Source organism: Serratia liquefaciens ATCC 27592 (genome assembly GCF_000422085.1).
Taxonomy (GTDB): Bacteria; Pseudomonadota; Gammaproteobacteria; order Enterobacterales; family Enterobacteriaceae; genus Serratia; species Serratia liquefaciens.
Map to the genome: position 1 here is coordinate 4233755 of NC_021741.1, position 922746 is coordinate 5156500.

818 protein-coding genes, 9 tRNA genes, 7 rRNA genes, 2 other RNA genes, 12 pseudogenes and 3 riboswitches (1 of these 851 running past the window's edge) are annotated in these 922746 nt (G+C 55.9%); of the genes and pseudogenes, 377 read left to right on the forward strand and 471 right to left on the reverse strand.

Going from position 1 to position 922746, the window contains the following annotated elements:
• Window positions 1-81 precede the first annotated feature (81 nt).
• Window positions 82-777, reverse strand: coding sequence for a DUF1120 domain-containing protein (locus tag M495_RS19815; protein ID WP_020828450.1), 696 nt, complete (start codon window positions 775-777; stop codon window positions 82-84).
• A 205-nt stretch (window positions 778-982) separates the two neighbouring features.
• A complete protein-coding gene (locus M495_RS19820; protein WP_020828451.1) occupies window positions 983-1675 on the reverse strand; it encodes a DUF1120 domain-containing protein in 693 nt (230 codons plus the stop codon).
• 825 nt (window positions 1676-2500) lie between these two features.
• Here M495_RS19820 and M495_RS24705 point away from each other — a divergent pair.
• From M495_RS24705 to M495_RS19835, 3 genes are read left to right on the forward strand one after another with little or no spacing between them, the layout of a single operon-like run.
• Complete coding sequence (locus M495_RS24705) at window positions 2501-3130, forward strand: helix-turn-helix transcriptional regulator (RefSeq protein WP_020828453.1); 630 nt, start codon at window positions 2501-2503, stop codon at window positions 3128-3130.
• 19 nt (window positions 3131-3149) lie between these two features.
• Window positions 3150-3341 carry a hypothetical protein gene (locus M495_RS19830; RefSeq protein WP_020828454.1) on the forward strand — a complete coding sequence of 64 codons (192 nt, stop codon included), beginning with the start codon at window positions 3150-3152 and terminating at the stop codon, window positions 3339-3341.
• The gene (locus M495_RS19835) at window positions 3341-3898 is read left to right on the forward strand and encodes a hypothetical protein (RefSeq protein ID WP_020828455.1); all 558 of its coding nucleotides are present in this window, start codon (window positions 3341-3343) and stop codon (window positions 3896-3898) included. The genes M495_RS19830 and M495_RS19835 overlap by 1 nt, the downstream gene beginning before the upstream one ends.
• A 379-nt stretch (window positions 3899-4277) precedes the next feature.
• Here the strand turns inward: M495_RS19835 and M495_RS19845 are convergent, their stop codons facing one another.
• Window positions 4278-4985 carry a DUF1120 domain-containing protein gene (locus M495_RS19845; protein WP_020828457.1) on the reverse strand — a complete coding sequence of 236 codons (708 nt, stop codon included), beginning with the start codon at window positions 4983-4985 and terminating at the stop codon, window positions 4278-4280.
• Window positions 4986-5808: 823 nt separating this feature from the next.
• Between M495_RS19845 and M495_RS25640 the strand changes: the two genes are divergently transcribed.
• Together M495_RS25640 and M495_RS26215 are read left to right on the forward strand one after the other, a co-directional pair.
• Window positions 5809-6144 (forward strand): hypothetical protein, encoded by a 336-nt coding sequence (locus tag M495_RS25640; protein ID WP_144079321.1) that lies wholly within the window; start codon window positions 5809-5811, stop codon window positions 6142-6144.
• Between the two features lie 30 nt (window positions 6145-6174).
• The gene (locus M495_RS26215; RefSeq protein ID WP_407694264.1) at window positions 6175-6489 is read left to right on the forward strand and encodes a helix-turn-helix domain-containing protein; all 315 of its coding nucleotides are present in this window, start codon (window positions 6175-6177) and stop codon (window positions 6487-6489) included.
• 114 nt (window positions 6490-6603) lie between these two features.
• Here M495_RS26215 and M495_RS19850 read toward each other — a convergent pair whose 3' ends face one another.
• The gene (locus M495_RS19850; protein ID WP_020828460.1) at window positions 6604-7311 is read right to left on the reverse strand and encodes a DUF1120 domain-containing protein; all 708 of its coding nucleotides are present in this window, start codon (window positions 7309-7311) and stop codon (window positions 6604-6606) included.
• 1236 nt (window positions 7312-8547) lie between these two features.
• Here M495_RS19850 and M495_RS19855 point away from each other — a divergent pair.
• Entirely contained in the window at window positions 8548-9081 is a 534-nt protein-coding gene (locus M495_RS19855; protein WP_020828462.1) for a hypothetical protein, read from the forward strand.
• 715 nt (window positions 9082-9796) lie between these two features.
• On the opposite strand, the gene M495_RS25955 is transcribed toward M495_RS19855, so the two are convergent.
• The 7 genes from M495_RS25955 to xerD form a co-directional block, all read right to left on the reverse strand.
• Complete coding sequence (locus M495_RS25955; RefSeq protein WP_201766288.1) at window positions 9797-10567, reverse strand: DUF6708 domain-containing protein; 771 nt, start codon at window positions 10565-10567, stop codon at window positions 9797-9799.
• A 931-nt stretch (window positions 10568-11498) separates the two neighbouring features.
• Window positions 11499-11572 (reverse strand) — tRNA-Gly (locus tag M495_RS19865).
• 169 nt (window positions 11573-11741) lie between these two features.
• On the reverse strand, window positions 11742-13259 hold the full coding sequence (gene lysS, locus M495_RS19870) for a lysine--tRNA ligase (protein ID WP_020828465.1): 1518 nt from the start codon (window positions 13257-13259) through the stop codon (window positions 11742-11744).
• 9 nt (window positions 13260-13268) lie between these two features.
• Window positions 13269-14367, reverse strand: a protein-coding gene (gene prfB / locus M495_RS19875; protein WP_104410945.1) for a peptide chain release factor 2 whose coding sequence is annotated in 2 segments (ribosomal slippage) — window positions 13269-14291 and window positions 14293-14367 — 1098 coding nt in all. Because the reading frame shifts where the segments join, the coding sequence is not laid out codon by codon here.
• 166 nt (window positions 14368-14533) lie between these two features.
• Window positions 14534-16267, reverse strand: a complete 1734-nt coding sequence (gene recJ / locus M495_RS19880; protein WP_020828468.1) for a single-stranded-DNA-specific exonuclease RecJ — start codon at window positions 16265-16267, stop codon at window positions 14534-14536.
• Window positions 16268-16273: 6 nt separating this feature from the next.
• On the reverse strand, window positions 16274-16990 hold the full coding sequence (gene dsbC / locus M495_RS19885; RefSeq protein WP_020828469.1) for a bifunctional protein-disulfide isomerase/oxidoreductase DsbC: 717 nt from the start codon (window positions 16988-16990) through the stop codon (window positions 16274-16276).
• A gap of 27 nt (window positions 16991-17017) precedes the next feature.
• A complete protein-coding gene (xerD, locus tag M495_RS19890; protein WP_020828470.1) occupies window positions 17018-17917 on the reverse strand; it encodes a site-specific tyrosine recombinase XerD in 900 nt (299 codons plus the stop codon).
• Window positions 17918-18024: 107 nt separating this feature from the next.
• On the opposite strand from xerD, the gene fldB reads away from it, so the two are divergent.
• Window positions 18025-18543 carry a flavodoxin FldB gene (fldB, locus tag M495_RS19895; RefSeq protein ID WP_020828471.1) on the forward strand — a complete coding sequence of 173 codons (519 nt, stop codon included), beginning with the start codon at window positions 18025-18027 and terminating at the stop codon, window positions 18541-18543.
• Window positions 18544-18579: 36 nt separating this feature from the next.
• On the opposite strand, the gene creD is transcribed toward fldB, so the two are convergent.
• The 5 genes from creD to sdhE all read right to left on the reverse strand — a co-directional run bounded on the left by creD (window position 18580) and on the right by sdhE (window position 22808).
• Window positions 18580-19944 (reverse strand): cell envelope integrity protein CreD, encoded by a 1365-nt coding sequence (gene creD / locus M495_RS19900; RefSeq protein WP_020828472.1) that lies wholly within the window; start codon window positions 19942-19944, stop codon window positions 18580-18582.
• Between the two features lie 84 nt (window positions 19945-20028).
• On the reverse strand, window positions 20029-21447 hold the full coding sequence (creC, locus tag M495_RS19905; protein ID WP_020828473.1) for a two-component system sensor histidine kinase CreC: 1419 nt from the start codon (window positions 21445-21447) through the stop codon (window positions 20029-20031).
• Window positions 21444-22139, reverse strand: a complete 696-nt coding sequence (gene creB, locus M495_RS19910; RefSeq protein ID WP_020828474.1) for a two-component system response regulator CreB — start codon at window positions 22137-22139, stop codon at window positions 21444-21446. The genes creC and creB overlap by 4 nt, the downstream gene beginning before the upstream one ends.
• Window positions 22139-22561: a protein YgfX gene (locus tag M495_RS19915; RefSeq protein ID WP_020828475.1), complete on the reverse strand. Its 423-nt coding sequence runs from the start codon at window positions 22559-22561 to the stop codon at window positions 22139-22141. The genes creB and M495_RS19915 overlap by 1 nt, the downstream gene beginning before the upstream one ends.
• Window positions 22542-22808: an FAD assembly factor SdhE gene (sdhE, locus tag M495_RS19920; RefSeq protein ID WP_020828476.1), complete on the reverse strand. Its 267-nt coding sequence runs from the start codon at window positions 22806-22808 to the stop codon at window positions 22542-22544. Before sdhE ends, M495_RS19915 begins: the two co-directional genes overlap by 20 nt.
• Before the next feature lie 322 nt (window positions 22809-23130).
• Here sdhE and ygfZ point away from each other — a divergent pair, with 322 nt between their 5' ends.
• The gene (gene ygfZ / locus M495_RS19925; protein ID WP_020828477.1) at window positions 23131-24117 is read left to right on the forward strand and encodes a tRNA-modifying protein YgfZ; all 987 of its coding nucleotides are present in this window, start codon (window positions 23131-23133) and stop codon (window positions 24115-24117) included.
• A 57-nt stretch (window positions 24118-24174) separates the two neighbouring features.
• Here ygfZ and M495_RS19930 read toward each other — a convergent pair whose 3' ends face one another.
• Entirely contained in the window at window positions 24175-24672 is a 498-nt protein-coding gene (locus M495_RS19930; RefSeq protein WP_020828478.1) for a DUF2165 family protein, read from the reverse strand.
• A gap of 163 nt (window positions 24673-24835) precedes the next feature.
• Window positions 24836-25510: a PAQR family membrane homeostasis protein TrhA gene (gene trhA / locus M495_RS19935; RefSeq protein WP_020828479.1), complete on the reverse strand. Its 675-nt coding sequence runs from the start codon at window positions 25508-25510 to the stop codon at window positions 24836-24838.
• 183 nt (window positions 25511-25693) lie between these two features.
• Here trhA and M495_RS19940 point away from each other — a divergent pair, with 183 nt between their 5' ends.
• On the forward strand, window positions 25694-26302 hold the full coding sequence (locus tag M495_RS19940; RefSeq protein WP_020828480.1) for an HD domain-containing protein: 609 nt from the start codon (window positions 25694-25696) through the stop codon (window positions 26300-26302).
• A gap of 40 nt (window positions 26303-26342) precedes the next feature.
• Here the strand turns inward: M495_RS19940 and M495_RS19945 are convergent.
• From M495_RS19945 to M495_RS19960, 4 genes and pseudogenes are all read right to left on the reverse strand, one after another.
• Window positions 26343-27667, reverse strand: a pseudogene (locus tag M495_RS19945) (MFS transporter).
• Window positions 27664-28317, reverse strand: coding sequence for a DUF4286 family protein (locus tag M495_RS19950; RefSeq protein WP_020828481.1), 654 nt, complete (start codon window positions 28315-28317; stop codon window positions 27664-27666). The pseudogene M495_RS19945 and the gene M495_RS19950 overlap by 4 nt, the downstream one beginning before the upstream one ends.
• Window positions 28318-28347: 30 nt before the next feature.
• Window positions 28348-29697, reverse strand: coding sequence for an amidase (locus M495_RS19955; protein ID WP_020828482.1), 1350 nt, complete (start codon window positions 29695-29697; stop codon window positions 28348-28350).
• Window positions 29697-30410 carry a DUF2848 domain-containing protein gene (locus M495_RS19960; protein WP_020828483.1) on the reverse strand — a complete coding sequence of 238 codons (714 nt, stop codon included), beginning with the start codon at window positions 30408-30410 and terminating at the stop codon, window positions 29697-29699. Before M495_RS19960 ends, M495_RS19955 begins: the two co-directional genes overlap by 1 nt.
• A 129-nt stretch (window positions 30411-30539) precedes the next feature.
• Here M495_RS19960 and M495_RS19965 point away from each other — a divergent pair, with 129 nt between their 5' ends.
• Complete coding sequence (locus M495_RS19965; protein ID WP_020828484.1) at window positions 30540-31217, forward strand: GntR family transcriptional regulator; 678 nt, start codon at window positions 30540-30542, stop codon at window positions 31215-31217.
• Between the two features lie 7 nt (window positions 31218-31224).
• Here the strand turns inward: M495_RS19965 and M495_RS19970 are convergent, their stop codons facing one another.
• From M495_RS19970 to M495_RS19980, 3 genes are read right to left on the reverse strand one after another with little or no spacing between them, the layout of a single operon-like run.
• Window positions 31225-31971, reverse strand: coding sequence for an SDR family oxidoreductase (locus M495_RS19970; RefSeq protein ID WP_020828485.1), 747 nt, complete (start codon window positions 31969-31971; stop codon window positions 31225-31227).
• A 25-nt stretch (window positions 31972-31996) separates the two neighbouring features.
• Window positions 31997-32809 carry a MipA/OmpV family protein gene (locus tag M495_RS19975; protein ID WP_020828486.1) on the reverse strand — a complete coding sequence of 271 codons (813 nt, stop codon included), beginning with the start codon at window positions 32807-32809 and terminating at the stop codon, window positions 31997-31999.
• 13 nt (window positions 32810-32822) lie between these two features.
• Window positions 32823-33056: a hypothetical protein gene (locus M495_RS19980; protein ID WP_020828487.1), complete on the reverse strand. Its 234-nt coding sequence runs from the start codon at window positions 33054-33056 to the stop codon at window positions 32823-32825.
• Between the two features lie 186 nt (window positions 33057-33242).
• Between M495_RS19980 and M495_RS19985 the strand changes: the two genes are divergently transcribed.
• Genes M495_RS19985 through M495_RS19995 form a run of 3 tightly spaced genes read left to right on the forward strand, consistent with a single transcriptional unit; the run spans window position 33243 to window position 35851 of the window.
• Window positions 33243-33911, forward strand: coding sequence for a response regulator (locus M495_RS19985; RefSeq protein ID WP_020828488.1), 669 nt, complete (start codon window positions 33243-33245; stop codon window positions 33909-33911).
• Complete coding sequence (locus M495_RS19990; RefSeq protein ID WP_020828489.1) at window positions 33908-35314, forward strand: ATP-binding protein; 1407 nt, start codon at window positions 33908-33910, stop codon at window positions 35312-35314. The genes M495_RS19985 and M495_RS19990 overlap by 4 nt, the downstream gene beginning before the upstream one ends.
• A 6-nt stretch (window positions 35315-35320) precedes the next feature.
• A complete protein-coding gene (locus M495_RS19995) occupies window positions 35321-35851 on the forward strand; it encodes a GNAT family N-acetyltransferase (RefSeq protein WP_020828490.1) in 531 nt (176 codons plus the stop codon).
• Window positions 35852-35855: 4 nt separating this feature from the next.
• Here the strand turns inward: M495_RS19995 and M495_RS20000 are convergent, their stop codons facing one another.
• The 9 genes from M495_RS20000 to M495_RS20040 all read right to left on the reverse strand — a co-directional run bounded on the left by M495_RS20000 (window position 35856) and on the right by M495_RS20040 (window position 49951).
• Window positions 35856-36821 carry a quinone oxidoreductase family protein gene (locus M495_RS20000; protein ID WP_020828491.1) on the reverse strand — a complete coding sequence of 322 codons (966 nt, stop codon included), beginning with the start codon at window positions 36819-36821 and terminating at the stop codon, window positions 35856-35858.
• 135 nt (window positions 36822-36956) lie between these two features.
• On the reverse strand, window positions 36957-40241 hold the full coding sequence (locus M495_RS20005) for an autotransporter outer membrane beta-barrel domain-containing protein (RefSeq protein ID WP_020828492.1): 3285 nt from the start codon (window positions 40239-40241) through the stop codon (window positions 36957-36959).
• A gap of 240 nt (window positions 40242-40481) precedes the next feature.
• Complete coding sequence (gene gcvP, locus M495_RS20010; RefSeq protein ID WP_020828493.1) at window positions 40482-43361, reverse strand: aminomethyl-transferring glycine dehydrogenase; 2880 nt, start codon at window positions 43359-43361, stop codon at window positions 40482-40484.
• Window positions 43362-43447: 86 nt separating this feature from the next.
• Window positions 43448-43834: a glycine cleavage system protein GcvH gene (gene gcvH / locus M495_RS20015; protein ID WP_020828494.1), complete on the reverse strand. Its 387-nt coding sequence runs from the start codon at window positions 43832-43834 to the stop codon at window positions 43448-43450.
• Between the two features lie 44 nt (window positions 43835-43878).
• On the reverse strand, window positions 43879-44976 hold the full coding sequence (gene gcvT, locus M495_RS20020; RefSeq protein WP_020828495.1) for a glycine cleavage system aminomethyltransferase GcvT: 1098 nt from the start codon (window positions 44974-44976) through the stop codon (window positions 43879-43881).
• Window positions 44977-45525: 549 nt separating this feature from the next.
• Window positions 45526-46728 carry an FAD-dependent 2-octaprenylphenol hydroxylase gene (gene ubiI / locus M495_RS20025; RefSeq protein ID WP_020828496.1) on the reverse strand — a complete coding sequence of 401 codons (1203 nt, stop codon included), beginning with the start codon at window positions 46726-46728 and terminating at the stop codon, window positions 45526-45528.
• Between the two features lie 86 nt (window positions 46729-46814).
• Entirely contained in the window at window positions 46815-47993 is a 1179-nt protein-coding gene (gene ubiH, locus M495_RS20030) for a 2-octaprenyl-6-methoxyphenyl hydroxylase (protein ID WP_020828497.1), read from the reverse strand.
• 4 nt (window positions 47994-47997) lie between these two features.
• Entirely contained in the window at window positions 47998-49311 is a 1314-nt protein-coding gene (gene pepP / locus M495_RS20035; protein WP_020828498.1) for a Xaa-Pro aminopeptidase, read from the reverse strand.
• 61 nt (window positions 49312-49372) lie between these two features.
• Window positions 49373-49951, reverse strand: a complete 579-nt coding sequence (locus M495_RS20040; RefSeq protein ID WP_041414927.1) for a YecA/YgfB family protein — start codon at window positions 49949-49951, stop codon at window positions 49373-49375.
• 321 nt (window positions 49952-50272) lie between these two features.
• Here M495_RS20040 and zapA point away from each other — a divergent pair, with 321 nt between their 5' ends.
• The 3 genes from zapA to M495_RS20050 all read left to right on the forward strand — a co-directional run bounded on the left by zapA (window position 50273) and on the right by M495_RS20050 (window position 51463).
• Window positions 50273-50602, forward strand: coding sequence for a cell division protein ZapA (gene zapA, locus M495_RS20045; RefSeq protein ID WP_012146623.1), 330 nt, complete (start codon window positions 50273-50275; stop codon window positions 50600-50602).
• Between the two features lie 41 nt (window positions 50603-50643).
• Window positions 50644-50826, forward strand: a non-coding RNA gene (gene ssrS, locus M495_RS25170) — 6S RNA.
• A gap of 28 nt (window positions 50827-50854) precedes the next feature.
• Window positions 50855-51463 (forward strand): 5-formyltetrahydrofolate cyclo-ligase, encoded by a 609-nt coding sequence (locus tag M495_RS20050; protein WP_020828500.1) that lies wholly within the window; start codon window positions 50855-50857, stop codon window positions 51461-51463.
• Window positions 51464-51509: 46 nt separating this feature from the next.
• Here the strand turns inward: M495_RS20050 and serA are convergent, their stop codons facing one another.
• Both serA and rpiA read right to left on the reverse strand, forming a co-directional pair.
• Window positions 51510-52748 carry a phosphoglycerate dehydrogenase gene (gene serA, locus M495_RS20055; protein WP_020828501.1) on the reverse strand — a complete coding sequence of 413 codons (1239 nt, stop codon included), beginning with the start codon at window positions 52746-52748 and terminating at the stop codon, window positions 51510-51512.
• A gap of 324 nt (window positions 52749-53072) precedes the next feature.
• On the reverse strand, window positions 53073-53729 hold the full coding sequence (gene rpiA / locus M495_RS20060; RefSeq protein WP_020828502.1) for a ribose-5-phosphate isomerase RpiA: 657 nt from the start codon (window positions 53727-53729) through the stop codon (window positions 53073-53075).
• 202 nt (window positions 53730-53931) lie between these two features.
• Between rpiA and M495_RS20065 the strand changes: the two genes are divergently transcribed.
• Window positions 53932-54825, forward strand: a complete 894-nt coding sequence (locus M495_RS20065) for a LysR family transcriptional regulator ArgP (protein ID WP_020828503.1) — start codon at window positions 53932-53934, stop codon at window positions 54823-54825.
• A 439-nt stretch (window positions 54826-55264) separates the two neighbouring features.
• On the opposite strand, the gene M495_RS20070 is transcribed toward M495_RS20065, so the two are convergent.
• The 3 genes from M495_RS20070 to M495_RS20080 all read right to left on the reverse strand — a co-directional run bounded on the left by M495_RS20070 (window position 55265) and on the right by M495_RS20080 (window position 57677).
• Window positions 55265-55996, reverse strand: coding sequence for an oxidative stress defense protein (locus M495_RS20070; RefSeq protein ID WP_071846575.1), 732 nt, complete (start codon window positions 55994-55996; stop codon window positions 55265-55267).
• A 122-nt stretch (window positions 55997-56118) separates the two neighbouring features.
• Window positions 56119-56736, reverse strand: coding sequence for an arginine exporter ArgO (argO, locus tag M495_RS20075; protein ID WP_020828505.1), 618 nt, complete (start codon window positions 56734-56736; stop codon window positions 56119-56121).
• A gap of 122 nt (window positions 56737-56858) precedes the next feature.
• On the reverse strand, window positions 56859-57677 hold the full coding sequence (locus M495_RS20080; RefSeq protein ID WP_020828506.1) for an IclR family transcriptional regulator: 819 nt from the start codon (window positions 57675-57677) through the stop codon (window positions 56859-56861).
• 362 nt (window positions 57678-58039) lie between these two features.
• Here M495_RS20080 and M495_RS20085 point away from each other — a divergent pair, with 362 nt between their 5' ends.
• The 13 genes from M495_RS20085 to M495_RS20145 all read left to right on the forward strand — a co-directional run bounded on the left by M495_RS20085 (window position 58040) and on the right by M495_RS20145 (window position 71938).
• A complete protein-coding gene (locus M495_RS20085; RefSeq protein WP_020828507.1) occupies window positions 58040-59593 on the forward strand; it encodes a sugar ABC transporter ATP-binding protein in 1554 nt (517 codons plus the stop codon).
• Window positions 59586-60668, forward strand: a complete 1083-nt coding sequence (locus M495_RS20090) for an ABC transporter permease (protein WP_020828508.1) — start codon at window positions 59586-59588, stop codon at window positions 60666-60668. The genes M495_RS20085 and M495_RS20090 overlap by 8 nt, the downstream gene beginning before the upstream one ends.
• Before the next feature lie 15 nt (window positions 60669-60683).
• On the forward strand, window positions 60684-61784 hold the full coding sequence (locus tag M495_RS20095) for an ABC transporter substrate-binding protein (protein ID WP_020828509.1): 1101 nt from the start codon (window positions 60684-60686) through the stop codon (window positions 61782-61784).
• A 12-nt stretch (window positions 61785-61796) separates the two neighbouring features.
• Entirely contained in the window at window positions 61797-62657 is an 861-nt protein-coding gene (locus M495_RS20100; RefSeq protein ID WP_020828510.1) for an SMP-30/gluconolactonase/LRE family protein, read from the forward strand.
• 255 nt (window positions 62658-62912) lie between these two features.
• The gene (gene yiaK / locus M495_RS20105; RefSeq protein WP_020828511.1) at window positions 62913-63911 is read left to right on the forward strand and encodes a 3-dehydro-L-gulonate 2-dehydrogenase; all 999 of its coding nucleotides are present in this window, start codon (window positions 62913-62915) and stop codon (window positions 63909-63911) included.
• Between the two features lie 13 nt (window positions 63912-63924).
• The gene (locus M495_RS20110; RefSeq protein WP_020828512.1) at window positions 63925-64395 is read left to right on the forward strand and encodes a YhcH/YjgK/YiaL family protein; all 471 of its coding nucleotides are present in this window, start codon (window positions 63925-63927) and stop codon (window positions 64393-64395) included.
• A 119-nt stretch (window positions 64396-64514) separates the two neighbouring features.
• Window positions 64515-65810, forward strand: a complete 1296-nt coding sequence (locus tag M495_RS20115) for an MFS transporter (protein WP_041414931.1) — start codon at window positions 64515-64517, stop codon at window positions 65808-65810.
• Entirely contained in the window at window positions 65810-67288 is a 1479-nt protein-coding gene (locus M495_RS20120; protein ID WP_020828514.1) for an FGGY-family carbohydrate kinase, read from the forward strand. Before M495_RS20115 ends, M495_RS20120 begins: the two co-directional genes overlap by 1 nt.
• Window positions 67289-67297: 9 nt before the next feature.
• The gene (gene ulaD, locus M495_RS20125) at window positions 67298-67954 is read left to right on the forward strand and encodes a 3-keto-L-gulonate-6-phosphate decarboxylase UlaD (RefSeq protein WP_020828515.1); all 657 of its coding nucleotides are present in this window, start codon (window positions 67298-67300) and stop codon (window positions 67952-67954) included.
• Between the two features lies 1 nt (window position 67955).
• Window positions 67956-68816 carry an L-ribulose-5-phosphate 3-epimerase gene (locus M495_RS20130; protein ID WP_020828516.1) on the forward strand — a complete coding sequence of 287 codons (861 nt, stop codon included), beginning with the start codon at window positions 67956-67958 and terminating at the stop codon, window positions 68814-68816.
• A complete protein-coding gene (araD, locus tag M495_RS20135) occupies window positions 68810-69511 on the forward strand; it encodes an L-ribulose-5-phosphate 4-epimerase (RefSeq protein ID WP_020828517.1) in 702 nt (233 codons plus the stop codon). The genes M495_RS20130 and araD overlap by 7 nt, the downstream gene beginning before the upstream one ends.
• Before the next feature lie 175 nt (window positions 69512-69686).
• A complete protein-coding gene (locus M495_RS20140) occupies window positions 69687-70385 on the forward strand; it encodes an RluA family pseudouridine synthase (RefSeq protein ID WP_020828518.1) in 699 nt (232 codons plus the stop codon).
• A 203-nt stretch (window positions 70386-70588) separates the two neighbouring features.
• Window positions 70589-71938 (forward strand): MFS transporter, encoded by a 1350-nt coding sequence (locus M495_RS20145; RefSeq protein WP_020828519.1) that lies wholly within the window; start codon window positions 70589-70591, stop codon window positions 71936-71938.
• Between the two features lie 90 nt (window positions 71939-72028).
• On the opposite strand, the gene mscS is transcribed toward M495_RS20145, so the two are convergent.
• Window positions 72029-72898, reverse strand: a complete 870-nt coding sequence (gene mscS / locus M495_RS20150; RefSeq protein WP_020828520.1) for a small-conductance mechanosensitive channel MscS — start codon at window positions 72896-72898, stop codon at window positions 72029-72031.
• 205 nt (window positions 72899-73103) lie between these two features.
• Here mscS and M495_RS20155 point away from each other — a divergent pair, with 205 nt between their 5' ends.
• Window positions 73104-73772 (forward strand): DUF1345 domain-containing protein, encoded by a 669-nt coding sequence (locus tag M495_RS20155; protein ID WP_020828521.1) that lies wholly within the window; start codon window positions 73104-73106, stop codon window positions 73770-73772.
• Between the two features lie 56 nt (window positions 73773-73828).
• On the opposite strand, the gene fbaA is transcribed toward M495_RS20155, so the two are convergent.
• From fbaA to M495_RS20175, 4 genes are all read right to left on the reverse strand, one after another.
• Window positions 73829-74908 (reverse strand): class II fructose-bisphosphate aldolase, encoded by a 1080-nt coding sequence (fbaA, locus tag M495_RS20160; RefSeq protein WP_020828522.1) that lies wholly within the window; start codon window positions 74906-74908, stop codon window positions 73829-73831.
• A gap of 117 nt (window positions 74909-75025) precedes the next feature.
• Window positions 75026-76189 (reverse strand): phosphoglycerate kinase, encoded by a 1164-nt coding sequence (gene pgk / locus M495_RS20165; protein ID WP_020828523.1) that lies wholly within the window; start codon window positions 76187-76189, stop codon window positions 75026-75028.
• Window positions 76190-76260: 71 nt separating this feature from the next.
• Window positions 76261-77277 carry an erythrose-4-phosphate dehydrogenase gene (epd, locus tag M495_RS20170; protein WP_020828524.1) on the reverse strand — a complete coding sequence of 339 codons (1017 nt, stop codon included), beginning with the start codon at window positions 77275-77277 and terminating at the stop codon, window positions 76261-76263.
• Window positions 77278-77600: 323 nt separating this feature from the next.
• On the reverse strand, window positions 77601-78560 hold the full coding sequence (locus M495_RS20175; protein ID WP_164171149.1) for a LysR substrate-binding domain-containing protein: 960 nt from the start codon (window positions 78558-78560) through the stop codon (window positions 77601-77603).
• Between the two features lie 79 nt (window positions 78561-78639).
• On the opposite strand from M495_RS20175, the gene M495_RS20180 reads away from it, so the two are divergent.
• The 5 genes from M495_RS20180 to M495_RS20200 all read left to right on the forward strand — a co-directional run bounded on the left by M495_RS20180 (window position 78640) and on the right by M495_RS20200 (window position 85364).
• Complete coding sequence (locus M495_RS20180; protein WP_020828526.1) at window positions 78640-79719, forward strand: tartrate dehydrogenase; 1080 nt, start codon at window positions 78640-78642, stop codon at window positions 79717-79719.
• 379 nt (window positions 79720-80098) lie between these two features.
• A complete protein-coding gene (locus M495_RS20185) occupies window positions 80099-81697 on the forward strand; it encodes a BCCT family transporter (protein ID WP_020828527.1) in 1599 nt (532 codons plus the stop codon).
• Window positions 81698-81738: 41 nt separating this feature from the next.
• A complete protein-coding gene (locus M495_RS20190) occupies window positions 81739-82863 on the forward strand; it encodes an aromatic ring-hydroxylating oxygenase subunit alpha (RefSeq protein WP_020828528.1) in 1125 nt (374 codons plus the stop codon).
• A gap of 44 nt (window positions 82864-82907) precedes the next feature.
• Window positions 82908-84356, forward strand: a complete 1449-nt coding sequence (locus M495_RS20195) for an NAD-dependent succinate-semialdehyde dehydrogenase (protein ID WP_020828529.1) — start codon at window positions 82908-82910, stop codon at window positions 84354-84356.
• Window positions 84357-84398: 42 nt separating this feature from the next.
• Window positions 84399-85364: a PDR/VanB family oxidoreductase gene (locus M495_RS20200; protein ID WP_020828530.1), complete on the forward strand. Its 966-nt coding sequence runs from the start codon at window positions 84399-84401 to the stop codon at window positions 85362-85364.
• A 42-nt stretch (window positions 85365-85406) separates the two neighbouring features.
• On the opposite strand, the gene M495_RS20205 is transcribed toward M495_RS20200, so the two are convergent.
• The 4 genes from M495_RS20205 to tkt form a co-directional block, all read right to left on the reverse strand.
• Entirely contained in the window at window positions 85407-86477 is a 1071-nt protein-coding gene (locus tag M495_RS20205) for an ABC transporter ATP-binding protein (protein ID WP_020828531.1), read from the reverse strand.
• Window positions 86470-88239: an ABC transporter permease gene (locus M495_RS20210; protein WP_020828532.1), complete on the reverse strand. Its 1770-nt coding sequence runs from the start codon at window positions 88237-88239 to the stop codon at window positions 86470-86472. Before M495_RS20210 ends, M495_RS20205 begins: the two co-directional genes overlap by 8 nt.
• Before the next feature lie 82 nt (window positions 88240-88321).
• The gene (locus M495_RS20215) at window positions 88322-89377 is read right to left on the reverse strand and encodes an ABC transporter substrate-binding protein (protein ID WP_369982361.1); all 1056 of its coding nucleotides are present in this window, start codon (window positions 89375-89377) and stop codon (window positions 88322-88324) included.
• A 352-nt stretch (window positions 89378-89729) separates the two neighbouring features.
• A complete protein-coding gene (gene tkt, locus M495_RS20220) occupies window positions 89730-91724 on the reverse strand; it encodes a transketolase (RefSeq protein WP_020828025.1) in 1995 nt (664 codons plus the stop codon).
• 238 nt (window positions 91725-91962) lie between these two features.
• Between tkt and loiP the strand changes: the two genes are divergently transcribed.
• The gene (loiP, locus tag M495_RS20225) at window positions 91963-92715 is read left to right on the forward strand and encodes a metalloprotease LoiP (protein ID WP_020828534.1); all 753 of its coding nucleotides are present in this window, start codon (window positions 91963-91965) and stop codon (window positions 92713-92715) included.
• A 39-nt stretch (window positions 92716-92754) separates the two neighbouring features.
• Here loiP and M495_RS20230 read toward each other — a convergent pair whose 3' ends face one another.
• The 14 genes from M495_RS20230 to M495_RS20295 form a co-directional block, all read right to left on the reverse strand.
• A complete protein-coding gene (locus M495_RS20230) occupies window positions 92755-94395 on the reverse strand; it encodes a thiamine pyrophosphate-binding protein (protein ID WP_020828535.1) in 1641 nt (546 codons plus the stop codon).
• A 52-nt stretch (window positions 94396-94447) separates the two neighbouring features.
• A complete protein-coding gene (locus tag M495_RS20235) occupies window positions 94448-95917 on the reverse strand; it encodes an aldehyde dehydrogenase (RefSeq protein WP_020828536.1) in 1470 nt (489 codons plus the stop codon).
• A 15-nt stretch (window positions 95918-95932) separates the two neighbouring features.
• The gene (locus tag M495_RS20240; RefSeq protein ID WP_020828537.1) at window positions 95933-96727 is read right to left on the reverse strand and encodes an aspartate dehydrogenase; all 795 of its coding nucleotides are present in this window, start codon (window positions 96725-96727) and stop codon (window positions 95933-95935) included.
• A 17-nt stretch (window positions 96728-96744) separates the two neighbouring features.
• The gene (locus M495_RS20245) at window positions 96745-97539 is read right to left on the reverse strand and encodes an SDR family oxidoreductase (protein ID WP_020828538.1); all 795 of its coding nucleotides are present in this window, start codon (window positions 97537-97539) and stop codon (window positions 96745-96747) included.
• Entirely contained in the window at window positions 97536-98354 is an 819-nt protein-coding gene (locus M495_RS20250; RefSeq protein ID WP_020828539.1) for an alpha/beta fold hydrolase, read from the reverse strand. The genes M495_RS20245 and M495_RS20250 overlap by 4 nt, the downstream gene beginning before the upstream one ends.
• Window positions 98354-98878 carry a cupin domain-containing protein gene (locus tag M495_RS20255; protein WP_020828540.1) on the reverse strand — a complete coding sequence of 175 codons (525 nt, stop codon included), beginning with the start codon at window positions 98876-98878 and terminating at the stop codon, window positions 98354-98356. Before M495_RS20255 ends, M495_RS20250 begins: the two co-directional genes overlap by 1 nt.
• 33 nt (window positions 98879-98911) lie before the next feature.
• Window positions 98912-100174 carry an MFS transporter gene (locus M495_RS20260; protein WP_020828541.1) on the reverse strand — a complete coding sequence of 421 codons (1263 nt, stop codon included), beginning with the start codon at window positions 100172-100174 and terminating at the stop codon, window positions 98912-98914.
• A 24-nt stretch (window positions 100175-100198) separates the two neighbouring features.
• Window positions 100199-101410 carry an NAD(P)/FAD-dependent oxidoreductase gene (locus M495_RS20265; protein WP_020828542.1) on the reverse strand — a complete coding sequence of 404 codons (1212 nt, stop codon included), beginning with the start codon at window positions 101408-101410 and terminating at the stop codon, window positions 100199-100201.
• Window positions 101407-102348, reverse strand: coding sequence for a VOC family protein (locus M495_RS20270; RefSeq protein WP_020828543.1), 942 nt, complete (start codon window positions 102346-102348; stop codon window positions 101407-101409). Before M495_RS20270 ends, M495_RS20265 begins: the two co-directional genes overlap by 4 nt.
• Window positions 102349-102516: 168 nt before the next feature.
• Window positions 102517-103311 (reverse strand): IclR family transcriptional regulator, encoded by a 795-nt coding sequence (locus M495_RS20275; protein ID WP_020828544.1) that lies wholly within the window; start codon window positions 103309-103311, stop codon window positions 102517-102519.
• 24 nt (window positions 103312-103335) lie between these two features.
• A complete protein-coding gene (locus M495_RS20280; RefSeq protein ID WP_020828545.1) occupies window positions 103336-104091 on the reverse strand; it encodes an SDR family oxidoreductase in 756 nt (251 codons plus the stop codon).
• Complete coding sequence (locus M495_RS20285) at window positions 104088-105131, reverse strand: aromatic ring-hydroxylating oxygenase subunit alpha (protein WP_041414935.1); 1044 nt, start codon at window positions 105129-105131, stop codon at window positions 104088-104090. The genes M495_RS20280 and M495_RS20285 overlap by 4 nt, the downstream gene beginning before the upstream one ends.
• A 20-nt stretch (window positions 105132-105151) precedes the next feature.
• Window positions 105152-105460, reverse strand: a complete 309-nt coding sequence (locus M495_RS20290) for a recombinase-like helix-turn-helix domain-containing protein (protein WP_020828547.1) — start codon at window positions 105458-105460, stop codon at window positions 105152-105154.
• 2 nt (window positions 105461-105462) lie between these two features.
• A complete protein-coding gene (locus tag M495_RS20295; RefSeq protein ID WP_020828548.1) occupies window positions 105463-105780 on the reverse strand; it encodes a non-heme iron oxygenase ferredoxin subunit in 318 nt (105 codons plus the stop codon).
• 395 nt (window positions 105781-106175) lie between these two features.
• Between M495_RS20295 and M495_RS20300 the strand changes: the two genes are divergently transcribed.
• On the forward strand, window positions 106176-107423 hold the full coding sequence (locus M495_RS20300) for an MFS transporter (protein ID WP_020828549.1): 1248 nt from the start codon (window positions 106176-106178) through the stop codon (window positions 107421-107423).
• Between the two features lie 49 nt (window positions 107424-107472).
• On the opposite strand, the gene rluF is transcribed toward M495_RS20300, so the two are convergent.
• The 4 genes from rluF to M495_RS26220 form a co-directional block, all read right to left on the reverse strand.
• Window positions 107473-108336 (reverse strand): 23S rRNA pseudouridine(2604) synthase RluF, encoded by an 864-nt coding sequence (rluF, locus tag M495_RS20305; RefSeq protein ID WP_020828550.1) that lies wholly within the window; start codon window positions 108334-108336, stop codon window positions 107473-107475.
• Between the two features lie 223 nt (window positions 108337-108559).
• Window positions 108560-109480 (reverse strand): agmatinase, encoded by a 921-nt coding sequence (gene speB, locus M495_RS20310; RefSeq protein ID WP_020828551.1) that lies wholly within the window; start codon window positions 109478-109480, stop codon window positions 108560-108562.
• A 936-nt stretch (window positions 109481-110416) separates the two neighbouring features.
• Entirely contained in the window at window positions 110417-112393 is a 1977-nt protein-coding gene (gene speA, locus M495_RS20320) for a biosynthetic arginine decarboxylase (protein ID WP_041414938.1), read from the reverse strand.
• Window positions 112386-112529, reverse strand: a complete 144-nt coding sequence (locus tag M495_RS26220) for a virulence promoting factor (RefSeq protein ID WP_115058053.1) — start codon at window positions 112527-112529, stop codon at window positions 112386-112388. The genes speA and M495_RS26220 overlap by 8 nt, the downstream gene beginning before the upstream one ends.
• A gap of 759 nt (window positions 112530-113288) precedes the next feature.
• Between M495_RS26220 and metK the strand changes: the two genes are divergently transcribed.
• A complete protein-coding gene (metK, locus tag M495_RS20325; protein ID WP_020828554.1) occupies window positions 113289-114443 on the forward strand; it encodes a methionine adenosyltransferase in 1155 nt (384 codons plus the stop codon).
• A 126-nt stretch (window positions 114444-114569) separates the two neighbouring features.
• Here metK and M495_RS20330 read toward each other — a convergent pair whose 3' ends face one another.
• The 7 genes from M495_RS20330 to hrpB form a co-directional block, all read right to left on the reverse strand.
• Window positions 114570-114722 carry a Hok/Gef family protein gene (locus tag M495_RS20330; protein ID WP_041415673.1) on the reverse strand — a complete coding sequence of 51 codons (153 nt, stop codon included), beginning with the start codon at window positions 114720-114722 and terminating at the stop codon, window positions 114570-114572.
• 313 nt (window positions 114723-115035) lie between these two features.
• A complete protein-coding gene (fhuB, locus tag M495_RS20335; protein ID WP_020828555.1) occupies window positions 115036-117024 on the reverse strand; it encodes a Fe(3+)-hydroxamate ABC transporter permease FhuB in 1989 nt (662 codons plus the stop codon).
• Entirely contained in the window at window positions 117021-117929 is a 909-nt protein-coding gene (gene fhuD, locus M495_RS20340) for a Fe(3+)-hydroxamate ABC transporter substrate-binding protein FhuD (protein WP_020828556.1), read from the reverse strand. The genes fhuB and fhuD overlap by 4 nt, the downstream gene beginning before the upstream one ends.
• Complete coding sequence (gene fhuC, locus M495_RS20345) at window positions 117929-118726, reverse strand: Fe3+-hydroxamate ABC transporter ATP-binding protein FhuC (RefSeq protein WP_020828557.1); 798 nt, start codon at window positions 118724-118726, stop codon at window positions 117929-117931. Before fhuC ends, fhuD begins: the two co-directional genes overlap by 1 nt.
• A gap of 47 nt (window positions 118727-118773) precedes the next feature.
• Window positions 118774-120972: a ferrichrome porin FhuA gene (gene fhuA / locus M495_RS20350; RefSeq protein ID WP_041414941.1), complete on the reverse strand. Its 2199-nt coding sequence runs from the start codon at window positions 120970-120972 to the stop codon at window positions 118774-118776.
• 253 nt (window positions 120973-121225) lie between these two features.
• Window positions 121226-123727: a bifunctional glycosyl transferase/transpeptidase gene (gene mrcB / locus M495_RS20355; RefSeq protein WP_020828559.1), complete on the reverse strand. Its 2502-nt coding sequence runs from the start codon at window positions 123725-123727 to the stop codon at window positions 121226-121228.
• Window positions 123728-124015: 288 nt separating this feature from the next.
• Window positions 124016-126478, reverse strand: a complete 2463-nt coding sequence (gene hrpB / locus M495_RS20360) for an ATP-dependent helicase HrpB (protein ID WP_236615019.1) — start codon at window positions 126476-126478, stop codon at window positions 124016-124018.
• A gap of 56 nt (window positions 126479-126534) precedes the next feature.
• Between hrpB and thpR the strand changes: the two genes are divergently transcribed.
• The 6 genes from thpR (at window position 126535) to folK (ending at window position 131507) form a co-directional block, all read left to right on the forward strand.
• Entirely contained in the window at window positions 126535-127077 is a 543-nt protein-coding gene (gene thpR, locus M495_RS20365; protein WP_020828561.1) for an RNA 2',3'-cyclic phosphodiesterase, read from the forward strand.
• Complete coding sequence (gene sfsA / locus M495_RS20370; RefSeq protein WP_020828562.1) at window positions 127074-127781, forward strand: DNA/RNA nuclease SfsA; 708 nt, start codon at window positions 127074-127076, stop codon at window positions 127779-127781. Before thpR ends, sfsA begins: the two co-directional genes overlap by 4 nt.
• Before the next feature lie 183 nt (window positions 127782-127964).
• Window positions 127965-128420, forward strand: coding sequence for an RNA polymerase-binding protein DksA (dksA, locus tag M495_RS20375; RefSeq protein WP_020828563.1), 456 nt, complete (start codon window positions 127965-127967; stop codon window positions 128418-128420).
• Window positions 128421-128492: 72 nt separating this feature from the next.
• Window positions 128493-129404 (forward strand): tRNA glutamyl-Q(34) synthetase GluQRS, encoded by a 912-nt coding sequence (gene gluQRS / locus M495_RS20380; RefSeq protein WP_020828564.1) that lies wholly within the window; start codon window positions 128493-128495, stop codon window positions 129402-129404.
• 61 nt (window positions 129405-129465) lie between these two features.
• The gene (pcnB, locus tag M495_RS20385) at window positions 129466-131016 is read left to right on the forward strand and encodes a polynucleotide adenylyltransferase PcnB (RefSeq protein WP_071844533.1); all 1551 of its coding nucleotides are present in this window, start codon (window positions 129466-129468) and stop codon (window positions 131014-131016) included.
• The gene (gene folK, locus M495_RS20390; protein ID WP_020828566.1) at window positions 131016-131507 is read left to right on the forward strand and encodes a 2-amino-4-hydroxy-6-hydroxymethyldihydropteridine diphosphokinase; all 492 of its coding nucleotides are present in this window, start codon (window positions 131016-131018) and stop codon (window positions 131505-131507) included. The genes pcnB and folK overlap by 1 nt, the downstream gene beginning before the upstream one ends.
• A 35-nt stretch (window positions 131508-131542) precedes the next feature.
• On the opposite strand, the pseudogene qseC reads toward folK, so the two are convergent.
• A pseudogene (qseC, locus tag M495_RS20395) lies at window positions 131543-132903 on the reverse strand (quorum sensing histidine kinase QseC).
• Window positions 132900-133562, reverse strand: a complete 663-nt coding sequence (qseB, locus tag M495_RS20400) for a quorum sensing response regulator transcription factor QseB (protein WP_020828567.1) — start codon at window positions 133560-133562, stop codon at window positions 132900-132902. The pseudogene qseC and the gene qseB overlap by 4 nt, the downstream one beginning before the upstream one ends.
• A gap of 169 nt (window positions 133563-133731) precedes the next feature.
• On the opposite strand from qseB, the gene panB reads away from it, so the two are divergent.
• The 3 genes from panB (at window position 133732) to panD (ending at window position 135921) form a co-directional block, all read left to right on the forward strand.
• The gene (gene panB / locus M495_RS20405) at window positions 133732-134526 is read left to right on the forward strand and encodes a 3-methyl-2-oxobutanoate hydroxymethyltransferase (RefSeq protein ID WP_020828568.1); all 795 of its coding nucleotides are present in this window, start codon (window positions 133732-133734) and stop codon (window positions 134524-134526) included.
• Between the two features lie 24 nt (window positions 134527-134550).
• Entirely contained in the window at window positions 134551-135405 is an 855-nt protein-coding gene (gene panC, locus M495_RS20410; protein ID WP_020828569.1) for a pantoate--beta-alanine ligase, read from the forward strand.
• Between the two features lie 135 nt (window positions 135406-135540).
• A complete protein-coding gene (panD, locus tag M495_RS20415) occupies window positions 135541-135921 on the forward strand; it encodes an aspartate 1-decarboxylase (protein WP_037416822.1) in 381 nt (126 codons plus the stop codon).
• Between the two features lie 39 nt (window positions 135922-135960).
• Here the strand turns inward: panD and M495_RS20420 are convergent, their stop codons facing one another.
• From M495_RS20420 to M495_RS20430, 3 genes are all read right to left on the reverse strand, one after another.
• Window positions 135961-137241, reverse strand: coding sequence for a polysaccharide deacetylase family protein (locus tag M495_RS20420; protein ID WP_041414946.1), 1281 nt, complete (start codon window positions 137239-137241; stop codon window positions 135961-135963).
• Between the two features lie 289 nt (window positions 137242-137530).
• The gene (locus tag M495_RS20425) at window positions 137531-138301 is read right to left on the reverse strand and encodes an ABC transporter permease (RefSeq protein WP_020828572.1); all 771 of its coding nucleotides are present in this window, start codon (window positions 138299-138301) and stop codon (window positions 137531-137533) included.
• On the reverse strand, window positions 138298-139221 hold the full coding sequence (locus tag M495_RS20430; protein ID WP_020828573.1) for an ABC transporter ATP-binding protein: 924 nt from the start codon (window positions 139219-139221) through the stop codon (window positions 138298-138300). The genes M495_RS20425 and M495_RS20430 overlap by 4 nt, the downstream gene beginning before the upstream one ends.
• Window positions 139222-139458: 237 nt before the next feature.
• Here M495_RS20430 and can point away from each other — a divergent pair, with 237 nt between their 5' ends.
• Window positions 139459-140115: a carbonate dehydratase gene (gene can, locus M495_RS20435; RefSeq protein WP_012146699.1), complete on the forward strand. Its 657-nt coding sequence runs from the start codon at window positions 139459-139461 to the stop codon at window positions 140113-140115.
• A 36-nt stretch (window positions 140116-140151) separates the two neighbouring features.
• On the opposite strand, the gene hpt is transcribed toward can, so the two are convergent.
• On the reverse strand, window positions 140152-140688 hold the full coding sequence (hpt, locus tag M495_RS20440; RefSeq protein WP_071827054.1) for a hypoxanthine phosphoribosyltransferase: 537 nt from the start codon (window positions 140686-140688) through the stop codon (window positions 140152-140154).
• 99 nt (window positions 140689-140787) lie between these two features.
• Complete coding sequence (gene cueO / locus M495_RS20445; protein ID WP_020828575.1) at window positions 140788-142404, reverse strand: multicopper oxidase CueO; 1617 nt, start codon at window positions 142402-142404, stop codon at window positions 140788-140790.
• A gap of 173 nt (window positions 142405-142577) precedes the next feature.
• On the opposite strand from cueO, the gene M495_RS20450 reads away from it, so the two are divergent.
• The 3 genes from M495_RS20450 (at window position 142578) to speD (ending at window position 144721) form a co-directional block, all read left to right on the forward strand.
• Entirely contained in the window at window positions 142578-142925 is a 348-nt protein-coding gene (locus tag M495_RS20450) for a YacC family pilotin-like protein (protein WP_041415681.1), read from the forward strand.
• 110 nt (window positions 142926-143035) lie between these two features.
• Window positions 143036-143899: a polyamine aminopropyltransferase gene (gene speE, locus M495_RS20455; protein ID WP_041415683.1), complete on the forward strand. Its 864-nt coding sequence runs from the start codon at window positions 143036-143038 to the stop codon at window positions 143897-143899.
• 27 nt (window positions 143900-143926) lie between these two features.
• On the forward strand, window positions 143927-144721 hold the full coding sequence (gene speD / locus M495_RS20460; protein WP_020828578.1) for an adenosylmethionine decarboxylase: 795 nt from the start codon (window positions 143927-143929) through the stop codon (window positions 144719-144721).
• Between the two features lie 34 nt (window positions 144722-144755).
• On the opposite strand, the gene yacL is transcribed toward speD, so the two are convergent.
• The 7 genes from yacL to pdhR form a co-directional block, all read right to left on the reverse strand.
• On the reverse strand, window positions 144756-145118 hold the full coding sequence (gene yacL, locus M495_RS20465) for a protein YacL (RefSeq protein ID WP_020828579.1): 363 nt from the start codon (window positions 145116-145118) through the stop codon (window positions 144756-144758).
• Between the two features lie 139 nt (window positions 145119-145257).
• Entirely contained in the window at window positions 145258-147855 is a 2598-nt protein-coding gene (gene acnB / locus M495_RS20470) for a bifunctional aconitate hydratase 2/2-methylisocitrate dehydratase (protein ID WP_020828580.1), read from the reverse strand.
• Between the two features lie 566 nt (window positions 147856-148421).
• Complete coding sequence (locus tag M495_RS25890; RefSeq protein ID WP_153263149.1) at window positions 148422-148565, reverse strand: hypothetical protein; 144 nt, start codon at window positions 148563-148565, stop codon at window positions 148422-148424.
• 205 nt (window positions 148566-148770) lie between these two features.
• Window positions 148771-150195 (reverse strand): dihydrolipoyl dehydrogenase, encoded by a 1425-nt coding sequence (lpdA, locus tag M495_RS20475; RefSeq protein ID WP_020828582.1) that lies wholly within the window; start codon window positions 150193-150195, stop codon window positions 148771-148773.
• Between the two features lie 233 nt (window positions 150196-150428).
• A complete protein-coding gene (aceF, locus tag M495_RS20480; RefSeq protein WP_020828583.1) occupies window positions 150429-152309 on the reverse strand; it encodes a pyruvate dehydrogenase complex dihydrolipoyllysine-residue acetyltransferase in 1881 nt (626 codons plus the stop codon).
• Between the two features lie 14 nt (window positions 152310-152323).
• A complete protein-coding gene (gene aceE, locus M495_RS20485; RefSeq protein ID WP_020828584.1) occupies window positions 152324-154987 on the reverse strand; it encodes a pyruvate dehydrogenase (acetyl-transferring), homodimeric type in 2664 nt (887 codons plus the stop codon).
• Window positions 154988-155152: 165 nt separating this feature from the next.
• Window positions 155153-155917, reverse strand: coding sequence for a pyruvate dehydrogenase complex transcriptional repressor PdhR (gene pdhR, locus M495_RS20490; RefSeq protein ID WP_020828585.1), 765 nt, complete (start codon window positions 155915-155917; stop codon window positions 155153-155155).
• Between the two features lie 633 nt (window positions 155918-156550).
• On the opposite strand from pdhR, the gene M495_RS20495 reads away from it, so the two are divergent.
• Window positions 156551-157930 carry an amino acid permease gene (locus M495_RS20495; RefSeq protein WP_020828586.1) on the forward strand — a complete coding sequence of 460 codons (1380 nt, stop codon included), beginning with the start codon at window positions 156551-156553 and terminating at the stop codon, window positions 157928-157930.
• Window positions 157931-157995: 65 nt separating this feature from the next.
• On the opposite strand, the gene M495_RS20500 is transcribed toward M495_RS20495, so the two are convergent.
• The 3 genes from M495_RS20500 to M495_RS20510 are packed head-to-tail and all read right to left on the reverse strand — an operon-like array spanning window position 157996 to window position 162571.
• Window positions 157996-159234 carry a cytochrome c gene (locus tag M495_RS20500; RefSeq protein WP_020828587.1) on the reverse strand — a complete coding sequence of 413 codons (1239 nt, stop codon included), beginning with the start codon at window positions 159232-159234 and terminating at the stop codon, window positions 157996-157998.
• Window positions 159231-159785, reverse strand: a complete 555-nt coding sequence (locus tag M495_RS20505; RefSeq protein ID WP_020828588.1) for a (2Fe-2S)-binding protein — start codon at window positions 159783-159785, stop codon at window positions 159231-159233. The genes M495_RS20500 and M495_RS20505 overlap by 4 nt, the downstream gene beginning before the upstream one ends.
• On the reverse strand, window positions 159782-162571 hold the full coding sequence (locus tag M495_RS20510; protein WP_020828589.1) for a xanthine dehydrogenase family protein molybdopterin-binding subunit: 2790 nt from the start codon (window positions 162569-162571) through the stop codon (window positions 159782-159784). The genes M495_RS20505 and M495_RS20510 overlap by 4 nt, the downstream gene beginning before the upstream one ends.
• Before the next feature lie 204 nt (window positions 162572-162775).
• Between M495_RS20510 and M495_RS20515 the strand changes: the two genes are divergently transcribed.
• Both M495_RS20515 and M495_RS20520 read left to right on the forward strand, forming a co-directional pair.
• The gene (locus M495_RS20515) at window positions 162776-163360 is read left to right on the forward strand and encodes a nucleotidyltransferase family protein (RefSeq protein ID WP_041414950.1); all 585 of its coding nucleotides are present in this window, start codon (window positions 162776-162778) and stop codon (window positions 163358-163360) included.
• Window positions 163361-163367: 7 nt separating this feature from the next.
• Complete coding sequence (locus tag M495_RS20520; RefSeq protein WP_020828591.1) at window positions 163368-164414, forward strand: XdhC family protein; 1047 nt, start codon at window positions 163368-163370, stop codon at window positions 164412-164414.
• Here the strand turns inward: M495_RS20520 and M495_RS20525 are convergent.
• Together M495_RS20525 and fumA are read right to left on the reverse strand one after the other, a co-directional pair.
• Entirely contained in the window at window positions 164338-165204 is an 867-nt protein-coding gene (locus M495_RS20525; RefSeq protein WP_020828592.1) for a helix-turn-helix domain-containing protein, read from the reverse strand. The genes M495_RS20520 and M495_RS20525 overlap by 77 nt on opposite strands.
• Before the next feature lie 169 nt (window positions 165205-165373).
• On the reverse strand, window positions 165374-167020 hold the full coding sequence (gene fumA / locus M495_RS20530) for a class I fumarate hydratase FumA (RefSeq protein ID WP_020828593.1): 1647 nt from the start codon (window positions 167018-167020) through the stop codon (window positions 165374-165376).
• A gap of 362 nt (window positions 167021-167382) precedes the next feature.
• Here fumA and M495_RS20535 point away from each other — a divergent pair, with 362 nt between their 5' ends.
• The 6 genes from M495_RS20535 to ruvX all read left to right on the forward strand — a co-directional run bounded on the left by M495_RS20535 (window position 167383) and on the right by ruvX (window position 171762).
• Window positions 167383-167895 carry a SprT family zinc-dependent metalloprotease gene (locus M495_RS20535; RefSeq protein ID WP_041414952.1) on the forward strand — a complete coding sequence of 171 codons (513 nt, stop codon included), beginning with the start codon at window positions 167383-167385 and terminating at the stop codon, window positions 167893-167895.
• A gap of 151 nt (window positions 167896-168046) precedes the next feature.
• On the forward strand, window positions 168047-168742 hold the full coding sequence (gene endA, locus M495_RS20540; RefSeq protein WP_020828595.1) for a deoxyribonuclease I: 696 nt from the start codon (window positions 168047-168049) through the stop codon (window positions 168740-168742).
• 186 nt (window positions 168743-168928) lie between these two features.
• Window positions 168929-169660 carry a 16S rRNA (uracil(1498)-N(3))-methyltransferase gene (rsmE, locus tag M495_RS20545; protein ID WP_020828596.1) on the forward strand — a complete coding sequence of 244 codons (732 nt, stop codon included), beginning with the start codon at window positions 168929-168931 and terminating at the stop codon, window positions 169658-169660.
• A gap of 10 nt (window positions 169661-169670) precedes the next feature.
• Window positions 169671-170621 (forward strand): glutathione synthase, encoded by a 951-nt coding sequence (gene gshB / locus M495_RS20550; RefSeq protein ID WP_020828597.1) that lies wholly within the window; start codon window positions 169671-169673, stop codon window positions 170619-170621.
• Window positions 170622-170776: 155 nt separating this feature from the next.
• Window positions 170777-171340, forward strand: coding sequence for a YqgE/AlgH family protein (locus M495_RS20555; RefSeq protein WP_041414955.1), 564 nt, complete (start codon window positions 170777-170779; stop codon window positions 171338-171340).
• Window positions 171340-171762, forward strand: a complete 423-nt coding sequence (gene ruvX, locus M495_RS20560; protein ID WP_020828599.1) for a Holliday junction resolvase RuvX — start codon at window positions 171340-171342, stop codon at window positions 171760-171762. The genes M495_RS20555 and ruvX overlap by 1 nt, the downstream gene beginning before the upstream one ends.
• On the opposite strand, the gene M495_RS20565 is transcribed toward ruvX, so the two are convergent.
• Entirely contained in the window at window positions 171759-172781 is a 1023-nt protein-coding gene (locus M495_RS20565) for a type IV pilus twitching motility protein PilT (protein ID WP_020828600.1), read from the reverse strand. The two genes, ruvX and M495_RS20565, sit on opposite strands and share 4 nt — an antisense overlap.
• A 20-nt stretch (window positions 172782-172801) precedes the next feature.
• On the opposite strand from M495_RS20565, the gene M495_RS20570 reads away from it, so the two are divergent.
• From M495_RS20570 to hemW, 6 genes are read left to right on the forward strand one after another with little or no spacing between them, the layout of a single operon-like run.
• Window positions 172802-173509 carry a YggS family pyridoxal phosphate-dependent enzyme gene (locus tag M495_RS20570; protein ID WP_020828601.1) on the forward strand — a complete coding sequence of 236 codons (708 nt, stop codon included), beginning with the start codon at window positions 172802-172804 and terminating at the stop codon, window positions 173507-173509.
• Window positions 173510-173529: 20 nt separating this feature from the next.
• A complete protein-coding gene (gene proC / locus M495_RS20575; protein ID WP_020828602.1) occupies window positions 173530-174351 on the forward strand; it encodes a pyrroline-5-carboxylate reductase in 822 nt (273 codons plus the stop codon).
• 31 nt (window positions 174352-174382) lie between these two features.
• Complete coding sequence (locus tag M495_RS20580) at window positions 174383-174937, forward strand: YggT family protein (RefSeq protein ID WP_020828603.1); 555 nt, start codon at window positions 174383-174385, stop codon at window positions 174935-174937.
• Complete coding sequence (yggU, locus tag M495_RS20585) at window positions 174934-175224, forward strand: DUF167 family protein YggU (RefSeq protein ID WP_020828604.1); 291 nt, start codon at window positions 174934-174936, stop codon at window positions 175222-175224. Before M495_RS20580 ends, yggU begins: the two co-directional genes overlap by 4 nt.
• Before the next feature lie 17 nt (window positions 175225-175241).
• Entirely contained in the window at window positions 175242-175835 is a 594-nt protein-coding gene (locus M495_RS20590; protein ID WP_020828605.1) for an XTP/dITP diphosphatase, read from the forward strand.
• Entirely contained in the window at window positions 175828-176967 is a 1140-nt protein-coding gene (gene hemW, locus M495_RS20595; RefSeq protein ID WP_020828606.1) for a radical SAM family heme chaperone HemW, read from the forward strand. Before M495_RS20590 ends, hemW begins: the two co-directional genes overlap by 8 nt.
• Window positions 176968-177003: 36 nt before the next feature.
• Here the strand turns inward: hemW and M495_RS20600 are convergent, their stop codons facing one another.
• From M495_RS20600 to trmB, 6 genes are all read right to left on the reverse strand, one after another.
• Window positions 177004-177252, reverse strand: a complete 249-nt coding sequence (locus tag M495_RS20600) for a DUF2442 domain-containing protein (protein ID WP_020828607.1) — start codon at window positions 177250-177252, stop codon at window positions 177004-177006.
• Window positions 177236-177478 carry a DUF4160 domain-containing protein gene (locus M495_RS20605; RefSeq protein WP_020828608.1) on the reverse strand — a complete coding sequence of 81 codons (243 nt, stop codon included), beginning with the start codon at window positions 177476-177478 and terminating at the stop codon, window positions 177236-177238. The genes M495_RS20600 and M495_RS20605 overlap by 17 nt, the downstream gene beginning before the upstream one ends.
• A gap of 86 nt (window positions 177479-177564) precedes the next feature.
• Entirely contained in the window at window positions 177565-178281 is a 717-nt protein-coding gene (locus M495_RS20610; protein WP_020828609.1) for a YggN family protein, read from the reverse strand.
• 30 nt (window positions 178282-178311) lie between these two features.
• The gene (gene glsB / locus M495_RS20615; RefSeq protein ID WP_041415685.1) at window positions 178312-179235 is read right to left on the reverse strand and encodes a glutaminase B; all 924 of its coding nucleotides are present in this window, start codon (window positions 179233-179235) and stop codon (window positions 178312-178314) included.
• Between the two features lie 95 nt (window positions 179236-179330).
• A complete protein-coding gene (locus M495_RS20620; protein WP_020828611.1) occupies window positions 179331-179657 on the reverse strand; it encodes a YggL family protein in 327 nt (108 codons plus the stop codon).
• Window positions 179657-180376 (reverse strand): tRNA (guanosine(46)-N7)-methyltransferase TrmB, encoded by a 720-nt coding sequence (trmB, locus tag M495_RS20625; RefSeq protein WP_020828612.1) that lies wholly within the window; start codon window positions 180374-180376, stop codon window positions 179657-179659. Before trmB ends, M495_RS20620 begins: the two co-directional genes overlap by 1 nt.
• Before the next feature lie 177 nt (window positions 180377-180553).
• Here trmB and mutY point away from each other — a divergent pair, with 177 nt between their 5' ends.
• From mutY to mltC, 3 genes are all read left to right on the forward strand, one after another.
• Window positions 180554-181621, forward strand: a complete 1068-nt coding sequence (gene mutY / locus M495_RS20630) for an A/G-specific adenine glycosylase (RefSeq protein ID WP_236615020.1) — start codon at window positions 180554-180556, stop codon at window positions 181619-181621.
• A gap of 153 nt (window positions 181622-181774) precedes the next feature.
• Window positions 181775-182047, forward strand: a complete 273-nt coding sequence (locus tag M495_RS20635; RefSeq protein ID WP_020828614.1) for an oxidative damage protection protein — start codon at window positions 181775-181777, stop codon at window positions 182045-182047.
• 54 nt (window positions 182048-182101) lie between these two features.
• Complete coding sequence (gene mltC, locus M495_RS20640) at window positions 182102-183178, forward strand: membrane-bound lytic murein transglycosylase MltC (RefSeq protein ID WP_020828615.1); 1077 nt, start codon at window positions 182102-182104, stop codon at window positions 183176-183178.
• A gap of 52 nt (window positions 183179-183230) precedes the next feature.
• Here mltC and speF read toward each other — a convergent pair whose 3' ends face one another.
• The gene (gene speF / locus M495_RS20645; protein WP_020828616.1) at window positions 183231-185393 is read right to left on the reverse strand and encodes an ornithine decarboxylase SpeF; all 2163 of its coding nucleotides are present in this window, start codon (window positions 185391-185393) and stop codon (window positions 183231-183233) included.
• A gap of 704 nt (window positions 185394-186097) precedes the next feature.
• Between speF and M495_RS20650 the strand changes: the two genes are divergently transcribed.
• The 11 genes from M495_RS20650 (at window position 186098) to M495_RS20700 (ending at window position 198850) form a co-directional block, all read left to right on the forward strand.
• Window positions 186098-186173, forward strand: a tRNA-Phe gene (locus M495_RS20650).
• Between the two features lie 245 nt (window positions 186174-186418).
• Window positions 186419-187339 carry an alpha/beta hydrolase gene (locus M495_RS20655; protein WP_020828617.1) on the forward strand — a complete coding sequence of 307 codons (921 nt, stop codon included), beginning with the start codon at window positions 186419-186421 and terminating at the stop codon, window positions 187337-187339.
• Between the two features lie 344 nt (window positions 187340-187683).
• Window positions 187684-188094 carry a GNAT family N-acetyltransferase gene (locus tag M495_RS20660; RefSeq protein ID WP_020828618.1) on the forward strand — a complete coding sequence of 137 codons (411 nt, stop codon included), beginning with the start codon at window positions 187684-187686 and terminating at the stop codon, window positions 188092-188094.
• Window positions 188095-188119: 25 nt separating this feature from the next.
• A complete protein-coding gene (locus M495_RS20665) occupies window positions 188120-188809 on the forward strand; it encodes a helix-turn-helix transcriptional regulator (RefSeq protein WP_020828619.1) in 690 nt (229 codons plus the stop codon).
• Window positions 188810-188829: 20 nt separating this feature from the next.
• Window positions 188830-190125, forward strand: coding sequence for a cytosine permease (locus M495_RS20670; RefSeq protein ID WP_020828620.1), 1296 nt, complete (start codon window positions 188830-188832; stop codon window positions 190123-190125).
• A 608-nt stretch (window positions 190126-190733) separates the two neighbouring features.
• Entirely contained in the window at window positions 190734-191348 is a 615-nt protein-coding gene (locus M495_RS20675) for a helix-turn-helix domain-containing protein (protein WP_020828621.1), read from the forward strand.
• Window positions 191349-192245 (forward strand): queuosine precursor transporter, encoded by an 897-nt coding sequence (locus M495_RS20680; RefSeq protein WP_020828622.1) that lies wholly within the window; start codon window positions 191349-191351, stop codon window positions 192243-192245. It abuts the gene before it with no gap.
• Entirely contained in the window at window positions 192223-193065 is an 843-nt protein-coding gene (gene queF / locus M495_RS20685; protein WP_020828623.1) for an NADPH-dependent 7-cyano-7-deazaguanine reductase QueF, read from the forward strand. Before M495_RS20680 ends, queF begins: the two co-directional genes overlap by 23 nt.
• A 122-nt stretch (window positions 193066-193187) precedes the next feature.
• Window positions 193188-195335, forward strand: a complete 2148-nt coding sequence (locus tag M495_RS20690; RefSeq protein WP_020828624.1) for a phosphocholine-specific phospholipase C — start codon at window positions 193188-193190, stop codon at window positions 195333-195335.
• Window positions 195336-195478: 143 nt separating this feature from the next.
• Complete coding sequence (locus M495_RS20695) at window positions 195479-196558, forward strand: ABC transporter substrate-binding protein (protein WP_369982364.1); 1080 nt, start codon at window positions 195479-195481, stop codon at window positions 196556-196558.
• 162 nt (window positions 196559-196720) lie between these two features.
• Window positions 196721-198850: a TonB-dependent receptor family protein gene (locus M495_RS20700; protein ID WP_020828626.1), complete on the forward strand. Its 2130-nt coding sequence runs from the start codon at window positions 196721-196723 to the stop codon at window positions 198848-198850.
• A 30-nt stretch (window positions 198851-198880) separates the two neighbouring features.
• Here M495_RS20700 and M495_RS20705 read toward each other — a convergent pair whose 3' ends face one another.
• Window positions 198881-199777, reverse strand: coding sequence for a LysR family transcriptional regulator (locus M495_RS20705; RefSeq protein WP_041414962.1), 897 nt, complete (start codon window positions 199775-199777; stop codon window positions 198881-198883).
• Window positions 199778-200049: 272 nt separating this feature from the next.
• On the opposite strand from M495_RS20705, the gene M495_RS20710 reads away from it, so the two are divergent.
• The 3 genes from M495_RS20710 to abgT all read left to right on the forward strand — a co-directional run bounded on the left by M495_RS20710 (window position 200050) and on the right by abgT (window position 204443).
• The gene (locus M495_RS20710) at window positions 200050-201366 is read left to right on the forward strand and encodes a M20 family metallo-hydrolase (RefSeq protein WP_020828628.1); all 1317 of its coding nucleotides are present in this window, start codon (window positions 200050-200052) and stop codon (window positions 201364-201366) included.
• Window positions 201363-202814 carry a M20 family metallopeptidase gene (locus tag M495_RS20715; protein ID WP_020828629.1) on the forward strand — a complete coding sequence of 484 codons (1452 nt, stop codon included), beginning with the start codon at window positions 201363-201365 and terminating at the stop codon, window positions 202812-202814. Before M495_RS20710 ends, M495_RS20715 begins: the two co-directional genes overlap by 4 nt.
• Before the next feature lie 102 nt (window positions 202815-202916).
• A complete protein-coding gene (gene abgT, locus M495_RS20720) occupies window positions 202917-204443 on the forward strand; it encodes a p-aminobenzoyl-glutamate transporter (protein ID WP_020828630.1) in 1527 nt (508 codons plus the stop codon).
• Between the two features lie 604 nt (window positions 204444-205047).
• Here the strand turns inward: abgT and M495_RS20725 are convergent.
• From M495_RS20725 to M495_RS26225, 4 genes and pseudogenes are all read right to left on the reverse strand, one after another.
• On the reverse strand, window positions 205048-205296 hold the full coding sequence (locus M495_RS20725; protein WP_041415687.1) for a hypothetical protein: 249 nt from the start codon (window positions 205294-205296) through the stop codon (window positions 205048-205050).
• A 390-nt stretch (window positions 205297-205686) separates the two neighbouring features.
• Window positions 205687-206001: a hypothetical protein gene (locus M495_RS25655; RefSeq protein WP_116691740.1), complete on the reverse strand. Its 315-nt coding sequence runs from the start codon at window positions 205999-206001 to the stop codon at window positions 205687-205689.
• A gap of 208 nt (window positions 206002-206209) precedes the next feature.
• Window positions 206210-206398: a hypothetical protein gene (locus tag M495_RS25895; RefSeq protein WP_169534197.1), complete on the reverse strand. Its 189-nt coding sequence runs from the start codon at window positions 206396-206398 to the stop codon at window positions 206210-206212.
• 191 nt (window positions 206399-206589) lie between these two features.
• Window positions 206590-206742, reverse strand: a pseudogene (locus M495_RS26225) (VENN motif pre-toxin domain-containing protein); the annotation flags it as partial.
• Here M495_RS26225 and M495_RS25900 point away from each other — a divergent pair.
• Entirely contained in the window at window positions 206699-206899 is a 201-nt protein-coding gene (locus tag M495_RS25900) for a hypothetical protein (protein ID WP_020828631.1), read from the forward strand. The pseudogene M495_RS26225 and the gene M495_RS25900 overlap by 44 nt on opposite strands.
• Window positions 206900-206939: 40 nt before the next feature.
• Here the strand turns inward: M495_RS25900 and M495_RS20735 are convergent, their stop codons facing one another.
• The 5 genes from M495_RS20735 to M495_RS25370 all read right to left on the reverse strand — a co-directional run bounded on the left by M495_RS20735 (window position 206940) and on the right by M495_RS25370 (window position 209033).
• The gene (locus M495_RS20735; RefSeq protein WP_020828632.1) at window positions 206940-207302 is read right to left on the reverse strand and encodes a DUF596 domain-containing protein; all 363 of its coding nucleotides are present in this window, start codon (window positions 207300-207302) and stop codon (window positions 206940-206942) included.
• The gene (locus M495_RS25665) at window positions 207299-207595 is read right to left on the reverse strand and encodes a hypothetical protein (protein WP_128865732.1); all 297 of its coding nucleotides are present in this window, start codon (window positions 207593-207595) and stop codon (window positions 207299-207301) included. Before M495_RS25665 ends, M495_RS20735 begins: the two co-directional genes overlap by 4 nt.
• A 17-nt stretch (window positions 207596-207612) precedes the next feature.
• Window positions 207613-208140, reverse strand: a complete 528-nt coding sequence (locus M495_RS20740) for a hypothetical protein (protein WP_144079322.1) — start codon at window positions 208138-208140, stop codon at window positions 207613-207615.
• A 141-nt stretch (window positions 208141-208281) separates the two neighbouring features.
• On the reverse strand, window positions 208282-208746 hold the full coding sequence (locus tag M495_RS20745; protein WP_020828634.1) for an SMI1/KNR4 family protein: 465 nt from the start codon (window positions 208744-208746) through the stop codon (window positions 208282-208284).
• Window positions 208747-208751: 5 nt separating this feature from the next.
• Window positions 208752-209033 (reverse strand): HNH/ENDO VII family nuclease, encoded by a 282-nt coding sequence (locus M495_RS25370; RefSeq protein ID WP_235437192.1) that lies wholly within the window; start codon window positions 209031-209033, stop codon window positions 208752-208754.
• A 140-nt stretch (window positions 209034-209173) separates the two neighbouring features.
• On the opposite strand from M495_RS25370, the pseudogene M495_RS25670 reads away from it, so the two are divergent.
• A pseudogene (locus M495_RS25670) lies at window positions 209174-209460 on the forward strand (AbgT family transporter); the annotation flags it as partial.
• Window positions 209461-209505: 45 nt separating this feature from the next.
• Here the strand turns inward: M495_RS25670 and M495_RS20755 are convergent.
• From M495_RS20755 to M495_RS20780, 6 genes are all read right to left on the reverse strand, one after another.
• A complete protein-coding gene (locus M495_RS20755; RefSeq protein WP_020828635.1) occupies window positions 209506-210081 on the reverse strand; it encodes an Ail/Lom family outer membrane beta-barrel protein in 576 nt (191 codons plus the stop codon).
• Window positions 210082-210321: 240 nt separating this feature from the next.
• Window positions 210322-210855, reverse strand: coding sequence for a hypothetical protein (locus M495_RS20760; protein WP_020828636.1), 534 nt, complete (start codon window positions 210853-210855; stop codon window positions 210322-210324).
• A 104-nt stretch (window positions 210856-210959) separates the two neighbouring features.
• Window positions 210960-211397 carry a hypothetical protein gene (locus M495_RS20765; RefSeq protein WP_020828637.1) on the reverse strand — a complete coding sequence of 146 codons (438 nt, stop codon included), beginning with the start codon at window positions 211395-211397 and terminating at the stop codon, window positions 210960-210962.
• 8 nt (window positions 211398-211405) lie between these two features.
• Window positions 211406-220909, reverse strand: a complete 9504-nt coding sequence (locus M495_RS20770; RefSeq protein ID WP_020828638.1) for a hemagglutinin repeat-containing protein — start codon at window positions 220907-220909, stop codon at window positions 211406-211408.
• Window positions 220910-220919: 10 nt separating this feature from the next.
• Complete coding sequence (locus M495_RS20775) at window positions 220920-221450, reverse strand: toxin-activating lysine-acyltransferase (RefSeq protein WP_020828639.1); 531 nt, start codon at window positions 221448-221450, stop codon at window positions 220920-220922.
• A gap of 10 nt (window positions 221451-221460) precedes the next feature.
• Window positions 221461-223176: a ShlB/FhaC/HecB family hemolysin secretion/activation protein gene (locus tag M495_RS20780; protein ID WP_020828640.1), complete on the reverse strand. Its 1716-nt coding sequence runs from the start codon at window positions 223174-223176 to the stop codon at window positions 221461-221463.
• A 580-nt stretch (window positions 223177-223756) separates the two neighbouring features.
• On the opposite strand from M495_RS20780, the gene M495_RS20785 reads away from it, so the two are divergent.
• The 6 genes from M495_RS20785 (at window position 223757) to M495_RS20810 (ending at window position 231090) form a co-directional block, all read left to right on the forward strand.
• Window positions 223757-224686 carry an aminoimidazole riboside kinase gene (locus M495_RS20785; protein WP_020828641.1) on the forward strand — a complete coding sequence of 310 codons (930 nt, stop codon included), beginning with the start codon at window positions 223757-223759 and terminating at the stop codon, window positions 224684-224686.
• A gap of 229 nt (window positions 224687-224915) precedes the next feature.
• Entirely contained in the window at window positions 224916-226325 is a 1410-nt protein-coding gene (locus M495_RS20790) for a carbohydrate porin (RefSeq protein WP_020828642.1), read from the forward strand.
• Window positions 226326-226390: 65 nt separating this feature from the next.
• Entirely contained in the window at window positions 226391-227761 is a 1371-nt protein-coding gene (locus M495_RS20795) for a sucrose-specific PTS transporter subunit IIBC (RefSeq protein WP_020828643.1), read from the forward strand.
• Window positions 227761-229170 carry a sucrose-6-phosphate hydrolase gene (locus tag M495_RS20800; RefSeq protein WP_041415693.1) on the forward strand — a complete coding sequence of 470 codons (1410 nt, stop codon included), beginning with the start codon at window positions 227761-227763 and terminating at the stop codon, window positions 229168-229170. Before M495_RS20795 ends, M495_RS20800 begins: the two co-directional genes overlap by 1 nt.
• A gap of 21 nt (window positions 229171-229191) precedes the next feature.
• Window positions 229192-230235, forward strand: a complete 1044-nt coding sequence (locus tag M495_RS20805; protein ID WP_020828645.1) for a substrate-binding domain-containing protein — start codon at window positions 229192-229194, stop codon at window positions 230233-230235.
• Window positions 230236-230271: 36 nt separating this feature from the next.
• The gene (locus M495_RS20810; RefSeq protein WP_020828646.1) at window positions 230272-231090 is read left to right on the forward strand and encodes a shikimate 5-dehydrogenase; all 819 of its coding nucleotides are present in this window, start codon (window positions 230272-230274) and stop codon (window positions 231088-231090) included.
• A 50-nt stretch (window positions 231091-231140) separates the two neighbouring features.
• On the opposite strand, the gene M495_RS20815 is transcribed toward M495_RS20810, so the two are convergent.
• From M495_RS20815 to exbB, 4 genes are all read right to left on the reverse strand, one after another.
• Window positions 231141-231434, reverse strand: coding sequence for a type II toxin-antitoxin system RelE/ParE family toxin (locus M495_RS20815; RefSeq protein WP_020828647.1), 294 nt, complete (start codon window positions 231432-231434; stop codon window positions 231141-231143).
• Window positions 231434-231694 carry a type II toxin-antitoxin system ParD family antitoxin gene (locus M495_RS20820; protein ID WP_020828648.1) on the reverse strand — a complete coding sequence of 87 codons (261 nt, stop codon included), beginning with the start codon at window positions 231692-231694 and terminating at the stop codon, window positions 231434-231436. The genes M495_RS20815 and M495_RS20820 overlap by 1 nt, the downstream gene beginning before the upstream one ends.
• A 138-nt stretch (window positions 231695-231832) precedes the next feature.
• Window positions 231833-232255, reverse strand: coding sequence for a TonB system transport protein ExbD (gene exbD / locus M495_RS20825; protein WP_020828649.1), 423 nt, complete (start codon window positions 232253-232255; stop codon window positions 231833-231835).
• Window positions 232256-232258: 3 nt separating this feature from the next.
• The gene (gene exbB, locus M495_RS20830) at window positions 232259-233233 is read right to left on the reverse strand and encodes a tol-pal system-associated acyl-CoA thioesterase (RefSeq protein WP_020828650.1); all 975 of its coding nucleotides are present in this window, start codon (window positions 233231-233233) and stop codon (window positions 232259-232261) included.
• A 458-nt stretch (window positions 233234-233691) separates the two neighbouring features.
• On the opposite strand from exbB, the gene metC reads away from it, so the two are divergent.
• Window positions 233692-234888, forward strand: coding sequence for a cystathionine beta-lyase (gene metC / locus M495_RS20835; protein ID WP_020828651.1), 1197 nt, complete (start codon window positions 233692-233694; stop codon window positions 234886-234888).
• A gap of 154 nt (window positions 234889-235042) precedes the next feature.
• Window positions 235043-235705 carry a DedA family protein gene (locus tag M495_RS20840; RefSeq protein ID WP_020828652.1) on the forward strand — a complete coding sequence of 221 codons (663 nt, stop codon included), beginning with the start codon at window positions 235043-235045 and terminating at the stop codon, window positions 235703-235705.
• Window positions 235706-235732: 27 nt separating this feature from the next.
• Here the strand turns inward: M495_RS20840 and M495_RS20845 are convergent, their stop codons facing one another.
• Window positions 235733-236653, reverse strand: coding sequence for a LysR family transcriptional regulator (locus M495_RS20845; protein ID WP_020828653.1), 921 nt, complete (start codon window positions 236651-236653; stop codon window positions 235733-235735).
• Window positions 236654-236761: 108 nt separating this feature from the next.
• Here M495_RS20845 and M495_RS20850 point away from each other — a divergent pair, with 108 nt between their 5' ends.
• On the forward strand, window positions 236762-237790 hold the full coding sequence (locus tag M495_RS20850; RefSeq protein ID WP_020828654.1) for a zinc-dependent alcohol dehydrogenase family protein: 1029 nt from the start codon (window positions 236762-236764) through the stop codon (window positions 237788-237790).
• A gap of 20 nt (window positions 237791-237810) precedes the next feature.
• Here M495_RS20850 and M495_RS20855 read toward each other — a convergent pair whose 3' ends face one another.
• Window positions 237811-238698 carry an AraC family transcriptional regulator gene (locus M495_RS20855; RefSeq protein ID WP_236615042.1) on the reverse strand — a complete coding sequence of 296 codons (888 nt, stop codon included), beginning with the start codon at window positions 238696-238698 and terminating at the stop codon, window positions 237811-237813.
• 222 nt (window positions 238699-238920) lie between these two features.
• Here M495_RS20855 and yqhD point away from each other — a divergent pair, with 222 nt between their 5' ends.
• Window positions 238921-240084 carry an alcohol dehydrogenase gene (yqhD, locus tag M495_RS20860; protein WP_020828656.1) on the forward strand — a complete coding sequence of 388 codons (1164 nt, stop codon included), beginning with the start codon at window positions 238921-238923 and terminating at the stop codon, window positions 240082-240084.
• Between the two features lie 268 nt (window positions 240085-240352).
• Window positions 240353-241177 carry a 2,5-didehydrogluconate reductase DkgA gene (gene dkgA / locus M495_RS20865; protein ID WP_020828657.1) on the forward strand — a complete coding sequence of 275 codons (825 nt, stop codon included), beginning with the start codon at window positions 240353-240355 and terminating at the stop codon, window positions 241175-241177.
• Between the two features lie 48 nt (window positions 241178-241225).
• Here dkgA and M495_RS20870 read toward each other — a convergent pair whose 3' ends face one another.
• From M495_RS20870 to M495_RS20930, 13 genes are all read right to left on the reverse strand, one after another.
• Entirely contained in the window at window positions 241226-242674 is a 1449-nt protein-coding gene (locus tag M495_RS20870) for an amidohydrolase family protein (protein ID WP_020828658.1), read from the reverse strand.
• 151 nt (window positions 242675-242825) lie between these two features.
• Complete coding sequence (locus tag M495_RS20875) at window positions 242826-243623, reverse strand: alpha/beta fold hydrolase (RefSeq protein ID WP_020828659.1); 798 nt, start codon at window positions 243621-243623, stop codon at window positions 242826-242828.
• Between the two features lie 384 nt (window positions 243624-244007).
• The gene (locus M495_RS20880) at window positions 244008-245411 is read right to left on the reverse strand and encodes a GH1 family beta-glucosidase (RefSeq protein WP_020828660.1); all 1404 of its coding nucleotides are present in this window, start codon (window positions 245409-245411) and stop codon (window positions 244008-244010) included.
• Window positions 245408-245737 (reverse strand): PTS lactose/cellobiose transporter subunit IIA, encoded by a 330-nt coding sequence (locus M495_RS20885; protein ID WP_020828661.1) that lies wholly within the window; start codon window positions 245735-245737, stop codon window positions 245408-245410. Before M495_RS20885 ends, M495_RS20880 begins: the two co-directional genes overlap by 4 nt.
• A complete protein-coding gene (locus M495_RS20890) occupies window positions 245734-247053 on the reverse strand; it encodes a PTS sugar transporter subunit IIC (protein ID WP_020828662.1) in 1320 nt (439 codons plus the stop codon). Before M495_RS20890 ends, M495_RS20885 begins: the two co-directional genes overlap by 4 nt.
• Before the next feature lie 85 nt (window positions 247054-247138).
• Complete coding sequence (locus M495_RS20895) at window positions 247139-247450, reverse strand: PTS sugar transporter subunit IIB (RefSeq protein WP_020828663.1); 312 nt, start codon at window positions 247448-247450, stop codon at window positions 247139-247141.
• Window positions 247451-247595: 145 nt separating this feature from the next.
• A complete protein-coding gene (locus tag M495_RS20900) occupies window positions 247596-248483 on the reverse strand; it encodes an aldose 1-epimerase (protein WP_020828665.1) in 888 nt (295 codons plus the stop codon).
• Window positions 248484-248497: 14 nt separating this feature from the next.
• Complete coding sequence (locus M495_RS20905; RefSeq protein ID WP_020828666.1) at window positions 248498-249556, reverse strand: zinc-dependent alcohol dehydrogenase family protein; 1059 nt, start codon at window positions 249554-249556, stop codon at window positions 248498-248500.
• Window positions 249557-249604: 48 nt separating this feature from the next.
• Complete coding sequence (locus M495_RS20910) at window positions 249605-250585, reverse strand: ABC transporter permease (RefSeq protein ID WP_020828667.1); 981 nt, start codon at window positions 250583-250585, stop codon at window positions 249605-249607.
• A gap of 35 nt (window positions 250586-250620) precedes the next feature.
• Window positions 250621-252159, reverse strand: coding sequence for a sugar ABC transporter ATP-binding protein (locus M495_RS20915; protein WP_020828668.1), 1539 nt, complete (start codon window positions 252157-252159; stop codon window positions 250621-250623).
• A gap of 146 nt (window positions 252160-252305) precedes the next feature.
• A complete protein-coding gene (locus tag M495_RS20920; protein ID WP_020828669.1) occupies window positions 252306-253289 on the reverse strand; it encodes a substrate-binding domain-containing protein in 984 nt (327 codons plus the stop codon).
• 163 nt (window positions 253290-253452) lie between these two features.
• Window positions 253453-254874 (reverse strand): sugar porter family MFS transporter, encoded by a 1422-nt coding sequence (locus M495_RS20925; protein ID WP_020828670.1) that lies wholly within the window; start codon window positions 254872-254874, stop codon window positions 253453-253455.
• 19 nt (window positions 254875-254893) lie between these two features.
• On the reverse strand, window positions 254894-258184 hold the full coding sequence (locus M495_RS20930; protein WP_020828671.1) for a DUF5107 domain-containing protein: 3291 nt from the start codon (window positions 258182-258184) through the stop codon (window positions 254894-254896).
• Between the two features lie 107 nt (window positions 258185-258291).
• On the opposite strand from M495_RS20930, the gene M495_RS20935 reads away from it, so the two are divergent.
• A complete protein-coding gene (locus M495_RS20935) occupies window positions 258292-259494 on the forward strand; it encodes an ROK family protein (RefSeq protein WP_020828672.1) in 1203 nt (400 codons plus the stop codon).
• Between the two features lie 38 nt (window positions 259495-259532).
• Entirely contained in the window at window positions 259533-260138 is a 606-nt protein-coding gene (locus M495_RS20940) for a transglycosylase SLT domain-containing protein (RefSeq protein ID WP_041414972.1), read from the forward strand.
• Between the two features lie 63 nt (window positions 260139-260201).
• Here the strand turns inward: M495_RS20940 and M495_RS20945 are convergent, their stop codons facing one another.
• Window positions 260202-262367 (reverse strand): YgiQ family radical SAM protein, encoded by a 2166-nt coding sequence (locus M495_RS20945; RefSeq protein ID WP_020828674.1) that lies wholly within the window; start codon window positions 262365-262367, stop codon window positions 260202-260204.
• 182 nt (window positions 262368-262549) lie between these two features.
• Between M495_RS20945 and M495_RS20950 the strand changes: the two genes are divergently transcribed.
• Window positions 262550-263437 (forward strand): PfkB family carbohydrate kinase, encoded by an 888-nt coding sequence (locus M495_RS20950; protein ID WP_020828675.1) that lies wholly within the window; start codon window positions 262550-262552, stop codon window positions 263435-263437.
• A gap of 38 nt (window positions 263438-263475) precedes the next feature.
• Here M495_RS20950 and M495_RS20955 read toward each other — a convergent pair whose 3' ends face one another.
• Both M495_RS20955 and xapA read right to left on the reverse strand, forming a co-directional pair.
• Complete coding sequence (locus tag M495_RS20955) at window positions 263476-264735, reverse strand: nucleoside permease (protein WP_041415706.1); 1260 nt, start codon at window positions 264733-264735, stop codon at window positions 263476-263478.
• An 81-nt stretch (window positions 264736-264816) separates the two neighbouring features.
• Window positions 264817-265638 carry a xanthosine phosphorylase gene (gene xapA / locus M495_RS20960; protein ID WP_020828677.1) on the reverse strand — a complete coding sequence of 274 codons (822 nt, stop codon included), beginning with the start codon at window positions 265636-265638 and terminating at the stop codon, window positions 264817-264819.
• Window positions 265639-265789: 151 nt separating this feature from the next.
• On the opposite strand from xapA, the gene M495_RS20965 reads away from it, so the two are divergent.
• Window positions 265790-266686 (forward strand): LysR family transcriptional regulator, encoded by an 897-nt coding sequence (locus M495_RS20965; protein ID WP_041415708.1) that lies wholly within the window; start codon window positions 265790-265792, stop codon window positions 266684-266686.
• Window positions 266687-266703: 17 nt separating this feature from the next.
• Here M495_RS20965 and ftsP read toward each other — a convergent pair whose 3' ends face one another.
• From ftsP to parC, 3 genes are all read right to left on the reverse strand, one after another.
• Complete coding sequence (ftsP, locus tag M495_RS20970) at window positions 266704-268119, reverse strand: cell division protein FtsP (RefSeq protein WP_020828679.1); 1416 nt, start codon at window positions 268117-268119, stop codon at window positions 266704-266706.
• 132 nt (window positions 268120-268251) lie between these two features.
• Entirely contained in the window at window positions 268252-268986 is a 735-nt protein-coding gene (locus M495_RS20975; RefSeq protein WP_020828680.1) for a 1-acylglycerol-3-phosphate O-acyltransferase, read from the reverse strand.
• A 358-nt stretch (window positions 268987-269344) separates the two neighbouring features.
• Complete coding sequence (parC, locus tag M495_RS20980; RefSeq protein ID WP_020828681.1) at window positions 269345-271618, reverse strand: DNA topoisomerase IV subunit A; 2274 nt, start codon at window positions 271616-271618, stop codon at window positions 269345-269347.
• A gap of 315 nt (window positions 271619-271933) precedes the next feature.
• Between parC and M495_RS20985 the strand changes: the two genes are divergently transcribed.
• Window positions 271934-272515, forward strand: coding sequence for an NAD(P)H-dependent oxidoreductase (locus M495_RS20985; RefSeq protein ID WP_020828682.1), 582 nt, complete (start codon window positions 271934-271936; stop codon window positions 272513-272515).
• A 159-nt stretch (window positions 272516-272674) separates the two neighbouring features.
• Window positions 272675-272983 carry a putative quinol monooxygenase gene (locus M495_RS20990; RefSeq protein WP_020828683.1) on the forward strand — a complete coding sequence of 103 codons (309 nt, stop codon included), beginning with the start codon at window positions 272675-272677 and terminating at the stop codon, window positions 272981-272983.
• Between the two features lie 27 nt (window positions 272984-273010).
• Here M495_RS20990 and M495_RS20995 read toward each other — a convergent pair whose 3' ends face one another.
• From M495_RS20995 to nudF, 6 genes are all read right to left on the reverse strand, one after another.
• The gene (locus tag M495_RS20995; protein ID WP_020828684.1) at window positions 273011-273907 is read right to left on the reverse strand and encodes a LysR substrate-binding domain-containing protein; all 897 of its coding nucleotides are present in this window, start codon (window positions 273905-273907) and stop codon (window positions 273011-273013) included.
• Window positions 273908-273987: 80 nt separating this feature from the next.
• On the reverse strand, window positions 273988-275883 hold the full coding sequence (parE, locus tag M495_RS21000; protein ID WP_020828685.1) for a DNA topoisomerase IV subunit B: 1896 nt from the start codon (window positions 275881-275883) through the stop codon (window positions 273988-273990).
• Between the two features lie 47 nt (window positions 275884-275930).
• Window positions 275931-276515 (reverse strand): esterase YqiA, encoded by a 585-nt coding sequence (yqiA, locus tag M495_RS21005; RefSeq protein WP_020828686.1) that lies wholly within the window; start codon window positions 276513-276515, stop codon window positions 275931-275933.
• Window positions 276515-277342, reverse strand: a complete 828-nt coding sequence (cpdA, locus tag M495_RS21010) for a 3',5'-cyclic-AMP phosphodiesterase (RefSeq protein WP_020828687.1) — start codon at window positions 277340-277342, stop codon at window positions 276515-276517. The genes yqiA and cpdA overlap by 1 nt, the downstream gene beginning before the upstream one ends.
• Before the next feature lie 27 nt (window positions 277343-277369).
• Entirely contained in the window at window positions 277370-277795 is a 426-nt protein-coding gene (locus M495_RS21015) for a DUF1249 family protein (RefSeq protein WP_020828688.1), read from the reverse strand.
• Window positions 277795-278427 carry an ADP-ribose diphosphatase gene (gene nudF / locus M495_RS21020; RefSeq protein WP_020828689.1) on the reverse strand — a complete coding sequence of 211 codons (633 nt, stop codon included), beginning with the start codon at window positions 278425-278427 and terminating at the stop codon, window positions 277795-277797. The genes M495_RS21015 and nudF overlap by 1 nt, the downstream gene beginning before the upstream one ends.
• 286 nt (window positions 278428-278713) lie before the next feature.
• Between nudF and tolC the strand changes: the two genes are divergently transcribed.
• The gene (tolC, locus tag M495_RS21025) at window positions 278714-280237 is read left to right on the forward strand and encodes an outer membrane channel protein TolC (protein ID WP_020828690.1); all 1524 of its coding nucleotides are present in this window, start codon (window positions 278714-278716) and stop codon (window positions 280235-280237) included.
• Between the two features lie 147 nt (window positions 280238-280384).
• Here tolC and M495_RS21030 read toward each other — a convergent pair whose 3' ends face one another.
• Window positions 280385-281446, reverse strand: a complete 1062-nt coding sequence (locus M495_RS21030) for a mannonate dehydratase (protein ID WP_020828691.1) — start codon at window positions 281444-281446, stop codon at window positions 280385-280387.
• Window positions 281447-281680: 234 nt separating this feature from the next.
• On the opposite strand from M495_RS21030, the gene dhaR reads away from it, so the two are divergent.
• Window positions 281681-283627 (forward strand): dihydroxyacetone kinase operon transcriptional regulator DhaR, encoded by a 1947-nt coding sequence (gene dhaR / locus M495_RS21035; protein WP_020828692.1) that lies wholly within the window; start codon window positions 281681-281683, stop codon window positions 283625-283627.
• Window positions 283628-283635: 8 nt separating this feature from the next.
• Here dhaR and dhaM read toward each other — a convergent pair whose 3' ends face one another.
• Genes dhaM through M495_RS21055 form a run of 4 tightly spaced genes read right to left on the reverse strand, consistent with a single transcriptional unit; the run spans window position 283636 to window position 287952 of the window.
• On the reverse strand, window positions 283636-285069 hold the full coding sequence (gene dhaM / locus M495_RS21040; protein ID WP_020828693.1) for a dihydroxyacetone kinase phosphoryl donor subunit DhaM: 1434 nt from the start codon (window positions 285067-285069) through the stop codon (window positions 283636-283638).
• 11 nt (window positions 285070-285080) lie between these two features.
• Window positions 285081-285713 (reverse strand): dihydroxyacetone kinase subunit DhaL, encoded by a 633-nt coding sequence (gene dhaL / locus M495_RS21045; protein ID WP_020828694.1) that lies wholly within the window; start codon window positions 285711-285713, stop codon window positions 285081-285083.
• A gap of 9 nt (window positions 285714-285722) precedes the next feature.
• A complete protein-coding gene (dhaK, locus tag M495_RS21050) occupies window positions 285723-286793 on the reverse strand; it encodes a dihydroxyacetone kinase subunit DhaK (RefSeq protein ID WP_041415710.1) in 1071 nt (356 codons plus the stop codon).
• A 52-nt stretch (window positions 286794-286845) separates the two neighbouring features.
• Window positions 286846-287952: a glycerol dehydrogenase gene (locus tag M495_RS21055; RefSeq protein WP_020828696.1), complete on the reverse strand. Its 1107-nt coding sequence runs from the start codon at window positions 287950-287952 to the stop codon at window positions 286846-286848.
• Between the two features lie 352 nt (window positions 287953-288304).
• Between M495_RS21055 and M495_RS21060 the strand changes: the two genes are divergently transcribed.
• The 4 genes from M495_RS21060 (at window position 288305) to M495_RS21075 (ending at window position 291599) form a co-directional block, all read left to right on the forward strand.
• Window positions 288305-288973, forward strand: a complete 669-nt coding sequence (locus tag M495_RS21060) for a DUF1190 family protein (RefSeq protein WP_020828697.1) — start codon at window positions 288305-288307, stop codon at window positions 288971-288973.
• A 3-nt stretch (window positions 288974-288976) separates the two neighbouring features.
• Window positions 288977-290137 carry a glutathionylspermidine synthase family protein gene (locus tag M495_RS21065; protein WP_020828698.1) on the forward strand — a complete coding sequence of 387 codons (1161 nt, stop codon included), beginning with the start codon at window positions 288977-288979 and terminating at the stop codon, window positions 290135-290137.
• A gap of 123 nt (window positions 290138-290260) precedes the next feature.
• Window positions 290261-290824 (forward strand): glucose-6-phosphate isomerase family protein, encoded by a 564-nt coding sequence (locus tag M495_RS21070; protein WP_020828699.1) that lies wholly within the window; start codon window positions 290261-290263, stop codon window positions 290822-290824.
• Entirely contained in the window at window positions 290817-291599 is a 783-nt protein-coding gene (locus tag M495_RS21075; RefSeq protein ID WP_020828700.1) for a glucose-6-phosphate isomerase family protein, read from the forward strand. Before M495_RS21070 ends, M495_RS21075 begins: the two co-directional genes overlap by 8 nt.
• Before the next feature lie 93 nt (window positions 291600-291692).
• Here the strand turns inward: M495_RS21075 and M495_RS21080 are convergent, their stop codons facing one another.
• From M495_RS21080 to M495_RS21100, 5 genes are read right to left on the reverse strand one after another with little or no spacing between them, the layout of a single operon-like run.
• Entirely contained in the window at window positions 291693-292514 is an 822-nt protein-coding gene (locus M495_RS21080; protein WP_020828701.1) for a PTS system mannose/fructose/sorbose family transporter subunit IID, read from the reverse strand.
• A complete protein-coding gene (locus M495_RS21085) occupies window positions 292514-293314 on the reverse strand; it encodes a PTS mannose/fructose/sorbose/N-acetylgalactosamine transporter subunit IIC (RefSeq protein ID WP_020828702.1) in 801 nt (266 codons plus the stop codon). The genes M495_RS21080 and M495_RS21085 overlap by 1 nt, the downstream gene beginning before the upstream one ends.
• Before the next feature lie 22 nt (window positions 293315-293336).
• Window positions 293337-293831 carry a PTS system mannose/fructose/N-acetylgalactosamine-transporter subunit IIB gene (locus M495_RS21090; protein WP_020828703.1) on the reverse strand — a complete coding sequence of 165 codons (495 nt, stop codon included), beginning with the start codon at window positions 293829-293831 and terminating at the stop codon, window positions 293337-293339.
• A 9-nt stretch (window positions 293832-293840) separates the two neighbouring features.
• Entirely contained in the window at window positions 293841-294269 is a 429-nt protein-coding gene (locus M495_RS21095; RefSeq protein WP_020828704.1) for a PTS sugar transporter subunit IIA, read from the reverse strand.
• Window positions 294270-294274: 5 nt separating this feature from the next.
• Complete coding sequence (locus tag M495_RS21100) at window positions 294275-296044, reverse strand: class I mannose-6-phosphate isomerase (protein WP_020828705.1); 1770 nt, start codon at window positions 296042-296044, stop codon at window positions 294275-294277.
• 215 nt (window positions 296045-296259) lie between these two features.
• Between M495_RS21100 and M495_RS21105 the strand changes: the two genes are divergently transcribed.
• A complete protein-coding gene (locus tag M495_RS21105) occupies window positions 296260-297285 on the forward strand; it encodes a LacI family DNA-binding transcriptional regulator (protein WP_020828706.1) in 1026 nt (341 codons plus the stop codon).
• 16 nt (window positions 297286-297301) lie between these two features.
• Here M495_RS21105 and ygiD read toward each other — a convergent pair whose 3' ends face one another.
• Complete coding sequence (gene ygiD, locus M495_RS21110) at window positions 297302-298084, reverse strand: 4,5-DOPA-extradiol-dioxygenase (protein WP_020828707.1); 783 nt, start codon at window positions 298082-298084, stop codon at window positions 297302-297304.
• Between the two features lie 206 nt (window positions 298085-298290).
• On the opposite strand from ygiD, the gene zupT reads away from it, so the two are divergent.
• Window positions 298291-299058, forward strand: a complete 768-nt coding sequence (gene zupT, locus M495_RS21115; protein WP_020828708.1) for a zinc transporter ZupT — start codon at window positions 298291-298293, stop codon at window positions 299056-299058.
• 66 nt (window positions 299059-299124) lie between these two features.
• Here the strand turns inward: zupT and ribB are convergent, their stop codons facing one another.
• The gene (ribB, locus tag M495_RS21120; protein ID WP_020828709.1) at window positions 299125-299778 is read right to left on the reverse strand and encodes a 3,4-dihydroxy-2-butanone-4-phosphate synthase; all 654 of its coding nucleotides are present in this window, start codon (window positions 299776-299778) and stop codon (window positions 299125-299127) included.
• Between the two features lie 110 nt (window positions 299779-299888).
• Window positions 299889-300050, reverse strand: a riboswitch (FMN riboswitch).
• A 145-nt stretch (window positions 300051-300195) separates the two neighbouring features.
• Here ribB and ubiK point away from each other — a divergent pair.
• Window positions 300196-300474: a ubiquinone biosynthesis accessory factor UbiK gene (gene ubiK / locus M495_RS21125; RefSeq protein ID WP_020828710.1), complete on the forward strand. Its 279-nt coding sequence runs from the start codon at window positions 300196-300198 to the stop codon at window positions 300472-300474.
• Between the two features lie 28 nt (window positions 300475-300502).
• Here the strand turns inward: ubiK and yjeH are convergent, their stop codons facing one another.
• The 4 genes from yjeH to M495_RS21145 form a co-directional block, all read right to left on the reverse strand.
• Window positions 300503-301756, reverse strand: a complete 1254-nt coding sequence (gene yjeH, locus M495_RS21130) for an L-methionine/branched-chain amino acid transporter (RefSeq protein ID WP_041415712.1) — start codon at window positions 301754-301756, stop codon at window positions 300503-300505.
• Window positions 301757-301867: 111 nt separating this feature from the next.
• Window positions 301868-303298, reverse strand: coding sequence for a bifunctional D-glycero-beta-D-manno-heptose-7-phosphate kinase/D-glycero-beta-D-manno-heptose 1-phosphate adenylyltransferase HldE (gene hldE / locus M495_RS21135; RefSeq protein ID WP_020828712.1), 1431 nt, complete (start codon window positions 303296-303298; stop codon window positions 301868-301870).
• A gap of 93 nt (window positions 303299-303391) precedes the next feature.
• Window positions 303392-306229, reverse strand: coding sequence for a bifunctional [glutamate--ammonia ligase]-adenylyl-L-tyrosine phosphorylase/[glutamate--ammonia-ligase] adenylyltransferase (gene glnE / locus M495_RS21140; RefSeq protein ID WP_020828713.1), 2838 nt, complete (start codon window positions 306227-306229; stop codon window positions 303392-303394).
• 45 nt (window positions 306230-306274) lie between these two features.
• A complete protein-coding gene (locus M495_RS21145) occupies window positions 306275-307582 on the reverse strand; it encodes a CYTH and CHAD domain-containing protein (protein ID WP_020828714.1) in 1308 nt (435 codons plus the stop codon).
• 280 nt (window positions 307583-307862) lie between these two features.
• On the opposite strand from M495_RS21145, the gene M495_RS21150 reads away from it, so the two are divergent.
• Window positions 307863-308483 (forward strand): TIGR04211 family SH3 domain-containing protein, encoded by a 621-nt coding sequence (locus tag M495_RS21150; protein WP_020828715.1) that lies wholly within the window; start codon window positions 307863-307865, stop codon window positions 308481-308483.
• Window positions 308484-308606: 123 nt separating this feature from the next.
• Window positions 308607-309851: a multifunctional CCA addition/repair protein gene (locus tag M495_RS21155; protein ID WP_020828716.1), complete on the forward strand. Its 1245-nt coding sequence runs from the start codon at window positions 308607-308609 to the stop codon at window positions 309849-309851.
• Window positions 309852-309890: 39 nt separating this feature from the next.
• Here M495_RS21155 and bacA read toward each other — a convergent pair whose 3' ends face one another.
• Together bacA and folB are read right to left on the reverse strand one after the other, a co-directional pair.
• Window positions 309891-310715, reverse strand: coding sequence for an undecaprenyl-diphosphate phosphatase (gene bacA, locus M495_RS21160; RefSeq protein WP_020828717.1), 825 nt, complete (start codon window positions 310713-310715; stop codon window positions 309891-309893).
• 131 nt (window positions 310716-310846) lie between these two features.
• Window positions 310847-311206, reverse strand: a complete 360-nt coding sequence (gene folB, locus M495_RS21165) for a bifunctional dihydroneopterin aldolase/7,8-dihydroneopterin epimerase (RefSeq protein ID WP_020828718.1) — start codon at window positions 311204-311206, stop codon at window positions 310847-310849.
• Window positions 311207-311313: 107 nt separating this feature from the next.
• On the opposite strand from folB, the gene plsY reads away from it, so the two are divergent.
• The 4 genes from plsY (at window position 311314) to M495_RS21185 (ending at window position 318073) form a co-directional block, all read left to right on the forward strand.
• A complete protein-coding gene (gene plsY / locus M495_RS21170) occupies window positions 311314-311952 on the forward strand; it encodes a glycerol-3-phosphate 1-O-acyltransferase PlsY (protein WP_020828719.1) in 639 nt (212 codons plus the stop codon).
• Between the two features lie 251 nt (window positions 311953-312203).
• A complete protein-coding gene (gene fhuA, locus M495_RS21175; RefSeq protein WP_041415714.1) occupies window positions 312204-314399 on the forward strand; it encodes a ferrichrome porin FhuA in 2196 nt (731 codons plus the stop codon).
• A 141-nt stretch (window positions 314400-314540) separates the two neighbouring features.
• Complete coding sequence (locus tag M495_RS21180; RefSeq protein WP_020828721.1) at window positions 314541-316337, forward strand: ABC transporter ATP-binding protein; 1797 nt, start codon at window positions 314541-314543, stop codon at window positions 316335-316337.
• Window positions 316331-318073 (forward strand): ABC transporter ATP-binding protein, encoded by a 1743-nt coding sequence (locus tag M495_RS21185; protein ID WP_020828722.1) that lies wholly within the window; start codon window positions 316331-316333, stop codon window positions 318071-318073. Before M495_RS21180 ends, M495_RS21185 begins: the two co-directional genes overlap by 7 nt.
• Before the next feature lie 62 nt (window positions 318074-318135).
• Here the strand turns inward: M495_RS21185 and tsaD are convergent, their stop codons facing one another.
• A complete protein-coding gene (gene tsaD, locus M495_RS21190) occupies window positions 318136-319149 on the reverse strand; it encodes a tRNA (adenosine(37)-N6)-threonylcarbamoyltransferase complex transferase subunit TsaD (RefSeq protein WP_020828723.1) in 1014 nt (337 codons plus the stop codon).
• 327 nt (window positions 319150-319476) lie between these two features.
• On the opposite strand from tsaD, the gene rpsU reads away from it, so the two are divergent.
• The 3 genes from rpsU (at window position 319477) to rpoD (ending at window position 323570) form a co-directional block, all read left to right on the forward strand.
• The gene (gene rpsU, locus M495_RS21195; RefSeq protein WP_001144069.1) at window positions 319477-319692 is read left to right on the forward strand and encodes a 30S ribosomal protein S21; all 216 of its coding nucleotides are present in this window, start codon (window positions 319477-319479) and stop codon (window positions 319690-319692) included.
• Between the two features lie 136 nt (window positions 319693-319828).
• Entirely contained in the window at window positions 319829-321577 is a 1749-nt protein-coding gene (gene dnaG, locus M495_RS21200) for a DNA primase (RefSeq protein WP_020831768.1), read from the forward strand.
• A gap of 157 nt (window positions 321578-321734) precedes the next feature.
• Complete coding sequence (rpoD, locus tag M495_RS21205) at window positions 321735-323570, forward strand: RNA polymerase sigma factor RpoD (protein ID WP_020831770.1); 1836 nt, start codon at window positions 321735-321737, stop codon at window positions 323568-323570.
• 48 nt (window positions 323571-323618) lie between these two features.
• Here rpoD and M495_RS21210 read toward each other — a convergent pair whose 3' ends face one another.
• Window positions 323619-324062: a nuclear transport factor 2 family protein gene (locus M495_RS21210; protein WP_041415716.1), complete on the reverse strand. Its 444-nt coding sequence runs from the start codon at window positions 324060-324062 to the stop codon at window positions 323619-323621.
• Between the two features lie 28 nt (window positions 324063-324090).
• On the reverse strand, window positions 324091-324579 hold the full coding sequence (gene mug / locus M495_RS21215; RefSeq protein ID WP_020831772.1) for a G/U mismatch-specific DNA glycosylase: 489 nt from the start codon (window positions 324577-324579) through the stop codon (window positions 324091-324093).
• 148 nt (window positions 324580-324727) lie between these two features.
• Between mug and M495_RS21220 the strand changes: the two genes are divergently transcribed.
• A tRNA-Ile gene (locus tag M495_RS21220) sits at window positions 324728-324804 on the forward strand.
• Between the two features lie 191 nt (window positions 324805-324995).
• Here the strand turns inward: M495_RS21220 and M495_RS21225 are convergent.
• From M495_RS21225 to M495_RS21235, 3 genes are read right to left on the reverse strand one after another with little or no spacing between them, the layout of a single operon-like run.
• On the reverse strand, window positions 324996-325982 hold the full coding sequence (locus M495_RS21225; protein ID WP_041414984.1) for a DUF3999 family protein: 987 nt from the start codon (window positions 325980-325982) through the stop codon (window positions 324996-324998).
• A 32-nt stretch (window positions 325983-326014) separates the two neighbouring features.
• Window positions 326015-326356 carry a DUF3999 family protein gene (locus M495_RS26230; protein WP_041414987.1) on the reverse strand — a complete coding sequence of 114 codons (342 nt, stop codon included), beginning with the start codon at window positions 326354-326356 and terminating at the stop codon, window positions 326015-326017.
• 27 nt (window positions 326357-326383) lie between these two features.
• Entirely contained in the window at window positions 326384-329203 is a 2820-nt protein-coding gene (locus tag M495_RS21235) for a DUF2339 domain-containing protein (RefSeq protein WP_020831773.1), read from the reverse strand.
• A 317-nt stretch (window positions 329204-329520) separates the two neighbouring features.
• Between M495_RS21235 and M495_RS25905 the strand changes: the two genes are divergently transcribed.
• Complete coding sequence (locus M495_RS25905; RefSeq protein WP_020831774.1) at window positions 329521-329694, forward strand: hypothetical protein; 174 nt, start codon at window positions 329521-329523, stop codon at window positions 329692-329694.
• On the opposite strand, the gene M495_RS21240 is transcribed toward M495_RS25905, so the two are convergent.
• Window positions 329670-330386 (reverse strand): HPP family protein, encoded by a 717-nt coding sequence (locus M495_RS21240; protein WP_020831775.1) that lies wholly within the window; start codon window positions 330384-330386, stop codon window positions 329670-329672. The genes M495_RS25905 and M495_RS21240 overlap by 25 nt on opposite strands.
• A gap of 171 nt (window positions 330387-330557) precedes the next feature.
• On the opposite strand from M495_RS21240, the gene yfcF reads away from it, so the two are divergent.
• Window positions 330558-331193: a glutathione transferase gene (gene yfcF, locus M495_RS21245; protein WP_020831776.1), complete on the forward strand. Its 636-nt coding sequence runs from the start codon at window positions 330558-330560 to the stop codon at window positions 331191-331193.
• A 70-nt stretch (window positions 331194-331263) separates the two neighbouring features.
• Here the strand turns inward: yfcF and M495_RS21250 are convergent, their stop codons facing one another.
• Genes M495_RS21250 through M495_RS21260 form a run of 3 tightly spaced genes read right to left on the reverse strand, consistent with a single transcriptional unit; the run spans window position 331264 to window position 335299 of the window.
• Window positions 331264-332508 carry an aromatic amino acid transport family protein gene (locus M495_RS21250; protein ID WP_020831777.1) on the reverse strand — a complete coding sequence of 415 codons (1245 nt, stop codon included), beginning with the start codon at window positions 332506-332508 and terminating at the stop codon, window positions 331264-331266.
• 58 nt (window positions 332509-332566) lie between these two features.
• Window positions 332567-334021, reverse strand: a complete 1455-nt coding sequence (locus M495_RS21255; protein WP_020831778.1) for an NAD-dependent succinate-semialdehyde dehydrogenase — start codon at window positions 334019-334021, stop codon at window positions 332567-332569.
• 12 nt (window positions 334022-334033) lie between these two features.
• Entirely contained in the window at window positions 334034-335299 is a 1266-nt protein-coding gene (locus tag M495_RS21260) for a 4-aminobutyrate--2-oxoglutarate transaminase (protein ID WP_020831779.1), read from the reverse strand.
• A 128-nt stretch (window positions 335300-335427) separates the two neighbouring features.
• Between M495_RS21260 and pdxR the strand changes: the two genes are divergently transcribed.
• A complete protein-coding gene (pdxR, locus tag M495_RS21265; protein WP_020831781.1) occupies window positions 335428-336906 on the forward strand; it encodes a MocR-like pyridoxine biosynthesis transcription factor PdxR in 1479 nt (492 codons plus the stop codon).
• Between the two features lie 20 nt (window positions 336907-336926).
• On the opposite strand, the gene M495_RS21270 is transcribed toward pdxR, so the two are convergent.
• Window positions 336927-338546: an ABC-F family ATP-binding cassette domain-containing protein gene (locus tag M495_RS21270; RefSeq protein ID WP_020831783.1), complete on the reverse strand. Its 1620-nt coding sequence runs from the start codon at window positions 338544-338546 to the stop codon at window positions 336927-336929.
• Between the two features lie 426 nt (window positions 338547-338972).
• On the opposite strand from M495_RS21270, the gene M495_RS21275 reads away from it, so the two are divergent.
• Window positions 338973-340994, forward strand: a complete 2022-nt coding sequence (locus M495_RS21275; protein WP_020831784.1) for an oxidoreductase — start codon at window positions 338973-338975, stop codon at window positions 340992-340994.
• A 44-nt stretch (window positions 340995-341038) separates the two neighbouring features.
• On the opposite strand, the gene rlmG is transcribed toward M495_RS21275, so the two are convergent.
• A complete protein-coding gene (rlmG, locus tag M495_RS21280; RefSeq protein WP_020831785.1) occupies window positions 341039-342178 on the reverse strand; it encodes a 23S rRNA (guanine(1835)-N(2))-methyltransferase RlmG in 1140 nt (379 codons plus the stop codon).
• Window positions 342179-342402: 224 nt separating this feature from the next.
• On the opposite strand from rlmG, the gene M495_RS21285 reads away from it, so the two are divergent.
• From M495_RS21285 to sstT, 7 genes are all read left to right on the forward strand, one after another.
• A complete protein-coding gene (locus tag M495_RS21285; protein ID WP_020831786.1) occupies window positions 342403-342699 on the forward strand; it encodes a type II toxin-antitoxin system RelE/ParE family toxin in 297 nt (98 codons plus the stop codon).
• A 13-nt stretch (window positions 342700-342712) separates the two neighbouring features.
• Window positions 342713-343036 (forward strand): HigA family addiction module antitoxin, encoded by a 324-nt coding sequence (locus tag M495_RS21290; protein ID WP_041414990.1) that lies wholly within the window; start codon window positions 342713-342715, stop codon window positions 343034-343036.
• Complete coding sequence (locus M495_RS21295) at window positions 343029-343541, forward strand: M48 metallopeptidase family protein (RefSeq protein WP_020831788.1); 513 nt, start codon at window positions 343029-343031, stop codon at window positions 343539-343541. Before M495_RS21290 ends, M495_RS21295 begins: the two co-directional genes overlap by 8 nt.
• 100 nt (window positions 343542-343641) lie before the next feature.
• Window positions 343642-344622, forward strand: a complete 981-nt coding sequence (locus M495_RS21300) for a Gfo/Idh/MocA family protein (protein WP_020831789.1) — start codon at window positions 343642-343644, stop codon at window positions 344620-344622.
• Between the two features lies 1 nt (window position 344623).
• Window positions 344624-345355 carry a glutamine amidotransferase gene (locus M495_RS21305; protein WP_020831790.1) on the forward strand — a complete coding sequence of 244 codons (732 nt, stop codon included), beginning with the start codon at window positions 344624-344626 and terminating at the stop codon, window positions 345353-345355.
• Between the two features lie 258 nt (window positions 345356-345613).
• Window positions 345614-346591 (forward strand): TerC family protein, encoded by a 978-nt coding sequence (locus M495_RS21310; RefSeq protein ID WP_020831791.1) that lies wholly within the window; start codon window positions 345614-345616, stop codon window positions 346589-346591.
• Between the two features lie 267 nt (window positions 346592-346858).
• The gene (sstT, locus tag M495_RS21315) at window positions 346859-348094 is read left to right on the forward strand and encodes a serine/threonine transporter SstT (RefSeq protein ID WP_020831792.1); all 1236 of its coding nucleotides are present in this window, start codon (window positions 346859-346861) and stop codon (window positions 348092-348094) included.
• A gap of 57 nt (window positions 348095-348151) precedes the next feature.
• On the opposite strand, the gene M495_RS21320 is transcribed toward sstT, so the two are convergent.
• Together M495_RS21320 and uxaC are read right to left on the reverse strand one after the other, a co-directional pair.
• On the reverse strand, window positions 348152-349642 hold the full coding sequence (locus M495_RS21320) for a UxaA family hydrolase (RefSeq protein ID WP_020831793.1): 1491 nt from the start codon (window positions 349640-349642) through the stop codon (window positions 348152-348154).
• A 20-nt stretch (window positions 349643-349662) separates the two neighbouring features.
• Complete coding sequence (uxaC, locus tag M495_RS21325; RefSeq protein ID WP_020831794.1) at window positions 349663-351075, reverse strand: glucuronate isomerase; 1413 nt, start codon at window positions 351073-351075, stop codon at window positions 349663-349665.
• Between the two features lie 388 nt (window positions 351076-351463).
• On the opposite strand from uxaC, the gene M495_RS21330 reads away from it, so the two are divergent.
• The 11 genes from M495_RS21330 (at window position 351464) to M495_RS21380 (ending at window position 358981) form a co-directional block, all read left to right on the forward strand.
• Window positions 351464-352762, forward strand: a complete 1299-nt coding sequence (locus M495_RS21330) for an MFS transporter (RefSeq protein WP_020831796.1) — start codon at window positions 351464-351466, stop codon at window positions 352760-352762.
• Between the two features lie 116 nt (window positions 352763-352878).
• The gene (gene exuR, locus M495_RS21335; protein WP_020831798.1) at window positions 352879-353655 is read left to right on the forward strand and encodes a transcriptional regulator ExuR; all 777 of its coding nucleotides are present in this window, start codon (window positions 352879-352881) and stop codon (window positions 353653-353655) included.
• Window positions 353656-353840: 185 nt separating this feature from the next.
• Entirely contained in the window at window positions 353841-354287 is a 447-nt protein-coding gene (locus M495_RS21340; protein ID WP_020831799.1) for a hypothetical protein, read from the forward strand.
• Between the two features lie 139 nt (window positions 354288-354426).
• Entirely contained in the window at window positions 354427-355107 is a 681-nt protein-coding gene (locus M495_RS21345; RefSeq protein WP_020831800.1) for a DedA family protein, read from the forward strand.
• On the forward strand, window positions 355107-355478 hold the full coding sequence (gene mzrA, locus M495_RS21350) for an EnvZ/OmpR regulon moderator MzrA (protein ID WP_020831802.1): 372 nt from the start codon (window positions 355107-355109) through the stop codon (window positions 355476-355478). Before M495_RS21345 ends, mzrA begins: the two co-directional genes overlap by 1 nt.
• 221 nt (window positions 355479-355699) lie before the next feature.
• A complete protein-coding gene (locus tag M495_RS21355; RefSeq protein WP_020831804.1) occupies window positions 355700-356071 on the forward strand; it encodes a DUF1090 domain-containing protein in 372 nt (123 codons plus the stop codon).
• A 164-nt stretch (window positions 356072-356235) separates the two neighbouring features.
• Window positions 356236-356541: a DUF883 family protein gene (locus M495_RS21360; protein WP_020831805.1), complete on the forward strand. Its 306-nt coding sequence runs from the start codon at window positions 356236-356238 to the stop codon at window positions 356539-356541.
• A gap of 2 nt (window positions 356542-356543) precedes the next feature.
• Window positions 356544-356948: a phage holin family protein gene (locus M495_RS21365; RefSeq protein ID WP_020831806.1), complete on the forward strand. Its 405-nt coding sequence runs from the start codon at window positions 356544-356546 to the stop codon at window positions 356946-356948.
• Window positions 356945-357232: a YqjK-like family protein gene (locus M495_RS21370; protein WP_020831807.1), complete on the forward strand. Its 288-nt coding sequence runs from the start codon at window positions 356945-356947 to the stop codon at window positions 357230-357232. The genes M495_RS21365 and M495_RS21370 overlap by 4 nt, the downstream gene beginning before the upstream one ends.
• Window positions 357233-357526: 294 nt before the next feature.
• On the forward strand, window positions 357527-357922 hold the full coding sequence (locus M495_RS21375) for a DoxX family protein (protein WP_020831809.1): 396 nt from the start codon (window positions 357527-357529) through the stop codon (window positions 357920-357922).
• A gap of 72 nt (window positions 357923-357994) precedes the next feature.
• Window positions 357995-358981, forward strand: coding sequence for a glutathione S-transferase family protein (locus M495_RS21380; RefSeq protein WP_020831810.1), 987 nt, complete (start codon window positions 357995-357997; stop codon window positions 358979-358981).
• A gap of 37 nt (window positions 358982-359018) precedes the next feature.
• Here the strand turns inward: M495_RS21380 and M495_RS21385 are convergent, their stop codons facing one another.
• Window positions 359019-359924 (reverse strand): LysR family transcriptional regulator, encoded by a 906-nt coding sequence (locus M495_RS21385; protein ID WP_041414994.1) that lies wholly within the window; start codon window positions 359922-359924, stop codon window positions 359019-359021.
• A 107-nt stretch (window positions 359925-360031) separates the two neighbouring features.
• On the opposite strand from M495_RS21385, the gene M495_RS21390 reads away from it, so the two are divergent.
• A complete protein-coding gene (locus M495_RS21390; protein WP_020831814.1) occupies window positions 360032-360733 on the forward strand; it encodes a pirin family protein in 702 nt (233 codons plus the stop codon).
• Between the two features lie 58 nt (window positions 360734-360791).
• On the opposite strand, the gene rnpB is transcribed toward M495_RS21390, so the two are convergent.
• Both rnpB and rsmI read right to left on the reverse strand, forming a co-directional pair.
• An RNA gene (gene rnpB, locus M495_RS24715) (RNase P RNA component class A) lies at window positions 360792-361170 on the reverse strand.
• 41 nt (window positions 361171-361211) lie between these two features.
• The gene (gene rsmI, locus M495_RS21395) at window positions 361212-362075 is read right to left on the reverse strand and encodes a 16S rRNA (cytidine(1402)-2'-O)-methyltransferase (RefSeq protein ID WP_020831815.1); all 864 of its coding nucleotides are present in this window, start codon (window positions 362073-362075) and stop codon (window positions 361212-361214) included.
• Window positions 362076-362137: 62 nt separating this feature from the next.
• Here rsmI and M495_RS21400 point away from each other — a divergent pair, with 62 nt between their 5' ends.
• The 5 genes from M495_RS21400 (at window position 362138) to M495_RS21420 (ending at window position 367427) form a co-directional block, all read left to right on the forward strand.
• On the forward strand, window positions 362138-364171 hold the full coding sequence (locus tag M495_RS21400; protein ID WP_020831817.1) for a penicillin-binding protein activator: 2034 nt from the start codon (window positions 362138-362140) through the stop codon (window positions 364169-364171).
• A complete protein-coding gene (locus M495_RS21405) occupies window positions 364168-364521 on the forward strand; it encodes a YraN family protein (RefSeq protein ID WP_020831818.1) in 354 nt (117 codons plus the stop codon). Before M495_RS21400 ends, M495_RS21405 begins: the two co-directional genes overlap by 4 nt.
• Window positions 364522-364572: 51 nt before the next feature.
• Window positions 364573-365163 carry a DnaA initiator-associating protein DiaA gene (diaA, locus tag M495_RS21410; protein WP_020831820.1) on the forward strand — a complete coding sequence of 197 codons (591 nt, stop codon included), beginning with the start codon at window positions 364573-364575 and terminating at the stop codon, window positions 365161-365163.
• Window positions 365164-365172: 9 nt separating this feature from the next.
• On the forward strand, window positions 365173-365748 hold the full coding sequence (gene dolP / locus M495_RS21415; protein ID WP_020831822.1) for a division/outer membrane stress-associated lipid-binding lipoprotein: 576 nt from the start codon (window positions 365173-365175) through the stop codon (window positions 365746-365748).
• A gap of 116 nt (window positions 365749-365864) precedes the next feature.
• Window positions 365865-367427 (forward strand): S10 family peptidase, encoded by a 1563-nt coding sequence (locus M495_RS21420; protein WP_020831824.1) that lies wholly within the window; start codon window positions 365865-365867, stop codon window positions 367425-367427.
• A 57-nt stretch (window positions 367428-367484) separates the two neighbouring features.
• Here the strand turns inward: M495_RS21420 and mtgA are convergent, their stop codons facing one another.
• The 4 genes from mtgA to M495_RS21440 form a co-directional block, all read right to left on the reverse strand.
• Window positions 367485-368216, reverse strand: a complete 732-nt coding sequence (gene mtgA, locus M495_RS21425) for a monofunctional biosynthetic peptidoglycan transglycosylase (protein ID WP_020831828.1) — start codon at window positions 368214-368216, stop codon at window positions 367485-367487.
• A complete protein-coding gene (gene elbB / locus M495_RS21430; RefSeq protein ID WP_020831829.1) occupies window positions 368213-368866 on the reverse strand; it encodes an isoprenoid biosynthesis glyoxalase ElbB in 654 nt (217 codons plus the stop codon). The genes mtgA and elbB overlap by 4 nt, the downstream gene beginning before the upstream one ends.
• A gap of 237 nt (window positions 368867-369103) precedes the next feature.
• Window positions 369104-371443: an aerobic respiration two-component sensor histidine kinase ArcB gene (gene arcB / locus M495_RS21435; RefSeq protein WP_020831830.1), complete on the reverse strand. Its 2340-nt coding sequence runs from the start codon at window positions 371441-371443 to the stop codon at window positions 369104-369106.
• A gap of 104 nt (window positions 371444-371547) precedes the next feature.
• Window positions 371548-372474 (reverse strand): TIGR01212 family radical SAM protein, encoded by a 927-nt coding sequence (locus tag M495_RS21440; protein ID WP_020831831.1) that lies wholly within the window; start codon window positions 372472-372474, stop codon window positions 371548-371550.
• A 695-nt stretch (window positions 372475-373169) separates the two neighbouring features.
• Between M495_RS21440 and gltB the strand changes: the two genes are divergently transcribed.
• The 3 genes from gltB to M495_RS21455 all read left to right on the forward strand — a co-directional run bounded on the left by gltB (window position 373170) and on the right by M495_RS21455 (window position 379711).
• Complete coding sequence (gene gltB / locus M495_RS21445; RefSeq protein WP_020831832.1) at window positions 373170-377630, forward strand: glutamate synthase large subunit; 4461 nt, start codon at window positions 373170-373172, stop codon at window positions 377628-377630.
• An 11-nt stretch (window positions 377631-377641) separates the two neighbouring features.
• A complete protein-coding gene (locus M495_RS21450) occupies window positions 377642-379060 on the forward strand; it encodes a glutamate synthase small subunit (protein WP_020831833.1) in 1419 nt (472 codons plus the stop codon).
• Window positions 379061-379231: 171 nt separating this feature from the next.
• Window positions 379232-379711: a hypothetical protein gene (locus M495_RS21455; protein ID WP_020831834.1), complete on the forward strand. Its 480-nt coding sequence runs from the start codon at window positions 379232-379234 to the stop codon at window positions 379709-379711.
• A 66-nt stretch (window positions 379712-379777) separates the two neighbouring features.
• Here M495_RS21455 and sspB read toward each other — a convergent pair whose 3' ends face one another.
• From sspB to zapE, 5 genes are all read right to left on the reverse strand, one after another.
• Complete coding sequence (gene sspB / locus M495_RS21460) at window positions 379778-380275, reverse strand: ClpXP protease specificity-enhancing factor (RefSeq protein WP_041415002.1); 498 nt, start codon at window positions 380273-380275, stop codon at window positions 379778-379780.
• Between the two features lie 5 nt (window positions 380276-380280).
• A complete protein-coding gene (gene sspA / locus M495_RS21465; RefSeq protein WP_012147043.1) occupies window positions 380281-380922 on the reverse strand; it encodes a stringent starvation protein SspA in 642 nt (213 codons plus the stop codon).
• A gap of 337 nt (window positions 380923-381259) precedes the next feature.
• A complete protein-coding gene (rpsI, locus tag M495_RS21470) occupies window positions 381260-381652 on the reverse strand; it encodes a 30S ribosomal protein S9 (protein WP_020831838.1) in 393 nt (130 codons plus the stop codon).
• Window positions 381653-381667: 15 nt separating this feature from the next.
• Entirely contained in the window at window positions 381668-382096 is a 429-nt protein-coding gene (rplM, locus tag M495_RS21475; RefSeq protein ID WP_020831840.1) for a 50S ribosomal protein L13, read from the reverse strand.
• A 275-nt stretch (window positions 382097-382371) separates the two neighbouring features.
• The gene (gene zapE, locus M495_RS21480) at window positions 382372-383499 is read right to left on the reverse strand and encodes a cell division protein ZapE (protein ID WP_020831842.1); all 1128 of its coding nucleotides are present in this window, start codon (window positions 383497-383499) and stop codon (window positions 382372-382374) included.
• A 231-nt stretch (window positions 383500-383730) separates the two neighbouring features.
• Between zapE and zapG the strand changes: the two genes are divergently transcribed.
• From zapG to degS, 3 genes are all read left to right on the forward strand, one after another.
• Complete coding sequence (gene zapG, locus M495_RS21485; RefSeq protein WP_020831844.1) at window positions 383731-384132, forward strand: Z-ring associated protein ZapG; 402 nt, start codon at window positions 383731-383733, stop codon at window positions 384130-384132.
• A gap of 195 nt (window positions 384133-384327) precedes the next feature.
• Window positions 384328-385698: a serine endoprotease DegQ gene (gene degQ, locus M495_RS21490; protein ID WP_041415005.1), complete on the forward strand. Its 1371-nt coding sequence runs from the start codon at window positions 384328-384330 to the stop codon at window positions 385696-385698.
• Between the two features lie 96 nt (window positions 385699-385794).
• On the forward strand, window positions 385795-386853 hold the full coding sequence (degS, locus tag M495_RS21495) for an outer membrane-stress sensor serine endopeptidase DegS (RefSeq protein WP_020831847.1): 1059 nt from the start codon (window positions 385795-385797) through the stop codon (window positions 386851-386853).
• A gap of 722 nt (window positions 386854-387575) precedes the next feature.
• On the opposite strand, the gene murA is transcribed toward degS, so the two are convergent.
• The 7 genes from murA to mlaF all read right to left on the reverse strand — a co-directional run bounded on the left by murA (window position 387576) and on the right by mlaF (window position 392390).
• Window positions 387576-388835 (reverse strand): UDP-N-acetylglucosamine 1-carboxyvinyltransferase, encoded by a 1260-nt coding sequence (gene murA, locus M495_RS21500; protein WP_020831849.1) that lies wholly within the window; start codon window positions 388833-388835, stop codon window positions 387576-387578.
• 55 nt (window positions 388836-388890) lie between these two features.
• Window positions 388891-389145 (reverse strand): BolA family iron metabolism protein IbaG, encoded by a 255-nt coding sequence (gene ibaG, locus M495_RS21505; protein WP_020831850.1) that lies wholly within the window; start codon window positions 389143-389145, stop codon window positions 388891-388893.
• Between the two features lie 140 nt (window positions 389146-389285).
• The gene (gene mlaB / locus M495_RS21510) at window positions 389286-389588 is read right to left on the reverse strand and encodes a lipid asymmetry maintenance protein MlaB (RefSeq protein ID WP_020831851.1); all 303 of its coding nucleotides are present in this window, start codon (window positions 389586-389588) and stop codon (window positions 389286-389288) included.
• Window positions 389588-390217 carry a phospholipid-binding protein MlaC gene (gene mlaC, locus M495_RS21515; protein WP_020831853.1) on the reverse strand — a complete coding sequence of 210 codons (630 nt, stop codon included), beginning with the start codon at window positions 390215-390217 and terminating at the stop codon, window positions 389588-389590. The genes mlaB and mlaC overlap by 1 nt, the downstream gene beginning before the upstream one ends.
• Window positions 390218-390231: 14 nt before the next feature.
• Window positions 390232-390783 carry an outer membrane lipid asymmetry maintenance protein MlaD gene (mlaD, locus tag M495_RS21520; protein ID WP_041415008.1) on the reverse strand — a complete coding sequence of 184 codons (552 nt, stop codon included), beginning with the start codon at window positions 390781-390783 and terminating at the stop codon, window positions 390232-390234.
• A gap of 4 nt (window positions 390784-390787) precedes the next feature.
• Entirely contained in the window at window positions 390788-391570 is a 783-nt protein-coding gene (gene mlaE, locus M495_RS21525; RefSeq protein ID WP_020831857.1) for a lipid asymmetry maintenance ABC transporter permease subunit MlaE, read from the reverse strand.
• Between the two features lie 4 nt (window positions 391571-391574).
• Entirely contained in the window at window positions 391575-392390 is an 816-nt protein-coding gene (mlaF, locus tag M495_RS21530; protein ID WP_020831858.1) for a phospholipid ABC transporter ATP-binding protein MlaF, read from the reverse strand.
• Here mlaF and M495_RS25910 point away from each other — a divergent pair.
• The 14 genes from M495_RS25910 to M495_RS21595 all read left to right on the forward strand — a co-directional run bounded on the left by M495_RS25910 (window position 392389) and on the right by M495_RS21595 (window position 401904).
• Entirely contained in the window at window positions 392389-392673 is a 285-nt protein-coding gene (locus M495_RS25910; RefSeq protein WP_153263146.1) for a hypothetical protein, read from the forward strand. The two genes, mlaF and M495_RS25910, sit on opposite strands and share 2 nt — an antisense overlap.
• 20 nt (window positions 392674-392693) lie before the next feature.
• Window positions 392694-393680, forward strand: coding sequence for a calcium/sodium antiporter (locus M495_RS21535; protein WP_020831860.1), 987 nt, complete (start codon window positions 392694-392696; stop codon window positions 393678-393680).
• Window positions 393681-393810: 130 nt separating this feature from the next.
• Window positions 393811-394797 carry an arabinose-5-phosphate isomerase KdsD gene (kdsD, locus tag M495_RS21540; RefSeq protein WP_020831861.1) on the forward strand — a complete coding sequence of 329 codons (987 nt, stop codon included), beginning with the start codon at window positions 393811-393813 and terminating at the stop codon, window positions 394795-394797.
• A 17-nt stretch (window positions 394798-394814) separates the two neighbouring features.
• A complete protein-coding gene (gene kdsC, locus M495_RS21545) occupies window positions 394815-395369 on the forward strand; it encodes a 3-deoxy-manno-octulosonate-8-phosphatase KdsC (RefSeq protein ID WP_020831862.1) in 555 nt (184 codons plus the stop codon).
• Complete coding sequence (gene lptC, locus M495_RS21550; RefSeq protein ID WP_020831863.1) at window positions 395366-395944, forward strand: LPS export ABC transporter periplasmic protein LptC; 579 nt, start codon at window positions 395366-395368, stop codon at window positions 395942-395944. The genes kdsC and lptC overlap by 4 nt, the downstream gene beginning before the upstream one ends.
• On the forward strand, window positions 395913-396452 hold the full coding sequence (gene lptA / locus M495_RS21555) for a lipopolysaccharide ABC transporter substrate-binding protein LptA (protein WP_020831865.1): 540 nt from the start codon (window positions 395913-395915) through the stop codon (window positions 396450-396452). Before lptC ends, lptA begins: the two co-directional genes overlap by 32 nt.
• A 6-nt stretch (window positions 396453-396458) precedes the next feature.
• Window positions 396459-397184 (forward strand): LPS export ABC transporter ATP-binding protein, encoded by a 726-nt coding sequence (gene lptB / locus M495_RS21560; RefSeq protein ID WP_020831867.1) that lies wholly within the window; start codon window positions 396459-396461, stop codon window positions 397182-397184.
• A 50-nt stretch (window positions 397185-397234) separates the two neighbouring features.
• On the forward strand, window positions 397235-398668 hold the full coding sequence (gene rpoN / locus M495_RS21565; RefSeq protein ID WP_020831868.1) for an RNA polymerase factor sigma-54: 1434 nt from the start codon (window positions 397235-397237) through the stop codon (window positions 398666-398668).
• Between the two features lie 23 nt (window positions 398669-398691).
• Window positions 398692-398979, forward strand: coding sequence for a ribosome hibernation promoting factor (gene hpf, locus M495_RS21570; protein ID WP_004948547.1), 288 nt, complete (start codon window positions 398692-398694; stop codon window positions 398977-398979).
• 158 nt (window positions 398980-399137) lie between these two features.
• Window positions 399138-399599 (forward strand): PTS IIA-like nitrogen regulatory protein PtsN, encoded by a 462-nt coding sequence (gene ptsN / locus M495_RS21575; protein WP_099062098.1) that lies wholly within the window; start codon window positions 399138-399140, stop codon window positions 399597-399599.
• A gap of 131 nt (window positions 399600-399730) precedes the next feature.
• Complete coding sequence (rapZ, locus tag M495_RS21580; protein WP_012147065.1) at window positions 399731-400585, forward strand: RNase adapter RapZ; 855 nt, start codon at window positions 399731-399733, stop codon at window positions 400583-400585.
• Complete coding sequence (npr, locus tag M495_RS21585; protein ID WP_020831874.1) at window positions 400582-400854, forward strand: PTS phosphocarrier protein NPr; 273 nt, start codon at window positions 400582-400584, stop codon at window positions 400852-400854. Before rapZ ends, npr begins: the two co-directional genes overlap by 4 nt.
• A gap of 319 nt (window positions 400855-401173) precedes the next feature.
• A complete protein-coding gene (locus M495_RS21590) occupies window positions 401174-401485 on the forward strand; it encodes a type II toxin-antitoxin system HigB family toxin (protein ID WP_041415720.1) in 312 nt (103 codons plus the stop codon).
• A complete protein-coding gene (locus tag M495_RS21595) occupies window positions 401482-401904 on the forward strand; it encodes a helix-turn-helix domain-containing protein (RefSeq protein ID WP_020831880.1) in 423 nt (140 codons plus the stop codon). Before M495_RS21590 ends, M495_RS21595 begins: the two co-directional genes overlap by 4 nt.
• A gap of 16 nt (window positions 401905-401920) precedes the next feature.
• Here the strand turns inward: M495_RS21595 and M495_RS21600 are convergent, their stop codons facing one another.
• The 10 genes from M495_RS21600 to M495_RS21645 all read right to left on the reverse strand — a co-directional run bounded on the left by M495_RS21600 (window position 401921) and on the right by M495_RS21645 (window position 410816).
• Entirely contained in the window at window positions 401921-403837 is a 1917-nt protein-coding gene (locus M495_RS21600) for a BglG family transcription antiterminator (RefSeq protein WP_020831882.1), read from the reverse strand.
• Between the two features lie 51 nt (window positions 403838-403888).
• Complete coding sequence (locus M495_RS21605) at window positions 403889-405106, reverse strand: lactonase family protein (protein ID WP_020831883.1); 1218 nt, start codon at window positions 405104-405106, stop codon at window positions 403889-403891.
• A gap of 151 nt (window positions 405107-405257) precedes the next feature.
• Window positions 405258-405998, reverse strand: a complete 741-nt coding sequence (gene dagF, locus M495_RS21610) for a 2-dehydro-3-deoxy-phosphogluconate aldolase (RefSeq protein WP_020831885.1) — start codon at window positions 405996-405998, stop codon at window positions 405258-405260.
• The gene (locus M495_RS21615) at window positions 405995-407113 is read right to left on the reverse strand and encodes a DgaE family pyridoxal phosphate-dependent ammonia lyase (RefSeq protein ID WP_020831886.1); all 1119 of its coding nucleotides are present in this window, start codon (window positions 407111-407113) and stop codon (window positions 405995-405997) included. The genes dagF and M495_RS21615 overlap by 4 nt, the downstream gene beginning before the upstream one ends.
• Complete coding sequence (locus tag M495_RS21620; protein WP_020831888.1) at window positions 407097-408236, reverse strand: amidohydrolase/deacetylase family metallohydrolase; 1140 nt, start codon at window positions 408234-408236, stop codon at window positions 407097-407099. The genes M495_RS21615 and M495_RS21620 overlap by 17 nt, the downstream gene beginning before the upstream one ends.
• Window positions 408237-408302: 66 nt before the next feature.
• On the reverse strand, window positions 408303-408953 hold the full coding sequence (locus tag M495_RS21625) for a DUF4310 family protein (RefSeq protein WP_017894152.1): 651 nt from the start codon (window positions 408951-408953) through the stop codon (window positions 408303-408305).
• 11 nt (window positions 408954-408964) lie between these two features.
• Window positions 408965-409741, reverse strand: coding sequence for a DUF4311 domain-containing protein (locus M495_RS21630; RefSeq protein ID WP_012147073.1), 777 nt, complete (start codon window positions 409739-409741; stop codon window positions 408965-408967).
• Between the two features lie 30 nt (window positions 409742-409771).
• Window positions 409772-410068, reverse strand: coding sequence for a DUF4312 family protein (locus M495_RS21635; RefSeq protein ID WP_020831890.1), 297 nt, complete (start codon window positions 410066-410068; stop codon window positions 409772-409774).
• Entirely contained in the window at window positions 410068-410433 is a 366-nt protein-coding gene (locus M495_RS21640) for a glycine-rich SFCGS family protein (RefSeq protein WP_012147075.1), read from the reverse strand. The genes M495_RS21635 and M495_RS21640 overlap by 1 nt, the downstream gene beginning before the upstream one ends.
• 35 nt (window positions 410434-410468) lie before the next feature.
• Window positions 410469-410816: a glycine dehydrogenase gene (locus tag M495_RS21645; protein WP_041415017.1), complete on the reverse strand. Its 348-nt coding sequence runs from the start codon at window positions 410814-410816 to the stop codon at window positions 410469-410471.
• 425 nt (window positions 410817-411241) lie between these two features.
• Between M495_RS21645 and rnk the strand changes: the two genes are divergently transcribed.
• A complete protein-coding gene (gene rnk, locus M495_RS21650) occupies window positions 411242-411652 on the forward strand; it encodes a nucleoside diphosphate kinase regulator (RefSeq protein WP_020831894.1) in 411 nt (136 codons plus the stop codon).
• Window positions 411653-411691: 39 nt separating this feature from the next.
• Here the strand turns inward: rnk and M495_RS21655 are convergent, their stop codons facing one another.
• Window positions 411692-412480: a sulfite exporter TauE/SafE family protein gene (locus tag M495_RS21655; RefSeq protein WP_020831895.1), complete on the reverse strand. Its 789-nt coding sequence runs from the start codon at window positions 412478-412480 to the stop codon at window positions 411692-411694.
• A 119-nt stretch (window positions 412481-412599) separates the two neighbouring features.
• On the opposite strand from M495_RS21655, the gene M495_RS21660 reads away from it, so the two are divergent.
• A complete protein-coding gene (locus M495_RS21660; protein WP_041415721.1) occupies window positions 412600-413385 on the forward strand; it encodes an AraC family transcriptional regulator in 786 nt (261 codons plus the stop codon).
• On the opposite strand, the gene cybC is transcribed toward M495_RS21660, so the two are convergent.
• A complete protein-coding gene (cybC, locus tag M495_RS21665) occupies window positions 413382-413768 on the reverse strand; it encodes a cytochrome b562 (RefSeq protein WP_020831899.1) in 387 nt (128 codons plus the stop codon). The genes M495_RS21660 and cybC overlap by 4 nt on opposite strands.
• Before the next feature lie 192 nt (window positions 413769-413960).
• Window positions 413961-415301 (reverse strand): metalloprotease PmbA, encoded by a 1341-nt coding sequence (pmbA, locus tag M495_RS21670; RefSeq protein ID WP_020831900.1) that lies wholly within the window; start codon window positions 415299-415301, stop codon window positions 413961-413963.
• Window positions 415302-415478: 177 nt separating this feature from the next.
• On the opposite strand from pmbA, the gene yjgA reads away from it, so the two are divergent.
• On the forward strand, window positions 415479-416027 hold the full coding sequence (yjgA, locus tag M495_RS21675) for a ribosome biogenesis factor YjgA (protein WP_020831901.1): 549 nt from the start codon (window positions 415479-415481) through the stop codon (window positions 416025-416027).
• Window positions 416028-416057: 30 nt separating this feature from the next.
• Here the strand turns inward: yjgA and M495_RS21680 are convergent, their stop codons facing one another.
• The 5 genes from M495_RS21680 to aaeX all read right to left on the reverse strand — a co-directional run bounded on the left by M495_RS21680 (window position 416058) and on the right by aaeX (window position 420169).
• Window positions 416058-416357, reverse strand: coding sequence for a barstar family protein (locus M495_RS21680; RefSeq protein WP_020831902.1), 300 nt, complete (start codon window positions 416355-416357; stop codon window positions 416058-416060).
• A gap of 5 nt (window positions 416358-416362) precedes the next feature.
• Window positions 416363-416812: a ribonuclease gene (locus M495_RS21685; protein ID WP_020831903.1), complete on the reverse strand. Its 450-nt coding sequence runs from the start codon at window positions 416810-416812 to the stop codon at window positions 416363-416365.
• A gap of 243 nt (window positions 416813-417055) precedes the next feature.
• Window positions 417056-419023, reverse strand: a complete 1968-nt coding sequence (aaeB, locus tag M495_RS21690) for a p-hydroxybenzoic acid efflux pump subunit AaeB (RefSeq protein WP_020831904.1) — start codon at window positions 419021-419023, stop codon at window positions 417056-417058.
• Window positions 419023-419958 (reverse strand): p-hydroxybenzoic acid efflux pump subunit AaeA, encoded by a 936-nt coding sequence (gene aaeA / locus M495_RS21695; RefSeq protein WP_020831905.1) that lies wholly within the window; start codon window positions 419956-419958, stop codon window positions 419023-419025. The genes aaeB and aaeA overlap by 1 nt, the downstream gene beginning before the upstream one ends.
• Before the next feature lie 7 nt (window positions 419959-419965).
• Window positions 419966-420169 (reverse strand): p-hydroxybenzoic acid efflux pump operon protein AaeX, encoded by a 204-nt coding sequence (gene aaeX / locus M495_RS21700; RefSeq protein WP_004936952.1) that lies wholly within the window; start codon window positions 420167-420169, stop codon window positions 419966-419968.
• A 439-nt stretch (window positions 420170-420608) separates the two neighbouring features.
• Here aaeX and aaeR point away from each other — a divergent pair, with 439 nt between their 5' ends.
• Window positions 420609-421520: an HTH-type transcriptional activator AaeR gene (aaeR, locus tag M495_RS21705; RefSeq protein ID WP_041415021.1), complete on the forward strand. Its 912-nt coding sequence runs from the start codon at window positions 420609-420611 to the stop codon at window positions 421518-421520.
• Here the strand turns inward: aaeR and M495_RS21710 are convergent.
• Window positions 421483-421860 (reverse strand): hypothetical protein, encoded by a 378-nt coding sequence (locus tag M495_RS21710; protein WP_020831909.1) that lies wholly within the window; start codon window positions 421858-421860, stop codon window positions 421483-421485. The genes aaeR and M495_RS21710 overlap by 38 nt on opposite strands.
• The gene (locus tag M495_RS21715; RefSeq protein ID WP_020831911.1) at window positions 421857-422144 is read right to left on the reverse strand and encodes a double zinc ribbon domain-containing protein; all 288 of its coding nucleotides are present in this window, start codon (window positions 422142-422144) and stop codon (window positions 421857-421859) included. Before M495_RS21715 ends, M495_RS21710 begins: the two co-directional genes overlap by 4 nt.
• 208 nt (window positions 422145-422352) lie before the next feature.
• Between M495_RS21715 and uriH the strand changes: the two genes are divergently transcribed.
• Window positions 422353-423297 (forward strand): uridine-preferring nucleoside hydrolase UriH, encoded by a 945-nt coding sequence (uriH, locus tag M495_RS21720; protein ID WP_020831913.1) that lies wholly within the window; start codon window positions 422353-422355, stop codon window positions 423295-423297.
• Window positions 423298-423465: 168 nt separating this feature from the next.
• Here the strand turns inward: uriH and M495_RS21725 are convergent, their stop codons facing one another.
• From M495_RS21725 to csrD, 14 genes and pseudogenes are all read right to left on the reverse strand, one after another.
• The gene (locus tag M495_RS21725) at window positions 423466-423939 is read right to left on the reverse strand and encodes a hypothetical protein (RefSeq protein ID WP_020831915.1); all 474 of its coding nucleotides are present in this window, start codon (window positions 423937-423939) and stop codon (window positions 423466-423468) included.
• 304 nt (window positions 423940-424243) lie between these two features.
• Window positions 424244-425416: pseudogene (locus M495_RS26065) on the reverse strand (VENN motif pre-toxin domain-containing protein); the annotation flags it as partial.
• 172 nt (window positions 425417-425588) lie between these two features.
• Window positions 425589-425984, reverse strand: coding sequence for a DUF6911 family protein (locus M495_RS21735; protein ID WP_020831919.1), 396 nt, complete (start codon window positions 425982-425984; stop codon window positions 425589-425591).
• Window positions 425981-435600: pseudogene (locus M495_RS26290) on the reverse strand (two-partner secretion domain-containing protein). Before M495_RS26290 ends, M495_RS21735 begins: the two are co-directional and overlap by 4 nt.
• Window positions 435601-435626: 26 nt before the next feature.
• Window positions 435627-437300 carry a ShlB/FhaC/HecB family hemolysin secretion/activation protein gene (locus M495_RS21745; RefSeq protein ID WP_020832062.1) on the reverse strand — a complete coding sequence of 558 codons (1674 nt, stop codon included), beginning with the start codon at window positions 437298-437300 and terminating at the stop codon, window positions 435627-435629.
• Window positions 437301-437587: 287 nt separating this feature from the next.
• A complete protein-coding gene (gene tldD, locus M495_RS21750; RefSeq protein WP_020832063.1) occupies window positions 437588-439033 on the reverse strand; it encodes a metalloprotease TldD in 1446 nt (481 codons plus the stop codon).
• A 7-nt stretch (window positions 439034-439040) separates the two neighbouring features.
• The gene (nit1, locus tag M495_RS21755) at window positions 439041-439901 is read right to left on the reverse strand and encodes a deaminated glutathione amidase (protein WP_020832065.1); all 861 of its coding nucleotides are present in this window, start codon (window positions 439899-439901) and stop codon (window positions 439041-439043) included.
• A complete protein-coding gene (gene yhdP, locus M495_RS21760; RefSeq protein ID WP_041415025.1) occupies window positions 439898-443713 on the reverse strand; it encodes an AsmA2 domain-containing protein YhdP in 3816 nt (1271 codons plus the stop codon). Before yhdP ends, nit1 begins: the two co-directional genes overlap by 4 nt.
• A 105-nt stretch (window positions 443714-443818) precedes the next feature.
• Window positions 443819-445288, reverse strand: coding sequence for a ribonuclease G (rng, locus tag M495_RS21765; RefSeq protein ID WP_020832068.1), 1470 nt, complete (start codon window positions 445286-445288; stop codon window positions 443819-443821).
• Between the two features lie 38 nt (window positions 445289-445326).
• Window positions 445327-445911: a Maf family protein gene (locus M495_RS21770; protein WP_020832069.1), complete on the reverse strand. Its 585-nt coding sequence runs from the start codon at window positions 445909-445911 to the stop codon at window positions 445327-445329.
• Between the two features lie 10 nt (window positions 445912-445921).
• The gene (mreD, locus tag M495_RS21775) at window positions 445922-446410 is read right to left on the reverse strand and encodes a rod shape-determining protein MreD (protein WP_012147104.1); all 489 of its coding nucleotides are present in this window, start codon (window positions 446408-446410) and stop codon (window positions 445922-445924) included.
• The gene (mreC, locus tag M495_RS21780) at window positions 446407-447408 is read right to left on the reverse strand and encodes a rod shape-determining protein MreC (RefSeq protein ID WP_041415027.1); all 1002 of its coding nucleotides are present in this window, start codon (window positions 447406-447408) and stop codon (window positions 446407-446409) included. Before mreC ends, mreD begins: the two co-directional genes overlap by 4 nt.
• A gap of 94 nt (window positions 447409-447502) precedes the next feature.
• Window positions 447503-448546, reverse strand: a complete 1044-nt coding sequence (gene mreB, locus M495_RS21785; RefSeq protein WP_012147106.1) for a rod shape-determining protein MreB — start codon at window positions 448544-448546, stop codon at window positions 447503-447505.
• A 412-nt stretch (window positions 448547-448958) separates the two neighbouring features.
• Window positions 448959-450890 (reverse strand): RNase E specificity factor CsrD, encoded by a 1932-nt coding sequence (csrD, locus tag M495_RS21790; protein ID WP_020832072.1) that lies wholly within the window; start codon window positions 450888-450890, stop codon window positions 448959-448961.
• A gap of 296 nt (window positions 450891-451186) precedes the next feature.
• Here csrD and acuI point away from each other — a divergent pair, with 296 nt between their 5' ends.
• The 11 genes from acuI (at window position 451187) to fis (ending at window position 461124) form a co-directional block, all read left to right on the forward strand.
• The gene (gene acuI / locus M495_RS21795; protein WP_020832074.1) at window positions 451187-452164 is read left to right on the forward strand and encodes an acrylyl-CoA reductase (NADPH); all 978 of its coding nucleotides are present in this window, start codon (window positions 451187-451189) and stop codon (window positions 452162-452164) included.
• A 251-nt stretch (window positions 452165-452415) separates the two neighbouring features.
• A complete protein-coding gene (gene msrP / locus M495_RS21800; protein WP_041415723.1) occupies window positions 452416-453417 on the forward strand; it encodes a protein-methionine-sulfoxide reductase catalytic subunit MsrP in 1002 nt (333 codons plus the stop codon).
• Window positions 453418-454017, forward strand: coding sequence for a protein-methionine-sulfoxide reductase heme-binding subunit MsrQ (gene msrQ, locus M495_RS21805; protein WP_020832077.1), 600 nt, complete (start codon window positions 453418-453420; stop codon window positions 454015-454017).
• A 241-nt stretch (window positions 454018-454258) separates the two neighbouring features.
• Window positions 454259-454711, forward strand: coding sequence for a type II 3-dehydroquinate dehydratase (gene aroQ, locus M495_RS21810; RefSeq protein ID WP_020832079.1), 453 nt, complete (start codon window positions 454259-454261; stop codon window positions 454709-454711).
• A 31-nt stretch (window positions 454712-454742) separates the two neighbouring features.
• Window positions 454743-455207: an acetyl-CoA carboxylase biotin carboxyl carrier protein gene (accB, locus tag M495_RS21815; RefSeq protein ID WP_020832085.1), complete on the forward strand. Its 465-nt coding sequence runs from the start codon at window positions 454743-454745 to the stop codon at window positions 455205-455207.
• A 10-nt stretch (window positions 455208-455217) separates the two neighbouring features.
• The gene (gene accC, locus M495_RS21820; RefSeq protein ID WP_020832086.1) at window positions 455218-456567 is read left to right on the forward strand and encodes an acetyl-CoA carboxylase biotin carboxylase subunit; all 1350 of its coding nucleotides are present in this window, start codon (window positions 455218-455220) and stop codon (window positions 456565-456567) included.
• 239 nt (window positions 456568-456806) lie between these two features.
• The gene (locus M495_RS21825) at window positions 456807-457049 is read left to right on the forward strand and encodes a YhdT family protein (protein ID WP_020832087.1); all 243 of its coding nucleotides are present in this window, start codon (window positions 456807-456809) and stop codon (window positions 457047-457049) included.
• Window positions 457039-458484, forward strand: coding sequence for a sodium/pantothenate symporter (gene panF, locus M495_RS21830; RefSeq protein ID WP_020832089.1), 1446 nt, complete (start codon window positions 457039-457041; stop codon window positions 458482-458484). Before M495_RS21825 ends, panF begins: the two co-directional genes overlap by 11 nt.
• Before the next feature lie 11 nt (window positions 458485-458495).
• Complete coding sequence (gene prmA / locus M495_RS21835; RefSeq protein ID WP_020832090.1) at window positions 458496-459377, forward strand: 50S ribosomal protein L11 methyltransferase; 882 nt, start codon at window positions 458496-458498, stop codon at window positions 459375-459377.
• 463 nt (window positions 459378-459840) lie between these two features.
• Window positions 459841-460806, forward strand: coding sequence for a tRNA dihydrouridine synthase DusB (dusB, locus tag M495_RS21840; protein ID WP_041415724.1), 966 nt, complete (start codon window positions 459841-459843; stop codon window positions 460804-460806).
• Window positions 460807-460827: 21 nt separating this feature from the next.
• Window positions 460828-461124, forward strand: coding sequence for a DNA-binding transcriptional regulator Fis (gene fis, locus M495_RS21845; RefSeq protein ID WP_000462905.1), 297 nt, complete (start codon window positions 460828-460830; stop codon window positions 461122-461124).
• Window positions 461125-461246: 122 nt separating this feature from the next.
• On the opposite strand, the gene M495_RS21850 is transcribed toward fis, so the two are convergent.
• Window positions 461247-461573 carry a hypothetical protein gene (locus tag M495_RS21850; protein ID WP_020837135.1) on the reverse strand — a complete coding sequence of 109 codons (327 nt, stop codon included), beginning with the start codon at window positions 461571-461573 and terminating at the stop codon, window positions 461247-461249.
• Between the two features lie 253 nt (window positions 461574-461826).
• Between M495_RS21850 and lpxO the strand changes: the two genes are divergently transcribed.
• The 3 genes from lpxO to M495_RS21865 all read left to right on the forward strand — a co-directional run bounded on the left by lpxO (window position 461827) and on the right by M495_RS21865 (window position 464769).
• The gene (gene lpxO, locus M495_RS21855; protein ID WP_041415725.1) at window positions 461827-462732 is read left to right on the forward strand and encodes a lipid A hydroxylase LpxO; all 906 of its coding nucleotides are present in this window, start codon (window positions 461827-461829) and stop codon (window positions 462730-462732) included.
• A 294-nt stretch (window positions 462733-463026) separates the two neighbouring features.
• The gene (lpxP, locus tag M495_RS21860; protein WP_020837138.1) at window positions 463027-463947 is read left to right on the forward strand and encodes a kdo(2)-lipid IV(A) palmitoleoyltransferase; all 921 of its coding nucleotides are present in this window, start codon (window positions 463027-463029) and stop codon (window positions 463945-463947) included.
• 123 nt (window positions 463948-464070) lie between these two features.
• Entirely contained in the window at window positions 464071-464769 is a 699-nt protein-coding gene (locus tag M495_RS21865; RefSeq protein ID WP_020837139.1) for a CTP synthase C-terminal region-related (seleno)protein, read from the forward strand.
• A 71-nt stretch (window positions 464770-464840) separates the two neighbouring features.
• Here M495_RS21865 and M495_RS21870 read toward each other — a convergent pair whose 3' ends face one another.
• Both M495_RS21870 and M495_RS21875 read right to left on the reverse strand, forming a co-directional pair.
• Window positions 464841-465530, reverse strand: coding sequence for an LrgB family protein (locus M495_RS21870; protein WP_020837140.1), 690 nt, complete (start codon window positions 465528-465530; stop codon window positions 464841-464843).
• On the reverse strand, window positions 465523-465945 hold the full coding sequence (locus M495_RS21875; protein WP_020837141.1) for a CidA/LrgA family protein: 423 nt from the start codon (window positions 465943-465945) through the stop codon (window positions 465523-465525). The genes M495_RS21870 and M495_RS21875 overlap by 8 nt, the downstream gene beginning before the upstream one ends.
• Before the next feature lie 138 nt (window positions 465946-466083).
• On the opposite strand from M495_RS21875, the gene M495_RS21880 reads away from it, so the two are divergent.
• A complete protein-coding gene (locus M495_RS21880) occupies window positions 466084-466986 on the forward strand; it encodes a LysR family transcriptional regulator (protein WP_020837142.1) in 903 nt (300 codons plus the stop codon).
• Window positions 466987-467161: 175 nt separating this feature from the next.
• On the opposite strand, the gene M495_RS21885 is transcribed toward M495_RS21880, so the two are convergent.
• The 4 genes from M495_RS21885 to M495_RS21900 form a co-directional block, all read right to left on the reverse strand.
• On the reverse strand, window positions 467162-468811 hold the full coding sequence (locus tag M495_RS21885) for a Na+/H+ antiporter (RefSeq protein ID WP_020837143.1): 1650 nt from the start codon (window positions 468809-468811) through the stop codon (window positions 467162-467164).
• Between the two features lie 185 nt (window positions 468812-468996).
• Entirely contained in the window at window positions 468997-470358 is a 1362-nt protein-coding gene (locus M495_RS21890; RefSeq protein ID WP_020837144.1) for an NCS2 family permease, read from the reverse strand.
• 336 nt (window positions 470359-470694) lie between these two features.
• Window positions 470695-471102: a VOC family protein gene (locus tag M495_RS21895; RefSeq protein WP_020837145.1), complete on the reverse strand. Its 408-nt coding sequence runs from the start codon at window positions 471100-471102 to the stop codon at window positions 470695-470697.
• A gap of 47 nt (window positions 471103-471149) precedes the next feature.
• On the reverse strand, window positions 471150-471818 hold the full coding sequence (locus M495_RS21900) for a glutathione S-transferase family protein (RefSeq protein WP_020837146.1): 669 nt from the start codon (window positions 471816-471818) through the stop codon (window positions 471150-471152).
• Between the two features lie 231 nt (window positions 471819-472049).
• Between M495_RS21900 and bhsA the strand changes: the two genes are divergently transcribed.
• Complete coding sequence (gene bhsA / locus M495_RS21905; protein WP_020837147.1) at window positions 472050-472310, forward strand: multiple stress resistance protein BhsA; 261 nt, start codon at window positions 472050-472052, stop codon at window positions 472308-472310.
• A 56-nt stretch (window positions 472311-472366) separates the two neighbouring features.
• Here bhsA and M495_RS21910 read toward each other — a convergent pair whose 3' ends face one another.
• The gene (locus M495_RS21910) at window positions 472367-473284 is read right to left on the reverse strand and encodes a LysR family transcriptional regulator (RefSeq protein ID WP_020837148.1); all 918 of its coding nucleotides are present in this window, start codon (window positions 473282-473284) and stop codon (window positions 472367-472369) included.
• A gap of 128 nt (window positions 473285-473412) precedes the next feature.
• Between M495_RS21910 and M495_RS21915 the strand changes: the two genes are divergently transcribed.
• A complete protein-coding gene (locus M495_RS21915; protein WP_020837149.1) occupies window positions 473413-474162 on the forward strand; it encodes a 3-oxoacyl-ACP reductase family protein in 750 nt (249 codons plus the stop codon).
• 61 nt (window positions 474163-474223) lie between these two features.
• Here the strand turns inward: M495_RS21915 and ssb1 are convergent, their stop codons facing one another.
• Window positions 474224-474760: a single-stranded DNA-binding protein SSB1 gene (gene ssb1, locus M495_RS21920; protein WP_020837150.1), complete on the reverse strand. Its 537-nt coding sequence runs from the start codon at window positions 474758-474760 to the stop codon at window positions 474224-474226.
• A gap of 277 nt (window positions 474761-475037) precedes the next feature.
• On the opposite strand from ssb1, the gene uvrA reads away from it, so the two are divergent.
• Together uvrA and M495_RS21930 are read left to right on the forward strand one after the other, a co-directional pair.
• Window positions 475038-477869 (forward strand): excinuclease ABC subunit UvrA, encoded by a 2832-nt coding sequence (gene uvrA, locus M495_RS21925; protein WP_020837151.1) that lies wholly within the window; start codon window positions 475038-475040, stop codon window positions 477867-477869.
• 224 nt (window positions 477870-478093) lie between these two features.
• Entirely contained in the window at window positions 478094-479146 is a 1053-nt protein-coding gene (locus M495_RS21930; RefSeq protein ID WP_020837152.1) for an NAD(P)-dependent alcohol dehydrogenase, read from the forward strand.
• 34 nt (window positions 479147-479180) lie between these two features.
• Here M495_RS21930 and maa read toward each other — a convergent pair whose 3' ends face one another.
• From maa to M495_RS21955, 5 genes are all read right to left on the reverse strand, one after another.
• Window positions 479181-479738, reverse strand: a complete 558-nt coding sequence (maa, locus tag M495_RS21935) for a maltose O-acetyltransferase (protein ID WP_020837153.1) — start codon at window positions 479736-479738, stop codon at window positions 479181-479183.
• A gap of 169 nt (window positions 479739-479907) precedes the next feature.
• On the reverse strand, window positions 479908-480261 hold the full coding sequence (locus M495_RS21940; protein ID WP_020837154.1) for an MmcQ/YjbR family DNA-binding protein: 354 nt from the start codon (window positions 480259-480261) through the stop codon (window positions 479908-479910).
• Window positions 480262-480265: 4 nt separating this feature from the next.
• Complete coding sequence (locus M495_RS21945) at window positions 480266-480682, reverse strand: secondary thiamine-phosphate synthase enzyme YjbQ (RefSeq protein WP_017894193.1); 417 nt, start codon at window positions 480680-480682, stop codon at window positions 480266-480268.
• 126 nt (window positions 480683-480808) lie between these two features.
• A complete protein-coding gene (locus M495_RS21950; RefSeq protein WP_020837155.1) occupies window positions 480809-482002 on the reverse strand; it encodes an amino acid aminotransferase in 1194 nt (397 codons plus the stop codon).
• A gap of 80 nt (window positions 482003-482082) precedes the next feature.
• A complete protein-coding gene (locus M495_RS21955; RefSeq protein ID WP_020837156.1) occupies window positions 482083-482550 on the reverse strand; it encodes an Lrp/AsnC family transcriptional regulator in 468 nt (155 codons plus the stop codon).
• Window positions 482551-482764: 214 nt separating this feature from the next.
• Between M495_RS21955 and M495_RS21960 the strand changes: the two genes are divergently transcribed.
• Window positions 482765-483532, forward strand: a complete 768-nt coding sequence (locus M495_RS21960) for a transporter substrate-binding domain-containing protein (protein ID WP_020837157.1) — start codon at window positions 482765-482767, stop codon at window positions 483530-483532.
• Window positions 483533-483574: 42 nt separating this feature from the next.
• On the opposite strand, the gene alr is transcribed toward M495_RS21960, so the two are convergent.
• On the reverse strand, window positions 483575-484654 hold the full coding sequence (gene alr / locus M495_RS21965; protein ID WP_020837158.1) for an alanine racemase: 1080 nt from the start codon (window positions 484652-484654) through the stop codon (window positions 483575-483577).
• Window positions 484655-484671: 17 nt separating this feature from the next.
• Window positions 484672-486096, reverse strand: a complete 1425-nt coding sequence (gene dnaB, locus M495_RS21970) for a replicative DNA helicase (RefSeq protein WP_020837159.1) — start codon at window positions 486094-486096, stop codon at window positions 484672-484674.
• 180 nt (window positions 486097-486276) lie between these two features.
• Here dnaB and M495_RS21975 point away from each other — a divergent pair, with 180 nt between their 5' ends.
• Entirely contained in the window at window positions 486277-487266 is a 990-nt protein-coding gene (locus M495_RS21975; protein ID WP_020837160.1) for a quinone oxidoreductase, read from the forward strand.
• 117 nt (window positions 487267-487383) lie between these two features.
• The gene (locus M495_RS21980; RefSeq protein WP_041415033.1) at window positions 487384-487815 is read left to right on the forward strand and encodes a lysozyme inhibitor LprI family protein; all 432 of its coding nucleotides are present in this window, start codon (window positions 487384-487386) and stop codon (window positions 487813-487815) included.
• Between the two features lie 313 nt (window positions 487816-488128).
• On the opposite strand, the gene pspG is transcribed toward M495_RS21980, so the two are convergent.
• Together pspG and dusA are read right to left on the reverse strand one after the other, a co-directional pair.
• Window positions 488129-488347 (reverse strand): envelope stress response protein PspG, encoded by a 219-nt coding sequence (pspG, locus tag M495_RS21985; protein ID WP_020837162.1) that lies wholly within the window; start codon window positions 488345-488347, stop codon window positions 488129-488131.
• 159 nt (window positions 488348-488506) lie between these two features.
• Window positions 488507-489517, reverse strand: a complete 1011-nt coding sequence (gene dusA / locus M495_RS21990; RefSeq protein ID WP_020837163.1) for a tRNA dihydrouridine(20/20a) synthase DusA — start codon at window positions 489515-489517, stop codon at window positions 488507-488509.
• A gap of 204 nt (window positions 489518-489721) precedes the next feature.
• Here dusA and M495_RS21995 point away from each other — a divergent pair, with 204 nt between their 5' ends.
• From M495_RS21995 to zur, 4 genes are all read left to right on the forward strand, one after another.
• On the forward strand, window positions 489722-490255 hold the full coding sequence (locus M495_RS21995) for a tetratricopeptide repeat protein (protein ID WP_020837164.1): 534 nt from the start codon (window positions 489722-489724) through the stop codon (window positions 490253-490255).
• 42 nt (window positions 490256-490297) lie between these two features.
• A complete protein-coding gene (locus M495_RS22000; RefSeq protein WP_071827058.1) occupies window positions 490298-490786 on the forward strand; it encodes an RNA polymerase sigma factor in 489 nt (162 codons plus the stop codon).
• Window positions 490783-491541: an anti-sigma factor family protein gene (locus tag M495_RS22005; RefSeq protein ID WP_020837166.1), complete on the forward strand. Its 759-nt coding sequence runs from the start codon at window positions 490783-490785 to the stop codon at window positions 491539-491541. Before M495_RS22000 ends, M495_RS22005 begins: the two co-directional genes overlap by 4 nt.
• Before the next feature lie 185 nt (window positions 491542-491726).
• Entirely contained in the window at window positions 491727-492239 is a 513-nt protein-coding gene (gene zur / locus M495_RS22010; RefSeq protein ID WP_041415728.1) for a zinc uptake transcriptional repressor Zur, read from the forward strand.
• A 105-nt stretch (window positions 492240-492344) separates the two neighbouring features.
• Here zur and M495_RS22015 read toward each other — a convergent pair whose 3' ends face one another.
• From M495_RS22015 to M495_RS22030, 4 genes are all read right to left on the reverse strand, one after another.
• The gene (locus tag M495_RS22015; protein WP_017894203.1) at window positions 492345-492554 is read right to left on the reverse strand and encodes a CsbD family protein; all 210 of its coding nucleotides are present in this window, start codon (window positions 492552-492554) and stop codon (window positions 492345-492347) included.
• Window positions 492555-492840: 286 nt separating this feature from the next.
• A complete protein-coding gene (gene dinF, locus M495_RS22020) occupies window positions 492841-494205 on the reverse strand; it encodes an MATE family efflux transporter DinF (RefSeq protein WP_020837168.1) in 1365 nt (454 codons plus the stop codon).
• A 101-nt stretch (window positions 494206-494306) separates the two neighbouring features.
• Window positions 494307-494915: a transcriptional repressor LexA gene (gene lexA / locus M495_RS22025; RefSeq protein WP_037416119.1), complete on the reverse strand. Its 609-nt coding sequence runs from the start codon at window positions 494913-494915 to the stop codon at window positions 494307-494309.
• A gap of 121 nt (window positions 494916-495036) precedes the next feature.
• The gene (locus tag M495_RS22030; RefSeq protein ID WP_020837169.1) at window positions 495037-495405 is read right to left on the reverse strand and encodes a diacylglycerol kinase; all 369 of its coding nucleotides are present in this window, start codon (window positions 495403-495405) and stop codon (window positions 495037-495039) included.
• A gap of 148 nt (window positions 495406-495553) precedes the next feature.
• Between M495_RS22030 and plsB the strand changes: the two genes are divergently transcribed.
• Entirely contained in the window at window positions 495554-498019 is a 2466-nt protein-coding gene (plsB, locus tag M495_RS22035) for a glycerol-3-phosphate 1-O-acyltransferase PlsB (protein WP_041415036.1), read from the forward strand.
• 59 nt (window positions 498020-498078) lie between these two features.
• Here plsB and ubiA read toward each other — a convergent pair whose 3' ends face one another.
• The gene (gene ubiA, locus M495_RS22040) at window positions 498079-498972 is read right to left on the reverse strand and encodes a 4-hydroxybenzoate octaprenyltransferase (RefSeq protein ID WP_041415038.1); all 894 of its coding nucleotides are present in this window, start codon (window positions 498970-498972) and stop codon (window positions 498079-498081) included.
• On the reverse strand, window positions 498969-499493 hold the full coding sequence (gene ubiC, locus M495_RS22045; RefSeq protein WP_020837172.1) for a chorismate lyase: 525 nt from the start codon (window positions 499491-499493) through the stop codon (window positions 498969-498971). Before ubiC ends, ubiA begins: the two co-directional genes overlap by 4 nt.
• 391 nt (window positions 499494-499884) lie before the next feature.
• On the opposite strand from ubiC, the gene M495_RS22050 reads away from it, so the two are divergent.
• The 3 genes from M495_RS22050 to M495_RS22060 are packed head-to-tail and all read left to right on the forward strand — an operon-like array spanning window position 499885 to window position 503297.
• On the forward strand, window positions 499885-501267 hold the full coding sequence (locus M495_RS22050; RefSeq protein ID WP_020837173.1) for an MFS transporter: 1383 nt from the start codon (window positions 499885-499887) through the stop codon (window positions 501265-501267).
• Window positions 501268-501289: 22 nt separating this feature from the next.
• Window positions 501290-502291 carry a LacI family DNA-binding transcriptional regulator gene (locus tag M495_RS22055; RefSeq protein WP_020837174.1) on the forward strand — a complete coding sequence of 334 codons (1002 nt, stop codon included), beginning with the start codon at window positions 501290-501292 and terminating at the stop codon, window positions 502289-502291.
• A gap of 22 nt (window positions 502292-502313) precedes the next feature.
• Complete coding sequence (locus M495_RS22060) at window positions 502314-503297, forward strand: nucleoside hydrolase (RefSeq protein WP_020837175.1); 984 nt, start codon at window positions 502314-502316, stop codon at window positions 503295-503297.
• A 55-nt stretch (window positions 503298-503352) separates the two neighbouring features.
• On the opposite strand, the gene malM is transcribed toward M495_RS22060, so the two are convergent.
• The 4 genes from malM to M495_RS26165 form a co-directional block, all read right to left on the reverse strand.
• Entirely contained in the window at window positions 503353-504249 is an 897-nt protein-coding gene (malM, locus tag M495_RS22065) for a maltose operon protein MalM (RefSeq protein WP_020837176.1), read from the reverse strand.
• A 95-nt stretch (window positions 504250-504344) separates the two neighbouring features.
• Complete coding sequence (locus tag M495_RS22070) at window positions 504345-505637, reverse strand: maltoporin (RefSeq protein ID WP_020837177.1); 1293 nt, start codon at window positions 505635-505637, stop codon at window positions 504345-504347.
• Window positions 505638-505669: 32 nt separating this feature from the next.
• Window positions 505670-506779: a maltose/maltodextrin ABC transporter ATP-binding protein MalK gene (malK, locus tag M495_RS22075; protein ID WP_020837178.1), complete on the reverse strand. Its 1110-nt coding sequence runs from the start codon at window positions 506777-506779 to the stop codon at window positions 505670-505672.
• On the reverse strand, window positions 506772-507743 hold the full coding sequence (locus tag M495_RS26165; RefSeq protein WP_020837179.1) for an alpha-amylase family glycosyl hydrolase: 972 nt from the start codon (window positions 507741-507743) through the stop codon (window positions 506772-506774). The genes malK and M495_RS26165 overlap by 8 nt, the downstream gene beginning before the upstream one ends.
• A gap of 358 nt (window positions 507744-508101) precedes the next feature.
• On the opposite strand from M495_RS26165, the gene malE reads away from it, so the two are divergent.
• From malE to malG, 3 genes are all read left to right on the forward strand, one after another.
• Window positions 508102-509295 carry a maltose/maltodextrin ABC transporter substrate-binding protein MalE gene (gene malE / locus M495_RS22085; RefSeq protein WP_020837180.1) on the forward strand — a complete coding sequence of 398 codons (1194 nt, stop codon included), beginning with the start codon at window positions 508102-508104 and terminating at the stop codon, window positions 509293-509295.
• A 63-nt stretch (window positions 509296-509358) separates the two neighbouring features.
• Complete coding sequence (gene malF / locus M495_RS22090) at window positions 509359-510936, forward strand: maltose ABC transporter permease MalF (protein ID WP_020837181.1); 1578 nt, start codon at window positions 509359-509361, stop codon at window positions 510934-510936.
• An 11-nt stretch (window positions 510937-510947) separates the two neighbouring features.
• Window positions 510948-511838, forward strand: a complete 891-nt coding sequence (gene malG, locus M495_RS22095) for a maltose ABC transporter permease MalG (protein WP_020837182.1) — start codon at window positions 510948-510950, stop codon at window positions 511836-511838.
• A 113-nt stretch (window positions 511839-511951) separates the two neighbouring features.
• On the opposite strand, the gene psiE is transcribed toward malG, so the two are convergent.
• A complete protein-coding gene (gene psiE, locus M495_RS22100; RefSeq protein WP_020837183.1) occupies window positions 511952-512359 on the reverse strand; it encodes a phosphate-starvation-inducible protein PsiE in 408 nt (135 codons plus the stop codon).
• Between the two features lie 221 nt (window positions 512360-512580).
• On the opposite strand from psiE, the gene M495_RS22105 reads away from it, so the two are divergent.
• A complete protein-coding gene (locus M495_RS22105; RefSeq protein ID WP_020837184.1) occupies window positions 512581-514017 on the forward strand; it encodes a capsule assembly Wzi family protein in 1437 nt (478 codons plus the stop codon).
• Between the two features lie 63 nt (window positions 514018-514080).
• On the opposite strand, the gene pgi is transcribed toward M495_RS22105, so the two are convergent.
• Window positions 514081-515727, reverse strand: coding sequence for a glucose-6-phosphate isomerase (pgi, locus tag M495_RS22110; RefSeq protein ID WP_020837185.1), 1647 nt, complete (start codon window positions 515725-515727; stop codon window positions 514081-514083).
• A 273-nt stretch (window positions 515728-516000) separates the two neighbouring features.
• Between pgi and M495_RS22115 the strand changes: the two genes are divergently transcribed.
• The 5 genes from M495_RS22115 (at window position 516001) to M495_RS22135 (ending at window position 527578) form a co-directional block, all read left to right on the forward strand.
• Complete coding sequence (locus M495_RS22115; RefSeq protein WP_020837186.1) at window positions 516001-517809, forward strand: cation:proton antiporter; 1809 nt, start codon at window positions 516001-516003, stop codon at window positions 517807-517809.
• 52 nt (window positions 517810-517861) lie between these two features.
• Window positions 517862-518054, forward strand: a riboswitch (Lysine riboswitch).
• Between the two features lie 108 nt (window positions 518055-518162).
• Window positions 518163-519530: a lysine-sensitive aspartokinase 3 gene (gene lysC / locus M495_RS22120; protein ID WP_020837187.1), complete on the forward strand. Its 1368-nt coding sequence runs from the start codon at window positions 518163-518165 to the stop codon at window positions 519528-519530.
• A 144-nt stretch (window positions 519531-519674) separates the two neighbouring features.
• Window positions 519675-520592 (forward strand): ketopantoate/pantoate/pantothenate transporter PanS, encoded by a 918-nt coding sequence (gene panS / locus M495_RS22125; RefSeq protein WP_020837188.1) that lies wholly within the window; start codon window positions 519675-519677, stop codon window positions 520590-520592.
• A 416-nt stretch (window positions 520593-521008) separates the two neighbouring features.
• Complete coding sequence (locus M495_RS22130; protein WP_020837189.1) at window positions 521009-522685, forward strand: ShlB/FhaC/HecB family hemolysin secretion/activation protein; 1677 nt, start codon at window positions 521009-521011, stop codon at window positions 522683-522685.
• A gap of 45 nt (window positions 522686-522730) precedes the next feature.
• Window positions 522731-527578, forward strand: a complete 4848-nt coding sequence (locus M495_RS22135) for a hemagglutinin repeat-containing protein (protein ID WP_020837190.1) — start codon at window positions 522731-522733, stop codon at window positions 527576-527578.
• 36 nt (window positions 527579-527614) lie between these two features.
• Here the strand turns inward: M495_RS22135 and M495_RS22140 are convergent, their stop codons facing one another.
• From M495_RS22140 to M495_RS22165, 6 genes are all read right to left on the reverse strand, one after another.
• Window positions 527615-529264 (reverse strand): Na/Pi cotransporter family protein, encoded by a 1650-nt coding sequence (locus M495_RS22140; RefSeq protein ID WP_041415041.1) that lies wholly within the window; start codon window positions 529262-529264, stop codon window positions 527615-527617.
• A 161-nt stretch (window positions 529265-529425) separates the two neighbouring features.
• Entirely contained in the window at window positions 529426-530418 is a 993-nt protein-coding gene (locus tag M495_RS22145; protein ID WP_020837192.1) for an ABC transporter ATP-binding protein, read from the reverse strand.
• Between the two features lie 4 nt (window positions 530419-530422).
• Window positions 530423-531208: an ABC transporter permease gene (locus tag M495_RS22150; protein WP_020837193.1), complete on the reverse strand. Its 786-nt coding sequence runs from the start codon at window positions 531206-531208 to the stop codon at window positions 530423-530425.
• 17 nt (window positions 531209-531225) lie between these two features.
• Window positions 531226-532065: an ABC transporter permease gene (locus tag M495_RS22155; RefSeq protein ID WP_020837194.1), complete on the reverse strand. Its 840-nt coding sequence runs from the start codon at window positions 532063-532065 to the stop codon at window positions 531226-531228.
• 9 nt (window positions 532066-532074) lie between these two features.
• On the reverse strand, window positions 532075-532872 hold the full coding sequence (locus tag M495_RS22160; protein ID WP_020837195.1) for an alkaline phosphatase family protein: 798 nt from the start codon (window positions 532870-532872) through the stop codon (window positions 532075-532077).
• 11 nt (window positions 532873-532883) lie between these two features.
• Window positions 532884-533945: an ABC transporter substrate-binding protein gene (locus M495_RS22165; protein ID WP_020837196.1), complete on the reverse strand. Its 1062-nt coding sequence runs from the start codon at window positions 533943-533945 to the stop codon at window positions 532884-532886.
• Window positions 533946-534138: 193 nt separating this feature from the next.
• Here M495_RS22165 and M495_RS22170 point away from each other — a divergent pair, with 193 nt between their 5' ends.
• The gene (locus M495_RS22170) at window positions 534139-534849 is read left to right on the forward strand and encodes a UTRA domain-containing protein (RefSeq protein ID WP_020837197.1); all 711 of its coding nucleotides are present in this window, start codon (window positions 534139-534141) and stop codon (window positions 534847-534849) included.
• A 36-nt stretch (window positions 534850-534885) separates the two neighbouring features.
• Here the strand turns inward: M495_RS22170 and metH are convergent, their stop codons facing one another.
• Complete coding sequence (metH, locus tag M495_RS22175; protein WP_020837198.1) at window positions 534886-538566, reverse strand: methionine synthase; 3681 nt, start codon at window positions 538564-538566, stop codon at window positions 534886-534888.
• A gap of 362 nt (window positions 538567-538928) precedes the next feature.
• Between metH and iclR the strand changes: the two genes are divergently transcribed.
• The 14 genes from iclR to M495_RS22245 all read left to right on the forward strand — a co-directional run bounded on the left by iclR (window position 538929) and on the right by M495_RS22245 (window position 553062).
• Window positions 538929-539759, forward strand: coding sequence for a glyoxylate bypass operon transcriptional repressor IclR (iclR, locus tag M495_RS22180; RefSeq protein ID WP_020837199.1), 831 nt, complete (start codon window positions 538929-538931; stop codon window positions 539757-539759).
• Window positions 539760-539834: 75 nt separating this feature from the next.
• Complete coding sequence (gene yhfZ, locus M495_RS22185) at window positions 539835-540734, forward strand: GntR family transcriptional regulator YhfZ (RefSeq protein WP_020837200.1); 900 nt, start codon at window positions 539835-539837, stop codon at window positions 540732-540734.
• Between the two features lie 160 nt (window positions 540735-540894).
• On the forward strand, window positions 540895-541779 hold the full coding sequence (locus M495_RS22190) for a hypothetical protein (RefSeq protein ID WP_020837201.1): 885 nt from the start codon (window positions 540895-540897) through the stop codon (window positions 541777-541779).
• A 144-nt stretch (window positions 541780-541923) separates the two neighbouring features.
• Complete coding sequence (locus M495_RS22195; RefSeq protein WP_020837202.1) at window positions 541924-542274, forward strand: hypothetical protein; 351 nt, start codon at window positions 541924-541926, stop codon at window positions 542272-542274.
• Window positions 542275-542354: 80 nt separating this feature from the next.
• On the forward strand, window positions 542355-543530 hold the full coding sequence (locus M495_RS22200; RefSeq protein WP_020837203.1) for a YhfX family PLP-dependent enzyme: 1176 nt from the start codon (window positions 542355-542357) through the stop codon (window positions 543528-543530).
• A complete protein-coding gene (locus M495_RS22205; protein WP_020837204.1) occupies window positions 543527-544756 on the forward strand; it encodes a phosphopentomutase in 1230 nt (409 codons plus the stop codon). The genes M495_RS22200 and M495_RS22205 overlap by 4 nt, the downstream gene beginning before the upstream one ends.
• Window positions 544753-545652 carry a phosphotriesterase-related protein gene (locus tag M495_RS22210; RefSeq protein WP_020837205.1) on the forward strand — a complete coding sequence of 300 codons (900 nt, stop codon included), beginning with the start codon at window positions 544753-544755 and terminating at the stop codon, window positions 545650-545652. Before M495_RS22205 ends, M495_RS22210 begins: the two co-directional genes overlap by 4 nt.
• On the forward strand, window positions 545652-546005 hold the full coding sequence (locus M495_RS22215) for a DUF2620 domain-containing protein (protein ID WP_020837206.1): 354 nt from the start codon (window positions 545652-545654) through the stop codon (window positions 546003-546005). Before M495_RS22210 ends, M495_RS22215 begins: the two co-directional genes overlap by 1 nt.
• Window positions 546006-546015: 10 nt before the next feature.
• Complete coding sequence (locus tag M495_RS22220; protein WP_020837207.1) at window positions 546016-547317, forward strand: YhfT family protein; 1302 nt, start codon at window positions 546016-546018, stop codon at window positions 547315-547317.
• Between the two features lie 59 nt (window positions 547318-547376).
• Window positions 547377-548249 carry an acid phosphatase gene (locus tag M495_RS22225; protein WP_020837208.1) on the forward strand — a complete coding sequence of 291 codons (873 nt, stop codon included), beginning with the start codon at window positions 547377-547379 and terminating at the stop codon, window positions 548247-548249.
• A 315-nt stretch (window positions 548250-548564) separates the two neighbouring features.
• Window positions 548565-549104: a gluconokinase gene (gene gntK / locus M495_RS22230; RefSeq protein ID WP_020837209.1), complete on the forward strand. Its 540-nt coding sequence runs from the start codon at window positions 548565-548567 to the stop codon at window positions 549102-549104.
• Complete coding sequence (gntU, locus tag M495_RS22235) at window positions 549101-550438, forward strand: gluconate transporter (protein WP_020837210.1); 1338 nt, start codon at window positions 549101-549103, stop codon at window positions 550436-550438. Before gntK (M495_RS22230) ends, gntU begins: the two co-directional genes overlap by 4 nt.
• Before the next feature lie 111 nt (window positions 550439-550549).
• Complete coding sequence (edd, locus tag M495_RS22240) at window positions 550550-552364, forward strand: phosphogluconate dehydratase (protein WP_020837211.1); 1815 nt, start codon at window positions 550550-550552, stop codon at window positions 552362-552364.
• A 56-nt stretch (window positions 552365-552420) separates the two neighbouring features.
• Window positions 552421-553062, forward strand: a complete 642-nt coding sequence (locus M495_RS22245; protein ID WP_020837212.1) for a bifunctional 4-hydroxy-2-oxoglutarate aldolase/2-dehydro-3-deoxy-phosphogluconate aldolase — start codon at window positions 552421-552423, stop codon at window positions 553060-553062.
• Between the two features lie 27 nt (window positions 553063-553089).
• Here M495_RS22245 and aceK read toward each other — a convergent pair whose 3' ends face one another.
• The 11 genes from aceK to M495_RS22305 all read right to left on the reverse strand — a co-directional run bounded on the left by aceK (window position 553090) and on the right by M495_RS22305 (window position 566160).
• Window positions 553090-554844: a bifunctional isocitrate dehydrogenase kinase/phosphatase gene (gene aceK / locus M495_RS22250; RefSeq protein ID WP_020837213.1), complete on the reverse strand. Its 1755-nt coding sequence runs from the start codon at window positions 554842-554844 to the stop codon at window positions 553090-553092.
• Window positions 554845-554914: 70 nt separating this feature from the next.
• Window positions 554915-556222, reverse strand: a complete 1308-nt coding sequence (aceA, locus tag M495_RS22255) for an isocitrate lyase (RefSeq protein WP_020837214.1) — start codon at window positions 556220-556222, stop codon at window positions 554915-554917.
• A gap of 47 nt (window positions 556223-556269) precedes the next feature.
• Window positions 556270-557868, reverse strand: a complete 1599-nt coding sequence (gene aceB, locus M495_RS22260; RefSeq protein WP_020837215.1) for a malate synthase A — start codon at window positions 557866-557868, stop codon at window positions 556270-556272.
• A gap of 387 nt (window positions 557869-558255) precedes the next feature.
• Entirely contained in the window at window positions 558256-559185 is a 930-nt protein-coding gene (metA, locus tag M495_RS22265; protein WP_041415044.1) for a homoserine O-acetyltransferase MetA, read from the reverse strand.
• Between the two features lie 330 nt (window positions 559186-559515).
• A protein-coding gene (locus tag M495_RS22270) for an IS3 family transposase (RefSeq protein WP_144079308.1) occupies window positions 559516-560636 on the reverse strand; the annotation gives its coding sequence in 2 pieces (ribosomal slippage) (window positions 559516-560378 and window positions 560378-560636; 1122 coding nt in all).
• A 136-nt stretch (window positions 560637-560772) separates the two neighbouring features.
• Window positions 560773-560888, reverse strand: a 5S ribosomal RNA gene (gene rrf / locus M495_RS22280).
• A 51-nt stretch (window positions 560889-560939) separates the two neighbouring features.
• Window positions 560940-561015, reverse strand: a tRNA-Thr gene (locus tag M495_RS22285).
• Window positions 561016-561028: 13 nt separating this feature from the next.
• A 5S ribosomal RNA gene (gene rrf, locus M495_RS22290) occupies window positions 561029-561144 on the reverse strand.
• A gap of 102 nt (window positions 561145-561246) precedes the next feature.
• Window positions 561247-564154, reverse strand: a 23S ribosomal RNA gene (locus M495_RS22295).
• 244 nt (window positions 564155-564398) lie between these two features.
• Window positions 564399-564474, reverse strand: a tRNA-Glu gene (locus M495_RS22300).
• Window positions 564475-564619: 145 nt separating this feature from the next.
• Window positions 564620-566160: ribosomal RNA gene (locus M495_RS22305) — 16S ribosomal RNA — on the reverse strand.
• The 16S, 23S and 5S rRNA genes sit together here with 2 tRNA genes alongside, the layout of an rRNA operon.
• Before the next feature lie 513 nt (window positions 566161-566673).
• On the opposite strand from M495_RS22305, the gene M495_RS22310 reads away from it, so the two are divergent.
• Complete coding sequence (locus M495_RS22310; RefSeq protein WP_020837217.1) at window positions 566674-567216, forward strand: gamma carbonic anhydrase family protein; 543 nt, start codon at window positions 566674-566676, stop codon at window positions 567214-567216.
• 37 nt (window positions 567217-567253) lie between these two features.
• Here M495_RS22310 and aroE read toward each other — a convergent pair whose 3' ends face one another.
• Genes aroE through dprA form a run of 5 tightly spaced genes read right to left on the reverse strand, consistent with a single transcriptional unit; the run spans window position 567254 to window position 570798 of the window.
• Entirely contained in the window at window positions 567254-568072 is an 819-nt protein-coding gene (aroE, locus tag M495_RS22315; protein WP_020837218.1) for a shikimate dehydrogenase, read from the reverse strand.
• Window positions 568073-568083: 11 nt separating this feature from the next.
• The gene (gene tsaC / locus M495_RS22320) at window positions 568084-568653 is read right to left on the reverse strand and encodes an L-threonylcarbamoyladenylate synthase type 1 TsaC (RefSeq protein WP_020837219.1); all 570 of its coding nucleotides are present in this window, start codon (window positions 568651-568653) and stop codon (window positions 568084-568086) included.
• Window positions 568654-568660: 7 nt separating this feature from the next.
• Window positions 568661-569206 carry a DNA topoisomerase family protein gene (locus M495_RS22325; RefSeq protein WP_020837220.1) on the reverse strand — a complete coding sequence of 182 codons (546 nt, stop codon included), beginning with the start codon at window positions 569204-569206 and terminating at the stop codon, window positions 568661-568663.
• A 25-nt stretch (window positions 569207-569231) separates the two neighbouring features.
• The gene (smg, locus tag M495_RS22330; protein ID WP_020837221.1) at window positions 569232-569705 is read right to left on the reverse strand and encodes a DUF494 family protein Smg; all 474 of its coding nucleotides are present in this window, start codon (window positions 569703-569705) and stop codon (window positions 569232-569234) included.
• Window positions 569677-570798, reverse strand: coding sequence for a DNA-protecting protein DprA (gene dprA / locus M495_RS22335; RefSeq protein WP_020837222.1), 1122 nt, complete (start codon window positions 570796-570798; stop codon window positions 569677-569679). The genes smg and dprA overlap by 29 nt, the downstream gene beginning before the upstream one ends.
• 133 nt (window positions 570799-570931) lie before the next feature.
• Here dprA and def point away from each other — a divergent pair, with 133 nt between their 5' ends.
• The 5 genes from def (at window position 570932) to mscL (ending at window position 575782) form a co-directional block, all read left to right on the forward strand.
• Window positions 570932-571441 (forward strand): peptide deformylase, encoded by a 510-nt coding sequence (def, locus tag M495_RS22340; protein WP_020837223.1) that lies wholly within the window; start codon window positions 570932-570934, stop codon window positions 571439-571441.
• Between the two features lie 17 nt (window positions 571442-571458).
• The gene (gene fmt / locus M495_RS22345) at window positions 571459-572403 is read left to right on the forward strand and encodes a methionyl-tRNA formyltransferase (RefSeq protein WP_020837224.1); all 945 of its coding nucleotides are present in this window, start codon (window positions 571459-571461) and stop codon (window positions 572401-572403) included.
• 73 nt (window positions 572404-572476) lie between these two features.
• A complete protein-coding gene (rsmB, locus tag M495_RS22350) occupies window positions 572477-573766 on the forward strand; it encodes a 16S rRNA (cytosine(967)-C(5))-methyltransferase RsmB (RefSeq protein WP_020837225.1) in 1290 nt (429 codons plus the stop codon).
• A gap of 77 nt (window positions 573767-573843) precedes the next feature.
• Entirely contained in the window at window positions 573844-575220 is a 1377-nt protein-coding gene (trkA, locus tag M495_RS22355; protein ID WP_020837226.1) for a Trk system potassium transporter TrkA, read from the forward strand.
• A gap of 145 nt (window positions 575221-575365) precedes the next feature.
• The gene (mscL, locus tag M495_RS22360) at window positions 575366-575782 is read left to right on the forward strand and encodes a large-conductance mechanosensitive channel protein MscL (protein WP_020837227.1); all 417 of its coding nucleotides are present in this window, start codon (window positions 575366-575368) and stop codon (window positions 575780-575782) included.
• A gap of 57 nt (window positions 575783-575839) precedes the next feature.
• On the opposite strand, the gene M495_RS22365 is transcribed toward mscL, so the two are convergent.
• The 42 genes from M495_RS22365 to fkpA form a co-directional block, all read right to left on the reverse strand.
• Window positions 575840-576046: an alternative ribosome-rescue factor A gene (locus M495_RS22365; protein ID WP_020837228.1), complete on the reverse strand. Its 207-nt coding sequence runs from the start codon at window positions 576044-576046 to the stop codon at window positions 575840-575842.
• 84 nt (window positions 576047-576130) lie between these two features.
• A complete protein-coding gene (zntR, locus tag M495_RS22370) occupies window positions 576131-576562 on the reverse strand; it encodes a Zn(2+)-responsive transcriptional regulator (RefSeq protein WP_020837229.1) in 432 nt (143 codons plus the stop codon).
• Window positions 576562-576936, reverse strand: coding sequence for a DnaJ family domain-containing protein (locus tag M495_RS22375; RefSeq protein WP_041415730.1), 375 nt, complete (start codon window positions 576934-576936; stop codon window positions 576562-576564). The genes zntR and M495_RS22375 overlap by 1 nt, the downstream gene beginning before the upstream one ends.
• 146 nt (window positions 576937-577082) lie before the next feature.
• Entirely contained in the window at window positions 577083-577472 is a 390-nt protein-coding gene (rplQ, locus tag M495_RS22380) for a 50S ribosomal protein L17 (protein WP_004929726.1), read from the reverse strand.
• 40 nt (window positions 577473-577512) lie between these two features.
• Entirely contained in the window at window positions 577513-578502 is a 990-nt protein-coding gene (locus M495_RS22385) for a DNA-directed RNA polymerase subunit alpha (RefSeq protein WP_002919219.1), read from the reverse strand.
• Window positions 578503-578527: 25 nt separating this feature from the next.
• Window positions 578528-579148 carry a 30S ribosomal protein S4 gene (gene rpsD, locus M495_RS22390; protein ID WP_004951125.1) on the reverse strand — a complete coding sequence of 207 codons (621 nt, stop codon included), beginning with the start codon at window positions 579146-579148 and terminating at the stop codon, window positions 578528-578530.
• Between the two features lie 30 nt (window positions 579149-579178).
• Complete coding sequence (gene rpsK / locus M495_RS22395) at window positions 579179-579568, reverse strand: 30S ribosomal protein S11 (protein ID WP_004951128.1); 390 nt, start codon at window positions 579566-579568, stop codon at window positions 579179-579181.
• 16 nt (window positions 579569-579584) lie between these two features.
• Complete coding sequence (gene rpsM / locus M495_RS22400; protein WP_020837231.1) at window positions 579585-579941, reverse strand: 30S ribosomal protein S13; 357 nt, start codon at window positions 579939-579941, stop codon at window positions 579585-579587.
• A 146-nt stretch (window positions 579942-580087) separates the two neighbouring features.
• A complete protein-coding gene (gene rpmJ / locus M495_RS22405) occupies window positions 580088-580204 on the reverse strand; it encodes a 50S ribosomal protein L36 (protein WP_002227352.1) in 117 nt (38 codons plus the stop codon).
• Window positions 580205-580237: 33 nt separating this feature from the next.
• The gene (secY, locus tag M495_RS22410; RefSeq protein ID WP_004929740.1) at window positions 580238-581569 is read right to left on the reverse strand and encodes a preprotein translocase subunit SecY; all 1332 of its coding nucleotides are present in this window, start codon (window positions 581567-581569) and stop codon (window positions 580238-580240) included.
• A 7-nt stretch (window positions 581570-581576) separates the two neighbouring features.
• Window positions 581577-582011, reverse strand: coding sequence for a 50S ribosomal protein L15 (gene rplO, locus M495_RS22415; RefSeq protein WP_020837232.1), 435 nt, complete (start codon window positions 582009-582011; stop codon window positions 581577-581579).
• Window positions 582012-582014: 3 nt separating this feature from the next.
• Window positions 582015-582194, reverse strand: coding sequence for a 50S ribosomal protein L30 (rpmD, locus tag M495_RS25385; protein WP_004956161.1), 180 nt, complete (start codon window positions 582192-582194; stop codon window positions 582015-582017).
• Window positions 582195-582200: 6 nt separating this feature from the next.
• On the reverse strand, window positions 582201-582701 hold the full coding sequence (gene rpsE / locus M495_RS22425; protein WP_004956164.1) for a 30S ribosomal protein S5: 501 nt from the start codon (window positions 582699-582701) through the stop codon (window positions 582201-582203).
• Between the two features lie 14 nt (window positions 582702-582715).
• Complete coding sequence (gene rplR / locus M495_RS25390) at window positions 582716-583069, reverse strand: 50S ribosomal protein L18 (RefSeq protein WP_020837234.1); 354 nt, start codon at window positions 583067-583069, stop codon at window positions 582716-582718.
• A gap of 9 nt (window positions 583070-583078) precedes the next feature.
• Entirely contained in the window at window positions 583079-583612 is a 534-nt protein-coding gene (gene rplF / locus M495_RS25395; protein WP_020837235.1) for a 50S ribosomal protein L6, read from the reverse strand.
• 14 nt (window positions 583613-583626) lie between these two features.
• Window positions 583627-584019, reverse strand: a complete 393-nt coding sequence (rpsH, locus tag M495_RS22440; RefSeq protein WP_020837236.1) for a 30S ribosomal protein S8 — start codon at window positions 584017-584019, stop codon at window positions 583627-583629.
• Window positions 584020-584049: 30 nt separating this feature from the next.
• Entirely contained in the window at window positions 584050-584355 is a 306-nt protein-coding gene (gene rpsN, locus M495_RS22445; protein WP_041415050.1) for a 30S ribosomal protein S14, read from the reverse strand.
• Window positions 584356-584368: 13 nt separating this feature from the next.
• Entirely contained in the window at window positions 584369-584908 is a 540-nt protein-coding gene (gene rplE, locus M495_RS22450) for a 50S ribosomal protein L5 (protein WP_020837238.1), read from the reverse strand.
• Between the two features lie 14 nt (window positions 584909-584922).
• Window positions 584923-585237 (reverse strand): 50S ribosomal protein L24, encoded by a 315-nt coding sequence (rplX, locus tag M495_RS22455; RefSeq protein ID WP_020837239.1) that lies wholly within the window; start codon window positions 585235-585237, stop codon window positions 584923-584925.
• 10 nt (window positions 585238-585247) lie between these two features.
• Window positions 585248-585619 carry a 50S ribosomal protein L14 gene (rplN, locus tag M495_RS22460; RefSeq protein ID WP_020837240.1) on the reverse strand — a complete coding sequence of 124 codons (372 nt, stop codon included), beginning with the start codon at window positions 585617-585619 and terminating at the stop codon, window positions 585248-585250.
• A gap of 166 nt (window positions 585620-585785) precedes the next feature.
• Complete coding sequence (gene rpsQ, locus M495_RS25400) at window positions 585786-586040, reverse strand: 30S ribosomal protein S17 (protein ID WP_020837241.1); 255 nt, start codon at window positions 586038-586040, stop codon at window positions 585786-585788.
• Window positions 586041-586232, reverse strand: coding sequence for a 50S ribosomal protein L29 (gene rpmC, locus M495_RS25405; protein WP_004951169.1), 192 nt, complete (start codon window positions 586230-586232; stop codon window positions 586041-586043).
• Window positions 586232-586642 carry a 50S ribosomal protein L16 gene (rplP, locus tag M495_RS25410; protein WP_004951171.1) on the reverse strand — a complete coding sequence of 137 codons (411 nt, stop codon included), beginning with the start codon at window positions 586640-586642 and terminating at the stop codon, window positions 586232-586234. The genes rpmC and rplP overlap by 1 nt, the downstream gene beginning before the upstream one ends.
• A gap of 12 nt (window positions 586643-586654) precedes the next feature.
• Entirely contained in the window at window positions 586655-587353 is a 699-nt protein-coding gene (gene rpsC / locus M495_RS25415; protein ID WP_004951172.1) for a 30S ribosomal protein S3, read from the reverse strand.
• Between the two features lie 17 nt (window positions 587354-587370).
• Window positions 587371-587703, reverse strand: a complete 333-nt coding sequence (gene rplV, locus M495_RS22485) for a 50S ribosomal protein L22 (protein WP_002223844.1) — start codon at window positions 587701-587703, stop codon at window positions 587371-587373.
• Window positions 587704-587717: 14 nt separating this feature from the next.
• Window positions 587718-587996 carry a 30S ribosomal protein S19 gene (gene rpsS, locus M495_RS22490; RefSeq protein ID WP_004929772.1) on the reverse strand — a complete coding sequence of 93 codons (279 nt, stop codon included), beginning with the start codon at window positions 587994-587996 and terminating at the stop codon, window positions 587718-587720.
• A 14-nt stretch (window positions 587997-588010) separates the two neighbouring features.
• Window positions 588011-588835 (reverse strand): 50S ribosomal protein L2, encoded by an 825-nt coding sequence (gene rplB / locus M495_RS22495; RefSeq protein WP_020837243.1) that lies wholly within the window; start codon window positions 588833-588835, stop codon window positions 588011-588013.
• A gap of 18 nt (window positions 588836-588853) precedes the next feature.
• Window positions 588854-589156 carry a 50S ribosomal protein L23 gene (rplW, locus tag M495_RS22500; RefSeq protein ID WP_004951179.1) on the reverse strand — a complete coding sequence of 101 codons (303 nt, stop codon included), beginning with the start codon at window positions 589154-589156 and terminating at the stop codon, window positions 588854-588856.
• On the reverse strand, window positions 589153-589758 hold the full coding sequence (gene rplD / locus M495_RS22505; RefSeq protein WP_004929779.1) for a 50S ribosomal protein L4: 606 nt from the start codon (window positions 589756-589758) through the stop codon (window positions 589153-589155). Before rplD ends, rplW begins: the two co-directional genes overlap by 4 nt.
• 10 nt (window positions 589759-589768) lie before the next feature.
• On the reverse strand, window positions 589769-590398 hold the full coding sequence (rplC, locus tag M495_RS22510; RefSeq protein ID WP_020837245.1) for a 50S ribosomal protein L3: 630 nt from the start codon (window positions 590396-590398) through the stop codon (window positions 589769-589771).
• Window positions 590399-590430: 32 nt separating this feature from the next.
• Window positions 590431-590742 (reverse strand): 30S ribosomal protein S10, encoded by a 312-nt coding sequence (gene rpsJ, locus M495_RS22515; protein WP_001181005.1) that lies wholly within the window; start codon window positions 590740-590742, stop codon window positions 590431-590433.
• A 385-nt stretch (window positions 590743-591127) separates the two neighbouring features.
• Window positions 591128-591592, reverse strand: coding sequence for a bacterioferritin (gene bfr / locus M495_RS22520; protein WP_020837247.1), 465 nt, complete (start codon window positions 591590-591592; stop codon window positions 591128-591130).
• 74 nt (window positions 591593-591666) lie between these two features.
• A complete protein-coding gene (bfd, locus tag M495_RS22525) occupies window positions 591667-591861 on the reverse strand; it encodes a bacterioferritin-associated ferredoxin (protein ID WP_013814795.1) in 195 nt (64 codons plus the stop codon).
• Window positions 591862-591991: 130 nt separating this feature from the next.
• The gene (gene tuf / locus M495_RS22530; protein ID WP_020828747.1) at window positions 591992-593176 is read right to left on the reverse strand and encodes an elongation factor Tu; all 1185 of its coding nucleotides are present in this window, start codon (window positions 593174-593176) and stop codon (window positions 591992-591994) included.
• A 70-nt stretch (window positions 593177-593246) separates the two neighbouring features.
• Window positions 593247-595361, reverse strand: a complete 2115-nt coding sequence (gene fusA, locus M495_RS22535; protein ID WP_020837250.1) for an elongation factor G — start codon at window positions 595359-595361, stop codon at window positions 593247-593249.
• 97 nt (window positions 595362-595458) lie between these two features.
• Complete coding sequence (rpsG, locus tag M495_RS22540; RefSeq protein ID WP_020837252.1) at window positions 595459-595929, reverse strand: 30S ribosomal protein S7; 471 nt, start codon at window positions 595927-595929, stop codon at window positions 595459-595461.
• 96 nt (window positions 595930-596025) lie between these two features.
• Window positions 596026-596400 carry a 30S ribosomal protein S12 gene (gene rpsL, locus M495_RS22545; protein WP_004930426.1) on the reverse strand — a complete coding sequence of 125 codons (375 nt, stop codon included), beginning with the start codon at window positions 596398-596400 and terminating at the stop codon, window positions 596026-596028.
• Window positions 596401-596531: 131 nt separating this feature from the next.
• Window positions 596532-596819 carry a sulfurtransferase complex subunit TusB gene (gene tusB, locus M495_RS22550; RefSeq protein ID WP_020837254.1) on the reverse strand — a complete coding sequence of 96 codons (288 nt, stop codon included), beginning with the start codon at window positions 596817-596819 and terminating at the stop codon, window positions 596532-596534.
• 9 nt (window positions 596820-596828) lie between these two features.
• Window positions 596829-597188, reverse strand: coding sequence for a sulfurtransferase complex subunit TusC (tusC, locus tag M495_RS22555; protein WP_020837255.1), 360 nt, complete (start codon window positions 597186-597188; stop codon window positions 596829-596831).
• A gap of 8 nt (window positions 597189-597196) precedes the next feature.
• Window positions 597197-597586, reverse strand: coding sequence for a sulfurtransferase complex subunit TusD (gene tusD / locus M495_RS22560; protein WP_020837256.1), 390 nt, complete (start codon window positions 597584-597586; stop codon window positions 597197-597199).
• Window positions 597580-598308, reverse strand: coding sequence for a helix-turn-helix transcriptional regulator (locus M495_RS22565; RefSeq protein WP_020837257.1), 729 nt, complete (start codon window positions 598306-598308; stop codon window positions 597580-597582). The genes tusD and M495_RS22565 overlap by 7 nt, the downstream gene beginning before the upstream one ends.
• A gap of 401 nt (window positions 598309-598709) precedes the next feature.
• Entirely contained in the window at window positions 598710-599543 is an 834-nt protein-coding gene (fkpA, locus tag M495_RS22570; protein WP_020837258.1) for an FKBP-type peptidyl-prolyl cis-trans isomerase, read from the reverse strand.
• Between the two features lie 370 nt (window positions 599544-599913).
• Between fkpA and M495_RS22575 the strand changes: the two genes are divergently transcribed.
• On the forward strand, window positions 599914-600141 hold the full coding sequence (locus M495_RS22575; protein ID WP_020837259.1) for a SlyX family protein: 228 nt from the start codon (window positions 599914-599916) through the stop codon (window positions 600139-600141).
• A gap of 60 nt (window positions 600142-600201) precedes the next feature.
• Here the strand turns inward: M495_RS22575 and slyD are convergent, their stop codons facing one another.
• The 4 genes from slyD to kefG form a co-directional block, all read right to left on the reverse strand.
• The gene (gene slyD, locus M495_RS22580; protein ID WP_020837261.1) at window positions 600202-600798 is read right to left on the reverse strand and encodes a peptidylprolyl isomerase; all 597 of its coding nucleotides are present in this window, start codon (window positions 600796-600798) and stop codon (window positions 600202-600204) included.
• Between the two features lie 121 nt (window positions 600799-600919).
• On the reverse strand, window positions 600920-601123 hold the full coding sequence (locus tag M495_RS22585) for a YheV family putative zinc ribbon protein (RefSeq protein WP_004951224.1): 204 nt from the start codon (window positions 601121-601123) through the stop codon (window positions 600920-600922).
• A 14-nt stretch (window positions 601124-601137) separates the two neighbouring features.
• Window positions 601138-602946, reverse strand: coding sequence for a glutathione-regulated potassium-efflux system protein KefB (gene kefB, locus M495_RS22590; RefSeq protein WP_020837263.1), 1809 nt, complete (start codon window positions 602944-602946; stop codon window positions 601138-601140).
• A 2-nt stretch (window positions 602947-602948) separates the two neighbouring features.
• Window positions 602949-603500 (reverse strand): glutathione-regulated potassium-efflux system ancillary protein KefG, encoded by a 552-nt coding sequence (gene kefG / locus M495_RS22595; RefSeq protein WP_041415731.1) that lies wholly within the window; start codon window positions 603498-603500, stop codon window positions 602949-602951.
• Window positions 603501-603633: 133 nt separating this feature from the next.
• Between kefG and M495_RS22600 the strand changes: the two genes are divergently transcribed.
• Window positions 603634-605547, forward strand: a complete 1914-nt coding sequence (locus tag M495_RS22600; RefSeq protein WP_020837266.1) for an ABC transporter ATP-binding protein — start codon at window positions 603634-603636, stop codon at window positions 605545-605547.
• A gap of 31 nt (window positions 605548-605578) precedes the next feature.
• Here the strand turns inward: M495_RS22600 and tauD are convergent, their stop codons facing one another.
• The 6 genes from tauD to M495_RS22630 all read right to left on the reverse strand — a co-directional run bounded on the left by tauD (window position 605579) and on the right by M495_RS22630 (window position 610651).
• The gene (tauD, locus tag M495_RS22605; protein ID WP_020837270.1) at window positions 605579-606427 is read right to left on the reverse strand and encodes a taurine dioxygenase; all 849 of its coding nucleotides are present in this window, start codon (window positions 606425-606427) and stop codon (window positions 605579-605581) included.
• The gene (gene tauC / locus M495_RS22610) at window positions 606424-607260 is read right to left on the reverse strand and encodes a taurine ABC transporter permease TauC (protein ID WP_020837272.1); all 837 of its coding nucleotides are present in this window, start codon (window positions 607258-607260) and stop codon (window positions 606424-606426) included. Before tauC ends, tauD begins: the two co-directional genes overlap by 4 nt.
• Window positions 607257-608024, reverse strand: a complete 768-nt coding sequence (gene tauB, locus M495_RS22615; protein WP_020837273.1) for a taurine ABC transporter ATP-binding subunit — start codon at window positions 608022-608024, stop codon at window positions 607257-607259. The genes tauC and tauB overlap by 4 nt, the downstream gene beginning before the upstream one ends.
• Window positions 608025-608033: 9 nt before the next feature.
• Window positions 608034-609029 (reverse strand): taurine ABC transporter substrate-binding protein, encoded by a 996-nt coding sequence (tauA, locus tag M495_RS22620; RefSeq protein ID WP_020837275.1) that lies wholly within the window; start codon window positions 609027-609029, stop codon window positions 608034-608036.
• A gap of 226 nt (window positions 609030-609255) precedes the next feature.
• On the reverse strand, window positions 609256-610038 hold the full coding sequence (locus tag M495_RS22625; protein WP_020837277.1) for a PhzF family phenazine biosynthesis protein: 783 nt from the start codon (window positions 610036-610038) through the stop codon (window positions 609256-609258).
• A gap of 10 nt (window positions 610039-610048) precedes the next feature.
• Entirely contained in the window at window positions 610049-610651 is a 603-nt protein-coding gene (locus M495_RS22630; protein WP_020837282.1) for a LysE family translocator, read from the reverse strand.
• Window positions 610652-610770: 119 nt separating this feature from the next.
• On the opposite strand from M495_RS22630, the gene M495_RS22635 reads away from it, so the two are divergent.
• The 3 genes from M495_RS22635 to M495_RS22645 all read left to right on the forward strand — a co-directional run bounded on the left by M495_RS22635 (window position 610771) and on the right by M495_RS22645 (window position 613002).
• Window positions 610771-611751, forward strand: coding sequence for a hydrolase (locus tag M495_RS22635; protein ID WP_020837284.1), 981 nt, complete (start codon window positions 610771-610773; stop codon window positions 611749-611751).
• A complete protein-coding gene (locus M495_RS22640; RefSeq protein WP_020837285.1) occupies window positions 611748-611981 on the forward strand; it encodes a YheU family protein in 234 nt (77 codons plus the stop codon). The genes M495_RS22635 and M495_RS22640 overlap by 4 nt, the downstream gene beginning before the upstream one ends.
• Before the next feature lie 151 nt (window positions 611982-612132).
• On the forward strand, window positions 612133-613002 hold the full coding sequence (locus M495_RS22645) for a phosphoribulokinase (RefSeq protein ID WP_020837286.1): 870 nt from the start codon (window positions 612133-612135) through the stop codon (window positions 613000-613002).
• Between the two features lie 36 nt (window positions 613003-613038).
• On the opposite strand, the gene M495_RS22650 is transcribed toward M495_RS22645, so the two are convergent.
• Window positions 613039-613446: an OsmC family protein gene (locus M495_RS22650; protein ID WP_020837287.1), complete on the reverse strand. Its 408-nt coding sequence runs from the start codon at window positions 613444-613446 to the stop codon at window positions 613039-613041.
• A gap of 379 nt (window positions 613447-613825) precedes the next feature.
• Here M495_RS22650 and crp point away from each other — a divergent pair, with 379 nt between their 5' ends.
• Window positions 613826-614458, forward strand: a complete 633-nt coding sequence (crp, locus tag M495_RS22655; protein WP_004718520.1) for a cAMP-activated global transcriptional regulator CRP — start codon at window positions 613826-613828, stop codon at window positions 614456-614458.
• Between the two features lie 54 nt (window positions 614459-614512).
• The gene (locus M495_RS22660; protein WP_041415732.1) at window positions 614513-616588 is read left to right on the forward strand and encodes a YccS/YhfK family putative transporter; all 2076 of its coding nucleotides are present in this window, start codon (window positions 614513-614515) and stop codon (window positions 616586-616588) included.
• Between the two features lie 137 nt (window positions 616589-616725).
• Here M495_RS22660 and argD read toward each other — a convergent pair whose 3' ends face one another.
• The 3 genes from argD to M495_RS22675 form a co-directional block, all read right to left on the reverse strand.
• Window positions 616726-617943: a bifunctional acetylornithine/succinyldiaminopimelate transaminase gene (gene argD / locus M495_RS22665; RefSeq protein WP_020837295.1), complete on the reverse strand. Its 1218-nt coding sequence runs from the start codon at window positions 617941-617943 to the stop codon at window positions 616726-616728.
• A 131-nt stretch (window positions 617944-618074) separates the two neighbouring features.
• Window positions 618075-618650, reverse strand: a complete 576-nt coding sequence (locus M495_RS22670; RefSeq protein ID WP_020837297.1) for an aminodeoxychorismate synthase component II — start codon at window positions 618648-618650, stop codon at window positions 618075-618077.
• Between the two features lie 110 nt (window positions 618651-618760).
• A complete protein-coding gene (locus M495_RS22675) occupies window positions 618761-620287 on the reverse strand; it encodes a helicase HerA-like domain-containing protein (protein WP_020837300.1) in 1527 nt (508 codons plus the stop codon).
• A gap of 225 nt (window positions 620288-620512) precedes the next feature.
• Between M495_RS22675 and M495_RS22680 the strand changes: the two genes are divergently transcribed.
• Together M495_RS22680 and M495_RS22685 are read left to right on the forward strand one after the other, a co-directional pair.
• Window positions 620513-620782 carry a hypothetical protein gene (locus M495_RS22680; protein WP_020837302.1) on the forward strand — a complete coding sequence of 90 codons (270 nt, stop codon included), beginning with the start codon at window positions 620513-620515 and terminating at the stop codon, window positions 620780-620782.
• A gap of 17 nt (window positions 620783-620799) precedes the next feature.
• Window positions 620800-621078 carry a type II toxin-antitoxin system RelE/ParE family toxin gene (locus M495_RS22685; protein ID WP_020837304.1) on the forward strand — a complete coding sequence of 93 codons (279 nt, stop codon included), beginning with the start codon at window positions 620800-620802 and terminating at the stop codon, window positions 621076-621078.
• On the opposite strand, the gene btsR is transcribed toward M495_RS22685, so the two are convergent.
• The 3 genes and pseudogenes from btsR to ppiA form a co-directional block, all read right to left on the reverse strand.
• A complete protein-coding gene (gene btsR / locus M495_RS22690) occupies window positions 621079-621804 on the reverse strand; it encodes a two-component system response regulator BtsR (RefSeq protein ID WP_020837306.1) in 726 nt (241 codons plus the stop codon).
• Window positions 621804-623488: pseudogene (locus M495_RS22695) on the reverse strand (LytS/YhcK type 5TM receptor domain-containing protein). Before M495_RS22695 ends, btsR begins: the two are co-directional and overlap by 1 nt.
• Before the next feature lie 161 nt (window positions 623489-623649).
• The gene (gene ppiA / locus M495_RS22700; protein WP_020837308.1) at window positions 623650-624219 is read right to left on the reverse strand and encodes a peptidylprolyl isomerase A; all 570 of its coding nucleotides are present in this window, start codon (window positions 624217-624219) and stop codon (window positions 623650-623652) included.
• Between the two features lie 357 nt (window positions 624220-624576).
• Here ppiA and M495_RS22705 point away from each other — a divergent pair, with 357 nt between their 5' ends.
• The 4 genes from M495_RS22705 to tsgA all read left to right on the forward strand — a co-directional run bounded on the left by M495_RS22705 (window position 624577) and on the right by tsgA (window position 628794).
• The gene (locus tag M495_RS22705) at window positions 624577-624915 is read left to right on the forward strand and encodes a PTS lactose/cellobiose transporter subunit IIA (protein ID WP_041415733.1); all 339 of its coding nucleotides are present in this window, start codon (window positions 624577-624579) and stop codon (window positions 624913-624915) included.
• Window positions 624912-626219, forward strand: a complete 1308-nt coding sequence (locus M495_RS22710) for a 6-phospho-beta-glucosidase (protein ID WP_020837311.1) — start codon at window positions 624912-624914, stop codon at window positions 626217-626219. The genes M495_RS22705 and M495_RS22710 overlap by 4 nt, the downstream gene beginning before the upstream one ends.
• Before the next feature lie 96 nt (window positions 626220-626315).
• Window positions 626316-627293 (forward strand): LacI family DNA-binding transcriptional regulator, encoded by a 978-nt coding sequence (locus M495_RS22715; RefSeq protein WP_041415734.1) that lies wholly within the window; start codon window positions 626316-626318, stop codon window positions 627291-627293.
• Window positions 627294-627609: 316 nt separating this feature from the next.
• The gene (gene tsgA, locus M495_RS22720; RefSeq protein ID WP_020837315.1) at window positions 627610-628794 is read left to right on the forward strand and encodes an MFS transporter TsgA; all 1185 of its coding nucleotides are present in this window, start codon (window positions 627610-627612) and stop codon (window positions 628792-628794) included.
• 61 nt (window positions 628795-628855) lie between these two features.
• On the opposite strand, the gene M495_RS22725 is transcribed toward tsgA, so the two are convergent.
• On the reverse strand, window positions 628856-630124 hold the full coding sequence (locus M495_RS22725) for a cytosine deaminase (RefSeq protein WP_020837317.1): 1269 nt from the start codon (window positions 630122-630124) through the stop codon (window positions 628856-628858).
• A gap of 303 nt (window positions 630125-630427) precedes the next feature.
• Here M495_RS22725 and nirB point away from each other — a divergent pair, with 303 nt between their 5' ends.
• Genes nirB through cysG form a run of 4 tightly spaced genes read left to right on the forward strand, consistent with a single transcriptional unit; the run spans window position 630428 to window position 635584 of the window.
• Window positions 630428-632977 (forward strand): nitrite reductase large subunit NirB, encoded by a 2550-nt coding sequence (gene nirB, locus M495_RS22730; RefSeq protein WP_020837319.1) that lies wholly within the window; start codon window positions 630428-630430, stop codon window positions 632975-632977.
• Window positions 632974-633300: a nitrite reductase small subunit NirD gene (gene nirD, locus M495_RS22735; RefSeq protein WP_020837321.1), complete on the forward strand. Its 327-nt coding sequence runs from the start codon at window positions 632974-632976 to the stop codon at window positions 633298-633300. Before nirB ends, nirD begins: the two co-directional genes overlap by 4 nt.
• Before the next feature lie 30 nt (window positions 633301-633330).
• Window positions 633331-634131, forward strand: a complete 801-nt coding sequence (gene nirC, locus M495_RS22740) for a nitrite transporter NirC (RefSeq protein ID WP_020837322.1) — start codon at window positions 633331-633333, stop codon at window positions 634129-634131.
• A gap of 49 nt (window positions 634132-634180) precedes the next feature.
• Window positions 634181-635584: a siroheme synthase CysG gene (cysG, locus tag M495_RS22745; protein ID WP_020837323.1), complete on the forward strand. Its 1404-nt coding sequence runs from the start codon at window positions 634181-634183 to the stop codon at window positions 635582-635584.
• A 50-nt stretch (window positions 635585-635634) separates the two neighbouring features.
• Here cysG and trpS read toward each other — a convergent pair whose 3' ends face one another.
• From trpS to pilM, 13 genes are all read right to left on the reverse strand, one after another.
• Window positions 635635-636639 carry a tryptophan--tRNA ligase gene (gene trpS / locus M495_RS22750; RefSeq protein WP_020837324.1) on the reverse strand — a complete coding sequence of 335 codons (1005 nt, stop codon included), beginning with the start codon at window positions 636637-636639 and terminating at the stop codon, window positions 635635-635637.
• A gap of 2 nt (window positions 636640-636641) precedes the next feature.
• Window positions 636642-637340, reverse strand: coding sequence for a phosphoglycolate phosphatase (locus M495_RS22755; protein ID WP_020837325.1), 699 nt, complete (start codon window positions 637338-637340; stop codon window positions 636642-636644).
• Window positions 637333-638010, reverse strand: coding sequence for a ribulose-phosphate 3-epimerase (gene rpe / locus M495_RS22760; protein WP_020837326.1), 678 nt, complete (start codon window positions 638008-638010; stop codon window positions 637333-637335). Before rpe ends, M495_RS22755 begins: the two co-directional genes overlap by 8 nt.
• A gap of 56 nt (window positions 638011-638066) precedes the next feature.
• Window positions 638067-638879, reverse strand: coding sequence for an adenine-specific DNA-methyltransferase (dam, locus tag M495_RS22765; protein WP_020837327.1), 813 nt, complete (start codon window positions 638877-638879; stop codon window positions 638067-638069).
• Window positions 638880-639156: 277 nt separating this feature from the next.
• Window positions 639157-640179 (reverse strand): SPOR domain-containing protein, encoded by a 1023-nt coding sequence (locus tag M495_RS22770; RefSeq protein ID WP_020837328.1) that lies wholly within the window; start codon window positions 640177-640179, stop codon window positions 639157-639159.
• 158 nt (window positions 640180-640337) lie between these two features.
• A complete protein-coding gene (gene aroB, locus M495_RS22775) occupies window positions 640338-641435 on the reverse strand; it encodes a 3-dehydroquinate synthase (protein WP_020837329.1) in 1098 nt (365 codons plus the stop codon).
• 93 nt (window positions 641436-641528) lie between these two features.
• Window positions 641529-642050 (reverse strand): shikimate kinase AroK, encoded by a 522-nt coding sequence (gene aroK / locus M495_RS22780; protein ID WP_004391482.1) that lies wholly within the window; start codon window positions 642048-642050, stop codon window positions 641529-641531.
• A 113-nt stretch (window positions 642051-642163) separates the two neighbouring features.
• Entirely contained in the window at window positions 642164-642394 is a 231-nt protein-coding gene (locus M495_RS22785) for a hypothetical protein (RefSeq protein WP_020837331.1), read from the reverse strand.
• A 6-nt stretch (window positions 642395-642400) separates the two neighbouring features.
• Entirely contained in the window at window positions 642401-643642 is a 1242-nt protein-coding gene (gene hofQ / locus M495_RS22790; RefSeq protein WP_071846579.1) for a DNA uptake porin HofQ, read from the reverse strand.
• A gap of 9 nt (window positions 643643-643651) precedes the next feature.
• Window positions 643652-644002 (reverse strand): HofP DNA utilization family protein, encoded by a 351-nt coding sequence (locus M495_RS22795; RefSeq protein ID WP_020837335.1) that lies wholly within the window; start codon window positions 644000-644002, stop codon window positions 643652-643654.
• Window positions 643995-644513, reverse strand: a complete 519-nt coding sequence (locus tag M495_RS22800) for a hypothetical protein (RefSeq protein ID WP_041415063.1) — start codon at window positions 644511-644513, stop codon at window positions 643995-643997. The genes M495_RS22795 and M495_RS22800 overlap by 8 nt, the downstream gene beginning before the upstream one ends.
• On the reverse strand, window positions 644506-645042 hold the full coding sequence (locus tag M495_RS22805; RefSeq protein ID WP_020837339.1) for a PilN domain-containing protein: 537 nt from the start codon (window positions 645040-645042) through the stop codon (window positions 644506-644508). The genes M495_RS22800 and M495_RS22805 overlap by 8 nt, the downstream gene beginning before the upstream one ends.
• Window positions 645043-645045: 3 nt before the next feature.
• Window positions 645046-645888, reverse strand: a complete 843-nt coding sequence (pilM, locus tag M495_RS22810; RefSeq protein ID WP_020837340.1) for a type IV pilus biogenesis protein PilM — start codon at window positions 645886-645888, stop codon at window positions 645046-645048.
• Between the two features lie 122 nt (window positions 645889-646010).
• On the opposite strand from pilM, the gene mrcA reads away from it, so the two are divergent.
• Window positions 646011-648569 carry a peptidoglycan glycosyltransferase/peptidoglycan DD-transpeptidase MrcA gene (gene mrcA, locus M495_RS22815; protein ID WP_041415065.1) on the forward strand — a complete coding sequence of 853 codons (2559 nt, stop codon included), beginning with the start codon at window positions 646011-646013 and terminating at the stop codon, window positions 648567-648569.
• A 50-nt stretch (window positions 648570-648619) separates the two neighbouring features.
• Here the strand turns inward: mrcA and nudE are convergent, their stop codons facing one another.
• Window positions 648620-649174 (reverse strand): ADP compounds hydrolase NudE, encoded by a 555-nt coding sequence (gene nudE / locus M495_RS22820; protein WP_006319109.1) that lies wholly within the window; start codon window positions 649172-649174, stop codon window positions 648620-648622.
• Window positions 649175-649641: 467 nt separating this feature from the next.
• Between nudE and M495_RS22825 the strand changes: the two genes are divergently transcribed.
• From M495_RS22825 to M495_RS22855, 7 genes are all read left to right on the forward strand, one after another.
• On the forward strand, window positions 649642-651774 hold the full coding sequence (locus tag M495_RS22825) for an intracellular growth attenuator family protein (RefSeq protein ID WP_041415066.1): 2133 nt from the start codon (window positions 649642-649644) through the stop codon (window positions 651772-651774).
• A 96-nt stretch (window positions 651775-651870) separates the two neighbouring features.
• A complete protein-coding gene (gene yrfG, locus M495_RS22830; protein WP_020837347.1) occupies window positions 651871-652551 on the forward strand; it encodes a GMP/IMP nucleotidase in 681 nt (226 codons plus the stop codon).
• Window positions 652548-652955 carry a ribosome-associated heat shock protein Hsp15 gene (gene hslR, locus M495_RS22835; protein ID WP_020837348.1) on the forward strand — a complete coding sequence of 136 codons (408 nt, stop codon included), beginning with the start codon at window positions 652548-652550 and terminating at the stop codon, window positions 652953-652955. Before yrfG ends, hslR begins: the two co-directional genes overlap by 4 nt.
• Window positions 652956-652980: 25 nt before the next feature.
• Window positions 652981-653859 (forward strand): Hsp33 family molecular chaperone HslO, encoded by an 879-nt coding sequence (gene hslO / locus M495_RS22840; protein ID WP_020837350.1) that lies wholly within the window; start codon window positions 652981-652983, stop codon window positions 653857-653859.
• A gap of 196 nt (window positions 653860-654055) precedes the next feature.
• Window positions 654056-655675, forward strand: a complete 1620-nt coding sequence (pckA, locus tag M495_RS22845) for a phosphoenolpyruvate carboxykinase (ATP) (protein WP_020837351.1) — start codon at window positions 654056-654058, stop codon at window positions 655673-655675.
• A gap of 126 nt (window positions 655676-655801) precedes the next feature.
• Complete coding sequence (locus M495_RS22850; protein ID WP_020837353.1) at window positions 655802-656062, forward strand: FitA-like ribbon-helix-helix domain-containing protein; 261 nt, start codon at window positions 655802-655804, stop codon at window positions 656060-656062.
• Window positions 656059-656538, forward strand: coding sequence for a type II toxin-antitoxin system VapC family toxin (locus M495_RS22855; RefSeq protein ID WP_020837355.1), 480 nt, complete (start codon window positions 656059-656061; stop codon window positions 656536-656538). The genes M495_RS22850 and M495_RS22855 overlap by 4 nt, the downstream gene beginning before the upstream one ends.
• 34 nt (window positions 656539-656572) lie before the next feature.
• On the opposite strand, the gene envZ is transcribed toward M495_RS22855, so the two are convergent.
• The gene (envZ, locus tag M495_RS22860; protein ID WP_041415068.1) at window positions 656573-657943 is read right to left on the reverse strand and encodes a two-component system sensor histidine kinase EnvZ; all 1371 of its coding nucleotides are present in this window, start codon (window positions 657941-657943) and stop codon (window positions 656573-656575) included.
• Window positions 657940-658659 (reverse strand): osmolarity response regulator transcription factor OmpR, encoded by a 720-nt coding sequence (gene ompR / locus M495_RS22865; RefSeq protein WP_004709363.1) that lies wholly within the window; start codon window positions 658657-658659, stop codon window positions 657940-657942. The genes envZ and ompR overlap by 4 nt, the downstream gene beginning before the upstream one ends.
• 416 nt (window positions 658660-659075) lie before the next feature.
• On the opposite strand from ompR, the gene greB reads away from it, so the two are divergent.
• The 5 genes from greB (at window position 659076) to M495_RS22890 (ending at window position 665531) form a co-directional block, all read left to right on the forward strand.
• Window positions 659076-659549, forward strand: coding sequence for a transcription elongation factor GreB (gene greB / locus M495_RS22870; protein WP_020837359.1), 474 nt, complete (start codon window positions 659076-659078; stop codon window positions 659547-659549).
• Between the two features lie 157 nt (window positions 659550-659706).
• Window positions 659707-662037 carry a Tex family protein gene (locus M495_RS22875; RefSeq protein WP_020837361.1) on the forward strand — a complete coding sequence of 777 codons (2331 nt, stop codon included), beginning with the start codon at window positions 659707-659709 and terminating at the stop codon, window positions 662035-662037.
• A 646-nt stretch (window positions 662038-662683) separates the two neighbouring features.
• Entirely contained in the window at window positions 662684-662902 is a 219-nt protein-coding gene (gene feoA, locus M495_RS22880) for a ferrous iron transporter A (protein ID WP_020837362.1), read from the forward strand.
• A gap of 71 nt (window positions 662903-662973) precedes the next feature.
• Window positions 662974-665289: a Fe(2+) transporter permease subunit FeoB gene (gene feoB, locus M495_RS22885; protein ID WP_020837363.1), complete on the forward strand. Its 2316-nt coding sequence runs from the start codon at window positions 662974-662976 to the stop codon at window positions 665287-665289.
• Window positions 665289-665531, forward strand: a complete 243-nt coding sequence (locus tag M495_RS22890; RefSeq protein ID WP_020837364.1) for a FeoC-like transcriptional regulator — start codon at window positions 665289-665291, stop codon at window positions 665529-665531. Before feoB ends, M495_RS22890 begins: the two co-directional genes overlap by 1 nt.
• 37 nt (window positions 665532-665568) lie before the next feature.
• On the opposite strand, the gene M495_RS22895 is transcribed toward M495_RS22890, so the two are convergent.
• Window positions 665569-665853 carry a YdgH/BhsA/McbA-like domain containing protein gene (locus M495_RS22895; protein ID WP_020837365.1) on the reverse strand — a complete coding sequence of 95 codons (285 nt, stop codon included), beginning with the start codon at window positions 665851-665853 and terminating at the stop codon, window positions 665569-665571.
• Between the two features lie 260 nt (window positions 665854-666113).
• Complete coding sequence (gene bioH / locus M495_RS22900; RefSeq protein WP_020837366.1) at window positions 666114-666890, reverse strand: pimeloyl-ACP methyl ester esterase BioH; 777 nt, start codon at window positions 666888-666890, stop codon at window positions 666114-666116.
• Window positions 666891-666932: 42 nt separating this feature from the next.
• Here bioH and gntX point away from each other — a divergent pair, with 42 nt between their 5' ends.
• Together gntX and nfuA are read left to right on the forward strand one after the other, a co-directional pair.
• A complete protein-coding gene (gntX, locus tag M495_RS22905) occupies window positions 666933-667616 on the forward strand; it encodes a DNA utilization protein GntX (protein ID WP_041415071.1) in 684 nt (227 codons plus the stop codon).
• 67 nt (window positions 667617-667683) lie between these two features.
• Entirely contained in the window at window positions 667684-668259 is a 576-nt protein-coding gene (gene nfuA / locus M495_RS22910) for a Fe-S biogenesis protein NfuA (RefSeq protein WP_006328556.1), read from the forward strand.
• 185 nt (window positions 668260-668444) lie between these two features.
• Here the strand turns inward: nfuA and malQ are convergent, their stop codons facing one another.
• Both malQ and malP read right to left on the reverse strand, forming a co-directional pair.
• Window positions 668445-670535, reverse strand: coding sequence for a 4-alpha-glucanotransferase (gene malQ, locus M495_RS22915; RefSeq protein WP_020837368.1), 2091 nt, complete (start codon window positions 670533-670535; stop codon window positions 668445-668447).
• Window positions 670536-670544: 9 nt separating this feature from the next.
• The gene (gene malP / locus M495_RS22920) at window positions 670545-672950 is read right to left on the reverse strand and encodes a maltodextrin phosphorylase (protein WP_020837369.1); all 2406 of its coding nucleotides are present in this window, start codon (window positions 672948-672950) and stop codon (window positions 670545-670547) included.
• Between the two features lie 542 nt (window positions 672951-673492).
• On the opposite strand from malP, the gene malT reads away from it, so the two are divergent.
• The 6 genes from malT to glpD all read left to right on the forward strand — a co-directional run bounded on the left by malT (window position 673493) and on the right by glpD (window position 680831).
• The gene (gene malT / locus M495_RS22925; RefSeq protein WP_020837370.1) at window positions 673493-676207 is read left to right on the forward strand and encodes an HTH-type transcriptional regulator MalT; all 2715 of its coding nucleotides are present in this window, start codon (window positions 673493-673495) and stop codon (window positions 676205-676207) included.
• A gap of 25 nt (window positions 676208-676232) precedes the next feature.
• Window positions 676233-676781, forward strand: coding sequence for a GNAT family N-acetyltransferase (locus tag M495_RS22930; RefSeq protein WP_020837372.1), 549 nt, complete (start codon window positions 676233-676235; stop codon window positions 676779-676781).
• A 149-nt stretch (window positions 676782-676930) separates the two neighbouring features.
• Window positions 676931-677257, forward strand: a complete 327-nt coding sequence (glpE, locus tag M495_RS22935; protein WP_020837374.1) for a thiosulfate sulfurtransferase GlpE — start codon at window positions 676931-676933, stop codon at window positions 677255-677257.
• Between the two features lie 168 nt (window positions 677258-677425).
• Complete coding sequence (glpG, locus tag M495_RS22940; RefSeq protein ID WP_020837376.1) at window positions 677426-678262, forward strand: rhomboid family intramembrane serine protease GlpG; 837 nt, start codon at window positions 677426-677428, stop codon at window positions 678260-678262.
• 36 nt (window positions 678263-678298) lie between these two features.
• A complete protein-coding gene (locus tag M495_RS22945) occupies window positions 678299-679057 on the forward strand; it encodes a DeoR/GlpR family transcriptional regulator (RefSeq protein ID WP_020837378.1) in 759 nt (252 codons plus the stop codon).
• Window positions 679058-679322: 265 nt separating this feature from the next.
• Complete coding sequence (glpD, locus tag M495_RS22950) at window positions 679323-680831, forward strand: glycerol-3-phosphate dehydrogenase (RefSeq protein ID WP_020837380.1); 1509 nt, start codon at window positions 679323-679325, stop codon at window positions 680829-680831.
• Between the two features lie 44 nt (window positions 680832-680875).
• On the opposite strand, the gene glgP is transcribed toward glpD, so the two are convergent.
• The 6 genes from glgP to asd form a co-directional block, all read right to left on the reverse strand.
• On the reverse strand, window positions 680876-683323 hold the full coding sequence (glgP, locus tag M495_RS22955) for a glycogen phosphorylase (RefSeq protein WP_020837381.1): 2448 nt from the start codon (window positions 683321-683323) through the stop codon (window positions 680876-680878).
• 272 nt (window positions 683324-683595) lie between these two features.
• Window positions 683596-685029, reverse strand: coding sequence for a glycogen synthase GlgA (gene glgA / locus M495_RS22960; RefSeq protein ID WP_020837382.1), 1434 nt, complete (start codon window positions 685027-685029; stop codon window positions 683596-683598).
• A gap of 127 nt (window positions 685030-685156) precedes the next feature.
• Window positions 685157-686434 (reverse strand): glucose-1-phosphate adenylyltransferase, encoded by a 1278-nt coding sequence (gene glgC, locus M495_RS22965; protein ID WP_020837383.1) that lies wholly within the window; start codon window positions 686432-686434, stop codon window positions 685157-685159.
• A 12-nt stretch (window positions 686435-686446) separates the two neighbouring features.
• A complete protein-coding gene (gene glgX, locus M495_RS22970) occupies window positions 686447-688432 on the reverse strand; it encodes a glycogen debranching protein GlgX (protein ID WP_020837384.1) in 1986 nt (661 codons plus the stop codon).
• Window positions 688429-690615: a 1,4-alpha-glucan branching protein GlgB gene (gene glgB, locus M495_RS22975; protein WP_020837385.1), complete on the reverse strand. Its 2187-nt coding sequence runs from the start codon at window positions 690613-690615 to the stop codon at window positions 688429-688431. Before glgB ends, glgX begins: the two co-directional genes overlap by 4 nt.
• A 496-nt stretch (window positions 690616-691111) precedes the next feature.
• Entirely contained in the window at window positions 691112-692215 is a 1104-nt protein-coding gene (asd, locus tag M495_RS22980) for an aspartate-semialdehyde dehydrogenase (RefSeq protein WP_020837386.1), read from the reverse strand.
• 213 nt (window positions 692216-692428) lie between these two features.
• On the opposite strand from asd, the gene M495_RS22985 reads away from it, so the two are divergent.
• On the forward strand, window positions 692429-693022 hold the full coding sequence (locus tag M495_RS22985) for a YhgN family NAAT transporter (RefSeq protein ID WP_041415736.1): 594 nt from the start codon (window positions 692429-692431) through the stop codon (window positions 693020-693022).
• Window positions 693023-693070: 48 nt separating this feature from the next.
• On the opposite strand, the gene gntK (M495_RS22990) is transcribed toward M495_RS22985, so the two are convergent.
• The 4 genes from gntK (M495_RS22990) to M495_RS23005 form a co-directional block, all read right to left on the reverse strand.
• Complete coding sequence (gene gntK / locus M495_RS22990) at window positions 693071-693598, reverse strand: gluconokinase (protein ID WP_020837388.1); 528 nt, start codon at window positions 693596-693598, stop codon at window positions 693071-693073.
• Between the two features lie 184 nt (window positions 693599-693782).
• Window positions 693783-695099 carry a gluconate transporter gene (gene gntT, locus M495_RS22995; RefSeq protein ID WP_020837389.1) on the reverse strand — a complete coding sequence of 439 codons (1317 nt, stop codon included), beginning with the start codon at window positions 695097-695099 and terminating at the stop codon, window positions 693783-693785.
• Window positions 695100-695464: 365 nt separating this feature from the next.
• Entirely contained in the window at window positions 695465-696460 is a 996-nt protein-coding gene (gene gntR, locus M495_RS23000) for a gluconate operon transcriptional repressor GntR (protein ID WP_020837390.1), read from the reverse strand.
• Between the two features lie 131 nt (window positions 696461-696591).
• Complete coding sequence (locus tag M495_RS23005; protein ID WP_020837391.1) at window positions 696592-697287, reverse strand: pirin family protein; 696 nt, start codon at window positions 697285-697287, stop codon at window positions 696592-696594.
• A 386-nt stretch (window positions 697288-697673) separates the two neighbouring features.
• Between M495_RS23005 and M495_RS23010 the strand changes: the two genes are divergently transcribed.
• A complete protein-coding gene (locus M495_RS23010; RefSeq protein WP_020837392.1) occupies window positions 697674-698192 on the forward strand; it encodes a GNAT family N-acetyltransferase in 519 nt (172 codons plus the stop codon).
• On the forward strand, window positions 698189-699367 hold the full coding sequence (locus M495_RS23015) for a P1 family peptidase (RefSeq protein WP_020837393.1): 1179 nt from the start codon (window positions 698189-698191) through the stop codon (window positions 699365-699367). Before M495_RS23010 ends, M495_RS23015 begins: the two co-directional genes overlap by 4 nt.
• A 60-nt stretch (window positions 699368-699427) precedes the next feature.
• Here the strand turns inward: M495_RS23015 and iolE are convergent, their stop codons facing one another.
• From iolE to iolD, 4 genes are all read right to left on the reverse strand, one after another.
• Entirely contained in the window at window positions 699428-700324 is an 897-nt protein-coding gene (gene iolE / locus M495_RS23020) for a myo-inosose-2 dehydratase (protein ID WP_020837394.1), read from the reverse strand.
• Window positions 700325-700384: 60 nt separating this feature from the next.
• A complete protein-coding gene (locus M495_RS23025) occupies window positions 700385-701269 on the reverse strand; it encodes a sugar phosphate isomerase/epimerase family protein (protein WP_020837395.1) in 885 nt (294 codons plus the stop codon).
• A 39-nt stretch (window positions 701270-701308) separates the two neighbouring features.
• Window positions 701309-702322, reverse strand: coding sequence for a Gfo/Idh/MocA family protein (locus tag M495_RS23030; protein ID WP_020837396.1), 1014 nt, complete (start codon window positions 702320-702322; stop codon window positions 701309-701311).
• Window positions 702323-702386: 64 nt separating this feature from the next.
• Window positions 702387-704327 carry a 3D-(3,5/4)-trihydroxycyclohexane-1,2-dione acylhydrolase (decyclizing) gene (iolD, locus tag M495_RS23035; RefSeq protein WP_020837397.1) on the reverse strand — a complete coding sequence of 647 codons (1941 nt, stop codon included), beginning with the start codon at window positions 704325-704327 and terminating at the stop codon, window positions 702387-702389.
• Window positions 704328-704861: 534 nt separating this feature from the next.
• On the opposite strand from iolD, the gene M495_RS23040 reads away from it, so the two are divergent.
• Together M495_RS23040 and M495_RS23045 are read left to right on the forward strand one after the other, a co-directional pair.
• The gene (locus M495_RS23040; RefSeq protein ID WP_020837399.1) at window positions 704862-706790 is read left to right on the forward strand and encodes a bifunctional 5-dehydro-2-deoxygluconokinase/5-dehydro-2-deoxyphosphogluconate aldolase; all 1929 of its coding nucleotides are present in this window, start codon (window positions 704862-704864) and stop codon (window positions 706788-706790) included.
• Window positions 706791-706986: 196 nt separating this feature from the next.
• Window positions 706987-707823, forward strand: coding sequence for a MurR/RpiR family transcriptional regulator (locus M495_RS23045; RefSeq protein WP_020837400.1), 837 nt, complete (start codon window positions 706987-706989; stop codon window positions 707821-707823).
• A 45-nt stretch (window positions 707824-707868) separates the two neighbouring features.
• Here the strand turns inward: M495_RS23045 and iolB are convergent, their stop codons facing one another.
• Window positions 707869-708690, reverse strand: a complete 822-nt coding sequence (gene iolB / locus M495_RS23050; protein ID WP_020837401.1) for a 5-deoxy-glucuronate isomerase — start codon at window positions 708688-708690, stop codon at window positions 707869-707871.
• 178 nt (window positions 708691-708868) lie between these two features.
• Entirely contained in the window at window positions 708869-710374 is a 1506-nt protein-coding gene (locus M495_RS23055) for a CoA-acylating methylmalonate-semialdehyde dehydrogenase (protein WP_020837402.1), read from the reverse strand.
• Window positions 710375-710927: 553 nt separating this feature from the next.
• On the opposite strand from M495_RS23055, the gene M495_RS23060 reads away from it, so the two are divergent.
• Both M495_RS23060 and M495_RS23065 read left to right on the forward strand, forming a co-directional pair.
• Window positions 710928-712355, forward strand: coding sequence for a sugar porter family MFS transporter (locus M495_RS23060; protein ID WP_020837405.1), 1428 nt, complete (start codon window positions 710928-710930; stop codon window positions 712353-712355).
• A 46-nt stretch (window positions 712356-712401) separates the two neighbouring features.
• Entirely contained in the window at window positions 712402-713238 is an 837-nt protein-coding gene (locus M495_RS23065; protein ID WP_020837406.1) for a TIM barrel protein, read from the forward strand.
• A gap of 68 nt (window positions 713239-713306) precedes the next feature.
• Here M495_RS23065 and fetB read toward each other — a convergent pair whose 3' ends face one another.
• From fetB to M495_RS23090, 5 genes are all read right to left on the reverse strand, one after another.
• The gene (gene fetB, locus M495_RS23070; RefSeq protein ID WP_020837408.1) at window positions 713307-714080 is read right to left on the reverse strand and encodes an iron efflux ABC transporter permease subunit FetB; all 774 of its coding nucleotides are present in this window, start codon (window positions 714078-714080) and stop codon (window positions 713307-713309) included.
• Complete coding sequence (gene fetA / locus M495_RS23075; protein WP_020837409.1) at window positions 714067-714744, reverse strand: iron efflux ABC transporter ATP-binding subunit FetA; 678 nt, start codon at window positions 714742-714744, stop codon at window positions 714067-714069. Before fetA ends, fetB begins: the two co-directional genes overlap by 14 nt.
• 184 nt (window positions 714745-714928) lie before the next feature.
• Window positions 714929-715210, reverse strand: a complete 282-nt coding sequence (locus tag M495_RS23080; RefSeq protein ID WP_041415077.1) for a FaeA/PapI family transcriptional regulator — start codon at window positions 715208-715210, stop codon at window positions 714929-714931.
• 15 nt (window positions 715211-715225) lie between these two features.
• The gene (locus M495_RS23085; RefSeq protein WP_041415079.1) at window positions 715226-716392 is read right to left on the reverse strand and encodes an FKBP-type peptidyl-prolyl cis-trans isomerase N-terminal domain-containing protein; all 1167 of its coding nucleotides are present in this window, start codon (window positions 716390-716392) and stop codon (window positions 715226-715228) included.
• A 2-nt stretch (window positions 716393-716394) separates the two neighbouring features.
• Window positions 716395-716808, reverse strand: coding sequence for a hypothetical protein (locus M495_RS23090; protein ID WP_020837412.1), 414 nt, complete (start codon window positions 716806-716808; stop codon window positions 716395-716397).
• 763 nt (window positions 716809-717571) lie between these two features.
• Between M495_RS23090 and M495_RS23095 the strand changes: the two genes are divergently transcribed.
• The 9 genes from M495_RS23095 to M495_RS23135 all read left to right on the forward strand — a co-directional run bounded on the left by M495_RS23095 (window position 717572) and on the right by M495_RS23135 (window position 726595).
• Window positions 717572-718102 (forward strand): fimbrial protein, encoded by a 531-nt coding sequence (locus tag M495_RS23095; protein ID WP_020837413.1) that lies wholly within the window; start codon window positions 717572-717574, stop codon window positions 718100-718102.
• 88 nt (window positions 718103-718190) lie between these two features.
• Window positions 718191-718742: a fimbrial protein gene (locus M495_RS23100; RefSeq protein ID WP_020837414.1), complete on the forward strand. Its 552-nt coding sequence runs from the start codon at window positions 718191-718193 to the stop codon at window positions 718740-718742.
• A 102-nt stretch (window positions 718743-718844) separates the two neighbouring features.
• Window positions 718845-721346, forward strand: a complete 2502-nt coding sequence (locus tag M495_RS23105) for a fimbria/pilus outer membrane usher protein (protein ID WP_020837415.1) — start codon at window positions 718845-718847, stop codon at window positions 721344-721346.
• Between the two features lie 19 nt (window positions 721347-721365).
• Window positions 721366-722121 carry a fimbrial biogenesis chaperone gene (locus tag M495_RS23110; RefSeq protein ID WP_020837416.1) on the forward strand — a complete coding sequence of 252 codons (756 nt, stop codon included), beginning with the start codon at window positions 721366-721368 and terminating at the stop codon, window positions 722119-722121.
• Window positions 722122-722132: 11 nt separating this feature from the next.
• Window positions 722133-722747 carry a fimbrial protein gene (locus M495_RS23115; protein ID WP_020837417.1) on the forward strand — a complete coding sequence of 205 codons (615 nt, stop codon included), beginning with the start codon at window positions 722133-722135 and terminating at the stop codon, window positions 722745-722747.
• 14 nt (window positions 722748-722761) lie between these two features.
• Window positions 722762-723766: a fimbrial protein gene (locus M495_RS23120; RefSeq protein ID WP_020837418.1), complete on the forward strand. Its 1005-nt coding sequence runs from the start codon at window positions 722762-722764 to the stop codon at window positions 723764-723766.
• An 18-nt stretch (window positions 723767-723784) separates the two neighbouring features.
• Entirely contained in the window at window positions 723785-724324 is a 540-nt protein-coding gene (locus tag M495_RS23125; RefSeq protein ID WP_020837420.1) for a fimbrial protein, read from the forward strand.
• A 22-nt stretch (window positions 724325-724346) separates the two neighbouring features.
• A complete protein-coding gene (locus tag M495_RS23130) occupies window positions 724347-725981 on the forward strand; it encodes a PglL family O-oligosaccharyltransferase (protein WP_020837422.1) in 1635 nt (544 codons plus the stop codon).
• 2 nt (window positions 725982-725983) lie between these two features.
• Entirely contained in the window at window positions 725984-726595 is a 612-nt protein-coding gene (locus M495_RS23135; RefSeq protein ID WP_020837424.1) for a helix-turn-helix transcriptional regulator, read from the forward strand.
• A 13-nt stretch (window positions 726596-726608) separates the two neighbouring features.
• On the opposite strand, the gene ctlX is transcribed toward M495_RS23135, so the two are convergent.
• Entirely contained in the window at window positions 726609-727535 is a 927-nt protein-coding gene (gene ctlX, locus M495_RS23140; protein WP_020837426.1) for a citrulline utilization hydrolase CtlX, read from the reverse strand.
• Between the two features lie 41 nt (window positions 727536-727576).
• Here ctlX and M495_RS23145 point away from each other — a divergent pair, with 41 nt between their 5' ends.
• A complete protein-coding gene (locus M495_RS23145) occupies window positions 727577-728092 on the forward strand; it encodes an Lrp/AsnC family transcriptional regulator (protein ID WP_020837427.1) in 516 nt (171 codons plus the stop codon).
• A gap of 1 nt (window position 728093) precedes the next feature.
• Here M495_RS23145 and M495_RS23150 read toward each other — a convergent pair whose 3' ends face one another.
• Window positions 728094-729005, reverse strand: coding sequence for an arginase family protein (locus tag M495_RS23150; protein ID WP_020837428.1), 912 nt, complete (start codon window positions 729003-729005; stop codon window positions 728094-728096).
• A 240-nt stretch (window positions 729006-729245) separates the two neighbouring features.
• Between M495_RS23150 and M495_RS23155 the strand changes: the two genes are divergently transcribed.
• The 4 genes from M495_RS23155 to M495_RS23170 all read left to right on the forward strand — a co-directional run bounded on the left by M495_RS23155 (window position 729246) and on the right by M495_RS23170 (window position 736118).
• A complete protein-coding gene (locus M495_RS23155; protein WP_020837429.1) occupies window positions 729246-730460 on the forward strand; it encodes an SrfA family protein in 1215 nt (404 codons plus the stop codon).
• Window positions 730460-733405: a virulence factor SrfB gene (locus M495_RS23160; protein ID WP_020837430.1), complete on the forward strand. Its 2946-nt coding sequence runs from the start codon at window positions 730460-730462 to the stop codon at window positions 733403-733405. Before M495_RS23155 ends, M495_RS23160 begins: the two co-directional genes overlap by 1 nt.
• Window positions 733402-735600 (forward strand): virulence factor SrfC family protein, encoded by a 2199-nt coding sequence (locus M495_RS23165; protein ID WP_020837431.1) that lies wholly within the window; start codon window positions 733402-733404, stop codon window positions 735598-735600. Before M495_RS23160 ends, M495_RS23165 begins: the two co-directional genes overlap by 4 nt.
• 107 nt (window positions 735601-735707) lie before the next feature.
• On the forward strand, window positions 735708-736118 hold the full coding sequence (locus M495_RS23170) for a VOC family protein (RefSeq protein ID WP_020837432.1): 411 nt from the start codon (window positions 735708-735710) through the stop codon (window positions 736116-736118).
• Between the two features lie 55 nt (window positions 736119-736173).
• Here the strand turns inward: M495_RS23170 and M495_RS23175 are convergent, their stop codons facing one another.
• Window positions 736174-737013 (reverse strand): putative oxygenase MesX, encoded by an 840-nt coding sequence (locus M495_RS23175; protein WP_020837433.1) that lies wholly within the window; start codon window positions 737011-737013, stop codon window positions 736174-736176.
• Between the two features lie 311 nt (window positions 737014-737324).
• The gene (locus tag M495_RS23180) at window positions 737325-738524 is read right to left on the reverse strand and encodes a BaiN/RdsA family NAD(P)/FAD-dependent oxidoreductase (protein ID WP_041415739.1); all 1200 of its coding nucleotides are present in this window, start codon (window positions 738522-738524) and stop codon (window positions 737325-737327) included.
• A gap of 301 nt (window positions 738525-738825) precedes the next feature.
• Here M495_RS23180 and pitA point away from each other — a divergent pair, with 301 nt between their 5' ends.
• On the forward strand, window positions 738826-740328 hold the full coding sequence (gene pitA, locus M495_RS23185; RefSeq protein WP_020837436.1) for an inorganic phosphate transporter PitA: 1503 nt from the start codon (window positions 738826-738828) through the stop codon (window positions 740326-740328).
• A 75-nt stretch (window positions 740329-740403) separates the two neighbouring features.
• Here pitA and uspB read toward each other — a convergent pair whose 3' ends face one another.
• A complete protein-coding gene (gene uspB, locus M495_RS23190) occupies window positions 740404-740739 on the reverse strand; it encodes a universal stress protein UspB (protein WP_020837437.1) in 336 nt (111 codons plus the stop codon).
• Window positions 740740-741352: 613 nt separating this feature from the next.
• Between uspB and uspA the strand changes: the two genes are divergently transcribed.
• From uspA to M495_RS23230, 8 genes are all read left to right on the forward strand, one after another.
• Window positions 741353-741799: a universal stress protein UspA gene (uspA, locus tag M495_RS23195; RefSeq protein ID WP_012147365.1), complete on the forward strand. Its 447-nt coding sequence runs from the start codon at window positions 741353-741355 to the stop codon at window positions 741797-741799.
• 259 nt (window positions 741800-742058) lie between these two features.
• Window positions 742059-743402, forward strand: coding sequence for an NADP-specific glutamate dehydrogenase (gdhA, locus tag M495_RS23200; RefSeq protein WP_020837438.1), 1344 nt, complete (start codon window positions 742059-742061; stop codon window positions 743400-743402).
• A gap of 338 nt (window positions 743403-743740) precedes the next feature.
• Window positions 743741-744727 (forward strand): autoinducer 2 ABC transporter substrate-binding protein, encoded by a 987-nt coding sequence (locus M495_RS23205; protein ID WP_020837439.1) that lies wholly within the window; start codon window positions 743741-743743, stop codon window positions 744725-744727.
• Window positions 744728-744839: 112 nt separating this feature from the next.
• Window positions 744840-746339, forward strand: a complete 1500-nt coding sequence (locus M495_RS23210) for a sugar ABC transporter ATP-binding protein (RefSeq protein WP_020837440.1) — start codon at window positions 744840-744842, stop codon at window positions 746337-746339.
• On the forward strand, window positions 746332-747321 hold the full coding sequence (locus tag M495_RS23215) for an ABC transporter permease (protein WP_020837441.1): 990 nt from the start codon (window positions 746332-746334) through the stop codon (window positions 747319-747321). Before M495_RS23210 ends, M495_RS23215 begins: the two co-directional genes overlap by 8 nt.
• A 1-nt stretch (window position 747322) precedes the next feature.
• Entirely contained in the window at window positions 747323-748276 is a 954-nt protein-coding gene (locus M495_RS23220) for an ABC transporter permease (protein WP_020837442.1), read from the forward strand.
• A 13-nt stretch (window positions 748277-748289) separates the two neighbouring features.
• Complete coding sequence (locus tag M495_RS23225; RefSeq protein WP_020837444.1) at window positions 748290-749927, forward strand: FGGY-family carbohydrate kinase; 1638 nt, start codon at window positions 748290-748292, stop codon at window positions 749925-749927.
• Complete coding sequence (locus tag M495_RS23230) at window positions 749927-750526, forward strand: KpsF/GutQ family sugar-phosphate isomerase (protein WP_020837445.1); 600 nt, start codon at window positions 749927-749929, stop codon at window positions 750524-750526. Before M495_RS23225 ends, M495_RS23230 begins: the two co-directional genes overlap by 1 nt.
• A 52-nt stretch (window positions 750527-750578) precedes the next feature.
• Here the strand turns inward: M495_RS23230 and M495_RS23235 are convergent, their stop codons facing one another.
• The 5 genes from M495_RS23235 to M495_RS23255 all read right to left on the reverse strand — a co-directional run bounded on the left by M495_RS23235 (window position 750579) and on the right by M495_RS23255 (window position 757712).
• On the reverse strand, window positions 750579-752477 hold the full coding sequence (locus tag M495_RS23235) for a bifunctional metallophosphatase/5'-nucleotidase (protein ID WP_041415082.1): 1899 nt from the start codon (window positions 752475-752477) through the stop codon (window positions 750579-750581).
• 315 nt (window positions 752478-752792) lie between these two features.
• Window positions 752793-753551: a 16S rRNA (guanine(1516)-N(2))-methyltransferase RsmJ gene (rsmJ, locus tag M495_RS23240; protein WP_020837448.1), complete on the reverse strand. Its 759-nt coding sequence runs from the start codon at window positions 753549-753551 to the stop codon at window positions 752793-752795.
• An 8-nt stretch (window positions 753552-753559) separates the two neighbouring features.
• The gene (prlC, locus tag M495_RS23245; protein ID WP_020837449.1) at window positions 753560-755602 is read right to left on the reverse strand and encodes an oligopeptidase A; all 2043 of its coding nucleotides are present in this window, start codon (window positions 755600-755602) and stop codon (window positions 753560-753562) included.
• 120 nt (window positions 755603-755722) lie between these two features.
• The gene (locus M495_RS23250) at window positions 755723-756184 is read right to left on the reverse strand and encodes an HIT family protein (protein ID WP_020837450.1); all 462 of its coding nucleotides are present in this window, start codon (window positions 756182-756184) and stop codon (window positions 755723-755725) included.
• Window positions 756185-756269: 85 nt separating this feature from the next.
• The gene (locus M495_RS23255; RefSeq protein WP_020837451.1) at window positions 756270-757712 is read right to left on the reverse strand and encodes an amidase; all 1443 of its coding nucleotides are present in this window, start codon (window positions 757710-757712) and stop codon (window positions 756270-756272) included.
• A gap of 109 nt (window positions 757713-757821) precedes the next feature.
• Between M495_RS23255 and M495_RS23260 the strand changes: the two genes are divergently transcribed.
• Window positions 757822-758739 (forward strand): LysR family transcriptional regulator, encoded by a 918-nt coding sequence (locus M495_RS23260; RefSeq protein WP_041415740.1) that lies wholly within the window; start codon window positions 757822-757824, stop codon window positions 758737-758739.
• Here M495_RS23260 and M495_RS23265 read toward each other — a convergent pair.
• Complete coding sequence (locus tag M495_RS23265) at window positions 758731-759138, reverse strand: ASCH domain-containing protein (RefSeq protein ID WP_020837453.1); 408 nt, start codon at window positions 759136-759138, stop codon at window positions 758731-758733. The two genes, M495_RS23260 and M495_RS23265, sit on opposite strands and share 9 nt — an antisense overlap.
• 135 nt (window positions 759139-759273) lie before the next feature.
• Between M495_RS23265 and M495_RS23270 the strand changes: the two genes are divergently transcribed.
• The 4 genes from M495_RS23270 to M495_RS23285 all read left to right on the forward strand — a co-directional run bounded on the left by M495_RS23270 (window position 759274) and on the right by M495_RS23285 (window position 764033).
• Window positions 759274-760116, forward strand: coding sequence for a 23S rRNA (adenine(2030)-N(6))-methyltransferase RlmJ (locus tag M495_RS23270; protein ID WP_020837454.1), 843 nt, complete (start codon window positions 759274-759276; stop codon window positions 760114-760116).
• 129 nt (window positions 760117-760245) lie between these two features.
• Window positions 760246-761598: a glutathione-disulfide reductase gene (gene gorA, locus M495_RS23275; RefSeq protein ID WP_020837456.1), complete on the forward strand. Its 1353-nt coding sequence runs from the start codon at window positions 760246-760248 to the stop codon at window positions 761596-761598.
• Between the two features lie 159 nt (window positions 761599-761757).
• The gene (locus M495_RS23280) at window positions 761758-762252 is read left to right on the forward strand and encodes a molybdopterin-dependent oxidoreductase (protein WP_020837458.1); all 495 of its coding nucleotides are present in this window, start codon (window positions 761758-761760) and stop codon (window positions 762250-762252) included.
• Window positions 762249-764033 (forward strand): ATP-binding response regulator, encoded by a 1785-nt coding sequence (locus tag M495_RS23285; protein ID WP_020837459.1) that lies wholly within the window; start codon window positions 762249-762251, stop codon window positions 764031-764033. Before M495_RS23280 ends, M495_RS23285 begins: the two co-directional genes overlap by 4 nt.
• On the opposite strand, the gene M495_RS23290 is transcribed toward M495_RS23285, so the two are convergent.
• The 3 genes from M495_RS23290 to M495_RS23300 all read right to left on the reverse strand — a co-directional run bounded on the left by M495_RS23290 (window position 764023) and on the right by M495_RS23300 (window position 771525).
• On the reverse strand, window positions 764023-764874 hold the full coding sequence (locus M495_RS23290) for a helix-turn-helix domain-containing protein (RefSeq protein ID WP_020837460.1): 852 nt from the start codon (window positions 764872-764874) through the stop codon (window positions 764023-764025). The genes M495_RS23285 and M495_RS23290 overlap by 11 nt on opposite strands.
• A gap of 465 nt (window positions 764875-765339) precedes the next feature.
• Window positions 765340-768441, reverse strand: coding sequence for an autotransporter outer membrane beta-barrel domain-containing protein (locus M495_RS26170; protein WP_020837461.1), 3102 nt, complete (start codon window positions 768439-768441; stop codon window positions 765340-765342).
• A gap of 69 nt (window positions 768442-768510) precedes the next feature.
• The gene (locus tag M495_RS23300) at window positions 768511-771525 is read right to left on the reverse strand and encodes an autotransporter outer membrane beta-barrel domain-containing protein (RefSeq protein ID WP_020837463.1); all 3015 of its coding nucleotides are present in this window, start codon (window positions 771523-771525) and stop codon (window positions 768511-768513) included.
• Window positions 771526-772085: 560 nt separating this feature from the next.
• On the opposite strand from M495_RS23300, the pseudogene M495_RS26175 reads away from it, so the two are divergent.
• Window positions 772086-772392 (forward strand): annotated as a pseudogene (locus M495_RS26175) (hypothetical protein); the annotation flags it as partial.
• A gap of 28 nt (window positions 772393-772420) precedes the next feature.
• Here M495_RS26175 and spy read toward each other — a convergent pair.
• A complete protein-coding gene (spy, locus tag M495_RS23305; RefSeq protein WP_020837467.1) occupies window positions 772421-772918 on the reverse strand; it encodes an ATP-independent periplasmic protein-refolding chaperone Spy in 498 nt (165 codons plus the stop codon).
• Between the two features lie 611 nt (window positions 772919-773529).
• Here spy and pdeR point away from each other — a divergent pair.
• The gene (pdeR, locus tag M495_RS23310) at window positions 773530-775524 is read left to right on the forward strand and encodes a cyclic di-GMP phosphodiesterase (RefSeq protein WP_020837469.1); all 1995 of its coding nucleotides are present in this window, start codon (window positions 773530-773532) and stop codon (window positions 775522-775524) included.
• Between the two features lie 16 nt (window positions 775525-775540).
• On the opposite strand, the gene M495_RS23315 is transcribed toward pdeR, so the two are convergent.
• Window positions 775541-776407: a crotonase/enoyl-CoA hydratase family protein gene (locus M495_RS23315; RefSeq protein WP_020837470.1), complete on the reverse strand. Its 867-nt coding sequence runs from the start codon at window positions 776405-776407 to the stop codon at window positions 775541-775543.
• 340 nt (window positions 776408-776747) lie between these two features.
• On the opposite strand from M495_RS23315, the gene yhjD reads away from it, so the two are divergent.
• The 3 genes and pseudogenes from yhjD to M495_RS23330 all read left to right on the forward strand — a co-directional run.
• Window positions 776748-777767: an inner membrane protein YhjD gene (gene yhjD / locus M495_RS23320; RefSeq protein ID WP_020837471.1), complete on the forward strand. Its 1020-nt coding sequence runs from the start codon at window positions 776748-776750 to the stop codon at window positions 777765-777767.
• Window positions 777768-778095: 328 nt separating this feature from the next.
• Window positions 778096-779418: an MFS transporter gene (locus M495_RS23325; RefSeq protein ID WP_020837472.1), complete on the forward strand. Its 1323-nt coding sequence runs from the start codon at window positions 778096-778098 to the stop codon at window positions 779416-779418.
• A 99-nt stretch (window positions 779419-779517) separates the two neighbouring features.
• A pseudogene (locus M495_RS23330) lies at window positions 779518-780285 on the forward strand (CDP-diacylglycerol diphosphatase); the annotation flags it as partial.
• 29 nt (window positions 780286-780314) lie between these two features.
• On the opposite strand, the gene M495_RS23335 reads toward M495_RS23330, so the two are convergent.
• Together M495_RS23335 and pdeH are read right to left on the reverse strand one after the other, a co-directional pair.
• Window positions 780315-782348, reverse strand: a complete 2034-nt coding sequence (locus M495_RS23335; protein WP_020837475.1) for an AsmA family protein — start codon at window positions 782346-782348, stop codon at window positions 780315-780317.
• A gap of 98 nt (window positions 782349-782446) precedes the next feature.
• Complete coding sequence (gene pdeH, locus M495_RS23340) at window positions 782447-783232, reverse strand: cyclic-guanylate-specific phosphodiesterase (protein WP_020837476.1); 786 nt, start codon at window positions 783230-783232, stop codon at window positions 782447-782449.
• Window positions 783233-783378: 146 nt separating this feature from the next.
• Between pdeH and M495_RS23345 the strand changes: the two genes are divergently transcribed.
• Together M495_RS23345 and kdgK are read left to right on the forward strand one after the other, a co-directional pair.
• A complete protein-coding gene (locus tag M495_RS23345) occupies window positions 783379-783582 on the forward strand; it encodes a 2-hydroxymuconate tautomerase family protein (RefSeq protein ID WP_020837477.1) in 204 nt (67 codons plus the stop codon).
• A 165-nt stretch (window positions 783583-783747) separates the two neighbouring features.
• Window positions 783748-784680 (forward strand): 2-dehydro-3-deoxygluconokinase, encoded by a 933-nt coding sequence (kdgK, locus tag M495_RS23350; protein WP_020837478.1) that lies wholly within the window; start codon window positions 783748-783750, stop codon window positions 784678-784680.
• Between the two features lie 348 nt (window positions 784681-785028).
• Here kdgK and ilvC read toward each other — a convergent pair whose 3' ends face one another.
• Window positions 785029-786504 carry a ketol-acid reductoisomerase gene (gene ilvC, locus M495_RS23355; protein ID WP_020837479.1) on the reverse strand — a complete coding sequence of 492 codons (1476 nt, stop codon included), beginning with the start codon at window positions 786502-786504 and terminating at the stop codon, window positions 785029-785031.
• 168 nt (window positions 786505-786672) lie between these two features.
• Between ilvC and ilvY the strand changes: the two genes are divergently transcribed.
• Window positions 786673-787572, forward strand: a complete 900-nt coding sequence (gene ilvY / locus M495_RS23360; RefSeq protein WP_020837481.1) for an HTH-type transcriptional activator IlvY — start codon at window positions 786673-786675, stop codon at window positions 787570-787572.
• 116 nt (window positions 787573-787688) lie between these two features.
• Here the strand turns inward: ilvY and M495_RS23365 are convergent, their stop codons facing one another.
• The 8 genes from M495_RS23365 to M495_RS23395 all read right to left on the reverse strand — a co-directional run bounded on the left by M495_RS23365 (window position 787689) and on the right by M495_RS23395 (window position 796365).
• On the reverse strand, window positions 787689-788390 hold the full coding sequence (locus M495_RS23365; protein ID WP_020837483.1) for a DUF2461 domain-containing protein: 702 nt from the start codon (window positions 788388-788390) through the stop codon (window positions 787689-787691).
• Between the two features lie 21 nt (window positions 788391-788411).
• On the reverse strand, window positions 788412-789956 hold the full coding sequence (ilvA, locus tag M495_RS23370; RefSeq protein ID WP_041415091.1) for a threonine ammonia-lyase, biosynthetic: 1545 nt from the start codon (window positions 789954-789956) through the stop codon (window positions 788412-788414).
• 5 nt (window positions 789957-789961) lie between these two features.
• Entirely contained in the window at window positions 789962-791812 is a 1851-nt protein-coding gene (gene ilvD, locus M495_RS23375; protein WP_020837486.1) for a dihydroxy-acid dehydratase, read from the reverse strand.
• A 96-nt stretch (window positions 791813-791908) separates the two neighbouring features.
• Entirely contained in the window at window positions 791909-792835 is a 927-nt protein-coding gene (ilvE, locus tag M495_RS23380) for a branched-chain-amino-acid transaminase (protein WP_020837487.1), read from the reverse strand.
• A gap of 22 nt (window positions 792836-792857) precedes the next feature.
• A complete protein-coding gene (gene ilvM, locus M495_RS23385) occupies window positions 792858-793115 on the reverse strand; it encodes an acetolactate synthase 2 small subunit (RefSeq protein WP_020837489.1) in 258 nt (85 codons plus the stop codon).
• Entirely contained in the window at window positions 793112-794758 is a 1647-nt protein-coding gene (gene ilvG / locus M495_RS23390) for an acetolactate synthase 2 catalytic subunit (RefSeq protein ID WP_020837490.1), read from the reverse strand. Before ilvG ends, ilvM begins: the two co-directional genes overlap by 4 nt.
• A 142-nt stretch (window positions 794759-794900) precedes the next feature.
• On the reverse strand, window positions 794901-794999 hold the full coding sequence (ilvL, locus tag M495_RS25230; RefSeq protein ID WP_015962288.1) for an ilv operon leader peptide: 99 nt from the start codon (window positions 794997-794999) through the stop codon (window positions 794901-794903).
• Between the two features lie 133 nt (window positions 795000-795132).
• A complete protein-coding gene (locus M495_RS23395) occupies window positions 795133-796365 on the reverse strand; it encodes an MFS transporter (protein WP_020837491.1) in 1233 nt (410 codons plus the stop codon).
• 341 nt (window positions 796366-796706) lie between these two features.
• Between M495_RS23395 and M495_RS23400 the strand changes: the two genes are divergently transcribed.
• On the forward strand, window positions 796707-798230 hold the full coding sequence (locus M495_RS23400; RefSeq protein ID WP_020837492.1) for a YifB family Mg chelatase-like AAA ATPase: 1524 nt from the start codon (window positions 796707-796709) through the stop codon (window positions 798228-798230).
• A gap of 27 nt (window positions 798231-798257) precedes the next feature.
• Here the strand turns inward: M495_RS23400 and M495_RS23405 are convergent, their stop codons facing one another.
• On the reverse strand, window positions 798258-798596 hold the full coding sequence (locus M495_RS23405; protein ID WP_020837497.1) for a DUF413 domain-containing protein: 339 nt from the start codon (window positions 798594-798596) through the stop codon (window positions 798258-798260).
• Between the two features lie 119 nt (window positions 798597-798715).
• Between M495_RS23405 and hdfR the strand changes: the two genes are divergently transcribed.
• Window positions 798716-799543 carry an HTH-type transcriptional regulator HdfR gene (gene hdfR / locus M495_RS23410; RefSeq protein WP_041415741.1) on the forward strand — a complete coding sequence of 276 codons (828 nt, stop codon included), beginning with the start codon at window positions 798716-798718 and terminating at the stop codon, window positions 799541-799543.
• Between the two features lie 4 nt (window positions 799544-799547).
• On the opposite strand, the gene yjfF is transcribed toward hdfR, so the two are convergent.
• The 13 genes from yjfF to btuB form a co-directional block, all read right to left on the reverse strand.
• On the reverse strand, window positions 799548-800540 hold the full coding sequence (gene yjfF, locus M495_RS23415; RefSeq protein WP_020837500.1) for a galactofuranose ABC transporter, permease protein YjfF: 993 nt from the start codon (window positions 800538-800540) through the stop codon (window positions 799548-799550).
• Window positions 800537-801538, reverse strand: a complete 1002-nt coding sequence (gene ytfT, locus M495_RS23420) for a galactofuranose ABC transporter, ATP-binding protein YtfT (RefSeq protein ID WP_020837503.1) — start codon at window positions 801536-801538, stop codon at window positions 800537-800539. Before ytfT ends, yjfF begins: the two co-directional genes overlap by 4 nt.
• A 17-nt stretch (window positions 801539-801555) precedes the next feature.
• Window positions 801556-803070 (reverse strand): galactofuranose ABC transporter, ATP-binding protein YtfR, encoded by a 1515-nt coding sequence (gene ytfR / locus M495_RS23425; RefSeq protein ID WP_020837504.1) that lies wholly within the window; start codon window positions 803068-803070, stop codon window positions 801556-801558.
• Between the two features lie 23 nt (window positions 803071-803093).
• Entirely contained in the window at window positions 803094-804050 is a 957-nt protein-coding gene (gene ytfQ / locus M495_RS23430; RefSeq protein ID WP_020837505.1) for a galactofuranose ABC transporter, galactofuranose-binding protein YtfQ, read from the reverse strand.
• A gap of 315 nt (window positions 804051-804365) precedes the next feature.
• Window positions 804366-804441: transfer RNA gene (locus M495_RS23435), tRNA-Trp, on the reverse strand.
• Window positions 804442-804493: 52 nt separating this feature from the next.
• Window positions 804494-804570: transfer RNA gene (locus tag M495_RS23440), tRNA-Asp, on the reverse strand.
• 95 nt (window positions 804571-804665) lie between these two features.
• A 5S ribosomal RNA gene (rrf, locus tag M495_RS23445) occupies window positions 804666-804781 on the reverse strand.
• A 102-nt stretch (window positions 804782-804883) separates the two neighbouring features.
• A 23S ribosomal RNA gene (locus tag M495_RS23450) occupies window positions 804884-807791 on the reverse strand.
• A gap of 217 nt (window positions 807792-808008) precedes the next feature.
• Window positions 808009-808084, reverse strand: a tRNA-Ala gene (locus M495_RS23455).
• A gap of 37 nt (window positions 808085-808121) precedes the next feature.
• Window positions 808122-808198, reverse strand: a tRNA-Ile gene (locus tag M495_RS23460).
• 75 nt (window positions 808199-808273) lie between these two features.
• A 16S ribosomal RNA gene (locus M495_RS23465) occupies window positions 808274-809816 on the reverse strand.
• Window positions 809817-810258: 442 nt separating this feature from the next.
• Window positions 810259-811122 carry a glutamate racemase gene (gene murI, locus M495_RS23470; RefSeq protein ID WP_041415094.1) on the reverse strand — a complete coding sequence of 288 codons (864 nt, stop codon included), beginning with the start codon at window positions 811120-811122 and terminating at the stop codon, window positions 810259-810261.
• Window positions 811067-812920 carry a TonB-dependent vitamin B12 receptor BtuB gene (gene btuB, locus M495_RS23475; protein WP_041415096.1) on the reverse strand — a complete coding sequence of 618 codons (1854 nt, stop codon included), beginning with the start codon at window positions 812918-812920 and terminating at the stop codon, window positions 811067-811069. The genes murI and btuB overlap by 56 nt, the downstream gene beginning before the upstream one ends.
• A 68-nt stretch (window positions 812921-812988) precedes the next feature.
• Window positions 812989-813197, reverse strand: a riboswitch (cobalamin riboswitch).
• Window positions 813198-813321: 124 nt separating this feature from the next.
• Between btuB and trmA the strand changes: the two genes are divergently transcribed.
• The gene (gene trmA / locus M495_RS23480) at window positions 813322-814425 is read left to right on the forward strand and encodes a tRNA (uridine(54)-C5)-methyltransferase TrmA (protein WP_020837512.1); all 1104 of its coding nucleotides are present in this window, start codon (window positions 813322-813324) and stop codon (window positions 814423-814425) included.
• A 42-nt stretch (window positions 814426-814467) separates the two neighbouring features.
• Here the strand turns inward: trmA and M495_RS23485 are convergent, their stop codons facing one another.
• A complete protein-coding gene (locus M495_RS23485) occupies window positions 814468-814836 on the reverse strand; it encodes a YijD family membrane protein (protein ID WP_020837513.1) in 369 nt (122 codons plus the stop codon).
• A 14-nt stretch (window positions 814837-814850) separates the two neighbouring features.
• Window positions 814851-815483 carry an HTH-type transcriptional repressor FabR gene (fabR, locus tag M495_RS23490; protein WP_020837514.1) on the reverse strand — a complete coding sequence of 211 codons (633 nt, stop codon included), beginning with the start codon at window positions 815481-815483 and terminating at the stop codon, window positions 814851-814853.
• Between the two features lie 215 nt (window positions 815484-815698).
• On the opposite strand from fabR, the gene sthA reads away from it, so the two are divergent.
• On the forward strand, window positions 815699-817096 hold the full coding sequence (gene sthA, locus M495_RS23495; protein ID WP_020837515.1) for a Si-specific NAD(P)(+) transhydrogenase: 1398 nt from the start codon (window positions 815699-815701) through the stop codon (window positions 817094-817096).
• Here sthA and oxyR read toward each other — a convergent pair.
• The gene (gene oxyR, locus M495_RS23500; RefSeq protein ID WP_020837516.1) at window positions 817079-817996 is read right to left on the reverse strand and encodes a DNA-binding transcriptional regulator OxyR; all 918 of its coding nucleotides are present in this window, start codon (window positions 817994-817996) and stop codon (window positions 817079-817081) included. The two genes, sthA and oxyR, sit on opposite strands and share 18 nt — an antisense overlap.
• Window positions 817997-818147: 151 nt before the next feature.
• Here oxyR and M495_RS23505 point away from each other — a divergent pair, with 151 nt between their 5' ends.
• The 3 genes from M495_RS23505 (at window position 818148) to M495_RS23520 (ending at window position 821144) form a co-directional block, all read left to right on the forward strand.
• The gene (locus tag M495_RS23505; protein ID WP_020837517.1) at window positions 818148-818879 is read left to right on the forward strand and encodes a glutathione peroxidase; all 732 of its coding nucleotides are present in this window, start codon (window positions 818148-818150) and stop codon (window positions 818877-818879) included.
• Window positions 818880-818956: 77 nt separating this feature from the next.
• Window positions 818957-820405, forward strand: coding sequence for a dihydrolipoyl dehydrogenase (locus M495_RS23510; protein WP_020837519.1), 1449 nt, complete (start codon window positions 818957-818959; stop codon window positions 820403-820405).
• A gap of 412 nt (window positions 820406-820817) precedes the next feature.
• Complete coding sequence (locus tag M495_RS23520) at window positions 820818-821144, forward strand: type II toxin-antitoxin system HicB family antitoxin (RefSeq protein WP_020837523.1); 327 nt, start codon at window positions 820818-820820, stop codon at window positions 821142-821144.
• Between the two features lie 33 nt (window positions 821145-821177).
• Here the strand turns inward: M495_RS23520 and argH are convergent, their stop codons facing one another.
• From argH to argC, 4 genes are all read right to left on the reverse strand, one after another.
• Window positions 821178-822551 (reverse strand): argininosuccinate lyase, encoded by a 1374-nt coding sequence (gene argH, locus M495_RS23525; protein ID WP_020837524.1) that lies wholly within the window; start codon window positions 822549-822551, stop codon window positions 821178-821180.
• Between the two features lie 78 nt (window positions 822552-822629).
• On the reverse strand, window positions 822630-823850 hold the full coding sequence (locus M495_RS23530; protein WP_020837526.1) for an argininosuccinate synthase: 1221 nt from the start codon (window positions 823848-823850) through the stop codon (window positions 822630-822632).
• 25 nt (window positions 823851-823875) lie between these two features.
• Window positions 823876-824649 (reverse strand): acetylglutamate kinase, encoded by a 774-nt coding sequence (gene argB, locus M495_RS23535; RefSeq protein WP_020837527.1) that lies wholly within the window; start codon window positions 824647-824649, stop codon window positions 823876-823878.
• Window positions 824650-824678: 29 nt separating this feature from the next.
• Window positions 824679-825683 carry an N-acetyl-gamma-glutamyl-phosphate reductase gene (gene argC / locus M495_RS23540; RefSeq protein WP_020837528.1) on the reverse strand — a complete coding sequence of 335 codons (1005 nt, stop codon included), beginning with the start codon at window positions 825681-825683 and terminating at the stop codon, window positions 824679-824681.
• 216 nt (window positions 825684-825899) lie between these two features.
• Here argC and argE point away from each other — a divergent pair, with 216 nt between their 5' ends.
• Window positions 825900-827045, forward strand: coding sequence for an acetylornithine deacetylase (gene argE, locus M495_RS23545; protein ID WP_020837529.1), 1146 nt, complete (start codon window positions 825900-825902; stop codon window positions 827043-827045).
• A gap of 387 nt (window positions 827046-827432) precedes the next feature.
• Window positions 827433-830069 (forward strand): phosphoenolpyruvate carboxylase, encoded by a 2637-nt coding sequence (gene ppc / locus M495_RS23550; protein ID WP_020837530.1) that lies wholly within the window; start codon window positions 827433-827435, stop codon window positions 830067-830069.
• A gap of 171 nt (window positions 830070-830240) precedes the next feature.
• Here ppc and metF read toward each other — a convergent pair whose 3' ends face one another.
• The 3 genes from metF to metB form a co-directional block, all read right to left on the reverse strand.
• Window positions 830241-831134, reverse strand: a complete 894-nt coding sequence (gene metF, locus M495_RS23555; protein ID WP_020837531.1) for a methylenetetrahydrofolate reductase — start codon at window positions 831132-831134, stop codon at window positions 830241-830243.
• Between the two features lie 226 nt (window positions 831135-831360).
• The gene (locus M495_RS23560; protein ID WP_020837532.1) at window positions 831361-833796 is read right to left on the reverse strand and encodes a bifunctional aspartate kinase/homoserine dehydrogenase II; all 2436 of its coding nucleotides are present in this window, start codon (window positions 833794-833796) and stop codon (window positions 831361-831363) included.
• Between the two features lie 2 nt (window positions 833797-833798).
• A complete protein-coding gene (gene metB, locus M495_RS23565) occupies window positions 833799-834959 on the reverse strand; it encodes a cystathionine gamma-synthase (protein ID WP_020837533.1) in 1161 nt (386 codons plus the stop codon).
• 317 nt (window positions 834960-835276) lie between these two features.
• On the opposite strand from metB, the gene metJ reads away from it, so the two are divergent.
• Window positions 835277-835594: a met regulon transcriptional regulator MetJ gene (metJ, locus tag M495_RS23570; protein ID WP_012147461.1), complete on the forward strand. Its 318-nt coding sequence runs from the start codon at window positions 835277-835279 to the stop codon at window positions 835592-835594.
• A 77-nt stretch (window positions 835595-835671) separates the two neighbouring features.
• Here the strand turns inward: metJ and rpmE are convergent, their stop codons facing one another.
• The gene (gene rpmE, locus M495_RS23575) at window positions 835672-835887 is read right to left on the reverse strand and encodes a 50S ribosomal protein L31 (RefSeq protein ID WP_012147462.1); all 216 of its coding nucleotides are present in this window, start codon (window positions 835885-835887) and stop codon (window positions 835672-835674) included.
• A 199-nt stretch (window positions 835888-836086) separates the two neighbouring features.
• Here rpmE and priA point away from each other — a divergent pair, with 199 nt between their 5' ends.
• The 7 genes from priA to rraA all read left to right on the forward strand — a co-directional run bounded on the left by priA (window position 836087) and on the right by rraA (window position 844161).
• Window positions 836087-838282, forward strand: coding sequence for a primosomal protein N' (gene priA, locus M495_RS23580; RefSeq protein WP_020837534.1), 2196 nt, complete (start codon window positions 836087-836089; stop codon window positions 838280-838282).
• Window positions 838283-838570: 288 nt separating this feature from the next.
• On the forward strand, window positions 838571-839599 hold the full coding sequence (gene cytR, locus M495_RS23585) for a DNA-binding transcriptional regulator CytR (protein WP_020837535.1): 1029 nt from the start codon (window positions 838571-838573) through the stop codon (window positions 839597-839599).
• A 65-nt stretch (window positions 839600-839664) separates the two neighbouring features.
• Window positions 839665-840606: a cell division protein FtsN gene (ftsN, locus tag M495_RS23590; protein ID WP_020837536.1), complete on the forward strand. Its 942-nt coding sequence runs from the start codon at window positions 839665-839667 to the stop codon at window positions 840604-840606.
• Window positions 840607-840708: 102 nt separating this feature from the next.
• Window positions 840709-841239: an ATP-dependent protease subunit HslV gene (gene hslV, locus M495_RS23595; RefSeq protein WP_012147466.1), complete on the forward strand. Its 531-nt coding sequence runs from the start codon at window positions 840709-840711 to the stop codon at window positions 841237-841239.
• 12 nt (window positions 841240-841251) lie between these two features.
• The gene (gene hslU / locus M495_RS23600) at window positions 841252-842586 is read left to right on the forward strand and encodes an HslU--HslV peptidase ATPase subunit (protein WP_020837542.1); all 1335 of its coding nucleotides are present in this window, start codon (window positions 841252-841254) and stop codon (window positions 842584-842586) included.
• 91 nt (window positions 842587-842677) lie between these two features.
• Window positions 842678-843595, forward strand: a complete 918-nt coding sequence (locus tag M495_RS23605; protein ID WP_020837544.1) for a 1,4-dihydroxy-2-naphthoate polyprenyltransferase — start codon at window positions 842678-842680, stop codon at window positions 843593-843595.
• Window positions 843596-843675: 80 nt separating this feature from the next.
• Window positions 843676-844161, forward strand: coding sequence for a ribonuclease E activity regulator RraA (rraA, locus tag M495_RS23610; RefSeq protein WP_020837546.1), 486 nt, complete (start codon window positions 843676-843678; stop codon window positions 844159-844161).
• Between the two features lie 56 nt (window positions 844162-844217).
• Here the strand turns inward: rraA and zapB are convergent, their stop codons facing one another.
• Entirely contained in the window at window positions 844218-844457 is a 240-nt protein-coding gene (gene zapB / locus M495_RS23615; RefSeq protein ID WP_020837547.1) for a septal ring assembly protein ZapB, read from the reverse strand.
• A 539-nt stretch (window positions 844458-844996) separates the two neighbouring features.
• Here zapB and M495_RS23625 point away from each other — a divergent pair.
• From M495_RS23625 to glpX, 3 genes are all read left to right on the forward strand, one after another.
• Window positions 844997-845842 (forward strand): MIP/aquaporin family protein, encoded by an 846-nt coding sequence (locus tag M495_RS23625; RefSeq protein ID WP_020837548.1) that lies wholly within the window; start codon window positions 844997-844999, stop codon window positions 845840-845842.
• Window positions 845843-845887: 45 nt separating this feature from the next.
• Window positions 845888-847396 carry a glycerol kinase GlpK gene (gene glpK / locus M495_RS23630; RefSeq protein ID WP_020837549.1) on the forward strand — a complete coding sequence of 503 codons (1509 nt, stop codon included), beginning with the start codon at window positions 845888-845890 and terminating at the stop codon, window positions 847394-847396.
• 132 nt (window positions 847397-847528) lie between these two features.
• A complete protein-coding gene (glpX, locus tag M495_RS23635) occupies window positions 847529-848539 on the forward strand; it encodes a class II fructose-bisphosphatase (RefSeq protein WP_020837550.1) in 1011 nt (336 codons plus the stop codon).
• Window positions 848540-848777: 238 nt separating this feature from the next.
• Here glpX and emrD read toward each other — a convergent pair whose 3' ends face one another.
• Window positions 848778-849962, reverse strand: a complete 1185-nt coding sequence (emrD, locus tag M495_RS23640) for a multidrug efflux MFS transporter EmrD (RefSeq protein ID WP_020837551.1) — start codon at window positions 849960-849962, stop codon at window positions 848778-848780.
• Between the two features lie 296 nt (window positions 849963-850258).
• Here emrD and M495_RS23645 point away from each other — a divergent pair, with 296 nt between their 5' ends.
• Complete coding sequence (locus tag M495_RS23645) at window positions 850259-850882, forward strand: helix-turn-helix transcriptional regulator (RefSeq protein WP_020837552.1); 624 nt, start codon at window positions 850259-850261, stop codon at window positions 850880-850882.
• 3 nt (window positions 850883-850885) lie between these two features.
• Window positions 850886-851632 carry a ferredoxin--NADP(+) reductase gene (gene fpr / locus M495_RS23650; RefSeq protein WP_020837557.1) on the forward strand — a complete coding sequence of 249 codons (747 nt, stop codon included), beginning with the start codon at window positions 850886-850888 and terminating at the stop codon, window positions 851630-851632.
• Window positions 851633-851648: 16 nt separating this feature from the next.
• Here the strand turns inward: fpr and M495_RS23655 are convergent, their stop codons facing one another.
• Window positions 851649-852074 (reverse strand): DUF805 domain-containing protein, encoded by a 426-nt coding sequence (locus M495_RS23655; protein WP_041415101.1) that lies wholly within the window; start codon window positions 852072-852074, stop codon window positions 851649-851651.
• Between the two features lie 199 nt (window positions 852075-852273).
• Between M495_RS23655 and M495_RS23660 the strand changes: the two genes are divergently transcribed.
• Together M495_RS23660 and tpiA are read left to right on the forward strand one after the other, a co-directional pair.
• On the forward strand, window positions 852274-852864 hold the full coding sequence (locus tag M495_RS23660) for a DUF1454 family protein (RefSeq protein ID WP_020837562.1): 591 nt from the start codon (window positions 852274-852276) through the stop codon (window positions 852862-852864).
• Between the two features lie 127 nt (window positions 852865-852991).
• The gene (gene tpiA / locus M495_RS23665; protein ID WP_041415104.1) at window positions 852992-853759 is read left to right on the forward strand and encodes a triose-phosphate isomerase; all 768 of its coding nucleotides are present in this window, start codon (window positions 852992-852994) and stop codon (window positions 853757-853759) included.
• Window positions 853760-853827: 68 nt separating this feature from the next.
• Here tpiA and M495_RS23670 read toward each other — a convergent pair whose 3' ends face one another.
• From M495_RS23670 to cpxP, 4 genes are all read right to left on the reverse strand, one after another.
• Window positions 853828-854817 carry a sulfate ABC transporter substrate-binding protein gene (locus M495_RS23670; protein ID WP_041415742.1) on the reverse strand — a complete coding sequence of 330 codons (990 nt, stop codon included), beginning with the start codon at window positions 854815-854817 and terminating at the stop codon, window positions 853828-853830.
• A 192-nt stretch (window positions 854818-855009) separates the two neighbouring features.
• On the reverse strand, window positions 855010-855972 hold the full coding sequence (gene pfkA, locus M495_RS23675) for a 6-phosphofructokinase (protein WP_020837567.1): 963 nt from the start codon (window positions 855970-855972) through the stop codon (window positions 855010-855012).
• A gap of 232 nt (window positions 855973-856204) precedes the next feature.
• Entirely contained in the window at window positions 856205-857107 is a 903-nt protein-coding gene (fieF, locus tag M495_RS23680; RefSeq protein ID WP_020837568.1) for a CDF family cation-efflux transporter FieF, read from the reverse strand.
• A 287-nt stretch (window positions 857108-857394) separates the two neighbouring features.
• Entirely contained in the window at window positions 857395-857889 is a 495-nt protein-coding gene (gene cpxP / locus M495_RS23685; RefSeq protein ID WP_041415106.1) for a cell-envelope stress modulator CpxP, read from the reverse strand.
• A gap of 148 nt (window positions 857890-858037) precedes the next feature.
• Between cpxP and cpxR the strand changes: the two genes are divergently transcribed.
• From cpxR to M495_RS23710, 5 genes are all read left to right on the forward strand, one after another.
• Entirely contained in the window at window positions 858038-858736 is a 699-nt protein-coding gene (cpxR, locus tag M495_RS23690; protein ID WP_004953234.1) for an envelope stress response regulator transcription factor CpxR, read from the forward strand.
• Window positions 858733-860106: an envelope stress sensor histidine kinase CpxA gene (cpxA, locus tag M495_RS23695; RefSeq protein ID WP_020837572.1), complete on the forward strand. Its 1374-nt coding sequence runs from the start codon at window positions 858733-858735 to the stop codon at window positions 860104-860106. Before cpxR ends, cpxA begins: the two co-directional genes overlap by 4 nt.
• Window positions 860107-860169: 63 nt before the next feature.
• Window positions 860170-860643 (forward strand): tRNA (uridine(34)/cytosine(34)/5-carboxymethylaminomethyluridine(34)-2'-O)-methyltransferase TrmL, encoded by a 474-nt coding sequence (gene trmL, locus M495_RS23700; RefSeq protein ID WP_020837573.1) that lies wholly within the window; start codon window positions 860170-860172, stop codon window positions 860641-860643.
• Between the two features lie 62 nt (window positions 860644-860705).
• Window positions 860706-861455 (forward strand): CHAD domain-containing protein, encoded by a 750-nt coding sequence (locus M495_RS23705; RefSeq protein ID WP_020837575.1) that lies wholly within the window; start codon window positions 860706-860708, stop codon window positions 861453-861455.
• Between the two features lie 133 nt (window positions 861456-861588).
• On the forward strand, window positions 861589-862260 hold the full coding sequence (locus M495_RS23710; RefSeq protein ID WP_020837576.1) for a DUF3313 domain-containing protein: 672 nt from the start codon (window positions 861589-861591) through the stop codon (window positions 862258-862260).
• A 63-nt stretch (window positions 862261-862323) separates the two neighbouring features.
• On the opposite strand, the pseudogene cysE reads toward M495_RS23710, so the two are convergent.
• From cysE to M495_RS23735, 5 genes and pseudogenes are all read right to left on the reverse strand, one after another.
• Window positions 862324-863144 (reverse strand): annotated as a pseudogene (gene cysE / locus M495_RS23715) (serine O-acetyltransferase).
• A gap of 106 nt (window positions 863145-863250) precedes the next feature.
• Window positions 863251-864270 (reverse strand): NAD(P)H-dependent glycerol-3-phosphate dehydrogenase, encoded by a 1020-nt coding sequence (gpsA, locus tag M495_RS23720; protein WP_020837578.1) that lies wholly within the window; start codon window positions 864268-864270, stop codon window positions 863251-863253.
• A complete protein-coding gene (gene secB / locus M495_RS23725; RefSeq protein WP_020837579.1) occupies window positions 864270-864740 on the reverse strand; it encodes a protein-export chaperone SecB in 471 nt (156 codons plus the stop codon). Before secB ends, gpsA begins: the two co-directional genes overlap by 1 nt.
• A gap of 59 nt (window positions 864741-864799) precedes the next feature.
• Entirely contained in the window at window positions 864800-865048 is a 249-nt protein-coding gene (grxC, locus tag M495_RS23730; protein WP_012147490.1) for a glutaredoxin 3, read from the reverse strand.
• 28 nt (window positions 865049-865076) lie between these two features.
• Entirely contained in the window at window positions 865077-865511 is a 435-nt protein-coding gene (locus M495_RS23735; protein WP_020837580.1) for a rhodanese-like domain-containing protein, read from the reverse strand.
• A gap of 298 nt (window positions 865512-865809) precedes the next feature.
• Here M495_RS23735 and gpmM point away from each other — a divergent pair, with 298 nt between their 5' ends.
• Genes gpmM through M495_RS23750 form a run of 3 tightly spaced genes read left to right on the forward strand, consistent with a single transcriptional unit; the run spans window position 865810 to window position 869666 of the window.
• Window positions 865810-867354: a 2,3-bisphosphoglycerate-independent phosphoglycerate mutase gene (gene gpmM / locus M495_RS23740; RefSeq protein ID WP_020837582.1), complete on the forward strand. Its 1545-nt coding sequence runs from the start codon at window positions 865810-865812 to the stop codon at window positions 867352-867354.
• A gap of 9 nt (window positions 867355-867363) precedes the next feature.
• Complete coding sequence (envC, locus tag M495_RS23745; protein ID WP_041415109.1) at window positions 867364-868698, forward strand: murein hydrolase activator EnvC; 1335 nt, start codon at window positions 867364-867366, stop codon at window positions 868696-868698.
• 2 nt (window positions 868699-868700) lie between these two features.
• Entirely contained in the window at window positions 868701-869666 is a 966-nt protein-coding gene (locus M495_RS23750) for a divergent polysaccharide deacetylase family protein (protein WP_020837585.1), read from the forward strand.
• A gap of 32 nt (window positions 869667-869698) precedes the next feature.
• On the opposite strand, the gene tdh is transcribed toward M495_RS23750, so the two are convergent.
• Both tdh and kbl read right to left on the reverse strand, forming a co-directional pair.
• On the reverse strand, window positions 869699-870724 hold the full coding sequence (gene tdh, locus M495_RS23755; protein ID WP_020837587.1) for an L-threonine 3-dehydrogenase: 1026 nt from the start codon (window positions 870722-870724) through the stop codon (window positions 869699-869701).
• Between the two features lie 9 nt (window positions 870725-870733).
• Window positions 870734-871930, reverse strand: coding sequence for a glycine C-acetyltransferase (kbl, locus tag M495_RS23760; RefSeq protein WP_020837589.1), 1197 nt, complete (start codon window positions 871928-871930; stop codon window positions 870734-870736).
• Between the two features lie 240 nt (window positions 871931-872170).
• On the opposite strand from kbl, the gene rfaD reads away from it, so the two are divergent.
• Genes rfaD through M495_RS23790 form a run of 6 tightly spaced genes read left to right on the forward strand, consistent with a single transcriptional unit; the run spans window position 872171 to window position 878552 of the window.
• On the forward strand, window positions 872171-873100 hold the full coding sequence (gene rfaD / locus M495_RS23765; RefSeq protein WP_020837590.1) for an ADP-glyceromanno-heptose 6-epimerase: 930 nt from the start codon (window positions 872171-872173) through the stop codon (window positions 873098-873100).
• Between the two features lie 22 nt (window positions 873101-873122).
• A complete protein-coding gene (rfaF, locus tag M495_RS23770; protein WP_020837591.1) occupies window positions 873123-874169 on the forward strand; it encodes an ADP-heptose--LPS heptosyltransferase RfaF in 1047 nt (348 codons plus the stop codon).
• Between the two features lie 2 nt (window positions 874170-874171).
• Window positions 874172-875137 (forward strand): lipopolysaccharide heptosyltransferase RfaC, encoded by a 966-nt coding sequence (gene rfaC / locus M495_RS23775; RefSeq protein ID WP_020837592.1) that lies wholly within the window; start codon window positions 874172-874174, stop codon window positions 875135-875137.
• The gene (locus tag M495_RS23780) at window positions 875134-876297 is read left to right on the forward strand and encodes a glycosyltransferase (RefSeq protein ID WP_020837593.1); all 1164 of its coding nucleotides are present in this window, start codon (window positions 875134-875136) and stop codon (window positions 876295-876297) included. The genes rfaC and M495_RS23780 overlap by 4 nt, the downstream gene beginning before the upstream one ends.
• Window positions 876298-876325: 28 nt before the next feature.
• A complete protein-coding gene (locus M495_RS23785; protein WP_020837595.1) occupies window positions 876326-877564 on the forward strand; it encodes an O-antigen ligase family protein in 1239 nt (412 codons plus the stop codon).
• A 4-nt stretch (window positions 877565-877568) separates the two neighbouring features.
• Window positions 877569-878552 carry a glycosyltransferase family 2 protein gene (locus M495_RS23790; RefSeq protein ID WP_020837597.1) on the forward strand — a complete coding sequence of 328 codons (984 nt, stop codon included), beginning with the start codon at window positions 877569-877571 and terminating at the stop codon, window positions 878550-878552.
• Between the two features lies 1 nt (window position 878553).
• On the opposite strand, the gene M495_RS23795 is transcribed toward M495_RS23790, so the two are convergent.
• Together M495_RS23795 and M495_RS23800 are read right to left on the reverse strand one after the other, a co-directional pair.
• Window positions 878554-879651 carry a glycosyltransferase family 9 protein gene (locus M495_RS23795; protein WP_020837599.1) on the reverse strand — a complete coding sequence of 366 codons (1098 nt, stop codon included), beginning with the start codon at window positions 879649-879651 and terminating at the stop codon, window positions 878554-878556.
• A 1-nt stretch (window position 879652) separates the two neighbouring features.
• Complete coding sequence (locus M495_RS23800) at window positions 879653-880609, reverse strand: polysaccharide deacetylase family protein (RefSeq protein WP_020837602.1); 957 nt, start codon at window positions 880607-880609, stop codon at window positions 879653-879655.
• A 211-nt stretch (window positions 880610-880820) separates the two neighbouring features.
• Here M495_RS23800 and rfaQ point away from each other — a divergent pair, with 211 nt between their 5' ends.
• The 3 genes and pseudogenes from rfaQ to M495_RS23815 all read left to right on the forward strand — a co-directional run bounded on the left by rfaQ (window position 880821) and on the right by M495_RS23815 (window position 884126).
• Entirely contained in the window at window positions 880821-881903 is a 1083-nt protein-coding gene (rfaQ, locus tag M495_RS23805; protein ID WP_020837603.1) for a putative lipopolysaccharide heptosyltransferase III, read from the forward strand.
• Entirely contained in the window at window positions 881900-883027 is a 1128-nt protein-coding gene (locus M495_RS23810) for a glycosyltransferase family 4 protein (RefSeq protein WP_020837604.1), read from the forward strand. The genes rfaQ and M495_RS23810 overlap by 4 nt, the downstream gene beginning before the upstream one ends.
• A gap of 2 nt (window positions 883028-883029) precedes the next feature.
• A pseudogene (locus tag M495_RS23815) lies at window positions 883030-884126 on the forward strand (glycosyltransferase).
• Between the two features lie 32 nt (window positions 884127-884158).
• Here M495_RS23815 and M495_RS23820 read toward each other — a convergent pair.
• Window positions 884159-885172 (reverse strand): glycosyltransferase family 9 protein, encoded by a 1014-nt coding sequence (locus tag M495_RS23820; protein ID WP_020837605.1) that lies wholly within the window; start codon window positions 885170-885172, stop codon window positions 884159-884161.
• 125 nt (window positions 885173-885297) lie between these two features.
• Here M495_RS23820 and waaA point away from each other — a divergent pair, with 125 nt between their 5' ends.
• Genes waaA through coaD form a run of 3 tightly spaced genes read left to right on the forward strand, consistent with a single transcriptional unit; the run spans window position 885298 to window position 887838 of the window.
• The gene (waaA, locus tag M495_RS23825; protein WP_020837606.1) at window positions 885298-886575 is read left to right on the forward strand and encodes a lipid IV(A) 3-deoxy-D-manno-octulosonic acid transferase; all 1278 of its coding nucleotides are present in this window, start codon (window positions 885298-885300) and stop codon (window positions 886573-886575) included.
• Entirely contained in the window at window positions 886576-887349 is a 774-nt protein-coding gene (locus M495_RS23830) for a glycosyltransferase family 2 protein (RefSeq protein WP_020837608.1), read from the forward strand.
• Between the two features lie 3 nt (window positions 887350-887352).
• The gene (gene coaD / locus M495_RS23835; RefSeq protein ID WP_020837609.1) at window positions 887353-887838 is read left to right on the forward strand and encodes a pantetheine-phosphate adenylyltransferase; all 486 of its coding nucleotides are present in this window, start codon (window positions 887353-887355) and stop codon (window positions 887836-887838) included.
• On the opposite strand, the gene mutM is transcribed toward coaD, so the two are convergent.
• The 4 genes from mutM to radC form a co-directional block, all read right to left on the reverse strand.
• Complete coding sequence (gene mutM, locus M495_RS23840) at window positions 887839-888648, reverse strand: bifunctional DNA-formamidopyrimidine glycosylase/DNA-(apurinic or apyrimidinic site) lyase (RefSeq protein WP_020837611.1); 810 nt, start codon at window positions 888646-888648, stop codon at window positions 887839-887841.
• Window positions 888649-888727: 79 nt separating this feature from the next.
• On the reverse strand, window positions 888728-888895 hold the full coding sequence (gene rpmG, locus M495_RS23845; RefSeq protein WP_002208990.1) for a 50S ribosomal protein L33: 168 nt from the start codon (window positions 888893-888895) through the stop codon (window positions 888728-888730).
• 11 nt (window positions 888896-888906) lie between these two features.
• Window positions 888907-889143 carry a 50S ribosomal protein L28 gene (gene rpmB / locus M495_RS23850; protein ID WP_004931195.1) on the reverse strand — a complete coding sequence of 79 codons (237 nt, stop codon included), beginning with the start codon at window positions 889141-889143 and terminating at the stop codon, window positions 888907-888909.
• Between the two features lie 263 nt (window positions 889144-889406).
• The gene (gene radC, locus M495_RS23855) at window positions 889407-890090 is read right to left on the reverse strand and encodes a RadC family protein (protein ID WP_020837632.1); all 684 of its coding nucleotides are present in this window, start codon (window positions 890088-890090) and stop codon (window positions 889407-889409) included.
• A 180-nt stretch (window positions 890091-890270) separates the two neighbouring features.
• Between radC and coaBC the strand changes: the two genes are divergently transcribed.
• The 3 genes from coaBC (at window position 890271) to slmA (ending at window position 892779) form a co-directional block, all read left to right on the forward strand.
• Complete coding sequence (coaBC, locus tag M495_RS23860; protein WP_020837634.1) at window positions 890271-891488, forward strand: bifunctional phosphopantothenoylcysteine decarboxylase/phosphopantothenate--cysteine ligase CoaBC; 1218 nt, start codon at window positions 890271-890273, stop codon at window positions 891486-891488.
• Window positions 891466-891924, forward strand: coding sequence for a dUTP diphosphatase (gene dut / locus M495_RS23865; RefSeq protein ID WP_020837636.1), 459 nt, complete (start codon window positions 891466-891468; stop codon window positions 891922-891924). Before coaBC ends, dut begins: the two co-directional genes overlap by 23 nt.
• A gap of 258 nt (window positions 891925-892182) precedes the next feature.
• Window positions 892183-892779 carry a nucleoid occlusion factor SlmA gene (slmA, locus tag M495_RS23870; RefSeq protein ID WP_020837638.1) on the forward strand — a complete coding sequence of 199 codons (597 nt, stop codon included), beginning with the start codon at window positions 892183-892185 and terminating at the stop codon, window positions 892777-892779.
• A 47-nt stretch (window positions 892780-892826) separates the two neighbouring features.
• On the opposite strand, the gene pyrE is transcribed toward slmA, so the two are convergent.
• Together pyrE and rph are read right to left on the reverse strand one after the other, a co-directional pair.
• The gene (pyrE, locus tag M495_RS23875) at window positions 892827-893468 is read right to left on the reverse strand and encodes an orotate phosphoribosyltransferase (RefSeq protein WP_020837639.1); all 642 of its coding nucleotides are present in this window, start codon (window positions 893466-893468) and stop codon (window positions 892827-892829) included.
• A gap of 93 nt (window positions 893469-893561) precedes the next feature.
• Window positions 893562-894278 (reverse strand): ribonuclease PH, encoded by a 717-nt coding sequence (gene rph, locus M495_RS23880; protein ID WP_012147518.1) that lies wholly within the window; start codon window positions 894276-894278, stop codon window positions 893562-893564.
• Between the two features lie 126 nt (window positions 894279-894404).
• Here rph and M495_RS23885 point away from each other — a divergent pair, with 126 nt between their 5' ends.
• Window positions 894405-895268, forward strand: coding sequence for a YicC/YloC family endoribonuclease (locus M495_RS23885; RefSeq protein WP_020837642.1), 864 nt, complete (start codon window positions 894405-894407; stop codon window positions 895266-895268).
• A 90-nt stretch (window positions 895269-895358) separates the two neighbouring features.
• Here the strand turns inward: M495_RS23885 and M495_RS23890 are convergent, their stop codons facing one another.
• Window positions 895359-896099 carry an SDR family oxidoreductase gene (locus M495_RS23890; protein WP_020837643.1) on the reverse strand — a complete coding sequence of 247 codons (741 nt, stop codon included), beginning with the start codon at window positions 896097-896099 and terminating at the stop codon, window positions 895359-895361.
• 336 nt (window positions 896100-896435) lie between these two features.
• On the opposite strand from M495_RS23890, the gene M495_RS23895 reads away from it, so the two are divergent.
• Complete coding sequence (locus M495_RS23895; RefSeq protein ID WP_020837645.1) at window positions 896436-897620, forward strand: NupC/NupG family nucleoside CNT transporter; 1185 nt, start codon at window positions 896436-896438, stop codon at window positions 897618-897620.
• A 31-nt stretch (window positions 897621-897651) separates the two neighbouring features.
• Here the strand turns inward: M495_RS23895 and M495_RS23900 are convergent, their stop codons facing one another.
• Entirely contained in the window at window positions 897652-898086 is a 435-nt protein-coding gene (locus M495_RS23900) for a DUF3574 domain-containing protein (RefSeq protein ID WP_020837646.1), read from the reverse strand.
• A 294-nt stretch (window positions 898087-898380) separates the two neighbouring features.
• Here M495_RS23900 and M495_RS23905 point away from each other — a divergent pair, with 294 nt between their 5' ends.
• Window positions 898381-898998, forward strand: a complete 618-nt coding sequence (locus M495_RS23905; protein ID WP_020837649.1) for a trimeric intracellular cation channel family protein — start codon at window positions 898381-898383, stop codon at window positions 898996-898998.
• 61 nt (window positions 898999-899059) lie between these two features.
• On the opposite strand, the pseudogene ligB reads toward M495_RS23905, so the two are convergent.
• A pseudogene (ligB, locus tag M495_RS23910) lies at window positions 899060-900752 on the reverse strand (NAD-dependent DNA ligase LigB).
• 275 nt (window positions 900753-901027) lie between these two features.
• On the opposite strand from ligB, the gene gmk reads away from it, so the two are divergent.
• From gmk to recG, 5 genes are read left to right on the forward strand one after another with little or no spacing between them, the layout of a single operon-like run.
• Window positions 901028-901651 carry a guanylate kinase gene (gmk, locus tag M495_RS23915; protein ID WP_041415115.1) on the forward strand — a complete coding sequence of 208 codons (624 nt, stop codon included), beginning with the start codon at window positions 901028-901030 and terminating at the stop codon, window positions 901649-901651.
• A 54-nt stretch (window positions 901652-901705) separates the two neighbouring features.
• On the forward strand, window positions 901706-901981 hold the full coding sequence (gene rpoZ / locus M495_RS23920; protein ID WP_004953385.1) for a DNA-directed RNA polymerase subunit omega: 276 nt from the start codon (window positions 901706-901708) through the stop codon (window positions 901979-901981).
• Window positions 901982-902003: 22 nt separating this feature from the next.
• Window positions 902004-904115: a bifunctional GTP diphosphokinase/guanosine-3',5'-bis pyrophosphate 3'-pyrophosphohydrolase gene (gene spoT, locus M495_RS23925; protein WP_020837653.1), complete on the forward strand. Its 2112-nt coding sequence runs from the start codon at window positions 902004-902006 to the stop codon at window positions 904113-904115.
• Window positions 904116-904120: 5 nt separating this feature from the next.
• The gene (gene trmH, locus M495_RS23930) at window positions 904121-904816 is read left to right on the forward strand and encodes a tRNA (guanosine(18)-2'-O)-methyltransferase TrmH (protein WP_020837654.1); all 696 of its coding nucleotides are present in this window, start codon (window positions 904121-904123) and stop codon (window positions 904814-904816) included.
• Entirely contained in the window at window positions 904813-906894 is a 2082-nt protein-coding gene (gene recG / locus M495_RS23935) for an ATP-dependent DNA helicase RecG (RefSeq protein ID WP_041415744.1), read from the forward strand. Before trmH ends, recG begins: the two co-directional genes overlap by 4 nt.
• Window positions 906895-906952: 58 nt before the next feature.
• On the opposite strand, the gene gltS is transcribed toward recG, so the two are convergent.
• On the reverse strand, window positions 906953-908164 hold the full coding sequence (gene gltS / locus M495_RS23940) for a sodium/glutamate symporter (protein ID WP_020837656.1): 1212 nt from the start codon (window positions 908162-908164) through the stop codon (window positions 906953-906955).
• A 242-nt stretch (window positions 908165-908406) separates the two neighbouring features.
• Between gltS and M495_RS23945 the strand changes: the two genes are divergently transcribed.
• Both M495_RS23945 and M495_RS23950 read left to right on the forward strand, forming a co-directional pair.
• Entirely contained in the window at window positions 908407-909807 is a 1401-nt protein-coding gene (locus M495_RS23945) for a nucleobase:cation symporter-2 family protein (RefSeq protein ID WP_020837657.1), read from the forward strand.
• A 132-nt stretch (window positions 909808-909939) separates the two neighbouring features.
• Window positions 909940-911601 (forward strand): AsmA family protein, encoded by a 1662-nt coding sequence (locus M495_RS23950; RefSeq protein ID WP_020837658.1) that lies wholly within the window; start codon window positions 909940-909942, stop codon window positions 911599-911601.
• Between the two features lie 39 nt (window positions 911602-911640).
• Here M495_RS23950 and fabY read toward each other — a convergent pair whose 3' ends face one another.
• The 5 genes from fabY to typA form a co-directional block, all read right to left on the reverse strand.
• Window positions 911641-912588: a fatty acid biosynthesis protein FabY gene (gene fabY / locus M495_RS23955; protein ID WP_020837659.1), complete on the reverse strand. Its 948-nt coding sequence runs from the start codon at window positions 912586-912588 to the stop codon at window positions 911641-911643.
• A 23-nt stretch (window positions 912589-912611) separates the two neighbouring features.
• Window positions 912612-913049 (reverse strand): D-aminoacyl-tRNA deacylase, encoded by a 438-nt coding sequence (gene dtd, locus M495_RS23960; RefSeq protein ID WP_020837661.1) that lies wholly within the window; start codon window positions 913047-913049, stop codon window positions 912612-912614.
• Complete coding sequence (locus M495_RS23965; protein WP_020837662.1) at window positions 913046-913936, reverse strand: virulence factor BrkB family protein; 891 nt, start codon at window positions 913934-913936, stop codon at window positions 913046-913048. The genes dtd and M495_RS23965 overlap by 4 nt, the downstream gene beginning before the upstream one ends.
• A gap of 49 nt (window positions 913937-913985) precedes the next feature.
• Window positions 913986-914576: a glucose-1-phosphatase gene (gene yihX / locus M495_RS23970; protein ID WP_020837663.1), complete on the reverse strand. Its 591-nt coding sequence runs from the start codon at window positions 914574-914576 to the stop codon at window positions 913986-913988.
• Between the two features lie 163 nt (window positions 914577-914739).
• Complete coding sequence (gene typA, locus M495_RS23975) at window positions 914740-916563, reverse strand: ribosome-dependent GTPase TypA (RefSeq protein ID WP_020837665.1); 1824 nt, start codon at window positions 916561-916563, stop codon at window positions 914740-914742.
• A gap of 370 nt (window positions 916564-916933) precedes the next feature.
• Between typA and glnA the strand changes: the two genes are divergently transcribed.
• The 4 genes from glnA (at window position 916934) to M495_RS25680 (ending at window position 921358) form a co-directional block, all read left to right on the forward strand.
• Window positions 916934-918343: a glutamate--ammonia ligase gene (gene glnA, locus M495_RS23980; RefSeq protein ID WP_020837667.1), complete on the forward strand. Its 1410-nt coding sequence runs from the start codon at window positions 916934-916936 to the stop codon at window positions 918341-918343.
• A gap of 309 nt (window positions 918344-918652) precedes the next feature.
• A complete protein-coding gene (glnL, locus tag M495_RS23985; RefSeq protein WP_020837668.1) occupies window positions 918653-919702 on the forward strand; it encodes a nitrogen regulation protein NR(II) in 1050 nt (349 codons plus the stop codon).
• Between the two features lie 8 nt (window positions 919703-919710).
• Window positions 919711-921123, forward strand: a complete 1413-nt coding sequence (gene glnG / locus M495_RS23990; protein WP_041415118.1) for a nitrogen regulation protein NR(I) — start codon at window positions 919711-919713, stop codon at window positions 921121-921123.
• Between the two features lie 112 nt (window positions 921124-921235).
• A complete protein-coding gene (locus M495_RS25680; protein ID WP_139285489.1) occupies window positions 921236-921358 on the forward strand; it encodes a YshB family small membrane protein in 123 nt (40 codons plus the stop codon).
• 35 nt (window positions 921359-921393) lie between these two features.
• Here M495_RS25680 and hemN read toward each other — a convergent pair whose 3' ends face one another.
• Window positions 921394-922746, reverse strand: the 3' portion of a protein-coding gene (gene hemN, locus M495_RS23995) for an oxygen-independent coproporphyrinogen III oxidase (RefSeq protein ID WP_020837673.1). 21 nt of this gene lie beyond the right edge of the window; 1353 of the gene's 1374 nt are visible here — the last part of the coding sequence; the start codon falls outside the window, past its right edge; it ends in the stop codon at window positions 921394-921396.

Genomic DNA, 922746 nt, shown 5'->3' on the forward strand with positions numbered 1-922746 from the left:
CCGATACAGCGGCCAAAGGGGCAAAAAGGCCCCGTCGGAGGGCGGGGCAATGGCCGAGCGCACACGCCCGGCTAAAAGGAGTTAAAGGTAAACAAGCTCGATAGTGGACGACCCGTTTAACTGCACAGGTTTGGTCAGGTCCAAATCGGAAGCTTTATTGATATAGGCTCGTACCGTTACTTTACCGGTGAGTTTTTGGAAGGCGACAGGTTCGGAGGCACCACTGGTAGCCCAAGATACCTGACGAACGGCAGTGTCATTATATAAAACACCCTCGCCGCCTTTTGTCCAAGAGGCTTCGCCAACGTTCTTATAGATACTGTCAACATTCTTGCTATCTGCAATCACGCTGCTATCTTCGATTTTGATGACATATCCCCCGATACGATGGGTACCATCAAGCCCCAACCCCACAATAGGCACATTACTTTTGCCAAAGATATTAACCAGACTGGCGCCACCGGCCCCATCGGTAGTCGCCCCCGCCACGGTATTTGGACGGTTATTAGTGGCTTTCAGAGCCACTTTCGCTGGGGCTGCACAACTGATGGAAAGATCCAACTGCTTCTCATCCAAAGCAGTAAATTCGTCCAGCGACAGCGACCCTGCTTTAATTGTGCCGTAATCAATAGTGCCCCCACCGGAGACCATTGGCGTACAGGCCGCAGGCGTAATAGTCCCTATGACCTTTACATCTATACTTGCGGCGAGAACTGGCAGAGAAGTGGCTGCCAATACGGCCAACACACAGAGATTTACTTTTGTCTTATTCATCATAAAATGATTCCTTTCTTCATATCGAAAATATGTATTGCAGGCCAATAAATTAACAATTGCCACCATCAACCATTATAAAGTCAATATACACAAGAAAATTAACCCAATAAGGAATTAAAATTAAAAACCCATATGGAAGCATCACTAATAATCAGCCCACTGAAATATCCTTTTCAGGAAACCAATATCGAGTTGAAAATATACCTTATAGGTACACTAACTCGATGGTGCTCAAGCCATCCAAAATAACCGGTTTGGTCAGATCCAATTCAGAAGCTTTATTGATATAGGCTTGCACCGTTAAGTTTATGGTTAAGTTTTTGAAGGCCGCAGGCTCTTGGACCATGCCCTGCATCCACGAAAGCTGACGTTTAACACCAACGCTATAGAGGCTACTATCTTCCCCCGTCCACTTCCCTGCACTCCCCCCTCGCGTGATGATTGGAGTAGTGCTACCGTCTGCTTTAAGCCCCGTGGCGCTGATCGCGTATCCCCCGATACGTGCTGAGTTACTGAGCCCAAGACCTACTACTGCCGTTGCTCCACTCACTAAACCACTAACAGGAGAAAGACCCGCACCAGATACCGCATCTTCAGTATCAACGCCAGCCAGCGTATTCGGACGACCATTCTTCGTCTCTAGCGCCAACTTCACCGGTGCATCGCAAGCAATGGTTAAATCCAACTCTTTTTTTTCTAACTTAGTGTAAGCATCCAACGTCAAAGAATCAGATTTGATAATGCCATAATCAACGGTACCATCACTGGTCAACGTAGGAGTACAGCCGGATGGCGTAACGCTACCGGTAACCTTTACTTCTATATCTTTTGCCAACGAAGGCAAAGATGTGATTGTCAACACGGCCAACGCACAGGCGGTTATTTGCATTTTTTTCATTCGGATATTGCTCCTTTTCCCTAAGTCAAATAGCGGATATTTTCGCCAGTCCCATTTGAGGCAGAGTATGACAAGATATTTACAAAGTTAAAAACGAAACCAACACACAAAATCAAATACGATTGAAAACATCAATCTTGTAATACAATCAATTGTTCCTAATGAAAAAAAACATAAAACAGCCATTTTTATGGGATTTAATTCTGATTTTTTATACTTTTCAGTCTATGAGACCAGAATCATCGTGCTTGCGACATAAAATCGCAGAGCCGTCCTGGGCTCACCACAGCTGCGTGAACGTGAAAAGTGTCAGATACTGAAGATTCGCCTTACGCCCATTTGTTATTCATATGACTTATGGCGTTTTTGATCCTGCGAGCAAGGCGTCTTACTCAGAAAATTGACCTGCACCAATTCAGCAGGCAAGGGCTGTCACGAAAGCCTTTCAAGAGATAATCCATATGCTAACTCAGTAAAGAAAGGGAGTGATTCTTCATGCATCAATAATAACCACCGAAACCAAGAGATAAAAAACGACAAATAGCAACAAGAAATTAAATACAAACCAACGAACAAAACTCCAACTTTGTATTACAAGAAAATTCTTTACGAACTTAATGTCCATCACATAATCCTAAAAAGGATAAAACCTCCGTTTTTTTATTGGTATTAAAATACATAGTCACACCAAACATAACTAGCGATATAATCGTTAAGCAAAGCATAATTCAGACTTATCATTGATAGCTATCACCAACCCTGCTGGCCAATGATAACCCTAATGTGTGCTGATATGGGAAATGACACTTACTGCTAGGGAAGCTTATGTTCAGAGAATCTATAACCGTATTTTTATCAGATAAAAATCGCTACTTCACACATGGCATCAAATTGGCGTTAGAGAGCTATTTTCGATCAAAGAATGTGAATGTGCGTTTTACTGAAAATGCCTTCGAATACAGAATGGCAGACGTCATCTTCCTGGCGGCCAACCCAAGCGAAAGCACTCTGCCTCATTATCTGTATTCACAGGCAAAAGCTTGCTGCCCGCTGGTTTTCTTGATCGATGATGAACGAATAGCAGCACCAGCTTCCCACTCAAGTGGCAGGAAGAAATTCACTCATATCTCTCGCAACAAAAGTGTAGCGGCTTTATTAGAGACCTTCGACCGCGTCATATTAGCCAATGTCATTCAAAATAAAAGAAATCGCTGCGATGTTGGTTATGCCTCCCGATTCGCCAGGTTCTCTACCAGAGAGTATGAAGTCATTCATTATCTCTCTTTAGGCCTACCCAACATTTTGATTTCACGGAAACTGAACCTGAGCGAAAAAACCATCAGCCAGCATAAACGTAACGCGATGCGAAAGCTGAAATTTAAACGCAATGCCGAGCTGCATTTTTGGCTGCTTTGTGGCGGTTTAAAGGATGTGGGGCGGCATGTTCTGATGTAACCCAAGCACAGGAAAATTCATGATTATTTTCAAACGTCTTTGCTCAAATAATAGACCAAACATGGAAATAAATGCATTTTTCTCTATGCAGTTAACAACGTCACCTATCGGTTTTTCTGATTGTTCAATTAAAAGTAAACGGATAATAGACAACTCAACAGCAACGCAGCAGAAGGCAGGTCAAAGCAAGTTGAAGGAAAGCAAAAAGTGATGCTAAACCGCGCAACCCTGCTTGGTTCAATCAGCATGTTACTATTATTACTGGCGCTGCTGCCTTCACTTTTGAAAATGATTAACGTGTCTGCTATTCCTGCGGTGTGGAACTCTACTCAAGATGACCGCCCATCGCCTAATACTCCTCCGAGCGAAGACACAGGAGAGCCAAAAGGCGGAAAGCATCAACTGCTGTTAACCGACAACGATACCCTGCCAGAGCAAGCTGAGTTCACAATCAGACGGGGAGAGAATAAGATACTCAGTAAGAGCCTGGCAGATTCACATAAATGCTATTGCGATATATCGGTTGAAAGCGCTTCGGCCAAATTCAATTTTCAAATCATCCAGCAGGAAGTGAAAAAATTTGTCCGGAAAAGAATATTGTCACGTAGAAGGTTGGCGGGTTTGAGTTTTAGAGTCACTAAAAACATTAAAATAAACAGCAGAGATAAGCAGCCCGTATTTTTCGAGTACGGGCATTTATTTGATAAAGTGATATCTGGCAAGTCACCCTATGAACACTTTATGAAAGTCGGCGAATCCCCGAGGTAAAAACTGAGCTTCCTATGACTCTATACGAATACGCCATGTGGCTCCAACGAAATGAGTGCAATGGGTTTCTTATCGAGGAAGAGGTTTATACTGCCGATCAGCACTTCAAGCTAGCGATGGTTGTACGTAATCTGAAGCGCTTTGGCCAGAATATCGGGTATAGGGCAGTATGGAACGTCACGAGTATACGCGACAATATTCGACGGTTATTACTGGTCTTTAGTGCCACTTACCCTGGAGTGGCACAACTGCCAATGGTTTTTCATTCAATGCCAGCGAACCAGCCTTAAACTCTTCAAACCTCGCGTGAAACATCGCTTATAATCAGCCTGATGAAATATCCCCCACCGCAAATCAATACTAAATCGAAAAGTATGACTTACAGATAAATCAATTCAAGGGTGGTCAAACCGTCCAAGATGACCGGTTTAGTCAGATCCAATTCAGAAGCTTTATTGATATAGGCTTGCACCCTTAAATTTATGGTTAAGTTTTTGAAGGCATCAGGCTCAGGGGAAGAGCCCCACGCCTTCATCCACGAAAGCTGACGTTTAACACCGATGCTATAGAAGTTATATTCACCACTATCACCACTACCATTAGTCCATTTCCCAGCCTCCCCCTCACGTGTGATGGATATAGCTCCTACCCCTGACCCAAAGTGGATCGCGTATCCGCCGATACGAGCTGAGTTACTGAGCCCAAGACCCACTACTGCCGGTGCTCCCCTCGACCCATTTAAACCACCTACTGGAGAGAGAGCCGCACCTGATATCGCATCTTCAGTAGCAACACCAGCCAGCGTATTGGGTCGTCCATTTTTTGCCTCCAGCGCCAACTTCACCGGTGCATCGCAAGTAATGGTTAACACCAAATCTTTTCGTTCTAACTTAGTGTAAGCGTCCAACGTCAAAGAATCAGAGTTGATAATGCCATAATCAATAGCACCATCACCAGGCAGCGTTGGGGTACAGCCCGATGGGGTAATAGTACCAGCAACCTTTACCTCTATGTCTTTTGCATAGGAGGGCAACGATGTAATAGTCAACACGGCCAACGCACAGGCAGTTATTTGCATTTTTTTCATTCGGATATTGCTCCTTTTCCTTAAGTGAAGCAGCGAATATTTTCGCCATTCCTATATGAAACAGAGTATGGCAAAACATTTACAAAGTTAAAAATGAAACCAACACACAAAATCAAATACGATTGAAAACATCAATCTTGTAATACAATCAATTGTTCCTAATGAAAAAAAACATAAAACAGTCATTTTCGTGGAATTTAATTCTGATTTTTTTTTACTTTTCAGTCTATGAGACCAGAATCATCGTGCTTGCGACATAAAATCGCAGAGCCATCCTGGGCTCACCACAGCGTCGTGAACGTGAAAAGTGTCAGATACTGAAGATTCGCCTTACGCCCATTTGTTATTCATATGACTTATGGCGGTTTTGATCCTGCAAGCAATGCGTCTTACTCAGAAAATTGACCTGTACCAATTCAGCAGGCAAGGGCTGTCACGAAAGCCTTTCAAAAGATAATCCATATGTTAACTCAGTAAAGAAAGGGAGTGATTCTTCATGCATCAATAATAACCACCGAAACAAAGAGATAAAAAACGGCAAATAGCAACAAGAAATTAAATACAAACCAACGAACAAAAATCAAACTTTGTATTACAAGAAAATTCTTTACGAACTTAATGTCCATCACATAATCCTAAAAAGGATAAAATCTCCGTTTTTTATTGAAATTAAAACACATAGTCACACCCAAAATAACTAACGATATAATCGTCAAACAAAGCATAATTCAGACTTATCATTAATAGCTACCCCCCCCTGCTAGCCAATGATAACCCTAATGTGTGCTGATATGGGAAATAACATTTACTGCTAGGGAAGCTTATGTTCGGAGAATCTATAACCGTATTTTTATCAGATAAAAATCGCTACTTCACACATGTCATCCAATTGGCGTTAGAAAACTATTTTCGCTCAAAAAATGTGAATGTGCATTTTACTGAAAATGCCTTCGAGTACAGAGTGGTCGACATCATCCTCCTGGCAGCCAACCCAAGCGAAAGTACTCTGCCTCATTATCTGTATTCACAGGCAAAAACTTGCTGCCCGCTGGTTTTCTTGATCGATGATGAACCAATAGCAGCACCAGCTTCCCACTCAAGTCGCCGGAAGAAATTCACTCATATCTCTCGCAACAAAAGTGTAGCGGCTTTATTATAAACCTTCGGCCGCGTCATATTATCCAATGTCATTAAAAATAAAAGAAATCGCTGCGATGTTGGTTATGCCTCCCGATTCGCCAGGTTCTCAACCAGAGAGTATGAAGTCATTCATTATCTCTCTTTAGGCCTACCCAACATTTTGATTTCACGGAAACTCAATCTGAGCGAAAAAACCATCAGCCAGCATAAACGTAACGCGATGATAAATCTTAATTTTAAACGCAATGTCGAGCTGCATTTTTGGCTGCTTTGTGGCAGTTCAAAGGATGTGGGGCGGCATGTTCTGATGCAACCCAAACACAGGAAAACTCCTGATTATTTTCAAACGGATTTTCTTATATAATAGACCAAACATGGAAATAAATAAATTATTCTCTATGCAGTTAACAACGGCACTTATAATCAGCCTGATGAAATATCCCCCACCGCAAACCAATACTAAATCGAAAAGTATGACTTACAGATAAATCAATTCAAGGGTGGTCAAACCATCCAAGATGACCGGTTTAGTCAGATCCAATTCAGAAGCTTTATTGATATAGGCTTGCACCTTTAAGTCTATGGTTACGTTTTTGATGGCATCAGGCTCAGGGATCGAGCCCCATGCCTTCATCCACGAAAGCTGACGTTTAACACCGATGCTATAGAAGTTATCTTCACCACTATCACCATTACCGTTAGTCCATTTCCCAGCCTCCCCCTTACGTGTGATGGGTATAGCTCCTACCCTTGTCCCAAAGTGGATCGCGTATCCGCCGATACGAGCTGAGTTACTGAGCCCAAGACCCACTACTGCCGGTGCTCCCCTCGACCCATTTAAACCACCTACTGGAGAGAGAGCCGCACCAGATATCGCATCTTCAGTAGCAACGCCAGCCAGCGTATTGGGTCGTCCATTTTTTGCCTCCAGCGCCAACTTCACCGGTGCATCGCAAGTAATGGTTAACGCCAATTTTTTTTGTTCTAACGTAGTGTAAGCGTCCAACGTCAAAGAGTCAGATTTGATCATGCCATAATCAATAGCACCATCACCAGACAGCGTTGGGGTGCAGCCCGATGGGGTAATAGTACCAGCAACCTTTACCTCTATGTCTTTTGCATAGGAGGGCAAAGATGTAATAGTCAACACGGTCAACGCACAGGCAGTTATTTGCATTTTTTTCATTCGGATATTGCTCCTTTTCCCTAAGTGAAGCAGCGAATATTTTCGCCAGTCCTATATGAAACAGAGTATGGCAAAACATTTACAAAGTTAAAAATGAAACCAATGCACATAGCTAAATACGATTGAAAACATCAAACCTGTAATACAATTAATTGTTCCAGAAGAAAATAAACACTCAACAGTCAAACCCACAGGATTTAATTCTGATTTTTCTTTTTTTTTAGCCTATGAGGCCAAAAACACTATGCTTGCGACATAAACTCGTCGAGTCGTTCTTAGCTTACGCTAGCTGTACACCTATGAAAAAAATGAGATATTGAGAAATAGCCCTCTCCCATTTGTTATCCGCATGTCCTATGGCGAACTTAAGCCTCGACGTTGCGGCTCTTATTCAAATCGGTTACGCATAGATGTTTACCGATGAGCGCAGCATAAAATAGCAGCAACGATACCTTTCAAGATCGCTAACCGGACCTCAGTAAATAAATGCCAAGTATTAATTTCCAGCATTACTAATCACAAACAGAGACATTAATAGATAAAACATTAAAAAACAAAAGAATTTAAACGTTACAAAGTATAAAACCCCAAATTTGTATTACAATAAAATTATTTTTAAGCTGTACGCTCTGTACCTGACATATAAGAAGATAAAAAATTCGTTTTATTATAAACATTAAAACATCATGTAACACTAAGAATGACTCATGATATCATTGACAGAACAAACGCGAAGAAAAGCAACTTGGCAAAATTCAATTTAAAAAGCATTCAGCCGGAAGTAAACCTTGTCCTAACAATGATAATTTCATGAACAATTTTAAGGACTTTAATCTTGCTCTAGCAAGGAATAAAAACACATGTATTGATAATATAGAACATCATGAAACAGCGCAGGAAAATTATTGATATGAACAAGTTAGATAAAGGCCACCCACAGGAAAACCATATCTATATTTCATATAAAAATAAAAACCACATCGATAAACTGGATTTAGGGAAATTACTATAAACTTAGCCATTGCCGATACTTCAATCTAGATACACCTTACAAAACAGTCATGTGCTGTTAAAAAAACTTAGTATCAATAAAGAATTACGTTAGCCTTAAATAATAACAATAGGAGTCATAACCTTGGAGAAAAAAGTAGAAACTTATAAAAAAATGACCATTATTGACATGCAATAATAAAATAAAGTTGTAATTAATCCGACAAGCAACACAAGGAAGTAATAATGAAAAAGATACAAAACCTGATAGAAAACATAGGACTATGCATCCCAGAATGCAATACAGAGTCTCTGAGCTCCAGCTCACCAAAAACCTTTGATCCTGATACTATATTACATTGGTTATATGAGAACCTGAGCAAACAAAACTTGATAATCTATGAGGAGTGGAAAGAGTACAACGGTTATATTCCAGATTTTGAAACACTACAAAACATTACACTACCCGTTGAACCAAATGATTTTATTTTCACTCTGATTGATAATATTGATTGGTCAGAATCTACTATTGATCCGTACGATATACCATATTACATTCCTTGGTTAGAACATATAAACCATTATCTAAAACCGCATGGCGTAAGATTAGTTAACATTTTACCTTTTGAGAATGCATATATTATATGTCTACGTGATGATGATATATTAATACAAAACCTAGACTTAAGTTTGAAAAACTTTGGTATGGGTATCGACAAGCGAGAACCATTAGATCAACAAGAGGTCTCACTAGAAATGAACTCTGCAATATCAGGTTAAAACAGAATAAAACTCACGTGTATTTCAGCAGGTATTTACACCCCTGCGAGGCATATTAACCCACGAAATAAATAGCGATGAATTCACATTTTAACTTTAAATACCACCCTATTTCACACTAGGAAAAATAACAATATTAGATTAAATTCTGGCTCTATTGATTGACCACTTTGGATAAACCCCTTAGCTTTCATGTCATATATCAGCCATGCAAAATGGGCGGTGATACCACCGCCCGTTTTTCTCTCCATTGATAAATATAATTACGAATACATCCAGCGCGTCTATTAAACGTAAGAAGGTGATTGCACCAGCATTAAAAACACTTAATTTAATAAGTCACTTCTTGCCACATCCGATACCTCCCATGTAATTATACAAAGTTCCTTTGACCGCCAACTTATTTATGGGAAAACAACAAGGAGGAGCATTGTCATTATTACACCCCTTAACGAAACACCAATCTTAAAAATTACTAATGCCCAACAAATTGAAAAGAATATAATACGACATCGATCTGTTATTCAATCCAAGTGAATCGAATGGCCTCAACGACAAAGAAAATCGAAAGTAGTCGGCGGAACCGCCATGCTAAGACACCAGTCACCAGTCACCAAAGGCTCCGCACTCAGTCGCACCGGAGTGCATTTGGTTCTTGCGAAAAATAAGCTCGGCGTCACGAATTATTCAACAGCGCCCTGCGTACGCCCAACTCTCACGGTGTGGTTCTCGACTCGTGGTCCATCTCGATAGGCCACTTCACCTTCGGTGCTAGTCGCAGAGCGAGGTTGTACCAGGGCACATCATTGTGGTCGCGGGATAGTTCAGATGGTGGCAACGCACCGGGCCCTTGTTGCATATAGGTGCAGATGTAAGCCCAGGCAAATTCGTCGGCGCCCATAGTGCTCAGAGGGAAGCGGTCGATGACATCATTAGTTCCCGGCTTTACGATGGACAACACCACTCCCCATTTGATGATGATGGCGCCGTGAGCTGTCATACCGCGCTTCTTCCAGCGCTCCGCACGCACCTGTGACCAGTCGTAAGCCACTGGCACCACTTGCCAGCGTTCGAAAGGGTTCCACCAGCGGTACTTGAAATTGTAGGCATAGATGCGCTGCCGAGCCCTGTTAAAACGAATGGGTAAGTCGCGAGGAGGAGATATGTCCAATCTAATTACGGCCAAAGCAATCCAAAAACATATTATGGTGCTCACTAGGCCGGCAAAAAAGATCGACGCTTTTTCTGCATGGAAAAAGGAAACCGGTCCAATGTTGGATACTATTAGCCATGTAAGCAAAAATAGTCCCATGCAGAGCAGTAGCCCTCGTGCGCGGAATGCCACACGAGATAACTCTAAATAATAGGAGTCGAGGTGATTTGTCGCATTTCTCCAAATGGTCGGCGGGACTGTCGGAGCTAAATTGGGGGGCGGAAGATCCTCTTGCCAACCAGTGCAGGGCGGATTCAGTTTAGGATTGGTCAATTTAAGATATCCTTTCTTTCAGTGTCCATATCGTTTTTCTCACAATAAAGCGAAACGGCAAACAATAACTGACTCGTGGTTTTTACTAAACTAATATAAGCTTTCCAGCTATGTAGCATGGATACTATAAGCTAGTTTGTAAGAGAGTGGTGCCACTAATTTTCAATGTGCGTGACTTAGCATCTTTTTAAGGAGGAAATCTACAACTCTTGGTTGTAGTCAAAACTCCGCATAAAAATACACGAAAAAAATCAAAGATGAGCGACACTCGCGCCGCACTATTTTTTACATTTTAACTCATGCTAAAATTACTTTTAAAACAATCTTATAATAATTTAAAATACACTTTTTATAGACATTCACCAACACATATTCATCCTTGAAACTCGACCGAATTCAGGTTTATAAGATATTGGATCCGATACTCTAGTTTATTTTGTGAACATTTCTTAGTCCCCACCAGGAACGGTAAGGTCGGAGTATCGTCTTGGCGCAGGATGAGCAGCTCGGGCGATATACACATCTTCTCTCTGAAAGAGCTAAAGTTATCATTGCGTATGTCGGCATTGGCGAATCAGGCCCACTGAGGAGCCATTTTATTTTGCCTCTGGTGCTAAAAGTAAGCACATTTCACATAACCTACCGGCAGACAATTCTGCGAGCTGTATGTCCTTGAAAAAAAGAGCATCGATGTTAGATGCTGTGATTTATTATGTTTTGGGAGAGTTTAGAACCGATGGCACGATATGTTGTTCTTGTTGGACTATCGCGGTAAGACAATAGAACGACCGTTAAGGGTTTAATATATTCCCTGAACCACACCAAGCCACAAAAGCGATGGACAATTTCTTGGATACCTTGGTTGGTAGCTGAAAATTCGAGCACTTTTTGATTTGATTATTTATAACGAGAAAACGCTAACAGAAAGGCTTGGAGCGGGTGAAGGGAATCGAACCCTCGTATGCAGCTTGGGAAGCTGCCGTTCTACCATTGAACTACACCCGCATCGGTGTGCGGCAGTCATTATAACCGGTTATCCCGGCCGGGCAAGCGGAGATAGCATGTAACTGCTGATGTTTTAAGCAGTTAGCAGCCATAGGCTTCTTATCCTGCCCAACGGACAAAAAAAACCGGCGCAGTTACCTGCACCGGTTGATATTTACTCTGTGAAACGTTATTTCTGCGGGCGCATGGCCGGGAACAGGATCACGTCACGGATGGTGTGGCTGTTAGTGAACAGCATTACCATACGGTCGATACCGATACCCAGGCCTGCAGTTGGCGGTAAACCGTGCTCCAGCGCAGTGACGTAGTCTTCGTCGTAGAACATGGCTTCATCATCGCCGGCGTCTTTCGCATTAGCCTGGTCAGCGAAGCGCTGCGCCTGGTCTTCTGCGTCATTCAGCTCGGAGAAGCCGTTACCGATTTCACGGCCGCCGATAAAGAACTCGAAGCGGTCGGTGATTTCCGGGTTGTTATCATTACGACGTGCCAGCGGGGATACTTCCGCCGGGTATTCAGTAATGAAGGTCGGTTGAATCAGATGGCTTTCCGCCACTTCTTCGAAGATCTCGGTCACTACGCGACCCAGGCCCCAGCTCTTCTCAACCTTGATGCCAATGGATTCGGCGATAGCAACCGCTTTGCCCATGTCAGCCAGATCGGCCAGATCGGTTTCCGGACGGTATTTTTTGATCGCTTCGGTCATGGTCAGCTTTTCAAACGGCTTACCGAAGTCGAACACTTCATCACCGTACTGTACCTGAGTGTTACCCAGCACTTTCTGGGTCAGGGTACGGAACAGGGATTCGGTCAGTTCGATCAGATCTTTGTAATCCGCGTAAGCCATGTAGAGTTCCATCATGGTGAACTCTGGGTTATGACGCGGAGAAACGCCTTCGTTACGGAAGTTACGGTTGATCTCGAACACACGCTCGAAACCGCCGACGACCAGACGCTTCAGGTACAGCTCTGGCGCGATACGCAGGTACATATCGATGTCCAGCGCATTGTGGTGTGTCACAAACGGACGTGCGGAAGCACCGCCAGGGATCACCTGCATCATAGGAGTTTCGACTTCCATGAAGCCGCGCTCCACCATGAAGTTACGCATTGCCGCCATGATCTGAGAGCGCACCTGGAAGGTCTTGCGCGATTCGTCGTTGGCGATCAGATCCAGGTAACGCTGACGGTAACGGGTTTCCTGATCCGCCAGACCATGGAACTTGTCCGGCAGCGGGCGCAGGGCCTTGGTCAGCAGACGCAGTTCGGTGCAGTGGATGGACAGCTCGCCGGTCTTGGTCTTGAACAGCTTGCCGCGCGCGCCAACGATATCGCCCAGGTCCCACTTCTTGAATTGTTCGTTGTAAACGCCTTCCGCCAGATCGTCGCGCGCAACGTACAGCTGGATACGACCGCCAACGTCCTGCAGCGTGACAAATGACGCTTTACCCATAATACGGCGCGTCATCATGCGGCCGGCTACTGTGACTTCTACGCCCAGCGCTTCCAGCTCTTCGTTGTCTTTTTCGCCGTACGCTGCATGCAGCTTGTCTGACGTGTTGTCACGACGAAAATCATTCGGGAACGCAATGCCGTTCTCGCGCAGCGCAGCCAGTTTCTCACGGCGTGACTGCAACTCGTTATTGAGATCCAACGCCTGATCGGCGCCTTGTGGTTGTTGCTCAGACATTTCTGTTCCTTATAACCCGGCTTTCAAACTTGCCTCAATGAATTTATCCAGGTCGCCATCTAATACGGCCTGCGTGTTGCGCGTTTCAACGTTAGTGCGCAAATCCTTGATGCGGGAATCATCCAGCACGTATGAACGGATTTGGCTGCCCCAACCGATGTCCGACTTGTTGTCTTCCATCATCTGTTTATCAGCATTTTTCTTTTGCATCTCAAACTCATACAGCTTGGCACGCAGCTGTTTGAACGCTTGATCCTTGTTCTTATGCTGAGAACGGTCGTTCTGGCACTGCACTACGATGTTGGTCGGCAAGTGGGTAATACGCACCGCCGACTCGGTTTTGTTTACGTGCTGACCACCCGCACCGGAAGCGCGATATACGTCGATACGCAGATCCGCCGGATTGATTTCAATATCAATGTCGTCTTCCACTTCCGGGTAGATAAACACCGAACTGAAGGAGGTATGACGACGGCCACCGGAGTCGAACGGGCTCTTGCGCACCAGGCGATGTACGCCGGTTTCAGTACGCAACCAGCCAAACGCATAGTCGCCGATAATCTTGATGGTGGCGGATTTCAGCCCCGCGACGTCGCCGTCGGACTCTTCAATCACTTCCGTTTTAAAGCCTTTGGCTTCGGCCCAGCGCAGGTACATGCGCAGCAACATGCTGGCCCAGTCTTGCGCTTCGGTACCGCCGGAGCCTGCCTGGATGTCCAGGTAGCAATCAGCACTGTCGTATTCACCAGAGAACATACGACGAAATTCTAGTTGCTCCAGCTTGGCAGACAGTTGATCAAGCTCAATGACGGCTTCGTTAAAGGTTTCTTCATCGTCGGCTTCCACCGCCAATTCCAGCAGGCCGGTGACATCTTCGCCACCTTGCTCCAGTTGGTCGATGGTTTCAACGATGGCTTCGAGCGCCGCGCGCTCTTTACCCAGCGCCTGTGCGCGCTCGGGTTCGTTCCAGACGTCAGGCTGTTCCAGCTCCGCGTTGACTTCTTCTAGGCGTTCTTTCTTGGCATCATAGTCAAAGATACCCCCTAAGAACGGCAGTCCGCTCGGACAGGTCCTGAATACGGTTTTTTACCGGATTAATTTCAAACATGGTTTTTAGCGTTCTTTTTCGTTAGATGTCGTCGATGGCGAAATGCCATTAGAACCGGTAATTCTATCGGATCCAGGCGTCAGTTTATAGCGAGTTGCTCAGTTTTTGTGGGCAAGAAATGTGGCCGGGGCGAGGCAGGCTAACCCCGGCTAAAGGGAAGTGCGAATCAACGCGGCCAGAGATGCTGAATCAACAGCTGCACGTTGCGGTTGCCGCGAAACTCATTGACGTCGAGTTTGTAAGCCAGTTCGACCTCACGCACGCTGCTGTCTGGCCACAGCGTGGTATCCACGTTGAAGGCGATACCGTCAAGCAGCGGTCCGCCACCGAGCGGCTCGACCATCAGCTTCAGGTGTTTTTCACCCACCAACCGCTGTTGCAAAATGCGAAACTTGCCGTCAAAGGTCGGCTCCGGGAAGGCCTGCCCCCAGGGGCCGCCCTCACGCAACAGCTCGGCGGTTTCCAGCGAAAGCTCTTGCAAGGCCAGCTCACCGTCAGACCAGATAACCCCTTCCAGCATCGCCGGATCAAGCCATTCTCCGACCAGATCGCCAAAGCGCTGGCGGAACTCGTCGAATTTGGCCTCTTCCAACGACAGTCCGGCCGCCATGGCGTGGCCACCGAACTTCATCATTAGCCCAGGATTGAGCGTATCCAGCCGCTCCAGCGCATCGCGCATGTGCAGACCGGCTATCGAACGGCCGGAGCCTTTCAAAATGCCCTCGCCCGCCGGCGCGAACGCGATCACCGGGCGATGGAAGCGTTCCTTGATGCGTGAAGCCAAAATCCCCACCACGCCCTGATGCCATTCCGGATGGTACATCGCCAGCCCGTACGGCAAGGCGGTGCTGCTGCGTTCCAGTTGGTCGCACAGCTGCAAGGCTTCAACCTGCATGCCTTGCTCAATCTCGCGCCGCGTCAGGTTAAGCGCATCCAGATCGTTCGCCAGCATACGTGCCTGTGCAATATCGTCGCTCAGCAGCAGCGCCACGCCAACCGACATATCGTCCAGCCGCCCGGCAGCATTGAGGCGCGGCCCCAATGCAAAACCAAGATCGTTGGCCGCCAGCTGACGCGCGTCGCGATTAGCCACTTCCAGCAGCGCACGAATGCCCGGTCTGCACTTGCCGGCGCGAATACGGTTCAGGCCCTGATACACCAAAATGCGGTTGTTGGCGTCGAGCGGTACCACGTCGGCAACCGTACCTAGCGCCACCAGATCCAACAGTTCGGCCAGATTTGGCATCGCCAGCGCCCGTTGTTCAAACCAGCCGCTGTCCCGCAGCCGGGCACGCAGCGCCAGCATCAGGTAGAAAGCCACCCCGACGCCGGCCAGGGATTTGGACGGAAACTCGCAGCCGCGCAGGTTCGGGTTGACGATCGCCTCCGCTGCCGGCAGGGTTTCTCCCGGCAGGTGGTGGTCGGTCACCAGCACCTGAATGCCTTTAGCGTGCGCCACATCGACGCCCGCGTGGGAAGAGATGCCGTTATCCACGGTCAGGATCAGCTCGGCACCGCGCGTCGCCGCTTGCTCCACCACTTCGGGGCTCAGGCCGTAGCCGTCCTCAAAGCGATTGGGCACCAGATAGTCGACGGCACTGCCCCCCATACTGCGCAGCGCCAGCACCGTCAGGGCGGTACTGGTGGCGCCATCAGCGTCGAAATCCCCCACCACCATGATGCGACGATGATCGGCCAATGCCTGTTGCAGGATCCCCACAGCGGTATCAATACCGTCCAGCTGCTGCCAGGGCAGCATGCCTTTGACGCTGCGCTCCAGCTCCTGCTCCGCCTTCACACCGCGCAGCGCGTATAAACGGCGCAGCAGCGGATGCAGGCTGGCAGGCAAATGGCTGCCGTCCGCCGTTTCACGGCGGCGAAGTTGTGTTTTGATGCTCACCGGCGATTAACCACCGGTTTTAGTTGCGGTCTGATGTGCGTCCAGCATGGCGGCCATCTCTTTCGGTCCCTGATAACCTGGGATCATCATGCCGTTTTCCAAAATGATCGCCGGGGTACCCTGAATGCCGAACTGCACGCCGAGCGCGTAGTGTTTGCTGATGTCGGTTTTACAGGTTGCCGGGGATACTGCGTCGCCTTTCATTGCCTGGTCGAAAGCTTTGGCTTTATCAGCGGTACACCAGATGGACTGCATGTCTTTTTCGGCCTGGGAATTCAACCCCTGACGCGGAAACGCCAGATAGCGGACGGTAATGCCCAGATCGTTATACTCTTTCATCTGCTCGTGAAGTTTGTGGCAATAGCCGCAGGTGATATCGGTAAAAACGGTGATCACGTGCTTTTGCTTCGGCGCTTTATAAACGATCATCTGATCTTTCAGCGCTTCCAATTTGCCGGTCAGCAGTTGATTGGTGACGTTGACCGGCTCTTTGCCACTGACGTCGTACAGCGGGCCTTGCAGAATGTGTTTGCCGTCTTCGCTCACGTACAGAACGCCGTTATCGGTCAGCACAGTTTTCAGGCCGTTCACCGGTGAAGGCTGCACGTCCGCCTGCTGAATGCCCAGGCTGCCAAGCGCTTTTTGAATTGCCGCATCGTCGGCATGGGCCGCGCCGGTCACAGAAGCCACCAGCAGAGAGAGCAGCATTAAACCTTTCTTCATTCTTCCAATCCTTTTGAACCCGGCGTGTCAGGCACGCGGGTGGTGCTGTTGATGTAGCTGTTTAAGCCTTTCGGTCGCTACATGCGTATAAATTTGCGTGGTCGAGAGATCGCTATGTCCCAGCAACATCTGTACGACACGAAGATCCGCCCCATGGTTCAGCAAATGGGTGGCAAATGCGTGACGCAACACGTGCGGCGACAGCCTCTCGCTGTCTATACCCGCTAGGATCGCATAGTGTTTGATACGATGCCAGAACGTCTGTCGGGTCATTTGCTGGCAACGATTGCTGGGAAACAACACGTCCAGCGCCTGGCCGTTGACCATCCACGGGCGGCCGTGTTCCAGATAATTTTCGATCCAGTACACCGCCTCTTCACCCAGCGGCACCAGCCGTTCCTTGTTACCTTTACCTATCACCCGCACCACGCCCTGGCGCAGACTGACGTCGCTGATGGTCAACCCGACCAGTTCGGAGACCCGCAACCCGGTGGCGTACAACACTTCCAGCATCGCCTTATCACGCAGTTCCAGGGGCTGATCGACACAGGGGGCCTGCAGCAACGCATCGACCTGCGCTTCGCTGAGATCTTTCGGCAGCCGCTGCGGCAGCTTAGGTGAGGCAAGCAGCGCGGTGGGATCGTCGGTGCGCATATTTTCACGGTACAAATATTGGAACAGGCGGCGCATCGCGCTCAGCAAACGCGCGGAGCTGGTAGCTTTGTAGCCGCCCTCCACCCGTTCGGCGAGAAACGCCTGCAGATCCAGCGCCTGCGCCTTTACCAGCGAAATGTTTTGTTGGTTCAGCCAGGCGACCAGCGCCTGCAGATCCAGCCGGTAAGAGGCCAGCGTATTCTCTGCCAGATTGCGTTCGAGCCACAGCGCATCCAGGAATTGCTCAATCAACGCATGATCTTGCTGTTGCACGCGGTCCTCTCTTTGTTACGTTTATGCCACAGGCATTATGCCTTAAACCGGTACAAATCGGGTATACTCGACGCAATTCTACCTACGGCAATATAAACGGTTTACACATGAAGATTGGTCTGTTTTACGGCTCCAGCACCTGCTACACCGAGATGGCGGCAGAAAAAATCCGTGAGATTCTGGGTGAAGACCTGGTCGACCTGCACAACCTGAAAGACGTCTCTCCCAAGCTGATGGAAGAGTACTCCATCCTGATCCTCGGCATCCCCACCTGGGACTTCGGTGAGCTGCAGGAAGACTGGGAAGCAATTTGGCCACAGTTGACCACGCTGGATTTGAAAGGGAAAATCGTTGCCATGTATGGCATGGGCGATCAACTCGGTTACGGCGAATGGTTCCTCGATGCACTCGGCATGCTGCACGATCATATCGCCCCGCTCGGCGTACAGTTTATTGGCTTCTGGCCCATCGACGGCTTTGAGTTCACCAGCCCTAAACCGCTGAGCGCCGACGGCAAACACTTTGTCGGCCTGGCGCTGGATGATGTGAACCAATACGACATGAGTGAAGACCGCATGCAGCAGTGGTGCGAACAGATCCTATTGGAAATGGAACCCCTGCTGTAATGCCTTTGGGCGCGGTTGCCGCGCCCAATTGCTTACCTATTTCCACAACCGGAAGCGGTTTTCCTCTTCTCCTGCTGGCGTCTCGCCGCTCAAACGTGCCGGGTCGGCCACCTGATACCAGTCCAGCTTGCGCGTCAACAGCATAATCCCCGCCAAAATCGCAAACAGCAGCCCCGCGCCCAGCACCAATGCGTTATCTTCCGACTGCAGCAGCAGGTACAGCACGCCATACAGCATCAGCAGGCTGGCGGCGAACAGCGTACCGCGTAACCGGCCGCGCAGAACCGCACTGAGATAAAAGGCGATCAGTCCACTGCAGGCGATACTGGCCAGCAGATAGGCAGTGGCGAAACCGAAATGTTCAGAGAACGCCAGCAGGATCAGGTAGAACAGCACCAGCGCCGCACCGACCAACAGATATTGAATCGGATGCACCCGCAGCCCGGTCAGGGTTTCGAACAGGAAGAACGCCATAAACGTCAGGCCGATAAACAGCACTGCGTATTTCACCGCGCGTTCGGTCAGTTGATAGTGATCTACCGGCTCGATCAGGCTGGTGCTAAAAGCCGGCAGCTTGTCTTCGTCGAGGATCCCGTCATCGTAGTGAAAAGCACTGTTGATATTGTTAGCGAACCAGGTGCTGCGCCAGCGGGCGCTAAAGCCTTTCTCGGTCACTTTGCGCTCGTCCGGCAAGAAGTTGCCGAGGAAGTTCGGATGCGGCCAGTTGCTCTGCAGCGTCAATTCGCTGCTGCGCCCAAGCGGCACCAATGACAGGCTGCTGGTTCCCGCCAGCGTAAGGATGAAATCGGCATCCAATCCGGTTTTCTGCAGCGAAGTCAATGTTAGCGGAGCATGGATCCCCTGCGGCAACACGTTTACCTGAGTGCCCGGTTCGAAGGTCGTCTGCGACTGCGCGCTGATAAGCGGCGAGATGCTTTTGATACCACGTGAATCACTCAACGAGACCAACAGGAAAGGTTGGCCAATCACGACATTGCTGCGTTGCAGGTCACTCAGATCCGGCTGACCGAACTTCACCTGAAACTTCAGCGGCCCTTGGTACACCTGCGTTTGGTAAATCCCCAGCTTGCGCACTTCCACGTTCGGCTTGCCGTTCACCTGCAGGTTTTCCGGCAGCAGATAGCGATGATGTCTGACCATTTGCACCACTTTCTGCCCCTTATCGTCGGTCTTTTCTTCCCTTTCGGTGTAAGGAATGACAATCAACGGCCCCAAAATACGCTGTGCGCGGCTGGTGCTTTCACTTACCTGCCCCACCACGCTCTGGCGGTAGCCGCTGCGCTCTTCAATCACATTCATTAACTGCGTCACCGGGATAATCATCAAAATCATCAATCCCAGCAGGGTGGCTATTTTCCAAAACAGTACCGATTTCATCATCGCTGCGCGCTCCTTGTAGGTAATGGCGCCACGATAATGGCCTTCGGTGAAAGCAGGATGTGGTTATGTGAAGGGAAGGTGAAGTCAGAGAGATAAGATGAAAATAGCCGCCACGCCGTGCGGTTGGCAATTGTGCAACCGGATAGATCCTCGGTGCAAACGCGCCACTTCCTGTACAAAACTCAGGCCCAGGCCGCTGCTTTTCGGCTTGTCGGCCCGTGCCAGCGAATAGAAACGCTCGAACACTTTGTCCAACGCGTAATCTGGGATACCGCTGCCGTCGTCGCTGACGGTGATCCGGTAATGGCCTTCATCGCGTTCGCCACGCACGCTGATCGTGCCGCCCGCGGGGGTGAAATCCAGCGCATTGTCGAGCAGATTGGTTAACGCCTGGCCGATCAATAGCCCATCGCCGGTCAGGATGATCTCTTCTAGACCGTCTACCTGCAATAAAATACCGCGCCGTACCGCCTGCGCTTCCTTGCCGGCTACCGCCTGACGCACCAACGCCGCCATCGCGATCGGCGCCGGTTCCAGCCCGGGGCGGCTTTCCAGCCGCGCCTGAACCAGCAGCTTGTCCACCAGTTGCTGGATGCGCGTACTCTGTTGTTCGATATTGGTCAGAAAGCGCTGAGCGGTAGCCGGGGGTGGGAACTCCTGCAACAGCTCCGCTGCGCCGCGGATCGCCGCCAAGGGGCTTTTTAACTCGTGGGTCAGAGTGTGCACATACTGCTCGATGTAGGCTTTGCCCTCCAGCTTCACCCGCATGCTTTCGAGCGCCTGCGCCAGTTGCGTCAGCTCATGGCCGCCCATTTTTGGCAGCGGCACGCTTTCACCTTGCGCGACGCCATCGGCGTAACGCACCAATCGACCAATCGACCGGTTAATCCACCAGACAAAACCCAGACCAATCAGCAATGCAATGCCCAGCAGCAGTGCCCCTGCCCACAGAATGCGGCGTTCGCTGCGTTTGATCACCGGCGCCATGGTGCTGTTGGGTTTTCCGACGCTAAGCACGCCGATTATCTTGCCTTGCTCCAGCACCGGCGCGGCGACATACATCACCGAGCTGTTTTCATCCTGTGGGTCACTTCGCGTACTGCGGGCGCCATACTGGCCGCGCAGCGTCAGATACACGTCATTCCAGCGAGAATAATCCTGACCCAGTGCCCCGCCGCTAGAGTCAAAAATGACCTTACCCTGCCGATCGGTAAGATAGACATGATATTCGCTGCGATCTTTTCGAATACCGGCAATATTGGCGCCAATGGGGCGTTGATTGAGTTGGGCGAATGCCTGCGCCAACTGGCCGTGTGCGACGTCAGTACGCTGCATGTCCAGACGCGCGATTTGCGCCAGCAGGTTGGCGGTATCCACCAGCGTGCCTTCGGTTGCGCGCCGCACGCCAGGCTTCACTTCCTGCACGAAAATGCTCAGCACGAAATAGCCCGCGACCGCCACAATCAGGAAATACCCCAGCAGCAGGCGCAGGCCTATTCTCATGGTTGGCGGCTCACGCTATAGCCCAGGCCACGATGCGTATGAATGGGCGGTTCGCCCGGATCGATCTGACGTAGCTTGGCGCGCAAGGTTTTGATATGGGTGTCGACAGTGCGGTCCAGACTCTCTTCCGCCTGGGCCCAAACGCTGTCCATCAGCTGTTGACGGGAAAATACCCTGCCGGGCGCCAGCAGTAAGGTTTTTAACAGCAGGAATTCATAGCGGGTCAGCGGTAACGGCTGCTGATGGTAATAAATGGTCGCCGCCGGTTCATCCAGCCCAAAGGGACCGAAGCTATACAGCGTGGGCTGCTGCAAGCGCTGTTGTTTTTGCAAACGACGTAAAATGGTACGAACGCGGGCGCTGACCTCTCGCGGGGAAAAAGGCTTGGCGACGTAGTCGTCGGCACCGATTTCCAGCCCGATCAGGCGATCGAGCTCGTCGCTGCGAGCCGTAAGAAAAAGAACGGGCAAATCCGCCGCCTGCGACAGCAGACGGCGACACAGTTCAAAACCGTTGATATCCGGCAAGCCGACATCGAGGATAGCCAACGCGGGCGCCCCTTGCGCCAATGCTTGCAAGGCCGGTTCGCCACGTTCGAACCAGCGCACCTGAAAGCCTTCGCTCTCGAGGCTATAAATCAGCGTATCGGCAATGCTGGGTTCATCCTCCACCAGCCACAGCGTCGGCTTCATCAGGGTTCCTCATCATCACTGGCCGGCGGATACAACAGCTGTTGGCGCAAATGTCGCCATTCGGCCTTGGCCATGCTGTCGGAGGCCAACCATAAGCGACGACGCTTTTTCCCCTGCATCGGTTGCAACGTCAGCAGAATACCGAAGCGCAGCATCCAGGGTTGCTTGACCAACTGCCATTCCTGGCCTTGCCAGCCCACACGCTGGTTCTCCAGCAGGCGCAACTCCCCCTGACGTGACGCAATGCGTTTTTGGCTACGAATGCATTCAAACACCACCAGCGTCAGCAACACCAGCCAGATTGGCCCGTAGCCTTCCGGCCAGGGTGAAATCAGGATCAGCAGGATCAGAACGCCATGCGTCAACAGCGAAAGTAACTGGGTGCGCCAGGAAATACGAACATCACATCGCCACTGGGCCACGGTCTTTATTTCGCGTCTGGATCAGTGTCACCATTCTCTGCAGTTCACTGTCCTGCGGAGCGCCATGATTCATCAGCCAGTTGAACAAATCGGGATCGTCACTCTCAAGCAGGCGGATAAACAGCGCTTTGTCTGTGTCATTCAACCGATCGTACTCATATTCGAAGAACGGCATGATCGAGATGTCCAGCTCACGCATGCCACGGCGACAAGCCCAGTGAATACGTGCTTTGTTATTAATATCCATGTTGTTATGACTAACCTCTTTTCAGCGTGGCAACGCCATCGCAGGGTTCAACCGACACACTGTATGGCAACACCGGCGCGATATAATTCCATCAGCCAAAGATCTGTCTGCAAGGGTAACCTTTGGCCGCAAGCCTATAGAGTAACAATTTGACATACTCGCCGGGAAGGACGTTCTCTGCCTAAAACGTAATTAAGCGCTAAATGTCAAAAAAAGCGCTGCTGCAGCGACAAGCGTGAATAACAGTTTGCAAAGCCCGCCGCCTCTTTTACCATGGGGCCAACACACCTTCAGGTAAGCTAACGTTAAGCAGGATCTTACTATGGCGTATAAAATTCCATTTCCACCCCGTCAGCCTTCCGCCTCTTCCCATCTGCCCCTGACCTTAATCTCGCTGGAAGATTGGGCACTGGTGACGCTGAACGGGCCCGACACGGTAAAATACCTTCAGGGCCAGGTGACCGCTGACATCGAAGCGCTGGCGGCGGACCAACACGTGCTGTGCGGTCACTGCGACGCCAAAGGCAAAATGTGGAGCAACCTGCGTCTGTTCCACCGTGGCGAAGGCTTTGCCTATCTGGAACGCCGCAGCGTGCTGGACAGCCAACTGGCTGAAATCAAAAAATATGCGGTGTTTTCCAAACTCACCATCGCCGCCGATAACGAAGCGGTGCTGCTGGGCGTAGCCGGTTTTCAGGCGCGTGCGGCGCTGACGGGCATTTTCAACAGCCTGCCGGACGCGGAACATCCGGTGGTGCAGGACGGTGAAACCACCCTGCTGCACTTCACTTTACCGGCGGAACGTTTTCTGTTGGTTACCACCGCAGCGGTAGCCGAACAACTGGTCGCCAGGCTGCACGAACAGGCGGAACTCAACGACAGCCAGCAGTGGCTGACGCTGGATATCGAAGCCGGTTATCCGGTCATTGACGCCGCCAATAGCGGGCAGTTGATCCCGCAGGCCACCAATCTACAGGCACTGGAAGGCATCAGCTTTAGCAAAGGTTGCTACACCGGTCAGGAAATGGTGGCGCGCGCCAAATTCCGCGGCGCCAACAAGCGGGCGCTGTATTGGCTGGAAGGCAAAGCCGGACGGGTGCCGCAGCCGGCCGAGGATCTGGAACTGCAGCTGGGTGAAAACTGGCGCCGTACCGGCACGGTGTTGAGCGCCGCCAAACTTGCCGATGGCACGCTGTGGGTACAGGTGGTGTTGAATAACGATCTGGAAGCCGACAGCAAGCTGCGCGTGCGCGATGATGCCACCAGTGAATTGGCGATCAAACCGCTGCCGTATTCACTGGAAGCCTAGAGTACCTCCCGGCTTTATCTGGGGGCGCAACCTGTTGCGCCCCTGCTGACATATCCGTTACTCGTCTAACTCCCCATCGCGTTGCACCAGGTAAATCAGCACCAGAATAATGGTGACAAAGAACCGAAAGGCGTCCGGCACTCCGTTCCATTGTTTCGACATCCACATGCCGAACCATTCGCCCCCCACCGACATAAACCCCACCTGCCAGGTCAGAAAACCGAGCGTCAGACCCACCACCGCCAGTTTTTTCTTTCTGTTGAACGCCACGGCGGGCAGTTTCAGACCACACAGCAGGCGCACACCGCCCACCCAGCAGAGCAGTGCCGTTAGGCTTTCCAAGAAAATAATGCCGATGTAACCGGCATGATGCAGCCAGGGAGACTGTATGGAACGGTAGGTGATGGTGGCATCTGGGAAAATGGTGTCCATCATAAAGACATGGCGCACAAAGGCGAAGTTGGAACCGTAATCCGTAATATTGCCGAAAGCGACCAGGGTGGCAAATAGCGCAATCGCGCACACCAGCAGCGCTTTGGATAAGCGAATAATCATATTGATGAGTCCTGAAAGATTAACGTAAACACCGAAGGTGCAAAGTCGGGCTCAGGAATAAACAGAAAAATGGGCTTGCTGGATACCCGAAAGAAACAAGCGCCTCTTTTTTAACTTAAAAGAAACGCTTAATCAACATGATACTAACGCTGTAGGGGTCCCGTCAGACGTAAAGATAAATCGCCATAAAGTGGCACAGGCTGCCGCCGAGCACGAAGCCATGCCAGATGGCGTGTCCAAAGCGGAATCGCTTCGAGGCGTAGAAAATCACCCCCAGGGTGTAAACCACGCCGCCGACCGCCAGCAGCGTCACGCCGCCCAAGGCCAGACGCGTCGCCAACTGATAGATCACGATCAGCGACAGCCAGCCCATGGTCAGATAGGTCACCAGCGACAGTGCTTCAAAACGGTGGGCGAATGCCAGTTTGAACAGCACACCCAGCAGCGCCAGGCCCCAGATAACCGCCATCAACCCTTTGGCCAAGGGTGAGTTCAACCCCACCAACAGAAACGGCGTGTAGGTACCGGCAATCAAAAGGTAAATGGCGCAGTGGTCAAACTTTTTCAGCCAATGCTTGGCCTTTTGATGGGGGATCGCATGGTACAGCGTGGAGGCCAGGAACAGCAGGATCATGCTGCCGCCATAAAGACTGTAGCTGGTAATGGCCGTGACATCGGCACCGCTGTCGACCGCCTGCACCAGTAGCAATACCAGGCCGACAATGCCAAAAACCAACCCGATACCGTGGCTGATGCTGTTGGCTATCTCCTCCGCCCACGGATAGGCCGCAGCGGCGATTTTTTCAGTCCCGGCTTTCACTACGCCCGTTTTTCCCATAAAGCACAACCCCTCAAAACGCTCAACATTGTTCGAAATTACCGCAAAGCAGCTTAACTGAGAATAATTTCAGTGTACACGTGTACGCTAAAATAAAACTGTGTACGCGTGTAACCATCGAAATCCCCCGCTCGCTGGTCTACAATCGATCCGCTTCAACCCATCTACCTTGAGGTTTACACCATGTCATCCGCTGTACCCGCGTTAGATTTCGGCTCCATGACCCAGGTCATCCAGTTCCTGATGGAAATCGACAAGTTGAAAAGCGTGCAACGCCGCACCAAGGTGCTGGGCACCCAACGCCAGGAAAACTCTGCCGAACACAGTTGGCACTTTGCCGTAGGCGCCATGAGTCTGGCTCCTTACGCCGGTGAAGACGTAGATATTCAGCGGGTGATCCAAATGGCGCTGCTGCATGACATCGTTGAGATCGATGCTGGCGACGTGCTGGTATACGATCTGGCGGCACGTGCAGCGATCCACGATCAAGAGGTTGCCGCAGCACGGCGCCTGTTTGGCATGCTGCCGGACGCTCAACGCGAGTATTTCACCGCTTTATGGCAGGAATATGAAGATGGCGAGAGCGCCGATGCGCGCTTTGCGCTGGTGCTGGACCGCACCATGCCGATGCTGATGAACCTGCATAATGAAGGCCAAAGCTGGGTCGAAAACGGCATCAGCCTGGAACAGGTGTTGTCACGCAATACGATGATTGAAGAAGTTTACCCTGAGCTGTGGAAACACCTGCTGCACCACCTGCAGGACGCCCAGCGCAAGGGCTGGTTGAAGTAACTCGATGCAGGCCGGGTGCATCCCTCACCCGGCACCAGCTTCACAGCGGCTTGTGCGCCGTTTCCTTTGCGGCAATCACCGCCCACAACGTGATCAGCAACGCCACCACCACGTAGGCCGAGATCGCCAGCGTGCTGTCGTAGGACTTGAACAGCGAAGCGATAATCAGCGGCGCAAACCCACCGCCGATAATACCCGCCAGCGTATAGGCCAATGACGAACCGGCGTAGCGCACCCTTGTCGGAAACTGTTCGGTGATAAATGCCGCCTGCGGGCCGTACATCGCCGCATGGATCAACAAACCGACCACCACCGCCAGGCAGATCAGCACCGGCTGGCTGCTGTCGAGCAGCACGAAGAACACAAACGCCCATACCATCGCCGCCAGCGCTCCGCCGATATACACCGGCCTGCGGCCAAAACGGTCCGACAGTGCGCCAAACATGGGGACGGTAATCGCGTTGCCGATCGCCCCAGCATGGTGGCAGTCAGCGCCAGCGGGCGCGGCAGGTTCAGCACCGTGGTGACGTAGGTCAGCGTGAAGACCACCACCAGCGCATAGAGCACGTCGGAGCCGATACGTGAACCGCCGGCAATCAACAGCGGACGCCGATGTTGGGTGAAAACCTCACGGATTGGCGCATGCGTAACGTCCTTCGAAGCTTCCAGTTTCAGAAACGCCGGCGTTTCCCCTACCCCACGGCGCAACCACAGGCCAAACACCACCAGCACCAGGCTCAGCAGGAAGGGGATACGCCAGCCCCACTGTTGGAAATCTTCTGCCGACATCGCCACCGTCACCAGCGTGATCAGGCCGGTGCCAATCAGCGTGCCGCAGGAAGGACCGACCTGAGCAAAGGAGGCATTGCGCCCCCGCTGGTGCGGTTTGCCGTGCTCCATCGACAGCAGTACCGCACCGGCCCATTCGCCTCCCAACGCAATCCCCTGAATAAAGCGCAGCGTCACCAACAGCAGCGGGCTCCAGATGCCCCAACTGGCGTAACCGGGCAACAGCCCCATCAGCGCAGTAGTCACGCCCATGATCACCAGCGTCGTCACCAGCACAAAGCGCCGTCCCAGCACGTCGCCGAGATGACCGAACACGATGCCGCCAATCGGCCTGGAAACGTAACCGACCGCATAGGTGGAAAACGCCAGAATGGTACCCACCAGAGGGTCGAAAGACGGGAAAAATACGTGATTGAAAATCAGCGCCGCCATGATGTTGTAAACGGTGAAATCGTACCATTCCAACGCGGTGCCGATAGAGCTGGCTGCCGCCAGCCTGCCGGTTTTCGGTGGGTGAGCGGCAGAGTCGTCAGCGGACAGGTTCAAGGTCGGCGTTTCGGTGGTTGAAGTGCTCATGATGACAGCTCCTGAGTGGTCAGTTGCCAGCCAAGGGCATAATGCAGGGCTTCGGCAGCGGGGATTTTCAGTTGGCGGCAGGCCAGTTCGCTCAGCCGCTGGCCAGCCTCGGCGCTGCTGCTTTCGATCAGCAGCATCGGCAACAGATGGCGATTCTCACGCGACTCTTTCGGCAACGGCGAACTGAGCTCCGCGTCCGGCGACAGCAGGCTACTGCGCACAAAGCCTGGTTGCTCAGCCAGCAGAGCCCCCAAATGGCTGATGCTGGCTTTCAATACCTCCGGCTGCGCCGGTATGAGGTTAACGATAGCCAGGTAACTGCCGCAGCCCTGACCGGTCACCGCCTCCACCGCACACACCCGGCGCATCGGGTCACGCATTTTATCGAGGCTCGCCACCGACCAGGGCGTTTGCTGGGTAAACGCAGCGCGGTAGGCCGCTGAGGTAAAACTGGCCAGTGATTCGGTTTTGTACAGGCCAAGATATTTACGCCCGCCGTGCAGCGCCTGATAACGGGTGCCCGACAAAAAACCAGGCACCCGTACTCGCTCTTCCACGTGCTCGCGGTCGTACCACTGATTGAAATCCGCCTCATCCTGCGTGGCGATATCTGTTGCGACAAACAGCATTCCGTTCGGGGAACCGGTCATGGGGACTCTCCTGTTAGCTCAAAGTAAAAATCACGCGCCGGCGAGGCAACGTTCGATTGCCAGCGCCCACCCCAGCAGCGCTTCGTCATGCAAAGGCAGTGCGGCCACCATCAGGCCAACCGGTGCCGCATCGGCCTGCTGGCACGGCAGTGACAATGCGCAGCCGTCGAGGAAATTGATCACCGAAGGATTACGCAGCACGGCGCCATTGATACGAAAATAGGCTTCTTCATCTGCTTCCAACCCGGCAAGGGTCGGGGCAACGAAGGGCACCGTCGGCATCAGCAACGCATCGAATCCTTGCACTGCGGCACTCACCCGCCGTTGCCAATCGGCGCGCTGCGACCGTAATTGCTGCAGGTTGTTTTCATCCAGCGTTTGGCCGCGACGAATGCGTGACAGCACCCGAGGGTCATAAGCATCGGCATGTTCGGCAATCAAAGCCCGGTGCCAGTGCCAGGACTCCAGCGCGCTAAAACCGCCGTCGGCATTGATCGCCGCCAACTCGGCGAACTCCTGACAGGGAATAAATTCAATTTGCGCCCCAGCCTGCGTCAAACGTTGCAGGCTGAGATGAAACGCGGTGGTGACCTCCCGATCCAGGCCATCCAGCACCAGGGTTTGCGGGACGGCGAAGCGTGCCTGACTCAAATTTTTCTGCTGCGGTTGCAGCGGCCGATCGGCTATTGCCGTATCCAGCGCCAGGCACCCGGCAACGTCATGAGCAATTACGCCTATCGAATCCAGTGAAGGGGAAAGTGGCAGCAGGCCGCCGCTGCTAATGCGGCTAGCGGTGGGCTTATAGCCGGTCAGGCCGCAGAAGGCCGCCGGGATCCGCACCGAACCGCCGGTGTCGCTGCCTATCGAGCCGAAACACATGCCGTCGCTCACCGCCACCGCAGCCCCCGAGGACGAACCACCGGGAATGCGACGAGCGCTGCGATCCCAGGGATTAGCGGGCGTGCCGTAGTGGGGATTGATCCCCAGGCCGGAATAGGCAAATTCGGTCATGTTGGTTTTGCCCATCACCACCGCGCCCGCCTGCAACAAACGCGCCACCACGGCGGCATGGGCATTAGCCGCTGGCGCACTGGCCAGTACGCGCGACCCGGCCGCAGTAGCCTCCCCTGCGACATCAAACAGGTCTTTGACCGACACCGGTACGCCGTCCAACGCCGACAACGGGTTACCCGCGGCACGCCGCCGATCGGCCGCCAGGGCCTGCTCCTGAGCCCATTGAGTATACACATGAGTAAAGGTGCGCCGCCCCTCTCCCTGCTCGTCCGCAATTTTCAACAATGCGTCAGCGGTTAACCGCGCGGCGGTAAATTCGCCGTTGGCCAGGCCTGAAGCAGCCTGGGATAACGTCAGCTTTTTCATCAGGCCACCACCGGCAGCTCAATGCTGCTGTAATGGTGGCTGATGGTCCGCCCCAGCACTTCATCCACCAGTTCCATACGGAATTCGGTCGCCGGCCGGATGCCGCCAATCGCCGCCACCGTACCGCAGGCCATCGCCAGACCGTCTTGCGGCTGCGGTACTGTCAGCCCACTTTCCGGTAACTGTTGGCCGCTCAGGTAGCGATCCAGCAGATCGCCCGGCGTACGCAGGTTAGCCAGACGGCCCTGCTGATAGAGCTGGAATTCGCCGTTTTCCTTGATCCACGAGCGCATGATCAACGAGTCCCAGTGCGCGATCACCTCACGCAACGGCCAGGCGGCACGAGCTACCGGCTTGACGCAGAGCTGTTTGGACAGGGCCACGCTGTGCGCCTCCAACTGACGATCGGTATGATCCGAGGCCAGCGAGACATACAATTCACCGCGATGTGTGAAGATCAGCGGTTCCGCTTCGCCGGAGCTGGCATTGCCGATAACTTCGATACGTTCGCTCTGGCTGAGCTGGTTAACCGCCACCCGGTAAAACAGAGGAATTGCACTGGGTTGGGGCACGCCGAGCTCGGCCAGCTCCCTGATATGGTGCAGGATCGCCTCGCGATCCCGGCCGGTCCAGCCGGCAATCACCAGGTGATCGATCTCGACATCCAACACCCCAGTGCCGCTGGATTCGGGTAAAGTAAAGGTCAGTCTCATGGCGTTTGTGCCTCTTTGGTTAAAATACTGTGAAATTTCACTATATCTTTAGTTACCAAATAAGCGATTTCCGTGCCATGTTTTTGTGTACTATGTCTAAAAACTTTCGTCTTGCAGGAGCAGAACGTGATGACCCTTGACGCAGAGAGCCCGGAACTCCCGACGGCAGAGGAAGCCGGGCTGTCACTGAATGAACTCGCCTACCGACGCTTTAAGCAGGCGCTGGTGACGTTAAGTTATAAACCTGGTGAATATCTCAATACCGCTCAGGTGATGAGCGAGCTGGACATGGGCAGAACGCCGATCAATCAGGCGATCCACCGGCTGGCCAATGAAGGATTGCTGCAGGTGATCCCGCGTAAAGGGGTGATGGTTGCGCCGCTTTCGATGGATGATGCGCTGGAATTGATTGAAGTACGTTTGGCCAATGAAATGCTGTGTATGCGGTTGGCGAGCAAGAGAATTACGGCCCCCCAGATCGCCGAGCTGACGGAGCTCAATCAACAAATAGAAGCTGCCAGTCAGCAACGCGATCGAGTAAAAATGATGACGTTGGATCATCAATTCCACCAGCAGCTGGCGCAAATCGCCGGTAATAATATGCTGGCGGACATTCTGAGCGTACTGCATGCCCGAGCACAGCGCTTTTGGGCCAGCACGCTATCACGCGAAGGCCACATGCGAGAGGTGATAGAGGAGCATCGGGCGATTATCGCCGCACTGGCCGCGCAGGACGATGACGCAGCCGCCAATGCGGCGCAGGCGCACATACTCTCATTCCGCAGTGCGCTACTGCACGAAGGATAAGCCGCCGTCAGCGGCCGCCGGCGGCTTCAATAAAGCTGCCGGTGACGTAAGAAGCGGCATCGGACAGTAACCAGACGATGATTTCCGCCACCTCTTCCGGGGTGCCGCCACGCTGCATCGGCAGGCTGCTTTTTACCCGATCAACGCGCCCCGGCTCGCCGCCGCTGGCATGCATTTCGGTATAAATCAGCCCTGGCCGCACGGCATTTACGCGGATGCCCTGCGCCGCCACCTCCAGCGCCAGCCCGGTGGTAAGCGTGTCTACCGCCCCTTTGGAGGCGGCATAGTCGATGTATTCTCCCGGAGCGCCGAGGCGCGCGGCAGCGGAAGAGACGTTGACGATCGCCCCGCCCTGGCCGCCATGACGCTGCGCCATGCGCTTCACTGTCTCACGGCAACAGAGAAAATAACCGGTAACGTTGGTACTCAATACCTTATTGATGCGCTCGGCGGTCAGTTGCTCAATCCCCGTCTGCTGAAACAAGATACCGGCGTTGTTAACCAGCGCGCTGATCGGGCCAAGGCCGACATCCAGTGCATTGAACATCGCCACCACCTGATTTTCATCGGCGACATCCGCCCGTAGTGCCAGTGCACGACCGCCCATGGCTTCAATTTCCGCCACCACCTGCGCCGCCGCGGCCTCATCTTTCAGATAGTTAACGCCCACCGCATAACCCTGTCGGGCCAATAACAACGCCGTGGCGCGGCCAATGCCGCGGCTGGCGCCGGTAACCAATACAACTTTCGTCATGTCGTTCCTTTCTCTGGTTGGGAAGTCAGAAACTGTAGCTGGCGCTCAGGAAGGCGATGCCGGCCGTTTTTTTCTCGACGATCGGGCTTTTGGCCGCGTCTCCCAACAGAGTATAGAGACTCACACCGCCCTGAAAGGCAATTTCTGGCGTCAATTGGTAGTTCAGCACGCCGGTAAGCGTGGCTTGCTTAAAGCCGCTGCCCGGTCGATACGCGGCGAATGACGTTTGCTGCGCCTGTAGCTGCGTCACGCCAAAATAACCACGCTGGTAACCCTTGTTGGCCCAGGTGGTGCTCAAATCGGTTGAAAACGTCAATGCCTCGCTCAGCGGATAAACTGCCGCGATACCCAGATCGACGTATGCAGTATGCCCCAGGTCCTCATCACCATAACGCCGTGCTTTGGTGGCCTGCATTCCCTTAACGTAAGTGCGAAAAGGGTCAAATTTATAGCTCAGCTCAATACCGGCTTCAAAAGCGCCATCCAAATTGCCCATGCCTTTCAGCCGCTTGTTGTGACCCCGCAGCGTTTTCACCTCTTCATCCCGTCCACCGTCATAACCAGCCAATAGGGCTATACCGAAGGGCCCGGATAACGGCAACTGCCAGCGAGCACCGTTTTGCATCCCGAGGCTAAAGTCACCCCAGGCAGACTTCTCGTAACCGGCCTCAATATCGTACAGTGGCACGGCACTGTAGTCGGAGGCACCCTGATAGTCCGGCGCCACGGCCATGCCGCCGCTGAATTTCAATGACGCCTCTGCGCCATCTTGCGTAAGCCCCTGCAGAGGGAATAACACCAATAACGTCGCCGCGGAATAACCCAGGGTATTTTTCACCGTATCTGCCTTATTATTTAATAAAGGGTTGTAGCGCCACCAGGCGCCGCAATTGTTTTTTAATGCGTGGTTTTAAGCTTTTATAAAAATCCGATGACTCCGTATGCTGAATAAGAGGCAGGGTAGGTAACAATGGGCCGCCATGATCCCCATCTTGCGCATCGACGTGGAAAGACAGCATGGTCAATACCAACAATAAAATTGCGCCTAAGCGGGCAGCCTTCATTGAAAGATTGTCGATACGCATTTTTTCCACCTGAATGATTTATTCAGAGTCGAGCGTACTTGAAAAAGGACGGTGCTCCCTTAACGTCAACTTAATCCCAGATTAAGGTTTGCTTAAGAAGGGGTGAACAAACAGGAGTGCGCCGTTGTCTTCCCCTTGCGGTTGTAGTTATATAGCCGCCAGCCCGTGACATAAACCGGATACCCCGTGAACATATTGCTTGTGGAAGACGATCTGCAATTGGGCAAAGCCCTGTGCCGTGCTTTGGAGCTGGCCGGGTTTGATTTGTGCTGGGTGCGGCTAGTCCATGATGCACAACATAAATTGTCTGAGGGCAACTTTGATTTAATGCTGCTGGATCTCACCCTGCCCGACGGCGATGGCTTGAAAAAACTGATCGAATGGCGCGCCGCCGGCCAAAATATTCCGATCATTATTCTCACCGCCCGTGACCGCATTGAAAGCCTGGTCAACAGCCTGGATTCCGGCGCAGATGATTTTCTGGCAAAGCCTTTTGCCCTGCCTGAGCTGATATCCCGCGTAAAGGCGGTAAACCGGCGCATGGCGGGGTTTGCCTCCCAAACCTGGAGCCTGGGCAACCTGTATCTGGACCCGATGAACCACCAGGTCACGCTGGACGATGAACTGCTGTTGCTGTCGAAAAAAGAGTACCGCCTGTTGCACGAACTGATGCGTTGCGCCGGTACCGTGGTGCGTAAGGCCGCCCTAGAACAGCGTCTGTTCGGCAATGGCGATAATGTAGAAAGTAATTCTCTTGAGGTGCACATGCATAATCTGCGACGAAAAATTGGCAAGGAGAGAATTATTACCGTACGCGGCATAGGGTATTTATTGAAAAAAGAGTCTCAGGGATGATTAGCTTCAAATCCTTTTTCATGCGAACCATTGTTTTCCAGGTAATGGCCATACTGGTGCTCTGGGGAATATTGCTGGGCTGGGTAAAATACCTTTATTATCCAGATGCTGAAAAGTACCTGGATAATCAGCAACGCATTGTCGCACAAGGCATCGCCAATATTCTCGATAAGACTGATATCACCGACAAAAATTACACCGATATCATTAAAGATATCGAAGTCATGTATATCGACTCGATTAAAAACGGTATGCAAGACGAGATAGATTATCGCCCGTTATTCGTTGTTTACGACAGCAATAATCGGATGATCTACGCCTCGCCGCAACAGGACAAAGCATTATTCCTTCCTCCTTCAGTGCTGTCCGGCACAATCAGTTACGCCAACGTGAAGTGGCATATCGCCGGCAGTTGGAGCGATAAACAAAAATATCGGGTGATTGTCGGCGAATCCTTTGACAACCGGACCACCATTTTCGGCAATCCGGCGGAAAGTACCGCGATCCCTTTGCTGGTGATCCTGGCGGCGATCATTGTCACGCTGCTGATCACCGCCTACTTCAGCCTGCGGCCGCTGCGGCAAATTGCCCGTACCATCTCTGACCGTAAACCAGGCAATTTATCGCCGATCAATGTACGGGCGCAATATCAGGAAATTCGGCCTGTGGTGCTGGAAATCAATAAGCTGATGACGCGTATCGATGCCGCCAACCAGCGGGAAAAACGCTTTATGGCGGATGCCGCCCACGAACTGCGCACCCCGATTGCCGCCGTGCTGGCACAGCTGCACCTGTTGACCCAGGTGGCGGATAAAACCGAACGGCAGGAAATTATTGGCGACATGCAACAGGGGCTGGATCGCGCCGCATCGCTGTCGCGCCAGCTGATTGATCTGGCCAAGCTGGAGTCGGAAGACTTCCCACTGAAGATTGAAGCAGTGGATATCTACGCAGAAATCAGCAAATGCATTGCTCAACACGTGCCCTACGCAATGGAGAAGAACGTTGAGCTTTCGCTCGAGGGCAGCGAAAACGTGGTGATCAATACCGATCGCCATTCGCTGATCACCATCTTTACCAACCTGCTGGAAAACGCCATCAAATACGCACCGCCCGGCGGCAGGATCGAAGCCAACATCCGTTCGTTGTCCCCCTTGGGCTGCTATATTACCCTGCGTGACAATGGCCCCGGCGTGAGCCGGGAATACCAAAAACGCCTGTTTGAGCGTTTTTATCGCGTGCCTGGCGTCCAGCAGACAGGCAGCGGCCTGGGGTTGGCCATTGCCAAAAACCTGGCCGATAAAATCGGGGCGCAGCTAAGGATCACCGAAGGGCTTGATGAACGCGGCATCGGGTTTGTCATCGACCTACCGGAAAGTTACCTGATATCGACGGAGAACTAACCCCCCATGACCGATCCCATTTTACTGCAGCAGCACCAGCTTGATGCGCTGTGGCAGATCGACCGCAGTGAAATTATTGATACTCTGTATCGCCTGCAAGACGGGGAGTTACAGCCTTACAGCGACTATTACGATGTACGCGGCTGGGATCCACACGATCGGGAAACCTATACGCCGATCCATGAACAATGCTTTGCCCGCGGCGGGGCATTTTTCGCCCTGTTCGAAAAAGGTCAGATTGCCGCAGCTGCGGCGGTAGATACCTTGCCACGCGGCCCGCAACAGGACTTGCACCAACTGCTGTTTTTCTACGTAGGTGCCGCCCAACGCGGTAAAGGGCTGGGCAAAATCCTGTTCCGCCGTTGTCTGCAGCAGGCCAGAAAAGGCGGGGCTCAGGGGCTGTACGTCTCCTCAATCCCCAATAAAAACACCGTGGATTTCTACCTGTCGCAGGGCTGCCAGCTGATTGATCAGCCGGATGCAGAGCTGTTCGCCCGTGAGCCGGAAGATATCCACCTGGTTTGCTATTGCCGCTAGCCGCCTATTGGGCAATACGGATCACCGAACGCACGTCGCTTTTCTTGTTCAGATCCCAGACTTCAGCGATCTCTGATAAGCCGTGCTCCTGGGTTTCGACCGAAATCTGCCCTGCCGCCGCCAATGCCAGAATTTCGCTGGCATATCTTTTCATTTCAGCCACCGGCGGGAAGTTGCCGGTGCCGCTGCCCATGATTTGTAGTTGATTACTGCGCAACACCGCCGCCGGCAGTCGGATATCCGGCCCGGCCATCGATCCGACGTTGACCAAGCGTATGCCGCGTCCACCTGCGTAGGAAGACAAATCATGGTTGTTAAGCGTCGCAAGCAAGGCTTCGGTCGCTGCCCCCCAGATATAATCGACAATCACCTGATAGCCATGCGGCCCCGCTGCGGCGGCGAAAGCCTGTGTCAGTGCAGCCCCTTCCAGTCCAAGATCGACCGTAGCATCAACGTCCAGCGCATCCAGCACGCTCTGGCGGCGACCGGCTGCGACAATTCGTCCCGCCCCCGCCTGACGTGCAGCCGCCACTGCCAGCTTGCCTGACGTCCCGGTCGCGCCAATAATCAGCACCGTTTCACCGGGCTGTAACTCGGCACGCCAGTGCAGTGGCAGCCAGGCAGCAAACGCCGGGTTAATCAACGCGGCGGCGGTAGCATCATCCACCCCTTTCGGCACCGGTACCGTCCAGGAGGCGAGGCTACGTTCTGCCAGCGCGCCGTGCGGTTGGCGGAAGGAGGCAAAATAGACCCGTTGACCGTCCGGCGCGTAGCCAACGCCATCGGTGCCGGGCACGATCGGCAGGACCTTCGGGCTTGAGTAATGCGTTCCGGCCACTATGGCGCGATCCAGTTGTTTGATGCCGGCCACGCTCACCGCGATCACCGTTTCCCCTTCACGCGCTACCGGTTCGTCGATATTGCCAAACACCGGTGCCAGCCCTAATGCGTTTACGATTGCTGCTCTCATCATGGATCCTCACGCCGTTCAGATGGCCCTGCGGCGATAATTGAAAAGGGACACTGCATCATGCCGTGTCCCTTGATAATACATCTAGCCGAAAAGTGTTATTGAAATTCGCTCAGCGGCAAGCTGGTTTAAACATCAGAAGCGCCAGGTCACGGCAACGTTACCCTCTAATGAATGACTGCCCTGGCGTAACAGTTCGCTGGAAACGCCGGCGCCCAAAGAGACCGCCTGGTTGAGTTGATACTGCACACCGGCCTGTGCGGCCAACGTATCACGCCCGGCCAAGGTGCTTTCGCTATCAAAGGCTGAGGCGTTATACCCCACAAATTGAGCGCGCTGGGTCACTTTGTTGCTTAACAACTCATGCTGCCAACCCAGGCGCAAAGTGGCTGACAATGCCTGCGAGCCCTGCAACGGCTGTTGGTACAGTGCCTCCACGCCGAGCGTACTTTGCAGCGAGTCGGCGTAACGCCCCTTAATCTGCAACGGCGCGGTACCGAACCCGGACTCTTTGATTGTGCGATGAGTGGTCGCGGTATAGTCCAGCGCCGCGATCGGGCCGAGGCTGAAGGTATCGCTTAACGCAAAATGATAGCCGCCGCCCAAGGTCAATGTCCCATTCCAGGCCGTCCAGTGACTTTTGCTGGTACCGCTAATGCCGGCAACATCAAACTGGCGCTTCATCTGATTATCCTCCGCCCCTATGCGGCCCAGACCGTAGGCGAAAGGCCCGGCCATCACGTCCTGCGCATAATTGAACTGCAAGCCAACATCAAATGAGGTGCTGTTCGTACGTGCCCGATCGGCGCTTTTGGCATTGACCGTTTGCCCGCCGACCGCCGCGTGGAACCCGGTGGTCAGGCCCGCTACCAGCCCGTTACGTTTCTCGGCACCGAACAGCACGCCATAACGCGATGCGTTGTAACCGGCGATATTGCCCGTATTATTTTGCCAATTGCCACCGCCGTAAGGCAGAGCAAAGCTGATCCAATCTGGCTCGTCGCCGGTGGGTGCCAACGTCAGATTGCGTTCCGGCGCAGTCAAGGCACGGGTTAACTGGCGTTCGCGGTCAAATGAGGTCTGAATCAGGCTGTTATAAGCCGACGGCTCCAGTTGAGCCAACGCGCTATTCACCTGCCGGCCTTCGGGGCTGGAGAAGTCCAGCGCGGTCAGTAACGGCCGCAGGTCATCCCCCGCCGTCGCCGCAGCATGAGCTAACGCCAGACCCACATTTCGTTCATTCGCAGTCTGCGCGTACTGGCTGTAGGCCGATGCGTCACGGGTTGCGCTGATTTGATATTGCCCGTCCTCCAGTGGCGCCACCCGGAAGCTCAGCGTCGGTGACTGTGCCTGAATGCTCAACTGCTCGAATTCACCGCTGACCTGGCCTAATTGCAGCAGGGAAGCACTGTTCATCTGCCAGTCCGAGGCATACCAACCTTTGACCGGCAGCAGCTCCAGAGCCCCGCCCAGACTGGATTTACCGCTAACCTGGAGCTGATCCCCCTGCCCCAGACCGTCAAACATCAGTTGCAGGCGCCCTTGTGGCCCTTGAAGATAATTGCCGTCGATCGAAAGTTTGCCAAAAGGAGACCCGGTGGTGAGCAAGCCGTTGTTGGTGAACAGCCCGGCATCCGACAGCGCATAGCGACTATTACCCGCCAATTGGGCGCCCGGTTGGATATCCACGCTATAGACCTGGTGGTCGCCGTTCAGCGTGGTTTTCCCGCCTTCGGCCACCAGCGCCAGGTTATCCTTGCCGCGGATATTGCCGTTATAGGTGAAATCAAAACTGTTATCCGCCACCTCAGTGACCTGCCCCTGCGCATCTGGCTGCAGGCCGAAGGTTAAGCGAGTCAGGCGAGCCTGGTTATTTTCGTCCCATTGTGCGTAGTCGGAAATTATGTCGCCCTGAATATCGGCGCCGCGCATCACGTTAATCGCACCGGCCAATGCATTCACCGACTGGTAGATGGCCGCTTTGGCTCCTTTCAACGAGCCGGTAATATCGAAGTTAGACACCAACGGCGCAGCGCGGTATTGAGACAGGTCGACCCCAGCCCACTGCCAGATATACGAGCCACGGTATTCGGTTTCGTTGCCCAGCAGGTTGTTGCCGAAATCCAACCTGGCGGCGATGCCTTCTTTACCGGTGGCTTCCAGGCTGCCGCGTTGAACGATATTGTGGCGATCTCCGTATGCCACCAATAAACCGGTGCCGTAATCGCCGTTGGCTTGCACCCGCACGCCAGGTGCAATACTGAGCGTATTCCCTGCGCCATCAATTCTGATACCCGCTGCGGCAACGCCGTCCGCCAAGATATCGCCGCGCTGCTCGACACGATTATTGCTGCCGTAAATGTGCAACCCAACACCCCGTGCTGCGGTATTGGCCTTACCGTCAAGATACGCCGTGCCTGCCGCATTGCGCGCAAAATAACCCTGTTGGTTTACCACTTCCAGGCCGCTGCCGTAAATCGAGCGGCCAAAGAAGTTACGGCGATCGATGTCGTACCCCATGTCCTGCAGCAGCGCCAGCTCGGCCTCCATCATTATGGTGTAATTACGGTAATTTTGGTGGCTCATCAGGCTGCGCTCCAGCTCAATGTGCGACATGTAATCGTCGTCGAGATCGCCCAGTACATCGAGAATACGCACCGGGACACCTGGCATGGCCCCTGCCAATACCTCATTGACGTGGCTACCGGCGAAATAACCCCGATCTTTGCGTACGTCAAAGGCCGAAGGGTCGTCCGGCCCCTCACACTTAGTACACAAGATAGCCTGCCCCGGCTGCGCCGGATTGCCATTGTCATCAAACAGGTGCGAACTCCAGCTGCCGAACGTCGGGCCAAACTGGGTCACACCATCAGCCACACCGGCATCAGCGCTGATGCCTAATGCATGGGCTATTTCATGAAAAATGATGACTTCCAGATCGGCACGGTGATCGGTGGGGATCAGTGCTGGCGAAGCCTGGCCAGGGGTAAAATCCATTTTCCCGATCTGGACGACGGCATGGGCACCGCTGTTCAATTCGCCGGCATCCTGGCCCTGCAACACTGCCTGAAGCTGGGTCAAGCTAAATGCGGCATCACTGACGTCTGGGCTCATCGCTCCGGCGTTCTCGTCGTCAAAGGTGCCGATGTTGATCACGCCCGGCAATTTGCCCGGCAGGGGTTTGATAATATCGGCCCAGCGTTGCGCGGCGCTGATCACCTGAGATTTTTTGGCATCATCCAACACCCAGGTGGAGTGTTTTGGAACGCCATCATCATTTAAATAACTGCCGTCGGTTGGACCGTAGAAGTTCAGTTTAAACACCGTTTGGCCGCTGTTATTCCGAACGTCATAAGTCTCAATTGCCTGCGCGGAACACAAGGGTAAAGCCGCAACGATTGCGATAGCCAACTTTTTCATAGTGCACTCCCTGTCAGTAAATCTTCCCTGCAAAATAGTTTGCTGATGACAATTTAGCCGCAGGGGTTTAAACGGAAAGTAAACTGGAGAGAGTCTTAAACGATCGGGGTAACAAAATGCAGAAAAATAAAATAACCAGTAATTAATCAAATATATAAGCAAGAAAACTCTCAGGGTTTAGCCATAAAAAAAGCAGCGCATAATGCGCTGCTTCCTGATGGCAAACCTCGCCGAATAAACTTATTCGTAATCGCTCATCGGCACGCAGGAACAGAACAGGTTACGATCGCCGTACACGTCATCCAGACGCTTCACGCTCGGCCAGTATTTGTTCTCACGTACCCCGGCGATAGGGAACACCGCCAGCTCACGGCTGTAGGCGTGCTGCCAATCGCTGACCAGCTCCGCCTGCACGTGTGGGGCATTTACCAGCGGGTTATCTTCCAGCGGCCATTCACCTTTTGCTACCCGGTCAATTTCTGCGCGAATCGCCAGCATCGCATCAATAAAGCGATCCAGTTCGACCTTGCTCTCCGACTCGGTTGGCTCAACCATCAGCGTGCCCGCCACCGGGAACGACATGGTCGGCGCATGGAAGCCGTAGTCGATCAGACGTTTGGCGATATCCATTTCGCTGATGCCGGTTTCTTCCTTCAGCGGACGAATATCGAGAATACATTCATGCGCCACGCGATGATCGCGACCGGTATACAGCACTGGGTAAGCGTCCTTCAAACGGGTCGCAATATAGTTGGCATTAAGGATTGCCACCTGGCTGGCCTGCTTCAACCCTTCCGCGCCCATCATTCGGATATACATCCAGCTGATTGGCAGGATAGAAGCACTGCCGAACGGAGCAGCGGAGACCGCGCCCTGCTGGGTGGTCACGCCGTCGATCTGCACCACACTGTGGCCTGGAACGAACGGGGCCAGGTGGGCTTTCACGCCGATAGGGCCCATGCCTGGACCACCGCCGCCGTGCGGGATACAGAAGGTTTTATGCAGGTTAAGGTGCGAAACGTCCGCCCCGATGTAACCTGGGGTGGTGATGCCCACCTGCGCATTCATATTGGCGCCGTCGAGGTAGACCTGGCCGCCGAACTGGTGAACGATCTGGCACACTTCACGAATAGTTTCTTCGTACACGCCGTGGGTCGACGGGTAGGTCACCATGATGCAAGACAGTTCTTCGCCCGCCTGTTCTGCCTTGACGCGCAGGTCATGCAGATCGATGTTGCCGTTCTTGTCGCAGGCGACCACCACCACGCTCATGCCCGCCATTTGCGCGGAAGCAGGGTTGGTGCCGTGCGCAGAACTTGGGATCAGGCAAATATGACGGCCCGCTTCATTGCGGCTTTCATGGTAACGACGGATCGCCAGCAAACCGGCGTATTCACCCTGTGCGCCGGAGTTCGGCTGCATGCAAACCGCATCATAACCAGTCAGTTGCACCAGCCACTGCGACAGTTGGCCAATCATTTGTTGGTAACCTGCCGCCTGCTCCGGTGGACAGAACGGATGCAGTTCGGAGAATTCAGGCCAGGTGATCGGGATCATTTCCGCCGCGGCATTGAGCTTCATGGTGCAGGAGCCCAGCGGGATCATCGCCTGATTGAGCGCCAGGTCCTTACGTTCCAGACGGTGCATATAGCGCATCATCTCGGTTTCGCTGTGATAACGATTGAACACCGGGTGAGTCAGGATCGGATCCTGACGCAGCATGGCGGCAGGGATCGACTGGCTGTTTTTACTCACCGCGGCGTCCAGCGCGTCGATGTCCAGGCCGTGATCGTCGCCAGCCAGCAAGGCAAACAGCGTCTGCACGTCTTCACGTGAGGTCGCTTCGTCCAGCGTAATGCCTACGGCACCGTGAATGTCGGTACGCAAGTTGATGCCGAAGCTCAATGCACGTTCCAGCACCGCAGCCTTGTCTTTCACTTCTACCGTCAGGGTGTCGAACCAGGTTTTATGGCGCAATGCCAGCCCGGCTTGTTGCAGCCCGGCAGCCAGAATATCGGTCAGACGATGGATGCGCCCGGCGATGCGTTGCAGGCCCTGCGGGCCATGGTACACCGCATACAGGCTGGCTATGTTGGCCAGCAGCACCTGCGAGGTACAGATATTCGAGTTGGCTTTTTCGCGGCGGATATGTTGCTCACGGGTTTGCATCGCCATGCGCAGCGCGGTGTTGCCGGCGGCATCGCGGGAAACACCAATGATACGGCCCGGCATTGAGCGTTTGAACTCGTCGCGACAGGCAAAGAAGGCGGCATGTGGGCCGCCGTAGCCCATCGGCACGCCGAAACGCTGTGCAGAACCGAACACCACGTCGGCTCCCTGTTTGCCCGGTGCGGTCAGCAGCACCAACGCCATAATGTCGGCTGCCACGCTGGTGCCGATTTTACGGTTCTTCAGCTCGGCCAGCAGTGCGCTGTAGTCGTGCAGTTCACCGGTGGTACCGACCTGTTGCAGCAGCACGCCAAACACGCCTTGCAGCTCCAGAACTTTCTCGGCTTTATCCACGATCACTTCGAAACCGAAGGTTTCGGCGCGGGTACGCACCACGTCCAGCGTCTGAGGATGTACGTCATCAGCCACGAAGAAACGGTTGGCGTCTTTCAGCTTGCTGGCGCGTTTGGCCAGCGCCATCGCTTCGGCAGCCGCAGTGGCTTCGTCCAACAGCGAGGCGGACGCCAGATCCAAACCGGTCAAATCCAGGGTCAGGGTTTGGAAGTTCAACAGCGCCTCAAGACGGCCCTGGGATACTTCTGGCTGATACGGGGTATAAGCGGTGTACCAACCTGGGTTTTCCAGCATGTTGCGCAGGATCACCGGCGGCGTCAGCACCGCGCTGTAGCCCATACCGATATAGGATTTGTAGCGCTGATTCTGCGAGGCAATCGCCTTCAGTTCGGCCAACGCCTGATGTTCAGTTGCCGCATCGCCCACCGGCGGCGGCGCAGGCAGTTGAATGTCTGCCGGCACAATCTGTTGGATCAGCGCGCTGAGCGAGCGTGCGCCCACCGCTTCCAGCAACTGCTGCTGTTGTTCTGCAGAAGAGCCGATGTGACGTTCGATGAACGCTTCGCTGTGTTCAAGTTGGCTGAGTGTCTGAGTCATTGCTACAAATTCCTGAATTCTGGCGTGGTACGGGATATAGCCTGAACTAAAACGCCCCGGCAGAAAGACCTGGGGCGTTGCATGGATTACTCGTCGATAGAAGCCTGATAAGCACCGGCGTCCAGCAGGTTCGCCAGCTCGCTCTCGTCTGATGCTTTAATCTGGAACAGGAAACCTTCACCGTAAGGCTCGCTGTTCACCAGCTCCGGAGAACCTTCCAGTTCAGCGTTTACCGCTACGATTTCGCCGCTGATTGGCGCGTAAATGTCCGATGCCGCCTTAACGGATTCCGCCACGGCGCAATCTTCGCCTGCGGCAACGACGCGGCCCACTTCTGGCAAATCAACAAACACCATATCGCCCAGCAGTTCCTGCGCGTGTTCGGTGATACCTACGGTGTAAACGCCGTTACCTTCTGAACGAACCCACTCGTGGGAGGATGCGTATTTCAATTCTGTTGGCACATTGCTCATCGCCAGCTACTCCTTCGAAGAAATAAAGAATCAATAAACAAAAATTAATTAATCAGTGACTTACCGGCACGCACAAAGCCAGGTTTGGTGACCCTGACCGGCATTTCACGGTTGCGGATCTGTACGATAGCCTGTTCGCCGATACCGGCAGGGACGCGGGCCAGGGCGATGCTGAAGCCCAGGGTCGGTGAAAATGAACCGCTGGTGATCACCCCTTCATGCGTCTGGCCTGCCGCATCGGTGAAACGCACCGGCAGCTCATTACGTAATACGCCTTTTTCCGTCATGATCAAGCCGACCAGTTGTTCGGTGCCCTGCTCACGCTGTTTTTCCAGCGCGTCACGACCGATGAACTGACGATCTTCCGGCTGCCAGGCGATGGTCCAGCCCATGTTGGCGGCCAACGGCGAAATACTTTCATCCATCTCCTGGCCATACAGGTTCATGCCAGCTTCCAGACGCAGCGTGTCACGCGCGCCCAGCCCGGCTGGCTTAACGCCTGCCGTCAGCAGTTGCTGCCAGAAATCCGCCGCCTGCTCTTTCGGCAGGGCGATTTCATAACCCGCTTCGCCGGTATAACCGGTGGTGGCGATAAACAGATCCCCTGCCTGCACGCCGAAGAAAGGCTTCATGCCTTCAACCGCGTTTTTTTGTTCCGGGGTGAATAAGGTAGCCGCGCGTTCTTTGGCCTGCGGGCCCTGCACTGCAATCAGCGCCAGATCGTCACGCACCGTCAGCGTTACGCCATACGGCGCTGCGTGCTCTTCGATCCAGGCCAGGTCCTTGTCGCGTGTGGCGGAGTTCACCACCAGGCGGAAATAGTCTTCAGTAAAGAAGTAAACGATCAGGTCGTCGATTACGCCGCCGGACGCGTTCAGCATGCCGGTGTACAGCGCTTTGCCAGGCTGGGTGAGCTTGGCGACATCGTTCGCCAGCAGGTAACGCAGGAATTCACGGGTACGGGCACCGCGCAAATCAACAATGGTCATATGGGAGACGTCGAACATACCGGCATCCTGACGCACGGCGTGGTGCTCATCGATCTGGGAGCCATAATGCAGCGGCATCATCCAGCCATGAAAATCTACCATGCGCGCACCGCACGCCACGTGCTGGTCGTACAGTGGGGTTTGCTTTGCCATCTTTTCCCTCATTCCACTCAGAAGCTGAAGATAGGGTGCTGCTACGCAATACGTCAGATTATGGCTCGTGGCCGGATTGCGTGGCGCACTGACTGCCCAACAGAAACGCTGCGTCGAAATTGACAAAAACTGCGGCAAATCGCCGCGACGCAAACGATACCTTTGCCCTGACGTTATCACCGAACGACCACATTAACCATAAGTTAAAATAGGCTGGACGGCGTTCTGCGCCAGTAAAAAGCTGGGCTAGTGTGCAGAGTTTTAAACTGGAAAACTGCGCTTTAAGGCACAAAACCAACAATTAGAGCACCAAAAATCCGAAGTTATATAACAAACCCACGGCCAGAGACGGAATTTCGACTTTTGATAACCGGTTATGGAATTAGAAAAAGTAATGGTAAAAACAGCCTGAAATTAGATTATTTCAAATGAAGGGTTATATAAGGAAAAGCTATGGGCATAAGGCGCAGATCTGCGCCTTTGGAGAGCGATAACGCTACGGGGAAACAAGACAGAAAGACCGGCAAACCGGTCTCTCTCAGGCGGTGATCAGGCCAGCCAATCCGGCAGATCGTTCAGGCCCATAGCCTGGCGCACCAGCTTCGGCTTCACGCCCGGCAGGCTGTCAGCCAGCCGCAGCCCGACATCGCGCAGCAACTTCTTCGCCGGGTGATTGCCGTCAAACAGTTCGCGGAACCCTTGCATGCTGGCCAGCATGACCGCTGCACCGTGTTTGCGACGACGCTCATAGCGGCGCAGATACAGGTGTTGACCGATGTCCTTGCCCTGACGTTGCAGGCGGCGCAATTCGGCGATCAGCTCGGCGGCGTCCATAAAGCCCAGGTTGACCCCCTGGCCAGCCAACGGATGTACGGTATGGGCAGCATCGCCCACTAATGCCAGACGGTGTGCAGCAAAGCTACGCGCATAGCGCCCGGTCAACGGGAAGGTCTGGCGTTCGCTTTCCAACTGGCAGGCGCCAAGGCGCAGATCGAAGGCCATCGCCAACTCACGGTTAAACTGCTCGGGCTCCAGTTGCCTGAGGCGTTCGGCCTCTTCAGGAGCAACCGACCAGACGATGGAGCTTAAATGCGGATCGCTGAACGGCAGAAATGCCAGAATGCCGTCGCCGTGGAATACCTGACGCGCCGTCGCCAAATGCCGCTCTTCGGTGCGAATGGTGGCCACCAACGCATGATGGCGGTAGTCCCAGAAGGTCAACGGGATATCGGCATGCTGACGCAGCCAGGAGTGAGCGCCGTCGGCGCCGATCACCAGCCGGGCGGTCAGCATGCGGCCGTCCTCAAGGGTGATAAACGCGTCGTTTTCGCCCCAGGCTACCTGTTTGAGCGCCGCCGGGGTAATCAGCGTGACATCGCTCAGGCTTGCCGCCCGTTTCCACAACGCCTGCTGGATCACCGAGTTTTCAATGATGTGGCCGAGGTGGCTGAAGCCGCATTCGTCACCGCGGAAGGCAATCTTGCCGAAGCTGTCGCGATCCCACACTTCCATCGCGTTATAGGCACTGGCGCGCAGATTGAGGATCTCGTCCCAGACGCCAATATGCTGCAGCAGGCGCTCGCTGGCGGCGTTGATGGCGGATACGCGCAGTGCCGGCTGTGGCGACGGCGGTGTCATATCCGGTTGCTGATGCTCCAGCACCGCAACGCGCAGGCTGCTGCCCTGCAATCCGCAAGCCAGTGCCAGCCCCACCATACCGCCACCGGCGATAACCACGTCAAATGATTGCATGCTGCTCAATTTCCTTAAATGACGCGCTGCGCAGTGATTGCCCAGCGCTTTTGGGCGCAACACGCTGCGCCGCTACTGATTATTGCCTAGCGATCTACCCATCCCAAAGTCCGCTTGGCAAAGGCATCACGCACCGCCGGCAATTGGGCCATCGCCATCAGACCGAGATTACGTCCGACCACCAAAGGACCGTAACGGTTGGCGAACAGCCGGATCAAACCGTCGGTGACGCCAATCGTCGCTTGCTGATCCTGCTGGCGGCGTTGTTGATAACGGCTTAACAACGCATAGCCACCGGGATCTTCTCCGTCCTGCTGTGCCTGGGCCAGCGTTTCCGCCAGCGACATCACGTCGCGCAGGCCAAGGTTGAACCCCTGACCGGCGATCGGATGCAACGTCTGGGCGGCATTGCCCACCAGAGCCAGCCGATGGCTGACGTGCTGATTAGCGGTCAATAGGCTGAGCGGATAGCTGTGGCGCTTACCGGCACGCAGGATCCGCCCCAATCGCCAGCCGAACGCCTGCTGCAATTCACTGATAAAGCGTGCATCGTCCCACGCATCAACCTGTTCACGATCTTCGCGTGCATGGCACCACACCAATGAGCTACGCCCCTGGGACATTGGCAACAGCGCCAAAGGCCCGTAGCGGGTGAAACGCTCAAAGGCACGCCCTTGCGGATGCACTGCCGTGGTTACGTTGGCGATGGTGGCAAACTGCGGATAGTCACTTTGCTGCCATTGCAGATTACAGGCCTGTGCCAGCGCCGAGCGCGAGCCGTCCGCTGCCACCAGCAATTTTCCACTGATACGCCGACCATTATCCAGCAATACCTCGGCCTGCTCCGCCGTGCGCACCACATCGACCACTCTGGCCGGACAATGCAGCGTGACGCCGGGTGCCTTGGCCAGCAACGCAAACAACCGTTGCCCGGCGTCGTGCAGTTCAATCACCTGCCCTAGCGCGTCAACCTGATAATCTTGCGCGTACAGATTAACGAACCCGGCGTGACCGCGATCGCTGACGTGTACCTCGGTGATGGCAGTCGCACAATCGCGCAATGCCGGCCAAACGCCGATACGCGTCAACTGTTGGCAGGTGCCCTGCGCCAAGGCAATGGCGCGGGCGTCAAACCCCGGATGGCTACGATCGTCCGGTCGGGTGGCTTCGACCAGATCAACCGCCATTCTTCCCTGAGTGAGTGATGAAATGGCCAGCGCCAAGGTCGCGCCCGCCATGCCGCCGCCAACAATAATTACGCTCATGCCGTTACCTTGCCGCCGCCATCAGTGCTTCGATGGCGTCAGCGTCTTTCACTACGCTGGCGGTCAGGTTTTCATTACCGTTGGCAGTGATCACAATGTCATCTTCAATGCGAATGCCCATGCCGCGGTACTCTTCCGGCACGTCGGCATCCGGCGCGATGTACAGCCCTGGCTCGACGGTAAACACCATGCCCGGCTCCAGCGTGCGGTCGCGGTTTGGCGTGCCGTAATGCCCGACGTCGTGCACATCCAGCCCCAGCCAGTGGCCAAGTCCATGCATGTAGAACTGACGATGGGCCTGTTCGGCAATCAGCTGCTCCACTTCGCCCTTCAGGATCCCCAGCTCCACCAGCCCGGTGATCATGATGCGTACCACCTCATCATTGACCTCACGGATACTGGTACCCGGTTTGAACAGCTCTAGGGCACGCGTCAGCGATGCCAGCACGATGTCATACACCGCGCGCTGCGGCCGGCTGAACTTGCCGTTGACCGGGAAGGTACGAGTGATGTCGCCCGCGTAGCCTTTATACTCACAGCCGGCGTCGACCAGCACCAGATCGCCATCGCGCAATTCACTTTCATTTTCGGTGTAGTGCAAAATGCAGGCGTTGTCACCGCCGCCGACAATGGTGTTGTAAGACGGATAACGAGCGCCAAAGCGGGTAAATTCGTGATGAATTTCCGCTTCAAGCTGGTATTCGAACATGCCGGGACGGCATTTCTGCATCGCGCGGGTATGGGCCAGCGCGCTGATTTCACCGGCGCGGCGCATGATCGCCAGCTCTTCAGACGATTTGAACAGGCGCATTTCATGCACCCACGGACGCCAGTCGGTCACGGTCGCCGGTGCCTGAAGATTCTGGCGGAAACCCTTACGCAGCTTGTCCAGCGCATCGAACAGGATTTTATCGGCGTAGTCGTATTGGCCCTGCCCGTGGTAAACCACGTCCAGGCCATTGAGCAGCAGGGGTAATTGATCGTTGATTTCATCGAACGGCAGCGCGCGGTCCACACCCAGTTTCGCCGGAGCCGCTTCTTGCCCCAGACGACGGCCAAACCAGATTTCCGCCGTCAGGTCGCGCACCCGGTTGAACAGCACGCTGTGGTTGTGCGTCTCGTCGCTCTTGACCAGAATCAACACCGAACCCGGTTCGTTGAAGCCGGTCAGATACCAGAAATCGCTGTTCTGACGGTAGGGATATTCGGTATCTGCACTGCGCGTCACTTCCGGCGCAGAGAAAATAATTGCCGCGCTGGCCGGAGCCATTTTAGCCAACAGCGCCTGACGGCGGCCGTTGAATTCCTGCTGAGTCATCACCTTCTCCTGAAATCAATCTGCCTGTGCTCACGGCCGCTAAGGACGTGAAATCGGGTGTTTAGTGCAAGGTCGGTTTGGCATTTTCCGGCGCCGTCGGCTTATGGCGGGTAAATTCGGTGTGGCACAAAATGGCCGCCACACGCACGTACTCCACCACTTCCTCCAGAGAGTGCTCAAGCTCTTCCTGGTCTTCGTCTTCGTCATAACCGAGCTGAGCGATATTGCGCAGATCGTCGATCGCCTCGCCCACTTCGTCTTTCACCTGCGCCAGCTTGGGTTGCATCATGCCCAGCCCCAGCAGGAAATGATTCACCCAACCGGCCAGCGCATCGGCGCGGTCAAACACGCTGACGGTTTCGCCTTCCGGCATCATCAATTGGAACATGAAGTCGTCATCTTCCAGCGTTTCACGCGTGATTTCATGAAGTTGCTGTAACGGCAGGCTCAGCGCCTGCGGGAAGGCCACGCCTTCATTGGTCAGATCGTAGACCAGCGATTGCCAGCCGGCGTCGCGGCTGCCACCGCACAGCAGGCCGCTGATCAGGCCGTGCATTTCTGCTGCGGTTAACGCCACCGCTTGCTGGTTGAGAGCAACGGTCAAAGATTGGTAACTTGGAAATGTATTCTGTATAGACATGCGCATTCGTCATCGTTGGCAGGATAAGTTCGTGTTATGCTACCACCAAGGTCCGTCGCTGTACCAGATAAGCGCGACACCTCAGTGGCTAGTTATAATCGTGATGTGTCAGAACTCACACGCTGCCGGCAGGGGACGAAATGACGCTAAATACGCATTTTGAAACCCTTTTTTGACTGGTAATGTCTGACGCAGTAGATTACAACCAGGTACTGAAAAAGGGGTTGTATCTTGGTACCGAGGTATATATAGTGGCGCCCGCTTTGGTAGGCCCGGTCAGGGCAAGCTGGGGCTGGCGCGAAATTTAGGCAGGAAGGTGGCATGTCTGCACAACCGGTAGATATTCAAATTTTTGGTCGCTCTTTAAGAGTCAATTGCCCGCCAGAACAACAAGATGCGTTGAACATGGCCGCGGTCGATCTTAACGAACGGTTGCAAGATCTTAAAGTTCGCACTAGAGTCACAAATACTGAGCAGCTCGTTTTCATCGCAGCATTGAACGTTTGTCATGAACTTGCTCAAGAACGGTTGAAAACCCGTGATTATGCGTCCAATATGGAACAACGCATTCGCATGCTGCAACAGACCATTGAACAGGCTTTGCTTGAACAGGGTCGCATCTCTGAACGTCAGGATGCACAATTCGAATAACTTAAGTTGCTGAAACCTCAGGTTTTGGCAATGAGTAAAAAATTTCTCTGAGATGTTCGCCAGCGGGCCAGTCCCCTGAGCCGATATTTAGTACCAACAGAATGTGATGATCCGCGATCGGTGTGCATGCTCGGCCCGCCGAGAAGCCTTAAGATTGCGACAGCACGTTCACCTTGAACCATGGGTTCAAGGGTTACAGCCTGCGACGGCATCTCGGAGATTCCCCCTTCCTCAGCGGTATGTGTGCTGACTATGTCTTTTCAAGCCCAGTATGCCCAGCAGCGGCAAAATATCCGAAATCAAATCCGTCAGCGTAGACGCGCTCTAACGCCTGAACAACAACAACAATCCTCCCTGCAGATAGCTGAACGCATCGCTGCACATCCACGCATCCTGGCAGCGCAGAATATCGCGGTATTTTTGTCGTTCGACGGTGAGCTAAATACCCGCCCGTTGATTGAACGGCTGTGGCAGTTGAGCAAGCAGGTTTATCTGCCCGTGTTGCACCCGTTCAGCAAGGGTAATCTGTTATTCCTGCATTACACCCCTGAAACGCCGCTGGTGCACAACCGCTTCAATATTCTCGAGCCCGAGCTCGACGTGCGCCACGTGCTGCCATTGGGCTCGCTCGACGTGGTACTGACGCCGTTGGTGGCCTTTGACAGCGCGGGCCAGCGCCTGGGGATGGGGGGTGGCTTCTACGATCGTACGCTGCAAAACTGGCAACACCGTGGCCCTTATCCGATAGGCCTGGCCCATGATTGCCAGCAGGTCGAACAGGTGCCAGTGGAACACTGGGATATTCCGCTGCCGGAGATTGTGACCCCCGCGCAGAATTGGGTTTGGCAGATCGTTAAATAGCAAAAGGCCGGATAAATCCGGCCTTTATTCGTTACAGCACGTTCAATCAGAACAGCAAGCGAGCACGGATAGTGCCGTCAATCGCCTTCATACGTTGCAACGCCGCATCGGCACGCTCGGTTTCCGCTTCAATGTCGATAACCACATAGCCGATTTCCGCACCGGTTTGCAGGTACTGCGCGGCGATGTTCACCCCTTCTTCAGCGAAGATTTGGTTAATCTGCGTCAGTACACCCGGACGGTTTTCATGGATGTGCAGCAGGCGGCTGGCGTTAGGCCCATGCGCCGGCAGGGACACTTCCGGGAAGTTTACCGCCGACAGGGTTGAGCCGTTGTCGGAATATTTCGCCAGCTTGCCGGCCACTTCGTCACCGATATTCTCCTGCGCTTCCTGAGTGGAGCCGCCAATGTGCGGGGTCAGGATCACGTTATCGAATTCACAAAGCGGTGAGTTGAACGGCTCGCTGTTGGTCGCAGGCTCTTCCGGGAAGACGTCGATCGCCGCGCCGGCCAAGTGCTTGCTGGCCAATACCTTACACAGTTCCGGAATATCCACCACGGTGCCGCGCGAAGCGTTGATCAGAATCGAGCCCGGCTTCATCAGTGCCAGCTCTTCTGCACCCATCATGTTTTTGGTTGATGGGGTTTCCGGCACGTGCAGCGTCACCACGTCGCTCATATTGAGCAAGTCTGACAGGTGGCGCACCTGCTGAGCATTGCCCAACGGCAGCTTGTTCTCGATATCGTAGAAGAACACTTTCATGCCCAGGCCTTCGGCCAGGATGCCCAGTTGGGTACCGATATGGCCGTAGCCGATAATCCCCAACTTCTTGCCGCGCGCTTCAAACGAGCCCACGGCCAATTTTTGCCATTCGCCGCGGTGCGCTTTGGCGTTGGCGGATGGAATGCCGCGCAGCATCAGCAGCAGTTCGCCCAGCACCATTTCGGCCACGGATCGGGTATTAGAGAAAGGTGCGTTAAACACCGGAACGCCGCGTTTGGTCGCCGCCTTCAGATCAACCTGGTTAGTGCCGATGCAGAAACACCCTACCGCCACCAGCTTTTCTGCAGCGGCGAAGACTTCTTCGGTCAGATGCGTACGCGATCGGATGCCGACGAAGTGAGCATCGCGGATGGATGCCTTAAGCGCTTCGGTGTCTAACGCACCTTTGTGATATTCAATGTTGGTATATCCGGCTGCCAGCAGATTATCTACCGTGCTCTGATGAACCCCTTCCACCAACAGGAATTTAATCCTGTCTTTCTCCAATGATACTTTTGCCATTTACCCGACCCTATGTTCAGACTTCAGAAGCGGCTGTTGTTAACAGCACGCATCCAACATAACAAAAATAACGCGGGCGGCAATACAAACGATTGCCCGCCCGTCAGTACAAGGCTCAGCGATGTTGGCGGTTTGTGGCAGAAAATGCCATAGGGAAAGAAATAGACAGAAGCTTTGTGGAGCTAACGCTGACAATGTGACATATGTCACCAAATTTGGCGCTTTAAAGAAAAGATATTTTAGCCAGTGAATTATGCGGTCCGCTGGGATCCAAGATCGTATTCCAGAGGGGCGCCATGGCGACGCCCCTGCTAACACATGCGGTTATTCGACGACTTTCACACCTTCAGGCGTGCCGACCAGCGCCACATCGGCGCCGCGGTTGGCGAACAAACCGACGGTCACCACGCCGGCGATACCGTTGATTTTGTTTTCCAGCGCGATGGCGTCGACGATGCTCAGGTTGTGCACATCGAGAATCACGTTGCCGTTATCGGTCAGCACATTCTGACGATATTCCGGCAAGCCACCCAGCTTCACCAGTTCACGCGCCACATAGGAACGCGCCATCGGGATCACTTCGACCGGCAGCGGGAACTTGCCCAGCACGTCGACCTGCTTGCTGGCATCGACGATGCAGATAAATTTGCGCGCGATGGCGGCAATGATTTTTTCGCGAGTCAGCGCGGCACCGCCGCCTTTGATCATCTGCATCTGGCGGTTGATTTCATCTGCACCATCAACGTAAATATCCAGAGAATCCACTTCGTTGCTGTCGAACACGTGGATGCCGAGGCTTTTCAGCTTGGCGGTGGAGGCGTCGGAGCTGGACACCGCCCCTTCGATCTGATGCTTGATCGAGCCAAGCGCGTCAATAAAGTGGGCGGCGGTAGAGCCGGTACCTACCCCAACGATGGTGCCAGGGGTTACGTAATCCAGCGCGGCCCAGCCAACCGCTTTTTTCAGTTCATCCTGCGTCATAATATGTCCATTGCCTCTGTACGAAAACGTGTGCGTATTATAGGGTAAATCGCTATTTTTCACTCAGGCAGGATCACACTTCTTCACCCTAAGCCGCATTTTTAGGCGCGTCGCGGTAAAGTCGCGCGGTGATTTTCCACCTGTAAAACACCCCAGATGTGGCATAGTGCCTGTATCTATTACTGTAAGGGATATCTTTCCGATGAAACGCCCAGACTATCGAACGCTGCAAGCGCTGGACGCGGTGATCCGTGAGCGCGGCTTTGAGCGCGCCGCGCAAAAGCTTTGTATCACCCAATCGGCAGTATCCCAGCGCATTAAGCAGTTGGAAAACCTGTTCGGCCAACCGCTGCTGGTCCGCACCGTACCGCCGCGCCCGACCGAGCAGGGCCAAAAATTGCTGGCGCTGCTGCACCAGGTCGAGTTACTGGAAGAAGAGTGGTTGGGCAACGACACCGGTATCGACACGCCGTTGCTGCTGTCGCTGGCGGTCAACGCCGACAGCCTGGCCACCTGGCTGCTGCCGGCGTTAAAACCGGTGCTGACGGACTCCCCCATCCGCCTGAACCTCCAGGTGGAAGACGAAACCCGTACTCAGGAACGTCTGCGGCGCGGTGAAGTGGTCGGCGCGGTGAGTATCCAACCGCAGCCGCTGCCGAGCTGCCTGGTAGACCGGTTGGGTGCGCTGGACTATCTGTTTGTCGCCTCGAAGGGTTTTGCCGAGCGCTACTTCCCGAACGGCGTCACGCGTTCTGCGCTGCTAAAAGCGCCGGCGGTGGCGTTCGACCATCTCGATGACATGCACCAGGCTTTCCTGCAGCAGAACTTTGATCTGTCGCCGGGCAGCGTTCCCTGTCATATCGTGAACTCATCGGAAGCCTTCGTGCAGTTGGCTCGTCAGGGCACCACCTGCTGTATGATCCCGCATCTGCAGATTGAGAAAGAGTTGGAGTCGGGCGAGCTTATCGACCTGACACCGGGCCTGTTCCAGCGCCGCATGCTGTTCTGGCACCGCTTCGCGCCGGAAAGCCGCATGATGCGTAAAGTGACCGATGCCCTGCTGGAGCACGGTCGTCAGGTTCTGCGTCAGGATTAAAAGGTAAAAAGGTTCGCCGCAGCGAACCTCAGATTACTAACAAAGCTGTTTTAAGTCCGAGATTCCCCGGATTTAGCGTACCGAGGGGCTATTACGGGATGCATCCCTGTATTCTCCCCTCCGGGCCGACTGGAAGTCATTCCAATTTGCTCCCGGCAAATTGGTCAACGGCCAAGGTCGTAACGACCACGTCAGCACGCTCTCGCTAATAACAGGTTTTATCAGCAGTTTGAAAAACCTGACTTATACCCTAAATAATCGGAGTTGCATCACAACAAAACCAAGGGTTTTGTTGAACAGCGCTTGCGCTGGCCCCAACGGGGCGAGGCTTTGCCGAGTAACGCGGCCAGGGCGGGAGCCCCCAGGAGCTTACTCAAGTAAGTGACTGGGGTGACCGCCTGCAGCCAACACAGATGCAACTTCAAGTATGACGGGTATGTTACTGCGCCGTGTTGCTCTGCAGCTCGAAGACTACATCGACCTGATCGTCAAAGTGAATGCTCTGCTGTTCGTAGGTTTGCGCCACGTCGCTTTCCGCAGCGGCTCCCGCCGCTTTGTACATGCGCGCTACCGGCATCGGCTGGTAGTTGGCGACGTGATAACGAATGCTGTAAACCGGCCCCAGTTTCGCGTTAAAGCCTTTCGCCAGTGAAGCCGCCTGCTGCGTAGCGTTCTCGATGGCTTTCTGACGCGCCTGTTCGCGGTAAACATCTGGTTTGGCAACGCCCAACTCAACGGCGCGGATCTCGTTCAGGCCAGACTTCAACGCGCCGTCCAGCAGCTCGTTCAACTTATCCAACTGACGCAGAGTTACCTGCACCTGACGAACTGCACGGTAGCCTTTCAGCACCGACTCACCGGTTTTCAGGTAATCGTATTCCGGCTGGGTGCGCAGATTTGCGGCGCTGATGTCTTTCTTCTCGATATTGTTTTTCTGCAGGAAATCAAAATATTGCGCTACGCGCTCATCGACCTGCTTCTTCGCCTGTGCCGCGTCTTTAGAAGAAACGCTGACCTCGATCGCCAGGGTGGCGATATCTGGAGTGGCGTCAACGCTTGAAGTGCCAGAGGTCACCACGTGCGGCCCTTCCGGCACTTCAGCCGCTTGCAACGCCAGCGGTAACGTCCCTAATCCAATCATTGCGGCCATAGCCAATGCTTTAAGCTTCACAGAGTCTCCTTGATGACAGGCTGTAACTGATTACCGGCCTTTCTCGACTGAAAACGGCCGGTTCCTTGGCATCAAACGTAGCATATCGCACGGGCTTTTGAATTCGGATTAGTGACAAATTCTTATAAACTTGCGCCCTGCCAGGCCAATTGCAATGCGATGCCCCACATCACCACGCCGACCAGCGTATTGATGACGCGCTGTGCCATTTGGGTCTTCAACCAGGGTGCCAGCCAGGAAGCCAACAGCGCCAGCGCGAAGAACCAAAGAATCGAGGCGCTTACCGCCCCCAGCGCAAACCAGGAACGAACGTCCGGCGCCAACTGACCGCCCAGGCTGCCCAACACCACAAAAGTATCGAGATAAACGTGCGGATTAAGCCAGGTTACCGCCAGCATAGTCACCACCAGCCGCCAGCGACTCTGCTTCAGTTCCTCGGCCGTTGCCAGCGCCAATTGGCGGCTGAACGCGGTGCGAAACGCCCCCCAGCCGTACCACAACAGAAAGGCAACCCCGCCCCAGGTGACCAACGCCAGCAGCAACGGCGAACGACTCAACAACGCGCTCCCGCCGAAAATCCCCCCGCAAATCAACACAACATCGCTCAATGCGCACAGTGAGGCGACCATCAGATGATACTGACGGCGGATGCCCTGGTTCATGACAAAAACATTTTGCGGGCCCAGCGGCAAGATCATCGCGGCGCTCAGGGCAAAGCCCTGCAGAAAGACAGCTAGCATGGTATTCCTCACAGAAAGAGTGCGCCGGTCAGCGGCGCGTGTCGGTCAACACGCGCATCATAGGAGGAAAAAATTATTAGGTGAAATTGATATTTCTAATCAACTATCAGCAATGCTAATAATCAGGCGGGAATGACAAAACCCAGCTCCTGAGAAATGCGCTGTGCGGTTGCCAGCACTGGCTTAATCAGGGCTTTAACGCCGATTTGCTGCAGTTTGGCGGTCGGCAACGATACCGATACCGCGTAGGGCACCCGCTGTTGAATATCAAACACCGGCGCCGCTACGCAGGACACGCCCAGCTCATTTTCTTCGCGATCCATCGCCATGCCCTGTTTGCGAATGTCGGCCAATTCCTCATACATCTTCGGTAATTCGGTAATGGTATTGCGCGTCAGCGTCTGGATCTCATGCTGATGTGTCTGCCAGTAGTGTTCCGGATAATCACTGTTGCCGTAGGCCATAAATATCTTGCCCATCGCCGAGCAGTACAGCGGCATATGCTGACCGATATAGGCACGAGTGCGCATCATGCCGGTGGTGGGCTCCAGCTTGTAGATCAAAATAACGTGGTCGTCTTCACGGCTGGAGAAGTTTACCGTCTCCCCCACCTCAAGATTGAGCTGCTCCAGATGTGGTGCGGCAACGTGGATAATATTCAGCGAAGAAAGCGCTTTCTGGCCGACCGAAATGAACTTGGTGGTCAGGCGATAGCTGCCGGGCGACGGCGCCTGTGTCACATATCCGCTGGTATGCAACCCTTGCAGCAGGCGATGGACGGTGCTTTTGTTCATGCCGGCCAACTCAGACAGGTGCGCCAGTGGGCAGCCGTTAGGGAAGTTGCTCAGGATCTCAATCAGTTGCAATCCGCGGAACAGGCTTTGACTGCCCAGGGGTTTGTCTTTCTTGTCATCTTTCTCTTCGACAGCTTTCAAGCTCATTGCGCAATTTCTCCAGTGTCGAACCGCCGGCCAACGCCACGGCGTGGCAAACGGCCCCTTTGCCGGGAATGTTACCCCAAGGCCCGCATCAGGTGAAGACGGAACGCCGTTTCATTGTCAGCAGCAGGTTAAAAATGCGCAACATTCTGCTAACCCCTGAAGTGAGTTGTACGTCACAATTCCGCAAAGACATAAATAACCAATTGATTTAAAACAATAATTAAAACACCTCCGGCTTTGCTTTAGATTGGCGTTCGGCATATTATTTTTGAAATTGAATTTCGCATATTGAAATTTAACGGACATATAAACACCAGAAAGCATAAATCCGATTGCGTATTTCACTACCAGGGGCGCATCACATGACACCAGATAATGCGGAACAACCCATTCTAACCCTCAGCCATATCGTTAAGCGCTTTGGCGGCAACGTCGCGGTAAACGACGTCAGTCTGCAGGTGATGCCGGGTGAAGTCCTGGCCCTGCTGGGCGAAAATGGCGCCGGCAAATCGACGCTGATCAAAGTGCTGGCCGGGGTGTATCCACGCGACGGCGGCGACATTCAGTTCCAGGGCACCAGCATAGCCTCCGCCGCGGCGATAAAAAGTGACAGTCGCCAGCCTATTGCCTTTATTCATCAGGATCTCGGGCTGATCGAATGGATGACGGTAGCGGAGAACATGGCGCTGGTGATGGGATTCCCACGCCGCTTCGGCCTGATCGACTGGCGAGCCATTCGCCGCCGCGCCGCTCAGGCGCTGCAGGATGTCGGCATCGCGCTGGATCCCGACGCCAGGGTGTTCGAACTGTCGCGCACCGAGAAATCGCTGCTGGCGATCGCCCGGGCGGTGGCCGTTAACGCCGAACTGCTGGTGTTGGATGAGCCGACCGCCTCGCTGCCCGCCAACGATGTGCGTCATCTGTTTGCCGTCATTAACCGGCTGCGCGACAAAAAGGTCGGCATGATTTACGTCACCCATCGGCTGGACGAAGTGATCGAGATTGCCGACCGGGTATGCGTCATGCGCGACGGCCGCTATGTGGCGGGCGGCAATACCGCCGACTATTCGCTGCGGGATCTGGTGCAGATGATCGTCGGTGAGGCAATGGCAGAAGATCAGCGCGAGCCCCTGCCGGAAAATCAGCCGCCGGTATTGCAGCTCAATCACGTGGTGGTGGGCGATATCGGCCCGGTCAGCTTTAACCTGCAGCCCGGTGAAATGCTGGCGCTGGCCGGCCTGCGCGGCGCTGGCCAAGAAGAGATTGGCCGCCTGCTGTTCGGCCTGCGTCATGCCGATGAAGGTGAAATCCGCTTTCGCGACCAACCCTATAGCGCCAGTAGCCCACAACAGGCCATGGCCTGCGGCGTTTCGCTGGTGGCGGGTGACCGTACCGGCGAAAGCCTGGTGATGTCGATGAGCGTGCGTGAAAACCTGTTTATCAACCCTTGTGCCAGTGGCCACAAGCTGCTTTCCCGCTACAGCCGCCGGGCTGAAATCGGCGCCAGTTGGTGGAAAGTACAGCTGTTCGACGTGCGGCCCAAGGACGTCAATATCGATATCAGCACCCTGTCCGGCGGGAACCAGCAAAAGGTGGTGATGGCGCGCTGGATGCACCTCGGTGCCCCATTGCTGATCCTGGAAGATCCCACCGCCGGTGTAGACGTAGGGGCCCGGGCGGAAATCTACCATCTGTTAAATAAATCCCTGGCTGACGGCATCGCGGTGTTGGTGATCTCCAATGACTTTGAAGAGATCGCCCATATCTGCAACCGCGCACTGGTATTCAACCGGGGAAAAGTGGTCGGCGAGCTGAAAAATCAGCAGGTGTCATTCGCCAATTTATTGGAACTGGCCTCCGCCAGCTCCGGGGAACCCCTCGCGACAACGTTAGAATCTGAGGTAGGCCATGTCTAAAACATCTGTTAAATCAACGGCACTGGAGCAAAGAGTCAGCCTGTCGCAGGACGGTGCCGGCCCCTGGCTGATGCAGGTTCTCACCCGCTACGGCCTGCTGCTGCTGTGCGTTGCGCTGGTGGTGCTATTTTCGCTAATCGCACCGTCTTTCGCGTCCATGCTGACGCTGCAGGCAATCCTCTCCAGCAAAGCCAAGATTGCGCTGCTGGCACTGGCGGCGACCATCCCGATGATCGTCGGCAAAATTGACCTTAACGTCGGTTTCGGCATCGTGCTGTGGCATATCCTGGCCATCACCCTGCAGGTGGAATACGGCTTTTCGTGGCAGATGGCGGTACTGACGGTGCTGGCCCTTTCCGCTCTGTACGGCCTGCTGAACGGCATTCTGGTGGCACTGGCGGACATCGACAGCTTCGTCGCCACGCTCGGATCCGGCACCGTGCTGTATGCCATTGCGCTGTGGCACTCCGGCGGGAGGCAGATCGTCGGCGATCTGCCGGATGCTTTCGTCGCCCTGCACCATACCGAGATCGGCGGGATCCCGATCGTCGCATTCTACGTGCTGATCGTCGCCGTGGTGCTGTGGTTAATCACCGAACATACCCCGCTTGGCCGCTGCATGTACGCCGTGGGCGGCAATCCGGCGGCGGCACGGCTGAACGGCATCTCGATCAATCGCTTCACCATTGGCGCCTTTATCGCCTCCAGCGTGCTGACCGGCTTCAGTGGCGTACTGATCGCCGCCGAACAGGGCGTTGGTCAGGCCAGCGTCGGCATGGACTACCTGCTGCCGGCGCTGGTCGGCGCCTTCCTCGGCAGCACCACCATTCGCCCGGGCCGGGTTAACGTCTGGGGCACCGTGGTTGGCATTGCCATTCTGGCTATCGGCATCGCCGGTATCCAACAGTTCGGCGGTGAATTCTGGGTCGAGCCACTGTTCAACGGTGCGACGCTGTTGCTGTCGATCACCCTGGCGGGCTATGCCCAACGCCGCCGGTTACTCAATCAAAAAGCGGTACAACGCAGCCCAGCCGCTACGGCTGATAAAAATAACCAAAAAGCGATCAATCCTTAACCAGGAGTGCACCGAATGAAACGTCTTTGGATATTACCGACTACCCTGCTGCTGGCCAGCGCTGCTTCATCCGCCTGGGCCGACGCCTATCTGGATCAGGCCACGGCCGCGGTCGCCAAGGCGACTGCCAGCGTGACTCAGTGGGACGGCCCCACCAGCGGGCCACAGCTGCAAGCCAACAAGAAAATCATCTTTATCGCTTCGGACATGAAAAACGGCGGTGTACAAGGGGTGCAGGAAGGGCTGAGCGAAGCGGCGAAAGCCGCGGGCTGGAAGCTGGAAACCCTCGACGGCGGTGGATCGGTGAAAGATCAGCTGGCCTCGCTCAATCAGGCGATTGCCCAAAAGCCGGACGGCATAGTGATCGGCGGCTGGAACCCTAACGTCGCCAAGATCCCGCTGAAAAAGGCCATTCAACAAGGCATAGTGCTGACGGCCTGGCACGCGGTGCCAGAGCCGGGGCCAATCGCCAAGTACAACGTGTTCTATAACGTCACCTCTGACTCTAACGAAGTGGCGCGCATTGCCGCCCAATATGCCGTGGTGCAGTCCGGCGGCAAAGCCAGCGTGCTGATCTTCACCGATTCGCTGTACCAAATCGCGCTGGACAAGGCCAACGTGATGAAAGAGGAGATCGGCAAATGCAGCGGCTGCAAGGTGGTTGAGTTTATCGATACCCCACTGGCGGACACCGTCAACCGCATGCCCGCCATGACCTTCAGCCTGCTGCAGAAATACGGCGATCAATTCCAGTATGCACTGGCGATTAACGATTTGTATTTTGACTTTATGGCACCGGCACTGAAAACCGCCGGTAAGGGCGGTACCCATGCGCCATACAGCATTTCCGCCGGCGACGGCTCGATTTCGGCCTATCAGCGCATTCGTTCCGGCGGCAGCCAGTCGGCGACGGTGCCGGAGCCGCTTAAACTGCACGGCTGGCAACTGCTGGATGAGTTCAACCGCGCCTTCGCCAAACAGCCACCTTCCGGCTACGTGACCCCGGCGCACCTGGTGACCCGCGACAACATCACCGCCGACGGCGGCGCCAGTAACCTGTATGACCCGCAAAATGATTATCAGGGCCATTACAAAGCCATTTGGGGCGTGAAGTAAGCGGAGGTCAGCATGAACGAACTGATGGCGGGCCCGCCGCTCGAACGCCTGTGCTCACCGGCCATTTGGGCCGAGGGGCCGGTGTGGCTGCCCGCGCAAAATGCGGTGGTGTTCAGCGATGTGAAAGGCAATCGCATGTTCCGCTGGTCGCGACAGGGGGAACTGAGCCTGTGGCGCTCCCCGTCGCATTATGCCAACGGCAACGCACGGGATGCCGAAGGCCGCGTGGTCAGCTGCGAGCACGGACGACGCGGCATCAGCCGAACCGAAAACAACGGTGAGGTGCAAATGCTGGTCGATCGCGTTGACGGCAAGCGTTTCAACTCACCCAACGATCTGGCGGTACGTTCCGACGGCACCCTTTGGTTTACCGATCCGCCCTACGGCATTATCGGTGACGAAGAAGGTTACAAGTCGGAAAGCCAGATCGTTGGCTGTTACCTTTACTGCTTCGATCCCCGTGACGGTTCGCTGAACATCGCGGCCAGCGATCTCCAGCGCCCTAACGGCCTGGCGTTCTCGCCGGATGAGTCTCTGTTGTACGTGGCGGATATGTCGATCGTCGATTTCCCAACCCTGGGCCGCAGAGAGCTGCGGGTATATCAGGTTAACGGACGTGAACTGAACGCCGGACGCCGTTTTGCCACCGTGGCCCCCGGCTTCCCGGACGGTTTTTGTGTCGATGCGTTTGGAAACATTTTTTGCAGCTGTGCCGACGGCATACTGATCTTCGACAGTCAGGGAACACAGCTCGGTAAGATCGAAGTGCCGGAGCGGGTTTCCAACTGCACGTTTGGCGGACCAGACGGCAATGAGTTGTACATCACCGCCACCACTTCGCTGTACCGCAAGATACTGAATACGCGAGGGTAATTAGTCATAAAGGCCAAAGCAGAGCGGGCAGTTACCGCTCTGCTTTGCCACGCCTAAAACACCGCAACGACCAAAAACGTGTCTGCGATCACAAAACCACCAAGTTAATTTAACCACTTGTTTTATATAAATAACTTTCTCTTCCCTCGCTTTGACTTCACCTGGCCGCAGGTATAGCATTTATTTGAAATGCAATTTCGCATATTGAAATTCAAAGAACATAAAACAAACAAAATGCCGTAGCGGAGAACCAGCATGAGAGTGAGTTACACCGATCTGAAACAGGAATTCAAACGCGTGCTGCTGTCGCGGGGCGTGGCGGAAGCCACCGCCGATGACTGTGCGGGCATGTTCGCCGACACCTCTGCCAACGGCGTTTACTCCCACGGCGTTAACCGTTTCCCACGCTTTATTCAGCAGTTGGACGCCGGCGATATCGTGCCGGACGCCGAACCCAGCAAGCTGTTGTCACTCGGAGCCATTGAACAATGGGACGCGCATCAGGGTATCGGCAATCTCACGGCGCGCCGGATGATGGATCGCGCCATGCAGTTGGCCGACAGCCACGGCATAGGTCTGGTGGCCCTGCGCAATGCCAACCACTGGATGCGCGGCGGTGGTTTCGGTTGGCAGGCGGCGGAGAAAGGTTATATCGGTATCTGCTGGACCAACTCGATTGCCGTTATGCCACCCTGGGGCGCCAAGGAGTGCCGCATCGGCACCAACCCGCTGATCGTCGCGGTGCCGGGCAACCCCATCACCATGGTGGATATGTCGATGTCGATGTTCTCCTATGGTGCTTTGGAGCTAAATCGGCTGGCGGGCAAAACGCTGCCGGTGGACGGCGGTTTCGACAACGACGGTCAATTGACGCGCGATCCTGCCGCCATTGAAGAGAACCGCCGCATTTTGCCGATGGGCTACTGGAAAGGATCCGCGCTGTCGATCGTGCTCGATATGATTGCCACCCTGCTGTCTGGCGGATCCTCAGTGGCGGAAGTGACCGAAGACAACCGCGAAGAGTATGGCGTGTCGCAGGTCTTCATCGCCATTGAGATCGAACGCTTGATCGACGGCGCCACCCGCGATGCCAAACTGCAGCGCATCATGGACTACATTACCAGCGCAGAACGCGACAACCCGGAGATAGCCATTCGCCTGCCGGGCCATAAATTCCCACGTATTCACGCGGAAAACATGCGTGACGGCATTCCCGTGGATGAGCGCGTCTGGGCGCGCATTCAGGCGCTTTAACAGGAGAGTCACCATGATATTCGGCCATATTGCCCATACTTCGCCGGAGCAGTACCCAGCGCCGGTGGCCAAAGCCATCGCCTATCTGCAAAGCACCGATTTCAGCGCCCTGCCCGCCGGTCGGTATCAGGATCCTGCCACCGGCTACGTGGTACAGGTGCTGGATCTGCAGACCCACCAGCCGAGCGATCTGCGACCGGAGGTACACCGGGAAAACGTCGACGTGCAGTTTCTGGTCAGCGGCACCGAATTGATCGGTGTGGCGGCAGATCGCGGTAATAACCCGATCCACCAGGATTTGCTGGCGCAGCGCGACATTCTTTTTTATCAGGACGTCGCCGATGAATCCTGGTTAACCCTGCGGCCCGGAAATTTTGCGGTATTTTTCCCGCAGGATGTGCATCGCCCGGCCTGTATTAACCAACAACCCGGCGATATTCGCAAAGTGGTGGTGAAAATACCGCTGGCATTATTTAGCGCTTAATTAGCAGCAAACGAAAACCTGCAAAAAACACCGGTCCTCAGGCCGGTGCGGGCGCCCTTGTGCCCAACGCAAACCAAAACAATAAAGCCCGACCCTACAAAATAGCGAAAGGTGTATAGATGAATACAGCCTCTGTTTCCGTTAGCCGCAGCCAGGTCATTCCCAAATTACGCTGGTTGAGAATAGTGCCGCCTATTCTTATTACCTGCATCATCTCCTACATGGACCGGGTGAATATTGCCTTCGCCATGCCCGGCGGCATGGACGATGAACTCGGCATCACCGCTTCCATGGCCGGCCTGGCCGGCGGCATCTTCTTTATCGGCTATCTGTTTTTGCAAGTGCCGGGTGGCAAGCTGGCGGTGTACGGCAACGGCAAGAAATTCATCGGCTGGTCACTGCTGGCCTGGGCGGTGATCTCGGTACTGACCGGGCTGGTCAGCAATCAATATCAGCTGTTATTCCTGCGTTTCGCACTGGGCGTCTCCGAGGGCGGCATGCTGCCGGTGGTGCTGACCATGATCAGCAACTGGTTCCCGGACAAGGAGCGCGGGCGCGCCAACGCCATCGTGATTATGTTCGTGCCCATTGCCGGTATTCTCACCGCGCCGCTGTCCGGCTGGATCATCACCGCCTGGGACTGGCGCATGCTGTTCCTGGTGGAAGGCGCGCTGTCGCTGGTGGTGATGGTGCTGTGGTATTTCACCATCAGCAACCGCCCGCAGGAAGCCAAGTGGATTTCACAGGCTGAAAAAGACTACCTGATCAAAACGTTGCATGACGAACAGCTGCTGATCAAAGGCAAGACGGTGCGTAACGCCTCGCTGCGCCGGGTGCTGCGCGACAAGATCATGTGGCAGTTGATCATGGTGAACTTCTTCTATCAAACCGGGATCTACGGCTACACCCTGTGGCTGCCGACCATCCTCAAGGGGCTGACCAACGGCAACATGGAGCAGGTCGGCATGCTGGCCATCCTGCCCTATATCGGCGCCATCTTCGGCATGCTGATCATCTCCACCCTGTCCGATCGTACCGGTAAACGCAAAGTATTCGTCGCATTGCCGCTGGCCTGCTTCGCCATCTGTATGGCGCTGTCAGTGCTGTTAAAAGATCACATCTGGTGGTCTTACGCAGCGCTGGTCGGCTGCGGCGTCTTTATCCAGGCCGCCGCCGGGGTGTTTTGGACCATTCCTCCCAAACTGTTTAACGCCGAAGTGGCCGGCGGGGCACGCGGGGTGATCAACGCACTGGGCAACCTGGGCGGCTTCTGCGGCCCGTACATGGTCGGCGTCTTGATCAGCCTGTTCAGCAAGGATGTCGGCGTTTACAGCCTGGCTGTATCGCTGGCCATCGCTTCGGTACTGGCACTGATGTTGCCGAATAAATGCGACCAGAAAGCGGGGGCCGAATAATGGAATATTGGTTGGGGTTGGACTGCGGCGGCACCTTTATCAAGGCCGGACTGTATGACCGCCGAGGTAGCGAGCTGGATATTGCCCGCCGCAATCTTGAGATTATCGCGCCACAGCCCGGCTGGGCGGAGCGGGATATGCACGCGCTGTGGAGCACCGCCGCCGAGGTGATCCGGGAAGTCTTGGCCCGCAACGAGATTGCCGCCGGCGATATTCAGGCAATCGGCATCTCGGCACAGGGCAAGGGCGCGTTTTTATTGGATAAACGCGGCCTGCCACTGGGCAACGCCATGCTGTCTTCCGATCAGCGCGCATTGACACTGGTGCAGGAGTGGCAAAAACAGGGCGTGCCGCAGGCGCTCTACCCGCAGACCCGACAAACGCTGTGGACCGGCCATCCGGTGTCATTGCTGCGCTGGGTCAGGCAACACCAGCCGGAACGCTATCGCCAAATTGGCAGCGTTTTGATGGCGCACGATTATCTGCGCCACTGCCTGACCGGCGAGCTGGCCTGCGAAGAGACCAATATCTCCGAATCCAATCTTTATCAGATGGCCGACGGCCGCTATGACCCGGCGCTGGCGCAGTTGCTGGGGATTGGCGACATCATGCCCGCGCTGCCACCGATCGTCGGTTCCGCTGAAATCACCGGTCGCGTCAACGCTACCGCTGCCGCGGCCACCGGGCTGCTGCCGGGAACGCCGGTGGTTGGCGGGCTGTTTGACGTGGTGTCTACCGCCCTGTGCGCCGGGCTGCAGGACGAAACCCGACTCAATGCGGTGATGGGTACCTGGTCGGTCACCAGCGGCATCACCGACCGCATTACCGCAGGGTTCGATCATCCCTTTGTTTATGGTCGTCATGCCGAAGCCGGCAAATACATCGTGCATGAAGCCAGCCCCACCTCCGCCGCCAACCTGGAGTGGTTCTGCCGACAATGGGACCTGCAAGACTACGCCCAACTCAATGACTGGGTAGCGGCGTTGCCCAAGGCCGACAGCAGCCTGCTGTTCGCGCCCTTCCTGTATGGCTCCAACGCCGGGCTGGGCCTGAGCGCCAGCTTCTACGGCCTGCAGGCTTTCCACCAGCGCGAGCACCTGGTACAGGCGATTTACGAGGGCGTGGTGTTCTGCCATATGACCCATCTCAACCGCATGCGGCAACGTTTCCCTGAGGCCACCGCGCTGCGCGTCACCGGTGGCCCAGCCAAGTCAGTGCCCTGGATGCAGATGTTTGCCGACGTCAGCGGCCTGCCGGTCGAACTGCCGCAGGTGGAAGAAACCGGCTGCCTGGGCGCCGCGATGGCGGCGATGGTCGGCAGCGGCGCATTCAGCGACTTCACCGCTGCCCAACGCGAGCTGGCGCCACGTATTGAGCGGGTGTTGCCGGATGCTTCAGCAAGCGCGGCCTACGGCAAAAAACACCAACGTTATCAGGCGCTGATTGCCGCGCTGCAAACGCTGCAATCCGCACAGTAAGGAGGCTTTATGAGCAATAAACCGCGCCTGCAGCTGGCGCTCGATCACACCCGGTTAGATGCCGCTCTGCAGACGGCAGAACGCCTGCGGCCCCACGTCGACATCATCGAGGCCGGCACCATCTTATGCATCAGCGCAGGTATTCAGGCGGTGAGCGCACTGCGCGAGCGCTGCCCGCAACATACGCTGGTGGCCGACCTGAAAGTGGCCGATGCCGGTGGCACGTTGGCGCAACAGGCCTTCGGCCACGGAGCCAACTGGATGACCGTCATTTGCGCCGCCCCGTTGGCCACCATGGCCAGTGCGCTGGAAGTGGCGCAACGACACCAGGGCGAGATTCAGATTGAGCTGTTCGGCCGTTGGACGTTGGAGGATGCCCAACAGTGGCGCGACCTCGGTATCCGCCAGGCGATATACCACCGTGGCCGCGACGCGCAGGCCAGCGGGCAAACCTGGAGCCATCAAGATTTGGATCTGATGAAGGCCTTGTCTGATCTGGGCATTGAATTGTCGGTGACCGGCGGAATCACGCCGACCGATTTGCCGCTGTTTAAAGACATCGCCGTGACCGCTTTTATCGTCGGCAGAGCGCTGGCGGAGGCTGCCGATCCGCTGGCCGCTGCCGGTCAGTTCCGCTCGGCCATTGATGACATCTGGAGAAGTTGATATGCGTCAGCACCCCTTGGGAATTTATGAAAAAGCCTTGCCGAAGCACCTGACCTGGCCCGAGCGGCTGGCGCTCGCCAAGGCCTGCGGTTTTGATTTTGTCGAAATGTCGGTGGATGAAAGCGACGAACGGCTGGCACGCCTGAGCTGGAGCAAGGAGCAGCGGTTGTCGTTGGTCAGCGCCATGCTGGAAACCGGCATCAGCATCCCGTCGATGTGCCTGTCCGGTCATCGCCGCTTTCCCTTCGGCAGCCATGACGATGCGCTGCGTCAGCGTGCCTTCGAGATGATGGAACAGGCGATTCAACTGGCGAAGGACGTCGGTATTCGCACCATTCAGCTCGCCGGGTATGACGTCTATTACGAGCCGCAGGACGAAAGCACTCTTGCCCGCTTCACCGAGGGTATGCAGTGGGCAGTCGAGCGCGCCGCCGCATCGCAGGTGATGCTGGCGGTAGAGATCATGGACACCGCCTTTATGAACTCCATCAGCAAATGGAAAGCCTGGGACGCCTGCCTGGCCTCCCCCTGGTTCACGGTCTATCCGGACGTCGGCAATTTGAGCGCCTGGGGCAATGACGTAGCGCAGGAGTTGGCGCTGGGCATTGACCGCATCGCCGCCATCCATTTGAAGGACACTTACCCGGTTACCGATAGCTCGCCGGGACAGTTCCGCGACGTGCCGTTTGGCGAAGGCTGCGTCGATTTTGTCGCCGTATTCCGCACCCTGAAACAGCTTAACTACCGCGGTGCTTTCCTGATTGAAATGTGGACCGAAAAAGCCGAAGAGCCGGTGGCCGAGATTGTGCAGGCCCGCCGGTGGATCGAACAGAAAATGCAACAAGGGGGTATGACATGCTAACGCTGCCGCAGCTTAAACAACAGGTGCTGGAAGCCAACCTAGACCTGCCGCGCCATAACCTGGTGACCTTCACCTGGGGTAACGTCAGCGCCGTGGATCGCGAACGCGGGCTGGTGGTGATCAAACCTTCCGGCGTGGAGTATGAACACATGACCGCGGAGGACATGGTGGTGGTCGATCTCGCCAACGGGCACACCGTCGAGGGCACCAAAAAGCCCTCCTCTGACACCGCTACCCATCTGGCGCTGTACCGTGAATTCGCCGATATCGGCGGTATCGTTCATACCCATTCGCGCCACGCTACCATCTGGGCGCAGGCAGGATTGGATATCCCCGCCTGGGGCACCACCCACGCCGATTACTTCTACGGTGCCATTCCCTGTACCCGCCTGATGACCGAAGACGAAATTGAGCATGAATACGAGCTGGAAACCGGCAAGGTCATTATCGATACCTTCCGCCGTCGCGGCATCAACCCGAACGCCATTCCGGCAGTATTGGTCAATTCACACGGGCCGTTCGCCTGGGGCAAGGACGCGCACAGCGCGGTGCATAACGCCGTGGTGCTGGAAGAAATTGCCTACATGGGGATTTTCTCACGTCAGCTAACGCCGGGCATTCACAGCATGCAACCGGCACTGCTGGATAAACATTACCTGCGCAAACACGGCAAAAATGCCTACTACGGGCAATAAGCCGGCAACGCCTTTCAGTTATTCTTTTGGAAGCCAGGCGCCGTTCGGCGTCTGGTGAAAACCTCTCTGCCGGGTTAGCCGTTCCCCCTCCTTTGGCAAGGGGGCGGGCGGGGACAACTGACTGGCGGCCAAAAATTCGTTATTATCCGCTCCCACTTTCCCGCCGGGCAGCCTGATGTCTAAGATTATCGATACCTTTATTGCCCCGCCGTGCCATGACCAGATAGAGACGCTGTATCAGGACGAGAGTCTGGTGCTTATCAATAAACCCGCCGGGCTGCTAAGCCTCTCGGGGAAAAACCCGCAAAACCTCGATTCGGTACATCATCGGCTGGTGCAGCTATTTCCTGGCTGTACGCTGGTCCACCGCCTTGATTTCGGCACTTCCGGGCTGATGGTGATAGCGCGTAATAAAGCGATCAATGCCGCCCTTTGCCAACAGTTCAGTCAGCGTACCGTCACCAAGGTGTACAGCGCATTGCTCTGCGGGCACCTGAACGACGACGAAGGGGTGATAGATGCGGCAATTGCCAAAGACCCGGCGCTGTTCCCGCTGATGTCGATTTGCTCACTCCACGGCAAGCCCGCTCGCTCACGCTATCGCGTCGTTGAACGCACTTATCGCGAGTTGACAGACGGGACGTTACTGCCGTTGACGCGGGTACAGTTAATCCCGGAGACCGGGCGCACCCATCAGCTGCGTATCCACTGCCAGCAGTTGGGCCATCCTATTTTGGGCTGTGACCTGTATGGCGGCCGTCTGCTGCCAGGCACCGAAGGGACGCCGCGATTGATGCTGCACGCCAGCGAACTGCATTTCGTTCATCCTGTCAGCGCAGAGAAGATCAAAGCCCACCATGCTTGCCCGTTCTGAGAACAGAGTATTTTGGCCGTTTTGTCTGAAACAGAACGGCTCATCTCAGCGCATCGCTGCAAGCCGCTGGCTCTGGTGTATACTCAGACTTTCTGCACCATGCCAGCCACAGCGGCTTTGGTTCAGGCCCGTTTCAGCAAGAGCCTGACGCCTGCACAGCCCTCCAGCCAGCTCCACACAAGCCTAATTAAAGTGGAACCCCCATGAGCCAAAACACCGCTCGTATCAGCGAGATCATCGACAACGCGAAAATCTCGCCCTATCAAATCCTGATCCTTACCCTGTGTTTCCTGATCGTCCTGCTGGACGGTTTTGACACTGCCATCATCGGCTATATCGCCCCGGCGTTACGCGAAGAGTGGCAACTGCTGCCTGCCCAGCTATCGCCGACGTTTGGCGCGGGATTGTTCGGCCTGCTGCTCGGCAGCCTGATCTTCGGCCCGGTTGCCGATGCCATAGGGCGCAAGCGCGTGCTGCTCGCCTCCATACTGATCTTTGGCGGAGGCACTCTGGCCTCGGCCTATACCAGCTCAATCGAGTCGTTGACCCTGCTGCGTTTAATCACCGGTATCGGTTTGGGCGGGGCGATGCCCACCTGCATCACCCTGAGCTCGGAATACTCGCCGGCACGTCGGCGGATGATCATGGTCACTCTCAGTTGGAGCGGTTTCACCGCCGGTCTGGCGCTGGGCGGCATCCTTGCCGGGCAGGTTATTCCGGCCTTCGGCTGGCGTGGTTTGCTGATGCTCGGCGGCATCGCGCCATTGTTGCTGTTGCCGTTGCTGGCCTGGCAGATGCCCGAGTCAGCGCGCTTTATGAGTGCCAGCCCGAAACATGCCGATAGCCTGCGCCAGGTGGTCGAGCGTATCACCGGCAAAAGTTGGGCCAGCGTGACAATTATCGATGATGAACGCCCCGCGCTGGCCAGATCGCCAATCTCCCACCTGTTCATCGAAGGTCGCGCAGTGCGCACTTTGCTGCTGTGGGTGGCATTCTTCTGCTCGTTGTTTGTATTTTATCTGCTCACCAGTTGGCTGCCGAGCATCCTCAAGGATACCGGGTACGATATCGTCCACGCTTCGCGCATCGGGGCGATGGTGCCGCTGGGCGGAACCCTCGGTGCCATCCTTATGGCGCTGCTGATGGACCGCGTCGGCCCCTACCGGGTATTGGCCCTGTCGTACCTGGGTGCCGCGCTGGTGATTGGCGCTACCGGTTATCTGATGGGGGACGCCTATACGCTGGCGGTCACCGTATTCCTCATCGGTTTCGGCGTGGCCGGTGCGCAGAACGGCCTGAATCTGGTCTCCGCTACCCTTTACCCTACCGCCGCTCGCGTCACCGGAGTCAGCTGGGCGATGGCGAGCGGTCGCTTCGGCTCGATAGTCGGTTCAATGCTTGGCGCCTGGATGATTGTCGCGGCAGGGACGTCGGAGATGTTCTTCATCTGGCTGGCGCTGCCGGTACTGGTGGGCTCTGCCGCTATTTTCCTGCTCTACCGGCTCAGCGTGAACCGCCGCGTCCCTGTGCCAGACTCCGCGTTATCAAACTGATAAAACGAAAAAGCCGAGGCGACATCCGCAGGATGCAGCCTCGGCCGGCAATAAAAAAAGGGGCCGTGGCCCCTTTTCTCTTGTTCTGCTTTATTCCGCTTTAGCGGTAGCCGCTTCTTCAGTGCGGTACAGATGAACATCCATCTGCGGGAACGGAATGCCGATATTGTTGGCATCCAGCGCGCGCTTGAAGTTCTCCATCAGATCGAAGTATACGTTCCAGTATTCCGCATTGGTGGTCCAGGAACGGGTGACAAAGTTCAGTGAAGATGGCGCCATCTCGTTCAAGCGTACGGTTACGCCTTTGGCGTGCATGATGCGCTTGTCGGCAGCGATCACATCACCCAACACTTTTTTCACCACGTCGATATCGGCGTTATAAGCCACGCCAACCACGATGTCTACGCGGCGGTTTGGCTCGCGGGAATAGTTGATGATGTTGCCGGCGATGATTTTGCCGTTCGGCACCACGATGGTTTTGTTGTCTGCGGTACGCAGCGTAGTGGAGAAAATCTGCACCTGGTCGACGGTACCGGCTACGCCGCCCAGATCGACATATTCACCGGCACGCAGTGGACGGAAGGCCACCAGCAGCACGCCTGCAGCGAAGTTGGACAGCGAGCCCTGCAGCGCCAGGCCGACGGCCAAACCTGCGGCACCCAACACGGCGATCACCGAGGTGGTCTGAACGCCAACGCGCCCCAGCACGGCGATAAAGGTGAAGGCCAGAATGCCGTAACGCGCCATGGCAGACAGGAAGTCGGCAACCGTGGCGTCAATACCGCGCAGCTTCATCACCCGGCTTAATGCATTGCTGACTACGCGTGCAATGATCGAACCGATGATGAAAATAACGATCGCCGCGACGATGTTCACCGCGTACTGAATCAATAAGTCCTGGTTCTGCACCAGCCAGTTACCGGCACCATTAATGCCATCTACTACATTCAGATCTTTCATTCGTGTCGTCCTAACTTGTCCCTAAGGGGATAAACTCGCAAAAAAACTGACATCAGCCGTCAGTCGGAAACCACCGCCTTAGGTTAACCAACATTTCCACCGCATGCCAACCGTAAGCGTCAAAAATAGCCGAAACAGCCGCCACGCTTCTTCTATGCTGAACACAGCGCTATCGCCTTTATAACGATAAGGAACTTCATCGGTTATGCACATTCCATCGTCAATCAAACACTACTGGCAGGTTCGGCCAAGGCTGCTGCTGTCCGTCGGTGCGGGCATTTTGTGCTACCTGCTGCTGCCCGCCACGCTTTCTGAGCTGCAGCGACTGATGCTCGGCTGGAACGTTTTGGCCTGGTGCTATCTGCTGTTTCTCTGGCGACTGATGCTGATCAGCACGCCAAAGCACATCCGCCAACTGGCACGGGCACAGGATGAGAGCGCCAGTATGGTGCTGGCACTGGTCAGCATCGGCTGTCTGGTGAGCATTTTATCCATTCTGTTTGAGCTGAGCACCGCCAAACAGGTCAGCGATTCGCTGAAGACGCTGCATCTGGCGCTGACCGGCGCGACGCTGGTGGTGTCCTGGTTACTGCTGCCCACGGCATTTACCATGCACTATGCCCACCAGTTTTATCGTCAGGGTGCACAGCAGGATCCGCTGCCGCTGTTGTTTCCCGGCGACCTTAAGGAGCCTACCTATTGGGACTTTGCCTATTTCTCGTTCACCATCGCGGTGGCTTCGCAAACTGCTGACGTGGCCGTCGGTGCGGCCGAGGTGCGCAAAGTCGCTCTACTGCAATCGGTGATTTCCTTTGTTTTCAATCTGGTGATCCTGGGGCTGTCGATTAACGTCGGCGCCAGTCTGTTGGGCTAGCAACAAAAAAGGCTCCCCGAAGGGAGCCTTTCAATATGGCTAACAGCTGACCGAGATTACAGAACGTCTACTGCGTTCAGATCTTTGAAAGCCTGTTCCAGACGAGTAATCATGGAAGTCTGGGCTGAACGCAGCCATACGCGTGGATCGTAGTATTTCTTGTTCGGCTGGTCGGCGCCTTTCGGGTTGCCCAACTGGCCCTGCAGGTAAGCTTCGTTCGCTTTGTAGTACTGCAGGATACCGTCCCAGGTTGCCCATTGGGTGTCGGTATCGATGTTCATTTTGATCACGCCGTAACCTACGGATTCTTTGATCTCTGCGTCGGTAGAACCGGAACCGCCGTGGAACACGAAGTTCAGGCTGTTGTGCGGCAGATTGAATTTCTTGGACACGTAGTCCTGAGAATCACGCAGGATGGTCGGAGTCAGTTTAACGTTGCCTGGCTTGTATACGCCGTGCACGTTACCGAAGGACGCTGCGATGGTGAAGCGTGGGCTGATGGCGTTCAGTTTTTCGTACGCGTAAGCCACGTCTTCCGGTTGGGTGTACAGAGCGGATGCGTCCATATGGCTGTTGTCCACGCCATCTTCTTCACCGCCGGTGCAGCCCAGTTCGATTTCCAGGGTCATACCGATCTTCGCCATGCGAGTCAGGTATTTGCTGCAAATTTCGATGTTTTCTTCCAGGGACTCTTCAGACAGGTCGATCATGTGAGAAGAGAACAGTGGCTTACCGGTAGCCGCGAAGTGTTTCTCGCCAGCGTCCAGCAGGCCGTCCAGCCATGGCAGCAGTTTCTTCGCACAGTGGTCGGTGTGCAGAATAACCGGCACGCCGTAATGCTCAGCCATCTGGTGAACATGATGTGCACCAGAGATAGCGCCCAGAATTGCTGCACCCTGAGGAACGTCAGTCTTCACGCCTTTACCGGCGATAAACGCGGCACCGCCGTTAGAGAACTGTACGATAACCGGAGCACGCACCTTCGCTGCTGTTTCCAGCACGGCGTTGATGGAGTCGGTACCTACGCAGTTCACTGCTGGCAGAGCAAAGTTGTTCTCTTTAGCTACTGCGAATACTTTCTGAACGTCATCACCAGTGATGACACCCGGTTTTACGAAATCAAAAATTTTAGACATGTTACTTTGTCCTGTTTCGTCGGCCGTAGATGGATGTAAATCGATTTTTTCATGCCGCGCCGCATTATGCCGCGCGGTATAAAACAAACGGGCGGCTTTCGCCTCCCGTTGTCTGAATTACTGCTTAGCGCGCTCTTCCAGCATCACGACCGCCGGTAACGCTTTACCTTCCACGAATTCCAGGAAGGCGCCGCCGCCGGTTGAGATGTAGGAAATCTTGTCAGCAATGCCGAACAGGTCGATTGCTGCCAGGGTGTCGCCGCCGCCTGCGATAGAGAAGGCTTCGCTGTCTGCGATAGCGCGAGCGACAATTTCGGTGCCCTTACGGAAGTTAGGGAACTCGAATACGCCAACCGGGCCATTCCACAGAATGGTTTTGGCGTTCTTCAGGATAACGGCCAGACGCTCGGCTGAGACGTCGCCCATATCCAGAATTTGCTCGTTGTCCTGAATTTCGTTCGCCTGCTTCACTGTCGCAACCGCAGTTTCAGAAAACTCGGTCGCCACGCGCACGTCGGTCGGAACCGGAATGTCGCAGGTTTCCAGCAGTTTCTTGGCGTTGTCGATCAGATCAGGTTCGTACAGAGACTGGCCCACGTTGTTGCCCTGCGCCGCCACGAAGGTGTTGGCGATGCCGCCACCGACGATCAGCTGATCGGCGATTTTGGACAGGGAATCCAGTACGGTCAGTTTGGTGGAAACTTTAGAACCACCCACGATGGCAACCATCGGACGGGCTGGGTTGCCCAGCGCTTTACCCAGCGCTTCCAGCTCTGCAGACAGCAGCGGGCCGGCACAGGCAACAGGCGCGAACTTGCCCACGCCATGGGTGGAAGCCTGTGCACGGTGTGCGGTGCCGAAGGCGTCCATCACATACACGTCACACAGTGCCGCATATTTCTTGGACAGGGTTTCGTCGTCTTTTTTCTCGCCCTTGTTGAAACGGACGTTTTCCAGCACGACCAGCTCGCCTTCTGCAACATCAACGCCATCCAGGTAGTCTTTAGCCAGACGTACCGGGTTTTTCAAGTGTTCTTTCAGATAGTTGACAACAGGCAGCAGGGAGAATTCTTCGTTGTACTCGCCTTCGGTAGGACGACCCAGGTGGGAAGTTACCATCACGCGGGCGCCTTGTTTCAGCGCAGCTTCAATAGTCGGCAGGGAGGCACGGATACGTGCATCGGAAGTCACTTTACCGTCTTTCACTGGAACGTTCAGATCGGAGCGGATCAGAACGCGTTTACCTGCCAGATCCAGATCGGACATGTTAATTACAGACATGGTGAACCCTCTTGGTTGATTCTCTATAAAGTTGCCTGAGCGGCGCACCGGCCAGTGCCGATGCCGCCGTACTAGAAACCGCTTGCGGCCATTGCCCGTGTTGTATCCAACATCCGGTTGGCAAAGCCCCATTCATTATCACACCAGACCAAGGTCTTGATCAGGTGTTGTCCGCTGACCCGAGTCTGCGTACCGTCGACGATAGCGCTGTGCGGGTCATGGTTAAAATCGATCGAGACTAATGGTAGTTCCGTATAGTCAACTATACCACGAAAAGATCCCCGTGCGGCCATTTGCAACAGCTGGTTGACCTCTGCCACTTTCACCGCCGAACTGACGCTGACGCTGAGATCGATGGCCGTCACGTTGATGGTTGGCACACGTACGGAAATCGCTTCAAAACGATCGCAAAACTGCGGAAAAACGCGGGTAATACCGGCGGCCAGCTTGGTGTCGACCGGAATAATCGACTGGCTCGCCGCGCGGGTGCGCCGCAAATCCTGGTGATAGGCGTCTATCACTGGCTGATCGTTCATTGAGGAGTGAATGGTGGTCACCGTGCCCGACTCGATGCTGTAGGCATCGTCCAGCAGTTTGATCACCGGAATAATGCAGTTGGTGGTGCATGACGCATTGGACACGATGCGGTGTTCAGCCAGCAGCGTCTGATGGTTGACGCCAAACACGATGGTGGCGTCCAGATCGTTGCCGCCGGGGTGAGCGAACAACACTTTTTTCGCCCCCGCCGCCAGATGGGCCTCGCCATCCGCCCGACTGCCGTACACGCCGCTGCAGTCCAGCACCACGTCAACGCCCAGCTCGCCCCAGGGAAGCTGTTCCACCGCCGGCTGGTGCAGCAAACGAATGGTATCGTCCCCGACGGTCAACATGTCGCATTCCTGGCGAACATCCCAGGCAAAACGGCCATGGCTGGAGTCGTATTTCAGCAGGTGGGCCATCCCCTCGGCGTTCGCCAATTCGTTGATCGCCACCACGGAAATTTCCGCTCTTCGTCCCGACTCATACAGTGCGCGTAAAACGCTGCGGCCTATGCGGCCAAAGCCGTTTATCGCTATGCGGATTGTCATGCTGCTCCTGAAAAAGGGCCTTCTCACACCGGGCATGCTCACCCTATCTGAGATAGCGCTGATAGGTTATCAAGCTCACTCGCATAGAGTACTTTAGCGCACCGCCTGCTGTGAATCGCCACGTCGCATTATTCCTTCCATCAGCCGCGTGTTCATCACCTTCACTCCGGCGTTTCAGTTGAATCCTGATGCAACTGAAACGCTTCAGCTGAGCATAAACCAAAGTTTTGCTAAAAGGAACAGATGCGACAGCTCGCCTGACAACTGATCGACACTTTGCGGGAATAAAATGATCTGGCGCACACTTTTTCCTCCTCCTTGCCCTAGCGACGCGCCAAGTATTCCGACAACAACGAGGCTTCGCCATAGTGTTGGCGGAAATAATCGCGCAAAAATTCAACCGTCACCCGCACCTTGGCCGAGGTCGCCAGGCGTGAAACGTACACCGCCCAAATATCTGCCGGCTGGTAGTAGTCCGGCAGGATATGCACCAACCAGCCATTTTCAATACTCTCCCGTACGTCCCAGAAAGAACGCAGCGCCACACCCTGTCCGTCCAGGCACCATTGATGCACAATTTCACCGTTGTTGGATGACAGCCCGCCGGTCACCTTTACCGCCTCCTCCCCTTGTGGCCCATGAAGTCGCCACAGGCCAAAAGGATGGTCACGCTCTTTAATCGCCAGACATGCGCGTCCGGAAAGCTCGCTCAAGGTTTTCGGTGTGCCGTAACGCTGCAGGTATTCCGGAGACGCGCACAAAATGCGTTGGTTCTGCGCCAGCTTGCGGGCAATCAGATTGGGGGCAATGTCATCACCGATGCGGATATCCAGGTCAAAACCTTCGCTGACCAAATCCACCAGCCGATCGGAAACGTCCAGCCGCAGTTCAAGCGCCGGGTATTCCAGCGCCAGCGCCGACAGTGCCGGGCCGACAAAACGCCGACCGAAGCCGAAACTGCTGACAATACGCAACGTACCTTGCGGTGCCTGACGGGCGTCGGAAAGCTCATCCATCATTTGATCGACGTCGTTCAGAATGCGTTGTGCCCACTCGTAAATGCGCTCGCCATCTTCGGTGATCGCCACCCGGCGCGTAGTGCGGTGCAGCAACGACACGTCCAGCGCCTTTTCCAACAGCGCAATACGTTTGCTGATGAATGCCGGTGAAACGCCCAGCTCGTCGGCGGCGGCGGCAAAACCGGCGCGGCGCGCCACCAACACAAACACCCGCAGGTCACTCAGGATAGGTAGATTATTCATGATTCGTGTTTTATGTTTCACCGTTTCCAGCATTGATTAACAGTTAGTCAATTATAGGATGGAAGGGATGTCAATCGCCCCTCTTCACAAGTGAGATCCTATGAGCAAAAGCTATAAAATCGCCGCCATACCGGGAGACGGTATTGGCCAGGAAGTGATGCCGGAAGGCATTCGGGTGTTGCAAGCTGCTGCCGCGCGTTGGGATTTGTCCCTGGAGTTTGAAACCTTCGAATGGGCCAGCTGCGATTATTACCTGCAGCACGGCCAGATGATGCCGGACGATTGGTTCGAGCAACTACAAGGCTTCGACGCCGTCTATTTTGGTGCCGTCGGCTGGCCGGACAAGGTGCCGGACCATATCTCGCTGTGGGGCTCATTGCTAAAATTCCGTCGCGATTTCGATCAGTACGTCAACCTGCGTCCGGTGCGCTTGTTCCCCGGCGTGCCCTGCCCGCTGGCAAATAAGAACCCGGGGGATATCGATTTTTACGTGGTGCGTGAAAATACCGAAGGGGAGTACTCGTCGCTCGGCGGCCGAATGTTTGAAGGCACAGAACGCGAAATGGTGATCCAGGAGTCGGTGTTCACCCGCCACGGCGTCGACCGCATTTTGAAATACGCCTTTGAACTGGCGCAACAACGCCCGCGCAAAACGCTCACCGCCGCCACAAAATCCAACGGAATGGCGATCAGCATGCCGTATTGGGATGAACGCGTAGCCGCCATGGCGCAGCAGTATCCGGGCATTCGCTGGGACAAACAGCATATCGATATTCTATGCGCGCGCTTCGTGCTGCAACCCGAACGTTTCGACGTGGTGGTGGCCTCCAACCTGTTCGGTGACATCCTGTCCGATCTTGGCCCGGCCTGCGCCGGCACTATCGGTATCGCGCCTTCGGCCAACCTTAACCCCGAGCGCAATTTCCCTTCACTGTTCGAGCCGGTGCACGGTTCCGCACCGGATATTTTCGGCAAAAACATCGCCAACCCTGTCGCCATGATCTGGGCCGGCGCCATGATGCTGGACTTCCTCGGTAAGGATGAACCACGCTATCGCCAGGCGCACGACGGTATTCTCGCCGCCATCGAACAGGTTATCGCCTGCGGGCCACGCACCCCGGACATGCACGGTGACGCCACCACCCAACAGGTCGGTCAGGCGATCGCCGCCCTGCTTTAACCTAAACATTCACACCATAAATGACTATGCAGAGCGATATATATCGCTCTGCATAGTCACGTGCTAATTTTGTATTCCTCCATAAATTCTCATCGTAATTCGCTGAAAAGCCCCCGAAAAGCCACACTAATTCTCCGGTCAAGATCACAACAAATTATTTACATACCGTGTTTTATCCCTTCACAGATACCTCAATTGTGGCAGTTGGGTAATTTGTGCACACTCTCAAATGTTAATGAAGGGTAAAAACTCATGGCATCTAGCGTGTCGAGATACCTGCCCTACGTGGTCTAACAAACGGCTTAACGCCAATCAATAAGGCCGATAAGCGTGCTGATTGCACGCAACGGCCAACCACAAATAACAGGAGTTCACTCCCATGCAGAGCACGCCTAAAAAGGATGTCATGCTCATCGCGATCAGTCTGTGCAGCATCACGCTGATCGCTATCTGCCTGATGCTATTTCCAGCACAATCCGCACTGGTAGCCACCACCATTTTTAACGCGGTCACCCGCCTGTTCGGTTCGACCATTCAGGTGCTGGTACTGATGGCACTGCTGGTGGTGCTTTATCTGGCCTTAAGCAAATATGGCAATATCCGCCTTGGTGAAGGCAAGCCGCAGTACTCCACTCTAGCCTGGGTGTTTATGTTCATCTGCGCTGGGCTGGGTTCCTCAACCCTGTACTGGGGCGTAATGGAATGGGCCTATTACTATCAAACGCCCGGGCTGAATATCGCACCACGCACGCCAAAAGCATTGGAATACAGCATCAGCTACTCGTTCTTCCACTGGGGGCTGAGCGCTTGGGCAACCTATGCCTTGGCCTCACTGATCATGGCCTATCACTTTCATGTCCGTAAAAATAAAGGCTTGAGCCTGTCCGGCATTATCTCGGCCATCACAGGTGCACGCGCCGACGGCCCTATAGGGCGAGCGGTAGATCTTATTTTCCTGGTTGCTACCGTGGGTGCATTGACTATTTCACTGGTGTTAACCGCCTCCACCTTCACTCGCGGGCTGACGGCATTAACCGGTATTCCAGATACCTTCGCAGTACAGGCCACAGTGATCCTATTGGCCGCAGTAATTTTCTGCCTCAGTTCGTACATTGGTATCGACGGCGGCATGCAACGGCTGAGCAAAATGGTCGGCTGGGGGGCGTTTATCTTCGCCGCACTGGTACTGTTGGTCGGACCGACCGAATTCACCATTAATAACACCGTTAACGCTATCGGTCTGACGGCGCAGAATTTCCTGCAGATGAGTCTGTTTACCGACCCCATGGGAGACGGCAGCTTTAGCCGCAGTTGGACAGTGTTCTACTGGCTGTGGTGGATTTCCTATACGCCTGGCGTGGCCATGTTTGTGACCCGGGTTTCTCGCGGGCGCAAGATCAAAGAGGTGATTTGGGCCCTGCTGCTCGGCAGCACCCTCGGTTGCTGGTTCTTCTTCGGTTCGCTGGAAAGCTTCGCCATGCATCAATTCATCAGCGGGCAGTTGAACGTACCGGAGATCCTCAACGTTCAGGGCGGAGAAACGGCGGTGCAAATGCTGCTGATGTCGCTACCACTCGGCAAACTGTTCCTGGCGGGCTACCTGTTTATCATGATTATTTTTCTGGCGTCGCATATGGATGCCGTCGCCTACACCATGGCGGCCACCAGCACCCGGAATCTGCAAGAGGGGCAGGATCCCAGCCCGATGCTGCGCCTGTTCTGGTGTGTGGTGATCACGCTGATCCCGCTGTCGATTCTGTTTACCGGTGCCTCGCTCGACACCATGAAAACCACCGTTGTCCTAACCGCCTTACCGTTTCTGTTGGTGCTATTGGTCAAAACTTACGGGTTCGCCCGCTGGCTGAAACAGGACTACGCCGCGATACCGGCGCACCTGATCGACGTCAGCCGGCCGACATTGAGCACACCGTCAGAACCTCCGGCCGTTAACCCGTTAAACAACACAACCGTCGTCTGAAACACTCCCGTGGAATAAAAATAAAGAAGAGGAAGGTTATTATGAGCACAGTAATCCCCGCATTGACGTTACCCAAAGACTTCTGCGCCGATGCCCGCGAGGCGTATACCATTCCGGCTCAGTTTTATACTCACCCGGCCGCATTCGATCATGAAAAAGAACGGGTGTTCGCCAACAGCTGGATCTGCGTGGCGCACGGCAGTGAAGTGGCGCAGCCGAATGAATACATCACCCGCGAGATCATCGGCGAAAATATCCTGGTGGTACGCGGTCGCGACAAGGTGTTGCGCGCCTTTTACAACGTTTGCCCACACCGTGGGCATCAATTGTTGTCCGGCGACGGCAAGGCCAAAAACGTCATTACCTGCCCGTACCACGCCTGGGCGTTCAAGCTCGACGGCGAACTGGCCCATGCGCGCAACTGCGAGAACGTGCATAACTTCAATAAAGACATCGCCCATCTGACGCCGGTACGGGTAGAGGAATACGGCGGATTTATTTTTATCAATATGAACCCGCAGGCCGGCAGCGTAGAAGATCAACTGCCCGGCCTGGCAGCCAAGGTGCGCGAGGCCTGCCCGGCGGTAGACGACCTGAAGCTGGCAGCACGTTTCACCACCCTCACCCCGGCCAACTGGAAGAACATCGTCGACAACTATCTCGAGTGCTATCACTGTGCCCCGGCGCACCCCGGTTTCGCCGATTCGGTGCAGGTCGATCGCTACTGGCACACCCTGCACGGTAACTGGACGATGCAGTTTGGCTACGCGCGCCCTTCCGAGCAGTCATTCAAATTCGAGGAAGGCAAAGACGCCAGCTTCCACGGCATCTGGCTATGGCCATGCACCATGTTCAACATCCCGCCGCTGGAAGGCATGATGACGGTGATTTATGAGTTCCCGGTCGATGCGGAAACCACCCTGCAACACTATGACATTTATTTCACCAACGAGGAGCTGACCGCCGAACAACAGAAGTTGATCGAATGGTATCGCGACGTGTTTCGCCCAGAGGATCTGCGGCTGGTGGAAAGTGTGCAGAAAGGGCTGAAGTCACGTGGCTATCGCGGGCAAGGACGCATCATGGTTGACGGTGCGGGCAGTGGCGTTAGCGAACATGGTATCGCGCACTTCCACAACCTGCTGGCGCAGGTCTTCCAACCTTAAATGTACAGGGGCCCCTCGGCCCCGTTAACCCATGAGGTCATCCGGTGAATATTTCCGATCAATCACTGTTCCGCCAGCAGGCGTTTATTAACGGCCAATGGTGCGATGCATCCAATCACGAAACCTTGCCGGTCAGCGATCCGGCGACCGGCCAACTTATAGGCCAGGTGCCGAACATGGCACAACCCGAAGCACAACACGCCATAGCCTGCGCACAGCAAGCGCTGGCAGGCTGGCGTAGTCTGCCAGCCCAACAACGGGCACTGCATCTGCGCCGCTGGTTCGAATTGATGCTGGAGCACCAGCAGGATCTGGCGTCACTAATGACGCAGGAACAAGGTAAACCGCTGGCAGAATCGTTGGGCGAAATCCGCTATGCCGCTTCGTTTGTCGAGTGGTTCGCCGAACAGGCAAAGCGCACCAACGGCGATATCATTCCTTCACCCAGTACTGACAAGCGCCTGATGGTGATCAAACAAGGCATCGGCGTTTGTGCCGCCATTACGCCGTGGAACTTCCCAGCGGCGATGATCACCCGAAAAGCGGCACCGGCACTGGCGGCCGGCTGCACGCTGATCGTTAAGCCCGCCAATGAAACGCCTTATTCGGCGCTGGCAATGGCGGAGCTGGCTAACCGTGCGGGCATTCCCGCTGGGGTTTTCAACGTGATCACCGGCAATTCACAGATCATCGGTGCCGAGCTGACCAGCAATCCGCTGGTCCGTAAGCTGAGCTTTACCGGTTCCACCCCGGTTGGTCGCGTGTTGATGCGCCAAAGCGCCGACACCATCAAAAAGGTCTCTCTGGAACTGGGTGGCAATGCGCCCTTTATCGTGTTCAAGGATGCGGATATCGACGCTGCCGTTGAGGGTGCATTAGTCGCCAAATACCGTAACGCGGGGCAAACCTGTGTTTGCGCTAACCGTTTCTATATCCACCGTGACGTTTACCCGCAGTTCACAGAAAAATTTGTCGCTCGGGTAGCGGCGCTGAAAGTGGGTAACGGCTTCGATCACGATGTGCAAATAGGTCCGTTAATCAACCGTAAAGCACGAGACAAGGTCATGGAACTGCTGAACGATGCACAAAACAAAGGGGCCATCCTACTCACCGGCGGTCATCCGCACCCGCTGGGCGGCAATTTCTTCACGCCGACGGTACTGGGGGACGTTCAAGCCGGCTCACTCTTGCTGGAAGAAGAGATTTTCGGCCCGGTCGCACCGCTGGTGGTCTTTGACGATGAAGCCGAAGTGCTGCAACGCGCAAATGACACGATCTATGGGCTGGCGGCCTATTTCTACACGCGCGATGCTGCGCGCATCTGGCGGGTTTCGGAGCAGTTGGAATACGGCATGGTAGGCATCAACACGGGCCTGATATCCAACGAGGTGGCACCGTTCGGTGGCGTCAAACAGTCCGGTCTGGGGCGTGAAGGCTCCACCTATGGCATCGACGATTATCTGGAACTGAAATATCTGTGCCAGGCGGTATAACCTGTTATGCGCGGGCGCAGCCCGTGCTCTGGAGTGAATAACATGTCCAGTTATCGGATGTTTGATGTCCGCGTGATCGAAATCGAAACCATTACCGCGCAGGTAAAGCGTTTTACTCTGGCGGACCCGATGCAGCGGCCGTTGCCGGCCTTCAGTGGCGGCAGCCATATCATCGTGCAAATGCAACAGGGGGAACAGCGCTACAGTAATGCCTACTCCCTGCTAAGCTCTCCTTTCGACTTGCAGCACTATCAGATCGCCGTACGACGCGAGTCGCCCTCGAAAGGCGGATCCAACTTTATGCATAACAACCTGCAGGTAGGCGATACGCTGACCATAAGTACGCCGAACAATCTGTTTGCATTGGCACCGACGGCGGAACAACACCTGCTGATTGCCGGCGGCATCGGCATTACGCCGTTTATGGCACAACTGCATGAACTGCACCAGCGCGGTCAACGTTACCGGCTGCACTATTGTTTCCATAGTGAAGAACAGAATGCTTTTCAGGCACAGCTGCTGACTTCCCCCTTTGCTGAACATGTCCACTGCCATGTTTCCACCCAGGGTAGCCGTTTAGATTTGGCACGCCTGCTGGCAGACATCGAACCTGCAACCCATATTTACGTGTGTGGCCCACCGGCGTTGAACGATGCGGTATTGCAGGCGGCTTCCGCGCACGGGATTGAGAAGGCACGTCTGCACCGCGAGGCCTTTGCCGTCACTGACAGCCAAGGGAAAGCCTTTACGCTGGTGTTGGCTCGCTCAGGGATTGAGCTGGAAGTGACACCAGAGATGACCATTCTGCAGGTGCTGGAAAACAGCAAGGCAGCGAAAGTGGAATGCCTATGCCGGGAAGGTATTTGCGGCACCTGTGAAACGCGAATTATTGAAGGGGAAGCTGACCACCGCGATCAGTATCTGAGCGAGGAGGAACGAGAAGCGCAGCAGAGCCTATTGATATGCTGCTCAAGGGCCAAGGGGCAACGGCTGGTACTGGATTTGTAGTTCAACCAACCGCGCCCGCCACAGGCGCGGTTATTGTTGAAGCTAGGCCTTGGGGAAAATCCACAGGTGCTCTGCCGGCAAGGACAGCCGGCAAGGCGTCTGGCCGCGCACTTCGGTGCCATAAGCCCGCACCACGAAATCTTCAGCAACGGTGCGGAACAGGTATTCCCAACGATCGCCCAGGTACATGCTGGTCAGCAGTGGCAACTCCAGTTGGTTGCCCTGGGGATCCTCACCCAGGCGCACGCGTTCTACCCGGATCACCGCCGTGGCTTCATCGCTAACCTTTACCCCTGCGCCTGCCATGCCCCACAGCGCCCAATCTTTCCCTTCGATGCGCGCCTTGCCCTCGCTCATCTCGGTGATTTTGCCGAACAGGCGGTTATTGCTGCCCATAAACTCGGCGGTAAACAGGGTCGAGGGGGAGCCGTACATTTCCTGCGGCGTGCCCTGCTGTTCGATCTTGCCGTTGTTGAGCAACAAAATGCGATCGGAAATGGCCATCGCCTCGTTCTGATCGTGGGTCACCATCAGCGCCGACAACCCCAGCTTGATAATCAGTTCACGCAGAAACACCCGCGCCTCTTCGCGCAGCTTGGCATCCAGGTTGGATAGCGGCTCATCCAGCAGGATCACCGGCGGGTTGTACACCAACGCCCGACCAATCGCCACGCGCTGCTGCTGGCCGCCGGACAGCTGATGCGGAAGGCGTTTGCCCAGATGTCCCAGTCCCAGTTGATCCAGCACCCCTTGCACCCGCTGGGTAATTTCCGCCGTGGAAACTTTGCGTAATTTCAGCGGATAGGCGACGTTCTCAAACACGGTTTTATGCGGCCACAGGGCATAGGACTGGAATACCAGCCCGAGGTTGCGCTCCTCCGCCGGGATCTCGCTGCGCGCAGTACCGTCATACACCTTATTGCTGCCAATGATAATGCTGCCCTGGGTTGGCTTTTCCAGCCCGGCGACCGCCCGCAACAGCGTCGTTTTACCGCTGCCCGACGGCCCCAACAGCGAAACCACCTCGCCGCGCTTGAGCTGCATCGAAACGCCTTTCAGCACCGGGTTGTCGCCGTAGGTCAAATGCAGGTTCTCTACCGAAAGTTCAATCATGTAATTTCACTCCAAAGCGCAAGGCGATCCCCAGCCCCAGCACCACCAGCAGGATGTTAATGAAGGAGAGCGCGGCCACGATATCAATGGCACCCGCCGCCCACAGCGAAACCAGCATCGAACCTATGGTTTCGGTGCCTGGAGACAACAGGTAAACCCCGGTGGAATACTCTCGTTCGAAAATCAGGAACATCAGCAACCACGAGCCGATCAGGCCGTAGCGCGACAGCGGAATAGTCACGTGACGAGTGATCTGCCCACGGGAGGCACCGGCACTGCGCGCAGCCTCTTCCAGTTCAGGGCCGACCTGCAACAGCGTCGAGGAGATCAACCTCAGGCCGTAGGCCATCCACACCACGGTATACGCCAGCCAAACGCTGAAGATGGTGCTGCGCAAAGAACGTAGCCAGACAATCAGGTTTTCCCGCAGCCATTCGGCGACCGGCAGGGCCGATAACCAGCCCTCTTTCAACGACTTGTCCAGCCACATCGGCAGGAACAGGAACACCCACAGGAACGCCAGCCCCGCCAGCAAACCCGGCACCGCACGCGGTACCAGCACGCTGTAATCGAGAAAACGGGTAGCACCGTCGGGTTTGCGGTGCATGGCAATGCCGATGAACAGATAACAGACTACCGCCAGAGCACCGCCGATCACCCCTATCGCCATCGAGTTGACGATGGCTCGCAACAGGTTGGGTTGCTGCCAGATGGTGCGGAAGGTATTGAGCGACAGCTCGTCCCAGATCGAAACACCCACGCCCCAGTTGGAAATAAAGGCACGCAGCACCACGCCCACCAGTGGCACACCTATGGTCACCGTCAGCCAAAACACCACCACCGCACCGGCGACCCAGCGCCATTTGCCCAGCGGCAGCGCCCGCGCCTGCGACGCCTTGCCCTTGACGGTGACGAAACGGTTGGCGGTACGCATCAGACGGCGCTGCAACATTACCAGCGGAATGGTGATGCAAATCAGCACCACCGCCACTGCCGCCATCAGGTGGTAAGACGGCGTGCCCAGCTTGTTGGTCAGTTGATACAGGTAGGTCGCCAGCACCAGGTTCCCTTCCGGATCGCCCAGCACCAGCATCAGGCCGAACACCTCCAGCCCGAGAAAGAACAGCAATACGCCAGCATACAGAATCGAAGGGCGTACCATCGGCAAGCTGACGGCCGTCATGACCTGCAAGGGCGAAGCGCCTGCCGTACGAGCGGCCTCCTCCACGTCGGAGCCGACGCTGCGCAAGGCCGAGGAAATATAAAGATAAGCGTGCGGCACGTGGGTTAATCCGGCAATGACCACAATGCTGGCCATCGAGTAGATATTCCAGGGCACAAAGCCCAGCAGCGATTCCGCCCATAGCGAGAAGAAGCCGACCGGCCCGGCGGCCACCACGTAGCCAAAGCCCAGCACCATCGGTGAGACAAAGATCGGCACCAGGATCAGCGGTTCAATAAACCGACGACCGGGCAAATCGGTTCTGACCATCAAAAAGGCCAGAATACCTCCCAGCGGAATGGCGATCACCACTAAGCCAAAGGCCAGGATAAAGCCACTTTTCAGCGCCTTGTAAAAGTCAGGATCGGTGAAAATAAACTCGAACGCCTCAAGGCTAAAAACCTTGGAGGGCGAAAAAAAAGGTGCGGAGAGAAAACTTTGAATCACGATAAATGACAGCGGCACATAGATAACCAGCGCGGTTATCACCACCACCAAGCCACGCGGCAGGCTCTGCCACTTTCTGCGCCATGTATTCATAATCTATCCCAATGGTTGTAAACATCGACCACCAAAGGGCGCGCGCCTCCCTGGCAGACGCGCGTCCGGAGCCTGTCCTAATTTATTTTGCCGCGGCGGTACGCCATTGCTTGATGTAGTCCAACCGTTTGGCCGGCTGCAGGTACTCCAACAGGCTCTCGTCCACCGGAATAGGCTTCAGCGCGTTGCCAAGCATTTTGGTCATGCCGTCGATGTCGTTTTTGCCTTCAATGTCATTACGGATAGAGGGAATATCCGCCTGGTTGGCGAGAATGCTCTGGCCCTTTTCCGACAAGACGTAGTTAAGCCAAAGTTTTGCCGCGTTGCTGTTGGCAGCCTCTTTGCTGATAAAGGACACGCGCGACAGCACCAGGGTGTAATCTTTCGGGTAAGCGATGCCCAGAGAAGGGTCAGTTTTGGCGCGGGCTTCGGCGTAGGAACCCAGAATGTTGAAACCAATCAGGTTTTCACCGGACGATACCCTTTCCATCATGGTACCGGTGGACGACTGCACGGCCAGACCGCCTTTGGCAACGTCAGCCAGCGTAGCAAAATAGTTCGGGTCGGCCTTGAAGTCCTGCACCGACAGCATGAAGCCCAACCCTGATTTTTCAATGTCATAGGTCGTGACTTTCTTTTTAAACTTGTCGGTTTGACTGGCGATCAGCTTTGCCAGCGCAGCGTGCGAGTCCGGCACATCCCCCTGCGGGATCAGCCGTTTGTTATAAATGAAGACCACCGGCTCATAGGTGGTGCCGTAGGCTCTCTCTTTCCAGACCGCCCACTTGGGCAGTTGGCCCTGTTCCGGCGAGGCGTATTCTTGCGCATAGTCGGTTGCCAGCTTCAGCGCGGTATCCATCGACGAACTCCACACCACGTCACCGCTGGTGCCACCCGCCGCCTGTTCGCTGATATAGCGGTTATACAGCTCGGTGCTGTTCATGTCGTTGTATTCGACCTTAACGCCCGGATACAGCGCTTCGAACCCCTGAATCAACGGTCCTGCGGCTTTGGTATCCGTGGTGGAATACACCACTACCTTGCCCTCTTTCTTCGCGCCATCCACAATTTTCTGATAGTCGGCTGGATAGCCTGCAGGGAACTCAGCGTAAGCAGGCACTGCACCCAGTACCGCCATCGCCACCACCGACGCGCCGATTCTTGTTAACATAATCAACTCCTGGTTACATTTAATAAACTAAAAATTAACATATAGTTAATAAGTGTTCTTAAGCAACGCCGTTGATTTTTTATCTTCGTATTTTGTGAGGTTGGGCGATTTTTGGGCAAGAAAAAGCCCGGCAAGATGCCGGGCTCAGATTGATGACAAAGTGCTTCGCAGTTAAAAATTCCGATCTGGGGACGAATAAAAACAAAGGATTATGTCTTCAGATTTACCCCAAACAGCCGAAAACCACGTTTTTCGGCTGTTTGTCATTAGACTAAGCCCGGCAAGATGCCGGGCCTGGGGTAATGCGACGCGAGATGCCTTATTTCAGCAGTGCCTGCGCCTTGGCCACCACGTTATCCACGGTGAAGCCGAACTCTTTGAACAGCTGCTCTGCCGGTGCCGACTCACCAAAGGTGGTCATGCCCACGATAGCGCCGTTCAGGCCCACGTACTTGTACCAGTAGTCCGCGATACCCGCTTCCACCGCCACGCGGGCAGTGACCGCCGCCGGCAGCACGGATTCACGGTAAGCCGCGTCCTGCTTGTCGAAGGCGTCGGTAGACGGCATCGAGACCACGCGCACCTTGGTGCCCGCCGCGCTCAGCTTGTCTGCCGCTTCCACGGTGATGCCCACTTCCGAACCGGTGGCAATCAGGATGACGTCCGGCGTACCGGCACAGTCCTTCAGCACGTAGCCGCCGCGGTAAACGTTGGCCAGCTGCTCCGCGGTACGCGGCTGCTGGGTCAGGTTCTGACGCGAGAAAATCAGCGTGGTCGGGCCGTCATTGCGCTCGATGCCGTACTGCCAGGCAATCGCCGATTCCACCTGGTCACACGGACGCCAGGTGCTCATGTTCGGGGTCACGCGCAGGCTGGCAATCTGCTCAACCGGCTGGTGTGTCGGGCCGTCTTCGCCCAGACCGATGGAGTCGTGGGTATAAACGAACACGTTGCGGATTTTCATCAGCGCCGCCATGCGCACCGCGTTACGGGCGTATTCCACGAACATCAGGAAGGTCGCGGAGTACGGCAGGAAGCCGCCGTGCAGCGCGATGCCGTTGGTGATGGCGGTCATGCCGAACTCGCGCACGCCGTAGTGGATGTAGTTACCCGCCGGGTCAACGTTCAGCGCTTTCGAGCCGGACCACATGGTCAGGTTGCTAGGCGCCAGGTCAGCGGAGCCGCCGAGGAACTCAGGCAGCACCTTGCCGAAGGCTTCCAGCGCGTTCTGCGAGGCCTTGCGGCTGGCGATGTTGGCCGGGTTGGCCTGCAGCTGCTCGACGAAGGCTTTGGCGTCGGCTTTCCAGTTGGCCGGCAGTTCGCCGTTCATGCGGCGTTTGAACTCGGCAGCCAGTTCCGGGAAGGCCTTGGCGTAGGCGGCGAACTTGTCGTTCCAGGCCGCTTCTTTCGCCTTGCCGGCTTCTTTGGCGTCCCACTGGGCATAGATGTCCTGCGGGATTTCGAAGGCGGCATATTTCCAGCCCAGGGCTTCGCGGGTGGCGGCCACTTCGGCGGCGCCCAGCGCAGCACCGTGCACGTCGTGGGTACCGGCCTTGTTCGGGGAGCCGAAACCAATCACGGTTTTGCACATCAGCAGGGACGGCTTGTCGGTGACCTTGCGGGCTTCTTCAATCGCGGCCTTGATGGCATCCGGGTTGTGGCCGTCCACGTGACGCACCACGTGCCAGCCGTAGGCTTCAAAGCGCTCGGCGGTGTTGTCGGTGAACCAGCCTTCCACGTGACCGTCGATGGAGATGCCGTTGTCATCGTAGAACGCGGTCAGTTTGCCGAGCTTGAGGGTACCGGCCAGGGAACAGACTTCGTGAGAGATGCCTTCCATCATGCAGCCGTCGCCCATAAAGGCGTAGGTGTGGTGGTCGACCACGTCATGGCCCGGGCGGTTGAACTGCGCAGCCAGGGTGCGTTCGGCAATGGCGAAGCCGACGGCGTTGGCGATGCCCTGGCCCAGTGGGCCGGTGGTGGTTTCCACGCCTGGGGTGTAGCCGTATTCCGGGTGACCCGGGGTTTTGGAGTGCAGCTGGCGGAAGTTTTCCAGCTCGCTCATCGGCAGGTCGTAGCCGGTGAGGTGCAGCAGGCTGTAAATCAGCATGGAGCCATGGCCGTTGGAGAGGACGAAGCGGTCACGGTCAGCCCAGTGCGGGTTGGTCGGGTTGTGGTTCAGGTAGTCACGCCACAGGACTTCGGCGATGTCCGCCATGCCCATAGGTGCACCCGGGTGGCCGGAATTTGCTTTTTGTACGGCGTCCATGCTGAGTGCGCGGATGGCGTTGGCAAGCTCTTTACGAGAGGACATGTTTTACTCCAGGTCGGATTAAAAAATCAGTCAAGTTTTCTATTTTCTCAGACTCCGCATTAAAACGGCAATCCCTAATACCAAATGAGAGCGAGTTCACAACTTATTAGCACAATTGGTCGGTTTTTCGGAATAACACTATTTTCCCGATTGTCGGCGTACACTAGTCTCAAGCGGCAAGATTTCCCTAAACTAAAATGACACGACCCCCTTGTTACTCTCACAGGAAAATGGCTTTATGAAGATCCGTACCTCTTTGATTGCATTAAGCATTGCCACTTTGGTAAGCGGCTGTCAAAACCTGAACACCGATACCCTGATGCAGTCTGGCGCGCAGGCGTTCCAGGCCGCGACGCTGAGCAATAACGACGTAAAAATCCTGAGTGATAAATCCTGCGCAGAGATGGACAGCAAGGCACAAATCGCGCCGGCCGACAGTACCTATGCCAAACGCCTGAACAAAATCGCGGCGGCGCTGGGAGATAATATCAACGGCACGCCGGCCAACTATAAGGTCTACGTCACAAAAGACGTGAATGCCTGGGCAATGGCCAACGGCTGTATCCGCGTTTACAGCGGGCTGATGGACATGATGACCGACAATGAAGTGGAAGGCGTGCTGGGCCACGAAATGGGCCACGTGGCGCTGGGCCATACCCGCAAAGCAATGCAGGTCGCTTACGGCACCGTGGCATTGCGTACCGCAGCGGCCTCGACCGGCGGCATCATAGGGTCGCTGTCGCAGTCACAGTTGGCGGATATGGGCGAGAAGCTGGTTAACGCTCAGTTCTCCCAAAAACAGGAAAGTGAAGCCGATGACTATTCGTTCGATCTGCTGAAACAACGCGGCATCGACCCGAACGGCCTGGTCACCAGCTTTGAAAAACTGGCTAAAATGGAGGCCGGCCGTCAGAGCAGCATGTTTGACGATCACCCCGCTTCCGAAGCGCGCGCACAGCATATTCGCGAGCGCATCGCAGCAGGCAAGTAAAACACAACGCCCGGCAGATGCCGGGCGTTTTTCATTTCATCAGTACAATGTCTTTTGCGGTGGCCCGGCGAAGGTTAGCGGCCCAATGCTGTTCATATCCACTTCCACCACCGACGGCCCCGGATAATTAATCGCTTCCGCCAGCACGCCGTTGAACTGCGCCGCGCTGTCCACTTTCCACGCCTTCAGCCCCATCGCCTCGGCAACCTGGGTAAATGCGGGAGTGTGCAGTTCGTTATAATACTGACGGCCGGCAAAATACTTGTCCTGAATGCCCCGCATCACGCCGTAACCGCCGTCGTTCATGATCAACAGGGTAATATTGGCCTGCTCCTGCGCCATGGTTGCCAGTTCGCCCAGGCCTAACGCCAGCCCCCCGTCCCCGACCAGCCCCACCACCTTGCGCTGCGGGTTGGCGATCGCCGTGCCAATCGCCATTGGCAGCCCCATGCCAATCGCCCCGGCCAGCGAGTGAATGTTGCAGAGCGGCGAAATGGCGCGGAACAAACGGCTGCCCCACACGCTGCCGGAAACGGTGATATCACGCACCAACAGACCGTCCTGCGGCAACGCAGCGGCGATGGCGTCGTTCAATTTTGCATACTCTCCCGACTGCTGGCGCAGCGCACTTTCCGCCTGCTGTATCGCCGTGGCTATCTCGGCATCCCACTCGGCATTCACTTTTTCACCCGGGCTCAAACGAGCAGCCAGCGCGTTAAGCAAGGCGCCGCAGTCACCGTTGATTTGCTCGTCGGCCAGATAGTTGCGGTTGGCCGCCGCCGGATCGATATCAATTTGAACCAGCGGGCGCGGCAGCGGCAACGTCCAGGTACGCGTCTCATTGCTGCGCAAGCGTGAACCGGCCACCAGCGTCAAATCGCACTGCGTCAGGATCGCCTCAATGCTCGGTGAGTTGTGGAACGCACGCAGGCTGCGCGGATGCCTATCAGGCAGGATACCGCGCCCATGGGTGCTGGAGATCACCACCACGCCGGCATCCGCCAGTTTGCGTACCGCATCAGCGCAGGCCAGCGCACCGCCACCCAACCACAGCAATGGGCGTTTGGCCTGTTTCACCCGCTGATACAGGCGCTCAACCGCCTCGTCACTGGCCGCCGGCAGCGGCGCAGGCGCCACGGGCTGGCTCAGCACCGAACTGGAAACCAGGCTACTTTGAATATCGATCGGGATCTCGACCGCCACCGGGCCACAAGGCACCGTCTGCGCATCGAGGATAGCCCGCTGGATCACGGCCACCGCCTGTTCCGCTGAGTTGACCCGATATGCGCGTTTGGAGCAGGCGCGCAGGAAACCCAACTGATCGCGGGTCTCATGAATGAACCCGGCGTCGGCATCCAGATAGGCCTTCTCCACCTGGCCGGTAATGTGCAGCAACGGCGTGTTGGCATTCAGCGCTTCGATCATGGCACCGACCGCATTGCCGGCCCCCGCGCCCGTGCTGGTCAAGGCTACGCCCAGACCGGAGAAACGGCCGTGGGCATCGGCCATGGTGACCGCGCCCGCTTCGCCACGCGCCGGTACGAAACGGATGTTGCCACGTTGCCCTACCGCATCGGCAATCGGCAGATTATGAATCGAAATGATGCCGTACATCGCCGACACCTCGTACTGTTCCAGAGTCCGGGCTATCGCCTCACCAACCGTTATTTTATCGCTCATCATCTGCCTTCTTATTGTGTTCGTTGTAGGGGTTACGCACCGTCGCTCAAAGCTAATCGCTCCAGCGGTTCGCCTGATGGCTCAGCGCCAGGTAAAGGCTTTTCTGCTGCATATAGGCCTTGATGCCGTGCAGACCCTTTTCGCGGCCCAGACCGCTCTCTTTGAAACCGCCGAAAGGCGTAGAAATAGAGAATGTTTTGTAGGTGTTGATCCACACGGTGCCGGTTTCCAATTGCTCCGCCAGCGCCATCGCCCGCGGGAAATCCCGGCTCCAGATCCCGGCGGCCAGCCCATACACCGAATCGTTGGCTTGCTCGATCAACTGTTGTTCGTTATCGAACGGCAGTGCCACCAGTACCGGGCCAAAAATCTCTTCCTGGCAAGCGCGGGCACGGTTACTCAACCCTTCGATAATCGTTGGCAGGTAATAGCTGCCGCCGGCCAGCAGCGGATCGGCCGGCGCTTCGCCGCCTATCACTACCCGGCCGCCTTCTTGCTGCGCCAGCGCCACATAATCCGCCACGCTTTGGCGATGCTTGTCGTTAATCAGCGGGCCGAGGTGCACGCCCGGCGTCAGCGGATTGCCGACCCGCAGCCCGGCCGCCAGCTCGCTCAGGCGCGCCAGCAGCGGCTGGTATAGCGAGCGATGCACAAACAGCCGCGAGCCGGCAATGCAGGCCTGGCCGGCGGAGCTGAAAATGCCGTAGCAGATCCCGCGAGCCGCCTGTTCCAAATCGGCGTCCTCCAGCACGATGGTCGGCGACTTGCCGCCCAGCTCCAGCGAGGTAGGGATCAGCTTCTCGGCGGCGATATGCGCCAAATGGCGACCAGTATTGGTCCCCCCGGTAAAAGAAATCTTTTTCACTAACGGGTGACGCGCCAGTGCCTCGCCAATCACCGAGCCTTTGCCCGGCAACACGCTAAGCAGTCCGGCGGGCAGGCCTGCTTGCTCAAACAGTTCCGCCAGTTTTAGCGCCATCAGCGGTGTCGCTTCGGCCGGTTTGAGGATCACCGCATTGCCCGCCGCCAGTGCGGGGGCCACCTTTTGCATCTCACTGGCGATCGGCGAGTTCCACGGCGTAATGGCCGCGATCACGCCCAGCGGCTGATACTGGCTCAACGTCATGATCTCCGCGCTGCGCTGGGTCGGCAGTTCGCCCTCCAGCACCTCGCAGGCAGCGGCAAAGTAGCGAGCCGTCGCCGCCGCGCTGGCCACCAGCCCACGGGTTTCCGCCAGGGGTTTGCCGTTGTCGCGGGTCTGCAACTGCGCCAGCTCTTCCAGTTGCGCCATAATCAGGTTGCTGACGCGGTACAGAATGTTGGCTCGCTGATGCGGCACCAGCCCACGCCACTCGGGGGCCCGCCAGGCGCGTTCCGCCGCGGCTACCGCATCATTGACGTCTTCAATACTGGCGGCACGCAGCCGCGCATTCACGCTGCCGTCGGCCGGGAACTGCGAGGCCATTTCATCGCCACGCCCTTCACACCAACGCCCAGCCACAAAAATCTTTAACCTTTCCATACTCGCTCCTGCCGTTCAGGCAATAAAACCACCGTCGATCAGACGGCGGCAGGCTTGTACCGCGCTCAGCGCCGCCAGGGTTGATGTCTTGGGATTGCTTGCCAGCGGGTTGCCGCTCAGCTCAATGTGAAACTCACCGAAATTGCCGCACACCTGCAGCCGGTGGGTATTGCGTCGGGTCGCGGGATCGACCAGCAACCGCACCCGGGTGGCGTCCATTCCCAGGCCGTTGAGCGCAATGGTCGCCGCCACATTGGCGTTCGCCGGGAATAACCGCGCCGCCTCCCGCGCCGAGCCTTCGAAAAACACCTGCGCCTCGCTTACCGCATCGAGATCAATCAATTGCTCTGCCATACTGCCGCGCCAGCTGGCCGGACTTTTACACGCCTGATAAGTGACGCTGTCCAGACCGCCCTCACGTGCCGACGCCAAGCCGTCCATGCCCGCCACCGCACCGGACAGCACGATCACCTGGCCCCGATGCTGCCGACAGGCTTGCTGCAAACGCTGCTGCAACGCGGCATCCGCTAACGCGCCGGTAGAGATCACCGCTAAAGGCCAACCGCGCGTGACCACCGCCTCACCGAACTCCGCCACCGCCTGCTGGCTGGCGCACTCCAGCACCAGATCCGGCTTTTCAGCACAGTGGTCGGGGTGGGTCAACGCCAGCACCTGGCCACCAAAGGCGTTGGCAATCGCCGCATGATGAGCCGCACGCGCGACAATCCAACCAACGCTCACCCCGTCCGGCAGGCGGGACAGCACCTCTGTGGCCATTGCGCCGTAACCAATCATCATGATCTTCTTCATCTTTTCAGCCTCTGCGGTTAAAGATGGCGGTTAAAGCCGCCGGAGACGTCCAGCGCGGCCCCGGTGGTAAAGGACGCCAGAGGCGAAGCCAGGAACAGCAGCGCCCGTGCCGGCTCCTGCGGTTTCCCCAGGCGTTTCATCGGGATGCCGCGTCGTTCGGCAATCGCCGCCGTCCACTGCTCCCAGCTTTGATCTTTATCGCTGCGCTCGTCGAAGCGGCGGCGCCACTGGCCGGACTCCACCATGCCCAACAGGATCGAGTTGACGCGAATGCCCTTGTCCACCAGCTCTTTCGACAGCGTCAGCGTCATGTTGAGCAGTGCCGCACGCGCCGCCGAGGTGGCGATCATGTGTTCTTCCGGCTGCAAGGCCAAAAGCGAATTCACACAGGTGATGGAAGCGATATCCGAACGCTCCAACGCCGGCAAAAATGCCTGCACCGGGTTAATCACGCCGAACAGCTTTAGCTCCGCCTCATGCAGCCAGGCGGTGCGCGGCGTTTGATCAAAATGCGCGACGAACCCCTGGCCGGCGTTGTTGATCAACAAATCTACGCCGCCGAAGCGTGCAGTCACCTGGGCGGCAAACTGCGTTACCTGCGACTCGTCCAGCACGTCGCAGCACAGTGCCAGGATCTCCGCCTGCGGAAACTCATGGCGCAGGCTGGCTTCGGCACCGGCCAGTTTGTCCGGATTGCGGCCGCAAAATGCCACCTTCGCGCCTTCCGCCAGCAGCAGACGCAGGGTTTCGAAACCGATGCCCGACGAACCGCCGGTGACCACCGCGACCCGTTTCTCAAGCTGAAAATTCATGGTTGAATTGCTCCCGTAAAATCCTGCAGATAGCGGTTAAATTGCCCCGGCGCATCGAGATAGCTGGCATGCCCGGCCCCCTCAATCAGGCGCAGTGTCGCGTCCTGCTGTTGCGCCAGCACCGCCGCCGCTTCCGGTGGCGTGATCCGATCGCAGTCACCGCACCACACCTGCAACGGGCCGCGGTACTGCGCCAGATAGCGGCCGATATCGTCGTTGGCCAGCATCCAGGCGGCATTGAGAAAACCCTCGGGATCCAGCTGCTGCATGCCGTTGCGTACCCAGGCAATATCTTGAGGATCCGCACCTTCACGCAGTAACGCCGCCGCCCGCTGCTCGCCGTAGCCCTGCGGCCCAAGCTGCTCAATCAGCTGTTTTCTCTGGCTATAAACCTGTTGGCGTTTCTCCAGCGGTGCGTTGGCGTAGCCCTGCGCCGGATCCGCCAACACCAGCCCACATAATCCGTCGGGATAACCGGCAGCATAGGCGCTACCGATCAAGGCGCCGAGCGAGTGACCGACGATCAGCGGTTGCTCCAACTGCAAGTGCGCCACCAGCGCCGCCAGCGCGGCGGCGTAGGCGGCGGCATCCGGCTCGCTGACCGTCAGCGGCAGGCTGCCGCCGTAGCCTGGGGCGTCCCAGGCCAGCAAGCGATGACCGTCGGCCAGCCCCGAGTCATTGAACTGCTTGATCCACGAGGCCGAACCGGAACTGATGCCGTGCAGCAACACCACCGGGCGACCGTGACCCGCCTCGCGCCAGCTCAGGGTAAACTCCCCGCAGCGCGCCTGCTGACGTTGCGCCAGGCCGTTCATCAGTTGCGTTTCACTTTGGATAACGGGTGATCCGCCGGGTAGGTCGGGGTTTCCGGTTTGGCGGTACCGAGCATCACGCACATCAATGCCTCTTCTTCGCCGTGGTTGAACAACCCACGGTAGACTCCGGCCGGCACCGAGATCAGATCGCGCTCTTTCAGCTTGGTTTCGTAATACTCGCTACCGTCCTGGATCATCAGCGTGATGCTGCCCTTCAGCATAAAGAACACCTCTTCCACGTCATCGTGCAGGTGCAACGGGCCCTCGCACTTCGAAGGCAGCACCATGGTGGAGAAGGTGAAGTTGCCTGCCGGAATGGTATTGGTGTCGCTGGCTACCCCGGTGGCGCCGGTACCGATGTAGCGCATCTGCGCACGGCGGTATTTCGGGTCGTAATCGGCCTGGAACTTCAACGCGTTCCAGTCATATTTACGGCCTTCAAAGCGGGCGATACGCGATTCCACCCAATGCTCAATCGATTGATCCTGCGGCTTGACGCCAGCTTGCTTCTCAACCTGGGACATGTTGTAACTCCTCTGTTGAATCAAACGGTTAAATCAATACTTCTTCAGTAACGGCAGCAGAATGATGCAGCCGATCAGGGCCATCACCACCAGGAACAGCAAGCCGTTATCCATGTTGCCGGTGGCGGCGATCAGCGCCCCCATCAGCACCGGTGCCAGCGCACCGGCAAAATTGCCCAATCCGTTAAAAATACCGCCGGCGGTGGCGCTGACCTTGCTGCTGGTGGCTTTCGCCAGCAGGGCAAAGATGTTTGGCGCACCGGCCCCCCACATAAAGGTGCTGAAAGCCATGGCGGCGATCACGCTGTAAGTGCCCTGCAACTGCAGCACCACGGCCAGCCCCAGCCCGGCGCCGCACAGCGAGACAAAACAGGCCAGTGCGCGACGATCCAGCTTGTCCGACAGCCAGGCGCCGACCACTTCGCCCAGCAGCATGGCGATAAACGGCAGCGATGACAGATAACCGGCGTGCTCCAGATGAATACCTTTGCCCTTGATCAGGTAGCTCGGCAGCCAGCCGTTCATGCCCCACAGGTAGGTCAGGAAGGCGATGTTAAACAGGCAGATCATCCAAAAATGCGGGTTGCGCAGCAGCTCATGGCGATGCAGTTTACGTTCGGCAATAGCCGGTTTGGAAACGCTAGCCGCCGCGGGGCGTGACACGTTGAGATGACGCATGCCGAACAGCACCAGCAGCATCACCGGCAGCGTCAGGAACGCCATAAAGAAGAAGGTGGTCTGCCAGTCAAAGGTGTTAAGGATGTACAGCGTAACCGGGAAGCCGAGCGCGGCGCCCAATGGCGTACCCAGCAGCCACAACATGGTGGCGCGTGCCTGCAGGCGCTGCGGGAAGGCCTGGCGAATGATGGCGTAGGCCATTGGCAGCAGCGGACCTTCGGCAATGCCGAGGAAAATGCGCAGCGTCATCATGCTGTGATAAGAGCGTGTCATGCCCATAAGCACCATCAGTACGCCCCACACCACCATCATGCCAATCAGCACCTTGACCGGGTTCAAGCGGTCGCCAATTCCGCTCAGCAACATCGAAGAGATGCCGTAGGAGAACAAAAACGCGCTCATCAGCAACCCCAGCCGCGCCGGGTCAAAACTGATGCCCAGCGCCTGCTGGAATTCAGTATCGGAAAACAGTGCCGCGATGCTGATCTTGTCGAAAAACGCCAGCAGCACGCAGGCAAACAGCGCGATGGGCACCGACCAGCGCACTCGTTGCTGCGGATTTTCGGCAACAGCATCCCCCACCCGTTCAGCGCGGGCGTCAATCTCTTGCGTAGTCATGAAACGCTCCCGAGGTTACGGGCGTTATTTCAACGCCATCAAAGAAAACTCCGCATCCGCCAACTGCTGCGGTTCCAACACGCGCCCACTGGCCAGCCAGCGTTTGCCCAGCTTGATGGTACGAGCGTCGTTAAACGCCACCATTTGCACCAACTGACGATCGGCATTTAACGTAAAGAACACCTGCGATTGCGGCGTGCGCCGCACCACATGGTGCACGCCACCGGTCGGCACGCCGAGGATCTGGATATTGGCATCGTATTGATCCGACCACAGCCAGGCCACGTCATCGTAAGGGGCGGCAAAGGCGTCCAGCATCGCGCAAGCGGTGCTGATCGCCTGATTCTGCGCATAGGCCCAGGACTGCAGGCACAGGCCCAGCGTCGGGTGACGCGCCACGTCGCCGGCGGCGAAAATCGCCGGGTGGCTGGTGCGCCCCTGGCCGTCAACCACGATCCCCACGTCAATCTTCAGCCCGGCCCTGCGCGCCAGTTCCAGATTCAACTCGACGCCGATCCCCACCACCACCAGATCAAACGGCTGAGGATCGCTGACGCCGCTGCCGATCCAGGCGCTACCGTCACGATCTTCCAACTGAATGTCACCGCAGCCGCAGTGCAGGGTCACGCCCTGCTGTTGATGCAATTCCAGCAGCGCCTGGGAGACATCCGCGCCAACACTGCGCATGCACAGCGCCGGCTGGCGTTCAAAGACCGTCACGTCAGCACCGAGGCGCCGCGCCGAAGCGGCAATCTCCAGCCCAATCCAGCCACCACCGACGATCGCCAGTCGACGGCATCCTTGCAGCGCCTGACGCAGCTTCGCCGCATCATCCCAGGAACGCAGCGTCATCACCCGAGGGTGACTGGCCCAACGGGTGTCCGGCAGGCGCGGTCGGCCACCGGTGGCAATCAGCAGTTGATCAAACTGCAGCTGCCGACCGTCGCTGAGGCTGACGATTTGTTTTTTTGCATCAATGGATTCGGCACGTAACGGCCGGCACCAGTTGAGATTCAACCCGGTGACCACCTGTTCGCTGAACAGTCGGCTGAGCGGCGCTTCGCCGTCCAGCAACGCCGCCTTGGAAAGCGGCGGACGTTCATAAAAGTCATAGGGTTCGTCGCTGATCACCGTCAGCCGGCCCGCATAGCCACGATCGCGCAGCGTTTTCGCCGCCCAACCGCCGGCCTGGCCACCGCCGATAATGACGATCCCCGCCGCTTCTGGCTGGCTCATAGCGCCTCCGGTTTTTTCTGCTGGCGGCGCGTATCGTGGTCGATCCCCCCTTCCACCGCCCACTCGGTGAACGACACCAGCGAGTGTTCCAGCTCGCGCGGCTGCCAGTTTTCAGTCAGATAGTCATCGTTGGTGTAGTACTCAAACGCGCCGCCAGTCGGGCTGTTGACGTACCAGAAATAGGCTGAGGAAATCGGATGGCGACCGGGGCCGATAAAGGTGCTCCACTTCTCTTTGTTCATAGCAATACCGCCGCCGATCACCTCGTGGATGTCGCGCACGGTAAAAGCTACGTGATTCAGGCCACGTGGACGATTCGGCAATTTCAGCAGGAACAGGTTGTGATGCCCGCCGCGCGCCTGAGTGCGCAGGAACACTGCTCGATCGATATAGCGATCCGAGACCTGGAAGCCCAGTACCTCACGGTAGAAACGTTCGGTGGCGGCCAGATCTTCGACAAAGAACACCACGTGGCCAATATTGATCGGCTGTGCCTGCGCATATACCGGGCTGGGCTGATCGATGCGGCGCACATCACCCCATTGGTTGATTGGTGATACCGGTAAATCGACTCCGCGCTGTTGGCTGACGCTAAAGCGCAGCGTCATACCGTTCGGATCGATACACTCCAGCTCTTCCCCCACCTGACGGAAGCCCGGCATCTGCGCCAACAGCGGCTGCAAAGCGGCCAATTCCGCCGGGCTGCCCACGCCCCAGGTCATGCGGCGCAGAGTCGAACCGCCCTCAAACGCCGCCGGCAAGGTCTCGCTCTGCAACGGATGCAGCACCACGCGCGCCCCACTCAGGGTGGTGAATTCACGTTGACGTTCGCCCCAGTGCTGTTGTGCCGCCTGCAGGCCGAAGTCCTGCATGAATTTTTCGCAGGTTGGCAGATCTTCGACGCCAAATTCCAGTTTTTCGATTCCGATTACGCTCATTGTTGTGCCTCACGTTCTCGCTGAATGCGGTTTTCAGGCATGACAAACCCCGGCCCCTGTTTGCCATGAGCCTTATCCCTGCCTGATTCATTGGTAGGGGACGAATACAGTCGCCCCGATTAATGCGAACGCAGCTTGCAGCCCCCTACGAAAACAAGGGGTTGTCAGTTAGCCGACGTTAGCCTGCGGCGGCGCGCCCAGAAAGCCGGAGATTTTCTCTGCGGCGTCACGCACTTCCATACGCAGCCGTTCGCGATCTGCTTTTGGGATCTCATCGAACGGCACCATAATGCTGACCACGGCCTCGACCCGCTGCTCGCGGTTAAAGATTGGATAGACGATCGAAGAGATACCATGGCGGAAAAACGACTCGCCAATCACATAGCCGCGCGCCTTATCCTGCTGCACCATCTGCCACAGCGCTTCACGATCTGCCGGGGTCCCCGGACCGCTGCCCGGCAGTTGTTCCTGCGGATAGAGCTGGTCGAATTCGTCGCGGGTAGCGCTGGTTAGCAGCATGCGGCCCAGTGAGGTTTGGTGCACCGGCAGGCGGGTGCCGACGCTGACCTGATTGATTTGCGAACCGGCGGCGCTGACGCGGGCGATGTAGATCACGTCGCGCTCATCACGGATCGCCAGATGACTGCTGCACTGGCTGCGATCGCGCAGTTGCTCTATCACCGGCTGACCGGCCTGGGCAACGTCCAGAGAAGCGATATATTCAAAGCCGAGGCGCAGCACTTTGATGCCCAGCGCAAAGGTGTTGGTCCGTGGGTTGCGCTCCAGAAAACCCAGATGCTCCAGAGTTTGCACCACGCGATAGGCGGTAGCCTTTGGCATGTCGACCAGGCGATGCAATTGGGCAAAAGTCATTTCCTTATGCTGCTCGCCAAACGCCAGCAACAGTTGTAACCCGCGATCCAGTCCTGGGATCAGATATTTACACGCTTGATCGTCCGCCATGTGCTGCTCCTGGCTAAAGGTTGATTAGTTAAAAACAAAGCCGCCGTTAACCGGCAACAGTTGGCCGGTCACGAAATTCGCCAACGGCGACAGCAGGTAGAGCACCGAGCCATTAACGTCGTCAGGGTGCTGTGCCCCGGCCAATGCACGCCCTTGTTCGTACAGTTGATGACGCTCGGCGGGCACGTATTCGGTGGCCTCTACCCGCGTCAGTCCCGGTGCGATTGCGTTCACGCAAATCCCCTGCGGACCCAGTTCACGCGCCATTGAGCGGGTCATGGAGATGATCGCTCCTTTGCTGGCCACGTAAGCCATCAGGCGCGGTGCGCCCCACAGTGCGGTATCCGAAGCCACGTTAACGATCTTGGCATGTGGGGTTTGCGCCAACAGGGGTACCGCTGCCTGACTCACCAGCCAGGTACCGCGTACGTTGACCTGCATCACCCGATCCCACAGATCGATATCGTATTCCATCATGGTTTTGCCACCGACGCCGGTAGCCAGCGCGGCGTTGTTCACCAACCCGTCGATCGCACCGCCTTCGGCAATGGCGTTGAATGCCGCGCTGATCGACGCCGGTTCGGCCAAATCGATCACCTGCGTTTCAACCTGTGCGCCCTGCTCGCGCAGGTTCGCGGCGCTGTCTGCCAGTTCATCCGCCAGAATATCGCACATCACCACTCTGGCACCGGCCTCGCTGATGGCTGCGGCGAAACTCCGCCCCAGCCCGCGCGCCGCGCCGGTCACCACAATGCGTTTTCCCGTCAGCAAGCCGTTCACTGCGCCGCCTCCAGCTCACTGAGCTTCGCCAGCTGCTTCTGCGCTTCTTTTTGCATCATGCGGCGCAAGCGAGACAACCCCACATCATGCTGATACAGATACTCGCGGCCACGCGCGTTCGGGGCCATATTTTCCAGCACGATACGATCCTGCTCCAGTACGTCCCAGTGCAGCGATTCCAGGCGGTTGCGATACATAAAGCGCCACATGTCACGCTGCCAGTCTTTCACCTTACGGATACGCCAGAAGAACACCCGGCAGTGATCCTTATCTTCCGGCACCACCATGCCGATGATCCAGAAGTGACCACCCGGCCCGAAGCGCTTTTTGTACGGGATCGACAAACGCATCCAGTAGGCGCCGCTGCTGCCAAACTCCACCCAGTCAAAGTTAACGCCGATCTGACCATTCTTCTTAAAGATGAAACCGTTGTCGGTCGGCTCCAGCGCCATGTCCGCCTTGCGATCCCCTTCCGCCATCGAGTGCGAGGACGAATGCAGGTAGGTGCCGTGCATCGGATCCATCACGTTTTCCAGCGCGTACTGGTAATTGCAGTCCCAACTGGCGGTGCACAGGAAGTTGCTGTAGGCCGCTTCGTCAGCCAGTTCCGGCGGGAAGGTCAATTCAGCCGGCTCTTCATCCGCCGTCACGCCGAAATAGAGGAACACCGCACCGTAGGCCTCTTTGGCTGGGTAAGAGCGCAGGCATTTCTGCCCCACCAGCGGACAACGATCGACCGCCGGCACGTCTTTGACCGTACCGTCGCCGCCCACTTCCACGCCGTGATACCAGCAGGCGATGCGATCGCCCAGGTTCCAGCCCATGGAAAGGCGCGCACCGCGATGCGGGCAGCGATCTTCCAGCGCATGGATCGCGCCGTCGCCGTCGCGCCACACCACAATCTGTTGCTCCAGCCGCGTAATGCCCACCGGGTTATTGCCGATTTCCCAACTGGCCAGCACCGGATACCACATGCCGCGCAGCCCCTGGTCGAGATAGTCCTGTAAGGTTTGTGCGGAGGATGTTGTGTTTGCTGTCATTGTCTTCTCCCGGATGCTGCTCAGAAACCGTTAACGTGAAGGAATTCGCGGAACGCCGTCTCATTCCACGGCTGGCCATTGCGATCGAACAGGCGACGCTGATTCAGGGCGCTAACGATCTGCTCCAGCTCTTCTGCACCCTGATCGAAGATCTCTTCCAGTGCCGTGACCAACTCGGTCTCGAAACCGTCGGGTACGCGAGCGCGGGTTTGCCAGATGACGTTCTGAAATTGGCCCGGCTGATGGATTTGGCCATTGCCGCCTTCGCGCGCCGGGATCACCTGTTGGGTGTCCGGCAGCCAGGGATTGAAATCGGTGATGTGCTGCATGATTACTCCTCCGCAATAAAGGTGATTTGGATTTGATTGTCGATCACCCGGGTGGCATAGGTTTGCAGATCGCGGCCGCCTGGCTCACGCAAGCATTGGCCGGTACGTACGTCGAACAATGCTTCGTGCAACGGGCATTCGACCTTGCCGTCATCAACAAACCCCTGGCTGAGCAAGGCATAGGCATGTGGGCAAACGTCTTCCAGCGCGTAATAGTTGCCGTCGATCAGATACACCCCGACCTCTTTCCCTTCCACGTTGGCGGAGAAAGGAAAATCTTCTTTCACCTGAGACACTTCACACACTTTCGTCCAGCTCATTGCTTTTGTCCTCTATCTGATTGTTTCATATATGAAACTCAGTTTCTTATTTAATACACTCACTATAAGTCTGGTGAAACTTTCGTCAAGAGAGCAAAGCGGCAATTGTTAATGGAAAGTTGTTTAAACATGACAAATGCGGGAAGGATCACGAAAAAATGCACCGATATGAAAAACTGATGAAATCTGTGCTTTCTATCACTAATTCATGGATAAAAAGACGTTGATCTGGCTGATGCAATGCGAGTAAAAGTGCTATCTCGCTGTCTGAAACACCCTTTTTGATAACAATAAATTTACATAAAAACGACTCAAACCTGCTTTTCACCACTGTGAAATCAGCGGGTTAGTTTACTGCTGTCTAAATTCGTTATTCGCCCGCCAAAGGAGCGTACATGGAGCGCATTGTGCAACAACGTCAACGCTGGTTCGGGGTAGTGGCCCTGCTGTTTCTGATCGTCATCGCCTATGCCGATCGGGTCAATATTGCCGTGATGCTGGTCAACCCCGACTTCTTGCAACACTTTCAGCTCGACGGTAACCGTGCGCATCAGGGCATGCTGATGACGGTGTTTTTGCTCGGTTACGGGCTTTCCGCCATGCTGCTGACGCCCTTTCTGGAAACCCTGATGGGCTATCGCCGCGCGCTGACGCTCAGCATTGTGCTCTGGGCGCTACTGACTGCCGCCTCACCGCTGGCGGGGTCGTTATTGCTGCTGTTTGCGGTACGCGCACTGCTTGGCGTCAGCGAAGGGCCGCTGTTCTCATTGAAAACCATGTACATCGGCGATCACTTCGCCGCCGATGAGCGCGGTAAACCCAATGCCGTCAGCACATTGGGTGTTTCCCTGGGCCTGGTGATAGGCTTTCCGCTGGTCAGTTTCCTGATGGCGCACTTCGGCTGGGCGGTCTCTTTCTATCTGCTGGCGCTGATCAACCTGCTGCTGGGGCTAGCGCTGGTGCGTCTTTTTATCCATCCGCGCTCGTTACCGCTGAGCGCCGTCGATCCTCAGCCGATTCTGAGCCGTGTCTGGCACACCTTCGCCCTGGCCTGGCATACCCCGATGCTGGGTTGGATCATGCTGATCGAGATCGCGACCCTGAGCTACCTGTGGGGCTCCAGTTCCTGGCTGCCGGCTTACCTGACCGACGAGAAAGGATTCTCCATCAAACAGATGGGCTGGATGGCTTCGCTGCCGTTTATCGTCAGTATCGCCTCCAAATATCTCGGCGGCGTGCTGCTTGACCGCATTCGCCCCTATCAGGCACCGTTGATTTTCGCCTTTGGCGGTGCGGCAACTGCGTTGTGTATCTATGGCGTGATGCACAGTCATCAGCTCGGCTGGATTGCTTTCTTCCTGCTGGCGGCCAATGCCTGCTGGGGGGCTCAGGGGGCGGCGATCCCAACCCTGTTGCAACATTATGCGCAGCCGCAGGCGGTCGGCAGCGCCTACGGACTGATTAACGGCATCGGCAATATGTTCTCGGCGTTTGTGCCGGTGATTATGGGCATGGTCATGGCTAGCCAGGGCAAGGTGTCTTCAGGATTTGCGGTGCTGATGGTGTCGCAGCTAGTGACGCTGTTGGCGGGCTGTGTGCTGTTTGGCCGGATGCGGATGACGCGAGAAGCCAGGCGGGCGTAAAGCAGTCGGGGCGCACATGCACCCCGAACCGTATTTATGTTACCGGGCCTCAGCGCCCTTTCTTTTTACGACCCGGCTGAGCAAAGCGCTTGCGCGCAGGCGCGCTGTTGCTGGGTTTGTCGGCGCTTTTCGCCCCGCCGCCGGCCGGTTTTTTCACTGCCGGTTTGGCTTTCTTCGCCGGTTTGGCCTCCGAAGTGGAACCCTCTATCGACTTAAACAGTTCGACCAGTTCGTCGTCGGTTAAATCACGCCATTCACCCGGTGGCAAACCTGCCATGCTCACATTCATGATGCGAGTGCGTTCCAGCTTGGTGACCTCATAGCCGAAATGCTCGCACATGCGGCGAATTTGACGGTTCAGCCCCTGTACCAGCACGATGCGAAACACAAAGGGCGCTTCTTTCTTCACTTTGCATTTTTTCGTCACCGTACCCAGCATTGGCACGCCGGCACCCAAACCACGGATAAAGTCGTCGGTGACCGGTTTGTTGACCGTCACCCGGTATTCTTTTTCATGATCGTTGCCCGCACGCAGGATCTTGTTCACCAGATCGCCGTGATTGGTGAGGAAGATCAGCCCCTGCGAGTCTTTGTCCAAGCGTCCGATCGGGAAGATACGGGTGCTGTGGTTGACGAAATCGACGATATTGTCTTTCTCGCCCTCTTCGGTGGTACTGACGATCCCGACCGGCTTGTTCAGCGCGATAAAGATCAGGTTGTCTTCGTTACGAGGTTCAATCAGCTGACCGTTGACCTTGACGACGTCCCCTGGGAATACCTGATCGCCAAGCGTAACGCGCTTGCCATTGATAAAAACGTTGCCTTGTTCGATATAACGATCGGCGTCGCGGCGAGAGCAGATGCCGCTCTCGCTAATATATTTGTTAAGACGTGTGGAAGGCTTGGTCAGCATGTTTTCTCCATACCCGTCGTCTTTCAAGTCACAGCGTTGTTACCTGCACTCCCCCACCCCAGTCACTTACAAAAGTAAGCTCCTGGGGATGAGCGAGCTGGGTGCCTAGCTGCGACTTGAAATCCATAGGGTATATAGATACCGGTTGTGTGTATTTCTCTATGGTACCGTTACAAGCGACTCGGCTTACCGCCCATAACCGCCTGTTAATACTATTAGGAACTTATTTGGTTTTTTTAGCCGCTTGCAGATACAGCATCTCCAGACCCAGGGTCGCCGCAGCCAGCGCGGTGATTTCGGACTGGTCATACGCCGGGGCAACTTCTACCACGTCCATACCGACGATGTTCAGCGACTGCATGCCGCGCACCAGTTTCAGTGCACGATCGGACGTCAACCCGCCGATGACCGGCGTACCGGTACCCGGTGCGAATGCCGGATCCAGGCAGTCGATGTCGAAGGTCAGATAAACCGGCATATCACCGACGATCTGTTTGATCTGAGCCAGCAGATCGTCAACGCTACGATCGTTAACCTGCGCAGCATCCAATACGGTGAAGCCGTTGTCATGATCGTATTCGGTACGGATACCGATCTGCACTGAGCGAGTGGGATCGATCAGGCCTTCGTTCGGCGCATGGAAGAACATGGTGCCGTGATCGTATTGGCTGCCGTTGGCATAGGTGTCGGTATGGGCATCAAAGTGCACCAGTGCCAGTTTGCCGAAATGTTTGGCGTGTGCGCGCAACAACGGCAGAGTCACGAAGTGGTCGCCGCCGAAGGAGAGCATGCGCTTGCCGGCTTTCAGCAGTTTTTCCGCGTGCGCCTGCAGCTTGTCGCTCATGTCCTGAGCATCGCCGAAGTTGAACACCACGTCGCCGCAATCGACGACATTCAGACGATCGCGCAGGTCAAAGTTCCACGGCCAGCGGTTGCCTTCCCAGGCCAGGTTGGTGGAAACCTGACGGATTGCCGCCGGACCGTGACGGCCACCGGCGCGGCCGGAGGTTGCCATGTCAAATGGAATGCCGGTGATGACCCACTCTGCATCGCTGTCGTAAGGCATAAAGTTCAGCGGAAAGCGCAGGAAACCAAAAGCATTGGACACTAAGGAATTATCGGGCTGATGGCCTAAGGTACTCATAGTAAACCCTCATATTTCAACGTTTCGCCTGTTGAAAAATCACACAGACGCTGGCAAAAAAAAATCCCTCCCGCGTCGTTAGCCCGACGAGAAAGGGATCCATTCGAAATCTGTTTCAGTACTGCCTATGCAGCAGATTATCGCCGCATTTCGCTCGCGCTTCAAGAGCGCGCATCATCATATCGGCTGCTCGTCGTTAGCCAGTATATACCCTGAATCCTACCGTCGTGTGACCGTTGCCGTCCGCCGAGGTTTGAACTTTGTGATTTTGATCCCTTTAGCTGGCAAGAAAAAAATATAGGTTAATTATGCAACCTACTTTATTAAAAATAGATCAACAGAAATGTTAACAATTAATTTTTACACCTTTAGATAACACGAGATCAGTAAAGCCATGTTTAATATTATGCCTGTGCGCCAACGGCGAATAATTAAAAACAAAAAACTTTATATCACGCTAGAAACTCTCACTTTCTTATCAAGTATTCCGTTGGGTTATCTTTGTTCTAAATTTGACTCACTGAATGAAATATCCATAGAGGTAGTGCTTATCTATGTTCCCGTATCCATGATCGCCGTAGACTATTTTTATCAGCGCCTTGTGGGTGAACAAGCGCTGTGGTAGTAATGAACGCGCTTATCAGCATCTGTAGGGGGCGGTAGTGATTATAAAATTTCTCAAAATATTTTCGCTTTTCTTTCTTTGCTATGCGCTTGTCTTTCTGGTTAAAGGGGAAACCATTAGCACCGGCATAATGCTTAAAACGCTAGGTTACTCTTTCCTTATCGCATCAGGATATTTATTCGTTACCAGCCGCTGGTGGAAAAAACACGTCCTAAAATTGAAAGATGAGTAAATAAAATAGCCGGTCAGGCATCAGGGTATAAAAAAGGCCGGACATCCGTTGGATGCCCGGCCTTTCAGAAGCGCTCTACTTATTCATCTTCTAAATAAGTATAACCGTACAAACCGGCTTCGAACTCTTCCAGGAACTGCGCCTGCAGTTCGCTGTCCAGATCGGTTTCTTTCACCTGATCGCGGAACTTGGCCAACAGTGCGGTAGGGTCAAGCTGCACGTATTCCAGCATATCGGCAACGGTATCGCCTTCATCGGACAACTCGGTTTCTACCGTACCGTCAGGGAAGACGAACACGTCAACCGAGGCGGTGTCGCCGAACAGGTTGTGCATGTTGCCGAGGATCTCCTGATAGGCGCCAACCATAAAGAAGCCCAGCGCCGGCGGGTTTTCCGGATCGTACGGCGGCATTGGCATGGTGGTCGCCACGCCGTCACCGTCGATGTAGTGATCGATGGTGCCATCCGAGTCACAGGTGATGTCCAGCAGCACCGCGCGGCCTTCCGGCGGCTTATCCAGGCCTTCCAGCGGCAGTACTGGGAACAGCTGATCGATACCCCAGGCGTCCGGCATCGACTGGAACAGCGAGAAGTTGACGTAGAACTTGTCCGCCATACGCTCTTGCAGTTCGTCGATGATTGGGCGGTGTGCACGGTTGCTCGGATCCAACTGCTGCTGGATCTTGTTGCAGATGTTCAGATACAGCTGCTCAGCCCAGGCACGCTTGGTCAGATCCAACATCCCGTGTGCATATTGCGTATGAACGTCGTGCAGATCCATTTGGCTGTCGTGCAGCCATTCACGCAGCGAGCGGCGATTTTCCGGCTCGTTCATTTCCTGCCAGGTTTCCCACATGCTTTCCAGCGCGCGTGGCGCGTCTTCAGCAGGCGGTAATGGTTCGCTGAATTCGTTGCGTTCAACGCCGATCACGTTGGATACCAGCACCGTATGATGCGCGGTCACTGCACGACCGGATTCGGTGATCACCGTCGGGTGCGGCAAACCGTGTTCATTACAGGCGTCGCCGATGCCCCAGATCACGTTGTTGGCGTATTCGTTCAGGCCGTAGTTCACCGAACAGTCGGACTGCGAACGGGTACCTTCATAATCTACGCCCAGACCGCCGCCCACGTCGAAGCACTGGATGTTCACGCCCAGCTTATGCAGTTCGACGTAGAAGCGCGCCGACTCACGTACGCCGGTGGCGATATCGCGAATATTGGCCAGTTGCGAACCCAGGTGGAAGTGCAGCAGTTGCAGGCTGTCGAGACGGCCCGCTTCACGCAGGGTTTCCACCAGCTTCAGTACCTGAATGGCTGCCAGACCGAACTTGGACTTTTCGCCGCCGCTCGACTGCCATTTACCGGAGCCTTGCGACGCCAGACGCGCACGCACGCCCAGGCGCGGTACCACGTTCAGCCGCTCGGCCTCTTCCAGCACCATGTTGATCTCGGACATCTTCTCGATCACCAGGTACACCTTGTGCCCCAGCTTTTCGCCGATCAGCGCCAGACGGATATATTCACGGTCTTTATAGCCGTTACACACGATCACCGAGCGGGTCATGCCAGCATGCGCCAGCACCGCCATCAGTTCGGCCTTGGAGCCGGCTTCCAGCCCCAGCGGTTCGCCGGAATTGACCAGAGATTCAATCACGCGGCGATGTTGGTTTACCTTGATCGGGTAAACCAGGAAATAGCCACCTTCATAGCCGAACGACTCACGCGCACGTTTGAACGCGGCATTGATCGAACGCAGACGGTGCTGCAGGATCTGCGGGAAGCAGAACAGTGCCGGTAGGCGTAAACCGTCGTTTTGACGCTGCTTCACCAGCTCGGCCAGATCGACACGTGCCTGCGGGACGTCCGGATCCGGGCACACGCTGATGTGGCCCAGTTCATTGACGTCATAATAATTGTTGCCCCAGTAGGCGACGTTATAAGTGCGCAGCATCTTGCTGGCATCACGATCATTCATGGCAACCTCCTGCATGGAGCGCAAAGATATAGATTCGCCCGTTGCTGACGGACGGTGAATCAAAAGATCATCAGACATTACTCGCCTCACATCGCGTACTGACGATACAGTCAGCCACTATCGCAGCTACAACCCGCGAGAACAACCCAACAAACCGCCCTTGCGGCAGCGAATAAAACTGCCGTTCGCGGTCAGCGATCGGTTTATTACTCATATAATTGTAAGACACCCTGTTCAAACCTCGTGAATCGGGTCAAGAAACATCCCACAGGAAGGCTGCAGGCTACCCTTGTTCAGTTCTTCAGACGACCGTTAACCGGCCCGAGAATCCTGAGTAGCGCCCAAGTGTTTATCACACCTGGAAGGTGGTGTAGAGACAAGACGGGAAATAGCAGAAGAATGTGCGCCAGAACGGCACTGCTGTTGAGAACCAACAACCGGTAGACAACGGATCATTAATCCAACCACCTCCACGCACGTCGCCCTCTATGAACGACTGAGCCTCTATTAATAGTGTAAGAACGTGACCGTTCTATGAAGCGGCGACGCCAAAGGTTGGCGTCTGCGGCTGACAATCAGACCACCCGTGGAGGCGTCACAGAAGTTTACAACTTCGTACCCCGCACTGTGCACCAAATGAGCCGCGCGCGCAGTTTATACCGATAACACGGGGAAAATGCAAAATGAAAATTTGTCGGAAACTGTTTCAAGCGATGAAAATGGCGCCGGAAGCTTTGCGCAAAAGAGCGAAAGGGCAAAAAAATACTGGCAATCCGGCTAAGGCCTGACCTAAAATAGACGTCCAGATGTTAATCCATCTATACTGGTTAACTGATAAACTGCTTAACGGCTTTGCCTGAGGGGCGTTGCAGGAAGCATCTCGCGCCATCAGCGGAAGACCCTTCGCTTTGATGCCGGATCTCCAGCGCTGTGCAGTAATTTCTAACCCGTCTTATGCAAGGTAAAGAACACCATGGCTAAACACCTATTCACGTCCGAATCCGTCTCCGAAGGACATCCTGATAAAATCGCTGACCAGATCTCCGATGCCGTTCTTGACGCCATCCTGGAACAGGATCCTAAAGCACGCGTAGCTTGCGAAACCTACGTGAAAACCGGCATGGTTCTGGTTGGCGGCGAAATCACCACCAGCGCCTGGGTAGATATCGAAGAGATCACCCGTAAAACCGTGCGCGAAATCGGCTATGTTCATTCGGATATGGGCTTCGACGCCAACTCTTGTGCCGTACTGAGCGCCATCGGCAAGCAATCCCCGGATATCAATCAGGGTGTTGACCGTACCGATCCTCTGGAACAGGGTGCTGGCGACCAGGGCCTGATGTTTGGCTATGCTACCAACGAAACCGAAGTGCTGATGCCGGCACCGGTGACCTACGCGCACCGTCTGGTGCAGCGCCAGTCCGAAGTCCGTAAAAACGGCACTCTGCCGTGGCTGCGTCCGGATGCGAAAAGCCAGGTCACCTTCCAATATGACGACGGCAAAATCGTCGGTATCGATGCGGTGGTACTGTCCACCCAGCATTCCGAAGATATCTCTTTGAAAGATCTGCAAGAAGCGGTGATGGAAGAGATCATCAAACCGGTTCTGCCTGCAGAATGGCTGAGCGCCAGCACCAAATACCACATCAACCCGACCGGCCGTTTCGTTATCGGTGGCCCAATGGGCGACTGCGGCCTGACCGGACGTAAAATCATCGTTGATACCTACGGCGGCATGGCTCGTCACGGTGGCGGTGCGTTCTCCGGTAAGGATCCGTCCAAGGTTGACCGTTCAGCGGCTTACGCAGCGCGCTACGTGGCGAAAAACATCGTTGCCGCCGGCCTGGCTGACCGCTGTGAGATCCAGGTTTCCTACGCTATCGGCGTGGCGGAGCCAACCTCCATCATGGTGGAAACCTTCGGTACCGAGAAAGTCCCTACCGAACAGTTGACCCTGCTGGTACGCGAGTTCTTCGATCTGCGTCCATACGGCCTGATCCAGATGATGGATCTGCTGCAGCCGATCTACCGCGAAACGGCAGCTTACGGTCACTTCGGCCGCGAGCACTTCCCTTGGGAAGCGACCGACAAAGCAGAATTGCTGCGCGATGCTGCTGGCCTGAAATAAGCCTGCGTATCGAATGTGAAAACGGCAAGCCTTGGCTTGCCGTTTTTGTTTTTAGCGGATGGGTGCTCGTGGATCCACGCTCAAACAACCAACAGGCGGGAGCAATACTCCCGCCGTTGGGTTGCCTTACCTTTTGGATTCGTAAGCCAGAATGGCCGCAACTTCCGTGTTGCCCGATCGGATCCGCAGCTCACAAAGTTTGCTGCGTGTTATCCATGCCAGTGATATTACAGTGGCACAAATAACGACCAGTTTTAGGACACTCCCTTTGTTCGGCATCATGCCTCCTTCTCCTTGCCTCTCGGCGGGTAAGAAGCTAACCTAACGTTCTCTGGCGTTAGAGTTGGCCTCGGGTTGATGTATATCGACACGGGGCTTTTCTCTTTCTATCCCTTACGAATGCTCGGGACGAAAGATCCAGAGCACCCGCACGCAGTATATGCACCGCCCCTCAGATCTCAGCCCCCTTTCCACACTGAATACCCGCTCTGCGCAGCCGTACGCAAAGCTTTGCAATGGTATGAAAATACGAAAAAATAAAGGCCCAGCGATGCTGAGCCTTTGAGGATAGAAACGGCAGGAAGGACGTCGGTTACGAGGTTTGCTTACGCAGCAAATAAACGAAATACGGCGCCCCGATAAAGGTGGCCAACAGCCCGGCAGGGATCTGGTACGGGAACATCACCATGCGGCCACACCAGTCGGCAAACACCATCAGCAAGCCCCCCAACAGCGCAGCTATCACCATCTGCGGTAACGCACGGCGGAAGCCCAGCATACGTGCCATATGCGGCGCCATCAGGCCGATAAAGCTCAACGGCCCCACGGTCAACGTCGCCATCGCCGTCAGCGTAGCAGCCAGCAGCAGAATGACCACTCGCACCGGCGTTAGCGCAATCCCCACCGAACGGGCCGTGGCACTGCCCAAAGGCAGAATACTGAGCCAGCGGCGACACAATGGCGCCAACGCGATCAGCAGCGCAGCAATGGCCGCCGTACGTACCGCCTGTTCCGGCGTCACCGAGTAGGTGGAACCTGAAATCCAGGTCAGCAACCCGCCCATACGCGGATCGCCGCTTGCCAGCAGCAGGAAAATAGTGGTGGTAAAGGCCGTGCTGAGCGCAATACCGGCCAGCAGCATGCGTTCGGTGGAAAAACCACCGCGCCCGGCGGCGATCATAATCACCAATAGCGTCGCCGCTGCCCCCAGGCTGCCGGCCGGCAGCAGCCAGACAAAGGCATCCCCCGGCACGATAAACAGCATGACCACCACGCCAAAGGCCGCGCCGGAGCTGATACCCAGCACTTCCGGGCTGGCCATCGGGTTGCCGGTCAGCTTTTGGATCAAGGTCCCCGCCACCGCCAGCATCATGCCCGCAGCCAGCGCTGACAGCACGCGTGGCCAGCGCCACGGCATCAATGACTCCAGCTCTGCGCCCTGGCTCCAGTGCCAGCCTGTGGCGTTCTGACCAAACATCAATGCCACGGCAATGCCGGCCAGCAACACCGTCGCTGCCAGTGCTGCCCACCCCCACAGATGACCGCGTTCGGCAGGTACCCTGTCACCCAGGTTCATTGGTGGCGGCGTAGCGGCACTGCGCAACCGCGGCAACAACCACAGCAACAGCGGAGCACCAAACAGCGCCGTTGCCGCCCCGGTCGGGATCTCACGCCAGACCTGCGTCAACCAGATCATCACCTGGTCGGTCAACCACAGCAGCAGCGCCCCCAGCAACGGCGCCAGCATCATGCGATGCGCCAGACGGCGCGCGCCCAGCATTTTTGCCATCAGCGGTGCAAACAGGCCAATAAAGCCAATGACGCCTACCGCATTCACCAACATCGCACTGAAAATTATCGCCACCGCCAGCGCGCAAAAACGCGCCATCGACAACCCTAAACCCAGATTGCGCGCAACGCCATCGTCCAGCCCCAGCAAGGTCAGCGGGCGCAACAGCAGCACAGCCAACACCCCGGCAATCAGCAGGCGCGGCAGGATAAACTGCGCAGTGCTCCAGTCCTGCTGGTTTAACGCACCGGTGCTCCACAGGAACAGACCCTGCAGTTGATCGTAATTGAACAGTGCCAGCAGACTGTTGACCGCCCCGCAATACAGCCCCAGCACCAGCCCGGCCAGGATCAGCGTCACCGGGGACATACGTTTGCCCCAGGCCACGCCGAACACCAGCCCGCCGACCAGGATGGCGCCAGCCATTGCCGCCAGTTGCCGGGTCATCTCACCGCCCGGCAACATCCACAAAGTGGCAATAGTCAGCCCAAGCTGCGCCCCAGCTGACACGCCGAGCGTCGCCGGTTCCGCCAGCGGATTGCGCAGCACCTGCTGGAACAGTACGCCAACTAGCCCCAAGCCGGCACCGGCCAACAGAGACACCGACAGCCGTGGCAACAGGCTGTAGTGGAACAGCATTTGGCGCACATCGTCGATGTTCGGCGCGCTCAGCGCCTGTCCCCACAGTGCCCAGGGCAGCTGTTGCAGCAGATTGTAGATCGTCAGGCCGCCCGCCGCCGCCAACAGTAACAGCAGCAATGTCAGCGGTAATGCGCGAATGCGTGCGCTCATGAATAACTCTCCTGCACCTGCTCCAGCAGATGGCAAAAACGCATCGCTGACAGCGTCGCGCCGTAAAACCACACAGCCGGCACCTGACGCAATTGGTTCTGCCTGACAAACGGCAATGCCTGCCACAGTGGGGTAGAACTGACTTTTTCCATCATGGCCTGATTGCCGTGATCGAGATAAATCGCGCGCGCATTTTTTACCGCCGTCAGGCGCTCAATGCCCACTACCGCCGTACCCCAGAAATTGGTTTCCCCCTCCCAGGCATTTTGGATCCCAAGCTGGTCCATCACCTCCTGGAACAGGCTTTTCTGGCCAATGACCAGCGCATGGCGCGTGTCCAGCAGGGAGAACAGCAGCAGCGGATGTCGGCTGTAAGACTGCAGCCGCTGACGCGCATCCTGGATAAATCGATCGAACTGGATCAGGTGCTGCTCTGCCCGTGCCTCAAGGCCCAGCCGCTGCGCCAGTTGCACTAACGACTTCCGGCCCACCGTCAGCGGTTTGCCGCTGCCGTCATTGAAGCCGAAGCTCATGGTCGGGCCGATAGGGGCCAGCTTTTGCGGCGTCGGCCCGTATCCCTGCGACAGCAGCAACAGCGAGGGCCGCAGCTGCTGCAGCAATTCCAGATTCGGTTCGGTGCGTTGACCGACGTCGATCACCGACGCCGGCATTTTCGGCTCTTCTACCCACAGGTTGTAGTTGTGGATATCCGCGACGGCCAGCGGCGTGATCCCCAGCGCCAGCAGCAGCTCGACAGGCAACCACTCCAGCGCCACAATACGCGCAAGATCGGGTGGCGTTGCCGCCGCCTGGCTCGGCAAGGAAAACAGCAGGGGCGACAGCGCCATGGCCGTCAGCAGGCGACGGCGAACGGCATCATGATGAAAATCAGAAGAATCAGGCATCAGTAGACAAAACTCACCGGCGCGCCGCCGCTTGGATGCGGCAGCGTACCCATAGGAATACCGTAGATTTGCTCCAGCACGTCACCCTGCATCAACTCCAGCGGGGTGCCCTGGGCAATCATCTCGCCGCCGCGCAACGCCACCAGATGGTCGCAGTAGCGTGCGGCCATATTGATGTCATGCAGCACCGCAATCACCGTCAGGCCACGCTCATGGCTCAAACGTTGGATCAAAGCCAGTACCTCAACCTGATGGGCGATATCCAGCGCCGAGGTCGGCTCGTCCAGCAACAGGCAGCGGCTGTCTTGCGCCACCATCATCGCCAGCCAGGCGCGTTGGCGCTCGCCGCCGGACAGGCTATCGACCAGGCGGTTGGCAAACGGCTTCAGCCCCACCAGCGCAATCGCCTCTTCCACCTGTTGGCGATCGTTAACACCAAAGCGGCCCAAGGCGCCATGCCAGGGGTAGCGGCCAATCGCCACCAGTTCGCGCACCGTCATCCCTTCCGCGGCGGGCAATTGTTGAGGGAGATAAGCGACCTGACGTGCGAAGGCCTTGCTGTCCCATTGGCTCAGCAGTTGCTGGTTAAGCCGCGCCGTACCGGCGGTTGGATTTTGGTGGCGACCGAGAATTTTCAGCAAGGTCGATTTGCCGGAGCCGTTGTGGCCGATCAGCCCGCAGACATTCCCCACGGGAAAGGTCAACGACAAGGGTTGTAGCAGCACGCGGCCGGGAACGGCAAAGCTGGCGCTGTCCAGGGTAAAGGTGGCGTCGTGATTGAGGTGTTTATCCTGCATAGGTCCTACTCTGTCCGGGGCGACATGGCGCCGCCCCGGTAATCCGATTAGAAGCGGAAGGTTGCGGTGGCGACCACCTGACGTTCAGCGCCCCAGTAGCAGCCATAGGTGGCAAAGCAGCTGGAGACGTATTCTTTATCAAACAGGTTGTTCACGTTGATGCCAATCGAGGAGCCTGGCAGATTGAAACGCGCCAAATCGTATTTTATCGCCGCATCTACAACCGTATAGTCCTTTACTTTAAAGGTGTTGGCTTCATCACCATAGCTGGAACCGACATAGCGAACGCCGGAGCCCAGGGTCAACCCGCTGAGTGCGGTTTCATGGAAGGTGTAATCCGCCCACACTGAAGCCATATGTTTTGGAATCGCCGCCGGGGTATTGCCCTGTAGCGTGGTGTCCTTGGTGTACTCGGCATCCGTGTAGGTATAAGACCCCAGCAGGTTGACGTTGGCCGTCAGTGCGGCTTTGCCTTCCAGCTCTACCCCGCGGGAGCGGATCTCCCCTCCTAGCACGCTAGCAAACGAGTGATCCGGATCGGGATCCGCCACCTTATTGTTGGTTTTGGTCAGCTGATAAATCGCAATGCTGGCAGTAATTGGGCGATCTTTAGGTGCAAACTTCACCCCGGCTTCATACTGCTTGCCTTTGGAAGCGGCGAAGGTATTGCCACTAAAGTCAGTCCCTGAAGTAGGTTCAAAGGATTCACTGTAGCTGACATAGGGCGCAATGCCGTTTTCAAATACATAGTTCAAACCTGCGCGGCCGGTGAACTCGTTGTCCTTCTGTTTTGATACCAAATTCTGTTTCAGGCGGTTGGTGCTGTTGGTGTCGCTCCAGTCATAACGCCCGCCCATGGTCAGTACCCAGTTGTTCCACTCGGCCTGATCCTGCACGTAAAGCCCGGTCTGCTCTTGGCGGTTAACCTGACTGGCGCCGCCGGTAATGGTATAGCTTTGATTGCCGTACTGCGGCGCCACCACATTAAGGCTAGAAGCACTGCCATACTGATAAACGACGTCGTTACGCATACGCATGTAGTCCACACCCATCAGCAAGGTGTGATCAACCGCTGCCGTCGCAAACTTTGCCTGCGCCTGAGTGTCCACTGCAAAACTCGACAAATGCTCTTTCGAGTTCATCACCCCACGCGTCAACTCTGCAGGATTGGTCGCGCTGATGCCCTGGCCATAGATAGAACGGTAGTCCACGTCCATCTTGGAATAACGCAGGTTTTGACGCAGGGTCCACACATCATCAAAGCCATGCTCAAAGGCGTATCCCACCATCTGTTGCTTACGCGAGATGTTGTTATAACCCGGCTCACCGTCGTTGAAACTGGTTGGCAACTTGCCGTTAATCCCATTTTGTACCGTCCCCTCTTTCGGCAGCCAGCCATAGAAGCCTACGCTTGGGTCATCCTGGAAACTGCTGAGGAATGTCAGTGACGTACGATCATCCGGCCGCCAGCTGAAAGAAGGCGCAATCGCATAGCGTTTGCTCTTCTCACCGATCTGCTGCTGATCTTCATCTCGCGCCAGACCGGTCAAGCGATAGGAATAAATGCCGTCATCATCCAATGCCCCGCCAAAGTCGAAGCCGGTCTGGAACAGATTGTCGGTACCCATTTTAAACTGAACTTCACGCAGGGTTTCCGTGGTCGGCCGCTTACTGACCAAGGCGACAACCCCGCCCGGGTTGCTCTTCCCATAAAGCACCGACGAAGGGCCACGCAACACTTCCGCACGTTCCAGGAAGTAAGGGTCAATTTGGTAAATGGAATAGTTATCGTCCTGCAGCTTCAGCCCATCCAGGTACATGTTGGTACCTACCGAACTGAAACCACGAATATTTACGGCATCATAAGCGGTAGAGGCGCCGCGGTTGCCCACCATCACGCCCGGCGTATAAGCCAGTGCGCCTTTTACCGTATCCGGCTGGCGCATATCCATCTCTTCACGCGTCACGACGGAAACCGACTGCGGAGTCTTTTCAATCGGCGTGTCGGTCTTGGTTCCGGTGGCACTGTGTTTGGCCGCGTAGGTCCCTACCGGTCCCCAGGCGTTTTCCTGCTGCGATTGGCTGCTGCCCACCACGGTCAGGGTCTCTTCCTTGGCGGCGGACTTGGTATCGGCGGAAAATGCCGGCATAGCCAGCGTGCCAAGGGCGGCAGCGATAGTCATCGCTAACCCACTGACGTGAGAACGGCTCTGCTTGGCCGCGGAAGGAAGACGCTTGGTCGACATAGGTGGTTTCTCTGATGAATTATTTGATAACGAATGTAAACGATAATAATTATTATAATCGCGGCATTTTATGCAGAAGCTAAATTAAACTGCAAGTCGAATTCGGCCGGTAAATTGGTGTGCGATTAACCGCTTAGCCACATCAAGCAGGTGGAAATAAACTGCGCAGAGAAATAAAAAAGCCCGCAACGGGAAGTTACGGGCTTAATAATAAAGAAAAACTTTTCACCTGAGCGGTGACAAGCAAGGTCGCTTATTTGCCGAACATGTCCTTGATCCAGCCGGCAACGCCGTCAGCATCTTTTTGTTCGCCCGCTGGCTGTTGCTGCTGCTCTTGTTGCTGCTGAGCGGCCTGACTCGCCTGGCACAACCCCTGCGGATTATCGGTCCATACCGGAATGGTACGCCCACCGCCGCCACAGACGAAGTTACCGCTGCCGTCGATAGTCATCTGGTTGATACCTTCCGGCGGTTGCAGCATCAGCGGCAACGGCGTCTGGTTCTCCAGATAGCGGCGATACAGCGTCAGCGCACCGTTGGCACCGGTCAGCTTGGCTGGGCCGTTGTTATCGCGTCCTACCCAGGCGATAGCCACTTCTTTACCGTCGATACCGGCAAACCAGCTGTCGCGCAGGTCGTTGGTGGTACCCGTTTTCGCCGCCAGATTGTAGTTGGGGAATTTCACCGACAATGAGCGGGAAGTCCCGCGCGCTACGCCCTGCTGCATCGCATACAGCGTCAGGTAAGCCGCCTGGGCCGGTACCACGCGTTCCGCCTGCGGGAAGCTCTGGTACAGCACCGAACCGTCTTCAGCAATCACCGAACGCACCGCAGACAGCGGAGCACGGTTACCGCCACCGGCAATGGTCTGGTATTCCTGCGCCACTTCCATCGGCGTCAGGCCAATCGCGCCGAGCAGCATCGAAGGCACCGGGTTGATTTCAGCTTTCGGAATGCCCAAACGCTGCAGCGTTGCGCTGACCTGATCCAAGCCAACCGACATACCCAGGTTTACCGTCGGTACGTTGAGTGAAAAGGCAAGGCCATCCACCAGCATCACCTGCCCACGGAACTTGCGGTCATAGTTGTTTGGCTGCCAGACGGTGCCGTTCGACAATTTCAGCGTCAGCGGCTGATCCGCCAGCCAGGTGTTCAGACGATATTTGTCCGGCTCAGACAGCGCGGTCAGGTACGTTGGCGGCTTGGCCAGTGAACCGACCAGGCGACGCGCCTGCATGGCACGGTTAAACCCGGCAAACTGCGGGTTGGCACCACCGACCATGGCGCGAACTTCGCCGCTGAAACGATCGACAATCACCATAGCCGCTTCCAGATCCTGAACATGACGAGCCGCTTTCAGGGCCGGCACGCCGTCTTCAACCGCTTTTTCCGCCGCATCTTGCGACACCGGATCCAGCGTGGTGAAGATTTTCACCCCGGACAAGTCGTTAACCTTGTCGCCCAGCTTGGCTTGCAACTCCTGACGCACCATCTGCATAAACGCCGGCTGCGGCGTGATCACCCCACCTTTCGGCTGCACGCCCAGTGGACGAGCGCTGAGCATGTCGTACAGTTCAGCATCAATAACGCCCTGGTTCTGCAGCAGTTTGAGCACCAGGTTACGACGTTCCAGCGCCAGCTTCGGGTTACGCCAAGGGTTGTACAGTGACGCGCCCTTGACCATGCCCACCAGCAGTGCCTGTTGATCCAGGCTCAGTTCGTCCACCGGGCGGCCGAAGTAATACAGGCTGGCCAACGGGAAACCGCGAATTTGATCGTTGCCGCTCTGGCCGAGATAAACCTCGTTCAGATACAGCTCAAGGATGCGATCCTTGCTGTAACGGTAATCCACCAACAACGCCATGTAGGCTTCATTGGCCTTACGCCACAGCGAACGCTCGTTGGTCAGGAACAGGTTTTTTACCAACTGCTGCGTCAGGGTACTGCCGCCCTGCACCGCACGTCCGGCGGTCAGGTTAGCCAGCACCGCACGACCGATGGAGTAAGGACTGATGCCGTCATGCTCATAGAAGTGACGGTCTTCGGTGGCAATCAGCGTATCCACCAGCAGGTCAGGGAAACCGGCGCGCGGCACGAACAGCCGCTGTTCGCCGTTCGGCGACTGCAACATGGTGATCAGACGCGGATCGAGACGGAAGAAGCCGAAGCTGCGCTGGTTTTCCATGTTCTCGATATTCGCGAGACGGTTGTTCTGGAAATTCAGACGCGCGTGGATCTGCCCTTCTTTGCCGTCCGGGAAATCAAACGGACGACGCAGCAACTCGATGCTGTTGGCCTGCACGGTAAACTCACCCGGGCGCGTCATGCGGCTTACCTGGCGGTATTGCATGCCCTCGAGTAAATTGACCATTTCCTTTTTGCTGTACGGCATGCCCGGTTCCAGGTTGACCATGCGGCCATAAACCGCCGCCGGCAACTGCCAGACCTTGCCGTCGATGCGGCTGCGGATTTGCGAATCCAGGTACACGCCGTAGATCGCCAACAGTACGGCAACCACCAGAATCAGTTTGATCAGCAGGCCGAGCCAACGGCGTTTTTTACGCGGCGGAGTCGCTTTTACCTTACGCGGCATGCGTTCTTCCTCGTCTTCATAATCATCATCGTCATCCTGGTACTCGTCTTCCTCGTAATCATCGTAATCGTCATCTCGACGACGGCGCGGCGGCTTGCGCGACGCGGTGCGTGTTGGTTGTTTCCCTTTGCGCCCGATGGGCTCGCGGTCATCCCCAGCCATTGCTGTTGTTCTCCAGACTTGGCGGCACTGCCGGCCATTATGAGTCGCTTAATCTGTCGCGGCGCCAGACCGCTGAACAGAAGAAACATCTGAATTCTTCCTCTAAATAATTGGCGTTGCATCACAACAAAACCAACGGTTTTGTTGAACAGCGCTTGCGCTGGCCCCAACGGGGCGAGGCTCTGCCGAGTAAGGCGGTGAGAGAGCTTATCCCAATGAGCTTACTCTAGTAAGTGATTCGGGTAAGTGAACACAGCCAACACAGATGCGGCGTCAAATATGACGAGGCTACTGATATTTTTTCGTGCGCCGCGTCGGGGCGGTATTCGCCGGATCGTCCGGCCACACGTGTTTCGGGTAGCGCCCTTTCATCTCTTTTTGCACTTCCCGGTAAGCCCCCTGCCAGAACGCCGCCAGATCGCCGGTAATTTGCAACGGCCGGTGCGCCGGTGAGAGTAACTCAAGCACCACCGGGATGCGACCTTCGGCCAACATCGGGCTGCGCTGTTCACCGAACACTTCCTGTAAACGCACCGCCAGCGCCGGAGGTTTTCCGGCATCATAACGGATGGGCAAGCGGCTGCCGGTCGGCACAGTGTAATGAGTGGGTAGCGCATTATCCAGCCGCTGTTTTTGCTGCCAGTTCAGCAACCGCGCCAAAGCCTCGGCGATATTCACCTGTTTTAATCCGCGCATGTCCCGCACGCCACCGAGCGACGGCAATAACCACTGCTCCAGCGAGGCCAACAGCGACTCATCGTCGACCGGCGGCCAGGCGGCCTCCGGCAACCAGTTTTGCGCACACTGCAAGCGCAGCCGCAGCTGTTCGGCGGCGGTATCCCAGTTGAGTACCGCTATGCCCTGAGCGCGAACCCAGTTAATCAATGCCTGCTGCAGCTCTTCGTCCGCCGGCTTGGCCAACGGTTGAGCACGCAGCGTCAGACGACCAATTTGCTGGCGTTTCCAGGCACGTAAAGTGCCCTTTTCTTCATCCCATTCCACCGCCGTTTGCTGGGAAACCATCGCCGGCAACTGCGCCGCCAGTGCATCAATTTCCACCGGCAACGCGAGCAGGATACGCGCATCGGGGCTGTTGTGCCCCTGTAGCAGGCTTGGCACGATAAGCCAGGGGGCTCGTGACAATGCCTCATCCTGATTCATCGCCGCGCCCATGCCATTGGCCAGCAGATAGCGGCCATCCTGCCCCCGTCGTTGGGCAATGCGATCGGTAAACGCCAATGCCAGCAGCCGCGGTGCCAGTTCGACATCGATCCGCCCCGCTTTCACCTGCAGACGGCGAGCTAGCTGTGTGGCGCGGCGCTGCCAATTTGGCTGCGGACGACTCAGCCAGTAGCCGATATCCATTTGCCCACCGCGCGGGGGTTCCTCCAGCAACGCAGCCAAAGCAGCGGCCGTCGCCAACCCATCTGCCCCCAGTTCTGCGCCGTGGGTCAGCATCGCCGCCAAACGCGGCTCACAGCCCAGAACAGCCATTTGTCGGCCCCGCGCCGTGAGCTTATCGGCGTCATCGGTGGCGCCAAGCTGCTGCAATAGCCTTTTTGCGGCGGTCAGCGCCGTTTCCGGCGGACGGTCGAGCCAGGTCAGTTGCCCGACGTCATGGCAACCCCATTGCAGCAGTTCCAGCCAAAAACCGGCGAGATCGCTTTGCAGAATTTCCGGCTCGGCGTGCTCTGCCGCCCGTTCAGCCTGCTCTTTGGCAAACAGATGCCAGCAGATGCCCGGTTCCAGACGCCCGGCGCGGCCTGCGCGCTGGATCATCGACGCCTGGCTGATACGTTGAGTCACCAGCCGCGTCAGACCATTGCGCACGTCATAACGCGCAACGCGTTCCAAGCCACTGTCCACCACCAACCGAATGCCTTCGATGGTCAGACTGGTTTCGGCAATATTGGTCGCCAGCACCACTTTACGGCGACCGGTCGGCGCCGGGTGAATCGCCTTCTGCTGCTGCGCCAGCGGTAAAGCGCCGTACAGTGGGCACAGCTCGGTATCGGCCGCCACTTCACCGTTCAACCGCTCCAGCACCCGGTTGATTTCTGCCACGCCGGGCAGGAACAGCAGCAGCGATCCCGTTTGCTCAGACAGCAGGCGCTTCACCGCCGCCGCAACGCCGTCCTCCAGCCGTTGGTGGCTGGCCAGGGGCTGATACTGGCGCTCTACCGGGAAGCTGCGCCCGGCAGATACCACCGCCGGTGCCTGTGGCAACAGCTGCGCCAAACGGGCATTATCCAGCGTCGCCGACATGATCAGCAGTTTCAGATCGTCGCGCAGCCCTTGTTGGACGTCCAGCAATAGCGCCAACGCCAAATCGGCCTGCAGGCTGCGCTCGTGGAATTCGTCGAGGATCACCAGTGAAACGCCCTGCAGCTCGGCATCCTGCTGCAGCATGCGGGTGAGAATGCCTTCGGTCACCACCAGCAGCTTGGTCTCCGGCCCGCTTTTGCTTTCGGCGCGCATGCGGTAGCCCACGGTCTGACCGGGTTCTTCCCCTAACTGCTGCGCCAGCCGGTACGCCACGTTCTTCGCCGCCAACCGCCGGGGTTCGAGCATGATAATGCGGCCAGGCAATCCGGCTTTAGCCAGGATCTGCAATGGCAGCCAGGTCGATTTACCGGCGCCGGTCGGCGCATGCAGCAGAACCTGCGGAGCGGATTGCAGCGCAGTAAGCAATTCATCAAGAACCGCGCTGACGGGCAGTGAAGACACAGAACTCTCCGTAGTGGTTAACATTAGACGGCGCACATTGTAGCATTAGACTCTGCGTTTCATTTACTTGCCGGGTATCTATGTCCAGTTCGCGCCGCCTGTTTTTCGCCCTGACCTTGCCTGATGCGCTGCAGCAGCAGGTGATCCGCTGGCGTGCCGATGCCTTTACGCCGGAAGCCGGTCGGCCGGTCGCGGCCGCCAATTTGCACCTGACGCTGGCCTTTCTCGGCGACGTCACGGCGCAGAAAGAAACGGCGTTGAAAAAACTGGCCGGTCGCATCAGTCAGCCCGGTTTCAGCATGGTGCTCGATGATCTCGGTCACTGGCCGCGTCCCGGCGTCGTTTGGCTTGGCACCCGGCGCGCGCCACGTGGGCTGTTGCAACTGGCGGAATTGCTGCGCTCGCAGGCGGCGCGCAGCGGCTGTTATCAAAGCCCAATGCCGTTTCATCCGCATATCACCCTGCTGCGCTCCGCGACCCAGCCGGTCGCCATACCGCCCGCAACGCCGGGCTGGCACTTCAGCGCCAACGAATTCGCCTTATACCAGTCAGTTTTTGAAAACGGCCGCACGCGTTATCAGATGCTTGAACAATGGCCCTTAGCCCCTCAGGACACCCCATGATTTTTACGCCCCCCCTGCGCCATGCCACGCTGATTAAACGTTACAAACGCTTTCTGGCGGACGTCGTCACGCCAGAAGGGGAAACCTTCACGCTGCACTGCGCCAATACCGGGGCCATGACCGGCTGTGCGACTCCCGGCGACACCGTTTGGTACTCCACCTCGGATAATGCCAAACGCAAATACGCCCACAGCTGGGAACTGACGCATACCCAACAGGGGGATTGGATCTGCGTAAATACCCTGCGTGCCAATGGGCTGGTACGCGAGGCAATCGAACAGAATCTAATCAATGAATTATCCGGTTACAGTAAAATCAGCAGCGAAGTAAAATATGGCAGTGAAAATAGCCGTATCGATTTGTTATTACAGGCAGAAAATCGAGCCAACTGCTATATTGAAGTTAAGTCAGTCACATTACTGCAACAACAACGTGGTTACTTTCCTGATGCGGTAACGCTCAGAGGACAGAAACACTTGCGTGAGTTGCAAAGCGTGGTTGAAAGCGGGCAACGGGCGGTATTGTTCTTTGCTGTGTTACATAGCGGTATTGAGCAGGTCGCACCGGCACATCATATAGATGAGCGTTATGCGGCACTGTTGGCACAGGTTCAGCAGTTGGGCGTAGAAGTGGTTTGTTATAGGGCTAAATTATCACCTGACGGTATATCTCTCTGCGATAAGTTACCGTTTTTTATCGATTAGCGCTGACCGGGTACAAATAATCCGACTACCGGTTATCGCATCGCCAAATACGCCTTCCTTCACACCATTGTCAAGCAGGCGACAGGAATAATTGCCAACCTACTCCCCATCTGGTATTTATAGCGGCCTGTTTTTCCCCCGCATTGGGGATTCGATAGTGCGTGTGTATGTAGGAGAAGCAACATGCAAGAAGGGCAAACCCGTAAAACCTCGTCCTTGAGCATTCTCGCCATCGCTGGGGTGGAGCCGTACCAAGAGAAGCCGGGCGAAGAGTACATGAACGACGCCCAGTTGTCGCATTTCAAGCGCATTCTTGAAGCATGGCGCAACCAGCTCAGGGATGAAGTGGACCGTACTGTATCGCATATGCAGGATGAGGCAGCAAACTTCCCTGACCCGGCCGACCGTGCCACTCAGGAAGAAGAATTCAGCCTTGAACTGCGTAACCGCGATCGCGAACGCAAACTGATCAAAAAGATCGAGAAAACGCTGCGAAAAGTAGAAGACGAAGATTTCGGCTACTGCGAATCCTGCGGCGTGGAGATTGGCATTCGTCGCCTCGAAGCGCGTCCGACTGCCGATTTGTGCATCGACTGCAAGACTCTGGCCGAAATCCGCGAAAAGCAGATGGCCGGCTAATACAGTTGTTATCGCTGCGGCGTGCGCGTCAGTGTGCGCCGCACAGAGAAAAGGGAAAGTTTCCCCTCTGATATGCAAGAAAGACATTATGTGGGGCGCTTTGCCCCATCGCCTTCCGGGGATCTGCATTTCGGTTCGCTGATTGCCGCTCTGGGAAGCTACCTCCAGGCTCGTGCCCAACACGGGCAATGGCTGGTTCGCATTGAGGATATCGATCCCCCGCGCGAAGTCGCCGGTGCGGCCGATCGTATCTTATCCGCTCTGGAACACTATGGTCTCCACTGGGACGGCCAGGTCATCTATCAATCCCAACGTCACGAAGCTTACCGCGCCACTCTGGAACACCTGCATCAGCAGGGACTGAGCTATTTCTGCAACTGCACCCGCAGTCGTATCCAGCAGATTGGCGGTCTTTATGATGGTCATTGCCGTGCTTTGAATCTCGGCCCGCAGGGCGCCGCCATCCGTTTGCGCCAATCCAGCCCGGTTTATGCCTTTCACGATCGCCTGCAGGGAGAGTTGCAGGCCGATCCGGCGTTGGCGCGGGAAGACTTTATTATCCGTCGACGCGATGGGCTGTTCGCTTATAACCTGGCGGTGGTGGTTGATGACCATTTTCAGGGCGTGACCGAAATCGTGCGCGGCGCCGATTTGATCGAACCTACCGTGCGTCAGATTGCGCTGTACCGTCAGTTACAGGCGCCGGTGCCCGCCTATGTTCATCTGCCGTTGGCGCTGGGTGCCAACGGCATCAAATTGTCGAAGCAAAACCATGCGCCCGCGCTGCCCGCAGGCGATCCCCGCCCGGTGCTGGTTGCCGCACTGAAGTTTCTGCGCCAACCGCTGCCGGAAAGCTGGCAAGATCTTGACCTGCCGTTATTATTGAGCTGGGCGATCGCACACTGGAAGCTGGATGATGTGCCGCGTCAGGAGGCTATTCCCCTGGACGAAAACACATCAGCATTCTCAAAAGAGCCATGGTGAGCTATGATTAGCCGCTATTTTTTGTTAGCGCCATTTTTTTCAGACACTATCGAGGTGTACCATTTTTACCCGAGTAGCCAATTTCTGCCGTAAGGTGCTAACCCGCGATGACAAGCTGCCGCGTGACGATGCGCCGGTCAGCGATACAAACGTAGTCCGCGAAGAAAGCGCGGTGGCTGCGAAGCCGTCTGCGCCGCAGCAACGTTCCGCCGATCGCGGCAGAGATACTCCTGCCCGCCGGCAGGCACCGCGTAAACGCCCACCTTTTCCTGCCGCAGAGGGAACCGGCCCAATGACCGTTATCCCCCGCGATCAGCACTCCATCTCACGTAAAGACATCAGTGAGAACGCGCTGAAGGTGCTGTACCGCCTGAATAAATCCGGCTTCGAAGCTTATCTGGTCGGCGGCGGTGTACGTGACCTGCTGCTGGGCAAAAAACCGAAAGATTTCGACATCACCACCAACGCCACGCCGGAGCAAGTGCGCAAGCTGTTCCGTAACTGCCGCCTGGTGGGCCGCCGTTTCCGTTTGGCGCACGTGATGTTCGGGCCGGAAATCATCGAGGTTGCCACCTTCCGTGGCCACCACGAACAGCAAACGCCGGATTCTGACAAAAACTCTTCCCAGCAGGCCCAAAACGGCATGCTGCTGCGCGACAACATCTTCGGTTCGATCGAAGAAGATGCTCAGCGTCGCGACTTCACCATCAACAGCCTGTATTACGGCGTGGCGGACTTCACCCTGCGTGATTACGTCGACGGCCTGCGCGACCTGAAGCAGGGCGTGATTCGTCTGATCGGCGATCCGGAAACCCGCTACCGCGAAGACCCGGTGCGCATGCTGCGTGCGGTTCGCTTTGCCGCCAAGCTGGACATGACCATCAGTGACGAAACCGCCGAGCCGATCCCGCGTCTGGCCTCGCTGCTGCATGAGATCCCACCGGCGCGCCTGTTTGAAGAGTCGCTGAAACTGCTGCAGGCAGGCTACGGTTACCCAACCTATCTGAAGCTGTGTGAATACCAGCTGTTCCAGCCGTTGTTCCCGCAGATCGCACGTCACTTCACCCCGACCCATGACACGCCAATGGAGCGTATTCTGGTTCAGGTGCTGAAGAACACCGACTACCGTCTGCAAAACGACATGCGCGTCAATCCGGCATTCCTGTTTGCTGCTATGCTTTGGTATCCGCTGCTGGAACATGCGCAGAAACTGGCGCAGGAAAGCGGTCTGGCGTACTACGACGCCTTCGCACTAGCGATGAATGACGTGCTGGACGAGCAATGCCGTTCATTGGCGATCCCGAAACGCATTACCACGCTGGTTCGCGATATCTGGCAGTTGCAGCTCCGTCTGTCTCGCCGCCAGGGCAAGCGCGCGCACAAGCTGATGGAACACCCGAAATTCCGCGCCGCTTACGATCTGCTGGCGCTGCGTGCCGAAGTGGAAGAAAACCAGGAGATGTTGCGTCTGACCGAATGGTGGGGCGAGTTCCAGGAAGCCACCCCGGCGCGCCAAAAGAACATGTTGAGTACCTTGGGTGACGATCCGGCGCCGCGCCGCACGCGTCAACGCCGCCCTCGCCGTCGGACGCCGCGTAAAGAAGGGGAATAATGATCCGCGTTTATATCGCGCTGGGCAGTAACCTGGCGCACCCGTTGCAACAGGTCAAGGCCGCACTGGAAGCGCTGGAGCATCTCCCGCGCACCCGGTTGATCCTTTGTTCTTCGTTTTACCGCACCAAGCCGCTGGGGCCGCAAAACCAGCCGGACTTTCTCAATGCGGTGGTGGCGCTGGATACCTTGCTGCCCGCGGAACAGCTGCTGGATCATACCCAGGCGATAGAACGCAATCAGGGCCGCGTGCGCAAAGATGAGCGCTGGGGCCCACGCTCCCTCGATTTAGACATCATGCTGTACGGCGATCAGGTTATTCATACCGATCGCCTGACGGTGCCGCATTACGGCCTGAAAGAACGCGAGTTCATGCTCTACCCGCTGGCGGAAATCGCCCCTGACCTGATTTTCCCGGACGGCGAGTCGCTGACCAGTTGCCTGAAGCGCGTGCCGGAAAACGGCATGGAACTGTGGCATAAACCCAAGTAAACGCCAGCGTCGGGCGTAGTTCATATACAGCGCCCTTACAGCACCACCTGCGCGACAAATCCCCCTTCCGGCCGATTGGCAAAACTGATGCGCAGACCGTGCAAACTGGCGATACGTTGCACTATGGATAATCCCAGCCCGCTGCCGGTTTGTTCCTGTCCTGGTGGGCGATAAAAACGTTCCCCTAGCCTTGTCAGGTGCTCCTCCGTCACGCCCGGACCATCGTCTTCGACCCTCAGCATCCGCTCTGTCAACTTCACCGTAACGGTGCCGCCTGCCGGCGTGTAACGCACTGCGTTATCCACCAGATTGCGCACCAGCAGCGACAGCAGCAGCGCTTGCCCCTGTAACGGCGGTGGTGTGCCCTGCTGTTCATAGCGCAGCGTGACACCTGCGGCATGGGCATGACGATCCTGTTCGGCCAGGGTCATCGGCACCAGTTGCCCCCAGTCGACCGCTTCCAGTTCGGCCAGATCAGACAGTGAATCCAGCCGCGAAAGCGTCAGCAGCTGATCCACCAGCCGGGTCGCGCGATCGATACTCACCGTCAGGTTTTCCAGCGCATGCTCGCGCATCTGTTCGTCATCACCCGCCAGTTGCACCACTTCCGTCTGCACCCGCAGCGCCGCCAGCGGGCTGCGCAGTTCATGGGCCGCATCGGAGGTAAAGCGCCGCTCACGCACCAATAGCGCATTAATGCGGGCAAACAGCGCGTTAAGCGCATCCACCAGTGGGCGCACTTCGGTAGGTACCTGGCGCGCGCGTCCAGCGGTGTGGCGTCATCCGGAGCGCGCTTGCGCAGTCCAGCGGCGACCGTGCGCAATGGCTTCAGTTCTCGCCCGACCATCAAGGCAATCAGCAGCATCAGGATCGGCAGCGTCACCAGCCAGGGCACCAGTTGCCCGGTCACCATGCCCAACGCCATATCGCGTCGATAGTCCCACTCCTGCCCCACGACGATGCGATAACGCCCGTCCGGGCTGGTCAGCCACAGCAGCCGCCAACTGTCGTCATCGCCTTTGCGTTCACCATCGGTAAAGCCTTCTCGCTCGCCATCAAACAGGAAATCCGCCCCGTTCTCGCCATCATTGAGCAACATCTTGCCGTTACGGTCGAAAATGGCGAACGCCAGCGCGTCGTCGTCCTGCTCGCCGCGTTTACCGTGATGCACCAGCTTCTTGGTTTTCGGCAGGCTGCGTGCATTTTCGTCGGCCAAAAGATCCCCCAGATTGGCGGTCGCCAGGCGTTTGGCGAACAACATCTGTTGGGTATCGAACACTTCGTTGATGTTGTTGCGCGTCATCATCCACGCCACCAAACTGGCGGAGCACCAGGTCAATAATGCCAGCAGGCTGAAGATCAGGATCAGCCGCAACCGCAGACTAAGATGTTTCACGGCACATCCCCCAGGGTATAACCCACGCCGTGAATGGTGCGGATAAAACTATTGCCCAACTTGCGTCGCAGGTGGTGAATATGCACTTCTACCGCGTTGCTGCTGACCTCATCGTCCCAGTTGTACAATTTTTCCTGGATCAGCGGCCGCGCCAGCACCCGCCCCTTGTTGTGCAAAAACAGTTCCAGCACCGCCAGCTCGCGCGGCGTCAGCGTGACCGGTTCACCGTTGCAGCTCACGCTGCGGGTGGCGGCGTCAAATACCACATTGCCATGCACCAGCTGCGGCATCAGTTGGCCGTGGCGACGACGGATCAACGCCTGCAGGCGAGCCGCAACTTCCGCCAGGGCAAAAGGTTTGCACAGGTAATCGTCAGCGCCGCTCTGCAGGCCGCTGACCCGCTGCTCCAACGCATCACGCGCGGTGAGGATCAGCACCGGCACGTCGTGGCCAGCCTGCCGCCACTGTCGCAGCAGATCCAAACCGTCGAGACCCGGCAGGCTGAGATCGAGAATAACCGCGTCGTAAGGCGCGCTTTCCAGCGCGTTTTTCCCCACCAGACCATCGGTAAACCAGTCCAGATTAAAGCCGAGTTTGGTCAAGCCAGCCTTGATGCCGTCGCCAATTAACTTGTCATCTTCTATCAGCAAAATTCGCATGTGCGTCCTTTTTTAGCCATTGCCGCCCATTACACCACAAGGTTCTTAAGAAGCTCTTAAGCATGATGATCTGCGCTACCCACCCCGTTAGGGTTACAGTAGAATGACAGCACTTTTTTGCAGCCAGGGCCCTGCGCATACCGCTCGGCCCTATTCAGGAGACGTAGTGATGAAACCCACCACCGTGACCCATTTGCGCCAGTGGAAGCAGGAACAACGCAAGTTTGCTTCCCTCACCGCCTACGATGCCAGCTTTGCCAAACTGTTTGAAGAGCAAGGCGTTAAAGTGTTGCTGGTAGGCGACTCGCTGGGGATGACGCTGCAGGGCCACGACTCCACGCTGCCGGTCACCGTCGCCGACGTTGCCTATCATACTCGCGCCGTCCGGCGCGGCGCCCCAGCCTGTCTGTTGCTGGCCGATATGCCTTTTATGAGTTACGCCACGCCGCAATCGGCCTGTGCCAATGCCGCCGAGCTGATGCAGGCCGGCGCTAACATGGTGAAGCTGGAAGGCGGCAGCTGGCTGTGCGAAACGGTGAAAATGCTGACCGAACGTGCGGTGCCGGTGTGCGGCCACCTTGGCCTGACGCCGCAATCCGTTAACGTGTTTGGCGGCTACAAAGTGCAAGGCCGTGATGAGCTTGCCGCCAAGCAACTGCTGGAAGATGCCAAAAATCTGGAGCTGGCCGGCATGCAGCTACTGGTGCTGGAATGCGTGCCAACCGAATTGGCGCGCAAGATCACCGAAGAACTGACCATCCCGGTGATTGGCATCGGTGCCGGCAATGCCACCGATGGCCAAATCCTGGTGATGCACGACGCGTTCGGCATCACCGGCGGCCACACGCCTAAATTCGCTAAAAACTTCCTGGCGCAAAGCGGCGATATCCGCTCGGCGGTGCAACACTATATTCAGGACGTGGAGCAAGGAATTTACCCCGCTGAAGAGCACTCATTCAACTAAAGTGACTGCGTTAGGAGTTATGGAATGGTAATTATCGAAACCCTGCCTCTGTTGCGTCAGCAGATCCGCCGCTGGCGTCAAGAGGGTAAACGCATCGCGCTGGTGCCGACCATGGGCAACCTGCACGAAGGCCATATGACGCTGGTCGATGAAGCACGTGCACGTGCCGATGTCGTGGTGGTCAGTATTTTTGTCAACCCGATGCAGTTCGAACGCCCTGACGATTTGGCGCGCTACCCGCGCACCCTGCAAGAGGACAGCGAGAAGCTGACCCGTCGCGGCGTAGAATTGGTGTTCGCACCCGCGCCGGCCGATATCTACCCTCAGGGGCTGGAGCAACAAACCTATGTCGACGTACCTGGCCTGTCCTCCATATTGGAAGGGGCCAGCCGTCCGGGCCACTTCCGCGGCGTCGCGACCATTGTCAGCAAGCTGTTCAACCTGGTGCAGCCGGACCTGGCCTGTTTTGGCGAGAAGGATTATCAGCAACTGGCGTTGATCCGCAAAATGGTGGCGGACATGGGTTACGACATCGACATCGTCGGCGTGCCTACCGTACGCGCTAAGGATGGCCTGGCGCTCAGTTCACGCAACGGCTACCTGACCGCCGAAGAGCGTAAAATCGCCCCTCAACTCAGCAAGATCATGAATGCGCTGGCAGAACAGCTCAGCAACGGCGAACGGCATGTCGACGAGTTGCTGGAACACACCGCCTCTCAGTTGCGCAGCGCTGGTTTCACACCGGACGAACTGTTTATCCGTGACGCCGACAGCCTGCAACCGCTGGGCGTGGAAAGCCAACGGGCAGTGGTGCTGATGGCCGCCTGGCTCGGCAAGGCGCGCTTGATTGACAACCAACAGGTTGATCTGACGCTGTAAGCTACTTTTTGTGCAGTCGTCACTGTTACAGCCCCTCTGAAAGTAGACATGGAGGGACTTATCGGTGACGATAAACGCCGGATGGATGTTCAACCTCAATCGCCTGTGAAGGCGGATACTCAGTTAGGTAAAGTTATGATACGTACTATGCTGCAAGGCAAGCTGCATCGGGTGAAAGTGACTCAGGCCGACTTGCACTATGAAGGCTCCTGCGCCATCGATCAGGACTTCCTGGAGGCCGCAGGCATTCTGGAATATGAAGCTATCGATATTTATAACGTTGATAACGGTCAGCGTTTCTCAACCTATGCCATCGCTGCCGAACGCGGCTCGCGCATTATTTCGGTCAACGGGGCAGCAGCGCGTTGCGCCTGCGTCGGCGACAAGCTGATCATCTGTTCTTACGTGCAGATGAGCGATGCCGATGCCCGTCAACACCATCCGAAAGTGGCCTACTTCGAAGGCGACAATAACCTGCAGCGCAAGGCGAAAGCCGTGCCGGTTCAGGTCGCCTAAAAGTCACAACGGGCGCCGTCGGCGCCCGTTTCTTCCTGATTACTGCACCACCAGCGTTCCCGGCTTGTTGGCGATTCTGTCCGCCATGGTCTGAATCGAGTCGGTGCGCAGAATGTACAACCGCTTCAGCGTATAGGGGTTGTCCCCCGGCTTCACTTTGCCCTGCACCGTGGTCACCGCCATATGGAAACCGGCATCCTTCGCCGCCTGTATCGCCCGTTGGTTATAGCCGCCAAACGGGTATGACACATACAGCACATGCGGATTAAACTGCGACAGCGCGCGGCGCGAGTGCTCAAAATCGAATTCTATGTTGTGTAGCGAACGGCTCAGCAGGATCGGCTGACGATTGCCGTCGGTACGATGCAGGAAATGCGTATGCGACTGCACGTCGAACACGTCCTGGATCTGCTTCAGTTCGGAAATGCTCATAAACTGCAGCGAATCAGGATTCCACTTTTGCGGGTGGCGCTTGATGCGTGAGGAAATAATAAACGCCGTGGCGCGGAAGCCGTAATTCTTCAATACCGGGTAAGCGTAACGGTAGACCGATTTCAGCCCGTCATCAAACGTCAGCACCACGGCCTTACCGGGCAGGTTGATCTGGTTGTTCAGATAGGCTTCCAACTGATACAGGGAAATCGTGTCGTAGCCCGCCTGCTTCAGGTAGGTCATCTGATTGCTGAACGCCACGTCGGAAGTGGTGGTCGAGGTATGGCGGAAACGCTTGTTCTCTTCGTTTTTCAGCAGGTGATGGTAGGTCAGCACCGGAATACCGGTGTCGATCTCGCAGTCCAGCTCACTGACATAACCCAGACGATCGCCAATGTTGATCTCATACCAGGTATTGTTGAGCCGATCCTTCAGCTTGCCGATAATCGGGTAGCGCAGATTCTCTTCCAGCACGCCAAACACATCACTGGCGTTATCCGCATCGGTATAGACGTTGATCGCCTTTTGAGTGATCAGGTTCTGGTTGGTCAGCGGCTTATTCAGCTCGCCAAGATCGTCCTTCACCTTGCGCGATTTTTTAAGATCACGCACATCGTCTTTATCGATAAACCCGGTGCCGTGACCGAATTTGAACTCGTAATACTCCGCATCCGCCGGGAACACCTGAATCAGCTGCCCCTGCTTCACTTCGCCGACCGGAATAACGTGTTCGCCAATCAGCGAATAAACCTCGCTGTCGCGCTGCGCTTCCATATATTCGGATTTAACGGCGCTGTCTTCCGACAACAAACTTGCCAGGCTGGCCGGGGAAGCAAACGACAACAGGATGCCGAGTACTCCAGCCGCTATCTTGTGTGTAGACCGCATGGTTATATTCTACTTACGAGTACGTAATACCCGTCGTATTTCAGAGCGCAGCGTTGTTACCTGCACTCGATCATCTCATGACTTACCTGAGGATGAGTGAGCTGGCCGCCTGGCTGCAACATGAAATTCATAGGGTATATAACAAAATGGAGAAAATGTGGAGCGTCAGCATAGCACGATTTGAACAGCGGGGAGAAAGGGGTTATTCGAGCAATTTTATTGATTTACGGGATGCTTGCCGCAGATTGATAAACGCGTCCCCGTACGTCTGCCCGGGGACGCCATACTATTAGGTGCGCAAACCGCGGCCGCGCTCGATCAGGAACCAGACCAGCAGATAGAACACCGCGATAAACGCCACTAGCACCGCCATGGTGAACGCCAACGGTACATCGCTGATACCCAGGAAACCGTAGCGGAAACCGCTGATCATATAGACGATCGGGTTCAGCTTGGACACCGCTTGCCAGAACGGCGGCAGCAGCGTCAGCGAGTAGAATACCCCGCCCAGGTAGGTCAACGGCGTCAGCACGAAGGTCGGGATCAGGCTGATATCGTCAAAGGTGGTGGCAAACACCGCGTTGATCAGGCCCGCCAACGAGAACAAGATCGCCGTCAGTAACAGCGTGACCACAATCACCCACCAGGCATGCACCTGCAGCGGCACAAAGAACAGCGAGATCACGGTCACCAACACGCCGACGCAGATACCCCGCGCCACACCGCCGCCGACGTAACCGGCAATCACCACGTGCGTCGGCACAGGAGCCACCAGCAGTTCTTCGATATTGCGCTGGAATTTGGCGCTGAAGAACGACGAGGCCACGTTGGCGTACGAGTTGGTGATCACCGCCATCATGATCAGGCCGGGAACGATAAACTGCATGTAATCGAAACCGTGCATTTCGCCGATACGTGAACCAATCAGGTTGCCGAAGATGATGAAATACAGCGTCATGGTGATCACCGGCGGCACCAGGGTCTGGATCCAGATACGGGCAAATCGGTTGATCTCTTTAGCCCAAATGCTCTGCAAAGCCACCCAATACAAACGCGTCATGCTTTTTCTCCATTACCGTTAACCAGGGTGACAAACAGCTCTTCCAGCCGGTTGGCCTTGTTACGCATGCTCAGGACCTGGACGCCCTGTGCGCTGAGCTGGGTAAACAGGCCGTTCAGGCCCTGCTCGCGCATCACTTCCACCTCCAGCGTCGAGGTGTCCGTCAGGCGATGACGGTAGCCGTCCAGCTTCGGCAGCGGGCTTTTCGCCGCCAGATCGAGGATAAAGGTTTCGGACTTCAGCTTGGCCAGCAGGCCTTTCATCGAGGTGTTCTCCACCAGATCACCGTTCTGGATAATACCGATATTGCGGCACAGCATTTCTGCTTCTTCCAGATAGTGAGTGGTGAGAATAATCGTGGTGCCCTGGGCGTTAAGCTCTTTCAGGAAGCCCCACATAGAGCGACGCAGCTCGATATCCACCCCGGCAGTCGGTTCATCGAGGATCAGCAGTTTTGGCTGATGCATCAAGGCCCGGGCGATCATCAAGCGGCGCTTCATGCCGCCGGACAACATGCGAGCGCGTTCTTCGCGCTTGCCCCACAAATCCAGCTGAGTCAGGTATTTTTCCGCACGAGCCAAGGCCTCGCGGCGGGTCACGCCATAGTAGCCCGCCTGATTGACCACAATCTGCATCACGGTTTCGAACGGGTTAAAGTTGAACTCCTGCGGTACCAGCCCGAGCTGACGCTTGGCGTTAACGATGTCTTTGTCGATGTCGTAGCCGAACACCCGTACGCTGCCGGAGGTTTTGTTAACCAACGAACTGATGATGCCGATGGTCGTGGATTTTCCGGCGCCGTTCGGCCCCAGCAGGGCATAGAAATCCCCCGCTTCGACATTGAGATCGATCCCGCGCAACGCCTTGACGCCACCGGCGTAAGTCTTGGTTAACTGCGCTAATTCCAGTGCATAATTCATAAGTTAAAAAGTACCTTGTGACGATGAGTATGCTGCTGCGTTTTTGTAATGAAGATGATCTTATCATCAGCAGCGTTTTCACTGAGGCAAATCCGTGCGGTATATTCAGGTTCCATCCCGCCATATTGAATAAAAAGTGGCCGAATATCGCCCGGCGCCACTGTTCCGATATCCAAATTGTGACGCTTGTCCTATATTACCCCAACGCAATCTGTTCGTTACAGGCCTATAACCGCCATGAAAGAGATCGAAAAGCTTATCGCCAATAACCACACCTGGTCAGCTAACATCAGCAAGGAAGACCCAAACTTTTTTGAACGCTTAGCACAGGCGCAAAAGCCCCGTTTTTTATGGATAGGTTGTTCTGATAGCCGCGTACCGGCGGAAAGACTGACCGGATTGGAGCCGGGTGAGCTGTTTGTTCACCGTAACGTGGCGAACCTGGTGATCCATACCGATTTAAACTGCCTGTCGGTGGTGCAATACGCCGTCGACGTGCTGGAAGTCGAGCATATTATTATCTGCGGTCACCTGGGCTGCGGCGGCGTGGAAGCGGCAGTCGAGAACCCGGAACTGGGGCTGATCAATAACTGGCTGCTGCACATTCGCGACCTGTGGTACAAACACAGCTCACTGCTGGGTGAACTGGAACCGGAACAACGTCTCGACGTGCTGTGTGAAATCAACGTTATTGAGCAGGTCTACAACCTGGGCCATTCCACCATCATGCAATCAGCATGGAAACGCGGCCAGAAAGTGATGATTCACGGTTGGGTGTACGGGATCCAGGACGGCCGCCTGCGCGATTTGGAAGTGGCTGCGACCAGCCGCGAAAGCCTGGAAATGGGCTATCGCAAAGCCATGGCCACGCTGCAACAGGATAAAGGCATCTAAAGCTCATAGGGCGCGGCATGCCGCGCCCACAGCAGTTTACTCGTCCAGCAGCACCACTTTGCCGACGTACGGCAAATGGCGGTAGCGCTGAGCGTAGTCAATGCCGTAACCCACCACGAATTCGTCCGGGATTGAGAAACCGACGTACTCAACCGGCACTTCCACTTCACGGCGTTCAGGCTTGTCCAACAGGGTGCAAATCGCCAAGGATTTCGGCCCACGCAGCGCCAGAATTTCACGCACTTTGTTCAGCGTATTGCCGGAGTCGATGATGTCTTCCACGATCAGCACGTCTTTGCCGCGGATATCTTCATCCAAATCCTTAAGGATTTTCACGTCGCGAGTCGTGGACATGCCGCTGCCGTAGCTGGAAGCGGTCATAAAGTCGACCTCATGCGGCACTTCGATGGTGCGACACAGATCGGCCATGAACATGAAGGAGCCGCGCAGCAGCCCGACCAGCACCATATCACTGCCGCTGTCGCGGTAATGTTCGGTGATCTGGCGGCCAAGTTCGGCAATACGGGTCTTAACTTCCTGCTCGGAAATCATTACGTCTACAGTGTGTTTCATAGTTTTCAGGTCAGTTGCCGGAAGAAGGGCGCAGAGTTTAGCATAGCCTGAAGCCGGTGGCGACGCGAGTGCGCCGCCACTTGAAAGACAACAGGGAGATCAGTCAGCTACCGTAAAGCCCATCATCATGCCGGTATCTTCGTGTTCCAGCAGATGACAGTGAGCCATATAGGCGTGATCGCTATTGGCCAGGTGATCAAAGCGCACCAACACTTCACTGCGCCAACCCTCTACGCGCACCGTATCTTTCCAGCCGCTGCGATGGGCCGCCGGCGGTTTACCGTTTTCCGACAGGATGCGGAATTGGGTGCCGTGAATATGGAACGGGTGCAGCATCATGTCACCTTCGCCGGAAAGGGTCCACTTTTCGTACTTGCCGCGTTTGGCTTCAAACATCGGCTTGGTCATGTCGAAGGCCTTGCCGTTGATCATATTGCCATGGCTGAAATCGAACGGCTTCGCGCCGTGATCCATGCCTTTCATATTGCCGTGGTCCATGCCCTTCATGCTGCCGTGATCCATCCCTTGCATACCGGACATATCACCGCTATTGCCCATGCCGCCGTGATCCATACTCATGCCGGCCATGGCCTGATGGCCATAGCGATCCATCAGCGCCTGCATACCCAGCTTATCCAACTGCGGGTTCATCATCAGCTGCAGCCAACGCTCCTGAATGCCGGTCACCGCAGGCAGCGCTGGCAGTTTCACCAAGCTGTCCGGCATCGTCTTGATGCCCTGCGCCAGCGAAGGCTGGATATGCAATACCGGCAGCGGCTGGTCGAACGGTGCCAGCGTCATGCCCATCTGTTTGACCGGCAGCGTGACGATATCGAAAGCTTTGCCGTCAGAGGCATCCACCAACACTTCGAAACGTTCGCCCATCAGCATCGGCAATTCGGTTAATTTGACCGGCTCGGCCAAAAAACCGCCGTCGCTGGCAATCACATAAAGTGGACGGTTATCGCTGGCGGCCAGGTTTAGCGAGCGTGCATTACAGCCATTGAGGAAACGCAGACGCAGCCAGCCGCGAGGGGCCACGTGGCGGGGATACTGAGCACCATTGGTGAACATACGGTCGCCGAACCAACCAACGGCAGCACTCATCACGTCCAGTTGGTATTCAATCTGCGCGTCCCTGCCCAGCCGCTTGTCCTGCAGGATCACCGGAATATCATCCTGCCCCCAGGTTTTCGGCAGCGGCAGCTTACTGCTTTCGTCATCTTCGAGCAGCACCAGCCCGGCCAAGCCCTTCATCACCTGCTGACCGGTCTTGCCGTGGGTGTGCGGATGGAACCAGCAGGTAGCTGCAGGCTGCTCGATAGTGAACTGCACCCTGCGCGTTGCGCCTGGCTGAATCAGCGCCTGCGGTCCACCGTCTACGTCACCGGGGATTTCCAGACCGTGCCAGTGAACGGTACTGGCTTCCGGCAACGCATTGCGGATATCCACCGTGACCGATTTGCCACGCTGTAGGCGCACCGCCGGCCCCAGCAACGCGCCATTAAAGCCCCAGGTTTGGGTCGCCTTGCCCGGCAGCCAGTTCACCTCACCGGTTTGCAGCGCCAGAGCAATGTTCCCTTGTGCGTCCGGCATCAGCAGTGGCGGGATCGGTAACGCCGGCAATTCAGCCGCCCACGCGCCCCGGCTCCACAACGGTAAAGCGCTTGCCGCGCCCAGCGCAGCGGTCAGTTTGATAAAATCACGGCGTAACATCGCTGACTCCCTTTTCTCAGTGATCTAACTCATCTAAACGTCAGCCTAAACCCTCCCCTTAGCGGAAGGTCAAGCCTTTGCTGCCGGTTATGCTACCTGTGAGTAATAAAATTTGGTGCCTTTACAGGCAAGTGTGATAACGTCTGTAGACAACAAACAGGTCTATTTTCATGATGAAAAAAACAAGTTTACTGGTGCTGTTGCTCACCATGCTGGGGTTCTCCAACGCCAGTCTGGCGCTGAATGAGTCCGAAGCGGAAGATCTGGCCGATCTGACGGCGGTGTTTATTTATTTGAAAAACGATTGCGGCTACAACGACTTGCCCAATGCGCAAATCAAACGCGCCATCGTTTATTTCGCGCAGCAAAACCGTTGGGATCTGACCAACTATAATAGTTTTAATATGAAGGCTCTGGGTGAAGACAGCTATCGCGATCTCAGTGGTATCGCCATTCCTACCCCGAACAAATGCAAATCTCTGGCACGCGACTCGCTAAGCCTGCTGGCCTACGCTAACTAATCCCCCCGCCTTCCGCTATCTCTGTTTGAAATTCAGCCGTGCATCACCAGGCAGAGTTAGCTATGATGTTGCGCCAATTTTTCATGGCTGTTATTACGGAGTTCCCGCACATGACCCAGAAAGAAATTTGGTATGAAACACTGCATGCCAACTTCGGCCAGTACTTCTCGGTAGAGAACGTGCTGTATCGTGAGAAGACCGAGCATCAGGATTTGGTGATTTTTGAAAACCCGGTTCTGGGGCGCGTTATGGCGCTCGACGGCGTGGTGCAAACCACCGAGCGCGATGAGTTCATCTATCACGAGATGATGACCCACATACCGCTGCTGGCTCACGGTCAGGCGAAGAAAATCCTGATCATCGGCGGTGGCGACGGCGCTATGCTGCGCGAAGTCAGCCGTCATCAGGGCGTTGAACAAATCACCATGGTCGAGATCGACGCCGGCGTGGTGGAATTCTGCCGCCAATACCTGCCTAATCACAATGCCGGTGCTTACGACGATCCACGCTTTAAGCTGGTGATCGACGACGGCGTCAACTTTGTTAATCAGACCGATGAAAAATTCGATGTGATTATCTCTGACTGCACCGATCCTATCGGCCCCGGCGAAAGCCTGTTCACCTCGGCATTCTACGAAGGCTGTGCACGCTGCCTGAACGAGGGCGGCATTTTTGTTGCGCAGAACGGCGTGTGCTTCCTGCAGCAAGACGAAGCGGTCAATAGCCACACCAAGCTGAGCCAATACTTCAAGGACGTCAGTTTCTACCAGGCGGCGATCCCGACTTATTACGGCGGCATTATGACTTTCGCCTGGGCCAGCCAAAACCCGGCACTGCGTCAGCTCGACTTGCCAACGCTGCAACATCGCTTTCATCAAAGCGGCTTAAACTGTCGTTATTATAACCCGGCAATTCACGCGGGCAGCTTTGCACTGCCGCAGTATTTGCTCGACGCACTGAACGTTTCACGTTAAGCGAGAAGATAAAGGAGGTGAACCAAATTGCATAAGCTAAAACTGCACGGCTTCAACAACCTGACCAAAAGCCTGAGTTTTTGTATTTACGATATTTGTTACGCCAAAACCGCGGACGACCGCGCTGGCTATATCGCCTACATTGACGAACAATACAACGCCAACCGCCTGACCGAGATCCTCAGCGAGACCTGCTCGATCATTGGCGCCAATATTCTCAACATCGCACGTCAGGACTACGAGCCTCAGGGCGCCAGCGTCACCATTCTGGTCAGCGAAGAGCCGGTCGACCCGGACGATGTCGATACTTCAGAACACCCGGGCCCACTGTCAAAGACGGTAGTCGCACATCTGGACAAGAGCCACATCTGCGTTCATACCTATCCGGAGAGCCATCCGGAAGGCGGTCTTTGCACCTTCCGCGCCGATATCGAAGTGTCCACCTGCGGCGTGATTTCACCGCTTAAAGCGTTGAATTATCTGATCCACCAGTTGGAATCTGACATCGTCACCATGGATTACCGCGTGCGCGGTTTTACCCGCGACGTAAACGGCTTGAAGCATTACATCGATCATGAGATCAACTCGATCCAGAACTTTATGTCTGATGATATGAAGGCGCTGTACCACATGATGGACGTGAATGTTTATCAGGAAAACATCTTCCATACCAAGATGTTGCTGAAGGATTTCGATCTGAAGCACTACCTGTTTAACGCCAAACCGGACGCGCTGAGCGAAGCCGAGCGTAAAGAGATTACCGATCTGCTGTGGAAAGAGATGCAGGAAATCTATTACGGCCGCAATATTCCGCATCTGTAATCTGTATCGGGCGCGGCACGCCGCGCCCTTACGTTCAGTATTTCAGCATAAAAGAACGGTAGGCCTTCAATACCTGCAAAAAGTCTTCGACGCCGCAGAATGAGAGGCTTTCTTCGTCATAGTAATTCATCCCCTCCTCCATCTCGTCGCCCTCGAACTCCAGCAGGTTAGCGCGGATCATCACTTCCTCCCCGTCCATCAGCAACGTGTATTCATGACCTTCCAGCTGCCATTGACGCTCGCTGCCCTTCACTTGCGCCGCACCGGCTTCGATGCGATCGAGCAGGTTGAAGTCGCCTTTGAGTTCTTCGTTGATCCAGTGGCCAATCGCCTCATGCCCCATCGAAAATCTGACCACCACCTGACCGGTAACGTCACGCAGAAATTCGTAATCCATAGCACGCCCTCCTGAGCCCTTTCTCTTAGTGTAAACATTAATTCATGACTAACTCAGTGAGCGCTCGCAAAGTTGGCAACTGAGAAAAATAAAACGGGAGGCCAAGGCCTCCCGTTAAACAGTTGCGCAATATAGCGACTTAAACAGCGGTTTGGAAGATCACGCCGTCGGCTTTTTCCGTGTACTGACCCAGTTGGTCAAAGTTCAGATAACGGTAGGTATCCGCCGCTGACTTATCGACCTGTGCCATGTACGTCTGGTACTCGTCCGGTGTTGGCAGACGACCCAGCAGCGAAGCCACCGCCGCCAGCTCTGCAGAAGCCAGATACACGTTGGCACCGGTCCCCAGACGGTTCGGGAAGTTACGGGTCGAGGTGGAAACCACCGTCGCGCCGTCGGCCACGCGCGCCTGGTTGCCCATGCACAGTGAACAACCCGGGATCTCGATACGTGCACCGCTCTTGCCAAATACGCTGTAGTAGCCTTCTTCGGTCAACTGAGCCGCATCCATCTTGGTTGGCGGAGCCACCCACAGACGGGTCGGCAACTGGCCTTTGTGCTGATCCAGCAGCTTGCCGGCCGCGCGGAAGTGGCCGATGTTGGTCATGCAGGAACCGATAAACACTTCATCGATCTTGCTGTTGGCCACGTCGGACAACAGACGCGCGTCATCCGGATCGTTTGGTGCACACAGGATTGGCTGAGTGATCTCTGCCAGATCGATGTCGATCACCGCAGCGTATTCTGCATCCGCATCGCCTTCCAGCAGTTGCGGATCCGCCAGCCATTTTTGCATGCCCTGAATACGACGCTCCAGGGTACGACGGTCGCCGTAGCCTTCGGAGATCATCCACTTGAGCAGCACGATGTTAGAGTTCAGATACTCTTCAATCGGTGCCTTATCCAGCTTGATGGTACAGCCGGCAGCGGAACGTTCGGCCGAAGCGTCAGTCAGTTCGAATGCCTGCTCGACTTTCAGATCCGGCAAGCCTTCGATCTCCAGAATGCGGCCGGAGAAGATGTTCTTCTTGCCCTTCTTCTCTACGGTCAGCAGGCCCTGCTGGATGGCGTAGTAAGGGATTGCGTGTACCAGGTCACGCAGAGTAATGCCAGGCTGCATCTTGCCTTTGAAGCGCACCAGGACAGACTCTGGCATATCCAGCGGCATCACACCGGTAGCGGCGGCAAAGGCAACCAGGCCGGAACCCGCTGGGAAGGAGATACCGATTGGGAAACGGGTGTGGGAGTCACCGCCGGTGCCTACGGTATCCGGCAGCAGCATACGGTTCAGCCAGGAGTGAATAACGCCATCACCCGGACGCAGCGACACGCCGCCACGGTTCATGATGAAGTCCGGCAGCGTGTGGTGGGTCGTCACGTCAACCGGTTTCGGGTACGCAGCGGTGTGACAGAACGACTGCATCACCAGATCGGCGGAGAAGCCCAGGCAAGCCAGATCTTTCAGCTCGTCACGGGTCATCGGGCCGGTAGTGTCCTGTGAACCGACAGAGGTCATCTTGGGCTCGCAGTATTCGCCCGGGCGCACGCCGGCAACGCCACAGGCGCGGCCAACCATTTTCTGCGCCAGGGAGAAGCCTTTGCTGCTGACAGCCACTTCTTTGGCAATGCGGAACACGTCGCTGTGCGGCAGGCCCAGCGCTTCACGCGCTTTGGTAGTCAGGCCACGACCGATGATCAGCGGAATACGGCCACCGGCACGCACTTCGTCGAGCAGTACGTCGGTCTTCAGTTCGAAGTTGGCAATCAGCTCATCGGTTTCGTGGTTACGCACTTCACCCTTGTACGGGTAAATGTCGATCACGTCGCCCATGTTCAGGTCATTGACGTCCACTTCAATCGGCAATGCACCGGCATCTTCCATGGTGTTGAAGAAGATAGGTGCGATTTTACCGCCCAGCACTACACCGCCACCGCGCTTGTTAGGCACGTAAGGGATATCGTCGCCCATAAACCACAGCACCGAGTTGGTGGCGGATTTACGAGAAGAACCGGTGCCGACAACGTCACCGACGTAAGCCAGCGGGAAACCTTTCTTGTTCAGCAGTTCGATTTGCTTGATAGGCCCAACGCTGCCCGGCTGATCCGGCACTATGCCTTCACGTTCGTTTTTCAGCATCGCCAGGGCGTGCAGTGGGATATCCGGGCGTGACCAGGCATCCGGTGCCGGCGACAGGTCATCGGTGTTGGTTTCACCGGTGACTTTGAATACGGTAACGGTGATTTTTTCCGCCAGTTGCGGACGAGACAGATACCACTCGGCATCGGCCCAGGACTGCATAATCTGCTTGGCGTGCGGGTTACCCGCTTTGGCTTTTTCTTCCACGTCGTAGAAGTTGTCGAACATCAGCAGCGTATGGGACAGCGCTTTGGCGGCAATCGCAGCCAATTTTTCGTTATCCAGCGCGTCGATCAGCGGATGAATGTTATAGCCACCTTGCATGGTGCCTAACAGCTCTACGGCTTTCTCGGGGGTAATCAGGGGGGAGGTCGCTTCGCCTTTGGCGATGGCTGCCAGGAAACCGGCTTTTACATAGGCGGCTTCGTCGACGCCCGGTGGCACACGGTTAATCAGCAGGTCTAACAGGAATTCTTCTTCGCCTTTTGGCGGATTCTTTAATGATTCAACCAGCGCTGCCATTTGGGTGGCGTCTAACGGCTTAGGGACGATGCCCTCTGCAGCACGCTCGGCTACGTGCTTACGGTATTCTTCTAGCACGACATTCTCCTCGCTCTCATTGTCATTTATTGTGCCTGGCGTTCTCTATTCAAACCGGGTTTAGCGCACGGTGTTGATGCCATTGATCCTGACGGGGCACTGCTGTCGATGTCCTGGACTGTAAGTACAGTGCCCGGTTCCGCTCAGCCAGCATATCAGGATTTGAATTGGTTGTTAATTCGTTCACATAAAAGCAACATTAAATCTTTGCTGAATCGTTGAGCGCAGTGTAATCGGCTGCGACACAGGCCCGACGGGGCTACAGAGAGGTTCCGTTCCCAACATACATCAGCCTGACGAGCACAACATAATACCCACTCACTTACAATGGCTATTAGTCGCGAATAGTAAAATTTGAGAGCGGAAGGCACAAAAAAACCGCCATTAAGGCGGTTCTGTTGTTCCGTTCGGTGTTAGCAGGCACCTCACGGATTTCTTACATCGTTAAGAACGATACAAGCGCCACAAAGCAGGGACATTGTGCGCAACGATGATTAAAAAATCAACAAAAAGAATGTCTGAAAATTCATTTCAACGTAATATTTAGCCGGGTCTGTTCTGCCGGTTTAGCAGTCGGTCATCGGGCTTGAGAACAGTGCTGCAACAACTGCGATACAGGCGCCACAAAGCGCTTGTTCCGCCGGGATTTTTCCGGTGAAGTCGCGGTGGTCGTGGTTCCACAAGGATCGCGCAATGAAAGGGAGTTCCATGTTTATCCTGCTCATTGTACTGGGATCGGCGTTTGGCGTGAGCAAAGGCGGTTGGTCGGTTAACGGCAACAGCCTCACGTTCAACGTGATATTCCAGAACAAGTAAGCTACTGGCCGCTCATCGAGCGGCCTTTTACCTGGATGCCGCGCATAAAAAAACGGCCCCTTTTCAGGAGCCGCTTATTCACCTTTCAAACCAGCAGAATTACTTCTTCTTGGCTTTCGGGTTAGGCAGATCGGTGATGCTGCCTTCAAAGATCTCTGCCGCCAAGCCTACGGATTCGTGCAGGGTTGGGTGAGCATGGATAGTCAGCGCGATGTCTTCTGCGTCGCAACCCATCTCGATAGCCAGACCGATTTCACCCAACAGCTCGCCACCGTTGGTGCCGACAATCGCGCCACCGATGATACGGTGAGTTTCTTTGTCGAAAATCAGTTTGGTCATGCCGTCTGCGCAGTCGGAAGCGATAGCACGGCCAGAAGCTGCCCACGGGAAGGTGGAAGTTTCGTAGCTGATGCCTTTTTCTTTCGCTTCTTTCTCGGTCAGACCCACCCAGGCAACTTCCGGCTCGGTGTAAGCGATCGATGGGATCACTTTCGGGTCGAAGTAGTGCTTCATGCCGGCAATAACTTCAGCGGCAACGTGGCCTTCATGCACGCCTTTGTGCGCCAGCATCGGTTGACCGACGATGTCGCCGATAGCGAAGATGTGCGGCACGTTGGTACGCAGCTGTTTGTCGACGTTGATGAAGCCACGCTCGTCAACTTCCACACCGGCTTTACCCGCTTCAAGCAGCTTACCGTTCGGCACGCGGCCGATAGCCACCAGCACCGCGTCATAACGCTGTGGTTCTGCAGGCGCTTTTTTGCCTTCCATAGTGACATAGATGCCGTCTTCTTTGGCTTCTACCGCGGTCACTTTGGTTTCCAGCATCAGGTTGAACTGCTTGCTGATACGCTTGGTGAAGACTTTCACCACGTCTTTGTCAGCCGCCGGGATCACCTGGTCAAACATTTCGACAACGTCGATCTGTGAACCCAGCGCATGGTATACGGTGCCCATTTCCAGGCCGATGATACCGCCGCCCATAACCAGCAGACGCTCTGGGACAGTTTTCAGTTCCAGTGCATCGGTAGAGTCCCACACGCGTGGATCTTCATGAGGAATGAATGGCAGTTGGATCGGACGAGAACCTGCAGCGATGATGGCATTGTCGAAGTTGATGGTGGTTGGACCATTTTCGCCTTCAACAACCAGGGTGTTAGCGCCGGTGAACTTGCCCAGGCCGTTAACCACTTTCACTTTACGGCCTTTAGCCATGCCAGCCAGACCGCCGGTCAGCTGATTGATGACTTTTTCTTTCCAGACGCGCACTTTGTCGATGTCAGTTTTCGGCTCGCCGAAAACGATGCCGTGCTCGGCCAGCGCCTTGGCTTCTTCGATCACTTTGGCTACGTGCAGCAGTGCTTTGGAAGGGATACATCCCACGTTCAGGCAAACACCGCCCAGCGTGGAATAACGTTCAACCAGAACGGTTTCAAGACCTAAGTCAGCGCAACGAAAGGCAGCAGAGTAACCTGCCGGGCCCGCCCCAAGTACCACGACCTGAGTTTTAATTTCAGTACTCATCATGACCTCTTAATTGATTGTCCGGCGGGTCAGACGTCATTTTTATTGCTAATCGATCTCATAACGCCCTTCATCCACCGGGACGCTTACACCGCGAGCAGTTTACAGAATTGTTAATAATCTGCAAAGCGTGTTCGAGTGACCCGTGTCTCAACAATTTTGTCGAGTCGTGCAAAAACCGACAAAACTGCTACAGAAGCGATAAGGGCGCAGCATGCTGCGCCCTTTTTTCATTACATCACCATACGGCGGATATCAGCCAGCATGTTGTTGATGATGGTAATAAAGCGCGCACCATCTGCACCATCGATAACACGGTGGTCGAAGGAGAGCGACATTGGCATCATCAGGCGCGGCACGAACTCTTTACCGTTCCAGACTGGCTCCATAGCAGACTTGGAGACACCCAGGATAGCCACTTCCGGCGCGTTCACAATCGGTGCGAAGTGAGTTGTCCCGATACCGCCCAGGCTGGAGATGGTGAAACAGCCACCCTGCATTTCGCCGGCGGTCAGTTTACCGTCACGCGCTTTTTTGGAGATAGCCATCAGCTCACGGGACAGTTCAGTGATGCTCTTCTTGTTCACATCTTTGAATACCGGAACCACCAGGCCGTTTGGCGTATCAACCGCAACACCGACGTTGATGTACTTTTTCAGCGTCAGCTTCTGACCATCTTCGGACAGAGAGCTGTTGAAACGCGGCATCTGCTCCAGAGCGGCAGCAACGGCTTTCATGATGAACACCACCGGGGTGAACTTCACATCCAGCTTACGCTTGGCCGCTTCTTCGTTCTGCTGCTTGCGGAAAGCTTCCAGATCGGTGATGTCGGTTTTGTCGAAGTGAGTCACGTGCGGGATCATCACCCAGTTACGGCTCAGGTTGGCACCCGAGATTTTCTGGATGCGGCCCAGTTCAACTTCTTCGATCTCACCGAACTTGCTGAAGTCCACTTTCGGCCATGGCAGCATGCCTGGCAGACCGCCACCGGCAGCAGCAGCTGGCGCCGCTTCTGCACGTTTGACCGCGTCTTTCACGTAAGTCTGAACGTCTTCGCGCAGGATGCGGCCTTTACGACCGGTGCCTTTCACTTTCGCCAGGTTTACGCCGAACTCACGCGCCAGGCGGCGGATGACCGGAGTGGCATGCACATAAGCGTCGTTCTCGGCGAACTCACCTTTGGCAGCTGGAGCAGCCTGTTTGGCTGGTGCCGCGCTGGCAGCCGGTGCCGGCGCTGCTTCTGCTTTTTGAGCAGGAGCAGCCGCTGGTGCAGCGCCTTCAACTTCGAACACCATGATCAGGGAGCCGGTTTTCACTTTATCGCCGGCGCTGATTTTGATTTCTTTCACGGTACCTGCGAACGGTGCCGGCACTTCCATAGAAGCCTTGTCACCTTCAACGGTGATCAGTGACTGCTCAGCGGCAACTTTGTCGCCCACTTTCACCATCACTTCGGTCACTTCTACTTCATCGCCACCGATATCCGGTACGGCAACGTCTTTGGCCGCAGAGGCAGCCGGTGCCGCTGGAGCAGCAGGCGTTTCAGTCGCAGCCGGAGCGGCAGCAGAAGCTGCGCCAGCCACTTCGAATACCATGATCAGAGAACCGGTGGTGACTTTGTCGCCAGTGCCGATTTTGATCTCTTTCACGGTGCCTGCGAACGGTGCAGGGACTTCCATGGAAGCCTTGTCGCCTTCAACGGTGATCAGGGACTGCTCGGCTTCCACCTTGTCGCCCACTTTCACCAGGATCTCGGTCACTTCTACTTCGTCGGCACCGATGTCCGGAACGGCAACGTCTTTGGCAGCCGCGGCAGCCGGAGCAGCGGGTGCTGCAGCCGGTTTTTCTTCAGCTTTGGCAGCAGGTGCGGCCTGAGCCGCCCCTTCCGCTTCAAAGATCATCAGCAGTTTGCCGGTTTCGGTTTTATCACCGACGGCAACTTTGATCTCTTTAACCACACCCGCCTGCGGGGAAGGGACTTCCATGGAAGCTTTGTCACCTTCAACGGTGATCAGCGATTGTTCAGCTTCAACTTTATCGCCCACTTTCACCAGAATCTCGGTGATTTCCACTTCGTCTGCACCGATGTCCGGTACTTTGATTTCGATAGACATTTCTTCTGTACCTCTTATGCCAGACGCGGGTTAACTTTTTCTGGGTTGATGTCGAATTTCTTAATCGCATCAGCTACCACAGAAGCTTCAATTTCACCGCGTTTAGCCAGTTCACCCAGTGCAGCAACCACAACGTAAGAAGCGTCAACTTCAAAGTGGTGGCGCAGGTTTTCGCGGCTGTCTGAACGACCGAAGCCGTCAGTACCCAGAACGCGATAGTCGCTGGCTGGAACGTAAGTACGAACCTGTTCTGCAAACAGCTTCATGTAGTCGGTAGACGCAACCGCCGGCGCATCGTTCATCACCTGAGCAATGTACGGTACACGTGGAGTTTCGGTTGGGTGCAGCATGTTCCAACGCTCGCAGTCCTGGCCATCACGCGCCAGTTCAGTGAAGGAAGTCACGCTGTAGATGTCAGAACCCACGCCGTAATCGTCTGCCAGGATCTTCGCCGCTTCACGTACGTGACGCAGGATAGAACCTGAACCCAGCAACTGAACCTTGCCTTTGCTGCCTGCCAGAGTGTCCAGCTTGTAGATACCTTTGCGGATACCTTCTTCTGCGCCCTGCGGCATGGCCGGCATGTGGTAGTTTTCGTTCAGCGTGGTGATGTAGTAGTAGACGTTTTCTTGCGCGTCGCCGTACATGCGGACCAGACCGTCATGCATGATCACTGCCACTTCGTATGCATAAGCTGGATCGTAAGAGATACAGTTAGGGATAGTCAGAGACTGAATGTGGCTGTGGCCGTCTTCGTGCTGCAGACCTTCACCGTTCAGGGTGGTACGGCCTGAAGTACCGCCGATCAGGAAGCCGCGCGCCTGTTGGTCGCCTGCTGCCCAGCACAGGTCACCGATACGCTGGAAACCGAACATCGAGTAGTAGATGTAGAACGGAATCATCGGCAGATCGTTGGTGCTGTAGGAAGTCGCTGCGGCCAGCCATGAAGATGCTGCGCCCAGTTCGTTGATGCCTTCCTGCAGGATCTGACCTTTTTCGTCTTCTTTGTAGTAAGCAACCTGCTCACGGTCCTGCGGGGTATATTGCTGACCGTTCGGGCTGTAGATACCGATCTGACGGAACAGACCTTCCATACCGAAGGTACGCGCTTCGTCAGCGATGATTGGAACCAGACGATCTTTGATCGACTTGTTCTTCAGCATCACGTTCAGGGCACGCACGAAGGCGATGGTGGTGGAGATTTCTTTGTTCTGCTCTTCCAGCAGTGAGCTGAAGTCTTCCAGAGCCGGCATTTCCAGCTTCTGGGTGAAGGCTGGCAGACGGGTCGGTACATAACCTTTCAGCGCCTGACGGCGTTCGTGCAGGTATTTGTACTCTTCAGAGTCTTTCTCGAAGGTGATGTACGGCAGTTTTTCGATGTCGGCATCGGCAACTGGCACATTGAAACGATCGCGGAAGTGGTGAACCCCTTCCATGTTCATTTTCTTCACCTGGTGAGCGATGTTTTTACCTTCCGCGGTTTCACCCATGCCGTAACCTTTAATGGTATGGGCCAGGATAACGGTTGGTTTGCCTTGGGTGTCCTGCGCTTTTTTCAGTGCAGCGAAGACTTTCTTCGGATCGTGACCACCGCGGTTCAGCGCCCAGATTTCGTCGTCGGTCATGTCTTTGACCAGAGCGGCGGTTTCCGGGAAGCGGCCGAAGAAGTGCTCACGTACGTAAGCGCCGTCTTTGGATTTGAAGGTCTGGTAGTCGCCGTCCAGGGTTTCGTTCATCAGCTGGATCAGCTTGCCGCTGGTGTCTTTACGCAGCAGTTCGTCCCAACGACCACCCCAAATCACTTTCAGTACCTGCCAGCCTGCGCCGGAGAAGATACCTTCCAGTTCATTGATGATCTTGCCGTTACCGGTGACTGGGCCGTCCAGACGTTGCAGGTTGCAGTTGATGACGAACACCAGGTTGTCCAGCTTCTCACGGGTAGCGATGGTGATCGCACCTTTGGATTCCGGCTCATCCATCTCACCGTCGCCCAGGAAGGCGTAAACGGTTTGAGCAGAGGTGTTCTTCAGGCCACGGTGTTCCAGATATTTCAGGAACTTCGCCTGGTAGATGGCGCTGATTGGGCCCAGGCCCATGGAAACGGTCGGGAACTGCCAGAATTCAGGCATCAGTTTAGGATGCGGGTAAGAAGACAGGCCTTTACCGTGAACTTCCTGACGGAAGTTGTTCATTTGGTCTTCGGTCAAGCGGCCTTCAAGGAAGGCACGTGCGTAAACGCCCGGAGAGATGTGGCCCTGGAAGTAAACCAGATCGCCGCCGTCTTGCTCGTTGCGTGCACGGAAGAAGTGGTTGAAGCAGACTTCATAGAAGGTCGCGGAAGATTGGAAGGAAGCCATGTGGCCGCCCAGGTCCAGATCTTTCTTGGAAGCGCGCAGCACGGTCATTACCGCGTTCCAGCGGATAGCGCTGCGGATACGACGCTCAAGATCCAGGTTACCAGGGTAAGCAGGTTCGTCTTCCACCGCGATGGTGTTGACGTAGTTGTGAGCCGCAGCACCGGCTGCAACGCTAACACCGCCTTTACGGGCTTCACCCAATACCTGATCAATCAGAAACTGAGCTCGCTCAACACCCTCTTCACGGATGACCGATTCGATCGCCTGCAGCCAGTCGCGGGTTTCGATCGGATCCACGTCATTGTTTAAACGTTCTGACATGGTGGTATTCCTTATCTGTCTAATGGTTTGTTTTGGAGCCTGTCTTCCTGTGTTCTGAGGCAAAACACACGAAGACAGGCCCATCAGTTTAGTTGCCGCTTAAATGCTTAACTAAGCACTTCGAACGAAAGCTCCGCAGGCTGGTGTGCCCTGAAGAGAACGCTCTTAATCCTTGCGTTGCTGGAGACGCCGTAGCGATCTCTCGCGCCGAGTATGCTCCCGGCTGAGATCCAGCAAGATTTCCTCGATAAACGCCAAATGGCGGTGCGAGGCTTCACGGGCCTTTTCCGGCTCGCGTGCCACAATCGCCTCAAAAATTCCGGCGCGGTGGCTGCTCACCTTTGCCAACATCTCACGGCGCGAGTAGAGCAATTCAAAGTTCTGACGTACGTTCTGTTCCAGCATCGGCCCCATGCAGCGTAGCAGGTGAAGTAACACAACGTTGTGGGCAGCTTCGGTCACGGCGATTTGATACTGCATGACCGCATCGGCTTCGGCGTCGAGATCGCCGCTTTCCTGGGCCTGCTGGATCACAATGTGGCAATCGCGGATGCGCGCCAGATCTTCGTCGGTGCCGCGCAACGCCGCGTAATAGGCAGCAATACCTTCGAGGGCATGACGGGTTTCCAACAGATCGAATTGTGATTCAGGGTGGTCGGCCAACAGTTCAGCCAGAGGATCGCTGAAGCTCTGCCACAGATTAGTTTGCACAAAGGTACCACCGCCCTGACGGCGCAGGAGCAGCCCTTTGGCTTCCAGGCGCTGGATGGCCTCTCTCAGAGAAGGACGGGAAACATCAAATTGTTTCGCCAGCTCGCGCTCCGGTGGCAGTTTTTCGCCTGGACGCAGTGTTCCCTCGAGGATCAGGTGTTCGAGCTGCTGCTCGATAACATCTGACAACTTGGGTTGGCGGATTTTGCTGTAGGCCATGGGTGAATTCTTCTCTGCGAATGGCGCGGAGTCAATTGGTAATACCAATTTCAAAAACGTGACGGTAAAGTAACAAAGTATTCACCTCCTGTCCATATGGGCCTTGATCGAAATCAGGTTACCCGCACATTTTAACACCTCAATACCAGAGCTGCTGCAAACCGCTAACGCACGCTTGGTAATACCATTTACGAGGTAGGTTTTTGATTTAACTTTTGCGAAACCTGCCGTCAGGCAGACTGAAGCATCAAAGGCAGGATTTTATTGCATGTTTATTAAGCTTTAACGAATAGCTATTTGCAGCGCATAAGGTGCGCTCAACCGGTCAATATTTCGCCGAACCAAAGCGACCAGCGCTAAATTATTTTTGCGCATTATGTGATTTGCTGCTTATTTCATGCACTGAATCCCCCCTGCCGTCACACAACCCGCATTTTGTTTCCTAAACTGCTGAAATCTTAATCACTCACCCTATAAAGCAGGTGCAAACTGACGCGCATAACATTATTCTTTGCCAAACGGTAGCGGCTCCGTGGAATTAATAGATATAACGCCGTAAATAAAATAAAACACACATCGTAACCACTGCTTTACAGCATGTGAGTAATTCTGCAACGACAGAGGGTTTCATTGATGGATGGTCAACAGCATGGCGACCAGCTGAAGCGCGGCCTGAAAAACCGCCATATTCAGCTTATTGCTCTAGGGGGCGCTATTGGTACCGGGCTATTTCTCGGGATCGCGCAAACAATAAAAATGGCCGGTCCTTCGGTCATTCTCGGCTATGCCATTGGCGGCTTTATCGCATTTCTGATCATGCGCCAACTGGGTGAAATGGTAGTGGAAGAGCCGGTCGCCGGTTCGTTTAGCCACTTCGCCTATAAATACTGGGGCAATTTTGCCGGCTTTGCTTCCGGCTGGAACTACTGGGTGCTGTATGTATTGGTGGCGATGGCGGAACTGACCGCGGTCGGTATCTATGTGCAGTACTGGTGGCCGGAGATCCCAACCTGGGTATCGGCGGCGGTGTTCTTCCTGGCCATCAACGCCATCAACCTGGCGAATGTTAAGGTCTACGGCGAGATGGAATTCTGGTTTGCCATCATCAAAGTCGTGGCGATTATCGGCATGATCGTGTTCGGTGCCTACCTGCTGCTCAGCGGCCTGGGCGGCCCGGAAGCCACCGTAACCAACCTGTGGGCACAGGGTGGGTTCTTCCCGAACGGCGTCATGGGGCTGGTAATGGCAATGGCGGTGATCATGTTCTCGTTTGGTGGGCTCGAGCTGGTGGGTATTACCGCCGCGGAGGCCGACAACCCGCAGAAAAGCATTCCCAAAGCCACCAACCAGGTGATCTACCGCATCCTGCTGTTCTATATCGGCTCACTGACCATTTTGCTGTCGCTGTACCCTTGGGGCAAAGTGGTGGAAGGCGGCAGCCCGTTCGTGCTGATCTTCCACGCGCTGAACAGCAACCTGGTAGCAACCGTGCTGAACATCGTGGTGTTGACCGCCGCCCTGTCGGTGTACAACAGCTGCGTTTACTGCAACAGCCGCATGCTGTACGGCCTGGCGAAGCAAGGCAACGGTCCGAAGAGCCTGCTGAAGGTGGACGGACGCGGCGTACCGGTCATCGCTATCGCCGTCTCCGCCACGGCCACGGCGTTCTGCGTACTGATTAACTACCTGATCCCCGGTCGCGCATTCGAATTACTGATGGCGCTGGTGGTCTCGGCGCTGGTGATCAACTGGGCGATGATCAGCCTGGCGCACCTGAAGTTCCGCGCAGCCAAGAACCGCGAAGGCGTAGAGCCGAAGTTCAAGGCCTTCTGGTATCCGTTCAGCAACTACCTGTGCCTGGTGTTTATGGCCGGTATCCTGGTGATCATGTATCTGACGCCGGGCATTCAAATCTCGGTGTTGCTGATCCCGGTTTGGGTGGCAATTTTGGCCATTGGCTATATCGTCAAGCAACGTAGCCAGCGTGCAATGAGCGCAACCAGCCGCAGCTAGTTCACGCCAAAAACAAAATGGCCCGCAGTGTAAAACTGCGGGCCATTTTTTTAGCCTGACTTAGGCTATTTCTTGCGCAGGGCCTTCACCTGCTCGGCGGTGATATCCGCCGGCAAGCCCCCCCAGGTTACGCGCAGATAGTTCACCAGCTCCGCCACTTGCGCATCGTCCAGACGTTCGCCAAAGGCCGGCATGCTCTGCATACTTTCGCCGTTGGGGAATTGCTGCGCCGGTAAACCGTCCAGCACCGAAACAATCAGATTCTTGGCATCCGGTTGGCGCAGCGTGGCGTTATCGCGCATCGCCACCGCTACGTGTGGTTTGCCCTCACCTTCCCGTGCATGGCAGCCGGAGCACTGATCCAGATAGCTGATACGCCCGGCATCGCTGCCCTGGCCGATTTTAACCGGCACTGCGGCCGGCGGCTGTTCACCCATCAGATAGGTCGCCAGTGCTTGATGGTCTTCCGGCGTCAGATGACGGGTGCTGAGATCCACCACCATGTGCATCTCACTGAACGCAGATCCCTGAGGTGCCATCCCGGTTGCCAGGAAACGGTTGAGGTCATCCGGCGTCCAGCCGCGCTGGGCCAATCCGTGCGGCGTGATGTCCGGTGCCATAAAGCGCCCCAAATCGCCCCCCTGCATCGGCTTGCCAAGATTCATCTGCCCCAGCATGCCGCGTGGCGTATGGCATTCCCCGCAGTGACCCAGCGTATCCGCCAGGTAACGGCCGCGTTGCCACTGCGCCGAATTGCCTTGTGAACTGGCTGGCAACGGCGCCTGGCTGCGGAACAGCAGGTTCCAACCGATCAGCGCCATGCGTTGATTAAACGGGAACGGCATGTCGTTTTCAGGAATGGCAACATCCACCGCCGGTCGGGTCATCAGATAGGCGTAGATGTCATCGGCATCCTGGCGTGAAATACCTTTATACGAAGTATAAGGCATCGCCGGGTACAGATGACGCCCGCCCGGTGCCACACCCTGAGTCAGCGCCAGGAAGAAATCGTCTTTGGTCCAGCGGCCAATGCCATGATCGGCCGAAGGCGTCAGGTTACTGCCATAGATAGTGCCGAACGGCGTCTCCAGCGGATAGCCCCCGGCCAAGGGCGCGCCGCCGCTGGCGGTATGGCAGGCGGCACAGTCGGCGGCCTGCGCCAGATAGCGACCGCGGGCAACCTGTTCCGTGCTGGCGGTTACCTGCTGCACCGGGCCATCGTAACGGCGGTTTTCACGCCACCACAGCACGGCGATGACGATGATGACCACCAGCAGGATCAACAGTGCGAGACGTTTTTTCATTGCGCCGTCTCCTTCAGCAGGCCCGGGGTTTTGAGCACCACGTCGCGAACCGCTTCATAGTAACGAACATAGCCGGTACAGCGGCAGATATGGCTGTCCAGCGCCTGCTCAATGGCGCTTTCCAGTTGCTCACGGGCAATGGGTTCACGCTTGAGTTTTTCCACAAAAATGGTGGCGGCATTGACAAAGCCCGGTGTGCAGTAGCCGCACTGGAAGCTGTAATGCTCCAGAAACGCCTGCTGGATAGGTGACAACTCCACCACTTCGCCCTGCGCGTCCACCTTGGCATGCCCCTCTACGGTGCGGACTTTTTTGCCGCTGAAGAAGTGCGCGCCGGTGATACAGGTACGCACCTCTTCGCTGGTACCGCTTGGGTGATCGACAATTGCTACGCAGGCGTGGCAGATACCCTGCCCGCAGCCAAGACGCGATCCGGTCAGGTCGAGATACTCGTGCAGGAAATCGATCATCATCAGCCCTTCAGGTACGTCGATCGGGCCGTATTGCTTTTCGTTGATGGTCAGGGAAATCGGCTGGGTTTTGATGCTCATTGTAATACCTCACGAATATTTTCTGCACGAACGGGCAAATCACGGAAACGGTGGCCAGTGGCGTCGGCGATGGCGTTGACCAGGGCCGCGACCACCGGGATCATCACCACTTCGGCCATGCCTTTGGGCGGATCGGTTTCCGACAACGCGGGCAGGATGTCATCGGTCTGCTTCCAGACCGCCACATCGCTGGCGCGTGGCAGGTGGTAACGGTTAAAGTTCCAGGTACCGTTACCGGGCCCGTCTTCGTACAGCGGTAAATATTCGTGCAGTGCATGACCAATTCCCATCGCCAACCCGCCCTGCAACTGGCCGGAAACCAGTTCCGGCACAATCAGGTTGCCGCACTCCATGATCGAATGGTGATTCAGCAGTTCTACCTGGCCGGTGGCGATATCCACCGCCACTTCCGCCAGGGTTCCGACGGCACTGTAATAGGTCACCGCCGCGTTATTGCGTTGAGTCGGGGGATAATAGACCTGATTACGTGGCAGCGTTTTGAACTCGCCACCGGCGTTGCGCACAGCCAGGCCATCAATCGGCAGGCGTTCGCTATTGCCGCTCAGGGTAAAGTCCGCTTCCGCCCACTGCCAGCGGTTGAATACGTGCACCGCCGCGCCTGCGATCCCGCCCATCTGGTAAAGTTGTTTTGCCAGCCGCTCCAGGCTCAACACCTCCATACCGGCAGCGGTCAATCCCCCCTCCACCCAACGCGCATCCTCTCGGCGCACCACTAAAGGTGCCGCCTGGCCGCCACCGGGGCCGGATTGCCAAATGGCCATCGCTGCCGGCCACAGGCCATGATCGAATATCAGCCGCGCCGCTTCGCGCGTACTGTGCGAGAAGTAATACGCCGAGTTGCTGGCGCTGGAAGGTGAGCAGTAGCTTGGCGTCCAGGCCGGATTGGTTTGCAACCGATCCTGATCGGCCTGCGACATAACGTAGGGATCGCCACTGGTGACCATCGGCAGCACAGACCAGTCGGTCACCGAGAAGTGAGCCTCGTCTGCCGGTTTGCCCAGCCACTGTGCGCACAACACCGATTGTGAGGTCGACATGCCGGTGCCCATCTCGGCACCGCTGTGATGCAGCATAATGCGCCCGTCTTCTCCCAGCTCGACGCGGGCGAATGAAGTTTCGGCACCGGTACCGAAGTCTTTTTGCACGCAGCCAAAGCCTACGCCATAGCGTTTGCCCGGATGCTGGCTTTCAAACTCCGCCTTGCGCTTGGCGCGTTGCAGCCACATCTCATGCTTCGCCGCCTTCTCCAGCACTTCATCGGCGCGAATAGCCCCGGCAGGAATGGCCCCCTGCGTATTTTTCATGCCGGACTTCAGTACGTTGCGCAAACGGAATTCAATCGGGTCAATCTTCAGTTCGGCAGCCAGCTCATCGACCATCATCTCGGTGGCGGCCATACTTTGCAGCGTGCCGTAACCCCGTGCCGACCCTGCGTCGATAGCGCGCGAAGCCAGCCCCACCGCAGACAAATCGCTTTTCGGGAAGTAATAAATCGACTGCGCCGCGGTCGCCGCCACCATCACCACCGAAGGCGTAAAGTTGCTGCGGCCACCGCCGTCTGCCGTCATCTCACCATGGAATGACTGCAGCACGCCGGTTTGGCGGTTTACCGCAATGCGGTAATTCATGTCGAAGGCATGGCGTTTCAGCGCAGTCTGGAACTGTTCGAAACGGTCGTTGGCCAGCCGAACCGGGTGCCCGTCGCCGTACATCGCCGCCACCGCGCCGTAATACGGGAAATTAAAGTGATCTTTCGAGCCGTAACCGACGGTGTAGCATGGGTGCAGAATCAGCTGTTTAACCGGCGGATTGCGTTTTGCCAGCATGCGCGGCATTTCATCGGCCACTTCCTGCGGCGATTGAGTCGGCACCACCAGATGCAGCGTTTGCGTCTCGGCATCGAACCAGCCGTTGGCGTTGTCCGGCTCCAGCGCGGAGGTGTCGACGGACTGCGTGGTATAGCGGCGTGACATCACCAGCCACTCATCCGGCGGCGTTTTCAACTCATCGGCAATCATGCCGGCGTAATACATGCCTTCCTGATCCAGCTTGCCGCCTTCGCGTCCTTCCGGCCAGACCGGCAGGTGTTTCTTCATCGAAACCGGGAAAATCGGGGTATCCTTCAGGCTGGAAAAACGGTCGTCATCGAACGGCTTGTCTCCCCCCACCCGCACATAGCGGAAAGTGCCCCAAGGGTCGCGCTGCAGCGGACCGGTTTGCGCCCCGTATTTAATCGTGCCTTCGCGGAATTTCAGCTTGTCTTTGGCAAAGCGGAAACGGGCAAAATCGTGATAAATCAGGATTGCCACCGCCTGGCCCAGGTAAGCCGGGGTTTTGCCAATCGGCAGCAGCATGTCGTCGCCGTAAAATGCCGGGAAGGCTAGACCGTCGCGCGCCAAATCCTCGGCGGTTACCAGCCGATCGGGCTGCAGGTCGTCGCCCAGCAATGAGAGATCGATACCTTCGAACAGCTTGTCTGCTTGAGTGACGCGCAAAATAAAGGCGTGCGCCTGCTGCTGTGGCCAGTGCGGCATATCCACCGCGCGAATATCACGGGCAAAGACCTTCTGCCCCATGACCTTGGCACGGCCATCGATACGAAAGCGTATACGTTTCTCGTGGGCATCCCAGTTCGGGGACTGGAGGATCTTCTGCTCAAACAGCGCGGCATAGGCACGGCTGTACAGGGGCGCGAGGTACACGGAGACCCCCGCTATCACGGCGCTTTTGATAAAGCGACGCCGCGACGGGTTGAAATTGCTCATAAAAAGTCCTTTGCATCTTTATTGTAGTTTTGTGTTCAGCGGTGGTGTTGCGCAAACGCTGACGACCTTGCCGTAGACGTCATAAGCATATGCTTATAACCAAAATTATGTGATGATTAACATGCGATTTTCAATAAAAACACATCTCAACAACACATATTTTTAGTAAGGTAATTAGAAGTTGCGCAAATTCGGGCGGATAAGATGACAACAGGCATAGTGATCGCCGCTGCCGGACGTGGAGAACGCTTCTCTCAGGCCGGTGGCGCAGGCAATAAATTAAATGCCGAGTTTGCGGATGCCACAGGCCGCCAACGTTCGCTATTTGAACAAACGCTGCGTCAAGCGTTGGCTTCCGGCCTGCCCCTATGGGTGGTCACCCGGCCAGACAACCGCCAGGTTCAACAGATTTGCGCCGCCTATCAGGTTCCGGTCACGCTGCTGGCCAGCGTCGGCCTTGGCGATTCCATTGCCGCCGGCGTTAACGCCACGCCGCACTGGCAAGGCTGGTTGGTTCATTTGGCGGATATGCCGTTCGTTACCCCGGCGGTTTTCCAGCAGGTAGCCAGCGCGTTGCAGCACCACGCCATTGTCCGTCCCCGTTTTGAACAACAGCCGGGTCACCCGGTTGGGTTTTCCGCTCTATTGCGCAAACAACTGAGCCAATTACGTGGCGATAATGGTGCACGCGATCTGCTTAAAGAGCAGGCGGTACACTGGCTTTATCTTGATCAACCCACTGTCGTGCAGGATATAGATCTTCCGTCGCAGCTACCGGCCAGCGAGTAACTCATCTATGCAACATCTCGATATCACCGTGGTCAGCCAGGCGATAAACTGGCTGAAACAACAACCGGTGTGGCTGTGCACCGTGCTGAGCACTTACGGCTCCTCGCCGCGATCGCCGGGGGCGCTGTTGGCCGCCACGCAGGACGGACATTATTGCGGCTCGCTGTCCGGGGGATGCGTGGAAGAAGACTTTCTGCGGCGCCTGGCGGCCGGGGAGTATCAGGCTGCCAGCCAGGTCATTCGTTACGGTGAGGGCGGTCTGGAGCCCAACGTAGCGCTGCCCTGCGGCGGCGTGCTGGAGGTGCTGATTGAGTATTTGCCGGCGGGCGACGAGAGCATCGATTACCTGACAACCCTCGCCGGCGCGTTAAACGGACACCATGCGCTGGTCAAACGCCTCACTTTGCCGGATGCCTGCGGCAGCCTGACGTTGACCGATTTCGCCAGTGCGACCCAGGTGGAACGCCGCGGCCCGCAAATTACCCTGCATATTGCCGCAGCCCCGCGTTTGCTGATCGCCGGTCTTTCCAGCGTGGCATTGTACTGCGCCGATTTCGCCAGTTCGCTGGGGTTTGAAGTGTTAGTGTGCGAGAACCGTCCGGAGGCGCTGGAAAATTTCGCCCCGCAGCTGAGATCCAACGTGACGCTACTGCGTCAGTTTCCTGCCAAGTTTATTGAAGACGGCGGCTGTCACGCCAATACTGCGATTGTCGCGCTGACGCACGATCCCCGCATGGACGATCTGACGCTAATGGAGGCTATCCATACCCCGGCGTTTTATATCGGCGCCATGGGATCGTTGCGCAACAGCGCGCGTCGCCGCCAACGCCTGCAGCAGATTGCCGAATTCAGTCCACAAGAGCTGGAGCGAATTCATGCCCCGATTGGCTTACCGCTCGGCAGCAAGACCCCGGCTGAAATCGCGCTGGCGGTGATGGCAGATATCGTGCAGCAAAAGAACCGCTCTGCCACCCCGCTCAGTCAAGGGGAGTCACCGGCACCAGGTGTTGGAGCTCAAGATGCAGCTCCTCCCGCTCATTTAGCGAATAGTTGAACATCGTCAGGTCAGGCCCTTCCCGGCGAGCCAGGCCAAGTTGCGGCAAGACCTGAGTGTACATCTGCACGATATGATCGTTCAGGGCCACCGGCTTGCCGGCATAGCAAAAACGACAAAAATCACCGGAGATATCCGGCAGCGCTTCAAGCCCGGCACCGTCACTGACCGGGCAGTCTGCCGCAACGCCCAGGGTATAATCCACCCGCACTCGTTCCCCATCCGGCACAAACTGGGCCAACGAATAGGTCAATGCCGGGCGCTCACCCAGCAGAGCATAGAACGTCTCTTTGATTTTGCTGCGGATGGGAAGGTGCGACTTATCCAGATCGGTAATGTCCAGATGGTAAGGGTAACTCTTCCCTCGGATAGCATACTGCCCCTTGGCGACCTTGACGCGATCGACCTTGATATCCCCCGGCTGATTCACCGACAGCGAGCGAACCAGATGGCTGAAGTCCTGTTTACGCGCATGGCGATAAACACTGGGAGATTCGGCAAAGTGCTTTTTGAAGCAGCGAGAAAAGGTTTGTTGGTTATCGAATTGATATTCAATAGAAATATCAAGAATGCTTTTTTGCGTATAACGCAAGGCGAAAGCGGCGAGGTACAAGCGGCGCGCGCGAATATAGGAAGCCAGCGACAAACTGGTCTGCTTTTTGAACATTCGCTGCAGATACCATTTCGAGTAGCCTGATTTGGCAGAAACGATATCCAATGACAAGGGATTGGTTAGGTTGTCTTCAATCCAGACCAGCAATTCCCTGATATGACTTTCCTGCGTTTCCATGAGTTTGCCGAACCTTCTGTTCCAAATATGCCTTTATGCGCGTATTAGTGCTTTGCGCGTAGGGTATACAGGTTAAAACATCGCGTCCAGCGGGCTACAGTAATTTACACAGGGGTTGATAAAACCTGAAATTTGCCGCCCCACTGTGGGCGGCAAATCCTTTCGGCGGTTACTTCACGCAGCGAGAACACTGGCCAGACTGGATCTTCTGGAAGAAGTCATTGCCTTTATCATCCACCAGAATAAACGCCGGGAAATCTTCCACTTCGATTTTCCAGATCGCTTCCATACCCAGTTCCGGGTATTCGACGCAGGTCAGGCTCTTGATGCTCTGCTGCGCCAGTACCGCCGCCGGGCCACCGATGCTGCCGAGGTAGAAGCCGCCGTGCTTGTGGCAGGCGTCGGTCACCTGCTGGCTGCGGTTACCTTTCGCCAGCATGATCATGCTGCCGCCATGAGACTGCAGCAGGTCGACGTAAGAATCCATGCGCCCGGCAGTGGTTGGCCCCAGTGAACCGGAAGCGTAGCCGTCAGGCGTTTTGGCCGGGCCTGCGTAATAAATCGGATGATCCTTAACGTATTGCGGCAGACCTTCCCCTCTGTCCAGACGCTCTTTCAGCTTGGCATGCGCAATGTCGCGGCCCACGATGATGGTGCCGCTCAAGGACAGGCGGGTGGATACCGGGTATTGCGACAGCTGCTTGAGGATCTCGGCCATCGGGCGGTTAAGGTCAATCTTGATTGCCTCGCCCTCACCGGCCTGACGCAGCTCCTGCGGGATAAATTTGCCAGGATTATGCTCCAGCTTCTCCAGCCAGATGCCGTCACGGTTGATCTTGCCTTTAATGTTACGGTCAGCGGAGCAGGAAACCCCCATTCCGACCGGGCAGGATGCGCCATGGCGCGGCAGACGCACCACGCGAACGTCATGCGCAAAGTATTTACCGCCAAACTGCGCGCCCAATCCCAGGTTCTGCGCTTCTTTCAGCAACTCTTCTTCCAGCGCCACGTCGCGGAATGCCTGACCGTGCTCATTGCCTTCGGTCGGCAGGCCGTCATAGTACTTGGTCGAGGCCAGTTTTACGGTTTTCAGGGTTGCTTCCGCCGAGGTGCCGCCGATAACGAACGCCACGTGGTACGGCGGGCAAGCCGCGGTGCCCAGCGTACGCATTTTCTCGACCAGATAATCCTTCAGCTTGCCCGGAGACAGCAACGCTTTGGTTTCCTGATAAAGGTAGGTTTTGTTGGCAGAACCGCCGCCTTTAGCAATACACAGGAATTTGTATTCTTCACCGTCGACGCTGTAGAGGTCGATCTGCGCCGGCAGGTTGCTGCCGGTGTTGACCTCTTTATACATATCCAGCGCGGCGTTTTGCGAATAGCGCAGGTTGTCTTCGATAAAGGTGTTGTACACCCCGCGTGACAACGCTTCTTCGTCGCCGCCACCGGTCCAGACGCGCTGGCCCTTTTTACCGACGATAATGGCGGTACCGGTGTCCTGACAGGTCGGCAAAATACCTTTGGCGGCGATTTCTGAGTTACGCAAAAATTGCAGCGCAACGTATTTGTCGTTTTCGCTGGCGTCCGGATCCTTGAGAATATCGGCAACCTGCTGCTGGTGCGCCGGGCGCAGCATAAATGAGGCGTCATGAAACGCGTGCTGGGCAAGGAGGGTTAACGCTTCAGGGGCTACTTTCAGAACTTCCTGGCCTTCAAATTCGCTCACGGAAACGTGATCGCGGCTTAACAGATAGTATTCGGTATCGTCTTTCTTCAGCGGGAACGGATCTTGATAATGGAACGGTTTATTCGACATTGATCTCTCACTTGCAACATCAGCTGCGTTAAATTCACACTTACTCAGCCAGCTCGGGGCAGGCCGCGTCAAAAAACTTCCCACACCTTACGTATTTTTAATCAGTCGGTTATTGCGCTAAATCGCATAATAACCCCTGCGTTAGAAAGGTATTTTCTCGGGATGCTTTTCAATCTTTTCTGTGAGCGCTGCGGGTACAGACTCAGCATGTACGGTTTATTATCCCGCAGTTAACACATTGATTACAATCCATCAGCGTCGATCGGGTTATCAAGGCAATGAAAAACCGGCCCGGCAGGCGGGATGAGAATTAGTTTTTCGTCTTATTGCCAGCCGTCGCGCCATTGCTTAAGCTAGCCGCAATGAACAAAGTAAGAATCCCCATAGCGCTGCAACAGGCGGTGATGCGCTGCCTGCGTGAAAAACTGCTGCTGGCGCGTCAGCATTTTTCCGTCGAGTTTCCGGAACCCAAAGTCGTTTACCAGCAACGCGGAACCAGTGCGGGTACCGCCTGGCTGCAAGCCTGGGAAATTCGGCTGAATCCGGTTTTGCTGATGGAAAACCAACAGCCGTTTATCGACGAAGTGGTGCCGCACGAACTGGCGCACCTGTTAGTCTTCCGCCAGTTTGGCCGCGTGGCCCCACATGGACGCGAATGGCGCTGGATGATGGAAAGCGTGTTGCAGGTACCGGCCAGCCGCACCCACCAGTTTGAAATTGCCTCGGTGCAAAGCAAAACCTTCCCCTACCTCTGTCGTTGCCAACAGCATCAGCTCACCGTACGTCGGCATAATCGGGTGCTTCGCGGAGAAAGCGAATACCGCTGCCGTCAGTGCGGCGAAAAATTGAAATTTATCGCCGGTGAGCCTGTTTAAGCGAAAAATCCAACCTCTGCTCCCTACGTCCCAAGTTACAGCCAGACTCCGGCGCTGGCTTGAAAAGTCACGGGGTTAACGCCCGTCGTTTGCCACTGCCGTTGACTTCCGCTACCCTGCCTGCCTTTCCAATTTTGAGCAGTTTTGGAATATGCTTCGCAAAATTTTGTTTACGGTTATTTTCACCACCGGCGCCACACAGGCGCACGGCATCAATAATTTTTCTCAGGCCAAGGCGGCAGCGGCCAAAATCAACCAAGACGCGCCCGGTTCTTTCTACTGCGGCTGCCAGATCACCTGGCAGGGCAAGAAAGGCATCCCAGATTTAAACAGTTGCGGCTATCAACCACGCAAGAACGCCCAACGCGCACAGCGTATCGAATGGGAACATGTGGTACCGGCCTGGCAGTTCGGCCACCAATTGCAGTGCTGGCAACAGGGTGGCCGCAAAAACTGCAACAAAGACGCGAGCTACCGCCAAATCGAAACCGACCTGCACAACCTGCAGCCGGCGATTGGCGAAGTGAACGGCGACCGCAATAACTTCATGTACAGCCAATGGAAAGGCGGCGAAGGTCAGTATGGCCAGTGCCCAATGAAAGTGGACTTTAAAAATAAGCAGGCCGAACCGCCCGCACGCGCTCGCGGTGCGATCGCCCGCACCTATTTTTATATGCGCGATCGCTATCAACTGCGGCTTTCCCGCCAACAGACCCAGCTTTTCGAGGTGTGGAACCGTCAGTATCCGGTCAGCCAATGGGAATGCCTGCGGGAGGCACGCATCGCTAAGGTACAGGGCAACCATAACCTCTATATTCAACAGGCTTGCCAGCAACGAAAGGGCTAAATCCCCTTCGTACTTAAAACTGCAGCGGTGTTGACTGCGTGAGCGCCCCCGAATCACTTACTTAAGTAAGCTCATCGGGATGCACTCACTTGCCGCCTTGCTGCAGCTTCAATTACTTTGGGTATATACTCTTTTTTTTCAAGCTGCAGCACTGATGACTGCATATTAGTCAGGATCGAATATTCAATGCGTATACCCCGTATTTATCACCCGCAGCCGTTAATCGACCATGCAGAAATCGCACTGAGCGAAGACGCCGCCAACCACATCGGGCGTGTACTGCGAATGAGCGCCGGCCAGGCACTGCAGCTCTTCGACGGCAGCAACCAGGTATTTGACGCCGAGATCACCCAGGTCGACAAAAAAAACGTGCTGGTGCGGCTAGCCGCCGGCCAACCGGAAGACCGTGAATCGCCACTCAATCTACATCTGGGCCAGGTGATTTCTCGCGGTGAGAAGATGGAATTCACCATTCAGAAATCCATCGAGCTCGGGGTCAATGTCATTACTCCGCTGTTTTCCGAGCGCTGCGGTGTGAAGTTGGACGGCGAGCGTCTGGCGAAAAAAATCCAGCAATGGCAGAAGATCGCCATCGCCGCCTGCGAACAATGTGGCCGTAACCGTATTCCGGAAATTCGCGAGGCGATGAAACTGGAAGACTGGTGCGCCGAGCAAGATGGCAGCCTGAAACTCAACCTGCACCCACGCGCCAACCACAGTATCAATACCCTGCCGCTGCCGGTGGAACATGTCCGCCTGCTGATTGGGCCGGAAGGCGGTTTATCCGCCGACGAAATTGCGATGACCACAGGCCACGGATTTACTGATATCCTGCTTGGGCCACGCGTTCTGCGTACAGAAACCACAGCGCTCACCGCAATTACCGCTTTGCAGGTACGTTTCGGCGATCTGGGTTAAAGGAGAAAAGATGATTAAGCTCGGCATCGTGATGGACCCTATCGCCTCCATCAACATCAAGAAAGACACCAGCTTCGCCATGCTGCTCGAAGCGCAGCGCCGTGGCTGGGAACTGCACTACATGGAGATGGACGATCTCTATCTGCACGCCGGTGACGGCCGCGCCCGCACTCGGCTGCTGAGCGTGAAGGAAGATAAAGAGAGCTGGTTCAGCTTTGGCAGCGAGCAGGATCTGGCGCTGCATGATCTGGACGTGATCCTGATGCGTAAAGATCCCCCTTTCGATACTGAATACATCTACGCGACCTATATTCTGGAACGCGCAGAGGTCAAAGGCACGCTGGTAGTTAACAAGCCGCAGAGCCTGCGTGACTGCAACGAAAAGCTGTTTACCGCCTGGTTCCCGGAACTGACGCCGGACACCCTGGTCAGCCGCAGCGCGGCGCACATCCGCAAATTCCACCAGCAGCACGGCGACATTATTCTCAAACCGCTGGACGGCATGGGCGGCGCGTCTATCTTCCGCGTGAAGCAGGACGACCCTAACCTGTCGGTGATTATCGAAACCCTGACCGAGCACGGCAGCCGTTTCTGCATGGCGCAGAACTTCTTGCCGGCAATCAAGGAGGGCGATAAGCGCATTCTGGTGGTTGACGGTGAGCCAGTACCTTACTGCCTGGCGCGCATCCCGGCGCAGGGCGAGACCCGTGGCAACCTGGCGGCCGGCGGCCGTGGTGAAGCGCGTCCACTGAGCGAAAGCGACTGGAAAATTGCGCGTGCGGTAGCCCCGACGCTGAAAGAAAAAGGGCTGATCTTTGTGGGCCTGGACGTGATTGGCGATCGCCTGACTGAAATCAACGTCACCAGCCCGACCTGCGCGCGTGAAATAGAAGCGGCCTTCCCGGTTTCCATCACCGGTATGCTGATGGATGCAATCGAGAAGCGTCTGGCAGCGAAGTAATCGAAATGCGGGTGACTTGCGTCGCCCGCCTTCCCGACCTCCCTGAATGACGCTGTCAGCCCGCGTCAACCGAGTCGCGGCTTGAAAGGCGATGGGGATAGCCGCATACTGGCGGCTGTTTAACTTCTCACCAATCAAATACCTTAAATAACACCATGAATTTACAACACCATTTTCTTATCGCTATGCCATCACTTCAGGATCCTCGCTTCAAACGCTCGGTGATTTATGTCTGCGAGCACAATGAAGACGGCGCCATGGGCCTGGTGATCAATAAACCGGTGGAACAGTTCACGGTGGAAACAGTGCTGAGCAAACTGAAGATCATGCCACAGGCGCGCGATCCGGCCATCAGTCTGGATAAACCGGTGTTTGCCGGCGGCCCGCTGGCTGACGATCGCGGTTTTATCCTGCATACGCCGTGCAAAGGTTTCGGCTCCAGTATCCAGATCTCGCCGGATACCATGATCACCACCTCGAAAGACGTACTGGAAACCTTGGGCACGCCGGAACAGCCGGAGGACGTACTGGTCGCGCTCGGCTATGCCGGCTGGGAAAAAGGCCAACTCGAACAGGAAGTGTTGGAAAACGCCTGGCTGACCATCGAAGCCGACACCGACATTCTGTTCCATACGCCGATCGCCAGCCGCTGGCGCGAGGCCGCCAATCGCCTTGGCATTGATATCCGCAGCATTGCCAACCACGCAGGACACGCCTGATGACCAACCGCACGATTATCGCCTTCGACTTCGGCACCAAAAGCATCGGCGCGGCCATTGGCCAGGAGCTAACCGGCAGCGCCCGTGCGCTGGCGGCTTTCAAAGCGCAGGACGGCTCGCCGGACTGGCAGAAGATCGAGAAGTTGCTGAAAGAGTGGCAACCGGATCTGGTGGTAGTCGGTTTGCCGCTGAACATGGACGGCACCGAACAGCCGGTCACCGAGCAAGCGCGCAAGTTCGCCAACCGCCTACACGGCCGCTTTGGCGTGCAGATCGCGCTGCATGATGAGCGTCTCAGTACCGTCGAAGCCCGCGCCAACCTGTTTGATCGCGGCGGCTTCCGCGCGCTGGACAAGGGCAGCGTGGATTCCGCCTCGGCGGTGGTAATCCTGGAAAGCTGGTTTGAACGGCAATTGGGTTAATCCCTTGGCAAAGTCCCCTCCGCGCCGCCCAGTAATCCCGCACAGATCCGCTGTTGCAGACCTTGCTCAAAGGTCTGCATGCCGGACTGCCCACCGGTTTGCAGCACGCTGGCAAGCTGATGGGTTTTGCCCTCGCGGATCATGCTGCTGACCGCCGCCGTCGCCGTCAGCACCTCAAAAATCGCCACCCTGCCGCCCCCGGGCCGACTCAACAGTTTCTGTGCAATCACCGCCTGCAGGCTACCGGCCAACTGTGCACGCACGTAGGGCTTTTCTTCCGCCGGGAAAACATCCACCAGCCGATCGACCGCCTGCGTCGCGCTACGGGTATGCAGCGTCGCCAGTACCAGATGGCCGGTTTCCGCAGCGGTAAGCGCCAGCCTGATGGTTGTGGTGTCACGCAGCTCCCCCAGCAAGATGACGTCTGGATCTTCACGCAGGGCAGCACGTAATGCGTCGTCAAAGCTGTGGCTGTCGCGGCCCAATTCGCGCTGCTGAATTAAAGAGTGTCGACTGCGGTGAATAAATTCGATCGGATCCTCCAGCGTAAGGATATGCCGCCGCTGGTGCTGATTGATGTCGTCAATCATTGCCGCCAAGGTGGTGGATTTACCGCTGCCGGTCGCGCCGGTCACCAAAATCAGGCCATCTTCCCTGCGCACCAGGGCCGGAATGATGTCTGGTGCTGCCAACGCCGCCAGCGTCGGGCACTCGCCGGCAATCAGCCTCAAGGCAAGCGAAACCCCGAGGCTTTGCAGAAAGAAATTAGCGCGCAGCCGAATATCGCCCGCAAGCGTCAGCGCCAGATCAAGCTGCCCCTGCTGTTGCAATTGCTGCCGTTGCTGGGGTTGCAGCAGCGCGTTGCACAAGCGATGCATCTTGGTCTCGGTCAGTTTTTCCGCACCTGCCAGCGGCTGTAATTCGCCATCGATGCGCAACATCGGCTGATGCCCCGTACAAAGGTGCAGATCGGAAGCATTATGCTTTACACTAAGGGCCACGAATTCACCGATATCCATATCAATCTCCTGGGTCAATGATGAGCACTATCCAACAGAATCTGCAGGATGTCAGAAACCGCATTGCCGCGGCCGCTCAAGGCTGCGCTCGCGCTCCAGAAGAAGTGACGCTGCTTGCAGTGAGTAAAACCAAACCTGTGGCGGCGATCGCAGAAGCTATCGCGGCAGGCCAGCGGACCTTCGGGGAAAACTATGTACAGGAAGGCGTGGATAAGGTTCAGCATTTTGCCGCGCTGCCGGAAGGAGCAACGCTGGATTGGCACTTTATCGGCCCTTTGCAATCCAATAAGAGCCGGCTGGTGGCAGAGCACTTTGCCTGGTGCCATACCGTCGATCGGCTGCGTATCGCCCAGCGGTTAAGCGACCAGCGCCCGGCAGACATGCCGCCGCTTAACGTTCTGATCCAAATAAATATCAGCGATGAACAGAGTAAATCTGGCATTGTACTGGCTGAACTGCCGGCGCTGGCAGAAGCGGTTGTCGCCTTGCCGAACGTTCGGTTACGCGGGCTGATGGCGATTCCGGCTCCGCAAGAAGACTACCAGAGCCAATTGGCGGTATTCCGCCAGATGCACGACGCCTTCCTGGCGCTGCAACAGCATTATCCACAGGTGGACACGCTGTCGATGGGCATGACCGATGACATGACGGCGGCCATTGCCGCAGGCAGCACTCTGGTTCGTATCGGTACCGCCATTTTTGGCGCGCGAGATTATTCGCAGTCCTGACATACTGACGAGGAATTTTAATGCAACACCGTAAGATTACCTTCATTGGCGCCGGCAACATGGCCCGCGCAATCATCGCCGGCCTGGTGGCGGGCGGTTACCCGGCCAAATCCATCAGCGTCTGCGCGCCTTCAGCTAAAAACCGCGATGCGCTGGCTGCCGACTACGGCATCGTTAGCAGCGGCGATAATCTTGCCTGCGCACGCGAGGCCGACGTCATCGTACTGGCGGTGAAGCCACAGATGATGGCAGATGTTTGCCAGCCGTTGCGCGATCAGATCGATTTCAGCGGCAAACTGGTGCTGTCGATCGCCGCAGGCATTCAGGTCAGCCGTTTTTACCAGCTGCTGGCCGACAATCTGAATATCGTACGCATTATGCCAAACACGCCATCGCTGGTGGGTAAAGGCATGAGTGGCCTGTATGCGCCGCAGCAGGTCAGCCAACAGGACCGTGACTACACCAGTGATTTGATGGCGTCAGTCGGCAAGGTATGTTGGGTGGATGACGAAAACGGCATCAACAGCGTGATCGCCGCTGCGGGCAGTGCCCCGGCCTATTTCTTCCTGTTTATGGAAGCCATGCAGCAGGAAGCCGAACGTATGGGCTTCGACAGCCAGACTGCCCGTGCGCTGGTGCAACAAGCGGCTTCCGGCGCCGCTGCGCTGGTGGAAGCCAACCCGGAGACGCCGTTGTCGACCTTGCGTGAGCAGGTAACGTCCAAAGGCGGCACCACCGCCGAGGCGCTGCGGGTATTCAACGAGCAACAGCTGCCGGCAACCGTGGCCAAAGCCATGCAGGCAGCAGTTTCCCGTGCGCAGGAAATGGAAAAATCATTTTAAATAATCGAGAGTTAAGGAGAAGGACGACTTCATGCTAACGCTGACTTTTTTGGTCAAAACCGTTATTGATCTTTACGTCATGGTACTGCTGCTGCGCATCTGGATGCAGTGGACACGCGCTGACTTTTACAACCCATTCGCGCAGTTTATCGTGAAGATCACCCAGCCGGTGATTGGCCCGCTGCGCCGTATTATCCCGTCAATGGGACCTATTGACAGCGCATCCCTGCTGTTGGCTTTCCTGCTGATGACCATCAAGTACCCGCTGTTGCTGCTGATTCAGGGCGGCGCGATATCACTCAGCCCGTATAACCTGCTGTTTGGCTTGATCTCTCTGGTAAAGTCGGCCGGTTATCTGATCTTCTGGGTGATGATTATCCGCGCGCTGATGAGCTGGATAAGTCAGGGCCGCAGCCCGATTGATCAGTTGATGTATCAACTGACCGAACCGTTGATGGCGCCAATCCGCCGTATTCTTCCGGCAATGGGCGGCATTGATTTTTCAGCGATGGTAGTGATCCTGATCCTGTATCTGATCAACTACCTGGGTATGGATCTGTTCGGTGAGATCTGGTTCCTGCTGTGAGTGCAGTCACCCCCGTGCTGGACGGGCTGGCAATCAGGCTATATATTCAGCCGAAAGCCAGCCGCGACCAGATTGTCGGTTTGCATGGCGACGAACTTAAAGTCGCCATTACCGCCCCGCCGGTAGACGGCCAGGCCAACGCTCATCTGATCAAGTTTCTCGCCAAGCAGTTCAAAGTGGCGAAAAGCAACGTCACCATAGAGAAAGGCGAGCTGGGGCGGCATAAACAGTTACGCATCGTTAATCCGCAACAGATCCCCGCCGTGGTCGCGGCGCTAATCGAATAAATTTCAAGGTAGTCATCATGCAAAAAGTCGTTCTTGCCACCGGTAACCCGGGTAAAGTGCGCGAACTCGCCGACCTGTTGGCCGATTTCGGCCTGAACGTGGTCGCACAAACAGAATTGGGCGTGGAGTCCGCCGAGGAAACCGGCCTGACGTTTATCGAAAATGCCATTCTGAAAGCCCGCCATGCGGCGCAAATCACCGGTCTGCCGGCGATCGCCGACGACTCGGGTCTGGCGGTTGATGCGCTGGGCGGCGCGCCAGGCATCTATTCTGCACGTTACGCGGGTGTAGACGCCTCTGACCAGCAAAACCTCGACAAGCTGCTGGTTGCGCTGAAAGACGTGCCCAAGGGCAGCCGCGGCGCACAGTTCCACTGCGTGCTGGTGTATATGCGCCACGCGGAAGATCCGACGCCGCTGGTGTTCCACGGCAGCTGGGCCGGTGAAATCACCGATACCGCCGCCGGTGAAGGCGGTTTTGGCTATGATCCTATCTTCTACGTTCCGGAGCTGGGCCGCACCGCTGCCGAGCTGAGCCGTGACGAAAAGCGCGCCGTATCACACCGTGGTAAAGCCCTGAAGCTGATGCTGGAAGCGATGCGCAATGCTTAAGTTGCCCCCGCTGAGTTTGTACATTCACATTCCGTGGTGCGTGCAGAAATGCCCGTACTGCGACTTCAACTCGCATGCGTTGAAGGGCGAAGTCCCGCATCAGGAATACGTCGATCACCTGCTGGCGGATCTGGATGCCGATCTGCCGCTGGTCAGTGGTCGCGAAATCAGCACCATTTTTATCGGCGGCGGCACCCCCAGCCTGTTGAGTGCCGAAGCGATGCAATCGCTGCTGGACGGCGTGCGGGCACGCATTCCGGTGATTGACGGCGCCGAGATCACCATGGAGGCCAACCCGGGTACCGTGGAGGCCGATCGCTTCAGCGGCTATCAGCGCGCCGGTGTGAACCGCATTTCTATCGGCGTGCAGAGCTTCAGCGCCGAGAAATTGACTCGTCTGGGTCGCATTCACGGCCCGGAAGAGGCCAAACGCGCAGCTCACCTGGCTACCGGCCTGGGTTTGCGCAGTTTTAACCTGGATCTGATGCACGGCCTGCCGGACCAGTCGCTGGAAGAGGCGCTGGACGATCTGCGCCAGGCCATTGCCCTCAATCCACCGCATCTGTCGTGGTATCAACTGACTATCGAGCCCAATACGCTTTTCAGTTCACGCCCGCCGGTGCTACCGGACGACGACGCGCTGTGGGACATTTTCGAGCGGGGCCATGAATTGCTGAGCGCCGCCGGCTATCAGCAGTATGAAACTTCGGCCTACGCCAAACCGGGCTATCAGTGCCAACATAACCTCAACTACTGGCGCTTTGGCGACTATCTGGGGATTGGCTGCGGCGCGCACGGCAAGTTAACCTTCAGCGACGGCCGCATTCTGCGCACCGCGAAAACCAAGCATCCGCGTGGTTTTATGCAGGGCAAGTATATGGACAAGCAGCATGAGGTGACGGCGACGGACCGGCCGTTCGAATTCTTTATGAACCGCTTCCGCCTGCTGGAAGCCGCACCGCGTGCTGAATTCGTCAACTACACCGGGCTGGATGAAAGCGCGATCCGTGCAGCGCTGGACGAAGCGCTGGCGAAACGTTATCTGGTAGAAACGCCGGAGTATTGGCAGATCACCGAGAAAGGCAAACTGTTCCTTAATTCGCTACTGGAGTTGTTCCTGGCGGATGAATGAAAAAAAGCGCTGAGTTTTCAGCGCTTTTTTTAAACGTCAGGCAGCATGGTGGGGACGATGAGTAATATCCCCTCTACCCTTTAGCAAGCCTTCAACAGAAATATCTTCATCCAACGCATCCCAATGGATCCCACGGGCACTCAGCTCATAGCGGGCGCGCTCTTGGTCCGTTGCATTCAGCAATCGAGGAAACCAGGCGAGTGGCACGCCGATAATTCTGGCATCGCTCAACTCAACCCACATCGTTGTCTCATCGAAGTTTACGTTTTTAGCTGAAATACTCATCCCAGGCCTCCAAAAATAACCCCTTATGGACTCCAACAACTTCGGTTAATTCTTTTAATACTCTGGCATTAAACCCATCATTGCGGGCTACCCGCACCTCTGGTATCAGCCAAAACTTGGCTTCTGCCACGGCATCTCTGACATGAATATGAGCCGGTTCCAACGGCTCTCCTTCATTCGAATAAAAAAAGAATTTATAACCTTTATAACGGAATATCACTGGCATCAATGCAAAATCCTTTTAGCCATTGATTATAGTTTAGCCAGTCTGTCAGATGTTAGTTAGAAGGTCAAAACCGACCACCAGCCAGATTACTTCAATGCATTAAGCAAATCTTTGCGCTGGGTTTCCAGACCGGTAACGCGGTTGCACACGTCGTGGCCGAAGTTCTGGAAATCCTGCTCCTGGTTATTCCATTCGTTCTGAATCGCCTTCTGCAGGCCGCCCAGATTGCCCATGATCGCCTGCAGCGGGTTGCCGCCGCTATTAGCTGCCTGCTTGACGCCCATCTCATTCAGGCTGTCCTGCAATACGCCGCCCATGCTCTGCTGGACGATATTGCGGCCATCCTGCTCAACCTGATCAATCGCCTTGTGATGGAAGGTCAGGCCGTCGCTGCGGTGCTCAATGATACGGTTCATCTGTTGCTTAAGCTGACCGTTCAACGTGGTCAGGCGGTTACGCACGTTGCTGTCGCTGCCCAACTCTTTGACGATCACCTTGTCCAACGCCACCCGCGCTTTTTCCAGATGTTGCTGAGCGCCGTTGTCGATCCACGGCAACTCTTTGCGCAATGCGCTCTGGTAACTGAAGGCCTTCTGGCGCTGGCTGTCTGTCAGGCTCAACGCCTGGCCATTGCGGGTTACATCGCCATCCGGTGAAATCTGCAGATTGCCGCTGGCCCCGGTCACCTGTACGTTCTGCGGGCTGATAATCACGTCATCCTGGGGTTTAACGCTGCACTGATACTCGGCATGGGCCTGTGAAGCAGTCAACAGCAGTAAGGCTAACCCGGTTTTCTTTAACATATATTCTCCTGACGCCCTTCCGTGGTGGGGCTAAAAAATCGAACGGCTAATCCGTTGAGACAACAGTTCCAGCGCCGCAGTTCCCGCCAATGAGTTACCGGAAGCATCCAGTTCCGGCGACCAGACGGCGATCGACAGCTCGTCGGGGACGATAGCGACAATACCGCCACCCACGCCGGACTTGCCCGGCATGCCCACGCGATAGGCAAATTCCCCCGCGCCGTCGTACATGCCGCTGGTCATCATCAGCGCATTAATCTGGCGTGCCTGCAGGGGGCTTATCACCTCGCGTCCGCTAAGATCACGACCGTGATTGGCCAGATAAACAAAGCTGCGAGCCAGCTCCACGCAGCTCATTCGCAGCGCGCAGTAGTGGAAGTAGGTTTGCAGCACGGTAAGCACGTCGTTTTCGAAATTGCCGAACGACTTCATCAGGTAGGCTATCGCCGCATTGCGATCGGAGTGTTCGAACTCGGAACGGGCCACCCGCGAATCATAGGCCAGGTCATCTTCACCGGCCAGTTGACGCACCACTTCCAGCATTCGCTGCTTGGGCGCGCTGAGCCGGGTTTGCAGCATGTCGCACACCACCAGCGCACCGGGGTTGATAAACGGATTGCGCGGTTTGCCCTGCTCCATCTCCAGCTGCAACAGCGAATTGAACGGCAGACCGGAAGGCTCCTTGCCAACCCGACGCCAGATCTCCGCCTCCTGGTAGCGCGTCAGCGCCAGCGTCAGGCTCAACACCTTGGAGATCGACTGAATAGAGAAACGCTCGTCGGCGTTACCGGCCTGGAACATTTCGCCGTCGACGGTGCAAACGGCGATCGCCAAACGATCGGCCGCCACTTCCGCCAGCGCCGGTATATAGTCCGCCACCTTGCCCTGGCCAATCAGCGGGCGCACCTGTTGCAGGATCTCATCCAGCAACGCGTTATCCAATGTTGTTACCACCGCGGTCACACTCCGGACAAAATAAAGGTGCCGTAAAGGCACCTTAAATCAATAGATTCAGCGCGACGCCAGGCCGCGCTTATCAGGCAGGAAAATCAGTCCCACCAGATATCGAACAGATCGCTGACCTTAACGTCGGTCAGTTTACGCGCTTCCAGCCATTTTTTGACCAGTTCGCGTTGCTCGTCAGTGCAGTGACCGATGGTCTGCAGACAGATCAAGCCTTCCCACTGCAGGTAGCCGCTACCGTCAAAGGCCATGCCATTCGGCTCAATCACTTCGTCGATAAAAGCGTCCAGCGTGCTGTCGATATCTTCAACCGCGGTGCCTTCGGCAAAGCGCCATGCAACGGAGAAGCCCAGCTCCTGAAACTCTTCAATGTGTAACTTTTTACGTAAACGACGACTGCGGTTCTTAGCCATTATTCTTTCCTCTCAAACATCAAGTCCCAAACGCCATGTCCCAGACGCTGGCCGCGTAATTCAAATTTTGTCAGTGGGCGTGAATCCGGACGCGGCACATAATCATTATCGCTGGAAAGATTGCGATAGCCTGAGATCCCGTTCATAACCTCTAACATATGTTCTGCATAAGGTTGCCAGTCGGTGGCCATGTGGAAGACGCCGCCGACTTTCAGTTTGCGACGCACCAATTCAACAAACGGCGTCTGTACGATGCGGCGTTTGTTGTGGCGCGCTTTGTGCCACGGATCGGGGAAAAACAGCTGAACCATGTCCAGCGAGCCGTCCGGGATCATATTCTCCAGCACCTCAACCGCGTCGTGACACATTACGCGCAGGTTGCTCAGTTCCGCTTCGGTAGCGTCGGCCAGGCAGGCACCCACGCCCGGCGAATGGACTTCTATCCCCAAGAAATTCTGCTGCGGGTTATTGCCCGCCATGGTCACCAGCGAGGCGCCCATGCCAAAACCGATCTCCAGCACGGTCGGCGCGTCGCGCCCGAACAGTGCGGCGATATCGACAGGTTCAGCCTGATACTCCACGCCCATCACCGGCCAATAGTTGTCCAACGCGTGCTGTTGGCCTTTGGTCAACCGCCCCTGGCGGCGGACAAAACTGCGGATACGGCGCATCGCGCGGCCGTTCTCATCAAATTCCGGGGAGATGACGTCATTAATCATAGTGCTTTCTGTCTGTTTGGCTGCCAATTAGGGAAACGCGCATTATGCAAAGATACATTGGTTTAGCAAGTGTTCATCTAATGTACCTGCCGTGCGACGTCGGAAAGTTCCGGTTTACAGCATCATGACTCTATGCTGCAATCGCGCTTCATTTTCTGCCGGATATCGAATCAGCTTATGATGCAAGCACAGCAGTTCGCACAGGTGGTGCTTGACTGGTACCAGCGTTACGGCCGTAAGACCCTGCCGTGGCAGCTTGATAAGACCGCCTATCAAGTATGGCTCTCTGAGGTCATGTTGCAACAAACTCAGGTTGCCACCGTGATCCCTTACTTCCAGCGCTTTATGGCACGTTTTCCCAACGTGCGTGCGCTGGCTGAAGCGCCGCTGGACGAAGTGCTGCACCTGTGGACCGGCCTGGGCTACTACGCCCGTGCGCGCAATCTGCATAAGGCGGCGCAGGCTATTGTCGCACAGCACGGCGGTGAGTTCCCGACAACCTTTGAAGAAATCCACGCCCTGCCCGGTATTGGCCGTTCAACGGCAGGCGCAGTGCTGTCGCTGGCGCTCGGCCAACACTACCCAATCCTCGACGGCAACGTAAAACGCGTCCTGGCCCGCTGCTATGCCGTCGAAGGCTGGCCGGGCAAGAAAGAGGTAGAAAACCGACTGTGGGAAATCAGCGAAAACGTTACCCCGGCCAAGGGCGTTGGCCAGTTCAATCAGGCGATGATGGATCTGGGGGCGATGGTCTGCACCCGCTCCAAGCCGAAATGCGAACTGTGCCCACTCAGCCTCGGCTGCATCGCCTATGCCCACCACAGTTGGGCAAAATATCCGGGTAAAAAGCCCAAGCAGACCCTGCCGGAAAAAACCGCCTACTTTTTATTGCTGCAGCACGGCGAACGCGCCTGGCTGGAGCAGCGCCCCGCCGTCGGTCTGTGGGGCGGTCTGTTCTGCTTCCCGCAGTTCAGCGAACGTGAAGAGATGGAACTCTGGCTGCAACAGCGCGGTCTGAAAACCAATCGCCGGGAGCAACTGACCGCATTTCGTCATACTTTCAGTCATTTCCATCTTGATATCGTGCCAATATGGCTGGAAATGGACGCCGCAGGCAGCAGCATGGATGAGGGCGCCGGTCTCTGGTATAACTTAGCGCAGCCGCCATCGGTCGGGCTGGCCGCACCGGTTGACCGCCTGTTGCAACAGTTGGCAAAACAGTCCCCGCGCCGACAGGGTTTATAACCTAAATAATTCGAGTTGCAGGAAGGCGGCAACTGAGCGAGTCCCGATGAGCTTACTGAGGTAAGTGATTCGGGTGAGAAAAGGCAGCCAACACACCTGCAGCTCAAAGTATGACGGGTTTATTGGCAATAGCGCCATTGATGAGGAATTAGCATGAGCAGAACCATTTTTTGTACCTTCCTGCAGCGTGACGCCGAAGGGCAGGACTTCCAGCTTTATCCAGGGGAAGTCGGCAAACGCATCTATAACGAGATCTCGAAAGAAGCCTGGGCAGAATGGATGAAAAAACAAACCATGCTGATCAACGAGAAAAAACTGAACATGATGAACGTTGACGACCGCAAATTGCTGGAAGCGGAAATGATCAAATTCCTGTTCGAAGGACATGACGTCCATATCGAAGGCTATACGCCACCAAGCGAATAATGCTGTTGGGGCCAGGCGCTGGCCCTTCCAATACTTCTCGTATACGGCTTTAAGATGAAGAAAATTTTAGCTTTGCTAGTGATAGCGCCCCTGCTGATATCCTGTTCCGGCAAAAAAAGCACTGAAGTCAACGAAGCCTGGGTCAAAGACACCAACGGCTTCGAAATCCTGATGGGTCAGTTCGCCCACAACATCGAGAATATCTGGGGTCTGAACGAAGTTCTGATCGCCGGGCCGAAAGATTACGTTAAATACACCGACCAGTATCAAACCCGTAGCCACATCAACTTTGATTCTGGTGCCATCACTATTGAAACCATCGCCACCACCGATCCTGCCGCTCACCTGCGCCAGGCGATAATCAGCACCTTGCTGATGGGGGACGACCCGGGTTCCATCGATCTCTATTCCGACGTCAACGATATCCAGATCAGTAAAGAGCCGTTCCTGTACGGCCAGGTACTGGATAACAAAGGTGCGCCGATCCGTTGGGAATGGCGTGCGGCGCACTTCGCCGACTATCTGTTGCAGACCAAGCTGCAAAAACGCACCTCCGGCCTGCACGTGATTTACTCGGTCACTATTCAGTTGGTGCCAAACCACCTGGACAAACGTGCCCACAAATACCTGCCGATGGTTCGCAAGGCGTCGGAGAAATACGGCGTGGAAGAGTCGCTGATCCTGGCGATCATGCAGACCGAATCGAGCTTTAACCCGTATGCGGTGAGCGGTTCAGATGCGTTGGGCCTGATGCAGGTGGTGCAGCACACTGCCGGTAAGGATGTGTTCCAGATGCGTGGGAAATGGGGCAAACCAAGCCGCAGTTACCTGTTCGACCCGGAAAACAACATCGATACCGGTACGGCTTATCTGGCCATTTTGCAGAACAACTATTTGGGAGGGATTCAAAACCCGACCTCACGCCGCTACGCGGTTATCACTGCCTATAACGGCGGCGCCGGCAGCGTGCTGCGTGTGTTCTCTAGCGACAGGACCCGTGCGGTGAGCATCATCAACGGCATGCAGCCGGGCGACGTCTATCAGACGCTGACCACCAAGCATCCGGCCGGCGAATCTCGCCGTTACCTGGTGAAGGTGAACAACGCCCAGAAGAGTTACCGCAGAAGATAATTTGCGGTGGCGTTATCAATAATAAGGGCCGGTGCAAACCGGCCCTTATTTTCTATTGCTTGATCATATAGCCGAAAATGCGTTTCCAGCCGTGATCCTTTTTCTCGATATAAACGCCCTGCAACTCCGGCGAGAAGCCCGGCAGCCGGTTGATGCCCTCTTCCAGCGCCATGAAATAACGCTGTACCGCCCCGCCCCAGACTTCGCCCGGCACTACGCATAGCACGCCCGGTGGGTAAGGCAACGCGCCCTCTGCCGCAATGCGCCCTTCGGCCTGCCCGATCGGCACCAGTTCAACGTTGTCGCGGATAAACTCCACGTTGGCGTCCTGTGGGTTCATCATCACCTGCGGGAAATGACGCTGACGGAACATCTCTTTTTGCAGCTGCTTAACGTCGAAGCTGACGTATAAATCGTGCATCTCCTGGCACAGCTGGCGAAGGGTATAGCCACGATAACGCTGCTCGTTCTTGCGATATACCGTTGGCAGCACCTGGCTCAGCGGCGCGTCCTCTTCCACGTAACGTTCGAACTGCACCAGCATATCCACCAGTTGTTGCATCTTGGCCGGGTTTTCCGCGGGCGTCAGCAGGAACAGGATCGAGTTAAGGTCACACTTCTCCGGCACGATACCGTTCTCACGCAGGAAATTGGCCAGAATGGTGGCCGGCACGCCAAACTCGGTGTATTGGCCGGTGGCGGCATCAATACCCGGCGTGGTCAGCAGCAGTTTGCACGGATCGACCAAATACTGGTCCTGCGCGTAACCTTCAAAACCGTGCCATTTCTCATCCGGCACAAAATTGAAGAAACGGGCGTCGTTGGCGATCAAATCGGTGTCGTAATCCTGCCAGTTCTTGCCCGCGATCTGCAGGGGGACAAACGGCCTGAGCTGCGAACAGCGTTCCAACAGTTGCTTGCGCGTCTCGATGCCAAGCTTCACGCAGTCCATCCACATACGGCGACCGGCGGCCCCGGCATGCATCTTGGCGTTGACGTCCAGCGCCGCAAACAGCGGATAGAACGGGCTGGTAGAGGCGTGCAGCATGAAAGCGTTGTTCAGGTGCTTGTGGTTGCAGTGACGCTTCTGGCCCTTGATATGGTCGTCTTTCTTGTGGATCTGCGAGGTTTGCGAGAAGCCGGCCTGCTGCTTGTGTACCGACTGGGTAACAAAGATGCCCGGGTCAAGCTCGTCCAGCTCCAACAGCAGAGGTGAACACTCTTTCAGCATCGGGATAAACCCTTCGTAACCCACCCAGGCCGAGTCAAACAGGATGTAGTCGCACAGGTGGCCAATGGTGTCGATCACCTGACGCGCATTATAAATAGTGCCGTCGTAGGTGCCGAGCTGGATGATTGCCAGGCGGAAAGGACGCGCTGCCTCGGCTTTCTCCGGCGCTACCTGACGAATTTGTTCGCGCAGATAACGCTCGTCAAAGCAGCGGGAATCGATACCGCCGATAAAGCCAAACGGGTTGCGCGCGGTTTCCAGATACACCGGCGTCGCTCCGGCCTGGATCAACGCACCATGGTGGTTGGACTTATGGTTGTTACGGTCGAACAGCACCAGATCACCACGGGTCAGCAGCGCGTTGGTTACCACCTTGTTGGCGGCCGAGGTGCCGTTGAGCACAAAATAAGTTTTATCGGCGTTGAACACCCGTGCCGCATGCTTTTGGGCGTCCTTGGCCGAGCCTTCGTGGATCAGTAAATCGCCCAATTTAACGTCGGCGTTGCACATGTCGGAACGAAAAAGCGTTTCACCGTAAAACTCGAAAAACTTGCGGCCCGCCGGATGCTTGCGGAAAAACTCCCCGCCCTGATGCCCCGGACAGGCAAAGGTCGAGTTCTCCATTTCCACATAGGTTTTCAAGGTTTTGAAAAACGGCGGCAGCAGCGCCTGCTCGTAAGCATCCGCCGCGGCTTCCAACTGCGCCATATAAAACGCCTTGCTGGCACCGTCCAGCGCGAAAACACCGCTGATAAACGGCAGGTAGTCCGGCGAGAGATGCTCATCTCCGGCCACCGCCACAAAGGTCGGGATCTCGAACCCGGTGGCTTTAAGCTGTGCCAGGATGCCGGCGTTGACGTCATCAACCGACACGACCAATGCCGCAACGTCGGTATAATCCGTCTGCTCGACGCGGACAATCTGGCGCAGCGTTTCAATGGCGGCGACCAGGCTGGCGCTGGTGGCTATCTTCAATTCTTTCATAGTGCTAACTCTCAAACGGTTAAGGATGAGGCTGTGCCATATGGCACGGTGATGAGATAACAAAGGTTATCCCGGCAACTTGATGTCCGGTGTGGCAGCATAGAGCGCATGCGTGACCGGCTGACTCTCTTAAGATTATCAGGCCACTATCGGGAACTGGTATCGGCAGCGTCCGATAGACATCAGTAAAATCAGAGCCACAGCTCTATTTTTAATAATGCCTAACAGCGAGCATGAAGTTGCCTTACCGCATGCTGGGCTGGGCGTTTATGGAGGACGACGTTCGGGAAAGATCGCGGCGGAGTAGCGGCATCATCAGATGTCTGGTGCGCAGTAGCGCTTGAGTAGCCATACCAGTCATGCCTGCAACCCTCTGACTTAAATGAGCGGAAACGCCGTTAGGGGACGTAGAGTGCTAAAATTTGCGCAATGATTGCATGTTTTTTTATGAGGTTCAAGTAACTATTATGTCTATTAATTACATAATAATTTAAGCATAACCCATTGTTATAAAACATATAAAAACAAACACCAGAAAAACCAAAACGGTATAAATACACGGATTCTTTGCATATTTATTACATCGGCCCTCCTCCAGGCCCCACGAACCTTACCCGCCACTGCATGAAAATAGAGCAACCGATCGGCTTTGTGACAGAAACCGATTGACGATATCCGGCCAATAGGGTTAAATGCGCCCCGTTGCCCGGATAGCTCAGTCGGTAGAGCAGGGGATTGAAAATCCCCGTGTCCTTGGTTCGATTCCGAGTCCGGGCACCACTATTCTAAAGAACCCGCCCAAAAGGCGGGTTTTTGCTTTTCTGGGGTAGGACTCTTCATCGAACACGTTCGATTATTCGGCCAGAGGCCTCACCCTGCGGGCCAACGCTAAAGCGTTGTTAAATCCGGTGCAAGCACCGGTTGTCCGAGTTCGGCACCCTATTTAGAAGAACCCGCCTATGGCGGGTTTTTTGCTTCCCAACATAAATGCTAATATCCCCTTTTATTGATTAACAGAATCCAGCATGCCACTGTCTTATCGTCGCTTTCTAGCCCTTGTTATCGCGCTGATTATCGGCGTTGGCTCCCCCATGCTGGCGCAGGCCAGGCCCGATCTGGAACGTAAAATCGGCACAACCCTGGTCGATTCAAAATCGCCTGATTATCAATTCAGCGATCTGCGCTTCACTTCGGCGGACGGTCAGCGCCGTTATCGTGTCCGCATAATAAAACCGCGCATTGCTCCGCCCTTGGGCGGCTATCCGGTTATCTACTTCCTGGACGGCAACGCAGTATTGATGGAGTTGAACGCCCAGTTGCTGGCTCAGCTTGCCGTACAAAAACAGCCGCCGGTTCTGGTGCTACTCAGCTATGACAACGATCTGCGCATCGACTCCAAAGGCCGCAGTTACGACTACACACCGGCTTCGCAACAAGGTTCAGGAAAGCAGCCCCATGGCGGTGCAGACGCTTTCCTTAAACTGATCGACACCCAGATTAAGCCTGCCGTTGCCGCTCAGGTCACCGTTAACCCGCAGCAGCAAACGCTGTGGGGGCACTCTTATGGTGGCCTTTTCGTTCTGCATACTCTGTTAACCCAACCTGCTACTTTCCAGAATTACATCGCGGTGGAACCTTCGCTGTGGTGGGGGAAAGGCTTTATCCTGCAAGAAGCGCAACGTGTTATGGATAGGCATCCATCTTTGTCCGCCCATTTGCAGTTATGGATCGGCGGTGCGGAGAAAATGCGTGAAGCACCGCCAATTATCAGGCAGAGTCAGCTACCCGCAGATGCGGCTCATGGCCTGGCCACACAGCTGGCGACACTTGACGGACTTAAGGTTGACTATCGGGAATGGGCCGGCTTAGACCATGGGGCAATGTTAGGTGCGGCCATACCGCCGGCTTTGGAAGGCATAGCCAAAGGCGAGGCGGCGGGTAAATAAGGGTTTAAAAGCGGGGTCCGGGAAAAGGCTGTACGCGGCGGCTCCCCTTTGGCAAGTTAACTTGCTCTACCGGTGGAGCCTGAATAGCTAATGTATTTCCTGGATGGGGCCCTGGTGAGGCACAATAGGAATAGATAGACTGAGCAGGACCAAAGGCTATTTATTACCGCGTATTACGTTATTTTCTGGCCCTGTCGCAGCTAATATAGCCCCTTGGGTACGTGACGGGAACGGGTGAAAACCACCCTTGTAATACATTATGAAAAGTGATAGTTAAACCGGTTGGAGAAACCTCCGTTTGATTGCGCTGCCTAATAATTATCACAGGGAATTATATTATAACGATGAATATCAATATTACCGACCAACCGAACCCGAAAGACGAAGAGTTTGTGATTGACAGTCTTTGGGCCCACAACGCCAAAATTGAACCCGTCGATATCCACCCCTTATTCCTGACCGTCACCGATGACGAGGGTAAAATCGTTGCCGGACTGGTTGCCAGAACCTGGTGGGGCGGGCTTGAAGTGCAATATCTTTGGGTCAGCGACCAATACCGTAAAAGCGGTTATGGCCGTCAACTGATGGTACAGGCCGAAGAAGAGGCCAAGAAACGCGGTTGCCACATGGCCTATGTCGATACTTTCGATTTTCAGGCCCGCGGCTTTTATGAAAAATTGGGCTATCAGGTTTACGGCAACTTAGGCGACTATGCCAAACAGCATACGCGTCACTACCTGGCGAAAAAGATTTAACCCAATTCCAGTCGGTGAGGTCAGAATGGATTCGCCCGATAAAAGTAATGAATTCTATTTGAAAGGCCTGATTGCCATGATGGAGCACTTAAGTGAGCCATGGGGCATCAAAGACCTGGCATCCCGTCATCTTTACATGAACAGGGCCGCCTACCTCTATACCAATACGCCATTAAATTTTGATATAGCCGGTAAGCGAGACGACGAGTTCCCCGCCGACTGGGCCGAATCTGCAGCCGATTTTGTTGAACATGACAAAATGACCGAGATCTCGCGGGATCGGGTTGCCGTGATAGAAACACATTATTGGTACGGGAAAGACAGCCTGACACCGTTTATCAGCGAAAAACTGCCTATCTACAACGACAAGAAAGAAGTCTTCGGGGTAATGTGGAACGCCAAACCGCTTAACACCTTATCCCCGCTTAACTATATCAACCATCAAAAACCCAGCGTACTAACCACAGAAACCAACAGCACCATTTTTACCCGGGCTGAGCTGGACGTTATATTTTTAATGCTGCAACGGCTGTCGGTGAAAGAAATCGCCAAAATATATAACATCAGCAATAAGACCATAGAAAATAGAATATATAACATTTATCAAAAATCTGATGTCCACACACAGCAGCAGTTTGAGGAATTTTGCAAATATGCTCAGCTGGACAGCTACATTCCCGATCGCCTGATAGCTAAAGGCATCCAGTTTATTTAAATAGCAAGGAATACCTCACCGTGATCAAAATCGAAGACTATCCGTTAACCCGGGTACCTCAGGATAAAAGAGTCTCGTTTTTAAGCGTAGCCATAGTGCATATGGGCATGCTGACCGCGCTCGATCAGTTTATGCTCGGGGCCGTACTCGGCCACTCCATGACGCTGCTCGATGCATTTACCGCTATTTTCATCGGCAGCCTGATCTTTGGCGTGGTGACCTATGGCCTGGGCCTGGCGGGCATGCGCGAAGGGATCTCCGGCAGCCTGTTGGCCCGTTGGTGCGGCTTTGGTCGACTCGGATCGGTGTTGATCGGGGTGGTAGTGGCCGTCAGCCTGCTGGGCTGGTTTGGCATTCAAAACGCCATCTTCGCCAAGTCGCTGGATTTCGCGTTGGGGAACAAGCTGGGCTTTGGTCTGGCGGCCGGTCTGTCCGGCACCCTGCTGACCATTCTGGTGGCGTTCGGCTTCAAAGCCTTGCGTATCGCCGCCAGGATTGCGGTACCGATGTTTATTATGCTGGTGGCCTATATCTCCATCATCACCCTCACCGGCCACAATCTGCCTGAAATTATCCAATTGGTGCCACCAGGCGAACCGCTGTCGATCAGCGCCGGTATCACTATCGTGGTCGGCGGTGCGATTGTCGCCAGCCTGATGACGCCGGATCTGACGCGCTACTCCAGGAACGGCAAGCATGTCTTTGGCGTCACTATTTTCACCATCATTGCCGGGGAATTCGTGGTTAACGGCCTGGCGATACTGATCGCCAAAACGCTGGGCACGGCGGATGTGGTCACCATCATGTCACAGGTCGCCGGCGGTGCGGGCCTGCTGGTCGTGGTGTTTTCTACCCTCAGGGTTAACGACCTCAACCTGTATTCCTCTTCGCTGGGCATCGTTAACGCCGTCGAAGGCATGACGGGCAAAAGACTGAAGTACACTGCCACCACCCTGGTGATCGGCGTGCTGGGCACCACACTTTCGGTACTGGGGATCCTCGACCGCTTCGTCGACTTCCTGACGGTGCTTGGCGTGGTGTTCCCGCCGATTATCGGCGTCATGCTGGTGGATTATTATCTGCTGCGTACTCACCGTAAAATTCTCGACGAGAGCCGTCGCGAAGGGAAATTACCGGACCAGACGCCGACCATCGGCTGGGCGGCGATCATCGCCAGCATCGTCGGCAGCATTGTCGGCTTGGTGACTGAGTGGGGCGTGCCGACCATCAACTCTCTGCTGGCTGCCAGCCTGATCTATTGGGTATTTAAGTTGGCCACGAGCCGTTCTCAGAAACCTGCGCCTGCGCAAAGCTGATTGATATCCCTACTCTCCCGCGCTGGGGAGTGGGGGTAATCGGTACAGAAAGGGGGTTTGATTAAGTTGTCGCCACCTTTTTAGGCGCAACAAATTGATATCGGTCGGCTAAAAAGCCGACTGGCATCAATATGAAAGCGGGTTTTTTACTGCGAAGGTAAAACAGAAGACGTAGTGGGGATCCCTGGTGTCGGTAGCTAAAACATCCTTTAATACCCAGAGAATGGAAACGCCTCCCTCCCCGAGCTTTTTATTATAGAAGTTGTCAGACAATCGTTTATTAACCGTTTTGACCGTCAAGAAACACTTCAGTGTGGATGAACAGTAGCTCACAGAAACCACCGTGGTCAACACAAAAGTAGACACAAAACCCACTTTTGTGTCCACTTTCCCCAGTCTTAAACCTAACCAATTGATTTATATTTAATTACCTTTGTTTTACATTTTACTCATCATGATAAAAGCATCATCTGGCATGATACGTGAGAGATCAAAGCTCATTTCCAATGATTAATCAGCCGGTTACCGCCCCTACCTCAGCGTCAGTTCTGGACAATGTCGGCGCGTGCGATATAGTAATGCCGGCCAGAATATTGTAAGGAATGCTTATGAAGACCACTAACGCGCAGCGCAAAATCAACATCATTAAGAATATTGAATATCTGATGCGCACCCGGGGCGAAACTAAAGCATCCTTCTCTAACCGCACTGGCCTGACGCGTACCACCATCTATAAAATTCTCGACGGCCGGGTTAACAACGTGCAGCAGGCCACCGTCAACCGGATTTCAGATTTCTTTGGCGTTTCCTGTGAAGAGATCGAAGATTATGATCTGGCCAAGCTGGAACTGCTCAATGAAACGCTCTCTACCGAAGGCAATAAAAACCCTTCCGCTGTGCCCGTTATTCCTCAGTCGCGTTTTTTAGCAGTTGCCGGTTGGAAAGTCGGCCAACTGGTGACGGAGTTCCCTTTGACTTATTTCTTCGGCGATGAGTCAAATATGGTAGCAATGAAAATAGAGACCGAAATAAAAGGTTCATTTATTCCAGGCGAGGTGATTATTATAAAACGCCCGCCGGTGCTGGTTTGCGATTCGCCTTTATTGTATCACTCGGGAAAAAATGGCTTCTTTGTGGTTAACGACAAAGAAGATTACTGCATGGAAAAAAATCATCAGGATACCGTGCAATTCCTGGGTTATATCTTTGGAGAACGGCTATAAATGGAACCGAATCAAAAGTTCAAGCTATTGGGCTTTACCCGGCATGGCACCCTCGCCGCCAATGTCATGATATTGGCCACCGGCAAAACCATCACCATGGGGCTCAATGAGCTGGCCGACAGCGAAATATCGGAAGATCTGAGCCGCCATGAGCTGCAGGCGCTGTACCGCAAAATCTACGGTAACAATCAGCAGCAAACCGCCTATGAACTCAGCGATCGCCATGAACGATCGTGGTACGCCTACCTGATCATTACCGTCGCACTCAGCGTGATTTATATCTTCTCAACCCTGTGTGGCGTCAAACCGATTCAAATTCCCGCATTGAACCTCATCACTCCCCCGGCGATTTTTATTTACCCCCTCACCTTTATCCTGGTGGATATTCTGAACGAGTTTTACGGGCTGCGACTGGCCAGGCGCACCATCATCATCTCGTTTATGGCAAACCTGATTTTCGTGCTGGGCGTCTGGGTCACCACCTTGGTACCCAGTATTCCGCAGTGGGAGTTCAGCAAGACCTATGACGGCATCGTCCACAGCATCATGGCGGTCCTGGTGGCGTCGTCCGCGGCCTATTTAATCTCCGAGAACGTCAACTCTTACCTGCTGTGCAAAATCAAAGAGCTGACCAACTCCCGCTACCTGTTTGTGCGCGTGATCACCAGCACCGTGGTCGCCTCGGCCATCGACAGCGTGGTGTTTTGCACGCTGGCGTTCTACAACGTTCTGAGCTGGGATATCATCAAGACCATGATCCTGTCACAATTCTTGATCAAGGTGGTCTACGCCCTGGTGGGTGTCGGGCCGATTTACGCCGCTCGCAGCCTGTTTAACCGCTATATCAATACCGATCATGCAAGGAGCAATGAATATGCATATCAAAAAACAAGATAAAATCACCCATCTTGGCGCAAACTCCGATTATCCGGACCAGTACGCTCCCGAATTGCTCGAGGCCCTGCCACGCTCACGCGGTCGGGATCTGATCGGTGTAGATGAACAAAACCTGCCGTTCAGCGGCTTTGATCTGTGGACCGCCTTCGAGCTTTCCTGGCTCAACGCCAAAGGCAAGCCGGTGGTGGGCATTGGTGAGTTCACCCTGCCCCATTCTTCCACCAACCTGATCGAGTCCAAGTCATTCAAACTTTATCTCAACAGCTTTAACCAGACGCGCTTCGACAGCGTGGAACAGGTGAGTGCCGCGATGCAAAAAGACCTGTCGCAAGCGGCAAACGGCCAGGTTGGGGTTAAGCTCTATCCGGGTCTGGACGGATATTCGCCGCAGATCGATAGCCTGCCGGGCATCAATATCGACGATCTGGATATTGCCGTCGATGATTTCGACTTTAAGCCGGAATATCTGCACGGTGCAGCAGACCAACATGGGGACATCGTGACCGAAACCCTGTCGTCCAATCTGCTGAAATCCAACTGTCTGGTCACCAACCAGCCGGACTGGGGCAGCGTGGTGATCCACTATCAGGGCCGGAAAATCGATCGCGAGCGCCTGCTGCGCTACCTGATCTCCTTCCGCCAGCATAACGAGTTCCACGAGCAGTGCGTTGAGCGCATTTTCAACGACATCAAGCAAAGCTGCCAACCGGAAAAGCTCAGCGTTTTTGCCCGCTATACCCGCCGCGGCGGCCTGGACATCAACCCGTTCCGCAGCGACTTCGAAACGGCGCCAACCCTCGGTCGTCTGATCCGACAATAAGCTTCCCCATCAATGCCCCCATGCGGGGCATTATTTTTCCCCTGTTCATCTCCTTGTTATTTTTCGCTATTACCGTCGTTAGCAACTATCTTCAAAGCAAACCTCAGGGAGTTTAACGACGCATGCCTGACTTTTTGCGCAGAGAAATACTGCGGGCTGCCGCCATCGGATCGGCTTTTTCACTGTTACCCGCGTCGATCCGCAAAGCCTTGGCGATCCCAGCCAATAACCGCACCGGCACCATCAACGATGTCGAACACGTGGTGATCCTGATGCAGGAAAACCGTTCCTTCGACCATTACTTCGGCACGCTGCCCGGCGTACGCGGCTTTAGCGATCGCATAACCATTCCTTTGCCCGACAACCGTCACGTCTGGCAACAGCAAGGGGAAGATCGACTGGTGCTGCCTTACCATCTGGACAGCAAACGTGGCAATGCCCAGCGGGTGAGCGGCACGCCGCACTCGTGGGTGGATGAGCAAGCTGCCTGGGACAGCGGCCGCATGAGCGCCTGGCCAACCTACAAAACGCCGACCTCGATGGGTTATTACCGTCGGCATGAGCTGCCCTTCCAGTTTGCCCTGGCCGAAACCTTCACCCTGTGCGACGCCTATCATTGCTCGATCCACGCCGGCACAAACACCAATCGCTTGTTCCACTGGACCGGCACTAACGGTCCGACGGCAGCCGAGGTCGCCGTAGTGGTCAACGAATGGGACAGCCCAGGCCCACCCGACGTAGGCTACCAATGGCAAACCTATCCCGAACGGCTGGAAGCCAGCGGCGTCAGTTGGAAGGTCTATCAGTTTTTACCGGATAACTTCACCGACAACCCTTTGGCGGGGTTCCGTCAGTACCGTGCGGCCAGCGTGAAAGTAGGCAATCCGGCGCAGCCGCCGAAGGACTTTACTGCCTTTGTCCCCTACCGCGACGAGCTGAACGCCGAAGCGCCGTTATACAAAGGCAATGGCAATACGCTGCCGGCGGCGGACGGCAACGATTTAGAGGCCATGTTGGCCGGTTTCCGCGCCGACGTGCAGCAAGGCAAATTGCCGCAGGTAAGCTGGATCATCGCTCCGGCGGCCTACTCGGAACACCCTGGGCCTTCCAGCCCGGTGCAGGGAGGTTGGTTCACCCAGGAGATCCTCAATGCGCTGACGGAGAATCCCGAGGTGTGGAGTAAAACCGTGCTGCTGGTCAATTACGACGAGAACGACGGCTTCTTCGATCATATGCCGTCGCCCTCCGCACCGTCACTGCGTGAAGATGGCACCTTCGCCGGTAAATCGACGGTGCCGTTCGACAGTGAAATCTTTCAGCATGTCGCCCCGCCAGGTTCACAGGAACAACCGCCGCCGGACGGCCGCATCTATGGCCCCGGCCCGCGTGTGCCTATGCTGGTGCTGTCGCCCTGGAGCCGCGGAGGCTGGGTTAATTCACAGGTATTCGACCACACTTCAGTGCTGCAATTTCTCGAGAAGCGCTTCCAGGTACACGAACCCAATATCAGCGCCTGGCGACGCGCGGTATGTGGCGATCTCACTTCGGCCTTCAACTTTGTCGATCCCAACGGGGAAACCTTGCCCAATCTGCCCGCCACCAGCCGCCATTCCGCCGACAGCCTGCGCCAGCGGCAGGAGCAATTGCCGCAGGTGCCTCTGCCGGCAGCAGACAAACAACAGTTGCCGCATCAGGCACGGCTGGCACGCCCTTCACGCGCCCTGCCTTATCAATTGCATGTTGAAGAAACTCTCTCCCCCAGCCAGCAATTACTGACGCTCAACCTGTACAACACCGGGGCACAGGGGGTGGTATTTCACGTTTACGACCGGTTGGATTTGAACCAGATCCCACGGCGCTATACCGTCGAGGCCGGCAAAGCGCTCAGCGATAACTGGTCCGTGACGAACCAGTATCACCTGTGGCTGCTGGGCCCGAACGGCTTTCATCGTGAACTGCGCGGCGCCATTGGGCAACCGCAGCCGCAAGTCCGCCTGACGCCGCAAGGCGACCACTTGTCATTAACCCTCACTAACCCCACCCGTCAGGCTATAACCGTGACTATCGCCCGCTGCCCTTATACGCAAAACGGCCCCTGGTCGATTGAGCTGCCGGCAGGAGAGCGCCACCAGCAGGCCTTTGACGCCAGGGCCAGCGGAGGTTGGTACGATATTTCACTGCAGGCTTCTGACGGTTGGCAACGCCGCATGGCCGGGCGGCTGGAAAGCGGCGAGCACAGCGTCAGCGATCCGCTAATGGGCAAAGCCTAAGATATCCGCACGGGGGTGTTCAAAAAGCGAAAGGATATGGATTATCATTAGCCTCTTTATTCAACACCCCATGCCCAAGGATCTCCATGCCTGCCGTTCTTATTGCCAAAGCCAGCCGTTGGCTGGCCGCCTGCGCCCTGCTGATGGTCAGCGCCGTACAGGCCGCACCGATCGTCGTCACCGATGTCGCGGGTCGAGAAGTCACCCTGCAGCAGCCCGCCCAACGGGTGATCCTGGCCGATGCCCGCGCGCTGCTGGCACTGAATATCCTGCATCCGCAGGAGCCGTTGAAAAATATCATCGCCTGGGATAACTCGCTGAAGGTGAAGGCACCGGATCTGGTGGAGGCCTACGCGAAAAAATTCCCGCAGGTGATGCAGATCCCCACCTTCGATAACCCTTACGTCAGCGATTTCAGCGTAGAAAGCGCCGTTGTCCGTAAGCCGGATCTGATCATTTTCGACATCGGCCTGCTGAGCAAGCTGAAGGACAGCGGCGTGCTGGCCCAGTTGGAAAAAATCGGCATCCCGGTACTGATTATCGACTTCCGTCAGCAGCCGCTGACCAACACCGTCGCCAGCATGCAGCTGTTGGGCAAGGTGTTTGACGAACAGCAAAATGCCGACGCCTTTATCCAGCTCTACCAGCAACGTCTGGATCTGGTACGCCAGCGGGTGGCTACGCTGAAGCCGGAACAGCGCCCCAGCGTGTTTATCGAACGCAGCGCCGGCATGAAAGGCGAGCAGTGCTGCAACACCTTCGGCAAGGGCAGCTTTGGCCAATTTATCGATACCGCCGGCGGCAACAACATCGGCAGCAAACTGTTCCCGGAAATGGGCGGTGAGGTGAACGTGGAACAGATGATCGCCAGCAACCCGGATTTCTATCTGATGACCGGCGCCGACTGGAGCCGCGGTCATAAAGGTACATTGGCGGTTCCCTTGGGCTATGCCACCGATACCGCCACCACAGAGAAAAAGCTGGCGGTACTGATGAACCGCACCGGCCTCAACGTGCTGAAGGCGGTAAAGGAAAAACGCGTGATGGCGATTTACCACCAGTTCTATGACACGCCGCTGAATTTTATTGCGGTCGAGGCTATCGCCAAATTCCTGCACCCGGACTTATTTAAAGATATTGATCCGCAAGCGGATATTGAAATGGTGCACCATAAATTCACCGCGCTGGATTACAGCGGCGTGTTTTGGGTCACCGCAAAATAATCCCCCGCTCGGGGCCCGCCGGCCGGGCTCCGACACCTTTCCCCGCCACTTGCTTACCGGTTGAATTATTCCGCAACAAAGCTATTTACTTGCCAATAATTATCATTAAGATTGTCATTTCTAAAAAAACACATCCGGGTTCGAAACTTTTAAGGCATTATTATGTCAATTCTTTTTCGTCTTTCGCTGTTGGCGGCTTCCGTTGCCATGGCGCTGCCAGTCCTTGCTGCTGATAATAAATCTCAAAATGATGCGCCAGCCGACACTATTACCGTCGTCGGCAACTGGCTGGATAACCCGGATACCAGTTCGGTGTTGCTCAACCACCCCGGCGCACGTTCCATCGTGACCGAACAACAAATGCATGAACAAGGCGATCAGACCATTGCCGATACCCTGCGCGGCGTGCCTGGCGTGCAGGTGCGCGACAGCAACGGTACCGGCGGCAGCGATATTTCGCTCAACGTCGGCGTACGTGGCCTGACTTCTCGCCTTTCACCTCGCTCCACCATTTTGATGGACGGCGTCCCCTTGGCGGTCGCGCCTTACGGCCAGCCACAGCTGTCGATGGCACCGCTGTCGATTGGCAGCCTGCAATCGGTTGACGTGGTGCGCGGCGGTGGCGCGGTGCGTTACGGGCCGCAAAACGTCGGCGGCGTGATTAACTTCGTCACCAAGGACATCCCGAAAACCTTCGGTGGCGCGGCCAGCGTCCAGACCCAGGGGGCCAGCCACGGCGGCCTGAAAACCCTGACCAGCACCTCGCTCGGCGGCACCGCCGACAACGGTTTCGGTGCAGAGCTGCTGTATTCCGGCCTGCACGGCCAGGGCTATCGCGACAACAACGACAATACCGACATCGACGATTTCATGCTGAAAACGCGCTATGCGTTTACCGATCGCGATGAGTTACTGGCCAATTTCCACTATTACGACGCAAAATCCGGTATGCCTGGCGGGCTGAGCAGCGCGCAGTATGCGCAAAATCCGTTCCAGTCGACCCGTCCGTGGGACCAGTTCGAAGGCCGCCGCAAGGATATGTCGTTCAAATATAAGCACCAGGAAGACGACAAGCAGTTCGAAGTGCTGACGTATTTCACCGACAGCTATCGCGGCAGCAGCATCGAATCGGAAGGCACCGGTAAAAACGCCGGGATGAAGCGTATGGTGTCTTACCCACGCCACTACTCCACCTGGGCGATTGAACCCAGCTACTCGCAGGTCTTCCGTTTCTGGGACATGGCGCACGAGATCACCCTCGGCTACCGCTACCTGAACGAAACCATGGATGAAAAAGCGTCCCGTTCAGCCTGGTACAACCCGGCAGATATCGGTTCTACGCCGGAAACGCCGGATTACTATCAGCACACCTCCGGCGGCACCGCAGCCCACGCACTCTACATTGACGACACCATTAACGTCGGCAACTGGACGGTTACGCCGGGCCTCCGCTATGAAAGCATCCGCACCCATGTGGACGATTCGTTCAACAACATCAGCCGCGAGAAGAGCTACAGCGAACCGCTGCCGTCACTGAACGTCATGTACCACATGTCAGACGCCTGGAAGCTGTTCGCCAACGCCAACACCTCGTTCGGCAGCATGCAGTACTTCCAGCTGACCAAGGGTGGCAACGGCAACCAACCCGCGCCGGGCCTGACGGCGGAAAAAGCCCATACCTATGAATTCGGTACCCGTTATGACGACACCATCGTCAAAGCCGAGGCCACGCTGTTCTATATCGATTTCGATAACCAGCTGCAGTACATCAGCAACGACGTCGGCTGGACCAACATGGGCGCCACCAAGCACAAGGGTATCGAGCTGGCGCTCAGCTACGATCTCAGCGAACTGAACCGCGCGCTGGATGGCGTAAGCGTCTATACCAGCTACACCTATACCAAAGCCAGCACCGACAAGGGCGACTTCGCCGGTAAGGATTTGCCGTTCTATTCACGCCAGGTGTATACCGTCGGCACCCGCTACGCCACCGGCAGTTGGGTGTGGAATCTGGACAGCTATGCCCAGTCCAAGCAGCACTCGCCGGGCACCGGGCCGGATTACGTCACGCAGGAAAGCGCCGACGGCCAGTTTGGCAACATCGCCGGGTATATGGTGTGGAATATGCGTGGTGAGTATAACTTCGGGCCGCAGCTGTCGAATCTGACGCTGGGTGCCGGGGTGAAAAACCTGTTCGATCAGCGCTACTTCACCCGCTCCAACGACAACAACTTCGGCAAATACGTCGGTGAACCACGCACCTTCTTCGTGCAGGGTTCCGTGGCATTCTAAGCATCAGCGCCCTCTTCGGGGGCGCTGATCTCAGCGACAGTGCAGACGAAACAGGCGCGCCAGGTGTGCGCCCATCGGCGTCAGCGTGGTGTCCTTACGCTGAATCAGATAAAACGTCGCCTTTGGCAAGCTTTCTTCCAGCGCCAGCGGCACCAGATGCTTACCCAGTATTGGGTCAGAGATCACATCTACCGATAAAATACTGACGAAATCACTTTGCGCCACCAGGCTGGTGCAGGCCATAAATGTCTCACAGGTCACGCTGATTGACGGCGCCATTCCCAAATCCCCGAACAGATCGTGCAGCAGGCGATAGTAGCTGCCTTTGGGCGTCGGCATGGTCCAGTCGCAGTGCTGCAGCTGTTTCAGGGACGTCGCTCCTTCCATCGGATGCCCCTTGCGCACCACCACCTTGTACTCTTTTTCCATCAGCCGTTCGTACTGTAATTCATTGTCCAGGCTGCTGGGGTAATAAGTATTGACGGTAAAATCCAGCTCGCCCTGGCGCAGCTCCGGGATCATCGATACCAGCTGTCCTTCGACAATCCGTACTTTGACCTTCGGGTATTCACGATGAAACTGGGTGATAACCTGCGGCATGACGGTGCGCGCAATGCTGCCGCCTACGCCGATATTCACTGAACCACCCGCCAGCCCCAGCCGTTGCTGAATATCCTCCTGCGCCACCCGCAGCTCTTCGAGGATCAGGCTGGCATGCTGGAAAAAGTTATCGCCGCAGTCGGTCAGCACCACACCCTGGCTGCGGCGAATAAACAGCTTAGCCCCCAGCACCTGCTCCAACTCCTGAATCGACTTGGTTAACGCAGGCTGGGAAAGGCGTGAAGTGCGGCTGGCGGCGCGGATGCTGCCCTGGCGACTGACTTCTACAAACGCACGTAATTGGTGCAATTTTATTGAGGCTGGCATAGGCAAATGGCGATAACCGTTATTTATCAATAGCAAGATATTGGCATCTTATTTAGCCTGATTCCATTGTGTACATTCGAAAAAAACAGAATATATAACCAAATTCTTATTTCGCTTAATTAAGCGCATTTTCTGCGCCGATAAGCGCTATTCGCGGCAGTTAGTCACTAAATACGTCTTTTTTTCATTAAATAGCTTCACCGTCTGATTTGGTTCAGCGCACCACTGCTGCCCGGCATTTACCTGGGCGCGATAACTTATGAGATATCAAAATGAATAATCCGCTTTCGATGTTGGTGACCGATCTGTACCCGCAGCTGCAGGCCTGGCGGCGTGACTTTCACCGCTACGCCGAGTCCGGCTGGTTTGAGTTCCGCACCGCTACCCTGGTGGCGGAAGAGCTGGATCGACTGGGCTACCGCCTGCAACTGGGTCGTGAAGTGATTAACGCCGACGCCCGCATGGGGTTACCGTCGGCCGAGGCTCTGCAGGCTCAGGAGCAGCGCGCCCGCGAACAGGGTGCGCTGGAAAAATGGCTGCCACATTTTTCCGGCGGCTTCGCCGGTATTGTCGCCACGCTGGATACCGGCCGTCCCGGGCCGGTGATCGCCTATCGCGTTGACATGGACGCGCTAGATCTCAACGAAAAGCTGCAGCCGGATCACCTGCCGTTTCGCGAAGGTTTTGCCTCCTGCAACAGCGGCATGATGCATGCATGCGGTCACGATGGCCACACCACCATCGGCCTGGGACTGGCACACGTTTTCAAAAGCCTGGAACCTCAGCTCAACGGCACCATCAAACTGATTTTCCAACCGGCGGAGGAAGGCACCCGAGGCGCAAAATCCATGGTGGAAGCCGGCGTAGTGGACGACGTTGATTTCTTCACTGCGGTGCATATCGGCACCGGCGTGCCGGCCGGCGAACTGGTGTGCGGCAGCGACAGCTTTATGGCGACCAGCAAACTCGACGTCACCTACCGTGGCGTGGCCGCCCATGCGGGGGCCAAACCGGAAGATGGCCGCAATGCGCTGCTGGCGGCGGCACAGGCCACGCTGGGGCTGTACGCCATTCCACGCCACAGCGAAGGCAGCTCGCGCATCAACGTCGGTGTGCTGCAGGCAGGGACCGGTCGTAATGTGATCGCCGACCACGCATTTATGAAAGTAGAAACCCGCGGCGCCACCAATGCCATCAACGAATTTGTCTACCAGCAGGCGCTGAACGTGATTGAGGGCGCGGCAAAAATGCACGGCGTTGAGTGCGATATCGCACTGATGGGCGCGGCGCAGAGCAGCAAACCGACCCAGCCGTGGGTGGACTACATTCACCGACAGGCGCAGGGCATTGCCGAACTGAGTTCGGTGGTCGACCGCCGCGAGCAGGCCGCCGGTTCAGAAGACGCAACCTACATGATGGAACGGGTGAAATCGCACGGCGGGCAGGCCTCGTACGTAATCTTCGGCACCGAGTTGAGCGCCGGGCACCACAATGAGAAGTTTGATTTTAACGAACAGGTCATGGCGGTGGCAGTGAAAACGCTGGCGTCGCTGGCGCTTAACCTGCCTACTTTTGGGAGCCAAGCATGAGCCATCCACAGCTGCTGAAATTTATCCATCACTACATTGACCAACACCAGCCGCGTTTTAGCGCACTGAGCGACAGTATCTGGGATCACCCGGAAACACGCTTTACCGAAACCTATTCTGCCAATTTGCTGGCCGATGCGCTGGAGCAAGAAGGTTTTACGCTTGAACGCGGCGTCGGCGGCATTGAAACCGCATTTATCGCCAGCTATGGCAGCGGCCAGCCGGTGATCGCCCTGCTGGGCGAGTACGACGCCCTTGCCGGATTAAGCCAACGGTCAGGCTGCGCCACGCCGCAACCGCTGGTCGAAAACGGGAACGGTCACGGCTGTGGTCACAACCTGTTGGGCACCGCCGCATTGGCGGGAGCCTTCGCGGTCAAAGCCTGGATGCAGCAACAGCACCTGACCGGCACCGTGCGTTTCTACGGCTGCCCTGGCGAAGAGGGCGGTTCCGGCAAAACCTTTATGGTACGCGAAGGGCTGTTCGATGACGCCGACGCCGCCCTCACCTGGCACCCCGAAGGCTTCAGCGGCATGTTCAATACCAGCACCCTGGCCAATATTCAGGCGGCGTTTCAGTTCAAGGGGGTCGCCGCGCACGCCGCCAACTCACCCCACCTTGGCCGCAGCGCGCTGGATGCCGTGACATTGATGAACACCGGTGCCAACTTCCTGCGTGAGCACATCGTGCAGGAAGCGCGATTGCACTATGCGGTTACCAATACCGGCGGCAGCTCGCCCAATGTGGTGCAAGCCGACGCCGAAGTGCTGTATCTGATCCGCGCGCCGCAGCTCGATCAAGCGCAGGATATTTACCAGCGAGTGATCAACATTGCCAAGGGTGCGGCGCTAATGACCGATACCCAAATGACGGTACGTTTCGACAAGGCCTGTTCCAACTATGTGCCAAACCGCAGTATGGAGCAGGTGATGTATCGCCACGTCTGTGGCTTCGGTCTGCCGGAGTACAGCGAGGAGGAGCGCAGCTTCGCCACCGAGATCCGCCAAACGCTGAACAAGGACGACCTGCGTAATGCCAAGTTGAATATCGCCCGGACTGGCGGGGCGGCCGGGCGTGAATGGGTGCAAAACCTGGGCGACAAGGTACTGATGGATGAAGTCGCGCCTTATGTGGCCTCAGAAGATCTGCTGTACGGCTCCACCGACGTCGGCGACGTCAGTTGGGTGACGCCGACCGCTCAGTGCTTCAGCCCGTGCTTTGCGCTCGGCACCCCGCTGCACACCTGGCAACTGGTGGCGCAGGGCCGCACCTCTATTGCGCACAAGGGCATGTGCCTGGCAGGCAAGGTGATGGCGGCCACCGCCATCGATCTGTTGAGCGACAGCGCTCTGCTGGCGGAGTGCCGCCGCGAGTTCGAACGTCAACGAACAGAACAGCCGTACAGTTGCCCAATCCCGTCGGGGGTTAAACCTTCGCCGTTAAAATAATGACAGAACGACACAGGCCCACCCACGGGCCTGTGAAAATAATTATAAATAAATCAAATAATAAAAAATAAACACAACAGGACAAACACAGAGGGTAAGACAATGAGTGAGGCCACAACGTCAGTCAATAAAAGCCCCGGTCGCATTTTTTACTGGGTAGAACGCATCGGGAATAAAATCCCCAATCCTTTTTTACTGTTCGTCTATTTAATCGTTATTTTAATGCTGGCCACAGCGCTGTTCTCCTGGCTGGACGTAGCAGTGAAGAACCCGGCCACCGGCGAGCTGATCAAGGTGAATAACCTGATGAGCGTAGCGGGCATGCAGTGGATTTTCCCGAACATCATTCATAACTTCAGCAGCTTTGCGCCGCTGGGAGCCATTCTGGCACTGGTCATCGGCGCTGGGCTGGCAGAGAAAGTCGGGCTGTTGCAGGCGCTGATGTATAAAATGGCCTCACGCGTTAGCGCACGCTATGCCAGTTATATGGTGCTGTTTATCGCCTTCTTCAGCCACATTTCATCGGATGCCGCGCTGGTGGTGATGCCGCCACTCGGCGCACTGATGTTCCTTGCCGTGGGCCGCCATCCCATTGCCGGGCTATTGGCCGCTATTGCCGGGGTCGCTTCCGGCTTTACCGCCAACCTGCTGATCGTCACCACCGACGTGCTGCTGTCCGGTATCAGTACCGAGGCCACCAAAGCGGTAGACGCCGCCGTTCACGTCAGCGTGATCGACAACTGGTACTTTATGGCCACCTCGGTGATCGTGCTGACCATCGCCGGCGCACTGCTGACCGATAAGTTTATTGAACCCAGGTTGCCGGAATGGCGCGGCAGCGCGGAAGACAAAATTGAAGCGCTAACCCCGCTGCAAAACCGTGGGCTGATGATGAGCGGCATCGCCGCACTGGTGTTTATCGCGATTATCGCCGCGCTGGTGGTGCCGGAAGCCGCCCCGCTGCGCGATCCCAAAACCGGTTCGGTGATCCCCTCGCCGTTCATCAAAGGCATTGTACCAATCATCATCCTGTTCTTTTTCACCGTCGGCATTACCTATGGCGTGGTCACCAAACAGATCCGACGGCCAGACGATATTCCCCACCACCTGACAGAGCCGATGAAGAGCATGGCCGGCTTTATCGTGATGGTGTTTCCGCTGTCGCAGTTCGTGGCGTTCTTTAACTGGAGCAACATGGGCAAGTTTATGGCCATCGGCCTGACCGACATGCTGGAAGCCGCCGGCATGAGCGGCGCACCGGCGTTCCTCGGCCTGATGTTCCTCTCTGCCTTCCTGTGCATGTTTATCGCCAGCGGTTCGGCCATCTGGTCGATTCTGGCACCGATTTTTGTGCCGATGTTTATGCTGCTCGGCTTCCACCCGGCGTTCGCGCAGATGATCTTCCGCATTGCCGACTCCTCGGTGCTGCCGCTGGCACCGATGTCGCCATTCCTGCCGCTGTTCCTCGGTTTCCTGCAGCGTTACCGCAAAGACGCCCAGCTCGGCACCTATTACGTGCTGATCCTGCCGTATCCGCTGGTGTTCTTTGCCGTGTGGATTTTACTGTTGCTGACGTGGTACGCACTCGGCCTGCCGATCGGGCCGGGGGTCTATCCGAAGATGGGGTAAGCGTGGTCGGCCTCCCTTCGGGGGGGCCTGGCACATTCAACTATCAGAGATAATAGCCAATGCCGACATTAATACTCTATAAAAATAAATGATTTATTAAAATTTTTTATTTTACACAGCCTAAAAAATCTAACATTCTAAAAATAATAGCCACTAAAGAGAACTGGCGCCCTCCAGAAAAACAAAAAAACAGCCCTATAAACTTGTTTAATAGAAAAACAAAACTCTCCTTTAGTTAAAAAACACTAATTAAATTACCAATTTAATTAATAGCAATGATAAAATTCAAAAAAACAACTATAAAAAAACGATTTAACGTATTTAAAAGCAAGCACCATAATTTCTCAATGCCATTTTCATCAGTGTGCCGAGAGACATCTCTAATCGAATGATGTCCATTTTTCACCCTATTTTCTTATTCATTGGGTTAAGCACGGTAATACCTATGGTCAGAACGATTTTGCAAAGTCGTTTTATTTTTTATCTCTTCTATCTTAGCAAACACTCAAATCCCAATGACTAATGGAACGCCAGCGCCTGCCCCAGTTTTGCAAGAAAAAACAAATGGAAATGTTCAGCATTTCTCATTGCGTCTATTCATTTATCAATCCTTCGGTGGTTCATTAGAGGATGATTTCTTATTAGCATTATACTCATCTATCTTTGCAAAAACCCATGAACCAACACCAGTTGCAACGCCAACAATACCACTAACCACCAAAGAATCTTGAAGATATTGTTGGGTAAAGTGCAGTTGACCAAATTTGAAAAAATTAATAACACCCTTTGCTAATAAAATGAACACAAGAAAACACACAAAACAATAAATAATGCTAATAAGTAATTTTTTCATTTTAAACTTATGTAATGCCACATAAAAAAATAATATGATCACAACCGAGATCACTGCCCACGACCTTTCAGACCCTTTTATGACACTAGTTTAAGTCGTCACCGACAACATTAACATAGTTAAAATCACCTTATTTTCAAATGGTTAACTTAAATCACTTCAACACCAAATATGCCGCCACCCCAAAAAAATCCAGTTTCATAATTAATTAGTTGTACCAGTAACTTGCGATCCGCTTCACGTCAATAGTAAAATCGGCCACCCAGCAAGCCGATTTTATAATCGCACTTTTTATCTTCATCTACCTAAAACGTTGGAACAGGGGTTGCAACTGCTCAAGCCAGCAACTATTACCCCCAAAAGTTATCGGGGGGAGAAATAGAATTAACATCATTCATCATACTTATAGTTTATCTTGAAATCACCTTCAGATGAAATACTGAAATATATATTTGTTATATTTTTATTATGTTGTTTAACAAGATTATCTCTTAAACAAATAGCTGCTTTTGTAGCGGAAACAGAAATAGGTAAGCTTGGTATGTTCAACGCAGGATAACGCTGGCCCCGGTATACACGCCAACCTTGACTACTGCTCATTTGGTCGAACAGTTCAATATCAACCCCAGCGACATCCCAAGGCTCAGTACCGACAAATGCCAGCACCTCGTTAGCTATAAAGCTGTAGGCTTCTTCTATAGTCATCGTCTATCTCACTGTATAAATGTGTATGTTTTAGGCACACCATCTATGATGGCCGTCACCCTAAATGCATCGGGACGAACTCCTCCACCGTCCGGATATCCTACATCGAGTGTCCGCATTTCTTCGCCTGTGACAGCACCAGCACTCAGGGGGCTAAGCACTGCAATACCGATGTTCATCGGTAGCAAAACAGTCTTGCAAAGTCGTTTCATTTTTTCTTTTTTATCTCTTCTATCTTAGCAAACACCCAAACCCCAATGCCTAATGAAACGCCAGCACCTGCTCCAGCTTTGCAAGCAAAAATAAACGTATCTAACCGATACTCAAAAACTCCATTACGAACGAAGAAAATTATTGGCGCGATAAAACTAGCTAAAATAGCTATGCCTATTATCAATAATGCACACGAAAAAAAAATAAATATAAAAACATTGAGAAACCTACACGTTTATTTTTCATTTTTCATCCTCAGCTTTCATCCCAGCTTCAATTCCTGCCCCTACAACTGTCCCAGCCACACCGCCACCCACAACCCCAGATGCTTCAGCAGTAATGGGGGATATACCTTTAGATATAATTTTTCGGTTATTTTTTCACCACTTTTACTTTGTCGAAGATCGGGCTTAACGTCTGATTGGCGTGCTCCACGTCGCGGCTCAGGTCGTTGACGTCCTGCGTTTGTTTGTCCTGATCGCGGATGATGATGGTGCCGTCGCTTACCGCCGCTGGTCTGACAGAATTTCATTTCAGCAGATCATGCATCTACCTGCTTACTGCTCAGATAGTTATTCTCGACAACCGCAAGAAGGTGGCCCTGTGGCTGAAGGATTTTCCGGGCCCGCTGAACGATATCGGCGATGCGCCGGTGTTCAAGCGCCGTGACGGATGGTGCTGGTAACGGCTGATAAAAGGATCCCGGCTCGGTAGTCGGGATTATTTCAAGTCCATAGCTCTCCACCATCAGGTGTTAGCCAAACGACCCCAACAGGTGCCTTAACTAAAAACCACATTCCATATTCATCTAAATCATCATCTTCATATGGGTAAGCAGGCCAGGCCTCTTCCAACATTTTTATTTGTTGCTCAACAGGAGCAGTCAAAAGCACGCCATTCGTAGCTAGTTTAATTTTTTTATTATTCAATAAGTTACCCAAAACAACAAAAAATATTTTTTTCCTGAAAGAGTAGTTATCAGGCAACTCAGAACATTCAACACTGATATGTTGCCATATAGCCCCCAAAGACAATCCATAAGAACTTTCGGCAACAGATTTATATATCTCATTGATATTTTTAATCATTTAAATTTAATCTCCACCCTTCTTCCACCATTTATAGATGGAGTCATTAAATCTATGGTCCATTTAGCACCAGTTTGTTGTGCTGACGTTGAAAAGTCTCTCAATGTCAAAGTGCTACCAGCAGAAGGTCCTTCTGTGACTTTTAACGAATACACCGTACCTTTACCAGGAACCACCTTAGCTGATTGCATATTCTCTGACCTCGAAAGTTGCTTAAAGTAAGTCATAACATCAGCGTCAGTAGCTCCTTTAAATACAGGAGCACCTAAACTTAACGGTGGAGCTGCAACCATTATTTTCCCATTAATATTTAACTGGAAATCCTTCGGATGTACTGCCGGATTATTAAACTGAGGGGCAAGGCCATCAAATTTTTTTTCACTGCTTGCTGCTGTAATATCGCCCCAGATGGTTTTCCACTTAAATCAGAAATATTTTTCGCATTTTGCCCGATTCTTTCTAATGCTTCTTTTTCAGCTGATAATTTTCCAGCATTCATAGCTGTCGACTCAGCCTTACCCGCAACCTTAGCTGCAAACTTCTCCGTCAGTACCACTCCGCCCTTGGCCAGCCCAGCACCACCGGCAGCCAAAGATGCAATATCAGTCAGTAGTTTACCACCCTCGCCCCCTGCATTGAATGAGCCGCTGGCTCCCGCCTTTTGATACTCAGTAGTCAGCTTATCTATTCTGTCGATATAAGATTGTTTTACTGCGCCGCTAACATTACTTAATACACCATCACCGTCGAATAAGGCAGAGATTGAGCTCCATGTGTCCACTGGGCTTAAGCCCATTTTCACAATGCCTTCTACCGTTTCGTACAGTGAAGCAGGCACGCCCGCGACAATTCCCGCAGCAAAGCTGCCATCCTGGCCCGCATCTATTGCAGTCCATTTCGCCTGAGTACCCGCTTCGCATACCGCGAAAGGGTTTCAGGCTTAAAAATACTAACCCCGGCTAAAGCCGGGGGAATTAGATCAACTTATACTTTGCATTTGTTTATAAAAAAACTCGCCAAAATCATTTGCTAATGGCTTAAATGCGAGCTGATGATCATTCACTCCAGGAGACCATAGCTTAACAGGAGCTTCTGAGCCTGATTGAGCGCAATCCAAGACCACATAATCCCCATCTCCCGTAGCACTGACAATTATATAATTATCTGGTAAATTAGAGTTATTTCGTTCTTGGATCGTTATCCAAACAGCATCAGGAACACTTGAGTTAAAAAAATCAGATTTAATTAGCCCATAAAACTCTTGACCCGCGATATCCCCACATCCTAAATTCTCTAAAAAGAATCGATATGTTATAGGAAAGCTTAAGCCAAGTACCTTCTCAGCAGATTTAATGAGCGCATCATCTTTAGGCCCATCAAAGTCTGCCTCGTCAATCTTACCATTAATAATATCAATGGCATTTTTCATATCGTTCAAGCTCATATCATCTACCTTTTAAAAGCCTGAGCACGTTCTTTCCAGTAATTAGAACGCCATTTGTCAAACTCAGTCCGATTAATGCCAGAAGGAATACTGTTATCATTGATATGGATAACCCCATGATTCTCTTTATGGAAAGCTTGAGTTACCTCCGCTATAGGGCCATCTTGACGTTGCAACATATGATGTAAATTCACAGAGTTTCCATTTGCATCAAGTGGTGCCAACCCTTTTTCCATCCTTTGAATATTGCTTCGCCCCCTGGCATCTACAGCATTAGGATCAAACAAATCATTCCGCTGATAGACCTTGTTACCATTAAATTGTATTGGTTCAGCAGACCAATACTTCCTTTCTTGGCCGAAGTACTTGGCGCTGCTTACTTCATCACTGGCCTTATTGAGTAACTTCGATGCGTCAGCAACATCACCTTTTGCCAGCGCTTTTTGTGCCGATGTTTATGCTGACCCGGCATTCGCGCAGATGATCTTCCGCATTGCCGACTCCTCGGTGCTGCCGCTGGCACCGATGTCGCCATTCCTGCCGCTGTTCCTCGGTTTCCTGCAGCGTTACCGCAAAGACGCCCAGCTCGGCACCTATTACGTGCTGATCCTGCCGTATCCGCTGGTGTTCTTTGCCGTGTGGATTTTACTGTTGCTGACGCGGTACGCACTCGGCCTGCCGATCGGGCCGGGGGCCTATCCGAAGATGGGGTAAAGATTACCGGCCTCTTGATATCGGGAGGCCGGAAGCATGCAACTATCAGAAACGATAGCCAATGCCGATATTGAAACCGTTGATAGAGCGATTTTTACCACCGGCATCCAGTTTGGAGCCTTCATAACCGATATCTACCGCCAAATTTTCCATTGGGTTAACCTGGAAACCAACGCCGTACATAAAGGAGGTTTTCTTCTGGTTACCGCTCTCTTCACCCATATATTCGTAAGTGTTGTATGCGTAATTACTCCAGGATGACTTGTAATCCACCTTGTTATAATTCAAACCCAGCAGCCCGTAAACGCTGACAAATTGATTAAAACGGTATGCCGGACCAACGGACAGTGAGTAATATTTAACTTCGGCATGATTATTGACCTTGTCGCGATAGACATTGTAAGACTCATCCTTGTCACCGCTCATATAGGTAAATGAGCTGATAACGCTGATTGGCGAATCCCACTCGTAACGGTACTTAACGTTCACGCCATTGATATTCTTGAAGTCCTGTACCTTGCTCTGTGCATAACCGGCAGTGATGGTACTTTGCCCGGCATGGGCAGCCATGCCGAAGCCCAGAGTGGAAAGAACCAAAGTGGAGATGATTAACTTTTTCATGCAATCTTCCTTAATCGTAAGTGGAACAACATTGGTAAAAAAAATAACTATCCATGTCGTATTGGCGGCATAAATCATTAATTTTTCATTATCAACAAAAATTGGTTGATAAAATTAGATTATAGCAAACCCTGTTTATTATTAATTAGTTGAACGTGCAATTTGCTAACCGCCTTTTAGAAAGAACAATCACGCTGTCTTTAGTCGCTGGGAACTGTCTATTCGCTTTCAAACTATTCCCTACTCTACTTTATGGCAATAAAGGGGGGATTCACCCGGAGCCCTGACCACATAAGACGGAAAATCGGTGATTTCTGTCGTCTGATAGGGCTGGACTTCTTGCGTTGCTGGAAGCCGATCCCGAAATCCTTTGGCTACAATCACCTCACTCGAAGGACTGACCGGCATTGAGACTTTCAGGCTTTTCGGATCGATATAAACCCGCTGACCATTCTCTTCCATAATCACTTTCTGCCGATAGCTCAGAGTAATTGTTGCCGTTGATGAGCCATGAGGAATGAACATCACGCGGACATCGGCGTGGCTTAGATTTTCCGCTCTACTTATGATATGCCCACGAATTTTTGTGGTCATAGGCAATAGATTTTTACCATTCCCGGCAAGTTCGGCCTCGCAGTTAACAATACTGCCAGGCGGATAGGCGGCATCGAGTGTCCGCATTTCTTCACGTGTGACAGCACTAGAGTCCAAGGAGCCAAGCAATATAAAACCGCCAATCACCAATGGTAGGGCTGTCTTGTAAAATCTTTTCATAGCCTCTCCTCCTGACACCCGGCAATATATTTATCCAAAAAACGCTCCATAATAACTCTATGGAATTACCCTCTACTATATTAAGTTAAAATGAAGCATAAAACTCAACTTAAAAAATGAAAGATAATACCAACAACATATATTACCCTAATGCTCCACAAGGCCAAACCCCGTAAGCCAGCTCTTTTGGCAAAAAAAATCTCACTAAAGATTGCTGAGCTCTTTATTCTTCCCGGCTTAATCTCACCCTTGTAATAATAGCAATACATGAGAAAAGCCCATGCCCCAGCTATCAGAATAAATTGATATGTGTGTCTCGCCTCTATATCAAAACGCAGTAAAAAAGATGCAGGAATGACCAATAGAAGAACAATCCTCGCAGTCATAGCTGTAAAGTTTTCTTTACCAACAAAGAAAATGCCATCAAAGAACACTGACATTGATGAAGGAGCCCAATAAGAGAGCCCCGTTTTTTTACAAAAAACAATAAAAGAGACAAAAAAAATGGCAATAATTAATATTTGAAAGTAAATTAACATCATTATCTATCTCACTTTTTTTCAAAATCATAGTGATAGAACTCAGTCCCGGAGGAACCATTTATATCAACATTACCAACTCCAGTTTCTTTTGATATTCCGGTCCAGCCGATAGCTGGTCCTACACCCAAGCTTAACCCTACACCATCTTTGCCATACGAAATCCCCACACCGGCAATCCCAAAACCAAAGTCTAATGAGTTATTTCTTTCCATATCAAGCGTATTAGCAAAGTATGGCCCCAGCTGTATACCTATTTGGCCAGCTACTCGCCCGCCCAGAGCAAGTGTCTCCCCCTGATTAAGCGATATTTGCGTTGTGTCGACTGTCCCGTCTACATAAAGGCCATAGCCGGCACCAACCGCAGCCTCAACTTTACCGTAAGGTTTAACTTTATATGTAACACCAACTGAAGGACCAAGATGTGAGTCTTTGACTGCCTGATCAATAGCCTCTGGTCCGGCCCCTTTCTGTGCCATCCAAAATGCCAGCGATGCATCCTGCTGGACGGCTGGTGGTATAGGGAAGTTAAACTGGTCATTATTCTCAGAAGTATTCTTACCGGATTGTCCACCAACGACCGCACCCGCCGTATCGCCACTTGCCAAGCCGCCGGCCAAACCACCTGCGAGCGTAGCCAACGCGGAAACAGTCTGGCGCTGTTCTTCGCTCATTTTGCTGAAGTCACTGGTGCCGAACATCGCCTCGGCAATCGCTTTAGTGCCTAATGCAGCTGTCGCAGCGCCCGCAGCTCCCGCCGCGGCCGATTGGCCTTGCAGTTCAGCCAGTGCGCCAGCCACCACGGCATGTGCGATAATTCGGCTTTCCTCATTCGGTGCCAGGCGATGTATCTGTTCCGCCAGATACGGCGCAGCCCCACCGGCAATCGCGGCTTTTAGATCGCCACCGGCCAACCCTTGCACTGCGGCAACCGCCGCCTGCATACCCTGTTGAACCTTACCGCCCGTACCATAGCCCGACTCGCTGAACGCCTGGTTATACGCCGTCTGGTAAATCTGTTCGTTGATATCCTTATCGGTGATGACCTTGCCATTTTTTTCTTTCGCCAGCTTAGCCGCAGCGGCCTGGCGATCGGCATCGGTAACGTTATTCATTTTCTCGTTGGCGGCTTTGGTTGCGGCGATCGCCCCCTCGGTCCGCGCTATGTCCATCGCCTGATTGCCGATCTCGCCGATCAGCTGCGCCTGCTGTAGCCGTTTTTGCTCTTTCTCTTTGTCGAAGATCGGGCTTAACGTCTGGTTCGCGTGCTCCACGTCGCGGCTCAGGTCGTTGACGTCCTGCGTTTGTTTGTCCTGATCGCGGATGATGATGGTGCCGTCGCTCACCGCAGCAAAGGTGGTTGAGCTGTCGTGTCCGCTGTTGTTGGCCCCCACCAGCAGGCCGTTGGCCATGTTGCCGGCGAACTGGCTGCCAATGCTGCCGCCGGAGCTGATGCCTACGCTCTGGTGCTCCACGTCGAAATCGGCCTGATTGTGGATGTCCTTAAAGCCCAGCGTGCCGGTATCGAGCTTGTTTTTGTCGGCGGTGGCGGTGCTGCCGATCACCGCGCCGTTAAGCTGGGTATGTTCGCCCACCGTCAGGTCAAAGCCGCCCTTGCCGGCGAAGATGCCCGTCTGCTCCTGCACGCTGTCGTAATTGCTGTGCATCTTGTCTTTGCTCAGGCTGATGCTGCCCGAACCGGTCATCGAACCGAAGGTGAAGCTGCCGCCAGCGCTGGCATTCTGCTGTTTGGAATCGTAACGATCGCTGTCCTGCTGGCTTTCCAGCAGCAGATTGCGGCCCACGTCGGCCTTGACCGATTCGCCGGTGACCTGTGCGCCGATCAGGTTGGTATCGCGTCCGCTGGTAATGTTGACCTGATTACCGGCGTTAACCGTGGTTTCGGTGTGGCTGGTGCCGTTGCCCTTCTCGTTACCCTTGCCCTTATTGACGCTGGCGGAAACGCTCAGCCCAATACCGCCGGAACCGACACCGATACCCACGCCCAGCGTGCCGCCCTGGCTCTCGTTTTTACCGTCCAGATACTGGGTGTTTTTGGCGGAAAGCAGGTTCACGTCGCGGTTGGCATTCAGGGTGACGTCCTTGCCCGCCTGCAACTGGCTGCCCTGCACCAGGATGTCGCCGTCCTGGCCCTTCACGCCGTTGCCGCTGGCGGTAATGCTCAGGTTATTGCCCGCCGTCAGGCTGCTGCCCTGCGCGGTGCTCTGCCCGCTGTTTTGAGTAGAGGTGGAAGACTGGGTACCGTAGGAAATGCTGATCCCCACCATGTTGTTATTGGCCGGATCGGCGCCCTGCGCCTGCGCCAAACGCGCCGCCTGCACCGCCTGTACGCCGCTCAGCGCCGCCTTGGTACCCTGCAATGCCGCCAGGCGACTGTCGTCGGTGGATTTCGCCTGCTGCGAGGTTTCTACCGCAGTGTTCAGCGCACTGCCGACCGTGCCGGACAGTGCCAGTGTCAGACCGGATTTCTTCTGTTCAACCTTGTGAGTCTGGCTGTTCTGATCCTGCGCCTGCGTGACCGACACATTCTTGCCGCTCAGCGCCATGTCCTTGCCGGCCACCAGCTCGGACCCGGTCACCGCCAGGTTATTACCGGCCCCCAGGGTGACGTTGCCGTTTACGCTGCCGACGGTGCTGCCCTGATTGGTCAGCCCCTGCGCGGTATCCGTGGTTTTCAGGCTTTCGGTGCCGTAGCTGATGCCGATACCCCCGCTGCTCATCAGGCCGGATTTTTTCTCCTGCTTGAGGTGCAGTTCGCTGTTGCTTTCGGTCGCGCCGGTGATGCTCAGATCGTTCCCTGCCAGCAGTTTCACGTCCTGAGTCCCGGCCACGCTGCTGCCCTGAACGCGTAAATCATTGCCCGCCAACACATTAATGCTGTCGCCGCTCAGGGTAGTGCCCTGTACGGTCTGGCGATCCAGAGTGTCGCGGGTGGTGGTCGTGGTTTTCGACATCAGGCCGTTACCGCCGGTCACCTTGTGTCGCTCGTCCAGATCGAGAGTGTTCTCGCCGCTGAGAATATTGATGTCATGGCCGGCATTGAGGTTCAGCGCATCGCCGGCCGAAACCGTTGCCGCATGGGCAGTAATATCGTTCCCGGCATTGAGGGTCACGGCCCCTTTGCCCACCACTTCGCTGCCGACCTGCTGGCTGTTGCCCTGTTTCAGGCTGTTGTCGCCATTCCAGATCAGGTTGTCGCGGCTGGCCGTGGTCACCGTATTCAGGGTGAGATCGCGCCCGGCACTCAGCAGGGTTTGGCCATTCTCACCGCTGTTAACCACCTGCGCCGCATCCAACTTGATGTCGCGACCGGCCTGCAGCATCAGCTTGCCGTCGGCTCCCTGCACGTACATGCCTGCCACGCTGTCGATGTTGGTGCGTTCGAAGCTGTTGGCACCGTTAACGCTCTGCGCCGTACGGGTAGTGCTGATGGCGTTGATATCACGCCCGGCGCTGGCCAGCAGCGAGTTGTTGCCCTGGATCACCCCGCCGATATTGTTAATGTCGGTACGGGCAGTCAGGCCAACGTCGGCCCCCTGAATCTGGCCCGCCACGTTGGTGATGTTGGCGGCGCTCAGTTTCACCACTTCACGCCCGGCGATATGGCCGCTGTTGAACAGGCCTTCGCCCAGATTGAGATTGACGTTACGCCCGGCAATCAGCGCACCGGAGCCATCCAGATCGCCCGGTTGCATGCGGGCATACACTTGCGGTACCAGGACGTTTTGCTGGCTGCCGTCCGGCAAGGTGACTTTGGCGTTCACCAGCCAAACGATATCTTGGGTCAACAACCCCATCTGCTCAGCCGTCAGCGCCACGCCCACCTTCAGGTTATATTGCTGGCTGAAGGCCAGCCCCTGATCCATCAGCGCCTTAAACTGCTCTTCGTCGTTGTTGAAACCGTCCAGATAGCGCTGGCCGGTCAGGTTGATCACCTGTTCGCGGATCAGCCGCTGCTCGTAGTAACCGTCACCCAGGCGCTTCAACACGTTATCCGGATTATTGGTCACTTTACCCATCATGTAATCCGAACCCAGCCAGGCTTTCTGGTTGGTGAAGCGCGGATCGGTCTCCACCAGATACTGGCCGCCCGGCGCCGGATTGGTCTTGAACAGGCTGTTGTCCGGCAAACGGGTGTCTGGCCCGACAATGCGCACCACGCTGTCCGCCACGTCGCCCTGCTGGTTATTGACCTTGTTGGCGACTTCGAACTGCTGACCCGGCTGCAACGCTACGGCCTGGATCACCGGCAGAGCGCCGCTGCCAATAGTCTGCAGGCCGGCGGAAATATCACTGCCGCTGACCACCGCATTGACCCCACCGGCAGCGCCGATAGTGGTATTGGTGCCCTGCTGCGTCAGCGGGGCAATGGCGATTGGGTTACCTGCCACCTGCCCGTGGTCAATCAGCTGGCTCGGCTTCAGCGAAATGGTCTGAATGGTGGTCGGTGGCGTATAGGCCGTGGCATTGTGCCCCTGCTTATCTTTACCCTTCTTCTTGATGCGGTAGTAACTGGTCACTTCGCCGACGTCGGTGGTCAGGCGCTGGCCCGGCACCGCCACGTTATCCACGCTGCCGGCATTAATCGCCAGCGTGCCGCCCGCGATCACCTGGCTCTTGTCGTTCAGCAGATGGCCGGCGTTGATCGCCATATCGCCACCCGCGATGATTTTGGCCGGATCGCTTTCCTTGATCTGGGTTTCCTGCACCGTGCGGTTGTAGTCGTATTGCGTAAATCTGTCGTTGTTATGCCCAGTTTTCCCTGGGGTATTCAGGTTCAACAGCGAGTCTGATGAATTGCGGTCAACGAAAACGCCCGGTTCTCCGGCCATCCAGCGTACCGGGTCACCCGATTGCTGATACTCGGTAATTTTTCCGTTGGAAACGGTGACCAGTTCGGTAGTAAAGCGGTCGTTGACGTTGTTGATCTGTCCGGCCGAAATAGCCATGTTGCCCGCAGATTCAAGGGTCGAACTGTGATTGTTGAGGGTACCGGCCTGGCCAGTGGCCAGGTGGTTGGCGTCAAGCTGGCCGCCAATCGCCATGTCCCCGCCGCTGTAGATCAACCCATGATCGTAGTTATTCAGCGTTTGGGTGCCGATATCCACCCGTTCGCGCCCGGCCAGCGTGGCAGCGGTGCCGTTTTCCGCCAGGTTGTTAAAGGTGACGGTTTGCACGCCAATAGCATCGCCATAAATACGGCCGGTGCCAATGTTGGTCAGCGTATTGGCCTGGATCAACGTATGTTTGCCGTCAATCAGACCATAGTTGGTCAAGGTACCGTTGACCGTCAGCCAATCCTGCCCGGCGTTTATCTCCCCGCTGGCGGCATTGAACAGATTATTGGCGCGCAGATCGAGCTTGGCACCCGCCAGCAGTTTGCCGCTGTTGGTCACATCGCCCGGCGTGGTGAAATTGAAATTGCCGTTGGCAATCATCTCACCGCTGTTATTGATGCCCTGTGCGCTGACCAGGTTCATATCGCCCAGCGACAGCAATTGCCCGTCGCCGCCGACCGCTGCTGCGTTGATGTCCAGCAGCTTGCCCGCTTTAACGATACCGCCGGTGTTCAGCAGGTTAAGCGCCGCGCCCTGCAACCGCAGGTTTTCGCTGGCGGCCAGTTGGCCAGCGCTGTTATCCAACTGACCGCCGTTGGTGATAGTCAGCTGTTGGTTAGCCAGAATGCTGCCGCCACGGTTGCTCAACGAGCCGGTGTTCAACGCCACGGCTTGGCCTTCCAGCCCTTTATTTTCCGCCTTGGTGTCGTCGTTGATGAACTGCAGGGCATTGAGCGTCACGGTGGCGCCGCTGCGGATCAGCCCCAGGGCGTTGTCGATAACCCCCTGAGCGCTGTCCAGCAACAGGTTACCGACCGCCTGAATTTGTCCATTGCGGTTATCCAGACCGGCACTGGCGAGTTGAACCGCCTGTTCGCCAATAATCCGCCCGCCGTTACTGTTGTCCAATTTCAGCGCCGCCAGGGCAAAGCCACCTTTGGCCCCCAGCGTTCCGCCCTGATTATTGACGTCGCCACTGCTGAGCTGCAGTTTACCCAGGCTGTGCAGGGTACCGTTCTGGTTATCCAGCCGCTGGCCGTGGGTATCAACATGCATATCCGCACCCGACTGCACCAATCCACCCTGATTATTCAAGCCGCCTGCGCCGGTGGTATTCAGCACCAATGCCTGCTGTGCCACCAGTTTGCCGCCACCGTTCAGCAGCGCTTCGGCATCGAGCTGCAAGCCCTTGCCGGCAATCACCACGCCCTGGCCGTTATCGAATACGCCGGTAGTGAGGTTCATCGCCCCCTGGCTGGTGATGCCGCCCTTGTCGCCGCTGTTGGCGTTGGTCAGCCGCTCAACGGTCAGATCTAACCCCTCACCACTCTGGATCAGGCCACCGTCGTTGTTATTGAGGCTATTGCCGTGCAGCTCCAGCGCCGTCTGTGCCGCCAACTGGCCGCCCTGATTCTCCAGCAGGCCGAAGTTAATCTTCGCCACATCGGCGCTGACCAGCGTGCCCTGATTGTTCACCAAATGCGCGCTGTCCAGCTGCAGTTTTTTGCCTGCGCCAATCACCCCAAGATTGCTGTTATCCAGCAATTCTTTGGCATCCAGCGTCATATCCTGACCGGACTTGATCGCCCCGCCCTGGTTATTGATCACCCTGGCGGTGGCCGACAGCTGCTTCTCTGAAGCCAGCGTGCCGCGGCGATTATCCAGTTGCTCGCCATGCAGCTGCAGGTCACCCGAACTGGCGATAAAACCGGCTTGGTTATCGACGGCACCGCTGGCGATCGTCAGTTTGCCCAGGCTGCTGATACCGCCATTCTTGCCGCTGTCGCGATTGCTCAACGCCTGACCATGGGTATCGATGCGCGCATCGCCGCCCGCCTGCAACAGTCCTCCGTCGTTGGTCAGTGCCAGGCTGTCGATATTCAGCTTCTGCTTGCCGACCAGAGTGCCCTGGCTGTTATCAAGCTGGGCGGTGAACAGATCGGTCGTCCCGGCACCCACCAGCATGCCCTGGCTGTTGTCCAGCGCGCCGCTGTGGATCGTCAACGTCCCCTGGCTGAGGATGCCGCCGGTTTCACCGCTCAGGCGGTTGCTCAACGCCGCGCCCTGGGTGTCGATATTCAAATTGCCGGCGGCTTGCAGCAGGCCAGCGTCATTGTTCAGCACACCGCTGCTCAGGCCCAGATCTCCGCTGGCGGCGATAACGCCCTGTTGGTTGTTCAGCGCCCCTTTGCCCAGCGCCAGCGAAAGCGCGCCGCCCACGACCTGCCCGGCCTGATTCTCCAGCCCGGTACCGGTCAGTTGCAGAGCCTGTTTGGCTTCAATACGGCCGCCGCGGTTATCCAGCGCCTGTCGCGCCGTGACCTCAGCATTGCCCGTCGCGGCGGAAACCAACCCCTTGCGGTTATCCAGCTTGTCCGCCCGCAGCTGAGTATGGCCGCTGGCCGCCAGTTGTCCCTGTCGGTTATCGATAGCGCCGCTGACCTGTGCCTTCAGGCTGCCGTCCTGCGCAGCAATCACTTTGCCGCTTTGGTTGTTCAACCGCGCGGCGTTAAGCGCGACGTTACCGTTTGCCGCCAGTTGGCCGCCCTGGTTATCAATCCCCTCGCGGGTTGTGAGGCGCATCTCACCCTTGCCGCTCTGCACCAGTTGGCCGCTGCGGTTAGACAGGCTACCGGCATTCAACGCGATCTGCTGCGCTGAAGTGGTGCCGCCGTCTAATACGTAGTCGCCGCCCTGCATGCTGAGCTGGCCGTTGGACAGCAGCTTGCCACCATCGCCCTGCAAGCGACCTGTATTCACCGCCAGCGCACCTTTACCGGCATGGACGATTTGCCCGCCCTGGTTGTCGATCAGACCCGCTTCCAACGTCAAGTCATTGCCGTTGCTGGCAATACGGCCACCGGCGTTATCCAGTTTGCCCTGTGGGTTCAACCGGAGGTTGTCTTCGCCAAGCTGGGTGATCTCCCCCTTGCGGTTGGATAAGTCATGCGCATTAAGCGCCAGTTTATTCGCCGCCAGCTTGCCACCGTCATTATTGAACCGCTTGCCGCTGCTGGCGGTGAGCTGTTGCGTGGCTTCGACCTGTGCATTGGCCGTGGACAAATCGCCGGCCCCGGCTTCCAGCGTGACCTGGGTAGCCGCGGTACGGCTGCCGCTGATGTCCACGCCCTGCCCATTGGCACGCAGGTTGCCTGCCGCCAGATTTTGGCCCTGCGCAGTCAGTTTTCCGCTGGTGGTTAGCGCCAGTTCGCCGCTGCCGCCAAGCCGACCATCCTGTTGCACACCGGCCGCCAGCGTACTGCCTTTGCCGCTGTTCAGGCTGGCTGCCTGGATACGCACATTATTGCGGGCCGCAATTGAACCGCTGTTTTGTACCTCACCGTCGCTGCTGACATCGGCATGGCCCGCCGCGAACAGCGAACCGCTGTTGCTGACGCCGCCCTTCGAGGCCAGTTGCGTATCAGCGCCGCTGCTAATTTTACCGCTGTTTTCAATACGGCCATCGGCAGTGACTATCACGCTGCCGGCCTGCGCACCGATGTTACCGGCGTTACGTACCCCAACGCCGGTTTCGGTGCCAATCATGCGGATCTTACCGGCGTACATACCGCCCAGCTTAGCCACGTCCACCGCAAGTTGTGGACGGGTGGCCGGCTCGTCGCTTTGTTTGTCGATCTGTTGATGCGCGGCATCCACCTTGTTGCGCCCGGTGGTGACTTTGAGATCGTTCGCCCACAGTCCGGCATTGATCTTCGTCGAACGTGCAATGATCTCGGTGTAATCCTGGCGCGAACTGTCCATACCGGCGCCTTCAACCACCACTTCACCGCGTTCGACGTTAAAGCCGGTCAGGTTACCGTTGTTCATCTGCGCCTGCCCGGTGGTCAGGGTGGCGCGGTTGGCGTTGATAAAACCGCAACCGTTACAGGTAATGCCTGACGGGTTGGCGATCACCACCTGAGCACGCTGCCCGGCAACCTCGATATAACCGTTCAAACGGCTGGGATCGCGGGAGTTGACCTCGTTGAGGATCACCTTGGCTTCGCCTTTCGCTAGCCACGGGTTACCGTCGACCCAGCCGCCCTGCTGGGTTTGAGTCATTTTGTGGGAGTTGTTGAGGATCGCACCCTGTTTGTCGACGTCAAACTGGCTGTAGGTATTGCGAGAAACCCCACCGGCGCTTGGCGTCTGGATATTGACCTGTGGCGTACCGTTGGCGCTGTTGACGATGGTCGGCTGCTGGCCGCCCGGCGCATTGCCGTCAGCAATAATCGCCGCCTGCACCGGTTGGAAAGCCCCCAGCGCCATCAGCAGGCTAAAGCTGACGGCGTTCATCTTGCCTATGCACTGGCTCAGGGTATGCCCCAAACCAGACGAACGGGCTGACCCGGCACGGCCGGAGCGGGCGATATCCGCCACCACCATCAGCATGCCACGCGCTTTGTTGAAAACGATACGATACAGGTTCTTGTTCATGGCAATGTCCTTATTGGATTTCTGACGGCTCGACGGCTAACGGGTGGCTCGCCCACCATTGCTGCGCCTGTTGATGGCTAACCTGCGCGCCTTTAAAGTTCACCACGCGCTTTCCGCGCTGCTCTCCGCGGTGATACAGCGCCCGCATGCACAGGTGCGGGAAGATTTCCCGGGCGATCAGATTGCGCATTTCTCGCGTGTGCCCAAAGGGCGCTATCCAGTCGCAGAACCACAGACGATCGCCACTGTTCCAGTCACTTTCCAGCATATTCACCGCAGGTTGCGTCAAATACCGCGCCTCGGCCTCTTGATTCATCCAGGCCCAACTGAGGAAAAACACCGGCTGATTCTGGTGCGACGCCAGCACATATTGCTGTCGCTTGATGATCGGCAGCAGCAGGGTCGGCAGGGTGTGCAGCGGGGCGTCGCGGTGCATCGGTGAATGCATCCACAGCCATACCGCCGCACCAAAGGCTTCTGCCTCACTGTCTTCGCCGCCGAGGATCAACGGCGCCCTGATATCGTATTCGCCTATGCGCATGGTCGTGCCCTCAGTAGTTCCAGCTCAGGTTAAAGCCCAGGGTGACCGGGCTGGTGCTGAACCCCTCGGGTTTGGAGAACGGCACGCCGGCGAACAGATCGTAACCGACCTTGAAGGCGTAGCCGCGCAGCCCCACCACGCCACCGGCCAGGTGCTGCCCAACCAGATAGTCGGAACCGTAACCGCCCACTTCGCCGTAGTCGGCGCCGAGGTACAACTCTTGCCCCTGCAACGGTGTGCGCCAGGCCAGATCGTTACGGACGAACCAGCCGTGATTGGCGTTCAGGGTGCGTTCGCCATCAAAGCCGCGCACCGTCCAACGGTTGCCGATAGCGAACTGATCCTGCGGCGTCAGCGGCGTATCGCTGATCTGACGCTGGTATTGCACGTTGTAGCGGAAATTCTGGCTGAACAGACTGAATGGCACGTCGAGCTGGGCGTTAAGCTGCACAATTTTGCTGAGCGCCGTGGCCTCGCCAAAGGCCTCTTCCGGCGCAGGCAATGCGCCGAACCAACGGGTACCGCGCTGATAACTGACACCCGCGTCCAGCGTAGCTTGTTGAATGTAGTGGCGGTGCTGCAGCCCCAGGCGCCAGCCCGAGGTGCGTCGGCGCTGCACTTCCACTTCGGTATCGTTGATGTAGTTACTGGACTCGCGCGCCAGCACGTCATAGGTCAGCGTAGTTTTCTGGCTGCCGTTGCGGTGCAGCACCCGGCTGAGTTGGAAATCCAGATTCTTGCTTTTGCCGCTGTAGCGGTAATCCTGATTCTGACCGGCAATGGTCTGGTGGTAGTCATAGCTGTTGGCGGTAACCCCGGCCATCCAGTAACCGAACGGTACCGAATAGTGCCCGGTGATGTTCTTCGATCCCTTGCCGCCCTGGTTTTGCAGATCGGTAGAGCCGGAGATATAGAACAGATCGCTGAGCGAAAACGGGTTATCCAGCGACAGCGTTAAACCACCCTGATAGCGCCCGGTACTCTTGGTGCCGGAATCATCCAGCGAGGCACCAATACGCCACATGCGTTCCTGCTTCCAGCTCAGGGCGATGTCACTTTCGCCGGGCTGTTCGCCGGGGATGATTTCCATATTGGCCTGCACCGTCGGCAGGCGCTGCAGGTTCTCCAGCCCCTGTTCGATATCGCGCAGGTCCAGCAGGTTGCCCGCATGGGCCGGGAAGCTGCTGTAAGGCTGAATGTAATGGCCGCTGTCAGGCGTCAGTTTCACCTGCCGCACGTAACCCGGCACCACCACCAGCCGCAGCTTGCCGCTTTTCAGATCCTGCGTCGGCGCCAGCACGCGCGTAGTGATGTAGCCGTGATCCACCAGCCGGTTTTGCAGGGTACTCATCAACAGGTTAATGCCCTGCCCGCCCAGGCAGCGCCCCTGCGCCTGATTAGCGATGCGCTGTAACGGCAGCCAATGAGGGAGTTTGTCCTGGCCACTCAATTCGACCTGATCGATAGGGAAGCAGGGTTTTTCCTGCGGGAAAGCAATACGTCCAAAACTGGATGAAGGTGGCGACAAGCGCACATCCGGCGTCGGAGGGGTCAGCTGTTGCTCCAGCGCCTTTTGCCGCTGCTGCTGTATGATCAGCTGTTCGCTGTTTGATGTTGCCGCCAGCAACGGTTGGCTGAATATAAATAGCGGCAAGACAACGGAGCCAAATGGAATACAGCCCTTGCGCACAGCAAGGCCGAGCGAAGAGTAAGCGGAGTGGCGCATTACTTTTTCCCTGTCGAAAGACAAATAAAAGATAAGAATTGTAAATAAACGCAAACATTATGCGCACGAATAGCTCACGATCAACTTAATTTTGCTCGGTAATGGGCGCTGGGTAACAAAATGCTTAATAAGAAGGATCTGCAATGCTAATGCCGGCGCTGTTAAGCCAAGCCAAAAATAACAACTAACAAATTGTTTTTAATCACTATATTTATAAATCCATTTTAATCGACATTCATATTCATGAATAATTGCATCTAAACAATGCAATTATTCATCACCGAGTCATTAACGCTAAACAGGTTACAACCTTTAAGAAATTTCCTATTTCAAATACGATTAACCACTTTATTAGCTCCCACCAGAAATCAAATTCGCGATTAATTGCCATGCTGTTTTTTAATTATATTTGTCAATGCGTTACTTATTCACAATCGATATAACTTATTCCGCCATCAAGTCATAGCCACCTCGCAGTCTGCTGCCTTTCGCCTGGTGCGACAGATTCTTTCGTTGCAATGCTAAATCGGTTCTTCTATTTTAGCTCGCCATCTGACACGGGTGAAAACAGAGGTTGAACATGGTTAATCGCGTATGGGTTCTGGGTGATGCAGTCGTCGACCTGGTGCCTGAAAACTCAAACAGTTACCTTAAGTGTCCCGGTGGTGCGCCTGCCAATGTGGCGGTTGGCATTGCCCGCCTGGGCGGCGACAGCGCCTTTATCGGCCGGGTTGGCCAAGACAGTTTCGGCACCTTCTTGCAACAGGTACTGAGCGAAGAACAGGTGGATATTGGCCATATGTTCCAGGACCCCGATCACCACACCTCCACCGTGGTGGTGGACCTTGATTTGTCGGGCGAGCGCTCCTTCACTTTCATGGTCAATCCCAGTGCCGACCTGTTCCTGCAGCCTGAAGATCTGCCTGAATTCAACGCCGATGAATGGCTGCACGTCTGCTCTATTGCCCTGTCGCAGGAGCCCAGCCGCAGCACCACGTTTGCCGCCATGGAGAACATCAAGGCGGCCGGCGGCTGGGTCAGCTTTGACCCGAACATTCGTGAAGAGGTCTGGCGTCAACCGGATGCGCTGCGCACCTGTTTGCAAAAGGCCCTGCTGCTGGCAGACGTGGTGAAAATCTCGCTGGAAGAGCTGAGTTTTATCAGCAATATCGGTGAGTTGGAGAGTGCCATTGACTGGATGATGCAACGCTACCCGCTGCGTTTATTGCTGGTGACGCTGGGCGGCAACGGCGTATGCGTACACGACGGCAAGCAGATCCGGCATTTCCGAGCCCCCTCCATCACCCCTGTCGACACCACCGGTGCAGGCGACGCTTTTGTTGCCGGCCTGCTGGCGGCGCTGGCGCAGATCGGCGCTTTGCCGCAGGAGGAACAATGGCCGGCGGTGATCGCTCAGGCTCAGGCCTGCGGCGCATTGGCGACTACCGCCAAAGGTGCGATGACCGCGCTGCCGCATGCCGACGAGCTCCGGGCCTTCCTTCGCCGCTGAGCCGCCCACAGTAAACCCGGCCCCGACAGACCCGAGATTAAGCAAACAATATCGGGGCCACATTCGCCCTTGCCAGTTCAGGCACAATTTGCGGAGTCGATCACAATAGCTGAATCGGGTTAGCAAACTTGATTGCCAGCCGCACAGCAACTCACTATCTTTCATCCTGAAAAACCGGTTTAGCAATTTAGCAAAAAATAATAACAACCTTCCCGGATGATAGAAAATCATGAAAAAACTTAGCTATCTGGCCATCACTACAGGGCTTCTCATCTCTACCTCTGCCGCAGCGGCAGGCGCCAACGACAGCATCGAAGCGCGTCTCAATGCGTTGGAACAGCGGTTGCAGCAGGCCGAACAACGGGCGAGCCAGGCAGAAACGCGCGCCACGGCGGCGGAGCGCAAGGCTCAGCAGTTGGAGCAGCGTACCGCCAACACCGAGCGGCAAACCGTACAAGTGGCGCAGCGTACCGCGACGCTGGAAACCCACGCAGCACCGGCCAGCAACCTGAAGCTCACCGGCTTAACCGATCTCAAGCTGTACGGCGACGTCGAATTCAACCTGGACGGCGCCAGCCGCAGCGGCCAGTTGACGTCGCTGAAAGGCAGCGACAACAAGGACTGGAAGCCCGGTAACAAAGAAAAGTGGGATATCAACGGTCGCATACTGGTCGGCGTGGACGGTTATCGCCGCAACCCGGATGGCAACTTTTCTGGTTTCAGCGTGCAACCGCTGGCAGACATGACCGGCAAAATGAACCTCGACGATGCCGCCTTCTTCTTCGGTAACGAAAAGAACTGGCAAACCAAGATTGGTCGCTTTGAAGCCTATGACATGTTCCCGCTCAATCAGGACACTTTCATCCAGTATTCCGGCAATACCGCCAACGATTTGTATGCTGATGGCTTCGGTTATATCTACATGATGAAAGAAGGCCGCGGTCGTAGCAGCAGCGGCGGTAACCTGATGCTGAGCAAGTACGCCGGCGACTTCTACTTCGAGCTGAATACGCTGGTCGAAGACGGTACTTCGCTGTTTCAGGACGACGCTTATCACGGCAACAGCCTGGATAATAAAAAGAATGTCGCCTACCTGCGGCCGGTGATCGCCTGGAAAAAAGATCGGCTCAGCGCGGCGGTGGCGATGGAAAGCAACGTGGTCAACAACGCCTATGGCTACCATGACAGTCAGGGACAATTCGTCGACCAATCCAAGCGCAACGGCTATGGCATGACCCTCAGTTGGAACAACACTGCCACTCATCCGGACAACGGCGTGGTCGCCAACCTGAGCACTGCCTATCTTGACGCCTCCGGCGAGCAGGACTTTACCGCCGGGGTCAACGTGCTGTGGCGCCGCTTTGAAGTGGGTTATATCTATGCTCACAACAATATCAAAGAGTTCAACACTGCCGGAATGACGGCCGATATCAGCAACCCGCTCAGCGAACCGGGCAAGTATGACATCCACACAATCCATACTTCGTATCAGATACCTAACATCATGAATATGAAGAATTTCAATTTGTATCTCGGCGCCTACGTTTCGATGCTGGAGGCCAATGCCGAGAACAAGATAGCCAACGCCAATAACGATCAGCGCTATGGCGTACGTGCCAGATTCAAGTACTTCTTCTGACGCGGATGAACTGATTTCCGCCGCGAAAAACCGCGGCGGCATTTTTATTTATGAAGGGAGTGAACATGGACATAACCGCAACCGCCAACGCGCTATTGCCGCTGCTCGGCGGTAAAGAAAATATCGCCAGTGCCGCCCACTGCGCCACGCGCCTGCGTCTGGTGCTGGTGGATGACAGCAAGGTAGACAAAGTGGCGATCGGCAAGCTGGACGGGGTAAAAGGCTGCTTTAGCAACGCCGGGCAGATCCAGGTGATTTTCGGTACCGGGCTGGTCAACAAGGTGCACGCGGAATTTATCAAAGCGGCCGGCGTCAGCGAATCCAGTAAATCGGAAGCCGCCGACATAGCCGCTAAAAAACTTAATCCGCTGCAACGCATCGCCCGCCTGCTGTCGAATATCTTCGTGCCGATCATTCCGGCCATCGTCGCCTCCGGCCTGCTGATGGGCCTGCTCGGCATGGTGAAAACCTACGGCTGGGCCGATGCCAACAGCGCCCTGTTCGTGATGCTGGACATGTTCAGTTCGGCGGCGTTCATCATTTTACCGATCCTGATCGGTTTCACCGCGGCGCGCGAGTTCGGCGGTAACCCCTATCTGGGTGCCACGCTCGGCGGCATTCTGACGCATCCGGCGCTGACCAACGCCTGGGGCGTGGCCGGTGGTTTCCATACCATGGATTTCTTCGGGCTGGAGATCGCCATGATCGGCTATCAGGGCACGGTATTCCCGGTGCTGCTGACGGTGTGGTTTATGAGCGTACTGGAAAAACAGCTGCGTAAGGTGATCCCCAACGCGCTGGATTTGATCCTGACGCCGTTCCTGACGGTGGTGATCTCCGGTTTCGTCGCCATGCTGTTTATCGGCCCCGCCGGGCGCGCACTGGGTGACGGCATCTCCTTTGTCCTCAGCACGTTGATTACCCACGCCGGTTGGTTTGCCGGCTTGCTGTTCGGCGGCCTCTATTCCGCTATCGTGATCACCGGCATTCACCACAGCTTCCACGCCGTCGAAGCCGGACTGCTCGGTAACCCGAATATCGGCGTTAACTTCCTGCTGCCGATCTGGTCAATGGCCAACATCGCCCAGGGTGGTGCCTGTCTGGCGGTGTATTTCAAAACCCGTGACGCAAAAATCAAAGCCATTGCGGTACCTTCGGCCTTTTCCGCCATGCTTGGCATTACCGAAGCGGCGCTTTTCGGCATCAACCTGCGCTTTGTGAAACCGTTTTTGGCGGCTCTGGCGGGCGGTGCGCTCGGTGGAGCCTGGGTGGTGGCCAATCATGTCGGCATGAACGCCGTCGGGCTCACGGCCATTCCGGGAATGGCAATCGTGCAGGCCAGTTCGCTGGTGAGTTATATCATTGGTCTGGTGATCGCCTTTGGCAGCGCCTTTACCCTCTCGTTGTTGCTGAAATACAAAACGGACAGTGAATGATGGAAGAACTAAACCTGATGAAACAGGCCGTCCAGGCGATGATGAGCGGCATGCCCAAGGCGCTGCGCGATCCGCACCGACCGGCGTGGCACCTGGCCCCCAGCGTCGGGCTGCTCAACGATCCCAACGGCTTTATTCAGCATAACGGGGTTTACCACCTGTTCTATCAGTGGAACCCGCTGGGCTGCGATCACCGCAACAAATGCTGGGGTCACTGGCAGTCGACGGATCTGGTCCACTGGCAGCACCAACCGGTGGCGCTGGTGCCGGGAGCCTGCTACGACAGCCATGGCTGTTATTCCGGCTCGGCGGTAGTGGCAGACGGCAAAATCATGCTGGCCTACACCGGCAACGTAAAATATCCCGACGGCTCGCGCACCGCCTATCAATGCCTGGCGCAGGAAAATGCTCACGGCGGTTATGACAAGCTCGGGCCTGTATTGCCGCTGCCGTCGGGTTATAGCGGCCACGTGCGCGATCCGAAGGTCTGGCGCCATCAGGACAACTGGTACATGGTGCTCGGCGCCCGTGACCTGCAGGATCGCGGTAAGGTTTTACTGCTGCGTTCCGCCGAGCTGCGCAACTGGCAGTTGCTGGGTGAAATCGCCGGCTCACAGCTGAACGGCATCGGTGACTTCGGCTATATGTGGGAATGCCCGGATCTGTTTACGCTGGACGGTGCCGAGGTGCTTATCTGCTGTCCGCAAGGTCTGGCGGCGGAGGCCGAACGCTATCTCAATGTTTACCAGGCGGGGTATTTCACCGGCAGGCTGGACTATCGACAGGCCACTTTCGACCATCAGGATTTCCACGAACTGGATGCCGGGTTTGAATTCTACGCGCCGCAGACCACCCTGACCGAAGACGGTCGCCGGCTACTGGTTGGCTGGATGGGCGTGCCGGAGCAAGACGAGGATTGCCACCCGACCCTGCAGTATGGCTGGATCCATATTCTGACCTGCCCACGGGAGCTGTCGTTGCATAACGGCAGACTCTGCCAACGTCCGGCACGTGAACTGCAACAGCTGAGGGGCGAAAACCGCCAATGGCAGGGCACCGCCGACGACGCGCCCTGCTGGCCTGCCGACAGCGCGGAACTGCTGCTGGCGCCAAACGGCGCGTTCAACGCCGACTTTGGCGGGGCGATGACACTGAATTGGGATGGCACCGTGCTGCGGCTGACGCGCAACAACCTGCGCAGCGGGCAGCCGGAACACCGTTACTGGCGCGGTGAGCTGACTCATCTGCAGATATTGTTCGACCGTTCGAGCGTGGAGATTTTTATCAATCACGGCGAAGCGACCATGAGTTCGCGCTACTTCCCCGGCCCACAACCCTTGCTGTACCTGAGCGGTAAAGCGCAGCTGGCGCTCGAGCACTGGTCGCTGACGCCATGCATGCTAGAATGACGCATCCTTCGATGAATTCAGATGCCGTCAGTGAAAAAAAATAAACGCATAACCATCAGTGATATTGCCGCACTGGCCGGCGTGTCGAAATCGACCGCCAGCCTGGTGCTTAATGGCCGCAGCAAGGAGTATCGGGTGTCCGACGATACCCGCGATCGCATCCTGGCGCTGGCTGGCGAGCACCATTACCAGCCCAGCTTCCATGCCCGCTCGCTGCGTTCCTCCCGCAGCCATACCCTGGGGCTGGTGGTGCCGGAAATGACCAACTACGGTTTTGCGGTGATTTCACGCGAGCTGGAAACCCTGTGCCGCGAGGCCGGTTTGCAGTTGCTGATCGCCTGTACCGACGAAAACCCGGCGCAGGAAATGATGGCGGTGAACAGCCTGGTGCAGCGTCAGGTCGACGGCCTGATTGTCGCCTCCAGCCAGCTCAACGATGCGGAATACCAAAAGATTAACGCCAGCTTGCCGGTAGTGCAGATGGACCGCTTGATTACCGGCTCCGAACTGCCGCTGGTGATCACCGACTCGCTGACCTCGACCGCTACGCTGGTGGAGAACGTCGCGCGCCAGCATCCTGACGAGTTCTATTTCCTTGGCGGGCAACCGCGCATCTCGCCAACCCGCGATCGATTGGCCGGTTTTCAGCTCGGCCTGGAGCGCGCCGGCGTGGCGTGTAAACCGGAATGGATCATCAACGGCAATTATCACCCCAGCTCCGGCTACGAGATGTTCGCCCAGCTGTGCGCACAGTTGGGCCGTCCGCCAAAAGCGTTATTTACCGCCGCCTGTGGTCTGCTGGAAGGGGTGTTGCGCTACCTGAATCAGCACCAGTTGATGGAGAGCGACCTGCATTTGTGCAGTTTCGACGATCACTACCTGTTCGATGGCCTGACGCTGAAAATCGACACCGTGGCCCAAGACTGTCGTGCTCTGGCGCAACACAGTTTCGACATGGTCAGCGCGCTGATTGACGAGCGGCCCCTGGAACAGAACGCGCTTTACCTGCCGGGCAATATCCACTGGCGCCACGCCGGTTCGAAGGCGCTGCTCGGCCAGCCCTGACTTGAGTTTTTTCTTTTCCCGCTTAAGGAGCTCAGCATGAGCCGTGAGATTAACAAAGATACCCAGCTGTGCATGTCGCTGGCCGGTCGCCCAGGCAACTTCGGTACTCGCTTTCATAACTATCTGTATCAGGAACTGGATCTGAACTTTATCTACAAGGCGTTCACTACCCAGGATATCCAGGCGGCAGTGGGCGGAGTACGGGCTTTGGGCATCCGTGGTTGCGCGGTTTCCATGCCGTTCAAAGAGAGCTGCATCCCTTTCCTCGATGAGCTGGACGCTTCCGCAACGGCGATTGAATCGGTCAATACCATCGTCAATGACGCCGGTTTTTTGCGGGCCTATAACACGGATTATATCGCCATCGCCAAATTGCTGGCCCAGTACCAAATCCCGACAGAAACCGCCTTTGCCCTGCGCGGCAGCGGTGGTATGGCAAAAGCGGTGACCGCGGCACTGCGTGACGCCGGTTTTAAAAATGGCCATATCATCGCCCGTAACCCGCAGGCCGGACAGGCTCTGGCCAGTGCATACGGTTATCAGTGGCAGGCGCAAGTCGATGAGCTAAAAGTGGATATGGTGATCAACGTAACGCCAATCGGCATGGCCGGCGGTGCAGAAGCGGAGCAATTGGCTTTCGCGCCCGCGACTGTCGATGCGGCGAAAATCGTCTTCGACGTGGTGGCACTGCCTGCGGAAACCCCGCTGGTCCGTTACGGACGTGAGCACGGCAAACAGGTGATTACCGGGGCAGAAGTGATTGCGTTGCAGGCGCTGGAACAGTTTGTCCTCTACACCGGCGTACGTCCTACCGATGAGCAAATCGCCCGTGCTGCAGCGCACGCTCGCGGTTAAAAACGCTAAACAACGCCAGGGCCGCGGTTCGTTTGAGCGGCCTTGATGGCCTAGCGATGAGCCAGCAGACGCAAAATATTTCTCGCACCGTGAAGTACTCGCTCGATCCTGACATTACGTTGTATCGCTGTGAAAACGATTAGGTATTTGCCGTAGGCGCTGATCCTGACGTCCCGACCAAGCTCAGGTCGCTTTTGGTAGGTTTCCGGCGACTCGCCGATTCGCTGGCATTGGTTATACAGTTCAGAAATAAAACTCAGCGCCCGGGCCGGGTTATCCTGTGCAATATGATCGCCAATACTTTCAATGTCATATATCGCTGCCGGCGATATTGTTAGCCTCATCAGTCACTTTCGTTATCCACCATCCGTTGGTATTTAGCCCGCAAGCGCGCAAACGCCTCATCCGCCGGGACTCCCTCACCACTTTCAACTCCCTGTACAATGGCCACTTGCAACTCTTCAATTTTCATCGCGCGCTCATGTTCTTCAAGCAGACGCAGCCCTGCCCGTATCACTTCGCTGACGTTGCCGTAACGTCCGCTGTCAATTTGCTCATGAACGAACTTTTCAAAATGAGGGCTTAAAGCAATGCTAGTTGGCATGGCCGACTCCGGAAAGTAGTGTTAATTACTATCTATTAGTATTTTCATTTGTCGGCAATGCGTCAAGCCCCTGTACGAAATTCAGTCAATAAAAAAGGGCGCCTGAGCGCCCTTCTAATTCTGGGTGATGCCAGCCCGCTACTTGGCGGTGCCTTCCATCCCCACCAGCCCCACTTTCAGGTAGCCGGCTTTACGCAGCGTATCCATTACGCTCATCAGCGTTTCGTAGTCCACACTCTTATCCGCCTGGAAGAAGATGGTGGTCTCTTTGTTCGCCTGCGTCCGTTGATCCAGCACCGACGTCAGTTGATCTGCACTGACGGCCTGCTCACCAACGTAGAGCTGTTTGTCCGCTTTCACCGACAGGAACACCGGCTTTTCCGGACGCGGCTGAGGTTTGGCGGAGGACGCCGGGAGATCGACACGGATATCTACCGTTGCCAGCGGCGCGGCCACCATAAAGATGATCAACAGCACCAGCATGACGTCGATAAACGGCGTCACGTTGATTTCATGCAGTTCGCCGCTGTCGTCCAGATCTTCATTTAAGCGCATCGCCATAACTCACCCCACCCGCAGTTGGTGTGAATGCTGTGAACGTTTGGCTTCCGCCGTGGCGGCCAGATCCAAATCACGGCCCAGCAGCAGTAGAACCTGTGCCGCTACGTCGCCAACCTGAGCGCGGTGACCACTGATCACACGGGCAAAGATGTTATAAATCACCACCGCAGGAATAGCGGCGACCAGGCCCAGCGCAGTAGCCAGCAGCGCTTCTGCGATGCCGGGCGCAACCACGGCCAGGTTGGTGGTTTGTGAGTGTGCGATGCCGATAAAGCTGTTCATGATGCCCCAAACGGTACCGAACAGACCGACAAACGGCGAAATGGCACCGATGGTCGCCAGGAAGCCATTGCCGCGTCCCATGTTACGGCTGTAGCCCGCAACGCGACGCTCCAGACGGAAACCGGTACGTTCCTTGATGCCGTTGTTGTCGTTGGATGCCGCCGACAGCTCCAGTTCGTTTTGCGCATCGTTCAGCAACACGGAGCTGATGCTTTCGTCCGAGAAGCTCTGCGCCAGTTCGGACGCTTCGTCCAGCGAGCGTACGTTGGCCAACGCCAGCTGTTCACGGCGCAGACGGCGCTTGGCGCGGAACAGTTCGCTGCCCTTGGAGAACAGGATGGTCCAGGTGACGATAGACGCCAGCACCAGGCCGATCATCACGATTTTCACCACGATGTCCGCATGCTGGTACATACCCCAGACGGACAGGTCCATACCGCGGGTTTCCGGCGGCTGGATGGTCGGTTGCGGGTTGACCGGAGTGAGGGTTTCAGGCGCTGCCGCGGCAGGCGCGCTGGCTGCCGGAGCCACGCTTTCGGTAACGGCCGGATTAGTCGCCGGTGCCGCATGAGCACTGCCGGCCAGACCTGCCACCAATACCATTGAAGCTAACAGACCACGGCCGAACGCCTGGCCCCATTGCGCCCGGCCCTGACCGAACGATCCTTGATTTAAATTCTTGCCAGCCGTTTTCACGCTGTGCCTCCACCCGTTACCGATCAAAATTGAGGAATAATTCAGCGTGCGATCATATCAAACCAATCAGGGATTGATAGTAGTTCTCATTATTATTTACCAAATAATCGGGAAAATTACTCCTGCGGCGCACTTATGGCTCCCTGGCGAACCCATTCGCCGCCTGTTCGGGCCTATATGCACCCTTTATAGGGCTATTTCGTCACTTTTACCGCACAGGGCTGCAACAAAGACAGGGGATTTGTCGCATTTTACTGTTACATCCCAGACTCACCGATAAACCCACTTGGTTATCGCCGTCAGGCAGAAGGATGGCATGCGAGAGCACGATTGGGCAGAAGATTATAGCCGTTTCTACATTTGGATGTTAAAACGTCTGGATGGCTATAAGGCGTCATGCTAACGTAAGGGCTATTGCAAATGGCCCGTGAAGATCAAGCAAAGGTGAGCCCGCTCCTATGACGTCTAAAAACATCGAAACTACCCTGATTGGCGCCGGGCGCAGCAAGCGCTATACCCAGGGCTCCGTCAACCCCGTCACCCAACGCGCTTCTTCATTGGTATTTGACTCCGTGGCGGCCAAAAAAGAGGCTACCGCCAAACGTGCTCATGGCGAGCTGTTTTACGGCCGACGCGGCACCCTGACCCACTTCGCGTTGCAGGATGCGATGGTCGAGCTGGAGGGCGGCGCAGGCTGCGTGCTCTATCCTTGCGGCGCGGCGGCGGTCTCCAACGCCATTCTGTCCTTTGTCGGCGCGGGCGACCATCTGCTGATGACCGGCTCCGTCTATGAGCCGACGCAGGACTTTTGTACCCATATTCTGAGCCGCATGAATGTGGAAACCACCTATTTCGACCCGCTGATCGGCGCCGATATCGCCGGACTGATTCAACCCAATACCCGTGTGGTGTTCCTTGAATCACCCGGCTCGATCACTATGGAGATCCAGGATATCCCGGCGATGGTGCAGGCGATTCGCGCCGTGGCACCTGAAGTGGTGATCATGATCGATAACACCTGGGCGGCCGGCATCTTGTTCAAGGCGCTGGATTTTGATATCGACATTTCGATTCAGGCTGGCACCAAATATATTATCGGCCATTCCGATTACATGCTCGGCACCGCCGTGGCTAACGAGCGTTGTTGGGACCAACTGCGTGAATACTCTTATTTGATGGGCCAGATGGTAGACGCCGATACCGCTTATATGGCCAGCCGCGGTTTGCGCACCCTGGGCGTACGCCTGAAGCAGCACCAGCAGAGCAGCATCGAAGTCGCCCAGTGGCTGGCCCAGCGACCAGAAGTGGCGGTGGTCAATCACCCGGCGCTGCCCGGTTGCAAAGGTCACGAGTTTTACCTGCGCGATTTCAACGGCTGCAACGGCCTGTTTTCTTTCGTGCTGAAACAGCGCCTGAGCGACGTGCAGTTAGCCGAGTTTCTCGATAACTTCAGCCACTTCAGCATGGCCTATTCCTGGGGCGGCTTTGAATCCTTGATCCTGGCTAACCAACCGGAAGAACTGGAAGCCATTCGCCCAGCGGGTGGCATAGACTTCTCCGGTACTCTGGTACGCCTGCATATCGGCCTGGAAAATGTGCAGGATCTGATCGCCGATCTCGCCGCCGGGTTCGACCGAATTGCCAATACGCACTAACAGAACGCCTGCTTGCATCGGCAACTTTATTCGCCTTGTTTAATGTGTGCTTAAGCTATTAGCGTTACACTAGGCGGGTAACTGTCAGATACGGCCAACACTGTGCCCTGGATACCCTGAAGCCAGGCGCAACCGGTATGCAACAGGATAAATAATGGATGTATTACGAGAGATTGTTCATGCGCTTTGGCAGCAGGACTTCATTGCCCTTGCCGATCCCAGCGTAATTTGGGTGGTTTATGCGGTGCTTTTCACCACTCTATTTTTAGAAAACGGACTACTGCCAGCTTCCTTCTTACCCGGCGACAGCCTGCTGCTGTTATCCGGCGCGCTGATCGCCAAAGGCGTGATGGCCTTTGTGCCAACGCTGATCATTTTGACCGTCGCCGCCAGCCTGGGCTGCTGGCTGAGCTACCTGCAGGGCCGTTGGTTGGGCCATACCAACCTGGTCAAAGGCTGGCTGCTGCAACTGCCCGCTCAGTATCACCAACGTGCACACAACCTGTTTAACCGCCATGGCCTGACGGCGCTGGTCATCGGCCGTTTTCTGGGTTTTGTTCGTACCCTGCTGCCCACCATGGCCGGGATTTCTGGCCTGAACAGCACCCGTTTTCAGTTCTTTAACTGGCTAAGCGCGGTGATTTGGGTAGGTGCAGTGGTCGGCCTCGGCTACGCCTTCAGCCAGATCCCTTTGGTTAAACGCTATGAGAGCCAGGTGATGACCGGGCTGATGATCCTGCCGTTGGTGCTGCTGCTGGTTGGCCTGCTGGGCGGCATGCTGGTTATCTGGCGTAAAAAACGCGCCGCCTCTTCCTGATACCCAGACGGGCGGCCATCGTCGCCCTTAAAGCGCTTTTTCAACCAACGCCAGTCTGGGAGGCAGGTTGCTCACCAGCGTATCCACCGCCAATCGAACCTTCAAAGGCAAATGCGGCGTTTGCGGCCAAACCGCGTGAACGTCGAATGACATGCCGGGCCGATTGCGCATCAGCCTGACCAATTCCCCTTTCAACAACGCTTCGCGCACTAGCCAGCAAGGTAACCAGGCGATGCCAAACCCCGCTACCGTGGCATCCGCAATCGCCTGCAGGTCATCCATCTGTAACCCTTTCTTCGGTATCACCTCCTGCTCTTTTCCGCAGGCATCCAGAAGCGTCCAGTTAAGAACCACGCCGGCGCGCATGTAGGTCACCGCATCATGTTGTGCCAGCTGCTCGAGGGTTTTGGGTTCGCCGCTGCGCAACAGATATTCCGGAGCCGCGCACAATGTCATACGGTGGTCGCCAACGCGCCGTGCCACCAACCCACTGCTACTGACCAGCGTACCGTTGCGGATCGCCAGGTCAAAACCGTCCTCAATCAAATCCACCACGCGGTCGTTGAATGACAGCTCCAACTCCAGCCCAGGATGCTCACGCGCCATACTGGTCAACAGCGGCGCAATGCACATGCGGCCAAACAGCGCCGGCATCGACACCCTCAGCCTGCCGTTGACCTGCTGCTTCCCCGACTCCAGCAGCATTTCTGCGGTACGTATCTCTTCCAGTGCCCGCAGACAACGTTCGTAAAACAGCGCACCGTCGTCGGTCAGGCTCAGGCTGCGGGTCGTGCGATGAAACAAGCGAACGGCCAACCGTTGCTCCAGGCGGGCGATGGTTTTCCCCACCGCCGAACGCGAAAGGTGTAGCCGGCTAGCCGCCAGCGCAAAACTGCCTGCCTCCACCGCGGTGACAAATACCGAAATGCCGTTCAATCGATCGCTCATGATTTGTAGCCCTGAAAGAAACAATCAAAGGAAATCTTATCGCCACTGGCGAACTTCTATCAACGATATTATCAGCAGGTCTGTTTATCGCTGACTTTGGAGTCAATCATGGCCGAAACAATGCAACGCTGGACAATGGACGCCCTGGGGCGCCAACACCTGCAACTGAACGAAAGCGTCATACCGCAACCGGGACCGCACCAGATCAGAGTGAAAGTGAATGCGGTATCGCTCAATTACCGCGACAAACTGGTCATTGAAACCGGCATGGGACTAGAACTGCCGCAGCCCTTCACGCCAGCCTCCGACATGGCCGGCGAAGTCGACGCCATTGGGCCCGACGTCACCCGTTTTCAGCCCGGCGAACGGGTGATTTCCACCTTTAGCCCCGGCTGGATCGATGGCCGGCAAAAACCCTATGGTAATGCGCGCATCCCACCCTACCGCACTCTGGGCGGCTTTTATCAGGGCATGCTGGCGGAATACGTGGTGCTGCACGAAGACTGGTTGGCGGCTGCGCCCACCTCGCTGGACGATGCGCAGGCCAGTACCCTGCCCTGTGCCGGACTGACCGCCTGGTTCGCGCTGGTGGAACAGGGCCAGCTGCACGCCGGAGAATCGGTGCTGGTACAGGGCACTGGTGGCGTGGCGCTGTTCGGACTGCAAATCGCCAAAATGCTGGGTGCCGAGGTCTATGTTACCTCCGGCAGCGACGAAAAACTGGCGCGAGCCAAAGCCTTGGGTGCCGATCATGGCATTAACCGTCTGACTGCGGACTGGGTAGAAAAGGTGTACCAGTTGACCCAGGATCGCGGCATCGACCACGTGATTGACACCGTGGGTGGCCCTAATCTCGGTAATTCGGTGCGCGCCGTTGCGGTGCACGGGCGTATCTCGGTGATCGGGGCGCTGGAGGGCTTTGAAGTTTCGGCTCCCGCAGGCCCGCTGCTGATGAAATCGCCGGTCATTCAGGGTATTGGTGTCGGCCACCGCCGCGCGCTGGAAGATCTGGTGCGTGCGGTGGACGTTAATGCCCTACAGCCGGTGATCGACCAGCGCTACCGCTTTGATCAATTGCCGCAGGCGCTCGATCACCTCGATCGCGGAGCATTCGGTAAAATTGTGCTGACGCGCTGAATCACTGCCCGGCAGCGAGATTAACCTTCCATCATTAAAGGAGGGTTTTCGCGCAGTCGGGCAACTTCGTCACTCGGCGTCACGCCAAAGAAACGTTTGAACTCGCGGCTGAACTGCGAAGCGCTTTCGTAGCCGACACGGATCGCCGCGGTACTGGCTTTCAAACCGTCGTGTATCATCAGCAAACGCGCCTTGTGCAAGCGATAGGATTTCACATATTGCAGCGGCGAGGTGTTGGTCACCGCCTTGAAGTTATGGTGAAACGCCGAGATGCTCATATTCACCTCCCCCGCCAACTGCTCAACGTTGAGGTTGTCCGCATATTGGTTCTCAATACGCCGCAGCGCCTTGGCGATTTGGCTGAAGTGGGTATGGCGGTTAACCAATTCCTGCAATGAGGCGCCACAGGCTCCGCGCAGTACGTGGTAGAGAATTTCACGTACAATCTGCGGCCCCAGTACGCGTGCATCCAGCGGTTTGGCCATCACATCCAGCAGGCGTTCGGTAGCGCACAACAGTTCTTCCGACAGCTCGGCCAGGTTCACCCCGCTGCTTTCTCTGCGCGGCTTCACCAGGTAGTCGTCATCGCCGATGTCGATCAACAGGTCCTGCAGCATTTGGCTGTCGATATTCACCGACAGCCCCACCAGCGGCAATTCCGGGCTGGCGAAGGTTTCGCACTCAAACGGCAGCGGCACCGTCATCAACAGATAATTGCGCGGGTCATACTGGAAAACCCGATTACCGCAGTAGCCGACCTTGTGCCCCTGGAAAATGATCACCACACCCGGCTCATACATCACCGGCTGGCGCGGGCAATGACGATCGACATAAAGAATTTTCACCAGCGGCACCGGCGAGGGCGTGTAACCGTTGCTCTCGGCAAAGCAGGCCGCCTGGCGCGCCATGCGGCCGCGCAGTTCATCGATTTCGCTCACGGAAACACCCTCTTACATTAAGAATAATTCGGCATAAATAATAGTTTAAAACTCTATTTTTCTACAACGTTTTGTAGGAATAGGCAAGACTCGGGCAGGAATGTGCATTGTGCTGCTGAGCCAAGTTACTGACAATACAGCTCAGATATTTTGCGCCAGCGGCGCTTGCCACATGCAGAAGAGAAATAACCCATGCAAAACTTTATTCTTCATACCCCAACCAAAATCCTGTTCGGCCAAGACCAAATCGCCGGCCTGGCACAGCAGATCCCTGCCGACGCACGCATTCTGATCACCTACGGTGGCGGCAGCGTGAAGAAAAATGGCGTGCTGGATCAGGTGTATGCCGCACTGGCGGGCCGCAACGTGCAGGAGTTTTCCGGCATTGAGCCTAACCCAACCTACGAAACGCTGATGAAAGCGGTCGAAGTGGTGCGCGCAGAGAATATCGATTTCCTGCTGGCGGTCGGCGGCGGCTCCGTGGTTGATGGCACCAAGTTTATTGCCGCAGCGGCACACTATCAGGCGGATGCCGATCCATGGCACATCCTGAAAACCGTGGGCAGTGAAATCAAAGGCGCGGTGCCAATGGGCTGCGTACTGACACTGCCGGCCACCGGCTCTGAGTCCAACAGCGGCGCAGTGATCACCCGCAAAAGCAGCGGCGACAAACAGCATTTCTTCTCGCCACACGTGCAACCGCTGTTCGCGGTGCTGGATCCGGTAGTGACCTACTCTCTGCCGCCGCGCCAAATCGCCAATGGCGTAGTCGATGCCTTTGTCCACACCATTGAGCAGTATCTGACCTACCCGGTCGACGCCAAAGTGCAAGATCGCTTTGCCGAGGGCCTGCTGCTAACGCTGCTGGAAGATGGCCCGCGCGCGCTGTCCGAGCCGGAAAACTATGCGGTGCGCGCCAACGTGATGTGGAGCGCAACCATGGCCTTGAACGGCCTGATCGGTGCCGGTGTGCCGCAGGATTGGGCAACCCATATGCTGGGCCACGAATTGACCGCCATGCACGGTTTGGATCATGCCCAGACGCTGGCGATTGTTCTGCCTGCGCTGCTGATCGAGAAAAAAGCGCAGAAACGCGAAAAACTGCTGCAGTACGCCGACCGCGTTTGGGGCCTGCGCGATGGCAGTGAAGACAGCCGCATCGACGGTGCCATTGCCGCCACTCGTGCCTTCTTCGAACAAATGGGCGTACCGACCCGCATGGCGGATTACCAGCTCGACGGCAGCTCTATCCCGGCGTTGCTTGATAAACTGCATCAGCACGGCATGACAGCACTTGGCGAACATCAAGACATCACCCTCGAAGTCAGCCAACGCATTTATAACGCGGCGCGTTAATCGCAAACCGCCTATTTCCTGCTAGGCTTTAGTTTCAACTTCTCTCCTGCGCCCGACTCTTCATCGGGCGCAGTTCAATGCGCTATTCGCGCTGCCGATCCTCATCTGATTAACCCATGGGAGAAAACATGACCTGTAGCCGCCCTATCCCAACAGCGCTGGAATTTGGTTAGCAAACTCAGCACTCCCCCAATTTGCCAACTAGAATTTATTAATAGCCGTTTCCGGTGCATGCAGCACTGGGCAATCCGTTGACAAGGAGATACGCATGACAACGCAACAACCCATCATCAAACTCCACGATGGTAATCTGATGCCGCAGTTGGGTCTCGGCGTTTGGCAGGCGAGTATTTCAGAAACCACCCAGGCGGTGCTTAAAGCACTGGAGGTGGGCTATCGCTCGATCGATACCGCTGCAATCTACAAGAATGAGGAAGGGGTTGGCGCAGCACTGCAATCCACCTCAATACCACGCGATGAGCTGTTTATCACCACCAAACTGTGGAACGACGATCAGGGCGACCCGCAAGGCGCGCTGGAAACCAGCCTGGAAAAACTCAAGTTGGATTACGTCGATCTGTATCTGATCCACTGGCCAAGGCCGCAGCAGGACCAATATGTCGACGCCTGGCGAGGGCTGATCAAACTGCGCGAGCAGGGGTTGGTCAAAAGCATCGGGGTATGCAATTTCCACACCCCGCACCTGCAGCGCCTGCTGGACGAAACCAATGTCGCACCGGTGATTAACCAAATCGAGCTGCACCCGTTGCTGCAACAGCGTCAGCTACGCGCCTGGAACGCAACCCACCATATTGCGACCGAATCCTGGAGCCCACTGGCACAGGGTGGCGAAGGGGTATTCGACCAACCGGTGATCAAAAACCTGGCGGAAAAATACGAGAAAACCCCGGCGCAAATCGTGGTGCGCTGGCACCTGGACAGCGGGCTGATCGTGATCCCGAAATCGGTCACGCCAGCGCGCATTCGTGAAAACTTCGAAGTCTTCGACTTCAAACTGGATAAAGACGAACTGGGCGAAATTGCCAAACTGGATATCGGCAACCGCCTGGGGCCGGATCCGGACTCACTGTAATCTCCCTGCGCCCGGCTTCGGTCGGGCGCAGCATCATCCAAAATACGCTTATCGGCGATAGGCCTCCGCCAGATTTACCGACGCTCTCCGCTCCGCCTCCCTAAGCCAGGCAACCGCTTCTGCTCCGGTGATCTCTGCGCGCCCGAGCGCCGCCTGCTGAATACGCGCCAGCGTCTGAGCGGCACGTTGCCGGATGGCGGCCATATCCTGTCCCACCAGTTCGCCATGCCGCTTGCGAGTCTGGCCGTTGATGATCACCGTATCTACATCGGCGGCATGGGACTGCAACACACTGCTCGCCCTTGGGAAAGAAGAAGGCACCATCGCCCGCTGATGTTTAAGCATAATCACATCGGCCTGTTTTCCCGGCGTCAGCGAACCAATACTTGTCTCCATTCCCAGCGCAGCCGCGCTGCCGTGGGTCGCCCAACGCAACGCATCCCCCACCGAGAGAGAAAGTTCAGAAACCACTTCACCACGGATATGGTGCTGATGGTTATCCAGGCAGCGCTGGGTTTGCAGCCCCAGCCGCATCTGCGAAAACAGATCCCCAGACCCCACGCAGACAATGTCAGTGCTGATCGCCGGGGCTATCCCGTGATCCAGACAGGCTCTGATGGGAGGAAAGCCCATGCCCATTTGCATTTCAGTTTCGGGGGCAATGCTGACTTTAGCGCCGGTTTTAGCCAACAGCCGCCATTCGGGATCGGTCAGACCGGAACAGTGAATATGCAGGTGACCGGGCTGCAGCAATTGATGATCGTCCAGCTCCTGTAACCCTTTCAATAACCGGCTATTCGGCAGTGCGCCGGTATGAGAAGCAATCAGGATATCCTGCTGCTGCGCCATGCGGATCTCCGCCGCTGTCTGCGTAAAGGGCACGGTGCCGAAATCGCTGAGCAAGGTTCCCATACGCAACAAACCCTGATCGTCGCTAAAATAACGCTCGCGCAATTCAGCGGCAAAATTGACGCGTTCTTGATGGCTGGAAAAACCGGCGGGCTGAAAATCATAAACCTGAAATCCATAGGAATACACGCCACGGATACCGGATTGTTGCAGTGATTCGATCGCCGCGACGGCATGATCCGGGCTATTCACACAGTCACAGCAGTCGAGGATGGTTGTGACCCCGCTGTCTATGGCCTCGAGCGCCCCCACCAGGGTGGCAGCGGACAAATCCTCGGCGGTCACCAAGGCCCCCAGCCCATAAAACGTATTTGCCAGAAATTCCGGCAACGACATATCGCCGGAGATCCCCCGAAACAACGACATCCAGGTGTGGCGATGACTGTCGATCATACCCGGCAACACGATCGCACCACGCGCATCGATCACTTCGGCATCCAGATGACTAAACGCCTTTGCGTTTTCCGCCAGCGCTGCGATCCGGCCATTTTCAATCAGCAGCGCCCCCTGGGGCAGTTCCCCATACTCTGCATCCATGGTGATAATATGACCGCCAGTGATGACCTTACGATCGACCTGCATGCTCATGTTTTACCTCCTGATTACCCACTGGAAAACAGGCGTGCACAATGTCGGTGGTTTAATCACGGCAGACAGGCCGAACGACATAAATACGGCTACGCACATTCTTATGAATCTGCTCATCATTAGGAGCGCTGTTGCTACGGCGGGATGTTGCCTAGCCAATAAATGACCGGATTTCCATCACCACTTTGTCCGGCGATTCCAGGGTGGGGAAATGACTCGCCCCCGCAATTTTTACCGGATTGAACCCGCGGTGGCGTTGGGCGAACTCGCGCTGCAACTGGTCATACTCTGCGCTATGCGGTTGTGAATAGAGGTGCATTACCGGACGCTCAGGGGTGAGCTGTTCCAGGCGTTGCAGGGGAGAGCCAAATTGCCCATAGGCCAACTCGATTTCCCGACAAGAACGGATCCACATCTCCTGATCGAATCCGGACATTTCCTGTTGGACATGGTTGATCACATCCTGGTTATCCGTATGGGCTACCCATTCCGCAAACAGGGCATCTCGCGCCTGTTGCCAGCTTTCCGGCCGCTGGCTCTGCTGTAAATTCTGCAGAAGATCGGTAAAAGCGCCGGTCATCAGCCAGTCCACCACGATGGCTTTCGGTACCCGCAACGGGCCCAGTTGCTGGCTTAAAGCGATGTTGGCCCAGCCGCCATGGGATGTAGAGAGCGGAATCAAGCGCTCAACATCCAGCCGGTCAAGAAACAGAACCAGATCGGCCGTGAGATCATCCATACCAAAATCGCCGTCATAACTGCGTGCGGCATTGTGCCCGCGCCAATCAATATTAAGTACGCGATAGTGTTGCGCCAGCAGCGGTATTAGGTGTTTAAAAAGCCGGTGATCCTGGCACCAACCGGAAAGCAACAGCAGGGTGGTGTCCCCGCTGCCGCTGTCCTGGTAGTCGAATGTATTGCTGCCCAGCGTTATCGTTTTCATGCTCATGCTTGTTCCCTCATCATGCAGAAAGTGGGATGCAGGGGTGAATGGCGATCCGGCCAGATTTGTCCGTTTCCCACAAGAACTGTAGTAGATGCTTATGCTCTGCCAGCCGGCGAGGAAAATTGTGTGGCGGTTCAAGCGGGAAATCGCTCATCTCCCCCCTCCTGTTTGTGATGGTACGGTAAGGCAATAATTTGACTATATGGCGTTTTTATAGGCGGTGAGTAATGAATAGTCACAACACGGGTATGCCGAAATGGAATAGCAAGAGGGGATTTTGAGAAGGGTATGATTGACAGACAGATCAGAAAAAGAGGGTAAGTACCCGCCCAGGCTAAAGTGTTGCCTATCAGCCTGGGACATACTGAGACTTACCCCTTTAGCGAGTTACAACCGTTCGCCGTTGGTGGCGATCACCCGCTGGTACCAGCCAAAGCTCTGCTTCTTCTTACGTGCCAGATTGTTGTCATGATCGACATACACAAAGCCGTACTGTTTCTGATAGCCGTTGAGCCAGGAGAGCAGATCGATAAACGACCACGGGTAATAACCACGAACATCCGCGCCCTGCTCGATCGCCGCGCCGATCGCCTGGATATGATCGCGTAGATAATCAATACGTGGTTGATCGCGCACCTCACCTTCGACGATCGGATCCTTGGCTCCCAGCCCGTTCTCGGTAATGTAGATTGGGATATTGCCGTAGCGTTTGACGATACGGCCAATGGCATCGGTCAACCCCTGCGGATAGACCTCCCAGTCCCAATCGGTGTAGACGCCGTGCGGATTGCGAACCTGTTTAAACAACCCCTTGAAGCCCAGCTCGCGCCCGCTGCCCTTCTGCCCGCTGGTGTTGATGGTATAACCGTCCACGTCATCGTTGTGCGCGACCATTTCACGCTTGTAGTAATTCAGGCCGATAAAATCGACGATATTCTCTTTCAGCAATGCCTCATCGCCCGGCGCGAAATGCGGCACGCCAAAGGCCTGCTGCGCCATCGCCAGCAGCTCTGACGGGTATTCGCCCTTCAGCACCGGATCGTACAGCCAGTGGGTGAAGATCCCTTCGGCGATCTCGCAGGCTCGGCGATCCTGCGGCGAATCGCTGATCGGATCGTTCGGTTGCAGCACGTTGACGAAGCCGATCTGGCCGTTGATCTTCATTTCACGGAAGCTTTTTACCGCTCGGGCGTTGGCCAGGAACACATGATGACACGCCTGAATGCCCTTTTTCGGATCGGTCAGTTTGGGTGGGTGCGCCCCGGTGAAATAGCCCATGCCGATAAACACGATGGTTTCATTGAACGTGGACCAGAGTTCGACCCGGTCGCCAAACCGCGAGTAACACAGACGCGCATATTCATCAAAAGCATCGACGATCTCTCGTGATTCCCAACCACCAAACGCGTCCTGCAACGCCTGCGGCAGATCCCAGTGGTACAGGGTGATCATCGGTTTGATATTGTGCTTGAGCAGTTCGTCGATCAGATCGCTGTAGAATTGGATCCCGGCCTCGTTCACTTCTCCTCGACCTTGTGGCAGCAGCCGTGGCCAGGAGATCGAGAATCGGTAGGTCTGCATACCCAGCTCGGCCATCAGCGCCACATCTTCACGGAAGCGATGATAGTGATCGACCGCCACGTCGCCGTTAGTCCCCTGATAGGTGGTGCCTGGCAGGTGAGAGAACAGGTCCCAGTTGGACAGACCTTTGCCGTCGGCATCATAGCCGCCCTCGACCTGATAAGACGCGGTCGCGGCACCCCAGAGAAAGTCTTTCGGAAATACGCTCATTGGTTTTTCACCCCGTTTTGCTCCAGTAATCGGTAAATTCTCACCAGTTCCTCCACCAGATCGCGCGCCAGCATGGCATTCATGATGTGGTCCTGCGCGTGCACCATAATCAGGTTGACCGGCAACTTGCCCTCCCCCTCGTCAAAACCGATCAGCTCGGTCTGGGTGGCGTGGGCGCGCTTCGCCGCCAGTTGCGATTCCGCCAGCAGAATATCCACCTGGTCCCATTGGTACTTACGCGCCGCATACAGCGCCTGCATGGCGCAGCTGCGCGCCTCTCCGGCGTTGATGATCAGCTCCATTACCGCCGTTTCCATGTCCATCATTCGGTGACTCCTTGTGTCTGTTCAATCTGCTCCGCTTCGCTCACTTCCTGATCCAGCAGCTGTTGCTCATAGACTTTGAAGAATGGGTAGTAGATCAACGCCGAAACCGCCGCCAGCAGCAGCACCAACAGCGCGGCGCGGAAATCCCAACCGGTAGCCCAGGCGGCACCAATCGGCGCCGGAGCGGTCCAGGGCACCACCGAGATCACCCGCCCGATCAGATCCAGCTTCACCGCCGCGTAGGCGATGATCGAATTGACGATCGGCGCGGTAATAAACGGAATAAAGAAGGTAGGGTTCATCACGATCGGCGTGCCGAAGATCACCGGTTCGTTGATGTTGAAACAACTCGGCACCAGGCTCAGCTTGCCGATCGAACGCAGGTGCGCCGAACGGCTGCGCAGATAAAGCAGCACCAGCCCAAAGGTGGCGCCGGATCCGCCGATGACGATAAAGAAGGTCCAGAAGGCCTCCATAAAGATGTGCGGCATCGGTTGGTTGGCGGCCAGCGCGTCTTGGTTAATCCCCAGGTTGGTGAGCCAGAAGGCCTGCAGCATACCGGAAACGATCACCGCTCCGTGGATACCCGCAAACCACAGCAAATGGCCGATCAGCACCGCCAGCAAGATCGCCGGCAGCGAATCCGCAGCAGAGATCAAGGGTTGGAACAGCGCCATGATCGCCTGCGGTAATAGCAGGTTGAACTGGTGCTGTACCAGCAGGCTCAGCGGATACAGGGTGATCACCACCGCCAGGATCGGGATCAGCAGATCAAACGACTGCTTGATCTTGGCCGGCACCTGTTCCGGCAGCGAGATGCCGATATTGTGCGCCTTAAGGAAGCGGATCAGTTCGGTGGTGTATATCGCCACCAAAATGGCGGTGAAGATCCCCACGCCGCCCAGTGCGGCGGTCGGCAGCATTTTTTCGCTTTGCGGTGCGGCCACCAGCAAGAAAGACATCAATGCCAGCATCGCCGCCATAAAGGGATCGAGCTTATAACTCTGCGCCAGGTTGTAGGCAATGGCGGCGGTGATATAGATGGACATAATGCCCATCGTCATATTAAACGGGGTGAGAATAGCGACCTGATGTTTTTCCGCCGCCCCCAGCCACCATTGGGCAATGCCCCAACTGCTGTCGGCGGAAAAGGGCGGATAGGCAAACACCAGCAAGAATGAACCGACGATCATAAAGGGCATCGCGGAAATAAAACCGTCGCGGATCGCCATAATATGTCGCTGAGTCGATAATCTCCCGGCAATCGGGCTGATGCGGTTTTCGATAAAATTGAATGCGGCCTGGCTGATACTCATGGTTCAACCCTCGGGAGGTGCTGAGTCAATGGTCACAGGATGGGAAAACCGGCGGAAACGGCCTGATGCCGGCGGCCCGGTGGGATCAGTGTTGTGCGATCATCTGTAAGGCTTCGGCGAGAATTTTATCGCCGCGCATCATGCCGTAATCCATGCTGTTTATTACCGCTATCGGCTTATTTTCCCTGTCGGCAATCTTTTTAAAATCGGCGAACTTATATTTCACCTGCGGCCCAAGCAGGCAACATTGGTAATTCGCCAACGTGGATTCAAATTCCTCCAGGCCGACGGCGATAATATCAACCTCAATCCCCTGCTGTTCGGCAGACTTTTTCATTTTATTCACCACCATGCTGGTCGACATTCCTGCGGCGCAGCATAAGAATATTTTTTTCATCCGTTCTCCTGGAGGCATAGGTACAAATGATTCAGTTGAAGAATGAGTATGGTTTCAAAAACGAGAAAACCGCAACCGGTTTCAGTAACCGGTTGCAGAGTTTGAATGGGTTCTGTGAAGGAGATCCGAATTTTAATTTTCGGGCTTAAAGCGCGGAATAACTGAGCAACATCGTCTGGCTAAACCGCTGCCCTTTAGCCAGGCGGCGCAGCCCGCCCAGGTCAGCCATGTTATGCCCGTTGGCCGCGTGGGACATGGGTTCCAGACAGAAAAAGTCGAATTGATAACCCGGTTCGAACGCCGGATCCGAGACGAACAGGAAATAAACCGGACAGGCCGGCTGAGTGTTCATTCGTAACCGAGCTCCCTGCTCCGGCCACTGGATCTCCGCCTCGCCATTCCAGCCGCTAAAGCCGTTGTTCACCCAATGACGCGGCAATGGCCCCGGCTGGTTGAAATCCATTTCTTCGCTCAGCGCCGCCTGCTCGCCCGCCAGCCAGTCTTCGGCCTCCCGCCAATAGGCCGCAGCGGATGCCTGTACCCGGGTATGCGCGGTTAATGGAAAGTACGGATGCCAACCCAGCCCATAGGGCATCGGCCTTTCTCCGGTGTGCTCTACCGCCAGTTCGATGCTGAGTTGATGCTGATGCAGGGTAAAGTATTGTTCTACCTGATAACGATAAGGGCCATTCTCATGCTGATAGCGCAAGTGAAGGACTTCGTCGCCTTGCTCTACACATTGCCATTCCTGCAGCCAGCCGTCACCATGCAGATAATGCCGATCCCAGTCGGTATTGGCGCTGAGCCGGTAGTCTTGCTGCTCGAAGCTGAAGCGGTTTTGATTGACCCGATTGCCGAAGGGGACCAGAGGAAAACATCCTGATTGCAGCGCCGGCGTCGCGTCACTCACTACCGCAGGCCGCAGCAGAGGGAGCTCTCCCTCCGGTGTATAAGCGGTGAATTTCAGCACGCTGCCGCCCAACGAGGAAACCACCAGCGAGACGCAGCCGTTATCCAAACTAAACAGTGCCATAGTGCCCCCTGACGTTAATCGGCGAAGTTAATCACCACCTTGCCACACTGCCCGGAAGCCATCAGCGCATAAGCATCGGCAGCCTGTTCAAGGGCAAAGCGGTGGGTAATCGCGTGATGCGGATGCATTTTCCAGTCGTGCAGGTCGGTACAACATTTTTCCATATGGTGCAGGCTGGTGACCCAGGAGCCGATAATTCGTCGTTGGTGATGCATCAGGTCTGCACTGACCTCAAATTCCACCTTGCCGGTTTCACCGATGTAGATAACCCTTCCCCAGTCCGAGGATGCCTGTAGCGCCAGCAGCCGTCCTTTAGCGTTACCGGAACAGTCGAGGGTGACGTTGGCGCCGCCCGCGGTCAATTCGCGAATGCGCTCTGTCACCCCCTCGCCGGTCAGAAAACCGTGATCCATCAGCCCCAACCGCTTCGCGGTCGCCAGACGTTCCGGTATGACATCTACGCCAATCACCGTTTTCGCCCCCCGCCCCTTCGCCAGCATCATCGCCATCATGCCAACCGGGCCCAACCCTACGACCAGCACGTGATCGCTGCCGGACACCTCGCCGCGCACAATGCCTTCATAGGCCGTGCCGACGCCGCAGGAAATAAAAGCGCCGTCTTCGTAGCTGAGCGAATCCGGCAGATGGATCAGATCCTTTTCCTCCGCCAACAGATAGTCGGCGTGGCCGCCATCCCGTTGCCAGCCATAGGCAGCCTTGCCAACGCCGGTACAGGAAATCGGATAGCCCCGGCGACAGTTGCTGCAAAAGCCGCAGCCGGAAATGTGGTACACCAGCACGCGGTCACTCTCGCGAAAGTGCCGGCAACCGGCCCCTAACGCGACAATCTGCCCACAAGGTTCGTGACCGTTAATAAATCCCCGGTACAAGGGCTGATCCGGTGCGGCAGCCGTGCCACGGTGCTGATGATAAATATAATGAATATCGCTGCCGCAAATACCGGACGACTTCATTTTAATTAATACCTGGCCAATACCCGGTTGCGGAATATCCACCTCGCGCAGCTCTGCCGTGGAATTTCCGGGTAAATAAGCCGCCAACATTTTTCCCATAATATTTTCCTTCCAGATTTAATGCGTTATTTTTAGTGGCATATGAGGCTATTGCTTATTGTTCTTCTGCATCACGATAATATTGGCCAGCACCGCCAGTACGATAATCACCCCTCTGACCACCTGTTGGAAAAAGGAGTTAATTCCCAGCAAGACCAGACCGTTGCCAATCAGGGTGATCACCAGCACGCCGAGCAGAGTGCCGAGCATCGAACCGCGCCCACCGGACAAGGCAGTCCCTCCCACCACCACGGCGGCAATCACATCAAACTCCAGGCCACTGGCCGCACCGGCATTACCGGAGCCCAGGCGCGCCGCCAGCAGAATACCGGTGACGGCCGCCAACAGGCCGGCCAGGGTAAACAGCAGGACACGAATGCGTTTGACGTTAATGCCGCACAGCTGGGCGGCGCTGGCGTTGCCGCCAATGGCGTACACCGAGCGGCCAAAGGCGGTTTTCTTGCTGATAAACTGAAAAACCACGAACAGGATCAGCATAATCACCGCCGAAACCGGCAGGCCCAGTACCTGCCCACCCAGCCAGTCCAGCACGTCATTTTCGTCGATCGGCACCGGCAAGGCGTTGGTCATAAACAATCCCATCCCGCGCAGGGCGCTCCAAAGCCCCAATGTGGCGACAAAGCTGGGCACGTTAAACCAGCCTCGCAACACCCCGGCGACCGAGCCTAACGCCGCCCCCAGGCACAAGGCCAGGATCAACGCGAACGGCAGCGGGATCGCGTACTGCATCAAATAAGCCAGGATCACCGAGATAAACGCCACCATCGGGCCTACGCTAACGTCGATTTCCCCGGAAATAATAATCAGCGTCATGGCCCAGGCGGCAATGCCGATGGTGGCGGCATCGCGTAAGATATTCATTTGGTTATTCAGCGAAATAAACCCGGTGGCATAAATAGAAAATACCAGGTAAAGCACGACAATAATTGCCAGCAGGCCGAGTTCATTGGCGTGCTTCGATAATTTTCGGGTTCGGGTTATTTTTACTTCCGGTACCAATGTGGACATTGTATTACCTCCGGTGCCTTCGAATGTGGGCAGAATTATTGGATCATCAGCACTTCAGACATCAGCTGTTCAACATCCACGGGCGAGATAAACTCCTTCACTATCGTGCCTTGCTGCAACAACAAGATCCGGTCGCAGACCTGGGGTAATTCCTCCACTTCGCTCGATACGAAAATGATACTTTTTCCCTCTGCCGCCAGCTCACGCGCAATACGGTAAATTTGGTTTTTCGCTTCGACATCCACGCCGCGCGTCGGCTCATCCAGCAACAGGATCCGGCTTCTGGCGTAAACCCAACGGCCGATCACCACCTTCTGCTGGTTACCGCCGGAAAGCGTCATGATCGGCGTGCCGGTTTCTGCGGTTTTCACCCGCATCCGGCTGACGATCGCCGAGGTTGCCTGTTTGATCTTCGGCCAATTCAGCACGCCAAAGCGGCTGACGGAACGACTGTCTGTCATCACGGTATTTTCATCCACGCCCAGCAACGGCATGATGCCCTCTGCCTTTCGGTTTTCCGGCGTGTAGGCCATACCGCGCTGAAGCATCTGGGCGTAATTCGGGCAGATCAGCGTTTTACCGTCGAGGATCAGCTCGCCTTCGACGAACGGCGTCAGGCCAACAATGGCTTTCAGCAATTCACTGCGGCCTGCGCCCAACAACCCGGCAATGCCCAGTACTTCGCCACGCCGCAGCTCGAAACTCACCTGATGCAACTTGGGCGGCAGCGATAATTGTTTAACTTCAAAAACCTTGTCCCCGCCCTTCGGGGCCGTGACGGTTTGCATATGGTGGTCCTGATGGCCCAGCATCAGGTCGACAATTTGCTGAGTTGAGGTGTTGTCCAGCGCCACGTCACCCGCCACGCGGCCGTCGCGCATAATGGTGCAGGACGACGCCAGCCGGCGGATCTCATTCATTCGGTGGCTGACATAAACCACTGCAATCCCGGCGGCGGAAAGGCGCATCACTGCCGCCGCGACCAGATCGGCCTCGGCGTTGGCCAGCGAACTGGTTGGCTCGTCGAGGATCACCACTTTGGGATCCCCCTGACAGGCCCGGGCGATCTCCACCAGCTGCTGCTGCGCCGGGCTGAGATCGCGAACCCATTGTTGAGGATCGATGTCCACCCCGAGCAGCGCCAACGCGTGCCGGGCTTGCGCCAGCATGCCTGGCGCGTCAATCACGCCGGCGCGCTGCGGCCAGGCCCCCAAACACAGGTTTTCCGCCACGCTCATGTCCTGTACCAGGCTTAGCTCCTGATAGACGGCCCGCACGCCAAGCTCACCGGCCCGGCGCGTCAACAACGCATCTGGCCCCTCCAGCAGTCGATCGCCGATAAACACCTGCCCGGCGTCCGGCCGCTCACTGCCGGTCAACATGCGGATCAAGGTGGACTTGCCCGCGCCGTTTTTCCCCAGCAGAGCGCGCACCTCGCCACGCCGCAGCGTGAAATTCACATCTTGCAGCGCCACCACTCCCGGGTAACGTTTATGCCCCGATTGAATGCGGGCCACGACCGGTTGCTGCGCCAATTCGTTTAAGGCTCTGTCACTCATGCAAGCCACCGACATTAAGAGCCTATCCCAGTAGGCGTCATTGTTGCAGGTAGTTTGGACAAGGACAGCGCGGAAGAACCGGAGCGTACACAGAGTACGTGAGGATTCTGAGTACTGCCCAGGGCCAAACTGACAAATAAAATAGCCTAATGGAATAAGCTCTAAGGTAAGCCGTCTTTGTGAGTCACTAGCCAATCAGTAGCGCTCTGCGACGAGGCGTAGAGATCGATCGGCACCTGCACCACCTTTTGGCCGACCGGCCGCTGGTTGATGGCGTTCATCGCCTGAGTAAAGACCAACGCCCCCATTTTCTTGCCCGAGATATCCACCACCGCCTGCAGTACCTGACGGTTCACCAGTTCCTGTGCGATTTCAGTGGTCATGTCCGAGCCGAATACCACCGTTTGGCCGACCTTGTTCTGGTTGCGCACGGCTTTAACCGCCCCGAGCGTAGCGCCGCCGGATTCGCCGAAAATGGCATCGACTTTCCCGGAGGAAATCAGCAGTTTCTCGCCGACCGATATCGCCTTGTCCAGCACGGTGCCTTCCTGATTAGCGACGATTTTCATGCCCGGTACTTTCGCTTTTAACGCCTCTTCAAATCCTTTACGCCGTTGCACGCAAACTTCGAAGGCTTCGCAATTAATAACGGCGATTGCAGGCTCGGTTATTTTCTTTTCAATGAAGTAATCGGCGGCGGTATTACCCAGTTTTTTGCCAAACTCGTAGGGATCGCCGACCAAATAGGCATAAACATATTTATCTACGCCTTTCTCATTAATGCAGGTGTTGTAACAAATCACCGGAATACTCGCTTCGTTGGCACGCTTGATGGCCCGCACGCTGCCATTCACCGAAACGGCGGAAAGCACGATGGCATTCACGTCGCGCGCAATCATGGTATCGATAAACGAACTTTCTTTAGAAACATCCCCCTGCGCATTGGTTTCTATGATTTCAATTTTCCCTTTGTCCTTGGCGGCGCCGTCTTGCACGCCCCAGCGGACCCCGGCGTAATACCCCTGGGTATCGAGATAAATAGCGCCGATGGCGGTGTTGTCGTTTTTAGCCTGTGCGCCTGCACTGAAAATAATCAGGCCCCCGGTAATGGCTAACAGCACGTGTTTTATTTTTTTTAGCAACATCGTTATTCTCCAGTTAATGTTCATTAACCTCTTGCTGCCTATTTTTATTATCCCGCCTGAAGGCTTTACCGCTGTTCGCCCTCAGGCGGAGCACAGACTCATTACACTAAATGATCAAACTGATTACTTACCGCCACAGGATCACGCATTAAACTAAACAGGGTTAAGTAAACTTTTTCTCCCTGGCGCGATCCGTGCCTGCTGCACTGAGCTGTTCTTCCAGTGCTTCCAGAGTAATGCCTTTGGTTTCCGGCACTCTGGCGTAAATGAACCCCGCACCGGCCAGGCAAATGACGCCATACAACAGGAAACTGCCCGCTGCGCCCAATGCGGCATTCAGCAGCGGGAAGCTATAGGTCAGGACAAAACAGGCCACCCACAGCGCAAAGGTGCCGGCGGCCATGGCTGCTCCGCGAATGCGATTAGGGAAGATTTCAGACAGCAGTACCCAGGTAACGGGGGCAAGCGTGACGGCATAGATAGCGATGGCGACCAACACCAGTAACAGCACCGGCAGCCCCAGCAAACCATAGGCGTAAGCCGCCGCCATCAGCAGGTAGATCACCGTTAATCCACAGGCACCTATCAGCATCAGCCGGCGTCGGCCAATGCGATCCACCAGCGGTAAAGCCAGCAAGGTGAAGATCAGGTTGATCAGCCCGGTGGCGACGATCGACTTCAACGTATCGTTAATATCGAACCCTGCCGACGCGAAGATCTCCTGCGCATAGTTAAAGATCACGTTGATACCGCACCACTGCTGAAATATCGCCAGCACAATGCCTATCACCAACACCGGCCGTACATCGCTGCGCAGCAGCGCACTGAGCGGCACCTTGCCGCTGTCCTTGTCCAGCGTTTGACGGATCTCCTTTAGCGTTTGCTGCGCATAGCTTTCATTGCCGATGCGTCGCAAGACCTTCTGCGCCTGCTCGTGGCGGCCGACCTTCGCCAGCCAGCGCGGCGACTCCGGCACTGCCAGCATCAGCAGCAGGAAGGCCAGCGCCGGTACCAGTTCGGCACCAAACATATAACGCCAGCCAACCTGTCCGTTCCAGCTGGCCAACAACTCCGCCTGACCGGCATTGGCCGCCACCGGATCGGCGATCAGCAGGTTGATCAACTGCGCTGCCAATACCCCGATCACAATGGTCAATTGGTTCACTGCAACGAAGCGACCCCGCTGTGCCGCCGGGCTGATTTCGGCGATATACACCGGCGACAGCGCCGAAGCCAGGCCAATGCCGACCCCGCCGACAATGCGGTAAATGATAAAGGCGTCAAAACTGGTGGCCACTGCGGTGCCCCAGGCCGAGATCACGAAGGTCAAGGCGGCAATCGCCAGCGGCAGCTTGCGGCCAAAACGATCCGACAGCAGGCCCGAGATCACCGCGCCGAAAATACAGCCCACCAGCGCCGAACTCATCGCCCAGCCTGACTGGGCGGGATCGGTGATGCCAAAATAGGCCTCGTAGAAAGGCTTGGCCCCGCCTATGACCACCCAGTCGTAGCCGAATAACAGGCCACCGCAAGCGGCGACCAGGCAGATAGTCCAGACATAGGGCATGTTCAGTTTATTCGTCACATTGGTCCCCTTTTGGGCATCAGTTGGCTAAAGTCTCGGCCAGCACGGTGAATAAACGCGCTTTGTCATGCGCAGGATTTATCGCCAGCAGCTCGCTTAACGTTTGCTGCGCTGCGGCTAACTGCCCTAACCCCAGTTGCGCCAAAGCCGTCACCAGCAGGCAGTGCTGTTGATGCGCCTGTTGCAGGTCATTGTCCAACGCCATCAAATCCGGCAGCGAAACGGCAAAGAAATCGGCGCCAGGCGACACTGCAGACTGCTGGCTTGCCCATTGCTGCATTTGGGTGAACTGCTGTTCGGCCTGTGCCGACTGCCCCAGTTGCTTGAGCGCCATGCCGCGATAGAACAAATAATCCACCGGTTGGTCGTTGTAGTAGCGGCTTTCAGCCAGTTCGCCGTGCCCCGCGCAGGCCTGTTGCCAGTAGGTGGCCGCTGCCTCGAGTTGGCCTTGCCGGGCAGCACAGATACCCAGCCAATAGTAGATATCGTTGTCGCTTTGCCCGGCCAGACGCCCTTCCCCCAGATTTTGCGGATAGTGCAACGCCGACTGCAGCAAATGCTGCGCCTGCTGTGGCGCTCCCTGTTGCAGTGCCTGGAATGCCAACCGTTGCAGATTGATCAGATACTGGCCGGTGACTTTGCCTTCACCACCTTCCCACGGGTGAAACTCACGCTGCTGCAGGATCCGTTGCGCGTCACTCAACCGATCGCACTGGTTGTAAAGGCTCAGCAATTCGGCGGTAAGGTCGTCACGCCGGGCCACTACCGGCAAATGTTGCTCCAACATCGCCAGCCGCTGAGCAGGTGCAGTACCGAGGCGTTTGTTCAGTTGATCCAGTTCAAACAGCAGCCGAGCGTCATCAGGTTGCAGAGCAAAGGCCTGCTGCAGATGCGCCAGCGCCACGTCATGCTGCTGGAGTTTATTGAAGGCGTAGATCCCCAGATTGCGCCAGGCGTCGGCAAACGTCGGCTCCCGCTCCACGCATTGCTGCCACAGCGCTACCGCCTGCGAGTAGTTGCGCTTGCTGTAATGGAAACAAGCCAACAGATACTGTGCAAAAACGCACTCCTGCAGTTGGCTTAGCATCTGCACTTCATTCAGGGTATTGGGGAAGCGCACCTGGTGGCCGAAGCCGTCGCGCGCCTGCGCCAACAGCTGCCGATATTCCCGGTCACTTACCGCGCCTTTGCGCAGGCTGGCCAACATATAGCGCGGCAAGGTTTCCTGGCTGTCCAACAGCGTCAGTAACTCAATCGCCTGCTCTTTGGCTCCCCATTCACAGAGTTGACCGGCAATGTTTAGCGCATTGATCCCACGGCAACCGGTCACCGACCGCAGCCGTTGTAAATCGGCCTCGGCGTGAGTTTGCGCATAGCGCAGGAAATACAGGCTGTAATGCAGCGGACGGGCGACAAGCTGGTCATCGATATAGTCCAGGCTCTGTGCCCCTTTCCCCAGGCGTTGCAACAGCAGCGCTTTCAGGGCGATCAGCGGATAATGGCTGGCGTTAACACTCAGGCTGCTTTCACAAAACGCCAGCGCCTGCTGATACTCCCCGCGCCGCGCCGCGACCCGCGCCAGACCATAGAAACCGCCCGGTTTACCGTTACCGCTCCAGATGGCGCGGTAGAAATCCTCGTAGGCCGCGTCGTCGTTACCCAATTGTTCCTGAGCGCAGGCACGAATCAGGCTGGCTAACCCGCACTGTGGGTTGCGGTTAAGGTTATGGGCTCGTGTCAGCGCGTCATCCGCGTAGGCAATCGCACGTTGGAAATTGGCACGGTTATATTCGAGCGTGGCCAGAGCCAAATTGCAGCGATAATCAAGAGGATCCAGCGTCAGACCCCGCTGGTAGTAATCGAACGCCGAACGGCTGGCATGGTGGTACTGCTCCAGATGCTGGCCGATAAACCAGGCTTCATCGGCGCTGACGATCTGTTCTGCCGCCAGTGGCGCTTTGGCGGGCTGCGGTAATTCGGTGCTTTCGCTCGCCTGATGCTGGCGATAGCTGAGTACGCTGCGGCCCTGGGCGTCCTGCAATTCAATCGTCAGGCGACCGGAGAAATCGCCGGTCATGGTCTCCAGCAGCGCCGCACCGGGGGTGAGATCAACGCGGCGGTCGAGCAGCAACTGCTGGTCGCTATCGCTGCGGATCACCAACCGGTGCTGCGCCAGCAGCGCGACCGCATACAACCCCCACACCAGTTGTCGCCCGTCGCTTTCCAGTTTTAGCGCGGCACGGGTGTTGGCATTCTGCACCATGCCCAACGTGTTGTAGGGCAGGAAATTCTGCACAAAGCATTTTTCTTCGTAGGCGTCGAGCCAGGTGAAATCCGGTTGGTTATCGGTGTAAACCCCGGTCATCAGCTCAATGTAAGGGCCGTTATTGTCGGTCAGATTGCGATCCCAGGCCTGGCCAAATTCGCCGTGGCCCCAGCTCCACTGTTTCTTGCCGGGCGACACATGGCGATCGGCGATGTGCAAGAGTCCGCCCTGCTCATCGTGGCTGTAAGCGCCTACAAAGTCATAGTCCGACTTATGCGCCATGTAAGACGTCGGTACCGGGATATTCTTGTAGCGCGAAATATCCACACCGGCTGAATAATCCACCTTGTAGTAGGTGCCGGTGGCAATAGGGAACGAAGAGACATCGCGCTTGCCATGGTCAAAAACGGCGGTCACATCCGGCGGGAATACGCTCTGGTGATCGTCTCCACCTTTCACCGCCGGGTTGGCCCACCACAGGAAATGGCGCGGCGTCGGGTTAGGGTTAAAGATCTTGGCGCTGATTTCAATCAGCGCGCGGTCAGGATACAGCGTGAAACCGGCCATCACCTGCAGCCCGCGCATCGGCTCTACCTCCCCCAGCCAGACGGTCTGCGCCCCGTTATCGTGCTGTTGAATCTGGCAGTCCACCGGCATATAGGTGGTCGGACGGTGGTGTTGCGGCCAGTTGAACTCGATCCCCCCGGAGATCCACGGCCCCAATAACCCCACCAGCGCCGGTTTCACTACCTCGTTGTGATAGACAAAATCGCGCTGCTGCACTTTATCGTAAGCCCGATGAATACGCCCGCCCAGTTCCGGCAACAGCATCACGCGCAGGTAGTCGTTTTCCAAATATACCGCCTGATAGCGACGCAGAGATTTTTCACCGCTCAGGGTGTCAATAACGCCATAGGGATAAACCGCGCCGGACGATCCCTGATAGACGCGGTTTTCCAGGAACATCGGGTGCGAATCCTGCTCGCCCGTGCCGTAAGTGGGTAATTCAACCTGCTCTTGCCAAACCTTGACTGTCCCGTGCATGTTTTCCTCGCTAAAAATACTGAAGGTTGCTTTTCAGGCAGTCTAAATGACAGAATCGGCTACTTTACGCGCTACCATCACGCAATACAGTAAACGGGGTTTAATGAATGGCATTGCAAGGGTTGAATAACCAACGGGTGCGCAATTTTAATAAACGGGTGCTGTGCGCGTTGCTGTATCGGGAAAAGGTGGCCAGTAAATCGACGCTGGCGCGGCTTTCACAGCTGTCTATTCCTGCCGTCGGCAAAATTCTCGATGAGCTGCAGGAAGAACGCCGGGTTGAACACGACCAGCAGAATTTGCACCGCCGCGGTCTGGGCGGCGGCAGTTACCGCATCGCTGCCTCTGAGCAACGGATCCTGTGCCTGAACGTGTCGCCCTATCTGATTGAAAGCATCGTGGTAGATGGCCTGATCACGCCGTGCAGCGCCTTCACGCCGCAACCGATCGTTGCCACCACGCCACAGGCGATGCTGCAGGAAATGGTGCAGATCTATCACCTGCACAGCCGACAACAGGGGATGCCGCTGAAAATAGCGCTGTCGATCCACGGCCAGGTAAACCCGCTCACCGGGGTGTCGCAGCGCATGCCACAGGCCCCCTGGGAAGGCCCGGTGGAGATAAAATACCTGCTGGAAGAGCGCCTGAAGACCGAGGTCCTGCTGGATAACGACTGCGTGATGCTGGGGCTGGCAGAAAAGTGGCAAAATAACGCTAACGCGCAGGACTTCTGCGTGATTAACGTCGATTACGGCATCGGCTCGTCGTTCGTGATCAACCAGCAGATTTACCGGGGCAGCCTGTTCGGCAGCGGCCAGATTGGCCACACCATCGTCGATCCCGATGGTGGCCTGTGCTCCTGCGGCCGTTACGGCTGTCTGGAAACCATCGCATCACTGTCGGCACTGAAGAAAAAAGCGCGCATTCAGCTAAAAGTCACCCCCAGAGCGCAACACGAAGGCGAAAGGCTTAAAACCCCCACCACCGCCGAGCTGATCGCCCGTTATCATCAAGGGGACCCCGCGTTGCAGGTGTTGGTGCAACGCGCCGCCCAAGCGATTGGCCTGAGCCTGTATAACTTCCTTAACATCTTAAATATTAACCGTATTTATCTTTATGGCCGCAGCTGTGGCTTCGGTCAGGCCTGGCTGGAGACCATCATCAGCCAGACCGGGTTCAACCCCTTCGATCGTCACGATCAGATCCAGACTCAGGCCACGCATATCGGCTTTGGCCAACTCACGCGCGCGCAGCAGGTGATGGGAATTGGCTATCTGTATGTCGAACAGGCACTGACGGAGATGCTATGATGCCGACTTTTATCCCAGCAAAAACAATACGGAGCACCATGAAACCCACCCTACGACACTGGTCGCGCGCAGGCGTGATATGCCTGATGCTGATCCTGGCCGGTTGTTCCAGCAAAAAACCGCGTACCAGTTATGATGCTCATGCCTTTGACGACGCGATTGAGGATGCTGCGGATAAATACGATGTCGATCAAAAACTGATCGCCGCGATGATCAAGGTCGAGTCCGGTTTTAACCCGGCGGCAATCAGCCGCTCCAATGCTATCGGGTTGATGCAGTTGAAAGCCGACACCGCCGGCTGTGACGCCTATCGCTACAAAGGGAAACGTGGCTGTCCGGACGACGACGATCTGCTGGATCCGGATACCAATATCGACCTCGGCGCAGCCTATCTGGCCGTATTGCAAAAACAGCAGCTTAAAGGCATCGACGATCCTGTCACGCTGCGTTATGCCACCATCATCGCCTACGTCAACGGCACCGGTGCGCTGCTGCGGACCTTCTCCAGCAACCGCCAGCAAGCCATTTCGATGATTAACAATCTGTCACCGGAAGCCTTTAACTGGCACGTGCGCAAGTATCATCCCGCCCCGCAGGCGCCGCGCCACTTGATGAAGGTAGAAGCGGCCTACGAGCAGCTCTGATTTTCAAAAGCAAAAAAGGAGAACCCGAGGGTTCTCCTTTTCGTTTAAGCCAGTGCCGAGCCGTTATGGCTTGCCGTTACGAATCGGCTTGCGCGGCGGCTTATTGGACGGCGTACGCTGACGGGTGATGTCGGTGTGCTTGGTCAGCGCCGGGCGGGTATGACGCTGCAAGCGCTTGGCTTCGCGCTGTTCGTCAATGCTCGGAGCCGGCACCAGACACTCGCGACGGCTGCCGATCAGGTGCTTCATGCCCATTTCTTCCAGGGCGGTGCGGATCATCGCCCAGTTGGCCGGGTCGTGGTAACGCAACAGCGCCTTGTGCAGGCGACGCTGACGATCGCCTTTCGGTATCACCACATCTTCACTCTTATAACCCACTCTGCTCAACGGGTTCTTGCCGCTGTAATACATGGTGGTGGAGTTTGCCATCGGTGACGGATAGAAGTTCTGCACCTGATCGAGACGGAAACGGTTTTTCTTCAGCCACAGCGCCAGATTCACCATATCCTCATCGCGGGTGCCCGGATGCGAGGAGATGAAATACGGGATCAGATACTGCTCTTTGCCCGCCAGCTTGGAGTAATGGTCAAACAGCTGTTTAAACCGGTCGTAGCTGCCCATGCCCGGCTTCATCATTTTCGACAGCGGGCCTTCTTCGGTGTGTTCCGGCGCAATCTTCAGGTAGCCGCCAACGTGGTGGGTAGCCAGCTCTTTGATATAGCGCGGATCTTCCACCGCCAGATCGTAACGCACACCAGAGGCGATCAGGATCTTCTTGATGCCTTCCAGCGAGCGCGCACGGCGATACAGCTTGATGGTCGGTTCGTGGTTGGTGTCCATGTAGGTGCAGATTTCCGGGTACACGCACGAGGCGCGGCGGCAGGTCTGCTCAGCGCGCGGGTTGGTACAGCGCAGCATGTACATGTTGGCGGTCGGGCCGCCCAAATCGGAGATCACACCGGTAAAGCCCGGTACTTTGTCACGAATTTCTTCGATCTCGCGAATAATGGAGTCTTCCGAACGGCTCTGGATGATGCGCCCTTCGTGCTCGGTGATCGAACAGAATGAACAGCCGCCATAGCAACCGCGCATGATGTTGACCGAGAAGCGGATCATGTCATAGGCAGGAATGGTTTCCTTGCCGTAGGACGGGTGCGGAATACGCTGGTACGGCAGGGCAAACACGCTGTCCATTTCCGGCGTGGTCAGCGGGATCGCCGGTGGGTTGATCCACACGTAACGGTCGCCGTGCGACTGCATCAGCGCACGGGCACAGCCAGGGTTGGTTTCATGGTGCAGAATGCGCGAAGTGTGCGCATACAGAACCTTGTCGGCCTTCACCTTTTCAAATGACGGCAGCAACACGTAGGTTTTTTCCCACGGCTTGGGCTTGGCGGCGCGCACGGTAACCGGTTTGGCCTCCGGCTCCGGTTTACCACCGTCGGCGCACGGCAGATCGTCGCCGTAAGGGTTCGGGATAGGCTCAATGCGGCCCGGCTTGTCCAGACGGGTAGAATCCACCCCGGTCCAGCCCGGCAACGCGCCCTTGCGCATCACCGCGGTGTTACGGATGTCGTGGATCTCACTGATTTTCTCGCCCGCAGCCAGGCGGTGCGCCACTTCCACCAGCGGACGCTCGCCGTTGCCGTAAATCAGCATGTCAGCTTTGGAGTCCACCAACACCGAACGGCGTACGGTATCAGACCAGTAATCGTAGTGAGCGATACGACGCAGGCTGGCTTCGATGCCGCCCAGCACGATCGGCACGTCTTTATAGGCTTCTTTGCAACGTTGACTGTAAACCAGCGTCGCGCGATCCGGACGTTTGCCGCCCACGTTGCCGGCGGTATAGGCATCATCGTGACGCAGTTTGCGATCGGCGGTATAACGGTTGATCATCGAGTCCATGTTGCCGGCGGTGATGCCGAAGAACAGGTTCGGTTTGCCCAAGCGCATGAAATCTTCTTTATTGCTCCAGTCCGGCTGCGCAATGATGCCGACGCGGAAGCCCTGCGCTTCCAACATGCGGCCGATGATCGCCATACCAAAACTCGGGTGGTCGACATAGGCGTCACCACTGATAATGATCACATCGCAGCTATCCCAGCCCAGTTGATCCATCTCTTCGCGCGACATCGGTAAAAATGGCGCGGTGCCATAACATTCGGCCCAATAAGGCTTATAGGAAAACAATTCACGATCGGGTTGGATCAGGCTGGTAGTGCTCATTCTGGTGCTCTTTCACAGGTTAATTAATCGCCGGGCGGCGATTATACGCACTAGTGACAAAAAGAGCATGGTTATTTCACGCCTTCACCACAGCATCTCGGGCTTCCCTCTCGACTCCACGCGCCTGCGCGGTCATCATAGCGCATTCTGTTCGGCCCACCGGCCGACAGCGGAGGAGATCAATGAGTGAGTTTTTAGCAGTAAAACCGATTCTGGCCCTGGGTAGCGCGATCGTTGAGGTGACGCTGACGCAGGAGCAAAAAATAGGTGGCTGCGCGTTTAATGTTGCGCGGGCGCTGAAGCGCCTGCAGGTCCCGGTGCTCAACGGTATGCCGGTCGGCAATGGGGTATGGGGCGCGGCGATTGAAGCCGAGATGGAAAGTTTAGGCCTGCAGGTACTGCTGCGCCATGGCCAAATGGACAACGGCCGCCGTCTGACACAGATGCAACCCAACGGCGAGTCGCTGTCGGTGATCGAGCCCGGCTGCGAAACCCAGTGGAATAAAGCCCAGTTGGGCACGCTGCCCCTGAGCGAAGACACGCTGATTTACATCAGCGGCGAGCAGTTGGCCGGAGAAAGCGGCGAGGCGGTACGTGAATGGTTAACACGCTTGCCGTTTGACCAGTGGCGGCTGATTGATCCCGGACCGGGCATCGCTCAATTGGATGAAGATTTCTTTGCCATGCTCAGCGACAGCCACACCCTGCTGACGCTGAACCGTAATGAAGTGGTCACGCTCTGCGGCGCAGGCGATGCGCTCACTCTGGCCCAGCAGTTTGCCACCGCGCATAATATCACGCTGATCTGTCGGTTGGATTGCGATGGCGTCTGGATTTGCCGTGGCGACACCCCGCCGCTCCAGATAGCGGCCTATCCGGTGAACGTCGTCGATACTCTGGGTGCGGGCGACGCCCACTGTGCCGGCCTGCTGGCCGGGCTCTCCGCCGGTTGGCCATTGCCGCAAGCGGTCGATCTGGCTAACCGCGTGGCCGCCTGCGTGGTAGCAACCCAAGGTGCAAGCGACGGGCCAGACTGGCAACAGCTACAACAGCGTTTCCCCGACGTTTGATGCCAAATGGGCGCGGTTTGCGCGCCCATCTCCTTTTTCTAATGCGCTCGCTCTACCGGCCCGACATATTCTTCCGGCCGGTGCTGATAGTTGAAGGTCAGCGCAAAAATGATCCCCAGCACCAACGTATACAGCGCGAAGATCAACCAGATGCTCTGCCAATCTTTGACGCCGTCGTGGGTGAAGAAATCCACCACTTCGCCGCTGGCTATCGCCCCCAGATACGCGCCGATACCGTTGACCATGGTCATGAATAACCCCTGCGCACTGGCGCGGATGCGGCTATCGGCCTCTTTCTCAACGAAGATGGCCCCGGAGATATTAAAGAAATCAAAGGCACAGCCGTAAACGATCATCGACAGCAGCAACAGCACAAAGCCGAAACCAACCGGGGTGCCATAGGCCAGGAACAGGAAGCGCAGCGTCCAGGCCGCCATGCTGATCAGCATCACCTGTTTGATACCGTATCGACGCAGGAAGAACGGAATGGTGAGGATAAAGAACACCTCGGAGATTTGTGACAACGACAACAGCACCGCCGGGTATCGGACGCTTATGCTGTCCTGATACAGCGGGTTGCTCGCGAAATCATGCAGGAAGGGATTGCCGAAGGTGTTGGTGATCTGGAGTGCCGCGCCCAACAGCATGGCAAACAGGAAAAACAGCGCCATACGCCGCTGGCGAAACAGCACCAACGCGTCCAGCCCCAGCACGCTGAACCAGCTTTTCGATTTTTCGACTTTGCTGGTCGGGCAATTCGGCAGCGTCAGAGAATAGCAGGCCAGCAACAGTGACACGGCAGAAGCCAGATACAGCTGCATATTGCTCAGCTCAATTCGGCTAAAGCCGATTAGCCACATCGCCACAATAAAGCCCAGGGTGCCGTATACCCGCACCGGGGGGAAATCTTTCACCGTGTCGTAACCGTGCTTTTCCAGGCAGAAATAGGCAATGGCGTTGGAAAGCGAAATGGTCGGCATATACACCATGGCGTTGAACAGCATGACCCAGAACATCACCATCGGCTGCTCAACCTGGGCGGCGCAATACAGCGCAAGAGCACCGAACAGATGACACAGCGCGTACAGGTAATTGGCCCTGATCCAGCGGTCGGCAAGAATGCCCGCCAGCCCCGGCATAATCAGCGCCGCGACGCCTTTGGCGCTGTACACCATGCCCACCTGCAACCCGCTGAAATGCAGGGTATTAATCATGTAAGACCCCAGCGTAACCAGCCAGGCACCCCAAATAAAAAACTGCAGAAAAACCATTATCTTCAGTCGCGTTTTTATTGCCATCACCATCACCTTATTATTTTGATTAAAACGATGATTCACGCGGCCAGGCCCCAGCACCTCGCCGCGGGGGAATTTGCAGCGTTACCGCGTTTTGAAGAACTCACGGATCAGGCGCATAAAGTCTTCTGCCGCCAGGGCCGCGCAGCTCAGCGTTTGCTCGTGGGACAGTGGCGTATCGGACAGCCCTTCGGCGTAGTTGGTCATCGCCGAAACCACCAGCACTTTCAGCCCGCAATGGCGCGCAGAGAGCACTTCCGGCACGATGGACATGCCGACCACATCGCACCCCAGCGTTTGCATCATGCGAATTTCAGCCGGGGTTTCGAAGTTGGGCCCGGTGTAAGCGGCAAACACCCCTTCCGCCAGCGGAATACCCACGCGCTGGGCCACCTGCGTCAGTTGAGCACGCAAATCGCGATCGTAGGCATTGGCCAGGCTGAAAAAGCGCGGACCAAAACGCTCATCGTTATCGCCAACCAACGGCGACTCGGGCATAAAGTTGATGTGATCGGTGAGGGCCACCAGGCTGCCCGGCGGCACCGACTGGCGCAACGAACCGGCGGCGTTGGTCGCCAGCAGGAATTCGCAGCCCAACAGTTTGAAGGTACGTACGGCAGTGGTCATCACCTGCATACCGCGCCCTTCATAGTAATGACCGCGCCCTTTCATGCACACGACAGGAACACCTTCCAGCCAGCCGGCAACCAACTGGCCGGCATGCCCCACCACGCTGCTGACCGGGAAACCCGGCAGTTCGGCGTAGTCGATGGTCAGGGTGTCGGTCATCACCTCCGCCAATGCCCCCAAGCCGGAGCCCAGAATCAAAGCCGCTCGCGGTTGGAAGCCCGGCAGGCGGGCGCGGATAGTTTCAGCACAGGAAAAAGCATCTTCTTGATTAAACATAGTATTCTCTTCTGTGGAAGGGTGAAATAATCCCCATAGTAGAGAGCGATGCGCACCGGCGACCAATACATTATTGGCGGCTGATTTATTCCATTCACCTATAAATTGCTCGCATCAGGAGGCCATCATCAACCTAAAGCAGCCACAGCAACTGCCGGATCCCAGCCGGATTAACTTCCGCCTACTGCACTATTTTCGCGTGGTGGCGGAAGAGATGAACTTCACCCAAGCCGCACTACGGCTGAACATCTCCCAACCCCCGCTCAGCAAACACATTAAAGAGCTGGAGAGCCAACTGGGCGTAGAGCTGTTCAAACGCACCACCCGCTCGATGGCGCTGACGCTGGCGGGCCGAACCTTGTTTCACAACGTCGAGATGCTATTGGATCAGGCGGGTAATGCACTCAATCAGGTGCAGCAATTGGGGCGTGGCGAAGCGGGCCATATGGTGATTGGCATGGTCGGCACATCGGTGTGGGGTGGGCTGATACCGGCGCTGAAGCGCTTTACCGAACAAACGGCCAACGTCACCTGGGCGTTGAACGAACTGACACCCGGCCAGCAAATAACGGCGCTGCAAAAACGTCATATTGATATCGGCGTGTGGCGAGAAGCCAGGGAACAGATATTACCGGGACTGGCATGCCAACTGCTGGCACGGGAGAACATTGCGCTGGTGCTACCGCTCGATCACCCGCTGGCACAGGCGGAAAGCCTGCCGCTGGCGGCGCTGCGGCATGAAAAATTCATCGTGCTGCCGCCTCATGAGGCCAGTCTGGGGCTATATCTGCACAACCTGTGTTTGCAGCAGGGGTTCAAACCGGATATCGCCTATCAGGTCAACGAACCGCAAACCCTGATGGCGCTGGTGGCCGAAGGCTATGGCATCACGCTGTTGCCGGACAGCTACGGCCGCATTCCGTGGCCCGGCGTGCGTTTTTGCCCGCTGCAGCAGGCACCGTCAGCGGATTTGTACGCCATTTACCATGCCGACAGCGCGACGCCGGTGGTGCAGGCCTTTCTGGCGATGTTGGGTTCGGCAGCTTAGCGCCGTACTCAGCGAATTTACAGCGCCGGCTGCACCATAAACTGACCGGCGCTGCCGCGATCTGCCATTTCCAGCGTCTGGCTGTAGTAGAGGAACGGGAAATGTTCTGAGGTGGACTGATTGAAGTAAACCAACAGCTCAACGTCTCCGTCGATCCACACCGTGTCTTTCCAACCGCGATCTTCTGCCATTGGCTGCGCACCGTTAACGCGCTTGACCAGGAACTGTACGCCCTGAATATGGAACGCCTGCGGGGTATCCGCATGGATATTCCAGCGCTCCCAGCTTCCCTGCTGAGTTTGCACATCGATGCGATTCATGTCCCAGATCGCCCCGTTGATCCCGGCCTGGCTGTCGCCCAAACGGAATTCGCGGGTGCGGCTGACGCTGCCGTCCAACAGTTGATCGGCCAACAAGCGCATCGGCAGGTTATCGGTCACCAACGGCAACAGCCCGGTCGGTTTCAGCGTCAGCACCTGGGTAGAGACCAGGATGCTCGAAGGTTCAAACAAGCCGCGCAGGCGATCCATAATGCCTGCCGCTTCGCCGGCGGTGATCGTCACCTCATCGCCTTTTGACATGTCGATCAGCACTTCACGGCGTTCGCCCGGTGCCAGCGAAAGCTGCTGTACCGCGACCGGCGCAGGCAAAAAGCCCTGATCGCTGGCGATCACGTTGAGCGGTCGGCCGTCACTCAGTTGCAGCATATAGCGACGCGAGTTGGAAGCATTAAGCAGGCGCAGGCGCACCCAGCCGCGGGAGACTTCGATATAAGGATTTTGTACGCCGTTAACCAACAGCGTATCGCCGACAAAGCCCCCCTGCGACGGCGGGTCATATTCCGGCGTGCCAAAGTTATCGAGGCGCTTGTCCTGAATGATTAGCGGGAAGTCATCTACGCCATAGTGATTCGGCAAAGGCAGCGATTTGCTGACCTCGTCTTCGACCAGCCACAGCCCGGTCAAGCCATTGTAAACATGCGGCGCCATGCGGTTAGGGGTGCTGGCGTGATACCAGCAGGTGGCCGCATTCTGGCGGATCGGCAGCACTGGCGACCAGTCAACGTTGGGAGACATCATGCGCGGCGCGCCACCCATCAACGTACCCGGCACTTGCAGACCGCTGATGGTCATCGCCACCGGCTCCGGCAGGCGGTTGCTGTAAATCAGCTTTACGTCATCACCGTTGTAAACCCGCACCGTCGGCCCAAGGTACATGCCGTTGATGCCCCACACCGACGCCTTGCGGTTATCCATAAATGCCCAGTGGGCACGCTGTAAGGTTAAAAACAGCGGTTGCCCACGGCGGGATTCCAGCAACGGGGGAACAGGTAACGGGGTCTGCGTTCCGCTCGCCTCAGCCCTCAGCGGCACGGCTCCCGCGCACAGCGCCAAGCCCGATGCCTGAATAAACTGACGTCGACTGAGTGACATATTTTCTCCATGAAAAGCAATGACTAAACCGTGTGCAAAGACCGGGCCCCTGTTAATCAGATTAGCAGGAGCCCCGGCGTTAACGGCATTTGGCGCCGTTTAAAAGTTCATTCTTTGAAGCCGGTAGGAATATTATTTTCCGGCGGCATTGCGCTGGGCGACTTCCGCATCCAGCTCGGCGATTTTCGCCAGCATCAGCTCATGGCAATGGGCCGCCAGCTCACGCACATTTTCTCTACCGTAGCCGCTGATATCGACCGGCTCCAACATTTCGACGATCGCATGACCATTATTCCAACGGTTAAGATTAATTTTACCGCTGGTGGTGGAAACGCAGATGGGCACAATCGGCACCCCGGCGGCGATTGCCGCATGGAATGCGCCGGTTTTAAACGGCATCAGCCCGCGCCCGCGGCTGCGGGTGCCTTCAGGAAACATCCAGATCGAAATGTCGCGTTTTTTAAACTGTTCGGCGACCTGTGCAATGGTGCCGTGCGCTTTGGCGCGGTTATCACGGTCAATCAGCAGGTTACCGGTCAGCCAATACAGTGGACCAAAGAACGGCACCCACAGCAGGCTCTTTTTACCCACGGTCACGGTACGCGGCTGCACCGCTTTGGCGGCGGTCACCATATCGTAGTTATTCTGGTGGTTGGCGATATAAATGCAGTTGCCATTTTTGGCCGCATCGGCCGGTACGCGGACTTCCACCTTCAAACCGAATAACCCGGAAAGGCGGCCAAACAGGTGACCGAAGGTCGCCACATGGCGAGGATCGCGGGGGCTGAACAAACAGTAAATAGAACCGAAGATGCACACCAAAATACAATACAGAGTGGCAAGAATGGCACGCAAAATTAATAACATAACAACCTCATTAGCACACTGCCGACACAGCCTGAAACGCTGCGCAGGTCCCTTTTTCACTTCATACTTGAAGCTGCATCTGTGTTGGCTGCGTCCGCGCACCCCAGTCACTTAGTTTACTAAGCTCCCAGGGATTTACGGCCTTGCCGCCTTGATGCAACTCCAATTATTTTGGGTAAACTCATTCTTTGATTGCAGGGGCTGAAAACCTGCCCTGCATTTTTTTGCTATTTTCCCGCCAGCCGGCGATACGCACAATAATTTTATGCAGAGAAATGTTAACTATTTGAAAATAATTGCCGGTTGCGTGAAAAAAAGCGGGCGCAATATGCTGCGCCCGCTTGTTATTCCCTCAGGGTTACTCTTCGCTGTCGCCCGTCGGCGCTCGTGCAGGCGCGTCGATCTCCACGCGATCGATACGCTGCAGGCCACGTGGCAGTGAGGTGCCTTTACGGCCCCGCTCCGCACGGAACTTCTGCAAATCTTCCGGACGCAGCGTCAGCTTGCGTTTACCCACATGCAGCGTCACGGAGGTCTGCGGCGGCAACACGAACAGCCATGTCAGCTTGTCTTCACCGGAGGCGGCCTGCGCCGACGGGATAGAGACAATCTTGTTACCCTTGCCCTTCGACAACTGAGGCAGATCGGCAACCGGGAACAGCAGCATGCGACCGGCTGCGGTGATCGACAGCAGCATATCGTCGTCGCCGTGGATCTCCATCGGCGCCAGCGCTTTGGCGTTGTCCGGCAGAGTAATCATCGCCTTGCCGGCACGGTTGCGTGCCACCAAATCGTTGAAGGTACAAACGAAGCCGTAGCCGGCGTCGGAAGCCATCAGCAGTTTTTGGTCGTCCGCCGCCATCAGCACCTGCTCAATGGTGGCGCCCGGCGGTGGCGTCAGCTTACCGGTCAGCGGCTCGCCCTGCCCGCGTGCCGAAGGCAGCGTCAGCGGATCAAGCGCGTAGCTGCGTCCGGTGGAGTCGATAAACACCACCGGCTGGTTGGTTTTGCCGCGCGCCGCGCTGCGGAAGCTATCGCCCGCCTTGTAGCTCAGGCCGCTTGGGTCGATATCGTGGCCCTTGGCGCTGCGCACCCAGCCCATTTCAGACAGCACAATGGTCACCGGCTCAGAAGGCACGAAGTCGTGCTCACTCATCGCCTTGGCTTCCGAACGCTCGGTAATCGGCGAGCGGCGATCGTCGCCGTAGGCCAATGCATCGGCCTGGATCTCTTTCTTGATCAGAGTGTTCAGCTTGCGCTCGGAGGCCAGCAGCGCCTGCAGTTGATCGCGCTCTTTGGCCAGTTCGTCCTGCTCACCGCGGATCTTGAACTCTTCCAGCTTCGCCAAATGGCGAAGTTTCAGTTCGAGGATGGCTTCGGCCTGAGTGTCTGAAATACCAAAACGCGCCATCAGCACCGGCTTGGGTTCGTCCTCAGTACGGATGATGTTGATCACTTCATCGATATTGAGGAACGCCACCAGCAAACCTTCGAGGATGTGCAGGCGTTTCAGGACTTTTTCCAGGCGGTAATTTAGGCGACGGCGTACCGTATCGCGACGGAACGCCAGCCACTCGGTCAGGATTTCTACCAGCCCCTTGACCTGCGGGCGGTTGTCCAGACCGATCATGTTCATGTTGATGCGGTAGCTGCGTTCCAGATCGGTGGTCGCAAACAGGTGGTTCATCACCTGTTCCAAATCGATACGGTTGGAACGTGGCACGATCACCAGCCGCGTTGGGTTCTCGTGATCGGATTCATCACGCAGATCTTCAACCATCGGCAGCTTTTTGGCGCGCATCTGGCTGGCAATCTGCTCCAGCACCTTGGCGCCGGAAACCTGGTGCGGCAAGGCGGTAATCACCGCGCTGCCGTCTTCTTTCTTCCAAACGGCGCGCATACGCACTGAACCGCGGCCATTTTGATAGATTTTGCGAATTTCGTCGCGCGGCGTGATGATCTCGGCTTCGGTCGGGAAGTCCGGCCCCTGCACGAACTCGAGCAGGTCTTCAAGCGAAGCGCCCGGCCGCTCGAGCAGCTCCACCGCAGCGGCAGCCACTTCACGCACGTTGTGCGGAGGGATATCGGTCGCCATGCCCACGGCAATGCCGGTGGTGCCGTTCAGCAGAATGTTGGGCAGACGTGCCGGCAACATCTTCGGTTCTTGCATAGTGCCGTCAAAGTTCGGCACCCAGTCAACGGTGCCCTGACCCAGCTCGGCCAGCAACACTTCCGCATATTTGGACAGGCGCGATTCGGTATAACGCATCGCGGCGAAGGATTTCGGATCGTCCGGCGCACCCCAGTTCCCCTGGCCGTCTACCAGCGGATAGCGATAAGAGAATGGCTGCGCCATCAATACCATAGCTTCATAACAGGCGCTGTCGCCGTGCGGATGGTATTTACCCAGCACATCACCGACGGTACGGGCGGATTTTTTGAATTTGGCGCTGTTGCTCAGCCCCAGTTCCGACATGGCGTAGATGATGCGGCGTTGTACCGGCTTCAAACCGTCACCGATGTACGGCAACGCCCGATCCATGATGACGTACATGGAATAGTTCAGATAGGCGTTTTCAGTGAATGTGTGCAGCGGTAAACGCTCTACACCGTCATGAGTCAGATCACTCATTACTCAATTATCCTCAGACCGTGGCTTGGCAATCCCTGGACGACAAAGGGTTGATTCTGCCTGCGATAGTAACCCATCAGCAGGGTAGCTGTCACAGATGGCGCAGCAATCATCCGGCGAAGCCGGTGTATCAGGCAGTTTTGTGCAAAATAGCGCTATGCGGTGGCGCATTTATTGACTCACAGTCAACACTGTTGTGCGCTGGATCGCATTTTTACTTGTATTGCTAACGATTACACTGTTTCTCAGCGAAATGTTTCCCGCCCCCGGCGCGGAGAACATCACACATTCTAATTCTGACAGGAGCCGTGAATAATGAGCAATATCCTGATTATCAATGCTAAAAAGCAGTTTGGCCATTCCAACGGCGAACTCAATCAAACCCTGAGCGACGTGGCGGAAAGCTTCCTGCGCGATGTACCGCACCAGGTGCAGGTCACCGTCGTCGACGACGGTTACGACATCGAAGCCGAAGTGCAAAAATACCTGTGGGCCGACGTGGTGATTTATCAAATGCCGGGCTGGTGGATGGGCGAGCCGTGGATCCTGAAAAAATACATCGATGAAGTGTTCACCGCCGGGCACGGCAGCCTGTACGCCAGTGACGGTCGTACCCGCTCAGACGCCGGCAAGAAGTACGGCTCCGGCGGCCTGATCCAGGGCAAGAAATACATGCTGAGCCTGACCTGGAACGCCCCGCTGGAAGCCTTTACCGACCCGGATCAGTTCTTCCATGGCGTCGGCGTCGACGGCGTGTATCTGCATTTCCATAAGGCCAATCAGTTCCTGGGAATGGAAGCGCTGCCGACCTTTATCTGTAATGATGTGATTAAACAACCGGATATCGATAGCGACATCGCACGTTATCGCGCGCATCTGACCGAAATTTTTGCTTAACTGATAGGTTATTCCCGAGATAATCCAAGTTGCATCAAGGCGGCAACCAAACGCATCCGTGGGAGCGTACAAGTGGTACGTGACCGGGGTAAGTACGGACAGCCAACAAAGAGGCGGCTTGAAATATGATGGGAATACACGTCAACCAATGAGGTAATGATGATCACCGTAATTGCAGAAATCAAAACCAAGCCGGGCCACCGTGAAACGGTTCTGAAGGCGATTGAGAAGCTGGTGCCGCTGGTACTGGCAGAGGATGGCTGTAGCGAATACACGCCGATGATCGACAGCCACACCCAGGCGCCATGGCAGAAGCTGTCGCCGGACTCGGTGTTTATGCTGGAGAAATGGGCCAGTCAGGCGCATCTGGAAAAGCATCTGGATATCGCTCACATGCACCGTCATCGTGACACCATCAAAGACAGCGTGCTGGGCGTGACCATTCACGTGCTGGGCAACGCCCTGTAAGACCGGCTGGGAACAGCCAGTCGTTTTCTACAGCGTCTGCGCATCAATATGCGCACTGACGTAGTCCAGAAAACAGGTAATACGCGCCGCCAACTGGGTATTGCGGTAATACACCGCATTAATCGGTTGGCGCACATCCAGCGTTTCCTGTTCCAGCAAGGGTATCAGTCGCCCCGCACGCTGATCGTCTCGCGTCATAAAATCCGCCAATTGCACTATCCCTTCCCCCCGTAACGCCAACTGACGCAGGGTTTCACCGCTGGAAGCCGAAATTGTCGGGGTAATGGCAAAATGCTGCGCCTGCTGATAGCGCAACGGCCACAGGTTGAGCGACTCAGGCTGGGTGAACCCGAGCAGGCAGTGCTCGCGCAGCGCTTCCACGCTGCCCGGCGTACCATAACGCGCGAGATATTCCGGGCTGGCAAGAATACGCAAGCGGCTGGAGCCCAACAGACGTGCATGAATGGTCGAGTCCCGCAGCGCGCCAATGCGAATGGCAATGTCGGTGCGCTTTTCCAGCAGATCGATGATCAGGTTATCGGTATTCAGTTCCAGCTCAATCTGCGGATAGCTTTGCCGGAAACCGCCTACCAGCGGCACGATCACATGTTCCATAAACGGAGCGGCAGCGTTGACCCGCAGTTTCCCGGCAGGGATCAACCTGCGCAGCGCCATTTGCTCTTCGGCGTTTTCCACCGAGTGGATAATCTCACGCGCGTGACTGAGAAAATTCTGGCCTTCTTCGGTCAGCTCCAGTCGACGCGTGGTGCGGCGCATCAGGGTCGTATCGAGTTTTTTTTCCAACCGGCTGAGTGCGCGGCTGATGCCGGAGGTGGTCTGACCGAGCTGTTCGGCTGCGGCAGTGATGGAGCCGCTGTCAACGACGGTGGTAAAGGCCAGTAACTCTTCGAGGGTGATTTTCATGCATGCCGCCCAGAGTGGTCGGGTGCCGCACGCAGCGCCCCTGCGGAAAGAAGGCCCGGCAGAGAAGCCGGGCCTGACAGTCAGACAGAAAGCTCGGCCATATCGCCTTTGTCCTGCAGCCAGTTACGGCGGTCTTCTGAACGCTTCTTGGCCAGCAGCATGTCCATCATCGCCAGCGTCTGATCCACATCGTCGTCACTCACCGTCAATTGCACCAGACGGCGGGTATTCGGATCGAGCGTGGTTTCACGCAGCTGCAATGGGTTCATCTCGCCCAGCCCTTTAAAGCGCTGAACGTTCGGCTTGCCCTTTTTGCGCTTCAACTGCTCCAGCACGCCGGCTTTCTCTTCTTCGTCCAGCGCGTAGTACACCTCTTTGCCCAGATCGATACGGTACAGAGGCGGCATCGCCACATACACGTGGCCGCCCTTCACCAGCGAACGGAAATGACGCACGAACAGCGCGCACAGCAGCGTGGCGATGTGCAAACCGTCGGAGTCCGCATCCGCCAGGATACAGATTTTACCGTAACGCAGTTGGCTAAGGTCTTCGCTGTCCGGGTCAATGCCGATCGCCACGGAAATGTCGTGCACTTCCTGCGAGGCCAGCACTTCGTCCGAAGACACTTCCCAGGTATTGAGGATTTTGCCTTTCAGCGGCATGATCGCCTGATATTCGCGATCGCGCGCCTGCTTGGCTGAACCGCCCGCCGAGTCCCCTTCTACCAGGAACAGTTCGGTCATGTTCAGATCCTGCGACGTACAGTCGGCCAGTTTGCCCGGCAATGCCGGCCCGCTGGTCAGCTTCTTGCGCACCACTTTTTTGGCGGCACGCAAGCGACGCTGGGCGCTGGAAATCGCCAACTCGGCCAGCTGTTCCGCCGCCTGAACGTTCTGGTTCAGCCACAGGCTGAAGGCGTCTTTCACAACGCCGGAAACGAAGGCCGCGCACTGGCGCGACGACAAACGTTCTTTGGTCTGGCCGGCGAACTGCGGATCCTGCATCTTGACCGACAGCACATAGGCGCAGCGGTCCCAGATATCTTCGGCGGACAGCTTAACGCCGCGCGGCAGAATATTGCGGAATTCGCAGAACTCACGCATCGCGTCCAGCAGGCCCTGACGCAGGCCGTTGACGTGGGTACCGCCCTGCATGGTCGGGATCAGGTTGACGTAACTTTCGGTCAGCAGCTCACCGCCTTCCGGCAGCCACAGCAACGCCCAGTCCACCGCTTCGGTATCACCGGAGAAGTTACCGACAAAGGCCGCTTCCGGCAGGGTGATCAAGCCGTTGACCGCTTCCATCAGGTAATCGGTCAGGCCGTCCTGATAGCACCAACGTTGCTCGGTATTGTTCAGCTTGTCGATGAAGTAAATTTCAACGCCGGGGCACAGCACCGCTTTGGCCTTCAACAGGTGGCTGAGGCGCGATACCGAGAAACGCGGGCTGTCGAAGAACTGCTCGTCAGGCCAGAAGTGGATACTGGTGCCGGTATTGCGCTTGCCGCAGCTGCCGGTCACCGCCAATTCCTGCACCTTGTCGCCGTTTTCGAAGGCAATGCTGTAGACGTTACCGTCACGCTTGACGTTGACTTCCACCCGTTTCGACAGGGCGTTAACCACCGAGATCCCCACGCCGTGCAGACCGCCGGAGAACTGGTAGTTTTTATTGGAGAATTTACCGCCGGCGTGCAGACGACACATGATCAACTCAACCGCAGGTACGCCTTCTTCAGGGTGGATATCCACCGGCATGCCGCGGCCGTCGTCGATCACTTCCAGTGACTGATCGGCGTGCAAAATCACGTCGATGCGCTTGGCGTGACCGGCCAAAGCTTCATCGACACTGTTATCTATCACCTCTTGGCCGAGGTGATTGGGGCGCGTCGTGTCGGTATACATGCCGGGACGACGGCGCACTGGTTCTAGACCGCTGAGTACTTCAATGGCATCAGCGTTATAGCTGGATTGAGTCATCGTTGATTATTTTTTCGTGGTTAAAGGAAGGTGCCGGAACCGTCTGCTCAGACAGCGTTGAGCCCTAAAAAATCCACAATCTGGGGGAAGTAGTGCTCGAAACCGACGAAAGCGTGGTTTCCACCCGATTCCACCGTCTGACGGCACGCAGTGTAATAGGCCACCGCTTGCCCATAATCGAGAATTTCATCGCCCGTTTGTTGCAGCAACCAGATTAAATCCGGTGACTCCAAGGGATCGATCTGCATCGTTTTCAGATCGTAAACGTGTCGTGACTCTAACACATATTGCTGGCCGGTGTAGGGGTTCTCGTTTTCGCCAAGGTAGTCAATCAGCAGCTCAAACGGCTTCACGGCAGGGTTAACCACTACCGCTGGCAGTGAAAAACACTGCGAAAGCCAGGTCGCGTAGTAGCCACCCAGCGAGGAACCAACCAGGCCCATCGTCTGCCCGGCACGCTCCATCACCAGATTCTCGATCATTTCGGCGGCTTCAGCCGGAAAAACCGGCAGCTGTGGCACCAACATTTCGATATGCGGATGATGCTCGGCCAGCCACGCCTTGAAGGACGTCGCTTTGGCCGAGTACGGCGAACTGTTAAAACCGTGCAGATAGAGCAGCGTAGAAGGCATCAGTACCCATCCGAATCCATGTCGGGGCGGAAGTCGTCGTTTTCCAATCGGAAAACCTGCGTCTCGATACGGCCGTCCGGCAGCAAGTCAAGATAGCGCCAGCCGGGCGAAACATCGTCGATGGTAAAATTGGTACAGTGCGGTTTGAACTGCACGCAGGTAGACGGCGACGCCAGCAGACGACGCCCCTGCCACTCCAGATCCAGCTCCTGGTGAATATGCCCGCACAGCAGCGTGTTCACTTTCGGGTAGCGCAGCAGCACCGCACCCAGCATGTGTGGGTTGCGCAGGCTGTGCTGATCGAGCCAGGTGCAGCCGGAAGGCAGCGGATGATGGTGCAGCAGCATCAGGGTATAGCGCTCGGGATAGGCCTGCAGGCAGCGCTCCATCCACTCAAGCTGGTACTCGCTCAGTTCGCCGTGCGGCACGCCGAAAACCTGACTGTCCAGCAGCAACACCTGCCAGTGGTCGCCCACCAGCACCTGCTTTGACGGGGCGATACCGGCGGCGGCCAATGCGTCGACCATCGCCGGCTGAAAGTCATGGTTACCCGGCAACCAGACGCAAGGCGCCGGCAGACGGGCAATACCTTCGGCAAAATGCCGGTAGGCAGCCAATGAATGATCCTGGGCCAAATCACCGGTGGCGACGACCAAATCAAAATCACGCTGCTGCGCCAAAATGGCGTCCAACACCGCGTGATAGCTGCGATAGGTATTGATGCCCAGCAAAGTCTCATTTTCGCCGGCAAAAAGGTGGGTATCTGTTATTTGCAGAATCCTGACCCTGGCCCCACTTGCCACGGTCGGTTTAAACAGGCTTTCCAAATGGTGTCCTTTGTTATCTCAGTCTGTCTAACAAACCGGAACCGCCATCGCTCCATGCGCCAAACAGTAGCGCAACCAATCAGCAAGAAACTGGTTAATTTGATGCTTTTCGTCGCGTTGATGCAACTTTTTGTTGGGATAATCATAACGCGCTTTAAAGCGATAGATCTGCTGACTTGAACACACTTCCGCAACCATCGCGTCATGATACAGGCGCACCGTCATGGCAGGCAGGCTCCAGTAGCTGACCGCCGGGACGGTCTGCTCAATCTGCACCAGCGAGGTATAGCGTGTGGATTCAACAATAGTCAGACGATAACTGGCGCCACTCACCTGATAAGTCACCGTTTCGCCCACTTCGTCATTGCGCGGCAACAAGCGGCGCAATTGCGCGAAGTTGGTTTCGCACAATCTCATCATTTCGGGGAAATCAGGGGTATAGCGCTGTTTCATTAGTTGGCCCACTCTTTTCTCAACGATTCATGGTGCAACGCCAGCCACTGCAATGCAATCACTGATGCCGCGTTATCAATCGCGCCCTCTTCAACCCAGCGGTAAGCCTGTTCGCGGCTGACCACATGGACACGGATATCTTCATGCTCTTCTTCCAGTCCATGGATACCTTCCGCCGTGGTGGCGTCCACCTCGCCGACCATGATCGACAAGCGCTCGCTGGTGCCGCCTGGGCTCGCCAGATAACTCAGCACCGGCTTGCAGCGCCCGACCGTCACGCCGGCTTCTTCCTGCGCTTCGCGACGGCACACGTCTTCAACGCTTTCGCCGGTTTCGATCATACCCGCCACCATTTCCAGTAGCCAGGGCGAGCTACTGGTATCGACCGCAGCGATGCGCAGTTGTTCAATCAGCACCACTTCGTCACGCACCGGGTCATAAGGCAGCAGCACCGCCGCGTGCCCACGCTCGAAAATTTCGCGCTTAATCTCCGGGCTCATATCGCCGTTGAATAAACGGTGACGAAAGCGATATAAATTGAGTGAAAAAAAACCACGATAAAGTGTCTCACGTGCAATAATTTCTACATCATTTTTATCGAGAGTAACGGGCGATGGCTGCGAGTGGCTCATAAGCGAATTCTCCTGCGTGAGTATGCCGATAAAATAAACAGTTTTGATGACAGAAACGGCGGGATAATCTTCCGCGGCTTTATGATAGATTGTGAGCCATGATATCAGGTGTGACGTACGCAGCCAGTTGAACTAAGGTAAACAGGCGGCCTGAAAGGTAAAAGTTACGCAAGATGGCACATTCCGCCACCTTATGCGTACAACAGACTCTGTTAGAATCGGCAACTATTTCGTCTATCGTCAGCGCTAACTACATAGCAATATTGCTGCACAACAAGGAATGCAAATGAAGAAACTGCTCCCCCTTCTTATCGGACTGAGCCTGGGCGGCTTCAGTGCAATGAGCCAGGCAGAGAACCTGCTGCAGGTCTACAAACAGGCCAGGGAAAGTAACCCGGATCTGCGCAAAACCGCCGCTGACCGTGACGCCGCATTCGAAAAAATCAACGAAGCGCGCAGCCCCTTACTGCCACAGCTGGGGTTAACCGCAGGTTACGATTACACCAACGGTTATCGTGACAGCAATGGCGTAAACAGTAACGTCACCAGCGGCTCATTGGCGTTGACCCAGACCATCTTCGACATGTCGAAATGGCGCGCGCTGACGCTGCAGGAAAAAACCGCCGGCATCTCCGACGTGACCTTCCAGACTTCGTCGCAACAGCTGATCCTCGATACCGCCACCGCCTATTTCAACGTGCTGAGCGCCATCGATTCACTGTCCTATACCCAAGCGCAGAAACAGGCGGTATATCGCACCCTGGATCAAACCACTCAGCGCTTTAACGTTGGTCTGGTAGCAATCACCGACGTGCAGAACGCCCGTTCCAACTACGATACGGTACTGGCGGCGGAAGTCACTGCCCGTAACACGCTGGATAACGCGTTGGAAAAACTGCGCCAGGTCACCGGCACCTTCTACCCGGAACTGGCTTCGCTGAATACCGACCGTTTCAGCACCCAGCGTCCGGAAGCAGTGAATAATCTGCTGAAAGAGGCCGAAAGCCGCAACCTGAGCCTGTTATCCGCTCGCCTGAGCCAGGATCTGGCCCGCGAGCAGATCCGCTCCGCACAAACCGGCTATATGCCAACAATAGATGTCAGCGCATCTACCGGTATCAGCAATACCAAATATAACGGTTCCGCTACTAGTGGTCCGGTGAATTCATCACGTTACAGCGATTCCGATGCCGGTCAGAATAAAGTTGGCATCAGCTTTAACTTGCCTCTGTACAGCGGTGGCCAGACCAACTCGCAGGTGCAACAAGCACAGTACAACTTCGTGGGCGCCAGTGAGCAACTGGAAAGTGCACACCGTAACGTAGTGCAGACTGTTCGTTCCTCATTCAATAACGTGAACGCCTCGATCAGTAGCATCAACGCCTACAAACAGGCAGTGGTGTCGGCTCAGAGTTCACTGGATGCAATGGAAGCAGGTTATCAGGTCGGTACCCGCACCATCGTGGACGTGCTGGATGCCACCACCACGCTGTATAACGCCAAGCAACAGCTCTCCAGCGCGCGTTATACCTATCTGATCAACCAGTTGAACATCAAGTTTGCGCTCGGTACCTTGAACGAGAACGACCTGATGCTGTTGAACGGTGCCTTGGGCAAACCAATCTCTACCTCGCAAGACGTGGTAGCGCCACCGACCACGGCGCAAGACGCTTATGCCGACGGTTATCAGGATAATGCGCCTGCACGGCAAAGCGCAGCGCCGGCACCGGTTGCCGCTACCCGGACCTCTGCGCCGGTGAGCACAACCACTCCGCCTGTACGCAACAGCGGTAATCCATTCCGCAACTGATTCGCGCACAGCATTGAAAACGGGGTATGGCATCTGCCTGCCCCGTTTTTTTTGTCTCGGCTTATAGATTTGGATCCTCAGCCCCAATAGCAGGAATTCACTTCTGGGCGTTTGGGCAGAAGAACTGGCTGAAAATCGAGAAAAGGCTCAAATAACCTGCATAAGTGCTTTCATGTATCCCATCGCATAGGCCATACCCGAGTGCCATGGCGCCTCACAGCTCATCTGCGGCGAATGATCGGGGATCAATACACCGTTAAATTTGCACTCTTTTAGCACTCGCAACACCTTCAGCATGTCTATATCACCTTCATCGATAAAGGTTTCATGGTAGTACGGCACTTTGCCTTTCACATTGCGAAAGTGGATATAAGCAATGGCATCCTGCTGTGCGTACTGCTCCACCGCCTGGTAAACATCCCCCTCTGACATTTCGGCGATAGTGCCAAGGCAGAATTCCAGCGCATTCGCGTGGCTGGGTTGCAAATCCAGCAATTTTTGATACAAATGCGGTTGATTGACCAACCGCGGCTGACCGCGTACAAACTCGAGCGGTGGATCATCCGGATGCGCTGCCAGCCTGACGCCAGCCTCTTCCGCCACCGGGACAATCTGCGCCAGGAACCACTCAAGACGCTGCCAAAGCTGCTCTTTCGTCGTCACCTCTCTCAACCCTGTAGCGTTTTCATCCACCACCATATTCCACGCCATGCTGGCCGGTAGCGGGCTTTCTGTTTGCTCATTGGCTCCGTTTAGCCCAACGGTTTTTGCTCCGCCACGCGCTTTATTTTCCTCTATTCGACCGGCGACCCCGGCCAGGCTGAAGTTATAGCCAAAAACGGGAATACCGGCGGCACCCACATTGCGAATAATTTGTTTAACCGTTTCTATCTGCTGATTTTTTTTGGGGCCATCAAACAGAATGTCGTCCCAATGACAGGGATCGAAGTTTTCGATGGCAAAAAATGTCAGGCCGAATTTCTCCATCCGGGCACGAATATCGAGCAGCTCTTCCGTGCTCCAGATCTCCGCCTGCGCCGTTCCCCACCCTTGAGTATCGCCCACGGGCTGATTCGAACGAGAAAAACGATCGTTTCGATGAAAGTAATCCACCATGTGCACCACGACATGCGTCGCACCGCACTGGCGAGCAAAGGCAAAGTGCTCATCATCCAGCATATGCTTGTACAGACCGAAACCCAGTTTCATCACCTTATCTCCTGAAGAAAAAAATTTTATTTATCACCGATTACGGATTCGTACCCTGCCCCTCAGGCACAAGCTATCAACCTGTATGACAGGTTATGAGAAATAAAAATAACAGAAAAGCGGCAAATCACTGCGATGTGATCTTCATCGTCAATATGGCAACGGCAAACCGTCGAAAAGAAGAGGGGGTGATATCATCACGGCTATCGCTTTATCTCGTTTGGATGGGATCCGATGGAGAACACTTCACGCTGGCAACGCCTGATCGAAGGCGAACTGCCGCCGGCCCAGCGCCCTGCTCCGGCAATTTATGCTTCCTGGCTACGTTGTCGCAGCCTGATGCAGCCTGCGGTGTGGAAAGCCCCCCACTGCGCGCTGGGCGCAACTTTTACGTCAATCTGCCAGCGTAAGAACGATCTGCTGACGCTCGGCCAGGCAGCATTGGAGGACGCCTGCGAATACATGGAACAGCGCCGCTGCCTGTTGGCTATCCTCGACGAAAGCGGCTGCATGCTGTGGCTGTGCGGCGATGTCCTGACTCGCGAACGTCTGCAGCTGTTGGGGTTTACCCCCGGCGCCTACTGGGCGGAAGGTGATATCGGCACCAATGCACCGTCGCTGGCGGCGTCGGAGGGGCATCCGATACAGGTACGCGGCAGCGAGCACGTGCGTCAGGCGCTGCACGACTGGTCATTCTGCGCCACCCCAGTCTATGACAACAGCGGCCGTCAACGCGGGTCAATTGCGCTGGGCTGTCTGCTGGCCGACTGCGCCGCCGGCGATCTGTCCCTGACGCTGGCGCTGGCACGCGAAATCGGCAATTCGCTGAATGCCGATGGCCTCCTTGCCGAGTCCAACCGTCACCTGAACCAGCTTTACGGCCTGCTCGACGGCGTGGATGACGGCGTTATGGCCTGGGACCACCGCGGCTACCTGCAGTACATCAACCAGCGTGCCGCCACCCTGTTGAAACTGGATGAGCAGCAAAGCCAGGGCAAACCGCTGACACAGCTGCTGACGCTGCCCGCGTTGCTCAACCGAGCTATCGCCCAGCGTCAGGCGCTGCAGCACGTTGAAGTCACCTTTGAGAGCCAGCGGCAGTTTATCGCAACGCTATTGACCCTGAAGCCGATCTTTGACGGCGAGCGCTGCAGCTTTATCGCCCTGCTGCATCCGCTGGAAAGGCTGCGCCAGTATGTCAGCAGCCAATTGGGGCGCGTCAGCCACAGCTTTGAACAGATGCCGTCCGCCTCGCTGGAGATGCGTCGCTTGATCCGCTATGGCCAACAGGCGGCGAAGGGGCAGCATCCCATTTTGCTGTGTGGCGAAGAAGGCGTCGGCAAGGAACAACTCAGTCAGGCGATCCACAATGCCAGCGATCGCGCCGCCGGGCCCTATATCGCCCTCAACTGTCAGCTATTGCCGGAGGCCCAGGGGCTGCGCGAGCTGCTGGGCAGCGACGCCAACGAAGAGGAAGCGGGCCAGCTCAGCAAGTTTGAATTGGCCAACGGCGGGACGCTGTATCTGGAACAGATTGAGTATTTACCGATGGAAATGCAGTCGGCACTGTTACAGGTGCTGAAAACCGGCGTGGTAATGCGGCTCAACTCTAACCGGGTGATCCCCGTCGACGTGCGGGTGATCGCCAGCAGCGCCGCCGATCTGCCATTGCTGGTGCAGCAAAATCGCTTTCGCCGTCAGCTGTTTTACAGCCTGCAGGCGTTCGAGATCCAGATCCCGGCGTTACGCCAGCGCCTGAGCGATATTCCACTGTTGGTGAAGCATCATCTGCGTACGCTGGAACAGCATTTCCAGTGCCGCTTCCGGGTAGACGACGAGGTGATGACCCAACTTGGGCTCTATCTGTGGCCCGGCAACGATCTGGAGCTGAAAGGCGTGGTGGAGCGCACGGCGATGATGTGCCACGGCCACCACCTGCAGCTGGCCGATCTGCCCGAGCACCTGCTCGGTCAACAGCCCTTACTGGAAAGCGATCCGCAGCCAGGTATGCCGCTGTTAACACTGGCGGAAATGGAGCGCCAGGCGATCATTCGCGCGGCCAACGTCAGCCGCGGGCAGTTGAATGAAATGGCGCAGCTGCTGGGGATTGGCCGCACTACGCTGTGGCGGAAAATCAAACAGTATCAAATTGATATCCGCCAGTTTAAGCTGCGCGCCTGAAGCGGCCGTCAGTGGCTGAGCTGCAATACCCCGCGTGCCGCATCCAGCATCGCTTTTTGGCCGTTGCGGGTTTTGCTCATGCAGTCGTGCATGCCAATCACCATCGGGATCCCCATCGCCTTAGCGAGGATCGCGCTGTGCGACAGCGCATTGCCACCGCTCAGGCAGATGCCCAGCACCAGCCGGCGATCTAACATCACCACGTCAGACGGCATCAGTTCGTCCATCACCAGAATCGACGGTGTGGTCAGCGTGATTAACGGCAACGGCTGCTGCTGCAGATGGCTCAAGGTGCGGCGCAGCATGTCGCGCACATCCAGCTCACGCGCCCGCATATATTCGTCGTCCAGTGCGCGATACTCCTCGGCTATCGCTTCCATCTCCTGCTGCCAGGCCTGCTCGGCGCTACATTGCTGACGGGCAATGCGGGTATAGGCCGCCTGCTGCAGGTCCGGATCGTCCAGCAACATGCTGTGCGCGCCGAAAATCGCCGCCTGCGGCTTGCCAATCAACGAGCCGGTGCGCTCCGCCAGGCGATTCAAATCGCTTAGCGTCTGTTGCAGCGCTTCACGCAGACGCTGCTGTTCGTTGAGTACGTCATCGGCGCCAATCTGGCGTTCGGTGATTGCCGGGCAGAAGCTGTACGCCTGCCAAACCGGGCCGCTGGTGACGCTTTCCGCCACCGGGATACCGTGCAGCGAAGGTAAACTTTGCTCAGAGACCGTTTCACCAAAGTGCTGCTCCGCCAATGCGCTAAAGGCCGCCAGCGCCTGGTCGGCCTGCGCACCGTCGGCAATCAGCCGGATGGTGTCGCCATGACGCACCTGCAACAATGCCAGTTGGTTAAGGCTGCGAGGATTGGCGCACTGCCCCTGCTTTTCCAGCACCAGTTCGGCATCGAACGGCGCCAGCGCTTCCGCCAGCCGGGCCGCCGGGCGGGCGTGCAGCCCATGTGGATTCTGCACCGTCCAACTGACGCTTTTCCCCTGCGTCAGCGGTAATTCAACGTTTTTGACCACGGGCGCAGTACCCTCGCCCAGTTGCGCCTGCTTGGCCTGCAACGCGCCCTGCGCCTCGGCCAGCACCTGCTCCAACCCCGCGCCGGCATTTGCGGCAACCACGGCGGCCAGCGTCCCTTCAACCAACGGCGCCGAACACAGCCTGACTTTGGCGGCCAGCGCCGGATCCAGCAGATCGATGGCGGTTTCAGCGCTCAACAGCGCGCTGCCCAGGTCCATCAGCACCACAATGCCCGCGCCTTCAGCCACCGACTCTATCGCCTCCATCACCTTGATCGCATCGGTGCCTATCGGGTGCTCCGCATCATCGACACCCGCTGCCAGCGCCAGCTTGCAGCCGTCGCCACGCATCATCTGCAATGCCAGTTCCTCAACGCCGCGAGCCAACTGCGCACTGTGTGAAACAACAACGATATTGATCATCTCGCCTCCTGCTATTGGCCGGCGACCTCTGCCAGCGTTTTCATCATCAGCATCACCGAAGTTGCGCCCGGGTCCTGATGACCGATGCTGCGCTCACCCAGATAACTGGCTCGCCCTTTGCGCGCCTGCATGGTGATAGTGCTTTCGACCGCCTGCTCTGCCCGCTCACTGGCGCGCTGCAGGGCTTCCGCGACGCCAAGCTGCTGCTCTACTGACTGACCAAGGCTGTCCACCACCGCCCACCAGGCATCGCACATGGTTTTATCACCCGGTTCCGCCTTGCCGCGCATCACTACGCCGTCAACGCCTTCCTGCATCAGTTGATGCAGCTCCGCCAGATCCAGGCTCTGTTTGGCATTCGCCGCCTGCGCCGCACGGATGAAGAAGGTGCCAAACAGCGGACCGCTGGCGCCGCCCACGCTGGACAGCAGCGTCATGCCGGTGTTTTTCAGGATAAAACCAATGTCTTTGTCCGCCACCGAAGGCAGTTTCTCCACCACCTTGTTGAAGCCGCGGTTCATATTAAGCCCGTGGTCGGCGTCGCCGATCTCGGTATCCAGCCGGGTCAAGAAATCGCGCTGCTGAGTAAACACTTCGCCGCAACGCATCAGCCAATCGACCACTTGTTGTTTGGTTAACGCCATAATTCCTCCTCAGCAACCCCAACGCAGCGCAGGCGTTTTCACCGGCGCATCCCACAGCGACAACAACTCGTCATCTACCTTCAGCAGCGTGATTGAAACCCCTTGCATGTCCAGCGACGTGCAGTAAGAACCGATCAGGCTGCGTTCGACGATCAAGCCTGCTTCAGCGCAACGTTCCGCCAGACGGTGATAGACGCCATACAGCTCGGACAGAGGCGTCGCACCCAGGTTATTCACCAATGCAATTACGCGATCGCCGCGCGTCAGCGGCTGCTTGGTTTGCGCTTCATCACGCCATTCCCCCTGCTGACGATCCCAAACGCGGAGGGTGCGCTGGTAATGGCCATGGTCTATCAGGGTATGGAACATGTCGTCCACCGCCGCATTGAGGGTGGTAAACGGACGCCGCGCAATGCCCGGCTCGCCGTGAATGCCGACGCCAAACTCCATCTCGTTTTCCGCCAGAACGAACGAGGGCTTGCCGGCGGCCGGTACGGTACAGGCTCCCAATGCGATGCCGATCGAATGCCCGTGATTGTTGATGCTGTGGCCCAGCGTCACCAGGCTATCCAGATCGTCACCGCGCGCCGCTGCCGCACCGAGCAATTTTTCCATCAGCACGGTATTGGCCACCCCGCGACGTCCGGCGGTGAACAGGCTGTCTTTGACCGCCACGTCATCGTCCACCAGCACCGTCGCCACCTGGACGCCGCTGTCATGCAGCAGCTCGGTAGCGGTTTCAAAGTTCAGCACGTCGCCGGTATAGTTTTTTATTAGCAACAACACCCCGGCACCACCGTCGATCGCCTGGCCGCACTCGTACATTTTATCCGGCGTTGGCGAGGTGAAAATTTCGCCCGGGCAGGCGCCGTCGAGCATGCCTTCGCCGACAAAACCGCAGTGCATCGGCTCATGGCCGCTGCCACCGCCGGACAGGATCGCCACTTTGCCCGCGACCGGCGCGTCGGCGCGAGTGACGAACACCGGCTCCTGATGCACCAACAGCTCCGGGTGCGCCTCTGCCAGCCCCAGCAGTTGCTCTTCCAGTACCGATTCCACCTTATTAATCAGTTTCTTCACGGTTATTTCCTCGTTTGGCCCACGGGACGCAGCCTGCTGCGCCCCTGCGGCATCAGCTTGAGTGTCGTTGCAGCCAGGCATTGCCCAGCCGATCTGCCGTCAGAATGGCCGCCTGAACGCTGGCCGGCGTGACCTTGAACGGCATGTTGTGGATAGTTTCGCCGGCAGCGCAGCTGGCTTCGGCAACCGCCATGATTTTCTCTGCCGCATCGCCGCTAACCCCCATTTGCGCCAGCGTGATCGGCAAACCGAGCTGCTGACAGAAACCCAGCACCGTTTCGATCTGCTCCATGCTGCTGTTTTGCAGCACCAGCTGCGACAGCGTGCCAAAAGCCACTTTCTCGCCGTGGTACAGATGATGGCACTCTTCGAGCACGGTAAAGCCGTTGTGGATGGCATGCGCTCCCGCCAATCCGCTGCTTTCAAAGCCGATGCCGCTCAGGTAGGTATTGGCCTCGATAATGCGTTCGACCGCCTCCGTCACCACTCCGGCCTCGACCGCCAGCTTGGCTTTGACGCCCTCCGCCAACAGCGTCTCATAACACAAGCGCGCCAGACTGAGGGCTGCCAGCGTCGATTTGCCGCCCGCCATACTGGTGGCCTGTGCATCGAAACACGCCTGCGCCTCAAAATAAGTCGACAGCGCATCGCCCATGCCCGCCACCAGCAGCCGCACCGGGGCCTTGGCGATAATTGCACTGTCCATCACCACCATGTCGGGATTGCGTGGGTAAATCAGGTATTCGGCAAATTCGCCCTGTTCGGTATAAATCACCGATAACGCGCTGGTCGGCGCATCGGTAGAGGCGATGGTCGGGATCAGCACCACCGGCAGATGCTGGTAATACGCAATCGCTTTGGCGGTATCCAGCGTTTTGCCGCCGCCGATGCCAATCACTCCGCGACAACCGTGAGCCTTGAGCTCCCGGCCGAGCCGGTCGATTTCCTTATGGCAGCATTCGCCGTTGAACACGCAGGCATGGTGCTTCACCCCGTGCTGTTGCAGGCTGCCCATCAGGGTATCGCCCGCCAGTTTCATCACGAAGTCGTCGGCAATCACGAAATAATGGTCAGCAAGGTTTTTGGCGTATTCGCCCACGGCGGCCAATGCGTTGGCGCCCTGAATGTACTTGCCTGGAGACTGGATGATTCTCAACATAACCGGATCCTTGTAGGGAAATTGGCGATGGTAACGTTCAGATATCAGGTGATGCTGCGTCGGTCTTGTGCCGCCGCGTTGTTATGGACTGACTATAGGGCTTGCCGCTTGCTTTGCGATCTCGGGATTTTTCGTTTCATTATGGAACATTACTTTCCCCTTCACGTTCCAGAATGAAACCCTGACGCCGCTTTTTTAGTCAGTAAAGCGAGCTGGCGCACAGCCCAACGTATAACTGCGTAAAGAGTGGATTCTGTGGGCGTTTCAGCTTTAATTTTGACCATCTTTCCCCTATTCTTACGGCCACTACTGGGAAAGGGCGAAAACAGCCCGACTGATGGGATTACTAACGATGAAACGGACAAAAAACATCAACCAAGAGACGTTCCGCAAATCCTGGCGCAACTACCGTGTTGCACCCGTGGCTTTGGCGATCAGCGCAGTCTTTATGCTGGCCGGCTGCGAGAAGAGCGATGAAACTGTCTCCATGTATCAGAATGCCGACGACTGTTCGCGCAACAACCCTTCCATGAGCGAGCAGTGCACCACCGCCTATAACAACGCCCTGAAAGAAGCCGAGAAAACGGCGCCGAAATACGCAACCCGCGAAGACTGCGTCGCCGAGTTCGGCGAAGCTCAATGTACTCAGGCACCAGCTCCGGCCCAGGCCGGCATGGCCGCAGAGTCGCAGAGCAGCGGCAGCTTCTGGATGCCGCTGATGGCCGGTTACATGATGGGCCGCATGATGGGCGGCTCCGGTTTTGCTCAGCAACCGCTGTTCACCTCGAAAAATGCAGCCAGCCCGGCAAACGGCAAGTTTGTTGACGCCAGTGGCAAGAGCTACGGCCCAGCCACAGCCGGCGGCCGCACCATGACTGTGCCGAAAACCGCGATGGCGCCAAAACCGGCAGTGACCAATACCGTCACCCGCGGTGGCTTCGGCGAATCCGTGGCCAAGCAAACCAGCATGCAGCGCAGCAGCGCAACGTCCAATTCCGGCTCACGCAGCATGGGCGGTTAATGCATGAAACGCGTTGCGATTACCGAGCGTCCGGACTGGCGCGAAAAAGCCACCGAATTTGGCTTCCGCTTCCACACCATGTACGGCGAACCCTACTGGTGTGAGGATGCCTATTACCAATTCACGCTGGCGCAGATTGAAGAAATTGAAAACGCCACCGCTGAATTGCACCAGATGTGCCTGCAGGTGGTAGAGAAAGTGGTCAGCAGCGATGCGCTGATGACCAAGTTCCGCATCCCGAAACACACCTGGGAATTCGTGCGCAGTTCATGGCGCACCAACCAGCCTTCGCTGTATTCGCGTCTCGATCTGGCCTACGACGGCGTTAACCCGCCGAAGCTGCTGGAGAACAACGCCGATACGCCAACTTCGCTGTATGAAGCAGCCTTTTTCCAATGGCTGTGGCTGGAAGATCAGATAAATGCAGGCAACCTTAGCCCGGAATCCGATCAGTACAACAGCCTGCAGGAAAAGCTGATCGAGCGTTTCGCCGATCTGAAAGCGCACCACGGTTTTGGCCTGCTGCATATGGCCTGTTGCCAGGACAGCGAAGAAGATCGCGGGACAGTGCAGTATCTGCAAGATTGCGCGCTGGAAGCCGGCGTGCCGACCGAATTCCTGTTTATGGAAGAGATTGGCCTGGGTGAAAAAGGCCAGTTTACCGACCTGCAGAACCAGGTCATCGGTAACCTGTTCAAGCTTTACCCGTGGGAGTTCATGCTGCGCGAGATGTTTTCCACCAAGCTGGAAGACGCCGGCGTACGCTGGCTGGAGCCGGCATGGAAAAGCATCATTTCCAACAAGGCACTGCTGCCGATGCTGTGGGAAATGTTCCCGGATCATCCAAATCTGCTGGCGGCCTACTTTGCAGAAGACGAGCACCCGCAGCTTGACCACTACGTCACCAAGCCGCTGTTCTCACGCGAAGGCGCCAATATCCAGATCGTGCAGAACGGCCAGCAGGTCGCGAGCGTCGATGGCCCTTACGGCGAAGAAGGCATGATCGTGCAGCAGTTCCACCCGCTGCCCCAGTTCGAAGGCAGCTATACGCTGATCGGCAGTTGGCTGGTGGACGATCAACCCTGCGGGATCGGCCTGCGCGAAGATCGTGAACTGATCACCCAGGATCTGTCGCGTTTCTATCCGCATATCATTCTCGGCTAACGGCTCAGTTCTTGGGTAAAAAGCGCGATCTTATCGCGCTTTTTTTATGCATTTCGCCTGGTGATTAATCGATTAACCTTCTATACTCGAAGCGTCTGTTCTCCTCGGGCGGAGCAACCAGATATGAAACTGACGTCCATGATCCCACCGCAGGTCAACCTGGCGGACGGATGCTTTACCGCACCTGATGTTCAACGCAAATCCACGACGCTGGGCAGCCTGTCGGGGATCTTTGCCGATGCCGTGGCCTGGCAAAGCTTACCGGCGGAGCTTGCCGTCTATCAGGTTGAAATGTTGCCTTCCGTGCAGCAGGAAGGCGAGCTGTTTGTCGGCACCACTCATCTGCAACCCGGCCGGGTGGGCAACGAATTCTTTATGACCCGTGGGCATTTTCACCAGCGGCCAGAACAGGCCGAGTTCTATTTTGGCCTACAGGGCCAAGGTTTGCTGTTGCTGCAACACCAGGACGGCGCTTGTACGCTGGAACAGGTTTCCCCCGGTAGCGTTCACCATATCCCCTCCTTTACCGCCCACCGTTTGATCAATACCGGCAATGACGTGCTTTCTGCGCTGGCGGTGTGGCCAACGGTCGCCGGCCACAACTACGATGCGTTGCAGCCTCAGGGTTTCAAACTGCGGGTCTTTGCCGATGGCGAAGGCTGGAAGGCGGAGGTGCAATATGAGTGACTCAATGCTGCGATTTGGGCTTGATGTCCGTATTAGCGACAGTCCGATGGGATTTGGCTATGGCAATGACGTGATTGGCCCCTTGCCGGAGATACGCACGCTGGAGCAAATCCGCCGTTCCCTGCGCGATCCTGACTGCCAGGGACCAGAGCAGGTTTATGCCATCGCGATGGACGTCGCAAAACAGCAACATTTGGCCGAATTGAAGAAACGCATGCTGTTGTTCGGCATTGTCACCTATGCCCAAGGGCAATTGGGCCAGGAGCCGATACGCAGCCAGGGACACGTACACCGTATCAGCACGCACAGCGGTTGGTCACCACCGGAGCTGTATGAAATCTGGCAGGGAAAGGCGATCATTTACATGCAGGAACGGGTGGAATATGAACCGGGCCGCTGCTTCGCCGTCCACGCCGGACCCGGCGAGAAGGTGCTGGTGCCGCCGGGCTGGGCCCACGCCACGATTTCTGCCGATCCTCACCAGCCGCTGACCTTCGCTGCCTGGTGCGATCGTGAATATGGCTTTGAATACGATGCCGTGCGTGAATACAAAGGACTGGCGTGGTACCCGCTATTGCAGGGCGACAATATAATCTGGCAACAGAACCCGCGTTATCAATCCGGCCGGCTGCACGCCATCGGCCCACGCCAATACCATGAATTCGGTCTGAGTGATGCCCCGCTCTACTCGCAGTTTGAAACCGATCCGGCGCGCTTCCAGTTCATTTCCAAGCCGGGCAGCGTAGCGGAAAAATGGCAACGGTTTGAGCCCTAAAAACTACTGTCTAATTCAATAATAGGAAATTTCTACCCTATGAGTTTCAAGCTGCAGCCAGGCGCCTGGCTGCAGCTTGAAGAGCGACGGGTATCAGGAGAACAAGCCGCAGGCCACCCCTGCCGCTGCCAGGGCCAACAGCCCCAACATCGCTTTCACCGGTGACAATCCCCGCTTGGCCATCAGATACCAGGTCATCAGCACCACGATCAGCGGCATCAGGTTAGGGAAAATGCCGTCCAGCATTTGCTGCAGGTGAATATTCACCCCGTCTTTGGTGATGAACTCCAGACCGGTGCCCAGTTTGACGTAGCTCGCGGCTACGCCGCCCATAACGAACACTCCCAGCAGGGAAAGCGCTTCTCGCAGGCGTGAGGACTTGCTGCTGACCAGCATTTCCACCGAGCCGGAGCCCATATGGTAGCCCTTCATAAACAGCCAGTAAGACCCGGGAATGACGATCAGGCTGAACGCCATAATGTAGAATAACGGGCCAATCACGCTGCCGCCGGCAGCCAGCGCCATACCGATGCTCAACAATATTGGCAGCAACATGCCCGGCACCATGGAGTCACCGATACCGGCCACCGGCCCCATCAGGCCGACCTTGAGCGTATTGATGGTTTCACCGTCGATCGGCTCACCGTTGGCACGCTTTTCCTCCAGCCCTATCACCATGCCGTTAACAATCGCGCCCAGCTGCGGCTCGGTGTTATAGAACGAAGTATGGCGGCGAATGGCCTCAATGCGCTGTTGTTTTTCCGGATACAGTTTTTTCAGCGCCGGCATCATGCTCAGGCAGAAACCGTAAGATTCCAGACGTTCAAAGCTCATCGACGACAGGTTGTACATCATCCAACTGCGCCAGCAACGACGCAGGTCCTGCTTATTCAATTTTGGTGTTGGCGTATCCATCAGAATTCATCCTCATCGTCAGCCTGAGGCGCGGCCTGTGCGGCAGCCGCCTGCGGCTCTGGCTTATAGTTGTAGTGAATCAATGCCAGCAGCGCGCCGACAATCACCAGCGCCACCATATTCAGCTTGAGGAAAACAATGCAGATGAACCCCACCAGGAAGTAAATCAGCATGCTGTAGCTTTTAATAATCTGCTTAAGAAGAATGGCGATACCGACCGCAGGCAGAATGCCGCCGACCACGTTCATGGTAGTCAGCACCAGCGTCGGCAAGCTGTCCATAAAGGCGTTGATATAGCGCGCCCCGAAAAAGACGGCGATAAACGTCGGTACAAAGCGCAGCAGGAAGTTGGTGACCTGCGGCCAGATGGCGCTGTTAAGGTAAATGCCCTGTTCGTCCCCGCGCTCCACCGCCAGATCCGCGCGGTGGTTCCAGTAGGAATTGAGTACCATCATGGCATTGAACAACACGGTGCCCATGATGCCGATAGTCGCTGCCAGGGCGACGGCCACCTCGGGTCCTTTACCGGAAAGAATGCCCAGCGCAATCGCCGGGAATGCTACAAAATTGAGGTCGGCCGGCATCGATCCGCCCGGTGTAACCATGGCGATATAAACCGCCTGTACCGCCACACCAATGATGATGCCGGTCTGTACATCGCCGAGGATAGCCCCCACCAGCATGCCGGAGACCAGCGGACGGCTAAGAATATACCAGCCTCCGGTCAGTCCCAGCAGCCAGGGGCTGCTCAGCGCGCCGAGATAGCAAAGTATCCCGATAAGCGTCGCTTCAAACCACATAGTTCACTCCCGCCGTTCAGGCTTATTTGAGTTTCTTTTTTGCATCCAGCCAGCTGAAATGGCTGGCATCCGGGACTAAACGGAATTCGATGGCATGGCCGTGTTCGGTCAGGAAATCGAAGGCTTCCGACTCTGTTACCGTCACGGATTGATTCGGGCCGATAGTCACCGTGTCTTTGCGGGCAGACATCGGGCCGACGTTGATTTTCTTGTTGCGATTGCTGAGGTCGATTCCTGCTTCCATCAGCCGTCGCAGCGTGACCGGCGATTTGCCAATCACGAAGTACTGCTTGTCGCTGGCAATCACCTTCGGCAGTTTTTCTATCGCCTGCTGTACGGTGAACAGCCATACCTTGGTATCCTGCACTGCCCCTTTCATCACCGATGACAACAGCGGATCTGCCGCGACCTCATCATCAATCGCCACGATGCCGTCGCAGGGCAGCTCTTTCGCCCAGCGGGTCACCAGTTGACCGTGAATGACCCGGTCGTCGATACGTACGAATGAAATAGCCATACTCTCTCCTCAGAAATCGTCCATTTGCGCCGTCACCGCAGGACGGGCAAGCGCAATCGCCTCACCGCCCTGCGCCACCAGCTCTTGTGCCGCCAGTTGAACATCCTTTCCTTCCAGCAATTCGGCACTCATCAGCAACATCGGGAAATTCACGCCGGTCACTACCGCCATCGGCACTGGCGCATTGGGATCAAAGGCGTGACGACAGGCCACGTTGTACGGCGTACCGCACAGCATGTCGCACAGTATCAACACACCGTCAGCCCCTGCGCTCACCCGACGCAGTTCGTCGGCAAAGTCCCGCTTAAAAGCCTCGATGCCGGCGCCTTCACTCAGACCGACATGACTGGTCCCCGGCAACTCGCCGTAAACCATGCGCGCGCTGCTCAGTAACGCCTCGGCCAGCGGCCCATGAGAAGTCACAATCACTTTCAACATAATGTTTATCCCCTTACCCAGGCTTTGATGGTGCCCAGGGTTTTACCCAGGCTGCGACCATGTGGGCTGATGCGATACGCCCCGACCGCAGCCGGGACGATGAAGGTTTCCGCGTAATGCACCACAAAGGGAGCAAAATGGCCCTCAGGGCTTTCAACCACTGCCTCTTCCCCTTCCACCAGGTTCAGCACGTTCACTCGCCCTTCGGTATGGTGTAACACCGGTTCACTGAACCAGTGACGGCGGGTTTCGATAAATTCGCGCTCGTGCAGGCCGGTTCGCTCTTCCTGCCAGCCTTGCCCTTCAGCAACCGGTTCAACGTGGTTAACCAGATGCTCCGTTGCCCAGTCGGTGTCGCATTGCCAGTTGATCACCTGCTCACCGTGCTGCAAATGCACCGGACGCGGAAGGCCATCTAATCCCACACGGCCCCAGTCCCACAGTTTGAAGGTGAAAATGTACGGCGTAGCGCTGATCTCCAGCACCATGGTTTCCGCACCTGAACAGTGCACCGTCCCCGCCGGGATCAGGAAGTGATCGTGTTTACGCGCCGGGAAGCGGTTCACAAAACGGCGATCGTCGAACGCCTTTTCACCCCTTTGGGCGGCCGCCAGATCGGCCATCATCGCCTGCGGATCGGTACCGTTTTTCATCCCCAGATACACTTCAGCTCCCTGCTCTGCCGCCAGAATGTAATAGCTTTCATCCTGGGTGTAATGCATGCCGAAATGCTGTTGGATGTATTCCGTCAGCGGGTGCACCTGGAAGCTGAGGTTTTGCCCGCCGACGGTATCCAGCAGGTCAAAACGGATCGGGAATTCGGCGCCGAAACGGGCGTGTACGCGCTCGCCCAGCAGGGGCCTCGGGTATAACAGCACCAAATCCTGTGAGGGGATCTCGACCCGAACGTCACCAAAACGCATTAGCAGGCTGTTTTCCTCGGGCACGCAGTCAAAACACCACGCGTAGTTGGCTGCCGTCGGGTCGAGATCGAACTGTTGTTTCATCCATTGACCGCCCCAAATACCGGGGTCAAAAAAGGGCACGACGCGGAATGGACGTTGGGTGACCTGCTGCAATCCAGCGTGGAATGCCTCGCCACTCACGGCCTTGGGCTTACCTGCCTGGTTGGTGTCCAACACCAGGTCAGCACGCTGCAACAACGGGGTTTTATGGCGATCGAACACCCGCCATTCCACAAAAAAGGCCCGCTTGTAACGACGCAACACGTCTTCGTCCACATTGGTGACGCCCCAGTTGCCCAGTTCACCACGGCGAAAACGCTGCTGGATTTCCCAGCGAGCCATGTCGGCATAAACCAGCACATCGCCCTCGGCGATCAACGCCGCGCCCGGTCCATAAATCACTACCAGGCCACTGTCGACGCTCGCAATTTGATCGCGCAGCTGCTGCACGCGCTCATCATCAAAAAATTCAGTCAGTTGATGACATGACAGCACGCCAAAAACGCGGTCTTCGGTTAAGTTGCGTTCAATCATCGCGTGAATATGCGATTCATCATATTTGGCCAATTCGGCGTTGATACTGCTGGCGGGCTTCAGCGAATGGATAAGATTCTCGCTCAGTTCTGCCAAATTCACCCCAGGGTAGCAATCCACCACCAACAGGGTTTTGCGTAACCCGAGGGCGGCAACCTTGCGGCTGACTGCCTCGACCACCGCCGGCCAACCTTGCCAGGCGGCATGATCAAAGCCCTGAACCGCCACTTCCGGGTGTTTGTCATAGCTTGTTGCGTTGCGCTGTTGCTCTGTCATATCCTTCTGCCTATGCACTGAATAGATAGAAAAAGATTAATCGATTAACCTCATAACAAACAGGCTGATTAACGAGATTAACCTCATATAACGAATAATAACTCGCTAAAAAGCTTATAAATCGCGATCGTCGTCACACTCTATTTAACGAAATCACACAGAAAAAGGTTAATCGATATACCTTAATATAAAAGCCAGTATCGACAGGAGATGAAATGAGCACCATAACCTTGGCGGATGTCGCCGCATACGCAAAAGTCTCCACCGCTACGGTTTCGATGGTATTGCGTAACCGTGGCCGCATATCGGATGAAACACGCAAGCGTGTGCTGAGCGCCATCGATCATCTGGGCTACGTTTACAATCAGACCGCGGCAAACCTGCGCAATCGCAGCAGCAATCAGGTCGGCCTGCTGTTGCACGACATCACCAATCCTTTTTACGCCGAAATGACCGCCGGGCTGAGCCAGGAAATGGAACGCCATCAACTGATGCTGTTTCTGGCCAACAGCGAAGAATCGGCCGACAGGCAACAAAAATTTGTCGACTCGCTGCTGCAAAACAGCGCCAGCGGCATGGTGCTGTGTGCCGCCCGACAAACGCCGAGCCTGTTTTTTGAAACGCTGAAACGCCGCAAGATCCCGGCCATCATGGTGGTCAGGCCGGTGGCTGATGCGCACTTTGACTTTGTCGGCACAGATAACTTCCTTGGCACACAGTTGGCAACCCAGCATCTGTTGGATCTTGGCCATCGCAATATTGCTTTCATCGGAGGATCCATCAACTCCACCACCCGCGCGCAGCGGTTGGGGGGTTACACCAGCAAGCTGCTGGAACGGGGGATTGTGGTCAAGGGCGAATGGATCGTCGACAGCGAGGCCAGCCAAAGCTCCGGCGCCAAAGCTGCAGAGCAGTTGTTGATGGCCCATCCGGAAATCACGGCGGCGTTATGCTATCAGGACATTGTCGCGTTGGGCGTGATGCAGACATTACGCAAACTCGACCGCCAGATTGGCCGTGATTTCGCGCTGATAGGGTTTGATGATATTACCGAAGCGTCGCTGGTGCAGCCGGGTTTGACCACCGTATCGGTGGCCTCCCGCGAGATCGGCCGCAAGGCGGGGGAACTGCTGTATAGCCGCATTCAAGGCAATGATGAGCCACCAAAACGCATCATCCTGCCGCCTTCGCTGGTGATCCGCCAATCCTGCGGCTTTGCCGATCAATCTACGCCGGCCTGAGGCCGGCGTAGAGCCTTTAGCCAACCTGCACCGACAGCATACTCAGTGCGCTCATCTCGATGCCCTCCACCGGAAGGGTTATCGCCTCTTTGCCGTCCCAACTGCCCAGTACGTATAACAGTGGGAGATAGTGTTCCGGCGTCGGGTTAGACAGCGCTGCGCCTTCGTGCTGCATAAAATTGACCAGCGGGTGGTTATCCCCCTGATAATTCAGGTTATCACGCACAAACCGGTCAAACGAAGTGGCCCACGGATAAGGGGTGGCGTCCCCCTGCCATTTTACCATCCGCAGGTTATGCACCACGTTGCCGCTGGCGACGATCATCACCCCCTGGTCACGCAACACCGCCAGTTTACGGCCCAGTTCATAATGGTATTCCGCCGGTTTGGTGCCGTCGATGCTGAGCTGCACGATCGGAATATCCGCCTCGGGATACATTTTGATCAACACGCCCCAGGTGCCGTGATCCAGGCCCCATTCGCTGTCGTCTGCCGTGACAGTAATCGGCGCCAACACTTGCTGGATCTGCGCCGCCAGCTCAGGGGATCCTGGCGCCGGATACCGGGTATCGAACAGCGCCTGCGGGAAACCGCCAAAGTCATGGATGGTTCTTGGTTTTTCCATCGCGGTCACCGCGGTGCCACGGGTGTACCAGTGAGCAGAAACGGCAATGATGGCCTTCGGGCGCGGCAGCGTTTCACCCAGATGACGCCAGGCCTGGGTATAGCGGTTTTCTTCCAGCGCGTTCATCGGGCTACCGTGGCCGAGAAAAAGTGCAGGCATACGAGAGCTGTTCATACAAGATCCTTGGTCAGTCGCAAACATGATGGGGACTAGACTACGCCGTTTGCCACGGCGACACAGCCGGATAACCGTGATGATGATCTTCAATAAATTTGAACGGTTAAAACGATAGAAACAATCAGCCAAATCCACTCGATTTATGCCTTTACTCTGTTAGTATCAGAAAATAAACGATAATTTCAGCATAAAAGGAGACAACCATGTCCGTACCGCTGCTCCTGACCTTGCTGGCCGGCGGCGCCACCTTTGTCGGCGCCCTGTTTGGCATTATTGGCCAGAAGCCTTCCAACCGAATGCTGGCTTTTGCTCTTGGATTTGCCGCCGGGATTATGCTGCTGATATCGCTGATGGAAATGCTGCCCGCGGCGCTGCACACCGTCGGCATGTCGCCGATGATGGGTTACGGCATGTTCATGCTTGGGTTGCTGGGGTATTTCGCGCTGGACCGCATGCTGCCGCACCAGCACCCGCAGGATCTGATGCAGCAACCGCTGAAACCGCACAACCTGAAGCGCACCGCGGTGCTGTTGACGCTGGGCATCAGCCTGCACAACTTCCCGGAAGGCATCGCTACCTTCGTCACCGCCAGCGCCGACCTGGAACTGGGCATGGGCATTGCGTTGGCCGTGGCTATCCACAATATTCCTGAAGGTCTGGCGGTGGCTGGCCCGGTGTATGCCGCAACCGGCTCCAAGACCAAAGCCCTGCTGTGGTCCGGTATTTCCGGCATGGCGGAGATTCTCGGCGGCGTATTGGCGTTCCTGCTGCTTGGCCCGATGATTTCGCCGGTGGTAATGGCGTCGATTATGGCGGCGGTTGCCGGCATCATGGTGGCGCTGTCGGTTGATGAACTGATGCCGTTGGCGAAAGAAATCGATCCGCACAATAACCCGAGCTACGGCGTGCTGTGTGGGATGGCCGTGATGGGATTCAGCCTGACGCTGTTGCAAAGCGGCGGCATAGGTTAACGGTTTTCAGCCACAAAAAAAGCCGCATTACGCGGCTTTTTTCATCGTCAGAAGGTCAGTTCGTTATCAGCTGGCTTTCTTTTCGTGAGCCTGGCGGTAAGCCACCAGATCTTCGATGGTCAATACGGTCATATCATGCTGTTTGGCAAACACGATCACTTCCGGCGCATGCGCCATGCTGCCATCGTCGTTAGTCAGTTCACACAGCACACCGGCAGGTTTGAAACCGGCCATAGAGACCAGATCGATAGTCGCTTCAGTGTGACCACGTCGGCTCAGCACACCACCTGGCTGCGCGCGCAGTGGGAAAACGTGCCCAGGACGATTCAGATCGCTTGGCTTGGCGTTATCGGCCACGGCCGCACGGATAGTGGTCAGGCGATCGGATGCAGACACGCCGGTGGTCACGCCCTGCGCCGCTTCGATAGTCACGGTGAAGGCCGTCTGGAACTGGCTGGAGTTGTTGGTCACCATCATCGGCAGTTCGAGTTGCTGACGACGTTCTTCGGTGAGACACAGACACACAATACCGCTGCCGTGGCGAATGGTCAGTGCCATCTGCTCAACGGTCATGGTTTCTGCGGCGAAGATCATATCACCTTCGTTTTCACGATTTTCATCATCGAGCACCATTACACCGCGGCCATTGCGCAATGCTTCAATAGCTCGCTCTACGCGTTCTACCGGCGTGCCGAAATCTGAAAGTAGGGTCTGATTCATGGTAAAAAACCTCATTAAAAAATTATGGATTACCAGAACCAGGGCGATCTTGAGGAGTAGCTAGCAATAGCTAAAAAAATAACGCAAGCGGGCGCAAACCCGGCAGATACCGTTACTCTCTCCCATCCGGACTATAACCGTCGGCCCCGGAATTACACCGGATCTGCTGACCTCTAACCAAGCTGCAAGAGACTGGCTGAGCGCTCGCGGGCTTTCACCGTAGAAGGTGATTTACCGCCGGTGGGGACTTGCACCCCGCCCTGAGAATAAGCTTCTCGACTATAACGCTAATGATTAATCAGGGCAATTGGCAAAAGCACAATTCGGCCAATCACAGGGAATGCGGTTATTAGTTTATCCGGCGGGCAACTCGCATTACACTAGACGACAGCTATTAAACTCTGAAAGGGATACGCCATGATTGACCCGAAAAAAATTGAACAGATCGCACGCCAGGTGCATGAATCCATGCCTAAAGGCGTACGTGAATTCGGGGAAGACGTTGAGAAGAAAATCCGTCAGGTGCTGCAGTCGCAGCTTACCCGTCTGGATTTGGTCAACCGCGAAGAGTTCGACGTTCAGACACAGGTGCTGCTGCGCACCCGTGAAAAGCTGGCGTTGCTGGAACAGCGCATGAACGAATTGGAAAGCAAGCTGAACGCAGCACCAGCCACACAACAGCCAGACGCAGAATAGTTACCGCTAAGGGCGCGGCATCGCGCCCTTACTGCCGTTTTAGCGCAGCCTTCGGCCTGCGCGGCAACACCAGCCAAATCAACGCGAACATTCCCAGCGCATACAGGCTTTTCCAGCCGATAATGACCATCAGCAGTAAACACAGCCCCAGCCCTACCGCCGCCATTAACCGCGAACGTCCGTGCAAAATTCGACAGCCCGCCAGCATACACAGCAGGTAGATCAGCACAAAGATGCCATTGGCATACACCAACAGCATATCCAACGGCAGTTTCAGCGTATAAATCAGCAGGGTAAACAGCAGGCAACAGCCCACCACCGCGCTTAATGCATTGACCGGTGCCTGTCCGGCGGACAGTTTAGCCAACGCGCTGGCTGGCCGATCCTGCGCCTGCGACCACACCAGCCGGGCGAAGCTTTGGGTATAGATATTCACGCTGGCAAAGCAAGCCAGATAACCTATGACGCAGGCTACCCACAACGCATGTTGCCCAAACAGTTGCACCACGATACCCGGCAACGACGCGGCCGCCGCCTGATGTTCACTGTATGCATGAAAGTGCAACACCGCCACGGTACAATCCCAGTACACCGCCCCGGCGACCAGCAGGCCAAACAGCAGGGCACGCGGGAAATCGCGCTCAGGGTTGCGGAACTCGGTTGCCAGATGCGCAAAGGCTTCCAAACCGACAAAGCACCAGAACATCACCGCCAACGCGTGGAACAAATTAGGGGGAGATATTTCGTCGAGTGCTGGCCAGGGGATTTGAGCAGGAGAGATGCCGCCACGCCACCAAATTGCGGCGACCAGCGCCACCACCAGCATGGCGATCAGCGTTTGAATATTGGCGCTGGAACCGGCGCTGCGCGTACCCAGCAGCCAAATCACCATCAGCGTGGCTATTTGCACCAGCAGCAGGCCATTGGCGCTCCAGCCGAACGCGGCCTGCCAAAAACCGGCGGCTATCTGTAATGCCGCAGGCAGGCCCACCGGGATCACCGACAAAAACAGCCAGCCGGTCACTTTCGCCATACGCGGGCCAAAAGCCAGCCCGACAAAATGCGCGGCACCACCGGCGCTGGGGAAATGCCGGCCCAGAGCAGCAAAAGCGATGGCAATCGGGAACACCAGCGCAATCAATACCGGCCAGGCCCAAAGGCTATCGCCCTGCGCCACCTGGGCCGCCAGTGCAGGAACGGCGAACACCCCCGTTCCCAGCAATGAAGTGGACAATAGCCCAACGCCCTGCGCCAAACTCAATTCCTGCTTCAGTCCACTCACTGCCACCGCCGTTTTATCCGCCATACTTCAAGTTGCATCCGCGTCGGCTGCTTTTACTCACCCGATTACTGCCTTGATACCACTCGACTTATTTAGGCTAAAAAGAGTCTGTTAGCCACGCCCGTCTTTGATTGCCTTGATAATATTGGTGGTCGACAGGCCGTCTTCAAAGTTCAGTACCTTGACGTCGCCGCCGTTGGCCCAAACCTCGGCGCTGCCGGCAATATCTTCAGGTTTGTAGTCGCCGCCTTTCACCAGCAGATCCGGCAGGATATCGGCGATCAGGCGTTGCGGCGTGTCTTCTTCGAATGCCACAACCCAGTCCACCGCTTCCAACGCACCCAATACGATCATGCGGTTTTCCAGCGCGTTGACCGGACGGGTCTCGCCTTTTAGGCGCTTGGTAGAAGCGTCGCTGTTGACCGCCACAATCAGGCGGTCGCCCAGTTTGCGGGCATTCGCCAGATAGGAAACGTGACCGGCATGCAGAATGTCGAAGATACCGTTGGTCATCACCACTTTTTCACCGCGCTGACGTGCTTGCGCCACGGCGGTTTTCAGCTGGGCTTCGGTCATGACGCCAAAGCCGGTTTCGGCACGGCCACGCACCGCATTTTCCAGCTCGATCGGGGAAACGGTAGAGGTCCCCAGTTTGCCCACTACCACGCCGGCGGCGGCATTGGCCAGGAAACAGGACTCTTCCAAGGTGTTACCGGCAGCCAACGCGGCAGCCAGCACGCCAATCACGGTATCGCCGGCGCCGGTAACGTCAAACACTTCCTGCGCCTGGGTTGGCAGGTGCAGTGGCGGAACGCCCAATTGCAGCAACGTCATGCCGTGTTCGGAACGGGTGACCAGCAGCGCGGAAAGCTCAAAGTCCGCCACCAGCTTCATGCCGCGTTCGACCAGCTCGGCTTCGTCTTTGCAGTGCCCTACGACCGCTTCGAACTCAGACAGGTTTGGCGTCAGCAGCGTCGCGCCGCGATAGCGCTCAAAATCGGAACCCTTTGGATCGATCAGCACCGGCACCTTGGCGGCCCGCGCCAGTTGGATCATGCTCTGTACCTGGCTCAGCGCGCCTTTGGCGTAGTCAGACAACACCAGCGCACCAATTTGCGGCAGCGCCTGCTGGATGCGTTCCAGCATGGGTTGCGAATCGACGTTGGAGAACCCTTCTTCGAAGTCGAGACGGATCAGTTGCTGGTTGCGTGACAGCACGCGCAGCTTGGTGATGGTCGGATGCGTCGGTACCGAAACGAAATCACAGCGCACGTTCACTTCGTTCAGCTTGGCGCTCAGTGCACGCGCCGCGTCATCAATACCGGTCAAGCCCACCAGGCGTGAGTTGGCACCCAGCGAAGCGATATTCATCGCCACGTTTGCTGCACCGCCGGGACGCTCTTCAATGGTTTCAACCTTGACCACCGGCACCGGCGCTTCCGGTGAAATACGGCTGGTCGGCCCATACCAATAGCGATCCAACATGACGTCACCCACCACCAATACCCCGGCGCGGCGAAAATCAGGCAGTGTAACTTTCATCCGATAACTCCAAAAAAGTACAAAATTTTAGTGGCGCAGATATTACCACAGACGTCTGTAATAGCTGCAAAACGTATTGCGTAACCGGCATGCCTAACCCAGCCACTTCGCCCAACTGGTGCGAACCTGTTCTCGCTCGGCGGCAAATTGCCCCTTGGCGACCTTGCCGGAATGCTCCTGCAACGCCAGGTGGTGAATTTCATCGCGCATGGTGACGTAGGCCTGAGTGAGCGCCTGCGCCTCTTCTTCCGGCATGATGCCGTAATTGGCCATCAACTCGAAAATGCGTACGTTATCAGACCAACGCGTCAGACGGGGCTCGGTGCTTGCATAGCTTAAGACCAGATACTGGGCAATAAATTCGATATCGGTGATACCGCCCTCGTCGGCTTTGATATCAAAGAGTTCACGCTGCTTGTTGCCGAGGTGATTACGCATTTTCTCGCGCATCTCGCGTACCTCCAGCCGCAGCGTTTCGCCGTCGCGTGGTTTGCACAAGATCTCACGGCGGATCGCGTCAAACTGCTGATGCAGCGCCGGATCGCCATGGACGATACGCGCACGCACCAGTGCCTGGTGCTCCCAGGTCCAGGCCTCGTTCTGCTGATAATCGGCAAAGGCTTCGACCGTGCTGACCAACATGCCGGCCGCGCCTGAAGGCCGCAGGCGAGCGTCCACCTCGTACAAAATGCCGGAGGAGGTGCGGGTACTGAACAGGTGCATGACGCGCTGCGCCAAACGCAGATAAAACTGACGGCCGTCGATGCAGCGATCGCCGTCGGTCATCACGTCCGGTGGACAATCCAGAATAAACACCAGATCAAGATCGGAGCTGTAGCCCAGCTCCCAACCGCCCAGTTTTCCGTAGCCAATCACGGCAAAACCGCGCCCTTCCCGCTCCTGCAAATGGGTCGGTTGACCATAGCGAGCAACCATGTCGTTCCACGCTTGCTGCACCACCGTGTCGATAATGGCCTCGGCCAGGTAGGTGAGGTGATCGCTCACTTTCATCACCGGCAGCGCGCCGGAAATATCCCCGGCGGCGATGCGTAACTGCTGCGCCTGTTTGAATTGACGCAATGCCTCAAGTTTCTGCTCTTCGTCATCTTCCGGTACCCGCAACAGGTACTGGCGCAGTTCGCTGCGGTAAGCGTCCGGGGCCACCGGCTGATACAGCGTCGCCGGATCCAGTAGTTCGTCCAGCAACAGCGGATAGCGCGACAGCTGGTTGGCGACCATCGGCGAAGCGGCGCACAGGCGAATCAGATGGCTGAGCGCCGCGTGGTATTCCACCAGCAGCTCAAGGTAGGTGGTGCGCGTTACGATGCTCAACAGCAGCTGGGTCAACCGCAGCAGCGCCGTCGGCGCATCCTGACGCGGACACACTTCCGCCAGCAGACGCGGCATCAATTGATCAAGCACATCGCGACCGCGCGGGCCGATAGTGCGTTTGTCGACATCGTGACGAAACTCGGCGATGGTACGCAACATCTGCCTGCGCGCTTCTTCATCCAGGTGTGGCGTCAACGGTGCCAGCTCGTGTTCTTCCAGTGCGTCCTGCCACAGGCTGTGGTAGTGCTGATAATCGGGATCTTCGCCCACATCGGGGCTATCGTCGCCAATCAGGTCGTTAAATACCGCTCTCACCGCCTGCATATGCTCGTCCAGCGCCGCGAGCAGCGTCGACCAGTCGTCGAACCCCATGCCCCAGGCCAAACGGGCCTGATCGAGCTCATCTTGTGGCAGCGTCTGCGTTTGTTGGTCGGCAATGGCCTGCAGCAGGTTTTCCAGCCGGCGCAGGAACAAGTAGCTGGCGCTCATCGCCTGTACCTGTTGCGGCTCCAGCAACCCCAGTTCCCCCACCGCCTGCAGCGTGGGCAGCAGCGATCGCCCCTGCAGTGCCGGCTCTCGCCCGCCGCGGATCAATTGGAATACCTGAGTGATAAATTCAATTTCGCGGATGCCGCCGGCACCCAGCTTGATGTTGTCTTTCAGCCCACGCCGCCGCACTTCGCGGGCGATCATGCCTTTCATATTGCGCAGCGACTGGATCACGCTGAAATCGATATAGCGACGAAAAACGAACGGCCGCAGGGTTTTGCGCAACTCTTCACTGTAGGCGTCTTCCGAACCGCCCATCAGCCGCGCTTTCACCATCGCGTAACGTTCCCAGTCGCGCCCCTGCTCCTGGTAGTAGTCCTCCAGGGCGGCGAAGCTCATGACCAGCGGACCACTGTCGCCGAAGGGCCGCAGCCGCATATCCACACGATAAACAAAGCCGTCGATGGTTTGCTGATCCAGCGCCTTGATCAGCCGCTGCCCCAGACGGGTAAAGAACTGCGCGTTATCCAACTCGCGCCGTCCTCCCTGGGTCTGACCGTTTTCCGGGTAGGCAAAAATCAGGTCTATATCGGACGAGAAGTTCAGCTCGCCGCCGCCCAGTTTCCCCATGCCTAGGATCAGCAACGGCTGGGGTACGCCCTGGGCGTTGCACGGGGTGCCCCACTCACGGCAGCAGGTTTGATACAGCCAGTCGCGAGCGCTGACGATCAGCGTTTCCGCCAGCCCGCTCAGCTGCAACAGCGTCTCTTGCGTGCTGCACAGATTCTGCGCCTGCGCCCAGGCGATCCTCACCAGCGTCTCGCGGCGGAACAGACGTAACGCGCGCATCAGTTGCGCTTCGTCGCGCACATCTTCCAGCGTGTCTTGCAACCAGGCGGCGTAATGTTGCCACTCGTCCGCGACCGGTGGCTGTTTGCGCAACGTCTCCAGCCATTGCGGCTGACTGAGCAACATGTCGCAGACAAAATCGCTCGACGCCAAAACCCGCTGTTCCTGGCTGCTGAGCACGCAGTCCGCGCCCTGAGTTTCCTGAAAACGCTGCACGATGCTCTGTGCCTGAACCTGTAACCTGCTCGAGAGTGGCAACATAGTGAAGGATCCGTTCTGCGGCCTGCGCCTCGCAGGCCAGCTTTATTAGCGGAGCGCGCCGTTTAACCAGAATGGCGCATGCGATAAGGCCTGTTTGCGGCTGGATTCGTACCAGCCTTGACGACGTTCGGCCAGCGCCTGCTGCAGTTCGCGCCAGCTTTCGATATAAGGACCGGTTTCGTCATCGGGATAAGCACCGGACAGCAGGATAAATGCCGACACCTGACGGGTCAGGCGCGGCAACTGTTCCTCGTATTCATCCTCGTTCAACGTGCGCGTGAAGGCCTCTTTCAACTCGGCCGCGCTGCGTCCCAGCATAATGTCGCTGAAACGTTTGAATGAACCGTCGAGCTTGGTTTGCGCCTTGGCGTCGATAAAGGGTTTCCAGGCGCCGGTCACCAACCATGATGTGAGCGCTAACTTACACTGCAGGTATTCTGCGCTGTAACACAACACCTGCGGCTGAGTGCTCTTATCAATCAACAGCGGCTCCAGTGCGGTCAGGCGGGCGCGCAGATCGGCGCTGGCTTTGCGTGGTACCAGACCACCGAAGATCACCAGTGCCTGACGGATCAGCGCAATCGCCTCCATAACCGAGCGACGGGCCTGGGTATCACCACGCAGCCACAGCTCTTCGTGATACTGCCAGTGGCTCAGGCCCAGTTCGAAGCTGGCAACCATACCCTGTTCTACGCTGGATTTGGCCGCAGGCTTCAATACCGCCAGCGGGCGGCGCTCACGCGGAGCATTGCCCTGCGCCAGATGATAGCCGCGCGCCGCTTTGCTCAGGTTGCCCTGACGCAGGCCGCCGTGCATCGCCAATTCTTTGGCCAGCGCCAGCAGATCGTCGGTATTACCCGTTTTAAGCTCCAGCTCAATCTCGCACAGCGCTTCACTCAGCTCACCGGCGCTGACCTCGCCCTGGTCAAGCCCAACCTCAATCTCGCTCTTACCGTAAGTGACCACCCACTTCTCACGCACGAAGTCGGTGCGGAACAGGGGCTGCAACGCCTGCTGCAGCGCGTCGACATCACAGCCTTGCGGCCAGATATCCGCCGGGAACCGTTCCAACGCCAGCTCCGGCGTAGTGATCGCCACATTATATTCCGGGCGCTGATGCAAACCCGCTACCACCTTACCGGCGGTTTTGATGGTCATTTCATAACTGTCGTCGAAGCCGCGGATACGCAGCCCCATATCCTGACTGCGCAGGAAATTATCGGCGGTTTCGAAGTAGATATTGGTCAGTTTTTGCGGCGCGGAATGCTGATGAGGCCAGGCAGCCAAGTGCTGCGGCAAAGCGGCAACCGCATCCGGGGTAGCAATAAATTTCAGTTCTATTTCAACGGTCATAAGTCTTTTACACCAATAAGTTACGCATTCGCGTCAGCCTTCACGGCGGCGGGCCTCGCCTGCCGCGCTCTGCCCGATGACGCACAGTTGCCGTTATCTTACCGCGATTCCCTGCACCTTAACCCTGCTAACTGCAGAAAAAACCTGTTACGTTATAAAACACTGCGCAACTCACAGAATCTGCCACAGTAAGATAGTTCTCATTCCGGTTTTTGCGTTGCGTCGTCAGACTGAACGCTCTACTATCGTTCCCATAAATTCACACAGAAACGATGAACTAATGCAGAAATTACGCCTAATTTGCCTTGCCGTGCTGAGCTTCAGCATCACTTGGGGCGCCCATGCCGAAGATAAACGCTATATCTCCGATGAATTGAATACTTACGTCCATAGCGGCCCGGGTAATCAGTACCGTATCGTCGGTACCCTGAACGCCGGTGAAGAAGTCACCCTGTTGAGCGTAAATGACAGCACCAACTATGGCCAGATCCGCGATGCGAAAGGCCGCACGACCTGGATCCCGCTCAATCAGCTGAGCCAGACGCCAAGCCTGCGCACCCAAGTGCCGGCGCTGGAGCAACAGGTAAAAACCCTGACCGACAAGCTGGCCAACATCGACAACAGCTGGAACCAGCGCACGGCAGAAATGCAGCAGAAAGTGGCCGGCAGCGACAGCACCATCAGCGGTCTGCAGCAGGAAAACCAGGATCTGAAAAATCAGCTGGTGGTCGCACAGAAAAAGGTTAACGCGGTTAATCTGCAGCTCGACGACAAACAGCGCACCATCATCCTGCAGTGGTTCATGTACGGCGGTGGCGTAGCCGGCGTAGGCCTGCTGCTTGGCTTGTTGTTGCCACACCTGATCCCGCGGCGCAAAAGCAACAACCGCTGGATGAACTGATTTCAGTCTCCTTCTGTTTGAGATCGGGCGCCTGCGGGGCGCCCTTTTTATTGGCTGCGGCACCGCCCGGCTAATTGAGGTAATCTGGTCAGCAGAGCCTTAAGATAAATTCAGGAGTTAACAGTGAAGACTTACCTGGTCGGCGGCGCCGTCCGCGACAGCCTGCTTGAGATACCGGTATTCGACCGCGACTGGGTGGTGGTGGGCGCCGCGCCGTCAGAGCTGATCGCGCTGGGATATCAACAGGTCGGTAAAGACTTCCCGGTGTTTCTTAATCCCAAGACCCATGAAGAATATGCGCTGGCGCGCACCGAGCGGAAATCCGGCCAGGGCTATACCGGTTTTACCTGTTACGCCGCGCCGGACGTGACGTTGGAACAAGATCTGCAGCGCCGGGATCTGACCATCAACGCCATCGCCCGCAGCGCCGACGGGGAGTTAATCGATCCTTTCAACGGCGTGGCCGACCTGCAAACGCGGGTGTTACGCCATGTATCTGAAGCTTTTGGTGAAGATCCGTTGCGCGTGCTGCGCGTGGCGCGCTTTGCCGCCCGCTTCGCTCATCTGGGTTTTACCGTCGCCCCGGAAACCGCGGAGTTGATGCGTCAGATGGCGAACAGCGGCGAACTGGCGGCGCTGACCCCGGAACGGGTCTGGAAAGAAACCGAGAAGGCGCTGCAGAGCCAAAGCCCGCAGGTCTATTTCCAGGTGCTGCGCGACTGCGAGGCGCTCAGCGTACTGTTCCCGGAGATCGATGCTTTATTCGGCGTACCGGCCCCCGCCAAATGGCACCCGGAGATCGATACCGGCATTCACACGCTGATGACGCTGGCTATCGCCGCCCAACTCAGCCCCGAGGTCGACGTGCGCTTTTCGGCGCTGTGCCATGATTTGGGTAAAGGGCAGACGCCAAAAGAGCTGTGGCCTCACCACCACGGCCACGGGCCTGCCGGTGTTGTGCTGGTAGACGCCTTGTGTCAGCGGTTGCGCGTCCCCAACCCGGTACGCGACCTGGCCAAACTGGTGGCCGAATATCACGATTTGATCCACACCGTTAACAAGCTGCGCCCGGAGACCCTGTTGAAACTGTTTGATGCGGTCGATGTCTGGCGCAAGCCTCAGCGGTTGGAGCAGATGATCCTCACCAGCGAAGCCGATGCTCGCGGCCGTACCGGATTTGAAAACAATCCCTACCCGCAGGGTGACTATCTGCGCCAGGCGTTTCAGGTGGCGAATGCCGTCTCGGTAAAAGAAGTGGTGGCCAGCGGCCTGCAAGGGCTGGCGATCCGCGATGAGCTCAAACGCCGTCGTCAACAGGCGTTGGCCGACTGGAAACAAACCCAGGATATTCTGAAAGACCAGGCATAAAAAAACCCCGCAGCGCGGGGTTTTTAATTGGCATGCCGCTTACATGAAGACCATGTAAACCACGGCGGCAACGATAAAACGGTAGATGGCGAACGGCACAAACGAAATGCGTTTGATCAGCGACAGGAAGGTTTTTATTGCGATCAGCGCTACGACGAAAGCGGTAGCAAAACCGACGGCGAACATCGGTAAATCGCCCATCGTCAGGAAGTGCAGGCTCTTGTACAAGTCCAGCCCGCTGGCACCGATCATCATCGGCACCGCCAGAATGAAGGAGAACTCGGAGGCCGCATAACGGTTCACGCCCACCAGCATACCGCCGGCAATGGTCGAACCTGAACGGGAAAAGCCCGGCCACAGCGCCAGACACTGGAAGCAACCAATCATAAACGCCTGGCGGTAGGTGATGTCATCCAGCCCTTCAGCGCTCGGTTTTTTCGGCTTCAGCCATTCCGCCGCCAGCAACAGGAAACCGCCGACCACCAACGCATACATCACGTTTTTCGGCGCGAACAGCGATTTGATGAAATCATGGAACAACAGCCCCAGCACCACCGCGGGGATCATCGCCAGCAGGATATGGCCCAGTTTCAACCGGCCCGCCGTTTTGCCTTCGTGCTCAACCGGCTTACCGCCGAAATGAATGCCGATCAGCCCGAACAGACGGCGCCAGAACATCACCACCACCGCCAGAATCGACCCCAACTGAATGATCACTTCAAAGGTTTTGGCCTTATCGCCGGTAAAACCCAGCCACTCGCCAACGATGATCATGTGCCCGGTAGAAGATACCGGCAAAAATTCAGTTAACCCTTCAACCACCCCAAGAACAAACGCAATAAACAGTGAATGCATGTCCGCCATGTGCTTCGATCACCCCATAAATTTACGGCTATAAACATAAAAAAGCGGCAGTGTTCAATACATTGCCGCTAAAACAATTCTCAGGTTCAGACCAGGTTAACGGCCTTTAGTTGCACCTGTATGACAGAACATCACACCGGACGGGTACCACGCTCAATAATCACCCCAACCCGGCTGGCATGTGCAACAGCGCCCGGTTTGCTGACCTTAATACGGACCCAGGGGGATTTGAAGCGCTGGAGCAATATTTCAGATATTTCCTCTGCCACCCGCTCCACCAACGCAAAGCGATTTGGCTCCACGTGCTGGATGATGGCTTCACTGATATCGGCATAGCTCAGACAGTCGTTCACGTCGTCGCTGGCAGCCGCCTGGCGGTTGTCCCAGCCCATTTCGATATCGAACACCAGCTTCTGGCGAATGTTTTGTTCCCAGTCATAAACGCCAATGGTGGTGATTACGGTAAGTTCTTCTATAAATACGATATCCATCACGTCATTCTCTGTTTTTGGCCTTGCCGGATACCACTTCCAGCGGAATATGCGTATTATCCCTTTATGTTGCGAGTAAAACGACCCTTATTAAACGGAACCGCGTTATGAGTGCTACCGCGCTTGGCATGATTATCTTCGCGTATCTGTGTGGCTCAATTTCCAGTGCGATCCTGGTTTGTCGGATCGCCAGGCTGCCCGATCCGCGTGAACATGGCTCAGGGAATCCAGGGGCTACCAACGTCCTGCGCATCGGCGGTCGCCTGGCGGCGGCGGCGGTGCTGGTTTTCGATATTCTCAAAGGAATGCTGCCGGTCTGGCTGGCATACAAGCTTAATGTCCCGCCGCTGTACCTGGGGCTGACGGCAATTGCCGCCTGCGTTGGGCACATCTATCCGGTGTTCTTCCATTTCCGTGGCGGCAAGGGCGTGGCAACAGCATTTGGTGCCATAGCGCCGATAGGCTGGGATCTGACCGGTCTGATGACCGGTACCTGGTTGCTGACCGTGTTGCTCAGCGGTTACTCTTCGCTGGGCGCGATTGTCAGTGCGCTGATTGCCCCCTTCTACGTTTGGTGGTTCAAACCGCAGTTCACCTTCCCGGTAGCCATGCTGTCATGCCTGATCCTGATGCGGCACCACGACAACATTCAGCGCCTTTGGCGTGGCCAGGAAGGAAAAATTTGGGCCAAATTCCGCAAGAAAAAGCCTGAAGCGGTTGAGCAGGAAACCAAAAAAGAAGAGTAATTCATAACGCCAGGGCAGGTCAGCCTGCCCCGAATTAACCCGGTTTCTGTTCCCCACGGTGCCCGTTTTTTTGAGTTATCACTCTATCGTCGTGAATATATGGCGTTTTCCCGCCAGGGTAACGCCTCTGCTTTAATAATATCCCTCTTTCAAAATCGCATGAATTGCCAAATCCCCCCATCGCTAATGATTATCATTAGCGACAATTAAATATTGTCATTCCCTAAAGATGGATCATCAATAAAATGCCTATGAAGACTATTCGGCGCCTGATAATAAAACAGCCTAACCTTTTTATGCTGCTGGCAGGAATATGTACCAGTTCATTGGCTTATGCCGCAGGGGAAAACGAAAGTGTCATTACCGTTTACGGCGAGGGAAATACGGCAGAAGAAGCCATAGGATCCAATGGAACCTATGCCGCCAAACAAAGCGTTACGGCAACAAAAACCAGCACCCCATTAATCAAAACCCCCCAGTCTATTTCCGTTATTACGCAAGAAGAATTACAAACCAAACGCCCAGCCACCATTAAAAATGCGCTCAGCTATACGCCGGGTGTAATGACAGGCAACAGCGGCAGTTCGAGCATATTTGATAGCGTCATGATCCGGGGATTCAATAACGTCAGCCAGAATATCTATTTGGACGGTTTGAAATTACAAGGGGATATGTATGCCGACAGCAAAGTGGATCCGTATTTTTTACAGCGGGTAGAAGTTTTGCGCGGTCCGGCCTCGGTGCTGTATGGCAAAAGTAACCCCGGCGGCGTTATTTCCAGCGTCAGCAAGCGTCCACAAAAGCAGCCATTGCATGAATTACAACTGCAGGCCGGCAACCATCACGAATGGAAAACCCAATTCGATTTCAGCGACGCTCTTGATGATGAAGAAGCATTGGCTTACCGCTTAACCGGTAATTATTACGAAGCGCACAGCCAGCAAAAGGGCGAGCGCGAAAAACGCTATGCCATTGCGCCTTCTTTGCTTTGGCAGCCGTCGGATAAAACCTCGCTGTTGTTTCAGCTGTCTTTGCAAAACGAACCACGCACCGGTTATTACGGCTGGCTGCCGAGCGAAGGAACTTTGACTTCCGGCGAATTCGGCAAATTGTCTCCTTCGTTTAACGAGGGCGAGCCCAGCTATAACCGTTTCGAACGCCAGCAGCGCACGGTGGGCTATCAGCTTGATCATGCCTTCAACGATACCTGGTCCTTCCATCAGGCCGTCCGCTATCAGCATACCAAGGTCAACTGGCGCAGCATCTATGGCAACGGCCTGTGCAACCCAATGACCTGCATGGGAGTGGCACCCCAGCAATACGGCACCACCTTGTCCCGCGCAACCATGGTCAGCGACGAGAGATTGAATGGGTTAACCACCGATACCCGGCTGGAAGGGAAATTGAACGCCGGCAGTTGGCGCCACACCCTGTTGATGGGGATCGACTATTCGCAGCTGCGCAACGATCTGCAAAACAAGATGGGCTCTGCCGCGCCGCTCAATCTGGTGAACCCGCAGTATGGCAACCATGATGTGCTTTATTTTGGCGACACCCATACGATTAACAAAAACCACCAGTTAGGCACTTATCTGCAGGATCAGGCCGAATGGCAGAACTGGGTATTCACGCTGGGTGGCCGCTTTGACCACAGCGTCGTAAAAACCCATGAAAGAAGTAATATGACGGGTGCGGAATCCTCATCCAGCATCACGGATAATGAATTCACCTGGCGTGGCGGCGTTAACTATGTTTTCAATAACGGCATCGCACCTTACGTGAGCTATAGCGAGTCATTTGAACCCAATAGCGGCAACAGTTTATCAGGCCAGGCTTTCAAACCTTCCCGAGGGAAGCAATATGAAGCAGGGATTAAATTCATCCCTGATAACGCACCGGTTTCTGCCTCTATCGCCGCATTCCAACTGACCAAAGACAATAATTTACGCCGTGATGCCATTAACCCTTATTACAATGTGCAGGAAGGCAAAATCCGCTCTCGCGGGATTGAAATTGAAGGTAAGGCCGCACTCACCTATAACCTTAATTTAATCGCAAGCTATACCTATACCCATGCTGAGTTCCGCGATAACTCCGGTAATAATGGCCATACTCCAGCCATGGTGCCTAAACATATGGCTAATTTGTGGACCGATTACACCTTTAATCAAGGCTGGTTAAATGGGCTGAGCCTCGGCGGTGGCGCACGTTATGTGTCAAGCACTCCGGGTGACGATGGGAATAATTTTAAAGTCCCTAGCTATACGGTTTTTGATACCGCCATAAAGTATCAACTGGATGATATCCCCGGACTGGAAAACGCAGAAATTGCTTTAAACGTAAATAATATTTTTGATAAGCACTATGTTTCTTCTTGCTTTACCAACAATACCTGTTCATGGGGTGCAGAACGGCAAATCCTTACCACATTAACCTTGCATTGGTAATAACAAATATTACAGCCCTATTCTTTCGAAATTATATTGAGCTACATGTCGTGCTTTAATTATGGCGTTTGATTTTCGCCACTCTATTTCTTGGCCAATCTTGGCCAAGAATCCTTATTTATATTCCTCAGGGGAGTTATTATGAGTAGTCATCAAACGGGGGCCGGTAAGCCTGGTCCTATCGGGCGACTGCTGCGGCCTATACGTGGGAGCCTTATTGTCGCCGGGGTACTGGCAGCTATCGGCACAATATTCACGCTGGTGCCGTTGGCGGGCATTGCCCATATTGCCGTCATTGTTTTGGGTCATCAGGAACAAACAGGAGCCGCTACTCCGTTTCTGGCGGCGGGTGGGATTGGCGACAGCGTCGTCGTCTGCCTGGTCAGCCTGTTTGTCGGCTTAATCATTGTCACCCTGGCCGAAGTGCTCGCACACCTGGCCGATAACCGTATTACCCATGGCCTGCGCATTACGGCGGCCCGGCGTCTGGCACAGGTGCCCTTGGGGTGGTTTAGCGACCGTGCCTCAGGCGAAGTGAAACAGGCGATGCAGGACGATATTGGCACCCTGCACGATCTCACCGCCCACTTTTTCACCACGCTGGGACGCACAATCGGCGCGATGCTGATCTCGGTTATCTACATGTTCGTCATGGACTGGCGGATGGCGATCGTCTCGATCATTCCTTTCTTCCTGTTCTTCTTCATTTTCGGCAGGGCTCAGAAAGCCGGAGCGCCCCATATGGGCGAGTTTGTTAAGGGGTTAGGCCGTATCAATAATGCCGTAGCCGAATTCGTTAACGGCATCCCGGTGATCAAAACCTTCAGCGGCGGCGGCAAAGCGCACAGCAGCTACCGTAAAGCGATCGCCTCCTTTACCCAGATATTCACCCGTACCATGAGCCCGGTGATCAAGACCATCGCGCTGGCGAATGCCATCGTTGCTCCGGTGACCGTATTGGGGGTGGTGTTGGTTTTCGGTACCTTGTTTGTGGCATTGGGCTGGCTTGAACCGCTTAACGTCTTGCCGTTCGCCCTGGTCGCACCGGGTATTTCCGCCCCGCTGCTGCTAATGGGCTTTATTACCCACGGCCTGCGTAATGCCACAGGGGCAGCGGAACGCATACAATCGCTGCTGGACACGCCGATCCTCACGCAGCCGGAAGTGCAGCCAATGCTGAAAGACGCGGAGATCCGTTTCGAACAAACCGGTTATTCCTACAATAGTGACAGTCACGTGCTGGCAGACATCAACCTCAGCCTAAAACCCGGCAGCGTAACCGCCATCGTCGGCCCATCCGGTGCGGGCAAATCCACTCTGGCACGCTTGCTGTTGCGCTTCTTCGATCCGACACAGGGGCGCATCACGCTTGGCGGAGTCGATCTGCGCGAAATGAGCTCGACCCAGCTTTATCAACACATTGGTTTCGTGTTGCAGGAAGTGAAGCTGATCCACGCCAGCCTGCGAGAAAATATTGCGTTGGGTCGCCCCAATGCCAGCATGCAAGAAATCGAAGCCGCCGCCAGGGCTGCCAATATTCACGATCATATCCTGAGCTTGCCACGGGGCTACGACTCGGTAGTCGGGGAGGATGCAAAACTCTCCGGGGGTGAACAGCAGCGCGTAAGCATTGCGCGCGCCGTACTGTTGAACCCACCGATTTTGGTATTGGATGAAGCCACCGCCGCCGCTGATGCGGAGAACGAATACCTGATTCAGGAAGCCCTTTCCAACTTTGCCAAAAATCGTACGTTACTGGTGATTGCCCATCGGTTAGACACCATCATGCACGCCGATCATATCGTTGTGCTTGAGGACGGCACGATCCGCGAACAAGGCAACCATGCCGAGTTGTTGGCCGGCCAAGGCCGCTATGCTCGCCTCTGGGCTGCGGGGGGTTACGAAAACATGACGAAACAGGCGGATCAACCATGTTAAAAACATTTATGCAGTTGCTCGGCAACGATGCTCCCATATTCCGTCGTTATATCGGCATGGCCGCGCTTTACGGTGTGTGTTGCGGCCTGACGGTCACCACCTTGGTGCCTATAGTCGGCTATCTGCTGCAAGGTGAAGTCTACACGGCGGCCGGCTGGCTGATAGCGCTTTTCGCCGGCGTACTTTTGAGCTGGCTGCTGCGCAGGCGCGTCGATTTCGCCGGCATGAACGTAGGTTCATCGCTGTTACTGACGGCCCGTCAACGCATTGGCGACCATGTGGCTACCTTGCCTATCGGCTGGTTCACTCCTGATAATACGGCGCGACTCAGTCATGTGGTTTCTCAGGGGATGATGGATGTGGCGCAACTCCCGGCGCACCTTTTTACACCGATCGTCAGCGGTATCGTCACGCCGCTGGTGCTGGTGATAGCGCTCTGCACCCTGCAGTGGCAAATGGGGCTACTGGCGCTGGCGGCCCCCCCCCTGATAGCCGGTATTTTCCTGCTCTCAGCGCGGCTCGGTACCCAGGCTGACGAAGCCTTCCATCAGGCATCCGCCCACACCAGCCAACGTATGGTGGAGTTTGCTCAGGCACAGTCCGTACTGCGCGCCTTTAATGGCGAAGGCGGCGGGACCCGTTTCCTCGAACAGGCCATCGATCGGCAGTATCAGTCAGGCAAACGGCTTATTTATATCTCCACGGCCTCTGTGGTGCTCAACTCCTGGGTAGTGCAACTGGTGTTTGCCACCCTCTTGGTCACCGGAGCCACGCTGCTGAGCCATTCTCAGGGGAACCTGCCGGCTATCGGTAGCGCCGTGGGGACGGTGATCGCCCTGATGCTGGTTAGCCGCTTTATCGACCCGTTGCTGGACGTTGCCAGTTATGGCGAAGCCCTGCGAAACGCCCGCGGCCAGTTAAATGCCGTCAGCGAAATTTTAGCCATTACCCCCTTGCCCGAACCTCAACAGGCACAACGGCCACATGACGGCTCGCTGGAGCTGCGCGATGTTTCGTTCAGCTATTCGCCAGAACAGGCTGCCGTACTGCGCGGGGTCAGCTTTAAGGTGGAACCCGGCACCATGACCGCACTGGTTGGCGCATCCGGCTCGGGTAAAACCAGCCTGGTTCGTTTGATTGCGCGTTTCTTTGACGTCACCGGCGGGGCAGTGATGATTGGCGGAGCCGACGTACGCCAGATCCCTAACGAACAATTGACGGATCAGATCAGCCAGATTTTCCAAAATACCTACCTGTTCCAAGGCAGCATTGGCGAAAACATCCGTCTGGGTAAGCCGACGGCCAGCGATGAGGAAGTGTTGATGGCCATCGAACAAGCCGGGGCGGCGGAAATCATCAAACGGCTGCCCCAGGGGCTGGATACCCCGGTAGGGGAAGGCGGCGCACGGCTTTCCGGCGGCGAGCGCCAGCGTATTTCTATCGCCCGCGCGCTGATTAAAGACGCCCCTGTTCTGCTGGTTGATGAAGCGACTGCGGCACTGGATCCCGAGAATCAAGCGATCATTGCCGACACCCTGGCACGGCTGCGCGGCAAGAAGACGTTGATTGTCATTGCGCACCAGCTGTCGACGGTAGCGATGGCCGATCAAATTCTGGTACTGCAAGACGGCGAAATTGCTGAACGCGGCACCCATGCCCAGCTTGAAGCCCTGGGGGGACGCTACGCGCATTTCCTGACTCAGCGGCACAGAACCAAAGGTTGGCGTATTGCCTGACTGAAAACTGAAAAGGCTCCCACTGGGAGCCTTTTGTTTGACTATGGAAATGTCCAGGCCAATTAGACGGCAGGCAGCTCAGCCAATGGCCAGCGCGGCCGTACCGAAACACTCAGCTCCGGATTAGCGCCGCTTTTCAGCCGCACCATGCCTGCGTAAGCGATCATCGCGCCGTTATCGGTGCAGAACTCCGGTCGGGCGTAAAACACTTCACCGCCGCGCTTATGCATCATTTCTGCCAGCTTGGTTCGCAGCGTACGGTTGGCGCTGACGCCACCGGCCATCACCAGGCGCTTAAAGCCGGTTTGTTCCAGCGCGCGTTTGCATTTGATCGCCAGCGTATCCACCACTGCATCTTCAAACGCCCGGGCTATGTCAGCACGCGTCTGATCGTCATTGCCGTTGGAGCGAATGGTATTGGCGGCAAAGGTCTTCAGCCCGGAGAAGCTGAAATCCAGCCCTGGCCGGTCGGTCATCGGGCGTGGGAAGGTGAAACGCCCCGCCGTGCCCTGTTGCGCCATCTTCGACAGCATCGGCCCGCCAGGGTAGTCCAGCCCAAGCAGCTTGGCGGTTTTGTCGAAAGCTTCCCCGGCCGCATCGTCGACCGATTCGCCCAGCAGTTCATATTCGCCGATACCGGTCACGCTGATCAGCTGCGTATGCCCGCCAGACACCAGCAGCGCGACAAACGGGAACGCCGGCGGGTTATCTTCCAGCATCGGCGCCAGCAGGTGGCCTTCCATATGATGCACCGGCACCGCCGGCACATTCCAGGCAAACGCCAGTGCGCGGCCAATGGTGGCTCCGACCAGCAGCGCCCCCACCAGGCCCGGCCCGGCGGTGTAGGCAACGCCGTCGATATCCGCCGCGGTCAGGTTCGCTTCCTTCAATGCCGCCTGAATCAACGGCACGGTTTTGCGCACGTGATCGCGGGAGGCCAGCTCCGGCACCACGCCGCCGTAGTCGGCATGCAGCTTCACCTGGCTGTACAATTGGTTGGCTAATAAACCGGCCTGATCGTCATACACTGCAATTCCGGTTTCATCGCAGGAGGTTTCTATGCCCAGTACTCGCATTACATTTCCCATCATTCACGTGCGGCCGCCAGTTTAGCACAATCGGGCCTGTTTACCGCCAGCGTGGCGCACGCTTGTCACCATTATTGGGCTATGTTGATGATTACAGCCACAAATGCCGATTTGATTAAAAACGAGCATTTTTTTCTGATTAGTCTATAATCAGCGCCCGATGCAAAATTGCGCATGTTTTACCAGGGTGGCCGCAGGTTTCAATTTGCTGTGGTGCTTTACAAAGCAGCATCCGTTGAAGTAAAATTCCGCACCATTTTGAAATTGCTGGCGCTTGGCCAGCAGCAAACCGAATTTTATTGAGGTGAGAGGCACATGCCTGTAATTAAAGTACGTGAAAACGAGCCATTTGACGTTGCTCTGCGTCGTTTCAAACGCTCTTGCGAAAAAGCGGGCGTTCTGGCTGAAGTTCGTCGTCGTGAGTTCTATGAAAAACCGACTACCGAACGTAAGCGCGCTAAAGCTTCTGCTGTGAAACGTCACGCGAAGAAACTGGCTCGCGAAAACGCACGCCGCACTCGTCTGTATTAATTCTTCGGGGGCAACCCCGCCGCGTGAATTTCTGATTTTAAAAATCGCGCAGACCGAGTAGTTGCATACGAAGGCCGTGCTTTCCGAAAGGAATGCGCGGCTTGTTCTCGTTTATAGGCTAGTAAAGTAAGGGCTTATGGCTGGACGAATTCCGCGCGTATTTATCAATGACTTGCTGGCTCGCACCGACATCGTCGATCTGATCGATGCCCGGGTAAAGCTCAAGAAGCAGGGCAAGAACTATCACGCGTGCTGTCCGTTCCACCACGAAAAAACGCCTTCATTTACGGTTAATGGCGAAAAGCAGTTTTACCACTGCTTTGGTTGTGGTGCGCACGGTAACGCCGTCGACTTTCTGATGAATTACGACAGGCTCGAGTTTGTCGAAACCATCGAAGAGCTGGCCACCATGCACGGACTGGAAGTGCCTTACGAGGCGGGTTCCGGACCGACGCAAATCGAACGCCATCAGCGTCAAAGCCTGTATCAACTGATGGAACAACTCAGCGCGTTCTATCAACAGTCACTGCATCAGTCCTCCGGCACGCCGGCGCGCAATTATCTGCAACAGCGCGGGCTGAGTGACGACGTTATCCGTCATTTCGCCATCGGTTTTGCACCTGCCGGTTGGGATAACGCATTAAAGCGTTTTGGTCGTGACGCCGAGTCACGCCTGGCATTGAACGATGCAGGCATGCTGGTGACTAACGATCAAGGACGCTCGTACGATCGTTTCCGTGAGCGCGTAATGTTCCCTATCCGCGACAAACGCGGGCGAGTGATCGCCTTTGGCGGACGCGTATTGGGTGACGGCATGCCGAAATACCTGAACTCACCGGAAACCGAAGTTTTCCACAAAGGTCGTCAGCTGTACGGCCTGTATGAAGCGCAACAGAACCACCCTACCCCGCAGCGATTGCTGGTAGTGGAAGGCTATATGGACGTGGTGGCGCTGGCGCAATACGGCATCGATTATGCCGTCGCCTCGCTTGGCACCTCGACAACGGCCGAACATATTCAGCTGCTGTTCCGCGCCACCGACAACGTTGTCTGTTGCTATGACGGTGACAGAGCCGGTCGCGAAGCGGCATGGCGTGCACTGGAAACCGCGTTGCCCTATCTCAATGACGGGCGTCAACTGCGGTTTATGTTTTTGCCCGACGGCGAAGACCCGGACACATTGGTACGCAAAGAAGGCAAAGAGGCCTTCGAACAGCGAATGGAGCAGGCGCAGCCGCTTTCCACTTTCCTGTTCGAAACCCTGATGCCGCAGGTAGACCTGAGCAGCCCGGACGGCCGCGCCAAGCTGAGCACGCTGGCACTGCCGCTGATCACTCAGGTACCGGGCGAAACGTTGCGCTTGTACCTGCGCCAACAGCTCGGCAGCAAGCTGGGTTTGCTGGACGACAGCCAGTTGGACAAGCTGATGCCCAAGCAAGCCGAAAATGCGAATACTTATCAGGCGCCCCAGCTAAAACGCACAACCATGCGTATACTGATAGGGTTACTGGTACAAAATCCGCAACTGGCTACACTTATCCCTTCGCTTGAGGGATTGGAGCAGACCAAACAGGCGGGTTTGCCGCTGTTTGTCGAGCTGGTGCAGACCTGTCTGGCTCAGCCAGGGCTGACAACCGGCCAACTGTTGGAGCAGTATCGCGACAACAAATTGAGCCAACAGCTTGAAACCTTGGCAACATGGAACCATATGATCGTTGAGGATATGGTTGAACAGACTTTTTTGGATACTTTAGCCAGCCTGTACGACTCGGTACTGGAACAGCGGCTGGAGACATTGATCGCACAGGCCAGAACCCATGGCCTCAGCCCGGAAGAACGTGAAGAAGTCCGTTCTTTGAATCAGGTGCTGGCGAAGAAAAACTGAATACCAAACGGCTTAAGTGCCGATAAATGCGAGGGCAGAGCCCTGCAATATGCCGCCACAGTGGGCCGCGGCAACAACAAAAACGCCCCAAATGCTATTGTTGGCGGTTTCGCCGACCGACACCAACCCAAATACTCTGAAGTGTGGATACCGTCTTATGGAGCAAAACCCGCAGTCACAGCTAAAGCTACTTGTCACCCGTGGTAAGGAGCAAGGCTATCTGACCTATGCTGAGGTCAATGACCATCTGCCGGAAGATATCGTCGACTCCGACCAGATCGAAGACATCATCCAGATGATTAACGACATGGGCATCCAGGTTCTGGAAGAAGCACCGGACGCCGACGACCTATTGCTTGCTGAAAACTCAAACAGCACGGACGAAGATGCGGAAGAAGCTGCCGCTCAGGTATTGTCCAGCGTTGAGTCTGAAATCGGCCGTACCACCGACCCGGTGCGCATGTACATGCGCGAAATGGGGACCGTTGAACTGCTGACGCGCGAAGGCGAAATCGACATCGCCAAGCGCATTGAAGACGGCATCAACCAGGTGCAGTGCTCGGTTGCCGAGTACCCGGAAGCCATTACCTATTTGCTGGAACAATACGATCGCGTCGAAGCGGGCGAAGCTCGCCTGTCCGATCTGATCACCGGCTTCGTCGATCCTAATGCGGAAGAGGACATCGCCCCTACCGCTACCCACGTGGGTTCTGAGCTGTCTACCGAAGAGCAGAACGACGACGACGAAGAAGAAGATGAAGACGAAGAAGAAGACGACAACAGCATCGATCCTGAGCTGGCCCGTCAGAAATTCGCCGACCTGCGCGATCAGTACGAAGCGACTCGTGTCGTCATCAAAAAGAACGGCCGCAGCCACGCCAGCGCAGCAGAAGAAATTCTGAAGCTGTCTGAAGTGTTCAAGCAGTTCCGCTTGGTGCCAAAACAGTTCGACTTCCTGGTCAACAGCATGCGTACCATGATGGACCGCGTTCGTACTCAAGAACGTATCATCATGAAGCTGTGCGTTGAACAGTGCAAAATGCCGAAGAAAAACTTCGTCACTCTGTTCGCCGGCAACGAAACCAGCACCACCTGGTTCGAAGCGGCGCTGGCAATGGCCAAGCCATGGTCAGAGAAGCTGAAAGACGTCGCCGAAGACGTGCAACGCAGCCTGCAGAAACTGCGTCAGATCGAAGAAGAGACCGGCTTGACCATCGAGCAGGTGAAGGACATCAACCGCCGCATGTCTATCGGTGAAGCGAAAGCCCGCCGTGCGAAGAAAGAGATGGTTGAAGCGAACTTGCGTCTGGTTATTTCTATCGCCAAGAAATACACCAACCGCGGCCTGCAGTTCCTGGATCTGATCCAGGAAGGCAACATCGGTCTGATGAAAGCGGTAGACAAGTTTGAATACCGTCGTGGTTATAAGTTCTCGACTTACGCCACCTGGTGGATCCGTCAGGCTATCACCCGTTCTATCGCCGACCAGGCGCGTACCATCCGTATTCCGGTGCATATGATTGAGACCATCAACAAGCTCAACCGTATTTCGCGCCAGATGCTGCAAGAGATGGGCCGCGAACCGACGCCGGAAGAGCTGGCTGAACGCATGCTGATGCCGGAAGACAAAATCCGCAAAGTGCTGAAGATCGCCAAAGAGCCGATCTCCATGGAAACGCCGATCGGTGATGATGAAGATTCACATCTGGGCGATTTCATCGAGGATACCACTCTCGAGCTGCCGCTGGATTCTGCCACCTCGGAAAGCCTGCGCTCCGCAACGCACGACGTATTGGCTGGCCTCACCGCCCGTGAAGCGAAAGTGCTGCGTATGCGTTTCGGCATCGATATGAACACTGACCATACGCTGGAAGAAGTGGGCAAACAGTTCGACGTTACCCGTGAGCGTATTCGTCAGATCGAAGCCAAAGCACTGCGTAAACTGCGCCACCCAAGCCGTTCCGAAGTGCTGCGCAGCTTCCTGGACGACTAAGGTTCAGCTGTTGACAAAAAACCCCGGCTCGCCGGGGTTTTTTATTGCCTAAAACATGCTGTTGCCGCTGGCGGTTTTCTCCGGCACCGGTTGGGTTACGTCCCAGTGCTCCACGATTTTGCCTGCGTCATCAAGCCGGAAAATATCGATAATCGCGGCCGTCTTGCCCTTTTCTCGTCCGCTAGTCTCTACGTGCAAAATCACATAGTTGCCGTCGACAAATGCCTGTTTGATTTCGCTGTGAGAATCGGGGTAACGCGCTTTGAGCAGCTCGACAAACTTGCGGAACCCTTCCACCCCATCCTGCGCATTGGGATTGTGCTGTTTGTACTCATCACCCAGAAAGGGCCGTGCCGCGGCAAAATCCTTGTTATTTAGCCCCTGCTGATAAAACTCCAGCACGTTATTTTTGTTCTTCAGTTCCTGCACGCTGCTGCCCGCATGGGCAGCACCGGTCGCCAACAGCAGAGCTACTAATGCCGCTTTAATCATCGCTTTCATCCCGCAACTCCCTCTCAGATTATTTCAATGCCAGAAACAGCTCGCGATAACTCTCTGTAAGCTGCTCCAGCGTGGCACGATTCAATCCGCTGGGGTTCGGCAATACCCAAACCTCAGTTTTGCCGATCGTCATCTCCTGACGGCCCCAAGCTACATTTTTTACCCCAAAGGCGCTGCTGAACGCCTGCTTGCCCAAAACAGCCAATGCGCGCGGCTGGTAGCGCAAGATTTTTTCTTTTAGCTCCTCGCCGCCGCTGAGCAATTCGTCACGCGTCACTTCGCTGGCCGCGACCGTTGGCCGTGCCACCAGCGCGGTGATGCCGCAGCCGGTATCCTGCAGCTGTTGCCACTGTTCGGGCGCCAGTTGACGTTCGGTAAAGCCGGCCTGATGCACCACCTTCCAGAAGCGGTTGCTGCCGTTGGCAAAAGGGTAGCCTTGGTGGGCGGAGGAGAGGCCGGGGTTGATGCCGCAAAACACCACCCGCAGGTTTGGCGCCAGGAGTTCCATAGGGGTCGGGAGTCCATTAAAGGGGATTTACAGCGGTTATCGCAAAATCCGCCAGTAATTACAACAGGCTAGAACTGCGCATAAAAGCAACATACGGATGGTTAACTGTAGACCTGCGTCGAAGGATTGCCGTATAATCTCGCCGCTTGGCCCCTTAGCTCAGTTGGTTAGAGCACGCGACTCATAATCGCTTGGTCACTGGTTCAAGTCCAGTAGGGGCCACCAAATTCAGAAGGGCTTAGACAGGAAACTGACTAAGTCCTTTTTTGTTTTGTGGTTTCAGAAAAAAATAATCGGCGAAATAGGCTTCAGACTTGCGCCAGATAAATCGCCAGAGAGTAACGCTCGTTCCACATCACTCTCTGGAGGTTAATTAACATTGAAATTCGCCATTTAAAAATGGGCGAACCATCTCCTTACTCAGGTGTATGCCGTACCTCTTTCCACACCTGCAAGGCGAGCAACAGCAGCGCCCCGGCCCCAAACACTAACAGTAACCAAAGCAGGCCTTTTTTCCACGCGCTGATAACCTCACTGGCATCCATCGCATTCAAACGCTCGTTTCCCCCCAGAATGACCCTGGATTGAAACCCCACCAATGGCAGCTCATTAACAGACACTGATTTTCGTAATGCAGCAGGGATCAACTCATCTAACGAGATAGCCTGATGCTGAGCCGCTTTATTTCCCCACGCCAGCAGGAAAGGAGGCGTTCCTTGAGCATTGAAAATTATCGTTTTTCTGTCTCGTTCCGCTACAACCTCTGGCATATGATCATTCCATTGTTGGTTGATCCCCTTCAAGCGGATGCCTTGCACCAACAAATCCTTCAGTGGGATCGCTTCAGCAGTGCGATCATTCACCGAGTAAACGACCCGCTTAACCAAAGGCTGCCAACGGTCATTCGCTTTACTACGGTATTCAATCTCAAGTGGTAATACAGTATTGCTTTGTGTAGGCCGCACGCTGATATTGTTAAGCGGTTGAGGATTTGACCAGGTATATTCAGCTTCGCTCGTCGAAATGGCTTTCGAGCTGAACGGCAAGGTGATCCTTTGTTGATCCGTTCGATGAGAAGCAGCAATCCCCTCCGCGGAAAGGATTTTCAGGCCCGGAGCCATTTGATCATCGTTGAACACCAATAATAAGTAACGAATTTGGGAATAATACCTGCCATTATCAAGATCAATAGTATTCAGCAACAGCCGATCGGTACTGGATACTAAATCCATCAAAGGCGCATCATCAACACCACTCATCCATTCATTTAAATCATGGCTGTACATAATGCTCACACGTGACTGCCAATTTTCAGGCTGACGCTCCCAGGTCAGCTTTAACTGGGTAAGGGATGGACTGCTACCATCGTACTGAGGCACCTCCAACAAATAGGCGTTACCCATTTGTTGGTCGCTATCAATCGGCAATATAATTTCTACCCCCCGGCCGATTTTAACGAAATTACCTCTTGCTCCAGCAGAGTCGTCTTTTTACTCTTCATCGGAAACAGCCTAAGAGAGTAAGTCTGACTGTCACTCTGAGTAATTGTATTCGCTGTCAGCGCAAACGCTACTGATTGCCCCTGGCTATTGAACACCCGAACGTCACGCATATCCGGCCACACCGTTTCGGTATAAACCGCCTCTGGCAGTTCAATTCGGAAAAACGGATCCCGACTTTCGGTCGTTAACGGCAAACCATATGCGAAATCTTGAGTTTTTTCGCTAATCGGGCTCTGTTGAGCCTGTGCCGTCCCGGCCAGGCAAAAAAAAAACACAAAATAACCGGCTAGTTATTTTTATATTCATACATTCCCTCGCTCACTATCCATATTGAATCCCTTCTTGTTCTTCGTTTTTGGGGGAAGTGGAGAAAAATATCCCACGATCAAAACCAGTATCGCTACACCGATAAACGAAACCGCACGAGCCAATCCCCCGTGCTGCGCACTGTCCACAAAGATCAGTTTAAGGATAACAACACCTAACAAACCGGCCCCACTGAACCACACCTCACGCCGTTGATGGCGAGTTGACCACAGCATAGTAATCAACGCAGCTAGCATCCAGATTAACGAGAACGATGTCTGAACCAGGTGAGAAGCCCAGAGTGCATCCCCCCGCCAGGCAATTTTTGCGTAAAAAGCCAATATCCGAAGCAGTATGCCATTACCCCACCAAAACAAAACGGCAACGATAAATAGCAACAGTGCAAGCCTCATTCTGGAACGGTATTGGGGGAATTCCGTACGGACAAACATCCCTTGGGTGACCATTGCCAAAAACGCGAAACCAGCTCCTTCCTCTAATGGATTTAACAAAGGTAAATACAGCCAATCGGCACTAACACCATCAGACATGTTGCCTATAAACAAGAACAAGAGGGTTAATATGATTAGTGGGGCAAGGGCAATACCGCCATAAAGTCGCCGGTGTGCTACAAACGGCCAATATTGTCTGCGAAGCGCGCTATGTGTGGCCAAAATGATCAGTGAGATAACGCTCACCTGCAGGCCAAAACGCCATTCATCCATTCCCCATGGCAAACGCGCAGTACGCCAAAATACCTCATAACCCAGAGCTAACAACACCATCCAGAACAGCGAAAGATGCAAACCTTGCTCCAGATAAGGTAACCGCAAGGAACTGGCATCCCGTTTCAACAACCAATACGCCAATGGCAAGGCCATCAGCCATACAAGGTTTAACCAACCGGACGCCAACAATGAATCCCAAGACCTCATTTGGAAAAACAACGTGGCCAACATTGCTGGCCACAGCAGCCAGACGTTGTAGCCCAATTCAAACCACGCCATTCTTTGCGCCGCGTAACGCCAAGCCGCCACAGATAACGTCACTAATACCAATGCCAGGAGAGCAGTTTGATCGGCTACCAAGAGCAAGCGTGCGACAAAACCCAAAAGACAGACTAACCAGAGACAGATCCCTCCGAACAGGAAAATCCAGCTGATACTCGATCCGACTTCTGCTGCCGACTCCCATTCACGCCAAATAAATGCCACTACGAGCCAGGTGAAGGCTAATACAGCGAATACCAGGGTGAAGGACAGTGTCGACACGCCGGCATGACAAGCTACTACAGCAGAAGCCAACGCCAGTACCAATAATCCGGAACCACTGAGGCTTACGCGGATTTGCTGCTGCATACGGCCGAGCCATAGAATTCCAACCCCTTCCAAAGCCCAGGCCATTGATGTCCATTGCGCTGACAACGCTAGTGGGATAGCCAGTGTGGTAAACACACACCCCAACGCTAACCAAGAAATCGCCAACACCTTTCCTGTAGATAAATGGCGTTTCAATGCAACCCAAGCCAGAAGCAAATATAATAAACCAAAGCCAAGCGCAGAAAATGCCGGGCCAAACTCCCACTGGCGAGTGATCCAATACTGAATACCAAAACCTATCAGCGGTGTGCCAAACAACAGCACACTATCAATAACCATCTCGTCTTTGTCAGATAATTTTGAGCGTAGGGCTAAAGCAAGGCAAAGCACGCCAAAAATCATAATATTGGCAATTAGGAGAAGTTGACACACCAGATAATATTCATGAGAGTAATGATTAACACCCCGAACCCCGGCAATGCCAAATGTGAAAATAAAACCCAGAAGGTTAAGCGGCCGCCAAGACTGCCAAATGCTGATGGCTAAAATACCCAGTGAGAGCAACAAATAATAAGAGAATAGCGCGACATAATTTGCACTACCGGTGGAAAGCAGCAGAGGTGAAAGATAGCCACCAAAACTGGCAAGTATCGCTAGGCTAGGTGCGCGTTGTAATACAGCTAAACCCACGCTAGCAGCGCAGATGACCAACATCAGCCCAAACGCCAACATATGCGGCAAAAGCTGGTAAAGCCGAAATGCGCCAAACACGGTGATATAGAGGGTCCCAATGGCTCCCCCTTGCAAGATCAACGCATACAAGTTTCGTTTAAGACGTAGGCGCCAACCAAACCATAGTAGTATCCCGCTTGTCGCGGCTGCCCCTATCAGTCTGAACTCTATGGGTAACATGTCTCGTTCAACGGTGTATTTCAGCAAATAAGCCACCCCAAAGAACAGCAGCATGATCCCTAGTTTTGCTAGCGGATTACCCTGCATGAACCAAGTAAATAGCCCACCGAACAAACGGTCTTTTATCTCCTCATAGTTATCAACCTTAGGTGTTGACTCTATTGGCTTTGACTGAAGCCAAGCTGTGGTCTGAGCTTCAGGCTCATCAAGGATCTGAATTGGCTTTGACTGAAGCCAGGATGCGGTCTGAGCTTCAGGTTCAATACGTTCCTGACCAGTCGGAAGAGATATTTTTTGTACTGCAATACCTACATCAGCAATGGCACCTGGAGTCTTCGGCATAACATAATCCGTTTTCTCCGCCGACACAGGGTGATTCAAAGGTGCTCCGTCCGGTCGTAGGTGCTCAGTTTTGGCGCTTGTGAAGCAATCTACCTGCTGTCGTAGTTCGGTTACGGTGAGTGTCAGTTGCTCTATGTCATATTGGTTACGCTTGCCTCGTCCCAGCGATATAACCACCGAAATAGGCAAGACTATCAGACACAATAACAACGCCAACCCCGCGATAAAAACCAATCCATCCATGGCACGGCCTTTAACTTATCTATTGTGACAACACTCTTACATCAAAAAATGACTCGCAACAACGGCTCGATAAAACTCTTGGCATGTAGATCAATATTTATTTTAATTAAGTATTATTTCATGCTCTGCTAGTACATATTTTTTGATCTATAAAATCTTATCAATTCGCTTCTCATTCAATACAACAACCAAGATGAGCAGAAATCACTATTCACATAAAGTAATGGATAAAAAACAGAGACACTGGAATAAAACTCACCTTTAACTCCGTTTCACTCAATAATATCCCCAGCTAATTCCATGCTAAAAATAGAGATATGAACTCCATTGCCAATCGGAGCCAAACAGCGGGCGGTGAGCTGGCGCCCAATACCGACATCGCCAATCTCAAAGCCCAGCGCCGGCATGCGGCGTTGGGCTTTGGCGAAACGGAGCGCGTGGTGTTCTATCGCAAACACTGGCTTAATCAGCCGGTGCCGCTCTGCCGTTGATGCGCTAGCTGTTCGGCACGCAGCAGGATTTCCTGCAGATCGTCCTCGTCGATATCAAACAGTTCGCCCTGCATCAGCGCCTCGTGCAGATCGGCGCGGGTAATAGAGACAGCGTCAATCGGCAGATTAGCCGGCTTCGCCTCGGTCGGCGCCAAAGGGTGCGGGTAGCGTCGCCCGGCCAGGTTATTGAATACTATAGCCAGCAGCGCCAATAGCACCGAGTTCAGCAGCACCGGGTACAGCACAAAGCTATAGCCCAGTTGATGAATACCCGGGCCACCGAGAATGGCGGTCAGCGCCACCGCGCCACCGGGCGGGTGCAGGCAGCGCAGCTTAAACATCAAGCCAATCGCCAGTGCGGCCGCCACCCCGCAAGCCAGCCCCGGGTCGGCAATCAGCAAACTGGTGCTGACCCCCACTGCCGCCGCCGACATATTGCCGCCCACGATCGACCAGGGCTGCGCCAACGGGCTATTCGGCACGCCAAACAGCAATACGGCCGATGCTCCCATCGGGGCGATAAACCACAGGTTTACCTCGCCCAGAACAAAATGGCTGATCCAGCCGGCAATCATCAGCCCCAGCCCGGCCCCCACGCTGGAAAGCAAAATCTCTTTTTTGCCCACCGCCAATGGGTGCGGCCACAAACGTGCGCACCCTACTTTCACTCTTTCCAACAACGGCATTTTCATGTTACTTCGTGCTGCCAAATTCAACTTAATGGCAACAAATATATCACAACGCCAGGCGTCGCCGCTCGCCGCGCTTTTCACTACGAAAATAACTTTCGGCTAACAGATTGATCTTTAGCCACTCCTCGTCAATTATCAAAGTTCGCCTCCCTTTGCCTTGAGGAAAACCCAATGTCTCAGCCGATTGCCGAACTCTATACCGACGCCGAATTTTTCAGCCCTTATGCCATGTCGGCGTTTATCACCCTGACGGAAAAAGGCATTCCCTTCACCGTGAAGCCGGTCGATTTGTCGCAGGGGAAAAACCATGAGCCGGCCTACGCGGCCCTGTCATTGACACGCCGGGTGCCAACGCTGGTGGTCGGTGAGTTTCAGCTTTCGGAGTCCTCGGCGATTGATGAGTACCTGGATGAGATCCATCCTGCCCATCCGGTGTACCCACGCGATGTAAAACACCGTGCCAAAGCCCGCGAAGTTCAGGCATGGCTGCGCAGCGATCTGCTACAGCTACGCGCCGAGCGGCCGACCGAGGCAGTGTTCATTAACGGCAAGTTTCCTCCGCTGTCCAACGCCGCGCAGGGTGCCGCCAACAAGTTGATTGCCGCCGTCGAAAAGCTGCTGAGTCACGGCCAGGATAATCTGTTCAGGGAATGGTGCATTGCCGACACCGATTTGGCTTTGATGCTGAATCGACTGGTGATACATGGCGATCCGGTACCGGAAAATATTCGCCACTACGCTCACAAACAGTGGCAACGTCCTTCCGTGCAGGCCTGGTTGGCGCTGCCAGAGAAAATGCGCGGGTGATAAAAAATCGGCGGCCACGACGCCGCCGTTCTCAACTGAGAAATAACATCACTTCTTGAGGGAAGGCAAATCACCATCCCGCGGGCAGATAGCCTAACAGCGACGCGATGGCATACACCGCACTGGCCAGATACAGCAACACGATGCTGATCTGCAACAGCGGGTGGGTTATCCAGTTACACTGCCAACGCGGTGTCTGGTCGCCATGCTTGCGCGCCCCACGCAGGATCATCATTGGCATAATCGACAAAATCACCCCGCTGAAAACCCCGGCGAAATAGAGCGCGTTAACGAATGACACCAACCCGCTGTAGGCCAGCGCGAACGGCGGCAGCACCACCAGCATCAGCACGCCGAAACGGCGCAGTGACTGTTCATCGTTGCCCAGCCTGAACTGGTCGAAAATATTGGTCAGGAAGCTGCCGCCGAGGCCCCAGTAAGAGGTCAGCATCGCGCACAGGGCAAAAATATTGGCGGAGAAGAAGGCCCACTGCCCTAACGCCTGGCCCCATGAAATGGTCGCCACGTCAGAAATGTTATTCAGCCCGCTGAGCGCAATCACCGACATCGGCACCGCCGCCAGCAGCACAAAGGTCACGGCCATTCCGACCATAATCGCCTTGGGCAGTTGTTCCGGTTTGTCCGAAAAGCCGCGCGCCATTTCCGGCACGATATACTGCGCAGAGAAACAGAACACCACCACGTTGAATACCGGCACCATAAAGCGCCAGTCACCGTCCAGCAGGTTGCGCATCTGGGTGGTGTCTTTGAGCAGCGTGGCCGCCACCAGCGCACTCAGCATGACCACCATGCCGATGCTGATAAACTTCTCCCCGCGGCCAATCGCCTTTAATCCCAGGTACAAGACCCCCGCAGCGGGTACGAAAAACAGCAGGCTGCCTATTGCCGGGGAAATGCCAAACAGGGACTGCAACAGTTTGCCGCTGCCGCTCATGTAGGCGGTCAACGCCCCAATGCTGTTAACGCAAACCGAAGCAAACATCAGCCAGGCACCGATACCGCCGACATAACGTTTCGCCAGTCCGCTCAATTGCAGATGGGCACGGGTACGCAGGGTAGATTCAGCAACGTACAGCATGGTGATAGTGGTCAGACTGCCCACCAGCACCAGCCAAAACAACAGCGGCAGAAAACCGGCCTTGCTGGAGGCGTAGGCGATGGACAGCACGCCGGCGCCAATGTTGGTGCCGACAATCATCGCCACCCCTTCGAGGAAACTCAGTGATTTGGCGGGTGCAGGCGTTCGCACCCCGGCGGCAAGCGCCGGAGAAATAGAGATGTTTTCAGAAGACATGCAGCATCCTTTGGCTCCCGGCGGCGCTGGCCACCGGGGTTGGTTAATTTCCCAGGGGTTAACAGCTCACATCGATACACAGGTATTTCAGCTCCAGATATTCTTCAATCCCGTAACGCGATCCTTCACGTCCGAGCCCTGACTGCTTCACGCCGCCAAAAGGTGCCACTTCATTGGAAATCAGCCCGGTATTGATGCCGACCATGCCGTATTCCAACGCCTCCGGCACTCGCCATTGACGCGAGGCGTTCTGCGTGAACAGATAGGCGGCCAACCCGAACTCGGTATCGTTGGCCATGGCGATAGCTTCCGCCTCGTCATGGAAACGGAACAGCGGTGCCACCGGGCCAAAGGTTTCCTCTTTGGCGAAGCGCATTTTCTGCGTCACGCCAGTCACCACCGTAGGCTGGAAGAAGGTGCGACCCAGTTCGTGCGGCTGACCGCCGATAGCGATTTGCGCGCCCTTGATCAATGCATCGTCGATATGGCTCTGCACTTTTTCCACCGCATCCTGGTCAATCAACGGGCCCTGAGTGGTGCCCGCCTGACTGCCGTCACCGACCTTCAGTTGCTCGACCGCCACCACCAGCTTATCCACCAGCCGGTCATAGATACCGTCCTGCACGTAGATGCGGTTGGCGCAGACGCAGGTCTGGCCGCTATTGCGGAATTTGGAGGCCATAATGCCCGCCACGGCCGCGTCCAGATTGGCGTCGTCGAAAACGATCACCGGCGCATTGCCGCCCAGCTCCAGCGATAGCTTTTTGATGGTTGGCGCGCACTGCGCCATCAGAATGCGGCCGACCTCGGTCGAACCGGTAAAGCTCAACTTGCGCACCACCGGGCTGTCACACAATACTTTACCCACCTGAGCGGCATCGCCGGTCACGATCTGCAGCACCCCCGCCGGAATGCCGGCGTCCTGCGCCAGCTTGCCCAACGCCAGCGCGGTCAGCGGCGTTTGTTCGGCCGGTTTAACGATAATTGCGCAACCTGCTGCCAGCGCCGGCGCCACCTTGCGGGTGATCATCGCCGCCGGGAAGTTCCACGGAGTGATCGCCGCACAAACGCCGATGGGCTGTTTTACCACCACCAGACGTTGTGAAGCCTGCGGCGCTTGCAGTACCGCGCCGTCCACTCGCTTGGCTTCTTCAGCAAACCAGGTGATAAACGATGCGGCATAGGCCACTTCACCGCGCGCTTCCGCCAGCGATTTGCCCTGCTCCGCGGTCATCAACTGGGCCAGATCTTCCTGCGCCGCCAGCACCTTGTCGGCCCAGGTCAGCATCAGAGCGGAACGCTGTTTGGCGGTCAGTTGTTTCCAACCTTGCTGCGCAACCTGCGCAGCGTTAATCGCCTGTTGAGTTTCTTCGCCGCTGACTAACGGAATACTGGCCAGCTCAACGCCGGTCGCCGGATTGATGACCGCTTCACGTTTACCGCTCAGCGCATCGCACCACTCGCCGTTAATCAGGCACTGGCTGCGCAGCAGCTCGGGGTTATTCAATTTCATACCTGTCACTCCTTATTGAGCCAGCGCGCGGGAAAGAATGCCCAGCGCCTTGGTGAACTGGTCTTCAGGAATGGTCAGTGGGTACAGGAAGCGGATCACGTTGCCGTTAACACCGCAGCTCAGCAGCAGCAGGCCTTCTTCCAGCGCTTTCTGTTGCACCTGGCGGGTGATCTCGGCCGAGGGTTTGCCGGTCTTGGGATCGTTGAACTCTACCGCCACCATCGAACCCTGCGCACGAATATCCGCAATCGCCGGGCTGCTCTGGCGTGCCTGCTGCAGCACCTCCACCAGATGCTGGCCCAGGCGTTGAGAACGTTGGCATAGCTGCTCTTCTTCAATCACATCCAGCACCGCCAGCGCTGCCGCCACCGCCAGCGGGTTACCGGCATAGGTGCCACCCAGCCCGCCCGGTGCCGGGGCATCCATCACCTCTGCACGACCGGCTACGGCCGACAACGGCATGCCGCCCGCCAGGCTTTTCGCCATGGTGATCAGATCGGGTTTGACGCTGTAATGATCCATGGCAAACAGCTTGCCGGTACGGGCAAAACCGGTTTGCACTTCGTCGGCAATCAGCAAAATGCCGTGTTCGTCGCACAAGGTGCGCAACGCCTGCATAAACTCGGCCGGTGCGACGTTGAAACCACCTTCACCTTGCACAGGCTCCAGCACGATGGCCGCAACCTGCTTGGGATCGATATCCGCTTTAAAGATACGCTCCAGGCTGTTCATCGCATCTTCGGTGGTCACGCCATACAGCGCATTCGGATACTGGCCGTGGAACACCGATCCCGGGAATGGCCCAAAGCCCAGTTTGTAAGGCGCCACTTTGCCGGTCAGCGCCATGGTCATGTAGGTGCGGCCGTGGAAGCCGCCGCCGAAGGTGATCAGACCCGGACGGCCAGTGTGGGCGCGGGCAATTTTGACGGCGTTCTCTACCGCTTCCGCCCCCGTGGTGAAGAACGCGGTTTTACATGGCCCTTCGATCGGCGCACACTGGTTGATGCGCTCGGCCAGCGAAACGTAGCTTTCGTAAGGGACAATCTGGTAAGCGGTATGGGTGAAGGCCTTCAGCTGCTTCTCAATGGCAGCGATCACCTTCGGGTGACGGTGTCCGGTATTCAACACGGCGATACCGGAGGCAAAATCGATAACTTCATTCCCTTCGACATCCCACAGCGTGGCGTTCTCGGCGCGTTCGGCGTAAAAGCCGCACATCACGCCGACCCCACGTGGGGTGGCATCCTGACGACGTTGATTCAATTCTGCGTTTTTCATGTTGTTCTCTCCAGTCGGTAGTCGGTGCCAGCTAAACGGTTTGTTCACATTCGTGAAACAATGACGTTTATTTACACAGGATGTGGCCCTATAATCGAGAGCCAGTTACGATTAATTGAGGGATCCAATTGCGCTCACTGAGTGGTGACCTGCTGTTGCAACGTCTTGGCGAACAGCCGGATGATAAGCTGCATAAGCGGCTTTATAATGCGATCCGCACCAGCATTTTGGACGGTAGCCTGCCGCCCTCCAGCCGCCTGCCCGCCTCACGGGATTTAGCCCAGGAGCTCAGCCTTTCTCGTAACACTGTATTAACCGTTTATGAACAACTCTTGGCGGAAGGATATGTCTTGGCGCGCGCCGGAAGCGGTACATTCGTCGCCGAAACCGTCCCGGACAGCTGTTTATCCACCGTCAGCGCGCCAGCAGGCAGTGACGGGGAACAGCGACGGATTGAACTGTCAGCGCGCGGTGCCACTCTGCTGCACCACGCCAGCGCCAGCCCCAAACAGTGGGGCGCCTTTATCCCCGGCGTGCCTGACGTCAATGCTTTCCCACACCAGTTATTCAGCAAGATCCAGGCGCGTATCAGCCGTCGTCCGGCCCCGCAGAAGTTGACCTACAGCAACCAGGGCGGCAGTCCGGAGCTACAGCATGCGCTGGTGGACTATCTGCGCGTAGCGCGCTCGGTACGCTGTTCGCCAGAGCAAATTCTGATTACCGAAGGCATCCATCAGGCGATAGATCTGGTGACGCGCATGCTGTGTAATCCGGGCGACGACGCATGGATTGAAGAACCGGGCTATTGGGGGATCCGCAATATCCTGCGGATGAACGACGTGAATATCTGCCCGTTGGCGGTGGATGAAGCCGGTATGGTGCCACCGGAACAGCCTACCGAGGCGCCGCGGCTGATTTTCGTCACGCCGTCGCACCAGTACCCATTGGGATCGGTGATGAGCCTGGCACGTCGGCAACGGTTATTGGCCTTGGCGCGCAACGCCGGCAGTTGGATTGTTGAAGATGACTACGACAGCGAGTTTCGCTTTTCCGGTCAGCCGATCCCGGCGTTGCAGGGCTTGGAAGCCGACGCGCCGGTGATCTATATCGGCACCTTCAGCAAAACGCTGTATCCGGCGCTGCGACTGGGTTATGTGGTGTTGCCGAAACCGCTGATGGCGGCGCTGAAAACTGCCCACGCGGAACTGTATCGAGGCGGCCATTTGCTGATCCAGACCGCGCTGGCGCAGTTTATTCAGGAAGGCCACTACAGCGCACATATCCGCCGCATGCGCCTGCTGTATGCCCGGCGGCGCGCCTTCCTAACCGGTCTTATCGAGCAGCATCTGGGTAAGCAGGCCCTGAGTGAATTCAATAACAATGCCGGGCTGCACCTGATCCTCAACCTGCCGGACCAGGCGGACGATGTGGCGATTGCCGCCGCAGCCAATACGCGTGGCGTACTGGTACGGCCGCTGTCGCGTTACTACATGTTGCCCAACCATCGCCGCGGCCTGCTGATGGGCTTTGCCTGCGTACCGGAAGAGCAGATGGCCGCCGCTTTTACCCTGCTGTTGGAGTGCATCCCCCCTGAAAACAGAAGGTAGCCCTAAGGCACGAATGAGCTTCATAAGCTCTGTAGGTGCCATTCCCCCGCCTGCCACTGCAAACGATGGGTCAATTTCAGCGCCTGCAGGAAGTTTTCATCATGAGAAACCACCAGCATCGCGCCGGGGAAGCTGGCCAGCGAAGCCTCGATTGCCAGTGACGACGCCAGATCCAAATGGTTAGTCGGCTCATCCAGCAACAACAACTGCGCCGGTTCCCGACGCCACAGCATGCAGGCCAGCGCCGCCTTCAGTCGTTCGCCGCCGCTCAGCACCGCCATCGGCAACAGCACGCGCTCGGCGTTTAGCTGCAACTGCGCCAATTGACTGCGTACCGTACCCTCATTGAGCGGTGAATCCTGCAGCCCCAGATGTTCAACCACAGACAGCGAAAGATCGAGCTGTGAAAGGGTTTGATCGAGGTAAGCCGTCGACAGTGGGCAGTGACAACTCCCCGCTTTGGCCGCCAACTGCCCCAGGATCACCTTCAGCAACGTGGATTTTCCGCAGCCGTTTGGGCCGGTCAGCGCCACGCGCATCGGGCCATCAATGCGAAAATTCAGCGGCGGCATGGTGATAAAAGGCAGTTCCAACTGTTCGAGTACCAACACCTGCTTGCCCGCTACCACGGCGCTGCCCGGCAGGGTGAGCATCACCGGGCAGTCGTCTTCCACCCGCTGATAGGCATCGCGTACGGCGGCATCGAGGGCATCCTTCTGGTCCTGATGCTGCTTGCGCAGCGTGCCGAGGCTTTCTTTGGCCGCCGCTTTGTAGGCCACACGCTCAAAAGACGCGATATTGAGCGTATCGACGGTTTTCAGCGTTTGCGCAGAGCGCCGTTGGCTGATGTCGTGTTCTTTCTGCTGCCGGGCCCGGGTGCGCCGCCGTTCCTGGCGCGCGTGCTCCAGCCCGGCTCGTGCGGCCTGCTGCTCCAAATCACGCTGGCGGCGATAGTCGTCGTAGTTACCGCCGTAGCTGTGCAGTGCGCCCGGCGTCAGTTCGACAATGCGCTGCATACGCGCCAACAGCTGCCGATCGTGGCTGGCCACCAGCAAGCCACCACGCCACTGTTCCACCTGTTGATACAGCCAGTCGCGGCCCCGGCCGTCGAGATGGTTGGTCGGTTCGTCGAGCAACAAAAAATCCGCGTTGCTCAGTATCGCCCCACACAGCGCGGCACGCATTCGTTCACCGCCGCTCAAATCGCTCACAGGGCGTTGCGCATCGAACGCCGGTAACCCGGCGGCGACAAAGGCAGCCTGCAGACGATCGCGCAGATCCCACTGACCTTCCAAAAGATCGAGATCGTCCGCCAGCGGTTGCCCCTGCTCAAGGCGGGCCAATGCGGCAAATATCTCACCGTAGCCCAGCAGTTGGGCCAGCGTAGTCTGTGGGGAGAGCTCCGGCTGTTGCGCGACGTAAGCCAGCGATGCATGGGATTCAACATGCCCGCCACCGGGATGATCCAGTCCGGCGATCAAACGCAGCAAGCGCGTTTTGCCGACGCCATTGCGCCCAACCAGGCCGCAGCGTTGCTGATCGAAAGTCAAATCCAAGGGACCGAACAGCGTTTCGCCGTCAGCGAACTGGCAGATCAGGTGATGTAAAACAAAATGAGGGGATTGCGCAAAATGAGCCATAAGCACTCCTGAATGAAATCAAAACATCCCCACAAGGCACCGGTGTGCGCAACGTGGGACAAGATATCAGCAGGCGTGTATGTTCATTTTCGGTGATGGCTCCGTAGAGAGAGGGAATTTATGACGAACAAATGCTAACCCATTTGTTGTTCACCATGCAAACAGAGGCACAGATTCATGACATCTATCACATTCAGCGCAACGCAGATTCCCAACGACAGAGACAACGGCTAGATTTATCTCATCCGACCACTTGAGGTCGCACATAATAATAACTACAGATCATACCCAATAGCTTTCACGCGGCAGCGAGGCAGCAAGTTCGCGAGTCTCCAGGAGCTTACTCAGGTAGGTGACTGGGGTGAGCGAATGCAGCCAACAACGCTGCAGCTTGAAAGATGAAGGGGATGAATGATGGAGACTGCAATGAGCAATTACCCACACCTGCTGGCGCCGCTGGATCTCGGCTTCACCACCCTGAAAAATCGGGTGCTGATGGGATCGATGCACACCGGCCTGGAAGAACTGCCGAATGGCCCCGAGCGCATGGCCGCTTTCTATGCCGAGCGCGCCGCAGCCGGCGTGGCGTTGATCGTCACCGGCGGCATCGCCCCCAATGAAAAAGGTGTGGTCTATCGCGGCGGCTCAACCCTGAGCCACCCGGAGCAGGTCGACCATCACCGCATCGTCACCGACGCCGTCCACAAGGGCGGCGGTAAAATTGCGCTGCAGATCCTGCATGCCGGTCGCTACAGCTACCAGCCGCAGCCGGTAGCCCCCTCCGCGCTGCAGGCGCCGATCAATCCCTTTACCCCTACCGCACTGAGCGAAGCAGACATTCTGCAAACTATCGCAGACTTCGCGCAGTGCGCGGCTTTGGCTCAACAGGCAGGTTATGACGGCGTCGAAGTGATGGGTTCCGAAGGCTACCTGATCAACCAGTTCCTGGTCGCACGCACCAACCAGCGTGATGATCAATGGGGCGGCAGCTTCAGCAACCGCATGCGTTTTGCCGTGGAGATCGTCCGGGCGGTACGCCAGGCGGTCGGCCACGAATTTATCCTGATTTATCGCCTTTCGATGCTCGATCTGGTTGAGGATGGCTCCAGTTGGCAGGAAATCGAACAGTTGGCGCTGGCCGTTGAGCAAGCCGGGGCCACTATTATCAACACCGGCATTGGCTGGCATGAGGCGCGTATCCCCACCATCGCCACCATGGTGCCACGAGCAGGATTCAGTTGGGTGACCCGCAAGCTAATGGGTAAGGTACGCATTCCGCTGATCACGACCAACCGCATCAACGACCCGGCGGTAGCCGAGCAGGTCTTGGCCGACGGCTGCGCCGACATGGTATCAATGGCGCGTCCGTTCCTGGCCGACGCCGCTTTTGTGCAGAAAGCCGCCGAAGGGCGTGCCGATGAGATCAATACCTGCATTGGTTGTAACCAGGCTTGCCTCGACCAGATTTTTGAAGGCAAACTCACCTCCTGCCTGGTGAACCCTCGAGCCTGTCGCGAAACCGAGATGCCGCTGGTGGCAACGGAGAAGCCGAAAAAGCTGGCGGTGATCGGAGCCGGGCCGGCCGGATTGGCCTTTGCCACCACCGCAGCCAGCCGCGGCCACCGGGTGACGCTGTTCGATGCCGCCGATCAGATTGGCGGCCAGTTCAATATCGCCAAGCAGATCCCCGGTAAAGAGGAGTTTCATGAAACGCTGCGTTATTTCCGTCGCCAATTGACGCTGCAAGAGGTCGATGTGAAGCTCGGCACCTGGGTGACGGCGGCCGATCTGGCGGAGTTCGACGAAGTGATCCTTGCCTGCGGTATTGTGCCGCGTACCCCGGCGATCCCCGGTATCGACAACGCCAAAGTGTTGACCTATCTGGATGTGCTACGCGATAAAAAGCCGGTCGGCCAGCGCGTGGCGATTATCGGTGCCGGCGGCATCGGCTTCGATACCGCCGAATACCTCAGCCAACACGGGGTGTCGAGCAGTCTGGATCCGGCGGAATTTAACCGTGAATGGGGTATCGATGACCAGCTTAGCCAACGCGGCGGGCTGGCGGTGCAGGGGCCAGTGGTTGCCCGCCCTGCTCGGCAGATCTACCTGCTGCAACGCAAAACCAGCAAAGTGGGCGAAGGCCTGGGAAAAACCACCGGTTGGATCCACCGCACCAGCCTGGCGATGCGCGGTGTAAAAATGCTCAACAGCGTGAACTACCAACGCATTGATGATGAAGGCCTGCATATTTCACGCGCCGAACAGGAAAGCTGCCTACCGGTGGATACGGTGATTATCTGCGCCGGACAAGAACCCAGACGCGAACTGCAGCAACCGCTGCTGGAGATGGGAAAAACCGTGCATTTGATTGGGGGTGCGGACGTCGCCGCCGAGCTGGATGCCCGCCGCGCTATCGATCAGGGCACGCGGCTGGCAATGGCACTTTAATTCGCTAATCATGGAGGGGCGCATTCACCGCGCCCCTCGGCAAATCAGTAACGTGCGCCGGATTTCACCGCTCTGAGGATCACAAATTTCTTGTTGGATGCCACAACGGTGCAGTTGCCAAACAGGCGCTTCAGCTTATGGTGGTAATCCAGATGACGGTTGCCGACGATGCGCAACTCGCCACCCACCTGCAGGCAACGCTTGGCGTCGCAGAACATCTGCCAGGCGGTGTGATCGGTGATCGCATGCTGTTGGTGGAACGGTGGGTTGCACAGTACCGCCTGCACGCTTTCACGCTCAATCCCAGCCAGTGAGTTGTTCACCTCAAACTGACAACGATCCAGATCCTGCGGCAGGTTGTGCTCTACGTTCAACTCGCTGGATGCCACCGCCATATAAGACTCATCGACAAACGTCACCTGAGCCTGCGGATTCTGCGCCAGTGCCGTCAGGCCAATCACGCCATTACCACAGCCGAGATCGACAATATGCCCTTCCAGATCCTTCGGCAGATGTTCCAGGAACAGGCGCGCGCCGATGTCCAGATTGCTGCGCGAGAACACGTTGGCATGGTTGTGGATAAGCCAATCCGTGCCGTCCAGCGTCCAGTTGGTGGTTTCCGGTGCCGCCGGCGGCACAATGTCCGTCACTTCGCAGTGGATCAGACGCGCTTTCTTCCATGCCAGGCTGGTGCGCGTTGGGCCAAGCACCTTTTCAAACAGCTGCATGGTCGAGGTGTGAACGTCACGCGCCTTGGCTCCGGCGATAATGACCGTATCCGGTGCCACCACGTTGCGCAACGAGCGCAGTTGCTGTTCCAGCAGTGCCAGCGCTTTAGGAATGCGGATCAGCACCACTGCCGGTGATGCAGGCAGTTCGGCCAGGCTGTCCAGCAGCGTCACCTGCTCTGGATCCAGTTCATTGAGTTTCAGGTTATGGCGCGTTGCCAACTGACTCATGTAGGAATCGCTGATGCTGTAAGGCTGATAAGCGTGCAATGCGCAGGCCAACGTGCCGAAGTTGTCGTTGAAAATCAGCACCGGACGATCGCCAATGTTTATATTTTCAAGCTGTTGCAGCAGATATTCGTCCGCCGCTTCCCACGCCTGCAGTTGGGTGGATTCTTCCTGTTGGGGATAACGTTCCAGCTCAAGTTGCTGTGTTCCCAGATCGAGTTGGCTCATTGCCCCTCCTGACTGATAAAATTTGGGCTGTTTATCCCCTAAAAACGTCCGGCAGTAAAATGTTTTTTCGGATAAATTGCGCATTAACTCGCATCGTGGAAAGCCAATCCCGCTTTTCACTCCTCAAAGCTATAGCATTCATTCCGCTTATTCTGAACTGGACAATTTTTAATCTGACTTGATGTAACTTTAAATGTTACACTCATTCACCCAATGGAATGGGGATGAAAATGATTTCATCGTTCCGAGACGGATACCTGGCGCAATTCTATAGGGAGGGTCGGCGCGATCGTTTGATCCCCTCGACCATTGAGCGCCAACTGGCCAGAAAACTCGATATGCTGGCTGCTGCGCAAAAAGAATGTGATTTACATAACCCGACCGGTAATTATTACAAACGTCTGTCCGGCCCCTTTCAAGGCTGGTCCAGCATGCGGGTGAATCTTCAATGGCGATTAATGTTTCAATGGCGCCACGATGCGGCTGAGCAGATTTATTTGGATCCGCACCAAGATACCTAGCAACGGAGAACCTATGTTAGAGACTACAAGCCGGAAACCCACTACGGTGGGGGAAGTGCTGCAAGAGGAGTATTTAACACCGCTGGGCATTGGGCAGGAGGATCTTGCAAAGGTCTTGGGTGTCACCCGTGCCACGGTAAATCGCTTGTGCAATGGACATCGTCGTCTAAGCGTTGCGGAAGCGAACTTGTTCGCCGATCTGTTCGAAACCACCGCCGATTTCTGGCTAAACCTGCAAGCGGCCCACGACCGTTGGGAAGCCCGACAGGCCAATGTACAGCGCGAGCGTCTGCGTCCGATTATGGAAATATTGGGGCGTAATATTACTCATGCGTGAAATCGAACTGACCTACCTGCAGGGCTACCCTGAACATCTGCAAAGCCAGGTGCAGCAGTTGATCGACCAACGACGCCTGGGGGATGTGCTGTTGCAGCGCTATCCGCAAGTGCATGACTGCACTACCGACAAGTCGCTTTATCAGTTTACCGTCGATCTGAAAAACCAGTATTTGCGCAACGCTCAACCGCTGAGCAAGGTGGCTTACGACGGTAAAATTCAGGTGATGAAACACGCGCTGGGCATGCACACCGCCATTTCCCGCGTGCAGGGTGGCAAACTGAAGGCCAAGGCGGAAATCCGCGTGGCGACGGTCTTCAAGCTGGCGCCTGAGCCGTTTTTGCGCATGATCGTGGTACATGAGTTGGCGCATCTGAAAGAGAAAGACCACAACAAGGCCTTCTACAGCCTGTGCTGCCATATGGAACCCAATTACCATCAGTTGGAGTTCGACACCCGGCTGTATCTGACCCACCTCTCCGTGTTTGGCGATCTGTATGCATAGCGAGATTCGCCTTCTGTAAATGCCGTGATAATCTGATTCTTTCTACCCTGTGCGACGCATGAAGCGCATAGGGTACAGCGCCTGGGAACCGGAGATATCTATGATTCGCTTTGCCGTTGTGGGCACCAACTGGATTACGGAACGCTTTATCGACGCCGCGCACGAAAGCGGCAAGCTGAAATTGACCGCCGTCTATTCGCGCAGGCTGGAAAAAGCGCAGGAATTTGGCGCCAACTACCACGTCAGCCTGTTTTTCGATTCCCTTGAAGCATTGGCCCAATCTGATGCCATCGATGCGGTTTACATCGCCAGCCCCAACGCCCTTCACTGCCAACAATCGCTGCTGTTCCTCAGCCATAAAAAGCATGTGATTTGCGAAAAGCCGCTGGTGTCCAACCTGCGTGAAGCCGAAAAGCTGGTAGCCTGCGCGCGTGAAAATCAGGTGGTGCTGTTCGAAGCTTTCAAAAGCGCTCATCTGCCGAATTTCCTGGCCCTGCAACAGGCGTTGCCGCAAATCGGCAGGTTGCGCAAAGCCTTCCTCAACTACTGCCAATACTCGTCACGCTACCCGCGCTATCTGGCCGGCGAGAATCCGAACACCTTCAATCCGCAGTTTTCCAACGGTTCAATCATGGACATTGGCTATTACTGCCTGGCCAGCGCCGTAACCCTGTTCGGCGAACCGAAATCGGTGATTGCCAGCGCGGCGCTGCTGGATACCGGTGTGGATGCCCACGGTACCGCTTGCCTCAACTACGGCGATTTCGACGTCACCCTCTCCCACTCCAAGGTCAGCAACTCGGACATTCCCAGTGAGATCCAGGGCGAAGAAGGAACGCTGGTGATTGAGAAAATTTCTGAGTGTCAGGGCGTGGTGCTGACCCCACGCGGCGGCCATCGTCAGGATCTGACCCGTCCTCAGCACATCAATACCATGCTGTATGAAGCACAGGTGTTCGCCGATCTGGTGGAAAAACGGCAGGTGGAACACCCGGGACTGGAGAATTCGCTGATTATCGCCCGCCTGCTGACCGAAATTCGCCGCCAGACCGGCGTGGTCTTCCCTGCCGACGGAGAGTGACATGAAACCCTTATTACTGATGCAAACCGGCGATGCCCCAGAGGTTATCCGTCGGGAAAAGGCCAACTTCGACGGCATGTTCTTGCAACAGGGGAACATTGATGCCGATCGCGTGCAGATCGTGCACCTTCCCGCAGGCGAGCAGCCGCTGCCGCCGCAAAATTACGCCGGCGTGGTGATCACCGGTTCACCGGCGATGGTGACCGAACGGCTGCCGTGGAGCGAGCAAGCCGCCGAGTGGCTGCGCCAGGCGATGCAGATCCAACTGCCGATCTTCGGTGCCTGCTACGGGCACCAGCTATTGGCCTATGCGCTTGGCGGTGAAGTCGGTTATCACCCGCAGGGTATGGAAGTCGGTACATTGGACGTCGAATTGCTGCCCGCCGCCGCCAACGACCGGCGAATGGCGATGTTACCGCCGCGCTTCAAGGCCAATCTGATCCACTCGCAGAGCGTGTTGACGCCCCCCGCCGGCGCAGTGCCGCTGGCCCGGTCGCAACAGGATGCCTATCAGATCCTCAGTTATGGCGATCGCGTGCTGACGACCCAGTTCCATCCGGAATTTAACGGCGCGGTGATGCACCAGTATCTGAGCTGGCTCGGTGAGCTGTATCCAGAGCAGCAGGCAGCGTATCAGCTTAAGCAACAGCAGGTTAGCGATACGCCGTTCAGTCGGCTGCTGCTGCAGGGATTTGTCGTCAGCCTCGGCGCGCAAAAAGCCCTGGCCGGGTAACTTAATAAACGTTGACCGCTGACATATTTTGCATTACTTTCTGCCGTGCAAAGGGGAGTAACTTCATTGCCGGTCAATCGTCATTACGATGCGCAAGCATCCGGTTACCGGGCAACATGATGTAACGGGCACGATCAGTGCACCTTCATCAACGTTGTAAGTGAGACCTTGCCGGAAGGCGAGGTTTGCTTGCAGCGTTCATAAGAGCGGCTAGCGTCTTCCGACGTTGGCCGTTTTTGTTTTTGAAGGATACCTCTGATGATGAATACCGTTGGCACACCTTGGTTATGGGGCAGCTTTGCCGCCATCATAGTTGTGATGCTCGCAATCGACTTACTGCTGCAAGGCCGCAAAGGCGCACACACCATGACGCTCAAGCAGGCCGCCAGTTGGTCGCTGGTGTGGGTCAGCCTCTCTTTGCTGTTCAACCTGGGCTTCTGGTACTACCTGAACCAAACCGCCGGGCGCGCCGTCGCCGACACCCAGGCGTTGGCCTTCCTCACCGGTTATCTGATCGAAAAAGCGCTGGCGGTCGATAACGTCTTCGTCTGGCTGATGCTGTTCAGTTACTTTGCCGTTCCGGCCAACCTGCAGCGCCGTGTGCTGATCTTTGGCGTACTGGGCGCGATCGTGCTGCGTACTATCATGATTTTCGCCGGCAGCTGGCTGGTGACCCAGTTCCAGTGGTTGCTGTACCTGTTCGGTGCGTTTCTGTTGTTTACCGGTATCAAGATGGCGCTGGCAAAAGAAGATGACTCGGCGATTGGTGACAAGCCGCTGGTGAAATGGCTGCGCAGCCACCTGCGTATGACCGACAACCTGGAAGGTGAACGTTTCTTCGTGCGCCGCAACGGCCTGCTGTTCGCTACGCCGCTGGTGCTGGTGCTAATCCTGGTGGAACTGAGTGACGTGATCTTTGCGGTCGATAGCATCCCGGCAATTTTCGCCGTGACCACGGATCCGTTTATCGTTCTGACCTCTAACCTGTTCGCCATCATGGGCCTGCGCGCCATGTACTTCTTGCTGGCTAACGTGGCTGAGCGTTTCTCGATGCTGAAATACGGCCTGTCGATTATCCTGATGTTTATCGGCGTCAAGATGTTGATTATCGACTTCTTCCATATCCCGATCGGCGTTTCGCTCGGCGTGGTGGCCGGTATCCTGACGTTAACGTTGGTGATCAACGCCTGGGTTAACCGTCGTAACGACCGTCTGGCCAATCATAAAGCACCATAATCTGTTAGTCGGGGCGGCTTGCCGCCCCGCGATTGTTTGGCAATTCCCCCCAAACGCCAAATGTTATTGCGATCACACAAATGTAATCAGTATGTTATAAAGAGTTGATCCGCGCTCAGAATTTCACCCTCTCCCCTTTCCAATACCCAGGCTTTACTGAATACTGATTCGGCAAACACACTTGGTTACAGATCCCTATAAAGTTGTCCGGTGGCGTTCCCACCGAGGTGACAAAGTCTGTACGCAACATCATCGGGAAAAAGCATTATGCAAAACTTACTACACAGGATCGTACAGGGCAGCCTGGTTAAACAAATCATGATCGGCCTGGTGGCCGGGATTATCGTGGCGTTAATCTCACCGGCAGCAGCTTCTGCGGTGGGCCTGCTTGGCGCCCTGTTCGTCGGGGCACTAAAAGCGGTAGCGCCGGTATTGGTGCTGGTGTTGGTCATGGCCTCAATCGCCAACCACAAGCACGGGCAAAAAACCAATATCCGCCCGATCCTGTTCCTCTACCTGCTGGGGACCTTCGCCGCGGCGTTGGTGGCGGTGGTGGTCAGCTTTATGTTCCCGTCCAACCTGGCGCTGGTGACCGGCAATGCGGATATCAACCCGCCGGGCGGCATTATTGAGGTGCTGAAAGGCCTGCTGATGAGCGTGGTCGCCAACCCGTTCCATGCGCTGATTAACGCCAACTATATCGGCATTCTGGCCTGGGCCGTGGGCCTGGGGCTGGCGCTGCGCCACGCCTCTGAAACCACCAAATCGCTGATTAACGATATGTCACATGCGGTCACCCTGGTGGTACGCGCGGTGATCCGCTGCGCTCCACTCGGTATTTTCGGTCTGGTGGCCTCGACGCTGGCGGATACCGGTTTCGGGGCGCTTTGGGGCTATGCGCAACTGCTGGTGGTGCTGATCGGCTGTATGCTGTTGGTGGCGCTGGTGCTGAACCCGCTGATCGTTTACTGGAAAATCCGTCGCAACCCTTATCCGCTGGTGTTTGCCTGCCTGCGCGAAAGCGGCGTGACCGCCTTCTTCACCCGCAGCTCAGCCGCCAACATCCCGGTGAATATGGAGCTGTGCAAAAAGCTGAATCTGAACGAAGACACCTATTCGGTTTCCATCCCGCTGGGTGCCACCATCAACATGGCTGGCGCCGCCATCACCATTACCGTGCTGACGCTGGCGGCGGTGCATACTCTGGGGATCCCGGTTGATGTGCCCACGGCGTTGCTGCTCAGCGTCGTCGCGGCTATCTGTGCCTGCGGCGCTTCCGGCGTGGCAGGCGGTTCACTGCTGCTGATCCCATTAGCCTGCAACATGTTCGGCATTCCGAACGACGTGGCAATGCAGGTGGTGGCAGTCGGCTTTATCATCGGCGTACTGCAAGACTCCGCCGAAACCGCGCTGAACTCCTCGACCGACGTGCTGTTCACCGCAGCTGCCTGTCAGGCGGAAGATCAGCGTTTAGCGGATGAAGACCCGCTGAAAGTGCGTTAATCCCCAAAATGTTCCAGAAGGCGCTCGTGATCGGGCGCCTTTTTTACGACTGTCGCCTTACAATGTCACTCCACTCTTAAAAATCGCCAACTCACGGAAATCATTGGTTTCGTTGCGTGCTGGCTGACCATTGGCAATCGCCACAATCAGATCGACAAACTGCTCCAGCAGACTTTCCATCGGGGTGCCGTGGATCAGTCGACCGGCATCGAAGTCGATCCAGTGCGGCTTCTTCGCCGCCAGTTCGCTGTTGGTCGCCAGCTTCACCGTCGGTACGAAACCGCCATAGGGCGTACCGCGCCCGGTGCTGAACAACACCATATGGCAGCCGGCGCCAGCCAGCGCGCTGGTCGCTACCGCGTCATTGCCTGGCGCACTCAGCAGGTTTAAACCGGGTTGCCGCAGCCGTTCGCCATATTTGAGCACGTCCACCACCTGGCTGTGCCCGGCTTTCTGCGTGCAGCCGAGCGATTTCTCCTCCAGCGTGGTGATCCCGCCAGCTTTGTTGCCCGGCGAAGGGTTTTCATAAATCGGCTGGTTATGGGCAATAAAATACTGTTTAAAGTCGTTAACCATGCTGACGGTCTTGTCGAACGTCGCACGATCGCGACAGCGGCTCATCAGGATCCTTTCGGCGCCAAACATCTCCGGCACTTCGGTCAGTACCGTCGTGCCGCCGTTAGCAATCAGATAGTCGGAAAAACGCCCCAGCAGCGGATTGGCGGTGATGCCGGACAGCCCGTCAGACCCGCCGCACTCCAGCCCGAATTTCAATTCACTCAGCTTGCCCGGTTGACGGCGATCATCGCGCATCACCTGGTACAGCGCATGTAGCTGTTCCAACCCAGCCTCTACCTCATCGTCCTGTTGCTGACAGACCATAAAGCGCACCCGCTGATCATCAACCGCACCCAGGGTACTGCGGAAAACATCCACCTGATTATTCTCGCACCCCAAGCCAATCACCAACACCGCGCCGGCATTGGGATGGCGCACCATGTTTTGCAGCATAGTGCGGGTGTTCTCATGATCTTGCCCCAGTTGGGAGCAGCCAAACGGATGACTGAACAGGTGCACGCCGTCGATCTCCTGCGCATCCTGGGTTTCCTTCAAAAAGCGCTGCTGGATCTGTCGGGCAATGCCGTTGACACAGCCAACGGTCGGTATGATCCACAGCTCGTTGCGGATCCCCACTTCCCCGCTGCTGCGGCGATAAAGCTGCACTTCCCGATCCGCAGCCTGCGGCGGTAATACGGGAAATTGCGGCTGATACTGATAGCTGTCCAGGTCACTCAGGTTGGTTTTGGCATTTTGCGAGTGAATATGTACACCGGAAGCAATCGTCTCCAGCGCATGGCCGATCGGCAGACCATATTTGATGATTGCCTCACCGGCGGCAATCGGCCGTAGCGCAAACTTATGCCCGCGCGCTACCGGCTGCGCAAGTCGAATTGCCGTGCCGTCCAGCATCAATGTTTCATCGGCCGCCAGATCGCGCAGTGCCACCGCGACATTATCCAGCGAATGAATTTTTACCATGCTTTGCATAAACCCACCTCGGGCAGCGGCTACGCCAGTTCAATGGCGAAATAGTTCTTGGCATTGTCGAAGCAGATGTTTTTCACCATCTCGCCCAGCAGCGCGATATCTGCCGGTGCCTCGCCGTCTGCCACCCAACGTCCCATCATCTGGCAAAGGATGCGGCGGAAGTATTCATGGCGGGTATAAGACAGGAAGCTACGACTGTCGGTCAGCATACCGACAAAGCGGCTCAACAAGCCGAGCTGCGCCAATTGCGTCATCTGACGTTGCATGCCGTCTTTCTGATCGTTGAACCACCAGCCGGAACCGAACTGCATCTTGCCCGGCGTACCCTCTCCCTGGAAGTTACCGACCATGGTGGCGATCACTTCATTGTCACGCGGGTTGAGGCAGTACAGGATGGTCTTCGGCAGGCCCCCCTGACGCGCCTGGGCATCCAGCAGGCGTGAAAGTGGCTCCGCCAGCGGTCGGTCATTTATCGAATCAAAGCCGATATCCGGGCCGACGCTGGCCAGCATGCGGCTGTTATTATTGCGCAGCGCGCCGATGTGATATTGCTGCACCCATTCACGGCGTTGATATTCTGCCGCCAGGAACAGCAGCACCGCACTTTTGAATTGGGCACTCTGCTCTGGCGCAGGTAGCTTGCCGCTCAGGCGCGCCGTTAAAATCGCATCCAGTGCAGCTTCATCCGCCTCTCCATAAACCACCACGTCCAACGCATGGTCAGCCACCTTGCAGCCATGGGCAGCAAAATGATCCATGCGCTTTTTCAACGCGTCACACAGCGCGCTGAATCGACCGATATGAATATCGGCTGCCGCTTCCAGCTTTTGCAGATAGTCATTGAAGCCCGGCGCATCGATATTAAACGCCTTGTCCGGTCGCCAGCTTGGCAACACCTTGATATCGAAACTGCTGTCGGCGGCAATGGCTTTATGGTGGCGCAGATCGTCGACAGGATCGTCAGTGGTGCCGACCATCTTCACATTCATCTGCTGCATGATGCCGCGCGCCCTGAAATCGTCCTGCGCCAACAGGGCATTGCCGCGCTGCCAGATATCGTCCGCCGTCGCCGGGGAAAGCAGCGTGTCGGTGATACCGAACGGACGACGCAGCTCCAGGTGGGTCCAGTGATAAAGTGGGTTACCCAGGGTATGCGGTACGGTGGCAGCCCAGGCATCGAATTTTTCACGATCGCCGGCATCGCCGGTACACAGCCGTTCTGCCACCCCGTTGGTGCGCATCGCCCGCCATTTGTAGTGGTCACCCTTAAGCCAGATTTCGTATAAATTTTTAAAACGGGTGTTCTCGGCGATCTGTTCCGGCGGCAGATGACAGTGATAGTCAAAGATCGGTTGCTCCGCCGCATAGTCATGATACAAACGCCGGGCGAATTCGCTGCCCAGCAAGAAATCTTCGTTTAAAAACGTCGCCATAGCTGGCTCCTCACCTTGCTTGCCGTTCGACACAGTGTTCAATGCGACAAAGTTATCACACCAATTTTATTGGGCGTCCAGCAAAATATCGCCTTCAGCCAGGCTGCCATGACCCAGAAAAGGCCGTTTACCGGCATTTTTGCGGTCAGATAGCGCCAAAACAACCCAATCATGCGGCAAACAGTATTGCCGAATTGAAAAATGGCTTTTGTGATATCACTCAACTTTTAAATCTGTATGACAAGTTATTGTCTCGCCACCCAGTCGTGCTTGCGGCGGGAATACGCCGGTAATGAACAGGCCGGCGCAAATCAACGATAAAGGGATAACCCCTTAAAACGCTGTCGCCGACAGGGCGCCGCCAATTCAAGACTGGGAGATATTTCGGATGCGTAAAATTAAAGGGTTACGCTGGTACATGATCGGACTGGTGACCATCGGCACCGTGCTGGGTTACCTGACGCGTAACGCCATCGCCGTCGCCGCGCCCACGCTGGAAGACACCTTACACATCACCACGCAGCAGTATTCTTACATCGTTGCGGCCTATTCTGCCTGCTATACCCTGATGCAACCGGTGGCGGGATATGTGCTGGACGTCTTGGGTACCAAGGTCGGATACGCCATGTTCGCCATCCTGTGGGCGCTGTTTTGCATGGGCACGGCTCTGGCCAACAGTTGGGGCGGGCTGGCATTGGCGCGCGGGGCTGTGGGCATGGCGGAGGCGGCAATGATCCCCGCCGGGCTGAAGGCCAGCAGTGAGTGGTTCCCGGCCAAAGAACGTTCCATCGCCGTGGGTTACTTCAACGTCGGCTCGTCGATAGGCGGCATGCTGGCGCCGCCGCTGGTGGTCTGGGCAATCGTCGCGCACAGTTGGGAAATGGCGTTCATCATCACCGGCGTGCTGAGCCTGATCTGGGCTGTCTGCTGGCTGATTTTCTATAAGCACCCGAAAGACCAGAAGAAACTCAGCGACGAAGAGCGCGAGTACATTCTGGGTGGGCAGGAAGCACAGCACCAAACCGGCAACGCCAAGAAAATGTCCGCCTGGCAGATTGTTCGCAACCGCCAGTTCTGGGGCATCGCGCTGCCGCGCTTTCTGGCAGAACCGGCCTGGGGCACCTTCAATGCCTGGATCCCGTTATTCATGTTCAAAGCCTACGGCTTCAACCTGAAAGAGATCGCCATGTTCGCCTGGATGCCGATGCTGTTCGCCGATCTGGGCTGTATCGTCGGCGGTTACCTGCCACCGTTTTTCCAGAAACACTTTAAAGTGAACCTGATTGTTTCACGTAAGCTGGTGGTTACCTTGGGTGCTGTGCTGATGATTGGCCCTGGCATGATAGGCCTGTTTACCAGCCCCTATGCGGCTATCGCGCTGCTGTGCGTCGGTGGCTTTGCCCATCAGGCGCTGTCTGGTGCACTGATTACCCTGTCTTCTGACGTCTTCGGTCGCAACGAGGTGGCCACCGCCAACGGCCTGACCGGCATGGCGGCCTGGACCGCCAGTACCCTGTTTGCCCTGGTGGTCGGCGCCCTGGCGGACACACTGGGCTTCAGCCCACTGTTTGCCGCACTGTCGGTATTCGATATTCTCGGCGCCATCGTTATCTGGACCGTCCTGCAAAATCGCCCCGCTACGCAATCCGAAGAGGCAGTATTGGACCCCTCCCCCGCGCGCCATTAACCCCGCAGCCCGGCCATCGCGCCGGGCACTCCCCGGAGTCCACTGGCAGCTCTGCCGGATAAGTGGTATAACAAATCCATGGCCATGCGCCCCTCCCTATCCAAAGAGCATTCACTATGGAATTCACTGAAACCAGACGCCTGTATCAGCAACTGGCCGCCGAGCTTAAACAGCGTATCGAAAGCGGCCGATACCCGGTGGGCGATAAGCTGCCGGCCGAGCGCTACATTGCCGAAGAGATGAACGTCAGCCGTACCGTGGTGCGCGAAGCGATCATCATGCTGGAAGTGGAAGGCTACGTCGACGTACGCAAAGGCTCCGGGATCCACGTGATGTCCAACCAGCAAAAGCATCTGGTAGTGCCGGGCGACAGCATTGAATTTGCCACCGCCGGGCCGTTCGAGCTGCTGCAGGCACGCCAACTGATTGAGAGCAACATCGCCGAATTCGCCGCGACCCAGGTTACCAAGCAGGACATCGTCCAACTGATGGAGATCCAGGAACAGGCGCGCAAGGAAGATCGCTTCCGCGACTCGCAGTGGGATCTGAAATTCCACGTGCAGGTGGCGCTGGCCACTCAGAACACCGCCATGGCCACCATCGTGGAAAAAATGTGGGTTCAACGGGTAAATAACCCTTATTGGATCAAGCTGCATGAGCATATCGACGATCGCTCCATCGCCAGCTGGTGCGACGACCACGATCAGATCCTCAAAGCATTGATACGTAAAGATCCTTACGCCGCCAAGTTGGCCATGTGGCAGCACCTGGAAAACACCAAGCAGATGCTGTTCAACGCCACCAGCGACGATTTTGAATATAATGCCGACCGCTACCTGTTCGCCGATAATCCGGTAGTGCATCTCGATGGCGTAGCCGCCGAAAATAAATAGCCCAGGCGGTCAAAAATCGTCGGGTTATGTCAGGTATTGTAAAATCCGCTGAATCGATGCCTGAACGGCGATTTGCCGTGTAGTATTTCACCGCTGGCAACGTAGATTTCCCTGTTGCCAATCGTGCTATTTTGGTAAAGTTGAGCCACTTTTTTACCCTCTGCTACGGGGCGGGACGCGAATACATGCGCTGGTTGTTTGCCATGCTTATTGCTCTTTTTTGCTGGACCGGTTCGGTCTCCGGCCAAAAGCTATGCGCGGCACCTTCCAAAGCAACCCCTACATCGCTGAGCAGTTTACCCTCGCTCTCCGATCCGCTGCTTTCCCCTTACGACCAGGTTTATCGGTCACCGGCAGAGCTGCAGCGAAAAAAGCCGGGTAAATTGCCGTTGTTATTGCCGCGGTTGCATTCCTTCTCCGGCTCGCTGTCGACCTGCGCCCAATTACCGCCGGTCTATACCCTGGCCGCAGAGCTGGGCCACCGCACCAAACTCCCGCGCCAGAACTCACCTGCGCTCAACCGGCTTGCCCAGGTCAACTGGACGCTGCACACCCCGCAGCAGCAAAACAGGCTAGGCGGCTGGAAAGAAAGTAATATGCTTTACCGTGGCACGCTGACTTACCACTCATGACCGGTGTCGCACCGACTAGAATCTACTAAAAAGCAACGCCGTTTCATCATTATCAGCAGCCAGCATCGCCCGCGCGCTTTCGGCCCACACTCGATCAGCCGCTGAAATAAAATAAACAATGACGTTTTAGGAACACCGGATGGACATCATTAAAGAACTGTTACATGCCTTATGGCAGCAGGATTTTGAGACGCTGGCGAACCCTTCGCTGGTCTGGACCCTCTACGTGCTGCTGTTTATGATCCTGTTTTTGGAAAACGGTCTGCTGCCGGCAGCCTTTCTGCCAGGGGATAGCCTGTTGATCCTGGTCGGCGTCCTGATCGCCAAAGGCACCATGAATTTCCCGCTCACCATCCTGATCCTGACCGTCGCCGCCAGCCTGGGGTGCTGGGTCAGCTACATACAGGGCAAGTGGCTCGGCAATACCCGAACGGTACAGGGCTGGCTGTCGCATCTGCCGGCTCACTATCATCAACGGGCACACCAGTTGTTCCACCGCCACGGGCTTTCCGCCCTGCTGGTCGGTCGTTTCCTGGCGTTTGTCCGCACCCTGCTGCCGACCATTGCCGGCCTGTCTGGCCTGAGCAATGCCCGCTTCCAGTTCTTTAACTGGATGAGCGGCCTGCTGTGGGTCGTGATCCTCACCTCACTGGGCTTTGCGCTGGGAAAAACTCCGGTATTTCGTAAGTATGAAGACCAGCTGATGTTCTGCCTGATGCTGTTGCCGCTGGTGCTGCTGGTCGTCGGGTTAGTCGGCTCGCTGATCGTCTTGTGGCGCAAGAAACGCGCCGACAGCCAGGACCAGGGGAAAGGGGCGTGATGATCAAGCGCCCGCGCTGGCAATATGTTTTGCTGATTGCGCTCGCTTTGCTGGCACTCGCCACGCTGTTGGTGCCCTGCATGGTGCGCACCGAGAGCGAGCTACGCATTCGCGCAGGGCAGCAAGGTCTTTCGCTGCCTGACGGTTTTTATGTCTATCAACGGCTGGATCAACGCGGTATTCGCATCAAAAGCATTACTCCGGAAGGCGACGGTCTGGTGATCCGCCTGGACTCGCCGGAACAGCAGTTGCTGGCGCGCGAGGCCTTGCAAACTATTCTGCCGCCGGGGTACATCATTGCCCTGAGCGAATCCCCAGTACCTACCCATTGGGTACGTGAATTTGCACGCTCTCCCCTTAATCTGGGATAATACCCTTTCATATGAAAGGGTTTCCTTTCATAACACCGCCCTGTTCAATTAAGCATCAATCACCACCGAACTGTGGCGGATTCTTTGGGGTCTTCACGATTTATGGCTATGCTCAAAGTTAGCGTCAGTCAGCCACGTAAGACTCCTGTCGCACTGCCCCTGTTGGCAGTCAGGAACAGTGGATGCGTTCTAGCGCCTCCCATTAACAAGGAATTGATAGCATGAAATTACGCCAATCGATGTTACTGGCTCTCCCATTCTTCGTCTTCCCGGCCCTGTCGTTTGCGGCTGAGGGCGGTTGTGCAGCCAAAGCACAAGAGATTCAAAAACAGATCGATTACGCCACCCAGCATGGCAACACTCACCGTGTTGCTGGGCTGAAAACGGCACTGAGCGAAGTGCAAACGCATTGCACCGAAGCCGGCCTGCAGGCCGATCGCCAGAAAAAAATCGATGAGAAACAAAGCAAGGTAGCCGAACGTCAGCAGGAGCTGAAAGAAGCTCAGCAGGCCGGCAATCTGGATAAAATTGCCAAGAAACAGAAAAAGCTGACTGAAGCTCAAGCCGAGCTTAAGCAAGCCCAAGCGGAATAATTTTTTTACACTAGCGGATTTATCGCTGAGAGCCGCACCATGCGGGATTTTTACCGTATTTGAAATGGATGCTTAGTGATATCAACTACTCATCGCCCCTTTGCTCCGGCGAAAAAATCCGCTATGTTAAAAGTCTGTCTCAGTTAACGTTAAGGAATTATCACATGGCACATGATTCAAATGCAGAAAACTTACGCGCTGAACTTAAATCCTTAGCCGATACGCTGGAAGAAGTGTTGAACTCTTCCACCGATAAGCCAAAAGCCGAACTGGAAAAGCTGCGCTCCAAAGCTGAAGGCGCGCTGAAGGATACCCGTGCTCGCCTGAGCGATGCCGGGGACAAACTGGCTTCTCAAACCAAACAGATCGCCGGCCAGGCGGACGAATATGTTCGTGATAATCCGTGGACTGGTATCGGTATCGGCGCCGCTGTCGGTGTGGTTCTGGGCGTTCTGTTAGCTCGCCGCTAATTATGGCTGAACAACAACCGCAAGTTCGTGCACAGGGCCCCGCCAAGGGGGTCCTGGATGTCGCCCAGCGCATCATTACTATTCTGGTCGGTATGGTGGAGACCCGTGTCCGTCTGGCAGTGGTCGAGTTGGAAGAGGAGAAAGCCAACCTCATTCAGTTGCTGATCATGGCCGGCATGACGCTGTTGTTCACCGCATTTGGCCTGATGAGCCTGTTGATCCTGATTTTCTGGGCCATCGATCCTATCTACCGCCTGATGGCGTTAGGGGCCACTACCGGGGTGCTGCTGTTCCTGGCCGTGTTCGGTGCCATTTGGACACTGGTCAAGGCTCGACGCTCCACGTTGTTGGGCGCCACGCGCAAACAGTTGGAGATCGACCGTTCCGAGCTGGAGGACGAAAAATGAATCGTCGCCGCTATCTGGAATGGAGAAAAGAGAAGCTCATCCGCAAGATCCAGCAGCAAAGGCTGGATCTTGCGGAAAACAAAACCCTGTGGTTGGAAAAGACCGAGCGTATCGATCGCGGCTGGCAAACGGTTTTCGGCTTGCGTAAATACCTGGTGGTCGGCTCCAGCGTGATGGCCATCTACGGTATACGCCATCCGAGCAAGCTGATTCGCTGGTCTCGTCGCGCTTTTGGTGTCTTTGGCACTATCCGTTTGATCCAGAAAACCTTTTCCAACAAATAACCTTTCGCAGTTCCTTCAATTCTTCCGTTGTTAAGCCCGCCTTTTCGCAGAAAATTCCCGTTTCTGTCGGTGAAGGCTGGGCAACATTCTGATTCCCCTCTCTTTGTTAGCAGGCTAAAGATTCAGTTTTTTTGAAAAAATACGACAGTTTTACTTGCTAACAAAGCGTACGCTTCCCGATTAACATTCACTCCATCGACACGAGACGGGCCGCACGGGGCTAAATACCCGGCATACCGCCCACCGACATGAAAACGCCAAGACTGGCAAACAAAAATCACTTTGGAGTAAATGATGAAAAAATTAGAAGATACAGGTTTGCTGGTTGCGCGTATTTTGATGACAATCCTGTTTATCGTGGCAGGCTACGGCAAAATGGGCGATGCCTATGCCGGAACCCAACAGTACATGCAATCAATGGGCGTGCCTGGCTTCTTGTTGCCGCTGACCATCCTGCTGGAATTTGGCGGCGGTCTGGCAATCATGTTCGGTTTCCTGACTCGTACCGTAGCGCTGTTCACCGCCGGTTTTACTGTGCTGACCGCGTTATTGTTCCATACTAACTTTGCGGAAGGCGTAAACCAGCTGATGTTCATGAAGAACCTGGCCATCGCCGGCGGCTTCCTGGTACTGGCTGTTGCCGGCCCGGGCGGTTTCAGTATCGACCGTTTGCTGAACAAGAAGTGGTAAGTTTTTAATAGCGACACGGGGCCCGGTAAGCGGGCCCTTCTGCTTTTTCACTCGGACACGAAGGAGATTCCCATGGGACAACTCGTCGATGGCGTTTGGCAAGACATCTGGTATGACACCTCATCTACCGGAGGCCGTTTCAAACGCTCAACCTCTCAGTTCCGCAACTGGGTGACCGCCGACGGCCAGCCGGGCGAACACGGCGTCGGAGGTTTTAAAGCGGAGAAAGATCGTTATCACCTGTACGTTTCACTTGCCTGCCCTTGGGCGCACCGCACTCTGCTGATGCGTAAATTGAAAGGGCTGGAGCAGATCATTCCTGTTTCGGTGGTACATCCGCTGATGCTGGAAAACGGCTGGACCTTCGGCACCGATTTCCCTGAAGCGACCGGCGATGATCTCTATCACTCAGATTTCCTCTACCAGCTTTACCTGCGCGCCGACCCGCACTACACCGGTCGTGTGACTGTTCCGGTGCTGTGGGACAAGCAGCAGCAAACCATCGTCAGCAATGAATCCGCCGATATCATTCGCATGTTCAACAGCGCATTCGATGGCGTTGGCGCACGCGCCGGCGATTATTATCCTGCAGAGCTACGCGGGAAAATTGATGAGCTGAACGGCTGGATTTACGACCTGGTGAACAACGGAGTGTATAAGGCCGGTTTTGCCACCAGCCAGGAGGCCTATGACGAAGCGGTACACGGGGTATTCGACGCCCTGGCACGGCTGGAGCAAATTCTGGGACAACAGCGTTATCTGACGGGCGATCGCCTGACTGAGGCTGACCTGCGCCTGTGGACCACGTTGATACGCTTCGATCCGGTGTATGTTACCCACTTTAAGTGCGACAAACACCGCATCAGCGATTACCTCAACCTGTACGGCTTCCTGCGTGATATCTACCAGATGCCAGGCATTGCCGAAACGGTCAGTTTGCCGCACATCCGCAATCACTATTATCGCAGCCACGCCACCATCAATCCGCACGGCATCATTTCGATTGGGCCGGCGCAGGATCTCGACGAACCACACGGTCGCGACACGCGTTTCGGTTAACGGCAAGCTCCCCTTTGCCTGCGGCAAGGGGGAGCGCTTACTGACGCTCCAACTGGGTGAACAGCCTTGGGATCTCGCGCAGGAACCAGGCTTTCGCCTCACCCATGCTGTCGCGCCGCCAGGCCATGATAATGTCAACTTCACGGCTGTATTCCGGCCCCACCACCCGCAAGCGCCCTTCTTCGATATCTTTCTCGACCATCGGGTAAGGCATGGTCGCCACGCCCAGACCGGCCAACAGAGCCAGACGTTTATCTTCAATGGTGCTCACCGTCAGGCGCTGCTGCTTATCCAGCAATTGTACGGTCAATACCGGACGCTCCCTGGCGGTATCGGCTACCGCAATACCACGGTATTTCACCCGCGTGGCCTCAGCCAACGGCTCTGGCTCCAGATGGATCGGATGGTCCGGCGCGGCCACATACATGCTCGTCACTTTGTACAGTTTGCGCGTGTTGATTTCTGACGAGGCGCGAAAATGCATGTCCGGGGCGATAACGATATCGGCGCGCCCCTGCTCCAGCCGCTCCCAGGCTCCAGCCAGCACCTCAGTGAAGATAGACACCTGGGTATTGGCTTTGAGCGCCAGCTTATCAACCAGCGGAAACAGCTTGCTTGGCGGCGACAAGGCCTCGCTGACGATAGTCAGATGGGTTTCCCAGCCGCGCGCCAGGGCCTCGGCGTCGGTGGTCAACTTATCCGCCGCCTCCAGCAGCACCCGTCCACGATCCAGCAGCATGCGGCCGACGTTGGTGAATTTGGTGCGGTGGCCGGAGCGGTCGAACAGCACCACGTCCAATTCTTCTTCCAATTTTTGCATGGTGTAGCTGAGCGCCGAAGGCACACGCCCCAACTCATCGGCTGCCGCAGCAAAGCTGCCACGTCGGTCGATCGCATCCATAACCCTTAACGCTTCAAGCGTTAACGCCCGATCTCTGGCCATCGAATCTCTCTGTCAGGAAATTTGAATATGCCGACCAGATTAACTGGCTAACAATCCGGCGTCCAGATGCTTACCATCTAGATAATGAATTTAGAGAGCCAATTGCCATGATTACATGCAGAACAGCAAAACAATGCGGGCAAGCTGACTTTGGTTGGCTGCAGGCTCGCTACACCTTTTCTTTTGGACATTACTTCGATCCCAAGCTGATGGGTTACGCCTCGCTGCGGGTGCTCAATCAGGAAGTCCTGGCGCCGGGCGCAGCCTTGCAGCCGCGTACTTATCCGAGCGTGGACATTCTGAATTTGATCCTGCAGGGCCAGGCCGAATATCGCGACAGCGACGGTAACTCGATGAGCGCCAAGGCCGGTGAGGCTTTGCTGCTGGCCACCCAGCCAGGGATGAGTTACAGCGAACAAAACGCCAGCAGCGATACGCCGCTAACCCGTCTGCAACTGTGGTTGGATGCCTGTCCAGACACCAATAACGAACGAGTGCAGCGCCTGACGCTGCCAGCGAAGGGTGTGACGCTACTGGCATCGCCGGACGGCGCTCAGGGTAGCCTGCAACTGCGACAACAGGTGTGGATCCATCACCTGGATTTACAGGAAGGCGAGCAGCAGACGTTGGCATTGAATGGGCCCCGTGCTTACTTGCAGTCGATCCACGGTACCATTGAAGCCCAAGGCAACCATCAGGACAGCCAGAACCTGACGTGCGGTGACGGCGCATTTATCCATGATGAAAACCGCCTGACGATACGCGCCGCCACGCCGCTGCGTGCGCTGCTGATCGACTTGCCGGTGTGAGTCACATCCTGAAAGGAAAAAACCCCGCGTAACTTGCGTCACGCGGGGTTTTCTTTATAGAGGGAGCTGACCGGTAAGCCGGGTTCTGTCGTGGACAGTCATTCCTCTAGGCCAGCAATCGCTCACTGGCTCAAGCAGCCTACCCGGGTTCAGTACGGGCCGTACCATGTGAACCCCTATTTGGCCTTGCTCCGGGTGGAGTTTACCGTGCCACGAACTGTTGCCAGTCGCGCGGTGCGCTCTTACCGCACCCTTTCACCCTTACCTGATCCCGCTTGCGCGGGCCATCGGCGGTTTGCTCTCTGTTGCACTAGTCGTAGGCTTGCGCCTCCCAGGCGTTACCTGGCACCCTGCCCTATGGAGCCCGGACTTTCCTCCCCTCCACCTGTCTCCCCCGAAAGGGACGGCAGTGAAGCGGCGACTGTCTGGTCAACTCCGGCGCGGATAGTAGCGTTGCGCTCACGGCAGGTCAACCGCTTTACTGTTCTTGTTGCTCCAATGCGTGTTTATACAACGCATTTTTCTTCACGCCGTGGATCTCCGCCGCCAGCGCCGCCGCCTTTTTCAACGGCAATTCTTTTTGCAACAGCGCCAGCGTCCGCAACGCCTCCAGCGGCAGTGCATCTTCCTGTACTTTGTGGCCTTCAACGATCAACACCATCTCACCGCGACGACGCACTTCATCTTCCTGCACCCAGGCCAGCAATTCGCCGACCGGCGCACCGGTAATGGATTCCCAGGTCTTGGTCAGTTCGCGCGCCAGCACCACGTAACGGTGCGGCCCCCACACGGTCACCATGTCCTGCAAACTTTCCAGCAGACGGTGGGTTGATTCGTAGAAAATCAGCGTGCGCGGTTCCTCTGCCAGCGCCATCAGCGTATCCTTACGCCCCTTGGTTTTCGCCGGAAGGAACCCTTCGTAACAGAAGCGGTCTGAAGCCAGACCGGCAGCACACAGCGCGGTGGTTGCCGCACAGGCGCCCGGCAAGGGTACCACGCGGATACCGGCTTCACGGCAGCGGCGTACCAGGTGATAGCCAGGATCGTTAATCAAAGGCGTACCTGCGTCGGAAACCAGCGCAATGCTCTGGCCTTCCTGCAATTTAGCCAGCAGTTGATCGGCCTTTTGCTGTTCGTTATGGTCGTGCAGCGCAAACAACCGCGCGCTAATCGCAAAGTGTTGCAACAGCAACCCGGTGTGGCGCGTGTCCTCCGCCGCAATCAGATCAACGCTTTTCAGTACCTCTAACGCACGGTGGGTAATGTCCCCTAAATTGCCGATTGGGGTGGGCACCACATACAGCGTTGATGCAGAAATGACTGATTGTTGGTGTTGATTCATTGTTTCATCCGGATTGCCGATTTAATATTAAGCATCTTGAAAAAAACATCACTGGATACAGTATGCTTTCCTCAACATTCGTTCGTACCAAAGCAGGGCGTTCAAAGCCTGTCCGACTTACCGCAGTTATCGCGGCAGCCCTTTTCCTTGCAGGTTGCCCGAGTCAGGCCCCGCAGACGCCGCCCGCTAATATACAGGACGAAGCGAGCGCCAGTTCCGATTACTATCTGCAGCAGCTACAGCAAAGCAGCAATGATAACAAGGCTGACTGGCAATTACTTGCTATTCGCGCGTTACTGCGCGAAGGGAAACTGCCGCAGGCCAGTGAACAACTGAACCAGCTGCCGAAAAACCTCAGCAGCGTTCAACTGGTGGAGCGCCAGTTACTGAGCGCCGAGCTGCAGGTGGCGAACAAAAGCTACGTCGCTGCCCGCACCACCCTGAGCCATCTGGATACCGGCTCGTTGTCGGCCAACCAACTGGTGCGCTTCTACCAGGCGCAGATCGCTGCCAATCAGGGTAAACCTTCTCTGCCGCTGATCCGCGCTTACATCGCACAAGAACCGCTGGTGACCGGCAAAGCGCACCAAACCAATCTGGACCAGACCTGGCTGGCCCTGCTGCAGCTGACACCGCAGGACATGAACAGTCTGGTGATCAACGCCAATGAGAATGTACTGCAGGGCTGGTTGGATCTGCTGCGCGTTTATCAGGACAACAAACAGGATCCCGATCTGCTGAAGGCCGGTATTAAAGATTGGCAGAATCGCTACCCGCAGAATCCGGCGGCGAAAACACTGCCCACTCAGTTAAACCAGGTACTGAACTTTACCCAGGCTTCTACTTCAAAAATCGCACTACTGCTGCCGTTGAACGGCCAGGCAAAAGTGTTCGCCGACGCGATCCAAAAAGGGTTTGAAGCGGCGAAAAACGGCGTGACGCCTTCCGCTCCGGTGCAACAACAACAGCAGCAACAGCCTACCAGCGAGCCGGTACAGGCTCCTGCCTCGACGGATCCTAATGCCAACGGCGCAGTAAGCACCTCGGCGCCGTCAGCAGATGCTGCCCCGGTCGCTGCCGCTCAGCCTTCTGCTCCGTCTACCGCGCCAATTACGCCGCCGCAGGCCGCTAACGCGCAAATTAAGGTGTATGATACCTCCAGTCAGCCACTGGCCGCGCTGCTGACGCAGGCCCAGCAGGATGGTGCCACCCTGGTGGTCGGCCCGCTGCTGAAAGAAAATGTCGATCAACTGGCCGGCAGCACCACCACCCTGAACGTCTTGGCGCTCAACCAGCCGGAAACGCCGAAGGACAATCCGAACATTTGTTACTTCGCGCTTTCACCGGAAGATGAAGCCCGCGATGCTGCCCGCCACATTTGGGAACAGCAGAAACGGCAACCGCTGTTGCTGATCCCGCGCGGTGCCTTCGGCGATCGCGTTGCCAAAGCCTTTAATCAGGAGTGGCAAAAACTGGGCGGCCAAACGGTGCTGCAGCAAAATATCGGCTCCGCCGGTGAACTGCGCCAAATGGTGAACAGCGGCGGCATTCGCATGTCGGGTACGCCAATCTCCACCGCGCCGGCACCGCAGGCCGTTACCATTGCCGGGCTGACCATCCCTGCGCCACCGAGCGATACGCCAGCAGCCAGCGGCGGCAGCGTAGATTCGGTCTATATCGTCGCGACCCAGTCCCAGCTGACGTTGATCAAACCGATGATCGACATGGCCACCAACTCGCGCAGCAAGCCGGCGATGTACGCCAGTTCACGCAGCTACCAGGCCGGTGCCGGTCCGGACTTCCGTCTGGAAATGGAAGGCCTGCAGTTCAGCGATATCCCGTTGCTGGCCGGTGCCAACCCGCAGCTATTGCAGCAGGCAAGCAGCCAGTTCCGCAACGACTACTCGCTGGTGCGTCTGTACGCCATGGGGATGGATGCCTGGACATTGTCCAACCACTTTGCTGAAATGCGCCAGTTGCCCGGCTTCCAGGTCTCAGGCACCACTGGCATGCTGACCGCCTCACCGGGTTGCGTCATCAACAGAAAACTGCCTTGGCTGCAATACCGCCAGGGCATGGTCGTTCCGGTCTCTTGAGTCAACGCGCCACAGGGGCGGGCTATGAATTACAGGCCCGCCACTATCTGGAACGCGCCGGGCTCACTTTCTTCGCCGCCAATGTTACGCTGCGCGGCGGTGAGCTCGACCTGATCATGCGCGATGGCCAAACCTGGGTGTTCGTTGAAGTACGCTACCGGCGCAGCGATGCGTTTGGCGGTGCAGCCGCCAGCGTTACCTATCGCAAGCAACAGCGGTTGCTGCATGCCGCCGCCGTTTGGCTGGCGGGGCGCGGAGCCAGTTTTGACACATCGTCTTGCCGTTTTGATGTTTTGGCCATTACCGGTAGCCAGTTAGAATGGATACCCAATGCCTTCAATGCGGATTAAACGCGGTTTACCGGTGCAGACCGGCCCTTTGACTTAGTGGATTAATACAACGTGCTGGATAGAATTAAAGCCTGTTTTACCGAAAGCATCCAAACCCAGATTGCGGCGGCGGAAGCTTTGCCCGACGCCATCTCGCGTGCAGCAATGACGCTGGTTCAATCCTTACTTAACGGTAATAAAATTCTGTGCTGCGGTAACGGCACCTCGGCAGCCAATGCTCAGCATTTCGCCGCCAGCATGATCAACCGCTTTGAAACCGAGCGCCCAAGCCTGCCGGCCATTGCCCTGAATGCCGATAACGTAGTGCTGACCGCGATCACCAACGATCGCCTGCACGATGAAGTCTATGCCAAACAGGTTCGTGCGCTCGGACACGCCGGCGACGTACTGCTGGCAATTTCCACCCGTGGCAATAGCCGTGATATTGTGAAAGCGGTCGAAGCCGCCGTGACGCGTGACATGACGATTGTCGCACTTACCGGTTACGACGGTGGGGAACTGGCCGGCTTGCTCGGTCAGCAGGATGTCGAGATCCGCATCCCTTCCCACCGCAGTGCACGCATTCAGGAAATGCATATGCTGACTGTAAATTGCCTATGCGACCTGATAGATAATACGTTGTTTCCCCACCAGGACGATTAAGGAACTGAGATGAAGCTAAAAGCCACATTTGCAGTGCTGTCCAGCGCCCTGCTGTTACAAGGTTGTATTGCAGGCGTTGTCGTTGGCAGCGCCGCCGTCGCCACTAAAACGGCCACCGACCCACGCAGCGTGGGGACTCAGGTAGACGATGGGACGCTGGAAGCCCGGGTTGAAAATGCCCTGAGCAAAGATCAGCAGCTGAAAAAAGAGGCTCGGGTGGTTGCGACCGCCTATCAGGGTAAAGTCCTGCTGACTGGCCAATCGCCAAGCACCGATCTGGCGGCTCGCGCCAAGCAAATCGCCATGGGCGTTGAAGGCACCACCGAAGTGTATAACGAGATCCGTCAGGGAACGCCGGTTAGCCTGAGCACCGCCTCCTCCGATACCTGGATCACCACCAAGGTCCGTTCACAGCTGCTCACCAGCGATACGGTGAAGTCATCCAACGTGAAAGTGACCACTGAAAATGGCGAAGTGTTCTTGCTGGGCCTGGTCACCCAACAGGAAGGCCAGTCTGCGGCGCAGATCGCCAGCCAGGTGAGCGGCGTGAAACACGTCACCACCGCCTTCACCTTCGTTAAATGATCCTTCAGGCAAGGGGCCTTCCCCTTGCCGCTTTTCTGCACGCTCCCCGCTGTTGTACCCTGGTTTAATGAGTCGCGTTTAAAGTCATCTCTCACTTCATTACGGATAAAATTCAAATGGACAGAATTTTAATCGGTTTTCTCACTGCCGTTTCTTTATTCACCGCCGGAGTTTCCGCCGCCAATCCGCCGCAGGAAGCGCCCCGCGCCGAGCACGCCCCGGCCCCGATGGCCGATCAAACCGTTGCTACCGAAGGCGCGATCACGGTCAACCAGGTAAAAATCAATTATCAGGCGCAAACCGGGGTGCTGGAATTGAGTAAAGACGACCCTGAAGATCCCGTGACCGGCATGTTCTATGTCGCGTATTTCAAAAAGAATGAGAATAAGAACGAGAACAGGCCGATTACCTTTATCTACAACGGCGGGCCGGGCTCCGCCTCGCTTTGGCTGCATATGGGGGCACTCGGGCCTAAACGGGTTATCGCTACTCAGCCAGAGAAAACACAGCTGGCGCCTTACCAACTAACCGATAACCAATACAGCCTGCTCAACGTCAGCGATCTGGTGTTTATCGATGCCCCCGGAACGGGTTACAGCCGCTTTTCCAGCAGTGCCGCCAGCCAGCCGGAGAGAGCGCAGCAAAAATCACAGAGTGCCAGCAACGTTTATGGCGTCAACGGCGATGCTCAGGCTTTTTCTCAGTTTATCGTTCAGTTTCTAACGCATTACCAACGCTGGAACTCACCTAAATATTTATTGGGTGAAAGCTACGGCACTACCCGCTCGGTGGTATTGGCCGAGACGCTAAAAAATCAGAATATCGATCTTAACGGTATTATCCTGATGTCGCAGTTTCTGAACTATGACAATAATGTCGACGATCCCAATCAAAACCCCGGCGTCGATCAGCCTTACTACCTGGCACTACCCACCTACGCGGCCAGCGCGTGGTACCACCAGCGGCTGCCGGGCAAACACCAGAACCTGCAAACCTTGTTAGACCAGGCCGAGAAGTTTGCACTGGGAACTTATGCCCAGGCATTGCTGCAAGGTGCCAATCTGCCTGAAAAAGATCGCCAAACGCTCGCCGAGCAACTTTACCAATTTACCGGCATTTCGGCCGATTATTGGCTCAAGGCCAATCTGCGCCTAAGTGGGCCGGTTTTCGCCAAACAACTGTTGAGCGGCCAGGACGAGACCATTGGCAGAATCGATACCCGCTATCGTGGGCCGTCGCTGGATAATATCGCCGAAACGTCCAATTACGATCCCAACATCAGTGCAATTACTTCCGCCTACGTCGCGCAATTCCACGATTATCTTGGCAAGACGCTGCATTTTAGCGCCGACCAAAACTATCGCGCATTTTCCGATGAGATCTATGACTGGAACATGTCCAGCAACAGCCGCGACAGATCGTTTAACGTGTTGCCGAGCCTGTCGCGGGTGATGAAAATGAACCCGGCAATGAGAGTGATGGTGATAGGAGGGGTTTACGATCTGGCCACGCCTTATTTCGTCGCCAAATATGAGATGAGCCATCTGCCCGTGTCGCCCAAACTACGCGACAATATCCGTTTCTATTGGTATGACACCGGGCATATGCCGTACGTGGATGAACCATCGCTCAAAAAGATGCATGCAGACCTGAGTGCGTTTATCAGTCAAAAACCCTGATACAAAATTCACTGCTAAAGAGACGGCTCCCCTGCCTAACGGTAGGGGAGCATCAGGTTAATCGAGCTTATTCTCTTTCAGGAAACCTTCCCCACCCAACTGGCGCATCTGGCGCATGATCCACTGCTGTCGCTGTATGACATAGCCGGAAGGCGCATTGGCCTTGAAGCGATGTGGATTGGGCAACACCGCCGCCAGCAGTGCGGCCTCCGATGCAGTCAGACGCTTGGCCGGTTTATTGAAGTAGCGCCGTGACGCTTCCTCTACGCCGAATACGCCGTCGCCGAACTCCACGATATTCAGGTATACCGTCAGGATCCGACGCTTGGTCCACACCAGTTCGATGCCGGAGGTCAAACCGGCCTCTAACCCTTTGCGCAACCAACTGCGGCCGTCCCACAGGAACAGGTTCTTCGCGGTTTGCTGCGACAGCGTAGAAGCGCCACGAATGCGCGTGGGCCGACGTTCATTGTGGCTGAACGCCTTTTCTATCGCCGCCACGTCAAAACCCCAGTGATCCGGGAACTTCTGATCTTCCGCCGCCATCACCGCCAATGCCATCTGCGGGGAAATCTCGTCCATCGACACCCAGTCGGAGTGCGCCACATAGCCAAAATCGCCCCTCAGCCAGGCACCGATCTGCCGCTCGACCATCACCGCAGAAAAAGGCACCGGTAAAAAAGCAAATACCAGGATACCCAGCAGCCAGGCGCCAACCACTGCGATCAATCCGCGTTTCAGCCAAAACCATGGCCGGGATAGCATCGATTTGCCCACAGATTTTCTCATTCAGCCAAATCCAGCACCCGTGAAACCAGCTTATCAATCCCGCGGGCGGCCTCACCGATCGATTTCGCCAACATATAGGCCGGCGTGGTCACCACTTTGTTCTCAATATCCACCACGATATCGTCAACCGGGCAAATGACCGGCTCACCGCCCATGGCATCAATCACTTCACCGAGGTCAGGATCGTTGCCAATGGTCAGCCGCACTTGTTGATCCAGCAACTTTGGCAGCAGCGCCGGCGCGATGCACATAAAACCAATTGGTTTATTTGCCTTATGCATTTGTTGCGTTAGCTTCGCTAAATCTTTATCAATCCAGCATTCCGCCCCTTCGCTGGCAAAACTGCTGAGGTTCTTCGCAGCGCCAAACCCACCGGGGACAATCAGGGCGTCCAGTTGGTCGGCATCGGCCTGTGAAAGCGGCTGGATCTTGCCTCTGGCAATGCGCGCGGACTCCAGCAAAACATTGCGCGCCTCTGGCATTTCATCACCAGATAAGTGATTAATAACATGAAGTTGAGGTTTATCAGGCGCAAAGCACACCGCCTGTGCGCCTGCCCGGTCCAACGCCAGCAGCGTCAGGACGGCCTCATGGATCTCCGTACCGTCATAAACCCCGCAGCCACTCAGCACTACACCCACGTTTTTCATCACCCTTCCTCCTGTTGATACTGTCAACTGGTTAGTGCTCGGAGTAGTCAAACACTAATCTACATCACACATTTTAATGAATCTTCTAACAAGAGCGCTTACATTTGCTATGTTGTTGGCTGTATGATGTTTAGGAATTCTCTACAACCTGCTCGACCAGAACACTAAATCCAATACGCAGGTTCACAATTTCCCTGGTGTTGGCGCAATATTCGCGCACCCCGGCCTAGGTCGGGGTCATTTTTTTTCAGCTTCCGCTACCCACGCCCGCAGTACCTGCACGTCGTTACGCCATTCCTGCTTCAGCTCATCCACCCAGTCCTGCACGTTATCCCACCACGCCGGCAACGTCGGGGTTTGAATTTGCTGTGCCAGCTGTTGCAAATGACGCAGCCCCACCGAACCCGCTGCACCTTTAATTTTGTGCCCTTCTTCCGTGATGCCTTTCTGGTCACGCGCGGTCATATTGGAATCCAACACCGCCAGATAGCCCGGCATCATTTGCTCAAACATCTCCAGGCTCTGATGGATCAACTGCGGCCCCACCAGGTCCATGTACTGTTCCAGCATGGTGGTATCCAGTAAAGACTCATTAATCTGCATCGTCTTTTGCTCCATTTTCTTTGTGGTGTGAGAGGGTTGATGATCCCAGTAATGTTTAATCACCTTGGTCAGCGCCGGCACCGACAGCGGCTTGCTCAGCACGTCGTCCATCCCCGCGTCGAGATACTCTTTTTTGTCTTTCAGCACATTGGCAGTCAATGCAACCAGCGGCGGCAATGCCTGCCCGGCATAGCGCTCTCGCAGCAACCGGGCGATATCCAGCCCGGTCATGTCCGGCAATTGGATATCCAGCAACACCAGATCGAACTCGTCAGGATCAAACATCGCAAGCGCATCCTTGCCGTTCATCGCTACTTCGACGCTGTTGCCCAGCTTCTCCAGCACCGAACGCGCCACAATCACGTTCAGCTCGATATCTTCGACCAGCAGAATATGCAGCGCCGGTAATGGCAGGGCCTCCTCCGCCTGCGTTTCACTTTCCGCTTCCTTCACAGCCGGCGCCTGGATGGTCAAAGTGAAGCAAGAACCGTGCCCTTGCACGCTGTTGACTGTGATATCGCCGCCCATGCTCTGCGCCAAGCGCTTGGAAACCGCCAGCCCAATGCCGGTGCCGGTCGCCGGACGGCCGCCGTGCTGGTCCTTGACCTGATAATACATGGCGAAGATTTTGTCCTGCTCATCCTTCGGAATCCCCATGCCGGAGTCTTCCACCTCAAACACCAACCGATCCTGCTCTTCGCGGCGTACGCGGACCACGATTTGCCCCTGCGGCGTGAACTTCACCGCATTGCCGATCAGATTCCACAAGATCTGACGCAGGCGGGTACCATCGGTGATGATTTGCTGCGGCAGCGGTTGCTGCGGCTCCATCACAAACTGCAGGCCTTTCGGCTGAGCCAACAGGCCGGAGAGGTTTTCCAGGTCCGCCAGGAAGCCGGTGAAATCTACCGGTTGATTGTCGAGCTGCACTTTGCGCCGCTCAAGCTTGTCCATCTCGATAATGTCGTTGAAGATATTGCCCAGGGTAATGGCGCTGACATGGATGGTTTTGAGGTATTTCAGCTGTTCGTCGTTTAACTCGGTATCGAGCAGAATGCGGCTCAGCCCGACAATGCCGTTAAGCGGCGTACGAAGCTCGTGGCTGATCGTGGAGATGAAGGTGGTCTTGTCCCTGCTGGCGTTCTCCAGCGCGTCCTGATAGCGCTTACGCTCAGTTATATCGCGGCCAAAGCCCATCAGCCCATGCCGTTTGCCAACGCGATCGTAAAACGGCACTTTGCGCAGCTCAAAACAGGCCTTGCGCCCGTCCGGATAGACCAGCCACTGTTCGTAGGTCAGCGAAACGTTGTGGCGGAACACTTTCTCATCGGTTTCTATCACCTTTTCGGCGATTTCCTGCCCGTAAACGTCATACGGCGTCAGGCCAATCAGCTGTTTTTCGCTTTTGCCGGTCAGCAGCTCCATCGCCCGGTTACAGCCGGAGAATTCTTTGTCTTCGTTACGGTAATACACCAGATCCGGCGAGGCATCGAGGAAAGAACGCAACAGCGCCGACTGCTGGCCCAGTTCGATTTGCGCCAGTTCGCGCTGTTCCATTTCTTCCGTCAGCTTGTCCATCACCTGCTGGCGTTCTTCTTCCGCCTTGATACGATCGGCAATTTCCTGATTCAGCTGGCTGATGTTGTCCTTAAGCTGCTGGTTCAGCTCCAGATCGCGGTGGCGCATCTCTTCCAGCTTATCTACCAGCCGCGCCAGGCGCTGGCGTGATTCTTCAAGCTGTTCGACCACCACCGACAGAAAGTAGACTGCCCAAGGCGTAATCAACAGGCCGAAGAAGATTGAGCGCACCACGTCGATGCTTTCCACTTCGCCGCGCAGCAGCATGGTCACCGCCATCTGCACCACCATCGCCAGCACCACCAGCGCCGACGCCAGCAGCAGCGAAAAGCGTACCAGCCCCAGTTTTACCATTAAATCAACGTAGTACTGGGCTAACACCCGGATTTGCTTCATAGCCGCTCCCATCAGACAGAATCGTCTAAATCATACCGTAAAACACCGAGGAGATAAGGAAGCAAACGTCGAAGTGTGGGAAAGATTGCAAATCAAAACAGCGATCAAGGGCGATATTGCTGCTTTTCATCCAATCGGCTGCCCTGCCCGCCATGGCGTTGCAAATAGCCGCCGACCGCCTGCATGCCGTTCCAGCGATTTTCGCACCATAACGGTGCCAACAGCGTCGGCCGACGCGCGCTGGCGGAAATACGGTGATATACCACCTCCTTCGGCGTGTGGCGGATCATCTCTCCGGCGCTGGCGGCGTATGCCTCAAGCGACAGTTCAGGCAACCGACCCGCCTGCCAGGCCCGCGCCAGCGTGCTGCCGGTCACGATGTGCAGCGGATGCAACTTGATGCCATCCACGCCGCTGTCCACCACCCGTTGTAACGTGGTCAGATGTTCGGCGGCGCTTTCCCCCGGCAGCCCAACAATCAGATGGCTGCACACCTTCAGCCCGCGTTCGCGCGCCAGCCGGGCGGTGTGCTGATAACAGGAGAAATTGTGGCCGCGGTTAATGCGCTTTAGCGTTTTATCGTGCGCCGTCTGCAGCCCGAGTTCCAGCCACACTTCGTAGCCTTTTTCGCGGTAACTCGCCAGCAGATCCAGGGCGGCAGGTGGCACGCAGTCCGGCCGGGTTCCAACACAAATGCCGACCATATCCGCCTGTCCCAGCGCCTGGCGGTACATCTCCGCCAGCAGATTCACTTCTGCATAAGTACTGGTATAGGCCTGGAAATAGGCCAGGTAGCGTTTTGCGCGATTCACCCTGTCGGCCTGTAGCGCCAACTGTTCGGCGATGCTTTGATACTGCATCTGTTCATCGGCAAAAGAAGCGACATTGCAGAAGGTACAGCCACCACGCCCCAACGTGCCGTCGCGATTCGGGCAACTGAACCCGCCGTGCAGGGTGAGTTTATGGATCTTTTCGCCGTATCGCCGCTGAAGGTCGGCACCAAACATATTGACTAATTGCGGCAACTGCATAATCTTGGGGGTCTCTGTGCTCAAAGCCCGTGATGCTAATAAAAAACGGCTTTTCCCGCGATGACAGAGATCAACGCTTTCTCCGCAAGGCTTCACCAAGCATAACTATTCATTATAAATGCAAATAAAATCATCTTGGCCGAGATGAATTTTTCTTATTTCCACGCAACCGTTAACGCCAGTATGACAAAGCGATGAAAAATAGTTGTAAAAAACAAAAAAGAATAAATTATTAGAATAAAACTCTGACATTCCCACCCGCACTAGCATGGTGCAGAGATTCAGGCGTTGCACTATAGTGAGACAGCTCACATTTCTTCGGGGGATGACACTCCTCCATGCAAGCTTAAAAAACGCCAAAAAACAATTAATATCAAATAATTAAATACAGTTATTTCATTAAAAAACCCCCTTAGGCCTATATTTGACCTGCGTATTCTTTCTCGCTAAGTTGGAAGTCCGCTGGAAGCTTTCTGGACGGGCAAACGTCTCGTCATATTTATGCAGTAATTTAAGACTCCCTCTTAAAACAAGTCATTTACCACTTGTGAGCACCATCACGAGAGGCCATTGACGGAGGGCGGAAAAGCAGATCGGCGATATTCAGCTTGCTGATTGGACTTCTGCCTGACGTTGAGAAGCCCGCTCGTGAGTCGGTTGTGAGAGTCACGCAGAGCCTGGGGAGGTTCACTGATATGTTGTACGATAAATCCCAAGAGCGGGACAACTGTGGTTTCGGCCTGATCGCCCACATAGAAGGCGAACCTAGCCATAAGGTCGTGCGTACCGCGATTCACGCACTGGCCCGCATGCAGCACCGTGGCGCAATCCTTGCTGACGGCAAGACTGGCGACGGTTGCGGCCTGTTATTACAAAAGCCCGACCGCTTTTTCCGCATGGTGGCGGAAGAGCGCAGCTGGCGCTTAGCCAAGAACTACGCCGTTGGCATGATGTTCCTCAGCCAGAACGAAGAGGAAGCCCGTGCCAGCCGCCGCATTGTAGAAGAAGAGCTGCAGAACGAAACGCTGTCGGTTGTTGGCTGGCGTGAAGTGCCGACCAACCCGGACGTTTTGGGTGAAATTGCCCTCTCCTCCCTGCCGCGTATTGAACAGATTTTCGTTAACGCCCCGGCCGGTTGGCGCCCACGCGATATGGAACGCCGCCTGTTTATCGCGCGCCGCCGTATCGAGAAGCGCGTCCAGGACGACAGCTTCTATGTATGCAGCTTCTCGAATCTGGTGACGATCTATAAAGGCCTGTGCATGCCTGCGGATCTGCCCCGTTTCTATCTTGATTTGGCGGACCTGCGTCTGGAATCGGCCATCTGCCTGTTCCACCAGCGTTTTTCCACCAACACCGTACCACGCTGGCCGCTGGCGCAGCCGTTCCGCTACCTGGCGCACAACGGCGAAATCAACACCATCACCGGCAACCGCCAATGGGCGCGCGCCCGTACTTATAAATTCCAGACGCCGCTGATCCCGGATCTGCAAACGGCAGCGCCTTTCGTTAACGAAACCGGTTCCGACTCCAGCTCGCTGGATAACATGCTGGAGCTGTTGCTGGCAGGCGGTATGGACTTAATCCGCGCCATGCGCCTGCTGGTTCCGCCAGCCTGGCAGAACAACCCGGATATGGACACCGATCTGCGTGCCTTCTTCGACTTCAACTCGATGCACATGGAGCCGTGGGACGGCCCTGCCGGTATCGTGATGTCCGACGGCCGCTACGCCGCCTGTAACCTGGACCGTAACGGTCTGCGTCCGGCACGCTACGTCATCACCAAAGATAAGCTGATTACCTGTGCCTCTGAAGTCGGCATCTGGGATTACCAGCCGGATGAAGTGGTAGAGAAAGGCCGCGTGGGCCCTGGCGAGCTGATGGTGATCGATACCCGCAGCGGCAAGATCCTGCACTCTGCCGAAACCGATGACGATCTGAAAAGCCGCCACCCGTATAAAGAGTGGATGGAAAAGAACGTCAAGCGGCTGGTGCCGTTCGAAGACCTGCCGGCCGATCAGGTCGGCAGTCGTGAGCTTGACGACTCGCAGCTCGAGACTTACCAGAAACAGTTCGGCTACAGCAGTGAAGAACTGGATCAGGTGATCCGCGTGCTGGGGGAGATTGGCCAGGAAGCTACCGGCTCAATGGGTGACGATACCCCGTTTGCCGTGCTGTCCAGCCGTCCACGCATCATCTATGACTATTTCCGTCAGCAGTTCGCTCAGGTGACCAACCCGCCTATCGATCCGCTGCGCGAAGCGCACGTCATGTCGCTGGCCACCAGCATCGGCCGCGAAATGAACGTGTTTTGCGAGGCCGAAGGCCAGGCGCACCGTTTAAGCTTTAAATCGCCGATCCTGCTGTACTCCGATTTCAAACAGCTCACTACGCTGGAAGGCGAATACTATCGGGCCGACACGCTCGATCTGACCTTTGATCCAGCGGAGCAGGATCTGGAGCAGACCATCCGTTCGCTGTGCGACGAAGCGGAACGTAAAGTCCGCGACGGTGCCGTGCTGCTGGTGCTGTCAGACCGTGCCATCACCCCCCAACGTCTGCCGGTGCCTGCGCCAATGGCCGTTGGTGCGATCCAGACCCGTCTGGTCGAGAAAAGCCTGCGCTGCGATGCCAACATCATTGTTGAAACCGCCAGTGCCCGTGACCCGCACCATTTCGCCGTGCTGTTAGGCTTTGGCGCGACGGCGGTCTACCCCTACCTGGCTTACGAAACGCTGGCCAAATTGGTAGATACCCAGGCAATCGACAAGAAATACCGTGAAGTGATGCTGAACTACCGTAACGGCATCAATAAAGGCTTGTACAAGATCATGTCCAAAATGGGCATATCTACTATCGCCTCTTACCGCTGCGCTAAACTGTTCGAAGCCGTCGGCCTGCACCGCGATCTGTCCGATTTGTGTTTCCAGGGCGTGGTCAGCCGCATCGGCGGCGCCAGCTTCAGCGACATCCAACAGGATCTGCAGAACCTGTCCAAGCGTGCGTGGTTGAAACGTAAACCGCTGGAACAGGGCGGCCTGCTGAAGTTCGTCCACGACGGCGAGTACCATGCGTACAACCCTGACGTGGTGAGCACGTTGCAAACGGCAGTGCACAGCGGCAAATACAGCGACTATCAGGCTTACGCCAAGCTGGTGAACGAGCGCCCGGTGGCCATGCTGCGCGACCTGTTGGCCATCACGCCGAAGGGCACGCCAATTCCGGTTGATCAGGTTGAACCTGCTGAATCGCTGTTCAAACGTTTCGATACCGCAGCGATGTCCATCGGTGCCCTGAGCCCGGAAGCGCACGAGTCGTTGGCAATCGCCATGAACAGCCTTGGCGGTTTCTCCAACTCCGGCGAAGGCGGTGAAGATCCGGCCCGTTACGGCACCAACAAAGTGTCGCGCATCAAGCAGGTGGCATCCGGCCGTTTCGGCGTGACGCCGGCTTACCTGGTGAATGCCGATGTGATCCAAATTAAAGTGGCGCAAGGAGCCAAGCCGGGTGAAGGCGGCCAGTTGCCGGGGGATAAGGTTACCCCTTATATCGCCAAGCTGCGTTATTCGGTACCGGGCGTGACGCTGATCTCGCCACCACCGCACCACGACATCTACTCGATTGAAGATCTGGCACAGCTGATTTTCGACCTGAAACAGGTCAACCCGAAGGCCATGATCTCGGTGAAGCTGGTTTCCGAACCGGGCGTGGGCACCATCGCGACCGGCGTGGCGAAAGCCTATGCCGATCTGATCACCATCGCCGGCTACGACGGCGGTACCGGCGCCAGCCCGCTGTCTTCAGTGAAATACGCTGGCTGCCCGTGGGAATTGGGCCTGGTGGAAACCCAGCAAGCGTTGGTGGCCAACGGCCTGCGCCATAAAATTCGCCTGCAGGTGGATGGCGGCCTGAAAACCGGCGTGGATATCGTGAAAGCGGCAATTCTGGGTGCGGAAAGCTTCGGCTTCGGCACCGGTCCAATGGTGGCGCTGGGTTGTAAGTACTTGCGTATCTGTCACCTGAACAACTGCGCTACCGGCGTGGCAACTCAGGATGAAAAACTGCGCCGCGATCATTACCACGGCCTGCCGGAACGCGTGACCAACTACTTCCAGTTTATCGCGCGCGAAACCCGCGAGATCATGGCGCAGTTAGGGGTTAGCCAACTGGTGGATCTGATTGGTCGTACCGATTTCCTGACCGAACTGGACGGTATCTCCGCCAAGCAGAACAAGCTGGATCTGTCGCCGTTGCTGAAAACCGCCACGCCGCATCCGGGCAAGGCGCTGCATTGCACCGAAAGCAGCAACCCGCCGTTCGACCAAGGGTTGATGAACAAGGATCTGCTGGCACAGGCGGAACCGCATATTGAAGCGAAAAGCAGCAAAGCCTTCTACTTCGATATCCGCAACACCGACCGTTCAGTGGGCGCTACCCTGTCCGGAGCCATCGCTACCGTGCACGGTGACCAGGGCATGGCGGCCGATCCGATCAAGGCCTACTTCTCCGGTACCGCCGGCCAGAGCTTCGGCGTATGGAATGCGGGCGGCGTAGAACTGACCCTGACCGGCGACGCCAACGACTACGTTGGCAAAGGCATGGCAGGCGGCCGTATCGCCGTGCGTCCACCGATTGGCTCCGCGTTCCGCAGTCATGAAGCCAGCATTATCGGCAACACCTGCCTGTACGGCGCTACCGGCGGCAAGCTGTTCGCTGCGGGCCGTGCGGGGGAACGCTTCGCCGTACGTAACTCCGGTGCCATCACCGTGGTAGAAGGCATCGGCGACAACGGTTGTGAATACATGACCGGCGGCATCGTCTGCGTGCTGGGCAAAACCGGCATCAACTTTGGTGCGGGCATGACCGGCGGCTTCGCCTACGTGCTGGATGAAGACGGCGAGTTCCGTAAACGTGTGAACCCAGAACTGGTGGAAGTGTTGGATGTCGACCAACTGGCAATTCATGAAGAGCACCTGCGCGGATTGATTACCGAGCACGTGCAGGCGACCGGTTCTTCGCGTGCGGAAGAGATCCTGGCCAACTGGCCGGAATGGGCACCGAAGTTTGCTCTGGTCAAGCCGAAGTCCAGTGATGTCAAAGCATTGTTGGGTCACCGTAGTCGTTCCGCAGCCGAGCTGCGGGTTCAGGCGCAGTAAGAGGTCATTAAATGAGTCAGAATGTTTATCAATTTATCGACCTGCAGCGCGTTGATCCGCCAAAGAAACCGCTGAAGATCCGTAAAATTGAGTTTGTAGAGATTTACGAGCCGTTTTCGGAAACTCAGGCGAAAGCGCAGGCGGACCGCTGCCTGTCGTGCGGTAACCCTTATTGCGAATGGAAATGCCCGGTTCACAACTACATCCCGAATTGGCTGAAGCTGGCGAATGAAGGCCGCATCATGGAGGCGGCGGATCTGGCGCACCAGACCAACAGCCTGCCGGAAGTCTGCGGCCGCGTTTGCCCACAGGATCGCCTGTGTGAAGGCTCTTGTACTCTCAACGATGAGTTCGGTGCGGTGACCATCGGTAACATCGAGCGCTATATCAGCGACAAAGCGATCGAAATGGGCTGGAAGCCGGACATGTCCCATGTACTGCCTACCGGCAAACGGGTGGCGGTGATCGGTGCCGGTCCTGCCGGTCTGGCCTGTGCCGATGTGCTGACCCGCAACGGCGTGAAAGCGGTGGTTTACGATCGTCATCCCGAGATCGGTGGCCTGCTGACCTTCGGTATTCCGGCCTTCAAGCTGGAAAAAGAAGTGATGGTGAAGCGTCGTGGCATCTTCAGCGAGATGGGCATTGAATTCCAACTCAACACTGAAGTGGGCAAAGACATCGCCATGGAAACGCTGCTGAGTGAGTTTGACGCGGTGTTCCTCGGCGTCGGTACTTATCAGTCGATGCGTGGTGGTCTGGAGAATGAAGACGCGCCGGGCGTCTACGACGCACTGCCGTTCCTGATCGCCAACACCAAACAGCTGATGGGTTATCAAGCCGAGCAGCATGAGCCGTATGTCAGCATGGAAGGCAAACGCGTGGTGGTACTGGGCGGCGGTGATACCGCGATGGACTGCGTACGCACCTCTATCCGTCAGGGCGCCACCGAGGTTATCTGCGCCTACCGTCGTGATGAAGCCAACATGCCAGGCTCCAAGCGCGAAGTGAAAAACGCGCGTGAGGAAGGGGTTGATTTCAAATTCAACCTGCAGCCGCTGAGCATCGAACTGAACAGCGCCGGCCGCGTCGCCGGTGTGAAAATGGTTCGTACCCAGTTGGGCGCGCCAGACGCCAATGGTCGTCAGGTTGCAGAACAGGTACCAGGCTCCGAGCACGTTATCGATGCCGATGCCGTGGTCATGGCGTTTGGTTTCCGCCCGCACCAGATGGACTGGCTGGCTGCCCACGACGTCGAGCTCGACAAGCAAGGTCGTATCGTGGCACCGGAAAGCACCGATAACGCCTTCCAGACCAGCAACCCGAAAATCTTCGCCGGTGGCGATGTGGTACGCGGTTCTGACCTGGTGGTGACGGCGATTGCCGAAGGGCGTAAAGCCGCCGATGGCATCATGAGCTATCTGGAAGTGTAATTTTTCGCTGACTTCCCCCCAAGGGCCCGCAGCCAAAACTGCCGGGCCTTTGTTTTTTCACCGCAGCCCACACGCTTTGTAACACCCCCTTTTGCCCAACGCGCTATAGTATTGAGTTAGCATCACTCAGGGGCGCTGCTGCGTCTGATATCTTGATAAGGATAGCTAACCATGAAATTCTCCTTTGCCTTACTGACTGGCGCACTGCTGGTTGTCAGCTTCAATTCACTGGCCATGTCGCTCGACTCTCAGGAAGTGGGTTATAACATTGAGGCACGCGGTGCGGCGTCGGTGGTCGCACAACTGGCTAAAGCAGGCCAGCTTGCCGCGGTAGAAAAAAACATCAAACTGGGCGACGATAACTGGATCGCGCTGGCCCCTAAACTGGCCAATGGCGGTAACGCCTCATTTACCGCCGGCGTGAAGTCAGCCCTGTCTTCCGCGTTGGTCTATAACCCCGCGGCGGTGCTGCATGCCCTCGACAAAGGCAATAACTTACCGATCAACGATATCTGTACCGCGCCGCCGGAAGTGCAAGGTGATACCGCTATCACCACGTTCAAGCAGCGCGCCACCCATGCACTCACCACCGTCCGTATCGGCGATCTCAGTGCACCGCGTGACGCCTGTATCGCCTCATTGAAAAGCTAAGCCAAGCTGGATCGCAGGCAATAAAAAAGGTCGCCGAAGCGACCTTTGGTGTTCACTACCGCGAGGTTATTTCACCACGCGCAGTGCCGGGCGGCCACCACGTGGCGGCAGAGGCGGTTCATCGTCCGAATCGTTATCTTCACTCAGATCCGGCCGATCGCCATCAATCACCGACATCAGGCTTTCCGATGGGATCGTCTCATTGTCCAGGCCTTCAAACGCGCCTTCCGCTTCATAAGCGGCTTCCGGTTCGAACATGGTGCCTGCACCGTTCTCACGCGCATAGATCGCCAGCACGGCTGCCATTGGCACAGAAACCTGACGCGGCACACCGCCGAAACGTGCGTTGAAATGCACTTCGTCGTTGCCCAGTTCCAGATTGCCCACCGCACGCGGCGCAATGTTCAGAACAATCTGTCCATCGCGGGCGAATTCCATCGGCACTTGCACATCAGGACGCGTCACATCTACCACCAGATGCGGTGTTAGCTGATTGTCCAGCAACCAGTCATAGAACGCCCGTAGCAAATACGGACGGCGTGGTGTCATCTGAGACATATCCATGACGCTTAGCCCCGAGTCTGCAGGCGCATTTCGCGCTCGGCTTCGGTCAGGGAGGCCAGGAAGGCATCGCGTTCGAACACGCGGGTCATGTAGCCTTTCAGCTCTTTGGAGCCAGCACCGCTCAGCTCAATGCCTAACTGCGGTAAACGCCACAGCAGCGGCGCCAGGTAGCAATCCACCAGGCTGAACTCTTCGCTCATGAAATACGGCGTCTGACCAAAGATAGGGGCAATCGCCAGCAGCTCTTCGCGCAGTTGACGGCGAGCTGATTCAGCTTCCTGGCCGTTGCTCTGCTCGATTTTGTACATCAGCGAATACCAGTTTTTCTCGATACGCAGCATCATCAGGCGGCTCTCGCCGCGCGCGACCGGATAAACCGGCATCAACGGCGGGTGCGGGAAGCGTTCATCAAGGTATTCCATGATGATACGGGATTCATACAGGGTCAGTTCGCGATCGACCAGCGTAGGCACCGTCTGGTACGGGTTGAGGTCAATCAGATCCTGCGGCAGGTTATCCAACTCAACCTGCTCAATCTCGACGCTGACACCTTTCTCCGCCAGTACGATACGTACTTGATGGCTAAAAATGTCGGTCGGGCCAGAGAACAGCGTCATTACCGAACGTTTGTTGGCAGCGACAGCCATGAAAACCTCCAAGTTATCTAGAAAATACTGCGAATAGCCCACTGACAGGCTGCTATCCTGAATGATCTTGACCGCAGGCCAGCAACTCGCAGCTAAACCTTAGGTCTTAAAAACCGGCCTCGGAGGTAAACTGATAACTGCTGCATGGCGAACAGGCGCAAAAGTGGATGATAGTTTACCAGATTTTGCTTGTTTTGTGGGGGCTGTGCGGCGAATTCGTATTGAATTGTCTGATATACCAAAGATTTTAGTAGCAGCGACGTGATTTTCAGGCATAAAAAAACCCGGTGAAGCACCGGGTTTTTTGCGTAAATTCCACTGCCGAAGCAGTAAAAAATTAACGCTTGGAGAACTGCGGACGGCGACGTGCTTTACGCAGACCGACTTTCTTACGTTCAACCTGACGGGCGTCACGAGTGACGAAGCCAGCTTTACGCAATTCTGCACGCAGAGTCTCGTCGTACTCCATCAGTGCACGGGTGATACCGTGACGGATAGCACCAGCTTGACCAGAGATACCACCACCTTTAACGGTGATGTACAGGTCAAATTTACCAACCATGTCAGTCAGTTCCAGCGGTTGACGAACTACCATGCGGGCAGTTTCGCGACCGAAGTACTGTTCCAGGCTGCGCTGGTTAATTACGATGTTACCACTGCCCGGCTTGATGAAAACGCGAGCGGCGGAGCTTTTGCGGCGACCAGTGCCGTAGTATTGATTTTCAGCCATTGCCTATAATCCCGATTAGATGTCAAGAACTTGCGGTTGCTGTGCCGCATGAGTGTGCTCGTTGCCCGCGTAAACTTTCAGTTTACGGAACATTGCACGACCCAACGGACCCTTTGGCAGCATGCCTTTAACCGCGATTTCAATCACGCGCTCAGGACGGCGGGCAATCATCTCTTCAAAGGTCGCTTGCTTGATACCACCGATGTGGCCGGTGTGGTGGTAATACACCTTGTCTGTACGCTTGTTGCCGGTTACAGCAACTTTTTCTGCGTTCAGAACGATGATGTAGTCACCGGTATCAACGTGCGGGGTGTATTCCGCTTTATGCTTGCCGCGCAGACGACGAGCCAGTTCAGTAGCGAGACGGCCTAAAGTTTTACCATCTGCATCAACAACGTACCAGTCGCGTTGAACGCTCTCTGGTTTAGCTGTAAAAGTTTTCATTAGAAAGCTTACCCAATAATTAGTTACACGTTGGTGAACACCCAAACGCTCGAAAACAGTTGAGGCTCACACGACCATACAAGTCCAGCAAACCTACCCCTTCGAATAGCCATTGCCGGCACTATAAAGTTTTTGGGAAAAAAAACTTTGTTGTAACGTGGGGTCGCAAGATTATAGAGAAGTCGCTCACAAAGATCGAACGCTTTTTGAATGGAAACGCAATTAATCGCCAGCAGCGGAAAATCGGGGACACCGGCGGTGGCGCCCCCGGGCAATCAAGGCAGATGCGGCAACTTCAGATACTCTTCACTCTGCATCTCCTGCAGACGTGACAGGCAACGCTGGTACTCGAACTTCAACCGCTCGCCCTGGTAAATCTCGAACATCGAGGCTTCGGCAGCGATCACCAACTTGACGTGGCGCTCGTAAAATTCATCCACCAACGCCAGGAAGCGGCGTGCGGTATTTTCCTTCAACGGCCCCATCACGCGCACATTATACAGGATAACGCTGTGGTAGAGGCGCGATAAGGCGATGTAATCGAGCTGGCTGCGTGCTTCCTCGCACAAGGTATGAAAATCAACGGCCAGCACGCCGTCTACCGCGTGGATAACCTGCAGCGGCCGGTGATTGATCTGCAATACCGGTGCCGCCTCGCCTTTCTTGCCGGCCAGTTTCACGAACATCTGATCCATGGTCTGCCGGGTTTGTTCATCCAGCGGCGTCAGATACAGGTGCGCCTGAGTCAGGGTGCGCAGACGATAATCAATGCCGGCATCAACGTTCATCACATCGCAATATTCGTTAATCAGGTCGATCGCCGGCAGGAAGCGCGCGCGCTGCAGACCGTTGCGATACAGATCGTCCGGCGGAATATTGGAGGTGGCGACCAGCGTGATGCCACGGGCAAACAGCGCCTGCAACAGCGTCGCCAGCAGCATGGCGTCGGTGATATCGGAAACAAAGAACTCGTCGAAACACAGCACGTCGGTTTGCGCCTTGAAACCATCAGCGATGATTTCCAGCGGATTTTCCTGCCCCTGCAATTCGGTCAGCTCTTCGTGCACCCGCAGCATGAAGCGGTGGAAATGCAGCCGTAGCTTGCGGTCACCCGGCAGGCTGTGGAAAAACATATCCATCAGCCAGGTTTTGCCACGCCCGACCCCGCCCCACATATATAAGCCCTGCACCGGCCGCTGTTTTGCCGTTTCGCTGCTTTTGCCCAGCAAACGGCTCAGCTTGCCGCGCAGACCGCCGGCAGGTGCACTGACGGCCGGTATTTGCTGCAAGGCCTGATAGATATGATCCAGTTGAGTGACGGCCTGGCGTTGAACCTCATCGGCCTGGTATTCCCCCGCAGCAAGCAGCCGCTGGTAGCGTGATAACGGTGATTGTGCCTGCATCTGTTCGATGTTCCCTAAGAACGCTTAGAAATTATTTAGCCCATTTTCGCGACATATTACGGCTGGTTAGCCCTCATATCGCCACAAATGCCCACTCTGAGCGGCGCTGAAAACCCTGTAAAAATCAGGTCAAAGCTCATCAGGATTCCACTCGGACAAGGTTAACGGTTATAGTGGATATTATTAAGTGAAAAATCCCTGCGGAACAACGAAGTCAAAATAGGAGTCATCATGACCTGGGAGTATGCGCTGATTGGTTTGGTGGTCGGTATCGTCATTGGTGCGGTAGCGATGCGTTTTGGTAACCGTAAATTACGTCAACAACAAGTTTTGCAGAACGAGTTGGATAAGAGCAAAACCGAGCTGGAAGAGTATCGTCAGGAGTTGGTCGGTCATTTTGCCCGCAGCGCCGAGCTGCTGGACAACATGGCACGCGATTATCGCCAGCTGTATCAGCATATGGCGAAAAGCTCAAACAACCTGCTGCCGGATCTGCCGATGCAGGAAAATCCGTTCCGCTATCGCCTGACCGAAGCCGAAGCGGATAACGACCAGGCGCCGGTAGAAATGCCGCGCGACTACTCCGAAGGCGCATCAGGCCTGCTACGTGGCGAACGTCCACGCCGCGACTAAACGCCGTTCTTCGCCCGTGGGCCAGTCCCACGGGTTTTTGATCCTCCTCATACTTCTTCCCCCACGCTGAGCTATCCTTAACGCAGACGTTTGAGTGAACTTTTCACGCAAATTCACGGTCTTACCCTTCACTATGGTATTGCTGCTGCTTTATCATCACTATTCCACCGGCAGGTATTGAGAGAGCTATTATCAATGAAGAAAAAGTCGTTAATTCTTAGTGCATTGGCAATGAGTATTGGCCTCACACTGACCTCCGTACCGGCTGCCACCGCCGCGATGCCCGTCGCCGTTCAAGGGCAACCGCTGCCAAGCCTGGCGCCGATGCTGGAGAAGGTCTTGCCCGCAGTGGTCAGCGTGCATGTTGAAGGAACCCAGGTACAACGCCAGCAAGTTCCGGAGGAGTTCAGACGCTTCTTTGGCCCTGGTGGCCCTGGGCAACAGCAAAGCTCACGCCCGTTTGAAGGCTTGGGTTCCGGCGTCATCATCGACGCCGCCAAGGGCTATGTGCTGACCAACAACCACGTGATCAACAACGCCGATAAAATCAGCGTACAGTTGAACGATGGCCGTGAAGTGGACGCCAAGCTGGTAGGCCGTGACGAACAGTCCGATATCGCCCTGCTTCAGCTCAACGACGTGAAAAACCTGACCGCTATAAAAATGGCGGACTCCGATAAACTGCGGGTCGGTGATTTCGCCGTGGCCGTCGGCAACCCGTTTGGCCTGGGCCAAACCGCCACTTCCGGCATTATTTCCGCGTTGGGCCGCAGTGGCCTGAACCTGGAAGGGTTGGAAAACTTTATTCAGACCGATGCGTCCATCAACCGCGGCAACTCCGGTGGCGCGCTGGTTAACCTTAACGGTGAGCTGATCGGCATCAACACCGCCATTTTGGCGCCAAGCGGCGGCAACGTGGGGATCGGTTTTGCCATTCCGAGCAACATGGCGCAGAACCTCAGCCAGCAGTTGATCGAGTTTGGCGAAGTGAAACGCGGGCTACTGGGCATTAAAGGCAGTGAAATGACCGCCGATATGGCCAAGGCCTTTAATACCGACGCGCAACGCGGGGCGTTCGTCAGCGAAGTGCTGCCGAAATCCGCCGCTGCCAAGGCGGGCATCAAGGCTGGCGATATCCTGGTTTCGGTGGACGGCAAGCCTGTCAGCAGTTTCGCCGAGCTGCGCGCCAAGGTTGGCACCACTGCGCCGGGCAAAACCATCAAGGTTGGTCTGCTGCGCGACGGCAAACCGCAGGAAGTTTCCGTTACGCTGGATAACAGCGAAAGCGCCTCAACCAATGCCGAAACGCTTTCCCCAGCTCTGCAGGGGGTTTCACTCAGCAACGGGGCGATCCCAAGCGGTGAAAAAGGCGTGAAGATCGATAAAGTGGACAAAGGCTCTGCGGCGGCACAAATCGGGCTGCAGAAAGACGATGTGATCATCGGCGTCAACCGCCAGCGTATTGAGAACATCACTGCACTGCGCAAAGTGCTGGAAGCCAAACCACCGGTCATGGCGCTGAATATCGTGCGCGGCGGCGAAACCATTTATCTGCTGTTGCGCTGATCGTATATTTGTTTAAAAACCGGGCGCGGTGACATACTGCGCTCGGTATTCTCATGTTATCCTCCCGGTATCTTTCACCTCACGTACTAAAACTCCATGTTTGCTAAGCTTTTGCGCTCTGTCGTTATTGGTCTAATCGTTGCTGGCCTACTGCTGGTTGCGTTGCCTGTGCTACGTTCTTCCAATGCCTTGTTCGCAGACAAACATGACAATACCCGTGATGAAACGCCCGTCAGTTACAATAAGGCGGTGCGTCGTGCCGCGCCTGCCGTAGTCAATATCTACAACCGCAACATGAACGGCACCGCCAACGTGCTGTCGCTGGGTTCTGGCGTGATCATGAATGAACGCGGCTATATCCTGACCAATCGACACGTGATCAAGGATGCGCAACAAATTACCGTGGTCGTCCAGGACGGCCGCCGCTATGAGGCGCTGTTGGTCGGCTCCGACAGCCTGACCGATCTGGCAGTGCTGAAAATAGATCAGGGCAACCTGCCGGTGATCCCAATTAATAACGCGCGCACCGCGCACGTAGGTGACGTCGTGCTGGCGATTGGCAACCCTTATAACCTCGGCCAGACCGTGACTCAGGGGATCCTCAGCGCCACCGGCCGTATCAGTATGAGCACCACCGGGCGTCAGACCTTCCTGCAGACCGATGCCTCAATTAACCGCGGCAACTCCGGCGGCGCGTTGGTCAACTCCCTGGGCGAATTAATCGGTATCAATACCCTGACCTACGATAAAATCACCGACGGTGAAACGCCGGAAGGCCTGGGTTTCGCCATTCCTATCGAGCTGGCCACCAAGATTATGGACAAACTGATCCGCGACGGCCGCGTCATTCGGGGTTATTTCGGCATTCAGGGCAAAGAGATTATTCCGTTGCGCTCGTCCAATTCCGGCATCGATCGCCTGCAGGGCATTATCGTGACTGAAATTACTCAGGGCGGGCCGGCAGGCAACGCCGGTTTCCATATTAACGATGTGATCATCAACGTGGACAACAAGCCTGCGGTATCGGTGCTGGAAACCATGGACCAGGTAGCAGAAATCCGACCGGGTACAGAAATCCCGGTGGTGGTCCTGCGCGAAGGCAAACGCATCACGCTGAAGATGACGGTGGGCGAATTCCCGGAAGATAACAATTAAAAAGGCCCGGCAATGCCGAGCCCTCAATACTAATGCCGTTCACTTAAGGTGTTTTTTAGGCCAGTTCAATGTTCTTTTCGGTCGATAAACGGGCAAAGCTCCATGAGGTTCTGAAGCTCCGACCGAGCAAGGGTCCGTAGGCGCGGCCCCTTGCAACCCGCGCCTTTGCCCTATCAGACGGTTGGCTGCGCCAACGACTCTCACTTCATCACGCCGCATCACTGCCGGCTACGACAGGCGTCCCTGCCTGTCTCGCCTGAAACCGCCGTCCATGGCGGTTTCGCCTATGCGCCGCTCCTGCGTTCGACGTCTTCAAGGGCACCCAACAACGTGCTCATCTCACCATTTTCACCGTCTTTCATCACTCAACGTCAAACTCAGGGGATAAGTTGCCCGGTGGCTGCTGATGCGGGTGTTGACCTTGGCGCGCATCACCCTCTGCCGAGCAAGGCGGCGTTGTCAGGGGCAACCGGCCAGGGAAGGCCGGTTGAGGCGAGACTAACAGGGAGGTTTGTCGTAGCCGACCCGCCCGACAACGCGGGTGCAGCGAGGGTATCCGCATAGCGGACAGAGGGTGTTAAGCGAGGGCGCGGGTGGAGGGGCCGCGCCTACGGCCCCTCCAATTGCCGTTCATTGCGGTGGCAGAGAAATGCGGGATATTGACGGCAATTCTGCCTGCACTGAGCCTTCAGGGACCGAATAAAAAATGCCCGTCAGACAAATTACTCGCCTTTCACACGCTCGATATTAGCACCCAGCGCGCGCAGCTTGTCTTCGATACGCTCATAACCACGGTCGATGTGATAGATACGATCGACGACGGTCACACCATCGGCGATGCAACCGGCCAATACCAGGCTGGCTGAAGCACGCAGATCGGTCGCCATCACCTGAGCCCCTGACAGTTGCTCAACGCCGTGGCAAATCACGGTGTTGCTCTCGATCTCAGCGTGTGCACCCATACGGATCAGCTCAGGCACATGCATGAAGCGGTTTTCAAAGATGGTTTCGGTGATCACACCGGTGCCTTCCGCAACCAGGTTCAGCAGGCTGAACTGAGCCTGCATATCGGTCGGGAACCCCGGGTGTGGCGCAGTACGCACGGTCACCGCTTTAGGGCGTTTGCCATGCATATCCAGACTGATCCAGTCTTCGCCCACTTCGATATCCGCACCGGCTTCGCGCAGCTTGGCCAACACAGCATCCAGCGTATCAGGACGGGTATCACGGCACATCACCTTGCCACCGGAAACGGCTGCAGCGATCAGGAAGGTACCGGTCTCGATGCGATCCGGCAGAACGCGATAAACACCGCCGCCCAGACGCTCAACCCCTTCGATAGTAATGCGGTCACTGCCGGCACCGGTGATTTTTGCGCCGAGCGTGTTGAGGAAGTTGGCCGTATCGACAATTTCCGGTTCACGCGCAGCATTCTCAATCACGGTGGTACCGGTCGCCAGGGTGGCAGCACTCATGATGGTCACGGTAGCGCCAACGCTGACCTTGTCCATAACGATGTGTGCGCCCTTCAGGCGGCCATCGACGGAAGCTTTAACATAGCCTTCTTCCAGTTTGATCTCTGCACCGAGCTGTTCCAGACCGGTAATATGCAGATCGACCGGACGCGCACCGATGGCGCAGCCGCCCGGCAGAGAAACCTGACCACGGCCGAAACGGGCAACCAACGGCCCCAACGCCCAGATAGAGGCGCGCATGGTTTTCACCAGATCGTAGGGTGCACAGAATTCGTTCACGCCGCTGGCGTCAACGAATACGGAACCGTTGCGTTCAATCTTGGTGCCTAATTGGCTGAGTAGCTTAATGGTGGTGTCGATGTCCTTCAGCTTCGGGACATTCTGCAACTCGACCGGCTCTTCCGCTAACAATGCGGCGAACAGGATCGGCAGGGCGGCGTTTTTAGCCCCGGAAATAGCCACTTCACCGCTGAGGCGGGTCCGGCCCTGCACACGAAATTTATCCATTTGACTACTCTCTGTTATCTAAACTGACGCTGCCCGCCCCGCTGGGCAAACAGCCTTAAAATCCGTTGAGTTTGCGATCTCGCTGCCACTCTTCAGGGGTGTACGCCTTAATCGACAAGGCGTGAATACGGTTGTCCGCAATGTATTCCATCAACGGCGCATAGACCGCCTGTTGTTTCTTAACGCGGCTCATGGCGGCAAACAGCTCACCGACCACGATCACCTGAAAATGGCTGCCGTCGCCGGTAACATGTGCTTCTTCCAGTGCCAATGCGCGCATCAGCACATCTTTAATCTCGCTATTTTCCATAGTATCCAGTTCTGTATCAAAAGGATCATAATCAGCCTGATATCTTAGTGGAATACGACGTTTTCTTAAACTAAAGAAAAAGCCCCTGTACAACAGGGGCTTTCTGGGGAGAAAACGTCTTCATCCAGTCGAAAATCGGGCTAACCAGCGGTATCGACAGGCATTATTGCTTGCAGATTGTACAGTGCGATCAGCGTTTTCAAGCGATCGCCGGCGCCAGAAATTTTTAATTCCACGCCATGTTGGCGTTGCTGTTCGCGCAGATGCACCAGCAGTGCCAACCCGGACGAGTCCACCCGCTGCAGTTGCGCAACGTCGATAGCGGTTTTATCCGCCAGCAACGTTTCCCGCTGTTCCCACAGCGGCAACAGGGTTTCCCGATCCAACGCACCGCGCAGGATCAGGGTCTGTTGCTGCGATTCAAAGCTGAGTGCAGCTGACATCAGTTTTTCTGATCCAGAGTAATCGGCTGAGCCGCCGCCGCCTGCAGTTGCTTGGTCAGGCCGTCGATCCCCTGGGTACGCAGCGTAGAAGCCCACTCGTTCTGCTTGGTGGTGATCATGCTGACGCCTTCGGCGATCATGTCATAAGCCTGCCAGTTACCGGTTTTGGTGTTTTTGCGCCACTGGAAGTCCAGACGCACCGGCGGACGACCGCCATTGTCGATGATGGTCACGCGGATCGCCACAATGCTGGCGTCGCCCAGCGGCTTCTCTGGCTCAATCTGATAAGTTTGGCCGTGGTACATCGCCAGCGCCTGGCCGTAAGCCTGTTCCAGGTAGGCCTGGAATGCGGTGAAGTAGGCTTCACGCTGCGCCGGCGTCGATTCTTTGTAAAAACGGCCCAGCACCAGCGCACCGGCGTATTTGACCTGCACAAACGGCATCAGCTCCTGATGCACCACGGAACGCAGGTAGTTAGGGTCCTGCTTGATCTTCGGCTGTTCGGTTTTCAGACGGGTGAAGGTCTTCTCAGCCGCGTCTTGCATCAGGCTGTAAGGATTGGTCTGATCGACCGCATTCGCCAGCGGTGCGACCACCAGCAGGGCAACCATAAGTAAACGTTTAAACATGCAGGTTTCCTCTCTTAATGAATAGGGGCAGCGGCTTGTGGAGCTGCACCGGCAGCCGGCTGAGCAGCCGCGTCTCCCGTTTTGGCAGCATCATCCTGACCGCCGCTCTTATACAGGAACTGGCCGATCAGATCTTCCAGAACCATGGCTGATTTGGTGTCCTGAATCGTGCCGCCATCTTTCAAGATGGCCGTGCCCATATCCGGATCTTCAAAACCGACGTTCAGCGCCAGATATTGCTCCCCCAACAGGCCGGAGGTACGGATCGCCAGTGAGCTGGTGTCCGGGATCTGGTCGTATTTATCCTGGATATCCAGGGCTACGCGCGGCGTATAGGTTTTAGGATCGAGCGTAATATCAGCCACCCGGCCAATCATCACACCGCCGATTTTCACCGGAGAACGCGCTTTCAAACCACCGATGTTATCGAAGGTCGCGTAGATGCGGTATGTTGGCTCGTTACCGATCGACTTAATGTTCGCCACTTGCAGGCACAAAAACACGATGGCGCACAGCGCAATCAGCATAAATGCCCCAACCCAGATTTCACTCTTCTTCGTTTGCATCGAATCAATTCCCAAACATCAGTGCTGTCAGCACGAAATCCAATCCCAACACCGCCAGTGACGAATGTACCACGGTACGGGTCGTTGCCCGGCTTATCCCTTCAGAGGTAGGTACGGCATCATACCCGTTGAAGATGGCAATCCAGGTCACGGTGATGGCAAATACCACGCTCTTGATCAGGCAGTTGAGCAAGTCTTTTTTCCACTCAACGGCGCCCTGCATGGCCGACCAGAAGAAGCCACTGTCGATGCCCTTCCAGTCTACGCCCACCACCGAGCCGCCCCAGATGCCGATAGCGACAAAAATCATCGTCAGCAATGGCATGCTGATCAAACCGGCCCAGAAGCGCGGCGCAACGATACGCCGCAGCGGATCGACGGCCATCATTTCCAGGCTGGAAATTTGTTCCGTTGCCTTCATCAGGCCAATTTCGGCCGTCAATGCAGAGCCGGCACGCCCGGCAAACAGCAACGCGGTGACCACCGGGCCCAGTTCACGCAGCAGCGATAACGCCACCATCATGCCCAGGCTGGCTTCTGCGCTGTAAGTGGTCAGTACCAGATAACCCTGCAGCCCCAGCACCATACCGATAAACAACCCGGAAACCACGATGATCAGCAGCGACTGCACGCCCACGCTGTGCAACTGCTTGAGCAACAGCGGCCACTGCCTGCGCGGCTCAGGCCGCCCGACCAGCGCGTTGAACAGCATCAACCCGGCACGCCCAAAGCTGGCGCTGGTGTTGATGCCACGGCGTCCTAACGACGCTAACGCCTGTAATAACATCAGCTTATTTACTCCCTAAACCTAACAGCTCGGCCTGATAATCACCGGCCGGATAACGGAAGGGTACCGGCCCATCGGCAATACCATCCAGGAACTGGCGCACGCGTGCATCAGGATTGTTCTGTAATTGCTGCGCCGTACCTTCGGCTATCACCCGATGATCGGCCACAATGTAAGCGTAGTCGGCGATGCTCAGCACTTCCGGCACGTCGTGCGAAACCACGATGCAGGTAATGCCCAGTGCGTGATTCAGCTCATCGATCAACTTCACCAGCACGCCCATGGTGATGGGATCTTGGCCGACGAAAGGTTCGTCGAACATGATCATCTCCGGATCGAGCGCAATCGCTCGCGCCAGTGCGGCACGGCGCGCCATACCGCCGGACAATTCATTGGGCATCAGATCGGCTGCGCCACGCAGTCCAACCGCTTCCAGCTTCATCATCACCGTGCTGCGCAGAATGGGCTCCGGCAAACGGCTATGTTCGCGCAGCGGGTACGCCACGTTTTCGAACACCGTCAGATCGGTGAACAGCGCACCAGACTGAAACAGCATGCTCATTTTCTTGCGCGCTTCATACAGTTGATGGCGAGACAACGCGGGAATGTTATCGCCATCAAACCAGATTTCACCGCTGTCCGGTGCCAGCTGACCGCCAATCAAACGCAGCAGCGTCGTTTTGCCAATGCCGGACGGCCCCATGATCGCCGTGACCTTGCCACGGGGAACCGTCAGGTTGATATCTTCGAATATCAGTCGATCGCCGCGCGTGAACGTCATGTCGCGAACTTCGACCAGATTCTCTGCCTTCTGGTGCATGTTAATTGATCCTTCACGGGTCATTTTTGCCAAATCTACCCACGATGTTAAAGCAACGGGCGCAATGCGTCTCATCTTTACAAAAACTTACCGCCATTTCGCTACCAATGGTGCCATAGGTTTTACTTTTACGCGTCACCCGGTCAAAATTGGCGCCATAACGAAAAAAAACGAAAGTGTTCATATATTAGCCGGGAAAACCCGTTGCTGCGGCTTTAACCTGCGCAACGGAGGGCAAAGCAAGATAGCCGAATTACGGCTTTTAACCAACGAACCGGGATGATACCCAACAAAGGACCCTGCATGTTTCTCGCGATAGCTTTATTAATCGTTGGTTTATTTTTACTGGTATATGGGGCAGACCGCTTAGTTTACGGTGCTGCGGTAATTTCGCGTTCACTCGGTGTGCCACCGCTGATTATCGGTATGACCATCGTCGGCATAGGCACTTCACTGCCGGAGCTGTTCGTGTCGACCACTGCGGCACTGAACGGGCAAATCGATATGGCCGTGGGGAACGTATTAGGTTCCAACATCACGAATATTTTACTGATCCTCGGCGTTGCCGCGCTGATACACCCGCTGGCGGCGCGATCCGAAGTGTTGCGGCGCGAACTGCCGCTGATGTTGGCGGTCACAGTATTGTGCGGTTTCGTGCTGATGGACGGCACGCTGAGCCGTCTGGATGGCGTGCTGCTGTTGGCCGCCGCCGCGGTATTTATTCTGTTGATGTTGAAAATTGCCCGGTTGGCGCAGCGCGAAGGCAGCGACAGCCTGACCGTGGAGCAAATCGCCGAACTGCCGCAGGACAGCAGCAACACCGTGGCGATACTGTGGCTGGTGCTGGCGTTTATCATTCTGCCGCTGTCTTCCAAAATGGTGGTCGATAACGCCACGGTCATCGCGCACTATTTCGGTATGAGTGAGTTGGTGGTCGGCCTGACCGTCATCGCCATCGGCACCAGCTTGCCAGAGTTGGCTACATCCATCGCCGGGGCACTCAAGGGCGAAGATGATATGGCGATTGGCAATATCATCGGCTCCAACATTTTCAACACGGTGATCGTGCTGGGCGTGCCCGCCCTGCTGTCCCCAGGTACCGTCGATGGCGCCGCCTTCCATCGCGATTACTGGGTGATGCTGGCGGTCAGCATTGTGCTCAGCGCCCTGTGCATCGGGCGGAAACATCGCATCGGCCATCTTGCCGGCGCTCTGTTATTATGTGGTTTTATTGCGTATCTTGCGGTGCTGTTTTTTAACCCTTTCGATTCATTTAGCTATACCCAATAGCCTTCGGGAGGCAGGACAGCGGCAAAAGAATGCATCCCTGCGAGCTTAGTCCGCTAAGTGACCAGACCAAACGAAAGCAGCCAACGCCCAGTATCCTGAAGGATGAAGGGTATAACCGACGGGAATGAGTATGTCGAACATTCAGTTGCAACCAGGCTTTGATTTTCAGCAGGCAGGCAAAGAAGTGCTGCAGATTGAGCGTGACGGGCTGGCCCAACTCGATCAATACATTAATGCAGACTTTACCCGTGCCTGCGAGTTGATTGCCGAGTGCAGTGGCAAAGTGGTGGTGATGGGTATGGGTAAATCCGGGCACATCGGCTGCAAAATTGCCGCCACCTTCGCCAGTACCGGAACGCCTTCGTTCTTTGTTCATCCTGCAGAGGCCAGCCATGGCGACCTCGGCATGGTGACAACTCAGGATATCGTGCTCGCCATCTCCAACTCAGGTGAGTCCAACGAAATACAGGCGCTGATCCCGGTGCTGAAGCGTCAGCAAATCCCGTTGATCTGCATGACCAACAACCCGGAAAGTTCGATGGGCAAAGCGGCGGATATTCATCTGTGCATCAAGGTGCCACAGGAGGCCTGCCCACTCGGTCTGGCACCGACCACCAGTACCACCGCTACGCTGGTGATGGGGGATGCGTTGGCCGTCGCACTGTTAAAGGCGCGCGGTTTCACGCCGGAAGATTTTGCGTTATCACACCCGGGGGGCGCTCTGGGTCGCCGCCTGCTGCTGCGTGTCTGCGACATCATGCACAGCGGTGACGAAATTCCTCACGTCAGCGCCGATGCATCTCTGCGCGATGCGCTGCTGGAGATCACCCGAAAGAACCTGGGTATGACGGTCATCTGCGACGATTTGATGAAAATCGCCGGTATCTTTACCGACGGTGACCTGCGCCGGATATTCGATATGGGCATTAATCTCAACGAGGCGCGGATCGTCGATGTCATGACGCTCGGCGGTGTACGGGTTCGCCCGAACCTGCTGGCGGTGGACGCGCTGAATCTGATGCAGCAACGCCATATCACCGCGCTGCTGGTTGCCGATGGCGACCAATTGCTGGGTGTGGTACATATGCATGACATGCTGCGCGCCGGCGTCGTTTAACTATGGAAGAGAACTCAATGAGTCTGGTTGAAACCTGCTACGGGCCTGTAGAGCAAGACGTCATGGCGCGTGCCGGCAAAATCCGCCTGCTGATTTGTGATGTTGATGGCGTACTGTCAGACGGCCTGATTTTCATGGGCAACAATGGCGAAGAATTAAAAGCGTTCAACGTGCGTGACGGCTACGGCATCCGTTGCCTGAAAACTTCGGATATCGAAGTAGCTATCATCACTGGTCGCTCCGCCAAACTGTTGGAAGACCGGGCTAAAACACTCGGTATCACCCACCTTTATCAGGGGCAATCCGATAAGCTTTTGGCCTTCCGCGAACTGTTGGATACACTGTCGCTGACGGCAGATCAGGTCGCCTATATCGGCGATGATCTGATCGACTGGCCGGTCATGGCGCAGGTTGGCCTGGCGGTCGCGGTCGCAGATGCGCACCCGCTTCTGTTGCCACGAGCCCACTATGTTACCCGCATTGCCGGCGGCCGCGGTGCGGTACGCGAGCTGTGCGACATTATTCTTTTGGCTCAAAACAAGCTGGAAGACGCCAAAGGGCTATCGATATGAGTAAAACCAAACTTTGGATCACCCTGTTGCTGGCGGTGATCGCCTTGGCGCTGATTGGCTGGAACATGACGGATTTCAGTGATGATACTACGCCGGGGCCGGTGAACAGCCAGGACCCGACTTATCAGAGCCAGCACACGGTCACCATAGTGTACAATCCGACCGGCAAGCTGAGTTACAAGCTGGTGGCCGAAGACGTAAAATACTACACCGCCGATGAATTAAGCTGGTTCACCCAGCCGGTGATGACGCTGTTTGATGAAAACGCGGTGGCCACCTGGTCAGTTCGCGCCGACCGCGCCAAACTGACTAAAGACCGGATGCTGTATCTTTACGGCCACGTCGAGGTGAACAGCCTGACCACCACGTCGCAGCTGGAAAAAATTAAAACAGACAATGCTCAGGTGAACCTGGTGACCCAGGATGTGTCTTCGGATGACGAAGTGACACTTTACGGGACGAACTTCACCTCTAACGGCATGAAAATGCGTGGGAACCTGCGGGCCAAGACCGCTGAGCTGATTGATAAGGTTAAGACCAACTATGAAATTCAAAACCAACAAACCAAGCCGTAATCTGTTAATCGGCAGCTTGATTTTGGCCGCCAGCGCCCCCGCATGGGCGCTGAAGTCCGACTCCAATCAGCCGGTGAGCATCGACTCGCTGAAACAGTCTCTGGACATGCAGAGCAACGTCAGCACCTTTACCGATAACGTGGTGATCAAGCAAGGCACCATCGATATCAAAGCGGACAAAGTCGTGGTCACCCGCCCGGGCGGCGATCAGAACAAAACCTATATTGAAGCTTTCGGCAACCCGGTAACCTTCTATCAGATGCAAGACAGCGGCAAGCCGGTGAAAGGCCACGCTCAGAAGGTGCGTTACGATGTGGCGTCTCAGTTGGTGACCCTGACCGGGAACGCCTACCTGGAACAGCTCGACAGCAACGTCAAGGGCGATCGCATCACCTACCTGGTGCAACAGCAGCAAATGCAGGCGTTTAGCGATAAAGGCAAGCGCGTGACTACGGTTCTGGTACCGTCGCAGTTGCAAGACAAAAACGGGCAAAACAAGAGTAACTAATCACTTATGGCTACACTCATCGCAGAAAACCTGGCGAAAGCCTACAAGGGCCGCAAAGTCGTTGAAGACGTCAGCCTGAAAGTGAAATCCGGCGAGATCGTCGGCCTGCTGGGGCCAAACGGCGCCGGCAAGACCACCACGTTCTACATGGTGGTCGGTATCGTTCAGCGTGACGCCGGACGTATCGTGATTGACGAAGAAGACATCAGCCTGCTGCCGCTGCACGCCCGTGCGCGTCGTGGCATCGGCTATCTGCCGCAGGAAGCCTCGATCTTCCGCCGCCTGAGCGTTTACGACAACCTGATGGCGGTGCTGGAGATCCGTGACGATCTCAGCAGCGAACAGCGGGCGGACCGTGCGGTGGAGCTGATGGAAGAGTTCCATATCTCCCATCTGCGCGACAATCTGGGCCAGGCGCTGTCCGGTGGCGAACGTCGCCGCGTGGAGATCGCCCGTGCGCTGGCGGCTAACCCGAAATTCATCCTGCTGGATGAACCCTTCGCTGGGGTTGACCCGATTTCCGTTATCGACATTAAAAAAATTATCGAGCACTTGCGTGACAGCGGCCTGGGCGTGCTGATCACCGACCACAACGTGCGCGAAACGCTGGACGTGTGTGAACGCGCCTATATCGTCAGCCAGGGCAAACTGATTGCTCACGGTACGCCGGATGCTATTCTGGCCGATGAGCAGGTAAAACGCGTTTATCTGGGCGAAGAATTCCGCCTCTGAGTACCGGCGCGTCCTGATGGGCGACTGTTAACGGAAGTAGACTGAAGAATATGAAGCAAGGTTTGCAACTCAGGTTTAGCCAACAACTGGCCATGACCCCCCAGCTCCAGCAGGCCATACGCCTGCTGCAGTTGTCCACGCTTGAGCTCCAGCAGGAGATACAGCTGGCGTTAGAGAGCAATCCACTGCTTGAACAGACCGATCTGCACGAAGAAATCGACGCGAAAGAGACGACCGAAACCGAAGGTTTGGATACCCGGGAGGCGCTGGAACAAAAGGACATGCCCGAAGAGCTGCCGCTGGACGCCACCTGGGACGAGATCTATACCGCCGGAACTCCGTCAGGAACTCGCACCGATTACAGTGACGACGAACTGCCGGTGTATCAGGGTGAAACCACCCAAACCCTGCAGGATTACCTGATGTGGCAGGTGGATCTGACGCCGTTTTCCGATACCGATGCTGCCATTGCCACCTCGATCGTCGACGCCGTCGATGACACCGGCTATCTCACCGTGCCGCTGGAAGACATTCTGGAGAGCATGGGTGACGAGAATGTGACAATGGACGAAGTCGAGGCGGTATTGAAACGCGTACAGCGGTTTGATCCGGTTGGCGTCGCGGCGCGCGACCTACGCGATTGTCTGCTGGTTCAGCTCTCCCAATACGCCCAAGACACGCCTTACCTGGCGGAAGCGCGCCTGATCATCAGCGAACATCTGGACTTGCTGGCTAACCACGACTTTCGCAGCCTGATGCGAACAACGCGCTCAAAAGAAGATACACTGAAAGAAGCGATGTTGCTGATCCAGTCACTCGATCCGCGTCCAGGCCAGTCGATCAACACCGGCGAATCTGAGTACGTGATCCCGGACGTGCTGGTCCGCAAAGTGCAGGATGTGTGGACGGTCGAGCTCAACAGCGACAGCATCCCAAGGCTGAAGATCAATCAGCAGTATGCTGCGCTGGGCAATAGCGCGCGTAACGACAGCGACGGTCAGTACATCCGCAGCAATTTGCAGGAAGCGAAATGGCTGATCAAGAGCCTGGAAAGCCGCAACGACACCCTGCTGAAAGTTTCGCGCTGCATCGTCGAGCAGCAGCAGGCGTTCTTTGAGCAAGGCGCGGAATTTATGAAGCCCATGGTGCTGGCGGATATCGCTCAGGCCGTGGAGATGCATGAATCGACAATCTCACGCGTGACCACGCAGAAGTTTTTGCACAGTCCGCGCGGCATTTTCGAATTGAAATATTTCTTCTCAAGCCACGTGAATACCGACAGCGGGGGCGAAGCTTCCTCTACGGCGATCCGGGCGGTGGTGAAGAAATTGATTGCGGCGGAAAACCCCGCCAAACCGCTCAGCGACAGCAAGCTGGCTACCCTGCTCTCCGATCAGGGGATCATCGTGGCGCGGCGTACCGTCGCCAAGTACCGAGAGTCTTTGTCCATCCCGCCGTCCAACCAGCGTAAACAGTTGGTTTGACCTCTATTGAGAAGGAAGACACTATGCAGCTCAACATTACCGGACACCACATCGAAATCACCGAACCTTTGCGTGAGTTCGTGAACACCAAGTTCGCCAAACTCGAACAGTATTTTGACCGCATAAATCAGGTGTATGTCGTGCTTAGTGTGGAAAAAGTGCAGCAGATTGCGGAAGCGACGGTGCACGTGAATGGAGGCGAGTTGCACGCCACCTCGGAAGACGAGAACATGTATGCGGCAATTGATACCCTGATCGACAAACTGGCGCGTCAATTGAACAAACATAAAGACAAACTGAAACAACACTGACATTCTGGGCCGTTTCCGTCAGCGGGTACGGCTCAAACGTAGCCTCGGCCATCGGCGCGTTACCTGTTTGGGTACGCGCCGATAAGCCATCAGGGTTAAACAAGGCGAAAAATCACCTCACAAGCCTGCTTGCTGGTGTGGTTTTAAGTGAAGATGAGATGAACAACGAAACAATGCAGTTAAGCTCGGTATTAAATATCGAGTGCACCAGAAGCTCCGTACATTGCACCAGCAAGAAACGGGCTTTGGAAATTATCAGCGAACTGGCCGCCAAACAGCTCAATCTGTCACCACAGGTGGTGTTTGACGCGGTTCTCACCCGCGAGCGCATGGGCAGCACCGGTATCGGCAACGGTATCGCCATCCCCCATGGCAAACTGGAAGAGGACACACTGCGGGCCGTTGGCGTGTTTATTCGTCTCGACCAACCTATCGCCTTCGACGCCATTGATAACCAGCCGGTCGATCTGCTGTTCGCCCTGCTGGTGCCGGCCGACCAATGTAAAACCCATCTGCATACCCTGTCTCTGGTCGCCAAGCGTCTGGCCGACAAAACAGTATGCCGCCGCCTGCGCGCGGCGCAAAGTGACGAAGAGCTTTACCAAATCATCACCGAGTAACGCCCGGCTGGCGTGACTTCCAGCCCGGATAACGATACTGTTTAGCCATGATGGATTCCGGTTCAGGCCGGAATAATAAAGTTTCTAACGGTGGCGATAAACGCCACTGAGATGCCAGGGGGAGTTGCCACATGGTGCTGATGATTGTCAGCGGCCGTTCCGGTTCAGGGAAATCCGTCGCCTTGCGGGCGCTGGAAGACATGGGTTTTTACTGCGTTGATAACCTGCCCGTGGTACTGCTGCCGCAGCTTGCCAATACGCTGGCGGAACGCAACAGCTCCGCGGCGGTAAGCATCGACGTGCGTAACATGCCGGAATCGCCGGAAGTGTTTGAATATGCGATGACCCAACTGCCGGACAGCTTTTCGCCGCAGTTGCTGTTCCTTGATGCCGACCGTAACACACTGATTCGTCGTTACAGTGATACTCGTCGCTTACACCCGCTGTCCAGCAAGAATCTGTCGCTGGAAAGCGCCATCGATGAAGAAAGCGATCTGCTGGAACCACTGCGTTCACGAGCCGATCTGATCATCGACACCTCGGAAATGTCGGTGCATGAACTGGCCGAAATGCTGCGTACCCGTTTACTGGGCAAACGCGAGCGCGAGCTGACCATGGTGTTTGAATCCTTCGGCTTTAAGCACGGTATCCCGATCGACGCCGATTACGTGTTCGACGTACGTTTCCTGCCGAACCCACACTGGGATCCTAAACTTCGCCCGATGACCGGCCTGGATAAACCCGTCGCCTCATTCCTCGATCGCCACACTGAGGTGCACAACTTTATCTACCAGACCCGCAGCTATCTGGAACAGTGGTTGCCAATGCTGGAAACCAACAACCGCAGCTATCTGACGGTGGCCATTGGCTGTACCGGCGGTAAACACCGTTCAGTCTACGTAGCGGAACAGTTGGCCGATTACTTCCGCTCTCGCGGCAAGAACGTGCAGTCACGCCACCGCACGCTGGAAAAACGCAAACAATGACGGTCAAGCAAACGGTTGAAATCAAAAATAAACTGGGCATGCACGCCCGTCCGGCGATGAAGCTGTTCGAGCTGGTGCAGAGTTTTGACGCCGAAGTGATGCTGCGTAACGACAGCGGCACCGAGGCTGAGGCCAGCAGCGTGATTGCGCTGCTGATGCTGGACTCTGCGCAGGGGCGCCATATCGAGGTGGAAGCCACCGGGCCGGATGAGGTTAAAGCGCTGGCCGCGGTGATTGAACTGATTAATTCCGGTTTTGACGAAGACTAGCTTCCCCGCAGCGAAGAAGCCAATATCAAGAACGCGCCCATCAAGGCGCGTTCAGTATTTGTGAGACATCCCCAATTCCCGATGCATGCCAAATAGAAACATCTTGCCTCTCTGCAAACCCGATCCCAACGATTGTAATAAGCATAATCACATGATTTTATTATTTAATAATAAATCTATAGTGGTTTCTCAACAGCAAAATACTAAACCCTACCGACAAGTTACGCCGCCGCCCGCCGCAGAGACAAAAAGGAAGTTTACAATTTGTGAACTAGCGATTCAGCCGCTACAATGATGACAGGGCATGGATGAGGGAGAGATGCATATAATTTCAAGGGAACCGTTCAACGAGGCCGCTATCCGCTACCCCAACGAAGCAGCCTCTCTCAACACAATCTACAAAACGCTGCGCCGAGGGACATTTCATACGCCGGAAGATTTAAAATCCCTTTTCCCCAGCCTGGACAGAATGAAGTACAAAGCAAAATGGTGGGTCATTGATGTCGGAGGAAATCATCTAAGGATCTTATTCTTTGCCAGTTTTGATACCCAGAAAATATTTGTTAAACAGATAGTGACTCATGCAGAGTACGACAGATTACTGCAGCAGTACCGGAGGAACCCAAAATGATCACCGATGCGCTTAAGGCCACCCATGAGCTGTTACGCGCCATACCCTTGTTAGGTGGCAGCACCTCGCCACAGGATTACCGTGATGCTCTGGCGTTAGTGGAACACCTGCTTGAAACCGACGAGCGCCACCCGCTGATTGACGTTCTGGCAGCCAAGATCGTCGAGTATGAAGATAACAGCCCTGATTTTGCAGAGTTCAATCAGCGTATCGCACAGCTACCACAAGGTGTAGCCGCGCTGAGCGTGCTGATGGAGCAATATGGCCTCAGTCAAAGCGACTTCGAAAACGAGATCGGCAAAAAGTCACTGGTGAGCCAAATTCTAAGCGGAAAGCGATCGCTGACCATACCCCATATCATGGCGCTGGCAAAACGTTTCAACCTGCCGCCGGCCTTGTTCTTGCCTGAAGCCCGTTAGAGAGGGCCCTCCAGTCCTAGATCCGGCTCAAACAGTCCAGCGCCACCGCCTTGAAGCTATCGAAGTTGTTGCTGCCCAACAGGCGGCTCATTGACCGCTCGCGTACAAAGGTGACAAACAGCTCATAAATAGCCATCGCTTCTTCGTAATCGCTTTTGCTGATCGCCAACAGGAAGATCACGTGGGCGATTTCGCCCTCTCCCCAGACCACACCCTGCGGCGCCAGCAACGTCACCACCACGGTTTTTTTCGCCAACAGGCCCAGCGAGTGCGGCAGTGCGATCCCCTCGCCCAGCAGCGTGGAAACAATCGCCTCGCGCTCTACGACCGACGGATAAAAGTCATCACCCACGTAGCCTTCGCGCTCAAGTTGGCTGCACACTTTCTGGAACAATTGCGCCTGAGTCAGCGGCTCGTTCACCACCATAAAATGGTCGGCGTCGAAAAACTTCTCCAGCATATAGGGCTTGGTGCGATCCACCAGCACCAGCTTACCCAACTGTTCTAGCTGGTATTCGGTCGGGAACGGTGACATCACCACCACCGGTTTGTTCTTTTCACTGACCCGCGCGTTGGAAATGACAAAGTCTTCGTCGATATGATTGAGCACCTCGTAATCGCGTAGCGAAACGATGCGCGTCATCACCAACTGCGGGTATTTGCGTGCGATTTGCGCCTGGATCATCCGGACCGTCGAGTTGCCGGTATCGCAGACCAACATCACCTGCGGATGGCGCTCATAACCGATGTTGTAATGCCGCTCCAGACCAACGCCAATGTGCAGCACCAAATAGCCGATCTCGTTTTCACTCAGGGTATAAGGCGTGTATTTTCCCCAGCTCGATACGGCCGCCAGCGTCACGTCGTAGGCCATCGGGTAGTGCTGCTTGATGTTCGCCAACAGCGGGTTGGGGATATTAATCTGGTATTTCACCCGGGTGATCATGGTTTTGATGTGGGTGAGCAGATCGGCCCGCAGCTGCTTGTCCCCTTGCAGGTTGTAGTTATAGTGCGAATTAATATACGACAGGATGTAATCCACCAGCGCTTCTTCATCGTCGGCGTTGATCTCGGTCGGCTGCACCTCCTGCACGCGACGCGCGGCGATGTTGACCCGTAGATAAGCCTCCTCCGCCATCGAGACCTCTTTGCCGCTGGCTTTGCGTAACTCCCCGGCTAGCCAGGTAGAAGCCTTACGCACAGCGTCATCACCGTCCTCAACGTCAAAATCCGGTAACGGATAGCCGTCGGTAATGCGCCGTAATGCCACCGCACAGTAGAAAATCAGGTACTGTTCACCTTCGTCGGTCAGACGAATAGCATATTGAGACAACAGCGGATGCAGCAGCCCGGCAAAGGTCGCCACCTGCGGTTGCTGCAGGATCTCATTGTTAAGCAATGGGTTCTCGGCATCGGCCAAATGCAGTTGGAATAACAAGTCGGTCAGGCAGGCGCGGATCGCCATCTCCGAGCCGAACAGCTTCATGCCGTAGCGCGGCTTGGTCTCGATGGTCAACTGATAGTGCGCCAGGCGCTCCCTCACCTCAGCCATGTCGTTTTGCAGCGTGCCGCGGCTGACAAACCATTCGTCGGCTAAATCTTCCAGCTTCAGAGAAAAGGCTGAGGTCAAAAAACGAACCAGCAGATAGTGTACCCGCTCCTGTGCGCTGCGTGGCGTGGCGTGTTTTTTACGCTCCTGATGCTGCAGGGCGCTGAACAACCTGGCGTCATCCACCTGCAGGCGATAGCCCGCACCGCGGCTATGCACAAAGTGCGCACCATATTTTTCCAAAATATCGTTCAGCGCGGTGATATCAGCCCGCACGGTTCGGGTGGACACGGCAAAACGCTTCGCCAACTCGTCCTGCGGCAAGGTTTCAGACTGCAAAGCATCGAACAGATAGGCCAAACGCGGGTAGGGAAATCGCACCATTCTCTTTCCGTCAATTAGAGTGCCCGCCAGGTGGATCCGGCGGGCAACAAGTTACTTGGCTAGCGGCAAGAACACCATTTGCGAGGGACTACCGACCGGCGTATAGCCTTCAACAAAGCTGAGTTTTCCACTGGCCTTATCCACGCTGAAACGGGTGACGTTATCGCTGCGTTGATTCATCGCATACAGATAGCGCCCGTCCGGACTCAGCGTTAACGAGCGCGGATAATCCCCGCGCGTCCAGGTTTCCGCCACCGAATGCAGCTCGCCGCCACTGCCAACGCTGAACTGCGCGATGCTGTTATGCAGCCGATTGGCCACGTACAGATTTTTGCCATCCTCGCTCAGCACCAGGCCGGCGGCGAAGTTGGTGCCCTTATAATCGGCTGGCAGCGAAGAGATCACGTGCAACTGTTTCAGAGTACCTTTTTGGTCATCAAAACGGTAGCTGGTCAGCGTGGAAGCCTCTTCGTTCACCAGCAGCAAGGTTTTCCCGTCCGGATGAAACACGAAATGACGCGGCCCGGCGCCGGCGGAGGATGCCGCGATCCACGGCGGATCGTTCGGCGTTAACTGGCCGCTGGCATCGTCAAAGCGCCATTGATAAATACGATCCAGCCCCAGATCGGTGGAGAACACAAACTTGCCGCTCGGATCGCTGGCGATCATATGCGCATGCGGGCCGTTGTGATCGCTGATGGCAAAGCTGCCCTCCACCGCCGCCTCAGGCTTGCCGGCCCCTGCCGGTCCTTGCTGTTGCTGCACCGAACTGGCCGTGCCCAGCTTGCCGTCGCTTTCAACCGGGAAAGCCGCTACGGTGCCGCTGACATAGTTTGCCACCAACAGATGACGACCGTTTGGCGTCAGGAAGAGATAAACCGGCCCCGCCCCCTGCGCATCAACCTGATTGAGCTGGGTCAGGCTGCCGTCCGTCGGATTGATACGGTAAGCAATAATGCCGCCATGTTGAGTCCCGTTAAAGTCCGCCACTTCGCTGGCGACATACAGCGTCTGGCCTTTGGCATCCACGGTAAGCTGTGCTGGGTTCGACTGGCTGCTGGCCAGGGTTCTGGCGCTCAGTGCGCCGCTGACCGGATCGACCTGCACCCGGTAAACGCCTTCGCCGTTAGGGTTGTAAGTACCGATATAAGCAAAATGAGATGACGTAGATTTCATTGCATCCTCAGCATGAAGCGCCGGGCTAGCCATCGCCAGCAGCGCCAGAGTGACTGCAGTTCGCAGGGTGGAAGATGTTTGCCAGTTTCGCATAGTTATCCTGATGGTATACCCGTCATCTTTCAAGCCACAGCGTTGTTAGCTGCAACTTGAAAGCCAGAGGGGAAAGATAGCGGCGCGGTGTGCCCGCGCCTGGGGATACAGAGCCTGCGCCTCCCTGCCTTACGTCATCCGATAATGCGCTTTAACCCACCAGCTTTTTGGTGGTCGCCAGCAGGGTTTTCACGTCCTGTGGGCGGGTGTTACCGGTGCTGGAGTCGATGATTGAGCTATAGATGTGCGGGATCACGCGCTTCACGCCGGCAGCCAATGCGATCTCGACGATCGGCTCGAAGTTTTCCAGATCGATACCGCCGGTCGGTTCCAACATAAAGTCATGATCGGCACAGGCTTTGGCGACATACTCGTACTCCTCTCTGCATGCCAGTCCGCCCATCGGGAAATATTTGATTGAGCTACCGCCCATGTCTTTCAACAAGGCGATGGCGGTTTCCACCGGCACAATGCCGTCCGGCGCGGCAGCGCTCAGCGGCCCCGTCGAAATTTTTACCCAGCCAACGCGGCCGGTTGGCGACACCAGACCGTTCACCACGCTGTCATTCTGCCCCAGCAGCGCACGGCTCGCGCCCACGCCGGTAAACACCTGATTGACGTGCTGCGGCTGTACCCGCTGGGAAATCAGGCTGACCATCGCCGATTGTTTAGGATCGCCTGCGCCCAAGCCTACCGACAGCGCATTTTCTATCAGACGCGCATAACGCTGCATGTCCGCAACTGCACTGTCGACGTCCGGGTAGTTCTTGGAAAGCACCCCTACCAGCACATGCCCTTCTGCCGCCGCATAAATCTCCTGCGCGTTGTCTTTCGAACCGGCCAACACGTTGAGGCACACGCGATCGCGATAGTAGTTAGGTTGCAGCTTCATGCTTGTTTCTCCGTGAACAGATTTTTAATACAGGTGAAAACGGTCATCAGCTGTTGCTGATCAACGCTGCGCACGTCCACTTCAATCTTGCCTTCGTTAGCTTTATAGCCACGGAAGTAGATAGCGATCTCGCCGGTTTTCAGCGCCTGCACAATGTCGTAGGTCGACCATCCCAGCACCGCTTCGTCGAACGTGATTTCTGCCCGTGCGATATCACGCCCGGCGCTGTCCCAGACGGTTTTGGCACTGATACCGGTCAGGGTATTCAGACTGTCGATAAACGGCGTCATTCTTTCCACCATCTGCTGCCCGGTGGTTTTCTCCAGCCGCAGGTAGCTTTCGATCGCCTGCGTCAGGCCGAGGATGCCCTCTTTGCCGACCTTCATCGCCCGGCCGATACCGCCGGTTTGCAGCTTCACCCATTCGACGTACTGTTTCTTGCCAATCACCAGACCGCTGGTCGGGCCTTCGATGGCCTTGGCGCCGCTGTAAACCACCAGGTCGGCTCCCATCTGGTAGTAGCACAGCAGATCTTCTTCCGCCGCGGCATCGACGATCAGCGGCAGGTTATGTTTGCGCGCCACCACCACCGCCTGCTCAACGGAAAGAATGCTTTTCTGCACGCAGTGGTGTGACTTGATATAGAGGATCGCCGCCGTTTGCGGCGTAATGCAGGCCTCGAGCTGCTCGGCGGAACACTCGTTGGCGTAACCGGCTTCAACCACCTTACCGCCCCCCAGCGCCACCATGGTATCGACCGGCGCACCAAAGTTGACGTTATGACCGCGCGGCAACACGATTTCGCGCGGAACGGTAATAGGTGCGGAGTGCAGGTTCACCAACAGGTTGGCGTTGTCTTTGACGATCAGCGCCGCCACTGACTGGGCAATGCCCGCCGAGGCGCAGGAAACCACCACCGCGCTTTCGACATTCAGCAAATTGGCGATGTAAGCGCCGGTTTTGTCGACCAGATCCTTGATTTCGAAGTAGTGGTTCATGCCGTAATCCACGGCATCAATGACGTCCTGGCGCGGCGTAGACACGCCGAGTGCAGTCATGCGACCTGAAGTGTTGATGACCTGTTTTAAATTATATTTTTCATAAATCGAAGACATGAGCGGCTTTCCCTTCATCGGTTAATAGGATTTCCCCGGCCACCACGGCGGCCAGCGGAACCAGCAATTGTTGACCCTCGGCCGACTGTCCTTCTGAATCGGCGAACACCTGTGGCCCCTGACGGAGCTCGAACAGTGTGAAATCGGCATCGCAGCCCGGTTCTAGTCGCCCCTTATGGGACAGGTGCAGCGCCGAGGCGGCATTTTCCGTAACGCAGGCAATCACCTGCGGCAGCGATAACCCAACGCTGAAGAATTTGGACATCACCGTCGCCAGGCTGTGTACCGGCCCGGCCATTCGGTTGCGGCAGTAGATATCGGAACTGATGGTATGCGGCAAAATGCCGAGCGCTATCGCCTGACGCGCCACCTCGAAGCTGAAGCTGGCGGTGCCGTGGCCAACATCCAGCAGGACGCCGCGCTTTAGCGCGCGCTGGATAGACTCACGCAGCGTGCCCGCCGGCGTCAGAATGCGATTCGGTTTGCCGTTGTAGCAGTGAGTGATAATGTCGCCACGGGTTAGCAGATCGGCTATTTCATCCAGATCCGGCGGGTTATTGCCGATATGAACCATCAACGGCAATAGGTTATTTTCTTGCTGGATCTCTTTGGCCAGCACCAGCGGCCGGATGCCGTTCTGGCCAACGACGCTGCTGCTCATGCGCGCCTTGATGCCGATGACAAAACCGGCATGTTTGTCGATCGCCCGGCTGACTTTCTGTTTGTCGATGTCTGCCAAATCAGCCAGTTCGTTCTGACGCAGCAGGCCGATGCGCGAAATGTTCAGGAAGGCGAAAACGTTGGTTTTGCTGCTGCGCGTCAGCGTATAAAACGCATCCACGTCGTCGGTGCCGGTGCTGCCGGCATCCACCACCGTGGTGACGCCACAGGCCGTCCCGACCAAGTCCGGTTGGTCATGGTAAATCGGCGAAGAGGGGTAGCAGTGCACGTGGGAGTCGATCCAGCCGGCGCTCAGGCGGCAGTTACCCGCCAGATCCAGTCTTCGATGGGCGTGGACGTCGTCGGCCAATTGCCCCACTTCGGCAATCTTGCCGTCTTTGACCGCCAGATCCACCAGCCGATCATCCGCCAGTCTGGCGCCTGTGATTACTAAGTCATACATACCGCATTACTCCTTTTACAGCCTGGGGACGGCACCCGGTACCGCCCCCAGCAATCACATTCGTGATTAGGCGATAGCTACCGGGAAAATGGCCCCTAACAGCATCGCACCGAGGATCGCCCCACCGGTGATCGGCTTATTCCAGATATAGAACAGCAAGGCGCCAAGCAGCGAGCCGATACCGATCGGAATGGAAGCGGTCATCGCCGACAAGATGATCAACGGCCCCAGGAAACGCCCCGAGGAGTTACCGGCGCCCATCATCACGTCCGCCCCGTAGGTGGAGTTGCTCTGATTGATGGTAAATTTACGCGCCAAAATGATCAGGTAGCCAATCGCCAGGCCAATCACCAGGCCGGTCACCAGCGAGGCGGCAAAGTTAGCGACCGGGAAAATGATCCCCGCCCCCAGCAGCAGCGCCGGAACCCCCAGCCCCACGCCGGTCTGGATCGCACCGCCGATGTCCAGGATCCCCACCAGCGAACCTTCAATGATGCGCGCAAACAGGAAGCTGGCCCCGAAGGCCGCCACGGCACCGTAAACGCCAGTGTCCATTCCCGCACGCAGCATGGAAACAAAGGCCACTTCGTTAAACGCGCCGATGCCGTACAGGTAGTACATATGCGTTCCGGCGAACACGCCGGAGGAAAGCAGACCGACAAAAATCGGGAATGACCAGTCGGCATACCAGAAGCCTTTTTGGGTTTGTTCTTCCATTATCCAGCTCCTTATTTACCGCTCAGGGTGTTGTGAATGGCGTCCAACCAACCCGGCACGCCAAGGCTGAAGGACTCGAGGACTTTCATGTCGAAGCCGCGGAAGAACCCGCTCAGCACGAACAGCAGCACGATCACCGCCATCATGATCTTGGTGATTTTGTTCCAGCCGCTCTCTTCCACGCCTTTACCGATCAGGATGCCCAGCACCAGCCCCGGTACGGCGTTGCCCATAATCAGCTGCGCCAGGCCGCCGAAGATGGTGCCCCAGAAGCCGGAACGGCGTCCGGCGTCGATCGCCGCCAGCCAGAAGATCACCGGCATCACGGTATTCACCAGCAGGTTTGCTGCCGGCACCAGCACCTTGATCGCCGTCACCTGCAATGCGGCAGGAACGGCGGAAGCGGTGGTATTCAGGAAGGCCACAACCAGCATGCCGATGATGCCGCAGGCGATAGCCATTTTTTTCGGATCGTGCAGCGTTTGCGCCAGGTTGCGGTTTTTGACCATCAACGCAGCCGCGCCCCAGTGTGGAATAATGCGGTGGTCAACGTCCTGCGTGAAGGCCCCTGCTGCTACGGAAGACGCCCAGGCGTTGAAGAAGAAGCCCAGACCGAATGAGAAGTGGGAAGCCGGGTCACCCTCGCAGGAGTTCAACTCGCCCAAGGTGCGGAAAGCCCCCATGCCCTGTGTCGTCGGAGCATGGAACATACGTGCGGCGCCGGCCCCTACGCCAACCCCCACCAGTCCGCCGATAATAAGCGACTTAAATAAGATGATTAAAAACATCAGTATACCCTTTGATTTATGCTAACGTTTTTATTTCGCGACGAAGACAACTTTTTCTGTATTGATCATTGTCACGTTCACGGTTATTTCCAGAGCCACGAAGTAGCTTTTTCTTTCGCGCGGCAGAAAGAAAAACAGAAACTTTTCTTTTGTTATTTTCTCTTCTGCTTTTAATACGCTGACATCCTGCGGTTCAATACGCAGCAGAATATTACCGGTGGATTTTAATACCGCGCCCTGCACATTGGCCAAGGCGGAAGCAAAAGCTTTCGCTTTGCTGTCGCCCTTACCCTCCACCTTTACCGACGTTGTATATTGTTCTTTCATTACGGGTTGCCGTGTTTTTTGACGTAGGCTTCAACCAGTCTTTGACCCAGCTCTTCTTTATCCATAAAACCAAAACCCAATACGGTGCAGCCTTCGTTTATTGCCGTCACGCCCTCATCAATGGAACGCATGCCGTATTTGGCTTTGTATCCGTATTTAGTCTGGGCGGTAATGGCACCAGCGCCGCCGCTGCCGCAGAAAGAAATGCCCAGCTGCGCGCCTTCCGCTTTCATCACGTCACCCAGCTTCATGTCGGCCGCCACACCGGGGATCACGATGGCTTTTCCGCCTGCATTTTCAATGCCCTGACCCACTTTCTGACCTTTACCCAAACGATCGCCAATCACTACGGTAATCTGACCCATGGTATTTTCTCCTGATTAATTTAATTCGGTAACTGCTATTGGTTATTATCTTTTGCCACTTCAAAATGGACGGAAAGCAAATAAGCCTCTTCAATCGGAAGAGTGGTGAATTGGTCGACTACCCGCTCCGCCATTTGCATGGATTCCGCCGAAATCTCGTCAAACAGTGATTTATCGACTTCCGGTAATGGCTCGCCGGTTATTGAGCGCAACACCATGGCGCGAATATGCGACTCCAGCATCTGTTGCTGCACCGCATTGGTATAAATATCTTCGGCGTTTAGCATGGCGGTAATATCAGCCAGCACCCGTTCGGTTATCGCCCCGGCCGTGCTGACGTCAGGTTGTTCACTATTTTCTCTCGCAGCAGATCCATCATTCACTTTTCAGTTCCCCTAGATCCAAACATGATTCCGTAAGTCGCACAGCACATCACCTGAATAAGCCGCCTTCTCTGATGCCTTTACCCTAACCCCGGGGAGATATTCTGTGTACTCTGTTTTTTTCCAGTTGAAAGTGGAAATTCAATGACCGTCAGGGATCCATTTCGCAAAATAAGCATCTGCCAGATAATTCAATTAGATTACAAAAAGATATCGCCACAAAAGGTTTCCAGTTGAGCCAAGGGAGGTGAAAAGCTTCGTGATCGGGATCTCTTTCTTTTCCCGGCTTAACCGCCTACTATCGGTAAGACAATTCGACATCAACAACACCCCCGTACCTCTGGCGCGGGGGTTTTGCTTTTGTGCTGTTTTTCCGAATTTATGGGCGCGTTACCCGACGCCTTTTGATTTGACTGGAGAGTGGAATGACCAAGCCAACCATTACTATTAATGAGCTGGATGCGGAACGCCTGGATGCGCTATTGGAACAACCGGCCTTTGCCAACACCGATGTCGCGGCTGCGCTGAACATCGAGCTGGATCGCGCCGAAATTCTGCCGCCGTCCCAGATCCCGGCCAACGTAGTGACCATGAACAGCCGCGTACGTTTCCGCGATCTGCACACGGCAGAAGAACACGTGCGTACGCTGGTTTACCCGGCTTCGCTGAAGGATAGCCACGAACAGCTGTCGGTGATGGCGCCGCTGGGCGCAGCGCTGCTGGGCATGCACATCGGCAACCAGATTACCTGGCAGTTGCCGAACGGTGAAGAAGCGCGTATCGAAGTGCTGGAACTGTTGTACCAGCCGGAAGCGGCGGGTGAATACCACCGCTAAGCGGTTTTCAGGGCGGTGACCAGCCGCCCTTTCTGTCTCTTACACACCGATGGCGATCAAAACCAGGATCAGCAACAGCACGTAAATTCTGGCATGCAGCCGATCATTGACCTTCGGCAGCCACTTCCTGGCAACCACCGTCCCCACGACACCGCTCGTCACCAACTGCCCGAGCAGGGCCAGATTGACGTAACCCAGATAGTGCGGCCCTGTCATTTCCCTCCAGCCCAAACCGACGTACATCAATGCCCCCACGACGGCGACAGGGATCGACAACGCATTGGCTGAACTGACGCAATGCCGCATCTCGAACCCATGGCGACGCAACAGAGGCACCGTCATCACGCTCCCCCCTACGCCGAGCAGGGTCGCGATGACACCAATCAGCGGGCCGCCGATCAACAGAGTCGATGGTGAAAGTGCAGCGCGTACCGGCTTAACCAAAAACCCCGGCCTGAACAGACAATCCGCAATCGTCACCAGGATGTAAATCACAAACAACAAGCGCACCGTGCCGTCCGCCAACAGGCTGGATGCAAAAGCCCCCAGCACCGCCCCCATCCCGATATAAAAAATGAGCGGAACCAGAGTTTCACGCAGCAGGTTGCCACTGCGCCACTGGGCAAAAGTGGCGTAACCTGCCGTGAAAATCATCACCGCCGTCGAGGTGGCCACTGCGATATGCATCGCCTGACCAGGCTGTTCCCCCGAGGCGCTCACCAGATGGTAAACCAGTGGCACCACCACAAAACCACCGCCAAAACCGAACACGATGGTCGTCATACCGGTAACAAAGCCGGTCAACAGCACGAAAATAATATCCACCATAGCCGCAGGCGCTCCTGAGTAAAGATGTCGAGCGGCAGCATAAAACACCGGCTTTTGGCTTGCTTCATATCAAAGGCCAACTATCATTGCGTTTCGGCCAACTGTTCAGCGAAGGCTTTATGCGCAATCGACATATTGACGATCTCGACTCGGTGCAAAGGCCCGTGATTGCTATTGGCACCGACTACCCAAGGGGTTACCTGCTGCCTATGCACCAGCATCGGCGCGCTCAATTGCTTTACGGCGCCACCGGGGTAATGCACGTGTTCACCCGTCAAGGGAACTGGATTGTGCCGCCTCAGCATGCGGTGTGGCTACCCCCACAGATGGCGCATGAAGTAAGAATGGTCGGCGTCACGACCCGCAGCCTGTACATTGAACCGGCCGCGTTGTTGGTTGACCCACCACAGGATTGCCAGGTGGTCAGCGTAACGCCGCTGATGCGCCAACTGTTGATGGCCGCCGTCGATATGCCACTGGATTACAATGAGCAAGGCCGGGATGGCGCGCTGGTTAGCCTGCTGCTGCATGAGCTGGCCAATCTACCGCCTCTGCCACTGCATATCCCCCTGCCGGCGGACCGGCGGCTGAGTGAACTCTGCCAGCAATTCCTGCAACACCCTGACGCGCACGATTCACCTCAGGCATGGGCTTCGCGGCTGTATATGAGCATCCGCAGTTTCAGCCGCCTGTTTCGCGCTCAGACAGGAATGTCCTTCTCACAATGGCGTCAGCGTGCCTGCGTGGTGTTGGCGCTGGCCCAATTGGCCGAAGGCAGCAGCGTGACGCAGGTGGCTCTGGAATTGGGGTATGAAAGCAGCGCGGCGTTTGCCACCATGTTTCGCCGCGTGCTGGGGCAGGCGCCGTCCTGCTATCTGGCTTCAGAACGGCGCGAAAGGGGTTAGCGGAACTTCTTGTGGTTAGCGTCGCGGGTTTGTTTGAAGCCCTGCGCGACCTGCTTGGCTTCGGCCAGCTTGCCCTGGTTGGCCAGCGCCAGCGATTGGTCGATCTGACCGATCAGCGTGTCCAGCCCGTGGTGGAAATCTTTTATCTCCGGGCTATCGGGCGCTTTGTCCTCCAGCTTGGGCGGCGTGCTTTGCTTTGCATCCACTGCGGCGGCGCGCATGTTCTGCAAACTTTGCTTCAAGGTATCCGTGGAGTCAGTGCTCAGCACCGTTTTGTAATTGCCTGCGATGGTATCCATATCGTCGGCCAGATCGGCCGCGACCGCCAGTGAACTGGCGCCCAGCAGCGCCAGCGCCATCAGCGCTTTCAGTTTGTTCGACATGCTTGCTCACCTTCCAGTTATTGTTTTAGTGGTCCCCTTTTAGGGCCGTGCGCCGCCATTGACCACGCCATGACGCAGCACAGCCTAAACATAGGCAAGGGAGCAGAAAACCGAAACCGGAGATTTGTAAGCAAGGTTAAAACAGAGGAAGGGGAAACGGCTGGCAACCGGAGCGGCCAGCCGTGGCGAACATTATTGACCGGCGATTTTCATGTCCGGCAGTAAAACGGAGCCGCACTGAATATTGCTGCGGGTTTCGATGTCGCTGCCCACGCTGACAATGTTGCGCAGCATATCCTTGAGGTTGCCGGCGATGGTGATCTCGCTGACCGGATACTGGATCTCGCCGTTTTCCACCCAGAAACCGGCGGCGCCACGCGAATAGTCACCGGTAATACCGCTAACGCCCTGGCCCATCAGTTCGGTCACCACCAGCCCCGTGCCCAGTTGCTTCAGCATGCCGGCAAAGTCATTACCCTGCCCGGCAATGCGCCAGTTGTGAATACCGCCTGCGTGTCCGGTGCTGTGCATACCGAGCTTGCGGGCCGCATAGCTGGTCAGCAGCCAGGTTTGCAGTACGCCATCTTTAACGATGTCGCGCCGTTGGGTGCGTACACCTTCGCTGTCGAACGGCGTGGAAGCCAGGCCTTTCAGCAGGTGCGGGTGTTCTTCAATGGTCAGCCAGTCCGGCAGGATCTGCTTGCCCAAAGAATCCAGTAGGAAGGTGGATTTACGGTAAACGCTGCTGCCGCTGATGGCGCCAACCAAATGCCCGAACAGGCCGGTCGCCACTTCGGAAGCGAACAGCACCGGGGCGGTCATGGTAGACAGCTTGCGCGGTGCCAGACGCGACAGCGTGCGGCGGGCACATTCCTGACCCACCCATTCAGGGCTTTCCAGATCGCCCATCGCACGGCCGATGGTATAGGCGTAGTCGCGCTCCATATCGCCATCCTGCTCGGCAATTACGCAGCTCGACAGCGAGTGCCGGCTGGAACAGTAGCTTTGCAGCATGCCATGACTGTTGCCGAATACCTTGATGCCGTAGTGGCTGTTAAAACTGCCGCCTTCGGTATTGGTGATGCGCTTGTCAGCCGCCAGCGAAGCCTGCTCTGCGCGAGCAGCCAATTCGATACCGCGTTCGGCGTCCAGTTCTGCCGGGTGGAACAGATCCAAGTCCGGTGCATCAAACGCCAACAGGTCCTTTTCCGCCGGGCCGGCGTTCGGATCTACCGAGGTGTAACGGGCAATATCCAGCGCCGCCTGCACGGTGCGGGCAATGGCATCCGGGCTGAGATCGGTGGAAGAAGCGCTGCCTTTGCGTTGCTGGTGATAGACGGTAATGCCCAACGCGCCATCGCTGTTGAACTCAACGTTCTCCACTTCGCCAAAGCGAGTGCTGACGCTGATACCGGTAGATTTGGTCACGGCAACTTCTGCCGCATCAGAACCGGCGCGCGCCAGTTCCAAAGCCTGTGAAACGGCCTGTTCCAGCGCCTTGCGCTGTTCTGCAACTTGAGTGACTACTTTCATCAATCTGCCATACTTAATCAGAAAATCGTTGAGAAAAGTGCCGTGGCGGCGTGGTTGCGCGCGGAGTCACGCGCAAAAATCATGTGATTTATACTTTTGAGTCTAACAGGAACCGCGTGGAATTTCGCATAAAGCCGGCAACCTGTTAGGATTAGCCTCTTTTTAACGGAGCCTACCATGAACAAACAGCCTGAAGACTGGCTCGACGATGTCCCGGAGAACACGGACGAGGACGATGACGAGATTATCTGGGTCAGTAAAAGTGAAATTAAACGTGATGCCGAAGCCCTGAAAGACCTGGGGACCGAACTGGTCGAACTGGGTAAAAACGCGCTGGAACGCATCCCGCTGGACGAAGATTTGCGCGCCGCAGTTGAGCTGGCGCAGAAGATCAAGAAAGAAGGCCGCCGCCGTCAGTTGCAGCTGATTGGCAAAATGCTGCGCGCCCGCGATGTAGAGCCGATCCAAACCGCGCTCGACAAGCTGAAGAACCGCCATAACCAACAGGTTTCGCTGTTCCACAAGCTGGAAGCGCTGCGTGACCGTCTGGTGGAAGAAGGTGATGACGCGATCCCGTCGATTCTGGCGCTGTATCCGGAAGCCGACCGCCAGCAGCTGCGCTCACTGGTGCGTAACGCACAGAAAGAGAAAGCCGCTAACAAGCCGCCGAAAGCTTACCGTCAAATTTTCCAATACCTGCGCGATCTGGCCGAAACCGCCGAATAATCGACGCCGTCACCACGGGATGAACCCGATTCATCCCCGGTGATGTGCAGGTTCACCGCTGCTTTCACGGATATTGAAACGCAGGCTGCCTTCCAGTTCTTCTTCCGCCTCTTCAAACAACAGGATAATCGCACCAAAGCGACGTTTGCTGCGGGCGTTGAGATGGGTAAACTCAATCTCGACCGGCAGGCCGATATCCGCCGTCACCACGTCCCACAGTGCGTCAAGATTGGCACCAAAAGCCTCATCCAGTGCAAACTTATGCGCAAAATCGCGGTAAAACGCCGGCAGATCGCTAATCTGATTAAAATCGAACTCTACTTTTGCCATCAAGCTCACTCCACCCGAATGAAGTTTTTATAATGGTCACGCGTGACAAAAATCAGGCCATCACTGGAATACAGCAGGCGATCGGCACCACGCCGGCCGCATTGGTAATTGATATCCGCCTCGCGCCATACCCGGCTGCGGGCCGCAGGCAGCTGTCCTTCACGGTTTGAGAAACGGTCGCCACCAATTGCCTTGCCCGGCAGCACCGAACACAGGTTGCCGTTACGTGCATCCCATCCCTGCTCGCGCGCCTGTTTTTTGGTGATGTAATAGTCCGGCAGCCGCTGATGCTGCTGCAGGTAGCTCACCACCCTTTTCTGCTGCGTCAGTTGGTCAATACTCTGGCCTTCGGCCACCGCCGGTACGTTGGTAATCGCCCGATCGTTACCACGCAGTGCGCTAAAACCGGCTATCACAATGGCGATAACTACCGCCACGAGGATCCGCTTATTCATTGCTGTCCCTGAATTATGGCCGACAAGGGTGCACCGGCACCCATGCTAGTTGGATTTATAGATGAAGAGGATGAAGCAGAGATGACTGGTATGTAACGTTTTCACTTCAGGGAAACCACGCCCCACAACCTGCAACACCCATTCAAGCTAATCATGCCATTGTGCAGCGCGTCTGGCACTCAGTGCAACTCTGAAACAGGCCTCTATCAGGCAAGTATAGCCCCGGCAGGGGCGTTTGGCGTATCAGTCGATCAACGCGTGGCGGTAGCGATGCAGCATGCCGGCCAGGCGTTTTACCGGATCGGTAACGCTGAGCGGTGCGTGATAATCCACCAGCTTTTGCTGATAGTCATTCATTTCGTCCAGCAGCCGATCGTAATAGTAAGCGCGCTTCACGTCGTTCTTGGCCGAAACCACATGATCGGCAGTGTTGCGAATCTGCTTGTGGAACGCCGAAAGTTCCTCGCTAACCGGGATCTCCGCCCGCTGCATGCGCTGATGAGCAATGATCAGATTCAGCGCCAGCCGGTATTTGGCAATGTCGTTCGGGAACATCATCAGCAGTTGGTTAAGCTGCTGATACAGCGCCGGCAGATGGTTTTGCCGACGGCGCGACGCCTTGGTGGTCAGTGCCGATACTGCGCTGCTGACAAACTGGTTCAGCAGCGTGCGGCCGGTGCGTTCACGTGAATTATCGCGGATCAGCAACAGCACCATCAACCCCACGCAGCTACCGAGGAACTGGCCAAGCGCACCGTCGAGAAACTGAGTGACGTTGAATTCCATCGGGTTACTCAACACCAAAATGTTGATGGTCCCCGCCAGCAAGCCGAGCGAACCCAGCCGCCTTTTCTGCACTTCGATACCGATGAAAAACGCCAGCAGCCCGAGGCTGAGGCACAGCAGCAAAATGCTTTGCTGGGTCGCCGGCAGGATCACCATAAAGAACAGCGAACCGACCGGGATTGCCGCCAGCATGCCCAGCACAAAATCCATTGCGACCATACGCGGCGCGGGGGTACGCATTGCCAACGAGGTGATCACCGCAATGATCACCATAAAACCGCTGCCGGAGGTCCAACCGGTCCACAGCCACAACAGGCTGCCAAAGGTCGTCGCCACAAAGGTACGCAGACCGTTGATCATCGCGTGATGGCCTTCCGCCGACGTCGGTTTGATCACCACCTCACTGCTCAGCACACTTTCTTCCACCGCACTGATGCTGCTGTTGGTGTGCACGCCTTTAGCCAATAACAGATAACGCGTGGCCGCCCCGACCCAACTGCTGATGGTCAGCAAGGTTTCGTCGGTGCGGTTGGTGGTCAGCACCTGGCGCAACAGCTTCATGCGCTTGTGAATTTCCTGCGGGGTATCCGCCGGCACCATCAGCAGTTCGCGAATATTCTCTTTCACCGCATCCGGATGATTCAGCAGGATTAAATACGTCTCGCAGGCCTGGGTAATCAGCGTCAGCGACAGCGTATGCAACGCCTGAACACGGCGGTTCACCTTTTGCCAGCGTGAAGACTCCATCATCAGGTTGCTGCGCATGCCGTTCAGCGCAGTGGTGCTTTTCACCAGGTTGCTCCAGGCGCGGTCAATGTCTTCTTTCTCGGCATCGCTGATGCACATCTGCATCAAGCGGTACTGATCCACCAACAGTTGATCCACCGCGCGATCGATATCCTGCTTGATCGATCGCGGCGAGAACAACAGATCCGCCAGCACTGCGCTGACGATCCCCAGCACGATCTCGCTGCAGCGCTCAATGGCGAACTGCGGCGCTTCCAGCAGGTGGGATTCGCTGGTGGCGACCGTCACGATAATGATCAGCGCGGTATAACCGGCCAACCCCCAGGCGTAAGAATTCTCGACTTTAATCAGCGAGGACAACCAGGTACAAAAACCGGCCCAGATACAGCACAACAACAGCATCACAACGGGTGCACGCGCCGTAGTGACGATAATCGCCAGACCGACAAAACACCCGATAAAGGTACCGATGATACGCAGCCAGCCGCGGTGGCGGATAGCGCCGGAGAAGGGTTCGCCACCGGCGGCAAAGGCCGGGCCGGCGGCCACGATGGCGGCGGTCATCGCCGACCAGCGTGGCGTTTCCAGATTGAGGTGGAAGCCGACAAACAGGGCAAACACAATGGCAAAGCTGAGCTTGAAGGCAAATCTCAGCCTGATAAAGGTTGGGTTATTCATTAACCGAACTCACGCAGCCGATGCATCAAACGCACAAAAGGCGAGCCGCTGTCGGTAGCGCGATCGTTCTTGCCGGTGATCACCACGGTAGCCGTGGTACCTGCCGGGTACGGATGCAATTGGTCTTTGTCATCCAGCAGAATTTTCACCGGCACGCGCTGTGCCAGGCGCACCCACTCCAGGTTGCTGTCGATCGACGCCAGCCCTTTGCTGTTCACGGTGCTGCTGCTGTTATTGACGGCGGCGGCCACGCTGTCGACGGTGCCATGCATGATACGGTTACTGCCCAACGGGGTAATTTCCGCACGATCGCCTTTGTTCAGACCATGCAGCTTGGTTTCTTCCAGATAGGCCAAAATATAGAAACTGTTTTTCTTCACCAGCGCCACAGCGACTGAACCGCGGGTAATGTACTCACCGGCATGCACGTTCAGGTTTGTGATCCAGCCATCGGCCGGTGCGCGCACTGTGGTACGTTCCAGGTCCAGCTTCGCCAGTTCACGCGTCGCTACAGCCTTCGCCAACTGATGTTCTACGGTTTGCAGAACGTTATTCGCCTGGTCTATTTCTTCCTGCGACATCGCCTGCACGCCCAAGCGAACACGACGGCCCGCCTCCCTTCTTTTTTCCGCTGCCAAGGTCTGGTAGTAGGCCACGTCGGCGTTAGCTTCCGCCAGAGCCTGCTGGTAGCGCGGCTGGTCGATCACCAACAGCACCTGCCCTTTCTTGACCAACTGGTTATCCACCAGCGGCACGTCGGTCAGCAGCCCGGTAACGTCCGGCGCTATTGCCACCACGTCGGCAGTAAACTTGGCATCACGCGTCCAGGGGGACTCGGTGTAAAACACCCAGGCTTTGAATACGGCGACGATCCCCAGCAGGACCAGAATCAGAGTGATCGCGATTCGGGTTATTTTTATTGAAAAATTTTTCACAGCGACCTCAAACGAAAAGACATGAAATCAGATAGAACAAACAGCAGTACAGCGCGGTATTGAACAGCGCTGGATGCCAGACAAAATCGTAGATCCCGGTAGGCTGCAGCAGGCGGCGCAGCAAGAAAAACAGCGCCAGCGAGACCAGCAATTCAAAAAATACCGGGGGGAACGACAGTCCGAAAATGACCATAACCGGAAGCAAACTCATCAATTTTTCCTTATTACTCACTGCACCGGGCGTAACCCTTTATACCCGTCATCTTTCAAGTTGCAGCGCTGTTATCTGCACTCGCTCACCCCAGTTACTACTAAAGTAAGCGCCTGGGGTGAGCGAGCTGGTCGCCTAGCTGCAACTTGAAAGCTATAGGGTATATTTCATTCACATTCTCTTTACATTTTAGCCGACACGCACCACAAATTCCGCCCCAGACAGGTTGTCCAGGCCACGAACCTGAAAAAAAGGTAAACTCTGGAACGTACATCCGCGATAGGGAATGCGAGGATACCGGAGGGATCGGCCACGGCGTCGGCGCCGATCGCACTCGCGCGTTGATAAGGTCTTTCCACCCGACCCCGTTATATTAGCGTGCTTACTATCAACTCATCAACAATCTGTGATCTAAATCACTTTTAAGCCAGAGTGAATAATGGAACGATTAAAACGGATGTCGGTATTCGCCAAAGTGGTTGAATGCGGGTCATTTACTGCGGCGGCGCGCCAACTCGATATGAGCGTTTCGTCTATCAGCCAGACCGTCTCCAAACTGGAGAATGAGCTGCAGGTTAAACTGCTTAACCGCAGCACCCGCAGCATTGGCCTGACGGAAGCCGGAAAAATCTATTACCAGGGTTGTCGTCGCATGTTGTTGGAAGTGAGCGAGGTGCACGAACAGCTGTACGCGTTTAACAATACGCCGACCGGCACGCTGCGCATTGGCAGCTCGTCCACCATGGCGCAAAACGTGCTGGCGACCATGACTGCCGATATGTTGAAGGAATATCCTGGCCTGACGGTGAACCTGGTGACCGGTATTCCGGCGCCGGACCTGATTGCTGACGGGCTGGACGTGGTGATCCGTACCGGTGCGCTTCAGGACTCCAGCCTGTTCTCCAAACGTCTGGGATCCATGCCGATGGTGGTCTGCGCCGCCAAAAGCTATCTCAGCCAGCACGGTACGCCGCAGAAGCCCAGCGACATGGTCAACTTTTCCTGGCTGGAATACAGCGTGCGGCCGGATAGCGAATTCGAACTGATCGCCCCTGAAGGCATAAGCACGCGTATTGCGCCGCAGGGACGTTTTATCACCAATGATTCACAGACCATGATCCGCTGGCTGAAAGCCGGGGCCGGTATCGCCTATGCGCCGCTGATGTGGGTGATCGAAGAGATCAAACGTGGTGAGATCGAGATCCTGTTTAAAAGCTATCATGCGGATCCTCGCCCGGTGTACGCGGTGTACACCGAGAAAGATAAGCTGCCGCTCAAGGTGCAGGTGTGCATCAACTACCTGAGCGATTACTTCAAGCGCGTGGCGGAAGTTTATCAGGAGTATCGCTGAGCAAAATACGGCGTGCCAACGCGCCAAGCAGCAGCAAGGCCAGCATGCCCAGCCCCCAAACCAGCCAGACAAGGTACCCAGCCCAGGTGATCAACTGCGGGAAATAACTCGCCAGCCAATCCCCCAGTTGCTGCAACAACGGTAACCAGCTTTCCAACAGCGCCTGCGGCACCAGGCTAAGCAACCCCGCCAACGGGGGCGCCAGCTCCGCAGAACCCCTTTGTGCCAGCCCCGTCAACGACGGTAGCCAGGCCAACACGCCAGAAGCTCCCCAGGCCAGCAGCGTCCATAACGTCATGGCCGCCAACAGGACGACCAGACTCCATCCTGATTTGGTCATGGTTGCCCTCCGCTGACCGCCGTACCACACTGCTGGCAGAAACGGCTCCCCGGCGGCAGCGGCGCCGAACACCCGCGGCAGGACGCTGACTCCGTTTCGAAAGGTTGGCCGCAGCGGTGGCAGTAACGGGTACCGGGCCGGTTAGGCGCCTGACATTGCAGGCACTGCGGGCCCTGATCGCCATGCTGGTTATAACGGTTACCATGGTGTCCGCCCCCGTGCCGCGAACGTGAGTGGCCACCACCAAAGCCACCTTGTCCCAAAAGCTTTTTCAACATGCTCATCGCTCTTCACCTCTTTGCTGTACGCCAGGACTCAATGTAAACCCTGGAGTAAACTCCAGGGTAAAGCGCTGCGAGAGGGATTTACGTTTAATTACATCCTAAGATCAGCAACGCTTTGATGTGGCTAGCAAAAAGCATCATCTGTCATTACCTGGCCTGCTGCCGGTGCGCTATGCTGCGGAGACCTCTCCCTGCATCAGGAATAAAAATGAAAAAAATCATACTGGACTGCGATCCGGGGCATGACGATGCTATCGCCATGCTGCTGGCCTGGGGCAATCCGCAGATCGAGCTGCTGGCCGTCACCACCGTGGTGGGCAATCAAACGCTGGATAAGGTGACCCGCAACGCGCTGGCTGTTGCACGTATCGCCAATATTACCGGCGTGCCCTTCGCCGCCGGCTGCCCACGGCCGCTGGTGCGGCAAATCGAGGTTGCGCCCGATATTCACGGCGAGTCCGGCCTGGACGGCCCGGTTTTAACTGAGCCAACGCTGACGCTGGAAACGCGACACGCGGTAGATTTGATTATCGACACCATCATGGCCCATCCGCCAGGCAGCGTGACGCTGGTCCCCACCGGCGGCCTGACCAATATCGCCATGGCAGTTCGTAAAGAACCACGGATTGCCGAACGGGTGAAGGAAGTGGTGCTGATGGGGGGTGGCTACCACGTGGGGAACTGGAGCGCGGTAGCGGAATTCAATATCAAGATTGATCCGGAAGCCGCGCACATCGTTTTTAATGAGAAATGGCCGCTGACCATGGTCGGGCTGGATCTGACCCATCAGGCGCTCGCCACCCCAGAGGTGTGTGCACGCATTGCCGCCATCCACACCGGACCAGCCAGGTTTGTCGGCGAATTGCTCGAGTTCTTTGGCAAAATGTACCAGCAGGCGCAGGGGTTCAGTGCACCGCCGGTGCACGATCCCTGTGCGGTGGCCTACGTTATTGCCCCCGATGTGATGACGGTGCGAAAAGTCCCGGTAGATATCGAACTCACCGGCACCCTGACACTGGGCATGACGGTAGCCGATTTCCGCACAGCACCACCGCCCGACTGCCATACGCAGGTAGCAGTAACGCTGGATCAGGATAAATTCTGGGGTTTGGTGGTGGATGCTCTAGAGAGGATTGGGGACGTGAAGATTTAATGAACGGTTAACAAGACGGGCATTACCGATGCCGAACAACTGGAGCTCACCGCCGCACCGGGGATGATCCGGTTGCGGCGGCGGGAAGTTGATGTTTTTAGGGCATAAAAGCAATAACCCCGGCCAGTTTAAGTTGGCCGGGATACCTTAATCAGTAGATTTAATAATTTATAGTTTATTCTTATTAATTTCATTCACAGTTACTAAAACAGCTTGAATACTTGAGTCAAGATTATCCTCATCCAACCATGAGACACCCTTTCTTCTTAAATGGAACTTTATTGTTGGAAATAACGTTTCATCATCTAACGATATAATAACATTCAAACAGTCAACATAATTTTCACTCCACTTCTTGATTATTGAATTACAAAAAATAATTGAATATTGCAAATACTTCTCACTTACATAATCCTCTATATGGATAGAATTTACAAAACATTCGAAGGCAATTTCATCCTCGAAAACATCAGGGGTAACAGAGTTACAATAAGAAAGTAGTTTTTTAGATAAAAAACAACCATGTAACTCAACAAAACCTTGTTCAACAATATCATTCAACTCATAAGGAAGATTGAGTTTATCTATATCTTCCCAACAAATAGATTCAAGTTGAGGGAGCATTAAATAGTTAACTAACATCTTATTTCTCTCCCAGGTATTTAGTCATACCTTTGTCTACAGCGCTCTTGAAAGCAGGATCTTTCAACTTATCATTCACACTTTTAGGTGCATCAGGGAATGTTTGCGTAATAGGATCATAATAGTACTTGTTATTACTATTATCTTGGTAATGTATTTGGCCTGCTCTCTTTCCTGGCGCAGGGTTCTCAACATCAATTCTCTCTTTCCCTTTACCCATCCACAATGTTTTACTTGGAACAGTTGGGCCATTTATGCCGAGCATAGCGCCATCTTTATTTAGGGTATAATTAGGCTTACCAGCCTTACTAAATCCTCCAAATGCCGAAGCCGCTGCACTCGCAACAATACCTGCCTGAACCTCATCCAGACCATATTCTTTCTGGAGTGCCTCAGAGACTTTATTTGTAGCAACAACACCTTCCGCCTGCATCTGATGCGCAAAGGTCGCCGTCAGATCGTAGACCATCTTGATCGGGATATCTTCACCCAGGGCACGGTCTATCGACTGCTTCACCGCCAGGCTGTCAGCTAGCACATTACCGTATTTCTGCTGGCAGGTTGTCGGACTAGTTGCACAGTCGCTGATAAGCTGTTTCTGCTGCGCGGTACTCAGTTCCTCATACTTCTTAATCACGCCGCCGCAGTCACCGCCGGAAGCCTGACAGGACTTCATTTCAGCCGACCAAGCGTCTACCTGCTTACTGCTCAGATAGTTATTCTCCGTCGCATTCTTACCGGCCTGCGAAGCCGCTACCGCCCCTGCCGTACTGTCTGAAGCTATCCCCCCTGCCAGTCCTGCGGCCAGTTGGCTCAAAGCACTCACCTCCTGCTTCTCACCTTCTGTCAGGCTGTTTATGTCACGGCCCGGGAACCTTATCTCAACTATCACCCGCGCAGCCAGCTCGCCACCGCCCGCACCCACCGCACCGGCTACCGCAGACTGGTTGTTCAGTTGCGCAGTTATCGCCCCCAGTAACGCATGCGCCATTGCGTTCGCTGCCACGTTATTTTCACCGACCCGCGCCTTGATTTCTCTCGCCAGATACGGTGCCGCTCCGCTCGCCAAAGCGCCGGCCAGATTGTTCCCCGCCAACGCCTGCAGCGCGCCCGTTACCGCCTGCGCGGCCCGTTGCATATCGCTGCCGGTGCCGTATTTCTGCATCTCGGCCTGATATTCCGGCGTTTTACGCAACGCTGTCGCATCCAGCCCCGGATGCTTGTCCTTTGCCTTCTGCAAGCCATTGATATCACCCTGGGTGCGGACAATATCCATCGTCTGCCCGGCGATTTCGCCGATCAGCTGCGCCTGCTTCAGCCGGTTCTGCTCTTTCTCCTTGTCGAAGATCGGCCCGATACTGCCATTGGCGTTATCCGTATCCCGGCTCAACGCATTCACATCTTGCTGCTGGTTGGCCCCATCGCGAATAACCACGCTACCGCCCGACACCGCAGCCTTGGTCGTGCCTTCTGCATGCCTTTTAGAACGGCAATCTGATCATCGACATAACTGGCTCACCGAGTACGGCATCACCAACCCGAAACCTCTGAAGATCACCGCCGCACCCGGTGTTATTCGATTACGGCGGCGAGAAGATGAGGTTTTTAGGGCTTGATAACACTCCCCCGGCCAAGGCTGGGGGAGTAGATTAGTTCAGAAGATCCGTTGATACATTGCCAGTATCGAAGAACTCCTTAAAGATCCTGACAACAAGATCGAAGTCTTTTGTAAGCTGACGCTCAGGCCAGTGATTACCAAGGATAATGATACTATCTCCTGATGATGACGTATTATCCCATATGGATCTTACATCACCTCCAGACTCATCATATTCCAGCAAAGTAACTAGATAAAAACCATTCTCTGCCTCAACGCTGAGTCTCTCTGGCCCGGTATCTGGAGCATTAATAATCCTGATATTTACGCTACCGCTGCTATTCTTCAGAACATTTAAAAAATCGAGCACATCAGACCACAAAGGGGATTCATTTCTGACATATTCCTCACCAGAACATAAACGAGAAAGCTCATATTTTATTATCATTTTGCAGGCCCCTTATTTTCTATTTTTTTCATACCCTGCTGCCAGAACAGAACGTTACCTGTTGACTCTTCATAAATTGTCAGTGATTTAAGCCCTGCTTTTTCTGCCATGACCTTTACATCACTCAAGCAATAGTTGCAGACTTCTTTCCCTGCTACGCTCATTGCCATTTCGCGCCCTTGAGTCATTCCCTTATCATAAGCCTGCTGGATCACTCCCACTTCCGCATGGGCTGTTCCCATGTTTCCATTAGGGTAATTTTTATCCGGGCGCTTATCTATCTTAGCCTGCACAACATCATTGATGAGAGTCGGTTTATTAAAATCAGCTAACTGTGAAGGCCTTGCTCCCTGGTTAGTATCACTGAACTTATTACCATCAACATTTCCTTTCGCAACGACCTTCACATTCGCATCTACAATCTTGCCAAGTTGTTTCGCCGCTGCCGCACCAAGTACCGGAGTGACCGAAGCAACAATAATATCGGCTCCTTGCTTCAACTCGGCGTAATCTTTGGCTGTTGCGTAATCAACCCCTTTCGTGGTCATAAAGAAGTTGATCAGTGCGTCTTGGATCTGCTGCTGATTCTGCGCATCAACACTGGTGATATTCAGCAGGTTCACTATCTGGCCGTAAGCATCCGCGTATTGCTGGCTCACCTTCGAGTTATACGGCCCGGTTTCATACTCACCCTTGGCCGCGATAACCTCCAGTCTCGCCGCACCACAGGCCGCACTGGCTGCCGCACCATTTCCGCAGGCCTCTATCACCTTCTTGTCGCTGGCGATATCCTTTTCACGCAGTTCATTAACTTTCTGCTGGGCCTGCTCACGCTCTGCCGGGTCTTTACTGTTCTGGAGCTTCTGCTTCGCCAGCTCGAGCTCTGTCTTTTCAGACACGCTCAGGAAGTTATTCTCCACCGCATTCTTACCGGCCTGCGAAGCCGCTACCGCCCCTGCCGTACTGTCTGAAGCTATCCCCCCTGCCAGTCCTGCGGCCAACTGGCTCAAAGCACTGACCTCCTGCTTCTCACCTTCTGTCAGACTGTTTATGTCACGGCCCGGGAACCTTATCTCTGTTATCACCCGCGCGGCCAGCTCGCCACCGCCCGCACCCACCGCACCGGCTACCGCAGACTGGTTGTTCAGTTGCGCAGTTATCGCCCCCAGTAACGCATGCGCCATTGCGTTCGCTGCCACGTTATTTTCACCGACCCGCGCCTTGATTTCTTTCGCCAGATACGGTGCCGCTCCGCTCGCCAAGGCGCCGGCCAGATTGTTCCCCGCCAACGCCTGCAGCGCGCCCGTTACTGCCTGTGCGGCCCGTTGCATATCGCTGCCGGTGCCGTATTTCTGCATCTCGGCCTTATATTCCGGCGTTTTACGCAACGCTGTCGCATCCAGCCCCGGATGCTTGTCCTTTGCCTTCTGCAAGCCATTGATATCACCCTGGGTGCGGACAATATCCATCGTCTGCCCGGCGATTTCGCCGATCAGCTGCGCCTGCTTCAGCCGGTTCTGCTCTTTCTCCTTGTCGAAGATCGGCCCAATACTGCCATTGGCGTTATCCGTATCCCGGCTCAACGCATTCACATCTTGCTGCTGGTTGGCCCCATCGCGAATAACCACGCTACCGCCCGACACCGCAGCCTTGGTCGTGCCTTCTGCATGCCCTTTATTGCCCGCGCCGGAAAGGGCCGCGCCCGCCAGATTGGTCAGCAGATCTGACCCCACCGGGCCGCCGCTGCTGATGCTACCCCCTTGATGCTCGGCCTTGAAATCCGCCTGATTATGGATATCACTGAAGCCCAGGGTGCCGGTATCAAGACGGTTTTTCTCTGGCGCGGCAGTACTGGCGATGACCGCGCCGTCCAACTGCGTATGCTGGTTAACCTTAATATCATAGCCGCCCTTGCCGGCAAATATACCCGTTTGCTCCTGCACGCTGTCATAATTGCTGTGCAATTTGTCACGGCTCATACTCAGACTCGCCGAGCCGCCAGCACCGAAGATAGCCACACTGACACCACCACTGACGCTGGTTTGTTTGGCGTCATAGTTGTCGCTATCCTGCTGGCTTTGCATTATCAGGTTACCGCCGGTATCCACCTCCACCCTTTCGCCACTGATTTGTGCCCCTGACAAAAGGGTATCCCGGGTACTGCGCATTGACATCACGCCACCGGTGTCTATCGTCGTCTCAGTCCAAAACGTTCCATCACCATGCTCACTGCCCTGGCTTTTGTTGGCATTGGCGAAGACGCTCAATCCCGTCTGTTTTCCCACGCCAATGCTGACGCCGATATTGCCGCCGCTGCTCTTGTTACTTCCTTCGGTCTTCTGAGTATTGGCTGCGCCCAACAGCAAGATGTCACGCTCGGCGGCCAGGGTGGTGTTGCCCGCCACTTTAAACTGACTGCCGACAACGACAATGTCACCGCTGTCAGCAGTATTGCCCTTGCCGGTTGCAGTCACCTGCATATTATTACCGGCACTGAATGTTGAACCGGCGATGCTCGTTTGTTCCTGATGCTGTTTCGACGACGATTTCTGGCCGCCAAGCGAAATACTGATCCCCACCATGCTGCCTTCTTCAGTATCGGTATCGCCGACTTTTGCCAGTCGACCCGCCTGAGCGGCCTGCACGCCGGATAATGCCGCTTTGGCCCCCTGCAAGGCAGCCAGTCGACCGTCGGTCTCCTGCTTTGCCTGTTGAGCCGTTGTCACCGCACTATTAATCGCACTGCCCACCGTACCGGACAGCGCCAGACTCAGGCCACTCTGTTTCTGTTCGAAGGCTTCGTCACGACGACGAATATCCTTACCCGGGTCGATATGGACGCTATCCCCCGTCACCGATAGGTTCTTATCCGCAATCACATCTGCGCCACTGATATGCACCTTGCCGCGCGCTTCGATATCCACGCTGCCGCCGGTCGAACCTATGGTGCTGACGCTCTGGCTTTGGGTAGTGCCATCTTCGTTCAATTGATGACGAGAAGATTTACTGCCGATGGTCACGCCGATGCCGCCGCCGCTGAACACGCCGCTGGTTTTTTTCTCGTTCAGCCGGTAAAGGGATTGCTCCTCGGTGGCGGCAAAAATATCGATGTTATTATCGGCCTTTAATGTGACCTGGCCGTCCCCCACTACCGTCGAGCCCCGTACTGTCAGGTCGTTACCGGCGTTGAGTAAAACGTTGTCGCCACTTAGTACCGCTCCTTTCTCATGGGTCGCGTAGTCCTCCTCCACCGTATGGGTGGTGGTTTTGGACATAAATCCTTTTTTGACCTTAGTCTCTTCGAAGAAGCTGTAGTCCCTTTCAGCTACGCTGTCCACCACGATATTACGGTCGGCGTTAACCACCAAATCTCCACTTACCTGTGCCTGCGTACCCTCGAAGATGGCATCCTGGCCAGCATCAACGCGCAAACTGCCGCCGGCGATTTCGGTGACCTGTTGGCGTATGGACTCCTTCACCCGCTGCTGGCCGCCGCCGTGGCTTGCCTGATACTCCCGGTTTTCCACGCTGTTAAGATTTACGTCTCGCTTGCCACTCAGTAGGATGTCGCTGTCACCCACCAACACCGCCCCCTGCGAGTTCAAATCACGCTCGGCATGTAGCGTCATATTCCCACTACTGGTGATGATGCTGCGATCGGCACCGCTGCTGATGCGCTCGCTATTACTGGTTTTATCAATGGATTCCGTGCGATTAACAAGCAGGTTGATATCACCCGTCGCCTGCAGATTCATCGTGCCATCAGAGGCGATCCTCGCGCCGATAACATCGATATTTTTGTCGGCACGCATGATCAACGCATCTTCTGCGCTGATGACAGCAGTATCGCCAACTTCTGTACGCGACAGGGACAACGTCTGGCCGCCCTGAGTCCCTGTGGCATCCCACTGGCGAGCCTGAGTTTTATTGATAATGCTGCCATCCAGACTTTCAATCGCGACCCGCTTGCCGCTGATGGTCGAGCCGATATTGCTGATATCGCCAATGGCGCTGAGCTGCAAATTGCCGTCGGCGTCGAACAGCCCCTGGTTAAGGTTGCTGATAACCGTTTTACTATTAACGTTGAGCCGTTCACCACCTTGTAGCGAGCTGCCGTCATTACGAATACTGCCGCCGTTCAGGTTAACGATATTGCCGGTGATCACGCTGCCGTTGAGCTGGGCTGCGTCACCTTTGGCCAAATAGAGTTTTGGCGCCAACACCGTCTGGCCAAATAGAGTTTTGGCGCCAACACCGTCTGGCCGTTGATCGTTACCTTCTCCCACCAGACGATGCTTTTATCCAACTGCGCAACCTGGCCCGGCGTCAGGCTAACGCCAAACTGCAAGTTCAGGCCGCTCTGCGCTTGTGCGGCGTTGTCGATCAACTGCTGCATCTGCGCCAAATCGGAGCCGATACCGTTGAGATAGCGCTTGCCGGTCTGGCTGAGCATGGCGTTGCTGATATAGCGGGTATCGAACGCCGCATCCCCCAGGAACCGATAGTCGTAGTCCGGATTAAGTCGCAGCCGATCGAGGAAGTAGGCCGAACCGATAAACTGTTTTTCATCGGTAAAACGGCGGTCGTTTTCACGCGGAGCGGCACCCGGCTGTTGGCCCAGCATGGCGTAGAGATCGTTGAACAGGCTGTTATCCAACTGCCCCAGGCCGTCCAGTTTCGGGTTGGTGGTGATCAGGTATGGGCTATTGGGATCCGCGCTGACGACAAAACGGCCGCTATCCCCGCCCGGCAGTGGGTAGTCCGCCAAGGCTACGGCGTTATTACCCAGCGAGCCCAGGGCCGCCTGCAGGTTGTCTTTCCACTCAGCTGAACCGAAGGCAACGCTCTGATCCGCCGCCAGATCCTGCTGTTGAACACCGCTGATAGCCTCCGGCTGCTGCAGGCTGTCCAACGTTGGTCTAGCCAGGGTATGGCTCAGGCTGCCGGCGTTCGGTGTCACCATGCTGTTGCTGATATCGTCGGTAAAACGGACGTTAACGGCACCACCGGCCTGGATCACGCTGCGATAAACAGCGGTGTTTTCGTTCTGGTACTCTGGCTGTCCGGTTAAGCGGTACTGAATGGGGGTATTGACGTTATCACGGATGTAATTGCCGCTCTTTTTGAAGTCAGCCAACGAGCGGTGCTTGTCGAAATCATACTGTGCGATTTCGCCGTCATAACGGTAATTCAGGTATTTATTCTGGCTTCCTGCCTGGGTGCTCTCATTATTCAGCGAGCCACCACTCAGCGAAATATCACCATTGGCCAGCATGTCGCTGGCAATATTGTCAAAACGCGTAATGGTGCCGACAATGTCCTTTCCTGCGGCAATTCGCCCAGCGCCCCCGTTCGCAGTGACGGTTACGCTGGAGGATTCAACCAGGATCTTTTTATCAACGGCAGGCGCTTTAGGCGCTAAATAATAGTAATCATCAACGGAACCGTTGCCATGCCCCATGCTGCCGCCGGTGCGCACCGTTTTGATGTAATAACCGAGCTCGCTTTCAGCCAAATCCCCCAGTTTCATATTGACCAGCGTCTGGCCATTCCACAGCGGATCTTTCGCCGTCGTCTGCTTTTCGGTGCTCACCGACCAGCCATCACGCTGATTGAGCAAATGCGCGGTGTTGATCTGAATATTGCCATTTTCGGTCTCGATGGTGCCGGAGGTGTTGACGATCTCACTGTTGGCATTGCCGGCCGCGTCTTTTTGCATCCACAGGTTGTTGCCCGCCAGGACGTCGCCACGCTGGTTAGTGATACGTTCCGCCAACAGTTGCACATCGCCACCGCCGTACAACATGCCGATGTTGAGCAGATGGTTAGCCGCGCTCAGCAGCAAATTGCCGGCGGTACCGATAAACCCGTTATTATTGATGTCGCCACGGCTCAGCAACTGTACCCAGCCACCCGACTGCAGACTGGCGGTGCTGGTTTGCGTGATGCCGGCGGCTTCGATCCGCACGTCGCCGCTTCCGCCGCGCAGGGTACCGGCATGTGTCAGTTGGCCAGCGCTACGCACATCGATGCTCTGGCCCTGGAGGGTACCCAGCAGCACAACATCGCCGTCGCTGCTCAGGGTCAGCTTTTTACCTGCCGCCAAAGTGCCATTCTGGGTGAAGGCTTCCTTTAACGTCAGCGTAATATTGCCCAGCGCCACCAGTTGACCGTACTGATTCAGCAGGCTGCTCACCAATGTCGCATCGCCACCGCTGAACAGCTTGCCGTTCTGGTGGTTATCAATCTGCCGCGCGTTAACGCTCATCTGGCTTGTCGCCAATAGCGTGCCGGTATTATCCAGGCTGCCTGTCTGCAGCGTTAAATTGCCGCCCTGCAGGGTTCCCATATTATTCAGAACATCGAGCGTAAACCGGGTATCGCCGATACCGCTCAACGTGCCGCTGTTATCCAACCGGGTGCCCCTGAACGTCAGGCTATTGGCCTGCAGCCAGCCGAGGTTATTCAGCGAAGGCGCTTGAAGATCCAGTGCGCCGCCGACGATCATTTTGCCTGAGTTGCTCAACTGGCGATCCAACCGCAATACGCTGCCGCCATCTCCCTGCAGATCCCCAGCGTTGTTTAGCTCTGCCGCCTCTACCCGCAGGGTTCCCAGGCTGCGCACCGTGCCACCAGCCAGGTTATGGAATATGCCACTCAGCTTGGCCTCCAGATTTTTCTGTCCCTGCAGCCTGCCGGTGTTGGTCAGTTCAGCGGCTTTTAACGTCAACTCGCCCGCCTGTACATGGCCCTGATTGTTCAAGGTCTGCGCCGTCAGATCCGTTTTCCCACTGGAGAAGATCTTGCTGCTGGTTTCCGTCTTCAGGCTGTCACTGAGATCCAAATGGATCCCTCCCGTGCCCGCCTGCAACACGCCTTTATGATCCAACTGCTGAGCCGCCAGCCTGATGCTGCCGCCCTGCCATACTCCGTCGTTTTCGACTATCGCCGCCCCTACAGTCAGTTCCCCTTCGCTGAGCAGCTTGCCGCTTACTGTGTTGTTCAGATCCTTTTGCAACTGCAACGCCAACTGCCGTAGACCAATCAGATTGCCGCTGTTGTTCACCGTGTTGGCCGTGACGGTGGTCGCCGCACCCTGCGCTTCCCCCTGATTGCTGATGCTGTCGGCCGAAAGCTGTAATGCGCCTTCGCTCAATACCTTGCCGTCGTTATTCAGCGTGGCAGCCGTCAGTTTCAGTGGCCCCTGGCTCAGCACTTGCCCACTGTTGTGCAACGTCTGTTCGACCGTTGCCGTCAGCCCATTTTCCCCCAGGGTGCTGCCAGTGTTGGCCCAACCTTGTACGCCGATATCAATGTTCTGTCCCTGTAGCTTACCGGCGTTATTCAACCGCTCCCCCTGCAGCGCCAACGCCCCCCCGGCCAGCACTCGCCCTGCCACGCGGTTTTGCAGATCTTTCGCTGTAATCTCCACCAGCCCCTTGGCCTGTATCAGCCCACTGTTCTCCACATCTTGCGCCGTGAGCTTCATGCTGTTGGCCGCGAGGGTGCCGGTATTGTTCAACGTTGGAGCCTTTAACGTCAGCGTATTGTCCGCCACCAGCTTGCCCTGGTTGTCCACCTTTTCACTAAAGCTCAGCTCCACCCCGGAGGCGCCGATCTGCCCGCTGTTGACCAGGGTAGTGCCATTCACCGTCAGCCGTTTGCCGGCCAGCAGTTCGCCTTGTTGATCGAGCCGATTTACCTTCAGCGTGAAGCCATTATCGGCCTGCAGATGCCCTCGCTGGCGCAGTGAACCACCGCGCCAGTCAATGTTAAGTGCGTTGATTTGGCCGCTGTTATCGGCAGTCGCAGCGGAAAAGTTCAAATCCCCCAAGGTGTTAAACACGCCCGCCAAATGCGCATCCTGCGTAATTTTTAACGCCATGCCCTGTTTGGCCTGGGTGCGGGCGCCTGCGGTGGTCGACAAATTCTGGCCGTCCATCGTCAGGGCGAGTTCGCTGGAAAGCAGCCCGCCCAACCGCACGTCATTAGCCTGAATGACAATATCGCTATCACTCAGCAGCGATGAGCCTGCAGCTGTGCTCAGTATGCCGCCGTTGAGGGTGATGCCCTGTTTGCCGCTGGCGCTGCCCGCCAGCAAGAATTCCCCGGCCTGTACGGTTAAGGGGCCATCTGCAGACAGGGAACCTGCCACGTTAAGCTTGTCGCGCACGCGCAGCTCAAGGTGCTGCCTGGCCCCGATGGCCCCCTGGTTATCGACGCTTTTGGCCGTGATCCGCTGAACACCGCCCGCTTGCAACTGCCCCCGATTATCAAGCCGTTCGCCTATCAGCGTCTGCATGCCCTGTGCCTGTATCCGCCCGCTGTTGTCCAGGCTCTGTGTCTGAATGTGGCTGTCGCGGTTGGCGGCCAGCTGGCCGCTGCTGCTGAGGTTATTGGCTTGCAGGTGCAGATCGCGCCCGGCGGTCAGAACGCCCTGCCAGTCGCCGTCACCGTTAAGCGTCATATTGATGTCACCTTCGGCAGTCAGGCTGCTGTCTTTAGCGCTGCTCAGGGTGTCTGCGGTCAGCTGCAGTTTGCCGTCAGTACTGGCTTTGCCCGCCTGCAATTTGCCTGCGGCGCTAAGCTGCATATCGCCTTTGGCGTTCAACACGGCCTTGTCCAGGGCCAGTTCACCCCGGCTGTTCAGGCTCATCGCCTGGCCGGCCTTATGGTTGCCGCTCAGCGTCATTCCTGCCGCCGTAGCATTCAGGCTCCCCTCTGCCAGCGTATTATTCAGCCGCAGTTGCCCATTGGCATCCAATTGAATATCGCCCTCACGCGCGTTGAGGTTGCCGAGGTTGATCCCAACGCCTTTTTCACTGGAGACCAGGTGGATACGGTTGGCGTACATGCCACCAAGCGCACCAGTATCAATCGCCACCTTGGGCGCGTCGCTACTGCCTGCAATCGCCGTGGCCTTGCCGGTAGCATCTACCCGGTTGGCCCCGAGCGTGATGCTGAGGTCCTTGGCGTGCAGTTGCGCGTTAATCTCGGTTGCGCGGGCGATCAAGGCAAATTTTTCGCTCTTGCCGGCGTCCAGCCCGTTACCCTGAATGGTGATTGCCCCCTGGGTGACTTCCAACGCCTGCAGCTTGCCGTCAGCACCCAGCACCGGCTTGCCGGTCGTCAGCGTCGCGTTGGGGGTATTGATAAAGCCGCAGCCGTCGCAGGTGATGCCATAGGGGTTGGCTACCATCACGCTGGCCTGCTTGCCCGCGACCTCCAGGTAACCGCGCAGCTGTGAGGGGTTCGGTGCCACCACCTCATTGATGATGCCCTGCGCTTCCCCGCCGGCCTGCAGGTTGGGGTTGTTCTGGATCAGCCCGCCAAGCTGGCTCTGATTGAGCTGGCCAGTGGCGTTGTTGAGGATCGTCCCCTCTTTGCCAACGTTGAAATCGTTGTATTTGTTATGCGAAATACCAGCCTGGTTCGGCGTGGCAATATTGATCACCGGCACACCATTGGCGGCCTGATCCACTCGGGTATTGCCTTCGGCTACGTTAATGCCCTCGGCCAGTACAGGCAGCAACGGTTGCCCCGCCAGCAATGTGCACAGGGTATAGCTCAGCAGGCGCTGCGTGGTATTAAGGTTTTGATTATCACTATGTTTCATCCTTGAAACCTTCCTGTGCGTTAGCGTTAAATAACGATATTGACCCGGTAATAGACCGAAACACGATCCGGCTTCATTCCATCCGGGTAAGCCAGTGGCCAGCCGACGGTCAGTTGACTGCTGAAATAGCGGCTACGGCTCCCCAGGCCCAGGGCGCCGCCCCACAGCGTCCCCGAGGCATTGGCATCCAGCGCGTCATGGTGCAGATAGCCGCCGTCTACCGCCGCCATGGCGTTAATACTGCCGACGTACGGCAAGGTCACCAGCGCCCGGTTAACTTCATTACGCCAGTAGCCGCCCTTGTCACCGGAAAGATACTGCTCCTTGAAACCACGTACAGAGCTCTCACCACCGATGGTCAGACGTTCGCTGCCGTATAAGCGGTGATTGCTCCACTGGCTGTACAGGCTGGTGAGGTAAGTCCAATCTTGCGCCAGCGGCAGGTAGTAGCTGCCGGAAAGCGAAAGTTTATGAAATTCGGCGCGGGGGGCTTCCTTGATTTTGCCGCTGTCGTTCTCTGCCCCTAGCCACGGCACCCCGCGGCTGTAAGCCGGGTTCAGGGTGGCGAAACCGCCCAACAGCTTTTGGCTGTGGCTAACACCCAGCGTCACGCTGGTCAGTTTGCGGCTGCTGCTTTCCAGCCGGGTGTCATTGAGATAATTGCGATTGATGCGGTGCGTGACCCCCAGCGACAGGCCGGTTTTCATTTCGCCGTCACGGAACAACACCCGCGAAACGCCCAACCGATGGATCTGGCTGTCACCGCTGGAACGCCAGTCAAAGCCCTGGTTGTTGAGGGTAGCCAGGTAGTCGCTGTAGGAATAGTTGTAATCCAGCGTCCAGTAGCCGTAAGGCAAGCTGAGGCCGGCCTGCACGCTGCGCGCATTGTGATCGTTGGCAAAATCGCTGCTACGGGCACCGGCGACAAACCATTGATCCGCCAGCCCCAGCAGGTTATTGCCGGTCAGCGATCCGTTGATCTGACCGGCACCGGTACTTTTTTGCCCGCTGTTGTCGAACCCTGCCCCCAGCGTCAGAGGAAACTCAGGTTTGGCGCTCAGATTGACCACCGAGTAACCCGGCCGGCTACCCGGCAGAATTTCTATCTGTACCGGCTGCTGACGCAGTCGGTTGATCTGTTCCATGCCCTGTTCGATATCACGCAGATTAAGAATATTGCCCTGCAGGCCCGGGAAGACCATTTTCAGCATGCGATCGTCTCGTTGCTCCAGCAGAACGTTCTCCAGCTTGCCCTCCAGCACCAGCAACCGCAGCTCGCCGCGCGACAGATCCTGTTCGGTCAGGAATGCGCGGCTGGTGATATAGCCACGGTTGATATACCAATCGGAGATCTGCTGCACCAGCGTCTGGACTTGGCCCAGATTCAGACATTGCTGCAGATAAGGCTGCGTGAGTTTACGTTGTGCACTGGCGGGCAGATGAGCCGCGCCTTCCAGCCGGATATGGGTGATGCTAAAACAAGGTCCGCCAGCGTTGGCGTTGGGTGTTGCAGGGGTCGGCAAGGCCGGCGTCAGGCTACGTTGCAGCTCCTGCCGCTGCTGCTGGTTTTGCTCCAGCAATTCACGCTGCTGTTGTTGAATGGTGTCACGATCTGCCGGGCTAAGCAGGTTAGCGCCCGCCGCGGAGGAAAAGAAAATGCACAGCAAAGCTGTCGAAAGCCGTTGAGTCACTGAATCCATTCAGAAGATCATCCGTGTGTTTTTTCAGCATTTTAACGACGGAAGGAAGAATGTAACAAGCTGTGAATCATTAGCTGGAGAGGCAATTAGGGCAATCGATACAGAAAGCTCTTAGGGAAAACCGCAGAAAATAGCTTCAAATAGTTAAATCTAATTTATTGATTTACTGAGGCTGGGAAAAACAGTGGATCGCTCTTAATTTAAGCAAAGCCAACTCATTGCCGTTAATGCGATGCAGGCCGCAAAATGGCGTTTGATAGGGGCCGGGATCCGGCCCCAGGAGACGGTTATGCGGTACCGCCAACGGTCAGGGTGTCCAGCTTCAGGGTCGGTTGGCCGACGCCCACCGGCAGGCTTTGCCCCTCTTTGCCACATACACCAACGCCTTTATCCAGCGCCAGATCGTTGCCGACCATTGAAATCTGCTGCATTGCCTCGATACCGGAGCCAATCAGCGTAGCGCCTTTCACCGGTTTGGTGATGCGGCCATTTTCAATCAAATAGGCTTCGGTGGTGGAGAACACGAACTTGCCCGAAGTGATGTCCACCTGACCGCCGCCGAAGTTAGGCGCATACAGGCCGTACTCGACGCTGGCGATGATCTCTTCCGGCGCCGACTTACCCGCCAGCATGTAGGTATTGGTCATGCGCGGCATTGGCAGGTGCGCATAAGACTCGCGGCGGCCGTTACCGGTCGGTGCAACGCCCATCAGGCGCGCATTGAGCTTGTCCTGCATGTAGCCTTTCAGGATGCCGTTCTCAATCAGCACGTTGTACTGACCCGGTACGCCTTCGTCATCGATAGCCAGTGACCCACGACGCCCTTGCAGAGTACCGTCATCCACTACGGTGCAAAGCTCGGAAGCCACCAGTTGGCCCATCTGACCGCTGAACACCGACGTACCGCGACGGTTGAAGTCACCTTCCAGGCCGTGGCCTACCGCCTCATGCAGCAGTACGCCTGGCCAGCCTGCGCCCAACACCACCGGCATATTGCCCGCCGGCGCCGCAACGGCAGACAGGTTGATCAACGCCATGCGCACCGCCTCTTTGGCGTAGGCATCGGCGCGAACGTCACCCTCGACGATTTCCAGGAAATAATCATAGCCAAAACGACCGCCGCCGCCGCTGGAGCCGCGCTCACGCTTGCCGTCTTGTTCCACCAGCACGCTGACGGACAAACGCACCAAGGGGCGCACGTCCGCCGCCAGGGTGCCGTCAGTAGCAGCGACCAGGATCTGCTCATATACGCCGGTGATACTGGCGCTGACTTCCTGTACGCGCTTATCGGTAGCGCGGGCCACCTTATCAACGCGATGCAGCAAGGCGATTTTTTCTTCACGCGGCAGGCTTTGCAGCGGATCAAGCAGCGGGTACAGCGCCTTATGGCTGATTTCGCCCAGGGTATGTACCTGGCCGTTGCCCTTGTCACGTACGATGCTGCGCGCCGCCTGAGCGCTCTGCTGCAAAGCGTTCAGGGTGATCTGATCGGCATAGGCGAAGCCGGTTTTTTCGCCGCTGACGGCGCGCACCCCGACCCCTTGATCGATATTGTAAGAACCATCCTTGATAATGCCGTCTTCAATCACCCATGCTTCATGGTAGCTCGACTGGAAATAGAGATCGGCATAATCGAGGCGGCGTTCTGCCAGTTGCCCCAGGACGGAAAACAGGTCTTGGTGGCTCAACTTATTCGCAGCAAGTAACTGCTCACTGACAAACGTCAGGCTCATAATTTTTTCACTCTTTAATGGAGGAGTTTTTTTCAAACGGCGCCGTCAGCGACATCTGGAATCTGTTGTGTTGCAACACCGGCATCTGCTCACGAATCGTTTTGAGGCCGGTAGTGTCAACCCGCACTTTCAACGCCGAGACCGCATCCGCGTTTTCGGCCAGCACCTTGCCCCAACCGTCTACCGCCAGCGAGTGGCCCCAGGTGCGGCGAGTCGGGCCATGGCTGCCGACCTGCGCCGGCGCCAGGATCACACACTGGTTTTCAATCGCCCTTGCGCGCAGCAGTATTTCCCAGTGCGCTTCACCGGTCACGCGGGTAAAGGCTGCAGGCACGGAAATCAGTTCAGCGCCCTGCGCTCGCAACGCCTGGAACAGCGCCGGGAAGCGCAAATCGTAGCAGATGGTCATGCCAAGCCGACCGACCGGGGTATCCACTACCGTGAGCTGTTGGCCATGTTGATAGGTGTCTGACTCACGATAATGGCCGTGGGAGTCGTTAATGTCCACGTCGAACATGTGCAGCTTGTCGTAACGCGCCCGGATCTCGCCCTGATCGTCAAACAGCAGGCTGCTGGTAGTGATAAGCGCAGGATTTTCGCGGCTGACCAGCGGCATGGAACCGACCAGCAACCACACGCCATAGCGTCGCGCCATTTCACGCACCGCGTTTTGCAACGGCCCGTCGCCCTGTTGCTCCGCATGCTCACGATAGGCCGCAGAGTTGGCGAACAGCAGCGCATTCTCCGGCGTCATTACCAGTTTTACCCCGGCATTGAGCTGCTTAATCTGCTGTTCAATCTGGGCCAGGTTGTCACGCACCCGATCGCCACTGCACAACTGTAACAACGCAACGTTAGCATTTCTCATGACGCCTTATCCTCCTTTGGCTTACGCAACACCTCATTGATCTTCGGCTGATCCAGGCTGCCGCCGATATGGTAACGAATCAGCGAAATCTTGTTCCACAGCGGCCCCAGCACTTTGGACGCGGCAAACACCGCAGCACCGACAATCGGGTTAATCACGAATGCCGTCGCCACGCCGACGGTGGCTGAAATTTCCGGCGCCACCACCGCTTCCATATCAATCTGCCGACGCGCCAGGTCAATTTGCCCGCTCATGGCAATATCCGCTGCCAGCCCGTCAACCAAAAGGTTATCGGTATGCATTATGCCATCTTTCAACCACGAGGTGCTGCGGATGGAGTCAAAGTAGAAGCCTTTGCCGAAGGTATCGCTGAAATCGAACTGTAGCTTGCGTAACAGGGCATCGAAGCTCACCAGACGCAACAGCTGGCCGGCACGACCGCCGCCCATGCTGTCGATTTCGCCCTTGCCCATATTAATTTTCAGCGCGCCACTCAAGGTGTTCAACTGCGGTTTCCACGGCTGGCCGCGCCAGTAGAGATCGAAATCGACGTCATAAGGTGCACCTTTCAGCGGCGTGGTGATGCCAAAGAAAGCCGCAGTTTCATCAATTTTGGCACCCAGCAGTTTACCTTTCAGCGAGCTGCGCTCTTCCTGGGCATTCTGTTTCCATAAACCGCTGGCGGTCATGCGCCCTTTGCCGGTATCGACTAACCCGTGCGTCAGCAGGAGGGTATCCCCCTGATTGGTTAAATCCGCCTCAACCTTGCCGAGGTTCTGCCCCATCACCCAGCACGACTTACAGCGCAGCATCAGCGACGGCCAGTCGCGGAAGGAAACCTTGTCTGCGGCCACCTGCGCAGCTGCGGTCGCCGTCGGAGTGCTCTTAGCGGCGTCAAACTGCGGGTTGTAATAGAGATAATTGATATCGGCGCGCCACGGCCCCCGGTCCGCCACCCGTAAACTGCCATCAACCTCATCGCCCTTGGCGCTGACCAGCGTGGCCCCCAGCTGCTTCTCTGCCGACAGCGTCAACTTATGCCACGCCTGACCGCCTAGCAGCAGCTGTGGCGTTTTTAGTGCGACGGTGGTCGGGAAGTTAAATCCGCCCACCTTGCCCATACCGCCACTTTGTTTCAGCGCCGGTGCCATCAGGCCCAGCCATTTCTCACCGTCCAGCGGCGGCAGGTTCAGCGTCAGCGATTTTCCGTTCGGTAACGGTGGGGTTCCACTACCAGCGGTTTGCCAGGCCGCCCGTGCCAGCGTGACCTGCTGTTTGGCGAAGGTCCATTCGCTGTTGAATTTGTTTTGTTTGCCAGCACTGCCGGTCAGCATGAATCCATTCAGGCCACCTTTCACTTTTACGCTCAGCGGCAATGGCTCACCCGCCGGTTTATCTAATGGCGAAGGTAAGTGACTACTTACTTTCTTAAGGTCCGCATCAACGCCAATGTCATAGCTGGCCGCGCCCTGATGAGGCAAGACAATAGCCACTTGGCCTTGCCAAGGGGCGCTGCCGCTCAGTGCATCGCTCACTTCCTGCGGGATGCCAGGGAATTTGCCCGGCTGCCAGTCAGCTTTCAGGCCAACGTTGACCTTGTAATCGTTTTTCCCTTCCTGAGTGTTGAAATCCACCGCCACCGGCTGTCCAAACCAATTGGCAGACAGGGTATCGCTGCTCAGGTTGCCGTTATCAAAACGGAACTTGCCGCTGACCTTTTGCAGCTCACTGTCGATAGGCTTCACCAACAGTGAGTTATTGTTCAGTGCAACTTCACCGGTGGCGCGCACCAGCTCGCCGTTCAAGGGAATATCGAGGTGTAAGCGCCCACTGACATTACCACCAATCTGCAGTTCGTCCAGGGCCGAGCCCAATGAATCGTGCAGCGGAGTCTGTTTGAAATAGTCATGGATCTCCCCCCCCTGGCCCGCGACCTCGGCATCCACCAACAAACGCTCTTTCAGGTAGTCCGGAATGACGGCACTGACATTTTTGCCATCGACTTTACCCAATTTGGTTTGCGGAGCATTCATCCACAGCCCCTCATTGGCGAAGTCGAGATCGATAGCCAGATCGGTCAACGCCGGCCAATCCGGTTGGAACTGGAAGGTGGAATGACGCAGCGGGACAAACACCTCAAACTGACCTTCGTTTTTGCGGTACGGGAAATGCTGCGGATCGCCGTTGTAGATCAGCGTGGCGTTATCCACCTGCCCACCCTGGATGGCGCCGCTGAGGTAATCCACCAGATGCTTGCCCATCAGGGGCTCAGGGAAGTAGCGCCAGGCGTCCGCGCCATCGTACAGACGGATACCTGCCAGAATATTCAGCCACGGGTCGCCTTTGGCCGGCTGCTGATAGCGGAAGTCACCGTTAACCCACAGCGATTTGGCTTTCACATCCAGGTTTTGGCTCGCCAGTTCCCAGCCCTGGTCATTGTTCTGCCAGGTCAGAGCCCCCCGCGCGCTGCTGATTTCCAGAGGTGCCTGGAACATATCGCCATACGGCAAGGTGCTGTTATTGAGATCAAGCTGCAGACGACCATTTTCCACACCGCCACTCAGTGCGCCGGAGAAGTGATTCACGCCGGGCAACAGTTTCCAGTGCTGCCAGCTGACGTCCTGCCAGAGGGCCTGGAAACGCGTTTTTTCCGGTTGTTTCAGCGGGATATCCAACGCCAGCGCGTTGACCTTGCCTTGCGGCTGCAGATCGTTCCAGCGATCCAACACGTCCGGGCTGAGGAAAGAGAAGGTCGGCAGTAGCGCGGCCAGGCGCTCAAGCTGAATGTCAGTGGCGCGCACGCGAAGCTCTTCGGTTTGCCCTGGGCCCAGGAACTCGGTGTTTTCCGGCAACCACAGCGCAGACAGCTTACCCTGTGGCCAGGCCTGACCGTCGGTGGCCAGGTTCAACTGCGGAACGTCCACCTGCCAGCCGGTACCCTGACGGCTGAGCGTCAGCGCCAGGTTGTCCACGTCGAGCCGATGAGCTTGAGTCCCCACGTTCCAGTTGGCCGCCCCCTGTTTCAGTAATGCACTGCCGGTGGCGATTTCACCATTTTGGATCTGCAGCCAGGCCGCCAGACTGAAGTCTGCGCTTTCCAGCCCGGTATTGGCACGCAGCCAACGGGTGAACCAGGGCTTCATATCGATATTGTCGGCCTGCATATAGACAGTGCCGGTATTCAATAGCCCTTGGTTATCACGCAGATCCATGCGCAGTTGCACCACGCCATGCTGTCCGTTCAGCGTCGACAGGCTGATCTGCCCTTCTGCCCGGTGACGATCGCGGCCGTTCAGCCAGGTCAACTGCGGGATTTCGAATTCGGCACGCGCGCCGGCGGGCGTCAGGAATGAGATGCGGCTGTCGCGCAGGTCGAAATGATCCAGCTGATGCAGCAGCAAATCGGTGATTTTACCCGGTTCGATGGTGCTACCCTGGTGCTCATCGCCGCCCAGAGTGGTGTTAAGATCGAACTGGAGTTGGTGAAAGGTAAGATCGCGGAACTGCCAGCGTAAATGCAGCAGCGATTGCCACACGTCCAGCGCCAAGGTCACGCGTTCAATCTTCAGATTGCTTTTGGGCAGCGTGGCGCGCACGTTGCGCATTTCAAGCTGTGGGCCAAAAGTTTCCCAACTGCCCTGGATGAAATCGACCTGTACGGGCACGCCGGAGAGGCTTTCAACCTTTGCCAGCAATTGAGGGCGATAGTTGTTCAGTTCAGGCAGCGCCAGACGCAGCCCGCTGATCAGCAACGCCACGATGACAATCAGAGTGGCGCCTGTAGCTAACAAAATCCCAGGCAGTCGCCTCACGCAGTTCTCCTTGCTTCCGCTGCCTGGCAACGGGAATATCTATGCACGATGGGGCTCAGTATGCTGAGCCCCACTCATGTCTGACTTTAGCCACCAACGGGCGAACTACATCATGACAACGTCAAATTGTTCCTGGCTGTATAAAGGTTCGATTTGTACCTTCACCTGCTTGCCCACAAAGATTTCCACTTCGGCCAGCGCATGGGACTCTTCGCTTTTCAGCGCCTCACCCACCGCCGCAGAGGCGTAAACCAGGAAACGATCTGAATCATAAGCATGGTGCACGCGCACAATTTCACGCAAAATTTCGTAGCACACGGTTTCCACTGTTTTCACCGTGCCGCGTCCCTGACAGGTAGGACAATCGTTACACAGCACATGTTCAATGCTTTCCCGTGTACGTTTACGCGTCATTTCCACTAAGCCTAGCTGAGAGAAGCCGTTGATCGTGGTTTTTACCCGATCTTTACTCAGCGCCAGCTCCAACGAATGCAACACCCGGCGACGGTGCTCCTCATTGTTCATGTCAATGAAGTCAATGATGATAATGCCGCCCAAGTTGCGCAGCCGCAGTTGGCGGGCAATGGCCTGGGTCGCTTCGATATTGGTGTTGAAGATGGTTTCGTCGAGATTGCGGTGGCCGACAAAGGCGCCGGTATTGATATCCACGGTCGTCATCGCCTCGGTCTGATCGATGATCAGATAACCGCCGGACTTCAGCTCGACCTTGCGCTCCAGCGCACGCTGTATCTCGTTTTCGACGTCGTACAGATCGAAGATTGGCTGGCTGCCGGTGTACAGCTCCAGCTTGGCGGTGATATCCGGGATGTACTCACCGGTAAACTCCACCAGCAGGTCGTGGGTCAGGCGGGAATCCACGCGGATCCGGTCCAGCGCCGCGCCGGCGAAGTCACGCAAAATGCGCTGCGCCAACGCCAGCTCACCGTATAATTTGTATTTTGTCTGGTTGCGTTTTTTACGCTCCATCACCTTGGTCCACAGGCGTTTGAGGAAAGCGGCGTCCTGCGCCAACTCTTCTTCGCCAATGCCTTCAGCCGCGGTGCGGATGATAAAGCCGCCCAGCTCATCACAGTAACCGGCCACCGCTTTTTTCAGGCGATCGCGCTCGGCTTCACTTTCTATACGCTGCGAAACGCCAACGTGCGCCGCCCCCGGCATAAACACCAGGTAACGCGAAGGCAAAGTGATATCGGTGGTCAGGCGTGCGCCCTTGGTGCCGAGAGGATCTTTCACCACCTGGACCATCAGATCCTGCCCCTGGCGCACCAGTTCGGCAATGTCACGCACGTGGAAATTTTTCTGCTCATCGCCGGCGACACATTCCGTGTGCGGCATGATATCGGAAGCGTGCAGGAAGGCCGCTTTATCCAGGCCGATATCGACGAATGCCGCCTGCATGCCCGGCAACACGCGGCTTACGCGCCCTTTATAAATATTGCCGACGATGCCGCGCTTGGATTCGCGTTCGATATGGATCTCTTGCAGGATGCCGCCATCAATATAGGCAACCCGCGTTTCAGACGGTGTGATATTAACCAGTAGCTCAGCTGTCATGCCTTCTCCTCAGAGCCGGTCGATAATGGCAGCGCCCATCAACCGGTTCTTACATCACGTAATGCGACAAAATTACTGAGCAGCTCATGTGTTTCGACTAACGGCAGGCCCATCACCGCATGATAACTCCCGGTTATCGTTCTGACGAAACAACCACCCTTTCCTTGAATTCCGTAGGCGCCCGCTTTATCCATCGGCTCGCCCGTAGCAATATAGTCGCAGATATCCTGCTGTGACAGGTTGCGGAATGTCACGTCCGTCACCACCAGTTGGCACAGAACGTCATGGCGATCGGCGATCGCCACCGCAGTCATCACTTGATGCTGTTTACCCGACAGCGCCGCCAGCATTTGTGCCGCGTGCGTCTCGTCCTGAGGTTTTTCCAACACCCGGCCATTGAGCACCACAATGGTATCGGCACCCAGCACCGGCCACGCCTGCGGTGCCAGCGCCACGCCGGCTTTGGCCTTATCCTGCGCCAGACGGCGCACATAGGCTTCCGCGGATTCCCCTTCCTGCCGCTGCTCTTCGGTATCCGTCAGGATAACTTCAAAGGGGACGCCCAACAGGGTCAGTAATTCATGTCGACGGGGAGAGCCGGAGGCCAGATAAAGCGAAGTCATTGTTATACCCTTACTGAACGGCGAACTGACGGCGAATTTTTCGCATCAACAGGAACAACCATGGCCAAAGGATGCCGTTTACCACACTACTCCAGAACACCTCTGGGCGGAAAGAAACGTTGATCACTAAAAACTCGGCCCAGAACACCACAACGTCCATCGCCAGTGACAGCAGCACGACGATCAGCGCCTGTTGCCAGAGCGCCATATTGCGGAACAGTTGGAATTTGAACGCCACAAGATAGGCAATAATACCTAACGCCAGCGCGCGTACGCCCAGCGTGGAACCGAGGATCAGATCCATAATCAGCCCCAGCACGAAGCCGGTGCCGACGTTAACCCGATGAGGCAGCGCCATCACCCAGTAGATCAGGATCAAAGCCAGCCAGGAGGGACGGAACATGTAGATCTGTTCCGGCCACGGCATGATTTGCAGCACCAGCGCCACCAGGAATGACAGCCAGATTATCCAGCGCCCGTTGCTGCGGTAACGATTCATTGCGTGACTCCCGCAGCAGGAGCGGCGGTTTGTACCGCGGCCCCGGTTGCCGGAGCAGGCAGAGGCAGTTGCGGCCCCACCGCATCAGCCGGCGGCAGAACCTGCGGCATCATCTGCATCAGACGCTCATTGGCAACGCGATGAACTTCATCGGGCGGCAACGGCATGTCGCCGTTACGATCGGCCCCCCACAGCAGCAGCAGATAGCGCAAGCGCTGTAACCCTGCGGTTGGTCGAGCCTGAATCACGGTATAGGCGCGCTGATTATCCACTTTGACCGAGGACACCACCGCCACCGGATAGCCTTCAGGGAAGCGACCACCAAGGCCGGATGTGACCAGCACATCACCCACGCGGATATCGGTATTGTTCGGCAGATGTTCAAGCTGTAAATCGTCGGCACAACCGCTGCCTGCGGCGATCACCCGGATATCGTTGCGCAGCACCTGAATTGGCAGCGCATGTGAAGCATCGCAGATCAGCAACACGCGGCTGGTGACTTTAGCCACCGCCACCACCTGGCCCACTACGCCTTTATCACTGATGACCGGCTGGCCTTCATAAACGCCGTTATCCGATCCTTTGTCGATCACTACCTGATCGCTGTAAGGATCCGAGCCGGTCGAGATCACCTGGGTGACCATTTTGTGTTCGTCCTGGCGCAGCGGCGAGCCTAACAGCTCACGCAAGCGGGCGTTTTCCTGCTTGAATTGGCCAAGAAGAAGAATATCGCTGTTTTTCAGCAGCAGTTCCTGCCGCAGAGCCCGGTTTTCCAGCTCCAGCTGTTGGCGGGTAGCCAGCGTTTCTGAAACGCTGTCCAAAACTTTACGTGGCCCATTGGCCAAAAAATAGAAAGGGCTGACGGCCGTGTCCATGTAGTTACGTATTTTCACGAACGTACCGAGACGGCTATCGGCAACGATCAGGCCAATGGCCACGATCACCGCCAAAAAAAGTCGTAGTTGCAGGGAAGGCCCCCTGCTAAAAATCGGCTTCATAAATTATGCGTGTTCCTCGACAACAGAAAGAGGAACCGTACCTGATTTTCGCTTTGCGCATTCACCCGATACGATTCCTCCTTCTTGGGGCTGACTATTCTTCGCTGAACAAATCGCCGCCATGCATGTCGATCATTTCCAACGCCTTGCCACCGCCGCGGGCTACACAGGTCAGCGGATCTTCTGCCACGACCACCGGAATGCCGGTTTCTTCCATCAGCAGGCGATCCAGGTTGCGCAGCAATGCGCCACCGCCGGTCAACACCATGCCGCGTTCGGAAATGTCTGAAGCCAGCTCTGGCGGACACTGCTCCAGCGCCACCATCACCGCACTGACGATGCCGGTCAACGGCTCCTGCAGCGCTTCAAGGATTTCATTGGAATTCAGGGTAAAGCCACGTGGCACGCCCTCAGCCAGGTTACGGCCGCGAACTTCGATTTCATGCACTTCATCGCCCGGATAAGCGGAACCGATGCCATGCTTGATACGTTCGGCAGTCGCTTCACCGATCAGTGAGCCGTAGTTACGACGCACGTAATTAATGATAGCTTCGTCGAAACGGTCACCACCGATACGTACAGAAGAAGAGTAGACCACACCGTTCAGTGAGATCACGGCCACTTCAGTGGTACCGCCACCGATATCCACCACCATGGAACCTGTCGCTTCAGAAACCGGCAGGCCGGCACCGATTGCGGCAGCCATAGGTTCTTCAATCAGAAACACCTCACGCGCACCGGCCCCTTGGGCAGATTCGCGGATGGCGCGGCGCTCAACTTGAGTTGCGCCAACCGGCACACACACCAGCACGCGCGGGCTTGGCCGCATGAAGCTGTTGCTGTGAACCTGTTTAATAAAGTGCTGCAGCATTTTTTCGGTCACGAAGAAATCGGCGATCACGCCGTCTTTCATCGGACGAATAGCCGCGATGTTGCCGGGCGTACGCCCCAGCATTTGTTTAGCCTCATGACCCACGGCCGCAACGCTCTTGGGTGAACCGGCACGATCCTGGCGAATGGCAACCACCGACGGTTCGTTCAGTACAATGCCTTGCCCTTTAACATAAATCAGGGTATTGGCGGTACCCAAGTCGATGGACAAGTCATTGGAAAACATGCCACGAAATTTCTTAAACATAACTAAAGGATAATCCTGCAAGCTGGGGGCGGAAAATAAAATCCGCCTACTTTACCAACCACACGAAGCAGCGACAAGGCGCAAAAACGTTCTACTTCGGTGAAAAATAGTCTGTATTGTTTCTGCTCGAATGCACGGAAATTGGATGAGGCCTGAATTCCCTGAACAAAGGCTCAGTTTACCACCCTGTCAGCGCACGAAACGGCGTAACACAGCTCATAAAATCTAACATATTCCCTGATTGCCGCTGGTGGTAAGCACCTACCAACGTTCAACAGAAAAGGACTGACAAGAGCCTATATCAAATAGGCGTCATTGTCGCAGGCAGTTTGGGGGTTATCCCAAAATGACAGAGAAAAAAGCCCAGATGAATTGGCGCTCATTCTACGTTAATTTTTGTTCGGTATTCAGGTTAAACACGATAACGACGCGAATATTTTTTACGCCCGACGTCTATCGGTTCCGGCGACGCGAAAAAGTCGCCCTGTCCACCGAGGATCCCCCGCTCTTTCAGCGTCTGCCACTCATTACGCGTCCGCACGCTGGCGGCGAAAACCTGAGTGCTGGTGCCTTCACAGGCGCCGGTCAGGCTTTGAACGAACAGCTGATTTTCATCACGCTTATCAATACTCCGCACCAGACCCGGATGGAGCTTAACCAACTCCACCGGTAAGGACTTGATATAGGAGGTACTTACCACGGTTAACCCGGCCTGGGACACCGCCAGACGACAGCCCAGCCCTGACAGTAACTTCAGTACCGGACGTAAACGGTCGATATGTTGACACACGTCTGCCTCTGCAAGTTCAATCAGAATTCGCCGACGATGACTTTTTTCACACTGTAACAGGCTATCACGCAGCCAACGCTGGAAACTACGCTGCAACAGTGAGTCTACGCTCAGCGTAAAGGCCAATGTCTCTTCGGGCCACAGCGTCAGTAAAGGAAGAATACGGCTCAGATGTTGACGATCGTAGCTTTCCGCCAGCCCTAACTGCCGCACCAGAGGCATATACTCCGATGGCAGCAGTTCCTGGGTGCCATCGTAGATCCGGCTCATGATCTCACGGTGATGCACTTCCCCTTCTACCGTCACCGCCGGTTTCTGATACAAACGCGGGCCTCCCCGCGCCAGCACCTGTTCCAGCAGGGTGCGCCACTTGACGCTGCCGCGCCCTTTTTCCGGCACCTGGCTGTCATAAACATACCAGCCGTTTTCGCCTTGCAACGTAGCATGGCGCGTTGCCTGCTCCGCGTAATCGATCACCTGTTCGGTGGTTTGTCCGCTGCGGTACGCCACGATGCCAATGTGCAGGAATGCTTCACGATCGATAAGCGCCGTTGAAGGCAAGGCGTCAATCGCGTGGACCAGCTGTGAAGCAATGCCGTCCGCCTCTTTCAGCGTACGGTGCGGCAGCAGGACGGTGAAGTCGCTGTGGAAATAACGCGCCAGCAGCGCCGCCGGATAACGCATCACGAAGGTCGACAACAGATTGACCAGCGAGTACATCAGTTCCTGCACCGCGCCGTTGCCGTGAATTTCCCGCAGCGTGTCAAAATCGGGCAGTCGCACCATCATCACAATACCGTGCGAGCCCTCTTCTTCCAGTTGAGTGGTCAGTTGGTTGTCGAAGAACAAGCGGTTGTTGAGGCCGGTTTTCGCGTCCTGAGCGGCAAAGGCGCGGATCAAGGTATCGACCCGGCTGCGCTCCTCGCGCGCTTCCGCTAAATCCGCCAGTAAACGATCTAACGCGCCGCTTACGTTTGCTGGCCATTCGCGCATATCGCCCTGCATCACGCTCTCTCTTTCACCGTTAAGAATGCGCCGTGCGCGGCGTTCCAGCCGATCCTCTCCGTCGGCCTGATCGCGCAGCCAGCGCAGGCTAAACAGCAAGATCACCACCATCACAACGATCGAAAGCGTCACGGCGGCGGTAGATTGCAACGAGCGTACGTCGCTGGCGAAGGGATCAACATAAGTGATATGCAGTGAAGCGCCGGGATGCTGCATCAACGGCAGAGCCACCTGCCGGTAGCCATTAAGCGATTCCCAGGGCAGCTTCAGCGTCTGCAATTTATAAGAGAGGAGATTGCTGTGGCTGGTATCCACGCTGACCGCCACAATGCCCAGGGGGCGCATTACCAGCGGCAACCAGCGTTTCTGTTCCTCTGGGGACTCATGCAGCATCGCCTGATCGAGCGAGGTCATCAGCGACTCGAAGCGGCGTTCCAGACGATCCTGAGTGACGTAAAAGAAGCTGTATGAGCAGCCCATCAGCATCAAAAACATCGCCAAAGCAACAAGCAAAGTGATCAATGCAGAGAGTTTGGTGGTGAATCGCATCCCTGTGCCTTGTCCGATATGGTTACGTGAGTTTTCACCTTTGCAAGTATAAAGGCCCCGAATCCGCTCAAATGAATCCAACACAATACCCTGATTTTTTTAATTAATAACGAGCCTCGCTCTGGCGAGACCCGTTGGCGGTGCACACAATCCAAGCTACCAAGCCTCGGCAACGAAGAAAACCTTCAATCGCCATTTTTTGCCTTTTATCAGGACATAAATTTCTTATATGCATATAGTCAATTAAATCTGATTCAGCCATCTATGGCAAAAATGCAAACAAGAGGAAGAGTGACATGCGTGCACTGTTATTGGAACAACAAGACGATCAAACTCTGGCTCACATCAAGGATATCAGCAGCGATCTGCTGCCCGGCGGCGATGTCCTGGTAGACGTCAACTGGTCCAGCCTCAACTATAAAGATGCGTTGGCGATCACCGGCAAAGGCAAGATCGTGCGTAACTTCCCGATGGTGCCAGGCATCGATTTCGCCGGTACGGTACGCGAGAGCCGCGACGATCGTTTTAAAGAGGGCCAAAGCGTGGTGCTTACCGGTTGGGGCGTGGGTGAAAACCACTGGGGTGGCCTGGCCGAACAGGCACGAGTCTCAGGCGAATGGCTGGTGCCCTTGCCAAACGGGCTGGATGAACGCAAAGCGATGATCCTGGGTACCGCCGGCTTTACCGCCATGCTGTGCGTGATGGCGCTGGAAGAAGGCGGCGTACACCCGGATGACGGCGATATTCTGGTTACCGGTGCCAGCGGCGGCGTGGGCAGCACAGCCATCGCCATTCTGGCGGCGTTGGGCTATCACGTCACCGCCATCAGCGGCCGCGAGAGCAATACCGAATATCTGAAAGCGCTGGGCGCCAAAGAAGTCCTGTCGCGCGACGGCTACCTGGAAGCCCCGCGTCCGCTGGAAAAGCAACTCTGGGCCGGGGCGGTCGATACCGTTGGCGACACGCTGCTGGCGCGAGTCCTGGCACAGATGAATTATAACGGCACGGTCGCCGCCTGTGGCCTGGCCGGTGGCTATCACCTGCCCACCACGGTGATGCCGTTTATCCTGCGCAACGTTCGCCTGCAGGGCGTGGACTCGGTGCATACGCCACTGCATCGCCGCCAAACCGCCTGGGAACGGCTAGCCGGTATTTTGCCGGACAGTTTCTACCAACAGGCCACCCAGGAAATCACTTTGGAACAGGCACCGGCCACCGCCGCCGCGCTGCTGAATCATCAAGTGACAGGTCGCACTCTGGTTAAAATCCGCTAAAGCTTAAGTCGCCCCCCGGCAACGGGGGGAACATTCGCCTGCGAAATTTCATATTTTCCCGCGCCCTCTCGCATATGGCCTGATTTCACGCCATGCTTACAACACAGATACCCCAGCATACTGTAGGGGCGTTGCATGCTGCGTCCGCGTTAATCGGGCTCAGAAGGCTACCCCCTACAGTCACTCTGACGGGAGCAGGTTTGAGTACCCGCACCTGAAAGGCGGCGGGGATGAAACGCGGAGAAAACACCATGAGAAAGCCCCCTAAATTGACCGAAGCCGATGTCACGCCCGAGAGCGTGTTCCATCAGCGGCGCAAAGTGCTGCAGGCGTTGGGTATCACCGCCGCGTCGCTGGCCTTGCCGCTTAATGCGCAGGCCGATTTGCTGTCATGGTTCAAAGGCAACGATCGGCCCAAGGCCCCCGCCGGCAAACCGCTGGCATTCAGCAAGCCTGCGGCCTGGCAGGCGCAACTGGCCATGACGCCGGAAGACAAAGTCACCGGTTACAACAACTTCTACGAATTCGGTCTGGATAAAGCCGATCCTGCCGCGAATGCCGGCGGCCTGAAAACCGAAGGCTGGAAAGTGCGTATCGACGGCGAGGTCGCCAAACCGATCACGTTGGACATCGATGACTTGATCAAACGCTTCCCGCTGGAACAACGCATCTACCGTATGCGCTGCGTGGAGGCCTGGTCGATGGTCGTGCCCTGGATTGGCTTTGAGCTGGGTAAGTTGATCAAGCTGGCGGAGCCGAACAGCAATGCCCGCTACGTCGCTTTCCAAACGCTGTACGATCCGGAGCAGATGCCGGGCCAGAAGGATCGTTTTATCGGCGGCGGGCTGAAATACCCTTATGTTGAAGGGCTGCGTCTCGATGAGGCCATGAACCCGTTGGCCCTGCTGACCGTCGGCGTATACGGCAAAACGCTGCCGCCGCAAAACGGTGCGCCGCTGCGGTTGATCACCCCCTGGAAATACGGCTTTAAAGGCATTAAGTCGATCGTCCATATCCGTTTGGTGCGCGATCAACCGCCCACCACCTGGAATGAATCTGCGCCGAATGAGTACGGTTTCTATGCCAACGTAAACCCGAACGTCGATCATCCACGCTGGTCACAGGCCACCGAACGCTTTATCGGCTCCGGCGGCATCCTGGACGTTAAACGCCAACCCACGCTGCTGTTTAACGGCTATGGCGAACAGGTAGCGTCGCTGTACCGCGGCCTGGATCTAAGGGAGAATTTTTAGGTGCGTTTAACTCCGGCTCATATCAAGTGGATTAAGGTCGCCATTTATCTGGCGGCATTCCTGCCTTTTCTCTGGCTGGTGCTGTCGGTGGACCAGGGTTGGTTCAGCGCCGATCCGGCCAAAGACATTCAACACTTTACCGGCAGAATGACGTTGAAACTGTTGCTGGCGACCTTGATGATTGCGCCACTGGCGCGCTATGCCCGGCAACCGCTGCTGATTCGCTGTCGTCGTCTGGTGGGACTATGGTGTTTTGCCTGGGGCACGCTGCATCTGATAAGCTATTCGACGCTGGAGCTGGGGCTGAGCAATATCGGCCTGCTGGGGCGTGAACTGGTCACCCGCCCTTACCTGACGCTCGGCATTGTCAGTTGGCTGATCCTGCTGGCGCTGGCCGCAACCTCCACGCTGTGGGCGATGCGTAAACTGGGGGCCAAATGGCAGACGTTGCATAATCTGGTCTATCTGGTGGCGATCCTGGCACCGATTCACTACCTGTGGTCGGTAAAAACCTTTTCGCCGCAGCCCTTCATTTATGCTCTGCTGGCCGTCGCGCTACTGGCGCTGCGATACAAGAAATTCCGCAATTGGTGGCGTTAAAAGCCGGAACTTTTCTGTGTTCTACCCCTCATAATGCAATATCGCCCTGGCCAGTTTACTGATTTAGGGTTGAATATCTTCGCTGATAAGACCAGTATTTAGCTGCGAATTGCTACGATATCGTTATAATGCCCGACCTTGTTCCTGTTCTCAGGGTGAATTTTCCCCTTAACAGGTGACAAATCTGTGACGTCGGGTTATTTTCTACGATGATGGTTTTATTGCCGGAGATACCAGCACAATGGCGGATAAGTTTCACATTTTGCTTCTGAACGGCCCCAATCTGAATCTGCTGGGGACGCGTGAGCCGGAGAAGTACGGCAGCACGACGTTAACAGAGATTGTTAACGGATTGGAAAACCAGGCATCCGCACTGGATATTACCCTGAGCCATCTGCAGTCTAACGCCGAACATGCGCTGATCGACCGCATACATCAGGCGCGCGGCAACACAGATTTTATTCTGATTAACCCTGCCGCGTTCACGCATACCAGCGTGGCGCTGCGTGATGCATTGCTGGCGGTGCAGATCCCGTTTATCGAGATCCACCTCTCCAACGTGCATGCCCGAGAGCCTTTCCGCCATCACTCTTACCTCTCCGATATTGCGGTAGGCGTGATTTGCGGCCTCGGCGCGGATGGCTACACATTTGCTTTACAGGCAGCGGTTAACCGTCTGTCGAAAACCCACTAATTGCTACGCAAAAGAGTACGGAATCACACTCATGGATATTCGTAAAATCAAGAAACTGATCGAACTGGTTGAAGAATCAGGTATTTCTGAACTGGAAATTTCTGAAGGCGAAGAGTCAGTTCGCATCAGCCGCGCTGCTCCAGCGCAGGCTTACCCAATGATGCCACAGGCATACGCAATGCCGGCACAGCCGCAGCCAGCACTGGCTACCGCCGTTGCCAGCGCGCCAGCCGAAACGCCTGCAGCACCAGCGGCCATGAGTGGCCACGTCGTTCGTTCCCCAATGGTCGGTACTTTCTACCGCACGCCAAGCCCGGATGCGAAAGCCTTCATCGAAGTCGGCCAGAAAGTGAACGCCGGCGACACTCTGTGCATCGTTGAAGCAATGAAAATGATGAACCAGATCGAAGCGGACAAATCCGGCGTGGTGAAAGCCATCCTGGTAGAGAACGGCCAACCGGTAGAATTTGACGAGCCACTGGTCGTCATCGAATAACGAGGCGAACATGCTTGATAAAATTGTTATCGCCAACCGTGGCGAGATCGCGCTTCGTATCCTGCGTGCTTGTAAAGAGCTGGGCATCAAAACCGTTGCCGTGCACTCGACAGCCGATCGCGATCTGAAACACGTACTGCTGGCTGACGAGACCGTGTGTATCGGTCCTGCGCCATCGGTAAAAAGTTACCTGAATATCCCGGCAATCATCTCTGCGGCTGAAATCACCGGCGCAGTGGCGATCCACCCGGGCTACGGCTTCCTGTCTGAAAACGCCGATTTCGCCGAGCAGATCGAACGCTCCGGCTTTATCTTCATTGGGCCGAGAGCCGAAACTATCCGCCTGATGGGCGACAAGGTTTCTGCCATCAATGCCATGAAGAAAGCTGGCGTGCCTTGCGTACCTGGCTCTGATGGCCCGCTGACCGACGACATGGATAAAAACCGTGCCTTCGCCAAGCGCATCGGCTACCCGGTTATCATCAAGGCATCCGGCGGCGGCGGCGGTCGTGGCATGCGCGTAGTGCGCAGCGACAAAGACCTCGAGCAATCCATTTCCATGACCAAGGCGGAGGCCAAAGCGGCTTTCAACAACGACATGGTTTACATGGAAAAATACCTGGAAAACCCACGCCATATCGAAATTCAGGTGTTGGCGGACGGTCAGGGTAACGCCATCTATCTGGCCGAGCGCGACTGCTCCATGCAGCGCCGCCACCAGAAAGTGGTTGAAGAGGCTCCGGCACCGGGCATCACCAGCGAAATGCGCCGTTATATCGGCGAGCGCTGCTCGAAGGCCTGTGTGGAAATCGGTTACCGCGGCGCGGGCACTTTCGAGTTCCTGTATGAAAACGGCGAGTTCTATTTCATCGAAATGAACACCCGTATTCAGGTTGAGCATCCGGTTACCGAGATGATCACCGGCGTGGATCTGATCAAAGAGCAGCTGCGTATCGCTGCCGGTCAGCCTTTGTCGATCAAACAGGAAGAAGTGAAGGTTCACGGCCACGCGGTGGAATGCCGTATCAACGCCGAAGACCCGAACACCTTCCTGCCTAGCCCAGGCAAGATCACCCGTTTCCATGCGCCAGGCGGTTTCGGCGTGCGTTGGGAATCTCATATTTACGCCGGTTATACCGTACCGCCGTACTATGATTCCATGATCGGCAAACTGATCACCTACGGTGAAAACCGTGACGTGGCGATTGCCCGCATGAAGAACGCCCTGGCTGAGCTGATCATCGATGGCATCAAAACCAACGTTGAACTGCAACAGCGGATCATGAGCGACGAAAACTTCCAGCACGGTGGCACCAACATCCACTATCTGGAGAAAAAGCTCGGTCTGCAGGAAACCTAAGGCAGGCTATTCGCATCGCCTGACAGAAGGCCGGTTAATCACCGGCCTTTTTCTTTACTGCTTTGGGTCACTCAATGGATGATCAAATCCATAATAGTTGTATACCCTAAATAATTGGAGTTGCATCAAGGCGGCAAAGGAGCGCATCCCGATGAGCTTACTGTAGTAAGTGATTCGGGTAAGTGAGCGCAGCCAACACAGAGGCAGCTTCAAGTATGACGGGTATATTGGAGAAACGGATGGACACACGTTTTATTCAAGCTCACCGCGAGGCGCGCTGGGCTCTGGGCCTGACGCTGCTTTATCTGCTGGCCTGGTCGCTGGCAGCCTATCTGCCGGACAGCGCATCCGGTATTACCGGTCTGCCGCACTGGTTCGAAATGGCCTGCCTGTTGGTTCCGCTGCTGTTCATCGGCCTGTGTTGGCTAATGGTACGCGGCATATTCCGCGATATTTCGCTGGAGGACGGCGATGCAAACTGAAGTCATTCTGCCGCTGGTCGCCTATCTGGTGCTGGTGTTCGGGCTGTCGGTTTACGCCTATAGCCGACGCCAGAGCGGCAACTTCCTCAGCGAATATTTTCTGGGCAACCGATCGATGGGCGGCTTCGTACTGGCCATGACCTTGACCGCCACCTATATCAGTGCCAGTTCGTTTATCGGGGGCCCCGGCGCCGCCTATAAATACGGCCTTGGCTGGGTGCTGTTGGCGATGATCCAACTGCCGGCGGTTTGGCTTTCACTGGGCGTGCTGGGCAAGAAGTTTGCCATTCTGGCGCGCCGCTACAACGCCATTACCCTGAACGACATGCTTTACGGCCGCTATCAAAGCCGTCTGTTGGTCTGGCTGGCCAGCCTCAGCCTGCTGGTGGCGTTTCTGGGTGCCATGACGGTGCAGTTTATCGGCGGCGCGCGCCTGCTGGAAACCGCCGCCGGTATTCCTTACGACACCGGTTTGCTGATCTTCGGTATCAGCATCGCGCTGTATACCGCCTTTGGCGGCTTCCGCGCCAGCGTGCTCAATGACGCCATGCAGGGGCTGGTGATGCTGATCGGCACCGTGCTGCTGCTGGTTGCGGTGATTCACGCCGCCGGCGGCCTGCACAGCGCCGTGGATAAGCTGCAACAGATTGACCCCGCGCTGGTATCACCGCAGGGCGGTGAACAGATCCTCAGCCTGCCGTTTATGGCATCGTTCTGGATCCTGGTGTGCTTTGGCGTGATTGGCCTGCCGCACACGGCGGTGCGCTGCATCTCTTACAAAGACAGCAAGGCGGTGCATCGCGGGATCATCCTCGGCACCATGGTGGTCGCGGTACTGATGTTTGGCATGCATCTGGCTGGCGCGCTGGGCCGTGCGGTATTGCCGGACCTGAAGATCCCCGATCAGGTGATCCCGACGCTGATGATCACCGTGCTGCCGCCTTATGCCGCCGGTATTTTCCTGGCGGCGCCGATGGCGGCAATCATGTCGACCATTAACGCCCAATTGCTGCAATCTTCCGCCACCATCATCAAAGATCTCTACCTTGGCGTACGCCCACAGCAAATGCAGAACGAGCGCCTGATCAAACGCTTCTCCAGCCTGACCACGTTGATTTTGGGCTTGCTGGTGCTGTTGGCAGCCTGGCGGCCACCGGAAATGATTATCTGGCTGAACCTGCTGGCATTTGGCGGCCTGGAAGCGGTATTCCTGTGGCCACTGGTGCTGGGCCTGTACTGGGAACGCGCCAATGCGCAGGGAGCACTTAGCTCAATGGTGACGGGTGCGGTATGCTATACGCTATTGGCCAGCTTCAATCTGCAGCTAGCAGGGTTGCACCCTATTGTGCCTTCGCTGCTGCTTAGCCTGCTGGCGTTTTATATCGGTAACGTCATAGGCGAAAAGCGCCGAGTGGCGTCATCATTAGCCTCTTAAAGAGAATTGTTATGCCTTGGATCCAACTAAAACTGAACACCACCGGCAGCCAGGCGGAAGACCTGAGCGACGCGCTGGTTGAAAGCGGCGCCGTATCGGTCACCTTCCAGGACACCCACGATAATCCAGTGTTCGAACCGCTACCGGGCGAGACCCTGCTGTGGGGCGACACTGATGTGATCGGGTTGTACGATGCCGAAACCGACATGGCCGACGTGGTCGCCATGCTGGAACAGCACCCGCTGCTGGGCGTCGGCTTCCGCCATAAAATTGAACAGCTGGAAGACAAGGACTGGGAGCGCGAGTGGATGGACAACTTCCACCCGATGCGCTTCGGCGAACGTCTGTGGATCTGCCCAAGCTGGCGCGACGTGCCCGACCCGAACGCGGTCAACGTCATGCTGGACCCGGGCCTGGCATTTGGTACCGGCACTCACCCAACGACTGCACTGTGCCTTCAATGGCTAGACGGCCTCGATCTGGCCGGTAAAACCATTATCGACTTCGGCTGTGGTTCCGGCATCCTGGCAATTGCCGCGTTGAAGCTCGGTGCAGCGCGCGCTATCGGCATCGATATCGATCCCCAGGCCATTCAGGCCAGCCGCGACAACGCGCAGCGTAACGGCGTTTCAGAGCGTCTGGAGCTGTATCTGCCAAAAGACCAGCCTGCCGATCTGCAGGCCGACGTGGTCGTCGCCAACATCCTGGCGGGCCCATTGCGTGAGCTGGCCCCCTTGATCGGTTGTCTGCCGAAGTCCGGCGGTTATCTGGGCCTGTCCGGCGTGCTGGCAACACAGGCGGCAAGCGTGGCGCAAGCCTATGAAGAGAAATTCACGCTGGATCCGGTCGCAGAGCGTGAAGAGTGGTGCCGCATCACCGGTCAGCGCAAGTAATCCCCTTACTGCCCTGATAAAAACCACCGCCAACGTAGCCCGTGGCGGTGGTTTTTTGTTTTTCCTGTCTACGCGACGTCGGCACCCCGCGCCTTTGAAACGCCATCCCAAATTCACGTGACCCTGAATATTTTCTGCCTAAGCCTTCACCACGCGATTTCAGCATAATTCAGCCCATTCTCAATGAAAAACCCTGACAAACGACTTAAATCACTGCCGTTCTCGCGCTGAATCGAGACTCATTACAGATAAAATCCTGTTGTGTTGGGAATATTTTATAGCGCACTAATTAACCAAAACCAGGCAAGCCATTGTTAAGTATATATAATATTTTTATGAATCCCGACAAACCGCATTTTTAATGGCGAATAGCGGCCAATTGGTCAAAGTTTGGCCTTTCATCTCAGCGCAAAAATGCGTAATATACGCGCCCTTGCGGACACAGTATGGTTACTCTTTGTCTATGCGCATTGGACACCACCAGCTTACAAATTGCCTGATTGCGGCCCCGATGGCCGGCATTACAGATCGCCCATTTAGGACCCTATGTCATGCGATGGGTGCTGGGATGGCTGTATCCGAAATGCTCTCCTCCAATCCGGAGGTGTGGCGGACGGATAAGTCGCGTCTGCGTATGGTCCATAGCGATGAACCAGGGATCCGTTCCGTGCAGATTGCCGGATGCGATCCGGGTGATATGGCCGCAGCGGCGCGTATTAACGTGGCCGGCGGTGCACAGATCATCGACATCAATATGGGTTGCCCGGCCAAGAAAGTGAACCGGAAACTTGCAGGGTCTGCTTTGCTGCAGTACCCGGATCTGGTTAAACAGATCCTCCACGCGGTGGTTAACGCCGTGGATGTGCCGGTAACGCTTAAGATCCGCACTGGCTGGGCGCCAGAACACCGTAACTGTGTAGAGATTGCCCAACTGGCCGAAGACTGTGGTATACAGGCCCTGACTATTCATGGCCGAACCCGCGCCTGCCTGTTCAACGGCGACGCGGAGTACGACAGCATTCGGGCAGTTAAGCAGAATGTTTCCATTCCGATTATCGCGAATGGTGACATTACTGACCCGCATAAAGCCAGAGCAGTGCTCGACTACACTGGGGCTGATGCCCTGATGATAGGCCGCGCTGCTCAGGGGAGACCCTGGATCTTCCGGGAAATCCAGCATTATCTGGACACTGGGGAACTGCTGCCCCCTCTGCCACTTGGCGAGGTTAAGCGTTTGTTGATAGGGCATATTCGGGAATTGCACGGCTTTTACGGCCAAGGCAAGGGATTCCGGATTGCTCGTAAGCACGTATCCTGGTATCTCCAGGAGCACGCCCCGAATGACCAGTTTCGGCGCACATTCAACGCCATAGAGGATGCCAGCGAACAGCTGGAGGCGTTGGAGGCATATTTCGAAAATCTTGCGTAACAAAAAAGAGCTGACAGAACTATGTTCGAACAACGCGTAAATTCTGACGTACTGACCGTTTCAACCGTGAACTCACAGGATCAAGTGACTCAAAAGCCTCTGCGTGACTCGGTTAAACAAGCACTGAAGAACTATTTTGCTCAACTGAATGGTCAAGACGTTAACGATCTGTATGAGCTGGTATTGGCTGAAGTTGAACAGCCACTGTTGGACATGGTGATGCAATACACCCGTGGCAACCAGACCCGTGCAGCCCTGATGATGGGCATCAACCGCGGTACGCTGCGTAAGAAATTGAAAAAATACGGCATGAACTGATACTAGTCAGTTGGCATGTTGAAAAGGCGCAACCTCGCAAGAGGCGGCGCCTTTTTCTTTTTCCGGATTGCGGGCAATAAAAAAGGCCGGAAGCCCGGCCCTCTTGCAGTATAGCTACCGAGTTATTCGGTGACTTTGTTCTTGAGGCTTTCCGTTTCTTGCTTGGTTTTATCCCAGGCTTTCTCGGTACCTTGTTTGGTGCTGTGCCAGGCTTTTTGCGTACCCTCGGTCACTTTGCTGCCCGTAGTATCGCTTTTGCCTTCAGCAGCATGCTTAGCTTTCAGCTTCAGCTCATCGCCTTTATCCTGCGTTTGGTGCAGTTTTTCTTTGGCGGTATCTGCGCCCTTGTGCGCTTGCGCAACAACCTCATCGCTGGCCTGCGTCGTAGTTGCAGCAAACACCGGAGAAGCGAGTAACAATGCAGACAAGGCAAAAATTGATTTTTTCATAATTCCCTCTTTTCAGATACGTGCTATTCAGCCTAGAACAAGATGGCATAATTTTTCCATTATGCGCCTTAGGAATAGGACTAAAATGCCATAACACGATACAAAAGCTCTTCAACATTCAGTTGTTCGAACTTTTATGCTACCCCTGCCACTTACCGCGTTCGCTCCAATCAAGGCACAAAAAATTAAAATTTTTCATGTCACAAACTATAATTTATCCGTTTTTTAACACGCAATGAATAGGATGGATTCTATGGTTGCCGTCATCATCATTGGCATATTTATCATCAGCTTTGCCTATGCGCACTCTCGCGGAAAAGAAAAACTAAAAGTGACACGTCAGCTTTTTGATCACTCTACATTTATGGGGCCGATCAATATGTTCATGACGGGTTTTTCACGACTGCCTGCCAAACAGCCTTATTTCGATCCTCGTGAGTTTCCCGAGTTGCAGATCCTGAGCGACAACTGGTCGACGATCCGCGATGAAGCAGTTCGCTTGCAAGATCATATCAAGAAGGCGCAATCGCACAACGATGCTGGCTTCAATACCTTCTTCAAACGCGGTTGGAAACGTTTTTACCTCAAATGGTACAGCGACAGCCACCCGTCAGCCGAAGCGCTATGTCCGCAGACGGTTGAGTTGCTGAATCGCCTCCCATCGGTTAAGGCAGCCATGTTTGCCGAGTTACCGGCCGGTAGCCATCTGGGCAAACATCGCGATCCCTATGCCGGCTCGGTGCGTTATCATCTGGGGCTGTTAACCCCCAATGACGATCGCTGTTTCATCGACGTAGATGGGCAGCAACACAGTTGGCGTGACGGCCAGTCGGTGATTTTCGATGAAACCTATGTGCATTGGGCGCAAAACGCCACTAACCAGACACGAATCATCCTGTTCTGTGATATTGAACGGCCAATGAAATGGCGTTGGGCACAGGCGGTAAATCATTGGGTCGGTGCCACCCTCATGTCGGCCGCCAGTTCACCTAACGATGATAAAGACCGCACCGGCTTCATCAACCGGATATTCAAATACGTCAACGCCGCGCGTGATGCCGGTCAACGCCTGAAAGCCCGTAATCGCCGTGGGTATTACCTGCTAAAATGGCTGGTGATTGCCGCAATTTTCGCCGCCATCATATTTCCCAGCCTGTAAAATTCCGATCTTCAATAGGGGTACAACACGAATGAGAATATTCGCATGCCCCTCTTCTGCTGCACCCAGTATTGTGTGATACAATACGCATTCCTAGAGCCGCCTTCGCTGGCCTACAGCCCTCCTTCCGAAGCCTGATAGCAGCGCGAACCGCCCTTCGAGTGTAAAGATTTAGTCAATTATGGAATCTGGCTAAACCATAGTGGTATCTGGGTGTCTGAGTGGTTGTATCGCAATTGAGTGGATCTTTATGCGTTACAGGTTGCTGCCCCCTTAACGCATAAATGAGTTCATATGAAGCGTCCGCAAAAATTCAAATCGGCCCTGCTGCATCCGCGCTATTGGTTCACCTGGTTCGGCCTGGCTTGCTTATTCTTATTGGTCCAACTTCCCTACCCGGTGCTGCACAAGCTCGGCGTGTGGATGGGCCGCACCTCAATGCGATTCCTGAAACGCCGCGTTGCCATCACCCGCCGTAACCTGGAGCTGTGCTTCCCGGATATGGACGAGGCTCAACGCGAACGCAAAGTGGTAGGCAACTTCGAATCCCTCGGCATGGGCCTGCTGGAAACCGGCATGGCCTGGTTCTGGTCTGATAAGCGCGTTAAGCGCTGGTTCAACGTTTCCGGTATCAATCACCTGAAAATGGCACAACGAAACCAACGCGGTGTGTTGGTGATTGGCGTGCACTTTATGTCGCTGGAGCTGGGTGGCCGTGCCATGGGTTTGTGCCAACCCATGATGGCGATGTACCGCCCACACAACAATAAAGCCATGGAATGGGCGCAGACCAAAGGTCGCATGCGTTCCAACAAGGCGATGCTCGATCGCAAAGATCTGCGCGGCATGGTTCATGCCCTCAAGCGCGGCGAGGCCGTATGGTTCGCCCCGGATCAAGACTACGGTCCACGCGGTAGCGTGTTCGCTCCACTGTTCGCCGTCGATCAGGCTGCCACCACCAGCGGTACCTTTATGCTGGCGCGCATGGCCAAGCCGGCGCTGGTGCCGGTGGTTCTGATCCGCCGCGAAAAAGGTCGGGGTTATGACCTGCTGATCCAACCGGCGCTGGAGAATTATCCTATCGGCGATGAGATTGCCGCGGCGGCTTACATGAATAAAGTGGTGGAAAAAGAGATCATGCGCGCACCTGAGCAATACATGTGGCTGCATCGTCGCTTTAAAACCCGGCCGGTCGGGGCTCCGTCATTGTACTGAGCCCAAAAACCATACTTATCAGCCCGGCCAATGCCGGGCTTTTTTGTGCGCCGGATTTAAAAAACTGCGGATGGGCGCTTATCTTTGCTGTAACCTCCTTTTTTACCCGCACAGGAAAAGGAAATGATGAAAGCTCAAGTCCGTATTGCTCTGGTCGGTGACTACCAACCTCAGGCCGTTTCTCACCAGGCCATTCCTATCGCTCTTCAGCTCACCGCTTCACATCTTAACGTCGACATTCAATCCCACTGGCTGCCCACAGAAACCATTACCGACACGTCGGTACTGCAGGACTATGATGCCATCTGGGTGGTGCCCGGCAGCCCGTATAATCATGACGATGGTGCCTTTATGGCTATTCGCCATGCGCGTGAGCAAAACGTTCCCTTCCTGGGCTCTTGCGGCGGTTTCCAATATGCGATCGTAGAATACGCCCGTAACGTGATGGGCTGGCACGATGCCGGGCATGCGGAAACCGACAGCGGGGGTCGGTTGGTGATAGCCCCGCTGAGCTGTTCGCTGGTCGAAAAAAGCGGTGCTATTATTTTCCAACCCAATACGCTGGCAGCCCGTGTCTACGGCAAGCTGGAAACGCACGAAGGCTATCACTGCAACTTCGGCGTCAACCCGGAGTTTGTCGCCGATCTGCAACGGCACCCGCTGATAATCAGCGGCCACGACACCGAAGGTGACGTTCGCTCGGTTGAGCTACCGGGACACCGTTTTTACGCCGCCACGCTGTTTCAGTCCGAACGTGCGGCATTGCGAAACGAGCTTTCACCACTGGTGGTGGAACTGATCAGGACCGCGGCAACGGCCTGATAGCCCCTGATTCGGCAATAATAAGGAGGATCATGCCGCTATGATCCTCCTTCTGGGTTGTAATCGCAGGTTCACCACATCAGTTGCCCTATCAGTGGGGCGGCAATCACCGTGATAATCCCCGCCAGCATCATCACCAGGCTGGAGACGACGCCTTCTTCCTGCCCCATCTCATAGGCTTTCGCGGTACCGGCGCCGTGCGACGAAGCCCCCAGCCCGGCCCCTTTCGCCAGACTGCTGCGTACTGACAGCCGCAGAAACAGGATGTCCCCCACTGCCATACCGAATACCCCGGTGATCACCACGAACAGCGCCACCAGATCCGGCTGGCCGCCCATCTGTTTGGCGGCCTCCAGCGCAAACGGCGTGGTGATGGATCGCACCGCCAGGCTGCGTTGCACTTCTTCCGGCAAGGTCAGCAGGCGAGCCAGCCACACCGAGCTGTAAACCGCCACCAACACCGCCGTTAGCACCCCGGCGCTGAGCGATAACCAATGGCGTCGAATGATATGCAGATTTTCGTAGACCGGTACCGCGAAGGCGATGGTCGCCGGCCCTAATAGCCATAACAACCAGTGCGTTTCACCGATGTAGTCCTGGTAGGAAATATGGGTCACCACCAGCAGCAGCACCAGGATCATCGGCGTCAACACCAATGGCATCAGCAGCAGGGTACGACGGCGCCGGTAGAGTTTTTTATTGGCGAAGTACAACACCAGGGTTGCCAGAAAGCAGGCGAGGCTAAGGATAAAATCATTCATCGCGTTGTTTACGCCGTTGCAGCCAGACTTCCAGTCTATAGACGCGATCGACCACCAATCCGGTCGCGCCCAGCGTTAGCATGGTGCTGACGGCAATCACCAAGAAAATTTTCCAGCCCTCCACCATTAACAGCTGGGCATAGTTCACCACGGCCACCACCGCCGGAACAAAGAACAGCAGCATCTCGGCCAGCAACCAGCGCGAACCGGCCTTGACCCAGTTCAGCGGCAGAATGCGCAACAGGATCAGCGCCAACAACATCAACATGCCAACAATGTTGGCGGGCAGCGGCAAATGGAACTGCTGCACCAATCGGTCGGCAATCAAAAATAACACCGCATATAAAGCAACCTGGATCGGCACCTGCAGCCGGTTCAACAAAGAGGGAGCTGCGTGGCGGAACGCCAATAACATGGGGGAAGGCCTTAAACAAAAAATTCACGGTTTACAGTATACGCAGCCAGGAAACCTCGCCTGAAATGAATTAAAATTATCGACATCATGCCATCAGGGAATAGTTTCCCGACGGTACTTCCCCCAGGAGAATCCAACGTGGATGTCCGCACCCTGCGCTACTTCGTGGAAGTGGTGCGCCAGCAAAGCTTTACCCGCGCGGCGGAGAAACTGTTCGTCACCCAACCAACCATCAGCAAGATGCTGCGCCATTTGGAAGAAGAACTGGAATGCACGCTGCTGATCCGCGAAGGCCGCAAACTGCACCTGACCGACAGCGGGCAAGCGGTATACCAACGCGGGCTGGCGATCATCGATGAGTTCCGCCAATTGGAGGCGGAGCTGGAAGACATCAGTTCGGTCAAAAAAGGCGTGCTGCGGCTGGGTATTCCCCCCATGGTCGGCCGGCAGATTGCCGATCTGATCCGTCAATTCCGCCAAACCTACCCTGGCATCGAGCTGAAAATCTCCGAGCTGGGTGGGCTGTCGGTGGAGCAGGCGGTGATGTCCGGCGAGCTGGATCTGGCAATGACCATACTGCCGGTCGATTCGGATCAACCACTGACCTTCCTGCCGTTACTCGTCCACCCCATGTGCGTGGTTGCGCCGCGCACGCCACACTGGCTTAATCGCACCAGCATCAATATCACCGAGTTGGCTAACTGGCCGATCCTGCTTTATAACGAGGACTTCGCGCTGTACAAAATGCTGATGAAAGCGTTCCGTCAGGCCGGGTTTGAGCCACAGATTGCGGTGCGCAGCGGACAGTGGGATTTTTTGGCTTCGATGGTACAGGCCGGGGTCGGCATCGCCACCCTGCCGGAGCCGGTCTGCCAATGGCTGGATAAGGAAAACCTGATCTGGCTGCCGCTGGAACCCCGTATGGAATGGAAAGTCGGGTTGATCTGGCGGCAGGGCAGCTACCTGTCGCACAGTGCACAGGCCTGGATAGCCTGCTGCCGCGACTACTGGCCCGCAGCCAGTACCAGTCACCACAAATAACAAGGGCCGCATATGCGGCCCCAGACTGCTGATAATTCCTTTGTACTTAAAAGTCATGGATTGTGTGCTGATAAAAACAAAGGATGATGTCTTCAGTTTTACCCCAAACACCCGAAAACCACGCTTTTCGGGTGTTTGTCATCAAATCAGGGCCGCATATGCGGCCCCGTGAGTATTATCCTTCTCGCTCTATCAACAGCGCTTCCAGCAGGTCGAGATCGTGCAACAGCTTTTGCAGCGTCTCGTTGCTGATTTTTTGCGTAGCGCGCAGGTGATATAGCTCACCGCGCTCAGCGCGTAGCGCCGTCAGGCGGAAACGTCGCTCGAGGTTCTCCAGCATCAGCGCATTCTCGATATCGTCTTTGGTGGTGATACGGCGCCGCAGCGTCCCCACCACTCGCGAACTGATCTCTTTCAGCACCTGCGGATCGAGGTTTTCCTCGGTATCAACCGCCAACCGCTCTTCCATTTTGTTGATGCTTTCGATCGCCACTTCAGCCGCCATGGCGATTGCCATCCGCTCTTCGCTTTTGCTGACGCTCTTATCCGCCACCTGAACGCCGCGCAGCAACAGCGGCAGCGCCAGTACGCCGGCAATCAATGAAAGCAGGATCACCCCTGCAGCGATAAACACCAACTGGTAACGCGCCGGGAAGGCGGTGCCGTCACTCAGCAACAGCGGGATTGACAGCACACCGGCCAGCGTAATCGCCCCGCGTACCCCGGCAAACGACGCTACCCACAGTTCGCGGGTGGTGTAATCGCCGAACTGCAACGGCCGTTTTTTCATAAAGCGACGGCTGGCGTTTTTCATCAGCCACAGCCAGGTAAAACGCAACACCAGCAGCGCCGCGTAGATAATCGCCACGTCGGCAAACAGGTACCAGGTCTGAATGGTCGGATCCAGCTCCGCCTGCAGGATGGAGGTTTCCAGGATCCCCGGCAGCTGCAGACCCAACATGATGAACACCATGCCGTTGAACACAAACTCCAGCATCGCCCAGACGCTGTTGGCGCGCAGGCGCATCGCCAGCGGCGCGTTGCGGATCACGCCGGACTGGCTGATGGTCATCCCCGCTGCCACCGCCGCCAGGATGCCGGATACGCCAATGTGCTCGGCAATCAGGTAAGAAGCAAAAGGTAACAGCAGCAGGAAGACTATCTGCGTCGCCGGGTCATCACCGCTCCAGCGGCTCATGATCCGCAAAGATTTACTGTAGAGCCAGGTGACCGCTACGCCTGCCAGCAGGCCGCCGATCGCCACCTTGAGGAACTCGAGCGTCGCGCCGCCCACGGTAAACACCATGGTGCCCATCGCCACCGCGATAGCGAATTTGAGTGAGACCAGGCCGGACGCGTCGTTCATCAGCGCCTCGCCTTCCAGCACGCCCATGATCGGCTTCGGAATACGCCCTTTACCGACGATGCCGGACAGCGCCACGGCATCCGTTGGCGACAGCACCGCCGCCAGCGCAAACGCCGCCACCAGAGGAATGCCCGGCACCATGGCGTAAATCAGATAACCGACGCCGACCACGGTGATCAGCACCAAGACCAGCGCCAGGCCAAGAATTTCACGACCGTGGTGCAAAAACTCCCGCGTCGGGGTTTTCCAGCCATCGGCAAACAGCAGCGGCGGGATAAACAGCACCAGGAACAATTCAGGGTCAAAGTCGACGTGCAACCCGAAATGCGGCCAGGCCAACAGGGCCCCGATACCGATTTGCATTAACGGCAGCGGCACCTGGAACGGCAACATGCGCGTCACCACCCCGGACAGGGAGACCACCAGGATTAAAATGAGGATTGTAAAAAAGATTTCCATGCTTTCCTTAGACTCTTGGGTTCAGACTACATCTCTGATGTATACCCGATAGTAGATCACTTTTTTTACGGCGGTTAAAGCTTGTTGTGCCTTTCAAAATGCAGCATTGGCAGAAGGAGATTTATCTGAATAGGGTATGAGGGCAAACATCCCCCGCCAGAGCGACGGGGGAAACGACATAGCGGTTAGATTGCCCAGCCGCCGGCATAGAATGCCACCAGCGCCACGGCGATCAGCACGGTACCGATATTCAGCCGACGCCATTCGCCGGAGAAGATACGGCCAATCACCAATGAGCTGAAGCCCAGCATGATACCGGTGACGATATTGCAGGTCAGCACGATAAACACGGCGCACAGCAGGCCGGACATGGCATCGACAAAATCATTGAAGTCCAGCTTGGTGACGTTGCTCAGCATCAGCAGGCCAACGTACATCAGCGCCGGTGCGGTCGCGTAAACCGGCACCAGATAAGACAACGGCGACAGGAACAGGATCAGCAGGAACAACAAACCGACTACGGTTGCTGTCAGCCCGGTTTTACCGCCCGCAGCCGTGCCCGCTGCGGATTCGATATACACCGCCGCCGGGGCCGCACCGACCAGACCAGAGAAAATGCTGCTCAGGGAGTCCGAAGTCAGCGCCTTGCCGCCGTTGATGATTTGCCCGTCTTTATCCAGCAGGTTGGCCTGACCGGCCACCGCACGGATAGTACCGGTAGCGTCAAATACCGCGGTCATCACCAGCGCCAGCACGCTCGGCAAGACCACCGGCTGCAATGCGCCCATGATATCCAGGCTGAAAATCAACGAATTGCCGTTGGCATCCGCCAGGCTTGGCATCGCGAATAAGCCCTGGTATTTCACCGCCGGGTCAAACACCAACCCCACCACCGAAATAGTGATGATCACCAGCAGAATACCGCCGGGAACGCGCAGTTTTTCCAGCCCGAAAATCACCGCCAATCCGAGCAGCGTCATCACTACCGGGAACGAAGTGAATGCGCCCAAAGCCACCGGCAGGCCGTCCAGTGGGTTTTTCACCACCAGGCCAACGCCGTTAGCCGCGATCAGCAACAGGAACAGACCGATACCGATGCCGGTACCATGAGCGACGCCCATCGGCAAATTGCGCAGGATCCAGGCGCGAATACCGGTTACCGAAATAATGGTAAAAAGCACCCCCATCAGGAATACCGCCCCCAACGCCACCGGAATGCTGATGTGTTGGCCCAGCACCAGACTGAACGCCGTGAAAGCGGTCAGGGAAATCGCACAGCCGATGGCCATCGGCAAATTGGCCCATAACCCCATCAGCAACGAACCGAGACCCGCCACCAGGCAGGTGGCGACAAACACCGCCGTAGGCGGGAAGCCGGCTTTGCCCAGCATGCTCGGCACCACGATCACCGAGTACACCATCGCCAGGAAGGTGGTTAGCCCCGCCACCACTTCCTGACGCACGGTGCTGCCGCGCGCAGAAATATTAAAATAACCATCAAGCCCGCCTTTTGGTTTAACGGCGTTATTCGCTTGAGAATTCGACATGTTGCTGTCCCCTGTGTTTCATTGCCAGCCCGTTTAAAGAGGCTTGTTATTCCGCCCACGCATGTTCATTAGGGTAACGTTTGCTTTTCTGCCCTTTGCTTACGTCGCCAATGGGCGTCGCATCAAAGGCAAACGTTTAACTCACAGTGAATGGTGCGGGTAATTTATGGTGGTTTATTCAAGGCAAACGATTATCCAGCCTTCCATACCGTCTGATCAACCAAAGATCGCGCCAATTTATGCGGAAAAGCACTGGGATCAATCATTATCGAAAATACGGTATTTGTCTCATAGGTAAATCCGATGGGAGCGCCCCCCTTTCGGAGGGCAAAACGACTACTGAGCCTGGGCCGCCTTTTCATCCATGTACATCAGTTCCCAGATGTGTCCGTCCAGATCCTGAAAACCGTGTCCGTACATAAAGCCATAATCCTGCGGCTGATTATAGGTATTGCCGCCGGCGGCGATCGCTTTGCGTACCAGATCGTCCACCGCTGCCCGGTTAGGCTGCGACAGGCATATCAGCACTTCGGTCGCCTTTCTGGCATCGCTGATCGGGTTCGGGGTGAACATTTTGAATTTGTCGTGGGTTAACAGCATCACATAGATGCTGTCGCTGACCACCATGCAGGCGGCGGTGTCATCGGTGAACTGTGGATTAAAGCTGAAACCAAGACGAGTGAAAAACTCGATGGATACGGGCAAATCGCCCACCGGCAGGTTAACAAAAATTTGCGTAGCCATGGGCTACCTCCGACGAAGAGTGACCTCATCGAGTATAGCCCACCCGCTCATTTCAGCAGGTCATAAGGCCCGCCCTGCTCCAGCGCCCGTTGGTAGGCCGGCCGCGCATGGATACGCTGGAGATAGTCGCGTAGCTTTGGACAGCCATCCAATGCGCCACGTGCCGCCATCGCTTCCAGCGGAAAACTCATCTGGATGTCCGCTGCGCTGAATTCATTGCCGACAAACCAGGTGCTTTTGGCCAGGTGCTGTTCAAGATAGTCGCGGTGCGGAGCAATCTGTTTATCCAGATACTCCCGCTGTACGCCTTTGCCAATAGCCCCTGCCACTGGCCGTAACAGCCAGGGAATGGGCGGCTGGCCCAAGCGGCTAAACACCAGCTTCATCACCAACAGCGGCATCAGTGACCCTTCGGCATAATGTAGCCAGTAACGATACTGTTGCCGGGCATGATAGTCGGTGGGGATAAACTGCCCCTGCGCATCGTAGGCTTCCTGCAGATATTCAATAATGGCGCCGGACTCCGCCAGCGTCAGATCGCCATCGACAATCACTGGCGACTTGCCGAGCGGATGGATCTTTTTCAACTCCGCAGGCGCCAGCATGGTTTGCGGATCGCGCTGATAGCGCTGCACCTGGTACGGCACTCCCAATTCTTCCAAAAACCACAGGATGCGCTGCGACCGCGAGTTATTTAGATGGTGCACGATAATCATGGGGCTTCTCCACTCTGTTGCCACACCCGTTATATGTCGAGGCTTCTGGTTAAAGGGTAGTGGTGAATTATCCCACCCGCCAACAAGGTCATCTGCCGCTCAAAATTAAATCAATAAATTTGACAGAGATACTCAAAACTCTCCGATTTTCTCTTTGGGCATGACGGCCTATTATCTAACACATCGAGAGACAACAGCCTCTCACCTAAAAAATACCCTGAGGATTGAATCATGAAAAACATCAAATTTTTTGCTACCGCTCTGCTGCTGACTACCGCTTCTTTCGCCAGCGTTGCCGCTGACCAACCCGCTAACCAGCCTGCGGCCGGTGCCCAGAAAATCGGTGTGGTGTCCGTGAGCGGCGCTTCTAACCTGAGCACGCTGGAAAATGAACTGGCCAGCAAAGCCGCTGCATCCGGTGCCAGCTCTTACCGCATCATCTCCGCCGGTGGCCAGAACAAACTGTATGGCACCGCAGAAATCTTCAACTGATCGTCAGACAGTAAACTGACGGAAGAAAAAAGCCCCGCAAGGGGCTTTTCTCGTTTCTAGCGAGCATCAAACCTCGCCGCCAGCTTCTGCAGCCGAAATTGTTCGATCATGAAATCAACAAACACTCGGGTTTTGGTCGGCAGGAACTTGGTGGTGGGGAAATACAGGTGCACGCTGCCGCGATCGACATACCAGCCCGACAATACCCGCACCAGTCGACCGCTTTCCAGATAAGGCAAGGCGTTCGGCATGGCGATCAGCGCGATCCCCAACCCCATTTCCGCCGCCTGCGCTGCAGCGTCCGGTTCATTTACCGTCATTTTGATTTCCATCGACGGCGCTCGCTGTTCATTCTCCGCATTACGCAGCGGCAGATTACGGATCCGCCCGGTTTGCGGTGAGCGGATAAAAATGCCCGCATGATTCATCAACTGTTCCGGCTGCCGGATGGCAGTGTTGCGCTGCAGATACGCAGCAGAAGCCACCAGGACGCCGTGGGCTGGAGCCAGTTCACGTGCAATCATGCCCTGCGCCAATTCGATACCGCCCCCCATTGCAGCATCAAAATGCTCACCAATCAGATCCACTTTACGGTTGTCGAAATGCCAGTCGGGGACAATTGCCGGGTACCGCGCCAGAAAGTCGGGCAGCATCGGCATGACAAAATGCAGGCCGAACGCCGTCCCCATGCTGACCTTCAGCGTACCGGCCGCCACGCCGCCGCTGCTGCTTATCCCCTTTAGTGCGCACTGGATCGACAACAGACCGCCGCTGACCTCCTGCAAAAAACGTTCGCCCTCTTCGGTCAGGATCAATTTGCGCGTATTGCGCTGGAAAAGCCTTACCCCGACGATTGTCTCCAGCTTGGTCACGTTCTTCCCGACTGCCGCAGAGCTGATGCCCAGCTTGCGTCCGGCCGCAGAAAAGCTGCCGTTCTCTGCGCTGCAAACAAAACATTCCAGATGGCCCAGCATGGTTTCCCCTGTTGATTTCAAACCCACGGTTTAAGCTGATTATAGCTCTTTGTGGCTAGTGGCGACCCGGCGTTTCCCAGATACTGATCCGGTAGATGTTTAACCTCACCCCACTCTGGAGAAGCACCATGACAACAGCACATCCTCTGCAAAACAAAGTCGCATTTATTCAGGGCGGCTCACGCGGCATTGGTGCCGCCATTGTTAAGCGCCTGGCACGTGAAGGCGCCACCGTAGCCTTCACCTACGTCGCCTCCGCCGAAAAAGCAGACGCCCTGGTGGCCGAAATCACCGCCACCGGCGGTAAAGCGCTCGCCATCAAGGCCGACAGTGCCGATGCCGCGGCCCTGCAACAAGCGGTACGCCAGGCAGTAAACAGCCTGGGTAATCTGGACATTCTGGTGAACAACGCCGGCGTGCTTGCGATGGGCAGTACCGAAGAGCTGCCGCTGGAAGATCTGGATCGCACGCTGGCTGTCAACGTGCGCAGCGTATTTGTCGCCAGCCAGGAAGCAGCGCGCCATATGAATGACGGTGGCCGAATCATCAATATTGGCAGCACCAACGCTGAACGCATGCCCTTTGCCGGCGGCGCAGTTTATGCCATGAGCAAATCCGCGCTGGTCGGTCTGACCAAAGGCATGGCGCGCGATCTGGGCCCACGCGGCATCACCGTCAATAACGTGCAACCCGGCCCGGTCGATACCGACATGAATCCGGCCAGCGGTGATTTCGCCGAACAGTTAAAAGCCATGATGGCCATCAGCCGTTACGGCAAAGATGAGGAGATCGCCAGCTTTGTCGCTTACCTCGCCGGTCCGGAGGCGGGCTATATCACCGGCGCCAGCCTGAGCATCGACGGCGGTTTTTCGGCTTAAATGTTCTGAAAAGCAAAAAGCCCCGAAAGGGGCTTTTTTTTGGGCTTAAGACAACCTGATATCAGAAAGGAATATCGTCGTCGAAGTCCATTGGCGGTTCATTGCTGCTGGCTGCCGGTGCGTTGTTCTGCGCCGGGCGCGCCTGCTGGCCACCGCTGAACTGGTTGCCGCCTTGTGGCTGCTGAGGTTGACCCCAACCGCCCTGGCCGCCGGAAGCCTGACCACCGCCTGCCGGTGCGCCACCGCCTTGACGGCCGCCCAGCATCTGCATGGTGCCGCCAACGTTAACCACAACTTCGGTGGTGTATTTTTCTACGCCGGCCTGATCGGTCCATTTGCGAGTCTGCAGCGCGCCCTCGATGTACACCTGGGAACCTTTACGCAGATATTCGCCCGCCACTTCAGCCAGCTTGCCGAACAGCACAACGCGGTGCCACTCGGTCTTTTCTTTCTGCTCGCCAGTCGCCTTGTCACGCCAGCTTTCGGAGGTTGCCAGGGTAATGTTGGCCACTGCACCGCCATTCGGCATGTAACGGACTTCCGGGTCTTGGCCCAGATTCCCGACCAGAATTACTTTGTTTACGCCTCTGCTGGCCATGAGAACTCTCCTGATGATTGATTTTTACACAGTATAAACGAGTAAGTTTAACACGCTCAGCCTGAAACGACACCCGTGTTGATTACTGCGTGCTGTATTCCGGAATTGTCCTTTCGATCGACCTGTTTGCATTCATGTACTGGATATTCATTCAGGTTTTTTTGTGTCATAATTATGCGTTTCGTACTGGCTGTGCCGGTTTTTTGCGCGTTCGATCACATAATCGTGCGTAAATCACCCAGACAGGCGCGGTGTATCATCAAGACGGGAAGTGTAAATGGACAATATCGAAGTTCGTGGTGCTCGAACCCATAATCTCAAAAACATCAACCTGATTATCCCGCGTGACAAGCTGATCGTCGTCACCGGTCTGTCCGGTTCAGGCAAGTCCTCGCTGGCCTTTGATACCCTGTATGCCGAAGGGCAGCGTCGCTACGTCGAATCGCTCTCTGCCTATGCACGCCAGTTCCTTTCGCTGATGGAAAAACCGGACGTCGACCACATTGAAGGTCTGTCACCGGCAATTTCCATCGAGCAGAAATCGACCTCGCATAACCCGCGATCGACGGTTGGCACCATCACCGAGATCCACGATTACCTGCGTCTGCTGTTTGCCCGCGTCGGCGAACCGCGTTGCCCGGATCACCATGTCGAACTGGCGGCGCAAACCGTTAGCCAGATGGTGGATAACGTGCTCAGCCAGCCGGAAGGCAAACGCCTGATGCTGCTGGCCCCGGTGGTAAAAGACCGCAAGGGAGAGCACACCAAAACGCTGGAAAACCTCGCGAGCCAGGGCTATATCCGTGCACGCATCGACGGCGAAGTGTGCGATCTTTCCGATCCCCCGAAGCTGGAGTTGCAGAAAAAGCACACCATCGAAGTGGTGGTCGATCGCTTTAAAGTGCGTGATGACCTGTCGCAGCGTCTGGCGGAATCCTTCGAGACCGCGCTGGAGCTGTCCGGCGGCACCGCCATTGTGGCTGATATGGACGACGAAAAAGCGGATGAGCTGCTGTTTTCCGCCAACTTCGCCTGCCCTATCTGCGGCTACAGCATGCGCGAACTCGAACCGCGCCTGTTTTCGTTCAACAACCCGGCCGGCGCCTGCCCAACGTGCGACGGTCTGGGCGTACAGCAGTTCTTCGATCCGGAACGCGTAGTGCAAAACCCCGAGCTTTCGCTGGCCGGCGGTGCCATTCGCGGTTGGGATCGTCGCAACTTCTACTACTTCCAGATGCTGCGCTCGCTGGCAGAGCATTACGCGTTTGACGTTGAAGCGCCTTTCAACAGCCTGGACGCCAACGTGCAGAAAGCGGTGCTCAGCGGCTCCGGTAAAGAATCGATCGAATTCAAATACATCAACGATCGCGGTGACACCACCGTGCGCCGCCATCCGTTCGAAGGCGTGCTGCACAACATGGAGCGCCGTTATAAAGAAACCGAATCCAGTGCGGTGCGCGAAGAGCTGGCGAAGTTTATCAGCAACCGTCCTTGCGCCTCGTGCCACGGCACCCGTCTGCGCGAAGAAGCGCGAAACGTGTTCGTTGAAGACACCACGCTGCCGGAAATTTCCGATCTGAGCATCGGCCATGCGATGACCTTCTTCCAGAACATGAAGCTCAGCGGCCAGCGCGCCAAGATCGCCGAGAAAGTGCTGAAAGAGATTGGCGATCGCCTGAAGTTCCTGGTGAACGTTGGCCTGAACTACCTGTCGCTGTCGCGTTCGGCGGAAACCCTCTCCGGTGGTGAAGCGCAGCGTATCCGTTTGGCCAGCCAGATTGGCGCCGGCCTGGTGGGCGTAATGTACGTACTGGATGAGCCGTCAATCGGCCTGCATCAGCGCGACAACGAACGCCTGCTGGAAACCCTGATCCACCTGCGTAACCTCGGTAACACGGTGATCGTGGTGGAACATGACGAAGACGCCATCCGCGCCGCCGACCATGTCATCGACATCGGTCCCGGCGCCGGCGTGCACGGCGGTCAGGTAGTGGCGGAAGGCACCGTCGAAGACATCATGGCGCAGCCTGAGTCCTTGACCGGCCAGTTCCTCAGCGGCAAACGCGAGATTGCCATTCCGGAACAGCGCGTCCCGGCGGACCCGACCAAGGTGCTGAAATTGAGCGGTGCTCGCGGTAACAACCTGAAGGACGTGACGCTGACGCTGCCGGTGGGGCTATTTACCTGCATTACCGGGGTATCCGGCTCCGGCAAATCCACGCTGATCAACGACACGCTGTTCCCGATCGCCCAGCGCCAGCTCAACGGTGCCACTATTGCCGAACCGGCGCCGTTCCGCGAAGTGACCGGTCTGGAGCACTTCGACAAGGTGATCGACATCGATCAAAGCCCGATCGGGCGCACGCCGCGTTCCAACCCGGCGACCTACACCGGCATCTTCACCCCGGTGCGTGAGCTGTTCGCCGGCGTGCCGGAATCGCGCAGTCGCGGTTACAACCCGGGCCGCTTCAGCTTTAACGTCAAGGGTGGCCGCTGCGAAGCCTGCCAGGGTGACGGTGTGATCAAGGTGGAAATGCACTTCCTGCCGGACATCTATGTACCGTGCGACCAGTGCAAAGGCAAACGCTATAACCGCGAAACGCTGGAAGTGAAGTACAAAGGCAAAAGCATCCACGAAGTGCTGGAGATGACCATCGAAGAGGCTCGTGATTTCTTCGACGCGGTACCGGCATTGGCGCGTAAGTTGCAAACCTTGATTGAAGTCGGCCTGTCTTACATCCGTCTCGGCCAGTCGGCGACCACGCTGTCCGGCGGGGAAGCGCAGCGCGTCAAGCTGGCTCGTGAGCTGTCAAAACGCGGTACCGGTCAAACGCTGTACATCCTGGATGAGCCGACCACCGGGCTGCACTTCGCCGATATTCAGCAACTGCTGGCGGTGCTGCATCAACTGCGCGATCAGGGCAATACCATCGTGGTGATTGAGCACAACCTGGACGTGATTAAAACCGCGGACTGGATTGTCGACCTGGGGCCGGAAGGTGGCAGCGGCGGCGGTGAGATCCTGGTTGCCGGCACGCCGGAAACCGTGGCTAACTGCGAAACGTCGCACACCGCGCGCTTCCTTAAGCCGTTACTGAAGAAGAAATAATCCCCTGCCAGGCGGGCCGTTACTGTAGCGGCCCGCACGCTTACCCGTTTCGGTCAAATTGAACAGAAACAGGCAAGATTTAGACATTTTCAGGCATTTCCCTCCCCGCTCTCAGCTTTTATCATCAATGTTCCCTCTGTGGCCCTTTGCCGTACTCAGGCCACGTCCACCGGCACCCTACTGCCGGAAGCCGTTCCCCCCATACACTGATGACTGGAGTTACCATGAACATTACGCACGCCTATGCCGCGCATGACGCCAAATCAGCGTTAGTTCCTTTTGATTACACGCCGCGCACCTTGCGCGACCACGATGTGCAAATCAAGGTTCTGTTCTGTGGCGTCTGCCATTCGGATTTGCACCAGGCCCGCAACGAATGGAACAACACTCTTTTTCCGGTGGTTCCCGGCCACGAAATTGTGGGGCGCGTGAGCGCCGTCGGCAACCATGTGTCACGCTATCAGGTCGGCGATTTGGTCGGCGTGGGCTGTATGGTGGACTCCTGCCGCAGCTGTCCGAGCTGTGACGAGGGTCTGGAGCAATATTGTGAAAATGGGTTCACCGGCACCTATAACGGTGAGGATCGACAAACCGGCGCCACCACCTACGGCGGCTACTCCACCGATATGGTGGTAGATCAGGACTTTGTACTTCGCGTACCGGAAAACCTCGATCCTGCCGGTGTCGCCCCCTTACTGTGCGCCGGTATCACCACCTATTCCCCGCTGCGTCAATGGGGCGCCGGTCCGGGTAAAAAGGTGGGCATCGTCGGTCTCGGCGGGCTGGGGCACATGGGCGTTAAACTGGCCCGGGCGATGGGAGCGCATGTGGTGCTGTTCACGACTTCAGCGTCCAAAGTCGAAGATGCCAAACGCCTCGGCGCTCACGAAGTGGTGATCTCACGCAATCCGGAAGAGATGGCGCAGCACACCAACAGTTTCGATTTTATTCTTAACACGGTGGCGGCTCAGCACGATCTGAACCCGTTCCTCAATCTGCTGCGCCGTGACGGCACCCTGACGCTGGTTGGCGCACCGGAGCATGACCATCCGTCACCGCAGGTGTTTAACCTGATCATGAAGCGTCGTCGCATCGCCGGTTCACTGATTGGCGGCATTGCAGAAACCCAGGAGATGCTGGATTTCTGCGGCCAGCACGGCATTACCTCAGATATCGAACTGATCCCGATGCAGCAAATCAATGAAGCCTTCGAGCGGATGCTGAAAAGCGACGTGAAATATCGCTTCGTGGTGGATATCGACTCTTTGCGAGCCTAAGCCTCTCGGGCGCCCACAGCGGCGCCCGATTTTCTTACAGCTGCTTTATCACTCGCGCCGGATTGCCGCCGACCACGCAGTTCGCAGGCACGTCCTTGGTCACCACCGCACCGGACGCCACCACCACGTTATCCCCCAGCGTAACGCCAGGATTAATCACCGCACGACCGCCAATCCACACATTATTGCCAATGCGCACCGGCTTGCCGAACTCCGCCCCGCCCACGCGGGTTTCCGCATCCAGCGGATGGGTGGCGGTATAAATATGCACTCCAGGTGCCAGCAGGCAGTTATCACCGATATGCACTTCGCATACGTCGAGGATCACGCAGTCAAAATTGGCGTAGAAATTCTTCCCCAGATAGATGTTGTAGCCGTAATCGCAGCGAAACGTCGGCTCGATAGTGCCCCCCTGATACTGGCCCAACAATTCTGCCAATCCCTGTTTACGCAGGTCGCCCTCATCCGGTGACGAATGGTTGTAACGGTGGACCAATTGGCGTGCGCGCTTGCGCTCGCTGCGCAACAGTTCGTCGCCGGCGTCGTACAATTCACCGGCAATCATTTTGCGTTTTTCTTCACTCATCGCCATCTCGCGGCATCCTTTGGTATTTCGGCTTATTGATTAAAAAGCCTAGTCTTTCCTCATCAACAATAAAACGGGAACGTTCCCAATATCGAATCGCGATCACAGTTTGGCGGGAAAACAGAAGAAATAAACGAAGGACTCAGGCAGGCGCTACACCTGCCGTTATCTATGGCTAGGCGCGCAATTCCTGGCGCACATGGTCGGGTAACCCTTCCAGCACCAGCTGATAGGAACTGTCGATCAACGTATAGAACTGTGAGTTCGGCAGATTGCCATCAAGAAAGACCGTATTCCAGTGTGCCTTGTTCAGACCGACGCAGGGGACGATCTCCGGGTGATGCTCCCGTAGGCTTTCCGCCAGTTCCGGGCTGGATTTTACCGCCAAAGCAGGTCGCCCCTGTACCTCGCACACCATGGCGAACATAACGTCGCCGACTTTGATCTGGCTGGCCTGCCACTGGTTCTGGTCGCTCTGTTCCGCGCCCGGCTTCGCCATGCAGTATTCCAGCAGTGCTGTGTTATTCATTGGGTTATTCCCCCTGTAACGTGGCCACAACCCGGCGTGAACCGCCGTGGATGCGGTGCTCCCCCAGCCAAATTCCCTGCCATGTGCCCAGCATCAGCCGCCCGTGACCGACAGGCAGCGTCAACGACGTGCCCAACAGAGAGGATTTGATGTGCGCCGGCATGTCGTCCGGCCCTTCGTAGTCATGCTGATAGGGTGCGTTCTCTGGCACCTGACGCAGGAAATGCTGCTCCATGTCGGCTCGCACCGTAGGATCGCAGTTCTCGTTCAGAGTCAGCGAGGCCGAGGTATGCTGCAATAACAGATGCAGCAGGCCAGTTTGCAGGCGGTGTAAGTGGGTTAGCTGGTCAGTAATCTCTTCGGTAACCAGATGAAAACCACGCGCTTTTGCGCTGAGGATTAGCGTTTGCTGATGCCACATAAGTGAGCGCCCCTCAATCAGTATATTCTCTCTCCAGTTTGCGGCAACTCTGGCGGCAAACCGACAACAAAAAAGGAGCGATATCGCTATCGCTCCCTGGCTAACGTCAGTTTACCCTAACAGCTTTTACTGCACGGCGGCAAACGCCTCGGCCACCTGATGCACGTTGTGGTGGTTCAGGCCAGCCATGCAAACGCGTCCACTGTGGATCAGGTACACGCCGAATTCTTCACGCAGGCGATCAACCTGTGCAGCGCTAAAGCCGGTGTAGCTGAACATGCCGCGCTGTGCGAGCAGATAATCGAAGTTCCGTTGCGGCAGGGCGATTTTCAGCGCTTCCACCAGCGTCTTGCGCATCTCGAGAATACGGGTGCGCATGGTTTCCACTTCGGCCAACCACTGGGCTTTCAGCTGCGTGTCGTTCAGCACCTTCGCCACCACCTGCGCACCGAAGTTCGGCGGGCTGGAGTAGTTACGACGCACCGTGGCCTTCAGTTGCCCCAACACGCGTCCGGCCGCTTCTTCGCTTTCACACACCACCGACAGGCCGCCGACGCGTTCGCCGTACAGCGAGAAAATTTTCGAGAAGGAATTGCTCACCAGGCATGGCAAACCGGCCGCAGCAATAGTGCGGATAGCGTAGGCATCATCGGCAATGCCGCCGCCGAAGCCCTGATAAGCGATATCGAGGAACGGGATCAGTTCCCGCTCGGCGATCACTTTGACCACTTCATCCCACTGAGTTTGGGTCAGGTCGGAACCTGTCGGGTTATGGCAGCACGGGTGCAGCAATGCGATGCTGTGCTTCGGCAGCTGTTTCAACGCGCTCAGCATGGCGTCAAATTTCACGCCCAGGCTTTCGTTGTCGAAGTACGGATAGGTATTCACTTTGAACCCAGCGCCGCCAAAGATGGCAACGTGGTTTTCCCAGGTCGGATCGCTGACCCACACCTGCGAATCCGGGAAGTAGCTTTTCAGAAAGTCGGCACCGACTTTCAGCGCGCCGGAACCGCCCACGGTTTGAATGGTGGCGATGCGCCCTTGCTGCAGCATCGGGTGTTCGGCACCGAACAGCAAATGTTGGATCGCCGTGCGGTAAGGCAGCAGACCTTCCATCGGCAGGTACACCGATGCCCCATGATCCACGCTGTTCAGCTGCGCTTCTGCCGCAGCAACCGCTTTCATCTGCGGGATAATACCCTGCTCATCATAGTAAAGGCCGATACTCAGGTTAACCTTGTGCGCACGTGAGTCTTTTTTGAATTTTTCCATCAGCGACAGGATCGGGTCACCTGCGTAGGCATCAACATTCTGGAACACGGATTATTCTCCTGGATTATGGTGAGTAGGCACAGCGTTACGCTCCTAATATAGACGGAAAAGGCCGTTCAGTTTGAGCTTTATCTCGCAACCGGCAACAAACCATTTTCCTTGATTCGGTTGAGCACCACCGCCGTTTTGATATGCGCCACGCTTTTGTGGCGGGACAGCGTCTGGCTGATCAAATCGTCCAGTGCCGGCAGGTCCGCCACCGCAACCTTCAGCAGATAATCAGCATCGCCGGTGGTTTTGTAAGCGTCAAGAATGGCGTCCACTTCTTCCAGCATCTGGTGGAAACTGTCGATCTGCTCCTGAGCATGGTGAGTCAGACTCACTTCTATCAGGCCAACCAACCCTAGCCCGACGGCCTCCGGTGCCAGTCGCGCGTGGTAACCGCGGATCAGTTGCGCCTGTTCCAGGCTGATACGCCGCCGCGAACACTGGGATGCAGACAGCCCCACCAGATCGCTCAGCTCCTGATTGGTCAGACGGCCATTGGCCTGTAACAGCGTCAGGATTTTCATATCAAAATCGTCAATGTTGTACATAGCCACCTGTAAACTGTGTTAATAAATGTTGACGTTACAGCCTATCAGTTTTTTGACTGTGGATACCCTTCCCGCGCCGAGGTTGTGAAGCGCACAGCAGCAATGCCGGACGTTTCCGCCTGCCAATGGCATAAAAAACGGGTAACTCGCGCAAGTCAGCAACAATGAGCGGTTAAATAGCGCATAAAACCACGAATGTATAATAAGGACGCCGATGAAAAGATTTCTCCCTCTCGCACTGCTGGTTGCCGCCGGAGGCGCCAGCGCACAATCGCATTTGGATAAGGTGATACAACAAGGCACGCTGGAAGTGTGTACCACCGGCGATTACAAACCCTATACCTTCCAAAAAGAAGACGGCAGCTACGAAGGCATTGATATCGCCATGGCGGAATCGCTGGCAAAAAGCCTCGGCGCCAAGGTGAAATGGGTGAAAACCAGTTGGAAAACCCTGACGCCGGACTTTGTCGCCGGCAAATGTGATATCGCCATGGGCGGCATCTCGGTCACGCTGCAACGTCAAAAGCAGGTGTTCTTCGCCGACCCGTTGGATACCGACGGCAAGATCCCGTTAGTGCGCTGCACCGACGTGAAGAAATACCGCACCATTGACCAGATCAATAAAGCGTCCGTACGCCTGCTTGAGCCAGCGGGCGGCACCAACGAGGCCTTTGTCCACGCCTATCTGCCCAAGGCCAAACTGACGTTGACCCATGATAATTTGGGGATTTTCCAGCAGTTGGTCGACAAGAAAGCCGATGTGATGATCACCGACGCTTCCGAGGCGCAGTATCAGCAAAAACGCTATCCGAAGCTGTGCGCGGTCAACCCGAAAAAGCCGATGCAGTATGGCGAAAAGGCTTACATGCTGCCGCGTGACGATTTGAGCTGGAAGCTGTATGTGGATCAGTGGCTGCACCTGGCCAAGGCGACCGGTGAGTATCAAAGCATTATCGATCAGTGGTTGGCAGTGAAGAAGTAACTCAATATAACGGGGCCGCTGCCTGGCGGCCCCTCAATGGACTTATTCGCCGATATATTCCATCGCCACGCGCTGCGTCAGCTTGGTAATCAGTTCATAAGCACTGATGCCAGTGCATTCGGCGATGCGTTCGACCGGTAACTCCCGCCCCCAAAGCACCACCTCATCCCCGACCTTGTCGGTCGCGTTCGGCCCCAGATCGACCGACATCATGTCCATCGACACCCGGCCCACGATCGGCACTTCACGGCCGTTGAGCCACACCGGCGTACCGGAAGGCGCGCTGCGCGGGTAACCGTCGCCGTAACCCATCGCCACCACGCCCAAGCGAGTATCACCTTCACTGACCCAGGTACCGCCGTAGCCTACGGACTCGCCGGCCTTGTGCTCACGCACCGCGATCAGGTTGGACTTGAGCGTCATCGCCGGCTGCAGATCAAACTGGCTGCCGTTGGCGTCCTCCATCGGCGAGACACCATACAGGATAATGCCTGGGCGAACCCAGTCGTTATGCGCATCCGGCCACAGCAGGGTACCGCCGGAGGCGGCAATAGAACGCTGGCCCGGTTTGCCACGGGCAAACTGTTCAAAGCACTGCATTTGTTTGAGCGTGGCATCGGAACTCGGCTCATCGGCACGGCTGAAGTGGCTCATGATATTCACCGGCTGCACCACATTGCGGCAGGCGCTCAGACGCTGATAAAACGCCTCGGCATGCTCAGGGCGGACCCCCAGACGATGCATGCCGGTATCCAGCTTCATCCACACCGGCACCGGACGCGCCAGCGTGGCCTGCTCCAGCGCTTCAAGCTGTTCGATACTGTGTACGGCGGTTTCGATGTTATTGGCCACCAGCACCGGCAGATCCTCGGCCGAGAAGAAGCCCTCGAGCATCAGGATGGGTTTGACGATGCCGCCGGAGCGCAGCTTCAACGCCTCGCCAATGCGGGCCACGCCGTAACAGTCGGCATCTTGCAGGGTGTGGGCTGTTTCCAGCAGGCCATGTCCATAAGCGTTTGCTTTCACAACGGCAATCAGGCGACTTTGCGGCGCCTGACGGCGCACCTGTTGCAGATTATGTCGCAGAGCGCGGCGGTCGATTACAGCGGTTGCCGCTTTCATTTCAGTTCCTTAGCTGATTATTCGTCATCATACTGTGGCCCCGCATAGTTATCGAAGCGCGACCACTGGCCGTTAAAGGTAAGGCGTACGGTACCGATAGGGCCGTTACGCTGCTTACCCAGAATAATTTCGGCAATCCCTTTCAGATCGCTGTTCTCGTGATAAACCTCATCACGGTAGATGAACATAATCAGGTCGGCATCCTGCTCGATGGAGCCGGACTCACGCAGGTCGGAGTTGACCGGGCGCTTGTCGGCGCGCTGCTCCAGGCTTCGGTTCAGCTGCGACAGCGCCACCACCGGTACCTGCAGCTCTTTCGCCAGGGCTTTTAACGAGCGGGAGATCTCGGCGATTTCCAACGTTCGGTTGTCGGAGAGCGACGGCACGCGCATCAACTGCAGGTAGTCGATCATGATCAGGCTGATGCCGTCATGTTCACGGAAAATACGCCGCGCACGGGAGCGCACTTCGGTTGGCGTCAGGCCAGAGGAGTCGTCAATGTACATATTGCGCTTCTCCAGCAGGATACCCATGGTGCTGGAAATTCGCGCCCAGTCCTCATCGTCCAACTGGCCGGTACGAATACGGGTCTGATCCACACGCGACAGCGAGGCCAGCATACGCATCATGATCTGGTTGCAGGGCATTTCCAGGCTGAAAATCAGCACGGGCTTGTCCTGCGTCATCGCGGCGTGTTCGCACAGGTTCATGGCGAAGGTGGTTTTACCCATTGCAGGACGGGCGGCGACGATGATCAGATCCGATTTTTGCAAACCGGCGGTTTTCTTATTGAGATCCTGATAGCCGGTATCCACCCCGGTGACGCCATCGTGCGGCTGCTGATACAGCTGCTCAATACGCGCAACGGTATCTTCCAGGATACGCTCGATCCCTTTTGGACCCTCATCTTTGCTGGCGCGGTTTTCCGCGATTTGGAATACCCGCGATTCGGCTAAATCGAGCAGATCTTCACTGCTGCGCCCCTGCGGATCGTAGCCGGCGTCAGCGATCTCATTGGCCACCGAGATCATCTCACGCACTACCGCACGTTCACGCACGATATCCGCATAAGCGCCGATGTTGGCAGCGCTTGGGGTGTTTTTCGATAATTCGGCCAGATAGGCGAAGCCGCCGACAGAGTCCAGTTCGCCCCGCTGTTCCAGCGATTCGGACAGGGTGATCAAATCGATAGGCCGACTCATCTCCAGCAGGCGCTGCATCTCGGTAAAGATCAGGCGGTGCGGGCGGCTGAAGAAATCATTGGAGACCACGCGTTCCGCCACGTTATCCCAGCGTTCGTTATCCAGCATCAAACCGCCCAACACTGACTGCTCAGCCTCCAGCGAATGTGGCGGCATCTTCAGCCCTTCCATCTGGCGATCGCGGGGACGTTCTCTGGCTTCGTCTGCGTTTGTTTTGTTGGTTGGTTTTTTTCCTGCCATGAAGCGTATTCTTAATCCGGTTGCGAATGAAGGATCCTGACGCGAGAGTATACGTGATTTTTATCTGTGATTCCTGCGGCATAACCGATGCAAAAAAGGTATCAATCCGCGCGCGGACAAACTGGATCGCCAATACTAAAACGCGTAGGGTGAAATCAGACACCCACACGAGGTACTGATATGGCCAAGCGCATTCAATTCTCCGCCACCGGCGGCCCTGAAGTGTTGCAATACGTTGATTTTACCCCACCAGACCCGGCAGCCGGTGAGGTGCAGATCGAGAACAAGGCGATCGGCATCAACTATATCGACACCTACATACGCAGCGGGTTATACCCGCCCGCCAGCCTGCCAAGTGGGTTGGGCACCGAGGCGGCCGGGGTGGTCACCAAGATCGGCGCAGGAGTCAGCGCGCTGAAGCCGGGTGACCGCGTGGTTTACGCCCAGTCAACGCTCGGTGCTTACAGCGAAGTGCACAACGTCGCGCAGGAAAAAGTGGCCATCCTGCCGCACAATTTGAGTTTCGAGCAAGGGGCAGCCTCATTCCTGAAGGGGCTGACGGTGCATTACCTGCTGCGCCAAACCCATGAGGTGCAGCCGGGTGAAGTATTCCTGTTCCATGCTGCCGCAGGCGGTGTCGGGTTGATTGCCTGCCAGTGGGCCAAAGCGCTCGGGGCGAGGTTAATCGGCAGCGTCGGTTCCGACGAAAAAGCCGAGCTGGCGAAGCGTGCCGGCGCCTGGGCCACCATCAATTACCATAAGGAAGACATCGCCCAGCGCGTCGCCGAACTGACCCAGGGCGAAAAAGTCGGCGTGGTGTATGACTCTGTGGGCCAAAGCACCTGGCAAGCCTCGCTCAATAGCCTCAAGCGACGTGGGCTGATGGTGAGCTTTGGCAACGCCTCTGGCCCGGTTACCGGAGTCGATCTGGCGTTGCTGAACCAGAAAGGCTCTCTGTATGTCACTCGCCCTTCCCTCAATGGCTACATCACCAGCCGCGCGGAGCTGCAATTTGCCAGCAATGAGCTGTTTTCATTGATCGGCAGCGGGGCCATCAAGGTCGACGTGAAGGAAGAGCAGAAGTTTGCGCTGGCTGACGCACAACGTGCGCATCAGGTGCTGGAAAGCCGTAATACCAGCGGCTCAAGCCTGCTGATCCCTGGTCGTTGAGTTGGAAAAAAGATCGGTAAAATTAGGTATAACGTGCGGTGGTACATCGTCTAAAGGCGAAGAGTGGAATATGATCTTCCGGCAATTCATGTTGTTCAATAGGGAAATAGCTCTGAAATGAAAATAAAAATGCTGGTTACAGCGCTGGTTTTCGCCGCAGCTCCAGCGTTGGCCACCGCAGCGCAGGCAGCGACGCCAAACGCAGAAAAAGACGCATTGATGAAATACCCTTACTCTGCCGCCTATACGCAATGTATGAGCAAACCAGATCTCAATACACCAAGTATGGCTGCCTGCATTGAAACAGAGTTCAAGCTCTGGGATGCACGCCTGAACAAGTCCTATAAGGAAGCGCTCAAGTTTAAGGCAGCCCCAAAAGCCTGGCGTGAGGCACAGCGTAACTGGCTGAAGTTCAAAGACAGCCAATGCCAAGCGCTGGTGGCAGCACCGCATGGCTCCGGCGATGCGCTGGATGCGGCTTCATGCGAACTGAACATGACCATTGAACGTACGTTGCAACTTGAAAGCGACAACTGGCCAAGATCTTAATATTGCTGGATTATCAGTAACAAAAAGGGCTCCGTAAGGAGCCCTTTTTGTTACTGCGTTTGTAGGGGTAGAGCAGAGTCCGCCAGAGACGGTGGGTTGCTTGAGCAACGCTCGTATTGGGTATTATTGTCTCTTGCGGTGATGAAATCGGTCGCATCGCTGCATCGGCAAACATCCTAACAGCCCCGAGGCGCAAAAAAAATGGCTAATGCGCCGCACCGGCCGTTTAAACGTCAAGCTGTGATCGCTGCCGCATTAAGAACGCCTCTGTTGCTCGATTTTCAGCGTGACCGACTGATTATTCGACAAAAAATTAATAGCGGCGTATTGAAGGCTTCTGCATTGAACGGTAGATCCAAACGCCAACCACCGCCAAAATCAGCCACGGCAACAGCTTAATCACCATCGCAAACAGCCCGCCAATCAGCATGAATGCCGCGGCCACCAGCAACGCCGCGAATACGCCCAGCAACGAAATGCCCGTCACCATCAGCATGACGACAAAGCCGACCAGAAAGAAGAGTTCCAACATGATTTTGCTCCTTCGCAAAACAAAGTATCTGCGAAGGTATTACAAGAAGCGTGCCAAAATGGTGAGAGGACTAAGTTATTGAAATTGAAAAAAAGGCATGCCACATCACGCAACATGCCTGGTCAAAAACACTAACTGTTAGTCAGAATTTTATCTCTATTACACCATCTCGGTGCGCGGTAGGCGAACCAAATCCAGCGCCTGCTCAACCACGCGTGCATCGGCCCCTGGTTTATGGGCATTCTCACTCAGGTGACGGCGCCACTGACGGGCACCGGGCACGCCCTGGAACAACCCAAGGATATGGCGGGTGATATGGCCCAAATAAGTGCCCTTCGACAGCTCGCGTTCAATGTACGGATACAGCGATTCGATAATCGCTATGCTGTCCATAACGTCGCTTTGGCAGCCAAACAGTTCACTGTCGACCCGCGCCAGGATGCCCGGGTTCTGGTAGGCTTCGCGCCCCATCATCACGCCATCCAGATGCTGCAGATGCTGTTTCGCCTCTTCCAGCGTTTTCACCCCCCCGTTAATCGCCAGAGTGAGCGTCGGAAAATCCCTTTTTAACTGGTACACGCGCGGATAATCCAGCGGCGGCACTTCGCGGTTCTCTTTCGGACTCAGGCCCGACAGCCATGCCTTGCGGGCATGAATGGTAAACATGTCACATTCACCGCGCCCGGCGACGGTGGCGATGAAATCGCACAGAAACTCGTAGCTGTCCTGATCGTCAATACCAATGCGGGTTTTCACCGTCACCGGGATCGACACCACGTCGCGCATCGCCTTGATGCAGTCGGCAACCAGCGTTGCCTGCCCCATCAGGCAGGCACCGAACATGCCGTTCTGTACCCTATCCGACGGGCAACCGACGTTGAGGTTGATCTCGTCGTAGCCGCGCTGCTCAGCCAGTTTGGCGCAGTGCGCCAGCGCAGCCGGATCGCTGCCGCCCAGTTGCAGCGCCACAGGATGTTCTTCTTCGCTGTAGGCCAGATAGTCGCCCTTACCGTGGATAATCGCGCCGGTAGTCACCATCTCGGTGTACAGCAAGGTTTCCTTGGTCAACAAGCGGTGGAAGTAACGGCAATGACGATCGGTCCAGTCGAGCATCGGCGCGATGGAAAAACGATTGGCGGCGTATTTTGGGGCGTTATTGTCTGTCGTCATGCTGGGCTACTGGCTACCTGATTCTGTCTGGGGTTCAACGAACGGCATGCTGCCGCAAACGGCTATTATAACGACAATCGGCGGCGTTGGGAAAACCGCTGTGTCGCCGATAAAAAAGCACCGGCAAAAGCGAATAAAAAGAGGCTGTCAGGTGTTCTCTCTGTAAGGCCGCAGTTCTGCGTCCTTCATGATGAGGAAATAACCATGAACAGTTTCGTTAAACGCCTGCTGCTGCCAGTCATTGCCGGTTCACTGCTGTTTTCCTGTACCGCTCTGGCGATGGGCGGCGATGGCAGCGGTCAAACCACGCCAACCTGCCCCAAAGGCCAGATATACGATACGAAAACCAAAACCTGCATGGTGGATAAAAGCAGCATGGTCAGCGACAACGATCGCACGAACTATGCCTATGCGCTGGCCAAAAGCGGCCGCTATCAGGAAGCGCTGGATGTGCTGAATACCCTCAAAGATCCCAACACTGCCGTGGCGCTGAATTACCGCGGCTATGCCACCCGCAAGCTCGGCCGCACCGACGAAGGGATCGGCTACTATTTAAAATCAGTGGCGCTCGATCCGAAATACCCCAAAGTCCGCGAATACCTGGGTGAGGCTTATATGATCAAAGGGCGTCAGGACCTGGCGAAGGAGCAGCTTAAGGTTATTCAATCGCTGTGCGGTACCGGTTGTGAAGAGTACCGAGATCTGGCGGCGGCTATCGATCATCACCCTGAATCGTAAACCCCGGAGGCAAACATCAGCAGCGACGCGATCCGCAACGAAATCGGCCAATATCTCTCCCGCCTGTGGCGCTATGGCTTGGTGCTTTCCCACCGGCGGGACGTAGCCGACGATTTGGTGCAGGCCACCTGCGTGCGGGCGTTGGAACGCGCCGCACAGTTTGCCGTGGGAACGCGTATGGACCGCTGGTTATTTTCCATTCTTCACTCCATCTGGTTGAACGAGGTCCGCTCTCAGCACATTCGCCAGGGACAGGGCTTTGTCGACGTTGACGAACTGGCCGGTGCGGAAAACGGCGAGCAGCCGATTTGGGCCAATGAAGTGATGCAACGGGTTAATCAACTGCCGGAGGCGCAGCGCAATACGTTGTTTCTGGTGTACGTGGAGGAACTTTCTTACCGGGAAGCCGCTGAGGTGCTGGGTGTGCCCATTGGCACCATCATGAGCCGTCTGGCGGCGGCACGGCTGCGGTTGGCGAACGACAGCCTGCTGCAAACCCGTACCCCGCAGGTAAAAGGAGAACAATCATGAGTTCCGCCTACGCAACGGATGAACTGCTGGTCGCCTATCTGGATAATCAGTTGGACCCACAGCAACGCCACCGGCTGGAACAGCGTCTGGCCGGCGAACCGGCGTTGGCTGAACGCTTGTCGTTGCTGGAGCGCAGCAGCTTGCCCTTTAAGCAAGCCTTTGCGCCTTTGCTTGATGAAGCGCCGGTACAAAGATTGCAGGCAGACTGGCCGCAAGCCTCCTCTGCACCACCGCATAGCGTCAGCCGCCGTGGCCTGATTGCCGCCGCCGTCGCTTTTCTGGCATTGGGCATCGCAGGCGATCGCGCCTATCTGCAGCTCAGCCAACCGGATGACAACTGGCGGAGCCTGGTCGCTCAATATATGGCGTTGTACAGCCCGGAAACGCTGATGGGTTTTGAAGGCTCCGCAGCGCAGATTGCCAGTCAACTACAGCACACCGGTGATCGGCTGGGCATCGCGCTTCCTCTGTCGCAACTGACGTTGCAAGGGGCCGAACTGAAAAACGCCCGTGTGCTGGCGTACGACGATCGCCGTATTGCTCAATTAACCTGGTTGGATGCGCGGTACGGTGTTTTGGCACTGTGTATTATCCAGCAACCGGGCAAGTCGCAGCCCGCCGAGAGCGAACAACGCCTGGGAATGAATGTGGTCTATTGGTCCGATAGCAGACACAGCTTCATGCTGATTGGCCATAATCCAGCAGTGGAAATGGTCAGATTGGCCAGTCAATTACAGCGTTCGCTGACCGCCTAAGAGCCTACGCGAAGCCATAGCCTGCGAGAACGGCACGGAACATCGTGAATACCATCACATTTCTGGCTAACAACGGGCGCTAAACCGGACGTTTAATGCGCCATACTGGCAGAAAAGTGGCCGACTCTCGGCGATTTGGCTGAAGCATGGTAAAATCGGCTTTTTTACGTACCGGGAAATTTGCCATGAACTCAAGCACCCAGGAAAAGCTGCTGGCGCAGGCTGAACAACTCTGTCAGCAACGCAATGTGCGACTGACACCGCAGCGGCTGGAAGTGTTACGCCTGATGGCACAACAGCCCGGTGCCATCAGCGCTTACGACCTGCTGGATTTGCTGCGCGTAGCCGAACCCCAGGCCAAACCCCCCACGGTTTACCGTGCATTGGATTTCCTGTTGGAACAAGGCTTTATTCATCGCGTGGAATCGGCGAACAGCTATGTGTTGTGCCATCATTTCGAACAGCCGATGCATACTTCCGCACTGTTCATTTGCGATCGCTGCGGCCAGGTGACTGAGCGCACAACCGAAGGGATCGAAGAGACGCTGCAAAAGCTGGCTAAAGAGTCAGGATTTGCCCTGCGTCACAGCGTGGTAGAAGCCCATGGCCTGTGTGAGGGTTGCGTTGAGGTAGAAGCCTGCGATAGCAAACATGATTGCGGCGAACACGATCACAGCATCGCTATCAAGAAGAAATAAGAGGGTATCAGGTACCTCCCTGTACCTTCGGCCATAGCGTCAAGGGGATTGAAACGCCTGGCCATCAGCATAGTTTACGGCCGCAATCCGCTGCGGCCTATCGCACTACCAGCGATACTTGTTGTGGTCTTCCCAGGATTTCACTTCTTTCTCGGCCGCCTCTTTCTGGTAGCCGTAGCGTTCCTGAATTTTACCGACAAGCTGTTCGCGTTTCCCTTCAATGACCGTCAAATCATCATCGGTCAGCTTGCCCCATTTTTCCTTTACTTTCCCTTTAAACTGCTTCCAGTTACCGTCGGCTTGATCTTTGTTCATAACCTCTCCGTTACCTGTGATTAGTCAGTTTTAAAAACTTGTCGCTGGGCTTAACTGAGTAATAATCATGGTCAATTGACCTAAAATGAAGGGAATGTCATTCCAATTCATTCCGCCAGCCACATGATTAACTATAGCAACAGATATCGATAAAAAACAAAAAACCAGAATAAAAATTCAACAAACTAACAAAATGCAGTAAAACACCCGAAATAACAGTCAGTAAGCGGGACTAAATCGACGCGATAATATGTAACTCAATATGAATAAAAAACATTAGTTAATTTTATGATAACGTCTCATTGTGAGCCGTTGGATCCGCGGCAAACCAGGTACCGCGCAGCCTGTGGCGGTGCCAAATCCAGCCGAGCGCGATGCCGCGCAGAGAAAGAAAGACCGCCAGCGCCAGCCATAAACCATGATTGCCCAAGACGGGTACGGTCAGCAGCGTTAAACCATAGCCGGCCGCTGCCACTGCCATGCTGTTGCGCATTTCTGCTCCTCGGGTGGCGCCAATAAACATGCCGTCCAGCAAATAGCACCATACGCCCACCAATGGCAGCACCACCTGCCACGGCAGATAGTGGCCGGCCAGCGCACGCAGTTCCGGTAACGAGGTCAAGGCGGCGATAATATGCTGACCGGCAACGGCATAAACCAGGCCAAAGGCCAACGCGACCAGACAGGCTTGTCGGCAAGCCGCACGCCACACCTTGCGCAGTTGGCTATCGTCGCGCGCGCCATAGGCATGGCCAGAATGCGCTTCAACCGCGTAGGCAAAACCGTCGAGCGCATAGGCGGTAAAGGTCAGTAAGTTCATCAGCACCGCATTCACCGCCACTACTTCGCCGCCAAGCCGGGCACCGAAGATGGTCAAAGAAGCGAAACACAGCTGCAGCAGCAGGGAACGCAGCATAATGTCGCGGTTCAGCGCCAGCAAACGCCGCAGGTTACCGCGCCAAGCAGTGCGCAGCATCGGCATGGAAATGCCACGTAGGCGCATGACCCGCCAGGACAGCCATAAGCCCAGCAGCAGCGTGGCATACTCAGAAATAGCGGTCGCCGTCGCCGCACCTTGCACGTTCCAGCCCAGCCCCATCACCAGCCAGATATCCAGTACAATATTCAATAAGTTGCCGACAATCAGCAGGATCACCGGCGCACGTACGTATTGCACGCCAAGCAGCCAGCCCAGGATAACCATGTTCGCCAATGCCGCCGGCGCGCTCAGCCAGCGGATCTCGAGGAATAATCGGGCCTGCTCCAGCACCGCCTCGTCGCCACCGACGATTTTCAGCGCCAGTTCGATCAGCGGATGGCGCAGCAAGACAATGGCCACACCGGCCAACGCCGCCAGCAGCAGCGGTTGCATAAAGGCGCGCGCCAATCCCTGTGGGTTTTGTGCGCCCAGAGCCTGCGCAGTCAGACCGGTGGTGCTCATACGCAGGAACAACAACAGCATGAACAGGAAGCTGGTCGCCATCGCTCCCACCGCCACACCGCCCAGATAAACAGGGCTGTCGAGGTGACCGATCACTGCGGTATCCACCAGCCCAAGCAACGGCACGGTGATATTGGAGAAGATCATGGGCAGCGCCAGGCGCCACAAGGCTTTATCGGTATCGCTGGTGAAGGCGGAGAGCAGGCGCATAGTGAAATGTTCCCGTGGCAATGCGGTTTTAATCGATCAGAAATGACATCGCCCCAGAGCTGGGGCGATTTAAATCAAAGGGCAGCGTGCAGGCTTATGGGTTAAACCCAGTCGCCGTTGCGGATCACGCCGACCGCCAAGCCTTCAATGGTGAAGTTCTGCTGACGCAGATCAACCACAATCGGCTGGAATTCACTGTTTTCCGGTAGCAGCTCAACCACGTTACCGTGCTTTTTCAGCCGCTTGACCGTAACTTCATCTTCGATGCGCGCCACAACCACCTGGCCATTACGCACGTCCTGAGTTTTATGCACCGCCAGCAGGTCACCGTCCAGAATACCGATATCACGCATCGACATGCCGTTAACCCGCAGCAGGAAATCCGCGCTCGGTTTGAACAGGGAAGGATCCACCTTGTAGTGACCTTCGATATGCTGCTGCGCCAGCAGCGGCTCACCGGCAGCCACGCGGCCAATCAGCGGTAAACCCTCTTCATCTTCCATCAGCAACCGAATGCCGCGCGAAGCGCCGGAGACGATTTCGATGACGCCTTTACGCGCCAGCGCTTTCAGATGTTCTTCTGCGGCATTTGGCGAACGGAACCCCAGACGCATGGCGATCTCGGCACGCGTCGGCGGCATGCCAGTGGACGAAATATGATCGCGAATCAGATCATAGACCTCTTGCTGTCTGGTAGTTAGTGCTTTCATTCCGCCCCCTGTTTGTTTATACAGTCTTGCTGTGAGTATATACAGGTAAGTGCGGCTTGGGAACCGAAGAATGAATAAAAATCAGGGATTAGCGACCCGGATCGCAACGAGCTTGCTCTGCTCAGACAAAGTGCTGCCACAGCACCGTGCCCCAAACAAACAGCGCCAAAATAACCGCCAGCAAAACTGCCGCCGACCCCATATCCTTGGCCCGGCCGGACAGCTCGTGATACTCGGTCCCCACCCGGTCAACAATCGCCTCAATCGCGCTGTTGAGCATCTCGACAATCATCACCAGCACCACCGACCCAATCAGTAAAATGCGCGCTATCGCACCCACGTCCAGCCAAATCGCCAGTATGATAGCCAGCACGGTCACCACCAACTCCTGGCGGAACGCCGCTTCGTGCTGCCAGGCAGCGGAAAAACCTTTATAAGAGTAGCCGGCGGCTTTAATAATACGGGTCAAGCCGGTTGCTTGGTTCGTCATGTTTTTAGTGCCTTTCGCAGAGGTAAGTCATAATTAAACAGTCTAGGCCAGGAAGCGCTCACGGCTCCCGGTTTTCCAACACCACAGATCTGCTACCCGGTTTCTGGTATGCTTGCGGCGCATTGCTAACAAGAGGCTTCACGTTGTTATGTCAGGTTGGCGTAAAATTTATTATAAACTATTGAATTTACCACTCAAATTGTTGGTAAGAAGTAAGGTTATCCCTTCAGATCCGGTCACGGAGTTAGGGTTGGATCCCTCACGGCCGATTTTGTATGTTTTACCTTATAATTCCAAGGCGGATTTACTGACGCTGCGCACCCAGTGCCTGGCGCAGGATTTGCCCGATCCTCTCGAACCGCTGGAAATAGACGGCACCGTGCTGCCCAGCCACGTGTTTATTCACGACGGCCCGCGCGTATTCCGCTACTACACGCCGAAAGAAGAGTCGGTAAAACTGTTCCACGACTATCTGGATCTGCACCGCAGTAACCCGGATCTCGATATTCAGATGCTGCCGGTTTCGGTGATGTTTGGCCGCTCTCCGGGGCGCGAAGGCCACGGCACACCGCATCTGCGCTTGCTAAATGGCGTGCAGAAATTCTTTGCCGTGCTGTGGCTCGGCCGCGATAGCTTTGTGCGCTTCTCCAATACCGTTTCGCTGCGCCGCATGGCGACCGAGCACGGTACGGACAAGATCATCGCGCAAAAGCTGGCTCGCGTAGCCCGGATGCACTTCTCGCGTCAGCGTCTGGCTGCCGTAGGCCCAAGCCTGCCGGCCCGTCAGGACCTGTTCAACAAGCTGTTGGCGTCCAAAGCGATCGAAAAAGCGGTCGAAGACGAAGCGCGCAGTAAAAAGATCTCCCACGAAAAAGCCCAGCAAAATGCCATTGCATTGATGGAAGAGATTGCCGCCGACTTCTCTTACGAGACGGTGCGCCTTTCCGACCGTGTGCTGAGCTGGACCTGGAACCGCTTGTATCAGGGCATCAACGTCACCAACGCCGAACGCGTACGTCAGCTGGCGCAGGACGGCCACGAGATCGTGTATGTACCCTGTCACCGCAGCCACATGGACTATCTGCTGTTGTCCTATGTGTTGTACCACCAGGGCCTGGTGCCGCCGCACATTGCTGCCGGTATTAACCTCAACTTCTGGCCGGCCGGGCCGATCTTCCGCCGCCTGGGCGCGTTCTTTATCCGCCGGACCTTCAAAGGCAACAAGCTGTACTCGACGGTGTTCCGTGAATACCTCGGCGAGCTGTTTACCCGCGGTTACTCGGTCGAGTACTTTGTCGAAGGTGGGCGTTCCCGTACCGGGCGTTTGCTGGAGCCGAAGACCGGCACCCTGTCGATGACCATTCAGGCGATGCTGCGCGGCGGGGCCCGCCCTATCACGCTAGTGCCGATCTACATCGGTTACGAGCACGTGATGGAAGTGGGAACCTACGCCAAAGAGCTGCGTGGCGCCACCAAGGAAAAAGAGAGCCTGCTGCAGATGCTGCGCGGCCTGCGCAAACTGCGTAATCTCGGCCAGGGCTACGTGAACTTCGGCGATCCCCTGCCGTTGACCACCTACCTGAACCAGAATGTGCCGCAGTGGCGCGAATCGATTGACCCGATCGAATCCCAGCGCCCAAGCTGGCTGACGCCGACGGTCAACGATCTGGCGGCCAAGATTATGGTGCGCATCAACAATGCCGCAGCGGCCAACGCCATGAACCTGTGTTCCACGGCGTTACTGGCTTCTCGCCAGCGCTCGTTGACCCGCGAGCAGTTGCTTGAACAGTTGGAATGCTATCTGCAACTGATGCGCAACGTGCCTTATGCCGATGACGTTACCGTGCCGACTCAAACGCCGGATGAGTTGCTGGATCACGCGCTGAACATGAACAAGTTCGAGGTGGAGAAGGATAACATCGGCGATATCATCATTCTGCCGCGCGAGCAGGCGGTGCTGATGACCTATTACCGCAACAATATCCATCACCTGCTGGTTCTGCCGTCACTGATTGCCACCATCGTGATGCACCATCGCCGGGTATCTCGCGCTGAACTGCTGCGCCAGATTGGTTTGATTTACCCGATGCTGAAAGCCGAGCTGTTCCTGCACAACGACAAGGAACAACTGCCGGAGGTGCTGCAACCGCTGATCGAGGAAATGATCCGTCAGCAATTGATCTGCGATAAAGGCGACGATCTGGTACTGAATCCAGCGCGCATCCGTCCGTTGCAACTGCTGGCCGCCGGTGTCCGTGAAACCTTGCAGCGCTACGCCATCACCATGTCTATCCTCAGCGCCAACCCGAGCATTAACCGCGGTGCGCTTGAGAAAGAGAGCCGTATCATGGCGCAGCGTTTATCCGTGCTGCACGGCATCAACGCGCCGGAGTTCTTCGACAAAGCGGTATTCTCCACCCTGGTGGCTACGTTGCGTGAAGAAGGCTACATCAATGATATTGGCGATGCGGTGCGTGAGCACACCCTTGAGGTGTACAACATGCTGAGCGACCTGATTACCCCGGAAATCAAACTGACCATTGAAAGCGTCAGCATGCCGGCGGAAACCAACGCTCTGCCAGAAGCGGTTGAACTGGAAGAGAAAGACCAGTAATACGTTGATAAAGAAAACAAAAGGCACCCCAGGGTGCCTTTTTTACTGTCCGAACGCGGTCAACTTTGCCAGTAACTCAGCGCAATACCGATAAACAGTACCAGCCCGACGTAGTTGTTATCCAGGAACGCTTTGAAACAGGCATCCCGTTCACGACCGGCAATTTGTTTTTGCTGATGGATAAACAGGGCTCCCGCCAGCAACAGTGACCAATAAAACGCGCCGCTCAACTGCGCCAGATAGCCCACCCACAGCATCAGCAGCAAGGTGGCGAACTGCAGCAGGCCGACGATCAGTTTGTCATAGCGACCGAACAAAATGGCGGTGGATTTCACGCCAATCTTCAGATCATCGTCGCGATCGACCATGGCATACAGCGTATCGTAAGCTACCGTCCAGCAGATGTTGGCCAGCAGCAGCAGCCAGCAGCTCAGCGGCAGCGATTCGCTGACGGCGGCGTAGGCCATTGGAATGCCCCAACCAAACGCGGCACCCAACACGAACTGCGGCAAATGAGTGACCCGCTTCATAAACGGATAGGCCCATGCCAGCGCCAACGCCGCCAGAGACAGCCAGATGGTCATCGCATTCAGCGTCAGCACCAGCGCGAACGAAATCAGCACCAGCACCACAAACAGGATCTTGGCCTCTTTTTCGCTCACCCGGCCGCTGGGCATTGGGCGTCCGGCGGTACGCTTCACATGGCCATCGACGGCGCGATCGGCATAATCATTCACCACACAACCGGCGGCACGCATCAGGAAAACCCCGACCACGAACACCAGCAGGATAGACAGCGACGGCACGCCCTTCCCCGCCAGCCACAGCGCCCACAGCGTCGGCCACAGCAACAGCAAGGTGCCAATAGGTTTATCGATGCGCATCAGATGGCTATAAGCCTGCCATTTACTTTGAATCACGCTTCCCTCCAAGGTATTTCCTCTCCTCATCATTCGGGGTCAGTACTGCCCGCGGCGTACAGCGGCGAAGCCGGTAGAAACAGTTCGGTCAGCAACAGCGGTTTACCCGCCAGTCGCAGGCGGGAACGGCGTGCCCACAGCGCATCTTGCCGACCGATATGGATGTAATCGCGAGTTAACTCGTCGCTGCTAAAAAGATAGCGCCCCAACGGCAATGTGCCCAAATCCACCAGCGCCAAATCCGGGCCGGTCAGGGTTTCCTGCGGGATCACCGTACGCCCCAGCAGCCAGGGCTGGTTGTCGCCCAACAGCACGATTTCACGCAGCCAGTATCGTGGGCTGTCAGGAAGATGGTCGGCTTCTTCGCCCAGTTGATCGCGGGTGATAAAACACTCGCGCTGCGGCTCAACGTGCACGCGCCCGCAGTGACGTTCAAAGCGGCGGGTCATGGATCCTAACTCCATCAGCCAATCACTGACGGCGGCGGGTGGCGGAGATTGTTGCGCGGATAACCACTCCAACGGCGGCAGGATGGAATCCTTATTGCCAGACATTGCTCTACTCCATGCCTGACGCCGCGCCCTGCGGCCGCGCCAGACCAGACAAACTGTTAACAGTCGACCATTGTAACGCAGAAATTCAAAAGCGGCAGGCTGATTCGTGGCGTGGCGCACAGCAAAATAACGCCCAAAAAAGCGGCGCAATGTCATCTTTCTGCCATCTGTTTTCTTTACCTTCGTCCACCGGAGCGATGGGGATTCTGTGATCGCCTGCAAACTTTCGCCTCTGCCACATTGTTTTATCTACGCGCGTAGATACTCTTGTGCCGCAGCGTTGAATCGCCATCAGTCCAACACTTTGTCAGCAAACCTTCTTGCCGACACCAGGGAAACCATCTTTAACGGCGCCATTTATGGCGCATGACGAAAAGAGGATATCAATGCCATGAGCGAAACAACGCTTGCACACCAACAGGCCGCCGGCGATACGCTGGCGGCCGACGAACGCCTGGCCACCAAAGAAGGGCGCGGCCAATTCTGGCGTGCCACTTTTTCCTGCTGGCTCGGCACCGCGATGGAATATGTCGATTTCGCACTGTATGGCCTGGCGGCCGGTATGGTGTTCGGCGACGTGTTCTTTCCCGAAGCCACACCGATAGTGGCGCTGTTGGCCAGCTTTGCCACTTACTCCGTCGGCTTTGTCGCCCGTCCAATCGGTGCGTTGGTCTTTGGCTGGATTGGCGATCGCAAAGGCCGCCGCGTGGTACTGCTCACCACGGTCGCGTTGATGGGCGTTTCTACCACGCTGATCGGGCTGATCCCCTCCTACGCACAAATTGGCGTTTGGGCGCCTGTCTGTCTGGTGATCCTGCGTTTTGCGCAAGGTTTCGGTGCCGGAGCGGAGCTCTCCGGCGGCGCGGTGATGCTGGCAGAATACGCACCGGCAAAACGACGCGGTCTGGTCGCTTCGATCATCGCCATCGGTTCCAACAGCGGCACCCTGCTGGCGTCGCTGGTGTGGTTGTTAGTGTTGCAGTTGGACAAAGCGGATCTTATCGCCTGGGGCTGGCGTATTCCGTTCCTTGCCAGCATCCTGATCGCCGCAGGAGCACTGTACCTGCGCCGCCACGTACGCGAAACGCCGGTGTTTGAACGCGAGCTTCAGCAAAACCGCCAGCGGATGCTGGAAAATACCCCCACCGAGCCGGATAACCGCAGTTATTTGCAGCGCACCAAAGCTTTTTGGATCATGCTTGGCCTGCGCATTGGCGAGAATGGCCCCTCCTATCTGTGTCAGGGCTTTATCGTCGGTTACGTCGCCAAGGTGCTGATGGTGGACAAATCGGTGCCCGCGCTGGCGGTGATGATCGCCTCACTGTGCGGTTTCCTGGTGATCCCCCTGGCCGGTTGGCTTTCCGATCGCTTCGGCCGTCGTATCACTTACCGCTGGTTCTGTCTGTTGCTGGTGTTGTATGCCTTCCCGGCGTTCTGGCTGCTCGACAGCCGCGAACCGGCAACCGTCATTTCAGTGATTGTGGTCGGCATGTGCATTGCGTCACTCGGCATTTTTGGGGTGCAGGCGGCCTATGGCGTGGAACTGTTCGGCGTCAAAAATCGCTATTCAAAAATGGCGTTCGCCAAGGAGCTGGGGTCGATCCTTTCCGGCGGTACCGCTCCGCTGATCGCCACCGCGTTGCTGTCCGGCTTCGGTCACTGGTGGCCTGTCGCCTGCTATTTTGTTGTAATGGCGGCCATTGGCTTAATCACCACCTTCTTTGCACCGGAAACCCGCGGCCGCGATCTAAACCTGCCGCAGGACGCGGCGTAATCAGGGCGCACAGGAACCCAACTTGGATAATCAATCCGCGCGACGCATCACCCGTGCCGACGTCGCCCGCGTAGCGGGCACCTCGGTTGCGGTCGTCAGCTACGTGATCAACAACGGACCGCGCCCGGTGGCGGAAACCACCCGTCTGCGGGTGCTGGAGGCTATTGAAAAAACCGGTTACCGACCAAACGATATCGCCCGGGCACTGGCTTCAGGCAACACCCTGACCTACGGGTTGGTGGTACCCGATATCTCCAACCCGTTTTTTGCCACCCTGGCCCAGGCGTTGCAGCGAGAGGCTTTCAGCCACGGTCGGGTACTGCTGTTGGGTGACGCCGGTGACGACCGCCAGCGCGAGCACGACCTGATTAATCATCTGCTGCGCCGTCAGGTTGACGGTCTGCTGTACACCAGCGTCGATCGCCATCCCTGGTTCGATCTGATCCGCGCATCCGGCACGCCATGCGTAATGATTGACACCATAGACAGCCATGCCGGCGTCTGCGCTATTCGCGTCGACGAGCGTGATGCGGCCTGTCAGGCAACTCGCCATCTGTTGCAGCACGGCTATCAGGACATCGGCATTTTTGTGGGCCCCTTGACCATGCTCAACGCGCAGGACCGCCTTAACGGCTGGCGTGATGCACTGAAGGAAGCGGGCATTGCGCCACGCGAAGAGTGGATATTCGAAGCGCCCTATACCCGTCAGGGGGGCTATCAGGCCAGCCAGAAAATGCTGCAAGCCCCGCGGCCGCGGGCCATATTCACCTCTAACGAACAACAGGCGCTCGGTTGCCTGTCGGCACTGGCAGAACACCGGCTTCGCGTGCCGGACGATCTGGCGATCATTTGTTTTAACGGCACCCAGCAGTCCGAGTTCAGCGTGCCACCGCTCAGTGCGGTCGAACAACCGATTGACGCCATGGCCAAGCGAGCGATCGCCATGCTGGCTGCCGGTGCTGCGCAGCCAGAGCTGCACGAATTCGCTTTCCAACTGCATATCCGCCGATCGTGCGGCTGTTAGTTTATTGATTCAGGTAACCGCTATGCGTTTGATTATTGATTGCGATCCCGGCAACGGCATTCCCGGCGCCAACGTCGATGACGGGCTGGCGCTGGCATTGGCACTGGCAGCCCGCCCGCGACTCTCACTGGAGTTGATCAGCATTGTTGCGGGCAATACGCCATGTGACGTTGGCTTTGCCGTGGCACAACATTTGCTGCAACAAACCGGCTATCAGGTGCCGATTGCCGTCGGCGCGGCGCGCGCGCTGAGCGAACCGCCAGAACCCTGGCGCGCCCACCTCGACCGCGCGATTGCCGATCCTGATCTGGCGGCACTGTGGCGCAATACGCCTTATCCACAGGCCGCAACCACACCAACGCCGAACGCCGCCGTGGCGATCGGCGAGCTGATTTGCAATAACCCCGGCGAGATCACCCTGGCGGCAATCGGCCCCCTGACCAACGTCGCCCATGCTCTGCAGCTGTACCCGCAGATGGCACAGGCGGTGAAGGAAATTGTGATCATGGGCGGAGTCTTCAACCTGGAGGGCTACATCAAGGACACCAATTTTGGTCTGGATCCGGAAGCCGCACGGCAGGTGCTGACCAGCGGTGCCAATATTACGCTCGCCCCACTGGACGTTACTACGCAAACCATGTTGACTCAGGAAAGCCTGGCGCAGATGACCCAACCGGACACGCTGCTGTGCCGCTATCTGCGAACCACCACTCAACCCTGGATCGACTATTCCCGCCATACCCGCCATCTGCCGGGTTGCTGGATCCACGATGCGCTGGTGATTGCCTGGTTGCTTGAGCCACAGTTGGTGACCACGGAGGAATATTATGTGGATGTCGCACTGGAAGGCGCTATGACGCGCGGCAGTTCTCGCCGCTGGCGTCCTGGAGGCCTGCGCCTGACGGTCGGCATGCCGGAGCCCGAAGGCAAGCCGTTGCGGGTGATGCAGCAAGTGGATAATGCCCGCCTGCTGGCGTTGATCGGCACCACCCTGGCCCACGGATGAAAAAAGGTGCGCCGGGGCGCACCAATCATCGAGCCAGCATCGACAGCGTCGGGTACTACCCCTTGCCTTTCACGCTACCAATAAAGGTTTCACGTGCTGTGGTGGAACCCAGTTTTTCAGCCTCATTCATCAGTTTCAGCGCTTTATCGATATCGCCCGCCTTCACCGCCTGTTTGATGCCGTTGTTAAAGTAAGCTTCGGTGTCATTCAACATGGGTTCCGCCGGTTGAGTCGGGGCCGGTGCTGCTGCGACGGCGGCCGTTGATCCCACCACCACTGGCGTCGCCGCCGGTGCCGGCTGCAGCATGCCGATCATGATATTGCCGCTGCCCTGCTCTGCCGTGACCTTCAGTTTGATAGTGCCGCTGGTGCTATGCCGGGCGATCGGATCCGGAATATCCGGCACCGCGTTGCCCACGCCCTGCGCATAAGCCTTGGCCGGGTTGGTCAGTTGCGTGGTTTTCGCCAGATCCTGACGGGTGGTGTACACCAGCAGATAAATTTGTTTCTGACCGAGTGCCGGGGTCAGTTTCAGCGTGCCCTCCAGCCGATCGGATGACATCGCACCCGGTGGTTGATACGGGAAGTAACTGCTCGGGTAATAGGCCGCAGGGCGCAGGTGCTCATCCAGCACCAACACGCTCGGCGCGTAAAGTGAGTTGTTCTTGCTGATGCTGCTCAGCGTGACTTCCAGCGAACCGCGATCGGCCGGTAGCGTATAAGCGGCGATAGCGCCCTGAATGTCACCCTGATTGATTTGTGGGCTGACATTATCCAGTTTGATGTCCTGGCTGACCGGCGGCATCAGCGGTTGCCACGGCAGGCTTTGCAGCGTGCTGGCGCTAATGGCCGGCGCGATGGAAACATTGGCCGGCGTATCGGCATTGACCACCAGCGGTGCGCCAAGGGTCAGAGCCAGTGACAGGCAAAGTGACAGCAGATTCTTTTTCATTGTTATACCCCATGATATCCGGCGCGGCTCAGGCAAGAGAGACGACGCCGGCGAATACAGGCTGGGGAGAGCACCTGGCCCTCCCCGTTATCTCATTACCACCAGATTTCCATCTGGGCACCGAAGGTGACTTCGTCGTCATTGCCGCGGCTGAAGGTATGTAAGCTGGTGTCGTTGTACGCGGTGCCCGAGTTGTAACCGGCGCCGGAGTCGTTATTGGCGTAGCCCCACTTCTCATCCCACTTGGCGTAGGTCGCGAATACGCGGATAGCCGGACGTGACCAGATGCTGTTGCCCGCTTGCCACTGTTGCGCCAGGGTCACTTTGTACTGACCGTTGCGATCGCCGGTGCGCTGGGATTTCACGTTGTCGTAACCGGCTTCCAGCAGGGTGCTCATGATTGGCGTCCATTTGTACATTGGACGCACGCCCACGGTGTACCAGGTGGTGCCGTTATTGTTGTCACGATCGACATCCTGGAACATACCGACGTACATCAGCGCCCATTGATCGTTGAAGTCGATGGCACCATGGTCCAGCACGCGGATCATCTTGCCGTTGTTGTCGATGGTTGAGCCCTGGTTGCGGCCGTTGTTCTGCGAAGTCATGGAGTCGGTGGCGTACTGCACCACAAACTTGTTGTAGCCGGTCAGGATGCTCTGGGTATGTTCCGCGGTGAACATCCAGCCGTCTTTGCTGGCGCCGTCAGCCAAATGGTATCCGTCCTGAGTATTGGCACGACCGTAGTCCACACCCAACTCCAGGGTGCCGCCCGGGTTCAACTCCAGGCCGGCCAAGCGCACGTCGAAGGTGTCGTTGACGGTAGGACGTTGATCCCACTCGTTATCCAGGTAACCGTAAGAGCCGCCGGATTCTGAGTTACGGGTTACGGCAGCAGACAGTTTGCCGAAGCCCAAATCAATATTTTCCAGACCGGCGCCCGGACCGGAGATATCCCAGTAGTAGAAGTCAATCATGTGAACATCATGACGCTGATAGAAACGCTTACCGGCCCACATGTTGGCACCCGGCAACCATTCAATCAGGTTTTTACCCTGCACATTCACTTCACGGAAGCCTGGCGTCACGTCTTCCCAGTCGGAACGTTGTGAAACGGAGTAAGCCAGGTTGGTATCGAAGTAGAAGCTTTTATCGCCTTCTTTCCACACTTCCTGTCCCAGTTTCAGCTCGGCGTAGGTCTCGCATTCGTTGCCGAGACGGTACTTGCTGCCGGCACCGGTAGCCTGGAAGCACTGTTGCTCGCCACCACTGCCGGTCCAGCCGATGCCGGAACGGGCGTAGCCTTTAAAATCAACGGCCATCGCCTGAGTGGTAAGCACACCAGCGGCGATTGCCAGTGCCAGAGGAAGTTTGCGCAGAGTAGTCATCATTATTCTCCTGTTATACAGACTGTGATGCTTTAAACGCCCGGCTCCTGGTGCAGCCGTTTACATGCCGTACCGTCCTCACGGAACAGATGGCAACGGTGAGGCGGCAAGCCTATGGCGAATGTTGCACCTTCTTCTACCAGCACCACGTCGTTCTGGCGGTAAACCAGGTTTTGACGAATTGCCGGGATTTGGATGTGGATTTGCGTCTCGTTACCGAGTTGCTCCACCACCTGTACGTCACCCGTAAGCAGTACTTCAGAGGCATCACTGGGCAGCAGATGCTCCGGGCGAATGCCCAGAGACATGTTGGTACCGGGCTGAACGTCGGTGCCTTCCACCGGCAACCACACCAACTGGCGGTTAGGCAGCTCGACCTGGACCTGTTGCGGCTCTGCGGCGGTCACTTTGACCGGCAGGAAATTCATTTTCGGCGAGCCGATAAAGCCGGCGACAAAGCGGTTGGCCGGATAGTGATACAGCTCCAGCGGCTTGCCGACCTGGGCGACACGCCCGGCGTCCAACACCACGATCTTGTCGGCCAGCGTCATCGCTTCCACCTGATCGTGCGTCACGTAAATCATGGTGCGCTGCAGGCGCTTGTGCAGACGCGAAATCTCAATGCGCATCTGCACCCGCAGCGCGGCGTCGAGGTTCGACAACGGCTCGTCGAGCAAGAACACGTCCGGTTCCGCCACCAGCGTACGGCCGATCGCCACCCGCTGACGCTGCCCGCCGGACAGCGCTTTTGGCCGCCTGTCGAGCAGGTGAGCCAGTTGCAGCACTTCCGACACCTGATTGACCCGCTGGCTGATTTCCGCTTTCTTGGCACCGGCCAGCTTCAGGCCGAACGACATGTTGTCGGCCACCGACAGGTGCGGATACAGCGCATAGGACTGAAACACCATGCCAATGCCGCGCTCTGAAGGCGGCACCTCATTCATGCGTTTATCGCCGATCATCAGGTCGCCAGAGGTGATGTCCTCCAGCCCGGCAATCATGCGCAGCAGTGTCGATTTGCCGCAGCCCGACGGCCCGACAAACACCACAAACTCACCGTCATCTATCGTCAGATTGACGTCTTTGGAAATCACAGCTTCGCCGAAGGCCTTATAAACGCTGCGCAATGTGACGCTAGCCATGCGTTACTCCCCTGCTTTCGCAGTTAACATTTCGTGTAAAAATGGCGGACGCAAAACCCGCCAAAACCCATTGATGACCCTCTTGCTGCGCACCGTGCTGCCATGCCAATGGCAAGGTCGCCTCAGACGGCGCGGCCGCCTGAGTATAAGGCTGCAGGTTAATCAGCGCTTCAAGGCATTGATCCTGATGGGTAATAAGTAAACGAACCACGCCGTTATGCTGGCTGACCACACTCAGTTCGCCCTGCTGGATCACCGGCAAGCGGCGCAGCGCCAACAGAGATTGGCAGTAACGCAAGGTGGATTGGTTGTCCTGCTGCTGGCGGCTGATGGCCAGCGCGCGATGTTCGATGGCCACCTGTTGGTACCAGTGGATCTCACCGTTGGTCACCTGTTCCGGCGCTTCATGCCAGGGCATCGGCGTTTGCGCACCCAGCGGATCCTGCAGGCCGGCGGCGTGTGGCAGACCCAATTCTTCGCCCTGATACAGGCAGATGGGCGCAGGCAACATCGCCAGCAGCGTCAAAAAGGCATCAGCCGAACGCAGATTACCCTGGCCCCAATGGCTAACGACTCGCGGCTGATCCGCATCACCGGTGCTCCACAGGCTGTCTGCCAGAGTGGCGCGGCGAGCATTCAACACCTCAATCAGTTTCTCTACGCTGAAGGGCACGACCTCCAGCGCCAATGGGCTACGAAGGTACTGCTGCGACGCGGCGGCGCGACGAATGTGATGCGGCCCGTCGCAATACCACAGCGCCAGACCCTGCGCGGCGACCGCCGCCCCCTCTTGCTCCGCCAATGGCTGCGGCAGGACCAGGCCGTCTATCGACAGCTGGTTCAGGTAGGGCAGCGCCGCAATCATGCCGTGAGCATCACCCACGCCATCCCCGTTTCCATCACGGAAACTGACCGGGTGGATCCGGTACAGGGTTGGCTGAGTGACGGTAGGCATTGGCGACATAAATCCGGTTCCCTGCTGCACGTGGCGATAAAATCAATGTGGCCGATAGTGCGGTAAACCCCACAAAGGGTAATCATCCGTAACAGGATTTTTCATGGGGGAGGAGATGGGAGGATGAGAGAACGACCGCGGGGACGAGAAGTTCCACGCTTAAGACAAATCTGTGATCTGCCTGGCAAAAATCGTCCCCCTATTTTGTGTCTGACACCACAGAATAGGGAGCAATGTTAACTGGATCACACTACGCAGGCGTGGGGCGTAGAGGGGGGGAGGATGAGAATGTGTCGCTTTGTGACCCACTATTACCGCGAAACCTCTCTCCTTGACTTACATGCCCACAAAAAAGAAGGATTGGATTATGACTCGCAGCTTTACCACCGCCCGCACACTGGTGCTTTCGGCTCTGACCACCCTGGTGCTTTCCTCTTCCGCCTTCGCCAAGATCGAGGAAGGGAAACTGGTTATCTGGATCAACGGCGATAAAGGCTATAACGGCCTGGCCGAGGTCGGCAAAAAGTTTGAGAAAGACACCGGCATCAAAGTGACCATCGAACACCCGGACAAGCTGGAAGAGAAGTACCCGCAGGTTGCCGCCACCGGCGACGGCCCGGACATCATCTTCTGGGCCCATGACCGCTTTGGCGGCTACGCGCAGTCCGGCCTGCTGGCGGAAATCCATCCTTCCAAAGCCTTCCAGGACAAGCTGTTCCCGTTCACCTGGGACGCAGTGCGCTACGACGGCAAGCTGATCGGCTACCCGATCGCCGTGGAAGCGCTGTCGCTGATTTACAATAAAGACCTGATCAAACAGGCGCCAAAAACCTGGGAAGAGATCCCGGCGCTGGACAAAGAACTGCGCGCCAAAGGCAAAAGCGCCATCATGTGGAACCTGCAAGAACCCTACTTCACCTGGCCGATTATCGCCGCCGATGGCGGTTATGCCTTCAAGTATGAAAATGGCAAATACAACATCAAGGACGTTGGCGTCGCCAACGCCGGTTCGCAGGCCGGTCTGCAGTTCATCGTCGATCTGGTGAAAAACAAGCAGATCAACGCCGATACCGATTACTCCATTGCCGAAGCCGCCTTCAATAAGGGCCAAACCGCCATGACCATCAACGGTCCGTGGGCCTGGTCAAACATCGAGCAAAGCAAAATCAACTACGGCGTAACCCTGCTGCCGACCTTTAAAGGCAAGCCGTCCAAACCTTTCGTTGGCGTGCTGACCGCCGGGATCAACGCCGCCAGCCCGAACAAAGAGCTGGCTACCGAATTCCTGGAAAACTATCTGTTGACCAACGAAGGCCTGGCCGACGTCAACAAGGACAAACCGCTCGGTGCGGTGGCCCTGAAGTCCTACCAGGAGCAACTGGCGAAGGATCCGAAAATCGCCGCCACCATGGAAAACTCACAAAACGGCGAAATTATGCCTAATATCCCGCAGATGAGCGCCTTCTGGTACGCCGAGCGCAGCGCGGTAATCAACGCCGTCAGCGGCCGCCAGACGGTGAAAGCCGCGTTGGATGATGTGCAGACCCGTATCACCAAGTAACACACAACGTTGTGCGGGGTGCGGATCAGCGCCCCGCTGTGGCTTCACAGAAAGGAACGCCCTATGCAATTAGCTCACGCCGGGTCGCCTGCGCGCAAAAAGTCGAAGTGGTGGCAGAGTGACGTACTGAAATGGCTGGTCATCGGCCTGTTCAGCCTGGTTACCTGCTATCTGATTGTGTTGATGTATGCACAGGGTGAATACCTGTTTGCCATTCTGACGCTGATACTGGTCAGCGCCGGGCTTTACGTCTTCGCCAATCGCCGGGCTTACGCCTGGCGCTACGTTTATCCGGGCATCGCTGGCATGGGGCTGTTTGTCCTGTTTCCGCTGATTTGCACCATCGCCATCGCCTTTACCAACTACAGCAGCACCAACCAGCTCACCTTTGAACGCGCTCAGTCGGTGCTGATGCAGCGTCAGTTCCAAACCGGAAAAACCTTCACCTTCGGGCTGTATCCGGCAGAAAATCAACGTTGGCGCCTGCAGTTAACCCACCCTGACAGTGACCAAAAACTGATTTCCGAACCGTTCAGCTTTGACGCCAGTGCGCCGCAAACGCTGAAACTGACGGAAGAAAGCGCAGAACCGGTCGGCGAACGCGCCACGCTGCGAGTGATCACGCAAAATCGTCAGGCGCTGAGCCAACTGGTGGCATTACTTCCGGACGGCGGCGAGCTGCGCATGAGTTCCCTGCGCCAATTTTCCGGCACCACCCCGCTCTACGCGCTGGACAAGGAAAGCAATACGCTGACCGACCAACAAACCCATACTCAATACCGCCCAAACCCTGACATTGGCTTCTATCAGGCGGTGAATGCCGAGGGCAACTGGGCCAAAGAGACCCTGAGCCCAGGCTATACCGTCACCATCGGATGGAAAAACTTCCTGCGCGTGCTGCAGGACGAAGGCATCAAGAAGCCGTTCGTGTCGATTTTTATCTGGACCATCGTGTTCTCGGTCATGACCGTGATCCTCACCGTGGCGGTGGGTATGGTGCTGGCCTGCGTGGTGCAGTGGGAAGCGCTGAAAGGCAAAGCGGTTTATCGCGTGATGCTGATACTGCCCTACGCGGTACCGTCGTTTATTTCGATACTGATTTTCAAAGGGTTGTTCAACCAAAGCTTCGGTGAAATCAACATGATGCTTAGCCATCTGTTTGGCATCAAACCGGCCTGGTTCAGCGACCCTATCACCGCCAAAAGCATGATTTTGATCGTCAACACCTGGTTGGGTTATCCCTACATGATGATCCTGTGCATGGGGCTGCTGAAGGCAATACCCGACGATTTGTACGAGGCCTCGGCAATGGACGGCGCCACCCCGATGCAGAACTTCTTCCGCATCACGCTGCCGCTGCTGATCAAACCGCTGACGCCGCTGATGATCGCCAGCTTCGCCTTCAACTTTAATAACTTTGTCTTGATTCAGCTGCTGACCAACGGCGGGCCTGACATGATTGGCACCACCACGCCGGCCGGTTATACCGACCTGCTGGTCAGCTATACCTACCGCATTGCCTTCGAGGGCGGCGGCGGGCAGGACTTCGGACTGGCAGCCGCCATTGCCACGCTGATCTTCCTGCTGGTAGGCGCTCTGGCGATCCTGAATCTGAAAGCCAGCAAGATGAACTTCGACTAGGGAGAAAAATAATGGCCATGGTCCAACCCAAGTCCCAGCGCCTGCGCCTGTGGATGACCCATATTCTAATGCTGTGCTTTATCGCCCTGATCATGTTCCCGCTGCTGATGGTGGTGACCATCTCGCTGCGTTCCGGCAACTTCGCCACCGGCAGCCTGATACCGGAACAAATTTCATGGGATCACTGGCGGCTGGCGCTTGGCATGAGCGTGACCCACGCCGACGGCAGCGTTACCCCGCCGCCGTTCCCGGTGCTGCTGTGGCTGTGGAACTCAATCAAGATCGCGGTGATCACTGCGATCGGCATCGTCACGCTGTCCACCACCTGCGCCTACGCCTTTGCCCGCATGCGTTTTCGCGGCAAGAGCACGCTGCTGAAAAGCATGCTGATTTTCCAGATGTTCCCGGCGGTGCTGTCGCTGGTGGCGTTGTACGCCTTGTTCGATCGTCTGGGCCAATACATTCCGTTTATCGGCCTGAACACCCACGGCGGCGTGATCTTCGCTTACATGGGCGGGATCGCACTGCATGTTTGGACGATCAAAGGCTATTTCGAAACCATCGATAACTCGCTGGAGGAGGCGGCGGCATTGGACGGTGCCAGCCCTTGGCAGGCGTTCCGCCTGGTGCTGTTGCCGCTGTCGGTACCGATCCTGGCGGTAGTGTTTATTCTGTCGTTTATCGCGGCCATCACCGAAGTGCCGGTCGCCTCGCTGTTGCTGCGTGACGTTAACAGCTACACGTTGGCAGTGGGCATGCAGCAATACCTGAACCCACAAAACTATCTGTGGGGCGACTTTGCCGCTGCGGCGGTGCTGTCGGCAATCCCGATTACCGCCGTATTCTTGCTGGCGCAACGCTGGCTGGTAGGAGGCCTGACGGCAGGTGGGGTGAAAGGTTAGATTTTCTCGGGCCTCACTCACGGGTGGGCCCTACTGCGCTTGATGTACTTCAGTTATTTCCGATCAATACCTGTGTCTTCGGCGGCCCTATCGGGCCGCCATTTTTATTTCTGCTATTCCCGTTTTAAGCGGTCGGTATTGGCCAGGTAGAGCGTCACTACCAGTAACAATATCGCGGCGGAATAAATTAGCGTATCGATTGGGTTTTCATGATCCACAATGATCAATCGGATAATTGCGGTGATGCCGATATAAATAAAGTAGCGCAGCGGAAAGTGATAGCCAGACTCAAAATATTTAACAATCAACGCGATAAACTCAAAATAGAGAAAGTAAATCACAATCCCTTCAATCAAGAGATAGGACGTAGACTCCTCGTTATTTACAAACAAAACTTTCGCCAAATGAATGGTTTCTTTCACCAAAAAAACGATCAGGATTGCTGCCAACAACAACAGCCCAACGTTCAGCACCCGTTGTAGCCCTTTGGCCACCATCACTGAGCGGGAGGTTTTTGCCATAATTATTCCCCATAAATACCACTGTAATTATCTACGCATCCTAACATAGGCATTATCTTAAAAATTAACATCTGTATGCCGATTGAAAAAAACGATTACCATTCAAACGGTTAAATTTAAATGTTTCATGTGGATATATTTGTAGCAAATTGAAATGTCAACTATGATGGGTCATAGATCTTTACATAAAACAAACACCTCGAATTAACAAGGGAATATTTATGCGCGCTAAGCTTAACGGACTGGTCGCCGCAGGCCTGTTTACCTGTGCATTAACCGGCCATGCCAGCGGATTGGTAACCCCTGATAATGACCTGCGCAACGACCTCGCCTGGTTGTCCGATCGCGGCGTAATCAACGTTAGCCTGTCCACCTGGCCACTAAGCCAGGAAGAGATCAGTTCGGTCATTTCACAGGCCAAACCGGTAACCAATACCGAGAAAAACGTCATCGACCGTGTTCAACGCCGCGTCGGCGAACTGAAAGCCAATATTCGCGTCAGCGGCTACGCCGCTACCGATAAGCCCGGCACGCCACAGGGTTTCGGGCAGAACCAATATGCTGACCAAAGCCTCACCGTCGGTGCCGGTGCCAACGGCGAATTCTGGGACGTGCGACTCCAGGGTTCAGTCGAAGGCGATCAGCGCGTCAGCGACGGTTCCAAATTCAACCTCAACGGCTCCTACGGTGCAGTGAAAATCTGGAACCAGTGGCTGTCCTTCGGTGAAGTTTCCCAATGGTGGGGGCCTGGTTACGACGGCAGCCTGATCCGTTCCGACGCCGCACGCCCGGTCGCCGGCTTTATGCTGCAGCGCGCCGACCAATCGCCGTTTGAAACCCCTTGGCTGTCCTGGATTGGCCGCTGGCAGTACCAACTGACGGCAGGTCAGCTGTCGCAGTACACCGCCGTGCCTGATACCAAGCTGATCGGCGGCCGTCTGACCATGATGCCGACCAACTTCCTCGAGTTGGGCGCTTCGCGCATCATGCAGTGGGGCGGTAGCGGCCGACCACAGTCCTTTAGCTCCTTCTGGGACGCCTTCACCGGCAAGGACAACGATGACTCAGGACAAGGCAACGATCCCGGCAACCAGCTCGCCGGTTTCGACTTCAAACTGAAAATGCAGCCGTTGATTGGTCTGCCTGTCAGCCTGTACGGTCAGTTAGTGGGTGAAGATGAAGCGGGCTTCCTGCCATCGCAAAATACCTACCTGCTGGGGCTGGAAGGCCATCCTGAATGGGGCCCAACCACTATCAACTGGTCTATTGAAGGGGCAGATACCCGCTCCGATATGAGCCGTAAAAACTATGTTTACACCCACTACACCTATAAAGGTGGCTACTACCAGCAAGGCTACCCACTGGGCCACGCCATGGGTGGCGACGGGCAAATGCTGTCCGGCCGCGTAGAGATGGTGTTGGACGATGGCCAACGCTGGAGCACCCGCTTGGTATACGCCAAAGTGAACCCGAACAGCCAGTCGATAAACCATGCCTTCCCGAAATCCGATACGCTGAAAGGCATTCAGTTAGGCTGGGGTTACAACTTCGACTCTCAGGTCAAGTTTGATACCAGCCTGTGGTACACCGATAACAACGCCAGCACCGCCGATGACGTAGGCGCAGGCATCAGTTTCGAAGTGCCTATCAATCTGTAATTCCTTCAGACGTAAAAAAACCCGCCAAGGCGGGTTTTTTATTGGCATTCATTCAGACGCTAATTAACGCCATGCCTTGAAGCGGTTGATCAGCGCATTGGTTGAGCTGTCGTGGCTGCTGACCGCTTCATCACCCGCCAGTTCCGGCAGGATACGGTTAGCCAGCTGTTTGCCCAGCTCCACGCCCCACTGGTCGAAGGTGAAGATGTTGAGGATCGCGCCCTGGGTGAAGATCTTGTGTTCATACAGGGCAATCAGGCTGCCCAGGCTGAACGGCGTAATCTCACGCAGCAGGATGGAGTTGGTTGGGCGGTTGCCTTCAAATACCTTGAACGGCGCTACGTGCTTAACCTCGTCCGGCGTTTTGCCCTGGGCGGCGAATTCTTGTTCTACCACTTCCAGTGATTTACCGAACGCCAGCGCTTCAGTCTGTGCGAAGAAGTTCGACAGCAGTTTTGCATGGTGGTCGCTCAGCGGATTATGGCTGATGGCCGGCGCGATAAAGTCACAAGGCACCAGTTTGGTCCCCTGGTGGATCAGTTGGTAAAACGCGTGCTGCCCGTTGGTGCCCGGCTCGCCCCAGATGATTGGGCCGGTCTGGTAGTCCACCGGATTGCCGTTGCGATCGACATATTTACCGTTGGATTCCATGTTGCCCTGCTGGAAGTAAGCGGCAAAACGGTGCATGTACTGGTCGTACGGCAGGATAGCTTCGGTTTCTGCACCGAAGAAGTTGTTGTACCAGATACCGATCAACGCCAGCAGCACCGGCAGGTTTTGCTCTGCCGGCGTTTGCGCGAAGTGTTTGTCCATCGCGTGCGCGCCGCTCAGCAACTGTTCAAAATTCTCGTAACCCACTGACAGGGCGATAGACAGGCCAATCGCCGACCACAGGGAATAACGGCCGCCAACCCAGTCCCAAAACTCGAACATGTTAGCGGTGTCGATGCCGAACTCGCCGACGGCCTTGCCGTTGGTGGACAGCGCCGCGAAGTGTTTCGCCACGTGTTTTTGATCACCGGCAGTGCTCAGGAACCAGTCGCGCGCGCTGTGGGCGTTGGTCATGGTTTCCTGGGTGGTGAAGGTTTTGGACGCCACCAGGAACAGAGTGGTTTCCGGGTTCAGCGGTTTGAGCGTTTCGGCGATATGGGTGCCGTCAACGTTGGAGACGAAGTGCATGTTCAGGTGATTTTTGTACGGGCGCAGTGCCTCGGTAGCCATATAAGGGCCGAGATCTGAACCGCCAATACCGATATTTACCACGTCAGTAATTGCTTTGCCGGTATAGCCTTTCCAGTCACCGCCAATCACGCGGTCACAGAACTGTTTCATTTTGGCCAGCACCGCATTCACTTCCGGCATCACATCTTTGCCATCAACGATGATTGGGCTGTTGCTGCGGTTACGCAGGGCAATATGCAGCACCGCACGGTCTTCAGTACGGTTGATTTTCTCGCCGGCGAACATGGATTTGATCGCGCTTTGCAGATCGGTTTCTTTCGCCAGTGCCTGCAGCTTCTCCAGGGTTTCCGCGGTGATGCGGTTTTTAGAGTAGTCCACCAGCATCTGATCGTTGAAGGTGGCGGAAAACTTGGAGAAACGCTCTTTGTCCTGAGCAAACAGATCGCTGATCTGTACGTCTTTCATCTGTTCAAAATGTTGCTGCAGGGCTTGCCAAGCAGCGGTTTGACTAGGATTGATATTTTTCATAGCAACACTCTTAGGCTTGAGAATAAATGTGACGTGGTTGACCGATTGTAGCCTGTTCGACCGTGATTATGATCTCTTTTCTTGCGATAGGCGCTAACTGTCAATTGCCGCCGCATCGTTTCAGCACTTCCCCTATACTTTTGGATAACAGCCTGTTATCAGGGTTGCTTAACTGTCACTAAACTGTGTCAGGTTATGACCACGTCAATGACGTAATTAGGCTAAGGATGCGTGGCCAGCCAGGCTGCGGTGTGAACGACGAAGGACATGACTATGGAATTATCTGCCCCATTGATGTTGGTGGTTATTGGCTTGAGCTCATTGCTGGCGCAGTGGCTAGCCTGGGTGTTACGCCTGCCGGCCATTCTGCCGTTGCTGGTATTTGGCATCGTGCTGGGGCCTGTGGTGCATTGGGTTCAGCCGGACGCGTTGTTCGGCGATTTGCTGTTCCCGCTGGTGTCGCTGTCGGTCGCCATTATTCTGTTTGAAGGGGCGCTAACGCTACGGGTCGAGGAAATACGCGGCCTCGGCGGCGTGGTACGTAACCTGGTAACCATTGGCATGCTGATGACCTTCCTGGTGATCGGCGTGGCCTGCTGGTGGTTGCTGGACTTTCCACCGGAGTTGGCGGCACTGATCGGCGCGGTCACGGTGGTCACCGGCCCAACGGTGATCGCCCCGTTGATGCGCGTGGTGCGACCGAATGCCAATATCAACCAGGTACTGCGCTGGGAAGGCATCGTCATCGATCCGGTCGGCGCCATTTTTACCCTGCTGGTGTTCGAATTTATCGTACTGAAACAGCATTCAGAATCTTACACCCATCTGTTCTGGACGCTGGGCATTACCGCCGCCGTCGGCCTGGTGGCTGGCGCGCTGTTCGGCTATTTGCTGGGCCTGGCGCTGCGCCGCGTCTGGCTGCCGCGCTACCTGCAAAACCTGGCGGTACTGGCGATCATGCTCACCGCCTTTGGCGTGTCCAACGCCATTGCCGATGAATCCGGCCTGCTGACCGTTACCGTAATGGGCATTTGGCTGGCCAATATGCGCGATGTGGATACCAGCGACATTCTGGCGTTCAAGGAAGAGCTGTCGGCGATCCTGATTTCAGCACTGTTTATCATTTTGGCGGCGCGGCTCGACATTCAGGCCTTGTGGAACATGGGCTGGCCATTATTGGGCCTGTTGCTGGTGGTGCAGTTCGTCGCCCGCCCGCTGTGTATTGCGGTATCAACCTGGCGCTCTTCCCTGCACTGGCGCGATCGCCTGCTGCTATGCTGGATCGCTCCGCGTGGCATCGTCGCCGCGGCGGTCAGTTCGCTGTTTGCCCTGACGCTGCAGCGCAGCGGTTATCCGGGAGCCGATCGGCTGGTGACCGTGGTGTTCGCCGTGATCATCGGCACCGTGGTACTGCAAAGCCTGACCAGCGGCATGATGGCGCGTTGGCTGCGGGTACAGCAGCAAAAACCACGTGGGGTGCTGATTGTCGGCGCCAATAGCGTCGCACGTATGCTGGCACAGGCGCTGATGAAGTTGAATATTCCGGTGCTCGTCACCGACAGCAGTTGGGAATATTATCGCCAGGCACGTATGGACGGCATCCCCGCCTATTATGGCCATGCTTACTCTGAGCATGCCGAAAACTATCTCGATCTCAGCGACACCGCACAAGTACTGGCGCTCTCTCCCAACCGCCACCAAAATGCGTTGGCGGTCTATCACTTCGGCCATATTTTTGGTGAAGGACAGGTGTTCGCCATCCGCTCCGGCGCCCCGCTGAAAGGCCGCGGCAACAGTGCGGAAAGTTCGCGCTTCCGCCGGCATGAGATCCTGTTCAATCAAGAGGCCACCTACGGTCGGCTAAGCAGCCTGATTGCCCAGGGCGCCACCATCAAAGCCACCAAGCTGAACGAGAACTTTGGCTGGTTGGAATATATAGAGAAAAATCATGGCGTTATTCCGCTTTTCAGCCAGCGGGAAGACGGCACGCTGCAGCCGATCGGCGCCGGTTTTGTCCCGGCAATGCCCTGTACGCTGATTGCACTGGTACAAGATGAAAATCCCTCAACTTCCGGACGTTGACAGCGGCACGATATCGGGCTATTCCTAACAGCCTACTTGCGCACCCGGTGTGCAAGCCAGAAGAGGCGCGTCGCCCAGGTAGAGTGTCAGAGGAGCCGTTTTCCAATGACGACGCTTGAGGGGGAGCGACGCCGAGGTAAGGTGATGCGCGGCATTCATCGTATCGACTACAGGGGCTGAATCCCCTGGGTTGTCACCAGAATTGTCCGTAAGGGCAATCAACAAGGTGGGGCGCTTCTGGGTGTATCGTAGCTTTCACTTCTACGTCTGCTCCCGTTTATCGCTCCCCCCTTGTGCCAAGGCTATGAAAAAAGTGTTCTCTGAAGAGGGCCACCCTGACACGAGGTTTTTACATGAACCAAGCAGCACCCCAGAATGCCACCGTTGTCGCCAAATTCGGCGGCACCAGCGTTGCCGACTATGAAGCCATGAACCGCAGCGCCGACGTCGTTCTCGCCAATCCGAACGTACGTCTGGTGGTATTGTCCGCTTCTGCGGGCGTCACCAACCTGCTGGTGGCTCTGGCCGAAGGCAGCGACGCCGACAAGCGTCACTATCAGCTCGACGAAATCCGCCGCATTCAATACGCCATTCTCGATCGCCTCGATAATCCGGCGGTAGTGCGCGACGAAATCGACCGCATGCTGGAAAATATTGCCATGCTGTCCGAAGCAGCCTCCTTGGCCACCTCCACGGCGCTGACCGACGAACTGGTCAGCCACGGCGAACTGATGTCTACCCTGCTGTTCGTTGAGATCCTGCGCAGTCGTGATGTGCAGGCGGAGTGGTTTGACGTACGTAAAGTGATGCACACCGACGATCATTTCGGTCGCGCAACGCCGGACAGCGTAGCGCTGAACCAACTGGCCCAGTCGCTGCTCAAGCCACGCCTGCAGGAAGCCCTGGTGGTTACCCAGGGCTTTATCGGCAGCGAGCCGAAAGGCCGCACCACCACGCTGGGTCGCGGCGGCAGCGATTACACCGCCGCCCTGCTGGGTGAAGCGCTGAGCGTCAGCCGGGTCGATATCTGGACCGACGTGCCGGGCATCTACACCACCGACCCACGCGTGGTTCCGGCGGCAAAACGCATCGATAAAATCGCCTTCGAAGAAGCAGCTGAAATGGCCACCTTTGGCGCAAAAGTCTTGCACCCGGCCACCCTGTTACCGGCCGTTCGCAGCGATATCCCGGTGTTCGTCGGCTCCAGCAAAGATCCGTCCGCCGGCGGTACCCTGGTGTGCAACACCACCGAGAACCCACCGCTATTCCGTGCGCTGGCACTGCGCCGCAAACAAACCCTGCTGACGCTGCACAGCCTCAACATGCTGCACGCACGCGGTTTCCTGGCCGAGGTGTTCAGCATTTTGGCGCGCCACAATATCTCGGTGGACTTGATCACGACCTCCGAAGTTAGCGTAGCGCTGACCATGGATACCACGGGTTCAACCTCCACCGGCGGCAGCCTGCTGACCACTTCATTGCTGACCGAACTGTCGTCACTGTGCCGGGTAGAAGTGGAAGAAAACCTGGCGTTGGTCGCCTTGATCGGCAACAAGCTTTCCCAGGCCTGCGGCGTGGGCAAAGAAGTGTTCGGCGTGCTCGACCCGTTCAATATCCGCATGATCTGTTACGGCGCCAGCAGCTACAACCTGTGCTTCCTGGTACCGGGCGATGACGCCGAACAAGTCGTTCGCACCCTGCACCACAACCTGTTCGAATAAGCTACCGTCACCTTTGCAGGCGCGGCACGCCGCGCCTCTACCTCTAAAAAAGCAGTCCATAACCGTAGGGGTTCAGTTCACCGAACCCGCAAAAAACACAACACCACCCCCATCGTTGTTATTTGGCTAAGGAAAACCTCACTCATGCTGGCAAAATTTACCCGATTATTCCCTCTGTGGGCGGTGCTGCTCGCCGTCGCCGCCTACAGCACGCCCACCACCTTTACCGGGATCGGCCCCTACGTCAGCCCGCTGCTGATGCTGATCATGTTCGCCATGGGCGTCACGCTGCGGCTCGATGACTTTAAACGCGTACTGTCCCGCCCAGGCCCGGTTGCCGCGGGGATCTTTTTGCATTACCTGATCATGCCGCTGGCGGCCTGGCTGCTGGCAATGCTGTTCCATATGCCCCCGGATCTTTCCGCCGGCATGGTGCTGGTTGGCAGCGTTGCCAGCGGTACCGCGTCCAACGTCATGATCTATCTGGCCAAAGGGGATGTGGCGCTGTCAGTGACCATTTCGGCAGTCTCCACGCTGGTGGGCGTCTTCGCGACGCCGCTGCTGACCCGCCTGTACGTCGATACCGAGATCAGCGTCGACGTCATGGGGATGTTGCTGAGCATTCTGCAGATCGTGGTGATCCCTATTGGTCTGGGTTTGATCGTCCATCACACCTTTACCAAAACCGTCAAACGCATTGAGCCGATCCTGCCGGCGTTGTCGATGATCTGCATTTTGGCGATCATCAGCGCCGTGGTTGCCGGCAGCCAGAGCCATATCGCCTCGGTCGGGCTGGTGGTGATCGTGGCGGTGATCCTGCACAACGGCATCGGGTTGCTGAGTGGTTACTGGGGCGGCAAGCTGTTCGGCTTCGACGAATCGACCTGCCGTACGCTGGCAATTGAAGTCGGCATGCAGAACTCCGGGCTGGCCGCGACGCTGGGTAAAATCTACTTCTCACCGCTGGCCGCGTTGCCGGGTGCCCTGTTCTCGGTGTGGCATAACCTGTCAGGATCCCTGTTGGCGGGTTACTGGTCCGGCCGACCAATCACTAAAAAATAATTTCACCTCGGGGTACAGTTCACATTTGCGCCCCGGGCTCTCCTACGAAATTTCGTATTTCCCACTGGTCGGATTGTCAGAATTATCCCCATCCTCTATTATCCCCGCACAAAATAAAAATTCAGATTTTTCCCAGAGCTGCCGATAACCGCCTATAACGACGAGAGCGGAAAAGTCCAATTAATTTACTTTTTTAATTACCTCATTATGAGTAATTGAAGGGTAATTATTAAAAATATAAACAAGCAGCCTAATTATTATTTAGAAAAATAAAACCCACCTTCTTATTTTCCACTGGCGAATAAGAACCCCGCAATGTGATTGTCGCTCGCGATTCCGGGCCGGCCGTTGGCCGTCCGTTTATTGACCTCATGGATTGAGTAGGCCGCCCCAGCGGCTTCTCATAATGGATTACAATGATCAGAAAAACCGCCGCCCTGGCGCTGATGTTTAGCACCGCACTCCCCGCCGCCACCCTGCCGGAAATGGGGGGGTTCTCACCGATGAGCGAATCGCGTCGCGCTTTGCAAGACGGTACGCGTGAAGTGAATCAACAAATAGAGCAGCGGCGCTATCAGCAGCTTAAACAGCAGCAGTTGCTGGAAGACCCCGAACCCGCTGCACCGGCACTGCCACTTTCGGCTCAATGCCTGCCGATCGGCGGCGTGTATCTGCAGGGGATAACGCTGCTGTCGGCGAAAGATTTGGCAACGCTGAGTGCACTGCCAGAGCGCTGCATTAGCAGCAACGACATCAATCGCCTGACGCGTGAATTGACCCGCTTATACCTGGATAAAGGTTATATCACCGCACGCGTGCAATTTATTCGCCCCAATGCCGAGGGTGAATTAGGCCTGCGTGTCACAGAAGGATTTATCGAAAAAATAGAGGGGGGCGATCGTTGGGTTAACAGCCAATTATTATTCCCTGGATTGGAAGGTCAGCCATTAAAATTAACCCAGCTCGATCAGGGATTAGATCAGGCCAATCGTTTGCAATCGAATAAAACCCGATTGGATATATTACCGGGCAGCAAAGTTGGTGGATCTATTATTCGGTTGCATAATCAACACACTAAACCCTGGTTGCTGTCCACTACGCTGGATAATTACGGTCAGAAAAATACCGGCCAGTGGCTGGCGCGGAGCACGGCAACGCTGGACAGCCCTTTCGGCCTGTCGGACTTCGCCAGCCTGAACGTTGCCGGCACGCTGGACAACCCGGCGCAACGCTATAATCGCGCCTATACCCTGCTCTATTCCCTGCCCTACGGCGCTTTCACCTTCAGCGGCTTTGCCAGCTACTCGCAATACCTGAACCACCAGCAGTTGGTGTTCAACAGCTACAAACTGCACGGCCAGACCCAACAGTACGGTCTGCGCGGCGACTATGTGTTTTATCGCGATCGCGACCAGATTAACACCCTGAGCGGCCAGCTGACCCATAAGCGCATCACTAACTATTTCGAAACCGTACGTATTGGCCTCGGCAGCCCAACGCTCAGCTTGTTTGAGCTGGGCGTTAACCACCTGCAGATCCTGCCTACCGGGCTGATCAGCGCCAACCTCAGCGTAGAGCAAGGGTTGCCCTGGTTTGGCGCCGACCGTCAAGGGGGAGCCGGGCTGCCCGATCCCCAATTCACCAAGGGCAAGCTGTTCGCCAATCTCAACCAACGCGTCCAGCTTGCCGGTGCCACTTACCAGTTGAGCAACTTGCTGTACGGGCAATACAGCCGCGATCGCCTGCCCGGTGTGGAATGGCTCAGCTTGACGGACCGCAGCGCGATCCGTGGTTTCAGCCGCAGCACGCTGTCCGGTGATAACGGCTGGTATCTGCAAAACACCCTTTCCCGCAGCTTCACCTTGGGCCAGAGCAGCCTCACTCCACGTATCGGCGGCGACGTCGGCCGGGTGCTGCCTCGCGATAACCGACCTTCCGGTTGGCAAAGCAGCGCGGGGTTAAGCGCCGGTGTCACCCTGCGTTACCAACGCGCCATGTTCGACGTTGAAGCCAGCCGCGGTTGGCTACTATCCAGCCACTCAATGCCCGACGATCCGATACAGGTACTGGCACGCTTTTCGTACACCTTTTAGTTTGCGTTTTTTTGCACTACCACAGCGATATATGGAGATACATGGATGAAAAATAATAACTTCAGGCTCTCGGGAGCGGGCAAGTTAGCCGCTTCACTGGCGATCATTCTCGCCTCCCTCGGCAGCGCGTACGCCGGCGAGATCGTAGCGGCCAACGGCGCTAACGGGCCCGGTGTTTCAACTGCCGGTAACGGCGCACAGGTGGTCAATATCGTGACGCCTAACGACCACGGGCTGTCACATAACCAGTATCAGGATTTCAACGTCAACCAACCCGGCGCGGTGCTGAATAACTCGCTCGATGCCGGGCGGTCTCAGTTGGCCGGCCAACTGGCTGCCAACCCGAACCTGAACAACCAGGCGGCCAGCGTGATCCTCAATGAAGTGATCAGCCGCAACCCGTCGCTGTTGCACGGACAGCAAGAAATCTTCGGCATGGCGGCCGACTACGTGCTGGCTAACCCGAACGGCATCAGTTGCGACGGCTGCGGCTTTATCAATACCAGCCGCTCGTCGCTGGTGGTGGGTAACCCCCTGGTGGAAAACGGCATGCTGCAGGGCTACAGCACGTTGGGCAATCGCAACACCCTGAGCCTTGATGGCCGGCTGAACGCCAGTGGCGTGCTGGATTTGATCGCGCCGAGAATCAACAGCCGCGGCGAGGTCATCGTCGCACCGCTGTACGATAAAAAAAGCGATAAAATGATCTCGGCGATCAACGCCATCAGCGGCAACAACCGCGTATCGCGCGATGCACAGGTGCTCAGCAGCGAACAACCTGAGCTCACAGTCTGGGACCAGTTATTAGGCACCACGGACAGCTACTATCTTGGCAGCATGCAGGCAGGGCGCATTAATATCATCCATACCGTCACCGGCAGCGGCGTAAAGCTGGCGGGCAAGCTGGATGGCAGCGACGAAATCCGGGTGAAAGCTTACAACATCCGCACCGACAGCCAGGTCAACGACAGCAGCAGCAACCGCAATAGCGGCGAGAATTACCAAAACTACCGCGGCGGGATCTACATCAACGACCGCAGCACCGGTCAGCAACTGGCCCGCACCGAACTGAAAGGCAAGAATATCAGCCTGGTGGCCGATAACAGCAACCACCTGACCGCCACCGACGTTCGTGGCGAAGAGATCACGCTGCAAGGCGCCAGCCTGACGCTCGACGGTCGGCAACTGAAGCAGACTCAGGGCCATACCGATGAGCGGTGGTTCTACAGTTGGAAATACAACGTCACCCGTGAGAATGAGCAGCTTCAACAGGCCACCAGCAACATTGAGGCCACGAAAAATGTCACGCTGACCGCCACCGAGCAGGATGTGACGCTGCGCGGCGCCAAGGTTTCTGCGGGCAATGCATTGAGCATCGACGCCAAGCGCGACGTGCAGCTCAGCGGATTGATCGAGCGAGAAAAAACCAGCGAACGCGGTAATCAACGCAACCATACCCCCAGCCTGCGTACCGGCAGTTGGAGCAACAGCAATGAAACCGAAAGCCTGAAGTCCAGCAGCGTCTTCTCCGGCGGTGATTTGGCGATAAAAGCCGGTAATCGCGTCGTAGGCCAGGGTACCAAAGTGTACGCGTCAGGTGACCTCAAGGTGGATGCCAACGACCAAATCAATATCGGCGTACAAAAAACCGCCAATGAGAAAACCGTTCGCGACAATAAAACCTCATGGGGCGGTATCGGCGGCGGCAACAACCAGGACAACAGCAACCGTCGCGAAGTCAGCAACGCTTCTCAGGTGACGGCCGACGGCACCCTGTGGCTGAACGGCAAACAGGGCGTGACCATTACCGGCAGCACCGTGAAGGGCGCCAAAGGCGGTTTTGTCGCTGCCACCGACGGCGGTCTGCGGATCGATAACGCCCTCAGCACCACGGTTGACAAGGTGGATGCCCGTACCGGCACCGTCTTCAATATCACCAGCAGCTCGCAAAAGTCCAATAACAGCCACCAACAGTCCACCGCCAGCGAATTGGTTTCCGATACCAACCTGCAGTTGGTCAGCAAAAAGGATACCGACATAGTGGGCAGCAAGGTGACCAGCACCGGTAAGCTGGAAGTCAATGCCGGCGGTAATATCAATGTCAGCAGCGGAGAACAGCAGCAGCACATTGATGAGCAAAAAACTGCCCTTGCCATCAACGGCTATGCCAACGAGAAAAGCGACAAGCAATACCGTGCCGGTTTACGTATTGAGCATACCAGTGACAGCGAGAAAACCACCCGCAGCGAACAACAGTCATCAACGCTGAGCGGCGGCAGCGTCGCGCTGAAAGCAGACAAGGACGTGACCTTCAGCGGATCCAAACTGGTGACCACCCAAGGTGACGCCAGCATCAGCGGCGACAACGTGGCCTTCCTGGCAGCCGACAACAAGACCACCAGCGATACCGAAAAAACCAAAATCGGCGGCGGAGTCTACTACACCGGCGGCATAGATAAAGTTGGCTCCGGCATTGAAGGCGGTTACGAGAACAGCAAGACGCACTCACAAAGCAGCAAGGCGGTGACTTCCGGCAGCGATATCGCGGGCAATCTGACGATTAATGCCAAAGACAAACTGACCCAGCAAGGTGCGCAGCACCAAGTTGGCGGCAAATATCAGGGGAATGCCAACAGCGTTGATCACCTGGCCGCCGTCAACAGCGAAAGCAGCAACACCACTAAAACCGACGTCGGCGTAGACATCGGTGCCAACGTCGATTACAGCGCCGTCACCCGCCCGGTAGAGCGTGCGGTAGGGAAAGTCGCCAAGCTGGACGCCAACGGCGTGATTAACGAGATCGGCGGCATCGGCGCACCGAATATCGGGCTGGATATTGGCGCCAATGGCGGCAGCAGCGAAAAGAGCAATAGCAGCTCCCAAGCCGTAGTCAGCAAGATTACCGCCGGATCCATCGACGTAAAAGCCAGCGGGAAATTGCAGGATACTGGAACACAGTATCAGGCGACTCAAGGGAGCGTAGCGCTGACAGCCGATAGCCACCACAGTGAAGCGGCGAAAAACAGCCAGCAGGAAAGCAGCAGCGAAACCCGCGGCGGCGCCAGCGTGCGCGTTTATACCACCACTGGCAGCGATCTGACCATCGATGCCAAAGGCGAAGGCGGCAATAAGCACAGCGAAAGCACCGGCAGCCAGGCCGTGACCGGTAGCATCACCGCCGCCAATGGTATCGACATCAAGGTCAAGCAAGACGCGGTGTATCAGGGTACTTCGTTGGAGGCCGGCGACGGCAAGGCGAAGGTAAAAGCGGAAGACGGCAACATCCGTTTCGACCAGGCCACCGATAGCAGCCATGAAAGCCACAACGGCTTCAATGTCAAAGTGTCGGCCAAAGGCGGTACCACACCGGAAACCAAAAGCTTCGGCCTTGGGCTGGGTGGCGGCTACAGCAACGGGAAGAGTGACGGCAGCAGCGCGCAAGTCAGCAACATCGGCGGCAAACAGGGCGTAGAACTGGATGCCGGCCGTGGGCTGACGCTGCAAGGCAGTAATGTCACCAGCCAGGGCGACGTTTCGCTGAAAGCGGGAGACAAGGTCGCGCTACAGGCAGCCCAATCGCAGCAGACCCGCAAGGACGATACGCTCTCCGGCAATATCGATATCGGCGGCAACAGCACCGATAACGACAAAAAGAGCGCGGGCGGCCTTTCTCTCGGCGGCGCGTTTGACATTGCCAAGGTAGATGAGACCTCGACGACCCAGCAAGGTGGCAAAATCACCAGCGGCGGCGCAGTGACCATTACCGCCAAAGGCAACGACGCGCATGCCCTGCATCTGCAGGGAACCGAGGTCAAGGGCAGCAGCGTTGGCCTGAACGCCGAGAACGGCGGCGTGGTGCTGGAGTCGGTACAAAACCAGGAGCAGAAAAACAACTGGAACCTGGGGCTGAAGGCTAACGCCAAAGGCGGCCAATCCTTCAATAAGGACGCCAACGGTAAGGTGGATACCACCAGCGGCAGCGACACCCATACCCTGGGCGCCGGTGTGAAAGTCGGTGTCGATAATCTGCAAAAAACCACTCAGGGCAACAGCCTGATTAGCGCAGGAGAAGTCACGATCAACAGTGGTAAAGACACCCAGTTGGCCGGCGCCCGAATCGATGCCGACAGCGTGCAAGGCAACATCGGTGGCGATCTGCGCGTAGAAAGTCGCAAAGACAGCGAAAGCAGCGTGAAGGTCGATGTGGATGTCGGTCTGAGCCACACCAACGACCCGGCCAGCAGCATAACCAGCAAACTGTCGAAAGTGGGTACCCCGCACTACGCGGGTAAGGTGAAGGAGAAGCTGGAGGGCGGCATCAACAAGGTCGCTGACGCCACCACCGACAAGTACAACAGCGTAGCTCGTCGCCTCGATCCGAAGCAGGACACCACCGGCGCGGTCAGCTTCAGCAAGGCCGAAGGTAAGGTCACCCTGCCGGAAACGCTTGCCAGCGAAAAAGAAAAGGGGCCACTGTGGGATCGCGGCGCTCGCTTCCTGGGCAACAAATCCAAAGAGAGCCTGACCGGTCCTGCCGGGCTGCAAGGTCAGTTCAAGGTCAAGGCCGACGTAGTCAATAACGATGCAGTAGGCGTGCAGTCGGCCATCAATGGGAAAAATGACGTTGCGCTCAACGTTCAGGGCACCACTCGTCTCACTGGCGGCGAGATCCGCAGCCAGCAAGGTGAAGTGACGCTGGGTAACGGTAAACTGGAACAGCAGGACGTGGCCGGCAACCGCTATCAGGGTGGTGGTCATCTTGATGCCGCTGCCTCGGCAGGCGCACTGCTGGGCATCGCCGGTAAAAGCGTGGTGAACCTGGAGACACCGGTCGGCGGTTATATCAATAACCAGGCCGCCGATGCCAAAGCGGGGGTCTTTTCGGGTAAATAATTGAGGTACTGCCCCCGGCCACGCCGGGGGCATGACTTACAGCGTGCTGGGCGTATCCTCCCACTCACGCTCATCATCCTTTTCATCTTGATCCAGCACGTTATATGCCACCGCACAGAACAGTGAGTTCAGGCGTTTCATATCCCCCAACAGCCCCAGGTGCAGAGAGCTGGTTTCAATACTTTGAACGTTCTGCTGATGCAAGCGATCAACGTGCGCATGGGCGTAACGACGATCCAAAATCCGGAACCGATGCTTGGAGCGCCGCAGCCGTTTGGCGCTGGTAAGGTCACCGGACAAGAACACCGACAGTCCCAGACGCAAATTGCCTATCAGCCGCTCATGCAACGCATCCAGTTCGGCCAGCCCTTCGGTGGAGAATGCTCGCCGCGCCGCGTGTGATTTCGCCCCCACGTCCCCGGCCATGCGCTCGATAATGTCACCCGCCTGTTCCAGATTCAGCGCCATCTCGATGATTTCCGCCCAGCGCCGAGAGTCTTCCTCACCTAAATCCTCTTTCTGGATCTGCGCCAGATACAGCTTGATGGCGGTATAAAGCACGTCGACGTCATCATCCAGCCGGCGAACCTCTTTATCCTGCCCCTGCTTACCGTGCAGCACTTCGCGCTGCAGAATCATCATGTGCTCCACCACGTCGCCCATACGTAGGGTTTCACGTGCCGCGTTGGCCAATGCCAGCGTCGGGGTATCCAGTGCACTGGCATCAAGGTGCCGCGGTCGCAATCGGGGATCGTCCGCCGCCACGTCGGCAATCAGCGTTTCACACAGGCGCGCCATCGGCCCGGCCAACGGGATCAGCACCAGGCAACGGATCAGGTTGTAGAACACGTGGAAGTAGATAACCAACTCTTCGTTGCCGCCAGGCAACCGAGTCATCACGTCCGCCAGATAAGAGACAAACGGCAGCACCAGCACACAACCCATCAGCTTGAACAACAGGCTGCCGAGCGCCACCCGACGACCGGCGGCATTCTGGCCGCTGGTGTTGATCATCGCCAACAGACCGCTGCCAAGATTGGCACCGATCACCAGGCACAGCGCCACCTTCAGCGAGATCACCCCGGAGGCCGTCAGAGTGGCAGTCAACAGTACGGCCGCCAGGCTGGAATAGCTGACAATGGCAAACAGCGCACCGGTCAGGGCATCCAGCATCACATCACCGGTCAGTGACGAGAACAACACTTTCACACCCGCCGCCTGGGTGATTGGCGTCGCGGCGGCAACAATCAGCTCCAGCGCCAGTACGATCAGCCCGAGGCCGATACACACGCGCCCCATTTGCCCTACACGGGTTTGCTTGCGGCTGAGAAACAGAAAGACGCCGACCAGGATCAGCAGCGGTGACAGCCAGGAGAGGTCAAAGGTCAGTATTCGCGCCATCAGCGCGGTACCGACATCGGCGCCGAGCATGATCACCAGTGCGGGCGTCAGTCCCACCAGCCCTTGCGCGACGAAAGAGGTCACCAGCAACGCCGTGGCGTTACTGCTTTGCACCAGCGCGGTCACGCCGATACCAGAGACGAACGCCAGCGGTTTTTTCTCTACGCTGTCGCTCAATACCCGGCGCAAATTAGCGCCGTAAACCCGCATAATTCCGGTGCGCACGATGTGGGTACCCCACACCAAAAGGGCAACGGAAGAAAGCAGGTGAAGAAGGGTCAACACGGAAGGAACGCTCCCTTCACGCCCGGCAAGACACAGCAGGCTATCCTGCCTGCCAGGCGTGCATAAAGGCAGGACAGCGGCAACAGGCTGCAGACCGCTATTGGAGGGTTAACGCAACGGCAGGAATTACCCTGGAGTTATCATTGAATGCCGCAGCGATGTCATGCAACTTCCCGTAATGTAACAGTTTCTAAGTGTAGTCCAATTTCACTGCCGTCGGGCCGCAAATCTTCGACCGAACGGTTGAGCACGTCGACCAGCAGCTCCACACCGCGGGCCAGTACCCGATAGCGCACCACGTTGCCCAACAGGCTGTGGTTAAGGATCACCGCGGCAATCCCCTGCCCGGTAGGCACCAGGGTAATGGACTCTGGTCGAACAGCTACCTTACCGTGGTAAGGGCTGCCGGTCAAAGTCGTCGCCTGTTCCGCACTCAACAGGTTGTAGTTGCCGATGAACCCGGCTGCGAAGACGTCGGCCGGCTGGGTATACAGAGTTTCCGCGTCACCGCTTTGTACGATTTGTCCTTTGTTCATCAAGACGATGCGGTCCGACAGCGTCAGCGCTTCTTCCTGATCGTGGGTAACGAAGATGGCCGTCAGGTTCAGTTCACGCTGGATCCGACGGATCTGTTCGCGCAGGTGCTTACGGATACGCGCGTCCAGTGCCGAAAGGGGCTCGTCGAGCAACAGCAGCCGCGGACGGGTCACCAGCGAACGTGCCAGCGCCACCCGTTGGCACTGTCCACCGGACAGCTGATGCGGATAGCGCTTCGCCAGCTCAGTCAGCTCCACCAACGCCAGCACCTCTTGCACCCGCTGCTGGATCTGACCGGCCGCCAGCTTTTGCATTTTCAGCCCGAACGCGACGTTGCCCTCAACGGTCATGTTCGGGAATAACGCATAGCTCTGGAACACCATGCCGATACCGCGCTTTTGCGGGGGGAGCGGTACCAGATCCTGGCCCTGCAGCAGGATCTGTCCGCTGTCGACCGGGGTAAGCCCCGCCAGACAGCGCAGCAACGTCGATTTACCGCAGCCGCTTGGCCCGAGCAGCGTGACAAACTCGCCCTCCTCGGCGGTGAAGTCGATATTCTGAAACACCTGGGTCTGGCCATAGTGTTTATTGAGGCGGGTGACATTGAGGTAAGCCATGCGGTTAGCCCTTATTTTTATTCAGCAAATTCGCCAACCAGGTGACAATCAGCACCACGGCGAAATAAGAAATGACCAGTGCGCTGGTGAAATGGCCGCTGCCGTTACGCATGTTGTAGAGGTAAACCTGCAGCGTTTCGTATTGGCTGCCCACCAACAGGTTGGCGAAGACGAATTCGCCAATCAGGAAAGAGAACGACAGCAGTACCGCAATCATCCCGCCCTTACGCAGGTTCGGCAGCACCACCAGCAGCGCCGCCTGCCAGGTACTGGCGCCCAGCAGATGTGCGGCGTCCATCAGATCGCGCAGGTTGATCGCCTGCATGTTGTTGCTGATGGCACGGTAAATAAACGGCAGCGTAATGGAAAAATAGCAGCCGATCAGGATCCACGGCGTGCCCAGCAGCGGCAGCGGATCGGCGGCGAACAGCTGCATCAACCCGACCGCCGACACTACCGGCGGCACGGCAAATGGCAGCAGGATCAGCACGTTCATTACCGCATCCAGTTTGGGAAAATAGTAAGCAATCACAAACATCGTTGGCAAAATCACCACCACCGCCAGCACCAGGGTGCCAAAGCAGATCAGCAGCGAGTGCCACAGCGCCAGCAGGAAGCGGGGATCGCTCCATAAGGCCACCAACCATTTCAGGGTAAAGCCGTCCGGCAGAATAGTCGCGCCCCACTGGGTGGCCAGCGCATAAATCAGCGTCGCCGCCAGCGGCAACAGCAGGATCAGCAACAACAGCCCACTTACTACGCGGTGATAACCGGTTTCAAAGCGCGACATGGCCGCCCTCCGCAACATTATGAGCGCGCATTGAGGTAGCTCCTGCGCAACAGCCATTGATGGATCAGAGTAATAAACGCCATCATCACCACCAGCAGCATAGCCAGCGCGCTGGCCAGGTTAGGGTCGAGGGAGATATCCCCCGCGACCAGCGCCGATATGCGGATCGGTATCACGTTGAAATTGCCGGTGGTCAACGCATACACCGTGGCATAAGCCCCCAGTGCGTTGGCCAGCAGGATGACAAAGGTGCCCATCAACGCCGGCGCCAGCACCGGCAAGCCAATATGCCGCCAGTAGCGCCACGGACTGGCGCCAAGCAGCGATGCCGATTCGCGCCAGTCCTCGCGCAGCGCGTCAAACGCCGGGTACAGCAGCAGCACGCCCAGCGGGATCTGGAAGTAGGTATAAAGTACGATCAGTCCGGTTTTGGAATACAGGTTGAAGCTTTCCATCAGGCCATATTTGCGCAGCAGCAGCGTCAGGCAGCCGTTCAATCCCAGCAGAATGACAAAGGCAAACGCCAAGGGGACCCCGGCGAAATTGCTGGTCATGTTGGTAAACGACATCACAAAATCATGAAACCGCGTCTGACCGAGTCTGCGCAGTGAGTAACTGCCCACTAACGCAATCAGCAGCCCATAAACGCTCGACCAAAGAGAGATCTCCAGCGAGAACTGAAACGCCTGCAAATAGAATGGCGAGGTCAGTACGTCAACATAGTTGCCCAGCCCCCAGCCGCTGGTCTGGCTGAAAAAGCTGCTGACGGCAATCCACACCAGCGGCGCAATTTGAAACGCGCCGAACAGCAGGATAAACGGCAGCAGGCACAGCGCGGCAATCCACTTAGCTTTCATGGCTCACCCTTAGGCCAACAGCGCACGGCAACGCGGCTTGTCGTGCGGTATCTGCAGCACTTCGCACAGGGTGCCACACAGGTCGGTTTGCTGCGGATTAGCGTCGCTCTGGCTGAAGGCGTCACCGAAGACAAACAGCGGCACCTGTCGCTCTTCCGGCAACACGCCGCCGTGGCTGCGATCGTCATTCATGCCGTGATCGGCGGTAACCATGACCTGATAACCCGCATTCAGCCAGTCGGCCAAATAGCGCGACAGTACGCCGTCGGCGTTGCGCGCCGCATTGCGGTACTGCGGCGATGACAGGCCAAAGCGGTGCCCGGTGTCGTCAATGTTCATCGGGTGGATCAGTAAGAAATCGGGTTGATGACGGCGGCGCAAGCTTTCCGCATCGTCAAACAGGTGAGAATCCGGGTAACGGTCGTCGTAATAAAAATGGCCGTGCTGGATCGGCAGCTCGGCATCGTCGGTATGGCGATCGCGCGCGGGGTCGAACGGGGTACGATTGTACAGCTCACTGAACCAATGATAGGCCGCTGCCGCGGTAGTCAAGCCCGCGGCACGAGCGTAGTGAAACACGCTTTGCTGATGCGAGAGGCGTGACACCTGGTTATGCACCACGCCACTCTCCACCGGCGGCACACCGGTGAGGATGCATTCGTACAGCGGTCTGGAGAGCGAAGGCAACTCGCTCTCCAACTGATACAACCGTCCGCGCCCTGCCGCACATTCGGCCTGCAGATAGCCCATGGCGTCGTGTGCCACCTGATAATTCAGACCGTCCAGCAGCACGAGGATAGTTTTCATGATGGTTTAACTCACTGCTGCATAAACATAATGACGTTTTCCTGCCACTGGCGCGGCAGCGTTTTGGCACTTTGCTCCCAGGCCGCCGGATCGGCGATCGGGTGAGCATTCTTATACTGTTCAGCCGGCAGCAGCTTGGCTTTGACATCGTCTGGCAACGTCAGGTGTTCCGCTCGGATTGGACGCGCATAGCCGCGCGCCAGGTTGATTTGGCCTGCGTCTGAGAAAATGTATTCGCGTGCCAGCTTGGCGGCATTCGGGTGTTTGGCGTATTTGTTGATAATGGTGGTGTAACCGGAAGTGATAGATCCGTCAGAGGGGATCAGCACTTCAAAGCGGGTTTTGTCGATCTGATCGCGGTAGTTCAAACCGTTAAAGTCCCAAACCACCCCCACCTGCACTTCGCCCTTTTCCAGCGAGGCGATCACCGGGTTGCTCAGGCTCAGGCGCCCGGCCTTGGCCAGCTTGCCGAAGAATTCCAGGCCCGGTTTCAGGTTCTTTTCGTTCCCGCCCATCGCGTAGGTTGCCGCCAGCACGCCACTGGCCGCCTGCGAAGCGGTGCCGACGTCACCAATAGTGACCTGATAAGTGCCCTTCAACAGATCCGCCCAGCTGTGGGGGATCTCTTTCACCTGTTTTTTATTGATAATGAAGGCGATGGTGCCGGTATAGGCCAGTGCCCAGTGGCCGTCCTTGTCTTTGGCCCAGTCAGGTACCTGTTCCCAGGTGGAAGGTTTATACGGCTGGGTCACCCCTTTTTGTACCGCGATAGGGCCGAATGCCGCGCCCACGTCACCAATATCCGCCGTAGCATTGCTCTTTTCCGCATCAAACTTGGCAATTTCCTGCGCCGAACTCATGTCGGTATCGACATGCTTCAGGCCGTACTTGCTCAGCAGATCCTGCCAGGTATCTTTCCAGTTAGCCCAGCTGTCCGGCATGCCGACGCTGTTGACTTCCCCTTCCTTCTTGGCAGCCTGTTCCAGCGCCGCCAGATCGGAATCGGCTGCCCAGCTCATTTGACTGGTCAGGACAATGGCACTGGTTAACACAGAAGCGCACAAACGTTTCATAACTGATGCTCCGGGTGGTAGTGTGGGAGTGGCTGGACTAGTCCAGCAAGAACCAAGCCAATCTAACGGACGAATGTGATAATTATATGTCAGTCTAAAAAAGCAGCGGTTTTATCGCATTTGGCGTGTTCGTCAGCCCTTCGCTGGTCTACCTTTAGCGGGGATAAACGCACTAAAATGGGGCATCTGTTGCATGAGTGAAGTATCGACAACCGTGGCGGCCATCTGCCAGACGCTGAACGCCCGGATCGCCCTGGGGGAGTTCAGCGCCGACGGCAAATTGCCTTCGGAACGTGCTCTGAGCGAACAGTTTTCCACCACCCGTATTACGCTGCAGGAAGCGCTCGGTCAGTTGGAGGCGCAGGGTGTGATCTACCGTCAGGTGAGGCGCGGCTGGTTTATCTCGCCGCCGCGGCTGATTTACAACCCTCTGCAGCGCAGCCACTTCCACGCCATGGCGCAACAGCAAGGGCGTGATGCCCATACCGAAGTGATCGACAGCGCCACCGTGCCGCTGCGCGAAGATCTGAGCCAAAAACTGGCTTTACCGTCCGGTAGCGAGGTCTATCGCATTCGTCGGTTGCGCTACATCGATGGCCGTGCGGTGCTGTATTGCGAGCACTACCTCAACCCGGCCTACTTTGCCGGCATTCTGGAGGCAGATTTAACCCAGTCGCTGACCGGGTTGTATGCCGAACGCTACGGCATTCGCTACGGGCGGGTACGTTTCGATATGCTGCCAACCCTGCTGTCGCAGGAAGCGGCAGCCATGCTGAAGGTCACCTACGGCAGCCCGGCGTTATTTATTACCCGGGTTAACCGCGATCAGCACGATCGGGTGATTGACTGCGATTTGGAATACTGGCGATACGACGCGCTGCACATTGACGTCGAAGCGTTGTAATGACATGGGCGCATTGCTGCGCCCATCAAGAGAGGATCAGTCGGCGTCGTAACCGAGATTAGGCGCTAACCAGCGCTCAACCTCGCCGACGCTCATGCCTTTGCGCGCCGCATAATCTTCAACCTGATCGCGCTGGATCTGCGCCACCGCGAAATATTTGCTTTGCGGGTGGCTGAAGTACCAACCGGATACCGCCGCCCCCGGCCACATGGCGAAGGACTCAGTCAATTCCATGCCGGTATGACGGTTAACGTCCAGCAGTCGCCAGATCTCCGCTTTCTCGGTGTGCTCCGGACAGGCCGGATACCCCGGCGCCGGACGAATGCCCTGGTAATTTTCGCGGATCAGCTCTTCGTTACTCAGGTTCTCGTCGCTGGCAAAGCCCCAGTGCACCTTGCGCACCTGTTCATGCAGGTACTCGGCGAAAGCCTCCGCCAAACGGTCGGACAGCGCCTTCACCATGATTTTATTGTAATCATCGTGCTGCGCGTCATAGGCCGCCGCCAGTTCATCCTCTTCCAACCCACCGGTCACTGCGAAAGCCCCGAAGTAGTCGGCCTTGCCGCTGCTTTTCGGCGCGATGAAGTCGGCCAGGCAGTAGTTCGGGAAGTCGGTTTTTTCGGTCTGCTGGCGCAGATGGCGGCTGACCACCAGCACATCATCGCGATTTTCGTCGCGATAAACTTCGACATCATCACCGACCCGGTTAGCCGGGAACAGGCCATAAACGCCGCGCGGGTTGAGGCTGCCGTTAGCGGCCAGCATATCCAGCATCTGGTTGGCGTCCGCAAACAGCCGCTTAGCTTCTTCCCCCACCACTTCATCTTCCAGAATGCGCGGGTATTTGCCCGCCAGCGACCAGGTCATAAAGAACGGCGTCCAGTCGATGTAATGCCGCAGCGTCTCGATACTGGCTTCGACCGGGTAAACGCCCAGTTGCTTCGGTACCGGTGGCTGATAATTTTCCCAGTCCAGCACCATGGCATTCGCGCGCGCTTTCTGCAGGTCAACCGGCGGAGTTCGCGGTTTCTTACGTGCGTGCTGAATGCGGACGGTTTCGTATTCTTTACGGGTTCGCGCCACAAAATCGTCGCGCTGAGCGTCGGAAAGCAATGCCGACACCACGCCCACGGTACGCGAGGCATTTTGTACGTAGGTGGTTGAGCCGCTGTAATTCTGCTCAATCTTCACCGCAGTATGGGCCTTGGAGGTGGTAGCGCCGCCGATCAGCAGCGGCAGGGTAAAGCCCTGACGCTCCATCTCTTTCGCCACGTTGACCATCTCGTCCAACGACGGGGTGATCAGTCCGGACAGGCCGATAATATCCACATTTTGCTCGCGCGCGGTTTTCAGGATTTTCTCCGTCGGCACCATCACGCCCAGATCAACAATTTCATAGTTGTTGCACTGCAGCACCACGCCAACGATATTCTTGCCAATGTCGTGCACGTCGCCCTTCACCGTCGCCAGCAGGATTTTGCCTGCCGTTGAGCCCTTTTGCTTGCTGGCCTCAATGTACGGCTCCAGATAGGCCACCGCCTGTTTCATCACGCGGGCGGATTTCACCACCTGCGGCAGGAACATCTTGCCTTCGCCGAACAGATCGCCGACGACATTCATGCCCGCCATCAGTGGCCCTTCGATCACTTCGATCGGGCGATCCGCCCTCTGTCGGGCCTCTTCGGTATCGAGCTCGATAAACTCGGTGATACCTTTTACCAGCGAGTATTCCAGCCGTTTTTCGACCGGCCAGCCGCGCCATTCCGCCTGCTGTACCGCCACTTCGTTGTCTTTGCTGCCGCGGTATTTCTCCGCCAGTTCCAGCAGCCGTTCGGTCCCGTCGTCACGACGGTTGAGGATCACGTCTTCCACCGCATCGCGCAGCTCAGCCGTCAGATCGTCGTAGATCGCCAACTGCCCGGCGTTAACGATCCCCATGTCCATGCCGTTGCGGATCGCGTGATACAGGAACACCGCGTGGATCGCTTCGCGTACAGGATCGTTGCCGCGGAATGAAAACGACACGTTGGACACGCCGCCGGAAATCATCGCGTGCGGCAGGTGAGTTTTGATGTCGGCGCAGGCTTCGATAAAGTCGACGGCGTAGTTGTTATGCTCTTCAATACCGGTAGCAACGGCGAAAATATTCGGGTCGAAAATAATGTCTTCCGGCGGGAAGCCGACGCGCTCGGTCAGAATTTTATAGGCGCGGCGGCAAATCTCGAATTTGCGCTCGCGCGTATCGGCCTGGCCCACTTCGTCAAACGCCATCACCACCACCGCGGCACCGTAACGACGCACCAGCTTGGCATGATGAATAAAGGCCTCTTCGCCCTCTTTCATCGAGATGGAGTTAACGATGCCTTTGCCCTGAATGCACTTCAGGCCTTTTTCGATCACCGACCATTTGGAGGAGTCGATCATGATCGGCACCCGGGCGATATCCGGCTCACCGGCGATCAGGTTGAGAAAACGCACCATCGCCGCTTCCGCGTCGAGCATCCCCTCATCCATGTTGATGTCGATAATCTGGGCGCCGCTTTCCACCTGCTGGCGAGCAACCGCCAACGCTTCGCTGTATTTCTCTTCTTTGATCAGCCGCTTAAAGCGTGCCGAGCCGGTCACGTTGGTACGCTCACCCACGTTGACGAACAACGTTTTGGCATCGATGTTTAGCGGCTCCAGCCCCGCCAGACGGCAGGCCACCGAGATCTCCGGCAGTTTGCGCGGTGGCACGCCCGCAACGGCCTTAGCCATGGCAGCAATGTGCTCCGGCGTGGTACCGCAGCAGCCACCGATGATATTCAGGAAGCCGGCTTGCGCCCACTCCCCAACCTGCCTCGCCATCTCTTGCGCATCCAGATCGTATTCACCGAACGCATTAGGTAAACCGGCATTGGGGTGTGCAGTGACGTAGCTTTCCGATATACGCGACAGTTCGGCAACGTATTGACGCAGTTCATCCGGCCCCAGCGCACAGTTCAGGCCAAAGCTCAGCGGTTTGACGTGGCGCATCGAGTTATAGAAGGCTTCGGTGGTTTGACCGGACAGGGTTCGGCCGGAAGCATCGGTGATGGTGCCGGAAATCATGATCGGCAGCGAAACGCCCAAGGCTTCGAATTCGGTTTCCACCGCGAAGGCGGCGGCCTTGGCGTTCAGGGTATCGAAGATGGTTTCGATCATGATCAGATCGACACCGCCCTCCACCAGCGCACGCGTCGACTCGCGGTAGGCTTCCACCAGTTCGTCGAAAGAAACGTTACGAAAAGCCGGATCGTTGACGTTCGGCGAAATAGAGGCGGTGCGGTTGGTCGGCCCCAGCACCCCGGCCACATAGCGCGGCTGCTCTGGGGTACGCGCAGTCCATTCGTCTGCGCAGGCACGTGCCAGGCAGGCGGCCTGATAGTTAATCTCGGCGGACAGCGACTCCATATGGTAGTCGGCCATGGCGATGGAGGTGGAGTTGAAGGTATTGGTTTCGAGGATGTCGGCTCCCGCTTCCAGATAGCCGTAGTGAATGGCGGTAATGACCTCGGGCTTGGTCAGCACCAACAGGTCGTTATTGCCTTTCAGATCGTTTTGCCAGTCGGCAAAACGCTCACCGCGAAAGTCGCTCTCTTCCAGACGGTAGCTTTGGATCATGGTGCCCATGCCGCCATCCAACACCAAAATTCGCTGCGCTAACTGCTGGCGCAGTTGTTCTACTCGATTCACCACCCCTATCCCCTTTATCTTTCAAGCCACTGCTATATTGACCCCTATGTAAAATTACCGGGTCACTATGTCACCATCACCCATACCCTAGGGATTTCAAGTTGCGGCTAGGCGCCCAGCCTGTTCATCCTCAGGAGCTTACTAAGGTAAGTGACTGGGGTGAACACGTGCAGGCAACAACGCTGCGGCTTGAAAGACGACGGGTATCGGTCATCCTAGCACAGGTTGTGCCGCTAAAGGGGCGAGCGGTTATTGAGAGTTTTTCAGGTTGTCTGGCAACACATCCGATGAGCTGATTGACGGCTTGCATTTCACACGTAAAAAACGAAAATGAATTCCATCATACGGAAAAAGGAATGTGAATCATGGTCACCCCCGTTCCCGCCAAACGTGGCAAGAAGCCCCGCGCTGCATCTCCAAGCGCCAGTGCGGCAACCGGTCAGGTACAGTCGCTGACCCGTGGCCTGAAATTATTGGAATACATTGCCGAAGCCCAGGGCAACGTGGCGCTGACCGACCTGGCCCAGCAGGCGGGGTTACCGAACTCCACCACTCACCGTCTGCTTTCCACCATGCAACAGCAAGGGTTCGTGCGTCAGGTCGGCGATCTGGGTCTGTGGACTATAGGTTCACACGCCTTTGTGGTGGGCAGCAGTTTTCTGCAAAGCCGTAATCTGCTGGCGATGGTGCACCCCACGCTGCGTCGCCTGATGGAAGAGTCTGGCGAAACGGTTAACCTGGCGGTGCTGGATACCAGCGAGTACCAGGCGATTATTATCGACCAGGTGCAATGCACCGCGCTGATGCGCATGTCTGCGCCCATCGGCGGCAAACTGCCGATGCACGCCTCCGGTGCCGGCAAAGCCTTTCTGTCCACCCTGCCGGACGATCAGGTCACCAAATTGCTGCATAAAAAGGGCATGCAAACCTATACCCAGCATACGCTGACGCCGCACAACCTGAAGGAAGGGCTGGCGCAGATCCGCAAGCAGGGTTTCTCGTTTGACGATGAAGAGCATGCGCTGGGTCTGCGCTGCGTGGCGGCCTGCATTTTTGACGAGCACCGCGAAGCCTTCGCTGCCATTTCGATTTCCGGCCCCGTATCGCGCATCACCGACAACCGCGTGATTGAGCTGGGCGCCTTGGTGATCCATGCCGCAAAAGAGATCAGCCTGGAATACGGTGGCGTACGTTAAAGTGGAGCAATGCCGTTGCATTAAACCTTCAAATAATCGAATATTAGACGTTTTATCGCCCCCAACGAGCCGCCAATGAGAGATAAATTCATTAAGAAAGAAGGTATTGCGCTTATCCAACTCGCCAGATATTTGCTGGATGAGAAGCCGATGAACCGGTTACGCACTATCGATGAACTCTCTGAAAGTTTTGGCCTTTCCGTCGGCATTGTGCAAAACGCACTTAAATCGCTGGAAAGCAGTGGCTGCATTCAGTTGGAACGGCGCGGCCGCAACGGGACGCAATTAAAACAGTTAAACTATCAGGCGCTCCTTACCCAGGCCGATATTGGCAATATTGTTTGTGCGATGCCACTGCCCTACACCAAACTTTATGAGGGCTTAGCCAGCGGTCTGAAAATACAGTTTGGGCAAATACCGCTTTACTACGCGCATATGCGCGGAGCCAGCGTACGTATCGAATGCCTGCTGGATGGTATCTACGATATGGCCGTCGTATCCCATCTGGCCGCCAGACAGGTCTTACAGGAGGGCAAAGCCCGTATTGCGCTGGAGTTAGGCGCGGGATCCTATGTTTCAGGCCACCAGATGGTTTACCGCCGTGGCGAAGAAAACAGCATCCGTCGTGTGGGCCTGGATCCTCGCTCGCCAGATCAACGTCAATTATCCGAACTCTATTTCCAGGGGCAAGAGATCGAATATGTCGATACGCCTTATCACGACTGTTTAAACCAAATAGAAAAAGGCAATATTGATTCAGCTATCTGGAACCTGGTGCAGAACTTTGCCAGTGACACCCTGGACGCGATCCCCTTGCAAGGTCACCCTTCCTATATTCAAGCCTCTGAAGCCGTGCTGCTTATTCGCAGCGATGACGCTCTCATTCAGCGCCTTGTGGCACGTCAGGTTGACAAGAAGCAACTGCTGCAACACCAGAAAAATGTCGTTTCGGGAAAGGAAGAACCTTTTTACTGATTAGGCTTTGTATATAATTAATGCCAGCCGTTATTTACAGCTTTCCGATAATAAAACCCTTCATGCCATATTAATACCTTTAAAGAGGTATAAAATAACCGCGTTAGTTTGTTCCGGAATCATATCCAATGTGTCAGGAATAGAGATAAGGAATGTGAAAATGAAACGCGAAGATAAATATAATCACGGTGACTACACTGATTTTCTAACGGCAATAAGAACCTTTGAATGCTCTATTGATCCTAAAGATGCCGACTATTATGACAAGCATTACGAAGATGACAAAGCAGTAACCTATCAACAAGTTGAGTATCCAGGTCGCGTAATTCGCGATAAAAATGGCGTTCCCCTACACAGCACCACGTCAATAAAAGGCTATTTCATTAAGCTTGGCATTGATAAACTCTATACGCGTGGCTCCAGCGATCCTGAGATGTTTCGCCAGATGCAGTATGCTGTGATGAATTATCTGGGTTTTGTCGGTTATCAATTCAGTGAGCATGACCTTTGGGATCTTGGTTATTACTCCCATTATGATAATGAACAGCTCCCCATGTACTATTCAGATGTCGACGTCAGCAATTGGTCCAATGGAGTGCGAGAAAAAATAATGGATCTTCCGGACGGGAAAATCCATGTTACCGACGTGAATACCTGGAAGGGGACATTTACCGGCAAACATGGCATCAATTCTTTCGCCGATGTTATCGATCCGGATAAGCAAGAATTTATTGCCCTCGACCATTTCGACAATAAATACCAAAATATTGTTTTGCAGTTAGCCGACCATGGCAAAACCCTGAATGATTATCTGGGGAGTACGCTACGCTGGAGTGAATGCCAGCCCAAATTAGCCCCACCCGGTGGCCGTCCTGATGAGGTAACCCTCACTTTATCCGGCTTACTGGCCGGCGCTCATTTACGTGGGGCGGAAGGCGTTGTCGCCCTGTTGGTCAAGCATGAAAATCATGCTGATGAGAACAAAACGGCCATATTGCAGTATGTCTATGATTTTGGCGGCTACAGTACGCCTTATGACCAGTAAATCTGGTATGAGTTTGGCAGGCGTCGGGTATGGCGCCTCATTATAATTTGTGATCTTGTTCAAGTAATAATCGCTTCCCCGTTGTCGTCCGTTATGCGCTCACTTACCATTTCATTTATATATTCAAAAAAATGAGGATATAAAATGATACACCAGGGCCTGAACACGCTGCGACAAGCCAAAGTGATTGATGAAGACATTTATCAGGGAATGCTGGCCGTCGTCGAACAACTGCAACAGCATTGCCAATGCCCCTTACCCGCAGAGCAAGGCTGGTTGGCGATCGCACACATGGCCAATGCACTAATGCGTTGCCGGCAGCAGCAAACCGTCTCACCGTTGGACAACGAAATATTGGCGGAAATAGCGGAAGCAGGGAAATTGGAAGTGTTGCGCGAGCTCAATAATGCCCTGATGAAAAACTTTACCCTCGAACTCCATCCCGATGAAGAAGGCTACCTGCTGGTCAATTGGTACAGCTTGAGCAAAGCATAATCGCCATGAATAATTTCTCTTAAATATTCAAATAAATGAATATTTTCCACAAGGATGACAAACCAGGAGTAAAGGGAACGATGTTTATTACTGCATTACAACGTCAGAATCCTGCGCTGATCGGCACTGCCGTATCACTGTGGCAACAGAGAATCCTTCGCCCGGATAGCTACGTGATCGATGTTGATACCGTAGAGGAAAACGCCCGACACATATTGCAAATCGCTCAGCAGCATCACCTGACGCCTTATGTCATGAGCAAACAATTTGGCCGTAACCCTTGGTTATGCCAACGCATTATCAATCAGGGTTTTCCGGGCGCCGCCGCTGTCGATTTCAAAGAAGCGCAGCAGCTAATGCAGCATCGCGTTCCCTTGTGCCACGCAGGGCATCTTGTCCAGATCCCTGACGGTGAGATCGCCGCCATTCTGAAGCAGCGGCCAGAAGCGATCACCGTCTTTTCGGTTGAAAAAGCCCGCAGCGTCGCTGAACAGGCAAAAAAAATAGGCATCACGCAATCTTTATTGCTGAAAGTCTATCAGGAAGGCGACCTCCTCTACCCTGGGCAAGAGGGCGGCTTTCTGCTTGATGATGTCGTGGCCGCCGCCAGACAAATAGCACAGCTGGGGCATGTACAGGTGGTCGGCGTCACCCATTTCCCTTGCCTGCTTAGCCACAAGGCCGGCGATATCCCACAGACAACCCCCAACTTTGCCACCCTGATTGAAGCTGTGGCTCGCCTGCGTCAGGCCGGCTTCCAGATATGCCAAATCAATGCCCCCTCCGCCAATAGCTGCTCGTCGTTGCCGATGCTCGCACAGCTTGGCGTGACCCACATTGAGCCGGGGCACGCATTCACAGGAACCTTCCCGGCGAACGTTTTTGGTACTGAGCCAGAACGCCTGGCAATGCTATATCTGACTGAAATATCTCATCATTATAAAGAGCTCAGTTTTTGTTATGGCGGCGGGCACTATCGCCGCAGCCACGTCCAACACGCGCTGGTGTTCACCCCTGATGGTCAGATGAGCCAAACCGAAGTGGTGCCGCCGGAGGACCACAGTATTGATTATTACCTGGGGCTACGCGGGACCTTCCCTATTGGTAGCGTAGTCATCATGTGTTTTCGCACACAAATTTTCGTTACCCGCAGCGACGTCGCCATGGTGTGCGGTATTTCGCGGGGTGCCCCGCAGCTTGCCGGGGTATTCGACAGCCAAGGTAACAGACTCAGCCATTCAGGAGATGCCCGGTGAAAAAATTTGTGGTTATTGTTTTAGATGGCTTCGGTATCGGCGCCATGGACGATGTCGCCCACCAGCGCCCTCTTGATATTGGGGCCAATACCTGCGGCCACATCTTGCAAAAATACGGCCTGCTACGGCTGCCGACATTAGAGAAGCTGGGCCTGATTAACGCTTTGGGATATCAGCCAGACAATGTCATGCACCCCAATCCGGCGGCAAACTACGGCAACGCAAATTTGCAGCATCAGGGGGCCGACTCCTTTATGGGGCATCAGGAAATCATGGGCACTCGCCCTGACATCCCGTTATTGATGCCCTTTTCTCAGGTCAGGGAACAGGTGGCTTCGGCGCTCAATAAGGCCGGGTACCAGGTTGAACGTGTCGCGGTCGAGGATGGTTTATGCTACCTGCGAATTAACGGATGCGTCGCCATCGGCGATAACCTCGAGACCGATCCCGGCCAGGTTTATAATGTGACTGCCAATTTGGATGCCATTGATTTCGCCACCGTTCGCACCATTGGTGACATCGTTCGCAGCCAGGTTCACGTCGGCCGGGTGATTGTCTTTGGCGGCAACATTGGCAGTAATGCCGCTTTGCACAATGCCGCCGAAACCCGCGCAAAGCGCTATGTCGGGATCAATGCCCCCAAGTCAGGCGTCTATGGCCATGGCTTTACCGTTGTCCATCTCGGTTATGGCGTCGATGCAAGCCAGCAAACCGCCGCCAGTTTGCACTCATCAGGCGTGCCCACGGTGTTAATCGGCAAAGTCGCAGATATCGTCATCAATCCTCACGGAACAAATTATCAGGGCATTTCAGATTCGGAAGAGATCATGCAATTGACCTTGCAGGCGGTCGAACTGCCGGGACAGGCCTTTATCTGCACCAATATCCAGGAAACAGATCTGGCCGGCCATGCCGAAAACAGCGATCGCTACGCTGAGCGATTACAAGTCGTTGACGGTTACCTGGCGCAATTACTGGCTCGACTCGGTCAAGACGACGCCCTGGTGGTGATGGCCGACCATGGAAATGACCCGACGATTGGTCACTCGCGCCATACCCGAGAAAAAGTGCCATTACTCTTCTGGCGCCCCGGCGTTCAAGGCGTCTATTTGGGCGAACGCTCAACCCTGGCTGATGTCGGGGCTACGGTCTGCGACGCATTTGGCGCTCCGGCACCTCAAAACGGCCATTCGTTCTTCCCGCAAATGAATAAGGGACAACCATGAATCCTTCATCGCAATTTGATCGACGTGGCTATACCTATGCGCACGAACATCTGCATATTGATCTGTCGCCGTTCAAACAGAATATTGATTGCCGATTGGATTGTTACGCACTCCTCGTGGATGAAATGAAAACGCTGGTCAATAAAGGCGTATTGAACCTGGTTGAGGTCACGAACCGCTATATGGGGCGTAATCCTCAATTTATGCTGGATTTGATGCAAGAAACCGGCATAAACATCCTGGCATCAACCGGTTACTACCAACAGGATTTCTATCCGCCACATGTCGCTCAGCGCAGCGCGCAGCAGTTGGCGCAAGAAATGATCGACGAGATTGAGCACGGCATTGACGGCACAACGCTTCGCGCCAGCGTAATTGCAGAAATTGGCAGCAGCGAAGGCACCATTACCCCAACGGAAGAGAAAGTATTCCATGCTGCTGCCCTGGCACATTTAGCCACCGGAAAACCCATCTCTACGCATACCAGTTTCAGCACCATGGGATTGGAGCAGTTGCAGCTATTAATGCGCCATGGTGTATCCGCCGAACGTATTGTTATTGGCCACTGCGATTTACGCGATCAGTTGGACACCTTGCTGAGGATTACTGAAACCGGCGCTTTTATTCAATTCGACACTATCGGCAAAAACGATTACTACCCGGACGAAAAGCGCGTGGTGACATTGCTGGCACTTTCTCAACGCGGACTATTGAGCCAGGTAATGCTTTCCATGGATATCACCCGACGTTCCCACCTGGCCGCAAATGGCGGTCTGGGATTCAGTTATCTCATTGATGGATTCGTCCCCATGCTGCTGCAAGCTGGGATATCACAACAAGATATTGACCATATGCTGTGCACCAATCCAAACACTTTCTTCAGAGGACAAGAATAATGAAAAAGATCGGTATTGCAGGTTTACAACGCGAGCAAATTAAACAAGCTATCGAATCAGCCGCCCCCGGTAAATTTGAGTGCTTTATTCAAAATGACATGGAAGCGGCCAGTAAAGTCAAAAGTGGCGAACTGGATTACTTTATTGGCGCCTGTAATACCGGCGCCGGTGCAGCGTTATCCATCGCTATTGCGATTATCGGTTATAACCGCTGCTGCACCATTGCCAAACCGGGAATACAGGCAAAAGAAGAACAAATAATAAAATGGGTCAACGAAGGCAAAGTGGCCTTTGGCCTTTCGGTGGAACATGTTGAACATGCCATCCCGATGCTGATGGGTCATTTGAATTAAGGGGGTATCCATGGAGCAGTATTTGCATATTGTTATTGTCGCTTTGCTAACGGGAATGACCTCGCTGCTTTCTCATCGTTCCGTTGCCGTATTTCACGACGGTATTCGTCCGATTCTGCCGCAACTGGTCGAAGGGAATATGAATCGCCGTGAAGCCGGCAGCATTGCATTTGGTTTGAGCATCGGCTTCGTCGCATCCGTCGGGATCTCCTTTACCCTCTCAACCGGGCTGTTGAACAGTTGGTTGCTGTTTTTACCCACCGACATCATCGGCGTACTGGCCTTTAACAGCTACCTGGCTTTCGCTTTAGGCATGGCCTGGGGAGTATTGGTGCTGACCAGTTTGGTGCCGATCAATACCCTGCTGACCGCGCTTCCCGTGGATATCCTCGGTTCACTGGGCGAGCTTTCCAGCCCGGTGATTTCGGCCTTCGCGCTGTTCCCACTGGTGGCTATTTTCTATCAATTCGGCTGGCGCCATAGCCTGCTGGCCGCCGTCGCCGTACTGATGTCGCGCGTCATTGTCGTGCGCTTTTATCCTTCACTCTTTCCAGAGTCGATTGAGATATTCGTCGGTATGGTGATGCTGCTGGGGATTGCGATATTTCGTGATATCTCACAGCGCAAGCATCATGAAGTAAACCATGGCACCTCTGTTTTCGAGGAGAGAACCTCTCGCATTATCAAGAATCTGCCGCTGCTCGCCATTACCGGTGCGCTAATCTCGACGGTTGCCAGCCTTAAGCTGTTTGGAGGGTCTGAGGTTTCGATCTATACGCTGGCAAAAGCCTGGGCCCCCGGCGTATCTCCGGAAGAATCCGCTGCGTTGGTCAATCAAGCTGCGCTGGCTGAGTTTATGCGTGGTTTGGGCTTTATTCCGCTCATCGCCACCACCGCGCTAGCCACTGGGGTGTACGCCGTCGCCGGTTTTACCTTCGTCTTTACCGTCGGTTATCTGGCCCCCTCGCCCTGGTTAGCGGCCATTTTAGGTGCCCTGACCATCACGTTGGAAGTGCTGTTGTTGCGGACTATCGGCCGTTGGTTAAGCAACTATCCCTCGGTTCGTAATGCCTCAGACAGTATCCGCAATGCGATGAACATGCTGATGGAATTTGCTTTGCTGATCGGCGCTATTTTCGCCTCTATCAAGATGGCGGGCTATACCGGCTTTAGCATCACCGCTGCCCTGTACTTCCTTAATGAAGCGCTGGGGCGTCCTATATTGAAAATTGCCGCCCCGGTAGTGGCGACCATAATATGCGGTATTTTACTGAACATTTTGTATTTTTTAGGGTTGTTCGTCGTTAATTAACCGAATGTTTTAAACGGAATGTCTGACTAAAGTCGCAATAAAAACACAGGGAAATAATAATGAAAATAGAGAATAATCAAAACACAACCCGCTCAAAGTGCTTTGCAGTATTAGCATTACTGTTGGGTTCTACGGCATTTTTATCGGCGGCCCACGCAAACAACGATACCGCACCCAATAACGATCCTGCTGAAACCTGGCGCACCGATTATAGCGATATCGGTTACCCGAACGTGGGTTTTTCCCCTTATATCAAAGGTTGGATTAATGGTTATCTGACACCGGCAGATTATCCTGACGGCGCAAAAATTCTGCCGCCGCCGCCAAAAGAGCATTCCGCAGCAGCAAAAAGCGATATTGAAACGTTCCATGAATTACGACAGCTGCGCGATACGCCACGCGGCCAGTTGGCGATCGAAGATGCCAAGCTCTCCTTCAACCATATTGGCAGCGCATTTTCACCGGCGCTGGGCATCACTATTTCACGTAAAAATACGCCTCATTTGCACCTGCTCCTCAGCCGTGTTTTTACCGATGCAGGTTACGCCTCCAATGACACCAAAAAAGCGTTTAGTCGGATTCGGCCCTACTCGGCATTACGTATCGACAGTTGCACGCCCAAGGAACATAGCGCGTTAAGTAACGACGGCGGCTCTTATCCCTCCGGTCATGCCGTCACCGGGATGATGTGGGCCATGACGTTAACCGCTATGGAGCCACAGCTGGCAACCCCGTTAATGAAAAAAGGCTATGAGTTTGGTCGTAGTCGCCTGATCTGCGGCGTACATTGGGAAAGTGATGTCAACGCGGGTCGTTTCCTTGCTGCCGGCGCTTTCGCTCGCCTCCAGGCCAGCCCCGAATATCAAAAACAATTCCGCGAAGCCAAGCTGGAAGTCGATCGTCTGTTAGCGCAAAAACAAGGCAGTAAATAAACGTCAGCGCTGATTACCCGGCGCATCAGACGAAAATCATCATCGTAAAAATGCCCAGGTTTGCGCAGAGAGTGTCGCTGCGCAAGCCTTTCTCCATGACGATTATCCCCATCGTGACGCATGCTCACAGCTCAACTTCAACGAGGTTTCATGTCTGGATGACAGCCTGAAATAGTTGAAGCCGATCACAAATAATGACTTTGCCAACGGAAGCCCATTGCAACTGGTTAAACTTCCTTCGACAATGTTACCGATAACATGTTACCGGTAACAAATAATGCAAGGTAACGCCACTTGTCGTTTTGGAGCTAAGCCATGACCAATAATCAAAACCGTATTTACGTCATTATGGGCGTTTCCGGCAGCGGCAAGTCCGCCGTGGCCGCCGCAGCGGCCCGCCAACTGTCTGCCGGGTTCCTTGACGGTGACTTTCTGCACCCGCGCAGCAATATCCTGAAAATGGCCGCCGGTGAACCGCTGAACGATGACGATCGCGCCCCATGGCTGGCCGCCCTCAACGATGCTGCCTTTGCGATGCAACGCACCAATACTGTTTCGGTCATTGTCTGTTCGGCGCTAAAAAAGCACTACCGCGATCGCCTGCGCGCCGGTAACGGCAACCTGTCGTTCATCTATCTGCACGGCGATTTTCCGGTGATCGAAGCCCGCCTGGCTGCGCGTAACGGACACTTCTTCAAGCCACAGATGCTGGTAACGCAGTTTGCGGCGCTGGAGCAACCGGGCGCGGACGAAAGTGACGTTATGTCCGTAGATATCAACCAGCCGCTGGAAGCCGTCATCGCCGATACCGTGCGACATATCCAGAGTTTCCTGCCACAGGACGTGTGCGCGTGAATACTGTAACGCTGGTCGGTACCGCAGTCGGCTCGGTTCTATTACTGCTGTTTCTGGTGATGAAGGCACGCATGCATGCCTTCGTCGCGTTAATGTTGGTGTCTATCGCTGCCGGTATTTTTTCCGGCATGCCGTTGGACCGCATCGCCGATACCATGCAAAAAGGCATGGGCGATACGCTGGGTTTTCTGGCGATCGTCGTGGCGCTGGGCGCCATGTTCGGCAAGATACTGCATGAGGTCGGCGCACTCGATCAAATTGCGGCACATTTGCTGAAACGTTTCGGCCAAAGTAAAGCCCATTACGCGCTCGGTATCGCCGGGTTGATCTGCGCCTTGCCGCTGTTCTTTGACGTGGCGGTGGTACTGCTGATCGGCATCGTGTTTGCCGTCGCACGTCGCACCGACGGCAATATCGTCAAGCTGGCCATTCCCTTGTTCGCCGGCGTCGCTGCCGCAGCATCCTTCCTGCTGCCGGGGCCGGTCCCAATGCTGCTGGCGGCGCAAATGAAAGCCGACTTCGGCTGGATGATCGCCATCGGCCTGGTCGCCGCCGTCCTCGGCATGCTGATTGCAGGCCCATTGTACGGCAGCTTTATTAGCCGCTTCGTTAACTGGCCAATGCCGGCAGACGAAAACGAACCGACACTCAACAAAGGCAACCTGCCGTCATTTGGCTTTAGCCTGGCGCTGGTACTCTGCCCACTGGTGCTGGTCGGCATGAAAACCATTGGTGCACGTCTGGTCACGCCAGGTTCTCAGTTGCAGCAGTGGCTGGAGTTTATTGGCCATCCGTTCACCGCCATTTTAATCGCCTGCCTGATCGTGATTTATGGGCTGGCAAAACCGCGCGGCATGACCAACGAACAAACGCTGGCCATCTGTTCGGCTGCAGTGCAGCCCGCCGGGATCATCCTGCTGATGACCGGTGCAGGCGGCGTATTCAAACAAATCCTGGTGGATTCCGGCGTAGGTCCGGCACTGGGTGACGCCATGATTGGCACCGGTTTGCCGATCGCCGTAGCCGCCTTTGCATTATCCGCTATGGTACGCGTGATCCAAGGCTCCGCCACCGTTGCCTGCCTGACCACCGTTGGCCTGGTCCTGCCGGTGACCAGCCAGTTGGGGCTCGGCGGTGGGCAGCTGGCCGCGCTGGCTATCTGTATTGCCGGGGGGTCTATCGTGCTCAGCCACGTCAACGATGCCGGTTTCTGGCTGTTCGGCAAATTTACCGGCGCCAATGAGCTGCAAACGCTAAAAACCTGGACGGTGATGGAAACCATCCTTGGCAGCGTGGGTGGCATCATCGGCATGATCGCTTTCACCCTGTTTTAAATCACGATAACGACATAACACCGCCCCCGGTCTTTGCACATCAGGGCCGCAATATTCCACCGGGGGCACCGCCACAGGCGGCGTCTATAACAATAGCCATGTGAGGAAGGTATGCTTAATCCCACCCTATCCCGTGTCACGCAACGCATCATCGACCGTTCCAAACAGAGCCGCGCCGCCTATCTGGCACGCATTGAAGCGGCGCGTTCCCAAACCGTGCACCGCGCACAACTGGCCTGCGGTAATCTGGCGCACGGTTTTGCCGCCTGTCAGCCGGACGACAAAACCGCACTGAAAAACATGGTGCGCAGTGATATCGCCATCATCACCGCTTATAACGATATGTTGTCTGCCCACCAGCCCTACGAAAACTATCCCCAACGGCTGAAACAGGCGTTGCATGCCGTGGGCGCGGTCGGTCAGGTAGCCGGAGGCGTACCGGCGATGTGTGATGGCGTGACCCAGGGGCAGGATGGTATGGAGCTGTCGCTGATGAGCCGCGACGTGATCGCCATGTCCTCGGCCATCGGCCTCTCGCACAATATGTTCGACGGCGCGCTGTTCCTCGGCATCTGCGACAAAATCGTGCCGGGTCTGGTGATGTCCGCCCTGTCATTTGGCCATTTGCCGTCGCTGTTTGTGCCTGCTGGCCCGATGAGCAGCGGCTTACCGAACAAAGAGAAAGTGCGCGTGCGTCAGCTGTACGCCGAAGGCAAAGCCGATCGACTGGCGCTGTTGGAGGCCGAAGCCGCTTCTTATCACGGCATCGGCACCTGCACCTTCTACGGCACCGCCAACACCAACCAGATGGTAATGGAAGTGATGGGGTTGCACCTGCCGGGATCCTCCTTCGTTCACCCGGACACCCCTTTGCGCGATGCGTTGACCGACGCTGCCGCACGCCAGGTCACTCGCCTGACCGAAACCGCCGGCAACTATCTGCCAATCGGCAAACTGGTGGATGAAAAGGTGGTGGTTAACGGCATCGTTGCGCTGCTGGCCACCGGCGGCTCCACCAATCTGACCATGCATATGGTGGCGATGGCGCGCGCCGCCGGCATCATCATCAACTGGGACGACTTCTCCGAACTGTCGGACGCCGTACCGCTGCTGTGCCGTATCTACCCGAACGGCCCGGCGGACATCAATCAGTTCCAGGCATCTGGCGGCGTCGCCCTGGTGGTGCGCGAACTGCTAAAGCACGGCCTGCTGCACGAAGACGTACACACCGTGGCCGGTTTTGGCCTGACGCGTTATACCCAGGAGCCGTGGCTGGATAACGGTCAGTTGGCCTGGCGTGAGGGCGCGGAAAGCTCGCTCGATACCCAGGTTATCGCCAGCGTGGCGGAGCCTTTCGAACATCATGGCGGCACCAAGGTTTTGGCAGGCAACCTCGGTCGTGCGGTGATGAAAACCTCGGCGGTGCCGGCCGACAATCAGATTATCGAAGCGCCGGCGGTGATATTTGACAGCCAGCATGACATCGTGCCGGCATTTGAAGCCGGCAAGCTGGATCGCGATTGCGTGGTGGTGGTTCGCTTCCAGGGGCCGCAGGCCAATGGCATGCCCGAACTGCACAAGCTGATGCCACCGCTGGGCGTGCTGATGGACCGCGGATTTAAAGTCGCGCTGGTCACCGATGGCCGCCTGTCAGGCGCCTCCGGCAAGGTCCCTTCCGCTATCCACGTGACCCCGGAAGCCTATACCGGCGGCATGCTGGCCAAGGTGCAGGACGGCGATGTGATCCGCGTAAACGGCCGCACCGGTGAATTGGCATTACTGGTCGATGCCGACATTCTGGCCCAGCGAGCGCCTTACCAACCGGACCTGAGCGCCGAACATATCGGCTGCGGCCGTGAACTGTTCGGCGCATTACGCAGCCAGCTTTCCGGTGCCGAACAGGGCGCCTGCTGCATTAAATTTTAACCGATAGCATGGCCGGGCAGCCCGAAGGCGACGGCTATAACTGGAGAGAACCCTTAATGAACAATTGGAAAACCAGCGCAGAGCAGATCCTGATGGCCGGCCCGGTAGTCCCGGTGATCGTCATCAACAAATTGGAACACGCGATCCCGCTGGCGAAAGCCCTGGTGGCTGGTGGCGTCCGGGTATTGGAAGTCACCCTGCGCACCGCCTGCGCCATGGACGCGATCCGTGCTATTGCCAAAGAAGTGCCTGATGCCATCATCGGCGCCGGTACCGTCATCAACCCGCAGCAGCTGCAGGAAGTGACCGATGCCGGGGCGCAATTCGCCATCAGCCCGGGCCTGACTGCCGATCTGCTGCAAGCGGCCACTGCTGGTTCAATCCCGTTAATTCCGGGTATCAGCACCGTGTCTGAACTGATGTTGGGCATGGATCATGGGCTGCGTGAGTTTAAATTCTTCCCGGCGGAAGCCAACGGCGGCGTGAAAGCACTGCAGGCGATCGGCGGCCCGTTCCCGCAGGTACGTTTCTGCCCGACCGGCGGTATTTCACCGGGCAACTACCGTGACTATCTGGCGCTGAAAAGCGTGCTGTGCATCGGCGGCTCCTGGCTGGTGCCGGCGGATGCGCTGGAAAGCGGCGACTACGCACGCATCACTGAATTGGCGCGTGCCGCCGTTGCGGGTGCAAAAGCTTAATGCTATCGGGCGCGGCGTGCCGCGCCCTTACGTCGCTGCCGAGGTAGCAGGCAGCGCCACCCCGCTGCGCTGGCTAAAACGCCGTTTCTTGCGGTAAGCGAAGACATCCTCCACATGCCCGTCGCGAATGCGCTGCTGCAACCCGCGCCAGTAATCGGCTTCGAACAGGTCGCTGTGCAACTCTTCAAACACCTGCCGAATGCGCCGATCGCCACACAGAAAATGCCTGAACTCCTCCGGGAATACATCGTTCGCCGACACGCTGTACCACGGCTCGCTGGCCAGTTCATCTTCCGGGTAACGCGGCGGTGGAATATCGCGGAAGTTCACCTCGGTCATATAGCAAATTTCATCGTAATCGTAGAACACCACCCGCCCGTGCCGGGTCACGCCGAAGTTCTTGAATAGCATGTCGCCGGGGAAAATATTGGCGGCGGCCAGTTGTTTGATCGCATTGCCATACTCTTCGATAGCGTCGCGCATCTGCTGCTCATTGGCCTGCTCCAGATACAGGTTCAGCGGCGTCATGCGCCGTTCCATATACAGGTGCTTGATCACGATGCGATCGCCCAGATCCTCCAGCTTGTCCGGCACTTCACGCTGCAATTCAGCCAAAAGCTCCGGGCTGAGGCGCGCCTTGTCGACGACAAAATTCTCGTACTCTTGGGTATCCGCCATGCGCCCCACGCGGTCGTGTTCTTTCACCAACTGGTAACAGGCCATCACCTGCGCCTGCGTCACCTCTTTTTGCGGTGCGAACTCGTCTTTGATCACCTTGAACACCCGATCGAACGACGGCAGGGTAAACACCAGCATCACCATGCCTTTCACCCCCGGCGCGATGATGAACTGCTCCTGCGAGCCAGCCATAAACGTCAGGTATTCACGGTAACATTCCGTTTTACCGTGCTTCTGGCAGCCAATCGCCATATACAGTTCGGCGGTGGTTTTGCCCGGCAGTATTTCTCGCAGCCACTCGACCATCGCTGCCGGAAGCGGTGCGTAAACCATAAAGTAAGAACGTGCGAAACCGAAGACGATACTGGCCTCGGCCTTACTGGTCAGGCAGGTATCGATAAACAAGGCACCGGAATCACTGTGATGGATCGGCAGCAGGAAAGGATAGACCGTATCCGCCACCCGCAGCTTACCTACCAGCCAGGCAGCCTTGTTACGGTAAAAGAGCTCATTGGCAATCTGGAACGTCGCCCCAGCCAGCTGCTGCGCGCTAAAGCTCTGTTGCAACGCCAGCGTGATGTAATCAATATCACGCGACAAGTTTTCCCAAGGTAGCCGCAGGGGTAAATCCGTCAGCAGGTTGTACAGCATCGCCGATACATCACCGCCAGCAGTGAAATTGCGCGACAGCGGACGCGGGATATCGCGAAAGCGTCCCTCGGGTTGGGAGCTGAAAACAAACAGCTTTTCCGGCGTTAGATCCCGGTGTTTGAACAGGCGGCAGTAAACCGAATTAAAGAAGCTTTCGGCGATCTCAAAGCGTGGGTACTCCGGCAACAGGTCGGTGTACACCGCCTTCACCCGGCTGGGGAAATCCGCATCAAAGGACTTTTGCCCCGTGATGCACTTCAGTTGCTCCACCACCAAACCGACGTGATGGTCATACAGGTGAATACGCTTTTTCATCGCCTGTTGCACCGCCGGCCAGTCTGCTCGCTCAAAACGCTGCTGCGCACCGGCGGTCACCTCAAGGAAGCGGCCATATTGCGCATCAAAACCCTGCAGTATCGTCTGTGCGATCAACAGCTCCAGTTTCGCCGCCATCCTTACCTCCCGCCAGAAAATAGAGCCCGCATATGCAGGCTCTGGGTTAGGTTTTTTCAGCGTTGCCGCCTCAGAACTGCTGTTCTTCCGTCGAACCGGTCAGTGCCGTTACCGAAGAAGCACCGCCCTGAATGATGGTAGTGACCTTGTCGAAATAGCCGGTACCTACTTCCTGCTGGTGCGATGCGAAGGTGTAACCGCGTGAAACGGCATCGAATTCCGGTTTCTGTACCTTCTCGACGTAGTGCTTCATGCCCTCGCCCTGTGCATAAGCGTGCGCCAGGTCAAACATGTTGAACCACATGCTGTGGATGCCCGCCAGCGTGATGAACTGGTACTTGTATCCCATCGCCGACAGTTCCTCCTGGAAGCGGGCAATCGTCTGATCGTCCAGGTTCTTTTTCCAGTTGAACGACGGTGAACAGTTGTATGCCAGCAGTTTGCCTGGGAATTTGGCGTGAATGGCATCAGCGAAACGCTTGGCTGCCTGCAGATCCGGCGTGGAGGTTTCGCACCACACCAAGTCAGCGTAAGGGCAATACGCCAGGCCACGGCTGATCGCTTGCTCAATGCCGGCATGGGTACGGAAGAAACCTTCCGCTGTACGTTCGCCGGAGACAAACTCGCTGTCGTATGGATCGCAGTCTGACGTCAGCAAATCAGCCGCATCGGCGTCGGTACGTGCGATGACCAGCGTTGGCACACCGAGCACGTCTGCAGCTAAACGGGCGGCTACCAGCTTCTGAATCGCTTCCTGGGTTGGTACCAGCACTTTACCGCCCATATGGCCGCACTTTTTCACCGCCGCCAATTGGTCTTCGAAATGCACCCCGGCAGCGCCGGCCTCAATCATGGCTTTCATCAGCTCAAAGGCATTCAGCACGCCGCCAAAACCGGCTTCGGCATCGGCGACAATCGGCAGGAAGTAGTCGGTGTAACCCTTACTGCCCGGTTCAATTTTATTGGCCCACTGGATCTGATCGGCACGGCGGAAAGTATTGTTGATACGTTTAACCACCGCCGGCACGGAATCAACCGGGTACAGCGACTGGTCCGGATACATGGCCGACGCGGTGTTGGCATCCGCAGCGACCTGCCAGCCAGACAGATAAATCGCCTCAATGCCGGCTTTGGCCTGCTGCAATGCCTGCCCGCCAGTCAGCGCACCCAGGCTGTTGACATAGCCTTTGCGTGATTTACCGTGCAGCAGTTCCCACAGCTTGGCGGCACCGTTTTGTGCCAGCGTGCAGACCGGATTGACCGAGCCGCGCAAATTAATCACGTCTTCAGCGCTGTATGGGCGCGTGATGCCTTCCCAGCGAGCCGATTTCCATTCCTGTTCCAGTTGTTGAATCTGTTGAGCACGAGAGGTAGACATAATTTTTATCCTTTTCAATAATGTAGGGTTAATGGTCAGGAACAGGTTCAGGCCAGAAGCTCATAGCCGGGTAAGGTCAGAAAATCGATTAATTCGTCTTGCGTAGTGATACGTTCCATCAGGCGCGCAGCTTCTTCGAAACGGCCAGCGTTAAAGCGCGCCTCACCCAATTCTTCACGTACCACCAACATCTCTTCTTTCAGCATCTGGCGGAACAGCGTCTTGGTGACCAACTGGCCATCACTCAGGCTCTTTTGGTGATGGATCCACTGCCAGATTGAGGTACGGGATATTTCCGCCGTCGCCGCATCTTCCATCAGGCCGTAAATCGGTACGCAGCCATTGCCGGAGATCCAGGCCTCGATGTATTGCACCGCCACGCGAATATTGGCGCGCATGCCGGCTTCGGTCCGTTCGCCATCACAGGGTTCCAGCAGTTGCGCGGCGCTGATCAGCGCATCGTTTTCACGCAGGACTTCCAGCTGATTACGGCGTTCGCCGAGCACTTTGCTGAACACTTCCATGACGGTATCTGCCAGCCCCGGATGCGCCACCCAGGTGCCATCATGGCCGTTATTGGCCTCCAGCTCTTTATCCGCCCGTACCTTGTTCAATACCCAGGCATTTTTCTCGGCGTCTTTGCTAGGGATAAACGCGGCCATGCCCCCCATGGCAAAAGCGCCTCGCTTATGGCAGGTCTTGATCAGCAACCGGGAGTAGGCACTGAGGAACGACTTGTCCATCGTGACCGACTGGCGATCCGGCAGGACCCGGTCAGCGTGGTTTTTCAGCGTTTTGATATAGCTGAAGATGTAATCCCAACGGCCGCAGTTCAACCCGACGATATGATCGCGCAGGTGGTAAAGGATCTCGTCCATCTGGAATACCGCCGGTAGCGTTTCGATCAATACCGTGGCCTTGATGGTGCCGCGCGGCAGGGAGAAACGATCCTCGGCAAAGCTGAATACTTCACTCCACCAGGCGGCTTCCTGCCAGGATTGGGTTTTCGGCAGGTAGAAATAAGGGCCGCTGCCTTTTGCCAGCAATTGACGGTAGTTGTGGAAGAAATACAGTGCGAAATCGAACAGACCGCCAGGGATCGCTTCGCCTTGCCACTGCACGTGTTTCTCCGGCAAATGCAGGCCACGTACGCGCGCTATCAATACCGCTGGATTAGGCTTCAACTGATAAATCTTGCCGGCTTCATTAGTGTAAGAAATGGTGCCATTCACTGCATCATGCAGGTTGATTTGCCCATCGATCACTTTGTCCCAGCTCGGCGCCAGTGAATCTTCGAAATCCGCCATAAACACCTTCACATTGGCATTCAGGGCATTGATCACCATTTTGCGTTCAACCGGCCCGGTGATTTCGACCCGACGGTCGCGCAGATCCTCGGGTATGCCGCGGATCTTCCACTCTCCATTTCGAATGGAATCAGTTTCCGAAATAAAGTCTGGGAGTTCGCCCTGATCGATCTTCTGCTGCCAACAGGCACGCGCAGCCAAAAGCTTATTGCGCTGCGGAGTAAATTTACTCACCAGATCCGCCAGGAATTCGACCGCGTCATCCGTCAACACCTGCCGTTCAGCAGCGGTAAAACCCTGCGTAAACGTTAACTCCGTGCCTGCTATCTGTTGCGTCATTGTCTTGCTCCTTCGCATCATTGTGCACCGCAGCTGCAAGTCAGGCGGGCACATCTTCATCAGAAATCAGTGCGGATCAGGATGAATAAAATGATCCTCAACTGGTCAGATCTCATCTCGCTGGATCTAAGAATACTCAACTAAAAATAAAAATCAAAAACGATTTCCATTTTATTATTAAATATTTTATTAACCTTTTATTATCAATTGGTTATTAAAAATAACAATACCAGAGGGTAAGGAAACCGGTTCCATTTCTTGTCGATGGTTATATCAAGTGTTTGTTAGATAATGAGTTTTAGTAAGAATGGCAGATAAATAAGGGGAAAAGCGCTGGGAGAGGAGTGCCGGCGGCCTCGATTCAGCCGCCGGTTAAAGCAAAAAATGTTATTCCAGGGTCGGGTTCATATGACGCAGATCGTAAGGTGTGATCTGGTAAACGTAGTAGTTAAGCCAGTTGGCGAACAACAGGTGGCCATGGCTGCGCCAGGTCGCTTTGGGGGTAAGTTCGGGGTTATCGTCGGGGAAGTAATTGAGCGGCACTACCGGGTTGAGACCTGCTTCGTTATCGCGACAGTACTCACCGGCGAGCGTCAGCGCATCATACTCTGGGTGCCCAGTCACGAACGCCAGCCGTTTATCCTTGCTGGCGAACAAATAGGCCCCGGTTTGCTCCGACTCGGCCAGGATATCCAGATCCGTGTACTGCCGAATAATCTCGGTAGGGAAATCCGCATAGCGTGAATGGGGTGCCAGGAAGGTCTCATCAAAACCACGCGTCAGCAAGGCATGCTGCTGCAAGGTTTGGTGCTGGTAAACGCCAGAGAGTTTCACTTCACGCGTCATCTTCGGGATGCCATACAGGATATTCAAAGCGGCCTGCACGGCCCAACAGACAAATAGCGTGGAGGTCACGTGATTCTTGGCCCAATCTATTACGCGTTCAATCTGCGGCCAGTAAGCAACGTCGCAGAAATCAACCAACCCTAGCGGTGCCCCCGTCACGATCAGACCATCAAAGTTCTGATCCTGGATGTCTTCAAAATCACAGTAAAAGTTGTTCAGATGCTCCGCCGGCGTGTTCTTTGACTCGCGGCTGTCGATACGCAGCAACTGGATATCGATTTGCAAAGACGAGTTAGAAAGCAGACGTAAAAACTGGTTTTCCGTCTCGATCTTCTTCGGCATCAGGTTAAGGATCAGCACTTTCAACGGCCTGATTTCCTGTGTTTTTGCCCGTGAGGATGTCATCACAAAGACATTCTCATTGCGCAAGAAACTTACTGCAGGTAACTCATCAGGAACACGAATCGGCATTGCTTAATCCCCACACATCCGTTTAAACGTTTAGACTTCTAGATGCCCGAAGATAGCGGTTTTTTGATGTAATGTCGAGTGTTCAACGGAAAGGTGAAAATGTTTCATCGCGGCGATGACGGGAGGTTGAACGTATTTTTGGACGCTAAAAAGCAAAAAGGCCATCCTTGCGGATGGCCTCTTGGCTTAATTGATGCTTGGCAGTGTCCTACACGATTCGTCTCATCCTGAGACTCACCCCTTCGGGGCCGCCGCAAGCGGCGTTAAAGCCCGTTCCCGACGGGCTTTTCGCATGCCCATGTGACCTGCCCCCAGTATTAGATACAACCGTTAGTTAGTAATGTCGGTTTGTTTATCTTCACATTTTCCATTCCGCCACCGTGCTGCAAACTCTGATGGCGTCTGATAATTCAGTGCTGAATGTGGACGACACTCGTTATAATCCTGCCGCCAGTTATTAATGATTTTCCTTGCATGAACGATATCGCTGAACCAGTGCTCATTCAGACATTCATCGCGAAATCGTCCGTTAAAGCTCTCAATAAATCCGTTCTGCGTTGGCTTGCCCGGCTGGATTAAGCGCAACTCAACACCATGCTCAAAAGCCCATTGATCCAGTGCGCGGCAAGTGAACTCCGGCCCCTGGTCAGTTCTTATCGTCGCCGGATAGCCCCGGAACAGTGCAATGCTGTCCAGAATTCGCGTGACCTGAACGCCTGAAATGCCGAATGCGATGGTAATTGTCAGACACTCCTTCGTGAAGTCGTCCACACAGGTCAGGCACTTGATCCTGCGACCGGTGGCCAGTGCGTCCATGACAAAATCCATCGACCAGGTCAGGTTGGGCGCCGCTGGGCGGAGCAGAGGCAGACGTTCTGTTGCCAGCCCTTTACGACGTCGCCTGCGTTTTACGCCCAGCCCGCTCAGATGATAAAGGCGGTACACGCGCTTATGATTAACATGAAGGCCTTCACGGCGCAGTAACTGCCAGATGCGGCGGTAGCCAAAACGCCTGCGCTCCAGTGCCAGCTCAGTGATGCGCCCTGATAAATGCGCATCAGCCGCCGGACGCTGAGCCTCATAGCGGCAGGTCGACAGGGACAAACCTGTAAGCTTGCAGGCACGACGTTGCGACAGACCGATCGCATCACACATAAACTCAACGGCTTCCCGCTTCTGGTCTGTCGTCAGTACTTTCGCCCCAGTGCCACCTGAAGTGCCTCCTTATCCAGCATGGCTTCGGCAAGCAGCTTCTTGAGTCTGGCGTTCTCTTCCTCAAGCAACTTCAGGCGCTTAACCTCGGGTACTTCCATGCCGCCATACTTCTTGCGCCAGGTATAAAAGGTGGCGTCGGAAATGGCGTGCTTGCGGCAGAGCTCACGGGCAGAAACCCCGGCTTCAGCCTCGCGGAGAATACTGATGATCTGTTCGTCGGAAAAACGCTTCTTCATGGGGGTGTCCTCATGTGGCTTATGAAGACATTACTAACATCGCGGTGTATTAAGTCACATGCTCGAGCAGAACGACATACAGCAGATAAAACAAAAAGCCCTACGCTTTCACGTAGGGCTTGTTGCTTTATTTGATGCTTGGCAGTGTCCTACTCTCGCATGGGGAGACCCCACACTACCATCGGCGCTACGGCGTTTCACTTCTGAGTTCGGCATGGGGTCAGGTGGGACCACCGCGCTATTGCCGCCAAGCAAATTCTTTTAATTCTTTTTGCCGAACTTCTAAACCCACTTTAAATAAAGTGGTGCTGATACCCAGAGTCGAACTGGGGACCTCACCCTTACCAAGGGTGCGCTCTACCAACTGAGCCATATCAGCACACTAATTTGATGCCTGGCAGTGTCCTACTCTCGCATGGGGAGACCCCACACTACCATCGGCGCTACGGCGTTTCACTTCTGAGTTCGGCATGGGGTCAGGTGGGACCACCGCGCTATTGCCGCCAGGCAAATTCTGTTTCATTCCAACCGCTACTCTCGCAGCCATTGAAACCAATCTCGGAACTCGCTGAAAATCTCTACAATCTCTCTAAAACACCTTTGGTGTTGTAAGGTTAAGCCTCACGGATCATTAGTACTGGTTAGCTCAATGCATCGCTGCACTTACACACCCAGCCTATCAACGTCTTAGTCTTAAACGTTCCTTCAGGGACCTTAAAGGCCCAGGGAAGACTCATCTCGAGGCAAGTTTCGCGCTTAGATGCTTTCAGCGCTTATCTTTTCCGCACTTAGCTACCGGGCAGTGCCATTGGCATGACAACCCGAACACCAGTGGTGCGTTCACTCCGGTCCTCTCGTACTAGGAGCAACCCCTCTCAATCTTCCAACGCCCACGGCAGATAGGGACCGAACTGTCTCACGACGTTCTAAACCCAGCTCGCGTACCACTTTAAATGGCGAACAGCCATACCCTTGGGACCTACTTCAGCCCCAGGATGTGATGAGCCGACATCGAGGTGCCAAACACCGCCGTCGATATGAACTCTTGGGCGGTATCAGCCTGTTATCCCCGGAGTACCTTTTATCCGTTGAGCGATGGCCCTTCCATTCAGAACCACCGGATCACTAAGACCTACTTTCGTACCTGCTCGAGCCGTCACTCTCGCAGTCAAGCTAGCTTATGCCTTTGCACTAACCTCACGATGTCCGACCGTGATTAGCTAACCTTCGTGCTCCTCCGTTACTCTTTGGGAGGAGACCGCCCCAGTCAAACTACCCACCAGACACTGTCCTCACCCCAGATTATGGGGCCGAGTTAGAACATCAAACATTAAAGGGTGGTATTTCAAGGTTGGCTCCACGCAGACTGGCGTCCACGCTTCAAAGCCTCCCACCTATCCTACACATCAAGGCTCAATGTTCAGTGTCAAGCTATAGTAAAGGTTCACGGGGTCTTTCCGTCTTGCCGCGGGTACACTGCATCTTCACAGCGAGTTCAATTTCACTGAGTCTCGGGTGGAGACAGCCTGGCCATCATTACGCCATTCGTGCAGGTCGGAACTTACCCGACAAGGAATTTCGCTACCTTAGGACCGTTATAGTTACGGCCGCCGTTTACTGGGGCTTCGATCAAGAGCTTCGCCTTGCGGCTGACCCCATCAATTAACCTTCCAGCACCGGGCAGGCGTCACACCGTATACGTCCACTTTCGTGTTTGCACAGTGCTGTGTTTTTATTAAACAGTTGCAGCCAGCTGGTATCTGCGACTGGCTTCAGCTCCGAGAGCAAGTCTCTTCACCTACGCGCCAGCGTGCCTTCTCCCGAAGTTACGGCACCATTTTGCCTAGTTCCTTCACCCGAGTTCTCTCAAGCGCCTTGGTATTCTCTACCTGACCACCTGTGTCGGTTTGGGGTACGATTCTGTGTTACCTGATGCTTAGAGGCTTTTCCTGGAAGCTTGGCATCAACTACTTCTGCACCGTAGTGCATCGTCATCACGCCTCAGGGTTAATAAGTAACCGGATTTACCAGGTCACTCCCCCTACACGCTTAAACCGGGACAACCGTCGCCCGGCTAGCCTAGCCTTCTCCGTCCCCCCTTCGCAGTAACACCGAGTACAGGAATATTAACCTGTTTCCCATCGACTACGCCTTTCGGCCTCGCCTTAGGGGTCGACTCACCCTGCCCCGATTAACGTTGGACAGGAACCCTTGGTCTTCCGGCGAGCGGGCTTTTCACCCGCTTTATCGTTACTTATGTCAGCATTCGCACTTCTGATACCTCCAGCAACCCTCACAGGCCACCTTCAACGGCTTACAGAACGCTCCCCTACCCAACAACGCCTAAGCGTCGCTGCCGCAGCTTCGGTGCATGGTTTAGCCCCGTTACATCTTCCGCGCAGGCCGACTCGACCAGTGAGCTATTACGCTTTCTTTAAATGATGGCTGCTTCTAAGCCAACATCCTGGCTGTCTATGCCTTCCCACATCGTTTCCCACTTAACCATGACTTTGGGACCTTAGCTGGCGGTCTGGGTTGTTTCCCTCTTCACGACGGACGTTAGCACCCGCCGTGTGTCTCCCGTGATAACATTCTTCGGTATTCGGAGTTTGCATCGGTTTGGTAAGCCGGGATGGCCCCCTAGCCGAAACAGTGCTCTACCCCCGAAGATGAGTTCACGAGGCGCTACCTAAATAGCTTTCGGGGAGAACCAGCTATCTCCCGGTTTGATTGGCCTTTCACCCCCAGCCACAAGTCATCCGCTAATTTTTCAACATTAGTCGGTTCGGTCCTCCAGTTAGTGTTACCCAACCTTCAACCTGCCCATGGCTAGATCACCGGGTTTCGGGTCTATACCTTGCAACTAATCGCCCAGTTAAGACTCGGTTTCCCTACGGCTCCCCTATACGGTTAACCTTGCTACAAAATATAAGTCGCTGACCCATTATACAAAAGGTACGCAGTCACACCACGAAGGTGCTCCCACTGCTTGTACGTACACGGTTTCAGGTTCTATTTCACTCCCCTCGCCGGGGTTCTTTTCGCCTTTCCCTCACGGTACTGGTTCACTATCGGTCAGTCAGGAGTATTTAGCCTTGGAGGATGGTCCCCCCATATTCAGACAGGATGTCACGTGTCCCGCCCTACTCATCGAACTCACAATTAATGCATTTTAGTGTACGGGACTATCACCCTTTACTGTGCGACTTTCCAGACGCTTCCACTAACACAAGAACTGATTCAGGTTCTGGGCTCCTCCCCGTTCGCTCGCCGCTACTGGGGGAATCTCGGTTGATTTCTTTTCCTCGGGGTACTTAGATGTTTCAGTTCCCCCGGTTCGCCTCGTTAAGCTATGTATTCACTTAACGATAGTGCAACGAATTGCACTGGGTTTCCCCATTCGGGTATCGCCGGTTATTACGGTTCATATCACCTTACCGACGCTTATCGCAGATTAGCACGCCCTTCATCGCCTCTGACTGCCTAGGCATCCACCGTGTACGCTTAGTCACTTAACCTCACAACCCGAAGGTGTTTCTGTAAACAGAGAACACATCGTGCTGCTACATTTGAGAGACTCTATGACAGGTTAATCCTTACCCCAATACATCTACGGAGGGATAAGTTTCAGCTGTCATGTTTCAATTTTCAGCTTGTTCCAGATTGTTAAAGAGCAATATCTTAAACACGACTCGCAAGAGTCATCTTTAAGATGTTTTCGGTTCCAAGAACCGGTGATAATGTCTTTCACTCATTATCGGATGGCGTCCCCAAGGGGATTCGAACCCCTGTTACAGCCGTGAAAGGGCAGTGTCCTAGGCCTCTAGACGATGGGGACACGAAAATCCGATTAAACTGACTGTCTTAATCGGTTCGTATCAGCATGAGTCAGTGACTCATTACATCAACAGGTAGCGCTTTTGCTCATTACGTTTCTATCAGACAATCTGTGTGAGCACTTCACGCGAATCAATATCATTAGGTAAGGAGGTGATCCAACCGCAGGTTCCCCTACGGTTACCTTGTTACGACTTCACCCCAGTCATGAATCACAAAGTGGTAAGCGCCCTCCCGAAGGTTAAGCTACCTACTTCTTTTGCAACCCACTCCCATGGTGTGACGGGCGGTGTGTACAAGGCCCGGGAACGTATTCACCGTAGCATTCTGATCTACGATTACTAGCGATTCCGACTTCACGGAGTCGAGTTGCAGACTCCGATCCGGACTACGACGTACTTTATGAGGTCCGCTTGCTCTCGCGAGTTCGCTTCTCTTTGTATACGCCATTGTAGCACGTGTGTAGCCCTACTCGTAAGGGCCATGATGACTTGACGTCATCCCCACCTTCCTCCGGTTTATCACCGGCAGTCTCCTTTGAGTTCCCACCATTACGTGCTGGCAACAAAGGATAAGGGTTGCGCTCGTTGCGGGACTTAACCCAACATTTCACAACACGAGCTGACGACAGCCATGCAGCACCTGTCTCAGAGTTCCCGAAGGCACTAAGCTATCTCTAGCGAATTCTCTGGATGTCAAGAGTAGGTAAGGTTCTTCGCGTTGCATCGAATTAAACCACATGCTCCACCGCTTGTGCGGGCCCCCGTCAATTCATTTGAGTTTTAACCTTGCGGCCGTACTCCCCAGGCGGTCGACTTAACGCGTTAGCTCCGGAAGCCACGCCTCAAGGGCACAACCTCCAAGTCGACATCGTTTACAGCGTGGACTACCAGGGTATCTAATCCTGTTTGCTCCCCACGCTTTCGCACCTGAGCGTCAGTCTTTGTCCAGGGGGCCGCCTTCGCCACCGGTATTCCTCCAGATCTCTACGCATTTCACCGCTACACCTGGAATTCTACCCCCCTCTACAAGACTCTAGCTTGCCAGTTTCAAATGCAGTTCCCACGTTAAGCGCGGGGATTTCACATCTGACTTAACAAACCGCCTGCGTGCGCTTTACGCCCAGTAATTCCGATTAACGCTTGCACCCTCCGTATTACCGCGGCTGCTGGCACGGAGTTAGCCGGTGCTTCTTCTGCGAGTAACGTCAATGAACAGTGCTATTAACACTGAACCCTTCCTCCTCGCTGAAAGTGCTTTACAACCCGAAGGCCTTCTTCACACACGCGGCATGGCTGCATCAGGCTTGCGCCCATTGTGCAATATTCCCCACTGCTGCCTCCCGTAGGAGTCTGGACCGTGTCTCAGTTCCAGTGTGGCTGGTCATCCTCTCAGACCAGCTAGGGATCGTCGCCTAGGTGAGCCATTACCCCACCTACTAGCTAATCCCATCTGGGCACATCTGATGGCATGAGGCCCGAAGGTCCCCCACTTTGGTCCGTAGACGTTATGCGGTATTAGCTACCGTTTCCAGTAGTTATCCCCCTCCATCAGGCAGTTTCCCAGACATTACTCACCCGTCCGCCGCTCGTCACCCAGGAGCAAGCTCCCTGTGCTACCGCTCGACTTGCATGTGTTAGGCCTGCCGCCAGCGTTCAATCTGAGCCATGATCAAACTCTTCAATTAAAAGCTTGATTTGCTTCAACTCGTGAAGCGATGCTCGAAAATTAACTTTCGTAATAATTCAACTAAATGAATTACTGCTTGGTCACTCTTCAAGACTTGATATTTTTTTGAACCCGAAGGTTCTGGATATCGTCTTGTGGAGTGCCCACACAGATTGTCTGATAAATTGTTAAAGAGCAGTGAGTTAGGTTGCTAACTCGAGGTGGCGTATATTACGCTTTCCTCTTTCAGAGTCAACCCCTAAATTTCAGGATTTTTTCTCTTCGAACCCCGGAGACTCTGTGAAGTTGTTCACATGTTCCGTGTCGATGGAGGCGCATTATAGGGATCCGAGTTTTTTGCACAACCCCTTTTTTGATCTTTTCTTTTCGTTTGCGCACTTTTCAGCCCTTTCGGGCGGATCTTGCGCGATCAGCGCCATTTTCCTTAGGATCCGTAGCTTCAGTTGGTTGTAATTCCACCGCCAACGTCTAGTATTGCCGGTAAATATGATCCCGACGTGAGGCTATTACCATGTCCGATGCAGTGCGTTCTTATCTTCATTACTCTCCAAAACTGGGTCAACGCGTAATGATCGACCCTTCCAGCGTGGTGATCGGCAACGTTGAGCTGGCCGATGACGTCAGTATCTGGCCGCTGGTTGCCATCCGTGGCGATGTCAACGCGGTAAAGATCGGTCCGCGCAGTAATATTCAGGATGGCAGCGTGCTGCACGTGACTCATAAGTCCGAACATAACCCAGAAGGTTACCCGCTGTTGATCGGGGAAGACGTGACCGTAGGCCACAAAGCCATGCTGCACGGCTGCGCCATAGGCAACCGGGTATTGGTAGGGATGGGATCGATCCTGCTGGATGGTGCAGTAATAGAAGATGATGTGATGATTGGCGCCGGCAGCCTGGTGGCTCCGGGTAAACGTCTGGCGAGCGGTTATCTTTATATGGGAAGTCCGGCACGTCAGATTAGGCCATTGACTGCCGCTGAGTTGGAAGGGCTACTCTACTCTTCTACTAACTATGTACGTTGGAAAGACGAATATTTGTCTGAAGACATCTGACAAGCGCCCGTTCCCTGGCAAGAGAACGGGCACAAGGTTATGCCGCCAACTCGTGGCGCAGTTGGCGCAGTACTGGTTCTATCTCCGGCATCACGCCGTGCCACAGCAGGAACGCATGCGCGGCCTGCCCCACCAGCATCCCTAATCCGTCAGCATATTCTGTAGCACCCTGTTGCTGTGCCCAGGCCAGAAACGGCGTTAACCCCTGCTGATAAAACATGTCATAACAGCGCGTGTTGCCAGTGATAGTGCCAACTGGCAATGCCGGGATCTCGCCGCTGATCCCGGACGCCGTAGCGTTGATCACTAAATCAAACTGTTGTTGATCGAGTTGATCCAGAGGCAAGGCGGTGATTTCACCGAGATGCTGAAAACTTTCTGCCAGCATTTGCGCACGACTGAAAGTGCGGTTGGTGATCGTCATCTCACAACCAAAAGACAACAGCGGCAAGATCACACCCCGTGCTGCGCCCCCCGCCCCCACCAGCAAAATGCGATCCTTTGGTTTGATCAGCCCTTGGCGTTCCAGATCGGTCAGCAGGCCGATCCCGTCCGTATTGTCACCCAGCAACCCACCGTCCGGCAGCACCTTGAGCGTATTGACCGCTCCGGCCAACGAGGCACGCTCGCTCAATTCAGACGCAGCCTCGTAGGCATGCTCTTTAAAAGGTACTGTGACGTTCGCCCCCTGACCACCAGCGTGAATGAACGCTTGCAGCGCCGTTTCGAAACCGTCCAGCGGTGCCAACACCGTACCATAGGGATGTTCTATGCCAGTTTGAGCGGCAAACAACGCATGAATGCGCGGTGATTTACTGTGGCTGATAGGATTACCGAATACCGCAAACTTCTCCATTCACATTACCTCTAGCCTTGACGGATCTGTTCGCCGGTCAGGGCATCTCTGATTTCTGAAGGATTAAGGCGGCCACCAACGCTGCCGGCTAACACCGGGAAAGCGACGCCAAACTGCTTCTGCACTTCTTCGGCGCTACGGCAAGGCTCTTGCCCGCTGAGGTTAGCGCTGGTCGAGACCAGCGGTTTCCCGAATCCTCGGCAAAGCTGTTGAACCAGTGGATGATCGCTGACACGTACAGCCAGAGAGTTGAAACGGCCGGTCAACAAGCGCGACGTTTCCGGACGAGCAGGTATCACCCAAGTGACCGGACCAGGCCAACTGGCAAAAATGGCAGCCCGCTGCCGCTCGCTGAGTGCACTGTCATCTATATAAGGTGCTAACTGCGTATAATCGGCAGCGATCAGGATCAGTCCCTTTTCCCAAGGCCGCTGTTTGAGGGCCAGCAATGCATTTACCGCTTGTTCACTGTCAGGATCGCACCCTAAGCCAAATACGGCTTCTGTAGGGTAAGCGATAACCTGCTGAAGATGCAGCGCGTCAATAATGGGTGTAAAGAGAGGAGTGGTGTCTGAGTTCATGGCGTCATTATTCTGTGGTTGCTACGGGTTTTCCGCAAAGCTTACTGGCACAGCAAAGGACTGGGCCTTTTGCCGAACGCTTTTCCATCAGCAGCGGGTAGTGGCAGTACTCGCACTCACCGGCGACGGGTTTAAAATTGAGGACAAACTGACATTCAGGGTAGCGATCGCAGGCGTGGAAAACCTTACCATAGCGTGATTTACGCTGCAGCAGTTTGCCCTGACCACACTGCGGGCAGCTGATGCTGGTTTCGTCCGGTTTATCGATGACTTCGGTGTGATCGCACTCCGGATAGTTGCTGCAACCGATAAACATACCGTAACGGCCCTGGCGCAATGCCAGCGTCGCCTGGCATTTGGGGCATTCCTGCCCGTCCAACATCTTGACGATGTGCCCATCGGCCTGCGCTTTTAGCGGTCGAATATGTTGGCACTCAGGATAACGGGAACAGCCGAGAAAAGGGCCGTGGCGACCACTGCGGATCACCAATTCGGCCCCACATTCCGGACAGGGTTCATTTTGCCTGGCGGCAAAAATCGCGGCTTTTGTCATAACTTCTTCTATAGATGTTATCGGCTCAGTGCAGATAACCTTCGTTTACTTCAAATAACAGTTCTTCCATTTGCTGATAGGCGCTTTCATACCCAGGGATATTAAACAGCACCATCAGCACTACCCATTTCAGATCTTCGAGATCGAATTCCGTATTATCCAAAGCCATAACACGATCGATAACCATTTCACGGGTTTCGAGGTTCAATACCTGAATCTGCTCCAGGAACAGGAGGAAACCACGGCAACTGGCATCCAAACGCACGCCTTCTTCGTCGGTGTAAATCCGCATGGCCAGCGGATCGGCATCCATAAAATACGGCGCATTTTCGCCTTCCTGCAGGTCAGCGAGTTTTTCAAGCCAATTCAACGCGTTATAGATATCATCCCGATCAAACCCCGCCTGAGCGAGATCATCAGTCAGTTGATCCTGATCGACGCGCATCTCTGGTTCATTGTGGATATAAGTTTCAAACAAGTACATCAGTACGTCGAACATGGCCTGCCCTCCTTATTCGGACATAGCCGCCGGGTACAGCTGCGATCCACCCTGCTAACTCCAGATCGAGTAATTTGATTACTACCTCTGGCACAGGTTGGCCGGCACGTTCAGCGACGACGTCAACAGGTGTCACCTCATCTCCTACGTTAGCCAACACATCGGCAAATGGCAATTCAACTTCGGCTTCTGACGCACAAATAGTTGTATTTTCGTTCAACGACAGCCAATGCAGACCGCTTCCCAGCTGTTCCGCGATCTCTTTCGGCCCGGTTACCAGGTAAGCACCCTGTTGGATCAGCCAGTGTGTTCCCTCACTCATTGGGTTACCCAGCGCACCCGGTAAAGCGAAAACCTCACGCCCCTGATCAAGTGCACAGCGGGCAGTAATCAGCGTTCCGCTGCGCAGAGAGGCTTCAACTACCACCACGCCCAGACTTAACCCACTGATGATACGGTTACGACGTGGAAAATGGTCCGGCATCGGCAAATCGGTGACCAAATATTCTGAGAGCAAAGCCCCGCCACTATCAGCGATCTCTTCGGCCAGACGGCGATGTCGGCGCGGATAGATATTGGCCAGCCCACTGCCCAGAACGGCCACCGTCTGTCCTCCCGCCGCAAGTGCTGCGCGATGGCAGACGCTATCAATGCCAAGAGCCAACCCGCTGGTGATGGTAAACCCACAGTGAACCAGACCGGTGGTAAAGTAATTGCCCCAGTGCTCACCATAATGGCTAAACTGGCGGCTGCCGACCATAGCGATTTGCGGCTGCTGCACCGCTTCCGGGTTGCCTTTGACCAGCAGCAGCAAGGGGGCATCGTCGATATGAAGCAACCGCTCTGGATAGCCGCACTCACCGTAGATCCACAGAAAATGGTCGGGCTGTTCCAGCCAGGCAAGCGTGGCAGCCAGATAACGTGGATCCGCCTGGCGAAACTGCGCCTGCTGTCGGGTATTCAGCCCCAGTTCATGCAGCAAGCGGGAAGGTTCTCCACCGGCCCAGACCAACTGCCGTATTATCTGGCTGGCTTGCGCTGTGCCAAGCCCAGTGACTCCGCGCATCCGTAAGCCGATTTCCTGTGCCTGCATCGCCTGTTCCCTCGCAAAAAATGGTGGTATTACCAATTCGAGCAATTGGTGCGCAATGCTGTCAATCAGGCCGGGAAATGTCTAGAATAGAAGCTAAACCTCGTTTATCACTCGGATACAGATCTCAAGATATATGTCAGTATTGCAGGTATTACATTACCCAGACGACCGGCTGCGCAAAGTTGCGGCCCCGGTAAAAGAAGTCAATGCGAATATCCAGCGCATCGTGGATGATATGTTTGAAACCATGTACGCAGAGGAAGGCATTGGCCTGGCTGCGACACAGGTGGATATCCATCAGCGCATTATCGTCATTGACGTTTCTGAAAACCGCGATCAGCGCCTGGTGCTGATCAACCCGGAGCTGCTGGAAAAAAGCGGCGAAACCGGGATCGAGGAAGGTTGCCTTTCCATTCCTGAGCAGCGTGCTTTAGTTCCGCGCGCCGCTAACGTGAAAATCAGAGCGCTGGATCGCGACGGCAAGCCTTTTGAGCTGGAAGCCGACGATCTGCTGGCCATCTGTATTCAGCACGAGATGGATCACCTGGTTGGCAAACTTTTCGTCGATTACCTGTCGCCACTCAAGCGCCAGCGTATCCGCCAGAAACTGGAAAAACTGGCCAAGTTTAACGCGCGCGCCTAACCGATCAGGAAATCAACGTGTCTGACTCTTTACGGATTATTTTCGCCGGAACTCCAGACTTCGCAGCGCGTCACCTTGACGCGCTGTTGTCATCTGGGCACCAGATTGTCGGGGTTTTCACTCAGCCTGACCGCCCTGCCGGCCGCGGTAACAAGCTGACGCCAAGCCCGGTCAAGGTTTTGGCCGAGCAGCATCAGTTACCGGTATTTCAGCCAAAATCACTGCGCCCGGAAGAAAACCAGCACCTGGTGGCCGATCTCAACGCCGATGTGATGGTCGTGGTGGCTTATGGGCTGATCTTGCCGAAAGCGGTGCTGGATATGCCGCGACTTGGCTGCATCAACGTCCACGGTTCCCTGCTGCCACGCTGGCGTGGCGCCGCGCCGATCCAGCGTTCACTCTGGGCCGGCGATAACGAAACTGGCGTCACCATCATGCAGATGGACGTAGGTCTTGACACCGGCGATATGATGTACAAAATCGCCTGCCCGATTGAAGCCGATGACACCAGTGCCAGTCTGTATGACAAACTGGCGCAGCTCGGCCCGCAGGGCATGTTGACCACGCTGCAGCAAATGGCTGAAGGTTCTGCCAAATGTGAAGTGCAGGATGAATCGCTGGTCACCTACGCCGAGAAGCTGAGCAAAGAAGAAGCTCGCCTCGACTGGAGCTTGTCAGCCGTGCAGCTAGAACGCTGCATCCGCGCCTTTAATCCGTGGCCAGTCAGCTATTTCACCATTGACGATCAGCCGGTAAAAGTGTGGCAAGCCACGGTGTTGGAACAAAATGCCAATGCGGAACCCGGCACCATCGTTCATGCCGACAAACACGGCATCCAGGTTGCTACCGCCGAGGGTATCCTTAACCTGACTCAGTTGCAGCCAGCGGGCAAAAAACCCATGTCGGCACAGGATCTGCTGAACTCACGTCGTGAATGGTTTACACCGGGTAACCGGTTATAAGCCGCCCTCACTGCCCGGCCGATAATCGCCGGGCTGTTTCTTTCTTAATGCCGATCGCTACCCGCTTTAGCCTATGAAAAACAACTACAATCTCCGAAGCATCGCAGCCAAAGCCATCGGCCAGGTGCTGGATCAGGGCCAATCTCTCAGTACTGTCTTGCCACCACTGCAAAAATCCATTTCTGACAAAGACCGCGCTCTGCTGCAGGAGTTATGCTTCGGCACCCTGCGCGTGCTGCCGCAGTTGGAATGGTGTATTCAGCAATTGATGGCCAAGCCAATGACCGGCAAACAGCGCACGCTGCACTATCTGCTGATGGTCGGCCTGTACCAACTGCTGTATACCCGCATCCCAGCTCATGCAGTGCTGGCGGAAACGGTAGAAGGCGCCGTCGCGCTGAAACGGCCGCAGCTTAAAGGGCTGATCAACGGTGTATTGCGACAGTTCCAACGACAGCAGGAAGAGTTGCTGCAACGCGCCGCCAATAATGACAGCCGCTATCTGCATCCAAGCTGGCTTTTGAAACGTATCCAGCAAGCCTACCCCGCGCAGTGGGAACAAATCGTCGATGCCAATAATCAGAAACCACCGATGTGGCTGCGTGTCAGCCGACTTCATCACACCCGTGAAGATTATTTGCAGCTGATGGCGCAGGCGGGTATTGCAGCCGAACCCCATACCGAATATCGCGATGCAATACGCCTGCTGGCGCCATGCGCCGTTACCGACCTGCCGGGATTTGCCGACGGCTGGGTTACCGTGCAGGATGCTTCCGCTCAGGGTTGTGTCGATCTGCTGGATCCGCAAGACGGAGAACAGATCCTCGATCTGTGTGCCGCTCCCGGCGGCAAAACCACGCATATTCTGGAAGCTGCGCCCAAAGCTCATGTCATGGCGGTCGATATCGATGAGCAACGCCTGAGTCGAGTCAAAGAAAACCTGCAACGCCTGCGTTTACACGCCGAGGTCAAGCAAGGCGATGGACGTACACCGCAAGACTGGTGTGGTGATAAGCAATTCGATCGCATTTTGCTGGATGCACCGTGCTCTGCCACGGGTGTGATCCGCCGTCATCCGGATATCAAATGGTTGCGTCGCGATAGTGACATCGCTGAACTGGCTACGCTGCAGGCCGAGATTATCGAAGCCATTTGGCCACATCTCAAAAAGGGCGGTGTGATGGTATACGCTACCTGCTCAATTTTGCCGGCAGAGAACGCGGAGCAGATTACCGCTTTCCTCCAGCGCCATCCCGAAGCCCGTCTGGTTGAAACCGGCGATGAACAGCAGCCTGGCCGACAGAATCTTCCCCATCCGGAGGATGGAGATGGCTTCTTTTACGCTAAGCTGATTAAAATGTAGCTATTCAGTATTCAGGGCGCGGCTGTTGCGCCCTTTCAGAAAACCTTCAGCGGTTTCAGTGTGAAGCAGAGAAGCGAATGAAAATAATTATTCTTGGTGCCGGTCAGGTTGGTGGAACACTGGCGGAAAACCTGGTAGGCGAAAACAACGACATTACCGTCGTGGATACCGACTCTGGCCGTCTGCGTCAGCTGCAGGATAAGTTCGACCTGCGGGTTGTTCAGGGCTACGGTTCCCATCCACGCGTACTGCGAGAAGCAGGCGCAGAAGATGCCGACATGCTGGTTGCGGTCACTAACTCTGACGAAACCAACATGATTGCCTGTCAGATTGCCTATTCGCTGTTTAATACGCCGAACCGAATCGCCCGTATCCGCGCGCCTGAATATATCCGTGAATCAGAGAAACTGTTTCAACCTGAAGCGGTGCCCATTGACCATTTGATCTCGCCTGAACAGCTGGTTATCGATTACATCTATAAATTAATTGAATACCCTGGAGCATTACAGGTGGTGAACTTTGCAGAAGGCAAAGTCAGCATCGCTGCAGTAAAAGCCTATTACGGCGGCCCGTTGGTGGGTAATGCCCTGTCTTCTATGCGTGAGCATATGCCGCATATCGATACCCGCGTTGCCGCTATATTCCGTCAGGATCGGCCGATCCGCCCACAGGGCTCTACAATTATCGAAGCCGGAGACGAAGTGTTCTTTGTTGCGGCTTCACAGCATATCCGTGCGGTAATGAGTGAGCTACAACGGCTGGAAAAACCTTATAAACGCATCATGATTGTCGGCGGCGGTAACGTCGGTGCTGGCCTGGCGCAGCGCTTGGAGAAATCCTACAACGTGAAGCTGATCGAACGTAATCAGCAACGCGCCACGGAGCTGGCCGAACAGCTGCATGACACCATCGTGTTCTATGGCGATGCCTCCGACCAGGAGTTATTGGCAGAAGAGCATGTTGATCAGGTCGATGTTTTTATCGCTATCACCAATGATGACGAAGCCAACATCATGTCTGCCATGCTCGCCAAACGTATGGGTGCCAAAAAGGTGATGGTGTTAATTCAGCGTCGTGCCTACGTTGACCTGGTGCAGGGCAGCGTCATCGACATTGCCATTTCCCCTCAGCAAGCCACGATCTCAGCGTTGCTGGGCCACGTACGTAAAGCAGATATCGTCAGTGTTTCATCGCTACGGCGCGGCGTGGCAGAGGCCATTGAAGCTATTGCACACGGTGACGAGAGCACCTCAAAAGTAGTTGGGCGTATCGTTGAAGATATTAAATTACCGCCGGGCACGACCATTGGCGCCATTGTCCGCGGTGATGACGTAATTATCGCCAACGGCAGCAGCAAAATCGAACAGGGCGATCACGTCATTATGTTTATTACCGATAAAAAGTTCGTTCCTGACGTTGAACGTTTGTTCCAACCAAGTCCGTTCTTCCTGTAGAACGAATTAATTGTCCCATGGTCTATAATCAGGTTGATATTCGTTGCCGTGGGTAAGAAGAGATAAAAACTTTTCTCTGCTTATTGTGGCAAAGGGAAATTGCTTTGTTAAACTTGAGTTATTAATTCTGCAAGGGGTGCGTTCTATGAGTATGATGAAAGAGTTTCGTGAGTTTGCCATGCGTGGCAACGTGGTTGATTTGGCAGTCGGTGTGATTATCGGTGCAGCATTCGGCAAGATCGTATCGTCTTTCGTTGCAGATATCATCATGCCACCGCTGGGTTTACTGATCGGCGGCGTTGACTTCAAACAGTTCCACCTGGTGTTACGCGAAGCTCAGGGCGCGGTGCCTGCAGTAGTGATGAACTACGGTTCATTCATTCAAACCGTTTTTGATTTTGTTATTGTTGCCTTTGCTATTTTCCTGGCAATTAAGTTAATGAACAAAGTACGTCGCAAACAGGAAGAAGCGCCAGCCGCACCACCTGTGCCAACTGCAGAAGAGAAGCTTCTGACTGAAATTCGCGATTTGCTCAGTCATCAGCAGCAACCAAAACTGTAAATCAGTTAATCCTGTGCTAATAAAAAGCCATCTAAATCAGATGGCTTTTTTAATGCCTTAAAACCAGAAGGCCAGTGGTAAATTATCATTTGATAGTTTGCCACTGGCCTCCCAATTACCGCCTTTTGCGTGTTTGTCTTTACGCCGGTAGCTGCCTTTCCCTTTGGTATTTTTCTCTACCCGTTGGCGAAATAGTGGATCATGCAACAGTGCCTCAATGGCATTGTCCTGGATCTTACCTTTAGTATGTCGGTATTGAGTCATGGTAATTCACCTTGTTTGTCTATGGTTATAAAACGAGAAGATAATACTGCCAGCAGTATAAAAATTAAAGGGCCGGCAAGCCTGTCAGGCACCCTTTTTCACTTTTTCATCGCTGGCGCCCTGTTCCAGCGCTTCCAGAATCGAGCAATAATTGCTGGTATGTGCGCTTCCGCAGCAGGCATCACTAAGGCGCTTTAGCGACTCACGCATCCGCGTTAATTCCTTAAGCTTGTTCTCGACTTCGCTCAGACGCGCATCGACGATCGACTTCGATTCCTGGCAGGTATGATGCTCAGGATCGACACGGATCGACAGCAGTTCAGCAATGGTTTCCAGCGTAAAACCGAGCTGCTTGGCATAACGGATAAAGCGCAACCGCTGCAGGTCTTGATCGCTGTACAAGCGATAGCCGCCTTCGGTACGAATGTTATGATCCATCATTCCCTGCTTCTCGTAATAACGCACGGTATCCGGCGTCACATCGGCAAGTTTTGCCAGTTGCCCTATCTTAAACATCACTCTTCCTCCGGCGAAAATTTGCTGCTCAATGCTCTCTGATATTCACCGTGTAAAAAATCTGTGCTCATTCCAGCCTGACGAAGACGATGTTCCAACAGGGCCATTCGCTTGCCAAGTTCGGCATAGTCTGGATGTTCGCTATCAATTCCCTGTAGCAAACGGGCAATGTTCAAAGCCTCTTTACGATCTTCGAGCTCGGCAGGTAGATAGCCAGCATTTTTTAGCAGGCGAAAACCTGTCCGCAATTCAGCGGGCACGGCACTGTCATCATCCAACTCTAGTGGCTGCCCCTGGCCGGGCAAGTTATCTAACTCACCTTTCGCCTGCGCATCAAGAATATGGCGCTCCGCCCACTGATCAAGTAGCCACATAACATACTCTCTCAACTGACTGATGAATAGCGTTAGCATAGCGGATAGGGAGGGGGATCTTAAGCCTGGCGGGGAAAGAACGCACGTTTGGCTGATTATGGACGTAAAAAAACCGGGCAAGCCCGGTTTTTTTACGCGTCTACAGATTACTCTGCAGTTGCTACTTCTGCTTGAGACTCAGCACGATCAACCAGCTCGATGTATGCCATCGGCGCGTTGTCGCCTGCGCGGAAGCCACACTTCAGAATGCGAGTGTAACCACCGGCACGGCTCGCGAAACGCGGGCCCAGCTCGTTAAACAGTTTTGCCACGATCTCGTTATCACGAGTACGGGCGAATGCCAGACGACGATTAGCTACGCTGTCGGTCTTGGCAAGAGTAATCAGCGGCTCAACAACGCGACGCAGCTCTTTCGCTTTTGGCAAGGTCGTCTTGATGATCTCATGACGAACCAAAGAGCCGGCCATGTTACGGAACATAGCCTGGCGATGGCTGCTGTTACGGTTCAGTTGACGACCACTCTTACGATGGCGCATGACCTTATCCTTCTCAGTAAAACCTTAACCTGTGATCCGGTTACTCGTCAGCAATGCTTGCCGGTGGCCAATTTTCCAGGCGCATGCCCAGAGAAAGTCCACGGGAGGCCAGCACGTCTTTAATCTCAGTAAGAGATTTTTTACCCAGGTTCGGCGTTTTCAGCAACTCAACCTCGGTACGCTGTACCAGATCACCGATGTAGTGGATAGCTTCTGCCTTAAGGCAGTTAGCAGAGCGGACAGTCAATTCCAGATCGTCAACAGGGCGCAGCAGGATCGGATCGAACTCTGGTTTTTCTTCTTTAACTTCCGGTTGACGTACATCACGCAAGTCAACGAAGGCTTCAAGTTGTTCGGCCAGGATGGTTGCCGCACGGCGGATCGCCTCTTCAGGATCGATCGTGCCATTGGTTTCCATTTCGATTACCAGCTTGTCCAGGTCAGTACGCTGTTCTACACGCGCTGCTTCAACATTGTAGGCAATACGCTCTACAGGGCTATAGCATGCGTCAACCAACAGACGACCGATCGGGCGCTCATCTTCTTCCGAATGAATTCGGGCAGAAGCCGGCACATAACCACGACCACGTTGAACTTTGATACGCATGCTGATAGCAGCGTTTTCATCGGTCAGGTGGCAGATCACGTGCTGAGGCTTGACGATTTCGACATCACCATCATGGGTAATGTCGGCAGCGGTCACAGGGCCAATGCCAGATTTATTCAGGGTAAGAATAACTTCATCTTTGCCTTGAACTCTCACCGCCAGCCCTTTCAGGTTGAGCAGGATCTCCAGGATATCTTCCTGTACGCCTTCTTTGGTGCTGTACTCGTGCAGTACACCATCAATCTCAACCTCGGTCACCGCGCAACCCGGCATAGATGAAAGCAGAATACGGCGCAGTGCGTTGCCAAGAGTATGGCCAAAGCCACGCTCTAAAGGCTCAAGGGTCACCTTGGCGTGCGTCGAACTGACTTGCTCGATATCTACCAGGCGCGGTTTTAGAAACTCTGTCACAGAACCCTGCATTGTGTCCTCTCTTTGGTACTAAGCCTTACTTGGAGTAAAGCTCGACGATCAGGTGTTCGTTAATGTCCGCAGACAGATCGGTACGTTCAGGCATACGCTTGAACACGCCTTCCATCTTAGCAGCATCAACTTCAAGCCAAGTCGGCTTTTCACGCTGCTCAGCCAGCTCCAGAGAAGCTTTAACACGAGATTGCTTTTTAGCTTTCTCGCGGATGCTGACTACGTCATTCGGAGATACCTGATAAGAAGCGATGTTAACAACGCGACCATTTACCATAATTGCTTTGTGGCTAACCAACTGACGTGACTCTGCACGAGTAGCGCCGAAGCCCATACGGTAAACAACGTTGTCCAGACGACCTTCCAGCAGTTGCAACAGGTTTGCACCGGTGTTGCCCTTCAGGCGTGCTGCTTCTTTGTAATAGTTACGGAATTGACGCTCCAGAACACCGTACATACGGCGAACTTTTTGCTTCTCACGTAACTGTACACCATAGTCAGACAGACGCGGTTTACGCGCACCGTGTTGACCAGGCGGTTGCTCAATTTTACACTTGGTATCGATCGCGCGAACGCCAGACTTCAGGAACAAGTCTGTGCCCTCACGGCGGCTAAGCTTGAGCTTAGGACCCAAATATCTTGCCATTTTCTTTCTCCAACTAACCTAAAAGCAGCGTTATACGCGACGCTTTTTCGGCGGACGACAACCGTTGTGAGGGATAGGAGTCACATCAGTAATGTTAGTGATGCGGAAACCTGCGGCGTTCAGTGCACGAATAGTTGATTCGCGACCCGGACCCGGTCCCTTAACCATAACTTCCAGGTTCTTGATACCGTATTCTTTTACTGCGTCAGCACAACGCTCGGCTGCAACCTGAGCTGCAAACGGAGTTGACTTACGAGAACCACGGAAACCAGAACCACCGGCAGTTGCCCAACCCAATGCGTTACCCTGACGATCGGTAATAGTCACAATGGTGTTGTTGAAAGAAGCATGGACATGAGCCACGCCGTCAGAGACTTGCTTTCTTACACGCTTACGTGTACGAACAGGTGCCTTTGCCATTATTCAATCACCCTGATTATTTCTTGATCGGTTTACGCGGACCCTTACGGGTACGTGCGTTGGTCTTCGTACGCTGACCGCGAACTGGCAGACCACGACGATGACGCAAACCACGGTATGTACCAAGATCCATCAGACGCTTGATGCTCAGGGTAACTTCACGACGCAAATCACCTTCTACAGTGAATTTGGCGACTGCTTCACGCAGCTGTTCAATTTGCTCTTCAGACAGCTCACTGATCTTAACATGTTCAGCAATACCCGTAGCTGCACAGATAGACTGTGAGCGGGTTTTACCGATTCCGAAGATCGACGTTAAGGCGATTACGGTATGTTTATGATCAGGAATGTTAATGCCTGCTATACGGGCCACTATGCACTCCTACTATTTTATACGGCAACACCATTCTGAAAAGCCCGTTTTCAGGATACTCAAATAATGTTGCAGCTACATACAAAAGATTGGCTGGCTAATCTAGCCAGCTCAACCCAACTTTGCAAGAAAAATATGCGAGATAATCAGCCTTGACGCTGTTTATGCTTCGGCTCGGCGCTGCAAATCACACGAACGACACCGTTACGCTTAACGATTTTGCAGTTACGACATAATTTCTTGACGGAAGCACGAACTTTCATTTTTACTCTCCGTAACTTCTCAAACGCACCTGATTAGCGGTTATAGCCTTTCAGGTTTGCTTTCTTCAATGCAGACTCGTACTGACTTGACATCATCAGAGTTTGCACTTGAGCCATAAAGTCCATGATGACGACAACCACGATCAGTAGCGAGGTACCACCAAAGTAGAATGGTACTTTCATTGCATCACGCATGAACTCCGGGATCAGGCAGATGAAAGTAATGTACATCGCGCCCACCAGGGTTAAACGCGTCATTACTTTATCGATGTACTTCGCCGTTTGCTCTCCCGGACGAATTCCTGGTACGAAGGCACCGGACTTCTTCAGGTTATCTGCTGTCTCACGCGGGTTGAAAACCAACGCCGTGTAAAAGAAACAGAAGAAGATGATTGCAGACGCATAGAGTAACACATAAAGCGGTTGCCCTGGCTGCAAATACAGCGAAATCGTTGTCAGCCAGTTCCAACCGGTACCGCCCCCAAACCATGATGCAATCGTGGCTGGGAACAGAATAATGCTGGAAGCGAAGATTGCCGGGATTACCCCTGCCATATTCACTTTCAACGGTAAGTGTGTGCTCTGTGCTGCATAAACACGACGACCTTGTTGACGCTTCGCATAGTTAACGACGATACGACGTTGACCACGTTCTATGAAAACAACGAAGAAGGTTACTGCAAACACTAATACTGCAACCAACAGCAACAGGAGGAAGTGCAGGTCGCCTTGCCGGGCTTGCTCAATAGTATGGGCCACTGCCGGCGGAAGTCCCGCTACAATACCTGCGAAGATAATGATCGAAATACCGTTGCCGATACCGCGCTCAGTAATCTGTTCGCCCAGCCACATCAGGAACATTGTCCCGGTAACCAGACTCACTACAGCAGTAAAGTAGAATGCAAAGCCTGGGTTTAACACCAGACCCTGCATACCAGGCATATTCGGCAGACCGGTAGCAATACCGATCGACTGGAATATGGCCAACACCAGCGTACCGTAGCGGGTGTACTGGCTAATCTTGCGACGGCCAGCCTCCCCTTCTTTCTTGATTTCTGCTAACGCTGGATGAACCACCGTCAACAGCTGGATAATGATCGATGCCGAAATATACGGCATGATCCCCAGAGCAAAGATAGAAGCACGGCTGAGGGCACCACCAGAGAACATGTTAAACATTTCAATGATAGTGCCTCTCTGCTGCTCAAGCAATTTGGCAAGCACAGTGGCATCGATACCAGGAATCGGAATAAAAGAGCCGATACGGAAGACAATCAGCGCGCCGATGACAAACAAAAGTCTGCGCTTCAGCTCGCCGAGCCCGCCTTTAGCACTTTGAAAATCTAATCCTGGTTGCTTAGCCATCTGCTACTTATTCCTCAATTTTACCGCCAGCAGCTTCGATAGCAGCACGAGCGCCTTTGGTGACACGCAGACCACGCAGGGTAACCGGACGAGCGATTTCGCCAGAAAGCATAACTTTCGCGAATTCGATCTGGGTACCAACAACGTTAGCGGCTTTCAGCGTGTTCAGGTCGATTACGTCGCCTTCAACAAGAGCCAGTTCAGACAGACGAACTTCTGCCGTGATCATAGCTTTGCGCGAGGTGAAGCCGAATTTCGGCAAACGACGATATAAAGGCATCTGACCACCTTCAAAACCACGACGTACGCCACCGCCAGAACGTGAGTTCTGACCTTTGTGACCACGACCAGCGGTTTTACCCAGGCCAGAACCAATACCACGACCTACACGCTTCGGCGCATGCTTGGCACCTTCAGCCGGAGACAGAGTATTTAAACGCATCTGTTACTCCTCAACTTTAACCATGTAGGAAACCAGGTTGATCATACCGCGTACAGCAGGAGTATCCTCGCGCTCTACGGTGTGACCAATACGACGCAGACCCAGACCGAGCAGTGTAGCTTTATGCTTCGGCAGACGGCCAATGGAGCTGCGAACTTGTGTTACTTTGATAGTCTTAGCCATGGTCAATTACCCCAGAATGTCTGCAACGGATTTACCACGCTTGGCAGCGACCATTTCAGGGGACTTCATATTTGCCAAAGCATCAATAGTTGCACGAACCACGTTGATCGGGTTGGTGGAACCATAAGCTTTAGCCAATACGTTGTGCACCCCAGCGACTTCCAGGACGGCGCGCATTGCACCACCGGCAATAATACCGGTACCTTCGGAAGCCGGCTGCATGAACACACGGGAACCCGTATGAGCACCTTTAACAGGGTGCTGCAGGGTGCCGCTGTTCAGCGCGACATTCATCATGTTGCGACGGGCTTTTTCCATCGCTTTCTGGATCGCTGCCGGAACTTCGCGTGCTTTGCCGTAGCCAAAACCAACGCGACCGTTACCATCACCAACTACTGTCAGTGCGGTAAAGCTGAAAATACGGCCACCTTTTACGGTTTTAGATACGCGGTTTACCGCGATCAGCTTTTCCTGCAGTTCGCCAGCTTGTTTTTCGATGTGAGCCATCTTAAACCTCTTCCTTAGAACTGAAGGCCAGCTTCACGGGCAGCATCTGCCAGTGCCTGGACTCGACCATGATATTGGAAACCGGAACGGTCAAAGGAAACTTTAGAGATCCCTTTTTCCAACGCGCGCTCAGCCAGAGTTTTACCTACGGCAGCTGCTGCGTCTTTGTTACCGGAATACTTCAGTTGCTCAGTGATAGCTTTTTCTAAAGTAGAAGCGGCTACCAGTACTTCAGAACCATTTGGAGCAATTACCTGTGCGTAAATGTGACGCGGGGTACGATGTACCACCAGGCGGGTTGCACCCAGTTCTTTGAGCTTACGGCGTGCGCGGGTCGCACGACGGATACGAGCAGATTTCTTATCCATAGTGTTACCTTACTTCTTCTTAGCCTCTTTGGTACGCACGACTTCGTCGGCGTAACGGACACCCTTGCCTTTGTAAGGCTCAGGACGGCGGTAGGCACGCAGATCTGCAGCAACCTGGCCAATAACTTGTTTATCAGCGCCTTTCAGCACGATTTCAGTTTGGCTTGGGCATTCAGCAGTAATACCTGCTGGCAGCTGGTGATCGACTGGGTGAGAGAAGCCTAAGGCTAAATTCACCACGTTGCCTTTAACAGCAGCACGATAACCAACACCTACCAGTTGAAGCTTCTTGGTGAAGCCTTCGGTAACACCAACTACCATTGCGTTCAGCAGAGCGCGCGTAGTACCCGCTTGGGCCCAGGCGTTAGCAAAACCTTCGCGCGGAGCGAAAGTCAGTGCGTTAGCTTCTTGCTTCACTTCAACGGCGTCGTGGACAGTACGAGTCAGCTCGCCGTTCTTACCCTTAATCGAAATAACCTGACCGTTGAGTTTTACCTCTACGCCGGCAGGAATGACGACGGGTGCTTTTGCAACACGAGACATTCTTTCCTCCCGAATTAAGCTACGTAGCAGATAATCTCGCCACCAAGACCTGCTTGGCGAGCTGCACGATCGGTCATAACACCTTTAGAGGTAGAAACAACAGCGATACCCAAACCGGCCATAACTTTTGGCAGCTCATCTTTTTTCTTATAGATGCGCAGACCTGGACGGCTGATTCGCTGAATGCTTTCTACCACTGCCTTGCCCTGGAAGTACTTCAGTACCAGTTCCAGAACAGGCTTGGCGTCGCCTTCGATTTTGAAATCTTCAATAAAACCTTCTTCCTTCAGCAGGTTGGCAATTGCCACTTTCAGCTTGGAGGAAGGCATGGTGACCGCAACTTTGTTCGCGGCTTGACCGTTACGGATACGGGTCAGCATATCCGCGATCGGATCTTGCATGCTCATCTGTCTTTACTCCCGTGATTCAATTGGTAATTACCAGCTAGCCTTTTTCAAGCCAGGTACTTCACCGCGCATAGCGGCTTCACGTAACTTGATACGGCTCAACCCGAATTTGCCCACATAACCATGTGGACGGCCAGTTTGGCGGCAGCGCTTACGCTGACGAGACGGGCTGGAATCACGCGGCAGAGTTTGCAGCTTGAGAACAGCATCCCAACGTTCTTCGTCGGACGAGTTCACACCAGAAATGATAGCTTTCAGTTCCTCGCGTTTTGCGCGGTACTTTTCAGCCAGTTTCACGCGAACGACTTCGCGTGCTTTCATTGATTGCTTAGCCATCAGTAACCCTGCCTTACTTACGGAACGGGAAGTTAAAAGCAGCCAACAGCGCGCGGCCTTCATCATCAGATTTCGCAGTAGTGGTAATGGTAATATCCAAGCCACGAACGCGATCGACTTTGTCGTAGTCGATTTCTGGGAAGATGATTTGCTCACGCACACCCATGCTATAGTTACCACGGCCATCGAATGACTTAGCGGACAAGCCACGGAAGTCACGGATACGTGGAACAGCAATGGAAATCAGACGCTCAAAGAACTCCCACATGCGCTCGCCACGCAGAGTTACTTTACAGCCGATCGGATAGCCCTGGCGGATTTTGAAGCCTGCAACAGATTTGCGGGCTTTGGTGATGAACGGTTTTTGACCGGAGATTGCTGCCAGATCAGCTGCTGCGTTATCCAGCAGTTTCTTGTCAGCGATCGCTTCACCAACACCCATATTCAGGGTGATCTTCTCGACCCGAGGGACTTGCATGACAGAAGCGTAGCTAAACTCAGTCATGAGTTTTTTAACTACTTCGTCTTTGTAGTAATCATGCAGTTTCGCCATCGTATTACTCCAAATTACTTGATAGTTTCGCTGTTAGACTTGAAGAAACGGACTTTTTTGCCGTCTTCGAATCTAAAGCCTACACGGTCAGCCTTACCGGTAGCCGTGTTGAAGAGAGCAATGTTAGAAACCTGAATTGCAGCTTCTTTTTCAACAATGCCACCTGGTTGGTTCAGGGCCGGAACCGGCTTCTGATGTTTCTTAACCAGGTTGATACCTTCAACAATGACCTTGCCAGCAGACAGGACATTTTTTACTTTACCGCGTTTACCTTTGTCTTTCCCGGTAAGCACGATAACTTCGTCATCACGACGGATTTTCGCTGCCATGGTTCGCTCCTTAGAGTACTTCTGGTGCCAGAGAGATAATTTTCATGAACTTCTCATTACGCAGTTCACGAGTTACCGGCCCAAAAATACGCGTACCGATAGGTTGCTCGCTGTTATTGTTCAAAATAACGCATGCATTACCATCGAAGCGAATGACAGAACCGTCCGGGCGACGTACACCCTTCTTGGTGCGCACCACTACCGCCTTCAGCACATCGCCTTTCTTCACCTTACCGCGAGGAATTGCTTCCTTGATGGTAATTTTGATGACGTCGCCGATGCCTGCGTAGCGACGGTGCGAGCCACCTAGAACCTTGATACACATTACGCGACGTGCACCGGAGTTGTCGGCCACGTTCAGCATAGTCTGTTCTTGGATCATGTTAGTGCTCCGCTAATGTCAACTACAACTTTAGGACCTATTACTAGGTCGTTGAAAAGCCCCATAACCGAGGGCGCAGCATTATAACACCGCTTCCAGAGTATGGGTAGAAAAAATAAACGGCTCATTTTCTGAGCCGTTTATTAAGTTAGAGCCAGCTACTCTATTACAGAATCGCTTTCTCTACAACGCGAACCAACGTCCAAGACTTAGTCTTAGACAGTGGACGGCATTCGCGGATTTCTACCACGTCACCGATACCACATTCGTTGTTCTCGTCATGTACGTGCAGCTTGGTCGTACGCTTGATGAATTTCCCGTAGATCGGGTGCTTCACCGTGCGCTCGATAGCAACAACCATGGATTTCTCCATTTTGTCACTAACAACACGACCCTGCAGAGTACGGATAATATCAGTCATTTACACACCCGCCTTTTCAGTCAGTAAAGTCTTAACGCGTGCGACGTTACGACGCACTTGTTTCAACAGGTGAGTTTGTTGCAGCTGGCCACTTGCCGCCTGCATGCGCAAGTTAAATTGCTCACGCAGCAGGTTGAGCAGCTCAGTGTTCAGCTCTTCAACGCTTTTTTCACGCAGCTCTTGTGCTTTCATTACATCACCGTCTTAGTTACAAAGGTGGTTTTGATCGGCAATTTAGCTGCAGCCAGCTTGAATGCCTCACGGGCGACCTCTTCTGGTACACCGTCCATTTCGTACAGGACTTTCCCAGGTTGGATCAGGGCAACCCAATACTCCACGTTACCCTTACCTTTACCCATACGCACTTCGAGCGGCTTCTCGGTAATTGGTTTGTCCGGGAATACACGGATCCAAATTTTACCTTGACGCTTAACTGCACGAGTCATTGCACGACGAGCTGCTTCGATTTGACGAGCAGTCAGACGGCCACGGCCAACAGCTTTCAGACCGAAAGTGCCGAAGCTAACATCCGTACCCTGCGCCAGACCACGGTTGCGGCCTTTGTGCATCTTACGGAATTTTGTACGCTTTGGTTGTAACATCAGCGACTCTCCTTACTTGCGGCCTTTACGCTGCTGCTTTTTAGGTTGAGCAGCCGGTTCCGGTTGTTCAACTGCAGCCATACCACCCAGGATCTCACCTTTGAAGATCCATACCTTAACGCCGATTACACCATAAGTGGTGTGCGCTTCAGATGTGTTGTAATCGATATCCGCACGCAGTGTGTGCAACGGAACACGACCTTCACGGTACCATTCGGTACGCGCGATTTCAGCACCGCCAAGACGGCCGCTTACTTCAACTTTGATACCTTTAGCGCCAAGACGCATTGCGTTCTGTACAGCACGCTTCATAGCACGACGGAACATAACGCGACGTTCCAGCTGTGAAGTGATGCTGTCAGCAACCAATTTAGCGTCAAGTTCCGGTTTACGGACTTCGGCGATGTTAATTTGCGCAGGAACGCCAGCGATATCCGCTACGACCTTACGCAGTTTTTCGACATCTTCGCCTTTCTTGCCGATAACGATGCCTGGACGAGCAGTGTGAATAGTCACACGGATGCTCTTCGCAGGACGCTCGATAACGATGCGAGAAACGGAAGCTTTCGCCAGTTCCTTGATCAGGAATTGACGAACTTTAAAGTCGCTGTCCAGGTTGTCAGCGAATTCTTTGGTATTCGCATACCAAGTAGAGTTCCAAGGTTTGACAATACCCAGGCGAATACCATTAGGATGTACTTTCTGACCCATTGCTAGTCTCCAGAGTCTCAGCGATCGGACACAACCACAGTAATGTGGCTGGTGCGCTTCAGGATGCGATCTGCACGACCTTTTGCACGCGGCATAATGCGCTTCATGCTTGGGCCTTCGTCTACGAAGATTTTCGTGACTTTCAGATCATCGATGTCAGCGCCATCGTTGTGTTCTGCGTTAGCAATGGCAGACTCCAGCACTTTCTTAACCAGACCAGCAGCTTTCTTGTTGGTGTAGGTCAGAGTTTCCAGAGCTTGCGACACTTTCTTACCGCGGATCAGGTCTGCAACAAGGCGAACCTTCTGAGCAGAAGAACGAGCGTGGCGATGTTTAGCGATAGTTTCCATCTCTTCCTCCTACCTTAGCGCTTTTTAGCTTTTTTATCAGCCGCATGGCCGCGATAAGTACGAGTCGGCGCGAATTCACCCAGTTTGTGACCGACCATTTCATCGGAAACGAACACTGGTACGTGCTGACGACCATTATGGACAGCGATGGTCAAACCGATCATGTTAGGAAAGATCGTTGAACGACGGGACCAAGTGCGCAAAGGCTTCTTGTCACCGCTTTCCACCGCTTTCTCTACCTTCTTCAGCAAGTGCAGGTCAATAAAAGGACCTTTCTTGAGAGAACGTGGCATGGCTTATCCTCTAATTATTTTTTGCTACGGCGACGTACGATGAACTTATCAGTACGCTTGTTGCTACGGGTCTTCTTACCTTTGGTCTGAACGCCCCACGGGGTTACCGGGTGCTTACCAAAGTTACGACCTTCACCACCACCGTGCGGGTGATCTACCGGGTTCATCGCCGTACCGCGAACGGTAGGACGAACACCACGCCAACGTGCAGCACCTGCTTTACCCAGAACGCGAAGCATATGTTCAGCGTTACCGACTTCACCCAGGGTGGCGCGGCAATCAACTGGAACTTTACGCATTTCGCCTGAGCGCAGACGCAGAGTTACGTAGGAACCATCACGTGCAACGATCTGAACGTAGGCACCAGCAGAACGAGCCATCTGGCCGCCTTTACCTGGTTTCATTTCTACGTTGTGAACCGTTGAACCCACTGGGATGTTGCGCATTGGCAGGGTGTTACCTACCTTGATTGCAGCATCAACGCCAGATTGGATCTGGTCACCAGCTTTCAGGCCTTTCGGCGCCAGGATGTAACGGCGTTCGCCGTCTTTGTACAGAACCAGCGCGATGTTCGCGGAACGGTTCGGATCGTACTCCAGACGCTCAACCACTGCAGCCACACCGTCTTTGTTGCGTTTGAAGTCAACCAGACGATAATGTTGCTTGTGGCCACCACCGATATGACGGGTGGTGATACGGCCATTGTTGTTACGACCACCGCTTTTGCTCAGTTTCTCAAGCAGCGGGGCATAAGGTTTACCCTTGTGCAGCTCAGGGTTAACCACTTTAACAACGTGGCGACGACCCGGAGATGTAGGTTTACATTTAACAATTGCCATTGTTCTTACTCCTCCGACTTACTCTGCGCCGCCGATGAAGTCCAGGTTCTGGCCTTCTTTCAGGGTGACGTAAGCTTTTTTCCAGTCGCTACGACGACCAACACGCTGACCGTGACGTTTCACTTTCCCTTTAACTACCAGGGTGTTCACGTCTTCGACTTCGACTTCAAACAGTTTCTGCACTGCAGCTTTGATTTCTGCTTTGGTCGCGTCTTTGGCAACTTTGAGTACGATGGTGTTGCTTTTTTCCATCGCAGCGGATGCTTTTTCAGATACGTGCGGTGCACGCAGCACTTTCAGCAAACGTTCTTCACGGATCATGCCAGCATCTCCTCAACTTGCTTCACAGCATCAGCAGTCATAACCACTTTGTCGAAGGCGATCAGGCTAACCGGGTCGATACCTGCTACATCGCGCACGTCAACCTTGTACAGGTTGCGAGCAGCCAGGAACAGATTCTCATCCAGTTCACCGGTCACGATCAGCACATCTTCCAGAGCCATATCTTTCAGTTTCTGTGCCAGCAGCTTAGTTTTAGGCGCTTCTACAGAGAACTTCTCGACAACGATCAGACGATCTTGACGTACCAGTTCGGACAGGATGCTTTTCAGCGCGCCGCGGTACATCTTTTTGTTTACTTTCTGACTGTGGTCCTGAGGCTTAGCAGCAAAGGTCACGCCACCTGAACGCCAGATCGGGCTCTTTACAGAACCTGAACGCGCACGGCCGGTACCTTTCTGGCGCCACGGTTTTTTACCGGAACCAGTCACTTCAGCGCGGGTCTTCTGAGCACGGGTACCTTGACGGGCACCTGCTGCATAAGCAACAACAACCTGGTGTACCAGCGCTTCGTTGAAATCACGACCGAAGGTAGTTTCGGAAACAGTCAGCGCGCTTTGCGCGTCTTTCAATACTAATTCCATTGCTATCCCCTTACGCCTTCACAGCTGGTTTAACGATCAGGTTGCCACCGGTTGCGCCCGGTACAGCACCCTTAACCAGCAGCAGGTTGCGCTCAGCGTCAACACGTACTACGTCCAGGCTTTGAACGGTTACACGCTCGTCACCCAGGTGGCCAGCCATTTTCTTGCCTTTGAACACTTTGCCCGGAGTCTGGTTCTGACCGATAGAACCCGGAACGCGGTGAGACAAGGAGTTACCGTGGGTAGCGTCTTGGGTACGGAAGTTCCAGCGCTTAACTGTGCCAGCAAAACCTTTACCTTTAGAAGTACCGGTAACATCGACTTTTTTAACTTCAGCGAAGATTTCTACGCTGATGTTTTGACCTGCAGTGAACTCTTCACCTTCTGCAAGGCGGAATTCCCACAGACCACGGCCAGCTTCAACGCCAGCTTTAGCGAAATGGCCCGCTTCCGGTTTGGTCACACGGTTAGCTTTTTTGCTACCAGTGGTAACCTGAACGGCACGGTACCCGTCGTTTTCCAGGTCTTTAACCTGAGTCACGCGGTTCGCTTCAATTTCAATCACGGTTACTGGGATAGAAACGCCATCTTCAGTGAAGATACGAGTCATGCCCACTTTTTTACCGACTAAACCAATCATTGTTTCAACCTCTCAATCGCTCAATGACCTGATTAACCCAGGCTGATCTGCACGTCTACACCGGCAGCCAGATCCAGACGCATCAGAGCATCAACGGTTTTCTCGGTTGGCTCAACGATGTCAACCAGACGCTTGTGAGTGCGAATCTCGTACTGATCACGCGCGTCTTTGTTAACGTGCGGAGAGATCAGAACGGTAAAGCGCTCTTTGCGAGTTGGCAGCGGGATCGGACCACGGACTTGCGCACCAGTGCGCTTTGCAGTCTCGACGATTTCCGCGGTTGATTGATCGATAAGACGATGATCAAACGCTTTCAGGCGGATACGGATTCTTTGGTTCTGCATGAGACCAGAGCTCCAATTATTTATAAACGTAAATAATTACTCCTCACACCCATTTCGATTGATGGGGGAGTGTAATCGTCAACATATAACCCCCATATCGGGAGTATTGTTCGAAGAGCAGAAAGTCCTGCCTATCGACTGATTCGCTAAAATCAGGCTTACCAAGATTAGGTAAGCCCGCGCATTATACGCAAAACAGAGCGAGAAGCAAGGCACAGATGGAAATATGCTCAGGATATCGGCATTTTTTACCGGCGGGTAACTAACGGGTGAAAACCGAGGGGGAAATTCGTCGGGATTAGGGTAAAGCTTTTTCGCTGCTCCCCGGCCCTGCCGGAGAAACTCATGCCGGCAGGAGAACATCGTTGTAAAAGGTATTTATTGCCTACAACTGAGCTTGGACATAGTTCTGGATACCCAGACGCGCTATCAAATCCAGTTCAGTTTCCAGCCAGTCGATATGTTCTTCTTCATCGGCAAGAATTTCTATCATCAGGTCACGGCTGACATAGTCATGGATAGAATCAGCATAGGCGATGCCTTCACGCAGATTCTTGGCGCCATCCAATTCCAGGGCCAGGTCCGAACGCAACATTTCTTCGATATCTTCGCCAATGTTCAGCTTGCCGAGATCCTGCAAATTCGGAAGGCCTTCCAGAAACAGGATACGCTCGATATAACGATCGGCATGCTTCATTTCGTCGATCGACTCGTGGTATTCCTTTTCATTGAGGCGTGTTAGCCCCCAGTTCTTGAACATTCGGGCGTGCAGGAAATATTGATTGATGGCAACCAGCTCGTTACCGAGCAGTTTGTTGAGATGAGCAATGATCTTTTTATCGCCTTTCATAGGTAAATCCTCCTGGCCAGTTCTAAAAGTGTAGAAGCTGTAAGCCAAGAGTCAAAAAATAACCTTACCTTTAGTTAGGCAACTTCGTGCATTGGGATAATGGTTCCGCTTTCCTCCACCATAATCTGTCTTGCCTGACGAATGCACTTTCCGCAATCGGTACCAATCGGCACAAGTTCACGCAGTTGTTTCATGGTATGCGGGTTGTGCTGACGCACGGCTTTACGGATCGCTTTGTCAGTCACGGCATTACACAGACATACGTACATAAGAGACTCACTTCTTAACCAATTCTGTAAGTCTAAATAGGAATGCTTTTTATTTCAATTAAGATTTGAGAAAATTGCATAAAAAAAGGGCACCGAAGTGCCCTCTTTTGTGTCGAAAAATTATTCGCGATTAAGCGATAACTTTAGCAACAACACCAGCGCCAACAGTACGGCCGCCTTCACGGATTGCGAAACGCAGACCGTCGTCCATCGCGATTGGGTGGATCAGGGTAACAACCATGTTCACGTTGTCACCTGGCATTACCATTTCAACGCCTTCTGGCAGTTCGATGGTACCGGTCACGTCAGTTGTACGGAAGTAGAACTGTGGACGGTAGCCTTTGAAGAATGGAGTATGACGACCACCTTCTTCTTTGCTCAGGATGTACACTTCTGAGTCGAACTTGGTGTGTGGCTTGATTGAACCTGGTTTAGCCAGTACCTGACCACGTTCGATGTCTTCACGCTTGATACCACGCAGCAGAACACCAACGTTCTCACCAGCACGGCCTTCGTCCAGCAGTTTGCGGAACATTTCAACGCCAGTACAGGTAGACTTAACGGTGTCTTTGATACCAACGATTTCAACTTCTTCGCCAACTTTAACGATACCGCGCTCAACACGACCGGTAACAACGGTACCACGACCGGAGATGGAGAAGACGTCTTCGATTGGCAGCAGGAACGGCTTGTCGATAGCACGCTCTGGTTCTGGGATGTAAGAATCCAGGTAACCGGCCAGCTCGATGATTTTAGCTTCCCACTCAGCTTCGCCTTCCAGTGCTTTCAGCGCTGAACCACGAACAACCGGCAGGTCATCACCAGGGAAGTCGTAAGCAGACAGAAGTTCACGAACTTCCATTTCTACCAGTTCCAGCAGCTCTTCATCATCAACCATGTCGCATTTGTTCATGAATACGATGATGAAAGGAACGCCAACCTGACGACCCAGCAGGATGTGCTCACGGGTCTGAGGCATTGGGCCGTCAGTCGCAGCAACAACCAGGATAGCGCCGTCCATCTGAGCAGCACCGGTGATCATGTTTTTAACGTAGTCGGCGTGCCCTGGGCAGTCAACGTGCGCGTAGTGACGAGTCGGGGTGTCATACTCAACGTGAGAAGTGTTGATGGTGATACCACGAGCTTTTTCTTCTGGCGCGTTATCGATCTGGTCGAAAGCACGTGCAGAACCGCCGTAGGTTTTAGCCAGAACGGTGGTGATTGCTGCAGTCAGGGTAGTTTTACCGTGGTCAACGTGGCCGATAGTACCAACGTTAACGTGCGGTTTGGAACGTTCAAATTTTTCTTTAGACACGGCTATATTCCTTACTCTTATGCTCTCCCCTCATGGAGAGAGCACTGATCAATGTGTTAAACCCGAAAGCTTATTTACCACGGGCTTCAATAACGGCCTGAGCGACGTTGTTCGGCGCATCATCGTACTTCAGGAACTCCATGGAGTAAGAAGCACGGCCTTTGGTCAGAGAACGCAGTTGAGTTGCGTATCCGAACATCTCGGACAACGGAACTTCAGCGTGAATCTGAACGCCAGTAGCGTTGGATTCCTGACCTTTCAGTTGACCACGACGACGGCTAAGGTCACCGATGACGTCACCAGTGTTCTCTTCCGGCGTTTCAACTTCAACCTTCATGATAGGCTCAAGCAAAACAGGTTTTGCTTTCTTAAAGCCATCTTTAAAGGCGATAGAAGCGGCCAGTTTAAACGCCAATTCGGAGGAGTCAACATCGTGGAAAGAACCGAAATGCAGACGCACACCGAGATCAACTACCGGATAACCAGCCAGTGGACCAGACTTAAGCTGCTCCTGGAGGCCTTTATCAATGGCAGGGATGTATTCCGTTGGGATCACACCACCTTTAATGTCATTGATGAACTCATAACCTTTCGGATTTGAGCCCGGCTCCAGTGGGTACATGTCGATCACAACGTGACCATACTGACCACGACCACCAGACTGCTTGGCGTGTTTACCTTCGATATCGGTAACTTTCGCGCGAATCGCTTCACGGTAAGCAACCTGAGGTTTACCCACGTTAGCTTCAACGTTGAATTCACGCTTCATGCGGTCAACCAGGATATCCAGGTGAAGTTCACCCATACCTGCGATGATAGTCTGACCTGATTCTTCGTCAGTCCATACGCGGAATGATGGGTCTTCCTTCGCCAGACGGCCCAGAGCCAGACCCATTTTTTCCTGGTCAGCTTTGGTTTTTGGTTCAACTGCAACGGAGATTACCGGCTCAGGGAACTCCATACGCTCCAGAATGATCACGTGGTTTGGATCACACAGAGTGTCACCGGTAGTCACGTCTTTCAGACCGATTGCTGCAGCGATGTCGCCCGCACGAACTTCTTTGATCTCTTCACGCTTGTTAGCGTGCATCTGAACGATACGGCCCAGACGCTCACGAGCAGCCTTCACTGAGTTCAGAACGGTGTCACCGGAGTTAACGATACCGGAGTACACGCGGAAGAAGGTCAGGTTACCCACGAATGGGTCGGTAGCAATTTTAAATGCCAGAGCAGCAAACGGCTCTTCATCGCTAGCGTGACGCTCAGCCGGAGTATCTTTACCGTCGTCCAGGATACCGTTGATTGCAGGGACGTCAATTGGGGATGGCAGGTAATCAATTACCGCATCCAGCATCGCCTGCACACCTTTGTTTTTAAAGGCGGAACCACAGGTAACCAAGATGATTTCGTTGTTCAGCACGCGCTGACGCAGAGCAGTCTTGATTTCTTCCTCGGTCAGCTCTTCGCCGCCCAGGTATTTGTCCATCAGCTCATCTGAAGCTTCAGCTGCAGATTCAACCAGGTTCTGGCGCCATTCTTCAGCCAGCTCTTGCATGTCAGCAGGGATGTCTTCGTATTCGAAGGTCACGCCAGCATCAGCTTCGTTCCAGTTGATCGCTTTCATTTTCACCAGGTCAACAACACCGGTGAATTTCTCTTCTGCGCCGATAGCCAGCTGCAATGGCACTGGATTCGCGCCCAGACGAGATTTGATCTGACCAACAACTTTCAGGAAGTTAGCACCCATGCGGTCCATTTTGTTAACGAACGCGATGCGTGGAACTTTGTATTTGTTAGCCTGACGCCATACAGTTTCAGACTGAGGCTGAACACCACCTACAGCACAGTAAACCATTACAGCGCCATCAAGAACACGCATGGAACGTTCTACTTCGATGGTGAAGTCAACGTGTCCTGGGGTGTCGATGATGTTTACGCGGTGCGGCTCAAACTGCTTGGCCATACCAGACCAGAAAGCAGTAGTCGCTGCAGAAGTGATGGTAATACCACGCTCCTGCTCCTGTTCCATCCAGTCCATGGTGGCAGCGCCGTCATGAACTTCACCGATTTTGTGGTTTACACCGGTGTAGAACAGAATACGTTCGGTAGTGGTCGTCTTACCGGCGTCGATGTGGGCGCTGATACCGATATTACGGTAGCGCTCAATGGGTGTTGTACGAGCCATTTGATTCCTCTATTGCCTTAGGCGTTCAAGTTCGGTTAACCCAAGCGGGTTGGCTTCTTGAAGCGCCCGCTTGGTTAGCATAACTACTGCGTGGCAATTACCAGCGGTAGTGGGCGAACGCCTTGTTAGCTTCGGCCATACGGTGAACGTCTTCACGCTTCTTAACAGCAGAACCTTTGTTCTCAACTGCATCAGAAAGCTCGTTCGCCAGGCGCAGAGCCATGGATTTATCACCGCGTTTACGAGCAGCATCAACGATCCAACGCATTGCCAGAGCATTACGACGGACCGGGCGAACTTCAACTGGCACCTGATAAGTAGAACCACCAACGCGGCGAGACTTAACTTCTACAGTCGGGCGAACGTTGTCGAGGGCTACTTCGAAAGCTTCCAGGTAATCTTTACCAGAACGCTGAGCCAGGGTCTCCAGCGCGGTATAGACGATTGCTTCTGCAGTAGATTTTTTACCATCTACCATCAGGATGTTTACAAATTTGGCCAACAGTTCGGATCCGAACTTAGGATCTGGCAGGATTTTACGTTGGCCGATTACGCGACGACGTGGCATGGAAATACTCCGTTGTTAATTCAGGATTGTCCAAAACTCTACGAGTTTATTTTGACATTAAAGTGAAAATGTTTGGCCTTACTTAACGGAGAACCATTAAGCCTTTGGCTTCTTCACGCCGTACTTGGAACGAGCTTGCTTACGGTCTTTAACACCGGAGCAGTCAAGTGCACCACGAACGGTGTGGTAACGCACACCTGGCAAGTCTTTTACACGACCGCCACGGATCAGGATCACGGAGTGTTCCTGCAGGTTATGACCTTCACCGCCGATGTAGGAGGTAACTTCAAAACCGTTAGTCAAACGCACACGGCATACTTTACGCAGTGCGGAGTTTGGTTTCTTAGGAGTGGTGGTATATACGCGAGTACATACGCCACGTTTCTGCGGGCAGGCTTCCAGCGCTGGAACGTTGCTTTTAGCAGCCTTCACAGAGCGTGGTTTGCGTACCAGCTGATTAATTGTTGCCATTAAAAAGCTCCTGGTTTTTGCTTCGTAAACACGTGATAAATCCCCTCGTATGCACTACTGGCAAAGTACGAGGACGCAGAATTTTATGGCTGAGTAGTAGAGGTGTCAAGAAATATACAACATCACTCTCATCACCAGGCCATTTGGCTGCGATGTTTTTCGGTTAATTCAACGAAGTGATTATAGCCGACGACAGTGATTTTGTGTGAAAAATGACCAGACACCCCTCTGGCATCCAGGTCGTTCTGCAGCGCATAAAGGGATATGGGGGCATTGAGCAGCAATTCAAGGTGCACGCTACCGGCCAGACCGGCCAGCACGCCATCCTGCAACAGCAACAGGTCATCACCCGGTGCGGTCAAACGCAGCAGCGCGGGCAAATCACATTGAGTGGGGGAACGGCTAAGGGTATACAGCATCAGGATTTCCTAAAATGTCATCACCACGTCATAGCTGGCCAGTTGGCGACTCAGCGCATCCGGTGCCAAAATCTCGGCGTCCAACACCCAGTCGGTCACCTGACTCAGGCCGCGTTCCTGTAGCGATGCCTGGCAAAGATAACACTGTTCAACGTCATACAGCGGCAGCACACCAAAGGTGGCAATGTAATTGCGCGCCAGAATTTTTTCCGGTTGCTGCCCCGGCATGATCTGCAACACGCCGTCACCGATAAAAAACACGCCCAGATCTTCGCTCAGTGCCGAAGTGGCTAACAACGCATCCAGACCTTCCCTGCCGCTGGCGCTGCCGTGTGGACTCTGGGTAAAAACAAAAGCGACTCGTTTCATAAACTCTCTCAGAACTGCACCAGGCGGTCACAGCTCAGCGAAGCCTCCGCCAGCGAGCCCAGCCCGCTAAGGGTAAAACCCGGCTGAAGATTGGCGCTGGGCAATCCTTGCTGTGCGGCTTCCTGCTCATCGGTCACACCGCGCCGCAGCGCCGCAGCCACGCAGACGTTGAGCTCAATGCCATGCTGCTGTGCCAACTGCACCCAACCCCGTACCAAATCAAATTCGTCGCTGGCCGGTGCAGTCAGTTGATTGGCGTTCAACACCCCTTCACGGTAAAAAAACACGCTGGAGAGGCGGTGTCCCTTGGCCAGCAAAGCCTGCGCGAACTGATAGGCGCTGCTGGCCTGTTGAGTGCCGTAAGCCGGACCGGTGACCAAAAGGCAGTAATTCAGCATCCGCGCTCAGTTCCCAACAGATCGCCGCTTTTGAACTGGCGGATGTACAGATACACGGTGTGTTTTGAGATATTCAGACGGTCCGCCACCTGATTAATGGCGTCCTTGATATCAAAAATACCCTTCTCATAGAGATTCAGCACTACCTGGCGGTTTTTGGCATTGTTGGAGACATTACGATCGGCATTAACTTCCTCAATGGTAAACTCCAGCGTCTGTGCCACCAGATCGTCAACGGAAGACGCAAAGTTGACCGAGGGTGCCACATCCTGAGTTTCCGGCGGCATAAAGGTCTGCATCACCTGGGAGAAAGGCACGTCGAGGTTCATGTTGATACACAACAAACCGATCACCCGCTGCTCACGATTGCGGATGGCGATAGTCACCGACTTCATCAACACGCCGCTCTTGGCACGGGTAAAATAGGCCTTGGACACGCTGCTGTCATCGCCGGCCATGTCATGCAACATGCGCAGCGCGAGGTCAGTGATCGGCGAACCGATCTGCCGCCCGGTATGCTCACCGTTCGCAATCCGTACCGCCGAACATTTCAAATCTTCCAAAGCATGCAGCACGATTTCACAGTGCCCGCCGATCAACATCGCCAGGCCGTCAACAACCGCTTCGTAAGACTTCAGGATTTCATGATCCGTCTGAGTAAACGGACGTTCATTCAGCAAATCAAGTTCGCTGGCTTCGCTGGATAAAAGCGAATTAGACATCGAAAATACCACCCTCAAAGATCGCCTGTGCCAGGGGGCGCAGCTAAAACTGCTCGTGCGGGTTCCTTTCCACAGGCGGCACACCCTTGAAGTTACGCGGGATGGGCTGGCTGATATCAGTCTGAAACAGCACGACGAGCGTCCGCAGGCCGAGATGACCAGGAACAGTTTTAGGTACACGCCCTAAGGGGCAGGCGCATGACTCATAAGTCCGGATTATTAGTCTAGCAAAACAGCCAGAGTAAAGTCCTTGCGTTTGCGCGTGGTATTGACGTTAAGCCCGATGCCCGGCAGGCGTCAAGCGATCAGTGGGCAGGAAGCGAAAGTTAGCGCTGATTTGGCGGATTAAAATGAACACCGCCGCGAGGGAAGCTCGCGGCGGTGTGGGGACTCAGACAGGCTTATTGCGCTTTGGCGTCTGCCGCTGCGTCAGCCGGCTTCTCAGCCTTGGCATCCGCTTTAGGAGCGGCTTTCACATCCAGCAGTTCAACGTCGAACACCAGTGTGGAGTTAGCCGGGATACCCGGAACGCCAGTTTTACCGTAGGCCAGCGCCGGTGGAATAACCAGCTTGATTTTGCCGCCTTTCTTGATGTGTTTCAGGCCTTCGGTCCAACCTGGGATCACGCCGTCCAGACGGAATGACAGTGGCTCACCACGGGTGTAGGAGTTATCAAACTCGGTGCCGTCAGTCAGGGTGCCTTTGTAGTTTACTACAACGGTATCGCTGTCTTTAGGCGCAGAACCGGTACCTGGCTTCTCTACCTGATACAGCAGGCCGGACTCGGTTTTCTTCACGCCTTTTTCTTTCGCGAAGGTATCGCGGTACTTGGTGCCTTTCGCTTCGTTATCTTTCGCGTCCTGCTCCATCTTCGCCTGAGCGGAAGCCTTCACGCGCGCTTCAAAGCTCTGCAGAGTTTTTTCGATATCTGCGTCGTTCAGCTTGCTCTTGTTGGCGAAAGCGTCCTGAACGCCTGAGATCAGCTGGTCTTTGTCCAGTTTAATACCCAGTTTTTCTTGCTCTTTCAGCGAGTTGTCCATGTAACGGCCCAGGGATGCGCCCAGTGCGTAAGCCGCTTGCTCGTCATCGTTCTTGAACTTGCCGGTGCTTGGTGCTGCGTCTGCGGCTTTCGCTGCTTCTGCCGGTTTAGCTGCATCGGCAGCCATGACCTGGGTCGCATTCAAAGCAAAAGCCATGGTGGTTGCCAGAAGCGTGACTTTAAACAAAGATTTCATCCATTTCTCCAGTGTCTGAAGCGGTGCCCCAAACAATCATTAAGTAAGATAACCGGGCTACTATAGCTGTCCGAAACAAAACAAAACAGTCACACAGGTAACCAATCGAGTCAAAGTGTGACTCCAGCTTTAAACAGAAGTTTCGTTTAATGTGCTACCCGTATGATAAGTCAGATTTTTCCTGCGCCCGTGGTATCCACAGTAACAAAAACCGCCACACCGAGCGCTCTATTTTTCAGCACTTTACACAGTGCACCGGCGTTTTCCGTCTGCCCCCGCACATAGCGGGGTGAAATAGCGCAGCGCAAAGCCGCCGGCAGCTGTTACCATAGCGTCAGATTCAGGATTTAACCGCGTCAGAGGTAGCATCATGCACAACGCCGATATCCAAAGCCTGTTACTGCGGCTTGAAGAACTGGAAAGTCGTCAGGCCTTTCAGGAAGTCACTATTGAAGAGCTCAATCAGACCGTGGTGAAACACCAGCTTGAAATGCTGAAATTGCAGGATCACCTGCGCGTGCTGACCGACAAGCTGCGTTCGACCCAAACGTCGATGATTGCGTCGCAGTCGGAAGAAACACCGCCGCCACATTATTGATAAGCCATAAAAAAGGGCAGCCTGAGGGCCGCCCTTTTTTTTGCCGTTACTGCGCTGCGATTAGTGGCAGCCGCAACCGCCGTTACCACAACCGCCTTTCTTGGCCTGACCGTGATCATGCGCGTGGTCATGGTCGTGATCGTGGCCATGGCCGCCGCAGCAACCTTCACCGTGTTCGTGGTGATGATCGTGCTCGCCGTGTACGTGGCCGTGCGCCAATTCTTCAGCGGTAGCTTCGCGGATCGCGACAACTTCTACGTTGAAGTTCAGGTTCTGACCAGCCAGCATGTGGTTACCGTCAACCACTACGTGATCGCCGTCCACTTCGGTGATTTCGACCGGCACTGGGCCCTGATCGGTGTCAGCCAGGAAACGCATGCCAACTTCCAACTCGTCAACGCCCATAAAGACGTCTTTCGGCACGCGCTGCACCAGGTTTTCGTCGTAGTTGCCGTACGCATCGTTAGCGCCAACGTTAACGTCAAAACGATCGCCCGCTTCGTGGCCTTCGAGTGCTTTTTCCAGACCTGCGATCAGAGAACCATGCCCGTGCAGATAGTCCAGCGGCGCACTCACCGGAGACTCATCAACCAACACACCGTCTTCTGTACGTACTTGATAAGCCAGGCTGACCACCAAGTCTTTTGCTACTTTCATGATATCTCCTACCGTTGGATACTTGGACGCAGCCGTCATGAGGCCGCGCCTTTACCGGACAGATTGTATCGGAAATCTGCCCCGCTGTACCCTTCAGCATAAAAAAACGCGCTCGATAACGCTATTCCGGATGGAAAATACCGATCACCTGCTCCTGCGGCCGAACGTGCTTTTCCACCTGCTGTTCGGTCTGCCGCTGATGATGGCCGCACTTGACGCACTCCACCACTTCGACCTGGTCTTCACGCCAAACGGCCAGCGTATCCATAGCCTTACAGCTTGGGCAGACCGCCCCGGCGATAAATCTTTTCCGTGTTGCAGACATCTCAGTGCTCCAAATTATTCGTATTCATCCCAGCCGTCGAACTGGCGACTCTCTTTTTGCATTTCCCGGTGGAAAAGTTCTTCCAGCTCGCGCCGCGCTTCCTTCACGCGGGAAATTTGCGCCACATCACCGTGATGCGGCGGCATCAGCTCACGCAACATCCGCATATCCAATCGACGGAAGTGCTGCTGTGCGCGATAGGCCTGATGAGGATGCATGCCCAGTTCCATCAGTGCCTTGCGCCCCAGTTCCAGCGCACTGGAAAAAGTTTCGCGACTGAACTGCTTGACCCCTGCCTGCAACAACTCATGCGCTTCCACACGGCCGCGCGCCCGCGCCAAAATACTCAGCTCGGGAAAATGCTGCTGGCACAGGCGGACAATTTCCATGGTGTCTTCCGGCTCATTACAGGTGATCACAATCGACTTGGCCTTCGCCGCGCCGGCCGCACGCAGCAGTTCCAGCTCGGTGGCGTCACCGTAATACACCTTATAACCATAGCGCCGCAGTACGCCGACGGCGCTGACATCGCGCTCCAGGACGGTAATACGCATCTTGTTGGCCATCAGCAGGCGGCCGATCACCTGACCAAAACGTCCGAAGCCCACGATGATCACCTGCGGATCGTCGTCTTCCACATACGGGGTCTCTTCGTCCTCATCCCGGGCGTTATAACGGCGCACCAGGATGCGATCGATAATCTGCATCAGCAGCGGCGTAGTCATCATCGACAGGGTCACCACCACCAGCAACAGCGCAAGCTGATCGGGCTGCAACACCTTCTGCGCCCCCGCCGCCGAAAACAGCACGAAGGCAAACTCTCCGCCCTGACTGAGTACCCCGGCAAACTGCAAGCGCACTGAGCTGCGCAGGCCGAAAATGCGCGACAGCGAGTACAGCACCCCTGACTTAATCGCCACCAACAGCACCACGCCCAGCAGCACTTCGGCCAGATGGGTATAGAGTACGCCGATATTCAGCGCCATGCCCACCGAGATAAAAAACAGCCCCAGCAGCAGCCCTTTGAAAGGCTCGATGGAGATTTCCAGCTCGTGGCGATATTCGCTTTCGGCCAGCAGCACGCCGGCGATAAAGGTCCCTAGCGCCATAGAAAGACCAAGGGCGTCCATAAACATCGCCGCCCCCAGCACCACCAGCAGGGCGGCAGCGGTGAAAATTTCGCGAACTCCGGAAGAGGCGATATAGCGAAACAGCGGACGCAGCAAGTACCGTCCGCCGATCAGCATGCCGCCGAATGCTGCCACCTTGAGTGCAATTTGTGCCCAATCGTCGCTGCTGCCGCCGGCACCGGCCAGGATCGGGATCAGCGCCAACGCCGGGATCACCGCCATATCCTGGAACAGCAGCACCGAGAACCCCAACTGACCGCCTTCGTTGCGGTTCATGCCCTTCTCGCGCATCAGTTGCAGCGCCATCGCGGTTGAGGACATCGCCAGCCCGATACCGCCAATCACGGCGGCCTGCCAGGCAAAATGCGTCAGATAAAGCAGCGCGCCCAGCACGGCGGCGGTGATCAGCACTTGCCCGGCACCGACGCCAAAGATTGAGCGCCTGAGTTCCCACAGCTTGCTCGGGTTCAGTTCCAGCCCGATGATAAACATCAGGAACACCACGCCCAATTCGGAAAAGTGCAGGATCTCGTCGACGTCGCGAATGAAACCCAATCCCCAGGGGCCAATGGCAATACCGGCAATCAGGTAACCCAGCACCGCGCCAATCCCCAGGCGTCGGGCAATCGGCACCGTGACCACGGCGGCGAACAGAAACAGTAAAATTGCGGTCAGTAACGTTGAGCCTTCCATGTTTACCTTCCTCCGTGCGGCAACGGGTTACGCAGCCAGTCGCCATACGCCGTGGCATGGTTTTCCAGCACTTCCGGCTTTTGACGGCGCGCCCAATACACCAGCATCGGCGTCAGCCAGTGCATATGACACATGGCGGCGGTCAACTCAAACGGCCGCAGAATATCTTCCATCGGGTAGCGGTTATAACCGCCGGTACGATAGGCCCCCTCCGGTTCCCCGGTGGTGATCACCGAACGCCAATACTTTCCCGCCAGCGCATTGCCGCCCATGCCGCTGGCAAAACCACGCGACAGCACGCGGTCCAGCCACTCTTTCAACAGGGCCGGACAACTGTAGGTATAGAGAGGATGTTGAAAAACAATGACCTGATGTTCACGCAGCAGTTGTTGTTCGTGGTGAATATCGATAAAAAAATCAGGATAGTGCGCGTATAAATCGTGCACGGTGACATGTTCCAACTGCTGTGCCGGTCGAAGCAAAACCCGATTCGCGACCGAGTCCTGGGATTCCGGATGGGCATACAGCAGCAAGACCTTGGGCGGCTGCGACATCATTCCCCTCCAAAGCGTCGTCAGGGTAGCGGTTTTCCGTTACCATGCTCCGCAAAGACTAATAATAGGACAGTCTGTGTCCTGTTAACTTAGAATCCATTCAATTTAACATACTCTGAACATACGGCGCTTTATGATTGTATTCTCCTCGCTACAAATCCGACGCGGCACCCGCGTCCTGCTGGACAACGCCACGGCGACGGTTAATCCAGGTCAGAAGGTCGGCCTGGTGGGTAAAAACGGCTGTGGCAAATCTACGCTGCTGGCCTTGCTAAAGGGTGAGATGGCCGCAGACGGCGGCAGCTACACCTTTCCAAGCAACTGGGCCCTGGCCTGGGTAAACCAGGAAACGCCGGCGCTCGACGTGCCGGCACTTGAGTATGTTATCGACGGCGACCGCGAATTCCGCCAGCTTGAAGCCGACCTGCAGCTGGCAAACGACAAAAACGACGGCCACGCCATCGCCACGCTGCACGGCAAGCTGGATGCCATCGACGCCTGGACCATACGCTCCCGCGCCGCCAGCCTGCTGCACGGCCTGGGGTTCTCCAACGAACAGCTGCTAAATCCAGTCAGAGCCTTCTCGGGCGGCTGGCGTATGCGCCTGAACCTGGCGCAGGCGCTGGTGTGCCGTTCTGATCTGCTGCTGCTCGACGAACCGACCAACCACCTGGATTTGGACGCGGTGATCTGGCTGGAGCGCTGGTTGAAAGGCTACCCTGGCACGCTGGTGCTGATTTCGCATGACCGCGACTTCCTGGATCCGATCGTCGATAAAATTCTGCATATCGAACAAGAGACCATCAACGAATACACCGGCAACTACTCCTCGTTCGAACGTCAGCGTTCGACCAAGCTGGCCCAGCAGCAGTCGCTGTACCTGAACCAGCAAGAGAAAGTGGCGCATCTGCAAAGCTATATTGACCGCTTCCGCGCGCAGGCCACCAAGGCCAAGCAGGCGCAGAGCCGTATCAAGATGCTCGAACGCATGGAACTGATCGCCCCGGCCCACGTGGATAACCCGTTCAGCTTCAGCTTCCGCCAGCCGGAAAGCTTGCCAAACCCGCTGCTGCGTATGGAGAAGGTCAGTGCCGGCTACGGCGACAAGGTGATCCTGAACTCGATCAAGCTGAATCTGGTGCCCGGCTCACGCATTGGCTTACTGGGCCGTAACGGCGCCGGCAAATCGACCCTGATCAAAATGCTGGCCGGTTCGCTTGAACCGTTGAGCGGTGAAATTGGCCTGGCAAAGGGCATTAAACTGGGTTACTTCGCCCAGCATCAGTTGGAATTCCTGCGGGCCGATGAATCGCCTCTGCAGCACCTGAGCCGCATCGCCCCACGTGTGCTGGAACAACAGCTGCGCGATTACCTTGGCGGCTTTGGTTTCCAGGGCGATAAGGTCACTGAAGCCACCGAGCGGTTCTCTGGCGGCGAGAAAGCGCGGCTGGTATTGGCGCTGATCGTCTGGCAGCGCCCCAACCTGCTGCTGCTCGATGAACCGACCAACCACCTGGATCTGGACATGCGTCAGGCGCTGACCGAAGCGCTGATCGATTTCGAGGGTGCGTTGGTGGTGGTCTCGCACGACCGTCACCTGTTGCGCTCTACCACGGACGATCTCTATCTGGTGCATGATGGCCAGGTGGAAGTGTTCGAAGGCGATCTGGACGACTATCAGCAATGGCTGAGCGACCTGCAACGTCAGGAAAACCAGCAGGACGCCCCGGAGAAAGAGAACAACGGCAACAGTGCGCAGGCACGTAAAGACCAGAAGCGTCGCGAAGCCGAGTTCCGCAGCCAGACTCAGCCACTGCGCAAGCAAATTGCCAAGCTGGAACAACAGATGGAAAAACTGGGCGCCGAACTGGCGGCGGTAGAAGAGAAGCTGGCGGACTCCGCGCTGTACGACATCAGCCGCAAGGCCGATCTGACTCTCTGCCTACAGCAACAAAGTCAGGCCAAGTCCGCCTTGGAAGAAACGGAAATGACCTGGCTGGATGCGCAGGAGCAGTTGGAACGCTTTACGCAAGAGTTCGAATCCTAAGGGCTACGGGGCGGCCTGCCGCCCCTGCATGTCACCCCTTGTAAAAGGGTTTATCCCCCAAGATGGTCGCACGGTGCATAATGCGCCGCTGTGGCAGATAATCCGCGTTGGCGTAATGTTGCGTCACGCGGTTATCCCAAATGGCGATGTCATTTTCCTGCCAGCGCCAGCGCACCTGGAACTCCGGCTTGGTAATGTGAGCAAACAGGAAGTTCAGCAGCGCGTCACTTTCCTTCGGTGCCAAATCAACAATTCTGGTCGTGAAACCTTCGTTGACGAACAGCGCCTGCCGGCCGCTGACCGGGTGGGTACGTACCACCGGGTGCAACAGCGGTGGGTTTTTCTGTACCGCCAACTGCCAGCGCTGATGTTCCTCTTCGCTGCCGCGGTGCTTGTATTCCGGGAATGATTTGGTGAAGTCATGCTCCGCCTGCAGGCCCGCCAACAACTGCTTAAAAGGGGCAGACAAGGCTTCATAAGCTGCGATACCGCTGGCCCACAGCGTATCACCGCCGGTGGTAGGCAGTGTTTTCGCGGCCAAAATCGCCCCCAGCGGTGGGTTTTCGATAAAGGTCACGTCGGTATGCCAGTTATCGTTGTCCGGCGGATTATTGTCATGGGTATCCAGCACGATAATCTCTTTCACATCGGCGGCTTGCGGGTAAACCGGATGGATGTGCAGATCGCCAAAGCGGCCGGCCAAATTACGCTGTTGCAACGGCGTGATCGGCTGATTGCGCAAGAACAGCACCTGATGTTTGAGCAACGCGTGGTAGAGCTGCTCGAATTGACCGTCGCCCAGCGGGCGCGCCAAATCAACATTCTCCACCAGCGCACCGATATAAGGCCCCAACGGGGTGATACTCAAACGTTCGTTCATTGCTGTACTCCATGCCACGGGGTCAATCGGCGCTGCAAGGCACGCAGCCCCAGTTCCAGCCCAAATGCAATAATCGCAATCACACCGATACCGGCCAGCACCACATCGGTGGCCAAAAACTCTCCGGCGGATTGCACCATAAATCCCAGACCGCGCGTGGCGGCAATCAGTTCTGCTGCGACCAGCGTCGACCAGCCGACCCCCAGCCCAATACGGATACCGGTTAAAATCTCCGGCAAGGCGCTCGGCAGCACCACAAAACGCAGCACCTGCCAGCGGTTGGCGCCCAGCGCGCGCGCCGCGCGCACCCGAACCTGAGCCACGCTACGCACTCCCGCCACGGCGGACAGCGTCACCGGGGCGAAAATCGCCAGATAAATCAGCAGGATCTTCGAAGTTTCACCGATGCCGAACCAAATCACCATCAGCGGTAAATAGGCCAGCGGCGGCACCGGGCGATAAATTTCAATCAGCGGATCGAGAATGCCGCGTACCGTATCGTTCAGCCCCATGGCAATACCCACCGGCACCCCGATAATCACCGCGGCCAGCAACGCAACCAGGATGCGCCCCAGGCTGGCGGCCAGATGCTGCCATAGCGTGGCATCCATAAAACCCTGCGGGCTGGCTATGGTGATCAACTGATGCAGCACCTGCTGCGGCGCCGGCAAGAACAACGGGCTGATCAGGTTCAACGCGGTCACGCCCCACCAAATAGCCAGCACCACCAACAGGGTGGTGCTGCTCAACCAGACGTTGCGTGGCACGCTAAAGCGTCGCGGTGCCGCAGCCTTCGGCTGGGCAACCTCTTTAAGGGCAGAATGCAGGCTCATAACAAGGCCTCACGCTGTTGGAAGACTTTACCCAGCACGTATTCGCGCTGGGCGATAAATTCAGGATCAGACTTGATCGAACGGCAAGGCTCACCGTCGGCATAGCGTTGGCCGAAATTCAGCGCCAGACGCTCCACCACCTGCCCCGGCCCCGGCGACAGCAGCAGCAGCTCACTGGCAAGGAACACCGCCTCTTCAATATCGTGGGTAATCAACAACACCTGCTTGCCGGTATCCCGCCAGATGGTCAGCAGCAGTTCCTGCATTTGTTCACGGGTGAAAGCATCCAATGCACCGAACGGCTCATCCAGCAACAGCAAACGCGGATTGGCCGCCAGTGCGCGAGCTATGCCCACGCGCTGGCGCATGCCACCGGAAAGCTGCCAGATGAAGTGCTGATCATAACCGGCCAAACCGACGCGCTGTAACATCTGCAGCGCCACTTCACGACGCTGCGGCTTGCCGACCCCGGCCAGCTGCAAGCCAAATTCGACGTTATCCACCACGTTACGCCACGGCAGTAAACCTTCATGCTGGAACACCACGCCCCGCTCGGCTCCGGGGCCTTTTACGGGAACTTCGTCAAGCGTGATGCTGCCAGCTGAAGGCTCGATAAACCCGGCGATCAAATTCAGCAGCGTGGTTTTGCCACAGCCCGAAGGGCCAAGCACCACCACCAGTTGTCCAGCGTCAATCTGGAACGAGACGTCGCGCAGCGCAGGACGCCCCTGGTACTCTGCTGAAAGATGGTTAACGTTTAGCATTCTGCTCCCTTACGACTGCGGCGCAGCCTGCACCTGTTTCACAAAGCGATCGGTGACATAGGCACTGTAATCGCTGTCGACCTGGGGAATTTTGCCCTGCTGTTTGAGGAACTCGGCGGTGTCATGAATGGCTTTGTCCACCGGCTGACCAAGCTGGGTGATCTGTTCGGCGACCGGCAGGTAAGTATTGCCCTGCACCAGCACCGGTATCTGCTCTTCCGGCACGCCGCTCAACCGGGACAGCGTGCTGAGGTTGCCCTTGTCCTTCAGCCACTGTTCCGGCTGCGCCAAATAGGCTTTTTGGGCGTTCAGTGCGCTGGCGGCAAAGGCCGTCACCACTTCAGGATGCTTCTCGGCAAAGTCCTTGCGCACTACCCAAACGTCGAGCGTCGGGGCGCCCCATTGTCCGACCTGGGCGGAATCCGTCAGCACCTTGCCCTGTTTGGCCAACTCATTGACCACCGGAGCCCAAACATAGGCGCCATCGATATCACCGCGCTGCCAGGCCGCGGCGATGGCCGGCGGTTGCAGATTGAGGATTTTGACCTGCTCTGGCTTGATACCCCAGTGCTTCAGAGAAGCCAACAGGCTGTAGTGCGTGGTTGAGATAAAGGGTACGGCGATGCGCTTACCGATCAGATCCTGCGGGCTTTTAATCTCTTTTTTCACCACCAGCGCTTCGGAACTGCCGAGCTGGGAGGCGATCAAAAACACTTCGATAGGCAGTTTTTGGCTGGCGGCCACCGCCAATGGGCTGGAACCGATGTTGCCAATCTGGACATCCCCGGAAGCCAATGCGCGCAGCACGCTGGAGCCACTGTCGAATTTGCGCCAGTCAACGGTAGCGCCGGACTGTTTGGCGAAGCTGTTTTCCGCCTGCGCCACCTTGGCGGGTTCCGCCGAAGTCTGGTAGGCCACGGTCACGTCCACCGCATAGGCGCTGGCTGTGCCGAGTGACAACGCCAGTAGTACCGCGCTGCGTAATGCAAAGAGTTTGCTCGCCATGATCGCTCCGTTGATAAAAGTCTGTTCAGTTGCTGACAGTTTTATCCGAGCGTTGGCGAGCTATAAAAGAATAAAAAACTCTGCGTTATTACTTATGGGAATATTTAATCAAATCATCCCGATGTGGCGGAATCCCTCCAGGGAATCTTTTAGGGGCCCGCGTCAGTGTTCTCACATTAAGATAAAAAGTCACGGGCGGTGGCTGGTTGAAACGAACCCCATCTGCTTACAGGCTCAGTTCGCCACGCAAAAAAATCTGCGCATAGCCGCCTATCAGGGTACGGTCGCCTTTCAGTTCGCAGAACAGCTCACCGCCGCGCGCCGAAATCTGCCGCGCGTGTAATTGATGGCGGCCGAGACGGGCGCTCCAGTAAGGCATCAACGTGCAGTGTGCAGAGCCGGTAACCGGATCCTCACCGCCGTCCAGCGTGAAATAGCGCGAAACGAAATCCACCGTTTCGCCCGGTGCGCTGGCGATCACCGCGCGCCCGGCCAAAGTAATCAACGCCGGGATATCCGGCTGCAACGCTCGCACCTGCGCTTCGTTTTCCAGCACCACCAGCAGCGCATTGGCTTGCCACACTTCCTGCGGTTCAACGCCCAATAGCGCGCTCAGCCCGGCAGGCGTCGCGATTTTTTGCGGCGGTCGGGACGGAAAATCCAGGATCAAGCGTTCGCCATCTTCGGCGTCGCGCTTAACGTACAAATCACCGCTTGCCGAACGGAAACGGATATCCTGCAACGCCGGATTGACCGCGCTGAACATCACGTGCGCCGCCGCCAGCGTGCCGTGGCCGCACAGATCCACCTCACGATGGGGAGTAAACCAGCGAATGGCCGACATATCGCCATCGTCCCAGACGAAGCTGGTTTCAGGCAGGCTCAGCTCATTGGCGATCGCTTGCATCTCGGCGGTCGACAACGGCTGTTTCAGCAGGCATACGCCGGCCGGATTGCCGCGAAGCCCTTCGCCGGTGAAGGCCACTACGTGGAAGTAATTTTCTGCCATCTGCAACTCCTTAATGCCAGATGAGTAACACACAGGCCGCCGTCAGCAGCCCCATAGACAGATTAAAGATGATCCAGGCCTTTTTGCTGCGTAACAGGCGGCCAATCACCGTGCCGAAGCCGAGCCAAATCACCCCGGCAACGATATTCACCACCAAAATGCCCAGCGAGATCGCCACAATCGACGTGTTGTACCTGTCGCCTGCCAGGCTAAAACTGGCCACCGCCCCCAGCGCCATCAGCCAGGCCTTGGGATTAAGGAACTGCAACAGCCAGCCCTGATACAAGCGTATCGGTTTGGGCGGCGCCACGTCGGTCTCCAGCTTTTCATAGGCGGCAGTGGCCACTTTCCACGCCAGCCATAACAGGTACAGGCTGCCGAGGATTTTCAGCACCAGGTGCAGCGCAGGATAAACCAGGATCAGGCTGCCGACCCCGAACGCCACCAGCAGCAAAATACTTTGCATCCCCAGCATGATGCCTATCATCAACAGCAGCGAGCGCATAAAACCAAAATTGGCGCCGGAGGTGGTCAGCAACATATTATTAGGGCCTGGCGTGATTGCGGCGACCCACAGGAAGCCTAACATCGAAAGAAATAAACTCGGTTCCATGAGGTGGGTGCTCCTCACCCAGGGTGATTTTTTGCAGTATTATTGTCAGTTCAGGATAGTGAAGCTAACAGCGCACTATTAATCCCACAATAGCCGCCAATAAGATTTTTACTCAGGTTATGCATGAATCCTTTCGCCCTTTGACCGGGGCCAGTAATCCGCATCTGCAGACGCTGCTGCCAAGGCTGGTGCGCCGCCGCGTGCAGCTAAAACCACATTGGCAACGGCTGGAATTGCCCGACGGCGACTTTGTCGATCTCGCCTGGAGCGAAGATCCGGCTCAGGCTGCCGGCAAGCCGCGCGTGGTACTGTTCCACGGACTGGAAGGCAATTTCTACAGCCCCTACGCTCACGGTCAGCTCAGCGCCTGGCGTGAAAAAGGCTGGCTTGGCGTGGTGATGCATTTTCGCGGCTGCAGCGGCGTGCCGAACCGCAAGCAGCGCATCTATCACTCCGGAGAAACGGAAGATGCGCGTTTCTTTCTGAGGTGGCTGCGCGCAACCTACGGCGAAGCCCCCACCGCCGCGGTCGGGGTCTCGCTCGGCGGCAACATGCTGGCCTGCTACCTGGCACAGCAGGGGGCGGACAGTCTGCTGCAGGCGGCTGTCGTGGTTTCAGCACCGCTGATGCTGGAGCCCTGTTCGTGGCGTATGGAACAAGGCTTTTCGCGCGTTTATCAGCGCTATCTGCTTGGGCAACTCAAACAAAATGCCACCCGCAAGCTGCTGCACTACCCTGACACGTTGCCGCTCAAGCTGCCGCAGCTCAAAGCGTTGCGCCGGATCCGCGACTTTGATGACGCCATTACCTCGCGCATTCACGGCTTCAGCGACGCCAGTGATTATTATCGCCGTTGCAGCGCCCTGCCGCTGTTGCCGGCGATCCAGACGCCGTTATTGATCATCCATGCCAAAGACGATCCCTTTATGACCGACGAAGTGATCCCCGAGGTCACCACGCTGCCGCACAACATTGAGTATCAGTTGACCGAGTTTGGCGGCCACGTCGGTTTTGTCGGCGGCACCTTGAAACACCCCCAAATGTGGCTGGAATACCGTATTCCATCCTGGCTTTCCCCTTATCTGGACACAACCACGTGATTATCCCCTGGAAAGAACTGGAAACTGAGACCCTAAACAGCCTGATCGAGTCCTTTGTGTTACGCGAAGGCACCGACTACGGCGAGCACGAACGCTCGCTGGAACAGAAAGTGGAAGACGTGCGCCGCCAGTTGAAAAACGGCGAGGTGCTGCTGGTTTGGTCAGAACTGCATGAGACCGTCAACATCATGCCACGCGGCCAGTTCCGCGCCGGGCAGGAAGAAATTTAGTGGCGATCGGTTCTATGACTGACGGAAAAAATCAGGTAACAATGGGTTATTGCAAACCAACGCGCGGAATTTTGCCCTTGGCGAAAGGGCGTCAAACAGACCAATAATCATATCTGACGCCTGCGCATTTAACACGGAGTGACCTACCACCATGTCCGCCAAACATCCCGTTATCGCAGTGACCGGCTCCAGCGGGGCCGGCACCACCACCACCAGCGTGGCGTTCCGTAAAATCTTTCAGCAGTTGAACATCCGCGCCGCCGAGCTGGAAGGCGACAGTTTCCACCGCTACACCCGGCCGGAAATGGACGCGGCGATCCGCAAAGCGCGCGATCTCGGCCGCCATATCAGCTATTTCGGCCCCGAAGCCAATGACTTCGGCCTGCTGCAACAAAGCTTTCTCGACTACGGCAAAAACGGCACCGGTCGCTCACGCAAGTATCTTCATACCTACGATGAAGCGGTACCCTATAATCAGGTTCCCGGCACTTTCACCCCATGGGAAGCCTTGCCGGCACCGACCGACGTGCTGTTCTACGAAGGGCTCCACGGTGGCGTCGTGACTGAACACATCGACGTGGCCAAACACGTCGATCTGCTGGTCGGCGTAGTACCGATCGTGAACCTGGAATGGATCCAGAAGCTGATCCGCGATACCGGTGAACGCGGTCACTCCCGCGAAGCGGTAATGGATTCGGTGGTTCGTTCGATGGAAGACTACATCAACTACATCACGCCGCAGTTCTCACGTACCCATATCAACTTCCAACGGGTGCCGACGGTAGACACCTCCAACCCGTTCGCCGCCAAGGCTATCCCTTCGCTGGACGAGAGCTTTGTGGTGATCCACTTCCGCGGGCTGGACCAGATCGACTTCCCTTATCTGCTGGCAATGCTGCAGGGATCTTTTATCTCGCATATCAATACGCTGGTGGTGCCGGGTGGCAAAATGGGGCTGGCGATGGAACTGATCATGGCGCCGCTGGTGCAGCGACTGCTGGAAGGGAAAAAAATCGAGTAATCTACGGGGCGCGGTACAACCGCGCCCCTTTATCCGTTACGCCAGGTCGCGGATTTCAAAACTGTGGGTCACGCTGGCGGCTTTGCTCAGCATCAGTGAAACCGAACAGTACTTCTCAGCTGACAGGTTGACCGCACGTTCCACGATCTTGTCGCTCAAATCTTTGCCGGTCACGATAAAATGCAGGTTGATATGGGTAAACAACCGTGGCGCTTCTTCGCGGCGTTCAGAGGTCAGTTTCACCTCGCAATCACGTACGTCGTTGCGTCCTTTTTGCAGGATCGACACCACGTCGATAGCACTGCAGCCCCCTACTGACATCAGCACCATTTCCATCGGACTGGGTGCTTTATCGCCGGCGTTGCCGTCCATCAATACCTGATGGCCAGACGCGGATTCACCCAGAAACGTCAGCCCTTCCACCCACTTAACTCTTGCCTGCATGCTGGTCACTCCGGTTAATTTCTTAAAATCAGAGTACGCTTTCGCATAGAAACTGGCAACGGAACCTGATGCTAATCATGCTGAAGCGAGACAACACGAGACACCCGCCTCACTCTGTGCTACAAACAGAGCCGCAATAAATCTTTCCGGGACACTGATTTCAGGGAAACTCCCAGGGAAAGGCTCCTTTACCGGTATGTTAACAGAATGTAGCTTGCAGCTCTCCCGGCAAGTTAATATGCTAGAGCGACAGCGTATATTTATGACACGCCTCAAAACCTGCTGATAGCCACCATTAAAACAACGGCGACAGCACGTTTTACAGGGAACTCTGACCCCTGTGACACAAGGCAGCGATAACAACAGAGGATAACAGCGAATGGTTCTCGGCAAACCGCAAACAGACCCTACTCTCGAATGGTTCCTGTCTCATTGCCATATCCACAAATATCCATCCAAAAGTACGCTGATTCACCAAGGTGAAAAAGCCGAAACGCTTTACTACATCGTCAAAGGCTCCGTCGCGGTGCTGATTAAGGATGAAGAAGGTAAAGAGATGATCCTGTCCTACCTTAACCAGGGGGATTTCATCGGCGAGCTTGGATTATTTGAAGAAGGTCAGGAGCGTAGCGCCTGGGTTAGGGCGAAGACCGCCTGTGAAGTGGCTGAAATTTCCTACAAGAAATTCCGCCAGCTGATTCAGGTAAACCCGGACATCCTGATGCGCCTGTCTGCCCAGATGGCAAACCGCCTGCAGATAACCTCTGAGAAAGTGGGTAACCTCGCCTTCCTGGACGTTACGGGCCGCATCGCGCAAACCCTGCTGAACCTGGCGAAACAGCCTGATGCCATGACCCATCCGGATGGCATGCAGATTAAAATCACCCGTCAGGAAATTGGCCAGATCGTCGGTTGCTCTCGTGAAACCGTGGGTCGTATTCTGAAAATGCTGGAAGATCAAAACCTGATCTCCGCTCACGGCAAAACTATTGTCGTTTACGGCACCCGTTAATCACTGAAAAAACGGCGCGATAATTCGCGCCGTTTTTTTATGCCCCGATTTATCATGTGGCGCCGACTGATTTATCATCCGGAAGTCAACTATGCACTGCGACAAACGCTGGTGCTGTGCCTGCCGGTTCTGCTCGGGCTGCTGATCGGCCAACTGCAATACGGCCTACTATTTTCCCTGGTTCCCGCCTGCTGCAACATCGCCGGGCTGGACACGCCCCACAAACGCTTCTTTAAACGCCTGATCGTCGGCGGCTCGCTCTTTGCGCTTAGCAGCCTGCTGCTGCAACAGGCACTGCTGTGGCAAGTACCGCTGCCCGCATTGATGCTCGGTCTGGCACTGTTGCTTGGCGTCAGCGGCGAAATCAGCCCACTGCACGCCCGCCTGCTGCCCGCCGCGCTGGTTGCCGCCATCTTCTCCCTCAGCATGGCCGGTACGGTGCCGCTTTGGCACGCGCCGGTGTTATATATCGTGGGTACCGCCTGGTACGGCCTGTTTACCTGGTTCTGGTTCAAGCTGTGGAAAGAGCAACCGATGCGCGAGTCGCTCAATCAGCTCTATCTGGAGCTGGCGGACTACTTCGAAGCCAAATATTCGCTGTTGACCCAGCACACCGATCCGCAGACCGCCTTACCACCGCTGCTGGTGCGCCAGCAAAAGGTCATGGACCTGATCACCTTGCTGTATCAGCAGCTTAATTTTCTGCCCCATGCCAGCAATCTCGAACAAAAGCGCCTGCAACGCACCTTTCAGGTCGCGCTGGATTTGCAGGAACATATCACCGTCAGCCTGCATCTGCCGGAAGAAGTCCAAAAACTGGTAGAGCAGAGCCAGGCCGAAGCCATTATCCGCCGCAATGCACAGGTGATTGCCAATCGGCTGCGCACGGTAGCGCACGATATCCTCTATCATCAGCATTCTCAGCGTTTCAACATGGATCATGAGCTGGCAGCCCTGGAAAAAGTGGCGGCGCAACACCCGGATAACCCGGTCGGCCAATTCTGTTATTACCACTTCAGCCGCATCGCCCGCCTGCTGCGCACCCAGCACCCACTCTACCGACGCGATCTGATGGCCAATCAAAACCGTCTGCCATTCTGGCCCGCGCTGGTCAGTTACCTGTCGTTCAAATCCAACGCCCTGCGCAATGCGGCTCGGCTGGGAGTCACCCTGGCAGCGGGCAGCAGCCTGGGGATGATATTCAATCTGCCAAAACCTTACTGGATCTTGCTGACCATCATGCTGGTGAGCCAAAACGGCTACAACGCCACCCGGGTACGCATCCAGCACCGTGCGCTCGGCACTCTGGTTGGGTTGGTGATTGCCGCCGGGTTACTGCAGCTGCAGCTGCCCGAGGCTGAGACGCTGGGCGTGATGCTGGTGATCACGCTGCTGGCCTATCTGGTTTCACGTAAAAATTACGGGCTGGCGGTAATTGGCTTTACGGTGACGGCGGTTTACACCCTGCAACTGTTGGCACTGAACGGCACCCACTTCCTGGTGCCGCGCCTGATCGACACGCTGATCGGCTGCGTGCTGGTGTTCGGTAGTACCATCTGGCTGTGGCCACAGTGGCAAAGCGGTCTGCTACGCAAGAACGCCCACCAGGCGTTGGAAAACGATCAGCAGGCGCTGCGCCTGTTGCTGGAAGAGCAAGAACCCGATCCCAGCGCGCTGGCTTATGCCCGCATGCAGGTCAATCAGGCGCATAACGCGCTGTTCACCTCACTCAATCAGGCGATGCAGGAGCCGGGATTTGAATCGAGCTACCTGGCAGATATGCGCCTGTGGGTTACGCACAGCCAGTTTATTGTCGAACACCTGAATGCGATGACCATTCTGGCGCGCGAGCACTATATGCTGACGCCAAAGCTGGCAGAGGAGTATCTGCAGTCTTGTGAAATCGCGCTGCAAAGCTGTCAGCAGCGGCTTGAATACGACGGGCCGAGCAGTGGCAACGGCATTATGCAGCCACCGGATTTGCAGCCGGATATGCCGGTGACTGAAATGGAACGCCATCTGCGGCGCATTTTGTCCCACCTGAGCGTCATGCACACCATTTCGTCACTGGCCTGGCGCCAGCGTCCGCACCATGGTATCTGGCTGAAACGCAAACTGCGCGATCAATAAGGGCGCCGCCGGCGCCCTCAGACTGCTGACAAAGCTTGTTATTAGGGAGACCGCCCCTCGGTGCACCAGGCCCGAGTATCTCGGGCTCACAGACCACTTTGTCATCAAACTCAGGGCACCCTCGGTGCCCTTATGCATTAAGCGCCAATCACGTCCTGCACGGCCAGCTCAAACAGCGCCATCCCTTCGTCAATATCCTCGGTTGCTACCACCAGCGAAGGCGCAAAACGGATCACGTTTGGCCCGGCATTGAGGATCATCAACCCGCGTGCAGCGGCGGCAGTCAGGAAATCACGCGCCTTACCGTGGTGATTTTTCGTCAATTCGGCACCGATCAGCAGCCCCATGCCGCGAATATCGCTGAAAACACCATATTTCTCGCCAATCTGCTTTAACGCCTGCACGTACAGTCCATGACGCAGTTCAATGCCACTGAGCACTTCTGGCGTATTGATCACGTCCAGCGCCGCCTCCGCCACCGCGCAGGCTAACGGGTTGCCGCCGTAGGTGGTGCCATGGGTACCCACCTGCATCACCGAGGCAATCTCTTCGGTGGTCAGCATCGCGCTAACCGGGAAGCCACCGCCAAGCGCCTTGGCGGTGGTCAGGATGTCTGGCGTCACGCCATAGTGCATATAGGCGAACAGTTTGCCACTGCGCCCCATACCACTTTGCACTTCGTCGAATACCAGCAGCGCCTGATGCTGGTTGCACAGTTCGCGTACGCCCTTGAGGAAGTCGGCGTCTACCGGGGTAATCCCCCCTTCACCCTGGATCGGCTCCATTACCACCGCGCAGGTATGGTCGTCCATCACCGCTTTCACCGCGGCCAGATCGTTGAACGGCACGTGTACGATATCAGCCGGTTTGGGCCCAAAGCCGTCGGAATATTTGGCCTGTCCGCCGACGGAGACGGTAAACAGCGTGCGGCCGTGAAACGCGTTATAGAACGCGATGATTTTGGTTTTGTACGGACTGTGGCGGGTAATCGCATAATGACGCGCCAGTTTGAAGGCAGCTTCGTTAGCCTCTGCGCCGGAATTGGCGAAAAACACCCGATCGGCAAAGGTGGCGTTAATTAGCTTGGTCGCCAGGCGCAGCGCCGGTTCGTTGGTGAACACGTTGCTGGTATGCCACAGGGTTTCGCCCTGCTGTTTCAGCGCCTCAACCAACGCCGGGTGGCAGTGCCCCAACGCCGTCACCGCAATGCCGCCGGAGAAATCGATGTACTCTTTCCCTTGCTGGTCCCACACGCGGCTGCCTTTGCCCCTGACCGGGACAAACTGAGCAGGTGCATAAACAGGCAGGATAACCTGATCAAAGGTGCTGCGGGTTACTGCAGATTTTTCGGTCATTATGGGGTCCACCCTGAAAGTAACTCAGTTTTTTAATGGCAATTGAATGAAAATATAATCACAAAATATGCATAAAAAACCATTAAAGGGCAAACGCAAATCACCTTGGCGACTAAAAAAAATCTAAACAATTAACTTTTAAGGAAATTATTCAACAGCTGATGCCCCTGTTCGCTGAGGATGCTTTCTGGGTGGAACTGTACCCCTTCCAGCGCCAACTGCCGGTGGCGGATGCCCATGATCTCATCGCGTACGCCGTCGCGCTCACTCCAGGCGGTAACTTCAAAACAGTCCGGTAAAGTAGCAGCTTCAAGCACCAACGAATGGTAACGGGTAACGGTCAGCGGGTTGTTCAACCCACGAAAAACACCGCTGTCGAGATGGCGGATCGCCGAGGTCTTGCCGTGCATCACCTCGCGGGCGCGCACCACCTTAGCACCGAATGCCTGCCCCAGCGCCTGGTGCCCCAGACAAACGCCGAGGATCGGCAGCTTGCCGGCAAAATGTTGGATGGCAACTAATGAGATGCCGGCTTCATTCGGGGTACAGGGCCCAGGAGAGATCACCAGACGCTGCGGCGCCAGCCTTTCGATATCGGCCAGTTGCAGCTCGTCGTTACGCTTCACCAGCACTTCCGCGCCTAATTCGCAAAAGTACTGGTAAAGGTTATAGGTAAAAGAGTCGTAGTTATCGATCAACAGCAGCATAGTGTTTCCAACAGACATCATCGCAATCGTAGGGGCGAATATGCCGCCCCGATTTACACGGGCGCAGTATACAACGCCCTCACGATACTGCCGCTATCGATAATTTCAGCTTACTTCTTGCGACCGCCCATGATCGAGCCCAGCACGCCGCGCAGGATCTGTCGACCGAGATCGCGTGCCATGCTCTTGGCGGCGGTTTGAACTATGCCGTCGCGTTTGCCGCCGCGTGGGCCGGTAGAGCCGAACAGAATATCGTTCAGGCCGCCCATCAGGCCGCCACCCGCCTGCTGCTGCGCCTGGGGTTGCTGCGCCGGTTGGCCCGCTTGCTGTGCACCGACGGTGGCGAAACCTTCCGCAGACAGCTTCTCGTAGGCGGACTCGCGGTCCACCATATCCTCATAACGACCGTACAGCGGCGATTTATTGATCGCACTGTTCAACCCTTCCGCCCCCAGCATGCCCATCTTGGATTCCGGCGCGATCACCATCGCCCGTTCCACCACGTTTGGCCGCCCTTTTTCGTCGAGGAAAGAAACCAGCGCCTCGCCGACGCCCAGTTCGGTGATCGCCGTTTCCGCATCGAAGGCCGGATTGGCGCGCATGGTTTGCGCCGCGGCTTTCACCGCTTTCTGATCGCGAGGGGTAAAGGCACGCAGCGCGTGCTGCACGCGGTTGCCTAACTGACCGAGCACGCTGTCCGGAATGTCGAGCGGGTTTTGGGTAACAAAGTAGATGCCGACACCTTTGGAACGGATCAGGCGTACCACCTGTTCGATTTTCGTCAGCAGCGCCGCCGGTGCGTCGTTGAACAGCAGGTGAGCTTCGTCGAAGAAGAACACCAGCTTCGGCTGCTCCGGATCGCCCACTTCCGGCAGGTGTTCGAACAGCTCGGCCAGCAGCCACAGCAGGAACACCGAATAGAGTTTCGGCTGATTAATCAGCTTGTCCGCTGCCAGCAGGTTGATGATGCCGTGGCCGTTGGCGTCGGTTTTCATCAGGTCATTGATGTCCAACATCGGCTCGCCGAAGAACTGGTTTGCCCCCTGCTCTTCCAGCGTCAGCAATCCGCGCTGGATAGCGCCGACCGAAGCCGAAGAGATATTGCCATATTGGGTTTGGAACTGTTTGGCGTTGTCCCCAACGTACTGCACCATGGCGCGCAGATCTTTCATATCCAACAGCAGCAGCGCATTGTCATCGGCTATTTTGAACACCAGTTGCAGCACGCCGCTTTGAACTTCGTTCAAATCCAGCAAGCGGGCCAGCAGCAACGGCCCCAGATCGGACACGGTGGCGCGGATCGGGTGGCCCTTCTCACCATAAATGTCCCACGGAATAATCGTGCAGGCCTGCGGCTGCCAGTCAGTGACGCCAATTGCCGCCAAACGCGCCTGCAGCTTCTCGGAAGGCACGGCTTCGGTACCAATACCCGACAGGTCTCCCTTTACGTCAGACAAAAAGACCGGCACACCAATGCGCGAAAACTGCTCGGCCATTTTTTGCAGCGTCACGGTTTTACCTGTCCCGGTCGCTCCGGTGATCAGACCATGGCGGTTCGCCAATGCCGGCAGGATAACCAGATCCTGTACCGGTTTCCCGTCTTTCATCGCTTTGGCGATAATCCGTGCTTCACTCATTTTCTTTTCCTTGGACGCGACGCAAAAAGCGCCTGTTGATGTCAATAAAGCTATAAGGGGGACTTAACCCCGTCAAGGACAAACAAAAATCGGCCCCTTAACCCGCCAACTGGACAGGTAAATTTAGGATTCCGCTTAGCCCATTGCAGCCATGCCATAACCCACTTGAACAATAAAACACCGGTGATATAGTAAGCAGTACACTGTATATACGAGGTATTTACCATGTCTGAATCTACCGTGGTTATCCGCGTGGATGACGAGTTAAAAATAGCTTTTGCCAGCGCGGCCAAAGCAGCGGATCGAACGGCATCTCAGCTTTTACGCGATTTCATGCGAGATTTTGTCAGTCGACAATCGCAGCAAAAAGAGTATGAACAGTGGTTGCAGGAGAAGGTCGATTTAAGCCGAAAAGCGCTCCAGGAAGGAAGAGTGGTTGATAACGAGGACGTTGAGGCTTATTTCGCCGAGCGCAGGGCAAAATCAATGCGGTAAAACGATAAGGAAATATCGTGAAGCTAAAGTGGACGGATCCCACAATTGCTGACCGTATGGCAATTTATGACTATCTTGCGTCAAAGAACCCGATAGCTGCCGCAGAGATTGATGCTTTGATTTCTGCGGCGGCAAGCCAACTATCCCGAAACCCATCAAGTGGCAAAGTGGGCCGGGTTTCAGGTACACGTGAATGGGTCATTCATCATTTTTACCTACTGATTTATGAAGTAAAAAATGACCTTCTTATTATTTTGGCAGTCGTACATTCCCGCCGGCAATGGCCAAAGGATTAATCACCCCCGCAGCCCCAGCTCCTCTTTCAAGGCTTTCAGATAGCGGCGGCTGACCGGGACTGGCTCCCCAACCGGCATGATCATTTCCGCAGCGCCGCCCTCATCGAAGCGAATTTCACGCACCTGCTCCAGATTGACCAAATACTGACGGTGGCAGCGTACCAGCGGTGTCCGCAGCTCCAGCGTTCGCAGCGTCAGCTCGGTAAAACATTCCATGCCGTCATTACGCACCACAAATACGCCACTCAGTCGCGAACGTATCGCTACTACCTCGTCAAAGCGCAGCAAATAGATGCGACTGTGGCCGGTACAGGGGATGTATTTCAGGTAGCCGGCGCTTTCGTCCAGCGCGGCGATGTTTTGCTGCCCACGCTGTTGCTGCAGGCGCTGCAGCGTTTTGCTCAGCCGCTTCGGCTCCGCCGGTTTCAACAGGTAATCAAACGCATGCTCTTCAAAGGCCTGCACCGCGTATTCGTCATAGGCGGTCAGGAACACGATATGCGGCATGCGATTAGGGTCGAGCATGCCTACCATCTCCAACCCGGTAATGCGCGGCATCTGAATATCCAGAAACACCACGTCCGGTTGCAGGCGATGGATCCCGCTGATGGCTTCTATCGCATTGGCGCATTCGCCGACAATGCTGATGCCCTCTTCCGCTTCCAGCAAATGTCGCAGGTTATCGCGTGCAGACGGTTCATCATCGACAATCAGTACGTTTAACATCAGGCAGCCCTCGCCAAGGGTACATTGAGCGTAATGCGGGTGAATGTTTGTGGCTCACAGGCCACCCGTACGCCATAGCCGTCGCCGTAGCGTACGCGAATACGTTTATCTACCAGGTTCATTCCCAACCCGCTGTTGTTCGGCAAAGGTTGGTACAGACCCGCATTGTCGGTCACCTGCAATAACAGACAGCCGTCTTCGAGCCGAGCGCCAATATCTATACGCCCGATGCCCAGCAACTGCGAAGTGCCGTGCTTGATGGCATTCTCAACGATTGGTTGCAGTGAAAAGGCTGGCAGACGCACCGCCAACAGCTCTTCCGGCAGCGATACCGCAATCTCCAGCCGATCGGCAAAACGCGCCTGTTCGATCTGCAGGTAGGCGTTAACGTGCTCAAGTTCGTCTGCCAGGCTGACTTCGTCGTCCGAACGTTTGAGGTTTTTGCGGAAAAAGGTCGAAAGGTACTGCACCAGCTCACAGGCCCGGTCCCCGTCACGACGGATCACCGCCACCAGCGTATTCAGGGCGTTGAACAGGAAATGCGGATTGACCTGCGCATGCAGCAATTTGATTTCCGACTGCGCCAGCAGCTGCGTGTGGCGCTCATACTGGCCGGCCATGATCTGTGCGGATAACAGGTTGGCGATACCTTCACCCAGCGTGCGGTTGATGGTGCTGAACAAACGGCTCTTCGGCTCGTAGAGTTTGATGGTGCCAATCACCCGCTGGTTCTCACCGCGCAACGGGATCACCAGCGTCGAACCCAGTTTGCAGTTGGCGTTGATCGAGCAGCTGTAGGAAAGCTCATTGCCATCGGCGTAAACCACTTCGTTGTTGTCGATCGCGCGGTGCGAATGTTTTGATGAGATCGGCGTGCCCGGCAAATGGTGGTCATCACCGATGCCGATAAACGCCAGCAGCTTCTCACGGTCGGTTATCGCGACGGCACCAATCCCCAACTCCTGATAGAGCACCCGCGCCACCCGCATGCTGTTTTCCTGATCGAACCCCTGGCGCAAGATGCCTTCGGTACGTTCGGCAATTTTCAGTGCCTTGGCGGAGAACGCGCCGGTGTATTTCTCGAACATCGCCCGCCTGTCCAACAGGATCTGCATAAACATCGCCGCCCCCAGCGTGTTCGCAATCAGCATTGGCAGAGCAATGTGCTCCACCAGCCGCAGCGCCTCATCAAACGGCCGTGCAATCGCCAGGATAATCGCCATTTGCAGCACTTCGGTCACTAATGCCACCCCGGCAACAAACAAGGGGTTAAACAGCAGGTCGATACGCCGCCGGCGCATGGCGATGCTGTGCACCAGCCCGCCCACCAACCCTTCCGCCACGGTAGAGACCGCACAGGCGATGTCGGTCATGCCGCCCAGCGTGTAGCGATGCAAGCCCCCGGTCAAACCCACCAGGAACCCTACCGAAGGCCCCCCAACAGGCCGCCCAGCACGGCGCCGATCGCGCGAGTGTTGGCAATCGATCCTTCGACATGCAGCCCGAAATAGGTGCCCATGATGCAAAACACCGAGAAAATGACGTAGCACAATAGCTTGTGCGGCAGGCGGATAGTCACCTGTGTCAGCGGAATGAATAACGGGGTTTTACTCAGTAAATAAGCAATGACAAGATAGACGCACATCTGCTGTAGCAGCAGCAGAACCTGGCTAAATTCAAACATGGCAGCAGCTCATCCCTTAACAAAACAGATGCAGAACGCCGGGTTTCCGGTCTGATTATAAGCTGGCGATTAAAGCATGCGACGGGGAAAAAAACAGTGATGCAGGCAAGGCTTCCGGGGAAAGCAATGCAGCCGGCCCACCGGGGGCCGGCGCAAAATCATTATGGCAGCACTTTCGCTGACAGAATGACGATAGGTTTACTTGGAACGTTTTGGTATGGCCCCACGTTGCCGGTCGGCGCCTGGGAAATTTTATCTACCACGTCCATGCCTTTAACCACCTTGCCAAACACCGCGTAACCGAAATCGCGCTGGCCGTGATCCAGGAAGGCGTTATCCGCCACGTTCAGGAAGAACTGGCTGGTAGCACTGTCTTTATCGGCGGTACGCGCCATCGAAATAGTGCCACGCAGGTTACGCAGGCCATTATCCGCTTCGTTCTTGATCGGTGCCTGGGTGGATTTTTGCTGCATATCGGCAGTAAAGCCGCCGCCCTGAACCATAAAGCCCGGGATCACGCGGTGGAAAATAGTGTTGTTGTAGTAGCCGCTGTTCACGTAGTCGATGAAGTTCTTGGTGGAAACCGGAGCCTTCTGACTGTCGAGCGCCAATTCGATATTCCCTGCTGAGGTGGTCAGCATGACATGAGTTTCACCGGCAGCGAGCGCAGCGGGTGCCATTGCTGTCAGGGAACACAGCGCAACGAGGGTCACTAAAGTACGTTTGAACATTAACGGGTCCTTTCTCTAAGAGACAAACAACGGAAAAGCGCTTTGATTCTAAAGAGCTGAACCTGCGAGTGCCAGCCATTTACCTATATTTACGCAATTGTGGGACTTATCTCAGCCAGCCCCGAATTTTACTGCCAAAAGTATGATCGCCTTAGACCTTTTTGCCAACTGCATCACGCATTTTTTGCCCTTTTTACGCCTTGCTCGCTTTTTGCGACACAACTCCCGGTTTCATTTCCTGTTCCGGTTAATCTAAAGAAATGAGAGCGCTCTCATTTTAAGAATGACAGCGAAAGTAACGAATATCCGCCGGCACTGCCGCCGCGCAATAACAGGAGAAATAATGTGAGTGAATTGATGACTGAAATCAGCCCCGATTTTGAAAGCACCATCATGGAGCTGCTGGTGTTCTCCGGTGGTGCCCGCAGCAGTGCGTTGATGGCCTTGCAGCAGGCACGTGCCGGTGACTTTACCGCCTCAGCCAAGCACATGGCCGAGTCCAAACAGTCGGTGAAAAAGGCGCATCTTATCCAGACCCAACTGATCGGCATGGATGAAGGCTGCGGCAAACTGGCCATCAACCTGATTACCGTTCATGCCCAGGATCATCTGATGAACGCTATGGTGATCCAGGATCTGGCGGATGACATGATTGAACTCTACCGCCGCCAGGCCCAGATGGAGGTTCGCGCATGAGCGCCTTGAAAATCGCCGTGATCGGCGGCGGCAGCAGTTACACGCCAGAATTGGTTGATGGGCTGATCCAACGTATCGAAGAACTGCCGGTGACCGAACTGGCGCTGGTAGATGTTGAACCCGGCCGCGAAAAGGTAGAGATCATTGCCGCGCTGACCGAACGCATGCTGGCACGCCATGGCCTGGAGCAGGTCAAAGTCAGCGTGCATTTCGAGCTGGATGAGGCTATTCGGGACGCGAACTTCGTCCTGACCCAGTTCCGCGTCGGCCAGCTGCCGGCACGCGCCGCCGACGAGCGCTTGGGGCTGAAATACGATCTGATAGGCCAGGAAACCACCGGCGTCGGCGGCTTTGCCAAGGCGCTGCGCACCATACCGGTGATGCTGGATATCGCCCGCAGAGTGGAAAAACTGGCGCCGGATGCCTGGATCATCAACTTCACCAACCCGGCCGGCATCGTTACCGAAGCGGTCTCACGTTACACCAAAGCGAAAATCATCGGGCTGTGTAACGTACCGATCAGCATGCACCATATGATTGCCAACATGCTGAAAAGCCCTTCTCAAGAAATACAGCTGCAATTTGCCGGGCTGAACCATATGGTCTGGGTTCATCAGGTGCTGCAAAAGGGGCAAGACGTCACCGGTAAGGTGATCGACATGCTGTGCGATGGTGCCGCGTTGACCATGAACAACATCAAGGAAGAGCCTTGGCAGCCGGACTTCCTGCGCGCCGTGGGGGCAATCCCTTGCCCGTACCACCGCTATTTCTACCAAACCAAAGAGATGCTGGCCGAAGAAATTGCCGCGGCGGCCGAGCGCGGCACCCGTGCCGAGCAGGTGATGAAAGTAGAGAAAGAGCTGTTTGAGCTGTATGCCGATCCGCACCTCGACAGCAAACCGGAACAATTAAGTTTCCGCGGCGGATCATATTATTCGGAAGTCGCGCTGGAGCTAATTCGTGCGATCCATAATAATCTCGGCACGCAATTAGTCGTCAATACTGCAAACCGTGGTGCCATTCGCGGTTTACCGGACGATGCTGTGATAGAAACCAACTGTATTGTCGATGCTCAGGGCGCCCACCCGCTGACCTTCGGCACGCTGCCGGATTCCATGCATGCGCTGACTCAACAGGTGAAAGCCTACGAGCGTCTGACTATCGAAGCCGCAGTGCATGGCGATCGCCGTAGCGGTCTGCTGGCGTTAGTGACCAATCCGCTGGTCGGTAATGCCAATGTGGCCCAGCCGCTGCTGGATGACGTGTTGGCGGTGAATGCGCCTTATCTGCCACAGTTTAAATAACCGCCGGGCCAGCCGCGGTTGCTGATACATTGCTATAACTAATCTGTAGGGGGTCGATACGTCGACCCCATTTTTGTCGTAATCAGGAGTCGGATGATGGTGACACTGGAAGATGTCGCAGCCTTGGCGGGCGTGTCCCGCGCCACCGTGTCCCGCGTAGTGAATGGCGACACCAACGTTAAAGGGCAGACCCGCGAGAAAGTGGAACGCGCGGTAGCCCAGCTAGGTTACACCCCCAACCCTGCAGCACGCGCACTGGCCTCCAGCCACAGCAATACCCTCGGGCTGGTCACGACCTCATATCGCGGCGGTTTCTTCGGCGCGCTGATGGACTTCGTGCAAACCGAAGCAGAATCCCATGGCAAACAGTTACTGGTGACCCAGGGCCGCAACAGCGCCGAAAACGAATGGCAGGCGATTCAACGGCTGTTCAGTCTGCGTTGCGACGGTGTGATCCTCCATGTCCGCTTCCTCAGCGACGACCAACTGCGTCAGTTGGCAACAGAGCAACGCCCTTTTATCCTGCTCGATCGTCTGGTGCCCGGTCTGGAAGACCGCTGCGTCACTTTCGATCATCCGCGCGCCAGCCGCATGGCGACCCAACAGTTGATTGATGCCGGCCACCGACGCATCGCCTGCATCAGCGGCCCCCGCGATCGCCCCTCCAGCCACTTGCGACTGCAGGGATTTGAACAGGCAATGCAGGCAGCGCACATCAAACCGGTTGCCTGCGTCGAAGGGCTGTACGATTTGGAAAGCGGCTATCGCTGCGCCGATCTGCTGTTGCAAATGAAAACCACGCCTACCGCTATCTATTGCTGCAACGAAGAAATGGCCATCGGCGCGCTGCTGGCAATCAACGAACATCGCCTACGGGTTCCGCAAGATATCTCGCTGATCTGTTACGACAGCGGCGAACGTGCACCTTTCGTTCGACCGGCGCTGACCAGCGTACATTTCCCGATTACTGAAATGGCGCAATACGCAGCAAGGCGGCTGATTGATCCGACCACGCCAGAGGTCAGCTTCTCGCCGATCGTCATCAGTCGAGATTCCATCGTGACGGTGAGCTAACAGATCACAAAAATATTTCACCACCGCTCATTCATTGCATCAAAAAATCGACAGCCATCACAAAAACTCCCGTTGTCTGTGCTAGGATCCGCTCCCTGGTGGCCTGATCGGGACTTTTTTCTGCTTTTGCCAGGAAAAGCCAGCGGCCTTAATCCAGCGTTATACCCTATGAATTTCAAATTGCAGCTAGACGCCCAACTTACTCATCCCCTGGAGCTTACTTAGGTAAGTGACTGGGGGGAGTTAGTGCAGGTAACAACGCTGCGGTTTGAAAGGCGACGGGAATAATCCTAACAGACATAATCAGGCCTATATAATGAATGACAGCAACCGTCTACGGCTTACCTGGATCAGCTATTTTTCTTACGCGCTGACCGGTGCTTTAGTTATCGTCACAGGGATGGTGATGGGGAACATTGCAGAGTACTTTAATCTGCCGGTTTCCAGCATGAGCAATACCTTTACCTTTCTTAACGCCGGTATTTTGATTTCGATCTTCCTCAATGCCTGGCTGATGGAAATCATCCCGCTGAAACGTCAATTGATGTTCGGCTTTGTGCTGATGGTGCTGGCTGTCGCCGGGTTGATGGTCGGCAAAAGCCTGACCATGTTCTCGTTGTGCATGTTCGTCCTTGGCGTGGTCAGCGGTATCACCATGTCGATAGGCACCTTCTTGATCACCCATATGTACGCCGGCCGCCAACGCGGTTCGCGCCTGCTGTTCACTGACTCCTTCTTCAGCATGGCCGGGATGATCTTCCCGATTGTTGCCGCAATGCTGCTGGCTCGTCAGATCGGCTGGTACTGGGTGTACGCCTGCATCGGCTTGCTGTATGTAGGTATCTTTGTGCTGACCCTGTTCTCCGAGTTCCCGGTGCTGGGCAACAAAGGCGCCGACGCCGGCCAGCCGGTAGCAAAAGAAAAATGGGGTATCGGCGTGCTGTTCCTGTCGATCGCCGCACTGTGCTACATCCTCGGCCAGCTTGGTTTCATCCAGTGGGTGCCGGAATACGCCACCAAGTCATTCGGTATGGATATCAGCCAGGCCGGTAAACTGGTGAGCGATTTCTGGACCTCATACATGGTGGGCATGTGGGTGTTCAGCTTTATTCTGCGCTTCTTCGATTTGCAGCGCATCGTCACCATTCTGGCCGCTTTGGCGACCGGTGCGATGTACATGTTCGTCAGCACCGACAATCCGGAACACCTGGGCTACTACATTATGGCCCTGGGCTTCGTCTCCAGTGCGATCTACACCACGTTGATCACTCTGGGCTCGCTGCAGACCAAGGTTTCTTCACCGAAACTGGTTAACTTCATCCTGACCTGCGGCACCATCGGCACCATGCTGACCTTCGTGGTCACCGGCCCGATCGTAGCGAAAGGCGGCGCGCATGCAGCGCTGACTACCGCTAACGGCCTGTACCTGGCGGTATTCGTCATGTGTCTGCTGCTCGGTTTCGTGACCAAGCACCGCAGCCACGGTCACGTGACGCACTAACCTGCCGACGTGATGTAAAAAGGGCGCCTTGGCGCCCTTTTTTTATGCTGAAACCGGTGCCTTAACGCCGGAAATCCACCTTCTCATCCTGTGCCAGATACAGCGTGGTTTCGGCTGGCTGAGTCTCGGCAATCACCGCCCCCTGCCGTATCGAATAGCGCACCGGCGTCTGTCGACGCACCGCGTCAAAACCGCTTTCCGCCGGCAGAATCACCAGGTTGGCACTGTTCCCTGCCGCCAGGCCGTAATCGGTCAGGTTCAACGTCCGGGCACTGTGGCTGGTGATCAGTTTCAGCCCGTCGTCGATCTGGCCGTATCCCATCAGTTGGCACACATGCAGCCCCATATGCAGCACCTGCAGCATGTTGGCGGTCCCCAGCGGATACCAGGGGTCGAACACATCGTCATGACCAAAGCAGACGTTGATATTCGCCTCCAGCATCTCTTTCACCCGGGTGATGCCGCGCCGCTTCGGGTAGCTGTCGAAGCGCCCCTGCAGGTGGATATTCACCAGCGGGTTAGCAACAAAGTTGATGCCTGACATTTTCAGCAGGCGGAACAGCCGTGAAGCATAAGCGCCATTGTAAGAGTGCATCGCCGTGGTATGGCTGGCGGTCACCCTGGCACCCATGTCCAGCTTCAGCGCCAGCGCCGCCACGGTCTCGACAAATCGCGACTGTTCGTCGTCAATCTCATCGCAGTGGACATCCACCAGCCGATCGTATTTCTGCGCCAGAGCAAACGCCTTGTGCAGCGACTCCACGCCGTATTCCCGGGTGAATTCAAAGTGCGGGATGGCCCCTACCACGTCGGCTCCCAACCGCAGTGCCTCTTCCAGCAGGGCTTCGCCGTTGGGATAAGACATGATGCCCTCCTGCGGGAAGGCGACGATTTGCAGCGTAACCCAGGGGGCCACTTCCTGCTTCACTTCCAGCATCGCACGTAGCGCCGTCAGGGTCGGGTCCGAGACGTCAACATGGGTACGCACGTACTGCACGCCGTTGGCGATCTGCCATTTCAGCGTCTGCCAGGCGCGTTGCTTGACGTCCTCATGGGTCAGCAGTGCCTTGCGTTCCGCCCAGCGTTCAATGCCTTCAAACAGGGTACCTGACTGGTTCCAGGCCGGTTGCCCGGCGGTTTGGGTGGTATCCAGATGGATATGCGGCTCGACAAATGCCGGCTGCGCCAGCCCGCCCTGCGCATCCAGCACGTCGTTGCGCCACTCCTGTCCTTCCGGCTGCGGCACGATATGAGCGATGCGCCCCTGTTCAATGGCCAGTTGCCACAGCCCTTCATGCCCGCTTAAACGCAGGTTATCGATAAACTTCAATGGACTCTTGGCCACGCTTCACCTCTGCTGTTCCAGCCTGTTTTATTCATCATACTGGCAGCGGATCAGACTGACAAAGCGCCCTTGCGGTTATTACCCCACCCCTTACTCCCAAATAAGTAGAATTCGCATTAACTGGCTCGTTTCAGCTAAAGGTGAATAAAAACCGCAACTTATCAAATATCGATAAAAATCATCCATATACCACATAAGAGGTATATGGAGGGGCGATTGATTTGCATCAATAAATTGCCCGTAGGGAGGAATAAGGTAACGCTAGGAAATCAGAATTTTGAGGCAATAATGAGCAGAGTCAAACTTGCTGTCATCGGTAACGGCATGGTCGGCCACCGGTTTATCGAAGATCTGTTGGAAAAAGCAGACAAAGACCAGTTCGACATCACCGTATTTTGTGAAGAACCGCGCATCGCCTACGACCGCGTGCACCTGTCTTCTTATTTCTCCCACCACACCGCCGAAGAGCTCTCGCTGGTTCGCGAAGGCTTTTACGAAAAACAGGGCGTAAAAGTGCTGGTCGGCGAGCGGGCCATCACCATCAACCGCAGTGAAAAAGTTATTCACTCCAACACCGGCCGCACGGTGTACTACGACAAGCTGATCATGGCCACCGGCTCTTACCCGTGGATCCCACCGATCAAGGGTTCAGACAGCCAGGACTGTTTCGTCTACCGCACCATTGAAGATCTCAACGCCATCGAAGCCTGCGCACGCCGCAGCAAACGCGGTGCCGTAGTCGGCGGCGGCCTGCTCGGTCTGGAGGCCGCAGGCGCGCTGAAAAGCCTGGGCGTAGAAACCCACGTCATTGAGTTTGCGCCGGTGCTGATGGCAGAACAGCTGGATCCGATGGGCGGCGATCAGCTACGTCGTAAAATCGAACGCATGGGCGTCAAAGTTCATACCGGCAAAAATACCCAGGAAATCGTCAACGGCGGGGAGCAGGCGCGCAAGACCATGCAGTTCGCCGACGGCACCGCACTGGAAGTCGACTTTATCGTCTTCTCGACCGGTATCCGTGCCCAGGACAAACTGGCCCATCAGTGTGGGCTAGCCACCGCACGCCGGGGCGGTATCGTGATTAACGACAGTTGCCAAACTTCAGATCCGGACGTTTACGCCATCGGCGAATGCGCCTCATGGCGCGATCGCACCTTCGGCCTGGTTGCACCGGGCTATAAAATGGCACAGGTAACGGCTGACCATCTGCTGGGGCGCGAAAACACCTTCCTGGGCGCAGACATGAGCGCCAAGCTGAAATTGCTGGGTGTAGACGTCGGCGGCATCGGTGATGCCCATGGCCGCACCGAAGGGGCGCGCAGCTACGTTTATCTGGATGAAAGCAAAGAAATTTATAAACGCATCGTCGTCAGCGCAGACAACAAGACCCTGCTCGGCGCGGTGCTGGTGGGCGACACCAGCGACTACGGCAACCTGCTGCAGCTGGCGTTAAACGCCATCGAACTGCCGGAAAACCCGGACGGTCTGATCCTGCCGTCGCACGCAGGCAGCAAGCCGGCGATTGGCGTCGAGTCGCTGCCGGAAACCGCGCAAATCTGCTCCTGTTTCGACGTCAGCAAAGGCGATATCATCAAGGCGGTCAGCATGGGCTGCCACACCGTCGCCGCCATCAAGTCTGAAACCAAGGCCGGTACCGGCTGCGGTGGCTGTATTCCTCTGATCACCCAGGTGCTGAATGCCGAACTGACCAAACAGGGCATCGAAGTCAACCATCACCTGTGCGAGCACTTTGCTTATTCACGCCAGGAGCTCTACCACCTGATCCGCGTCGAAGGCATCAAATCCTTCGACGAACTGCTGGCCAAATACGGCAAGGGTTACGGCTGCGAAGTGTGTAAACCTACCGTTGGCTCACTGCTGGCCTCCTGCTGGAATGAGTACGTGCTCAAACCGCAACATACGCCGCTGCAGGACACTAACGACAACTTCCTCGGCAATATCCAGAAAGACGGCACTTATTCGGTGATCCCACGCTCCGCCGGCGGTGAAATCACGCCGGACGGTTTGATGGCGGTCGGCCAGATCGCCAAGGAATACAATCTGTACACCAAGATGACCGGCTCTCAGCGCATCGGCATGTTCGGCGCGCAAAAAGACGACCTGCCGGCCATTTGGAGCAAACTGATTGCCGCCGGTTTTGAAACCGGCCACGCCTACGCCAAGGCGCTGCGCATGTCGAAAACCTGCGTCGGCAGCACCTGGTGCCGCTATGGCGTCGGCGACAGCGTCGGGTTTGGCGTCAAGCTGGAACACCGCTACAAAGGCATTCGCACCCCGCACAAAATGAAGTTTGGCGTTTCCGGCTGCACCCGTGAATGCGCCGAGGCGCAGGGCAAGGACGTCGGCATTATCGCGACCGAGAACGGCTGGAACCTGTACGTCTGCGGCAACGGCGGCATGAAACCGCGCCATGCCGATCTGCTGGCGGCTGACCTCGACAGCGTGACGCTGGAGCACTACCTCGATCGCTTTATGATGTTCTATATCCGCACCGCCGATAAGCTGCAGCGTACCTCGGTATGGCTGGAAAGCCTGGAAGGCGGCATCGATTACCTGCGCAAAGTGATCATTGACGACAAACTGGGCATCAACGCTCAACTGGAAGCCGAAATCGCCCGCCTGCGCGATGCGGTGATCTGCGAGTGGAAAGAAACCGTTGAGCACCCCGAATCTCAGGTCCGCTTCGCCCACTTTATCAACAGCAGCCAGCGCGATCCGAACGTCCAGGTGGTCGCCGAACGCGAGCAGCACCGCCCGGCACGTCCGGATGAACGCATTCCTGTCACCCTGTTGGAAACCGAGGAGAACAACGCATGAGCCAGTGGACAACCCTTTGCCCTATCAGCGATATCCTGCCCGGTACCGGTGTGTGTGCCCTGATTGGCGACCAACAGGTGGCCATCTTCCGCCCCTACGCCGACGATCAGGTCTTTGCCATCAGCAATATTGATCCCTTCGCCCAGGCCAGCGTGTTATCACGCGGGCTGATCGCCGAACATCAGGGTGAGCTGTGGGTCGCGAGCCCGTTAAAAAAACAACATTTCCGCCTGCACGACGGTTACTGTCTGGAAGATGACAGCCGCTCCGTCGCGCATTTCGCCAGCCGGGTTTTGGACGGCATGGTGCAGGTCGCGGCCTGATATTTCTACTTTAACCTCAGGGGAAGCAGCATGTTCACCGATACCATCAACAAATGCGCCGCCAATGCGGCGCGCATCGTCCGGCTGGCAAAACACAGCCCGCTGGGCTTTTGGATCAGCTCGGCAATGGCCGGGGCCTACGTCGGCCTCGGCATCATTTTGATCTTCACCCTCGGCAATCTGGTCGATCCCTCCCTGCGTCCGCTGGTGATGGGGGCCACCTTCGGCATCGCGCTGACGCTGGTGATCATCGCCGGTTCCGAACTGTTCACCGGCCACACCATGTTCCTGACGCTCGGCGTCAAGGCCGGCACCATCACGCAGGGCCAAATGTGGGCGGTCTTGCCGCAGACCTGGTTGGGCAACCTGTTGGGCTCGGTGCTGGTGGCGCTGATGTACTATTACGGCGGCGGCAGCCTGTTGCCGGTGGATACCAGTCTGGTACACACCGCGGCGTTGGCAAAAACCACCGCACCGGCGGAAGTGCTGTTCTTCAAGGGCGTGCTGTGTAACTGGCTGGTCTGCCTGGCGATTTGGATGGCGATCCGCGTGGAAGGTGCCGCCAAGTTCATCGCCATCTGGTGGTGTCTGCTGGCCTTTATCGCTTCCGGCTATGAACACTCGGTTGCCAATATGACGCTGTTCGCCCTGTCCTGGTTCGGCCATCACAGCGAAGCCTATACCCTGAGTGGCATCGGCCATAACCTGCTGTGGGTGACGCTGGGTAATGTCCTGTCCGGCTCGGTGCTGATGGGCCTGGGCTACTGGTACGCCACACCACGTGCCGAACGGCCACAGGCTGAAAAAGCCGTAACGCGTCAAGCCGCATAATATTCCGGGGCGCTTTGCGCCCCACTGCTGATTGCCCCGAGGATTGCCGATGGATTACCTGCCGATTTTCTGCCAACTGCAACACAAAGCCTGCCTGCTGGTCGGTGGCGGCGAGATAGCCGAACGCAAAGCCCGTCTGCTGCTGGATGCCGGCGCGGCGTTGACCGTCAACGCCTGCAGCTTCAGCCCGCAATTTCACGAATGGGCCGCGCTTGGCCGGGTCACGCTGGCAGAAGGCGAGTTCAGCGCGGCGTTGCTGGTGGAAAAGTGGCTGGTGATCGCCGCCACCGATCGGGTGGAAGTCAACGCGTTGGTGTATCAATGCGCCAACCAGCAACGGGTGTTCTGCAACGTCGTGGATGATCCCAAGCGCGCCAGCTTTATCATGCCATCGATTATCGATCGCTCGCCGATTATGGTCGCGGTGTCTTCCGGCGGTAAAGCGCCGGTGCTGGCGCGGCTGTTACGAGAAAAACTGGAGGCCATGCTGCCTCAGCACCTTGGCAAGCTGGCGCAACTGGGCGGCTCATTGCGTCAACGGGTGAAAAAGCACTTCTCTGACATCGGCGCACGCCGCCGTTTTTGGGAAAAACTGTTTGCCCACGACCGCCTGGCGCAGTCTTTGGCCAATGATGACCAACCGCTGGCGGATCGGCAGATCGAGGAGCTGTTTAGCCATCAACAGCAACAATGCGGTGAAGTGGTACTGGTGGGTGCCGGACCGGGTGACGCAGGCCTGTTGACCCTGAAAGGTCTGCAGCAGATCCAGCAGGCTGACGTGGTGGTTTATGACCGCCTGGTCTCCGATGAGGTCATGACGCTGGTGCGTCGCGATGCCGAGCGCATTTTCGTCGGCAAACGTGCCGGCAACCATTGCGTGCCACAAGATCAGATTAACCAAATCCTGCTCGAGCAGGCGCAACAAGGTAAGCGCGTAGTACGGCTGAAAGGCGGTGACCCATTCATCTTTGGCCGCGGCGGTGAAGAGCTGGAAACGTTGGCCGACGCCAATATTCCGTTCTCGGTGGTGCCGGGCATTACCGCTGCTTCCGGTTGCTCAGCCTACAGCGGTATTCCCCTCACCCATCGCGACCATGCGCAAAGCGTACGTCTGGTGACGGGGCACGCCAAGCGCGATGGCGGGTTAAACTGGTCAACGCTGGCCGCCGGGCAGCAAACGTTGGTGTTTTACATGGGCCTGACGCAGGCGGCAGAGATCCAACGCCAACTGATCGCGCACGGTATGCCGGCCTCCACCCCGGTGGCGCTGGTAGAAAACGGCACCTCTTGTCGTCAAAGGGTGATCGAAGGGGAACTGAAGCAGCTGGGAACCCTGGCCTTGCGAGCTGCCAGCCCAAGTTTAATCATCGTCGGCAGCGTGGTGAGCCTGCGCAGCAAGCTGAACTGGTTCTCCAGCCAGGAATCACCACAGCCACTGGCGCAAATGGCTTAATCCAGACGTAAAAAAAGCGGCCAATGGCCGCTTTTCTTTTATGGCGAGGATCACTGTGGTGACACGAAGCCAACCGCCTGGTAAACCTTGGCCAACGTTTCCTGTGCGCGCGCACGAGCCTTGGCCGCACCGTCACGCATCACCTGCTGCAGCAAGGCCTCGTCATTGCGGAAACGGTGGTAACGCTCCTGCAGCTCACCCAGCATGCCTGATACCGCTTCGGCTACCGCACCTTTCAGGTGGCCGTACATCTGGCCTTCAAACTCGGCTTCCAACTGAGCGATGCTCTTGCCGGTCACACCGGCGAGAATATCCAGCAGGTTTGATACCCCTGCCTTGTTCGCCACGTCGTAACGCACTACCGGCGGCTCTTCGGAGTCAGTCATAGCACGTTTGATTTTCTTGCTCACCGCTTTCGGATCTTCCAGCAGGCCAATCACGTTGTTGCGGTTATCGTCCGACTTGGACATTTTCTTGGTCGGCTCTTGCAGCGACATCACGCGAGCGCCGGACTTGGGAATAAACGGCTCAGGGACTTTGAACACGTCACCGTACAGCGCATTGAAACGCTGACCAATGTCACGGCTCAGTTCCAGATGTTGCTTCTGGTCTTCACCGACCGGAACCTGGTTGGTCTGGTACAGCAGGATATCTGCCGCCATCAGCACCGGGTAGCTGAACAGGCCGGCGTTGATGTTTTCCGCATAGCGTGCGGATTTGTCTTTGAACTGGGTCATGCGGCTCAGTTCGCCGAAATAGGTATAGCAGTTCAACACCCAGCTCAGTTGCGTATGCTCCGGCACGTGAGACTGTACGAAGATGGTGCTCTTTTGCGGATCGATGCCGCAGGCCAGATACAGCGCCAGCGTGTCCAGCGTAGCTTTGCGCAGTTTTTCTGCGTCCTGACGTACGGTGATCGCATGCAAATCAACGATGCAGTAGATGCAGTCATAATCGTCCTGCATTTTCTCCCACTGACGCAGGGCACCCATGTAGTTGCCAATGGTCAGTTCACCGGACGGCTGTGCGCCGCTAAATACGATGGGCTTACTCATGTTTAAATTTCCTGATTCTCTAAAGATGACAGCCCAAGAGCGGGCAACAAATCGGCAAAGCGCTCCAACACGCGGTCGGGATGGCTCAGGGCAATCGCCTCGCCGTAGTTATAACCGTAGGTCAGCGCGGCGCTAGGGCAGCCAGCCGCCTGCGCCGCCTGAATATCGTTGCGGGAATCGCCCACAAACAGCAACTCGTTGGTGCGCAGGCCCAACTTGCCGAGGACCAGATACAGCGGTGCCGGGTGCGGTTTCTTTTCCACCACGTCATCGCCGCCGATAATCAGCGAAAAGTCATCGAGAATGCCCAATGCGGCCAACAGTGGTGCGACAAACGGCGTCGGCTTGTTGGTCACCAGCGCCATGGGATACCCTTGCGCAGCTAATTGGGCCAGCGTTTCCTTCACCTGCGGAAACAGACGGCTGCCGCTGTCCACGGTTTGCGCATAGAAGTGATCAAAACGTTCGCGCAGTTGTTGGCAGTGTTCTGGGGTGGCTTCCACCTCAGCCCAGCGCAGCGCGCGTTGTACCAGCACGTCTGCGCCATTGCCAATCCAGGTGCTGACCCGGCCTTCGCCGGCCTGCGGCAGACCCATTTCCGCCAGCGCCATATCAATAGCGGCCGCCAATCCCGGCGCGCTGTCTACCAGCGTGCCATCGAGATCAAAGGCCAGAGCGCGGATGGCACTAAAATCAGCCATGCGTCACCTTCGCCAGTTCGCTACGCATATCATCAATCACCCGGCGATAGTCCGGCTTGCCGAAGATGGCTGAACCGGCGACAAACATGTCTGCACCGGCTGCGGCGATTTCGGCGATGTTGTCGACTTTCACGCCGCCATCCACTTCCAAACGGATATCGCGACCGCTTTCGTCGATCAGCTTGCGCACCTGGCGCAGCTTATCCAAAGTACCGTGGATAAACGACTGGCCGCCAAAGCCAGGGTTGACCGACATCAGCAGGATCACGTCGATTTTGTCCATCACGTAATCGAGATAGCTCAGCGGCGTCGCCGGGTTGAATACCAAACCGGCTTTACAGCCGTGCTCTTTAATCAATTGAATGGTGCGATCGACGTGTTCGGAGGCTTCCGGATGGAAAGAGATGTAACTGGCACCCGCTGCGGCGAAGTCCGGCACTATGCGGTCTACCGGCTTCACCATCAGATGCACATCAATCGGTGCGGTGATGCCGTAGTTACGCAGCGCCTGACAAACCATCGGCCCGATGGTCAGATTGGGAACGTAGTGGTTATCCATCACGTCGAAGTGCACTACGTCGGCACCTGCGGCCAGCACGTTGGCTGTGTCTTCACCCAGGCGAGCAAAATCTGCCGACAAAATGGACGGGGCAATCAAAAATTTTTTCATCCGCTATCTCCAAACGTAGGGTTCGAATTTGTTATACGCCGGGGCGTAACCCCGGTTTAACGATAAAGCGCCAAAAGTTCATTCACTTTGCTGCGGCCGAGAATATTGCGGCTGATGGTGCGACGCGCTTTCACAACAAACAGCGAGGCGTGCTGATACCAGTCACGCGTCAGTTCGGTATCGTGGTTGGAAATCAATACCGGCACCTGGCTTTCTACTGAAAGCTGATGTGCCATCAACGCCAGGCTTTGTTGATCGGCCATGCTGAAGCTGTTGGTGTGGTAGGCGGTAAAATTCGCCGTAGCCGATAATGGCGCATACGGCGGATCGCAATACACCACGGTACCACGCTCGGCTTTTGCCATGGTATCCCGGTAATGCTCGCAGACAAAAGTGGCGTTGCGGGATTTTTCGGCGAACCAGTACAGCTCTTCCTCGGGGAAGTACGGTTTCTTGTAACGTCCAAAGGGAACGTTGAACTCGCCACGCAGGTTATATCGGCACAGGCCGTTATAACAGTGGCGGTTCAGATAAAGAAACAGCAGCGCGCGGCGATAAGGATCGGCACTAGTATTAAACTCTTCGCGCAGCAGGTAAAACTGATCCGACTTATTGAATTCATCGGTGAAAAGAAGGCGGGCATCACGCACGAAGTCATCCGTACGCAGCTTAACGATGTTATACAGGTTAATAAGATCGCTGTTGATGTCGGCGAGAATATAGGCATCGTATTCCGTGTTCAGAAAGACTGAACCCGCACCCACGAAGGGCTCGATTAAGCAGTCGCCTGCTGGCAGATGACGACGAATCTCGTCCACCAGCGGGTATTTTCCACCAGCCCATTTTAAAAAAGCGCGGTTTTTCTTCATGCCGTCAATTAGCTACTTATTATACAATTCAGAGCGGCGGATTGTACTCTGTTTCAGACAGCACATCAGCGCACAAATTTAAGTGATTGATACCCTTCATACTTCAAGCCGCAGCATCGCTGGCCACGCACGGTTGTTCAGCCTGTTTCCAGGCCACTTCAGTCATCTGTCGCGGGCTAAATTGCGTGCCCCGATTAACATGGGCGCAGCATGCTGCGCCCCTAAATGTCTGAAATCCCTGCCTTCGCCAACTGAATGCAGCTTGAAATCTACCGGGTTACTTTTTCAGATCTTGCTGTACCTGGCGTACAGGTCGAACCCATGGTTTTTTCGCCTGAACATCCGCTGGCAGCGTCGCGATTGCGCGCTTCGCTTCTGCCGAAGAGGCATAGTTGCCACTCACCAGCACATACCAAGGTTTACCGTCACGCTGGGTTGCGTACACCAGATAATGCTGCAGTTTCTGCTGCTTGGCGTAGGCATTGAGCGTATCGGAACGCGAGGCACTGCTCAGTTGCAGAGTGTAATGGCCTGCCGGTGCAGATTGCAGCGAACCCGCGTTGCCGCTTACGGCTCCCGCCTTGGCACTTGCCGCTCCCGCTTTGGCGGAAGAGGTAGGCGCCGGTGTATACACCGTGGTTGGCGCTTTGTGCTGCGAGGTCGTAGCCGTCGGCTTGCTGACGGTTTTTGCCGGCGTTTTGTGTTGCTGTGGCGCCGTTCCCTGAACCGGGCGTACGGTTTCTTTCGCCGTTGCGCCGTTCATCAGAGTCGCAGGAGCCGTCGGCAGGGTCGAAGCCGGCCCTGTCATGCCCTGCGCCGCGGTATCAACCTGCCCTTGCTGGGCCGACAGCGCGTCCGACATATTGCCCGGTAAATCGACCCGTTGCTGCGCGCCGCCTTGCTGTGGCTGCGGTTGCGCTTCCGTCGGGGTGCTGGCGATCGGTGGAACGCTGACGGTTTGCGGCTGCGAACTGCTGCTCACACCGTTATTGTCATTGGTGTCGGTAGTACCACCCGGAACGCCGGAATTACCGGCCGTCAGCGACGAAGAACCGGACAGGTTAATGTCTTTGGCCGCGCCATTTTGCGCGCCTTCCTGGGCCGCTTCATGCTTGGTTGGCGCTTTCAGCGCCGAGCCAATGCCGACAATCAGCAATAACAGCACCAAAATACCGATACCAATCATTAAATGCTGACGCGAAACGGCAAAACGCGGTCCCGGAGCCGGTTTGCGCGAACGTGCAGGACGACGATCGCTGCTATCAGGTCTGAGATCGTCTTCCGGTTTAAACTCATCCATCTGAAACCCTCCAACTAGAGGCAAAAGCCCACCACTGTAGATCTACCGTGGCACGGGCAGATTAACCCGATGATGTCAAAGCGACGCCATGCCTGCTTTGCACATAATTAATATAGATGTAAACGGCGGCTAAGCCACTGTTACTTCGTCCGATTTACTTAGGCATTCCCTGCAGGAAGGCAAGCTGCGATGGAAGCAAGCACCATTTCATGCCCAACTCCGCCGCGGACTTCCGCCTGGCCAATGGCCGTCGGCAGTACCAGACGTAGTTCACCGGCCAGTACTTTCTTATCGCGCATCATATGTGGCAAATAAGATTCCGGTGCCATTTCCTGCGGACCACACACCGGCAAGCCAGCGCGTAATAACAGTGCTTTGATACGTTCAATATCTTCGGCGGAGAACTGACCGAGACGGTGCGCGGTTTCTGCCGCCATCACCATGCCGGCAGCGACGGCCTCACCGTGCAACCATACACCATAGCCCATTTCGGCTTCGATAGCATGGCCGTAAGTATGGCCCAAATTCAGCAGCGCACGCAGACCGCTTTCGCGTTCGTCAGCGGCAACGACCTCAGCCTTAAGTTCACAGCAACGGCGGATGCAATAGGCCAAAGCCTGCATGTCCAACGCCACCAGAGCATCAATATTGTTTTCCAGCCAGACAAAGAAATCGCGATCGAGAATAATCCCGTACTTGATCACTTCAGCCAAACCAGAGGAGAGCTCACGCGCCGGCAAGGTTTTCAGGCAATCCAGATCAACCACGACTGAAGCGGGTTGATAGAAGGCACCGATCATGTTTTTACCGAGCGGATGATTGACGGCGGTTTTACCGCCAACGGAAGAGTCCACCTGCGACAGCAGAGTGGTAGGGACCTGAATAAAGCGGACTCCGCGCTGATAACACGCGGCGGCAAAACCGGTTAGATCGCCTACCACGCCGCCGCCAAGGGCAATCAGCGTGGTATCGCGACCGTGCGGTTTTTCCAACAGCGCCGAGAACACCTGCTCGAGCACGGCAAGAGATTTGTACTGTTCGCCATCAGGTAAAATCACCTGATCCACCATGACGCCAGCCTGTTCCAGCACCTTCCGGACGTGGTCCAGATAGAGTGGCGCCAGGGTTTGGTTGGTGACCAGCATAACCTGCTCACCCGCCTTCAGCGGCATAAAAGAAGCCGGATCGTTGAACAATCCGGCGGCTATGGTAATCGGGTAGCTGCGCTCCCCAAGCGTTACGGTAATTCTCTCCATGTCGCGCTCAGTTCTCAGTGTGGTTTATCCCCGCTACTGCGGGGAACACAATCAGTCTTTCCGCATTTGCCGTGGCGAACACGGAAACCGCAATCAGTTGCTTTCCAGCATGTTGATAATCTGGTTGGCAACCACTTTGGCGCTTTGATCGTCGGTGCGGATGGTGACATCTGCAATTTCTTCGTATAACGGATTGCGCTCTTTCGCCAGCGCTTCAAGCACTTCACGCGGAGGAGAATCAACCTGCAGCAGCGGACGCTTTTTGTCGCGCTGGGTTCGGGCCAATTGCTTCTCGATAGTGGTTTCCAGGTACACCACTACGCCACGCGCCGACAGACGGTTACGCGTTTCACGCGATTTAACCGAACCGCCGCCGGTAGCCAGCACGATGCCTTGCTTTTCCGTCAGTTCATTAATGACTTTTTCTTCACGATCGCGGAAACCTTCTTCACCTTCCACGTCGAATACCCAGCCCACGTCAGCTCCGGTACGTCGCTCAATTTCTTGATCGGAGTCGAAAAACTCCATATTGAGTTGCTGAGCTAACTGACGGCCAATAGTGCTTTTGCCGGCACCCATAGGCCCAACCAGAAAGATATTGCGTTTCTCTGCCATGTTTTTCGGTATTACTAAGACAATTCGTTAATGTTAACCCGCCCCGCCAATCAAATCAGCGGCGGGACCTAAACTGAAACCTCATGAACGATAGTGCGAGATCAGACGGAAAATTATCTCAACACTCTTGGTAGTTTGGCAACCGAATAAATCGCAATCCACGCCGCAGGAGGGAAACCATACGTTTTTAACGGCGTCTTGGCGCTAACAAAAAAACCTCGGTGCTCAATTCGGTAACCCTTGTAAGCTAAATCGGTCGCAGCGTCAAACGCAGATGCCCCCAAGGCGATAAAAAAGTGCATCTGCTCATCAACTTTAGGTGATTTTCCACGAACCTGACACATTGCCGCTCAGGCCTTAATCAATGTCGGAGTAATGAATATCACCAGCTCACGCCGTTTATGCTGCTTGCTGCTCCGTTTGAACAAAGATCCCAGCAGTGGCACATCGCCAATACCGGGCACCTTATCTGCCCCCTGGGCGCTATGGCGCTGAAATACGCCGCCCAAAACAATGGTTTCGCCATCTTTCACCGTCACCTGGGTTTTGATCTCCTGCTTATCTATCGCCAGCGTCTCGCCTGTCGCGCGGCTGATGGAGCGCCCCGGCATGTTCTGACTGATTTGCAACGTCAGGGTAATACGGCCATTCGGCAAAATTTTTGGCGTCACCTCCATGCCCAGCACCGCCTCTTTAAATTCTATCGATGTCGCCCCGCTGGCACCGCTGTTCACCTCATAGGGAATTTCCGTCCCTTGCTTGATGCTAGCAGTCTGCAGATTAGCGGTCAGCAGGCGCGGGCTGGCGATAATTTCCACCCGGTTCTCCTGTTCCAGCGCCATCAGTTCCAGATCGAGCAAACGGCCACCGATTCGTGCCAGATGAAAACCGGCGCTGACGGCGCTACGCTCCAACGGCAACGCCACGTTGAAGCCATCCAATTGCCACGACTTTGCTGGCCGCTCGTCCGGCGCCAGCCCCCAACGCACACCAAGCTCCCGCAAGCTTTCGCTGTTAATAGTGACGATATGCGCCGCTAACTGCACCTGCGCCAATGGCACATCCATCTCCGCGATCCGCTGCGTCAATAACGCCACTATCGGTGCGGTATCGCGGAGCAGCACGGCATTGGTGCGTTTGTCCGCCACCAGGCTGCCCCGCTCACTCAACAAGGTACCGTCCTGAGCATTCAGATTTTCAGCAATCTCCGTCGCGTCGGCATGATTCAGCGGCAGGGTCACGCTGTGTAATGGCTGTTTTTGCGCTAAAGCCAGCTGTTGTCGTTGCTTTTCCTGTTCGCTTGGTTCGGGAAACACCATCATCACGTTGCCCTCCAGCGTCATAGTCAGTTTCCCCATGCGTAAAATCACGGCCAGGGCCTGCCGCCAGGGTACCTTATCCAACCGCAGCGTCAGGTTTCCCCCCACGCCTGCGGCGGTGACGACATTAAGCTGCTGATGATCCGCCAGCGCCTGCAATACCACAGCCACAGGCGCATCCTGAAACTCCAGAGAAATGGGGTCAGGCTCCTGTGCTATGCTTGCGAACGCACTCCCCCACAGCAAAACTGCAAGCCAACGACATCCTTTCATTTTTCTTCCTTATGCTTTATGCTTTCCCAACGCCAACACCACCCTATCCTCGGCAACCGAACAGGCCGGATTACTCTGAACCGCGCTTAACGTCACTTGCCGCTCCAGTATCTGCTCAACCTGCCAACGCCCAGCCAGTAGCGTTTGGCTGGGTTTGACTCGCAACCACTTTCCGCCCGGCGTAACTATCCAGGCAAAACGCAGCTTCTCGTGTCCGAGGGTGCCTTTTAATCGCCAATTCACCGGCGACTCTGCCGCGGCAGGACAGTCGGGGGAAGGCAGCGGTCGAAAAGGATCCCGTGGCTGCGCCAGCAGCGCCATCGGTAGCAACAACAGCCAGAACCCAAGGTTTTTATTCATAGGGGGCAACCCGCACAGCCTCAGCCACATCCTGGAAAGTGAAATGCACCGACACCCCCTCCGTCTGCGTTTCAACAGTCATCTGTTCGATGCGTAGCTTGGTGGGCAATTTTTCCAGCAGCCTTAATAAGCTGCCGTACTCAAGATGCAGCCGTAGGGCTTGCCGCGAGGCTTTTTCCTGCTGCTGCCAGCGTTGCAGCCCGGCCCCCACTTGCTGCAATACGTCCAGCAACGCTTCATTAGCCACCGGTGAGGGCTTAATCTGTTGCAGTTGTTGATTGAGAGCCTCCATTGTCGGCATCCGGGCCAATTGTGCCCACAGCGGAGACATTTGTTGCGTTAGGCGTTGCCGCTCCACCTGGGTCTGCCCCAGTTGCTGCCATTTGCCCTGTAGCAGCAGAAGGCCGAACAGCAGGATTGGGCCGCTCAACGCCAGCCACTGCATCAGCAACAGCTTCCACCCCGGCAGGTTCAAGCATCTCGTTAGCCAGCGCGGTAGAGGCTTATTCATCCCGCCCCCACTGTGCCGTCAGGGTAAATGAAAACAAACCATCCTGACGCTGCACCACCTCAGTCAGGCGGCCGTGCTGCAACAACGGCAACGCAACTAGCCGTTGTTCAAACTGAGTCACCGCCTCATAACGGCGGCTCAGGCCCCGCAGACGGATATTTTGTGCATTAGTATCCAATGCGATAAGCCACAACGCTGCGGGCAACAGGGGCGACAGCTGTTGCAGCAATTGAAGGTAACGTCGGTTGTGCACCCCATTCATGCCCTGTTGCTCCACCTGCGCGGTTAAGCTTGCCAGGCGAGCCATTGCCCGTTGCCGTTGCTGAAAACGTTCCGTCAATTCCGTCTGCTGCCGGACCAGCGTCAAAAGTGCCAGATGCTGTTGATCCTGCTGACGGTTTAACAATCCCAAAACCCCCGTCAGCACCGCCGCAGCCAGCGCCAGTTGCAACACCAACAGGCGCAACCAGAAAGTGGCGCGCCGACGCTGAGCTCGAGTGCGCCAGGGCAAAAGATTAACCTGATACATCAGCTAGTTGTCCTCTGTGCGCAGCGCCAAACCCCCGGCTAATACAAATGCCGCCGGTATAAGGGGCTGCGGTGGACGCAGTTGACTAAAAGCGCTAAATGGAGACCAGGACAAACATCCTGGCGGAGGCAGCTCATCCAGCACGCTGCTATAGTAAATTTGCTGCGTAGCAAGTGGCTGGCAGGCGGCATGCATTGCCGCCAGCGCCTGACCCGCCTCTGTGGCCTCCACTATTGGGACAACCCCATAGGCAAAGGACGTAGAAGGTGATGCAACCCATAACCACTCCAGCTCGAGGCGATGCAGCAAACCGGTTTCGGTCGACACGCCTGCCGCTGTCGCCATCGTGCGAAGCGCGCAAGGGGTAATATCGACCACCTGCGGCTGCAAATTGGCCTGGTGCAAGCAATGCAGCCACTGCTCCACCTCTTGCTGCCGCGCAGCGGTAAGCAGCAAAGTGGCGGCGTCTGCCGGTGATGGACGGTAATCCAGAGCCAGCGACTGGCTATCCAGCGGGAACTGTTTTAATCCCTGGTTGGTGATGTATTCACCGCGAGCCGGCTCTTTCAGCCTGGCGTCCGGCAGCGGCATCTGCTGCTGTAAAACCCGTTGAGCGGGCAAAGCAATGCGTAAGGAAATATGTCTTGGTAACTGAATTCGCCATTGTCGCAGCGCCTGAATCAGCAGCTCGGGGTGTTCGAGGCAGCCTTCTCGCAACACCGGTTGCGGCAGACTGTGTTGCCACCAGTGACGCAGTTGCCAACCGTTGCGGCGCCGCTGTACCGCCAGGGCGCGAATGCAGTCACTTTGTATATCCAGCCCCACCTGCCATGCTTGAGTGAACATATTTCGCCCGACCTCCATATCGTCAGATGATAAAAGAACATATCCATGTTGCAGGCTTGCCTTTATACTACCGCGCGGTTGTTTATAAACTGCCCAAATGACATGAAAATGGGAAATCTCAGGTGAAGTTCGTAAAGTATTTACTAATCCTTGCAGTGTGTTGCATCGTATTGGGGGCAGCCTCGATCTTTGGCTTGTACAAATATGTCGAGCCACAGTTGCCTGACGTTGCGACGCTGAAAGATGTGCGGCTGCAAATACCGATGCAGGTTTACAGCGCCGACGGCGAACTGATCGCCCAATACGGTGAGAAACGCCGTATTCCGCTGAAGTTGAACCAAATTCCACCGGTTATGGTGCATGCGTTTATCGCTACCGAAGACAGCCGCTTCTATGAGCATCACGGCGTCGACCCGGTCGGTATCTTCCGTGCCGCCTCTATTGCGCTGGTCTCCGGCCATGCGTCCCAGGGGGCGAGTACCATTACCCAGCAGTTGGCGAGAAACTTCTTCTTAAGCCCGGAACGCACCCTGATGCGAAAAATCAAGGAAGCTTTCCTGGCGATTCGCATCGAACAGATGCTGAGCAAAGACGAAATTCTCGAGCTGTACCTGAACAAAATCTATCTGGGGTATCGCGCCTATGGCGTGGGTGCCGCGGCTCAGGTTTACTTCGGTAAAGACGTTAGCCAGCTCACCTTAAGCGAAATGGCGACCATCGCCGGCTTGCCGAAAGCACCGTCTACCTTCAACCCGCTTTACTCCCACGATCGCGCCGTCGCGCGCCGCAACGTGGTGCTGTCGCGCATGATGGATGAGCATTACATCACTCAGGCGCAGTACGATCAGGCCCGTAGCGAAGAACTGGTGGCCAACTACCATGCACCGGAAATCAGCTTCTCCGCCCCGTATCTCTCCGAGATGGTGCGTCAGGAAATGATCAAGCGTTATGGCGACAACGCCTATACCGACGGTTACAAGGTCTACACCACCATCACCAAAAAGCTGCAGCTGGCGGCGCAGGAGTCGGTACGTAACAACGTGCTGGCCTACGATATGCGCCACGGTTACCGCGGCCCGTCCAACGTGCTGTGGAAAGTCGGTGAAGCGGCGTGGGATCAAAAACAGATCGTCGATTCGCTGAAGAATCTGCCGAACTACGGCCCGCTGTCTCCGGCGGTGATTGTCTCGGCCAACGCCGAAGAAGCGACGGCGATGATGGCTGACGGCAGCCACATTGCGCTACCGATGGCGACCATGCGTTGGGCGCGTCCTTACAAATCAGATACTCAGCAGGGCCCAACGCCGAAACGCGTCACCGACGTAGTGCAGGCCGGTCAGCAAGTCTGGGTACGTAAGGTGGGCGAAAATTGGTGGCTGTCACAGGTGCCGGACGTCAACTCGGCCCTGGTGTCGATCAACCCGAATGACGGGGCCGTGAAGGCGCTGGTCGGCGGGTTCGACTTCAACCAGAGCAAGTTCAACCGCGTTACCCAGGCGCTGCGTCAGGTCGGTTCCAATATCAAACCTTTCCTGTACACCGCCGCGATGGACAAGGGCCTGACCCTGGCAACCATCCTGAATGACCTGCCGATCACCCGTTGGGATCCGGGCGCCGGTACCGACTGGCGACCGAAAAACTCACCGCCAACCTACGATGGGCCAATTCGTCTGCGTCAGGGTCTGGGACAGTCGAAGAACGTAGTGATGGTGCGTGCGATGCGTGCGATGGGCGTCGACTATGCGGCAGAATATCTGCAGCGTTTCGGCTTCCCGGCACAGAACATCGTGCACACCGAATCGCTGGCGTTAGGCTCCGCGTCGTTCACCCCTATGCAACTGGTGCGCGGCTATGCGGTTCTGGCCAACGGCGGTTACCTGGTGGATCCGTACTTTATCACCAAGATTGAAGACGATAGCGGCAACACGGTGTTCGAAACCAAGCCGAAGATTGTCTGCAGCAGCTGTAACCTGCCGGTGATCTACGGTGATACCCACCGTTCCGCCGTACTTTCTGAAGACAATATTGAAAATGTCGCTACGTCGCAGGAAGGCAAGAATGGCAGCGTGCCGATGCCGCAACTGGAGCAGGTGACTCCGGCTCAGGTGCTCCAGGATGGCGATCAGCAGTATGCGCCACACGTGATCAGCACCCCGCTGGCGTTCCTGATGCATGACGCGCTGAACAGTAACATTTTCGGCGAACCGGGCTGGATGGGCACCGCATGGCGTGCGGGCCGTGACCTGAAGCGTCGTGATATCGGCGGCAAAACCGGTACCACCAACAGCTCGAAAGATGCCTGGTTCTCCGGCTATGGCCCGGATACCGTGACCTCGGTATGGATTGGCTTTGATGACCATCGCCGTGATCTTGGCCGCGCTACGGCTTCAGGCGCGATACCGGATCAGGTTTCCGGCGGCGAAGGCGGTGCGAAGAGTGCACAGCCGGCATGGGACGACTTTATGAAAACCGCGCTGGAAGGCATTCCGGAGCAGAAGGTCACTCCACCACCCGGCATCATCAGCGTCACCATCGACAAGAGCAGCGGCAAGCTTTCTGGCGGCGGCGGCGGCAGTCGCTCCGAGTACTTCATCGAAGGGACTCAGCCAACGGACTACCCATCGCGAGATACCGGCACGACGTTGACGGATCCCGGCGGCGAGAGCCACGAGCTGTTCTAACAAAAAAGGGCCAGAGAAATCTGGCCCTTTTTTTATCTAGCAATCAACGATTAACGTGAACCGCGTAAAAATGCCTCGGTCAGGAACAGCGCACTGACGTTGCGCGCCTCACGGAAATCCGGTTCGGCCAGCAACGCCATCATATCGGCAATCGGCCAGCGAACCTGCGGCAAGGGCTCCGGCTCATCCCCTTCCAGACTCTGCGGGTAGAGATCGTGCGCCAGCACGATATTCATTTTGCTGGAAAAGTACGAAGGGGCCATCGTCAGCTTGCTGAGGAAATCAAAACGTTTGGCGCCAAACCCCACCTCTTCCATCAGTTCACGGTTGGCCGCCTCCAGCACACCCTCACCGGGATCGATCAACCCCTTGGGGAACCCCAGCTCATAAGATTCGGTACCCACCGCATATTCACGGATCAGCAGCAAGTCATCGCCAATCACCGGCACAATCATCACGGCCTCACGGTCCGAGGGCCGCATCCGCTCATACACCCGCCGTACACCGTTACTGAACTCCAGATCGACGGACTCAACGTTAAATAAACGCGAACGTGCGACCGTTTCAACTTTCAGAATTTTAGGTTTTTGCAGGTGTTTATCCATGATTGCCTCAAATGAGTTATCCGGCGGCAGGCCACAACATCAGGCGTGATGACGCAGATAACCAGAATAATGATTGGCGTGACGCGCAGTTCACTTGCGCTCAAACGCTGACCAAAACCGATCTTGATCACATTGTGCGTTAATGAGAACCTTTGCCGCAACGAGCACAAGCAGTAATTTACTTTTTTTTAACAACTGTAGCCAGCACCTGCCGATTTTCTGTCTTTCTCGGGTAAAAAAGAGTGCATTAAAATAAGATAATGCCGATACCGATAGAAGAGCCCGATTGCTATCATCACGCAGGTAAGACATGGCGATAAAACGGGCAGTTATTATCAATAAATGAGATCCCGGCGGAGAATCTTTCCTCCCGTCACTGTTCAGGGTGTCTCTTGGTGATTTGACTGCGTATAATGCGCCACGATTCATCAGGTTGGTGAGGTTCACGGGTCCAAGATGGGGATAGCATGAGCACAATAGTGTTGATATTGGCCTTAGTGCTTGCCTGCCTGATTGCCGCTGGCCTGTATCTCTGGTTTAAAGCCCGCAATCAGCCGCTGCTCACGCGCGCGTTGCCCTTTATCAAACCCACACACCGTAAACTGACCGGCGAAGAGCGCGCCGCCGTCGAGCATTATCTCGGCCAGCAAAATAAGCTGAGCAACAAACTGTTGCCCGGTAACGGCTCATTGCCTTCCTCCAAGCTGGCGCTGACCCCGCAAAGCGATAACGTCTACCCCATTACCCACGCCATTACCCGCTACGGGCTGGCCAGCGATGAACCCAACAAGTGGCGCTATTATCTGGATGCCGAAGAGGTGCATCTGCCACCGTTCTGGGAACAGTACATCAGCGCCGATAACCATGTGGAAGTGATCAGAACCCAGACGTTACCGCTGGTTATCTCCCTCAACGGGCATTCGCTGAAAGACCATATTCACGATCGGCCGCAACCGCCGGTGGTGAAAGCAGCCCCGAGCCAAAATGCCTCCATTCGCAAGGAAGAGAGCGAGCATGTCGAGCTGGTGAATATCCGCAAGGAAACGCCGGAAGAACATGCGCTAACTCGCCCGAACGGCATCAAGGAAGCCGCCGTTATCTCGGCTGCCCTGCTGCTGCTGTTCTTCAGCCTGATAAGCCCGGTGGTGGTCATTCCCTGGATGATAGTGGTCGCCGTGCTGATGATCGCCTGGGGTTGCTGGAATCTGTTCCGTCGGCCGACATCACGCGAACTGAAAGAAGTGCACTGCCTGCGTGGCACCCCCAAGCGTTGGGGGCTGTTTGGCGAATCTAATCAGGGGCAGATCAGCAATATCTCTCTCGGCATCATCGATCTTATTTATCCGCCGCACTGGCAGCCTTATATCACCCAGGATCTGGGCAAGAGCACCGACGTGGATATCTACCTTAACCGCCAGGTGTTGCGCCAGGGACGCTTCCTTTCTCTGCATGATGAGGTGAAAAACTTCCCGTTGCAGCAATGGGGCAGAAACGCGGTGCTGATGGCCAGCTCTTTTTTGGTGCTGGTGCTGCTGCTGACCTATATTCCGCTAAGCCTGCCGCTTAAGCTGAGCATGGCCTGGCTGCAGGGCGCGCAAAAAATCGAAGTGACCAACGTTCAGGCTCTCGAAGGCGCCACCTTGCGCATCGGCGATACCCTGAAAGCTCAAGGCAACGGTATGTGTTATGTGCCGCCACCGGTCAGCGGTTCGCACACCTCCAGCTTTATGCCTTTCGACTGCTCAGGCATTTACTGGAACAACGCAGCCCCCCTGCCGCAGCCGGAATCAGACGTCATCGACAAAGCTTCAGCGTTGCTGGCGACGGTCAATACCCAGCTACATCCCGATGGTACCGATCAGAAACTCAACCCGCAGCTGGCCAGCGCGATTGAAAAATCCGGCATGATCCTGCTGGACGATTTTTCCGATATCGTGCTGAAAACGCAGGATCTGTGCCAGGCGGACAACGACTGCGTTCGGCTGAAAAACGCCCTGGTGAACCTGGGTAACGTCAAAAACTGGGCTACCCTGGTGAAACGCGCCAAGTCGGGCGCTTTGCAGGGGGTCAACGTGTTGTTACGCCCGGTGAGTGCCGAATCGCTGGAAAGCCTGACCAAGGTTGCCGCATCGTCGTTTGTCTACAGCGAAACCCGGCAGGCCGCCGCCGCGCTCAACAGCCCTCCACCTGGCGGGTTCCTGATCAGCAGCGATGAAGGTAAACAGCTGGTCAATCACCCACAGCCTGCGGTCCCCTTAAACGAGTACAACGCGCTCGATCAATGGAATGAACTGCAACGTCTGGCCAGCATGCTGCTGCATACGCCGTTTGAAGCTCAGGGCGTGATCACCAGTATCAGCGTCGACGCCAACGGTACACGCCATATTGCGCTGCACAGCGAGCCCGATATCATCACCCTGTGGCGCTATCTCGGTACCAGCCTGCTGCTGCTGACGGTCGCCGTCGTTCTGGGTTACAACACCTGGCGACTGGTGCAGCGCCGCCGCATCAGCCAGCACCGAACCGCCGATATCCAGCGCTATTACGAAAGCTGCTTTAACCCGCAGCTCTCCCCGATGTCATTGCGGCCAATGCCCTGAGTCGCTCGCAGGCCTGCTTCCTGTCATCCGCTTATGCTACGCTAACGCTATTCCCCTTATCCTGCGGACCCCCGACGGTTCGCCTATGGAGTTTTCATGGTTCCCGAGTTTGACTGGCGTGAAATTGATACCGTGCTGCTGGATATGGACGGCACCCTGCTCGATCTGGAGTTCGACAGCCACTTTTGGCTCAGCCTGGTGCCACAAGCCCTGAGCGAGCAGCGTGCTATTCCCTTCGACGAAGCGCGTAAAATCATTCACCAGGAATATTTGGCGGTGCAGCACACCATGAACTGGTACTGCTTCGACTACTGGAGCGAACGGCTGGATCTTGATATTTACCGCATGACCACTGAGGTTGGCAGCCGAGCCCGCCTGCGTGAGGATACCGAGCCCTTTTTGCAGGCATTGCGAGCCGCAGGTCACCGGACTATCCTGTTGACCAACGCCCATCCGCACAGCCTGGCGGTAAAAATTGAGCATACCGGTTTGGATCGCCACCTTGATTTATTACTTTCTACCCACACATTTGGTTATCCGAAAGAAGATCAGCGTTTGTGGCAGGCCGTGCAGCAACACACCGGATTTGATCCGCAACGCACCCTGTTCGTCGACGACGGTGAACCTATTCTGGATGCTGCCCGCACCTTCGGTATTCGCTATTGCCTGGGCGTGCAGAATCCGGACTCCAGCATGGCGGAGAAAACCTTTCGACACTACCCGGCAATGCGCGACTACCGCCTGTTGATACCGGCGTTAGCCAAGGGGGAGAAATGAAAGATAAGGAAACACGGGACGACGCGGTCCGGCTGGATAAATGGCTTTGGGCGGCTCGTTTCTACAAAACCCGCGCGTTGGCGCGGGACATGATCGACGGCGGCAAGGTGCACTATAACGGACAGCGCGGTAAGCCGAGCAAGAATGTCGAGCTCAATGCCGAGATCAAGCTGCGTCAGGGTAACGATGAACGCACGGTGATCGTTCTGGCTCTGGCCAGCCAACGGCGCGGCGCCGACGAGGCGCAGCAGATGTATCAGGAAACCGAAGCCAGCATCGCCAATCGAGAGAAAGTGGCGCTCGCACGCAAGATGAATGCGCTGACCATGCCGCATCCGGACCGCCGTCCGGACAAGAAAGAGCGGCGCGACCTGATTAAATTTAAATTTGGTGAGCAGGAATAACCCCTCGCCGCAATGAGAGAAAACTATGTCTAACCATGACCAATTGCACCGTTACCTGTTTGAAAACTACGCGGTGCGCGGTGAGCTGGTTACCGTCAGCGAAACCTATCAGCAGGTCCTGAACAACCATGATTATCCGGCGCCGGTTAAAAAACTGCTGGGTGAACTGCTGGTGGCCACCAGCCTGCTGACCGCAACCTTGAAGTTCGACGGCGATATCACCGTACAATTACAGGGTGATGGCCCGCTGAAGCTGGCCGTGATTAACGGCAACAACCGCCAGGAAATGCGTGGCGTAGCGCGCGTACAGAGCGAAATCGCCGATGACAGCACGCTGCATCAGTTGATCGGCAACGGCGTCATGGTGATCACCATCGCGCCAACCGAAGGCGAGCGCTATCAGGGCGTAGTGGCACTGGAAGGCGAAACGCTGGCCGAATGCCTTGAGGCTTACTTCCGCCAGTCCGAACAGCTGCCAACCCGTCTGTTCATTCGCACCGGCGAGTTCGAAGGCCAACCGGCCGCGGGCGGTATGTTGCTGCAGGTGCTGCCGGCACAGGACGGCAATGCCGATGATTTCGATCATCTGGTACAACTGACCAACACGGTGAAAAGCGAAGAGCTGTTCAGCCTGCCGGCCAATGAAGTGCTGTATCGCCTGTATCACCAGGAAGAAGTCACTCTGTATGAACCACAGGACGTGATCTTCCGTTGCACCTGTTCACGTCAGCGCTGCGCTGATGCGTTGGTCACCTTGCCAACCGACGAAGTGGCCCAAATGCTGGAGCAGGATGGCAATATCGATATGCACTGCGATTACTGCGGCAATCACTATGTGTTTGACGCCGTAGACGTTGCCGCCTTGTACACTGGTAACACCGGTGACAGCGATCAGTTGCACTAAGTAGCACCCCATATCGGCGGGCGCGCCCTGCGCCCGCTCATTCACCTCGTTTGCACGTTTGCTTTTTTCCGTGTGCTATCTCTCAGATCGTAACGAAAAACCGACTAAAACGTTAAATATTTGATACCTATCGCGGTTACTCGCTGCTGAATCCCTACAATTGGCGCCAGAAATTCTGTGACCAAGGAGTAGTGACATGCGTGTTAAAGGTATAACCCCTCAGGATCTGGCCGCTTATGGGATTCATAACGTCGGCGAAATCGTTCACAACCCGAGTTATGACTTGCTGTTCAAGGAAGAAACAGACCCATCTCTGGAAGGTTATGAGCGTGGGGTCGTAACCAAGCTGGGTGCTGTATCCGTCGACACCGGTATTTTTACCGGCCGTTCCCCGAAAGATAAGTACATCGTCCGTGACGACATCACCCGCGACACCGTCTGGTGGGCCGATCAGGGTAAAGGCAAAAACGACAACAAACCCCTCAGTCCGGAAATTTGGGCTGACCTGAAACAGCTGGTCACCACGCAGCTCTCCGGCAAACGCCTGTTTGTGGTGGATACCTTCTGCGGCGCCAACGCCGACTCACGCTTGAAAGTCCGCTTTATCACCGAGGTTGCCTGGCAGGCGCACTTCGTCAAAAACATGTTCATTCGCCCGACGGAAGAAGAACTGCAGGATTTCGAACCGGACTTCGTGGTGATGAACGGCGCCAAATGCACTAACCCGAACTGGCAGCAACAGGGCCTGAACTCGGAAAACTTTGTCGCTTTCAACCTGACCGAACGCATGCAGCTGATTGGCGGCACCTGGTACGGCGGCGAAATGAAAAAGGGTATGTTCTCCATGATGAACTACCTGCTGCCGCTGAAAGGCATCGCTTCCATGCACTGCTCGGCTAACGTGGGTGAAAAAGGTGACGTGGCGGTGTTCTTCGGCCTGTCCGGCACCGGCAAAACCACCCTGTCCACCGATCCAAAACGCCAGCTGATTGGCGATGACGAACACGGCTGGGATGACGACGGCGTGTTCAACTTCGAAGGCGGTTGCTACGCCAAAACCATCAAGCTGTCCGAAGAAGCCGAGCCGGATATCTATCACGCCATCAAACGCGATGCGCTGCTGGAAAACGTCACGGTGCTGGCCGACGGTACGATTGATTTCAACGACGGCTCGAAAACCGAAAACACCCGTGTTTCCTACCCGATCTATCACATCCAGAATATCGTCAAGCCAGTTTCCAAGGCCGGCCACGCCACCAAGGTGATTTTCCTGACTGCGGACGCCTTCGGCGTGTTGCCACCGGTTTCTCGCCTGACCGCCAACCAGACCCAGTACCACTTCCTGTCCGGCTTTACCGCCAAGCTGGCCGGTACCGAGCGCGGCGTGACCGAGCCGACCCCAACCTTCTCCGCCTGCTTCGGCGCAGCCTTCCTGTCGCTGCACCCAACGCAATACGCCGAAGTCCTGGTGAAGCGCATGCAGGCTGCGGGTGCCCAGGCCTACCTGGTCAACACCGGCTGGAACGGCACCGGTAAACGCATTTCGATCAAAGATACTCGCGGTATTATCGATGCGATCCTCAGCGGTGAAATCGATAAGGCAGAAACCATTACCCTGCCTATCTTCGATCTGGCGATGCCAACCTCACTGCCGGGCGTCAACCCGGATATCCTGGATCCGCGCGCCACTTACGCCAGCATTGAGCAATGGCAAGAGAAGGCACAGGATCTGGCCGAGCGTTTTGTCACCAACTTTGACAAATACACCGACACTCCAGCGGGTGCAGCGCTGGTCAGCGCCGGTCCAAAACTGTAATAGCTTCCTTTTACAGCTTCAGCTAAGGCGTGGATATCACGCCTTTTTTTATTTTTATCGGTTGTTTTTTGAACGACGCAAAGAGATAATAATGCAGTGCAATCATTGATAGCAACGGAGGTTTCAATGGCTACCATAACCGTCAGAAATCTGGACGACGAAGTAAAGGAGTTGCTGCGCGTCTCGGCAGCAAAAAATGGCCATTCCATGGAGGAGGAAGCTCGCATGATTTTGAAACAGGCATTATTGAAAAAACCGCCGCGTTATGGGTTAGGCACCTGGATGCATCAACACTTTGCCGAGTTGGGCGGGGTTGAATTGGAGATCCCACCGCGCGATGCCACGCCGCCGCGTATTGTCACCTTTGACGACGATGACCAATTATGATTATTCTCGATACCAACGTGGTTTCAGAAACGTTGCGCCCCAACCCGCACTATAACGTCATCAGATGGCTGAATGAAAAAGACAATGATGAGCTTTATCTTAGTGCGATAGTTCTCGCCGAGTTGTTCAGTGGAGTTGCCTGTATGCCTGATGGGAAACGGCAGCGCGAATTCAAACACAAGCTGGCGGAGGCAGTGCAGATTAGATTTGATGAGCAAACCCTGCCATTTGATACACTCTGCGCACTGCAATACGCGGAACTTATGGAGAAAAATCAGCGTCAGGGCCGGTTAATGGGCATCACCGATACCCAAATCGCCGCCACCTGCCTGCATTACGGTGCCACCCTGGCCACGCGCAATACCCAAGACTTTATCCATTGCGGCATTGAGTTAATCGATCCCTGGCAGGCCACGACGGGCCGGCGTCTGCATGAAGAGGCAGCGGAATACTACGTGATGAGCAGGAAGTCCTGACGGGGGCGCAAACTGCGGCCCCCAGATAAAAAGATTACGCGCTGTCCTTCAGGTTCTGATGCCCATTGCCCGACTCTTTTTTCTCCATCGGTAACGGAATATAAGCCCGAATCAACAGCCCACCGCGTTCGCTGGTGCCGATATCCAGTGCGCCATGATGCCCATCGATAATACGCTGTACGATAGCCAGGCCCAACCCGGTCCCGCTGGTACTGCGCGCGCTGTCACCACGAACAAATGGCTGCAACAGATGCTTCAGCTCTTCCGGTTTAATGCCCGGGCCGTCGTCTTCCACCTGGAACCAGCCGCGCTGCAGCTCACGGCCGCTGCTGACTTTGATCCAACCGTTGCCGTAACGCGCCGCATTCACCACCATATTCACTGCCGCACGCTTGATCGACAACGGATGCACATTCATCATCAGTTCGCCCGGCGCCAAAGCGGTTTCAATCACCCGCTCATAGCCACTCTCGGCAGCCACCACTTCGCCCAGAATGCTATTCAAATCGCTGATTTCTGTCTGCATCTCCTGGCCGGTGCGCAGATAATCAATAAACTGCTCAATGATGTCGTTGCACTCTTCAATATCTTTATTGATCGACTCCGCCAGGTAGCCGTCTTCGGCACTCATCATCTCGGTCGCCAGACGGATACGCGTCAGTGGCGTACGCAGGTCGTGGCTCACCCCGGCCATCAGCAATGTGCGGTCGTCCGCCAGCTGCTTGACGCCCGACGCCATCTGATTAAAGGCCCGCGTTACCGAACGGACTTCCGATGCGCCATACTCACGCAGCGGCGGTGGAATGATGCCCTTACCTACCTGCAAAGCGGCGTGCTCAAGCTCCACCAGCGGGCGGTTCTGAATACGGATAAACAGCCAGGCGCCACCTATCGCCAACAGCATAATCGCCAGGGTATAGCGGAACAGCGGCGAGAAATCGCCCTGGTGAATTTCAGTCAGTGGAACACGCACCCAGATATCCGGCTGCAGCCAGGTTTTCAGCCACACCACCGGTGAGTTTTTGTTTACTTCCACCCGCACGTCGGTTGGCCCGCCGAGCTGCTGCGCCATCTGCTGGCTGAGGAATTGGTAGTGCTGCGCCCAGCGCAGACCGCTCTCTTCCGCCGCAGAATTGGTGTAGAGAGAAATGCCCAGTTCGCGATAGATTTCGCGACGGAACGCCGGCGGTACTTCCAGCAAAGTACCATCCTCCAGCTGCAGCCGGTCGGTCATCAGCATACGAACTTCGTAGGCCAATACCTTATTGAACTGCTGCAGGCTGGGCAGGATGGCGAAGTTCAGCACCACCAGATAGGTCGTCACCAGGCTGACGAACAGCAAGGTGACGATCAATAGCAGGGTTCGGGCAAACGAGCTACGCGGTGAAAAGCGCAATCGTCTCATGCCTTGCTGCCGTCCGGGACGAAGACGTAGCCAAGACCCCAAACGGTCTGGATGTAGCGTGGATGCGCAGGATCTTCCTCAACCATGCGACGCAAACGAGAAATTTGCACGTCGATGGAGCGTTCCATGGCGCTGTATTCACGGCCGCGGGCCAGGTTCATCAGCTTATCGCGCGAAAGCGGTTCGCGAGGATGGCTCACCAGCGCCTTCAGCACTGCGAATTCGCCGCTGGTCAACGGCATAGGCTCGTCTTCGCGGAACATTTCGCGGGTGCCGAGGTTCAGTTTGAATTTACCAAAGGCGATCACCGCCTCTTCCTGTGAAGGAGCGCCCGGCAGTTCATTGGCCTGACGGCGCAACACCGCACGGATGCGGGCCAGCAATTCACGCGGGTTGAAGGGTTTTGGGATGTAATCGTCAGCGCCGATTTCCAGGCCAACGATACGGTCGACTTCTTCACCTTTGGCGGTCACCATAATGATCGGCATAGGGTTGCTTTGGCTGCGCAGACGGCGGCAGATGGAAAGACCATCTTCGCCCGGCAACATCAGGTCAAGCACCATCAGATGGAATGATTCACGAGTCAGCAAGCGATCCATTTGCTCAGCGTTGGCTACGCTGCGAACCTGAAAACCCTGTTCGGTTAAATAACGCTCTAAAAGCGCACGCAGGCGCATGTCATCATCGACGACCAGAATCTTATGATTCTCTTGCATTGTATTACTCCCAAAGGCTTTATTGCCTGACGTGAATATTGTTAAAAAACCCTGTCATTTCGGACAGCGTTTAATGGTATATATTCTAGACGAAATTGTTACAAAGCTTATTCTTTTGCCCATTTATCAACAATTTTCATCAAAATGCCCGCGACGATTCGCCAAAATCACGATGCGCATAGGTTAAATTTAGAAGCACTGCGTCTTTTGGCTGGCGGCATACCCGACGGCTGATTCGGCAGTGTAACTCAGCCGGGGCGATAAGAAACGCCAGCACCGGCAATTTTGCGCGTGGCTGATGATTAACGCTCATTGGATTGTGCAACAGCAGCCTACAGCCCGATGCGAGTTTGTGCGACACTTTGCCAACGCAATGACGTCCTTCCCTTTGATATGTCCCTAAAGGCGGAACCACGATGAGAACGCAGCTGATAACCCGCGAAGGTTACGACAAGCTAAAGCAGGAATTAGACTTTCTCTGGCGCGAAGATCGGCCAGAGGTCACCAAAAAAGTGACCTGGGCAGCCAGCCTCGGCGACAGAAGTGAAAATGCCGATTATCAGTACAACAAAAAACGGCTGCGGGAAATCGATCGCCGCGTACGCTACCTGACCAAATGCCTCGAGCAATTAAAGATTGTCGATTACTCCCCGCAGCAGGAAGGCAAAGTGTTTTTCGGTGCCTGGGTGGTAGTGGAAAACGAGGACGGCGACACTAAACGCTTTCGCATCGTCGGCTATGACGAGATTTTTGGCCGCCGAGACTACATCTCCATCGATTCGCCCATGGCCCGCGCGCTGCTTAAAAAAGAAGTGGGTGATGCCGCCACCGTTAATACGCCAGTCGGCGATGCCCTGTGGTACGTGAATGAGATCGAGTACGTAAAATAAGATTTCAGTTTTTTCCGAGCGACCGCCCGCCGCCGCAGTACAGGCCGCTTTACGCGCTATGACTGTCGAGAGGCGGCCCGCTCCACTGGCATTTTCCCCGCGCAATCCGTATAACTGTCCCCCTGTTTACCAACCGTTCTCAACAGATACCAGACTTATGAATGACCCACTGAGCCGCATTATTGCAACAGAACTGCAGGCCCGGCCGGAGCAAGTTGACTCCGCCATCCGTCTGCTGGATGAAGGTAATACCGTGCCCTTTATTGCACGCTATCGTAAGGAAGTCACCGGGGGTCTGGACGATACCCAACTGCGCCAGCTGGAAACCCGCCTGGGTTATCTGCGTGAACTGGAAGACCGCCGTCAGACCATCCTTAAATCGATCGACGAGCAGGGCAAACTGACCGAACAGCTGGCGACGGCGATCACCGCCACGCAAAGCAAAACCGAACTCGAAGACCTCTACCTGCCTTACAAACCGAAGCGCCGCACCCGCGGCCAGATCGCGATTGAAGCCGGTCTGGAGCCTCTGGCGGACACGCTGTGGCAGGATCCTCAGCAGCAACCTGAACAGTTGGCCGAAGGTTACGTTAATGCAGACAAGGGCGTAGCGGACGTAAAAGCCGCCCTCGACGGCGCGCGTTATATCCTGATGGAGCGCTTCGCCGAAGACGCCGCATTACTGGCCAAGGTCCGTAACTACCTGTGGAAACATGCGCACCTGGTGTCCAAAGTGGTGGAAGGCAAGGAAGAAGTCGGGGCCAAGTTCCGCGACTATTTCGATCATCATGAACCCATTGCCCAGGTGCCATCGCACCGTGCGCTGGCCATGTTCCGCGGCCGTAACGAAGGTGTACTGCAGCTGGCGCTGAATGCCGATCCGCAGTTTGAAGAAGCCCCACGCGAAAGCCAGGCGGAGCAGATCATCATCAGCCACCTGGATCTGCGCCTGAATGATGCTCCGGCGGACGCCTGGCGCAAAGCGGTGGTCAACTGGACCTGGCGTATCAAGGTGCTACTGCATCTGGAAACCGAGCTGATGAGCACGGTGCGCGAACGCGCGGAAGATGAAGCGATCAACGTCTTTGCCCGTAATATGCATGACCTGCTGATGGCGGCACCGGCCGGTATGCGCGCCACCATGGGGCTGGATCCGGGCCTGCGTACCGGGGTCAAAGTGGCGGTAGTCGATGCTACCGGCAAGCTGGTCGCCACCGACACCGTGTACCCGCACACCGGTCAGGCCGCTAAAGCCGCCGCCATCGTCGCCGCACTGTGCACCAAGCATAAAGTGGAGCTGGTCGCCATCGGCAACGGCACCGCATCGCGCGAGACCGAACGTTTTTACCTCGACCTGCAACAGCAGTTCAGCGAAGTCAAAGCGCAAAAGGTGATCGTCAGCGAAGCCGGCGCTTCGGTGTACTCCGCTTCCGAACTGGCGGCGCTGGAATTCCCTAACCTCGACGTCTCGCTGCGCGGTGCAGTATCCATCGCACGTCGTCTGCAGGATCCGCTGGCCGAGCTGGTCAAAATCGATCCGAAATCCATCGGCGTCGGCCAGTATCAGCATGACGTCAGCCAAAGCCAACTGGCGAAAAAACTCGACTCCGTGGTCGAAGACTGCGTGAACGCCGTCGGTGTGGATCTGAATACCGCCTCGGTGCCGCTGCTGACCCGCGTAGCCGGCCTGACGCGCATGATGGCGCAGAATATCGTCACCTGGCGTGACGAAAATGGCCGCTTCAGCAACCGCGAACAGCTGCTGAAAGTCAGTCGCTTGGGGCCGAAAGCCTTTGAACAGTGCGCCGGCTTCTTGCGTATCAACCACGGCGACAACCCACTGGACGCCTCGACCGTTCACCCGGAAACCTACCCGGTGGTCGAACGCATTCTGGCCGCAACGCGGCAGGCTCTGCAGGATCTGATGGGTAACCCGGCGGCGGTGCGCAGCCTGAAGGCCAGCGACTTTACCGATGAGAAGTTCGGTGTGCCGACGGTGACCGACATCCTGAAGGAGCTGGAGAAGCCGGGCCGCGATCCGCGTCCGGAATTCAAAACCGCAACCTTTGCCGAAGGGGTGGAAACCCTCAACGACCTGCAGCCGGGAATGATCCTGGAAGGTTCGGTCACCAACGTCACCAACTTCGGTGCCTTTGTTGATATCGGCGTGCATCAGGATGGGTTGGTGCATATCTCCTCGCTGGCGGACAAGTTTGTCGAAGATCCGCACACCGTGGTGAAAGCCGGTGACATCGTCAAAGTGAAGGTGATGGAAGTGGACCTGCAACGTAAACGCATTGCATTGAGCATGCGTCTGGACGAGCAACCGGGTGAAGGTTCCCCACGGCGCGGTGGCAATTCAGCACCGGCCAAGGACAACACCTCGCGACCGCAGGCCAATAAGTCCAAACCGCGTGGCGCTAACACCTCGGCAGGCAACAGCGCCATGGGTGACGCACTGGCGGCGGCCTTTGGCAGAAAGTCGTAGTCAGGCGGCCAGCAGAAAACGCATGAGGCACAGGGAGGGGGTTAACCCCTCCCTTTTCCGCTAAATACCCTCATCATTTTTTGACCCGCCTCAATAAACCCGCATTTTTATTCGCTGCCGCCGACAGCCCTGATAATTCCGGTTTTAAGCCTGAAAGCCACGCTAAAGAGCCATTTATTAACATCTCTATTAACATTAAATTCTCATTCCGGTATTTCTCAGCGAAACACAAATGCTTAGCGCTCGTATTCAGCCGGCAATATGTTGCCTAATAAATACCGATATTGACGTCACCGAATCAAAGCTGTCGAATCTGTCACTACTTTTTTCAAACCGGAAAAATTCACTACAAATACGTAACTGATTTAACTCACCATTCGCATTTGCACCCCACCAGGCTGGGTGATAAAAATAGCGCTGTCAGGCAATTGCATTCTCTAAATGTGATCGCCACAACCTTTGGTTACCAATACCCCTATTTTTTGTATTGAATACGATAATTATTCTCACTATTATTATTTTGCGTGTTCACTGCATTGCCTCATGGATTGAAAGCGTCGGCAGCTCGTGGTTTTTATCTCGGGACTGCCATTGGAACGTTCTTTTATCATCACCAGCCCAATAGCCTGGGCTTAGAGAAGGTTACATGCATCTTCTGCCTAAACGGTCTTATAAGATCGCCGGCTTCGCCAATGAAATCGGCCCGGCTTATCGCCAAAAACTTTTATCCCTCGGCATGCTGCCGGGCTCGTCTTTTGAAGTGGTACGCGTCGCACCATTGGGTGATCCCATAGAAATAAAAACCCGCCGCGTCAGCCTGGTGCTGCGCAGGAAAGATCTGGCCCTGATCCTGCTCGACGGCTAGTCCTGAGCCGCCTTGCTTTGGCCATGCATCTTGCCTGGCCCAACTTCCATTGACTGATATCACGCTAAATTATGAAAAAACTCACTATTGGCTTAATAGGCAACCCCAACTCCGGTAAAACTACGCTGTTCAACCAGCTGACCGGGGCACGCCAGCGGGTCGGTAACTGGGCGGGCGTGACGGTAGAACGCAAAGAAGGCCTGTTCACCACGCCGCAATCACAGGTCAAACTGGTCGATCTGCCCGGCACCTACTCCCTGACCACCATCTCGGAGCAAACCTCACTCGACGAACAAATTGCCTGCCACTACATTCTGAGCGGCGACGCCGATCTGCTGATCAACGTGGTCGATGCTTCCAATCTGGAACGTAATCTATACCTGACGCTGCAACTGCTGGAGCTGGGCATCCCCTGCATTGTCGCGCTGAATATGTTGGATATCGCCAAAAGCCAAAAAATTAATATCGATATCGCGGCACTGTCGGCGCGTCTCGGCTGTCCGGTGGTGCCGATGGTATCCACCAAAGCCGACGGCATTGGCGTGCTGAAGCAGATGATCGACAACCATCAGTTCAACGAATTAAAAGCGCTGGTGAACTACCCGCCGCTGCTGCTCAAGGAAATGACCACGCTGAGCGACGCCATGCCGCAGACCCTGCCAAGCGAACAACGTCGCTGGCTGGCGCTGCAGATGCTGGAAGGCGATATCTACAGCCACCAGCTTGCCGGCCCTGCGGCGGCCCTGCTGCCGGCGGCCAAACAGGCGCTGCAGCGGCAACAGCAGGAAGATCCTGCACTGGTGATTGCCGATGCGCGTTATCAGTCAATCGCCACCCTGTGCGATGCCGTGAGCAATTCACAACAGGCCATGCCGAACCGTCTGACCGAAGCGCTGGATAAAGTGATCCTCAACCGCTGGTTAGGGGTGCCCATCTTCCTGCTGGTGATGTATTTGATGTTCCTGCTAGCCATCAACCTCGGCGGCGCACTGCAGCCGATCTTCGATATCGGGTCGGCGGCAATCTTTATTCAGGGTATTCAATGGCTGGGCTATACCCTGCACTTCCCTGAATGGTTGACCATTTTCCTGGCGCAGGGGGTCGGTGGTGGTATCAACACTGTGCTGCCGCTGGTGCCGCAAATCGGCATGATGTACCTGTTCCTGTCGTTCCTCGAAGACTCCGGCTATATGGCGCGTGCGGCGTTCGTGATGGACCGCCTGATGCAGGCGCTGGGGTTGCCCGGCAAGTCCTTCGTGCCGCTGATCGTCGGCTTCGGCTGTAACGTGCCTTCGATCATGGGCGCACGTACGCTGGATGCGCAGCGCGAACGCCTGATTACCATCATGATGGCGCCCTTCATGTCCTGCGGGGCTCGGCTGGCGATCTTCGCCGTGTTTGCCGCTGCTTTCTTTGGCCAGGACGGCGCAGGCGTGGTGTTCTCTTTGTATATGCTGGGTATTGTGGTGGCAATCCTCACCGGTCTGGTATTGAAGTACACCATCATGCGCGGTGAAGCTTCCCCCTTCGTGATGGAGTTGCCGGTTTACCACGTGCCACACCTGAAAAGCCTGCTGCTGCAAACCTGGCAGCGCCTGAAAGGCTTTGTGCTGCGTGCCGGTAAGGTGATTGTAGTTGCCAGCATCTTTATTGGCGGCCTGAACAGCTTTTCGTTCAGCGGCAAGCCGGTAGATAACATTAATGACTCGGCGCTGGCGTCGGTGTCCAAAGTATTGACGCCGCTGCTGAAACCGATGGGCGTGCACAGTGACAACTGGCAGGCTACCGTCGGCCTGGTGACCGGGGCCATGGCGAAAGAAGTGGTGGTCGGTACGCTAAATACCCTGTACACCGCCGAACATATCAACAGTACCGAATTTGATGCCGCCAACTTTAACCTGCTGGATGAACTGGGTGGCGCATTGGACACCACCTGGCAAGGGCTGAAAGACACCTTCAGCCTGAGCGTACTGTCCAACCCGATTGAGGCCAGCAAGGGCGATGGGGAAATGGACGTCGGCTCAATGGGCGTTATGAGCAGCAAATTCGGCTCCGGGGTTTCCGCCTACAGCTACCTGATCTTTGTGTTGCTGTACGTCCCTTGCGTCTCGGTGATGGGGGCCATCGCCCGCGAATCCAGCCGCGGCTGGATGACCTTCTCCATTCTCTGGGGGCTGAACGTGGCCTACTCGCTAGCCACGCTGTTTTATCAGATTGCCACCTTCAGCCAGCATCCGCAGTACAGCCTGGCGGCGATCGCCATCGTGGTGTTATTCAATCTGCTGATTCTGTTCGGCCTGCGCCGGGCACGTAGTCGGGTCACGGTACGCCTGAGCAACGCCACCCCGGCAGCCTGCTGTCAGGGCGCCAAGGGCAACTGCCACTAATGGCCGGCCTGCTGCAGATCCGCGACGCATTGGCGCTGCACGGTAGCATACAGGCGCTTCAGCTCAGCCGTCAGTTGGCGGCTCCGCTGCCGCTGGTGCAGGCAATGCTGGAGCGTTTGGTCGCAATGGGGAAAGTGGAGCGTATCGAGCAGGATAACAGCGCCTGCCTGAGCGGCAGCTGCAAAAGCTGTCCGGAAGGCAAAGCGTGCAGCAGTACGGTGATATATCGGTTAAAACACTGAGAGGTGGGGCGCGGCACGAGGCGCGCCCCCTTCTTGATTATTGCTTGTCTTTGTACACTTCGGCGATAGCACTGAACTTGCCGTGCTCACGGCCTGCCAGGATCACGTAATATTGTCCGCCTTTTTCATCAGCCAGTTTGGACAGTTCTTCTTTTGCATCCATCGGCGATGTGGTTTGTGCGGTGGTAGTTACCGTACCGATCTTCTCATATTTACCCGGATTCTTATCCAGATCTTCCTTGGTCAGCAAGGTTGCCGCCAGGGTGCTGAAAGACACGGAACTCACAACTAACGCTGCAACAATCATTTTCAAAGATTTCATTACCATACCTCTCAAGGGATAATTTATTTGTTATGAAAGCCGTCCAGAGTAAATGCGCGATAACACTGGCTGCCGTGACATCTTCGGACCTCGTTGCTTTCCCTGACGAGACCGTTTTCCCAGAGACGAAACGCCGAATGAAAATACGCACGCGTTTTTTCATTGTGCAGCCAACGCAGTTACCCACCTAAGTATTGAACAGGTTTATTTTTTATCCACTAAGCGGCTCTTTTTTTAGCGCTTTATTGTGCGATTTTGGGTCAGATCCCATTTTCTGCCACAAAAGTGCCAATAATTTCTGCAAATTCATCAGGGTGGGAAATGAATGGTGCATGAGCTGCTTTTGCAATGATGATTGATGGCGAGTTTGGCCACTTGGCATCAAGCAGTTCTGCCACCTTACGCGGCACCAAACCGTCCAGATAACCGTAAACCCGTAACAGCGGCAACGGCAGCTTGGCCAGTGGCTGGCGCAAATCGGCCGTTCGCAGTATTTCCAGCCCACCGTTTAATACCTCAACGCTTGGCATCGGTTGGTTAAGCACCACCGATTTCAGCAGGCGGGCATCTTGCCGCGCGCTTTCCGTTCCCAGCGTCTGCAATGCCAGAAAACGCTCTACGGTACGCTGAAAATCCTGCCCCAACTGATGCTGGAAACCACTCAACACCTCCGAGCGGATCCCCGGCCAGTCATCCTGAGCGGCAAAACAAGGTGATGAAGCCACGGTGATCAACCCGCTCACCCGTTGCGGCTGCAACAGCGCAATCTGGCTGGCCACCAGCCCGCCCAGCGACCAGCCCAGCCACCAGGCCTGCGCCGGTGCCGCGGCCATCACGGTTTCCGCCATCTGTTCGAGTGACATAGGGCCAAACCCCTGGCTACGGCCATAGCCCGGCAGGTCGACCAGATGCAGGCGGAAATGCGGCGTCAGCCGCTCAATCATGCAATGCCACACTTCGGCATTCAGCCCCCAGCCGTGGAGCAGCACAAGATCGCGATCGCCTTCACCTATTGTTTGCCAGTACAACGCACTCATCCGTTATTGTCCTTTCATTCTCATCCGTCAGGGAGGACGGTTATGCTATCAATCCAGAGCCGCTGTTGGCTATGCCGACAGTCGCTGCGTCTTTATGGTCAGGGTATCTGCAGCTACTGCCTGCGTCACATGCCCGCCAAACCTTTGTGCTGCCCGCGCTGCGGCCTGCCCGCCGGCGATGCCAGATTGCCCTGTGGCCGCTGCCTGCAACAGCCGCCACCCTGGCAGGCGCTGGTGTTCGTCAATGACTACGCCGCGCCGCTGCGCCAGCTGATAAAAAAGTTCAAGTTTCAGCACACGCCGGAACTGGCCCCGCTGCTGGCGCGGCTAATCCTGCTGAACTGGCAACAGGCACATCGAGAGCAATATCTGAACAGACCCGATATCATTTTAGCGGTACCCTTACAGGCAAAACGTTGCTGGCGGCGCGGCTATAATCAGAGCGATCTGCTGGCGCTGCCGCTGGCACACTGGTTAGGGTGCGATTACCGCCCCGCCGCCCTGAGCCGGGTGCGTAAAACGGCTCCGCAGCAACGGCTATCGGCCCGCGCGCGGCGGCGCAATTTGCGTGGTGCGTTTCGTTGCCATGAAACCATGGCGGGCCGACACGTCGCGCTGCTGGACGATGTGGTGACGACCGGCAGTACGGTCATGGAAATCGCCAAGTTGTTGCAGGAGCAGGGAGCCGCATCGATCCAGATCTGGTGCGTTTGCCGCACGTTGTAGTACCAGGGCAATGGGCGTATTATAACCTAGTATTAAAGTCAACTATTTGAACTAACGAGCTAATGCCATGATTCGTATAACAGATACTGCACAGGAACACTTTGCCAAACTGCTGGCAAACCAAGAGGAAGGCACCCAAATCCGCGTATTCGTGATCAACCCGGGTACGCCTACGGCCGAATGCGGTGTCTCTTATTGCCCGCCGGACGCCGTTGAAGCGACAGATACCGAGCTGAAGTTCGAAAAGCTGTCCGCCTATATCGACGAGCTGAGCAAACCGTATCTGGAAGATGCCGAAATCGACTTCGTCACCGACCAACTGGGCTCGCAGCTGACGCTGAAAGCGCCAAACGCCAAAATGCGCAAGGTAGACGACAACGCGCCGCTGATGGAGCGTGTTGAATACGTGCTGCAGTCGCAGATCAACCCACAGCTGGCTGGCCACGGCGGCCGTGTGACCCTGATGGAAATCACCGACGATAGCCTGGCTATCCTGCAGTTTGGCGGCGGTTGTAACGGTTGTTCAATGGTCGATGTGACCCTGAAGGAAGGCATCGAGAAAGAGCTGCTGCAGAAGTTCCCTGAACTGAAAGGCGTGCGCGATTTGACCGAGCACCAGCGCGGCGAGCACTCTTACTACTGATACCCTTCTTACTTGACGTTGCAGCGTTGTTGGCTGCGTGCACTTACCCCAGTCACTTACCTGAGTAAGCTCCTGGGGATGCTCGCACTTGCCGCCTAGCTGCAACTCCAATTAATTTGGGTATCTACCATTTTCATGAGAGCTAAAGTTCTCATGCCCCGTCTTTAATACACAATGGCTCTCTGTTACCCCACCGAGACCTTGCGACGCCGCTTGTCCAAATCCTTCAGCAGGCGATTGACCTGCTGATCGGCAAACATCTCTTCCAGCGTTTTGGTCAGTTTTCGCCGCCAGTTTGGGTACTGATCGCTGGTGCCGGGAATATTGACCGGATCCGCCATATCCAACCAGTCTTCCGGCTGCAGACCCAGCAAGGCGCTGGCGCTGTCGGCGACATAGCGCTGCAAACCACGATTAAGCAGCGGGCTCATATTCAACAACGCCGCCTTTTTGCCCACTTTCTGCGGCACACAGCCATAGTGATGCAAGCCATCCAGTAGCCCCTGTTTGGCACGTTCGCGATCGGCGAACAGCTCTTTCAGGATCTCCGCATCCGGATACAACCCCAGCTTGTTGCCGAGCTTCAGATCGCCACTTTGCCAATAGCCGCGCAGCGTCGGCAGGTCGTGCGTGGTGATGGTCGCCATCGCCTGAACCGGATAGGCCTGCGGGGCGCGGAAGTGGTTCTCGCCGTCGCGTTCGAAGTACAGCACCTTGTAGGAATAAACGCCGCTGTCGCGCAGCTTGCCGACGATTTCCACCGGAACGGTACCGAGGTCCTCGCCAATCACCATGCAGCGGTGACGTTGACTTTCCAGCGCCAGCACCGCCAGCAGATCATCGACCGGGTATTTCACGTAGGCGCCGTGAACGGCGGTTTCACCGTAAGGGATCCACCATAAACGCAGTAACGCCATCACATGATCAATACGCAGCGCACCACAGCTGGTCATATTGGCGCGCAGCAGATCGATAAACGGCTGATAGCCGCGCGCCGCCATCACATGCGGATCCATCGGCGGCAGCCCCCAGTTTTGCCCCAGCGGCCCGAGAATGTCCGGCGGTGCGCCAACCGAGGCCTTCAGGCAATACAGCTCGCGTTCGCACCAGGTTTCCGCGCCGCCTTCCGCCACGCCGACCGCCAGATCGCGATACAGGCCAATCGGCATCTGCTGTTGCTGACTTTGGCGGAAACAATCGGCGAACTGACTGGCAGCCAACCACTGCAGCCACAGGTAAAATTGCACCTGTTCTTGCTGCTGCTGACAAAATTGCTTTACCGCAGCGCTATCACCCTGCTGATATTCTTCCGGCCAGGCCGGCCAGCCCCACAGGCTGTCATCCGCAGCCGCAAGATGAGCATGCAGCGCGTCGAATGCCGCCTGCTGATACAAACTTTCGCCGCCGTCGATAACAAACTGCTCGAATGCCTGACGCTGAGAGTCAGCGGCTTTACGCGCCTGGAACAGCGGGAATGCCAGTTGCAACGCCGCCAGCTTAAGCTGCGTCACCTTGCCGTAATCCACCCGATCGCTGGCACGGGCCTCGGCCAACTTTTTTTGCGTTGCCGGTTTCAGCCACCATTGCTGGGCGGCTTCGTTGCGCTGGAAATCCTCCACCGCGTTCACGTCAATATAGATGACGTTCAACCAGCGTCGCGACGACGGGCTATACGGACTGGCGCTTTCCGGGTTAGCCGGGTACAGCGAGTGAATCGGATTCAGCCCGACAAAAGCGCCGCCCCGTTCACCGACCTGCTCCACCATCTGGCGCAAGTCGCCAAAGTCACCGATGCCCCAGTTGCGATCGGAGCGAAGAGTGTAAAGCTGGACGCAAGCGCCCCACAGCTTCTTGCCGGTCAACAAGGCATCCGGTTCGAAGCAGCGTTTCGGCGCCACAATCAACCGGCACTGCCACTGCTGTTCACCCTGTGTCAGCGTCAGTTGATGATAGCCCGTTGGCAATTCAGCCGGCAGGGTGAACGTTTTGCGTGCGCTGGCACGGCCTTGCTGCCGGCCGCCGTCTTCGCGCAGCAGCGTCCACTGATACTCACCGCTGCCCGCCAGCGGCAATGCCACCGGCGCGCCCTGATAAAACACCTTCACCGCCGGCAGCGGCGTCACCGCAGGCTCCTGCGGTGACGCGCTTCGGCCCATGGCGTCCAGCAGCCTGCGCTTGGTGTCTTCAGCGATCGCCTGCTGTTGACCATGGGCGTTAATATAATCGGCAGCGATACCCGCCTGAGCTGCCGCCTGATCGATGACCTTGCGATCCATTCGCTCTCCTTAACGCTTGGCTTGCCAGATACGCTGCTGGTAGTCGCGGATCGAGCGATCCGAGCTGAACATCCCAACGCGTGCGGTGTTAAGAATAGTACGACGCGTCCATTCATCACGGTCACGATAGAGTTCGTCTACCTGCTGTTGAGCTTTACAGTAAGAAGCAAAGTCCGCCAGCACCAAATAAGGGTCGCCGCCTTCCAGCAGGCTGTGCAGCATCATGTCGAAAGCATGCTTGTCACCGTTGCTGAATGCGCCGCTCGCCAATTCGTCCAGAATCGCTTTCAGATGTTTGTCTTTCTTGCGGTAGCTGAGCGGATCGTAGCCTTTCGCCAGCAGCGCCTTCACCTGATCCACGGTATTGCCGAAGATAAAGATGTTGTCTTCGCCCACCTGCTCGGCGATTTCCACGTTAGCGCCATCCAGCGTGCCGACGGTCAGCGCGCCGTTTAACGCCAGCTTCATATTGCCGGTCCCTGAAGCTTCTTTGCCGGCGGTGGAGATCTGCTCGGAGATATCCGCGGCCGGGATCATCAGCTCAGCGACGGAAACGCGGTAGTCAGGAATAAACGCCACTTTCAGGCGATCCTTCACCAGCGGATCGTTGTTGATCTTCGACGCCGCCTGGTTGATCGCATAAATGATGTTTTTCGCCAAGTAATAGCCCGGAGCCGCTTTGGCGCCGAACAGGAATACGCGCGGCACGATATCCAGCTGCGGGTTATCGCGCAGTTGACGATACAGCGACAGGATATGCAGCAGGTTAAGGTGCTGGCGTTTGTATTCGTGCAGGCGCTTGATCTGCACGTCGAAAATCGCGTCCGGGTTCAGTTTCAACCCCATGACGTCGTGAACGTAATTGGCCAATACGACTTTATTATCGCGCTTGATTTGCTGATAACGCTGACGGAACGCCGCGTCATCGGCGTACTTCTCCAACCCCTTCAGCGCGTCAAGATCGTTAGCCCACTCTACCTTCAGCGTTTCGTCAATCAGCCCAGACAACGCCGGGTTACATTGCTTCAGCCAGCGACGCGGCGTGATGCCGTTGGTGACGTTGTGGAATTTGTTCGGCCACAGTTGGTGATATTCCGGGAACAGATCTTTCACCACCAGATCGGAGTGCAATTGCGCCACACCGTTGACCGCAAAGCCGCTGACCACGCACAGGTTAGCCATACGGACCTGCTTGTTATGGTGTACTGCCAACTTGGCCCACACCGCGTCGTCACCCGGCCAGTGCTTGTCCACCAGCTTTTTGAAGTTGGCGTTGATCTGTTTGATGATGGAGAAGTGGCGCGGCAGCAGGCTGCGTACCAGTTTCTCATCCCAGCACTCCAACGCCTCCGGCATCAGGGTATGGTTGGTGTAGGCGAAGGTCTTGCTGGTGATGGCCCAGGCGGCATCCCACTCCAACTGATGCTCATCCAACAGAATGCGCAGCATTTCCGGAATGGCGATGGTCGGGTGAGTGTCATTAAGCTGGATCACTTCGTACTTCGGCAGATCTTCAATTTTGCGGCCTGCCAGATGGTGCTTACGCAGGATATCCGCCACCGAACAGGCGCACTGGAAGTATTGTTGCATCAGGCGCAGGCGCTTGCCTGCCTGGTGGTTGTCATTCGGATACAGCACCTTGGTCAGCTTGGCCGCTTCAACGCCCTGCTTCTCCGCCTGCAGGAATTTACCGTCGTTGAAATCACTCAGATTAAACGGATGCTGATGCGTCGCCTGCCACAGGCGCAGCGGTTGAGTCACGCCATTGCGGAAGCCCAATACCGGCAGATCCCAGGCCTCGCCGCGCAGGGTAAATGCCGGACGCCACAGTTCACGGCCATCGGCCAATTTCTCCAGTTTCCCGCCGATGCCCACATCCACCGACAGCGCGGCGTTGTGGCGGAACCACGGGTAGCTTTCGCGCTGCCAGTTATCCGGCGCTTCCTGCTGCTGGCCGTCGCTAAACGACTGGCGGAACAGCCCGTATTGGTAATTCAACCCGTAGCCGGTGGCCGGTTGTTCCACCGTCGCCATCGAATCCAGGAAACAGGCCGCCAAACGCCCCAGCCCGCCATTGCCCAACGCCGGATCGGTTTCCTGCTCCAGCAGATCCGCCAGCTTGATGTCCTGCTCCGCCAATGCCTGCTCGACGGTGTCATACCAGCCCAGGTTAATCAGGTTGTTGGCCGTCAGGCGACCAATCAGAAACTCCATCGAAATGTAGTTCACGTGGCGCAGCGGCTTACTGCTTTTGCGTGGTGCAGGCTGCGCAGCCAACTGCTCGGCCAACGCCGCGCTTACTGCCTCCCACCATTGGTGCTGAGTCATTTGTTGTGCAGAACTGAGGCCAAACTTTTGCCACTGACGGGTCAGTGCCGCCAGGAAAGCATCCTTTTTAAGCGTAGGCTGGGACATAAAAAACTCTCTATCCAGTAAGTGGGTCAAATTAGCGTTATCGTGCCGGGGAGAAAGAGTGAAGGCATCATCCCGCCTGGGGATTAGCTGGGGAGGAGGATTGGGGCGTAGCTAAAATTGTGATCTCAGGCACTTTTTGACTCCCTTGCATCATGCAAAAAAGCCCACCGACGGACGCGGCGAGCACTGAGAACCAGGCGAAAACTTGTTCAATGACGTTAGCACAGTTATCGCAGAGGCTACAGTCGCCTGCGCGCCCATAAATGCTTTCTTGTACCTGCGTCACTCAAGCGCGCTAAAACACCACGGTTCCACAGGGCTTTAGCTGTAAACGTAAAAAAGTGTGATCAATAGCAATATAACTCCAAGCCAATGCGGAACCTTGTTGCAATACGTTTAACGTTGTCAGAAGTTAGGAGGGGGATTAATTACGAGCCATAAAATAATTAACCCTACTCCGATCCCGGCAGGCGTCGCGCTGCAATGAACGCCAACGGGCAGGCCAACGGCTACGGAAACCGCGATTTTCACTCTGGAATACTATGCTGATCCCATCGAAACTGAGCCGTCCGGTACGGCTGCAAAATACCGTGATCCGCGATCGCCTGCTGGCCAAATTAGCCAGCACGGCCAACTATCGCCTGACATTGGTCAATTGCCCTGCGGGATACGGGAAAACGACGCTGGTCGCACAGTGGGCGGCCGGTAAATCAGATCTGGGCTGGTACTCGCTGGATGAAAGCGACAACCAACCCGAGCGCTTCGCCAGCTACCTGATCGCCGCCTTGCAACACGCCAGCGGCGGCCACTGCGTCAAAAGCGAAGCACTGAGTCAAAAGCATCAGTACGCCAGCCTGTCGGCACTGTTCGCCCAGGTGTTTATCGAGCTTTCCGACTGGCATCAGCCACTGTATCTGGTGATTGACGACTACCACCTGATCACCAATGACGTGATTCATGAAGCCATGCGCTTTTTCCTGCGCCACCAGCCGGAAAATCTGACGCTGATCCTGCTGTCCCGCACCTTGCCGCCGTTGGGCATTGCCAATCTGCGCGTGCGTGACCAACTTTTGGAAATGGGCACGCAACAGCTGGCGTTTACCCATCACGAAGCCAAACAGTTCTTTGACTGCCGCCTGACGGCCCCCATGGAACAGCATGACAGCAGCCGGCTGTGCGATGAGGTCGAAGGTTGGGCTACCGCGCTGCAGCTCATTGCGTTATCCGCCCGTCAATCCACGTCTTCCGCCCAGCAGTCGGCCAAACGCCTGGCGGGGCTTAATGCCAGCCACCTGTCGGATTATCTGGTGGACGAAGTGCTGGATCACGTCGATGCCGAGGCGCGCGCCTTCCTGCTGCGTTGTTCGGTGCTGCGTTCCATGAACGATGCGCTGATCGTCCGCCTGACCGGCGAAGACAACGGCCAGCAACGGCTGGAAGAGCTGGAGCGTCAGGGCTTATTTATCCACCGCATGGACGACAGCGGCGAGTGGTTCTGTTTCCACCCGTTATTCGCCACCTTCCTGCGTCAGCGTTGCCAATGGGAATTGGCGCTGGAACTGCCGGGCCTGCACCGGGCCGCCGCCGAAGGTTGGCTGGCGCTGGGGTATCCGGCGGAGGCAATCCACCACGCGCTGGCGGCCAGCGATGTCAGCATGCTGCGCGATATCCTGTTGCAGCATGCCTGGTCGCTGTTCCACCACAGTGAACTGGCCCTGCTGGAAGAGTGTCTGAACGCGCTTCCTTACGAAAAGCTGATCCAAAACCCCAAGCTTGCACTGCTGCAGGCCTGGCTGGCGCAGAGCCAGCACCGCTATATCGAAGTGAATACGCTGCTGGAGCGCGCCGAACAGGCAATGCGCGAGCATAAAATTGACGTCGATCGCACCCTGCACGCCGAATTTGATGCTCTGCGCGCGCAGGTGGCAATCAACGCCGGCAAGCCGGAAGAGGCCGAACGCCTGGCCACCGAAGCGCTGAAATTCCTGCCGCTTTCCAGCTATTACAGCCGCATCGTCGCCACCTCGGTCACCGGCGAAGTCCATCACTGCAAGGGCGAACTGGCTCGCGCACTGCCGATGATGCAGCAGACCGAGCAGATGGCCCGGCGCCATCAGGCTTACCACTACGCGCTTTGGGCGCTGCTGCAGCAGAGCGAAATTCTGATTGCACAGGGGTTCCTGCAGGCCGCCTACGAAACGCAGGACAAAGCTTTTGAGCTGGTGCGCGAACAGCATCTGGAACAGCTGCCGATGCACGAGTTCCTGCTGCGTATCCGTTCACAAATCCTGTGGTCCTGGTCGCGGCTGGACGAAGCGGAAGACGCCGCCCGCGAAGGCCTGAAAATCCTGGCCAACTATCAGCCTCAACAGCAGCTGCAGTGCATGGCCATGTTGGCCAAGTGCTCGCTGGCGCGTGGCGATCTGGATAACGCCAATGCGCACATGCAACGTTGTGAAGTCCTGCTGCACGGCTCTCAATACCACCGCGACTGGCTGACCAATGCCGACAAACCGCGGGTGATCCACTGGCAGATGACCGGCGACACCGCAGCCGCGGCCCAATGGCTGCGCCAGACCGAAAAACCCGGCATGGCGGACAACCACTTTATGCAAGGCCAGTGGCGCAACATTGCCCGGGTACAAATCATGCTGGGCCAGTATGAAGAGGCCGAAGTGGTGCTCGACGAGCTCAACGACAATGCCCGCCGCCTGCGCCTGGTCAGCGATCTGAACCGTAACCTGTTGCTCAGCAACCAGCTTTACTGGCAGATGGAGCGTAAAAGCGACGCGCAGAAGGTCCTGATGGAGGCGCTTTCACTGGCCAGCCGTACCGGATTTATCAGCCATTTCGTCATTGAAGGCGAAGCGATGGCGCAGCAACTGCGCCAATTGATTCAGCTTAATACGCTGCCGGAGTTGGAAAATCATCGCGCCCAACGTATTCTGCGCGACATCAATCAACATCACCGGCATAAGTTCGCGCATTTTGACGAGAACTTCGTCGATAAGCTGCTAACTCATCCACAGGTACCGGAACTGATTCGCACCAGCCCGCTGACGCAGCGCGAATGGCAGGTTCTGGGGCTGATTTATTCCGGCTACAGCAACGATCAAATTGCCGGCGAACTGGACGTGGCGGCTACCACCATCAAAACCCATATCCGTAACCTGTACCAGAAGTTGGGCGTAGCCCATCGCCAGGAAGCGGTACAGCAGGCGCAGCAACTCCTGAAGATGATGGGGTACGGCGCCTGACGAATACAGAAAGGACTCATCGATTATGGAAGATGTCATTATTGGCAACGCTAAAAAAACTGATGCGGGAGAGGTGGTAAGGCTTATCGCACTGGCGGATAAAGATGCGGTACTGGCCCTGTCTGGCAAAGACGATATCAACGAAGCCCTGTTTCAGTACGAAGTGAACTTCGGCCGCCATGATGTCTATTTTGGCTATAAAAACGTCTTCGTGGCTCGGGACCAGGAAAAAATACTTGGCTGTATCCTGTATTTCAAAGGAGAAGATGAGTCAGGGTTCACAGCCATAACAGAACATCGAGCTGAAATGGAAAATGAATCAGACCCCGATGAAATATATATAGATTCCCTGGCCGTCCTGCCGGAGTGCAGAGGACGAGGGATAGCAAAATCTCTGATTAGCCGTGTTGTTGAGGAGGCCGGGCGACAAGGGCTCAATAAAGTCGGCCTTCTGGCAGATACGAAAAAACCTCATCTGAAAGCACTGTATCGCAAGCTAGGGTTCAAGGTGACGGCGGAGATAGAGCTCCTCAACGATCGCTACGAAAAGATGACGGTCGAAACGGGAGTTTAATGAGTCAGGAAAAGGGCGCCCTTTTCCTGATAGTGTTCTATATAGCAGCAGTACAACTGGTGTAATAAACCACAATTTTAATCTGGTCTTAATTGCCGCGAAATTGACTACAATGGCGGCATATTCTTATTACGAGGCAGTTGGCAGTTATGGAACAGTTTGAAGCGATCAACGTTGAGCAGGCGCACAGCCGTTGGAAAGACGACAGCGCCGCGCTGGTCGACATCCGCGATCCCCAGAGTTTTGAAGCCGGGCACACACCAGGCGCCTTCCACCTGACCAACGCCAGCCTGCAGACCTTTATGCAGCAAAACGACTTTGATCGTCCGGTGATGGTGATGTGCTACCACGGCAACAGCAGCCGCAGCGCGGCGCAATACCTGCTGCATCAGGGGTTTGACGCGGTGTACAGCATTGACGGCGGCTTCGAGGCATGGGCACGCCAATATCCTCAGGACGTTGAAACCTCCGCATAATCCTCCTCCCGCCGTCTGCGGCGGGTTCCTTTTTCGCGCTTTTAGTGAGTGTTTTTGCGGGTTTTTCGCAGATCTGCTGCCTGCGCTCAGGATTTCGACGGTATAATCGGCCGTCAACGCCATCGGGGTAAACCGGCGGCTAAAATCATTCACTTAGACGGAAAAGCCATGGTTAGAGTAATCGCCGTATCCAACCCCCGCCTGGCGCAGGCCTTTGTTGACTATATGGCGACACAGGGCATCGAGCTACGGGTGCACAACAGCGGCGAAGCGGCAGAGATCTGGCTGGCTGACGACAGCCATCTGGAACAGGTACAACATGAGCTGCAGCAGTTTCTGATCGATCCACTCAACAGCCGCTACCGGGCCGCCAGTTGGCAGGCCGGCAAGACCGACGCCGAGCTGCACTACCAGGGTTATTCTTATCTGCACACCTTGCGCAGCAAGGCCGGCCCGCTAACGCTGAGCGTGATGGCGCTGTGCATTGTGGTCTATATCCTGATGCAGATATTGGGCGACGACGCAGTAATGTACTGGCTGTCCTGGCCGCAGAACAGCGAGCAGTACACGCAACTGTGGCGCTGGGTCAGCCATGCTTTCCTGCATTTCTCGCTGCTGCACATCACCTTTAACCTGATGTGGTGGTGGTATCTCGGCGGCCCGATGGAAAAACGCCTCGGCGCCGGCAAGCTGTTTGTGCTGGCGGTGGTCTCGGCCTTTTTCAGCGGTTGGGCGCAGTCGCTGTTCAGCGGTGCCTTGTTCGGTGGCCTGTCCGGCGTAGTCTATGCGCTGATGGGTTACTGTTGGCTTAGCGGCGAACGTGCACCGGAACGCGGTCTGATGCTGCCACGCGGCCTGATGGTGTTTTCGGTTCTGTGGCTGGTGGCCGGATATTTCGATATTTTAGGAATGTCGATCGCTAACGCGGCACACGTAGCCGGTTTAGTGTTAGGGTTATTGATGGCATTTTGGGACACGCGTCATCGCGCGCACAACGAACAATAACAGCCAGGTACAAGCCGGGCGTTTTAGGGGATTATCGTGAAGCAAACACAGCGTCATGACGCAATTATCGAGCTGGTGCGCCTGCAGGGGTATGTCAGCACGGAAGAACTGGTCGAACATTTTGACGTCAGCCCGCAAACGATTCGCCGTGATTTGAATGACCTGGCCGATCAGAACAAAATCCAACGTCATCACGGTGGCGCCGCGCTGCCCTCCAGCTCGGTGAACGCCGCGTATAACGATCGTAAAGTGATGTGGTCGGAACAGAAAGCGCGTATTGCCCAACGCGTCGCCAGCCAAATCCCGGACGGTGCCACGCTGTTTATCGACATCGGCACCACGCCGGAAGCGGTCGCCCATGCACTGATGAACCACAAGAACCTGCGCGTGGTGACCAATAACCTGAACGTCGCCACCCTGCTGACCGCCAAAGAAGATTTCCGTTTGATCCTGGCCGGTGGCGAAGTGCGCACCCGCGATGGCGGCATCATGGGCGAGGCCACGCTGGACTTTATCTCTCAGTTCCGTCTCGATTACGGCATTCTCGGTATCAGCGGCATCGATATGGACGGCTCGCTGCTCGAATTCGACTATCACGAAGTGCGCACCAAACGCGCAATTATCGAAAACTCACGCTGCGTGATGCTGGTGACCGACCACTCCAAATTCGGCCGTAACGCGATGGTCAACCTCGGTAACATGAACCTGATCGACTATCTGTTTACCGACCAACTGCCACCGCCAAGCGTGATGAAAATCATCGAGCAGTACGACGTACAGCTCGAACTGTGCTAAGCCCTCTCCGTCACGTTTAACCCTGCGGTACCGCTTTTACCTCCGTTATTCCTGCCGTTTTCTCCGGGGTTCAGCCTGCTGGCCCCGGTCATTCCTGATCGAAATACCCCTTCTTTTTGTATACCTACTATCACCAAACTGTTACCTCTATCACGCCTAAATGTTTTTGTTTGGTTAAGTCTTGGCTTGTTTGTTGGTTTTTGATTACAATCATGAGCGAAAACGAACATGAAAGAGCTATTTCGAACATCTGGAGGAAGTTGACGTGGAAACCAAAGACTTGATCGTTATCGGTGGCGGCATCAACGGTGCCGGCATCGCGGCGGATGCTGCCGGGCGCGGCCTGTCCGTACTGCTGCTGGAAGCGCAAGACTTGGCCTGTGCTACGTCTTCCGCCAGTTCCAAACTGATCCACGGTGGCCTGCGCTACCTGGAACACTACGAATTCCGTTTGGTCAGCGAAGCGCTGGCAGAGCGTGAAGTACTGCTGAAATTGGCACCGCACATTGCCTTCCCAATGCGTTTCCGTCTGCCGCACCAGCCGCACCTGCGTCCGGCCTGGATGATCCGTATCGGTCTGTTCCTGTACGATCACCTGGGTAAACGCACCAGCCTGCCAGGCAGCAAGGGTTTGCGCTTTGGACCAGAATCGGTGCTGAAACCTGAATTGAAGCGCGGTTTCGAATATTCCGACTGCTGGGTCGACGATGCTCGCCTGGTGGTGTTGAACGCCCAGGAAGTGGAAAAACGCGGTGGCGAAGTGCGTACCCGTACCAAGGTCACCCGCGCATGGCGTGAGAATGGCCTGTGGATGGTAGAAGCGGTCGACGTCGACAGCGGCAAAACCTTTACCTGGCGCGCCAAAGGCCTGGTGAACGCCACTGGCCCATGGGTGAAAAACTTCTTCGACGACGGCCTGAAGCTGAAATCACCTTACGGTATCCGCCTGATCAAAGGCAGCCACATCGTGGTGCCGCGCGTACACGATCAGCCGCAGTCCTATATTCTGCAAAACGAAGACCACCGTATCGTCTTCGTGATCCCATGGAATGACGAGTTCTCCATCATCGGCACCACCGACGTGGAATACCACGGCGATCCGAAAGACGTGAAAATTGACGATAACGAAATCAACTACCTGCTGAAAGTGTATAACGACCACTTCAAGAAACAGCTGGGCCGTGACGATATCGTCTGGACTTACTCCGGCGTGCGCCCACTGTGCGACGACGAATCGGACTCGCCACAGGCGGTCACCCGCGACTACACGCTGGACGTGCATGACGAAAAGGGCAAAGCGCCGCTGCTGTCAGTGTTCGGCGGTAAACTGACCACCTATCGCAAGCTGGCTGAGCATGCGATGGAAAAACTGTCGCACTACTACCCTGGCTGCGGCCCGGCGTGGACCAAAAACGGTTCGCTGCCAGGCGGCGACATCGGTGGCGATCGCGATAGCTACGCCGCAAAACTGCGCCGCGAGCACAGCTGGCTGCCTGAATCACTGGCGCGTCGCTTTGCACGCACCTACGGCAGCCACAGTGAGCTGATCCTGGCCGGTGCCAACAGCCTCAACGATCTGGGCGAAGATTTCGGTCACGGCCTGCATGAAGCCGAGCTGCGCTACCTGATCGAAAAAGAATGGGTGGTCGAGCTGGATGACGCTATCTGGCGCCGCACCAAGTTGGGCATGTGGCTGGACGAAACGCAGCAGGCACGAGTCAAGGCCTGGCTGGCAGAACACGCGAAAGCGAAAACGCTGTCTCTGGCATCGTAAACCGCTAAACGTTAAAAGGGCCGGATATCCGGCCCTTTTTTACATTACAGCTTAATGGGTTTGATGTGCCAGATTTCGTCCGCATACTCCTGGATGGTGCGGTCGGAAGAGAAGTAGCCCATATTGGCGATATTCAGCACCGCCCGACGCGTCCAGTCGTCCTGATTGCGATACACCTCATCCACCTTGTCCTGCGTATCCACATAGCTGCGGTAATCTGCCAGCAGTTGATAGTGATCGCCCAGATTTACCAGTGAATCAAACAGGTTGCTGTAGCGCTTGGGTTCTTCAGGGCTGTAAACGCCGGTGGCAATCTGGGTCAGCGCCTGATGCAGCTCCGGATCCTGCTCATAGTACAGATGCGGGTTGTAACCGTTGCGGCGTAGCTCCTCCACCTGCTCGGCGGTGTTGCCGAAGATGAAGATGTTCTCCGCCCCCACGTGTTCCAGCATTTCAACGTTAGCCCCATCCAGCGTGCCGATAGTCAGCGCGCCATTCAGCGCAAATTTCATGTTACTGGTGCCGGACGCCTCGGTGCCTGCCAGCGAGATCTGTTCGGACAGGTCCGCCGCCGGAATGATCATTTGCGCCAGGCTGACGCTGTAGTTTGGAATGAACACCACTTTCAGCTGCGTATGCACTCGCGAATCGTTATTGATCACCTTGGCGACGTCGTTGATCAAGCGGATGATTTGTTTGGCGGCGTAATAAGCCGAAGCCGCCTTGCCGGCAAAGATCACCACGCGCGGCACCCGTTCGGTTTCCGGATCCTGCAGCAGGCGGTTATACAGCGTGATCACGTGCAGTACGTTAAGCAGCTGCCGTTTGTATTCGTGGATACGCTTAATCTGTACGTCGAACAGCGCGTCCGGGTTGACCACCACATTCAACGTTTTGGCGATGTAGGTCGCCAGTCGCTCCTTGTTCTGACGTTTGGCGCTTTGCACCGCCTTCAGGAAGCTGGGGTAGTCGATATTGGCCTTGATCTCGCTCAGTTGGCTGAGATCGGTACGCCAGGTCTGACCGATGCTGTCGTCCAGCACGTCAGACAGCGGTCGGTTAGCCAGCCCCAGCCAGCGGCGTGGGGTGACACCGTTGGTTTTATTGCAGAAGCGATCAGGGAAAATACGGGCGAAATCGGCAAACAGCGATTGCACCATCAGTTCGGAGTGCAGCGCTGAAACGCCGTTAACCTTGTGGCTCGCCACGACCGCCAGCCAGGCCATACGCACCCGGCGACCATTGGTTTCATCAATGATAGACACCCGCGCCAGCAGCTCATTGTCGCCCGGCGCCACTTCCTGCACCTGTTTGAGGAAGTGATCGTTAATCTCGAAAATCAGCTGCAGGTGACGCGGCAGGATCCGACCAATCATGTCCAGCGGCCAGGTTTCCAGCGCTTCGCTCATCAACGTGTGGTTGGTGTAAGAAAACACCTGCTCGACCACCGCCCAGGCATCCAGCCAGCTGAACTTATGTTCGTCGATTAGCCGGTGCATCAGCTCAGGGATAGACAACACCGGGTGGGTATCATTGAGGTGAATGGCAATCTTGTCTGCCAGGTTGTCGAAGCTTTTATGCATCGTCCAATGGCGGTTGAGGATATCCTGCACCGTGGCCGACACCAGGAAATACTCCTGCCGCAGGCGAAGCTCACGCCCTGAATACGTCGAGTCATCGGGATAGAGCACGCGTGATACGTTTTCAGAATGGTTTTTATCCTCAACCGCCGCAAAGTAATCGCCCTGATTGAATTTACCCAGGTTGATTTCATTACTGGCCTGCGCGCTCCACAGCCGCAGCGTATTGGTGGCGTCGGTATCAAAACCGGGGATCACCTGATCGTAAGCAGTGGCGACTACCTCTTCGGTTTCCACCCAGCGCGCCTTGGCGCCTTCCTGCTGGATCCGTCCGCCAAAGCGCACCTTATAGCGGGTGTTATGACGTGGGAACTCCCACGGATTGCCGTATTCCAACCAATAGTCCGGTGACTCCATCTGTTGGCCGTTTACGATATTCTGTTTGAACATGCCGTATTCGTAACGAATGCCGTAGCCCCGACCCGGCAGCGCCAGCGTCGCCAGCGAATCCAGGAAGCAGGCGGCCAATCGCCCCAGCCCGCCGTTGCCCAGCCCTGGATCGTTCTCCTCCTCCAGCAGCTCGCCCAGGCTCAGCCCCATCTCATTCAACGCGTCGTCGATATCCTGATAAATCCCCATCGACAACAAGGCGTTGGACAGCGTCCGGCCAATCAGAAACTCCATCGACAGGTAATAAACCTGGCGCACATCCTGCGAAAGTTGCGCACGGTTAGAACGTAACCAGCGCTCCACCATACGGTCACGCACCGCAAACAGCACGGCATTCAGCCAGTCATGCTGGTTGGCGATAGCCGGATCCTTGCCGACGATAAACATTAACTTATAGGCGATGGAGTGTTTCAGCGCTTCAACACTGACCGTGGGTGAGGTGTAACTAATCGGTGAAGTCATAGCTTTTCGATCCCAAGTTTGTGGCTGCCCGTCGCCTTTCAAGCCGCAGCGTTGTTACCTGCACTTGCTCACCCAGTTACTTACTAAAGTAAGCGCCTGGGGATGAGTAAGCTGGCCGCCTAGCTGCAACGTGAAATTCATAGGGCATTACAATAGGTGTTGATATACCCAAAATAATTGGCGCTGCATCAAGGCGGCAAAAAAACTTATCCCGATGAGCTTACACTGGTAAGTGATTCGGGTAAGTGAGTGCAGCCAACACAGAGGCAGCGTCAAATATGACGGGAATAAAGCGACAAATATTCCTTTGCCGCGACCTGCCAGCCAAAATCCACGCTCATGGCGTGGCGCTGGACGTGACGCCAATGCTTCGGCCTGCTCCACAGCACCATGGCGCGCCGAATGGCGTTGCCCAGTGCGGTGGCGTCACAATCATCAAACACAAATCCGCTGGCGCTGCCGTCGGCCAGATTCTCCAACGCACAGTCCACCACCGTGTCCGCCAACCCCCCGGTGCGGCGCACCAGTGGCAGCGTGCCATATTTCAAGCCATAGAGTTGAGTCAGCCCGCAGGGTTCAAAGCGGCTCGGCACCATGATCACATCGGCCCCGCCGATAATGCGGTGCGAGAAAGCTTCGTGATAACCAATCTGTACGCCAACCTGCTCCGGATAGTCGGCGGCAGCGGCGAGAAACGCCTGTTGCAGCACCGCATCGCCGGCCCCCAGCAGCGCCAGTTGGCCGCCCTGCTCCAGCAGTGCCGGCAGGGCTTCCAGCACCAGATCCAGCCCTTTCTGACTGGTCAGGCGGCTCACTACCGCAAACACCGGCAGCGACTCATCCACCTTCAGGCCCATGGCTTTTTGCAGGTGCAGCTTGTTCTTGACCTTGTTCTTCAGATCGTCAGCGTCGTAACGGGCGGTCAGCCGCGGATCGTGGGACGGGTCCCAAATTTTGTCATCTACGCCGTTAAGAATGCCGCTCAAGCGCCCCTGATGCTGGCGTTCCTGCAGCAGCCCCTCCATGCCATAGCCAAACTCCGGCCGGGTGATTTCGCGCGCGTAGGTCGGGCTGACGGCGGTGATATGGTCGGCGTAGTACAACCCCGCCTTCAGGAATGACATCTGGCCGTAAAACTCCAGGCCATAGACGTTGTAGAACGAAGGCGGTAACCACAGCTCTGCCACGTGATGGGCGGAGAACAGCCCCTGATAGGCCAGGTTATGCACGGTGAAGATGGATCGCGCCGGATGACCATTGGCGGCCAGATAGGCACAGGCCAGCCCCGCATGCCAGTCATGGGCATGCACTATCTGCGGGCGCCAATAACGATCCAGCCCTTTGGCCAGCTCGCAGGCCATCCAGCCCAGCAGGGCAAAGCGCCGGTGGTTGTCGGAATAGGCATTCATTGATTGGTCGTGATACGGGCTACCCGGTCGCTCGTACAGCCAGGGGGCATCAATCAGGTAAATGCCCACGCCGTGGTAGGTGCCGTAACGCAAGCCGACCCGGCCGGCGAAAGAATCGATTTCTGCCACCAGAACCGAGTCCGGTATGCCATTACGCACGTCAGGAAAAGCGGGCAATAACACCCGAACATCGCCGCCCTCGGCGATCTGAGCCGCCGGTAATGCGCCAACCACGTCTGCGAGCCCGCCGGTTTTCAACAGGGGGAACATTTCAGAACATACGTGTAAAACCTGCATTATCACTCCTGAGAATCGGCAAAATTACTCTGGAAAAGCAGGCTTGCCGCTGTTGTTAACCCCGCGTTGTGCAAGCCATCAGTCCGTTTATATGGCGGCAGGCTATCGTTCTGCCGACTACCTTAACTCACAACTTTGACAACATTTCGCGCGTAACCAGCACAATGCCACCTTCCGAGCGATAAAAGCGTTTGCTGTCCTCGTCGGCGTTTTCGCCAATCACCATGCCCTCGGGAATATGGCAGGCACGGTCGATAATGCAGCGCCGCAGACGGCAGGAACGGCCGACGTTAACGTCCGGCAGCAATACGGTAGAGTCGATGGTGCAGAACGAGTTCACCCGCACCCGCGGGAATAGCACCGAATGCACCACCACCGAACCGGAGACGATGCAACCGCCGGACACCAGCGAGTTCATGGTCATACCGTGGCTACCGGAACGATCCTGTACGAATTTGGCTGGCGGCAGCGGTTCCATATGAGTGCGGATCGGCCAGGCACGGTCATACATATCCAGCTCTGGTGTCACCGAAGCCAGATCGAGGTTGGCGCGCCAGTAGGCCTCGAGCGTACCCACATCACGCCAGTACGGCGGCAGATCGGGGTTGGAGGTCACGCAGGACAGCGTGAACGGGTGCGCCCAAGCCGCTTTCTGGGCGGTGATTTTCGGGATCAGATCCTTGCCGAAATCGTGGGTGGAGCCCGGCGTCGACATGTCCTCTTCCAGCAACTGGAACAGGTAGTCAGCGTTAAAGATGTAGATCCCCATGCTGGCCAGCGACATATCCGGGTTGCCCGGCATCGGCGGCGGGTTGCTGGGTTTTTCCAGGAATTCGAGGATCAGATCGTTTTCGTCCACTTCCATCACGCCGAACTCGCTGGCTTCCTCACGGGGTACCGGCAAGCAGGCAACGGTGCATTGCGCGCCCTTCTCCACGTGATCGATCAGCATGCGCGAGTAATCCATCTTGTAGATGTGATCGCCCGCCAGGATCACCACATATTCGGCGTCGTAACGGCGAATGATATCCAGGTTCTGGTACACCGCATCCGCCGTGCCCTTGTACCAGTGCTCGGTACTGAGGCGTTGCTGGGCCGGCAACAGATCGACAAACTCGTTCATCTCTTCGTTGAGGAACGACCAACCGCGCTGGATATGCTGCACCAGAGTATGGGACTGGTATTGGGTGATCACGCCGATGCGGCGGATGCCCGAATTCAGACAGTTCGACAGGGCAAAATCGATAATGCGGAATTTACCGCCAAAGTGGACGGCCGGCTTGGCCCGGGTTGAGGTTAAATCTTTCAAACGCGAACCGCGGCCACCGGCCAGGATCAGGGCGACGGACTTAATCGGCAGTTGGCGTGCCAACATCAGGGGGTCTTTATTTTCAAACCTAACCATAGCTGACTCCTTTTATTTTTTCTTTACCAGCACGCAAATCGAGTGCGCAGCCTGGTGCCAGGCGGGTAAAACCGCCCGCGAATCTTCCTGAGTAAAGGGAGCGACAAGCTGCCAATCGCCGACGGGCAACGTCATCTCCACCGCCTGCTGCGTGGCGTTCACGACCACCAGCCAGCGTTGCGACAGACAGATCTGCAAACGCAGTTCACCCTGCTCCCACTCTTGCGCGTCGAGGGGTTGCCCCTGCGCGTTCAGCCACTGCACGCTGCCGTCACCCTCCTGCCACCAGCGGTCTTGCTGCAAGGCAGGGATTTGTTGGCGTAAACGGATCAGTGCTGCGGTGTAATCGGTGAGAGCGTCATCTGCCGTGGCCCAGTCGAGCCAGGTGATAGCGTTGTCCTGACAATAGGCATTGTTGTTGCCCTGCTGGCTGTGTCCATGCTCGTCGCCGGCCAGCAGCATCGGCGTCCCCTGGGACAGCAACAACGTGGCGAGCAGCGCTCGTCGGCTGGCCCTGCGGCGTTGCAAAATGGCATCGTCGGCAATCGGGCCTTCAACACCGTGGTTATTGCTAAAGTTACGATCACTGCCGTCACGGTTACCTTCACCGTTCAGTTGGTTGTGCTTGCGGTTAAAACTGACCAAGTCCTGCAGGGTGAACCCGTCATGAGCGGTCAGCATGTTGATGCTGGCGTACGGCGCACGCCCGCGTTGGTTAAACAGATCACTGGAAGCGGCGAAACGTTGGGCGAACTGCCCCAACGATATGCCGTCCTGCAGCCAGAAACGACGGATATCGTCCCGGTAATGGTCGTTCCACTCGGCGAAGCGCCCCGGGAATTGGCCCACCTGGTAACCGCCAGGCCCGATATCCCACGGCTCGGCGATCAGCTTGCAGCGAGAAAGCAGGTCGTCCGCCAGTATCGCCTGAAACAACGGCGCATCGCGGTCGAACGCAGGCGTACGGCCAAGTACGCTGCCCAGATCGAAGCGGAAGCCATCAACGTGGCATTCGCCCACCCAAAAACGCAGACAGTCCATCACCCAGGCCACGCCCTGTGGCTGATCCAATCGCAGCGTGTTACCGCAGCCGGTATCGTTCATGTAGTCGCCGTCGGGGGTGAGCCAGTAATAGCCCGGGTTATCGATACCGCGCAGCGACAACGTCGGCCCATCGGTATCCAGCTCGGCGCTGTGGTTGAACACCACGTCGAGGATCACCTCAATACCGGCCTTATGCAGCGCTTTCACCGCATCGCGAAACTCGCGCAGCGGCGTCGTATCAGTGCGCAGGCTGGAATAACGGTTATCCGGCGCAAAGGGCGCAAGTACGTTGTAGCCCCAGTAATTAATCAGTCCGAGCCGCTGCAGACGCGGTTCAGAACTGTGCTGCTGCACCGGCAACAACTCCAGCGCAGTGATGCCGAGCCGCTTGAAATAGGCAATCATCACCGGGTGACCGAGCGCGGCGAAGCTACCGCGCAACACCGGTGGGATCTCCGGATGCTGCAAGGTCAGGCCGCGCACATGCGCTTCGTAGATCACCGTTTTGCCCCAGGGCGTAGCCGGCGGGCGGTCATCCTGCCAATCGTAAGCTTCGTCAATCACCACACACTTGGGCATCAGTTCGGCGCTGTCATGCTGATCCGGCCGGTCATAGCCGCCATGCAGGTAAGGATCATCTGCAACCGGTCCCTCTACCGCGCGCGCGGCGGGATCTAACAGCAGTTTGTTGGGGTTAAAACGCAACCCCTGCGCAGGATCAAACGGACCATGCACCCGGAAACCGTAACGCTGCCCCGGTTTACCGCCCGGCAGGTAGCCGTGCCAGATATCACCGCTGCGCGCCGTCAGTGGCAGCCGAACCTCCTGCTGCTGCTCGTCAAACAGGCACAGCTCCACCCCCGTGGCTCGGGCGGAATAGAGGCTAAAGTTGATGCCGTTACCGTCATAGCGCGCCCCGAGAGGCGCGGCGATGCCGGGCGTCAGCTCAGTCATTGCGCCTCCCGCAGCAGGTAGATGGTCGCCAATGGCGGTACGGTCACGCTGATCGAATGCTCGCGGCCGTGGTTGCCTATCGGTTCAGACACCACGCGGCCCTGATTGCCGGTATTGCTGCCGTGATAATGATGCGAGTCGGTATTGAGGATTTCCCGGTATTCGCCGGCACGCGAAATGCCGATGCGATAATGATGGCGCGGTACCGGAGTGAAGTTGCTGACGGCAATCAGCTCATTACCCTGCGAATCGTAACGGGCAAAGGCGAACACCGAGTTGTCGTGGTCGTCCACCACCAGCCACTCAAAGCCGTCAGGGCGATAGTCGCGCTCATACAACGGCGCCTGCTGTTGATAGCAATGGTTGAGATCGCGCACCAGCCGTTGCACGCCGTGGTGCCAGCCGTCCAACCCTTCCAGCAGGTGCCAGTCGAGGCTGCTGTCGAAGTTCCATTCGCGCCCCTGGGCAAATTCGCAGCCCATAAACAGCAGCTTCTTGCCCGGATGCGCCCACATAAAGCCGTAGTAGGCGCGCAGGTTGGCAAACTTCTGCCAGGCATCGCCGGGCATGCGGTCGAGCACCGATTTCTTGCCATGCACCACTTCGTCATGGGAAATCGGCAGCACAAAGTTCTCGGTGTAGGCGTACAACATGCCGAAAGTCATCTGATTGTGATGATATTTACGGTGCACCGGGTCGCATTTCATGTAGTTAAGCGTGTCGTGCATCCACCCCAGGTTCCATTTGTAATGGAACCCCAGGCCATTGGATTCCGGCGGCAGCGTCACGCCTGGGTAATCGGTGGATTCTTCCGCCAGCGTCACCGCGCCGGGGCGCTCCTTGCCGACGGTGTGGTTGGTATAACGCAGGAAGGCGATGGCCTCCAGATTCTCGTTACCGCCGTAGTAATTCGGCACCCATTCGCCGTCAGCGCGGCTGTAATCACGGTAGATCATCGAGGCTACCGCATCGACGCGCAGCGCATCTATGCCATAACGCTCCAGCCAGTAAAGGGCATTACCTGCCAGATAATTACGCACCTCGTTGCGGCCATAGTTATAGATCAGGGTATTCCAGTCCTGATGAAAGCCTTCGCGCGGATCGGCGTATTCATACAGCGCGGTGCCGTCGAAGTTCGCCAGGCCATAGGCGTCGCTGGGAAAATGCCCCGGCACCCAGTCGAGGATCACGTTAATGCCGGCCCGATGCGCCGCAGCCACAAACGCCTTAAAGTCAGCCGGAGTGCCGAAACGTCGGGTCGGCGCGTACAGACCTAGAGGCTGATAACCCCAACTGCCGTCAAACGGGTGCTCGTTAATCGGCAGCAGCTCGATATGGGTGAATCCCATGTCCTTGACGTAATCAATCAGCTGCACGGCCAGTTCGCCGTAGCTGAGCCAGAAATTATCGTCGGTGTGGCGGCGCCACGAGCCAAGATGCACTTCGTAGATAGAAATCGGGCGGTCAAAATCATTGGCCCGCTGACGTTGCGGGGTGTTTTCTACCACCTCAGGCAACGGAGTGACCAACGACGCGGTGTCCGGTCGCATCTGCGCTTCAAATGCGTAAGGATCGGCCTTGAGCTGGGTGTTGCCGTAGCAGTCGATGATTTCATATTTGTACAACTGCCCGGCCTTCACGCCCGGCAGAAACAGCTCCCAAATGCCATTTTCACGACGCAGGCGCATCGGATGGCGGCGTCCGTCCCAAAAGTTGAATTCCCCCACCACCGAGACTCGCTGGGCGTTGGGTGCCCAAACGGCAAAACTGACGCCTTCGACGTCATCGAGCGTGGCGAGATGAGCGCCCAAACGTTCATAAGGACGCAAATGGGTCCCTTCAGCCAACAGCCAACTGTCAATATCCTGCAGCAGGGTGCCGAAGCGGTAGGGATCGTCGACGATCTGTTGGTGATCGTGCCAGCGCACATCAAACTGATAGCGGAACGGCGTTTTACGGCGCGGCACCGTGGCGCTGAAAAAACCCCGCTCATCATCACAGTTCAGCTGCACCAATCGGCGGCCGGTTTGCTGATCCCGCAGCCAGACTTCGCTGGCGTCAGGCAACAGCGCACGCACCTGCAGGCCGTTATCGACCGCATGCATGCCAAGCAGGGAAAAAGGATCGGCAGAGTTGCCGGAGAAAAGCTGATCAATCACGTCACGATCGGGAAGTACAGGCATAGTCTTCTTCCTAAGATTAAGAGCATGATTTATAAGAGGCCACGCAGCCCATCGCCTTTCAGGTTACAGCGGCGTTGGCTGTACCTTGAGATCCACAGGGCGTAACGCTTAATCCATAGCCGTTTTGGTTATCATGCAATTCATTCGGTTTCTAAAGCGTGATTACAGTCGGTTATTGATCAATTTTCACCCTACCGACCCGAATACCGCTCTTTATGCTTATTTTTGGTGCTGGCGAAAATTTATCCGCCAGCCCTTTAAGCATAGCTAATGTCAGTTAAAAACATTGCCGCATTACCAGGAAAAAGCTTCATTAAGAAAACTGCCAGCCTGACAGCGTCTTTGCGCTGCTGCCCGCATGGTGGAGTGCCGATGGCTTGTGTGCTTTCTCCCCTTTGCAGCGACTTAGTCCATAGCGCGCCGAAACGGAGAAAAAGGAAGAAAATAAGGCTTTTGAGGGCTGAAAGAGCTCAGCCCTCGGGAAGTACAGTTCAGGTTACAGCAGGATACGCAGCATGCGGCGCAGCGGTTCAGCCGCACCCCACAGCAACTGGTCACCCACGGTGAACGCAGACAGGTATTCCGGCCCCATATTCAGCTTACGCAGACGACCGACTGGCGTATTCAGCGTCCCGGTAACCGCAGCCGGCGTCAGTTCACGCATGGTCAGTTCACGGTCGTTCGGGATCACCCGCACCCAATCATTGTGGGTCGCCAGCATCTGCTCGATTTCCGGCAGCGAAACGTCTTTTTTCAGTTTCAGGGTGAATGCCTGGCTATGGCAACGCAACGCGCCAACGCGCACGCACAGGCCATCAACCGGGATCACGCTGCTGCTGTTGAGGATTTTGTTGGTTTCCGCCTGGCCTTTCCACTCTTCGCGGCTCTGGCCGTTATCGAGCTGCTTGTCGATCCACGGGATCAGGCTGCCGGCCAGCGGCACGCCAAAGTTATCGGTTGGCAGTTTGCCGCTGCGGGTGGCCGCAGTGACTTTACGTTCGATGTCCAAAATGGCCGATGCCGGATCCTGCAGCTCTTTCGCCACGTCTGCGTGCAGCATGCCCATTTGAGTCAACAGCTCACGCATGTGGCGCGCGCCGCCGCCGGAAGCGGCCTGATAGGTCGCAACGGATGCCCACTCGACGAGGTTGTTGGCGAACAGGCCGCCCAGCGACATCAGCATCAGGCTAACGGTGCAGTTGCCGCCGACAAAGGTCTTGATGCCTTTGTCCAGGCCCTGCTGAATCACGTCGCGGTTGACCGGGTCCAGAATGATAATCGCGTCATCCTGCATGCGCAGTGAAGAAGCGGCATCAATCCAGTAGCCTTGCCAACCGGTTTCACGCAGCTTCGGGTAAATTTCGTTGGTATAATCGCCGCCCTGGCAGGTAATAATGATGTCGAGCGCGCTCAGCGCATCAACATCGTAAGCATCTTGCAGCGTGCCCTGCTGGCCGCCGAATGCCGGCGCCGCAGAACCGTGCTGCGAAGTGGAGAAAAAGACCGGGCGAATGGCGTCGAAATCGCGCTCTTCCGTCATGCGTTGCATGAGTACGGAGCCGACCATTCCGCGCCAACCGATGAAACCAACGTTTTTCATATGACTGTCCTGCCTTGGAGGATGACTGCTATAAGTTGTGTGCACTATCTCTCCACCTTACAAAATGTCAGCGCAGGCGCAAAGTGAATTTATTCGATAGCTGAACGATTCTCAGCAATCCTTCTTATATACCCCGTTGTCTTTCAAGCCATCGGGGATGGGTTAGTGCGTGGGTCGGGATGGCCGACACGTTTTTCAGATGCAGAGGTAATGATGACAGAGATGATTTCCGTCACGGTGTTGCTGTTTTTAATCATGGATCCGCTAGGCAACTTGCCGATTTTCATGTCGGTACTCAAACATCTGGAACCGCGCCGACGCCGGGTGGTGGTGATCCGCGAATTGCTGATCGCCCTGTTGTTAATGTTGATATTCCTGTTCGCCGGCGAGAAAATTCTGGCGTTCCTCAACCTGCGAACCGAAACCGTGTCCATTTCCGGCGGGATTATTTTGTTTCTGATCGCCATCAAAATGATTTTCCCTACGCAGGAGGGCAACAGCAGCGGGCTTTCCGCCGGGGAAGAACCCTTCCTGGTCCCGCTCGCCATCCCACTGGTCGCCGGGCCTTCGATTCTGGCGGCGCTGATGCTGCTCTCGCACCAGTATCCGAACCAGATTTCACATCTGGTAGTGGCGCTGCTGATTGCCTGGGGGATTTCTGCCGCTATTTTGCTGATGTCGGACTTGTTCCTGCGCCTGCTGGGCAGTAAAGGCGTGAGCGCGCTGGAAAGGCTGATGGGGCTGATTCTGGTGATGCTGTCGACCCAGATGTTCCTGGACGGCGTGCGGGCTTACATGAAGCTGTAGTGAATAAACGGGCGCCTGTGCGGCGCCGGCTAAGGGTGGCAGCCCGGATTACTGGGCTGCAACATGCCGAATATAGGCAAGAGTATCGGCGACTACGCCATCCAGCGGCTGATCGATATCAATCGCCTGCACATCCGGCTCCTGCGCGCCCGGCTCTTCCAGGGTGGCAAATTGGGAAACCAGCATCTGCGGCTTGAAGAAATGCCCTTTGCGCTGCTTCAGGCGCTCTTCAATCACCGCCTTGTCACCCTTCAGATAGATGAAATGCAGGTTGCGGTTGCCTTCACGCAGACGGTCGCGATAGCTTTTTTTCAGCGCCGAACACACCAGCAGAGAGACGTCATTGGTGCGTTCCATGGCAAAGATAGCGTCATTCAATGCGGCCAACCACGGGGCGCGATCGTTATCGTCCAGCGCATGCCCGGCGGCCATTTTGTTAATGTTGGCGCGCGGGTGCAGGTAGTCTCCGTCCAGCATCGCGGCATGAGCTTCATGGGCAACGGCGCTGGCGACGGCAGATTTTCCGCTGCCTGAAACGCCCATCAAAATAAATACGTGGTGCTGTGGATTACTCATAATGTCATGCCCTTACGGAGTCAGATGTACGTTCTGGCAACGGGATACGCCGCCTGCGCCATCAAATGCGCCCCAAACTCAAAAGAATGTCCGACACCCCCACGGGGTGCCGGATAACCTCGCTATTCCCTTTGCATTTCAAGTGGCAGTCAACGCTGCGCCAACCTGAAAAACGACAGGAATATTAGACCACCGTCGCCAGCAGCAAACACCCTACCAGGCCGCAGACGGAAATGATGGTTTCCAGCACCGACCAGGACTTGATGGTTTCCATGATACTCAGGTTGAAATACTCCTTGAACAGCCAGAACCCCGGATCGTTGACGTGAGAGAAAATCACGCTGCCTGAACCGACCGCGATCACCATCAGCTCCGGGCTGACGCCGGTAGTGGCGATCAACGGGGCCACGATGCCGCCGGCGGTGATCGCCGCCACGGTAGCGGAACCCAGCGCCAGACGCAGCGCAGCCGCAATCGACCAGGCCATCAGAATAGGTGAGACGTTGCTGCCTTCCATCAGGGCGGCAATGTATTTCTCCACGCCGCTGTCGACCAGTACCTGCTTGAACGCACCGCCACCGCCGATGATCAACAGCATCATGGCGATAATTTTGATGGAGTCGGTGATGGTACCCATCACTTCATCCATAGTACGGCCGCGGTTCAAGCCAAAGGTGAAGATAGCGATCAGTACCGCAATCAACGTCGCCATCACCGGATCGCCGAAGAACTCGGCAAAGCGCAGCAGGCTATGGCCCTTCGGCAGCACCATTTCCGCTACCGCACGCAGCGCCATCAGGATCACCGGCACCAACGAGGTGGCAACGCTGATGCCAAAGCTTGGCATTTCTTCTTCGGTGAAGATTTTTGGGTTATACAGGCCTTCAGGAACCGGCTTGTCGATGCCTTTCAGGAAACGGGCAAAGACAGGACCGGCCAGGATCACCGTCGGAATGGCCAGCAGCGTGCCGTACAGCAGGGTTTTACCCATATCGGCATGGAAGATGGTGGCGATCGCCGTTGGGCCAGGGTGCGGCGGCAGGAAACCGTGGGTCACCGACAGCGCAGCCGCCATCGGCACGCCGACATACAGCAGCGGCACGCGTGCAGACGCGGCGATACTGAAGACCAGCGGCAGCAGCAGCACGAAGCCAACTTCATAGAACAGTGCAAAACCGACGGTAAAACCAGTCAGTACCACCGCCCATTGAATGTATTTTTGACCGAACTTCTCGATAAGCGTAGTGGCGATGCGCTGGGCGCCGCCGCAGTCCGCCAGCAGCTTGCCCAGCATGGCGCCGAAGCCCATGATCAGCGCCAGGCTGCCCAGGGTGCCGCCCACGCCGGCCTTGATGGAGCCGATCACTTTATCGACTGGCATACCCTGAGCGATACCCACCGCCAGAGCAACCAGAACCAGAGAGATAAAGCCGTTCAGCTTAAAGCGGATCATCAGCAGCAACAGCAGCGCGACGCCGCCTGCAACAATCACTAATGGCATAATTTTTCTCCAACCTTTTTATCGCAGACTCTCTTTACGATAGGCCGTAAAGCGCGCGTTTGTTGTATTTTTAGGCTCTTCCCGGTGTTAGAAGACGAGCTGTAGGTGGTGCTGAGTCAAGGGTTCTATTTCTCCCTGTAGCGACCCTATCGCGCCGCCACAAGGTCATTGACCTCGTTGTTACCGGTATCATGATACCGGTAACAACAGCAGTGTCGGAACCGGGTAACGGGCTAAAATTCGCGTTCTGGGATAGAGATCAAACTTATGGGGGTAACACGCGGTGGGCTTACAGATGAATAGCAAAACGCGCCGGGCGGCGCGATTTTAAAATTAAAATTGACGAAACAAAGAGTTAAAAGCGCTCAGATGCTGCCGCCGGGGATCACGGTAAAACCGACGTCCACCATGCGCGGGCTGACCGTTTCGCCCCGCAAACGCGCCAACAGGCGTTCAGCCCCGATCTGCCCCATGCGTTCACGCGGCGTCAGGACGCTCGCCAGTTTTGGCACCATCACCTGACCGATATCGTGGCCGTGGAAACCGGCAATCGCCATATCTTTGGGGATCGACAGCCCTTGGCGCTGGCACTCAAAGGTCGCACCAATCGCCAGGTCATCGTTGGTGCAGAAAATACTGTCGATCTGCGGGTAATCGCGCTGCGCCTGACGCAGCAGTTCGCCACCGGCGGAATAGGACGACGAACGCGCAGTCATGACGCTGTACGGCTCGAGACCGGATTCGCGCATCGCCTGTTCATAGCCCTGTTGCTTGATAATGGTACGTTCATCCTGACGCGCCCCGAAATACACCACGTGGCGATGACCGTGCGCGATGATTTGCTGAGTCATCTGGCGTGCCGCCTCAAAGTTGTTAAACCCCACGGCCAGGTCAATGCACGGTGAAACGCAGTCCATCAGTTCGACAACCGGGATCCCTGCCACCTCAATCATCTTCATGGTGCGCGGCGTATGGTGGCGTTCAGACAGGATCAGCCCATCAATGTTGTAAGACAGCAGCGAGGTCAGGCGCTGTTCTTCGCGCTCCGGCAAATAGCCGTAGTGCGCCAGCATGGTCTGGTAATTGTGCGCATCGGTGACGCTCTCGATGCCGCGCAGCACTTCGGCGAACACCTGGTTGGTCAACGACGGCAGCAATACGCCAATGGCGCGACTGGTGGAGTTGGAAAGGATATCCGGCGCACGGTTGGGAATGTAGCCCAGCTCATCCAGCGCGACGGCAATTTTTTGCTGCAAGATGGCAGAAACCTGCTCGGGATTACGCAGATAACGGCTCACCGTCATCTTGGTAACGCCAACCTTGTCTGCGACATCTTGAAGTACCGGCCGTTTTTTCTTCATTATCAATGAACTGGCTAACCGTGAATGGGCGCTCATTTTAGCAAAAAAAAACCGCTGCCGATATTGTTGGTTATCGGACGTCACAACGCAAAAAGGGCTCACTGTGTGAGCCCTCAGTATTTACCGCTTTATCAGACCGGCGGCAGATCGAACAGCAGGATTTCACTGTCTTCATCGGCATGAATCGACAGCGCAGTTTCATCCCACACCGCGAACGCATCGCTGGTGCCGGCCTGCTGGCCATTGACCACTACCTTGCCACGCACCACCTGGATCCACACGCGACGACCGGCTTCAATCGGGCATTCTGCCTGTTCGTCTTGCTTCAATGCCCAGCGGGACAGCGTCATGTCCTGGAACACTTTCAGTGAACCGTCGCGCGCATCCGGCGACAACACCAGTTGGCGGCCCTGTGGTGCATCAAACATGCGTTGCTCATAGCGCGGCTCCAGCCCGACCCGATCGGGAATGATCCAAATCTGGTACAGGTGCAACGGACGATCGTTATTGCCGTTGTACTCGGAGTGACGCACCCCGGTGCCGGCACTCATGATCTGAAACTCACCGGCCTGGATCTGCTCTTTATTGCCCATGCTGTCCTGATGTTCTACCGTGCCGCTCAGCACGTAGGTCAGGATTTCCATGTCTTTATGCGGGTGGGTGCCAAAACCCTGCCCTGCGTCGATCACGTCTTCGTTGATCACCCGCAGCGCCGAGAAGCCCATAAAATCGGCATCGTAATAGTTGGCAAAGGAGAAGGTGTGCCAGCTATCCAGCCAACCATGATTGGCATGACCGCGATCTTCTGCCTTACGTAGATAAATCATATTCAACTCTCCTCAATGTTTTTTACAGTCTAGTCCTGGCAGCAGAATATGAAAGCGTAAAAAACTCATCCCTCTGTTCAAAAATTTAGATGGAGTTGCGAAGCCATTGGCAGGGAATTTGTTGAAGGCAGGTGAGCTGAAAACAGGCAAAAAAAAAGCCAGCACCCGAGCTGGCTAAGTAATACTTGGAAGCAATGTGAGCAATGTCGTGCCTTCGCAGCGAGGGTATCAAAGGTTGATACTCTCCCCGGAACGCATCGCAATAATAATCATTATCATTCGCACCTGTAAAGCGTTTTTTTAACCAATCCGGAATAATGTTGACTCGACACAATAAACCGATAAATTCAGAGGTTATTCAACCGGTAAGCCAAAGGAGCAGTGTAATGAGTGAAATCGTAGTTCGTCACGTGGAAACGGCAGATGCACAGGCCCTGCATCAACTCTATTCTCAGCCGAAGGCTTACCGTGACACGCTACATCTTCCGCTACCGTCGGTCGAACTATGGCACAAGCGCCTCGCCAACCTCGAACCGGGCACGCATAGCCTGGTGGCCTGCATCGACGGACAGATTGTCGGTCAGTTGAGCGTGATGCTGAATCAGCGTGTGCGCCGCCGCCACGTGGCGACCTTTGGCATCGGCGTCGATGATCACCACCACGGCAAAGGTGTCGGCAGCAGCCTGATGAAGGCGATGATTGACCTGTGCGACAATTGGGCAGACATCGAACGCATCGAGCTGACGGTATTTACCGATAATCAGGCGGCCATCGCGCTATACCGCAAGTTCGGTTTTGAAATCGAAGGGACCAGCCGCGCTTACGCCATGCGCGACGGCATGCTGGTAGATTCTTACCATATGGCTCGCTTTCGCAGTGAACAGCAGAAAAAATCAGCCTCATGAGTGAGATAAAAAGTGAACCAGGGGCGGCAAACCGCCCCTTCACCGTCAGCCGTCGCACCTTCGTGCAAACGCTGGCCTGCGTAACGGGTGCTATCGGCATCCTCTCTCCCACCACCTTCCTGGGGGCCGCAATGCCAAGTTCTCCCGCCGTTCGAACCGGCACCCGTAACCTGATTACCGACGTGCCCGGCCTGAAGGTCGGGGTCGCTCAGGACAGCCGGGTGCGTACCGGCACCACGGTGATCCTGCCGGATAACCCGGCGATCGCCGCCGTCGATGTGCGCGGTGGCGGCCCGGCAACCCGCGAAACCGATGCGCTGGGGGAAGACAATCTGGTACAAACCCTTGATGCACTGGTGCTGAGCGGCGGTTCGGTGTATGGGCTGGCGGCGGCAGATGGCGTCGCAGCCTGGCTGGGGCAACAGGGGCGTGGTTACGCCCTGCGTCCGGCACCAGGCGTACCGGTCTCTCCCATCGTACCCACCGCCTGCCTGTATGATCTAAGCAACGCCGGCGATAAAAACTGGCAGCTCGACCCACCCTATCGCCAATTGGGGATAGAGGCCGCCGGCAAGGCCGGCCACGACTTCCCGCTCGGCACCGTGGGTGCCGGCTATGGTGCCATGACCGGCATGGGCAAGCTGAAAGGCGGGCTGGGTTCGGCGTCGATCGTGGCGACCAATGGCGCTACCGTCGGCGCACTGGTGGCGGTCAATAGCCTGGGATCGGTCGTCGCCCCCGGGACCCGAGCCTTCTGGGCGACGCCTTATGAAATCGACGGCGAGTTTGGCAACGGCGGTGCCGCAGCGCTGGCGCAGTTGCATGGCCAGGGCGAAGACTGGATGCCAGAAGAACCGACGGGCGGCAGGAAGAACACCACCCTGGCTTGCATCGCCACCGATCTGGCGTTGACCCGGGTGGAGCTGAAACGCGTGGCGATGATGGCGCAGGACGGCATGGCACGCGCTATCCGCCCGCTACACAGCCCGTTCGACGGCGATGTGGTGTTTGCCTTATCCACCGGGCAGCGTGAGGTGCAAGGCAGCCGAGAGCTGGCGGTGCTGCAGATAGGTGCACTGGCTGCGGACACCCTGGCACGGGCCATCGCCCGTGGTGTCTATGCGGCGACCCCATGGCCCGGCGGACAGGTAACCACCTGGAAAACCCTCGCCTGACGTTGCCAATAAAAAAGGGCGCATCGATGACTCGAGCGCCCCTTGTCGATCGCCTGCGAATTAAATGCCGGCGGTCTCTTTAATATAACGGCGCGCCTTCACCGCATACTCAAACGGGTTGGCCAGCGCCGGATCCTGCTCGGCCTCCACCACCATCCACCCTTTGTAACCACGCTCATCCAGCAGTTTAAACACCGGACGGAAGTCGATCACCCCATCACCCGGCACGGTAAAGGTGCCTTTCTTCACGCCGTCGAGGAAGCTGAGTTTGTTGGCCTTTACCTCAGCCACCACGTCGTCACGCACATCTTTCAGATGCACATGGTTAATACGCGGCAGGTATTTTTCCAGTATCGCCATCATCGCCTGCTGGCTGCCTTCTGAATAGTAAGCATGGCCAGTATCAAACAGCAGGTAGACGTCGTCGTTCACCATGCTCATGTAACGGTCGATCTCGGCGGTAGTTTGAATGCCGGTACCCATATGGTGGTGCAGACAAACCTGCATGCCCTTGCCGGCAGCAATCTTGGCCAGCTCATTGTAGCCATCGGCCACTCGCTGCCACTCTTCATCGCTGAAATACGGCTTCTCTTCGAACACCCCTTTGGTGGTGCCCTGAATGCTTTTGCTCTGCTCGGAGCAGCCAATCACCTTGGCGCCCATCGCATGCAGGAAATTCATATGGTTAATAAATTCATCAATGGTTTTTTCTTTCTGACCATCGGCGAAGAAGGTGCTGAACCAGGCGTTGCAGATTTGAATGCCGCGGATATCCAGCATCGGCTTGAGCACCGCCGGATCGCGCGGATACTTGCTGCCCACTTCGCTGCCGGTAAACCCGGCCAGCGCCATTTCGCTGACGCACTGTTGGAAAGTGTTCTCTTTGCCCAGGTCGGGCATGTCGTCGTTGGTCCAGCCAATCGGGGCGATGGCCAGTTTTACGTTGTCTTTATTCATTTTCAGCCTCAATCATAGGAGCAGCACGCCGGTGATTTCACACCCACGCAGCCGAGAAATTTATTTACCCAACAGCTCTTTTTCGATGCGCTCTCGGGTCGCTACCGCCTGAGTTTTCATTCGTTCCGGATAGCCAAACAGCGAGGTGCAGATAATGGATTCGCCGCCCACCTTAAAATTACGATTGGCAAACTCCATATCGCGCAACGTCTGGAACAGGGCATCGAAATCCACTTCCCCTTCGCCGATACCCATATGCTGGTGCACGGCGGCGTCTACACCCGGCGGGTTGACGATATAGCGGCAGTGCTTGGTATGGTTCATGGTGTCGGCTATCAACACGTGCGAGAGATCGTCACCGGCATATTTCAGCATGCTGGCCACGTCACCCTGGCCTTTGTCGTAGTAGAAGGTGTGCGGCACGCTGTAGAGATACTTCACGTGATCGCTGCGTAACGACTTGACGATATCGGCGGTTTCATTGCTCAGCTCGCAGAAATCCCACGGGTGCGATTGGATTTCCATGCGGATGCCTTCGCGCTCGATAATCGGCAGCAGCTCCTCCATTGAGCGGTACCACAGTTCTTCACAGATCTCCGGCTCATTGGGGTTACCCGCCAGCTCGGTATTGATCACCTGCACACCCATTTCCACTGCGATTTCAATCATCCGGCGCCAGTTTTTGACCGCCGCCTGGCGGCGATCTTCGCCCGGACCGGACCAGCGATACACCACGATAAACGAGGAAATCTCCACGCCGGTGGCCTTCAGCGCATTTTTGTATTCCGCCATCACTTCGCGCCCGGCTTTCGGATGCTTGTAGAACGGATTGATCTGCGGGTGTGGCGACTGCTCAATATACTGATAGCCCCAGTCCGCCACCTGCTCAACCATTTTGGTGATGCCAAGGTCCCTGATGACATCCACATCAAAAGCGATCTTCATGGTCATTCCTCTTTAAACGTAAGTGCGGCTCTCAACCCATCAGTTGCCGTAAAAAGCCGGGCGTGGCGGCAAGGTCACCGGCACAATTTCACCGCTGAGTTGCGCGGCCACGCAGGCGTCGGCAGTGACAGAAGCGGCATAACCATCCCAGGCGGAAGGCCCGGTCAGCTTGCCGGCCAAGACGTCATTGATAAAGCCTTGCAGCTCGACGTCATAAGCATCGATAAAGCGGTCTTTCCAGTCGGTCAGAATTTCGGTAGACAGTCGGGCGCCGCTGCGCATCTGCACCGACGACGGCTCTGGCAGCTTGGCAATGCCGGTTTCACCCACCACCTCACACTGGATGTCATAGCCGTATTGGCAGTTAACGAAAATTTCGACGTCGATGCGCGTGCCTTTGGCGGTTTCGAACAGCACAATTTGCGGATCTTTCAGGTGCGGGAACGCCTTGGGGCTTTTACGCGGGAACACGACCTGCACCGAGACATAGTCGTCATCCAGCAGCCAGCGCAGCACGTCAATCTCGTGGATCAGGGTGTCGGTGATCGCCATATCCGTGGTGTAAGCTTCGCCGACGGTCGGGTTGCGGTGCGCGCAGTGCAGCATCAGCGGTTCGCCAATTTGCCCGCTGGTCAGCACCTGTTTTAATGCGCGGTAACCCTGATCGTAAGGGCGCATAAAGCCGACCTGCACCAGACGTTTACCGTGTTTCGCTTCGGCCTCGACGATGTTTTTGCAGCCCTGAGCGGTAACCGCCAGCGGCTTTTCACAGAATACCGGCTTACCGGCGGCAATCGCGGCCAACACGAACTCTTCGTGACTCGGGCCCCAGGAGGTGACCAGCACCGCCTGCACGTCCGCCGCATTGACCAGATCGTGGCCGTTGTCATACACCTTGGCGTCCAGCTTCAGGTCGCTCACCACCTTGGCGGCGCTGTCGCGATTGATGTCGTTGACCGCCACGATACGGCCGCCCTGCAACACTTTGCTGCAGCGGCGAATGTGATCCCGACCGATTGCGCCGGTGCCAATAACCCCAATGTTCAATGTCATTTTCGTTATCCTCTTCAAATAGTTGCGGCAGACGCAAGGTCTGGGTAATCAAACGGGATCCTGATCAGTAGTCGCGGGCCTTATCGATGTTTTCCTGCAGCTTGCGGGCCACGGCGACGATTTTTTCGCTGTCGGCAACCTGGGCACCGCCCACGCGCCACCAGCTGAGATATTTGTGCACCATGGTTTTTGGCAGCACCTTGATGTCCAGCAGGGTCGACACGGTTTGCCGACGGGCATCAGCCAGCGCTTCGATCAGCTGCTGCTCGGTGGTCACGCTGTAGGTTTTGCAACCGTAGGCCGCAGCCAGCATGGCAAAGTTGACCGGCACCAAATTGCCGTCGAGCTTACCGCCCTGCGGGTTGCGGAAGCGGAACTCGGTGGTGTAGCTGTCCATGCCGTGTTCCATCTGCAGGTTGTTGATGCAGCCGTTGGTCATGTTGTCGAGCAGCACCACGTTGATTTTGCAGCCTTCCTGAATCGAGGTGACCAGTTCGGAATGCAGCATCATAAAGGCGCCGTCGCCGACCATCGCATACACCTCGCGGTTCGGCTCAGCCAGCTTGACCCCCAGCGCGGCATTGACCTCGTAGCCCATACAGGAGTAGCCGTATTCCACGTGATAACCCTGTTCGCCGTGGTTGTACCACACCCGTTGCAAATCACCCGGCAGGCTGCCCGCGGCGGCGACGATCACGCTGTCCTGCGGCAGATACTGGTTCAGTACCCCCAGCACCCGGCTTTGGGTTAACAAGGAGTCGGTCTTTTCGATAAATTCGGCAAACACGCGGTCACGATCGAGGTGATCGTCAATTTCAGGAACAAAACCTTCTCCGGTGTATTCCACCGCATAAACCCGGGCGGTTTCCTGCTGTTGCGCGCTGCGTGCGTCGGCAATGGCATTACCCCAGCCGGCGCGATAATCCGCCTGTGCCAGCCGTTCGCTCAGTGCGGACAGCGCTTCGCGGGCATCGGCCAACACCTGCACGCCGTCGAGCTTGCCGGCGTCAAAAGCGCTGACGTTAATATTGAGGAAATCGACGTCCGGATGCTGGAACAGCCATTTTGACGAAGTGGTGAAGTCGGTATAACGGGTGCCCACGCCAATCACCAGATCGGCCTGACGGGCCAGCGTATTCGCCGCCAGACAGCCGGTTTCACCGATGCCCCCCAGGTTGAATTCATGGCTGCTAGGCACCGTGCCTTTGCCCGCCTGAGTTTCGGCAAACGGGATCTGGAAACGCTCGGCGAAGTCACGCAGCGCCTGGCCGGCCTGCGAGTATTTCACCCCGCCACCGCATACCAGCAGCGGGCGACGTTTAGCGGTCAGCAGCGCCAACGCATCCTCCAGCATGCCTGCAGTCGCCGGACGGCGATCGAGCCGATGCACACGCTTTTGGAAGAAATAGTCCGGGTAGTCATAGGCTTCGCCCTGCACGTCCTGCGGCAGGCACAGCGTCACCGCGCCGGTTTCCGCCGGATCGGTCAGCACGCGCATCGCATTGATGCAGGCGCTCATCAGCTGTTCAGGACGCACTATGCGGTCCCAGTACTTGCTCACCGCACGGAAGGCGTCATTGGTGCTGATGCTGAGATCGTAGGACTGTTCAATCTGCTGCAGCACCGGGTCCGGCTGGCGCGAGGCGTAAACATCGCCCGGCAGCAGCAATAAAGGAATGCGGTTGGCGGTGGCGGTCGCGGCGGCGGTGATCATATTGGCGGCGCCGGGCCCGACGGAAGAGGTGCAGGCATAGATCTGCTGACGCAGCTTCTGCTTGGCGAAGCCGGTCGCTGCGTGGGCCATACCCTGCTCGTTACGCCCCTGATGCACCACCAGCTCACCGCTGTCCTGCTCCAGCGCCTGCCCCAGACCGAGGACGTTGCCGTGGCCGAAAATCGCAAAGATGCCTTTGACGAATTTGGTTTCCACGCCGTCGACCAACAGGTACTGGTTGTCGAGGAACCTGACGAGTGCCTGTGCCATGGTTAACCGGATCTTGCCCATTTACTCACCCTTTTAGATTAGTCTCGCCCGCGCCGGCACCAGTTACATGCCGAACCAGATAAGCTGTGTGATACTCGCCGTCAGCAAGCGCTGTGTCCTGCTTAAGCCGACAACCTGAAACGTGTTGGGATTATAAACAAATATATTTTTCATAAAATCACATTACAGAAGAAACATTTCATTTTGCGATAAAGATCCCATAATGATGAAAACCCCGTTTCATCCATGCCTTTAGAATTCACTGACTTAGCCACCCTTTCACCCGTTGAGGCGTCCACCCAACACCGCCTGAACTCACAGCAACCCTTGGCACCATCAGCCTGTGACACCAAGGATACCCTTGCCGACCCTCGGCGTTTTCACCTCAGGGCGGGCGGGGTTTTCGATACCCTTTACCGTTGTAGCAACGGGGTTTTAAATGCATCACATTTTTGGGGTGTAAATTTCATTCAATCTTGAAATTGAAATTTTTATTCCTCATACTCCAAAAATGCTTCGCAGTCGGGGTTTCGCTTAATACAGAAGGAAACGGGTATGGCTACACAAGAAAAACAGCTTGATGTCATTTGTCTCGGGCGTATCGCCGTCGATTTCTATGCACAGCAAATCGGCGCACGCCTGGAAGATGCCAGCACATTCTCAAAATATCTCGGCGGCTCTTCCGGCAATGTGGCTTACGGCACGGCCATTCAGGGTCTGAAGTCCGGCATGCTGGCCCGCGTCGGCGACGAACATATGGGCCGTTTCCTACGCGAAGAACTGCAACGCGTCGGTGCCGACACCCAAAGCCTGATTACCGACCCCCAGCGCCTGACCGGCCTGGTGATCCTCGGCATTAAAGATCAGGAAACCTTCCCGCTGATTTTCTACCGCGAAAACTGCGCCGATATGGCGTTGACGCCGGACGATATCGACGAGGCCTACATTGCATCGTCACGGGCATTGGCCATTACTGGCACCCACCTGTCGCATCCGAACACCCGCGCGGCAGTGTTGAAGGCGCTGGAATACGCCCGACGCCACGGTCTGCGCACCGCGTTGGATATCGATTATCGGCCGGTGCTGTGGGGCCTGACATCGCTGGGCGACGGTGAAACCCGTTTCGTCGAGTCAGAAAAAGTGACCCGCGAACTGCAAGAAGTGCTGCATCACTTTGATCTGATCGTCGGCACCGAAGAAGAGTTTCATATTGCCGGCGGCAGCACCGATACCCTGACCGCGTTGAAAAACGTGCGCAAGGCGACCCAGGCCACGCTGGTTTGCAAACGCGGCGCCCAGGGCTGTTCGGTATTTGAAGCGGAGATCCCGACAAGCTGGCAGCAGGTCAAACTGCACTCCGGCGTAAGGGTTGAGGTACTGAACGTACTGGGTGCGGGCGATGCCTTTATGTCCGGCCTGCTGCGCGGTTACCTGAACGATGAAGGTTGGGATCAGGCCTGCCGCTATGCCAATGCCTGCGGCGCACTGGTGGTTTCGCGTCACGGCTGTGCGCCGGCGATGCCGACCAAGCAGGAACTGGATGACTACCTACAGCGCGAGCAGGAAGTGAAACGTCCGGATCGCGATGCGCGGCTTAACCATCTGCACCGGGTCACTACACGCAAACAGCAGTGGCCGGAGCTGTGCGTGTTCGCTTTCGACCACCGCAAACAGCTGGCGGACATGGCGCGAGAAGCCAACGTCAGCGAGGAACGCATTCCCAAACTGAAAACCCTGCTGCTGACCGCGGCGCAACAGGCCGCCGAGGTTGCCGGGTTGCAGGGCAACAGCGGCATTCTGGCCGATACCACCTATGGGCAGGCGGCGCTGAACAGCATCACCGGGCAGGGCTGGTGGATTGGCCGACCGATCGAGCTGCCCAGTTCACGCCCGCTACGACTGGAGCACGGCAATATTGGCTCGCAGCTGATCGACTGGCCGCAGGAGCACGTGGTGAAGTGCCTGGTGTTTTACCATCCGCATGACGCCGCCGAACTGCGTCGCGAGCAGGATGAACTGATTGGCGACGTGTATCGCGGTTGCTGCAAGTCCGGCCACGAACTGTTGCTGGAGGTGATCCTGCCGGAAAGCAACGCCGACAAGGCCGAAAGCTACTATCTGGAGATGTTGCAATATTTTTACACGCTGGGCATCAAGCCCGACTGGTGGAAATTGCCGCCGCTGAGCGCAGAAAATTGGCAGCGGGTGGGGGCTTTGATAGAGGCGAACGATCCATTCTGCCGTGGCGTATTGATACTGGGGCTGGACTCACCGGAAGAAACGCTGAAGGCCGGTTTCGCCGCGGCGGCAGACGCCCGTTGGGTAAAAGGTTTTGCCGTCGGCCGCACCATCTTCGGCCAGCCTTCACGCCGCTGGTTGCAGGGCGAACTGGATGACGCTGGCTTAATCGAGCAGGTGAAACAAAAATACCTGACGCTGATTGGCTTCTGGCGCCAATACCGCCCAACCTCTCACTCGTCTTAATCGACAAACCCTCCCCTTAAACGATTTTCGCCGCTTTAAGGGGATTTTTTTGCCGGTTTTCTGTGAAGTAACGCAACTTGCAATCGAATAAATCGCTTTTTGGTGAAATGAAACTTCCGCTCCATCTGTTAGAATGAGCTGTCAATAATTCAGGCGTCAGGCCAATACGCCTTAGCCCACACTGCGAGCCGAATGGATGAACAACCCAACTCAACTTTCGCTGTTACAGGACGAGATCCGCCACCGTTATGAAACGCTGAGCAAGCGTTTGAAACAGGTGGCGCGTTACATTTTGGATAACAGTAACAGCATTGCTTTCGATACCGTCGCCTCCATCGCCGCACAGGCCAGCGTCCCGCCGTCGACCCTGATCCGCTTTGCCAACGCGTTTGGCTTCAGCGGTTTCAACGAAATGAAACAGGTTTTTCGCCAGCACCTGATGGAAGAAACGGTCAACTATACCGAGCGGGCCCGCCTGTTTCGCCAGACCTCTACCGACGATAACGTTGCGCCGGAAAAGCCGGCGGAAATTCTTAACGTTTTCACCATGGTCAATGCTCAGGCCCTGCAACAGCTGGCGATGCAAACCAGCCCCGAGCAGTTGGATCGCGCGGTTGAGTTGCTGAACAACGCCGAAAATATCTACGTGATCGGTCTGCGTCGTTCATTCAGCGTCGCCTCGTACCTCACCTATGCCTTGCGTCACCTGGAGCGCCGAGCCTTTCTGATCGACGGTTTGGGCGGCATGTTTACCGAGCAACTCAGCATGGTGAAACCCAATGACGTCGTGATCGCCATCAGCTATTCGCCGTATGCGCAGGAAGCGTTGGAGCTGGTGGAGTTGGGCGCCAAGCGTGGCGCACAGCAGATTGCCATTACCGACAGCCAGGTCAGCCCGCTGGCCGCCTTCAGCGACGTGTGCTTTGTGGTGCGCGAAGCGCAGGTGGACGGTTTCCGCTCCCAGGTCGCCTCTATGTGTCTGGCGCAAACCCTGGCGGTATCGCTGGCGCTGAATAACGCCAAAGAAGAGTAATACGGGCAGGATCAACAAGGCCCGGCTAGCCGGGCCTGATGCGAATTATTTCGCCGCTGGGTATCCGTCGCTATTAATCCAGGCGTGGTCTTTTTCCCAGGTGAATTTCCACAGGCGCACCGGCCCGGCCATCACGTTGAGATAGTAGTTGTCGTAACCGGCCAGCGTTGCCACCGGGTGGTAGCCGCGCGGCACCTTGACCACGTCGCGGTTATAGACCGCCATGCACTCGTCCAGCGACCTGTCGTCGGTATAGACCCGTTGCATGCAAAAGCCCTGTTCCGGCTGGATCCGGTGATAGTAAGTCTCTTCCAGATAGGTTTCATCCGGCGAATCTTCCTGATCGTGTTTGTGGCTAGGGTAAGAGCTGGTATTGCCCTCATCCGTGTACACTTCCACCACCAACAGGCTGTCGGCCGGCGCGCTGTCCGGCAAGATATTGTGTACCAGACGCTGATTGCGCCCTTTACCGCGCCGCTCTACGCCCACGTCTGCCGGAGTGATCAGCCGCGATGGCAGGTGCCCGTGGCCCGGCGCGCTGCAAACCGCCAACTCCAAAGCACTTTCCGCGCGCACTTCAATTCGATCGTGATGCGGCACATACACCGCATAAGGCGGGGTGCGCTCAAACGGGCTCATCCGTTTACCGATGCTCGGGTATTCCGCTCGCAGGGTAGCGACAGAAGCGATACCGGCGACCAGCACCAGGCACAGTTCTTTGTCGCCGCTTTCCAACTGCAGCGACTGACCGGCTTCGAGACGATAGACGTCAAACCCGACAAAGCGCCAGTCGGCATTCTCCGGGGTGACGTGCTGGATGCGCCCCTCGGCATTTGGCTGCTGACATTTGGCGAGCAATGAAGACATGGTAATTCTCCCAATTAAGTATGAATAGACCCCAAATAATTGGCGTTGCATCATCGTAGGGGCGCTGCATGCCGCGCCCGCATTAATCGGGGCGAATTTATTCGCCCCCTACAGGGTGACTGGGCCAAATACACGCAGCCAACACAGATGCGGCTTGAAAGACGACGGGTATAGTGCCTTAACCCAGCGTAGGCATACTGTATTCAGACACCGTTTGCTGCCCGGTTGGCCAGCGGGCGGTGGCGGTTTTCATCCGGGTGTAGAAACGCACGCCGTCGGTACCGTGAACGTTTAATGCACCGAACACCGAGCGCTTCCAGCCACCAAAGCTGTGGAACGCCATCGGGACAGGCACCGGGACGTTGACCCCCACCATGCCGGCCTGCACTTCCTGCACGAACTGGCGCGCATAGTGACCGTTACTGGTAAAGATAGCGCTGCCGTTACCAAATTCATGGCTATTCACCGTATCGATGGCGGTCTGGTAGTCCGGCACGCGGACAATGCCCAACACCGGCCCGAAGATCTCTTCACGATAGATACGCATTTCCGGCGTAACGTGGTCAAACAGGGTACCGCCAACGTAGTAGCCGTCCGGGTAACCCGCCACCTGATAGTTGCGGCCATCGGCCACCAGGGTAGCGCCCTCTTCCACGCCCAGATCGATATAACCCAGGACTTTCTTCTGGTGCGCCGAGGATACCAGCGGCCCCATCTCGTTTTCTTCGCCACCCTGTTTAAGCCCTGGACCAACGCGCAGCTGAGCGATCAGCGGCTTCAGTCTGGCAATCAGTTTATCGGCCGTGTCGTCGCCGACGACCACCGCCACCGGCAACGCCATGCAACGCTCGCCGGCCGAGCCGAATGCGCCGCCCATCAGGGCATTGACCGTCGCGTCCAGATCGGCGTCAGGCATGATGATGGCCTGGTTTTTCGCCGCGCCGAAGGCCTGCACCCGCTTGCCGTGGGCACTGGCGGTAGTATAGATATGTTCAGCCACCGCAGAGGAGCCGACAAAGCTCACCGCCTGAATGTGGGGATCGGTGCACAGCTGCGCGGCTTCTTCGTTTGCGCAATGCACCACGTTGAATACGCCGTCCGGCAGCCCGGCTTCTTTCAGCAGTTCGGCCATGCGAACCGAGGCCGAAGGCACCAGCGCCGGGGGCTTGAGCACAAAGGTATTGCCGCAGGCCAGCGCGATAGGGAACATCCACATCGGCACCATCGCCGGGAAGTTAAAGGGGGTGATACCCGCGACCACGCCCAATGGCTGCATCAGCGAGAAGCTGTCAACGCCGCTGCCGACGTCCGCAGAATATTCGCCCTTGATCAGATGTGGAATGCCGCAAGCAAATTCCACCACTTCGATGCCGCGGGTCAGTTCGCCCAGCGCATCGGAATACACCTTGCCATGCTCGCTGACAATCAGCGCCGCCAGCTCGTCGCGATGCTGTTCCAGCAGCGCCTTAAAATTGAACATGATGCGCGCACGGCGCAGCGGTGTGGTGCGCGACCAGTCGGCAAATGCCTGGTGGGCCACGTCAATGGCCTGCTTCACCTCGGCGGCAGTGCTCTGCGTCACGCGGCGTTCAACCTGCCCGGAAGCCGGATTATGCACGTCGACGGTTTGATTGCTGCTGCTCAGGCACACCTGCCCGCCAATAAAGTTACCCACGGTTTTCATGTCTCACCCTCTTTTAAGTCCGCTGTCGCCTGACCGTCTGCGGCCGTAGCGTTTTCATCACACCGCTTGCCGGAGACTGCCCGCAAGCAGGCTAAATCCTGACCGGATGAAGCAAACTCTATTTCATTGAAAAAAAAGTTTCAAATAAATTATTTTAGAAAATTTGTTTTTAGTGCGGAAGGTCGCAGTTTTGCCACATCACCGTGCAAGGCCATTACATGAAGGAAAAAAAGCGGTCCCTGTGTTCACGCGCCAACGGCAGGGAATTAGCCCTGACTTTTATACAGAAACAGGCAGCCCACGGGGAAAGACGACCCGGCCAGACGCTAAAGGATCGCGCGGTAACGCTTGAGGGGCATTTGCGGTTTTTTTTGAACTGGATCTAAAAATCAATATTTCATTATTCACTAATTATGAAATAAATGTTCTTGTTTACCGAAGCGTTAATTCGACTATCACCGCCTTAATGACAGGCAGGGTCCAACCCCTTCCGCCTCCTCTTCCCTACAACCAACAGCGCGGGTGGAAGCCAGGAAAAAAATCGGAGCAACACATGTCATCTCAGCGTAAGCATAATACCGGGTACATACTGCGAATATGCGGCATTGCGGCACTTGGCGGCATTTTGTTCGGCTACGACACCGCCGTGATCTCCGGCGCGATCGAATCCCTGAAAACCTATTTTAATCTCAGCCCCGCCGAAACCGGCTGGGCCGTTTCCAACGTGGTGATCGGCTGCGTGGTCGGTGCCTTTGCCGCCGGGCCACTGGCCGGGCGATATGGTCGTAAGAAGGCCCTGATGCTGGCGGCAGTGCTGTTCACCATTTCGGCAGTGGGTTCTTCACTGGCGCCAACTTTCACCTGGTTTGTGATTTACCGCATTATCGGCGGTTTGGCGGTGGGTATCGCCGCGACCGTTTCGCCGATGTACATGTCGGAAGTCTCACCCAAAGACATGCGCGGCCGTGCGCTCAGCATGCAGCAATTCGCCATCGTGTTCGGCCAAATCGTGATCTTCTACGTTAACTTCAAAATCGCCAGCATCGCCAGTGAAGCCTGGCTGGTGGAGATGGGCTGGCGCTGGATGTTCGCCTCCGGCGTGCTGCCCTGCATCCTGTTTTGCATTTTGGTATTTATCATTCCAGAGTCGCCACGCTGGAGCGTGATGGTCGGCCGGGACGATCAGGCGCTGGCGATGCTGACCAAAGTGTCCAACGCCGAACATGCGAAAAAAGTGCTGCAGGAAATCAAAGACTCGATAAAACAGGATCAGCAAGCCAGCCAGAAAAAACTCAGCTATGCCGATAAACGGGTACGCTTCATTCTGTTCGTTGGCTGCATGATCGCCATGCTGCAGCAGGTCACCGGGGTTAACGTAATGATGTATTACGCGCCGGTGGTGCTGAAAACCGTCACCATAAACGCGCAGGAAGCGCTGTTCCAAACCATCTGGATCGGCGTGATGCAGTTGGTCGGTTCCGTCATCGGTGCCATGTTGATGGATCGCATGGGCCGCATCCCACTGATGCGTTGGGGTACGCTGGGCGTCATCGCCGGCCTGCTGATCACCTCCTATGCGCTCTATACCGAGGCCACCGGCTACTTCGCGCTGTTTGGCATGCTGTTCTTTATGGTGTTCTATGCGCTGTCGTGGGGCGTGGGCGCCTGGGTCCTGGTGTCAGAAATCTTCCCCAATCGCATGCGCTCTCAGGGCATGAGCATCGCCGTCGGCTGTATGTGGCTGGCCAACTTTGTCGTGTCTCAGACCTTCCCGATGATCAACGATAACCCTTATCTGTTCTCAAGCTTCCACGGTGCCTTCCCGATGTGGGTGTTCGCCGTCTGCTGCCTGTTCAGTTACTGGTTTATCGGCCGCTATATTCCTGAAACACGAGGGGTATCGCTGGAAAAAATGGAGGACGTGGTCATGGCAAAACGCTATCGCCAACCTCAACCCGAAATACAACGCACGCCGCTATAGACCTGTAAATATCAGGCTTTATCAACTCATTCAGGAGTAATGCATCATGACCATTGCGCCAGACCGTTTTTGCATCAACCGCAAGATCGCGCCAAATCTCGATTTGGAACAGTTTTTCAGCCTGGTGAAAAAGTGCGGGCTCAACAAAGTAGAGCTACGCAACGATATGCCGAGCGGCAAGGTGACCGATAACCTGAGCAACGATCAATTAAATGCGTTGGCAGAAAAATACGGTATCGAAATCGTCACCATTAACGCGCTCGGCATGTTTAACCTGCTGGACGATCAAGCCGCGTTGCTGAAAAACGCCGAGGCGCTGTTGTCACAAGCTCAGGCAATCCGCAGCAAGGCGCTGGTACTGTGCCCGCATTGCAGCGCGGGCGATAACCGCAGCGAAGAGCAGAAAAAAACCGACACGCTGGCGGCCCTTAAGCTGCTGGCTCCGCTGTTCAGGCAATACGGTGTACAGGGCTATGTGGAGCCGTTGGGGTTCGGTATCAGCTCACTGCGCTCATCGCTGCTGACGCAGTCCCTGATCCGGGATTCTGGCGCGCCGTACAAAATCGTGCTGGATACCTTCCACCACTATTTAAGCGACGTCACGCAGCCTGAATTTGATGCGCAAATTCAGATCGACGGCATTGGGCTGGTGCACCTTTCCGGGGTGGAAGATCTGCGTGCTAAAAGCGCATTAAGCGACGAAGAACGCATCATGCTGAGCGATAAAGATCGGCTGGAGAGCAAAAAGCAGGTGCAGGATCTGGAGCGCCTGGGCTACACCGGCATTTACGCCTTCGAGCCGTTTTCGTCGCAACTGGACAGCTGGACGGCAGCGGATATAGAACGTGAAATCCGTCAGAGCATCGCTCTGCTGCAAGGGTAGCGGCCGCAAAGGGGCGAGCATGCTCGCCCCTGATTTAACCGGGCGCCCCTACCCTTATTTTCTCCAGATTATTTCAACGTGCTGACCACCAGCTGATGGCGCTCGTTGTAGAACTTCCGGTAGGCCAGGTAGCAGGCGATGATGGTCGACAGGCTGGCGGTCGACAACAGCATGAAAGTCACCATAATCTGGTACTTAATCGCCTTGACCGGATCGATACCGGCGAAGATCAGACCCGACATCATGCCCGGCAGGCTGACCAACCCCACGGTTTTGGCAGAGTCCACCGTAGGGATCAACGAAGCACGGATACTGTCGCGGATCAGCGCCGCCGAAGCGAACTTCGGCGAGGCGCCCAGGCTCAGCATCTCCTGAATCTTCTGCTGATCGCTTTTGAAACGCTGCCCCAGGTTGTTGTAGCACAGGCCAACTGCCACCATCGCATTGCCGGCCACCATGCCGGAAATCGGGATCACCTGCATTGGGGTAAACTCAATCGAACCGGTCAGTACCAGCACCGCCAACGTTAATACCGCGCCGGTGGTTATGGCAATAAACGACGTCATAAATGCATGATCGATATATTTACTGCGCTTTTGCGCGTTGTAGGCGGCGTTAAAGCAGATAAACAGCACCATCAGCACCGTCAGAATGGCGTTATTTACATCAAAAATGTATTTCAGCACGTAGCCGACAATGATCAACTGCACCACCGCCCGGCAAATACTCCAGATAATGTCTTTTTCCAGCGCCAGCTTTTCTTTATGGCTGATTAAAATAGCAATAATCACCAATACCATCGACAAAGCCAAAGATTCATTGCTGATGTTATGCTGGTTCATTGGTCGTCTCCTGCGCCCGAGCGCCATGCGCACTCAAAGTAATCACATCATCCGCATGTTTGATTTCATCTTTATCATGCGTAACCCACAACACCGCGACGCCATGCTGCGCGACCAGTTGATGAATAATTTCATTAACGTTGCGTTTATTATCTTCATCCAGCGCACTGGTGATCTCATCCAATAACAGAACCTTGGGCATAAACTGCAGGTTACGGATCAACGAAATTCGCTGCTTCTCGCCGCCCGATAATTCGTTAACGCTTTTATCCAGCATATTTTCCGCTAGCCCAAAGCGCACCAGGTCGGCCTGCATCTTTTTCCTGTCCGGTTTTTGTTTGCGAATCTGGTAGGGCAACGCGATATTGTCATACACGCTGTCGCCAAACAGCGAAGGGGTTTGAAAACAGTATGACACCTGTTGACGGTACTCTTCCGGCGGTATATCGGTAATGGCCTTACCGGCAAAGATAATTTTTCCACGGGTCGGGTCGATCAAGGAAGATACGATTTTTAGCAGGGTGCTTTTTCCGCAGCCAGACGGGCCGGTAATCAGTTTAAATTCGCCCTGATTCAGACCGAAAGACACGGAATCTAAAATAACCTGCTCGTCTATTTGATAATGAATATCATCCAATAACAGTATTTCTTTGCTTTCCTTCATTATAAGCACGCATCCCTCATGAAAATATTTGCACCCAGACCCTCAGTATACGGCCTCAAAAATTGCACTGCCAATGGCTGGTCATTAGTCGTAACAAAGGAGTCGGGCTGAGGCGCTTTTCGCTCCGTCAGCCCTGTGTTGATCCGCTGTGAAGGGTAGTCAAAATGACGAAACAGGAAAGGAATTACATTTTTTTGGGTGATGCACAAATATACCAGCGTAACGAATTATTGATGCTGCGATGAGTACAACGAACTTTACCCTCTTTTTCCAATGCCAATAACAGCGTGCGCGTGGTGTAAATATTTTCACCGCATTTGTCTGCCAGCTCCCTGGTTTTAGGCCAGTGTTCCGGTGCCGGAGGGTGATGTTCCCCTGCCCCCGACGCGCGCTCCATACAGAGTTTTCGTAACACGTTTAGCATATGTGACTTCCTGATTTCATATGTTATCGGCGCCTTGGCCATCGCGTACTCCTTGGGTTACTTTTGCCTGCTCCTGTCCTGCGGCAGCACGTCGGCCACGCGCAAGGTGTAAATCATCGTGGCGCCCGGGGGGATTGCGGGCGGGCTTCCTTTGTCGCCGTATGCCAGAACTGGCGGCACCACCAGCGTCATGGACCCATGCTTGTTCAATTTGCCGATGGCGGCGCGAAACAGCGGTGGATATTGCGACAAAGGCAAAGAGATAGTGGTGCCGGCCAAGTCCATATCCTTGATCACTTGCCCATTGGGCAAGCTCTCGCGTACCACGATATCGACGTTGTCATTGGCGTTTATCTGCCCGCTGCCGGTATAGTCCACACGGTAATAAAAACCGAGCGCATCTTTTTGCACGCCAGGCTGCTTGGCGAAATCGGCGAGGTAGGTTTTACCCTCCCCCCGTATCGCCTGCTGTCGCTGCTGTTGGGCCTGCTGCAAGGCAGCGTCTGCGGCCTTTAGCGCGCTGTCGATGGCGGCATCATCCAACCGTTGCTGCCCCGCCAGCGTATCGGCAATGCCCGCCAGCAAACGTGGGCGATCGGCTTCAATTCCCAAGCGGCGGTTTTCTTCCTGTAAATGCAGAATGTCACGCCCCAGCGAAACCCCGGCGGCGTAGGCCTGCTTATCGGCATCGCTGGCCAGCTCCGGCGGTTGTCGCTGCGCGGCTAGCTGACGGTTGAGCTGCTGCAACTGCTGCTCTTGCTGCGTGACGATCCGCTGCTGCCGTGCCAGAGCCGCCGCCATGGCGATCAAGTCTGGTGGCGTGGCGATGGCCTTACGGATCCCTTTTAACGCGGCCACCAGCGGCCGGATATCAATCGGGTCCGGTTTGGGTGTTGCCTTGGGGGCTGGCGCCGCCGGTTGAGCCTGAGCCGCCAGCTGCTGTTCCAATTGGCGGATGGTTTCGGCTTGCCGTTGCAGGGCCTGATTCAGCGCAGTCAGACGGGCGTTGTCTCCGCGCGTAACAGCGGCGGGTTTGGGCTTGGCAGTCACCGGCTGAGGCGCTGCAGGTGCACTTTCCACCACCGGCACCGCCTGCTGTTGCTCGGCAAATTTCAGCAATGCGGGAATGCCGTCATCCTTGCCAGGTGCAATCTCTGCCGCCGATGCAGCGCCCCATACCAACAACAGCAGCAAAGCAGCGGCTCCTTCCGCATACCTTCTCATGATTACAGGCTCTCCACCCGGCTCGACAGATCGGACATCAGCTCATGCTCAACGTCGGCGCAGAATTTCTCGGTTTTATATTTATAAAGCGCATCTATGGCTTTACGGGTGCTTTCATCGACATTACTGCGAATGCCGGCATATCCCGAGGCGTTGGACAACAGCCCGTTAAAATAAGCAATCCGTTTCTGATAGCTTTGCGGATTAATATTCTTAAGTGAGTTGACCCGTTGCTGACAAAGCGCGATCCGTTGCTCATCAGTGTTTTCCTTAGGATTACTCTGTGAAACTTTTTTCATGGCAACCGTGCCGGTGCCATTTTTTCCTACGCAACCGGACAGCAGTAAACAGGACATTATCATCAGCGCCGTAGCGACGGCGGAACGGCGAGTTGAATCATTAATTATGGTAATCATTCCGTTTATCATCCCTTAATTATCACTTAGGTCATTATTATGTCGCGAAGCCCTGCTTTATCTGACTGCTACTGATTAATCCTAACGAGTTAAATAACAAAAACGCACAATAACAGTCGGGCATTGGTAATAATCCGATACACATCTGTATTGTTATGTTTTTGTTAAAACTCAAAAAGAAATTATCGTAGCCACAATGAATGAAAGTCACATCCCAGGCCAGTATTACCGGCGCGTTCACCCATAAAAACAAAGAGTTAACTTTTTACCCGCGATTAACGCGCAGAATTCATCATCTGCTGTCTGAGGGCGATATTATCAAAACAATATTGCTAATTGTAGTGCGAACACTAATTCTGGCGATCTAATATCTCGCATATTGCTATTTATATAGTCATTTATTCTGGATAATATTTGTATACGATCTATTGATTTTCAATTATATATATTTCTTTTTCCTTTTGGTTTTATATTCTGTATTTGACTTAACTTAATAAAAGCTATTTCCAACCGCACCTATTATTTGCAAGAATAATCCCAGCAAGACGCTATGGTGATATACCTATTTTTCTTTTATGGATTTCGCTTGTACGACTTCCAAAATATTTCGTTATTCACTCATGAATAACGGAGGGTGGCGTATTGCCCAGAGCAAAAGGATCTGGCTCCAACTACGGCGTCGGCGACATGACGTTGCCGCTGTTGTGGGGGATTTAGATGTGCTGTTCTTTTTATTTAAATACTCTCTACAGGAACTTGAGAAATGAAACTGAATAAATTAATGCTGGCAACCGTGATTGCTTTCGCTTCTGCATCTGTTGCTCACGCCGCATCTAACCAGGGCAGCGGTAAAGTCACTTTTACCGGTGAAATTATTGATGCGCCATGCAGCGTAGCACCGGAATCTGTTGATCAAACTGTCCCTATGGGCCAAATCAGCAGCCGTCTGCTGGCTAAAGAAGGCAAATCCAGCTCTGAGCCATTCAGCATCGAACTGAAAGATTGCTCTATTGCGACCATGAAGAACGTCCAGGTGACCTTCACCGGTACGCCGGATCCAGATAACAGCAAACTGCTGGCACTGAGCGGCACCGCAACCGGCGCTGGCATCAGAATCTATGACAACCTGCATTCCAAAGACGTTGAACTGGGCACCGCAACCGATGGCCAGGGTCTGACCGAAGGTAATAACTCCCTGAAATTCGCCGCTTATCTGCAAGGCAGCAGCGCTTCTGGCGCCGTGGTCCCAGGCGAATTCACCAGCGTTGCAAACTTCACACTGGCTTACCTGTAATCCCCCCTCGGGGACGCCACTTTGGTGTCCCCGTTTTACCTGCACGGACATTGGGTAACGGGACCAACGGCTACAGGGAGACGCCAGCATGACAAACCGGATTTCGGGCGTACTGCTTATCGCGCTCAGCCTTTGCAGCGCAGAGGCGACGGCGAAAAATCAGGGCCACGGCACACTCAACCTGGGTGGCGAGATCGTCGAAACCCCCTGCGGGATTGCCAGCGAAAGCCTGGACCAGACCATTGATTTCGGCCTGATCTCGATGACCGATGCGGCATTGGATACGCAGCCGGTACTGATCGGCAGCCGCCGCAACTTTGAGATCAAGCTGGTGAACTGCGAATTGGCCAGCATCGTGAAACCCGACTTTATCTACCGCGCGGCCACCGTCACTTTCAACGGCATCGCCGACAGCCGAGATCCCGATCTCTTGGGGGTTTATGGCGAAGCCCAGGGCGTGGCTATTGAGCTACTGACCGCCAACGGCGTTCAGATACCGCTGGGCAGTACCACCGCGGATTACCAGATTGTCGCCGGCGACAACACGCTGCGCTTTGGCGCTCAGTTACGCATTCATCCCGACAGGGCCAGAGCCGGCGGATTCAGCTCACTGGCGAAATTCACCCTGTCTTATCTGTAAGTAACGCCTCGTTAGGCGGGTGCCGCCGTCAGGCACTGAATGACATCACGTATTACGTATTCAGGTCGTACAGGATGACCTGCTATTGGGCGCGGATTTGCCATGAGTGATTATTCTATGACGTCATTACTGACACGGAAAAAAATACCCCTTACCGTCATTCTATCTTTCCTCTGGGTGCATTCGGCTTTTTCCGCCACGGAATTCAATACCGACGTATTGGATATTGGCGATCGCAGCAAAGTGGATTTATCGCGTTTTTCAGACGCCGATTACGTCATGCCCGGCGCCTATTTGCTGGATATCAAAATCAACCAGAAAACCTTGCCGCAGCGCAGCATTCAATATTATCCGTCGCCGGATAAAAAGGATCGTTCTCGCGTCTGCCTGCCGCCGGATCTGGTCGAGAAAATGGCGCTGAAAGAAGACGTCCTCAAAAAAATCACTCTGTGGCACGACAACAGCTGCGCCGATATCAGCGGCATCAAAGGGGCGACCATCTCCGACCGCATCGGCGGCGGCGTCTTGGCCATCACCATCCCGCAAGCCTGGATGAAATATTCCGATCCGGACTGGACACCGCCGGAGCAGTGGGACGACGGCATTCCCGGACTGCTGCTGGACTACAGCATCAGCGGCCAGGTCGGCAAGCAGAGCCACAATAACAACACCGCCGAAAATCTCAGCAGCTACGGGACGGTGGGGGCCAACCTGGGCGCCTGGCGCCTGCGCGCCGACTATCAGGCCAATTACAATCAGCAGGCCGGCGAGCGCGATAACAACTTCGACTGGAACCAGATCTACGCCTACCGCGCGCTGCCGATGCAGGCTGCCAAGCTGACGCTCGGTGAAATCTTTCTCGACTCGGGGGTCTTTGATTCTTACCGCTTTACCGGTCTGAATCTGGCCAGCGACGAGCGCATGCTGCCGCCAAACCTGCAGGGTTATGCGCCGGAAGTACGCGGCATTGCCAAAAGCAACGCCAAGATCACCGTCTCGCAAGAAGGTCGTACGCTGTACGAAACCACCGTGCCCGCCGGGCCGTTTGCCATTCAGGATCTCAACAGTTCGGTACGTGGCCGGTTAGACGTGAAGGTGGAAGAACAAGACGGCACCGTCTCCACTTTCCAGGTCGACACCGCCACCATCCCTTACCTGACGCGCCCCGGCTATGTCCGCTACAACGTCGCGGTGGGTAAGCCTTCGGCATACGATCACCGCACGCAAGGGCCACTGTTTTCCGCCAGCGACTTCTCCTGGGGGCTGACCAGCGCCTGGTCGCTGTACGGCGGCGCCCTGCTCGGCGGCGATTACAACGCCTGGGCGCTTGGCCTGGGTCGCGATCTTAACGTGTTCGGCGCCATGTCGGTAGACGTGACGCAGTCCATCGCCCGTTTGCCCAATGAGCCTACCGCCAGCGGCATGTCGTTCAAGGTCAACTACGCCAAGCGCTTCGATGAGCTGAACAGCCAGATCACCTTCGCCGGCTACCGCTTCTCACAGCGCAAGTTCATGAACATGTCGCAGTATCTGCAAGAGCGCTACAACGACTATGACGAACGCTACAACGGCCGCCAAAAAGAGCTGTACACCATTACCGCCAGCAAAACCTTTATGGCGGAAGACAGCGCCAAGGCGATCACCGCTTACCTGACCTATTCGCACCAAACCTATTGGGATGCCAGGGCGCAGGATCGCTACGGGTTATCCGCCAGCAAGCTGTTCAACGTCGGCAATATCAGCAATGTGACCGCATCGCTGTCGGCCTACCGTACCACCTATCACGGCCGCACCGATGACAGCGTGATGCTGAACTTCAGCGTGCCGATCGGCGATCGCCGCCGGCTCGGTTACTCACTGCAAACCAGCAACAGCGACGTGACGCAGATGGCGTCTTACAACGACTATACCGACCCGAACAACACCTGGCAGGTCAGCGGCGGCTTTAACCAGTCCGGCAAATCGCTGGCCCGCGGCTACTACAGCCATAACGCCTCGTTCGGATCGCTCAACGCCAGCGCCTCTTATCAGCAGGACAGCTATTCGTCGATCGGCGGGACCTTCCGCAGCGGCATTACCGCTACCCGACACGGCATAGCCGCCCACCAGAACTCCAGTAACGGTGGCAGCCGGATGATGCTGGACACCGACGGCATCGCCGGGGTGCCGATCAACAACGGCCGCGCCTACAGCAACCGCTTCGGCCTGGCGGTGATCTCCGATATCACCAGCTACTACAACACCGACACCCGCATCGACGTCAATACCCTGGCGGACGACGTGGAGGCCACCCGAGCGGTGGTGCAAGGCACGCTGACCGAGGGCGCCATCGGCTACCGCCACTTTGAGGTGGTGAAAGGCAGCAAGCTGCTGGCCACCATCAAGCTTGCCGACGGCAGCGAACCGCCGTTCGGCGCCACGGTGCTGAGCGAAAAAGGCCGTGAGGTGGCGGTCGTGAACGACGGCGGCTCGGTCTACCTGACCGGCGTGCAGCCGCAAGAGCAGCTGGACGTCGCCTGGGAAGGCCAGCGCCAGTGCCGCATTGTTATACCGGGCGCCGCCAAGCCGCTGGACCAGCTACTGCTGCCGTGCGCCAAACTGTAATCCGTAACGCAGAGAATTGATGATTATGAACAACGTTCCGTTAGCAAAAATGGCCGCGCTGGGCCTGGCTTTGACCGCAGCAGTACCGGCCGCCAACGCAGCGATATCGCTGGATCGTACTCGCGCCGTTTACCTCAGCGACGCGAAATCAATCAGCCTGAATATCGTCAACGAAAACAAGGAACTGCCTTTCCTGGCGCAGTCCTGGCTGGAAAACGAGCAGCACCAGAAAATCACTTCGCCGCTGGTGGTGTTACCGCCGTTGCAGCGGGTTGAAGCCAATGAACGCAGCGTGGTGCGCATCACCAAGACGCCGGAGGCCGATCGTCTGCCGCAAGATCGCGAGTCGGTGTTCTATTTCAACCTGCGTGAAATTCCGCCGAAAAGCAGTAAAACCAACGTGATGCAGTTGGCACTGCAAACCCAGATCAAACTGTTTTATCGGCCAAAAGCCATCGTCGCGCCAAAAGGCGAAGTGTGGCAGGAGAAGCTGGTATTTCGCAAAAGCACCGGCGGTTTCACCGTTGAAAACCCTACGCCGTTTTACATCACCCTGACCGGCATGACTCGCCAAACGCAGAAACAGGGCGGCGGCGCGCTGGGCGACTTCCAGCCGGTGATGCTGAAACCGAAATCGAGCGAAACCATTAAGGTGCGCGACAACGGCCTCAACAGCTTTGTCATCACCTATATCAATGACTACGGCGGTCACCCGGAGCTGCGCTTCGCCTGTAACGGCAGCGTGTGCAACGCCGTGCCTGAGACCAAAAAATAAGGAGATTCCGCATGGCTGAATTCACCGGCGGCCGCCTGCGGCCCCTGCTGATCGCCGCGCTGCTGGTTAGCGGCAGCGCGACGGCGGCAACGCCACTGGGCGTGATCCAAGGCACCACCGGCACCGTCAGCTTTCATGGCGGCCTGCTCAGCTCCCCGTGCAGCCTGACGCCGGACAGCCAAGATCAGTCGATTGATTTGGGTGATGTTAACGCGCGCGATTTTCAAAACGCCGGCGATCAGAGTGCGCCGGTACGTTTTCGCCTCTCGTTCCGCAACTGCCTGCTGGGGGCCAAAGCCTTGGCGGATAACCCGGCAGGGCAACGTAACGGCGATGCCGGGCAGCTCTATTTGCAGGGTGAACAGGCCGCCACGCTGGTGTTTCTCGGCGAAAGCGATATCAACAACCCCGATCTGCTGAAACTGAACGGCGGCGTACAGGGCATCGGCCTGCGTTTGAAGGATCAGCAGGGCAATGCGCTATCGCTCAACCAGCAGAGCCGGCCTTACATTCTGCAGCCCGGCAGCAATACGCTGTGGTTCAGCGCCAGCGTGGAATCCACGCAGCGAGCGGTGATGGCGGCCGGTTTTTCCGGCGTGGCGCACATTCAGGTGATTTACCTGTGAGGTTCACAAACGTGATGAAAAAAACCTACCTTAACTCCTGCCTGCCGCTGGCACTGGCGCTGACGGCTCCAGCCGTGTGGGCCAACGGCTACGTCACGCCGGACGGCGGAGCGAAACAGTTTTATATCGACCTGAATGAAAGCAATATCACCAACAAGGTCGGTTTTACCAAAGAGTTTCCCTATTCGTTAGGCGGCACTTATACCGGCAAGGTCTATTGCGACACCCCGATCCCCGTTAGCCCACACTTTTATAAGTCGGATTCGGCATTGCCTGCGTCCGAATACGGCAATGGCTATTTAAAACTGAATGACTTCCTGGACTTGAAAGCCGAAGTTTGGATCGCCGGCAATAAAAACGCCTATATCACCGTACCGTTTTATAACGAGTCCAATCTGCTCAACCAGCACTCCTGCAAACCGCCTTATTTGCAGGTCAATAACTATGGCAGTGGCTCCAAAGGCAAAATCACCTTCCGGGTACGCAAAAAAATTATTAACGGCGTACAGATCAATGACCGGCAGATCATCGAGATGTATGGCCGTTTGGGGTCAACCGACGCAGGTTTCGGCCCCAATCCGATGGCGCAGGTGTTTATTCAGTCCGCCATTCTCTACGTGCCGGATAAATGCGTGGTGAACGAAGGCCAACTGATCAACGTCGAGTTCGGTGAAATCGGCGGCAGCAATCTGAACGGCGCCAGCTACCCACAAAGTATCCCGGTGCGCTTCCAATGCGAAGGCGGCAGCTTCGAAGACGGTACGCTGAACATCAAACTGGCGGTTTCCGGCACCCCGGCGCCCTTCACCAATAACGCATTTAAAACCGATAAAACCGACCTCGGTATCGAGATCAAACATAACGGCCAGTTGGTGATCCCGAATGAGTTTTACCCGGTGCCAAATATCGGTAACGGCGGTAGCTGGAACCTGGTTGCCGCGCCATTGGCCAACGGCGGTAAAGAAATCGCGGAAGGGGAATTCAACGCCTCTGCCACCATTGTGGCGGCTTTCGAGTAATTCAGGGAGAAACAGACGATGCGTTTACGCGCTTTAGCGATGCTCAGTTGCACGCCGCTACTCTTTTCGGCACTGCCGACGCTGGCGGATACCGAGCTGGTCGGCTCACCGCTGCAGTTCCACGGCACCGTGGTGAGTCGCCCCTGCAATATCGAACCGCAATCGGCCGATCAGGTGGTGGAAATGGACACGGTGATCGTCAAAACCCTGTACCGCTACGGCCATAGCAACCCGGTGCCGTTCAACATCAAGTTGACCGACTGTAAAACGGCGGTGTTTAAAACCGTCAATGTCACCTTCAGCGGGAACGAGGACAGCGAACTGCCGGGCAAGCTGGCGATTAATAACGGCGCCAACGGTGCCGCGATCGCCCTGTTTGACAGCAAGGGCGCGGACATTGATTTGAACCAGGCCACCAGCGCGGTGACGTTGCAAGACGGTGCCAATATTCTGAATTTCACCGCCTATGTGCAGGGCCATCCCAGCGCGATACAGAATAAAACCATTACCGAGGGTGAGTTCAGCTCGGTAGCCAATTTCGTACTGGCTTATCAGTAATTCGGCGCCGCAGGAACACGTCATGATGTCCAAATCTAAAGCAGCCTGGTTATTCGGGTTGGCGGCATTTTATTGCCTGATCGCCATGCACATTTACTGGCCCAATCGCGGCGGCAGCGGATTCTATCTGCCATGGAATCTGGTCGGCGGGATCTTCATCGCCCTGTTGATCATAGGTGCGATGCTGTTCAGCCGTCCGCCGCTGGCCACCTCCGGCTTCTTTAACCTGCTGGCGTCCGGCAGCCTGATTTTGCTCCTGCCGCTATTGTGGGCTCAACAGCCCTGGTTAAGCGAAGCCTTGCCGCGCCTGATGGGATTGGTGCTGGGCGTTCTGGCCTACTTTGCGCTGCTGCAAATCCCGCTCGATCGCCGGTGGCGGCGCAGGCTATTGATGCTGCTGCTGGCAGCGACGGTTATCGAAGCCTTGCTGGGCCTGGTGCAATACAGTTTGCTGCAGCCGGGCAACTGGATGGGCTACAACACCCTGAAAAACCGCCCTTACGGCATCTTCCAGCAGTGGAACCTGATGGCCAGCTTTATGGCTACCGGCCTGGCGTTGGCGCTGTATCTGCTGAGCGCCCGTCGCCCTTTGTCGCGCAGTTTGCAATGGCTGGCCGCCGCCATGCTGCTACTGGCACCGCTGTTGTTGATCGTTATCGCCTCCCGCGTCGGACTGCTGGCGGCCCTGCTGCTGTCTCCGCTCCAACTGTGGATGTTGTACCGCCTTAACCGCCGACGCGCCGGCATCGCCCTGCTGTTGTTGATGGCCGGGGTAAGTGCCGGGCTGTTGCTGGTGATGCTAAATGGCGCTACGCGGGCGCTTATGCTGCCGGAACCGATTTTTTACCGACTTACCTACTGGCAAGAGGCGCTAGACATGATCGCCGAGCGTCCCTGGTTAGGTTGGGGTTACGGCCATTTTCAGCACGATTTTCTGCATCATTTTTACACCACTCACAGCAGCGGTATGGAAAGCGTTGCCATCAGCCACCCGCACAACGAGATATTGCTGTGGGGCGTCGAAGGCGGTCTGCTGAGCCTGAGCGGTATCGCCCTGATCGTCTGGGGGCTATGCCGTTTGCTGCGGCACAGCCGCCCCGTTCCGCTACGGCCCGCGCCCTGGCTGGCGGCGTTGCCGATCCTGCTGCACATGATGGTGGAATACCCGCTTTATCTCTCCGCCGCCCACGCGGTGCTGCTGCTGGTGATTCTGCGCGTTAGCGACCTCCGACGCCGTTTGCGGCTGCCCTCCCATTCGCAGCTCCCGCTGCGGCTGACCACTGCGGGCATCGCTGCATTGATGGTGCCGTATCTGCTTAACGGCCTGCACAGCGCGCTGATCATTACCGCTGTGGAAAAAAGCGGCCTGCGGCAATTCGGCCCTATGAGCCAGGTCATCACACCAACGCCCTGGCAGGTCCGTTACGACTATGACATGCAGTTGCGACAGCTGCTGCAATACCCGCAAACCCGCGATATGGCTACGTTGCTGAGCTACCAGCAATGGGCTGAAAACGAAATCCGCGTGCGGCCAGACGCCAATATTTACATCAATTTGATGGCGGTCAGCCGGCTACTGCAACAGCCCCAGCGAGCCGCCGAGCTGCAACGCCAGGCCAAGCGACTGTTTCCGCACGATGCGCGCTTTGAGGAGTAACTATGCTTAATATCCGGTTCACCCTGTTGGGCAGCGATAACTTTTATCAGCTCGGACTGCGCCTGCTGGTAGAGGATTACCTCCATAACCTGAATGCAAGCAACCGCGGCACCTCGGCCGATTTGCTAAATATGGAGCCGATAGAAATCGTCTTCCGCACAATGGAAGACAGCTGCGGCTGTGCCCGCTGCTACCAGAGCCCTTATCAGACGCCGCGCCATCGGCAAATGACAGTGCTGATCCTCAACGACCGCGATGCTCACTACGAGCACAAGCATCCGGCGCTGTTTAGCATTAATCGGCGCGATGATGATGCCGTCGTTCGCGCAAAACTGCAGCTGGCGCTGGAGCGCTTTTGCCAGCAGCCCTGGGTCGCCCTGCACGCCAGCGGCATCTGGAAATGCCGACAGTGCCGTATTGCCGCCCTGAGCAGCTGCGAAAAGAAGGTGCTGAAGCTGATGAGCTCCGGCATGTCCGCCTGTACCATCGCCGGTATGCTGCAGCGCAGCCAGAAGACCATCAGTGCCCATAAGCGCTCGGCGATGCGCAAGCTGAACGTCCACAAAAGCATCGAATTGAACAAGATGCTGCTGAATCAATTGGGATTGAACTGAGTGGCCAGCGCAGTCAGGCCGGTGCGAATTTACGCTGCAGGAAAATTTCCGCCAGCATGCACCGCGCCCCGCCGCCGCCCAGATCCTCAATGATATCAATAGGTCCAAGCGCCAGGCGCGCATAGCTGCCGAGCAGCGTTTGCTGCTTCGGGGTGAAATGAGCCCAGGCCCGGGTGGACATGGCGTAAACCGGGTGGCCGTCTTTGGCGTGCAGCTCCAGCACGTTGCACGCAAAGGCCTCCATCTGGGCAAAACTGACATCGATAATGGTTTTTCCGCTGCGTGTGAGCGAGGCGATCAGCACACTTTTTTGCGTTTCGTTGCGGATGCTTTCAAGGCAAACAATGGCATATTCCGCACCGACGCTCAGCATCACATTGGTGTGATAGATGGGCCGATTATGGCGGTCAGCAGCCTCGAACCAGACAATCTGGTAGCCGGAGTGTCGTTCAAATTCGCGGCCTACCTCCGGCGAACTGCGTGAAGACCGGCAGGCGTAAGCCAGCTTATGCCGGTGATCCAGGATCAGCGATCCGGTACCCTCCAGAAAGCGCCCCGCCAGTTCGTGGGCGGAAAGATCAATTTGCCGTTCAACCACAAAGTCATTGGCGAGCTGCGTGATAATGTCCTGGCGGCGCTCCCGTCGTCGGTTCTTCGCTTCCATCGGAAAGATGAACAGGCTGCCGTCCCCCAGCAGAGCAATCCAGTTATTGGGAAATAACGCATCCGGCGTTTCCTGCCCGCCAGTATCCTCTATCACCGTAACGTCGATACCGGCTTGCGTCAGTGCATCGACGTAAGCATTGAAGGCTGTTAATGCCAACGTTGCCTGATTTTCATTATGTTCCGTGATTTTTTGAAAGAAGTTGCTGTGCCGGGTTTCTTGATTGGCGGCGAAGCCGAATGGCCGCACCATTAAAACGGATTGGGTGGTTTGCATGATGTTTCTCACAGGGTTCGGGATAGCGACGCCGCCCTATTATGGAAAATCAATTTGACGCCAAACAGTGTGATAACTGGCTAAATTGCTCTATATTTTTACAAATCGCCACTTCGAACCGACACTTTGACACCATGAACGATACCGACCGCCAAATCCTCGCGCTGCTGCGCGAAAATGCCCGTAGCTCGGTGACCGAACTAGCCAATAAGGTCCGGGTATCACGCGCTACGGTGCAAAAAAGAATTGAGGCGCTGGAGGCGCAAGGGATCATTACCGGCTACACCATCCGTGTAAAACCGGGGGTGGAACATAACCGCATCCGCGCCTGGATGTCCGTGGCGGTCGAAGGCACCAAGGCGCAAAGCGTGTTGCAACAGCTGCGCGGCGAGCCCGCGGTGTTTACCCTGCACACCACCAACGGCAAGTGGGATATTTTGGTGGAGATCCGCACCGACAGCCTGGAGAACTTCGACAAAATCCTGGGGCGAATTCGGCGCATTGCCGGCATTTCCAGCACCGAAACCAGCATCCTGCTGTCGACACACAAGGCCTGACTTAAGGTTTGTGCCGATGGAACATCGCCGCGAGCATTTCCACGATCAATGCCGCGTAGCGGCCATCGGGATCCAGATCCGGGTCGAATACCGATACCGTCATGCCGCAGCACAGCGGATTTTGCAGCAGCTTAGCCCCGATATTTTCCAGCCAAAGACGATCGATACCGGGGCTGCCGGGGGAATCCACCGCTGGCATCACGGCCTGATCCAGCACGTCCACATCAAGGTGCAACCAAAATCGCCACTCTGGTTCGGCGGCCAGCATCTGGTCGATATGCCGTATAATTTCCGCCCTGCCCATCAGGTTGGCGGCAAAAACATCGATACGCGTGATGGCAGTCTGATTGATATCCGGCCAGGCGAAATCCACGTCGTGGCACTCTCGCTCACCCAATTGTAAAACCTGGCGATCCGGTACCAGCGGCCCTGCCACGCCGGGCCATTCGGTCAACAACGCCTCCCCGCGGCCGGTTGCCAATGCCAGATCCATCCCCGCCACCGCGCCCAACATCTGCTGAGGGTCGTAGTTGCCGGGATGACGAAAGTCGCTGTGCCCATCAATGTGCACCAGCGAAAGCGGCCCTGCGCGGCGCCCGCCCGCCAGCGCGCCCAACAAAATTGAGCAGTCACCGCCAATCACCAGCGGGAAGTCACCACGCGCTTGCACCGCGGCCACCTCTGCAGCCAGCTCTAAATTGAAAGCGCGAATGGCATGGCCATTCCGTATGCGGGTGCCCGAGGGGGCCAGCGGCGAATAGGTCGGCGACACTAACTCATGGATGGCCTCCGCCGCCAGCCGTTGAGCCAACCCCTGTGCCATCAGCGCCTGTGGCGCTCGCCAGGTACCGGGGATATGGCCGGGCCACAGAGGGCGCAGCCCCAGATTGGTCGGGGCCAGAATGATCTGCATGCGGGTCACCTAATGAAAAACTCTCTTCAAGCCAGCTTAGCCTATGAGTCGGTTTTCGCCTCACGGCATCAGGAAACAGGCTGCAGTATTGCCACGCTAAACAGGCTCTATGCGTTTTCTGCCTCGCCCATTAAAGCAAGAGGTGCCTTTTTACGCCTGTCCTTGGCCGTTTGCCGCTTTAGTTCGCGGGTTACCATGACCGTTTATGCGTTTATCGGTAACAGGACAAGGTGCTTGGCAGTGGGAAAACCCTTTTTACGCAGTGGCCGTTTGGATGATGTGCTTGCATTGGGCGAGAATGGACAGCCGGTTTACGCCTGCGCGTTGCAGCTGCGGGAAACTCTGCGCATTCGTCAACAGCAGCCGGCCGCTGATTGTCTGGCTATCCCGCAACCTAACGAGGCGGGCACTCACATTGACTGGTACTCGCCTTTCCCTGGAAAAGTCACCTCCTGGCTGGCGGCGAACGAGGCTCAACGCGCTCAGGCCGTGCACCTGTTGGAGCGCAGCCTGGCAACCTTCAACGCCCTGATCGCCGAGACACAGACGACCGAGCATCCCAGCCAACGCCTTTTCGGCGCCTTGTTAAGCAAGGCGATGCAAATACCCGATCCCAACCATGTTTATCTGGTCGACGATAAACCAGTGCTGACCTTTTGGGGCTTTATCAGGCCACAGGCACAGTGTCAGGACGATCCGCTGGCCTGCCTGCGCCCAGCCGAAGAGCCGGCAGAAAAACCGACGCCAATCGCCGCCACTCCGCGCGTAGAGGCGGCCCCCGAGCCTCAACCTGCTGCGGAACCCGAAGCCCTGACGCCAGAAATTAACCCCGCGCCGGTGCGCCGGCCGTGGCGCCGCTATGTGTGGATGGCGCCAGTGATAGCGATCATGGCCTTGTTGGCGGGTTGGCTGAGCCAAACGAATCCCCCACCAGCCACATCTTCGGCGGTGCTGGCACCACCACCTTCGCCTGTCGGTGTCGCCAAGCCGATCCCCAAGCTGCATCTGCCATTGGCACACGCCACGCTAATGCCGCCGCCGCCCGTCCCGGTGGTGTTGCCGCCGGCGGACAAAAATTCGCTGGTACTGCCAGCCGAAGCGGTCAAGGCCGGCTCCACCCGTTTTCTCAACGGCAGATGGCGCGCGACGGTGGCGTTGAAAGATCCGCTGACCGGCAAACGGCCCAGCCTGCAATACCGTCTCAATAACGGCAAAGGCACCGCCAGCATCACCTACGGCGACGCCATCACCTGCCGGGCGCCGATAGAGGCCGGGCTGATGCAGTCAGGCAATCTGGTGATCAACAGCCGCACCAAAGCGCGTTGCAGCGACGGCAGCCGCTACCCACTACCGGAAATCGTCTGCAGGCAAAATGAGACCGGCCCGGCGGAATGCACCGGCCGTTACGCTGCGGACACGGTTTATCCCATGACGTTAAAGCGCGAGAGTAAATGATGCTGGCCCCCCTTACGGACTATAAAAACGCCATTACGCTGATTCAGGACAGCGGCATCCAATTTCTGGACTTTGCCCTGACGCCGGTTTTGGATGCCGATTTTCCGGGCAAGTTTGTCCGCCAGACGGCGAGTGGTCCACTTTTACGCCTGCAGTGGCATGCCGACAGCGGCAAATACCTGTTGCCCGCGCAGCCGGGGCAGGTCGATGAAGTGGTGCGCCCTGAATTCAGTTATCCCCTGCAGCAATCTTTGCGGCTGTTGGATAAGACCTGGCTGCCACTGCCGTTCTTTCGCTACACCCCTTCCGGGGCGTTTCTGGCCGGGCCGGACAACTGGGCACGCATGCAGCTCCTTCAGTTGGATACCCCCGATCAGGACGGCAACTCGCTGCGGGTGGTGCTGGCATTCGATACCCGTATCGCGACGCCAGGCCAGGAGGCGTTAGCCCCGAGTGAAAGCGATCTCGACACCGGACTAAGCTTCGCGCTGGCCCACCGCAATCACGATCTGGGCGATTTTCTCGATCTGACCTGGGTGGACGGTTGGCTGCGCGAAGCCTTTACCGAAGGCGCCACCACGCAGGAACAACGTGCCGAAGCTCAGATCTACACCGGGTTGAAAACTTTCGAATATCAGGCGCACTACCTTAACGTGTTGAACATGCTCGGCGACCAACTGGCGGTGCCGCAGATAAAGATCATCGCGGCTACGCTGCAGCAGCCCGCGGTCAACGTGGACGTGATTCTGGACGTCGGCAACTCCCACACCTGTGGCGTGCTGGTCGAAGACCATCCGGAAGAAAGCAACGGCCTGAAGCAGACCTATGAACTGCAGCTACGCTCGCTCAGCGCGCCGCACTGCGTGTACAACGAACTGTTCGAAAGCCGGGTCGAGTTTTCTCAGGTCTCGTTCGGCAAGCCCGGCCTCTCGTTCCTGAGCGGGCGCGACGACGCCTTTGTCTGGCCTTCCATCACCCGCGTGGGCCGCGAGGCCGCACAGCTGGCGCAACAACGGCAAGGCAGTGAAGGCACCACCGGTATTTCCAGCCCCCGCCGCTACCTGTGGGACGAAGAACGCTATGCGCCTGGCTGGCGTTTTAACGGCAAGCAGGAGCCCATGGCCACCGCCGCTCCCTTGACCACCCTGTTAAACGATGAAGGCGTTCCGCTTTCTGCGCTGCCGTTAGCGGAACGGCTACCGGTATTCGCCGCCCATTACAGCCGCAGCGCGGTCATGACGCTGATGCTGACCGAGTTGCTGGCGCAGGCGCTGATGCAGATCAACAGCGTCGCCCAACGGGCAAAAATGCCGAATGCCACCGCCCCGCGCCGCCTGCGAACTCTCATCCTGACATTGCCTTCGGCGATGCCGAAACCGGAACGGGAAATTTTCCGCCGCCGCATGCAGGAAGCGATTGGCCTGGTGTGGAAAGCCATGGGCTGGCACCCGCTGGACGCACCGTTCGACGGCAAGCAAACCCGCTTCCCCGTTCCGCAGGTGCACATGGAATGGGACGAGGCGACCTGCGGCCAGATGGTTTATCTGTACAACGAAACCCAGGTGAACTTCGCCGGCCGTACCGACGCCTTTTTTGCCAGCATGGCCCGACCGGATCGCCCTTTGGCAGCCGATGAACCGGCAGGAAAAACGCTGCGTATCGCCTCCATCGATATCGGCGGCGGCACCACCGATCTGGCAATCACCCAGTACAGGCTGGACGATGGCGTAGGCAATAACATCAAGATCAACCCTCGCCTGCTGTTCCGCGAAGGCTTTAAAGTCGCCGGTGACGATATTTTGCTGGACGTGATCCAGCTGTTTATCTTGCCCGCCGTGCAGCAGGCTATCGAGGACGCTGGGGTCGCGGCCCCGGTGGCCGTGATGGATAAGCTTTTCGGCAATGAAGGCCGCATGGACGGATTTTCCACCCTGCGCCAACAGGCCGCGCTACAGATTTTCATGCCTGTCGGGCGTGCGTTGTTGGCAGCTTATGAGGATTACGACCCGCTGGATGCCCAGGCCGAAGTGGCCGCCAGCCTGGACGAACTGTTGCCTCAAGCCCCAACCCCACAAGTGCTGGCGTTTATCAACGGCGAGATCCAGCGCGAAACCGGCACTTCTTCTTTCGATATTTTGTACACGCCGCTGGTCGTCCGCCTGGGTGACTTGCACAGCGCCTTCTTGTCTGACCGGATCGGCATTGGCCGCTGCCTGCGGCTGCTGTGTGAAGTGGTGGCGCTGTACGCCTGCGATGTGTTGCTGCTGACCGGCCGCCCGGCACGTTTCCCCGGCGTCCAGGCCCTGCTGCGCCATCTGCAGCCGCTGCCCGCCAGCCGCATCTTGCCGCTCGAGGGCTATCACACCCGCAGTTGGTATCCGTTTAACAAGCGTGGGCGTATCGATAACCCCAAATCCACCGCCGCCGTGGGAGCGATGCTGTGCCTGCTGGCCATCGACCTGCGCCTCGAGAGTTTTTACTTCAACGTTGGGGATTTCCAGCCCTATTCCACCGTTCGCCATCTGGGCATGCTGGACGGCAATAACATGCTGGCGGACGATAACGTCTACTATCGCGATATCGATCTGGATCGCGCCGATTTTGCGCTGGATCCCGCCGGCTGCTTCCAGTTGCGCGGTCCTTTGCGCCTTGGGTTCCGTCAGTTGGACAACCCGCGCTGGCCGGCATCGCCGTTATATACGCTGACCATCACCGATCCCCTGTTGGCACGCAAGCTGGCTGGCGATGCGGTCATCAGCCTGCGGTTGGCCATTACCGGCAGTGAAGCGCAAGGTGCCGAGGGCGTTAAAATTGCCCAGGCCATGCTGGCCGACGGCAGCCCGGTTCACGCACATCAGCTACAGCTTAAACTCAATACCCTGGCTGCCAGCGCCTCTGGTGCAACCCATTACTGGATCGACAGCGGGAGCATTTATCAACGATGAAACCTATCACTTCAGACCCGATAAACCGCCTCAGCGACGGAATTATCCAGGCCATTGACTGGGTCGCCGGCGCACGGCAACAGTCGGCTCGCCTGGACCGGGAAGCCGATAACCTGACGATCCGTTTGCGCCGCAGCTACAATCAGGCGCGGAAGTTGGACACCGCCACACCTCACCGCGTCGCCATCGGCCTTTATGGTCATAACGCGGCTGCCAAAGCCCACCTCTTGGCGGCATTGGCCCCCGGCGCCGCGCTGCTATCAGAGAATTGCCCGCTGGCAGTACGCTACTGCGCACCCGCCGTCGTAACATCCCCAGCTTATCCGGTGAGCATCACCTTGCTGGATAACGCGCAGTTGCTCGCCATGACGGCCAGTGCAGCGTTGATGAACGGCTTTCGCCCGGATGGAGACGCACGAGCTATTGCCGCACACCTGAATACATTGGAACGCCATCGCCAGCCCATGGCGATTGACGGCATGGACAGCAATGCCATCGTGGCGCTGTGGGACACTCTTCGTCACCACGGCGGCAAATGGCAACAGGCGCTGGACCGCCACTTCTGGCCGCAGGCCGTCTCATTGGCCCCCTATCTGAGCATTGACGACCGGGCCCGCCTGTTCGCACCGCTGTGGGGTGAGGACCCGGCGCTGACCATGCTCTATCGTCAGTTGGCGCATAGCCTCCAGACGCTGGGCTGCTGCGAACGCGTACAGGCCGCTCTACAAGCTTTGGATCCCGATACGGGTATTCAGCATGCCCACGCGGTCACCACGCCAGCCGAGGTGAAACTTTCCGTACTGACAGAAAACGGCGCCGTCGTGGATGTCGCGCAGGCCGATCTGGCGTGGTTAGCTGCCGAAGTGGCAACACTTCTGCCCGCTGGGCTGCCCGTCGACGCTGAGCTTCTCGACATTCCAGCCAGCCTCCGTCGCTCAGACGGCGATCTGACATGGCGTATGCAACAGGCCAAACGCGTCAATCTGCTGACCCACTACGCCGATAATCTACAGGCCAGTCTGTTGCTGGTCAGCGATGCCGCCGGCACGCCACAGGAGGCCAGTCGAACCGGCCATGCGCTGGCCTACTGGGTTAAACGCACCCAGGGGGAAAGTGCTGCGGTACGCAGCCGTCGTAAGCCCGGTTTAATCTGGGCAATCACGCCGTTCGACGCGTCGCGCGAAGGGAAAGCCCGCCCCGACGACGCCGTTCAGCGCTACGTCGGTGAGCCCGGCGACAGTTGGGCCACCCTGCTGGCCATGGATGAACGCGACTGCCGCCGCATGACGGACTATCTGATGGCGCAGGCGCGCCCGGCATTGAAACAAGCGCGCATTCAGGAACTGCAACAAGAATTGCGGCGTGAGCTGAGTGAAAGCCTGCTCGGCAACTGGCTTGCCGCAGCGGATCCGCAGCGTGTGCAACAGCGCAGCCAACAACTGCTGCGAGCCTTGCAGGCGCAGGCTGGGGCGCATGGTGAATTGCTGGAATGGCTGTTGCCGCAGCGCGACAGGCTGCGCCAACTCTTCGTGCAGCAACAGCATGCTTCACCGGCACCGACTGTCGCCGCACCGCCGTTCGACGTGGAGATCGACCTGTTTGGTGAGGAAGATAGCGCCGTGACCAGCTCGGTGGAACATGGGCGTTCTTCCTTTGCCCAAAAGGTATTCGCCGACTGGGTTAATCATCTGCGTTGCCTGCCGGACAATGCCCAACTGCTGACCCTGTTGGGCGTCGAAAAACCGCAGCTGGAACTGCTGGTCGATGCGCTGATTAGCGCCGCCTGCCGTCTGGAGATTGACGCAACGCTGGAGCGCGCATTGGCCGCAGGCGCCCTGCCGGAACAGGGGGAGGATCGTCAGGTCAGCCAGGCGCTGACGGTATTGAGCGATTTCGTTGCCTGGCTGGGCTTCCAGCAGCGCGAGGCGGCTTTACGCCCCGCCAGCCGCATCAATCCCGGCCAGCCAATCTTTACCCCACCACCGCAGCCCGCGGTCGACTGGGGCAATCAGCAGCGCTTGACCAAACTGGCGCCCACGCCGGCGAAAAATGCCGCCTTCTATATCTACGACTGGCTGGTCGGGCTGCAGCGGCTGCTGGCGGAAAATGCGCAGGCGGGCTCTACACTCGCAGCCGCGCCGCATGCCGCGCTGGAAGCCATAGTGGCAACCCTTGCCGGCAATGACGGGCACTGACAAATTCAGGTAGGGCCACGTAACTTAGTGCAGGTAACGACGCTGCAACGTGAAAGGCGACGGGTATATTATACTGATTAATTATCCGTCGATCTGAGGACATCAGCGTGCGCCCATTCAGCCTGAAGAAAATCGATCACCTGGTACTGCGCGTCACCGACCTGGAAAAAAGCCTTCAATTTTATACCCAGATACTGGGATGTGAAATCGCCAGACGGCGTCCCGATCTGGGGCTGGTGCATCTGCGCGTCGGCGTTTCCATGCTTGATCTGGTCGACGTCGACGGCGTGCTGGGGAAAAAAGGCGGCCAGCATCCCGATGCTCGCCAGCAGAATGTCGATCATTTCTGTTTGCGCATCGAACCTTTCAACGAGGGCGAACTGTTAGCGTATTTGCGATCGCAGGGGATCAGCGTTGATCCCCCCGAATCCCGATTTGGCGCAGAGGGCGACGGGCCGTCTCTCTATTTCACCGATCCAGACGGCAATCGCGTGGAGCTGAAAGGCCCTGCGGCGTAGCGTCGCAAGGATATTCCGCAGAGTTGAATGATTGGCTCCCGTCGCCGGCTTAACCCTAGTACCTGATACCGTGCAGCGCCATCAGCGCCTCGACGCAGGGCTGATGCTCAGCCACCCACCTGCGCGCCGTATTGTGCTGCTCCCACTTGATGTCCGTCAGGTGCGCCATGTCAAAACGCGGCATATCCTGCTGATCCAACGGATAAAGGTGCGGGCGTACGATTTCAAACATCGCCTGCCCGCAGGCTGAGATTGCCGCGATGACTTCGGGATCCTGCGTGGCAAGATCCTGTTTGAAGTAAAACCGGAAAGGATAAGCCGACGCAGGCGGCTGGACATGCCGGGAATCCAGCCCCAGGCTGCTGAGATAGGTATGCGTAAGCGAAGGAGCTTGCTCATTTGCGCTACGGGGGATCATGATCACCGGATAACTTTCCAGTACGCCGGTCTTGGGCGAGTCTTGCTTGAAAATAGAGTTGAAGAACGCCTGATCGACCGGAATTTCCGACGTATCCATGCCATTTTCAAGCCGATCGCGATAATACTCGCGCATCTGCGAAGAGAACATCACGCCGTAGCCGCTTTTTCCTGTGGGTTGAATATCGATTTTAAGGAAATCGTAAACAGGTAATGCCTGGCTATCCGCTTCATGTTCCGCACGGCAAAAAACCGACAAATACGACAATTGCAATGAGGCAGTGGGCAGCGCAGAAGGATAATTGCTTTTAAACAGCGTATTGGCGCGGTTCAGGAACCAGGTCAGGGCTTCTGGACCACTGTGTGCCAGATCGTTGATATTGTTATAGCGCAGGAAACCATTGGCGTGGTTTTTTAATTCTGTAACCTGAAGTTCTGGGGTAATAGGTATTTGCCGAACAAAGAAAACGCCATTCATAATAATTTCTCACTCGAAAACATGAAAAATAATTATAGATGAGGTTTTTCACTCGCTGTAAATAATAAAATCAGGTTACCCACCATTAATTAAATCAATTTAGATAGAATAATTAAACTAAAAATAATACCAAAAAACTTGATTTACAAATAATTTAAATACCGCTAAATACAATAAATTGAATATCGACGAATTACTCTGTTTCGTGCGGTACGCATGATTTATTTATCGGTCTTAAACCATAATTTTATTTGCTGCGTCGGTTCCGCCCGACGCAGCAAATGCCGACTTTTACATCACCCCGGCGGAAATTATTGCTTTTGAGCCGCCAGCGCCTGAGCGCAAGCCCAGGCAGAACTCCAGGCCCACTGGAAGTTATATCCCCCCAGCCACCCTGTCACATCCACCACTTCGCCAATAAAGTACAGGCCCGGCACCTTGGCGGCCTCCATGGTCTTGGAGGACAGCTCTTTGGTGTCGACGCCGCCGAGCGTCACTTCCGCCGTGCGGTAGCCTTCGGTACCGTTGGGTTGTACGCGCCAATTCTGCAAGGTTTCCACCAACGCTGCCTGCTGCGTCGGATTCAGTTGCTTTAATGTCGCTTCCGGCAGTTGGCCCAACGTCTGCAAACATTCCACCAACCGCTTCGGCAGGTGCAGCGCCAGGGTATTTTTCAGGCTTTGATTAGGGTGTGCCTGACGTTGCTCATTGAGGAAGCCCGCCAGATCAAGCGTAGGAAGTAAGTTAACACTCACAAACTCACCGGGCTGCCAGTAGCTGGAAAGTTGCAATACCGCCGGCCCGGACAGGCCACGATGGGTAAACAGTATGCTTTCGCGGAAGCTGACGCCGTTTTCTGCGGTGATCACTGCCGGCACAGAGACGCCAGACAGGGTCTGCAAATGCTCCAACAGCGGTTTATGCAGCGTAAAAGGCACCAGCGCGGCGCGCGTTGGCAATACCTTCAGGCCAAACTGCTCCGCCAGCTTATAGCCGAACGGCGTCGCGCCCAGGCCCGGCATCGACAATCCACCGCTGGCCACCACAAGTGAGCGAGCGCTCACTTTCTCACCATTCAGCGCCAGTTCGAAGCCTTCTGCGGTTTTTTCTACGCCCAGCACTTCGCTACGCAGGCGTGTCGTCACCTGACCCTGCTCACACTCTTTCACCAGGAGTTCGACCACCTGCTGCGCCGAGTCGTCGCAAAACAGTTGCCCCAGGGTTTTCTCGTGGTAGGCGATGCCATGACGGTTGATCAGATCGATAAAGTCCCACTGGGTGTAGCGTGCCAGCGCAGATTTGCAGAAATGCGGGTTATTCGACAGGTAAGCGGCAGGCTCCGTGTACATGTTGGTAAAGTTACAGCGTCCGCCGCCGGACATCAGGATTTTGCGCCCCGGTTTTTTGCCGTTGTCGAGCAGCAGCACCCGGCAGCCGAGTTGCCCTGCCTGCGCCGCGCAAAACATGCCCGCTGCGCCCGCACCTATTACCACGACATCAAACTGTTCCACCTGCGCCTCTCTGAATAAAAACCACAATCGCGACAAAAGGCCGCTATTTTACGCCGTATCGCTACCGGTAACCGACAACTTTACGGCGGCAGATTGTAAAGCCATGCCGCCCTCAACGCCATAGTAAGAAAATATTACAGCGAGACATTCAGCATAACGCGCTGATATTTCATGTATTTGTCATACCAACGCCATCATTTCGTCATATCGAAATCAAAAAAACGTCATATTTTCCTTTTCCCCAGCCCCGGTTGTCACTGATAATGCGCGGCGTTCATGTCCACAAACTGGCGTAACGCTTATGCTGCATTTGTTCGCTGGCCTGGATTTCCATACCGGCCTGATGTTAATTCTCGCATTGTTGTTCGTGTTGTTTTATGAAGCCATTAACGGTTTTCATGACACGGCCAATGCGGTTGCTACTGTAATTTATACCCGTGCCATGCGTTCGCAACTTGCGGTTGTGATGGCTGGCTTGTTCAACTTTCTTGGCGTTATGCTCGGTGGTTTGAGTGTTGCTTACGCCATTGTTCATCTGCTGCCAACCGATCTGTTGTTGAACGTCAGTTCAGCGCACGGATTAGCCATGGTGTTCTCCATGCTGCTGGCGGCTATCATCTGGAACCTCGGCACCTGGTATTTCGGTCTGCCGGCCTCCAGCTCTCATACGCTGATTGGCGCAATTATCGGTGTGGGTTTAACCAACGCACTGATGACCCACACTTCGGTGGTGGATGCGCTTAACGTCCCGAAAATGATCGGTATTTTCCTGTCATTGCTCATCTCGCCGCTGGTCGGCATGATGGTCGCCGGGTTGATGGTGTTTGCCTTGCGCCGCTATTGGAGTGGCACCAAGAAACGCCAGCGTATGCACATGACCCCTGCGGAACGTGAAAAGGTCGACGGCAAACGCAAGCCGCCGTTCTGGACCCGTATCGCACTGATCCTGTCGGCTATCGGCGTTAGCTTCTCGCACGGCGCCAACGATGGTCAGAAAGGCATCGGCTTGATCATGCTGGTGCTGATCGGCGTTGCGCCGGCCGGCTTCGTGGTCAATATGAATGCAACCGGCTATGACATCACCCGTACGCGTGATGCCGTGACCCACCTGCAGCAATATTACCAGCAGCACAGCGACGCCTTGGCGCACGTGGTCACTCTGACCCCACTGGTGCCAAGCCCGGATGAGGACGTCTCGCCGGATAAACCTATCGAGTTCCACTGTGACAGCGCGCGCGCCATGCCGGCGATTGAGCTGACTCAGGGCTTGCTGAACAATCTGCAAAGTTACGATCAACTGACGGTAGAACAGCGTAGTCATCTGCGCCGCCTGCTGATGTGCGTAACGGATACCGCAGACAAGATCGCCAAGCTGCCGGAAACCTCGGCCCAGGACCAACGTTTCCTGAAAAACCTGCGTCAGGATCTGCTGCAAACCGTTGAGTATGCACCGATCTGGATTATCGTCTCGGTTGCTCTGGCGTTGTCACTCGGCACCATGGTCGGCTGGCGTCGCGTCGCCACCACCATCGGCGAGAAAATCGGTAAGAAGGGCATGACCTACTCTCAGGGCGTGTCGGCTCAGATGACCGCAGCCTTGTCGATTGGCGTTGCCAGCTATACCGGCATGCCGGTTTCCACCACCCACGTACTCTCTTCGGCGGTAGCCGGGACGATGATCGTGGACGGCGGCGGCGTGCAAAGCAAAACCGTGAAGAACATCCTGTTGGCCTGGTTGTTAACCCTGCCAATCTCGATTCTGCTTTCCGGTTCGCTGTACTGGCTGGCGCTTAAGGTGATCTAAGCAGTTTGCCTGATGAGAAAGGCGGCCCTGGTGGCCGCCTTTTTCTTTGTCTGTTGCAGAAAGAATCGGTCGGATTCAATACCAAATCATCAGCGCAACCAGGCTGATCACCACCAGTCCGCACAGGGCTGAGGTCAGCATAAACTGTCCGCGCACACGCTCACAGCGGCGAATAAACTCCGGATCATGGTGCTCGACATAACGCTGCGAGAAGATATAGCGCACGAGCCGTATCTGCTTGCTCGGCTGGCCATGAGCGGTAAAGAAACCACCGCCGTCGACATATTGATACAGCAGCGGGTCACAGCCGCGCAGAACCACCAACAGCGCGCGCAGAGAAGAGTAATACCGCACCATGTTTAACACACACACCACACACAGAGCCCAAAACAGCGCGACGGTACTGATCATGATTGCCTCCTCAAGGCGTTGTTATCCACGGCGCTCCGCCGGGTCCAACTGCCCTACCTCTATCACCCATTACTGCTGGAGCTTACCGCTCCGATCCCCTTTGCACAGCACAGGCCGCGCATAACCCACCGCCTCTGGAAACACCCCATCGCCATGCAGATGCACACGCGCAGGTTTGATACAGAGGAGAAATGATAAGGCCTATAGTCATTATTGTAGGTTAATGAAACGCAAACTGGCCTAAGCAGTAGATAAAATTTACCGCAAGCCATCCATTTGTCATCCACCTATTGGTTATAACTGATAACCGCCCTGCCTGAGGCCGCCGGTGTTTTCCACTGCCCTAAAGGGCATTTGGGGCTATACTCTGTTTAAGAATGCTTATATTTCAATCGGTCAACCCAGCAACCGCATCATGGGCGATAGGCTTTTCTGCCCAGCGGGTGTAAAACTGACGGTAGGGAGATAAAGAGAGTTTTTTGATGCGGTGCAGTGTGATCGCCTCAACATATCATTGTGTTATCTGAATGATAAAATGAAACCTGAAGCGCCAGGCTGGTACGCTAAATGCCTGCTAACCTTTTAATCGGCATTATATGGAAGGAGTATTCTCATGGCTTACAAACACATTTTGATTGCGGTAGACCTATCCCCGGAAAGTAAAATCCTGGTGGAGAAAGCCGTATCTATGGCGCGTCCGTACAACGCCAAAGTTTCCCTGATCCACGTAGATGTTAACTATTCCGACCTGTATACCGGCCTGATCGACGTTAATCTCGGCGATATGCAAAAACGCATTTCCGAAGAAACTCACCACGCATTGACCGAACTGTCGCAGAATGCCGGCTATCCGATCACCGAAACCCTGAGCGGCAGCGGCGATTTGGCGCAGGTATTGGTTGATGCCATCAAGAAATACGATATGGACCTGGTCCTGTGCGGCCACCATCAGGATTTCTGGAGCAAGCTGATGTCCTCCGCACGCCAGTTGATCAACACCGTGCACATCGACATGCTGATTGTGCCGCTGCGTGACGAAGACGAAAAAGCCGAAGATTAAGTCGGCGCCGCTAAACAGACTTGCCCAACGCCCGCGATTGCGGGCGTTTTTCATTCCGCCGACATCAATAATCGCTTGATAATCAACCGCCCTCCAGTGATATAGTCGCTAAAGACACAACATCCTCCCCCCAGGTTTTATCCATACCAATATTTATAAAAATAATGGGGGAAATTAATAGTATTACCCTATGAATTTTGGGCTGTAGCCGGGCAACAACGCTGCAGCTTGAAAGACGACGGGTATAAAGGAGTTATCCATGGAAAATACCGTATCGGTAGAGTCTTTCTTGTCCTCGCTTCAACAACATAATCCCCATCAGCCGGAATTTTTACAGGCGGTCAGGGAAGTCTTCACTTCGCTGTGGCCTTTTATCGAGCGTAATCCGCGCTATCGCGAATACGCGCTGCTGGAGCGTTTGGTAGAGCCCGAGCGTACCATCCAGTTCCGCGTCAGTTGGGTCGACGATCGCGGCCAGGTGCAGGTCAACCGCGCCTGGCGCGTGCAGTTCAACTCCGCCATCGGGCCTTATAAAGGCGGCATGCGCTTTCATCCTTCGGTCAATTTGTCGATTCTGAAGTTCCTCGGCTTCGAACAGACGTTTAAAAACGCCCTGACCACCCTGCCGATGGGCGGCGGAAAAGGCGGTTCGGACTTTGATCCCAAGGGGAAAAGCCAGGCGGAGATCATGCGTTTCTGCCAGGCGCTGATGACTGAACTGTACCGTCACCTCGGGCCGGATACCGACGTGCCCGCCGGCGATATCGGCGTTGGCGGCCGTGAGGTCGGCTTTATGAGCGGCATGATGAAAAAGCTGTCCAACAACACCGCCTGCGTGTTCACCGGCAAGGGGCTGTCATTCGGCGGCAGCCTGATCCGTCCAGAGGCCACCGGCTATGGGCTGGTCTATTTCACCGACGCCATGCTGCAACGTCACGGGTTGGGTTTTGAAGGCATGCGGGTTGCGGTTTCTGGTTCAGGTAACGTGGCGCAATACACCATTGAGAAGGCACTGGAGCTGGATGCGCGCGTGATCACCGTATCAGACTCTGGCGGTACTCTGGTCGATGAAGCCGGCTTTACCACCGAAAAACTGGCCCATTTGGTGGAGATCAAGAATCAGCGCTATGGTCGAGTGGAAGATTATGCCCGCGAACGTGGCCTGACCTATCTGGCCGGCCAGCAGCCCTGGAACGTGCCGGTGGATATCGCCCTGCCGTGCGCCACCCAAAACGAGCTGGATTTGGCTGCCGCACAGACGCTGATCCGCAACGGGGTTAAAGCTGTGGCGGAAGGCGCAAATATGCCGACCACCATTCAGGCGACCGATGCATTCCTGGACGCCGGGGTGCTGTTTGCGCCGGGCAAGGCGGCCAACGCCGGTGGGGTTGCCACCTCCGGGCTGGAGATGGCGCAGAACGCCGCGCGCATCGGCTGGCGCGCCGAGAAAGTGGATGTACGTTTACAACATATCATGGCGGATATTCATCACGCCTGCGTGGAATACGGCGGCGAGGGTAAGCAAACCCACTACGTACACGGCGCCAATATCGCCGGATTCGTCAAGGTAGCCGACGCCATGCTGGCGCAGGGCGTGTTGTAACAGGCTCATAAGGTGATCTTGTTCACACATTGCTAAAATGCTTCAATGCCGGCGCTCAGTCCGGCATTTTTACCCCTGCAAAACCCGATTGCCCCGCCTCATTTGTTTTAAATATGTAAATCATTATGGTTTTTATTGTTAATTTTATGATGATTTTCTGTGGTAAAATTACCACCAGTGAATTATTCAACAATTAATTAACATTAAAACCGTCATATTTTTACTCCAATGTGCACAGATCACAATTTCCCAACTCTCGTTACGTCCCCTCTTCCATTCCTTTGTAATCTGCTCAAGTGGAAAAACAGCCACCCCTACAGATAAAAAAGGTACAGCGAATGAAATTTAACCTCGCATTATTAAATGCATGTGTGGTTTCTGCGTGCATGTTATCGACAACACCTGCCTTTGCTGCTGAAAAGTACGAGATTGCCGTGGTTGCCAAAGTGACCGGCATTCCCTGGTTCAACCGTATGGAAGTCGGCGTTAACGACGCGGCCAAAAAGCTCGACGTCAATGCCTACCAGACCGGGCCGTCCACCCCAGACCCGGCCGCACAGGTGAAAGTGATTGAAGACCTGATCGCCAAGAACGTCAACGCCATCATCGTGGTGCCTAACGACGCCAAGGTGCTGGAGCCGGTGCTGAAAAAGGCGCGCGAGAAAGGCATCGTGGTGCTGACGCATGAATCCCCGGACCAGCAGATTGGCCAGTGGGACATTGAAACCATCGACAGCGAGAAGTATGCGCAGGCCAACGTCGATGAGCTGGCGAAAGACATGGGCGGCAAAGGCGGCTATGCCATTTATGTCGGCTCGCTGACCGTGCCGTTGCACAACGCCTGGGCGGATTCCGCCATCAAGTACCAGAAAGCCAAATACCCGGACATGTTCGAAGTCACTTCGCGCCTGCCGGTAGCGGAAAGCATCGATAAGTCCTACGCCACCACGCTGGATTTGATGAAAACCTATCCGCAGATGAAAGGCATTATCGGCTTCGGCTCCCTCGGCCCGATCGGTGCCGGCCAGGCAGTCGCCAAGAAACGCGCCAAGGACAAGATCGCCGTAGTCGGTATTGCCATGCCGGCACAGGCCGCGCCTTACCTGGCACGCGGCGACATCAAGAAAGCCCTGTTGTGGGACCCGAAAGACGCCGGTTATGCCCTGGTGACGGTGGCCGATCAACTCTTGCAGGGCAAAGAAGTGACCAAAGATTTGTCGATCGAAGGTTTGGGTAAAGCCGACGTCGACATGGATAAAAAAGTGATTCGGTTTAATAAAATTCTTGAAGTCACCAAAGATAATGCCAAATCGCTAGGATTTTAATTTTCAGTAATATTACGCCACACCGGGAAAGTCATGAAACAACGAAGGGCGCAATATAGTGCGCCCCGAGTTTCAGTCACTACCATAATAAAAACCTGCACAGGTTAACGCTATGACCACATCCACCGCATTTATCACCCTGGAAAATATCAGTAAGAGATTCCCAGGCGTGCTGGCCTTGGACCAGATCAACCTGACGCTAAATATTGGCGAAGTGCATTGCCTGGCCGGGCAAAATGGCTGCGGAAAAAGCACCATCATTAAAATTATTTCCGGCGTTTATCAGCCGGAAAAAGGCGCCAATATTTCGCTTGAGGGTAAACTTTTTCATTCTCTGACGCCGCAGCTGTCCGGCTATTACGGTATTCAGGTAATTTATCAGGATCTGTCGTTATTCCCCAACCTGACCGTGGCGGAAAATATCGCCATTCACCGCTACCTGCCCGGCGGCCATTTCTGGGTGCGCAAGCAGGTGATGCGCCAGACGGCGCTGGATGCCATGGCGCGCGTCGGCGTGCATATCGATCCCGACAAGAAAGTCGAAAAACTGTCGATTGCCGATCGCCAACTGGTGGCTATATGCCGCGCCATTGCCGCCGACGCACGGCTGGTGATCATGGATGAGCCAACCGCTTCGCTGACGCGGCAAGAGGTCGACGGCCTGCTGCGGGTGGTCAACGAACTGAAAGCGGCGGGTATCTGCGTGGTGTTCGTCAGCCACCGACTGGATGAAGTGATGGAGGTCGCCGACCGCATCAGCGTGATGCGCGACGGCAAGCTGGTCGGCACTTATCCCGCCAGCCAGTTGGACAGCCATGAACTGGCGTTCCTGATGACCGGCCAACGCTTCCATTACAGCCAACTGCCGGCGCTGGCGTCCACCGATAGCGCACCGCTGCTCGAGGTTCGTAATCTCAGCCGGCGCGGAAAATACCAGGACATCAATCTTTCACTGCACGGCGGCGAGATCGTTTCGATCGTCGGGCTGCTCGGCGCGGGCCGTACCGAGCTGTGCCTCAGCCTGTTCGGCATGACCCGTCCCGACAGCGGAGAAATTCGCATCGACGGTCAACCGGTCCAACTGCACAACAACCGAGAAGCGGTGCGCCAGGGTATCGGCTATGTGTCGGAGGATCGTCTTACGCAAGGGCTGATCATGGAGCAGTCGATCTACGACAACACCATCGTCACGGTGTTCGATCAACTGCACACCCCGCTCGGGCTGCTGGACCATGCCAAAGCGACCGAGCTGGTTAACCGGCTGATTCGCGATCTGAACATCAAGGTTTCCGACAGCGCGCTGCCGGTAAAAACCCTGTCGGGCGGCAATGCGCAACGTATCGCCATCGCCAAGTGGGTGGCAACGCAGCCGAAGATTCTGATCCTTGACTCGCCTACCGTCGGAGTGGATATCGCCAACAAAGAGGGGATCTACCAGATCGCCAAAGATCTGGCCGCGCTCGGCATGGCGGTGCTGATGATCTGCGACGAAATCCCGGAAGCCTATTACAACAGCCATCGGGTGATGGTGATGCGCAAGGGCGAGCTGATCGCCGAGTTTTCGCCGCACCACAGCACCGAACAACAGATCGCCGAGGTGGTGAATGGATAAGTCATTATTGGCCCGCCTGGCCGGCCGGCACGAGTTTTACCTGGGCCTGCTGGTGTTGTTGCTGGCAATTGGCCTGAGCGTCAGCGCCAGCGAGTTTCTGACACTGGGTAACCTGACGGATGTCGCCACCAGCTACGCGATTCTCGGCATTCTCGCCTGCGGCCTGTTCGTGGTGCTGATAGCCGGCGGCATCGATATTTCATTCCCGGCGATCACCGCCATCGCGCAGTACGTGATGGCCAGTTGGGTCATTCAGCACGGCGGCGGCTTCCCGCTGGCGTTCGCACTGGCAATGGGCGTCGGCCTGCTGCTCGGGCTGGTGAACGGTTTTCTGGTCTACTGGCTGAAGGTGCCGGCGATCATCATCACCATCGCCACGCTGAACCTGTTCTACGGCTTACTGGTTTACGCCACCAACGGCACCTGGCTGTACGGTTTCCCGGACTGGTTTATGGATGGCATCAGCTGGTTCTCATTCCAGGGGGCCGACGGTTATGACTACGGCCTGACGCTGCCGCTGCTGTGCCTGCTGGCGGTAATTATCGTCACCGGCGTGCTGATGAACTTTACCCGCCTCGGCCGCCAAATTTTCGCCATGGGCGGCAACCGCGATGCGGCGTCGCGCCTGGGGCTGAACCTGCTGCGGCTGCACTTCTACGTTTACGGCTACATGGGCATTCTGGCGGGTATCGCCGCGGTGGTGCAGGCGCAGATAACCCAGTCGGTAGCCCCCAACTCCCTGCTCGGTTTTGAGCTGACGGTGCTGGCTGCGGTGGTGCTGGGCGGCACCAGCATGACCGGTGGGCGCGGCTCCTTGACCGGCACGCTGCTGGGCGTGGTGCTGTTGGCCTTCCTGCAAAACGGCCTGACGCTGCTCAGCGTGTCGGCCTATTGGCACCAGGTGTTCAGCGGCGCGATCATTTTGATCAGCATCAGCAGCACCGCCTGGAATGAAAAACGCAAGCTGGCCAAGGAGCTATGACATGATCCAGTTAACCCGTCTGATCCCCAACGATCGGATCATCCGCCTGCAGAGCGCGATCATTATCGCCGTGGCGCTGCTGTTCGCCGGGCTGCTCGGATCGCGCTTCTTCAGCCTCGGCAATTTCCAGTCGATCGCCTCGCAGCTTCCTATCCTCGGCATGCTGGCGCTCGGTATGGGCATTACCATGCTGACCGGCGGCATCAATCTGTCGATTATCGCCGGTGCCAACGCCTGCTCGCTGGTGATGGCAGCCATTATCGTCAGCCACCCGGACCAACCGCTGTTTCTGGCGCTGGCACTGCTGGCCGGGCTGCTGGTCGCCGTCGCCATTGGCGCGCTTAACGGCGTGTTGGTCGCCTGGATTGGCGTTTCGCCCATCCTCGCTTCGCTCGGCACCATGACGCTGATCACCGGCCTGAATATTCTGCTGTCCAACGGCGCGGTGATCTCCGGCTTCCCGGCGGCGATTCAGTATCTCGGCAACGGTAGTCTGCTCGGCATTCCGGTGGCGCTGCTGCTGTTCCTGCTGGTATCCGTTGGCCTGTGGCTATTGCTGGAGCACACCACGCTCGGACGCAGCCTGTATCTGATTGGCTCCAACGAGCAAGCCACCCGTTTTAGCGGCGTAAACACCGCCCGGGTACAGATTGCGGTCTATATTTTGTCCGCCCTGCTCGGCTGGGGTGCGGCGCTGCTGATGATGGCCAAATTCAACTCGGCCAAGGCCGGTTACGGCGAATCCTATCTGCTGGTGACCATTTTGGCCTCGGTGCTGGGCGGCATTAATCCGGACGGTGGGTTTGGCCGGGTGCTGGGTCTGGTGCTGGCGCTGATTGTGCTGCAAATGCTGGAAAGCGGCCTCAACCTGCTGGGCGTCAGCAGCTATCTGACCATGGCCCTGTGGGGCGGTGTGCTGATCCTGTTTATCGCATTACAGAATCGAAAAGCCTGACTGGAGAAAAACAATGGCGAGCTATTTTATTGGCGTAGATGTAGGCACCGGAAGTGCGCGCGCAGGGGTATTCGATCTCAACGGTCACATGGTCGGGCAGGCCAGCCGAACCATCGACCTGTATCGTCCGAAAGCAGACTTCGTTGAGCAGTCTTCGGACAATATCTGGCAGGCGGTGTGCAACGCGGTGCGCGATGCGGTCAACCAGGCCGACATCAACCCGATTCAGGTTAAAGGACTGGGTTTTGACGCCACCTGTTCTCTGGTGGTGTTGGACAAAGAGGGCCAACCGCTGACCGTCAGCCCATCCGGCCGCACCGAGCAGAACATCATCGTGTGGATGGATCACCGGGCCATCACCCAGGCCGAACGCATCAATGCCACCAAACACCGGGTGCTGGATTTCGTCGGCGGCATCATTTCGCCGGAAATGCAGACCCCCAAAATGCTGTGGTTGAAACAGCATATGCCGACCACCTGGGCCAATGCCGGTTACCTGTTTGACCTGCCGGACTTCCTCACCTGGCGGGCCACCCAGGACGCCACCCGTTCACTGTGTTCGACGGTGTGCAAATGGACCTATCTCGGCCATGAACAGCGCTGGGACAAAAGCTATTTCAAACAGATTGGATTGGAAGACGTGCTGGAGCACGATGCCGCCAAGATCGGCAGCGACGTCAAAATGATGGGCGAACCGCTCGGCCACGGCCTCACCCAGCGTGCCGCCAGTGAAATGGGCCTGATTGCCGGCACGGCGGTCAGCGTCTCGATCATTGACGCCCACGCCGGGACGCTCGGCACGCTTGGCGCTACCGGGGTTTCCGGTGAAGTGGCAGATTTTAACCGCCGCGTTGCGCTGATTGGCGGTACTTCCACCGGCCATATGGCGATGTCCCGTACCGCACGTTTTATTGGCGGCGTATGGGGGCCGTATTACTCGGCGATCCTGCCGGAATACTGGCTGAACGAGGGCGGCCAGTCCGCCACCGGTGCGCTGATTGACCACGTGATCCAGTCGCATCCTTGCTACCCGGAGCTGCTGGCACAGGCAAAAACCCAGGGACAGACGATTTATGAAGTGCTGAATGCCCTGCTGCGCCGCATGGCAGGTGAACCGGAGGAGATTGCCTTCCTCACCCAGGATATTCATATGCTGCCGTATTTCCACGGCAACCGTTCACCACGTGCCAACCCGACGCTGACCGGTACTCTGACCGGGCTGAAGCTGTCGCGTACCCCGGAAGATATGGCCTTGCATTATCTGGCGACCATCCAGGCGATTGCGCTGGGTACCCGCCATATTATTGAAACCATGAACCAAAGTGGCTACAGCATCGACACCATCATGGCCAGCGGCGGCGGTACCAAAAACCCGATTTTCGTGCAGGAACATGCCAATGCCACCGGCTGCGCCATGCTGTTACCGGAAGAGAGCGAGGCGATGCTGTTGGGGGGAGCGATGATGGGCACGGTGGCGGCCGGGGTATACGACACGCTGCCGGAAGCCATGAGCGCCATGAGTCGCATCGGTAAAACCGTGACGCCACAGACCAACAAAATCAAACGCTATTACGACCGTAAATACCGCGTGTTCCATGAGCTGTATAACGACCACATGAAATACCGCCAACTGATGCAGGAGGAAGCCTGATGCAGCAGGAATGGCAGCGGGCCACTGAAGCCTGGGCAATCTACAGCCGGGAACTGGCACAGCTGAGCCAGCGCATCGACGCACAAAGCTGGCAACGGTTGCTGACGGCATTGGCCGAGTGCCGGGGGAAAATCGTGGTCACCGGCGTCGGGACTTCCGGTATTGCGGCACGCAAGATAGCCCATATGCTGGCCTGCGTGGAACGGCCAGCCATCTACCTGAACGCCACCGATGCAGCACACGGCGATCTGGGCTTTTTGCGCAGCGATGATTTGATGATTCTGATTTCGCGCGGTGGAAATTCTGACGAATTGACCCGCCTGCTGCCAACGCTGCAGGCCAAGGGTGTGCCGCTGATCGGCGTGACGGAAAATCCGGATTCGGCGATCGCCAAAGCAGCACGGTTGGTGATCCGTACCGGGGTAGAAAATGAGATAGATCCACTGAATATGCTGGCAACGACGTCTATCGTGCTGGTATTGGCAATCTTCGACGCGGCCTGTGCCTGCCTGATGGAACGCAGTGGCTACGATAAAGAAACGTTGCTGGCGGTACACCCAGGCGGTGACGTCGGCAAGCGCTTGCTGCAGGGGAAATAATCCACGGGTGTTGGTAGGGCTCAGCATACCTACGCCGAGCCCATTATCTCTATCAGGCTTTGTTAATCGCCTCGAGAATCACTAACCGATCGCTCAGGCGTTTTTTCGCCACCGGATCGCTGGCGGCGGCCATTTCTTCCTTCAATGCCGCCTGTTGCTGCTGACGGGCCTTCGGCTCGCCGATCAGCAGTGGCTTCACGTTGAACGACGCGACATTGCCGTAGCGCCCATCTTCACTGGTAGGTACGCTGATTTTGCCGTCGTTCAGCAGTTTTTCGACGATTTTACGTTCACGCTCGTAGCCTTCCAACCCAACCAACTGCCAGCGCTGCACCGCCTGTCCCTGATACTGGCCTTTTTTCACTTCGGTCAGATAACGGATAGTCAGGTTGCGGATGGTTCCGGCCTCTTCGCCATATTCAGCCTTGCTGTCCGACAATACCGGGAACTGCATGCCTTCCAGCGCGCCGCCTTTTTGCGTCAGGTGCCCCATGCGATAGCTGTTCATGCCCAGACGGATCGGCATGCTGTCAGTCACCGGCGTGCCGTCGGCCATGCGCAAATCACGGATACGCTGCCCGACCGGTTGGCGCAGGTCGATTTTATAGGTCACGCCATCGAAGAAATCATTGGTGGAATACTTGGACGCGCGGCGCTGCGGGTTGAAGCTGTAGGTCACATCGCCGTCCTGCAGCTGATTGAAGTAGCCCGCCGACCATTCCATGTACTTCTTCAGCTCTTTGCCGCTGAGTTGGTACACGGTGATCTCGCCGCCGGCATATTGATAATTGAAGGCGATATCTTTGGCCGTGATGGTGCCGACGTTTAATTTCGGCCGGTCATTATCAATCTGCAGCGCGATCACCTGCGCCTTCGGCGCATAGTAACGGCTGGCTTCCTGATACAGTTTGCTGATGCCGGTATCCTGCACGTGTACCTGCGGGATCCCCTTCACCGCATCCGGCGGCACCAGATCCTGGCCGCTGAGCTGGGCAATAGGCCGGTTGGCGTTGGCGCGCAAAATCTTGTGATAAGGCTGATAAATCTCTTCCAGCTTTTTATCCGACGCGATGCCTTTGATTGGGTAGGTATAGCTGTCTTTGTTGATCAGCACGTACTTGCCGTTATGCTGCTCAAACTGCAAATCGATGCGCGACAGCGCACGGCCATATTTGTCCGGTTCGGTAACGATCACGCCGTTAATCACTTCTTTATCGACTTTTACGTGCATGTGCCCGGCGACGATCGCCGCCAGTTCCGGGTTCGCACGAGCGATATCGCCAACGCCGGTGCCAGGGCGCTGGTTCTCGTTGTCGATGCCCATGTGCGCCACCAGCACGATAGCGTCCACTTCACCCTGAATTTGCTGAATGACCTGCTTCACCGCCTGTACCGGATCGGTAAAATTCAGCCCTTTCACCCGGTCGGTGCCTTTGGCGAACTCTGCGGTCATCGGCGTATCCATGCCAATAATGCCGATTTTCACTCCCTGACGTTCAATGATTTTATACGCCGGCAGGTAGGGTTTGCCGCTCTCCCACAGAATATTGCCGGCCAAGGCCGTGCCCTTGAACTGGTTCAGTGAGGTGGAAAGCGGTTTGAGGCCGAAATCGAACTCATGGTTACCCATCACCCAGACGTCATAGTCCAGCGCGTTAAACCCGAGGATCATCGGGCTGGTTTTGTCGTTTTTAAAAGTCTCGACAAAGTTGCCCTGGATGGTGTCGCCGGCATCGACCAGGATCACGTTGGGCTGCTTCGCCCGTACCTGTTGCACCTGAGTGGCGATTTGGCTCAGGCTGCCGGCCAGGTTTTCGGTGTCGGTCGAATAATCCCAGGGCACAAAGGTACCGTGCAGATCGGACGTGCCGAGGACGGTGATATTGACTGGTTCAGAAGCCATTGCAGAGGTACCCAGGCAAAGCAAAACAGCAAGGAGTGTCTTCTTCATTATCATCTAATTATAGGGAGGGGAACGAACAGGAATCATGCGATCTGGAACACAAGCTTGCCAGTATCTTTGCAAGGTAAAAAATAAAATTGGGAGGTGGATCAATGAATACCTCCCTATTTCGCCCTCTATGCCCTAAATAATTGGCGTTGTATCAAGGCGGCAAGTTTGTCAGTCCCCAGGGGCTTACTCAAGTAAGTGACTGGGGCGCACAACAAATCTGTCGGGAACAGATTTGAACAACGTTTGCGTTGGCCCCGTTAAGGGGCGAGGCCCGTGGCCGGGCCGAGTAATGCAGCCAACACAAATACAGCCTCAAGTATGAAGGGGATAGGGCATATAAATATCGAAACGGTGACTCTTGGTGGTCGAGGCCGCATGCGCGGGCACGTTAGCCAATGGTGGAGCGTAATCCGGCCGTTTAACCACCACGCGCTTGGTCGCCAGACGGCGTGCCGGCGCCAGCAGACCATCGGCATCGTCGTCGCTGCCCACCAGCGACTGGAACACCCGCATCTCTTTCTTCACCAGCGCGCTTTTCTGCTTGTGCGGGTACATGGGATCCAGGTACACCACCTCGGGTGGTGAGTCGAGCTCGGCTAACGCCGTCAGACTGGAGGCATGCAGCAGAGTCATGCGCTCGCGCAGCCATGGGCCGATTTCCGCATCCTGATAGCCGCGTTGCAGTCCATCGTCCAGCAAGGCAGCCACCACAGGATTACGCTCCAGCATCCTCACCCGGCAGCCCAGCGAGGCCAGCACAAAGGCATCGCGCCCCAGCCCTGCCGTAGCATCCACCACGTTTGGCCGATAGCTGCCCTTGATGCCGACCGCTTTCGCCACCGCTTCGCCACGCCCGCCGCCAAAGCGGCGTCGGTGCGCCATAGTGCCGGAGATGAAATCGACGTAGATCGCCCCCAGCTTGGGTTCGTCACGCTTACGCAACTCCAGACGTTGCGGCGTCAGCACCAGCGCCATCGTCGCGTCGTCGTCCGAAACCAACTGCCAGCGTTCCGCCAGAATAGACAAGGCGCCGGGATCGGCGCCTTCTTCACACAATAAACACACGCTCACCGGTGGGGTTATCCTTTAATGCCGTAATGGCGCAGCATAGCATCCAGCTGCGGCTCACGGCCACGGAAGCGTTTGAACAGTTCCATCGGCTCTTCGGAACCGCCACGCGACAGGATGTTGTCGAGGAAGGATTTACCGGTTTCGGCGTTGAAAATCCCCTCTTCTTCAAAGCGCGAATAGGCATCTGCCGACAACACTTCTGCCCACAGGTAGCTGTAGTAACCCGCCGCGTAACCACCGGCAAAGATGTGGCTGAAAGCGTGCGGGAAACGGCCCCAGCTTGGAGAAGGCACAACCGCCACCATTTTTTTCACTTCTGCCAACGTCGGCAGGATCTGCGCACCTTTCTCCGGGCTGTATTCGGCGTGCATGCGGAAGTCGAACAGGCCAAACTCCAACTGACGCAGGATGAACAGCGCAGCCTGGTAGTTTTTGGCGGCCAGCAACTTGTCCAGCATCTCCTTCGGCAGCGGCTCACCGCTTTGATAATGGCCGGAGATAAATGCCAGCGCTTCCGGCTCCCAGCACCAGTTTTCCATAAACTGGCTCGGCAGTTCGACCGCATCCCATGGCACACCGCTAATACCGGAAACACCGGCGGTGTCGATTTGGGTCAGCATATGGTGCAGACCGTGGCCGAACTCGTGGAACAGCGTGGTCACTTCGTTATGGGTGAACAGCGCCGGCTTGTCGCCCAGCGGACGGTTGAAGTTACAGGTCAGATAGGCAACCGGTTTTTGCAGCTCGCCGTTGGCCTTGCGCAGGCTACCGACACAGTCATCCATCCAGGCCCCGCCGCGCTTGTTTTCGCGGGCATACAGGTCGAGGTAGAAGCTGCCGCGCAGCTCACCGTTAGCGTCGAACAGATCAAAGAAGCGCACTTCTGGATGCCAGGTATCCACATCCTTACGCTCTTTGGCAGTGATGCCATAAATGCGTTTCACCACTTCGAACAGGCCTTGTACCACACGCTGTTCCGGGAAGTAGGGGCGCAGTTGCTCGTCGCTGATCGAGAACAGGTGCTGTTTTTGTTTTTCGCCGTAATAGGTGATGTCCCAGGCTTCCAGCTCATCCACACCGTAATGCTGTTTGGCAAAGGCACGCAGCTGCGCCAGTTCCTGCTCGGCCTGCGGACGGGCGCGTTTGGCCAAATCACTCAGGAAACCCAGTACCTGCTCCGGGTTTTCAGCCATTTTGGTCGCCAGCGACTTGTCGGCGTAGCTGTCAAAGCCCAGCAACTGGGCCAGTTCGTGACGCAACGCCAGCGTTTCCGCCATCACTTCACTGTTGTCCCATTTGCCGGCATTTGGCCCCTGATCGGAGGCGCGGGTAGCGAAAGCACGATACATTTCTTCACGCAGCACGCGGTTATCGCCATAGGTCAGCACCGGCAGATAGCTTGGCATATCCAGCGTCAGCAACCAGCCTTCCTGCTCTTTGGCCTGCGCCATCGCCTGAGCCTGAGCCAGCGCGCTTTCCGGCAGGCCGCTCAGTTCGGCTTGATCGGTGATCAACTTGCTCCAGCCCATGGTGGCGTCGAGCACGTTGTTGCTGTAAGTGGAACCCAGTTCGGAAAGGCGGGCGACGATCTCGCCGTAACGACGCTGTTTTTCCGGCGACAGGCCAATGCCCGACAGTTCGAAATCACGCAGCGCGTTTTCTACCGACTTGCGCTGCGGCACTGTCAGTTGATTGAAGGCTTCGCCTTCTTTCAGGCTACGGTAAGCCTGGTATAGCCCTTCGTGTTGCCCTACCCAGGTGCCGTACTCAGACAGCAACGGCAGCGCCTGCTCATAGGCGGCACGCAGTTCCGGGCTGTTTTTCACCGAGTTCAGATGGCCGACCGGCGACCAGATGCGCGACAGGCGATCGTCAGACTCCGCCAGCGGCTGACACAGGTTATCCCAGGTAAATGGCCCCGGTTGCGCGACAACGCGCTCTACCGCAGCGCGACAGTCGTCCAAGGCGGATTGCACCGCAGGCACGATATCTTCTGGGCGAATGGCGGAAAACGGCGGCAGGGAAAACGGAGTCAGCAACGGATTTGTCATAGGGCAGTCCTGATTAGCGTTGGGGCCCGCCACGACGGGCAGGCCTTAAAATGCGTATGAATATCTAACATGGTGCCAAGCGGCAGGAAAATCAATGGCCCGGCATTGATAGATAGTGCCTTAAACCGCACTCTGACGGATCTTCGCGGCCAGCACGGCCAGATGCTCGTCGTCAGCGCGCGCCGCGTCGTGGGACGAAAGGTAACCCTCATAGCGGTCGAAGAATTTCGCCGAGGTCGATTCGATAGGCTGCCACTGTTCCAGCGCAGCGGTACCGTGCATCGGGATCAGCTTGGCATGCACATGGTCGACGCCAAAACCTTCGAACACCATGCCGCAGCGGCCCACGTCGTCAAACGCCCGGTCGAGCAACTGCGCTACCCGCTTGGTCGCCAACATCAGCTCGCTGAGTACCTCTTCCGGCAACGCAAAGGCATAGCTCTCATAGTGCGCCTTGGGGATCACTACGCTGAAACCCTCGGTATTCGGATAAATGGAAAGGAACGCCATATGACTCTCGTCTTCCCAAATTTTATGGCACGGCACTCTGCCCGCCACCATTTCGCAAAAGATGCAGCTCATCGTCTCCTCCTGAATGGGATGGCGAGCCAAGAGCCCGCCGTAAAAAGCCTTTCAGCAACATAGCGGATATTTTGCGTTTTGACTGCTATTCCCCTGCATTTCCCGCCCAAACGGCCGGACGCCGTTGATGCCACGGCGCTGCCCGTTCCAGCTGCCCTGCCAACCGCAGCAGTTGATCTTCGCGGCCAAAACCGGCAACAAATTGCATGCCTATCGGCAGATTGTGCTGCGCATCATGCATCAGCGGCACCGACATCGCCGGCACGCCTGCCACATTAAACACCGGCGTGAACGGTGAATGATCGAATAAATGCGCGGTCCACTCCAGGCCACTCATATCCGCCGTTCCGGTACCGTAGCGACCAATCCGCCAAGGCAAGTCAGGCATGGTCGGGGTCAACAATAGATCGTACTGCTGGAAATAGGTGCCCACGGCACGAGTCACCCGGTTACGCACCTCAAGCGCCGCAACCATATCCACCGCCCTGGCGGCCAACCCGTCGTGGTAACAGGCCAGCGTTTCCGGCTCCAGCATGTCGGTTGAAATCGCGCGTCCGGTGGTTTGGCTCAACCCCTCAACCCAACCGACCAGATTGGCGCACCAGATCTGCGCATTGGCGAATACCAGTTCCTGCCAGCTGACGCCGATCGGCATCTCCGCCTCAGTGACCTGATGGCCCAGCTCGCTCAGCAGCACTGCGGTGTCGTTGGTGGCCTGAACGATTTGCGGTGCAGTTTTCCCGCCATTCCACGCCTGAGTCATCATGCCAATACGCAACCGACCAGGCTCGCGGGTGACCTGTGACAGCCAGCTTTCTGGCTGCGGTGCCGTGTAATAAGGTTCGCCGGGATGGGGATGTTGTAGCGCATCCAGTAAAGCGGCACTGTCGCGTACCGTGCGACTCAGCCCCAATTGAACGCCAAAGCCGTTGAACACTTCATCCATCGCCGGACCATGTGATACCCGGCCGCGCGTCGGTTTAAGGCCGAACACCCCATTGGACGAAGCAGGCACGCGAATAGAGCCTGCAGCATCAGTGGCATGCGCCATAGGCACGACCCCGGCAGCAACCGCCGCACCAGCACCGCCGCTGGAACCGCCCGCGCTGAAATCAAGGTTCCATGGATTGCGCGTAGCACCGTAAAGCACCGCTTCGGTGGTGGTACTGAACGCCATCTCCGGCGTGGTGGTTCGGCCAAAGGTCACCAGCCCCGCGCGATGGATATTGCGCATCAGATAACTGTCTTCCGCGGCAATCTGCCCCTGCGCCAACCGGCTCCCCAATTCAAGACGCTTGCCGGCCATGCTGATGGCGATATCCTTGATCAGAAAGGGAACGCCTGACAGCGGGCCGCGCCTCTCCCACAGGGGTTGTGGCCAATGCTCCACCACTGCGTTGATCGCCGGGTTTACCGCCTCAACCGCAGCCCTCGCCGTTTGCTGCAGCTCTTGCGCACTGACTTCACCCGCCTGTACCAATGCTGCCAACCCCAGCGCGTCGTAGCTAACGTACTCGCTCAGTTTCATCGTCTCTTCCTTCATCCGTTATGGTTTCGCCGGCTTTTCCGACGTCCGTTCCACGGTAGGAGGATTGGCGCTATAGTTGAAATTGATAGATTTAATACGAGGAATAGTTATCAACAATTTAAAGCGGGTCGATCTCAACTTGCTGGTCACGCTGGAAGCGCTGCTCAGCGAACGCAACGTGACGCGGGCGGCGGCACGCCTCAATCTGAGCCAGCCGTCGGTCAGCATTCAACTGGCCAAACTGCGCGAGATTTACCATGATCCCCTGCTGCTGCCCGGCCCGCGAGGGATGTTGCCCACGGCGCGCGCGCTAAGCCTGTTGACGCCTCTGCGCCAGACGCTGGCCGACCTCGGCCGCCTGCTGGCGCCGGAACACCCCTTTGATCCGCTGCTGGCCGAAATGACCTGGCAACTGGCCGCCGCCGACGCCGCCGAATATGCCATCCTGCTGCCGATGCTGCCCAAACTGCGGCAGGCAGCACCCCAATCCCGCCTGGCGATCCGCGAAGCATCGCCGAAACACATGAGTCGCGATCTGGCGGACGGCGTGATCGACCTCGGTTTTTTGTCCCGGGAAGAAGCCCCCGCCGAGCTGCGCCACCGGCAGTTGTTTCGCGAGGAGTACCTGCTGGTAGGCCGCCGTGACCATCCGTTGTTGCAAAGCCCCCCTTCGCTGGAGCAGTTTTGTCAGTTGGAGTTCGTGATGGTTTCGCAAGACGGCGGCGGTTTTCGCACCCTGATTGACACGCTGTTGGAAGCGCAGGGATTAGCGCGGCGTGTAGTGATGTCGCTGCCGCACTTCCTGTTCATCCCCGCACTGCTGGCGAGATCCGATATGGTCGCGATGCTGCCTTCACGCATGCTGGGCGAACTGCTTGGCGACCTGCGCACCTGGCCGGCCCCCTTGGCAATACCCGGCTATGACATGGTAATGGTGTGGCATGAACGCTCGCACCTGGATCCGGCCCATGGCTGGTTGCGTGAGCAGGTGGTCAACGCCCTGGAGGCCCCGTCGACATCACTGTAAAACGTCAACCAGCTCAAACTGTTGAAACACCAGCCACATCTGGGGCGAGAACGTGCCTTCACGCGTAAAAAAATCCTGGTGCCCCTGCCGCCAGAACGCCAGGCTCTTATCCCCCTCACCTTCCTGTGCCGCCATCTCGGCCGTAACGTCGCAATAGCGAATCAGCTTCAATGACAGGATCCTGATGACGCAGGCCGGTTCGCCGCGGCCGTCAAGCACGACGTTGTAATCCCCGAGCATCGGCTCTTGCTCTTGCCGATATGCAAGATAAGAACAGCAGGTGGCGGTTTTTTGCCCCTCAAGCACCCGTTGCAACAGCTCGTCCGCCAGCATGGGGCTGTCGCCGAACGCCCAGCGAGACGCGCCAGGGTATTTAGCCAAAATGGCCGCTTTAGTCATCGCCTTTCTCCTTGATTGAAGGGCTGAGGTCACGCATTTCACTTTTTCCCGCCCAGACAGTTTATACTGTGCAGAATATAAGCCTTTATTCTGTTCAGCAGGCTCCGTCGGGAGCACAAGGAATTACCACAAGCCATGTTAAGTTACCGCCACAGTTTCCACGCCGGCAACCACGCCGACGTGCTTAAGCACACCGTTCAAAGCCTGATCATCGAATCGCTGAAAGAAAAAGAGAAGCCGTTCCTGTACCTGGATACCCACTCCGGCGCAGGTCGCTATCAGCTGAGCGGTGAACACGCCGAGCGCACCGGGGAATACCTGGAAGGCATCGGTCTGCTGTGGCAACGTGATGACCTGCCGCAAGAGCTGGCAGCCTACATGAGCGTAGTGCACAACTTTAACCGCACCGAAAGGCTGCGTTACTACCCTGGCTCGCCACTGATTGCCCGTCAGCTGCTGCGTCCGCAGGATAAAATTCACCTGACCGAACTGCACCCGAGCGACTTCCCGTTGCTGCGCAGTGAGTTCCAGAAGGACGAGCGTGCCAAGGTGCAACGCGCCGATGGCTACCAGCAGTTGAAATCCCAACTGCCGCCGCTGTCGCGCCGCGGGCTGATCCTGATGGACCCGCCGTACGAAATGAAAACCGATTACCAGGACGTGGTAAAAGGCCTGCAGGAAGGCTACAAGCGCTTTGCCACCGGCACCTACGCGCTGTGGTACCCGGTGGTGATGCGCCAGCAAATCAAGCGCATGCTGAAAGACCTGGAAGCCACCGGCATCCGCAATATTCTGCAGATCGAACTGGCGGTAAGACCCGACAGCGACCAGCGCGGCATGACCGCCTCAGGCATGATTGTGATTAACCCGCCGTGGAAGCTGGAACAACAGATGAAAAACGTGCTGCCATGGCTGCACAAAACCCTGGTGCCGTCAGGTAATGGCCACCATTTGGTGAACTGGGTAGTGCCGGAATAAGCTTCCGGGGCGCGGCCTGCCGCGCCTTTACCCCACCTATCACAGCCATTGACGCAATCTTTGCGACAAACCTGTATCAGGCGTTAAACTCTTACGCTCTTCGATTCACACAATTCATGGAAATCCCAGATGACCAAACATTACGATTATCTAGCAATTGGCGGCGGCAGCGGCGGCATCGCATCGATCAACCGGGCAGCCATGTACGGCCAGAAATGCGCACTGATTGAAGCCAAAGAACTGGGCGGCACCTGCGTAAACGTGGGTTGTGTACCGAAAAAAGTTATGTGGCATGCGGCGCAAATCGCCGAGGCCATCCACCTGTACGGCCCGGATTACGGTTTCGATACCACCGTCAACGCGTTTGACTGGAAGAAGCTGGTCGCCAACCGCACCGCTTATATCGACCGCATTCATAATTCCTACGACAACGTGCTGGGTAAAAACAAAGTCGACGTGATCAAAGGCTTCGCGCGCTTTGTCGACGCCCACACGGTGGAAGTGAACGGTGAAAAAATCACTGCCGACCATATCCTGATCGCCACCGGCGGCCGTCCAAGCCACCCTGACATTCCGGGTGCAGAATACGGCATCGACTCAGACGGTTTCTTCGATCTGGACGCCATGCCAAAACGCGTTGCGGTGGTGGGTGCTGGTTATATCGCTGTAGAAATCGCCGGCGTGCTGAACGCGCTGGGGGCTGAAACCCACCTGTTCGTGCGTAAACACGCGCCACTGCGGACTTTCGACCCGATGGTTGTCGAGACCCTGGTGGAAGTGATGAACACCGAAGGGCCAAGTCTGCACACGGAATCCGTGCCAAAAGCCATCGTCAAAAACGCCGACGGCAGCCTGACGTTGCAGTTGGAAAACGGCAAGGAATTCACCGTCGACAGCCTGGTGTGGGCGATTGGCCGCGAACCGGCAACCGATAACCTGAACCTGGCCGTTACCGGGGTGAAAACCAACGAAAAAGGCTACATCGACGTCGATAAATACCAAAATACCAACGTAAAAGGGATTTACGCCGTAGGCGACAACACCGGCGCCGTCGAACTGACTCCGGTTGCCGTAGCCGCAGGCCGTCGCCTGTCCGAACGCCTGTTCAACAACAAGCCGGAAGAGCACCTGGATTACAGCAACATCGCCACCGTGGTGTTCAGCCACCCGCCGATCGGCACCATTGGCCTGACCGAACCGGAAGCGATTGAGAAATTCGGTGAGGACAACGTGAAAGTGTACAAATCTTCCTTCACCGCCATGTACAGCGCCGTGACGCAGCACCGTCAACCGTGCCGCATGAAGCTGGTCTGCGTGGGTAAAGAAGAGAAAATCGTCGGCCTGCACGGCATCGGTTTCGGCATGGACGAGATCCTGCAGGGCTTTGCCGTAGCCATTAAAATGGGCGCGACCAAGAAAGACTTCGACAACACCGTGGCGATCCACCCGACCGCCGCAGAAGAGTTTGTGACCATGCGCTAAGCTTGGGCACCCGCTAAAACTCAGGCCAGGTTAACCCCCTGGCCTTTTCTTTTGGTCCTCTTTACCCTTTACTTCGACACAAACCTTCATTTTCTGCCATTATTTTGCCTGATATATGGGCAAGGCTCATGCAAGCATCCGCGACTCTGGAGAACATTGATGCTGTTCAATCTGTTTAAAAACACGCTGTGGGCATTTTTTGCGCTGGCCATCCTTCAAACCAGCGCGCTAAGTTTCACCCTGGAAGTCGCGGGAAACATCGAAAACACCACCGATCCGGTAAAGAAAAGCTATCTGTTTACCGATAAACAACTGTTGGCAATGCCGGTGCGCAGCATCACCACCTCTACCTCCTGGACGCCGCAAAGAAAGTTCGAAGGGATTGGCGTGGCGGACATTTTGGCGCGCGTCGGCGCCAAAGGCAGCACGCTGACATTTTATGCGCTGAACGATTATTACATCGACGTGCCGCTGTCAGATGTCGAAAAATACAACATGATTTTGGCTTACAAAATGGACGGCGTCATGCTGAAGATCAGAAACTTCGGCCCGCTGTTTTTGGTTTACCCGAGGGATGCCGCCGGGCCTGAGTTAAATTCTCCGCTCTACAACTCGCGCTTCATCTGGCAAGTGGACAGGATCGTAATCAAATGAAGCTCACAGGGTTTAAAAGCGGCAGCAGGCTGGCGATCCCGGCTATCTTTGCCGCACTGTTTCTGGTTGCCTCTACGGTGACGCTGTATTACTACAGCGCGACCCTGTCGAAAAAAGGGTTGTATGCTATCGCCGGCACGCAGGAAAATTACTCCTGGTCGATCGCCAAATTCTCGATCAAGCTGGCGGAATTTGACACATTGGTCGAACAGTTGAAAAACGCACCGCAGGTGGATAGCGAAGATCTTCGGCTCAAATTTGAAATCCTTTATTCGCGTTTTTACGTGCTGGAAACGGTCTCCGAATCCACCCAGCCGCTGTATGCCGAACCGGGTTATCCCGAAGTGGTCACGCACATGCGCGAGAAAATGGATCAGATTGATAATTTGCTGAACAGCCCGAAAATTGATTTCTCTCTGATTTCGCAGGCGATGAAGCAAATCAAGCCCTATGCGATTGAGATGGCTAACCTGACCGATCATGCCGAAGTGAAGCAGCGCACCGCGGCCTACGAAGACTATATCGAGAAACGACACATCATTTTCTATGGTCTGGTGATCGTGATGTTTTCAGTGATCGCGCTGATCGCCATCACGCTGATTGTGCTCCGTCAGCAGCGCCTGACTATCCGCCAGCAGGCCAAGGCGATTGAGGCGGAAAAAGCCACCCGCACCAAAAACGCCTTTCTGGGCGCCATCGGTCACGAGCTACGCACCTCGCTACAGAGCATCATGTCCGCCATTGATGTGCTGGTGAATACCCAGGTGTCGGCCGAGCACGCGGACACTTTCCAAAGGCTGGAAACCGCCGCACAGCAAATTGAAAGTCAGATGAAAGACCTGACCGATTACGCCCATCTCGACAGCGGTATGATGGAACTGCGTATCGCTCCCTTCGATGCCCAGCGGCTGGTTGAAGAAACGGCGAATGAAATCAAAACGCTGCGCCAGAAAGATCAGGTCACTTTGCTGTGTGAAGTGGAATGTGGCCACTTGCAGATACATTCCGATCCGCTGCGTATTCGGCAAATTATCGTCAATCTGCTGACCAATGCGTTCAAATACACCGAAAGCGGCACCATCACGCTGCATAGTTGCTTGCGCAGCCAGGCTACCGGCAGTTCGCTGATTATTGAGGTCACCGATACCGGGATTGGTATCGAAAAGGGAATGCTGGATCAGATATTCCGGCCCTTCACCCAGCTTGATCAATCACATACCCGCCAGTATGGCGGCGTCGGCATGGGGTTGGCGATTGTGCACGGGCTGGTGACGCTGCTCAACGGCACCATTACCGTCTACAGCGAGATCAAAAAAGGCAGCACCTTTATCGTCAGCATTCCGGTAGAAGTCAGTCACGAGGAGGAGTTGGGTGAAACACCGCTCCACCAGCAAAGTTTGCCGCAGAAACAGCAGCATATCTTGGTCGTCGATGACAATAAATCGGTGAGTGACGCCTTCTCGGCGCTGCTGGACAAGCTCGGCTATCAGCATGAGCTGTGCAACTCGTCTGAAAGAGCGCTGCAAAAACTGCTGCGGCGTCCTTACGACGCGTTGCTGCTGGATCTGCAAATGCCGGGAATCGATGGGGCCGCACTGGCTAAAAAACTGCGTGACCAACGTGGCCCCAACCGCCATATCCCGATTATCGGCATCAGCGCCTACACCCCGGAGCAACTGTCTGTCGAACAGCGGGCGCTGTTCGACAACTATTTAATGAAACCGGTTCGGCTGGACGCCTTGTCATCCGCACTGGCTTCACTGCTCGCCGCTAAAGGTTGAAGCACCGCAACAGTGCGGCTTCGATAACGTGGAGCCGCACGGGTTTTTCATAAGGGCCCAGCACATCATAGTCACGCATCGCCCTGGCGATTTCAGACTCCCGCTGGTCGGTACCCAACTGACCGGTCAGCACTAAAACCGGCGCGTCTGGGTTATCCGACGCGCGGATGGTTTCAATACAGCGATCTGCCGTTTCCTGACCGATCAACCAGTCGACCACGTAACCATCGAACAGACTTTGCTGCAGTGCCTGACAAAAGCTGCTGACGTCGTAAAATGCCACGGCATGGAAACCGCGCCCGTTTAGGTATTTGGTCAGCTCATCGGCCGCCAGATGCGAATCATCGAGCACCGCAATGCTCAAACGCTCGTCTTCGACGGCTGCGGGGCGAACCTCTATCAGTTCCACACAATAGCGTTGCCCTTGCGGTGCATCATCCGCGCGATAAATGCCCCATTGCCCAGCCTGCTGCAGTGCGACATATTCCGCAGTCCGCCCGCCAATCAGCTCATGGCCGATATAACCGACGCAGGCTAATTCCGCCCCGCCCACGTAAAAGATGGCATCACGTGCAATAGTTTGCGCGGAGACGTCATGTTCAGCACCGGTATCTACGATCGCAGCTGGCGTTTCCCCTAATGCCGCCGCGACGTCGTTAATCTGCTCCAGAATCCAGGGACTTTGCCCTTTCAGCTTGCGATGCGCATGCGAAAAACTCAGATCCAGAATACGGCTGAGTTCCTTGGCATGCTGCCGCTTACCAATCCCATAATGTACAAACAGTTCCCTGACCCGGTTTGCAATCGACTGTGAATCGAATTTCTGATGATTGTTATCCATTTTTTCCTTCGATTTTTTTTGCTGTTTTTTCAGTCGTTTTCATACTTGCCGTGCAAAAAAGCGATCTAAAACTGGTATATGGTACAATGTATTATCTAAACATTGCTTGACATACCACATTATATAGTCAAACATGGTATCAGAAGAGACACACAGCAACACCACAATAAAAATATAACAATAGTGAAATCGCATCACCAATAATCACAATAACACCAGGGAAAGCTCATTTCGGTTGCTGTACTGAGAGAATGTATGCAACAGACCCTCACCGAAACTTGAGCCGTAGCGCTAATCTGTTTTACCCGCATTTGAACCGAGATCCGCAAGGGTCTCGGTTTTTTCTTGCCTTATTTTTACCTTAACCCTGCCGCTCCACACCGCCGCCTGCGGGGAAACCATGCAAAAAAATAGGGCCAGCAAGCTGGCCCTGTGGGTTTAAATTCGAAAGTGAAATGTGTTGGATCAGAACTTCCAGGTAAAACCGGCGTTAACGCTGTTGTCCTGATAGTTTTGCGACAGCAGCCCGCCGTAGCCCAGCGACAGCGTGGCGTTCTTGTTCACCGCCACTTCCGCACTGGCTTTCAGCACCGCACCGTCACGCGACGCCGACACGCTGTTCACCACGAACGGTGAGCTGCCGCCGTTGAACTTCAGCCCGGTACCGCGATCCAGATCGCCGTACTGATGCTGCCAACCCAGCTCGCTGCGCAGCGCCACCGCAGTGGTTTTGCTCGCCTGCCACTCGGTGTCCGCACGCAGCCCCAGCGTCGAGACCGTCGCGTCGGTGTGTTGTTTGTCACCGTGCAGCGCCGCCGCCCCACCGTCTTCCGCGATGCCGTTGTTCTGGAAGTTGATGTACGCCAGATTGGCGAACGGCTCCAGATTCACCCAGGCCGCTTTTATGCTGTATCCCGCTTCGGCGAACACCTGCTCGGTGCGCGCGCTGTACTTCGCGGTTTCGCGATCTGACTGCATGCCGTAGTTCACCGAGCGTGAGGTATCGAAACGGTGCCAGGTGTAACCCCCACCGGCACGCAGCGCCAGTTCACCGAACTGTTTGCCGCCGTACACCGCCAGGTGGTAGTTGTCGCTGTCAGCATTCGAGCCATAACCGCCGTCCAGCGAAGTGCGGGTATAACCGGTTGCGACCCCTAACCGCCATTCATCCGCCAGCGCCGAGTCCAGCCCCACCAGCACGCCGTAGGTGGATGCCTGATAGCCCGTGGCATTGGCATCGCCCGACGCGTGGTCCCAGGCCCCCAGCAGTTGCGCCCAGGCGCCACCGTCGTCGTCAGCCTTGATGTCCGGCGAGGTCGCCAGCCCTTCCGCCTGACGCAAACGGCCGTTCAGCGCGTCGCGCAGGTAGCGGCTGTCGTTGACCTGTGCCGAAGCGATATCCGCGTGGATCTGCCCCGACAGCTGGCGGAACGCCTGCCGCGCTTCCCCCGCCGAACCGGCGTTGAGGATGCTTTCAAACACCGGATTACCCGCCGCCAGCGCATCTGCCGCCGCCGCCACCGCCCGCTCGTTCTGCGTTGCTGCCACGCTGGCGAAGCTGGTGTCATTACGGCCGACGTTAAGCGTTACCTGATTCGGCTGATAGGTCAGCCCGGTGCCCAAGAACAGGTAGTTCGGCGCCACAGAGTCAAACTGCCCGCGAACACCCTGCTGGGCGGTCAGAATGTTGTACTGCTGACCCAGCAGGCTGCGAACCTCGTTTTGCGACAGCAGGTTGCTGCTGTTTTCCAGCGATACCGTCACTTCACCGCCGCCGATCGTTGCCGATCCGTTACTTTGGATCCGATCGCTTTGGCCGTTCGCTGCCACTTCCACCGCGTAACGGGAGCCTGGTTCGAAGCTGACGTCACGAGTCACGTTCAGCGTGCCGATCGAATTGCCCGGCGCCACGGTACCGCCGCTGCGCGCGGTCAACGACCCTAGCGTACCGGAACCGCCCAGCACGCCGGCGCTTTGTACCGTCACGTCCGAAGTTACCGAACCATTTACCGCCAGCAGGCCGGTATTGACCCACGTCGGGCCGGAGTAGGTGTTGTTACCGGTCAGTACCAACGCCCCCTGGCCCACTTTGGTCAGGCCAGCATGACCGGAAATATCGTTGGAATACACTTCAAGCGAGCAGTGGTAGTCATCGCAGACTCTGGCATGCAACGTACCCTCATCGATGATCGCCCCCATGCCAGGAATATTGGCGACAAATTGCGACGAGCCATAAGCCACGCCCGTCGGGTCCGGAATACGAAACTCCTCGGGGATATCATCGACGGTATAGAACATGCCCGGACCGTTAATCGCCTTGCCCAGATTGATCATCCCCCAGCCATACAAGGCATCGATGCCCGGAGCCCCCATATCGGTCGCGGTCGTTTTAAGCACATCGGCAATTTGCGCCGACGTCATGTACGGGAAACGCTGCAGCAATACGGCGACTGCGCCGGTCACGTGCGGCGTCGCCATTGAGGTACCGTTTTTATTGCCATAGTCGGAGACCAACTGGTTCGGATCTGAACCGTTGGCTACCGTGCTGTAGATTTTACTGCCCGGCGAGGAGACGCAGAAGCTGGCGGTATAGCCGCAACGCGAAGAGAAGCTGCTGATGGTGTAAGGCACGCTGTTGGTGGAGGCGTCATCCTGCGCGACGCTGGCAACCGACAGCCAGTTAGGCGCAATATCCGGCACAAAATAGGCCAGGCCGCTGATCACATCCGGTTGGTTGTAGTTGCCGTCGTTACCGGCGGCGAACAACACCAGAATATTTTTACGTGCCGCATCGATAGCCCCCTGATAACCCGCCCCCGCCAGGCTGCCCAGCAAGGGTTTCACCTGATCAAACTGTTCCTGCGCGTCTTTCAGCTCGAAATGCAGCGCATCGGGTTTCTTGCCATTATCCGAAAGAAAATCCGGAATGCTGACGCCCCAACTGTTGTTGATCACCCGCACGCCGTTGTTGATCATCGCCTGCCAGCCCGCGTTGGTCACGCTGCCATCCAGCCCGAGGAACTCACCGTAGGCCGGGCCGTCATTGTCGTTATCGACGCTGATGATTTGCGAATCAAAGGCGACGCCGTGCATGCCGGTGCCGTCACGGTTGGCACCGCTTATACCGGCAACATGGACGCCGTGGTTACTTAACTGCCCCTGTGAACCACTGTAAAAATGGAAAGTACCGTCAAAGTAAAAGCGATCGCCGGCCTTAATCCCCTCACGATGCGGATCGGTATAGGCGCGATAGCCTTCGGTGACAACGTTAGTCAGCTTGCCGTCACCGGCAAATTCCGGATGCTGGTTCACCGGGGTATCGAAGATCCCCACCTTTTGCCCTTTGCCGGTATAACCTGCCGCGTAAGCCTCGTCGGCATGGATAGCCCCCAACCCCCAGTTAGCATTGAATTCATTGCTGCGCCAACTGGCCGGATCGCCGCTCCTCCCCCCTTCGGTATAGGTCGCGGCCTGTGCACCACCGGCGGCCAACAACGCGCATAACAGGGCGTTCAGTTTCCATGTCGGCGCCAATGCCGGTTTGTTGTTTCCTGCAGATTGCTTCATTCCCTTATCCCTTGTTGTTTTTGGTAAAAACCGCCCCAGCGGGACGGTTGTTCCGTTTGTTTTTTAAGATCAGAAATGCCAGGTAAAACCGGCGTTAACGCTGTTGTCCTGGTAGTTTTGCGACAGCAGCCCGCCATAGCCCAGCGACAGCGTGGCGTTCTTGTTCACCGCCACTTCCGCACTGGCTTTCAGCACCGCACCGTCACGCGACGCCGACACGCTGTTCACCACGAACGGTGAGCTGCCGCCGTTGAACTTCAGCCCGGTACCGCGATCCAGATCGCCGTACTGATGCTGCCAACCCAGCTCGCTGCGCAGCGCCACCGCAGTGGTTTTGCTCGCCTGCCACTCGGTGTCCGCACGCAGCCCCAGCGTCGAGACCGTCGCGTCGGTGTGTTGTTTGTCACCGTGCAGCGCCGCTGCCCCACCGTCTTCCGCGATGCCGTTGTTCTGGAAGTTGATGTACGCCAGGTTGGCGAACGGCTCCAGATTCACCCAGGCCGCTTTTATGCTGTATCCCGCTTCGGCGAACACCTGCTCGGTGCGCGCACTGTACTTCGCGGTTTCGCGATCTGACTGCATGCCGTAGTTCACCGAGCGTGAGGTATCGAAACGGTGCCAGGTGTAACCCCCGCCGGCACGCAGCGCCAGTTCACCGAACTGTTTGCCGCCGTACACCGCCAGGTGGTAGTTGTCGCTGTCAGCATCCGAGCCATAACCGCCGTCCAGCGAGGTGCGGGTATAACCGGTCGCGACCCCTAACCGCCATTCGTCCGCCAGCGGCGAGTCCAGCCCCACCAGCACGCCGTAGGTGGATGCCTGATAGCCCGTGGCGTTGGCATCGCCCGACGCGTGGTCCCAGGCCCCCAGCAGCTGCACCCAGGCGCCACCGTCGTCGTCAGCCTTGATATCCGGCGAGGTCGCCAGCCCTTCCGCCTGACGCAAACGGCCGTTCAGCGCGTCGCGCAGGTAGCGGCTGTCGTTGACCTGTGCCGAAGCGATATCCGCGTGGATCTGCCCCGACAGCTGGCGGAACGCCTGCCGCGCTTCCCCCGTCGAACCGGCGTTGAGGATGCTTTCAAACACCGGATTGCCCGCCGCCAGCGCATCTGCCGCTGCCGCCACCGCCCGCTCGTTCTGCGTTGCTGCCACGCTGGCGAAACTGGTGTCATTACGGCCGACGTTGAGCGTTACCTGATTCGGCTGGTAGGTCAGTTCGGCCCCCAGGAAGGGAGAGAAGGTAGATGTGGAGGTAAACTGCCCACTGATACCCTGCTGGGCGGTGAGAATGTTGAACTGCCGGCCGATCAGACTGCCTGCGTTGCCCTGCGAAAGCAGATTGACGTTTTTTTCTTGCAACACCGCCACCTCACCGCCGCCGATCGTTGCCGATCCGTTACTTTGGATCCGATCGCTCTGGCCGTTCGCTGCCACTTCCACCGCGTAACGGGAGCCTGGTTCGAAGCTGACGTCACGAGTCACGTTCAGCGTGCCGATCGAATTGCCCGGCGCCACGGTACCGCCGCTACGGGCAGTTAACGACCCTAGCGTACCGGAACCGCCCAGCACGCCGGCGCTTTGCACCGTCACGTCCGAAGTCACCGAACCATTTACCGCCAGCAGGCCTTGATTGACCAGGGTTGGCCCTGCGTAGCGGTTATTGCCGGTCAGCACCAGTGTGCCGATGCCCAATTTGGTCAGGCCGCCATGGCCGGAAATATCGTTGCTCCAGACATCCAACCCGCAATGAATATCGTCACACACACGCTCGGTAGGTTTGCCTTTGTCCAGTACTGCACCGATGCCTGGCAGATTCACCACAAATTGCTCCGGGCCGTAGGCACCGCTCACGCGGAACTCCTCCGGGATATCCTGTTCGGTGACAAACATCCCCGGGCCGTGGATCGCTTTGCCCAAATCAATCATCCCCCAGCCGTAAAGCGCATCGATGCCCGGCGCGCCCATATCAACCGTGGTGGTCTTCAACACCGAAGCCACCTGTGCGCCGGTCATATAGGGGAAGCGTTCCATCAGCACTGCAATGCTGCCTGCCACGTGCGGTGCGGCCATTGAGGTTCCGCTGTATTTGGCATAGCCGGTGGTCAGGTTATCTACGCTGTTGCCTTCGATAATCGAGCTGTACACCTTGCTGCCCGGAGCGGAAACACAGAAGCTGGCGGTATAGCCACAGCGGGAGGAGAAGCTGCTGATGCTGTAATCACCGGTGTTATTCGGATCCTGCAGGCTGGCGACCGACAGCCAATTCGGCGCGATCTCCGGCACGAAATAGGCCAAACCGGCCATCGCGTCCGGGTTATTCAGGTTGTAATCGTTACCGGCGGCAAAGATGGTGACAATGCCGCTGCGCGCCGCATCGATCGCCCCCTGATAAGCACCACCGGCTTTAGTACCGAGGATCTGTTTGATTTGGTCGAACTGTTTCTGCGCGTCGGCAAGGGTGAAATGCGGATAGGCTGGATCCTTGCCACCCTGATCAAATTTCTCGGTAATGCCGATACCCCAGCTGTTGTTGATGATGCGCGCACCGCTGGCGATCAACGCATTCCAACCTGCCTGATATACCGCGCCATCGTTGCCGAGAATGATGCCGTCTTCCGGCCCCGGATCCCCGTTTTCGGCACTGATGATTTGCGCGTTAAATGCCACACCGTGCATCTCGCCGCCGTCGCGGTTACCGGCGGCGATGCCGCCTACGTGGGTCCCGTGCGAGCCGAGAGTGCCGTCGGAATCCACGCTTGGCGTGCCGTCATAGCGAAATGCATCGCCTTTCTTCACCGGGATATAGGGGTCGGTATATTCGCGAATCCCCGTCGTGACCAGGTTGATCACTTTGTCCTGACTGCCGAACTCCGGGTGTTTGGCATATACCGGCTGATCGAAAATACCGAGCTTAACGCCTTTTCCGGTATAACCGGCGGCGTAGGCCTGATCGGCGTGGATGGCCCCCAGCCCCCATTCGGCATTAAATTCCTTACTGCGCCAACTGGCGGGATCGCCCTGCTTTCCGTTCTCTACATAGGGCGCAGCCTGCGCCCCACCGATGGTTGCCAGGCAAAAAAGCATCGCGCTCCACTGGGCGCGGCTAACACCAATTTCAGGCCAGCCGAAGGCCGCCTGAACAGGCTTGACTCCTCTACGTTTATTTTCCATCCCAGATACCGTCCATTGTTGTTTGCAAATGTTTTATTGGTTTTTTGTGTAACAGTTTCGTAACACCAAATAAATAAAGCACAACAATCTCAAGCGCGCCTTATGGGTCAATAAGGCAAACGCCTAACGGGGGAACGTCATTGTTAGAAAAAAGGAAGGAAAGACATAAGGATTTTGAATGACCGAAAACGGGCGAGAAGAATGAGCCCCTCCTGGCGAGATGAAAAGCTAATTAAATGATAAATAGAAATAAATCAAATAACAAAAGCCGACAAACTCGCCTCCGTCGACCATTAAAAAAAAGCATAAAATGCGTTTATTATTTCTTTTAATTATAAGAATTATCAATATTCACTCAGTGAAATATGCTGGTTTACACGGAGCAGACCATTGAAAATTGGATTATCATGCTAACGGTTTTTTGCTGTTCATCGCATCTTCTTCAGCCTGCGGAATAATGACTTTCGCCAGTAATGAATGCCTGCACAGGCGAAGTGCGCTTCATGATCCCGGGTGGCGGTGTACCCACATTGGACGCGCCGCGGCAGCCGTTTCGGGATCCACAGGCGCTGGCCGCTTTTATCGATACGCCGGGAGCCACTGTGCGGCCCACCAGCAAAAGATGTGTTGGTAAAAACCGCTTATCATATTAATGATCCGCGTTTTGCCCAGATCGTGATCGAACAATTCCGCTCGGTTACTGGCGTGCCGAATGAGTTTCTTCCACGGGCCTTATCAACGGAAAAGTTCTTTAATCCAAAAAAAGGGCCAGAGAATTAATCTGGCCCTTTTTACTTACCGCATGAAATTATTTCTGTTCAGTCGTCATTTTCGACTTCATGTTATTCATGTGGTCCATCATTTTCTGTTCGCGTTTCTGATAATTCTCATTGTATTGTTTTTTCTGCTCTGGGGTCAGCAGGTTGTACATTTTATTTTCAGCTTTGGCGCGCTCCAGCATATGCTCGGACTGAGTTTTGCTGATGGCGTCAATTTGGGCTTTCGCTTTGGCTTCATCGAAGCTGTCGGAGGCGACCAGGCTATGCAAGGCCTGACGCTCCTCTTTCATGCCCGCACCGCGTTTCTGATGCGACTCTTTCATGATATCGCGCATTTGTTGGCGCTGCTGTTCAGTCAGGTTCAGACCGGCGAATGGCCCGCCTTTACCCTCACCTTTGTGGTGCATCATTTTCATCGGAGTGGCATCTGTCGTCGCAGGTGCCGCTGTCGTATCTGCAGCGAAAGCCATGGAAGCAGAACCCAGAGCCAGAGTAGAAGCGACAAATAAAGCGGTCAGTTTACGCATGATCATTTCCTTAAAATTATTCTTCATCAGGAGCGCTGTACGTGAACAGGCTCATCTTTCGTCGGAGATAATAATAGGCCGATAAACATATAGTAATGCGATGGTGTGTAAATTTATTAAAGCCCGAAACAGGTTTATTCGACAATAATGAATGAATTATGGAGATGTTGTTTATTATCTGGAAATTTTGGTTTCCCCTGGCCTGACGATCACCTGATTTTGCTTTCCCCCCGATGGGGTTATTCCTGTCAATGCCCGTCTTTATTATAATTTAGGCTTATCCACTGCAACCGTCCTGCAACAAGATGACGACGGCATCGAAAGCAGCAATCGTACGAATCTCTCGAAAGCGCAGGTTCTCACTTACACTTAAGATTGTATCCACTCCCAGTGAGATCGTCAGGATCCGGCGCGCAACGCAGCCTTCTGCAGCGGCGGCAACGCGACGTTTACACTGCAAAACTAATTATTGGTTATATAATAGTTTCATCCTCTGCCCGTGAAAAACGTGTTATATGATGGAGATACGTGCACTACGGCCACTACCGAGCCAGAATTTGCTGCTGTGCCCATCGCACAGGCTGGCTGTCGTGCCATTTTGAGGAATCATCATGTTCGCAGACCAAGGCCCTATGCTTCTTAATGCCCACTTCGGCACCAACAGCCCATATTGGCGGTTGGCGTTTGACAGCAATGCCCTGGCGCTGTCGGCAGTGAAAGGAAAAACCCATATGGCCGTGGCGCTCAGCGCCATGCAGGCAGCCAAAATCCGCCGTCTGACCGGCATTACCGCCAGCCTTGATATCACCATCACGCTGGGGGGTGAGCCGATACATCTGCATCTGGTCGGGCGCAGGATCAATAATCAGGAATGGGCGGGTACCGCCTCGGCCTTCAGCGACACCCAATCGGTCGCCCGCGATCTGGTACACGGCCTGTCTTTTGCCGAACAGGTGGTGTCAGAAGCCAATTCGGTGATTGTGATTGTTGACCAGCACGGTCGTATTCAGCGCTTTAACCGACTGAGCGAAGAGTACACCGGCCTGCACGAACATGATGTTATTGGTAAAAACGTCTTTCAGCTGTTTATGAGCCCGGAAGAAGCGGCGGCATCGCGGCGAAACATCGCCGGTTTTTTTCGCAACGGATCATCCTATGAGGTGGAACGTTGGATCAAAACGGTGAAGGGGGAACGGCTGTTCTTGTTTCGCAACAAGTTCGTCCACAGCGGCAGCGGTAAAAATGAGGTGTTCCTGATTTGCTCCGGCACCGACATCACCGAAGAGCGTCGCGCTCAGGAACGACTGCGGGTATTGGCCAATACCGACATTATTACCGGCCTGCCCAATCGCAATGCCATTCAGGACAAAATCACCCAGGCAATCACCGCACGCGACGGCAATCATGTCGGTCTGGTGTATCTCGATCTCGACAACTTTAAGAAAGTTAATGACGCTTACGGCCATATGTTCGGCGACCGTTTATTGGTGGAGGTGTCGTTGGCGGTGCTTGGCTGTCTCGCACCAGACCAAACCCTGGCTCGCCTGGGGGGCGATGAGTTTCTGGTGCTTGCCCAGCAGGCCGATCGCGAGATGCTGCAACGGCTGGCACAGCGCATTATCGACCGCTTGAAGACCCCCTTTCGTATCGGCCTTATCGAGGTCTATACCGGCTGTTCGATTGGCATTGCGCTATGCCCCGAACATGGTAACGATCTCGACAGCCTGATCCGCAGTGCTGATACCGCCATGTACGTCGCCAAAGAGCACGGCAAACGCACCTATACCGTGTTCTCGCCGGAAATGAACAAACGCGTCGCGGAATACATGTGGCTGGATACCAACCTGCGAAAAGGGCTGGAACAAGATCAACTGGTGGTGTACTACCAGCCCAAAATCGAGGCGCTCAGCGGCAAGGTGTGCAGCGTAGAAGCTTTGGTGCGTTGGGATTCACCCGAGCGCGGCCTGATCCCACCGTTGCAGTTTATTTCTTATGCCGAAGAATCCGGTCTGATAGGCCCACTCGGGCGCTGGGTGCTGCAAACCGCCGCCAGACAGGCCGCACAGTGGCAACGACAGGGCTTGAATCTGCGGGTGGCAGTGAATCTTTCCGCACGGCAGTTGGTTGATGATTCCATCGTTGAAGATCTCGCTCAGGTATTGCAGTGCAATCACCTGGCCCCCTGCCTGCTCGACTTCGAACTCACGGAAAGCAGCCTGATTGAGGATGAAAAACGTGCCCGCGAAGTGATCACGCGGTTACGCGATCTGGGGGCGCAGGTGCATCTCGATGATTTTGGCACCGGTTACTCTTCTTTGGCCCAGTTGGCCCGCATTCCGCTGGATGCCATCAAGCTGGATAAAAGCTTCGTGCGCGGGGTGAATTGCAATCCGGTTTCGCAGTCGCTGGTGCGCGCCATCGTCGCGGCGGCCGAAGCGCTCAGGTTCCGGGTGATTGCCGAAGGTGTAGAGACCGAAAGCGAAAATCAGTTTCTGGATGAAGTCGGTGTGGATGAGAAACAAGGATTTCTGTTTGCGCGGCCAATGCTCCCGGACCAGTTGGAACATTGGCTGCAATCTTATTGCCCGCATCCCTCCTCAGCCTGATGCGGGCCAGGTAATGTTAGCCTGCACGACGCAGGTTTAGCGTGTGGCGGTCTTGTAGCATAACCAGACGCTCGATATAGGCACGATCTTTCTCCTCGATGGTGAAGGCCGAATGCACCCAATCCTCGGTAATATCCATCAGCTCCGAACGCGTGAGCTGCAGCACCCGCTGACGGGCGCGTAGCATGGCGCGCATCCCGTTCAATTTGGGCCGGATGGTATCGATGAAGGTGCGGGTCGCCACATAAGCATCGCCGGGCTGGAACAACTGATCGACCAGGCCACGGCTTTCAAACCATTCCGCGGTGTGCGACTCGCCCCCCCAGATCAGCTCTTCCGCCAGGCGCATACCTGCCTTGCGTGCCACCAGCGAATATCCCCCCATGCCGGGGAACAGGTTGAACGCAATTTCCGGAAAACCCATCCGCGCGTTGTTCTGTGCCAGCACGAAATGATGCGCCAACGCCGCTTCGAAGCCGCCCCCCAGGGCGCTGCCCTCCACCATCGCAATGCTGACCGCACCGGTATCAAACCCGCGCGCCGCCGCATGCACGCAGTCAATGCAGGCACGTGCGTAAGCCATCATCGCCTCGCGCTTGCGGTTTTTAATGGCCTCGGCAAAGAACTGCAGATCGCCACCGACGTTGAACATATTGGGCACCAGCGATCCGGTGACCCAAAAATCAAACTGCAATGAAGACTCTTTTGCTGCCTGCGCCAGCGTCATGATGTCTTCGATTAACGCCTGATTGAAGCAAGGGCGCGGTTCAGCACGCAGCAGCATCCACATGATGTGCCGTTCCTCCTCATAGTAGGCGGATATCTGGGTCAAATTGCCCGCTTCGGTAAACGGGCGACAGGTGGGGTGATTAAGTAATTTCATATGACCTTCCATTTTCTCTCGTGTTAACAGTTGAAACCGTTCCAGCCCCTACGGCTGCAGTTGCGCGGCGACTGGTAAACCGTCGCGCCACATCATGAGTAAACGCTTTCTTGGTGATGAAACAGATAAAAATTGAAGGTCGGAGAATGAAAAAAACCGCGCTGGAACGCGGCTGACATAAGAATTTTACCCATCGGCAGGCTGCAACATTTCACCGGGGGAGTGAACGCGCTAAGCTCACAAATTAGCCGGTTACCGGCCCCGGCGGCCAAAACGGCGAGCCTTTTGGCTATAATCAACATTGAGACAGCCTATTTATCGTTAAGGATATCGTGACGTAATGCCTACAGGATCAGATAAAGACCCCCGTCAGCCCAACAGTGAAGCGCCGCAAAAACCGCTGATCGACATCAAGACCGGCCACCAGACCCTTGACCGGCGCATTTCCGGATTTTCACGCCTGGTCGAACGCATCAAGGCCTGGCCAAGCATCGCTCACCTGCTGCGCGCCACCGAGCGCTTTAACGATCGCCTGGGCAGCCAATTCGGCGCTGCCATCACCTATTTCTCGTTTCTTTCGCTGATCCCGATTCTGATGGTGTCATTTGCCGCCGTCGGTTTTGTGTTGGCATCCAATCCGGACCTGCTAACCGGGCTGATCAATAAAATCGTCGGCAGCATCAGCGATCCGACCCTGGCCGGCACGCTGAAAAACACCGTCAATACCGCCATTCAGCAACGTACCACCGTGGGGCTGACCGGCCTGGCGTTGGCGCTGTATTCGGGGATCAGTTGGATGGGCAACCTGCGAGAGGCGATCCGTGCACAGTCGCGTGACGTCTGGGAGCGCAATCCGCAGGATCAGGAAAAAATCTATTTCAAATACACCCGCGATTTTATCTCGCTCACCGGTCTGGTGGTGGCGCTGATTATCACCCTGACGTTGACCTCCATTGCCGGTTCGGCGCAGGCGGCGATCGTGCAGGCGCTGGGTCTGGAAGGCATAGAATGGCTGCGGCCGGCCATGACGCTGATTGCGCTGTCGATCTCCATCTTTGCCAACTACCTGCTGTTTTTGTGGATCTTCTGGATGCTGCCACGGCATAAGCCGAAGAAAAAGGCGTTGCTGCGGGGCACGCTGCTTGCCGCTATCGGTTTCGAAGTGATTAAGTTTGTGATGACCATGACGCTGCCACAGGTGGCTAAATCCCCTTCCGGGGCAGCCTTTGGTTCGGTGATTGGGCTGATGGCGTTTTTCTATTTCTTCGCCAGACTGACGCTGTTTTGCGCCGCCTGGATCGCCACCGCGCAATATAAAGAGGATAAAACCCTGCCAACCTCAGAACAATCCGCGCCGTAAATCAACGCAATCATACCGGCCACTTTCCTGTGGCCGGTTTTTTATTTTGCATTTAAGCAATTAAACCAGCATATAAAACCAATAAGAAACCCACTCCCCTGCCAAAACCAGCATAACAAACTACAGCCTAACTTTTCTTTTCACCTTTTACAGATGTTCAGTCTGCGAATCATTCATTTGGCAACGTTAAAATCTATGCAGAAACGCAGTGATGAAACATTAAGCTTTTTAACCGGTTAATCGCCGCATTGTACAAAGTTTCGTCATTGAAAAGGCATTTTGCTGTGACTAAGATGGATTTTTACAAATTCAAAATATAAGAAATATTATGCAAGCCTCCATCGCACCAACTCTGGACGCCGACGACGCGTCAACACCGGTTAACTCACGCGGAAAAGTGATTGTCGCCTCGCTGGTCGGGACCGCTATCGAGTTTTTCGATTTTTACATTTACGCCACCGCTGCGGTGATCGTTTTCCCGCATATCTTCTTCCCACAGGGCGATCCCACCACCGCCACGCTGCAGTCGCTGGCCACTTTCGCCGTCGCTTTCGTTGCGCGCCCTATTGGTTCGGCGCTGTTCGGCCACTTCGGCGATCGCGTTGGGCGTAAGGTGACCCTGGTCGCCTCACTGCTGACCATGGGGATTTCCACCGTGCTGATCGGCCTGCTGCCAAGCTACGAAACCATTGGTATCTTCGCGCCAATCCTGCTGGCGCTGGCGCGCTTCGGTCAGGGTCTGGGCCTGGGCGGGGAATGGGGCGGCGCAGCCTTACTGGCCACCGAGAATGCCCCGGCCAGAAAACGGGCGCTGTACGGTTCCTTCCCGCAGCTGGGCGCGCCTATCGGCTTCTTCTTCGCCAACGGGACCTTCCTGCTGCTCTCCTGGTTGCTGACTGACCAGCAGTTTATGGAATGGGGCTGGCGCGTGCCGTTCATTCTGTCCGCCGCGCTGGTGCTGATCGGGCTGTACGTACGAGTGTCACTGCATGAAACACCGGTATTCGCCAAGGTGGCAAAAGCCGGCAAGCAGGTGAAAATTCCGCTCGGCACCCTGCTCAGCAAGCACCTGAAGGTGACGATCCTCGGCACCTTCATCATGCTGGCAACCTATACGCTGTTCTACCTGATGACGGTCTACTCGATGACCTACGGCACCACGCCGCAGCCGCTGGGGTTGGGCTATTCGCGCAACAGCTTCCTGTGGATGTTGATGGTGGCGGTGATCGGCTTTGGCGTTATGGTACCGATTGCCGGTCTGCTGGCTGACGCCTTTGGCCGTCGCAAGACCATGATCGTCATTACTCTGCTGATGATCGCCTTCGCTTTCCTGTTCCCTAGCATGCTGGGTTCCGGAAACCAGGCGCTGGTGATGGGCTTCCTGCTGTGCGGCCTGAGCATCATGGGGCTGACCTTCGGCCCGATGGGCGCGCTGCTGCCGGAGCTGTTCCCGACGGAGGTGCGCTATACCGGCGCATCCTTCTCCTATAACGTCGCGTCAATCCTCGGGGCCGCGGTAGCGCCTTATATCGCCACCTGGTTGGCAACGCACTACGGCCTGTTCTATGTCGGTCTGTACCTGGCGGCCATGGCCAGCCTGACGCTGATCGCCCTGTTGTTGATGAAAGAGACCCGAGACAAGTCGCTGTAACCCCGCTTACGCGGCCCCCATCAGGCGGGCCGCACTTCCCGTATTGTCTCCTGTCATAAAATCGGACTATGCTGAACGCTTCCTCTTTGACAGAAATGGAAATCAATAATGTCTCTGCGCCGCAGACTGTTTTGGTACGTTGTGCCATTGGTGGTGATCGCCATTGCGCTGGCTGGCTGGTTCTGGCTAATACCCTCCAATTCAAACGCGCTATGGCGTATCGTCAGCCAGCAGTGCCTGCCAAACCAACAAACGCATAACAACCCTGCACCTTGCGCGCAGGTCGACCCACAGGCCGGTTTTGTGGTGTTTAAGGATCGCAACGGGCCACTGCAGTATTTACTGATGCCAACGGCCAAAATCACCGGCATTGAAAGCCCGCAGGTGCTGGAAGCCACCACCCCAAACTTCTTTGAGCAAGCCTGGGCCGTACGGCATTTTATGGCGGATAAATACGGCAAAGAGATTGATGACGCCGATATTTCGCTGGCGATTAACTCGCAATATGGCCGAACGCAGAATCAGTTGCATATTCATATCTCCTGCCTGTTACCGGCGGTAAAAACGCAGTTGGCGCGATATGCGACAGAATACAGTGAACAGTGGGAACCCATGCCCGGCGGCTTGCTGGGGCACGACTATCTGGTACGTAAGGTCACCGCTAGTGATCTGAAAAAACAGGGGGCTTTCCGCCTGCTGGCAGAAGGGGTACCACGATCCGAAGGCCGTATGGGCAGTTTTGGCCTGGCAATGACCGCTTTGCCGGGCGGCGACTTCCTGCTGCTGGCCACCGAGCGCAGTTTGCTGCCGTTTACCCTGGCCTCGGCGGAAGAAATTCAGGATCACGACTGCCGGGTTCTGCAATAAAAATGGCCCGCAGTGCGGGCCATTAACGGTCATTTTTTCTTCTTCATCTGCTGCAGAATTTGTCCGCACTGGTTTTCCTCACCACCTTCGCTCGGCGAAACCAGCGCCAACAATGCCGCTGCCGGCGTCAACACCACGCCCAGCGCTACCGCAGCCGCACCGCGCGCAATCAGCGGACCAGCCTTCACCCCAGCGTCCGGATGTGCGAAGGTGCCTTTCACATACAGCGGCGAACGCAGCGTCATCACGCGCATCCCCTTACTTTCCGGATCGATGGACAGGTCCAGCCGCTCCGTGGCCAGATTGGTATTGCCGCTGATATTGATAATCGCGTTCTCGGTATCGAACACAAACAGCCGCGGTGCCGCCACACCGGTGCTGATCCCGATGTCCGCCGCCGCACAGTTAATGCCCACAACGTCGTCGCCAAAAAGCTGCGCTACCAGATAGTTACCGACGTTGAGCCCGAGAATTTCCATCAGGCTACGGCTGATAACCCCATTATTAATCACCATCCGCAGATCGCCGCTGCTGGTCGCCAGCAAGTCCGCCACCGAGTTGCCCGTGCCGGTGAGTTTGGCATCGCCGTTCAGCTGCCCCAGGCTACGTTTCATCGATCCCACGTTTGGCAACAGCTGCTTGAGCTGGAATTTCCGCGCGTGCATATCCACCCGACCCTGCATCGGATTCTTGCTGCCGTCGAGGCGCAGGGTGGCGTTAAGATTGCCGCCCGCCACGCCGAACCGCAGCGGGTCCATCAGGATGGCGCCGTTGTTCAACTGCAGATGGGTATAGAGGTCGCTCAGCGGCAACGAGCTGCCGTGCTCAATGCGCTTGGCGGTGAATTTGACGTCCGCATCCATCACCTTCCAGCTTTGGGTTTCAAACTTTTCTACCGGCAGCACCTTGCCGGCCGGCTGACGGCTTTTTTCGCCGCGTCCGGCTTTTTCGGTGTTGGAGTCCGCGCCAATCAACGGCGCCAGATCGGCGAAGCGCAGCTGCTTCGACAGTACCTCACCGCTTAGCTTCGGCCGGGGCTTGCTGGCGACATAGGTCAAATCACCGTGAATATCGCTGTCGCCGATTTTGCCGTCGAATTTTTGGTACTGGAATACGGCCCCGCCTTTCTCGTGCAGGCGAGCACTCAGGTGACCATCGGTGGAGTAAGGCGGAGTATTCGGCAGCAGCACGCCGGTAAGGCCATACAGATTCCCCAGGCTGTCACCGGAGAATTTAAGCTGCAAGTCCAGCCCGCCGAGGTTCATCGGGTCGGACAGCGTACCTGCTACCACCACCCGGGTTGAGCCGGAACGCACATCTGCCTGCAGCGGGAATGGCGAGTCGGCACTTTGTAACGACAGCATACCGCCGATCTTGCCGCTGCCCGCCAGCGGCTCACCGTTATAGGTCCCCTTCACCTTCCAACCGAAAACATAGTCAGGCGTGATGGCTTTGCTGGCGTCTTTTTTGCCCGTCACTTCGCTGAACGGCAAAGGTTTGCCGAGCGGGTCAATCTCAGCGCGGAAATCGGCCTTCAGCGTGGCGTCTTTAAAAGCAATCTGACCCTTATCGAATACGATGTCATGAACGTTCACCGTCCAGTCGGACGGGGGCTGATTGGGATCGCCGGCCAGGTTAAAGGTCCAGTTATTCTCGCCATTGGCCAGACGCCGCAGGCTCGCGTTCGGCTGCTTCAGCCAAATACGCGGGATCAGCACCTCTTTGCCCAATAATGCCAGTGGCGAGATGCTGGCTTCGACGCGCTGCAACTGGACCATAGTGTCGCCCGGGATATTTTCCGGGTTACCCAGCACGATATCTTCGGCATGAATACGCGGCCATGGCACCCAGGCACGCCAACCGCCTTCATCCTTATCACGTGTCCACGCCACACCCAAGTCGCCACGGATAGCGAACGGACGGTGCAATTCGGCAGACACCTTGTCGTTAATGGTCGGTTTGAGGCGATTCCAGTCGAAGGCCAGCGCAAAGATCACCAACGCGACGATGATCAGCAGCACAATACCGCCCACCCAAGTGAACGCCTTTCCTGTTTTTGTCATAATGGCTCCCTGAACGCTAAACTTGCCAACAATTGATAAGCAACTGTTATCAAGCCTAGCCGAGGATAGGCCAGAGTTCACGCTTTAGGGGACGAGGATCAGGCAGTCGGCACGGAAAACAATCTGGGCAAGGTTTGCAGAGTGTCGAAATGGGCCGGACGGGAAAGGTAGTACCCCTGCGCCGCCAGGGCACCAGAGCGCTGCACCAGCAGCCATTCCTGCTCGGTTTCCACCCCTTCAACAATCACTCCTTCGCTGTGCTGGTTCATTATTCTGACCAGCGTGGAGAGCAGTTGAATGCCATCCTCCGTCTGCTTAAGCAGGGTGAACAATTCACGCGCCACCTTGATGTATTGATAGCGCCAGGTACTGACGGCGGAGAAATTCGCCAACCCGCTACCGAAGTCATCCAACCACAGCCGCTCGGCCCCGGCAATTTGCTGCAACGGGCCGTTCAACGCCATTCCCGCGTGCTCCACCAGCTCGAAGCGCAGATAAGGCATGCTGGCAATCTGTCGTTGCAACACGTCGTGCCGCTGAAGCGCCTGCAATGCAATGCCGTCGATATTGACCGACACCATCAACGCGTGACGGGTCAACAACGGCTGCCAGTGCTGGAGCAGCGTCAGCTGTTCCTGAATGATCTGCAGGCGCTTGCGCACGTCAAGGGCAGCAAAATAGTGCTCCGGCGACAGCGGTTTGTCCGGTGCGTCAGGATGAGACACCGCCGTCAGCAGTTCGAGTGCCAGCAGAGTGCCACAGGTGCGGTAGATCGGCTGAAAAGTATACTGCCGCCGGCATTGCCGCCAAAAATGCTGTGCTTTTATATGTGTGCATACGGCAAGGAATGGCGCCAGCAGACCAGAAATCATCTTGGTTGTCATTGGGACTATCGCCATCGAAGGGACATGAAAACGCTCAGTCTGCGTGATTGCTTCCCTGGGTTTATCGGCAGCAGGCGATAAAACTTTAAGCGGCGGCAAAAGCCTTCTACAGTGAATAGCGATAACAAAAAACCAAGGAAAAAAACATGCCCTACGTAAATATCAAAATTACCCGTGAAGGTGCGACAGCGGAGCAAAAGAAACAGCTGATCGCCGGCGTGACACAACTGCTGGTGGATACGCTGGGGAAGAATCCGGCCACCACCGTGGTCGTCATCGATGAAGTAGAAACCGACAACTGGGGTATCGGCGGCAAATGCGTCACCGAGCTGCGCGCAGCCGCTAAATAACGGCGGACTCTTGTCTGCGGATCGGGAAATTTTTCAGTTTCCCGATCGTCGTCATAATTAAATTAAAACGTTGTTTTATTTTCGTTGACTCCCTCGCCCCTTGCCTTGAGACTGGATGGGTTTCGCATTCATTCACCTTCTTCTTTCAGCCAGGGCTCGTTGACTATGACCACCCAGAATCTTGCCGTGATCGGCGAATGCATGATTGAACTGTCGCAAAAAGGCGTGGACCTTAGCCGCGGCTTTGGCGGCGATACGCTAAACACCGCCGTTTACGTTGCCCGCCAGGTGGCAGAAAGCACGCTGCAGGTGCATTACGTTACCGCGCTCGGCACCGACAGTTTCAGCGATGAGATGCTGCACGCCTGGCAACAGGAGAAGGTCAATACGCGCCTGGTTCAACGGCTGGAAAACAAGCTGCCGGGCCTGTACGTGATCGAAACCGATGAGGCCGGCGAACGCACTTTCTATTACTGGCGCAATGACGCCGCCGCCCGTTACTGGCTGGCCAGCCCACAGGCGGAGACGTTATGCGAACAACTGGCCCACTTCGATTATCTATACCTTAGCGGCATCAGCGTGGCGATCCTCGACGCGGCCAGCCGCACCAAGCTGCTGGCATTACTGCGCCAGTGCCGCGCCAACGGTGGCAAAGTCATTTTCGATAACAACTATCGCCCGCGGCTGTGGCAAAACCGGGAAGAAACGCAGCAGGCTTATCGCGAGGTGCTGGCCTGCACCGATATCGCCTTCCTGACGCTGGATGACGAGGATTTGCTGTGGGGCAAACAGCCGGTGGAACAGGTGGTGCAGCGCACGCAGCAGTTGGGCGTAATGGAGATTGTGATCAAACGCGGGGCAGAGGCCTGCCTGGTGTTCAGCGCCGAAGGCACCGAATTTGAAATCCCGGCGGTACGGCTGCCGAAAGAAAAAGTAGTGGATACCACGGCGGCCGGGGACTCTTTCAGCGCGGGTTACCTGGCGGTACGCTTAACCGGCGGCGATGCCGTGCAGGCGGCTCAGCGCGGTCATCTCACCGCCAGCACGGTGATCCAGCATCGTGGCGCCATTATCCCACTCGCCGCCATGCCGCAATGAATCCTGTTCCGTAGAAATGCGAAAGGCCAGCAATAATGCTGGCCTTAGTCTGATGACAAACACCCGAAAAACGTGGTTTTCGGATGTTTGGGGTAAATCAGAAGACATAATCCTTTGTTTTTATTCGTCCTCAGATCAGGGCTTTTAACTGCATAGGACTTTGTCAGCAATCTGAGGCCAGCAATAATGCTGGCCTTTTTATTGGGCTCGAAAACCCATCTTAATACCCTATGGATTTCAGGTTGTAGCCAGGTGCCAAGCTATCTCATCCCCAGGAGCTTACCTTAGTCAGCGACTGGGGTGTGATAGTGCAGGTAACAACGCTACAGCCTGAAAGACGACAGGTATTTAGCCTGCTACCGCGATACGTTTCATATCCGTCATATAACCACGCAGCTTACGGCCAACGGATTCGATTGGGTGATTGCGCACCGCTTCGTTCACGTCACGCAGTTGCGCGTTATCTACGGAAGTCCCGGCCACGGATTTGCCCAGATCACCCGCCTGCAGGGTAGTCATGAACTCTTTCAGCAATGGCACTGCCGCGTTGGCAAACAGGTAGTTGCCGTACTCGGCGGTATCAGAGATAACCACGTTCATTTCGTACAGACGCTTACGCGCAATGGTGTTGGCGATCAGCGGCAGCTCGTGCAGTGATTCGTAGTAAGCGGATTCTTCGATGATACCTGCGTCAACCATGGTTTCAAACGCCAACTCAACACCGGCTTTCACCATTGCCACCATCAGTACGCCGTAGTCAAAGTATTCCTGCTCGCTGATTTTACCTTCGAACTGCGGCGCGTTTTCGAACGCCGACTTGCCGGTCTCTTCACGCCAGTTCAGCAGCTTCACGTCGTCTTCTGCCCAGTCGGCCATCATGCCGCTGGAGAAGGCACCGGAGATGATGTCGTCCATGTGCTTCTGGAACAGCGGCGCCATGATCTCTTTCAGTTGCTCGGACAGCGCATAAGCACGCAGTTTCGCCGGGTTGGACAGACGGTCCATCATCAGGGTGATACCGCCCTGCTTCAGCGCTTCGGTGATGGTTTCCCAACCGAACTGGATCAGTTTTTCTGCATAAGCCGGGTCGGTACCTTCAGCAACCAGTTTATCGAAGCACAGCAGTGAACCCGCCTGCAGCATGCCGCACAGAATGGTCTGCTCGCCCATCAGGTCAGACTTCACTTCAGCGACGAAGGAAGACTCCAGAACGCCGGCGCGGTGACCGCCGGTCGCGGCAGCCCAAGCCTTGGCAATCGCCATGCCTTCGCCTTTAGGGTCGTTTTCCGGGTGAACCGCAATCAGGGTCGGTACGCCGAAACCACGTTTGTATTCTTCACGCACTTCGGTGCCCGGACATTTTGGCGCAACCATCACCACGGTAATGTCTTTACGTACTTGCTCACCCACTTCAACGATGTTGAAGCCGTGAGAGTAGCCCAGCGCCGCGCCGTCTTTCATCAGCGGCTGTACGGCACGCACTACCGAGGTGTGCTGCTTGTCCGGCGTCAGGTTAACCACCAGGTCGGCCTGTGGGATCAAGTCTTCGTAAGTCCCTACTTTGAAGCCGTTTTCGGTCGCTTTACGCCATGAAGGACGCTTTTCGTCGATAGCTTCTTTACGCAGGGCATAAGCCACATCCAGCCCCGAGTCACGCATGTTCAAGCCTTGGTTCAGACCCTGTGCGCCACAGCCGACAATCACCACTTTTTTGCCTTTCAGGTAGCCGGCTTCATCAGCGAATTCTTCACGTGCCATAAAACGGCATTTACCCAATTGCGCCAACTGCTGACGCAGGTTCAATGTGTTGAAATAGTTAGCCATGGTGGTACTCCAGTTAGATGTTGTGTCTTGCATGTTATTTTCATTCCCCGCCTGTCTGTGCGGAGATTCGTTAAACTCAATGTATAACAGGAAACGCGTTGCTTAAATTGATATATTACGAATGTGATATTGCAATTTATGCAACACTCTTGCTGCGAGCGTACTGATATGGATTTGCGTGATTTAAAGCTGTTCCTTCATCTGGCCGAAAGCCACCATTTTGGCCGCACCGCCAAGGCGATGCACGTCAGTCCGTCGACGCTTTCCCGCCAGATCCAACGGCTGGAAGAGATCCTCGGGCAGCCGCTGTTTTTACGCGATAACCGCACCGTGCAACTGACCGATGCCGGTGAGCAACTAAAAGACTTTGCCCAGCAGACGCTGTTGCAATACCAGCAGCTGAAGCATTCTCTCGGCCAGCACGGCCCTTCGCTGAGCGGCGAGCTGCGGCTGTTCTGCTCGGTCACCGCCGCCTACAGCCACCTGCCGCCGATCCTGGATCGCTTCCGCGCGCAACATCCGCTGGTGGAAATTAAACTCACCACCGGTGACGCTGCCGACGCCGTCGATAAGGTTCAGTCCAACGAAGCCGATCTGGGCATTGCCGGCCGGCCTGAAACCCTGCCCACCAGCGTAGCCTTCACCAAAATCGGCGAGATCCCGCTGGTATTGATTGCCCCGGCGCTGCCCTGCGCCGTGCGCAGCCAGGCATTTGCCGAGCAGCCCGACTGGGCCAATATTCCGTTTATCCTGCCGGAGCATGGCCCGTCACGAAAACGTATCGAGCTGTGGTTCCGTCGCCAGCGCATCGCCAATCCGCTGATTTACGCCACCGTCGGCGGCCACGAGGCGATTGTTTCCATGGTGGCACTGGGCTGCGGCATCGCACTGATCCCCGGCGTGGTGGTGGACAACAGCCCGGAGCCGGTACGTAACCGCATCTCACAGTTAGAAAATATCTCTATGGTCGAACCGTTCGAACTGGGCGTCTGCGTGCAGAAAAAACGCCTCAGCGATCCGCTGATCGACGCTTTCTGGCGCTTGTTATTAACGGTCAAAAATCCTTAACACGACACCATTGCTTTTAAACACGATCATTTGAAATGCGAGATAGAACTACCCCAAAGATTTCATGTTGCAGCTAGTGCAGCCAACAACGCTGCAGCTTGAAAGACGACGGGTATTTAGAGATCTGCCGGATCGACTTGTTTCATCGCCTCTACCTGCATCAACCAATGGTAAAGCGGCTCCAACTGCTGAAAAGCTTGCGCCAGCGTCTGCGTCAGCCCGGCGTTGAATAACGTCTCCACCTGGCTGTCGGTAGCCATCACCGCAAAAGATTTGCGGTTGTACCAGGTGGCAATGTCTGCCGCCTGCTCTTTAACCAGCGGGCGTTTGTAGCTTTCTCCCACCAGCTCGAACGGCGGCTGACAACAGGCCGCGACCTCGAGAAAAGGCTGCGGCCGACGCTGCAGCGTATGACGAAACAGATCCATGGTTTGCTTGTTGGCACTGTAATAACCCAGCCCATAGCGCAACATGTCCGGCCCCAGTTCGAAGAAATAAACCGGGGCATCCTTCCAGTCTTTGCTCGGCCGTTTGAACGTCAGCCACATGCGGCTGCGATAACGTGATTTATCGTGAGAAAAACGCGTGTCGCGGTGTATACGCGACAGCGTTTTACCGATCGCCGGGCGGGTTTCAAACTGCGGATCGATCGCCAGCATCGTCGGGGCAAGCTCAGCCACCAGCGAGCGGAACGGCGTCAGCAGCTCACGATCGTAAACGCCGCGGTTGCCTTCAAACCATTCCTTGTCGTTCTCGATCCGCACCTGCTGAAGAAAATTCAGGCCCTGCTGGCTAAAGCCGTTAAATTTATCCGTCATGCGCCGTCCTTGTCGGTTCCCTTAGCCCTGCAAAAAGAAGCGGAACGCCGGGTTATCGGTTTCATCGTGGCAGTCGTAGCCCAGCGCCTGCAAATGCTGCTCAAACTCAGGTTCGGTCTGTGACAGCTCAAAACCAGCCAGCACGCGGCCAAAATCGGTGCCGTGGCTGCGGTAATGGAACAGCGAGATGTTCCAATGGGTGCCCAGAGTTTGCAGGAACTTCAGCAGCGCGCCCGGCGACTCCGGGAACTCAAAGCTGTACAGCCGCTCCCGCAGGGGTTTCGAAGGACGCCCACCGACCATGTAGCGCACGTGCAGTTTGGCCATTTCGTCATCGGACAGATCCACCACCTGATAACCGTCGGCGTTCAGCTCGTCGATGATTTCCAGGCGTTCGGCATGGCCACGCGTCAGGCGGACACCGACGAAGATGCACGCGTTGTCCGCATCGGCGTAACGATAGTTGAACTCGGTCACCGACCGGCCGCCCAGCAGTTGGCAAAACTTCAGGAAGCTGCCTTTCTGCTCAGGAATGGTCACTGCCAGCAGGGCTTCGCGTTGTTCGCCCAATTCGCAGCGTTCAGATACATAACGCAAGCCGTGGAAGTTCAGGTTGGCACCTGACAGCACGTGCGCCAGGCGCTCGCCCTGGATATTGTGCTGCTGAACGTATTTCTTCAGCCCGGCCAATGCCAGCGCGCCGGAGGGTTCGGCAATGGCACGCACGTCTTCAAACAAATCTTTGACCGCCGCGCAGATAGCGTCGCTATCGACGGTGATCACGTCGTCCAGATATTCCCGGCACAGGCGGAAGGTTTCGTCACCGATGCGCTTCACCGCCACGCCTTCGGCAAACAGTCCGACTCGCGCCAAATCTACCGGATGCCCGGCGTCCAGCGCCGCGCGCAGGCAGGCGGAGTCTTCCGCCTCCACGCCGATCACTTTGATCTGCGGCATCAGCTGTTTGATTAACACCGCAACACCCGCCGCCAGACCACCACCGCCAACCGGAACAAACACCCGGTCGAGATGCGCGTCCTGTTGCAGCAGCTCCATCGCCAACGTGCCCTGCCCGGCGATCACCGTTGGGTGATCGAACGGGGGAACGAAGGTCATGCCCTGCTTGTGCGAAAGCTCAATTGCCCTGGCCTTGGCTTCATCAAAGTTGGCGCCGTGCAACAGTACTTCACCGCCGAAACCGCGTACCGCATCCACTTTGATGTCTGCGGTGGACACCGGCATGACGATCAGCGTTTTGATCCCCAGGCGTTTACCGGAGTAGGCCACGCCCTGTGCATGGTTGCCGGCCGAAGCCGTTACCACGCCGCGCGCTTTCTGCTCTTCGTTCAGGCTGGCGATCATGGCATAGGCCCCGCGCAGTTTGAAGCTGTGCACCGGCTGACGATCTTCGCGCTTCACCAGAATGGTGTTGCCGAGGCGCGAAGAAATTTTGCTCATGGCCTGTAACGGAGTGACCTGAGCCACCTCGTATACCGGCGAGCGGAGCACCGCTCGCAAATACTCCGCGCCGCAGGGGGCGTCGGGTAGGGGTTGCGATACCGCCATGATACTTAGCCTCCCAGCTTGCTCTTGTCGCGTACTGCACCTTTGTCAGCGCTGGTTGCCAACATGGCATAGGCACGCAGCGCCAAGGAAACCTGACGCTCACGGTTTTTCGGTGTCCAGGCGCGATCGCCACGTGCCAGCTCAACTTCACGGCGTGCCGCCAGTTCGCTGTCCGAAACGTCCAGCACCATGCTGCGTTGAGGAATATTGATGTCGATCATGTCGCCATCTTCGATCAGCGCAATCAGGCCGCCGCTGCCCGCTTCCGGTGAAACGTGACCGATTGACAGGCCCGAGGTGCCGCCGGAAAAACGTCCGTCGGTGATCAGCGCGCAGGCTTTGCCCAGGCCCATGGATTTCAGGTAGGTGGTTGGGTAAAGCATTTCCTGCATGCCCGGCCCGCCTTTCGGCCCTTCGTAGCGGATCACCACCACGTCACCGGCAACCACTTTGCCGCCGAGGATAGCGTCCACCGCCGAGTCCTGGCTTTCGTACACTTTGGCCGGACCGCGGAAAGTCAGGTTGTCTTTATCGACGCCGGCGGTCTTAACGATGCTGCCGTCCTGCGCCATGTTGCCGTACAGCACGGCCAAGCCGCCATCCTGGCTGAACGCATTTTCCAGCGAGCGGATACAGCCCTCTGCGCGATCGTCGTCCAGCGTATCCCAGCGGCAGTCCTGCGAGAACGCCTGGGTGGTACGAATGCCCGCCGGGCCGGCGCGGAACATTTTTTTCACCGCCTCATCTTTGGTCAGCATGATGTCATACCGCTCCAGCGTCTGTGGCAGGGTCAGGCCCAGTATGTTGTTTACATCGCGGTTTAACAGTCCTGCGCGATCCAGCTCACCGAGGATCGCCAGCACGCCACCGGCACGGTGCACGTCTTCCATATGGTATTTCGGGGTGCTCGGTGCCACTTTACACAGGTGCGGCACCTTGCGTGACAGGCGGTCGATATCTTCCATGCTGAAATCAATTTCGCCCTCCTGCGCCGCAGCCAGCAGGTGCAGCACGGTGTTGGTCGAGCCGCCCATGGCGATATCCAGCGTCATGGCGTTTTCAAACGCCGCCTTGTTGGCGATGCTGCGCGGCAGTGCGCTTTCATCGTCCTGTTCGTAATAGCGCTTGGTCAGGGCAACGATGCGTTTACCTGCGTTGAGGAACAGATCCTTACGGTCGGCATGGGTCGCCAGCAGCGAGCCGTTGCCCGGTTGCGACAGGCCCAGCGCTTCGGTCAAACAGTTCATTGAGTTGGCGGTGAACATGCCGGAACAGGAACCGCAGGTCGGGCAGGCGGAGCGTTCGATTTGTTCGCTGTCGGCGTCGCTGACGTTCGGGTTAGCCCCCTGGATCATTGCGTCCACCAGATCCAGCTTGATGATTTGATTGGAGAGCTTGGTTTTACCGGCTTCCATCGGGCCGCCGGAAACGAAGATCACAGGAATGTTCAGGCGCAATGACGCCATCAGCATGCCCGGGGTGATTTTGTCGCAGTTGGAAATGCACACCATCGCATCCGCACAGTGGGCATTCACCATGTATTCCACCGAGTCGGCGATCAGTTCGCGTGACGGCAAGGAATAGAGCATACCGCCGTGGCCCATGGCGATACCGTCATCCACCGCAATGGTGTTGAACTCTTTGGCAACGCCGCCTGAGGCTTCGATCTGTTCTGCAACCAGCTTGCCCAAATCACGCAGATGCACATGGCCCGGAACGAACTGGGTAAATGAGTTGACCACCGCAATAATGGGTTTGCCAAAATCGTCGTCGGTCATTCCGGTCGCGCGCCATAATGCGCGGGCACCCGCCATGTTGCGGCCGTGGGTGGTGGTGGCGGAACGGTACTTAGGCATGCTCTTCACTCCAAATGTATTTATTACAGGCGGCGAACGAACCGCCTGGATATTCTTGTCTGTCTGTCGTTTTACCCTAACAGGTAACGTCGTTATTTATGGGTTTACCGGATCCAGCCAGCCGTATTTGTCTTCGGTCTTGCCGGTAAACAGGCCAAAGAACGCCTGTTGAATTTGTTTGGTCACCGGACCGCATTTGCCAATGCCGACCTGGATGCCGTCGACGCTGCGCACCGGGGTGATTTCCGCCGCGGTGCCGGACATGAACACTTCGTCGGCCAGGTACAGCGATTCGCGGGACAGCACCTGCTCACGCACTTCGAAGCCCATGTCTTTCGCCAGTTTGATGATGGCGTCGCGGGTAATGCCCGGCAGCGCGGAAGAGGTGAACGGCGGGGTGAACAACACGCCGTCTTTCACTTCAAACAGGTTCTCGCCTGCCCCTTCGGAAATATAACCGTGCACGTCGAGCGCAATCCCTTCCTGATAACCGTGGCGGCGCGCTTCGCTGCCCACCAGCAGGGAGGAAAGGTAGTTACCACCGGCTTTGGCCGCGGTGGGGATGGTATTTGGCGCCACGCGGTGCCAGGACGAAACCATCGCATCGATGCCTTGCTCCAGCGCTTCTTCACCCAGGTACGCGCCCCAAGGAAACGCCGCGATAATCACGTCTGTCTTGTAGCCAGCCGGCGGGTTAACCCCCATGCCGACGTCGCCCACAAACACCAGCGGGCGAATATAAGCGCTGACCAGGTTGTTTTTACGCAGCGTAGCGCGACAGGCTTCCATCAGCTCATCAACGCTTTGTGATACCGGCATGCGGTAGATTTTTGCCGAGTCGTGCAGGCGTTGCATATGCTCGCGGTGACGGAACACCACCGGGCCTTTATGGGAGTCATAGCAACGAACGCCTTCAAACACCGAAGTGCCGTAGTGCAGCGCATGCGACATCACGTGCACTTTGGCGTCAGCCCAGGGAACCATCTCACCATTGAACCAAATGTAATCGGCTTTCTTCGTCATTGTTCTTTATCCTTCTCACGCATCAGGCGCTTATTTGTTGTGATGTTTGCTGTTGGATCTCAACGCAGGAGACGTCCATCAGTTTGCTCAACTGAGATGACAGTAGATCCACCGGGCGCTGGCTGGCAACGGTCAATTCAATATTAATCTTGTCGGTATTTGACGCCGAAACCATATTCATAGCACAAACCTGAAAGCCACGATGACGCACGACGCGCAATACGCGCTCTAACATTTCAGGGCGAAAACGGGCCTGGATCGAGAGTTGATGCTGCATCATGAGATTTTCTCCAACATGGTTTCGTTACCGGCACCCGGCGGCACCAGCGGCCAGACGTTTTCGAGTTCATCGATCGATACGTGCAGCAGGTAAGGCCCTTCGCTGTTGAATAAGGCGTCGAGCGCGTCTGCCACCTGGTCTTTACGGGTGATACGCTGGCCGGGAATGCCAAAGGCGTTGGCCAACATCAGGAAATCGGGGTTATCGGAGAGATTGGTTTCGCTGTAACGCCCGTCAAAAAACAGCTGCTGCCACTGGCGAACCATGCCTAAACGCTGGTTATCCAGTAATACGATTTTCAGCGGCAGCTGTTTGCGTTTTATGGTGCCCAGTTCCTGTACGTTCATCATGAAGGAACCGTCGCCCGATACGCAGATCACCGTATCCTCAGGGCGCGCCATCTGGGCGCCAACCGCAGCCGGCACGCCGAACCCCATAGTGCCCAGACCGCTGGAAGTGATGAAATTCTCCGGGCGCTCGAAGGTCATGTGCTGCGCACTCCACATCTGGTGCTGGCCCACGTCGGTAGTCACCACGCTGTTGGCCGGCTTGCGCTCGGACAGCTGTTTCAACAACAGCGGCGCGTAGATCGGCTGGCCCGGATGATCATAACGCCAGGTGTGGGCTTCCTTCAGCTCAACCACCCGCTGCTGCCAGGCGGCAATTTTCAGCGGCTGCTGCAACGCCGGCAGCAAGGCCTTCAAGTCGCCCTCCAGCGCAACGTGTGCCTGGCGCAATTTGCTCATTTCCGCCGGGTCGATATCCATGTGGATCACCTTGGCATGCGGCGCAAACGCATTCAGTTTCCCGGTCACGCGGTCGTCGAAACGCGCGCCGACAGCGATCAGCAGATCGCACTCCTGCACCGCCAGGTTTGCGCCCTTGGTACCGTGCATGCCCAGCATACCGAGGTAATACGGGTGAGCAGCATCCGCCGCGCCCAACCCTTTCAACGTGACAACGTTGGGCATTTGAGTCACCGCGATAAACTCACGCAGTGCCGGTACCGCCTGCGCCATGCCTACGCCGCCGCCGATGTATAACATCGGTTTGTGAGCCTGCGCCAGCAACTCGGCGGCCTGCGCCACCTCCGCCGCCGGGTAATGCAACTCTTCGACGACCGGCACCAGGTGCGGGTGCAACTCGCCGTGGGCCAGTTGGATGTCTTTCGGGATGTCGATCAGCACCGGGCCAGGGCGGCCGCTACAGGCGATGGCAAAGGCTTCCGCCATGATGCCCGGCAGCGCGTCCAGTGATTCCACCAGGAAGCTGTGTTTGGTGCAGGCCAGAGACAGGCCGAGAACATCGATCTCCTGAAAGGCATCGGTGCCAATCAGCGCGGAACCCACCTGGCCGGTGATGGCCACTACCGGAACCGAATCCAGCAGCGCATCGGCCAGGCCGGTGATCAAATTGGTGGCGCCGGGACCAGAGGTGGCGATACAAACGCCGACTTTGCCGGTTGCGCGGGCATAACCAATGGCAGCCATTGCGGCGCCCTGTTCGTGGCGGCACAGTAGGTGTTCTACCCCACCGTCATACAATGCATCGTAGACCGGCATGATTGCGCCACCTGGATAGCCGAATACCTTATCAACTCCCTGTGCACGCAATGCTTGTACTACCCACTGAGCCCCGTTCATAGTTATTTCCCCGCCTTACTTCGACAACTGCAGGATTTTGTTCTGTTATTCATATTCTTATCCTCGCTTCACTTTTCTCTTGCCAATAAAAAACCCCCGGACCTTTCGGTGCGGGGGTTCTCTTGCGATTCCGGCTTGTTTTCTAAGCCATTCTTCGTCCAAGTGCAGCCCCGCACGGTGGGATAATAATCACCACCACGCTAATCACGACTAGGCTAATCACTTGGGCAAAGGCTTTCATAATGGGTTTGTTCACTGTGCTCGTTTCGAACTAATACCTACAGAGGTACCATAGTCCCGCGCGGCATGACAACACTTTTTTTGCGTTATTATTCGGCGCAATCTGGTCATACCTCGTGCAAAATGTCCGATATTCAAACGTTAGCCTGCACGCCTGAGGACTTCACGGCACCCGAGATCGCTTTACCGCGCGTGTCCTTGCCGAAGAACACCAACAACGCAATCACGATCGCCACCGTACCGGCAATAATCGCCATTGCCAGCCCATAATTATGGCCATGATGCTCGGCTATCGTCGCCTGCAGCGTGGCGTTGACCGAAGCAATCAGATTACCCAATTGATAAACAAACCCCGGCAGTACCGCGCGGGTATTGGCCGGCACCAATTCGGTAAGGTAAGTCGGCACCACGCCCCAGGCCCCCTGCACCATGAACTGCATCAGGAATGCGCCAATCCCCAGCATCAGCGAACCGCTGGAAAACGCCCACAGCGGGATCACCGGCAACGCCAGCAAGGCGGCAATGATGATCGCCTTCTTACGGCCGATTTTTTCCGACAGTGCCCCAAAGAAAACGCCACCAATGATTGACGCGATATTGTAGCTAATGGCAATGATACTGACGGTTTTAGGGTCGAAACCGTGCTGAACTTTCAAAAACACCGGATACATATCCTGAGTGCCGTGCGAGAAGAAATTGAACGCCGCCATCAGCAGCACCAGGTAGCCGCACAGCTTCCAATGGCTCTTCAGCACCGGCAGCAATGCGCTGCTTTCCTTGCGTTCTCGGGCCGCCAGCCACACCGGCGATTCCTGCACGCAGTAGTAAATAAACGGCAGCAATAAAATGGGTGCCGCGCCGATCACGAACATGCCGCGCCAGCCGATAATTTCAAACAGCAGGCCATACACTACCGCCGCCAACAGGTAACCAAAGGGGTAGCCGGCCTGGAAAATCCCCGACATCAGGCCACGCGAACGATCGGGAATGGTTTCCATCGCCAGCGATGAGGCCACACCCCAGATCCCGCCCATCGCCACGCCGTACAGTACCCGCAGCAGCAGGAATATCGTCAACGAGGGTGCCGCCGCGGACAGCAGTTCAAACACCGAGAAGAACACGATATTCAGCATCAAAATCGGTTTGCGGCCATACTTTTCCGCCGCACGGCCAAAGATCAGCGCACCAATCGGGCGTACCGCCAGCGTCAGCAGGATCGCCAGCGTGACCTCTTCCATGCCAACATGGAAAGATTGCGCGATATCGCTGAGCAGAAAGACCAGCACGAAGAAATCGAAAGCATCAAGCGTCCAGCTTGAAAAGCTGGCGATAGCTGCATTGCGTTGCAGCGGTGTCCAACCAAACATAATGTTATCCCTACCGTAGAGTACGAAGTCATGAGGTTTAGCGGCTGCCGCGGCAGAATGCAGCGGCGGTCGGATTGTGTTAAATAGGTGATTTTTATTTTAATCAATTGTTAAATACACCCATTTCCCCTCCGGTCGCAACATGGTTAGCCTGCTAATGTGTTGCAGCATTCGCGTAATTGTTAAGGGGTATTGCCGCCCTTTGCGAAGCCCTGCACAAAAAACGGCTATCTATCTGAAACCAATAATTTTAATTACGGCTTATCGCGCAAATATTCCAAGGGTAAAGCGCGACGTCGCAACACATCCCGCATCATGTTGCCTTCAGCAAGGAGAGCAATATGTCACTGGCAGTGATCTATACCCGGGCCACACTGGGCGTTCAGGCCCCTTCGGTTACGGTGGAAGTGCATATCAGCAATGGGTTGCCCGGCCTGACGATGGTCGGCCTGCCGGAAACCACGGTTAAAGAGGCGCGTGATCGAGTGCGCAGCGCCTTGATCAATAACGGTTTCACCTTTCCCGCACGGCGTATTACCGTCAATCTGGCACCGGCCGATCTGCCCAAGGAAGGCGGTCGCTATGATCTACCTATTGCGCTGGCTATCCTGGCGGCTTCCGAACAGCTGCCGGCCGATAAGCTGGCTCACTATGAATTCCTTGGCGAACTGGCATTATCTGGCGCTCTACGGGGCGTCAGCGGAGCCATCCCCGCCGCGCTGGCCGCCATGGAGTCAGGACGGCAATTGGTTTTGGCGGCCGCCAATGGGCCGGAGGTGGGGCTAATTACGCAGAGCAAAACCCTGGTGGCGGACCACCTGTTGGAGGTGTGCGCCTTTGTGTTGGGTAAAGAGGATTTACCGGTAGCCCATGCGCCGCCGGCAATGAACAACGCGCCAGAACCGGCCGATCTGCAGGATATTCTGGGTCAGGAACAGGCAAAGCGCGCGCTGGAAATCGCCGCGGCCGGCGGCCACAACCTGCTGCTGGTTGGCCCGCCAGGGACCGGGAAAACCATGTTGGCCAGCCGCCTGAATGGCCTTCTCCCGCCGCTGACCGATCAGGAAGCACTGGAAAGCATCGCGGTGGCCAGCCTGCTGCATCATGCTGCGCAAGCGCTGCCGTGGCGACAGCGGCCATTTCGCGCACCGCACCATAGCGCCTCGATGGCCGCTCTGGTCGGCGGGGGTTCGCTGCCGAGGCCGGGTGAAATTTCCATGGCGCACAATGGTGTCCTGTTTCTGGATGAACTGCCCGAATTCGAAAGGCGGGTACTGGATGCGCTGCGCGAACCGCTGGAGTCCGGCGAGATCGTGATTTCCCGCGCCAGCGCCAAAGTCTGCTTCCCGGCACGGGTACAGCTGATCGCCGCCATGAACCCCAGCCCTACCGGGCATTACCAGGGCATGCATAACCGCGCATCGCCACAGCAGGTCCTGCGCTATCTGGGGCGGCTTTCAGGGCCCTTTCTCGATCGTTTCGATCTCTCGATTGAAGTGCCATTGTTGCCACCAGGCCTGCTTAGCAAAAAGCGCATTGCCGGTGAAAACAGCGCTCAGGTACGGGAACGAGTGCTGTTGGCGCGTGAAAGGCAGCTCAGTCGAGCGGGGAAGATTAATGCCCTGCTGAACAATCATGAGGTCGAACGGGATTGCCGACTTAACGACGCGGACGCGGATTTTCTTGAAACGACGTTAAACAGGTTGGGATTATCGGTTCGCGCCTGGCAGCGGATCCTGAAAGTGGCTCGCACGCTGGCGGATTTGGCAGGAGATCGGGCTATTGATAAGCGACACTTGAGTGAAGCGCTTGGCTACCGCAGTATGGATCGCCTGCTGCTGCAACTGCACCGCAGCCTTGAATAATAATGGGGCCCAAAGGCCCCATTAAAATCAATCCTCGCTGTCGGTGTAATCTTCCACCGCATCAGCCTGCGGCTTACCGCCGGACAGAGTATGGAATTTTTTCGGGCGACGTGTGCGCGCCAGATATTTGGCCCATACTTTTTCCTGCTCGGTAACCGGCTCGCGCTCACCGTGGCACACTGCGACGAACAACTGTTCTTCTTCAGTGGCCGGCTGGCGTTTACCCGTATCCAGCTCGTTGAACGCATACCCGAAACGCTCTAGCAATTGCGCTTCTTTAATGGTGAAATCGCCGTGACGGGAGAACCCGCGAGGGTAATGTTTATTATCAAAAAATCGACTGGTCGTGGTGAAGCTATCCGCCATCTGACACGCTCCTAATTCTCTCATGGCCGTGCTGTTTATGGCGCGGAGTATTAGATAGGCTTGACATTGTGTAAAACAAAACATTTAAATCTTAACGATAAAAATTACTGGAGATGGGTGTGGATACCGAATTACTGAAAACCTTTTTGGAGGTCAGTAGAACGCGTCACTTTGGCCGAGCCGCAGAATCCTTGTACTTAACGCAGTCTGCCGTCAGTTTCCGCATCCGCCAGTTAGAAAACCAATTGGGCGCGAATCTGTTCACCCGTCACCGCAACAATATCCGCCTGACGCCTGCTGGAGAGCGGCTTTTGCCCTATGCAGAGAGCCTGATGATGACCTGGCAACTGGCGAAAAAAGAGGTGGTGCGTTCACTGCAACATACCGAGTTATCCATCGGTGCCACGGCGTCATTGTGGGAGGCTTATTTGACCCCCTGGCTGCAATCGCTCTATCAGCAGCGTGAGGCGTTGCAGCTGGAGGCCAGGGTGGCGCTACGGCACTCTTTGGTAAAACAGCTGCATGAAAGACAGCTCGATTTGCTCATCACCACCGAGCCGCCAAAGATGGATGAACTGGCCAGCCAGCTGTTGGGGAATTTCTCGTTGCGGCTGTTCTCTTCCACCCTGCGCGATCAACATGCGCCGATGCCCTATATCAAGCTGGAATGGGGGGCGGATTTCCATCAGCAGGAAAGCCGCATGCTGGAGAGCGACACTCTGCCGGTGCTCACCACTACCTCTGCGCATCTGACCCGGCAACTGCTGGAAACCACCGGTGGCTGCGCCTTCCTGCCCAGTCAGTGGGAGAATGATTACCCGCAGTTAACCGCCATCGCCGAGATCCCGGCCATTATCCGCCCGCTGTACGCCGTCTGGCTGCAAAATAGCGACCAGCAGCCGCTGATCCGGCAACTGCTGAAAATACCTTTGAAAACCTCAGCATGAGGCGCTATAACGGCTTCAAACGAGGATGCCGGGGTTGGGTTCGCCTGCTGAGCCAAAACGCGCTTATCGCCTTCTGAAGGCCGATAAAGCAGAACAGCAGAATACCGATAACGATTTTGGTCCACCACGAACTGAGCGTGCCGTCGAAGGTAATGTAGCTCTGAATCAATCCCTGGATCAGCACGCCAAACAGCGTGCCTAAAACGGTGCCCACACCGCCGGTCAACAAGGTACCGCCAATCACGACGGCAGCAATGGCATCTAACTCCACGCCGCTGGCCGCCAAGGCATAACCTGCCGAGGTATACAGCGAGAAAATGATCCCGGACAGTGCCGCCAGCGTGCTTGAGAGCATATAAATCAGCACGGTGGTACGCTGTACCGGTACGCCCATCAGCGCGGCAGAGACCCGATTACCGCCGATGGCGTAGACGTTATGCCCAAAGCGCGTACGGTGCGCCAGCACCATGCCGACCGCCACAACCAATAGCATCACCAGCGCCAACAATGTAAAGCGCCCACCGCCCGGCAGTTTCCAGGCATAGTTCGCCAGCGTCACATACAGCGGGTGATCGATGGGAATCGACTCCTCTGAAACAATAAAACTCATGCCCCGTACGAAGAACATTCCGGCCAGCGTAATAATAAACGCCGGTAGCTTCAGCACATCAATGATCCAACCCATCAGCGCGCCGAACGACGCCCCCATCAACAGCGCGATGATGAACGCATAACCCGGTGCAATGCCGTAAGTTCCGATCAACTTGGCCAGCAGCAGCCCGGTGAAGGCAATCACCGAGCCGACAGACAGATCGATACCGCCGGAAAGGATCACAAACGTCATGCCGACCGCAACGATGCCCAGAAAGGCGTTGTCGGTCAGCAAATCGCACCACACCCGCGTTGAAGCAAAGCCGGGAAACTGCGTTAGACAAAAAGCGTAGCCCAGAAGGAACACCAGGACGGTAATCAGCAGCGGAAGATTACGTTTGATCATGGTTTTCTTCTCCCAAGCAGGTGGCGCAGCGTGAAGCTGGGCGATTGCACCATCAACACCGCCAACACCACAATCGCCTTCAACACCAGATTAAACTCAGGCCGATAGCCGGACAGCAGAATGCCGGTATTCATCCCCTGAATAATTAATGCCCCCACTACCGACAGCAACAGGTTAAAACGACCGCCCAACAGTGAACCGCCGCCAATCACAACCGCCAGGATCGCATCCAGCTCCAACCACAACCCGGCATTGTTGGCATCAGCGCCACGGATGTCCGCCGTGACGATAACGCCGGCAACGGCGGCGCACAGCCCGCAGATCACATACACCGCCATCACCACCCAGCCGGTGCTGACACCTGCATTACGCGCGGAACGCAGATTGATGCCTACGGCTTCGATAAACAGTCCCAACGCCGTTTTACGCGTTAACAGCCAGATCAACAACAGCATGACCGCAGCAATGATCGCCGGCATCGGCAAATACATCAGCGTACCGCTGCCGAGCCACGCCAACCCCTCTCGTTCAAAGGTGACGATTTGCCCTTCGGTAATCAGTTGGGCAATGCCGCGCCCAGCCACCATCAGCATCAGCGTGGCAACAATCGGCTGTATCTGCAGCACCGCCACCAAAAACCCGTTCCACAGGCCACACAGTGCGCCAACCGCCAGGGCGGCTGCCAGTACATAGCTCAGCGGATAACCGGCGCTGGTCAGCGTTGCCGCCGTGGCACCGGCTATCGCCATCACCGCTCCCACCGAAAGGTCGATACCACCGGTGGCGATTACCAACGTCATACCCAATGCCAATAACGCGACCGGTGCACCGCGATTAACAATGTCGATTACGCTGCCAAACAGTCGACCGTCTTGAATATGTAGGGAAAAGAAATTCGGGGCGACCAGACTGTCGATAAGCAAAATCACCGCCAGCGCCCCCAGTTGCGTTGCTCCGGCAGGGATGACCCACCTGACTTTACGCGGCCCACTGGTCATGGAGAAACTCCTGAGGTTCATCCTGCCCCCTGTTGTGCGGCTATTACCTGCATGATTGCAGGCACCGTAATGGCGTTATGTTCAAGCTGCGCTACGTGTTTCCGGTCTCGAAGCACAACGATGCGATCGGCATAACCCACCAGTTCTTCCAGTTCGGAGGAGATCACCAACAATGCCAGACCTTCGTCACAGAGCTTTTCGATCAAGCGAATGATTTCGGCATGCGCACCAACGTCAATGCCGCGCGTCGGTTCATCCAGGATCAGAAAACGGGGTTTCGTCGCCAGCCAACGTGACAGCAGCACCTTCTGCTGATTACCGCCGGACAAATACTGGATTTGCTGTTCTGGCCCAGGAGTACGAATGCCCAACAGTTGGATATAGCTTTCAGTAATGCGGGTTTGCTCTTTCAGCGAGAGCGGCCTTAGCCAGCCGCGTTGAGCCTGCAGGGCCAAAATGATATTTTCCCGCACGGTCGCAGCGCCGATGATTCCATCGGTCTTACGATCTTCGGGGCAATACCCGAAGCCGAGGCTGGCAGCGTTACGCGGCGTCCGGATGTTCACCGCACGCCCTTCGACTTTTACACTGCCGTTGTCGCGCGGTTTGATACCGAATATGAGCTGGGCCGTTTCGGTACGCCCCGATCCCAGCAGTCCGGCCAGCCCTACAATCTCACCCGGGCGAATCTGCAGATCAAAGGGCTCAACCATCCCGCGCCGCCCATAACCGCTGAATTCAACCAACGATGGCGCCTTTGAGGGCGTATGCTCGCTGCGTTTCAGTAATGACTCATCAAACGCGTGGCCGAGCATCATCTCTACCAGTTCCATACGCGGTAAGTCGGCGGTGGCTGTCGTTCCCACTAACTTGCCGTTGCGCAGTACGGTGATGCGATCGCTGATGCGGTAAACCTGATCGAGAAAATGGGTAACAAAGATCATTCCCATTCCCTGACTGCGGAGCTGGCTGAGAATGTCCAGCAGCATGCTGACCTCTTTGGCATCCAGGCTGGCGGTTGGCTCATCAAGAATCAAGACTTTGGCGGACAGATCGACGGCCCGCGCGATAGCGATAATCTGCTGGATGGCAATGGAGTAATTACCCAGCGGCTGGCTGACGTCCAACTGCAGCCCATACCCCAGTAAAAGCTGCTGAGCCTGGCGCAGCAGCTTTTTTTGATCGATCAGGCCGAAGCGCGTGGGCTCTCGCCCGATGAACAGGTTGGCGGCCACCGAGATGTTCGCCAGCAGGTTAACTTCCTGATAAACCGTACCAATGCCCAATGTCTGCGCCTGCGCGGTGCTCTGCGGGGCAATGGCGATGCCTTCCAGTAATACCTCGCCGGCGGAACGCTGATAAACCCCGGTCAACGCTTTGATCAGCGTGGATTTCCCCGCGCCATTTTCGCCCAGCAGCGCCATGATCTCTCCGCGCTGCAACGTGACATCAACCTGCTCCAGCGCTTTTACGCCAGGAAATTCAACGGATAATCCCTTAATCGTCAATAACGTCGTCTGAGAGTTAGCCATCTGCTGTTCCGCCGGTGAGTAGATTAATAGCCCATGCTTTTCTTCAGCTCGAACTCCTGTTTAGCCGTATCCGGTTGCAGCAGCTTGGACTCGGTCTGGATAAACTTCGGCGGCGGGGTACCGTCTTTTTTCATCGCCAGCAGCGCATCAAACGCCGGACCGGCCATATTCGGCGTTAGCTCGACCGTGGCATTGGCTTCACCGTTCATCATTGCCTTAAATATGTCAGGCACACCGTCGATAGAAACGATTTTGATCTGTGAGCCCGGCTTTAAACCCGCCTCTTTGATCGCCTGGATGGCGCCGATTGCCATGTCGTCGTTATGTGCATAAACGGCGCAAATATTTTTGCCGTTTTGCTCAGCCTTGATGAAGCTTTCCATCACTTCTTTACCTTTGCTTCGCGTAAAATCACCCGATTGCGAGCGGATGATCTTAACGTTGGCGGCGGAGGCTATGCCGTCAGCAAAACCTTTCTTACGGTTGAGGGCAACGCTGGCGCCCACGGTGCCCTGCAGCTCGACTACGTTGCAAGGCTTTCCGGCGACCTCTTTCACCAACCATTCTCCTGCGACTTTACCTTCGTGTACGCTGTCAGAAGCCACCGCCGCGGTATACAGCGAAGGGTCGTTTACCTCAATCATTCGGTCGAGCAGGAATACCGGGATCTTGGCTTCTTTAGCTTCCTGCAGCACAGGCGTCCAGCCGGTGGCGACAACCGGCGCAATGAAAATGGCGTCAACACCCTGAGCAATGAAAGATCTGACCGCTTTGATTTGGTTTTCCTGTTTTTGCTGCGCATCGGCGATTTTCAGCGTGATACCCCGCTTTTCCGCTTCCTGTTTCGAAACCTTGGTTTCCGCCGAACGCCAACCCGATTCGGAACCAATCTGTGAAAAGCCGACGACCAGCGGTGCCGCCTGTCCCGTACCTACCAAAGCGCCAGTAATGGCGGCCGCTAACAGCAGACGTTTAACCATGTTGTTCTCCTCGCGTTGCCTTGGCATGGAACCACGCCGGGCAGGGATTATCGTTGTTGTGTATGCTGCATTTTTTCTGGTGAAGTGGGTGTCCTTAGGGTTGGACACACATTAGGTGTAGTCGAAAATCGGGCAGGAATAATGCGCAGCATCACATCACGGCAGAACAACCATTTTGTACATGGATCCAGCTAAAAATGTCTAAATTGGGAACGATTTCGGTGCGAGTTTTAAGCGATCTTTCAGGGGAATTATGGGAGATGGGGAAATTTCACGCAAAAAAAAACCCTTCGCTTTCGCAAAGGGTTTCTAATATGGCAGGGGCGGAGAGACTCGAACTCGCGACACCCGGTTTTGGAGACCGGTGCTCTACCAACTGAGCTACGCCCCTAAATCTCGCTTAACATTATGCCTGCTAAGATAGCAGGCATAATTTAAATAAGTGGCGGAACGGACGGGGCTCGAACCCGCGACCCCCTGCGTGACAGGCAGGTATTCTAACCAACTGAACTACCGCTCCACCGATTCTTTTACGTCACATCTTTCGATGTGGGCAAAACCGCATTTGGCGATCCTGCTCATTACCAGTTGTCAGGCTGATAACGTTTATTTGATGCCTGGCAGTGTCCTACTCTCGCATGGGGAGACCCCACACTACCATCGGCGCTACGGCGTTTCACTTCTGAGTTCGGCATGGGGTCAGGTGGGACCACCGCGCTATTGCCGCCAGGCAAATTCTGTTTCATTCCAACCGCCACTCCCGTAGCCATTGAAACCAATCTCGGAACTCGCTGAAAATCTCTACAATCTCTCTAAAACACCTTTGGTGTTGTAAGGTTAAGCCTCACGGATCATTAGTACTGGTTAGCTCAATGCATCGCTGCACTTACACACCCAGCCTATCAACGTCTTAGTCTTAAACGTTCCTTCAGGGGCCTTAAAGGCCCAGGGAAGACTCATCTCGAGGCAAGTTTCGCGCTTAGATGCTTTCAGCGCTTATCTTTTCCGCACTTAGCTACCGGGCAGTGCCATTGGCATGACAACCCGAACACCAGTGGTGCGTTCACTCCGGTCCTCTCGTACTAGGAGCAACCCCTCTCAATCTTCCAACGCCCACGGCAGATAGGGACCGAACTGTCTCACGACGTTCTAAACCCAGCTCGCGTACCACTTTAAATGGCGAACAGCCATACCCTTGGGACCTACTTCAGCCCCAGGATGTGATGAGCCGACATCGAGGTGCCAAACACCGCCGTCGATATGAACTCTTGGGCGGTATCAGCCTGTTATCCCCGGAGTACCTTTTATCCGTTGAGCGATGGCCCTTCCATTCAGAACCACCGGATCACTAAGACCTACTTTCGTACCTGCTCGAGCCGTCACTCTCGCAGTCAAGCTAGCTTATGCCTTTGCACTAACCTCACGATGTCCGACCGTGATTAGCTAACCTTCGTGCTCCTCCGTTACTCTTTGGGAGGAGACCGCCCCAGTCAAACTACCCACCAGACACTGTCCTCACCCCAGATTATGGGGCCGAGTTAGAACATCAAACATTAAAGGGTGGTATTTCAAGGTTGGCTCCACGCAGACTGGCGTCCACGCTTCAAAGCCTCCCACCTATCCTACACATCAAGGCTCAATGTTCAGTGTCAAGCTATAGTAAAGGTTCACGGGGTCTTTCCGTCTTGCCGCGGGTACACTGCATCTTCACAGCGAGTTCAATTTCACTGAGTCTCGGGTGGAGACAGCCTGGCCATCATTACGCCATTCGTGCAGGTCGGAACTTACCCGACAAGGAATTTCGCTACCTTAGGACCGTTATAGTTACGGCCGCCGTTTACTGGGGCTTCGATCAAGAGCTTCGCCTTGCGGCTGACCCCATCAATTAACCTTCCAGCACCGGGCAGGCGTCACACCGTATACGTCCACTTTCGTGTTTGCACAGTGCTGTGTTTTTATTAAACAGTTGCAGCCAGCTGGTATCTGCGACTGGCTTCAGCTCCGAGAGCAAGTCTCTTCACCTACGCGCCAGCGTGCCTTCTCCCGAAGTTACGGCACCATTTTGCCTAGTTCCTTCACCCGAGTTCTCTCAAGCGCCTTGGTATTCTCTACCTGACCACCTGTGTCGGTTTGGGGTACGATTCTGTGTTACCTGATGCTTAGAGGCTTTTCCTGGAAGCTTGGCATCAACTACTTCTGCACCGTAGTGCATCGTCATCACGCCTCAGGGTTGATAAGTAACCGGATTTACCAGGTCACTCCCCCTACACGCTTAAACCGGGACAACCGTCGCCCGGCTAGCCTAGCCTTCTCCGTCCCCCCTTCGCAGTAACACCGAGTACAGGAATATTAACCTGTTTCCCATCGACTACGCCTTTCGGCCTCGCCTTAGGGGTCGACTCACCCTGCCCCGATTAACGTTGGACAGGAACCCTTGGTCTTCCGGCGAGCGGGCTTTTCACCCGCTTTATCGTTACTTATGTCAGCATTCGCACTTCTGATACCTCCAGCAACCCTCACAGGCCACCTTCAACGGCTTACAGAACGCTCCCCTACCCAACAACGCCTAAGCGTCGCTGCCGCAGCTTCGGTGCATGGTTTAGCCCCGTTACATCTTCCGCGCAGGCCGACTCGACCAGTGAGCTATTACGCTTTCTTTAAATGATGGCTGCTTCTAAGCCAACATCCTGGCTGTCTATGCCTTCCCACATCGTTTCCCACTTAACCATGACTTTGGGACCTTAGCTGGCGGTCTGGGTTGTTTCCCTCTTCACGACGGACGTTAGCACCCGCCGTGTGTCTCCCGTGATAACATTCTTCGGTATTCGGAGTTTGCATCGGTTTGGTAAGCCGGGATGGCCCCCTAGCCGAAACAGTGCTCTACCCCCGAAGATGAGTTCACGAGGCGCTACCTAAATAGCTTTCGGGGAGAACCAGCTATCTCCCGGTTTGATTGGCCTTTCACCCCCAGCCACAAGTCATCCGCTAATTTTTCAACATTAGTCGGTTCGGTCCTCCAGTTAGTGTTACCCAACCTTCAACCTGCCCATGGCTAGATCACCGGGTTTCGGGTCTATACCTTGCAACTATTCGCCCAGTTAAGACTCGGTTTCCCTACGGCTCCCCTATACGGTTAACCTTGCTACAAAATATAAGTCGCTGACCCATTATACAAAAGGTACGCAGTCACACCACGAAGGTGCTCCCACTGCTTGTACGTACACGGTTTCAGGTTCTATTTCACTCCCCTCGCCGGGGTTCTTTTCGCCTTTCCCTCACGGTACTGGTTCACTATCGGTCAGTCAGGAGTATTTAGCCTTGGAGGATGGTCCCCCCATATTCAGACAGGATGTCACGTGTCCCGCCCTACTCATCGAACTCACAATTAATGCATTTTAGTGTACGGGACTATCACCCTTTACTGTGCGACTTTCCAGACGCTTCCACTAACACAAGAACTGATTCAGGTTCTGGGCTCCTCCCCGTTCGCTCGCCGCTACTGGGGGAATCTCGGTTGATTTCTTTTCCTCGGGGTACTTAGATGTTTCAGTTCCCCCGGTTCGCCTCGTTAAGCTATGTATTCACTTAACGATAGTGCAACGAATTGCACTGGGTTTCCCCATTCGGGTATCGCCGGTTATTACGGTTCATATCACCTTACCGACGCTTATCGCAGATTAGCACGCCCTTCATCGCCTCTGACTGCCTAGGCATCCACCGTGTACGCTTAGTCACTTAACCTCACAACCCGAAGGTGTTTCTGTAAACAGAGAACACATCGTGCTGCTACATTTGAGAGACTCTATGACAGGTTAATCCTTACCCCAATACTTCTACGGAGGGATAAGTTTCAGCTGTCATGTTTCAATTTTCAGCTTGTTCCAGATTGTTAAAGAGCAAAATACTTCGCAGCATACTGTTGCCAGTACACTCTGAAGTATTGAAATACAGGACTATATGGTGGAGCTAAGCGGGATCGAACCGCTGACCTCCTGCGTGCAAGGCAGGCGCTCTCCCAGCTGAGCTATAGCCCCATACAGTCACGTGCAGTACCTTTTCCACTTCAAGAAGTGGTAGGCCTGAGTGGACTTGAACCACCGACCTCACCCTTATCAGGGGTGCGCTCTAACCACCTGAGCTACAAGCCTATAAAGGTATTTCTGCTCGTTACTTTTTCATCAGACAATCTGTGTGAGCACTTCACGCGAATCAATATCATTAGGTAAGGAGGTGATCCAACCGCAGGTTCCCCTACGGTTACCTTGTTACGACTTCACCCCAGTCATGAATCACAAAGTGGTAAGCGCCCTCCCGAAGGTTAAGCTACCTACTTCTTTTGCAACCCACTCCCATGGTGTGACGGGCGGTGTGTACAAGGCCCGGGAACGTATTCACCGTAGCATTCTGATCTACGATTACTAGCGATTCCGACTTCACGGAGTCGAGTTGCAGACTCCGATCCGGACTACGACGTACTTTATGAGGTCCGCTTGCTCTCGCGAGTTCGCTTCTCTTTGTATACGCCATTGTAGCACGTGTGTAGCCCTACTCGTAAGGGCCATGATGACTTGACGTCATCCCCACCTTCCTCCGGTTTATCACCGGCAGTCTCCTTTGAGTTCCCGCCATTACGCGCTGGCAACAAAGGATAAGGGTTGCGCTCGTTGCGGGACTTAACCCAACATTTCACAACACGAGCTGACGACAGCCATGCAGCACCTGTCTCAGAGTTCCCGAAGGCACTAAGCTATCTCTAGCGAATTCTCTGGATGTCAAGAGTAGGTAAGGTTCTTCGCGTTGCATCGAATTAAACCACATGCTCCACCGCTTGTGCGGGCCCCCGTCAATTCATTTGAGTTTTAACCTTGCGGCCGTACTCCCCAGGCGGTCGACTTAACGCGTTAGCTCCGGAAGCCACGCCTCAAGGGCACAACCTCCAAGTCGACATCGTTTACAGCGTGGACTACCAGGGTATCTAATCCTGTTTGCTCCCCACGCTTTCGCACCTGAGCGTCAGTCTTTGTCCAGGGGGCCGCCTTCGCCACCGGTATTCCTCCAGATCTCTACGCATTTCACCGCTACACCTGGAATTCTACCCCCCTCTACAAGACTCTAGCTTGCCAGTTTCAAATGCAGTTCCCACGTTAAGCGCGGGGATTTCACATCTGACTTAACAAACCGCCTGCGTGCGCTTTACGCCCAGTAATTCCGATTAACGCTTGCACCCTCCGTATTACCGCGGCTGCTGGCACGGAGTTAGCCGGTGCTTCTTCTGCGAGTAACGTCAATGAACAGTGCTATTAACACTGAACCCTTCCTCCTCGCTGAAAGTGCTTTACAACCCGAAGGCCTTCTTCACACACGCGGCATGGCTGCATCAGGCTTGCGCCCATTGTGCAATATTCCCCACTGCTGCCTCCCGTAGGAGTCTGGACCGTGTCTCAGTTCCAGTGTGGCTGGTCATCCTCTCAGACCAGCTAGGGATCGTCGCCTAGGTGAGCCATTACCCCACCTACTAGCTAATCCCATCTGGGCACATCTGATGGCATGAGGCCCGAAGGTCCCCCACTTTGGTCCGTAGACATTATGCGGTATTAGCTACCGTTTCCAGTAGTTATCCCCCTCCATCAGGCAGTTTCCCAGACATTACTCACCCGTCCGCCGCTCGTCACCCAGAGAGCAAGCTCTCCTGTGCTACCGCTCGACTTGCATGTGTTAGGCCTGCCGCCAGCGTTCAATCTGAGCCATGATCAAACTCTTCAATTAAAAGCTTGATTTGCTTCAACTCGTGAAGCGATGCTCGAAAATTAACTTTCGTAATATTCATCAGTTAAACATGTCAACTAAATGAATTATTGCTTGGTCACTCTTCAAGACTTGATATTTTTTTGAACCCGAAGGTTCTGGATATCGTCTTGTGGAGTGCCCACACAGATTGTCTGATAAATTGTTAAAGAGCGTTCGTTACTAAGATGTTTCTCGGTAACGCGGGAGGTGCATATTACGCTTTCCCGCTGAAGAGTCAAGCTTTTTTCTTATTAAGAAACGGTGTTTTCACCGGCTTGCTTCTTCCTGGCTGGGCGACTGGTTCTCGTTAGAGGAGTCGTTGTTCCCGGTCAGTGGAGGCGCATTATAGGGAGTTCTCAGAAGGCCGCAACCCCTAATTTCAATATTTTTTCCGACCGTTGAACATTTAACCAAAACAGCCTTAAAGAGGCAGTTTTTTCAACGATTTAAAGCCATATCCCTGGAGAACGGGCAATAAAGCGTCAGTATCTTCATTTAACGCTATGCAATACGCCAGATTCTCTTCCTGCGTCGACACCAGATTTTCCTGCGTCGAAATCAGCCATGCGGTACGACGGGCAATCGCCGCGCCGGAATCGATCAGTCGGGTTCCCTCAGGCAACACCTGCATTAGCTCCTCTGCTAATAAAGGGAAATGGGTGCAACCGAGTACCACGGTATCCGGTGGCTCGCGCATGCTCAGCCATGGATGGAGAATTTTCTTCAGCGCCGGCAGCGGTACGGCTTCACCATGCAGCTTGGCTTCTGCCAGTTCCACCAGCTCAGAGGAGCCAAGCAGCTCGATCTTGCAATCGGTAGCGAAACGGGCGATCAGCTCATGGGTATAAGTACGCTGTACGGTACCGCGGGTAGCCAGCAGGCCCACCACACCATTGGCGGTCAGACGGGCAGCAGGCTTGATGGCAGGCACCACGCCGACAACCGGGAAGGTAAAGCGTTCACGCAGGGCCGGCAGGGAGACCGTACTGGCCGTGTTACAAGCGATGATGACTATCGCCAGAGGATGCCGTTGCTGCACCGCGCTGACAATCTCCAGCACGCGCTCAACAATAAACTCTTCGGATTTCTCGCCGTAGGGAAACGCCACATTATCGAAGGCGTATATATAGTGGAGGTCCGGCAGCAGTTGCCGAACCTCTTGATACACCGATAACCCGCCGACGCCGGAATCAAATACCAGCACCGTCGGACGGGCCGTAGCAGGGGTGTTAGAAGGTATAGCTTCCAGTGAGGTAGTATTCTCTTCCTGGAGTAGCGTAGCCATAAGCCGTCTCATAATCTTTATCAAACAGGTTGGCGATTCTACCACGAACTGTCAGATGAGATGTGACCGGATACGAAACTGCGAGACCCCACAGGCTGACACCGCCAAGTTTGACGCTTTGCTCTGGATAGGTGCTGTAGTCTTTATCATAACGCTCACCCAGGTATTGATAGGTCACTGCCCAGTCAAAATCATAGACCTGCCAATCCAGCTCATACTTCACCTGCTGTTTGGCACGGCGCAGCAGCACTTCATTGGTTTTGGCATTACGCGGATCGACATAGTCGTAACCAATGTGATGGGTTAACGGACCCGTGTCGAATGAAGCTGTAGCTTCAATACCTTTAATTGTGGCCTTGCCAACATTGTAATAGACGTAGTTGGTCTCGCCGGTGGAATCAATCAGGTTATCAATATCGTTGCGGTAGCCGGACACGCGCCAGGTTACCGGCCCGGTCAAACCTTCAAAGCCCCCTTCCCACTGTTTGCTTTCTTCCGGCTTCAGATCGGTATTATTGCCGAAGTTGCCATACAGCTGACCCATATTAGGGGCTTTGAATGCCGTGCCGTAGGAGGCGATGAAACGGTAACCTTCTATAAACTCCCAGCCCGCACTGGTTTGCCAAGTGCCATGCCAGCCAAATTCGGAATGATCGTCGCCGCGAACCGCTCCTTCCAGAGTGACCGGCCCGACCAACTGCTGCGCAGTCAGATAAACACCGGCGTTGCGTTGGGTTTTTTCACCGTTAACCGTGGTGGAGTCTGGCTTGATTTGCTGATGCTGCCAGTCAATCCCCGAACTGACCGTACCCTGACCTACCTGAAGAGTATTTCCCCATTGCAGGTTGTACTGCTCGGAGTCCACCAGGCTGGCTGAGCTGTCATACATGCCGCGACGAGGATCGTAATCATAATCCTTGCTGTGGCTGTAGCTGCCAATCAACTGCGTCGCGTAGATGCCTTCCTTATAACGCAGGCCGGTATCCCAGGTTTGACTGTACAACTTGCGGGTATCGACGTCAGAGAAACTGTCGTAAGCCGTGCGGTTATCGTAACCGTAACCACGAACAAAACCGCTGATAGCCTCGTTGAACTGATGATCAACAGCGCCGTACAGCGACTTGCTCATAAAGCCGTCGCGATCCTGCTGGCTTTGCATGCCGGTGCTGCCGTAGGCCACCACATCATAACCTTTGGTATAGGTGTAGTTACCGGCGACCGTGGCAACCGTGCTGTCGCCCAGCTGTTGTTGAGTAGACGCGTCATAGGCCTGGTAACCGTTAGACCCCACACCGGCGGAAAGCGTAGTGCCGTTCTTTTCGCGGGTGGTAATAATGTTAACCACGCCGCCGATGGCATCGGAGCCATAAACCGCCGAACGTGGGCCACGAATATATTCAACTTTCTGCACCAGCGAAATCGGGATCTGGCTGAGATCGGAAGAGCCGCTGATACCGGCCTGATTAAGACGGATACCGTCGATCAGCACCAGCACATGGCTGGAATTGGTGCCGCGAATGAACAGCGAGCTTTTTTGCCCCAGGCCACCGTTCTGCCCAACGTCTACACCCGGCAGGCGGCGCATCACATCGGTCAGGCTTTTTGCCTGCCAGCGGTCGATTTCATCACGGGTGACGACGGAAGTGGGTGCCAGCACGGAAGAAACCGGCTGTGGGAAGCGGTTGGCAGAAACCACCAGATTTTCGCTGTTATTCGCTGTGGTGTTGTCTTGCGCCCAGCCAGAAAAAGCCGTGACGGAGGAAACCACCGCCAGCAGCGTATTTTTTGTAATTGTCATGAAAAAGCATCCAAACTTAATTGGCGGATGCCGCAGGATCATGGCCGGTATTTCGCGACGGCCACGGACATTGCGACGTAACACCGGCAGGTCTTCGGGCTTGGGAGTTGCGGGCGGCCTCTTAGCTACCAGCACCGGGCGATGACTTCCCGTCCTGCAATGGACAGTGTCTGCGTAAAACGCTATCGCCGTGACTTCCCCTTACCGCTGCGCGTCAGCTCCGGATTCACACCGGATTCCCTTTTCACTCACTGCTTGAGGCCGGACGACAATGCTACGATCAATGTAAATAGATGTCTAGACTGCTATCAATGTTACAAATAATAAACACGACAAAACTGGACTTCACGGACTGATTCCCTACAATCCCCGCTGATCAAATTTGCCTGACGAGAAGAAACATGACGCCCGAGAATTTGCCTATTGAACGTTACGATGACCAACTGGCGGAAAAAACTGCCCGGCTGAAGACGCTGATGTCACCGTTCACGGCACCCGAGCCGGAAGTGTTCCGCTCGCAAGTCGAACACTACCGCATGCGCGCAGAATTCCGCATCTGGCATGATGAAGACGAGATGTACCACATCATGTTTGACCAGCAGACCAAGCAACGCATCCGCGTCGAGCAGTTTCCTGCCGCCAGCGAATTGATTAACCGCCTGATGAGCGCACTGATCGCCGCCATCAAGCCGGATCCTATTTTGCGCCGCAAGCTGTTCCAGATTGATTACCTGTCGACTCGCAGCGGCAAAATCATCGCCTCGCTGCTGTATCACCGTAAGCTGGACGACGCCTGGCAGCAGCAGGCAGAAAAGCTGCGGGATGATCTCCGCGCCCAGGGCTTTGACCTGCAGTTGATTGGTCGTGCGTCGAAGATGAAAATCATGCTGGATCAGGATTACGTCGATGAAGTCCTGCCGGTCGCCGGCCGCGACATGATTTACCGTCAGGTGGAAAACAGCTTCACCCAGCCGAATGCGGCGATGAACATACAGATGCTGGAATGGGCGCTGGACGTGACCGCCGGCTCTAAAGGCGATCTGCTGGAGCTGTATTGCGGCAACGGCAACTTCTCCCTGGCGCTGGCACGTAACTTCGAGCGGGTGCTGGCCACTGAAATCGCCAAGCCTTCCGTTGCCGCGGCGCAGTACAACATTGCCGCCAATCATATCGATAACGTACAGATTATCCGTATGGCGGCGGAAGATTTTACCCAGGCGATGAATGGAGTACGCGAGTTTAATCGTTTGAAGGGTATCGATCTGAGCAGCTATAACTGCGAAACCATTTTTGTCGATCCGCCGCGCAGCGGACTGGATGATGAAACGGTAAAAATGGTGCAGGCTTATCCGCGAATTTTGTATATCTCATGCAACCCGGAAACGCTGTGCGCCAATCTGGAGACGTTGCAGGAAACTCATCAAATCAGCCGTCTGGCATTGTTCGATCAGTTCCCGTATACCCATCACATGGAATGCGGCGTACTGTTGGAAAAACGCGTTTAATCTCACAGGGGCGCCGCGCTTGCTGCGCCCCTGGTTTTCCCCTTACGCCGGGGTATTCTCATCCAGCGCCTTGCGCGCCTTCAGCTTCATGCCAATCCAGAACACCAGCGCCACGGAAATAATCGCCGGCAGGAAGTTAGAGCCGATCTGCGGGTATTCGGCACGCACTATCGCACTGTACAGCAGCACCCCAAGCAGGAAGGTCGCCGCCGCCAGCTTAGGTATGCCATCCGGCATCGCGCGGTGCAGATACCGTTGATGCAGGCAATACACCGCCAACACCAAAGCAATAATCGGGAAAATCGAAAACGGCACCACCGAGCTGAATAGCGCGGCGAACGAACCGTTGATTGAAAGGCCGGCAATCAACGCCAGCAGTAAGGTGCCATTCTCACGGCCTGGTTTTTCCATCGCTTTCTACCTTTTTATACGTGGGATACAGAAGTTTTTTCTTGTTCGCGGCGATACCAATAATAAGCGCCTTTGGAAATCATCCGCAGTTGCAACACTAAGCGCTCCTCAAGCCGACGCCGTTGATCGATGTCGATATCCAGCGCTTCAGCACCGGCGCTGAAAACGATGGTGACCATAGCTTCCGCCTGCGCTTCGGTGAAACTGCGCGGCATATGGTTTTCCAGCTCGAGGTAATCCGCCAGTTCGGCGATAAAATGTTGGATCTCACGCGCCACCGCCGCACGAAAGGCCGCCGAGGTCCCGGAGCGTTCACGCAACAGCAGGCGGAAGGCGTTGGGATTATTGCCGATAAACTCCATAAAGGTGGAGACCGAGGTGCGGATCACGCTGCCCCCCTTGGCGATACGCTGCCGCGCCTGCCGCATCAGTTGACGCAGCATCAGGCCGCTCTCATCCACCATGGTTAACCCCAGCTCGTCCACATCACGGAAGTGGCGATAAAATGACGTCGGCGCGATGCCCGCTTCACGCGAGACCTCGCGCAGGCTCAGACTGGCAAAGCTGCGTTCAGCGCTCAGTTGGCTGAAGGCCGCTTCGATGAGGGAACGACGAGTCCGTTCTTTTTGTTGTGCTCTGACGCCCATATGCATATCCAGATAAGATCCATTTTCTCAGTCTAACGCCGTAGACCCGGCAATATAGCAAATTTTATTGCAACAGCATTTATACAAACGCGCCCTGTCACAGTTTCAGCCTGCACCATTTGTGCTTTGCCTCAAAAAGCCTAATGGTGATTGGGCACTCAGCGCTATGATGTTAAGATACCGTTGTAATTTTGTATAAGACAGGTCTCTCCCCTATGCAACAGCACTATCAATTTGATGCCATAGTCATTGGCTCGGGCCCAGGTGGTGAAGGTGCCGCTATGGGGTTGGTGAAGCAGGGCGCCCGCGTGGCCGTGATAGAACGGTACAATAACGTAGGCGGTGGATGTACCCATTGGGGCACCATCCCATCCAAAGCCCTCCGCCACGCCGTTAGCCGCATTATCGAATTCAACCAGAACCCGCTTTATAACAATTCACGCACGCTCAGCGCGACATTCCCTGACATTTTACGCCACGCCGATAACGTCATTAATCAGCAAACCCGGATGCGTCAGGGTTTCTATGAGCGCAACCAGTGTAAGCTATTTGCCGGCGATGCGCGCTTTATCGACGCCAACACCGTTAGCGTCAGCTATATGGACGGCACCCAGGACACCATCCGCGCCGATCACATCGTTATTGCCTGCGGCTCACGCCCGTACAACCCGTCGAGCGTCGATTTTAACCATCCGCGTATTTATAACAGTGATTCCATTCTCGAACTGAACCACGAACCGCGTCACGTCATCATTTATGGCGCTGGGGTGATCGGCTGTGAATATGCATCTATCTTCCGCGGTTTGAACGTGAAGGTGGATCTGATCAACACCCGCGATCGTCTGCTGGCGTTCCTCGACCAGGAAATGTCGGACTCGCTGTCATATCACTTCTGGAACAACGGCGTGGTGATCCGCCACAACGAAGAGTTCGAGAAGATCGAAGGCACTGAAGACGGCGTGATTGTTCACCTGAAATCCGGCAAGAAAGTGAAGGCCGATTGCCTGCTGTACGCCAACGGCCGCACCGGTAATACCGACTCGCTGGGGCTGGAGAACGTCGGTCTGGAATCAGACAGCCGTGGCCTGCTGAAAGTGAACAGCATGTACCAGACCGCGCTGCCACACATTTATGCCGTGGGTGACGTGATTGGCTACCCGAGTCTGGCATCTGCCGCCTACGATCAGGGCCGCATTGCCGCACAGGCGATTTCCTCCGGCGAAGCCAGCGGACATTTGATTGAAGACATCCCGACCGGTATCTACACCATTCCGGAAATCAGCTCCGTCGGTAAAACCGAGCAGGAATTGACGGCGATGAAAGTGCCGTATGAAGTGGGTCGTGCACAGTTCAAGCATCTGGCCCGCGCGCAGATTGCCGGCATGAACGTCGGCAGTCTGAAGATCCTGTTCCATCGCGACACCCTGCAGATCCTTGGGATCCACTGCTTCGGCGAGCGTGCGGCAGAGATCATCCACATTGGCCAGGCGATCATGGAACAGAAAGGTGAAGGCAATACTATCGAATACTTCGTTAATACGACCTTCAACTATCCGACCATGGCCGAAGCCTACCGGGTGGCAGCGCTGAACGGCTTAAACCGCCTGTTTTAACGTGGTGCCCATGTAGCTTTGCATGTGCTCGCGGATCGCCTCGGCCAATTGCTCATAACGACTGCGCAATGGGGAGCCGGGGCGGTACACCAGCGCAATGGTGCGCTTGGGTTCAGGTTTGAAGCAGTCCAGGTAACACACGCCGTCGCGCTCACGCTGCGGCGGTACCGCCAGTGACGGCAGCAAAGTGATCCCACTGCCCGCCGCAACCATATTACGCAGCGTTTCCAGGCTGGTCGCCCGGAAATGGGTATCTTCGTCGGCCCCGGCCTGGAAACAAAAGCCCATCGCCTGATCGCGCAGACAGTGGCCATCTTCCAGCATCAACAACTTTTCACCGGCCAGATCCGGCATCGCCACGCGGTCACGCTGCGACCATGGGTGATCGGAATACACCGCCAGCTTCATCGGTTCGTCAAACAGCGGCACTTCAATAAAGGCTTCTGTTTCTTTCACCAGCGCCAGAATGGCGCAGTCAAGTTTACCGCTGTCGAGCTGTGCCAATAGCTGTTGGGTTTGCGCTTCATGCAGGTACATTTCCAGCTTGGGAAAGGTTTTGTGCAGCGTAGGAATGATCTGCGGCAGCAGATAAGGCCCGACGGTGGGGATCAGGCCGATATGCAGCGGCCCCGACATGGCTTCACCTTGCTGGCTGGCCATCTCTTTCAGAACTTTGACTTCGCGCAGCACGGTACGCGCCTGTTCCACCAGCAACAGGCCCGCCTGGGTGAATAACACCTTGCGACTGGTACGTTCGAGTAGCATCACACCCAGCTCGTCTTCCAGCTTACGGATCTGCCCACTCAGCGTGGGTTGGCTAACATGGCAAGAATCGGCGGCACGGCGGAAATGCCGGTGCTCGGCCAAAGCGACCAGGTACTCTAAATCACGAATATTCATTGTTTCCCTCCAGACCACGATAGCTCATGGCGATAGATAAGATAGCAATGAGCGATTAGATCTATCAAGCCCCGACGTCAATAATGTCACCCAACGAAGCGATACCGCGCTAACAGCTAAAAATTATTTTTCCTAATTAAGGGGTTAATTCATGTTTACCAGTCAAGAAGGCAAAAAAGTCCCTCAGGTTACCTTCCACACCCGTCAGGGCGACCAATGGATTGACGTCACCACCGACGACCTGTTCAAAGACAAAACCGTCATCGTGTTTTCACTGCCGGGCGCGTTTACCCCAACCTGTTCTTCCAGCCATCTGCCACGCTACAACGAACTGTCCAGCGTATTCAAACAGCACGGCGTTGACAGCATTCTGTGCGTTTCAGTGAACGACACCTTCGTTATGAATGCCTGGAAGGCCGATCAGCACGCAGAGAACATCACTTTCATTCCAGACGGCAACGGCGAGTTCACCAAAGGCATGGACATGCTGGTCGAGAAAGCGGATCTGGGCTTTGGCCCGCGCTCATGGCGTTATTCCATGCTGGTGCGCAACGGCGTGGTGGAAAAAATGTTCGTCGAACCTAACAAGCCGGGCGACCCGTTTGAAGTGTCTGACGCCGACACCATGCTGAAATACCTGGCTCCGGAATTCAAAGTGCAGGAGTCGGTTTCCCTGTTCACCAAACCGGGCTGCCCATTCTGCGCCAAAGCCAAACAAATGCTGCAGGAACGTGGCATCCAGTATGAAGAGATCATACTGGGTCAGGACGCCACCACCGTTAGCCTGCGCGCCGTCACCGGCCGTGCAACCGTACCTCAGGTCTTCATCGGCGGCCGTCATATCGGCGGCAGCGATGACCTGGAAAACTTCCTGTCAGCCTGATTTATAAGTAATAACAAAGCCAACGTGAACTTTTGGCGGGCTTCGGCCCGCCCTTTTTTTAGCTTTCAGGAGCGGATATGAAACAGTTGAATGTTGACGTCGCGGTCATCGGCGGCGGCACCGCCGGTCTGGGCGCCTATCGCGCCGCCAAGCTTGCCACCCCAAGCGTGGTGATGATCGAAGGCGGAGCTTATGGCACCACCTGTGCCCGCGTTGGCTGCATGCCATCAAAATTACTGATTGCCGCCGCCGAGGCGGTGCATCAAATCGAGCGCGCATCGGGTTTTGGCGTGTATCCCGCCGGAAAAACTACCATTAACGGCCGTGAAGTCATGGACCGTGTTAAACGCGAGCGCGACCGTTTCGTCGGCTTCGTACTGGAAGGTGTCGACGAAATCCCGGCCACCGACAAAATTCAGGGTTATGCCCGTTTCATCGACGACAATACTTTGCAGGTGGACGATCACACCCGCATTGTGGCGCAACGCATCGTTATCGCCACCGGTTCCCGCCCAAGCTGGCCGACAGCATGGAATGCGCTGGGCGACCGCTTGATTGTCAATGATGACGTGTTCAACTGGACTGATTTGCCAGACTCGGTGGCCGTGTTCGGGCCCGGCGTAATTGGCCTGGAGCTGGGGCAGGCGCTGCATCGCCTCGGCGTCGAAACCAAAGTATTTGGCGTTGGTGGTGCCGTCGGGCCGCTAACCGATAGTACGGTACGCAATTATGCCGCCAAAGCGTTAGGCGAAGAGTTCTATCTTGATGCCGATGTGAAAGTGGACATGATGCAGCGCGAAGGCGACAAGGTCTTTATCCGCTATCAGGGTCTGAACGGCTTACCGCAGGAGATCATGGTGGATTACGTCCTGGCTGCCACCGGTCGTCGACCGAACGTCGATAATCTGGGTCTTGAGAACACCCGTCTGGTGCTCGATGCCAGGGGCGTGCCTCAGGCCGATCGTCTGACGATGCAAACCAACGTGCCGCATATCTTTATCGCCGGTGACGCCAGTAACCAGCTGCCGTTATTGCACGAAGCCAGCGATCAGGCGCGCATTGCCGGAACCAACGCCGGAAGCTTCCCGGAAGTGACCCCGGGCCTGCGCCGCAGTGCGATCTCGGTGGTATTTTCCGATCCGCAGATCGCCATGGTCGGTTCCACCTTCCGCGAGCTGAATGAAAAATTCAGCGCCTGCGGCTGTTTTGAAATCGGTGAAGTGTCATTCGAAAATCAAGGCCGTTCACGAGTGATGCTGCGTAATAAAGGCATCCTGCACGTCTACGGCGAACAAGGTACCGGGCGTTTCCTCGGCGCAGAAATGATGGGGCCGGACGTCGAGCACATTGCTCACCTGTTAGCCTGGGCACATCAGCAGAAAATGACCATCAACCAGATGCTGGACATGCCGTTCTATCACCCGGTGATCGAAGAAGGCCTGCGTACCGCACTGCGTGACTTGCAGTCAAAACTGAAACTGGGCGAAGCCGAGGCGGAACGCTGCCAGCGCTGTCCGGGCGAGTAGTTCTTCCCCCTGCTATCTATCCCCACCGGGCCTTCGTGCCCGGTTTTTTTTGCGCTTCGAATTCCACTCTTGTCGTTTGCTGCTTGCCGCTCAGCACATGTCAGGTCATTTTTACGTCGCCACATTGAAATGATATCAATAATGATACTAAAATAAGGTACATGCATGAAAGGAATCAGGAGTGCCATTGAAGATCTGCAACAACGGCAGAACAGCATCAGATTCACTGAGTTGATAACAATTTGTACGCGCTGGTTCGGCCCACCGCGTTTGAACGGCGGCAGTCATCACGTTTACCGCATGCCCTGGCAAGGCGATCCCCGGATTAATATACAACGCGGAAATGGAGGCACGGCAAAGGTATATCAGGTTAAACAGGTCATTGCCGCATTGGTCAAAATGGAGGATGAACATGGAAAAGCATGAGCATTACACTTATCGCATCACCTGGTCGGAAGAGGACAACGAATATGTCGGCCTCTGCACAGAATTCCCTTCCCTGTCGTGGCTGGCCGCAACGCGTACCGCAGCGCTTGAAGGTATTGAAAAACTGGTTAGCGAGGTGATCAATGACCTGTTGGCACAGGGTGAAACACCGCCACAGGCGCTGGCCGAGAGAGTTTTCAGCGGCAAACTGGTATTGCGTATGACACCGGAACAACATCGACGTCTGGCGATCAACGCTATAGAGGAAGGTGTCAGCCTGAACCGCTATCTTTGCGCACGGCTGGCGGGATAGATAAAGGGCAGCACCGGGCTGCCCTTACGCCACTCAAGCCAAACGCTGTTTCGCTGCGGCGATCGCACTGGCGACCTGCTGAGGAGAAACACCGCCCTTAGCCGAACGTTTATCCAGACATGATTGAAGTGCCAGAATTGGGTATACGTCGTCGCCAATCACCGCGCTGAATTTCTGCAAATCAGCCAACGGCAGGGCTTCCAACGCCTTACCCTGGCGGATCGCCTCTACGACCGCCTCACCGACGATATGGTGCGCCTCACGGAATGGCACGCCTTTGGCGACCAGATAATCCGCCAGTTCGGTCGAGTTGGCGTAGCCCTGCTCTGCCGCTTCCTTACAACGCGGACGTTTCACCTGGATGCCATCCAGCACCAGCGCCGCCATCTGCAGACAGTCCATCCAGGTATCCAACGCGTCGAACAGCCCTTCCTTGTCTTCCTGCATATCTTTGTTGTACGCCAGCGGCAGGCCTTTCAGCGTCATCATCATGCCCGTCAATGCGCCCTGTACACGCCCGCATTTACCGCGGATCAGCTCCAGCGCATCCGGGTTTTTCTTCTGCGGCATCAGCGAGGAGCCGGAAGTCACGCGGTCGGACAGATCGACAAAGGCCGCTTCGCCGCTGTTGAAGAAGATCAGGTCTTCGGCAAAGCGCGACAGATGAACCATGCTGATGGAGGCGTTAGACAACAGTTCAAGCACGTGGTCACGATCCGAAACGCTGTCCAGGCTATTACGGGTTGCCGAAGCAAAGCCCAGCCAACCTGCCAATTGCTCACGGTCGATCGGGTACGCAGTGCCGGCCAGTGCGCCACTGCCCAGCGGGCTGACGTCCAGGCGTTTCAGCGTATCCTGCAGGCGGCTTTCATCACGCGCCAGCATTTCAACATAGGCCAGACACCAGTGCGCGAAGGTCACCGGCTGCGCACGCTGCAGGTGGGTATAACCCGGCATCACCGCATCCTGGTTGGCTTCGGCGGTTTCCACCAGCGCCTGTTGCAGTTGCACGATGGCCTGATGCAGTTCACCAATTTGGTGTTTGCACCACAATTTCAGATCGGTCGCGACCTGATCGTTACGGCTACGGCCGGTGTGCAGCTTTTTACCGAGATCGCCGACCTTGTCGATCAGCTTTTGCTCCACCCAGCTGTGAATATCTTCCGCATCGCTGCTGACAATCGCCTGCGGATCGGCCTGTACCTCTTCCAACAGCACGCTCAACGCCTGTTCCAGCTGTTGCTGCTCGGTCGCCGTCAATACGTTGACGGTCACCAGCGCTTTCGACCAGGCCACTGACCCTACGATGTCCTGTTCCGCCAGGCGATAATCGAAGCGCAAAGAATCATTTAACTGCTTGAACCGCTGATCTGCCGCCTGACTGAACCGTCCGCCCCAAAGTGCCATACCTTACTCCTGAATTTTATGCGAATAAGGGCGCAGCACGCTGCGCCCTTATCAAGTCACGCCGAATAATCAATAAAGTTACTTGTTCTTTTTCTCGTTCAGCGCACGAATGCGTGAAGAGAGCGAGAACAGGCGGATAAAGCCACCGGCATGGCTGTGATCGTAAACTTCGTCTTCGCCAAAGGTGGCGAACTCTTCAGAGTACAGGCTATTGGCAGATTTCTTCTGAATTGCCGTTACCTGGCCTTTGTACAGCTGCAGCACCACTTCGCCGTTCACTTCTTCGGCCAGTGCCTCAGCAGATGCTTGCAGTGAACGACGCAGCGGCGCGAACCAACGGCCATCGTACACTACGTAAGCCATTTCCAGGCCCAGCTGCTCACGCCATTTGAAGCTATCGCGATCCAGAACCAGCTGCTCAACGCCACGCAGTGCCGCCACCATGATGGTGCCGCCCGGGGTTTCGTAGCAACCGCGGGATTTGATACCCACCAAACGGTTTTCCACGATATCGATACGGCCCACACCATGTTTGGCGCCCAACACGTTCAGGGTTTCCAGGCATTTGTACGGGCTCAACGCTTCGCCGTTTACCGCCACTACCCGACCTTTCTCGACGGTGACAGTCACCTGCTCTGGCTGATCCGGAGCTTCCTGCGGATCGACGGTCCAGACCCAGCAGTCTTTATTCGGTGCATTCCACGGGCTTTCCAGCACGCCGCCTTCGGTAGAGATATGCCAGGCGTTTTCGTCACGGCTGTAGATTTTTTCCAGCGACGCCGTGGTCGGGATGTTGCGCTCTTTCAGGTAGTCCAGCAGCGCTTCACGGGAACGCAGGTTCCACTCGCGCCAAGGGGCTACCACTTTCAAGTGCGGCGCCAGTGCGGTATAGGTGGTTTCGAAACGCACCTGGTCGTTACCTTTACCGGTTGCGCCGTGGCACAGCGCGTCAGCACCGACCTTCAACGCCAGCTCAACCTGCGCCTTGGCGATGATCGGACGGGCCATTGAGGTCCCCAGCAGGTAGCTGCCTTCATACAGGGCACCGGTTTGCAGCACGGGGTAAACATAATCACTGATGAATTCTTCACGCAGATCAACAACGTGACACTCAGAGGCACCGGATTGCAGGGCTTTTTGCTCCACGCCTTCCAGATCGCTGCGCTCCTGGCCGATATCTGCCACGAATGCCACCACTTCGCAGCCGCCGTAGTTTTCTTTCAGCCAGGGAATGATGGCCGAAGTATCCAGGCCGCCAGAGTACGCCAGAACGATTTTTTTGATGCCTTGGTTTTGCATGGTCTTTTCCTTTTTAATTCTAAATTTAAGCGAGGATCCGGGTGCCAATCGACACGCCGTTAAACAGTGCAGGAAGCTGATCGGCATGGCGCCAACTGGCGATATCTACCGGGCGACCGAGGGTGCGGGCCGCATCGAGCGCCGCATTCACCTTCACCACCATACCATCAGTGATGATGCCCTGGGCAATCAGTTGTTCCGCTTTTTGCGCCGTCATTTCTGCGATGCGCTGCCCTTTTCCGTCGAGGATGCCACTGACATCCGACAGCAGGATCAAATCCGCACCCAGCGTGGCGGCCAACGCGGTCGCCGCCTGATCGGCGTTTACATTCATTAACTTCCCATCGGCGGTAATACCGATAGAGCTGATCACCGGCAGGTAGCCGGCACCCAGCAGGGTATTGAGCAACGCTGGCGACCCCGGCTGCGCGTTGCCTACGTGGCCAAGCGCCGGATCGAGCGGGGTGACGGTGACGCTGCCGCCGTCCGCCAGGCTCAGGCCTACGGCATTAATCTGGTGTTTGATCGCCCATGCCAGCAAGGTTTTGTTGGCCGTACCGGCCAGTGCGCCGGTGATAATGTCGATCTGATCGGCCGGGGTAACCCGCAGCCCATTTTTCTTCACCACCGGCAGGGAAAGCTGCTTCATCAGTTCGTCCACCACGCAACCGCCGCCGTGGACGATAACCAGTGGGCGCTGATGCTGCTGGCGGTAGCTGTCCAGCGCGGTAAACAAACGCTCCAGCGCTTCTTCACTGTCTAATAACACGCCACCTAACTTGATAATTAACGGGTTCATCGCTGTTTACATCCCACGCTGGTGATTTATTAAAGTAATGACTGGGTTTCCGGGAACCCAAAACGGATATTCAGGCATTGCACCGCCTGAGCGGCTGCGCCTTTCAACAGGTTGTCTTCCACCGCCACGGCAATCAGGTGTTCGCCCTGCACGGCAAAGCCGATATCGCAAAACGGCAACCCAACCACTGACTTCAGCGCCGGCACGCCTTTGTCGTACAGCCGCACCAGCGGTTTGTCGTCATAGGCAGCGTGATAAACGGCGGCCACGTCCTGCGCGGTCACGCCGGCTTTAAGGCGACAGGTGATGGTTTCGAGAATACCACGCGGGAAGTTACCCAAATGTGGCGTAAAGATGACCGGCACTCCCAGGTGCGCGACGATTTCCGGATGATGGCGGTGGTTGAAAATCCCGTACGGCTGCAGGCTCACCTCACAGAAGCTGGTGGTAACGCTGGCCTTGCGGCCCGCACCGCTAACGCCGCTGGTGGCGTTGATGACCGGCCACTGGTCGAGGTTCAGCAAACCTTGGTCGATCAGCGGTTTCAGTGCCAGCTGCGCTGCCGTTGGGTAACAGCCTGGCACGGCTATCAGCTGCGCCCGTTTGATTTCGTCGCTCTGCCACTCCGCCAGGCCATATACCGCCTGCTCCAGCAGCTCGGCATGCCGATGTTCAAAACCGTAGTACTGGCTGTAGAAAGCGGTATCTTTTACGCGGAATGCACCGGAAAGATCGAACACCACGCAACCGGCGGCCAGGAACGCCGGCGCGATATCGTGGCTGACCTCATGCGCCGTGGCCAAAAACACCACGTCGATACCTTCAGCCGCTTTCGCAACGTCAACCAATGGTTGCAACGGCAGATCAACGATGCCTTTTAACTGAGGGTGCAAATCGGAAAGCAATTTTCCTGCATCTGCACTTTGCGCTGAAACCGCTAAAGCGGTTATGTTCATGTGTGGGTGACGATTAAGGTACGCCGTGAGCTCCGCTCCGGCATAACCGCTGGCACCGACAATCAGCGTATTCAACATGGGGCCTTTCACCTTCTTGACTTGCGTTTGGTCGTTTTCGACTCAGGTTTCCAGGCTCACCAGCGTTGTTTCGCCGTTCACCCACGAGGTCGAGCGTTGATGTTTTTATAATCATCCGGGAATCGGGTTCCCTTACGCTCCAGCTTACTGTATTTTTATTCACAATAACTGCATGAATATTGATACCAACCTAACCAAAGGCTGTCAACAGTGAAGATGAAATTACCTCCATTTATTGAGCTGTACCGGGCGTTGATCGCCACTCCGTCGATCAGCGCCACCGATGGTGCCCTCGATCAGAGTAATGAAGCGTTAATCAACTTGCTGGCCGGCTGGTTTGCCGATTTGGGTTTCCGCGTCGACGTGCAGCCGGTGCCGGACAGCCGCAACAAATTCAACCTGCTGGCAAGCATTGGCGAAGGCAGTGGCGGCCTGCTGCTGGCGGGCCACACCGATACCGTGCCTTATGATGAAGGCCGTTGGACACGCGATCCTTTCACCCTGACCGAGCACGACAATAAGCTGTATGGACTGGGTACCGCCGACATGAAGGGCTTCTTTGCCTTTATTTTGGATGCGGTGCGTGACATCGATGCCAGCCAGCTGACCAAACCGCTGTACATTTTGGCCACCGCAGATGAAGAAACGACGATGGCCGGCGCACGTTACTTCGCCGCCTCGACCAGCATCCGCCCTGACTTCGCGATTATCGGCGAACCGACCTCATTGCAGCCGGTGCGTGCGCACAAAGGCCATATGGCCAACGCCATTCGCATTGTCGGCCAATCTGGCCATTCGAGCGACCCGGCGCGCGGCGTGAACGCCATCGATCTGATGCATGACACCATCGGCCGTTTGATGGAGCTGCGTAAAACGCTGCAGGAGCGCTACAACAACCCGGCATTCGCCGTGCCTTATCCCACCATGAACTTCGGCCATATCAGCGGCGGCGATGCCGCTAACCGCATCTGCGCCTGCTGTGAACTGCATCTGGATATCCGTCCGCTGCCGGGCATGACGCTCGACAATATCAACGAACTGATGCACCAAACGCTGGAACCCATCAGCCAACGCTGGCCGGGCCGCCTGAGCATTGAAGAACTGCATGCCTCGGTACCGGGCTACGAGTGTCCGACCGATCATCAGATGGTGGCGGTGATTGAGAAACTGCTGGGCACCCGTACACAGGTGGTCAACTATTGCACCGAGGCGCCGTTCGTCCAGCAGGTCTGTCCGACCCTGGTGCTGGGCCCCGGCTCTATCGACCAGGCGCATCAGCCGGATGAATACATCGATACCGGCTTTATCGAACCCACGCGCAAACTGCTGGGCCAACTGGTCAATCATTTCTGCCGTCAATAAACCTGATACAAAGTAGGGGTTATGATTTATCATTCCCCCTACCTCAAAATACGTATTAAACCAATGAAATAAGCCAGACTGATAACCGGCGTGCCGTAATTAAATTTCAGAAAATGCGCCGATTTTGATGTTTTTTTGCTAAAAATAGTGTCAATTGACGATTGGACAGGAACGTGGCGAGATGAAACAGGCGCTCTTCGCCTGACACGTGAAATTTACTTACAAGATAAAAATCATCTACCCAATAGATTTCAAGTTGCAGCTAGGCGGCGAACGCTTGAATCCCCGGGAGCTTGGATCAACCAAGTGAACGGGGTGAGAGCGCGAAGCCAACACCGCTGTGGCTTGAAAGATGAAGGGTAAATACAGAATTGGGTCAGGGGTTATATGAACGAACAATATTCGGCAATGCGAAGTAATGTCAGTATGCTCGGCAAATTGCTCGGCGATACCATCAAAGAAGCGCTGGGCGAGCATATTCTCGATCGCGTTGAAACTATCCGTAAGCTTTCCAAATCTTCACGTGCAGGCAATGAAGCGCACCGTCAGGAGCTGCTTTCCACCTTGCAAAACCTGTCCAACGACGAGTTGCTGCCGGTCGCACGCGCCTTCAGTCAGTTTCTCAATCTGACCAATACCGCCGAGCAGTACCACAGCATTTCACCCAACGGTGAAGCCGCCAGCAACCCGGAAGCGCTGGCCCAACTGTTCACCCGGCTGAAAGACAAAAAGCTCAGCACCAAAGAGCTGCAAAATGCGGTGTCTCAACTTTCTATCGAGCTGGTGCTGACTGCGCACCCGACGGAAATCACCCGCCGCACCCTGATCCACAAACTGGTAGAGGTGAACACCTGCCTCAGCCAGCTCGACCATAACGATCTGGCCGACTACGAGCGCAACAAGATCATGCGCCGCCTGCGTCAGTTGGTGGCTCAATCGTGGCATACCGACGAGATCCGCAAACACCGTCCGTCCCCGGTTGACGAAGCCAAGTGGGGCTTTGCGGTGGTGGAAAACAGCCTGTGGGAAGGGGTCCCTGCCTTCCTGCGCGAATTCAACGAACAGCTGGAAAATTCCATCGATTACAGCCTGCCGGCGGAGGCGGTGCCGGTGCGTTTCACGTCCTGGATGGGCGGTGACCGCGACGGCAACCCGAACGTCACGGCCGAGATCACCCGCCACGTGCTGCTGCTGAGCCGCTGGAAAGCCTGCGATCTGTTCACCCGCGATATTCAAGTGCTGGTGTCCGAACTGTCGATGACCGAATGTACTCCGGAACTGCGCGCACGGGCCGGTGGTGACGAGGTTCAAGAGCCGTACCGCGAAATCATGAAGCAGCTACGCAGCCAGTTGATGAGCTCTCAGGCCTATCTGGAAGGCCGCCTGAAAGGCGAGCGCGTACTGAAGCCGCACGATCTGCTGGTGAATAACGAACAGCTGTGGGAACCGCTGTTCGCCTGTTACCAGTCGCTGCAGGCCTGCGGCATGAGCATCATCGCCAACGGCCAATTACTGGATACCCTGCGTCGCGTGCGCTGCTTTGGTGTGCCGCTGGTACGCATCGACGTTCGCCAGGAAAGCACCCGCCACACCGAAGCCATCGCCGAACTGACCCGCTACCTGGGCCTTGGCGACTACGAAAGCTGGTCAGAAGCCGACAAGCAGGCGTTCCTGATCCGTGAACTGAATTCCAAACGCCCGCTGGTGCCGTTGAAGTGGGAACCGAGCGCCGACACCCAGGAAGTGCTGGAAACCTGCCGGGTGATCGCCGAGGCGCCAGAAGGCTCGATTGCCGCCTACGTGATCTCCATGGCGCGCACGCCTTCGGACGTGCTGGCGGTTCACCTGCTGCTGAAAGAAGCCGGTTGTCCGTTCCCGCTGCCGGTCGCGCCGCTGTTCGAAACCCTCGACGACCTGAATAACGCCGACGACGTGATGACCCAGTTGCTGAATATTGACTGGTACCGCGGCTTTATCCAGGGCAAACAGATGGTGATGATCGGCTATTCCGACTCGGCGAAAGACGCCGGGGTGATGGCCGCCTCCTGGGCGCAATACCGCGCTCAAGACGCACTGATCAAAACCTGCGAAAAGGCCGGCGTAGCGCTGACTCTGTTCCACGGCCGTGGCGGTTCGATTGGCCGCGGCGGCGCACCTGCGCATGCGGCACTGCTGTCACAACCGCCGGGCAGCCTGAAAGGCGGTCTGCGCGTGACCGAGCAAGGCGAGATGATCCGCTTCAAATTCGGTCTGCCGGAAGTCACCATCAGCAGCCTGGCGCTGTATGCCGGTGCTATCCTGGAAGCCAACCTGCTGCCGCCGCCAGAGCCGAAAAAAGAGTGGCGTACGCTGATGGATGAGCTGTCAAACACCTCATGCAAAATGTACCGTGGCTACGTGCGCGAAAACCCGGATTTTGTGCCTTATTTCCGCGCCGCCACGCCGGAACTGGAGCTGGGCAAACTGCCGCTGGGCTCCCGCCCTGCCAAGCGCAAGCCAAACGGCGGTGTAGAGAGCCTGCGCGCCATTCCGTGGATCTTCGCCTGGACGCAGAACCGTCTGATGTTACCGGCCTGGCTGGGCGCCGGTGCCGGTTTGCAGGAAGCGGTAAAAGCCGGCAAGCAGGATCAGCTGGAAGCCATGTGCCGCGACTGGCCGTTCTTCTCCACCCGTATTGCGATGCTGGAAATGGTGTTCGCCAAGGCCGACCTGTGGCTGGCGGAATATTACGACCAACGCCTGGTGGACAAATCGCTGTGGCCACTGGGCCAGCAGCTGCGCGATCAGTTGGAAAGCGACATCAAGGTGGTGCTGACCATCGCCAATGACGCGCACCTGATGGAAGACCTGCCGTGGATCGCCGAATCCATTGCGCTGCGTAACGTGTACACCGACCCGTTGAACGTCCTGCAGGCTGAGCTGCTGCACCGTTCGCGCCAGCAGGAGCACCCGGACGCCCGCGTTGAGCAGGCGCTGATGGTCACCATTGCCGGCGTTGCTGCCGGGATGCGCAATACCGGCTAGGTTAAGCGCCAAAAGCACGGCTCCTGCTTGCAGGGGCCTTTTTTTTATCCCCCGCTGACGGATGCTGCATCTCAACGGGTTGCCCAGCAGCGGTATTGGAAGAAATTGCGCCCAACAAAAAGGGCGCTGTATTGACCCAGCGCCCTTCCCGATGATGATGAATAGAGTGAATCAGGCCGCGACCGGACGCACACCCAGCGTATGGCAAATGGCGTAGCTCATCTCGGCACGGTTGAGCGTATAGAAGTGGAAATCCTTTACCCCTTCGCGGCTGAGGATCTTCACCATATCCATCGCGATATTGGCGCCGACCATTTTGCGGGTTTCCGCGTCGTCATCCAGCCCTTCAAACATGCTGGTCATCCAGCTCGGTACGCGTACGTTGGTCATGGTGGCAAAACGCTGCAGCTGCTTGAAGTTGGATACCGGCAGAATGCCCGGGACGATTTCCACATCAATGCCGGTAGCGACGCAACGATCGCGGAAGCGCAGGTAGCTTTCCACATCGAAAAAGAACTGGGTAATCGCCCGGTTGGCGCCGGCATCGATTTTACGTTTCAGGTTAATCAGGTCCGCCTGCGGGCTTTTCGCTTCCGGATGCACTTCAGGGTAAGCGGCAACCGAGATATCGAAATCGCCAACCTCCTTCAGCAAGGCCACCAAATCGGTCGCGTACATGTCCGGCTTGCCGCTGCCCGGTGGCAAGTCGCCACGCAGTGCCACTATATGCCGGATGCCGCTGTTCCAGTAATCGGTCGCAATCTCACGCAGCTGAGCCGGGCTGGCATCTATGCAGGTCAGGTGTGGGGCCGCATCCAGACCGGTGCGATCCTTGATCCCTTTGATGATGCTGTGGGTGCGATCGCGCTCGCCGGAGTTAGCGCCATAGGTCACGGAAACAAATTTTGGCTTCAGGCTGCTCAGGCGGTCAATGGATTGCCACAGGGTGTCTTCCATCTCGCTGGTGCGCGGCGGGAAGAATTCAAATGATACGTTAATCTGGCCGTTTAACTCCGCCAGACTCTGATTCAGCGCTTCCCGCTGGTTTGCGTGGAAAAAACTCATACCCTGCCCGCCTCTTATCGATCGCTGTTCTGCTTGTTTTGATAAGCGTCTATACGTTTAGACGTCTAGATAGAAAATGCCGTATGTTGGCTAAAGAGTCAACAGGAAAGTGAGGGGAATACGATGATTAATCCTCACCCGTTAAGAGAAGGAATTTCATGTTCGCAACACAGAGAATTATGGCAGGAAAAACGAGGGGCGCGACGGATGCGCGCCCACAAGAAAATTAAAGCAGCTGCGCCAAACGGTTAAGGTCTGACTGGATCGCGCCGGCAGTGACGTCGCGCCCGGCCCCGGGTCCACGGATCACCAGCGGATTGTCACGATACCAACGGCTTTCGATAGCGAATACGTTATCGCAAGGCAGCAACGACGCCAGCGGGTGCTCAGGGCGGACCGCTTCTACACCGACCCGCGCCTTGCCGTTGGCATCGAAACGCGCAACATGGCGCAGCACCAGCCCCATTTCACTGGCGGCCTCAAAGCGCTGCAGCATCTGTTGGTTCAACGCATCACCATTTTCAAAGAACTGATCCACGGAGCCAAGCTCTGCGCCCGCAGGCACCAGCGACTCCACCCGCACCTGATTCGGCTCAATGTCGTAGCCCGCTTCGCGCGCCAGGATCACCAGCTTGCGCATCACATCCTGACCGGAGAGATCGACGCGGGGATCCGGTTCTGTCAGCCCCTGTTGCCAGGCCTGATCCACCAGGTCGGTGAACGGCACCGTGCCGTCGAACTGCAGGAACAGCCAGGACAGCGTACCGGAGAAGATGCCGCTAATGGCCAGAATGCTGTCACCACTGTCGCGCAGATCGCGTACCGTATGGTTGACCGGCAGACCGGCACCGACGGTAGCGTTATACAGCCAGTGGCGGCCGGTCTTGGCAAAGGCATCACGAATTTGGCGATAGTTGGCGCTGCACGACGCTCCCGCCAGTTTGTTGGCGCTGATCACATGGAAACCGTAGCTGGCGAAGTCCAGATACTGCTCGGCCAGATTTTCACTGGCGGTCACGTCCAGCACCACCAGATCGTCAAACGGGTGCGCGCGCATCCACAAGAACAACGACTCCTCGTCCAGTTCCTGCGCTTCGTCCTCGAAGAAGGCCAATACGCGGCTGGCGTCCAGCCCGTCGTAATTGAGCAGGCTGCGGCGACTGTCCACCACGCCCGCCAGGCTGAATTCGAAGCCGCTGCGGGCGGAGATGTTTTTCTGCTCGCGGGCAAACAACTCCAGCCAGCGTGCGCCGATATTGCCTTTGCCGAACAGCACCAGACCAATACGTTTTTCAGCGCGGAACAGGGTCTGATGCAGGCCCTGAATCAGCAGCGCGGTTGGCCCCTGACGCAGCACCGCCACCATGCTGATGCCGTCTTCAGCCTGCCAGATAAACTCTACCGGCTGGTCTTTCAGTTGCTGATAGAAGCGATGGCTGTGCAGCGGGTTTTTACAAACGCCGGCACCTACCAGCGCCACCAGCGCCAAGCCTTCGCGCAGTTGCAGCTCACCCGGCAGCCCCGCGTTTTGCAGCGTGTGCAGGACGCTGTTCACCACTTCGGAGGTGTAGCACAGCTGAACCAGACTGCGGTCCGGATGAACCCCTACCGCCAACGGTTTGATCTGCGCGCGCTTAAGCACCAAATCCAACTCTTGCTGCGCCAGTTTAAAATCATGCTGACTGGCAACCTGCAGCTCAATCAAACACACGTCGTCATGGCTGGTGACGATCTTCGCACCGGTGCCCGAGGCCAGCACGCGTTCGATACGCGTTGAACCCTGTTCCGGCTGATAACTGCAACGCAGTTGAAGATCGATATCGCTGCCGGATACCGGCTGCAAAGTACGGGTGTGCAGCACCGGAGCCGCCAAACGCGCCAGTTCACTGGCTTCGTCCAGGCGCAGCAGCGGCAGCAGGCAGGCGTCTTTCACCTTGCGGGGATCGGCGCTGTAGACCCCAGCCACGTCGCTCCAGATGGTCACGCGCTCCGCACCGGCCAACGCACCGACCTGCGTGGCGGAATAGTCACTGCCGTTACGCCCTAACAGCACGGTTTCACCGGCGTCATTACGTGAAATAAAACCGGTCACCACCAGGCGTTTGCCCGGATGCTGTGCCAGCAATTGTTGCAGCAGAGGATAAGAACGGCCTTCATCAACCTGCGGCTGGGCAGCACGTTCCGCCCGCAGGAAATCGCGCGCGTCCAACCAGGCCGCCTGCATATCCAGCTTGTTCAGTACCGCCGCCATCAGGCGCGCCGACCAGATCTCGCCGTGGCCAACCACCTCGGCATAGATGACGTCGTCGAGCTTTTCGTCCAGCAACACGGCCAGACGCTCCAGATCCTGAATAAACTCGGCGATCAAGGGTTCAGCGGTTTCCGGCGGTAACAGACCGCTAATCAAATCGCTGTGATAACGACGCAGCGTCTGCTGAACCTGATGCGCAGAAAGGCGATCGCTCTGACTAAGCTTCAGCCAGCTAATCAGTTGGTTGGTGGTGCTGCCGGCAGCCGACACCACCATCATGTCGCCTGGCTGGCTGTATTCGGCCATGATCCCGGCCACCCGCAGATAACACTTCACGTCCGCCAGGCTGCTGCCGCCAAACTTGTGCAGTTGACGCCCGCTCACCGGCCCTGCTACCGCAATTGCATTCATGCTTACCTCGTTGCCGCCGCCTGGAAGGCACGTTCCAGATCGGCAATCAAATCTTCACTGTCTTCAATACCCACGGAGATACGCAGCAGGCTCTCGGAAATACCGGCCGCCGCACGGGCTTCTGCCGCCATACCTGCATGGGTCATGGTCGCTGCATGCGAGATCAGGCTTTCTACGCCGCCCAACGATTCTGCCAGAGTAAACAGCTCAAGGGCAGACAGAAAACGGCGCAATAGCGCTTCATCACCGTCCAGTTCAAAGCTGAGCATCGCGCCAAAACCGCGTTGCTGACGACGTGCAATCTCGTGCCCAGGGTTCTGTGGCAGAGAAGGATGATACAGCTTTTTCACCAAGGGTTGCTGCTGTAAATAACTGACAATAGCTTCGGCGTTTTGTTGCGCCGCCTTGATACGCGGCGACAGGGTACGCATGCCGCGCAGCAACAAATAGCTGTCGAACGCGCCGCCGGTCACGCCGATATTATTGGCCCACCACGCCAGCTCCACCGCCAGATCTTTATCTTTGGCGATCACCGCACCGGCGACCACGTCGGAATGGCCGTTAAGATATTTGGTGCAGGAATGCACCACCAGATCGGCACCCAGCCCGATGGGCTGCTGCAGCGCCGGGCTGAGGAAGGTGTTGTCCACCACCGTCAAGGCCCCCACTGCGTGCGCTGCATCGCATATCGCCGCAATATCCACCACGCGCAGCAGCGGGTTACTTGGACTTTCAATCAGCACCAGCTTGGGCTTTTGCGCCAATGCCTGCTGCAACGCCTCTTCATTCCCCTGATCGACAAACAGCACGCGGTAAGCGCCACGCTTGCTGAGGCTATCGAACAACCGGTAGCTGCCGCCGTAGCAATCATGCGGCGCCACCAGCAGATCGCCGGGCTGCAGCAATACGGTGGTCACCAGATGGATCGCCGACATCCCGCTGCTGGTCATCACCGCACCGGCACCGCCTTCCAGTTCCGCCAGCGCACGCTGGACCACGTCACGCGTCGGGTTCCCGCGGCGCGAGTAGTCATGAGCGCGAGGCTGATTGAAGTCGGTAAAATTATAGGTGCTGGAAAGGTGGATCGGCGGAACAACGCAGCCGTACTGTTCGTCATCGTTCAGGCCGCTACGTACGGCAATCGTGGCAGGTTTACGCGTCATAGGGTCGCTCGGCTCTCGGGATTCGGATGAATGAGGCCTAAAGATTAATCGCAGCGAGGATAGACGTCAATACATCTGGACATCTAAACTTCTTTGCGTATAGATTGAGCAATGCCCTAATACCCGCTAAAATTATGCCGGTTTGATATGACGATACGATGTTAACCCGGAATGCATAGGCGACACCTATTGATCGTCCGCATTCAGTGACCCTGGTCGCGTATAATTGACATTTATTTAGTGAGAACAGTGAAGATCGGGCATAATTGGCCGGTTTTTAGAATTTTGTAATTTTTCTGACAAATTTAAGGTGTCCCATGGCTGAGTGGAACGGCGAGTATGTCAGCCCTTACGCTGAACACGGTAAAAAAAGCGAGCAAGTCAAAAAGATCACGGTATCCATTCCGCTGAAGGTCCTGAAAATCCTCACCGATGAACGGACCCGTCGCCAGGTCAATAACCTGCGCCACGCCACCAACAGCGAATTGCTGTGTGAAGCGTTTCTGCACGCCTTTACCGGCCAGCCGCTGCCGAACGACGAAGACCTGCGCAAAGAACGCAGCGATGAAATCCCGGAAGCCGCGAAGCTGTTGATGCGTGAATTGGGTGTGGATCCCGATACCTGGGAATACTAAGCGCCGGTCTGCGAAAGCAGACGGTAGAAACGAAAAAAGGCGCCGAAGGCGCCTTTTTCATCTGACGATAAGAAATCTTATTTCTTAGCGCCTGGCACGCTGAAACGCTTGTTGAAGCGGTCAACGCGGCCACCGGTAGCAACGTCACGCTGCTTGCCAGTGTAGAACGGGTGGCATTCGCCACAAACGTCCAGGTTCAGATCGTGACCCACGGTAGAGCGGATTTTGATCACGTTACCGCAAGAGCAGTTAGCAGTAACTTCTTCGTATTTTGGGTGGATACCTTGTTTCATGGGAAACCTCAGTTAAGGCCGTGTCGCTATCCAGCCCTGTTTCGCCAGACACCACACGTGGTTGATAATAAAATTTGGTATCGAATTATACCAAAGGCGGCAAATTATACAGAATTAAAAGTACCACGCAATCGGAACCGTACATTTGCCGATGCGCCGTGTAAACTGATGGACTGTTTTTTTACTCTGGATGACCTCAATGCCTGTTGTTCACGTTGCTTTGCCGGTACCCCTCGCCCGCACCTTCGACTATCTGCTGCCGCAAGGCCTGCAGCCTGCGGTCGGCGCGCGCGTAGGCGTTCCCTGGGGCAAGCAGCGGGCGATCGGTATCGTCACCGGCTGCAGCGAAACCAGCGAATTGCCGCTGGATAAGCTCAAACCGATCGACAGCGTGATCGACGACGCCTCCTTATTCTCCTCCAGCCTGTGGCGTATTCTTCGCTGGGCCAGCGACTATTACCATTACCCGATCGGCGAAGTGCTGTTCCACGCGCTGCCCATCCTGCTGCGTCAGGGGAAGGCGGCGGAAACGGCCCCGCTGTGGCAATGGTTCGCGACCGAACAGGGCCGCGCCACGCCGCCGGAAAGCCTGAAGCGCGCCCCCAAACAACAGCAGGCGCTGGCGGCATTGCTGCAACGCCCGGTTTATCGCCACCAGGTCAATGAACTGGCGTTAACCGAGAGCGCTTTGCAGGCCTTGCGCACCAAGGGGCTGGTCGATTTACGGGCCCAGACGGTAGCAACGCAAGACTGGCGGCCCGGCTTTGAAGTGCTGGGCGAACGGTTACGATTGAACACCGAGCAGGCAACCGCCGTGGGCGCCATCCGCAGCGAAGATACTCAGTTCGCCGCCTGGCTGCTGGCCGGGGTCACCGGCTCCGGCAAAACCGAGGTCTATCTCAGCGTGCTGGAAAACATTCTGGCTGCCGGCAAACAGGCGCTGGTGCTGGTGCCGGAAATCGGCCTGACGCCGCAAACCATCGCCCGCTTTCGCGAACGCTTCAACGCGCCGGTAGAGGTGCTGCACTCCGGTCTTAACGACAGCGAACGGCTGTCGGTGTGGTTGCGCGCCCGCAGCGGCGAAGCGGCGATTGTCATCGGCACCCGCTCGGCGCTGTTTACCCCGTTTGCACGCCTGGGCGTGATCATCATCGACGAAGAGCACGACAGCTCTTATAAACAGCAGGAAGGCTGGCGCTACCACGCACGCGATCTGGCGGTGTTTCGCGCCCGCGAGGAAAACATCCCGATGGTGATGGGCTCCGCGACACCGGCGCTGGAAACGTTGCACAACGTGCAATTGGGCAAATATCGCCAGTTGAAACTCACCCAGCGTGCAGGCAACGCCAAACCGGCGGCTCAGCACCTGATCGATCTGAAAGGCCTGCCGCTGAAGGTGGGGTTGTCGCAGCCGTTGCTGAAAAGCATGCAGCACCATTTGAAGGCCGGTAACCAGGTGATGCTGTTCCTTAACCGTCGTGGCTACGCCCCGGCGTTGCTGTGTCACGAATGCGGCTGGATTGCCGAATGCCAGCGCTGCGATCATTACTACACCTTCCACCAAAACCAACGTCAACTGCGCTGCCACCACTGCGACAGCCAGCGCCCGGTACCGCACCAGTGTCCGCAGTGCGGTTCGACGCATCTGGTGTCGGTGGGCGTCGGCACCGAACAGTTGGAAAACGAACTGGCGCCGCTGTTCCCGGAAACGCCCATCACCCGCATCGATCGCGACACCACCAGCCGCAAGGGCTCGCTGGAACAGCACCTGGCGGATATTCACCGCGGCGGTGCGCGTATTTTGATCGGTACCCAGATGCTGGCAAAAGGGCACCATTTCCCGGATGTCACGCTGGTGGCCTTGCTGGACGTTGACGGTGCGCTGTTCTCGGCCGACTTCCGTTCCGCCGAGCGTTTTGCCCAGTTGTATACCCAGGTTTCCGGTCGTGCCGGCCGGGCAGGTAAAGCCGGCGAAGTGTTGCTGCAAACCCATCATCCGGAACATCCGCTGCTGCAAATTCTGTTGCAACAGGGCTACGACGCCTTTGCCAAACAGACGCTGGCAGAGCGCAACAGCGTATTCCTGCCACCCTATACCAGCCACATCATTGTCCGTTCGGAAGATCACGACAACCAACAGGCTCCGCAATTCCTGCAGCAATTGCGCAATCTGCTGGAAGCCAGCCCGCTGAAGGACGATTCCCTGTGGGTGATGGGGCCGGTTCCCGCGCTGCAGTCAAAACGCGGCGGCCGTTTTCGTTGGCAGTTACTGTTGCAGCACCCTTCACGGCAGGTGTTACAACGGCTGATGAAGAGCACCCTGCCGTTAGTCGGTACCCTGCCGCAGGCACGCAAGGTGAAATGGACGCTGGACATCGACCCGATAGACAGCTGAACCCAGAAAAGTCTGATTCAGTTCCTGCCAGGCAAACGTTTACCCTTGAAATTGCGAGCGAACGCTAAAAAACCTCCTCAGGTCACACTTTTTATGCAAATTAGGTAACAAAGGCAGGACATATTCTGTTTAGAATGTCTGTGAAGGCAATTTTGTCACCGCTGCACTACCGTGACCGAATGTTTAAGCGCGGATGGCGCTAAATCATAACAACTCCACCGCACGCCAGAATTTGTGAGCAAACTGAAGTAGTCGCGTTGGCATGGGGCTAACGCAAGGAGAAAGGCGTTGGAACACAAGAAAGAATTATCCATGGCAACCATGAAAGACGTTGCCGAAATGGCGGGCGTTTCAACGGCAACCGTGTCGCGTGCGTTGATGAATCCGGAAAAGGTGTCAACGCCGACGCGTCAGAAAGTGGAACAGGCCGTGCTGGCCGTAGGCTATTCTCCTCATGCCCTCTCCCGTAATATCAAACGCAACGAATCCCGCACCATCCTGGTGATCGTCCCCGATATTTGCGATCCCTTTTTCGCCGATGTGATCCAGGGGATCGAGCAAACTGCGGCACAACAGGGTTATCTGGTGCTGATTGGCGACTGCGCGCAACAAAACCAACAGGAACGCACCTTCGTCAATTTGATTATCACCAAGCAAATCGATGGCATGCTGCTGCTCGGCTCCAACCTGCCGTTCGACGCCAGCAAGGAAGAACAACGCAATCTGCCGCCGATGGTGATGGCCAACGAGTTTGCCCCGGAGCTGGAACTGCCGACGGTACACATCGATAACCTGACCGCCGCCTTCGAGGCCGTGCATTATTTACATCAGCTCGGACACAAGCAAATCGCCTGTGTCGCCGGGCCTGAACAGATGCCGTTGAGCCATTATCGGCTGCAAGGTTACATTCAAGCGCTACGTCGTAATGGCATTAGCGTCGAAAGCAGCTATATTACCCGAGGTGATTTCACCTACGAAGCTGGCGCGCAGGCGCTGGCGGCGCTAATGGCGCAACCAAAACCACCGACGGCAGTCTTCTGCCATAGCGACGTAATGGCGATTGGCGTGCTGTCGCAGGCGAAAAAAATGGGGCTGCGGGTACCGCAGGACCTCTCCATCGTTGGCTTTGACGACATTAAACTGGCGCAGTATTGCGATCCGCCGTTAACCACGGTGGCTCAACCGCGCTACCAGATTGGCCAGCAGGCAATGCTGTTGCTGTTGGAGCAGCTGCACGGACAGAACGTGGCCAGCGGCTCCCGGCTTTTGGACAGTGAATTGATTATCAGAGGCAGCACGGCTGCCCCTAAACGCTAGTCAAACATTTTAGGGTTCAGTAACATGACGGACTTATCCCCTCATCAGGACACAGCGGAATAATAGTGGCACAAAAAGACTATGTAAGCCGTGGGCGCGCAGCAGGAGCTAAGCGAAAAACCCCCAGCCGTAAAAAACGCAGTTCTCCGAAGGTCTCCAAAACCGTGTTGGCGCTGGCCGTCGCACTTCTGGTGATATTTGTCGGTGGCCTCTATTTCATTACGCACAACAAGCCGGATGACGTGCCGCTGCTGCCTGCGCACACCAATCGTCCGGGCAATGGCCTACCGCCGAAGCCGGAAGAACGTTGGCGTTATATCAAAGAGCTGGAGAATCGCCAGATTGGCGTACAAACCCCGACCGAACCGACGGCTGGCGGCGAAGCCAACTCCAAGACTCAGCTGACCGCCGAGCAGCGCCAACTGCTGGATCAAATGCAGGCGGATATGCAACAGCGCCCGACGCAGCTCAATGAAGTGCCGTATAACGACCCTTCACAAGCCGCTGCGCGTAACAACCGCCAGCAGCAACAGCAGATGCAACAGCAGCCAATCCAGCAGCAACAGGTCCAACAGCAGCCGCAGGTGACTCAGCCGCGTAATCCATTTAACAACGGTGCGACGACACAGCCGGTGCAGCAACAGCCTAAGCCGCAACCCAAACCGCAGCCGGTCACACCGCCGCCTGCGCAGGTTAAGCATCCTGAGCCAAAACCGCAGCCGAAACCGGAAGTGAAACAGGAAACGGCCAAGCAGGAAACGGAAACCAAGCCAGAATCGAAGCAGAAGTGGATGGTACAGTGCGGCTCGTTCCGCGCCACCGATCAGGCAGAATCCGTACGTGCGCGCCTGGCGTTTGAAGGCATCGAAAGCCGTATCACCGCCGGCGGAGGCTGGAATCGCGTGGTTCTTGGCCCATACAGCAGCCGGGCTGCTGCGGACAAAACCCTGTCGCGCCTGAAGGGCGTAGGCATGTCAAGTTGCATTCCCCTCTCCGTTGGGGGTTGAAAAGCGTCAATCCCCCCCCATCTATACTCTCAATATGCCTCGTAGTGTCTGCGCAAGCAGATGCTGCGAGGGCTTCTTTCCGTCTTCAACGAGGGTCTGCTCGTGACAACAATTGTAAGCGTACGCCGCAACGGCCAGGTAGTGATCGGTGGCGATGGCCAGGCCACCTTGGGCAATACGGTAATGAAGGGCAACGTCAAGAAAGTACGTCGCCTGTATAACGATAAAGTGATTGCCGGTTTTGCCGGTGGCACCGCGGATGCCTTCACGCTATTTGAGCTGTTCGAGCGCAAGCTGGAAATGCACCAGGGTCACCTGGTGAAAGCAGCCGTTGAATTGGCGAAAGACTGGCGTACCGACCGCATGCTGCGCAAGCTCGAAGCGCTGCTGGCCGTCGCGGATGAAAACTCATCGCTGATCATCACCGGTAACGGTGACGTGATCCAGCCTGAAAACGATTTGATTGCGATTGGCTCCGGCGGTCCGTACGCCCAGGCAGCCGCTCGTGCGATGTTGGAAAATACCGAGCTGAGCGCCCGCGAAATTGTTGATAAATCCCTCAACATCGCCGGTGACATCTGTATTTACACCAACCATTTCCACACCATTGAAGAATTGCCTTCCAAAGCGTAAGGATCGAATACTATGTCTGAAATGACCCCGCGCGAGATCGTCAGCGAACTGGACAGCTACATTATTGGCCAGAACAAAGCCAAACGTGCCGTTGCCATCGCCCTGCGTAACCGCTGGCGCCGGATGCAGCTCAACGAGATGTTGCGCCATGAAGTCACGCCAAAGAACATTCTGATGATCGGCCCGACCGGCGTCGGTAAAACCGAAATCGCCCGCCGTCTGGCGAAGCTGGCCAACGCGCCGTTCATCAAGGTTGAAGCCACCAAGTTCACCGAAGTGGGCTACGTCGGTAAAGAAGTGGATTCCATCATCCGCGATCTGACCGATGCCGCGATCAAAATGGTGCGCCTGCAGTCAATCGACAAGAACCGCACCCGCGCCGAAGAGCTGGCCGAAGAGCGTATCCTCGATGTGCTGATCCCGCCGGCCAAGAACAACTGGGGCCAGGCGGAAGAGCATCAAGAGCCTTCTGCTGCACGTCAGGCATTCCGCAAGAAACTGCGTGAAGGCCAGTTGGACGATAAAGAAATCGAGATCGATCTGGCTGCCGCGCCGATGGGCGTGGAGATCATGGCTCCTCCGGGCATGGAAGAGATGACCAACCAGCTGCAGTCGATGTTCCAGAACCTCGGCGGCCAAAAGCAGAAACCACGCAAGCTGAAGATTAAAGAAGCCTTCAAACTGCTGGTGGAAGAAGAAGCGGCCAAACTGGTGAACCCGGAAGAGCTGAAAGAACAGGCGATTGAAGCGGTTGAACAGCACGGCATCGTGTTTATCGACGAGATCGACAAAATCTGTAAGCGCGGTGGCCAGAGCTCCGGCCCGGACGTGTCACGTGAAGGCGTGCAGCGCGATCTGCTGCCGCTGGTGGAAGGCTGTACCGTCTCCACCAAGCACGGCATGGTGAAAACCGATCACATTCTGTTTATCGCCTCCGGCGCATTCCAGACCGCCAGCCCGTCAGATTTGATCCCGGAACTGCAGGGCCGCCTGCCGATCCGCGTTGAATTGCAGGCGCTGACCACCGAAGATTTCGAGCGCATCCTGACCGAGCCAAGCGCGTCGCTGACCGAGCAGTACAAAGCGCTGATGGGCACGGAAGGCGTCAATATCGACTTCACCGCCGATGGCATCCGCCGCATCGCAGAAGCCGCATGGCAGGTTAACGAAAGCACCGAAAACATCGGCGCGCGTCGTTTGCACACCGTGCTTGAGCGTCTGATGGAAGATATTTCCTATGATGCGAGTGAAATTAATGGTCAATCCATTACAATTGATGCGGATTACGTACGTAATCATCTGGATGAACTGGTAGCGGATGAAGATTTGAGTCGTTTTATCCTATAATCGCTCAATCATGTCCAGTCAGTCATCTGTGGGAGGCATTGCCTCCCACAATTATTTCTAACGGACACAGCCACTAACTCTGAAGCGAAAAATGAGCTCATCAACTACCACCTCCCCGGCCAGAGCCTGGCTTGAAAGTTTACGACCGCGCACCCTGCCGCTGGCCTTTGCCTCGATCGTCGTCGGTTCCGCCATTGCCGCCTGGCAAGGCAGCCTGAAACCCGGCGTGGCGCTGCTGGCACTCCTGACTGCTGGCCTGCTGCAAATCCTCTCCAACCTGGCGAACGACTATGGCGATGCGGTAAAAGGCAGCGATAAAGAAGATCGCATCGGGCCGTTGCGCGGCATGCAGAAAGGCATGATCACCCAGGCACAAATGAAGCGCGCGCTGGTGGTGACGGTAGTATTGATCGCGATTGCCGGCTGTTCATTGATCGCCGTGGCCTGCGAACAACCCAGCGACGTGGTGGGCTTCCTGGTGCTGGGCGGGCTGTCTATCGTCGCCGCCATTACCTATACCGTCGGCACCAAACCCTATGGCTATCTGGGGCTGGGCGATATTTCGGTGCTGGTGTTCTTCGGCTGGCTGAGCGTAGCGGGCACCTACTACCTGCAAACCCATGCGTTCGACAGTATCGTGATGTTGCCGGCCACGGCCTGCGGCCTGCTGGCCACCGCGGTGCTGAACATCAATAATTTGCGCGATATCGAAAGCGACCGCGCCAACGGCAAAAATACGCTGGCAGTACGCCTTGGGCCACAGAATGCACGCTATTACCACGTGGCGCTGCTGATCGGCGCAGTAGCCTGCTTCGCGCTGTTCACGCTGCTTAACCTGCATAGTCCGTGGGGCTGGCTGTTTGTCCTGGCTATCCCGTTACTGGTGCGCCACGGCCTGCGCGTGTTACGCGATCCAACGCCGGCAGGCATGCGCCCGATGCTGGAACATATGGTCAAAGCGGCGCTGTTGGCCAATGTGTTGTTCGCGATTGGCGTGGTGCTCAGTTAGCCATCGAACTGATGATTTTGCCAACAGGGCGGATAAAGGGATATACTGGTTATTCCAGCGGCAAACAGACGTAAAATCCTATGAAATACGATACTTCCGAACTTTGCGACATCTATCATGAAGAGGTAAACGTTGTTGAACCTCTATTCTCCAATTTTGGCGGGCGTACTTCATTTGGCGGGCAAATCACTACGGTGAAATGCTTTGAGGATAACGGCCTGTTATTCGAGCTGCTTGAAGAAAACGGTCGCGGCCGTGTTCTGGTGATTGATGGCGGTGGTTCGGTTCGCCGTGCCCTGATCAACGCAGAACTGGCGCGCTTGGCTACCCAGAACGAATGGGAAGGCATCGTGGTTTACGGTGCGGTACGCCAGGTGGACGATCTGGAAGAACTGGACATCGGCATTCAGGCGATGGCGGCCATTCCGGTCGGCGCAGCCAGTGAAAGCATCGGCGAAAGCGACATCCGCGTAAACTTTGGCGGCGTGACCTTCTTCTCCGGCGATCATCTGTATGCCGACAACACCGGTATTATTCTGTCCGAAGACCCGCTCGATATAGAGTAATCTTCCGACATGAAAAAGGGCGCCTCAGGCGCCCTTTTCGATCGTGCAATACGGAATCAGACTTCTTCCATTTTGCCCAACAGCGCGCGCAGGCGGTCTTGCCATACGTGCTGCTCTTCTTTCAGTTGCTGGTTCTCGCGTACCAGCGATTCCTGGTTGCCGGAGGCAGCCTGAACTTCCTGAGACAGAGTATTGTTTTTTTCTTTCAGCTCTTCAATTTCCATCTGCAGCAGGGTGATGGTATCGATCGCCTGCTGAACTTTTGATTCCAATTTCTCAAATACTTCAAATGACATTCTTCAGTCCCCTCATGATAGCAAGGCGTACATCTATAGGTAACGGCCGCAACTCAGGTTGCAACTGCTGCGAATATGCATCGCGCCAAGTGACACACGCTTTTATTGAAAATAACGCGCCTGTCTCGATAAAACGCTTCTTTCGATAAAAACGATTGTAAGTAGCCTGTCCCCGGCTGTCTAGCAACATCCGGCTCATCGCGCAGTCTGTTGCAATTTTCCTGCCCCCACCATCAGCAAAAACCGAAAATGCCTCTCGGTCATAAATTGATTTGTTAACAGTCGGGGATAAAAGCACTGGTCAGATCACAGTTTTATGGAGCAGAAAGAACACAAAACGACGCGAATTCGCTCAATTTTATGACGAAGCACACACATTTTGATTTCGCTATTTCTCGTTTATGTTCGTTAACGATAAATTTACATCACGTCCTCAATTAATAATTGGACGAGATGAAAAAAACTGTACCCCTAGGACGGATCGATACACCTTCCGAGCCTATAAACCTATAACCGCCGTTTTGCAGGACAACAACATTATGAGCCAAACCACCAGTCCGACCCTAAAAGGCCAGTGCATCGCTGAGTTCCTCGGCACCGGTCTGTTGATCTTTTTTGGCGTAGGCTGCGTTGCCGCGCTGAAACTGGCAGGCGCCAGCTTCGGCCAATGGGAAATCAGTATCATTTGGGGCCTAGGCGTCGCCATGGCCATCTATCTGACCGCTGCCATCTCCGGCGCGCACCTCAACCCGGCCGTGACCATTGCGCTGTGGTTGTTCGCCTGCTTTGACGGACGCAAAGTACTGCCTTACATTGTCGCGCAGATCGCCGGAGCCTTCTGTGCAGCAGCCCTGGTCTACGGGTTGTACTACAACCTGTTCTTCGATTTCGAAGCGGCCAATCATATGGTACGCGGCAGCGACGAAAGCCTGGCCCTGGCCGGCATCTTCTCTACCTACCCGAATGCGCACATTTCCGTTGGCCAGGCGTTCCTGGTTGAAACGGTCATTACCGCAATCCTGATGTGCCTGATCCTGGCACTGACCGATGACGGCAACGGCATCCCGCGCGGCCCGTTGGCCCCGCTGTTGATCGGTATTCTGATTGCCGTGATCGGCGCCTCTATGGGACCATTAACTGGCTTTGCGCTGAACCCGGCGCGTGACTTCGGCCCGAAAATGTTCGCTTATCTGGCCGGCTGGGGCAAAGTGGCCTTCACCGGTGCGCGTGATATTCCGTACTTCCTGGTGCCAATCTTTGGTCCAATCATCGGTGCCTGCCTGGGTGCCTTCGGCTACCGCATGCTCATTGGCCGCAATCTGCCGTGTGACGTTTGTGTAGACGAAGAACAACCCGCCGCCAAGGCCCAGCAGCGTAAAGCGTGATTGGCACAGTTTTAAAACGGTTAACAACACAGCAGGACTAAGATCATGACTGTAGAAAAAAAATACATTGTTGCTCTCGACCAGGGTACCACCAGTTCACGTGCCGTAGTGCTCGACCACGATGCCAACATTGTTGCGGTATCCCAGCGCGAGTTCACGCAGATTTACCCAAAAGCCGGCTGGGTTGAGCATGATCCTATGGAGATCTGGTCATCACAGAGCTCCACGCTGGTGGAAGTGCTGGCGAAAGCCGATATCAATTCCGATCAGATCGCCGGTATCGGCATCACCAACCAGCGTGAAACCACCATCGTCTGGGAAAAAGAGACCGGCAAACCAATTTACAACGCCATCGTCTGGCAATGCCGCCGCACCGCCGACATCTGCGAAAAGCTCAAGCGTGACGGCCTGGAAGAATACATCCGTCACAACACCGGCCTGGTGGTTGACCCGTACTTCTCCGGCACCAAGGTAAAATGGATCCTCGACAACGTTGAAGGCGCCCGCGAACGCGCCAAACGCGGCGAGCTGCTGTTCGGTACCGTCGATACCTGGCTGGTGTGGAAAATGACCCAAGGGCGGGTGCATGTGACCGATTACACCAACGCCTCACGTACCATGATGTTCAACATCCATGAGCTGGATTGGGATGACCGCATGCTGGAAGCGCTGGATATCCCACGCGCCATGCTGCCTAAAGTCCGTCCTTCTTCTGAAGTGTATGGCCAGACCAACATCGGTGGTAAAGGCGGTACGCGTATTCCTATCGCCGGTATCGCCGGTGACCAGCAGGCGGCGCTGTACGGCCAGCTGTGCGTTCAACCGGGCATGGCGAAAAACACCTACGGAACCGGCTGCTTCCTGCTGATGAACACCGGTAAAGAAGCGGTACGCTCCAGCCACGGCCTGTTGACCACCATCGCCTGCGGCCCACGCGGCGAAGTGAATTACGCGCTGGAAGGTGCTGTGTTCATCGGCGGTGCTTCTATCCAGTGGTTGCGCGACGAACTGAAACTGATCAGCGATGCGGCCGACTCCGAGTACTTCGCCACCAAGGTGAAAGACAGCAACGGCGTGTATGTGGTCCCGGCCTTCACCGGCCTGGGCGCTCCTTACTGGGACCCGTATGCCCGTGGCGCGATCTTCGGTCTGACCCGCGGCGCGAACAGCAACCACATCATCCGTGCAACGCTGGAATCCATTGCGTATCAGACGCGCGACGTGCTGGATGCCATGCAGGCAGACTCCAATACCCGTCTGCAATCGCTGCGTGTGGACGGTGGCGCGGTCGCCAACAACTTCCTGATGCAGTTCCAGTCAGACATCCTCGGTACCCGTGTCGAGCGCCCTGAAGTGCGTGAATCGACTGCGCTGGGTGCCGCATTCCTGGCGGGCCTGGCTATCGGCTACTGGAATGACCTGGATGAGGTGAAGAGCAAGGCGGTTATCGAACGCGAGTTCCGTCCAAGCATTGAAACCACCGAGCGTAACTTCCGTTACAGCGGCTGGAAAAAAGCGGTTGCCCGCGCACAAGCGTGGGAAGAGCACGACTAACGCTGTTTTGCTTGGTTAACCTGATCACGCGCTGCCTTCGGGCGGCGCGTTTTTTTTTGCCACGCCCCCGCCGTCGCCCGCTGTGATAAACTTTGCCGATATTTTCTTCCTTTCTCACAGACAGGTTTTGCCATGAAACGTGAATTAGCCATCGAATTTTCCCGTGTTACCGAAGCCGCCGCACTGGCGGGCTACAAATGGCTGGGACGCGGCGACAAGAATGCCGCCGACGGCGCCGCGGTCAACGCAATGCGCATTATGCTCAACAAAGTGGATATCGATGGCCGCATCGTGATCGGCGAAGGCGAAATTGATGAAGCACCGATGCTGTATATCGGCGAGCAGGTCGGCAGCGGTCAGGGCGATGCGGTGGATATCGCGGTCGACCCGATTGAAGGTACCCGCATGACCGCCATGGGCCAACCCAATGCATTGGCGGTGCTGGCGGTCGGCGATCGCGGCACCTTCCTGCACGCGCCGGACATGTATATGGAAAAACTGGTGGTTGGCCCGGCGGCACGCGGCGCTATCGATCTTAACCTGCCGCTGGCGGAAAATCTGAATAAGGTGGCGGCCTGCCTGGGCAAACCGCTGACTCAACTGACCGTGGTCATTCTGGCCAAGCCGCGTCACGACGGCGTTATCGCCCAGATGCAACAACTCGGGGTTCGCGTATTTGCCATTCCTGACGGTGACGTAGCGGCTTCTATTCTGACCTGTATGCCGGACAGCGAAGTCGACGTGATGTACGGCATCGGCGGCGCGCCTGAAGGGGTGATTTCTGCCGCGGTGATCCGCGCATTGGATGGCGATATGCAGGCTCGCCTGCTGCCACGCCATCAGGTGAAAGGCGACAGCGCCGAAAATCGCCGTATTGGCGAAGAAGAGTTGGCACGCTGCAAAGCGATGGGCATCGAAGCCGGCAAAGTGCTGGTATTGGATGACATGGCGCGCAACGACAACGTTATTTTCTCCGCAACCGGCATCACCAAGGGCGACCTGTTGGAAGGCATCAGCCGCCAGGGAAATATGGCCACCACGGAAACCCTGCTGATCCGCGGTAAATCACGCACTATCCGCCGCATTCGTTCGACCCATTATCTGGATCGCAAAGACCCGGCGCTGCACGAGTTCCTGCTGTAATGAAACAGGGCGCCGATTGGCGCCCTCAGACTGCTGACAAAGCCCGTTATTAGGGAGAGCGTGCCGATGGGGTCGTAGCGGCTTGCCCGCCGACCCATTTGCCGGGAGCAAATGGGAACGACTTCCAGTCGGCCCGTAGGGTGGGACACAGGGATGTGTCCCATAATGGCCCCTCGGTGCGCTAGGCCCGAGTATCTCGGGTCCACAGACCACTTTGTCATCAAACTCCCTACACGTTTTATGCGGTATGGCCCTGATGCTGCATTCGATTCGACAGCGGCCACCAACACAGCAATATCAGCAGCGCCATGGCAAACATCAGCAGGCCGAGGCTGAACTGCCCGGTTTGCGGCAGCATGGCAGAAAGCCAAGTGGCCAGGCCAGACCCCATATTCTGCATACCACCGACCAATGCCCCCGCCGCGCCGGCCAGATAGGGGAACGGCTCCATCGCACCGGTGGTGGCCAACGGGAACATCATCCCCGCGCCGAAGAAGAACAGCGCAGCCGGCACAATCAGCGTCCAGATGTTCATCACCCCAAACCAGCCCGGGATCCACATCATCAGACCCGCCAACAGGCAGCTGATAACCGAATGCCACACCAGAGTATGGAATGTTTTACCGTCGCGACCGGCATACCAGGCGCCAAAGAACGCCGCCGGGATCGGCAGAATAAACAGCAGACTGACGGTCAGGCCACTCAGACCCAGCACGCCACCCATCAACACGCCACAGCTGGCTTCAAATACGGCGATCCCCGCCAGCGCACCAATCAGCATGACCAGATAACAACTGAACGTGCCGTCAGCCAGCAGCTTGCGGAAACTTGCCAGCATACGCCGCTTTTCGGTTTGCTGCGGCCGAGTTTCCGGCAGCCAGCGGAACATGGAGAAGGCTACACCGGCGCACAATACCAACAGGAAGGCATAACAGGCGCGCCAACCAAAGAGCATCGCCAACGCACCGCCGATGATCGGTGCCAGCAGCGGACTCACCAGGATGCCCATATTCAGCAAGCTATTGGCATACCGCAGTGAAGTGCCGGCATACAGGTCGCGCGGCATGGTACGCGCCATCACCCCCGCCACGCCGGTGCCCATCCCCTGAATGGCGCTGGCAGCAACCAGCATCGTCAGGCTGTTGGACAACAGCGCGCCCAGGGCCCCCATCAGGAAGATCATCATCCCGGCCAGGATCACCGGACGGCGGCCTATGCGGTCCGACAACGGGCCGTAAATCAACTGCGAGAACCCGTAGGTCATCAGATACGCCGCCATCACGCGCTGCACTGCGCCGGAGCGCACCGACAGATCCTTGGCGATATCAGCAATAACAGGAACATAAATGGTTTGTGCCATCTGACCGACGGCCACCAACAGGATAAGCATCACCAGCAGGTGAAAGTTTTCTATTTTTCTCATTATCTTCGTTAACGTTTTAACTCGTCACAGCGTCCCGGTATGGCCCCACTTTCAGCCAGAACGGCGAGCAGCCCTCTATGGCGGCATAAGCTAACAAATCTGATTTTTTTAGCGAGTTTCAGACAGATATTGATCTGCGTCACAGTGGCAGCAAAGGCAACCAGCCTCGTAAATTAAACTGTACGTCTACCGCTTAAGGGTTAAAAAGGGTAAATTTTCAGTAGTTTAGCTTTAGCATTTAATCGATAATTATTTTCATCATCTTGAAATAAAATAACACCATAGGGATTTGGATTATGAAGACACCAGAGCTGATTTTGTTGCAGTTAAAAACCCTGGGGCCACACTCTGCCAAAATGCTGGCCGAGCATCTGGATATCACCCCCATGGGCATTCGTCAGCATCTGCAATCCCTGGAAAAACGTGAGCTGGTTTGTTACGAGGAAGCGCGCACCAAAGTGGGCCGTCCGACGCGCTACTGGTCGCTGACCCATGAGGGACACAGCCGGTTCGCCGATGATCACGATACTTTGGCGACGACGTTGTTGGATTCCGCCCATCAGCTGTTTGGCACTGAAGCGGTTGAACAGTTACTCAGTGCGCGCGAAGAAAAACTTTATCAGCGCTATGCCGAAGAGCTGTCGGAAGAGACCTGTCATCAAGCCAAGCTTGCCCGGCTGGTGCGTCTGCGGCAGCAGGATGGTTATATGGCCGAACTGCTTGAGCATCCGGAGGGCACATTGCTGGTGGAAAACCACTGCCCCATCGGCGTAGCGGCCACCGCCTGCAGCAGCCTGTGCAACTCGGAGCTGCAGCTGTTTCACCGCCTGTTTGGCCATGGCTATCGTATAGAGCGCACTGCGCATGCTATTTCCGGCTCACGACATTGCGCTTATTTGATTCGACCATTGGAGCTTTAGAGTATGGCTGATTGGGTTAATGGCAAGGTTACGCAAGTCAAACAATGGACCGACGGGCTGTTCAGCATTATCGTCGACGCCCCCATAGATCCCTTTATTGCCGGGCAGTTTGCCAAGCTGGCGCTGGAAGTTGACGGCGAACGCGTGCAGCGCGCCTATTCTTACGTCAACGCCCCCAGCGATCCGAATCTGGAGTTTTACCTGGTTACCGTGCCGGAAGGCAAACTGAGCCCACGGCTCAATCAGCTACGGCCGGGTTCGGACGTGATGGTAACCAAAGAGGCCGCCGGATTTTTCGTTCTGGACGAGGTGCCGGAATGCGACACCCTGTGGATGTTGGCCACCGGTACCGCCATCGGCCCTTACCTGTCGATTCTGCAGGAAGGCAAAGGCCTGGAGCGCTTCAAAAACCTGGTGCTGGTGCATGCCGCACGCTTTGCGCGCGATCTCAGCTACCTGCCGCTGATGCAGCAGTTGCAACAGCGTTACAATGGCAAACTGCGCATTCAAACCATCGTCAGCCGTGAAGAAGTCCCCGGCTCGCTGACGGGACGCGTACCCGCGCTGATTGAGGATGGCCGGCTGGAAGCAGCGGTAGGCTTGACCCTCGACGCCGAAACTGACCACGTCATGCTGTGCGGTAACCCGCAAATGGTGCGCGATACCCAGCAAACGCTGAAAGATCAGCGCCAGATGCGCAAGCACCTGCGCCGCAAACCGGGCCATATCACCAGCGAACACTATTGGTAATTGATAGCCTCTGGTTTTAATCCGCGCCGAACTTGACGGGTTTGGCCGGCGGACCAAAACGATTATCCTCGGGCGTGCCGACAAACGCGCCCAAATCGATCATCATCATCACAATGATCAGCGTCGGGATAAAACGCCCCACGCCCCACTGCCAAACCGGCGCCAGCATTTGCCAGTTACCCGCCGCCAGCAGCCAAGCCACAATCAGTAACAACGCCCACCAACCGGCTTTATTGCGGTCATGCAAACGCTTCACCAGCACCGCCGCCGTTGGCCACAGCAGCCCAACGATAAAAAAGGCGATGGTTTGGATATCCACCAGCTTATTGCTGGCGAGTGAAAAAGCCACCGCCATCAGCACTACCCACAGCACCATCCAAATCCAGAAATCACGCCGCCCAATTCGGCCCTTAAACGAAAAACACCACTGTTGTATTGTCATTGAATCCTGCGTTGTTTGCCTGCCCATATTCTGCCGTGCAGTGTAACATAGGCGCTGCCGGGCGAAGATTTCTGCCCTGCATTACGCGGAGTAACGCACAGCTTTCTTGTCAGTGAGCGATAATGGCGCGAGATCTTTGACACCCTCCTCCCTTCTCGCTTTAATCGGAGCCATCTTTGTCATTGATGCCGTATATACCATGCTGAGAAAAACCATCGCCATTGCCTGCCTGTTGCTGGGCATCGGCAGCGCCTGGGCCGATCCGCCGGATGCCCCCGCCAACGCTTCGCCTACCGCGCCCTACCTGCTGGCCGGAGCGCCAACGTTTGATCTGACGGTGGTGAAGTTCCGCGAAAAATATAACCGCGATAACCCGACGCTACCGATCGGCGAATTCCGCGCTATTGCCACCACCGAAGACGATACGCCGCTGTTGACGCGCGCTGCCAGCAAGCTAAACGAGAATCTCTATGCCTCAACCGCGCTGGAAAAAGGCACCGGAAAAATCAAAACGCTGCAAATTACCCACCTGCCGCTACAGCAGAGCAACGAAGAAAAAGCCGCTCGCACCATTGCCGTCAGCTATATGGCCGCGTTGATGCGCCAGTTTGAACCGACGCTGACGGTGGAAAAAAGCCTGAGTAAAGTGGCCAACCTGCTGGAAAAAGGCAAAGGCCAGCGCTTTTACCAACAGCAGGTCGGTGCGATCCGCTATGTAGTGGCAGACAACGGCGATAAAGGAGTAACTTTCGCTGTTGAACCGGTTAAGCTGACGTTATCCGAGCCGTAACGGCAGGCTATTTAATGACGAAAAGCAAAGCCTTCGCGCTTAATCATCTCTATACTGTTGGGCAGGTAAACTGCCGGTCCGGCAGTGGTTATTTCGACTCTCGCGTTCCCTTGTTGGAGGAAAAAACATGCGTCATCCATTAGTTATGGGTAACTGGAAGCTTAACGGCAGCACTCACATGGTTAACGAACTGATCGCCGCTCTGCGCAATGAGCTGAGCAGCGTTGACGGCTGTGGCGTCGCTATCGCACCGCCTGTGATGTACCTGGACCAGGCGAAACACGCACTGGCCGGCAGCCGCATTGCTCTGGGCGCTCAAAACGTAGACGTGAACCTGTCCGGCGCATTCACCGGTGAAGTTTCCGCCGACATGCTGAAAGATATCGGTGCGCAATACATCATCATCGGCCACTCCGAGCGTCGTACTTACCATAAAGAAACCGATGCAGCGATCGCCGAGAAATTTGCCGTGCTGAAAAAAGCCGGCCTGATCCCAGTGCTGTGCATCGGTGAAACCGACGCAGAAAACGAAGCGGGTAAAACCGAAGAAGTTTGTGCACGCCAGATCGACGCCGTGCTGAAAACTCAGGGCGCAGAAGCCTTCAAAGGCGCGGTTATCGCTTATGAGCCAATCTGGGCTATCGGTACCGGTAAATCCGCCACCCCTGCGCAGGCTCAGGCAGTACACAAATTTATCCGCGATCACATCGCTAAACAGGACGCTGCAGTAGCTGCAGAAGTGATCATCCAGTACGGCGGTTCTGTGAACGATAAAAATGCCGCCGAGCTGTTCACTCAGCCGGACATCGACGGCGCGCTGGTTGGCGGCGCCTCACTGAAAGCCGATGCTTTCGCTGTGATCGTCAAAGCCGCTGCCGCTGCTAAAAAAGCCTGATTTCTTTCTCTGGCTGCTAAATAAAAAACCCCGGCAAGCCGGGGTTTTTTATTATTGTCATCAAGGCATCAGCGTTTGCTGATTTCGTCGAACACACCGCCGGTGGCGAAGTGTACCTTCTGTGCCTGAGTCCAGCCGCCGAAGGTATCATCCACCGTGAACAGCTTCAGTTTCGGGAATTGCTCGGCAAACTTGGCCGCCACAGCCGCGTCACGCGGACGGTAGTAGTTTTTCGCCGCGATGGTTTGTCCTTCCGGCGTATACAGATATTTCAGGTAAGCCGTCGCCACATCACGGGTACCGCGCTTATCAACCACTTTATCCACCACCGAGACGGTCGGCTCCGCCAAAATCGATTCGCTTGGGGTGATAATTTCAAACTTGTCTTTACCCAGCTCTTTCTCCGCCAGCAAAGCTTCGTTTTCCCAGGCGATCAGCACATCGCCAATACCACGCTCAACGAAGGTATTGGTTGAACCGCGTGCGCCGGAATCCAGCACTTCGACGTTCTTATACAGGTTTTTAACGAACTCCTGCGCTTTGGCCTGATCGTTATTGTTCTGGTGTAGTGCGTAACCCCAGGCCGCCAGATAGTTCCAGCGTGCGCCCCCAGAAGTTTTCGGGTTCGGGGTGATCACCGAGACGCCCGGCTTAATCAGATCTTGCCAGTCGTGAATTTGTTTTGGGTTGCCTTTACGCACCAGAAATACAATGGTCGAGGTATAAGGTGCCGAGTTGTCCGGCAGGCGTTTGATCCAATCTTTATCGATGCGTCCGCGTTCGGCAATGGCATCCACGTCATAGGCCAGCGCCAGCGTGACCACATCGGCTTCAATACCGTTAATCACCGAGGTCGCCTGCTTGCCGGAGCCACCATGTGACTGACGTACCGTCACTTTATCGCCGGTCTGCTGCTGCCAATATTTACCGAATGCGGTGTTATATTCCTGATAGAACTCGCGTGTCGGGTCGTACGAAACGTTCAGCAGTTGGATATCTTTCGCCATGGCGCCGGACGCCAACAGCATTATTGTCAGACCTACACCCCATTTACGCATACGCATCGACTCGCTCTCCCAGGAAAATTAATCACAACCTCAATCGGTTGATTTAGCATCAGAGCCTGCCAGAAACTTTCCCGCCAATTAAAGAATAAAAAATGTTGGGCTAGACGATTCTGGAATATAACTACCACGGGCATAAAAAAAGCCTCCGCGTGCGGAGGCTTCTCGAGCTGAATTAATGCGGGATCAGTACAGCTTTTTCGCTGTATCCAGCCAGTCGCCCTTGAACGGACGCTTCATGTTTTCGATCGCATCGATGATGTCGTGGTGCACCATCTTCTCGTTCTGGATACCGACGCAACGACCGCCGTAGCCCTGCAGTAGCAACTCAATCGCGTAAGCGCCCATGCGGGAAGCCAGAATACGGTCATAAGCTACCGGCGAGCCGCCGCGCTGAATGTGGCCCAGCACGGTCGCGCGGGTTTCACGCTTGGTTTCTTGTTCGATATGGCGAGCCAACTCATCGATATCGCAGATGTGTTCGGTGATCGCCACAATCGCGTGTTTTTTGCCTTTGGCAATACCGGCCTTGATTTCGCAGACCAGGTCTTCGCGGTTGAACTCGGTTTCAGGCAATACGATAAATTCACAACCGCCGGCAATCGCCGCCGCCAGGGTCAGATCGCCACAGTAGCGTCCCATCACTTCAACGATGGAAATACGCTGATGAGAAGATGAGGTATCGCGCAGACGGTCAATAGCTTCCACGACGGTTTCTAGCGCGGTGAAGAAGCCGATGGTGTAGTCGGTACCGGCCACATCGTTATCGATGGTGCCTGGCAGGCCGATACAAGGGAAACCTTCTTCCGTCAGGCGTTTGGCCCCCATATAGGAACCGTCGCCGCCGATCACCACCAGCGCATCAATACCGCGGTTTTTCAGATTCTCAATTGCCTTGGCGCGTACGCTGTCGTCTCTGAACTCAGGGAAGCGGGCTGAACCGAGGAAAGTGCCGCCGCGATTGATCATATCGGACACGCTATAGCGGTCCAATTGTTCCATGCGATCTTCGTACAAGCCAAGGTAGCCATCGTAAATACCAAAAACTTCCAGACCTTCCGAAAGTGCAGCACGCACAACGCCGCGGATAGCAGCGTTCATACCCGGCGAATCACCGCCACTCGTCAGTACACCGATTTTCTTGATCATGACTACCTCTGAACTGTAGATGCAATTTCTTAAGAATTCTGTATTCGCCGATTGTCTTGAAACCTCTCCGGCTGCAGAAAACCAGCTTTACGGCTTTATTGCTGGATATTATAGCAAAAACACCCAGCTGAATTGATTCAAGTCACGCAATATTGCGGTAAAAAAGCGTCATGGCACGCGGAGCTAATGCCATTATTTATCCGCTGTGCGAGTTCCCGTTGTCCTGCATTAATTATAGCTCCCAACGCCCCTGTCGGCCCGCGGGCACTACAGAACAAGGATCCTGATGGATAAGAACATCAGCCCCCGGGAAACGGTGCAACAGCGCCTGCTCCACCTGTTCAGCCAGAATATGCGCCTGCATCAGCGGTAACGCATCGTCCATCTCCAGGTGCAACTGAATAAAGCGCGTCGGTCCGGACTGACGGGTACGCAGGTCATGCGCGCCTTTGACCCCAGGCCATGAGGAGATCACATCAATAATCGCCTGGCGCTCGTCGTCCGGCAATGCCCGATCCAGCAGCGATTGCACGGCTTCATTGCCCATTCGCAGCGCGCTATAAAGAATGTAGACGCCTATTCCCAGTGCAAACAGCGCATCTGCCCGGTGAAAACCGTACCAGCTTAGCGCAAGCGCTATAAGAATAGCACCATTCATCATGACATCTGACTGATAATGCAGCATATCTGCTCGGACGGCCTGACTGCGAGTTTTTCTTACCACCCAACGCTGATAGGTGACCAACAGCAGGGTGCTGACCAAAGCCACTATCGTCACGGCAATACCGATGCCAGGGTCACGCAAGGTTTCCGGCGAATACAGATGTTGAAAACCGGTGAGAAACAAAAATAGCGCCGAACCAGAAATGAACATGCTTTGCGCCAGCGCCGCCAACGATTCGGCCTTGCCGTGCCCGAAAGTGTGCTCCTCATCGGCCGGCTGCAGCGAGTAACGTACCACCAGCAGGTTGGTCAGCGACGCGGCAATATCCACCAGCGAATCCACCAGCGCGGCCAACAGGCTCACCGAACCGGTGCGGTACCAGGCGACAATTTTGATCAGTAACAGCGTTGAGGCCAAAACGGTGGCCGCTAACGCGGCGGATTTAACCAAACGCGCATATTGCGGTTCCATAACCCATCCCGGTTAAACGTTCAGAGGGTCAGTATAACGGAATGATGAGCAAAAAAGCCCTTCAGATAACCGCCGCCAACGCAGTGCATATCGCGAAGGGATGTCGCCATATCGATGCAAACAATCCGTGCGACCGGCGCTAAACGTCGTCATGGTCCATACTCTGTGGTTTAACCTTGCAGAGTTGCCTGGCGGGCTATCAAGCTGTAATTGATGGATAAAAAAAACCCCGCCATCATGGCGGGGGAAGACAGGGATGGTGTCTATGGCAAGGAAAAAACAGGGGACTACTCAGTCGTACTTAACTTCTGGGCAGAAGTTTGCTGCAAACCAGAAATCTGTTGCTCCATCTGCTGCATGCGCTGCTGATGTTTCTGGTCTAAAACGCTTTTTTGCTGTGGCGTCAGCAGGTTATACATTTGGTTGCGTACCCGAGCCATTTCGACCTGACGCTTAACCTGCTGCTGGGCCATCTGTTCCGCCTGGGCATACACGGCGGCTTCATCAAATTTGTCTGCGGTCACCAGCTTATGCATGGCTTCCATTTCAGCTACATTGACACCTGGCAGATCGTGGCGCGCCTGGCGCATTAAATCGCGCATTTGCTGGCGCTGTTGCTCAGTCAGGCTGACACCGTCAAACATGTGGTGTTGGCCAGGTGTTCTGGTGGTCGCATCGTTTCCGGGAGTCGGTGCAGTTTCCGATGTAGTGTCGGCAGCGAACGCAGCGGTAGAACCTATTGCCAGCATTGATGCCATAACTAATGCGGTCACCTTACGCATTTCAACTCCTCGTGCTTTCTCACTTTGCGAATCAACGAGGAGCAGTGTACTGCTGCACCTGCAAACATGCGTCAGTGCATGTAAAACTACGTAAAGTCATGGAATGCCAACAGTTGATGACGTATTTTGCGTCAGGAGGTAAAACATAATGAATAAAATTCTGTTAGTTGACGACGACCGCGAGCTGACCTCGCTGTTAAAAGAACTGCTTGAAATGGAAGGCTTTACCATCGTGGTTGCTTACGATGGCGAACAGGCGTTGTCGCTACTGGACAGCTCCATCGATCTGCTACTGCTCGATATCATGATGCCGAAGAAAAACGGTATCGATACGTTGAAAGAGCTGCGTCAGCATCACCAGACGCCGGTCATCATGCTGACCGCCCGCGGCAGTGAACTTGACCGCGTTTTGGGCCTGGAACTGGGCGCCGATGACTACCTGCCAAAACCCTTTAACGATCGCGAACTGGTGGCACGTATCCGCGCAATTCTGCGCCGTTCCAACTGGAGCGAACAACAGCAGAATGTCGATACCGGCGCACCAACGCTGGATGTAGACGGCCTGCAGCTCAACCCGGGTCGCCAGGAAGCCAGCTTCGACGGCCAAACGCTGGATCTCACCGGCACCGAATTTACCCTGCTGTACCTGCTGGCGCAGCACCTTGGTCAAGTGGTGTCACGCGAACTGCTGAGCCAGGAAGTACTGGGTAAACGACTGACGCCTTTTGATCGCGCTATCGATATGCACATCTCCAACCTGCGACGTAAGCTGCCGAACCGCAAAGACGGTCATCCGTGGTTCAAAACGCTGCGTGGTCGGGGTTACTTAATGGTATCTGCAACATGATCAACAGTTTGACGGCACGCATCTTCGCCATTTTCTGGTTCACATTGGCCCTGGTGCTGATGTTGGTGTTGATGGTGCCCAAGTTAGACTCCCGCCAAATGACCTCGCTGCTGGACAGCGAACAGCGGCAGGGGCTGATGCTGGAACAACACGTCGAAGCCGAGTTGCAAAACGATCCGGCCAACGATTTGATGTGGTGGCGGCGCTTATTCCGCGCCATTGAAAAATGGGCACCGCCAGGGCAGCGCCTGCTGCTGGTCACCAGCGAAGGCCGGGTGATTGGCAACATGCAGCGCAACGAAATGCAGTTGGTGCGCAATTTTATCGGCCAATCCGATAACGCCGATCATCCGAAGAAGAAGAAATATGGCCGTGTCGAACTGGTCGGCCCCTTCTCGGTACGGGATGGTGAAGACAACTACCAGCTGTACCTGATCCGCCCTGCCAACAGCCCACAATCCGATTTTATCAACCTGATGTTCGACCGGCCGCTGCTGCTGCTGATCGTCACTATGCTGATCAGCGCCCCCTTGCTGCTATGGCTGGCCTGGAGCCTGGCAAAACCGGCGCGCAAACTGAAGAATGCGGCGGACGATGTCGCACGTGGCAACCTGAAACAGCATCCTGAGCTGGAGGCCGGGCCACAAGAGTTCCTGGCGACCGGCGCCAGTTTTAACCAAATGGTCAGCGCGTTGGAACGCATGATGACCGCTCAGCAACGGCTGATCTCCGATATTTCGCATGAGTTGCGCACGCCGCTGACCCGCCTGCAGCTGGCCACGGCATTAATGCGCCGTCGCCACGGCGAAGGGCACGAGCTGGCACGTATAGAAACAGAAGCACAGCGTCTGGACTCGATGATTAACGATTTACTGGTGTTGTCGCGTGGGCAACAGAAAAGTGAGTTGGTGCGTGAGCGCTTGCTGGCCAACGAACTGTGGGCCGACGTGCTGGACGACGCCAGCTTCGAAGCAGAACAAATGGGCAAACAGCTGGAGATCACCTCCCCTCCCGGCCCGTGGACCCTGTACGGTAACGCCGGTGCGCTGGATAGCGCGCTGGAAAATATCGTGCGTAATGCCCTGCGTTATTCGAACACCCATATTGCCGTGGCGTTCAGCGCAGACAACCAAGGCATCACCATTGTGGTCGACGACGACGGTCCCGGTGTCAGCGCGGAAGATCGCGAGCAAATATTCCGACCGTTCTATCGAACCGATGAAGCACGCGATCGCGCATCCGGCGGGACAGGTCTGGGCCTGGCCATCGTAGAGGCGGCGGTTAACCAGCATCGTGGCTGGGTGAAAGCGGAAGACAGTCCGCTCGGCGGCCTGCGTCTGGTGCTGTGGTTACCGCTCCACCAACGCTGATAGCCTAAGACAGGCCGGTAAGATTTTGCTATTCTGCGCCCCTCGTCATGAGGGGCTTTTTACATGCTGAACATCGTTTTATTCGAACCTGAAATTCCACCCAATACCGGCAATATTATCCGTCTGTGCGCCAATACCGGTTTTCAACTGCATCTGATAGAGCCAATGGGCTTCCCGTGGGATGATAAACGCCTGCGCCGCGCGGGGCTGGACTACCATGAATTCGCCAGTATCCGACGTCATGCCGACTACGCCGCCTTTATCGCCAGCGAAAATCCGCAGCGTCTGTTTGCCCTGACCACCAAAGGCACCCCGGCACACAGCGCAGTCAGCTACCAGGCCGGCGACTACCTGTTGTTCGGACCGGAAACTCGCGGTCTGCCCGCCGAGATCCTTGACGCCTTGCCGGCACAGCAGAAAATCCGCATCCCTATGCAGGCACAAAGCCGCAGCATGAACCTGTCCAATGCTGTCGCGGTAGTCGTGTACGAAGCCTGGCGGCAGTTGGACTACGCGGGCGCGCTGATTAAGTCTTAATCAATGACAACCGTTCCTGCGGAGACGATAATACTGAAAGGTTGCCTCTCCGGGGACATCGCATGGCTTTGGCTAAGAGTATTATTGCGCAGCTACGCAGGCTCGAGAGCGCGCTGAATCAGGCGCTGCTGCGTTTGCAGGACACCTCAGACGTTGAGGCCTTGCACGACGTACGCATCAACCTGCAGCGTATCAGAAGTCTGCTGCGACCATTACGCGGTATCCCCGGCGTAACTGGCCTCAGCAGCGCTGCTGCCGACTTGGGAAAAATCACTACGCCGATACGCGATCTGGAAGTGCTGATCGCCGAACTGGAACTGCATCAGTTGGCATGGCAGGCCAATACGCGCAAAACCGAGCTGTACCGCCGCAAACTCGCGCTGATGTCACAGCCGTTGCTGACCCACTTTCCCACTCTGCTACATATCTGGCCAAAAACCTTCCGCCGAACTCAACCCCGACACATCAAACGTCGTGTTGCCCTCCGCCTGCGCCTCCAGGTAAAACAGCTACGCCTGGCATTGGCCGACATACATTACGATCGGCACCAACTGCGCCTGCTGGTTAAGCGTCTGCGTTATGTTGCCGAAGCCTATTCTCAACTCTCCCTCATCACGCCTGAAACCGTCACCAGCCTGAAAACGGCACAAAGCGCACTCGGAGATTGGCACGATCGTTTTGTCTGGTGCCAGCAGGCCGAAAACCAGCAAGATCTCTGGCCGCTGTTGCCGCAGTGGCAAATGGCGCTGGAGACGACGCGGGAGCAAGCAGAAAAGGCACTCCTTTCACTTTCGCGAACGCTGAGTGCCTAAAACCAGCGGCGTATCACGATACTGTCAAAAGAATGCAGAAACAGGGCACGGCGAGCGCCGAAAACATTCACTGCCCCAGAGGATAATAAGCTATGTTTTGTAAGGGTAATCGACATTCATCATAGGAAATCGTATGAAAAAACAACGTTTGGGCGTTGCCATGGCGGTTTTGGCAGCGGGCCTGTTACTGGCGGGCTGTTCGTCCAAAGTAACCAAAACGGATCAGTACTCGGGATTCCTGTCTGACTACAGCAAATTGCAGGAAACCACATCACCAAGCGGCCACAAAACGCTGCGCTGGATCGACCCAAGCTACAAAGAGTCCAACTACCGCGGCCTGTATTTTGAGCCAGTAGTCTATTTCCCTGCTGAAAAACCGACGACGCGCGTTAGCCAAGATACGCTGAATAAAATAAAGGCTTACGCTTCTCAGCGGATTAAAACCGCGCTTCAAGATCGCTTTACCGTACTCAATAGTCCGGCCGGGTCACGCGTGCTGGTGGCTAAACTCGCCATCACGGCAGTGTCTGCAGAAAACGAAGATATGAAATTCTATGAGGTGGTACCGGTCGCGGCTGTGGTTGCCAGCACCATGGCGGCCAGCGGTCACAGAACCCAAAACACCACGCTGTATATCGAAGGTGAATTGATCGATCAGGATACCGGCAAAACGGTGCTGGAAGTTGCTCGTAAAGCCTATGGTAAAACCGTCAGCAACGACAGCTCACCGGTAACAGCGGAAGACGTCAAAGCAGCGATCGACGACATGGTTAAAGACATCACCAACTTCCCTAAACAGGGTTAACCCTGCGAAGAAACAAATCGGGGTAGCCAAAGCTCCCCCGATTTTATTCGTCAACTCACCGGATTAAATCCCATCACCGTATTCAAAACCGTGATTGGTACCGTTGAAGTACTGGTCCATATCCATCGACGGCGTATCGCTTTCTGGCCGGCCGACGAGGCGTGCAGGCACGCCCGCGGCGGTCGTATGCGCAGGTACAGACTGCAGCACCACAGAGCCAGCACCGATTTTAGCGCCTTTACCCACTTCGATATTGCCGAGAATTTTAGCCCGGCGCCAATCATTACGCCCTCACGGATCTTCGGATGGCGGTCGCCGCTGGTCTTTCCGGTACCACCAAGGGTAACCGACTGCAGAATAGACACGTTATTTTCTACTACGGCAGTTTCACCGATCACGATACCAGTAGCGTGGTCAAGCATAATGCCGCAGCCAATCGTGGCCGCCGGGTGGATATCCACGCCGAAAGCGACCGAAATCTGATTCTGCAGGTAAATCGCCAGCGCCTGCCGCCCCTGCAGCCACAGCCAGTGGCCGATACGGTAGGCCTGCAGCGCATGAAAACCTTTCAGGTACAGCAGCGGCGTTGAATATTTATCTACCGCCGGGTCTCGCAGGCGCACGGCCAGGATGTCACGGGCGGCCGAAGCGATCATTTGCTGGTCGGCTAAGTAGGCGTCTTCCACCACTTCACGCACCGCAATGGCCGGCATAATGGGATTTGCCAGCTTGTTTGCCAGAATATAGCTGAGCGCACCGCCCAGGTTATCGTGCTTGAGCAACGTCGCATGATAAAAGCTAGCCAGCATCGGTTCACACTCAGCCAGCTCTCTCGCCTCTGATTTAATGCTATTCCAGACCTGCTCTAACTCTTCTGACGACATCAGGTTCCTCTCCGCCTTGCAAAACAGGCTGCCTCATCGCATAGCAATCAGGCAGCCCAATTCAGTTGCCGGGGTCAGCATGCCGCCCCGCATTCTATTTTATAGGTCAAGCGTTGTGTTTTTCGTCTTTTCTGGTCCGCCCCAACAGGCTTAGCGCGGCCTCGCGGGCATCTTTATGGCAGTACAGCACCTGGTAAATCTGTTCGGTAATCGGCATTTCAACGCCGTGCCGCTGCGCCAACGCCAATACCTCTTTGGTATTGCGATAGCCTTCGACCACCTGACCTATACTGTCCTGCGCTTCCTGCACGCCTTTTCCCTGCCCCAGCATAATACCGAAGCGGCGGTTGCGCGATTGGTTATCGGTGCAGGTTAACACCAGATCGCCCAGCCCTGCCATGCCCATGAAGGTCGAAGGATCGGCACCCAGCGCAGAGCCAAGGCGTGTCATTTCCGTCAAGCCGCGGGTAATCAATGCGGTACGGGCATTGGCACCAAACCCGATACCGTCTGACATCCCAGCGCCAATGGCAATCACGTTTTTCACCGCCCCGCCCAACTGCACGCCGATAAAATCGGGGTTGCTGTAGACGCGGAAACTTTTGCCGCAGTGCAGCAACTGCTGCAAGTCATCGGCGAACTGCGCATCGGTAGAGGCCAACGCAATGGCGGTAGGCAGCCCGGCAGCCAGCTCTTTGGCGAACGTCGGTCCGGAGACCACTGCCAGCGGAATGGCTTCGCCCAGTGCTTCGCGCGCCACGTCCTGCAACAGCCGACCGGTTTCTGCCTCCAGCCCTTTGGTTGCCCAAACGATACGGGCATCCGGCCGCAAATGCGGTTTCAACTGGCGTAGCACATCACCGAATACATGGCTTGGCACCACCACCAGCACGTCGCGGCTAGCCGCCAGCGCACGGGCCAAATCGGCTTCAAGCAACAGCGTATCGGGGAAGGTGACGTCGGGAAGAAAGGCCTGATTGCAGCGATCGTGCTGCATTTTTTGAATCTGCTCGGGGTTATGGCCCCAGAGCACCACGGAGTGGCCGTTACGCGCCAGCGTAATAGCTAATGCGGTGCCGTACGAGCCGGCACCGATCACTGTCATTGAAGCATTGACGCTGTTCATCAGGCATCCTGATGTGGTGCGGCACCTTCGCCTTCCGCCTGCTGCTGCAGATAGTTCATGAACAGCGCGTCAAAGTTAACCGGTGCCAGGTTCAGCTGCGGGAATGTACCGCGAGAAACCAGGCTGGTGATGCACTCACGCGCATACGGGAACAGAATGTTCGGGCAGTATGCACCCAGGCAATGCGCCAGCTGCGTGCCGTCGATGCCCGCTACGGAGAAGATGCCCGCCTGCTGCACTTCACACAGGAACGCAGTTTCTTCGCCCAGAGACGCCGTCACGGTTACGCGCAGTACAACCTCATACACTTCGTCAGCCAACTGGCTGGAAGCGGTATCTAGATCCAGTTTAACTTCTGGCTGCCATTCCTGCTGGAAAACCTGCGGCGCTTTTGGCGCTTCGAAGGAGATATCCTTGGTGTAAATGCGCTGAATCTGGAAAGCCATCTCTGTGCTGTTTTGTTCTGACATGTGTGTAATACCCTTGGTTAAACGTCCTTATTGACACTCAGTAACCGGTAGCGGCCCGCTTAAAGCAGCGGATCCAGACCACCACGAGCATCGAGTTCATATAAATCATCGCAGCCGCCGATATGTTGGCCATCGATGAAAATCTGAGGCACGGTGGTGCGCCCACTGCGCGCAATCATCGCTTCGCGTTTTTCATTATCGCCATCGATGGCGATTTCGTTAAACGCGGCGCCCTTGCTGTTCAGCAGCGCTTTAGCGCGATGGCAGAACGGACAGGTCGCTTTGGTGTAGATATCAATGTTAGCCATGGATTACCACCTCAACTACGTTAAATAATTACTTACCGCGTACTAATGGCAGGTTTTCCCCGCTCCAGCCGGCAATCCCATCCTTCAGCGTAGTGACGTTTTCAAAGCCCGCCTTGTGCAGGTTTTCTGCCGGCTCACGTGAAGTGGTGCCGTTGGCACACACCACGATGATTGGCTGAGCCTTGTGTTTTTCCAGCTCGCCCAGGCTGCCGCTTTTGATTTCGCTGGCGGTCAGGTTAATGGCGTTGGCCAGGTGGCCTCTGCGGAAATCATCACGGCTGCGGGTATCCACCACAACGGCATCTTCTTTATTAATCAGTCGGGTGGCTTCACCACGGGTGATCTCTTTCACCTTGGAGAAACTGCTTTTGAAGGTCATGACGATCACCGCAACCAGCAGGGCGATCCAGGCCAGGCTCAGTATGGGATGCTTGCTAACGAATTGCATAATTTCTTGCAGCATGGGGTGTAACAACTCCCGTCAGTTTAAGGAAAAAATAACTCAAGGTTCCAGAGTATACCTGCCGAGTGCAGCAAATACAGCCAATAAGCAAGTGCTAGTGCAGAAACTGCGGGCTACGCTGAGAAATTCTCTGCGCCACAGCCTAAAAGCCGCCCTTGTTGACCGCAACTTTGATCTCTCTGGGCTCTTTTTAACCGTCGGCGTTGTAAAATCGGTCGGTTTTTAGGGTGAATAGCCATCACTCCGGCATCGGGCAGATGGCTATTCACAACTTAAAATTCATAACGAGGTTAATGCAATGTCGAGCAACAAAAAACCGATGGTACTGGTGATCCTGGACGGTTACGGCCACCGTGAGGAGCAACAGGACAACGCCATTGTGAACGCCAAAACGCCGGTGATGGATCGCCTGTGGCAACAACAGCCGCATACTCTTATCGCCGCATCCGGGCTGGATGTCGGCCTGCCTGACGGTCAGATGGGCAACTCGGAAGTCGGGCACGTCAACCTGGGGGCCGGGCGCATCGTTTATCAGGATCTGACCCGGTTGGATAAAGAAATCAAAGAAGGCGATTTCTTCGCTAACCCAACGCTGACGGCAGCGGTCGACAAGGCCGTACAGGCCGGCAAAGCAGTGCATATCATGGGGTTGCTGTCGCCGGGCGGCGTGCACAGCCACGAAGACCATATTCTGGCCATGATTGAACTGGCCGCGCAACGCGGTGCAAAAGCCGTTTATCTGCATGCCTTCCTCGACGGTCGCGATACCCCGCCACGCAGTGCTGAACCCTCCTTGCAACGCTTTAGCGATACCTTTGCCAGCCTCGGCTGCGGGCGTATCGCATCGCTGATCGGCCGTTACTACGCCATGGACCGCGACAACCGCTGGGATCGCGTTCAACTGGCTTATGATTTACTGACCCAGGCCAAGGGCGACTTTGTCGCCGACAACGCCGTTGCTGCCCTGCAGGCCGCTTACCAGCGTGGCGAGAACGACGAGTTCGTCAAGCCGACCGTTCTCCAGACTGCCGGGGAGGCCACGGCCGAACTGCACGACGGCGACGCACTGATTTTCATGAACTTCCGCGCCGATCGCGCACGCCAGATCGTTCGTGCCTTCGTAAATGCGGATTTCGACGGTTTCCCACGCGCCAAAGTCATCAACTTTGGTGATTTCGTGATGCTGACCGAATACGCGGCCGACATCAAAGTTCCCTGCGCCTATCCGCCGGCATCGTTGAACAACACCTTCGGCGAATGGTTAATGAAGCACGACAAAACCCAGCTGCGCATTTCGGAAACCGAAAAATACGCCCACGTCACCTTCTTCTATAATGGCGGCGTTGAAGAGCCGTTTGCCGGGGAAGAACGTGTGCTGATCAACTCACCGAAGGTCGCGACCTACGATCTGCAGCCAGAAATGAGCGCCGCCGAACTGACCGACAAACTGCTGACCGCCATTAACAGCGGCAAGTACGACGCCATCATCTGCAACTATCCAAATGGCGATATGGTGGGTCATACCGGGGTTTACGACGCGGCAGTGAAAGCGGTGGAAACGCTGGACGGCTGCATCGCCCAGGTCGTCGAAGCGGTGAAAGCCGTCGACGGGCAACTGCTGATCACCGCCGACCACGGTAATGCCGAGCAAATGCGCGATCCGGCGACCGGTCAGGCGCACACCGCCCACACCAGCCTTCCGGTACCGCTGATTTACATCGGCAAGCCTGCCCGCGCAGTCAACGGCGGCAAGCTTTCGGACATCGCGCCGACCATGCTGACGCTGATGGGAATGGAAATCCCGCAAGAGATGACTGGTAAGCCGCTGTTCATCGTGGAATAATCCTTCCCTATGAGGGAAAAGGCGTTTTTTGCACTATCAAGGGTAACCCGAAGCGCAAACCCAGGCAGCCAGCCGCTGCCTGAACGCACCGCGCCAAGGAAGTTAACCACCCTGTGCGCCAGCGTATTTTACGCTGGCGTCTTGTTGTTGCCGTTAGCCAGCCAGGCGGCGGAAGACAATAAATCCCAGCTCAAAGACATCCAGCAAAGCATCGCCGAGAAAGAAAAGGCGGTTAAGCAGCAGCAGCAACAGCGCAGCTCATTGCAGGATCAGCTTAAGCAGCAAGAAAAAACCATCGCGCAGGCCAGCCGCCTGCTGCGTGACACCCAAAGCACATTGAGCCAACTGGGGAAAGATATCTCCGGCCTGAATGCCTCAATCGCCAAGCTGCAAAAGCAGCAATCCACCCAGCAGGAAATCCTCGCCAAACAGCTCGATGCCGCCTTCCGCCAGGGCCAGCACAGCGCCGTGCAATTGATCCTCAGCGGTGAGGAGAGCCAGCGTAGCGAGCGTATTTTGGCTTACTTCGGCTACCTGAACGACGCGCGTCAGCAAACCATTGAAGAACTGAAGCAAACCCGCGCCGAGCTGGCAAAGCAAAAAACCACGCTGGTGGCCAAGCAGGGCCAACAGAAATCGCTGCTAGGCGAACAACAAACGCAGCAGCAGAAGCTGGAGCAGGCACGCGGTGCACGTAAGAAAACGCTGACCGCGCTGGAAGCCTCGCTGGAAAAAGATCAGCAGCGTCTGGTGGAACTGCGCCAGAACGAAACCCGCATGCGCGACAAGATTGCCCGGGCCGAACGAGAAGCCCGTGCCCGAGCGGAACGCGAAGCGCGTGAGGCCGCCAAGGTTCGCGAGCAGGTTCGCGTCAAAGAACAGCAGGCGAAGAAAACCGGCACCAGCTATAAGCCAAGCGAAGCCGACCGCTCATTGATGGCCCGTACCGGCGGCCTTGGCAGACCGAATGGGCAGGCAATCTGGCCGGTCCGCGGCCGCACGTTGCATGGTTTCGGTGAACAGCTGCAAGGTGAACTACGCTGGAAAGGCATGGTGATCTCCGCCGCCGAAGGCAGCGAAGTGAAAGCTATCGCCGACGGTCGCGTGCTGCTGGCCGACTGGCTGCAGGGCTATGGCCTGGTTGTCGTCATCGAACACGGTAAGGGTGACATGAGCCTGTACGGCTACAACCAAAGTGCACTGGTCAACGTCGGGGCACAGGTGCGCGCCGGCCAACCGATAGCCCTGGTAGGCACCAGCGGAGGCCAGGGAACGCCATCGCTCTATTTCGAAATTCGTCGCCAGGGTCAGGCCGTTAACCCACTACCGTGGTTGGGAAGATAGATTTGCGCTATAACAAAATCCGTACTGCCGTCTTGATTGGCTGTCTGCTGCAGGTCTGCGCCGCACAGGCAGGGAAACTCTCCATCGTCATCGATGACGTGGGCTACCGCCCGCACGAAGAAGGTGCGGTGCTGCAAATGCCGACGGCCATCTCCGTTGCAGTGCTGCCCAACGCCCCCCATGCCCGCTTAATGGCCACCCGCGCCCACAGTCAGGGCCGGGAAGTACTGATCCATATGCCGATGGCGCCGCTCAGTAAGCAACCGCTGGAGCGTGACACGCTGCAGCCTTCCATGAGCAGCGAAGAAATCCAGCGCATTATCCGCAATGCGGTCAATAATGTGCCCTATGCGGTGGGTATGAATAACCACATGGGCAGCGCCATGACCTCCAGCCTGCCAGGTATGCAGAAAGTCATGCAGGCGCTCGACAGCTATCAGCTCTATTTCCTCGACAGCATGACCATCGGCAACAGCCAGGCCACCCGAGCGGCGGCCGGCACCCATGTGAAGGTGATCAAGCGTAAGGTGTTCCTGGACGATACGGCCAGCGAAGCTGATATCCGTCGCCAGTTCAACCGGGCGGTCGAATTGGCACGGCGCAACGGTTCCGCTATTGCCATTGGCCACCCGCGGCCGGCGACGGTGAAAGTGCTGCAGCAAATGCTGCCTACGCTGCCAAGCGACATCGTGCTGGTGAAACCCAGCTCGCTGCTGAACGAACCACAGGGCGGCGGTAGTGGCGGCAGCTATGTTCCACCACCGGTCAAACCGCAGAAACCGCAGCCGAAGAACCCGTTCAATGGCGGGATCAAGCAGTGTAAGGTCAAGTTGCCGAAGGAAAAAGTCAACGCGGGCAAGGTCATGAGTGTGATCGGCGAAAGCGTGACCCAGTCGCCGGCCGTGACCTTCATTAAACGTCAGTGGCAACGCTGGACGGACTCAACGCAAGACAAACCTAAAGCATAAAATCAGGGCCGGAATTCCGGCCCTTTTTACTGTTAATCCCAGCTCAAAATCACTTTCCCGGACTGGCCGGAACGCATGGCATCAAAGCCCTGCTGGAATTGGTCGATCGAGAAACGGTGAGTAATGATAGGCGTCAGATCCAAACCAGACTGAATCAGCGCCGCCATCTTATACCAGGTTTCAAACATCTCACGACCGTAAATCCCTTTGATAAACAGCCCTTTGAAGATCACCTGATTCCAGTCGATCGACATATCCGACGGTGGAATACCCAGCATGGCAATACGCCCACCGTGGTTCATCGCATTGAGCAACGAACGAAACGCCGGTGGCGCACCGGACATTTCCAGCCCAACGTCAAATCCTTCGGTCATGCCCAACTCGGCCATCACGTCGTTCAGGTTTTCTTTGCTGACGTTCACCGCACGGGTCACGCCCATTTTACGCGCCAGATCCAAACGGTATTCATTGACGTCGGTAATCACCACATGGCGAGCGCCAACGTGCTTACATACCGCTGCGGCCATGATGCCAATCGGACCAGCACCGGAAACCAGCACGTCTTCGCCCACTAAATCAAACGACAGCGCGGTGTGCACCGCATTGCCGAACGGGTCGAAGATTGACGCCAGTTCATCGGAGATATTGTCCGGGATCTTGAAGGCATTGAACGCCGGGATCACCAGATACTCAGCAAACGACCCTGGACGGTTCACGCCCACACCGGTGGTATTGCGACACAGATGCGTGCGGCCACCCCGGCAGTTGCGGCAATGGCCGCAGGTGATATGACCTTCGCCTGAAACGCGGTCGCCGACGTTGAACCCTTTGACTTCCTGGCCGATGGCAACCACTTCACCCACGTATTCGTGGCCGACGACCATAGGCACCGGGATGGTTTTCTGCGACCATTCATCCCAGTTATAGATATGAACATCGGTACCGCAGATCGCGGTTTTACGGATTTTAATCATGATGTCGTTATGACCCAGCTCCGGCTGAGACACATCGGTCATCCAAATCCCTTCTTCCGCTTTCAGTTTTGACAATGCTTTCATGGTTTTACCTTATGCAATAACGCCAAGATTTTTACCGATACGAATGAACGCCGCAACAGCACGCTCAATTTGCTCCGGGGTATGATCGGCAGACATCTGGGTACGGATGCGTGCCTGGCCTTTCGGCACCACCGGATAGAAGAAACCTGTTACATAGATGCCTTCCTTGAGCAACGCATTGGCGAATTCCTGCGCCAGTTTTGCTTCACCCAACATCACCGGGATGATGGCGTGATCGGCCCCGGCCAGCTCAAAGCCCGCCGCAGTCATTTTTTCACGGAACAGGCTCGCATTGGCCCACAGGCGATCGCGCAGTGCATCGCCCTCTTCCAGCAATTCCAATACTTTGATCGACGCGGCAACAATCGCCGGCGCCAGCGAGTTGGAGAACAGATAAGGGCGCGACCGCTGACGCAACCACTCCACCACCTCTTTCTTCGCCGCGGTATAGCCGCCGGAAGCGCCGCCCAACGCCTTGCCCAGGGTACCGGTAATGATGTCGACGCGCCCCATCACTTCGCAATACTCGTGGGTGCCACGCCCGTTGGCGCCAACGAAACCAACCGCGTGGGAGTCATCCACCATCACCAACGCCTGATATTGGTCCGCCAGATCGCACACGCCTTTCAGGTTGGCGATCACACCGTCCATTGAGAACACGCCGTCGGTGGCGATCATGATGTGCCGTGCGCCATCAGCCTTGGCCTGCTTCAGCTGTGCGGCCAATTCAGTCATATCGTTGTTGGCGTAGCGATAGCGCTTCGCCTTGCACAAGCGGACACCGTCGATGATCGAAGCATGGTTCAACGCATCAGAAATAATGGCGTCTTCCGGACCCAGCAGGGTTTCGAACAGACCACCGTTGGCGTCAAAACAAGAGGAATACAGGATGGCGTCTTCCATCCCGAGGAAATCGGCCAGCTTTTTTTCCAGCTGTTTATGGCTATCCTGGGTGCCACAAATAAAGCGCACCGACGCCATGCCGAAACCGTGGCTGTCCATACCGGCCTTAGCCGCCGCGATCATCGCCGGGTGGTTAGCCAGGCCCAGGTAGTTGTTGGCGCAGAAATTGATCACATGGCTGCCGTCGGCTACGGCGATATCAGCCTGCTGAGCGGTAGTAATAATGCGCTCTTCTTTGAACAATCCCTCGCTACGGGTGGTCTCAAGTTGTTGTTCCAACTGCTGATAAAAAGACGCGGACATTCGGTTATCTCCAGGATTGGGCTGTTTTCAACATATTTTACTGATTTGTAACCAAACTGACGAGAATCAGCGGGAGAGAATATGAAAATTGCAGCAGATATCACGGCAAAGTACTGCAGTGCTCGACATCACGGGATATTCAGAGCCCGTCCGATGTTTGCAGCGGCATGAAATGCTATTATAAGCGGCATTGAGCGTGGGACACCGTGTCCCACCGGGCAGAATAACAGGGGTAACCCAATGATTATCGTCACTGGTGGCGCCGGCATGATCGGCAGCAATATCATTAAAGCGCTGAATGACACAGGGTATCGCGATATCCTGGTGGTAGATAACCTGAAAGACGGCACCAAATTCGCCAATCTGGTCGATCTCGACATCGCCGACTATATCGACAAAGAAGATTTCATCGCCAATATCGTGGCCGGTGACGATCTGGGTGAAATCGACGCGGTTTTCCACGAAGGTGCCTGCTCGTCCACCACCGAGTGGGACGGCAAGTACATGATGGACAACAACTATCAGTACTCTAAAGATCTGCTGCACTACTGCCTGGATCGCGAAATTCCGTTCCTGTACGCCTCTTCTGCAGCCACCTACGGCGGTCGTGAAGAGTTTATCGAAGAGCGCCAGTTTGAAGAGCCGCTGAACGTTTACGGCTACTCGAAATTCCTGTTCGACCAGTACGTACGTGAAATTCTGCCTGAGGCAGACTCGCAGATCTGCGGCTTCCGTTACTTCAACGTCTACGGCCCGCGCGAAGGCCACAAGGGCAGCATGGCCAGCGTGGCATTCCACCTGAACAGCCAGATCAACCGCGGCGAGAACCCGAAACTGTTCGACGGCAGCCAGAACTTCAAGCGTGATTTCATCTACGTCGGCGACGTAGCGGCAGTGAACCTGTGGTTCTGGAAAAGCGGCGTCTCCGGCATCTTCAACTGCGGCACCGGCCGTGCGGAAACCTTCCAGGCGGTGGCCGACGCGGTAGTCGACTTCCATCAAAAAGGCGCAGTGGAAAACATCCCGTTCCCGGAAAAACTCAAAGGTCGTTATCAGGCGTTTACCCAGGCCGACCTGACCAAGCTGCGCGCCGCCGGCTATGACGCACCGTTCAAAACGGTCGCCGAAGGCGTGAAAGAGTACATGGCCTGGTTAAACCGCACCGCCTAAGCTGAAGGAACAAACGTAGGGTATGAAAATACTGGTTATCGGCCCTTCATGGGTTGGCGATATGATGATGTCGCAAAGTCTCTACCGCACCCTGAAGGCCGAGCACCCGACGGCAGAAATTGATGTGATGGCGCCGGCCTGGTGCCGTCCATTGCTGGCGCGTATGCCGGAGGTCAACCAGGCCCTGTCGATGCCGTTAGGCCACGGCGCGTTGGCACTCGGTGAGCGTCGACGTCTCGGGCATGCCCTGCGCGCTAACGGATACGATCGCGCTTATGTGCTGCCGAACTCCTTCAAATCTGCGCTGGTGCCCTTCTTTGCCCAGGTGCCACGGCGCGTTGGTTGGCGCGGGGAAATGCGCTATGGCCTGCTGAATGATATTCGCGTTCTGGACAAGGCCGCCTTCCCGCTGATGGTGCAGCGTTATGTCGCGCTAGCCTATGACAAACAACGCATTCAACGCGCAGAAGATCTGCCGCAGCCGCTACTGTGGCCGCAACTGCAGGTCAGCGACGAAGAGATTGCCGAAACTACCGCCGCCTTCAACCTGACCGATCATCGGCCGATCATCGGCTTTTGCCCCGGCGCCGAGTTCGGTCCGGCCAAACGCTGGCCGCATTATCACTATGCCGCTCTGGCACAGAAGCTGATCGATCAGGGTTATCAAATCGCCCTGTTCGGTTCCGCCAAGGATAATGAGGCGGGCGAACAGATCCGCGCTGCGCTGGATGACGACGCCCGCGGCTTTTGCATGAACCTGGCTGGGGAAACTCAGCTGGAGCAAGCGGTGATCCTGTTAGCCTCCTGTTCGGCCGTGGTCAGTAACGACTCAGGTTTGATGCACGTTGCGGCGGCGTTGAATAAACCGCTGATAGCCCTGTACGGCCCGAGCAGCCCGGACTTCACGCCGCCGCTGTCCGACAAGGCCAAAGTGATCCGCTTAATTAGTGGTTACCATAAGATACGCAAAGGCGATGCCGATCAGGGTTACCATCAAAGCCTGATCGATATTCAGCCACAGCAGGTGTTGGACGCGCTGACGCCGTTACTTGCCGCCAGCGAGGAATAAGCATGCAGGTGTTGATTGTAAAAACCTCTTCCATGGGAGATGTGCTCCACACGCTACCTGCGCTCACCGACGCCATGCAGGCCATTCCCGGTATTCGCTTTGATTGGGTGGTTGAGGAAAGCTTCAGCCAAATCCCCACCTGGCATCCGGCGGTGGACCGTGTGATCCCAGTGGCGATACGCCGCTGGCGCAAAAACTGGTTTGGCAGTGAAACTCGCCAGCAACGCTGCGACTTTAAACGCGTGGTGCAGGAGCGAAATTACGACGCGGTGATCGACGCCCAGGGGCTAATCAAAAGCGCCGCGCTGATCACTCGCATCGCCAAAGGCAGCAAACACGGTCAGGACAGCAAAAGCGCCCGTGAGCCCTTCGCCAGCTGGTTCTACAACCACCGCTACGATATCGACAAACAGCAACATGCCGTTGAGCGTACGCGCGAGCTGTTTGCCAAAAGCCTGGGCTATGAAAAACCCGACAGCGTCGGCGATTACGCCATTGCGGCCCGCTTTCTCAGCCATCTGCCGGCCGATGCCGGCCAGTATCTGGTGTTTTTGCACGCTACCACCCGCGATGAGAAGCACTGGCCGGAAACACACTGGCGCGATCTGATCGCGTTAACTGAGCCAACCGGTTTGAAGATCAAACTACCGTGGGGCGCAGAGCACGAGCGTCAACGCGCACTGCGTCTGGCGGAAGGTTTCCCGCACGTCGAGGTTTTACCCAAGCTCAGTCTGCAGCAGGTGGCCGAAGTGCTGGCCGGTGCGAAATGCGTGGTCTCGGTTGATACCGGCCTCAGCCACCTGACCGCCGCGCTAGACAGGCCGAATATCACGCTGTTTGGTCCCACCGATCCAGGATTGATCGGTGGTTACGGTCAGAATCAACATTCTCTGATTTCCCCAGAAAAAAGCATGGCGACGCTCTCCGCCGGTTCAGTCTGGGCCGAGTTGCAAAAGGTTATTGGATGAAAAAGCTGCACGTTATCAATTTAGGGAAGATGGGTGGCGTCGAACGCCTGTTCCTGCAGTATATCAACGACACTACCGACGGCAGTAACGAGGTGATTTGCATCAGTAGCGAGGTCGGTGAAGAGATCCGCCGGCAAATGCCTGACCAAAAAGTTACCTTTGCCAACCGGCTGGTGAACGCTTTGCCACTGCGCTGCCCGCAGTTTTTACGCAAATACCTGCTGAAAAGCAAAATCGAAAAGGCCAATGCCGACGTGGTCATCGTTTGGGATCTGGTACCCGGTCTGGCCGCCAAACCGAAACGCGGTAAGCTGGTTTACTACGATCACGGTTGTTCATGGCGCTACCCGAAGAATCACAAAACCTTGCGTTTTCTCGCCATGCTGGACGGGGTGATATCGGCTTCATTTGCCTCAAAACGGGTGATGGAACTGCGCTTTAATTTGCCCTGTCCGAATCACGTGGTGATCAACCGACTGAAAACGCCCTCCGGTATCAGCGATAGCCTGAAATCACTTGGCAAGCCGATCAGAATAGGCACCGCCTCTCGCCTGGTCAGCCTGAAAGGCATCAGCGTGTCGTTACTGATGATGCAGGAACTGCTGCGCCGCGGGCATGATGTCACTCTGGAAATTGCAGGCAAGGGACCCGACAGGGCAGAATTTGAAGCCTTGGCGGAAAAGCTCGAGCTGGGCGACAGGGTCATCTTCAGCGGTTTTCAGGATAACGTCGCAGATTTCTTCAACCGCACACATATCTATATGAGTACGCCGATCACCGAACCCTTCGGCTTATCCTGTATGGAAGCGTTGTATTTCGGCGTGCCGGTCATATTCCCGCAGGTCGATGGCCAGCCTGAGGTGATTAAAGATGGGCACTGCGGTATTGGCTTGCTCCCCTCGGTAACGATTGAAGAACATCAACGGCTAACGGGTATCAAGGTGGATTTTCCTCACGATGTCTATGATCCGCTCAGCGACACCTTGGTCATGCCGAAACTACTGTCACATCTTGAGTGCGCAGATGCAGTGGAAAAGCTGATAGTGCCGGAAACATATCAAAGTATGAGTCAAAATGCGCAGCGTTACCCGGTTGAACATTTCAGCTACGCTATGTTCAAAACAGAATTTGACGACGCGCTGAAATCATTTACTGCTTAACATTAATGCGAGCCGGAAACCCAGCCCCATGCAACTACTCAAAGAAACCACACCGCACCCTGTCTTCAGTTATCTGATCTATTTGGGATGCGCTATCGCGTTTTGTACTATCCCCTTCGGTTCCGACACCGGGCGCAATCTTTTTTATGTCGCCAGCTATATCTCATTTATCGCCGTGTGTTTAAACCTGAAGTATTACTTTAAAAACAAAAAAAACCTTATCGTACCCGTTCTGTTTTTCTGCGTAGGCATGGGGAGCATTTTCTGGTTGCAGCACTTTAAACAACCAGGCGATTACATCAATATCTACCGCTCATACATGTCGACCGGCAAGTTGCAGATCGCCACCGCCTTTATTCTGCTGATTGCGTTAAATGAACGCCTTTGCATGCAACGCGCCTTTATTGTTATTGCGTTGGTGACTGGTATTGCGGTCAACGGTTATTCCCTTTATCAGGGCTTGTGGCTGGATATTGGCCGCGTAGAGATTAACTTCGATCGCGCTACCGTTGCCGCCTATTTGATTACCGCCATCAATCTGGTCATGCTGCAGGCAATTCTGATGCTGCGAACGAAATACCGCATTCCGCTGTATATCATCGGCTTTCTGGTCACCTTATCCACGCTGGTGCTGACCGGCACCCGGGCGGCGATGCTGGTCTACCCGGTCGCGGTAGGCCTGTCGATACTGGCGACGAAAAACCTGATTTCCCATAAGCACAAAATCCTGCTGATAGCTTCAGTACCTTTATTGTTGGTCGCCTGCGGGTTCATCTTTAAACCACAAATTGAACAGCGTATTGCCGATTTTAAAACCAACATACAGCAAGCGAATAATCCAGAAATCGACAATTCCATTATGTCACGCCTTACGATGCAAATAATCGGGGTGCGTACCGGAAACCTGGCCCCGTTGGGACAATCGGCAGAACAGCGCGGAGAGGAAATCAAAGCTATAGTTGCCAAGCAGCCCGAACTGTATGGCGTAATGCCTTATATCAATGTTCATATGCACAATGAGCTGCTGGAGACCTACTCGCTCAAAGGCGTCTGGGGGGCCCTGTTTTTACTGGCGCTCTACATCGGCCTATTTGTTTCCTCATTAAAGCCTCACCGCAATGCACTGTTGCTGGGTGTGACCTTCAGCCTGTTTGTTTATGGGCTCAGTGACGTCATATTCTTTAGTACTGAAGGTACGGCGATTTTTTGCCTGGCGATCGTTGCCAGCGTGCTTTCAGTGAAAAAAACGTCGGTCGCTCAGGATTAATCTCATGAACTCATCGCCGCCTCTGCTCAGCGTTATCGTGCCATTTTACAACAACGAAAATTTCGTCGTTGCCAGCCTGAGCTCGCTGTTTAACCAGATCGGCGATGATATCGAGGTGGTCATCATTGATGACGGCTCGACCGACAATTCCGCCTCGCTGGTGCGCCAACTGTTAGCCGAACGCCGGCATCCCCAGGTGGTCTTTATTTCGCAAGAAAATAGCGGTATCGCCCACGCCCGCAACGTCGGTTTGCAGCTGGCTACCGGGCGCTATGTCACCTTCCTCGACGGCGACGACTTGCTGAGCAGCGACTATCTGTCCATTCTGCGGCCACTGCTGCTGGCAAACGAAGACGACCTGATCGATTTTAATTATCAGAAGTTTGCTGACAGTCCGCCGGAACAGCCTGTTGGCCTCGCGATCCGCAGCAGCACTTATGACTTTGCTGGCCAGGGCCTGGCCTGTCTTACCCCGTTATTTTCCCACTCAATGTGGCACCTGTGGAGCCGTGTCTATCGACGCTCATTGTTGGAAGGTGACCGATTCGAAGACGGCCGACGCTATGAAGATGTCATTTTCACGCCTTTTCAATATTTCAAAACGCGCAAAATTACTCATCTCGACCACGTGCTCTATTTCTATCGAGATAACAGTCAGGGGATCACCCGCAATATCAAACCCAAGGATATTGAGGACATGCTTTTTGCGACGGGGAAAATGTTGAGTTTTGTCGAACAGCACCGAGATGACGAGCCACTGCGGCAGCTGGCGGCTCTGATGCTCGGGAACTGTTTTTCAGAAATCAGAGCGATGTCGAAAGCGCTGTACGGTTACTATCACTATGAGCCGGAAACACTACGTACCTTCAAACGCCTGGCTGAAGCCTGTAGCAACAGCGGCGTACCGCGAAAAAAGATCCGGCAAATGCGGTACGCACGTGTGGACACCTGGCTGTCAAAAATGCGCTGGCAACTGAAAAAGCGCTAACTCACTCTTTATTCAGCGATAAATGATCCACCACTTCAGCGTAAATACGCTGTGGTTGGATCACGCCCATAGGGCTTTCAGCCTCCAGCGGCATAGTATAGCCGGTACGGGAAACCTGAATGATCCGATGCAGCTCCGGATCCTGAATCGGTCCGGTAGAACGCGAATCCGCGGTGACAAACAGGCTGATGGTTTTTACCTTCAGCGCCACGGCTAAATGCAGTGGGCCGGTATCGCCGGTGACCAACACATGGAAGCTGTCGATCAGCGTCAGCAACGCCTGCAACCCCGTTTTGCCGATGCGGTTGTCTACACACTCCCGGGTTTGAGGGCTAACCTGGCTCAGAAACTGCTGCGCTTTCCCTTCGTCGAAAGGCCCGCCAATCAGTACGATGCGCACATTGGCATGCTTGGCCACCAGCTCATCGGCCAACCGGGCAAAATGCGATACCGGCCAACAGCGCGATTCGGTAGAAGCGCCCAACTGAAAGCCTATCGTACAGTGCTCGCTGCTTTTGACGCCCGGTTGATACGGCGCGGGAATTTCCATGGTGGGATCGTCGCTGCGGCAACCCAAAATGGAAATCAGCTCCAACTTGCGGCGAATAAAATGGCCGTAGTAATGGAAGATATAGTTGGTCAACCAAGGTTCCAGCCCGCAAATTCCAGAGCTGTAGTTATCCCGGATAATGTATTTAGCCCCGGATAAGACGGCGCTGATAATGTCGTACGGCAGATGTGAGTGCAGGATCAGCGCCAAATCCGGCTGATGTTCGCGCAGCGATTTCAACAGCGGACGTAGACTTTTGATTTTGCTGTCCCAATACACCACGCGATCGTAGTAGCGGCCGTTTTCCACCAGCTCCTGATTCTTCTTGTGAACCACCAGAGTAATATGCGCGTTCGGATAGCGTTCACGCATCGCCCGCAGCGCAGGCGTGTTAAACATAAAGTCGCCCAACGCCGTCGTGGAATAGATGACGATATTGTCAAATTGAAGCCGACTGTCGAAAGTCGCCTTATCCTGGAAACGGCCGGACTTTGCGGTATAACGTCGCAAAAACCAATCCGCGACCTTAATTTTCCATTTTTTCGACATGTCAGTTCACTTTAAGTTGATAATACTCGGCCAGCGTCATGCCAACCGTACGCTGCTGCAGCCAGGCGAACAGCTGCTCTAAATCACGGTACAACACTTCAATATCCTGTTCGGTCTTAAAGGTTGGGCTGCCACCCGGCATAAACTCGGAAGAGTGGAGCATAAATTCCACGTAATCATGCCCCTGCGCCAAACAGCGCTCAGCTACCCGCTTCATTTTTTCCAGGTTTCCGCCGCTTGGGCGCAGCCAGTTGACCGACGGCGAACGTTGTTTGCCACGCAGCCGATCGTAACCCTGCTTCAGCGTATTCATCAGCGCAGAATGCTTATATTGAATGCTCATCGGCACTTCCAGCAGCGAGGACGCGCCCGCTTTGGCGATATTTTCCGGATCGATAAAATAAGCCTGCGATGGGAAATGGCGATAGTCCGTGCCGCCGTTACCCTGCGGGTTGCCCGGTGAGTACTGCCAGTTAACGCGCGGCGTAACCGAGCAATCCACCTGATAACCATACTCCAGCAGCAAGGCGGCATAGTATTCGTTAAACGCCCAACGCCCGGCGCGATGGCTGAGCATTTTTGTCTGGAAGCTGTCTTCCAACAGTTTGGTCATGTGATCGACCTTGGCGCGGATTTGCTCGGCCGGGTATTCGATCAGATAGGGTTTGTGTCGCCAGTCATCTTCGGTCAACGGCGTCAGCGGCGGGCTGTTCCAGGCATGCAGATGCATTCCCACTTCGCCGGTACCGCGAGCAATCACATCGCGAGCGAACTCGACATATTCTGCATCCATCGCCATTTCATAGTTGGTGAGGTACACCGGCTTAAAGCCATATTTCTCACACAGCGCCTGAAAGCGCGGCAAAAAGCGCGTGTTATCGGTCGAAATGCGATCGTGGTTTTGCCACAGATTGTCGCCTTCGGTATCAATGGTGATGAGAAATGCCGGTTTGGTCATAAATATCGGGCCTGATATCAACAGAATGCATTATGTTACGCAGGGCGTTTCGCCAGGGCAAACGACTTTAGTGCCTGGTTTTGACAACGTTGAAGACATTTTGTCACTTCCCAAGGCGATTTTTTCTCTTCACGGCAAGAAAACCGTGCAACAGTAGCCACATGCGATCGGGTCATTTAGAATCAAAGATTGGTTTCCCTGAAAGCGACTCATGATGAACGACGCGCCAGCCCTTGCTCCTGATACCTCGATACAGCGTATTTTGATCGTTAAACTTCGCCACCACGGCGACATGTTGCTGATCACGCCGGTCATCAATACCCTGCAGCAAAACTACCCGCAGGCGCAGATCGACGTACTGCTGTATAAAGAAACCCAGGAAATGCTGGTCAGCCATCCGGCCTTGTCGAACGTCTTCGTGATCGATCGTCAATGGAAAAAACAGGGTACGAAAGCGCACCTGAGTCATGAACTGAATCTGATCCGACAGCTTAAGGCCCGGCATTACGATCTGGTGGTCAACCTGGCCGATCAGTGGCGCAGCGCTATTCTCGCCCGGCTGACCGGTGCACGTATCCGGCTGGGGTTCGATTTCCCCAAGCGTCAGGGCTTCTTATGGCGGCACTGCCACACGCATTTGGTACCGGTCAGCGATCATGCCCGGTTGCACACCGTTGAACAAAACCTGTCGCTGTTACAGCCGCTTGGCCTGCCAGGCGTCAGTCAGCAGGTCACCATGAGCTATCCATCGCAGGACTGGCAAGCCTGCGAGCAACTGTTGCAGCAACAGGGCATTACCGGCGATTACATTGTGGTGCAACCCACTTCCCGCTGGTTCTTCAAATGCTGGAGCGGAGAAAAAATGGCCGCCACCATCAGCGCGTTGCAGGCCGACGGTCACTCATTGGTGATCACCTCTGGCCCGGATCCAAAAGAACGCGAAATGGTGGCGCGCATTCTGGCGCTCTGTCCGCCACAGGGCGTAGTGTCCCTGGCTGGGCAACTGACGCTGCGGCAACTGGCCGCCCTGATCGACCACGCAAAACTGTTTATCGGCGTAGATTCGGTGCCTATGCACATGGCCGCCGCGCTGCAGACCCCTTGCGTCGCGCTGTTTGGCCCTTCCAAGCTGGTGTTCTGGCGTCCATGGCAGGTCATTGGCCATGTGATATGGGCCGGTGATTATGGCACCTTGCCCGATCCAGACGCCATTGATACCGGCACCGATGAACGTTATCTGGACCTTATTCCTACAGACGCGGTGATTGCAGCCGCGCGGAGCACGCTGGCATGAAAGCATTTCGTTTGGCGATCGTTCGCCAAAAATACCGCCCGGACGGTGGAGCTGAGCGTTTCGTCTCACGCGCCCTGGAGGCGCTGGAACAGCAGGACCTGGATCTTAACGTCATCACCCGCGAATGGCAGGGTGATGCCAACCCGAACTGGCACATTCACCTGTGCAATCCGCTGAAATTTGGCCGCATCAGCCGTGAACGCGGCTTTGCCGATGCGGCCAGAGCCCTGTGGCAAAAGGAACGCTTCGATTTGGTGCAAAGCCATGAGCGCATTCCGGGCTGCGATATTTATCGCGCCGGCGATGGCGTACATCGCCGCTGGTTATTGCAGCGGGCGCGCCTGCTGCCGGAATGGCGCCGCAAGTGGCTGTTCTCCAACCGCTACCACCGCTACGTTATGTGTGCGGAACGGGCGATGTACGCCGCTCCGGAGCTGAAAGCGGTCATCTGCAACGCCGAAATGATTAAACAGGAAATCATCGATGATTTCGGCGTTCCCGCCGATAAAATTACGGTGATCTACAACGCCATTGATAATCAAAAATTTCTGCCCGCCAATGCCGAACAGCGACAGCAGCTACGTCAGCAATACCAGATCCCGCAACAGGCGCACTGCCTGATTTTTGTCGGCTCAGGTTTTGAACGCAAGGGGCTGGCCGCCGCCATTCGCGCCGTCGCGGCCACTGACAGCTATCTGCTGGTAGTAGGCAAGGATAAGGCTGAAAAACGCTATCAGGCGCTGGCGCAGTCGCTCGGTTGCAGCGAACGGGTCCGGTTTATGGGAGTGCAGAAACAAACGCTGCCCTTCTACCAGGCCGCCGATGCGCTGTTATTACCGACGTTGTACGACCCGTTCCCCAATGTGATTCTGGAAGCCATGTCCTGTGGCCTTCCGGTGATCTCCAGCACCACCTGTGGCGGTGCCGAGTTTATCACTCAGGGGCAAAATGGGTTTGTGACCGATGCCCTCGACGTACCGGCGCTGATCGAGGCGATCAGCGCGTTGCCACGTCAGGCTCAGGGTTCCACCATGGGTGAAGCCGCAAGATTACGTATCATGTCGGCTACCCCGGCACACCTGTCGGAACAGCTGATATCCCTTTATAACCGGCTGCTGGATTAACTATGCGTATTCTGATGATTATCGACGGTCTGCCCGGCGGCGGCGCAGAAAAAGTGGTGCTGACGCTGTGCCAGGGCATGCAGCAAATGGGCAATGACGTCAGTCTGATTTCATTGCGCGATGTCTGTAACTACCCTATCCCTACCGGCATTCACTACCAGGTGGTGGCGGACAGCAGCCGTTCGCCATGGCGTAAACTGACCGAGCTGTCTCGCCGCGCCGCCGCGTTGGACAAGGCCATCGCAGATAACGAACGCCAACAGGGCGCCTATGATCTGGTGTTCTCCAACCTGCATAAAACCGATCGCATCGTCAGCCGCAGCAAACTGCTCTCGTCAGATCGCCTGTGGTTTTGCATTCACGGCATCCTTTCAACCTCTTATCTGGGCCACCGCAAGGGCTGGATCGCTGGTTGAAACAGCGAAAAATCGCGGCGGTTTACCAAGGCAGAAATATCGTTGCGGTATCAAAGGCCGTCGGGGACGATTTACAGCGGAACCTGCCGATCCAGCCAAGCAGACTGGAAGTGATCAATAATCCGTTCGACATTGCCAGCATCGAGCAGCAGGCGGCAGAGCCCTGCGAGTTGGCGGGCAAAGATTACCTGGTGCACGTTGGGCGTTTTCATCCGCACAAACGGCACGATCGCCTGCTGAAAGCCTATGCCCAATCAGGTATACAGGCGCCGTTGGCGCTGATCGGCACCGGCAGCGAATCCCATATCGCACAGGTGAAGCAACTGGCGAACCAGTTGGGCATTGCCGAGCGCGTGCTGTTTCTCGGCTTCCAGGCCAATCCCTACCCGTTTATTCGCCACGCATCCCTGCTGGTGCTGAGCTCCGACAGTGAGGGCTTTGGCAACGTACTGGTTGAAGCGCTGCTGTGCGATACGCCGGTGGTCAGCACCCGTTGCCCGGGCGGTCCTGCGGAAATTCTGGAAAAAGCGGGAATGGAAAACGCATTGGCGGAGCTCAATGAAAAATCGCTGGCGGAAAAAATGGCGGAAATGTATGCCTCGCCCCCGGAGATTAATCACCAACAGCTGCTGAGCTATGGGTTACAGCCTATTTGTCAGCAATATTTATCGCTCAAAAAATAATTAAGGCAGGGGAAACCCTGCCTTATTTTTAATTAATTGAACGCCTGTATTTTTTCCCACACATCATCAACGGGCACATCAATACAGTCACCCGATTCGGTCTGCAAAATGTGATAGCGGCCGGACCATGGGTGCCAGGATTCTTTATCCGTATCGCCAAAGAACACCACCATATCTTTATTCAACGCGGCAGCCAGATGCATCTGCCCACCATCGCTGCACAACACCCTGTCGCATAAATCAAAACCGGCCAGTAATTCCCGCACCGACGCCGTTGGGTACAGCGCCACACGCTCGTTCTGGCACAGCGCCAAAAGCTGCTCTGCCCGTTTCTGATCGCCAATATCATCCGGCGTCAGCGTGCCCTGAGGCGACCAAAAAATCAGGACTCCCGTGTTGGGTTCAGCAAGTAAGCGATTGATAATTTCAGCATAGCGTTCGATCGGCCAGCGCCGCTTAGGACTGCGGCTGCTGATATGAACGGCACAAATCCGCTCGACCGACGGTAAGCTGGCTTGCAACCGCTGCGCTGCCTGTTGACGCTCTTCCGCGGTCAGAAACACCCGCACCGGCGGGATAGGGATGGATTGTTCGGTAATAGCCGAGAGGTAGCTGAAGGTATGTTCTACCTGATGTTTTCCGCTGAAATTCGCCTTGCGGAAAGGATGATGAATATCAGGCGTGCCTAAATCTGCACCAATGATATTGCTGACCCCGGCCATTTTTGCCAATCGCAGGCTGTACTTGCAGGGTACCGGATTGGCCAGGATGGCCGCGTCGAATTTTATTTTACGCAGCTGAAGAAAAATCATCAGCCGTTCGAAATAAACCCCCAGCGTGGTTTCATTTTTCGCCTTATGCTTTGCTTTTTTATAGACAAAGACTTTTTCCAGATGCGGGTTATTTTTAACGACATCCTGGCTAACTTTATTGATTAACAGATAAAGTTTGGCGTCCGGATAGGCAATTTTCACCCCTTCGATCAACGGGGTTGTACAAACAAGATCGCCAATATTGTCACGGCGAATAATTAAAATATTCTTCATTCCAAGCCTATCAGCGAAATCTCTCGCCTGTTGTCTGAAACTGACACCCAAGGTTACCAAATTAGCGCCTTTCCCTTCCAGTTATGGTACTATTCTGAATAACCCATATAAATGAAATTGATAGAATGTTGCTGCGTTTATATCAGGTACTACTCTACCTTATCCAACCCCTGATCTGGCTCCGCTTACTGTTGCGCAGCCGCAAAGCTCCAGCCTACCGTAAACGCTGGGCAGAACGCTATGGCTTCTGCGCCGGTAAAGTCGTGCCGGGCGGGATTATGCTGCATTCCGTCTCCGTGGGTGAAACGCTGGCCGCCATCCCCTTGGTCCGCGCGCTACGCCACCGCTACCCCTATTTACCGATTACTGTGACCACGATGACCCCGACAGGTTCAGAACGCGTGCAGTCCGCCTTCGGTAAAGACGTGCATCACGTTTATCTGCCTTACGATCTGCCTGGCTCGATGCGCCGCTTCCTGGATCAGGTGAATCCCAAGCTGGTCATCATCATGGAAACCGAGCTGTGGCCCAACCTGATTAACGCATTGCATCAGCGCCAAATTCCGCTGGTGATCGCCAACGCCCGCCTCTCTGCCCGCTCAGCCGCCGGTTATAAAAAAATCGGCGGTTTTGTCCGCGATATGCTGCGCCGTATTACGCTGATCGCCGCGCAAAATCAGGAAGATGGCGAGCGCTTTATCGAACTAGGCCTGAAGCGCTCACAGCTTACCGTTACCGGTAGCCTGAAATTCGATATTTCCGTTACTCCGGAACTGGCCGCACGCGCGGTCACTTTGCGCCGTCAATGGGCGCCCCGTCGCCCGGTGTGGATCGCCACCAGCACCCATGAAGGTGAAGAAAGCATTCTGCTGGCTGCACACCGAAAACTGCTGGAGAAACACCCTGACCTGCTGTTGATCCTGGTGCCTCGCCACCCGGAACGCTTCGCTACCGCTAAAGATCTGGTACAAAAAGCTGGTTTCAGTTACACCCTGCGCAGCAGCGGTGAAATCCCTTCCGGCGGTACTCAGGTGGTGATCGGCGATACTATGGGCGAATTGATGCTGCTGTACGGCATTGCCGATCTGGCCTTCGTTGGCGGCAGCCTGGTGGAACGTGGCGGACACAACCCGCTGGAAGCCGCGGCACATGCCATTCCGGTACTGATGGGTCCCCATACCTTCAACTTCAAGGACATTTGCGCCAAACTGTCGCAAGCGGAAGGGTTGATCACCGTGACCGACGAGGAAGCGCTGGTCAAGGAAGTGGCTACATTGCTCACCGATGAAGACTATCGTCGCTATTACGGCCGCCACGCGGTGGAAGTGCTGTATCAAAACCAGGGAGCGCTGCAACGCCTGCTGCAACTGTTGGAACCGCACCTGCCGCCTCGGAGCCATTAAATGAGCGACCGTAAAAGCCTGTCGGTGGTGATTATCGCCAAGAACGAGGCCGGGCTGCTGCCGGATTGCCTGCACTCCGTTGCCTGGGCAGACGAAATCATCATGCTCGACTCTGGCAGCCAGGATGACAGCGTCGCCGTTGCCAAAAGCCTGGGTGCCAAAGTATTCACCCATACCGACTGGCAGGGCTTCGGCAAACAGCGCCAACTGGCTCAAAGTTACGCCAGCCACGACTATATTTTGATGATTGACGCCGACGAACGCGTTACGCCGGAATTGCGCCAGTCGATTGAACAAGCGCTGGCCGCGCCAGATGAGAATAAGGTCTACAGCTGCGCACGCCGCAACCTGTTCCTGGGGCGCTTTATGCGCCACAGCGGCTGGTATCCCGATCGCGTCAACCGCCTGTATGCCAATCGGCGTTATCGCTATAACGACAATCTGGTGCACGAGTCGCTCAATACTGACGGGGCGAAAGTGGTGCCCCTTAGCGGCGACCTGCTGCACCTGACCTGCCGTGACTTCTTTGCCTTTCAACGCAAACAGCTGCGTTATGCCGAAGAGTGGGCCATTCAACGCCACCAGGCTGGCAAGCGCTGCAGCTATCTGTCGATACTGACCCACACCCTTGGCGCCTTTTGCAAAACCTGGCTGCTGCGTGCCGGCTTCCTAGACGGTAAACAGGGGTTGCTGTTAGCCGTGGTCAACGCGCAATATACCTTCAATAAATATGCCGCACTCTGGGCATTGGGCCGCAACTATTCAGAGAAGTGAATCATGACCCGTAAAGCCATTTATCCCGGTACTTTCGATCCCATGACTAACGGTCACCTGGACTTGGTGACTCGTGCATCTTTGATGTTCGACCATGTCATCCTGGCCATTGCTGCCAGCCCGAGCAAAAAGCCGCTGTTCACGTTGGATGAACGCGTAGCCTTGGCCAGCCAGGTGACGTCGCATCTGGATAACGTGGAAGTGCTGGGGTTCAGTGAACTGATGGCGCACTTTGCCGCCCATCAGAATGCCAATATTCTGGTACGCGGCTTGCGTGCGGTCTCTGATTTTGAATATGAATTGCAGTTGGCGAACATGAACCGCCATTTAATGCCGACATTGGAAAGCGTGTTCCTGATGCCTTCCGAAGAGTGGTCGTTCATCTCCTCCACCCTGGTGAAGGAAGTTGCACGGCACGGCGGCGATATCTCACCTTTCCTGCCGGCCGTAGTCACTCAGGCATTGTTCGAAAAGCTCGCCGAACACTAATCAGCGCTGGCAGCGACGGCAGAAAAATGTGCTGCGCTGCCCGTGTTTGGCAGACTCAATCGGCGTGCCGCATGCGCGACAAGGCTCCCCCGCACGGCCGTACACCTGCAACTCCTGCGCGAAATAACCCGGTTTACCGTCTGACTGCAGGAAATCGCGCAGCGTGGTGCCCCCCTGTTCGATTGAACGCAGCAACACCGCCTTGATGGTCTCCGCCAATAACTCCGCCTCCGCTTTGCTCAGCGAGCCCGCTGGACGGCCTGGTAAGATCCCGGCGGTAAACAGCGATTCACTGGCGTAGATGTTGCCTACCCCGACCACCAACTTGTTATCCATCAACCAGGGTTTGATCAGCGTGCGCTTGTTGCGTGACTTTTCGTACAGGTAAGCGCCGTTAAAGGCTTCGCTTAGCGGTTCCGGCCCCAGGTGCGCCAGCACGTTGCTGGCCGCCAGATCCTCGCACCATAACCAGGCGCCAAAACGGCGGGGATCGGTATAGCGCAGGGTCATGCCATTGCTGATCACCAGATCGACGTGGTCGTGCTTGCCGGCTTCGGTTTCCTCAGCCAGCATGCGCAGGCTGCCGGACATGCCCAGGTGAACAATAATCCAACCGTGGTCCAGTTCAATCAGCAGATACTTGGCACGGCGTTGCACGCTGCGCACCGGTTGGTCGCTCAGCGCCAGAATTTGCTCGGAAACCGGCCAGCGCAGGCGGGCATTACGCACCACCGCATATTGAATGCTGTGACCGACAAGATAAGGTTCAATCCCGCGTCGGCTGGTTTCAACTTCTGGTAATTCAGGCATCTGGCGCTCTCCCGTTGATTTCCTACCTTTATAAAACAAAAAACCCGGCCGAGGCCGGGTTTTTATTAATCCACTAAAATTATTTAATTTTAGCTTCTTTGTACAGTACGTGTTGACGGACAACTGGATCGAATTTCTTCAGTTCCAATTTTTCCGGCTTAGTACGCTTGTTCTTCGTGGTGGTATAGAAGTGACCAGTACCAGCAGAAGAAACCAGCTTGATCTTCTCGCGAACACCTTTAGCCATGATTCAGTTCCTTAATACTTCTCACCACGGGCACGCAGATCGGCCAAGACCGTCTCAATACCCTTCTTATCGATAACACGCATACCTTTAGCAGATACACGCAGAGTTACAAAGCGCTTCTCAGCCTCAACCCAAAAACGGTGTGAGTGCAGGTTCGGCAGAAAACGGCGTTTGGTCGCGTTCATTGCGTGGGAACGGTTGTTACCGCTCACCGGGCGCTTGCCAGTAACTTGGCAGACTCGGGACATGTCTATTCTCCAAAAATCAAATCAGCTCGAGCTTCGTATAGGGTATGGCCGCCTCGTCAGGCTTTTAGAGCCCATCTCAGCAAACTTCATACTGAGGAGACTCTCGTCATCAGGTCAGAAACCACACATCAGGTTAGAAACCTGCTGAGATAGGCTCTTGCGCCAAACCCAAGATTCTCAAAGGTGGCGTAGTATACGCTCTGAAGCGTAAGTGCTCAAGTCCCGAACAGCTAAAGATCCCATAAGGATCGCGAAAAAATCGCTTAAAGCCATCCGCGTTCGGCAAAAGAGACGCATTCACCCCGACCTATAACCAAATGATCGAGCACTCGGATCTCCAATAACAGGCAGGCATTAACCACTTGCTCAGTTATCAAACGGTCGGCGTGGCTGGGTTCAGCCTTACCCGAAGGATGATTATGCGCCAGAATAATGGCGGCCGCATTAGCCTTCAACGCTTCACGCACAATTTCTCTCGGGTGTACGACGACGCTGCTGATGGTACCAGCAAACATCTCCTGATGGCGAATAACACGGTGCTGATTGTCTAAAAACAATACCAAAAACACTTCCCTTTCATGGTGCGCCAGCAAACTTTGCAGATAATGCTGGGTCATCCTGGGGTTGAGCATGGCATTTTCCTGTGCCAGATGACTGGAAAAGAAGCGGAACGCCAGCTCCGAAATCGCCTGCAGTTGGGCATAACTGGAATTACCCAGCCCCTTGTGACTGCAAAAAACCGAATGGTCTGCCGACATCAGGTGATACAGCGAGCCAAACTGCGCCAATAATTGCTCTGCCAGTTGCATAACGTGCACGCCGGGAAAGCCGGTGCGCAGGAAAATGGCCAGCAGCTCCGCATCGGACAATGCCGACGCCCCGTAACGCAACAATTTTTCCCGTGGCGCCAATGTATCCTGCCACAGGGTGATTACCTGACTGCTCATTAACACCCTCCCAAAAACGCCACAGCATGCCACGCAGCGAAGCAGCTCACGACAGGTGTTTGATAACATTGCGAAGTGCTGCGCAAAGCACAATGTAACGCGTTGCAGGCGCAGCGGAATCACTCACCTGTCGGACGGTTATGCTAAAATGGCACATCTTTCGGATTCAATCGGACAATCATGATGACGGGACTTTCCGGCAAACATATTGTGCTTGGCATCAGTGGCGGTATCGCCGCATACAAATGCCCAGAACTGGTACGCCGCCTGCGTGACAGAGGCGCGGAAGTGCGTGTGATAATGACAGGCGCGGCGAAAGCCTTTATCACGCCGCTGACGCTGCAGGCCGTTTCCGGCTACCCGGTCTCGGACGATCTGCTGGATCCCGCCGCCGAAGCTGCCATGGGCCATATTGAGCTCGGCAAATGGGCGGACCTGGTGATTCTGGCGCCGGCTACCGCCGATCTGCTGGCGCGCGTCGCCGCCGGAATGGCCAACGATCTGCTGACCACCGTCTGCCTGGCCACGGCGGCACCGATCGCTGCCGCACCCGCCATGAACCAGCAAATGTACCGCGCCGTCGCCACCCAGGCCAATCTGCAGACGCTACAAGCGCGCGGTATGCTGCTCTGGGGGCCTGACAGCGGCAGTCAAGCCTGTGGCGACGTCGGCCCAGGCCGCATGCTCGATCCGCTGGAAATCGTCGAACTGGCGAACAGCCATTTCTCCGCACCGCAAGATCTGAAACATTTAAAGATTATGCTCACCGCCGGCCCCACGCGCGAAGCGCTGGATCCGGTTCGTTTCATCAGCAACCACAGCTCCGGCAAGATGGGCTTTGCCATCGCCGCCGCCGCCGCCGCACGCGGTGCGCAGGTCACGCTGATCGCGGGGCCGGTCACTCTGCCGACGCCGCCATCGGTCACCCGGGTAGACGTGATCAGCGCATTGGAAATGGAGCAGGCGGTCCAGCAAAGCGCCGGCCAACAGGATATTTTTATTTCCTGTGCCGCCGTGGCCGATTACCGTGCCGAGCAGATTTCCGATGAAAAAATAAAAAAACAGGGTGATGAAATCATCCTCAAAATGGTAAAAAACCCCGATATCGTTGCCGGCGTCGCCGCGATGACCAAAAATCGGCCTTTTGTCGTGGGGTTTGCTGCCGAAACCCAGAATGTGGAAGAATACGCGCGACAAAAACTGGCGCGTAAGAAACTGGATTTAATTTGCGCTAACGATGTATCGCTTGCAGAGCATGGGTTTAACAGTGACACCAATGCCTTGCACCTTTTTTGGCAGAATGGAGAAAAGCGCCTGCCGCTGAGCGACAAGGCACTCCTTGGCCAACGTTTAATAGACGAGATAGTCAGCCGTTATGATGAAAAAAATCGACGTTAAAATCCTCGACCCGCGTATCGGGAAGGACTTCCCTTTACCGACCTACGCCACCCCAGGTTCCGCAGGCCTTGATCTACGTGCCTGCCTGGACAGCGCTGTCGAGTTGGCGCCGGGTGAAACCACGCTGCTGCCAACGGGCCTGGCTATTCATATTGCCAACACCGATCTTGCCGCAGTGATCCTGCCGCGTTCCGGTCTGGGCCATAAACACGGTGTGGTACTGGGCAATCTGGTCGGCCTGATCGACTCCGACTACCAGGGCCAGCTGATGGTGTCCGTCTGGAACCGTGGTCAGAAATCCTTCACTATTGAGCCAGGTGAACGTATCGCGCAGATGGTGTTCGTGCCGGTAGTTCAGGCTGAATTCAATCTGGTAGAAGAGTTCGACAGCAGCGAACGCGGTGCCGGTGGCTTTGGCCACTCTGGCCGCCACTAAGCGCTGCCTGATACCTGACCGACGACAAGGAATTGTCGCCTTAAATCTTGCTACCCCGGAGAAGGACAGCTCCATGGCAAGATTTGGCCGACTACGATTACAGCGCACACCAGGGCGCACGGAGAATACAGGTCGTTAAGGCCGCTGACCCCAGCATCGTAAAAAAGCTATCACATAAGCCGCACAGAGCTTTCTCTGCAACGGCCGGTGCCCGGGTTTCCGAAAGTCTAAGCAGTTTTAGCAAGGGTCTAATCAGACATGGCAGAAAAAGAAAATATCAAAAGGAATCGGCGCGAGGAAATACTGCAGGCATTAGCCCAGATGCTGGAGTCCAGCGACGGTAGCCAACGTATTACCACCGCTAAACTTGCCGCTAACGTCGGAGTCTCCGAAGCTGCACTCTACCGGCACTTTCCCAGCAAAACACGGATGTTCGACAGCCTGATCGAGTTTATTGAAGACAGCCTGATCACGCGCATCAACCTGATTTTGCAGGATGAAAAAGAGACCTTTAACCGCCTGCGCCTGATTTTGCTGCTGGTATTGGGGTTCGCCGAACGCAACCCTGGCCTGACGCGAATCATGACCGGCCATGCGCTGATGTTTGAACAGGATCGCCTGCAAGGCCGCATCAACCAGCTGTTTGAACGCATTGAAGCGCAATTGCGTCAGGTACTGAAAGAGCGAAAACTGCGGGAAGGCAAAGGCTTTATCGTGGACGAAACGCTGCTGGCAAGCCAGCTGCTGGCGTTCTGCGAGGGGATGCTGTCGCGCTACGTGCGATCTGAATTCCGCTATCGCCCAACCCAAGAGTTCGATGGCCGCTGGCCACTGCTGGCGGCACAGCTGCAATAAACCCGTTACCGGGCGCATTCTACGCGCCCGGTAACGTAGATACTGAGTTAGACCCCGTACTGCTCACGATAGGCGCGCACCGCCGCCAGGTGATCCGCCATTTCTGGCTTTTCTTCGAGATAAACAATCAAATCCTTCAGCGTCACGATGGAAATCACCTTGCAGTGATAGTCACGCTCAACTTCCTGAATGGCCGAAATATCCGCACGACCTCGTTCCTGACGATCGAGTGAAATCAGCACGCCGGCCAACGTTGCGCCGCTGGCACCGATGATTTCCATGGATTCACGGATAGCCGTACCGGCAGTGATCACATCGTCCACCAGCATCACGCGGCCCTGTAGCGGGCTGCCTACCAGCGTGCCACCTTCGCCATGGGTCTTGGCTTCCTTACGGTTAAAACAGTAAGGCACGTCGCGCTCATGGTGCTCTGCCAAAGCCACCGCCGTGGTGGTGGCAATCGGGATACCTTTGTAAGCAGGACCAAACAGCAGATCGAACTCGATACCGGAATCCATCAGAGCTTCAGCGTAGAAACGCCCGAGTAGCGCAAGATCACGCCCGGTATTAAACAGGCCGGCATTAAAGAAATACGGGCTGGTGCGGCCGGATTTCAGGGTGAACTCGCCGAATTTCAATACCTGCTTGTTAAGCGCGAACTCGATAAACTGGCGCTGATAGGCTTTCATTACTGCTTCTCCTCGTCTGGTCGGTTAGATCTGTTAATACTGCCGCCCGATCGCCGGGCGTAAAAAAGGCGACTCTTGAGTCGCCTTAAAAAATTAGTCTGCCAGCGCCGCTTTCTGCGCCTGGAAGATGGTATCGATGCCCCCTCGGGCCAGCGCCAATAGCGCCAACAGTTCATCATGGCTGAACGGCTCGCCCTCGGCGGTGCCCTGCACCTCGATCATACGGCCATCTTCCATCATCACCACGTTCATGTCGGTTTCTGCTGCAGAGTCTTCAACGTACTCCAAATCGCACAGCGCTTCGCCGTTAACGATACCGACGGAAACCGCCGCCACCAGCCCTTTCATCGGGTTGGCTTTCAGCTTGCCGTTGGCTACCAGCGCATTCAACGCATCGGCCAGCGCAACGCAGGCGCCGGAAATGGACGCGGTACGGGTACCGCCATCGGCCTGCAATACGTCACAGTCGAGAGTGATGGTGAACTCACCGAGTTTTTTCAGATCTACCGCGGCACGGAGCGAACGGGCAATCAGGCGCTGGATCTCCAGCGTGCGGCCACCCTGCTTGCCTTTGGCGGCCTCGCGGGCGTTACGGCTGTGGGTGGAACGCGGCAACATGCCGTACTCAGCGGTGATCCAACCCTGGCCCTGACCTTTCAGGAAGCGCGGCACACCCTCTTCTACCGTGGCGGTGCACAAAACTTTGGTATCGCCAAACTCAACCAGCACTGAGCCTTCTGCGTGTTTGGTATAATGACGGGTCAGTGTCAGTGGGCGAACTTGTTGTGGTGCTCTGCCTGCAGGACGCATGGGCTCTCTCCGGCTTCTTATCAACGATTGGCTGCGCATTATACGGGCTTCGTGACGTAATGCCTATCCTGCCCGAAGGTCCAACGCTATAATCGCTCCATCTTTTCCTATTACGGGTACGCATCAATGATCCGCAGCATGACAGCCTACGCTCGGCGAGAAATCAAGGGTGAATGGGGCAGCGCAGCTTGGGAGCTGCGTTCCGTTAACCAACGCTATCTGGAAACCTACATCCGTCTGCCGGAACAATTCCGCAGCCTGGAACCGGTGATCCGCGAACGCATTCGTGGTCGTTTGACCCGCGGCAAAGTGGAGTGCAACCTGCGCTTTGAGCTGGATCCGAGCGCGCAAAGCTCGATGATCCTGAACGAAAAACTGGCCAAGCAGCTGGTTGAAGCCGCCAACTGGGTAAAAATGCAGAGCGACGAAGGGGAAATCGATCCTATCGACGTCCTGCGTTGGCCTGGCGTGATGTCTGCTCAAGAGCAGGATCTGGACGCCATCAGTGCACAACTGATGCAAGCGCTGGATGGTGCACTCGATGACTTCATTGTGGCTCGCGAAAGCGAAGGCACCGCACTGAAAGCGCTGATCGAACAGCGTCTGGAAGGCGTGAGCGCTGAAGTAATCAAGGTTCGCGCCCAAATGCCCAACATTCTGCAATGGCAGCGTGAGCGTCTGGTCAGCAAACTGGAAGAAGCCCAGGTGCAGCTGGAAAACACCCGCCTGGAGCAAGAGCTAGTGCTGATGGCGCAGCGTATTGACGTTGCCGAAGAGCTGGATCGCCTGGAAGCTCACGTAAAAGAAACGCACAACATCCTGAAGAAGAAAGAAGCCGTGGGCCGTCGCCTCGACTTTATGATGCAGGAGTTCAACCGCGAATCCAACACGCTGGCATCCAAGTCCATCAATGCCGAAGTGACCACTTCAGCCATCGAGCTGAAAGTGTTGATCGAGCAGATGCGCGAACAGATCCAGAATATCGAGTAACCTATTCACTCCTGGCTTAAGCCCGCGTTAGCGGGCTTTTTTTATGGCGCAGAAGACCGCACCTGAAAAGGCGCGGCGGTGGTATGCGGCTTAATACAGCTCTTGGGTTGGCCGCAAAACAATTTCGTTGATATCCACCTCCGCCGGTTGCTCGATGGCATAAGCGATGGCACGCGCTACGGAATCCGCCGGGATGGCCTGTTGATAAAACGCCTCAACGAACTTCACGCTTTCCCGGTCCGAGGTGCCAAGCTTCAGTTCGGAATCCACGGCTCCCGGACAGATAATGGTGGTGCGAATATGTGCCCCCACCTCATAACGCAAGCCTTCGGAGATAGCGCGTACCGCAAACTTGGTGCCGCTGTAAACGGCGCCGCCCGGGCTAAGCACCTTCAGACCGGCGACGGAGGCGACATTGATAAAGTGACCGCTCTGCTGTTGCTCGAACACCGGTAGCACAGCGGCAATACCATACAGCACGCCTTTGAGGTTGATATCGATCATCCGTTCCCATTCGTCGACCCGGGTGGCGCTCAGCGGGGCTATCGCCATTAACCCTGCGTTGTTCACCAACACATCAACGCGCCCAAATTCCGTTATTGCGGCATCGACCATTGCCTCCACGTCGTTACGGCGAGTGACATCTACCGCTACCGCGAGCGCTTTACCCCCGGCCGCGATGATTTCATTCGCCAATGCATCAAGACGCGTTTTGCGACGCGCTGCCAATACCAACGTTGCGCCCCGAGCGGCGAGATGGCGAGCTGTCGCCTCGCCCAATCCGCTACTGGCGCCGGTAATAATCACAACCTTGCCTGAAATCTGGTTCATACAGTTCTCCTCAGCAAAAAGGCCATAAAGCCTCCGTTATAGAACCGGATGTCGCGATGTGTCGTGAAGCCAAAAATACCCCTGCGATTTATAAGCCATCGCAAAGGCTGAAGTATAGTACAGCCGTAAAAAACCGGGTCACAAGCGACTCTCGCCGTGAAATTCGCGTTGAATTTATTTATGAAAAACTGCCGATAAGTAAGAGAGGATGACAATCGGCAACTTACCCGGCTTACCGAAAGTATTTTGTTCTAATTATCACGTAATGTAATGAAAGGCCGGGAGAGCTGTGGCTAAATGTGTTTTTTCCTGCCCGTTAAGCCGTACGGACTCTTTATGCCGCAAATTCTGCAATTTATTTTTGCCCTGGTGGTGATCATCGCCCTGGCACTACTGGTCAGTAATGACCGCAAGAAAATCCGCCTGCGTTATATTATTCAGCTTTTAGTCATTGAAGGCGCACTCGCCTATTTCTTCCTGCATTCAGAAAGCGGCCTGAGCGTCATCAAGCACGTTGCCGGTTTCTTTGAAACGCTGCTGACCTACGCCGCACAGGGTTCCGACTTTGTGTTTGGTGGCATGAGTAAGGACGGGCTGGCGTTTATCTTCCTGGGCGTGTTATGCCCGATTATCTTTATTTCCGCGCTGATCGGTATTTTGCAGCATTTCCGCATTCTGCCGCTGATTATCCGTCTGGTCGGCACCCTGCTGTCCAAGGTTAACGGCATGGGCAAACTGGAATCTTTCAACGCCGTCAGCACGCTGGTGCTCGGCCAGTCTGAAAACTTTATCGCCTACAAGGGCATCATCGGCGATATCTCGCCGCGTCGCATGTACACCATGGCAGCCACCGCCATGTCGACGGTATCCATGTCCATCGTCGGTGCCTACATGTCGATGATCGATGCGCAATACGTGGTAGCCGCGCTGATCCTCAACATGTTCAGTACCTTCATCATATTGTCGATCATCAACCCTTATCAGTTGGACGATGAACCCGAACTGAAACTGAGCAAGCTGCATGAAGACCAGAGCTTCTTTGAAATGCTGGGCGAGTACATCCTGGCGGGCTTCAAAATCGCGATGATTATCGCCGCCATGCTGATTGGCTTTATTGCGCTGATTTCAGCGGTAAACGCTCTGTTCTCCGCCGTGTTCGGCATCAGCTTCCAGCAAATCCTGGGCTATGTATTCTATCCACTGGCCTGGCTGATCGGTATCCCGGCACCGGATGCGCTACGAGCAGGCAGCATTATGGCGACCAAACTGGTGGCCAATGAGTTTGTGGCAATGATCGAACTGAAGAAAATCGCTACGGAGCTGTCACCGCGCGGCCTGGGCATTCTGTCGGTATTCCTGGTGTCTTTCGCCAACTTTGCCTCTATCGGCATCGTCGCCGGGGCAATCAAAGGGCTTAACGAGCGACAAGGTAACGTGGTTTCTCGTTTTGGTTTGAAGCTGGTCTATGGTTCCACGCTGGTCAGCCTGCTTTCGGCAGCCATCGCCGGACTGGTACTGTAAACACTATCCCGGCCTGCGGGCCGGGAGCTTATCAGAACGCGACGCACACGGGCGCATCAACCCGCATCACGGAATCCTGTGCAAACTGTTGTTTATAGCTGCTGCGCAATGCCTCAATATGGGTTTCACTTTCCTTGCCCGGCGCATGAATCAGCATCAGCGCTTTGCTGTTTTCGCGCGCCAGCTTGCCGTCATTACCCAACCACTGTCCTTTGGCATCAAATACCGATAACCCATCTTTAAAACGCGGCGTCACTTGCCGATCGACAAAACTCTGCCATTCGGCAGCACCGATCGCCGGCCCCGCAGGGCGATTAAGGCCAAAATAAAGCGTAGTTTGGACCATAGGATCGCCAACCTGGCAGGTCGCCGATTTTTGCGGCCCGGTGTTCTGAACCGGCGCAACGCAACCGCTCAACAGGATGGTCACAGCGGCAGCCGCCGCCAGCAGGGAAGTAGCTTTCATTTATCTTCATGTTCCTCAGTAAACGCCATCATCAGCCAGAGATCCCTCACCGCCAAGCGGCCTCGGGATCGCATGCAAAAAGCATAGTCAGCAATAGAAACCAATGCGAAATATCTAATGCTTTCTTGAATAAAATAAGGTTACAAAAGGCAATGGATAAGCAAATAAAACAAAAAATGGATTAACTAAAGTAATCCGAATTGCCATCGGTTAGAAAAACTCAGTGGTGCTATGTCCTCGCGGCTATTACCCTGCCACCATGACACTCATTCCCGCCCACCCTGTGAATATCTTATGTTATTGAGCATTCTTTATATCATCGGTATTACTGCCGAAGCCATGACTGGCGCACTGGCTGCCGGCCGCCGCCAAATGGACATGTTTGGCGTCATTATTATTGCCTCTGCCACGGCAATCGGTGGCGGTTCGGTACGCGACATGTTGCTCGGGCATTTCCCTCTGGGGTGGGTCAAACATCCTGAATATATCGTTATCGTTGCCATTGCCGCGATCGTCACCACCTGGCTGGCCCCCTTGATGCGTCACCTGCGCCGTCTTTTTCTGGTGTTGGATGCCGTTGGGCTGATTGTATTTTCAATCATCGGCGCACAGGTCGCGCTGGACATGGGCCACGGTGCCATCATTGCCGCGATTGCCGCGGTGATCACCGGCGTATTCGGCGGCGTTCTGCGCGATATGCTCTGCAACCGCATTCCGTTGGTATTCCAGAAAGAAATCTACGCCGGTATCTCCTTCGCCGCCGCCTGGCTGTACATCGGTCTGCAACACTTCAGCCTGCCACATAATATGGTGGTGATCATCACTTTGGTGGCCGGCCTCAGCGCCCGACTGATTGCTCTGCGCTTTCGGCTGGGTCTACCGGTGTTTAACTATCAGCATCCGGATCATTAATAAGGGCACCATAACAGCATAGGCAATCCCGTTGTTGATGGACTCCAAGAGGAACATCACATCAAGGCGCGCTGGCAAAACCCACAATCCCTTGTGAGCCCAGGGTGCTGGCCAGCGCCAAGACAGGCTGGTGCTGGAGAAAATCGGCAATCTGTTGTGCCCTTTTTGCACCAATACCGACGATTTGCCGCCACGCCACGGGGGACATTTGCTGGACCTGATGCCAGTTTGTCAGCGCCATCGTTTGCTGCGGGGAAAGCGGTATACCCAAAGCGAGCAGCCAACGCGCGAACGGTTGTTGTCGCGCCTGCTGAAATTGCCGGTGAATGCTTTGCCCTCGCTTACCGCCGATCCCGGGGGCGGCCATCAGTTGTTCCGGCGTTAGCAGCAGCCAATCCAGCAAATGCCGCACTAACCCCTGATCGATCAGCGTCTGCCAGGTGGATTCACTGACGCCGTGCAAACTTAACCCCTGCGGGCCGCTCAACCACACCAGTCTGGCAAGAAACTGCTGACGGCAATCCGGTCTCCAACTGAAACAACTCAACGCGTGGTAACGTTCAGCAGACGGCGCACTGGGCAGCGACCGGTCCGTTACGCGCCAGACCACGTTATTGAGATGTGGAATGCCGTGTCCCATCAAGCTGATGGTTACCTGATCTCCGGGCACAACCCCCCATTTTCGCCAACGTGGTAGCGAGCCGAGGTTAACCCGCGTCACCCATTTATCGTCCATCCTGACGGGGTCAAGCCGCAGCACCACGGCAATTTTTCCGGTGCGACCAATATTGAAATCAATACCATTGACCCTCGCCACTTGCTGCACGGGCGGATACTTCCAGGCAACGGCCCAATCACCGGGCCTGGCTTGCCAGTAGAGCCCCTGGGGTGAGTGTGCCTGATGGATCACCACACCATCGGTGACGAAAGGCAAAGCGGTTTTATGCCAATGCTCTCGCCATTGTTGCACCTCCGCCGAGGAGTTCACCGGCTGCGAAAAAGTCAGGGCAAGAGGAAAACCCATTTCAGCAAGCTGGCGTAAACGCTGCGCCATCTCCTGCGGACCGTTCGGCCAGGCCCAGACGAACAGACCGATCTGCTGGAGTAGCAGCGAGGGTTTATTTTTCATCAGCGCACCGGCGACCTTGGCACGGGCGTTGATGCCGCCGCTGACCTTTTGTTGATGACCGTTCACCATCAGAAACAGCTCGCCCTGCAGAATCAACGTTGGCGGGGCCCCCTTAATACTGACCGGCACCGCAGGAATAGTCCGCACTTTTTCCAGCCAGTTCTCGCCTTTCAGTCCGTTCCCTCGGCTGATCGCCGACGTCAGTTTTCCGTCGTGATAAACCAGCGTGATGGCGACACCGTCCACTTTGGGTTGAACCCAGAGATCACTACGCCCCTTTAACCATTGGTCGACGGCGGCAAGATCCGGCAATTTCCGCAACCCGGTATGCGCCACCGGGTGCGGCACCTTGCCTTCGGGTAAAAGCGGGCCAGCCCCCTCCTCCGGCGCTACCCTGCCATAACCGCAGCTTTTCGCGCAGGCTGTCGTAGACTTCATCTTCAATTAAACTGCTGCCCTGCTGGTAATAAGCTACGTCCCATCGTTCAAGCTGGTTTTTTAAGGCGGTTATCTCCAGTTGCATCCGCACCGGGCGCCACGCCGGACAGGCTTGCGCCCGAACAGTCTCACTGCACAGCAAACCGACCAGCAGCATCATCCCTATTCTCATGACACTTTTGCGCATCTTTCACCACCCTGATAACCGGCAGTAAAGCCGGAAGAGGAAAGCAAGACAATGGCCCATGAGGCGTTCTGCGCAGCGGTTCGATTAACGCCTGCCGGCATTGCAGAAAACCGTCAAAATTTGGCGATACGCTGCGCAAACCACCCTGTTTGAGGTTTTTTCAGCATAAAGCGGCGGGCAAAATGCGAGCTAACGCTGCATCCGGCACGTTAGCCGTGTATACTGTGCGGAGAAAATACACATCCGCTGTTATTGGCATATCAACGAATATCATCATGGCTCAAGGCACGCTTTATATTGTCTCTGCCCCTAGTGGCGCAGGGAAATCAAGTCTGATTCAGGCTTTGTTAAAGACGCAACCGCTGTACGACACGCAGGTTTCGGTTTCGCACACCACGCGCGACAGCCGCCCGGGTGAACAACATGGCGATCATTATTTCTTCGTCTCAAAAGAAGAATTCTGCCGAATGATTGAGCAGGATGCGTTTCTTGAGCACGCCGAAGTGTTCGGCAACTATTACGGTACCTCACGCGCTGCCATTGAGCAGGTGCTGTCGACCGGAGTAGACGTTTTCCTGGATATCGACTGGCAGGGCGCGCAACAAATTCGTGCCAAAATGCCCCAGGCGCGTAGCATCTTTATATTGCCGCCGTCGAAGGAAGAACTTGGCCGTCGCCTTCGTGGACGCGGACAAGACTCTGATGAAGTGATCGCCAAACGCATGGCGCAAGCCGTGGCGGAAATGACGCACTACGCGGAGTATGACTATTTAATCGTGAACGATGATTTCGATCTGGCACTGTCCGATCTGAAAACCATAATTCGCGCCGAACGCCTGCGTTTAGGCCGCCAATTACTGCGGCATGACGCTTTAATCAGCAAACTATTGGCAGACTGAAGACAGTTTCAGTATTATGCCCAGTCTTTTCGTCACCTGTGGAGTAGCACAAATATGGCACGCGTAACTGTTCAAGACGCTGTAGAGAAAATTGGTAACCGTTTTGACCTGGTGTTGGTCGCTGCTCGTCGGGCACGTCAAATCCAGACTGGCGGTAAAGATGCACTTGTTCCGGAAGAAAACGACAAGTACACCGTTATCGCACTGCGCGAAATCGAAGAAGGCCTGATCACCAGCCAGATCCTCGATGTTCGCGATCGTCAGGAGCAGCAAGAGCAGGAAGCCGCAGAAATTCAAGCGGTTACCGCGATTGCTGAAGGTCGTCGTTAATTAATTAGACTGCGAGCCTGCCTTGTACCTGTTTGAAAGCCTGAATCTGCTGATTCAACGTTACCTGCCTGAGGAGCAGATTAAGCGCCTCAAACAGGCATACCTCGTTGCACGTGATGCTCACGAGGGACAGACACGCTCCAGCGGTGAGCCCTACATTACTCACCCGGTTGCTGTGGCCTGTATTCTGGCGGAAATGCGTCTCGATCATGAGACGCTGATGGCAGCCCTGCTGCATGACGTCATCGAAGACACCCCAGCCACCTATCAGGATATGGAACAGCTGTTCGGCAAAAGCGTCGCCGAATTGGTTGAGGGCGTATCCAAGCTCGACAAGCTGAAATTCCAGGACAAAAAAGAAGCCCAGGCGGAAAACTTCCGCAAGATGATCATGGCGATGGTGCAGGATATCCGCGTCGTGTTGATTAAACTGGCCGACCGCACGCACAACATGCGTACCTTAGGTTCGCTGCGCCCCGACAAACGGCGGCGTATTGCGCGTGAAACCCTGGAAATCTACAGCCCACTGGCCCATCGTCTGGGTATTCACCACCTGAAAACCGAGCTGGAAGAGCTGGGTTTCGAGGCGTTGTATCCGAACCGTTATCGCGTAATCAAAGAAGTGGTGAAAGCCGCTCGCGGTAATCGTAAAGAGATGATCCAGAAGATTCTCGCCGAAATCGAGGGGCGATTGACCGAAGCCGGCATCCCCTGCCGCGTCAGCGGGCGAGAAAAACATCTGTATTCCATTTACCTCAAGATGCACCTGAAAGAACAGCGCTTCCATTCGATTATGGATATCTATGCGTTCCGGGTGATCGTGAAAGAGGTGGATACCTGCTACCGCGTGCTGGGTCAGGCTCACAGCCTGTATAAACCGCGCCCTGGCAGGGTCAAAGACTATATCGCCATTCCCAAGGCCAACGGCTATCAATCGCTGCACACTTCACTTATCGGCCCGCATGGCGTTCCGGTAGAGGTGCAGATCCGTACCGAAGATATGGATCAGATGGCCGAAATGGGGGTCGCCGCGCACTGGGCTTATAAAGAGAAAGAACAGGGCGAAACCGGCACCACCGCGCAAATCCGAGCCCAGCGCTGGATGCAGAGCCTGCTGGAGCTGCAACAGAGCGCCGGTAGCTCGTTTGAATTTATTGAGAGCGTCAAATCCGATCTGTTCCCGGATGAGATTTACGTTTTCACCCCGGAAGGCCGCATCGTTGAATTGCCTGCGGGCGCCACCCCGGTCGATTTCGCCTACGCGGTGCATACCGATATCGGCCACGCCTGCGTTGGCGCACGGGTTGATCGTCAGCCATACCCGCTGTCGCAGTCACTGACCAGCGGCCAGACGGTCGAAATCATCACCGCTCCGGGCGCACGACCAAACGCCGCCTGGCTGAACTTTGTCGTCAGTTCCAAAGCGCGCGCTAAAATTCGCCAGATGTTGAAAAACCTCAAGCGCGATGATTCGGTTGGCCTCGGCCGCCGTTTGTTAAACCATGCGTTGGGCGGCAGTCGCAAACTGGCCGAGATCCCGCCGGAAAATATCCAACACGAGTTGGATCGCATGAAGCTGGCGACGCTGGACGATCTGCTGGCTGAAATCGGCCTGGGCAATGCCATGAGCGTCGTGGTCGCGAAAAACCTGCAGGGCGATCAGTCCAATCTGGGCACCTCTTCCGGCGTTCGTAATCTGGCGATCAAGGGCGCAGACGGCGTGCTGATCACCTTTGCCAAATGCTGCCGACCTATTCCGGGTGACCCAATTATCGCCCACGTCAGCCCAGGTAAAGGCCTGGTGATCCACCATGAATCCTGTCGCAATATCCGCGGCTACCAGAAAGAACCTGAAAAGTTCATGGCGGTAGAGTGGGATAAAGACATCGAGCAGGAATTCATTGCCGAGATCAAAGTGGACATGTTTAACCATCAGGGGGCGCTGGCCAACCTGACGGCAGCCATCAATGCAGCTGAGTCCAATATTCAAAGCCTGAATACCGAAGAGAAAGACGGCCGGGTTTATAGCGCCTTTATCCGCTTGACCACCCGCGATCGCATCCATCTGGCAAATATTATGCGTAAAATCCGTATCATGCCGGATGTCATCAAAGTTAACCGTAACCGAAATTAGCGCTTATGAGCCCTGAACGCTATGCGCGGATTTGTGAAATGCTGGCCACCCGGCAGCCGGATTTAACCGTCTGCCTGGAACAGGTTCACAAACCGCATAACGTCTCCGCCATTATCCGCACCGCCGACGCTGTCGGCGTGCATCAGGTGCATGCCGTGTGGCCAACTACACGCATGCGAACCCTGGTTTCCTCCGCCGCCGGCAGCAACAGCTGGGTCAATGTTCAAACCCATCGCACTATCGGCGACGCCGTCACTCATCTGAAAGGCCAGGGCATGCAGATCCTGGCGACTAACCTTTCCGCCCGGGCGGTAGACTTTCGCGAAGTGGATTACACTCGCCCTACCTGCGTCCTGCTGGGCCAGGAAAAAACCGGCATTACCGAAGAAGCGCTGGCGCTTGCCGATCAGGACATCATTATTCCGATGATCGGTATGGTGCAGTCACTCAACGTGTCGGTTGCCTCAGCCTTGATCCTGTACGAAGCGCAACGCCAGCGACAAAATGCCGGCCTGTATCGCCGTGAGCACAGTATGCTCGACGCAGAAGAACAACAACGTCTGCTGTTTGAAGGTGGCTACCCGGTGCTGGCCAACGTGGCCAAGCGTAAAAAGCTGCCGCGTCCTCATATCGATCAACAGGGCCAGGTGGTCGCCGATGCCGAATGGTGGGCGGCCATGCAGGCGACGGTACGCAAATGAAAGGCCGTCTGCTGGATGCTGTCCCACTCACTACGCTTTCCGGGGTTGGCGCCAGCCAGGCGGGCAAACTGGCCAAGATTGGCCTGGAAACCATTCAAGATCTGCTGCTGCACCTGCCGCTGCGCTATGAAGACCGCACCCGCCTCTACCCGATAAACGATCTGCAGCCTGGCATTTTTGCCACGGTGGAAGGCGAAGTGCTGCGTACCGACATCAGTTTTGGACGCAGGCGGATGCTGACCAGCCAGATCAGCGACGGTACCGGCCTGCTCACCCTGCGTTTCTTCAATTTCAACGCCGCGATGAAAAACAGCCTGGCCACCGGCCGTCGCGTGACCGCCTACGGTGAAGTCAAACGCGGTAACCACGGCGCCGAAATTATTCACCCTGAATATCGCATTCAAGGGGAAAGCAGCGAAGTTGAGCTGCAAGAGTCATTGACACCGGTTTATCCCACCACCGAAGGCATACGCCAGGCCACGCTGCGCAAGCTGACCGATCAGGCGCTGGAGTTGCTGGATACCTGCGCTATTGCCGAACTGCTGCCGCCGGAACTGAGCGGCGGTCTGATGAGCCTGCCACAGGCGCTGCATACCCTGCACCGCCCGCCGCCGGATATCCAATTGGCGGATTTGGAACAGGGCAAGCATCCGGCGCAAAAACGCCTGATCCTGGAAGAACTGTTGGCGCATAACCTCAGCATGCTGGCGGTACGAGCCGGTGCGCAGAGCTATCAGGCCCTGCCGTTAATGCCCGACGACCGGCTTAAAAAGCAATTCCTCGCCCAGTTGCCCTTTGCCCCCACCGGCGCGCAAGATCGCGTAGTGGCCGATATCGAAGCCGATATGCAAAAAGGCTTCCCGATGATGCGCCTGGTGCAAGGCGACGTCGGTTCCGGCAAAACGCTGGTGGCCGCGCTGGCAGCACTGCGCGCTATCGCTCACGGCAAGCAGGTGGCGTTAATGGCCCCGACGGAACTGCTGGCCGAACAGCACGCCAATAACTTCCGTCAGTGGTTTGAGCCGCTGGGGTTAGAGGTTGGTTGGCTGGCCGGCAAGCAAAAAGGCAAGGCGCGTATCGCACAGCAAGAGGCAATTGCCAGCGGGCAGGTCTCCATGGTGGTCGGTACCCACGCCATCTTCCAGGAACAGGTGCAATTTTCCGGTCTGGCGCTGGTGATCATCGATGAACAGCACCGTTTTGGCGTACACCAGCGGCTGGCACTGTGGGAGAAAGGCGAAGAACAAGGCTTCCATGCCCATCAGTTGATCATGACCGCCACGCCAATCCCACGCACGCTGGCAATGACCGCCTATGCCGATCTCGACACCTCGGTGATCGACGAACTGCCACCGGGCAGAACGCCCGTCACTACCGTTGCCATTCCAGACACCCGGCGCGCCGATATTATTCAGCGGGTGAAAAGCGCCTGTATGGAAGAAGGTCGCCAGGCGTACTGGGTTTGTACCCTGATCGAAGAATCCGAACTGCTGGAAGCCCAGGCAGCCGAAGCCACCTGGGAAGAATTGAAAACCGCGCTGCCAGAGCTGAAAGTGGCGCTAGTGCACGGTCGCATGAAAGCACAAGAGAAACAGGCGGTAATGCAGGCCTTTAAACAGGGTGAGCTGCAGTTGTTGGTGGCGACGACGGTGATCGAGGTGGGGGTCGACGTGCCCAACGCCAGCCTGATGATTATCGAAAACCCCGAGCGACTGGGGCTGGCGCAACTGCACCAGTTGCGGGGTCGCGTAGGTCGCGGCGCCGTAGCATCTCACTGCGTGTTGTTGTACAAAACCCCGTTGAGCAAAACGGCGCAAAAGCGCCTGCAGGTGCTGCGCGACAGTAATGACGGTTTCGTTATTGCCCAACGCGATCTGGAAATCCGCGGTCCCGGTGAACTGTTGGGCACGCGCCAAACCGGCAGTGCTGAGTTCAAAGTGGCGGATTTGCTGCGCGATCAGGCGATGATCCCGGAAGTACAACGCGTCGCCCGCCATATTCACCAGCAGTACCCGGAGCATGCCAGAGCCCTGATTGAACGCTGGCTACCGGAGAAAGCACGTTACTCCAATGCCTGATTTTCAGGCAGAGAAAAGGCGCCAGATAGGCGCCTTTTTCGTTATTACGACCGGTTAATCAGCCAATCGCCGGAAACACCGGCAACAGCAGATACAGCTTAATCACAATCGCGTTGGCGATATCGATAAAGAACGCCCCGACCATAGGCACCACCAGAAACGCCAGGTGCGATGGACCGAAGCGATCGGTAATCGCCTGCATGTTGGCGATCGCCGTAGGCGTGGCTCCCATGCCGAAACCGCAGTGGCCCGCAGCCAACACCGCTGCATCGTAATTTTTACCCATCACCCGATAAGTAACGAAGATTGCGTACAGCGCCATCACCAGCGTCTGTACGGCCAGGATCGCCAGCATTGGCAGCGCCAGAGAAGCCAGCTCCCACAAACGCAGGCTCATCAACGCCATCGCCAGGAACAGCGACAGGCTAACGTTGCCCAGCACCGACACCGCACGCTCAAACACGGTATAAAACCCGGTGAAGGCCAGGGTGTTGCTGAGGATCACCCCAACGAACAGCACGCAAACAAAGTTGGGTAATTCAAATACCGTACCGCTCAGCAAGCCGGAGATAAACTGCCCCAGGCTCAGGCAGATGGCGATCATCGCGATGGTTTCAATCATGATCAGCGAGGTGATCAAACGGCCGCTCTCCGGTTTTTCAAAACCGCTTGGCTGGACGCTGTCATCCGGCGAGCCTTCCGGGGTGGAAGAGTGCTTCACCAGGTAACGCGCCACCGGACCGCCGATCAGGCCACCCAGAACCAGACCGAAGGTGGCACAGGCCATCGCCACTTCCGTGGCGTTTTCAAAGCCGTAGCGTTCGATAAACAACTTGCTCCAGGCCGCCCCGGTACCGTGACCGCCGGACAGGGTAATCGAGCCGGCGATCAGGCCCATCAACGGGTCCAGACCCAGCATTTTCGCCATGCCGATGCCGATAGCGTTCTGCACCAGCAGCAGGCCCAGCACCACAAACAGGAATACCATTAATGCCTTGCCACCCGCGCGCAACCGCGACAGGTTGGCGTTCAAACCGATGGTGGCGAAGAAGGCCAACATTAACGGGTCTTTCAGCGACATATCGAAGCTGATTTCCCAGTTAACGAACTTTTTCAGGGCTAACAACAGGAGTGCCACCAGTAAACCACCGGCGACAGGAGCGGGAATGGTGTATTTCCTCAACAGGGGGATGCTGGTGACGCATTTGCCCCCAAGGAGCAGAACCAATGTTGCTGCGACTAACGTGCCATAAGTATCAAGATGAAACATCCAGTTACTCCATGTAAGGGAAAAGATCCAATTAATAAATAATAAGTTAGAGAAAACCGCTTAGTTTTTAAAACTTGATGAGTGCAGGATTAGAAGTAAAAAACGCTGATAACACAAGAAAAAATGAACGAAAATGCGACATAAGTGACGATACTGCTAACAAAGCATTAACGCGCAACCGTTTGCTTTTATGGGCCAAATCATTAAAATGCCTGCTTTGCCGTTTCTGGAAATGCCACACCATGACCCAGCCATCCGCCGAGTTCGATGCTGCGCAAAAAGCATCCGCCACTCCCCGCAACAGTGAACTGATTTATCGCCTGGAAGATCGCCCGCCGCTGCCGCAAACGCTGTTTGCCGCCGGTCAGCACCTGTTGGCGATGTTCGTAGCCGTGATCACACCGGCCCTGTTGATTTGTCAGGCACTGGGTCTGCCGGCGCAGGACACTCAGCACATTATCAGCATGTCGCTGTTCGCCTCCGGCCTGGCCTCTATTTTACAAATCAAAACCTGGGGACCCGTCGGCTCGGGCTTGCTGTCTATTCAGGGCACCAGCTTTAACTTTGTTTCGCCGCTGATCATGGGCGGGCTGGCGCTGAAAAATGGCGGTGCGGACGTTCCCACCATGATGGCTGCGCTGTTCGGTACGCTGATGGTCGCCTCCTGCACCGAGATCCTGCTGTCACGCGTGTTGCACTTGGCACGGCGCATCATCACCCCGCTGGTCTCCGGCATTGTGGTGATGATTATCGGTTTGTCTCTGATTCAGGTCGGTTTGACTTCCATCGGCGGCGGCTATGCTGCGATGAACGGAGGTACCTTCGGCGCCCCCAAAAATCTGCTGCTGGCCGGCGCGGTATTACTGGTCATTATTCTGCTTAACCGTCAGCGCAATCCCTACCTGCGCGTCGCCTCACTGGTGATTGCCATGGCGGTGGGTTATCTGCTGGCCTGGGCCATGGGCATGCTGCCAGAAAGCCAGCCCACCCCCGAGACGGCGGCGATCATCATCCCGACCCCGCTGTATTACGGTCTGGGTTTTGACTGGAATCTGCTGCTGCCGCTGATGTTGATATTTATGGTCACCTCGCTGGAAACTATCGGCGATATCACCGCGACCTCTGACGTGTCGGAACAACCTGTCAGTGGCCCACTGTATATGAAGCGCCTTAAGGGCGGCGTACTGGCCAACGGCCTGAACTCCATGCTGTCGGCGGTGTTTAATACCTTCCCTAACTCCTGCTTCGGTCAAAACAATGGCGTGATCCAACTGACCGGCGTCGCCAGCCGCTACGTCGGCTTCGTGGTGGCACTGATGCTGATCGCGCTGGGGCTGTTCCCGGCGGTGGCCGGCTTCGTACAACACATTCCTGAGCCGGTATTGGGCGGCGCCACCCTGGTGATGTTCGGCACCATCGCCGCATCCGGTGTGCGCATCGTGTCGCGAGAGCGTCTGAACCGCCGTGCAATCATGATCATGGCGCTGTCGTTGGCCGTGGGGATGGGCGTTTCCCAGCAACCGTTGATCTTGCAGTTCGCACCGGACTGGCTGAAAACATTACTCTCCTCAGGCATTGCTGCCGGCGGCATCACTGCCATCGCGCTGAACCTGCTGTTCCCGCAGGAACACGAGAAACAATAATCCATCGAACTGCCTTGTGACAAACGGCCGCTTGCGGCCGTTTTTTATTGCCTATCAGACCATTGCACTTGAGATGCCCGGCCAATTGCGGCATAAACAGGGTATCTTTTTTGACCGACGCGGATGTAGACGATGAAATTTATCGGAAAACTGTTGCTGACGTTGCTGCTGCTGGTCGTGCTGGCCGTTGCACTGTTGTACGTCATAGGGCAAACCCGTTGGGCCGCGGGCTGGGTCAGCCGCTGGGTCAGCGATAACAGCGACTACCGCCTGTCGGTGGCGGCAATCTCGCACTCATGGAACCAGCCGGGCCAAATCAGCCTGGAAGACGTTCAGTTGGCCAAAAAAAATCAGCCTCAATCACTGGTTGCCAAACGTCTGGACCTCGGCCTCAGCCTGCGCCAAATTACCGAACCTCGTCATTTCCATAGCGTCACGCTGCGTGACGGCACGCTGAATCTGCAGCAGCAGGACGCAGCAATGCCAATACAGGCCGACGTGCTGCAACTGAGCAATATGGCGCTGCAATCCAACGATGAAACCTGGCAGCTCAACGCGCAGCAGGTCAACGCCGGCATCACGCCATGGCAACCCAAAGCCGGCCATCCATTAGGTGATAACAATCAGTTCCAGTTCAGTGCCGGCTCGATGACGCTCAATGGCATCCCGGCCTCTCAGGTGCTGGTTCAGGGCGAGCTGAAACAAAATCAGCTGCTGCTCAGCAATTTCGGCGCCGACCTGGCGCAGGGGGATTTGACCGGCGTAGCCACTCGCGCCGCCGACGGCAGTTGGCAGGTAGAGCGACTGAGGCTCAGCGGCGTGCGCATGCAGACACCGCTGACACTGGAACAGTTCTGGCAACGTTTTACCGCTCTGCCCCCCGTCACGCTCAAACGTTTTGATCTGATAGATGCACGGCTGGAAGGCAAGGAGTGGGCATTTAACGATCTCGACCTGTCACTGCAAAATGTCACCTTCCAACAGGGCGGCTGGAGCAGCCAGGACGGTTCGCTGAACTTTAACGCCAGCGACCTGATCAATGGCAGTTTCCATCTGATTGATCCGATCATGAATATGCGACTCTCGCCGGCCGGCATCGCCATTCAGCAGTTCACCACCCGCTGGGAAGGTGGGTTATTGCGCACCACGGGAAACTGGCTGCGTGCCAACAACCGCCTGCAGCTGGATGAGGTCGCTGTCGCTGCGTTGGAATACACCTTACCTATAGACTGGCGCGCATTGTGGTTACAACCGCTGCCGAACTGGCTGGCGGAGGTGTATGTCAATAAACTGACCACCAACCGTAACCTGATCATCGATATCAACCCGGCCTTCCCTTTCCAGATCACCGCACTGGACGGTTATGGCAGCAACCTGCTGCTGGCGCGCGACCACCAGTGGGGCATCTGGTCCGGCACGCTGAATTTGAACGGAAGTGAAGCTACCTTCAACAAGATTGACGTGCGCCGACCATCGCTGGCGCTGAACGCCAATGACGGGCAGATCAACGTCACCGAGCTCAGCGCCTTTATGCCGCAGGGGTTGTTGGATGCCAAAGCCACCGTCGAGCAGCTGCCGGGCAAGCCTTTTACGCTGTCGCTGAATGGGCGTTCGGTACCGGTAAACACTCTGCAACAGTGGGGATGGCAAGCGGTGCCGCTGGAAGGCGACGGTAATCTGCAATTACAGTTGAAAGGTTTGTTGAACAGCGATGGGCCATTTAAGGCTTCATTGCAGGGCAGGTTGCAGGCAACTGCCGCCGATGGCCAAACGGTCAACCAGCAACTGCCTTAATCCTGGATAGGCCCTCTCCGCATAGAGAGGGCCTGGGTGTTAACTGTCTATCGCCTCACAGCCGCCCTGATCCAGGGGGACTTCCGGCTCGGCCGGCAACACCATATAAGTGCCTTCAAATACCGCACCTTTGTCGTCGTCACCGAACAAATGGACTTCCGCCTGCACGCGAGCGCGGCGGCCACGGGCCAAACGGGCCAGATCGCCGCTCAACGAGCTGAGATCCGCCACTGCACGCGGTCGGCCTGTGATGGGCTTGCTGTAACGAATATGGGCATCGGCCAAAATGATGGTGCCACCGAGATGGCGCTCACGCAGCAATAGCCAGATCAGGCCCCAGGCGGTCAAGGTGGCCAGAGAGAACAGGCTGCCGGCAAACAACGTGTGGTGCGGGTTCTGGTTGCCAATTTCCGGCATGGTAGTGACAAAACGCTGGCCGGTATATTGGCTGATGCGCACCCCCATCTTCTCGCTGAGCGGAATGTGATCGTACCAGGCCTGCTGCAGCTGACCGCACCAGTCGGGCCGATGCAGGATGTCGTCCAGCGTCGCCACCGGTTTGATCATCAGGAAATGGCGAATCGGCGTGGTTTGCGGCGCGGTGATCTCACCCTGATTAATGAAACCCAGCTTGGCAAAGAAATCTACCGCGTCTTCACGGGCGCTACAGACTACGCGCTTCACGCCCTCCTGGCGCGCCACGGATTCCAGCGTCATGGCTACCAGCGTCCCCAGGCCTTTGTCCTGCACCGTCGGGTCTACCGCCAGAAAACGAATCGCGGCTTCGTTATCGGCATTGATGTACAGTCGCCCAATGGCGACAATTTTTCCGCTCTCGTCCACCACCATCTGATGATGTGCCATGGCGTCGTAGGCATCCTTTTCCGACCCCACCGGCTGGTGCAACGGCTTGCGCAGCATTTCCCAGCGGAACTGGTAATACTCTTTCAGTTCTTGCTCTGTTACCGGTACTCGTAGGTGATACATAGACGCCTTCTCTCTCAGAATTCTTAGACTTGAAGCCAAAACGTCACCGGCCCGTCGTTCACCAGCGCGACTTTCATGTCGGCCGCAAACTCACCGGTTTGGGTTTCGATACCGCGTTCGCGGCATTGGCCAACAAAATATTGGTATAACCGATCGGCCTCTTGCGGTACCGCACCGCGAGAGAAACTCGGACGCATCCCCTTTTGCGTGTCGGCCACCAGCGTGAACTGCGAGACCACCAGCAAACTGCCCCCTGCCTGTTGGACGTTGAGATTCATTTTGTCGTTCTCATCGCCAAAGATGCGGTAGCCCAATACGCGCTCACACAGGCGCTCGGCCTTCTGTTCGTTATCGTCCTGCTCCACGCCCAATAACACTAACAAACCGGGGCCTATGTTGCCTACCGTCTGGCCTTCCACCGTGACGCTGGCATTTAATACCCGTTGAATTAACGCAATCATAACTGCCCTTCTGATGACTGTTCCTGTTGTTGTGCCTTTTGCTGTCGGTAGTCGCGGTATTCCCCAATGGTAACCGTGATTTCCGCGCCGAGTAACACGATACACCAGCTCCAGTAGACCCAAAGGAATAAAATGGGGATCACCGCCAACACGCCGTAAATCAGCTGATAAGACGGGAACATGGTGACATACAGCGCAAACCCCTTCTTGCCCAGCTCAAACAGCAAACCAGCCACCAGCGCGCCAATCAACGCATCCTTGGGTGGCACCCTAACCGTCGGCACGATGCAATACAGCAGCCAGAACGATATCCACGACAGGATCAGCGGGAAAATACGCAGCACCTGATCCACCAGGCTGTTGACGCCGGTCTGCGCCAGCCAGTTAAGCGACAGCAGATAGGAACTGATCGCCATACTGGCCCCCACCAACAGCGGCCCCAGGGTCAGCACCATCCAGTACACGGCGAAAGAAAACACGATAGGACGCTGATTCTTGCTGCGCCAGATGGTGTTGAGCACGCTGTCCACCGACGAGATCAGCAACAGCGCAGTGACTATCAGGCCGCAGGTCCCGACGGCGGTCATCTTGTTGGAGTTGGCGACAAACTGCTCCAGATAACTTTGAATTACGTTGCCGGCGGCCGGCATGAAGTTGGAAAAGATAAAGCTTTTCAGTTGAACGCTGATGTCGGAGAACATCGGGAACGCGGCAAACAGCGCAAACACCACGGTCACCAGAGGTACCAGTGACAACAGTGATACGTAGGCCAGGTGGCCCGCCAACATGGTCAGGCCATCGCTGTCGACGCGTTTAATCAGCAGTCGTAAAAAGGTGACGCTGGGTTTGATCGAAGCGGGCAGCTTCTTGCGGCGGAAAAACGACATGGCCACTCCTTGATGTCAGTTTGTACGCCTTAAGCTTAACCCTTTGCGGTCATTGGGCAAAATAAGCCGGTACTACGTCGCGGTCGGTCACGTGAACCGTTTTGATGCCAAGCGCCTGGGCAGCAGCGACGTTATCCGGGTGATCGTCAAAGAACACCGCGTCGTCCGGCGAGGTATTTTCTGCATCCAGTACGTGCAGATAAATGTTGGCGTCCGGCTTACGCATGCCAAGATCCTGCGACAAATAGAGATGATCGGCGGCTTCGGCCACCTGCGGGTAGTGCTGCGGCCAGTAATTGCAGTGCAATCGGTTGGTGTTCGATAACACCACCACCCGGTGACCTTCGCTGCGCAGGCGCTTCATGATGTCGATCACTTCTGGACGCAGGGCGACAAACACCGCCTGCCAACCGGTAGCGAACTGCTCGAAACTGAGGGCAATCCCCATTTCGGCACTCAGCCCTTCGGCAAAGTCTTCATCGCTGATTTCACCGCGCTCGTGCTGCTGAAACAATTCGCCCATAGCAAAACGTTCGGACAAGACCGCCAATGGCGTACCGCTCAAACTGCTCCATACACCCAGTACACGTTTGAAATCGATATCGACGATCACATTACCTAAATCAAAGATATACAGCATAGTCCTCTCCTGATGGGCCGGTGAGATTTTACTGTAGCGGGAAAAGCAGAGGCTGAATAGAGAGCGGATGGAAAAGCGTATAGCACGCGGCAGAAATGAGAAAAGACAGAGGAAAAAACTCAGGGCGCTGGCGCGCCCTAAGTGTTGCAGACTAAATCGGCGATTAGGCTTCTTTAGGACCGCGGCTTGCACGCTTACGATCGTTTTCCGTCAGGTGACGCTTACGGATACGGATCGAGGTTGGCGTGACTTCTACCAGTTCGTCATCATCGATGAATTCCAGAGCTTGCTCCAGAGTCATTTTGATAGCCGGAACCAGGGTAGTGGCTTCGTCAGTACCGGAAGCACGCATGTTGGTCAGCTTCTTACCGGTCAGGCAGTTCACGGTCAGGTCGTTGGAACGTGAGTGAATACCGATGATCTGGCCTTCATACACTTCCGCACCGTGACCCAGGAACAGCTTGCCGCGATCTTGCAGACCGAACAGGGCGAACGCTACCGCTTTACCCTGGCCGTTAGAGATCAGCACGCCGTTCTGGCGCTGGCCAACTTCACCCGGACGCACGTCGTCGTAGTGGCTGAAGGTGGAGTACAGCAGACCGGTACCGGAAGTCATGGTCATGAACTCGTTACGGAAGCCAATCAAGCCGCGGCTTGGGATCACGTAGTCGAGACGCACACGGCCTTTACCGTCTGGATCCATGTTTTTCAGGTCAGCTTTACGCTCACCCATGGCTTGCATGACTGAACCCTGGTGCTGTTCTTCGATGTCCAAGGTCACGTTTTCGAACGGCTCTTGTTTACGACCATCGATTTCACGGAAGATTACTTTCGGACGGGATACCGCCAGTTCGAAACCTTCACGACGCATGTTTTCGATCAGAACCGACAGGTGAAGTTCACCACGGCCAGATACGCGGAATGCATCAGCATCTTCAGTTTCTTCAACGCGCAGTGCCACGTTGTGCACCAGTTCCTTGTTCAGACGCTCAAGGATTTGACGCGAAGTCACAAACTTACCTTCTTTACCACAGAAAGGTGAGGTGTTGACGTTGAAGAACATGGTTACGGTCGGCTCATCTACAGACAGCGCCGGCAGTGCTTCCACTGCAGAGGTGTCACAGATGGTGTCGGAAATGTTCAGCTCGCCCAGACCGGTGATAGCGATGATGTCGCCCGCTTCAGCCAGGGTAGACTCGATACGCTCCAGACCCATGTGGCCCAGCACTTTGCCCACTTTACCGTTGCGAGTTTTGCCTTCGCTATCGATGATGGTGACCTGCTGGTTTGGCTTCACTTTACCGCGCTTGATACGGCCGATACCGATCACGCCCAGGTAGTTGTTGTAGTCCAACTGGGAGATTTGCATCTGGAATGGCGCTTCGAGCTCAACCTGCGGTGCAGACACGTGGTCTACGATCGCTTGATACAGCGGAGTCATGTCTTCCGCCATCTCATTGTGGTCAGTACCGGCGATCCCCATCAATGCAGAAGCATAGATGATTGGGAAGTCGAGCTGCTCGTCGGTTGCGTCGAGGTTAACGAACAGGTCGAAGACCTGATCAACAACCCAATCAGGACGTGCGCCCGGACGGTCAACCTTGTTGATTACCACGATCGGCTTCAGACCATTAGCGAAGGCTTTTTTGGTCACGAAGCGGGTTTGCGGCATTGGGCCATCCATTGCATCCACAACCAGCAGCACCGAGTCAACCATTGACATCACACGCTCAACCTCACCGCCGAAGTCGGCGTGTCCTGGGGTATCCACGATGTTGATGCGGTAGTCTTTCCAATTAATGGCGGTGTTTTTTGCGAGGATGGTAATCCCACGCTCTTTCTCCAAATCGTTGGAGTCCATTACGCGTTCGGTGGCTTCTACACGCTCTCCGAAAGTACCGGATTGTTGCAGCAGCTTATCAACCAGGGTGGTCTTACCATGGTCAACGTGGGCAATAATGGCGATGTTACGCAAATTTTCGATCACAGCTTTGCCTCAGGCATTAGAAATAGCGCGCTATTGTACACGTATTAAGCGAGGGACTAAACAAGATCACAACAGTCTCTTATAAACAACTGTGTACAGGTCAGTATGTGATCCCTTTCACGGTGCAAAAAGCAGCATCCGGTGCACTTTTGCACCATTACAGTGCCCCACCCCGCACCGATTGCACCATTTAAGTGCAAAACGTCACTGATGGTGCATACTGATTCTGTGCAAAACCCACGCAGAAAGGCGATTAAAGCGCTTTAGCAAAGTTGGCACAGTTTTCGCTTTAGTCTTTTCAAGGCAAAAAAAGCCAGTTTCACAGATTCGTTCCACGACGACGACAATGATAAATCCGGGAGAGTTAAGTATGTCCGCTGAACACGTTTTGACGATGCTGAATGAGCATGAAGTGAAATTCGTAGACCTGCGTTTCACTGACACCAAGGGTAAAGAACAACACGTCACCATCCCTGCTCATCAGGTAAATGCCGACTTCTTCGAAGAAGGTAAAATGTTTGACGGTTCCTCGATCGGCGGTTGGAAGGGCATCAACGAATCTGACATGGTGCTGATGCCAGACGCCAGCACTGCGGTACTGGATCCGTTCTTCGAAGAATCTACCCTGATCATTCGCTGCGACATCCTCGAGCCAGGCACCATGCAGGGCTACGATCGTGACCCACGCTCCATCTCCAAGCGTGCAGAAGATTTCCTGCGCTCTTCCGGCATCGCGGACACCGTTCTGTTCGGGCCAGAGCCAGAATTCTTCCTGTTTGACGACATTCGTTTCGGCAGCAGCATCCGCGGTTCCCACGTGGCCATCGACGATATCGAAGGCGCATGGAACTCCGGCACCCAATACGATGGCGGCAACAAAGGCCACCGTCCGGCAGTCAAAGGCGGTTACTTCCCGGTTCCTCCGGTCGATTCTTCACAGGACATCCGTTCTACCATGTGTCTGACCATGGAAGAAATGGGCCTGGTCGTTGAAGCGCACCACCACGAAGTGGCAACCGCAGGTCAGAACGAAGTGGCAACCCGCTTCAACACCATGACCAAGAAAGCCGACGAAATCCAAATCTACAAATACGTGGTTCACAACGTGGCTCACGCATTTGGCAAAACCGCGACCTTCATGCCGAAACCAATGTTCGGTGATAACGGTTCCGGCATGCACTGCCACATGTCGCTGTCCAAGAACGGGACTAACCTGTTCGCCGGCGACAAATACGGCGGCCTGTCTGAGACTGCCCTGTTCTACATCGGCGGTATCATCAAGCACGCTAAAGCGATCAACGCCCTGGCCAACCCGACCACCAACTCTTACAAGCGTCTGGTCCCAGGCTACGAAGCTCCGGTCATGCTGGCTTATTCTGCCCGTAACCGTTCCGCTTCCATCCGTATCCCAGTGGTTGCCAGCCCGAAAGCGCGCCGTATCGAAGCCCGTTTCCCGGATCCAGCGGCTAACCCGTACCTGTGCTTCGCGGCCCTGCTGATGGCAGGCCTGGACGGTGTGATTAACAAAATCCACCCTGGCGACGCCATGGACAAAAACCTGTATGACCTGCCACCGGAAGAAGAAGCTGAAATTCCAAAAGTTGCAGGCTCCCTGGATGAAGCGCTGGCAGCACTGAGCGAAGACCGCGAGTTCCTGACCCGTGGCGGCGTATTCACCGACGACGCTATCGATGCTTACATCGATCTGCGCAAAGAAGAGATGGACCGCGTTCGCATGACGCCACACCCGGTTGAATTCGAACTGTACTACAGCGTTTAAGTTTTACCGCGCCGTCTGCGGGCGGCGCCCAGATTTAGTTGTCTTTTTTTGTTGCCGTGGAAACTTTCAGCCCATCTTCGGATGGGTTTTTTTCTCCACCGTATTTTCTGCAAAACTATTCCATACCGCGTGCATAACGGATGGAGTAGGATAAATGCACTAAAAAGGTGCAGTCGTCTGCTATGCCCAAGAGATTTCACGGTGCAGCTAGGCGGCAACCGAGCGAACCGACAGGAGCTTGGTCTGCCAAGTGACTGGTGTGAGTAAGAGCAGCCAACAACGCTGCGTCTTGAAAGATAAAGGGCATATATGGCAACTGGCAAGCTGCCCGACGCAGGGCAGATCCTCAATTCTCTCATCAACAGCATCCTGCTGTTGGATGACTCACTGGCGGTTCATTACGCCAATCCGGCAGCACAACAACTGCTGGCACAAAGTTCTCGTAAACTTTTCGGTACACCGTTACCCGATTTGCTCGGTTATTTCTCACTGAACGTCGATCTGATGCGTGAGAGCCTGCATGCCGGTCAGGGCTTTACCGATAACGAAGTGACCCTGGTGGTTGACGGGCGTGCGCATATCCTCTCCCTGACCGCACAGGCGCTGCCTGATGGCTATATCCTGATCGAACTGGCGCCAATGGATAACCAACGCCGTTTGAGCCAGGAACAACTTCAGCACGCCCAGCAGGTGGCAGCCCGCGATCTGGTCCGTGGCCTGGCGCATGAAATTAAAAACCCGCTTGGCGGACTGCGCGGCGCGGCACAGCTACTGGCCAAAGCGCTGCCCGATCCGTCGCTGACCGAATACACCAAGGTGATCATTGAGCAGGCCGATCGCCTGCGCAACCTGGTCGATCGCCTGCTCGGCCCGCAGCGGCCGGGCCAGCACATAACCCAAAGCATTCATCAGGTGGCAGAGCGAGTGTGCCAACTGGTGTCGCTGGAGAAGCCGGATAACGTGACGCTGGTGCGGGACTACGACCCGAGCCTGCCTGAAATGGCGCACGACCCGGATCAAATCGAACAGGTATTGCTGAACATCACCCGCAATGCGCTGCAGGCGCTGGGAGAAACAGGCGGCACCATCACGCTGCGCACTCGTACTGCTTTCCAGATCACCCTGCACGGCACCCGCTACCGGTTAGCGGCACGTATCGACGTAGAAGATGACGGCCCCGGTGTGCCGGCGCAGTTGCAGGACACGCTATTTTACCCGATGGTCAGCGGCCGCGAAGGCGGGACCGGCCTGGGGTTATCCATCGCCCGTAATCTTATCGATCAGCATTGCGGAAAAATTGAATTTAACAGTTGGCCAGGACATACCGAATTCTCGGTTTACCTGCCTATTCGCCAGTGAGGTTTTCTATGCAACGAGGGATAGTCTGGATCGTCGATGACGATAGCTCCATCCGCTGGGTGCTTGAACGTGCGCTCACTGGAGCCGGTGTGAGCTGCGTGACCTTCGACAGTGGCAATGCGGTGCTCGAAGCCCTGGCCACGCAAACTCCTGACGTGTTGCTGTCTGACATCCGCATGCCGGGTATGGATGGTCTTGCGTTGCTCAAGCAGATCAAACAGCGTCATCCGATGCTTCCGGTCATCATAATGACCGCACATTCGGATCTCGACGCCGCCGTCAGCGCCTACCAGCAAGGGGCGTTCGATTACCTGCCGAAACCCTTTGATATCGATGAAGCCGTAGCGCTGGTAGAACGCGCCATCAGCCATTATCAGGAGCAGCAGCAGCCTGCACGTAGCCAACCGGCCAACGATCCGGTGGCAGACATCATCGGTGAAGCCCCGGCGATGCAGGACGTGTTCCGCATCATCGGGCGCCTGTCGCGTTCGTCGATCAGCGTACTGATCAACGGCGAATCAGGTACCGGTAAAGAGCTGGTTGCCCATGCCCTGCACCGTCACAGTCCGCGCGCCAAATCGCCTTTTATCGCGCTGAATATGGCGGCGATCCCCAAAGACCTGATCGAGTCCGAACTTTTCGGGCATGAAAAAGGGGCCTTTACCGGCGCCAACCAAATCCGTCAGGGTCGCTTTGAGCAGGCCGACGGCGGGACCTTGTTCCTGGATGAAATCGGCGATATGCCGCTGGATGTGCAAACCCGCTTGCTGCGGGTGCTGGCAGATGGCCAATTCTATCGGGTCGGTGGTTATGCCCCGGTGAAGGTTGACGTACGCATCATCGCCGCCACCCACCAGAACCTGGAAATGCGGGTACAGGAAGGTAAATTCCGTGAGGATTTGTTCCACCGCCTGAATGTGATCCGCGTGCACCTTCCGCCGTTGCGTGAACGCCGTGAGGATATTCCGCGTCTGGCGCGTTACTTCCTGCAGGTGGCGGCAAAGGAGCTGGGTGTGGAAGCGAAAAACCTGCACCCGGAGACTGAAACTGCACTGACGCGCCTGCCATGGCCAGGTAACGTTCGCCAGTTGGAGAACACCTGCCGTTGGTTAACCGTGATGGCAGCTGGTCAGGAGGTGCTGATTCAGGATCTGCCGAGCGAGCTGTTTGAAACCTCTGCGCCGGAAACGACCGGGCATAGCCTGCCCGACAGTTGGGCCACGCTGCTGGCACAGTGGGCAGACCGCGCGCTGCGTTCCGGTCATCAAAACCTGCTGTCGGAAGCGCAACCGGAGATGGAGCGCACCTTGCTCACCACTGCACTGCGTCATACCCAGGGGCATAAGCAGGAAGCCGCCCGTTTGCTGGGGTGGGGGCGCAATACGTTAACGCGTAAGTTGAAAGAATTGGGAATGGAATAGTTTGCGGCATTGATTATAGAAAATACAATCAAGCGCACAAAAAAACGGCTATTTCAGGCTTTACAGCCGAAGAGGCCGCAGTATGATCGGGGCGCACACCCTGGAGGCTTCCATGCTGGATTCGTTAATCGCATTCATTTCTCAAGGCGCAGAACTTGGTTCTGCCGCCAGCCACACGCCGCAGGCAGCCGTTGCTGCGGTATTGTGCGCCGCACTGATTAATTTCTTCAGTTAAAACAACGGCCGCGAAAGCGGCCGATGTTTTACTCATCAAATAACCCGAGAGAATTGCTGAGTGCGGGCCTGTTGACGCAGGTAGATATCAAAGCACATGCAAATATTGCGGATCAGTAACCGGCCACGCGGCGTAACCTGAATGCCCTGCTCGTCACGCTCCACCAGCCCATCGCGTTCAAACGGCGCCAACAATTGCAAATCCTCGGCAAAATAATCGGCAAAGTTGATGTCGAACTGACGTTCTATGGCCAGATAGTCCAGTTTGAAATTGCAGATCAGCGTTTTGATCACCTCACGCCGCAAGCAGTCGTCTTCGGTCATCGCCAGGCCGCGCCACAGTGCATGGCCTTGCGCTTCGACGCTGCTGTAATAAACCTTCAGCTCTTTCTGGTTCTGCGCATAGCTGTCCCCCAGCATGCTGATGGCGGAGACACCCAGCCCCAGCAAATCACTGTCGCCCTGGGTGGTGTACCCCTGGAAGTTACGATGAAGTTTTCCTTCGCGCTGTGCCACCGCCAACTCATCGTCCGGTCGTGCGAAATGATCCATGCCGATAAACTGATAACCCGATTCGGTCAGGGAGGCTATGGTGTGCTGCAAGATATCCAGTTTCTGCTGCGCGCTCGGCAGATCTGCATCTTTGATTTTGCGCTGGGCAGCAAACAGGTTCGGCATATGGGCATAGTTAAATACGCTCAGGCGATCGGGACTTAGCTCTGCCACCCGCTGCAGAGTATAGGCAAAGCTCTCCGGCGTTTGCTTTGGCAAGCCGTAGATTAGATCGATATTGGTGGAATTAAAGCCAAGCGCTTTAGCGCGAGCAATCAGGGCAAAGATAAAGGCTTCATCCTGCTCGCGGTTCACCAGCCGCTGCACCTCTTTATTGAAGTCCTGCACCCCCATGCTCAGGCGATTAAAACCTTCGCTGCGTAAATGATCGAGCACATCCAGCTCAATCTCACGCGGATCGACTTCGATCGACATTTCGGCATCGGGTAGGAAATCAAAGTGTTGGCGCAGCATCGTTACCAGCTGGCTGATTTGTGCCTTGCTCAGATAGGTTGGCGTACCGCCGCCCCAGTGCATCTGGCCGACCTTACGCCCGGCAAACAACGGTGCACGTTGAGCAATCTCTTGCGCCAGCACCGCCAGATATTCATCGGCCTTGTGCGTTTGACGCGTCACCAGCTTGTTGCAACCACAGAAATAGCAGAGCTTGTGGCAGAAAGGGATATGCACGTACAGCGATAAAGGGCGCCCAGGATAACGCGCCGCGGCGCGTTGAAACGCCGCTTCGTCGTAGCTCTGGTTGAATTCCAGCGCTGTGGGGTATGAGGTGTAACGCGGCCCTGAATAGTTATATTTCTGGATCAGGGCCAGATCCCA

What these genes read in the sequence shown, in the direction of transcription:
- M495_RS19815 (WP_020828450.1), bottom strand. Translation starts at nt 777, where the DNA reads ATGATGAATAAGACAAAAGTAAATCTCTGTGTGTTGGCCGTATTGGCA.
- M495_RS19820 (WP_020828451.1), bottom strand. Translation starts at nt 1,675, where the DNA reads ATGAAAAAAATGCAAATAACCGCCTGTGCGTTGGCCGTGTTGACAATC.
- M495_RS24705 (WP_020828453.1), top strand. Translation starts at nt 2,501, where the DNA reads ATGTTCAGAGAATCTATAACCGTATTTTTATCAGATAAAAATCGCTAC.
- M495_RS19830 (WP_020828454.1), top strand. Translation starts at nt 3,150, where the DNA reads ATGATTATTTTCAAACGTCTTTGCTCAAATAATAGACCAAACATGGAA.
- M495_RS19835 (WP_020828455.1), top strand. Translation starts at nt 3,341, where the DNA reads ATGCTAAACCGCGCAACCCTGCTTGGTTCAATCAGCATGTTACTATTA.
- M495_RS19845 (WP_020828457.1), bottom strand. Translation starts at nt 4,985, where the DNA reads ATGAAAAAAATGCAAATAACTGCCTGTGCGTTGGCCGTGTTGACTATT.
- M495_RS25640 (WP_144079321.1), top strand. Translation starts at nt 5,809, where the DNA reads ATGTTCGGAGAATCTATAACCGTATTTTTATCAGATAAAAATCGCTAC.
- M495_RS19850 (WP_020828460.1), bottom strand. Translation starts at nt 7,311, where the DNA reads ATGAAAAAAATGCAAATAACTGCCTGTGCGTTGACCGTGTTGACTATT.
- M495_RS19855 (WP_020828462.1), top strand. Translation starts at nt 8,548, where the DNA reads ATGAAAAAGATACAAAACCTGATAGAAAACATAGGACTATGCATCCCA.
- lysS (WP_020828465.1), bottom strand. Translation starts at nt 13,259, where the DNA reads ATGTCTGAGCAACAACCACAAGGCGCCGATCAGGCGTTGGATCTCAAT.
- dsbC (WP_020828469.1), bottom strand. Translation starts at nt 16,990, where the DNA reads ATGAAGAAAGGTTTAATGCTGCTCTCTCTGCTGGTGGCTTCTGTGACC.
- fldB (WP_020828471.1), top strand. Translation starts at nt 18,025, where the DNA reads ATGAAGATTGGTCTGTTTTACGGCTCCAGCACCTGCTACACCGAGATG.
- creD (WP_020828472.1), bottom strand. Translation starts at nt 19,944, where the DNA reads ATGATGAAATCGGTACTGTTTTGGAAAATAGCCACCCTGCTGGGATTG.
- creC (WP_020828473.1), bottom strand. Translation starts at nt 21,447, where the DNA reads ATGAGAATAGGCCTGCGCCTGCTGCTGGGGTATTTCCTGATTGTGGCG.
- creB (WP_020828474.1), bottom strand. Translation starts at nt 22,139, where the DNA reads ATGAAGCCGACGCTGTGGCTGGTGGAGGATGAACCCAGCATTGCCGAT.
- sdhE (WP_020828476.1), bottom strand. Translation starts at nt 22,808, where the DNA reads ATGGATATTAATAACAAAGCACGTATTCACTGGGCTTGTCGCCGTGGC.
- ygfZ (WP_020828477.1), top strand. Translation starts at nt 23,131, where the DNA reads ATGGCGTATAAAATTCCATTTCCACCCCGTCAGCCTTCCGCCTCTTCC.
- M495_RS19930 (WP_020828478.1), bottom strand. Translation starts at nt 24,672, where the DNA reads ATGATTATTCGCTTATCCAAAGCGCTGCTGGTGTGCGCGATTGCGCTA.
- trhA (WP_020828479.1), bottom strand. Translation starts at nt 25,510, where the DNA reads ATGGGAAAAACGGGCGTAGTGAAAGCCGGGACTGAAAAAATCGCCGCT.
- M495_RS19940 (WP_020828480.1), top strand. Translation starts at nt 25,694, where the DNA reads ATGTCATCCGCTGTACCCGCGTTAGATTTCGGCTCCATGACCCAGGTC.
- M495_RS19950 (WP_020828481.1), bottom strand. Translation starts at nt 28,317, where the DNA reads ATGACCGGTTCCCCGAACGGAATGCTGTTTGTCGCAACAGATATCGCC.
- M495_RS19955 (WP_020828482.1), bottom strand. Translation starts at nt 29,697, where the DNA reads ATGAAAAAGCTGACGTTATCCCAGGCTGCTTCAGGCCTGGCCAACGGC.
- M495_RS19960 (WP_020828483.1), bottom strand. Translation starts at nt 30,410, where the DNA reads ATGAGACTGACCTTTACTTTACCCGAATCCAGCGGCACTGGGGTGTTG.
- M495_RS19965 (WP_020828484.1), top strand. Translation starts at nt 30,540, where the DNA reads ATGACCCTTGACGCAGAGAGCCCGGAACTCCCGACGGCAGAGGAAGCC.
- M495_RS19970 (WP_020828485.1), bottom strand. Translation starts at nt 31,971, where the DNA reads ATGACGAAAGTTGTATTGGTTACCGGCGCCAGCCGCGGCATTGGCCGC.
- M495_RS19980 (WP_020828487.1), bottom strand. Translation starts at nt 33,056, where the DNA reads ATGCGTATCGACAATCTTTCAATGAAGGCTGCCCGCTTAGGCGCAATT.
- M495_RS19990 (WP_020828489.1), top strand. Translation starts at nt 33,908, where the DNA reads ATGATTAGCTTCAAATCCTTTTTCATGCGAACCATTGTTTTCCAGGTA.
- M495_RS19995 (WP_020828490.1), top strand. Translation starts at nt 35,321, where the DNA reads ATGACCGATCCCATTTTACTGCAGCAGCACCAGCTTGATGCGCTGTGG.
- M495_RS20000 (WP_020828491.1), bottom strand. Translation starts at nt 36,821, where the DNA reads ATGAGAGCAGCAATCGTAAACGCATTAGGGCTGGCACCGGTGTTTGGC.
- M495_RS20005 (WP_020828492.1), bottom strand. Translation starts at nt 40,241, where the DNA reads ATGAAAAAGTTGGCTATCGCAATCGTTGCGGCTTTACCCTTGTGTTCC.
- gcvP (WP_020828493.1), bottom strand. Translation starts at nt 43,361, where the DNA reads ATGACTCAGACACTCAGCCAACTTGAACACAGCGAAGCGTTCATCGAA.
- gcvH (WP_020828494.1), bottom strand. Translation starts at nt 43,834, where the DNA reads ATGAGCAATGTGCCAACAGAATTGAAATACGCATCCTCCCACGAGTGG.
- gcvT (WP_020828495.1), bottom strand. Translation starts at nt 44,976, where the DNA reads ATGGCAAAGCAAACCCCACTGTACGACCAGCACGTGGCGTGCGGTGCG.
- ubiI (WP_020828496.1), bottom strand. Translation starts at nt 46,728, where the DNA reads ATGCAATCATTTGACGTGGTTATCGCCGGTGGCGGTATGGTGGGGCTG.
- ubiH (WP_020828497.1), bottom strand. Translation starts at nt 47,993, where the DNA reads ATGAGCGTAATTATTGTTGGCGGCGGCATGGCGGGCGCGACCTTGGCG.
- pepP (WP_020828498.1), bottom strand. Translation starts at nt 49,311, where the DNA reads ATGACTCAGCAGGAATTCAACGGCCGCCGTCAGGCGCTGTTGGCTAAA.
- M495_RS20040 (WP_041414927.1), bottom strand. Translation starts at nt 49,951, where the DNA reads ATGTCTATACAGAATACATTTCCAAGTTACCAATCTTTGACCGTTGCT.
- zapA (WP_012146623.1), top strand. Translation starts at nt 50,273, where the DNA reads ATGTCTGCACAACCGGTAGATATTCAAATTTTTGGTCGCTCTTTAAGA.
- M495_RS20050 (WP_020828500.1), top strand. Translation starts at nt 50,855, where the DNA reads ATGTCTTTTCAAGCCCAGTATGCCCAGCAGCGGCAAAATATCCGAAAT.
- serA (WP_020828501.1), bottom strand. Translation starts at nt 52,748, where the DNA reads ATGGCAAAAGTATCATTGGAGAAAGACAGGATTAAATTCCTGTTGGTG.
- rpiA (WP_020828502.1), bottom strand. Translation starts at nt 53,729, where the DNA reads ATGACGCAGGATGAACTGAAAAAAGCGGTTGGCTGGGCCGCGCTGGAT.
- M495_RS20065 (WP_020828503.1), top strand. Translation starts at nt 53,932, where the DNA reads ATGAAACGCCCAGACTATCGAACGCTGCAAGCGCTGGACGCGGTGATC.
- argO (WP_020828505.1), bottom strand. Translation starts at nt 56,736, where the DNA reads ATGCTAGCTGTCTTTCTGCAGGGCTTTGCCCTGAGCGCCGCGATGATC.
- M495_RS20080 (WP_020828506.1), bottom strand. Translation starts at nt 57,677, where the DNA reads ATGAGCTTGAAAGCTGTCGAAGAGAAAGATGACAAGAAAGACAAACCC.
- M495_RS20085 (WP_020828507.1), top strand. Translation starts at nt 58,040, where the DNA reads ATGACACCAGATAATGCGGAACAACCCATTCTAACCCTCAGCCATATC.
- M495_RS20090 (WP_020828508.1), top strand. Translation starts at nt 59,586, where the DNA reads ATGTCTAAAACATCTGTTAAATCAACGGCACTGGAGCAAAGAGTCAGC.
- M495_RS20095 (WP_020828509.1), top strand. Translation starts at nt 60,684, where the DNA reads ATGAAACGTCTTTGGATATTACCGACTACCCTGCTGCTGGCCAGCGCT.
- M495_RS20100 (WP_020828510.1), top strand. Translation starts at nt 61,797, where the DNA reads ATGAACGAACTGATGGCGGGCCCGCCGCTCGAACGCCTGTGCTCACCG.
- yiaK (WP_020828511.1), top strand. Translation starts at nt 62,913, where the DNA reads ATGAGAGTGAGTTACACCGATCTGAAACAGGAATTCAAACGCGTGCTG.
- M495_RS20110 (WP_020828512.1), top strand. Translation starts at nt 63,925, where the DNA reads ATGATATTCGGCCATATTGCCCATACTTCGCCGGAGCAGTACCCAGCG.
- M495_RS20115 (WP_041414931.1), top strand. Translation starts at nt 64,515, where the DNA reads ATGAATACAGCCTCTGTTTCCGTTAGCCGCAGCCAGGTCATTCCCAAA.
- M495_RS20120 (WP_020828514.1), top strand. Translation starts at nt 65,810, where the DNA reads ATGGAATATTGGTTGGGGTTGGACTGCGGCGGCACCTTTATCAAGGCC.
- ulaD (WP_020828515.1), top strand. Translation starts at nt 67,298, where the DNA reads ATGAGCAATAAACCGCGCCTGCAGCTGGCGCTCGATCACACCCGGTTA.
- M495_RS20130 (WP_020828516.1), top strand. Translation starts at nt 67,956, where the DNA reads ATGCGTCAGCACCCCTTGGGAATTTATGAAAAAGCCTTGCCGAAGCAC.
- araD (WP_020828517.1), top strand. Translation starts at nt 68,810, where the DNA reads ATGCTAACGCTGCCGCAGCTTAAACAACAGGTGCTGGAAGCCAACCTA.
- M495_RS20140 (WP_020828518.1), top strand. Translation starts at nt 69,687, where the DNA reads ATGTCTAAGATTATCGATACCTTTATTGCCCCGCCGTGCCATGACCAG.
- M495_RS20145 (WP_020828519.1), top strand. Translation starts at nt 70,589, where the DNA reads ATGAGCCAAAACACCGCTCGTATCAGCGAGATCATCGACAACGCGAAA.
- mscS (WP_020828520.1), bottom strand. Translation starts at nt 72,898, where the DNA reads ATGAAAGATCTGAATGTAGTAGATGGCATTAATGGTGCCGGTAACTGG.
- M495_RS20155 (WP_020828521.1), top strand. Translation starts at nt 73,104, where the DNA reads ATGCACATTCCATCGTCAATCAAACACTACTGGCAGGTTCGGCCAAGG.
- fbaA (WP_020828522.1), bottom strand. Translation starts at nt 74,908, where the DNA reads ATGTCTAAAATTTTTGATTTCGTAAAACCGGGTGTCATCACTGGTGAT.
- pgk (WP_020828523.1), bottom strand. Translation starts at nt 76,189, where the DNA reads ATGTCTGTAATTAACATGTCCGATCTGGATCTGGCAGGTAAACGCGTT.
- epd (WP_020828524.1), bottom strand. Translation starts at nt 77,277, where the DNA reads ATGACAATCCGCATAGCGATAAACGGCTTTGGCCGCATAGGCCGCAGC.
- M495_RS20180 (WP_020828526.1), top strand. Translation starts at nt 78,640, where the DNA reads ATGAGCAAAAGCTATAAAATCGCCGCCATACCGGGAGACGGTATTGGC.
- M495_RS20185 (WP_020828527.1), top strand. Translation starts at nt 80,099, where the DNA reads ATGCAGAGCACGCCTAAAAAGGATGTCATGCTCATCGCGATCAGTCTG.
- M495_RS20190 (WP_020828528.1), top strand. Translation starts at nt 81,739, where the DNA reads ATGAGCACAGTAATCCCCGCATTGACGTTACCCAAAGACTTCTGCGCC.
- M495_RS20200 (WP_020828530.1), top strand. Translation starts at nt 84,399, where the DNA reads ATGTCCAGTTATCGGATGTTTGATGTCCGCGTGATCGAAATCGAAACC.
- M495_RS20205 (WP_020828531.1), bottom strand. Translation starts at nt 86,477, where the DNA reads ATGATTGAACTTTCGGTAGAGAACCTGCATTTGACCTACGGCGACAAC.
- M495_RS20210 (WP_020828532.1), bottom strand. Translation starts at nt 88,239, where the DNA reads ATGAATACATGGCGCAGAAAGTGGCAGAGCCTGCCGCGTGGCTTGGTG.
- M495_RS20215 (WP_369982361.1), bottom strand. Translation starts at nt 89,377, where the DNA reads ATGGCGGTACTGGGTGCAGTGCCTGCTTACGCTGAGTTCCCTGCAGGC.
- tkt (WP_020828025.1), bottom strand. Translation starts at nt 91,724, where the DNA reads ATGTCCTCTCGTAAAGAGCTTGCCAACGCCATCCGCGCACTCAGCATG.
- loiP (WP_020828534.1), top strand. Translation starts at nt 91,963, where the DNA reads ATGAAGATCCGTACCTCTTTGATTGCATTAAGCATTGCCACTTTGGTA.
- M495_RS20230 (WP_020828535.1), bottom strand. Translation starts at nt 94,395, where the DNA reads ATGAGCGATAAAATAACGGTTGGTGAGGCGATAGCCCGGACTCTGGAA.
- M495_RS20235 (WP_020828536.1), bottom strand. Translation starts at nt 95,917, where the DNA reads ATGGAAAGGTTAAAGATTTTTGTGGCTGGGCGTTGGTGTGAAGGGCGT.
- M495_RS20240 (WP_020828537.1), bottom strand. Translation starts at nt 96,727, where the DNA reads ATGAAGAAGATCATGATGATTGGTTACGGCGCAATGGCCACAGAGGTG.
- M495_RS20245 (WP_020828538.1), bottom strand. Translation starts at nt 97,539, where the DNA reads ATGAATTTTCAGCTTGAGAAACGGGTCGCGGTGGTCACCGGCGGTTCG.
- M495_RS20250 (WP_020828539.1), bottom strand. Translation starts at nt 98,354, where the DNA reads ATGAACGGCCTGGCGCAACGTCAGCAGGCGCGCTGCGGGGAGTTTACC.
- M495_RS20255 (WP_020828540.1), bottom strand. Translation starts at nt 98,878, where the DNA reads ATGTCCCAGGTTGAGAAGCAAGCTGGCGTCAAGCCGCAGGATCAATCG.
- M495_RS20260 (WP_020828541.1), bottom strand. Translation starts at nt 100,174, where the DNA reads ATGACTACGCAAGAGATTGACGCCCGCGCTGAACGGGTGGGGGATGCT.
- M495_RS20265 (WP_020828542.1), bottom strand. Translation starts at nt 101,410, where the DNA reads ATGAGCCAGCCAGAAGCGGCGGGGATCGTCATTATCGGCGGTGGCCAG.
- M495_RS20270 (WP_020828543.1), bottom strand. Translation starts at nt 102,348, where the DNA reads ATGAGCGTAATCGGAATCGAAAAACTGGAATTTGGCGTCGAAGATCTG.
- M495_RS20275 (WP_020828544.1), bottom strand. Translation starts at nt 103,311, where the DNA reads ATGGCGGACGATCAAGCGTGTAAATATCTGATCCCAGGACTGGATCGC.
- M495_RS20285 (WP_041414935.1), bottom strand. Translation starts at nt 105,131, where the DNA reads ATGACAGCAAACACAACATCCTCCGCACAAACCTTACAGGACTATCTC.
- M495_RS20290 (WP_020828547.1), bottom strand. Translation starts at nt 105,460, where the DNA reads ATGCAGCACATCACCGATTTCAATCCCTGGCTGCCGGACACCCAACAG.
- M495_RS20295 (WP_020828548.1), bottom strand. Translation starts at nt 105,780, where the DNA reads ATGAGCTGGACGAAAGTGTGTGAAGTGTCTCAGGTGAAAGAAGATTTT.
- M495_RS20300 (WP_020828549.1), top strand. Translation starts at nt 106,176, where the DNA reads ATGGAGCGCATTGTGCAACAACGTCAACGCTGGTTCGGGGTAGTGGCC.
- rluF (WP_020828550.1), bottom strand. Translation starts at nt 108,336, where the DNA reads ATGCTGACCAAGCCTTCCACACGTCTTAACAAATATATTAGCGAGAGC.
- speB (WP_020828551.1), bottom strand. Translation starts at nt 109,480, where the DNA reads ATGAGTACCTTAGGCCATCAGCCCGATAATTCCTTAGTGTCCAATGCT.
- speA (WP_041414938.1), bottom strand. Translation starts at nt 112,393, where the DNA reads ATGTCTGATGATCTTTTGATTCACCGTCCGTCAGCAACGGGCGAATCT.
- M495_RS26220 (WP_115058053.1), bottom strand. Translation starts at nt 112,529, where the DNA reads ATGAGTAATAAACCGATCGCTGACCGCGAACGGCAGTTTTATTCGCTG.
- metK (WP_020828554.1), top strand. Translation starts at nt 113,289, where the DNA reads ATGGCTAAACACCTATTCACGTCCGAATCCGTCTCCGAAGGACATCCT.
- M495_RS20330 (WP_041415673.1), bottom strand. Translation starts at nt 114,722, where the DNA reads ATGCCGAACAAAGGGAGTGTCCTAAAACTGGTCGTTATTTGTGCCACT.
- fhuB (WP_020828555.1), bottom strand. Translation starts at nt 117,024, where the DNA reads ATGAGCGCACGCATTCGCGCATTACCGCTGACATTGCTGCTGTTACTG.
- fhuD (WP_020828556.1), bottom strand. Translation starts at nt 117,929, where the DNA reads ATGCCTGATTCTTCTGATTTTCATCATGATGCCGTTCGCCGTCGCCTG.
- fhuC (WP_020828557.1), bottom strand. Translation starts at nt 118,726, where the DNA reads ATGCAGGATAAACACCTCAATCACGACGCCACCTTTACCCTGGACAGC.
- fhuA (WP_041414941.1), bottom strand. Translation starts at nt 120,972, where the DNA reads ATGTCGACCAAGCGTCTTCCTTCCGCGGCCAAGCAGAGCCGTTCTCAC.
- mrcB (WP_020828559.1), bottom strand. Translation starts at nt 123,727, where the DNA reads ATGGCTGGGGATGACCGCGAGCCCATCGGGCGCAAAGGGAAACAACCA.
- hrpB (WP_236615019.1), bottom strand. Translation starts at nt 126,478, where the DNA reads ATGTTAACCACTACGGAGAGTTCTGTGTCTTCACTGCCCGTCAGCGCG.
- thpR (WP_020828561.1), top strand. Translation starts at nt 126,535, where the DNA reads ATGTCCAGTTCGCGCCGCCTGTTTTTCGCCCTGACCTTGCCTGATGCG.
- sfsA (WP_020828562.1), top strand. Translation starts at nt 127,074, where the DNA reads ATGATTTTTACGCCCCCCCTGCGCCATGCCACGCTGATTAAACGTTAC.
- dksA (WP_020828563.1), top strand. Translation starts at nt 127,965, where the DNA reads ATGCAAGAAGGGCAAACCCGTAAAACCTCGTCCTTGAGCATTCTCGCC.
- gluQRS (WP_020828564.1), top strand. Translation starts at nt 128,493, where the DNA reads ATGCAAGAAAGACATTATGTGGGGCGCTTTGCCCCATCGCCTTCCGGG.
- folK (WP_020828566.1), top strand. Translation starts at nt 131,016, where the DNA reads ATGATCCGCGTTTATATCGCGCTGGGCAGTAACCTGGCGCACCCGTTG.
- qseB (WP_020828567.1), bottom strand. Translation starts at nt 133,562, where the DNA reads ATGCGAATTTTGCTGATAGAAGATGACAAGTTAATTGGCGACGGCATC.
- panB (WP_020828568.1), top strand. Translation starts at nt 133,732, where the DNA reads ATGAAACCCACCACCGTGACCCATTTGCGCCAGTGGAAGCAGGAACAA.
- panC (WP_020828569.1), top strand. Translation starts at nt 134,551, where the DNA reads ATGGTAATTATCGAAACCCTGCCTCTGTTGCGTCAGCAGATCCGCCGC.
- panD (WP_037416822.1), top strand. Translation starts at nt 135,541, where the DNA reads ATGATACGTACTATGCTGCAAGGCAAGCTGCATCGGGTGAAAGTGACT.
- M495_RS20420 (WP_041414946.1), bottom strand. Translation starts at nt 137,241, where the DNA reads ATGCGGTCTACACACAAGATAGCGGCTGGAGTACTCGGCATCCTGTTG.
- M495_RS20425 (WP_020828572.1), bottom strand. Translation starts at nt 138,301, where the DNA reads ATGACGCGTTTGTATTGGGTGGCTTTGCAGAGCATTTGGGCTAAAGAG.
- M495_RS20430 (WP_020828573.1), bottom strand. Translation starts at nt 139,221, where the DNA reads ATGAATTATGCACTGGAATTAGCGCAGTTAACCAAGACTTACGCCGGT.
- can (WP_012146699.1), top strand. Translation starts at nt 139,459, where the DNA reads ATGAAAGAGATCGAAAAGCTTATCGCCAATAACCACACCTGGTCAGCT.
- hpt (WP_071827054.1), bottom strand. Translation starts at nt 140,688, where the DNA reads ATGAAACACACTGTAGACGTAATGATTTCCGAGCAGGAAGTTAAGACC.
- cueO (WP_020828575.1), bottom strand. Translation starts at nt 142,404, where the DNA reads ATGTTACGCCGTGATTTTATCAAACTGACCGCTGCGCTGGGCGCGGCA.
- M495_RS20450 (WP_041415681.1), top strand. Translation starts at nt 142,578, where the DNA reads ATGAAAAAAACAAGTTTACTGGTGCTGTTGCTCACCATGCTGGGGTTC.
- speE (WP_041415683.1), top strand. Translation starts at nt 143,036, where the DNA reads ATGACCCAGAAAGAAATTTGGTATGAAACACTGCATGCCAACTTCGGC.
- yacL (WP_020828579.1), bottom strand. Translation starts at nt 145,118, where the DNA reads ATGGATTACGAATTTCTGCGTGACGTTACCGGTCAGGTGGTGGTCAGA.
- M495_RS25890 (WP_153263149.1), bottom strand. Translation starts at nt 148,565, where the DNA reads ATGGAACTCCCTTTCATTGCGCGATCCTTGTGGAACCACGACCACCGC.
- lpdA (WP_020828582.1), bottom strand. Translation starts at nt 150,195, where the DNA reads ATGAGTACTGAAATTAAAACTCAGGTCGTGGTACTTGGGGCGGGCCCG.
- aceF (WP_020828583.1), bottom strand. Translation starts at nt 152,309, where the DNA reads ATGTCTATCGAAATCAAAGTACCGGACATCGGTGCAGACGAAGTGGAA.
- aceE (WP_020828584.1), bottom strand. Translation starts at nt 154,987, where the DNA reads ATGTCAGAACGTTTAAACAATGACGTGGATCCGATCGAAACCCGCGAC.
- pdhR (WP_020828585.1), bottom strand. Translation starts at nt 155,917, where the DNA reads ATGGCCTACAGCAAAATCCGCCAACCCAAGTTGTCAGATGTTATCGAG.
- M495_RS20495 (WP_020828586.1), top strand. Translation starts at nt 156,551, where the DNA reads ATGGATGGTCAACAGCATGGCGACCAGCTGAAGCGCGGCCTGAAAAAC.
- M495_RS20500 (WP_020828587.1), bottom strand. Translation starts at nt 159,234, where the DNA reads ATGAAAAAACGTCTCGCACTGTTGATCCTGCTGGTGGTCATCATCGTC.
- M495_RS20505 (WP_020828588.1), bottom strand. Translation starts at nt 159,785, where the DNA reads ATGAGCATCAAAACCCAGCCGATTTCCCTGACCATCAACGAAAAGCAA.
- M495_RS20510 (WP_020828589.1), bottom strand. Translation starts at nt 162,571, where the DNA reads ATGAGCAATTTCAACCCGTCGCGGCGTCGCTTTATCAAAAGCGCCGTG.
- M495_RS20515 (WP_041414950.1), top strand. Translation starts at nt 162,776, where the DNA reads ATGACAACAGGCATAGTGATCGCCGCTGCCGGACGTGGAGAACGCTTC.
- M495_RS20520 (WP_020828591.1), top strand. Translation starts at nt 163,368, where the DNA reads ATGCAACATCTCGATATCACCGTGGTCAGCCAGGCGATAAACTGGCTG.
- M495_RS20525 (WP_020828592.1), bottom strand. Translation starts at nt 165,204, where the DNA reads ATGGAAACGCAGGAAAGTCATATCAGGGAATTGCTGGTCTGGATTGAA.
- fumA (WP_020828593.1), bottom strand. Translation starts at nt 167,020, where the DNA reads ATGTCGAATAAACCGTTCCATTATCAAGATCCGTTCCCGCTGAAGAAA.
- M495_RS20535 (WP_041414952.1), top strand. Translation starts at nt 167,383, where the DNA reads ATGAACAAAGTAAGAATCCCCATAGCGCTGCAACAGGCGGTGATGCGC.
- endA (WP_020828595.1), top strand. Translation starts at nt 168,047, where the DNA reads ATGCTTCGCAAAATTTTGTTTACGGTTATTTTCACCACCGGCGCCACA.
- rsmE (WP_020828596.1), top strand. Translation starts at nt 168,929, where the DNA reads ATGCGTATACCCCGTATTTATCACCCGCAGCCGTTAATCGACCATGCA.
- gshB (WP_020828597.1), top strand. Translation starts at nt 169,671, where the DNA reads ATGATTAAGCTCGGCATCGTGATGGACCCTATCGCCTCCATCAACATC.
- M495_RS20555 (WP_041414955.1), top strand. Translation starts at nt 170,777, where the DNA reads ATGAATTTACAACACCATTTTCTTATCGCTATGCCATCACTTCAGGAT.
- ruvX (WP_020828599.1), top strand. Translation starts at nt 171,340, where the DNA reads ATGACCAACCGCACGATTATCGCCTTCGACTTCGGCACCAAAAGCATC.
- M495_RS20565 (WP_020828600.1), bottom strand. Translation starts at nt 172,781, where the DNA reads ATGGATATCGGTGAATTCGTGGCCCTTAGTGTAAAGCATAATGCTTCC.
- M495_RS20570 (WP_020828601.1), top strand. Translation starts at nt 172,802, where the DNA reads ATGAGCACTATCCAACAGAATCTGCAGGATGTCAGAAACCGCATTGCC.
- proC (WP_020828602.1), top strand. Translation starts at nt 173,530, where the DNA reads ATGCAACACCGTAAGATTACCTTCATTGGCGCCGGCAACATGGCCCGC.
- M495_RS20580 (WP_020828603.1), top strand. Translation starts at nt 174,383, where the DNA reads ATGCTAACGCTGACTTTTTTGGTCAAAACCGTTATTGATCTTTACGTC.
- M495_RS20590 (WP_020828605.1), top strand. Translation starts at nt 175,242, where the DNA reads ATGCAAAAAGTCGTTCTTGCCACCGGTAACCCGGGTAAAGTGCGCGAA.
- hemW (WP_020828606.1), top strand. Translation starts at nt 175,828, where the DNA reads ATGCTTAAGTTGCCCCCGCTGAGTTTGTACATTCACATTCCGTGGTGC.
- M495_RS20600 (WP_020828607.1), bottom strand. Translation starts at nt 177,252, where the DNA reads ATGAGTATTTCAGCTAAAAACGTAAACTTCGATGAGACAACGATGTGG.
- M495_RS20605 (WP_020828608.1), bottom strand. Translation starts at nt 177,478, where the DNA reads ATGCCAGTGATATTCCGTTATAAAGGTTATAAATTCTTTTTTTATTCG.
- M495_RS20610 (WP_020828609.1), bottom strand. Translation starts at nt 178,281, where the DNA reads ATGTTAAAGAAAACCGGGTTAGCCTTACTGCTGTTGACTGCTTCACAG.
- M495_RS20620 (WP_020828611.1), bottom strand. Translation starts at nt 179,657, where the DNA reads ATGGCTAAGAACCGCAGTCGTCGTTTACGTAAAAAGTTACACATTGAA.
- trmB (WP_020828612.1), bottom strand. Translation starts at nt 180,376, where the DNA reads ATGATTAATGACGTCATCTCCCCGGAATTTGATGAGAACGGCCGCGCG.
- mutY (WP_236615020.1), top strand. Translation starts at nt 180,554, where the DNA reads ATGATGCAAGCACAGCAGTTCGCACAGGTGGTGCTTGACTGGTACCAG.
- M495_RS20635 (WP_020828614.1), top strand. Translation starts at nt 181,775, where the DNA reads ATGAGCAGAACCATTTTTTGTACCTTCCTGCAGCGTGACGCCGAAGGG.
- mltC (WP_020828615.1), top strand. Translation starts at nt 182,102, where the DNA reads ATGAAGAAAATTTTAGCTTTGCTAGTGATAGCGCCCCTGCTGATATCC.
- speF (WP_020828616.1), bottom strand. Translation starts at nt 185,393, where the DNA reads ATGAAAGAATTGAAGATAGCCACCAGCGCCAGCCTGGTCGCCGCCATT.
- M495_RS20655 (WP_020828617.1), top strand. Translation starts at nt 186,419, where the DNA reads ATGCCACTGTCTTATCGTCGCTTTCTAGCCCTTGTTATCGCGCTGATT.
- M495_RS20660 (WP_020828618.1), top strand. Translation starts at nt 187,684, where the DNA reads ATGAATATCAATATTACCGACCAACCGAACCCGAAAGACGAAGAGTTT.
- M495_RS20665 (WP_020828619.1), top strand. Translation starts at nt 188,120, where the DNA reads ATGGATTCGCCCGATAAAAGTAATGAATTCTATTTGAAAGGCCTGATT.
- M495_RS20675 (WP_020828621.1), top strand. Translation starts at nt 190,734, where the DNA reads ATGAAGACCACTAACGCGCAGCGCAAAATCAACATCATTAAGAATATT.
- M495_RS20680 (WP_020828622.1), top strand. Translation starts at nt 191,349, where the DNA reads ATGGAACCGAATCAAAAGTTCAAGCTATTGGGCTTTACCCGGCATGGC.
- queF (WP_020828623.1), top strand. Translation starts at nt 192,223, where the DNA reads ATGCATATCAAAAAACAAGATAAAATCACCCATCTTGGCGCAAACTCC.
- M495_RS20690 (WP_020828624.1), top strand. Translation starts at nt 193,188, where the DNA reads ATGCCTGACTTTTTGCGCAGAGAAATACTGCGGGCTGCCGCCATCGGA.
- M495_RS20695 (WP_369982364.1), top strand. Translation starts at nt 195,479, where the DNA reads ATGGTCAGCGCCGTACAGGCCGCACCGATCGTCGTCACCGATGTCGCG.
- M495_RS20700 (WP_020828626.1), top strand. Translation starts at nt 196,721, where the DNA reads ATGTCAATTCTTTTTCGTCTTTCGCTGTTGGCGGCTTCCGTTGCCATG.
- M495_RS20705 (WP_041414962.1), bottom strand. Translation starts at nt 199,777, where the DNA reads ATGCCAGCCTCAATAAAATTGCACCAATTACGTGCGTTTGTAGAAGTC.
- M495_RS20710 (WP_020828628.1), top strand. Translation starts at nt 200,050, where the DNA reads ATGAATAATCCGCTTTCGATGTTGGTGACCGATCTGTACCCGCAGCTG.
- M495_RS20715 (WP_020828629.1), top strand. Translation starts at nt 201,363, where the DNA reads ATGAGCCATCCACAGCTGCTGAAATTTATCCATCACTACATTGACCAA.
- abgT (WP_020828630.1), top strand. Translation starts at nt 202,917, where the DNA reads ATGAGTGAGGCCACAACGTCAGTCAATAAAAGCCCCGGTCGCATTTTT.
- M495_RS20725 (WP_041415687.1), bottom strand. Translation starts at nt 205,296, where the DNA reads ATGAAAAAATTACTTATTAGCATTATTTATTGTTTTGTGTGTTTTCTT.
- M495_RS25655 (WP_116691740.1), bottom strand. Translation starts at nt 206,001, where the DNA reads ATGACTATAGAAGAAGCCTACAGCTTTATAGCTAACGAGGTGCTGGCA.
- M495_RS25900 (WP_020828631.1), top strand. Translation starts at nt 206,699, where the DNA reads ATGATGATGGTGCCGTCGCTTACCGCCGCTGGTCTGACAGAATTTCAT.
- M495_RS20735 (WP_020828632.1), bottom strand. Translation starts at nt 207,302, where the DNA reads ATGATTAAAAATATCAATGAGATATATAAATCTGTTGCCGAAAGTTCT.
- M495_RS25665 (WP_128865732.1), bottom strand. Translation starts at nt 207,595, where the DNA reads ATGGTTGCAGCTCCACCGTTAAGTTTAGGTGCTCCTGTATTTAAAGGA.
- M495_RS20745 (WP_020828634.1), bottom strand. Translation starts at nt 208,746, where the DNA reads ATGAGCTTGAACGATATGAAAAATGCCATTGATATTATTAATGGTAAG.
- M495_RS20755 (WP_020828635.1), bottom strand. Translation starts at nt 210,081, where the DNA reads ATGAAAAAGTTAATCATCTCCACTTTGGTTCTTTCCACTCTGGGCTTC.
- M495_RS20760 (WP_020828636.1), bottom strand. Translation starts at nt 210,855, where the DNA reads ATGAAAAGATTTTACAAGACAGCCCTACCATTGGTGATTGGCGGTTTT.
- M495_RS20765 (WP_020828637.1), bottom strand. Translation starts at nt 211,397, where the DNA reads ATGATGTTAATTTACTTTCAAATATTAATTATTGCCATTTTTTTTGTC.
- M495_RS20770 (WP_020828638.1), bottom strand. Translation starts at nt 220,909, where the DNA reads ATGAACAAGAACCTGTATCGTATCGTTTTCAACAAAGCGCGTGGCATG.
- M495_RS20775 (WP_020828639.1), bottom strand. Translation starts at nt 221,450, where the DNA reads ATGCGCATAGGCGAATACGATATCAGGGCGCCGTTGATCCTCGGCGGC.
- M495_RS20780 (WP_020828640.1), bottom strand. Translation starts at nt 223,176, where the DNA reads ATGCGCCACTCCGCTTACTCTTCGCTCGGCCTTGCTGTGCGCAAGGGC.
- M495_RS20785 (WP_020828641.1), top strand. Translation starts at nt 223,757, where the DNA reads ATGGTTAATCGCGTATGGGTTCTGGGTGATGCAGTCGTCGACCTGGTG.
- M495_RS20790 (WP_020828642.1), top strand. Translation starts at nt 224,916, where the DNA reads ATGAAAAAACTTAGCTATCTGGCCATCACTACAGGGCTTCTCATCTCT.
- M495_RS20795 (WP_020828643.1), top strand. Translation starts at nt 226,391, where the DNA reads ATGGACATAACCGCAACCGCCAACGCGCTATTGCCGCTGCTCGGCGGT.
- M495_RS20800 (WP_041415693.1), top strand. Translation starts at nt 227,761, where the DNA reads ATGGAAGAACTAAACCTGATGAAACAGGCCGTCCAGGCGATGATGAGC.
- M495_RS20805 (WP_020828645.1), top strand. Translation starts at nt 229,192, where the DNA reads ATGCCGTCAGTGAAAAAAAATAAACGCATAACCATCAGTGATATTGCC.
- M495_RS20810 (WP_020828646.1), top strand. Translation starts at nt 230,272, where the DNA reads ATGAGCCGTGAGATTAACAAAGATACCCAGCTGTGCATGTCGCTGGCC.
- M495_RS20815 (WP_020828647.1), bottom strand. Translation starts at nt 231,434, where the DNA reads ATGAGGCTAACAATATCGCCGGCAGCGATATATGACATTGAAAGTATT.
- M495_RS20820 (WP_020828648.1), bottom strand. Translation starts at nt 231,694, where the DNA reads ATGCCAACTAGCATTGCTTTAAGCCCTCATTTTGAAAAGTTCGTTCAT.
- exbD (WP_020828649.1), bottom strand. Translation starts at nt 232,255, where the DNA reads ATGGCGATGCGCTTAAATGAAGATCTGGACGACAGCGGCGAACTGCAT.
- metC (WP_020828651.1), top strand. Translation starts at nt 233,692, where the DNA reads ATGACGTCTAAAAACATCGAAACTACCCTGATTGGCGCCGGGCGCAGC.
- M495_RS20840 (WP_020828652.1), top strand. Translation starts at nt 235,043, where the DNA reads ATGGATGTATTACGAGAGATTGTTCATGCGCTTTGGCAGCAGGACTTC.
- M495_RS20845 (WP_020828653.1), bottom strand. Translation starts at nt 236,653, where the DNA reads ATGAGCGATCGATTGAACGGCATTTCGGTATTTGTCACCGCGGTGGAG.
- M495_RS20850 (WP_020828654.1), top strand. Translation starts at nt 236,762, where the DNA reads ATGGCCGAAACAATGCAACGCTGGACAATGGACGCCCTGGGGCGCCAA.
- M495_RS20855 (WP_236615042.1), bottom strand. Translation starts at nt 238,698, where the DNA reads ATGGCGCGCCAGGCGGCCTGCTTTGCCGAGAGCAACGGTTACACGCCC.
- yqhD (WP_020828656.1), top strand. Translation starts at nt 238,921, where the DNA reads ATGCAAAACTTTATTCTTCATACCCCAACCAAAATCCTGTTCGGCCAA.
- dkgA (WP_020828657.1), top strand. Translation starts at nt 240,353, where the DNA reads ATGACAACGCAACAACCCATCATCAAACTCCACGATGGTAATCTGATG.
- M495_RS20870 (WP_020828658.1), bottom strand. Translation starts at nt 242,674, where the DNA reads ATGAGCATGCAGGTCGATCGTAAGGTCATCACTGGCGGTCATATTATC.
- M495_RS20875 (WP_020828659.1), bottom strand. Translation starts at nt 243,623, where the DNA reads ATGAGCATGAAAACGATAACGCTGGGCAGCAATACATTCGACTACCAG.
- M495_RS20880 (WP_020828660.1), bottom strand. Translation starts at nt 245,411, where the DNA reads ATGAGCGTATTTCCGAAAGACTTTCTCTGGGGTGCCGCGACCGCGTCT.
- M495_RS20885 (WP_020828661.1), bottom strand. Translation starts at nt 245,737, where the DNA reads ATGATGGACATGGAAACGGCGGTAATGGAGCTGATCATCAACGCCGGA.
- M495_RS20890 (WP_020828662.1), bottom strand. Translation starts at nt 247,053, where the DNA reads ATGAGTATCAGCCAGGCCGCATTCAATTTTATCGAAAACCGCATCAGC.
- M495_RS20895 (WP_020828663.1), bottom strand. Translation starts at nt 247,450, where the DNA reads ATGAAAAAAATATTCTTATGCTGCGCCGCAGGAATGTCGACCAGCATG.
- M495_RS20900 (WP_020828665.1), bottom strand. Translation starts at nt 248,483, where the DNA reads ATGGCACTGTTTAGTTTGGATAACGGCTGCGTCTCGCTGGTGGTTTCC.
- M495_RS20905 (WP_020828666.1), bottom strand. Translation starts at nt 249,556, where the DNA reads ATGGGAAAAATGTTGGCGGCTTATTTACCCGGAAATTCCACGGCAGAG.
- M495_RS20910 (WP_020828667.1), bottom strand. Translation starts at nt 250,585, where the DNA reads ATGTCCACATTGGTACCGGAAGTAAAAATAACCCGAACCCGAAAATTA.
- M495_RS20915 (WP_020828668.1), bottom strand. Translation starts at nt 252,159, where the DNA reads ATGTCGGTGGCTTGCATGAGTGACAGAGCCTTAAACGAATTGGCGCAG.
- M495_RS20920 (WP_020828669.1), bottom strand. Translation starts at nt 253,289, where the DNA reads ATGTTGCTAAAAAAAATAAAACACGTGCTGTTAGCCATTACCGGGGGC.
- M495_RS20930 (WP_020828671.1), bottom strand. Translation starts at nt 258,184, where the DNA reads ATGCACGGGACAGTCAAGGTTTGGCAAGAGCAGGTTGAATTACCCACT.
- M495_RS20935 (WP_020828672.1), top strand. Translation starts at nt 258,292, where the DNA reads ATGGCATTGCAAGGGTTGAATAACCAACGGGTGCGCAATTTTAATAAA.
- M495_RS20940 (WP_041414972.1), top strand. Translation starts at nt 259,533, where the DNA reads ATGAAACCCACCCTACGACACTGGTCGCGCGCAGGCGTGATATGCCTG.
- M495_RS20945 (WP_020828674.1), bottom strand. Translation starts at nt 262,367, where the DNA reads ATGAGCACTACCAGCCTGATCCAACCCGATCGTGAATTGTTTTCCTAT.
- M495_RS20950 (WP_020828675.1), top strand. Translation starts at nt 262,550, where the DNA reads ATGAGTGAGTTTTTAGCAGTAAAACCGATTCTGGCCCTGGGTAGCGCG.
- M495_RS20955 (WP_041415706.1), bottom strand. Translation starts at nt 264,735, where the DNA reads ATGGCAATAAAAACGCGACTGAAGATAATGGTTTTTCTGCAGTTTTTT.
- xapA (WP_020828677.1), bottom strand. Translation starts at nt 265,638, where the DNA reads ATGTTTAATCAAGAAGATGCTTTTTCCTGTGCTGAAACTATCCGCGCC.
- ftsP (WP_020828679.1), bottom strand. Translation starts at nt 268,119, where the DNA reads ATGTCACTCAGTCGACGTCAGTTTATTCAGGCATCGGGCTTGGCGCTG.
- M495_RS20975 (WP_020828680.1), bottom strand. Translation starts at nt 268,986, where the DNA reads ATGTTATTAATTTTGCGTGCCATTCTTGCCACTCTGTATTGTATTTTG.
- parC (WP_020828681.1), bottom strand. Translation starts at nt 271,618, where the DNA reads ATGAGTGATCTGACTCATGACGGTGTAGAGCGTTTACCGCTGCACACA.
- M495_RS20985 (WP_020828682.1), top strand. Translation starts at nt 271,934, where the DNA reads ATGAGCAATATCCTGATTATCAATGCTAAAAAGCAGTTTGGCCATTCC.
- M495_RS20990 (WP_020828683.1), top strand. Translation starts at nt 272,675, where the DNA reads ATGATCACCGTAATTGCAGAAATCAAAACCAAGCCGGGCCACCGTGAA.
- M495_RS20995 (WP_020828684.1), bottom strand. Translation starts at nt 273,907, where the DNA reads ATGAAAATCACCCTCGAAGAGTTACTGGCCTTTACCACCGTCGTTGAC.
- parE (WP_020828685.1), bottom strand. Translation starts at nt 275,883, where the DNA reads ATGACTCAATCCAGCTATAACGCTGATGCCATTGAAGTACTCAGCGGT.
- yqiA (WP_020828686.1), bottom strand. Translation starts at nt 276,515, where the DNA reads ATGCCTTCTACGCTGCTCTATCTGCACGGTTTTAACAGTTCGCCGTAC.
- M495_RS21015 (WP_020828688.1), bottom strand. Translation starts at nt 277,795, where the DNA reads ATGAAACAGCGCTATACCCCTGATTTCCCCGAAATGATGAGATTGTGC.
- nudF (WP_020828689.1), bottom strand. Translation starts at nt 278,427, where the DNA reads ATGAGCCACTCGCAGCCATCGCCCGTTACTCTCGATAAAAATGATGTA.
- tolC (WP_020828690.1), top strand. Translation starts at nt 278,714, where the DNA reads ATGAAGAAACTGCTCCCCCTTCTTATCGGACTGAGCCTGGGCGGCTTC.
- M495_RS21030 (WP_020828691.1), bottom strand. Translation starts at nt 281,446, where the DNA reads ATGAAACTGGGTTTCGGTCTGTACAAGCATATGCTGGATGATGAGCAC.
- dhaR (WP_020828692.1), top strand. Translation starts at nt 281,681, where the DNA reads ATGGAGAACACTTCACGCTGGCAACGCCTGATCGAAGGCGAACTGCCG.
- dhaM (WP_020828693.1), bottom strand. Translation starts at nt 285,069, where the DNA reads ATGATCAATATCGTTGTTGTTTCACACAGTGCGCAGTTGGCTCGCGGC.
- dhaL (WP_020828694.1), bottom strand. Translation starts at nt 285,713, where the DNA reads ATGGCGTTAACCAAACAACAAGTGGTCGATTGGCTGATGCGTTGCGGC.
- M495_RS21055 (WP_020828696.1), bottom strand. Translation starts at nt 287,952, where the DNA reads ATGTTGAGAATCATCCAGTCTCCAGGCAAGTACATTCAGGGCGCCAAC.
- M495_RS21060 (WP_020828697.1), top strand. Translation starts at nt 288,305, where the DNA reads ATGAAACGGACAAAAAACATCAACCAAGAGACGTTCCGCAAATCCTGG.
- M495_RS21065 (WP_020828698.1), top strand. Translation starts at nt 288,977, where the DNA reads ATGAAACGCGTTGCGATTACCGAGCGTCCGGACTGGCGCGAAAAAGCC.
- M495_RS21070 (WP_020828699.1), top strand. Translation starts at nt 290,261, where the DNA reads ATGAAACTGACGTCCATGATCCCACCGCAGGTCAACCTGGCGGACGGA.
- M495_RS21075 (WP_020828700.1), top strand. Translation starts at nt 290,817, where the DNA reads ATGAGTGACTCAATGCTGCGATTTGGGCTTGATGTCCGTATTAGCGAC.
- M495_RS21080 (WP_020828701.1), bottom strand. Translation starts at nt 292,514, where the DNA reads ATGGATACGCCAACACCAAAATTGAATAAGCAGGACCTGCGTCGTTGC.
- M495_RS21085 (WP_020828702.1), bottom strand. Translation starts at nt 293,314, where the DNA reads ATGTGGTTTGAAGCGACGCTTATCGGGATACTTTGCTATCTCGGCGCG.
- M495_RS21090 (WP_020828703.1), bottom strand. Translation starts at nt 293,831, where the DNA reads ATGGCTATTTCATTCGTACGTATCGACGACCGGGTCATTCACGGTCAA.
- M495_RS21095 (WP_020828704.1), bottom strand. Translation starts at nt 294,269, where the DNA reads ATGTTGAAAGTGATTGTGACTTCTCATGGGCCGCTGGCCGAGGCGTTA.
- M495_RS21100 (WP_020828705.1), bottom strand. Translation starts at nt 296,044, where the DNA reads ATGACAGAGCAACAGCGCAACGCAACAAGCTATGACAAACACCCGGAA.
- M495_RS21105 (WP_020828706.1), top strand. Translation starts at nt 296,260, where the DNA reads ATGAGCACCATAACCTTGGCGGATGTCGCCGCATACGCAAAAGTCTCC.
- ygiD (WP_020828707.1), bottom strand. Translation starts at nt 298,084, where the DNA reads ATGAACAGCTCTCGTATGCCTGCACTTTTTCTCGGCCACGGTAGCCCG.
- zupT (WP_020828708.1), top strand. Translation starts at nt 298,291, where the DNA reads ATGTCCGTACCGCTGCTCCTGACCTTGCTGGCCGGCGGCGCCACCTTT.
- ribB (WP_020828709.1), bottom strand. Translation starts at nt 299,778, where the DNA reads ATGAATCAGACCCTACTTTCAGATTTCGGCACGCCGGTAGAACGCGTA.
- ubiK (WP_020828710.1), top strand. Translation starts at nt 300,196, where the DNA reads ATGATTGACCCGAAAAAAATTGAACAGATCGCACGCCAGGTGCATGAA.
- hldE (WP_020828712.1), bottom strand. Translation starts at nt 303,298, where the DNA reads ATGAAAGTTACACTGCCTGATTTTCGCCGCGCCGGGGTATTGGTGGTG.
- glnE (WP_020828713.1), bottom strand. Translation starts at nt 306,229, where the DNA reads ATGTTGCCACTCTCGAGCAGGTTACAGGTTCAGGCACAGAGCATCGTG.
- M495_RS21145 (WP_020828714.1), bottom strand. Translation starts at nt 307,582, where the DNA reads ATGACCGTTGAAATAGAACTGAAATTTATTGCTACCCCGGATGCGGTT.
- M495_RS21150 (WP_020828715.1), top strand. Translation starts at nt 307,863, where the DNA reads ATGCAGAAATTACGCCTAATTTGCCTTGCCGTGCTGAGCTTCAGCATC.
- bacA (WP_020828717.1), bottom strand. Translation starts at nt 310,715, where the DNA reads ATGGCGGACATGCATTCACTGTTTATTGCGTTTGTTCTTGGGGTGGTT.
- folB (WP_020828718.1), bottom strand. Translation starts at nt 311,206, where the DNA reads ATGGATATCGTATTTATAGAAGAACTTACCGTAATCACCACCATTGGC.
- plsY (WP_020828719.1), top strand. Translation starts at nt 311,314, where the DNA reads ATGAGTGCTACCGCGCTTGGCATGATTATCTTCGCGTATCTGTGTGGC.
- fhuA (WP_041415714.1), top strand. Translation starts at nt 312,204, where the DNA reads ATGAAGACTATTCGGCGCCTGATAATAAAACAGCCTAACCTTTTTATG.
- M495_RS21180 (WP_020828721.1), top strand. Translation starts at nt 314,541, where the DNA reads ATGAGTAGTCATCAAACGGGGGCCGGTAAGCCTGGTCCTATCGGGCGA.
- M495_RS21185 (WP_020828722.1), top strand. Translation starts at nt 316,331, where the DNA reads ATGTTAAAAACATTTATGCAGTTGCTCGGCAACGATGCTCCCATATTC.
- tsaD (WP_020828723.1), bottom strand. Translation starts at nt 319,149, where the DNA reads ATGCGAGTACTGGGCATAGAAACCTCCTGCGATGAAACCGGAATTGCA.
- rpsU (WP_001144069.1), top strand. Translation starts at nt 319,477, where the DNA reads ATGCCTGTAATTAAAGTACGTGAAAACGAGCCATTTGACGTTGCTCTG.
- dnaG (WP_020831768.1), top strand. Translation starts at nt 319,829, where the DNA reads ATGGCTGGACGAATTCCGCGCGTATTTATCAATGACTTGCTGGCTCGC.
- rpoD (WP_020831770.1), top strand. Translation starts at nt 321,735, where the DNA reads ATGGAGCAAAACCCGCAGTCACAGCTAAAGCTACTTGTCACCCGTGGT.
- M495_RS21210 (WP_041415716.1), bottom strand. Translation starts at nt 324,062, where the DNA reads ATGATTAAAGCGGCATTAGTAGCTCTGCTGTTGGCGACCGGTGCTGCC.
- mug (WP_020831772.1), bottom strand. Translation starts at nt 324,579, where the DNA reads ATGGAACTCCTGGCGCCAAACCTGCGGGTGGTGTTTTGCGGCATCAAC.
- M495_RS21225 (WP_041414984.1), bottom strand. Translation starts at nt 325,982, where the DNA reads ATGGGTAACGCCTATTTGTTGGAGGTGCCTCAGTACGATGGTAGCAGT.
- M495_RS21235 (WP_020831773.1), bottom strand. Translation starts at nt 329,203, where the DNA reads ATGGATGGATTGGTTTTTATCGCGGGGTTGGCGTTGTTATTGTGTCTG.
- M495_RS25905 (WP_020831774.1), top strand. Translation starts at nt 329,521, where the DNA reads ATGAACTCCATTGCCAATCGGAGCCAAACAGCGGGCGGTGAGCTGGCG.
- M495_RS21240 (WP_020831775.1), bottom strand. Translation starts at nt 330,386, where the DNA reads ATGAAAATGCCGTTGTTGGAAAGAGTGAAAGTAGGGTGCGCACGTTTG.
- yfcF (WP_020831776.1), top strand. Translation starts at nt 330,558, where the DNA reads ATGTCTCAGCCGATTGCCGAACTCTATACCGACGCCGAATTTTTCAGC.
- M495_RS21250 (WP_020831777.1), bottom strand. Translation starts at nt 332,508, where the DNA reads ATGTCTTCTGAAAACATCTCTATTTCTCCGGCGCTTGCCGCCGGGGTG.
- M495_RS21255 (WP_020831778.1), bottom strand. Translation starts at nt 334,021, where the DNA reads ATGAAATTGAATAACCCCGAGCTGCTGCGCAGCCAGTGCCTGATTAAC.
- M495_RS21260 (WP_020831779.1), bottom strand. Translation starts at nt 335,299, where the DNA reads ATGAAAAACGCAGAATTGAATCAACGTCGTCAGGATGCCACCCCACGT.
- M495_RS21270 (WP_020831783.1), bottom strand. Translation starts at nt 338,546, where the DNA reads ATGGCTCATTTTGCGCAATCCCCTCATTTTGTTTTACATCACCTGATC.
- M495_RS21275 (WP_020831784.1), top strand. Translation starts at nt 338,973, where the DNA reads ATGAGCAATTACCCACACCTGCTGGCGCCGCTGGATCTCGGCTTCACC.
- rlmG (WP_020831785.1), bottom strand. Translation starts at nt 342,178, where the DNA reads ATGAGCCAACTCGATCTGGGAACACAGCAACTTGAGCTGGAACGTTAT.
- M495_RS21285 (WP_020831786.1), top strand. Translation starts at nt 342,403, where the DNA reads ATGAAAATGATTTCATCGTTCCGAGACGGATACCTGGCGCAATTCTAT.
- M495_RS21290 (WP_041414990.1), top strand. Translation starts at nt 342,713, where the DNA reads ATGTTAGAGACTACAAGCCGGAAACCCACTACGGTGGGGGAAGTGCTG.
- M495_RS21295 (WP_020831788.1), top strand. Translation starts at nt 343,029, where the DNA reads ATGCGTGAAATCGAACTGACCTACCTGCAGGGCTACCCTGAACATCTG.
- M495_RS21300 (WP_020831789.1), top strand. Translation starts at nt 343,642, where the DNA reads ATGATTCGCTTTGCCGTTGTGGGCACCAACTGGATTACGGAACGCTTT.
- M495_RS21305 (WP_020831790.1), top strand. Translation starts at nt 344,624, where the DNA reads ATGAAACCCTTATTACTGATGCAAACCGGCGATGCCCCAGAGGTTATC.
- M495_RS21310 (WP_020831791.1), top strand. Translation starts at nt 345,614, where the DNA reads ATGATGAATACCGTTGGCACACCTTGGTTATGGGGCAGCTTTGCCGCC.
- sstT (WP_020831792.1), top strand. Translation starts at nt 346,859, where the DNA reads ATGCAAAACTTACTACACAGGATCGTACAGGGCAGCCTGGTTAAACAA.
- M495_RS21320 (WP_020831793.1), bottom strand. Translation starts at nt 349,642, where the DNA reads ATGCAAAGCATGGTAAAAATTCATTCGCTGGATAATGTCGCGGTGGCA.
- uxaC (WP_020831794.1), bottom strand. Translation starts at nt 351,075, where the DNA reads ATGGCGACGTTTTTAAACGAAGATTTCTTGCTGGGCAGCGAATTCGCC.
- M495_RS21330 (WP_020831796.1), top strand. Translation starts at nt 351,464, where the DNA reads ATGCGTAAAATTAAAGGGTTACGCTGGTACATGATCGGACTGGTGACC.
- exuR (WP_020831798.1), top strand. Translation starts at nt 352,879, where the DNA reads ATGGAATTCACTGAAACCAGACGCCTGTATCAGCAACTGGCCGCCGAG.
- M495_RS21340 (WP_020831799.1), top strand. Translation starts at nt 353,841, where the DNA reads ATGCGCTGGTTGTTTGCCATGCTTATTGCTCTTTTTTGCTGGACCGGT.
- M495_RS21345 (WP_020831800.1), top strand. Translation starts at nt 354,427, where the DNA reads ATGGACATCATTAAAGAACTGTTACATGCCTTATGGCAGCAGGATTTT.
- mzrA (WP_020831802.1), top strand. Translation starts at nt 355,107, where the DNA reads ATGATCAAGCGCCCGCGCTGGCAATATGTTTTGCTGATTGCGCTCGCT.
- M495_RS21355 (WP_020831804.1), top strand. Translation starts at nt 355,700, where the DNA reads ATGAAATTACGCCAATCGATGTTACTGGCTCTCCCATTCTTCGTCTTC.
- M495_RS21360 (WP_020831805.1), top strand. Translation starts at nt 356,236, where the DNA reads ATGGCACATGATTCAAATGCAGAAAACTTACGCGCTGAACTTAAATCC.
- M495_RS21365 (WP_020831806.1), top strand. Translation starts at nt 356,544, where the DNA reads ATGGCTGAACAACAACCGCAAGTTCGTGCACAGGGCCCCGCCAAGGGG.
- M495_RS21370 (WP_020831807.1), top strand. Translation starts at nt 356,945, where the DNA reads ATGAATCGTCGCCGCTATCTGGAATGGAGAAAAGAGAAGCTCATCCGC.
- M495_RS21375 (WP_020831809.1), top strand. Translation starts at nt 357,527, where the DNA reads ATGAAAAAATTAGAAGATACAGGTTTGCTGGTTGCGCGTATTTTGATG.
- M495_RS21380 (WP_020831810.1), top strand. Translation starts at nt 357,995, where the DNA reads ATGGGACAACTCGTCGATGGCGTTTGGCAAGACATCTGGTATGACACC.
- M495_RS21385 (WP_041414994.1), bottom strand. Translation starts at nt 359,924, where the DNA reads ATGGCCAGAGATCGGGCGTTAACGCTTGAAGCGTTAAGGGTTATGGAT.
- M495_RS21390 (WP_020831814.1), top strand. Translation starts at nt 360,032, where the DNA reads ATGATTACATGCAGAACAGCAAAACAATGCGGGCAAGCTGACTTTGGT.
- rsmI (WP_020831815.1), bottom strand. Translation starts at nt 362,075, where the DNA reads ATGAATCAACACCAACAATCAGTCATTTCTGCATCAACGCTGTATGTG.
- M495_RS21400 (WP_020831817.1), top strand. Translation starts at nt 362,138, where the DNA reads ATGCTTTCCTCAACATTCGTTCGTACCAAAGCAGGGCGTTCAAAGCCT.
- dolP (WP_020831822.1), top strand. Translation starts at nt 365,173, where the DNA reads ATGAAGCTAAAAGCCACATTTGCAGTGCTGTCCAGCGCCCTGCTGTTA.
- M495_RS21420 (WP_020831824.1), top strand. Translation starts at nt 365,865, where the DNA reads ATGGACAGAATTTTAATCGGTTTTCTCACTGCCGTTTCTTTATTCACC.
- mtgA (WP_020831828.1), bottom strand. Translation starts at nt 368,216, where the DNA reads ATGAGAAAATCTGTGGGCAAATCGATGCTATCCCGGCCATGGTTTTGG.
- elbB (WP_020831829.1), bottom strand. Translation starts at nt 368,866, where the DNA reads ATGAAAAACGTGGGTGTAGTGCTGAGTGGCTGCGGGGTTTATGACGGT.
- arcB (WP_020831830.1), bottom strand. Translation starts at nt 371,443, where the DNA reads ATGAAGCAAATCCGGGTGTTAGCCCAGTACTACGTTGATTTAATGGTA.
- M495_RS21440 (WP_020831831.1), bottom strand. Translation starts at nt 372,474, where the DNA reads ATGCAGTTGCCGCAATTAGTCAATATGTTTGGTGCCGACCTTCAGCGG.
- gltB (WP_020831832.1), top strand. Translation starts at nt 373,170, where the DNA reads ATGTTGTACGATAAATCCCAAGAGCGGGACAACTGTGGTTTCGGCCTG.
- M495_RS21450 (WP_020831833.1), top strand. Translation starts at nt 377,642, where the DNA reads ATGAGTCAGAATGTTTATCAATTTATCGACCTGCAGCGCGTTGATCCG.
- M495_RS21455 (WP_020831834.1), top strand. Translation starts at nt 379,232, where the DNA reads ATGAAATTCTCCTTTGCCTTACTGACTGGCGCACTGCTGGTTGTCAGC.
- sspB (WP_041415002.1), bottom strand. Translation starts at nt 380,275, where the DNA reads ATGGATATGTCTCAGATGACACCACGCCGTCCGTATTTGCTACGGGCG.
- sspA (WP_012147043.1), bottom strand. Translation starts at nt 380,922, where the DNA reads ATGGCTGTCGCTGCCAACAAACGTTCGGTAATGACGCTGTTCTCTGGC.
- rpsI (WP_020831838.1), bottom strand. Translation starts at nt 381,652, where the DNA reads ATGGCTGAAAATCAATACTACGGCACTGGTCGCCGCAAAAGCTCCGCC.
- rplM (WP_020831840.1), bottom strand. Translation starts at nt 382,096, where the DNA reads ATGAAAACTTTTACAGCTAAACCAGAGAGCGTTCAACGCGACTGGTAC.
- zapE (WP_020831842.1), bottom strand. Translation starts at nt 383,499, where the DNA reads ATGCAGGCACAATCACCGTTATCACGCTACCAGCGGCTGCTTGCTGCG.
- zapG (WP_020831844.1), top strand. Translation starts at nt 383,731, where the DNA reads ATGACCTGGGAGTATGCGCTGATTGGTTTGGTGGTCGGTATCGTCATT.
- degQ (WP_041415005.1), top strand. Translation starts at nt 384,328, where the DNA reads ATGAAGAAAAAGTCGTTAATTCTTAGTGCATTGGCAATGAGTATTGGC.
- degS (WP_020831847.1), top strand. Translation starts at nt 385,795, where the DNA reads ATGTTTGCTAAGCTTTTGCGCTCTGTCGTTATTGGTCTAATCGTTGCT.
- murA (WP_020831849.1), bottom strand. Translation starts at nt 388,835, where the DNA reads ATGGATAAATTTCGTGTGCAGGGCCGGACCCGCCTCAGCGGTGAAGTG.
- ibaG (WP_020831850.1), bottom strand. Translation starts at nt 389,145, where the DNA reads ATGGAAAATAGCGAGATTAAAGATGTGCTGATGCGCGCATTGGCACTG.
- mlaB (WP_020831851.1), bottom strand. Translation starts at nt 389,588, where the DNA reads ATGTCAGCTGCACTCAGCTTTGAATCGCAGCAACAGACCCTGATCCTG.
- mlaC (WP_020831853.1), bottom strand. Translation starts at nt 390,217, where the DNA reads ATGTTTAAACGTTTACTTATGGTTGCCCTGCTGGTGGTCGCACCGCTG.
- mlaD (WP_041415008.1), bottom strand. Translation starts at nt 390,783, where the DNA reads ATGCAAACGAAGAAGAGTGAAATCTGGGTTGGGGCATTTATGCTGATT.
- mlaE (WP_020831857.1), bottom strand. Translation starts at nt 391,570, where the DNA reads ATGTTATTACAGGCGTTAGCGTCGTTAGGACGCCGTGGCATCAACACC.
- M495_RS25910 (WP_153263146.1), top strand. Translation starts at nt 392,389, where the DNA reads ATGTTAATTGATCCTTCACGGGTCATTTTTGCCAAATCTACCCACGAT.
- mlaF (WP_020831858.1), bottom strand. Translation starts at nt 392,390, where the DNA reads ATGCACCAGAAGGCAGAGAATCTGGTCGAAGTTCGCGACATGACGTTC.
- M495_RS21535 (WP_020831860.1), top strand. Translation starts at nt 392,694, where the DNA reads ATGTTTCTCGCGATAGCTTTATTAATCGTTGGTTTATTTTTACTGGTA.
- kdsD (WP_020831861.1), top strand. Translation starts at nt 393,811, where the DNA reads ATGTCGAACATTCAGTTGCAACCAGGCTTTGATTTTCAGCAGGCAGGC.
- kdsC (WP_020831862.1), top strand. Translation starts at nt 394,815, where the DNA reads ATGAGTCTGGTTGAAACCTGCTACGGGCCTGTAGAGCAAGACGTCATG.
- lptC (WP_020831863.1), top strand. Translation starts at nt 395,366, where the DNA reads ATGAGTAAAACCAAACTTTGGATCACCCTGTTGCTGGCGGTGATCGCC.
- lptA (WP_020831865.1), top strand. Translation starts at nt 395,913, where the DNA reads ATGAAATTCAAAACCAACAAACCAAGCCGTAATCTGTTAATCGGCAGC.
- lptB (WP_020831867.1), top strand. Translation starts at nt 396,459, where the DNA reads ATGGCTACACTCATCGCAGAAAACCTGGCGAAAGCCTACAAGGGCCGC.
- rpoN (WP_020831868.1), top strand. Translation starts at nt 397,235, where the DNA reads ATGAAGCAAGGTTTGCAACTCAGGTTTAGCCAACAACTGGCCATGACC.
- hpf (WP_004948547.1), top strand. Translation starts at nt 398,692, where the DNA reads ATGCAGCTCAACATTACCGGACACCACATCGAAATCACCGAACCTTTG.
- ptsN (WP_099062098.1), top strand. Translation starts at nt 399,138, where the DNA reads ATGAACAACGAAACAATGCAGTTAAGCTCGGTATTAAATATCGAGTGC.
- rapZ (WP_012147065.1), top strand. Translation starts at nt 399,731, where the DNA reads ATGGTGCTGATGATTGTCAGCGGCCGTTCCGGTTCAGGGAAATCCGTC.
- npr (WP_020831874.1), top strand. Translation starts at nt 400,582, where the DNA reads ATGACGGTCAAGCAAACGGTTGAAATCAAAAATAAACTGGGCATGCAC.
- M495_RS21590 (WP_041415720.1), top strand. Translation starts at nt 401,174, where the DNA reads ATGCATATAATTTCAAGGGAACCGTTCAACGAGGCCGCTATCCGCTAC.
- M495_RS21595 (WP_020831880.1), top strand. Translation starts at nt 401,482, where the DNA reads ATGATCACCGATGCGCTTAAGGCCACCCATGAGCTGTTACGCGCCATA.
- M495_RS21600 (WP_020831882.1), bottom strand. Translation starts at nt 403,837, where the DNA reads ATGGTGCGATTTCCCTACCCGCGTTTGGCCTATCTGTTCGATGCTTTG.
- M495_RS21605 (WP_020831883.1), bottom strand. Translation starts at nt 405,106, where the DNA reads ATGCGAAACTGGCAAACATCTTCCACCCTGCGAACTGCAGTCACTCTG.
- dagF (WP_020831885.1), bottom strand. Translation starts at nt 405,998, where the DNA reads ATGAAGCTGCAACCTAACTACTATCGCGATCGCGTGTGCCTCAACGTG.
- M495_RS21615 (WP_020831886.1), bottom strand. Translation starts at nt 407,113, where the DNA reads ATGTCTTCGATTTATGAAAAATATAATTTAAAACAGGTCATCAACACT.
- M495_RS21620 (WP_020831888.1), bottom strand. Translation starts at nt 408,236, where the DNA reads ATGTATGACTTAGTAATCACAGGCGCCAGACTGGCGGATGATCGGCTG.
- M495_RS21625 (WP_017894152.1), bottom strand. Translation starts at nt 408,953, where the DNA reads ATGGAAGAACAAACCCAAAAAGGCTTCTGGTATGCCGACTGGTCATTC.
- M495_RS21630 (WP_012147073.1), bottom strand. Translation starts at nt 409,741, where the DNA reads ATGTTTTTAATCATCTTATTTAAGTCGCTTATTATCGGCGGACTGGTG.
- M495_RS21635 (WP_020831890.1), bottom strand. Translation starts at nt 410,068, where the DNA reads ATGAAAGAACAATATACAACGTCGGTAAAGGTGGAGGGTAAGGGCGAC.
- M495_RS21640 (WP_012147075.1), bottom strand. Translation starts at nt 410,433, where the DNA reads ATGGGTCAGATTACCGTAGTGATTGGCGATCGTTTGGGTAAAGGTCAG.
- rnk (WP_020831894.1), top strand. Translation starts at nt 411,242, where the DNA reads ATGACCAAGCCAACCATTACTATTAATGAGCTGGATGCGGAACGCCTG.
- M495_RS21655 (WP_020831895.1), bottom strand. Translation starts at nt 412,480, where the DNA reads ATGGTGGATATTATTTTCGTGCTGTTGACCGGCTTTGTTACCGGTATG.
- M495_RS21660 (WP_041415721.1), top strand. Translation starts at nt 412,600, where the DNA reads ATGCGCAATCGACATATTGACGATCTCGACTCGGTGCAAAGGCCCGTG.
- cybC (WP_020831899.1), bottom strand. Translation starts at nt 413,768, where the DNA reads ATGTCGAACAAACTGAAAGCGCTGATGGCGCTGGCGCTGCTGGGCGCC.
- pmbA (WP_020831900.1), bottom strand. Translation starts at nt 415,301, where the DNA reads ATGAAAGTAGTCACTCAAGTTGCAGAACAGCGCAAGGCGCTGGAACAG.
- yjgA (WP_020831901.1), top strand. Translation starts at nt 415,479, where the DNA reads ATGAACAAACAGCCTGAAGACTGGCTCGACGATGTCCCGGAGAACACG.
- M495_RS21680 (WP_020831902.1), bottom strand. Translation starts at nt 416,357, where the DNA reads ATGGCAAAAGTAGAGTTCGATTTTAATCAGATTAGCGATCTGCCGGCG.
- M495_RS21685 (WP_020831903.1), bottom strand. Translation starts at nt 416,812, where the DNA reads ATGAATAAGCGGATCCTCGTGGCGGTAGTTATCGCCATTGTGATAGCC.
- aaeB (WP_020831904.1), bottom strand. Translation starts at nt 419,023, where the DNA reads ATGAATAACCCAACCTTTATCAGGCTGAGATTTGCCTTCAAGCTCAGC.
- aaeX (WP_004936952.1), bottom strand. Translation starts at nt 420,169, where the DNA reads ATGAGTTTGCTTCCGGTTATGGTCATTTTCGGACTGTCGTTCCCCCCG.
- aaeR (WP_041415021.1), top strand. Translation starts at nt 420,609, where the DNA reads ATGGAACGATTAAAACGGATGTCGGTATTCGCCAAAGTGGTTGAATGC.
- M495_RS21710 (WP_020831909.1), bottom strand. Translation starts at nt 421,860, where the DNA reads ATGACCAAATCAGGATGGAGTCTGGTCGTCCTGTTGGCGGCCATGACG.
- M495_RS21715 (WP_020831911.1), bottom strand. Translation starts at nt 422,144, where the DNA reads ATGAGCATGTTGAAAAAGCTTTTGGGACAAGGTGGCTTTGGTGGTGGC.
- uriH (WP_020831913.1), top strand. Translation starts at nt 422,353, where the DNA reads ATGAAAAAAATCATACTGGACTGCGATCCGGGGCATGACGATGCTATC.
- M495_RS21725 (WP_020831915.1), bottom strand. Translation starts at nt 423,939, where the DNA reads ATGTTAGTTAACTATTTAATGCTCCCTCAACTTGAATCTATTTGTTGG.
- M495_RS21735 (WP_020831919.1), bottom strand. Translation starts at nt 425,984, where the DNA reads ATGATAATAAAATATGAGCTTTCTCGTTTATGTTCTGGTGAGGAATAT.
- M495_RS21745 (WP_020832062.1), bottom strand. Translation starts at nt 437,300, where the DNA reads ATGGATTCAGTGACTCAACGGCTTTCGACAGCTTTGCTGTGCATTTTC.
- tldD (WP_020832063.1), bottom strand. Translation starts at nt 439,033, where the DNA reads ATGAGCCTGACGTTTGTCAGTGAGCAGTTACTTGCTGCGAATAAGTTG.
- nit1 (WP_020832065.1), bottom strand. Translation starts at nt 439,901, where the DNA reads ATGAGAAATGCTAACGTTGCGTTGTTACAGTTGTGCAGTGGCGATCGG.
- rng (WP_020832068.1), bottom strand. Translation starts at nt 445,288, where the DNA reads ATGACAGCTGAGCTACTGGTTAATATCACACCGTCTGAAACGCGGGTT.
- M495_RS21770 (WP_020832069.1), bottom strand. Translation starts at nt 445,911, where the DNA reads ATGACTTCGCTTTATCTGGCCTCCGGCTCTCCCCGTCGACATGAATTA.
- mreD (WP_012147104.1), bottom strand. Translation starts at nt 446,410, where the DNA reads ATGAATCGTTACCGCAGCAACGGGCGCTGGATAATCTGGCTGTCATTC.
- mreC (WP_041415027.1), bottom strand. Translation starts at nt 447,408, where the DNA reads ATGAAGCCGATTTTTAGCAGGGGGCCTTCCCTGCAACTACGACTTTTT.
- mreB (WP_012147106.1), bottom strand. Translation starts at nt 448,546, where the DNA reads ATGTTTAAGAAATTTCGTGGCATGTTTTCCAATGACTTGTCCATCGAC.
- csrD (WP_020832072.1), bottom strand. Translation starts at nt 450,890, where the DNA reads ATGCGATTCACCACCAAACTCTCTGCATTGATCACTTTGCTTGTTGCT.
- acuI (WP_020832074.1), top strand. Translation starts at nt 451,187, where the DNA reads ATGCGTGCACTGTTATTGGAACAACAAGACGATCAAACTCTGGCTCAC.
- msrP (WP_041415723.1), top strand. Translation starts at nt 452,416, where the DNA reads ATGAGAAAGCCCCCTAAATTGACCGAAGCCGATGTCACGCCCGAGAGC.
- aroQ (WP_020832079.1), top strand. Translation starts at nt 454,259, where the DNA reads ATGGCGGATAAGTTTCACATTTTGCTTCTGAACGGCCCCAATCTGAAT.
- accB (WP_020832085.1), top strand. Translation starts at nt 454,743, where the DNA reads ATGGATATTCGTAAAATCAAGAAACTGATCGAACTGGTTGAAGAATCA.
- accC (WP_020832086.1), top strand. Translation starts at nt 455,218, where the DNA reads ATGCTTGATAAAATTGTTATCGCCAACCGTGGCGAGATCGCGCTTCGT.
- M495_RS21825 (WP_020832087.1), top strand. Translation starts at nt 456,807, where the DNA reads ATGGACACACGTTTTATTCAAGCTCACCGCGAGGCGCGCTGGGCTCTG.
- panF (WP_020832089.1), top strand. Translation starts at nt 457,039, where the DNA reads ATGCAAACTGAAGTCATTCTGCCGCTGGTCGCCTATCTGGTGCTGGTG.
- prmA (WP_020832090.1), top strand. Translation starts at nt 458,496, where the DNA reads ATGCCTTGGATCCAACTAAAACTGAACACCACCGGCAGCCAGGCGGAA.
- dusB (WP_041415724.1), top strand. Translation starts at nt 459,841, where the DNA reads ATGCGCATTGGACACCACCAGCTTACAAATTGCCTGATTGCGGCCCCG.
- fis (WP_000462905.1), top strand. Translation starts at nt 460,828, where the DNA reads ATGTTCGAACAACGCGTAAATTCTGACGTACTGACCGTTTCAACCGTG.
- M495_RS21850 (WP_020837135.1), bottom strand. Translation starts at nt 461,573, where the DNA reads ATGAAAAAATCAATTTTTGCCTTGTCTGCATTGTTACTCGCTTCTCCG.
- lpxO (WP_041415725.1), top strand. Translation starts at nt 461,827, where the DNA reads ATGGTTGCCGTCATCATCATTGGCATATTTATCATCAGCTTTGCCTAT.
- lpxP (WP_020837138.1), top strand. Translation starts at nt 463,027, where the DNA reads ATGAAGCGTCCGCAAAAATTCAAATCGGCCCTGCTGCATCCGCGCTAT.
- M495_RS21865 (WP_020837139.1), top strand. Translation starts at nt 464,071, where the DNA reads ATGATGAAAGCTCAAGTCCGTATTGCTCTGGTCGGTGACTACCAACCT.
- M495_RS21870 (WP_020837140.1), bottom strand. Translation starts at nt 465,530, where the DNA reads ATGAATGATTTTATCCTTAGCCTCGCCTGCTTTCTGGCAACCCTGGTG.
- M495_RS21875 (WP_020837141.1), bottom strand. Translation starts at nt 465,945, where the DNA reads ATGTTATTGGCGTTCCGCCACGCAGCTCCCTCTTTGTTGAACCGGCTG.
- M495_RS21885 (WP_020837143.1), bottom strand. Translation starts at nt 468,811, where the DNA reads ATGGAAATCTTTTTTACAATCCTCATTTTAATCCTGGTGGTCTCCCTG.
- M495_RS21890 (WP_020837144.1), bottom strand. Translation starts at nt 470,358, where the DNA reads ATGTCGAATTCTCAAGCGAATAACGCCGTTAAACCAAAAGGCGGGCTT.
- M495_RS21895 (WP_020837145.1), bottom strand. Translation starts at nt 471,102, where the DNA reads ATGGCTACGCAAATTTTTGTTAACCTGCCGGTGGGCGATTTGCCCGTA.
- M495_RS21900 (WP_020837146.1), bottom strand. Translation starts at nt 471,818, where the DNA reads ATGATTATCGTGCACCATCTAAATAACTCGCGGTCGCAGCGCATCCTG.
- bhsA (WP_020837147.1), top strand. Translation starts at nt 472,050, where the DNA reads ATGAAAAACATCAAATTTTTTGCTACCGCTCTGCTGCTGACTACCGCT.
- M495_RS21910 (WP_020837148.1), bottom strand. Translation starts at nt 473,284, where the DNA reads ATGCTGGGCCATCTGGAATGTTTTGTTTGCAGCGCAGAGAACGGCAGC.
- M495_RS21915 (WP_020837149.1), top strand. Translation starts at nt 473,413, where the DNA reads ATGACAACAGCACATCCTCTGCAAAACAAAGTCGCATTTATTCAGGGC.
- ssb1 (WP_020837150.1), bottom strand. Translation starts at nt 474,760, where the DNA reads ATGGCCAGCAGAGGCGTAAACAAAGTAATTCTGGTCGGGAATCTGGGC.
- uvrA (WP_020837151.1), top strand. Translation starts at nt 475,038, where the DNA reads ATGGACAATATCGAAGTTCGTGGTGCTCGAACCCATAATCTCAAAAAC.
- M495_RS21930 (WP_020837152.1), top strand. Translation starts at nt 478,094, where the DNA reads ATGAACATTACGCACGCCTATGCCGCGCATGACGCCAAATCAGCGTTA.
- maa (WP_020837153.1), bottom strand. Translation starts at nt 479,738, where the DNA reads ATGGCGATGAGTGAAGAAAAACGCAAAATGATTGCCGGTGAATTGTAC.
- M495_RS21940 (WP_020837154.1), bottom strand. Translation starts at nt 480,261, where the DNA reads ATGAATAACACAGCACTGCTGGAATACTGCATGGCGAAGCCGGGCGCG.
- M495_RS21945 (WP_017894193.1), bottom strand. Translation starts at nt 480,682, where the DNA reads ATGTGGCATCAGCAAACGCTAATCCTCAGCGCAAAAGCGCGTGGTTTT.
- M495_RS21955 (WP_020837156.1), bottom strand. Translation starts at nt 482,550, where the DNA reads ATGTACAACATTGACGATTTTGATATGAAAATCCTGACGCTGTTACAG.
- M495_RS21960 (WP_020837157.1), top strand. Translation starts at nt 482,765, where the DNA reads ATGAAAAGATTTCTCCCTCTCGCACTGCTGGTTGCCGCCGGAGGCGCC.
- alr (WP_020837158.1), bottom strand. Translation starts at nt 484,654, where the DNA reads ATGAAAGCGGCAACCGCTGTAATCGACCGCCGCGCTCTGCGACATAAT.
- dnaB (WP_020837159.1), bottom strand. Translation starts at nt 486,096, where the DNA reads ATGGCAGGAAAAAAACCAACCAACAAAACAAACGCAGACGAAGCCAGA.
- M495_RS21975 (WP_020837160.1), top strand. Translation starts at nt 486,277, where the DNA reads ATGGCCAAGCGCATTCAATTCTCCGCCACCGGCGGCCCTGAAGTGTTG.
- M495_RS21980 (WP_041415033.1), top strand. Translation starts at nt 487,384, where the DNA reads ATGAAAATAAAAATGCTGGTTACAGCGCTGGTTTTCGCCGCAGCTCCA.
- pspG (WP_020837162.1), bottom strand. Translation starts at nt 488,347, where the DNA reads ATGTTGGAACTCTTCTTTCTGGTCGGCTTTGTCGTCATGCTGATGGTG.
- dusA (WP_020837163.1), bottom strand. Translation starts at nt 489,517, where the DNA reads ATGACGACAGACAATAACGCCCCAAAATACGCCGCCAATCGTTTTTCC.
- M495_RS21995 (WP_020837164.1), top strand. Translation starts at nt 489,722, where the DNA reads ATGAACAGTTTCGTTAAACGCCTGCTGCTGCCAGTCATTGCCGGTTCA.
- M495_RS22005 (WP_020837166.1), top strand. Translation starts at nt 490,783, where the DNA reads ATGAGTTCCGCCTACGCAACGGATGAACTGCTGGTCGCCTATCTGGAT.
- zur (WP_041415728.1), top strand. Translation starts at nt 491,727, where the DNA reads ATGAACTCAAGCACCCAGGAAAAGCTGCTGGCGCAGGCTGAACAACTC.
- M495_RS22015 (WP_017894203.1), bottom strand. Translation starts at nt 492,554, where the DNA reads ATGAACAAAGATCAAGCCGACGGTAACTGGAAGCAGTTTAAAGGGAAA.
- dinF (WP_020837168.1), bottom strand. Translation starts at nt 494,205, where the DNA reads ATGCGCCTGCTCTCCGCCTTCACCAGCGATACCGATAAAGCCTTGTGG.
- lexA (WP_037416119.1), bottom strand. Translation starts at nt 494,915, where the DNA reads ATGAAAGCACTAACTACCAGACAGCAAGAGGTCTATGATCTGATTCGC.
- M495_RS22030 (WP_020837169.1), bottom strand. Translation starts at nt 495,405, where the DNA reads ATGACGAACCAAGCAACCGGCTTGACCCGTATTATTAAAGCCGCCGGC.
- plsB (WP_041415036.1), top strand. Translation starts at nt 495,554, where the DNA reads ATGTCAGGTTGGCGTAAAATTTATTATAAACTATTGAATTTACCACTC.
- ubiA (WP_041415038.1), bottom strand. Translation starts at nt 498,972, where the DNA reads ATGATGAGGAGAGGAAATACCTTGGAGGGAAGCGTGATTCAAAGTAAA.
- ubiC (WP_020837172.1), bottom strand. Translation starts at nt 499,493, where the DNA reads ATGTCTGGCAATAAGGATTCCATCCTGCCGCCGTTGGAGTGGTTATCC.
- M495_RS22050 (WP_020837173.1), top strand. Translation starts at nt 499,885, where the DNA reads ATGAGCGAAACAACGCTTGCACACCAACAGGCCGCCGGCGATACGCTG.
- M495_RS22060 (WP_020837175.1), top strand. Translation starts at nt 502,314, where the DNA reads ATGCGTTTGATTATTGATTGCGATCCCGGCAACGGCATTCCCGGCGCC.
- malM (WP_020837176.1), bottom strand. Translation starts at nt 504,249, where the DNA reads ATGAAAAAGAATCTGCTGTCACTTTGCCTGTCACTGGCTCTGACCCTT.
- M495_RS22070 (WP_020837177.1), bottom strand. Translation starts at nt 505,637, where the DNA reads ATGACTACTCTGCGCAAACTTCCTCTGGCACTGGCAATCGCCGCTGGT.
- malK (WP_020837178.1), bottom strand. Translation starts at nt 506,779, where the DNA reads ATGGCTAGCGTCACATTGCGCAGCGTTTATAAGGCCTTCGGCGAAGCT.
- M495_RS26165 (WP_020837179.1), bottom strand. Translation starts at nt 507,743, where the DNA reads ATGTCGCCAATGCCTACCGTCACTCAGCCAACCCTGTACCGGATCCAC.
- malE (WP_020837180.1), top strand. Translation starts at nt 508,102, where the DNA reads ATGACTCGCAGCTTTACCACCGCCCGCACACTGGTGCTTTCGGCTCTG.
- malF (WP_020837181.1), top strand. Translation starts at nt 509,359, where the DNA reads ATGCAATTAGCTCACGCCGGGTCGCCTGCGCGCAAAAAGTCGAAGTGG.
- malG (WP_020837182.1), top strand. Translation starts at nt 510,948, where the DNA reads ATGGCCATGGTCCAACCCAAGTCCCAGCGCCTGCGCCTGTGGATGACC.
- psiE (WP_020837183.1), bottom strand. Translation starts at nt 512,359, where the DNA reads ATGGCAAAAACCTCCCGCTCAGTGATGGTGGCCAAAGGGCTACAACGG.
- M495_RS22105 (WP_020837184.1), top strand. Translation starts at nt 512,581, where the DNA reads ATGCGCGCTAAGCTTAACGGACTGGTCGCCGCAGGCCTGTTTACCTGT.
- pgi (WP_020837185.1), bottom strand. Translation starts at nt 515,727, where the DNA reads ATGAAAAATATCAATCCTAGTCAAACCGCTGCTTGGCAAGCCCTGCAG.
- M495_RS22115 (WP_020837186.1), top strand. Translation starts at nt 516,001, where the DNA reads ATGGAATTATCTGCCCCATTGATGTTGGTGGTTATTGGCTTGAGCTCA.
- lysC (WP_020837187.1), top strand. Translation starts at nt 518,163, where the DNA reads ATGAACCAAGCAGCACCCCAGAATGCCACCGTTGTCGCCAAATTCGGC.
- panS (WP_020837188.1), top strand. Translation starts at nt 519,675, where the DNA reads ATGCTGGCAAAATTTACCCGATTATTCCCTCTGTGGGCGGTGCTGCTC.
- M495_RS22130 (WP_020837189.1), top strand. Translation starts at nt 521,009, where the DNA reads ATGATCAGAAAAACCGCCGCCCTGGCGCTGATGTTTAGCACCGCACTC.
- M495_RS22135 (WP_020837190.1), top strand. Translation starts at nt 522,731, where the DNA reads ATGAAAAATAATAACTTCAGGCTCTCGGGAGCGGGCAAGTTAGCCGCT.
- M495_RS22145 (WP_020837192.1), bottom strand. Translation starts at nt 530,418, where the DNA reads ATGGCTTACCTCAATGTCACCCGCCTCAATAAACACTATGGCCAGACC.
- M495_RS22150 (WP_020837193.1), bottom strand. Translation starts at nt 531,208, where the DNA reads ATGTCGCGCTTTGAAACCGGTTATCACCGCGTAGTAAGTGGGCTGTTG.
- M495_RS22155 (WP_020837194.1), bottom strand. Translation starts at nt 532,065, where the DNA reads ATGAAAGCTAAGTGGATTGCCGCGCTGTGCCTGCTGCCGTTTATCCTG.
- M495_RS22160 (WP_020837195.1), bottom strand. Translation starts at nt 532,872, where the DNA reads ATGAAAACTATCCTCGTGCTGCTGGACGGTCTGAATTATCAGGTGGCA.
- M495_RS22165 (WP_020837196.1), bottom strand. Translation starts at nt 533,945, where the DNA reads ATGAAACGTTTGTGCGCTTCTGTGTTAACCAGTGCCATTGTCCTGACC.
- M495_RS22170 (WP_020837197.1), top strand. Translation starts at nt 534,139, where the DNA reads ATGAGTGAAGTATCGACAACCGTGGCGGCCATCTGCCAGACGCTGAAC.
- iclR (WP_020837199.1), top strand. Translation starts at nt 538,929, where the DNA reads ATGGTCACCCCCGTTCCCGCCAAACGTGGCAAGAAGCCCCGCGCTGCA.
- yhfZ (WP_020837200.1), top strand. Translation starts at nt 539,835, where the DNA reads ATGAGAGATAAATTCATTAAGAAAGAAGGTATTGCGCTTATCCAACTC.
- M495_RS22190 (WP_020837201.1), top strand. Translation starts at nt 540,895, where the DNA reads ATGAAACGCGAAGATAAATATAATCACGGTGACTACACTGATTTTCTA.
- M495_RS22195 (WP_020837202.1), top strand. Translation starts at nt 541,924, where the DNA reads ATGATACACCAGGGCCTGAACACGCTGCGACAAGCCAAAGTGATTGAT.
- M495_RS22200 (WP_020837203.1), top strand. Translation starts at nt 542,355, where the DNA reads ATGTTTATTACTGCATTACAACGTCAGAATCCTGCGCTGATCGGCACT.
- M495_RS22210 (WP_020837205.1), top strand. Translation starts at nt 544,753, where the DNA reads ATGAATCCTTCATCGCAATTTGATCGACGTGGCTATACCTATGCGCAC.
- M495_RS22215 (WP_020837206.1), top strand. Translation starts at nt 545,652, where the DNA reads ATGAAAAAGATCGGTATTGCAGGTTTACAACGCGAGCAAATTAAACAA.
- M495_RS22220 (WP_020837207.1), top strand. Translation starts at nt 546,016, where the DNA reads ATGGAGCAGTATTTGCATATTGTTATTGTCGCTTTGCTAACGGGAATG.
- M495_RS22225 (WP_020837208.1), top strand. Translation starts at nt 547,377, where the DNA reads ATGAAAATAGAGAATAATCAAAACACAACCCGCTCAAAGTGCTTTGCA.
- gntK (WP_020837209.1), top strand. Translation starts at nt 548,565, where the DNA reads ATGACCAATAATCAAAACCGTATTTACGTCATTATGGGCGTTTCCGGC.
- edd (WP_020837211.1), top strand. Translation starts at nt 550,550, where the DNA reads ATGCTTAATCCCACCCTATCCCGTGTCACGCAACGCATCATCGACCGT.
- M495_RS22245 (WP_020837212.1), top strand. Translation starts at nt 552,421, where the DNA reads ATGAACAATTGGAAAACCAGCGCAGAGCAGATCCTGATGGCCGGCCCG.
- aceK (WP_020837213.1), bottom strand. Translation starts at nt 554,844, where the DNA reads ATGGCGGCGAAACTGGAGCTGTTGATCGCACAGACGATACTGCAGGGT.
- aceA (WP_020837214.1), bottom strand. Translation starts at nt 556,222, where the DNA reads ATGTCTACCTCTCGTGCTCAACAGATTCAACAACTGGAACAGGAATGG.
- aceB (WP_020837215.1), bottom strand. Translation starts at nt 557,868, where the DNA reads ATGACGCAACAGATAGCAGGCACGGAGTTAACGTTTACGCAGGGTTTT.
- metA (WP_041415044.1), bottom strand. Translation starts at nt 559,185, where the DNA reads ATGCCGATTCGTGTTCCTGATGAGTTACCTGCAGTAAGTTTCTTGCGC.
- M495_RS22310 (WP_020837217.1), top strand. Translation starts at nt 566,674, where the DNA reads ATGTCCGATGCAGTGCGTTCTTATCTTCATTACTCTCCAAAACTGGGT.
- aroE (WP_020837218.1), bottom strand. Translation starts at nt 568,072, where the DNA reads ATGGAGAAGTTTGCGGTATTCGGTAATCCTATCAGCCACAGTAAATCA.
- tsaC (WP_020837219.1), bottom strand. Translation starts at nt 568,653, where the DNA reads ATGAACTCAGACACCACTCCTCTCTTTACACCCATTATTGACGCGCTG.
- M495_RS22325 (WP_020837220.1), bottom strand. Translation starts at nt 569,206, where the DNA reads ATGACAAAAGCCGCGATTTTTGCCGCCAGGCAAAATGAACCCTGTCCG.
- smg (WP_020837221.1), bottom strand. Translation starts at nt 569,705, where the DNA reads ATGTTCGACGTACTGATGTACTTGTTTGAAACTTATATCCACAATGAA.
- dprA (WP_020837222.1), bottom strand. Translation starts at nt 570,798, where the DNA reads ATGCAGGCACAGGAAATCGGCTTACGGATGCGCGGAGTCACTGGGCTT.
- def (WP_020837223.1), top strand. Translation starts at nt 570,932, where the DNA reads ATGTCAGTATTGCAGGTATTACATTACCCAGACGACCGGCTGCGCAAA.
- rsmB (WP_020837225.1), top strand. Translation starts at nt 572,477, where the DNA reads ATGAAAAACAACTACAATCTCCGAAGCATCGCAGCCAAAGCCATCGGC.
- trkA (WP_020837226.1), top strand. Translation starts at nt 573,844, where the DNA reads ATGAAAATAATTATTCTTGGTGCCGGTCAGGTTGGTGGAACACTGGCG.
- mscL (WP_020837227.1), top strand. Translation starts at nt 575,366, where the DNA reads ATGAGTATGATGAAAGAGTTTCGTGAGTTTGCCATGCGTGGCAACGTG.
- M495_RS22365 (WP_020837228.1), bottom strand. Translation starts at nt 576,046, where the DNA reads ATGACTCAATACCGACATACTAAAGGTAAGATCCAGGACAATGCCATT.
- zntR (WP_020837229.1), bottom strand. Translation starts at nt 576,562, where the DNA reads ATGTTTAAGATAGGGCAACTGGCAAAACTTGCCGATGTGACGCCGGAT.
- M495_RS22375 (WP_041415730.1), bottom strand. Translation starts at nt 576,936, where the DNA reads ATGTGGCTACTTGATCAGTGGGCGGAGCGCCATATTCTTGATGCGCAG.
- rplQ (WP_004929726.1), bottom strand. Translation starts at nt 577,472, where the DNA reads ATGCGCCATCGTAAGAGTGGTCGTCAACTGAACCGTAACAGCAGCCAT.
- M495_RS22385 (WP_002919219.1), bottom strand. Translation starts at nt 578,502, where the DNA reads ATGCAGGGTTCTGTGACAGAGTTTCTAAAACCGCGCCTGGTAGATATC.
- rpsD (WP_004951125.1), bottom strand. Translation starts at nt 579,148, where the DNA reads ATGGCAAGATATTTGGGTCCTAAGCTCAAGCTTAGCCGCCGTGAGGGC.
- rpsK (WP_004951128.1), bottom strand. Translation starts at nt 579,568, where the DNA reads ATGGCAAAGGCACCTGTTCGTACACGTAAGCGTGTAAGAAAGCAAGTC.
- rpmJ (WP_002227352.1), bottom strand. Translation starts at nt 580,204, where the DNA reads ATGAAAGTTCGTGCTTCCGTCAAGAAATTATGTCGTAACTGCAAAATC.
- secY (WP_004929740.1), bottom strand. Translation starts at nt 581,569, where the DNA reads ATGGCTAAGCAACCAGGATTAGATTTTCAAAGTGCTAAAGGCGGGCTC.
- rplO (WP_020837232.1), bottom strand. Translation starts at nt 582,011, where the DNA reads ATGCGTTTAAATACTCTGTCTCCGGCTGAAGGTGCCAAGCATGCGCCG.
- rpmD (WP_004956161.1), bottom strand. Translation starts at nt 582,194, where the DNA reads ATGGCTAAGACTATCAAAGTAACACAAGTTCGCAGCTCCATTGGCCGT.
- rpsE (WP_004956164.1), bottom strand. Translation starts at nt 582,701, where the DNA reads ATGGCTCACATCGAAAAACAAGCTGGCGAACTGCAGGAAAAGCTGATC.
- rplR (WP_020837234.1), bottom strand. Translation starts at nt 583,069, where the DNA reads ATGGATAAGAAATCTGCTCGTATCCGTCGTGCGACCCGCGCACGCCGT.
- rplF (WP_020837235.1), bottom strand. Translation starts at nt 583,612, where the DNA reads ATGTCTCGTGTTGCAAAAGCACCCGTCGTCATTCCTGCCGGCGTAGAG.
- rpsH (WP_020837236.1), bottom strand. Translation starts at nt 584,019, where the DNA reads ATGAGCATGCAAGATCCGATCGCGGATATGCTGACCCGTATCCGTAAC.
- rpsN (WP_041415050.1), bottom strand. Translation starts at nt 584,355, where the DNA reads ATGGCTAAGCAATCAATGAAAGCACGCGAAGTCGTTCGCGTGAAACTG.
- rplE (WP_020837238.1), bottom strand. Translation starts at nt 584,908, where the DNA reads ATGGCGAAACTGCATGATTACTACAAAGACGAAGTAGTTAAAAAACTC.
- rplX (WP_020837239.1), bottom strand. Translation starts at nt 585,237, where the DNA reads ATGGCAGCGAAAATCCGTCGTGATGACGAAGTTATCGTGCTTACCGGG.
- rplN (WP_020837240.1), bottom strand. Translation starts at nt 585,619, where the DNA reads ATGATCCAAGAACAGACTATGCTGAACGTGGCCGACAACTCCGGTGCA.
- rpsQ (WP_020837241.1), bottom strand. Translation starts at nt 586,040, where the DNA reads ATGACTGATATTATCCGTACTCTGCAGGGTCGTGTTGTTAGTGACAAA.
- rpmC (WP_004951169.1), bottom strand. Translation starts at nt 586,232, where the DNA reads ATGAAAGCACAAGAGCTGCGTGAAAAAAGCGTTGAAGAGCTGAACACT.
- rplP (WP_004951171.1), bottom strand. Translation starts at nt 586,642, where the DNA reads ATGTTACAACCAAAGCGTACAAAATTCCGTAAGATGCACAAAGGCCGC.
- rpsC (WP_004951172.1), bottom strand. Translation starts at nt 587,353, where the DNA reads ATGGGTCAGAAAGTACATCCTAATGGTATTCGCCTGGGTATTGTCAAA.
- rplV (WP_002223844.1), bottom strand. Translation starts at nt 587,703, where the DNA reads ATGGAAACTATCGCTAAACATCGCCACGCTCGTTCTTCTGCTCAGAAG.
- rpsS (WP_004929772.1), bottom strand. Translation starts at nt 587,996, where the DNA reads ATGCCACGTTCTCTCAAGAAAGGTCCTTTTATTGACCTGCACTTGCTG.
- rplB (WP_020837243.1), bottom strand. Translation starts at nt 588,835, where the DNA reads ATGGCAATTGTTAAATGTAAACCTACATCTCCGGGTCGTCGCCACGTT.
- rplW (WP_004951179.1), bottom strand. Translation starts at nt 589,156, where the DNA reads ATGATCCGTGAAGAACGTTTGCTGAAAGTGCTGCGTGCACCGCACGTA.
- rplD (WP_004929779.1), bottom strand. Translation starts at nt 589,758, where the DNA reads ATGGAATTAGTATTGAAAGACGCGCAAAGCGCGCTGACTGTTTCCGAA.
- rplC (WP_020837245.1), bottom strand. Translation starts at nt 590,398, where the DNA reads ATGATTGGTTTAGTCGGTAAAAAAGTGGGCATGACTCGTATCTTCACT.
- rpsJ (WP_001181005.1), bottom strand. Translation starts at nt 590,742, where the DNA reads ATGCAGAACCAAAGAATCCGTATCCGCCTGAAAGCGTTTGATCATCGT.
- bfr (WP_020837247.1), bottom strand. Translation starts at nt 591,592, where the DNA reads ATGAAAGGCGATAAAAAGATCATTGCTCATCTCAACAAACTGCTCGGT.
- bfd (WP_013814795.1), bottom strand. Translation starts at nt 591,861, where the DNA reads ATGTACGTATGTCTGTGTAATGCCGTGACTGACAAAGCGATCCGTAAA.
- fusA (WP_020837250.1), bottom strand. Translation starts at nt 595,361, where the DNA reads ATGGCTCGTACAACACCCATTGAGCGCTACCGTAATATCGGTATCAGC.
- rpsG (WP_020837252.1), bottom strand. Translation starts at nt 595,929, where the DNA reads ATGCCACGTCGTCGCGTAATCGGCCAACGTAAAATCCTGCCAGATCCT.
- rpsL (WP_004930426.1), bottom strand. Translation starts at nt 596,400, where the DNA reads ATGGCAACAATTAATCAGCTGGTACGCAAACCACGCTCTGTGAAGGCT.
- tusB (WP_020837254.1), bottom strand. Translation starts at nt 596,819, where the DNA reads ATGCTGTATACCCTTAGCCGTTCCCCCACTCAATGTGATTTGCCCGCG.
- tusC (WP_020837255.1), bottom strand. Translation starts at nt 597,188, where the DNA reads ATGAAACGAGTCGCTTTTGTTTTTACCCAGAGTCCACACGGCAGCGCC.
- tusD (WP_020837256.1), bottom strand. Translation starts at nt 597,586, where the DNA reads ATGCTGAATTACTGCCTTTTGGTCACCGGTCCGGCTTACGGCACTCAA.
- M495_RS22565 (WP_020837257.1), bottom strand. Translation starts at nt 598,308, where the DNA reads ATGTCTAATTCGCTTTTATCCAGCGAAGCCAGCGAACTTGATTTGCTG.
- fkpA (WP_020837258.1), bottom strand. Translation starts at nt 599,543, where the DNA reads ATGAAATCTTTGTTTAAAGTCACGCTTCTGGCAACCACCATGGCTTTT.
- M495_RS22575 (WP_020837259.1), top strand. Translation starts at nt 599,914, where the DNA reads ATGCACAACGCCGATATCCAAAGCCTGTTACTGCGGCTTGAAGAACTG.
- slyD (WP_020837261.1), bottom strand. Translation starts at nt 600,798, where the DNA reads ATGAAAGTAGCAAAAGACTTGGTGGTCAGCCTGGCTTATCAAGTACGT.
- M495_RS22585 (WP_004951224.1), bottom strand. Translation starts at nt 601,123, where the DNA reads ATGTCTGCAACACGGAAAAGATTTATCGCCGGGGCGGTCTGCCCAAGC.
- kefB (WP_020837263.1), bottom strand. Translation starts at nt 602,946, where the DNA reads ATGGAAGGCTCAACGTTACTGACCGCAATTTTACTGTTTCTGTTCGCC.
- kefG (WP_041415731.1), bottom strand. Translation starts at nt 603,500, where the DNA reads ATGTCGCAGCCGCCCAAGGTCTTGCTGCTGTATGCCCATCCGGAATCC.
- M495_RS22600 (WP_020837266.1), top strand. Translation starts at nt 603,634, where the DNA reads ATGATTGTATTCTCCTCGCTACAAATCCGACGCGGCACCCGCGTCCTG.
- tauD (WP_020837270.1), bottom strand. Translation starts at nt 606,427, where the DNA reads ATGAACGAACGTTTGAGTATCACCCCGTTGGGGCCTTATATCGGTGCG.
- tauC (WP_020837272.1), bottom strand. Translation starts at nt 607,260, where the DNA reads ATGAGCCTGCATTCTGCCCTTAAAGAGGTTGCCCAGCCGAAGGCTGCG.
- tauB (WP_020837273.1), bottom strand. Translation starts at nt 608,024, where the DNA reads ATGCTAAACGTTAACCATCTTTCAGCAGAGTACCAGGGGCGTCCTGCG.
- tauA (WP_020837275.1), bottom strand. Translation starts at nt 609,029, where the DNA reads ATGGCGAGCAAACTCTTTGCATTACGCAGCGCGGTACTACTGGCGTTG.
- M495_RS22625 (WP_020837277.1), bottom strand. Translation starts at nt 610,038, where the DNA reads ATGGCAGAAAATTACTTCCACGTAGTGGCCTTCACCGGCGAAGGGCTT.
- M495_RS22630 (WP_020837282.1), bottom strand. Translation starts at nt 610,651, where the DNA reads ATGGAACCGAGTTTATTTCTTTCGATGTTAGGCTTCCTGTGGGTCGCC.
- M495_RS22635 (WP_020837284.1), top strand. Translation starts at nt 610,771, where the DNA reads ATGCATGAATCCTTTCGCCCTTTGACCGGGGCCAGTAATCCGCATCTG.
- M495_RS22645 (WP_020837286.1), top strand. Translation starts at nt 612,133, where the DNA reads ATGTCCGCCAAACATCCCGTTATCGCAGTGACCGGCTCCAGCGGGGCC.
- M495_RS22650 (WP_020837287.1), bottom strand. Translation starts at nt 613,446, where the DNA reads ATGCAGGCAAGAGTTAAGTGGGTGGAAGGGCTGACGTTTCTGGGTGAA.
- crp (WP_004718520.1), top strand. Translation starts at nt 613,826, where the DNA reads ATGGTTCTCGGCAAACCGCAAACAGACCCTACTCTCGAATGGTTCCTG.
- M495_RS22660 (WP_041415732.1), top strand. Translation starts at nt 614,513, where the DNA reads ATGTGGCGCCGACTGATTTATCATCCGGAAGTCAACTATGCACTGCGA.
- argD (WP_020837295.1), bottom strand. Translation starts at nt 617,943, where the DNA reads ATGACCGAAAAATCTGCAGTAACCCGCAGCACCTTTGATCAGGTTATC.
- M495_RS22670 (WP_020837297.1), bottom strand. Translation starts at nt 618,650, where the DNA reads ATGCTGCTGTTGATCGATAACTACGACTCTTTTACCTATAACCTTTAC.
- M495_RS22675 (WP_020837300.1), bottom strand. Translation starts at nt 620,287, where the DNA reads ATGAGTGAAGCACGGATTATCGCCAAAGCGATGAAAGACGGGAAACCG.
- M495_RS22680 (WP_020837302.1), top strand. Translation starts at nt 620,513, where the DNA reads ATGTCTGAATCTACCGTGGTTATCCGCGTGGATGACGAGTTAAAAATA.
- btsR (WP_020837306.1), bottom strand. Translation starts at nt 621,804, where the DNA reads ATGTTAAACGTACTGATTGTCGATGATGAACCGTCTGCACGCGATAAC.
- ppiA (WP_020837308.1), bottom strand. Translation starts at nt 624,219, where the DNA reads ATGTTCAAACGTACTTTAGTGACCCTCGTTGCGCTGTGTTCCCTGACA.
- M495_RS22705 (WP_041415733.1), top strand. Translation starts at nt 624,577, where the DNA reads ATGACTGAAATCAGCCCCGATTTTGAAAGCACCATCATGGAGCTGCTG.
- M495_RS22710 (WP_020837311.1), top strand. Translation starts at nt 624,912, where the DNA reads ATGAGCGCCTTGAAAATCGCCGTGATCGGCGGCGGCAGCAGTTACACG.
- M495_RS22715 (WP_041415734.1), top strand. Translation starts at nt 626,316, where the DNA reads ATGGTGACACTGGAAGATGTCGCAGCCTTGGCGGGCGTGTCCCGCGCC.
- tsgA (WP_020837315.1), top strand. Translation starts at nt 627,610, where the DNA reads ATGAATGACAGCAACCGTCTACGGCTTACCTGGATCAGCTATTTTTCT.
- nirB (WP_020837319.1), top strand. Translation starts at nt 630,428, where the DNA reads ATGAGCAGAGTCAAACTTGCTGTCATCGGTAACGGCATGGTCGGCCAC.
- nirD (WP_020837321.1), top strand. Translation starts at nt 632,974, where the DNA reads ATGAGCCAGTGGACAACCCTTTGCCCTATCAGCGATATCCTGCCCGGT.
- nirC (WP_020837322.1), top strand. Translation starts at nt 633,331, where the DNA reads ATGTTCACCGATACCATCAACAAATGCGCCGCCAATGCGGCGCGCATC.
- cysG (WP_020837323.1), top strand. Translation starts at nt 634,181, where the DNA reads ATGGATTACCTGCCGATTTTCTGCCAACTGCAACACAAAGCCTGCCTG.
- trpS (WP_020837324.1), bottom strand. Translation starts at nt 636,639, where the DNA reads ATGAGTAAGCCCATCGTATTTAGCGGCGCACAGCCGTCCGGTGAACTG.
- M495_RS22755 (WP_020837325.1), bottom strand. Translation starts at nt 637,340, where the DNA reads ATGGCTGATTTTAGTGCCATCCGCGCTCTGGCCTTTGATCTCGATGGC.
- rpe (WP_020837326.1), bottom strand. Translation starts at nt 638,010, where the DNA reads ATGAAAAAATTTTTGATTGCCCCGTCCATTTTGTCGGCAGATTTTGCT.
- dam (WP_020837327.1), bottom strand. Translation starts at nt 638,879, where the DNA reads ATGAAGAAAAACCGCGCTTTTTTAAAATGGGCTGGTGGAAAATACCCG.
- M495_RS22770 (WP_020837328.1), bottom strand. Translation starts at nt 640,179, where the DNA reads ATGGATGAGTTTAAACCGGAAGACGATCTCAGACCTGATAGCAGCGAT.
- aroB (WP_020837329.1), bottom strand. Translation starts at nt 641,435, where the DNA reads ATGGAGAGAATTACCGTAACGCTTGGGGAGCGCAGCTACCCGATTACC.
- aroK (WP_004391482.1), bottom strand. Translation starts at nt 642,050, where the DNA reads ATGGCAGAGAAACGCAATATCTTTCTGGTTGGGCCTATGGGTGCCGGC.
- M495_RS22785 (WP_020837331.1), bottom strand. Translation starts at nt 642,394, where the DNA reads ATGTGTCAGGTTCGTGGAAAATCACCTAAAGTTGATGAGCAGATGCAC.
- hofQ (WP_071846579.1), bottom strand. Translation starts at nt 643,642, where the DNA reads ATGAAAGGATGTCGTTGGCTTGCAGTTTTGCTGTGGGGGAGTGCGTTC.
- M495_RS22795 (WP_020837335.1), bottom strand. Translation starts at nt 644,002, where the DNA reads ATGAATAAAAACCTTGGGTTCTGGCTGTTGTTGCTACCGATGGCGCTG.
- M495_RS22800 (WP_041415063.1), bottom strand. Translation starts at nt 644,513, where the DNA reads ATGAATAAGCCTCTACCGCGCTGGCTAACGAGATGCTTGAACCTGCCG.
- M495_RS22805 (WP_020837339.1), bottom strand. Translation starts at nt 645,042, where the DNA reads ATGTATCAGGTTAATCTTTTGCCCTGGCGCACTCGAGCTCAGCGTCGG.
- pilM (WP_020837340.1), bottom strand. Translation starts at nt 645,888, where the DNA reads ATGTTCACTCAAGCATGGCAGGTGGGGCTGGATATACAAAGTGACTGC.
- nudE (WP_006319109.1), bottom strand. Translation starts at nt 649,174, where the DNA reads ATGGATAAACACCTGCAAAAACCTAAAATTCTGAAAGTTGAAACGGTC.
- M495_RS22825 (WP_041415066.1), top strand. Translation starts at nt 649,642, where the DNA reads ATGAGCACAATAGTGTTGATATTGGCCTTAGTGCTTGCCTGCCTGATT.
- yrfG (WP_020837347.1), top strand. Translation starts at nt 651,871, where the DNA reads ATGGTTCCCGAGTTTGACTGGCGTGAAATTGATACCGTGCTGCTGGAT.
- hslR (WP_020837348.1), top strand. Translation starts at nt 652,548, where the DNA reads ATGAAAGATAAGGAAACACGGGACGACGCGGTCCGGCTGGATAAATGG.
- hslO (WP_020837350.1), top strand. Translation starts at nt 652,981, where the DNA reads ATGTCTAACCATGACCAATTGCACCGTTACCTGTTTGAAAACTACGCG.
- pckA (WP_020837351.1), top strand. Translation starts at nt 654,056, where the DNA reads ATGCGTGTTAAAGGTATAACCCCTCAGGATCTGGCCGCTTATGGGATT.
- M495_RS22850 (WP_020837353.1), top strand. Translation starts at nt 655,802, where the DNA reads ATGGCTACCATAACCGTCAGAAATCTGGACGACGAAGTAAAGGAGTTG.
- M495_RS22855 (WP_020837355.1), top strand. Translation starts at nt 656,059, where the DNA reads ATGATTATTCTCGATACCAACGTGGTTTCAGAAACGTTGCGCCCCAAC.
- envZ (WP_041415068.1), bottom strand. Translation starts at nt 657,943, where the DNA reads ATGAGACGATTGCGCTTTTCACCGCGTAGCTCGTTTGCCCGAACCCTG.
- ompR (WP_004709363.1), bottom strand. Translation starts at nt 658,659, where the DNA reads ATGCAAGAGAATCATAAGATTCTGGTCGTCGATGATGACATGCGCCTG.
- greB (WP_020837359.1), top strand. Translation starts at nt 659,076, where the DNA reads ATGAGAACGCAGCTGATAACCCGCGAAGGTTACGACAAGCTAAAGCAG.
- M495_RS22875 (WP_020837361.1), top strand. Translation starts at nt 659,707, where the DNA reads ATGAATGACCCACTGAGCCGCATTATTGCAACAGAACTGCAGGCCCGG.
- feoA (WP_020837362.1), top strand. Translation starts at nt 662,684, where the DNA reads ATGCATCTTCTGCCTAAACGGTCTTATAAGATCGCCGGCTTCGCCAAT.
- feoB (WP_020837363.1), top strand. Translation starts at nt 662,974, where the DNA reads ATGAAAAAACTCACTATTGGCTTAATAGGCAACCCCAACTCCGGTAAA.
- M495_RS22890 (WP_020837364.1), top strand. Translation starts at nt 665,289, where the DNA reads ATGGCCGGCCTGCTGCAGATCCGCGACGCATTGGCGCTGCACGGTAGC.
- M495_RS22895 (WP_020837365.1), bottom strand. Translation starts at nt 665,853, where the DNA reads ATGAAATCTTTGAAAATGATTGTTGCAGCGTTAGTTGTGAGTTCCGTG.
- bioH (WP_020837366.1), bottom strand. Translation starts at nt 666,890, where the DNA reads ATGAGTGCGTTGTACTGGCAAACAATAGGTGAAGGCGATCGCGATCTT.
- gntX (WP_041415071.1), top strand. Translation starts at nt 666,933, where the DNA reads ATGCTATCAATCCAGAGCCGCTGTTGGCTATGCCGACAGTCGCTGCGT.
- nfuA (WP_006328556.1), top strand. Translation starts at nt 667,684, where the DNA reads ATGATTCGTATAACAGATACTGCACAGGAACACTTTGCCAAACTGCTG.
- malQ (WP_020837368.1), bottom strand. Translation starts at nt 670,535, where the DNA reads ATGGATCGCAAGGTCATCGATCAGGCGGCAGCTCAGGCGGGTATCGCT.
- malP (WP_020837369.1), bottom strand. Translation starts at nt 672,950, where the DNA reads ATGTCCCAGCCTACGCTTAAAAAGGATGCTTTCCTGGCGGCACTGACC.
- malT (WP_020837370.1), top strand. Translation starts at nt 673,493, where the DNA reads ATGCTGATCCCATCGAAACTGAGCCGTCCGGTACGGCTGCAAAATACC.
- M495_RS22930 (WP_020837372.1), top strand. Translation starts at nt 676,233, where the DNA reads ATGGAAGATGTCATTATTGGCAACGCTAAAAAAACTGATGCGGGAGAG.
- glpE (WP_020837374.1), top strand. Translation starts at nt 676,931, where the DNA reads ATGGAACAGTTTGAAGCGATCAACGTTGAGCAGGCGCACAGCCGTTGG.
- glpG (WP_020837376.1), top strand. Translation starts at nt 677,426, where the DNA reads ATGGTTAGAGTAATCGCCGTATCCAACCCCCGCCTGGCGCAGGCCTTT.
- glgP (WP_020837381.1), bottom strand. Translation starts at nt 683,323, where the DNA reads ATGACTTCACCGATTAGTTACACCTCACCCACGGTCAGTGTTGAAGCG.
- glgA (WP_020837382.1), bottom strand. Translation starts at nt 685,029, where the DNA reads ATGCAGGTTTTACACGTATGTTCTGAAATGTTCCCCCTGTTGAAAACC.
- glgC (WP_020837383.1), bottom strand. Translation starts at nt 686,434, where the DNA reads ATGGTTAGGTTTGAAAATAAAGACCCCCTGATGTTGGCACGCCAACTG.
- glgX (WP_020837384.1), bottom strand. Translation starts at nt 688,432, where the DNA reads ATGACTGAGCTGACGCCCGGCATCGCCGCGCCTCTCGGGGCGCGCTAT.
- glgB (WP_020837385.1), bottom strand. Translation starts at nt 690,615, where the DNA reads ATGCCTGTACTTCCCGATCGTGACGTGATTGATCAGCTTTTCTCCGGC.
- asd (WP_020837386.1), bottom strand. Translation starts at nt 692,215, where the DNA reads ATGAAAAACGTTGGTTTCATCGGTTGGCGCGGAATGGTCGGCTCCGTA.
- M495_RS22985 (WP_041415736.1), top strand. Translation starts at nt 692,429, where the DNA reads ATGACAGAGATGATTTCCGTCACGGTGTTGCTGTTTTTAATCATGGAT.
- gntK (WP_020837388.1), bottom strand. Translation starts at nt 693,598, where the DNA reads ATGAGTAATCCACAGCACCACGTATTTATTTTGATGGGCGTTTCAGGC.
- gntT (WP_020837389.1), bottom strand. Translation starts at nt 695,099, where the DNA reads ATGCCATTAGTGATTGTTGCAGGCGGCGTCGCGCTGCTGTTGCTGCTG.
- gntR (WP_020837390.1), bottom strand. Translation starts at nt 696,460, where the DNA reads ATGAAGAAAAAACGGCCGGTACTTCAAGATGTCGCAGACAAGGTTGGC.
- M495_RS23005 (WP_020837391.1), bottom strand. Translation starts at nt 697,287, where the DNA reads ATGATTTATCTACGTAAGGCAGAAGATCGCGGTCATGCCAATCATGGT.
- M495_RS23010 (WP_020837392.1), top strand. Translation starts at nt 697,674, where the DNA reads ATGAGTGAAATCGTAGTTCGTCACGTGGAAACGGCAGATGCACAGGCC.
- M495_RS23015 (WP_020837393.1), top strand. Translation starts at nt 698,189, where the DNA reads ATGAGTGAGATAAAAAGTGAACCAGGGGCGGCAAACCGCCCCTTCACC.
- iolE (WP_020837394.1), bottom strand. Translation starts at nt 700,324, where the DNA reads ATGAATAAAGACAACGTAAAACTGGCCATCGCCCCGATTGGCTGGACC.
- M495_RS23025 (WP_020837395.1), bottom strand. Translation starts at nt 701,269, where the DNA reads ATGAAGATCGCTTTTGATGTGGATGTCATCAGGGACCTTGGCATCACC.
- M495_RS23030 (WP_020837396.1), bottom strand. Translation starts at nt 702,322, where the DNA reads ATGACATTGAACATTGGGGTTATTGGCACCGGCGCAATCGGTCGGGAT.
- iolD (WP_020837397.1), bottom strand. Translation starts at nt 704,327, where the DNA reads ATGGGCAAGATCCGGTTAACCATGGCACAGGCACTCGTCAGGTTCCTC.
- M495_RS23040 (WP_020837399.1), top strand. Translation starts at nt 704,862, where the DNA reads ATGGCTACACAAGAAAAACAGCTTGATGTCATTTGTCTCGGGCGTATC.
- M495_RS23045 (WP_020837400.1), top strand. Translation starts at nt 706,987, where the DNA reads ATGAACAACCCAACTCAACTTTCGCTGTTACAGGACGAGATCCGCCAC.
- iolB (WP_020837401.1), bottom strand. Translation starts at nt 708,690, where the DNA reads ATGTCTTCATTGCTCGCCAAATGTCAGCAGCCAAATGCCGAGGGGCGC.
- M495_RS23055 (WP_020837402.1), bottom strand. Translation starts at nt 710,374, where the DNA reads ATGAAAACCGTGGGTAACTTTATTGGCGGGCAGGTGTGCCTGAGCAGC.
- M495_RS23060 (WP_020837405.1), top strand. Translation starts at nt 710,928, where the DNA reads ATGTCATCTCAGCGTAAGCATAATACCGGGTACATACTGCGAATATGC.
- M495_RS23065 (WP_020837406.1), top strand. Translation starts at nt 712,402, where the DNA reads ATGACCATTGCGCCAGACCGTTTTTGCATCAACCGCAAGATCGCGCCA.
- fetB (WP_020837408.1), bottom strand. Translation starts at nt 714,080, where the DNA reads ATGAACCAGCATAACATCAGCAATGAATCTTTGGCTTTGTCGATGGTA.
- fetA (WP_020837409.1), bottom strand. Translation starts at nt 714,744, where the DNA reads ATGAAGGAAAGCAAAGAAATACTGTTATTGGATGATATTCATTATCAA.
- M495_RS23080 (WP_041415077.1), bottom strand. Translation starts at nt 715,210, where the DNA reads ATGGCCAAGGCGCCGATAACATATGAAATCAGGAAGTCACATATGCTA.
- M495_RS23085 (WP_041415079.1), bottom strand. Translation starts at nt 716,392, where the DNA reads ATGAGAAGGTATGCGGAAGGAGCCGCTGCTTTGCTGCTGTTGTTGGTA.
- M495_RS23090 (WP_020837412.1), bottom strand. Translation starts at nt 716,808, where the DNA reads ATGATTACCATAATTAATGATTCAACTCGCCGTTCCGCCGTCGCTACG.
- M495_RS23095 (WP_020837413.1), top strand. Translation starts at nt 717,572, where the DNA reads ATGAAACTGAATAAATTAATGCTGGCAACCGTGATTGCTTTCGCTTCT.
- M495_RS23100 (WP_020837414.1), top strand. Translation starts at nt 718,191, where the DNA reads ATGACAAACCGGATTTCGGGCGTACTGCTTATCGCGCTCAGCCTTTGC.
- M495_RS23105 (WP_020837415.1), top strand. Translation starts at nt 718,845, where the DNA reads ATGAGTGATTATTCTATGACGTCATTACTGACACGGAAAAAAATACCC.
- M495_RS23110 (WP_020837416.1), top strand. Translation starts at nt 721,366, where the DNA reads ATGATTATGAACAACGTTCCGTTAGCAAAAATGGCCGCGCTGGGCCTG.
- M495_RS23115 (WP_020837417.1), top strand. Translation starts at nt 722,133, where the DNA reads ATGGCTGAATTCACCGGCGGCCGCCTGCGGCCCCTGCTGATCGCCGCG.
- M495_RS23120 (WP_020837418.1), top strand. Translation starts at nt 722,762, where the DNA reads ATGAAAAAAACCTACCTTAACTCCTGCCTGCCGCTGGCACTGGCGCTG.
- M495_RS23125 (WP_020837420.1), top strand. Translation starts at nt 723,785, where the DNA reads ATGCGTTTACGCGCTTTAGCGATGCTCAGTTGCACGCCGCTACTCTTT.
- M495_RS23130 (WP_020837422.1), top strand. Translation starts at nt 724,347, where the DNA reads ATGATGTCCAAATCTAAAGCAGCCTGGTTATTCGGGTTGGCGGCATTT.
- M495_RS23135 (WP_020837424.1), top strand. Translation starts at nt 725,984, where the DNA reads ATGCTTAATATCCGGTTCACCCTGTTGGGCAGCGATAACTTTTATCAG.
- ctlX (WP_020837426.1), bottom strand. Translation starts at nt 727,535, where the DNA reads ATGCAAACCACCCAATCCGTTTTAATGGTGCGGCCATTCGGCTTCGCC.
- M495_RS23145 (WP_020837427.1), top strand. Translation starts at nt 727,577, where the DNA reads ATGGAAAATCAATTTGACGCCAAACAGTGTGATAACTGGCTAAATTGC.
- M495_RS23150 (WP_020837428.1), bottom strand. Translation starts at nt 729,005, where the DNA reads ATGCAGATCATTCTGGCCCCGACCAATCTGGGGCTGCGCCCTCTGTGG.
- M495_RS23160 (WP_020837430.1), top strand. Translation starts at nt 730,460, where the DNA reads ATGCTGGCCCCCCTTACGGACTATAAAAACGCCATTACGCTGATTCAG.
- M495_RS23165 (WP_020837431.1), top strand. Translation starts at nt 733,402, where the DNA reads ATGAAACCTATCACTTCAGACCCGATAAACCGCCTCAGCGACGGAATT.
- M495_RS23175 (WP_020837433.1), bottom strand. Translation starts at nt 737,013, where the DNA reads ATGAATGGCGTTTTCTTTGTTCGGCAAATACCTATTACCCCAGAACTT.
- pitA (WP_020837436.1), top strand. Translation starts at nt 738,826, where the DNA reads ATGCTGCATTTGTTCGCTGGCCTGGATTTCCATACCGGCCTGATGTTA.
- uspB (WP_020837437.1), bottom strand. Translation starts at nt 740,739, where the DNA reads ATGATCAGTACCGTCGCGCTGTTTTGGGCTCTGTGTGTGGTGTGTGTG.
- uspA (WP_012147365.1), top strand. Translation starts at nt 741,353, where the DNA reads ATGGCTTACAAACACATTTTGATTGCGGTAGACCTATCCCCGGAAAGT.
- gdhA (WP_020837438.1), top strand. Translation starts at nt 742,059, where the DNA reads ATGGAAAATACCGTATCGGTAGAGTCTTTCTTGTCCTCGCTTCAACAA.
- M495_RS23205 (WP_020837439.1), top strand. Translation starts at nt 743,741, where the DNA reads ATGAAATTTAACCTCGCATTATTAAATGCATGTGTGGTTTCTGCGTGC.
- M495_RS23210 (WP_020837440.1), top strand. Translation starts at nt 744,840, where the DNA reads ATGACCACATCCACCGCATTTATCACCCTGGAAAATATCAGTAAGAGA.
- M495_RS23215 (WP_020837441.1), top strand. Translation starts at nt 746,332, where the DNA reads ATGGATAAGTCATTATTGGCCCGCCTGGCCGGCCGGCACGAGTTTTAC.
- M495_RS23220 (WP_020837442.1), top strand. Translation starts at nt 747,323, where the DNA reads ATGATCCAGTTAACCCGTCTGATCCCCAACGATCGGATCATCCGCCTG.
- M495_RS23225 (WP_020837444.1), top strand. Translation starts at nt 748,290, where the DNA reads ATGGCGAGCTATTTTATTGGCGTAGATGTAGGCACCGGAAGTGCGCGC.
- M495_RS23230 (WP_020837445.1), top strand. Translation starts at nt 749,927, where the DNA reads ATGCAGCAGGAATGGCAGCGGGCCACTGAAGCCTGGGCAATCTACAGC.
- M495_RS23235 (WP_041415082.1), bottom strand. Translation starts at nt 752,477, where the DNA reads ATGAAGAAGACACTCCTTGCTGTTTTGCTTTGCCTGGGTACCTCTGCA.
- prlC (WP_020837449.1), bottom strand. Translation starts at nt 755,602, where the DNA reads ATGACAAATCCGTTGCTGACTCCGTTTTCCCTGCCGCCGTTTTCCGCC.
- M495_RS23250 (WP_020837450.1), bottom strand. Translation starts at nt 756,184, where the DNA reads ATGAGCTGCATCTTTTGCGAAATGGTGGCGGGCAGAGTGCCGTGCCAT.
- M495_RS23255 (WP_020837451.1), bottom strand. Translation starts at nt 757,712, where the DNA reads ATGAAACTGAGCGAGTACGTTAGCTACGACGCGCTGGGGTTGGCAGCA.
- M495_RS23265 (WP_020837453.1), bottom strand. Translation starts at nt 759,138, where the DNA reads ATGACTAAAGCGGCCATTTTGGCTAAATACCCTGGCGCGTCTCGCTGG.
- M495_RS23270 (WP_020837454.1), top strand. Translation starts at nt 759,274, where the DNA reads ATGTTAAGTTACCGCCACAGTTTCCACGCCGGCAACCACGCCGACGTG.
- gorA (WP_020837456.1), top strand. Translation starts at nt 760,246, where the DNA reads ATGACCAAACATTACGATTATCTAGCAATTGGCGGCGGCAGCGGCGGC.
- M495_RS23280 (WP_020837458.1), top strand. Translation starts at nt 761,758, where the DNA reads ATGCTGTTCAATCTGTTTAAAAACACGCTGTGGGCATTTTTTGCGCTG.
- M495_RS23285 (WP_020837459.1), top strand. Translation starts at nt 762,249, where the DNA reads ATGAAGCTCACAGGGTTTAAAAGCGGCAGCAGGCTGGCGATCCCGGCT.
- M495_RS23290 (WP_020837460.1), bottom strand. Translation starts at nt 764,874, where the DNA reads ATGGATAACAATCATCAGAAATTCGATTCACAGTCGATTGCAAACCGG.
- M495_RS26170 (WP_020837461.1), bottom strand. Translation starts at nt 768,441, where the DNA reads ATGAAGCAATCTGCAGGAAACAACAAACCGGCATTGGCGCCGACATGG.
- M495_RS23300 (WP_020837463.1), bottom strand. Translation starts at nt 771,525, where the DNA reads ATGCTTTTTTGCCTGGCAACCATCGGTGGGGCGCAGGCTGCGCCCTAT.
- spy (WP_020837467.1), bottom strand. Translation starts at nt 772,918, where the DNA reads ATGCGTAAACTGACCGCTTTATTTGTCGCTTCTACTCTGGCTCTGGGT.
- pdeR (WP_020837469.1), top strand. Translation starts at nt 773,530, where the DNA reads ATGTTCGCAGACCAAGGCCCTATGCTTCTTAATGCCCACTTCGGCACC.
- M495_RS23315 (WP_020837470.1), bottom strand. Translation starts at nt 776,407, where the DNA reads ATGAAATTACTTAATCACCCCACCTGTCGCCCGTTTACCGAAGCGGGC.
- yhjD (WP_020837471.1), top strand. Translation starts at nt 776,748, where the DNA reads ATGCCTACAGGATCAGATAAAGACCCCCGTCAGCCCAACAGTGAAGCG.
- M495_RS23325 (WP_020837472.1), top strand. Translation starts at nt 778,096, where the DNA reads ATGCAAGCCTCCATCGCACCAACTCTGGACGCCGACGACGCGTCAACA.
- M495_RS23335 (WP_020837475.1), bottom strand. Translation starts at nt 782,348, where the DNA reads ATGACAAAAACAGGAAAGGCGTTCACTTGGGTGGGCGGTATTGTGCTG.
- pdeH (WP_020837476.1), bottom strand. Translation starts at nt 783,232, where the DNA reads ATGACAACCAAGATGATTTCTGGTCTGCTGGCGCCATTCCTTGCCGTA.
- M495_RS23345 (WP_020837477.1), top strand. Translation starts at nt 783,379, where the DNA reads ATGCCCTACGTAAATATCAAAATTACCCGTGAAGGTGCGACAGCGGAG.
- kdgK (WP_020837478.1), top strand. Translation starts at nt 783,748, where the DNA reads ATGACCACCCAGAATCTTGCCGTGATCGGCGAATGCATGATTGAACTG.
- ilvC (WP_020837479.1), bottom strand. Translation starts at nt 786,504, where the DNA reads ATGGCTAACTATTTCAACACATTGAACCTGCGTCAGCAGTTGGCGCAA.
- ilvY (WP_020837481.1), top strand. Translation starts at nt 786,673, where the DNA reads ATGGATTTGCGTGATTTAAAGCTGTTCCTTCATCTGGCCGAAAGCCAC.
- M495_RS23365 (WP_020837483.1), bottom strand. Translation starts at nt 788,390, where the DNA reads ATGACGGATAAATTTAACGGCTTTAGCCAGCAGGGCCTGAATTTTCTT.
- ilvA (WP_041415091.1), bottom strand. Translation starts at nt 789,956, where the DNA reads ATGGCGGTATCGCAACCCCTACCCGACGCCCCCTGCGGCGCGGAGTAT.
- ilvD (WP_020837486.1), bottom strand. Translation starts at nt 791,812, where the DNA reads ATGCCTAAGTACCGTTCCGCCACCACCACCCACGGCCGCAACATGGCG.
- ilvE (WP_020837487.1), bottom strand. Translation starts at nt 792,835, where the DNA reads ATGACGAAGAAAGCCGATTACATTTGGTTCAATGGTGAGATGGTTCCC.
- ilvM (WP_020837489.1), bottom strand. Translation starts at nt 793,115, where the DNA reads ATGATGCAGCATCAACTCTCGATCCAGGCCCGTTTTCGCCCTGAAATG.
- ilvG (WP_020837490.1), bottom strand. Translation starts at nt 794,758, where the DNA reads ATGAACGGGGCTCAGTGGGTAGTACAAGCATTGCGTGCACAGGGAGTT.
- ilvL (WP_015962288.1), bottom strand. Translation starts at nt 794,999, where the DNA reads ATGAAAGCCTTTGCCCAAGTGATTAGCCTAGTCGTGATTAGCGTGGTG.
- M495_RS23395 (WP_020837491.1), bottom strand. Translation starts at nt 796,365, where the DNA reads ATGTTTGGTTGGACACCGCTGCAACGCAATGCAGCTATCGCCAGCTTT.
- M495_RS23400 (WP_020837492.1), top strand. Translation starts at nt 796,707, where the DNA reads ATGTCACTGGCAGTGATCTATACCCGGGCCACACTGGGCGTTCAGGCC.
- M495_RS23405 (WP_020837497.1), bottom strand. Translation starts at nt 798,596, where the DNA reads ATGGCGGATAGCTTCACCACGACCAGTCGATTTTTTGATAATAAACAT.
- yjfF (WP_020837500.1), bottom strand. Translation starts at nt 800,540, where the DNA reads ATGATCAAACGTAATCTTCCGCTGCTGATTACCGTCCTGGTGTTCCTT.
- ytfT (WP_020837503.1), bottom strand. Translation starts at nt 801,538, where the DNA reads ATGACCAGTGGGCCGCGTAAAGTCAGGTGGGTCATCCCTGCCGGAGCA.
- ytfR (WP_020837504.1), bottom strand. Translation starts at nt 803,070, where the DNA reads ATGGCTAACTCTCAGACGACGTTATTGACGATTAAGGGATTATCCGTT.
- ytfQ (WP_020837505.1), bottom strand. Translation starts at nt 804,050, where the DNA reads ATGGTTAAACGTCTGCTGTTAGCGGCCGCCATTACTGGCGCTTTGGTA.
- murI (WP_041415094.1), bottom strand. Translation starts at nt 811,122, where the DNA reads ATGGCTACGCTACTCCAGGAAGAGAATACTACCTCACTGGAAGCTATA.
- btuB (WP_041415096.1), bottom strand. Translation starts at nt 812,920, where the DNA reads ATGACAATTACAAAAAATACGCTGCTGGCGGTGGTTTCCTCCGTCACG.
- trmA (WP_020837512.1), top strand. Translation starts at nt 813,322, where the DNA reads ATGACGCCCGAGAATTTGCCTATTGAACGTTACGATGACCAACTGGCG.
- M495_RS23485 (WP_020837513.1), bottom strand. Translation starts at nt 814,836, where the DNA reads ATGGAAAAACCAGGCCGTGAGAATGGCACCTTACTGCTGGCGTTGATT.
- fabR (WP_020837514.1), bottom strand. Translation starts at nt 815,483, where the DNA reads ATGGGCGTCAGAGCACAACAAAAAGAACGGACTCGTCGTTCCCTCATC.
- sthA (WP_020837515.1), top strand. Translation starts at nt 815,699, where the DNA reads ATGCAACAGCACTATCAATTTGATGCCATAGTCATTGGCTCGGGCCCA.
- oxyR (WP_020837516.1), bottom strand. Translation starts at nt 817,996, where the DNA reads ATGAATATTCGTGATTTAGAGTACCTGGTCGCTTTGGCCGAGCACCGG.
- M495_RS23505 (WP_020837517.1), top strand. Translation starts at nt 818,148, where the DNA reads ATGTTTACCAGTCAAGAAGGCAAAAAAGTCCCTCAGGTTACCTTCCAC.
- M495_RS23510 (WP_020837519.1), top strand. Translation starts at nt 818,957, where the DNA reads ATGAAACAGTTGAATGTTGACGTCGCGGTCATCGGCGGCGGCACCGCC.
- M495_RS23520 (WP_020837523.1), top strand. Translation starts at nt 820,818, where the DNA reads ATGGAAAAGCATGAGCATTACACTTATCGCATCACCTGGTCGGAAGAG.
- argH (WP_020837524.1), bottom strand. Translation starts at nt 822,551, where the DNA reads ATGGCACTTTGGGGCGGACGGTTCAGTCAGGCGGCAGATCAGCGGTTC.
- M495_RS23530 (WP_020837526.1), bottom strand. Translation starts at nt 823,850, where the DNA reads ATGCAAAACCAAGGCATCAAAAAAATCGTTCTGGCGTACTCTGGCGGC.
- argB (WP_020837527.1), bottom strand. Translation starts at nt 824,649, where the DNA reads ATGAACCCGTTAATTATCAAGTTAGGTGGCGTGTTATTAGACAGTGAA.
- argC (WP_020837528.1), bottom strand. Translation starts at nt 825,683, where the DNA reads ATGTTGAATACGCTGATTGTCGGTGCCAGCGGTTATGCCGGAGCGGAG.
- argE (WP_020837529.1), top strand. Translation starts at nt 825,900, where the DNA reads ATGAAATTACCTCCATTTATTGAGCTGTACCGGGCGTTGATCGCCACT.
- ppc (WP_020837530.1), top strand. Translation starts at nt 827,433, where the DNA reads ATGAACGAACAATATTCGGCAATGCGAAGTAATGTCAGTATGCTCGGC.
- metF (WP_020837531.1), bottom strand. Translation starts at nt 831,134, where the DNA reads ATGAGTTTTTTCCACGCAAACCAGCGGGAAGCGCTGAATCAGAGTCTG.
- M495_RS23560 (WP_020837532.1), bottom strand. Translation starts at nt 833,796, where the DNA reads ATGAATGCAATTGCGGTAGCAGGGCCGGTGAGCGGGCGTCAACTGCAC.
- metB (WP_020837533.1), bottom strand. Translation starts at nt 834,959, where the DNA reads ATGACGCGTAAACCTGCCACGATTGCCGTACGTAGCGGCCTGAACGAT.
- metJ (WP_012147461.1), top strand. Translation starts at nt 835,277, where the DNA reads ATGGCTGAGTGGAACGGCGAGTATGTCAGCCCTTACGCTGAACACGGT.
- rpmE (WP_012147462.1), bottom strand. Translation starts at nt 835,887, where the DNA reads ATGAAACAAGGTATCCACCCAAAATACGAAGAAGTTACTGCTAACTGC.
- priA (WP_020837534.1), top strand. Translation starts at nt 836,087, where the DNA reads ATGCCTGTTGTTCACGTTGCTTTGCCGGTACCCCTCGCCCGCACCTTC.
- hslU (WP_020837542.1), top strand. Translation starts at nt 841,252, where the DNA reads ATGTCTGAAATGACCCCGCGCGAGATCGTCAGCGAACTGGACAGCTAC.
- M495_RS23605 (WP_020837544.1), top strand. Translation starts at nt 842,678, where the DNA reads ATGAGCTCATCAACTACCACCTCCCCGGCCAGAGCCTGGCTTGAAAGT.
- rraA (WP_020837546.1), top strand. Translation starts at nt 843,676, where the DNA reads ATGAAATACGATACTTCCGAACTTTGCGACATCTATCATGAAGAGGTA.
- zapB (WP_020837547.1), bottom strand. Translation starts at nt 844,457, where the DNA reads ATGTCATTTGAAGTATTTGAGAAATTGGAATCAAAAGTTCAGCAGGCG.
- M495_RS23625 (WP_020837548.1), top strand. Translation starts at nt 844,997, where the DNA reads ATGAGCCAAACCACCAGTCCGACCCTAAAAGGCCAGTGCATCGCTGAG.
- glpK (WP_020837549.1), top strand. Translation starts at nt 845,888, where the DNA reads ATGACTGTAGAAAAAAAATACATTGTTGCTCTCGACCAGGGTACCACC.
- glpX (WP_020837550.1), top strand. Translation starts at nt 847,529, where the DNA reads ATGAAACGTGAATTAGCCATCGAATTTTCCCGTGTTACCGAAGCCGCC.
- emrD (WP_020837551.1), bottom strand. Translation starts at nt 849,962, where the DNA reads ATGAGAAAAATAGAAAACTTTCACCTGCTGGTGATGCTTATCCTGTTG.
- M495_RS23645 (WP_020837552.1), top strand. Translation starts at nt 850,259, where the DNA reads ATGAAGACACCAGAGCTGATTTTGTTGCAGTTAAAAACCCTGGGGCCA.
- fpr (WP_020837557.1), top strand. Translation starts at nt 850,886, where the DNA reads ATGGCTGATTGGGTTAATGGCAAGGTTACGCAAGTCAAACAATGGACC.
- M495_RS23655 (WP_041415101.1), bottom strand. Translation starts at nt 852,074, where the DNA reads ATGACAATACAACAGTGGTGTTTTTCGTTTAAGGGCCGAATTGGGCGG.
- M495_RS23660 (WP_020837562.1), top strand. Translation starts at nt 852,274, where the DNA reads ATGCTGAGAAAAACCATCGCCATTGCCTGCCTGTTGCTGGGCATCGGC.
- tpiA (WP_041415104.1), top strand. Translation starts at nt 852,992, where the DNA reads ATGCGTCATCCATTAGTTATGGGTAACTGGAAGCTTAACGGCAGCACT.
- M495_RS23670 (WP_041415742.1), bottom strand. Translation starts at nt 854,817, where the DNA reads ATGCGTAAATGGGGTGTAGGTCTGACAATAATGCTGTTGGCGTCCGGC.
- pfkA (WP_020837567.1), bottom strand. Translation starts at nt 855,972, where the DNA reads ATGATCAAGAAAATCGGTGTACTGACGAGTGGCGGTGATTCGCCGGGT.
- fieF (WP_020837568.1), bottom strand. Translation starts at nt 857,107, where the DNA reads ATGGAACCGCAATATGCGCGTTTGGTTAAATCCGCCGCGTTAGCGGCC.
- cpxP (WP_041415106.1), bottom strand. Translation starts at nt 857,889, where the DNA reads ATGCGTAAGGTGACCGCATTAGTTATGGCATCAATGCTGGCAATAGGT.
- cpxR (WP_004953234.1), top strand. Translation starts at nt 858,038, where the DNA reads ATGAATAAAATTCTGTTAGTTGACGACGACCGCGAGCTGACCTCGCTG.
- cpxA (WP_020837572.1), top strand. Translation starts at nt 858,733, where the DNA reads ATGATCAACAGTTTGACGGCACGCATCTTCGCCATTTTCTGGTTCACA.
- trmL (WP_020837573.1), top strand. Translation starts at nt 860,170, where the DNA reads ATGCTGAACATCGTTTTATTCGAACCTGAAATTCCACCCAATACCGGC.
- M495_RS23705 (WP_020837575.1), top strand. Translation starts at nt 860,706, where the DNA reads ATGGCTTTGGCTAAGAGTATTATTGCGCAGCTACGCAGGCTCGAGAGC.
- M495_RS23710 (WP_020837576.1), top strand. Translation starts at nt 861,589, where the DNA reads ATGAAAAAACAACGTTTGGGCGTTGCCATGGCGGTTTTGGCAGCGGGC.
- gpsA (WP_020837578.1), bottom strand. Translation starts at nt 864,270, where the DNA reads ATGAACAGCGTCAATGCTTCAATGACAGTGATCGGTGCCGGCTCGTAC.
- secB (WP_020837579.1), bottom strand. Translation starts at nt 864,740, where the DNA reads ATGTCAGAACAAAACAGCACAGAGATGGCTTTCCAGATTCAGCGCATT.
- grxC (WP_012147490.1), bottom strand. Translation starts at nt 865,048, where the DNA reads ATGGCTAACATTGATATCTACACCAAAGCGACCTGTCCGTTCTGCCAT.
- M495_RS23735 (WP_020837580.1), bottom strand. Translation starts at nt 865,511, where the DNA reads ATGCTGCAAGAAATTATGCAATTCGTTAGCAAGCATCCCATACTGAGC.
- gpmM (WP_020837582.1), top strand. Translation starts at nt 865,810, where the DNA reads ATGTCGAGCAACAAAAAACCGATGGTACTGGTGATCCTGGACGGTTAC.
- envC (WP_041415109.1), top strand. Translation starts at nt 867,364, where the DNA reads ATGAGGGAAAAGGCGTTTTTTGCACTATCAAGGGTAACCCGAAGCGCA.
- tdh (WP_020837587.1), bottom strand. Translation starts at nt 870,724, where the DNA reads ATGAAAGCATTGTCAAAACTGAAAGCGGAAGAAGGGATTTGGATGACC.
- kbl (WP_020837589.1), bottom strand. Translation starts at nt 871,930, where the DNA reads ATGTCCGCGTCTTTTTATCAGCAGTTGGAACAACAACTTGAGACCACC.
- rfaD (WP_020837590.1), top strand. Translation starts at nt 872,171, where the DNA reads ATGATTATCGTCACTGGTGGCGCCGGCATGATCGGCAGCAATATCATT.
- rfaF (WP_020837591.1), top strand. Translation starts at nt 873,123, where the DNA reads ATGAAAATACTGGTTATCGGCCCTTCATGGGTTGGCGATATGATGATG.
- rfaC (WP_020837592.1), top strand. Translation starts at nt 874,172, where the DNA reads ATGCAGGTGTTGATTGTAAAAACCTCTTCCATGGGAGATGTGCTCCAC.
- M495_RS23780 (WP_020837593.1), top strand. Translation starts at nt 875,134, where the DNA reads ATGAAAAAGCTGCACGTTATCAATTTAGGGAAGATGGGTGGCGTCGAA.
- M495_RS23785 (WP_020837595.1), top strand. Translation starts at nt 876,326, where the DNA reads ATGCAACTACTCAAAGAAACCACACCGCACCCTGTCTTCAGTTATCTG.
- M495_RS23790 (WP_020837597.1), top strand. Translation starts at nt 877,569, where the DNA reads ATGAACTCATCGCCGCCTCTGCTCAGCGTTATCGTGCCATTTTACAAC.
- M495_RS23795 (WP_020837599.1), bottom strand. Translation starts at nt 879,651, where the DNA reads ATGTCGAAAAAATGGAAAATTAAGGTCGCGGATTGGTTTTTGCGACGT.
- M495_RS23800 (WP_020837602.1), bottom strand. Translation starts at nt 880,609, where the DNA reads ATGACCAAACCGGCATTTCTCATCACCATTGATACCGAAGGCGACAAT.
- rfaQ (WP_020837603.1), top strand. Translation starts at nt 880,821, where the DNA reads ATGATGAACGACGCGCCAGCCCTTGCTCCTGATACCTCGATACAGCGT.
- M495_RS23810 (WP_020837604.1), top strand. Translation starts at nt 881,900, where the DNA reads ATGAAAGCATTTCGTTTGGCGATCGTTCGCCAAAAATACCGCCCGGAC.
- M495_RS23820 (WP_020837605.1), bottom strand. Translation starts at nt 885,172, where the DNA reads ATGAAGAATATTTTAATTATTCGCCGTGACAATATTGGCGATCTTGTT.
- waaA (WP_020837606.1), top strand. Translation starts at nt 885,298, where the DNA reads ATGTTGCTGCGTTTATATCAGGTACTACTCTACCTTATCCAACCCCTG.
- M495_RS23830 (WP_020837608.1), top strand. Translation starts at nt 886,576, where the DNA reads ATGAGCGACCGTAAAAGCCTGTCGGTGGTGATTATCGCCAAGAACGAG.
- coaD (WP_020837609.1), top strand. Translation starts at nt 887,353, where the DNA reads ATGACCCGTAAAGCCATTTATCCCGGTACTTTCGATCCCATGACTAAC.
- mutM (WP_020837611.1), bottom strand. Translation starts at nt 888,648, where the DNA reads ATGCCTGAATTACCAGAAGTTGAAACCAGCCGACGCGGGATTGAACCT.
- rpmG (WP_002208990.1), bottom strand. Translation starts at nt 888,895, where the DNA reads ATGGCTAAAGGTGTTCGCGAGAAGATCAAGCTGGTTTCTTCTGCTGGT.
- rpmB (WP_004931195.1), bottom strand. Translation starts at nt 889,143, where the DNA reads ATGTCCCGAGTCTGCCAAGTTACTGGCAAGCGCCCGGTGAGCGGTAAC.
- radC (WP_020837632.1), bottom strand. Translation starts at nt 890,090, where the DNA reads ATGAGCAGTCAGGTAATCACCCTGTGGCAGGATACATTGGCGCCACGG.
- coaBC (WP_020837634.1), top strand. Translation starts at nt 890,271, where the DNA reads ATGATGACGGGACTTTCCGGCAAACATATTGTGCTTGGCATCAGTGGC.
- dut (WP_020837636.1), top strand. Translation starts at nt 891,466, where the DNA reads ATGATGAAAAAAATCGACGTTAAAATCCTCGACCCGCGTATCGGGAAG.
- slmA (WP_020837638.1), top strand. Translation starts at nt 892,183, where the DNA reads ATGGCAGAAAAAGAAAATATCAAAAGGAATCGGCGCGAGGAAATACTG.
- pyrE (WP_020837639.1), bottom strand. Translation starts at nt 893,468, where the DNA reads ATGAAAGCCTATCAGCGCCAGTTTATCGAGTTCGCGCTTAACAAGCAG.
- rph (WP_012147518.1), bottom strand. Translation starts at nt 894,278, where the DNA reads ATGCGTCCTGCAGGCAGAGCACCACAACAAGTTCGCCCACTGACACTG.
- M495_RS23885 (WP_020837642.1), top strand. Translation starts at nt 894,405, where the DNA reads ATGATCCGCAGCATGACAGCCTACGCTCGGCGAGAAATCAAGGGTGAA.
- M495_RS23890 (WP_020837643.1), bottom strand. Translation starts at nt 896,099, where the DNA reads ATGAACCAGATTTCAGGCAAGGTTGTGATTATTACCGGCGCCAGTAGC.
- M495_RS23895 (WP_020837645.1), top strand. Translation starts at nt 896,436, where the DNA reads ATGCCGCAAATTCTGCAATTTATTTTTGCCCTGGTGGTGATCATCGCC.
- M495_RS23900 (WP_020837646.1), bottom strand. Translation starts at nt 898,086, where the DNA reads ATGAAAGCTACTTCCCTGCTGGCGGCGGCTGCCGCTGTGACCATCCTG.
- M495_RS23905 (WP_020837649.1), top strand. Translation starts at nt 898,381, where the DNA reads ATGTTATTGAGCATTCTTTATATCATCGGTATTACTGCCGAAGCCATG.
- gmk (WP_041415115.1), top strand. Translation starts at nt 901,028, where the DNA reads ATGGCTCAAGGCACGCTTTATATTGTCTCTGCCCCTAGTGGCGCAGGG.
- rpoZ (WP_004953385.1), top strand. Translation starts at nt 901,706, where the DNA reads ATGGCACGCGTAACTGTTCAAGACGCTGTAGAGAAAATTGGTAACCGT.
- trmH (WP_020837654.1), top strand. Translation starts at nt 904,121, where the DNA reads ATGAGCCCTGAACGCTATGCGCGGATTTGTGAAATGCTGGCCACCCGG.
- recG (WP_041415744.1), top strand. Translation starts at nt 904,813, where the DNA reads ATGAAAGGCCGTCTGCTGGATGCTGTCCCACTCACTACGCTTTCCGGG.
- gltS (WP_020837656.1), bottom strand. Translation starts at nt 908,164, where the DNA reads ATGTTTCATCTTGATACTTATGGCACGTTAGTCGCAGCAACATTGGTT.
- M495_RS23945 (WP_020837657.1), top strand. Translation starts at nt 908,407, where the DNA reads ATGACCCAGCCATCCGCCGAGTTCGATGCTGCGCAAAAAGCATCCGCC.
- M495_RS23950 (WP_020837658.1), top strand. Translation starts at nt 909,940, where the DNA reads ATGAAATTTATCGGAAAACTGTTGCTGACGTTGCTGCTGCTGGTCGTG.
- fabY (WP_020837659.1), bottom strand. Translation starts at nt 912,588, where the DNA reads ATGTATCACCTACGAGTACCGGTAACAGAGCAAGAACTGAAAGAGTAT.
- dtd (WP_020837661.1), bottom strand. Translation starts at nt 913,049, where the DNA reads ATGATTGCGTTAATTCAACGGGTATTAAATGCCAGCGTCACGGTGGAA.
- M495_RS23965 (WP_020837662.1), bottom strand. Translation starts at nt 913,936, where the DNA reads ATGTCGTTTTTCCGCCGCAAGAAGCTGCCCGCTTCGATCAAACCCAGC.
- yihX (WP_020837663.1), bottom strand. Translation starts at nt 914,576, where the DNA reads ATGCTGTATATCTTTGATTTAGGTAATGTGATCGTCGATATCGATTTC.
- glnA (WP_020837667.1), top strand. Translation starts at nt 916,934, where the DNA reads ATGTCCGCTGAACACGTTTTGACGATGCTGAATGAGCATGAAGTGAAA.
- glnL (WP_020837668.1), top strand. Translation starts at nt 918,653, where the DNA reads ATGGCAACTGGCAAGCTGCCCGACGCAGGGCAGATCCTCAATTCTCTC.
- glnG (WP_041415118.1), top strand. Translation starts at nt 919,711, where the DNA reads ATGCAACGAGGGATAGTCTGGATCGTCGATGACGATAGCTCCATCCGC.
- M495_RS25680 (WP_139285489.1), top strand. Translation starts at nt 921,236, where the DNA reads ATGCTGGATTCGTTAATCGCATTCATTTCTCAAGGCGCAGAACTTGGT.